The 922746-nt window shown below is 62.0% G+C and carries 752 protein-coding genes, 23 tRNA genes, 6 rRNA genes, 1 other RNA gene and 6 pseudogenes (2 of these 788 only partly in view); 469 read left to right on the top strand and 319 right to left on the bottom strand.

Annotated features, from left to right (window positions below; all coding sequences use genetic code 11):
* The 3 genes in view from ACMFWR_RS15195 to ACMFWR_RS15185 are tightly spaced (at most 42 nt apart) and all read right to left on the bottom strand, a layout consistent with a single transcriptional unit that may run on beyond the window.
* Positions 1 to 607, bottom strand: partial view of a BPSS1780 family membrane protein gene (locus tag ACMFWR_RS15195; protein WP_413192440.1) — the 5' portion only. The gene continues 209 nt to the left of window position 1, outside the view; 607 of the gene's 816 nt are visible here — the first part of the coding sequence; it begins with the start codon at positions 605 to 607; its stop codon lies beyond the left edge, outside the window.
* A 42-nt stretch (positions 608 to 649) separates the two neighbouring features.
* On the bottom strand, positions 650 to 1627 hold the full coding sequence (locus ACMFWR_RS15190; RefSeq protein WP_413192439.1) for a homoserine kinase: 978 nt from the start codon (positions 1625 to 1627) through the stop codon (positions 650 to 652).
* Positions 1628 to 1631: 4 nt separating this feature from the next.
* Entirely contained in the window at positions 1632 to 2144 is a 513-nt protein-coding gene (locus tag ACMFWR_RS15185; RefSeq protein ID WP_413192438.1) for a hypothetical protein, read from the bottom strand.
* A gap of 110 nt (positions 2145 to 2254) precedes the next feature.
* Here ACMFWR_RS15185 and ACMFWR_RS15180 point away from each other — a divergent pair, with 110 nt between their 5' ends.
* Complete coding sequence (locus tag ACMFWR_RS15180; RefSeq protein WP_413192437.1) at positions 2255 to 3748, top strand: AMP nucleosidase; 1494 nt, start codon at positions 2255 to 2257, stop codon at positions 3746 to 3748.
* A gap of 202 nt (positions 3749 to 3950) precedes the next feature.
* Here the strand turns inward: ACMFWR_RS15180 and ACMFWR_RS15175 are convergent, their stop codons facing one another.
* Positions 3951 to 4694: a TIGR00730 family Rossman fold protein gene (locus tag ACMFWR_RS15175; RefSeq protein WP_413192436.1), complete on the bottom strand. Its 744-nt coding sequence runs from the start codon at positions 4692 to 4694 to the stop codon at positions 3951 to 3953.
* Here ACMFWR_RS15175 and polA point away from each other — a divergent pair, their 5' ends adjacent.
* A complete protein-coding gene (polA, locus tag ACMFWR_RS15170) occupies positions 4695 to 7496 on the top strand; it encodes a DNA polymerase I (protein WP_413192435.1) in 2802 nt (933 codons plus the stop codon).
* Positions 7497 to 7728: 232 nt separating this feature from the next.
* Positions 7729 to 9066, top strand: a complete 1338-nt coding sequence (locus tag ACMFWR_RS15165; protein WP_413192434.1) for an NAD(P)/FAD-dependent oxidoreductase — start codon at positions 7729 to 7731, stop codon at positions 9064 to 9066.
* 165 nt (positions 9067 to 9231) lie between these two features.
* On the opposite strand, the gene ACMFWR_RS15160 is transcribed toward ACMFWR_RS15165, so the two are convergent.
* A complete protein-coding gene (locus tag ACMFWR_RS15160) occupies positions 9232 to 10101 on the bottom strand; it encodes a sulfurtransferase (RefSeq protein WP_413192433.1) in 870 nt (289 codons plus the stop codon).
* 301 nt (positions 10102 to 10402) lie between these two features.
* The gene (locus tag ACMFWR_RS15155) at positions 10403 to 11518 is read right to left on the bottom strand and encodes an aromatic ring-hydroxylating oxygenase subunit alpha (RefSeq protein WP_413192432.1); all 1116 of its coding nucleotides are present in this window, start codon (positions 11516 to 11518) and stop codon (positions 10403 to 10405) included.
* A 241-nt stretch (positions 11519 to 11759) separates the two neighbouring features.
* Here ACMFWR_RS15155 and ACMFWR_RS15150 point away from each other — a divergent pair, with 241 nt between their 5' ends.
* Genes ACMFWR_RS15150 through dxs (ACMFWR_RS15140) form a run of 3 tightly spaced genes read left to right on the top strand, consistent with a single transcriptional unit; the run spans position 11760 to position 14974 of the window.
* A complete protein-coding gene (locus ACMFWR_RS15150; protein WP_413192431.1) occupies positions 11760 to 12059 on the top strand; it encodes an exodeoxyribonuclease VII small subunit in 300 nt (99 codons plus the stop codon).
* Positions 12056 to 13021 carry a polyprenyl synthetase family protein gene (locus ACMFWR_RS15145; RefSeq protein ID WP_413192430.1) on the top strand — a complete coding sequence of 322 codons (966 nt, stop codon included), beginning with the start codon at positions 12056 to 12058 and terminating at the stop codon, positions 13019 to 13021. Before ACMFWR_RS15150 ends, ACMFWR_RS15145 begins: the two co-directional genes overlap by 4 nt.
* Positions 13022 to 13069: 48 nt before the next feature.
* Positions 13070 to 14974 (top strand): 1-deoxy-D-xylulose-5-phosphate synthase, encoded by a 1905-nt coding sequence (gene dxs / locus ACMFWR_RS15140; RefSeq protein ID WP_413192429.1) that lies wholly within the window; start codon positions 13070 to 13072, stop codon positions 14972 to 14974.
* A 176-nt stretch (positions 14975 to 15150) separates the two neighbouring features.
* Here dxs (ACMFWR_RS15140) and tsaD read toward each other — a convergent pair whose 3' ends face one another.
* Complete coding sequence (gene tsaD / locus ACMFWR_RS15135; protein WP_413192428.1) at positions 15151 to 16176, bottom strand: tRNA (adenosine(37)-N6)-threonylcarbamoyltransferase complex transferase subunit TsaD; 1026 nt, start codon at positions 16174 to 16176, stop codon at positions 15151 to 15153.
* 340 nt (positions 16177 to 16516) lie between these two features.
* Here tsaD and ACMFWR_RS15130 point away from each other — a divergent pair, with 340 nt between their 5' ends.
* The 6 genes from ACMFWR_RS15130 (at position 16517) to ACMFWR_RS15105 (ending at position 23562) form a co-directional block, all read left to right on the top strand.
* The gene (locus ACMFWR_RS15130; RefSeq protein WP_413192427.1) at positions 16517 to 17728 is read left to right on the top strand and encodes an NAD(P)/FAD-dependent oxidoreductase; all 1212 of its coding nucleotides are present in this window, start codon (positions 16517 to 16519) and stop codon (positions 17726 to 17728) included.
* Between the two features lie 83 nt (positions 17729 to 17811).
* The gene (gene rpsU / locus ACMFWR_RS15125; protein ID WP_413192426.1) at positions 17812 to 18024 is read left to right on the top strand and encodes a 30S ribosomal protein S21; all 213 of its coding nucleotides are present in this window, start codon (positions 17812 to 17814) and stop codon (positions 18022 to 18024) included.
* 156 nt (positions 18025 to 18180) lie between these two features.
* The gene (locus ACMFWR_RS15120; RefSeq protein WP_413192425.1) at positions 18181 to 18633 is read left to right on the top strand and encodes a GatB/YqeY domain-containing protein; all 453 of its coding nucleotides are present in this window, start codon (positions 18181 to 18183) and stop codon (positions 18631 to 18633) included.
* A 187-nt stretch (positions 18634 to 18820) separates the two neighbouring features.
* A complete protein-coding gene (gene dnaG, locus ACMFWR_RS15115; protein ID WP_413192424.1) occupies positions 18821 to 20683 on the top strand; it encodes a DNA primase in 1863 nt (620 codons plus the stop codon).
* Between the two features lie 128 nt (positions 20684 to 20811).
* Positions 20812 to 23322 (top strand): RNA polymerase sigma factor RpoD, encoded by a 2511-nt coding sequence (rpoD, locus tag ACMFWR_RS15110; protein ID WP_413192423.1) that lies wholly within the window; start codon positions 20812 to 20814, stop codon positions 23320 to 23322.
* A 161-nt stretch (positions 23323 to 23483) separates the two neighbouring features.
* Positions 23484 to 23562, top strand: a tRNA-Ile gene (locus tag ACMFWR_RS15105).
* Positions 23563 to 23747: 185 nt separating this feature from the next.
* Here the strand turns inward: ACMFWR_RS15105 and ACMFWR_RS15100 are convergent.
* A complete protein-coding gene (locus ACMFWR_RS15100) occupies positions 23748 to 25295 on the bottom strand; it encodes a methyl-accepting chemotaxis protein (RefSeq protein WP_413192422.1) in 1548 nt (515 codons plus the stop codon).
* 458 nt (positions 25296 to 25753) lie between these two features.
* Here ACMFWR_RS15100 and ACMFWR_RS15095 point away from each other — a divergent pair, with 458 nt between their 5' ends.
* Complete coding sequence (locus ACMFWR_RS15095) at positions 25754 to 26758, top strand: hypothetical protein (protein ID WP_413192421.1); 1005 nt, start codon at positions 25754 to 25756, stop codon at positions 26756 to 26758.
* 160 nt (positions 26759 to 26918) lie between these two features.
* Here the strand turns inward: ACMFWR_RS15095 and ACMFWR_RS15090 are convergent, their stop codons facing one another.
* Complete coding sequence (locus ACMFWR_RS15090; RefSeq protein WP_413192420.1) at positions 26919 to 29051, bottom strand: OPT family oligopeptide transporter; 2133 nt, start codon at positions 29049 to 29051, stop codon at positions 26919 to 26921.
* 66 nt (positions 29052 to 29117) lie between these two features.
* Positions 29118 to 30632, bottom strand: coding sequence for an MDR family MFS transporter (locus tag ACMFWR_RS15085; protein ID WP_413192419.1), 1515 nt, complete (start codon positions 30630 to 30632; stop codon positions 29118 to 29120).
* 215 nt (positions 30633 to 30847) lie between these two features.
* Here ACMFWR_RS15085 and purT point away from each other — a divergent pair, with 215 nt between their 5' ends.
* The 3 genes from purT (at position 30848) to ACMFWR_RS15070 (ending at position 34686) form a co-directional block, all read left to right on the top strand.
* Positions 30848 to 32065, top strand: a complete 1218-nt coding sequence (gene purT, locus ACMFWR_RS15080) for a formate-dependent phosphoribosylglycinamide formyltransferase (protein WP_413192418.1) — start codon at positions 30848 to 30850, stop codon at positions 32063 to 32065.
* 237 nt (positions 32066 to 32302) lie between these two features.
* The gene (locus ACMFWR_RS15075) at positions 32303 to 32836 is read left to right on the top strand and encodes an MliC family protein (RefSeq protein ID WP_413192417.1); all 534 of its coding nucleotides are present in this window, start codon (positions 32303 to 32305) and stop codon (positions 32834 to 32836) included.
* Between the two features lie 326 nt (positions 32837 to 33162).
* Positions 33163 to 34686, top strand: a complete 1524-nt coding sequence (locus ACMFWR_RS15070) for a DEAD/DEAH box helicase (protein ID WP_413192416.1) — start codon at positions 33163 to 33165, stop codon at positions 34684 to 34686.
* A gap of 44 nt (positions 34687 to 34730) precedes the next feature.
* Here the strand turns inward: ACMFWR_RS15070 and gluQRS are convergent, their stop codons facing one another.
* Positions 34731 to 35624, bottom strand: a complete 894-nt coding sequence (gluQRS, locus tag ACMFWR_RS15065) for a tRNA glutamyl-Q(34) synthetase GluQRS (protein ID WP_413192415.1) — start codon at positions 35622 to 35624, stop codon at positions 34731 to 34733.
* Positions 35625 to 35626: 2 nt separating this feature from the next.
* A complete protein-coding gene (locus ACMFWR_RS15060; RefSeq protein WP_413192414.1) occupies positions 35627 to 36598 on the bottom strand; it encodes a sulfurtransferase in 972 nt (323 codons plus the stop codon).
* Positions 36599 to 36843: 245 nt separating this feature from the next.
* On the opposite strand from ACMFWR_RS15060, the gene dnaE reads away from it, so the two are divergent.
* A complete protein-coding gene (gene dnaE, locus ACMFWR_RS15055) occupies positions 36844 to 40437 on the top strand; it encodes a DNA polymerase III subunit alpha (RefSeq protein WP_413192413.1) in 3594 nt (1197 codons plus the stop codon).
* Here the strand turns inward: dnaE and ACMFWR_RS15050 are convergent.
* Complete coding sequence (locus ACMFWR_RS15050; protein WP_413192412.1) at positions 40434 to 41192, bottom strand: glycosyltransferase family 2 protein; 759 nt, start codon at positions 41190 to 41192, stop codon at positions 40434 to 40436. The two genes, dnaE and ACMFWR_RS15050, sit on opposite strands and share 4 nt — an antisense overlap.
* Before the next feature lie 200 nt (positions 41193 to 41392).
* Here ACMFWR_RS15050 and msbA point away from each other — a divergent pair, with 200 nt between their 5' ends.
* The 4 genes from msbA to ACMFWR_RS15030 all read left to right on the top strand — a co-directional run bounded on the left by msbA (position 41393) and on the right by ACMFWR_RS15030 (position 46742).
* Positions 41393 to 43186, top strand: coding sequence for a lipid A export permease/ATP-binding protein MsbA (msbA, locus tag ACMFWR_RS15045; protein ID WP_413192411.1), 1794 nt, complete (start codon positions 41393 to 41395; stop codon positions 43184 to 43186).
* A 273-nt stretch (positions 43187 to 43459) separates the two neighbouring features.
* Positions 43460 to 44731, top strand: a complete 1272-nt coding sequence (locus tag ACMFWR_RS15040) for an O-antigen ligase family protein (protein ID WP_413192410.1) — start codon at positions 43460 to 43462, stop codon at positions 44729 to 44731.
* 115 nt (positions 44732 to 44846) lie between these two features.
* Positions 44847 to 45776 carry a glycosyltransferase family 2 protein gene (locus ACMFWR_RS15035; RefSeq protein WP_413192409.1) on the top strand — a complete coding sequence of 310 codons (930 nt, stop codon included), beginning with the start codon at positions 44847 to 44849 and terminating at the stop codon, positions 45774 to 45776.
* Between the two features lie 120 nt (positions 45777 to 45896).
* Complete coding sequence (locus tag ACMFWR_RS15030; protein WP_413192408.1) at positions 45897 to 46742, top strand: glycosyltransferase family 2 protein; 846 nt, start codon at positions 45897 to 45899, stop codon at positions 46740 to 46742.
* A 159-nt stretch (positions 46743 to 46901) separates the two neighbouring features.
* On the opposite strand, the gene ACMFWR_RS15025 is transcribed toward ACMFWR_RS15030, so the two are convergent.
* The 3 genes from ACMFWR_RS15025 to ACMFWR_RS15015 all read right to left on the bottom strand — a co-directional run bounded on the left by ACMFWR_RS15025 (position 46902) and on the right by ACMFWR_RS15015 (position 50163).
* Positions 46902 to 48455 carry a methyl-accepting chemotaxis protein gene (locus ACMFWR_RS15025; protein ID WP_413192407.1) on the bottom strand — a complete coding sequence of 518 codons (1554 nt, stop codon included), beginning with the start codon at positions 48453 to 48455 and terminating at the stop codon, positions 46902 to 46904.
* 386 nt (positions 48456 to 48841) lie between these two features.
* On the bottom strand, positions 48842 to 49231 hold the full coding sequence (locus tag ACMFWR_RS15020) for a methylglyoxal synthase (RefSeq protein ID WP_413192406.1): 390 nt from the start codon (positions 49229 to 49231) through the stop codon (positions 48842 to 48844).
* A gap of 152 nt (positions 49232 to 49383) precedes the next feature.
* Positions 49384 to 50163, bottom strand: a complete 780-nt coding sequence (locus ACMFWR_RS15015; protein WP_413192405.1) for an SDR family oxidoreductase — start codon at positions 50161 to 50163, stop codon at positions 49384 to 49386.
* A 252-nt stretch (positions 50164 to 50415) separates the two neighbouring features.
* Between ACMFWR_RS15015 and upp the strand changes: the two genes are divergently transcribed.
* The 10 genes from upp to ACMFWR_RS14965 all read left to right on the top strand — a co-directional run bounded on the left by upp (position 50416) and on the right by ACMFWR_RS14965 (position 60281).
* Positions 50416 to 51108: a uracil phosphoribosyltransferase gene (upp, locus tag ACMFWR_RS15010; RefSeq protein ID WP_413192404.1), complete on the top strand. Its 693-nt coding sequence runs from the start codon at positions 50416 to 50418 to the stop codon at positions 51106 to 51108.
* 297 nt (positions 51109 to 51405) lie between these two features.
* Complete coding sequence (locus ACMFWR_RS15005) at positions 51406 to 52134, top strand: YebC/PmpR family DNA-binding transcriptional regulator (protein WP_413192403.1); 729 nt, start codon at positions 51406 to 51408, stop codon at positions 52132 to 52134.
* A 45-nt stretch (positions 52135 to 52179) separates the two neighbouring features.
* Positions 52180 to 53454 carry a phosphoribosylamine--glycine ligase gene (purD, locus tag ACMFWR_RS15000; protein ID WP_413192402.1) on the top strand — a complete coding sequence of 425 codons (1275 nt, stop codon included), beginning with the start codon at positions 52180 to 52182 and terminating at the stop codon, positions 53452 to 53454.
* Positions 53455 to 53559: 105 nt separating this feature from the next.
* Positions 53560 to 54480: an oxygen-dependent coproporphyrinogen oxidase gene (gene hemF / locus ACMFWR_RS14995; protein ID WP_413192401.1), complete on the top strand. Its 921-nt coding sequence runs from the start codon at positions 53560 to 53562 to the stop codon at positions 54478 to 54480.
* Positions 54481 to 54496: 16 nt separating this feature from the next.
* Entirely contained in the window at positions 54497 to 55183 is a 687-nt protein-coding gene (locus ACMFWR_RS14990; RefSeq protein ID WP_413192400.1) for a nicotinate-nucleotide adenylyltransferase, read from the top strand.
* A 3-nt stretch (positions 55184 to 55186) separates the two neighbouring features.
* On the top strand, positions 55187 to 55807 hold the full coding sequence (gene rsfS / locus ACMFWR_RS14985) for a ribosome silencing factor (protein WP_413192399.1): 621 nt from the start codon (positions 55187 to 55189) through the stop codon (positions 55805 to 55807).
* A complete protein-coding gene (rlmH, locus tag ACMFWR_RS14980) occupies positions 55807 to 56277 on the top strand; it encodes a 23S rRNA (pseudouridine(1915)-N(3))-methyltransferase RlmH (RefSeq protein ID WP_413192398.1) in 471 nt (156 codons plus the stop codon). The genes rsfS and rlmH overlap by 1 nt, the downstream gene beginning before the upstream one ends.
* Positions 56278 to 56401: 124 nt before the next feature.
* Positions 56402 to 57022 carry a Maf family protein gene (locus ACMFWR_RS14975; RefSeq protein WP_413192397.1) on the top strand — a complete coding sequence of 207 codons (621 nt, stop codon included), beginning with the start codon at positions 56402 to 56404 and terminating at the stop codon, positions 57020 to 57022.
* Between the two features lie 28 nt (positions 57023 to 57050).
* Positions 57051 to 58517: a ribonuclease G gene (gene rng, locus ACMFWR_RS14970; RefSeq protein WP_413192396.1), complete on the top strand. Its 1467-nt coding sequence runs from the start codon at positions 57051 to 57053 to the stop codon at positions 58515 to 58517.
* Positions 58518 to 58709: 192 nt separating this feature from the next.
* Positions 58710 to 60281, top strand: a complete 1572-nt coding sequence (locus tag ACMFWR_RS14965) for a PLP-dependent aminotransferase family protein (RefSeq protein ID WP_413192395.1) — start codon at positions 58710 to 58712, stop codon at positions 60279 to 60281.
* 114 nt (positions 60282 to 60395) lie between these two features.
* On the opposite strand, the gene ACMFWR_RS14960 is transcribed toward ACMFWR_RS14965, so the two are convergent.
* Both ACMFWR_RS14960 and ACMFWR_RS14955 read right to left on the bottom strand, forming a co-directional pair.
* A complete protein-coding gene (locus tag ACMFWR_RS14960; protein WP_413192394.1) occupies positions 60396 to 61655 on the bottom strand; it encodes a polyhydroxyalkanoate depolymerase in 1260 nt (419 codons plus the stop codon).
* Positions 61656 to 61994: 339 nt separating this feature from the next.
* Positions 61995 to 63812 carry a glycoside hydrolase family 15 protein gene (locus ACMFWR_RS14955; RefSeq protein WP_413192393.1) on the bottom strand — a complete coding sequence of 606 codons (1818 nt, stop codon included), beginning with the start codon at positions 63810 to 63812 and terminating at the stop codon, positions 61995 to 61997.
* Between the two features lie 412 nt (positions 63813 to 64224).
* On the opposite strand from ACMFWR_RS14955, the gene ACMFWR_RS14950 reads away from it, so the two are divergent.
* Positions 64225 to 64473, top strand: coding sequence for a hypothetical protein (locus tag ACMFWR_RS14950; protein WP_413194919.1), 249 nt, complete (start codon positions 64225 to 64227; stop codon positions 64471 to 64473).
* A gap of 158 nt (positions 64474 to 64631) precedes the next feature.
* On the opposite strand, the gene ACMFWR_RS14945 is transcribed toward ACMFWR_RS14950, so the two are convergent.
* The 5 genes from ACMFWR_RS14945 to fdxA all read right to left on the bottom strand — a co-directional run bounded on the left by ACMFWR_RS14945 (position 64632) and on the right by fdxA (position 70640).
* Positions 64632 to 64784 carry a DUF3096 domain-containing protein gene (locus tag ACMFWR_RS14945; RefSeq protein WP_413192392.1) on the bottom strand — a complete coding sequence of 51 codons (153 nt, stop codon included), beginning with the start codon at positions 64782 to 64784 and terminating at the stop codon, positions 64632 to 64634.
* A gap of 231 nt (positions 64785 to 65015) precedes the next feature.
* Positions 65016 to 69329, bottom strand: coding sequence for an autotransporter-associated beta strand repeat-containing protein (locus ACMFWR_RS14940; RefSeq protein WP_413192391.1), 4314 nt, complete (start codon positions 69327 to 69329; stop codon positions 65016 to 65018).
* A gap of 475 nt (positions 69330 to 69804) precedes the next feature.
* A tRNA-Asn gene (locus ACMFWR_RS14935) sits at positions 69805 to 69880 on the bottom strand.
* A 183-nt stretch (positions 69881 to 70063) separates the two neighbouring features.
* Positions 70064 to 70139 (bottom strand) — tRNA-Asn (locus ACMFWR_RS14930).
* 177 nt (positions 70140 to 70316) lie between these two features.
* On the bottom strand, positions 70317 to 70640 hold the full coding sequence (gene fdxA, locus ACMFWR_RS14925) for a ferredoxin FdxA (RefSeq protein WP_413192390.1): 324 nt from the start codon (positions 70638 to 70640) through the stop codon (positions 70317 to 70319).
* A 240-nt stretch (positions 70641 to 70880) separates the two neighbouring features.
* Here fdxA and pncB point away from each other — a divergent pair, with 240 nt between their 5' ends.
* From pncB to ACMFWR_RS14905, 4 genes are all read left to right on the top strand, one after another.
* Positions 70881 to 72068 (top strand): nicotinate phosphoribosyltransferase, encoded by a 1188-nt coding sequence (gene pncB / locus ACMFWR_RS14920; RefSeq protein ID WP_413192389.1) that lies wholly within the window; start codon positions 70881 to 70883, stop codon positions 72066 to 72068.
* A gap of 318 nt (positions 72069 to 72386) precedes the next feature.
* Positions 72387 to 73796, top strand: coding sequence for a sodium:proton antiporter (locus ACMFWR_RS14915; RefSeq protein ID WP_413194918.1), 1410 nt, complete (start codon positions 72387 to 72389; stop codon positions 73794 to 73796).
* A 66-nt stretch (positions 73797 to 73862) separates the two neighbouring features.
* Positions 73863 to 74858, top strand: coding sequence for a 2-hydroxyacid dehydrogenase (locus tag ACMFWR_RS14910; protein ID WP_413192388.1), 996 nt, complete (start codon positions 73863 to 73865; stop codon positions 74856 to 74858).
* Positions 74855 to 76195, top strand: coding sequence for a DNA recombination protein RmuC (locus ACMFWR_RS14905; protein WP_413192387.1), 1341 nt, complete (start codon positions 74855 to 74857; stop codon positions 76193 to 76195). The genes ACMFWR_RS14910 and ACMFWR_RS14905 overlap by 4 nt, the downstream gene beginning before the upstream one ends.
* Before the next feature lie 64 nt (positions 76196 to 76259).
* Here the strand turns inward: ACMFWR_RS14905 and ACMFWR_RS14900 are convergent, their stop codons facing one another.
* The 5 genes from ACMFWR_RS14900 to ACMFWR_RS14880 form a co-directional block, all read right to left on the bottom strand.
* Positions 76260 to 76742 carry an N-acetyltransferase family protein gene (locus tag ACMFWR_RS14900; protein ID WP_413192386.1) on the bottom strand — a complete coding sequence of 161 codons (483 nt, stop codon included), beginning with the start codon at positions 76740 to 76742 and terminating at the stop codon, positions 76260 to 76262.
* Entirely contained in the window at positions 76742 to 77059 is a 318-nt protein-coding gene (locus ACMFWR_RS14895) for a hypothetical protein (protein WP_413192385.1), read from the bottom strand. Before ACMFWR_RS14895 ends, ACMFWR_RS14900 begins: the two co-directional genes overlap by 1 nt.
* Positions 77060 to 77149: 90 nt before the next feature.
* Complete coding sequence (gene mobA / locus ACMFWR_RS14890) at positions 77150 to 77833, bottom strand: molybdenum cofactor guanylyltransferase (RefSeq protein ID WP_413192384.1); 684 nt, start codon at positions 77831 to 77833, stop codon at positions 77150 to 77152.
* Positions 77830 to 78966: a GTP 3',8-cyclase MoaA gene (gene moaA, locus ACMFWR_RS14885; RefSeq protein WP_413192383.1), complete on the bottom strand. Its 1137-nt coding sequence runs from the start codon at positions 78964 to 78966 to the stop codon at positions 77830 to 77832. Before moaA ends, mobA begins: the two co-directional genes overlap by 4 nt.
* Before the next feature lie 221 nt (positions 78967 to 79187).
* Positions 79188 to 82562 (bottom strand): Rne/Rng family ribonuclease, encoded by a 3375-nt coding sequence (locus ACMFWR_RS14880; RefSeq protein ID WP_413192382.1) that lies wholly within the window; start codon positions 82560 to 82562, stop codon positions 79188 to 79190.
* 806 nt (positions 82563 to 83368) lie between these two features.
* Here ACMFWR_RS14880 and ACMFWR_RS14875 point away from each other — a divergent pair.
* Genes ACMFWR_RS14875 through ACMFWR_RS14860 form a run of 4 tightly spaced genes read left to right on the top strand, consistent with a single transcriptional unit; the run spans position 83369 to position 86491 of the window.
* A complete protein-coding gene (locus tag ACMFWR_RS14875; protein WP_413192381.1) occupies positions 83369 to 84370 on the top strand; it encodes an RluA family pseudouridine synthase in 1002 nt (333 codons plus the stop codon).
* On the top strand, positions 84351 to 85010 hold the full coding sequence (locus tag ACMFWR_RS14870) for an HAD family hydrolase (protein WP_413192380.1): 660 nt from the start codon (positions 84351 to 84353) through the stop codon (positions 85008 to 85010). The genes ACMFWR_RS14875 and ACMFWR_RS14870 overlap by 20 nt, the downstream gene beginning before the upstream one ends.
* A 27-nt stretch (positions 85011 to 85037) precedes the next feature.
* Positions 85038 to 85418: a Rieske (2Fe-2S) protein gene (locus ACMFWR_RS14865; RefSeq protein WP_413192379.1), complete on the top strand. Its 381-nt coding sequence runs from the start codon at positions 85038 to 85040 to the stop codon at positions 85416 to 85418.
* A gap of 50 nt (positions 85419 to 85468) precedes the next feature.
* Complete coding sequence (locus ACMFWR_RS14860; protein WP_413192378.1) at positions 85469 to 86491, top strand: S49 family peptidase; 1023 nt, start codon at positions 85469 to 85471, stop codon at positions 86489 to 86491.
* A 204-nt stretch (positions 86492 to 86695) separates the two neighbouring features.
* Here the strand turns inward: ACMFWR_RS14860 and ACMFWR_RS14855 are convergent, their stop codons facing one another.
* Together ACMFWR_RS14855 and ACMFWR_RS14850 are read right to left on the bottom strand one after the other, a co-directional pair.
* Positions 86696 to 87412, bottom strand: a complete 717-nt coding sequence (locus ACMFWR_RS14855) for an SAM-dependent methyltransferase (protein ID WP_413192377.1) — start codon at positions 87410 to 87412, stop codon at positions 86696 to 86698.
* Positions 87409 to 88008, bottom strand: coding sequence for a Maf-like protein (locus tag ACMFWR_RS14850; RefSeq protein WP_413192376.1), 600 nt, complete (start codon positions 88006 to 88008; stop codon positions 87409 to 87411). Before ACMFWR_RS14850 ends, ACMFWR_RS14855 begins: the two co-directional genes overlap by 4 nt.
* A 130-nt stretch (positions 88009 to 88138) precedes the next feature.
* Here ACMFWR_RS14850 and ACMFWR_RS14845 point away from each other — a divergent pair, with 130 nt between their 5' ends.
* The 22 genes from ACMFWR_RS14845 to nagZ all read left to right on the top strand — a co-directional run bounded on the left by ACMFWR_RS14845 (position 88139) and on the right by nagZ (position 108605).
* Positions 88139 to 88759, top strand: a complete 621-nt coding sequence (locus tag ACMFWR_RS14845) for a YceD family protein (protein WP_413192375.1) — start codon at positions 88139 to 88141, stop codon at positions 88757 to 88759.
* A gap of 74 nt (positions 88760 to 88833) precedes the next feature.
* A complete protein-coding gene (gene rpmF, locus ACMFWR_RS14840) occupies positions 88834 to 89013 on the top strand; it encodes a 50S ribosomal protein L32 (protein WP_121085471.1) in 180 nt (59 codons plus the stop codon).
* Between the two features lie 122 nt (positions 89014 to 89135).
* On the top strand, positions 89136 to 90242 hold the full coding sequence (gene plsX, locus ACMFWR_RS14835; protein WP_413192374.1) for a phosphate acyltransferase PlsX: 1107 nt from the start codon (positions 89136 to 89138) through the stop codon (positions 90240 to 90242).
* Positions 90242 to 91240 (top strand): beta-ketoacyl-ACP synthase III, encoded by a 999-nt coding sequence (locus tag ACMFWR_RS14830; RefSeq protein ID WP_413194917.1) that lies wholly within the window; start codon positions 90242 to 90244, stop codon positions 91238 to 91240. The genes plsX and ACMFWR_RS14830 overlap by 1 nt, the downstream gene beginning before the upstream one ends.
* Before the next feature lie 236 nt (positions 91241 to 91476).
* A complete protein-coding gene (gene fabD, locus ACMFWR_RS14825; protein WP_413192373.1) occupies positions 91477 to 92403 on the top strand; it encodes an ACP S-malonyltransferase in 927 nt (308 codons plus the stop codon).
* Between the two features lie 70 nt (positions 92404 to 92473).
* A complete protein-coding gene (gene fabG, locus ACMFWR_RS14820; protein ID WP_413192372.1) occupies positions 92474 to 93223 on the top strand; it encodes a 3-oxoacyl-ACP reductase FabG in 750 nt (249 codons plus the stop codon).
* 134 nt (positions 93224 to 93357) lie between these two features.
* Positions 93358 to 93597: an acyl carrier protein gene (gene acpP, locus ACMFWR_RS14815; RefSeq protein WP_121085461.1), complete on the top strand. Its 240-nt coding sequence runs from the start codon at positions 93358 to 93360 to the stop codon at positions 93595 to 93597.
* A 132-nt stretch (positions 93598 to 93729) separates the two neighbouring features.
* Positions 93730 to 94968: a beta-ketoacyl-ACP synthase II gene (fabF, locus tag ACMFWR_RS14810; protein ID WP_413192371.1), complete on the top strand. Its 1239-nt coding sequence runs from the start codon at positions 93730 to 93732 to the stop codon at positions 94966 to 94968.
* Between the two features lie 15 nt (positions 94969 to 94983).
* The gene (locus ACMFWR_RS14805; RefSeq protein WP_413192370.1) at positions 94984 to 95445 is read left to right on the top strand and encodes a hypothetical protein; all 462 of its coding nucleotides are present in this window, start codon (positions 94984 to 94986) and stop codon (positions 95443 to 95445) included.
* 73 nt (positions 95446 to 95518) lie between these two features.
* Positions 95519 to 96118: an RNA polymerase sigma factor RpoE gene (gene rpoE, locus ACMFWR_RS14800; RefSeq protein WP_413192369.1), complete on the top strand. Its 600-nt coding sequence runs from the start codon at positions 95519 to 95521 to the stop codon at positions 96116 to 96118.
* Between the two features lie 140 nt (positions 96119 to 96258).
* Positions 96259 to 96933, top strand: a complete 675-nt coding sequence (locus tag ACMFWR_RS14795) for a sigma-E factor negative regulatory protein (RefSeq protein ID WP_413192368.1) — start codon at positions 96259 to 96261, stop codon at positions 96931 to 96933.
* A 119-nt stretch (positions 96934 to 97052) separates the two neighbouring features.
* Positions 97053 to 98084, top strand: a complete 1032-nt coding sequence (locus tag ACMFWR_RS14790) for a MucB/RseB C-terminal domain-containing protein (RefSeq protein WP_413194916.1) — start codon at positions 97053 to 97055, stop codon at positions 98082 to 98084.
* A gap of 273 nt (positions 98085 to 98357) precedes the next feature.
* Positions 98358 to 99911, top strand: coding sequence for a DegQ family serine endoprotease (locus tag ACMFWR_RS14785; protein WP_413192367.1), 1554 nt, complete (start codon positions 98358 to 98360; stop codon positions 99909 to 99911).
* A gap of 47 nt (positions 99912 to 99958) precedes the next feature.
* Positions 99959 to 100207, top strand: coding sequence for a glutaredoxin family protein (locus ACMFWR_RS14780; protein ID WP_413194915.1), 249 nt, complete (start codon positions 99959 to 99961; stop codon positions 100205 to 100207).
* A 93-nt stretch (positions 100208 to 100300) separates the two neighbouring features.
* Entirely contained in the window at positions 100301 to 102097 is a 1797-nt protein-coding gene (gene lepA, locus ACMFWR_RS14775; RefSeq protein WP_413192366.1) for a translation elongation factor 4, read from the top strand.
* Between the two features lie 16 nt (positions 102098 to 102113).
* A complete protein-coding gene (gene lepB, locus ACMFWR_RS14770; protein ID WP_413192365.1) occupies positions 102114 to 103013 on the top strand; it encodes a signal peptidase I in 900 nt (299 codons plus the stop codon).
* Positions 103014 to 103107: 94 nt separating this feature from the next.
* Entirely contained in the window at positions 103108 to 104418 is a 1311-nt protein-coding gene (gene rnc / locus ACMFWR_RS14765) for a ribonuclease III (protein WP_413192364.1), read from the top strand.
* A 34-nt stretch (positions 104419 to 104452) separates the two neighbouring features.
* Positions 104453 to 105349 carry a GTPase Era gene (gene era, locus ACMFWR_RS14760; protein WP_413192363.1) on the top strand — a complete coding sequence of 299 codons (897 nt, stop codon included), beginning with the start codon at positions 104453 to 104455 and terminating at the stop codon, positions 105347 to 105349.
* Positions 105336 to 106280 carry a DNA repair protein RecO gene (gene recO / locus ACMFWR_RS14755; RefSeq protein WP_413192362.1) on the top strand — a complete coding sequence of 315 codons (945 nt, stop codon included), beginning with the start codon at positions 105336 to 105338 and terminating at the stop codon, positions 106278 to 106280. Before era ends, recO begins: the two co-directional genes overlap by 14 nt.
* The gene (gene pdxJ, locus ACMFWR_RS14750) at positions 106277 to 107056 is read left to right on the top strand and encodes a pyridoxine 5'-phosphate synthase (RefSeq protein WP_413192361.1); all 780 of its coding nucleotides are present in this window, start codon (positions 106277 to 106279) and stop codon (positions 107054 to 107056) included. Before recO ends, pdxJ begins: the two co-directional genes overlap by 4 nt.
* 7 nt (positions 107057 to 107063) lie before the next feature.
* Positions 107064 to 107459 carry a holo-ACP synthase gene (gene acpS / locus ACMFWR_RS14745; RefSeq protein ID WP_413192360.1) on the top strand — a complete coding sequence of 132 codons (396 nt, stop codon included), beginning with the start codon at positions 107064 to 107066 and terminating at the stop codon, positions 107457 to 107459.
* Positions 107460 to 108605 (top strand): beta-N-acetylhexosaminidase, encoded by a 1146-nt coding sequence (gene nagZ / locus ACMFWR_RS14740; RefSeq protein WP_413192359.1) that lies wholly within the window; start codon positions 107460 to 107462, stop codon positions 108603 to 108605. It begins immediately after the preceding gene.
* 148 nt (positions 108606 to 108753) lie between these two features.
* Here the strand turns inward: nagZ and ACMFWR_RS14735 are convergent, their stop codons facing one another.
* The 4 genes from ACMFWR_RS14735 to earP all read right to left on the bottom strand — a co-directional run bounded on the left by ACMFWR_RS14735 (position 108754) and on the right by earP (position 112771).
* Positions 108754 to 110100: a sigma-54-dependent transcriptional regulator gene (locus tag ACMFWR_RS14735; protein WP_413192358.1), complete on the bottom strand. Its 1347-nt coding sequence runs from the start codon at positions 110098 to 110100 to the stop codon at positions 108754 to 108756.
* Between the two features lie 45 nt (positions 110101 to 110145).
* Positions 110146 to 110307: a DUF1328 domain-containing protein gene (locus tag ACMFWR_RS14730; RefSeq protein ID WP_413192357.1), complete on the bottom strand. Its 162-nt coding sequence runs from the start codon at positions 110305 to 110307 to the stop codon at positions 110146 to 110148.
* 398 nt (positions 110308 to 110705) lie between these two features.
* Positions 110706 to 111263, bottom strand: coding sequence for an elongation factor P (gene efp, locus ACMFWR_RS14725; RefSeq protein ID WP_413192356.1), 558 nt, complete (start codon positions 111261 to 111263; stop codon positions 110706 to 110708).
* A gap of 212 nt (positions 111264 to 111475) precedes the next feature.
* Positions 111476 to 112771 (bottom strand): elongation factor P maturation arginine rhamnosyltransferase EarP, encoded by a 1296-nt coding sequence (earP, locus tag ACMFWR_RS14720; RefSeq protein ID WP_413192355.1) that lies wholly within the window; start codon positions 112769 to 112771, stop codon positions 111476 to 111478.
* A 176-nt stretch (positions 112772 to 112947) separates the two neighbouring features.
* On the opposite strand from earP, the gene uvrC reads away from it, so the two are divergent.
* The 5 genes from uvrC to ACMFWR_RS14695 all read left to right on the top strand — a co-directional run bounded on the left by uvrC (position 112948) and on the right by ACMFWR_RS14695 (position 116718).
* Positions 112948 to 115353 carry an excinuclease ABC subunit UvrC gene (gene uvrC / locus ACMFWR_RS14715; RefSeq protein WP_413192354.1) on the top strand — a complete coding sequence of 802 codons (2406 nt, stop codon included), beginning with the start codon at positions 112948 to 112950 and terminating at the stop codon, positions 115351 to 115353.
* Between the two features lie 215 nt (positions 115354 to 115568).
* Positions 115569 to 116165, top strand: coding sequence for a CDP-diacylglycerol--glycerol-3-phosphate 3-phosphatidyltransferase (gene pgsA / locus ACMFWR_RS14710; protein WP_413194914.1), 597 nt, complete (start codon positions 115569 to 115571; stop codon positions 116163 to 116165).
* Positions 116166 to 116337: 172 nt separating this feature from the next.
* A tRNA-Gly gene (locus tag ACMFWR_RS14705) sits at positions 116338 to 116413 on the top strand.
* Between the two features lie 75 nt (positions 116414 to 116488).
* A tRNA-Gly gene (locus ACMFWR_RS14700) sits at positions 116489 to 116564 on the top strand.
* A gap of 80 nt (positions 116565 to 116644) precedes the next feature.
* Positions 116645 to 116718: transfer RNA gene (locus ACMFWR_RS14695), tRNA-Cys, on the top strand.
* Between the two features lie 155 nt (positions 116719 to 116873).
* Here ACMFWR_RS14695 and ACMFWR_RS14690 read toward each other — a convergent pair.
* Together ACMFWR_RS14690 and ACMFWR_RS14685 are read right to left on the bottom strand one after the other, a co-directional pair.
* Positions 116874 to 117329 carry a copper chaperone PCu(A)C gene (locus ACMFWR_RS14690; RefSeq protein ID WP_413192353.1) on the bottom strand — a complete coding sequence of 152 codons (456 nt, stop codon included), beginning with the start codon at positions 117327 to 117329 and terminating at the stop codon, positions 116874 to 116876.
* Between the two features lie 26 nt (positions 117330 to 117355).
* Positions 117356 to 117991: an SCO family protein gene (locus ACMFWR_RS14685; protein WP_413192352.1), complete on the bottom strand. Its 636-nt coding sequence runs from the start codon at positions 117989 to 117991 to the stop codon at positions 117356 to 117358.
* A gap of 349 nt (positions 117992 to 118340) precedes the next feature.
* On the opposite strand from ACMFWR_RS14685, the gene otsB reads away from it, so the two are divergent.
* Positions 118341 to 119102 carry a trehalose-phosphatase gene (otsB, locus tag ACMFWR_RS14680; RefSeq protein ID WP_413192351.1) on the top strand — a complete coding sequence of 254 codons (762 nt, stop codon included), beginning with the start codon at positions 118341 to 118343 and terminating at the stop codon, positions 119100 to 119102.
* On the top strand, positions 119099 to 120475 hold the full coding sequence (gene otsA / locus ACMFWR_RS14675) for an alpha,alpha-trehalose-phosphate synthase (UDP-forming) (protein WP_413192350.1): 1377 nt from the start codon (positions 119099 to 119101) through the stop codon (positions 120473 to 120475). The genes otsB and otsA (ACMFWR_RS14675) overlap by 4 nt, the downstream gene beginning before the upstream one ends.
* 256 nt (positions 120476 to 120731) lie before the next feature.
* Here the strand turns inward: otsA (ACMFWR_RS14675) and ACMFWR_RS14670 are convergent, their stop codons facing one another.
* Positions 120732 to 122630: an ABC transporter ATP-binding protein gene (locus ACMFWR_RS14670; RefSeq protein ID WP_413192349.1), complete on the bottom strand. Its 1899-nt coding sequence runs from the start codon at positions 122628 to 122630 to the stop codon at positions 120732 to 120734.
* Between the two features lie 602 nt (positions 122631 to 123232).
* Between ACMFWR_RS14670 and ACMFWR_RS14665 the strand changes: the two genes are divergently transcribed.
* From ACMFWR_RS14665 to ACMFWR_RS14655, 3 genes are all read left to right on the top strand, one after another.
* Complete coding sequence (locus ACMFWR_RS14665) at positions 123233 to 124297, top strand: glycosyltransferase family 4 protein (RefSeq protein WP_413192348.1); 1065 nt, start codon at positions 123233 to 123235, stop codon at positions 124295 to 124297.
* 202 nt (positions 124298 to 124499) lie between these two features.
* Positions 124500 to 124772 carry a hypothetical protein gene (locus ACMFWR_RS14660; RefSeq protein ID WP_413192347.1) on the top strand — a complete coding sequence of 91 codons (273 nt, stop codon included), beginning with the start codon at positions 124500 to 124502 and terminating at the stop codon, positions 124770 to 124772.
* Between the two features lie 340 nt (positions 124773 to 125112).
* Entirely contained in the window at positions 125113 to 125436 is a 324-nt protein-coding gene (locus ACMFWR_RS14655; protein WP_413192346.1) for an ecotin precursor, read from the top strand.
* Positions 125437 to 125541: 105 nt separating this feature from the next.
* Here ACMFWR_RS14655 and ACMFWR_RS14650 read toward each other — a convergent pair.
* The 4 genes from ACMFWR_RS14650 to ACMFWR_RS14635 form a co-directional block, all read right to left on the bottom strand.
* Positions 125542 to 125616: transfer RNA gene (locus tag ACMFWR_RS14650), tRNA-Val, on the bottom strand.
* 74 nt (positions 125617 to 125690) lie between these two features.
* Positions 125691 to 126434 (bottom strand): DNA polymerase III subunit epsilon, encoded by a 744-nt coding sequence (gene dnaQ, locus ACMFWR_RS14645; protein ID WP_413194913.1) that lies wholly within the window; start codon positions 126432 to 126434, stop codon positions 125691 to 125693.
* 248 nt (positions 126435 to 126682) lie between these two features.
* Positions 126683 to 127129: a ribonuclease HI gene (gene rnhA / locus ACMFWR_RS14640; protein ID WP_413194912.1), complete on the bottom strand. Its 447-nt coding sequence runs from the start codon at positions 127127 to 127129 to the stop codon at positions 126683 to 126685.
* Positions 127126 to 128049, bottom strand: a complete 924-nt coding sequence (locus tag ACMFWR_RS14635; RefSeq protein WP_413192345.1) for a class I SAM-dependent methyltransferase — start codon at positions 128047 to 128049, stop codon at positions 127126 to 127128. Before ACMFWR_RS14635 ends, rnhA begins: the two co-directional genes overlap by 4 nt.
* 9 nt (positions 128050 to 128058) lie before the next feature.
* Between ACMFWR_RS14635 and gloB the strand changes: the two genes are divergently transcribed.
* The 6 genes from gloB to ACMFWR_RS14605 all read left to right on the top strand — a co-directional run bounded on the left by gloB (position 128059) and on the right by ACMFWR_RS14605 (position 137306).
* Complete coding sequence (gene gloB, locus ACMFWR_RS14630; protein ID WP_413192344.1) at positions 128059 to 128919, top strand: hydroxyacylglutathione hydrolase; 861 nt, start codon at positions 128059 to 128061, stop codon at positions 128917 to 128919.
* A 182-nt stretch (positions 128920 to 129101) separates the two neighbouring features.
* Complete coding sequence (locus tag ACMFWR_RS14625) at positions 129102 to 130997, top strand: transglycosylase SLT domain-containing protein (RefSeq protein WP_413192343.1); 1896 nt, start codon at positions 129102 to 129104, stop codon at positions 130995 to 130997.
* A 661-nt stretch (positions 130998 to 131658) separates the two neighbouring features.
* Positions 131659 to 132813, top strand: a complete 1155-nt coding sequence (gene carA / locus ACMFWR_RS14620) for a glutamine-hydrolyzing carbamoyl-phosphate synthase small subunit (protein ID WP_413192342.1) — start codon at positions 131659 to 131661, stop codon at positions 132811 to 132813.
* A 64-nt stretch (positions 132814 to 132877) separates the two neighbouring features.
* Positions 132878 to 136132 (top strand): carbamoyl-phosphate synthase large subunit, encoded by a 3255-nt coding sequence (carB, locus tag ACMFWR_RS14615; RefSeq protein WP_413192341.1) that lies wholly within the window; start codon positions 132878 to 132880, stop codon positions 136130 to 136132.
* 128 nt (positions 136133 to 136260) lie between these two features.
* Positions 136261 to 136737 carry a transcription elongation factor GreA gene (gene greA, locus ACMFWR_RS14610; RefSeq protein ID WP_413192340.1) on the top strand — a complete coding sequence of 159 codons (477 nt, stop codon included), beginning with the start codon at positions 136261 to 136263 and terminating at the stop codon, positions 136735 to 136737.
* Between the two features lie 68 nt (positions 136738 to 136805).
* Entirely contained in the window at positions 136806 to 137306 is a 501-nt protein-coding gene (locus ACMFWR_RS14605; RefSeq protein WP_413194911.1) for a DUF4149 domain-containing protein, read from the top strand.
* A 92-nt stretch (positions 137307 to 137398) separates the two neighbouring features.
* Here the strand turns inward: ACMFWR_RS14605 and ACMFWR_RS14600 are convergent.
* Positions 137399 to 137575 (bottom strand): annotated as a pseudogene (locus ACMFWR_RS14600) (RNA-binding protein); the annotation flags it as partial.
* 86 nt (positions 137576 to 137661) lie between these two features.
* Positions 137662 to 137932, bottom strand: a pseudogene (locus tag ACMFWR_RS14595) (YhbY family RNA-binding protein); the annotation flags it as partial.
* Positions 137933 to 138042: 110 nt separating this feature from the next.
* Between ACMFWR_RS14595 and ACMFWR_RS14590 the strand changes: the two are divergent.
* From ACMFWR_RS14590 to phoR, 11 genes are all read left to right on the top strand, one after another.
* Complete coding sequence (locus ACMFWR_RS14590; RefSeq protein ID WP_413192339.1) at positions 138043 to 138705, top strand: RlmE family RNA methyltransferase; 663 nt, start codon at positions 138043 to 138045, stop codon at positions 138703 to 138705.
* A 166-nt stretch (positions 138706 to 138871) separates the two neighbouring features.
* A complete protein-coding gene (gene ftsH / locus ACMFWR_RS14585) occupies positions 138872 to 140764 on the top strand; it encodes an ATP-dependent zinc metalloprotease FtsH (RefSeq protein ID WP_413192338.1) in 1893 nt (630 codons plus the stop codon).
* A gap of 368 nt (positions 140765 to 141132) precedes the next feature.
* Positions 141133 to 141915: a dihydropteroate synthase gene (gene folP, locus ACMFWR_RS14580; protein ID WP_413194910.1), complete on the top strand. Its 783-nt coding sequence runs from the start codon at positions 141133 to 141135 to the stop codon at positions 141913 to 141915.
* An 86-nt stretch (positions 141916 to 142001) separates the two neighbouring features.
* Complete coding sequence (gene glmM, locus ACMFWR_RS14575; RefSeq protein WP_413192337.1) at positions 142002 to 143360, top strand: phosphoglucosamine mutase; 1359 nt, start codon at positions 142002 to 142004, stop codon at positions 143358 to 143360.
* A 521-nt stretch (positions 143361 to 143881) separates the two neighbouring features.
* Entirely contained in the window at positions 143882 to 144916 is a 1035-nt protein-coding gene (gene pstS / locus ACMFWR_RS14570; RefSeq protein ID WP_413192336.1) for a phosphate ABC transporter substrate-binding protein PstS, read from the top strand.
* A 127-nt stretch (positions 144917 to 145043) separates the two neighbouring features.
* Positions 145044 to 145982 (top strand): phosphate ABC transporter permease PstC, encoded by a 939-nt coding sequence (pstC, locus tag ACMFWR_RS14565; RefSeq protein ID WP_413194909.1) that lies wholly within the window; start codon positions 145044 to 145046, stop codon positions 145980 to 145982.
* Positions 145979 to 146872 (top strand): phosphate ABC transporter permease PstA, encoded by an 894-nt coding sequence (gene pstA, locus ACMFWR_RS14560; RefSeq protein ID WP_413192335.1) that lies wholly within the window; start codon positions 145979 to 145981, stop codon positions 146870 to 146872. Before pstC ends, pstA begins: the two co-directional genes overlap by 4 nt.
* A complete protein-coding gene (gene pstB, locus ACMFWR_RS14555; protein ID WP_413192334.1) occupies positions 146873 to 147664 on the top strand; it encodes a phosphate ABC transporter ATP-binding protein PstB in 792 nt (263 codons plus the stop codon).
* A 14-nt stretch (positions 147665 to 147678) separates the two neighbouring features.
* Positions 147679 to 148383, top strand: a complete 705-nt coding sequence (phoU, locus tag ACMFWR_RS14550; RefSeq protein WP_413192333.1) for a phosphate signaling complex protein PhoU — start codon at positions 147679 to 147681, stop codon at positions 148381 to 148383.
* 33 nt (positions 148384 to 148416) lie between these two features.
* On the top strand, positions 148417 to 149118 hold the full coding sequence (gene phoB / locus ACMFWR_RS14545; protein ID WP_413194908.1) for a phosphate regulon transcriptional regulator PhoB: 702 nt from the start codon (positions 148417 to 148419) through the stop codon (positions 149116 to 149118).
* Positions 149119 to 149322: 204 nt separating this feature from the next.
* Entirely contained in the window at positions 149323 to 150645 is a 1323-nt protein-coding gene (gene phoR, locus ACMFWR_RS14540; protein ID WP_413192332.1) for a phosphate regulon sensor histidine kinase PhoR, read from the top strand.
* 231 nt (positions 150646 to 150876) lie between these two features.
* Here the strand turns inward: phoR and ppk1 are convergent, their stop codons facing one another.
* On the bottom strand, positions 150877 to 152946 hold the full coding sequence (gene ppk1 / locus ACMFWR_RS14535; RefSeq protein WP_413192331.1) for a polyphosphate kinase 1: 2070 nt from the start codon (positions 152944 to 152946) through the stop codon (positions 150877 to 150879).
* Positions 152947 to 153111: 165 nt separating this feature from the next.
* Here ppk1 and ppx point away from each other — a divergent pair, with 165 nt between their 5' ends.
* On the top strand, positions 153112 to 154620 hold the full coding sequence (gene ppx / locus ACMFWR_RS14530) for an exopolyphosphatase (protein WP_413192330.1): 1509 nt from the start codon (positions 153112 to 153114) through the stop codon (positions 154618 to 154620).
* A 132-nt stretch (positions 154621 to 154752) separates the two neighbouring features.
* On the opposite strand, the gene ACMFWR_RS14525 is transcribed toward ppx, so the two are convergent.
* Complete coding sequence (locus ACMFWR_RS14525) at positions 154753 to 155568, bottom strand: GNAT family N-acetyltransferase (RefSeq protein ID WP_413192329.1); 816 nt, start codon at positions 155566 to 155568, stop codon at positions 154753 to 154755.
* Positions 155569 to 155782: 214 nt separating this feature from the next.
* Positions 155783 to 156262, bottom strand: a complete 480-nt coding sequence (locus ACMFWR_RS14520; protein WP_413192328.1) for a SixA phosphatase family protein — start codon at positions 156260 to 156262, stop codon at positions 155783 to 155785.
* A gap of 225 nt (positions 156263 to 156487) precedes the next feature.
* Between ACMFWR_RS14520 and ACMFWR_RS14515 the strand changes: the two genes are divergently transcribed.
* Positions 156488 to 156564, top strand: a tRNA-Pro gene (locus tag ACMFWR_RS14515).
* Positions 156565 to 156719: 155 nt separating this feature from the next.
* Here ACMFWR_RS14515 and ACMFWR_RS14510 read toward each other — a convergent pair.
* Entirely contained in the window at positions 156720 to 157313 is a 594-nt protein-coding gene (locus ACMFWR_RS14510; protein ID WP_413192327.1) for a hypothetical protein, read from the bottom strand.
* 153 nt (positions 157314 to 157466) lie between these two features.
* Here ACMFWR_RS14510 and ACMFWR_RS14505 point away from each other — a divergent pair, with 153 nt between their 5' ends.
* The 4 genes from ACMFWR_RS14505 to ACMFWR_RS14490 all read left to right on the top strand — a co-directional run bounded on the left by ACMFWR_RS14505 (position 157467) and on the right by ACMFWR_RS14490 (position 159389).
* Positions 157467 to 158102: a hypothetical protein gene (locus tag ACMFWR_RS14505; RefSeq protein WP_413192326.1), complete on the top strand. Its 636-nt coding sequence runs from the start codon at positions 157467 to 157469 to the stop codon at positions 158100 to 158102.
* Between the two features lie 30 nt (positions 158103 to 158132).
* Entirely contained in the window at positions 158133 to 158345 is a 213-nt protein-coding gene (locus ACMFWR_RS14500) for a hypothetical protein (protein WP_413192325.1), read from the top strand.
* A 36-nt stretch (positions 158346 to 158381) separates the two neighbouring features.
* Positions 158382 to 159095, top strand: coding sequence for a hypothetical protein (locus ACMFWR_RS14495; protein WP_413192324.1), 714 nt, complete (start codon positions 158382 to 158384; stop codon positions 159093 to 159095).
* A 135-nt stretch (positions 159096 to 159230) separates the two neighbouring features.
* A complete protein-coding gene (locus ACMFWR_RS14490) occupies positions 159231 to 159389 on the top strand; it encodes a hypothetical protein (protein ID WP_413192323.1) in 159 nt (52 codons plus the stop codon).
* Positions 159390 to 159813: 424 nt separating this feature from the next.
* Here the strand turns inward: ACMFWR_RS14490 and ACMFWR_RS14485 are convergent, their stop codons facing one another.
* Positions 159814 to 159957: a hypothetical protein gene (locus ACMFWR_RS14485; RefSeq protein WP_413192322.1), complete on the bottom strand. Its 144-nt coding sequence runs from the start codon at positions 159955 to 159957 to the stop codon at positions 159814 to 159816.
* 134 nt (positions 159958 to 160091) lie between these two features.
* On the opposite strand from ACMFWR_RS14485, the gene ACMFWR_RS14480 reads away from it, so the two are divergent.
* Positions 160092 to 160373 carry a hypothetical protein gene (locus tag ACMFWR_RS14480; RefSeq protein WP_413192321.1) on the top strand — a complete coding sequence of 94 codons (282 nt, stop codon included), beginning with the start codon at positions 160092 to 160094 and terminating at the stop codon, positions 160371 to 160373.
* 70 nt (positions 160374 to 160443) lie between these two features.
* Positions 160444 to 161079, top strand: a complete 636-nt coding sequence (locus ACMFWR_RS14475; RefSeq protein WP_413192320.1) for a DUF4145 domain-containing protein — start codon at positions 160444 to 160446, stop codon at positions 161077 to 161079.
* A 215-nt stretch (positions 161080 to 161294) separates the two neighbouring features.
* Here the strand turns inward: ACMFWR_RS14475 and ACMFWR_RS14470 are convergent, their stop codons facing one another.
* From ACMFWR_RS14470 to ACMFWR_RS14455, 4 genes are all read right to left on the bottom strand, one after another.
* Positions 161295 to 161690, bottom strand: coding sequence for an addiction module antidote protein (locus ACMFWR_RS14470; protein ID WP_413192319.1), 396 nt, complete (start codon positions 161688 to 161690; stop codon positions 161295 to 161297).
* Complete coding sequence (locus tag ACMFWR_RS14465; RefSeq protein ID WP_413192318.1) at positions 161687 to 161989, bottom strand: type II toxin-antitoxin system RelE/ParE family toxin; 303 nt, start codon at positions 161987 to 161989, stop codon at positions 161687 to 161689. Before ACMFWR_RS14465 ends, ACMFWR_RS14470 begins: the two co-directional genes overlap by 4 nt.
* A 324-nt stretch (positions 161990 to 162313) precedes the next feature.
* A complete protein-coding gene (locus ACMFWR_RS14460) occupies positions 162314 to 162919 on the bottom strand; it encodes a hypothetical protein (RefSeq protein WP_413192317.1) in 606 nt (201 codons plus the stop codon).
* A gap of 913 nt (positions 162920 to 163832) precedes the next feature.
* Positions 163833 to 167252 (bottom strand): adenylate/guanylate cyclase domain-containing protein, encoded by a 3420-nt coding sequence (locus tag ACMFWR_RS14455; RefSeq protein ID WP_413192316.1) that lies wholly within the window; start codon positions 167250 to 167252, stop codon positions 163833 to 163835.
* Positions 167253 to 167424: 172 nt separating this feature from the next.
* On the opposite strand from ACMFWR_RS14455, the gene ACMFWR_RS14450 reads away from it, so the two are divergent.
* A complete protein-coding gene (locus ACMFWR_RS14450; protein ID WP_413192315.1) occupies positions 167425 to 169686 on the top strand; it encodes a SulP family inorganic anion transporter in 2262 nt (753 codons plus the stop codon).
* Here ACMFWR_RS14450 and ACMFWR_RS14445 read toward each other — a convergent pair.
* The 6 genes from ACMFWR_RS14445 to ACMFWR_RS14420 all read right to left on the bottom strand — a co-directional run bounded on the left by ACMFWR_RS14445 (position 169676) and on the right by ACMFWR_RS14420 (position 176638).
* Complete coding sequence (locus tag ACMFWR_RS14445) at positions 169676 to 171133, bottom strand: acetate kinase (protein ID WP_413192314.1); 1458 nt, start codon at positions 171131 to 171133, stop codon at positions 169676 to 169678. The genes ACMFWR_RS14450 and ACMFWR_RS14445 overlap by 11 nt on opposite strands.
* 88 nt (positions 171134 to 171221) lie before the next feature.
* On the bottom strand, positions 171222 to 172748 hold the full coding sequence (locus ACMFWR_RS14440) for a hypothetical protein (protein ID WP_413192313.1): 1527 nt from the start codon (positions 172746 to 172748) through the stop codon (positions 171222 to 171224).
* Positions 172749 to 172755: 7 nt separating this feature from the next.
* Positions 172756 to 173490 (bottom strand): C39 family peptidase, encoded by a 735-nt coding sequence (locus ACMFWR_RS14435; RefSeq protein ID WP_413192312.1) that lies wholly within the window; start codon positions 173488 to 173490, stop codon positions 172756 to 172758.
* The gene (locus tag ACMFWR_RS14430; RefSeq protein ID WP_413192311.1) at positions 173471 to 173977 is read right to left on the bottom strand and encodes a hypothetical protein; all 507 of its coding nucleotides are present in this window, start codon (positions 173975 to 173977) and stop codon (positions 173471 to 173473) included. The genes ACMFWR_RS14435 and ACMFWR_RS14430 overlap by 20 nt, the downstream gene beginning before the upstream one ends.
* Positions 173978 to 174116: 139 nt before the next feature.
* Positions 174117 to 175544, bottom strand: a complete 1428-nt coding sequence (locus ACMFWR_RS14425; protein ID WP_413192310.1) for a hypothetical protein — start codon at positions 175542 to 175544, stop codon at positions 174117 to 174119.
* Positions 175545 to 176209: 665 nt separating this feature from the next.
* Complete coding sequence (locus tag ACMFWR_RS14420) at positions 176210 to 176638, bottom strand: hypothetical protein (protein ID WP_413192309.1); 429 nt, start codon at positions 176636 to 176638, stop codon at positions 176210 to 176212.
* Between the two features lie 197 nt (positions 176639 to 176835).
* On the opposite strand from ACMFWR_RS14420, the gene ACMFWR_RS14415 reads away from it, so the two are divergent.
* On the top strand, positions 176836 to 178509 hold the full coding sequence (locus tag ACMFWR_RS14415; RefSeq protein ID WP_413192308.1) for an EAL domain-containing protein: 1674 nt from the start codon (positions 176836 to 176838) through the stop codon (positions 178507 to 178509).
* Here ACMFWR_RS14415 and ACMFWR_RS14410 read toward each other — a convergent pair.
* Positions 178418 to 179515 (bottom strand): calcium:proton antiporter, encoded by a 1098-nt coding sequence (locus tag ACMFWR_RS14410; RefSeq protein WP_413192307.1) that lies wholly within the window; start codon positions 179513 to 179515, stop codon positions 178418 to 178420. The two genes, ACMFWR_RS14415 and ACMFWR_RS14410, sit on opposite strands and share 92 nt — an antisense overlap.
* 513 nt (positions 179516 to 180028) lie before the next feature.
* Here ACMFWR_RS14410 and ACMFWR_RS14405 point away from each other — a divergent pair.
* From ACMFWR_RS14405 to ACMFWR_RS14395, 3 genes are read left to right on the top strand one after another with little or no spacing between them, the layout of a single operon-like run.
* The gene (locus ACMFWR_RS14405; RefSeq protein WP_413192306.1) at positions 180029 to 180397 is read left to right on the top strand and encodes a response regulator; all 369 of its coding nucleotides are present in this window, start codon (positions 180029 to 180031) and stop codon (positions 180395 to 180397) included.
* Complete coding sequence (locus ACMFWR_RS14400; protein WP_413192305.1) at positions 180390 to 181010, top strand: chemotaxis protein; 621 nt, start codon at positions 180390 to 180392, stop codon at positions 181008 to 181010. Before ACMFWR_RS14405 ends, ACMFWR_RS14400 begins: the two co-directional genes overlap by 8 nt.
* Positions 181007 to 182068 carry a diguanylate cyclase gene (locus ACMFWR_RS14395; RefSeq protein WP_413192304.1) on the top strand — a complete coding sequence of 354 codons (1062 nt, stop codon included), beginning with the start codon at positions 181007 to 181009 and terminating at the stop codon, positions 182066 to 182068. The genes ACMFWR_RS14400 and ACMFWR_RS14395 overlap by 4 nt, the downstream gene beginning before the upstream one ends.
* A gap of 22 nt (positions 182069 to 182090) precedes the next feature.
* Here the strand turns inward: ACMFWR_RS14395 and ACMFWR_RS14390 are convergent, their stop codons facing one another.
* The 4 genes from ACMFWR_RS14390 to ACMFWR_RS14375 form a co-directional block, all read right to left on the bottom strand.
* The gene (locus ACMFWR_RS14390) at positions 182091 to 182300 is read right to left on the bottom strand and encodes a hypothetical protein (RefSeq protein WP_413192303.1); all 210 of its coding nucleotides are present in this window, start codon (positions 182298 to 182300) and stop codon (positions 182091 to 182093) included.
* Between the two features lie 436 nt (positions 182301 to 182736).
* A complete protein-coding gene (locus tag ACMFWR_RS14385) occupies positions 182737 to 183051 on the bottom strand; it encodes a hypothetical protein (RefSeq protein WP_413194907.1) in 315 nt (104 codons plus the stop codon).
* A 183-nt stretch (positions 183052 to 183234) separates the two neighbouring features.
* The gene (locus tag ACMFWR_RS14380; protein ID WP_413192302.1) at positions 183235 to 183948 is read right to left on the bottom strand and encodes a peptidoglycan DD-metalloendopeptidase family protein; all 714 of its coding nucleotides are present in this window, start codon (positions 183946 to 183948) and stop codon (positions 183235 to 183237) included.
* A gap of 244 nt (positions 183949 to 184192) precedes the next feature.
* The gene (locus tag ACMFWR_RS14375; protein ID WP_413192301.1) at positions 184193 to 185104 is read right to left on the bottom strand and encodes an aldose epimerase; all 912 of its coding nucleotides are present in this window, start codon (positions 185102 to 185104) and stop codon (positions 184193 to 184195) included.
* A 993-nt stretch (positions 185105 to 186097) separates the two neighbouring features.
* Here ACMFWR_RS14375 and ACMFWR_RS14370 point away from each other — a divergent pair.
* The 8 genes from ACMFWR_RS14370 to ACMFWR_RS14335 all read left to right on the top strand — a co-directional run bounded on the left by ACMFWR_RS14370 (position 186098) and on the right by ACMFWR_RS14335 (position 198308).
* Positions 186098 to 186937, top strand: coding sequence for an undecaprenyl-diphosphate phosphatase (locus ACMFWR_RS14370; RefSeq protein WP_413192300.1), 840 nt, complete (start codon positions 186098 to 186100; stop codon positions 186935 to 186937).
* A gap of 117 nt (positions 186938 to 187054) precedes the next feature.
* Positions 187055 to 187128 (top strand) — tRNA-Arg (locus ACMFWR_RS14365).
* A gap of 642 nt (positions 187129 to 187770) precedes the next feature.
* A complete protein-coding gene (gene wecB, locus ACMFWR_RS14360) occupies positions 187771 to 188880 on the top strand; it encodes a non-hydrolyzing UDP-N-acetylglucosamine 2-epimerase (protein WP_413192299.1) in 1110 nt (369 codons plus the stop codon).
* Between the two features lie 157 nt (positions 188881 to 189037).
* Positions 189038 to 191290: a cellulose synthase gene (locus tag ACMFWR_RS14355; RefSeq protein WP_413192298.1), complete on the top strand. Its 2253-nt coding sequence runs from the start codon at positions 189038 to 189040 to the stop codon at positions 191288 to 191290.
* Positions 191287 to 193740: a glycosyl transferase family protein gene (locus ACMFWR_RS14350; protein WP_413192297.1), complete on the top strand. Its 2454-nt coding sequence runs from the start codon at positions 191287 to 191289 to the stop codon at positions 193738 to 193740. Before ACMFWR_RS14355 ends, ACMFWR_RS14350 begins: the two co-directional genes overlap by 4 nt.
* On the top strand, positions 193727 to 196351 hold the full coding sequence (locus ACMFWR_RS14345) for an NfrA family protein (RefSeq protein WP_413192296.1): 2625 nt from the start codon (positions 193727 to 193729) through the stop codon (positions 196349 to 196351). Before ACMFWR_RS14350 ends, ACMFWR_RS14345 begins: the two co-directional genes overlap by 14 nt.
* A gap of 74 nt (positions 196352 to 196425) precedes the next feature.
* Positions 196426 to 197253: a hypothetical protein gene (locus tag ACMFWR_RS14340; protein WP_413194906.1), complete on the top strand. Its 828-nt coding sequence runs from the start codon at positions 196426 to 196428 to the stop codon at positions 197251 to 197253.
* A 317-nt stretch (positions 197254 to 197570) separates the two neighbouring features.
* Complete coding sequence (locus ACMFWR_RS14335) at positions 197571 to 198308, top strand: NAD(P)H-binding protein (RefSeq protein ID WP_413192295.1); 738 nt, start codon at positions 197571 to 197573, stop codon at positions 198306 to 198308.
* A 7-nt stretch (positions 198309 to 198315) separates the two neighbouring features.
* Here ACMFWR_RS14335 and ACMFWR_RS14330 read toward each other — a convergent pair whose 3' ends face one another.
* The 6 genes from ACMFWR_RS14330 to benA form a co-directional block, all read right to left on the bottom strand.
* Positions 198316 to 198999, bottom strand: a complete 684-nt coding sequence (locus tag ACMFWR_RS14330) for a hypothetical protein (protein ID WP_413192294.1) — start codon at positions 198997 to 198999, stop codon at positions 198316 to 198318.
* Between the two features lie 580 nt (positions 199000 to 199579).
* Positions 199580 to 200776 carry a phytanoyl-CoA dioxygenase family protein gene (locus ACMFWR_RS14325; protein WP_413192293.1) on the bottom strand — a complete coding sequence of 399 codons (1197 nt, stop codon included), beginning with the start codon at positions 200774 to 200776 and terminating at the stop codon, positions 199580 to 199582.
* Positions 200777 to 200972: 196 nt separating this feature from the next.
* Positions 200973 to 201758 carry a 1,6-dihydroxycyclohexa-2,4-diene-1-carboxylate dehydrogenase gene (locus ACMFWR_RS14320; RefSeq protein ID WP_413194905.1) on the bottom strand — a complete coding sequence of 262 codons (786 nt, stop codon included), beginning with the start codon at positions 201756 to 201758 and terminating at the stop codon, positions 200973 to 200975.
* 59 nt (positions 201759 to 201817) lie between these two features.
* Positions 201818 to 202840 carry a benzoate 1,2-dioxygenase electron transfer component BenC gene (benC, locus tag ACMFWR_RS14315; RefSeq protein ID WP_413192292.1) on the bottom strand — a complete coding sequence of 341 codons (1023 nt, stop codon included), beginning with the start codon at positions 202838 to 202840 and terminating at the stop codon, positions 201818 to 201820.
* A gap of 152 nt (positions 202841 to 202992) precedes the next feature.
* Entirely contained in the window at positions 202993 to 203487 is a 495-nt protein-coding gene (benB, locus tag ACMFWR_RS14310; protein WP_413192291.1) for a benzoate 1,2-dioxygenase small subunit, read from the bottom strand.
* The gene (gene benA, locus ACMFWR_RS14305; RefSeq protein ID WP_413192290.1) at positions 203477 to 204952 is read right to left on the bottom strand and encodes a benzoate 1,2-dioxygenase large subunit; all 1476 of its coding nucleotides are present in this window, start codon (positions 204950 to 204952) and stop codon (positions 203477 to 203479) included. Before benA ends, benB begins: the two co-directional genes overlap by 11 nt.
* Positions 204953 to 205237: 285 nt before the next feature.
* On the opposite strand from benA, the gene ACMFWR_RS14300 reads away from it, so the two are divergent.
* Complete coding sequence (locus ACMFWR_RS14300; protein ID WP_413192289.1) at positions 205238 to 206188, top strand: LysR family transcriptional regulator; 951 nt, start codon at positions 205238 to 205240, stop codon at positions 206186 to 206188.
* A gap of 195 nt (positions 206189 to 206383) precedes the next feature.
* Here the strand turns inward: ACMFWR_RS14300 and ACMFWR_RS14295 are convergent, their stop codons facing one another.
* Together ACMFWR_RS14295 and msrA are read right to left on the bottom strand one after the other, a co-directional pair.
* Complete coding sequence (locus ACMFWR_RS14295) at positions 206384 to 206596, bottom strand: DUF1653 domain-containing protein (protein WP_413194904.1); 213 nt, start codon at positions 206594 to 206596, stop codon at positions 206384 to 206386.
* Between the two features lie 159 nt (positions 206597 to 206755).
* Positions 206756 to 207475, bottom strand: coding sequence for a peptide-methionine (S)-S-oxide reductase MsrA (gene msrA, locus ACMFWR_RS14290; protein WP_413194903.1), 720 nt, complete (start codon positions 207473 to 207475; stop codon positions 206756 to 206758).
* A gap of 471 nt (positions 207476 to 207946) precedes the next feature.
* Here msrA and ACMFWR_RS14285 point away from each other — a divergent pair, with 471 nt between their 5' ends.
* Both ACMFWR_RS14285 and ACMFWR_RS14280 read left to right on the top strand, forming a co-directional pair.
* Positions 207947 to 208198, top strand: a complete 252-nt coding sequence (locus ACMFWR_RS14285) for a DUF4148 domain-containing protein (RefSeq protein ID WP_413192288.1) — start codon at positions 207947 to 207949, stop codon at positions 208196 to 208198.
* A 507-nt stretch (positions 208199 to 208705) separates the two neighbouring features.
* Complete coding sequence (locus ACMFWR_RS14280; protein WP_413192287.1) at positions 208706 to 209548, top strand: YkgJ family cysteine cluster protein; 843 nt, start codon at positions 208706 to 208708, stop codon at positions 209546 to 209548.
* A gap of 148 nt (positions 209549 to 209696) precedes the next feature.
* Here the strand turns inward: ACMFWR_RS14280 and ACMFWR_RS14275 are convergent, their stop codons facing one another.
* Both ACMFWR_RS14275 and ACMFWR_RS14270 read right to left on the bottom strand, forming a co-directional pair.
* A complete protein-coding gene (locus ACMFWR_RS14275; RefSeq protein WP_413192286.1) occupies positions 209697 to 210374 on the bottom strand; it encodes a response regulator transcription factor in 678 nt (225 codons plus the stop codon).
* A 60-nt stretch (positions 210375 to 210434) separates the two neighbouring features.
* Entirely contained in the window at positions 210435 to 211073 is a 639-nt protein-coding gene (locus ACMFWR_RS14270; protein WP_413194902.1) for a hypothetical protein, read from the bottom strand.
* A 238-nt stretch (positions 211074 to 211311) separates the two neighbouring features.
* On the opposite strand from ACMFWR_RS14270, the gene ACMFWR_RS14265 reads away from it, so the two are divergent.
* Together ACMFWR_RS14265 and ACMFWR_RS14260 are read left to right on the top strand one after the other, a co-directional pair.
* Positions 211312 to 211983: a heavy metal response regulator transcription factor gene (locus ACMFWR_RS14265; protein WP_413192285.1), complete on the top strand. Its 672-nt coding sequence runs from the start codon at positions 211312 to 211314 to the stop codon at positions 211981 to 211983.
* Positions 211984 to 211988: 5 nt separating this feature from the next.
* Positions 211989 to 213509: a heavy metal sensor histidine kinase gene (locus tag ACMFWR_RS14260; RefSeq protein ID WP_413194901.1), complete on the top strand. Its 1521-nt coding sequence runs from the start codon at positions 211989 to 211991 to the stop codon at positions 213507 to 213509.
* A gap of 192 nt (positions 213510 to 213701) precedes the next feature.
* On the opposite strand, the gene ACMFWR_RS14255 is transcribed toward ACMFWR_RS14260, so the two are convergent.
* Positions 213702 to 215084 carry a hypothetical protein gene (locus tag ACMFWR_RS14255; RefSeq protein ID WP_413192284.1) on the bottom strand — a complete coding sequence of 461 codons (1383 nt, stop codon included), beginning with the start codon at positions 215082 to 215084 and terminating at the stop codon, positions 213702 to 213704.
* Positions 215085 to 215892: 808 nt separating this feature from the next.
* On the opposite strand from ACMFWR_RS14255, the gene ACMFWR_RS14250 reads away from it, so the two are divergent.
* The 3 genes from ACMFWR_RS14250 (at position 215893) to rrf (ACMFWR_RS14240) (ending at position 220802) form a co-directional block, all read left to right on the top strand.
* A 16S ribosomal RNA gene (locus ACMFWR_RS14250) occupies positions 215893 to 217423 on the top strand.
* Between the two features lie 265 nt (positions 217424 to 217688).
* Positions 217689 to 220567, top strand: a 23S ribosomal RNA gene (locus ACMFWR_RS14245).
* Between the two features lie 122 nt (positions 220568 to 220689).
* Positions 220690 to 220802: ribosomal RNA gene (gene rrf, locus ACMFWR_RS14240) — 5S ribosomal RNA — on the top strand.
* Together the 16S, 23S and 5S rRNA genes form the textbook arrangement of a ribosomal RNA operon.
* Before the next feature lie 141 nt (positions 220803 to 220943).
* On the opposite strand, the gene ACMFWR_RS14235 is transcribed toward rrf (ACMFWR_RS14240), so the two are convergent.
* Positions 220944 to 221678 (bottom strand): hypothetical protein, encoded by a 735-nt coding sequence (locus tag ACMFWR_RS14235; protein WP_413192283.1) that lies wholly within the window; start codon positions 221676 to 221678, stop codon positions 220944 to 220946.
* Positions 221679 to 221816: 138 nt separating this feature from the next.
* Positions 221817 to 222398 (bottom strand): hypothetical protein, encoded by a 582-nt coding sequence (locus ACMFWR_RS14230; protein WP_413192282.1) that lies wholly within the window; start codon positions 222396 to 222398, stop codon positions 221817 to 221819.
* A 131-nt stretch (positions 222399 to 222529) separates the two neighbouring features.
* On the opposite strand from ACMFWR_RS14230, the gene ACMFWR_RS14225 reads away from it, so the two are divergent.
* On the top strand, positions 222530 to 223387 hold the full coding sequence (locus tag ACMFWR_RS14225; RefSeq protein ID WP_413192281.1) for an MOSC domain-containing protein: 858 nt from the start codon (positions 222530 to 222532) through the stop codon (positions 223385 to 223387).
* Between the two features lie 19 nt (positions 223388 to 223406).
* On the opposite strand, the gene ACMFWR_RS14220 is transcribed toward ACMFWR_RS14225, so the two are convergent.
* Positions 223407 to 224762 carry a sigma-54-dependent transcriptional regulator gene (locus ACMFWR_RS14220; protein WP_413192280.1) on the bottom strand — a complete coding sequence of 452 codons (1356 nt, stop codon included), beginning with the start codon at positions 224760 to 224762 and terminating at the stop codon, positions 223407 to 223409.
* Entirely contained in the window at positions 224759 to 226606 is a 1848-nt protein-coding gene (locus tag ACMFWR_RS14215) for a sensor histidine kinase (protein ID WP_413192279.1), read from the bottom strand. Before ACMFWR_RS14215 ends, ACMFWR_RS14220 begins: the two co-directional genes overlap by 4 nt.
* A gap of 380 nt (positions 226607 to 226986) precedes the next feature.
* Between ACMFWR_RS14215 and ACMFWR_RS14210 the strand changes: the two genes are divergently transcribed.
* Entirely contained in the window at positions 226987 to 228279 is a 1293-nt protein-coding gene (locus ACMFWR_RS14210; RefSeq protein ID WP_413192278.1) for a dicarboxylate/amino acid:cation symporter, read from the top strand.
* 255 nt (positions 228280 to 228534) lie between these two features.
* Here the strand turns inward: ACMFWR_RS14210 and ACMFWR_RS14205 are convergent, their stop codons facing one another.
* The 7 genes from ACMFWR_RS14205 to ACMFWR_RS14175 form a co-directional block, all read right to left on the bottom strand.
* Complete coding sequence (locus tag ACMFWR_RS14205) at positions 228535 to 229857, bottom strand: TIGR00366 family protein (protein WP_413192277.1); 1323 nt, start codon at positions 229855 to 229857, stop codon at positions 228535 to 228537.
* Between the two features lie 279 nt (positions 229858 to 230136).
* Positions 230137 to 230502, bottom strand: coding sequence for a DUF805 domain-containing protein (locus ACMFWR_RS14200; RefSeq protein ID WP_413192276.1), 366 nt, complete (start codon positions 230500 to 230502; stop codon positions 230137 to 230139).
* A gap of 83 nt (positions 230503 to 230585) precedes the next feature.
* Entirely contained in the window at positions 230586 to 231407 is an 822-nt protein-coding gene (locus ACMFWR_RS14195; RefSeq protein WP_413192275.1) for a TerC family protein, read from the bottom strand.
* 153 nt (positions 231408 to 231560) lie between these two features.
* Complete coding sequence (locus tag ACMFWR_RS14190; protein ID WP_413192274.1) at positions 231561 to 235337, bottom strand: DNA translocase FtsK; 3777 nt, start codon at positions 235335 to 235337, stop codon at positions 231561 to 231563.
* Between the two features lie 281 nt (positions 235338 to 235618).
* Positions 235619 to 237400 carry a PepSY-associated TM helix domain-containing protein gene (locus tag ACMFWR_RS14185; protein WP_413192273.1) on the bottom strand — a complete coding sequence of 594 codons (1782 nt, stop codon included), beginning with the start codon at positions 237398 to 237400 and terminating at the stop codon, positions 235619 to 235621.
* 19 nt (positions 237401 to 237419) lie between these two features.
* Positions 237420 to 237680, bottom strand: a complete 261-nt coding sequence (locus tag ACMFWR_RS14180) for a hypothetical protein (RefSeq protein WP_413192272.1) — start codon at positions 237678 to 237680, stop codon at positions 237420 to 237422.
* Positions 237677 to 238000, bottom strand: coding sequence for a hypothetical protein (locus tag ACMFWR_RS14175; protein WP_413192271.1), 324 nt, complete (start codon positions 237998 to 238000; stop codon positions 237677 to 237679). The genes ACMFWR_RS14180 and ACMFWR_RS14175 overlap by 4 nt, the downstream gene beginning before the upstream one ends.
* A gap of 218 nt (positions 238001 to 238218) precedes the next feature.
* Between ACMFWR_RS14175 and ACMFWR_RS14170 the strand changes: the two genes are divergently transcribed.
* Positions 238219 to 239325 (top strand): S-(hydroxymethyl)glutathione dehydrogenase/class III alcohol dehydrogenase, encoded by a 1107-nt coding sequence (locus ACMFWR_RS14170; protein WP_413192270.1) that lies wholly within the window; start codon positions 238219 to 238221, stop codon positions 239323 to 239325.
* Positions 239326 to 239490: 165 nt separating this feature from the next.
* Positions 239491 to 240366 carry an S-formylglutathione hydrolase gene (fghA, locus tag ACMFWR_RS14165; RefSeq protein WP_413192269.1) on the top strand — a complete coding sequence of 292 codons (876 nt, stop codon included), beginning with the start codon at positions 239491 to 239493 and terminating at the stop codon, positions 240364 to 240366.
* Here fghA and ACMFWR_RS14160 read toward each other — a convergent pair.
* From ACMFWR_RS14160 to ACMFWR_RS14140, 5 genes are all read right to left on the bottom strand, one after another.
* The gene (locus tag ACMFWR_RS14160) at positions 240353 to 240676 is read right to left on the bottom strand and encodes a helix-turn-helix domain-containing protein (RefSeq protein WP_413192268.1); all 324 of its coding nucleotides are present in this window, start codon (positions 240674 to 240676) and stop codon (positions 240353 to 240355) included. The genes fghA and ACMFWR_RS14160 overlap by 14 nt on opposite strands.
* Positions 240677 to 240774: 98 nt before the next feature.
* Entirely contained in the window at positions 240775 to 243429 is a 2655-nt protein-coding gene (locus tag ACMFWR_RS14155) for a mechanosensitive ion channel family protein (RefSeq protein WP_413192267.1), read from the bottom strand.
* Positions 243430 to 243529: 100 nt separating this feature from the next.
* Positions 243530 to 244756 (bottom strand): DUF3443 domain-containing protein, encoded by a 1227-nt coding sequence (locus ACMFWR_RS14150; RefSeq protein WP_413192266.1) that lies wholly within the window; start codon positions 244754 to 244756, stop codon positions 243530 to 243532.
* A 9-nt stretch (positions 244757 to 244765) separates the two neighbouring features.
* A complete protein-coding gene (locus ACMFWR_RS14145) occupies positions 244766 to 245296 on the bottom strand; it encodes a DUF2844 domain-containing protein (RefSeq protein WP_413192265.1) in 531 nt (176 codons plus the stop codon).
* Positions 245297 to 245427: 131 nt separating this feature from the next.
* Positions 245428 to 246216, bottom strand: a complete 789-nt coding sequence (locus tag ACMFWR_RS14140; RefSeq protein ID WP_413192264.1) for an IclR family transcriptional regulator — start codon at positions 246214 to 246216, stop codon at positions 245428 to 245430.
* A gap of 175 nt (positions 246217 to 246391) precedes the next feature.
* On the opposite strand from ACMFWR_RS14140, the gene ACMFWR_RS14135 reads away from it, so the two are divergent.
* From ACMFWR_RS14135 to ACMFWR_RS14100, 8 genes are all read left to right on the top strand, one after another.
* A complete protein-coding gene (locus ACMFWR_RS14135) occupies positions 246392 to 246706 on the top strand; it encodes a UxaA family hydrolase (RefSeq protein ID WP_413192263.1) in 315 nt (104 codons plus the stop codon).
* Positions 246707 to 246715: 9 nt separating this feature from the next.
* Complete coding sequence (locus ACMFWR_RS14130) at positions 246716 to 248002, top strand: UxaA family hydrolase (RefSeq protein ID WP_413192262.1); 1287 nt, start codon at positions 246716 to 246718, stop codon at positions 248000 to 248002.
* Between the two features lie 152 nt (positions 248003 to 248154).
* The gene (locus ACMFWR_RS14125; RefSeq protein WP_413192261.1) at positions 248155 to 249225 is read left to right on the top strand and encodes an aldo/keto reductase; all 1071 of its coding nucleotides are present in this window, start codon (positions 248155 to 248157) and stop codon (positions 249223 to 249225) included.
* Between the two features lie 104 nt (positions 249226 to 249329).
* A complete protein-coding gene (locus ACMFWR_RS14120) occupies positions 249330 to 250073 on the top strand; it encodes an SDR family oxidoreductase (RefSeq protein ID WP_413192260.1) in 744 nt (247 codons plus the stop codon).
* 58 nt (positions 250074 to 250131) lie between these two features.
* Positions 250132 to 250977: an ureidoglycolate lyase gene (locus ACMFWR_RS14115; protein ID WP_413192259.1), complete on the top strand. Its 846-nt coding sequence runs from the start codon at positions 250132 to 250134 to the stop codon at positions 250975 to 250977.
* A gap of 164 nt (positions 250978 to 251141) precedes the next feature.
* Positions 251142 to 251531, top strand: a complete 390-nt coding sequence (locus ACMFWR_RS14110; RefSeq protein ID WP_413192258.1) for a DUF6232 family protein — start codon at positions 251142 to 251144, stop codon at positions 251529 to 251531.
* Between the two features lie 212 nt (positions 251532 to 251743).
* Positions 251744 to 252421, top strand: a complete 678-nt coding sequence (locus ACMFWR_RS14105) for a hypothetical protein (protein ID WP_413192257.1) — start codon at positions 251744 to 251746, stop codon at positions 252419 to 252421.
* Positions 252422 to 252568: 147 nt separating this feature from the next.
* Positions 252569 to 254044 (top strand): M20 family metallopeptidase, encoded by a 1476-nt coding sequence (locus tag ACMFWR_RS14100; protein ID WP_413192256.1) that lies wholly within the window; start codon positions 252569 to 252571, stop codon positions 254042 to 254044.
* Between the two features lie 56 nt (positions 254045 to 254100).
* Here the strand turns inward: ACMFWR_RS14100 and ACMFWR_RS14095 are convergent, their stop codons facing one another.
* Positions 254101 to 255126 (bottom strand): LacI family DNA-binding transcriptional regulator, encoded by a 1026-nt coding sequence (locus tag ACMFWR_RS14095; RefSeq protein ID WP_413192255.1) that lies wholly within the window; start codon positions 255124 to 255126, stop codon positions 254101 to 254103.
* 210 nt (positions 255127 to 255336) lie between these two features.
* On the opposite strand from ACMFWR_RS14095, the gene ACMFWR_RS14090 reads away from it, so the two are divergent.
* The 5 genes from ACMFWR_RS14090 (at position 255337) to ACMFWR_RS14070 (ending at position 261581) form a co-directional block, all read left to right on the top strand.
* Positions 255337 to 257328, top strand: a complete 1992-nt coding sequence (locus tag ACMFWR_RS14090; protein WP_413194900.1) for a beta-galactosidase — start codon at positions 255337 to 255339, stop codon at positions 257326 to 257328.
* A 141-nt stretch (positions 257329 to 257469) separates the two neighbouring features.
* Complete coding sequence (locus tag ACMFWR_RS14085) at positions 257470 to 258720, top strand: ABC transporter substrate-binding protein (protein ID WP_413192254.1); 1251 nt, start codon at positions 257470 to 257472, stop codon at positions 258718 to 258720.
* 275 nt (positions 258721 to 258995) lie between these two features.
* Positions 258996 to 259940 carry a carbohydrate ABC transporter permease gene (locus tag ACMFWR_RS14080; protein ID WP_413192253.1) on the top strand — a complete coding sequence of 315 codons (945 nt, stop codon included), beginning with the start codon at positions 258996 to 258998 and terminating at the stop codon, positions 259938 to 259940.
* A gap of 15 nt (positions 259941 to 259955) precedes the next feature.
* Complete coding sequence (locus ACMFWR_RS14075) at positions 259956 to 260807, top strand: carbohydrate ABC transporter permease (RefSeq protein WP_413192252.1); 852 nt, start codon at positions 259956 to 259958, stop codon at positions 260805 to 260807.
* Between the two features lie 129 nt (positions 260808 to 260936).
* Positions 260937 to 261581 carry a hypothetical protein gene (locus ACMFWR_RS14070; RefSeq protein WP_413192251.1) on the top strand — a complete coding sequence of 215 codons (645 nt, stop codon included), beginning with the start codon at positions 260937 to 260939 and terminating at the stop codon, positions 261579 to 261581.
* Positions 261582 to 261795: 214 nt separating this feature from the next.
* Here ACMFWR_RS14070 and ACMFWR_RS14065 read toward each other — a convergent pair whose 3' ends face one another.
* Positions 261796 to 262005 (bottom strand): hypothetical protein, encoded by a 210-nt coding sequence (locus ACMFWR_RS14065; RefSeq protein WP_413192250.1) that lies wholly within the window; start codon positions 262003 to 262005, stop codon positions 261796 to 261798.
* A 317-nt stretch (positions 262006 to 262322) separates the two neighbouring features.
* Between ACMFWR_RS14065 and ACMFWR_RS14060 the strand changes: the two genes are divergently transcribed.
* From ACMFWR_RS14060 to ACMFWR_RS14050, 3 genes are all read left to right on the top strand, one after another.
* The gene (locus tag ACMFWR_RS14060) at positions 262323 to 263162 is read left to right on the top strand and encodes an enoyl-CoA hydratase (protein ID WP_413192249.1); all 840 of its coding nucleotides are present in this window, start codon (positions 262323 to 262325) and stop codon (positions 263160 to 263162) included.
* Between the two features lie 211 nt (positions 263163 to 263373).
* A complete protein-coding gene (locus tag ACMFWR_RS14055; RefSeq protein WP_413192248.1) occupies positions 263374 to 264660 on the top strand; it encodes an MFS transporter in 1287 nt (428 codons plus the stop codon).
* A 297-nt stretch (positions 264661 to 264957) separates the two neighbouring features.
* Complete coding sequence (locus ACMFWR_RS14050) at positions 264958 to 267708, top strand: penicillin acylase family protein (RefSeq protein ID WP_413192247.1); 2751 nt, start codon at positions 264958 to 264960, stop codon at positions 267706 to 267708.
* Here the strand turns inward: ACMFWR_RS14050 and ACMFWR_RS14045 are convergent.
* Together ACMFWR_RS14045 and ACMFWR_RS14040 are read right to left on the bottom strand one after the other, a co-directional pair.
* Complete coding sequence (locus tag ACMFWR_RS14045; protein WP_413192246.1) at positions 267705 to 269423, bottom strand: MATE family efflux transporter; 1719 nt, start codon at positions 269421 to 269423, stop codon at positions 267705 to 267707. The genes ACMFWR_RS14050 and ACMFWR_RS14045 overlap by 4 nt on opposite strands.
* A 1-nt stretch (position 269424) precedes the next feature.
* Positions 269425 to 270333 carry an EamA family transporter gene (locus ACMFWR_RS14040; protein WP_413192245.1) on the bottom strand — a complete coding sequence of 303 codons (909 nt, stop codon included), beginning with the start codon at positions 270331 to 270333 and terminating at the stop codon, positions 269425 to 269427.
* Positions 270334 to 270639: 306 nt separating this feature from the next.
* Here ACMFWR_RS14040 and ACMFWR_RS14035 point away from each other — a divergent pair, with 306 nt between their 5' ends.
* The 6 genes from ACMFWR_RS14035 (at position 270640) to ACMFWR_RS14010 (ending at position 276377) form a co-directional block, all read left to right on the top strand.
* On the top strand, positions 270640 to 270915 hold the full coding sequence (locus ACMFWR_RS14035; protein ID WP_413192244.1) for a hypothetical protein: 276 nt from the start codon (positions 270640 to 270642) through the stop codon (positions 270913 to 270915).
* Positions 270916 to 271437: 522 nt separating this feature from the next.
* Positions 271438 to 272571, top strand: coding sequence for an extracellular solute-binding protein (locus ACMFWR_RS14030; RefSeq protein ID WP_413194899.1), 1134 nt, complete (start codon positions 271438 to 271440; stop codon positions 272569 to 272571).
* Positions 272572 to 272605: 34 nt separating this feature from the next.
* Positions 272606 to 273694 (top strand): ABC transporter ATP-binding protein, encoded by a 1089-nt coding sequence (locus ACMFWR_RS14025; RefSeq protein ID WP_413192243.1) that lies wholly within the window; start codon positions 272606 to 272608, stop codon positions 273692 to 273694.
* Positions 273694 to 274581 (top strand): ABC transporter permease, encoded by an 888-nt coding sequence (locus ACMFWR_RS14020; protein ID WP_413192242.1) that lies wholly within the window; start codon positions 273694 to 273696, stop codon positions 274579 to 274581. The genes ACMFWR_RS14025 and ACMFWR_RS14020 overlap by 1 nt, the downstream gene beginning before the upstream one ends.
* Positions 274578 to 275534 (top strand): ABC transporter permease, encoded by a 957-nt coding sequence (locus ACMFWR_RS14015; protein WP_413192241.1) that lies wholly within the window; start codon positions 274578 to 274580, stop codon positions 275532 to 275534. Before ACMFWR_RS14020 ends, ACMFWR_RS14015 begins: the two co-directional genes overlap by 4 nt.
* A 33-nt stretch (positions 275535 to 275567) precedes the next feature.
* Positions 275568 to 276377 carry an NAD-dependent epimerase/dehydratase family protein gene (locus tag ACMFWR_RS14010; protein WP_413192240.1) on the top strand — a complete coding sequence of 270 codons (810 nt, stop codon included), beginning with the start codon at positions 275568 to 275570 and terminating at the stop codon, positions 276375 to 276377.
* A 142-nt stretch (positions 276378 to 276519) separates the two neighbouring features.
* On the opposite strand, the gene ACMFWR_RS14005 is transcribed toward ACMFWR_RS14010, so the two are convergent.
* Entirely contained in the window at positions 276520 to 277500 is a 981-nt protein-coding gene (locus ACMFWR_RS14005; protein WP_413192239.1) for an aldo/keto reductase, read from the bottom strand.
* A 666-nt stretch (positions 277501 to 278166) separates the two neighbouring features.
* Here ACMFWR_RS14005 and ACMFWR_RS14000 point away from each other — a divergent pair.
* Positions 278167 to 278514 carry a hypothetical protein gene (locus tag ACMFWR_RS14000; RefSeq protein WP_413192238.1) on the top strand — a complete coding sequence of 116 codons (348 nt, stop codon included), beginning with the start codon at positions 278167 to 278169 and terminating at the stop codon, positions 278512 to 278514.
* A 364-nt stretch (positions 278515 to 278878) separates the two neighbouring features.
* Here ACMFWR_RS14000 and ACMFWR_RS13995 read toward each other — a convergent pair whose 3' ends face one another.
* Positions 278879 to 280123 (bottom strand): LacI family DNA-binding transcriptional regulator, encoded by a 1245-nt coding sequence (locus tag ACMFWR_RS13995; protein WP_413192237.1) that lies wholly within the window; start codon positions 280121 to 280123, stop codon positions 278879 to 278881.
* Between the two features lie 182 nt (positions 280124 to 280305).
* Between ACMFWR_RS13995 and ACMFWR_RS13990 the strand changes: the two genes are divergently transcribed.
* Positions 280306 to 281592 carry an ABC transporter substrate-binding protein gene (locus ACMFWR_RS13990; RefSeq protein ID WP_413192236.1) on the top strand — a complete coding sequence of 429 codons (1287 nt, stop codon included), beginning with the start codon at positions 280306 to 280308 and terminating at the stop codon, positions 281590 to 281592.
* Between the two features lie 345 nt (positions 281593 to 281937).
* On the opposite strand, the gene ACMFWR_RS13985 is transcribed toward ACMFWR_RS13990, so the two are convergent.
* The 4 genes from ACMFWR_RS13985 to wrbA all read right to left on the bottom strand — a co-directional run bounded on the left by ACMFWR_RS13985 (position 281938) and on the right by wrbA (position 285396).
* Positions 281938 to 282669, bottom strand: a complete 732-nt coding sequence (locus ACMFWR_RS13985; protein ID WP_413192235.1) for an SOS response-associated peptidase — start codon at positions 282667 to 282669, stop codon at positions 281938 to 281940.
* A gap of 106 nt (positions 282670 to 282775) precedes the next feature.
* A complete protein-coding gene (locus ACMFWR_RS13980) occupies positions 282776 to 284218 on the bottom strand; it encodes an FAD-binding oxidoreductase (protein WP_413192234.1) in 1443 nt (480 codons plus the stop codon).
* 156 nt (positions 284219 to 284374) lie between these two features.
* Positions 284375 to 284785: a DUF2069 domain-containing protein gene (locus ACMFWR_RS13975; protein WP_413192233.1), complete on the bottom strand. Its 411-nt coding sequence runs from the start codon at positions 284783 to 284785 to the stop codon at positions 284375 to 284377.
* Positions 284782 to 285396, bottom strand: coding sequence for an NAD(P)H:quinone oxidoreductase (gene wrbA, locus ACMFWR_RS13970; RefSeq protein WP_413192232.1), 615 nt, complete (start codon positions 285394 to 285396; stop codon positions 284782 to 284784). The genes ACMFWR_RS13975 and wrbA overlap by 4 nt, the downstream gene beginning before the upstream one ends.
* A gap of 65 nt (positions 285397 to 285461) precedes the next feature.
* On the opposite strand from wrbA, the gene ACMFWR_RS13965 reads away from it, so the two are divergent.
* Positions 285462 to 286736, top strand: coding sequence for a YihY family inner membrane protein (locus ACMFWR_RS13965; RefSeq protein ID WP_413194898.1), 1275 nt, complete (start codon positions 285462 to 285464; stop codon positions 286734 to 286736).
* A gap of 22 nt (positions 286737 to 286758) precedes the next feature.
* On the opposite strand, the gene ACMFWR_RS13960 is transcribed toward ACMFWR_RS13965, so the two are convergent.
* Positions 286759 to 287079, bottom strand: a complete 321-nt coding sequence (locus ACMFWR_RS13960) for an Mpo1-like protein (RefSeq protein WP_413192231.1) — start codon at positions 287077 to 287079, stop codon at positions 286759 to 286761.
* Positions 287080 to 287603: 524 nt separating this feature from the next.
* Between ACMFWR_RS13960 and ACMFWR_RS13955 the strand changes: the two genes are divergently transcribed.
* The gene (locus ACMFWR_RS13955; protein WP_413192230.1) at positions 287604 to 288077 is read left to right on the top strand and encodes a CBS domain-containing protein; all 474 of its coding nucleotides are present in this window, start codon (positions 287604 to 287606) and stop codon (positions 288075 to 288077) included.
* 253 nt (positions 288078 to 288330) lie between these two features.
* Complete coding sequence (aroC, locus tag ACMFWR_RS13950) at positions 288331 to 289455, top strand: chorismate synthase (RefSeq protein WP_413192229.1); 1125 nt, start codon at positions 288331 to 288333, stop codon at positions 289453 to 289455.
* Positions 289456 to 289592: 137 nt separating this feature from the next.
* Here the strand turns inward: aroC and ACMFWR_RS13945 are convergent, their stop codons facing one another.
* Complete coding sequence (locus tag ACMFWR_RS13945; RefSeq protein WP_413192228.1) at positions 289593 to 291266, bottom strand: electron transfer flavoprotein-ubiquinone oxidoreductase; 1674 nt, start codon at positions 291264 to 291266, stop codon at positions 289593 to 289595.
* 247 nt (positions 291267 to 291513) lie between these two features.
* On the opposite strand from ACMFWR_RS13945, the gene ACMFWR_RS13940 reads away from it, so the two are divergent.
* Complete coding sequence (locus tag ACMFWR_RS13940) at positions 291514 to 292296, top strand: SDR family oxidoreductase (protein WP_413192227.1); 783 nt, start codon at positions 291514 to 291516, stop codon at positions 292294 to 292296.
* Here ACMFWR_RS13940 and ACMFWR_RS13935 read toward each other — a convergent pair whose 3' ends face one another.
* Entirely contained in the window at positions 292297 to 292845 is a 549-nt protein-coding gene (locus ACMFWR_RS13935; protein WP_413192226.1) for a LuxR C-terminal-related transcriptional regulator, read from the bottom strand.
* A 168-nt stretch (positions 292846 to 293013) separates the two neighbouring features.
* On the opposite strand from ACMFWR_RS13935, the gene ACMFWR_RS13930 reads away from it, so the two are divergent.
* The 17 genes from ACMFWR_RS13930 (at position 293014) to ACMFWR_RS13850 (ending at position 308695) form a co-directional block, all read left to right on the top strand.
* The gene (locus ACMFWR_RS13930) at positions 293014 to 293721 is read left to right on the top strand and encodes a CoA transferase subunit A (RefSeq protein ID WP_413192225.1); all 708 of its coding nucleotides are present in this window, start codon (positions 293014 to 293016) and stop codon (positions 293719 to 293721) included.
* 2 nt (positions 293722 to 293723) lie between these two features.
* Positions 293724 to 294368, top strand: coding sequence for a CoA transferase subunit B (locus ACMFWR_RS13925; protein ID WP_413192224.1), 645 nt, complete (start codon positions 293724 to 293726; stop codon positions 294366 to 294368).
* Positions 294365 to 295249: an alpha/beta fold hydrolase gene (locus ACMFWR_RS13920; RefSeq protein WP_413192223.1), complete on the top strand. Its 885-nt coding sequence runs from the start codon at positions 294365 to 294367 to the stop codon at positions 295247 to 295249. Before ACMFWR_RS13925 ends, ACMFWR_RS13920 begins: the two co-directional genes overlap by 4 nt.
* A gap of 266 nt (positions 295250 to 295515) precedes the next feature.
* Positions 295516 to 295869 (top strand): RidA family protein, encoded by a 354-nt coding sequence (locus ACMFWR_RS13915; RefSeq protein ID WP_413192222.1) that lies wholly within the window; start codon positions 295516 to 295518, stop codon positions 295867 to 295869.
* A gap of 135 nt (positions 295870 to 296004) precedes the next feature.
* Complete coding sequence (locus tag ACMFWR_RS13910) at positions 296005 to 298203, top strand: RelA/SpoT family protein (protein ID WP_413194897.1); 2199 nt, start codon at positions 296005 to 296007, stop codon at positions 298201 to 298203.
* 281 nt (positions 298204 to 298484) lie between these two features.
* Positions 298485 to 298561 (top strand) — tRNA-Val (locus ACMFWR_RS13905).
* Positions 298562 to 298950: 389 nt separating this feature from the next.
* Complete coding sequence (gene thrS, locus ACMFWR_RS13900) at positions 298951 to 300858, top strand: threonine--tRNA ligase (RefSeq protein WP_413192221.1); 1908 nt, start codon at positions 298951 to 298953, stop codon at positions 300856 to 300858.
* A 51-nt stretch (positions 300859 to 300909) separates the two neighbouring features.
* A complete protein-coding gene (gene infC / locus ACMFWR_RS13895; RefSeq protein WP_413194896.1) occupies positions 300910 to 301437 on the top strand; it encodes a translation initiation factor IF-3 in 528 nt (175 codons plus the stop codon).
* A 348-nt stretch (positions 301438 to 301785) separates the two neighbouring features.
* Positions 301786 to 301983: a 50S ribosomal protein L35 gene (rpmI, locus tag ACMFWR_RS13890; protein WP_413192220.1), complete on the top strand. Its 198-nt coding sequence runs from the start codon at positions 301786 to 301788 to the stop codon at positions 301981 to 301983.
* 27 nt (positions 301984 to 302010) lie between these two features.
* Positions 302011 to 302376 carry a 50S ribosomal protein L20 gene (gene rplT, locus ACMFWR_RS13885; RefSeq protein ID WP_413192219.1) on the top strand — a complete coding sequence of 122 codons (366 nt, stop codon included), beginning with the start codon at positions 302011 to 302013 and terminating at the stop codon, positions 302374 to 302376.
* 145 nt (positions 302377 to 302521) lie between these two features.
* Complete coding sequence (gene pheS / locus ACMFWR_RS13880; protein ID WP_413192218.1) at positions 302522 to 303586, top strand: phenylalanine--tRNA ligase subunit alpha; 1065 nt, start codon at positions 302522 to 302524, stop codon at positions 303584 to 303586.
* Positions 303587 to 303771: 185 nt separating this feature from the next.
* The gene (gene pheT / locus ACMFWR_RS13875) at positions 303772 to 306219 is read left to right on the top strand and encodes a phenylalanine--tRNA ligase subunit beta (RefSeq protein ID WP_413192217.1); all 2448 of its coding nucleotides are present in this window, start codon (positions 303772 to 303774) and stop codon (positions 306217 to 306219) included.
* Between the two features lie 48 nt (positions 306220 to 306267).
* Positions 306268 to 306681 (top strand): integration host factor subunit alpha, encoded by a 414-nt coding sequence (locus ACMFWR_RS13870; RefSeq protein ID WP_413192216.1) that lies wholly within the window; start codon positions 306268 to 306270, stop codon positions 306679 to 306681.
* 77 nt (positions 306682 to 306758) lie between these two features.
* Positions 306759 to 307175, top strand: a complete 417-nt coding sequence (locus tag ACMFWR_RS13865; RefSeq protein ID WP_413192215.1) for a MerR family transcriptional regulator — start codon at positions 306759 to 306761, stop codon at positions 307173 to 307175.
* 44 nt (positions 307176 to 307219) lie between these two features.
* Positions 307220 to 307296 (top strand) — tRNA-Pro (locus tag ACMFWR_RS13860).
* Between the two features lie 244 nt (positions 307297 to 307540).
* Positions 307541 to 308176 (top strand): SDR family oxidoreductase, encoded by a 636-nt coding sequence (locus tag ACMFWR_RS13855; RefSeq protein ID WP_413192214.1) that lies wholly within the window; start codon positions 307541 to 307543, stop codon positions 308174 to 308176.
* 15 nt (positions 308177 to 308191) lie between these two features.
* The gene (locus tag ACMFWR_RS13850; protein WP_413192213.1) at positions 308192 to 308695 is read left to right on the top strand and encodes a hypothetical protein; all 504 of its coding nucleotides are present in this window, start codon (positions 308192 to 308194) and stop codon (positions 308693 to 308695) included.
* A 174-nt stretch (positions 308696 to 308869) separates the two neighbouring features.
* On the opposite strand, the gene ACMFWR_RS13845 is transcribed toward ACMFWR_RS13850, so the two are convergent.
* Positions 308870 to 310426 carry a methyl-accepting chemotaxis protein gene (locus ACMFWR_RS13845; protein ID WP_413192212.1) on the bottom strand — a complete coding sequence of 519 codons (1557 nt, stop codon included), beginning with the start codon at positions 310424 to 310426 and terminating at the stop codon, positions 308870 to 308872.
* A gap of 307 nt (positions 310427 to 310733) precedes the next feature.
* Between ACMFWR_RS13845 and ACMFWR_RS13840 the strand changes: the two genes are divergently transcribed.
* The gene (locus ACMFWR_RS13840; protein WP_413192211.1) at positions 310734 to 311561 is read left to right on the top strand and encodes a DNA-binding response regulator; all 828 of its coding nucleotides are present in this window, start codon (positions 310734 to 310736) and stop codon (positions 311559 to 311561) included.
* Between the two features lie 50 nt (positions 311562 to 311611).
* Here the strand turns inward: ACMFWR_RS13840 and ACMFWR_RS13835 are convergent, their stop codons facing one another.
* Complete coding sequence (locus ACMFWR_RS13835; RefSeq protein ID WP_413192210.1) at positions 311612 to 312307, bottom strand: helix-turn-helix domain-containing protein; 696 nt, start codon at positions 312305 to 312307, stop codon at positions 311612 to 311614.
* Between the two features lie 406 nt (positions 312308 to 312713).
* Here ACMFWR_RS13835 and ACMFWR_RS13830 point away from each other — a divergent pair, with 406 nt between their 5' ends.
* Together ACMFWR_RS13830 and ACMFWR_RS13825 are read left to right on the top strand one after the other, a co-directional pair.
* Positions 312714 to 313187 (top strand): DUF1348 family protein, encoded by a 474-nt coding sequence (locus tag ACMFWR_RS13830; RefSeq protein ID WP_413192209.1) that lies wholly within the window; start codon positions 312714 to 312716, stop codon positions 313185 to 313187.
* 123 nt (positions 313188 to 313310) lie between these two features.
* Positions 313311 to 313907 (top strand): TetR/AcrR family transcriptional regulator, encoded by a 597-nt coding sequence (locus ACMFWR_RS13825; protein WP_413192208.1) that lies wholly within the window; start codon positions 313311 to 313313, stop codon positions 313905 to 313907.
* Between the two features lie 116 nt (positions 313908 to 314023).
* Here the strand turns inward: ACMFWR_RS13825 and ACMFWR_RS13820 are convergent, their stop codons facing one another.
* Together ACMFWR_RS13820 and ACMFWR_RS13815 are read right to left on the bottom strand one after the other, a co-directional pair.
* Entirely contained in the window at positions 314024 to 314485 is a 462-nt protein-coding gene (locus ACMFWR_RS13820; protein ID WP_413192207.1) for a hypothetical protein, read from the bottom strand.
* Positions 314486 to 314488: 3 nt separating this feature from the next.
* The gene (locus ACMFWR_RS13815; RefSeq protein WP_413192206.1) at positions 314489 to 314938 is read right to left on the bottom strand and encodes a hypothetical protein; all 450 of its coding nucleotides are present in this window, start codon (positions 314936 to 314938) and stop codon (positions 314489 to 314491) included.
* A gap of 402 nt (positions 314939 to 315340) precedes the next feature.
* Between ACMFWR_RS13815 and otsA (ACMFWR_RS13810) the strand changes: the two genes are divergently transcribed.
* From otsA (ACMFWR_RS13810) to rrf (ACMFWR_RS13780), 7 genes are all read left to right on the top strand, one after another.
* Complete coding sequence (gene otsA / locus ACMFWR_RS13810) at positions 315341 to 316741, top strand: alpha,alpha-trehalose-phosphate synthase (UDP-forming) (RefSeq protein WP_413192205.1); 1401 nt, start codon at positions 315341 to 315343, stop codon at positions 316739 to 316741.
* Positions 316742 to 316949: 208 nt separating this feature from the next.
* Positions 316950 to 318107 carry an iron-containing alcohol dehydrogenase gene (locus tag ACMFWR_RS13805; protein ID WP_413194895.1) on the top strand — a complete coding sequence of 386 codons (1158 nt, stop codon included), beginning with the start codon at positions 316950 to 316952 and terminating at the stop codon, positions 318105 to 318107.
* Between the two features lie 691 nt (positions 318108 to 318798).
* Positions 318799 to 320329 (top strand): 16S ribosomal RNA (locus tag ACMFWR_RS13800).
* A gap of 63 nt (positions 320330 to 320392) precedes the next feature.
* A tRNA-Ile gene (locus ACMFWR_RS13795) sits at positions 320393 to 320469 on the top strand.
* Positions 320470 to 320541: 72 nt separating this feature from the next.
* A tRNA-Ala gene (locus ACMFWR_RS13790) sits at positions 320542 to 320617 on the top strand.
* A gap of 327 nt (positions 320618 to 320944) precedes the next feature.
* Positions 320945 to 323823 (top strand): 23S ribosomal RNA (locus tag ACMFWR_RS13785).
* Positions 323824 to 323946: 123 nt separating this feature from the next.
* Positions 323947 to 324059 (top strand): 5S ribosomal RNA (gene rrf / locus ACMFWR_RS13780).
* A 690-nt stretch (positions 324060 to 324749) separates the two neighbouring features.
* On the opposite strand, the gene ACMFWR_RS13775 is transcribed toward rrf (ACMFWR_RS13780), so the two are convergent.
* Positions 324750 to 327920, bottom strand: coding sequence for an EAL domain-containing protein (locus ACMFWR_RS13775; RefSeq protein WP_413192204.1), 3171 nt, complete (start codon positions 327918 to 327920; stop codon positions 324750 to 324752).
* A 442-nt stretch (positions 327921 to 328362) separates the two neighbouring features.
* Between ACMFWR_RS13775 and ACMFWR_RS13770 the strand changes: the two genes are divergently transcribed.
* From ACMFWR_RS13770 to ACMFWR_RS13760, 3 genes are all read left to right on the top strand, one after another.
* Positions 328363 to 329346 carry an MDR family oxidoreductase gene (locus ACMFWR_RS13770; protein ID WP_413192203.1) on the top strand — a complete coding sequence of 328 codons (984 nt, stop codon included), beginning with the start codon at positions 328363 to 328365 and terminating at the stop codon, positions 329344 to 329346.
* 142 nt (positions 329347 to 329488) lie between these two features.
* On the top strand, positions 329489 to 329911 hold the full coding sequence (locus tag ACMFWR_RS13765; RefSeq protein ID WP_413192202.1) for a DUF305 domain-containing protein: 423 nt from the start codon (positions 329489 to 329491) through the stop codon (positions 329909 to 329911).
* A gap of 471 nt (positions 329912 to 330382) precedes the next feature.
* Positions 330383 to 330787 carry a DUF302 domain-containing protein gene (locus ACMFWR_RS13760; protein WP_413192201.1) on the top strand — a complete coding sequence of 135 codons (405 nt, stop codon included), beginning with the start codon at positions 330383 to 330385 and terminating at the stop codon, positions 330785 to 330787.
* On the opposite strand, the gene ACMFWR_RS13755 is transcribed toward ACMFWR_RS13760, so the two are convergent.
* The 6 genes from ACMFWR_RS13755 to ACMFWR_RS13730 all read right to left on the bottom strand — a co-directional run bounded on the left by ACMFWR_RS13755 (position 330765) and on the right by ACMFWR_RS13730 (position 337080).
* On the bottom strand, positions 330765 to 331658 hold the full coding sequence (locus tag ACMFWR_RS13755; protein ID WP_413192200.1) for a helix-turn-helix domain-containing protein: 894 nt from the start codon (positions 331656 to 331658) through the stop codon (positions 330765 to 330767). The two genes, ACMFWR_RS13760 and ACMFWR_RS13755, sit on opposite strands and share 23 nt — an antisense overlap.
* A gap of 261 nt (positions 331659 to 331919) precedes the next feature.
* On the bottom strand, positions 331920 to 332645 hold the full coding sequence (locus ACMFWR_RS13750; protein ID WP_413192199.1) for an amino acid ABC transporter ATP-binding protein: 726 nt from the start codon (positions 332643 to 332645) through the stop codon (positions 331920 to 331922).
* Positions 332642 to 333319, bottom strand: a complete 678-nt coding sequence (gene gltK / locus ACMFWR_RS13745) for a glutamate/aspartate ABC transporter permease GltK (protein WP_413192198.1) — start codon at positions 333317 to 333319, stop codon at positions 332642 to 332644. Before gltK ends, ACMFWR_RS13750 begins: the two co-directional genes overlap by 4 nt.
* Positions 333319 to 334065, bottom strand: coding sequence for an amino acid ABC transporter permease (locus ACMFWR_RS13740; RefSeq protein WP_413192197.1), 747 nt, complete (start codon positions 334063 to 334065; stop codon positions 333319 to 333321). The genes gltK and ACMFWR_RS13740 overlap by 1 nt, the downstream gene beginning before the upstream one ends.
* 86 nt (positions 334066 to 334151) lie before the next feature.
* Positions 334152 to 335051: a glutamate/aspartate ABC transporter substrate-binding protein gene (locus ACMFWR_RS13735; protein ID WP_413192196.1), complete on the bottom strand. Its 900-nt coding sequence runs from the start codon at positions 335049 to 335051 to the stop codon at positions 334152 to 334154.
* A 187-nt stretch (positions 335052 to 335238) separates the two neighbouring features.
* A complete protein-coding gene (locus ACMFWR_RS13730) occupies positions 335239 to 337080 on the bottom strand; it encodes a monovalent cation:proton antiporter-2 (CPA2) family protein (protein WP_413192195.1) in 1842 nt (613 codons plus the stop codon).
* A gap of 358 nt (positions 337081 to 337438) precedes the next feature.
* Here ACMFWR_RS13730 and ACMFWR_RS13725 point away from each other — a divergent pair, with 358 nt between their 5' ends.
* Complete coding sequence (locus tag ACMFWR_RS13725) at positions 337439 to 337984, top strand: hypothetical protein (protein ID WP_413192194.1); 546 nt, start codon at positions 337439 to 337441, stop codon at positions 337982 to 337984.
* 98 nt (positions 337985 to 338082) lie between these two features.
* Here ACMFWR_RS13725 and ACMFWR_RS13720 read toward each other — a convergent pair whose 3' ends face one another.
* Positions 338083 to 338961 carry a flagellar brake protein gene (locus tag ACMFWR_RS13720; RefSeq protein WP_413192193.1) on the bottom strand — a complete coding sequence of 293 codons (879 nt, stop codon included), beginning with the start codon at positions 338959 to 338961 and terminating at the stop codon, positions 338083 to 338085.
* Between the two features lie 331 nt (positions 338962 to 339292).
* Positions 339293 to 340093 (bottom strand): helix-turn-helix domain-containing protein, encoded by an 801-nt coding sequence (locus tag ACMFWR_RS13715; RefSeq protein WP_413192192.1) that lies wholly within the window; start codon positions 340091 to 340093, stop codon positions 339293 to 339295.
* Positions 340094 to 340353: 260 nt separating this feature from the next.
* On the opposite strand from ACMFWR_RS13715, the gene ACMFWR_RS13710 reads away from it, so the two are divergent.
* From ACMFWR_RS13710 to dxs (ACMFWR_RS13655), 12 genes are all read left to right on the top strand, one after another.
* Positions 340354 to 341850 carry an alpha-glucosidase/alpha-galactosidase gene (locus ACMFWR_RS13710; RefSeq protein WP_413192191.1) on the top strand — a complete coding sequence of 499 codons (1497 nt, stop codon included), beginning with the start codon at positions 340354 to 340356 and terminating at the stop codon, positions 341848 to 341850.
* A gap of 120 nt (positions 341851 to 341970) precedes the next feature.
* The gene (locus tag ACMFWR_RS13705; RefSeq protein WP_413192190.1) at positions 341971 to 343227 is read left to right on the top strand and encodes an ABC transporter substrate-binding protein; all 1257 of its coding nucleotides are present in this window, start codon (positions 341971 to 341973) and stop codon (positions 343225 to 343227) included.
* A gap of 92 nt (positions 343228 to 343319) precedes the next feature.
* A complete protein-coding gene (locus ACMFWR_RS13700) occupies positions 343320 to 344300 on the top strand; it encodes a carbohydrate ABC transporter permease (RefSeq protein ID WP_413192189.1) in 981 nt (326 codons plus the stop codon).
* Complete coding sequence (locus ACMFWR_RS13695) at positions 344297 to 345142, top strand: carbohydrate ABC transporter permease (RefSeq protein ID WP_413192188.1); 846 nt, start codon at positions 344297 to 344299, stop codon at positions 345140 to 345142. The genes ACMFWR_RS13700 and ACMFWR_RS13695 overlap by 4 nt, the downstream gene beginning before the upstream one ends.
* A gap of 447 nt (positions 345143 to 345589) precedes the next feature.
* Complete coding sequence (locus tag ACMFWR_RS13690; protein ID WP_413192187.1) at positions 345590 to 346297, top strand: CDP-alcohol phosphatidyltransferase family protein; 708 nt, start codon at positions 345590 to 345592, stop codon at positions 346295 to 346297.
* A complete protein-coding gene (locus tag ACMFWR_RS13685; protein ID WP_413192186.1) occupies positions 346294 to 347061 on the top strand; it encodes a 2OG-Fe(II) oxygenase in 768 nt (255 codons plus the stop codon). The genes ACMFWR_RS13690 and ACMFWR_RS13685 overlap by 4 nt, the downstream gene beginning before the upstream one ends.
* Entirely contained in the window at positions 347058 to 348050 is a 993-nt protein-coding gene (locus tag ACMFWR_RS13680; RefSeq protein ID WP_413192185.1) for a lysylphosphatidylglycerol synthase domain-containing protein, read from the top strand. The genes ACMFWR_RS13685 and ACMFWR_RS13680 overlap by 4 nt, the downstream gene beginning before the upstream one ends.
* A 32-nt stretch (positions 348051 to 348082) precedes the next feature.
* Entirely contained in the window at positions 348083 to 348859 is a 777-nt protein-coding gene (locus ACMFWR_RS13675; RefSeq protein WP_413192184.1) for an NTP transferase domain-containing protein, read from the top strand.
* Positions 348856 to 350574 (top strand): phosphoenolpyruvate mutase, encoded by a 1719-nt coding sequence (aepX, locus tag ACMFWR_RS13670; protein ID WP_413192183.1) that lies wholly within the window; start codon positions 348856 to 348858, stop codon positions 350572 to 350574. The genes ACMFWR_RS13675 and aepX overlap by 4 nt, the downstream gene beginning before the upstream one ends.
* Positions 350567 to 351760, top strand: coding sequence for a phosphonopyruvate decarboxylase (aepY, locus tag ACMFWR_RS13665; RefSeq protein ID WP_413192182.1), 1194 nt, complete (start codon positions 350567 to 350569; stop codon positions 351758 to 351760). The genes aepX and aepY overlap by 8 nt, the downstream gene beginning before the upstream one ends.
* Positions 351761 to 351774: 14 nt before the next feature.
* Positions 351775 to 352866 carry a 2-aminoethylphosphonate aminotransferase gene (locus ACMFWR_RS13660; RefSeq protein ID WP_413192181.1) on the top strand — a complete coding sequence of 364 codons (1092 nt, stop codon included), beginning with the start codon at positions 351775 to 351777 and terminating at the stop codon, positions 352864 to 352866.
* A gap of 451 nt (positions 352867 to 353317) precedes the next feature.
* Entirely contained in the window at positions 353318 to 355234 is a 1917-nt protein-coding gene (dxs, locus tag ACMFWR_RS13655) for a 1-deoxy-D-xylulose-5-phosphate synthase (RefSeq protein ID WP_413192180.1), read from the top strand.
* Positions 355235 to 355238: 4 nt separating this feature from the next.
* Here the strand turns inward: dxs (ACMFWR_RS13655) and ACMFWR_RS13650 are convergent, their stop codons facing one another.
* Positions 355239 to 357896, bottom strand: coding sequence for an MMPL family transporter (locus tag ACMFWR_RS13650; protein ID WP_413192179.1), 2658 nt, complete (start codon positions 357894 to 357896; stop codon positions 355239 to 355241).
* Between the two features lie 219 nt (positions 357897 to 358115).
* Between ACMFWR_RS13650 and ACMFWR_RS13645 the strand changes: the two genes are divergently transcribed.
* From ACMFWR_RS13645 to ACMFWR_RS13625, 5 genes are all read left to right on the top strand, one after another.
* Positions 358116 to 358727, top strand: a complete 612-nt coding sequence (locus ACMFWR_RS13645; protein WP_413192178.1) for a phospholipid-binding protein MlaC — start codon at positions 358116 to 358118, stop codon at positions 358725 to 358727.
* A gap of 399 nt (positions 358728 to 359126) precedes the next feature.
* Positions 359127 to 360065 carry a 4-hydroxy-3-methylbut-2-enyl diphosphate reductase gene (gene ispH / locus ACMFWR_RS13640; protein WP_413192177.1) on the top strand — a complete coding sequence of 313 codons (939 nt, stop codon included), beginning with the start codon at positions 359127 to 359129 and terminating at the stop codon, positions 360063 to 360065.
* 55 nt (positions 360066 to 360120) lie between these two features.
* Positions 360121 to 361278, top strand: a complete 1158-nt coding sequence (hpnH, locus tag ACMFWR_RS13635; RefSeq protein ID WP_413192176.1) for an adenosyl-hopene transferase HpnH — start codon at positions 360121 to 360123, stop codon at positions 361276 to 361278.
* A gap of 111 nt (positions 361279 to 361389) precedes the next feature.
* Positions 361390 to 362388, top strand: a complete 999-nt coding sequence (hpnA, locus tag ACMFWR_RS13630) for a hopanoid-associated sugar epimerase (protein WP_413192175.1) — start codon at positions 361390 to 361392, stop codon at positions 362386 to 362388.
* Between the two features lie 10 nt (positions 362389 to 362398).
* Positions 362399 to 363556, top strand: a complete 1158-nt coding sequence (locus ACMFWR_RS13625) for a glycosyltransferase (RefSeq protein WP_413192174.1) — start codon at positions 362399 to 362401, stop codon at positions 363554 to 363556.
* Positions 363557 to 363696: 140 nt separating this feature from the next.
* Here the strand turns inward: ACMFWR_RS13625 and ACMFWR_RS13620 are convergent, their stop codons facing one another.
* The 5 genes from ACMFWR_RS13620 to ACMFWR_RS13600 form a co-directional block, all read right to left on the bottom strand.
* Complete coding sequence (locus ACMFWR_RS13620) at positions 363697 to 364395, bottom strand: phosphorylase (RefSeq protein WP_413192173.1); 699 nt, start codon at positions 364393 to 364395, stop codon at positions 363697 to 363699.
* Positions 364396 to 364399: 4 nt separating this feature from the next.
* Positions 364400 to 366430, bottom strand: a complete 2031-nt coding sequence (gene shc, locus ACMFWR_RS13615) for a squalene--hopene cyclase (RefSeq protein ID WP_413192172.1) — start codon at positions 366428 to 366430, stop codon at positions 364400 to 364402.
* Between the two features lie 32 nt (positions 366431 to 366462).
* A complete protein-coding gene (hpnD, locus tag ACMFWR_RS13610; protein ID WP_413194894.1) occupies positions 366463 to 367308 on the bottom strand; it encodes a presqualene diphosphate synthase HpnD in 846 nt (281 codons plus the stop codon).
* A gap of 365 nt (positions 367309 to 367673) precedes the next feature.
* Positions 367674 to 367985, bottom strand: coding sequence for a HigA family addiction module antitoxin (locus ACMFWR_RS13605; RefSeq protein ID WP_413192171.1), 312 nt, complete (start codon positions 367983 to 367985; stop codon positions 367674 to 367676).
* Positions 367986 to 367996: 11 nt separating this feature from the next.
* A complete protein-coding gene (locus ACMFWR_RS13600; protein WP_413192170.1) occupies positions 367997 to 368275 on the bottom strand; it encodes a type II toxin-antitoxin system RelE/ParE family toxin in 279 nt (92 codons plus the stop codon).
* A 563-nt stretch (positions 368276 to 368838) separates the two neighbouring features.
* Here ACMFWR_RS13600 and ACMFWR_RS13595 point away from each other — a divergent pair.
* From ACMFWR_RS13595 to ACMFWR_RS13560, 8 genes are all read left to right on the top strand, one after another.
* Complete coding sequence (locus ACMFWR_RS13595) at positions 368839 to 369765, top strand: ABC transporter substrate-binding protein (RefSeq protein ID WP_413194893.1); 927 nt, start codon at positions 368839 to 368841, stop codon at positions 369763 to 369765.
* 110 nt (positions 369766 to 369875) lie between these two features.
* Complete coding sequence (locus ACMFWR_RS13590; protein WP_413194892.1) at positions 369876 to 371402, top strand: ATP-binding cassette domain-containing protein; 1527 nt, start codon at positions 369876 to 369878, stop codon at positions 371400 to 371402.
* Entirely contained in the window at positions 371399 to 372337 is a 939-nt protein-coding gene (locus tag ACMFWR_RS13585; RefSeq protein ID WP_413192169.1) for an ABC transporter permease, read from the top strand. Before ACMFWR_RS13590 ends, ACMFWR_RS13585 begins: the two co-directional genes overlap by 4 nt.
* Positions 372338 to 372477: 140 nt before the next feature.
* On the top strand, positions 372478 to 373434 hold the full coding sequence (locus ACMFWR_RS13580; protein WP_413194891.1) for an ABC transporter permease: 957 nt from the start codon (positions 372478 to 372480) through the stop codon (positions 373432 to 373434).
* A gap of 93 nt (positions 373435 to 373527) precedes the next feature.
* Positions 373528 to 374436 (top strand): SMP-30/gluconolactonase/LRE family protein, encoded by a 909-nt coding sequence (locus ACMFWR_RS13575; RefSeq protein ID WP_413192168.1) that lies wholly within the window; start codon positions 373528 to 373530, stop codon positions 374434 to 374436.
* An 8-nt stretch (positions 374437 to 374444) separates the two neighbouring features.
* Entirely contained in the window at positions 374445 to 376022 is a 1578-nt protein-coding gene (locus tag ACMFWR_RS13570) for a UxaA family hydrolase (protein ID WP_413192167.1), read from the top strand.
* 236 nt (positions 376023 to 376258) lie between these two features.
* The gene (locus ACMFWR_RS13565; RefSeq protein ID WP_413192166.1) at positions 376259 to 377755 is read left to right on the top strand and encodes a sugar ABC transporter ATP-binding protein; all 1497 of its coding nucleotides are present in this window, start codon (positions 376259 to 376261) and stop codon (positions 377753 to 377755) included.
* A gap of 127 nt (positions 377756 to 377882) precedes the next feature.
* Positions 377883 to 378812, top strand: a complete 930-nt coding sequence (locus ACMFWR_RS13560; RefSeq protein WP_413194890.1) for an ABC transporter permease — start codon at positions 377883 to 377885, stop codon at positions 378810 to 378812.
* A gap of 94 nt (positions 378813 to 378906) precedes the next feature.
* Here ACMFWR_RS13560 and ACMFWR_RS13555 read toward each other — a convergent pair whose 3' ends face one another.
* The 14 genes from ACMFWR_RS13555 to ACMFWR_RS13490 form a co-directional block, all read right to left on the bottom strand.
* A complete protein-coding gene (locus ACMFWR_RS13555; protein WP_413192165.1) occupies positions 378907 to 380334 on the bottom strand; it encodes an MFS transporter in 1428 nt (475 codons plus the stop codon).
* An 87-nt stretch (positions 380335 to 380421) separates the two neighbouring features.
* The gene (gene panS / locus ACMFWR_RS13550; protein ID WP_413192164.1) at positions 380422 to 381381 is read right to left on the bottom strand and encodes a ketopantoate/pantoate/pantothenate transporter PanS; all 960 of its coding nucleotides are present in this window, start codon (positions 381379 to 381381) and stop codon (positions 380422 to 380424) included.
* Between the two features lie 201 nt (positions 381382 to 381582).
* On the bottom strand, positions 381583 to 382647 hold the full coding sequence (selD, locus tag ACMFWR_RS13545; protein ID WP_413192163.1) for a selenide, water dikinase SelD: 1065 nt from the start codon (positions 382645 to 382647) through the stop codon (positions 381583 to 381585).
* Positions 382648 to 382840: 193 nt separating this feature from the next.
* Positions 382841 to 384127, bottom strand: coding sequence for a tetratricopeptide repeat-containing protein (locus ACMFWR_RS13540; RefSeq protein ID WP_413192162.1), 1287 nt, complete (start codon positions 384125 to 384127; stop codon positions 382841 to 382843).
* A gap of 12 nt (positions 384128 to 384139) precedes the next feature.
* Positions 384140 to 386260, bottom strand: coding sequence for a DUF4062 domain-containing protein (locus tag ACMFWR_RS13535; protein ID WP_413192161.1), 2121 nt, complete (start codon positions 386258 to 386260; stop codon positions 384140 to 384142).
* Positions 386261 to 386590: 330 nt separating this feature from the next.
* Positions 386591 to 387448 carry a DUF3800 domain-containing protein gene (locus tag ACMFWR_RS13530; protein WP_413192160.1) on the bottom strand — a complete coding sequence of 286 codons (858 nt, stop codon included), beginning with the start codon at positions 387446 to 387448 and terminating at the stop codon, positions 386591 to 386593.
* 303 nt (positions 387449 to 387751) lie between these two features.
* Positions 387752 to 387847: transfer RNA gene (locus ACMFWR_RS13525), tRNA-Sec, on the bottom strand.
* A gap of 136 nt (positions 387848 to 387983) precedes the next feature.
* The gene (gene selB / locus ACMFWR_RS13520) at positions 387984 to 389981 is read right to left on the bottom strand and encodes a selenocysteine-specific translation elongation factor (protein WP_413192159.1); all 1998 of its coding nucleotides are present in this window, start codon (positions 389979 to 389981) and stop codon (positions 387984 to 387986) included.
* Positions 389978 to 391408 (bottom strand): L-seryl-tRNA(Sec) selenium transferase, encoded by a 1431-nt coding sequence (selA, locus tag ACMFWR_RS13515; RefSeq protein WP_413192158.1) that lies wholly within the window; start codon positions 391406 to 391408, stop codon positions 389978 to 389980. Before selA ends, selB begins: the two co-directional genes overlap by 4 nt.
* A 10-nt stretch (positions 391409 to 391418) precedes the next feature.
* Positions 391419 to 392453, bottom strand: a complete 1035-nt coding sequence (gene fdhE / locus ACMFWR_RS13510; RefSeq protein WP_413192157.1) for a formate dehydrogenase accessory protein FdhE — start codon at positions 392451 to 392453, stop codon at positions 391419 to 391421.
* Positions 392454 to 392727: 274 nt separating this feature from the next.
* On the bottom strand, positions 392728 to 393387 hold the full coding sequence (locus ACMFWR_RS13505) for a formate dehydrogenase subunit gamma (protein ID WP_413194889.1): 660 nt from the start codon (positions 393385 to 393387) through the stop codon (positions 392728 to 392730).
* 64 nt (positions 393388 to 393451) lie between these two features.
* Entirely contained in the window at positions 393452 to 394405 is a 954-nt protein-coding gene (gene fdxH, locus ACMFWR_RS13500; RefSeq protein ID WP_413192156.1) for a formate dehydrogenase subunit beta, read from the bottom strand.
* Between the two features lie 10 nt (positions 394406 to 394415).
* Entirely contained in the window at positions 394416 to 397487 is a 3072-nt protein-coding gene (gene fdnG, locus ACMFWR_RS13495) for a formate dehydrogenase-N subunit alpha (protein WP_413192155.1), read from the bottom strand.
* 74 nt (positions 397488 to 397561) lie between these two features.
* Positions 397562 to 398038 (bottom strand): Lrp/AsnC family transcriptional regulator, encoded by a 477-nt coding sequence (locus tag ACMFWR_RS13490; RefSeq protein WP_413192154.1) that lies wholly within the window; start codon positions 398036 to 398038, stop codon positions 397562 to 397564.
* Positions 398039 to 398153: 115 nt separating this feature from the next.
* Here ACMFWR_RS13490 and ACMFWR_RS13485 point away from each other — a divergent pair, with 115 nt between their 5' ends.
* Positions 398154 to 398783 (top strand): LysE/ArgO family amino acid transporter, encoded by a 630-nt coding sequence (locus tag ACMFWR_RS13485; protein WP_413192153.1) that lies wholly within the window; start codon positions 398154 to 398156, stop codon positions 398781 to 398783.
* A gap of 21 nt (positions 398784 to 398804) precedes the next feature.
* Here the strand turns inward: ACMFWR_RS13485 and ACMFWR_RS13480 are convergent, their stop codons facing one another.
* The 4 genes from ACMFWR_RS13480 to ACMFWR_RS13465 all read right to left on the bottom strand — a co-directional run bounded on the left by ACMFWR_RS13480 (position 398805) and on the right by ACMFWR_RS13465 (position 403165).
* Positions 398805 to 399728 (bottom strand): TonB family protein, encoded by a 924-nt coding sequence (locus ACMFWR_RS13480; RefSeq protein WP_413192152.1) that lies wholly within the window; start codon positions 399726 to 399728, stop codon positions 398805 to 398807.
* 10 nt (positions 399729 to 399738) lie between these two features.
* Positions 399739 to 400140 carry an ExbD/TolR family protein gene (locus ACMFWR_RS13475; RefSeq protein ID WP_413192151.1) on the bottom strand — a complete coding sequence of 134 codons (402 nt, stop codon included), beginning with the start codon at positions 400138 to 400140 and terminating at the stop codon, positions 399739 to 399741.
* The gene (locus tag ACMFWR_RS13470; protein ID WP_413192150.1) at positions 400137 to 400808 is read right to left on the bottom strand and encodes a MotA/TolQ/ExbB proton channel family protein; all 672 of its coding nucleotides are present in this window, start codon (positions 400806 to 400808) and stop codon (positions 400137 to 400139) included. The genes ACMFWR_RS13475 and ACMFWR_RS13470 overlap by 4 nt, the downstream gene beginning before the upstream one ends.
* A gap of 140 nt (positions 400809 to 400948) precedes the next feature.
* A complete protein-coding gene (locus ACMFWR_RS13465) occupies positions 400949 to 403165 on the bottom strand; it encodes a TonB-dependent receptor (RefSeq protein WP_413192149.1) in 2217 nt (738 codons plus the stop codon).
* A 255-nt stretch (positions 403166 to 403420) separates the two neighbouring features.
* Between ACMFWR_RS13465 and ACMFWR_RS13460 the strand changes: the two genes are divergently transcribed.
* The 7 genes from ACMFWR_RS13460 (at position 403421) to rbsD (ending at position 410796) form a co-directional block, all read left to right on the top strand.
* Positions 403421 to 403945 (top strand): MaoC family dehydratase, encoded by a 525-nt coding sequence (locus tag ACMFWR_RS13460; protein ID WP_413192148.1) that lies wholly within the window; start codon positions 403421 to 403423, stop codon positions 403943 to 403945.
* Between the two features lie 501 nt (positions 403946 to 404446).
* The gene (locus ACMFWR_RS13455) at positions 404447 to 405400 is read left to right on the top strand and encodes a sugar ABC transporter substrate-binding protein (RefSeq protein WP_413192147.1); all 954 of its coding nucleotides are present in this window, start codon (positions 404447 to 404449) and stop codon (positions 405398 to 405400) included.
* 227 nt (positions 405401 to 405627) lie between these two features.
* On the top strand, positions 405628 to 407199 hold the full coding sequence (locus ACMFWR_RS13450) for a sugar ABC transporter ATP-binding protein (protein WP_413192146.1): 1572 nt from the start codon (positions 405628 to 405630) through the stop codon (positions 407197 to 407199).
* On the top strand, positions 407196 to 408206 hold the full coding sequence (locus ACMFWR_RS13445; RefSeq protein WP_413192145.1) for an ABC transporter permease: 1011 nt from the start codon (positions 407196 to 407198) through the stop codon (positions 408204 to 408206). Before ACMFWR_RS13450 ends, ACMFWR_RS13445 begins: the two co-directional genes overlap by 4 nt.
* Before the next feature lie 91 nt (positions 408207 to 408297).
* Positions 408298 to 409341: a LacI family DNA-binding transcriptional regulator gene (locus tag ACMFWR_RS13440; protein WP_413192144.1), complete on the top strand. Its 1044-nt coding sequence runs from the start codon at positions 408298 to 408300 to the stop codon at positions 409339 to 409341.
* A 59-nt stretch (positions 409342 to 409400) separates the two neighbouring features.
* Positions 409401 to 410285 (top strand): ribokinase, encoded by an 885-nt coding sequence (gene rbsK, locus ACMFWR_RS13435; RefSeq protein ID WP_413192143.1) that lies wholly within the window; start codon positions 409401 to 409403, stop codon positions 410283 to 410285.
* A gap of 112 nt (positions 410286 to 410397) precedes the next feature.
* Positions 410398 to 410796 (top strand): D-ribose pyranase, encoded by a 399-nt coding sequence (gene rbsD, locus ACMFWR_RS13430; RefSeq protein WP_413192142.1) that lies wholly within the window; start codon positions 410398 to 410400, stop codon positions 410794 to 410796.
* A gap of 132 nt (positions 410797 to 410928) precedes the next feature.
* On the opposite strand, the gene ACMFWR_RS13425 is transcribed toward rbsD, so the two are convergent.
* On the bottom strand, positions 410929 to 411129 hold the full coding sequence (locus ACMFWR_RS13425; protein WP_413192141.1) for a hypothetical protein: 201 nt from the start codon (positions 411127 to 411129) through the stop codon (positions 410929 to 410931).
* Between the two features lie 269 nt (positions 411130 to 411398).
* On the opposite strand from ACMFWR_RS13425, the gene ACMFWR_RS13420 reads away from it, so the two are divergent.
* The 5 genes from ACMFWR_RS13420 (at position 411399) to ACMFWR_RS13400 (ending at position 419652) form a co-directional block, all read left to right on the top strand.
* Entirely contained in the window at positions 411399 to 415472 is a 4074-nt protein-coding gene (locus tag ACMFWR_RS13420) for a DUF748 domain-containing protein (RefSeq protein ID WP_413192140.1), read from the top strand.
* 464 nt (positions 415473 to 415936) lie between these two features.
* Entirely contained in the window at positions 415937 to 416197 is a 261-nt protein-coding gene (locus ACMFWR_RS13415; RefSeq protein WP_413192139.1) for a phosphopantetheine-binding protein, read from the top strand.
* A 310-nt stretch (positions 416198 to 416507) separates the two neighbouring features.
* Entirely contained in the window at positions 416508 to 417821 is a 1314-nt protein-coding gene (locus tag ACMFWR_RS13410) for an NAD(P)/FAD-dependent oxidoreductase (RefSeq protein ID WP_413194888.1), read from the top strand.
* Positions 417821 to 418798 carry a Rid family hydrolase gene (locus tag ACMFWR_RS13405; RefSeq protein ID WP_413192138.1) on the top strand — a complete coding sequence of 326 codons (978 nt, stop codon included), beginning with the start codon at positions 417821 to 417823 and terminating at the stop codon, positions 418796 to 418798. The genes ACMFWR_RS13410 and ACMFWR_RS13405 overlap by 1 nt, the downstream gene beginning before the upstream one ends.
* Before the next feature lie 2 nt (positions 418799 to 418800).
* Positions 418801 to 419652 carry a glycosyltransferase family 2 protein gene (locus ACMFWR_RS13400; protein WP_413192137.1) on the top strand — a complete coding sequence of 284 codons (852 nt, stop codon included), beginning with the start codon at positions 418801 to 418803 and terminating at the stop codon, positions 419650 to 419652.
* Here ACMFWR_RS13400 and ACMFWR_RS13395 read toward each other — a convergent pair.
* The 15 genes from ACMFWR_RS13395 to ACMFWR_RS13325 all read right to left on the bottom strand — a co-directional run bounded on the left by ACMFWR_RS13395 (position 419649) and on the right by ACMFWR_RS13325 (position 436958).
* A complete protein-coding gene (locus ACMFWR_RS13395; protein WP_413192136.1) occupies positions 419649 to 421094 on the bottom strand; it encodes a cation:proton antiporter in 1446 nt (481 codons plus the stop codon). The genes ACMFWR_RS13400 and ACMFWR_RS13395 overlap by 4 nt on opposite strands.
* Before the next feature lie 2 nt (positions 421095 to 421096).
* Positions 421097 to 421747, bottom strand: a complete 651-nt coding sequence (locus tag ACMFWR_RS13390; RefSeq protein ID WP_413192135.1) for a 3-hydroxylacyl-ACP dehydratase — start codon at positions 421745 to 421747, stop codon at positions 421097 to 421099.
* Entirely contained in the window at positions 421741 to 422559 is an 819-nt protein-coding gene (locus tag ACMFWR_RS13385; RefSeq protein WP_413192134.1) for a beta-ketoacyl synthase chain length factor, read from the bottom strand. The genes ACMFWR_RS13390 and ACMFWR_RS13385 overlap by 7 nt, the downstream gene beginning before the upstream one ends.
* Positions 422556 to 423812: a beta-ketoacyl-[acyl-carrier-protein] synthase family protein gene (locus ACMFWR_RS13380; RefSeq protein ID WP_413192133.1), complete on the bottom strand. Its 1257-nt coding sequence runs from the start codon at positions 423810 to 423812 to the stop codon at positions 422556 to 422558. The genes ACMFWR_RS13385 and ACMFWR_RS13380 overlap by 4 nt, the downstream gene beginning before the upstream one ends.
* A 10-nt stretch (positions 423813 to 423822) precedes the next feature.
* Positions 423823 to 424650, bottom strand: a complete 828-nt coding sequence (locus tag ACMFWR_RS13375) for a polysaccharide deacetylase family protein (RefSeq protein WP_413192132.1) — start codon at positions 424648 to 424650, stop codon at positions 423823 to 423825.
* The gene (locus ACMFWR_RS13370) at positions 424650 to 427130 is read right to left on the bottom strand and encodes an MMPL family transporter (protein ID WP_413192131.1); all 2481 of its coding nucleotides are present in this window, start codon (positions 427128 to 427130) and stop codon (positions 424650 to 424652) included. Before ACMFWR_RS13370 ends, ACMFWR_RS13375 begins: the two co-directional genes overlap by 1 nt.
* Positions 427127 to 427837 (bottom strand): LolA family protein, encoded by a 711-nt coding sequence (locus tag ACMFWR_RS13365; protein WP_413192130.1) that lies wholly within the window; start codon positions 427835 to 427837, stop codon positions 427127 to 427129. Before ACMFWR_RS13365 ends, ACMFWR_RS13370 begins: the two co-directional genes overlap by 4 nt.
* Positions 427838 to 427944: 107 nt before the next feature.
* Entirely contained in the window at positions 427945 to 428934 is a 990-nt protein-coding gene (locus ACMFWR_RS13360) for an acyl-CoA synthetase (RefSeq protein ID WP_413192129.1), read from the bottom strand.
* 73 nt (positions 428935 to 429007) lie between these two features.
* Positions 429008 to 430960: an AMP-binding protein gene (locus tag ACMFWR_RS13355; protein WP_413192128.1), complete on the bottom strand. Its 1953-nt coding sequence runs from the start codon at positions 430958 to 430960 to the stop codon at positions 429008 to 429010.
* 7 nt (positions 430961 to 430967) lie between these two features.
* Entirely contained in the window at positions 430968 to 431738 is a 771-nt protein-coding gene (locus tag ACMFWR_RS13350; RefSeq protein ID WP_413192127.1) for a hypothetical protein, read from the bottom strand.
* A gap of 509 nt (positions 431739 to 432247) precedes the next feature.
* Positions 432248 to 432625, bottom strand: a complete 378-nt coding sequence (locus ACMFWR_RS13345; protein WP_413192126.1) for a hypothetical protein — start codon at positions 432623 to 432625, stop codon at positions 432248 to 432250.
* Between the two features lie 258 nt (positions 432626 to 432883).
* On the bottom strand, positions 432884 to 434413 hold the full coding sequence (locus tag ACMFWR_RS13340; RefSeq protein ID WP_413192125.1) for a methyl-accepting chemotaxis protein: 1530 nt from the start codon (positions 434411 to 434413) through the stop codon (positions 432884 to 432886).
* A gap of 434 nt (positions 434414 to 434847) precedes the next feature.
* Positions 434848 to 435267 carry an ExbD/TolR family protein gene (locus tag ACMFWR_RS13335; RefSeq protein ID WP_413192124.1) on the bottom strand — a complete coding sequence of 140 codons (420 nt, stop codon included), beginning with the start codon at positions 435265 to 435267 and terminating at the stop codon, positions 434848 to 434850.
* Between the two features lie 17 nt (positions 435268 to 435284).
* On the bottom strand, positions 435285 to 436070 hold the full coding sequence (locus ACMFWR_RS13330) for a MotA/TolQ/ExbB proton channel family protein (protein ID WP_413192123.1): 786 nt from the start codon (positions 436068 to 436070) through the stop codon (positions 435285 to 435287).
* Positions 436071 to 436112: 42 nt separating this feature from the next.
* Entirely contained in the window at positions 436113 to 436958 is an 846-nt protein-coding gene (locus ACMFWR_RS13325; protein ID WP_413192122.1) for an energy transducer TonB, read from the bottom strand.
* Positions 436959 to 437479: 521 nt separating this feature from the next.
* On the opposite strand from ACMFWR_RS13325, the gene ACMFWR_RS13320 reads away from it, so the two are divergent.
* The 6 genes from ACMFWR_RS13320 to ACMFWR_RS13295 all read left to right on the top strand — a co-directional run bounded on the left by ACMFWR_RS13320 (position 437480) and on the right by ACMFWR_RS13295 (position 445412).
* Complete coding sequence (locus ACMFWR_RS13320; RefSeq protein WP_413194887.1) at positions 437480 to 438532, top strand: sugar phosphate isomerase/epimerase family protein; 1053 nt, start codon at positions 437480 to 437482, stop codon at positions 438530 to 438532.
* Between the two features lie 98 nt (positions 438533 to 438630).
* Positions 438631 to 439839, top strand: a complete 1209-nt coding sequence (locus ACMFWR_RS13315; RefSeq protein WP_413192121.1) for a Gfo/Idh/MocA family protein — start codon at positions 438631 to 438633, stop codon at positions 439837 to 439839.
* A gap of 160 nt (positions 439840 to 439999) precedes the next feature.
* Positions 440000 to 441574: a sugar ABC transporter ATP-binding protein gene (locus tag ACMFWR_RS13310; protein ID WP_413192120.1), complete on the top strand. Its 1575-nt coding sequence runs from the start codon at positions 440000 to 440002 to the stop codon at positions 441572 to 441574.
* A 129-nt stretch (positions 441575 to 441703) separates the two neighbouring features.
* Positions 441704 to 442711, top strand: a complete 1008-nt coding sequence (locus tag ACMFWR_RS13305) for an ABC transporter permease (protein ID WP_413192119.1) — start codon at positions 441704 to 441706, stop codon at positions 442709 to 442711.
* Between the two features lie 72 nt (positions 442712 to 442783).
* On the top strand, positions 442784 to 443749 hold the full coding sequence (locus tag ACMFWR_RS13300; protein ID WP_413192118.1) for a substrate-binding domain-containing protein: 966 nt from the start codon (positions 442784 to 442786) through the stop codon (positions 443747 to 443749).
* A 256-nt stretch (positions 443750 to 444005) separates the two neighbouring features.
* Positions 444006 to 445412: a hypothetical protein gene (locus ACMFWR_RS13295; protein WP_413192117.1), complete on the top strand. Its 1407-nt coding sequence runs from the start codon at positions 444006 to 444008 to the stop codon at positions 445410 to 445412.
* A gap of 101 nt (positions 445413 to 445513) precedes the next feature.
* Here ACMFWR_RS13295 and ACMFWR_RS13290 read toward each other — a convergent pair whose 3' ends face one another.
* Entirely contained in the window at positions 445514 to 446434 is a 921-nt protein-coding gene (locus ACMFWR_RS13290) for an aldo/keto reductase (protein WP_413192116.1), read from the bottom strand.
* Between the two features lie 57 nt (positions 446435 to 446491).
* Positions 446492 to 446710, bottom strand: coding sequence for a hypothetical protein (locus ACMFWR_RS13285; RefSeq protein ID WP_413192115.1), 219 nt, complete (start codon positions 446708 to 446710; stop codon positions 446492 to 446494).
* A 760-nt stretch (positions 446711 to 447470) separates the two neighbouring features.
* On the opposite strand from ACMFWR_RS13285, the gene ACMFWR_RS13280 reads away from it, so the two are divergent.
* A complete protein-coding gene (locus ACMFWR_RS13280; RefSeq protein WP_413192114.1) occupies positions 447471 to 447833 on the top strand; it encodes a hypothetical protein in 363 nt (120 codons plus the stop codon).
* A 15-nt stretch (positions 447834 to 447848) separates the two neighbouring features.
* On the opposite strand, the gene ACMFWR_RS13275 is transcribed toward ACMFWR_RS13280, so the two are convergent.
* The 3 genes from ACMFWR_RS13275 to ACMFWR_RS13265 are packed head-to-tail and all read right to left on the bottom strand — an operon-like array spanning position 447849 to position 455733.
* Complete coding sequence (locus tag ACMFWR_RS13275) at positions 447849 to 451214, bottom strand: efflux RND transporter permease subunit (RefSeq protein WP_413192113.1); 3366 nt, start codon at positions 451212 to 451214, stop codon at positions 447849 to 447851.
* Between the two features lie 9 nt (positions 451215 to 451223).
* The gene (locus tag ACMFWR_RS13270) at positions 451224 to 454343 is read right to left on the bottom strand and encodes an MdtB/MuxB family multidrug efflux RND transporter permease subunit (protein ID WP_413192112.1); all 3120 of its coding nucleotides are present in this window, start codon (positions 454341 to 454343) and stop codon (positions 451224 to 451226) included.
* 10 nt (positions 454344 to 454353) lie between these two features.
* The gene (locus tag ACMFWR_RS13265) at positions 454354 to 455733 is read right to left on the bottom strand and encodes an MdtA/MuxA family multidrug efflux RND transporter periplasmic adaptor subunit (protein ID WP_413192111.1); all 1380 of its coding nucleotides are present in this window, start codon (positions 455731 to 455733) and stop codon (positions 454354 to 454356) included.
* Between the two features lie 298 nt (positions 455734 to 456031).
* Here ACMFWR_RS13265 and ACMFWR_RS13260 point away from each other — a divergent pair, with 298 nt between their 5' ends.
* From ACMFWR_RS13260 to ACMFWR_RS13250, 3 genes are all read left to right on the top strand, one after another.
* On the top strand, positions 456032 to 457150 hold the full coding sequence (locus ACMFWR_RS13260) for a succinylglutamate desuccinylase/aspartoacylase family protein (RefSeq protein ID WP_413192110.1): 1119 nt from the start codon (positions 456032 to 456034) through the stop codon (positions 457148 to 457150).
* Positions 457151 to 457548: 398 nt separating this feature from the next.
* The gene (locus tag ACMFWR_RS13255; RefSeq protein ID WP_413192109.1) at positions 457549 to 459186 is read left to right on the top strand and encodes a sensor histidine kinase; all 1638 of its coding nucleotides are present in this window, start codon (positions 457549 to 457551) and stop codon (positions 459184 to 459186) included.
* Positions 459187 to 459319: 133 nt separating this feature from the next.
* Entirely contained in the window at positions 459320 to 461296 is a 1977-nt protein-coding gene (locus ACMFWR_RS13250) for a response regulator (protein WP_413192108.1), read from the top strand.
* 139 nt (positions 461297 to 461435) lie between these two features.
* Here the strand turns inward: ACMFWR_RS13250 and ACMFWR_RS13245 are convergent, their stop codons facing one another.
* The 3 genes from ACMFWR_RS13245 to ACMFWR_RS13235 form a co-directional block, all read right to left on the bottom strand.
* Positions 461436 to 462296 carry a DUF1571 domain-containing protein gene (locus ACMFWR_RS13245; RefSeq protein WP_413192107.1) on the bottom strand — a complete coding sequence of 287 codons (861 nt, stop codon included), beginning with the start codon at positions 462294 to 462296 and terminating at the stop codon, positions 461436 to 461438.
* Positions 462297 to 462412: 116 nt separating this feature from the next.
* Positions 462413 to 463453, bottom strand: coding sequence for a TetR/AcrR family transcriptional regulator (locus ACMFWR_RS13240; RefSeq protein WP_413192106.1), 1041 nt, complete (start codon positions 463451 to 463453; stop codon positions 462413 to 462415).
* 595 nt (positions 463454 to 464048) lie between these two features.
* Positions 464049 to 465275, bottom strand: a complete 1227-nt coding sequence (locus ACMFWR_RS13235; protein WP_413192105.1) for an MFS transporter — start codon at positions 465273 to 465275, stop codon at positions 464049 to 464051.
* A gap of 718 nt (positions 465276 to 465993) precedes the next feature.
* Between ACMFWR_RS13235 and ACMFWR_RS13230 the strand changes: the two genes are divergently transcribed.
* The 4 genes from ACMFWR_RS13230 to ACMFWR_RS13215 all read left to right on the top strand — a co-directional run bounded on the left by ACMFWR_RS13230 (position 465994) and on the right by ACMFWR_RS13215 (position 471079).
* Positions 465994 to 467691: a methyl-accepting chemotaxis protein gene (locus tag ACMFWR_RS13230; RefSeq protein ID WP_413192104.1), complete on the top strand. Its 1698-nt coding sequence runs from the start codon at positions 465994 to 465996 to the stop codon at positions 467689 to 467691.
* 122 nt (positions 467692 to 467813) lie between these two features.
* Positions 467814 to 468776, top strand: coding sequence for a CheR family methyltransferase (locus ACMFWR_RS13225; RefSeq protein WP_413192103.1), 963 nt, complete (start codon positions 467814 to 467816; stop codon positions 468774 to 468776).
* Positions 468763 to 469359: a chemotaxis protein CheD gene (locus ACMFWR_RS13220; protein WP_413192102.1), complete on the top strand. Its 597-nt coding sequence runs from the start codon at positions 468763 to 468765 to the stop codon at positions 469357 to 469359. Before ACMFWR_RS13225 ends, ACMFWR_RS13220 begins: the two co-directional genes overlap by 14 nt.
* Positions 469337 to 471079, top strand: coding sequence for a chemotaxis protein CheW (locus ACMFWR_RS13215; RefSeq protein WP_413192101.1), 1743 nt, complete (start codon positions 469337 to 469339; stop codon positions 471077 to 471079). The genes ACMFWR_RS13220 and ACMFWR_RS13215 overlap by 23 nt, the downstream gene beginning before the upstream one ends.
* Here ACMFWR_RS13215 and ACMFWR_RS13210 read toward each other — a convergent pair.
* From ACMFWR_RS13210 to ACMFWR_RS13200, 3 genes are all read right to left on the bottom strand, one after another.
* On the bottom strand, positions 471066 to 472298 hold the full coding sequence (locus ACMFWR_RS13210) for an acyltransferase family protein (RefSeq protein ID WP_413192100.1): 1233 nt from the start codon (positions 472296 to 472298) through the stop codon (positions 471066 to 471068). The genes ACMFWR_RS13215 and ACMFWR_RS13210 overlap by 14 nt on opposite strands.
* A 182-nt stretch (positions 472299 to 472480) precedes the next feature.
* On the bottom strand, positions 472481 to 474172 hold the full coding sequence (gene recJ / locus ACMFWR_RS13205) for a single-stranded-DNA-specific exonuclease RecJ (RefSeq protein WP_413192099.1): 1692 nt from the start codon (positions 474170 to 474172) through the stop codon (positions 472481 to 472483).
* A gap of 53 nt (positions 474173 to 474225) precedes the next feature.
* Positions 474226 to 475386 (bottom strand): regulator, encoded by a 1161-nt coding sequence (locus tag ACMFWR_RS13200; RefSeq protein WP_413192098.1) that lies wholly within the window; start codon positions 475384 to 475386, stop codon positions 474226 to 474228.
* 206 nt (positions 475387 to 475592) lie between these two features.
* Here ACMFWR_RS13200 and ACMFWR_RS13195 point away from each other — a divergent pair, with 206 nt between their 5' ends.
* The 10 genes from ACMFWR_RS13195 (at position 475593) to ftsB (ending at position 491351) form a co-directional block, all read left to right on the top strand.
* On the top strand, positions 475593 to 476846 hold the full coding sequence (locus ACMFWR_RS13195; RefSeq protein ID WP_413192097.1) for a lipoprotein-releasing ABC transporter permease subunit: 1254 nt from the start codon (positions 475593 to 475595) through the stop codon (positions 476844 to 476846).
* A 19-nt stretch (positions 476847 to 476865) separates the two neighbouring features.
* Complete coding sequence (gene lolD, locus ACMFWR_RS13190) at positions 476866 to 477594, top strand: lipoprotein-releasing ABC transporter ATP-binding protein LolD (RefSeq protein ID WP_413194886.1); 729 nt, start codon at positions 476866 to 476868, stop codon at positions 477592 to 477594.
* A 4-nt stretch (positions 477595 to 477598) separates the two neighbouring features.
* On the top strand, positions 477599 to 478381 hold the full coding sequence (locus ACMFWR_RS13185) for a TatD family hydrolase (protein WP_413192096.1): 783 nt from the start codon (positions 477599 to 477601) through the stop codon (positions 478379 to 478381).
* 190 nt (positions 478382 to 478571) lie between these two features.
* Complete coding sequence (locus ACMFWR_RS13180) at positions 478572 to 483059, top strand: hypothetical protein (RefSeq protein ID WP_413192095.1); 4488 nt, start codon at positions 478572 to 478574, stop codon at positions 483057 to 483059.
* 21 nt (positions 483060 to 483080) lie between these two features.
* Positions 483081 to 485738, top strand: coding sequence for a DNA internalization-related competence protein ComEC/Rec2 (locus ACMFWR_RS13175; protein ID WP_413192094.1), 2658 nt, complete (start codon positions 483081 to 483083; stop codon positions 485736 to 485738).
* On the top strand, positions 485735 to 486562 hold the full coding sequence (locus tag ACMFWR_RS13170; RefSeq protein WP_413192093.1) for an alpha/beta fold hydrolase: 828 nt from the start codon (positions 485735 to 485737) through the stop codon (positions 486560 to 486562). Before ACMFWR_RS13175 ends, ACMFWR_RS13170 begins: the two co-directional genes overlap by 4 nt.
* A 132-nt stretch (positions 486563 to 486694) precedes the next feature.
* On the top strand, positions 486695 to 488377 hold the full coding sequence (locus tag ACMFWR_RS13165) for a CTP synthase (protein ID WP_413192092.1): 1683 nt from the start codon (positions 486695 to 486697) through the stop codon (positions 488375 to 488377).
* 1 nt (position 488378) lies between these two features.
* Positions 488379 to 489233, top strand: a complete 855-nt coding sequence (gene kdsA / locus ACMFWR_RS13160) for a 3-deoxy-8-phosphooctulonate synthase (RefSeq protein WP_413192091.1) — start codon at positions 488379 to 488381, stop codon at positions 489231 to 489233.
* 289 nt (positions 489234 to 489522) lie between these two features.
* A complete protein-coding gene (eno, locus tag ACMFWR_RS13155) occupies positions 489523 to 490806 on the top strand; it encodes a phosphopyruvate hydratase (RefSeq protein ID WP_413192090.1) in 1284 nt (427 codons plus the stop codon).
* Between the two features lie 89 nt (positions 490807 to 490895).
* Positions 490896 to 491351 (top strand): cell division protein FtsB, encoded by a 456-nt coding sequence (ftsB, locus tag ACMFWR_RS13150; protein WP_413194885.1) that lies wholly within the window; start codon positions 490896 to 490898, stop codon positions 491349 to 491351.
* Positions 491352 to 491392: 41 nt separating this feature from the next.
* Here the strand turns inward: ftsB and ACMFWR_RS13145 are convergent, their stop codons facing one another.
* The 3 genes from ACMFWR_RS13145 to ACMFWR_RS13135 all read right to left on the bottom strand — a co-directional run bounded on the left by ACMFWR_RS13145 (position 491393) and on the right by ACMFWR_RS13135 (position 493756).
* A complete protein-coding gene (locus ACMFWR_RS13145) occupies positions 491393 to 492031 on the bottom strand; it encodes a hypothetical protein (RefSeq protein WP_413192089.1) in 639 nt (212 codons plus the stop codon).
* 209 nt (positions 492032 to 492240) lie between these two features.
* On the bottom strand, positions 492241 to 493182 hold the full coding sequence (hslO, locus tag ACMFWR_RS13140; RefSeq protein WP_413194884.1) for an Hsp33 family molecular chaperone HslO: 942 nt from the start codon (positions 493180 to 493182) through the stop codon (positions 492241 to 492243).
* Between the two features lie 49 nt (positions 493183 to 493231).
* Positions 493232 to 493756, bottom strand: a complete 525-nt coding sequence (locus ACMFWR_RS13135) for a gamma carbonic anhydrase family protein (RefSeq protein WP_413192088.1) — start codon at positions 493754 to 493756, stop codon at positions 493232 to 493234.
* Between the two features lie 65 nt (positions 493757 to 493821).
* Between ACMFWR_RS13135 and ACMFWR_RS13130 the strand changes: the two genes are divergently transcribed.
* The 9 genes from ACMFWR_RS13130 (at position 493822) to ACMFWR_RS13090 (ending at position 502273) form a co-directional block, all read left to right on the top strand.
* Positions 493822 to 494682, top strand: a complete 861-nt coding sequence (locus ACMFWR_RS13130) for a ferritin-like domain-containing protein (RefSeq protein WP_413192087.1) — start codon at positions 493822 to 493824, stop codon at positions 494680 to 494682.
* A gap of 131 nt (positions 494683 to 494813) precedes the next feature.
* Entirely contained in the window at positions 494814 to 495698 is an 885-nt protein-coding gene (locus ACMFWR_RS13125) for an alpha/beta fold hydrolase (protein WP_413192086.1), read from the top strand.
* Between the two features lie 90 nt (positions 495699 to 495788).
* A complete protein-coding gene (locus ACMFWR_RS13120) occupies positions 495789 to 496622 on the top strand; it encodes a 3',5'-nucleoside bisphosphate phosphatase (protein ID WP_413192085.1) in 834 nt (277 codons plus the stop codon).
* Positions 496623 to 497258: an L-threonylcarbamoyladenylate synthase gene (locus ACMFWR_RS13115; RefSeq protein ID WP_413192084.1), complete on the top strand. Its 636-nt coding sequence runs from the start codon at positions 496623 to 496625 to the stop codon at positions 497256 to 497258.
* A gap of 166 nt (positions 497259 to 497424) precedes the next feature.
* Positions 497425 to 498090 carry a site-2 protease family protein gene (locus ACMFWR_RS13110; protein ID WP_413192083.1) on the top strand — a complete coding sequence of 222 codons (666 nt, stop codon included), beginning with the start codon at positions 497425 to 497427 and terminating at the stop codon, positions 498088 to 498090.
* A gap of 6 nt (positions 498091 to 498096) precedes the next feature.
* The gene (locus ACMFWR_RS13105) at positions 498097 to 499299 is read left to right on the top strand and encodes a tryptophan--tRNA ligase (RefSeq protein ID WP_413192082.1); all 1203 of its coding nucleotides are present in this window, start codon (positions 498097 to 498099) and stop codon (positions 499297 to 499299) included.
* Between the two features lie 57 nt (positions 499300 to 499356).
* Entirely contained in the window at positions 499357 to 500265 is a 909-nt protein-coding gene (dapA, locus tag ACMFWR_RS13100; protein ID WP_413192081.1) for a 4-hydroxy-tetrahydrodipicolinate synthase, read from the top strand.
* Positions 500266 to 500333: 68 nt separating this feature from the next.
* Positions 500334 to 501461 carry an outer membrane protein assembly factor BamC gene (gene bamC / locus ACMFWR_RS13095; protein ID WP_413192080.1) on the top strand — a complete coding sequence of 376 codons (1128 nt, stop codon included), beginning with the start codon at positions 500334 to 500336 and terminating at the stop codon, positions 501459 to 501461.
* 38 nt (positions 501462 to 501499) lie between these two features.
* Positions 501500 to 502273: an MBL fold metallo-hydrolase gene (locus tag ACMFWR_RS13090; protein WP_413194883.1), complete on the top strand. Its 774-nt coding sequence runs from the start codon at positions 501500 to 501502 to the stop codon at positions 502271 to 502273.
* Positions 502274 to 502393: 120 nt separating this feature from the next.
* Here the strand turns inward: ACMFWR_RS13090 and ACMFWR_RS13085 are convergent, their stop codons facing one another.
* Together ACMFWR_RS13085 and ACMFWR_RS13080 are read right to left on the bottom strand one after the other, a co-directional pair.
* Positions 502394 to 502654 (bottom strand): hypothetical protein, encoded by a 261-nt coding sequence (locus ACMFWR_RS13085; RefSeq protein WP_413192079.1) that lies wholly within the window; start codon positions 502652 to 502654, stop codon positions 502394 to 502396.
* Between the two features lie 263 nt (positions 502655 to 502917).
* Positions 502918 to 504126, bottom strand: coding sequence for a JmjC domain-containing protein (locus tag ACMFWR_RS13080; protein WP_413192078.1), 1209 nt, complete (start codon positions 504124 to 504126; stop codon positions 502918 to 502920).
* A 191-nt stretch (positions 504127 to 504317) separates the two neighbouring features.
* Here ACMFWR_RS13080 and ACMFWR_RS13075 point away from each other — a divergent pair, with 191 nt between their 5' ends.
* On the top strand, positions 504318 to 504863 hold the full coding sequence (locus tag ACMFWR_RS13075) for an FKBP-type peptidyl-prolyl cis-trans isomerase (RefSeq protein WP_413192077.1): 546 nt from the start codon (positions 504318 to 504320) through the stop codon (positions 504861 to 504863).
* Between the two features lie 145 nt (positions 504864 to 505008).
* On the opposite strand, the gene ACMFWR_RS13070 is transcribed toward ACMFWR_RS13075, so the two are convergent.
* The 6 genes from ACMFWR_RS13070 to ACMFWR_RS13045 all read right to left on the bottom strand — a co-directional run bounded on the left by ACMFWR_RS13070 (position 505009) and on the right by ACMFWR_RS13045 (position 512700).
* Positions 505009 to 506082 (bottom strand): hypothetical protein, encoded by a 1074-nt coding sequence (locus ACMFWR_RS13070; RefSeq protein WP_413192076.1) that lies wholly within the window; start codon positions 506080 to 506082, stop codon positions 505009 to 505011.
* Between the two features lie 107 nt (positions 506083 to 506189).
* A complete protein-coding gene (gene mutS, locus ACMFWR_RS13065) occupies positions 506190 to 508895 on the bottom strand; it encodes a DNA mismatch repair protein MutS (RefSeq protein WP_413192075.1) in 2706 nt (901 codons plus the stop codon).
* Between the two features lie 198 nt (positions 508896 to 509093).
* Positions 509094 to 509516 (bottom strand): hypothetical protein, encoded by a 423-nt coding sequence (locus tag ACMFWR_RS13060; protein WP_413192074.1) that lies wholly within the window; start codon positions 509514 to 509516, stop codon positions 509094 to 509096.
* Entirely contained in the window at positions 509513 to 510364 is an 852-nt protein-coding gene (locus tag ACMFWR_RS13055) for a hypothetical protein (protein WP_413192073.1), read from the bottom strand. Before ACMFWR_RS13055 ends, ACMFWR_RS13060 begins: the two co-directional genes overlap by 4 nt.
* A gap of 155 nt (positions 510365 to 510519) precedes the next feature.
* A complete protein-coding gene (lplT, locus tag ACMFWR_RS13050; RefSeq protein ID WP_413192072.1) occupies positions 510520 to 511821 on the bottom strand; it encodes a lysophospholipid transporter LplT in 1302 nt (433 codons plus the stop codon).
* Positions 511822 to 511896: 75 nt separating this feature from the next.
* Positions 511897 to 512700 carry an inositol monophosphatase family protein gene (locus ACMFWR_RS13045; RefSeq protein ID WP_413192071.1) on the bottom strand — a complete coding sequence of 268 codons (804 nt, stop codon included), beginning with the start codon at positions 512698 to 512700 and terminating at the stop codon, positions 511897 to 511899.
* Positions 512701 to 513131: 431 nt separating this feature from the next.
* Between ACMFWR_RS13045 and ACMFWR_RS13040 the strand changes: the two genes are divergently transcribed.
* Together ACMFWR_RS13040 and cysE are read left to right on the top strand one after the other, a co-directional pair.
* A complete protein-coding gene (locus ACMFWR_RS13040; protein ID WP_413192070.1) occupies positions 513132 to 513935 on the top strand; it encodes an RNA methyltransferase in 804 nt (267 codons plus the stop codon).
* A gap of 257 nt (positions 513936 to 514192) precedes the next feature.
* Complete coding sequence (cysE, locus tag ACMFWR_RS13035) at positions 514193 to 515011, top strand: serine O-acetyltransferase (RefSeq protein WP_413192069.1); 819 nt, start codon at positions 514193 to 514195, stop codon at positions 515009 to 515011.
* Positions 515012 to 515072: 61 nt separating this feature from the next.
* Here cysE and ACMFWR_RS13030 read toward each other — a convergent pair whose 3' ends face one another.
* From ACMFWR_RS13030 to ACMFWR_RS13015, 4 genes are all read right to left on the bottom strand, one after another.
* Positions 515073 to 515822: a UDP-2,3-diacylglucosamine diphosphatase gene (locus ACMFWR_RS13030; RefSeq protein ID WP_413192068.1), complete on the bottom strand. Its 750-nt coding sequence runs from the start codon at positions 515820 to 515822 to the stop codon at positions 515073 to 515075.
* Between the two features lie 122 nt (positions 515823 to 515944).
* Entirely contained in the window at positions 515945 to 516439 is a 495-nt protein-coding gene (locus ACMFWR_RS13025) for a peptidylprolyl isomerase (RefSeq protein WP_413192067.1), read from the bottom strand.
* A gap of 114 nt (positions 516440 to 516553) precedes the next feature.
* Positions 516554 to 517129 (bottom strand): peptidylprolyl isomerase, encoded by a 576-nt coding sequence (locus ACMFWR_RS13020; RefSeq protein ID WP_413192066.1) that lies wholly within the window; start codon positions 517127 to 517129, stop codon positions 516554 to 516556.
* 31 nt (positions 517130 to 517160) lie between these two features.
* On the bottom strand, positions 517161 to 517910 hold the full coding sequence (locus tag ACMFWR_RS13015; RefSeq protein WP_413192065.1) for a tetratricopeptide repeat protein: 750 nt from the start codon (positions 517908 to 517910) through the stop codon (positions 517161 to 517163).
* Between the two features lie 299 nt (positions 517911 to 518209).
* On the opposite strand from ACMFWR_RS13015, the gene cysS reads away from it, so the two are divergent.
* The 6 genes from cysS (at position 518210) to ACMFWR_RS12985 (ending at position 525341) form a co-directional block, all read left to right on the top strand.
* Entirely contained in the window at positions 518210 to 519610 is a 1401-nt protein-coding gene (gene cysS, locus ACMFWR_RS13010; RefSeq protein WP_413192064.1) for a cysteine--tRNA ligase, read from the top strand.
* A 23-nt stretch (positions 519611 to 519633) separates the two neighbouring features.
* A complete protein-coding gene (locus tag ACMFWR_RS13005) occupies positions 519634 to 520611 on the top strand; it encodes a DNA-3-methyladenine glycosylase family protein (RefSeq protein ID WP_413192063.1) in 978 nt (325 codons plus the stop codon).
* A 206-nt stretch (positions 520612 to 520817) separates the two neighbouring features.
* Complete coding sequence (locus tag ACMFWR_RS13000) at positions 520818 to 521789, top strand: acetyl-CoA carboxylase carboxyltransferase subunit alpha (protein ID WP_413192062.1); 972 nt, start codon at positions 520818 to 520820, stop codon at positions 521787 to 521789.
* 73 nt (positions 521790 to 521862) lie between these two features.
* Positions 521863 to 523686, top strand: a complete 1824-nt coding sequence (gene tilS, locus ACMFWR_RS12995; RefSeq protein WP_413192061.1) for a tRNA lysidine(34) synthetase TilS — start codon at positions 521863 to 521865, stop codon at positions 523684 to 523686.
* 180 nt (positions 523687 to 523866) lie between these two features.
* Complete coding sequence (locus tag ACMFWR_RS12990; protein ID WP_413192060.1) at positions 523867 to 525117, top strand: aspartate kinase; 1251 nt, start codon at positions 523867 to 523869, stop codon at positions 525115 to 525117.
* Between the two features lie 130 nt (positions 525118 to 525247).
* A tRNA-Ser gene (locus ACMFWR_RS12985) sits at positions 525248 to 525341 on the top strand.
* 79 nt (positions 525342 to 525420) lie between these two features.
* On the opposite strand, the gene ACMFWR_RS12980 is transcribed toward ACMFWR_RS12985, so the two are convergent.
* Positions 525421 to 525639: a hypothetical protein gene (locus tag ACMFWR_RS12980; protein WP_413192059.1), complete on the bottom strand. Its 219-nt coding sequence runs from the start codon at positions 525637 to 525639 to the stop codon at positions 525421 to 525423.
* A gap of 727 nt (positions 525640 to 526366) precedes the next feature.
* Between ACMFWR_RS12980 and ACMFWR_RS12975 the strand changes: the two genes are divergently transcribed.
* Positions 526367 to 527512: a glycosyltransferase family 9 protein gene (locus ACMFWR_RS12975; RefSeq protein ID WP_413192058.1), complete on the top strand. Its 1146-nt coding sequence runs from the start codon at positions 526367 to 526369 to the stop codon at positions 527510 to 527512.
* Positions 527513 to 527609: 97 nt separating this feature from the next.
* On the opposite strand, the gene ACMFWR_RS12970 is transcribed toward ACMFWR_RS12975, so the two are convergent.
* The 4 genes from ACMFWR_RS12970 to ACMFWR_RS12955 all read right to left on the bottom strand — a co-directional run bounded on the left by ACMFWR_RS12970 (position 527610) and on the right by ACMFWR_RS12955 (position 532154).
* Entirely contained in the window at positions 527610 to 528422 is an 813-nt protein-coding gene (locus tag ACMFWR_RS12970) for a YkgJ family cysteine cluster protein (RefSeq protein ID WP_413192057.1), read from the bottom strand.
* A 259-nt stretch (positions 528423 to 528681) separates the two neighbouring features.
* Positions 528682 to 530232, bottom strand: coding sequence for a phospholipase D family protein (locus ACMFWR_RS12965; RefSeq protein WP_413192056.1), 1551 nt, complete (start codon positions 530230 to 530232; stop codon positions 528682 to 528684).
* Between the two features lie 189 nt (positions 530233 to 530421).
* Positions 530422 to 531135 carry a signal peptidase I gene (gene lepB, locus ACMFWR_RS12960; protein WP_413192055.1) on the bottom strand — a complete coding sequence of 238 codons (714 nt, stop codon included), beginning with the start codon at positions 531133 to 531135 and terminating at the stop codon, positions 530422 to 530424.
* 194 nt (positions 531136 to 531329) lie between these two features.
* Positions 531330 to 532154, bottom strand: coding sequence for a fumarylacetoacetate hydrolase family protein (locus tag ACMFWR_RS12955; protein WP_413192054.1), 825 nt, complete (start codon positions 532152 to 532154; stop codon positions 531330 to 531332).
* 179 nt (positions 532155 to 532333) lie between these two features.
* Between ACMFWR_RS12955 and cynR the strand changes: the two genes are divergently transcribed.
* From cynR to ACMFWR_RS12935, 4 genes are all read left to right on the top strand, one after another.
* Positions 532334 to 533212, top strand: coding sequence for a transcriptional regulator CynR (gene cynR, locus ACMFWR_RS12950; RefSeq protein WP_413192053.1), 879 nt, complete (start codon positions 532334 to 532336; stop codon positions 533210 to 533212).
* A gap of 127 nt (positions 533213 to 533339) precedes the next feature.
* Positions 533340 to 535043, top strand: coding sequence for an NAD-dependent malic enzyme (locus ACMFWR_RS12945; protein ID WP_413192052.1), 1704 nt, complete (start codon positions 533340 to 533342; stop codon positions 535041 to 535043).
* A gap of 36 nt (positions 535044 to 535079) precedes the next feature.
* The gene (locus tag ACMFWR_RS12940; RefSeq protein WP_413192051.1) at positions 535080 to 536024 is read left to right on the top strand and encodes an AEC family transporter; all 945 of its coding nucleotides are present in this window, start codon (positions 535080 to 535082) and stop codon (positions 536022 to 536024) included.
* A gap of 207 nt (positions 536025 to 536231) precedes the next feature.
* The gene (locus tag ACMFWR_RS12935) at positions 536232 to 537782 is read left to right on the top strand and encodes a methyl-accepting chemotaxis protein (protein ID WP_413192050.1); all 1551 of its coding nucleotides are present in this window, start codon (positions 536232 to 536234) and stop codon (positions 537780 to 537782) included.
* A 182-nt stretch (positions 537783 to 537964) separates the two neighbouring features.
* On the opposite strand, the gene ACMFWR_RS12930 is transcribed toward ACMFWR_RS12935, so the two are convergent.
* Both ACMFWR_RS12930 and ACMFWR_RS12925 read right to left on the bottom strand, forming a co-directional pair.
* Positions 537965 to 538273 (bottom strand): LysR family transcriptional regulator, encoded by a 309-nt coding sequence (locus ACMFWR_RS12930; RefSeq protein ID WP_413192049.1) that lies wholly within the window; start codon positions 538271 to 538273, stop codon positions 537965 to 537967.
* A 119-nt stretch (positions 538274 to 538392) separates the two neighbouring features.
* Positions 538393 to 539316, bottom strand: a complete 924-nt coding sequence (locus ACMFWR_RS12925) for a ketopantoate reductase family protein (RefSeq protein WP_413192048.1) — start codon at positions 539314 to 539316, stop codon at positions 538393 to 538395.
* A 414-nt stretch (positions 539317 to 539730) separates the two neighbouring features.
* On the opposite strand from ACMFWR_RS12925, the gene ACMFWR_RS12920 reads away from it, so the two are divergent.
* From ACMFWR_RS12920 to ACMFWR_RS12895, 6 genes are all read left to right on the top strand, one after another.
* A complete protein-coding gene (locus ACMFWR_RS12920) occupies positions 539731 to 540078 on the top strand; it encodes an L-rhamnose mutarotase (RefSeq protein ID WP_413192047.1) in 348 nt (115 codons plus the stop codon).
* Positions 540079 to 540305: 227 nt separating this feature from the next.
* A complete protein-coding gene (locus ACMFWR_RS12915) occupies positions 540306 to 541436 on the top strand; it encodes a Gfo/Idh/MocA family protein (protein WP_413192046.1) in 1131 nt (376 codons plus the stop codon).
* Positions 541433 to 542581 (top strand): ABC transporter substrate-binding protein, encoded by a 1149-nt coding sequence (locus ACMFWR_RS12910; RefSeq protein ID WP_413192045.1) that lies wholly within the window; start codon positions 541433 to 541435, stop codon positions 542579 to 542581. The genes ACMFWR_RS12915 and ACMFWR_RS12910 overlap by 4 nt, the downstream gene beginning before the upstream one ends.
* A complete protein-coding gene (locus tag ACMFWR_RS12905) occupies positions 542578 to 543900 on the top strand; it encodes a CaiB/BaiF CoA transferase family protein (RefSeq protein WP_413192044.1) in 1323 nt (440 codons plus the stop codon). Before ACMFWR_RS12910 ends, ACMFWR_RS12905 begins: the two co-directional genes overlap by 4 nt.
* A gap of 2 nt (positions 543901 to 543902) precedes the next feature.
* Entirely contained in the window at positions 543903 to 544436 is a 534-nt protein-coding gene (locus ACMFWR_RS12900; protein ID WP_413192043.1) for a MaoC family dehydratase, read from the top strand.
* A gap of 62 nt (positions 544437 to 544498) precedes the next feature.
* On the top strand, positions 544499 to 545362 hold the full coding sequence (locus ACMFWR_RS12895) for an amidohydrolase family protein (RefSeq protein WP_413192042.1): 864 nt from the start codon (positions 544499 to 544501) through the stop codon (positions 545360 to 545362).
* A gap of 93 nt (positions 545363 to 545455) precedes the next feature.
* Here ACMFWR_RS12895 and ACMFWR_RS12890 read toward each other — a convergent pair whose 3' ends face one another.
* From ACMFWR_RS12890 to ACMFWR_RS12880, 3 genes are all read right to left on the bottom strand, one after another.
* On the bottom strand, positions 545456 to 545911 hold the full coding sequence (locus ACMFWR_RS12890) for a MaoC/PaaZ C-terminal domain-containing protein (protein ID WP_413192041.1): 456 nt from the start codon (positions 545909 to 545911) through the stop codon (positions 545456 to 545458).
* A 1-nt stretch (position 545912) separates the two neighbouring features.
* On the bottom strand, positions 545913 to 546767 hold the full coding sequence (locus ACMFWR_RS12885; protein WP_413192040.1) for an IclR family transcriptional regulator: 855 nt from the start codon (positions 546765 to 546767) through the stop codon (positions 545913 to 545915).
* Between the two features lie 131 nt (positions 546768 to 546898).
* Complete coding sequence (locus ACMFWR_RS12880; protein WP_413192039.1) at positions 546899 to 547741, bottom strand: FadR/GntR family transcriptional regulator; 843 nt, start codon at positions 547739 to 547741, stop codon at positions 546899 to 546901.
* 288 nt (positions 547742 to 548029) lie between these two features.
* Between ACMFWR_RS12880 and ACMFWR_RS12875 the strand changes: the two genes are divergently transcribed.
* The 5 genes from ACMFWR_RS12875 to ACMFWR_RS12855 all read left to right on the top strand — a co-directional run bounded on the left by ACMFWR_RS12875 (position 548030) and on the right by ACMFWR_RS12855 (position 553649).
* Positions 548030 to 549115, top strand: a complete 1086-nt coding sequence (locus ACMFWR_RS12875) for an ABC transporter ATP-binding protein (protein ID WP_413192038.1) — start codon at positions 548030 to 548032, stop codon at positions 549113 to 549115.
* An 89-nt stretch (positions 549116 to 549204) separates the two neighbouring features.
* The gene (locus tag ACMFWR_RS12870) at positions 549205 to 550533 is read left to right on the top strand and encodes an ABC transporter substrate-binding protein (RefSeq protein WP_413192037.1); all 1329 of its coding nucleotides are present in this window, start codon (positions 549205 to 549207) and stop codon (positions 550531 to 550533) included.
* A gap of 100 nt (positions 550534 to 550633) precedes the next feature.
* On the top strand, positions 550634 to 551536 hold the full coding sequence (locus ACMFWR_RS12865; RefSeq protein WP_413192036.1) for a carbohydrate ABC transporter permease: 903 nt from the start codon (positions 550634 to 550636) through the stop codon (positions 551534 to 551536).
* 160 nt (positions 551537 to 551696) lie between these two features.
* A complete protein-coding gene (locus tag ACMFWR_RS12860) occupies positions 551697 to 552530 on the top strand; it encodes a carbohydrate ABC transporter permease (protein ID WP_413194882.1) in 834 nt (277 codons plus the stop codon).
* An 18-nt stretch (positions 552531 to 552548) separates the two neighbouring features.
* Positions 552549 to 553649, top strand: a complete 1101-nt coding sequence (locus ACMFWR_RS12855; protein WP_413192035.1) for a mandelate racemase/muconate lactonizing enzyme family protein — start codon at positions 552549 to 552551, stop codon at positions 553647 to 553649.
* Positions 553650 to 553760: 111 nt separating this feature from the next.
* On the opposite strand, the gene ACMFWR_RS12850 is transcribed toward ACMFWR_RS12855, so the two are convergent.
* Entirely contained in the window at positions 553761 to 554036 is a 276-nt protein-coding gene (locus ACMFWR_RS12850) for a DUF4148 domain-containing protein (protein WP_413192034.1), read from the bottom strand.
* Positions 554037 to 554383: 347 nt separating this feature from the next.
* Between ACMFWR_RS12850 and ACMFWR_RS12845 the strand changes: the two genes are divergently transcribed.
* The 6 genes from ACMFWR_RS12845 to ACMFWR_RS12820 all read left to right on the top strand — a co-directional run bounded on the left by ACMFWR_RS12845 (position 554384) and on the right by ACMFWR_RS12820 (position 562120).
* The gene (locus tag ACMFWR_RS12845; protein ID WP_413192033.1) at positions 554384 to 555865 is read left to right on the top strand and encodes an efflux transporter outer membrane subunit; all 1482 of its coding nucleotides are present in this window, start codon (positions 554384 to 554386) and stop codon (positions 555863 to 555865) included.
* A gap of 1 nt (position 555866) precedes the next feature.
* The gene (locus ACMFWR_RS12840) at positions 555867 to 556067 is read left to right on the top strand and encodes a DUF1656 domain-containing protein (protein ID WP_413192032.1); all 201 of its coding nucleotides are present in this window, start codon (positions 555867 to 555869) and stop codon (positions 556065 to 556067) included.
* Positions 556068 to 556098: 31 nt separating this feature from the next.
* The gene (locus tag ACMFWR_RS12835; RefSeq protein WP_413192031.1) at positions 556099 to 556974 is read left to right on the top strand and encodes an efflux RND transporter periplasmic adaptor subunit; all 876 of its coding nucleotides are present in this window, start codon (positions 556099 to 556101) and stop codon (positions 556972 to 556974) included.
* A 180-nt stretch (positions 556975 to 557154) separates the two neighbouring features.
* Positions 557155 to 558102 carry a LysR substrate-binding domain-containing protein gene (locus tag ACMFWR_RS12830; RefSeq protein ID WP_413192030.1) on the top strand — a complete coding sequence of 316 codons (948 nt, stop codon included), beginning with the start codon at positions 557155 to 557157 and terminating at the stop codon, positions 558100 to 558102.
* 222 nt (positions 558103 to 558324) lie between these two features.
* Positions 558325 to 560622, top strand: coding sequence for an FUSC family protein (locus ACMFWR_RS12825; RefSeq protein ID WP_413192029.1), 2298 nt, complete (start codon positions 558325 to 558327; stop codon positions 560620 to 560622).
* Complete coding sequence (locus ACMFWR_RS12820) at positions 560615 to 562120, top strand: succinate CoA transferase (protein WP_413194881.1); 1506 nt, start codon at positions 560615 to 560617, stop codon at positions 562118 to 562120. The genes ACMFWR_RS12825 and ACMFWR_RS12820 overlap by 8 nt, the downstream gene beginning before the upstream one ends.
* 131 nt (positions 562121 to 562251) lie before the next feature.
* Here ACMFWR_RS12820 and ACMFWR_RS12815 read toward each other — a convergent pair whose 3' ends face one another.
* From ACMFWR_RS12815 to ACMFWR_RS12805, 3 genes are all read right to left on the bottom strand, one after another.
* Positions 562252 to 562614, bottom strand: a complete 363-nt coding sequence (locus ACMFWR_RS12815; protein ID WP_413192028.1) for a BON domain-containing protein — start codon at positions 562612 to 562614, stop codon at positions 562252 to 562254.
* Between the two features lie 196 nt (positions 562615 to 562810).
* Positions 562811 to 563965: a porin gene (locus tag ACMFWR_RS12810; protein WP_413192027.1), complete on the bottom strand. Its 1155-nt coding sequence runs from the start codon at positions 563963 to 563965 to the stop codon at positions 562811 to 562813.
* Between the two features lie 606 nt (positions 563966 to 564571).
* Positions 564572 to 566803 carry a TonB-dependent siderophore receptor gene (locus ACMFWR_RS12805; protein WP_413194880.1) on the bottom strand — a complete coding sequence of 744 codons (2232 nt, stop codon included), beginning with the start codon at positions 566801 to 566803 and terminating at the stop codon, positions 564572 to 564574.
* Positions 566804 to 567261: 458 nt separating this feature from the next.
* Between ACMFWR_RS12805 and ACMFWR_RS12800 the strand changes: the two genes are divergently transcribed.
* Positions 567262 to 569727, top strand: a complete 2466-nt coding sequence (locus tag ACMFWR_RS12800) for a phosphoketolase (RefSeq protein ID WP_413192026.1) — start codon at positions 567262 to 567264, stop codon at positions 569725 to 569727.
* Positions 569728 to 569794: 67 nt separating this feature from the next.
* On the opposite strand, the gene ACMFWR_RS12795 is transcribed toward ACMFWR_RS12800, so the two are convergent.
* The 4 genes from ACMFWR_RS12795 to ACMFWR_RS12780 form a co-directional block, all read right to left on the bottom strand.
* Positions 569795 to 570283 carry a PRC-barrel domain-containing protein gene (locus ACMFWR_RS12795; protein ID WP_413192025.1) on the bottom strand — a complete coding sequence of 163 codons (489 nt, stop codon included), beginning with the start codon at positions 570281 to 570283 and terminating at the stop codon, positions 569795 to 569797.
* A gap of 116 nt (positions 570284 to 570399) precedes the next feature.
* Positions 570400 to 572010 (bottom strand): FMN-binding glutamate synthase family protein, encoded by a 1611-nt coding sequence (locus ACMFWR_RS12790; protein ID WP_413192024.1) that lies wholly within the window; start codon positions 572008 to 572010, stop codon positions 570400 to 570402.
* Between the two features lie 278 nt (positions 572011 to 572288).
* Positions 572289 to 574406, bottom strand: coding sequence for a catalase HPII (katE, locus tag ACMFWR_RS12785; protein WP_413192023.1), 2118 nt, complete (start codon positions 574404 to 574406; stop codon positions 572289 to 572291).
* 122 nt (positions 574407 to 574528) lie between these two features.
* The gene (locus ACMFWR_RS12780) at positions 574529 to 576013 is read right to left on the bottom strand and encodes a PLP-dependent aminotransferase family protein (protein WP_413192022.1); all 1485 of its coding nucleotides are present in this window, start codon (positions 576011 to 576013) and stop codon (positions 574529 to 574531) included.
* Positions 576014 to 576698: 685 nt separating this feature from the next.
* Here ACMFWR_RS12780 and opgC point away from each other — a divergent pair.
* From opgC to ACMFWR_RS12715, 13 genes are all read left to right on the top strand, one after another.
* Positions 576699 to 577832, top strand: a complete 1134-nt coding sequence (opgC, locus tag ACMFWR_RS12775; protein WP_413192021.1) for an OpgC domain-containing protein — start codon at positions 576699 to 576701, stop codon at positions 577830 to 577832.
* Positions 577833 to 577890: 58 nt separating this feature from the next.
* On the top strand, positions 577891 to 579936 hold the full coding sequence (locus ACMFWR_RS12770) for a tannase/feruloyl esterase family alpha/beta hydrolase (RefSeq protein WP_413192020.1): 2046 nt from the start codon (positions 577891 to 577893) through the stop codon (positions 579934 to 579936).
* Between the two features lie 148 nt (positions 579937 to 580084).
* Positions 580085 to 581362, top strand: a complete 1278-nt coding sequence (locus tag ACMFWR_RS12765) for a NupC/NupG family nucleoside CNT transporter (RefSeq protein ID WP_413192019.1) — start codon at positions 580085 to 580087, stop codon at positions 581360 to 581362.
* A gap of 165 nt (positions 581363 to 581527) precedes the next feature.
* Positions 581528 to 582496 carry a nucleoside hydrolase gene (locus ACMFWR_RS12760; protein ID WP_413192018.1) on the top strand — a complete coding sequence of 323 codons (969 nt, stop codon included), beginning with the start codon at positions 581528 to 581530 and terminating at the stop codon, positions 582494 to 582496.
* A gap of 170 nt (positions 582497 to 582666) precedes the next feature.
* The gene (locus ACMFWR_RS12755) at positions 582667 to 584643 is read left to right on the top strand and encodes an alkyl/aryl-sulfatase (protein ID WP_413192017.1); all 1977 of its coding nucleotides are present in this window, start codon (positions 582667 to 582669) and stop codon (positions 584641 to 584643) included.
* Positions 584644 to 584733: 90 nt separating this feature from the next.
* A complete protein-coding gene (gene epsC, locus ACMFWR_RS12750; protein WP_413192016.1) occupies positions 584734 to 585660 on the top strand; it encodes a serine O-acetyltransferase EpsC in 927 nt (308 codons plus the stop codon).
* 101 nt (positions 585661 to 585761) lie between these two features.
* Positions 585762 to 587618, top strand: a complete 1857-nt coding sequence (locus ACMFWR_RS12745; RefSeq protein ID WP_413192015.1) for an extracellular solute-binding protein — start codon at positions 585762 to 585764, stop codon at positions 587616 to 587618.
* A gap of 17 nt (positions 587619 to 587635) precedes the next feature.
* Positions 587636 to 588679, top strand: a complete 1044-nt coding sequence (locus ACMFWR_RS12740) for a microcin C ABC transporter permease YejB (protein ID WP_413192014.1) — start codon at positions 587636 to 587638, stop codon at positions 588677 to 588679.
* Position 588680: 1 nt separating this feature from the next.
* A complete protein-coding gene (locus ACMFWR_RS12735; RefSeq protein WP_413192013.1) occupies positions 588681 to 589766 on the top strand; it encodes an ABC transporter permease in 1086 nt (361 codons plus the stop codon).
* Positions 589763 to 591394, top strand: coding sequence for an ABC transporter ATP-binding protein (locus ACMFWR_RS12730; RefSeq protein WP_413192012.1), 1632 nt, complete (start codon positions 589763 to 589765; stop codon positions 591392 to 591394). The genes ACMFWR_RS12735 and ACMFWR_RS12730 overlap by 4 nt, the downstream gene beginning before the upstream one ends.
* A gap of 514 nt (positions 591395 to 591908) precedes the next feature.
* Entirely contained in the window at positions 591909 to 592586 is a 678-nt protein-coding gene (locus ACMFWR_RS12725; protein ID WP_413192011.1) for a C40 family peptidase, read from the top strand.
* A 244-nt stretch (positions 592587 to 592830) separates the two neighbouring features.
* Positions 592831 to 593121, top strand: a complete 291-nt coding sequence (locus tag ACMFWR_RS12720; RefSeq protein WP_413192010.1) for a helix-turn-helix domain-containing protein — start codon at positions 592831 to 592833, stop codon at positions 593119 to 593121.
* Complete coding sequence (locus tag ACMFWR_RS12715) at positions 593118 to 594422, top strand: type II toxin-antitoxin system HipA family toxin (RefSeq protein ID WP_413192009.1); 1305 nt, start codon at positions 593118 to 593120, stop codon at positions 594420 to 594422. The genes ACMFWR_RS12720 and ACMFWR_RS12715 overlap by 4 nt, the downstream gene beginning before the upstream one ends.
* A 160-nt stretch (positions 594423 to 594582) precedes the next feature.
* On the opposite strand, the gene ACMFWR_RS12710 is transcribed toward ACMFWR_RS12715, so the two are convergent.
* The gene (locus ACMFWR_RS12710; RefSeq protein ID WP_413192008.1) at positions 594583 to 595686 is read right to left on the bottom strand and encodes a patatin-like phospholipase family protein; all 1104 of its coding nucleotides are present in this window, start codon (positions 595684 to 595686) and stop codon (positions 594583 to 594585) included.
* Positions 595687 to 595876: 190 nt separating this feature from the next.
* On the opposite strand from ACMFWR_RS12710, the gene gltX reads away from it, so the two are divergent.
* The 7 genes from gltX to ACMFWR_RS12675 all read left to right on the top strand — a co-directional run bounded on the left by gltX (position 595877) and on the right by ACMFWR_RS12675 (position 600225).
* Positions 595877 to 597271, top strand: coding sequence for a glutamate--tRNA ligase (gene gltX / locus ACMFWR_RS12705; protein ID WP_413192007.1), 1395 nt, complete (start codon positions 595877 to 595879; stop codon positions 597269 to 597271).
* Between the two features lie 262 nt (positions 597272 to 597533).
* Positions 597534 to 597609, top strand: a tRNA-Ala gene (locus tag ACMFWR_RS12700).
* Positions 597610 to 597817: 208 nt separating this feature from the next.
* Positions 597818 to 597893 (top strand) — tRNA-Glu (locus ACMFWR_RS12695).
* 82 nt (positions 597894 to 597975) lie between these two features.
* Positions 597976 to 598052: transfer RNA gene (locus ACMFWR_RS12690), tRNA-Asp, on the top strand.
* 53 nt (positions 598053 to 598105) lie between these two features.
* Positions 598106 to 598181, top strand: a tRNA-Glu gene (locus ACMFWR_RS12685).
* A 74-nt stretch (positions 598182 to 598255) separates the two neighbouring features.
* A tRNA-Asp gene (locus ACMFWR_RS12680) sits at positions 598256 to 598332 on the top strand.
* A gap of 351 nt (positions 598333 to 598683) precedes the next feature.
* Positions 598684 to 600225 carry a methyl-accepting chemotaxis protein gene (locus tag ACMFWR_RS12675; RefSeq protein ID WP_413192006.1) on the top strand — a complete coding sequence of 514 codons (1542 nt, stop codon included), beginning with the start codon at positions 598684 to 598686 and terminating at the stop codon, positions 600223 to 600225.
* Between the two features lie 166 nt (positions 600226 to 600391).
* Here ACMFWR_RS12675 and ACMFWR_RS12670 read toward each other — a convergent pair whose 3' ends face one another.
* The 4 genes from ACMFWR_RS12670 to ACMFWR_RS12655 form a co-directional block, all read right to left on the bottom strand.
* Positions 600392 to 600817, bottom strand: a complete 426-nt coding sequence (locus tag ACMFWR_RS12670) for a YidB family protein (RefSeq protein ID WP_413192005.1) — start codon at positions 600815 to 600817, stop codon at positions 600392 to 600394.
* Positions 600818 to 600900: 83 nt separating this feature from the next.
* Entirely contained in the window at positions 600901 to 601431 is a 531-nt protein-coding gene (locus ACMFWR_RS12665) for a ComEA family DNA-binding protein (RefSeq protein WP_413192004.1), read from the bottom strand.
* Between the two features lie 131 nt (positions 601432 to 601562).
* Complete coding sequence (locus tag ACMFWR_RS12660; RefSeq protein WP_413192003.1) at positions 601563 to 602942, bottom strand: MATE family efflux transporter; 1380 nt, start codon at positions 602940 to 602942, stop codon at positions 601563 to 601565.
* 6 nt (positions 602943 to 602948) lie between these two features.
* Entirely contained in the window at positions 602949 to 604703 is a 1755-nt protein-coding gene (locus ACMFWR_RS12655; RefSeq protein ID WP_413192002.1) for an ArnT family glycosyltransferase, read from the bottom strand.
* Positions 604704 to 605028: 325 nt separating this feature from the next.
* On the opposite strand from ACMFWR_RS12655, the gene ACMFWR_RS12650 reads away from it, so the two are divergent.
* Positions 605029 to 605757: a DeoR family transcriptional regulator gene (locus tag ACMFWR_RS12650; RefSeq protein WP_413192001.1), complete on the top strand. Its 729-nt coding sequence runs from the start codon at positions 605029 to 605031 to the stop codon at positions 605755 to 605757.
* Positions 605758 to 605866: 109 nt separating this feature from the next.
* Here the strand turns inward: ACMFWR_RS12650 and ACMFWR_RS12645 are convergent, their stop codons facing one another.
* From ACMFWR_RS12645 to trxA, 14 genes are all read right to left on the bottom strand, one after another.
* Positions 605867 to 606193 (bottom strand): addiction module antidote protein, encoded by a 327-nt coding sequence (locus ACMFWR_RS12645; protein WP_413192000.1) that lies wholly within the window; start codon positions 606191 to 606193, stop codon positions 605867 to 605869.
* Positions 606193 to 606414, bottom strand: a complete 222-nt coding sequence (locus tag ACMFWR_RS12640) for a type II toxin-antitoxin system RelE/ParE family toxin (protein ID WP_413194879.1) — start codon at positions 606412 to 606414, stop codon at positions 606193 to 606195. The genes ACMFWR_RS12645 and ACMFWR_RS12640 overlap by 1 nt, the downstream gene beginning before the upstream one ends.
* 400 nt (positions 606415 to 606814) lie before the next feature.
* Positions 606815 to 607849 carry an ABC transporter permease gene (locus ACMFWR_RS12635; protein ID WP_413191999.1) on the bottom strand — a complete coding sequence of 345 codons (1035 nt, stop codon included), beginning with the start codon at positions 607847 to 607849 and terminating at the stop codon, positions 606815 to 606817.
* The gene (locus ACMFWR_RS12630) at positions 607846 to 609378 is read right to left on the bottom strand and encodes a sugar ABC transporter ATP-binding protein (RefSeq protein WP_413191998.1); all 1533 of its coding nucleotides are present in this window, start codon (positions 609376 to 609378) and stop codon (positions 607846 to 607848) included. The genes ACMFWR_RS12635 and ACMFWR_RS12630 overlap by 4 nt, the downstream gene beginning before the upstream one ends.
* 236 nt (positions 609379 to 609614) lie before the next feature.
* Positions 609615 to 610619 (bottom strand): substrate-binding domain-containing protein, encoded by a 1005-nt coding sequence (locus ACMFWR_RS12625; protein WP_413191997.1) that lies wholly within the window; start codon positions 610617 to 610619, stop codon positions 609615 to 609617.
* Positions 610620 to 610715: 96 nt separating this feature from the next.
* Positions 610716 to 611756, bottom strand: coding sequence for an ABC transporter permease (locus tag ACMFWR_RS12620; protein ID WP_413191996.1), 1041 nt, complete (start codon positions 611754 to 611756; stop codon positions 610716 to 610718).
* A gap of 62 nt (positions 611757 to 611818) precedes the next feature.
* A complete protein-coding gene (gene rbsK / locus ACMFWR_RS12615; protein WP_413191995.1) occupies positions 611819 to 612754 on the bottom strand; it encodes a ribokinase in 936 nt (311 codons plus the stop codon).
* Positions 612751 to 613227 (bottom strand): RbsD/FucU family protein, encoded by a 477-nt coding sequence (locus ACMFWR_RS12610; protein ID WP_413191994.1) that lies wholly within the window; start codon positions 613225 to 613227, stop codon positions 612751 to 612753. The genes rbsK (ACMFWR_RS12615) and ACMFWR_RS12610 overlap by 4 nt, the downstream gene beginning before the upstream one ends.
* A 160-nt stretch (positions 613228 to 613387) precedes the next feature.
* Positions 613388 to 615790: an aldehyde dehydrogenase family protein gene (locus tag ACMFWR_RS12605; protein ID WP_413191993.1), complete on the bottom strand. Its 2403-nt coding sequence runs from the start codon at positions 615788 to 615790 to the stop codon at positions 613388 to 613390.
* A 6-nt stretch (positions 615791 to 615796) separates the two neighbouring features.
* Entirely contained in the window at positions 615797 to 616831 is a 1035-nt protein-coding gene (deoC, locus tag ACMFWR_RS12600; RefSeq protein ID WP_413191992.1) for a deoxyribose-phosphate aldolase, read from the bottom strand.
* Positions 616832 to 617340: 509 nt separating this feature from the next.
* Positions 617341 to 617604, bottom strand: a complete 264-nt coding sequence (locus ACMFWR_RS12595; RefSeq protein WP_413191991.1) for a type B 50S ribosomal protein L31 — start codon at positions 617602 to 617604, stop codon at positions 617341 to 617343.
* A 245-nt stretch (positions 617605 to 617849) separates the two neighbouring features.
* A complete protein-coding gene (locus ACMFWR_RS12590) occupies positions 617850 to 618686 on the bottom strand; it encodes a zinc-dependent peptidase (RefSeq protein ID WP_413191990.1) in 837 nt (278 codons plus the stop codon).
* Between the two features lie 203 nt (positions 618687 to 618889).
* Positions 618890 to 620152, bottom strand: a complete 1263-nt coding sequence (gene rho, locus ACMFWR_RS12585) for a transcription termination factor Rho (protein ID WP_413191989.1) — start codon at positions 620150 to 620152, stop codon at positions 618890 to 618892.
* A 181-nt stretch (positions 620153 to 620333) separates the two neighbouring features.
* Positions 620334 to 620660 (bottom strand): thioredoxin TrxA, encoded by a 327-nt coding sequence (gene trxA / locus ACMFWR_RS12580; RefSeq protein ID WP_121087106.1) that lies wholly within the window; start codon positions 620658 to 620660, stop codon positions 620334 to 620336.
* Between the two features lie 412 nt (positions 620661 to 621072).
* On the opposite strand from trxA, the gene ffs reads away from it, so the two are divergent.
* The 11 genes from ffs to rlmD all read left to right on the top strand — a co-directional run bounded on the left by ffs (position 621073) and on the right by rlmD (position 632600).
* Positions 621073 to 621171, top strand: an RNA gene (ffs, locus tag ACMFWR_RS12575) — signal recognition particle sRNA small type.
* Between the two features lie 120 nt (positions 621172 to 621291).
* Positions 621292 to 623862: a DNA polymerase III subunit gamma/tau gene (gene dnaX, locus ACMFWR_RS12570; RefSeq protein WP_413191988.1), complete on the top strand. Its 2571-nt coding sequence runs from the start codon at positions 621292 to 621294 to the stop codon at positions 623860 to 623862.
* Positions 623863 to 623931: 69 nt separating this feature from the next.
* Entirely contained in the window at positions 623932 to 624258 is a 327-nt protein-coding gene (locus ACMFWR_RS12565; RefSeq protein ID WP_413191987.1) for a YbaB/EbfC family nucleoid-associated protein, read from the top strand.
* Positions 624259 to 624405: 147 nt separating this feature from the next.
* On the top strand, positions 624406 to 625002 hold the full coding sequence (gene recR / locus ACMFWR_RS12560; protein ID WP_413191986.1) for a recombination mediator RecR: 597 nt from the start codon (positions 624406 to 624408) through the stop codon (positions 625000 to 625002).
* Between the two features lie 2 nt (positions 625003 to 625004).
* Complete coding sequence (locus tag ACMFWR_RS12555; protein ID WP_413191985.1) at positions 625005 to 626228, top strand: CaiB/BaiF CoA transferase family protein; 1224 nt, start codon at positions 625005 to 625007, stop codon at positions 626226 to 626228.
* A gap of 71 nt (positions 626229 to 626299) precedes the next feature.
* Positions 626300 to 627058 carry a 5'/3'-nucleotidase SurE gene (gene surE, locus ACMFWR_RS12550; RefSeq protein WP_413191984.1) on the top strand — a complete coding sequence of 253 codons (759 nt, stop codon included), beginning with the start codon at positions 626300 to 626302 and terminating at the stop codon, positions 627056 to 627058.
* A complete protein-coding gene (locus ACMFWR_RS12545) occupies positions 627055 to 628209 on the top strand; it encodes a protein-L-isoaspartate(D-aspartate) O-methyltransferase (protein ID WP_413191983.1) in 1155 nt (384 codons plus the stop codon). The genes surE and ACMFWR_RS12545 overlap by 4 nt, the downstream gene beginning before the upstream one ends.
* 5 nt (positions 628210 to 628214) lie before the next feature.
* Complete coding sequence (locus ACMFWR_RS12540) at positions 628215 to 629165, top strand: peptidoglycan DD-metalloendopeptidase family protein (protein ID WP_413191982.1); 951 nt, start codon at positions 628215 to 628217, stop codon at positions 629163 to 629165.
* Between the two features lie 13 nt (positions 629166 to 629178).
* The gene (gene rpoS / locus ACMFWR_RS12535; RefSeq protein ID WP_413191981.1) at positions 629179 to 630252 is read left to right on the top strand and encodes an RNA polymerase sigma factor RpoS; all 1074 of its coding nucleotides are present in this window, start codon (positions 629179 to 629181) and stop codon (positions 630250 to 630252) included.
* Positions 630249 to 631025, top strand: a complete 777-nt coding sequence (locus tag ACMFWR_RS12530) for a 3'-5' exonuclease (protein WP_413191980.1) — start codon at positions 630249 to 630251, stop codon at positions 631023 to 631025. Before rpoS ends, ACMFWR_RS12530 begins: the two co-directional genes overlap by 4 nt.
* 186 nt (positions 631026 to 631211) lie before the next feature.
* Positions 631212 to 632600, top strand: coding sequence for a 23S rRNA (uracil(1939)-C(5))-methyltransferase RlmD (gene rlmD / locus ACMFWR_RS12525; protein ID WP_413191979.1), 1389 nt, complete (start codon positions 631212 to 631214; stop codon positions 632598 to 632600).
* A 96-nt stretch (positions 632601 to 632696) separates the two neighbouring features.
* On the opposite strand, the gene ACMFWR_RS12520 is transcribed toward rlmD, so the two are convergent.
* A complete protein-coding gene (locus ACMFWR_RS12520) occupies positions 632697 to 633401 on the bottom strand; it encodes a Bax inhibitor-1/YccA family protein (protein WP_413191978.1) in 705 nt (234 codons plus the stop codon).
* 464 nt (positions 633402 to 633865) lie between these two features.
* On the opposite strand from ACMFWR_RS12520, the gene ndk reads away from it, so the two are divergent.
* The 19 genes from ndk (at position 633866) to ACMFWR_RS12425 (ending at position 655833) form a co-directional block, all read left to right on the top strand.
* Entirely contained in the window at positions 633866 to 634291 is a 426-nt protein-coding gene (gene ndk, locus ACMFWR_RS12515) for a nucleoside-diphosphate kinase (RefSeq protein WP_413191977.1), read from the top strand.
* A gap of 127 nt (positions 634292 to 634418) precedes the next feature.
* Positions 634419 to 635570, top strand: coding sequence for a 23S rRNA (adenine(2503)-C(2))-methyltransferase RlmN (gene rlmN, locus ACMFWR_RS12510; protein ID WP_413191976.1), 1152 nt, complete (start codon positions 634419 to 634421; stop codon positions 635568 to 635570).
* Positions 635567 to 636364, top strand: a complete 798-nt coding sequence (locus ACMFWR_RS12505) for a hypothetical protein (protein ID WP_413191975.1) — start codon at positions 635567 to 635569, stop codon at positions 636362 to 636364. Before rlmN ends, ACMFWR_RS12505 begins: the two co-directional genes overlap by 4 nt.
* On the top strand, positions 636357 to 637781 hold the full coding sequence (locus tag ACMFWR_RS12500) for a RodZ domain-containing protein (protein WP_413191974.1): 1425 nt from the start codon (positions 636357 to 636359) through the stop codon (positions 637779 to 637781). The genes ACMFWR_RS12505 and ACMFWR_RS12500 overlap by 8 nt, the downstream gene beginning before the upstream one ends.
* A gap of 87 nt (positions 637782 to 637868) precedes the next feature.
* On the top strand, positions 637869 to 639161 hold the full coding sequence (gene ispG, locus ACMFWR_RS12495) for a flavodoxin-dependent (E)-4-hydroxy-3-methylbut-2-enyl-diphosphate synthase (RefSeq protein ID WP_413191973.1): 1293 nt from the start codon (positions 637869 to 637871) through the stop codon (positions 639159 to 639161).
* Positions 639162 to 639178: 17 nt separating this feature from the next.
* Positions 639179 to 640516 (top strand): histidine--tRNA ligase, encoded by a 1338-nt coding sequence (hisS, locus tag ACMFWR_RS12490; RefSeq protein ID WP_413191972.1) that lies wholly within the window; start codon positions 639179 to 639181, stop codon positions 640514 to 640516.
* Positions 640517 to 640673: 157 nt separating this feature from the next.
* Positions 640674 to 641303: a YfgM family protein gene (locus ACMFWR_RS12485; RefSeq protein ID WP_413191971.1), complete on the top strand. Its 630-nt coding sequence runs from the start codon at positions 640674 to 640676 to the stop codon at positions 641301 to 641303.
* Positions 641304 to 641449: 146 nt separating this feature from the next.
* Complete coding sequence (gene bamB, locus ACMFWR_RS12480; RefSeq protein ID WP_413191970.1) at positions 641450 to 642622, top strand: outer membrane protein assembly factor BamB; 1173 nt, start codon at positions 641450 to 641452, stop codon at positions 642620 to 642622.
* 163 nt (positions 642623 to 642785) lie between these two features.
* Positions 642786 to 644123 carry a ribosome biogenesis GTPase Der gene (gene der / locus ACMFWR_RS12475; protein ID WP_413191969.1) on the top strand — a complete coding sequence of 446 codons (1338 nt, stop codon included), beginning with the start codon at positions 642786 to 642788 and terminating at the stop codon, positions 644121 to 644123.
* Between the two features lie 263 nt (positions 644124 to 644386).
* The gene (gene hfq, locus ACMFWR_RS12470; RefSeq protein ID WP_035930711.1) at positions 644387 to 644623 is read left to right on the top strand and encodes an RNA chaperone Hfq; all 237 of its coding nucleotides are present in this window, start codon (positions 644387 to 644389) and stop codon (positions 644621 to 644623) included.
* Between the two features lie 113 nt (positions 644624 to 644736).
* The gene (gene hflX, locus ACMFWR_RS12465; protein WP_413191968.1) at positions 644737 to 645942 is read left to right on the top strand and encodes a GTPase HflX; all 1206 of its coding nucleotides are present in this window, start codon (positions 644737 to 644739) and stop codon (positions 645940 to 645942) included.
* 150 nt (positions 645943 to 646092) lie between these two features.
* A complete protein-coding gene (gene hflK / locus ACMFWR_RS12460) occupies positions 646093 to 647472 on the top strand; it encodes an FtsH protease activity modulator HflK (protein WP_413191967.1) in 1380 nt (459 codons plus the stop codon).
* Between the two features lie 9 nt (positions 647473 to 647481).
* Positions 647482 to 648408, top strand: coding sequence for a protease modulator HflC (gene hflC, locus ACMFWR_RS12455; RefSeq protein ID WP_413191966.1), 927 nt, complete (start codon positions 647482 to 647484; stop codon positions 648406 to 648408).
* A gap of 18 nt (positions 648409 to 648426) precedes the next feature.
* The gene (locus tag ACMFWR_RS12450; protein WP_413194878.1) at positions 648427 to 648615 is read left to right on the top strand and encodes a DUF2065 domain-containing protein; all 189 of its coding nucleotides are present in this window, start codon (positions 648427 to 648429) and stop codon (positions 648613 to 648615) included.
* Between the two features lie 220 nt (positions 648616 to 648835).
* Complete coding sequence (locus tag ACMFWR_RS12445) at positions 648836 to 649984, top strand: ATP phosphoribosyltransferase regulatory subunit (RefSeq protein WP_413194877.1); 1149 nt, start codon at positions 648836 to 648838, stop codon at positions 649982 to 649984.
* 175 nt (positions 649985 to 650159) lie between these two features.
* The gene (locus ACMFWR_RS12440) at positions 650160 to 651500 is read left to right on the top strand and encodes an adenylosuccinate synthase (RefSeq protein ID WP_413191965.1); all 1341 of its coding nucleotides are present in this window, start codon (positions 650160 to 650162) and stop codon (positions 651498 to 651500) included.
* Between the two features lie 17 nt (positions 651501 to 651517).
* Complete coding sequence (locus ACMFWR_RS12435; RefSeq protein WP_413191964.1) at positions 651518 to 652120, top strand: phosphoribosyltransferase; 603 nt, start codon at positions 651518 to 651520, stop codon at positions 652118 to 652120.
* A gap of 157 nt (positions 652121 to 652277) precedes the next feature.
* Complete coding sequence (locus tag ACMFWR_RS12430) at positions 652278 to 654176, top strand: potassium transporter Kup (RefSeq protein ID WP_413191963.1); 1899 nt, start codon at positions 652278 to 652280, stop codon at positions 654174 to 654176.
* 343 nt (positions 654177 to 654519) lie between these two features.
* Positions 654520 to 655833 carry an MFS transporter gene (locus ACMFWR_RS12425; RefSeq protein WP_413191962.1) on the top strand — a complete coding sequence of 438 codons (1314 nt, stop codon included), beginning with the start codon at positions 654520 to 654522 and terminating at the stop codon, positions 655831 to 655833.
* Between the two features lie 243 nt (positions 655834 to 656076).
* On the opposite strand, the gene ACMFWR_RS12420 is transcribed toward ACMFWR_RS12425, so the two are convergent.
* Positions 656077 to 658431 carry a Tex family protein gene (locus ACMFWR_RS12420; RefSeq protein WP_413191961.1) on the bottom strand — a complete coding sequence of 785 codons (2355 nt, stop codon included), beginning with the start codon at positions 658429 to 658431 and terminating at the stop codon, positions 656077 to 656079.
* Positions 658432 to 658553: 122 nt separating this feature from the next.
* On the opposite strand from ACMFWR_RS12420, the gene ACMFWR_RS12415 reads away from it, so the two are divergent.
* The 4 genes from ACMFWR_RS12415 (at position 658554) to ACMFWR_RS12400 (ending at position 664035) form a co-directional block, all read left to right on the top strand.
* Complete coding sequence (locus tag ACMFWR_RS12415; protein ID WP_413191960.1) at positions 658554 to 659564, top strand: colicin transporter; 1011 nt, start codon at positions 658554 to 658556, stop codon at positions 659562 to 659564.
* A 55-nt stretch (positions 659565 to 659619) separates the two neighbouring features.
* Positions 659620 to 659835: a DUF465 domain-containing protein gene (locus ACMFWR_RS12410; protein WP_413191959.1), complete on the top strand. Its 216-nt coding sequence runs from the start codon at positions 659620 to 659622 to the stop codon at positions 659833 to 659835.
* Positions 659836 to 660118: 283 nt separating this feature from the next.
* Positions 660119 to 662566 carry an ATP-dependent DNA helicase gene (locus ACMFWR_RS12405; RefSeq protein WP_413191958.1) on the top strand — a complete coding sequence of 816 codons (2448 nt, stop codon included), beginning with the start codon at positions 660119 to 660121 and terminating at the stop codon, positions 662564 to 662566.
* A gap of 50 nt (positions 662567 to 662616) precedes the next feature.
* On the top strand, positions 662617 to 664035 hold the full coding sequence (locus ACMFWR_RS12400; protein ID WP_413191957.1) for an alpha/beta hydrolase family protein: 1419 nt from the start codon (positions 662617 to 662619) through the stop codon (positions 664033 to 664035).
* Positions 664036 to 664109: 74 nt separating this feature from the next.
* Here the strand turns inward: ACMFWR_RS12400 and tatA are convergent, their stop codons facing one another.
* Entirely contained in the window at positions 664110 to 664355 is a 246-nt protein-coding gene (gene tatA, locus ACMFWR_RS12395; protein ID WP_413191956.1) for a Sec-independent protein translocase subunit TatA, read from the bottom strand.
* A 338-nt stretch (positions 664356 to 664693) separates the two neighbouring features.
* Between tatA and ACMFWR_RS12390 the strand changes: the two genes are divergently transcribed.
* Together ACMFWR_RS12390 and ACMFWR_RS12385 are read left to right on the top strand one after the other, a co-directional pair.
* Positions 664694 to 665950 carry a cupin domain-containing protein gene (locus ACMFWR_RS12390; protein ID WP_413191955.1) on the top strand — a complete coding sequence of 419 codons (1257 nt, stop codon included), beginning with the start codon at positions 664694 to 664696 and terminating at the stop codon, positions 665948 to 665950.
* Positions 665951 to 666125: 175 nt separating this feature from the next.
* Positions 666126 to 667430: an Nramp family divalent metal transporter gene (locus ACMFWR_RS12385; RefSeq protein ID WP_413191954.1), complete on the top strand. Its 1305-nt coding sequence runs from the start codon at positions 666126 to 666128 to the stop codon at positions 667428 to 667430.
* Here the strand turns inward: ACMFWR_RS12385 and ACMFWR_RS12380 are convergent.
* Complete coding sequence (locus tag ACMFWR_RS12380; RefSeq protein WP_413191953.1) at positions 667317 to 668465, bottom strand: LysR substrate-binding domain-containing protein; 1149 nt, start codon at positions 668463 to 668465, stop codon at positions 667317 to 667319. The two genes, ACMFWR_RS12385 and ACMFWR_RS12380, sit on opposite strands and share 114 nt — an antisense overlap.
* Positions 668466 to 668962: 497 nt before the next feature.
* Positions 668963 to 669871: a transcriptional regulator GcvA gene (gcvA, locus tag ACMFWR_RS12375; RefSeq protein WP_413191952.1), complete on the bottom strand. Its 909-nt coding sequence runs from the start codon at positions 669869 to 669871 to the stop codon at positions 668963 to 668965.
* A gap of 175 nt (positions 669872 to 670046) precedes the next feature.
* Here gcvA and ACMFWR_RS12370 point away from each other — a divergent pair, with 175 nt between their 5' ends.
* The 4 genes and pseudogenes from ACMFWR_RS12370 to ACMFWR_RS12355 all read left to right on the top strand — a co-directional run bounded on the left by ACMFWR_RS12370 (position 670047) and on the right by ACMFWR_RS12355 (position 672040).
* The gene (locus ACMFWR_RS12370) at positions 670047 to 670820 is read left to right on the top strand and encodes an SDR family NAD(P)-dependent oxidoreductase (protein ID WP_413191951.1); all 774 of its coding nucleotides are present in this window, start codon (positions 670047 to 670049) and stop codon (positions 670818 to 670820) included.
* Between the two features lie 49 nt (positions 670821 to 670869).
* Positions 670870 to 671571 carry a cupin domain-containing protein gene (locus ACMFWR_RS12365; RefSeq protein WP_413191950.1) on the top strand — a complete coding sequence of 234 codons (702 nt, stop codon included), beginning with the start codon at positions 670870 to 670872 and terminating at the stop codon, positions 671569 to 671571.
* A 28-nt stretch (positions 671572 to 671599) separates the two neighbouring features.
* Positions 671600 to 671761 (top strand): annotated as a pseudogene (locus ACMFWR_RS12360) (hypothetical protein); the annotation flags it as partial.
* Between the two features lie 3 nt (positions 671762 to 671764).
* Positions 671765 to 672040 (top strand): ACT domain-containing protein, encoded by a 276-nt coding sequence (locus ACMFWR_RS12355; RefSeq protein ID WP_413194876.1) that lies wholly within the window; start codon positions 671765 to 671767, stop codon positions 672038 to 672040.
* Between the two features lie 79 nt (positions 672041 to 672119).
* Here ACMFWR_RS12355 and ACMFWR_RS12350 read toward each other — a convergent pair whose 3' ends face one another.
* Positions 672120 to 672581: a hypothetical protein gene (locus ACMFWR_RS12350; RefSeq protein WP_413191949.1), complete on the bottom strand. Its 462-nt coding sequence runs from the start codon at positions 672579 to 672581 to the stop codon at positions 672120 to 672122.
* Between the two features lie 192 nt (positions 672582 to 672773).
* The gene (locus ACMFWR_RS12345; protein ID WP_413191948.1) at positions 672774 to 673256 is read right to left on the bottom strand and encodes a DUF2846 domain-containing protein; all 483 of its coding nucleotides are present in this window, start codon (positions 673254 to 673256) and stop codon (positions 672774 to 672776) included.
* 805 nt (positions 673257 to 674061) lie between these two features.
* On the opposite strand from ACMFWR_RS12345, the gene ACMFWR_RS12340 reads away from it, so the two are divergent.
* Both ACMFWR_RS12340 and ACMFWR_RS12335 read left to right on the top strand, forming a co-directional pair.
* Positions 674062 to 674652, top strand: a complete 591-nt coding sequence (locus tag ACMFWR_RS12340; protein WP_413191947.1) for a hypothetical protein — start codon at positions 674062 to 674064, stop codon at positions 674650 to 674652.
* A gap of 28 nt (positions 674653 to 674680) precedes the next feature.
* Positions 674681 to 675712 carry a TolC family protein gene (locus ACMFWR_RS12335; protein ID WP_413191946.1) on the top strand — a complete coding sequence of 344 codons (1032 nt, stop codon included), beginning with the start codon at positions 674681 to 674683 and terminating at the stop codon, positions 675710 to 675712.
* A gap of 58 nt (positions 675713 to 675770) precedes the next feature.
* Here the strand turns inward: ACMFWR_RS12335 and ACMFWR_RS12330 are convergent, their stop codons facing one another.
* From ACMFWR_RS12330 to ACMFWR_RS12300, 7 genes are all read right to left on the bottom strand, one after another.
* Entirely contained in the window at positions 675771 to 676580 is an 810-nt protein-coding gene (locus ACMFWR_RS12330; RefSeq protein ID WP_413191945.1) for a FadR/GntR family transcriptional regulator, read from the bottom strand.
* Entirely contained in the window at positions 676550 to 678061 is a 1512-nt protein-coding gene (locus ACMFWR_RS12325) for an alpha-N-arabinofuranosidase (RefSeq protein WP_413191944.1), read from the bottom strand. Before ACMFWR_RS12325 ends, ACMFWR_RS12330 begins: the two co-directional genes overlap by 31 nt.
* A gap of 228 nt (positions 678062 to 678289) precedes the next feature.
* Complete coding sequence (locus ACMFWR_RS12320; RefSeq protein WP_413191943.1) at positions 678290 to 679624, bottom strand: extracellular solute-binding protein; 1335 nt, start codon at positions 679622 to 679624, stop codon at positions 678290 to 678292.
* A 294-nt stretch (positions 679625 to 679918) separates the two neighbouring features.
* Positions 679919 to 680782, bottom strand: coding sequence for a carbohydrate ABC transporter permease (locus tag ACMFWR_RS12315; RefSeq protein WP_413191942.1), 864 nt, complete (start codon positions 680780 to 680782; stop codon positions 679919 to 679921).
* Complete coding sequence (locus ACMFWR_RS12310; RefSeq protein ID WP_413191941.1) at positions 680779 to 681705, bottom strand: carbohydrate ABC transporter permease; 927 nt, start codon at positions 681703 to 681705, stop codon at positions 680779 to 680781. Before ACMFWR_RS12310 ends, ACMFWR_RS12315 begins: the two co-directional genes overlap by 4 nt.
* Positions 681695 to 682777, bottom strand: a complete 1083-nt coding sequence (locus tag ACMFWR_RS12305) for an ABC transporter ATP-binding protein (RefSeq protein WP_413191940.1) — start codon at positions 682775 to 682777, stop codon at positions 681695 to 681697. The genes ACMFWR_RS12310 and ACMFWR_RS12305 overlap by 11 nt, the downstream gene beginning before the upstream one ends.
* 512 nt (positions 682778 to 683289) lie before the next feature.
* Complete coding sequence (locus tag ACMFWR_RS12300; protein ID WP_413191939.1) at positions 683290 to 683919, bottom strand: LysE family translocator; 630 nt, start codon at positions 683917 to 683919, stop codon at positions 683290 to 683292.
* A 174-nt stretch (positions 683920 to 684093) separates the two neighbouring features.
* Between ACMFWR_RS12300 and ACMFWR_RS12295 the strand changes: the two genes are divergently transcribed.
* Entirely contained in the window at positions 684094 to 684558 is a 465-nt protein-coding gene (locus ACMFWR_RS12295; RefSeq protein WP_413191938.1) for an Lrp/AsnC family transcriptional regulator, read from the top strand.
* 180 nt (positions 684559 to 684738) lie between these two features.
* On the opposite strand, the gene ACMFWR_RS12290 is transcribed toward ACMFWR_RS12295, so the two are convergent.
* The gene (locus ACMFWR_RS12290) at positions 684739 to 685557 is read right to left on the bottom strand and encodes an outer membrane protein assembly factor BamD (RefSeq protein ID WP_413191937.1); all 819 of its coding nucleotides are present in this window, start codon (positions 685555 to 685557) and stop codon (positions 684739 to 684741) included.
* Between the two features lie 69 nt (positions 685558 to 685626).
* On the opposite strand from ACMFWR_RS12290, the pseudogene ACMFWR_RS12285 reads away from it, so the two are divergent.
* The 6 genes and pseudogenes from ACMFWR_RS12285 to phaR form a co-directional block, all read left to right on the top strand.
* A pseudogene (locus ACMFWR_RS12285) lies at positions 685627 to 686736 on the top strand (RluA family pseudouridine synthase); the annotation flags it as partial.
* Between the two features lie 143 nt (positions 686737 to 686879).
* Positions 686880 to 687692 carry a peptidoglycan editing factor PgeF gene (gene pgeF / locus ACMFWR_RS12280; protein WP_413191936.1) on the top strand — a complete coding sequence of 271 codons (813 nt, stop codon included), beginning with the start codon at positions 686880 to 686882 and terminating at the stop codon, positions 687690 to 687692.
* A gap of 638 nt (positions 687693 to 688330) precedes the next feature.
* Positions 688331 to 690196, top strand: a complete 1866-nt coding sequence (gene phaC / locus ACMFWR_RS12275) for a class I poly(R)-hydroxyalkanoic acid synthase (RefSeq protein WP_413194875.1) — start codon at positions 688331 to 688333, stop codon at positions 690194 to 690196.
* A gap of 23 nt (positions 690197 to 690219) precedes the next feature.
* Positions 690220 to 691401: an acetyl-CoA C-acetyltransferase gene (locus ACMFWR_RS12270; protein ID WP_413191935.1), complete on the top strand. Its 1182-nt coding sequence runs from the start codon at positions 690220 to 690222 to the stop codon at positions 691399 to 691401.
* 84 nt (positions 691402 to 691485) lie between these two features.
* Entirely contained in the window at positions 691486 to 692235 is a 750-nt protein-coding gene (locus tag ACMFWR_RS12265; RefSeq protein WP_413191934.1) for a 3-ketoacyl-ACP reductase, read from the top strand.
* A gap of 152 nt (positions 692236 to 692387) precedes the next feature.
* Entirely contained in the window at positions 692388 to 693038 is a 651-nt protein-coding gene (gene phaR / locus ACMFWR_RS12260; protein WP_413191933.1) for a polyhydroxyalkanoate synthesis repressor PhaR, read from the top strand.
* A gap of 134 nt (positions 693039 to 693172) precedes the next feature.
* Here phaR and ACMFWR_RS12255 read toward each other — a convergent pair whose 3' ends face one another.
* Positions 693173 to 693955, bottom strand: coding sequence for a helix-turn-helix domain-containing protein (locus ACMFWR_RS12255; RefSeq protein ID WP_413191932.1), 783 nt, complete (start codon positions 693953 to 693955; stop codon positions 693173 to 693175).
* 83 nt (positions 693956 to 694038) lie between these two features.
* Here ACMFWR_RS12255 and ACMFWR_RS12250 point away from each other — a divergent pair, with 83 nt between their 5' ends.
* On the top strand, positions 694039 to 695016 hold the full coding sequence (locus tag ACMFWR_RS12250) for a threonine dehydratase (protein ID WP_413191931.1): 978 nt from the start codon (positions 694039 to 694041) through the stop codon (positions 695014 to 695016).
* Between the two features lie 632 nt (positions 695017 to 695648).
* The gene (locus tag ACMFWR_RS12245; protein ID WP_413191930.1) at positions 695649 to 696281 is read left to right on the top strand and encodes a DUF4937 domain-containing protein; all 633 of its coding nucleotides are present in this window, start codon (positions 695649 to 695651) and stop codon (positions 696279 to 696281) included.
* 359 nt (positions 696282 to 696640) lie between these two features.
* On the opposite strand, the gene ACMFWR_RS12240 is transcribed toward ACMFWR_RS12245, so the two are convergent.
* A complete protein-coding gene (locus ACMFWR_RS12240; RefSeq protein ID WP_413191929.1) occupies positions 696641 to 698845 on the bottom strand; it encodes an OsmC domain/YcaO domain-containing protein in 2205 nt (734 codons plus the stop codon).
* Between the two features lie 308 nt (positions 698846 to 699153).
* Here ACMFWR_RS12240 and ACMFWR_RS12235 point away from each other — a divergent pair, with 308 nt between their 5' ends.
* The 6 genes and pseudogenes from ACMFWR_RS12235 to ACMFWR_RS12210 all read left to right on the top strand — a co-directional run bounded on the left by ACMFWR_RS12235 (position 699154) and on the right by ACMFWR_RS12210 (position 703038).
* Entirely contained in the window at positions 699154 to 699792 is a 639-nt protein-coding gene (locus ACMFWR_RS12235) for a pyridoxal-phosphate dependent enzyme (protein WP_413191928.1), read from the top strand.
* Positions 699793 to 699877: 85 nt separating this feature from the next.
* Entirely contained in the window at positions 699878 to 700261 is a 384-nt protein-coding gene (locus ACMFWR_RS12230) for a hypothetical protein (RefSeq protein WP_413191927.1), read from the top strand.
* Between the two features lie 161 nt (positions 700262 to 700422).
* Entirely contained in the window at positions 700423 to 701085 is a 663-nt protein-coding gene (locus ACMFWR_RS12225) for a HEAT repeat domain-containing protein (RefSeq protein WP_413191926.1), read from the top strand.
* Between the two features lie 291 nt (positions 701086 to 701376).
* Positions 701377 to 701883, top strand: a complete 507-nt coding sequence (locus ACMFWR_RS12220; RefSeq protein WP_413191925.1) for a DinB family protein — start codon at positions 701377 to 701379, stop codon at positions 701881 to 701883.
* Positions 701884 to 702269: 386 nt separating this feature from the next.
* Positions 702270 to 702896: pseudogene (locus ACMFWR_RS12215) on the top strand (DUF1016 N-terminal domain-containing protein); the annotation flags it as partial.
* A complete protein-coding gene (locus ACMFWR_RS12210; protein ID WP_413191924.1) occupies positions 702883 to 703038 on the top strand; it encodes a hypothetical protein in 156 nt (51 codons plus the stop codon). The pseudogene ACMFWR_RS12215 and the gene ACMFWR_RS12210, both read left to right, overlap by 14 nt.
* Positions 703039 to 703256: 218 nt before the next feature.
* Here ACMFWR_RS12210 and ACMFWR_RS12205 read toward each other — a convergent pair whose 3' ends face one another.
* Entirely contained in the window at positions 703257 to 703763 is a 507-nt protein-coding gene (locus ACMFWR_RS12205; protein WP_413191923.1) for a hypothetical protein, read from the bottom strand.
* Positions 703764 to 704444: 681 nt separating this feature from the next.
* The gene (locus ACMFWR_RS12200) at positions 704445 to 705791 is read right to left on the bottom strand and encodes a tetratricopeptide repeat protein (RefSeq protein ID WP_413191922.1); all 1347 of its coding nucleotides are present in this window, start codon (positions 705789 to 705791) and stop codon (positions 704445 to 704447) included.
* A gap of 238 nt (positions 705792 to 706029) precedes the next feature.
* On the opposite strand from ACMFWR_RS12200, the gene ACMFWR_RS12195 reads away from it, so the two are divergent.
* The 7 genes from ACMFWR_RS12195 to ACMFWR_RS12165 all read left to right on the top strand — a co-directional run bounded on the left by ACMFWR_RS12195 (position 706030) and on the right by ACMFWR_RS12165 (position 713124).
* On the top strand, positions 706030 to 706986 hold the full coding sequence (locus ACMFWR_RS12195; RefSeq protein ID WP_413191921.1) for an alpha/beta hydrolase family protein: 957 nt from the start codon (positions 706030 to 706032) through the stop codon (positions 706984 to 706986).
* A 492-nt stretch (positions 706987 to 707478) separates the two neighbouring features.
* Positions 707479 to 708723 carry a branched-chain amino acid ABC transporter substrate-binding protein gene (locus tag ACMFWR_RS12190; protein WP_413191920.1) on the top strand — a complete coding sequence of 415 codons (1245 nt, stop codon included), beginning with the start codon at positions 707479 to 707481 and terminating at the stop codon, positions 708721 to 708723.
* Positions 708724 to 708736: 13 nt separating this feature from the next.
* Positions 708737 to 709684 carry a branched-chain amino acid ABC transporter permease gene (locus ACMFWR_RS12185; protein ID WP_413191919.1) on the top strand — a complete coding sequence of 316 codons (948 nt, stop codon included), beginning with the start codon at positions 708737 to 708739 and terminating at the stop codon, positions 709682 to 709684.
* A 3-nt stretch (positions 709685 to 709687) separates the two neighbouring features.
* Complete coding sequence (locus tag ACMFWR_RS12180; protein WP_413191918.1) at positions 709688 to 711001, top strand: branched-chain amino acid ABC transporter permease; 1314 nt, start codon at positions 709688 to 709690, stop codon at positions 710999 to 711001.
* On the top strand, positions 710998 to 711771 hold the full coding sequence (locus ACMFWR_RS12175; protein WP_413191917.1) for an ABC transporter ATP-binding protein: 774 nt from the start codon (positions 710998 to 711000) through the stop codon (positions 711769 to 711771). Before ACMFWR_RS12180 ends, ACMFWR_RS12175 begins: the two co-directional genes overlap by 4 nt.
* Complete coding sequence (locus ACMFWR_RS12170; RefSeq protein ID WP_413191916.1) at positions 711771 to 712484, top strand: ABC transporter ATP-binding protein; 714 nt, start codon at positions 711771 to 711773, stop codon at positions 712482 to 712484. Before ACMFWR_RS12175 ends, ACMFWR_RS12170 begins: the two co-directional genes overlap by 1 nt.
* A gap of 73 nt (positions 712485 to 712557) precedes the next feature.
* The gene (locus ACMFWR_RS12165) at positions 712558 to 713124 is read left to right on the top strand and encodes a hypothetical protein (RefSeq protein WP_413191915.1); all 567 of its coding nucleotides are present in this window, start codon (positions 712558 to 712560) and stop codon (positions 713122 to 713124) included.
* Between the two features lie 80 nt (positions 713125 to 713204).
* Here ACMFWR_RS12165 and ACMFWR_RS12160 read toward each other — a convergent pair whose 3' ends face one another.
* The 5 genes from ACMFWR_RS12160 to ACMFWR_RS12140 all read right to left on the bottom strand — a co-directional run bounded on the left by ACMFWR_RS12160 (position 713205) and on the right by ACMFWR_RS12140 (position 721813).
* Positions 713205 to 713987: a helix-turn-helix domain-containing protein gene (locus ACMFWR_RS12160; protein ID WP_413191914.1), complete on the bottom strand. Its 783-nt coding sequence runs from the start codon at positions 713985 to 713987 to the stop codon at positions 713205 to 713207.
* A gap of 609 nt (positions 713988 to 714596) precedes the next feature.
* Positions 714597 to 715250, bottom strand: a complete 654-nt coding sequence (locus ACMFWR_RS12155; RefSeq protein ID WP_413191913.1) for a response regulator transcription factor — start codon at positions 715248 to 715250, stop codon at positions 714597 to 714599.
* 243 nt (positions 715251 to 715493) lie between these two features.
* Positions 715494 to 715841: a response regulator transcription factor gene (locus tag ACMFWR_RS12150; RefSeq protein WP_413191912.1), complete on the bottom strand. Its 348-nt coding sequence runs from the start codon at positions 715839 to 715841 to the stop codon at positions 715494 to 715496.
* A 175-nt stretch (positions 715842 to 716016) separates the two neighbouring features.
* Positions 716017 to 721161 (bottom strand): AAA family ATPase, encoded by a 5145-nt coding sequence (locus ACMFWR_RS12145; protein WP_413191911.1) that lies wholly within the window; start codon positions 721159 to 721161, stop codon positions 716017 to 716019.
* Positions 721154 to 721813: a response regulator transcription factor gene (locus ACMFWR_RS12140; RefSeq protein ID WP_413191910.1), complete on the bottom strand. Its 660-nt coding sequence runs from the start codon at positions 721811 to 721813 to the stop codon at positions 721154 to 721156. The genes ACMFWR_RS12145 and ACMFWR_RS12140 overlap by 8 nt, the downstream gene beginning before the upstream one ends.
* Before the next feature lie 293 nt (positions 721814 to 722106).
* Here ACMFWR_RS12140 and ACMFWR_RS12135 point away from each other — a divergent pair, with 293 nt between their 5' ends.
* Entirely contained in the window at positions 722107 to 722766 is a 660-nt protein-coding gene (locus ACMFWR_RS12135) for a response regulator transcription factor (protein WP_413191909.1), read from the top strand.
* Positions 722767 to 722828: 62 nt separating this feature from the next.
* On the opposite strand, the gene ACMFWR_RS12130 is transcribed toward ACMFWR_RS12135, so the two are convergent.
* Positions 722829 to 723845 (bottom strand): alcohol dehydrogenase, encoded by a 1017-nt coding sequence (locus tag ACMFWR_RS12130; protein ID WP_413191908.1) that lies wholly within the window; start codon positions 723843 to 723845, stop codon positions 722829 to 722831.
* A 487-nt stretch (positions 723846 to 724332) separates the two neighbouring features.
* On the opposite strand from ACMFWR_RS12130, the gene ACMFWR_RS12125 reads away from it, so the two are divergent.
* Together ACMFWR_RS12125 and ACMFWR_RS12120 are read left to right on the top strand one after the other, a co-directional pair.
* On the top strand, positions 724333 to 725052 hold the full coding sequence (locus tag ACMFWR_RS12125) for a hypothetical protein (protein WP_413191907.1): 720 nt from the start codon (positions 724333 to 724335) through the stop codon (positions 725050 to 725052).
* A gap of 27 nt (positions 725053 to 725079) precedes the next feature.
* Positions 725080 to 725931, top strand: a complete 852-nt coding sequence (locus ACMFWR_RS12120) for an alpha/beta fold hydrolase (RefSeq protein ID WP_413191906.1) — start codon at positions 725080 to 725082, stop codon at positions 725929 to 725931.
* Between the two features lie 50 nt (positions 725932 to 725981).
* Here ACMFWR_RS12120 and ACMFWR_RS12115 read toward each other — a convergent pair whose 3' ends face one another.
* The gene (locus tag ACMFWR_RS12115; protein WP_413191905.1) at positions 725982 to 726377 is read right to left on the bottom strand and encodes a GFA family protein; all 396 of its coding nucleotides are present in this window, start codon (positions 726375 to 726377) and stop codon (positions 725982 to 725984) included.
* Positions 726378 to 726447: 70 nt separating this feature from the next.
* Here ACMFWR_RS12115 and ACMFWR_RS12110 point away from each other — a divergent pair, with 70 nt between their 5' ends.
* Positions 726448 to 727575, top strand: coding sequence for an aminotransferase class V-fold PLP-dependent enzyme (locus tag ACMFWR_RS12110; protein WP_413191904.1), 1128 nt, complete (start codon positions 726448 to 726450; stop codon positions 727573 to 727575).
* A gap of 113 nt (positions 727576 to 727688) precedes the next feature.
* Here the strand turns inward: ACMFWR_RS12110 and ACMFWR_RS12105 are convergent, their stop codons facing one another.
* The 5 genes from ACMFWR_RS12105 to ACMFWR_RS12085 all read right to left on the bottom strand — a co-directional run bounded on the left by ACMFWR_RS12105 (position 727689) and on the right by ACMFWR_RS12085 (position 729931).
* Complete coding sequence (locus ACMFWR_RS12105) at positions 727689 to 727940, bottom strand: VF_A0006 family four-cysteine protein (RefSeq protein WP_413194874.1); 252 nt, start codon at positions 727938 to 727940, stop codon at positions 727689 to 727691.
* 503 nt (positions 727941 to 728443) lie between these two features.
* Positions 728444 to 728623: a DUF3008 family protein gene (locus tag ACMFWR_RS12100; RefSeq protein ID WP_413191903.1), complete on the bottom strand. Its 180-nt coding sequence runs from the start codon at positions 728621 to 728623 to the stop codon at positions 728444 to 728446.
* 15 nt (positions 728624 to 728638) lie between these two features.
* The gene (locus tag ACMFWR_RS12095) at positions 728639 to 728929 is read right to left on the bottom strand and encodes a hypothetical protein (RefSeq protein WP_413191902.1); all 291 of its coding nucleotides are present in this window, start codon (positions 728927 to 728929) and stop codon (positions 728639 to 728641) included.
* Between the two features lie 139 nt (positions 728930 to 729068).
* Positions 729069 to 729191 (bottom strand): hypothetical protein, encoded by a 123-nt coding sequence (locus ACMFWR_RS12090; RefSeq protein WP_413194967.1) that lies wholly within the window; start codon positions 729189 to 729191, stop codon positions 729069 to 729071.
* Positions 729188 to 729931, bottom strand: coding sequence for a glycosyltransferase (locus ACMFWR_RS12085; RefSeq protein WP_413191901.1), 744 nt, complete (start codon positions 729929 to 729931; stop codon positions 729188 to 729190). Before ACMFWR_RS12085 ends, ACMFWR_RS12090 begins: the two co-directional genes overlap by 4 nt.
* Positions 729932 to 730168: 237 nt before the next feature.
* Between ACMFWR_RS12085 and ACMFWR_RS12080 the strand changes: the two genes are divergently transcribed.
* A complete protein-coding gene (locus tag ACMFWR_RS12080; RefSeq protein ID WP_413191900.1) occupies positions 730169 to 731353 on the top strand; it encodes an acyl-CoA dehydrogenase family protein in 1185 nt (394 codons plus the stop codon).
* Between the two features lie 13 nt (positions 731354 to 731366).
* Positions 731367 to 731993 carry a class I SAM-dependent methyltransferase gene (locus tag ACMFWR_RS12075; protein WP_413191899.1) on the top strand — a complete coding sequence of 209 codons (627 nt, stop codon included), beginning with the start codon at positions 731367 to 731369 and terminating at the stop codon, positions 731991 to 731993.
* Between the two features lie 460 nt (positions 731994 to 732453).
* On the opposite strand, the gene ACMFWR_RS12070 is transcribed toward ACMFWR_RS12075, so the two are convergent.
* Positions 732454 to 733383, bottom strand: a complete 930-nt coding sequence (locus tag ACMFWR_RS12070) for a LysR family transcriptional regulator (protein WP_413191898.1) — start codon at positions 733381 to 733383, stop codon at positions 732454 to 732456.
* 184 nt (positions 733384 to 733567) lie between these two features.
* On the opposite strand from ACMFWR_RS12070, the gene ACMFWR_RS12065 reads away from it, so the two are divergent.
* The gene (locus tag ACMFWR_RS12065) at positions 733568 to 734314 is read left to right on the top strand and encodes an SDR family NAD(P)-dependent oxidoreductase (protein ID WP_413191897.1); all 747 of its coding nucleotides are present in this window, start codon (positions 733568 to 733570) and stop codon (positions 734312 to 734314) included.
* A 17-nt stretch (positions 734315 to 734331) separates the two neighbouring features.
* Entirely contained in the window at positions 734332 to 735081 is a 750-nt protein-coding gene (locus ACMFWR_RS12060) for an SDR family NAD(P)-dependent oxidoreductase (protein ID WP_413191896.1), read from the top strand.
* A 151-nt stretch (positions 735082 to 735232) separates the two neighbouring features.
* Here the strand turns inward: ACMFWR_RS12060 and ACMFWR_RS12055 are convergent, their stop codons facing one another.
* Together ACMFWR_RS12055 and ACMFWR_RS12050 are read right to left on the bottom strand one after the other, a co-directional pair.
* Positions 735233 to 735625, bottom strand: a complete 393-nt coding sequence (locus tag ACMFWR_RS12055; protein ID WP_413191895.1) for a RidA family protein — start codon at positions 735623 to 735625, stop codon at positions 735233 to 735235.
* A gap of 46 nt (positions 735626 to 735671) precedes the next feature.
* Complete coding sequence (locus ACMFWR_RS12050; RefSeq protein WP_413191894.1) at positions 735672 to 736496, bottom strand: isocitrate lyase/PEP mutase family protein; 825 nt, start codon at positions 736494 to 736496, stop codon at positions 735672 to 735674.
* 622 nt (positions 736497 to 737118) lie between these two features.
* On the opposite strand from ACMFWR_RS12050, the gene ACMFWR_RS12045 reads away from it, so the two are divergent.
* On the top strand, positions 737119 to 738420 hold the full coding sequence (locus ACMFWR_RS12045) for an epoxide hydrolase family protein (protein ID WP_413194873.1): 1302 nt from the start codon (positions 737119 to 737121) through the stop codon (positions 738418 to 738420).
* A gap of 53 nt (positions 738421 to 738473) precedes the next feature.
* Here ACMFWR_RS12045 and ACMFWR_RS12040 read toward each other — a convergent pair whose 3' ends face one another.
* Positions 738474 to 738989, bottom strand: coding sequence for a DUF2867 domain-containing protein (locus tag ACMFWR_RS12040; protein ID WP_413191893.1), 516 nt, complete (start codon positions 738987 to 738989; stop codon positions 738474 to 738476).
* A gap of 263 nt (positions 738990 to 739252) precedes the next feature.
* On the opposite strand from ACMFWR_RS12040, the gene ACMFWR_RS12035 reads away from it, so the two are divergent.
* Together ACMFWR_RS12035 and ACMFWR_RS12030 are read left to right on the top strand one after the other, a co-directional pair.
* Positions 739253 to 739936 carry a glutathione S-transferase gene (locus ACMFWR_RS12035; RefSeq protein WP_413191892.1) on the top strand — a complete coding sequence of 228 codons (684 nt, stop codon included), beginning with the start codon at positions 739253 to 739255 and terminating at the stop codon, positions 739934 to 739936.
* A gap of 199 nt (positions 739937 to 740135) precedes the next feature.
* A complete protein-coding gene (locus ACMFWR_RS12030) occupies positions 740136 to 742637 on the top strand; it encodes an arylsulfatase (RefSeq protein ID WP_413191891.1) in 2502 nt (833 codons plus the stop codon).
* A gap of 123 nt (positions 742638 to 742760) precedes the next feature.
* Here the strand turns inward: ACMFWR_RS12030 and ACMFWR_RS12025 are convergent, their stop codons facing one another.
* Both ACMFWR_RS12025 and ACMFWR_RS12020 read right to left on the bottom strand, forming a co-directional pair.
* Positions 742761 to 743696, bottom strand: coding sequence for a hypothetical protein (locus tag ACMFWR_RS12025; RefSeq protein WP_413191890.1), 936 nt, complete (start codon positions 743694 to 743696; stop codon positions 742761 to 742763).
* A 550-nt stretch (positions 743697 to 744246) separates the two neighbouring features.
* Complete coding sequence (locus ACMFWR_RS12020; protein WP_413191889.1) at positions 744247 to 744861, bottom strand: LysE family translocator; 615 nt, start codon at positions 744859 to 744861, stop codon at positions 744247 to 744249.
* Positions 744862 to 744993: 132 nt separating this feature from the next.
* Between ACMFWR_RS12020 and ACMFWR_RS12015 the strand changes: the two genes are divergently transcribed.
* Positions 744994 to 745446: an Lrp/AsnC family transcriptional regulator gene (locus tag ACMFWR_RS12015; protein ID WP_413191888.1), complete on the top strand. Its 453-nt coding sequence runs from the start codon at positions 744994 to 744996 to the stop codon at positions 745444 to 745446.
* Positions 745447 to 745461: 15 nt separating this feature from the next.
* Here ACMFWR_RS12015 and ACMFWR_RS12010 read toward each other — a convergent pair whose 3' ends face one another.
* The 3 genes from ACMFWR_RS12010 to ACMFWR_RS12000 form a co-directional block, all read right to left on the bottom strand.
* The gene (locus tag ACMFWR_RS12010; RefSeq protein ID WP_413191887.1) at positions 745462 to 746331 is read right to left on the bottom strand and encodes an NADPH-dependent FMN reductase; all 870 of its coding nucleotides are present in this window, start codon (positions 746329 to 746331) and stop codon (positions 745462 to 745464) included.
* A 28-nt stretch (positions 746332 to 746359) separates the two neighbouring features.
* Positions 746360 to 746767: a VOC family protein gene (locus ACMFWR_RS12005; RefSeq protein WP_413191886.1), complete on the bottom strand. Its 408-nt coding sequence runs from the start codon at positions 746765 to 746767 to the stop codon at positions 746360 to 746362.
* A gap of 292 nt (positions 746768 to 747059) precedes the next feature.
* Positions 747060 to 748025 carry an NmrA/HSCARG family protein gene (locus ACMFWR_RS12000; RefSeq protein WP_413191885.1) on the bottom strand — a complete coding sequence of 322 codons (966 nt, stop codon included), beginning with the start codon at positions 748023 to 748025 and terminating at the stop codon, positions 747060 to 747062.
* 97 nt (positions 748026 to 748122) lie between these two features.
* Between ACMFWR_RS12000 and ACMFWR_RS11995 the strand changes: the two genes are divergently transcribed.
* Positions 748123 to 748497 (top strand): winged helix-turn-helix transcriptional regulator, encoded by a 375-nt coding sequence (locus ACMFWR_RS11995; RefSeq protein WP_413191884.1) that lies wholly within the window; start codon positions 748123 to 748125, stop codon positions 748495 to 748497.
* 393 nt (positions 748498 to 748890) lie between these two features.
* Complete coding sequence (locus tag ACMFWR_RS11990) at positions 748891 to 749829, top strand: TraB/GumN family protein (RefSeq protein WP_413194872.1); 939 nt, start codon at positions 748891 to 748893, stop codon at positions 749827 to 749829.
* Here ACMFWR_RS11990 and ACMFWR_RS11985 read toward each other — a convergent pair.
* The gene (locus tag ACMFWR_RS11985) at positions 749822 to 750484 is read right to left on the bottom strand and encodes a glutathione S-transferase family protein (protein ID WP_413191883.1); all 663 of its coding nucleotides are present in this window, start codon (positions 750482 to 750484) and stop codon (positions 749822 to 749824) included. The two genes, ACMFWR_RS11990 and ACMFWR_RS11985, sit on opposite strands and share 8 nt — an antisense overlap.
* A gap of 47 nt (positions 750485 to 750531) precedes the next feature.
* On the bottom strand, positions 750532 to 751629 hold the full coding sequence (locus tag ACMFWR_RS11980) for a malate/lactate/ureidoglycolate dehydrogenase (RefSeq protein WP_413191882.1): 1098 nt from the start codon (positions 751627 to 751629) through the stop codon (positions 750532 to 750534).
* A gap of 353 nt (positions 751630 to 751982) precedes the next feature.
* Between ACMFWR_RS11980 and ACMFWR_RS11975 the strand changes: the two genes are divergently transcribed.
* The 5 genes from ACMFWR_RS11975 to ACMFWR_RS11955 all read left to right on the top strand — a co-directional run bounded on the left by ACMFWR_RS11975 (position 751983) and on the right by ACMFWR_RS11955 (position 756607).
* Positions 751983 to 753158 (top strand): ABC transporter substrate-binding protein, encoded by a 1176-nt coding sequence (locus ACMFWR_RS11975; protein WP_413191881.1) that lies wholly within the window; start codon positions 751983 to 751985, stop codon positions 753156 to 753158.
* Between the two features lie 108 nt (positions 753159 to 753266).
* Positions 753267 to 754127 (top strand): branched-chain amino acid ABC transporter permease, encoded by an 861-nt coding sequence (locus ACMFWR_RS11970; RefSeq protein ID WP_413191880.1) that lies wholly within the window; start codon positions 753267 to 753269, stop codon positions 754125 to 754127.
* On the top strand, positions 754124 to 755146 hold the full coding sequence (locus tag ACMFWR_RS11965; protein WP_413191879.1) for a branched-chain amino acid ABC transporter permease: 1023 nt from the start codon (positions 754124 to 754126) through the stop codon (positions 755144 to 755146). Before ACMFWR_RS11970 ends, ACMFWR_RS11965 begins: the two co-directional genes overlap by 4 nt.
* The gene (locus tag ACMFWR_RS11960) at positions 755143 to 755907 is read left to right on the top strand and encodes an ABC transporter ATP-binding protein (protein ID WP_413191878.1); all 765 of its coding nucleotides are present in this window, start codon (positions 755143 to 755145) and stop codon (positions 755905 to 755907) included. The genes ACMFWR_RS11965 and ACMFWR_RS11960 overlap by 4 nt, the downstream gene beginning before the upstream one ends.
* Positions 755900 to 756607, top strand: a complete 708-nt coding sequence (locus ACMFWR_RS11955) for an ABC transporter ATP-binding protein (protein WP_413191877.1) — start codon at positions 755900 to 755902, stop codon at positions 756605 to 756607. The genes ACMFWR_RS11960 and ACMFWR_RS11955 overlap by 8 nt, the downstream gene beginning before the upstream one ends.
* A gap of 211 nt (positions 756608 to 756818) precedes the next feature.
* On the opposite strand, the gene ACMFWR_RS11950 is transcribed toward ACMFWR_RS11955, so the two are convergent.
* The 4 genes from ACMFWR_RS11950 to ACMFWR_RS11935 all read right to left on the bottom strand — a co-directional run bounded on the left by ACMFWR_RS11950 (position 756819) and on the right by ACMFWR_RS11935 (position 759501).
* A complete protein-coding gene (locus ACMFWR_RS11950) occupies positions 756819 to 757274 on the bottom strand; it encodes a nuclear transport factor 2 family protein (RefSeq protein ID WP_413191876.1) in 456 nt (151 codons plus the stop codon).
* A complete protein-coding gene (locus ACMFWR_RS11945; RefSeq protein ID WP_413191875.1) occupies positions 757271 to 758017 on the bottom strand; it encodes an alpha/beta fold hydrolase in 747 nt (248 codons plus the stop codon). The genes ACMFWR_RS11950 and ACMFWR_RS11945 overlap by 4 nt, the downstream gene beginning before the upstream one ends.
* 234 nt (positions 758018 to 758251) lie before the next feature.
* Positions 758252 to 758611: a protocatechuate 3,4-dioxygenase gene (locus ACMFWR_RS11940; RefSeq protein ID WP_413191874.1), complete on the bottom strand. Its 360-nt coding sequence runs from the start codon at positions 758609 to 758611 to the stop codon at positions 758252 to 758254.
* Positions 758608 to 759501 carry a gallate dioxygenase gene (locus ACMFWR_RS11935; protein WP_413191873.1) on the bottom strand — a complete coding sequence of 298 codons (894 nt, stop codon included), beginning with the start codon at positions 759499 to 759501 and terminating at the stop codon, positions 758608 to 758610. The genes ACMFWR_RS11940 and ACMFWR_RS11935 overlap by 4 nt, the downstream gene beginning before the upstream one ends.
* A 467-nt stretch (positions 759502 to 759968) precedes the next feature.
* On the opposite strand from ACMFWR_RS11935, the gene ACMFWR_RS11930 reads away from it, so the two are divergent.
* A complete protein-coding gene (locus ACMFWR_RS11930) occupies positions 759969 to 760403 on the top strand; it encodes a YeeE/YedE family protein (protein ID WP_413191872.1) in 435 nt (144 codons plus the stop codon).
* Between the two features lies 1 nt (position 760404).
* Positions 760405 to 760836, top strand: coding sequence for a DUF6691 family protein (locus ACMFWR_RS11925; protein ID WP_413191871.1), 432 nt, complete (start codon positions 760405 to 760407; stop codon positions 760834 to 760836).
* A 35-nt stretch (positions 760837 to 760871) separates the two neighbouring features.
* Here ACMFWR_RS11925 and ACMFWR_RS11920 read toward each other — a convergent pair whose 3' ends face one another.
* Positions 760872 to 761927 (bottom strand): type IV toxin-antitoxin system AbiEi family antitoxin, encoded by a 1056-nt coding sequence (locus ACMFWR_RS11920; RefSeq protein ID WP_413191870.1) that lies wholly within the window; start codon positions 761925 to 761927, stop codon positions 760872 to 760874.
* A 524-nt stretch (positions 761928 to 762451) separates the two neighbouring features.
* Between ACMFWR_RS11920 and ACMFWR_RS11915 the strand changes: the two genes are divergently transcribed.
* Entirely contained in the window at positions 762452 to 763069 is a 618-nt protein-coding gene (locus ACMFWR_RS11915; RefSeq protein WP_413191869.1) for a TMEM175 family protein, read from the top strand.
* 345 nt (positions 763070 to 763414) lie between these two features.
* Here ACMFWR_RS11915 and ACMFWR_RS11910 read toward each other — a convergent pair whose 3' ends face one another.
* From ACMFWR_RS11910 to ACMFWR_RS11895, 4 genes are all read right to left on the bottom strand, one after another.
* The gene (locus tag ACMFWR_RS11910) at positions 763415 to 764005 is read right to left on the bottom strand and encodes a hypothetical protein (protein WP_413191868.1); all 591 of its coding nucleotides are present in this window, start codon (positions 764003 to 764005) and stop codon (positions 763415 to 763417) included.
* A gap of 20 nt (positions 764006 to 764025) precedes the next feature.
* Positions 764026 to 765267 (bottom strand): hypothetical protein, encoded by a 1242-nt coding sequence (locus ACMFWR_RS11905; RefSeq protein ID WP_413191867.1) that lies wholly within the window; start codon positions 765265 to 765267, stop codon positions 764026 to 764028.
* A gap of 445 nt (positions 765268 to 765712) precedes the next feature.
* Positions 765713 to 766030: a hypothetical protein gene (locus tag ACMFWR_RS11900; RefSeq protein ID WP_413191866.1), complete on the bottom strand. Its 318-nt coding sequence runs from the start codon at positions 766028 to 766030 to the stop codon at positions 765713 to 765715.
* Between the two features lie 17 nt (positions 766031 to 766047).
* On the bottom strand, positions 766048 to 766935 hold the full coding sequence (locus ACMFWR_RS11895; protein ID WP_413191865.1) for a hypothetical protein: 888 nt from the start codon (positions 766933 to 766935) through the stop codon (positions 766048 to 766050).
* 1883 nt (positions 766936 to 768818) lie between these two features.
* On the opposite strand from ACMFWR_RS11895, the gene ACMFWR_RS11890 reads away from it, so the two are divergent.
* Complete coding sequence (locus ACMFWR_RS11890) at positions 768819 to 769982, top strand: porin (RefSeq protein ID WP_413191864.1); 1164 nt, start codon at positions 768819 to 768821, stop codon at positions 769980 to 769982.
* A 242-nt stretch (positions 769983 to 770224) separates the two neighbouring features.
* Here ACMFWR_RS11890 and ACMFWR_RS11885 read toward each other — a convergent pair whose 3' ends face one another.
* Together ACMFWR_RS11885 and ACMFWR_RS11880 are read right to left on the bottom strand one after the other, a co-directional pair.
* The gene (locus tag ACMFWR_RS11885) at positions 770225 to 770494 is read right to left on the bottom strand and encodes a hypothetical protein (RefSeq protein WP_413191863.1); all 270 of its coding nucleotides are present in this window, start codon (positions 770492 to 770494) and stop codon (positions 770225 to 770227) included.
* Positions 770494 to 771288: an AraC family transcriptional regulator gene (locus ACMFWR_RS11880; RefSeq protein WP_413191862.1), complete on the bottom strand. Its 795-nt coding sequence runs from the start codon at positions 771286 to 771288 to the stop codon at positions 770494 to 770496. Before ACMFWR_RS11880 ends, ACMFWR_RS11885 begins: the two co-directional genes overlap by 1 nt.
* A 195-nt stretch (positions 771289 to 771483) precedes the next feature.
* Here ACMFWR_RS11880 and ACMFWR_RS11875 point away from each other — a divergent pair, with 195 nt between their 5' ends.
* Positions 771484 to 771900, top strand: coding sequence for a gamma-glutamylcyclotransferase (locus ACMFWR_RS11875; protein ID WP_413194871.1), 417 nt, complete (start codon positions 771484 to 771486; stop codon positions 771898 to 771900).
* Between the two features lie 93 nt (positions 771901 to 771993).
* On the opposite strand, the gene aceB is transcribed toward ACMFWR_RS11875, so the two are convergent.
* On the bottom strand, positions 771994 to 773607 hold the full coding sequence (gene aceB, locus ACMFWR_RS11870; protein WP_413191861.1) for a malate synthase A: 1614 nt from the start codon (positions 773605 to 773607) through the stop codon (positions 771994 to 771996).
* Between the two features lie 110 nt (positions 773608 to 773717).
* On the opposite strand from aceB, the gene ACMFWR_RS11865 reads away from it, so the two are divergent.
* The 3 genes and pseudogenes from ACMFWR_RS11865 to ACMFWR_RS11855 form a co-directional block, all read left to right on the top strand.
* A complete protein-coding gene (locus ACMFWR_RS11865) occupies positions 773718 to 774620 on the top strand; it encodes a LysR family transcriptional regulator (RefSeq protein ID WP_413191860.1) in 903 nt (300 codons plus the stop codon).
* A 340-nt stretch (positions 774621 to 774960) separates the two neighbouring features.
* Positions 774961 to 775128, top strand: a complete 168-nt coding sequence (locus ACMFWR_RS11860) for a hypothetical protein (RefSeq protein ID WP_413191859.1) — start codon at positions 774961 to 774963, stop codon at positions 775126 to 775128.
* Between the two features lie 295 nt (positions 775129 to 775423).
* Positions 775424 to 775855, top strand: a pseudogene (locus tag ACMFWR_RS11855) (universal stress protein); the annotation flags it as partial.
* Positions 775856 to 776318: 463 nt separating this feature from the next.
* On the opposite strand, the gene aceA reads toward ACMFWR_RS11855, so the two are convergent.
* The 3 genes from aceA to ACMFWR_RS11840 form a co-directional block, all read right to left on the bottom strand.
* Positions 776319 to 777638: an isocitrate lyase gene (gene aceA, locus ACMFWR_RS11850; RefSeq protein WP_413191858.1), complete on the bottom strand. Its 1320-nt coding sequence runs from the start codon at positions 777636 to 777638 to the stop codon at positions 776319 to 776321.
* A 496-nt stretch (positions 777639 to 778134) separates the two neighbouring features.
* On the bottom strand, positions 778135 to 779643 hold the full coding sequence (locus tag ACMFWR_RS11845; RefSeq protein WP_413191857.1) for a DEAD/DEAH box helicase: 1509 nt from the start codon (positions 779641 to 779643) through the stop codon (positions 778135 to 778137).
* Between the two features lie 485 nt (positions 779644 to 780128).
* Positions 780129 to 780395 carry an acyl-CoA-binding protein gene (locus tag ACMFWR_RS11840; protein WP_413191856.1) on the bottom strand — a complete coding sequence of 89 codons (267 nt, stop codon included), beginning with the start codon at positions 780393 to 780395 and terminating at the stop codon, positions 780129 to 780131.
* Positions 780396 to 780685: 290 nt separating this feature from the next.
* Here ACMFWR_RS11840 and tsaB point away from each other — a divergent pair, with 290 nt between their 5' ends.
* The 4 genes from tsaB to ACMFWR_RS11820 are packed head-to-tail and all read left to right on the top strand — an operon-like array spanning position 780686 to position 783966.
* Complete coding sequence (tsaB, locus tag ACMFWR_RS11835; protein WP_413194870.1) at positions 780686 to 781429, top strand: tRNA (adenosine(37)-N6)-threonylcarbamoyltransferase complex dimerization subunit type 1 TsaB; 744 nt, start codon at positions 780686 to 780688, stop codon at positions 781427 to 781429.
* Positions 781430 to 781461: 32 nt separating this feature from the next.
* Positions 781462 to 781917, top strand: coding sequence for a ribosomal protein S18-alanine N-acetyltransferase (rimI, locus tag ACMFWR_RS11830; protein WP_413194869.1), 456 nt, complete (start codon positions 781462 to 781464; stop codon positions 781915 to 781917).
* On the top strand, positions 781904 to 782872 hold the full coding sequence (locus ACMFWR_RS11825) for a uracil-DNA glycosylase (RefSeq protein WP_413191855.1): 969 nt from the start codon (positions 781904 to 781906) through the stop codon (positions 782870 to 782872). The genes rimI and ACMFWR_RS11825 overlap by 14 nt, the downstream gene beginning before the upstream one ends.
* The gene (locus ACMFWR_RS11820; RefSeq protein WP_413191854.1) at positions 782821 to 783966 is read left to right on the top strand and encodes a DUF1853 family protein; all 1146 of its coding nucleotides are present in this window, start codon (positions 782821 to 782823) and stop codon (positions 783964 to 783966) included. The genes ACMFWR_RS11825 and ACMFWR_RS11820 overlap by 52 nt, the downstream gene beginning before the upstream one ends.
* Positions 783967 to 784331: 365 nt before the next feature.
* On the opposite strand, the gene thiD is transcribed toward ACMFWR_RS11820, so the two are convergent.
* Together thiD and lplT (ACMFWR_RS11810) are read right to left on the bottom strand one after the other, a co-directional pair.
* Positions 784332 to 785144 carry a bifunctional hydroxymethylpyrimidine kinase/phosphomethylpyrimidine kinase gene (gene thiD / locus ACMFWR_RS11815; protein WP_413191853.1) on the bottom strand — a complete coding sequence of 271 codons (813 nt, stop codon included), beginning with the start codon at positions 785142 to 785144 and terminating at the stop codon, positions 784332 to 784334.
* Between the two features lie 90 nt (positions 785145 to 785234).
* Positions 785235 to 786545, bottom strand: a complete 1311-nt coding sequence (gene lplT, locus ACMFWR_RS11810) for a lysophospholipid transporter LplT (protein ID WP_413191852.1) — start codon at positions 786543 to 786545, stop codon at positions 785235 to 785237.
* Between the two features lie 146 nt (positions 786546 to 786691).
* Between lplT (ACMFWR_RS11810) and alr the strand changes: the two genes are divergently transcribed.
* Both alr and radA read left to right on the top strand, forming a co-directional pair.
* Positions 786692 to 787762 carry an alanine racemase gene (alr, locus tag ACMFWR_RS11805; protein ID WP_413191851.1) on the top strand — a complete coding sequence of 357 codons (1071 nt, stop codon included), beginning with the start codon at positions 786692 to 786694 and terminating at the stop codon, positions 787760 to 787762.
* A 28-nt stretch (positions 787763 to 787790) separates the two neighbouring features.
* Positions 787791 to 789170 carry a DNA repair protein RadA gene (radA, locus tag ACMFWR_RS11800; protein ID WP_413191850.1) on the top strand — a complete coding sequence of 460 codons (1380 nt, stop codon included), beginning with the start codon at positions 787791 to 787793 and terminating at the stop codon, positions 789168 to 789170.
* Between the two features lie 90 nt (positions 789171 to 789260).
* Here radA and ACMFWR_RS11795 read toward each other — a convergent pair whose 3' ends face one another.
* On the bottom strand, positions 789261 to 791429 hold the full coding sequence (locus ACMFWR_RS11795; protein WP_413194868.1) for an ATP-binding cassette domain-containing protein: 2169 nt from the start codon (positions 791427 to 791429) through the stop codon (positions 789261 to 789263).
* A gap of 71 nt (positions 791430 to 791500) precedes the next feature.
* Here ACMFWR_RS11795 and ACMFWR_RS11790 point away from each other — a divergent pair, with 71 nt between their 5' ends.
* A complete protein-coding gene (locus ACMFWR_RS11790; protein ID WP_413191849.1) occupies positions 791501 to 791980 on the top strand; it encodes a glutathione peroxidase in 480 nt (159 codons plus the stop codon).
* A gap of 112 nt (positions 791981 to 792092) precedes the next feature.
* Here ACMFWR_RS11790 and ACMFWR_RS11785 read toward each other — a convergent pair whose 3' ends face one another.
* The 6 genes from ACMFWR_RS11785 to dapC all read right to left on the bottom strand — a co-directional run bounded on the left by ACMFWR_RS11785 (position 792093) and on the right by dapC (position 798505).
* Entirely contained in the window at positions 792093 to 793784 is a 1692-nt protein-coding gene (locus ACMFWR_RS11785; protein WP_413194867.1) for a cardiolipin synthase, read from the bottom strand.
* 89 nt (positions 793785 to 793873) lie between these two features.
* Positions 793874 to 794767, bottom strand: coding sequence for a 50S ribosomal protein L3 N(5)-glutamine methyltransferase (gene prmB / locus ACMFWR_RS11780; protein WP_413191848.1), 894 nt, complete (start codon positions 794765 to 794767; stop codon positions 793874 to 793876).
* A gap of 11 nt (positions 794768 to 794778) precedes the next feature.
* Positions 794779 to 795918, bottom strand: a complete 1140-nt coding sequence (gene dapE, locus ACMFWR_RS11775) for a succinyl-diaminopimelate desuccinylase (protein ID WP_413191847.1) — start codon at positions 795916 to 795918, stop codon at positions 794779 to 794781.
* 15 nt (positions 795919 to 795933) lie between these two features.
* Positions 795934 to 796302: an ArsC family reductase gene (locus ACMFWR_RS11770; RefSeq protein ID WP_413191846.1), complete on the bottom strand. Its 369-nt coding sequence runs from the start codon at positions 796300 to 796302 to the stop codon at positions 795934 to 795936.
* A gap of 3 nt (positions 796303 to 796305) precedes the next feature.
* A complete protein-coding gene (gene dapD, locus ACMFWR_RS11765) occupies positions 796306 to 797136 on the bottom strand; it encodes a 2,3,4,5-tetrahydropyridine-2,6-dicarboxylate N-succinyltransferase (protein WP_413191845.1) in 831 nt (276 codons plus the stop codon).
* 109 nt (positions 797137 to 797245) lie between these two features.
* Positions 797246 to 798505, bottom strand: a complete 1260-nt coding sequence (dapC, locus tag ACMFWR_RS11760) for a succinyldiaminopimelate transaminase (RefSeq protein ID WP_413191844.1) — start codon at positions 798503 to 798505, stop codon at positions 797246 to 797248.
* Positions 798506 to 798778: 273 nt separating this feature from the next.
* Here dapC and smc point away from each other — a divergent pair, with 273 nt between their 5' ends.
* From smc to def, 4 genes are all read left to right on the top strand, one after another.
* Complete coding sequence (smc, locus tag ACMFWR_RS11755; RefSeq protein ID WP_413194866.1) at positions 798779 to 802297, top strand: chromosome segregation protein SMC; 3519 nt, start codon at positions 798779 to 798781, stop codon at positions 802295 to 802297.
* 348 nt (positions 802298 to 802645) lie between these two features.
* A complete protein-coding gene (locus tag ACMFWR_RS11750) occupies positions 802646 to 804034 on the top strand; it encodes a cell division protein ZipA C-terminal FtsZ-binding domain-containing protein (protein ID WP_413194865.1) in 1389 nt (462 codons plus the stop codon).
* A gap of 173 nt (positions 804035 to 804207) precedes the next feature.
* A complete protein-coding gene (gene ligA / locus ACMFWR_RS11745; RefSeq protein WP_413191843.1) occupies positions 804208 to 806262 on the top strand; it encodes an NAD-dependent DNA ligase LigA in 2055 nt (684 codons plus the stop codon).
* The gene (gene def, locus ACMFWR_RS11740; protein WP_413191842.1) at positions 806259 to 806795 is read left to right on the top strand and encodes a peptide deformylase; all 537 of its coding nucleotides are present in this window, start codon (positions 806259 to 806261) and stop codon (positions 806793 to 806795) included. Before ligA ends, def begins: the two co-directional genes overlap by 4 nt.
* A gap of 223 nt (positions 806796 to 807018) precedes the next feature.
* On the opposite strand, the gene ACMFWR_RS11735 is transcribed toward def, so the two are convergent.
* From ACMFWR_RS11735 to map, 4 genes are all read right to left on the bottom strand, one after another.
* Complete coding sequence (locus tag ACMFWR_RS11735) at positions 807019 to 807894, bottom strand: pseudouridine synthase (protein WP_413191841.1); 876 nt, start codon at positions 807892 to 807894, stop codon at positions 807019 to 807021.
* On the bottom strand, positions 807891 to 808754 hold the full coding sequence (locus tag ACMFWR_RS11730; RefSeq protein ID WP_413191840.1) for a hypothetical protein: 864 nt from the start codon (positions 808752 to 808754) through the stop codon (positions 807891 to 807893). The genes ACMFWR_RS11735 and ACMFWR_RS11730 overlap by 4 nt, the downstream gene beginning before the upstream one ends.
* A 363-nt stretch (positions 808755 to 809117) precedes the next feature.
* Positions 809118 to 811712, bottom strand: coding sequence for a [protein-PII] uridylyltransferase (locus ACMFWR_RS11725; RefSeq protein WP_413191839.1), 2595 nt, complete (start codon positions 811710 to 811712; stop codon positions 809118 to 809120).
* Complete coding sequence (gene map, locus ACMFWR_RS11720; RefSeq protein ID WP_413191838.1) at positions 811709 to 812521, bottom strand: type I methionyl aminopeptidase; 813 nt, start codon at positions 812519 to 812521, stop codon at positions 811709 to 811711. Before map ends, ACMFWR_RS11725 begins: the two co-directional genes overlap by 4 nt.
* Positions 812522 to 812953: 432 nt before the next feature.
* On the opposite strand from map, the gene rpsB reads away from it, so the two are divergent.
* The 16 genes from rpsB (at position 812954) to ACMFWR_RS11640 (ending at position 828868) form a co-directional block, all read left to right on the top strand.
* Complete coding sequence (gene rpsB / locus ACMFWR_RS11715) at positions 812954 to 813706, top strand: 30S ribosomal protein S2 (protein ID WP_413191837.1); 753 nt, start codon at positions 812954 to 812956, stop codon at positions 813704 to 813706.
* Positions 813707 to 813980: 274 nt separating this feature from the next.
* Positions 813981 to 814862, top strand: a complete 882-nt coding sequence (gene tsf / locus ACMFWR_RS11710; protein ID WP_413191836.1) for a translation elongation factor Ts — start codon at positions 813981 to 813983, stop codon at positions 814860 to 814862.
* 216 nt (positions 814863 to 815078) lie between these two features.
* Positions 815079 to 815792 (top strand): UMP kinase, encoded by a 714-nt coding sequence (gene pyrH / locus ACMFWR_RS11705; protein WP_413191835.1) that lies wholly within the window; start codon positions 815079 to 815081, stop codon positions 815790 to 815792.
* A gap of 40 nt (positions 815793 to 815832) precedes the next feature.
* Positions 815833 to 816393: a ribosome recycling factor gene (gene frr / locus ACMFWR_RS11700; protein ID WP_413191834.1), complete on the top strand. Its 561-nt coding sequence runs from the start codon at positions 815833 to 815835 to the stop codon at positions 816391 to 816393.
* Between the two features lie 40 nt (positions 816394 to 816433).
* Complete coding sequence (locus tag ACMFWR_RS11695) at positions 816434 to 817228, top strand: isoprenyl transferase (RefSeq protein ID WP_413191833.1); 795 nt, start codon at positions 816434 to 816436, stop codon at positions 817226 to 817228.
* A gap of 6 nt (positions 817229 to 817234) precedes the next feature.
* Positions 817235 to 818050, top strand: a complete 816-nt coding sequence (locus tag ACMFWR_RS11690) for a phosphatidate cytidylyltransferase (RefSeq protein ID WP_413191832.1) — start codon at positions 817235 to 817237, stop codon at positions 818048 to 818050.
* 16 nt (positions 818051 to 818066) lie between these two features.
* Positions 818067 to 819269, top strand: a complete 1203-nt coding sequence (locus ACMFWR_RS11685) for a 1-deoxy-D-xylulose-5-phosphate reductoisomerase (protein WP_413191831.1) — start codon at positions 818067 to 818069, stop codon at positions 819267 to 819269.
* A gap of 17 nt (positions 819270 to 819286) precedes the next feature.
* Entirely contained in the window at positions 819287 to 820660 is a 1374-nt protein-coding gene (gene rseP / locus ACMFWR_RS11680) for an RIP metalloprotease RseP (protein ID WP_413191830.1), read from the top strand.
* 110 nt (positions 820661 to 820770) lie between these two features.
* Positions 820771 to 823119, top strand: a complete 2349-nt coding sequence (gene bamA / locus ACMFWR_RS11675) for an outer membrane protein assembly factor BamA (RefSeq protein ID WP_413191829.1) — start codon at positions 820771 to 820773, stop codon at positions 823117 to 823119.
* 33 nt (positions 823120 to 823152) lie between these two features.
* The gene (locus ACMFWR_RS11670; protein WP_413191828.1) at positions 823153 to 823725 is read left to right on the top strand and encodes an OmpH family outer membrane protein; all 573 of its coding nucleotides are present in this window, start codon (positions 823153 to 823155) and stop codon (positions 823723 to 823725) included.
* Positions 823726 to 823815: 90 nt separating this feature from the next.
* The gene (gene lpxD / locus ACMFWR_RS11665) at positions 823816 to 824901 is read left to right on the top strand and encodes a UDP-3-O-(3-hydroxymyristoyl)glucosamine N-acyltransferase (protein WP_413191827.1); all 1086 of its coding nucleotides are present in this window, start codon (positions 823816 to 823818) and stop codon (positions 824899 to 824901) included.
* A gap of 14 nt (positions 824902 to 824915) precedes the next feature.
* Complete coding sequence (fabZ, locus tag ACMFWR_RS11660) at positions 824916 to 825383, top strand: 3-hydroxyacyl-ACP dehydratase FabZ (RefSeq protein ID WP_413191826.1); 468 nt, start codon at positions 824916 to 824918, stop codon at positions 825381 to 825383.
* Complete coding sequence (lpxA, locus tag ACMFWR_RS11655) at positions 825380 to 826168, top strand: acyl-ACP--UDP-N-acetylglucosamine O-acyltransferase (RefSeq protein WP_413191825.1); 789 nt, start codon at positions 825380 to 825382, stop codon at positions 826166 to 826168. Before fabZ ends, lpxA begins: the two co-directional genes overlap by 4 nt.
* Before the next feature lie 8 nt (positions 826169 to 826176).
* A complete protein-coding gene (gene lpxB / locus ACMFWR_RS11650; RefSeq protein WP_413191824.1) occupies positions 826177 to 827337 on the top strand; it encodes a lipid-A-disaccharide synthase in 1161 nt (386 codons plus the stop codon).
* Between the two features lie 38 nt (positions 827338 to 827375).
* The gene (gene rnhB / locus ACMFWR_RS11645; RefSeq protein ID WP_413194864.1) at positions 827376 to 828083 is read left to right on the top strand and encodes a ribonuclease HII; all 708 of its coding nucleotides are present in this window, start codon (positions 827376 to 827378) and stop codon (positions 828081 to 828083) included.
* Complete coding sequence (locus ACMFWR_RS11640; RefSeq protein ID WP_413191823.1) at positions 828080 to 828868, top strand: TrmH family RNA methyltransferase; 789 nt, start codon at positions 828080 to 828082, stop codon at positions 828866 to 828868. The genes rnhB and ACMFWR_RS11640 overlap by 4 nt, the downstream gene beginning before the upstream one ends.
* A 129-nt stretch (positions 828869 to 828997) precedes the next feature.
* Here the strand turns inward: ACMFWR_RS11640 and ACMFWR_RS11635 are convergent, their stop codons facing one another.
* The gene (locus ACMFWR_RS11635; RefSeq protein WP_413191822.1) at positions 828998 to 829909 is read right to left on the bottom strand and encodes a LysR family transcriptional regulator; all 912 of its coding nucleotides are present in this window, start codon (positions 829907 to 829909) and stop codon (positions 828998 to 829000) included.
* A gap of 26 nt (positions 829910 to 829935) precedes the next feature.
* Positions 829936 to 830751, bottom strand: coding sequence for a pyruvate, water dikinase regulatory protein (locus ACMFWR_RS11630; protein WP_413191821.1), 816 nt, complete (start codon positions 830749 to 830751; stop codon positions 829936 to 829938).
* 329 nt (positions 830752 to 831080) lie between these two features.
* On the opposite strand from ACMFWR_RS11630, the gene ppsA reads away from it, so the two are divergent.
* From ppsA to ACMFWR_RS11615, 3 genes are all read left to right on the top strand, one after another.
* Positions 831081 to 833471 (top strand): phosphoenolpyruvate synthase, encoded by a 2391-nt coding sequence (gene ppsA, locus ACMFWR_RS11625; RefSeq protein ID WP_413191820.1) that lies wholly within the window; start codon positions 831081 to 831083, stop codon positions 833469 to 833471.
* 235 nt (positions 833472 to 833706) lie between these two features.
* Positions 833707 to 834117 (top strand): NfeD family protein, encoded by a 411-nt coding sequence (locus ACMFWR_RS11620; protein ID WP_413191819.1) that lies wholly within the window; start codon positions 833707 to 833709, stop codon positions 834115 to 834117.
* Positions 834118 to 834139: 22 nt separating this feature from the next.
* A complete protein-coding gene (locus tag ACMFWR_RS11615) occupies positions 834140 to 835114 on the top strand; it encodes an SPFH domain-containing protein (protein WP_413194863.1) in 975 nt (324 codons plus the stop codon).
* A 24-nt stretch (positions 835115 to 835138) separates the two neighbouring features.
* On the opposite strand, the gene smpB is transcribed toward ACMFWR_RS11615, so the two are convergent.
* Positions 835139 to 835585: an SsrA-binding protein SmpB gene (smpB, locus tag ACMFWR_RS11610; protein ID WP_413191818.1), complete on the bottom strand. Its 447-nt coding sequence runs from the start codon at positions 835583 to 835585 to the stop codon at positions 835139 to 835141.
* A gap of 100 nt (positions 835586 to 835685) precedes the next feature.
* On the opposite strand from smpB, the gene ACMFWR_RS11605 reads away from it, so the two are divergent.
* On the top strand, positions 835686 to 836120 hold the full coding sequence (locus ACMFWR_RS11605; RefSeq protein ID WP_413191817.1) for a type II toxin-antitoxin system RatA family toxin: 435 nt from the start codon (positions 835686 to 835688) through the stop codon (positions 836118 to 836120).
* A 37-nt stretch (positions 836121 to 836157) separates the two neighbouring features.
* A complete protein-coding gene (locus tag ACMFWR_RS11600) occupies positions 836158 to 836490 on the top strand; it encodes an RnfH family protein (protein ID WP_413194862.1) in 333 nt (110 codons plus the stop codon).
* Between the two features lie 89 nt (positions 836491 to 836579).
* On the opposite strand, the gene ACMFWR_RS11595 is transcribed toward ACMFWR_RS11600, so the two are convergent.
* From ACMFWR_RS11595 to ACMFWR_RS11585, 3 genes are all read right to left on the bottom strand, one after another.
* The gene (locus ACMFWR_RS11595; RefSeq protein WP_413191816.1) at positions 836580 to 836909 is read right to left on the bottom strand and encodes an AzlD domain-containing protein; all 330 of its coding nucleotides are present in this window, start codon (positions 836907 to 836909) and stop codon (positions 836580 to 836582) included.
* Entirely contained in the window at positions 836906 to 837589 is a 684-nt protein-coding gene (locus tag ACMFWR_RS11590) for an AzlC family ABC transporter permease (protein WP_413194861.1), read from the bottom strand. Before ACMFWR_RS11590 ends, ACMFWR_RS11595 begins: the two co-directional genes overlap by 4 nt.
* A gap of 93 nt (positions 837590 to 837682) precedes the next feature.
* Positions 837683 to 838678, bottom strand: coding sequence for a DMT family transporter (locus ACMFWR_RS11585; protein WP_413191815.1), 996 nt, complete (start codon positions 838676 to 838678; stop codon positions 837683 to 837685).
* Positions 838679 to 838857: 179 nt separating this feature from the next.
* On the opposite strand from ACMFWR_RS11585, the gene guaB reads away from it, so the two are divergent.
* The 5 genes from guaB to ACMFWR_RS11560 all read left to right on the top strand — a co-directional run bounded on the left by guaB (position 838858) and on the right by ACMFWR_RS11560 (position 847739).
* On the top strand, positions 838858 to 840318 hold the full coding sequence (gene guaB / locus ACMFWR_RS11580; protein WP_413191814.1) for an IMP dehydrogenase: 1461 nt from the start codon (positions 838858 to 838860) through the stop codon (positions 840316 to 840318).
* Between the two features lie 124 nt (positions 840319 to 840442).
* Positions 840443 to 841186, top strand: a complete 744-nt coding sequence (locus tag ACMFWR_RS11575; RefSeq protein WP_413191813.1) for a hypothetical protein — start codon at positions 840443 to 840445, stop codon at positions 841184 to 841186.
* A 32-nt stretch (positions 841187 to 841218) separates the two neighbouring features.
* A complete protein-coding gene (gene guaA / locus ACMFWR_RS11570; protein ID WP_413191812.1) occupies positions 841219 to 842829 on the top strand; it encodes a glutamine-hydrolyzing GMP synthase in 1611 nt (536 codons plus the stop codon).
* Between the two features lie 351 nt (positions 842830 to 843180).
* Positions 843181 to 845391: a hypothetical protein gene (locus tag ACMFWR_RS11565; RefSeq protein WP_413191811.1), complete on the top strand. Its 2211-nt coding sequence runs from the start codon at positions 843181 to 843183 to the stop codon at positions 845389 to 845391.
* A gap of 263 nt (positions 845392 to 845654) precedes the next feature.
* Complete coding sequence (locus ACMFWR_RS11560; protein ID WP_413191810.1) at positions 845655 to 847739, top strand: hypothetical protein; 2085 nt, start codon at positions 845655 to 845657, stop codon at positions 847737 to 847739.
* A gap of 80 nt (positions 847740 to 847819) precedes the next feature.
* Here the strand turns inward: ACMFWR_RS11560 and ACMFWR_RS11555 are convergent, their stop codons facing one another.
* Entirely contained in the window at positions 847820 to 852301 is a 4482-nt protein-coding gene (locus ACMFWR_RS11555; protein ID WP_413191809.1) for a DEAD/DEAH box helicase, read from the bottom strand.
* Positions 852302 to 852620: 319 nt separating this feature from the next.
* Between ACMFWR_RS11555 and ACMFWR_RS11550 the strand changes: the two genes are divergently transcribed.
* Positions 852621 to 853076 (top strand): PaaI family thioesterase, encoded by a 456-nt coding sequence (locus ACMFWR_RS11550; RefSeq protein WP_413191808.1) that lies wholly within the window; start codon positions 852621 to 852623, stop codon positions 853074 to 853076.
* Between the two features lie 68 nt (positions 853077 to 853144).
* On the opposite strand, the gene ACMFWR_RS11545 is transcribed toward ACMFWR_RS11550, so the two are convergent.
* Positions 853145 to 854056: a LysR family transcriptional regulator gene (locus ACMFWR_RS11545; protein WP_413194860.1), complete on the bottom strand. Its 912-nt coding sequence runs from the start codon at positions 854054 to 854056 to the stop codon at positions 853145 to 853147.
* A gap of 239 nt (positions 854057 to 854295) precedes the next feature.
* Between ACMFWR_RS11545 and ACMFWR_RS11540 the strand changes: the two genes are divergently transcribed.
* The 8 genes from ACMFWR_RS11540 (at position 854296) to ACMFWR_RS11505 (ending at position 860773) form a co-directional block, all read left to right on the top strand.
* A complete protein-coding gene (locus ACMFWR_RS11540; protein ID WP_413191807.1) occupies positions 854296 to 855366 on the top strand; it encodes an NAD(P)H-binding protein in 1071 nt (356 codons plus the stop codon).
* 177 nt (positions 855367 to 855543) lie between these two features.
* A complete protein-coding gene (locus tag ACMFWR_RS11535) occupies positions 855544 to 855753 on the top strand; it encodes a hypothetical protein (protein WP_413191806.1) in 210 nt (69 codons plus the stop codon).
* Positions 855754 to 855900: 147 nt separating this feature from the next.
* Entirely contained in the window at positions 855901 to 856449 is a 549-nt protein-coding gene (gene tadA / locus ACMFWR_RS11530; RefSeq protein ID WP_413191805.1) for a tRNA adenosine(34) deaminase TadA, read from the top strand.
* A 39-nt stretch (positions 856450 to 856488) separates the two neighbouring features.
* Positions 856489 to 857442 carry a muramoyltetrapeptide carboxypeptidase gene (gene ldcA, locus ACMFWR_RS11525; protein ID WP_413191804.1) on the top strand — a complete coding sequence of 318 codons (954 nt, stop codon included), beginning with the start codon at positions 856489 to 856491 and terminating at the stop codon, positions 857440 to 857442.
* A gap of 137 nt (positions 857443 to 857579) precedes the next feature.
* Entirely contained in the window at positions 857580 to 858533 is a 954-nt protein-coding gene (gene puuE, locus ACMFWR_RS11520; RefSeq protein WP_413191803.1) for an allantoinase PuuE, read from the top strand.
* A complete protein-coding gene (gene uraD, locus ACMFWR_RS11515; RefSeq protein WP_413191802.1) occupies positions 858530 to 859060 on the top strand; it encodes a 2-oxo-4-hydroxy-4-carboxy-5-ureidoimidazoline decarboxylase in 531 nt (176 codons plus the stop codon). The genes puuE and uraD overlap by 4 nt, the downstream gene beginning before the upstream one ends.
* A gap of 37 nt (positions 859061 to 859097) precedes the next feature.
* A complete protein-coding gene (gene alc, locus ACMFWR_RS11510; protein ID WP_413191801.1) occupies positions 859098 to 860111 on the top strand; it encodes an allantoicase in 1014 nt (337 codons plus the stop codon).
* Between the two features lie 128 nt (positions 860112 to 860239).
* The gene (locus tag ACMFWR_RS11505; protein WP_413191800.1) at positions 860240 to 860773 is read left to right on the top strand and encodes an ureidoglycolate lyase; all 534 of its coding nucleotides are present in this window, start codon (positions 860240 to 860242) and stop codon (positions 860771 to 860773) included.
* Between the two features lie 120 nt (positions 860774 to 860893).
* Here the strand turns inward: ACMFWR_RS11505 and ACMFWR_RS11500 are convergent, their stop codons facing one another.
* Together ACMFWR_RS11500 and uraH are read right to left on the bottom strand one after the other, a co-directional pair.
* On the bottom strand, positions 860894 to 862081 hold the full coding sequence (locus ACMFWR_RS11500; protein WP_413191799.1) for a urate hydroxylase PuuD: 1188 nt from the start codon (positions 862079 to 862081) through the stop codon (positions 860894 to 860896).
* A 17-nt stretch (positions 862082 to 862098) separates the two neighbouring features.
* Complete coding sequence (gene uraH / locus ACMFWR_RS11495; protein WP_413191798.1) at positions 862099 to 862452, bottom strand: hydroxyisourate hydrolase; 354 nt, start codon at positions 862450 to 862452, stop codon at positions 862099 to 862101.
* A gap of 266 nt (positions 862453 to 862718) precedes the next feature.
* Between uraH and ACMFWR_RS11490 the strand changes: the two genes are divergently transcribed.
* Positions 862719 to 864143, top strand: coding sequence for an 8-oxoguanine deaminase (locus ACMFWR_RS11490; RefSeq protein WP_413191797.1), 1425 nt, complete (start codon positions 862719 to 862721; stop codon positions 864141 to 864143).
* Between the two features lie 78 nt (positions 864144 to 864221).
* Here ACMFWR_RS11490 and ACMFWR_RS11485 read toward each other — a convergent pair whose 3' ends face one another.
* Entirely contained in the window at positions 864222 to 865163 is a 942-nt protein-coding gene (locus ACMFWR_RS11485; protein ID WP_413191796.1) for a LysR substrate-binding domain-containing protein, read from the bottom strand.
* A gap of 281 nt (positions 865164 to 865444) precedes the next feature.
* On the opposite strand from ACMFWR_RS11485, the gene ACMFWR_RS11480 reads away from it, so the two are divergent.
* From ACMFWR_RS11480 to ACMFWR_RS11465, 4 genes are all read left to right on the top strand, one after another.
* Entirely contained in the window at positions 865445 to 867019 is a 1575-nt protein-coding gene (locus ACMFWR_RS11480) for an ABC transporter ATP-binding protein (RefSeq protein WP_413191795.1), read from the top strand.
* Between the two features lie 5 nt (positions 867020 to 867024).
* The gene (locus ACMFWR_RS11475; protein ID WP_413191794.1) at positions 867025 to 868131 is read left to right on the top strand and encodes an ABC transporter permease; all 1107 of its coding nucleotides are present in this window, start codon (positions 867025 to 867027) and stop codon (positions 868129 to 868131) included.
* A 181-nt stretch (positions 868132 to 868312) separates the two neighbouring features.
* Positions 868313 to 869242, top strand: coding sequence for an ABC transporter permease (locus tag ACMFWR_RS11470; protein ID WP_413191793.1), 930 nt, complete (start codon positions 868313 to 868315; stop codon positions 869240 to 869242).
* Between the two features lie 134 nt (positions 869243 to 869376).
* Entirely contained in the window at positions 869377 to 870969 is a 1593-nt protein-coding gene (locus tag ACMFWR_RS11465) for an ABC-F family ATPase (RefSeq protein WP_413191792.1), read from the top strand.
* Between the two features lie 128 nt (positions 870970 to 871097).
* On the opposite strand, the gene ACMFWR_RS11460 is transcribed toward ACMFWR_RS11465, so the two are convergent.
* The 3 genes from ACMFWR_RS11460 to ACMFWR_RS11450 all read right to left on the bottom strand — a co-directional run bounded on the left by ACMFWR_RS11460 (position 871098) and on the right by ACMFWR_RS11450 (position 874711).
* Complete coding sequence (locus tag ACMFWR_RS11460) at positions 871098 to 871298, bottom strand: DUF1289 domain-containing protein (RefSeq protein ID WP_413191791.1); 201 nt, start codon at positions 871296 to 871298, stop codon at positions 871098 to 871100.
* A 171-nt stretch (positions 871299 to 871469) separates the two neighbouring features.
* Positions 871470 to 872819: a phospholipase A gene (locus ACMFWR_RS11455; protein WP_413191790.1), complete on the bottom strand. Its 1350-nt coding sequence runs from the start codon at positions 872817 to 872819 to the stop codon at positions 871470 to 871472.
* Positions 872820 to 873376: 557 nt separating this feature from the next.
* On the bottom strand, positions 873377 to 874711 hold the full coding sequence (locus ACMFWR_RS11450; RefSeq protein ID WP_413191789.1) for an Nramp family divalent metal transporter: 1335 nt from the start codon (positions 874709 to 874711) through the stop codon (positions 873377 to 873379).
* Between the two features lie 817 nt (positions 874712 to 875528).
* On the opposite strand from ACMFWR_RS11450, the gene ACMFWR_RS11445 reads away from it, so the two are divergent.
* From ACMFWR_RS11445 to ACMFWR_RS11430, 4 genes are all read left to right on the top strand, one after another.
* Positions 875529 to 876599 (top strand): polyamine ABC transporter substrate-binding protein, encoded by a 1071-nt coding sequence (locus ACMFWR_RS11445; RefSeq protein WP_413194859.1) that lies wholly within the window; start codon positions 875529 to 875531, stop codon positions 876597 to 876599.
* A 111-nt stretch (positions 876600 to 876710) separates the two neighbouring features.
* Positions 876711 to 877874: an ABC transporter ATP-binding protein gene (locus ACMFWR_RS11440; RefSeq protein ID WP_413191788.1), complete on the top strand. Its 1164-nt coding sequence runs from the start codon at positions 876711 to 876713 to the stop codon at positions 877872 to 877874.
* Positions 877871 to 878785: an ABC transporter permease subunit gene (locus ACMFWR_RS11435; RefSeq protein WP_413191787.1), complete on the top strand. Its 915-nt coding sequence runs from the start codon at positions 877871 to 877873 to the stop codon at positions 878783 to 878785. The genes ACMFWR_RS11440 and ACMFWR_RS11435 overlap by 4 nt, the downstream gene beginning before the upstream one ends.
* Positions 878785 to 879603 (top strand): ABC transporter permease subunit, encoded by an 819-nt coding sequence (locus tag ACMFWR_RS11430; RefSeq protein WP_413194858.1) that lies wholly within the window; start codon positions 878785 to 878787, stop codon positions 879601 to 879603. The genes ACMFWR_RS11435 and ACMFWR_RS11430 overlap by 1 nt, the downstream gene beginning before the upstream one ends.
* Before the next feature lie 113 nt (positions 879604 to 879716).
* Here the strand turns inward: ACMFWR_RS11430 and argE are convergent, their stop codons facing one another.
* Positions 879717 to 880943: an acetylornithine deacetylase gene (gene argE, locus ACMFWR_RS11425; protein WP_413191786.1), complete on the bottom strand. Its 1227-nt coding sequence runs from the start codon at positions 880941 to 880943 to the stop codon at positions 879717 to 879719.
* Between the two features lie 231 nt (positions 880944 to 881174).
* Positions 881175 to 884708 carry a transcription-repair coupling factor gene (mfd, locus tag ACMFWR_RS11420; protein WP_413191785.1) on the bottom strand — a complete coding sequence of 1178 codons (3534 nt, stop codon included), beginning with the start codon at positions 884706 to 884708 and terminating at the stop codon, positions 881175 to 881177.
* A gap of 225 nt (positions 884709 to 884933) precedes the next feature.
* On the opposite strand from mfd, the gene ispD reads away from it, so the two are divergent.
* Positions 884934 to 885719 carry a 2-C-methyl-D-erythritol 4-phosphate cytidylyltransferase gene (gene ispD, locus ACMFWR_RS11415; RefSeq protein ID WP_413194857.1) on the top strand — a complete coding sequence of 262 codons (786 nt, stop codon included), beginning with the start codon at positions 884934 to 884936 and terminating at the stop codon, positions 885717 to 885719.
* Between the two features lie 137 nt (positions 885720 to 885856).
* A complete protein-coding gene (gene ispF / locus ACMFWR_RS11410) occupies positions 885857 to 886339 on the top strand; it encodes a 2-C-methyl-D-erythritol 2,4-cyclodiphosphate synthase (protein ID WP_413191784.1) in 483 nt (160 codons plus the stop codon).
* A 145-nt stretch (positions 886340 to 886484) separates the two neighbouring features.
* Here the strand turns inward: ispF and ACMFWR_RS11405 are convergent, their stop codons facing one another.
* Together ACMFWR_RS11405 and ompR are read right to left on the bottom strand one after the other, a co-directional pair.
* On the bottom strand, positions 886485 to 887888 hold the full coding sequence (locus ACMFWR_RS11405) for an ATP-binding protein (protein WP_413191783.1): 1404 nt from the start codon (positions 887886 to 887888) through the stop codon (positions 886485 to 886487).
* Between the two features lie 32 nt (positions 887889 to 887920).
* Complete coding sequence (ompR, locus tag ACMFWR_RS11400; protein ID WP_413191782.1) at positions 887921 to 888646, bottom strand: two-component system response regulator OmpR; 726 nt, start codon at positions 888644 to 888646, stop codon at positions 887921 to 887923.
* Between the two features lie 275 nt (positions 888647 to 888921).
* On the opposite strand from ompR, the gene ACMFWR_RS11395 reads away from it, so the two are divergent.
* The 4 genes from ACMFWR_RS11395 to ACMFWR_RS11380 all read left to right on the top strand — a co-directional run bounded on the left by ACMFWR_RS11395 (position 888922) and on the right by ACMFWR_RS11380 (position 891892).
* The gene (locus tag ACMFWR_RS11395; RefSeq protein WP_413191781.1) at positions 888922 to 889188 is read left to right on the top strand and encodes a hypothetical protein; all 267 of its coding nucleotides are present in this window, start codon (positions 888922 to 888924) and stop codon (positions 889186 to 889188) included.
* A gap of 605 nt (positions 889189 to 889793) precedes the next feature.
* Positions 889794 to 889880 (top strand) — tRNA-Leu (locus tag ACMFWR_RS11390).
* A 462-nt stretch (positions 889881 to 890342) separates the two neighbouring features.
* The gene (locus ACMFWR_RS11385) at positions 890343 to 890900 is read left to right on the top strand and encodes a glycoside hydrolase family 108 protein (RefSeq protein ID WP_413191780.1); all 558 of its coding nucleotides are present in this window, start codon (positions 890343 to 890345) and stop codon (positions 890898 to 890900) included.
* 152 nt (positions 890901 to 891052) lie between these two features.
* Positions 891053 to 891892: a squalene/phytoene synthase family protein gene (locus ACMFWR_RS11380; RefSeq protein ID WP_413191779.1), complete on the top strand. Its 840-nt coding sequence runs from the start codon at positions 891053 to 891055 to the stop codon at positions 891890 to 891892.
* Positions 891893 to 892011: 119 nt separating this feature from the next.
* Here ACMFWR_RS11380 and ACMFWR_RS11375 read toward each other — a convergent pair whose 3' ends face one another.
* Positions 892012 to 893184: a glycerate kinase gene (locus ACMFWR_RS11375; protein WP_413191778.1), complete on the bottom strand. Its 1173-nt coding sequence runs from the start codon at positions 893182 to 893184 to the stop codon at positions 892012 to 892014.
* A 248-nt stretch (positions 893185 to 893432) separates the two neighbouring features.
* Between ACMFWR_RS11375 and tig the strand changes: the two genes are divergently transcribed.
* The 10 genes from tig (at position 893433) to ACMFWR_RS11325 (ending at position 906641) form a co-directional block, all read left to right on the top strand.
* Complete coding sequence (gene tig, locus ACMFWR_RS11370; protein ID WP_413194856.1) at positions 893433 to 894788, top strand: trigger factor; 1356 nt, start codon at positions 893433 to 893435, stop codon at positions 894786 to 894788.
* 408 nt (positions 894789 to 895196) lie between these two features.
* Complete coding sequence (gene clpP / locus ACMFWR_RS11365; protein ID WP_413194855.1) at positions 895197 to 895820, top strand: ATP-dependent Clp endopeptidase proteolytic subunit ClpP; 624 nt, start codon at positions 895197 to 895199, stop codon at positions 895818 to 895820.
* A gap of 212 nt (positions 895821 to 896032) precedes the next feature.
* Positions 896033 to 897304 carry an ATP-dependent Clp protease ATP-binding subunit ClpX gene (gene clpX / locus ACMFWR_RS11360; RefSeq protein ID WP_413191777.1) on the top strand — a complete coding sequence of 424 codons (1272 nt, stop codon included), beginning with the start codon at positions 896033 to 896035 and terminating at the stop codon, positions 897302 to 897304.
* A gap of 164 nt (positions 897305 to 897468) precedes the next feature.
* Positions 897469 to 899889 carry an endopeptidase La gene (gene lon / locus ACMFWR_RS11355; protein ID WP_413191776.1) on the top strand — a complete coding sequence of 807 codons (2421 nt, stop codon included), beginning with the start codon at positions 897469 to 897471 and terminating at the stop codon, positions 899887 to 899889.
* A 330-nt stretch (positions 899890 to 900219) separates the two neighbouring features.
* Complete coding sequence (locus tag ACMFWR_RS11350; protein WP_121087402.1) at positions 900220 to 900492, top strand: HU family DNA-binding protein; 273 nt, start codon at positions 900220 to 900222, stop codon at positions 900490 to 900492.
* 46 nt (positions 900493 to 900538) lie between these two features.
* A tRNA-Val gene (locus tag ACMFWR_RS11345) sits at positions 900539 to 900614 on the top strand.
* Between the two features lie 110 nt (positions 900615 to 900724).
* Positions 900725 to 900801: transfer RNA gene (locus ACMFWR_RS11340), tRNA-Asp, on the top strand.
* A 230-nt stretch (positions 900802 to 901031) separates the two neighbouring features.
* Positions 901032 to 902774, top strand: a complete 1743-nt coding sequence (locus tag ACMFWR_RS11335) for an ABC transporter ATP-binding protein (RefSeq protein ID WP_413191775.1) — start codon at positions 901032 to 901034, stop codon at positions 902772 to 902774.
* A 25-nt stretch (positions 902775 to 902799) separates the two neighbouring features.
* Positions 902800 to 904557 (top strand): ABC transporter ATP-binding protein, encoded by a 1758-nt coding sequence (locus tag ACMFWR_RS11330; protein WP_413194854.1) that lies wholly within the window; start codon positions 902800 to 902802, stop codon positions 904555 to 904557.
* 161 nt (positions 904558 to 904718) lie between these two features.
* A complete protein-coding gene (locus ACMFWR_RS11325) occupies positions 904719 to 906641 on the top strand; it encodes a SurA N-terminal domain-containing protein (protein WP_413191774.1) in 1923 nt (640 codons plus the stop codon).
* 197 nt (positions 906642 to 906838) lie between these two features.
* Here the strand turns inward: ACMFWR_RS11325 and ACMFWR_RS11320 are convergent, their stop codons facing one another.
* Positions 906839 to 907192, bottom strand: a complete 354-nt coding sequence (locus tag ACMFWR_RS11320) for a hypothetical protein (protein WP_413191773.1) — start codon at positions 907190 to 907192, stop codon at positions 906839 to 906841.
* Positions 907193 to 907463: 271 nt separating this feature from the next.
* The gene (locus ACMFWR_RS11315) at positions 907464 to 908219 is read right to left on the bottom strand and encodes an arylesterase (protein ID WP_413191772.1); all 756 of its coding nucleotides are present in this window, start codon (positions 908217 to 908219) and stop codon (positions 907464 to 907466) included.
* On the opposite strand from ACMFWR_RS11315, the gene ACMFWR_RS11310 reads away from it, so the two are divergent.
* Positions 908218 to 908922: an ABC transporter ATP-binding protein gene (locus tag ACMFWR_RS11310; protein ID WP_413191771.1), complete on the top strand. Its 705-nt coding sequence runs from the start codon at positions 908218 to 908220 to the stop codon at positions 908920 to 908922. The genes ACMFWR_RS11315 and ACMFWR_RS11310 overlap by 2 nt on opposite strands.
* A 143-nt stretch (positions 908923 to 909065) precedes the next feature.
* Here ACMFWR_RS11310 and pgi read toward each other — a convergent pair whose 3' ends face one another.
* The 3 genes from pgi to ACMFWR_RS11295 all read right to left on the bottom strand — a co-directional run bounded on the left by pgi (position 909066) and on the right by ACMFWR_RS11295 (position 914243).
* Positions 909066 to 910694 carry a glucose-6-phosphate isomerase gene (gene pgi, locus ACMFWR_RS11305; protein ID WP_413191770.1) on the bottom strand — a complete coding sequence of 543 codons (1629 nt, stop codon included), beginning with the start codon at positions 910692 to 910694 and terminating at the stop codon, positions 909066 to 909068.
* 435 nt (positions 910695 to 911129) lie between these two features.
* Positions 911130 to 912701, bottom strand: a complete 1572-nt coding sequence (locus ACMFWR_RS11300) for an NAD(P)H-hydrate dehydratase (RefSeq protein ID WP_413191769.1) — start codon at positions 912699 to 912701, stop codon at positions 911130 to 911132.
* Positions 912702 to 912926: 225 nt separating this feature from the next.
* Positions 912927 to 914243: an FAD-dependent oxidoreductase gene (locus ACMFWR_RS11295; protein ID WP_413191768.1), complete on the bottom strand. Its 1317-nt coding sequence runs from the start codon at positions 914241 to 914243 to the stop codon at positions 912927 to 912929.
* Positions 914244 to 914541: 298 nt separating this feature from the next.
* Between ACMFWR_RS11295 and purL the strand changes: the two genes are divergently transcribed.
* A complete protein-coding gene (purL, locus tag ACMFWR_RS11290) occupies positions 914542 to 918591 on the top strand; it encodes a phosphoribosylformylglycinamidine synthase (RefSeq protein WP_413191767.1) in 4050 nt (1349 codons plus the stop codon).
* Positions 918592 to 918781: 190 nt separating this feature from the next.
* On the opposite strand, the gene ACMFWR_RS11285 is transcribed toward purL, so the two are convergent.
* The 6 genes from ACMFWR_RS11285 to ACMFWR_RS11260 all read right to left on the bottom strand — a co-directional run.
* Positions 918782 to 919306 carry a nucleoside deaminase gene (locus ACMFWR_RS11285; protein ID WP_413191766.1) on the bottom strand — a complete coding sequence of 175 codons (525 nt, stop codon included), beginning with the start codon at positions 919304 to 919306 and terminating at the stop codon, positions 918782 to 918784.
* 261 nt (positions 919307 to 919567) lie between these two features.
* Positions 919568 to 920362, bottom strand: a complete 795-nt coding sequence (locus tag ACMFWR_RS11280) for a peptidylprolyl isomerase (RefSeq protein ID WP_413191765.1) — start codon at positions 920360 to 920362, stop codon at positions 919568 to 919570.
* A 10-nt stretch (positions 920363 to 920372) separates the two neighbouring features.
* Entirely contained in the window at positions 920373 to 920657 is a 285-nt protein-coding gene (locus ACMFWR_RS11275; protein ID WP_413191764.1) for a BolA family protein, read from the bottom strand.
* Positions 920658 to 920659: 2 nt separating this feature from the next.
* Positions 920660 to 921190: a septation protein A gene (locus ACMFWR_RS11270; RefSeq protein WP_413191763.1), complete on the bottom strand. Its 531-nt coding sequence runs from the start codon at positions 921188 to 921190 to the stop codon at positions 920660 to 920662.
* A 185-nt stretch (positions 921191 to 921375) separates the two neighbouring features.
* On the bottom strand, positions 921376 to 921780 hold the full coding sequence (msrB, locus tag ACMFWR_RS11265; RefSeq protein ID WP_413191762.1) for a peptide-methionine (R)-S-oxide reductase MsrB: 405 nt from the start codon (positions 921778 to 921780) through the stop codon (positions 921376 to 921378).
* Between the two features lie 252 nt (positions 921781 to 922032).
* A protein-coding gene (locus ACMFWR_RS11260; RefSeq protein WP_413194853.1) for a protein adenylyltransferase SelO crosses the window boundary here: on the bottom strand, positions 922033 to 922746 show its final stretch. It continues 786 nt past the right edge of the window; only the last 714 of its 1500 coding nucleotides appear in the window; its start codon lies off the right edge, out of view; its stop codon occupies positions 922033 to 922035.

The raw sequence follows: 922746 nt of genomic DNA, 5'->3' as shown, positions 1-922746 counted from the left end.
AGCACAAGGCATAGACCGTAAAGGCCCAGCGGTTGCGCCACAGCGCCATCCAGCTGAAGAACAAAGCCTTGGCGGGCGGGACCTTATGCCATGCGACCAGCACGGGCGCGAACCACATCAGCACCGAAACCGGCATATACAGAATGGCGAAGATCGCCGTCGCCACGGCCGTCTCGGTGAGGTGCGCAACCCCTTCCGCGTAGTCGGGGTCGATACCCAGCACCGCGCTCCGGAAGATGATGCCGCCGTCGGCGACCGACGTGAGCCCGAACGCGGCGATCACCATGACTGAATTGATCACGCCGAGAATCAGCAGGTCGACTGCGACGCGCCGGCCATGCGCACGAAACCCGCTGACCAGCACCGTCGGGAAAAAGGGTTTGCCACTGATCGCTTCACGGCTTGCTGCCATGAAGCCGACGGAAATGCCGGGGGTAAACAAAAAGGACAGCAATGCGCCGCCCACGGGTACCTGCGCGAGCAACAACCACGCGAACAGGTAGGCCATGAGCAGCATCATGAACGCGAGCGGATTGCGCCTGAACACCCAGATGCCCTGGCGGAACCATACGTAACCCGTCTTCGCGGGGACTTCAATCAGGCGCATGAGTCAAACGGAAATGCGTTGCACTGTGTGGTCGCGACCGCATCACGACGGCAAACCCACCGACGCCGCGCCGATGCGATCGGCGAGAATGCGTTCGAAATGGCCCGGATCGTGTGGCTTGAGCATTTCGGCGGCGCGCGGTTTATGGAAATCGTATAGCCGTGAGACCCAGAACCGATACGCGCCGGCGCGCAGCATATCGCGCCAATGGTGCGTTTCAGCAGGCGTCAGCGGCCGCACGGTCTGATAGGCACGAACCAGCGCGGTCGCGCGCGCTTCGTCCAGTTCGCCCGTCGCGAGATCGACGCACCAGTCATTGACGGTGACGGCCAGATCGAACAGCCACTTGTCGCAACCGGCAAAATAAAAATCGAAGAAGCCACCGAGGCGGTCGCCGCCTTCTTCACTGCCATGCGAGAACAGCACGTTGTCGCGGAACAGATCGCAGTGGCAGGGTCCGCCGGGCAGCGCCGCATAGTCCTCAGATGCAAAAAACGCGCGTTGATGGTCGAGTTCGTCGACCAGCATCCGTTTTGCGTCGCCGTCGAGGAAGGGCACGATCTCCGGCACGACATGCTCCCACCAGCTGAAGCTGCGCAGGTTCGGCTGATGCGATGCGAAGTCGCGTCCCGCAAGGTGCATGCGCGCGAGCATCTGACCTACTTCGGCGCAATGATGCGCGTTGGGCGAGAGCTGCGGCCGACCGTCGAGCTTGGTCACGATCGTCGCAGGCTTGCCATGCAGCGTACCGAAGAGCTGGCCGTCGTCGCGGACGACGGGGTCGGGCACGGGCACGCGATGACCTGCGAGGTGACGCATCAGGTCGAGATAGAACGGCAGTTCTCCGGCCGTCAGCTTCTCGAAGATCGTGAGCACGTAGTCGCCGCGCTCGGTCGTCAGAAAGAAGTTGCTGTTCTCGATGCCCGAGGCAATGCCACGGAACTCGAGCACGTTGCCGAGCGAGTAGTGCGTCAGAAACCCTGCGAGGTCTGCGTCATTGACAGCGGTGAAGACAGCCATGCACTCAATAGGAGAGATGAATTGACGGGAGGCGGCCCGTGCTCGGCCCATTGCCGGAGTTCGGGATATTCGGCGTCGTATCTGGTGGCGGGGACATCTGATAGTTCGTGCCGAAACCCGAATGCACATTGATCTCGGTCGGCTTGCCGCGGTCCCGATATTCGGTGATCTCGGTGCCGTCGAGTTCCTTTTCGTGGAAACTCGGCTGGCGCTGGTCCGTGAACTCGACCTTCGAGCTCGCGCTGCCGTTGGCTGTCGGGGTGCGATTGATCTTGTCGAGGTCGGGCAGGCCGGCCTGTTCGTTCGGCGACAGGTGCTCGGCTGGCGGTGGGGCATTGGTCGGGCGTGCGGCCGCTTGACCGCTTGCCGTATTGGCGGCGGGCGCCTGCTGCGGTGAGTCGACCTGCGGGGGCACTGCAAGCGGGTTGTCCTGGCCTGGCGACGCCGCGGATACGGGTGTCGCGGCAAGGACGAGCGTCGCGCAGAGCGCGCCGGCTGCGACGAGGAGCGGCTTCATTGTGATTCTCCGTTCTGATCCGGCGATTCTAGCAAACGGAATGGGGACTGGCGGCCAGCGTTGTCGAAATCGGGGCGATAATGTTTGCGGACAACACAGAGTGATTGACGATGAGCCATAAGCCGTTCGAGACTGAACTGATCGCCGATCCCGCCGAAGCGGTGGCGCGCGCGACGACGATCTATGAAACCAACACTGCGGCGCTGCGCGACGCGTTCGGCCGTTACCGGCGCGGCGAGCAATTCGATTCCCGCGTGCATGCGTACTATCCGTTCGTGCGGGTGCGGTCCGATGTCAATGCGAATATCGACTCGCGCCATTCCTATGGCTTCGTGTCGGGGCCTGGCATCTTTGAGACGACGCTGACGCGCCCCGACCTGTTTGGCGACTACTACCGCCAGCAACTGCGCCTGCTTGCCAAAAACCATAAAGTGGCCATCGAAGTCGGTCAGTCCGACCAGCCGATTCCCGTCCATTTTGCGTTTTCGGAAGGCATCCACCTCGAGGGCGATCTGAGTCCGGACCGGTTGCGCATGATCCGCGACCTCTTCGATGTGCCCGATCTCGCCGCGCTCGACGACCGTATCGTCAACGGCACGTATGAGCCGCCCGAAGGCGCGCCGCGCCCGCTTGCGCTCTTTACCGCCGCCCGGGTGGACTTTTCGCTGCATCGGCTTCGGCACTACACGGCGACCTCGCCGACGCATTTCCAGAACTACGTGCTCTATACGAACTATCAGTTCTATATCGACGAGTTCGTGAAGCTCGGCCTGAAACTGATGGAACGGACGGACGACCCCGCCGAGCGCGAGTATCGCAGCCAGTATTCCGCGTTCGTCGAGCCGGGCGACGTCATGACCTACAACACGAACCTCAGCGGCGATTCGGGTCATGGCTCGCCGCCGCCGCGTCTGCCGCAGATGCCGGCCTATCACCTCAAGCGGACCGACGGCAGCGGCATCACGATGATCAACATCGGCGTCGGGCCGTCGAATGCGAAGACGATCACGGACCACGTCGCCGTTTTGCGGCCCCATGCATGGGTGATGCTGGGCCACTGTGCGGGGTTGCGCAACACGCAACGTTTGGGCGACTACGTGCTGGCTCACGGCTATGTGCGCGAAGATCACGTGCTGGACGAGGACCTGCCGCTCTGGGTGCCAGTGCCGAACCTGGCCGAAATCCAGGTGGCACTCGAGCGCGCGGTCGCGGACGTGACGCGGCTCGAAGGGCCGGAGCTCAAGCGGGTCATGCGCACGGGCACCGTGGCGAGCGTCGACAACCGGAACTGGGAGTTGCGCGATCACCGCGAACCGGTCATGCGCCTGTCACAGAGCCGCGCGATCGCCCTGGATATGGAAAGCGCGACGATTGCGGCGAACGGCTTCCGCTTCCGGGTGCCGTACGGCACGTTGCTGTGCGTATCGGACAAGCCGCTGCATGGCGAACTCAAGCTGCCGGGCATGGCCGATCAGTTCTATAGCGCGCAAGTCGGGCAGCATTTGCAGATCGGTGTCCGCGCGATGGAGTTGCTGCGCGAAAACGGGCTCGCCAAGCTGCATAGCCGCAAGCTGCGCAGCTTTGCGGAAGTCGCGTTCCAGTAAGCGGAGCAAGCTGCATAGGGAAAGACCATACGGCGCCCTGCGGGTGTCGTATGGCTATTGCGTCTGTCAATCAATGCAAGCAGTGCATCGGGCCCACGGGGTCCACGCGTAGGCAGTACCTCGCAAGCGCCACGGATGACGTGACGATTCGAATCCCTCCCGTCGAGGGAGGGATTGCGCAAGCTGTCTGCAACAGCCGATGTTACAGATAGAACATCCGGTCGTCGTCGCTCTTGGCCGGGACCTCGGTCGGCGCGCCGCGTTCCTCGTAGAAGGCAAGCACGTGCTCGAGCACTTCATCGGGGTCGTCGGTGATCTTCATGAGATCGAGGTCGTTCTCGCCGATCAGGCCCATCGGGATCAACTGTGCCTTGAACCAGTCGAGCAGGCCTTCCCAGAACGTTGACCCAACGAGCACGATCGGCACATGACGCGACTTCTTCGTCTGGATCAGCGTCAGCACTTCGGCGAGCTCATCGAGCGTGCCGAAGCCGCCGGGCATTACGATCACGGCGTCCGAGTTCTTGACGAACGTGACCTTGCGCGTGAAGAAGTGGCGAAAGCGCAGCGAGATGTCCTGCCACGGATTGCCGTGCTGCTCATGCGGCAGTTCGATGTTGAGGCCGACCGACGGCGCTTTGCCCGCATGCGCGCCCTTGTTGGCCGCTTCCATGATGCCCGGGCCGCCGCCCGAGATCACGGCGAAGCCCGCATCGGAAAATTTGCGTGCGATCGCCATCGTCAGCTTGTAGTACTCATTGGTCGGTTTGAGCCGCGCCGAACCATAGATACTGACTGCCGGGCGAATCTCCGAGAGGTACTCGGTCGCCTCGATGAACTCTGCCATAATCGTGAACATCTGCCACGACGCACGGGCTTTCTTGGCTGTCGCCTTCTCTTGATCTGCGATGGATCGCAGACTCGGAATCACTTTTCTCTTGTTCATATGTCTGTGCAACCCAACCTGGTCGGAAGGACCCTCTTATTGGTCGATGGCTCGAGCTATCTGTATCGGGCCTACCACGCGATGCCGGACCTGCGTGGACCGGAAGGCGAACCTACTGGCGCGCTGTACGGCATCATCAATATGTTGCGGCGCCTGCGCAAAGAGTATGCAGCAGAGTATAGCGCTTGCGTATTCGACGCTAAAGGGAAGACGTTTCGGGACGACATCTATCCCGAATACAAGGCGAACCGTCCATCGATGCCCGAGGATCTCGCGCGGCAGATCGAGCCGATCCACGTTGCCGTGCGCGCGCTGGGCTGGCCGCTCGTCATGGTCGATGGCGTCGAGGCCGACGATGTGATCGGCACCTTGTCGCGTCGCGCCGAGGCGGCCGGCATGAAAGTCATCGTGTCGACCGGCGACAAGGATCTCGCGCAACTCGTGACCGATCACGTGACGCTCGTCAACACGATGAGCAACGAGACGCTCGATCCCGCCGGCGTGGTCGGCAAGTTCGGCGTGCCGCCGAACCGGATCATCGACTACCTGTCGCTGATCGGCGATACGGTCGATAACGTGCCGGGCGTCGACAAGTGCGGCCCGAAGACTGCGGTCAAATGGCTCACGGCCTACGATTCGCTCGACGGTGTGGTTGAGCATGCGGCCGAGATCAAAGGGGCGGTCGGCGACAACCTGCGTCGCGCGCTCGACTTTCTTCCGACCGCACGCCGGCTCGTGACCGTCGATACGGATTGCGATCTGGCGCCGCACGTCGAGACGATCGAGACGTCGCTCGAGACACGCGGTGAAGCGCTGGATGCGATGCGCGAGGTCTATCGTCGTCACGGATTCAAGACATGGGCGCGCGAAGCCGACGCTGCCGTGCAATCGGCCGAAAAGGCCAGTGCCGGCGGAGCGCAGGGGAGCCTTGGACTCGACGACAGCGACACGAACGAGCTCGCGCCGCAGATCGAAATGCAGCCGGCCGTCGAACTCGCCAGGACTTACGAGGCGATCCTGAGCTGGGAGGTTTTCGACGCATGGCTCGCGAAGATCGAAGCGGCCGAACTCACGGCATTCGATACGGAGACGACTTCGCTTGAGCCGATGCTCGCGCGGCTCGTCGGGATGTCGTTCTCGGTCAAGGCCGGCGAAGCGGCCTATCTGCCGCTGACCCATCGCGGACCCGATGCGCCCGTGCAATTGCCGATCGATGAAGTGCTGGCCCGGCTCAGGCCGTGGCTCGAGAATCCCGATCGCAAGAAGCTCGGTCAGAACCTCAAGTACGACGAACATGTGCTCGCGAACCACGGCATCCGCATGGCCGGGGTCGTGCACGACACGATGCTCGAATCGTATGTCGTCGAGTCGCATCGTTCGCACGATATGGACGGCATGGCCTTGCGCCATCTGAACCTCAAGACGATCAAGTACGAAGACGTGTGCGGCAAGGGCGCGTCGCAGATCGGCTTCGATGAAGTCCCCGTCGACAAGGCGACCGACTATGCGGCCGAAGACGCCGATATCACGTTGCGCCTTCATCAGTTCCTGTATCCGCAGGTACACAAGGGCGAAGGGCTGCAACGCGTGTATGGCGAGATCGAAGTGCCGGTCTCGCGTGTGCTGTGGCAGATCGAGCGCAATGGCGTGCTGATCGATGCTGCCCGGCTCGAAGCGCAAAGCAATGAAATCGGCACACGGCTCGTCGAACTTGAGAAGGAGGCGCACGAACTTGCCGGCGGCCCCTTCAATCTGAATTCGCCCAAGCAGATCGGCGAGATCTTCTTCGAAAAGCTGCAGCTGCCGGTCGTCAAGAAGACGCCGAGCGGCTCGCCGTCGACCGACGAAGAGGTGTTGCAAAAGCTGGCTGAAGACTATCCGTTGCCCAAGCTGTTGCTCGATTTCCGGGGCTTGTCGAAGCTCAAGTCGACCTATACCGACAAGCTGCCCAAGATGATCAACGCCGATACGGGACGCGTGCATACGAACTATGCGCAAGCTGTTGCGGTGACCGGGCGACTCGCGTCGAACGATCCGAATCTGCAGAACATTCCCGTGCGCACGCAGGAAGGCCGCCGGATTCGCGAAGCGTTCGTCGCGCCGCCGGGCAGTCGCATCATGTCGGCCGACTATTCGCAGATCGAGTTGCGGATCATGGCGCATATCTCGGGCGACGAGAACTTGCTGCGCGCGTTCGCTGCGGGTGAGGATATTCACCGGGCGACCGCCGCCGAGATTTTCAGCGTGACGCCGCTCGAAGTGACCTCCGATCAGCGACGCGTTGCCAAGACGATCAACTTCGGGTTGATCTACGGCATGAGCGCGTTTGGTCTCGCGGCGAATCTGAGCATCGCGCGCGATGCGGCGAAGCTCTATATCGACCGTTATTTCACGCGTTATCCGGGTGTCGCGGCCTACATGGAAGAAACACGTCAGGCCGCGCGCGAGCACGGTTACGTGGAGACCGTGTTCGGCCGGCGCCTCTGGCTGCCCGAGATCAATGGTGGCAACGGACCGCGCCGGCAAGCTGCCGAACGTGCAGCGATCAACGCGCCGATGCAGGGCACGGCCGCCGATCTGATCAAGCTGTCGATGATCGCCGTGCAAGGCTGGCTCGAAAATGCGCAGCGGCGCAGCAAGATGATCATGCAGGTGCACGACGAACTCGTGCTCGAAGTCCCCGATGAGGAATTCGAGGAGGTTCGCGTCAAGTTGCCGGAACTCATGTGTGGTGTCGCGCAGCTGAAGGTGCCGCTCGTGGCCGAAGTCGGCTCGGGAGCGAACTGGGAAGAAGCGCACTGATCCAGCGCCGCGCGCCGATGTGCAGGCACCTTCGACCGTGCGATACGCTGAGCGTGTCGCACGGGATGCCGCCGCGTAGCGCATTCGGACGCTGATACCTGCGGGCATGCCGTACCCACCCCACCGGCTGTGGGGCCGTGACGTGCGCGTGTCCGGCGAGGCACTTGTATAAGGCCGCGAATGCGAGGCCTGACGACCTGATCTGAGTTTTCAAACTAGGGAGGGCGCAGTCATGCAACGAATCGTAGTGGTCGGCGGCGGTGCCGGCGGACTCGAACTGGTGACGCGGTTGGGCGATCGGCTCGGATCGCGCACGCGTACCCCACGCGCCGAGATCATTCTGATCGACCGGTATCCCACGCACGTCTGGAAGCCGCTGCTGCATGAAGTCGCGGCGGGCAGCATGGATCCGTTCACGCATCAGCTCGAATATGCGGCGCAGGCGCGCTGGCATGGCTTCGAGTTTCAGCAGGGCGAACTCGTCGGTCTCGATCGCACGCGCAAGATCGTGCAGGTCGGTGAATTGCGCGACGAGGACGGCACGCTGTTGCTGCCGGCTCGCGAGATCGCGTACGACACGCTCGTGCTTGCGATCGGCAGCACGACGCATTTCTTCGGAGTACCCGGCGCTGATCAATATGCGATCGCCCTGGATACGGTTGCCCAAGCGGAGCGCTTTCGTCGCCGGCTCGTCGCCTTATGCATGCGGGCTAGACATTGGCATGCGACGGCGGACGCGGAGTCTGCATCCCCGGAGCCCCATCGGGAAGTGCGCGTGGCGATTGTGGGTGGCGGTGCGACCGGCGTCGAGCTGTCCGCCGAGTTGCGCAATACGGCCCAGGTGCTCGCCGCCTATGGATTGCATGACGTCGATCCGAAACATGATCTGGCGATCACCCTCGTCGAGGCGGGGCCGCGATTGCTACCTGCGCTCTCGGAGCGGCTATCGGAAGAAACGCGCAAGCTACTCGTCAAGCTTGGCGTGAGCGTGATGCTCGACGCGCGCGTCGAGGCGGTCGAACCCGAAGGACTCCGGCTCGCGGGCGGGGATCACGTGGTGGCCGACCTGGTCGTGTGGGCCGCCGGCATCAAGGCATCTCCGGTGCTCGCGCGACTGGATGGGCTTGCGACGAATCGATTGGGGCAGCTCTGCGTGACGCAGACCTTGCAAACCGAAACCGATTCGTCGATTTTTGCGCTGGGCGACTGCGCGAGCTGTGCGTGGGGCGCCGACCGGCGCGTGCCGCCGCGCGCCCAGGCCGCGCATCAGCAGGCCAGCTTTCTGTTCGACATGCTGCTGCGGCGCATGGACGGCAAGCCGCCGCTCGGCGAATTCGAGTATCGCGACTTCGGCTCGCTGGTGTCGCTGGGTCGCTTCAGCGCGGTCGGCAGCCTGATGGGCGGTCTGATCGGCGGCAGCATGTTCGTCGAAGGGTTGTTTGCGCGCTTCATGTACACGTCGCTGTACCGGCTGCATATCGCGGCCTTGCACGGGTACCCGCGCATGGTCCTCGATACGTTCGCGCATTGGTTACGGCGTTCGACCATGCCGCGCGTGAAGTTGCACTGAAGCCACGTTACGTCAGTCACTGAAGCGAGCGGAGGCGAATGTCTTATGCACCCGCACCGCTCGCTCGTACGGTGTATCACGCCGTAGTTTGAGTGCAATGTGCGATGCACTCGCACGCCGCCTCTCTCGGCTCTGCTCACCCGATAACGCGCACCGCTCCCTGGTTCAGGGGTGTGCGCCAGTCGCGACCGGTCGCTTCGGATCGGACGACCACTCACTCCACGAGCCGCCATACAGCGCGGCGCCATGCAGGCCCGCCACTTCCATCGCGAGCAGGTTATGGCACGCCGTCACGCCTGAGCCGCATTGCATGATGGCGCGCTCGGGCGGCACCTGACCCAGAACCGTATGGAACTCGTCGCGCAAGGTGTGTGCGGGCTTGAAGCGGCCGTCAGCCGAAAGGTTGTCCTTGAACGGACGGTTCAGCGCACCGGGGATATGGCCGCCGACCGGGTCGATCGTTTCGTTTTCGCCGCGATAGCGATCCGCCGCGCGCGCATCGACGACGATTCGCTCGAGGCTCTTGAGATTGCGCTCGACGCCCGCCGCGTCGATCGTCACGGCGAGCGGTGCGCCATGGTTGAACAGTTGAGGTGTCTCGACCGGCACGTCGGTCACGAGCTGCATGCCCGCCTGAGTCCAGGCGTCGACGCCGCCATCGAGCACGGCCACCGAGTCATGACCCAGCCAGCGCAGCAACCACCAGAGACGCGCGGCATACATGCCGCCCAGTCCGTCATAGGCGACCACCTGAACGCCATTCGTGAGTCCGCGATCGCCGAAGTGGCGCGCCAGCGCGTCGCGGTCCGGCAGCGGGTGGCGTCCGTTGGTGCCGGTCTTGGCGCCCGACAAATCCCGATCGAGATGGAAATAGTGCGCGCCCGGCACATGGCCCTGAGCGTACGCACGCTCGCCTGCCGAGGCGTCGGCAAGATCGAAACGGCAATCGACGACGTAGACCGATTCTTTCGACGCCTGGAGTCGTTCTGCGAGATTGGCTGCGGAAATCAACGTGGTGAAATGCGAGTGCGACATGGCGACCTCTTTGAAAGCCTTCGGGCAAGCCCGGCTGGCGTCCTGGTGTGGGGCAGGGCGCAGCGGACTCATTGGCCCGCCGCGACGTCAGACAATGCTGATGATGTCACAGCTTGCGTGACGACTCGATACCGGCAATATCGGCCAAAGCCGGCCCGGGGTCGGCCAAAGGGGGCCGGGCGAAAAAAAAGGACTGTCGATTCGACAGTCCTTTTCGTTGATGCGCGCAGTGTGTTTCCAGGCAAGTCGCCCGACGCCGGTTGCCCGTCGCCGGTCGCGTGCCGCTTCAATGCATGACGCTTTACTTCAATGCGCCAGTCGGCTCCATCTCGCGACGGTAGAACTCGTGGAAGTGCTGCATGCCATCTTCCATCGGGCTCTGGTACGGACCGACCTGCGATTCACCGCGCATCATCAACGCGCGACGGCCCGCGTCCATCCGCTCGGCGATTTCGTCATCTTCGCGCGCAGTTTCCATATAGGCGGCGCGCTCGGCTTCGACGAACTCGCGCTCGAACAGCGCAATCTCTTCGGGGTAGTAGAACTCGACGATATTCGTCGTCTTCTGCGGCCCCCGCGGAATCAGCCATGACACGACGAGCACATGCGGATACCACTCGATCATGAGGCCCGGGTAATACACCATCCAGATCGCGCCGAACTCGGGCGGCTTGCCGTTGCGGAAGTTGAGGACCGCGTCGTGCCACTTGCGATACGTCGGGCTGCCGGGCTTGGCCAGGTCCTGATGAACGCCGACCGTCTGCACGCTGTACCACTCGCCGAACTCCCAGCGCAGGTCGTCGCACGAGACGAAGCTGCCCAGACCCGGGTGGAACGGCACAACGTGATAGTCCTCGAGGTAGACCTCGATAAACGTCTTCCAGTTGTAGTCGCAGTCGTGCATCTCGACGTGATCGAACTTGAATTCCGAAAAGTCGAAATGATGCTGCGTCCCGAGCTTCGCCAGGTCGCGCGCGACATCGCGTCCGCCCTGCTCGAAGAGCAGGCCTTGCCAGTTCTGCAACGGCGTGCGGCCCAGATCCAGACAAGGATTGTCCGGAAAATGCGGTGCGCCGAGCAACTCGCCCTTGAGGTCGTACGTCCAGCGATGCAGGGGACAGACAACGTTTTGCGTGTGCCCGCGACCGTTGAGCATGATGGCCTGGCGGTGACGGCACACGTTGGACAGCAGTTCGATGGACTCGGCGTTGCGAACGAGCACGCGCCCTTCGGCCTCGGAGGGCAGGGCGTAGTAGTCGCCGGCCTCCGGCACCATCAATTCGTGCCCGATATAGCGCGGACCTCGCTTGAACAGCGTTTCGATCTCCTGGTCTAGCAGGGCTTGATCGAAATATGCCGTGACCGGCAACTGACTGTGAATGGACTTAAGCTGAACAGCAGTGCTCAGATTGGACATTCCCACTCCCAATTGCAGAAAGCAGTGAACAACCCAACCATCGAATACTCGATTTGGGGAAACGGGCGATTATACCCAAGCGGGCGGGTTTGGGGGGATTGTTTAAGTATTCAGTTGACGTTAAGTCCCTGATTTCGTCAGGAAAATACGCGAATACTCGAATGTCGAACGGGGTCCGTGGGGCGGACTCTGTCGGTTTTACCGTAGAATGACGGACTTGGCTGCAATCTTAAATACTGACATGGCGAACACCGCTATTCCGAATCGACCCGAAGCGCCTGCTGGCGCGGGTGTGTCGGCCGCGGGCCCGGCGGCCGGCGAGGCGCCGGCAAGCTACGAGGCGGCTGTGGCCGAACTCGAGGGGCTGGTAGCGAAAATGGAAGGCGGTGCGCTGTCGCTCGAGGATTCGCTGAGTGCCTACCGCCGCGGCTCGCAACTCGTCTCGTATTGCCAGCAACAGCTGGAAAAAGTCGAGCAGCAAGTGCGGGTACTCGACGGCGAGGTCCTCAAGCCCCTCGCGACCGATGAGGACGATGCATGAATTTCAATGAATGGACCCGTGCGGTGCTCGCCCGTACCGAAGCGGCGCTCGAAGCGCGCCTGCCGTCGGCCGAGGTTGAGCCCGGACGCCTTCACGATGCGATGCGTTACACCACGCTCGGCGGCGGCAAACGCGTACGGCCGCTGCTCGTGCATGCTGCCGGCCTGCTGACCGGCGCGACGCCCGAGGCACTCGACGCGGCCGGTGCGGCGATCGAGATGATCCACGTCTATTCGCTCGTGCATGACGATATGCCTGCCATGGACGACGATTCGATGCGTCGCGGCAAGCCCACGGTACACGTTCAATATGACGAAGCCACGGCACTGCTCGTCGGCGATGCGCTGCAATCGCAGGCGTTCATTACGCTGAGCGACGCACCGGTGCCCGCTGCTCGTAAGGCTGCGTTGCTGCGCGAGCTCGCGTATGCGAGTGGTTCGCTCGGCATGGCCGGCGGCCAGGCGATCGATCTCGCGAGCGTCGGCATCGCGCTCGACCGCCCGTCGCTCGAGAAGATGCATCGGATGAAGACGGGTGCGTTGTTGCGCGCGGCCGTGTTCATGGGCGCGCTGTGCGGCGACGAAGCGCCCGAGAGCCTGGATGCGGCCGCAGGCGTGGCCGCGCAGACGCGCGCCCAGGCTGGCGGTGCCGCCGTCGCTGAAGCGATCGACGCCGCGACGCTTGCTGCTGCGCTCGAACGCTATTCCGCCGCGGTCGGACTGGCTTTTCAGGTCGTCGACGATATTCTCGACGTGACCGCCGACTCCGCGACGCTCGGCAAGACAGCGGGCAAGGACGAGAAGGACAACAAGCCGACGTACGTCTCGCTGCTTGGACTGGACGAGGCGCGCAAGCTTGCGAAGCAGTTGCAGGCCGATGCACATGCGGCCCTGGCGCCCTTCGGCGATCGCGCCGAGCGGCTCGCGCAACTCGCCGACCTGGTCGTCGAACGCGCGAACTAAAAATACAGACGGTCGCAGACCGCCGAAGATCCCTGGAATCGAACAACGATGTATGACTTGCTGAAAACCATCGACGACCCCGTCACACTGCGCAAGCTGGACCGCAGTGAACTGACGCGCCTCGCCGACGAATTGCGCGCCTTCCTGCTCGAAAGCGTTGCACAGACCGGCGGGCACTTGTCGTCGAACCTCGGCACGGTCGAGCTCACGATCGCACTCCACTACGTGTTCGACACGCCGGATGACCGGATCGTGTGGGACGTGGGTCACCAGACCTACCCGCACAAGATCCTGACAGGCCGGCGTGAGCGCATGAACACGCTGCGTCAGGCAGGCGGCATTTCGGGCTTCCCGCGTCGCGACGAGTCGCATTTCGACACGTTTGGCACCGCCCACTCGAGCACGTCGATTTCGGCGGCACTGGGCATGGCGCATGCGTCGAAGATCAAGGGCGAATCGCGCTACTCGATCGCCGTGATCGGCGACGGTGCGATGACCGCGGGCATGGCATTCGAGGCGCTGAACAATGGCGGCGTCGCGGACGATCTGCCGCTGCTCGTCGTGCTCAACGACAACGATATGTCGATTTCGCCGCCGGTCGGCGCACTCAATCGCTATCTCGCGCGCCTGATGTCGGGTCGCTTCTACGCGGCTGCGAAGAAGGGTGTCGAGCGCGTGCTGAGCGTCGCACCGCCGGTGCTTGAACTCGCGCGCCGCATCGAAGAGCATGCGAAGGGCATGGTCGTGCCCGCGACGATGTTCGAAGAGTTCGGCTTCAATTACATCGGACCGATTGACGGTCACGATCTCGAATCGCTGATCCCGACGCTGCAGAACATCAAGGAGCTCAAGGGCCCGCAGTTCCTGCACGTCGTGACGAAGAAAGGCCAGGGCTACAAGCTCGCCGAAGCGGATCCCGTGCTTTACCACGGCCCCGGCAAGTTCAACCCGGTCGAAGGGATCAAACCCGCGAAGTCGAGCCGCAAGACGTATGCGCAAGTGTTCGGCGAGTGGCTGTGCGACGCCGCTGAACTTGACAAGCGCGTTGTCGGCATTACGCCGGCCATGCGTGAAGGGTCGGGTCTGGTCGAATTCGAGCAGCGTTTCCCGGAACGGTATTTCGACGTCGGTATTGCCGAGCAGCACGCGGTGACGTTCGCGGGCGGGCTCGCAACCGAAGGCCTGAAGCCGGTCGTCGCGATCTATTCGACGTTCCTTCAGCGCGGCTACGATCAATTGATCCATGACGTCGCGCTGCAGAACCTGCCGGTCATATTCGCAATCGACCGCGCGGGCCTGGTTGGCGCCGATGGCGCGACGCACGCGGGTGCCTATGACATTCCGTTCATGCGCTGCATCCCGAACATGACGATCATGGCGCCGGCGGATGAAAACGAATGCCGTCAGATGCTCCATACCGGTCTGACGATCGATGGTCCGTCGGCCGTGCGTTATCCGCGCGGCGCAGGCACGGGCGTCGAAACGGTCAAGCATCTTGCAGCGTTGCCGGTCGGCAAGGGTGTCGTCGTTCGCGAATCGGGCAAGCCGGCCGGTCATCGCATCGCGATCCTGGCATTCGGCACGATGGTTGCGCCGAGCATTGAAGCGGGCGTCGCACTCGACGCGACCGTCGCGAATATGCGTTTCGTGAAGCCGATCGACCACGCGTTGATCCGTCAGCTCGCCGAAACGCACGATGTGCTCGTGACGGTCGAAGAAGGCGCGATCATGGGTGGCGCGGGCACGGCCTGTGTCGAAAGCCTGCTCGAGAGCGGTCTGAATCGGCCGGTGCTGCAACTGGGCCTGCCGGATACGTTTATCGATCACGGCGATCCTGCCAAGTTGCTGTCGGGCTGCGGCCTCGACGCGCAAGGCATCGCGGCATCGATTCGCAAGCGTTTTTTCGCGAGCGAGTCGGGTGACAAGAGCAGCGTCGCAAAGCTCGTCGCGTAAGTGGTAACGCTGCTTCTCGCAGCAGAAGCGAAATAGCGCACCTCACCCAAAGAAACGCAAAAGGCTGGGTTCCGCAAAAGCGGAATCCAGCCTTTTTGTTTGTGAGCTCGAGGCGCAGACCTATTTTTGCGCAGCGCTATGCAAAAGGCCGAATCCCATCCGATGCGGGGTCGGGCCTAGTTGGCGAGAGACGACAAATCCCAGCGCGGCTTCACGGTGAACGCGTACGAGTGCTCGGCTTGCTCGGGCCACCGCGCCAGTCGCAGCGCGCCGGCGAGCGCGATCATGGCGCCGTTGTCGGTGCACAGCGACAGATCGGGATAGTGGACTGCGAAACCGCGACGCTTGGCGGCCGAGTTCAATGCGTCGCGCAACTGGCGATTCGCACCGACGCCACCGGCAACGACCAGCCGCTTGAGCCCGGTACGTTTGAGTGCGGCGATCGATTTGGCTGCGAGCACGTCGACTGCGGCATCGACAAAACCGCGCGCAATATCGGCCTTGTCCTGTTCGCAGACGTTCGTGCCGAGTTTTCGTACTGCGGTGAGCACGGCGGTCTTGAGCCCGCTGAAGCTGAAGTCGAGGTCGCCTGAGTGCAGCATCGGGCGCGGCAACGTGACGATGCCCGGATTGCCGAACTCGGCCATGCGCGACACTTCAGGTCCGCCCGGATAACCCAGGCCCAATAGCTTGGCAGTCTTGTCGAACGCTTCGCCTGCGGCATCGTCAAGTGTTTCACCGAGCGTTTCATATTGTCCGACATCGGTCACCCGCATCAGCTGCGTGTGGCCGCCCGAGACGAGCAGTGCGACGAACGGGAACGGAGGCGGTGCATCGACGAGCAACGGCGAAAGCAGATGACCTTCGAGGTGGTGGATCCCGATCACCGGCTTGTTCAGGGCCAGCGCAAGACCGTTGGCGACGCTGGCGCCGACCAGCAGCGCGCCGGCGAGGCCCGGTCCCTGGGTAAAAGCAATCGCGTCGACGTCGTCGAGTCGGGCCCCGGCCTGCTCGAGAACTTGTTCGAGCAGGGGCAACGCGCGGCGGATGTGATCGCGTGATGCGAGTTCGGGCACGACGCCACCATATTCTCGGTGCATCGCGATCTGCGAATGCAGGGCGTGCGCAAGCAGGCCGCGCTCCGAGTCATAGAGCGCGAGACCGGTTTCATCGCAAGAACTTTCGAGGCCGAGGACAAGCATGGGTCGAGACAGGAAGGGAAACGGCGTGCCGCAAACGGTGAATTATAGAGGTTCAGAGAAAATGGGGCCGCCGGTCTCATGCGGTGCGATTCATCCTGCCGTACGCCTGGCTTGATAGAGCGACCAAGCAACCAAGCAACCAAGCAACCAAGCAACCAAGCAACCAAGCAACCAAGCAACCAAGCAACCAAGCAACCAAGCAACCGAGCAACCGAGCAACCGAGCTACCGAGCTACCGAGCTACCGAGCTACCGAGCGGCTGTGCGAGGACGCAGGCGCGGAATGGGCTCACCCGCTACGGCCACGGGTCCCTTTTCCGTCTCCACGTACAATCGCGCCCATGGAAAATTTTGATGTCGCCGTTATCGGCGCAGGGGCGGCCGGCATGATGTGCGCGGCGGTCGCCGGGCAGCGCGGACTGCGCGTCGTCCTGATCGATCATGCCGAGCGCCTGGCCGAAAAGATCCGCATCTCGGGCGGCGGCCGTTGCAATTTCACGAACCGCGACGCGGGGCCCGCCAACTACTTGTCGGAAAACCCGCGGTTCTGCCGTTCGGCGCTGGCGCGCTACACGCCGCAAGACTTTATCGCTCTGGTCCAGCGTTACCGGATCCCGTTTCACGAAAAGCACAAGGGGCAACTCTTTTGCGATGACTCGAGCGAGCAGATTATCGACATGCTCGTCGCCGAATGCGAAGCCGGTCGCGTAGCGTGGCGCCGGCCGGTGCGTGTCGAGGAGATCCGGCGTGGCGAATCGTTCGTCGTATCGACGAACGCGGGCGAGATCGGAGCGCGCGCCGTGGTCGTGGCAACGGGCGGGCTCTCGATCCCGAAGATCGGCGCGACCGATTTTGCGTATGGCGTGGCGCGGCAGTTCGGCCTCGAAGTCATTGAGCCACGCCCTGCGCTTGTGCCGCTCACGTTCACATCGGCGGGTTGGGAGCCGTTTGCCGCGCTGTCGGGACTCGCGCTGGAAGCGCGCGTGTCGACCGGTGCGGGCAAAGCGCGCGGTGAGTTTCTCGAGGATTTGCTCCTCACCCACCGAGGCCTGTCAGGTCCCGCGATTTTGCAGATTTCGAGCTTTTGGGCACTGGGCACGCCGCTCGCCATCGATCTGATGCCCGCAGGCAATGCTACCGAGCTGCTGCTCGAGGCCAAGCCGGGGTCGAAGAAGCGCCTCGTCTCCCAGCTGTCCGAATGGCTGCCGTCGCGATTGGCGGAGGTCTGGGCGCAGGTGCACGGCGTGACGCAGGAAGCGCGGCTTGCCGATTTGCCGGATCGACAGCTGCGCACGCTCGGCGACGCACTGAATCGCTGGGCGATCACCCCGGCGGGCACCGAGGGGTGGCGCAAGGCCGAAGTGACGGCGGGTGGCGTCTCGACGGCCGAGCTGTCGTCTGCGAGCCTCGAGGCCAAGCGCGTGCCAGGGCTGCACTTCATCGGCGAGGCGGTGGACGTCACGGGCTGGCTGGGCGGCTACAACTTCCAATGGGCATGGGCGTCCGCTGTTGCCTCCGCGGGTGCACTCGCGGAATCGCTTGGCCGTCGGTAAAAATACCCACAAGGTGCAGGTGGGAAACAAAAATTCCCTGTGCTACACTCGTGGACCCTCGGAATGTCGGCCGACCACGAATCATGACCATCATTCGCCTCAAAGAGAACGAGCCGTTCGAAGTCGCGATGCGTCGTTTCAAGCGCACGATCGAAAAGAACGGTCTGCTGACCGATCTGCGTTCGCGTGAGTTTTATGAGAAGCCGACCTCCGAGCGCAAGCGCAAGAAGGCTGCGGCCGTGAAACGCCACTTCAAGTCGCTGCGCAGCCAGATGCTGCCGAGAAAGATGTATTGATGATCGGTCGCGCCCGATACGGGGCGCGCTCCGCGAAACCCGCTGTCGGACACTCCGAGGCGGGTTTTTGTGTTTCGCGGTGGTGCCGATCGGATGCACTGTTTCGGCGAAACGCGATTTTATTTCCTAGTATCTTGAGTTGAGGACCCGGCGCCCATGAGCAGTTTGAAAGAGCGGATCACCGAAGACATGAAGGCCGCCATGCGCGCGCGCGAAACCGAGCGCCTTGGCACGATTCGCCTGCTGCTTGCGGCGATCAAGCAGCGCGAAGTCGATGACCGTACGGAACTCGACGATGCGGCGGTGGCCGGAGTCATTGACAAGCTCGTCAAGCAGCGCAAGGACTCGATCTCGCAGTTCGCGAGCGCGGGCCGCCAGGATCTCGTCGACAAGGAAGAGTCGGAACTCGTGGTGCTACAGGCGTATATGCCGCAGCAACTGAGCGCGGCTGAAATCGAGGCCGAAGTGGCTGCCGCTGTTGCACAGGTCGGCGCTGCCGGCCCGCAGGACATGGGTAAGGTCATGGGCGTGCTCAAGCCCAAGCTGGCAGGGCGTGCCGACATGACGGCCGTGTCGGCTCAAGTGAAGGCGGCGCTGACCGTTAAGTAAGAAATACGCATTCAGGGCATGGCGGTAACGCGGTCAGCCTGAGGATTCGACGGTCTTGAACCTGGCGATTCCGGCGGCAAATACGGGGCAGGCGGTGCGACACACGCACCGCCGGTTGATGCGAAATGGTCGCACTCCGGCAGAGTGGCTGGGTATGTGCCGACACGACTTGCGGTAATTAGGCGCTTTGATTCCCCACTCCTTCCTGCAGGATCTGCTCAGCCGCGTCGACGTTGTCGAGGTGGTGGGTCGCTATGTGCAGCTCAAGAAGGGTGGCGCGAACTTTATGGGGCTCTGTCCGTTCCATAACGAAAAGAGCCCGTCTTTCTCCGTCAGTCCGACCAAGCAGTTTTATCACTGCTTCGGTTGTGGCGCGCATGGCACCCCGATCAACTTTCTGATGGAGCATGCCGGTCTGACGTTCCCCGAGGCCGTCAACGAGCTCGCTCAGTCGGTTGGCCTGACCGTGCCGCAGGAGCCGCGTGCCGGGGGCGACGGCCGTGACGGCGCGCAGTGGAAGCAGGCGACGGGGCTGGTCGACCGCATGAAGACGGCGAGCGACTACTACCGTACGGCGCTCAAGGCGTCACCCAAGGCGATCGCGTACTTGAAAAAGCGCGGGCTGTCGGGCGCGGTGGCACGCGATTTCGCGCTCGGATATGCGCCCGAGGGCTGGCAGAACCTCGAGCAGGCCTTTGACGACTATCAGGCGGAAGCCCTTGTCGAGGCCGGGCTTGTGCTGGTCAGCGAGAAGACCGATGCGCAAAGCGGCACGGCAAGACGGTACGACCGTTTCCGGGATCGGGTGATGTTTCCGATTCGCAATGTGCGCGGGCAGGTCATCGGCTTTGGCGGTCGCGTGCTCGATGGTGGCGAGCCCAAGTATTTGAACTCGCCCGAAACGCCCTTATTTAACAAGGGTAGCGAGCTGTACGGCCTGTTCGAAGCGCGCCTTGCAATCCGCGAGAAGGGCTTTGTGCTGGTCGTCGAAGGCTATATGGACGTGGTGGCGCTCGCGCAGCTCGGGTTTCCGAACGCGGTGGCGACGCTGGGTACGGCGTGTACGCCGGTGCATGTGCAAAAGCTCATGCGCCAGACGGATACGGTGGTGTTCAGTTTCGACGGCGACAAGGCAGGACGGCGCGCCGCGCGGCGTGCGCTTGACGCGTGCCTGCCACATGCGGCAGACAACCGGACGATCAAGTTCCTGTTTCTGCCGGCCGAGCACGATCCGGATAGCTTTGTGCGCGAATTCGGCACAGATGCGTTTGGGTATCAGATTGAGCAGGCGTTGCCGCTGTCGCAATTCCTGCTCAACGAGATCGTGGCTGACAAGCCGCTCGACCAGCCCGAAGGGCGGGCGAAGGCGTTGTTCGAGGCCAAGCCGCTGCTGACGGCACTGCCGCCGAACGCGTTTCGCACGCAGGTCGTGCATATGCTTGCCGACCGGCTCGGCGTGCCGTTCGGCGAGGTCGCGGCGTTGTGCGGCATTGATGGCGCGGTGCAGCGCGCGGTGCGCGACGCGCCCGAAAAGGCGGCACGCCGCCGGGTGACCGGTACCGAGGAGCGCGCGCTGCGCAACCTCGTGATGTACCCGCGAAGCGGGGTGGCGATCGGTGAAGACGAATTGGCTGCGCTGCATTACGCGGCGCGGCGCGAAATTTTTGAAGAGGTGTTGACGCATATCCGCGCGCTGGGCGATGCGGCGGATTTCAGATTGCTTTCAGAAGTGCTTCGAAATACGGCTAATGCGCCGGTATATGAAGAGATTTTTCGCGAAATTCTGACCTATGATGAAAATGTTCGGGATCTGTTGCTCGGATCTGAAACCGAGGGATCGGTCGAACGTTATCAGGAGCAGGAGCGCATGGCCGGCGAGGAATTGCGGGCTGCGCTCGCGAAGCTTCATTACGACGCGTTGCGTGAAAGGTGCGACCGTTTGTCGCGCCAGTCCAAGCTGACTTCCGAAGAGACAACCGAATATGCCGACCTGCTGAGGCAAACCGCTGACCTCAGAAGACGGCTTGCGCCAGTGGCGGTCCGTGACTGACTGGTATAATGGCGGGTTTTCAGCGGGCTTTATTCTGAAGATTGCACCCGAGCCGGTGCCGCGCAGCAAGCGGGGCCGGGCAGTGCGGGCTGTGACCCTCGAAGTTCTGTTGATGGGGCGAGATCGTAATGGTGAAAACTACGAGCGGCAAGACGAAGGTGAAAGCGCAGGACGAGCGTGTGACATCGCACGACCCGGCTGCGGATTCGCCGTCTGTTCCGGCAGCGGCGCAAGCGCGTCCTGCGGGATCACGTACGCGGTCGGCCGCCGCCACGAGAAGCACGTCGAGCAAGACCGCGACCCCGGTCGCGGAAAAGCCCGCTGGCGCAACGAAAACAGAGGTGAGCAGCGCCGCCTCGAAGGCAACTGGCAAGAGCACTGACGCAGGTACCGCGCAAGGTACGAAAGCGGCCGCGAAGGCGGCCGGCGCCGCCTCGAGGGCGGTCACACGGGCGCCCGCGGCAAAGCCGGCGTCGAGGGCAACCGCGCAAGCATCCGATGAGGATGCCGCCACGTCGGCACGCGAGAGCAAGGTTTCAACGGGTGACACGGATGTTGAAGAACAGCCTGTCGCCGAGATACACGCCGCTACGGCCAGTCCAATGAAGAAAACGTCGAACGAAGCACCTGTCGATAACACCCCGGCCCAGGCCGAGGATCAGCAACCCGCGCCGAAGGTTGAAAAACTGAAGGCGCGCGATCGCCGCGCGAAGGAAAAGGCGTTGCTGAAAGACGCGTTCGCGTCGCATCAGCCGGGTACGGCCGAAGAGCTCGAAGAGCGTCGTGCGAAGCTGCGCGCGCTGATCAAGCTCGGCAAGGACCGCGGCTTCCTGACCTACGCGGAAATCAACGACCATCTGCCGGACGACCTCAACGAAGTCGAGGCGATCGAGAGCATCGTCGGCACGTTCAACGACATGGGTGTGGCTGTTTACGAACAGGCTCCCGATGCCGAAACGCTGCTGCTGAACGACAACGCCCCGGCTGCTTCGAGCGACGATGAAGTCGAAGAGGAAGCCGAAGTCGCGCTGTCGACCGTCGATTCCGAATTCGGCCGCACGACCGACCCGGTCCGTATGTACATGCGTGAAATGGGTACGGTCGAGCTGCTGACGCGCGAAGGCGAAATCGAAATCGCCAAGCGTATCGAAGACGGCCTCAAGCACATGGTCATGGCTATCTCGGCCTGCCCGACGACGATCGCGGAAATTCTCGCGATGGCCGAACGTGTGGCCAACGAAGAGATGCGCATCGACGAGCTCGTCGATGGTCTCGTCGACGACAACGCTGAAGACGCCGACGGCTTCAACGCCGCCGAAGCCGAAGCGATCGAGAACGAGGACGAAGAAGAAGAGGAAGAAGGCGACGAGGAAGAAGAGGAAGACGACGGCGCCGTGGCCGAGCGTGCGAATGCCGCTCAGCTCGAAAAGCTGCGCGTCGACTCGCTCGCCAAGTTCGCGATGATCGGCGAATGGTTCGACAAGATGCGCCGTGCGTACGAAAAGGAAGGCTACAAGTCGAAGGCCTACCTGAAGGCGCAGGAAACGATCCAGACGGAACTGATGTCGATCCGCTTCACGGCACGCAATGTCGAGCGTCTGTGCGATACGCTGCGTGCGCAGGTCGAAGAAGTGCGTTCGGTCGAGCGTCAGATCCTTCACACGGTCGTCGACAAGTGCGGCATGTCGCGTGCCGAGTTCATTGCACGCTTCCCGAGCAATGAAACGGACCTCGAGTGGGCACCGGCGATCGTCAAGGAAAACCATTCGTACAGCGCAGTGCTCGAACGGAACATCCCGGCGATTCGTGAACAGCAGCAACGCCTGATCGACCTGCAAGCGCGTGTCGTGCTGCCGCTGCAGGACCTGAAGGAAACCAACCGCCAGATGGCGGCGGGCGAACTCAAGGCGCGTCAGGCCAAGCGTGAAATGACCGAGGCCAATCTGCGTCTCGTGATCTCGATCGCGAAGAAGTACACGAACCGTGGCTTGCAGTTCCTCGACCTGATTCAGGAAGGCAATATCGGCCTGATGAAGGCGGTGGACAAGTTCGAATATCGTCGTGGCTACAAGTTCTCGACGTATGCGACGTGGTGGATTCGCCAGGCGATTACGCGTTCGATCGCGGACCAGGCACGTACCATCCGTATTCCGGTGCACATGATCGAAACGATCAACAAGATGAACCGGATCTCGCGTCAGATTCTGCAGGAAACCGGTCTCGAGCCGGATCCGGCAACGCTGGCAGAGAAGATGGACATGCCGGAAGACAAGATCCGCAAGATCATGAAGATCGCGAAAGAGCCGATCTCGATGGAAACGCCGATCGGTGACGACGACGATTCGCATCTGGGCGACTTCATCGAAGACACGAACACGGTCGCGCCGGCCGATGCCGCGCTGCACGCCAGCATGCGCGATGTCGTGAAGGACGTGCTCGACTCGCTGACGCCGCGCGAAGCGAAGGTGCTGCGTATGCGCTTTGGTGTGGAAATGAGCACGGATCACACGCTCGAGGAAGTCGGCAAGCAGTTCGACGTGACGCGTGAGCGGATCCGTCAGATCGAAGCGAAGGCGCTGCGCAAGCTGCGTCACCCGAGCCGTTCGGACAAGCTCAAGTCCTTCCTCGAAGGGAATTGATCCGGATCGCTCTCAGCTTTGTCTGAATCAATGACAGCGCCCCTTCGGGGGCGCTTGTCATAGGTGGGGTAGCCCGCTATCCTGCTGGTCCTGCCGCCATGGCAGACACGATTTCAAGACGCGCTGGAAACCTCGCTGTATCCCGCGTTATCACCGTTTCAGGGCCTCTAGCTCATGCTTGGTTAGAGCAGCGGACTCATAATCCGTTGGTGCCGTGTTCGACTCACGGGAGGCCCACCAGAAGTATCAAAAGGCTTAGCTTCGGCTAGGCCTTTTTTCGCTCTGCAAAAGTGCATCGGCTCGGCAAAGCGTTGAAATGCCACGCCCGAAGGCCGCGCACCTCAACGTCGTGCTGGTGATTTCGTGCGGCTAAACTCGACTCAATGCGTGGCTAGCGTGCCGCGAGCGCGAGGCCCGCGAATCGCTCACGCCAACCTGAATTGCGCCACCAGTGATCGCATTTCGTCGGCCTGATGCTTGAGCGAGATCGTCGCTGCCGTAGCTTGTTCCACCAGTGCCGCGTTTTGATGGGTGACATTGTCCATCTGCGTGACAGCCGTGCTGATCTGGCCGATGCCTTTGCTTTGTTCGACCGAGGCGACGGCGATTTCGTTGACGATGTCGGCCACGTGCTTCACCGATTGCACGATCTCTTCCATGGTCGTACCGGCTGAACCGACGAACTGCGCTCCGTCCTTGACGCGCTGCACGGAGGTCTGGATCAGGCCTCGAATTTCTTTCGAAGCGGCCGAGGTGCGTTGCGCAAGCGAGCGGACCTCAGAAGCGACGACCGCAAAGCCGCGGCCCTGTTCTCCTGCGCGCGCTGCCTCGACCGCTGCATTCAAAGCAAGGATGTTGGTCTGGAACGCGATACTTTCGATCGTTCCGACGATATCGGCGATGCGGTCCGAGCCCGAATTGATGCCGCCCATCGCCTCGATCACTTCTTGCACGACGCCTCCGCCACGGTGTGCGGCTTGCATGGCGACAGAAACGACGCGGCTGGCCTCCTGCGCATTCCCGGCGTTGTTGGACACCGTTGCCGTCAGCTGCTCCATGCTCGACGACGTTTCCTCGAGCGATGCCGCTTGCTGCTCCGTTCGCTGCGACAAATCCTCATTGCCGGATGCGATTTCCGAAACCGCTGAGGCGATGGAATTGCTCGAGGTGTGGATCGCGTAAATCATCGAGCTTAGTTGTTCCTGCATGCGCTTCATTGAAGAGAGCAGGCTGTCCTGATTGTCCGACGCGGTTTCGACCGTGGCCGTCAGATCGTTGTCGGCAATGCGGCTCGCGATTTCAGCTGCATAGGCAGGGTCTCCGCCCAACGTGCGCAGAATGCTGCGATTGATCCAGATGGCCGCGCAGGCCAGCGCCGCCGCGGCGATCAGCAGCTCAGCCAGACTTTCATACAGCGAAGTACGAAACGCAGCGTCGATATCGTCGATATAGGCGCCGGTCTGCAGAATCCACCCCCAGGGCGCGTAAGAGGCGGCATACGAGACCTTCGGAAAGAGTCCCGTCTTGCCGGGCTTCGTAAAGGCGTATTTGACGAAGCCGCCGCCATCGCGCTGCACGACAGCCACCGTATCGTGATAGAGCGCGACGCCGTTGGGATCCTTGTAGGTATCGACATCCTTGCCCTGCATTTCAGGATGGAACGGATGCATCACGATGACCGGCTTCATGTCCATGATCGTGAAATACCCGGTGCCGCCGCCATAGCGCGTGGCGCGGATGGCTTCGATCGCGCGGGCTTTCGCTTCGTCTGGCGACATATGGCCGGCCGCGGCTTCGGCCGCGAAAGCCTTGACGGTCGCAATGCCGAGTTCCGTGGCATGAACCAGATCGTTCTGACGCTCCTCATAGCGGATCTGGCGAATGCGATAGGCATCCGTGATCGAAACGGTCGCGACAAATGCGATGCAGAGAATCAAGGGAAGCCACAGCTTTTGGCTAAAGGACAATTTCATCGGCCGTTTCCTGATTCGTTGGAAAAAGGGGTTGTAAATGAAGAATTTCTAATTCATTGAAATAACGGCGGTTTTCAATGAATCCTTTAGTCGACCGATAGATTACAAATTCTTTATCCAATTTAATTGGCGGCGGAGAGGGTGGAAGAGGGAATGGACTGACGTCGTCGAGCCGTTGTTTCGTCGATCAAACTAAACGTCACCCCACGCCTCCTCGCCTGCGCCGCTCGGCGCTCCTCTCCTTCAAACCCCGAAATAGCCCCAAATCCCCCCTTTTCTTCCCCGATCGGCTTGCGCGCAACCTGCGAAACTGACACGGTCGGAAAAAGGAAGCGGGGCGATCCGAGGCGCCCTCCGAGCCTGGCGCGCAGGGACCCGCGCGACAGGGCGGCTTCCGGAGCCCGGGCGGGGGACCGGGCTCGTCCGGCCTGAATTTCAACCTAGCGTGGGATCATTCGATGGCGTTGTCCGTTACCAGTCCAGCCATAAGCAATGCGCAGATCGATGCGCTTGCCGGAAATGTCGGCGAGGCTCAAGGTCCGCAGTCACGCCAGGTGCCGGGCACGATCCAGGTCAGGCAAGTCCGTAAGGACGGGGGCCAGCTCGCCCAGCTGATCCAGGAACAGAATCGCGAAAAGCGCTCGTCGTTCCTCCGTCGCCCGGTTCACGCCTTCAAGCCCGGCGATCCGCTGCCGTTCAATCCGCGCCAATACGCTGCCGTGCGTGCGGCGTTCAGCGGTCAGAATCGCTTCCGTCAGCATGTCCAGACGGCCGCGACGGCCACCGACGTGCTCGGGCGGGCGCTGCAGAAGTTCCGGATCAATGTGCCCGTCAAGCGCCTCAAGCTCACGACGCAACGCACGAACATCGTCTACGCACAACGCGTGAGCTCGGGTTCGCTGGTCGTGTCCGGCGACGTCCTGACCGAACAGCAAGTCGATCAGCTGAGCCAGTACATGAGCCAGCAGACGCCGTTGCTCGATGCGATCGGCGAAATGAATCTCGCCGCGGTCGAGGTGCTCGGCTTCCCGAATCACGTGCCGCCGCAGGCGCCGCCGATGGATGACCCGAATCAGCGGTATTTCATCGATGAGCATCTGGGCCGCGTCCGCTATTCAGACGTGACCGATTCGCTGGTCGATACGTCGGACCTCGAGATGTGGGTCGACGGCACCATCGATTTCAACGTGTTCGCGGTCAATGTGAACCGCTATATCCAGACCGGTGAGCTGCCGGTCAAGCCGGATCGCAATCGTCGCGGCATCTATGAGCGCACGGGCGGCTACCTGGACAACGGCTACGGGGCGAAGGTGCTCGGGCCGATCGACCAGTCGGCGATGCGGCCGCACGCGCCGTTGCGCGCGGGCTGGCAAGGCATGTGGTCGTCGTATGCGGCGATTACGTTGCTGGACGTTGATATCGCCCCGAAGGGCGAACTGCCGACCGTCGACGATTTCTGCTGAGCGGGTCCGTATCACTGGCGTGCCGTGCGAGGAGACCTCACGTATGGCTAAAGCCGCTTGACGGAATACCACGCTTCAAGCCGTGGCATCGGGAGGGCAGTGGAGCCCTGGCGACGAGCGCAACCTCCATGGCTGCGCTCTAAGCTCTGACGAAGCCTGCTTACTTCGCCGCGGCCAGCACGCGTCGCGCAACGACCACGCAGATCGCTGCGAACACCACCAGCGCAAGCCATTCCGACGTCGGCGCGAACACGCCGTTGACGATTGCCAGCGGCGCATCCTTGCCCGTAAAACCCACCACCGCGGCAATCAGCACGCCGACCAGGCTTTCGCCGACGATCAGCCCCGACGCCAGCAGCACGCCGCGACGGTTCGCGTGATCGGCAAATTTCTCGTAGTCGACATTACGTGCCTTCGCACGCGCGCGCAGCACCCGTTCGACGATCCACGCCAGCACCGCACCGAGCACGAGCACCGATCCGATCGTAGGCGGCAGATAGATGCCGATCCCCACCGCAATCACGGGCAGGCGAGCGACGCCGCCGCGCTTTGCCAGTGCCGCATCGATCACGATCAGCACGATGCCAAGCACCACGCCGATGCCGATCATCGACCAGTCAAGCTGATGCGTGAAGATGCCCGTTGCGATCGCGGTCATCAGCGTGGCTTGCGGCGCCGACAACGCCTGTGCGGGATCCATGCCGGCATGCGGCAACGCGCCCGGGAACCCATAGGCGTTGTAGAGCAGGTTCAGCACCGGGGGAATCACCGCGGCACCCACGACGCAGCCGATCAGCAGCGCGACCTGTTGACGCCACGGGGTGGCACCCACGAGCCAGCCTGTCTTCAGATCCTGCAGGTTGTCGTTTGAAATCGTCGCGACCGCGATGACGGCCGACGTCGTGAACAGCGCGAGAGCAATCGCAAGCTCGCGACCGTCTTGCGTCGCAAGCAGACCGCTCGCCTGGCTCACGGCAAGAATCAGCAGCGACACGAGGATCACCGCGACGATGCCAATGCCGGAGATCGGGCTTGCCGAGGAACCGACCAGACCCGCCATGTAGCCGCACGCCGCAGCGACGAGAAAACCGAACACCACGGCGAAGATCACGCCGCAGAGCACGAGGGTGGCGATCGCGCCGACCGAGAGCGGCGCGCTCGACAGGAACGCACCGAACGCGACGATCAGGATCGCGACGAGCACGAGCGTGATCCCGATGATCCAGTGCGGCGCGAGATCCAGCTCGGTTCGGCCTGGCATGCCCGCTCCACCGCGTGCGCCGCTGCGTGCATTTCGAATGGCCGTGAACGACGTCTTCACGCCTTCGATCATGGGCTTGGCGAGCGTAATCAACGTCCACACCGCAGCCACACCGATCGTTCCGGCGCCGATAAACCGGACCTTATGCGCCCACAAACCGCTTGCGAACGCCGAAATCGCCTGAGCATCCGTATTCGGCGTGATAGACGTCAACACCGGAACCGCAACGCCCCAGCTGATGACGATCCCCAGCAGAATGGCCAGTCCGGACACGATGCCGATCAGATAGCCCGCGCCAATCAGCGCGAGCGAGAAGCCGGTCGTCAATCGAAATACTGCGGACCCGGCGGGGATCCACGCCGTAATGCTTTCGCCGAAGATCTTGAGACCGCTGGTCCCGAACGCGAACAGGGCCGACACGATGCCGCCGAACGCAATTTCGCGCGCCCCAGCCGCATTGGCCTGATCGTCCGCGGCAGCGGTATCCGTCGCCGCAGCATGGGCGCGCGCGGTCCCGGTCGCGTCGCTTGCCGCGCGTGCGCCGGCCTTCTCATCGACGCCCTCCATCCCCGCGCTGCCGATACGCAGGATTTCCGCGGCTGCAACCCCTTCGGGGTACGGCAACTCGCTGTCGACGACCATCGCGCGGCGCAGCGGGATTGTGAACATCACGCCGAGCATGCCGCCTGCACCGCAGATCGCGACCGTGAGCCAGAACGGAAAGCCGTGCCAGTGGCCCATCATGAGCAGGCCCGGGATCACGAAGATGATCGACGACAAGGTCCCGGCGGCCGACGCCTGTGTCTGGACCATGTTGTTCTCGAGGATATTGCCCGCGCGCAGGGCACGCAGCACAGCCATCGAGATCACCGCGGCCGGGATCGACGACGAGAAGGTCAGGCCGACTTTGAGACCCAGATAGACGTTCGAAGCGGTGAATATCACCGTGATGAACGCGCCGAGAATCATGCCGCGCAGCGTCAGCTCGGGCAGGGTCACGGTATCGGGGATACGTGAGGGGTGAGAGGTCATGAGATTCCGGGAAAATAAAATCCGGTGCGATTATAAGAAAACACGCTTTGCCTCACTCGATTTGCCTCACTCAATGACGGGCGGACTCTGATGCTGACCGTGATCGCGTAAAGGCACGTCGACCATGAACAGCGACAACGCGAATCCGATGATCGACACGCCGGCCGCAGCCAGAAACACGACATGCAGCGAAGACGAGAAGGCCGTCAGATAGGCGTGCCGGATGGCATCAGGCAACTGGTGAACGGTTGAGGGTCCGAGATTGGGCGGCAACACGGTATCGGCCGGCAATGCGCTTTCAAGCCGGCTCTTGAGCCCGTTCGAAAAGATGGCGCCGAACATCGCGACGCCGACCGAACCGCCGATCGAGCGAAACAATGTGGCGCCGGACGTGCCCGCGCCCATATGCCGGAATTCAACGGCGTTCTGCACGGCAAGGATCAGCACCTGCATAACCATGCCCATCCCGAGGCCCAGCAAAGCCATATAGCTGTCGAGCACCGACAGCGGCGTGGTGAGTTCGATCGTCGACATGAGGCCCATCGCCACGGTCATGACTGCCGTGCCGGCGATCGGGAAGATCCGGTAGCGGCCGATCTTGCTGATGATGCGGCCGGCGACGATCGACGCGAAGATGATGCCACCCATCATCGGAAGCAGCTGCAGACCCGCGCCGGTTGGTGAGGAGCCCTTGGCCACCTGCAGATAGAGCGGCAGAAACGTGATCGAGCCGAACATCGCGACGCCGACGATAAAGCCCACCGCGCAGGCGATCGTAAAGACGCGTTCGCGAAACAGTTCGAGCGGCATGATCGGCTCGGTTGCCGTTCGCTCTTCGAAAACGAAGCCGTACAGCATCACGACACCGAGCGCGAGCAGCAGCCAGAGTTCGACCGAGGTCCATGGCAATGTGGTACCGCCTTCGCTCGTAAAGAGAATCACGCACGTGAGCCCGCCCGCCATGAAGAGCGCGCCTGCATAGTCGATCTTGTGGTCGATATGCCGCGTATGCGGCTTGAACACAAGCCCAAGCACGGCCATGGCGAGTACGCCGAGCGGCAGGTTCAGATAGAAGATCCAGCGCCACGAGAAGTGCTCGACGATATAGCCGCCGAGCAGCGGGCCGATGACGGTGGACAAACCGAACACGGCGCCAAAGAGTCCCTGATAGCGGCCCCGTTCGGCGGGCGGCACGACGTCGCCGATTGCCGCGATCGACGACACCATCAGGCCTCCGCCTCCGAGACCCTGCAGGGCGCGCATGACGATGAGCCACGTCATGTCCTGAACCATTCCGCACAGCGCCGAGCCGGCGAGAAACAGCACGATCGCGACCTGAAGCACGATGCGCCGGCCAAACAGGTCGCCGAACTTCCCGTAGAGCGGTACGACGATCGTCGACGTCAACAGATAGGCCGTGACGACCCACGACAGCTGCGACAGCCCGCCCAGTTCACCGACGATGGTCGGCAGCGCGGTCGACACGATGGTCTGGTCGAGTGCCGCGAGAAACATCACGAGCATCAGCGTCGGGTAGATGACCCGGACGGGGGGCTTATGCGGCACGGCGGCGTCGGTCATGTCGGTGATGTGTATAAGTGGGGTCGGGCGTGGCGCGGGCCGGAATCTCGGTGCCGGCGCGCGCCTGTTGATCAGCAATATGTTCGCCTGCTTGTGGCTCGTCAGGTTACTCGAATCGGGGGCTTCGCTTCACGTGCACGGCAATGCCGCGCCGGCTGTCGCGTCGCAGGGGGCACGCGTGATAGCATCGGCGCACTTTTTTTGCGGAGATTGCGATGACCATCGGGGGAAAAATCGGAACGCCGGGCGCAGCATCGGCCACACGCGTGATGCTGCTCGGCGCGGGCGAATTGGGCAAGGAAGTGCTGATCGCGCTTCAGCGCCTCGGTGTTGAAACGATTGCCGTCGATCGCTACCCGGATGCACCGGGTCATCAGGTCGCCCATCGCGCGTTCGTCATCGATATGACGGACCCGAAGGCGCTGCGCGAGATCATCGAGCGCGAGCGCCCGCACCTTGTGGTTCCGGAAATCGAGGCCATCGCAACCGATATGCTCGCCGAGATCGAGCGCGAAGGCATCGCTGAAGTGATCCCGACCGCGCGCGCAACGCAACTCACGATGAATCGCGAAGGCATCCGACGCCTGGCTGCCGAGGAACTCGGCCTGCCGACGTCCCCGTATGCGTTTGCCGATTCGCTCGAAGCGATGCGTGCGTCGATCGCAGGCGGCATCGGTTTTCCGTGTGTCGTCAAACCCGTGATGTCGTCGTCCGGCAAGGGGCAGTCCGTGCTGCGCAGCGAGGCGGATGTCGAAACGGCCTGGAACTACGCGATGTCGGGCGGTCGTGTGAAGGGCGGACGCGTGATCGTCGAAGGCTTTATCGATTTCGACTACGAAATCACGCTGCTGACCGTGCGTGCACGCGGTGCCAGCGGCGACATCGAAACTCGGTATTGCGAACCCATCGGCCACCTCCAGAAGGCGGGCGATTACGTCGAATCGTGGCAGCCCCAGGCGATGAGCCCGGTCGCACTCGAGCGTGCGCGTGACGTGGCAGGCAAGGTCACGGCAGCGCTGGGTGGCCGCGGCATCTTCGGGGTCGAACTCTTCGTGAAGGGCGACGATGTGTGGTTCTCGGAAGTCAGCCCGCGCCCGCACGACACCGGCCTCGTGACGCTGATCACGCAGCGTCAGTCCGAGTTCGAGCTGCACGCCCGGGCGATTCTCGGTTTGCCCGTCGATACGGAACTGCGCGATACCGGCGCGTCGGCGGTGATTTATGGCGGCCTCGAAGAGCCGGGCATCGCATTCGAAGGCGTCGCCGAGGCGCTCGCCGTGCCGCGCTCCGATCTGCGGTTGTTCGGCAAGCCGGAGAGCTTCGTCAAACGCCGTATGGGTGTCGCGGTCGCCGCGGCAGCGTCGGTCGACGAGGCACGTGAAAACGCGCGTACGGCGGCATCGCGTGTGAAGCCGGTGTCAGGTAAGGCCTGACGGCACGCCAGGTACCCGCGGCGTATCAGACGCATCAAGCCTGTTCGACGTCGCGGGCCTGTTCTGTGTCTGAGGTGTATTCGACGTCTGCGGCCATTCGGCACCTGAGGTCCGTTCGACACCCCCGGGCCGTTTGTCCATGGTTCGGGCGCCGGCGCGGTGCGGGGCAGACCTCCTGTGAACCTGCGTTTGAAGCCTCTGTCTGACCGTACTATCCATCGTCTACGGAGCAGCGCAATGTCGATTCACCAAGCCGCACGCGGGTTTGTCGGAAACGTTGCGGTCAGCGCGACGATCGTGGTGGCGATTGCCTGCAGTGCGTCTGCGCGGGCCGAGACGCCGGCCGGATCGGGTGCCGGTGCTGGCGTTGCCGCCAGCGCGGCCGGAGCGCCGCAGCAAGCGCCTAACAGCGTGGCCGTGCAGACGCAGGCGGCGCAAGCGCCCATTGCGCCTCCTCCGGGCGGAAAGATGTTGCCGTTGAGCATTCCGTCGCTGAAGGTCGCATCGCGAAGCGTGGTCACGTACCGCTGCGAAGACGGGCGTGAACTCGGCGTCGCGTACATGAACACCGACAATCAGCAGAGTTTCGCTGTCATGCGCATCGACGGCCGACACCTTGTGTTCGTCAATGTGCTTGCGGGTTCCGGTGCCCGATATACAGCAGACAAGTACGTCTGGTGGAGCAAGGGCCCCGAAGGCAATCTGTACGACGTGACAAAAGGCGAGGACGCGCCGCCGATTGCCAAGGATTGCAAGTCGGTGTCACGCTGAGGCCCGGAGGATCATCGTTGCGCGCCGACTGTCGACGGCCGACGGCCGACGGCTGAGTGCCGGGTGCGGCACGCGTTTTGCAGCCAAGGCAAGAGCATATCTGCGTCCGCTTTCGCATGATTCATTGCGGACAACTTTTTTTCGTCACGAAAACCCTCTATACGTGAGGCTTGCAGCTCGCAATGCCTGATGCGAGATGGTTCGCCGGATGGCCGTAAAATTGGCGTATCGGGGACCGATCGTGTGCCGGTGTTAGAATTACGGGTTGCCAAGTTGTGCGCGACGCGGTATGCGCGGTCCGCGCGCCCCGGCCTCCGAAAATATCTATGTCCGATCATTCTGCTCCCCCAGCCGACACGCCTGACGTGCCCGGCCAACCTGCTACTGCCGCGACGGCCCCCGCCGCGCCTGTGGCCACGTCGTTCGACGCGTTCGGCCTGGCGCCCGAGATCCGTAAGGCTATCGCCGACCAGGGCTACACGACGCCTACGCCCATTCAGGCGCAGGCGATACCGGTCGTCCTGTCCGGACGCGATGTGATGGGGGCGGCGCAGACGGGCACCGGCAAGACGGCGAGCTTCTCGCTGCCGATCCTTCAGCGTTTGTTGCCGCTCGCGAATACGAGCGCATCACCCGCGCGCCATCCGATTCGTGCGCTGATCCTGACGCCGACGCGCGAGCTTGCCGACCAGGTCGCGGCCAATGTGTTTGCGTACGGCAAACACACCTCGCTGCGCAGTGCGGTCGTGTTCGGCGGCGTCGATATGAATCCGCAGTCCGAAGCGTTGCGCCGGGGCGTTGAAATCCTGATCGCGACGCCGGGCCGCTTGCTCGATCACGTTCAGCAAAAGACCGCGAATCTGGGCCAGGTGCAGATGCTCGTGCTCGATGAAGCGGACCGCATGCTCGATATGGGCTTCTTGCCCGACTTGCAGCGCATTCTGAATCTGTTGCCCGATTCGCGTCAGACGTTGTTGTTCTCCGCGACGTTCTCGAACGAAATCAAGAAGCTCGCAAGCAGCTATCTGCGCAACCCGCAGACGATCGAGACAGCCGTGCGCAACTCGACGGCGACGAACGTTACGCAATTGCTGTTCGAGGTGAACGAGGGCGACAAGACGAGCGCGGTGATCCAGCTGATCCGCGAACGCAACCTCAAGCAGGTCATCGTGTTCTGCAACAGCAAGATCGGCGCGAGCCGGCTTGCGCGTCAGATCGAAAAGGCGGGCATTCTCGCATCGGCGATTCACGGCGATCGGTCGCAATCCGAGCGCATGCAGGCGCTCGATGCGTTCAAGCGCAACGAGATCGAAGCGCTGGTTGCGACGGACGTTGCGGCACGCGGGCTCGATATTGCTGAACTGCCGGCGGTCATCAACTTCGATTTGCCGTTCAATGCGGAAGATTACGTGCACCGGATCGGTCGTACCGGTCGAGCGGGTGCGTCGGGCGATGCGCTGTCGCTGTGCAGCCCCAATGAGCGCAAGCAGCTCGCCGATATCGAGAAGCTGATCAAGCGTCCGCTCGATCGCGGCACGCTGGTGGTCGAGTCGGCTCCGGCGCGTGAAGAGCGCGATCGCCCCCCGCGTCGTCGGGATGAGAGTGAGCACAGCGGCCGTCGTGAGCGCACGCGCTTCGACGACGACAACGGTCGTCGCCGTCCGGCAGACCGGCCGCGCTTCCAGCCGGCGCCGATCGTGCACGACGACATCTTCTACAAGCCGTATGTGCCGTCGCCGAGCGCGACCCAGTCCGACGAGGCCCCGGCGGCCGAACCCGAACGCAAGGCGCCGAAGCGCCAGGTGGCTGCGCTGCTCGGCGGTCTGCCGCGCAAGACGTCGGGAAATTGATGTCGGAGGCCGCTCTTGCGGCCGGATCGCCGCCGTATGCGAGGTCAGGCGCGCCTGACTCGCTGCTCACCCCACTCAGCGATCGCCTTTTCGTAGAACTCTGACACCGAACGGCTTGTTGCGCTTTGCATCAAGCCGAGGTGTCGCGCTGCCCTTGATAGGGCGACAAGCGGATGTTCGTCGTCGATCGCCTCAGCCAGCGTCTGCTTGCTGAGTTTCTCTCCATTCGCATCAGTGACCACCGGCACGTGAAGATAGCGCGGCGCCGGTAGCCCGAGGCACGCCTGAAGATAGATCTGGCGTGCCGTCGAATCGAGGAGGTCCTCGCCGCGAACGATATCGGTGATGCCCGACCATCCGTCGTCGACCACGACGGCGAGCTGATACGCCCACTGCCCATCGGCACGTTTGAGTACGAAGTCACCGACCTCCGTCGCGAGATCCTGCTGCTGCGAACCTTGCCAGCGATCGTTGAAGCGGATGATGGCTGCATCGCCGTCAGGCACGCGCAAGCGCCATGCGCGAGGCGCCTTGCCATGCAGGCCATCGCGGCATGTACCGGGGTAGGCGAGGGTGCGATGCCGTTCGCGCAGATCGGTGAGCGAATCCGCGATCTCCTTGCGCGTGCATCCGCACGGATAGACCTGCCCGTCGGCGATCAGCCGGTCGAGTGCGTGTTGGTACGCGTCGGTCCGATCGGTCTGCCAGACAGGCGGTTCGTCGGCATGCATGCCGAAGCGTTCGAGCGTGGTGAGAATGGACTGTGCGGCGCCAGGGACCGTGCGGGGACCGTCGATGTCTTCGACGCGTATGAGCCATCGTCCGTGATGTGCTTTTGCGTCCAGGTAGCTCGCCAGCGCGCTGACCAGCGAACCCGCATGCAGCGGGCCGGTCGGCGACGGCGCGAATCGGCCGCAGTAGCCGGCAGCGCCGGTCACGTTCAGGCGAGTGCGGCGTCGCCAGACGGGCGGGTCGCGCCGGCGCGAGGCGATTGCGACGTCAGGGTGCCCGAGGCGTCTGCATGGCTCGATCGTCCCGCCGGGCGGCCCTGATTCGCGAGCGATTCACGGTTCGTGGCGTAGCACGACGGGCAGTATTCGCCGGCCTTGTACTCAGCGGTTTGCTGTGCGGCGACATCGACCACCGCACGGCATGCGAAGCACTGCGTCGTCGCTGCGGGCTCGAGCGCCGGAGTCAGCGCGGTCCGGTAGTCGAACACGAAGCAGTCGCCGTCGTAGTGCTCGCCGCCCACTTCCTCGAAGTACTTGAGAATGCCGCCTTCGAGCTGGTAGACGTGGTCGATGCCGACGTTCTCCATATGGATCGCGGCCTTCTCGCAACGGATTCCGCCTGTGCAGAACGACACGATCGTCTTGCCTTCGAAATCGGCGCGATGATCGGCAACGACCTGCGGAAACTGGCTGAACTTGGTGATCCGGTAGTCGACCGCCTTCTGGAACGTGCCGACGTCGACCTCGAACGCATTGCGCGTATCGAGCATCACGACTTCACGGCCTGCATCATCGATTCCCGCATCGAGCCAGCGCTTGAGCGTGCGGGCATCGACCGCCGGCGCACGACCCGCTTCGGGCCGGATGGCCGGCGAGTTCATCGTAATGATTTCCCGCTTGAGCTTCACGAGCATGCGACGGAACGGCTGCTTGTCCGAGTGACTGACCTTGACCTCGAGATCCGCAAACTTGCCTTCGAACAGCGCATCGCCGCGCAGATAGGCGAGAAACGCATCGGTGGCCTCGGCCGGCCCCGCGAGGAACAGATTGATGCCCTCGGGCGCGAGCAGGATCGTGCCGCGCAGGCCGAGCGCATCGCAGCGCGCGCGCAGCGGTTCGCGCCAGTCGGCGGTCGACGCGATCGAGACGAATTTATAGGCGGCCAGGTTGACGATGCTCATGATGCGGGATGCTGAATCGGTAAATATGGGGTCGCATGCGTTCGCCGCACGCGAAACGCGTATTATCGCCGATCGGGCGCGTCGTCGCCCGAATTGCGCCAGGCGTCGTGCACGCCGGCTGATCCCCGGAGGCCATAGGGCTTTTCGACCCGGCGCCCGGCGGGTCCGGCACCGGTGCAAGTCAAGCGATTTCGTGAGCGGAATCACGTAACGGTGGCTGCCATCGAGACGGTACAATCGCCGTCATGTCTTCCCCACGCTTCGTTCATCTTCGCCTCCACTCCGAGTTCTCGATCGCCGACGGTGTCGTGCGCATTGACGACGCCGTGGAGGCCGCCGCGAAGGACGGTCAGGGCGCACTCGCGCTGACCGACCTCGCGAATGCGTTCGGCCTTGTGCGCTTCTACAAGGAAGCCCGCGGCAAGGGCATCAAACCGATTGTCGGCTGCGACGTCTGGGTCATGAATCCCGACGACCGCGACAAACCGGGCCGCCTGCTGCTGCTCGTCAAGGACAAGGTCGGCTACCTGAATCTGTGCGAGTTGCTTTCGAAGGCCTGGCTCACAAATCAGTATCGCGGCCGTGCCGAGATCGACGTGAGCTGGCTCGAGAGTGGTCTTGCCGAAGGCCTGCTTGCGCTGTCCGGCGCACAGCAGGGCGACATCGGCCTCGCGTTCGCCGCGGGCAATCACGATGCCGCGCGTCGTCATGCGCAGCGCTGGTCGCAGATCTTCCCCGGCGGCTTCTACATCGAAGTCCAGCGTGCGGGCTTGCCGGGTAGCGAGCCGTACCTGGCCGATGCGGTACGCCTTGCGGCCGAATTGCGGCTGCCGGTCGTCGCGACGCATCCGACGCAGTTCATGACCGCCGACGATTTCACGGCGCACGAAGCGCGCGTGTGCATTTCCGAGGGCGACATCCTCGCGAATCCGCGTCGCCAGAAGCGCTTCACGACCGACCAGTATTTCCGCACGCAGGACGAGATGGCCGCGCTGTTCGCGGACTTGCCGTCGGCCGTCGCGAATACGGTCGAAATCGCCAAGCGCTGCAATATCACGCTTGAACTCGGTAAGCCGAAGCTCCCGCTGTTCCCGACACCCGATGGCATGTCGCTCGACGACTACCTCGTGCAGTTGTCGAAGGAGGGGCTTGAAAAGCGCCTCGAACAGCTGTTCCCGAACGTCGAGGAACGTGACTCGAAGCGCGAGTCGTACTACGCGCGGCTCGAGTTCGAGTGCGGCACGATCATCAAGATGGGCTTCCCGGGCTACTTCCTGATCGTTGCGGACTTTATCAACTGGGCGAAAAACAATGGCGTGCCGGTCGGTCCGGGCCGGGGTTCGGGTGCGGGTTCGCTCGTGGCCTACGCACTCGGCATTACCGACCTCGATCCGCTCAAGTACAACCTGCTGTTCGAACGGTTCCTGAATCCGGAACGGGTGTCGATGCCTGACTTCGACATCGACTTCTGCCAGCACGGCCGCGATCGCGTGATCCAGTACGTCAAGCAGAAGTACGGCGCCGATGCGGTGTCGCAGATCGCGACGTTCGGTACGATGGCCGCGAAGGCAGCCGTGCGCGATATCGGCCGCGTGCTCGATCTCGGCTACAACTTCACGGACGGCGTCGCCAAGCTGATCCCGTTCAAGCCGGGCAAACTCGTCACGATCGACGACGCGCTCAAGGAAGAGCCCACGCTCGCCGAGCGCCGCGAGAACGAAGACGAAGTGCGTCAGTTGCTCGAGCTCGCGCAGCGCGTCGAAGGGCTCACGCGTAACGTCGGCATGCACGCCGGGGGCGTGTTGATCGCCCCGGGCAAGCTCACGGATTTCTGCCCGCTCTACACGCAGGGCGAAGACGGCGGCACGGTCAGCCAGTACGACAAGGACGACGTCGAAGCCGTCGGCCTCGTGAAGTTCGACTTTCTGGGTCTGACCACGCTGACCATTCTCGATTGGGCCGAACGGTATATCCGCCGGCTCGATCCGTCGAAGGCCGACTGGAATCTCTCGCAGACCCCGCTCGACGATCCCGCGTCGTTCACGATCCTCAAGAAGGCCAATACGGTCGCCGTGTTCCAGCTCGAAAGCCGCGGCATGCAGGGCATGCTGAAGGACGCGCAGCCGGACCGCTTCGAAGACATCATCGCGCTCGTGGCACTGTATCGCCCGGGTCCGATGGACCTGATTCCGAGCTTCTGTGCGCGTAAGCACGGCCGTGAAGTCGTCGAATACCCGGATCCGCGTGTCGAGCCGGTGCTCAAGGAGACCTATGGGATCATGGTCTACCAGGAGCAGGTCATGCAGATGGCGCAGATCGTCGGCGGCTACTCGCTGGGCGGCGCCGACTTGCTGCGCCGGGCCATGGGCAAGAAGAAGGCCGAGGAAATGGCCAAGCACCGCGAGATGTTCCGCGACGGTGCGGCCAAGAATGGTCTGTCGGGCGACAAGGCCGACGAAATCTTCGACTTGATGGAGAAGTTCGCGGGCTACGGCTTCAACAAGTCGCACGCGGCCGCATACGCTTTGCTCGCGTATTACACCGCGTGGCTCAAGGCCCATCATCCCGCCGAGTTCATGGCCGCGAATATGACGCTGGCGATGGACGACACGGACAAGGTCAAGATTCTGTACGAAGACTGTCTGGTCAACGGCATGGCCATCCTGCCGCCCGATATCAACCAGTCGGCGTATCGATTCGAGCCGGTCGGCGAGGCCGATGGCAGTCGCGCGAAGACCATTCGTTACGGCCTGGGTGCGGTCAAGGGCAGCGGCCAGAGCGCGATCGAAGAAATTCTGCGTGCACGCGAAGACGGTCCGTTCAAGGATCTCTACGACTTCTGTTCGCGCATCGATCGCCGCGTCGTCAATCGACGCACGATCGAAGCGATGATTCGCGCCGGTGCGTTCGATTCGCTCAATGCGAATCGAGCACAGTTGCTTGCATCCGTTGCGCTCGCGATGGAAGCGGCGGAACAGGTTGATGCGAACAAGATGCAGGGCGGTTTGTTCGAGATGGACGATGCAGGCGACGGTGGCATGGCCGCGCATACGCTCGTCGACGAACCGGCCTGGCCTGACAAACGGCGCCTGCAGGAAGAGAAGATTGCACTGGGCTTCTTCGTTTCGGGCCACTTGTTCGATGCGTATCGCACGGAGATGCGGCAGTTCGTTCGCACGAAGCTGTCGGACTTGACCGAAGGCCGCGACAAGCTGGTCGCGGGCGTGATCACAAGCCTGCGCACGCAGATGACCCAGCGCGGCAAGATGATCATCGCGCTCCTCGACGATGGCACCGCGCAGGTCGAGGCCACGATCTTCAACGAGACCTACGAGGCGAACAAGGCGCTCTTCAAGGAAGACGAGTTGCTGGTTGTTCAGGGGATGGCACGGAACGACGCATTCACGGGCGGCCTGCGATTTACGGTCGATACCGTGATGGATCTCGAACGCGCCCGTTCGCGCTATGCACGCTCCGTACGTCTGTCGATCAACGGCACCGCGGATGCGCGCTTGCTTCGCACTTTGCTCGAGGCCCATCGCGCAACCGATCCTCCGCCTGATCCTGCGGCACTCGAAGCAGCACGTGCATCCGCGCAAAGCGCGCGCGGCAATGGCTTTTCGGGTGGCAACGGCAACGGGTTTGGCGGTCCGCGTCGTGGCGCGCCGCGAGATACGACGCCGGTGCGCAGCAGTCTGCCGGTCAGTGTCTACTACCGCAGCGATACGGCAGAGAGCGAGGTCGTGCTCGGCGATGCATGGCGCGTCAAGCCGTCGGATTCGCTACTGCTCGAACTGCAGAGTGAACTCGCGGGCGGGTCGGTGCAGATCGTCTACTAGCGCGGTGTGCGGCTTAGATGCGCAAGCTTGAGAAACCGGTAATAGACGGTTTGCGCATTGAACGCGGCGATCATATAGCCGGCCTTGCCATCGAGAAATCCGCGCCGCAGCAGATAGGTCCGGATAAAGGCCCATGCGCCACGTGCGACGGCCTTGCCGAAACTGCCGGACTGCCCCGCCTTGTGGCGCTGTTCGGCGCCTGCGGTCGAATAGGCGTCGAGCTTGCGCAACACGCTTTCGACGTCCTCGTACGAGTAGTGCATGAGCTTGCCCGAGAGCCGTTTCACCGGCAGGTCGAAGACGAGTCGCTCGTGAACCAGGTCGTCCGAGAACCACGCATCGCCGCGCCGGAACAGCCTCGGGATCCAGTCGGGGTACCAGCCGCTGTGATGGATCCATTCGCCGCAGAAGCTTGACAGGCGGTCGACCGCATACATGAAGGGTTCGGGGCGCGCGATCGCGTCGCGGATCGACGCGGCGAGTTCGGGCGACACGATTTCATCCGAATCGATCGACAACACCCAGGTGGTGCCGAGCGCGTCGAGCGCGCGGTTCTTCTGCGGACCAAAGCCCGGCCAGTCTTGCGTTTCGATCACGCGCGCGCCATGCGCATGCGCGATGTCGAGGGTCGCGTCCGTGCTGCCGCTATCAACGATGACGATTTCATCGGCGAAGCGAACCGCCTGCAGGCATTCGTCGAGCCGGCGGGCAGCGTTTTTCGTGATGATGGCGACGCCAAGCGTGGTGGCATTCATGCAGGACGGGGAGGGCGGTGGCCCGAAGCGGTGGGGAATGGTGTCCGGGAAGTATACACAGCGTCGTGCGCGCGCCATCACCTGAATGGAAACTGCGCCGCTGTGCATAACGTCGGGGCATCGGCCCGAACGTTTACAATGTCGAATTCCCTGAAATCCGTCCGTCGGGCGGAAGTTCTTTCGCTTTCCCAGAGGTTTTCTTGAGCGCGAAGTCAACGTTAAGCAAACCCATCGGCTCGGCCGAGGCATCGTCGCCGGCCGTGGTGTTGCGCCGGCTCTGGCCGTACCTGAAGCCACTGATGCTCGTGATCGTCGGCGCGATCGTCTCGATGGCGATCAGTTCGGCCACGGATGCCGGTATTCCTGCATTGCTCAAGCCGCTGCTCGACCACGGTTTCGGTACGCACGGCAGCGACCGCGCCAAATGGCTCGTGCCGGTCGCCGTGATCGGGCTGGCCCTGGTGCGCGGTGTCTCGCAGTACGCATCGGGCTATCTGCTCGCGTATGTGACGAACAAGGTCTTGCTCGAGCTGCGGCTCAAGATGTTCGATCGCATGATCCACACGAGCGTCGCGTTCTTCCAGCGCGAGACGGCGAGCACGGTCATCAACGCGATCGTGTTCGAGGTCAACCAGATCCTCAACGTGCTGTCAGGCGTGATGATTACGCTCGTGCGCGATTCGCTGACAGTCGTCTTCCTGCTCGGTTATCTGTTTATCCTGAACTGGCGCCTGACCCTGATCGTGGCGGTGCTGCTGCCGGGGATCGGCTGGCTGGTCGGCAAGATCAACCGTCGTTTGCGGCGCCTGAACCGCGAACATCAGCTGCTGACCAACGAGCTGTCGTACATCGTCGAAGAGACGGTCGGCGGCTACAAGGTCGTCAAGGTCAATAACGGTCAGAAGTACGAGATGGATCGCTTCAGCGAGATGAGCCGGCGCCTGCGCGGCTACTCGATGCGCATGATCGTCTCGGGCGGCCTTGCGCAGCCGCTCACGCAGTTTCTGGCGTCGATCGCACTCGCGGTCGTGATCACGATTGCGGTGGTGCAGTCGACCTCGGACCAGACGACGGTGGGCGGCTTCGTCGCGTTCGTCACGTCGATGCTGCTGATCATTTCGCCGCTCAAGCACCTGATGGACATCAACCAGCCGCTGCAACGTGGCCTGACGGCTGCCGAGCTGATTTTCGGGCTCATCGACGAACCGCCCGAGCCTGAAGGCGGCGGACGTCCGCTCGAGCACGCGACCGGTGCGATCGAATTCCGCGACGTCTCGTTCAACTACGCGACGGGTAACACGAGCGGCAAGCACACGCTTGATCGCGTGTCGTTCAAGGCCGCGCCGGGTGAAATGATCGCGCTCGCCGGTCCGTCGGGTAGTGGCAAGACAACGCTCGTCAACCTGCTGCCGCGGTTCTTCGATCCGACCGCAGGCGAAGTGCTCGTCGACGGGGTTCCGCTGCACGAGTACGGCATTCATGCCCTGCGCAGTCAGATCGCGATGGTCAGCCAGGATGTCGTGCTTTTCAACGACACGATCGCGAACAACGTGGCGTACGGCACGGATGCAGACACGGCACGTGTCGAGGCAGCGCTGCGTGCAGCCAACCTCTGGGACACCGTGCAGGCCATGCCCGGTGGTATCGAGACGCTCGTCGGTGACAACGGCATGATGCTGTCCGGCGGTCAGCGTCAGCGGCTCGCCATCGCGCGCGCGATCTACAAGAACGCGCCGATCCTGATTCTCGATGAAGCGACTTCCGCACTCGATTCGGAATCGGAACGCCATGTGCAGTCGGCGCTTGAAACGTTGATGGAAGGACGCACGACGCTGGTCATCGCGCACCGGTTGTCGACCATCGAGCGCGCCGACCGGATCCTCGTGATGGAAGCGGGCCGTATCGTCGAGCACGGCAGCCATCAGGAACTGATCGAGGCCGGCGGGCTTTACGCACATCTGCACCAGATCCAGTTTCAGCAAGCCTATAGCTGACGGCGCAGGTCGCACGGCCAACCGCGGGGCGACTGGACGGAGTCCGGTCGTCCAAAAGTCCCGGTCAGCCGGTTGTTTCGGCCAGTCCGTCACCCTCGCCACGCGATGACCGCCTTTGGGCGGCCGTGCCGCTGCCTTTGCGCCGTCTTGCCGGCGCCAGACTCCGCGCCCATGCGAATCGGCTCGAGGGCTTGACCGAAGCAGTTACAATGCGCGTCGAATTCAACTGAGTGCCGATACGCCGACGTGTGGCCGTGAGTGGCCGTTTCTCCTATGTCCGAACAAGCTGTCCGACCCCATTCCGGGGTGAGTGCGCGCACGATGCCGCTGGCCCTGTTCCTCCTGTGCTTTCCGGCGGCGTCGCTGGCGGTCAAGGGTGGAGCGAGCGCGTTGTCGCTGATCATCGCCGTTGTCTGCCTTGTCATGCTGATACGCGTGGCCCTGCGCTCGCAGGCGGCATTCAACTGGGACGCGACCGATACCTGGATCACGCTCGGGCTCGCATCGCCGATCGTGGTGGTGCTCGTGATCGAAGCGTGCCACGGCAAACTCGTCGGCAACACGCTGGATTCCCCATCGCGCTTTCTGGCGGCCGTCCCCGTATTCCTCATGCTCCGGCGTGTGCGCCTCGACGCGTTGCGTACGGCCGATTTGTCGTTCGCGATCGGCGCGATCGTCGCCCTGATCGATATGCTCGCATCACCGCGTGTGGAAGACCGCGGGCGCAATGCGTTCCTCGACGCGATCCACTTCGGCGACATCGCCCTGGCGCTCGGTATCCTGTCGGTGCTGTCGCTCGGATGGTGGCGCAAGGACCCGCTGATTGTCCGTATCGTCAAGATCGCCGGATTGGGCGCGGGGCTGGCGGCATCGGCGATATCGGGCTCGCGCGGCGGATGGATCGCGATTCCCGTCATGGCCGTCATTGTTGCGCTGACGCACCACGGACGCACCGCCCGCCGCTGGAAGATCGTGGTGACACTCGCGATTGGCGCAGTCGTGGTGGTGGGCGGCTTGATGACGACCGCCGTGCAAGACCGTTTCGCCGCGCTGGCGAACGACTACTCGCAGTTTGAAGCCGGCAACAAGGACACATCGCTCGGTGTACGCCTCCAGCTCTATCGGGTCGGCCTGAAGATCGTGGCCCAGCATCCGTGGGAAGGCCTCGGCGCGCATGGATTCCACGATGCGATGCCGGGCTTCGCTCAATCCGGAGCGCTGACGCCGCTGGCCGCCCACTTCGGTATGGGCGAAACGCACAATCAGTTTCTCGCCTGGCTGACGGACTATGGCGTGCTCGGCGGCCTTGCCTTGGTCGCGATCTACCTGGTGCCATGTATCGTGTTCGCGCGGAGCCTGCATTCACCGCATCCGAGCGCGCGCCGAAGCTCGACGATGGGTCTTGCATTCGTCGTCTCGTTCCTGATTTTCGGTTTCAGCGTCGAGATGTTCGATCTGAAGCTGGTCACGGCTTTTTACGCAACCGTCGTCGCCGTGCTGTTGTCGATCTCGGCGAATCAGCACGCGCAACATCTCGCGCTATAGTCGGCAAACGGTCCGCACAAAATTTGCGCGAAAGTCCGCAGCAATCCAGCCGTGTGCTCGATTGCCGATGTCGCCGGTTTTCGGCTCTTGAACGACATTCTTCCGCCTGGGCGCCATGTTTAGCATCCTGATTCCGACCTGGAACAACCTGCCGTACCTCAAACTCTGCGTCGAGAGTATCCGACGCCATACGAGCATCGAACACGAGATCCTGGTCCACGTGAACGAGGGGACGGACGGCACGCTGGACTGGGTGCGCGAACAAGGCATCCGGCATACCTGGAGCCGGGGCAATGTCGGCGTCTGTCTCGCACTCAATGACGTCGCGCGGCTTGCCACGCATGACTGGATCGTCTTTCTGAACGACGACATGAGTTGCACGCCGGGTTGGGACCGTGCGTTCGCCGATGCCATTGCTAAGATCGGCGATGCACCCGCGTACCTGTCCGCGCAACTGATCGAGCCGACCGATACGGGCAACGACCAGATCGTGGTCGGCGCATACGGGACCGGTCCGGAAAACTTCGACGAGCCGGGCATGCTGCGTTTCGCAGCGGGCCTGACGACTCAGGATCGTCAAGGCGTCGCGCTGCAACCGATGGTCGTGAGCCGGCGTCTGTGGCATCTGGTCGGCGGCTACAGTATCGAATTCGGCCCGGGCATGAGCAGCGACGACGACTTCACGATGAAGCTCTGGCTGGTCGGCTGCCGCGATTTCCGCGTGGTCGGCGCGAGCCGTATCTATCATTTCGGCATGCGTTCGACGGGCCGCGTGCGTCGCAACAAGGGCGGCCGCGAATTCCTGATGAAATGGGGCATGCTCCAGCGCGAATTCACGCACGAGTATCTTCGGCAGACCGCGAAGCCGGGCGCGCATGCGCTGCCGAACGTGCCGCGCGCGTCGTTCAAGAGCCGTCTCAAGCGCTGGCTATATAGTCGCAAGCGTTACCCCTTCGAGGATCTCGAGGGCTGGGAGGCGAATCTGCCCGGTCTGCTGATCCATGACAGCAGCCGGGAAAGCCACCACGACGCGCCACAGCGATAATCTGCGCGGCGTGCTGAGTGCTGAGTGCTGAGTGCTGAGTGCGGTGAGCAGCGTGCAGTGAGGGGCACCGGCAGCCGCAGCGGCTTTTTTCAATCAACCTGACAGCGAGTTCTTGCGTCGATGTTTTCGATCATCATTCCGACTTGGAACAACCTCGGCCACCTGAAGCTCGTGATCGAGAGCCTGCGACGACATTCGGCGCATGCGCATCAGATTCTGGTGCATGTGAACGATGGATCCGACGGTTCGCTCGAATGGGTTCGCGAGCAGGGTATCGAGCACACTGCGTCGCCGGCGAATATCGGCATCTGTCATGCCGTCAACCTGATCTCGGCGAAGGCGAAGCACGAGTACATCGTCTATATGAACGACGACATGTATTGCTGCCCGGGATGGGACACCGCCCTCGAGCAGCGTATCGCGCAGATGGACAGTGATCTGTTCCTGTTGTCCGGCACGATGATTGAACCGGTCGACACGGGCAACCCGTGCGTGGTCGTCAGCAATTTCGGTCGTGACGTCGAGACCTTCGATGCAGACAAGCTCGTTGCGCAAAGTCCTTCGCTCGTCCGGCCCGACTGGCTTGGCGCGACGTGGCCGCCGACGCTGGTGCATCGCGACTGGTGGTTCAAGGTCGGGGGCTACAGCAGCGAATTGAGTCCGGGCATGAGCAGCGACAACGATTTTTCGATGAAGCTGTGGGATGCGGGCTGCCGGACGTTCGTCGGTGTCGGTGACAGTCTCGTCTATCACTTCCAGCAAAAGAGCACGGGCAAGGTCGTCAAGAACGACGGCCGCAAACAGTTCCTGCAGAAGTGGGGCATGACGCAGTCGACGTTCGACAAATACTACCTGCGTCGCGGCCAAGCCGTCGGCCAGAACGGACTGACGCTCGGCGAGCCCGACGACACGTCGGCGTTCCGGCGCGCGAAGCTCAAGTCTCGCTTCAAGCGCGCGTTCTCCTGAACCCGTGCTTTAAGGCGTTGCACGAACGCTGAGGGGACGTGGCGTTCGTGTCGTGCGCCATCGCAGTTCCGAGGGGCGTGGCGCCTGCTTGCCACAACGACGCGACACGAACGACACGGCGCCGCGCTGCGACGCCATGCTTCCGTTGCGTCGGTTGCTTCAGACCAGGAAGGCCGAGACGGCGCGATTCAGATTCACGGCCTGCTGGTCAAGTGCGTGAGCCGCGGCCGTCGCCTGCTCGACGAGTGCAGCGTTTTGTTGCGTGACTTCGTCCATCTGCGCGACGGCCTTGTTGATCGCTTCGAGGCCGCTGCTCTGTTCGCTCGACGCCGTCGAGATTTCATCAATCAGCGTCGCGACATCGCGCACCGACTTCATCATCTGCTCGATCGTTCCGCCCGCGGTGCGCACCGTGTCGGAACTCGTATCGACCTCGTGCGTCGTGTCGCCGATCAGGATCGCAATTTCCTTCGCGGCGTCCGCGCTGCGACGCGCAAGCGCACGCACTTCACTTGCCACCACGGCAAAGCTGCGTCCCGCGCCGCCTGCGCGTGCGGCTTCGACGGCGGCGTTCAGTGCGAGCAGGTTCGTCTGGAACGCGATGCCTTCGATCACCGATGTGATGTTGCCGATCTTGTGCGAGTGCTCGGTCAGCGTTTCCATGCGGCCGACCGCTTCAACGACTGCGTCGTTGCCGTCGCGTGCCTGATACGTGGCGCGTTCGGCGAGTTGCGTCGCTTGCAGGGCGTTGTCAGCGTTCTGCTTCACGATCGCGACGATCTGACCCATGTTGGCGGCCGTGCGCTCGATATTGGCCGCGTGTTCTTCAGTGCGAACCGTGAGGTCGCGATTGCCCGCGGCGATTTCGCCGGCCGCCATCGCGATGGATTCGGCGGACTGCTTGATCTCGAGGACCATCGTCGTGAGCTTGTCGCGCATGAGCTTCATGTCATACACGACGCTCGATGTGTCGCCCGGGCGCGTTTCAACTTCGACCGACAGATTGCCGTGCGAGATCTCGCGCGCGATAAAGGCGGCATAGTCCGGCTCGCCGCCGAGCTGCGTGAACAGCGTGCGGCCCAGCAGCCAGCAGAACAGCGATGTGATCGACACGCCGAGCACGATGCTCGCGCCGACGAGCCAGCGCACGCGTCGTGCCTCGGCGCGCGTCGCGTCGTATTCGGCCTGTCCCTGATCGATCTGCAATTGACGCAGCTCGGCGGCTTCCTTCTTGACCTTCAGGGTCTGAGGTTCGACGTTTTTTTCGATGGTCCACTGAGCTTCGGACAGATTGCCCGCTGCGAGGAACGCCGCCGCTGGCGCGAGCCCGTCCTTCTGTAGCGCGCCGTAGTCTTTCGCGAACTGGTCGGCAAGCCGCGCCTCGGCATCCGAGAGCGGATAGTGGCGGTACTGATCGAACAGCGAGGCGATCAGCGGTGCGTTGCGATTCATGAGTTCGGCGGTCGCCTTGGATTTGGCTGCCGACGGATCGAGCACGGCATCGCTGATCGCGAAGCGGCTCTGTGCAATCAGTTCGTCGATCGACGAGATGCGTTCAATGGCTTTTGCACGCCCTTCGTAGATCTGGTTCAGGGCCGCGCTTGCGTGTGAGAGCCCCGAAAGTCCGAGTACGCCGACTGTGATGAGCACGCCAGTCGCAATGCCAATGACCCCATACAGTCTCGCGCGGACTGTCCATTTCCCGTTTGCCATGTCTGGTCTACCTTTCTGTTACCGCTTTTTGTGTACCGCTGGTGCACAACAACCCCGATCCTGCGGAGCATAACGGCACAAAATGGCAATTTGATTAACGCGCTCACGAAATATTTAATTATTCGAAAGCGGTAAAAACAACCGGGAATAAAAGGGGTTAAATCATTAAGGGAAAATCGAAATAATTAATATAAATACTCAAAATGCGATTTTAATTTTGCTGAACCGCTGAACCGCTGAACCGCTGAACCGCTGAACCGCTGAACCGCTGAACCGCTGAACCGCTGAACCGCTGAACCGCTGAACCGCTGAACCATTAAGCGGCGGGGTTGTTGCGTCGCCGGCGCGCATGACCGTCAGTCTTCTTTCACGCGCGCCGAAGTCGCTTACTTCGCCGCCCGGGTATCGAGCGCGAGACGGTCGAGCATCATCTTCGCGGTCGCGAGATTGGTGGCGCACGCCACGTTGTGCACGTCGCACGCGCGCACGAGCGCATTGATATCGGGTTCATGAGGCTGCGGCGTCATCGGGTCACGCAGGAAGATCACCATCTGCACTCGGCCCTCGGCGAGTTCTGCGCCGATCTGCAGGTCGCCGCCGTGCGGGCCGGAGAGCTTGCGCTCGACCGTAAGCTTCCAGGCATCGATCAGCAACTGGCCCGTCGTGCCGGTCGCGACGAGGTCGCATTGCGCGAGCGTATCGACGTAGTGGCCGGCGAGCTCGACGATGTCATCTTTTTTTCTGTCATGCGCGATCAGCGCGATGCGGGTCTTCATGGACCAGGGGTTCCTTGTCGTTGTTGTAGAAATAAAAGGGGTGTCGTTGATCGGCGCGCCCGGTGGCACGGATTAGCAGTGGGTGAGCGCCAACCGGAGCAAGCTGCGCCAGATGTTGCCCGCTGAAAATGCCGCGCTCAAAGCGCTCCGGCTTAGAACGTTCCGGGATAGGCGCCACCGTCGATCAACAGATTTTGTCCGGTGATGTACCCGGCATGCGCGCTGCATAGAAAAGCGCAGGCCTTGCCGAACTCGTCCGGCTGACCGAAGCGCTTCGCCGGAATGCCTTGCTCGCGCTGCGCACGAACCTCATCGATGTTGAGGCCTCTGGCCTTGGCGGCCACATCGAGCGTCTTCGCGATGCGGTCCGTATCGAACGCACCGGGAAGCAGCCCGTTGATCGTCACGTTGTGCGCGACATATTTGCGCGCCAGGCCGGCCACGAAGCCGGTCAATCCGGAGCGCGCGCCGTTGGACAGCCCGAGCACGTCGATCGGCGCCTTGACTGCGGAACTCGTGATGTTGACGATGCGCCCGAACCGGCGCTCGACCATGCCGTCGATCGTCTGGCGGATCAGTTCGATCGGCGTGAGCATATTGGCGTCGAGCGCGGCGATCCAGTCGTCGCGGTCCCAGTCGTGGAAATCACCCGGCGGCGGGCCGCCCGCGTTGTTGATGAGAATGTCGGGTTGAGGGCAGAGCGCAAGCGCGGCGGCGCGGCCTTCGGGGGTGGTGATATCGCAGGCCACCGCCTGCACTTTCGCGCCTGTGGCGGCACGGATCTCATCGGCCGTTTTTTCGAGCGTCTCGCGCGTGCGCGCCAGAATCGTGATCTCGACGCCTTCTGCGGCGAGCGCTTCGGCGCAGCCCCGTCCGAGGCCCTTGCTTGACGCGCAGACCAGCGCACGCCGGCCGGCAATTCCCATGTCCATCGCGTTCTCCGTGGCCCGTTTCTGTCTGAGCGATCTGAGTGAGACTGCCATTTTAGGGGATGGTCGACCGCAAGCGATATGCATTGGGGCAGGGGCGATGGCACGTCGGCAGATTGCGACTGCCCGCGAGGCCCCAAATTCGCTACACTTCGCACACACGCCGCGCCGTGGCCCGCCGGTCTCCGGCTTGCTGCAGGCGCGCTGATCTTTCATCTCCGGCCTCGCGCCGACGATCCTCGAGCCCACCCGGTCATGACCGCCAGCCAAATCGACAAGCCCAGCCTCGGCACCCAGTTCGACCCGCGCTTCCCGAATCTCACGATCCTCAATCACCCGCTGATCCAGCACAAGCTCACGCATATGCGTGACAAGAACACGTCGACGCGTACGTTCCGCGACCTGCTGCGCGAAATCACGCTGCTGATGGGCTATGAGATCACGCGCAGCCTTCCGTTGACGACCCGCCATATCGAGACGCCACTGATCGAATACGACGCGCCGGTGATCGCGGGCAAGAAGCTTGCGATCGTGCCTGTGCTGCGCGCAGGCGTCGGGATGTCGGACGGCTTGCTGGAACTGGTGCCGTCGGCGCGCGTTGGCCATATCGGCGTCTACCGCGACCACGAAACGCATCGCCCGGTCGAGTATCTGGTCAAGCTGCCGCCGGACCTCGAAGAGCGCACGTTCATCCTCTGTGACCCGATGGTCGCGACCGGATACTCGGCCGCTCATGCGGTTGACGTGCTCAAGAAGCGCGGCGTGTCCGGAGACTCCATCAAGTTTCTCGCTCTGGTGGCCGCGCCCGAAGGCGTAAAGGTCTTTCTCGACGCCCATCCCGAGGTGCAGCTCTTCGTCGCCTCGCTCGACTCGCACCTGAACGAACACGCGTATATCGTGCCGGGCCTCGGCGACGCAGGCGACCGCCTGTTCGGCACGAAGAACTGAGTCCCCCTTCAGGCATGCGATTCCCGGGCGCACACGGCGGGGCGAACAACCGGGGGCGGCATGCTAAAATTGCGCTCCGGCCGAGGCGGGGTTCGCGCGCCATGTCGAGCGAACCGATTCGTCGCCGCACGCCGTCAGCAGCCTGTCCGATCAGCCCTCGCGGTGCATCGTGACGCGCCGCGGGCGGCCGCGGTCATGCGGGCAGCGCGCGACGCGGTTGCGCTGGCATTCGGGCCGAGTCAACGAAAGCACACTGATAGCAGCGCGCGCACGAAACGCGCGCCACGGAGAGTCACTATGGCCGGTCATTCCAAATGGGCCAATATCAAGCATAAGAAAGCCGCCACCGATGCCAAGCGCGGCAAGATCTGGACGCGTCTGATCAAGGAAATCACCGTGGCCGCGCGTCTGGGCGGCGGCGACATCAACACCAATCCGCGCCTGCGCCTGGCTGCCGAAAAGGCGGCCGAGGCCAATATGCCGAAGGACAACGTCCAGCGCGCGATCCAGCGCGGTGCCGGCAACCTCGAAGGCGTGAACTACGAAGAAATCCGCTACGAGGGCTACGGCATCGGCGGCGCGGCAATCATCGTCGACACGATGACCGACAACCGCACGCGCACGGTCGCCGAAGTGCGCCATGCGTTCTCGAAGCACGGCGGCAACATGGGCACCGACGGTTCGGTGGCGTTCATGTTCGATCACGTCGGCCAATTCATCTTCGCGCCGGGCAGCTCCGAAGACGCGATCATGGAAGCCGCGCTCGAAGGCGGCGCCGAGGATGTGTCGAGCAACGAAGACGGCAGCGTGGAAGTGCTGTGCCCGCCGCCGGATTTCGAAAAGGTCAAGGCAGCGCTCGAGGCAGCCGGTTTCAAGGCGGAACTCGCCGAAGTCACGATGAAGCCGCAAACCGAAGTCACCTTTACGGGTGACGACGCCGTCAAGATGCAGAAGCTGCTCGATGCGCTCGAAAACCTCGACGACGTCCAGGAAGTGTATACAAACGCGGTGATCGACGAGGCATAGGGCCTCCCGCCGGCAGCACAGATTTCAAAAGTTTCGGGGATTCACATGAAGGTATTGGTGGTCGGTTCGGGCGGGCGTGAACATGCGCTCGCGTGGAAGCTCGCGCAGTCGCCGCGCGTTCAGCTCGTGTATGTCGCACCGGGCAACGGCGGTACGGCGCTTGACGACCGCATGCGCAACGTGCCGATTACCGACCTGTCGGCATTGGCCGACTTCGTCGTGTCGGAAGGCATCGCGTTCACGCTCGTTGGTCCGGAAGCGCCGCTTGCGGCGGGCATCGTCAACCTGTTCCGTTCGCGCGGGCTCAAGGTGTTCGGGCCGACGCAGGAAGCGGCGCAGCTCGAAAGCTCGAAGGACTTCGCCAAGGCGTTCATGAAGCGCCATGGCATTCCGACGGCCGAGTACGAAACGTTCACGGACGCCGCCGCGGCTCACGGCTATATCAACCGGATGGGCGCCCCGATCGTGATCAAGGCCGACGGACTCGCTGCGGGCAAGGGCGTGGTCGTGGCGATGACGCTCGAAGAGGCCCATGCGGCCGTCGATTCGATGCTCGCCGACAACAAGCTCGGCGACGCGGGCGCACGCGTGGTCATCGAAGAGTTCCTGACGGGCGAGGAAGCGAGCTTTATCGTGATGGTCGACGGCAAGCACGTGCTGCCGCTGGCATCGAGCCAGGATCACAAGCGCCTGCTCGACGCGGATCAAGGTCCGAATACCGGCGGCATGGGCGCTTACTCGCCCGCGCCGATCGTGACGCCGCAGCTGCATGCGCGCGTGATGCGCGAGATCATCCAGCCGACGATCCGCGGCATGGAGAAGGAAGGCATCCGTTATACGGGCTTCCTGTACGCGGGCCTGATGATCGACGCGCAAGGCAACCCGAAGACGCTCGAATTCAACTGCCGGATGGGCGATCCCGAAACGCAACCGATCATGTCGCGCCTCAAGGGCGACTTTTCGCGCGTGGTCGAGGCGGCGATCAGTGGCGAACTCGAGTCGGTCGAGCTCACGTGGGACCGCCGGACCGCGCTGGGCGTCGTGCTGGCGGCGCATGGTTATCCCGACGCGCCGCGCAAGGGCGACCTGATCTCGGGCATTCCTCCCGAAACCGATACTTCGGTCACTTTCCACGCGGGCACGACGCTCACCGAAGACAAGCTCACGACAACGGGCGGCCGCGTGTTGTGCGTGGTCGGTCTGTCGGATTCGGTGCGTGGCGCGCAGTCGGCGGCGTACGAAACGATCAACCGGATCGAGTTCGACGGCATGCAGTTCCGTCGCGATATCGGCTATCGTGCGCTGAATCGCAAGCACTGACGGGCACGGCACGGGCGCGGTCCGTGCCGCATTGACCTGACGCAAGTGGGGCATCGGGCCGGCCTGCGATACTGCAGCGGCCCTTTTTCGTTGGAATCTCACCGGATGAATGCTTCACTCGACCTGACCGCAGTCCGTAGCTATCTGCTCGATCTGCAGACCCGCATTACCGAGACGTTTGGCGCGATCGACGGCACGCCGTTCATCACCGACGCCTGGGAGAAGCTGCCCACTGACCCGCTGCGCGGCAACGGCCGGTCGCGGATCATTGAAGGCGGCTCGATCTTCGAGCGCGGGGGCGTCGGCTTTTCGCACGTGATGGGCGACCGGTTGCCGCCGTCGGCATCGGCCGCGCGTCCGGAGCTCGCGGGACGCAGTTTCGAGGCGATCGGCGTATCGCTCGTGTTGCACCCGTTGAATCCGTATTGCCCGACCGTGCATATGAACGTGCGCGTGTTCGTGGCCGTTCACCCGACCGACGCACCGGTGTTCTGGTTCGGCGGCGGCATGGATCTCACGCCGTACTACGGCTTCGAGGACGATGCGCGCCACTTTCATACCGTCTGCCGCGATGCGTTGACGCCGTTCGGTGCGGATCTGCATCCGCGTTTCAAGAAGTGGTGCGACGACTATTTCTACCTCAAGCATCGCGGCGAGGCACGTGGCATTGGCGGCATCTTCTACGATGACTTCAACGAACTCGGCTTCGAGCAGGGTTTTGCGATGATGCGCAGCGTCGGCGACGCGTTTTTGACGGCCTATCAGCCGATCGTCGAACGTCGGCATGCGCATCCGTACGGCGAACGTGAACGCGCGTTCCAGTGCTATCGGCGCGGCCGCTATGTCGAATTCAATCTCGTGTTCGACCGTGGCACTTTGTTCGGCCTGCAAAGCGGTGGACGCACGGAGTCGATTCTGATGTCGATGCCGCCGGTCGCGCACTGGCGCTACGACTGGAAACCCGAGCCGGGATCGGAGGAGCAGCGTCTGTACACCGATTTCCTCGTACCGCGAACGTGGGTCTGAGAGGCGCGTGTCGATCATGTCCACGATATCTACGAACGAGCGCAGACGTATCGGCATCCTCGGCGGTACCTTCGATCCGATCCACGATGGCCATCTCGCGCTCGCGCGACGGTTTGCCGCGTTGCTCGAGCTCGACGAGCTCGTGCTGATGCCGGCCGGGCAGCCCTATCAGAAGGCGGGCGTGTCGAGCGCCGCGCACCGGCTTGCAATGACCCGGCTGGCCGCTGAGCAGCTCTCGTTGCCCGGCACCATGGTCAGCGTGGCCACCGAGGAGGTTGAGCGCGGCAGCGCGACCTATACGGTCGATACACTCGCGCTCTGGCGCGAGCGCGTCGGAGAGCAGGCGTCGCTGTGCTATCTGATCGGTGGCGACCAGCTCGTGCGCCTCGATACGTGGCACGAATGGCGCCGGCTGTTCGACTTTGCGCATATCTGCGCGGAGTCGCGACCCGGTTTCGAAGAGCGCGATATCGAATCGGCGGTGCTGCGCGATGCGATTCGCGAGCGGCGTGCCACCGTCGAGACGGTCGCGCAATCGTCGAGAGGTCATATACTGATCGACGAAGCCCTCGCGCTCGACATTTCGGCAACCGATATTCGCGAACACTTGAAGCACCGCCTGGCCGTGCACGACGCATCCGCGGAACGCGTCCCGGCCAATGTCTGGCACTATATTCGGCAACATCATCTCTATCAGTCGTAAACAATGGACATCACCAAGCTGCAACGCGTCATCATCGACGGTCTCGAAGACGTCAAGGCGCAAGACATCAAAGTCTTCAACACGACGCATCTGACGTCGCTTTTCGATCGCGTGATCGTCGCGAGCGGTACGTCGAACCGTCAGACGAAGGCGCTCGCGAACAGCGTGCGCGAGTTCGTCAAGGAAGCCGGCGGGCATATCGTGAGCACCGAAGGCGAGGACGTCGGCGAATGGGTGCTCGTCGATTGCGGCGACTGCGTCGTGCACATCATGCAGCCCGCATTGCGCCAGTACTACAACCTCGAAGAGATCTGGGGCGACAAGCCCGTCAAGGTCAAGCTGAGCGGCGGCTCGGCGTTCGGCGGCGCGCGCGTGACGGCCGATGAAGACGAGGAAGACGACGTCGATGAGGCGCCGGCTCGCAAGACGACCGCACGCAAGGCCCCCGCCAAGACGGCAGGCGCGAAGACTGCTGCCAAGAAGGCCGCGCCCCGCAAGACGGCCGCCAAGTCGGGCGATGCTCCCGCGAAGAAGGCCCCCGCACGCAAGACGGCGGGCACGGCTGCCAAGACCGCTGCCCCGCGCAAGACGCCGGCCCGCAAGACCACGCGTTCGGCAGGCTGATGAAGCTGTATGTGCTCGCGGTCGGGCACAAGATGCCCGACTGGATCGCGAGCGGCTTTGCGGAATACACGAAGCGCATGCCGCCCGAGCTGCGCATCGAACTTATCGAGATCAAGCCCGAACTGCGTTCGGGTGCGCGCAACGCCGAGACCGTGATGGCCGTCGAGCGGCAGCGCATCGAAGCGGCGCTGCCCAAGAAGGTGCGCATCGTCGCCCTCGACGAGCACGGCAAGGACTGGACGACGATGCAGCTCGCCCAGGCGTTGCCGCGCTGGCAACAGGACGGACTCGACGTCGCGTTCGTGATCGGCGGTGCCGACGGGCTCGATCCGGCACTCAAGGCCCGTGCCGACACGCTGCTGCGACTTTCCAGCCTGACGCTTCCCCACGGGATGGTGCGCGTGCTGCTCGCCGAGCAGCTCTATCGTGCGTGGACCATCACGCAGAATCATCCGTATCATCGGGCGTAGCAGACCCATCGGCGTGAGAGGCGGCAGGGCCTGAGGCCTTGCCGGCCTGTCACGCGCGGGTTATGCCGAGCGCCGTGTTTGCGCACCGCAGCAGCGATGCGTCCATCTCACTCTATGCCCTCTGATGCAATCAACCACTGCGTCTTCTCCGTTCGTGTACCTCGCTTCCCAAAGCCCGCGCCGTCGCGAGTTGCTTCAACAGATTGGTGTGCGCTTCGAACTGCTGTTGCCCGACGATACGGCCGCGGCGGAAGCCCTTGAGGCCGAGTTGCCAGGCGAGCCTGCGCACGCGTACGTGGTGCGTGTCTGTCAGGCGAAGGCGGAAGCGGCTGTCGCACGGCTGAGCGGGAGCGCACTGCAGGGTGCGCCGATTCTGACAGCGGATACGACCGTGACCGTCGATGATGCCATTTTGGGCAAACCGTCAGACGCTGCGCATGCGGCCGACATGCTCGCGCGACTGGCTGGCCGTGAGCACCAGGTGCTGACTGCAGTGGCCGTCGGCGCGGCGAATGGTGTCCACTCAGCGCTCTCCGTCTCGCGCGTGCGCTTTGCCCCGATGACGCCTGCGCAGATCGACGCGTACGTTGCGAGCGGCGAGCCGTTCGGAAAAGCCGGTGCCTACGGGATTCAGGGCAGGGCGGCCGAATTCGTCGCGCAAATCGAAGGGTCCTATTCCGGTATCATGGGTTTGCCCTTGTTCGAGACAGCGACACTTTTACGAGCCGCGCGCGTCGAATTCTGATTGGCGTTTTCCGGACCATAACCACAACATGAACGAAGACATCCTGATCAACATCACACCGCAGGAGACCCGGGTTGGAATCGTTCAGCAGGGTGCGGTCCAGGAGCTCCACGTAGAGCGCACGCTGTCGCGCGGACGCGTCGGCAATGTGTATCTCGGCAAGGTCGTCCGTGTGTTGCCGGGCATGCAATCCGCCTTTATCGATATCGGGCTCGAGCGGGCCGCGTTTCTCCACGTCGCCGATATCTGGCATCCGCGTGTACCCGGCGAATCGCATAATGCCCCGCTTCAACCGATCGAGAAGACGGTCTTTGACGGGCAAACCCTGATGGTTCAGGTCATCAAGGATCCTATCGGCACCAAAGGCGCGCGGCTGTCGACACAGATCAGCATCGCGGGCCGTACGCTGGTGTATTTGCCGCAGGAGCCGCATATCGGCATTTCGCAGAAGATCGAAAGCGAGGCGGATCGCGAAGCCGTGCGTGCGCGGCTGACATCCGTGTTGCCGTCCGACGAGAAGGGCGGCTACATCGTGCGCACGATCGCCGAGGACTCGTCGAGCGAAGAGCTTGGCAACGACGTCGCGTACCTGCGCAAGACGTGGGCGACGATCCAGAGTCAGGCGCTGCGCGTGCCGGCGCCGTCCGTGCTCTATGAAGACCTCAATCTGGCTCAGCGCGTCTTGCGTGACTTTGTCAGCGATGAAACGACGAAGGTGCTGGTCGACTCGCGCGAGACGTTCCAGAAGCTCGTCGACTTCGCCACGCAGTTCACTCCGGCGGTGAACCCGAAGCTCCATCACTATGTTGGCGAGCGGCCGCTTTTCGATCTGTACAACATCGAAGGCGAAATCGAGCGGGCGCTCTCGCGTCGCGTCGATCTCAAGTCGGGTGGTTATCTGATGATCGACCAGACCGAGGCGATGACGACGATCGACGTCAATACGGGTGGCTATGTCGGTGCGCGCAACTTCGACGACACGATCTTCAAGACCAATCTTGAAGCTGCACATACGATCGCGCGGCAACTGCGTCTGCGCAATCTCGGCGGCATCATCATCATCGACTTTATCGATATGGAGAATGCCGAGCACCGCGATCAGGTGCTGAGCGAACTCAAGAAAGCGCTATCGCGCGATCGCACGCGTGTGACGGTCAATGGCTTCTCGCAGCTGGGGCTGGTCGAGATGACGCGCAAGCGGACGCGCGAATCGTTGGCGCACGTGCTGTGCGAACCGTGCCCTGTGTGCCTCGGCAAGGGCCAGGTCAAAACGCCACGCACGGTGTGCTATGACGTGCTGCGCGAAATCCTGCGCGAATCGCGGCAGTTCAACCCGCGTGAGTTCCGCGTGGTCGCTTCACAGGCGGTCATCGATTTATTCCTCGAAGAAGAGTCGCAGCATCTGGCGATGCTCTGCGATTTCATCGGCAAGCCCGTCTCGCTTCAGGTTGAGAATAATCTGAGCCAGGAGCAGTACGACATTGTGCTGATGTGATCCACTTGCGTCACTCGGCATGGCACAGCTCAACCGAACGTGCGGCGCGATGAAGCCGCATTGAGCTGTCCGGCGTCGGAATGCTTTCTCTCGCAGGCGCGTCTGGCTGCTTCCCGCCCGGACGACTCGTGCGATCGTGTGCAAAAATCCGACCAGCGTCGCGCCGGGCTTTTCCCCTGCGCGGCCCTCTCGATGGACATTCACATTACGATTGAAGGCCGGCGCGATCTGACCGGGCAGCTCTATCGGCAGCTGCGTACCGGCATTCTCGACGGCCGTCTGCCAGCAGGCGAGCGCTTGCCCTCGACGCGCGACCTTGCACTCCAGCTCGGCGTGTCGCGCAAGACGACGCTCGAAGTGTTCGAGCGACTCGGTGCGGAGGGGTATCTGATTTCCCGTCCGGGTGACGGCACGTTCGTCGCCGATGGCCTGATGCGCTTGCCGTCGAAAGGCGACCGCATTGTCGTCGGCGAACGCGGTGAGCGTGGAGACAGAAGCGAACGGGGTGAGCGGCACGAACGTGGTCATGGGCACGAGCGCGGCCATGGGCAAGGGCACGGTCTCGCCGGGACTCCCGGCGACTTTGGTCTGCGCCACAAGGTCGTGCTGCCGCGCCCGCTGCCGATCTGGGATACGTTTCCCGACGTGCGCACGCTGCCGCATGCGACCGAAGGCATGGAGTACGACTTCGTCGGTGGCGTGACCGACAAGACACAGTTTCCGTTCGACGTATGGCGGCGTTGCGTCAATCACGCACTCCGTATTCAGGCGCGCGGCGTGGGCGCGTACCACGAGACAGCCGGTGAGTCCGAGTTGCGTCTCGCCGTCGCACGCTATCTGGCCTATAGCAGAGCGGTCGCGACCGATGAGGAAGGCGTGTTCGTCACGCACGGTGCGCAGCAGGCGATCGATCTGCTGGCCCGCGTGATGATCCGGCCCGGCGACATCGTGGCCGTTGAGGATCCGGGCTATCCGCCCGTTCGTGCGTGCCTGGGGGCCTTGGGCGCTCGCGTCGTCGACGTGCCTGTCGACGAGCACGGTCTCGTCGTCGCGAAGCTACCCGACGAAGCGCGCATCGTCTACGTGACGCCGTCGCATCAGTTTCCGATGGGCATGCCGATGAGCCTCGAGCGTCGCGTCGAGCTGCTCGAATGGGCGCAGCAACGCGGCGCACTGATCATCGAAGACGACTACGACGGCGAGTTCCGCTTTGAAGGGCGTCCGATGGAATCGCTCAAGAGCCTCGATCAAGCCGGGCTCGTCGCGTACGTCGGGACGTTTTCAAAGACGATCTTTCCGGAATTGCGAATCGGCTACTTCGTCCCGCCGGTATCGCTGATCGAAGCGCTTCAAAAGGCCAAGCAGCTCAACGACCGGCATAGTTGCTCGATGACGCAGTCGGCCCTCGCGCAGTTCATGCTTGAAGGCGACTTCGCCAAGCACCTGCGTCGTGTGCACAAGCGCTATGCGGCGCGCAGAGACATGCTGCTCAAACATTTACGCGGAGACCTCGCGCGCTGGTTCGAACCGGTGGTGCCCGTGGCTGGCATCCATATGGTGGCGCTGATCAGGCCCCCGATTGACGAAGCGTTGATCGTGGCTGCTGCGCGCGAGGTGAAAGTCGGTCTTTACGGTCTTTCGGGCTTTTACCAGAAGGCTCCGCCGCGGCGCGGACTACTCTTCGGATATGGTGGCATTGAGGCCGACAGCATCGATATCGGACTGGACCGGCTCGCTTCGGTGATGCGCTCGCTCGCACCGTAGGCGGCATCGCAACGTGCTGAGGCGGTCAGCTTGCAAAACAAAACGGTCGTGGCACCGAAGTCCCACGACCGTTTCTTTACCTCTGTTCGCGCCTCGCAGCGGCGCTACACCACCTTAAGCCTCGACCGTCTCCGGCTGATGCTCGTTGATGAAATCGCGAATCTGCGGATAGATGATGTTGCGCCAGCGGCGACCCGAGAAGATCCCGTAGTGCCCGCATTTCTCGGCCGTAAAGTGACGGCGTGACGCTTCCGGGATGCTCGTGCAAAGCTCATGCGCTGCACGTGTCTGCCCGTCGCCCGAAATATCGTCGAGTTCGCCTTCGATCGTGAAGAGTGCGGTTCTCGTGATGTCCTGCGGACGCACGGGCTCGCCTTCGACGACCCAGGTGCCTTCGGCCAGGCTGAATTCCTGGAACACGATCCGGATCGTCTCGAGGTAGTACTCGGCTGCCATGTCGAGCACGGAGTTGTACTCGTCGTAGAAGCGGCGATGCTGGTCGGCGTCTTCTTCGTCGCCGCGGATCAGGTTCTCGTAGAACTCCCAGTGCGCGGACAGATGGCGCTCCGGATTCATCGCGACGAAGCCCGCGTGCTGGAGGAAGCCCGGATAGACCTTGCGGCCCACACCCGGATAGTTCGACGGCACCGTGTAGATCACGTTGTTCTCGAACCATTCATACGAATGCTTGGTTGCGAGCGAGTTGACCGAGGTCGGGCTCTTGCGTGCGTCGATCGGGCCACCCATCATCGTCATCGTGCGCGGCGTGACTTCACCGCGGCTGGCCATCAGCGAAATCGCGGCAAGCACGGGCACCGTCGGCTGGCACACCGAAATGACGTGCAGGTCCTTCGCACCGATATGGCGGATGAAGTCCTGGATGTAGGCGATGTAATCGTCGAGGTGGAACGCACCCTCGTCGAACGGCACCATGCGCGCGTCGATCCAGTCGGTGATGTAGACCTTGTGGTCTTGCAGCAGCGTGCGGACCGTGTCGCGCAGCAGCGTCGAGTGGTGACCCGACAGCGGTGCGCAGACGAGCACGACCGGCTCGTCCTTCATGACCTTCACTTCCTTCGCGTCGTCGGAATAACGCTTGAAGCGAAGCAGGCGGCAAAACGGCTTTTCGACGATCGACTGTTCGACGATCGGAATGCTCAGGCCGTCTTTCTCGATCGCCCGGATATCGAATTCGGGTTTTTCATAGTCCTTGCCGAGCCGGTACATCAGCTCATAGCCGGCAGCGAGGCGCGACGCGCCCGGGACGTAAGCGAGGGGGCTGGCCGGATTGACGAACGACTTGGAAGCCGCCTCCGCCCATGCGGTGATCGGCCCCCAGAACGCGCGTTGTATTTCGTGAAGTTGGTAAAGCATCGGCGCTTCCTGGTCTCAGGGTCGGCAGCGGTTCGACCACCGGCCTTTTTCAACAAAATCAAAGTGTTGCACAGTGCACAAAAAGGTATTGCCGCTGCGCTGCAGCAAAATTCGGACTGCGCGATGAATGTATCACTAATATATGAACACCCATCATTCCGGACAAACCCTTGTGCCGCGGGGCAGCAACCGTGAAACCTGTTTAACGGCATATAGTTGCACAGATTGAGCCCTGGCGTGTGTCGTTGAAATGACGCAGTGCGCCATGTGGTTTCAAGGCCGGACGCCGCTGACCCGCGCTTTACTTTGTCCTGTGTTGGAGTAGGGGCCGACGCCGGCCTATGCCGCCGCCTCGCTCGCAGGTTGTCCCGCGTCGCGCGCCATCTCCTGTTCGTGCCGCATGAGGTTCAGTCCCGTGTGGATCAATGCAACGTGCGAGAACGCCTGCGGGAAATTGCCGACCTGGCGTTGACGGACCACGTCGTACTCCTCGGCCAGCAGACCCACATCGTTGCGCAGCGCGAGCAGCCGTCCGTAAAGTTCGTGCGCTTCGTCGCGCCGGCCGATCAGTGCGAGGTTGTCGGCCATCCAGAAGCTGCAGGCGAGGAACGTGCCTTCGCCCGGGGGCAGACCATCGGCCGTATGCTCGGTGCGGTACCGCAGCACAAGACCGCCGTCGGTGAGGTTGCGCTCGATCGCCTCGATGGTGCTGCGCATGCGCGGATCGGTCGCGGGCAGGAAGCCGAGCAAAGACATCAGCAGCACGCTGGCGTCGAGATTGTTGCCGCCATAGGACTGCGTGAACGCTTGCAGTTTCGGATTCCAGGCCTTCGTGCAGACATCGTCGTGGATGCGCGCGCGCAGGGTGCGCCATTCATCGAGCGGCCCTTCGACGCCAAAACGTTCGATCGATTTGATCGCGCGATCCACTGCCACCCACGCCATGACCTTCGAGAACGTGAAGTGCTGACGGCCGCCGCGCACTTCCCAGATGCCTTCGTCGGGCTGGGTCCAGATTTTGGAGAGGTGGTCGACGAGCGAGTTCTGAATCGGCCACGATGCTTCGTCGGCAGGCAAACCACCCGCACGCGCGACGAACAGCGCATTCATCACTTCGCCGTAGACGTCGAGCTGAAGTTGATCGACAGCCTGATTGCCGATGCGCACAGGCTGCGAGTTCTCGTAACCGGGGAGCCAGGGCACTTCCCACTCGGGAAGGCGGCGTTCGCCGGCGAGTCCGTACATGATGCGTAACTGATCGGGCGAGCCCGCGATGGCACGAGCGAGCCAGTCGCGCCACTTGCCGGCCTCGTCGTAGTACCCGCAGCGCATCAGCGCGAGCAAGGTGATCGTGGCGTCGCGCAGCCACGTGTAGCGGTAGTCCCAGTTCCGGGTGCCGCCGATCGCTTCGGGCAGGGAGGTCGTCGGCGCCGCGACGATGCCGCCGGTGGGCTCATAGGCCAGGGCCTTCAGCGTGATGACGGAGCGCTGAACGGGGTCGGCATACCGGCCGGTGACCGTGCTGCGGCCCGACCATTCGCGCCAGTAATTCTCCGTCTTAGCAAGCGCGTTGCGTGCGTTGCCAGCGGGCGGCAACGCCTGGTGCGACGGCGTGTAGGCCAGCGTGAACGGCACCGCCTGGCCCTCGTCGACACGGAAGTGCGCTTCGGTATGCAAATTGACGCCGACCAGTTCGACCGGTGTGCGGAGTGTGACCATATCGGGGCCGGCAATCGCGCGCAGGCCTGAACCATCGGGCAATTGCGTGACCCATGGCACTGCGGCGCCATAGTCGAAACGCAATGCCATTTCCATCTTCATGTCGACCGATCCGCGTTTGCCGAACACGATGCGGATCAATTCCGACCATCCGTTGCGCAAGGGCATGAAGTCGACGACCGTCACGCAACCGGTCGACGTCTCGTAGTCGGTTTCGAGAATCAGCGTGCCCTCGCGATAGCGGCGGGTCACGCGCGCGGAGCCTTCCGCCGGGGTCAGAAGCCACCGACCGTGGTCGGGGCTGCCGAGCAGCGCCGCAAAACAGGCGGCTGAATCAAACCGCGGCCAGCAGAGCCAGTCGACGGAACCGTCTCGCGCAACGAGGGCGGCGGTATGGCCGTCCCCAATCAACGCGTAGTCTTCGATACGTGAAGGCATGGCAATAATTTCTGTTTCAAGGCGCGACCGACAGAGTCTCGCACTGGGGTTTATCACGGAACATCGATACTAACGAGAACTCCAATCGTTTGCGCGCCAGACATATCCGCAAATGGGCCATAGCGTCATTTTGACCGCTCGAAAAAACAGCTCGGGGATGCGTCGATATGCCGCATTTAAAGGTCGTTCAAGCGTAGCAAATACGCTTGCTTTCGTTTTTTCGCTGATTAGAATCAGGGTTCCGGGTGCGGTGATGCGCGCGCCGAGCACGCGTCGGTGACGCGCGTATCGATGTGGTCCTCGGCAAGCGCAGTAGCCCTAGCAGAAACCCGCGCAAGAACCCGCGCCATAGCGTACGTGAGTCGCGCCGTGCGCTAGCTGAACGATTGTCCACTTCATGTTGGGAGAGTTCATGCTTATGCCATCCAAATCCGACTGCATTGCCATCCTCACCGCTGCCGAGCGCGTCGCGAATTCGGAAGACGTGGTGCGGCTGAGTTACGAAAATCTGGGTCTCTCGCGCAATCGACTTGATGCGACGGCGACGTTTCTGATGGAGCGCGGTTGCTTCAAGCGTTGCAGCGGCGGCCATGGTAGCTACGAGGTGGGCGGCCTTTCGCTGCAAGGCAAGCTTCGGCTCGATCAGCTTGTACATGGGTGAATCGACGATCGGTGCGCGCACCGACCGTCTGCGGTGAACGATCTCAAAGACACCGCGCAGGCGTCGTCGCCGGCGCGGTGTATCTGCTGTATCCACGCAAAGTCGCATGCAAGCGCGTGCAAGCGCATTCAACACGACGCGCGTTTGCCCGTGCGTCTTCAGAAGTGCATGCCTCCCACTCCGAAGAGCCCGATCACGCCGATGATGATCAGGTATAGCGCAACGATATAGTTGAGCAGGCTCGGTACGATCAGAATCAGAATGCCGGCGATCAGCGAAACCAGCGGGCCGAGACTCAGCGTGACGTTCATGGCGACTCCTTTATGTGAAAGGGGGTGCGAGGATAGTGCGGCTATCGCGAGTCACACAGCAAATGGCATACCCGAGGCGCTCGAATGTCATCGATGAGCGTGAATGCTGAGTGTGGACGCTGGGTGCGGCGAATTTGCGGCCAATTGGTTTGACCCGATGCGTGTGGCCGATGATGGCCGATGGGTGTGCACGCACGGTGTAGAGCTCGGGGGTGCCGGGTACACCGGATCTCAGAACTTCATGCTGAATGTCGCGACGTACTCATTGCCCGTCGGGCTGCTGTGCGCCACGCTCATGTCGTGCTCGAAGCCGAGATAGGCGTTGACCGATGCGCCGACCCGAAGCGACACGCCGCCCCCGACGCGCATGAAATGACCTGCGGCCGCCGAAGCGAAATCGACCCCGCCTGCGACGATACGATTCCCGCCCAGCAGCTCATTCGCGTAGTCGATCGACACGAACGGCGCGATCGCCATCGACTTGCCTGCGACGCTGACATCCCATTGATGCTGCATGCGCACCCCGACATCGGCAACGAGGCTGTTGCTGCTGCCCGGATCGCTTTGAACCTGATCGATGTCGACCATCGAATTGAAGCCGACGTGCTGGAACGTCAGAGACGCACGGGGTTCGAACGTCGTCGCGGCCTCGGCATGCAATGGCATGCCGGCCTGAAGCGATGCGACCACGGACCGGCCGACCGTTTCACCGACGCGCCCGCGCTGCTGCGTGTCGAATGTCACGTTGTCGTAGAAGATGCCTTCGACGACGCTGTCGACATAGGCCCCATTGGGCGCCCGATAGGTCGAGGCGAGGCCTAGCGATGTGGCGTCGAAATGCGTGCTCGCCTGATTGACGACAACCTGCGACGTCGAACCGCCCTGACTGAGCACGACATCGACATGCAGGCGATCGCCGGCTTCGAGCAGGTTCGGGATCACGACCCCCGCGCCCGTTTCGGCGAACCAGAGATGCTGGTCGTAGGAGGCTTGCACGCCGCTGCCGATATTCGCGCGCCAGTCCTTCGCTCTTGTGAAGATCTCGGGCGAGATTACGTCGATGCCGTCTTCACCGGCGGGTGCGAGGTCGCCGACGCGCTTGTGGTACTCATCAGCCAGTGCGAGACCATAGGCGATGGCGCCGGTTGGCAGTGCCTGATAAACGGGAACCTGGGGCACGACAACGGGGCTGCCCGGGGCTTCGCCGTTCGGGCCGACCCCCACGGGGACGCCAGCCGGCGCTGACGGATCTGAACCCGATAGCACCGTGACGGTCTGCAGCCGGTAGTCGGCGTAGCTGGCGAGTCCGGCGGCGACGAGTTGCGGATCCATGCTTCCGGGCGCGGCTCTACCGGCGCCGAACGCAAACAGCCGGTATTGATACGGTCCTCCGGCGACGTAGCCGCCCGCGAGCGTGAGTGCTGTGCTTGCTGAAGCGGGACCTGCCTGCACGACCGAGATGCCGTCGGTTGCGTGATTGCCAGTCTGTGCACCGACGCTACCTGCGAGCGGCGTGACGACCAGTTGCGACGTGCCGAGGAGCGTTCCTGCGACGAGCAACCGATCGGTCGTCTGGTTGCCGTCGCCCGCGGCGTTGAGCACGCTCCGAATCGCAATCTGCCCGTTGTTACCCGTGTAGTTCCCGGCGATCGTCAGCGCGCTGGTCGATGCGGGAGTCGTCGCGAGCGAGGGCAGCACGGCCGGATCGCCCGGTGCAACGATGCCATTGTTGATAACGTCGCCCGCGAGGCTTCCACGCCCGGCCAGCGTCGCACCGGACGCCACCACGATCGTGCCTGACGCGAGTGTGCTGTCGACCTCGAGCATCCCCGCGCTGACCGTGGTTGCACCGGTGTACGCCTGCGGCGTCGCGAACACGGTCGTGCCCGGGCCTGCCTGAACTACGGTGCCGGTACCCGAAATTGTCGGGGCGAAAGCGAACGTGTCGCTGCGATCGACCACGAAGGTGCCGCTGTCGGCGACGTTGCTGGTGATCGACCCGGTCGTGCCGCCGTTGCCGAGCGCAAGCGTGCTGCCCGCCATGACCGTCGTCGTGCCCGTGTACGTGTTGTCGGCCGTCAGCGCGATCGTGCCCGAGCCGGCCTGGACCACGCTGCCCGAGCCGGAGATCGTATTCGCCTCGACATGGGCGTCGCTGCGATTGAAGACCAGCGTCGCGTTGTTGACGATATCGCCGCCCACATCGCCCGATGCACCGCCCGCGCCGAGTTGCAACGTCCCTGCGCTGATTGTCGTGACGCCCGAGTTCGTGTTGTCCGCGGTCAGGATGGTGGTGCCGGTGCCGGCTTGCGTGACGGTGCCCGAGCCTGAAATGTGTCCGCCGTACGTCCAGACGTCGTTTCGGTCGAAGACGAGTGCGCTGTTGTTCAGGATGTCGCCAGCGACCGATCCCGATGATCCACCCGTACCGAGCGAGAGCGTGCCGGCCGCAATGGTGGTGAGCCCCGTATAGGTGTTGTTCGCGGTCAGCGACAACGTGCCGGTGCCCGACTGCGTGACCGTTCCCGCGCCCGAGATCGTGCCCACATACGTCGTGGCGTCGCTGCGATTGAAGGTCAGTGCCGCGTTATCGACGACGTCCCCGGAGATGGAGCCTGTTGTGCCGCCATTGCCGACTTGCAGCGTGCCCGCCGTGATCTGCGTCGTGCCGGTCACCGCATCGCTGCCCGTGAGGATCGTGGTGCCCGTGCCGGCCTGGATGAGGGTGCCGGTGCCGGTGATCGTCCCCGCATAGGTTGCGGCGTCGCTGCGATCGAAGATCAATGTTCCGGCGTCGGCGACATCGCCGGCGAGGCTCCCCGACGTGCCGCCATTGCCGATTTGCAGCGCACCGGCGCTGATGGTTGTCACCCCTGAGTACGTATTGTTGCCGGCGAGCACGAGGGTGCCCGTGCCGGACTTGGTCAGCGTGCCTGTGCCGGTGACGACGCCGTCGAATTCGCTGTCGACGTTCGACTGGGTCGTCAGCGACGCCGAGCCGAGTGTGATCGCGCCCGTGCTGAGCCCGTACAGGCTGCCGACAGCCTGGTTCGTGTTGTTCAGGTTGAACGTGCCATCGACCTGCATCGAAGTGGCGGCGCCGATCGCATTCGCGGCGTCGGTACGCAGCGTAGCGCCGTTCTGCACATCGATCGAAGTGGTCGTGCCGAGAGCATTGGCGACGCTCGCGACAAGCAGGCCGCTCGCCACAGTGGTCGAACCGGTAAACGTGTTGACCTTTGTCAGCGTCAGCGTGCCCGTGCCGTCCTTCATGATGGAGCCGGTGCCCGACACCACGCCTGCGTAAGTGCTGCCTGCAGTCTCGTTGAAGTCCACGAGCCCGTTGTCGACGACGATCGCCGACATGTCGCTGCCCGGACCCATCAGCACCGCCCCTGTCTCGACGGTCATGGACGCCGTGGACGCGAGGCTCGCCGCGCCAAGCTGCAGCGTGCCGGCTGCCACGTCGATCGTCGCACCCGCGGCCGCGGCGGACGTCGGCACCAGTTTCCAGAGGCCCGTGCCGGTCTTCGTAATCTGGCTGAACGTCGACAACGAACTCGACCAGGACCCGGTGCTGCCGCTCGCGCCGGTGAGTGTCAGATGGTTGGTCGTACCGCCAAACGTCGATGCTGCACCGAAGGTGGCGGTCGCATCGAGCGAAAGAGCGGTGGAGCCCGCCGACAGGTTGAGCGTGCCCGTGGACGAGCCTGCGCCCAGCGTCACCGTGCTGCCGCTGCCGGCGGTCAGCGTGCCGGTGATCTTGCCGTTGTTCGTGACCGCGCTGGTGGCGCCTGCGCTGACCGACCCCGTGACGGTGCCCGAATTCGTGACCGTGCTGGAGGCACCTGCCGTGACCGTCCCGGTGACCGTGCCGCTATTCGAGACCGTGCTCGATGCACCCGCTGTTACTGCGCCCGTGATCGTGCCGCCGTTGTTGGCGATGGAGCTCGACGTGCTCGCACTGATCGCGCCCGTGACCGTGCCCGTGTTCGTGAATGTGAGCGCACCGCTGATACTGATCGCGGTCGTTTTGCCACTCAACGTTCCGTTGTTGACAACCGTGTTCGGACCGCCCCCGTCGAACCAGATCGCCGCAGCGTTCTTCGCGACGATCGATCCGTTGTTCGTGATGGTGTTGTTGGTGCCCTGGGGGTTGATCGCCTCGGCGCTCGCTTGCGTACCGTTCGACTGTACCGATGCGCCCGCATCGATAACGAGCTGATTGCCCGAGCCGAACTCGATCGTGTTGCCGCCCTTGTTGAAGCTGCCGGCTGCGCTGACCGCGACGTTCGACACGGTCGAATTCGCGCCGATCTCGATGTAGTTGTTGTCCTGTGCCGTGATCGCATTCTGATCGGCGTCGACAAGCGAGCCGGTCGTCGACCCCGACGGGGTGCCGATATAGATGGACTCGTTGTCGTTCGCCGCACCTTTGCCGCCGCCTACCGTCGCCGTGTTGGTGTTCAGGCAGGTGGTCGTCGACCCCACGGTCGTGCATGCGGCCCAGCTGACCGGCGCATACGCGCCGAGCGCCGTCGTCATCACGCAGATCGCGCGCAGCCTTGGGTGATGGCGTCGAACGGCACTCGAATCTGGCGGGGACGGTGGAGCATCCTGCCGCGCTCTCGCCCTGGCCGGATGGTCATGCGTGCTCGATCCGTCGGACGGAACAGCCGCATACGCCCCGAGTGTCGCACCGTCCGCGTGTGCCACGGCGTGCGTATTCCTGATGCGCATTGAATGGTGATGTTCGACTGCTGCGCGTTTTATAGGGAGGCTGTCTGGTGGTGATCCACGAAGGGCGGTCTAGTCCCATCGTCCTGTTGGATTCAGCCTCGCGGCGATTCTCGCACGGGGTTTTTCACGCATTCAAGACGGTGAAATTGCTATCTCAAGTCGTTGAAAATCATGCCGTTAAGACTTGGTCATTTGAAAATGCAGTGGTTTCGAACGTGAAAAAGCAGCGCCAAAAAGGAAAAGGCCCGCATTTTCATGCGGGCCTTTTCCTTGAATTTTTTGGCTCCCCGACCTGGGCTCGAACCAGGGACCTACGGATTAACAGTCCGGCGCTCTACCAACTGAGCTATCGGGGAACAGCAATGTGTTGATGTGGATTAAATGCTCGTGATGCCAATCCAGACGGTTCCGGATTCGATATCACCGACATTCAAAAACATCGGATTCCTGCATTAAGGCGGATTGAGTCAAAGACTCATCTCTCACCCTAAAACACAAAAGGCCAACACTTTCGTGCTGGCCTTTTGCTTTGAAGCTTTTGGCTCCCCGACCTGGGCTCGAACCAGGGACCTACGGATTAACAGTCCGGCGCTCTACCAACTGAGCTATCGGGGAACAGCAGAGAAACGAGATTCTATGGAGTGGGTACTATGCTGTCAAGCGCTTGGTGCGCCTTTTTTTGGTTTTTCCCGGCTCGTATCGACCTGGCATCTTCGATGCGTGCTGACGCGCCACACCTTGCCGTTCGCGATCGAGTCGATCGAGCGAATACGGACCAGGCAGGCGAACCGATCAGCGTACGAGCAGGTCCAGCTTGTCCTTCACATCCTTGAATTCTTCGGCTTCGGGCAGCGCGGGCTTCGTCTTTGTGATGCTCGGCCAGTTCTTCGCCAGATCAGCATTGAGCGTGATGAACGCTTGCTGGTCACCCGGAACATCCTCTTCGGCGTAGATCGCATTGACCGGGCACTCGGCCACGCAGACAGCGCAGTCGATGCACTCGTCCGGGTCGATCGCCAGGAAGTTCGGGCCTTCGCGGAAGCAATCCACCGGGCATACATCGACGCAATCGGTATAGCGGCATTTGATGCAGCTTTCGGTCACAACGTGAGTCATGCAAACTCCTGCAAAACGGTAGGCGCCGTCAACGGCATTTCGCGAAAACCGACATTGTAGCCCAGACGCCTCTCCCGGTCCCCGCGCTGAGTGCCCGGATTTTATACAGTTTCGTGATTTGTTTATTGAACCGAGGGGGTGCTGCGAGGGCGGCGGCGGCCCAGGCGTCGGGTGCCCCGTCGCTGAGGGTCCTTTCGGTTACTATGGTCGGCGCTTCCGTTCAGGTCCGACTTGCGTCCCATGATCATTACTTCGCTGCTCGATACCGATCTTTACAAGTTCACGATGATGCAGGTGGTCCTGCATCACTTTCCGGCCGCTCAGGCCGAGTACGCGTTCCGGTGCCGCACGCCCGACGTGAACCTCGTGCCGTATATCGAAGAGATCCGCGAAGAGATTCGTGGCCTGTGCACGCTTCGGTTCAGCGAGCCCGAACTCGACTACCTGCGCTCGTGGCGCTTCATGAAGTCGGACTTCATCGACTTTCTCGAGCTCTTTCATCTGAACGAACGGCATATCGAAGTGACGCCGTCGCCGAAGAACAACGGCGAAATCGACATCCATATTCGTGGTCCCTGGTTGCACACGATCCTGTTCGAAGTCCCGGTGCTCGCGATCGTCAACGAGGTGTATTTCCGCAATACACAGACGGCCCCTGACTACGCTGAAGGGCGCGACCGCGCCGCCGAAAAGATCCGCCTGCTGTCGGCAAGCTCTGACAATGTCGAATGCCGGATCGCCGACTACGGCACGCGCCGGCGCTTCTCGAAGCGCTGGCACGAGGAAGTCGTGCTGATGCTCAAGGATTCGCTGCGCGGTCAGTTCGCGGGCACGAGCAATGTGTTCTTCGCCTACAAGCATGGCCTGACACCCCTCGGAACGATGGCCCACGAATATCTGCAGGCGTGTCAGGCCCTCGGCCCGCGGCTGCGTGATTCGCAGATCTTCGGGTTCGAGATGTGGGCCAAGGAATATCGGGGCGACCTCGGAATCGCGCTGTCAGATGTGTACGGCATGAAGGCGTTTCTGCGCGACTTCGATATGTATTTCTGCAAGCTGTTCGACGGCGCACGCCATGATTCCGGCGATCCGTTCGAGTGGGGCGAGCGCCTGATCCGGCACTGGGAAGACAATCGCTGCGATCCATTGACCAAAGTCATGGTGTTCTCGGATGCGCTCGACATTCCGAAAGTGTTGCAGCTCTACGAACGCTTCCGCGGACGCACCAAGCTCGCATTCGGCGTTGGGACAAATCTGACCAACGACCTGGGTTATACGCCGCTGCAGATCGTCATCAAGATGGTCCGCTGCAATGGCCAGCCCGTCGCCAAGCTCAGCGATTCGCCGGGCAAGAATATGTGCGACGACAAGAACTATCTGGCCTATCTGCGCCAGGTGTTCGAAATCGAGCAGGGTGTCGGCGAGTAGTGGAGGGGGATTGGACCGATACATGCGGTCCGCGATACGACCCGTGCCAGGGCCTGGGCTAAGGCCCGTGCTGAGCTCCGAGATGCACCGAATGAGGAATTTTCGGATACGCGTCGGCCATTGGGATGACTGGTCCGCGCGGTCGGCGGTGGTTACTCTGGCGGTCACTAAGTCGACGCACAGAGGTATCGATTGAACGCTTTATTCGCGTTTGCACACCGGATACGAGTCCCACGCGTGGAGGGCGCGCAAGTCGCCCTCTTCGTGCTGGGTTGTCTTGTCATGATGTTCGGACAGCACGCCGATGCGGCATCGCATATGGCATCGCAAGTGACATCCGAAGGTGACGCGGCATCGATGGTTGACGCCGTGGCGCACGGTCTCGATGGTGCCAGGTTGCCGTTGCTGGCTGGCCTTCCGTTCGCGGGCATGCTGTTGTCGATCGCGCTGTTCCCGATTTGCGCATCGCGGTTCTGGCATCACCACTACGGAAAAATCTCGGCATTCTGGGCGCTGGCCTTTCTGGTCCCGTTGGTCGCGACCGCGGGATGGCACACGGGCATCGAAACCGTCTCGCACGCGTTGTTTGCGGAGTATGTGCCGTTTATCGTTTTGCTGACCGCCCTCTACGTCGTCGCGGGGGGCATTGGCGTACGCGGGAATCTGCACGGCACACCCGCACTGAATACGGTGATGCTTGCGATCGGTACGGCCCTCGCAAGTATCATGGGGACGACGGGCGCTGCGATGCTCATGATCCGTCCCGTGCTGCGCGCCAACGATCACCGTCGCCATCGCGTGCACGTCGTGGTCTTCTTTATCTTTCTCGTCGCCAACGCCGGCGGCGCCTTGACGCCGCTGGGCGATCCGCCGCTGTTCCTCGGATTCCTGAATGGCGTGACCTTCGGCTGGACCGCGGTGCATCTCGCGTTGCCGCTGCTCGCAGTGACGATCGTGTTGCTGGCGATTTTCTACGCGCTCGACACGTGGTTTTATCGTTCACGCGAAGAGGAACGCACAGCGTTTCTCGATCCGACGCCTGACACGCATGCCGTCAGGCTTGAGGGAAAGCGCAATATCCCATTGCTCGTACTGATCAGCGGGGCGGTGCTGATGAGCGGAATCTGGCGGCCCGGGATCGTCTTCAACATCCTTGGCACCGGCGTCGAACTGCAGAACCTCGTGCGCGATGGCGTGCTGATCGTGATCACGGTGCTGTCGCTTGCCATGACGCCGCGGCGTGTTCGCGAACACAATGCCTTCGACTGGGCACCGATCGAAGAGGTCGCGAAATTGTTTGCCGCGATCTTCCTGACGATTTCGCCGGTCATCGCGATCTTGCGCGCCGGTGAGCAGGGCGGTCTCGCTTCGGTGATTCACCTGGTCAACGATGCGCAGGGCGAACCGGTCAACATCATGTTTTTCTGGGTCACGGGGCTGCTGTCATCGTTTCTCGACAATGCGCCGACGTATCTCGTGTTCTTCAATATCGCGGGCGGTGATGCGCAACACTTGATGACCGAGGGGGCCCGGACGCTGGCGGCCATCTCGGCCGGTGCCGTGTTCATGGGTGCCAACACGTATATCGGCAATGCCCCGAATTTCATGATCAAGTCGATCGCGCAGTCGCGAGGTGTGCGGATGCCGGGGTTCTTTGGCTACATGATGTGGTCTGGCGCTATCCTGTTGCCTGTTTTTGTGCTGATGAGCGTGGTGTTTTTTCGATAACCGGACGGTGTGACGGCGAACCGCCATGACGATGTGCGCCGCGACGTCCCTTCAGAAGAGAGCGCTGTGAAGAAGATTCTGGTGGCGAGAGCCGTGTTCCCCGATGTCATCGACCGTCTCGGACGCTATTTCGACGTCGAGTCGAATCAGGCCGACCACATTTTTACGAGCGCCGAACTCGGTGCGAAGCTTGCGGACAAGGACGGCGCGTTTGTCGCGGGTGAACGCATTGACGCGTCGATTCTCGCGGCCGCACCGCGTTTGCGCGTCGTGTCGAATATGGCGGTCGGCTACAACAACTTCGATATCGACGCGTTCAATCGCGCCGGCGTGCTCGGCACCAACACACCGGACGTGCTCAACGAGACGACGGCGGATATGGGTTGGGCGCTGATGATGGCCGCCGCGCGCCGCATGAGCGAAAGCGAGCGGTGGCTTCGCACGGGTGCCTGGGATCGCTGGGCGTACGACATGCTGACCGGCGTCGACATCCATGGCTCGACGCTTGGCGTGATCGGCATGGGACGGATCGGGCAGGCCGTCGCGCGGCGCGCGAAAGGGTTTGGCATGCGCGTCGTCTATCACAATCGCTCGCGCGTGGCGCCCGAGATCGAGCGCGAGCTCAATGCCGAATATCTCGACAAGACGGCGTTGCTTAAGACCGCCGACCACATCGTCCTGGTACTGCCTTATACGGCACAGAGCCACCATACGATCGGCGCGGCCGAGCTCGCGTTGATGAAGCCGACCGCGACGCTGACGAATATCGCGCGCGGCGGGATTATCGACGACGCGGCGCTGGTCGTCGCACTGCGCGAACGACGCATCGCCGCGGCGGGTCTCGATGTGTTCGAGGGCGAGCCGAAGCTGAATCCGGGTTTTCTGGAGCTGCCTTCCGTCGTGCTGACCCCGCACATCGGCAGCGCGACGGAAGGCACGCGCCGCGCCATGGCCAACCTTGCAGCCGATAACCTGATCGCCGCGCTTGGCGAAGGGCCGCAGGCCGGTCAGCCGCCGAGCCCGATCAACCCCGATGTGATGGCACGCTGGGTGAGTGCATGACGCAGGGAGGATCGGGGACCGTGGTGCTGGTGCTAGCGGTTGCCCTTATCGCAGCGTTGGCGGTTGCGGCCGTGGCGTTAATGATCGTGTTCGGCCGACGCGGTGCGCAGATCGACGACGCCGCGCTCGACGATCTCGGCGACCGTTGGTCCGACGCGGCTCAATTGCAGCAACGCGCGATTGAAAGGCTCGAGCGTGAAATCCGCTCCGACATCGCGCAGAGCGGGCGCGCCGGTCGCGACGAGCAAAGCGTCTCGCTCAAGCGCTTTGGCGACACGCTCAATCAGCAGCTCGCACACCTGTCAGACAGCAATGAGCGTCGGCTCGCGGAGATGCGAGGCACGATCGAGCAGAAGCTCAAGGACATCGAAGCGAATAACGCCGCGAAGCTGGAGGAAATGCGCCGCACGGTCGACGAGAAGCTTCACGCGACGCTTGAGCAGCGGCTGGGTGAGTCGTTCAAGCTCGTATCGGACCGTCTCGAGCAGGTGCATCGTGGTCTGGGCGAAATGCAATCGCTCGCGGCGGGTGTCGGCGACCTCAAGCGCGTGCTGACCAACGTGAAGACGCGGGGGACATGGGGCGAGGTTCAACTCGAAGCGTTACTCGAGCAGTTACTCACGCCCGATCAGTATGCGAAGAACATCGCGACGATTCCCGGTAGCAACGAACGCGTCGAATTCGCGATCCGTCTGCCCGGACGTCAGGGACAGGCGAGCGATGGCGACGTTCCGGTCTGGCTGCCGGTCGACGCAAAGTTTCCTCGCGAAGACTACGAGCGGCTGATACTGGCTCAGGAGCGTGCGGATCCGGTTGCGGTCGAGGAAGCGGCACGCGCGCTCGACGTTCGCGTCAGGCATGAGGCGCGTACGATCGCCACCAAATATGTGTCGCCGCCGCATACGACCGATTTCGGTCTGCTGTACCTGCCCACGGAGGGGCTTTACGCAGAGGTCCTGCGTCGCCCGGGGCTGACCGATGCACTGCAGCGCGAGCACCGGATCACGGTCGCCGGTCCGACGACGCTGACCGCGTTGCTCAATAGCCTGCAAATGGGCTTTCGAACGCTCGCGATCGAGAAGCGGTCAAGCGAGGTATGGCAGGTGCTGGGCGCGGTGAAGACCGAATTCGGCAAGTTCGGCGACGTGCTTGCGAAGACGAAGGCTCAACTACAGACGGTGACGCGCACGATCGAGGCGGCGGAAGTGCGCACGCGCTCGATGTCGAAGAAACTGCGGGATGTTGAGGCACTGCCGGGCGATGCCGCGGCAGGGTTGCTCGGAGAGGCGGGCGACGAGGAGATCACGCAGGATCCGGACGCTCAGTCGGGCGCGTGAATCGGTGTATTGGCGCTTCGCCAGACCTTTCCCGGCCTGTTATGCGCCCCGACGCAAGCCTGGCCTATGCTTTCGCGAAGGACTCGAGGGCGTCGCCCGCCATGCGCACGACTCGCCACTCCGGGAGCACGCTCGCGCCCAGGCTTTGATAGAACTGGATGGCCGGTTCGTTCCAGTCGAGCACTGTCCATTCGAAGCGCCCGCACTGCCGCTCGACGGCGATCGTTGCGAGACGGCGAAGCATCATCGTTGCGATGCCGCCGCGTCGAGCCTTCGGACTCACGTACAGGTCTTCGAGGTAGAGGCCCCGGCGGCCGAGGAAGGTCGAATAGTTGTGGAAGAACAGGGCGTACGCGACCACTTCCGAATCGCGTTCGGCCACCAGACACTCGACGCGCGGCTGAGCATCGGCAAGTGCGTCACGCAGGCTCTGCTCGGTCGCGATCAGCAGATGCGTGAGCTTTTCGAATTCAGCGAGTTCAGCGATGAGGCCGTGGATCGCACCTGCGTCTTCGGCACGTGCGGTCCGGATGGTGACGGACTGCATCAGTCGTCATCCTCGTCTTCGGGAGCGTCGCTCAGTGCGATTTCAATACCGCCAAACCGGCTTGCGACCCAGTTGTAGGCATTGCACGCAATCCAGAGCAGGGCAAAGCCGAGCAGCGCATTGAGGATCAATGCGCTGAAAAACGCGAGCACGATGTTCGCCAGCGACGAGCTCGACAGACCGCCGCTCGCCACGCCGGACTGAATCGCGGCGACGAGCGCGCCGAGGACCACGATCGGCACGGAGAACGTCAGGTAGATCAGGATAAGCGCCTTCGCCGTCTGCCCCGGTGTGATGTAGGAAATCTGCTTTTTCATTGACTGGATGGAAGGATGGGCGTGCCGGACGTGCCGGAGAGCCGCGCCGGTCGGGCGAGCCCATCGATATCGACGTACGACGCCGCGCGATTATCGTTCTAATTCACGCAGGTCGTGCAGGGTGTTCGCATTGTAGAACGCCCGCGAATCGCGAAAACTTACTTCAACCGCGTTGTGGCGGCGGTACCACGCGTCGAGTTTTCCCCCGCCCGACGCCAGCTCGGCAGCGGCTGAGGCAGCCAACCGCCGGGGAATCAGCGCGAAGACCGGGTGGCGCTGGCGCGAGCCGTCGGGCTCCACCGTCGCGGCGAGCGCGAGGTCGGCGGTGCTGATCATCAGGGCTTCGGCCAGGCGGCTCGCGAGGTCGGCAGGGAAGAGCGGCGCATCGCACGGGACCACGAGCATCCAGTCGGTCGTGATTCGGGCGAGGCCTTGCGCGATACCGGCCAACGGACCGGCGTAGCGATGCGATGTCCCGTTCGGCTCTGCCTTTTCGTCTGCGGGTAAGTGCTCGCTGACAGACGCGTTGTTCTGCGGCGCATCCGTGAATACGGGGAAGCCGTAGCTCGCGTACCGATCGATATTCCGGTTTGCGCTGATGGCGAGTGCGCCGGTCTGCGATCGCAAGCGCTCAATCGCATGTTCAACGAGCGGTTTGCCTTGCAGGCATTCGAGGCCTTTGTCGATGCCACCCATGCGAGCGCCTTGACCGCCCGCGAGAATCAGGCCGGTGATGCGTTCGCGCGTGATGATCGGGCGCAGGTTGTCCGTCATCCGCCGATATACGACATCTCGACGCGTCGTGCGTCGTCCTGCCTGATCTGCCCGGCTTCATTGTGGGCCGCGCGTGATTCGGAGTAGTGGTCGTCGCGCGCGTGCCAGATCTGCGCGACCGCGCTCGACAGCGCAGCATCGTCGAGATCCGGGTTACGCACGAGCGCGCGCAAATCGTAGCCCTGCGACGCAAACAGGCACAGATACATTTTGCCCTCCGTCGACAGACGTGCGCGCGTGCAGTCGCCGCAGAACGCGTGCGTGACACTCGAGATCAAGCCGACTTCCCCCTGGCCGTCGAGATAGCGCCAGCGCTCCGCCGTCTCGCCGCGATACCCGGGCGCGACAGGTTCGACCGGGTACAACGCCGCGATGCGCGAGACGACTTCGGCGGAGGGCACCACGTCGTCCATGCGCCAGCCGTTGGACGAGCCGACATCCATATATTCGATAAAGCGCAGCACGACACCCGATCCGCGGAAGTGACGCGCCATCGGCACGATTTCGTGATCGTTCGTGCCGCGTTTGACGACCATATTGACCTTGATCGACTCGAATCCCGCCTCGCGGGCTGCGTCGACGCCGGCGAGCACGTCCGTGACAGGAAAGTCGACGTCGTTGATGCTGCGGAACAAGGTGTCGTCGAGCGCATCGAGGCTCACGGTCAGGCGGGTCAGTCCGGCATCGCGAAGCGAGCGCGCCTTCCGGGTGAGCAGCGAACCGTTGGTCGTCAACGTGAGATCGAGTGGCTTGCCGTGCGGCGTGCGCAGCGTCGCCAGCCGTTCGATCAGGTATTCAATGTTTTTACGCAGCAGCGGCTCGCCACCCGTCAGGCGGATTTTCTCGACGCCATGCGCGACGAAAACGCGGGCGAGTCGTTCGATCTCCTCGAACGTCAGCAAATGCGAGTGCGGCAGAAACGGATGGTCTTTGCCGAAAATCTCCTTCGGCATGCAATAGACGCAGCGGAAGTTGCAGCGATCCGTCACCGAAATTCGCAAGTCGCGCAAAGGCCGGGCACGCGCGTCCGTCAGCGAGCCGTTCGCGGGAACGGGTGCGCCGGACAGATCGGGCGTCGCGCGATCGCGCAGCATCGTGCGCCAATCGGCAACCGGAATGATTTTGCGGGACATAGCAGAATTTGATTCGGATATAACGATTCTAGCCGAACGGCCTGCGGCGGGTACGGGCGTCAGGGTTCGTCTGCACTGTGTTCACGGGACGGGCCGGCAACTGTGCTCTGGGAGCGGCCGGGGAATCTCGGTACGCATGAAAAAAGCCCCTCGAGACCAGATGGCCGAGGGGCTTGCGATGTCATGAAACGGCGGTTTGCGCCGCCGTTTCGTGCCGGGCGTCAGGCTTGCCCGTGCGGATTGCCGGACGTTTCGACCTGCACCATCGGCGCGGTCGATGCCGGCGGCAGCGGCTTGCGCTCACGCGGTGCGCGTGCCGGGCGCGTTTGCTGCGCAGCGGCGTCGCGTGCGGCCTGCAGCTTGTCGGCGTCCGTATTGACCCAGACCAGCCCGGCCGATTCGAGCATCGGCGACAGCGCCTCGACCGACAGCGTCGACTTCGAGCCGCCCGTCTTGACTGCCGGAGCGACCGGTGCCGGTTGGGCTTCCGCCTGAACCGGAGCCGGCGCGATGGCAGCGGCCGAGACGATCGGCGCGGGTGCCGGTTCGGCAGCGGCCGGCGCTTGCGGCGCCTGTTCGACGAATGCGCTCACAGGCTCGGCAGCGGGCGCGCGGGCCGGTTCGCTGACCACTGGCGTTTCAGCCGGAGCGGCCGGAGCAACCGGTGCAGCGCTCACCGGCGCGGGCGAAGGCTCGACGGATGCCGGCGTGTGCGCGGCAAACGTCTCATGCGACACCGGAGCGGGTGCGGCCGGTGCGACCGGCGCGACGGGTTCCACCGGAGCTGCAGGCGTAGCGGGCGCGGCAACGGCACCCACGTGTTCACGGATGTCTTGCGCGACTTCCGGAGCAACGTGTGCCGGCGCCACGGCCGTCTCGACCGGTTGCGGAGCAGCAGGTGTCGCTTGCACGACAGGTGCCTCGACCGGAGCGGCCGGAGCCGTCGAAGCAGCCGGTGCCACCGATGCGGCAGCGGGCTGCGCGGGCGCATCGTTCGCGGTCGTTGCCGGTTCATGGGCCGCGTCCGCGATGGTTTCCACGACATGGACCGGTGCAGCGGGTGCGGGCGTCACAGCCGGTGCGGGTGCAGGTGCAGCGGCGGCTTGAACGCCTTCGGCTTGCACGTGCTCGGGCGCGGGTGCGGCGACGGGCGCCACATGGCCTTCACCCTCGGCGACGTCGGATGCGAGCGACGCATTGACGTTGTCTTCCTCGCGCTCGCGACGTCCACCGCGGCGACCACGACGGCGACGGCGGCGCTCTTCGCCACCTTCGCGCGGCGCGTCGCCGTCCGCGAACTCATCGCGGGAGCGCGCATCGCCGTTTTCATCGAGCGACACGTCGGCGGCCTGAGCAACGAATTTGTCTTCGCTGGCGACGACGGCTTCCGCTGCGGCACGCTTTTCACGACGCTCGCCGCGTTCAGCGCGTTCGCCACGCTCTGCACGATCACCGCGTTCGCTCTTGCGCTCACCGCGTTCCTGACGCTCGACGCCTTCGATCGAATCCGCAAGACGTTCCTGACGGTCGCGACCACCGCGGGCTTCGCGGGGCTCACGCGGTTCGCGTGCTTCGCGCGGCTCACGGGGCTCGCGCGGTTCACGCGTTTCCGCGGAACGGTCGCCGCGTTCCTGACGCGGACCACGCTGGGCTTGCTTGCCTTCGCCGTCGCGCGCTTGCGCGCCGCCGCGGCGATTGCGGTTGCGGTCCTGGCGATCGCCCTTGTCGGCGCGTTCGCCCTTTTCGCCCGCCGTAGCCGTGCGGTCCTTGTCGCCACGTTCGCCACGTTCGCTGCGCTCGACGCGATCGCGCGCCGTGCGTGCGGTCGGCTTGGCAGCCGGCGTTTCGACCGTGGGTGCCGGAGCCGGGGCGCCGCCGAACAGGCCCTTGAGCCAGCCGAAGAAGCCACCCGTCGCGACGGGAGCAGGGGCGGCAGCAGGGGCGGCAACGGCTTCGGCACGCGGCGTCGAAGCGGGTGCCGGACGTTCAGGCGTGATGCCCTTGACGGCAGCTTCCTGCTTCGGCTTCGCTTCTTCAGCGCGCTTGCTGTAACCCGATTCCGATTCGAGTTCGCGGGCAGCCTCTTCGGCCATCTTGTAGCTTGCACGCGGGTCTTCGAGGCGCGGATCGTCGTGACGCAGGCGCTCGAGCTTGTAGTGCGGCGTATCGAGATGCTTGTTCGGAATCAACACGACGCCGACCTTGAAGCGGGTCTCGATCTTGTTGATTTCCTGGCGCTTCTCGTTGAGAAGGAAGGCGGTCACTTCGACCGGCACCTGGCAGTGGATTGCCGAGGTGTTTTCCTTCATCGCTTCTTCCTGAATGATCCGCAGGACTTGCAGCGCGGACGATTCGGTATCGCGGATGTGGCCCGTGCCGTTGCAACGCGGGCACGTGACGTGGCTGCCTTCCGACAGGGCCGGGCGCAGGCGCTGGCGCGACAGTTCCATCAGGCCGAAGCGCGAGATCTTGCCCATCTGGACGCGGGCACGGTCGTGCTTGAGCGCGTCCTTCAGGCGTTGCTCGACTTCGCGCTGGCTCTTGCTCGACTCCATGTCGATGAAGTCGATGACGATCAGGCCGCCGAGGTCGCGCAGACGCAGCTGGCGGGCGACTTCATCGGCCGCTTCGAGGTTCGTGCGCGCCGCCGTTTCCTCGATGTCCGCACCCTTGGTGGCGCGTGCAGAGTTGACGTCGATCGCGACGAGCGCTTCGGTGTGGTCGATCACGATCGCACCGCCCGAAGGCAGCGGCACCGTGCGCGAGTACGCCGTTTCGATCTGGTGTTCGATCTGGAAACGCGAGAAAAGCGGAACGTCGTCGCGGTAGCGTTTGACCTTGTTGAGGTTGTCGGGCATCACCACGCTCATGAACGCGCGTGCCTGCTCGTCGATTTCCTCGGTGTCGATCAGGATTTCGCCGATATCGGGCTGGAAGTAATCGCGGATTGCGCGAATCACGAGGCTCGATTCGAGGTAAATCAGCAGCGGGCCGCGCGTCTGCTTGGCGGCTTCTTCAATCGCGCGCCACAGCTGCATCAGGTAGTTCAAGTCCCACTGCAGCTCTTCCGCGCTGCGGCCGATGCCGGCCGTGCGGGCGATGATGCTCATGCCCTCGGGCAGCTCGAGCTGACCCATCGTCTCGCGCAGTTCCTGACGCTCTTCGCCCTCGATGCGGCGCGATACGCCACCGCCACGCGGGTTGTTCGGCATCAGCACGAGGTAACGGCCGGCGAGCGAGATGAATGTCGTCAGCGCCGCGCCCTTGTTGCCGCGCTCTTCCTTCTCGACCTGAACGATCAGTTCCTGGCCCTCGCGCAACGCATCCTGGATGCGGGCGGAGCGCATGTCGACACCATCGCGGAAATACTGGCGGGCGACTTCCTTGAACGGAAGGAAGCCGTGGCGGTCTTCGCCGTAATTGACGAAGCAGGCTTCGAGGGAAGGTTCGATGCGGGTGATGACACCCTTGTAGATATTGCCTTTGCGTTGTTCACGCCCGGCGGTTTCGATGTCGATGTCGATCAGTTTCTGACCGTCGACGATTGCAACGCGCAATTCCTCCTGCTGCGTTGCGTTGAACAGCATGCGTTTCATTGAACGGCTCCCAGTGCAGCTGCACCGTCGTTTCGGGTCCGTCCGCGCTGATGAGCGCGATCAGTCGGGTGGACTGACGGGAGACCGGACACCGCATGGCCACGCGCGGCCAAATGGGGCCGTGCGAACCGGGAAAACGACAGCGCGCCGCGCTTTTTGTTGTCACATAAAGCACGCGGGGCCGAAGTCGGGGGCGGGAGAATTGCCGGATCAGCCTGCCCGTTCAGATGGGCAGCATTGGCACTGGCGATTGGCGACGCGGGCAACCATGCGCGGGCATGCCGTATCCTGACTGAGCCGGTACGTGCGGACTGATCGCAACTGAACCGGACGCCAGAACCGGACGCGCAAGCGGGCGCCTGTATGCATGCTTGGCCGGCCAGTTCGGCGCGCGGCGTCACAGTACATGCCTGACATCGCACCGGTCGGCATCCGCTGCACCCGGCCTTGCCGTGATCGTCCTCGATCATCGGGAAAGCGGGGCACGGCGTCCGTGGACCGGCTTACTTCGCTACACGCGCAGCGTGCCTGACACAGCCCGCTGCGCGATTGAAAATTCTTTTTGACCCAAACTTCGCTGCCCGCGAAAAACGCTCACTGACCGGAGGCGCCTGTGGGCGCGCTCCCTGCCGGAACGAATCTCGTGCGTGCAACTCACTCAACCATGCTCGTCAAAACGGGACGAGCAACCGGCCCTCGGGTGCAAGTAAAATGACGGTTTTTACCGCTTGCACCGGGCGAACTCCCCCGCCTGGCCGACAAGATCCGGTGGCAGGCAGTGAAAGCTGCGACAAATTATATGCAGAATGAATGAGTTAGGCAAAACCTCCGGGCAATCAGTCGCGGCCGATCAGGTCTCGATGATCGAGATCGACGACGAATGGGCTGGTCAGCGGATCGACAACTTCCTGATGCGCATCTGTAAGGGAGTGCCGAAAAGCCACGTGTACCGGATACTGCGCAGCGGCGAAGTGCGCGTAAATAAAGGGCGAGTGAGCGCTGACTATCGCCTTGTGGGCGGCGACGTGGTCCGTGTGCCGCCGATTCGTATCGCCGCGCGCGAGGCGGAGATCCCGACGTGGATGCCGCCGCCGTCCTACACGATCGTTCACGAGGACGACCATCTGCTCATCATCGACAAGCCGGCCGGCCTCGCGGTGCATGGAGGCAGCGGCGTGAGCTTCGGCGTGATCGAGCAACTGCGTAACGCGCGACCGAAGGCGAAATATCTCGAACTCGTGCACCGGCTCGACCGCGAAACCTCGGGCTTGCTGATGATCGCCAAGCGGCGTTCGGCGCTCGTCGCCCTGCATGACCAGATTCGCGAAAACCAGATCGACAAGCGCTACCTGGCCTGTGTGGTCGGCGATTGGCATGACCGGCGCCGCGCGGTCAAGGCGCCTCTGCACAAGTACACGACCCCTGAAGGCGAGCGGCGCGTGCGCGTCCAGGACGACGGACTGGCGTCGCACACGATTTTCAACCTGCTCGAAAAGTACAACGGCTTCGCGCTGCTCGAGTGCGAACTCAAGACGGGGCGCACGCATCAGATCCGCGTCCATTTGCAGCATGTGGGCACGCCGATCGTCGGCGACGAAAAATACGGGGACTTTGCACTGAACAAGCAACTCGCGCGTTCGGGCGTCAAGCCCGGTATCCGCCGCATGTTCCTGCATGCGTACAAGCTGCGGATCACCCATCCGTCGACAGGCGAGCCATTCGAGCTCGAAGCGCCGTTGCCGGCGGAATGCCGGCAGTTTCTCGACCAATTGCAGGAAGAACAAGGCAATGCCGCAAAAACAGTTTGATCTGATCGTGTTCGACTGGGACGGCACGCTCATGGATTCGACGGCCCATATCACGCGCAGTATCCAGGCGTCGTGCCGGGACTTGGGGTTGCCGGTGCCGGATGACCAGTCTGCGAGCTACGTGATCGGTCTCGGGCTGCGCGACGCGCTGATGATTGCCGCGCCGACCCTCGACCCCGCCGACTATCCGAAACTTGTCGAGCGCTATCGCGTGCACTACCTGACGGGCGATCCGACGATCGAGCTGTTCGCCGGGGCGCGTGATCTGCTCGAAAACCTCCGCTCGGCGGGATATCTGCTCGCCGTGGCCACCGGGAAGAGTCGCGTCGGTCTCGATCGCGCACTCAACGCCGTGGATCTGGTCGACATGTTCGATGTCACGCGTTGCGCGGACGAGACATTCTCGAAACCGCATCCACAGATGCTCAACGAAGTCATGGATGTCGTCGGGCAAACTCGCGAGCGCACGGTCATGATCGGCGACACGACGCACGACCTGCAAATGGCGCAAAACGCCGGCACGGCGGGCATTGCGGTCACCTACGGGGCGCACCCCGAGGAGTCGTTGCTCGAATTTTCGCCTCGTTTTTGCGCACATAGCGTCGCGGAACTCGATGCATGGCTCGGGAGCAACGGCTGAAGTCGGCCGATTCGTCACGGAAAACTCATGGATGCTGTGTATATCTGCGACGCGGTAGCGCTCGTCGACGGCGGCGCGGGAGTCCGCGCCGATGCGACGTACCTCGGCCACGATGCCACCGTGTTCTTTATCCGGTTCGATGGCGTTGCGTACGGGTACCTGAACCAATGCGCGCACGTTCCGATGGAACTCGACTGGAATGAGGGGCAGTTCTTCGACGATTCGGGTTTATACTTGGTTTGCGCGACGCATGGCGCCGTTTACGCGCCCGAAAACGGGCGTTGTGTCGGCGGACCGTGTCGCGGCGCGAGGCTTCGCGCAGTACGGGTTGAAGAACGCGAAACGCCTTCCGGCCGCGCGGTCTTCTGGTTGCCGGATGACGATCTGCGTCCGGCAGCCGTTGCGTGACTGACCAGTCGCCAATCCAATGGCTGGAATAACGCCTTTTTTGACGACGCATGTCAGACAACTTCGATCATCCTGAATCGTCGGCGCGCCCTGGTGCGCCTGTGCCTCCCGGCGTTCCTCCCGGCCGCGACGGTCATTGGGAGCGCGCGGTGCTCGAGAAGCTCGCGCTGTCCGCGCTGCGCGAGCAGCGTGCGAACCGCCGCTGGAAAATCTTCTTTCGCTTTGCGTTCCTGATTGTCTTCGCGCTGATCGCGTGGGGCTTGCTCAACGTGTCGGGCGAGACCACCGTGACGACCGGGCGCCACACGGCACTGGTCACACTGACGGGTGAGATCTCCTCGGACGGGCAGGCGAGTGCCGAAAACATCAACGCCTCGCTCGAATCGGCGTTCGCCGATACGAACACCGTCGGCGTGATCCTGCGTATCAACAGCCCGGGCGGGAGCCCGGTGCAGGCGGCCATCATCAATCGCGACATGCGGCGCTTGCGCGCGAAGTATCCGAGCAAGCCCCTCTATGTCGTCGTCGACGATATGTGCGCCTCGGGCGGTTACTACGTGGCCGTCGCCGCCGACAAGATCTACGTCGATCAGGCGAGTGTCGTGGGGTCGATCGGCGTGCTGATGGAAGGCTTCGGGTTCACCGGCCTGATGGACAAGCTCGGTGTCGAGCGCCGGCTCCATACGTCGGGCGAAAACAAGGGATTGTTCGACCCGTTCTCGCCGGAGTCGGACAAGGCCAAGACCCATGCGCAGGAGATGCTCGACCAGATCCACGCGCAGTTCATCGCGGCGGTCAAGCAAGGCCGTGGCAACCGGCTCAAGAACCCCGATGATCCTGATCTGTTCTCGGGACTGTTCTGGACGGGCCAGCAAAGCGTCGAACTCGGACTGGCCGACGCGCTTGGCGATACCGATTACGTCGCGCGCGACGTGATCAAGGCCGAAAACGTCGTCGACTACACCGTCAAATCGAATTTTGCGGACCGTCTCGCGAGCCGGTTCGGCGCGTCGATCGGCGATGCGGCGATGAAGGCGATCGCTCATTTCGCGGCAAAGGCTTCGCTTCAGTAAGCAGGCACTCACTCACGGCGCATGCGCTGGCTCAAGCCAGTGAAGCGCGGCGAGGCGAGCCGGATGTAAAAAAACCCGCTTGGCGAATGTCACATCGCCGGCGGGTTTTTTTGTGATCCACGCCTGAATCGGGTCGCCGCGGAGCCAATCCACGCGAGCCGAATCCGCGTGTGCCCTTGACGCGTGTCGCAGGCCTGTGGCTCGCTATTGCGCCAACATCAGAAAGATCGCCGGGCGTTTGTTCAGATCGAGCGTGTCGGGCTTCCAGTCCGAAATCGGCCGGCTCACGACCTGCTCGGTTGGTAGCGTCAGATCGACCGCGATGCACACACGCGTCGACGGTGCGAGCGATGCTCGCAGGGCTTCGAGCATCGCTTTGTTGCGATACGGCGTTTCGATAAAGATTTGCGTCTGCTTGCCGCGTCGCGACACTTGCTCGAGTTCCCGCAGCTGCTTCGTGCGCGCCGCGGCGTCGAGCGCGAGGTAGCCATGGAATGCAAAGCTCTGCCCGTTCAGGCCTGAGGCCATGAGCCCCAGCAGAATCGAATTCGGTCCGACGAATGGCACAACCCGTACGCCGCGCCGGTGTGCGCGCTCGACGAGCAGAGCGCCCGGATCGGCGACTGCCGGACAACCCGCTTCCGACACCAGGCCGCCGTCGGTGCCGTCGAGAATCGGCTTGAGCAGTGCTTCAACGGCGGCTGGCGGCGTGTTGACGTTGAGTTCGGCGATCGTGATTTCCTGAATCGGCCGTTCCGTACCGACGCGCTTGAGAAACGCACGTGTGCTTTTGGCGTTTTCGCCGACAAAGTAGCTCAACTTTCCAGCCTGGGCGCGCACGGGCGCCGGCAGGACGAGGTCGAGCGCGGCTTCGTCGCCGTCGCCGAGGGTATTGGGGATCAGATAAAGCGTGCCGCTCATACGCGAAGTACCGGAAAGCCTGCGTGGGTCAACATGCTGACGAGTTCGATCAACGGCAGTCCGATCAGTGCCGTCGGGTCGTTGCTGTCGATCGACTCGAGCAAGGCGATGCCGAGTCCCTCCGCCTTGGCGCTGCCCGCGCAGTCGTAGGGTTGTTCGGCGTGGAGATAGGCGTCGAGCAGTTCGTCGGGCAGATCGCGAAACTTCACGCGAGTGATGATGTCCTTGATCTGCGCGTCGTCGCGCGCGGCATCGAAGACGCACAGGGCGCTGTGAAATTCGACGACGCGTCCGCGCATCGCCTGCAGCTGGACGAGCGCCGAACGATGGTCCCCGGGCTTGCCGATTTGTTTGCCGTCGAACGTCGCGACCTGATCGGAGCCGATCACGAGCGCGCCGGGTCGAAGCGCCGCGACCGCGCGCGCCTTTTCCACGGCGAGTCGCAGCGCGGTCGAGGCCGGCCCTTCGCCCTCGCGCGGGGTTTCGACGATGGCCGGAACCTGGACCTCGAACGGGATGCGCAAGCGTTCGAGCAGTGCGCGCCGGTACGGCGAACTCGACGCGAGAATAAGGGGGCGTTCAGGGTGTGGGGTCATCGAAATGCAGGGTGGGACGGCGCCGCTACTGGGGAATACCCGGCAGGTGCTTAAAATCCCGAGGTTAAGTGATTGACTTCAAAGGCCAAAAATCGGTACACTCTCGCGTTTCGCAGCGGCAGCATTGCTCATGAGCCAATCCACCGCCGCCGTCGGTCCCGACTGGCGTGCCTTCGATCTGTTCGAATTCGCCCGTGCCGCGCGTAGCGGGGCAGGGGATATCGCGCTGAGCGAATTGCCGCGCATAGTAAACGAACTCGCGGTCGAAGTATCGCAGTCGGTTCTGGATTCGGGCGCGAGCGTGCAATGGAGCGCACAAGGCGAGCGGCGCGAGGTCGCGGGCGGCAAGCCCGAGTTGTACCTCCACCTGAGTCTGCGCACGACGCTGTGGCTCGAGTGCCAGCGCTGCCTGACGCCCTACGAACAGCCGCTTGACGTGAGTGTGAGCTATCTGGTCGTGGCGAGCGAAGAAGAGGCGGAAGCCATCCCGCTCGAGGACGACGAGCTCGACCCGATCGTTGGCTCGAAACAGTTCGACCTGTACGAACTGATCGAAGAAGAATTATTGCTGTCGTTGCCGCTCGTGCCGAAGCACGAGGTCTGCCCGGAAGTGCACGATTCGCTCGTGACCGGTCAGGCAGGCGAAATCGTGATCGACCACCCGGAACCGGGCGAAGAGAAGCGAGACGACAACCCTTTTGCAGCGCTTTCCGCGCTGAAACGCGACGTTCCGCCAAAGAACGACGCTTGAACGAACCAGGCATTGCTCGCCCTGAGAGTGCTGCCTGACTATGCTAGAATCCGGCAAAATTTTTAGGAGTTGTCATGGCTGTCCAGCAAAACAAGAAGTCGCCGTCGAAGCGCGGCATGCACCGTTCGCACGATTTTCTGACGGGTGCAGCGATCGCCGTCGAGCCGACGTCGGGTGAAACGCATCTGCGTCACCACATCAGCCCGAACGGTTACTACCGCGGCAAGAAGGTCGTCAAGACCAAGAACGACTAATTGAGCGTAGCCATTGTGGCTCCCGGGTCCGGCATCCTCGACCCGTACGCGCTCGTAGCGTTGATTCGACAAAACAAGCGGCATCCGATGCCGCTTTTTTGTATCCAGATCCGCCTCGTCGCATGACCGTCAAGATCACAATCGACTGCATGGGCGGCGATCACGGTCCGTCCGTGACGGTGCCCGCTGCTGTCAGCTTCGTTCGCTCCCACCCGGACGCGGAACTGGTGCTGGTCGGCCTAGAAGAGCCGATTCGCGCGCAACTCAAGCGCGCTAAAGTCGTTGACCCTCGAGAAATCGCCGCGCTGCCTGTCGTCGCCGCGTCCGAAGTCGTTCAAATGGACGACCCGGTCGAGATCGCGCTGCGCAAGAAAAAAGATTCGTCGATGCGCGTCGCGTTGAACCTCGTCAAAGAGGGCAATGCGCAGTGCTGCATTTCCGCCGGCAACACCGGCGCGCTCATGGCCGTCTCGCGTTATGTGCTCAAGACGCTGGCCGGTATCGAACGCCCTGCGCTCGCGACCGTCATGCCCAATCGCAAGGGGTATTCGACGGTGCTCGACCTCGGCGCGAACGTCGACTGCGAGCCGCAGCATCTGCTGCAGTTTGCCGAGATGGGGCATGCATTCGTGTCCGCCGTCGACGGCAAGGATCGCCCGACGATCGGCCTGCTCAATATCGGCGAGGAAGTGATCAAGGGCAATGAAGTCATCAAGCGCGCCGGCGAGCTATTGCGTTCGAGCACGCTGAACTTCTACGGCAACGTCGAAGGCGATGACATCTACAAAGGCACGACCGACGTGATCGTCTGCGACGGCTTCGTCGGCAACGTGGCGCTCAAGACGTCCGAAGGCCTCGCGCAGATGCTGACCGCGATGATCAAGGAAGAGTTCGGGCGTTCGTGGATGACGCGCCTGATGGCGTTGTTCGCATGGCCGGTGCTCGCCCGCTTCAAGCGTCGCGTCGATCACCGCCGTTACAGCGGTGCGGCGTTGCTCGGTCTGCGTGGCCTGGTGATCAAGTGTCACGGCTCGGCCGATGCCTATGCGTTTGAGTGGGCTATCAAACGCGGTTATGATGCCGTCAAGAATGGCGTCCAGGCCCGCTTGACGCAGGCCATGGAAGATAACGCCACGCCGCACGCCAAGCCGGACGCACAGCCGTCCGATGCGTCGGGCGGTACCGTCGATCCTCGCATCGCGCTCGCGAACGTTTCCTCGAAGGCATGATGGCTTCTCATACGCAGCAGTCCCCGTATTCCCGCATTATCGGCACCGGCAGCTACCTGCCGCCCAAGCGTGTCACCAACGATGAACTCGCCGCTCAACTCGCCGCACGCGGGCTTGAGACGAGCGATGAGTGGATCGTTGCACGCACAGGCATTCGCGCACGGCATTTCGCCGACGCCGACATGACCACCACGGATCTCGCACTCGTCGCGTCGCAACGCGCGATCGAGGCAGCGGGGATCGATGCGCAATCGATCGATCTGATCATCGTCGCGACGTCGACCCCGGACTACGTGTTCCCGAGCTCGGCCTGCCTGCTGCAGAACAAGCTCGGCATCAAGAACGGCTGCGCGGCATTCGACGTGCAGGCAGTGTGTTCCGGCTTCGCTTACGCACTCGCGACGGCCGACAACTTCATTCGTAGCGGCGCGAACCGCACGGCGCTTGTCGTCGGCGCCGAGACGTTCTCGCGCATTCTCGACTTCAACGACCGCACGACCTGCGTGCTGTTCGGCGATGGTGCCGGCGCCGTGGTGTTGACGGCTTCCGATGAGCCGGGGGTGTTGTCGACCGCGCTGCATGCCGACGGCAGCCACGCGCCGATCCTGTGCGTGCCCGGCAACGTGAATGGCGGAGCGATCGCGGGCAACGCGTTCCTGCATATGGACGGCCAGGCGGTGTTCAAGCTCGCCGTCAATGTGCTCGAGAAGGTCGCGAACGAAGCTCTCGAGAAGGCCGGCATGCAGGCTTCACAAATCAATTGGCTGATTCCTCACCAGGCCAACATCCGCATCATGACCGGCACGGCGCGCAAGCTTGGTTTGCCGGCCGAGAAAATGGTCGTGACGGTCGACGAGCACGGCAATACCTCGGCTGCGTCGATCCCGCTGGCGCTCGACGCGGCGGTGCGTGACGGGCGAATCAAGAAGGGGCAGCACGTCCTGCTCGAAGGCGTCGGCGGCGGCTTCACGTGGGGCGCCGCGCTCGTCAGGATGTAGTCGCTACGACAGACAGGGCCGCCGGACCTGAGCGCACGATGGTGCGCTCGTCACGAGCAGCCCGAGGGGGCGCGTCGCATCGGGGAGTTCGACACGGACGCGCGCATCTCCGGCTGGCGCAGGACGGGCGAAAGCTCGCGCGCTACTCAAAACCACCCGTCACACCGATGCGCGATGCGTAGTTTCGCGATCCAATCATCCCGCATCGATTCATCAAGACAAGAGAAGGGGACGCCATGACGTTCGCGTTTGTATTTCCCGGTCAGGGTTCGCAAGCCGTTGGCATGCTCAACGCATTTGCCGACGTGCCCGTCGTGCAGGACACGCTCAAGGAAGCATCGGATGCCCTCGGGCAGGACATCGGCAAGCTGATCGCCGACGGCCCTTCGGAAGAGTTGAACCTGACGACCAACACGCAACCGGTGATGCTCACCGCTTCGTACGCGATCTATCGTGCGTGGCTGGCCGCGGGCGGACCGGCGCCCTCGATCGTCGCCGGCCATAGCCTGGGCGAATACACCGCGCTGGTTGCATCGGGCGCGCTGAGCTTCCGCGATGCCGTTCCCCTCGTGCGTTTCCGCGCGCAAGCCATGCAGGAAGCGGTGCCCGTGGGCACCGGCGGCATGGCGGCCATCCTCGGTCTCGATGACGATACCGTGCGTTTGGTCTGCGCCGAAGCGTCGGCGGCAGGCGTCGTCGAAGCCGTCAATTTCAATGCGCCCGCGCAAGTCGTGATCGCGGGCCTCAAGGCAGGCATCGACAAAGCCTGCGAACTCGCGAAGGCCGCGGGCGCAAAGCGCGCGCTGCCGCTGCCCGTGTCGGCGCCGTTCCATTCGTCGCTGCTCAAGCCGGCGTCAGACCGCCTGCGCGACTATCTGGCGAACGTCGCGGTGCAGGCCCCGGCGATTCCGGTCGTCAACAACGTCGATGTCGCGATCGTCAGCGACCCCGCCGCGATCAAGGACGCACTCGTTCGTCAGGCCGCCGGTGCAGTGCGATGGGTCGAATGCGTCAAGCGCATCGCACAAGACACGACACATGTGATTGAATGCGGCCCGGGCAAGGTGCTTGCCGGCCTGACCAAGCGTATCGACGGCAACCTCGTGAATGGCGCGATCTTCGACGTCGCCTCGCTCGAGGAAACCCTCAAGTCGGTGCAGTAACGCGGCAGCGGCGGCGTCATTTCCCGGCCATCCGGCCGGGTAGCCCGCCGAAGACGGACACACTAGGATCATGGAAAAGACTCTCGACAATCAGGTTGCGCTCGTGACGGGCGCCTCGCGCGGCATCGGTCGTGCGATCGCGATGACGCTCGCGCAGCAAGGTGCGACGGTGATCGGCACGGCGACGAGCGAATCGGGCGCGGCGGCCATCGGTGAGGCGCTCGCCTCGGCGGGCCTCAAGGGACGCGGCGTGGTGCTCAACGTCAACGATGCGGCCGCCTCCGACGCGCTGATCGACTCGGTCGTCAAGGAATTCGGCGGCCTGCAGGTGCTCGTCAACAATGCGGGCATCACGCAGGACCAGCTCGCGATGCGCATGAAGGACGAGGATTGGGACGCGGTCATGGACACGAACCTGCGCGCCGTATTCCGGCTGTCGCGTGCCGTGTTGCGTCCGATGATGAAGGCCCGCGGCGGGCGCATCATCAATATCACGTCGGTCGTCGGCGCATCGGGTAATCCGGGGCAGGCGAACTACGCGGCGGCCAAGGCTGGCGTCGCGGGCATGACGCGTGCTCTCGCACGCGAAATCGGCAGCCGCGGCATTACGGTAAACTGCGTCGCGCCGGGCTTTATCGACACGGACATGACGAAGGTGTTGCCTGAGGAACAGCAAGCGGCGCTCAAGGCGCAGATTCCGCTGGGACGTCTTGGCAGCACCGACGACATTGCGCACGCGGTCGCATTTCTCGCGTCGCCGAACGCTGGCTACATCACGGGCGTGGAACTGCACGTGAATGGCGGGATGTTCATGGCTTGACGGCGTGCCGCATTTCGGTCGAAATGCGGCGCTCCGATCCGTATTGCGTGAACGGTTGCGCGGCACTTTTTTGTAGAACAAACCTGCTAAAATGCGCGCACTTGTTTTTCTGAACTTATTTCCCGGAGGGGTGAATGGACAATATTGAACAGCGCGTCAAGAAGATCGTCGCCGAACAACTCGGCGTGGCTGAAGCTGAAATCAAGAACGACGCATCGTTCGTCAACGATCTCGGCGCCGACTCGCTGGACACGGTCGAACTCGTGATGGCCCTGGAAGACGAGTTCGGCATGGAGATCCCGGACGAGGAAGCCGAGAAGATCACGACCGTGCAGCAAGCGATCGACTACGCTCGCGCTCACGTCAAGGCTTGAGTTCACCTCTGGGTCGAACACACCGTCCGGGTTCACCGCACGGTATGAATTGATGGGCCACAGGGCCTTCGGAGTCTCCCTCCGTGGCCGCTGTGGCTTTTGTTTTATCAAAGCATGCAAAAAGGGGCAATCGTGAGCCGTCGTCGCGTTGTCGTTACAGGTCTTGGACATATCTCGCCGGTCGGCAATACCGTTGCCGACGGCTGGGCAAACCTGGTGGCCGGCAAGTCCGGTATCGCCACCATCACCAAGTTCGATGCTTCGAACTTCTCGACCCGGTTCGCCGGTGAAGTCAAGGGCTTCAATGTCGAGGACTACATGCCGGCGAAAGAAGCCCGGCATATGGACACTTTCATTCACTACGGTCTCGCAGCGGGCATGCAGGCGATCAAGGACAGCGCGATTGTCGTGACGCCCGAGAACGCCGAGCGCATCGGTGTGATCGTCGGCTCGGGCATCGGTGGCCTGCCGATGATCGAAGACACGCAGACCGAGTACCTGAACCGCGGTCCGCGCCGGATCTCGCCGTTCTTCGTGCCGGCCTCGATCATCAACATGATCTCGGGCCACCTGTCGATCAAGTACGGCCTCAAGGGCCCGAACCTCGCGATCGTCACGGCCTGCACGACCGGTACGCATTCGATCGGCGAAGCGATGCGCATGATCCAGCACGACGAGGCGGATGTGATGATCGCCGGTGGTGCCGAATCGACCGTGTCGCCGCTGGGTATCGGCGGCTTCGCCGCACCGCGTGCGCTGTCGCAGCGCAACGACGATCCGGCGACCGCCAGCCGCCCGTGGGACAAGGATCGTGACGGCTTCGTGCTTGGCGAAGGTGCGGGCGTGCTCGTCATCGAAGAGTACGAACACGCGAAGGCGCGCGGCGCCAACATCTATTGCGAACTCGTCGGCTATGGCCGCAGCTCCGATGCGTATCACATGACCGCCCCGTGCGAAGACGGCGACGGCGCGCATCGTTGTATGAAGCTCGCACTCAAGGATGCCGGCCTGAACCCCGAGCAGATCGACTACGTCAACGCGCATGGCACGTCGACCGGCCTGGGTGACATCGCCGAAACCGTCGCGATCAAGCGCGCGCTGGGCGACCACGCAAAGGCGACGGTCGTCAACTCGACCAAGTCGATGACCGGCCACTTGCTGGGTGCCGCCGGCGGTATCGAAGCCGTGTATTCGGTGTTGGCCGTCAAGAATCAGATCTCGCCGCCGACGATCAATATCTTTAATCAGGATCCGCAGTGCGATCTCGATTACTGTGCCAATACCGCTCGCGATGTAAAAATCGAGTACGCCATGTCGAACTCATTCGGGTTTGGCGGGACTAACGGCACGCTCGTCTTCAAACGCGTCTAAGACGCGGTCCACCGAATGCGCACGTCGAGCGACCTGATCGTCGACGTGCGCAGGTCGTTGTGTCTCACCGCTGGAATGGCCGGTGTCGTGACCGGCGTTGCAATCGCGCTGTACCTGGCGGCCTCGAACGTCGCCGGGCGCGGGGCTGGCGTGATTGCGGCGCTGGCCGGCGTCGCGTTGCTGATCGCTTGTGTGAAGTGCAGGGCGCATCGTGAGCCGTGCATCTTCACGCTTCGCGGCGATGGATCGGTCGACTGGGTCGATCGCCGTGGCGTGCGCGAGTCGGGGAATGTCGTGGCTGCGGGGCGCGTGGGTGGCCTGTGGGTATCGCTGCGTATTGAATCTGCTGCGGAATCCGCTGCGGAATTTTCTGCGTCCGCGAGGCGCACCTGGCTGCTTCCGGCCGATGCACTCGAAGGCGAAACCTTCAGGCTTCTGGCCGTGCGCGTACCGCACATGACCGCGGGCCGGCGATGAGGACGAGCGCGAGCGGGCGACATTACAATGCCCGAGTATCCCGTCTGCAGTACTCAAGCGAGCGGACTCACAGGTGAGCGAAAAGGAAATCGACCAGGTCCTGGTCGAACGTGTGCAAAAAGGCGACAAGGCGGCATTCGAGCTACTTGTCGCGAAATATCAACGGAAAATCATCCGCCTGATCTCCCGCCTTGTCCGTGACCCGGCCGAGGTGGAAGATGTCGCCCAGGACGCCTTCATCAAGGCCTACCGTGCCTTGCCGCAGTTTCGCGGCGAGTCGGCGTTCTATACCTGGCTCTACCGGATTGCTGTCAATACGGCAAAAAACTACCTTGCAACCCAGGGTCGGCGCGCGCCGACTTCGACTGAAGCCGATGCGGAAGAAGCTGAAACTTTTGCTGAGGCGGATCAACTAAGGGATATCAACACGCCGGAATCGATGTTGATGAGCAAGCAGATCGCCGAGACCGTCAATGGTGCGATGGCGACCTTGCCCGAGGAATTGCGCACGGCGATCACCCTGCGCGAGATCGAAGGGCTGAGCTACGAGGAAATTGCGGAAGTCATGGGTTGCCCGATCGGCACCGTGCGCTCGCGCATTTTCCGGGCGCGCGAGGCGATTGCGACCAAGCTGCGCCCGTTGCTCGATACGCCGGAAGGCAAGCGCTGGTAAGGCGCGGCGATCAGGATCCGGCAAGCATGAACCGGCGCGCGAAGCCGACATCATGGAAAAACCATGGGAACATCGCGCCGGCGCCGCACTCGAAGTGACACTCGTACGTAACAGGGCAGGTTTTAATGATGGGGAATACCATGGGGTCCGTCTCGTCGCACACGCAAGCCGATTCCCGCGCTGAGCGCGTTTCCGCGCTGATCGACAACCAGTCGCTCGCGGAAGTCGACCAGTTTATGTTCGAACTCGACACCGCCGACCGTGCGACGTGGTCGACCTATCACCTCGTCGGTGACGTACTGCGCTCCGACGATCTCGCGCAAGGTGCGCCGGAAACCGATGGTTTCATGGCACGCTTTTCGGCCCGCCTGGCCGACGAGCCGCACCTGCTCGCACCCGCGCCGCTGGCGCGCCCCGCGTTGGGTGCGAACGCCACGCCGGCGTTTGAAGAGCCCGCGGTGGCCAACGGTGGTGCAACGTTCGGCATCCGGCGTCGCGTTGCGCCGGCCTTTGCGATTGCCGCCGCCGCTGCCGCGTTGAGCTGGGTCGTGCTTCCGCAGCTTCAGCATCTGGGTAATCCTGGGGCATCGGGCGTGTCGCCCGCTGCGCTGAGCGCGGCGACCGCGCCGACTCCGGAAGTCCGTCAGGTCTCCGTCGCGGCAAGCCCGGCACCCGCCGCGCCCGCCCAGCCGAACGTGATTCGTGACGCTGCGCTCGACCAATATCTCGAAGCTCACATGCAGTTTGCATCCCACCCGGGTGACAACGGCGCGCCGTACGTGCGCTCGGCACTCTATTCGGCGGGCGCGAATTGATGCGTTGTAGCCTCGATGTCGGAGTCTTCGGAAACAAGCGGCTGCGCAGAGCGGCCGTTTCCGTGTTTACGGCGCCTGCGCTGATCGGCGCGCTGCTGACCCTCACCGCGCCTGCCTGGGTGAGTCCGGCGCAGGCTGCATCGGCTTCAGACGTGCCGGCAGCCAGTGCGCCCGCTGCGTCGTCGCCTGCAGCAGGCACGGGCGTCGCAGGTGCGGCGACTCAGCCCATCGCCTCGCACGCCGACGCGAATGCGTGGCTTGCCCGCATCGATCGTGCCGCGCGCCAGGAAACCTACGAAGGTACGTTCATCTATCAGCGTGGTGGCAGTTTCCAGTCGTCGAAGATCATTCACTATCTCGACCACGGCAATGAGCTCGAGCGCGTCGAAGGGCTCGACGGCCGGCCGACGCGTACCCTGCGCAAGAACGACGACGTGTACACCTTCGTGCCGGATCGCAAGCTCGTCATCGTCGATCGGCGCTCGAACAAGTACACCTTCCCCGCGCTGCTCGCGAGCGGCCCGGGACAGTTGCTCGACGTCTATGACGTCCGGCCCGTCGGCGACGACCGCGTTGCGGGCTTCGATTCGCAGGTGATCGAACTGGTGCCGAAGGATGCCTATCGCTTCGCGTTCCGCCTGTGGTTCGACAAGAAAACCGGTTTGCTGCTGCGCGCCCAGACGCTCGACGACAAAAACCAGGTGCTCGAGCAAATTGCGTTTTCCCAGCTGACATTCAACGTGCCATACGACCACCGGACGGTCGGGAACGGAATTCGCGACACGTCGGGCTGGAACGTGGTACATCCGCCGATCGACACCGTCGATATGGCTGCCGAAGGCTGGCAGGTGCCGCCGGTGGTGGCGGGCTTTCACGCGATCCGCGAGCTGCGCAGGCCGATGGCCGCGCGCGAGCAGGGCGCGCCGCCGGTTCAGGTCGACCAGGCCGTCTACAGCGACGGGCTGTCGGCGGTGTCCGTGTTTGTCGAGCCGGTCGGCAAAAGCGATCGCAAGGAAGGCATCGCCAGCAGCGGGGCGACCCACATTCTCGTGCGGAAATCCGGTGATTTCTGGGTGACGGTTGTCGGGGAAGTGCCGCAGCCGACGCTCGAGCAGTTTGCGACGTCGATCGCTTTCAAGCCGGCGAAGTAGTCGAAGCACTCGCCACCCCGGTTCGATCAAGGTCGATCAAGGGCAACGAAGCACGCGAAATTGCGGGCTGAAACCTGGCGCCGCGCGCCGTCTTCGCCTTACCCGCGAAGCTCGCCGGCAAGCCGGGTCCGGCCGGAGTACCCGGATGGTTGCATCGCAACTTTTGACCTGTCATTAAGAGTGACAGATGCGTGCCGGGCGCACGTTACGCCGAAACGCATCTGCCATAGAATAGAAACCGTCCAGTTCAACCGGCGACACGAGCCCCACTCCATGACCCTTCAATCGGTGCGAGCTGTATTCGTCGCAATCGCGGCGACGTTGTGTATGTCTGTCATCGCGCCGTCTGCGCATGCGGTACCGGCAGCCAACCTGCCCGATTTCACGGACCTCGTCGACAAGGTCGGCCCGTCGGTCGTCAATATCCGGACGACCGCGAAGATACGCTCGAGCTCGAACAACCTGCCGCCGGGCATGGACAACGGCGATATGTCGGAGTTCTTCCGTCGCTTCTTCGGCATCCCGATGCCCAATTCGCCGGGCAGCAACGGCAACGGCGGTGGCAGTGGGGGCGGAAGCGGCGGTGGCAGTGGCAAGGCGCAGCCCAATCCGCACGACAACGGCGACTCGGGCAATGGCCCCGATGCCGATCAGGGTGATGGCGGCGATTCCGAGCAGGACAGCGGCGTCGCGTCGGGCTTCATCCTGACGCAGGACGGCTACGTGATGACGAACGCCCACGTGGTCGACGACGCGGACACCGTCTACGTCACGCTGACCGACAAGCGCGAATTCAAGGCCAAGCTCATCGGCTTCGACGAGCGCACCGACGTGGCCATCGTCAAGGTCAATGCGACCGGATTGCCAGCCGTCACGATCGGCGACTCGAACAAGGTCCGCGTCGGCGAGTGGGTCGTCGCCATCGGTTCGCCGTTCGGCCTCGACAGCACCGTCACGGCCGGCATCGTGAGCTCGAAGAGCCGCGATACCGGGGACTACCTGCCGTTTATCCAGACCGATGTCGCGGTGAATCCGGGCAACTCGGGCGGCCCGCTGATCAATATGCAAGGCGAAGTGATCGGCATCAATTCGCAGATTTACAGCCGCACAGGCGGTTTTATGGGGATTTCGTTCGCCATTCCGATCGACGAAGCGATGCGCGTCGGCGATCAGTTGCGGGCCACAGGCAAGGTCACGCGCGGTCGTATCGCGGTCGCGATCGGCGAGGTCACGAAGGACGTCGCCGATTCGCTCGGGCTGCCCAAGGCGGCGGGCGCAATGGTCGGCAGCGTCGACCCGGGCGGCCCGGCCGACAAGGCTGGCGTGCAGGCCGGCGACATCATCCTGAAATTCAACGGCAAGCCCGTGGAGGTCGCTACCGACCTGCCGCGGATGGTCGGCGACACGAAGCCGGGCACGCGTGCCACGCTGTCGGTCTGGCGCAAGGGACAAACGCGCGACCTGACCGTTGTCGTGGCGGAGATGCAGCCCGACAAGCCTCAGCACGACGAGCAGCAGTCGAAGCCCGAGCCGAAGGCGCCGGCGACCGACGCACTGGGGATCGCGGCGCGCGAGATTTCGTCGGACGATCAGAAGACGCTGAAGATCAAGGGCGGCATCCAGGTCGACGCCGCGGACGGCCCGGCCGCGCGTGCAGGTATCCAGAAGGGTGACGTGATCCTGCGTGTCGGCGACACGGATATCACCGGTACTCGGCAATTTGAGTCGGTCGTCAAATCGCTCGACCCGTCCAAGGCCGTTGCATTGCTTGTGCGTCGTGGTGATACGTCGCAGTACGTCCCGGTCAAGCCGCGGCCGCAGAAGTAGTGCGCCTGACCGTCTACAGCCGCACGTGGTGTCATCTGTGCGATGACATGCTGGCGGCGCTCGAGCCGATTGCGGCACGCTACGGCGTGCCTGTGGACGTCATCGACGTCGACAGCGATCCGGCGCTCGAGGCCCTGCACGGCGAGCGGGTGCCGGTGCTGATGGCCGACGGCATCGAGCTTTGCCACTATCATCTGGATCATGACCGCGTCGTCGCCGCGCTCGACGCGTACCGGCAAAGAGACGCCGACAAAACGCCGGGCGCATCCTCAATCCCCGATTCCGGGCAGCGCTGACTCGATTTCGGCTAAAATGCCGGGTGCTCAACCCTCTTCCTGAAGGCGTGCTCCGCATTTTCCAGAGCGCGCCTTTTTTGTGTACCCGCCTGAATGGACCATATCCGCAATTTCTCGATCATCGCGCACATCGATCATGGCAAATCGACGCTGGCAGATCGCATCATCCAGCTGTGCGGCGGCCTGTCCGATCGCGAGATGGAGGCCCAGGTGCTCGACTCGATGGACCTCGAGCGCGAGCGCGGCATTACGATCAAGGCCCAGACCGCTGCGCTGAGCTATCGCGCGCGCAATGGCGAGGTCTATAACCTGAACCTGATCGACACGCCGGGGCACGTCGACTTCTCATACGAAGTCAGCCGTTCCCTGTCGGCGTGCGAAGGCGCGCTGCTCGTCGTCGACGCGAGCCAGGGCGTCGAGGCGCAGACCGTCGCGAACTGCTACACCGCGATCGAACTCGGCGTCGAAGTCGTGCCCGTCCTCAACAAGATTGACTTGCCGTCGGCCAACCCCGACAACGCGAAGCAGGAAATCGAGGACGTCATCGGCATCGACGCGACCGATGCGACCCAGTGCAGCGCAAAGACCGGTCTCGGCGTCGAAGACGTGCTCGAGGCCGTGATCGCCAAGATCGCGCCGCCGAAGGGCGACGCCGATGCGCCGTTGCAGGCCCTGATCATCGATTCGTGGTTCGACAACTATGTTGGCGTCGTGATGCTTGTGCGCATCGTCAACGGTACGTTGCGCCCGAAGGAGAAGATCAAGCTGATGGCGACCGACGCCGAGTATCTCGTCGAGCACATCGGCGTGTTCACGCCGAAGTCGCGCGATCTCGAGACGCTGTCAGCCGGCCAGGTCGGCTTCATCATCTCGGGCATCAAGGAACTCGATGCCGCGAAGGTCGGCGATACGGTCACGCACGCGGGCAGCAAGAAGGCGCCTGCGCCGCTGCCGGGCTTCAAGGAAGTGAAGCCTCAGGTGTTTGCCGGGCTGTACCCGGTTGAAGCGAATCAGTACGACGCGCTGCGCGAGTCGCTCGAGAAGCTGCGCCTGAACGACGCGTCGCTCCAGTATGAGCCCGAAGTGTCGCAGGCGCTGGGCTTCGGCTTCCGCTGCGGCTTCCTCGGTCTGCTGCATATGGAAATCGTGCAGGAACGTCTCGAGCGCGAGTTCGACATGGACCTGATCACGACGGCGCCGACCGTGATCTACGAAGTGCTTCAGCGCGACGGCTCGATCGTCCGGGTCGACAATCCGTCGAAGATGCCTGAAGTCTCGAAGATCGAAGAGATCCGCGAGCCGATCGTCACGGTCAATCTATTCATGCCGCAGGAGTACGTCGGCTCGGTGATCACGCTGTGTACGCAAAAACGCGGCGTGCAGATCAACATGTCGTATCACGGCCGCCAGGTGCAGCTGACCTATGAGATTCCGATGGCGGAAATCGTGCTCGATTTCTTCGATCGGCTGAAGTCGGTGTCGCGTGGCTATGCGTCGATGGATTACGAATTCAAGGAAAATCGCAGCGCCGATGTCGTGAAGGTCGACATGATGATCAACGGCGATAAGGTCGATGCGCTGTCGGTCATCGTTCACCGTTCGGCGAGTCAGTCACGCGGACGCCAGGTTGCGGCGAAGATGCGGGAAATCATTCCGCGCCAGATGTACGATGTCGCGATTCAAGCCGCGATCGGGGCCAATATCATTGCGCGCGAGAACATCAAGGCACTGCGCAAGAACGTGCTTGCGAAGTGTTACGGTGGCGATATCTCGCGTAAGAAGAAACTGTTGGAAAAGCAGAAGGCCGGCAAGAAGCGAATGAAGCAGGTCGGTACTGTCGAAATTCCGCAGGAAGCTTTCCTCGCAATTCTCCAGGTCGAAGACAAATAAGGACAGGACCGTTTTTATGAATTTTGCGCTGATTCTTTTTGTGCTGGTCGTTTTGACCGGTATCGCGTGGGTGGCCGACAAGCTCGTATTCGAGCCGGGTCGCCGGAGAAAGGCAGAAGCGGCGGTAGCGGAATTCGAAAGGCAACAGCAGAAAATCGGCGAGCGTTTCGCCGACGAAAACCCGGCTGCGACGCGCGCGAAGTTGCGCGACGACGCGTTGCGTCAACCGTGGTGGCTCGAATATACGGCGAGTTTCTTCCCGGTCATTCTGCTCGTGTTCGTGCTGCGCTCATTTGTTGTCGAGCCGTTCAAGATCCCCTCGGGCTCGATGTTGCCGACGCTCTATGTGGGCGACTTTATTCTCGTCAACAAATTCGACTACGGCATTCGCTTGCCGATCATCGACAAGAAGATCATTCCGATCGGCGATCCGCAGCGCGGCGACGTGATGGTGTTCCGCTTCCCGAAGGATGAGTCGGTCGACTTCATCAAGCGCGTGGTGGGTGTGCCGGGCGACGTGGTGGCGTATCAGAACAAGCGCCTGACGATCAATGGTCAGCCGGTTCCGGAAACGCCGCACGGTGAATTCCTCGACGACGAGCGCGAACCGGCTTCGTTCAACAAGCAGTTCACCGAAGTACTCGGTCCGAAGACGCACGAGATCCTCAATAATCCGCAAGTGCCGCCGTTCGTGATGGGTGCGTCGGATTTCCCGTACCGTGAAAACTGCACGTATAACGCGGAGGGTGTGATCTGCAAGGTGCCGCCGGGTCAGTACTTCATGATGGGCGACAACCGCGACAATAGCGAAGACAGCCGCTATTGGGGTTTTGTGCCCGACAAGAATATTGTCGGACGCGCATTCTTCATCTGGTTGAACTTCGCGAACCTCCGACGCATCGGCAATTTCCAATAACGCCGATACCCGACTTGCCGTCGCGCTGTACTCCCCGCGCGACGGCCTTCCCGCCGTTTTCCGTCCGCTCCGGCGAGCGGGTTATACTTGGCCCATGCCTCCGTCCCAACTGGAAAGCCGGTTGCGCTACGAATTCCGCAATGCGGAATTGTTGCGCCAGGCGATGACCCATCGCAGCCATAGCGCCACGCATAACGAACGGCTCGAGTTTCTTGGCGACTCCGTTTTGAATTGCGTGGTGGCGTCGTTGCTGTTCGAACGATTCGCAAAGCTGGATGAAGGCGACCTCTCGCGCGTCCGCGCCAATCTCGTCAAGCAGCAATCGCTATACGAACTCGCCCAGGGGCTCGGGATCGCCGAGTTTCTGCGGCTCGGCGAGGGTGAACTCAAGAGCGGGGGTTTCCGCCGGCCATCGATCCTCGCTGACACGCTCGAGGCGATTTTTGGGGCCGTCTTCCTCGATGCCGGGTTTGAGGCAGCCGAGACTGTGATTCGGCGTCTCTACACGCCGATTCTCGACCATATCGACCCGCGCACGCTCGGCAAGGACGCGAAGACCCTCCTGCAGGAGCATCTGCAAGGGCACAAGATCGCGCTGCCGCAGTACACGGTCATTGCGACGCACGGTGCCGCGCACAACCAGCAGTTCGAGGTCGAATGCCTGGTGCCGAAGCTCGACATCAAGGTGTACGGCTCTGGCGCAAGCCGGCGTGCAGCCGAGCAGGCCGCCGCCAAGAAAGCGCTCGACGAGCTCCAGACACTGGCGCCCACGCTGACCACCAAGGCCAAGCGCTCGAAGAGCGCGCGCGCCGCGGCCAAGCAGGCCGAAGAGGAGCGTGGCGTTCAACAGGCGCTGGATCTGCGTTCGCCGCCGACCCGTGTTTCGCGATCGGAACGTGGAGAGCGTCCGGATCGGAACGGCCCGGGCGAGAAGGGCGACAAGACCGAAAAGTCGGCGGAAAAATCGGCGGAAAAACCGACAGACAAGACCGTCGACAAGCTGTCGGACAGGCCCGACCGGACGGATAAGGGCGAGCGAGCCGAAAAGGGCGACAAGCCCGTCAAGGCAAGCGACAGAGCGCCTTCCGAGATGCTGCGCGCCGAAGAGCTCACGCATGACACCGCACCCGCCGACAAGCTCGCGGCAGTGCGGTCGCCGCAAGAAAAGGCGCAGGACAAGCCGCAAGACAAGGCGTCCTCCGAACGTGCCGCCCCGTCAGTTCCGGTTGCGCTGATCCACGGCGCGGCTGAAGCCCAGCGCGATAGCGAGAAACGCACCACGCCTGCGACCGATACGCCGCAAACCAGCGGCCGTACGGACGCTGCAGCACACGAGCCTGTTGCGACGGATTCCGTCGCGTCCGACACGGTTCGCCTTCCTGCGACGGGCCGCGCGGGTGCCTGAGCGCCCACGCCCGCCTGTCGAAATCGAGATATTGATGAGTTCCACCGAATCCCCATTCCGCTGCGGCATGATCGCCATCGTTGGTCGACCGAATGTCGGCAAATCGACGCTGATGAATGCACTTGTCGGGCAGAAGATCAGCATTACCTCACGAAAGGCGCAAACGACGCGTCACCGGATCACCGGAATCCGCACCGAGCCGGGCGCCCAGTACATTTTTGTCGACACGCCGGGCTTCCAGACCCAGCATTCGACGGCGCTGAACCGCTCTCTGAATCGCGCGGTCACATCGACACTGTCGAGCGTCGATGTCGTGCTGTTCGTGGTCGAAGCGGGCCGTTTCGGCGCAGATGACGAAAAAGTATTGAGTCTGCTGCCACCCAAGGCAGATGTGCTGCTGATCGCCAACAAGGTCGATCGCGTCAACGATAAAGCCACCATGCTGCCGTTCGTCGAGCAAGTCAGCAAGACGCGGGAATTCAGCGAGATCGTGCCGATGTCGGCGAAAAAGACCGAAGATGTCGGTCACTTGCTGACGACACTGCTTTCGCATCTGCCCGAAGGCGAGCCGATTTACGGTGAGGACGACCTGACCGACCGCTCCGAACGCTTCCTTGCGGCGGAAATTCTGCGCGAAAAGGTATTCCGCTGGACGGGCGACGAGCTGCCTTACACGAGCACGGTGCTGATCGACAAGTTTGAACAGGAAGGCCGCCTGCGCCGGATTTTCGCGACCATTCTGGTCGATCGCGCCGGCCACAAGGCGATGGTGATCGGGCAGAAGGGCGCCAAGCTCAAACAGATCAACACCGACGCCCGCCTCGATATGGAAAAGCTGTTTGACGGGCCGATTTATCTCGAGGTGTTCGTCAAGGTGAAGAGCGGCTGGGCCGACAACGAGGCCGGATTGCGTGCCTATGGCTACGAATGACGACGTGCCGGTGGACGAACTCGAGGAGGACGGCGAGCCGTCCGCCCGTGCTCGCGCACCAGCCCGTCCTTCGACTCGTTCGCGCGCCGGGGTGACCGGCCGCCCGGCCGGCTCGAAAACCGCGTCGTCGAGATCAGCGCGCTCGAACGCGCCGGATCCGGACGGTCCGCCGGGTGACGCTCCCCCCAAGCCCGCGCGCAGTGCGGCGCGCTCTGAAAGCCGTGTCCTGCATCAGCCCGGCTTCGTGCTGCACAGTTACCCGTATCGCGAGACCAGTCTGATCGTCGACGTGCTGACGCGTTCGCACGGACGGATCGCGCTGGTCGCGAAAGGGGCCAAGCGCCCGCATTCGGCCTTGCGCGGCGTGCTTCAGACCTTCCAGCCGCTCGCGTTGTCGTGGGTGGGCAAATCCGAAGTCCGTACGCTGACCTCGGCCGAATGGCTCGGCGGGATGCCGCCGCTCGGTGGCGATGCGCTGCTGTGCGGCTTTTATGCGAACGAACTGCTGGTCAAATTCTGCGCGCGCGACGACGCGCATCAGAAACTCTTCGATCACTACGTCCTGACGCTGACGAGGCTCGCGCACAACGAACCCGCCGTGCAGGTCTTGAGGTCGTTCGAACGCGTGCTGCTCCGTGAAACGGGCTATGCGATGGTGTTCGACAAGACGTCGGACACGCGGGAGCCGGTGTCGGCCACCGCCTCCTACGCATTCGATCCGGAACGCGGCGTGCGGACGATTCGTCAGGGCGAGACGAGCCCCTGGCCGATCGTTTCCGGGCAGACATTGCTCGACATGGAGCGCGACGATTACCAGCGTGCGGCGACCGCCGCGCAAAGCCGGAACCTGATGCGCTTCGTGCTGAACTATCACCTTGGTGGCGCGGCCCTCAACACGCGTCAGATCCTGATCGACCTCCAGAACTTATGAGCCTGCTCTCTCCGCCCGCGATCCACCCCGAACTCGGCGTCAATATCGACCACGTGGCCACGTTGCGAAATGTGCGCGGCACCGAGTACCCCGATCCGATTCGCGCGGCGCTGAGCGCGGAGGCCGCGGGTGCCGATTCGATCACGCTGCACTTGCGCGAAGACCGGCGGCATATTCGCGATGCGGACGTGCGTGCGTTGCGGCCGCTGCTGCATACGAAGATGAATCTCGAGTGTGCGGTCACCACCGAGATGCTCGACATTGCGTGCGAAATCCGGCCGCAGGACGTGTGCCTTGTCCCGGAAAAGCGCGCTGAGCTGACGACCGAAGGCGGCCTCGATGTCGTCGGGCACTTCGAGTCGGTGTCGGCGGCGTGCCGGCAACTGGCTGGCGCGGGCATCCGCGTCTCGCTGTTTATCGACCCGGACGAAGCGCAGATTCGCGCAGCCAAGGAGTGCGGTGCACCGGTGATCGAGTTGCACACCGGTGCGTATGCGGAAGCCCACGACGAGGCCGTGCGGGCGCGCGAACTCGAGCGCGTCGTCGCGGGCCTTGCGGTCGGTCGCTCGCTCGGTCTCAAGGTCAACGCCGGGCATGGCTTGCATTACCAGAACGTGCAGGCCATCGCGGCACTCGACGGCATCGAAGAACTCAATATCGGTCACGCGATCGTCGCGCATGCGATCTTCGCGGGCTGGGAAAACGCAGTGCGCGAGATGAAAGCGATCATGGTCGCGTCGCGGCTCGCGTCGTTGCACGGACGTTCGGCAGGCTGAGGCGACGATGGCGATCTACGGTATTGGCACGGATATCACACAAGTGAGTCGCGTCCAGGGCGTGATGGAACGCACGAACGGGCGTTTCGCCGAAAAAGTGCTCGGCCCGGACGAGCTGAAGACCTATCGTGCGCGCGCGGCACGATCAGCGGTGCGCGGCCTTGCGTACCTGAGCACCCGGTTCGCAGCCAAAGAAGCGTTTTCAAAGGCGATCGGCCTGGGCATGCACTGGCCGATGACATGGCGCGCGCTGCAGACACTGAACGAGCCGAGCGGCAAGCCGGTCGTGGTCGCCTCAGGCGAACTCGCGGCGTGGCTCGCCGAACGTAATGTAACCGCCAAGGTTACGATTTCCGACGAAGTCGACTATGCCGTCGCCTTCGTCATCGCGGAGCAAGACTGAATGCAGCAGGATTTTTACGAGCAACCGACCGCCACGGCGCATTTCAAGCGACTCGCGGGACCCGTGATGCTCGATGTCGTTGGCACGACGCTGACGCAGGCCGACGCACGGCGTATCGCGCATCCCCTGACGGGCGGCGTGATTCTGTTTGCGCGTAATTACACCGACCGCATGCAACTGACGATGCTGACGGAGCAGATCCGTGCGGTCCGCCCGGATGTGCTGATCGCCGTCGATCACGAAGGCGGGCGCGTGCAACGATTCAAGACCGATGGCTTTACGCATCTGCCATCGATGCGAGAGATTGGCGCGCTGTGGGACCAGGACGTATTCCTCGGCACGCAGGCTGCGACAGCGGCGGGGCTCGTGTTGGCTTCTGAATTGCGTGCGTGCGGCATTGATTTGAGTTTCACGCCCGTACTCGATATCGACTACGACCGTTCGAAGGCCATTGGCAGCCGCGCATTCCATCGCGACCCGCGTGTCGTAGCCATGCTGGCAAAGAGCCTTGCGCACGGCCTTTCGCTCGCGGGCATGGCGAACTGCGGCAAGCATTTCCCGGGACACGGTTATGTCGAGGCCGATTCGCATCACGCGATGCCGGTGGACGATCGTTCGCTCGATGAGTTGCTCGCCGACGCGCAGCCTTATACGTGGATGGGTCTGGCCCTGACTGCGGTCATGCCGGCCCACGTGATCTATCCGCGAGTCGACTCGCTGCCTGCCGGCTTCTCGCGCAAATGGATCACCGACATCCTGCGCCATCGCCTCGGATTTGCCGGTGCGATTCTCAGTGACGACCTGTCGATGCATGGCGCACGCGCGGTCGGCGATCACCTGCAAAGCGCTCAAGCAGCGCTCGATGCCGGTTGCGACATGGTCCTCGTGTGCAATCAGCCGGAGCAGGCCGACAAGGTGCTGCAGGGCCTGCGCTATCAGCCGTCGCGGTTGTCGCAACGCCGACTCAAGCGCTTGCGCCCGAAGGGCAAGGCCGCCCGGTGGTCCAAGTTGATGCGACATCCCGACTACATGGCCGCGCGCGAGTTCCTGATGGCCAAGGTTCGGCTCGTTGCGCCTACCGGTACCCCGGCAACCGTCGCCGCTGAGCCCGCGATGGCCGTTGAACTGTCCGGCGCACGCCGCTAAAGGCACGTGCACCGCGCTCAACCTCGAGGGGTGATGCAGTGGCCGCCGTGCGCAAGCGCGAAGACCTGTCGTCGCGTTCAATGAAAAAGGCCGTGCAGGATGCCCGTGCACGGCCTTCGAAAAGCGAGCGCTAAGGGTCGCAACTCGCTCAATTCATCTTCATTCGCTGCAGCTTGTTGTACAGCGTCTTCGGACTGATGCCGAGCATCGACGCGGCGCGATGACGCGTGCCGCCGACGGCGTCGAGCGTCGCGCGGATCAGCAGTTCTTCGACGGTCGCGAGCGGGGTGCCCACGGTGACCTGCACGCTGCTGAACGCAGCCGAACGGCTGCCGTCGACCGAGCGCAAGGTTTCGATCGTATCGTCCGACGTGCGATACGCATGACGCAGCGTCGTGCGCAGCTCGCGTACGTTGCCGGGCCAGTCATACACATGAAGCTCGCGCAGCACGGTGCCGGCAAGACGCTTCTGCTGACCGGTCTCGCCGTTGCATTCGTCGATGCAGTGCTGGGCGAGCAACTCGATGTCCGACCCGCGTTCGCGCAACGGCGGCAGCGCGATCGTCGCAGCCGAGAGTCGACGCACGAGATCATCGACGAGCACGCCTTCCTGCACGGCCTGCGTCGGCGTACGTTCCATGCCGACGATCAGGCGGAAATCGGCGGGTGTGTCCTGGGTGCCACCCATCCGGCGGATAGTGCGACCGTCGAGCGCGCCGACCAGCGCCATCTGCTGATCGCGCGGCAACGCGGTCACATTCTCCACGTATAGGGTGCCGCCGGCGGCTTCTTCGAGCACACCGGCCATGCGAATGTCGGCACCCGGAAACGCGCCGCGTTCATGACCGAACAGCAGGCTCTCGAACGAGCGGCTGGTGTCGCGAGGCGCCGACGCGTCGAAGCGCACGAACGGACCCTTGCGGCGACGGCTCATCTCATGGATGGTGTGCGCGACGGTCTGCTTGCCCGAGCCGGTTTCGCCGTAGACCAGCACGGCAGCCTCGGTTTGCGCGACGCGTTCGATCGTGTCGTAGACAGCTTGCATCGGATCGGAGCGGCCAACCATCGGGCCAAAGCGGCCGAGCTCGCGCAAGACTGTTCGGAGGCTCTGAACCTCTTCCGACAATTCATACGGACGCGGAATGCGCGCAAGCAGGCTGCGCAGTCGCGGAATGCTCACCGGTTTGAGCAGGTAATCCCAGATACCGTGACGCAACCCTTCGATCGCCGATTCGACGGTGGCATTGCCCGTCATGACGATGACCGGCACGTTGCCATCAGGCGGTTGCGAAGGCAGATTCTGCAAGAGGTCGAGCCCCTTGCCGTCCGGCAGGTTCAGGTCGATGAGCACCACGTCCGGAATAAACCGCGTCAACGCTTCGCGCGCGTCCGCAAGCGTCGCGGCGACATCCACGGAGAATCCGTCGGCCTGAAGGATGGCCGCCAGTCCGGACAGGCTGTTCGGGTCGTCTTCTACGATTAGCGCGTGTGGCATGGCGTTCAGTGAGGGTTCTGTGACTGGAAGAAATAAGCGGATTGGCTAGCGCCGAAAGACACCGCCCAGCAGAGATACGACCGCAAAGATCAAAAAGATGAAAAACAGGATTTTCGCGATCGACGCGGCGCCGGCAGCAATCCCTGTGAAGCCGAGTAACGCGGCAATCAGCGCGATCACGAAAAACACGATGGCGTAATGCAGCATGGAGTCGACCTCGACAATTCTTATGAGATACCTTTCCGTACGCTAAGCAGAAGCCGTGCCATCTTATTGGATTTATCGGCAGAACCCCGTGTATCAAGGCAATACGAGGGCATGACCCCGGTGACGGTTCATGAAAACGGTATGGCAAATCGGCCAAACGCCGGTAAATCTTGCCTCGTTTTGTCGGTGATCAGTGAAAAAAAGAAAAGCGCTCTAACGAACGCTTTGGGATGCCGCGGTGGATCGTCAGAGGCGATCGCCGGGTCATGAAGGGAGTCAGCAGGTCTGTCGACGCTGTGTTGCGTCGATAAGTCAGGCCGCAGGAGAGTGCGGCCTGATGGCACTTCGCCGTTCGCTGCGGCCGGCCGCCCATGGGCGGCTCGGCAGCAAGCCGGCTGTTACGCGCGGCTGCGGTACTCGTTGGTACGCGTGTCGATTTCGATCTTGTCGCCGATGTTGCAGAACAGCGGCACTTGCAGCTCGAGGCCGCTCGACAGCTTGGCGTTCTTCAGCACCTTGCCCGACGACGTATCGCCCTTGACGGCCGGTTCCGTGTAGGTGATCTCGCGAACCAGCGTGGTCGGCAAATCAACCGAAATCGCCTTCTCGTTGTAGAACACGACTTCGCACGGCATGCCGTCTTCGAGGTAGTAAATCGCGTCGCCGAGGTTTTCGGCTTCGACTTCGTACTGGTTGTAGTCGGCGTCCATGAACACGTACATCGGGTCGGCGAAGTACGAGTAGCTGACTTCCTTGCGATCGAGCACGACAACGTCAAACTTGTCGTCCGCCTTGTAGACGGATTCGCTCGGCGCTTCCGTCAACAGGTTCTTGAACTTCATTTTGACGACGGCGGAGTTACGGCCCGACTTGTTGTACTCGGCCTTTTGCACGACCATCGGGTCGTTGCCAATCATCACGACGTTGCCTGCGCGGAGTTCCTGTGCGGTCTTCATAAAACGTATCCTGTCTTACCTGAATGTTTGGCTCGCGACCTGGCGAACAGGCAAACGCGGACGCGTGAGACGGGCGTAGGGCCGCGATTCACTGCGTTGCCGCGATGTAACCTGATTCGGAATGCCGGCGCCGCCGTGTCCGCTGACGACTGGGAAACGGCCGGGAAGCCCGGTTACCTTTGCTCGACAAGTCTAAGCTATTGAAAAACGGCCTATTTTAACCGGCTTTCGGCGAATTCCGCCAGATTTGCGGCGAGGCCTCCGTGGGCGGCGAGTTCATCGATCCATTCGCGTGCGCCGTGTGCCAGCGCGTCGCGGTGCTGCATGAGCGAGGCCCATGGGCCGGCGGGCGTTCCGGGGCCAACGTTCGGGGGAGTCAGGGGCGTTGCATCAGGATGAGTGCCGGCATCCGTCCCACCTGCCTTGCCCGTTTCTTTCACCTCGTGCTTACCGGCGTCGCGCTCGGCCTCCGGGCCGCCCGACGCGCCGGGCGAACCATTCCAGTGATGCCAGAACTGCCCGAGCGCGTGTGCGGCTTCGGTTGGCAGCCCCACGGTGTAGTGCTCGAGGGCCGCGTCGAGCTTGGGCAGGTGCGCATCGTCGCTTTGCGGGTAGATATGCCAGACGAACGGGCGTGCGGCCAGTTGGGCACGGACAAACGAATCCTCCCCGCGCACGAAATTCAGGTCGCACGCCCAGAGGATCTGGTCATAGGTGTCGTGGTCAACGAACGGCACGGCGCGCACGGTCAGATTGCCGCGGGTCTCGTCGACGGACGTGTCGAAGGCGGCGATGTCGAGGAAGCGCGCGACATCCGGGCCGACGCGGCCGACGGGAACGAGCGCCAGAACAGGCGTATGACCGTCGCGCCACTCCGCAAGCAGTTCGCCGACCACGTTGTTTTCGTAGGCGAACAGCGACACGACTGTCGTATCGTCGCCCGGGCGACCGACGCCCAGCGCATCGAACAGCGCCGCGCGGGCCACCGGATCACGCTGAAAGGTGTCGCGCCGGCTCGCGAGCGAAGACTCGATCAGCACGCCGCCCGTGTGGGGGCCGAGACCCGGAAAAAAGAACCACTTGTTCAGCGGCAGCCGGGGGTGCGGCGACGGTTTGAGATGAAAATCGGCGACCCAGTCTTCGGAACTCAGGTAGTCGAGATTGATCCACACGGGAACGGGGTCGCGATCCGCCATGGCGGCGAGATACGCAGGCGGCAAGTCGCAGGCAAACGCCTCGATGACGACATCGGCGATCTGCAGCGTGTCGCCATCGACAAACGGCGCGGCCCAGTGTTCGACGACGACTTCGCCGAGGCGCTGCCAGCGTTTGCCCGGATTGAGCGATGGCGCGAGCTTGGCGAAGGTATGGAGGTCGTCGACCCAGAGCCGGACCGACCAGCCGTGATCGTGCGCGAGCTGGCGCGCGAGCCGCCACGCCACGCCGATATCGCCGAAGTTGTCGATGACGGTGCAGAAAATATCGCAGGCGATGGGGCGGTTGACCATAAAACACAAGTGAGGTGAGTGCGTCGCGGAGCGTACGCTTGAACCGGTCGAGCGAGACCGAGCGAATGCGCCCGTGCTGCGAACGCTTACAGTGCGCTCGGTATCATCTAGACTTGCGATTCTATTGCAGTGACGGCCTGGCCGAAGACCAGGCATTGAAGACCACGCCCTCAAGCATGTCCGACGAATCCGATTCCTTCGACCCGAAACCGATTCTTGCGCAATTGCCGCATTTGCCCGGTGTCTACCGCTATTACGATGCGGAAGGCGCGGTGCTGTATGTGGGCAAGGCACGCGACCTCAAAAAACGCGTATCGAGTTATTTCAACAAGACGCTGCTATCGCCGCGCATTGCGATGATGGTGAGCCGGATTGCGAAGCTCGAAACGACGGTCACGCGGTCTGAAGCTGAAGCGCTGCTGCTCGAAAACAATCTGATCAAGGCGTTATCGCCGCGCTACAACATCCTGTTTCGCGACGATAAATCGTATCCGTACCTGAAACTGACGGGCCACACGTTTCCACGCATGGTCTATTACCGTGGGGCCGTGGATCGAAAGCACCAGTATTTCGGGCCGTTTCCGAATGCCTGGGCGGTTCGCGAAAGCATTCAGATTCTGCAGCGCGTGTTCCAGCTGCGCACGTGCGAGGACTCGGTGTTTTCGAATCGTGCGCGCCCGTGCTTGCTCCATCAGATTTCGCGTTGCACGGCGCCGTGCGTCGGCAATATCAGTGAAGACGATTACGCCGTCGACGTGCGCAATGCGGCGCGCTTCCTGAGCGGTCGTCAGACCGAAGTGATGAGCGAGCTCGAGCAGAAGATGCATGCGTATGCGGCCGAGTTGCGCTTTGAACAGGCTGCGGCGGTTCGCAATCAGATGAAGTCGCTCGCGGCCGTATTGCATCAGCAGACGATCGAAACGGGCGGCGACAACGATGCCGATGTTCTTGCGGTCGTCGCGTACGGCGGAAAGGTCTGCGTCAATCTGGCGATGGTGCGTGGCGGTCGTCACCTCGGCGACAAGGCGTACTTTCCGAGCCAGGTCGGCAATGCGCTCGCGGATGAGGAGATTGACGACGAAGTCACACCGGTCGAGGTGCTCGAAGCGAAGCGAGAGGTCGGCGAGATCGAGCTCGATCGCAAGAAGGCGCGCGCGCTCGGGCTGATGCACGACGACGAAGCGTCGATCGATGACGATGGTCTCGACGACGAAGCCGTGATGCCGGGCGACGACGAAGGCGACTCGGACCGTGAAGACGAAACGGAAGACGGCACTGCCGGCGTACTTGCGGACGAAGCGAGCAAGCGAAGCGATGACGCGTCCCGCAGCGATGATGACGACGTTGATGGTGTCAGCGAGTCGGGCCAGGGCGACATCGACACGGCGAACACCGATGTGACGCCGTCCGGTCAGGACGACCGGTCGCTCGAAGCCGAGGTCATCGAAGCCTTTATCGGTCAGCATTACATCGACCACGCCGTGCCACCGGTGCTGATCGTCAACGTGGCGCCGTCGAACCGGCAGATCGTCGACCTCCTCGGCGCTCAGGCGGGCCGCAAGGTCTCGCTGATCCGTCAGCCGCAAGGGCAGAAGCGTTCATGGCTCGCCATGGCCGAGCAGGGCGCGAAGCTCTCGCTGATGCGCCTGCTTTCCGAGCAAGGTTCGCAGCAGGCGCGAACGCGTGCGCTGACCGACGTGCTGAGCCTCGACTTCGACGATCTCGCCACGCTGCGCGTCGAGTGTTTCGACATCAGCCATACGATGGGCGAAGCGACCCAGGCATCGTGCGTGGTCTATCACCATCACAAGATGCAATCGGGCGACTATCGCCGGTACAACATCACCGGCATCACGCCGGGCGACGACTATGCGGCGATGCGCCAGGTGCTCACGCGTCGCTACGAAAAGATCCTCGCGCAGCAGGCGGCGAGCGCGGGCGATGCGGTGCGTGTCGACGACGACGCCGACGTGACGACCGGCGTTGTCGATGTTACGGATGCCGCGGACATGGCAGACGTGGCGGATACGTCGGATGCGCCGGATGCGTCATCCACCGATTCGTTGGTGTCGGATGCACCGGCTTCGGAAGCATCCAAGTCGGATACCTCGGCAGCGAAGGCCACGCCTGCGACGCCGATGCCCAACATCGTGCTGATCGACGGCGGCAAGGGGCAGGTCGAAATCGCGCGTCAGGTGTTCACGGAACTCGGCATCGATATCGGTATTCTCGTGGGCGTGGCGAAAGGCGAAGGGCGCAAGGTGGGCCTTGAAACGCTGGTGTTTGCCGACGGGCGACCTTCGCTCGAACTCGGCAAGGACAGTGCCGCGCTGATGCTGATCGCGCAGATTCGCGACGAAGCGCACCGCTTTGCGATTACGGGGATGCGCGCCAAGCGTGCGAAAGTGCGTCAGAGTTCGCGTCTTGAAGAACTGGAAGGTGTCGGCGCGAAGCGCCGCCAGCGCTTGCTTGCGCGATTCGGCGGATTGCGCGGCGTGGTGTCGGCGAGTATTGAAGAGCTGGCGAGCGTCGAAGGCATTTCACGCACGCTGGCCGAACAGATTTACAAGCAACTCCATTGACCGCGCGGAAATGTATAGTTCGGGGCGCGTGCCTGTTTGATCAGCAGCGGATTCGCAGCGCAGACCGTAGCAGGAATCCAGAGTGGGGTCTGCCATTGCGCCGGTTGATCGAGATGCAAAAGGAATAGCGGAAATTAGCAAGTAATCCCGCGCCTTGTTCGAAGACTTCTGAACGAGGCACAATGACTTTATCGAATAGCGAGTGTCTGCACCCCATGCCGTTCAATTTGCCGATATTCCTGACGTGGCTGCGAATCGTCCTGATTCCTCTGGTCGTTGGCGTCTTCTATTTTCCCGACATGATGATGTCGGTACCGGTCAAGAATACGCTCGCGATGGTGATCTTCGTATTGGCTGCGCTGACTGACTGGTTCGACGGCTTTCTCGCGCGCAAGCTCAATCAGACGTCGGCGTTCGGGGCGTTTCTCGATCCTGTCGCTGACAAGCTGATGGTGACGGCCGCATTGCTGGTGCTCGTCGAACTCACGCGGCTCAACGCCGTGATCGCGCTTGTTATCGTGGGGCGCGAAATCACGATCTCGGCATTGCGTGAATGGATGGCGCAGATCGGCGCGTCGAAGAGTGTCGCCGTCAATTCGCTCGGTAAATTCAAGACTGCGTGTCAGATGGTCGCGATTCCGATGCTGCTTTACTATGCGCCGCTCACGATCCGCGGCCATACCTTGTTCGATTCGCGCGTGTGGGGTCTCTGGCTGATTTACGTCGCTGCGTTCCTCACTATCTGGTCGATGCTCTACTACATGAAACTCGCGTGGCCGCAGATTCGCGAACGCGTGAGTGCCGCGCAGTAAGTGGTGTGTCGTGAACGCTGTGCAGCGCGTGCGTAGAGAGCGGTATGCGAGGCAGGAAAAGATTTTGGATCGCACGCTTGACACTCTGGAATGACCTCTTCATAATCTCGTTTCTCGTCGCCAAGCGCAGTACGAAGCAACGAAAAAGCGACGAGAAAGCAGCAAAAAATATGCGGGAGTAGCTCAGTTGGTAGAGCGCAACCTTGCCAAGGTTGAGGTCGCGAGTTCGAGACTCGTCTCCCGCTCCAGAATTTATAGTGCAGAAATCGTAACGATTTCGGATTCGGATGATTCGCGTGATGTCCGGTTCGCTAGCAGGTCACGCGGGAGTAGCTCAGTTGGTAGAGCGCAACCTTGCCAAGGTTGAGGTCGCGAGTTCGAGACTCGTCTCCCGCTCCAGACAAGGGGGAAGCAACAGCTTCCCTTTTTGTTTGAATATGCACTGTTCGATCGATACGCATTGAGCAGTCGCCGTCTACGGCGCGGTAGCAAAGCGGTTATGCAGAGGACTGCAAATCCTTCCAGGCCGGTTCGACTCCGGCCCGCGCCTCCAAAATCGCGTCAAGCGGCAGAAAAAACCACCCTTCGGGGTGGTTTTTTCGTTTACGTCGTTGTGATCGAGGGAAGCCCGAAGTGTTTCGGCCGTGGTTTCAGATCGGTCGGAGCAGTGATGTCGCTCGCACCGACCGGATGTAGCACGTGACGGGCTTATTGCGTGGCCGAAGGCGGTTTGACGGGAAGCGGAGCAACGACCGTATCGCCGTTCGAAAACTTGAGTTCGAGTTTCACTGTGTCGCCCGGCGCGAGCTTATGCGTCGGCTGCTCGAGCATCAGATGGTAGTGGCCAGGCTCGAGCGCGACCTTCTGGTGAGCGGGCACGGTGAGCTTGTCGACCATCTCCATCTTCGAGGTCGATCCCTCGGTACGGGTCACATGCAGCATGGCCATGCCGTAGTCGGGGCTCGACGTGCCGACGAGGTCAACGGGCTTGTCTCCGTTGTTCATGATGGTCAGATAGCCTGCGGCGGGCAGTGCACCCGGCAGCCAGCGAACCCAGCCGCCATCGACCGTCAGTGTGGATGATGCGGCGAACGCGGCACTTGCCGACGTTGCTGTCATTCCCGCCATCGCGAGTGCTGCGATAAAACGAAATCTCGACTTCATGGATCTGTGATTAAGAGCGATTCAAATCAGCTTTGTTGAGCGAGCTGGCGCAGGTCGTGCGCCAGTGCGTCGACCGTGTCGGTGCCGTTCGCGAGCAAACGTGCCTTGCCTTCGCGGTCGAAAATATAAATGCCCGAACTGTGCGCGACCTCGTAGCCGCCACCCGATGCCGGTGCGTCGGCCTGATACGCGACGCGGTAACGCTTGGCCATGGTTTCGATCGCATCGGGCGATCCCGTGAGCCCGATCGTGTGCTTCGCGTCGAACGCATCCACATACGCGTGCATGGCCTCAGGTGTATCACGAGACGGATCGACGGAAATGAATACAACGCGCACATCGTTCGCGTCGTTGCCGATTTTCGCGACGGCCTGCGTGAGGTTGGCCATCGTCTGCGGGCAAATATCAGGGCAGTGCGTGTAGCCGAAATACACGACGGCGATCTTGCCTTTGAGATCGGCCGCTGAAGTCGGCTTGCCGTTGTCGTTGGTCAGCGCGAAGCTCAGGTCCGGCAGGTGGCCTTCGACGTTTTCAAGCATCCAGGTTTCAGGGCGCTTGCCGCACGCAACGAGCGTCAGGCTCAGCACGATGCCGAGGATCGCGCCCACCGCAGCCCGATGGACTCGAGACAGACTGCGCGCGGGAAGAATCGGGTGTTGCATGAGACTCATACCTTTGGAGAAGCGAAAGTGGCGTTCGCAATCAACGCATGATGCGTGCGTCGTACAGGCGAGTATCGCGATCATGAGCCATGAGCCAGCGGCGATCGGCCATTTCCACATGGCATCGACGTATCGCCGTCGAGCGATCGCACGCCGTCGACATGCCGGCCAAATACGCGGCCAGCCGTGCACATTGCAGACGTAACGCCTGCGCACTGTAACGCATTTCGCACGATGACTTCCGTACCGGAAGGCTTACAACTAGCTGTTTGTGCTCGCGAAGCGCGGTAAGATGCCGCGTTCAGCCGCTCTCATCGCGTCGATGCGGGCGGCGTTATCCAGCCAGACTATGACGACATTCACTGTCCAGCCGCCTGCCACACTCGACCTCGCCGATACGGCGTTTTTCTTCGATTTCGACGGTACGCTCGTTGAGCTGGCGCCGACGCCGGACCAGGTCGTCGTCGAAACTCGCGTGCAGACACTGCTCGAGGCCCTGCGGGATCTGACCGGCGGCGCCGTCGCGGTTGTATCGGGTCGCGGGATCGACAACCTCGATACGATGCTCTCGCCGTTGCGTCTGCCCACAGCGGGCCTTCACGGTGCCGAGCGTCGCGATGCGAACGGCGACACATTGCGCGTGGGCTTCGGCGATGAACGGCTGATAACGATGGAGCGCGCGCTCGAGCAGGTGGTGGCTGACAACCCCGGCATGTTGCTTGAGATCAAGGGCGCGGCCCTTGCCCTGCATTACCGCAACGCGCCGACGCGCGAAGCCGCAGCACGCCACGCAGCCGAGCAGCTTGCCGAGCGTTTCTCCGACGGCTACGTATTGCAGCCCGGCAAGATGGTGTTCGAGATCAAGCCCAAGAACGTCGACAAGGGCAGGGCAATCGCCGCCTTTCTCGATGAGCCGCCTTTTGCGGGTCGCAAGCCCGTGTTTGCGGGCGACGATCTGACGGACGAAAAGGGCTTTGCCGTCGTCAATGCGCGCCAGGGCACGTCGATCAAGGTCGGCGCCGGCGAAACGATCGGTCAACATCGGCTCGGCTCCGTGTCCGATGTCCTCGACTGGCTTCAGCAGATCGTATCGGCGGCGCAAGCACGATGAGCCGCCTGATCATTGTGTCGAACCGCGTCGCGCCGATTTCTGAAGGCGGGATGGCGGCGGGCGGGCTTGCCGTCGGCGTCTACGATGCGCTCAAGGAAACCGGCGGCATGTGGTTCGGCTGGAGCGGCGAGGTCGCCAGCACCGCGCCGCACGCACCGAAGATCGAAGAGCGCGGGCCCGTGACGTTCGCGACCGTGTCGCTCACACGCCGGGACTACGACCAGTATTACCGCGGTTTTTCGAACGACACGCTGTGGCCGACGTTCCACTATCGCAGCGACCTCACGAACTACGATCGCCATGAGTTCGAAGGCTATCAACGCGTCAATGCGTGGCTCGCGCATCAGCTGATTCCGTTGATCAAGCCGGACGACGTGATCTGGGTGCACGACTACCATCTGATCCCGTTCGCCGAGGCGCTGCGCCAGGAAGGCGTCACGAATCGAATCGGATTCTTTCTCCATATCCCGTTTCCCGCGTCGCAGGTCCTGACGACGGTGCCGCCGCATGAAAAGCTCATGCGCGCGCTGTGTTGCTACGACGTCGTGGGCGTGCAGACCGAGCCGGACCTGCGTGCGCTGCGCGACTATCTCGAGCACGAGGCGCGCGGGACGGTGTCGTCGGACGGACGCGTCAACGCGTATGGACGCGAGCTGCGGATCGGCGCCTATCCGATCGGCATCTATCCCGATGAGCTTGCTGATCTGGCCAAGGCCGGTCAGGACGGGCGGCACCTCAAGAATCTGCGTCAGACGATGCATGAGCGGCGGCTGATCGTCAGCGTCGACCGACTCGACTATTCGAAGGGCCTCGTCGAGCGTTTCCGGGCATTCGAGAAATTGCTCGAGATGTCGCCGAATCACCGGGCTCAGGTGTCGTTCATTCAGGTCGCACCGCCGACGCGCGCCGACATCCAGAGCTATCAGGAGATCCGGCATCAGCTCGAAGCCGAATCAGGGCGCATTAATGGCCGGTTCGCCGAAATGGACTGGACGCCGATTCGCTATCTGCACCGTCAGTACGAGCGTGCCGTGCTTGCATCGCTGTTCCGCGAGGCGCACGTCGGCTACGTCACGCCGCTGCGTGATGGCATGAATCTCGTCGCCAAGGAATACGTGGCCGCGCAGGACCCGGAGGATCCGGGTGTGCTCGTGTTGTCGCGCTTCGCGGGCGCGGCGCAGGAGCTCGACGGCGCATTGATCGTCAATCCGGTCGACGTGCTCGGCATGGCCGAAGCGCTCGATCACGCGCTGGGTATGCCGCTCAACGAACGGATCGATCGGTACCAGCGGATGATGGAGACGCTGCGTCGCAACAACGTGTCCGTGTGGCGCGATACGTTCCTGAGCGACCTGCGCGCGGTCAGGCAGTAAGCGAAAACGCGACTCACGTCGCGATCCGCTGGACATGGGCCGGTGCCCGAGCGCGAAGTCCCGAGTGAGAGCCGGAGTGCGGGCTTTGAGACGGCGCGATTGACCTGCCAGCGGGCCGTGCGGGAACGGGCGAGGGGTCGGGTGCCTAGCCCCGGATCGTCACGCGTAAGGAGTCACGAGCACCAAACAGAAGGGGCGCCCTGACATTCAGGGCGCCCCTTCTTGGTTTGGGTCGACGACTACGGCGACGGTCGGGTCAGGCGACCTGCTGCTCGCTGTGGCTCGCGGCGGCGTTGTGGTGCGCGCCCTTGCCATGCTGCTGCTTGCCGAGCAAATCGCGATAGAGGCCAGGACGGCTACGCAGCAGCTCAGGCGAGCCGTCGTCGATGACGTGCCCGTTGCTCATCACGATCAGGCGGTCGAAGTTCTGCAGGGTCGACAGGCGGTGCGCGATGGCGATGACGGTGCGGCCGCGCATCAGGCGGTCGAGTGCCTGCTGAATGGCCTCTTCCGACTGGCTGTCGAGCGCCGATGTGGCTTCGTCGAGCAGCAGGATCGGCGCGTTCTTGAGCACAGCACGCGCGATGGCAATGCGTTGGCGCTGACCGCCGGAGAGCTTGACGCCACGGTCGCCGACGATCGTGTCGTAGCCTTCGGGCATGGCCTCGATGAACTCGGCGCAGCGGGCTTCACGTGCCGCCGCGAACACCTCTTCGCGGGTGGCTTCGGGGCGCCCGTAGGCAATGTTCTCGTAGACCGAGCGATGGAACAGCGAGATGTCCTGCGGCACCACGGCGATCGTATGGCGCAGGCTGTCCTGCGTGACGAGCGAGATCTCTTGATCGTCGATCAGGATCCGGCCGCCTTGCGTCTCGTAGAAGCGCTGGAGCAGCGACAGCACGGTCGACTTGCCCGCTCCGGATTTGCCGATCAGGCCGACACGCTGGCCCGGCTCGATCAGCAGATTGAAGTTGTCGAGGATGCGCTTGCGCTTCGGATAGGCGAAGCAGACGTTGTCGAACTGGACCTTGCCGCCGCGGGTTTCGAGCGTCGTCGCCTGCGAGTGGTCGGGCATGCTGTGCGGCTCGAGCAGGGTTTCGACCGCCTCAGCAAGACGCGCAATGTGCTGCGTGACGTCCACGAGCGCGACAGCCAGGTCACGCGTGCCGTGCAAAATCGTGAAACCGAGCGAGCTGATCAGCACGATATCGCCCGAGGTGACCTTGTCCTGCGTCCAGAGCCAGAGTGCCCAGCCCAGCAGGCCGGCCGACAGGCAGGCCGTGATGACGGCGTGGAGCAGGCGAAGCTTTTCGAGGTAAAGCAGGCTGCGGCGGCGTGCATCCATTTCGGCCGACACGCTGTCGGCGAAGCGCGCCTGCTCGCGGAATGTGGCCCCGAAGGCGCGCACGAGGCCCATATTGCTGATCACGTCGACCAGTTCGCCGTCGACGGCAGCGGCCTTCGTCGCAAAAGTATGGTGCTTGTGGGAGCCGCGGCCGGCGAGCTTGAACAGCACGACGGCGAGGACAGCCGAGATCGACAACAGGCCCGCCGACATCAGCGGATTGACCAGCGTGACCATCACAATGGCGCCGATGACCGCGATGGTCGGCGGCAAGACATTCCATGCCATTGTATTTTCGGTGATGTACACGGCGTTCGACGTCGCCGTAATCCGGCTCGCCAGCATCCCGGGTTGCTTCTCCAGGAAGTAACTCGGAGAGTGGCCGCTCAAATATTGAAACAAGTCGCGCCGCAAGTCGCCCGTAACGCCGACAAAAGCGCGTGCGCCGATCCAGCCGCCGACCCGCCACGACAGGTTGTCGGCCGCGATCAGCCCGACCAGCAGCAGGAAGGCGAGCCAGACCGGGCCTGTATTGCGGTGTCCGGCCGACAGCACGTCAACCAGGTGCTTGATCGCGTACTGCGACATCAGCGCGCAGAGCACTGCAACAAAAACGCTCGTCAGCAGCACGCCATGGGCGACGGGCCTGCGCCGGATATAGCGCAAGAGAAACGAGAGCGGACGGCGCGAATAGCTCGACAGCCGCTCGTTGCGCAGGTTGCGCTCGGCGACTGTCAGCTTTTCGGGCGACTCTTTCTCGAGTTGCTCGGGGGTGAGCCGCGTGATGTGCTGCACGTCGGAAGTGTTCATAAATTCGATATCGCTGGCGGCCTTAACGGCGTATCCGTCGGTGACCCGCCTCTAACGCCCCAATCTAGGTGACGGCTGACAAGACTGTCCGTCACAAGTTGTATCCCCACTGTAACAAGCTAAATTCTTTGAAATTCAAGGGTTCGTCACAATTTGAGGCTCGTCATAATCCCGTCCCGCGACGCTGAGGTTCACATCGTGGGATGCGAAGCGTACCGCGCCCGACAGACTCGCAACATGCGGGCCAGCTTTGCCGCTCTGCAGCAGGATTCATGAGCGGCGAGGGCAGGTCCGGTTGATGCTAAGGCAGCATGCGCCCGGTTCCGAACTTGAGTTTGGAACGAGGGTCGAAGCTTACAGAGTTTTTTCATGTTTTGGCGTCAACGGGGTCATCTGTCGTGCGTTATGTGTCAAGCGCTATTTACCCGTAGGGCTAACCTGGCTGCAAAGCGCCTTCGGCGCCGCCCCGCAGGACTCGACTACGGAATGGCTGTCGGCGATGGCGGGGCCGCGGCCCGGTGAAATATTCGGAAACGAACGTCCACCGAATCCAGAACTCGCAGCAAAATTTTTGCCTGTTTTTTATTTAGGAGAGTGTCGATATGCGAATCGCTCAGATCGCTCCACTGCACGAGGCGGTTCCCCCGAAGCTTTACGGCGGTACAGAGCGCGTTGTGTCCAACCTGACGGAAGCCCTCGTCGAACTGGGTCACGATGTCACTTTGTTTGCCAGCGGGGACTCGAAGACCTCGGCGAAGCTCGAAGCGTTCTGGCCGCAGGCACTGCGTCTGGATCCGACGATTCGCGACACGATGGCGCCGCATATGCTGCTGCTCGAAGAAGTCCGCCGCCGTGCGCATGAATTCGACGTGCTGCATTTCCATATCGACTACTATCCGTTCCCGCTGTTCAGCCGCCAGGACACGCCGTTCGTGACGACGCTGCACGGCCGCCTCGACCTGCCGGAACTGGGCCCGATTTTCGACACGTTCAACGACGTGCCGGTCGTTTCGATCTCCGATCACCAGCGTACGCCGCTGCCGCAGGCGAACTGGCTGACGACGGTCCACCACGGCCTGCCCGAAAACCTGCTGACGCCGGTTGCTGGCGTTGAACAGAAGTATCTCGCTTTCCTCGGTCGCGTGTCGCCCGAAAAGCGTGTCGACCGCGCAATCCGCATCGCTCAGGCCGCCGGCATGAAGATCAAGATCGCCGCGAAGATCGACAAGGCTGACCGCGCGTACTACGAAGAAGAGATCAAGCCGCTTTTCGCACTGCCGCACGTCGAATACATCGGTGAAATCAACGAAGCCGAAAAGCCGGCGTTCCTGTCGGGTGCGCACGCGCTTCTGTTCCCGATCGACTGGCCGGAACCGTTCGGTCTCGTGATGATCGAGTCGATGGCTTGCGGTACGCCGGTGATCGCGTTCAACCGCGGTTCGGTGCCTGAAGTCATCGAAAACGGCGTGTCGGGCTTTATCGTTGAAGACGAAACGTCGGCTGTGGCCGCTGTGAACCGTCTGCACACGATTCCGCGTTCGCGCGTTCGTCAGGCATTCGAAGACCGTTTCACGTCGAAGCGCATGGCTCAGAACTACGTGAAGGCGTTCGAGCAACTGCTGCGTCAGAAGGGTCGTACGACGCTGCGTGAAGTCAACGCGAAGTAAATGATGCAGGTGTAGCCGCGCGACGCTGTCGTGCTGCGCATCGATCAGGTGTTTGAAAACCCCCGGTGGCCGGAAGGCGCCGGGGGTTTTTGTTTGTCTCGGCGTATTTGCGTCCGCCTAGTGGGTTTGCTGGGCATGCGGGAACGTTTGATGCGGCCCCGAGTGGTGATGATTCAGTCGTCGTTGACTACGGAGGTGCGAGATGGACAAGATCGAGGCATACGCAGGTCGGTCGCAGGACGAAAACTACGCGCTTCGCAAGGGACACCGCGTCGCGGCGCAGGAGCAGCCCGGCGGCGATATGGCCGTCGACGGCTCGGAGGCGGATGCGACGCATAGCTGCGGGCAGCTTTCCGAGCGCGGCAAACAAGTGTGGCGCACAGGCTCCGGGATCGACGGTGGCGGGCTCGATAATGCTGGCGCGGACGTGCCTCCGGGTAAGGAACGCACTGACGAGATTGATGACGGATCGTGACACCTGCGGAGAAGAGTCACTGCGATGTGGCGTTCGTTGATGCGTTACATGGGACGTATCGATGTGACGCGTGGTGTCTTGGCTGCGTGAGCTGTCGACGTGATCAGGTCGATCGCGAAAGTTGCGAGGGGCTTGCCTGTGCTCAGTGCGCCGAGGCTGGGCGGTAGGGCGAGGAATGCGCTGAGGCGGAGCACGGAACAATGTGCCGACTTACCCTGTGTTACTGCGGAAATTTCCGGTTACTACTTGCAGCATCTATTTCTTGATGAAGGGCACACAATGCAGTCGTGAAGTGTTCTTACATCAGAAACAGTTGCAGTCTGCGAGGCAGGAGAAGGAAATGAAAAAGCTTGCGATGAGTGCGTTGGTCGTCGGTAGTCTTGCATTTGCAGGACAAGCATCGGCGCATGGTGACGGCGGCGCGATCGTCGGCGCGCTGATCGGCGGTGCGGTACTTGGCGCGGTGGTCAGCTCGGCCGTGAATCCACAGCCGGTCGTGGCGTACCAGCCGGCTCCGGTCTACGCCGCACCGGTTTACGCAGCGCCCGCCTATGCGGCTGCGCCGGGCTATTGCTATGACGGTTACCGCGGTGCCTACGTTCCGTGCGCTCCGCCGCCGCAACCGTACGCTCAGCCGGGGTATGGTCCGGGATACGGTTATTGAGTGGCTTAGCGTGGGGATCCGCTTCGGCGATTCCCACGACGCAACAATGAAAAAAGCCCTCGGCAAATGCCTGAGGGCTTTTTTCATGCGGAAGTCCGCGAATCCTGGTGGACGGTACAGGGATTGAACCTGTGACCCCTGCCGTGTGAAGGCAGTGCTCTACCGCTGAGCTAACCGTCCAAAGAAGACCGCGATTATAGCAACGGGTTTTGAGGAATGGCAACCAAAAATATTGAGGCGGGCAAAATTGCTGATTAAGCCGCCTGCGTGCCCGGTTCCTCGGTCTTCGGCTCTGCGCGCCACACGCACGCGCCTTTGACTGCCTTATCGAGTCCATCGAGCAATGCGTCGTGTGCGGCCTGTTCGTCCTCAGAAGCCAGAACGACCGGCAAGTCGAGCGCGGCGAACCCAGCCGCGACGGATTGTGTGCCGGTTGCTTCGGCTTCGGCTGTCTCGCCCAGCATATCGATGACGAGGCTTTCCTGACCGCGTGTCAGTGCCAGATACACTTCGGCGAGCAGTTCCGAGTCGAGCAGTGCGCCGTGCAGCGTACGGTGTGCGTTGCTGACGCCGAGTCGGTCGCACAGTGCGTCGAGCGAATTGCGCTTGCCCGGATACATCGACTTCGCGAGCACGAGTGTGTCAATCACTTCGCCGCACTGACTCGAAAACGTCGGCTGGCCAAGCAGGCTGAACTCGGCGTCGAGAAAGCCCAGGTCGAACGGCGCGTTGTGAATGATCAGATCGGCGCCTGCGACGAAATCCAGAATCTGATTCGCAATCTCTGCGAACTTGGGCTTGTCGCTCAGGAACTCGGTCGTGAGGCCGTGCACCGCCAGTGCGCCCGGATCGCTGTCGCGTTCCGGATTGATATAGAAGTGCAGGTTGCGGCCCGTGAGCCGCCGATTCACGAGTTCGACCGCGCCGAATTCAATAATGCGGTCGCCGGAGCGCGCATTCAGGCCGGTCGTTTCGGTATCGAGAATAAGTTGACGCATGATGGTGTCGGACGATGTCTGCCCGGAATTGTACTCGGCGTAAAGGAATGCCTCGCGCTCAAGCTCGAGTGCCATGAGATAGGCACCGACCGGCGAGGGCACTACGTAACGATCGAAATCGTTGCGGTCACGCGAGCTGAATTTTGCAAAACGCTTTGCGACTCGAAGTCGCAGTCGCGGCGGCAACGACAGCGTGGGCAGTTCGATGATCGGGACATCACCGGGTCCGCGCACCACTGACTAACCGCTCAAGCCGACGTCAACGACTCCACGCCGCGATTGGCCAGCTGGTCCGCGCGTTCATTCTCGGGGTGTCCCGCGTGGCCCTTGACCCAGCGCCACTCAAGCTCGTGCTGCTCAGTCAGTGCGTCGAGCCGCTTCCACAGATCGGCGTTTTTAACCGGGGCCTTGGCCGCGGTCATCCAGTTCTTTTTCTTCCAGCCGTGAATCCATTCGCTGATGCCTTTTTGCACATACTGCGAATCGGTATGGACCACGGCCTTGCACGGCCGCTTCAGCGCCTCAAGCGCAGCGATCACGGCCATCAACTCCATGCGGTTGTTCGTTGTGAGCTTTTCGCCGCCGAACAATTCTTTTTCTTTTGCGCCATAGCGCAGCAATGCGCCCCAGCCACCGGGGCCCGGATTGCCCTTGCAGGCACCATCCGTGTAGATATCGATGACGTCCGACATTATTTCTGTGGAATGTTCCGTTCAATTGCAGCGTGTGAATTCGGCGTAGCGACGGGTGAGAGGCCCGGCGCAAGCGCGGGCTTCTTGGCCCACTTCGGCCCGACGAGCCGCATGCCGCGCACGCGTTTGACGGCCGTGATCATATAGGTCGCGCCGAAGATCGGCCACCAGCGATCGCCGGCCGACTCCATGAACTCGTACCGCGACATCCATTTGTCCGTCAGCAGCGGCGGGCGGTAGCAGCCGAAGCGCCCCCGGTCGAATTCGAAACCCAGCAGCTTGATCCAGTCCTTGAGCCGAGTGAATGCAATCAGGTCGTGCGTGCCCGGCACGAACGGGTTGCGTGTCATGCGGCCCATCGATTGGCGCATGCCCCACAGACTCAGTGAATTGAAGCCCGAAATGACGAGCCGGCCGTCAGGCACGAGCACGCGCTCGACTTCACGCAGCAACCGGTGAGGGTCGGGTGTGAATTCGAGGGTATGGGGCATCACGACGAGATCGACGCTTTGCGCTTCGAACGGCAAATCGACGAACTCGCACCAGATGGTGCTGCGTGAAAACGCCGGGGCATGCGCGGGGTTACGGCTCGGGAAGGGTGTGACGCCGGGCGTGGCGCTGCCAGAAGCGAAGTCGCTCTTTGAGCCCGCGCCGGCAAGCGTTTCGCCTGCGCCGCGATTGGCCTTCGAAGGCGGCATCGAATAGGGCGCGCTTGCACGACTCGCGCCATCGAGCACGAGGCCGCGATAGGGCATCCGGTTTTCGCGCAAGGCATCGAGCTGGGGCAAGCCCAGCTGCAACGCGTGGTAGCCGAAAATATCGCCGACGACGTGGTCGAGCTGCGCCTGCTCCCATGCGAGAACGTAGCGTCCGGGCGGCGAAATCGTCCAGGCAGGCCAGTCTATAATCCCGTGGTCAGACATGGTGATCCAATGAATAGCTCGAGCAACGCCTCTTACGACTACGTGCCGGTTCCAGCGTTCGAAGACAACTACATTTGGGTAATGGCCGACGGCCACAGCGCGGTTGTCGTCGATCCGGGTGAGGCCGAACCCGTCGAACGGTGGTTGCGCAAACGCGATCTGACGTTGACCGCTATTCTACTCACGCATCATCACGGGGACCATGTCGGCGGAGTCGCCTCCTTGTTGAGATCTTTCTCAACAGGCACGGATGCAGCAGGGTCACCTATACCTGTTTACGGTCCGCGCGCTGAACAGATCCCGGTCGTCACGCACGCGCTCGCGGGTGGCGACACTGTCACGCTGCCTGAGCCGTTCGGTGCGTTCGACGTCATCGATGTGCCGGGCCACACGCGTGGCCATATTGCGTATTTCCAGAAGCAGGGTGGTGACGGTGCGCCGCACGTATTCTGTGGCGACACGCTGTTCGCCAGCGGCTGCGGACGTTTGTTCGAGGGCACCCCCGCGCAGATGCTGAACTCGCTCGACGCACTCGCTGCGTTGCCTGAGTCGACGCACGTGCATTGCGCACACGAATACACGCTGTCGAACATTCGCTTCGCGCTGGCCTGCGAACCGGACAACGCGGCGCTTCAAGGTTGGCATCGCAAGGCAAGCGCGCTGCGCGAATCAGGCAAGCCGACTTTACCGACGACGATCGGCCACGAGCGACAGGTCAATCCGTTTCTGCGCGCGAGCGAGCCTTCGGTTCGCACACATGTCCTTTCTTCAGCCCCCGCCTTCCATCACGCAACGCCCGCCCATCGGGAGCAGACGGACCGCCTCGAGGTGTTCGCTGCCATGCGCGAGTGGAAGAACGTATTCCGGTAGCCTTTTCCGATTGCACGCCGAATAGTGAGCGGCAAGTCGGGGTTTACCTAAGATGTATTCGCGGAATCGTTGGCAGATCGCGGATTATCAAGGCTTTTTTCATTTTTTTCGTTGACGGATTAATAGGGCTTACTTACCATCCCCCCAACACTTTCCTTGCAGTCTTTGGAACGAGCCGTCCAATGCGATTACTTTTCTGTGCGCTAGTCGCCTTGCTACTCTCTGCTTGCGCCAGCGCACCAGATACGGCAGGTCTTGCCAACTCGCCGATTTCCACGATTCAGAAGTCCCCTTCCAAGAATCTCCCTGCCGCTCTCGCTTCAACTGATGGGCCGATCAACGTCGACCAGCAGTCCGTCGCCGCGCTCAAGCAGCCCGACGATATCTGGGGGCGCATTCGCAAAGGTTTTCAGCTGCAGGACATGGACGGCGATCTCGTCCAGCAGAACCTCGACTGGTACACGTCGCGCCCGGATTACGTGGCGCGCATGACGGATCGCTCGAAGCTGTACCTGTATCACATCGTCAACGAGCTCGAGCAGCGCAATATGCCGACCGAGCTCGCACTCCTGCCGTTCATCGAATCCGCATATAACCCGCAAGCGCTTTCGGTCGCCAAGGCCGCGGGCATGTGGCAGTTCGTGCCGGGAACGGGCAAGACGTTCAACCTGCGCAACAACATGTTCCAGGACGAGCGCCGTGACGTGCTCGCGTCGACGAGCGCCGCACTCGACTATCTGCAGAAGCTCCATGACATGTTCGGCGACTGGTATCTCGCACTCGCCGCGTACAACTGGGGTGAGGGCAATGTGCAGCGCGCGATTGCGCGCAACCAGGCCGCCGGTCTGCCGACCGACTATATGAGCCTGAAGATGCCGGCCGAGACGCGCAGCTATGTGCCGAAGCTCCAGGCCGTCAAGAACATCATCGAAAATCCGCAAGCCTATGGTCTGACGCTGCCGGATATTCCGAATCACCCGTATTTCGTGACGGTCACGACGTCACACGATATCGACGTCAATATCGCAGCCAAGCTTGCCGGGATGACGCCGGACGAATTCAAGGCGCTGAACCCTTCGTTCCGTCTGCCGATGATCCTCGGCGCGACGCAGTCGCAGATCCTGCTGCCGTTCGATAACGCGCAACAGTTCCAGGACAATCTCAAGATTTACTCGGGTCAGCTCGCTTCGTGGACGACCTACACGGTCAACGAACGCACGACGCCGGAAGCCCTCGCATCGAAGATCGGTGTCGACGTCGACACGCTGCGCACGACCAACCGCATTCCGCCGGGCATGCGTCTCAAGCCGGGCTCGACCGTGGTCGTGCCGCGCGACGAGGACGATGAAGACATCAGCGCCGACACGGCCGAAAACGCCGTGCTCGCCATGGAGCCCGACGTTCCCGATACGCGCAAAGTGCTGATTCGTGTGCGTCGTCATGAAAGCATGGCGTCAATCGCTTCGCGCTACGGCGTGACGGTTGCCCAATTGCGTGCCTGGAACAAGCGCCGCGGCTCGACGATCACGCCGGGACAGACGGTGGTGCTGCATATCCCGGTCGGCAAGTCGATTCCGGCGGCGGCGCCGGCAACGGCAGGCAACGACGACAAATCGGACAAGAACGCCGATAAGGGCGCCGATAAGTCGGGCGACAAAGGTGCCGATCGCGCTAACGAGAAGGGATCTGAAAAGACGACCGAGAAAGTTGCCGAATCCTCCTCGAAGTCGGCTGATTCCGGTTCCCATTCCGGCTCGCGCGGCAGTATGATCAAGTCTTCCGCACGGGGTTCGGACGCGCCGGCGACGACGGCCAAGGGTCGGGTTGCTGCGTCGTCGAAGGGTTCGCCGAAGACGGCGTCGCGTGACGAGTCGAAGTCGGCACCGCAGAAGTCGGCGGCCCGCGGCGGAAAAGAGGATTCGCGCAAAGAGGATGCACACGCTCCGGTCAAGGCCGCAGCGCAGCCGAAGGCGCCCGCGAAGTCAGTACAGACATCAAAAGCCCAGGACGGTGGTGCAAGCCGCAAGCGAGCCACCGCCGAGGCCTCATCCGAGAAGCACGGCAAAAACAGCGGCTAGGCACGGGTTGAACACGCGTTGCGGGGGCAATGCGTGAGGTTACGCTCCGATCAATTCGACGCTTTTTTAAGCGCGCCAGTCCAACGGACCGGCGCGTTTTCGTTTGTGGGCGCTCAACGCGTGCAAGACCGGTCGTGGCTGGCCGCTGCCAGTTTGCTGCCACTGTGCTGTGAGTCGGATATGCGCTCCCGGCGAGCCATTCGGACTCGCTGCGCATATACGCTGGGGCGGTGGGAATGCGCAGAGCGCACAGTCTCGAAAAATATTTTTTACCGATCCCTATTTCGCGCAGCGCCTTGCGGGGCGCGGGTTTTAACGGATGGCGACCGCCTGGCGCGGGCGTTCGCGGGCAGGGCGGGCCTAGCGGGAGGGCGTCCCGGCGGGCTATAATTCGAAAGTTTAAGTTAATCCACCCGCACCCTAGCGCCTACCCTCATTCTCTCGTTCGTCCGCCGCATCTTTCGTTCGACTTGCCCGTTTTTCAGACGGCAAACGCTTCGGCAGGATGTGCAGGACCGACCCGCCACGCGGCACCCGTCGCGCGCCCGATCGCCTACCCGGTGATCCAGAGGCAGCACACGGAAGCTTTCGCCTGACGCGCTCGGTTCTCCGGACATGAACGGCAGGTCGGCAGCTGGGTGTCCCCCGCAAGGAGCCTCCCGTGTTGCCGTCTTTTCCTCTCGCCCAGCTTGCGCTCGCTGACGGTACGGTCTTCCGCGGTTATTCGATTGGCGCCCCCGGTCACACGATCGGCGAAGTCGTTTTCAATACCGCAATCACCGGCTATCAGGAAATCCTCACCGACCCGAGCTACTCGCGTCAGATCGTCACGCTGACGTATCCGCATATCGGCAATGTCGGCGTCAACGCTGAAGATGTCGAGGCGAGCAAGGTTCACGCGGCCGGCCTCATCATTCGCGATCTCCCGCTCGTCGCGTCGAACTTCCGTCAGCAGCGCACGTTGTCGCAGTACCTGAACGACGAAGGCATCGTTGCGATCGCAGGCCTCGACACACGCAAGCTCACGCGGATCCTGCGCGAGAAGGGCGCGCAAAACGGCGCGATCCTCGCGGGTGAAGACAACGCGGACAAGGCGCTCGAGCTCGCGCGCTCGTTCCCGGGTCTCGCGGGCATGGACCTCGCGAAGGTCGTCTCGGCCACCGGGCCGTACGAGTGGACGCAGACCGAATGGCGTCTCGGCGAAGGCTATCGCGAGCAACGTGAAGCGAAGTATCACGTCGTCGCATTCGACTACGGCGTCAAGTACAACATCCTGCGCATGCTGGCCGAACGCGGCCTGCGTGTGACGGTGCTGCCCGCGCAAGCGACGGCGGCCGATGCGCTCGCGCTGAATCCGGACGGCATCTTCCTGTCGAACGGCCCCGGCGACCCTGAGCCGTGCGACTACGCGATCCGCGCCACGCGCGAATTCATCGAACGCGGCATTCCGACGTTCGGCATCTGTCTCGGTCATCAGATCATGGGTCTCGCCGTCGGTGCGAAGACGATGAAGATGAAGACGGGTCACCATGGCGCGAATCACCCGGTCAAGGATCATGACGACGGCCGTGTCGTGATCACGTCGCAAAACCACGGCTTTGCGGTGGATGCATCGACGTTGCCCGCCAATGCGCGCGTGACGCACACCTCGCTGTTCGACGGCACGCTCCAGGGCTTTGCGCTGACCGACAAGCCCGCGTTCTGCTTCCAGGGCCACCCCGAAGCCTCGCCGGGTCCGCACGACATCGCCTACCTGTTCGATCGCTTCGTCTCGATGATCGAAGCGAAGAAGGCCGGCCGAACGGTCGCTGCCTGACGCGAACCCGGTCGACAGCGAAACCAGACGACAGCGAACACAGAATCCAGCATCCGAGAGCTTTATGCCGAAGCGTACAGACATCAAGAGCATCCTTATCATCGGCGCCGGTCCGATCATCATCGGGCAAGCCTGCGAGTTCGATTATTCGGGCGCACAGGCGTGCAAGGCACTGCGTGAAGAGGGCTACAAGGTCATTCTCGTCAACAGCAATCCTGCGACGATCATGACCGACCCGAACACGGCCGACGTCACGTATATCGAACCGATCACGTGGGAAGTCGTCGAGCGCATCATCGCGAAGGAACGTCCCGACGCGATCCTGCCGACGATGGGCGGCCAGACCGCGCTGAACTGCGCGCTCGACCTGCACGCGCAAGGCGTGCTGTCGAAGTACAACGTCGAACTCATTGGCGCATCGCCTGAGGCGATCGACAAGGCCGAAGACCGCCAGAAGTTCAAGGACGCGATGACCAAGATCGGCCTCGGTTCGGCCAAGTCGGGCATCGCGCATTCGTGGGACGAGGCGCAGCAAGTGCAGACGCGCATCGCGACCGAAACGGGTGGTATCGGCTACCCGATCGTGATCCGCCCGTCGTTCACGCTCGGCGGTTCCGGTGGCGGCATCGCGTACAACAAGGAAGAGTTCGAAGACATCTGCCGTCGCGGCCTCGACTTGTCGCCGACGCACGAGCTGCTGATCGAAGAGTCGCTGCTCGGCTGGAAAGAGTACGAGATGGAAGTCGTGCGCGACAAGCAGGACAACTGCATCATCGTCTGCTCGATCGAGAATCTCGACCCGATGGGCGTGCACACGGGTGACTCGATCACCGTCGCGCCGGCCCAGACGCTGACCGACAAGGAATATCAGATCCTGCGTAACGCATCGCTCGCGGTGCTGCGCGAGATCGGCGTCGACACGGGCGGTTCGAACGTACAGTTCGCGATCAACCCGGTCGATGGCCGGATGGTCGTGATTGAAATGAATCCGCGCGTGTCGCGTTCGTCGGCGCTCGCGTCGAAGGCCACGGGTTTCCCGATCGCCAAGATCGCAGCGAAGCTGGCCGCGGGCTATACGCTCGACGAACTGCGCAACGAAATCACCGGCGGTCAGACGCCGGCGTCGTTCGAGCCGACGATCGACTACGTCGTCACGAAGATCCCGCGCTTTGCGTTCGAGAAATTCCGTGAAGCCGATTCGCGACTTACGACGCAGATGAAGTCGGTCGGTGAAGTCATGGCGATCGGCCGCACGTTCCAGGAATCGTTCCAGAAAGCGCTGCGCGGTCTCGAAGTCGGTGTCGACGGTCTCGACGAGAAGTCGGTCGACCGTGACGAAATCGTCGAAGAGATCCACACGCCGGGTCCGGATCGCATCTGGTACGTCGCCGATGCATTCCGCATCGGTCTCACGGCCGAGGAAATCTTCAAGGAAACCGCGATCGATCCGTGGTTCCTCGCGCAGATCGAAGACATTGTTCGTATCGAGAAAGACCTGGCGGGCCGCACGCTCGAAAGCCTGTCGTTCGACGAACTCCGCTACCTGAAGCGCGCGGGCTTCTCGGATCGTCGCCTCGCGAAGCTGCTCGGCGCGACGCAAACGAAGGTGCGCCAACGCCGCATCGAACTCAATGTGCGCCCGGTCTACAAGCGCGTCGACACGTGCGCGGCAGAGTTCGCGACGAAGACGGCGTATATGTACTCGACCTACGAGGACGAGTGCGAGGCGCAGCCGACCGACAAGAAGAAGATCATGGTGCTCGGTGGCGGTCCGAACCGTATCGGCCAGGGCATCGAGTTTGACTACTGCTGCGTGCACGCGGCACTCGCGATGCGCGAGGATGGTTACGAAACCATCATGGTCAACTGCAACCCGGAAACCGTGTCGACGGACTACGACACGTCCGACCGCCTGTATTTCGAATCGCTGACGCTCGAAGACGTGCTCGAAATCGTCGACAAGGAAAAGCCGGTTGGCGTGATCGTTCAATACGGTGGCCAGACACCGCTGAAGCTCGCACTCGATCTCGAAGCGAACGGTGTGCCGATCATCGGTACGTCGCCCGACATGATCGACGCGGCCGAAGACCGTGAACGCTTCCAGAAGCTGCTGTACAAGCTCAACCTGCGCCAGCCGCCGAACCGCACGGCGCGCACCGAAGACGAAGCGCTGAAGCTCGCGCAGGAAATCGGTTATCCGCTCGTCGTGCGTCCTTCGTATGTGCTCGGTGGCCGTGCGATGGAAATCGTCCACGAGCCGCGCGACCTCGAGCGCTATATGCGCGAGGCCGTGAAGGTGTCGAACGATTCGCCGGTGTTGCTCGACCGCTTCCTCAACGACGCGATCGAATGCGACGTCGATTGCATCTCGGACGGCAAGGACGTGTTTATCGGCGGCGTGATGGAGCACATCGAGCAAGCCGGCGTGCACTCGGGTGACTCGGCGTGCTCGCTGCCGCCGTACTCGCTGTCGGCTGCGACCGTCGCTGAACTCAAGCGTCAGACGGCGGCGATGGCGCGCGGACTGAACGTGATCGGCCTGATGAACGTTCAGTTTGCAATCCAGCAAGAGAAGCGCGCCGACGGCACGATCGAAGACATCGTCTACGTGCTCGAAGTGAATCCGCGTGCGTCGCGTACGGTGCCGTACGTGTCGAAGGCGACGGGCAAGCAGCTCGCCAAGATTGCGGCGCGTTGCATGGTCGGCCAGACGCTGGTCGAGCAGGGCGTGACCACCGAAGTCGTACCGCCGTATTACAGCGTGAAGGAAGCCGTCTTCCCGTTCATCAAGTTCCCGGCCGTCGATCCGGTGCTTGGACCGGAAATGCGCTCGACGGGCGAAGTGATGGGCGTGGGCCGTACGTTCGGTGAAGCGCTGTTCAAGTCGCAGCTTGCTGCAGGCTCGCGCCTGCCGGCATCGGGCACCGTATTGCTGACGGTCAAGGACTCCGACAAGGCGGTGGCGATCGAAGTCGCGCAGCAGCTGCATGAGCTCGGCTACCCGATCGTCGCGACCAAGGGCACAGCGGCCGCGATCGCATCGGCCGGCGTGCCGGTCAAGGTCGTGAACAAGGTCAAGGACGGCCGTCCGCACATCGTCGACATGATCAAGAACGGCGAAATCGCACTCGTGTTTACGACCGTCGACGAGACGCGCACGGCAATTGCTGATTCACGTTCGATCCGCATGAGCGCGCAGGCGCACAAGGTCACGTATTACACGACGATGTCGGGCGCGCGTGCGGCAGTCGAGGGTCTTCGCTACCTGAAGGACCTCGAAGTCTATGATTTACAAGGGCTGCATGCTCGCCTAAACTAACCCCGATCGAGTCCCGGGCCGTATGCGGCTCGGCGTACTCTCACACAGGCCGCGGCCAACGCGGTGTCCGGATCCGAGGGTCTGGATGCACTTTGGCTGCGGCGATTTTTTTTGGTTTTTGAATTCTTATGAGCACCATTCCATTGACCAAGCGCGGCGCGCAAATGCTGAAAGCAGAGCTCGACCGCCTGAAGTCCAAAGAACGCCCGGCCGTGATCAATGCGATCGCGGAAGCACGCGCGCAAGGTGACCTCTCCGAAAACGCCGAATACGATGCGGCAAAGGAAAAGCAAGGCTTTATCGAAGGCCGCATCGCTGAACTCGAATCGAAGCTGTCGGCTGCGCAAGTGATCGATCCGGCTTCCGTCGATGCGGATGGCCGCGTCGTGTTCGGTTCGACTGTCGAGCTTGAAGACGTCGATGCAGGCAAGACGGTTACGTATCAGATCGTCGGCGATGACGAAGCCGATCTCGACCACGGCCTGATCTCGATCAGCTCGCCGATCGCGCGTGCGCTGATCGGCAAGATCGAAGGCGATGTCGCATCGGTGCAGGCACCGGGCGGCGTGCGCGAGTGGGAAATCATTTCGGTCAAGTACATCTGATCGGTCACGTGAGTCGCGGCGGCCGCGCCTGCGGTGCGCCGCACGCAAGCCGCAACGCACTCTCCACGATGCCGCAACGCTTCTTTAACCTGTTTTCGACGATCTGGGTCGGCAGCCTGCTGACCACGGGTTATCTCGTCGCGCCCACGCTTTTCGCGTTGTTGCCGGAAACAGAAGCGGGCACCGTCGCGGCCAGCCTGTTTCAGAAGCAGGCGTATGTGTCGGTGATCTGCGCACTCGCGCTGCTGCTGATCGCGAATCGGGTCATGCGTGTCTATGCGACGAGCCAGGCGCCCGTCGCGACCGTTCGCGCGCTGCGCCTCGCGCGACGTGTGATCGTTGCGATGCTGTTATGCACGTTGATTGGCTATTTCGCGCTGCAGCCGTGGATGAACGCGTTGCGTGTCGCGGCACAGGCCGCGGGTACCGATATTTCGCATTCGGCGTTTCGGGCGAAATTCGGCGCGCTGCATGGCGTCTCGATGGTGTTCTATCTCGCCGAGAGCCTGCTGGGGATCTGGCTGGTGTGCATGCGTCGCGTCTACGAATCGGCGATCGCAACGTTCTGAGTCGTTCTTACGGCGTTCCGAGTCATTCCAAACGTCGTTCCGGGTCAGGCCAGGCGCGCCGCAGCGCGCTCTGAAACCCGCCGTTGCCGCGCTTACTTGGTCGACTGGTGCTGGCGCTTGGCGCTGGTCTGACGCGTTTTGGCGCGCTTGACGTTGCCGCCCGCCGTGACGCGTTCGTTGCCGCGCACCGTGACCTTGACGGGCTTCGGCTTGCGGACCGACTTGCTCGGCTTGACGACTTTGACTTCGCGCGGCGCACCGCCGCGAGCGCCGAGCTGTTCGCCGCGTGCGCTATTGACTGACGGAATGCGCGAGCTCGAACGCTGGCTCGGTTTGACGACCTCTTCCTCGGCGGCGGGGCGCCACACGACGAGCAGCTTGCCGATATGCTGGATCGGCGCTGCGTCGAGGCGATCGCAAATGGCTTCATAGATCTCGATGCGCTCTTCGCGGTCATCGCCGGCGACGCGGATCTTGATCAACTGGTGGGCGTTCAGGTGAACGCCGATTTCTTTGATGACCGCTTGGGTCAGCCCCTCGGCGCCGATCAGCACGACAGGTTTCAGGGCGTGCGCGTCGGCGCGCAGCGCGGCGCGCTGCGCCGGGGTCAAATTAAGGGCGGGCATGGCTCGGTCTGGATGAAGGGGCGCGAGGACCGCGCCAAACGCGTATTATCGAACAAAAGCGACGAGTCCGGCCATTTCCCGGTATCTGTTCGTCGCAGCAACCCAATCTCATGGCAAAGAATCGCTTCAATCAGAGCTGGCTTCACGACCACATCAACGATCCGTACGTCAAGCTCGCGCAGCGCGAAGGCTATCGCGCCCGCGCGGCCTACAAGCTCAAGGAAATCGACGAGCACGACAAGCTGATCCGTCCGGGTCAGGTCATTGTCGATCTGGGCTCCGCGCCCGGAAGCTGGAGTCAATACGCGCGCAACAAGCTCGCACTGGGCAACCGGAAGACCGAAGGCGGCATCGACGGCACGATCATCGCGCTCGATATCCTGCCGATGGAGCCCGTTGCCGACGTCCATTTCCTGCAGGGTGATTTCCGCGACGACGCGCTGCTCGACCAGCTCGACGAACTGGTCGGTGAACGCGCGGTAGACCTTGTAATTTCGGATATGGCGCCCAATCTGTCGGGCGTAGCGTCGGCAGATGCTGCACGAATCGAACATCTATGCGACCTGGCGCTCGAATTTGCGCAGAATCATCTGAAGCCCGATGGCGCATTGCTGGTCAAATGCTTCCATGGCAGCGGATATAGCCAGATCGTGGAGAAGTTCAAACGGCAATTCAAAGTGGTCGCGGCACGTAAGCCAAAAGCGTCTCGCGATAAGTCGGCCGAAACATTCATTTTGGGAAAGATGCTGAAGACGCCCGGCAAAGGCATCTAAAAGCGATCTGGACCCGATCTGAAGGGGCAGGCCAAGCCCTTGAATTGGCTATCTTTGGCGTAGACTATTCCTATGGCGGGGCTTTCCGGCCTGGATTAGAATGGTTCGCCGGTGGAAACCGGACTTTTTTCGGGCTCACCGGCGCTATCAGTGAAGGAGCGATGCTTTGAACAACAATTTGTTCTCGAAGGCGGCAGTGTGGCTGGTCATCGCACTGGTGCTGTTTACGGTGTTCAGGCAGTTCGACAAGCCTCGCATCCAGGAAGGGGTCAGCTATTCCCAGTTCATGGACGACGCCAAGAACGGCAAGGTCAAGAGTGTCATCGTCCAGGGCCGTAGCCTGACCGTGACGCCGGCCGATGGCGCCAAGTACACGCTCGTGTCACCCGGCGACATCTGGATGATCGGCGACCTGATGAAGGACGGCGTTTCGGTCACCGCCAAGGCGGAAGACGAGCCGAGCGCGCTGATGCAGGCGCTGTACTACCTCGGACCTACGATTCTGATCATCGGCTTCTGGTTCTACATGATGAGGCAGATGCAGGGCGGGGGCAAAGGCGGGGCATTCTCATTCGGTAAGTCGCGAGCGCGGCTGATCGACGAGAACAACAACGCGATCAACTTTACCGATGTCGCGGGCTGCGACGAAGCGAAGGAAGAAGTCTCGGAACTCGTCGATTTCCTGCGCGATCCGCAAAAATTCCAGAAGCTCGGTGGCCGGATTCCGCGTGGCGTGCTGCTCGTCGGCCCTCCGGGTACCGGTAAGACGCTGCTTGCGCGCGCGATTGCGGGCGAAGCGAAGGTGCCGTTCTTCAGCATCTCGGGTTCGGACTTCGTTGAAATGTTCGTCGGCGTGGGCGCTGCGCGCGTTCGCGACATGTTCGAACAGGCAAAGAAGCATGCACCGTGCATCGTTTTCATCGACGAAATCGACGCCGTCGGCCGTCATCGCGGTGCCGGCATGGGCGGTGGTAATGACGAACGTGAGCAGACGCTGAACCAGATGCTCGTCGAAATGGACGGCTTCGAAGCGAACTCCGGCGTGATCGTGATCGCTGCAACGAACCGTTCGGACGTGCTCGACAAGGCGCTGCTGCGTCCGGGTCGTTTCGACCGTCAGGTGTTTGTCGGCCTGCCCGACATCCGCGGTCGCGAACAGATCCTTAAGGTGCACCTGCGCAAGGTGCCGGTAGCCAACGACGTCGACGCGGCAATCATCGCTCGCGGCACGCCGGGCTTCTCGGGCGCCGACCTCGCGAACCTCGTCAACGAAGCAGCCCTGTTCGCGGCACGCCGCGGCAAGCGCATCGTCGAAATGCAGGACTTCGAGGACGCGAAGGACAAGATTTATATGGGTCCGGAACGCAAGTCGGCCGTGATCCGCGAGGAAGAGCGTCGCATGACGGCGTATCACGAATCGGGTCACGCGGTGGTCGGCAAGCTGTTGCCGCTGTCGGACCCCGTTCACAAGGTCACGATCATGCCGCGCGGTTTTGCTGGCGGCCTGACGTGGTACCTGCCGGAACACGACAAGAACTACGCGTACAAGGACGGCATTCTCAATGAGATCGCCATTCTGTTCGGCGGACGTGCTGCGGAAGAGGTGTTCCTGAACGCGATTTCGACGGGCGCTTCGAACGACTTCGAGCGTGCGACGAAGCTGGCGCGCGACATGGTCACCCGTTACGGCATGTCGGATGTGCTCGGCACGATGGTGTACGTCGATACCGAGTCGGATCAGTCGTTTGGCCGCATGTCGTCGCGCGCGGTGTCGGAAGGCACGCAGCAAAAGGTCGACGCGGAAATCCGCCGGATCCTGGACGAGCAATATTCGCTGGCCCGCAAGCTGTTGCAGGACAACCGCGACAAGGTCGAGATGATGACCAAGGCACTGCTCGAGTGGGAAACCATCGATGCGGACCAGGTCAACGACATCATGTCGGGCGTGCCGCCGCGGCCGCCGAAGGGTTCGGCGCGTGGCTCGGGCGATGTGCCCCCGGGCGGCGGCAATGCCGGCGTCGAGTCCAAGCCTTCGAACGGCGCGACGCAACCGGCCTGAGCCGAACAGCGTCAGTAGCAGAAAGTAGCAACGAGAAAGGGTCGGCGAATGCCGGCCCTTTTGTTTTGGGTCGGCCCACCGACAACCCTCTCCGCCCAGCTCAGCTCGCCTGCGGCGACGTCTTCCCGGCGCGTCATGGGGAGCTCGAACGGGGTCATACTCGCCGTCATCCCTTGCCGATGCCGGCATAACGCCGACGGAACATGCAATGTGCTGCGCATAATGCGGGCAGGGCGCATCATTCGGCCCTCGCTGGGTTTAGCGCACGCGGATACGTGCTGAACGCATCTTTGAAACAGGAGTCCTCGGTGGCGCAATTGGTCTGGCAGTGCGGGCGTTTCTCGTATTCACTCGAGCGTCCGCTCGTGATGGGGATACTCAACGCGACTCCCGACTCGTTTTCCGATGGCGGCCGGTTCCTTGCGCGTGACGCTGCGCTTCACCATGCCGAGCAGATGCTGGCAGCGGGTGTCGATATCGTCGACATCGGCGGCGAGTCGACTCGCCCCGGCGCGCCCCCGTTGGCACTCGACGAAGAACTCGAACGCGTGATTCCGCTCGTCGACGAACTTCGCGATGCGGGTGTCGCGATCTCGATCGACACGTACAAGCCCGAGGTCATGGCCGAGGCGCTCGCTCACGGCGCAGACATGATCAACGACATCTGGGGCCTGCGGTTGCCGGGTGCGATCGACGCCGTCGCGCATAGCACCTGCGGGCTCTGCGTCATGCATATGATCGGCGACCCGCAGACGATGCAGTCCGATCCCGCGGCGGCGTACGACGACGTCGTCGCCGATGTCGCCCGTTTTCTCGCCGAACGCGTCGCCGCGCTCGAAGCCGCAGGCGTGTCGCGTTCGCGGATTTCCGTCGACCCCGGCTTCGGTTTCGGCAAGACGGTCGAGCAGAATTACGCGCTGCTCGCGCACCTGCCCAGGACCGCTCCGGCCGACTTGCCCGTGCTCGCCGGCATGTCGCGCAAATCGATGCTCGGCGCGGTGACGAACAAGCCCGCGCCCGAGCGACTGGCCGCCAGCGTGGCCGCCGCCGTCCTAGCGGCGGAGCGGGGCGCGAAGATCATTCGTGTGCACGACGTGGCCGAAACCGTCGACGCGCTCAAAGTCTGGCGAGCGACGTGCGCGGCAAGTTGATTGCGCGCCACAGAATGCTCGGGAAGGGTCCGGATCGCGGATAATCGCGGGTATTACAAAATCGTCGATAACAGGAGAACGAGCGCATGTCTCGTCGATATTTCGGTACGGATGGCGTCCGTGGCAAGGTGGGCAAGAGCCCGATCACCCCGGAATTTGTTTTGCGGCTTGGTTATGCAGCGGGCAAGGTGCTCGCCGGCGGTGCGCAGAGCGCGAAGCGCGGCGCACGCCCGACCGTGCTGATCGGTAAGGACACGCGTGTATCGGGCTATATGCTCGAAGCCGCGCTCGAATCCGGCTTCGCCGCCGCCGGCGTCGACGTGATGCTGGCCGGGCCGATGCCGACTCCCGGCGTCGCGTATCTGACCCGTGCGCTGCGTCTGTCGGCCGGCGTCGTGATCAGCGCTTCGCACAATCCGTACGACGACAACGGCATCAAGTTCTTCTCGGCAGACGGCAACAAGCTGCCTGATGAGGTCGAGCTCGAGATCGAGACTCGCCTCGACGAGCCGCTCGAATGCGCGTCGTCGGAGCATCTGGGCAAAGCCCGTCGCCTCGATGATGCTGCGGGCCGCTACATCGAATTCTGCAAGAGCACGTTCCCGGCCAAGTTCGATCTGCATGGCCTGAAGCTGGTGGTCGACTGCGCGCATGGCGCGGCGTATCACATTGCTCCGCACGTGTTCCATGAACTCGGCGCTGAGGTGGTGCCCATCGGCATCCATCCGAACGGCTTCAATATCAACGACGGTGTCGGCGCGACCGCGCCCGACGCGCTCGTGCATGCCGTCCAGGCGAACAAGGCCGACCTCGGCATCGCGCTCGATGGCGACGCCGACCGTGTTCAGATCGTCGATTCGACCGGCCGCCTGTTCAACGGCGACGAACTGCTTTACGTGCTCGTGCGCGACCGCATCGCGACCAACGGCAACGTGCCCGGCGCGGTGGGCACGCTGATGACGAACCTCGCCGTCGAACTCGCGCTGCAGCGCCTCGGCGTCAAGTTCGTGCGTGCCGCGGTCGGCGACCGCTACGTGCTTGAGCAACTGCGTGAAAACAACTGGGAGCTGGGCGCGGAAGGGTCGGGCCACATCCTCTCGCTCGACCGTCATACGACGGGCGACGGCATCGTCTCCGCACTGCTCGTGCTTGCTGCGCTTCAGCGCAGCGGCAAGACGCTGGCGGAGTTGCTCGAAGGCGTCGAACTGTTCCCGCAGACGCTGATCAACGTGCGCATGCGTCCCGACGCGCAGTGGAAGGGCAACGGCGATATCGACACGGCCATTTCTGCGGCCCGTCAGGCGCTCGGCGATCAGGGCCGGGTACTGATCCGCGCGTCGGGCACCGAACCTGTCCTGCGCGTCATGGTCGAGGCGCATGATGCGGGTGCGGCCTCGCACTACGCTGAATCGATTGCCAATACCGTCCGGACCGCGACCGCTTAAGAAGACCGCTTAAGACGGGCACTTCAGAAGCGGCACTTGAGACGGCCGAATGAGGTGGAGCGCGCATGAAGGGGCGCGCAACACGCAGCGTTCGGGCAGAAGCGCTTAAGACAAGGATCCGCGGGGTGGGGCGATGGCCTCGTTCCGTGGGTGGCGCGTCTGTCTGTGCGTTCGACCGCAGACGCGCTGCAGGTGACCCGGCTAACCTGTGGCCGCAACCATCCCTCCGCAATATGAATCCGGCATGACGCCGGACTTCAACCCTCCGACCGCCTTTCGGTCACGGGATGCCACCTGACCGCATCGTCGAATAAAGCCGATGATTTGCGCGCAATTGGCACGAAATCCTCCCGCCGCACGCGCTTTCTAAAAATAAATCTTGCCTTTCAACGCGTAATGTGACTGTCACATGAGTTTCATGGAATGTCACATGAGTGACATAAACGAGCCCTAAAGTGAGCGGCGTTCCTAGAGGCAATTTGCCCACACAACGCTACCACACGCTTACTTCTGGAGGTCTCATGCGTTTCATGAAATCCGCGATCGCTGGTCTTGCTGGCGCCATGTTCGCTCTCGCAGCCCACGCAACCGACATCACGGGCGCAGGCAGCACGTTCGCGGCACCGATCTACACCAAGTGGGCTGACGCATTCGCGAAGTCGGGTGGCGGCAAGGTCAACTACCAAGGTATCGGTTCGTCGGGCGGCATCAAGCAAATCATCGCGAAGACGGTCGACTTCGCAGGTTCGGATGCACCGCTGAAGGACGATCAGCTCGAGAAGGAAGGCCTGTTCCAGTTCCCGACGGTCATCGGCGGCGTGATTCCCGTGATCAACCTGCCGGGCATCAAGGCTGGCGAAGTGGTGCTGTCGGGTGAAGTGCTCGGCGACATCTACCTGGGCAAGATCACGAAGTGGAACGATCCGGCGATCGCTGCACTGAACCCGAAGGTCAAGCTGCCGGATACGGACATCGCTGTCGTCCGCCGCGCTGACGGTTCGGGCACGTCGTTCATCTGGACGAACTACCTGTCGAAGGTCAACGCCGAGTGGAAGTCGAAGGTCGGTGAAGGCGCAACGGTCAACTGGCCGACGGGTCTGGGCGGCAAGGGCAACGACGGCGTCGCCGTGTCGGTCCAGCGCACCCCGGGCGCAATCGGCTACGTCGAGTATGCTTACGTCAAGCAGAACAAGATGATCTACGTCGACCTGAAGAACGCCGCTGGCAACACGGTCGCTCCGGATGCCGACACGTTCAAGGCTGCTGCTGCTACGGCTGACTGGTCGAAGTCGTTCTACCAGATCCTGACGAACCAGTCGGGCAAGGATGCATGGCCGGTCGTCGGCGCAACGTTCGTGCTGGTCCACACGGCTGAAGACAAGCCGGAACAAGGCACGGAAACGCTCAAGTTCTTCGACTGGGCGTTCAAGAACGGCACGGCTGCTGCAAACGATCTGGACTACGTGACGCTGCCGGATAGCGTCGTGAACGAAATCCGTTCGCAATGGAAGACGAAGGTGAAGGACGCAGCTGGCAAGCCGCTCGCTGCTCAGTAATAGCCGGAACCCGCTCCCCGCCTGACGGGGAGCTGTCAGAAAGCACGCGCGGCATTCATGCCGCGCGGTGCGTTTAAGGGGCGCCATGTCCGACACTCAACTTCCCGTGAAAAACGCGTCCAGCACGATGCGTGCGCCGTCCCGTACAGGCGACCTCGTGTTCGGTACACTCACGCGCCTCGCTGCGCTCGTCACCTTGCTGCTGCTTGGCGGCATTCTGGTGTCGCTCGTCATTCAATCCTGGCCGACCTTGTCGAAGTTCGGCCTGTCGTTCTTGTGGACGGCGGACTGGGATCCACCCAACGACCAGTTCGGCGCGTTGATCCCGATTTACGGCACGCTCGTCACGTCGGCGATCGCGCTGATCATCGCCGTGCCCGTGAGCTTCGGTATTGCGCTGTTCCTGACTGAACTCGCGCCGGTCTGGCTGCGCCGTCCGCTTGGCACCGCCATCGAACTGCTCGCCGCGATCCCGTCGATCGTCTACGGCATGTGGGGCCTGCTGGTGTTCGCACCGAGCTTCGCCTCGTTTGTCGAGAAGCCCCTGAAGACCGTGCTCGGTCCGATCCCGTTCATCGGCGCGCTGTTCCACGGCCCGACCATCGGTATCGGCATCCTGCTCGCGGGCTTCATCCTCGCGATCATGATCATCCCGTACATCACGTCGGTGATGCGCGATGTGTTCGAAGTCGCGCCGGTCCTGCTCAAGGAATCGGCGTACGGCATCGGCTGCACGACGTGGGAAGTCATGTGGAACGTGGTGCTGCCGTTCACGAAGACCGGTGTCATCGGCGGCGTGATGCTCGGCCTGGGCCGCGCACTCGGCGAGACGATGGCCGTCACGTTCGTGATCGGCAATACGAACCTGCTGAGCAACGTGTCGCTGTTCTCGCCTGGCAACAGTATCGCGTCGGCGCTCGCGAACGAGTTCGCGGAAGCAGGCGCCGGTCTGCATACGTCGGCACTGATGGAACTGGGCCTGATCCTGTTCTTCATCACGTTCGTCGTGCTGTCGGCTTCCAAGCTGATGCTGCTGCGCCTTGAGCGCTCGGAGGGCGCAAAATGAGCGATCACGCTTTCAACGTTCCGGCCAAGATGCAGAACGAAACCTCCGATGTCCGGCGCAAGCTTCAGGCTCGCCGCCGCCGCGTCAATCGCGTCGCGCTGACGTTGTCGATGCTCGCCATGCTGTTCGGCCTGCTGTGGCTGGTCTGGATTCTCGGCACGACGATCCAGTTCGGTCTCGGCGGTCTGTCGCTCGATCTCTTCACGCAGTCGACACCGGCGCAGGGCGATCCGGCTGGCGGTCTGCTCAATGCGATCGTCGGCACGCTGATCATGGTCGGCATCGCCACCGCAGTCGGTACGCCGGTCGGTATCCTGGCCGGTGTCTATCTCGCTGAATATGGTCAGAAGGGCTGGTTCGCGAATGTCGTACGCTTTATCAACGACATTCTGCTGTCGGGCCCGTCGATCGTCGTCGGTCTGTTCGTGTACGCGATTCTCGTTGCGCCGTTCCGCGGTTTCAGCGGCTGGGCCGGTGCTGCCGCGCTTGCGCTGCTGCAGATCCCGGTCGTGATCCGCACGACGGAAAACATGCTCAAGCTCGTGCCGAACGCGCTGCGTGAAGCGGCCATCGCGCTGGGCACGCCGAAGTGGAAGATGGTCCTGTCGATCACGCTGAAGTCGTCGATCTCGGGCGTCATCACCGGTGTGCTGCTCGCCGTGGCGCGTATCACCGGCGAAACGGCTCCGCTGCTGTTCACCTCGCTGAACAGCCAGTTCTTCGGCCTGAACATGACCAAGCCGATGGCGAGCTTGCCGGTCACGATTTTCCAGTTTGCACTCAATGTCGACCCGCACCTGCAGTCGCTTGCATGGGCCGGCGTTTTCCTGATCACCCTCGGCGTGCTCGGACTCAACGTTCTCGCGCGCTCGCTTTTCAAGAGTCGATAAATGGCGACCGTCCAAGCTACCGCGGCCATCGCCGCCCAGAACACGAAGATTCAGGTCAAGAACCTCAACTTCTTCTACAACCGCTATCACGCGCTGAAGAACATCAACCTCGCGATCCCCGATCGCAAGGTCACGGCGTTCATCGGCCCGTCGGGTTGCGGCAAGTCGACGCTGCTGCGCACGTTCAACAAGATGTTCGCGCTGTACCCCGAGCAACGTGCCGAAGGCGAGATCCTGATGGACGGCGAGAACCTGCTCGAAACGACGCAGGACATCTCGCTGCTGCGCGCTCGCGTGGGCATGGTGTTCCAGAAGCCGACCCCGTTCCCGATGTCGATTTACGACAACATCGCGTTCGGCGTGAAGATGTTCGAAACGCTGTCGCGTTCCGAAATGGACGACCGCGTCGAGTGGGCGCTGACCAAGGCCGCGCTGTGGACCGAAGTGAAGGACAAGCTTCAGCAAAGCGGTCACGGTCTGTCCGGTGGTCAGCAACAACGTCTGTGCATCGCGCGCGGCATTGCGATCAAGCCGGAAGTCCTGCTGCTCGACGAGCCGTGCTCGGCACTCGACCCGATTTCGACGGGCCGCATCGAAGAGCTGATCGCCGAGCTCAAGGACGACTACACGGTCGTGATCGTGACGCACAACATGCAACAGGCTGCACGCTGCTCGGATTACACGGCGTATATGTATCTGGGCGAGCTCATCGAGTTCGGCGAGACCGAGAAGATCTTCATCAAGCCGGTCCGCAAAGAAACCGAGGATTACATTACCGGCCGCTTCGGCTAAAGGGAGACCGAGCCATGTCCGACAAGCACCTTTCCAGCCAGTTCGACGCTGACCTCAACGCGGTGTCGTCGAAGGTCCTCGAAATGGGCGGCGTCGTCGAGTCGCAGATCATTCTTGCGATGCAGGCGCTGAACAACTTCGACATCGAAGCCGCCGATCGAGTGATCGCGGCCGAGCATCAGCTCAACACGATGGAAGTCGAGATCGACGAAGAGTGCAGCAACATCATCGCGCGCCGCCAGCCGGCCGCACGCGACCTGCGTCTGCTGATGGCCATCTCGAAGACGATCACGAACCTCGAGCGCGCAGGCGACGAGGCGGAAAAGATCGCCAAGCGCACGAAGCGTCTGTCTGAAGACGGCTCGTCGCGTTCGATCAATATCGCCGAGATCAAGCTGTCGGGCGAAATGGCCGTGTCGATCCTGCGCCGTGCACTCGATGCGTTCGCGCGCCTCGATACGGTGGCAGCAGCGCAGATCGTGCGCGACGACAAGCAGATCGACGAAGAATTCCGCGCCTTCGTTCGCAAGCTGGTGTCGTACATGATGGAAGATCCGCGCACGATTTCGGCGGGCCTCGACTATCTGTTCATCGCCAAGGCCGTCGAGCGCATCGGCGATCACGCGAAGAACATTGCCGAGTTCATCATCTACATCGTCAAGGGCACGGACGTGCGTCACGTGTCGCGTGAGCAACTCGAACGCGAAGCGCTCGGTTGAACCACTAGAAAAAAGAAGGGGTCTTAGGTGTCGATACCCAGCAGCATTCTCGTAGTCGAAGACGAGCCCGCGATCTCCGAACTGATCTCGGTCAACCTCCAGCACGCTGGTCATTGCCCCATTCGTGCGTACAACGCTGAGCAGGCTGCAAGCCTGATCAGCGATGTATTGCCCGATCTGGTGCTGCTCGACTGGATGCTGCCGGGCAAGTCGGGCGTCTCGTTCGCGCGGGATCTGCGCGCGAACGATCGCACGAAGCACATCCCGATCATCATGCTCACCGCACGCGGCGAAGAGCAGGACAAGGTGCTGGGCCTCGAGATCGGCGCCGACGACTACGTGACCAAGCCCTTCTCGCCGAAGGAACTGATGGCCCGTATCAAGGCCGTGCTGCGTCGTCGCGCGCCGCAGCTGACCGAAGATATCGTGGCGATCAACGGCCTGCGCCTCGATCCGTCGACGCATCGCGTGGCCGCGCAGAACGGCAACTCGGAGACCAAGCTCGATCTGGGTCCGACCGAATTCCGCCTGCTGCATTTCTTCATGACCCACCCGGAGCGCGTGCATAGCCGTACGCAACTCCTCGATCAGGTCTGGGGCGATCACGTGTTCGTCGAAGAGCGTACTGTTGACGTGCATATCAAGCGCCTGCGCGCCGCGCTCAAGCCGGCAGGGTGCGATGCTATGATTGAAACGGTTCGCGGCAGCGGCTATCGGCTTGCCAAGGCAGGCTGATCGCGGCTAACATCGCGGCCCCGGTCATTGCAGGCACGTCGCATCGCACGCTTGCAGTGACCTTAACGATGGATTGAGGCTGGCTTGCGATGCACTGTCATCGCGGCCTTGATTCAGGACTCTGCATCAGAGTTCTGAATCGCAACCTCGAATCGTCGCACTAACCTGACGCGTTCGCGCGTCGTCGACAGAGTCGGGTCTCGCATGAACGTCATCTGGGCACGCGCGATAGCGTCCCTGCTGGTGATCGCGCTCGTGGCGCTCGGGCTTGGCGCATTGATCAAGCCCATCGTCGCGATGGCGTTTGTGGTCGTCGCGCTCGGCGTGCAGATCGTTTTCAATACCTTCCATACGCAGCGGCTCTGGCAGCTGCTCGATGCGCCCGTATACGGCGAGGTGCCCAGCGCACCCGGTATCTGGGGCGAAATCTATTACCGCCTTCACAAGCTTGCAAAACGCTGGCACTCGCAGGTGCGCCAGGTCGAGCAGCAACATCAACGCTTCATACAAGCCATTCAGGCTTCGCCTTATGGCGTCGTGATGCTCGACGATCACAATCAGATCGAATGGAGCAACGGGATCGCCGAGTCGCATTTCGGGCTCGATGCGAAGCGGGATTTGCGTCAGCACATTACGCATCTCGTGCGTCAGCCCGAGTTCGTGCGCTACTTGAATACGCAGCGCTATGACGAGGATTTGCACATGCGGGGCATGGGCGAGAACCGGCAGAATGTGATTGCCGTACAGGCGTTTCCGTACGGCGACAATCGCAAGCTGATCCTGACGCAGGACATCACCGAGCTCGAACGCACGGACTCGATGCGGCGCGACTTCGTGGCGAATGTCTCGCACGAACTCAAGACACCGCTGACGGTGCTGTCAGGGTTCCTCGAGACGATGCGGGAGTTGCCGCTGTCCGAAGGCGATCGAGCGCGCTATCTCGACATCATGGCGCAGCAGGCCGCGCGCATGCAGGTCATCGTCAACGATCTGCTCGTGCTGGCCAAACTCGAAGGCGATGCGAAACCGCCGGTCGAACACATGATCGACATGCCGAACATGCTGCGTCATCTGCACGACGATGCGCTCGGGCTGTCCGGCGACAAGCACACGATCGACATGCAAGCCGATCCGGGGCTGACGGTGGTGGGCGCCGAGAACGAGCTGATGAGCGCGCTGGGTAACCTGGTCAGCAATGCGGTGCGCTATACGCCGGAAGGCGGCAAGATCACGATCAAGTGGCGCGACGTGGGCGATGGCGCGATGTTCTCTGTGACGGATACGGGCATCGGCATCCCGCCTGAACATATTCCGCGGCTGACCGAGCGTTTCTATCGTGTCGACCGGAGCCGCTCACGTGATACGGGTGGCACTGGGCTTGGACTGGCCATCGTCAAGCACGTGCTTCAGCGGCACGATGCGATCCTGCAGGTGAAGAGCGAAGAGGGCCGCGGCAGCGAGTTCTCGGTGCGTTTCCCCGCGGCGCGTACGGTGCGCAATCAGGCGATCGCAGCAAAGGCCGTGTGAGGGCTTTAAGCCGCTTACCTGAGGGCGGTAGGCCTCAATCGTTATCAGGGCCCGTGCAGGGGTAGCGTAGCGGCCCGGAGAGCAGGGCGCGCACGCGTACCGCTTCCCGCAAGTCAACAAAGTCGCAGGGCAACAAAAAAGGCGAAGTCCGTTGAGACTTCGCCTTTTTTTGTGTCGGCCCGCAACGTGCCCTGCACGTCACGGTCTCGCCACGGGCTTGTTACAGTCGCATCAGGACACCGCCGAGTCTCCGCAGAACTTCGTGAGCAGGCTCATTTGCGCATTGCGTGACGTCTTGCCCGGGCGCCGGCGACGGTAGTGCCCATCGCTCTGCATAACCCATGCAGCCTGGTTGTCACCGATAAAGGCCGACAGACCTTCCGCAATCACGCGACGCTTCAGGCGGCGGTCGAGAATCGGGAATGCAACTTCGACGCGTCGGAAGAAATTGCGGTCCATCCAGTCCGCACTCGACAGATAGACGTCTTCGTTACCGTCTGCGTAGAAGTAATAGATCCGATGGTGCTCAAGAAAGCGCCCGACAACGGAACGCACCGTGATGTTGTCGGACAGTCCCGGCACACCGGGCTTGAGCGAGCAGACACCTCGCACGATCAGATCGATCTTCACGCCCGCCTGTGAGGCCTCGTAGAGCTCGTTGATGACCGTGGGCTCGAGCAGCGCATTCATCTTCGCGACGATGCGCGCCTTGCGGCCTGCGCGCGCGTGCTCCGTCTCAGCGCGAATCGCCTCGACAAGCTTTGGATGAAGCGTGAACGGCGACTGCCAGAGCATGTGCAGCGGAATCTCTGCACCGATACCCGTGAGCTGCTGGAAAACGTGGTGCACGTCTTCGCAGATCTTCGGTTCCGACGTCATCAGGCCGAAATCTGTATACAACCGGGCCGTTCTCGGGTGGTAATTGCCGGTGCCGAGGTGCACGTAGCGGCGCAATTGCGGTTTGCCGTTCGCAATCACGCGGCGCACGATCAGGATCATCTTCGCGTGGCACTTGTGCCCCACGACGCCATACACCACGTGCGCGCCGACGGATTCGAGCTGCGCCGCCCAATTGATATTGGTCTCTTCGTCGAAACGCGCGAGCAGTTCGACGACGACGGTCACTTCCTTGCCGTTGCGCGCAGCCTGCATCAATGCATCCATCAGCGGCGAGACGCTACCCGTGCGATAGATGGTCTGCTTGATCGCAACGACATTCGGATCGTTCGCGGCCTCGAGCAGCAGGTCGAGCACGGGCTGGAAGCTTTCGTACGGATGGTGGAGCAGGATATCGCCGCGATCGATCGCGTCGAACAGGCTTGGCGTGCTGGCCAATGCCTTGGGTGTCGCAGGCACATGCGGCACGAACTTGAGGTCCGGACGATCGACGAGGTCAGGCAATTGCATTAGCCGCACGAGATTCACGGGGCCGTCGACGCGGTAGCAATCCTGATCATGCAGGCCGGATTCATCCATCATGCGGCGCACGAGATGCTTCGGCGTGTTCGACGAGATTTCGAGCCGCACGGCAGCGCCGAGGTGGCGTGCAGGCAGTTCGCCCTGGAGCGCGATACGAAGATTCGTGATTTCGTCTTCGTCGACGAACAATTCGCTGTTTCGCGTGATGCGGAACTGGTTGCAGCTCTTGACCGTGAGGCGCGGGAACAGCTCGCCGACGAACTGCTGCATGAACGTGCTCAGCAGCACGAACGCATGCGGATAGCCCGACAGTTCCTGCGGCATCCTGATCAGGCGCGGCAATGCACGCGGTGCCTGCACGATACCCATCACGGCCTGACGCCCGAATGCATCCTTGCCTTCGAGTTCGACGGCGAAGTTCAGGCTCTTGTTGAGCACGCGCGGAAACGGGTGCGCAGGGTCAAGGCCGATCGGTGTAAGAACCGGCAACAATTCTTCCTGGAAGTATTCGCGCGCCCACTCGATCTGCGTATCGGTGAATTCGCCTTCATGGAAGACAATGCCCTCGGTCTCGAGTCGCGGCAGCACGACATCGTCAAGCATTGCATACTGACGGTGCACGAGTTTTTGCGCGCGTTCGACGACCTGGTCGTAGACCTGCTGCAATGACATGCCGTCGGGCGTCAATGCACCGGGGTTGTCGCGCATCTGTTCCTGAAGGCCCGCCATGCGGACTTCAAAGAACTCGTCGAGATTGCTCGACGTGATGCAGATAAACCGTAGACGCTCGAGTAGCGGTACCGTTTCATCTTCTGCTTGCGCGAGCACGCGTTCGTTGAAACTCAGAATGCCGAGTTCGCGATTCAGAAGCGGATAGCGCATAAGCGGTGAGGTCGAAGGAGGTAAAGATGGGGGACTTTCCAAGGCTCTCACAGTATCATGTCGCGTTCGTGATTCCGTTATTGTCACAAACTTTACGCCGTAACTGTATACCGTCGCCCGTTGCGGCCGTTATTGGGTAACCACCGATTCCTTATCATTCCACGCATGGTCCAGCACGCAAAACTTCTTGCCTCGGTCGATCTTGGCTCAAACAGCTTCAGACTGATTGTCGGCCGTGTCGAGGAAAGCGCGGCCGGAAGCCAGATCTATCCGGTCGATGCACTGCGTGAGCCCGTGCGTCTGGGTGCAGGGCTTTCGCGCGACAAGTATCTTGACCGACCGGCCCAGTTACGCGGCTGGGAAGCACTCAAGCGTTTCGGTGAGCGCCTGCGCGACTTTCATCCGGACCATGTGCGTGCCGTGGCGACCAATGCGTTGCGCGTGGCCAAGAATGCGAGCGATTTTCTCGGCGAAGCCGAACGTGCGCTGGGGTTCCCGATTGAAGTGATTGCCGGGCGCGAAGAGGCACGTCTGATTTATGCGGGTGCAGCGCATTCGGTGCCCACGATCGCGGGCAAGCGGCTCGTGGTCGATATCGGCGGTGGTTCGACCGAATTCATTATCGGCCAGGACTATGATCCGCTGATCATGGAGAGCCTGTATATCGGCTGCGTGAGTCATAGCCAGACGTTTTTCCCGAGCGGGAATATCGATGACTATTCGATGCGTCAGGCCGAACTCGCTGCGCGCCGCGAAATCCAGATTATCTCGAGTGAATATCGTGCTGCCGGCTGGGAGCAGGCGATCGGTTCGTCGGGCACCGCTCGCGCGCTCGCTGAACTGATCGAAGCGAATAACTTCAATGATCCGGGTGTCACGCATGGCATCACGCGCGGTGGACTCGAAAAGCTCAAGCGGGCATTGATCAAGGCCGAGAACGTCAACCGCGCGAAGCTGATCGCACTCAAGGCCGATCGTGTGCCGGTGCTCGCGGGTGGCTTGTCGATCATGATTGCCGTGTTCGACGAACTCGGCGTCGACTATGCGGACACCACCGACGGTGCACTGCGCCTTGGTGTGCTGTACGACCTGCTGGGTCGTTCGCATCACGAGGATATGCGTTCGATCACGGTCGAAGGGTTCTCGCGTCGTTATGGTGTCGATCGTGAGCAGGGTCGTCGTATCGCTGACCTTGCGACGTCGTTCTACGATCAGATCGTCGGACCCGACGACGAGCTGGCCGCGGAGGCGCGTCTGTTTCTTCAGTGGTCTGCTGCGCTCCACGAAATTGGCCTGTCGATTTCGCACAGCGCGTACCACAAGCACTCCGCGTATATCGCGAGCAATGCCGACATGCCCGGTTTTTCGCGCACGGATCAGGCGCGTCTTGCCGGACTCGTGCTGGGTCATGCGGGCAAGCTCGGCAAGCTCTCGCAGACGCACACCATCGAGTGGCGACTGCTGTTCTGTCTGCGTCTGGCCGTGCTGCTGTGCCGGCGCCGTGCGGACGTTCCGCTGCCCAAGATCACGGTTAGCGAAGAGGGCAAGCACTACGAGATCCGTCTGCCGAAGGCCTGGGTCGACGATAACCCGCTGACCGACTACAACCTGCTTCGCGAAGCGTCGGAGTGGGAGAAGATCGGGTACGGGTATCGGGTCGTTTATACGGACTGATTGATTCCGCAGACCCTGTCGTCGGGCATGCGATAAAAAACTAAGGGCCGAGTCCTCATGAAGGACTCGGCCCTTTTAGCTTGCCGCATTCAGTCTGTACGCGTCGGGCGTACAGATGGGTTTGCGTTCGACTTAACGCGTGGTCACGTCACCCATGAAATGGCGTGCGTAACGTGCGTTGATATCCGACAGACGGAACAGCGTGAGGAAATCGGCCGTGTTGAAGTGCGGATCCCATGCCGGTGCGCCGCAGATCTTGGCGCCGAGACGCAGATAGCCCTTGACGAGCGGGGGCGCTGACGCGCTCGCACCCGTTTGAAGTTCTTCGACGGGCAGCGGTGCGTGCGGGAACGCGCGGTATTCCGGGTCCGTCAGCGACGTTTCGCGCAGCGAGTTGTACAGGTTTGCGGCGTAGTGGCCACCGTCACCCATCGGCACGCTTGCGCAGCCGAGCATCGTTTCGTAGCCGTGCTTCTTCATGTAAGCCGCGAGACCACCCCACAGCGACATGATGACCGAGCCGCTGCGATAGTCAGCGTGGACGCACGAACGGCCGACTTCGACCATCTTCGGGCGAAGGTGCGTGAGACGGCTGATATCGAATTCGCCTTCGGAGTAGAGGCGGCCGATTTGAGCGGCGCGGTGCGGCGGGAGCACGCGATACGTGCCGACGACCTTGAGCGTGTCGAGGTCGCGAACCAGCAGGTGATCGCAGTACTTGTCGAACTCGTCGATGTCGAGGCCTTCAGGGCCGCTCAGTTGCGCCCCCATCTCCTCCGCGAAGACGCGGTAACGGAGATGTTGCGCTTCGCGAAGGGCTTCTTCGCTATGCGCCCAAGCCACGCTGAGATTGTGTTGGGGAGCCGCGTCTTCGCTACGAGGAAGACGCCTCCGATTGTCGAGGGGTAGCTCGGCGAGCGGCAGGGTCGGAGTCGGCAATTCGCGCATGGGCGGTAATCCTCGGTGGTCAAGAGTGACTTCGATGAAGGTCAAATGTAAAAACGGGTCATGACGGCCCCATGAAAACTTCGTGACGAATCGATGAACCGTCCCGGGGGCGTCGCGCGTTTGTCATTGACCTGGTCGGGCCATCGAGCGACCGAGAGTGTGAATGCGGGGTGCCCGTCTGTGCCGTGAAACGACGGCCAGACGGGGGTTTTGCCTAAACGAGGTCTGGATTGATGACCGCGCGCAGGACCACTTGCGCCTCGTCATCGCGGCGGCGATTCGAGAACCACCAGACGCCAGCTTTCTTGATGCTCCATGACGCTTCGTGGCCGGCCAGCAACAGGCTGGCGACGCGACCAAGCGTCGGTTGGTGTCCGACGACCACCACCGTCGCTGCACGGCCGTCAGGCCAGCCGGCGGCCGCGAGGACGGCCGACGTGTCGGCCCCGGGGGCGATTTCACGAACGGTTTCGAACTCCCGGCCCAGGGCTTCGGCCGTTTGCTGGGCGCGAATGGCGGGGCTGGCGAGGATCAGTGAGTCGGAGTCGATGCGTTCGTTGAGCCAGCGACCGATTTGGCCGGCCTGTTTGAGTCCGCGTTCGGTGAGTGCGCGCTGGAGGTCGGACGGATGATGCTCGAGCATGCGCTCGGGCAGGTTTTCGGCGTCGGCGTGTCGCCAAAGAATCAGATTCATTGAAATAGGGCGTTCGTGCGGAATCGCGTGGCAGCGCGGGAGGAACGAAGGGAGATGACGCTTACGAGCATAGATGAGGATGGCGAGACGTGCGCGGCGAATTATGGGGCTTGAGTTGTGTCGATTGTGTGATTGACCCGGCTCAGGGAATTCCATGAACCGCTCGACGAGGCCAATTCGGCGATTGACGTGGGCTATCAACCTTCTATAGAATCTCGGATTCTTCGGAGCGTAGCGCAGCCTGGTAGCGCATCTGATTTGGGATCAGAGGGTCGTAGGTTCGAATCCTATCGCTCCGACCAGTATCGACAGGGGTTAGCCGGTTAGCGCCAGCTAACCCCTTTGTCGTTAACGCGCCACGCTACCAGATGGCTACCAGCTCAGAGTGCCAATTCCCCCGGCACGTGGTAGCTGCACTCCATATCAATTCGGATGTATCCGGAAATTGATTGCAGAGTCACTCAGGTTTGCTGATCCCCGCCATCGGCACACTGGTCACCATGCTTGCGACGTATCGCCCGGTCGGAGTCAACTTCCAGCGCATCTGCTCAGACTTGTAGGCTTGGACCGTCTCCAACAGACCTTTAGTCACTAATACTCCGAACGTGGCGCGGACCAAAGCCTTTGGTAGGCCCGAATCCTTTGCTACACCGGTCACTGAGCGCCTGATGAACCCACTCTTCATCATTGCCTCAAGGACTCTGCTTTCCGGAGCGTCGAGACTGCCGGACCATGACTGCTGAATCGATTCCTCTTCAGATTTGCCCCGTTCAGTTTCAACAGTCTCCTGTTCGGCGTCGTCAGGTTCGGTTATCGGGGTGAGGAGTTCATTCAGAGCCGGGGCAGTAGCGGTCAGCACGTCCGTCGTAACCTTGTTAGCAATCTGCTCGGCAAACTCAATCTCAGTGTCGCCTACCTTGAGCTTGCGAAGCGCCTTGATAAGCGCTCCAAGCTGATGGCGTAGGGCAAATGCTGCAATCACAGCAGCAACCGGCCACGACACGAAAACTTTCAGGTACTCAAGCGCCAACGTCCAATCGAAATTGCACATGTCTCGCCCTTGGCGTTTGTTGGTGCCGCAATAATAAGATCAGATTTTGAAGGTGCTAAGTCGAGACGAACCCGGGTTCGTTTTCATCCCAGTTTCTCCGGAATTCGAACCCGGATATCATCGCCGCAAACCGGATGGCCGGGAGAGGGAACGATGAGCCTACTGAATGTTTTGACGCCAACCATATTGGCTGCCGTTATCTCGTCGTCGGTCGTCAGTACACTACTCGCGGCCCTGCTCGGGTGGTTCAAAGAATGGAGGTTGCGCAACGGCCTCGCTCGGGATACGGCGCTGTCCGTGGCTGTCGAACTTGAGCGCTACTGCCGCAATTGCGTGCACAAACTGCTCGACCTTGAATATGCTATCGGTGAGGCGGAGCGGCAAAACAGCTATCAGCTGCTTGGAGACAGTCCGATACCCGGATTTGTGTATCAGGTAGACGTAACATCGCGCGAGCTAGAGATGTCGTTCCTTGCGAAGCTTCGCGAGTTTCCCAATGCGATAGAAGGTTGGCGGCGAGACATATTCGATGACCCAGAACATTATGACCCGCTAGTTGTCGCTGGCCGAAAGGTGTACGCGATGGCGCACCTTGCAAGGCGTTCGTGGGTGCTGGCGATTGAAATACGAAAGCACTACAGGCTCGATGCACCCGAAATTCACGAACGCAATTGGAACATGCACGAGCAAATCCAGCGTGTTCTAGTGCAAGAGATTAGAGCGAAGCAGAGACGTTTGGAATCGGACAGAAAAATGATTGAGCAACTAAACGCGTTGGTTCACAACTAGCGAACCGTACCCGTTGACCGGAATGTGGCGATGACAACTCGACACGAACTCACTGAGGTTGAGCAAGAGATACGGAAGAGCGAGACTGTTCTCGCCGCCATGGTCGACTACGTTGCGCTCATGAGGAAGTTGGGCCTCAGGATGGCCGGAGGCCGACTCAAAATCGCCGTGCTCAAGTGCGACATTGCCGAACTGAACTATCGGCGGGCACGCTTGGCGTTCGAGGTGAAGAGGCGGCGTTAAGGCAATCTAGTGGGCAATATAAAGACCGGGGGCGTCGTGAACAACGAAGAGTGGGTGGCCGAACTCAAACGACAAGTTGAGGCGGCGGAGCAAGAGGTAACAACGGCAGTCGTGCTGCACGAGACGTGGAAGCCAACCGTGCATGACAGCGAACTGTTGGCGCGCATGGGAGAGTCGTTTGCCACAAATACTTTCGGCATTGTTCGCTTCGCTCTGCGCCGTGAGGTCTTGATGGCGCTCCTCCGTGTCTGGGATGGAGAGAAGAAAGCAGTAAGCGTGATGCGAATCGTTGCAGAGTTACGTCATCCGGATGCGGTCGAAAAGTTGATCTCGGAACGGACTGATAACCAAGGATTCTTTGGCGAACATCTTCGCCACTACCTGCCCGAGAGAATTGAATGCGCCGGGGAGTTGGTCGATAAATATGCCAAGGGCGGTGAGTGTGAGGCCGTTCTGAAAAAACTCGTTCGACTGCGCAATGTTTCCTTGGCCCATCGTCAACGAGAACCAGCAAAAGCGACTGGTGGGGATGCAACGGATGATGAAATCGAGGCGTTCTATCAGGACACGTGTCGCATCATCGAACATCTTATGAGTGCCGTTCGGGCGACGTCGATGGATATGAGCGACACAGCGGGCGTCTACGCGCATCATGCGCGTTACTTTTGGACAGCAGTCAGAGGCGAACGCACCACGGGGCATCCGGACTACCGGGAGCCGGTTCGAGCAGAAGACTTAGACTTGCCGTAACCACCGCCTTTATCCCGCCAGCATCCGCAATGGATGCGTGTCAGTCGGCGGCACATTTTTAGGTATTAAAATAACCATTCCAAGGTAGTCGTTCGGTCTGTAAACTTTCTCATATCGAGATGAGAAAGGCGCGACATGGAAACGTATATCGAGGAACGCGTTACTGCCCGGGCCTTTTGGCCGTCCGTGGTGGTGGACCGCATCATCGAACGTATCGCTGGCGGCGGAACCATCGCTGAGTTCGCCGCGGATGCCGGCATGCCGTCGAAGGCACCTATCTATCTGGCTCGCTGATCCGAAACCGATCAAAAGTATCTGTGGGCCGTTTAGATCGCAGATACGAAGAAACAAGCGGGATAAGACACGCACTTTCTAAAATCCGAGGCGAACATGGGTCTTCCAATACCGATGGATGAAGTCATGGATGACGTGATTGCTCGCTTGGAGCAAGGAGGAGTCTTACGGAAGATAGCGCTTACCTCTAGCTAGCCCAGCGAACAGCATTGGGGCCTGATGTTGGCAGTGGATAGGAACTCGCAAGGTCGCTGTCTTGAAGTGATTGACGCGGCATTTGCCGGCAGCGAACTTAACGTAGCAAAGTGAGGTCACCATGTACATGAGCCCAGCACTAGACATGTGGGCCCTTGGTTGCTTTTCGTGGCGCCATGTCGGTTCTAGCACGGTTCGACGTTTGGCTTGAGCGTGCTCGAGGCGACGCTCACTTCCTTCCACGCAACGCTTCAAACGTAGCCCGTGAAATGATGACGTCGGCGGCTTCCGAGCGCACGTTCTCGTTGCCGAAATTGTTCTTGAAGCACTCCATCTGCTTGCCGGGCACGCGTGCTCGATCCTCGTCAGTCATGAGTGGGGCGTCAGTGGCTGTGTGAGGCCTCTACTCGATGGAGTCGGTGCTTTTACCGCAATCGTATTCGTGCCATGCTTAATTCACGCCGGATACGCTGGCGCGTTGTGGGCTTACATGAGGAGACGCGAAGCATGGGAGAAGCCAAATTAAACACGCCGATGTACGACCGACACCGCGAAGTCGTGCTCGTTGATATCGTGGTGGATGGAAGGCCGATTTTGAGCGCCGTTTCGCGCGAAGCCATTACAGATGTCTTCCGCGTGAACGGCGACGAGGTCAGTTTGGTGGCAGCAGTCCGAGAAAATTGGTTCCGCGTCGAAAGCGTTTTGATAGCGGTATATCGAGAAATGCGCGAGCGCGGTGACGAGAGCCAGCCGCTGGCCGTGAATTCGGATTTTGCAAAATACCGTTGACAGCTTGTCATCGCTAAACGTCCGTGGTGCGATCGAACGGGCGTGCAAACAACCTTTCCTTGAAAACACTATGGCGACTATCGTCAACGACTGTCCGCATTGCGGTGCGGCGCATGCTGCGTTCGTACTCACGGGTGCGTCTGGGCACCCGATAAAGCAGCACCACTACAACGTTATTGCGGTTTGTCCCGCATGCGGAGATCCCATCGTCGCTCTGATTCGTTCGACCATGTCGATGCTGCCGATGCAATACGCCGGAAGACTGAATGACGCGCCGAACTGCACCATCATGAAGGTTTTTCCGATACCCGCACAATCTCCTGTGCCAGAACACATTCCTGATGGGGCGAGGCGGGCCTATGAGCAGGGTGCCCGATGTTTGAACCGAAGTGACTACACACCCGCCGCGGCCATGTTCCGGCGTTGTTTGGAAATTGCGCTGAAACAGCACAGCCCGGATGTCGAAGCGTGGAAGCTCGAAAAGCGCATCGACAAGTTGGCAGCAGAGGGTCGTATCACCAAGGACCTTCAGGCATGGGCGCATCGTGTAAGACTTGACGGGAACGATGCGCTCCACGAAGAAGAGGAGTTCACGAAAGAATCGGCCGCGGAGCTGATGCAGTTCACGGAGCTGCTTCTAGTGTACTTGTACACGCTCCCTGAAAAAATTAAAGCGCGTATCTCCGCGAGCGACGGCAAGGCGTAGCACGAGGCGCCCTTGTGGTCGCGTTCGTTCTCGATCAGCGGCAGCGACAGAGCGATTGCCTTCGGGATCAGCGAAACACCGCCACGCAGATTGATGACCGGTTGCGACGTATAGCCGAGCGGCAACCCTACATCGGTGTTTGATAGATGTTTGCGCGCCTGGAATCTGACTAGGTCGCCCGCGATGCACAATCGCTGCGCCTAATGATTTCCGATTCACGCCTTGTCGCTCTGGCTTGCTCCGATGATAGGTTCGGCACTTCGCCGCTTTCTTGGCGCTCGTTTGAGAGGCTCGTCTGATGACTTCACGTCCGTTGAGTCGGTTTGCTGCGGGGACGCGATCAACCGTATGTTTAGTGCATCCAGAAGCTTGAAGACGGTATCCATCCTTGGTTTAGAGCCTGCAGCCAATGTCTTGTACAGGCTTTCGCGACCGAGGCCTGCTGCGTCTGCAACGTGAGCGACTCCCACCGCCTTTGCTATGTCTGAAATCGCCGCCATCAGAAGATCTGCATCGCCTTCTTCGAGCGCAGCGTTTAGATATGCTGCGATCGACTCGTCGTCACGGAGGTAGTCAGATACGTCAAAGCGGGAAACGTTAACTTTCCTCATTTGCACTCCTTGAAGGACCTCCAGATGGCTTTCGCACGTCCGATGTCCGTTGTTTGCGTGGACTTGTCGCCTCCACACACAAGCAGGTACACAGCGCGTCCCTCTTGCGCGAAGTAGACGCGGTATCCAGGACCGAAGTCGATTCGCATCTCTGAAATGCCTTCGCCCACCGCTGTCACATCGCCGAAATTCCCGGCCTCTGCTCGTTTCAGCCGGACCATGATCTTTGCCTTGGCGTGCACGTTTTTGAGCGCATCAAGCCAAAGGGAGAATTGGTCCGTCTTGTTGAGGGTGTTCATGCCGCGACGTCTCGAGTAAAGTGTATCCATTCGGATACTCAAGGGCAAGCCATTTCCGATGTCGTGCAGACACGGGAATTGCAAACGGGAGCGATGTGGGGCCTACGCGGCGCTGCGAAGGCCGCGCGCCGACAGCTTCTCGGGTTCAATCGATCGAGTGGTGGCAACGCGCAGGCATCACGCGCGAAGGGTCGCTAGGGACGTCGGGCGCGGTCATTCGACTGATAGAAGCCGTGTGGCAGGCTCGCTTCGGCCCGCCGACGAACGACTATTCCTTCGCGGCGTCGAGTTTGGCCTGATAGAGATTTGAGCCGCGTGCGCGGATCAGGAATCAGCCATTGCATGGGCGCCACTCAATCCGATGCAGAAGTGGCTCAGTGGATGTGATTCCATGGCATCGGAAGACACCACGGCGAGTTCCTCATTGAGGCACTCCACCGTTTCGGGATCTGCTAGGACGTCCATCGTGAGATGGATTTTGTCATTCCCTGCCGCATCGTCCAAGTCGAACGATGAACTCACGGACCGAATCTTCCGATCGCGAAGGAATGAATGTATGGCTGCGTGTAGCCGCTCAAGCAAGTACGGTGACGCGCCGATCCGCGCGGTGCACTCGACGATCTTCTTTTTTGCATCCGAGGGCTCGGGGTTAGCGGGCGGAGACGAAAGTCTAAGAATCTTCGTTAGACCAATGGACCGCGCCCATCTTCCGGCGCGCCATTGGGTCTCTATCGCTTTCTGCAACACCGTCACGTCGTTGAAGTTGATATGTGCAGAACGCTCATACATATTTGCAGCACGGTCGCATCGGCCGATGCAATCGAGCGCGAAGGCGTAGTTCGATCGAATCGCTTCACTTTCGTCGGAGCCCAACGCGGCATTGAAATGACGGTCCACCCCGGCTTCGTCCCAATGGACGGCGGCGGCCATTGCGAGAACCTGATGTGCGTTCGTGGGGTCACTTGAGAGGTCGGCGCGAGCTATCTTGACGAGGTGAGCAAGTGAGAATTCGTCGATCGCGTTCCAGTCGCCTTGAAAGCAAGGGAGCAACTCCTTGAATGCTCGTGCGGCTGTTTCTCTGTATATGAACGTGGCCGTTCGATGTACTGCTATTTGGGTTGTCATCGCGCTTATTTCGCCATCTCGATCTCGTTGAGGTGTTCGGCATAGTAGGTGGGGCGAAGACTTTCGAGAACACCAAGACTGCATTTTCAGAATTGCCTGACACGACTCGCTATGGCGTCTGATCGTTTGGGGCGTGAGCGCCGACCACCGTCGTCAAGGTAGGATGTGCTGACGTATCGCACCCAACGAGCGTATCAACGAAAACGCACACTTTCGGACGCGTGAGCCTGGTTGGATTCATTGGCTTGGCTACGTAAGATCCCGAATCGGTGCTTCGACGTGCTGACGCCAGTGGCGTCGGGGTGCCACTTTGCTGTCCTTTGGCCCCCATGCCGTGACAGCAGCTCGGGTCGACCCTCGGGTCGGCCCCTTTTTTTGCGCGAGAGGAACGCACACCGCCGTAAGATCGCGAACCCGCTTCAAGACGATCGCGGAGAGGCATCGCGTTAGACCGACGGAAGCAAACAGGCGTAGGGGAAACGTAGGCCAAAATGGGCGTCGGTCAAAAAGGGCGTAGGCCAAAAAAAAGGGCCGACCCGAAGGTCGGCCCGTCAATGCCGGTTTTGAATCGCAGCAGCGTTTTCATCATAGTGTTCCCAACGCGCGTATCAACCGATTTGATCTGTACGAAACAGTCGAATTTCGTACGACATCCCGCTCATTGAACGTCGCATGGATTCGTGCGAAGCCTGACCATTTGATCGAGATAAAACGGTAGTCAGAAAACGATTAACCGATCGATCGCTTGCGCATATCGCGCAAATCCTGAGTCAATCAATCTCACGCGCGTCGACTCGAGCATGCGGCGCGTTGCTTGGTCATTCGGATTCGCAATCACGCGCGCAAGTATTCTCGCGCGCTCCGCGAAGAGTTCCACGGACGGCAGCGTCTCGCGGCGCATCCACGCTTCGAGCCGGCCGACATATGCGAGCGCACGATCGGTGTCGCGCGCGAGGAGCGTCGCTTCGACGGCGTCGCGATAGAACGAAAAATGGTTGTGCGCGACGGCGCCCCGTTCGAGCAGCGATTCGCCTTCCATCAACGCCGCCTCCCGCCGTGCCGTATCGTCGACGATAGAACTCAGAAAGCCGAGGGCCTTCGGCGCACTGAACTGCATGCCGACCTCGCGACATAACGCGATCGCTCGCTCGAGCAATGCCACCGCTTCCTCGCGCGCACCTTCGTCCATTCGCAGCCTTGCGCGCATTTCGAGGTTCTGCGCTTCAAATCGCCGCGCACCCAACTGGTCGATCAGCCGCTGTTCACGTTCGAGATGAGCACGCATGGCGTCCCGATTTCCCAATTCGAAGTTGGCGAACACGCCCAGCGTTTCTGCGAGCATCTCCGCGCGGCGTTGCCCGACCATCGAGGCCATGCGGGCGGCAACGAGGGCATCCTCGGCAGCCTTCGATGCTTCGTTCAGGTAGATCCGCGAAAAGCCAACCATCGAACGATTCGCGACTTCGATTCGCCCGAAGCCATGCTCATGACTCAGCTCGACACATTGGCTGAAGCGTTCAAAGGCGGTACGCATACGACCCTGCGCGTAGGCAGCATCGCCGAGACCGCCGAGCGCTCGTGCTTCGGCCTCGGGGGACGCGATGCGCCTCGCGCAATCGAGGCCCTTCTGATGTTCTCGTTCACATCCCTCGACATCACCGATGGGAAACAGGATATTGCCGCGCAGATGATGTAGATGGGCCAGCTCGTCATGCATCTCGTGGGCCTCGGCGATGCACTGTGCGTCGTCGAGCAGCGAACGGGCTTCCTGAAGTCCTTCGCTCACGCGTAAGCCGTCGGCGAGACCGATCTGGTTCCGGCAACGCGCTGCATCGTCGGGCACGCATTCGAGCGCGGCGCGATACATAGCGATCGATCCGGCGATATCGCCGAGATCGCGCTGAATCTCGCCTTGCAGTTGCATGAGCGCATTGCGTTGCGCGGCGTCTGCGGCAAGCTCGATACCACGGGTTGTCGAGCGAAGGGCCGCGTCGAGCGCATAGGCGCGGCGCAGTGAGCCGGCGGCGCCGAGATAGGCGAGTGCTGCACCGGAATCGCCCGCGCGATCGAGGTGTTGCGCGCGAAGCACGGGGTCGGTATTGCCGAACCAATCGGCCGCACGTCGATGCAATGCGCGGCGCGTACTTCGCAGCAGCGTGGAGTACGCGGCCTCCTGAAGCAATGCATGCGCGAACAAATACTGCCCGTCATCGGGCAACACAAGTGCATTGGCGACGAGCGCGTCGCACGTATAGTCCGGTGCGTCGATCAGCGCTCGCAGCAGCGCCGGATCGAACCGTTGCCCAATGACGGCTGCGGCCTGAAACGCTGAACGATCTTTCGCCGAGAGCCGATCCATTCGCGCGAGCACCAGACTCTGGATCGAAGCGGGAACGTTGTCCTGATGACCTTCTTCGGCATTGCGTAGCAGCTGTTCGAGAAACAATGGATTCCCCGCTGCGCGTTCAATGCAGTCCCGAGCGATACGCTGTGTCGCATCAAGGAAATTGCCGGCGAGGTGCATGGCTTCATCATTGCGTAGCGGGCCGAGATCGATCGTCGAAATCGGTACGCCCCGGCAGCTTGCGCGCCATGCTGCATCGACCGGGTCACCCTCGACGCGCGACGTCATCACGAGCAGCGCCGCCGCATCTGCAAGGCCGGCCGCCAAAGCGCTGAGGTACAGCAGGGTCTGCGGATCGGCCCAGTGAAGATCTTCGACAACGATCAGGGAAGGCGAGCGCGTGCAGCAGGCACGCACCAAAGCCCGAATCGCGTTGCGTTTGCCGGACTGGCGGGTGGTGTTGTCGAGTGCCGGATAGAGGGTCCGCCATTCGCCCGTCTGCGGGGCATCGAGGAGGTCGTTGAGAAAGACGCTGAGGTCGGAGCCGATGTCGCCCGTATCGATGCATTGCTGGACACGCGCCGCGCGTGCTTCCGGATCATCCCCATGCGAGAGTCCCAACAAGCCTTCCAGGACTGCACGTACGGGCCCCTGAGCCTTTCCGGAGCCGAAGTCGAGTACGAGTCCGCGGTGAAACGCAAATCCGACTGTATCCGCATGACGCCGCATCTCCTCGACAAGCCGTGTCTTGCCGATGCCGGCCTCGCCGCGCAGGTAGATCACGTGCCCGGCGTGTTCGCGCAGGCATGCTCCCGCAATGCTGGCGAATTGCTCGAGTTCGCTTTTTCTTCCGACGAACATCGTCCGCGCCGGAGGTTGGGCCTCGGCGGATGCAACGGCGATCAATCGCCAGATGTCGAGTGGCTCATCGATACCCTTAAACTGCATCGCGCCCATCGCTTCGCTGACAACGGCGTTGCCGATTGCGCGTCGCACGCTGTCAGCCATCAGCGTTTGCCCGGCTTCGGCGGCATCGACGATTCGAGCCGCAAGGTTCACCGAATCGCCGAGCACGGTGTAGTCGCGTGTACCCCCTCTGGACATGGCGCCGGCGACGACTTCACCGCTTGCGATGCCGATATGCGCGCGCAAGGGACGCAAGCCTTGTTCTGCCTGAGCAGCGAGTGCGGCGTGAATATCGAGTGCGGCACGCGCGGCTCGCAATGGATCGGTGTCGTGTGCGAGCGGGGCGCCGAACAGTGCCATGACAGCATCGCCGATGTGTTTGTCGATCGTGCCGCCATATGCTTGAACGATGTCGTCGACGAGGCTCGTGAAGCGCTCCACGAGTTCGCGAAGCTCCTCGGCGTCGATCGATCGTGAAAGCGAGGTAAAGCCGCACAGGTCGGCGAACAGCACGGTGACAAATCTACGATCGCCTTCATGCGTGTACACCGCTGCGCCCGCAGCCCCGGGCTCGTCGGAAGTCGAACGCCCGTCCAAAGCGTGCGACATCACAGATGCCTGAACCCGCTCCACCACCGGGGGTGCAACCGGGAGAGGCTTCGTCCTCCGTCCGTTTTCAACGGACCCCGTCGCGATACTGGACGTATCCGCCCGCGCCGCGGCGAACGCGGCCAGCAAGCGTTTCCGGTGGCCAAGCGACGTCACGCCGAGCGTGATCAGGTCGGCGTCGGTCAACTGGCCACATACCGCATCGTCGATGTCGTTCGCGACGAACGCCTGCGTGTACTGACCCAGTCCCAACGATTCGAGCCAGCGTGCGATGTCCATGATTCAGTGTAGGCGACGTGTGTCGTGCTACGCGTGGCTTGCGGAGCGCAGCAGGCCGGTGGCGAGGGGAGGCGGGCAGTGCGCGGTTGGGACGCGCATTTGACAGGGGTTCGCACCGCGTCCGATACTCGACCGACAGCCGTTCGCGGAACGCTCACGAGCGAGGCGCGATATGACGACAGACACGACTCCAGAGCCCACCCGAATTGCGACGCCGCGCGAGCGCCGTCTGCTGCGTCGTGCGCATGCTCTGGTGGGTGACCTCACAGCAGGCACGGTTTCGACGCTCGTCATGCTGTGCTACGCGATGAGCCTCGGCACGCTGGTGTTCAGCGCCGATCTTGCGCGCTATGCGGATCTCGGCGTACCGACCGCGTTGATCAGCTGCGTTGTCACCGCGTTCGTGATTGCGCTAACGAGCTCGCTGCGATTCAGCATCGGCGGCCCCGACAGTAACGCGACCGCATTTCTGGCCGGCGTCGCTGCGGGCGTGGCGAGCAGCGTGCGCGCGGATGGCGGATCGCCGCAGGCGATCGTGCTGACGGTGTTGATCTCGATTGCCGTGTGCTCTGTCGTGACCGGCGTGATCCTGTACGCGATCGGCTCGTCCAAACGTGGGCGCTCGCTTCAGTTCGTGCCGTATCCGGTCGTGGGCGGGTTCCTCGCCGGCACGGGCTACCTTCTGCTTGCGGGCGCTTTTCGGGTGATGACAGGGCATGCAATCGACTGGCAGTCGGTTATCGGGCTCGCCAATCTGTCGTGGCTTGCGTGGTTGCCCGCCATCGCTGTCGGGGCAGTCGCGATGCTGCTCACGCGGACCTGGCGGCACCCTGCGGCGCTACCCATCACGCTGATGCTCGGTGTGGTGATGTTTTATATCTTGCTATCGCTGACCGGACGGACCATCGACGATGCGCGATCCATGGGCCTGCTGTTACAGCACGCACCCGCGCGTTCGCTACCGATACCCGAACTGCATTGGCCGACGACGCTCACTCACGGTGAAATCGATTGGGCGGCCATCGTGCGCCATCTGCCTGAGACGCTGGTCGTCACATCGGTCTCGGCGATTACGATCCTGATGAACTCAACGGCGATCGGCGCAGTCACCGGACGCGATATCGACGTGAACAGGGAACTGCGTGCAGCAGGGCTCGCGAGTCTCGCAAGCGGTTTGCTTGGCGGCATGATCGGCTATCAGTCGTACAACCGTTCGATGCTCAACGCACGCTCGGGCGCGACGACGCGCGTGGCCGGACTATTCGCCGCATTGGTCTGCCTGGCGTTACTCGTATCGTCGCCGGGCATCGTGTCGCTGTTTCCGGTGCCGGTGCTCGTCGGATTGCAGATATTCATGGGGCTGCGCCTGCTCGTCGACTGGCTTTTCAGCGCGCGCCGGCGACTCGACTGGCATGAGTACTGGCTTGTTCCGCTGATTGTCGTGGTCATCGCTTTTTACGGCGTGGTCGCGGGTGTTGTTGTCGGCGTGGTGGCTGCGTGCGTCACGTTTGCGTTGCTGTACGGACGCATCAGTTGCATCCGCTCCGAGTTTGACGGCCGTACGCGCGCCTCGAATGTCGAGCGCCCGATCGAGCATTCAGAGCGACTGCGCGCGAGCGGCGTACAGATTTGCGGCACGTGTCTGCAGGGATTTCTGTTCTTTGGCAGCGCCAGTGCACTCCTGCAACGTGTACGCGAGCGCGTGGCGTCGATTGGCCCCGCGCCGGTGCGATTCGTCGTCATCGACTTCGCGGCGACCGAAGGGATGGACGCATCAGTGTCGCTAAGCTTCGTCAAGCTTCGCCAGACCTGCGCGAGTCTCGACGCCGTGCTCGTCCTGACCGCATTGCCACCGGTTTCTCGTGCATTGCTCGAGCGCACCGGCACGCTGGATTCGAGTGTGCCGCTGTTCGACACACTCGATGCAGGGCTCGAATGGATCGAGGCACGATGTCTTCTATGCGACCACGCCTTGTCCGAAGATCAAGCGGTGGATCTGCGCGCGCTGCTGGCCATGCATTTCAGCGCATCGGCAATCGACGCGTTGTGGAAACGTTTCACAACCGTCGACCTCGAACCGGGCGCTGCGCTATTTCGCCGCGGCGATCAAGGCGATGCGCTGTATCTGGTGGAACGTGGTCGTGTCTGCGTATCGCTGCCGCTCGACAATGGGCAATCGATCCGGCTTCGCGCATTCGGCCCGGGCACGATCGTCGGCGAAATGGCGCTCTACACGGAGCGGGGCCGGTCGGCCGATGTCATGGCCGATCGGCCCTCACGCGTGCTCGTGCTCACACGCGAAGCCCTTGTCGCTTTGGAGAACGACGAACCACTGACTGCCCAACAGTTCCATCGCTTTGTCGTGAAGGTGATGGCATCGCGCCTCGCCGTTGCCGACGAGGCGCTACGTGTCGCGGCGCCGTTCAGAACGTAATCGGCAATCTGAACGTGACGGTCAGATCCGGCGTGTCGCGCGTAAGGCCTGCGCCGACCGATACATTGAGCGTCATGCGTTTGCTGAGCGCATACGAGTAACCGACGAGCAGCGTACCCAGCGTCGTACGAACCGAGCCTGGAACGGTCTGTCCGTTTTCCGACGTCGGCCACACGATGCTCTGATCGTAGCCGATACTCCACGAGGCTTTCTCGTTGAGCGCCATGCCCATGCCGAAGTTGAATCCGAAGATATCGCCGGCATGCACGGAGCCGATGAATTGCTGAGCGCCGTTGAGCAACGTCAGACTCACGTCGCTGCGCGTGAAATTGTGCAGGTAGCTGAAGTTACCGAAGAACACGGCCGGGTCGGTCGGCAGCAGCCACGTGATACCCGGCTGTATCGAATAGAAGCCGGACCCCGTCGGCGTCTGCAGCGGCAACCCCGTACCGGTCGTGTTCGCATTGCAGACGGCGAGACAGTCCGTCGTCACGGAGAACGGATCGGTACCGGTACGCGACTTGAAGCGCAGCCAACCGACATAGTAGAGCCGGTCCGCGCCACCGTCGTTGAACTGATAGCGCGCGGTCATTTCGACGTCGCCGATATTGTGTCCGCTCGCATTGAACACGTTGTCCTGCGCCGAGCCCTGGAAGATCTGACGCTCGACGGTATCGGTCGAGCTCCATGCATACGGCACGCGCACTTCGAGTTCGAACCGGTTGGTCACACCGTAGCGGAAGGCGAGGGTGTTGGTGATCGTCGTCGTCTTGACTTCGCGCACGTCGATCAGGCCGATCAGCAAGGCAGGGATGATCGTGTAGCCGACGAGGGATACACGGTCGCTCGACGAATAGCCGTATTGCACGGACGGCTCGACGACGAGCTTGCCCTTCGGCGTGAGCACGCCCGGTTGCTCGAACAGCGGCGCCACTTCAGGAGGGCGCGTGTCGCGTACCGGGGCCTGGCCCACGGGTTGTTGGACCTGTTGCTGTGGGCCCGGTGTGATCGCGCCGCCCGCGGATTGACCGTTGCCCGCTGCTGCGCCGACGCCTCCGGCTGCACCTGCGGCGTTGACCGCAGTGCCACTGCCGTTGCCGCCGCTGCCGCCGTTGTCGTTGCCGCCACCACCCGACCCGTTGTTTTGCGTGGTCGTGTCCGGCGGCGGTGCATTCGGATCGATGCCCTGCACGGAACCGCCGCGCTTCGCTTCGAGCGCTTTCTCGTCGATGGCCTTCGATAACGCCTGGAACCGCGCCTCCTGCGTATCGAGTTGCTTCTTGAGTGTGTCGAGTTCCTTGACGCGTTGATTGATTTCGTCGCGCAGTTCCTGCATGACTTGCGCGGGGTCCTGGTTTTCAAGCGACTGCGCACTCGCCACCGAGCTCATAAAGAGCAGGCAGGAACTTCCGGCCGCGCCGGCGCGTCGCCACTGACCTTGCTTCATCGCGTGTCTCCCCTTCGTCGATTGAGTCTTCTTGTTGGACGGCACCGCCTCGACTGCGGGCGGAAAAGCAAGGTTCAGGTTCGTTGGTTCACCTCGGCAGGACGGTATTGGCGATGGCGGAATTGATCGTCGATTGCAGGTTCATTTGCTTGAATGCGGCGAGCGAATTGACGGCGGTATTGATGGTTGTCAGTGCCTTGATGGCCTGGTTGTTGAGCGTGTTCTGCACAATCGTCGCTGCTGAGGCTCCCGGGATGATGTTGGGCGCCACGTTGTTCGGTCCGCTTTGGACGAGCGTCGTCGTGTTGAGCGCCTGCGCGAGCTGTTGCGCCTGCGGAATGGTCATCTGCGCAATGTTCGGGATGTTGAAGCTCGTCGTTGCGACAAGCTGTCCGTTGACGAACACGGCGCGTTCGATACCGAATGCAATTTGCAGTCCGTTCGGCACGTCGAAGCCGCCGCGCATTTCATCGAGGCGAGCGTCGCTGACCTTCATTTCCGACCAGTTGCCGGAGGCATTGCGATCTTCGGTCGGTGCGCGCGGAGCGCTGCCGTCCTTGTTGTTCTTGCCATCCTGGTCTTCGTTGGCAAGGGGTGCCGGCGTGCTCAGGGACCACGCGGTGCGTGTTGTTGCCGCACCGGCAGGCGCGAGCGGTAACGGGTCAGTCGTGCGCGAGAGCGGGCCGTCAGGGTGGCGGTCGGGTTCGAGTGGCATCGCCTTGGCAACGGGCGCACCGGCGGGTTCGATGGCGATGCCCGCGATACCTTGATTGTCACGTGTCGAAGCGCTCAGCTCGGTTGTCGTGGCCGATGAAGCGGAGGCCTGACCGTCTGCGTCACCCCCGACGGTCACCGTACCTAAAGAGGCAATGACGTTGGGCGAGGGGGGCGCGGTAATCCGCGATCCGCTGAGCCGCGTGTGCGCGGGAGCATGATCACGCTGTGCGGGGGCATCCATCGCCACGACGTCGGGCGCCGTATGGCGCGTAGCGTCGGCCGTGCTCATCGTCGGCGTAGCAGCGGCTTGGGTCGTCACCTGGGCAGCGACGTCTTCCACTGGCGGCGCATTGTTTGCATTGCTCGACGGTTGTGCGGATGCAGGCAAATCGACGGCGATTGCATCGGGTGCGATATAACGATGTCCTGCGCGTGAGGCGCCGTCGGGCTGTGCATCGCGTGCGATCGACGACATGGCGCGCATGGCCGCATCGTAGACACTGTGCGCATCTGTCACCGATGCCGATACAGATCCGGGTCCAGCGCCCGGTGCGGGTGTCGGCGCGGATGAAAATGCGAGTGCGGACGCAGGCGCAGGCGCTGTCGTCATTGCAGTCGCCGCTGTCACCGTATGTGTCGGTGTTGGTGCTGACGTTGAGGGCGGCGGCGATGCGGAAGCGGTGTCCAGCGCACTCGAAGTCGAAGGCGTCGGCGCACCGGCCGCTGCCGTCGCACTGGCCGCAGCCAGTTGTTCGACGCGCGCCGAATCGTGCGCGAGTTTCGCGAGCACATCGGGCTGTGCGCGCATGGCGCCGTCTCCGGCCTGCACTGCAGACCATGCGGCGCCGGAGCCGAACATCAGGCTCAGACAGGCGAGACGGGTGGGAAGCTTGTCCATGACGACCTCAGAAATCGTTCGGGCCGAATTTCGGTCGCGTGATGTTTTCCAGACCATCACGGTTGATCGCCATCCAGCTTGGACTGAACGGCGCGTAATGCCAGTCGTCGGGGCTGTTGAAAATGGCCAGGTCGCGATGGTTGTGGACCACGAACAGCACGTTGTTGTCCCAACGTGCCTCAAAGTCGTCGCGGGGCATCGATCGCGTGCCGAGCGCGGGGTCGCCAATCAGCAGACGCCCGTCGTGTATGCCTTTGATCACGACGAAATGGTGGTATCCGTTCTCGGTAATGAGCACGATCGCCGGCAAGTGTGATTCTTCGAGCTTGTCGAGCGGCGCCTCGAAGCCGTCGGCATCGAAGCCGCGCGATTCGAGAAAACGTTTCATATCGAGCAGCGAGAACCCCTCACGGCGGATCTTTTGTTGATCGCCGTTGACGTACATGTTTTTAAATGCGGTTTCCTCTGTCGTCGGAAAACCGTATTGATAGGTCAGCAGGGTCGCGACCGCGGCCGAGCCGCAGCTGAAGTCGTACTGCTGACGAATCGTGCCCTTGTAGCGGGCCTCCTTGAGACTCGTGACACGGACGTGGTTGTCACCGCCAGACGGATTCTGGACGTCGATGACATCGGCATGCGCAAGCGGCGCCGCCGAGCCCGATGCGAGCGCAATAAAGAACGCGCCCGTGGCGCCCCAGAGGGCAGCGCCACGGCGCAAGCGCCTATTGCTTGAATTGAACATTGACGATGGTCGCGTTCTGAATCAGGACATTGGCGCCCGTGTTCTGAATGACCGTGGGCAAACCGTTCATGTTGGCGAACGACCCGTCGGTGATGGCGTTGCTACCGGTCTGCACGCCAAGTGCGCGGGTATCCGACATCGAACCGTTGACCTGCATGTCGTTGTACGTCTGGCTTCCGCCGCGATACGTATCGAGGGCGGTCGGACTGATCGCATGACCCATGACATCCGATGCATCCGCGGTCTGCGCCGTTGTTGTCTCTGACGTTGGCTGTGGCGCTGTCTGTGACGTGGCCTGTGACGTTGCCTGCGGTGTCGACGGCGTCGTCGTGCTCGCAGTCACGGTGTCCGAAGGCGTAGCGGTTTGCGATGTAGCGGGTGCGGCCTGAACAGCCGTCGAATCGTTTTGCTGAGCCCCCACGGACTGGCCGTACAGGCACGCAATGAGCGAAGCACTTGTTGCGAGAATCCATTTGACCGAACGCATGGTCCTGTCTCCTCATGCCCGGCTCGGACACAGCGTGCGTGTAGGTTCACGCTGCGAGCAGGGCAGGCCGTCCAGCAAGGCCCCGCGGGCAACCGCACCCGCGGGGACGCACTTCAGGCTTCAAACGCTCCTTACTCTCCTAGTGCCCACCGACGGAGAGGTTGGCCTGAACGTTGACGCTTTGCTGCACGAGTGCACCGATGCCGCTGTTTTGGTTGGCGATCATGATGCCTGCCGCCGATTGCCCGACGCTCGACATCATGTTCGACATGTTGAAGGTGCCGGCATCGACGTAGTTGGTGCCTCCGCCGCCGCCCGAACCTCCGGTGCCACCGTTGCCGGTGCCGCCCATGCCAGTACCGCCTGCGCCGCCCACTGCACCGGCTGCGCCGACTGCACCGTTGCCGGCCGTTGCGCTGCCGTTCGTGGCGGTGCCCGTCGAGCTGCCATTGGTCGCGCTGCCGTTCGTTGCCGAACCGCCTGCGCCGCCAGCGCCACCTGCCGATGCGACGGTGCCGCCCATGCCGCCCGTGCCACCTGCGGCTCCTGCACCGCCGGTGCCTCCAGCGCCACCTGCACCTCCGCCACCGCCAGCTCCGCCGCCGCCGCCTGCGCCGCCGGTACCGGCCGTCGAGGTGTTGGCACCGCCTGTGCCGGTTGCCGTACCGGCCGTTGCCGCGCCGCCGGCTGCGCCCGAGGCGCCGCCCGTGCCCGTCGTCGTGCCGTTGCCGCCACCGCCGGTGTTGCTTGCAGTGCCTGCGCCAGCGCCACTGGTGCTGCCTGCGCCGCCGCCCGTGCCACCCGAGGTCGCGCCAGCGCCGCCGCCGGAGCCGTTTGCCGGGCCGGCATAGCCACCACCACCACCGGTGCCGCCCTTGGCGCCATTGCCGCCGGTATTGCCGCCGCCGCCTGCCGCGCCCGAACCACCCGAGCCGCCTGCGCCGCCATTGGCACCCCAGGCTTTGCCATAGCCACCGTCACCGCCATAGCCTGCCGTGGCGCTGCCGTTGGTCGCGCTGCCATTGGACGTATCGCCATTGGATGCCCAGCCGTTATCCGCGCTGCCGCCTGAGCCGCCATTACCACCTGCGCCGCCAGCGCCGCCATTGCCACCGGTGCCGCCATAACCATAGCCATTGCCAGCCGTGCCGCCCTTGCCGCCAGCCGCACTGCCGTTATTCCAGGCTTGGTTGCCGATGTTGGAGACGCTGATATTCGAGACGGTGCCCGTCAGCTTGCTGACGGAAATCGCCTTGTTGGTATTGAAGGAGTCGGAGATGGTATTGGTTGCGGTGGCGCCGTTGTTGGCCGCCGGTGCGTACTGTCCGGCCCATGCGCCGCCGGAATTGTCGCGGTCTGCGCCGCCGCTGCTGTTGTTGTTTTGGTTGGAGTTGTCCGACGACGATGCCGCGGTCGACCCGTCGCTAGCTGAATTGCCGCTTCCACCTTGCGACGTCGAGGTAGCTGCCGTCCCCGAGCCGCTATTCGTACTGCTGCTGTCGGCTAGTGCGGGGGCACTGAAGCCGAAGGCCAAACAAATGGCCGTTGCCAACAATGTTCGAGTCATGGTTACGATCTCCCGTTAAAGGACGGCTAGTTGCGGTCGGTATGGGCACCAACCAGCCGATACCCCCTGCATAGAAAAAGCCAGAAATCGGAAAATCGCGCGTAAGACTATGAATCGAATAAAAAATATTTTTATTCGCAAGTTATAGAAGAATTATTTGCGTCATCGCTAGATTGCAATTTGTTTCAACGACGCACAGGGATGTATCGCGCGAAATCGCTCGCATTTCGATCTGTATTTTGCGAAGGGCTAACAGATTCAATAACTTGGAACTGTTAGCTCACCCACATTGATATCGCCAAAAACGTTTCAAAATTGAAGCATCTGTCGGGGGCGGCCGATTAAAGCGGTCTCAAGATCCGCGTGAATCCTTGCTCGGGCTTATCTGGCAAGGCGGGACGAGAAAAAGCGAGCGTCGTCGCCGATCGCGACAAAACACGTGGCGAGGTCACCACGAAATTGAAACGTCTGTATGAAAGTGGGGTGAGCAACAGACAAGCGTGAACCGCGAAAGGCAATCGGCGTTTCCGAGCGATCGATTTTGAATCTCATGAGTGGCTGAGCTTGTGCGCACAGTGCGAGGCCCAGGCACCCGACGACCCTTTGCAACCGACGGCCAAGGATAAGGACCGACTGCTATCGCGTCGTCACCTGGCAGTCACTGCTTATTTGACCGTTGCGCGCCGCGCGAGCATGGCTTTGTCGAATTCGGAAGTCAGCGTTGTCAGAGCGGCGATCAGATTTGACCGCTTTTGTGCGAGGGAAAGTCCGGAACCTTGCAGGACGATCGTCGAATCGCTTGCGTGAGGGCTAAGATAGCGGCCATCAGGCAACCGTCGCGATAAACCCAAGGACAGATAGACGGCTTCCTGTTGATTGCCCATGTCACGCGAGAACGCGATGACACGAATGCCGTAGTCGTGCTCGGGGAAGATCGTGTCGAATTGTTTGCTCAATCCGCGCGTCAGCAAGCCGCCGATGTCCTGCTCGGTCAGCGGGACATTAGTGAGCCGCGTCGTCGCGTCGAAGGCAAACGAGGCGCAGCTCAGGCTCGCAAGCACGATGCCGATAAGAAGTCGTCGGGCCGTGCGCATGTCAGGTTACTCCGCTCATTAAAGCAGTCCGTCACGAGACGGACGGTCAATCGCCGAATCTGTTGGGAGACGAAACAGTATCGCAACAACGAATCGTTGTCTGTCGGAAGCTGTCTGTCACCGAAGTTCCTGCTACTTTGAAAACAACCCGCCAGCCTGTCCCGATCCTTCAGGGCGGTGCGAGGCTAACCTTGCTTATGCCCGTCAAAGCGAAACGCTATCTGCTTATCGCGCTGGCTGCTTTCCTTGTGCTCGCCGTTACGCTGGGGCCGGCAGGCATCGGCGTGCTCGTTGCGCAGCGCACGTCCGAACGCGGTGAATACGCCAGGCTCGGCGAGCGCGCCGATTATGCGCTCAAGCGAGCCGACGTGGTGGCTTCGAGTTTGTACTCGGCGCTGCAACAGCTCGCGCAGTGGCAGGGTGAGCGCTGCACGCCGGCCCATATCGATGCGCTTCGCAAGCTCGCGCTCGAAAACCGCTTTGTCGAAGATGCGGGTGTGTATGGCGATGACGGGCGCTGGCTCTGTTCTTCGCTGTCCGGCGCGGTGCCGCGCAATGCGCCTTCGATCCCGGCGCCCGACTGGCGAGGCGTGCACGGCGTGGTCGGATGGTTCCAGATTCCGCACCTGTTCAATGTGTCGCGGCCTTCGCTTGTGCTCGGCTACGATCATTTCTATATCGAGGCCGATCCCGCGTCGCTCGTCGATGCCATCGACGACTACAACCACGGCATGGGTGTGTTCGTGACGGACCCGCCACACCTGATCGCCTGGAATACGGTCGCCAATCCGAAGCGCTTGCAGGAAGCGCTGCTCCACGACGGTGTCGTACCCGGCTCGGACCGTTTCTACGTGATCCGTCGCTCGCATGTGCTTCCGATCGCCGTCGTCGTCAGCGAGCCCCGGCAGCAGTTGCTCATCGTCTGGCGCAACAGCGTGTGGGGCTGGCTGACTGCGAGTCTCGCCATCGGCGGTGTGCTTGCGTGGCTCATCATCCGTCTGTTTCGTTCGCGACTGTCTCTCGATGGTGAACTCAAACAGGCGATTCGTCGTGACGAAATTCAGGTCGTGTATCAGCCGATCGTCGACCTTGAAACGCGCCAATGCGTGGGCGCCGAAGCGCTTGCGCGCTGGCGCATGCATGGTTCGACCGTATCTCCCGACGTGTTTATCGCGGCCGCGGAACACAGCGGGCTGATCCAGGCGCTGACCGACCGCGTGCTCGAACGCGTGTTGCGCGACCTTGCCGGGTTCTTGAGCGATCATCGCGATTTCTATGTATCGATCAATGTCAGCGCGGCTGACCTGACATCGCGACGCTTTCTCGACGTGCTGACCCGACGCGTCGCTCAAGCGCATATCGAACCGTCGCAGATACGCATCGAGGCCACCGAGCGGGGTTTTATCGACGCCGACGCTGCGCGCATCGTCCTCCAGGGATTCCGGGAGGCGGGTCACCCGATCTATATCGACGACTTCGGCACGGGTTACTCGAGCCTGTCGTACTTGCAGACCTTGCCCGTCGATGCGCTCAAGATCGACAAGTCGTTCGTCGACACGATCGGATACGAGGCCGTGTCGAGCAGCGTGGCGCCGCACATTATCGAGATGGCGCACACGCTCGGTCTCGGCATCGTCGCCGAGGGCGTCGAGCGCGAGGATCAGGCGCAATACCTCGCCGAGCGAGGGGCGCGATATGGCCAGGGATGGCTGTTTTCGCGCGCGGTGCCCGCCGACGGACTCAAGCTTTTTGTCGACGGGCCCTCGGTGCCCGCATCCGCTACTGAACAATCGACAAGAAGAGGAAGACGAGGAAAAGCACGAAATGGACGACACCCTGAAGCACAGTCGTCCGGCCAGTCCCGAGCGTGATGACACCCGTAAAGAGCGTGAGCGCGAGCAGCACGGTCTCTTTCGGTTCCAGTCCGAGGACGAGGGGCTGGTGAATCGCCACAAACAGGAATGCGACTGTCGGGATGGTCAGCCCGATGCTCGCGAGCGCTGACCCGAGCGCGAGGTTCAGGCTGATCTGCAAGCGATCGGCGCGCGCGGAGCGCAAGGCTGCCGTGCCTTCAGGCAACAACACAAGCGCAGCGATCACGACGCCCACGAGCGCGTCAGGCGCGCCCATCGACTGGACCGCGCGTTCGATGGAAGGCGACAACGTTTTGGCGAGTCCGACCACGGCGAGCAGCGATACGAGCAGGAGCACTGAACTCGCCAGCGTCATCTTGCCCGTCGGGCGGGGCGCTGTGGCGTCATCGTCCGTGGTGGCCTGCGTTTCTTCGGGCAGGAAGTAATGGCGATGCCGCACGGTTTGTACGAACACGAACGTGCCGTAAAGAATCAGCGACACAATGCCGGCAAAGATCAACTGCGACGGCGACAGATACGGTCCCGGCACGGTGCTCGTGTAGTTGGGCAGCACGAGCGTCAGTACGGCCAGCGAGGCCAGCACGGCAAGCGCGGCGCTGGCGCCCTGGATCTGAAAGCCCTGTTCGCGGTGCCGGATGCCGCCCGCAAGCAGGCAGATCCCGACGATGCCGTTGCACACGATCATGACCGCCGCGAACACAGTGTCGCGCGCGAGCGCGGCTTTTTCAGGGCCGCCTGTCAGCATGACGGAGACGATCAACGCGACTTCGATGACCGTCACGGCGACCGCGAGCACGAGCGTGCCGAACGGTTCGCCGACCCGATGCGCGATGACTTCCGCATGATGGACGGCGGAGAACACCGCCGCGCCGAGAAACACGACGGCAAATGCAAGCAAGACGGCGTTGATCTCGACGAACTGCTTCGCGACCAGCACGAGCACGGCGAGTAGGGGCAGGATCCAGGTCCAGGCGGGCAACTTGTCCGTCGACGGGGATGCCATCGTAGAAAACTCCTTGATCAGTCTTATAGGGCAGGGGAGGACATACGGGTACGACGGTTCAACCGGCGACAGCAAGTCAGGCAAAAACGGCTGCTGCAGCGGATGAAGCAGGCGAATCAAGCATTACGACGCGTTACGGCAATTCAAGCAGTTGCAGTAGTCGGAACGCGTCAGGCAGCGCAACCCGATGCAGCACATTCAGGCACGTACGGACAGGCTAGCAACACGCGGCTCACAAGGATACTAGTCTGTGCAGCGAGCGTTTCAAGCCGCTGGCCTTCGTTCTCCGTGCGACTGTCAGCCATTCGACAGCAAAGCGTTGCGCCAGTTGCAAGGTGTTGCTGCAACATGCGGAAACGGCGTATTCGGTCGTCTGAAGACCAAAAAAGCGACGCCCGCTCTCGGTCCCTTATAATTTCTGATCAGATTTATCTAATTTGGGCAAAAGATTCTGGGATTGCTGCCGTTATCCCTTGAGTACACGACCGTCTGACTCTTTTGCCGAGTAGACCTATGGCACTTCCTATCCTCGTCGTCGATGACTCTGCGCTTGCGCGCAAGGTATTGACCAAGGCGCTCCCGGACGACTGGGACGTCGAAGTCTCCTATGCCGCAAACGGCATCGAAGCCCTGGCGCACTATCGCGCCGGCCGCGCATCGGTCATGTTCCTCGACCTGACGATGCCCGACATGAACGGCTATGAGGTGCTCGACGTATTGAAGAAGGAAGAGTTGAACACGTTCGTCATTGTGGTGTCGGCCGACGTGCAAAGCGAAGCCCAGGAGCGCGCAAAGGCTGCGGGCGCGATGGCTTTCATCCAGAAGCCCGTGACCAGCGAAAAGCTGCTGCCGGTCCTGAAGGAATACGGAATCTATGCTTGATTGGGCGTTCACCGAAGAACAGCGCGACGCGCTGCAAGAGGTTGCCAATGTCGGCATGGGGCAGGCGGGCGCACGTCTGGCGCAGTTGCTTGACGCGTTTGTCGCGCTTTCGGTACCGCGTATCCGTCTGATCGAGCGCGCGGACCTTCCCGCCGCCCTCGAAGACATGACGTCGTTCACGGGCTCCGTGACGGCGGTGCGTCAAGGCTTCAAATCGGATATCAACGGCGAAGCGGTCGTCATTTTCGACGGCGACGGGATTCGTGAAATTGCCGCCGCGTTCACGGGCGACGACGATGCGCCGCAGGACGAGCACGACGAAACGGAGGTCGCATACGAAGCGGCCAATATCCTGATCGGCGCGTGCCTTGCCTCCGTCTTCGAACAGCTCAACTGCACGCTGACCTATTCGGCGCCGCGTCTGATCGGCCGGAACATTCCGCTCGATGCCGTCGTGCAGCCCGATACGCTGCACTGGAGCGCCGCGCTGCTGCTTGAAGTGAACTTCGCGCTCGAAGGTCGCAGCTTTCGCGCACACCTGGTCACGCTGACCGCTGATGAATCGATCATCCGGCTGCGTGTCGCGCTGGATGAATTGCTGGCGAGTATATGAAGGATTTGTCCCGGGCGTTGTCGGAGCTGGTGGTCGAGCGGGTCGGTTTCGGAATCTTTGCAGTCGATCGAGATTTCAACCTGCTGATGTGGAACCGCTTTATGCAGGACTACAGCGGGCACTCGTACGACGAGGTCGTCGGCCGCAATCTGTGGGACTGCTTTCCCGATTTGCCGCATGGCTGGCTCAAGCGCAAGTTCGACAGCGTATTCGTCCTCGGCAACTACGCGTTCAGCTCATGGGAGCAGCGCCCGTTCCTGTTCAAGTTCCGGCATGACCGTCCCTTGTCGGGCAGCAACGGATACATGCAGCAGGACTGCACGTTTATGCCGCTGATCGAGGATGGCGTCGTCGTCGCGGTCTGCGTGACGGTCGCCGACGTGACCGAATTCAGCATTCTTCAACGCGAACGCGAAGCCGCACTCAAGCTCGTGCGCGCGAATGCCGATCGCGACGGGCTGACGGGCATTTTCAATCGCCGCTACTTCGAAGAGCAGCTCAGCGTCGCATTCGAGCAGTGGTTGCGCCAGCGCTCGGGGCAATCGCATCCCGCGTCGCCGGAGGCGACGGCCGCAGCCTCAAGTTCAACGGGATCAGCGGGTGCGCAATCGTTAGCGTCAGCAACGGGCGCCACGCAGGAGCAGGGCGAAGGGCTCGCGCTGCTGATGTTCGACATCGATCACTTCAAACGTATCAACGACGATAACGGACACCTCGCCGGCGATCAGGTGCTGCGCGAAATCGCGGCGCGATTGCCTGAAGTGTTACCGCCGGAGCACCTTTTCGCGCGCTATGGTGGCGAAGAGTTTGCCGTGCTGTTGCCGGGTATGGGGCTCGATCAGGCGATGTCGGTCGCGGAGCAGGTGCGTCGCGCGATATCGGAAGACCCGATCGAAAACGGGGACATTCGTTTGTGGACCACCGCCAGCCTTGGCGTGTCGGTCGTTCGTGAAGCGTTCACGCACTACGAGATGTTGATCAACGAAGCCGACGCTGCGTTGTATGCAGCGAAACGGCAGGGCCGCAATCAGGTGGCCGCGCTTCGCATCGGCGGTTGATCGGCAGACGCCTTACTGCAGCTTACGCGGCGCCGAGTCGACGCAAAACCGCGCTGCCTTCATCTGTCAGACGGTATTCCGAGCAATCATTGCAGTCCGCAACGCGGACGGCTTCAACCAGGCTCTCTGCGCGCAGCGCTTCGAGATGCGGGCTGGTTTGTGCGACGCCTGCCGGCGAATGCAGCAGGATCAGCAGTGTGGCGAGTTCGTGCGGGCTCAACAAACGCGGCATGATCGTGACCTTTTACAAAGCGTTCTTCTTTCTGCACCGGCGCGCCATGCGCGCCTGCGACGGATGCAAGGTCGCAGAAAATCGAACGAATTCAAACGAGTCGCCATCTTGCCTGAGCGCGTCGGCTCGCAGGCTACAAGATGTTGCGAAGTTGTGTCGTCCGGTTACGACCGTGCGCGGTGTAGCACTTGTCTGCCCATATCAGGGCAGTCCATGGAGATTTCAAGAGGGTGCTCAATCTGGCTTAAGCAGCTCTTAAAGCTCTCTGGCCTTAAACGCCTTTCCGATGCGGAATATTCCCGGCGCAATGTGTCGGATGTATTTCTTGTGCGACGTTTCCGAATGAAGCCTCGAAGGCACCGCCGGTAGCGATCCCGCGCAGAACCCACTAAGGGGACAGCTAAGAGGGACCGTTACGAGAGTGCCACCGGACGGGTCACTGCTTGCACTTCACGACGAGCGAGCGGTTTTTGACGTTGGCGGAGAAGACGCCTGCTAGCGTGCCACCGGCAGCGCCATTGTCCTGATCCTTCGAGATCACGTCATAGCCGTAGTTGCCGCAGGCCTCGCCGGCCTTCTTGTAGCACTCGCCCCAGTTGGAGTCCGACGAGTCGCCGCTGCAGTTGATCGTAAAGCCCACATCGCCGCTGGGCAGATAGGTGCGGTTCATCGAGGTGGTGCTGCAGCCCGCGGCGAGCAGTGCAAAGCCGAGTGCACAGATCGATGCAATGCCGGACGTCGTGACCGACACCGCGACGAAGGCGCGCTTCGACGTGGGCAACCTGGGCGGTGCGCGAAACGAGTCCGTATCGGCCTTGAAGGAATGCTTTCGAATGGTTGTCATCTGACGCTCTCGTTGCGAGTGATCTGAAAGGCCGCGCGCTCTATGCCGATGCGCGCGACTCTTAACGATCTCAACGAGTGCGTGCGCGGGCTAGCGCGGTGGCAGATAGCGCGTCGGGTCGATCGACGAGCCCTGGTAACGAAGCTCGAAATGCAGCTCCGTGCGGTCGGCGTCCGTGTTGCCCATTTCTGCAATCTTTTGCCCTTGTTTGACCGTTTCGCCTTCGCGAACGAGAAGAGCACGATTGTGCGCATACGCCGTCAGAAAATCGGCGTTGTGCTTGATGATCAACAACATGCCATAGCCGCGAAGCCGGTCGCCGGCGTAGACGACCGTGCCGCTCGCCGCCGCAGCAACCGGCGCGCCATCCGGACCAGCAATATCGATGCCCTTGTTGCCGTTGGGGCCGAAATTCGCAATGACGGGGCCGCTTGCAGGCCAAATCAGCGAGATTTGCGCACTGGCTGGAGGAGGTTTGGGTGCATAAGTCGACGATGCGCCGGGCGAGCCGTTCGACGCATTCGATTGACTCGAGCGAGACGAAGGCGGGCGCGAGCCTGAGGTGTCCGCTCCGGAAGACGAGCCGCCTGTTGTCCGCGCGGTCGTCGCACCGCCGGGCGGCGCGACGCGCAACACCTGTCCGACGTCGATATCGTTCGGATTCGACAGATTGTTCCAGCGCGCGATGGCCGCCACCGACGTGTGATTACGCTCCGCGATATGCGACAGCGTGTCGCCGCGCTCGACGCGGTAATAGCCCGGGCCGACAGGCGCCGAACCGCAGGCGGCGACAAGACTCAGCATCGCAAGCGTCGATGCGCGTGCGATTCCCCGCAAAACCCTCGTTCTCATTATCGACAGCACGGACGCCGCACTCGGTACGGCATCGTTATTCGAAAGGTCCGATTCTACCGGTCGGGACGCTATCTCAATTCATTGAACAGCGAGGGAGCGGTGCACAAAGGGGGGCGTCGCCAAAGCGTGCGCGACTTGAAGTGCTCAACGCGGCATGCGCATTGAGCCAGCCGTTTCGCGGCGATCGCGTCGCTTAGTCGAACCGCGCGGTCAGGCGCAGCGTCGCCGTCTCCGTGGCTCCGGGTGCGACCCAGCGCAGACCGGTGCCGTTGTGGATCGCGTCGGGCAGTCCGAGCCACGGTTCGACGCAGAAGAAGTCCGATTGCTCGTTCTCGGTCCATGTGGTCACTGCGTACCACGGCGCCGGCGAATCACGCAGATCGAACTCGATCGTGCGGCCCAGCGCGGGGGTGCGCACGCTGACGGTGCGATCCGCGTTCGGCACCGCATCGATCACGTGGAAGCGATCCTGAATGCGTGCTTCGTCGAGCGTGTAGCGGCGCTCGCCCGGCTCCGGCGCGCTCAATGCACCGTCGGGTTGATGGAAGCGGCGAGTCGTCGGCGGCAAGTCAATCGTCGTGCCGGCACGCAAGTCGTGCGGCAAAACGAAGTAGAAGTGGTGACCCGCGTAATAGGGCATCGGAGTGTCACCGCGATTTTCGGTCACGAGCGATACCTCGAGCGTATCGGCCGACAGCAGCGTGAAGACGGCCGAGAAACTGAACGCGAACGGATACACGGCGCGCGTGGCCGGCGAGTCTGTCAGCGTCATGGTGACACTTGGCTTGGGGCTCGTCGTGTTCGCGGTGACCGCAAACACCGAGTCGCGTGCGAAGCCATGCGCGGGCAGGGCATAGACGTTCCCGTCGTGATCGCGCCATTTGCCGATTTCCCCGTCGACACGATGCCGGCCAAGGAACGGAAACAGCAGGGGGTTCCCACCGCGCACCTTTGCCGGATGCGACCAGTCCGCATCGGCGGGCCAATGGATCAGATCGTGCCCACCGACCTGCCACGTCAGCAAACGAGCGCCGATTTGCGGCGCGGCGCGCAGGTGGCTGCCGTCAAGCGAGAGTTCGATGATGTCGTGGCCCTGAAAAGTCATCGCGATGAAGTCCGGTGGAGGTTGAACCGCGCGTGCGCAGCAAGGGCGGCGCGGGAAGCGTGACAAGCATACCGGCGATACCGGCGGGCGTCGCGCCTGGCGATGCTGCACCCGCGCTGGCGGCGCGAAGCGACATTCTGTCCGCTCGAACGTGGTTGCACCTTTTAGGATTGAGCGCGAGTTGCAGTGCGGGCGGCGCGAAGGGCGTGCGATCGCGCGGTGGATAAGCCGACCCCAAATAGTGGGCTGAAGGCGAGCCGAAAGTGATGTGAATTCAGGGGAGGGCCGAGGAGCCGACCAAAAGCCGCTCGACGCCAACCCGAAGGCGACGCAAAAACGCGCCAACGCGGGAGCCAAAAAAAAGCCCGCTCTCATTGGAGCGGGCTAGCAACTTCCCCGTAGCATTGTCTTTGAGCACCTTGAGTCGAACGATCGATGCGGCGGCCGATCTGTCCGCGTCCTGAGCCCGTCGTGGCGGGCGGCGCAGCCTGGAAATACGACTCAAAAGGCTGTGGCAGAAGTGTCCGTGCCACAAGATGACGCGTATTTTGCCGTGAATGCCGCGCGACGCGTGCGGGAGATTTTGGGGCTGTAGCGCATCCACAACTTGACGTTCACGCCCGTTGCGCTCGGATATTTTTCGCGATTCGAAGGCGTGGCGCGGCATTCAGGCGAGTTGGCTCCGTTGTCGGTTCGCCAAACACGCCGGATCGTCTGCACGGTGGTCACGAGGTTGCAACTCGCATCGTCGGTCGACGTGTCGGGTTGCGCGTGCAGCGGCGTATCGGACACTGAAGCTTTTCAGGTATCGCAGGTTCGACGCCACGCGGCTGCCACGCGCTTGGCGGGTGCGGCACCGGCGGGCATAATCGTGCGCACCCTGACCCTGGCGTGCTGCATTGCAACGATGCTTTCAAGCGATGTCAGGGTGTTGTTTTTTGAACTTTAATCGTCGATCCATCGGGTCGATCCATCTTCATTGAGGACCGTCGCGTGACTCTCGCATTCCTGCTTTTCCTGAGCGTCCTGCAAGGCGTGACCGAACTGTTTCCGGTCAGCAGCCTGGGCCATACGTTGCTCGTGCCGGCGCTGTTCGGCATGCACCTGGACAAACACGCGCCGCAGTTGATTCCGTTTCTTGTCGCCCTCCATCTGGGTACTGCGCTCGCGCTGCTGCTGTACTTCGGGAAGCGCTGGATCTCGCTGGTGCGCGGTTTCTTTGGTTCGCTCGCGGGCCGCGGCGGCGAAGACGGTCATATGGCCTGGGCGCTGATCATTGGTACGATCCCCGCCGGTCTGATTGGCCTGCTGCTCGAGAAGAAGATCGAAAGCCTCTTTCACGACATGCGTATCGTCGCGGCGGCGCTGGTCGTCAACGGTGTGCTGCTGTGGCTGGGCGACAAGATCCAGCGCCGCACGGCGTCGCGTCTGCTGTCGTCGCCTACGCGCCTGACATTCGGCCAGGCAGCATTTGTCGGCATCGCGCAGATCGGCGCGCTGATTCCGGGTTTCTCGCGTAGCGGCCTGACCATGATCGCCGGTGCACGCGTGGGCCTGTCGGCAGAGAAGGCAGCGGAGTTCTCGTTCCTGCTCGGCACGCCGATCATTCTCGCGGCTGGCGTACTCGAGTTGCCGAAGCTGCTGCATAACCACGCGCAGCTGATGGACGCGCTGCTCGGCGGCGCACTGACGTTTGTCGCAGCCCTGCTGAGCATTACGTTCCTGATGAAGTATTTCGAAGGTCGCGGCCGACTGACGACCTTTGGTGTGTACTGCATGATCGCGGGCATCCTGTGCCTGGGCTGGTTCTTCCTGCACCCCGAACTCGCGTGATGCGCGACACGCGCCCGGTTGTCGAGCGCGTGTCGGCTTACGTGTAGAATCGCGGACTCGCTGTCGTGCGCGTTGTAAGCGTGACTGATGGCGAGTTTGGTACGACGTGATTCCGATGCGGCAGTAGCTCAGCTGGATAGAGCAACGGCCTTCTAAGCCGTAGGTCGGGGGTTCGAGCCCCTCCTGCCGCGCATCGCTTCCTCGCTGTTTTCTCTGTCGGTTATCTCCTTTTACCTCCCGTCAGTTCGCCCTTCGACGCCGTCTCGTGGTTTGCGCACAGCGCGATCTCATTTGATTTTCACCGACGTATTTCCCAATATATTGAAACGCAGCACATCATTCAGATGTGATCGTTTCAAACGGCTTTCGTCGATTGCTGATGGTTTTTTGGTCAGTCGTCTAAATATATTTAAATCGCGACGCCAGCCGCCGATAAAACGCGGATTTCAGACGCGGAATGGCATCGTTCTACCGATTCATCGAGGACCAACGAGAAGGTTCGGATTCAGCGCATTCGTGCGTGACGGCAAATAATTTGCTCGCGCGCGGTGAATCACCCTGCGCAGATTGGCTTCACCGGAAAATTCTTCTGCCTCCAGTGCCCATATCGTCATGTCGATCTTTTGTTCTGGGCAGAGGTGGAAATAACGCCCAAACGAGTGTTTGAGACAGGATTTGTTACGACGAATCATTTTCCGGATAAAGATTTTTTACAATTTTCGATTTACGAGAATAAAATCCGGCGTGCTTAAATTTTTTCAACGAAGAATTTAAACACGCGGTGACCCATGAGGGTTTTATCGATTTTCGGGACGAGGCCTGAGGCAATCAAGATGGCTCCGCTGGTTCGTGCGCTCCGCGAGGAGCCTGCGATCGAAGCGATGGTCTGCCTCACGGGACAGCATCGGCGCATGTTGCAGCAGGTGCTCGATGTATTCGATATCACGGCCGAGTACGACCTCGACGTGATGACGGAAAACCAGTCGCTAAACGCGCTCGCTTCGCGTGTGCTGCATTCGCTCGACGATGTGCTTGCGGATGCGCGCCCCGATCGCGTGCTTGTCCACGGCGACACGACGACGGCGTCAGCCGCCGCGCTGGCTGCATTTCATCGGCGCATTCCGGTCGCGCATGTCGAAGCCGGATTGCGCACTGGCAATCTGCGCCAACCCTGGCCCGAAGAAATGAATCGCCGCGTCGTCGACATGCTCAGCGACCTGCGGTTTGCGCCCACTCACGTCGCGGCCGCCAACCTCGCACGGGAGCAACTGCCGGGGAAGACAGTCGTCACCGGCAATACCGTGATTGATGCGCTCAAGCTCGCCACGTCGCGAATCGACGCGAGCGCGGTGTTGCGGACGTCGCTCGATGAGCGCATTGCCTTCATTCACCCGGGCCAGCCGCTGATTCTGGTGACCGGGCATCGCCGCGAGAGCTTCGGTCGCGGATTCGAACAGATCTGCGCGGCGCTGGCGGATATCGCCCATGCGCGCGAGGTGCAGATCGTCTATCCGGTGCACCTGAATCCGAACGTGCAAGAGACCGTCAGACGCGTGCTCCATGGCATACCGAACGTGCACCTGATTGCGCCGCAGAACTACATGGGCTTCATGCGTCTTCTGCAGCGTGCGGCGATCGTTTTGACGGACTCGGGCGGCGTGCAGGAAGAGGCGCCGGCGCTTGGAAAACCGGTGCTCGTCATGCGTGACGTCACGGAGCGGCCTGAAGCCGTCGAGGCCGGTACAGCCAGGCTTGTAGGCACGCAGCGGCAATCCATTTTCGACGCAGTGATCGAGCTCGTTGACAACCCGCAATCCCGGGCGGCGTATGCGCGACGTGTCAATCCTTACGGCGATGGTCAAGCGTCGGCGCGGATCGTTGCAGCGCTGGCCGGTCGCGCATTTGAAGAGTTCGACGTGCGCGAGACAGTACGCGCTGCCTGAGTGACCTGACCTTCCCGCGGCACGCTGTTTGTCGTCATTCGTTGTTCCCTGCTGTCACGCCTCACTTGTTGAGCCATCGAATCTTCTGACGAAAAAACACGACCTTATGCGTATCTGGCGTAGTCACACATCGCGCGAAATTCTTGATCGACTCACAATGCGCGCGACCTTCGCACTCAGGCTGCAACGCAGACTGACGCATACGGCCGTGGTGCTTGCAGCTGCAAGCCTCGCGTCATCACCGGTCTGGGCGGCCCCGCAAAGCGACGTGTCCGACGCTTTCTCGCAACTGGGGCGCGACGCCATACAAACACGTGTGGTGTCGCTCGAGGAGCTTGGCATTCATACGAGCGTCACGCTCAACGCGCCCGATACAACGCGAGAATTCTTTCTGCCGGTACCCGCGGGCGTGCCGATTTCCGACGCAACGTTGCAGCTGAACGGCGGGTATGTGCGTGGCGACGGCGGTCGCACGACGATGCTCGTGTCGCTCGACGGATCCCCCGTGCTCGCACGTTCATTCACGCAAGCCGACGGCACGGCTGCGGCCAATGTCGGTGTCGACGGTGCTGCTCGCGATTCGGGCTACGTGCGTGTGGGGATCGGTTACGCATCGGTCATTAACGACAACGTTTGCACGGACCAGACCGCGATCGGCAACGTCCTGCGCATCGATCCGTCGACGCGGCTGACCTATCGATTCAATCCTGCCGACGTCCGCGATCTGCGCACGGCATGGAGTGCGCTCCCTCACGAACCCGTCGTGGCGATCGCGTCGACCCGCTTGCAGGCCGCAACGTATGACACGGCGTGGCGCGTCAGCGCTTTGCTTGAGCGCGACAGCAAGCAACCTGTGGTGCAGGCGGTGCCTTCGGTAGGGGAGGCGATCGCGGGTGGCACGACCACGTCGAACGACGGCAGCGGCGCGAACGCGAGCGTGCCGCCAGCCTTGCGCGTGATTCCGGCATTCGATGCCATTGCGCGTGCGCTGAGCGCTCAAGGCAGCAGGATCGCAGACCCGGCACAAGCGGGCGCTTTGATCGCACTGGCGCCGCACACGATCTTCGGACCCGACGTGATGGTGGTCGACGACGCCATGCGCACGTCGATTCATTCATCGCTCGACGCGTTGCGCGCACAGATCGCCGCTGCGGCCCCCGATGCCCTCACGGCGTTTGACGACTGGCGCCATCGTTCCATCGACCCTGTTGTCGCGCCGCTCGCCACGGGCGAGGTGCGGCTAGTGCACTACGGCACGCGTACGGTCATCGTCGTGGGCGACAACCGCGGCCTGGCCGTGCTTGCGCAAGGATGGCGGCCGATCGATGTCTCGAACCGGCTGGTCGTTCACGAAGCCGGCCCGGGGGCACGCACGACGGGCGACATGATCCGTCTGTCCGATCTCGGTGGCGAGCCGCGCAGTGTCGACGTGCACGACACGGCGTCATGGGAAGCGCGCTTCGATATGGCTGCGGCCTCGGCCAACGGGAAGTTGCCGGCTGATGTCGTGCTCGATCTCGCCGCGTCCCCGACGTTGTCGAACGGCGGTGCAAGCGCGACCGTCTATATGAATGACGTGATGATCGGCGCGAAGCTGCTCAACGTCGACGGCAAGCGTCAGCGCATCGACGTGCCCATTCCTCGCTATGCGCTCGCGCGCACCAACACCTTGCGCGCCACATTCCGGCGGCAGCCCGATGCCGGTTGTCAGGCTCGACAGTCCTATCCGGTCGCCGTGCTGCCCAGCAGTTTTCTAAGGCTGGCATCCGGAACGCCGCAGGACGATTTCGTCGGCATGGCCATGCGTTATGCATCGGCGGCCCAGGTGATCGTGCCGCAGGCCTATCTCGACGACGCGCTGCATAGCGTGCCGCGTGTGGCGACCCTGTCGGGTGCCACTGGCGTCGCGTCGCTGCTCGCCTCGTTCTCCGTGATTCCAAACGGCGGTACGGCGAAGCCGGACGGCGCTTTCCTCGCCGCGGATGTCGGACTCGACGACGAGAAGGATCACGCGGTCTTCACGCGGGATCATCTCGCGCTGACGTCCGAGTCGGGCGATCGGCTGATCGATGTCTCCGGATTGCGTCGCGTCGCGGTGCTGAGTGTCGCGCGTTCAGGCGAGCAAGCCGGCATCGTCTATCGCTCGACGGGAGACGAACCTGTGCTGACCGATCGCCTGCAGCTCTCGCGCGGCGATATTTCGATCGTCGACGCGAGCGGAGAGCTTCGTCACTTCGACACGGTGCACCCCGATGATCTGGCCGATGCGGATGCACAGAGCGGGTCAAGCGTGCAATGGGTGACGCGCCACTGGATGCGGTGGGCCATTCCCGCGGCTCTGCTCGTGTTGCTGATCATCGTGGTCATCGCGGCACGCCATACGCGTCGCAAACATCGGGACACGCCGTGATGCTCGCGCTGATCCGGTGGTATGGCGCGCTGTTCGTCGCCGATTACTACACCGCGCTTGAACATGTCGCGACGATCGTTGCTGTGTTGATCCTGATATCGAGCGTCGACGATCTGTTTATCGACGCGTGGTACTGGACCCGGGCGTTCGTGCGGCGTGTCACCGTCGAGCGACGTCACGCGCCGCTGCGCGTCGAACAGCTTTACGAGCGCCCCGAACAGCCGCTCGCGATCATGATTCCCGCGTGGCACGAGCACGATGTGATCTCGTCGATGATCGAAGACATGGTGCGGGTGCTCGACTACCGCGCTTATACGATCTTCGTGGGCACGTATCAGAACGATGCGCCGACGATCGCGGAAGTCGAACGCATGCGGCATCGCTACAAGCATCTGCATCGTGTCGAAGTCCCGCATGATGGCCCGACCTGCAAGGCTGATTGTCTGAACTGGGTTGTGCAGGCCGTCTTCCGCTATGAGTTCGAAGCCGGGATCGAGTTCGCGGGCGTGGTGATGCACGATAGCGAAGACGTGCTGCATCCGATCGAACTCAAGTTCTTCAACTACCTGCTGCCGCGCAAGGACATGATTCAGTTGCCGGTCGCGTCGCTCGAGCGCGACTGGTATGAACTTGTCGCAGGTACCTATATGGACGAGTTCGCTGAATGGCATGCGAAGGATCTCGTCGTACGCGAGAGCCTCGCGGGCTACGTGCCGTCGGCCGGCACCGGGACGTGCTTTTCGCGCCGGGCCATGCTTGCGCTCGTCGACGCGACAAAAAGCCAGCCGTTCAATCCCGACAGCCTGACCGAAGACTACGACGTCGGCACGCGCATCGCGAAGCTCGGCATGCAGTCGATTTTTCCACGGTTTCCCGTGCAGTTTTCGACACGTCGGCGCGCGTGGTTCGGTTGGGGGCCTGAACGCGAGGTACGGATCACGATGCCCTTATGCGTGCGTGAGTACTTCCCGGACACATGGCGCGCGGCGACGCGACAGCGTGCACGCTGGACACTGGGTATCGGCTTGCAGGGATGGCAGTTCACGGGATGGAGCGGTTCGATCGCCAATCGCTATCTGCTTTTGCGCGATCGCAAGGGCACGATCACCGCGTTTGTCAGCATGCTGGCGTATGTGCTCGTCGTCCAGTTCCTGCTGTTTGCACTCGCTTCGCTCGTCGGCGTGGCACCCGATCTTTTCCCGTCGCCGTTTATCGATTCCACCTGGACGCAGTGGCTGCTCGCTGCGAATTTCGTCTCGCTGTCGTTACGCGCCGTGCAGCGCGTGATTTTCACGACGCGTCTCTATGGCTGGGAACATGGGGTCTTGTCGGTGCCGCGACTCGTGATCGGGAATTGCGTGAATTTTCTTGCGGTGTCGCGTGCGTGGCGTTTGTTTATCGTGCACGTCGTGACGGGCAAGCGGCTCGCGTGGGACAAGACGATGCACGACTTTCCCAGCGCGGACGGGCTGCGCAACACGCGGCAAAACCTTGGCGAATTGCTGCTGTCCTGGCAAGCCATCGATGAACGCAAGCTCGCCATCGCGCTCGAGGATGAGCACGCGCGCAATGCACCGCTGGGTCGTGTACTGATGGCGCGCGGCTGGCTCGACGAGGAAACGCTGGCCGAGGCGATGGCGTTTCAGGCGGACTTGCCGCGCGGCACGTTCGATGCGGTCAAGCTGCGCGACAGCGCAGCGGGCCTGCCGATCGATGTGCTCGTGCGCAACCGGGTGCTGCCGCAAGGGGTCGACGAACACGGACACGCGATCGTCGTTGCTGCGAGTCAGCCCGAAGACCGATTGCTCGCGCAGCTTCGTGCCATGACCGGCCATACGGTCGCCGTGAAAATCGTTCGGGAGAGCGAGGTGGCGTCGGGGTTGCGCGTGTTGCGTGACGTCGAAGTGCCGGCGGCCGTCGTCCCTGCGGGTGGCGGCGCGTTCGAGGCGCCGACTGGCGAATCGCCGGGTGAAGCGGCGACTGCAGCCACCAATGCAGCCACGAGCGAAGCCCTGGCGCCGGATTCGGCGCGCGCAATGCCAACGGTTGTCGCGTTCCGCGGAGTGCCACTGCTCGGTGACTTGCTGATCGAAATGCGGCTCGTCACGCGCGCCGTATTTGAACAAGCGCTCTCGACCTATAAGCCCGACGAGGATGGCCGTATCGGGGACTACCTCGTTGCACGCGGTGCCATTCCGGCGGAGGCACTCGAGCGCGCGCTGACGCAACAGGCACGACTCGAGCGCGAGCACGAAGCGCGCTGGCGTCCGATCGGCGGAACGATGCCGTTGCGCGTGCCGAATGCAGCGAATGCAGCGAATGCGGCGTCGACTGCGGCGAGCGCGGCTGCAGGTGCAAATACCGAAGCCTCAGACACGGCGGCGTCGGACTCGGACGTCTCGAACGCCGAAACGTCGTCAACGCGAGCAGGGCACAATGCGAAGGAATAGCGCGCCTCGATGGCGCTCGATCCTCGCGACGTGCCTCTGTGCGGCGAGTGTGTTCTCGATCGTGTTGCATATGTCAGCGGCGCGTGCTGACGAGGATCTCCCATTGCCGCTCGCGGGCGCAGCGTATGGCGTGGCGCAGCGAGCCTACGATGCTTACGGAGCGCACGAGTACGCGCAGTCCGCCGCGCTCGCTCGCGAAGCGATCCGTCAGCGGCCTGATGTAGTTGAGCTTCGCGTGCTGCTTGCGAACGCGCTTGCCGCACAAGGGCGGCGCAGTGATGCAGAGCACGTACTCGACGTGGCCATCGCCAAGCTAGGGCCGCGACATGCGCTGGTCGATCGTCGTCACCAGATCGGTACGGCTTTCGCCTCGGGTGTCGGAGGGGGCAGTGATCTCGGCGATATCCATGGCCCGGCCTTCACTATGGCTCGCTCCGCATACAGCGAATACGCGCGAGGCGACTACGACGCGTCGATACGCGACATCCGCGCAGCCATCGACAAAGCGCCGGATGTTGAACGACTACGTTATCTGTTGATCGATGCGCTGAGCGCAGAACACCGCGATCTCGACGCGTATGCGCAGATCGTTGACGCGACGCGCCAGTTCGGCGACAGCGAACCCTTGCGGACGCGGCGCACGTATCTCGGCGCGCGCATTGCCGATGGCTTGTCGCGCGATGCTGAGGATGCGCGTGGTCGCGGCGATCTGCCGAAGGCGACCGAACTGTCGCGAGAGGCTGTACGCTTTGCGCCCGATCGACGCAGCGTTCAATTGCAGTTGGTCTCGCTGCTATTTGAGCAGGGCGAGTTTGCCGAGGCTGAGGGGCCGGCTTTCGCGATGACGGCACTCGATGCGCATGATGCGCTCGCATGGTCCTTGCGCGCATACTCACGCACGGCAATCGGCGATCAGGACGGCGCGCAAGCGGACGCCGTCAAAGCACTTGAATCGTCGGAGGGCAGCGTCACACGTCGCGATGCCCGCGTCGCGCGTGCCATCGTCGCCGACATCTGGACGGGCGAAGGTCGGCAAGACGCAGCGCTTTCGCTGCTCGACGGGATGCCTCCAGTTAACGACGATACAGACGCCATAATCGCCGTGCGTCGTTATCGCGCGCGACACGCTGCGGCTGCTGCCGCCACTGCCGCTATCAATGCCGCAGCTTCGATCGACCCGCGCTTGCGCCCCGTGTTCGACTGCCGGGCCGACGACAACGGTGCGTCGTGCGACGTGTACGCGGGAGATCCGGGATTCGAAGCAGCACGTGAAGCCCGACTCGCGACGGCTCGCGGAGACCATCAGGCCGCTGTCGACGCGGCCCGTCGCGCGGTCGCCGAGGCACCGGACGACGCGCAGCATCGGCTCGCCCTGATCGACGCACTGAGTACTGAGGGCGACGCGCAGGAGGCAGCCGCGCAAGCGCGTGACCTGATCGCTCAAGGGCAGCTCGACGGCATGACCGACATGCAGGCCGCGTTTATTGCCCAACGTGCGGGAGATGACCGGCTCGCCGTCGAGCATTTTGAAGCGGCGGACAAGGCAGGGCAAATGCCCGCGTCGTCGTATGCCGACGCGGGCTACGCCGCGATTCGTAGCCATCACAACGAGCAAGGCGCCGCGTGGCTCGAACGCGCGATCGACCATATGGAGGCGACGGGTACGGCAGCAAACGACGGGTCCTACGCCCAGGAAGTGCCTGCGCAGGGGAAAACGTCGGCGAGCGACACGTCAACGGCGTCGGGCGAGGGCGCGAACGAAGACCCCGGCGTTGCTTCGGGCATAGGCAGTAACGCAGGTGCCGCGGCCGGCTCCGGCACAGATACGCATGATCGTCGCAGTTCGGCGATCGACGATGCTCGCGCGGCGCACGCTGAGGCGACTCGAAACTGGGGCTTCGACGCGTCGGTCAACTATCGGCAGGGTGGGACGCAAGCGGGTTTTGAGCCGAGTCCGGTGCCGGGTGCCGCGAACAACTGGCAAACCGGAGCCGAGGTCTGGTGGCGCCCGTTGGGCTACCTTGGCGGCCCCGACTTCCAGGTCTATGCGCGCGCCTACGAGAGCTTCGGTGTAAAGGGAGGCGGGCCGTCCGGCGCGAGCACGTCTGAAGCGGCGTTCGGTGCACGGGTCAAACCGTTCGCGACGGTCAACGCGATCTTCGCGTTTGAACGCATTGTGCCGATCGGCGCCGACGCTCGTGGCGACTGGCTCGCGCGCGCCGCGTGGTCTGACGGGTTCGGTACAGCGCTGCGGCACGATGTGCCGAGCTGGTGGACCGGGGTGGCTTACGCGGAGGTTGGCCACTATATCGAGCATCCGTCGACGTATGGCACCGCGACGCTGCGTTTCGGGCGCACGTATGATGTCCCGTCGATCAGCCCGAACCTGACGGTCTTTCCTCATGCTGTGCTGGGTGCGGACTATGATTCGACGATCGACCATAGTGTGCCCCTTGGTATCGGAGCGGGCGTATCGACACGCTACTGGTTCCGCGGCGACCGGTACGACACGCCGCGCTCATTCGTCGACGTGTCGCTCGAATACCGGTTCCGCATCGCAGGTGATGAGCGTGCACGTGGCGTGTTCTTCGGCGCGGTGTACTCCTGGTAGCTTCGATGGATGTGAGCGTGAACAAGGTTTTGTCCGCTGCCCAGGCCGCATGTGCGATCGCGCTATGCGTCGCCATGTTGCGGCCGGCACAGGCACAGGCACAGGCACAGGGCGCATCGGTGCATCTCGTCGACGGCATCGTCTGGCAGCCGGACAACGCGCATAGCGATCCGCGAGGGGCGTGGGATCGGCTCGGCGCGCACGAGCTGCTCGTACAGTGGACCGCCGTCGACGGACAAGCCTTCACTCAGGGGACGAATCTCGCATCGGCACCTCGGCAACCCGACTGGAGCCGGATTGCAAACGAGCCGTGGGCGCGCAGCGTGATCGTGGGCCTGGCGGGGCGATTCGATGAGAAGTCGGCGCGCGAGGGTGCGGTCGAATTGCTCGCCGAGTCGCGCGCGCTGGCGAAGTCTCCGCCGCCCGTGCATATCGCAGGTTGGTACTTTCCCGTCGAAGTCGATCCGACTTGGACCGATGCGCACGCACTGCGCGCGGTGCTGGATGCGCTGCCACGGCCACTTTGGATCAGCGTGTACGACCGCGCCAATATCGGAGGCATGCCGCTTGCCGAATGGCTGGCCGGGTGGCTGCCTCCCGATGTGGGCGTATTGCTTCAAGACGGCGTCGGCGAATACGCACGTGAACCCCGTGTTTCGCGGGACTATGCCGATGCGCTCTCGACGAAGCTCGGCCGGTCTCGCGTGCGCATCATTGCCGAGGCGTTCCGCCCGAATCCCGGAGGCGGTTTCCGAGCGGCCACGGCAGATGAGCTAGTGCCGCAACTTGAAACGTATCGCGGCTATACCGTCTACTTGTTCGATGGTCCGCATTACGTTGGAGACAAGTTGATCGGGAAGGTTATCGACAAGGTTTCGCATCCAGGTGCGACCGGCCAGTGAGGCATTTCAATGCGAAGCCTAAGCCTAAGCCTAAGCTGAGCACCCAGCACCCAGCACCCAGCACCCAGCACCCAGCACCCAGCTGCACCGGCGTAACACGGTCCGCTCAATCGGTATGCCCACCAGGTGATTCCTATAGCGGTTACCTCGTTTTCGCACGAAATGGCTATGTCTGGAAGACCAACCCGGTCGTATGCTGGATTCGCCATCGACGACGGAATCGGACCGTCGCCCGCTATCCGGTAACTGGCGTCCACTCACATGGGCCGACCGCGCACCGATATGTAACGATGGAGAAAACATAACGAGAGGCTCGGATGGTGCAGACAGTATTCCTTGCAGGTGCGTCGGGTGCGGTTGGACAGATACTGGCGCCCATGCTGGTCGCCCATGGCTATCGGGTCTACGGCACCACGCGTCACGCGCAGCGCGCGGAGCGACTCGCTGCACAGGGCGTCGTTCCAGTCGTTGTCGATGTATTCGATCCAAACGCATTGAACGAGGCGATCGGGGCGGCGAAACCGTACGCCGTCATTCACCAGTTGACCGCACTGCCTCCCGGGCTGGATCCGGCCAGAATGCCCGCTGCATTGATCGAGAACGCCCGGATACGCGACGAAGGGACGCGCAATCTTGTCGCGGCCGCTGTCGGCGCAGGTGCACGGCGGATCATTGCGCAAAGCGTTGCATGGGCGTATCGACCGGGCACCGTGCCCTACGACGAAACCCAGCCGCTCGATACGGAAGCGGCCGCGCCGCGTTCGGTGACGGTCAACGGCGTGATCGCACTTGAACGCGCCGTGCTCGAATCTCCGATGGTCGGCACAGTGCTGCGCTATGGCCGCTTTTACGGCCCAGGCACGGGAGCCGATGTCGCACCGGGCCCCGGGTCTGTTCACGTCGAGGCGGCAGCACATGCCGCATTACTCGCGTTGCGCTATGCGGACGGGGGCGTCTTCAACGTGGCGGAAGAGGGCGGTGATGTGACATCCGCTCGAGCGCGCGATCTGCTCGCTTGGAGCGATGCGTTCCGCGTCGAGCGCGTTCAGCAATAGTGCCCCGCTAACCACCCTCAGTCGACGGATCGAGCGCCACAGTAGCGCGCACCGGATGCGACACCGGCTGCGTGTCGAGCGCAACACTCGGCAACGGAAACCAGGGCCCTTCCGAAGGCAGCGTGACCTCGACGTAGTGCGCGAACTTGCCATAGCGCGGCGGCGCGGGCAACGGTGCAACGTTCGCCGCCGTGACTGCGGGATTGAAGCCCGCTGCCGGCAGGGGCGGGGGCACGTCGGCGTCGTCGTCATCGGCCGCATCGAGCGCCGTGACGAGCATCGCTGTGTGAGCGTCAGCCGGAGGCTGCGCCGATGGAGGCATCGGCGACAACGGCAGATGGGGCACGACAGAGGGATCGGCCGGCAGCGGCGGCACGGCAATTCGCACGATCGGTCCGGCGAGCGACTGACACGTGTCCGCCATGCATTCGATACGCGCAAGCGTTTCCGCACGCATCGTCGTGCCCGCATGCAACGTGGCAATGCGGCCAAAGGATTCCCGCCCCGCCTTGTCGTACGTGTAGGGGTGGGTTGACGACCCGAGTTCGATCGCACTCGTTGCGCTGAATGCGCAAGCGAGCAGGCTCGCCATCGAGACAAGCGTCAGGGTGACCCGTGCACGGCCGGCTTCAGCCGTGTCCGACATTCGCTGGTGGTCGACAACGATGTCGTCGTTCGCGTAAGAGATCATGAGCGTTCTTCCCCGAATCGATCATGTCATTCCGGCGACGGTGCACGAAGGCTCTGTGATGGCCCGCTTATGAGTGCATCGACAACCGGGCCGGCGAGCGGATAGTGTGCGCGATGCAACGTCGCGCGACGCTACTGCAAGCCCGGCGCATCAGTCGGAAAACGCTGTCAGGTTGTCCAGGCATGCCCGTGATCGGGCCAGCATGCATCGAACGGCGAGTCGATCGGCGTGTGCCCGAGCGTCCGAGAAACGACGCGTGTTGAATCGGGCAATCGCACAATCTTGTGCATGGACAAGGCAATCTGCGGCAACGTGTGGCGACGGATGCGGCAATTCATCATGCGCGCATTTGCACGTGCGGTGTGTGGCCTTCCCCACGTAACGACCCGACAATCTTGCGTCGTTTTTGACCACGCCAAAGCGTCGTCGGAGCCTTGAAAACAGGCGCTCGCAAGCGAATCGAGGTATCCGCGTGAACACGTGCGGGCTTTGCGGTAAGCGAGTGCACGCTGCGAGATAGGGGCGGCCGCGATTCTCGTCAGCGAACGCAAAAATACGACGCAGCAGGCGTTGAAAATCGTCAAATACTCTGACGTTTGCGCTGCTGCGCGCGCACCGCATCGCAAAACGCCATTTCACTCCACGCTTCGTCGATCGCGCGTCGCATGAGCTGTTGTTGACTCTCGGGAGCGAGTCCGCCGACGGGCGGATCCGTGTCGAGATTCGTGGGGAACGGGTAACCTTCAGCACACGATGCGATGGCCGCGCCGACCTCGTCGACGTCAAGCGCTCCGCTCGCACGTAGTGTGCGCAGCACAGGATAGAGCGCGATCGACATGCGCGTGCGATCGACGGTTTCCATCGCGCGGCCATAGGCGGACGACACTTGAAGCAAATTGGCCATGCGCGAGATATCTGCGGTGCGATTGTCTCCCGCGGCGTGAAAGAGGGCGGGATTAAAAAACACGGCATCGCCTTTTTGAAGCGGAAGCTGCACACAGTGCGCTTCAAAATGCGCTCGGAATTCGGGGCGCCGCCATGCGAGGTAGCCCGGTGCGTAACGTTGCGAGAACGGCAGCAATTTGGTCGGACCGCTTTCGACGGGCATGTCGCCGTGAGCGACCGCGCCTTGCAATGTCAGCAACGGTGACATCGTGTGCACGTGCGCGGGGTAGCGCAGTGCTTCTTCGTTGGTCTGGAAGCCGAGGTGATAGTCGCGGTGTGCCTGCTGCGCCGCGCCGCCAGGACGCACGACGTTGATCTGCGACGTCATCTGGTAGTGCGGGCCGAGCCATGCTTCCGAGATCGCCGCGATAAACGGGTTTGCGTAGTAGCGCGCAAAAACATCCGGCTCGAGCATGCAGAGCTTCTCGAGTGCATTCCAGATCCGGTCGTTCGCGCCCGCCTTGGCAAAGTGGTCCGCGCCGCTGGCACCGGATTCGCGCTCTTGCACGACGATGGATTCGAATATCGCCGTCGCGGCATCGATCACCGCGGTGTCTTCATAAGCAGCACGTAGCACGAGCACGCCCGCACCGTGCAGCATGACGTCGACCCATTCGGCGAGCAGCGCCGCGCGTTCGCTCGCGACACGCAACGTGCCGCGCAATGCAGGGCAGTCATACACAGGGACGCCCCGCTCAACGCTTGCGGCGTAGTGAAGGCGCTGCTCGGCATCGCCGGGCGCGAGCGCCGCGACGAAATCGTCGAGCTTGCAGTCAGCGTCGCTATACCAGACTGCATGCGCTGGCTGCGGGTTCAGGCTCCCGTGTTTCATGGCGTCTCCGGATTCGTCTTGTCGTGGAGACGAGGATATCGCCGTGCGCGCCGGCAGCGGGCGCGCAGAAACATCAAAATCACATCAAATGCGCGCTTCACCGCAGGCACGAAATTCGGTCGCTGCGCGCATTGCGGTAGTTTGAGATGACGCGACTGATCAGGGATCAGCCTCCCGGCGCGACATCGACCTCCGTTTAACCCAAATCGCCACCGGCCACCGGGACTACCGTCCCCGTCACGTACGACGCGGCACTCGATGCAAGGAACAGAATCGGCTCGACCTGCTCTGCAATCGTGCCGTATCGATGCATGAGGCTCGATTCGACGGTCTGGTCGACGACTCCCTGATACCACGTGCGTTCCTGTTCGCTGGCGGGTGCATCGCCACGTGCCACGCGTCGGGGCGGGGCCTCGGTGCCGCCCGGTGCGACTGCATTGACGCGAATGCCGTGCTTCGCGTGCTCGAATGCGAGCGAGGCGGTGAGTGCATTGACGCCGCCCTTGGCGGCTGAATACGGCACGCGGTGCACGCCGCGCGTCGCCACCGACGACACGTTGACGATCACGCCCGACCGGCGTTCGATCATCGACGGCAATACCGCACGGCAGCACCAGAGTGTGGGGAACAACGATCGCCGGATTTCCGCTTCGATCTGGTCGATCTCGTAGTGCTCGTACGGTTTCGCCCAGATCGTGCCGCCGACGTTGTTGATCAGGATATCGACGCGTCCGAATGTATCGAGCGCGAACTCCGTGACCTGTGCAGCGCCGTCGTAGTGCTCGAGATCGGCGGTCATCGACCGTGCATTGCCTTTGCCCTTCTGGATGGCGTCCGCGATTTCATGCACGATGGGCGACCGATCCACGGCGACGACGATGCCGCCCTCCGCGCCGATCGCGCGCGCGACGCCTTCGCCGATGCCTTGTGCGGCGCCTGTCACGATCACAACCTGATCGTCAAAGCGTCCGGGACGGCGCAAAGACCCTGCTGATTCGTGTACGGGCGTTGTGCTGACCTTTTGGGTGACCGGCGTAGCGCTCATGCTTCGACTCCCACGGTGCTCGGCGCGAACTTCTCGAAGTAGAAATTCGCGGGCTCGATCTGATTCGATTTGAGCCAGTGGCGCACGGCCTCGACCATCGGCGGCGGACCACAGACGTAAATGTCAACGTTGCCGTCGTGCAAGGCGGTGGACGGCAGATGCGCGGTCACATAGCCTTTGCGTGGATGCGCGCTTGCGTCGCTCGCCACACAGGTCGAGTACGTAAAGTTGGGAAGCTGCGCAGCGAACCGTTCGATCTCGTCGATTCCGACGAGATCGGCGTCGTTTGTCACGCCATAGACCAGATGGATCGGCTGCGTCTCTTCGCGTGCAGCAAGAGAGGCCAGCATCGACAGAAACGGCGCGAGGCCGGTTCCGCCTGCAAGCATCACGACCGGACGCTTGACCTCACGCAAGTAGAAGCTGCCGAACGGGCCCTTGAATTGCATCGACGTAGCGAGCGCGGCTTCATGCCGAAGGTAGCGGCTCATTTTGCCGTCGGGCACATCGCGCACGAGGAAACTCACGTGCGACGCTCCCGGCGGTGAACTGAAGGAATACGCACGGGTTTCGTCGCTACCTGGGATCGTGACGTTCGCATATTGGCCTGGCAGAAAGTCGAGCGCGCGTTCGCCTTCGAGTGCAATCGAGAACGTCAGTGTCGTTGCGGTATCGCGATTCAGGGATTGCAGCGTGCCGCGGACTTCGCTGACGCCGGTCTTGCACGCGGCCGCCGATGCGGCAATTCGCACCACGCAGTCGCTCTTCGGGCGCATCTGGCACGCAAGCACAAACCCGTCGCGCGCTTCGTCGTCACTCAATGCATCTTCGATATAGCTACCGCCGTCGTAGCGTCCCGACTCGCAATGCCCCTTGCACGTGCCGCAGGCACCGTCGCGGCAATCGAGCGGCACGTTGACACCCTGGCGATAGGCCGCATCGGCCAGCGTTTCGTCTTCTGCACAGTCGATAAAACGCGTGGTGCCGTCTTCGAACTGGAGCGCGATGGAATGATTCATGGCAAACCTCGATGCTTGGCCGCCCGGGCGACGCGACTCGACGGTCGGCGCGAAGCGGTGTCTGTGTGAAAGGCAGGTATGGCGACGGGCAACGGACGCACAGTGTCGGTGCGCCGCGCCGCGGACGACGTCCGCGTCGCATTCATACGAAACTAGATGTGATACACATCAATGACGTGATGGATGTAGTCGTTCTTGAGCACGACCTGCTTGCGCTTGATTTTCGGCGTGCCATCCGAGGTCTCGATCTCATACTCGGAGGTGCCGAAATAGCTGTCGGTCGTCTTGTAGCGATAGCTGAGCGTGTGCCAGTTGAATCGCACCGTGTGACGATCGCGCTCGACGTCGCTGCCAATCAACTCGACGTTGGAAATCTGGTGCGCCGTGCGCGGTTCGGGCGTGCTCGCGCTCGAACGTTCGGTCTTGATCCGGAAGACGCGGTCTTCGAGGCCCTGACGGCTGCCGTAATAGATCAGCGAGATTTCGCGCTCGGGGTCGACAGTCAGGCTGCCGTCGTCATCCCAGGCGGGCATCCAGAACACCGCGTCGGGCGCGTAGCACGTGAGCCACTCGTCCCATTGCTTGTCGTCAAGCAACCGTGCTTCGCGGTAGAGAAACGCACGCACTTGTTCGAGATCAAAGGCCATGATGGGACTCCTCGTGAGTGCAGTTGGCGACTGGCAACGCATCGCCATCGCCAAGGGTGTCGGCATGCGCGTCGCATGCGTCAGGCGGGGCACTTGCCACCCTGGGCGTGTGGCGCTCGAATGCCGCAGCGGCGCGCATCGTGTCGAGCCAGTAACGGTGCTGCACGGCAAACAGTCCTTCGTCTTCGGTCTTCACGCCGCTCATTTTCGGATTGAGCCCGATCTGCTTCGCGGCGTCGTCGGGCCCGTCGACCCAATGCGTCGCGCCCCGGCACATGTCATTCCACGGCAGCGCCGATGCGGCATAGCCTTGCTGGCACGCGCGGAATTCTTCGAGATCGTCAGGCGTAGCCATGCCGCTCGCATTGAAGAAATCTTCGTATTGCCGGATCCGGTGCGCACGCGCTTCGGCAGATTCATTGCGCGGCGCGATGCAGTAGATCGTCACTTCGGTCTTGTCGACCGAGATCGGGCGCAGCACACGAATCTGGGAACTGAACTGATCCATCAGATACACGTTCGGGTAGAGGCACAGATTGCGCGAGTTGCCGATCATCCAGTCGGCGCGCGACTCGCCGTACGCGGCAACAAGCTCGTCGCGACGCGAAAACGCCGGCCGGTCCTCGGGGTTCGACCATTTGCTCCAGAGCAGCAGGTGCCCGTGTTCGAACGAATAAAAGCCGCCGCCTTGCTTGGCCCACTTCGATGCGTCCATCGCGCGCACGTTGTCGCCTTCGGCGGTGCTTTTGCGACGTCCCGTTGTGGCCGCGTAATTCCAGTGCACCGAACTCACGTGGTAGCCGTCTGCACCGTTCTCCGTCTGGAGTTTCCAGTTGCCGTCGTAGACATACGTCGATGCACCGCGCAGGACCTCGAGGCCGTCGGGCGACTGGTCGACGATCATGTCGATGATCTTTGCGGCCTCGCCGAGGTGTTCGACGAGCGGCGGCACGTCGGCGTTGAGGCTGCCGAACAGGAAGCCGCGATAGCTCTCGAAGCGCGCAACGCGGGCGAGATCGTGGCTGCCGTCGCGATTGAAGCTTGCGGGGTAGCCCGCTTCGGCCGGGTCCTTGACCTTGAGCAACTTGCCGCTGTTGCCGAACGTCCAGCCGTGAAACGGGCAGGTGAAACTCGACTTGTTGCCGCGTTTGTGACGGCACAGCATGGCGCCGCGATGCGAGCACGCGTTGATCAGCGCATTGAGCTCGCCTTGCTTGTTGCGCGTGATGACGATCGGCTGCCGCCCGATATACGTCGTGAAGTAGTCATTCGGGTTCGGAATCTGGCTCTCGTGAGCGAGATAGATCCAGTTGCGCTCGAAGATATGCGTCATCTCGAGATCGAACAACGTGGCGTCTGTGAACGCTGCGCGGTTCACGCGGTAGACCTGGTCGACCGGGTCCTCGACGAGCATGGTGTCGAGCAGCTGTTCGACAGGGCGATGAAAGGTGATGGGGCTAGTCATGCGCGGCTCCTGATTCGACACCTGTCTGCCATGCGGCGGGCAGGGGCCTGACGGGCCGGATCAACGGCGTGCGCGATGCGCTCCACTCCGCGTCACGAGGCGTGGGGTCGCGTTGTCTCCGGTCATTTTGGTTTTTCCGTGTTCCCATCCGCGTCGGATAGGCGTACATCTGTCTTGCTCGAAAAGGTATTGTTTTGATTTCGTACCGTTGAGCTAATGATAGGAACCGCTACATAAGCGTGTCCAAGATCACTCTCGTATCTTTGAATACCCTGAAGGTATCGTATGGACATCCGCCAATTGCGCTACTTCGTGGCCGTTGCGACCACCCAGAACTTCACGCGCGCTGCCGAACTGCTCAATATTTCGCAGCCGCCGTTGAGCCGTCAGATCCAGCAGATCGAAGAGGAAGTCGGTACGCGGTTGTTCGAGCGCGGCAGCCGGCCCGTCAAGCTGACGGAGGCGGGGCGCTTCTTTCTCGCGCACGCGAGCCGGCTCGTCGAGCAGACTGACGACTTGCCCAAGCTCACGCGACGGATCGCGCAGGTCGAGCGGCGGCTCGTGATCGGGTTCGTGCCGTCGACGCTGTATGGCGCATTGCCGATGGTGGTGCGGCGGTTCCGGCAGGCGCGGCCCGAGACGGCGGTGACGCTGACCGAGTTGTCGACGGTCGATCAGCTTCACGCGTTGCACAGCGGCGCGATCGATGTGGGCTTCGGGCGGATTCGCATCGACGACACGACCGTGCGGCGGCAGATTCTGCGGGAGGAACGACTGATGGTGGCGCTGCCCGACGATCATCCGCTGGTTCAACGCGTGAGTCCGCTCAGCCTCGCTGTGCTGGCGCGTGAACCGTTGATCGTCTATCCGCGCAAGCCGCGGCCGAGCTACGCGGACCAGGTGCTCGCGGCGTTCCGTGAGCGCGGGCTCGAAGTGGAAGCCGTGCACGAGGTCAACGAGCTGCAGACCGCGTTGGGTCTGGTTGCCGCAGGGGTGGGTGTTGCGCTTGTGCCGGCCGGGGTGCGGCGGCTCAAGCGCGATGATGTGGCGTACTGCGAACTCGACGACACCTCGATCGTATCGCCCGTGATCATGAGCACGCGGCTCAGCGACAACTCGGCGGATATCGGGCTGCTCTACGACCTGATCCAGCAGATTTACGTCGAGCGCGGCATCGAGCCGTATCGGGACGGCAGTGGTGCGTCGGCGAATGCGCCGTGGAGTAAGAAGTCGTAGTGAGGTTTCGGGGAGCGGCAAACAGCGGGCGCTTTTTGTTCCCCGGCTCCCCCGTGCCGTATCGAGCGGGGCGGATGCATGAAGCTTCGCTTGCGCGTCGAGCGATCGGCGCGAGTGGCCCTTGCTCGCGTTATCCGTCTTCCAGCGTGCGTCGCCGCCGCAAGGACAAAAGCGATTGGCGAGCGCTCAGAGCGCTCAGAGCGCTTTGAAGCGCACCGTCCCGTCTTCAAGCAGTCCGTGGAACATCTCGGCGGGCCGCACCCAGAGTCCGCGCTCGTGCGGCCAGAGGTGTTCATAGACGACCATCGGTTCGAGCGTCTCGGAGTGCTTCGCGGTGCCGACAACGCGATAGAGGCCACCTTTGTAGTGGCGATGGGTCGCGAGCGCGAGCGCTTCAGCTTCGGTGATGTCGGTCGTCATGCGGGGCTCCGGGAAAAGCGCGCATGTTAACGCTTTTGCTCGGTAGCGCCTGGGTTTGCCGGGCGAACCCGTCTCCGACCGTTGCTTCTCACAGGTCTCTCGTCTGCGCTGAACGGCCTTTCTCGACTAACCTCGTTTTTCGACCGTTTATCGCGACGCTGTCGACGTCAGCAGCGGATCAGGACGATAGAGCGCCGGGAAACGCTTGTGCAGCTCAGCGATCTTCGGCATGTCGTTGATCGCGATGTAGGGATCGTCGGGGTGCAGCGTCAGGTAGTCCTGGTGGTAGTCCTCGGCCGCATAGAAGCCCCTGAACTTCTCGACACCGGTCGCAATCGGGGCGTGGAAGACATGGGCTTGCCCAAGCTGCGCGACATAGGCGGATGCCACACGGGCTTGCGCATCGTTGACCGGGAAGATCGCCGAACGGTATTGCGTGCCTTCGTCGGGACCTTGTGTGTTGCGTAAGGTCGGGTCCTGTACGACCGAGAAGAACACCTGAAGCAAGCGCCCATAGCTGATCTGCGTCGGATCGAACGTAATCTCGACCGATTCGGCATGTCCCGTATCCCCTTCGCTCACGCGTTCATAGCTTGCCGATCCATGGCTGCCGCCGGAGTAGCCCGAGACCACGCGCGTGACCCCGTTCACATGCGCGAACACGCCTTGCACGCCCCAGAAGCAGCCGCCCGCGAGCACGGCTTTCTCGGTGTGTGCACCGGTCGCCGGTTCGTCTACGGCGGGTGCCGGCGCTGTCACGGCCGCTTCTGCATGTGCGCTGGCGTGCCACATCATCGCGCCGGCTGCGAGCAGTAGTGCGTAGGTCAGCGCACGCCATCCGCTGGTCGGGCGCATGGCGGATGCCATATGCGACCGTAACGCGCGCGATGCCAACCGCTTGACGACGGGCGGTAGCGAGCGATAGGGCGCGGCGACGTCCCGCTTGAGCGGGCTCGCTTCGCGCGAACGTAGGTGGGGCAGGTCGGGGCGAGTCATGATGCGCAATCCAAATCTCAATCCATTTCCGTTAACAAGCAGTGTCGCCCAAAACGCCGTGCCGTGCGTTAAACAACTTTCATGGCCCGGTGCGCGTTGTGTCATCCGGCGGGAATAAATCGCGCACGTGATTGGTTATATATTGATTGCCTGGATAAAAATAATTTTGGTTGATCTGTTTGATTGGTGCATTCAATATTAAAATATTTTCATTCCTTTGTTTGAATTGAGTCAGGGTGCCGCTCATAGACTGGTTTCACGGCGGGCGAAATGAATCGATATCGGATCCGATACGAATTTCATGGATGCAGACGCCGGATCGAACCGCATAGGGAGTGCATCATGAAAGCTTTGACTCTTGCCGCAGCGCTTGCCACGCTGGTCGCCGCCGCCCCGGTGTTTGCCGCAGACGCCCAGCCCGCGACGGATACGACTGTCGCTCAAAGTAGTTCAATGTCGGGCAATATGGTCATGCAGGAAGCGCAGGCCATGCAACCGGCCGCTAAAACCCGCCAACAGGTTTATCAGGAATTGCTTCAAGCTGAAAGAAGCGGTGAATTGCAACGACTGAATTCCACGCTGTATTCCAATTAAGTTTGAATTCGAGTATTTGAAATCGGCTGCGTGTTGGCTGGATTATCGGCCCGGGTTGTTGGTCCGATTTACTGGGTCGGTTTTTTGGGTCGGTTTATTGGCCCGGATTGGTGGTCACTGACGAGCGGTTCGCCGGTCTCGGCCTCTTGCGCCGATCACCGGGCGAACGTTGTCACGGCGGTGCGTAAAGTCGACGGATGGCGTGCGTCGAATGGCGCGCCGCCGGAAACCCATTTATCGGTCGCCACTTCTGGCGATCTTGACGGCGATCTCGACGGCTCCGCTGACGCTGTCACAACTTGTCATCGTCCGGCGCGCGCACAAAGCGGTGCGTCGGCGTATGATCCCGCGCTGACATAAGTCAATTCTGAGATAGATGCCGGCTCGTGCATCGATGATCGCCCGATCGAACCCGTCGGGCGAACCTCGATGATGCGGCCACGCGACGTCCTGCCGCGGTTGAGGCAGCGGGGCGCACGCGCAAACGGCACAGATATCCCCCGATCGATGACCGATACCTCCGAACACCGCGCAGACGCTGCCCCGGCCGAACCCGGCTTGTCCCTCAATTTCGAATGTTTGCCTGAGTGCGGCGGTTGCTGCCAGGACCTGCGCCTGCCGTTGACGATTGCGGAAGCGATCGCATGGCTCGAGCGCGGCGGCAAGGTCGAGATGCTCTGCGAAGCCATCCCTTGGGAAAGCGAACCCGCGCCCGACCAACTGGTCGCCGCGCACAAGCGCCGGCGGTCGTTCCCGGCGCAAAGCGGCGCGTTGCCGGTCCGTGTGATCGTCGTGCTGGCCGCGCGCTTCGAAGCAGGTTGTCCGAATCTGCTTCCCGATATGCGCTGCGGGATCTATCACGAGCGTCCGCTCGTGTGCCGTATCTACCCGGCGGAAATCAACCCGTTTATCGAATTGCAGCCGGCGCACAAGATGTGTCCGCCGCATGCGTGGTCGTCGACCACGCCGTTTATTCGAGGCGGCCAGATCGTCGATGCACAGGTCGCTGAAGATATCGCGAGCTCACGCGCGGCCGACCAGCGCGAGGCGCCGTTCAAGGCGCAGGTGTGTGAGGAGCTGGGCGTGGATATCGCGTCGTTCTCGACGCTGGGTTTCGCCGTGCATCATCCGGAGCGCGGTGCGCTGCTGGCTGCACTGCAACGCGTGGCGGCGCAGGCCGCGGCGGCGGATATGCCGATCGAAGATCCGGCCATGCTGATGCCCGCGTGGCGGTTTTCGAGCGATCGCCCGGATTACGCCGAAGCGTTGAAGTCGGTGGGCGCTGAAGTCGCTGCGGATGGTGAGGCCAGCGCGGGCGGTGCACCGTGGGAGCGGTTGTCGCTCGGTTGACGCGGACATCGAGTCCGGAGCGGGCCTTGATCTGCACCGGACCGGTCGCGCTCTGGACCGTGCGCGGCTCGCCGACCGTTTGCCTCGGATCTTCGCATCAGGCTGATCAACGCTACACGAGGTGCGTGACCGGCCGCTGCGCCTCCGCTTAACCCAGGGCGTACCCTGCGCCTCGCACCGTCTTTAACAAGGGGCGCTGAATCAGCCCTTTGATCTTCTTGCGCAACTGGCCGACATGCACGTCGACGATGTTCGTGCCCGGGTTGAAGTGATAGCCCCAGACAGCCTCGAACAGCCGTGTGCGCGTCAGCGTCTGCCCCGAGTTGCGCATCATGTACTCCATCAGCCGGAATTCCGTGGGCTGCAGCGGCTGCATGCGGTTTTCGCAGCGAATCGTGCGGCTCAACAAATCCAGTTCGATCGGACCCACGCGCAACGTCGTTTCGCGCAGCGAGACGGTCAGGCCGCCACTGCGTCGCAGCAGCACCTCGAAGCGTGCGATGACTTCATCGTTGTGATACGGCTTGACGATGTAGTCGTCGGCCCCGCCGCGCAGCGCCCGCACGCGGCGTTCGACACTGTCTTCGCCAAGCAGCACGACAGGGCCTTGTAACCCGGACGCGCGGATCGCAAGCAACGTGTCGAGGCTGTCGAGATCGGGGTGCAGCACGCCGATCGCAATCAGGTCATGACGGCCGGTCAGCGCGGCCGCCTGGCCGTCGATCCCGTCTCGCTTCCATTCGACGGCAAAGCCGTCGCGCTCGAGCGCGCCTGCGAGGGACGCGCCGTAGGTCGGGTCGCTTTCGATGAGCAGAATGGTCGGCATGATGTTCGGTATCGCTAGGCTGGGTACGTCAGAAGAATGCGTCGGGGTGTTGCCGGGGTATTACATCGGTGGGACGAGGCCCTTCTCGCCCACAGAGATCGTCTGCGCGGTGAGGGACCCGTCGTCGTTGCGGTGTGCAAAGAGCAGCACGTGAGCGCCCGGCGTGAGCAATGTCTTGTCGCCCGGTGCGATGCGAACGATCGGCGCGCTTTTGGGCACGAAGATCTTTTGCTCTCCACCCTTGTAGCGCACGGTCAGCGTGCGGCCCTGGCTCACGACGAGGTCACCGACGGTGCCGTTGGTCATCGAGCCGTTATTGCCAAGGTCCCACGGGCGATGGCCGTCGCCTGCGCCGCGCATGCTTTCGTCGAAGACATGAACTTCCAGTGCCTTGAGCGTGCCGTCGGCCTGAGGGACGGCCGCCGTGCCGACATAGCTGCCGGCCTTGATATCCGCCATGTCCGCCTGTGAGACACGGGCGACCCGGGTATCCTGCTCGAGGCGTACATCAAGTGCATCGCCCCCGTTGGGCTGAACATGCACGCTCGAGCCGCTGACAGACACCAGCGTGCCGCGAATGCGCGTCATCGACATCGGGGTCTGTGCGTGGGCCAGCACGACGAGTCCCGCCAGCAAGACAGGCACCGCCACGAGACGGGTCGTCCAGCGCGACGTGATCCAGGCCAGGGCCGTTTCCAGGCGCGTCGACCGTTTCCGGTCTGATCGCGCGGGCTGGACCGTCGCGGGGCGAGCAGTCGATGAGTGCTGCGAAAGCAAAGCGGAGTCGCGCATCGGGGGCCTCGGAGGCAAGGGGAAGTGGGCCCAGATTACGGTCGCGCGCGGGTCGCACGCATGACGTCTTGGTGACAAAAACGTAATCAAATCCGCGCGTTGCGCGGTCTAAAATGCACCTTAAAACTGGCTTGCAGGACATTCCATGAGCATCCTCGTTGTCGAAGACGACCCCAAAACGGGCGACTACCTGAAAAAAGGCCTCAAAGAGAGCGGCTACGCGGTGGATCTCGCTCGCACGGGCACCGACGGGCTGCATATGGCACTCGAGCATCCGTACGAGCTGGTCATTCTCGATGTGATGCTGCCGGGTATCGATGGCTGGGAAGTCATGCGCGCGTTGCGCTCCAAGCGTGACCTGCCTGTCATTTTTCTGACCGCGCGCGATCACGTGAACGACCGCATTCACGGCCTCGAACTCGGCGCCGACGATTACCTGGTCAAGCCGTTTTCGTTTACCGAGCTGGTACTGCGCGTGCGTACGCTGTTGCGGCGCGGCGTCGTGCGCGAGGCGGACTTCTTCGAATTCGCCGATCTCAAGCTCGACGTGCTCCGGCGCAAGGTCACGCGCCAGGGCGTCGATATCACCCTGACCAACAAGGAATTCATGCTGCTGCACCTGCTCGTCAAACGGCAAGGTGAGGCGCTGTCGCGCACGCAGATTGCATCGGAAGTCTGGGACATGAATTTCGACAGCGACACCAATGTGGTCGATGTCGCAGTCAAGCGCTTGCGCGCCAAGGTCGATCAGCCGTTCGAGAAGAAGCTGATCCACACGGTGCGCAGCATTGGCTACACGTTCGGAGAAGGCGCGTGAACACGATCAAGCTGTTTCGCTCGCTCTCGCTGACGGCACGCACGACGTTGCTCGTGAGCCTCAGCGCGTTTGCGATCATGAGCATGCTCGGCTGCTACCTGTATCAATCGGCGAAGGCCGGGGTCGAGAATCACGCCGTCACGCAGGCGGCGGGGCGCGCGGAGCACTATCGTCATCTGGTCAACGACGCCTTTACGGTCAAGCAGCTCGAACAGCGTCCGATGTTGTTCGAGACGATGCTGGGTGCCGAGCAGGATGTGCTGATGTTCCGTCGGCCGGGTGAGGCGCCGTTCATTCAGGTCAATCCCGCGCATATCCGCGTGCCGAAGCTCGATGCCGCGCCGGTCGGGCAGGGTCTTACGCGAGGTGATGTCCTCCACGATGTGCTGCCCAACGGCACGCCGATGGTCTGGGCCGCGGCGACCGCGAAGACGAATGACGGTGGCGACCTGGTCGAGGTCATCGCGGGACATCCGATGAATCACGAGATGCAGATGCTCGAGTCGTATCGGCTGCGCATCTTTACGGCGATCGGCGCTGCTGTCGTGATCTCGACTTTGGTCGGCTATCTGCTGATTCGCAGTGGCTTGTCCCCGGTTCGGGCCATGGCCGAACGCGCGTCGGAAATCACGCCGAAGAACTTGTCGGTGCGGCTCAGCGTCGAGTCGGCGCCGCTCGAGTTGCGGCTGCTCTCACATTCGTTCAACGCCATGCTCGACCGGCTGGCCGATGGGTATCAGCGATTGCAACAGTTCTCGGCCGATCTGGCGCATGAGATCCGCACGCCGATCGGTGCGTTGATTGGTACAACGCAGGTGACGCTCGGCAAGACGCGCGATGCCGAGGAATACGAGCATGTGCTCGAGTCGAATCTCGAAGAGCTGAATCGCCTCAAGAATATCGCCGAGAACATTCTCTTCCTCGCGCATGCCGATCACGCCGCGCTCGCGATTGACCGCGTCGAGATCGGGCTGGCCGATGAGCTCGGCAAGATCGCCGAGTATTTCGAGGGGCCGGCCGACGAGCGCGGCATGACGTTCGATATTGCAGCGACCGGCTCAATGTCGGCCAACGCCATGATGTGCCGGCGGGCGATCAACAATCTCGTCGTCAACGCGGTGCGTTATGCGCGCGAGAACACCGTGATTCGTCTGCGCGGCTCCGAGGATGCAAGCGGTGCGACGATCATTGTCGAAAACGAAGGCGAGACGATCGCACCCGAGCATCTCGCGCGTTTGTTCGACCGCTTCTATCGTGGTGATTCGGCACGGAGTCAGTTCACGGAATCGAACGGACTCGGTCTGGCGATCGTGCGCGCGATTATGAGTCTGCATGGCGGCACGGCCAAGGCCTCGTGCCCGCAGGCGAATCTGATCCGCTTCGAGTTGCATTTCCCGCCCGCTCCGGTGCGCTTCGAGGCGCAACAACCGGCGATGCCGCCGGCCTTCGCCGCGAGGCCTTCCGTGCAGAGCGCGTCGCCGGAGGTGTCGCATTCCGAGGCATCGGCCGCTGGGGCAAGGGCGTAAGCGCGCCAGGCCAGCGCAGGGCGTTCGCAACGTCAGCGGTCGAGGCAGTCATTTGTCTTGCCGTCAGGCGTTTGCGTCGCTGATACCGTCGAAGGGCATCGTCAGATCCGAGCGGCTGCCGTCCGCAGCGCTCGGCCCTCAGTCGTTCGCAAGCACTTGCGTCTGCCGCAGGTTTGACTTCGTGGCCTGCGGCTAACTCACGGCCTTGTGAACCATGCGCGCGAACGCGTCGACGATCGTTTGAACCTGAACGTTCTTGTGCGCGAGCGGACTGTTGGCGGGTTCCGGATGCACCAGCATCGTGGCGTTCGCCTCGAACACGATGACGTCGCCGTCGGGCATGAGCGAAAAGTCGATGCCCGCATAGTCGAGATCGATCCGATAGGCGATCGCGCGAATCGCTTCATAAGCACGTGGGCCCAGCACCGCTTCGGGATCGGCGAGAAAGCGCCGCTCCTCTTCGAGCTTCCACGGGTTGTCGACCATGTCGGCAGAGAAGTAGTGAACCAGCCAGTGGTCTGAAATCGCGAGGTGGTACGGATACGGTTCGCGATCGACAAAGATCATCCGGTACTTGCGGAAGTAGCCGTCAGCCGACCGGTAGTCATGAAATGCCGTGGCATAGACCGAATCGGCCCGCGCCAGCGCGGGCTGTTGCGTATCTGCGCGATCGTGGGCAAGGACGACGCCTTCGCCGCCATGCGAAGCCAGCGGCCGGAGGATGACGGGATAGGGCGGTCCGTCGCGTTCGAGCGAATCGGTGATCGACTCAGATCGGGTCTCGAACGCTTGCGCGGTCGGCGATGCTGCGTTGCCCTCAATACGCCTCGCTGCGGGCACGAGCACGCCATCCATGCCGTCCAGCAGGCCGGGCAGGCGGTCGCGCCGCGTGCGTGCGACGCGCGCCGGCGGATTCAGTACGGGGCGATGCGTGTGGTCCAGCAGCCCGGTGAGGCGCGCATCATCCGGCGCGATCACATCGGGGTCGCCGATGGCATTGAAGACGACATCGTGGGCCGGCGGCGAAGCGAGGTCTCGCTCCGACGCATAGTCTACGAAGTAGCGGATTTGCGTGTAATGGCGCTCGGGCATCAAGTGCTTGACCGGCACATTGCCGATTCCGCCGGCACAGGCGACCAGCACGCGCGGTGCGTGCGCGTCGCCTTGCTCGATATAGACCGCCTGTAGCGAGTAGGCGCGCTTCAGATGATCGGCGGCTGCGGCGGTCTCACCGCGCTCGCGCAGCAGCGAGGCGAGATTTTGATGGGCGATCGCAAGATTGGGGTTCAGCGCCAGCGTGACCCGATACCAGCGCTCGGCTTCGCGGAACTGCGCCTGGTTCATATACGCCGTCGCAATGTTGTACAGCGCGAGTGCGTTGCGTTCGGTCAGGGCGAGTGCAGCGAGGCGCGCGGCTGCGGCCTTCACGCGGTCGCCTATCGTTTCATAGGCCGCGGCGAGCGTGATCTGAAGTGTCGCATCGAGAGGCGATGCCTCGGCCGCGGCTTCGAGGCCGGCGATGGCCTCGGGTGTCACACCGGAGGATTCGGGCGGGGTGCGATCGTCACCGGACATGCAGGGGCTCCATCATGGGGGACCGTCATCATGCGCCAGATTGCACTGTTCGCACTACCCGGAGGAGCCTGTGGGGTGGCGTGCTGCATGTAAGGGGTAGGGCGAAGGGCTTTCGTGCCGGAAAGCCTGCTCGTCGCAAGCCTGCAGGCTTCGGCGCGGGACAGCCTGGTGGGGTATCGATATGACAAGGCAGGCGCTGAATCCCGGAGCGTCCACGAAGTCGCCCGCAGTCAGTATTTCCAGGGACTTCGGTGGCTCGTGGTCAGGCGATTGGATGGGTGTATTTGCAGGGTGTTTTTTACTTAAAAAAATATATTGCGTCATTTGCTTGTCATTCTCGAATGAAGGGAATAAGATTCGCCTCCTCGTTGCACAACGCAGGTTTCGCAGAGCAGGACGCGAAGTTGGGCAGTGCGGCGGGAAGCGTTATCTGGCAAGGGTTTCAAGCCGATAACGCCGTCAACGAAGTGAAGCGAAAGCAAAAAACTTGTTGACGAAACGAAGTGAGGTGTACATAATCTCGCTTCTCTGCTGCAAACGCAGCGACGCAGAAAACGCAGTGAAGTTTGAGCGGATTTTGCGAACGATCTTTAAAAATCTACAGCCGATAAGTGTGGGCGCTTGATAAGCGATGCACCGTCGGATCAGCGGATCGGTCTTCGGGCTGGTGTTGTTCTGATTGACGGTATAGCAAAGGTATTTATCAAGTCTCACACTCTGTAAAAGGTAAGTTTTGATTCATCGAAACTTGTCAGCACATTGAGTGAGCGACCGGTTCTTAACTGAACCGAAAACAGTAACAGGTATTGAACTGAAGAGTTTGATCCTGGCTCAGATTGAACGCTGGCGGCATGCCTTACACATGCAAGTCGAACGGCAGCACGGGAGCAATCCTGGTGGCGAGTGGCGAACGGGTGAGTAATACATCGGAACGTGTCCTGTAGTGGGGGATAGCCCGGCGAAAGCCGGATTAATACCGCATACGATCTACGGATGAAAGCGGGGGATCTTCGGACCTCGCGCTATAGGGGCGGCCGATGGCGGATTAGCTAGTTGGTGGGGTAAAGGCCTACCAAGGCGACGATCCGTAGCTGGTCTGAGAGGACGATCAGCCACACTGGGACTGAGACACGGCCCAGACTCCTACGGGAGGCAGCAGTGGGGAATTTTGGACAATGGGCGAAAGCCTGATCCAGCAATGCCGCGTGTGTGAAGAAGGCCTTCGGGTTGTAAAGCACTTTTGTCCGGAAAGAAAACGTTCTAGCTAATATCTGGGGCGGATGACGGTACCGGAAGAATAAGCACCGGCTAACTACGTGCCAGCAGCCGCGGTAATACGTAGGGTGCGAGCGTTAATCGGAATTACTGGGCGTAAAGCGTGCGCAGGCGGTTTGTTAAGACGGATGTGAAATCCCCGGGCTCAACCTGGGAACTGCATTCGTGACTGGCAAGCTAGAGTATGGCAGAGGGGGGTGGAATTCCACGTGTAGCAGTGAAATGCGTAGAGATGTGGAGGAACACCGATGGCGAAGGCAGCCCCCTGGGCCAATACTGACGCTCATGCACGAAAGCGTGGGGAGCAAACAGGATTAGATACCCTGGTAGTCCACGCCCTAAACGATGTCAACTAGTTGTTGGGGATTCATTTCCTTAGTAACGTAGCTAACGCGTGAAGTTGACCGCCTGGGGAGTACGGTCGCAAGATTAAAACTCAAAGGAATTGACGGGGACCCGCACAAGCGGTGGATGATGTGGATTAATTCGATGCAACGCGAAAAACCTTACCTACCCTTGACATGTACGGAACCCTGCTGAGAGGTGGGGGTGCTCGAAAGAGAGCCGTAACACAGGTGCTGCATGGCTGTCGTCAGCTCGTGTCGTGAGATGTTGGGTTAAGTCCCGCAACGAGCGCAACCCTTGTCCTTAGTTGCTACGCAAGAGCACTCTAGGGAGACTGCCGGTGACAAACCGGAGGAAGGTGGGGATGACGTCAAGTCCTCATGGCCCTTATGGGTAGGGCTTCACACGTCATACAATGGTCGGAACAGAGGGTTGCCAACCCGCGAGGGGGAGCTAATCCCAGAAAACCGATCGTAGTCCGGATTGCACTCTGCAACTCGAGTGCATGAAGCTGGAATCGCTAGTAATCGCGGATCAGCATGCCGCGGTGAATACGTTCCCGGGTCTTGTACACACCGCCCGTCACACCATGGGAGTGGGTTTTACCAGAAGTGGCTAGTCTAACCGCAAGGAGGACGGTCACCACGGTAGGATTCATGACTGGGGTGAAGTCGTAACAAGGTAGCCGTATCGGAAGGTGCGGCTGGATCACCTCCTTTCCAGAGCTCGCATCAACTGTTGAGCGCTCACACTTATTGGCTGTTTAACACGGAACCGGAATATCGGAGCCGTGATTGCTCTTTAACAATCTAGAAGAAGAATTTGTCTATTGGAAACGCACTTGAGATGGTGTGTGGAAGGTAGATGGGTTGTGATTGTATCAAATGTATTTAAGTGATCTTAAAGTCACTTGGAATACGGCAAACGCGAAAACTCAATTCTTATAACGTGGTCTGCTGTTCATGGCAGACATACGCGTTATAGGGTCAAGCGAACAAGTGCATGTGGTGGATGCCTTGGCGATCACAGGCGATGAAGGACGCGGTAGCCTGCGAAAAGTTGTGGGGAGCTGGCAAACGAGCTTTGATCCACAAATGTCCGAATGGGGAAACCCGGCCCTCTTGGGTCATCCATGACTGAATACATAGGTCATGTGAAGCGAACGCGGTGAACTGAAACATCTAAGTAGCCGCAGGAAAAGAAATCAACCGAGATTCCCAAAGTAGTGGCGAGCGAAATGGGATCAGCCTGTACTCTTTATTTGTATTGTTAGCCAAACGCTCTGGAAAGTGCGGCCATAGTGGGTGATAGCCCCGTAGGCGAAAACAGTATGAAAGAACTAGGTGTACGACAAGTAGGGCGGGACACGTGAAATCCTGTCTGAAGATGGGGGGACCATCCTCCAAGGCTAAATACTCGTGATCGACCGATAGTGAACCAGTACCGTGAGGGAAAGGCGAAAAGAACCCCGGGAGGGGAGTGAAATAGATCCTGAAACCGCATGCATACAAACAGTCGGAGCCTGGAAACGGGTGACGGCGTACCTTTTGTATAATGGGTCAGCGACTTACGTTCTGTAGCGAGCTTAACCGAGTAGGGAAGGCGTAGCGAAAGCGAGTCCGAATAGGGCGCATAGTTGCAGGGCGTAGACCCGAAACCGGATGATCTATCCATGGCCAGGATGAAGGTGCGGTAACACGTACTGGAGGTCCGAACCCACTAATGTTGAAAAATTAGGGGATGAGCTGTGGATAGGGGTGAAAGGCTAAACAAATCCGGAAATAGCTGGTTCTCTCCGAAAACTATTTAGGTAGTGCCTCGTGTATCACCTTCGGGGGTAGAGCACTGTCATGGTTGAAGGGTCCATTGCGGATTACTTCGCCATAGCAAACTCCGAATACCGAAGAGTGCAATCACGGGAGACAGACGTCGGGTGCTAACGTCCGACGTCAAGAGGGAAACAACCCAGACCGCCAGCTAAGGTCCCCAAGATTGGCTAAGTGGGAAACGAAGTGGGAAGGCTAAAACAGTCAGGAGGTTGGCTTAGAAGCAGCCACCCTTTAAAGAAAGCGTAATAGCTCACTGATCGAGTCGTCCTGCGCGGAAGATGTAACGGGGCTAAGCCAGTCACCGAAGCTGCGGATGCGTGCTTGCACGCATGGTAGGAGAGCGTTCCGTAAGCCTGCGAAGGTGCCTTGTAAAGGGTGCTGGAGGTATCGGAAGTGCGAATGCTGACATGAGTAGCGATAAAGGGGGTGAAAGGCCCCCTCGCCGTAAGCCCAAGGTTTCCTACGCAACGTTCATCGGCGTAGGGTGAGTCGGCCCCTAAGGCGAGGCAGAAATGCGTAGCTGATGGGAAGCAGGTTAATATTCCTGCACCGTCGTTAGATGCGATGGGGGGACGGATCGCGGAAGGTTGTCCGGGTGTTGGAAGTCCCGGTCGCTGCATTGGAGAAGGCACTTAGGCAAATCCGGGTGCGCAATTCAAGGGTGTGGCGCGAGCTTCTTCGGAAGCGAAGCAATTGGAAGTGGTTCCAAGAAAAGCCTCTAAGCTTCAGTCTAACGAGACCGTACCGCAAACCGACACAGGTGGGCGAGATGAGTATTCTAAGGCGCTTGAGAGAACTCGGGAGAAGGAACTCGGCAAATTGGTACCGTAACTTCGGGATAAGGTACGCCCTTGTAGCTTGATAGGCTTGCGCCTAAAGGGTGAAAGGGTTGCAATAAACTGGTGGCTGCGACTGTTTAATAAAAACACAGCACTCTGCAAACACGAAAGTGGACGTATAGGGTGTGACGCCTGCCCGGTGCCGGAAGATTAAATGATGGGGTGCAAGCTCTTGATTGAAGTCCCGGTAAACGGCGGCCGTAACTATAACGGTCCTAAGGTAGCGAAATTCCTTGTCGGGTAAGTTCCGACCTGCACGAATGGCGTAACGATGGCCACACTGTCTCCTCCCGAGACTCAGCGAAGTTGAAGTGTTTGTGATGATGCAATCTACCCGCGGCTAGACGGAAAGACCCCATGAACCTTTACTGTAGCTTTGCATTGGACTGTGAACCGATCTGTGTAGGATAGGTGGGAGGCTATGAAACCGGAACGCTAGTTTCGGTGGAGCCGACCTTGAAATACCACCCTGGTTTGTTTGCGGTTCTAACCTTGGCCCGTGATCCGGGTCGGGGACAGTGCATGGTAGGCAGTTTGACTGGGGCGGTCTCCTCCCAAAGCGTAACGGAGGAGTACGAAGGTACGCTAGGTACGGTCGGAAATCGTGCTGATAGTGCAATGGCATAAGCGTGCTTAACTGCGAGACTGACAAGTCGAGCAGGTGCGAAAGCAGGTCATAGTGATCCGGTGGTTCTGTATGGAAGGGCCATCGCTCAACGGATAAAAGGTACTCTGGGGATAACAGGCTGATACCGCCCAAGAGTTCATATCGACGGCGGTGTTTGGCACCTCGATGTCGGCTCATCTCATCCTGGGGCTGTAGCCGGTCCCAAGGGTATGGCTGTTCGCCATTTAAAGAGGTACGTGAGCTGGGTTTAAAACGTCGTGAGACAGTTTGGTCCCTATCTGCCGTGGGCGTTGGATATTTGAAGGGGGCTGCTCCTAGTACGAGAGGACCGGAGTGGACGAACCTCTGGTGTACCGGTTGTCACGCCAGTGGCATCGCCGGGTAGCTATGTTCGGAAGAGATAACCGCTGAAAGCATCTAAGCGGGAAACTCGCCTTAAGATGAGATATCCCTGGGGCTTCGAGCCCCTTGAAGGGTCGTTCAAGACCAGGACGTTGATAGGTCAGGTGTGGAAGCGCAGTAATGCGTTAAGCTAACTGATACTAATTGCCCGTAAGGCTTGATCCTATAACACGTGTGTTTGCCCTCCACGTGGACGTGAGTATCGTGTGTTTGCCCGATGCACTCACAACCCAAAATTCTTCTTCTCAGATTGGCTTGGTAGCGACGCTACTAAGCAACAAGTCATGCCTGATGACCACAGCGAGTTGGTACCACCCCTTCCCATCCCGAACAGGACCGTGAAACGACTCCACGCCGATGATAGTGCGGGTTCCCGTGTGAAAGTAGGTAATCGTCAGGCTGTTTAACACCAGAAAGCCCTGCTCTATCGAGCAGGGCTTTTTGCTTTTGTGCGTTGGATCTGATGCGGCATCGCGGTATCACGGCACTCGGGACGGTCATCGACCCGACCCGACCCGACCCGACCCGACGCGGCGAGGTGCTACACGCCGGTACTGTACGTGTGGTTCCCAACCCCAATCCCGACGCCAGTGTCGGCGCCGGTGATATTGGCCGGCTGATCGAAAACAAACGCGCCGGCAGGTACGTAGTGATCGATCGCCAGTGTGCTTCCGATCGTGATCATTGCGCCGCAGGCACTCCCTACGATTGCACCTAGGTACAGCGGGACGCAAGAACGGGTCTCGGATCGCGTGACCGAGGTCAACGCGCGTAGAAATTGCGCCGCCGCAAGTGCGCCGAAAATGCCGCCGGCCACGGTACCTGTGGCACTTCCGATCATCGGTGCAACCTGTTCGTTCGCGTTGAAACCCCATTCGACGTGGGGAATGATCCCCGCGACGCCTGCGCTGGCACCACCCGTGATAGCGAGGAGCGCCCCCGAAAAACCATGACAAAATGCGCCCCCGATCGAGCCCGTAGCCGACTTGGGTGGTCGTTGCCCATCGCTCGCCCGAGCTAGATTTTGCCAGCGACGTGATCCGGAGCCTGGGGCGCATTCAACGGTGTTGAGGTTGTCGGCAAGAAAGGGATTGCGCTCGGGGGGATAGTCCTCACCCGCACGGTCTTCGGAAAACGGGTCGAGTTGCGACGGATAACTTCCTCGTTGCGAAACGCGGCCGGGTTCCGACGAATCTCCGCCGGAAAACGGATTCAGATTGAGCGGATAAGCGTAGTAGGTCGACGACACGCTTGTTGATGAACTAAGGCACGGCACGTGCATCTCCTGAATCTGACGAGACGCCATTGTCCCGCCGCATCGGATATCGACTTGCGCAGATCGCTCGGCTCGCTAATCCCATCGTTGCACGCTTGGCAAAGTCGCCAGCGAAGCCGATCCGCGCAACGCGCGAGTTCAGTCCAGATGCGGCGTTGAACGCACATTCCCGAACCCGTCCATCGAAGGGTTCGTTGAGCCGCTGATCGGGTGGCTCATCGAGGCGTTGAATGTCCCTCCGTCGTCAACGACGCCGCCTCGCCAGGGCGTCGTTGTGCCACCGATGGCCTCCGCAAGTTCGAGCCATTGAGCATAGGCCGCTCCCCCGCCTGCCGCGCTGCCCATCACCATTCCGGCACCCGTTGCGTAGGCCACGGCGATCGGAGACGGCAGGGCGCACGGGATGATCTGGGCGATATGCATCGCGAACGCAGCCAAGGTGGCGCTGACCGCGCCGCCCGCCGCGCCGAGCACAATTCCCGCAGTCACCGCGGGGGCTGCCGTCGATTCATCCGTTCGCAGGCTCAGTGCCGTAGCCGTTTCGATCGTTGTCCAACCCACGACGGCTGCGCACGCGGCGAGTGCCAGCGCGGTGGCATTTCGAATCGTGGTGATGTTCCGCATGAACGCGCAGGCACGGCCTGCGACGGTCGGGGGTGGCGCCCGGCGCAAGGGCAAGTGCAACACCGGCGTTTGCGCGGACACGGATGGGGTATCCATATCGACTCCTGTATTCGATTTGCGAGCGCCCCCAGCATGCACCCACCTGCATCACGCGCACTTGTCGAAACAATGCAGAGATGCGACCCTCTTCACGTATACGATCACTCTGTGCTGGACGATAACCGCTTATGCCGACGCTGACCGGCCTCAATATCTATCCGATCAAATCCTGTGCGGGCCTGTCGCTCGACCGCGCGAAGATCACGCCATGGGGACTCGAGTGGGATCGCCACTGGATGGTCGTCGACGTTAACGACGGCTTCGTCACGCAGCGCACGTACCCCGACATGGCTTGCGTCATTCCGAGCTTCGAGGGCGACACGCTTGTGGTCCGCACGGATGGCATGCCCGACCTCGAGCTCCCGCTTGAACCGCGAGCCGCTGCATCACGCCGCGTCGTCAGCGTTTGGGACGACGCGTTCGGCGCAATGGATGAAGGCGACGCGGCGTCGCAATGGTTTTCGCAACGTTTTGATTCGACACTGCGTCTCGTACGATTCGACCGCAGCTTCAGCCGTCGGGTCAGCAAGAAGTGGACGGGAGAATACGACTCGGTCACGCAGTTCGCCGACGGCTTTCCCATTCTTGTGACGGGACAGAGTTCATTGGATGAGCTAAATGCCCGACTCAATGCGAAGGGTGCTCCGGCGATCCCGATGAATCGTTTTCGCCCCAATGTCGTCGTGTCGGGACTCGAAGCCTACGACGAAGACTTTATCGAGACGCTGGCCATCGGCGAGGCGCAATCGATCGTGCTTCGACTCTCGAAACCCTGTGCGCGTTGTCCGATTCCGACCATCAATCAGGCCGACGGCACGCGTGACCCTCACTGGCCGCACGAACCGCTCGATACGCTCGCGACGTATCGCGCCAATGCGCTCGTCGGAGGGGGCCTGACGTTTGGGCAAAATGCCATCGCGATCAAGGGCGAGGGTGAATGGCTTGAAGTCGGTGCATCGATCGAAGCCGAGTGGCATTTTGCGTGAGTGCCATCCAGGCTTTGCTTCAAGGCTGAATCGAATCGCTCGCGCCAGCCAGTCCGTACCGTTTGATCTTTTCGTACAACGTGGCCTTGCCGACCTGCAGCCGTTCCGCCGTGACCGCGACGACGCCGCCACATCGTGTCAGGGTGTCGGCGATCACCGCACGCTCGAATTGTTCGATGCGATCTTTGAGCGAGTCAGCCGAACCCTGATCGATATCGGTCTCCACACCTTGAGTCGACTCCTCAATGCCGAGTACGAAACGATCGGCGGCATTGCGTAGCTCGCGGAGATTGCCGGGCCACGAGCGCTGCATCAATGCATGCGCAAATACGGGTGTCAGCGCGGGCGCCGCCCGTCCATAACGCACCGCTGCATCGAGGACAAACGATTCGAACAGCGGCACGATATCTTCGCGCCGTTCGGCAAGCGGCGGCAACGCGATCGTCACGACATTGAGCCGGTAAAACAGATCGCGCCGGAATCGACCCTGCGTGATGTGTTCCTCCATATCGCCCTTGGCGGCCGCAACGATCCGGCAATCGACCCGAATCGGCTGATTCGAACCGAGCCGCTCGAGCGTGCCTTCCTGAAGCACGCGCAGCAGCTTCGCCTGAAGTGCGAGCGGCATGCTTTCGATCTCGTCGAGAAACAACGTGCCGCCCGACGCGTGTTCGATCTTGCCGATCCTGCGCTTGGCCGCGCCTGTAAACGCGCCGGCCTCATAGCCGAACATTTCCGACTCGAACATCGTCTCCGGCAATGCCGCGCAGTTCACTGCGAGAAACGGTTTCTCGCTGCGGCTCGATGACTCATGCAGGCTGCGTGCGATGAGTTCTTTGCCAGAGCCGGTGTCGCCATTGATGAGCACCGGCGCATCCGTCGGGCCGACATTGGCGATCAGGCGCCGTACCTGTTCGATAGAAGGGCTGCGGCCGATGATGCGCGTGGTCAGCGTGCGCTCGCTCGCGAGCGCGCTGCGCAGCGCGCGGTTCTCATGGACGAGCTGGCCGTGCTCGAGCGCGCGGCGCACCGTCTCGACCAGTCGTTCCGATGCAAACGGCTTTTCGATAAAGTCGTACGCGCCGTGCCGCATCGCGCTGACCGCCATCGAAATATCGCCATGACCCGTCATGAGGATCACCGGGAGGTCGGGGCGCTGAGCGCGGCATTGCTCGAGCAGATCGAGCCCGCTCATACCCGGCAGGCGCACGTCGCTGACGATCGCGCCAATCGGTGCAAGTTCGATTCGCGCGAGACCCTCTTCGGCCGAACCCACGCCCGTCGCGTCGAAATCGGCGAGCTGCAGGCTCTGCACGCTCGACAGTCGCACGAGTTCATCGTCTTCGACGACAAGTACCTGCCTGACTTCCTTCATGATTCGATCCCCTGAGCGCCGTCGGAGCGGCGCAATACCACCACAAACCGTGCTCCGCCTTCGGGCCGGTTGCTTGCAGACAGCGTGCCGCCGCAGTCGCGCAATATCGACGACGAAATCGCGAGACCGAGGCCCAGGCCATCGCCGATGTCCTTGGTCGTGTAAAACGGCTCGAACACGTGCGGCAATACATCTTCCGGCATCCCCGGACCGTTGTCGTCGATGGTCAGCGTGACATGGGCCGAATCGGCCTGAACGTCGATCGCAATGTGCGGTGACGGGCGACCCTTCAACGCGTCGAGTGCGTTGCCAAGAATGTTGATCAGCACCTGTTCAAGACGCAGGCCTTCTCCATGCACGCGCAGTGGCGAGTCGGGTCCTGCAGCGCCGGCGTCCGGCACTTGGGGACTGTCGAGTGCGATCCCGTCAAGCCGCGGCTTGAGCACCACGAGCACATTGCGCAACACCGCAGACAGCGATGCGTCGGACATCATCGGCCGCGCCTTGCCGACAAACAGCTTGAGCTGATTCGTGATGCGGCCCATGCGCTCGGTCAGTGACGCAATCGCCGCCAGATTGTCCGCCGCCGCATCGTACCGTCCGCGCTCGAGCAGAACGCGCGTGTTGTCCGAAAAACTGCGCAAGGCCGTCAGCGGCTGGTTGAGTTCGTGCGTGATGCCGGCCGCCATTTGTCCGAGCGCCGCAAGCTTGCTGGCCTGTATCAGCTCAGCTTGCGCCGCACGCAGCTCGTGTTCGGCCCGTGTGCGCTCGGCGACTTCGGAAGTCAGGCGCTCGTTCGCCGCCGACAGATCCGCAGTGCGCTCCTCGACACGACGATTCAACTGCGCATATGCGTGCTGCAGCCGCGCCCGGCTCAGTGCCGTCTCGACGGCACGCGCACGCCGCATTCGCATGTAGAACAAAAGCAGCGCAAGCGAAATCAATCCGAAGGCCGTGACCACCGATGCGTTCGCCGCGTCGCGCTCGACATTGGTCATCGGCGCCATGCTGACGAATTGCCAGGCAGGGTCGGCGAGATAGCGATGCGTTGCGAGGTAGGCGCGGGCAAGCGGTCGTTCACCGACGTGCACGACTTGCGCATTGTCAGCAAGACGATCGGTCACATTGATCGCAAGCGGAGCAAGCGGCTCCTGCGCATATTGGCGCACATCGCGGATCGCATTGAGCGTGGACGGTGCAACCGCCGAGAGCGTGCGGTATTTCCACGCAGGGTTCGACGACAGAAAGATCACGCCGTGATCATCGGCGACCATCATCGGCTCGGATTCGTCGGCATGCTGGAACCATTCAAGGTTGAGCTTGACGACCGCAACGCCGACCAGTTGTTTGTCGCGATAGACCGGCTGCGAAATGTAGTAACCCGGTTCGCGCGAGATCGTGCCAATGCCGAAGAACCGGCCCACGCCGCCGTTATGTGCATCGACGAAGTAAGGTCGGAACCGATAGTCCTGACCGATAAAGCTGCCCGACGTATTCCAGTTGCTCGCGGCGATACAACGTCCGTCGGCGCGCACGATATAGGTGACCGTCGCGCGCGCGTGGTCGTTGAGGTCGGTCAGGTAGCGATTCGCGCGATCGATCGACGCCGCATTGGGTGACACCAATGCGTCCTGCACGTACGGATGCAACGACAGCAGATAGGGCAGGTATTCGTAGCGGTCGAGCGTGCTCTTGAGCGTGCCGATATTGCGCTCGAGACGTGCCGCCGCGCCGCGCCGCAAATTTTCGATGCCGTGCTCGCGCGTCACGGTCCACACGGCCGAGCAGGCCAGCGCCATGGCGATGCCGAGTGCGGCCAGCGGTAGCAGGGTGCGGTACTTCATCAAGGATGCATGGGAAGGCGCGATGTCGATTCACCCGGATCATAGCGTGCGGGCATCCGTTTGAGCGCCTGCGTCGCATGATCGGCGAGGCGCGGCTGCGAATGTGCAACAGCCCGCGTCGAGCGAGGATCCGTTCGTGCGATGACCGGGCGCGCATACGGTTCGACGGAGCGCCGCCCATACCGGTCGTGTCCATGCGGACCGCCTTCCGGAAATCCGGAGCGCCCTTTGACGGATTTCCGGAATCCCGGACGCCACAGGGGATGCATTCCGCTCAAACCCTTGCCGGACAAGGCTTTGCCGAGGCATCGCAACTGGCATCGACCTTGCAATTCACTCGCCACGCCCCGACAGGGACATAACCATATCCGGAGACGCGCGTGAAAAAGCCCATCCATAAAGTGCTCTACGTCCAGGTGATCGTCGCGATCATCGCGGGCGTCCTGCTTGGCCACTTCTATCCCTCGATTGCCATCGACGCCAAGCCGCTTGGCGATGCATTCATCAAGCTGATCAAGATGGTCATCGGCCCGATCATCTTCTGTACGGTCGTCTCCGGCATTGCCGGCATGCAGGACGTCAAGAAGGTGGGCCGCGTCGGCGGCAAGGCCTTGCTGTACTTCGAAGTAGTCTCGACGTTCGCGCTTGTGCTGGGCTTGATCGCGACGCACGTGCTCAAGCCGGGCGCGGGCTTCAATGTCGACCCCGCCACGCTGGACGGCAAGGCGGTCGCGAGCTTCGCCGAAAAAGCGCATGGGCAGTCGACCGTCGACTTCCTGATGCACATCATCCCGAACACGATTTTCGATGCGTTCGCCCAGGGTGAGATCCTGCAGATCCTGCTGATCGCCATTCTGTTCGGCGTCGTGCTGGGTGCTTCGGGCGAGCGTGCCAAGCCGTTGACGGATCTGATCGATTCGACGTCGCATGCGTTGTTCAAGATCGTCGGCATCATCACGAAGCTCGCGCCGATCGGCGCGTTCGGTGCGATGGCCTTTACGATCGGCAAGTACGGCGTTGGCTCGCTGGTGCCGTTGCTCAAGCTGATCGGCACGTTCTATCTGACGTCGATCGTGTTTGTGCTCGTCGTGCTCGGTACGGTTGCGAGAATGACGGGCTTCAGCATTGTGCGTTTCGTGTCGTTCATCAAGGAAGAGTTGCTGATCGTGCTCGGCACGAGTTCGTCGGAAGCCGCACTGCCGCAACTGATGCAGAAACTCGAGAAGCTCGGCTGCTCGCGTTCGGTGGTGGGCCTGGTGGTTCCGACGGGGTATTCGTTCAACCTCGACGGCACGAATATCTACATGACCATGGCGGTCGTGTTTATCGCGCAGGCGACCAATACGGATCTGTCGCTGGGCCAGCAACTGACGTTGCTTGCCGTTGCGATGCTGACATCGAAGGGCGCCAGCGGGGTGACGGGCGCGGGCTTTATCACGCTCGCGGCAACGCTCGCCGTGGTGCCGACGATTCCGCTCACGGGCATGGTGCTGATCCTCGGCATCGATCGCTTTATGTCCGAGTGCCGTGCGCTGACGAATATCGTCGGCAATGGTGTGGCAACCGTCGTCGTGTCGTCGTGGGAAAAAGAACTGGACCGCAGCAAGTTGCGCGCGGTACTGGGCGGCTCGCGGGGCGCGGCCTCGTCTGAAACGGGCGCGATGGAAGTGTGATGCCGGATGTGCGGTAGTGACGTGATCGACCGCACAGGGTTCATCCGGTTCACGCGTCGACCGTAACGGCAGCCCGTGCATCAAAGCAAAAAGCCTCGTCATCGCTGACGAGGCTTTTTGTTATCCGGCAAGTGAAGCCATGTCTGAAGGTCGATCGATCTCTTGATCTCTTGATTTCGTGTTGTCACAGATCACTCGGCGCACAAGGTCATTTCCATGAGCCTCGGCGCCGCGGGTCGCTGCTACGAACTGTGCCTAGAACAAATACATACCGGCAACGAAGATCGCACCTGAGAACAGCAGCGCGGTCACGCAATACCCCATGATGTCGCGCACGCCCAGGCCCGCAATCGCCAGCGCGGGCAGGGCCCAGAACGGCTGAGCCATATTGGTCCACGCTTCCCCGTAGGCAATGGCCATGGCCGATTTGCCGAGATCCGCGCCCAATGCCTTTGCGGCCGGCATGACGAACGGGCCTTGCACCACCCAGTGGCCACCGCCCGAGGGCACCGCGAAGTTGATCACGGCCGAACTGAGGAAAGCCAGCAGCGGGAAGGTGTGAACGTTCGAGATGTCGATAAACCAGTTCGTGATGATGCCTGCCAGGCCGGAGTGGTCCATCGTGGCCTGAATGCCCGCATAAAACGGGAACTGGATCATGATGCCGGCGGTGCCGCGGGCCGCCTTGCCGACGGCGCGCGCATAGCCCATCGGGGTCTTGTGCAGCAGGATGCCGACGCCGAGGAACACGATATTGACCGTGTCGATATCGAGGCTGAAACCCTTCGTCGAGAAACGCACGCTGAGATAGCCCGCGATCAGCAGCGCGACGACGATCGACAGAATACGGCTTTCCTCGATGCGTTCCGCGAACGTCGCGTCCGGACCGAGCTTGCGCTCTTCGTTGGGTTCGTCGACGAGCAGCGCCGGGTCGACTGACACGACTTCGTCGGGGCGCGGCATCATCAGGCGCGTCAGGATCGGCAGCATGACGATCAGGCCGATCGTGATGAATGCGTTATATCCGGTGAAGATCGTTTGCGAAACCGGAATCAGGCCGATGACCTTTTCCATCGGGTTGCCCTTCGTTGCGGCAACGAGCGGCACCGAACCCGACAAGCCACCGTGCCACGTCAGGAAGCCCATATAGGCTGCCGCGACGAGCAGACGATAGTCCGTGCCCTTGACGCGGCGCGCGACCTCGCGTGCAAACATCGCACCGAGCACGAGGCCGAAGCCCCAGTTGATGGCACATGCGATGGCCGCGAGCAGCGCGACGAGCATGACGGCCTGACCCGGCGTGCGAGCGGCGCCTGCGAGCGCGGCGAGTCCGCGTTTCACAGGCCCCGACGAAGCGAGCGCGTGTCCGGTCACGAGAATCATCGCCATCTGCATCGAGAAGGCGAGCAGGTTCCAGAACCCCGAACCCCACATGAGCACGAGATCGGATGGCGAATGCGGTGTGAGTCCCAATGCCAGTCCGATCGTCACGAGCGTGAGCAGAATCGCAAAGATCAGCGGATCGGGCAGAAAACGATGAACAACTTGAGTGAAGAAACGTGCGATCCCCTGTACCACGACAGCCTCCTGAAACTAAACATGTTTATGTTTGTAAGCGGGAGGCATTGTGGCATGCCTTTTCATGCGACGCAGTGTCTTTATGTGTGTTGTGACGCGCGAAGCGTTGCTGGCAGCGCGTGCTCGTCAACTGTCGCTGACCTGTCCGCCAAACTCCAGCGACACCACACAAGACTGCGAAGGCGATAGGGGGCTACGCCTTGGCGGGCGCCGGGCCTGCGATGCTGTTTCGCGGCCTGCGTAGCGCCCGGCAGGCCGTGTGCGACGTCTTTACACCGCTCAATACGACAGCGCGAACGGCTCTTGCACCGGGTCGGGACCGAAGCGGTTAGGGCCGCGCGTGCCTTCCATGGCCATCAACACGAGCAGGATGATCCAGCCGATGCCAGGGATCACGATCACCAGCATCCACCAGCCCGTGCGATCGGTATCGTGCAAGCGGCGCACGCCCACAGCGATCGATGGCACGAGCACCGCGAGCGAATACAGACTCGAGAGCAATCGCACGCGCAGGATCGCGACATCCACGAAGATCAGCACCATGGTCGCGATGAAATTGAACAAGAGGAACATCCAGTATTCCTTGCGCCGCGCGCGGCCTTCGAATACGGCGTACGACTTGAGCACTTTCAGGTACCAGTCCATGAAGATCTCCGTTCGTTTCAAGAGGGGAAGCGATCGCCTGTGAGCGATCGCGCCGGTTGCGTGCTGTAGCGAATTTTGATCGCTCAGTCAGGAGTTTGACGACGTGTGCCGTTTGTTCCGCTTGCCGTGCCACTGGGTGTGTCGTTCGATGCGTGACCCGATGTCCCACGTTTGGCGCGTGCTCGACGCGACATCATATTCAGACCTTCAACCAGTGCGGAGAATGCCATTGCGCCGTAAATATAGCCCTTGGGAACGTGTGTGCCAAAGCCATCGGCGATCAGCGTCATACCGATGACGAGCAGGAAGCCGAGCGCCAGCATGACGATGGTCGGATTCCGGTTGATGAAGTTCGCGAGCGGTCCGGCCGCGAACAGCATCACGCCGACCGCGACGATGACGGCCGCAAACATGATGGGAATGTGTTCGGTCATGCCGACCGCGGTGATGATGCTGTCGACCGAAAACACCAGATCGAGCACGAGAATCTGGCCGATGGCCGCGACAAATCCGGCGGGAACGCGTTTGCCGTCGCTACCCGAGGCCTCGTGTTCATCGTCGCCCGCGATGTGATGATGGATTTCGCGCGTCGATTTCCAGACAAGGAACAAGCCGCCTGCGACGAGGATCAGGTCGCGCCATGAGAACCCGTGATCGAACAACGTGAACACAGGGGCCGTCATCCGAACGATGGTCGAGACGGTCGCGAGCAGCACGAGGCGCATCACGAGCGCGAGCCCGATCCCGATGCGCCGCGCATTTTCCCGATGCGCGGCGGGGAGCTTGTTGGTGAGGATCGAGATGAACAGCAGGTTGTCGATGCCGAGCACAACCTCCATTGCGATCAGCGTCGCAAGGGCTGCCCAGGCGGCCGGGTCCTGCACAAGGGTCACGAGGTCGTTCATGAAAGCTTTTTGTCAGGTTCGATTGTCGAATTCTGCCAGCATGCGTTCTACAACGGGTGACACTTTTTTCGTTCCGGTCGACGTTCGCTAACCGCCAACCGGCAAACATTCGCGCACCGAGCGCCGGTGCGATCGCCCGGCAGGCGCTGCGCGTTACTCCGACGGCCCCGGTACGAGCACTTCGCGGCTGCCGTTGACGCCCATCGCCGAGACCAATCCCGCAGCCTCCATCTGTTCGACGAGCCGCGCCGCGCGGTTGTAGCCGATCCGCAGCTGTCGTTGCACCGACGAAATCGACGCACGTCGCGAACGGACGACGAACGCGACGGCTTCATCGTACAACGGGTCGGCTTCGGGGTCGGTGACTTCGCCGAACAGGTCAGTCATCACGCCTTCGGCCGGACCCGGGTCAAGGATCGACGCTTCATACTCAGGCTCGCCGAACTGCTTGAGATGCTCGACCACGCGATGCACTTCATCATCGGCGACGAACGCACCGTGGATCCGTTGCGGATCGCCGGTGCCCGGAGGCAGGAACAGCATATCCCCTTGGCCCAACAACGTTTCGGCACCCATCTGATCGAGGATCGTACGCGAGTCGATCTTCGATGAGACCTGGAACGCGACGCGCGTTGGGATATTGGCCTTGATCAGCCCGGTGATCACGTCGACCGACGGCCGCTGCGTGGCGAGAATCAGGTGGATGCCCGACGCACGCGCTTTCTGAGCCAGCCGCGCAATCAGTTCTTCGATCTTCTTGCCAGCGACCATCATCAGGTCGGCGAGCTCGTCGATGATGACGACGATCAAGGGCAACGGCGCCAGCGGTTCGGGGGCGTCGGGTGTCAGTGAGAACGGATTGCCGATCTTGCGCTCGTCGCGCTCGGCATCGCGAATTTTCTGATTGAAACCGGCGATGTTACGCACGCCGAGTGCGGACATCAGTCGATAGCGTTTTTCCATCTCGCCGACGCACCAGTTCAGCGCGTTGGCCGCGAGCTTCATATCGGTGACGACAGGCGCCAGCAGATGCGGAATGCCTTCGTAGACCGAGAGCTCGAGCATCTTCGGATCGATCATGATCAGTCGCACGTCGGCGGGCGTTGCCTTGTAGAGCAGCGACAGGATCATGGCGTTGATCGCCACCGATTTGCCCGAACCGGTCGTACCCGCGACCAGCATGTGCGGTGCACGCGCGAGGTCGGTCACGACCGGTGTGCCGGTAATGTCCTTGCCCATCGCGATCGTCAGATGCGACTTCGACTGCTGATACGCCGTATCGGCGAGGATTTCAGACAGGCGGATGACCTGGCGTTTCGGGTTCGGCAGTTCGAGGCCCATGCAGGTCTTGCCGGGAATCGTCTCGACCACGCGAATCGACGTGAGGCCGAGGCCGCGCGACAGATCCTTCATCAGGCCGACGATCTGTGCGCCGCGCACGCCGAGCGCGGGCTCGACTTCGAAACGAGTGATCACGGGGCCGGCCGACGCGCCGACGACAGTGACCGGCACCTTGAATTCCTTGAGCCGCTGTTCGATCAGTTGCCCTGTTTCGGCGAGGATCGCTTCCGATGCGGGCTCGACAGTGTCTGCGACGGTAGCGAGCAAATCGAGCCCGGGCAGCTCGACATGCGATGCGGTCGGCGGATGGAATTCGAACTCGGTCGGCTGTTGTCCTCCCGGCAGGGGAGGGGCAGTCGTGCGTGGTGCCGCCGGTGCGGCAGATGCCAGGGGGGCGGGCACCGCGGGTGTAGCAGACGCAGCAGGTGTTACGACCGCGGCGGGTGCAACGGGCGCAGTGGAGGCAGCAGACGCAGTGGGCGTTACGGACGTGGCGGATGCCGCAGCCGCAGCGGACTCGGCGGGCGCTGCAGGTGCTGCGTGTTCGGCCTGAGTTAGCGCGCTTGGGGAAGCCGGCTGCGTGGCGCCTCGCGTCGCAAACATCGGAATCTGCGGGGTGGCGTGCGTCGGCGCGGCGATATTCGGCGTCGCGTAGTTGCCTGCCGAGAAGCTGACCGTTGACGGGGCTGCCGGAATAAACGACGGAATCGGGAACGCCGTCGCGAAATCCAGCGTGTCGAGTTCATCGGCCGGCGGCAGCAGCGGTTGATGCGGGGTGACCGAAACCTCTTGCTGAATGGCGGCGCTCTCCTGTGCAGGGAGGCTTGTCTCTGCGTGTGTCGTTTCAGCCGCCACTGCGTCGAGCGCTTCAGTCGCCGTCTCAGTCGTCGTTTCAGCGGCTACTTCGTCGAATGCTTCCGTATCGGCGAGCAACGACACGTGCGCCTCGAGCGACGTGAGATCAATGACGGGTACGTCGTCGTCCGTCGGTTCCCAGAACGACGGCTCATCGAGTTCATCGTCAATTTCCGCGCTTACGGTGTCCTCGACTACGTCGGAGACGGCGTAGAGCGGCACGGCGGCTGGCGTGTCGTTGTTCAACGCAGCGGCATCGCCCGACAAGGTGTGCGCTTCCATCGTGGTCGCATCACGTTGAATGACGTCGGCCGACGCGACGTCTGCCGGCAGGGCTCGCGACGGCGAGGCCTCGGGCAATACAGACTCCAGCGATCCGGCGTCACTGGCCTCGCTATGAGCCGGCGCAGTCGCTTCGAAGCGCTCTGTGTCGTGCCCGGATATCGGGCCTTGGTCGTTCACTACATCACCGGAAGTCGCTTCCACGTGAGGCGCCGCACGACCTGCTGTCGCGAGCGTGGGCCATTGCGCAGCCATGCGCTCGACATTGCGGAACGTTTCCGCGAGCGCGTTCGCCGATGGCGCGGTGATGGGAGCCTGCGCCGTTTGGGCGGCCTCTGCTGCCTCGGAATAGCTCGGAACAACCGGCGCCGAGGGCTGGGCGTTTGCCGCACCTGCCGACAATACGTCGACTTCGGACGTCATCGGAATCGGCGCTGGTGTATTCACTGTCCCAGCTTCTGCGTCCGCTGCTTTCGAACTTGCGCCTCGCGAGTTCGACGGCCCCGGTGCGACCTGTCCGTACGCGCGAGCGCGTAGCGCTGCAGCTGCGGCCTGGCGTGCGGCCGCCGCGGCGGCAACCTGTGCGGGCGTGCGCGAGCGCGCGGCAGTCGTTGTTTCTGAAGGATATGCAGGTTCGTCATGCGCGATCGTATTGGATGGCGCCGGCGAAGTGATGATGGTCCGGTATCCCTGCGGCGAGCGCGCGGAGGGTGCCGGGTCGTGCGCAGCGTCGCTGTGCAAGTCCGCGCGTGCGTCGATGCGCGCGCCGGTGCCTCGCACGCTCGACCCCATCGCGCGAGTCCGTGCGGCAATGCCCATCGACTCAGGCGTGATGACTTCCGCGGGTTGCGGCGCGACCGGAGCCGGCGCTCGTCGCGCCGCCGCGCGCGCAGCGTGGGCGTGCGTGCTCGCTGTGCTGAATACGGACGGACGCTGGCTCGTACCGAGTTCGCCCGGGGCGCGCAAGCCGCTTGACGGGCGTCGCTCGGTCAGCGGCCCCGTCCCGGCGGCGCTGGAACGCCAGCGTGGTTCGGCATTGCGAACGGCCTTCTCGGCGGCAGGGCGTCGTGCCGGCCGCGGAGTGTCTTCGGGCACAGCGCCGTTGCCGACGAGGTCGGAGACCAGCGCCGTCCAGCGCGTACCGAACAACCAGGGCAGACCCAGCGCGAGACCCACGACACCGGCCGCGACACTCGGGCCCGTTCCGAACGCATCAAGAAAGGCACGTCCGACACGATCGATCGAATCGTCGGGTGCCAGCCGGGTCCAGACACCCGCTTCGAGCAGTGCGCTAGCCACGAGCGCGCACAAGGCGCCCATGACAGTACGCGCGGTGCGGCGAGGCCCCTGCGTGTCCTCGTGCGCGCTCAGACGCGCCGCGACGAGTTGCCAGGCCAGTACTGCGACCCATAGCGTTGAAAACCCGAACCACCCCGTAACGACGTTATGCATGCTTGACGACCAACGCAGAAAATGCGGCGGCGTGCTCCGTCGGCCACCTCGTTGGTTCGCGGGCAGCCGTTCGTGAGACGCGCTTCAAAGCACCCGAGTTTACCCGTTCGCGCGCGTCGAGCGAATCTGGTTTGAGCACGCGATCCGTGGTAGGGCGTCGGCGGATTGACTAATCGAGAGGGGCAGATCCCGCATAGACGCGGGCAGGCCACAGACGGCAGACGGCAGACGCAAAGGGTCGAAACTGGATGGCACCGCGCCGCCTGGCGCCTGCTCGCATGTCAGGTCTGGTTGCGCAGCTCGGGTACCGGGCCACGGGGCGGCGCCGCCCAGACGCTGTTCGGATCGCCGTTGCGCCCGCGACGGTGCGTCAGCACGGCCAGCGTGACGAACAGCGCCGCAAAGACGAGCCCGGCGAAATCGATGCTCGCGAGTTGCCAATCACGCGACATCAGGCTCGTAAAAAGATTGTCGCTCGTGAGCAACGCGTCGAGCACCGGCACAAGCGCCGCACATACGGCGGTCACGATCAGCAAGTCGCGCGCGGCGAGGATCGGCGCACGTGCGATCGACCACACCACGGCGGCGCCGAGCACCGCGACATAGACCGACCACGCTTCAAACGACGGCACCAGCAGGGCGATGTCGAATGCGGCGGCAATGCTCGCGCAGGTGCCGACGCAGACAGCTACGGTAGCCCGCGCAATATTGCGGGTCGACAGCGGTTGTTCGTCACCGGCGCGTTTGCGGCGCGCTTCGATCCACAGCAGATTGCCGGTGAACACCAGAACCGCACCCGTGACACCGAGCACAAAATAAATCCAGCGCACGACCAGCCCGCCAAACGAACCGAAATGCAGTCCGTAGATCGCACTCGATACCGTATGGTTCGCGTCGCGCGTGGTGGCTGTCTGATGCGCAAGCACCCTGCCGTCATTGAGGCGTAGCAATACAGAACCGAGCGAGCCGAGCGCGCGGTCGCTGTCGCCCCAGACTTCGGCGGTGCCGTCGTCGGCGCCATAGCGCGAATACGCAATCCAGCGCGGGGTGAATCCGGCCACATCCGCACGGGCTCGCACAACGAGCGCGTTGACCTCCATCGGCTTGCCGGGAACAGCGACGACGGGTGAAGGAGGCACCGATGCGCGCATCGACGTGATTTCCTGCATCAGCTCGCCGTTGAACGCGATCGAGTTGAACAGCATCGCCGCGACAAGACCGAGGCAGAGCACACACCCCGTGAGGGCGATCACCGCATGAAACGGCAGGGCGAGCACGCCGACCGCGTTATGCGTGTCCTGCCAGAACATCTTGAGGTTCGCGCCGGGCCGCAGCGCGAACAAGTCGCGGGACAAGCGCGGCAAGTGAGTCAGGAACCCCGAGACAAGAGCGACGCCGAACATCAGCGACACGGCACCCATCAGATACAGGCCGAAATCGGGCAGCGCCAGCGAATAGTGAAGGCGGTCGATAAACTCCGACAGCCCGGGCCCCGTGCTCAGATCGAGCGTGTCGTGGTCGACGAGCATGAGCGACGGATTGAACGGTTCTGGCGTCGGCTTGACGACAGGGGCGGGCCGTCCTGCGGCGCTGGCTACGCGCGCGGCGCTTGCATTGCGTTCGCTGCGTTCGGCTTCGAGTTTTTTCAGGTGTGCGCGCTGTGCGATCGTGGCTTGTTCAGCCGCGCCCGTGGAGTCCTTCGAAAAGTCGTCGAAGCCGAGCGATGTGTCGAGCGGCGACTTGCCGCCGTCGGCGAGTCGAGCCTGCTGCCAGTCGACGCCGTCATTCCAGTAGACGTACGGTTCGCGATGCGTGTCGGTGGCGAGGACGATGCCGAAATTGTCCGCTGCCTTAGGATGCAGAGCGACAAGCGTTCCGACCAGCCGCTGGGCAGGCCCGCCGTCCGTCGGGAGATGTCGCGCCGGAGGGCGTTCCCAACGCGCGATCTCGTCGTGAAACATCGTCAGCGTGCCGCCGACGAATGCGATGAACAGGGCAAAGCCCGCGCAAATGCCGGCCCAGGTGTGGAGCCACTGGAAGGCGCGGAGGGTCGAAGGTTGCATAGCGAGTCAGACGAGCAGGTCAGGCGAGCTGTAAGGCACGCGCGGCATAAAGCAGCGCGAATGCGGCCAGATTGCCGGCGCCGAGCACCACGACGGCGCGCCGGGTTGTCGGCAATGCAAACGCACCGCAAAGAAGGCCGATCCACAATGGGAAGAACAATACCATTGCAAGGATAGCCGACCGATGCCATCCACCGGGCATGGCCCAGGCGAACGCCCCGGCGAGGGCAACGGACAACGGCAGAGAAAGGACAACGCTACTGCAAAGCCTCAACTTCATGAAGTCTCCGGACGTCCGCCGTTGGGCGGCGTGGCGGTCTTGTTGCCCGAAACGCGGGTGTGGCGATCATGCCGCCAGTAGACGCCGACAAACGGCGCCAGCGCCAGCCCGGCAGCGAGTGCTCCCGTTGCCGCGCAGAGCCCGGCCACGGTGCCGGCCTGCACGCACCACAACCACGCCGAGGCGAGGACGCAGACAAGCGCAGCCCCGAGCGAAGCGCCCGGCCGAAACGACGCACGCAGCAAGCGCTGGCGCGGCGATGCGAGGTAAATCAGTGCGCTCGCGATCAACGCGAGCAAAGTGGCGAAGAGTCCAGGCATAAATTATTGGACGAACATCGATCACCGGACCGTCGGAAAGTCAGCCGTAGAAAGCTGAAAACCGAATCCGCGGTTATTCGCGGAATCCGTGATTTTCATTTCAAATGCGTTATAAATGCGAATAGTTCGCATTTATAACATGGGGTCGGCTCTATCGCAATCTGGGCACGCTTACTAAACTAGCGGCCTGATTCCGCACCTCTCGAAAAGGCATCGATATGAAGACAAAGGCAGCGATTGCATGGAAAGCCGGCCAACCCCTGACCGTCGAAGAGGTCGATCTCGAAGGACCGCGTGCGGGTGAAGTGCTGATCGAGGTCAAGGCGACCGGAATCTGTCACACCGACTACTACACATTGTCGGGCGCCGATCCTGAAGGCCTGTTCCCGGCAATCCTCGGTCATGAAGGCGCGGGCGTCGTGGTCGACGTCGGTCCCGGTGTCAGCAGCCTGCGCAAGGGCGATCACGTGATCCCCCTCTATACGCCCGAATGCCGTCAGTGCAAGTTTTGCCTCTCGCGCAAGACCAATCTGTGCCAGGCGATCCGCTCGACCCAGGGCAAGGGCCTGATGCCCGACTCGACCTCGCGCTTCTCGCTCGACGGCAAGCCGCTGTTTCACTACATGGGCACCTCGACGTTCTCGAACTACATCGTCGTGCCGGAGATCGCGGTCGCCAAGATCCGCGAAGACGCGCCGTTCGACAAGGTCTGTTATATCGGCTGCGGCGTGACCACGGGCATCGGCGCGGTCGTCTATTCGGCGAAAGTCGAAGCGGGTGCCAATGTCGTGGTGTTCGGTCTGGGCGGCATCGGCCTGAACGTGATCCAGGGTGCGAAGATGGTCGGCGCCAACAAGATCATCGGCATCGACATCAACCCGGGCCGCGTCGAGCTTGCGAAGAAGTTCGGCATGACCGATTTCATCAACCCGAAGGACGTGGGCAATGTCGTCGACGCGATCGTGCAGCTGACCGACGGCGGCGCGGACTACTCGTTCGAATGCATCGGCAATGTGACGACGATGCGCCAGGCGCTCGAGTGCACGCACAAGGGCTGGGGCCAGTCGTTCATCATCGGCGTGGCAGCCGCGGGTCAGGAGATCAGCACACGGCCGTTCCAGCTCGTGACGGGCCGCGAATGGAAGGGCTCGGCCTTCGGTGGCGCACGCGGCCGTACCGACGTGCCGACCATCGTCGACTGGTACATGGAAGGCAAGATCAATATCGATGATCTGATCACGCACCGCCTGCCGCTCGAGAAGATCAACGAGGGCTTCGATTTGATGAAGGCCGGTGAATCGATCCGGTCAGTCGTGCTCTATTGATCGTGCTTTAGCCGGGCGAGGGCGCCGCTTCCCTGCGTTCGTTCGAACGCGGCGGGCGCCCCCGCGCACCGATCAGCCCGACCAGCCCGACCAGCCCGAACGAATCGATCAGCCCACGGAAATCGATCCGTCAGAACGCATCACGCAGTCCGAACCGATATCGACATGACGACCCACGACACCACTGCCGAGCTTGAACTGATCAGCGCCCATGGCAGCTTCGGCGGCAGCCAGCGCTTCTATCGTCACCGCTCAGCGGCGCTGGGCCTGCCCGCGCGCTTTTCGATCTTTCTTCCGGAGGGTGTCGACACCGGCGCACCCGTGCCGGCATTGATCTATCTGGCCGGGCTGACCTGCAATGAAGAGACGTTTCCGATCAAGGCGGGCGCGCAGCGTTTTGCGGCCGAGCACGGTCTGGCGTTGATCGCACCCGACACGAGCCCGCGCGGTGCGGGCGTGCCGGGTGAAACCGATGACTGGGATCTCGGTGTGGGCGCCGGGTTTTACGTCAATGCGACGCAGCCGCCGTGGAATCATCACTACCGGATGGACGCCTATGTGGCCGACGAACTCATCCGCCTGGTGACCGGATGCTTCAACATCGACGCATCGCGTATCGGACTGTTCGGTCACTCGATGGGCGGGCATGGCGCGCTGACCCTGGCGCTACGCAATCCGACGCTGTTTCGTTCAGTGTCGGCGTTTGCACCGGTCGCCGGACCCGCGAGCTGTCCGTGGGGTGAAAAGGCGTTTACGGCCTTTTTCGGCAACGACCGCGACGCCTGGCTGCGTCACGATGCGACCGCGCTGATCGGGCAACTCGGGAAACGCTTCGACGGCGAGATCCTCGTCGATCAGGGGCTCGATGACAAATTCCTCGCGACGCAACTCCGCATCGATGAATTCGAAACGGTATGCCGTGCGGCCGGACAAGCGCTGAAGCTCCGTCGTCATCCGGGATACGACCACGGCTACTACTTTATTTCGACGTTTATCGGCGACCACATCGCGCATCACGCGCGGGTGCTCAACGCGAAGTAGGCGACCCGCCTTCAAACAGATCCGAGCAGACCGAACGGCCGAACTCGGTCAGGGTCGACGAGCCGAGGCCGGCATCGTCGAGCGTCACCGTCGCGAGCCCGGCTTCGGTCAGCGAGGTCAGGTAGCGCCGCAGGGTGCTTTGCGCGAGCTGGGTCCGCTTGCTGAGTTTGGCGAGCGACCACACTTTGCCGGACGGGTCATTCGCGGCTTCCCACAGATGGGCGAGCACGGTCTCGACGACCGGGTCGATGCCATCGTCCGCCGATGTGCCGGAGCGAGCCGATGCGGCGGAGAGTTCGGGATTCGACATTCAGGGCACCTTGACGAGCTCAGCGTTGGGAAGACTCTCAATGTAGTCGATCGATGCGCGGCGCGCAGCGCTTTCGCTGCGCGCGCTCAGCAACCCGATCAGGAACGACTCGGACCGGATGAGGGTTTGCCGCCGGAAGCGCGCGGCGTGGATTGCGTCTGTGTATCGGTCGGCGAGTCGGATTCTGTCGTCGGCGTCGTGCCCTCAGCAGCCGTATCGCTTGCCGCTGGCGTGTCCCCTGCAGCGGGATCGGTCGTCACGGCTGGCGCACCGGGTGCACCTGATCGCGACTGCATCAGCACATTGCGTAGCGGATTGGCGATATCGATGCCAGCCGCGTTAAAGCTTTCGAGGATGCGCCGGTTGAACTCGCGCTGCACGGGCCAGCGCATCGTGTCACGGCACTGGATCTGACCGGCGAGCGTCACGGCGGCGCCATCGACGGCGTCGACACCCCAGAAGCTGAAGTCGGCGAGGATGCCGTCCTTGAATTGCGGGTCCTCGCGCAGCGACGCGCCGATTTGCTTGAGCTGTTCGATCGCACGGTCGACGTCGGCGCCGAACGCGATGCTCACGCGCACGGCGGCGTTGCCGATGCCGCGATTCACGTTGTTGACCGTCGTCACCGAGCTGAACGGTACGGTAAAGAGCGAACCGTCACCGCCACGCAGTCGCACGGTGCGGATCGACAGATACTCGACCGTGCCCGAGACGCCGGCGACGGTGACCCAGTCTCCGACCTGCATGGCGTTTTCCATCAGCAGGAAGATGCCCGTGATGAAGTCCTGCACGAGCTTTTGCGAACCGAAGCCGAGGGCGACGCCAAAGATACTCGCGCTGGCCAGCAGCGGCGCCGTATTCACGCCAAGCTGGCTCAGGCCGGTCAAGCCAACGACCAGCGCGATACCCACGAGCAAGGCGCTGCGCAACATCGGCAGCAAGGTGCGAAGACGCGTCGCGCGAAGGAATTCGCCGCGGTCGGTCCATTTACGCAGTCGCCGCTCGAATGCAATGTTCACGGCTTCCCAGAGCACGACGGCGATCGCCGCGGCGACCGCGATCGTCACGAGCGCTGAAATCAGGCGATGGCCAATCGGGTTCGACGCGAGAAAACGCAGCAGATGCACGCCCCAGATATCGAGCAGCGTGAGCAGCGCGATGACGCTGAGCACGGTCGAAATGACCTTCTGCAGCATCGGGTAGTAGCGGTACGCGCGCCGCTGGACGATCGACTTCTCGGCCGGCGCACCGCTGCCTTGAGCGGCCTGAGCGTCGGCGCCGTCGGACTCGCTGTCGCTTTGATTCACGCGGAACAGATGCGCGAGCGCGCCGAGCGACACGATTGCCACGACGCGCGCGACCACGAGCACGATCAGCGACAGGCCGCCGAGATGGATCAGCGTCTCGAAGCCGTTGTTGACGTCGAGCGCCCAGACAAACCACAGTGCGAGCACAAAGAACACGGCGACCGCGGCCCAGACGTCAGCAATCCAGTTGCCGAAATACGCGAGCGTCTTGCTATGCGACGTGGTATTGCGCAGCCAGCGGGCGACGGGCCGGCGGCACAGCAGGATGACGATGGCGACCATGATGTGCGCAATCAGCGCGGTCAGTTTCATGATCGCGAAATGCGCATCCATGCTCAGGCCGAGCGGAGGCAATGCTTCGGCAAACGCGCTGCCGACCCCTGCGACCGCGACGATGCGGCGCACCCAGAGCTGCACGAAGAGGGCGGTGTCATCGCTGACGCGCCACAGACGCAGCCCGGGTGAGCGCGGCGCGAAGAACAGGTTGCCGACAATCAGCACGCCGCGGCAGATCACATAGATATCGACCAGCGACGACAGCATCTCTTCGGCGGCGGACCCGTCGTCCATCAGGATCGACATCAACAGACTCGAGGTCAGCGCAAATCCGATCACCGGAATCGCGGCGAGCACGCCATTGAGCAGGGCGGCGGGTACGCGGCGCAATAGCGTCCAGTGGAGCGCCGCGTGTCGCTTGCCGCGCGCAATGGGCGTGTGATCGAGCGTGGGGGCGCGATGCGTGTCGCTCAGCAACGCTTCGCTGACCTGCTCGTCGCGTGCTTCTTCGCGCTCGTCGGCATTGAGTTCGGCCTCTTTCTGCTCGGCTTGTGCGGCGGCATTGGCGCGCGCCGCGATGGCGGTGCGAGGCCGCAAGGTCAATCGCCTCAGGACCCACTCGACGCCGAGCGCCGGGATCACGGTCGCCAGCATGAGCCAGACAATCTGCAGCAGTGAGGCACGTGCGTCCGGCGTCGCGGTATGCGCCGTCCACCATGCGCGAACCGAGGCGACGTCGAGCAGCGCGGAAAGCGAATGCCGGCTCTCGCGGCCGACCGTGTTGGCCCAATGGGCGAGTTGGCGCGACAGCTGGGTCACCAGTCCGTTGGACTTGAACGCGGCGGCGACGCCTGAGGCAGATGTCGCCGGAGCGGCGCTCGCGGCCGCAGGTGCGGACGCCGGCACGGGCGTCGCGAGCGCGCCGGCCGCGGCGACAGCGCGCAGGGTGTCTTCGACCTGCGCACGGCGTTTGGGGTCGTTGAGCACGATCAGCGCGTCACGCGCCTGAGCGGGCGTCAGGATGACCGGCGCGGCACTGGAGGCGGCCGTCGCACTGGCCGCCGATTCGGGCACGGACGTGGCGGAGTGACCCGACGACTGAGCCGATGCTGCGGTGGAAGCACTCAGGACGGAAAGAAGGACGAACAGGACAACGAGAAAACGGGGCATAAGCACAATGGCGTCGGGGCGACTGTCGAATGACCGTTCATTGTAAAGAATTCGCGCAGCGACCTTGCCGGTGCACTGCGCGATGCGCTGACTCTCGACGTTAAAAGGCGATATAGGGACCGGCACCGCCCGTCGTATTCGCGCCCGAGATCGCTGTGTAGACCGGGCGCCCGTAGAAGAACGGCAGCCCGAAATCGAACGTGGGCGTGCCGGTGAACGGCCCGCCAATATCGTTGTAGGCGAAGTTGCCGCTCGCAAACAGCGTCTGCGCGTTACCGATCGACAGGCTCGCGGTCGTCGTCGCGCCGTTCGTGCCCGTGATCGTCGCCGAAACGGCGGTCGTCGAGGTCGGGCAGAAGAAACCGCTGGCGTTCGAAGTCGTCGCACACTGCGGAATCGACCCGTCGGGAAAGAACAGGCCGTTCGATCCGGTGTCGAGCAGGCTTTGCGACAACTGCGTACCGCTGAACGTCGCGGTGAACTGGCCCGCAGAATTCGTTTTATAGACCGTCACGCCGGTCAGTGCATTGTTGCTTTGCGTGCCGATGCCGAAGATCAGCGAGCCTTGTGCCGTTGCGCTGCCGCCGGCCGGCAGAGCGGGCAGCATGACGAGCGAGCCGTTGTTATCGGACGCGAACCGCGCAACCGGATTCGGCACCTGCGATGCGACCGGCACCGTGGTGCCGGTGCAGACCGCACTGATGCAGCTGAAGTAAATCCCGACGGCTTGCTGGGCGCACGCCGTCCCGCAGTCGGTTGCCAGCGTACCGATACCGAGGATGCCGTTCGCACCCAGCGCGGCGACGGTCTGCTTGGTCGAGCTGTTGGCAGTGCAGTCCGTCGGCGGCGTCGGCACCGCGGCATCGCCGCTGATCTCGATGCCGATATTGCTGGCCGTCTCGCCCGCGATGTGAACATCGGCGGCACGTACGGCACCCCAGGTGACGCCGTCGGCAAACTGGGCGCATTCGCCGAGCGTGCCGCCGCCGCTCGCGGTCTGGGCGGTCAGTCCGAGTGACGAGATCGCCTGTGAGCTCACGAGCCGCAGGCCGGCGGACCCGGTATCGACCTGTACATGGTCCACCTGCGCACAGGTGGACGTACCCGGCTTGCAGATCGTCACCGTCACGAACGGAATATTCGGGCTCGTCGTCGCCGCCCCGTTGGTAACGGGCCCTGCACCGATCGTGATCGAAGCCACGTTCGACCCGGCTACGTTCGTCGACGGCGTCGTGCTGGCCGAGTTGGACGAACTGCCTCCCCCCCCTCCACAGGCGGACAGCACAACGAGACAAGCAAGTGTCGCGATCGACAGGAGCTGGCGCACGCGAGCCTCCTATTGGATGTCGTTGGCGGAAAACCCGGCTGGCATTGCAGAACGCAGATACGCGGTGCCCGAAAACGCGCCCATATGGCCGCCCGAGAGCACCACCAGATCGTCGAGCACGATGTTCGTGCGTCCGCGCAGGTGTCCGTCGGTCTGTGCGGCACTGACCGCCTGGGTGTACTCGGTGAAATAGGCCGTGCCGAGCAATTGTTTGAGCGGCGGCAGCACAGGGCCTTGCCACGCAATCGCAAACACCTGCCCCGCAGGCGACACGTATTCGTGAACGACCGTGCCCGATGGCAGGGTCAGGTTGTGACGCGTCGCGCCACCGGCAATGGTTTCCGCCTGGGCGCTTGCGCCAAGCGATGCGACATCGGTAGCGATCGAGCCGGCGTCGCCGCCCAGCGTCGCGAATGCGGCGGGGGCGAGCGCAAGCAGTGACAGAGCCGCGACGGCGCGGCGTACCGCGCGCGCTGATCGGGGAAACGCCCGGCACCCGGGTTCCCGGTGTTCTGCGCCATGCCGACGGCTGAATCTCATGAAGGGCTCCGACTGAGGTCTGGAATGACGACGCAGTGATGACGACGCAGTGGCAAGAATACCTGAGGCGTGCAAATTAAAGCGCGTGTATCAGCCAGGCGTGCGGGTCGAACCCTATCGTGATGCTCGCGTCAGCGCGCTGTCGCAGGTACGTCGCCGGACATCGACAATTCCCTGGCGGCATCTTGTAGCAATCCGAGTACCTGCTCGGACGACGGCGCGGCGTGACGGTCGATTCTTCGCATGTAAGGCGAGGTGATCACGCCGATTGCACTGCCGTCCGGCGCGTGGACCGGACACGAGATATCGGTCACCCCGTACGCCTGGCGGCTCGCCATGCTGCCGTGGCCGTCGAGCCGCACCTGCTCCAGCAGCGCATCGAGCGCCTCGGCCGAGGGGGCCGTTTCACCGTCGACAGCGACATGTTCGGCAAGCATGCGTTCGCGTTGCGCATCGGACTGAAAGGCCAGCATCACGGCGCCCGACCCCGTATCGACGAGGCTCAGACGCGAGCCGAGCCGGATCGACAGGCCCCAGATCCCCGGGCCGTCGGTCTGCGCGATGACCAGGATATTGCCGCGGTCGTAGATGCCGAGATGGCACGACTGCTCGGCCTGCGCGACAAACCGGTCCATGACGGGCCGCGCCGCTGCGATAAAGCGGCGGATCGGCGGCTGCTGGTGTGCGAGGGAGAACAGCTTGAGCGTGAGCGAGTAGCGGTCGCCGCCATCGGAGCGCGCCACGTACTCGCGCGCGACGAGGCGTTCGAGCATCCGGTAGATCTCGCTGGCGTTGCGGCCCAGCAGCTTGACGATCTCGGCGCGGGTCAGGCCGCGTTCCTGGGTCGACAGCAATTCAAGAATATCGAGACCCTTGTCGAGCGCCGGGGCGCGGTATTTGTCGTTGTCTTCGGTGGCCATAAGCTCGGAGGTCGTGAATGTGTTCCGTATTGCTGACATCCCGCCTTGACAGTCGGGATGTTCATATAAGAATATTCGATTCACGGATGAACATAAAGTGGTGACGCATTGACATGAATGCGCATCGCAACGCAGTCCCCCCGTTGCACATCGACCGGTGACCCGAAACCCCCCGATGGAACAAACCGATTCCCGTCTGATCCTGCTGTCACCCGAGGACAACTGTGTGATCGTTGCCCGAGACCTTGCCGAGGGCACGACGCTGATGCTTGAAGGCGCGTCGATCACGATGCCGCGCGCGATCGCGACAGGCCACAAGCTCGCACGCCGTGCGCTGTCACCGGATGAAAAGGTGGTTCGCTACGGTGCCGTGATCGGCCACGCGACGGTTGCCGTCGCGAAAGGCGAGCACCTGCACACGCACAACCTCGTCAGCGATTACATCCCGACGTATACGCATGACGATGGTCATGCCTTCGTTCAACACTGAGCGCCGCCCATGACGTCATCTTCCACGCTTCGTGCTCATCTTCGTGGTTATTTGCGCGCGGACGGCCGCAAGGGCATCCGCAACACCGTCGCCGTCTGCTATCTCGTCGAGTGCGCGCATCACGTCGCGCACCAGATCGTCAATGCGTTCCAGCCCACGTTCGAAGCGTGGGATGCGGGCACGGCGCCAATCGACGTGCCCGTGCACCTCATCGGCTTTCCTGGCTGCTATCCGAACAGCTATGCGGAAAAGATGGTCGAACGGATCACGACGCATCCGAATGTCGGCGCGGTGCTGTTTATCTCGCTCGGCTGCGAGAGCATGAACAAGCACTACCTCGAGACGCGCGTGCGCGAATCGGGTCGTCCGGTGCATGTGCTCACGATTCAGGAGCGCGGCGGCACGCGTGCGACCGTGCGTGAAGGCGTCGAATGGGTTCGCTGGGCGCGCGAGATGTTGCTCGAGCAAGAGCCCGTGCCGATGGGCATGGATGAGCTCGTGATCGGCACGGTCTGCGGCGGCTCCGACGGCACCAGTGGCATCACGGCCAACCCGGCGGTCGGGCGCGCGTTCGATCATTTCGTCGACGCGGGCGCGGCCTGCGTGTTCGAAGAAACGGGCGAGCTCGTCGGATGCGAGTTCCATATGGAGCGCCGCGCGGTGACGCCCGAACTCGGCCGCGAAATCGTGCGCTGTGTCGAGAAGGCCGCGCGCTACTACTCGATCATGGGGCACGGCAGTTTCGCGGTCGGCAATGCCGATGGCGGGCTGACCACGCAGGAAGAGAAATCGCTCGGCGCTTATGCGAAGAGCGGCCGCTCTTCGATCAGCGGCATTGTCAAACCCGGCGATGTCCCGCCGACCGGTGGCCTGTACCTGCTCGACGTCGTGCCCGATGGCGAGCCGCGTTTTGGTTTTCCGAACATCAGCGACAACGCCGAGATTGGCGAGCTCATCGCGTGCGGTGCCCATCTCGTGCTGTTCACGACGGGACGCGGCTCCGTGGTCGGCTCGGCGATTTCGCCGGTCATCAAGGTCTGCGCGAATGCAACGACCTATCGGAATCTGTCGGACGACATGGACGTCGACGCAGGCCGGATCCTCGAAGGCCGCGCGACGCTCGATGAGGTCGGGCAGGAGATCATCGACCTGACGCTCGCGGTCGCCAACGGCGCGCCGACGAAGTCCGAGTCGCTGGGTCACCAGGAATTCATCCTGACGTACAAGACGTTTGAGCCGGTCGGCCCGGCCTGTTTGCCACGCGGCGCAGGGACGATCAGTCTTGCCAGCGTGTGATGGAAGGGCGGTAACTGAACAGTCACTGAAGAGCGGTCGCGCATCGAGCAAGACGAATAACGTTGCAGTCAAGCCGTCCTGCGCCGCGGGTGCCGAGCGTGCTATTCGCCGGACCGGAACGAACACAACGAAGGTGGAGACAAGCTGAATCCATGAATGCGATCACGCATCGCCGGCCGCTCGGTCAACGCGGTCTGGAAGCGACAGGGATGGGACTCGGTGCAGCAGGCCTTGGCGGACTGTTTCGCGACGTCAGCGAGGTGGATGCCCAGGCGGCCATCGATGCCGCATGGGACGCGGGAGTACGAACCTTCGACGTCGCGCCATACTACGGCTACACCAAGGCCGAGCATCGGATGGGCCGCAATCTGCAGGCGCGCGATCGCGATACGTTCGTCCTGTCGACGAAGGTGGGCCGATTGATGCGGCCGCGCGCCGAACCTGCGTCGAGCGCGGCTCCGTTGAATGCGGGCGATGCGTGGATCAAACCGTTACCGTTCGAGCCACATTTCGACTACAGCTACGACGGCATCCTGCGCTCGTTTGAAGACAGTCAGCAACGTCTCGGCATGGCGCGGATCGATGTGATCCTGCTGCACGATATCGGTCGTGAGACGCATGGCGCTCAAGCCGATCATTATTGGCGGCAACTGGTCGATGGGGGCTTCCGTGCGCTTGACGAGCTGCGTCGCGAGCGCGGGGTGCGTGCAGTCGGACTCGGCGTCAATGAGTCGGCGGTGGTGCTCGACGCGATGCGCGAATTCGATATCGATTGCGCGTTGCTCGCGGGGCGCTACACCCTGCTCGAGCAGGCCTCGCTCGATGCGCTGTTGCCGGAATGTGTGAAGCGCGGCGTGGGTATTCTGCTTGGCGGAGCGTTCAATTCCGGCATTCTTGCCCAAGGCACCAAGGGCGATCTCAAGTTCAATTACGACACGGCAAGCGAAGCGATCATCGCGCGCGTGCGTGCGTTCGAAGCCGTCTGCGACGCCTATGACGTGCCGCTCGCGGCCGCGGCGCTTCAGTTCCCGTACGCCCATCCCGCGATCAGCTGCGTGATGACCGGCGCACGCAGTGCAAGCGAAGTGACGCAAAACGTTGGCAGCTTTACGTATCCGATCGCCGCTGCGTTCTGGCGCGCGCTCAAGGACGAAGGCCTGATTCGCGCGGACGCGCCCACGCCGGCTGAACCCGAGAAGCCCGTCATGATCGGGCAGCCGTGAGAGGGTGCGCCAGGAGGGCCATGCGTCAAGGTGCATGCGCCCCCATCAGGTACGCATTCGAGCAAAACACGTAGACACGCAGTTACCGAGACAGGAGAGACGCAATGGGCAACAGACTCGCGGGCAAGACGGTGCTGATTACCGCGGCGGCACAGGGGATTGGTTTGGCGAGCGCGGACCTGCTCGCGAGCGAAGGCGCACGTGTGATCGCCACCGACTTGCGCATCGAACCGCTGGCAGGCAAGCCTTATGACGTTCGCTCGCTCGACGTGCTGAATGCCGCAGCCATCGAGGCGCTGGCCAAAGAGATCGGCCCGATCGACGTGCTGTTCAACTGCGCTGGCTACGTCCACGCAGGCACGATTCTCGAATGCGATGAAAAGGCCTGGGACTTCTCGTTCGATCTCAACGCGAAGGCGATGTACCACACGATCCGCGCGTTCCTGCCGGGCATGCTCGAGAAGGGCAAGGGCTCGATCATCAATATGGCCTCGGCGGCATCGAGCGTCAAAGGCGTGCCGAACCGTTTCGCCTACGGCGCATCGAAGGCCGCGGTGATCGGCCTGACTAAGGCAGTGGCCGCCGACTTCGTCACGCGCGGCGTGCGTTGCAATGCGATCTGCCCGGGCACAGTCGACTCGCCGTCGCTGCACGATCGCATCGCGACGCAGGCGAAGGAGCAGGGCAAGACGTATGACGACGTGCACGCCGCTTTTGTGGGCCGTCAGCCGATGGGTCGCGTAGGCGATCCGCGCGAAATTGCCTCGCTCGTGCTGTATCTTGCTTCCGATGAGTCTGCGTTCACGACCGGGCAGGCCCATGTGATCGACGGCGGCTGGTCGAACTGACCGGCGCGCAGCCCTTATCCCGTTTGATTCGAATTTCCCTCGAAAGGATAGAAACACCATGAAATTGCTTCGATTTGGCGAGCGCGGACAGGAAAAGCCGGGCGCACTCGATGCGGATGGACGTATTCGCGATGTGTCGTCGGTGGTGGCCGACATTGACGGCGCCGTGCTCGGCGACGCTGCACTGGCGAAGTTGCGTGCCGTCGACCTCAAGTCGCTGCCGCTGGTGGCCGAAGGCGTGCGGATCGGACCGTGCGTCGGTCGTGTCGGCAAGTTTGTGTGTATCGGCCTCAACTACGCGGACCATGCGGCCGAGTCGAACCTGCCGATCCCGAGCGAACCCGTTGTCTTCAACAAGTGGACGAGCGCGATCATCGGACCGAACGACGATGTCGAGATCCCGCGCAATTCGAAGAAGACCGACTGGGAAGTCGAGCTGGGCGTGGTCATCGGCAAAGCGGCCAAGTACATCAGCGTGGAAGAAGCGCTCGATCACGTCGCCGGTTACTGCGTGATCAACGACGTGTCGGAACGTGAATGGCAGATCGAACGCAACGGCCAGTGGGACAAGGGCAAGGGTTTCGATACGTTCGGCCCGCTCGGTCCGTGGCTCGTGACGCGCGATGAAGTGCCCGATCCGCAGAAGCTCGGCTTGTGGCTCGAAGTCGATGGCCATCGCTATCAGAATGGCAATACGTCGACGATGATCTTTACCGTCGCACAGATTGTCAGCTACCTGAGCCAGTGCATGAGCCTGCAGCCGGGCGACGTGATTTCGACGGGCACGCCGCCGGGCGTGGGCATGGGCGTCAAGCCCGCGCCCGTGTTCCTGAAGGCCGGCCAGACCATGCGTCTGGGCATCGAAGGACTCGGCGAGCAACAGCAGCGCACGATCGCGGCTTGATGCACATCAGTCCCGAAGAGTAGGGCTGTGGTACCTTTGCCGGCTGCATCTGCCGCCGGCAAAGGCATGCATGCAGCGTTGACATCCGTTGTGAATGACGCGTGATGTCTCGCTGCGGCTCAAGAACAAGGCTGGCGGTGTAGTTGGACTGAGAGCTCACTGCCATGACCATTCTGAACGAGAACGGCGTCACCGTATCGGAGACGGCCGTCAACATCCCCGGGCAACCGCTTCGCATCAGCGATATCCGATCGACGCGCGTCGCGTCCGATACGCGCGGGATTGCGCTGCCGGTCTCCATTTCCGTGATCGGCGCGATCCTGCTCGTGATCGGCTTCATTCGCGCCTCCGGCGCCTTCTGGGTGCCCGGCATCATGCTGGTGGTCGTGGGCTGGCTCGCATGGTGGACACAGGACACGCGGCACCGTTTGTTCGTGACGACCGAATCGAAGGGCGAAGTCGAGGCGCTGGTCAGCGCCGACAAGGCCTTTCTCGAGCGCGTTGTCGCGGCGATTCAAGCCGCGCGCAATACGCCCCCTAAATCGGCGTCGTAAAGTCGGCGTCTTAGTTCTCTGTAGGAATAGTCCTCTTTTCGCAAGAGACGTGTCTTCTTTGCATTCCGATACAGCCGCGCTGTGAATAACCGCGGCTTTTCGATACATCCCCGATGCTAAAAAGCGACGCATGCGCGCTGTGATGACAGTGCGCGTGAGCTCCGCTTCGGCGGTCGTGCATCGGGTCCGGATGATCGGATCGAAGGAGAAACATGAAAGTGCAAAAAGCGGTACGGGTCGGTTGCGTCGCAGGGGCGCTGGTGAGTCTGTTGGGCTCGGTTCATGCGTCGGGAACTGCCGGCGCGCCCAATGCGAATACGGCTTCGGCGCCCGCGGCGATGGCCGCATCGGCGCCGTCAACAGGTTCATCTACAGCAGGGTCGCCTGCCGCAGGATCGCCTGCCGCAGGATTGCCTGCCACAGGATCGCCTGCCGCCGCTTCCACCGCGCAAGGTGCCCATCACGGTAAATCAACGACCGTGCGTGGTGAGATCCTGGCCAAGGTCATCTCGATCGATGCGTCGGCGGGTTCGATGGATGCGAAGGGCGATGACGGTATCGAACGCCACTTCGTGCTCGATACGCAGGTGCGGCAGACGGTCGCGACGGTCAAGCCCGGCGACTCGGTCAAGGTGCTGTTCGACCGCAGCGTCAAGGTCACGCTTAAGCCCGATGGCGAAAAGGCTCAGCCCGGCATGACGGACAACGGCTTCGATGCGACGGTCACGAGCGTGAACAAGAAGGCGAAGATGATCACGATCAAGGGTCCGAAGGGCAATAGCTTCGACCTCGATGTCGAACGTGCCGAGGTGCTTGATCGCGTCAAGGCCAATAGCGTCGTGCATATTGAATTCGGCCGACCTGTGGCATTGACGGTCACCCCTGCCTGAGAGGTCTGAATCGACCCGCTGCGAGCTCGTGAATCGCGAGCTCGCGAATCTGGCAGTGCGTTGACCGCGCGCTGCCGGATTCGCGCATTCCGGGCCGGTTGCCTACAATACGAGGGTTCCGACTTTCAAAAGAAGCAGGAGAACCCCATGAATTCCGGCGAAAACGCGGCGCACACCGCGACCGCAGAAGGGCAGCGTCTCGACCCGACGGCGTTGCGCGAATATGTCGACCGCAAGTGGGACGACGAAATCGTCCACGCATTGACCGACTACATTGCCGTCCCCGCCAAGAGCCCGATGTTCGATGCCGACTGGGCACGGCATGGTTATATCGACCGCGTCGTGACCGAAGCGGCGAAATGGGCCGAAGCGCAGCGTGTCAAAGGCCTCAAGCTCGAAGTGATTCGCCTCGAGGGCCGCACGCCGGTCATCTTTTTCGAAGCGCCCGCGACACGCTCGGGCAGCACCGAGACCATCGTGCTCTACGGTCACCTCGACAAACAGCCTGAGTTCGACGGCTGGCGTAGCGACCTCGGTCCCTGGACGCCGAAGTATCTCGACGGAAAGCTGTATGGCCGCGGCGGCGCCGACGATGGCTATGCGATTTACTCGAGCCTGACCGCACTGGCCGCGATCGATGCGCAGGGCGTGGAGCGCCCGCGTTGCGTCGGCTTGATCGAAACCTGCGAAGAGTCCGGCAGCTATGATTTGCTGCCCTATATCGACGCACTGCGCGAACGCCTCGGCGAAGTCGGTCTCGTCGTGTGCCTCGATTCCGGTGCGGGCAACTACGATCAGCTGTGGCTCACGACGTCGTTGCGCGGCGTGGTCGCCGGCAGCCTCGAGGTCGAAGTGCTCGATGAAGGCATCCACTCGGGCAGCAGCGGCATCGTGCCGTCGAGTTTCCGGATCATGCGTCACGTGCTCGAACGCCTCGAAGACAGTGGCACGGGCAATCTGTTACCGCAGGGGTTTCACTGCGCGATCCCGTCCAAACGCCTGAGCGAGGCCGAAGCGACCGCGGCCATCCTCGGTGACGATGTATGGAAAAAGATGCCGTGGGCGTGCGGTCAGGATGGCGGCCCGGTGTTGCCGGTCACGACCGATCCGACAGAGGCGCTGCTCAATTCGACGTGGCGTCCCGCGCTGTCCGTCACCGGCGCAGCAGGCCTGCCATCGCTCGAAAATGCGGGCAACGTGCTGCGTCCGCGCACGGCGTTCAAGCTGTCGTTGCGCTTGCCGCCGCTGGTCGACGCGGTTCAGGCACAGAGCGAACTCAAGACCTTGCTTGAACTCGATCCACCGTATAACGCGAAGGTCACCTTCGTGCCCGAGACGGGACCGGCGACGGGGTGGAGTGCCCCGGAACTCGCACCGTGGCTTGCGACGGCACTCGATGACGCATCGCGCCGGCACTACGGTGCTGCGTGTGCGTATATGGGGCAGGGCGGAACGATCCCGCTGATGAACGTGCTCAAGGAAGGCTTCCCGAAGTCGCAGTTCATGGTGTGCGGCGTACTGGGCCCGAAGTCCAATGCGCACGGCCCGAATGAATTCCTGCACGTGCCGTATGCGAAGAAGCTGACCGCAACGGTCGCCGAGGTCATTGCCGCGGCGCGCTGATCAGGATGATGAAAAACGAGGCCCCGGGCTTCAAAACCCGGGGCCTTTTTTGTTGACTACGATTTCGGAGCAGGCCCCGTCGATTTCCGCACGACGAGCCACGGCTCGTCGGCGATGCGCGTGGTCGGTTCCTTGCGCGGGTTGTGTATCAGGTCGAGTACCAGTTCGACCGCCATTTCGGCCGCTTGCGCCGTTGGAACGGCCACTGTCGTCAACGCCGGCCGCGCAAGCCGCGCCCAGTGAATGTCGGTGATGCCGATCACCGATAAATCCTCGGGCACGCGAAGCCCCCGATCGGCTGCGGCGTGAAGCACGCCGAGCGCCGGAAAGTCGTTCGAAACGAAAATCGCCGTCAGATCGGGCGACGCATCGAGCAGCTCCATCGTCGCGGCATAGCCGCCCTCGACGTTGTCTTCGACATACCGTGTCTCGCGCTCGAGGGTCGGTGTAAGCGCGGGATCAATCTCGCTCAGCGTGTCGACAAGACCCACGTAGCGCATCGCCTGCACGCCGCCCGGCTCACATCCGACGATCGCACCGATACGACGATGCCCGAGGTCGATCAGGTGCTGCGCGGCGAGCCTGCCGGCCTGACGGAAATCGACAGCAATGCACGGCACCCCCGGCGGCTGGTCAGGCTTCTCCCACATGCAGAGCACGACGGATGCGCCATGCCCCTGCGTCTTGATCAGGTCGTCGAAGTGCAGATCGGCATTCATGACGAGCACGCCTTGCGACAATGTGCCGGCGATCTGATCAAGGTACGCGCTGCCGACATTGATGTCGTTGTCCGTGTTGCAGACGAGCAGAAAGTGCCCGCGTTTGCGCGCGGCGCGTTCCGCCTCTAGTGCGAATTCCGGATAGAACGGGTTGGCGATCGACGACACCATGAGCGCAAGCGTCGGCGCACGCCCTTCGGCGAGCGCGCGGGCGGTCAGGTTCGGCCGGTAGCCGAGTGCGGCGACGGAGGCCAGCACGCGCTCGCGGGTCGCAGCGCCGACCTTGCCGCGATTGCGCAGCACGTTCGACACCGTTGCGGGCGTCACGCCTGCATGGCGGGCAACTTCGTTCAGAGTAGTCATGGGTTTGTGGGTAGCGCGGCTCGCGTTTCGACTCAAACAGGGAAAACGGCCGGCATGATTCACCCTCGCTCAGGCGTGATTGTGCGTGCGATTGACCGAAACGGGAACGCCACGGGTTAACGCTAGCTTGAGCGAGGTTAAGCGCTTGAGCTAAATTATTTTGGCTAAGGTTAAGCGCTTAATCTCAAAGAGGGAATATCCATGTCTGACTTGCGCCTCGGCGTCTGCTATTACCCCGAACATTGGGACGAGTCGATGTGGGCCGAAGACGCCCGCCGCATGCGCGAGCTCGGCATCAGGCAGGTTCGCATTGCCGAATTCGCATGGAGCCGTATCGAGCCGTCACCGGGCCAGTACGCGTGGGGCTGGCTCGACCGCGCGGTCGAGGCGATCGCCGCGGCGGGGCTCGAAGTCGTGATGTGCACGCCGACCGCCACGCCGCCAAAGTGGCTGATCGACGCGCATCCCGGCATCCTGGCCGTTGGCGCCGACGGACGCACGCGTGCCTTTGGTTCGCGTCGCCATTACGACTTTTCGTCACCGGAATACTTCAAGGCGGCGGGCGAGATCGCGCGGCAGGTGGCCCAGCGCTACGGCAAGCATCCGGCCGTCACCTCCTGGCAGATCGATAATGAGTTCGGCTGTCATCTGACTGTGCTGTCCTACTCGAAGCATGCCGTCACGCGTTTCCGCGAATGGCTCGCGCAACGCTACGGATCGGTCGAGGCGCTCAACCAGGCTTGGGGCACCGTGTTCTGGAGCATGGAATACCGTTCGTTCGACGAGATCGACGCGCCGATCGGCACCGTGACCGAGGCGCTGCCTGCGCACCGGCTCGACTACCGCCGGTTTGCGTCGGATGAAGTCGTGCGTTTCAACCGCATGCAGGTCGAGATCGTGCGCGCGCATTCGCCGGGCCGCCAGGTCGTGCACAACTTCATGCAGCTGTTTTCGGAGTTCGATCACTACAAGGTCGCGGCCGATCTCGATGCGGCGACCTGGGACAGCTATCCGCTCGGCGGCCTCGAGGAAGCCTGGTTCGACGCCGACACCAAGGCACGCTGGCTGCGCACCGGGCACCCCGACTACGCGTCGTTCAATCACGACCTGTATCGCGGCATGTCGAAGAACCCGTTCTGGGTCATGGAGCAGCAACCCGGCCCGGTCAACTGGGCGCACTGGAACCCGGCACCGTTGCCCGGGATGGTGCGCACATGGAGCTGGGAAGCCTTTGCGCACGGCGCCGGCACGGTGTCGTATTTCCGCTGGCGCCAGGTGCCGTTCGCGCAGGAGCAGATGCACGCGGGCCTGAACACGCCGGACAACCGCCTCGACATCGGCGGCGCCGAAGCGCGTCAGGTCGCGGAAGAAATCGGCAAGTTGCCTGAATCGGTCGCGCAACCGCGATCGACCGTCGCTCTGGTGTTCGACTACGCCTCGAAGTGGCTCTTCGACATCCATCCGCAAGGCATCGACTTCAACTACATGCGCTTCGCATTCGAGTATTACTCGGCATTGCGCTCGCTCGGCCTCGATGTCGACATCATCTCGAAGGACGCGCCGCTTGACGGGTATCGTCTGATCGTCGTGCCGTCGCTCGCCGTCGTCGACGACGCGTTTGTGTCGCGCATTGCGAAGAGTGGTGCACAGGTCGTGTTCGGACCCCGCACGGGCTCGAAGACCGACTCGCTCGCGATCCCCGCGAACCTGCCGGTCGGTCCGCTCGCTTCGCTGTTGCCGTTGCGCGTGTGGCGCGTGGAATCGATGCGGCCCAATGCGACGCTGCCGATCGACTATCACGGCCGCGGCGGCACCGCGCGTCACTGGCGCGAATTTATCGATCTGCCGGCGGACGCTTCGGTGTTGTCGTCGTATCCGGACGGTGGTGCAGCGGTGCTCCGGCATCGGAACTGTGTCTACCTGGCGAGCATTTTCGACGACCAGACGACGCGCGCGATCCTGCGCGATGCAGCGACGGCTGCAGGCGTTCCGACCGAGATGCTCGAAGAGGGCGTCCGGGTGTCGCGCCGCGCGGGCCTGACGTTCGTGTTCAACTACGGCGAGACGACCTACGCTTTGCCGGCTGGCGCGACGGTGGTGTTCGGCGACGCGCAAGTCGCTCCGCGGCAGGTGACGGTGTTCCGTGCCGCGAATGGCGATGCCGCGCACGTTCGCGATGCGCGCGCCGCGCTGGCGTCATAGTCGCGAACAGGCGGACTCGAAAACAAGCCCCGGGCAGCGAGAGCCGGCAGTAGCGCAGTGTTAGAAGGGGCAATGCTGGCGTTGTGCCAATAGAAGCAAGACAACAGAAGCAGGACAAAAACCCTCCAAGGAGACACGAGCATGACGAAATTCCGATGGGCAGCCGTTGCAGCGGCGCTGGCCGCCGCCAGCCTCGCAGGCGTCGCGGGTGCGGCGCAGGCCGGCGAACTCGACATGAATGTCGCGTTCAAGGGCGCAAGCCAGCGCGCCGTGTGGCAGTCGGTGTTCGACGACTTCCACAAGGCCAACCCCGACATCGAGGTCAAGGCCTCGTTTATCGACGAAGAAGCCTACAAGGTCCAGTTGCCGCAATGGCTCTCGACGGTCGCACCGGACGTCGTCAACTGGCATAACGGCGAGCGCATGAAGTACTACGCACGCCGTAACCTGCTCGAGGATCTCAGCGCCGATTGGGCGAAGAACGGCTGGAGCGACACGTACGCGTCGACCAAGGAAGCCTCGACGTTCAACGGCAAGCAGTACGCCGCGCCGACGGTGTATTACTCGTGGGGCATGTTCTATCGCAAGGATCTGTTCCAGAAGGCCGGCATCGCGAGCGAGCCGAAGACGTGGGACGAATTCCTCGAAGACGCGAAGAAGCTCAAGGCCGCGGGCATCACGCCGGTCGCCGTTGCGGGCCGCGATGCCTGGACGCTTGCCGGCTGGTTCGACTATCTTGATCTGCGCATCAACGGCAACGACTTCCATCAGAAGCTGATGGCGGGCGATATTGCGTACACCGACCCGCGCGTAAAGAAGGTCTACACGACGTGGAAGCAGCTGATTGACGACAAGACGTTCGAAGACAATGCGCTGTCGTACGATCTCGACGCCGCTCAGCCGTTCCTGTTCCAGGGCAAGGCCGCGATGATGCTGATGGGGACGTTCATCTCGGCGGGCTTCCCGGCGAACATCAAGGATCAGATGGGGTACTTCCAGTTCCCGATCATCGATTCGAAGGTGCCGACTGCTGAAGACGGCCCGATCGAGTGCCTGAATATTCCGGCGAAGGCGAAGCACAAGGCCGAAGCGCACAAGTTCCTCGCGTTTGTCGGCACGCCGGAGATCAGTGCGCGTCTGGCCGAAGGTCTCGGTTCGCTGCCTGCGAACAGCAAGTCGCCCGAGCCGGCCGATCCGATCAACAAGATCGGCTTCCAGATCCTGTCGTCGACCAAGGGCGGTATCGCTCAGTTCTATGATCGCGACATGACCAAGGAAATGGCGGACGAAGGCATGAAGGCCATGCAGCAATTTGTGGCCGATCCGTCGAAGCTCGACGAGCTGCTCACGCAACTTGAAGCCACGCGCAAGCGGATTTATCACAAGTCCTGAGCGGCGCGCGACGGCAAGCGGTGTAGGTGACGTTACGTAGGTCAGGTAGGGTCGCGTAGCGTCACGGAAGGTCACGCATTCGTTCGCTACGGCGGAATCGGGTCGATGAGTTGCGTTGACCGAGCGTCGCCTGCAGGTCGTCGTTGAATCGCTGTTGAGTGAAGGACGCAGTATCCGCCGGCGGGCGCAGTGGCAAGCGCCCGCCGCGGGCACGCTGGCCGCGTTCATGCGGCAGCGGAAAAGCAGGGTGCGGGCCACACGGCCCAGGAGTGTTCATGTCGATCTCTTCGCAACGCCCGGCAGACGATGCCGGCACCATGACCGGGCAGCGCGCACGCGCCGCGACCCGTTCCAACTGGCCCACTCAACGGCGCCATGTTCGTCACGGCCGGGCTGCATTTTTTTTCCTGTTGCCCGCGTGCCTGATGGTCGCGGTCTACATTGTTTATCCGATCTTCTCGACGTTGTGGCTCAGTCTTTACGATTGGGACGGCATGGCCGAGAAGACCTTTGTCGGGCTCGGCAACTACGTCGAGTTGTTCCACGCGCCGACCTTCTATACGGCGCTCAAGAACAACGTGCTGTGGCTCGTGTTCTTTTTGCTTGCACCGCCGATGGGGCTTGCCGTCGCGCTCTACCTGAATCAGAAAGTCCGTGGCATGCGCATCGTGAAGTCGCTGTTCTTCGCGCCGTTCGTGCTGTCGGGTGTCGTCGTCGGGCTGATCTTCAGCTGGTTCTACGATCCGACGTTCGGTCTGCTCGCGAAGATTCTCGGCCATGGCGTGCCCGTGCTCGGCGACGCGCGCTATGTGACCCTCGGCATCATCTTCGCGGCGCTGTGGCCGCAGACCGCGTACTGCATGATCCTGTATCTCACGGGGCTCACGACGATGAACCCCGAGGCCATCGAAGCGGCACGCATCGACGGCGCGCGCGGCTGGAAAATGTTCTGGCATATCGTGCTGCCCGAGCTCAGGCCTGCGACCTTCATGGCGATCGTCGTGACGATCATCGGCGCGCTGCGCAGTTTCGACCTGATCTCGGTGATGAGCGGCGGTGGCCCCTACGAAAGCTCGACCGTGCTCGCCTACTACATGTACGACCAGGCTATCAAGTACTACCGCCTCGGCTATTCGGCGGCGATTGCCGTCGTGCTGTTCGCGATCATGCTGGTCTATATCGTCTATCACCTGCGCAGGATGCTGCGCAACGAACGCTGACACGGGAGTCGCCTGATGTATCCGATGCCGATAGAGAAGTGGCGTCCCGCAAGCCGGACGTTCTACAAGATTTCCGTGCCCATCGCGTTGCTGATCTGGCTGTTGCCGATGCTCGCGGTGTTGGTGACGTCGGTGCGCTCCGCCGACGAACTCGCGATGGGCAACTACTGGGGCTGGCCGAAGGACGTCTCGCTGATCGCGAACTACCGTGACGCGCTGACTACCTCGCCGATGCTGCATTACTTCTGGAACAGCGTGCTGATCACGGTGCCTTCCGTCATCGGTGCCATCGCGCTCGCCTCCATGGCCGGCTTCGCGCTCGCGATCTATGCGTTTCCCGGTAACACTTTGCTGTTCGCCGTGTTTGTGGCGGGCAATTTCGTGCCGGTGCAAATTCTGATGATTCCCGTGCGCAATCTGTCGCTCGCCATGGGGCTCTACAACACGGTGTGGGCGCTCGTGCTGTTTCATATTGCATTCCAGACCGGCTTTTGCACGCTGTTCCTGCGCAACTTCATCAAGCAGCTTCCGTTCGAGCTCGTCGAATCGGCGCGCATCGAAGGCGCGAGCGAATGGCGCGTGTTCTATACGATCGTGCTGCCGTTGATCCGGCCTGCGCTCGCGGCACTTGCGGTGCTGGTCTTCACGTTTATCTGGAACGACTACTTCTGGGCGCTTTGCCTCACGCAGGGCGACGATGCCGCGCCGATCACGGTCGGTGTCGCGGCGCTCAAAGGGCAGTGGACGACGGCGTGGAATCTGGTGTCGGCAGGGTCGGTGCTCGCGGCGCTGCCCTCGGTTGCGATGTTCTGGGCGATGCAGCGACACTTTGTGGCAGGTCTGACTTTCGGGGCGACGAAGGGCTGAAGTCCGCGACATCAACGGAAATGTGATCGGTGTGACTGCGCATTCGAACCGTCGTCCGATGTTGGTATAGTGGCAGCCGCGAACAACGCGGTTCCGGACTGATGGGCCGCACCCTGGAGGAAGACATTGATGTTGACGAAGCACAAGGTATCGGCGCTCGCGGGCGCTTTCAGCCTGCTTGCAATCGCGGCGACCACCGCGATGGCGCAACCGGTTCCACTGACGACGGCTCAGGCGCCGCGGTTCGTGGTCGGCGACTCATGGACCTATACCCTGAGCGATCCGGGCAACCCCAGCCGTAAATTCAGCTTCGTTCAGTCGGTCCATTCGGTCAGCAACAACGAAGTCGGCGTGACCATCAGCAATAACGGGGGCACGATGCCCGCCACGTTCGATGCGAACGGCAACCTGACGTCGAATGGCTCGAAGCAATACTTGCCGAGCGACAGCAAGCTCAAGTTCCCGATGAGCGTGGGCAGCACGTGGTCGAGCCAGTTCACGACGCGCACCGGCAACGGCGATGCCGCGACGATGCTCAATGCGAAGGTCACGGCTGTCGAACAGGTCGAGACACTGGCCGGCACCTTCCAGGCATTCCGCATCGAAGAGACACTCGAAGTATCGGCCCCCAACGGGAAGTCGAGCTTCACGGAAACCGACTGGTATGCGCCGGATGCGAAGCGCATCGTCAAATTCAACTTCGTCGGTAAGGCACCCGATGGCACCACGTTCGGCACGCAGGCGGTGCTCGAGCAAATGGATATCAAGCACTGAGGTTGTGCTTCAAGGCGATAAGACGCTACGAAACGCTACGAGACGTCAAGAGGCCGCGCAGGATTGAACGGACTCTTTGAAACGGGATGATCGGTGTCGATCCGGCAAGGCAAAGGGCTGGGTTCTGTACAGAACCCAGCCCTTTTTGTTTAAGCGGAATGAAGCAGGATGCGGTCGTGCTTGTCGCGATGGCTGGCGCAGTGAAGCGACCGGCTTAGTTCGAAGCGGCCGAGGCGGGCGCTACCTCCGATGCCTTCTTCGATTTCTTGACGCGCTTCTTGTGCTTGACCGGCGGTACGCCATAAGAGCTCTGTGCCTCGGATGCTTGCGCGTCGGGCTGGGTGGCCGATGCGGGTTTGGCGGCCATGGCCGGAACGGCGGCCATGCAGATCACGGCGATCAGAGGGGTGAGCCAACGCTTCATTGAGCAATCTCCAGACAGGTCGAATAAAGTCAGGTGCGAACGGATGTGCGTGAGTATCACGGTTAAAAAATTCCGCCGCACCGCGCGACATGCGGTGTCCGTTTCGCCACACAACGCGAGTTGAATCGTTTTCGGCGCGGATACACGCGTCGTTCGTGGCGTTGCGTGCACTTTGACGGTGTCGTCGCGGCCACCGTATGTCCGGGGCCAGTCGCGCAATATGTTTTTCGAATATTGTTCGGCTACGCACGCATTGCGTGACGGCGCGCGCGCTTCGACAATGTGCCGTCCGCTCTTTTCGATCCAGGGAATGCCTTATGTCGACGCCTACATCCAGCTCCGCATCGAACGCCTCATCATTGGCCGCAACGTCAACGCATCCGGCCTACGAAACGCTCCTCGTTGAAACACGCGGCGCGGTCGGCCTGATCACGCTGAATCGTCCGAAGGCACTCAACGCGCTTAACAACACGCTCATCGATGAGCTCGTCGCGGCGCTGGGCCGTTTCGACGCCGACGAAGGCGTGGGCTGCATCGTGCTGACCGGCAGCGAGAAAGCGTTCGCCGCGGGCGTCGATATCAGCATGATGTCCGGCTACTCGTATATGGACGTGTTCAAGGCGAACTACCTCGGCGAGAACTGGGCGCGTCTGTCGAAGATCCGCAAGCCGGTCATTGCTGCAGTCGCGGGCTTCGCGCTCGGCGGCGGCTGCGAGCTTGCGATGTTGTGCGACTTCATCATCGCCGCGGACAACGCGAAGTTCGGCCAGCCGGAGGTCAAGCTCGGCGTGCTGCCGGGCTGCGGCGGCACGCAGCGCCTGCCCAAGGCGGTATCGAAGGCGAAGGCGATGGACATGTGCCTGACCGGCCGCATGATGGATGCGCAAGAGGCTGAGCGCGCGGGGCTGGTGTCACGCGTGGTGCCGCTTGGCTCCTTGCTCGACGAAGCGCTTGCGGCAGCGACGACGATCGCCGGTTACTCCCAGCCGATCGTCATGATGATCAAGGAAGCGGTGAATCGGGCCTACGAGACCCCGCTGTCGGAGGGGCTTCTGTTCGAACGACGCGTGTTCCACGCTGCGTTCGGCACCGAGGACCAGAAAGAGGGCATGAGCGCGTTTCTCGAGAAGCGGCCACCCGTGTTCAAGCATCGATAGGGCCGGGAACGGGGGCGGAACCCGCGCGGCGCGCAGGCGCGGCAAGCGGATCCGGCAAATGGGTGTGGCGAGCCGCGAGCGTTCATCGATGGGGCTGGACGCTGGGTCGACTGTCCGAGTTTGGCTGTTTTATCGTGTTCGATGGCAAACATGCCGGACTGAACGCTCCTACAATCGGTGTCCGATCTGAGACTCCCGGTCCGAGACAGTCATGAATGGTTTAGCCCGCGCCGTCGCACCTCGTTTTCACTACGCCTGGGTCGTTGCGGCCGTGGTGTTCTTCGTGCTGCTGTCGGCCGCCGGCACCCGTGCGACGCCCAGCGTGCTCATGCTGCCCCTCGAGCACGCATTCGGCTGGAGCCGCGCGACGATTTCGCTCGCGATTTCGGTAAATCTCGCGCTGTACGGCCTCACTGGCCCGTTTGCCGCCGCGGCCATGCAGCGTTTCGGTGTACGCCCGACCGTTGTGACGGCCTTGCTGGTGCTCGCGAGCGGTGTCGCGCTCAGCTCGGCCATGACCCAGCCGTGGCAGTTTGTCGCGACATGGGGCCTGATGGTCGGCTCGGCCACGGGCGTCGCTGCGCTCACGTTGTCCGCAACCATCGTCAATCGCTGGTTCACCAAGCGTCGCGGCCTCGTGATGGGCATGCTGACCGCGAGCACGGCGACCGGCCAGATGGTTTTCTTGCCGATGCTCGCAAGCGTGGTCGAGCACTTTGGCTGGCGTGCAGTTGTCGCGATCGTCGCGAGCGTCGTTGTCGTCGTCGCACCGGTGTTCTGGTTCCTGCTCAAGGAGCGCCCGTCGGATCTTGGCTTGCGCCCGTATGGCGAGCCCGATGACGCACCGCTCGCCCCGCCTGTGGCCACGGGCAATCCGCTTGTGACGGCGTTTTCCGCGCTGTTTTCCGCGGCGCGCACACGCGATTTCTGGCTGCTGTTCGCGAGCTTCTTTATCTGCGGCGCAAGCACGAACGGATATATCGGCACGCACCTGATCGCGATGTGCGCCGACTATGGCATCGACGAAGTACGCGGCGCCGGCTTGCTTGCCGCGATGGGTATCTTCGACCTGTTCGGCACGACGCTGTCCGGCTGGCTGTCGGACCGGTTCAATAGCCGCTATCTGCTGTTCTGGTACTACGGCCTGCGTGGCCTCTCGCTGATTTACCTGCCGTATGCGTTCGGCTTCGAATTCTTCGGCCTGCCGCTGTTTGCCGTGTTCTATGGCCTCGACTGGATCGCGACGGTGCCGCCGACAGTGCGGCTCGCAACCGATCGGTTCGGGAAGGCCGCCGCACCGGTCGTATTCGGTTGGGTCGTAGCGGGGCATCAGCTCGGCGCCGCGTTCGCCGCGCTCGGCGGCGGCTATCTTCGCGCGAGCCTCGGGACCTATACGGTGGCGTCGATGATCTCGGGCAGTCTCTGCCTGTGTGCCTCTGTCCTGGTGCTGCGGATCAATCGCCCGAGTACCCGGCCGACCGAACTCGCGTCGGCATGACGTCGACCCGACCCGAAGTCGGTTGACCTGGCGTCGGCCTGACCGGCGTCTGGGCTGTTTCATCGGATTCAGTCGTCTTTGAGCGCGCAGAGCGGCGGGGCGTGACCTGCCTGGCGCAGTGCTCGATAGCCTCTTTCTCTGACGATCCCGCGCCAGCGGGGTTTTCTCGCGTCACACTCTTCATGGAGAATGTCGACCATCGACGTCGCGCGCGCCCGTGCGTGCCGACGTCAGGTCGTATGCCGGGTCCCGGTCTTGCCGGGGCGTATCCGAGCATCTTCATAAGAGGCCAAGCCCTTGGGTCTACGTACGGATCGTCTGTGGTCGAAGCGGTTCTGGTGGCGTGCGCTGCTGTCGCTCGCGACGCTCGCGCTGCTCGTCGTGTGTGTGGCGGTCGGCGGATTCTGGTATCTGCTCGATGGCTCGCTGCCCCAGCTCGACGGAACGGTCGCGGTTGCGGCAAGCCGCGACGGCTGGGGCGCACACGCGTCTGAAGCGTCGATCGTGCGCGACAGCCTCGGGCATGTGACGATCGAGGCCCGAACGCGAAGCGATGCGGCATTTGCGACCGGCTACGCGCACGCGCAGGACCGTTTCTTTCAGATGGACCTGTTGCGGCGTGTGGCCGCGGGCGAACTCGCCGCGTTGTTCGGCGCGCAAGCCGTGCGTGTCGACGAGCAGAACCGGATGCATCGCTTTCGCGCCCGGGCGCGCGAGGTCGTCAACGCGCTGCCAGCCGATCAGCGCGCCTTGCTTGAAACCTACACGGCGGGCGTCAACGCGGGCCTCGCCTCGCTCAGGGTCCGGCCGTTCGAGTATTGCGTACTGCGCGTGAAGCCGCAGCCCTGGCGCGCCGAAGACTCGATACTCGCGCTGTACGCGATGTACCTCGATCTGCAATCCGGCGAGATGCGCCAGATCGCATCGCGCGGCGTGCTCGCACAGCAGATGTCACCGGCGTTGTCGGAGTTCCTGTTGCAAACAGCAAGTCACTGGGATGCGCCGCTCGATCGGGCCGTGCCGGCGAATATTCACGTGTCCGACAATGTGACTTCGCTCGCGATCCCGGCTGAACGCCCGGACTGGCTGGATGCGCCGACGGAAGACTCGCATTCGCTTTTGGGAGCGCGCGCCGACGACATCGATTGGCGAAGCGCCATCGGCAGCAACAGCTTCGCGGTGGCCGGGCCCCGGGCCGCGGCAGGGGGCGCCGCTCTTGTCGCGAACGACATGCACCTGGGCCTGAACCTGCCGAATATCTGGTACCGGCTCGCGATTCACGTCACTGCCTCCAACGGCGGCGCCTCTTTGCGCATTGCAGGTGTCAGCCTGCCTGGTGCGCCGCTGATCGTCGTCGGCAGCAATGGCGATGTTGCCTGGGGTTTCACGAACAGCTATGGCCACTACATCGACCTCGTCGAAGTCGAGACGGATCCTGCCCATCCGGCGCGATACCGTTCGCCGCCCGAGACATCTTCTGCACAGAGCGCGCACGAGGCGGTGCAGGCGCAACGCCGTCCGTTTGCGCGTCGCGATGCCGACGCGTCTGCATCTGCTGCGACGCCGCCGGCATCCAACCCCTCGGCATGGCGCACGGCGTCCGCGTACCGCGAAACGATTGAAGTGCATGGCGCGGCGCCCGTGTCGATCATCGTCTACGAAACGCAGTGGGGACCCGAGTGGCGTGTCGCGGGACACGTGTTCGCGGTGCACTGGGTCGCGCACGATCCGCGGGCCGCGAATCTGACGCTTGGCGACATGGAGCAGGCCCATGACGTCACGTCAGCGATGCGGGTCGCGCAACGCAGCGGCGTGCCGACGCAAAACATCGTGATCGCTGATCGCAGCGGCCATATCGGCTGGACGCTGGCCGGGCCGTTGCCCAATCGGGCTTCGAGCGTCGCAGCCGCCGGCGCCGCGCAAGGCGCTTCGGCGAACGTGACCGCTAACACGACTGAAAGCGCGGCTGAAACCACGGCCCAAAACAAAGCCCAAAACACGCCTGCACTTACGGCCGATGATGCGACGGAAAGCGCGACGCAAACGTCGCTGGCAAGCCCGGCTGGCATGACGCTGCCTGTTCCCGCAGACCGTTATGTCGGATGGCACGGTTACCTCGATCCTGCTGCCTACCCGGTTCGCATCGACCCGACGATCGGTGCACTCTGGACAGCGAACAATCGACAGCTCGACAGTGCCGAGCAATCGAAGATCGGCGATGGCGGTGCGGATGTCGGCGCGCGCGCGACGCAGATCCGCGATGACCTCGCCGCGCACGACGTCTTCGACGAACGCGGCTTGCTGGCGATCCAGCTCGACGATCGAGCGAGGGCGCTCGCGTTCTGGCGCACGGTCATGCTCGAAGCACTCGATACCCGTTCACTCGCGGGACATCCGGATCGGCAAGCGCTACGCGCACTCGTGTCGGAATGGGACGCGCGCGCCGATGTCGATTCTGTCGGCTACACGCTCGTGCGCGATTTCCAGACGGCGATGTATCAAGGTTGGTTTGGTGCGCTCGACGCGCGCATGTCGGGTCTGTACGCGGGCACCGGCTATCGTGCGGCGTCGTCGCGTTCGCTTGCGGTGATGGAGGCGCTCGCCAGTGCGCACGCATGGGTGCCCAAGCGTTTCGCAAGTTGGCAGGCGTTCGTGCTGAACCGGGTCGACGCCGTGATCGCGCGTGATACGGCCGATGGTGCGGTGCTCGATCGCGCGCGGTGGGGCGATCGAAACCGCGCGGCAATCGCTCATCCGTTTGCACGGCTGATGCCGGGATGGATTGCAACGCACCTGTCCGCGCCGCCCGACCGGCTTCCCGGCGATATCAACATGCCGCGTGTGCAGGGGCGCGGATTCGGTGCGTCGGAGCGCATGGTCGTGGCGCCGGGACATGAAGATCAGGGCATCCTCGAGATGCCCGGCGGAGCAAGCGGTCACCCGCTGTCGCCGTTCTTTCTTGCGGGCCACGAGGACTGGGTGCAAGGCCAGGCGTCGGCATTCCTGCCGGGCCCCGAGGCTCACCGGCTTCGACTCGTACCTAACTAACGGCCTTCAGTCATCACCGCGGGCGATGCACCCGCAGGCGCTGCGCCGGTCGGCACGGGCGCGGTGGCTTCCGCCGCAACAGGCGAGGCCGGAGCGGGCGGAGGGGGCGGCATCTTGTCGAGCATCTTGCTCTGACGCCAGTTGCCGAACTTGTAGTACAGGCCGACGAGCGTGACCGCGACGATCATGCCGAGCGGGAAGCTCCACCAGATTGCCTCGGCGCCGTACTTCGGAAGCAGCGCACGCGCGAACGGAATGCGTACGCCCCAGAGCGAGAACGTCAGCAGCAGCAACGGCGGCATGACCGCGCCGGTCGCACGAACGGCGCCGGAGAGCACGAACATGATCCCGAAGAGCGTGAACGTGCCGATCACGACCTCGTTGATATGCATGCCGATCCTGATCGCTTCGGTTTCGCTGCCGAGAAACAGGCCGAGCGCACCGCGTGAAAAGATGAGGATCACGACGGTTGGCAACGCGGTCATGATCACGCTGAACAGCACGCCGTATCGCGTGATCTTGCTCACGCGATCCCAACGCCGCGCTCCGACGTTCTGCGCGACCATCGACGAGACCGATGCCCCGACCGCGACGGCGGGCATCTGCACATAGGTCCAGAGCTGCGTGACTGCACCGTATGCGGCAGTCGTCGCGGTGCCGAACGTGTTGACCATGCCGATCATCGCGATCGCGGCGAGGGACACGACAAACAACTGCATGCCCATCGGCACACCCTTGAAGACGAGTGCGCGAAGGATCGAGGCGGTCGGTCGCAGGAATCCGAACTCGTGCGGATGCAGTAGCAGGAAATGCCGCCGGTGATGGAGCAGCAGGAACATGGCGATGATGCCGATGACCTGCGCCGTCAGCGTGGCGATCGCCGAACCCGCGATCCCGAAGCCGTGAAACGGCCCGATGCCGAAAATCAGCAGCGGATTGAGTCCGATATCGAGCACGACCGTCAGCGCCATCAGTACGAACGGCGTGCGCGCATCGCCCGCGCCGCGTAACACCATCGTCGCGCAGCCAAGGGTGTTGATGAACGGCAGCGCGATAAAGATCACGCGCAGATAGTCGATCGCGAGCGGGCGCGCGTCGAGCGGTGTGCGCATCGCGGTCAGGATATGCGGCGTGAACTGATACCCCGCGAGCGCGACGATCAGCGAGACCACGACGTAGAACGTGAGCCCTGAGCCGACCACTTGCTTGGCGCGTGTGAGATCGCGCGCACCGACCGCCTGCCCGACGAGAATCGTCGCGGCGAGACCGATGCCGAACACCGTGCCGAGCAGGAAGAACAGGATCAGGTTGGCGTTCGACGCGGCCGAGAGCGCGGCGGGGCCCAGGTAGTGCCCGATCCACGCGGCGTTGACCGAGCCGTTGAGCGACTGAAGGATATTGCTGCCCAGCGTGGGCAGCGCGAACTTCAACAGCGTGCTGCCGATCGGGCCGGTGGTCAGGTCGCGTTTCGCGCCCGGCGCTTTGCTCACCCGGCCAGCAGCGCTGGCGTCGGGCTGAGGCTGCGCGAGCGACGCCGTCGCGGGAACCGTGTCCGGGCCGACGTCGAGCGCGCTTTTCGCGCTGGCCGCGTTGGCCGTGCTGGTGTTCGAGTGTGCGGGATGACTGGCGTCGGCCATCGGATTGACGTTCTCGTCGGCCCCGCCACGCGGGACCGACGACGGCTTCGTATCGGCGTTGATGTGTTCTGCGTTCAACTCAGGCCATCCTTAACATGCCGACACCCACCATCACGGCCGCGAGGCCGCTCCATTGCCACGGCGTCATGCGTTCGCCGCGCATAAGCCCGATGATCGTTGTGACGACCGCCGACAAGGTGCTCAGCACCGTCACGATCGACAAGGCGCCCGTTTGCGCGCCGGCGGCGATCGACGTCAGGCCTGCCAGCCCCAGCAAACCGCAAATCAGCGTCAGGCCCCAGGCCCAGCGCTTCGACCGGCCCGCGGGCAGGCCATCGGGCGTATCGGCGCGGCGCGCAAGCGACGCACCGAGCACGGTCGTGCCGACCATATAGCTGATGACCAGCAGCGGCAACGTGCCGAGCACGGGCAGCACGAACCGGCCTTCGAGCCAGAAACCCACGCCGTACAGCACAGCGGACACGAGCGCCCACCCGACGGCCTGTTTCGCATGCGAGCGCACGGCCGGCTCCGACGACTCGCCGGACGCGATCAGCGGCACGCCGATGACGCACACCATGAGTCCGATCAGTTGTAACGCACCCAGGGCCTCGCCGGTCAGCACCGACAGCACGGTCGTAATCGCGCCGTAGCACGTCATGATCGGCGCAACGACGCCCGCATTGCCGAGCGACAACGCGCGCGAAAACGAAACGCTGCCGCCGAGCGTCGCCAGCGCACCCGCGAGCGCGATAGCCCAGCTCAGGGCAGGGGCGCCAGGAAGCGACGTCAGACGGCCGACGAATACGCACCATGCGACATAAGCGGCCACCACGCACAGGCCGAGCAATTGATAGCTGAATACGGCGCGGCGCACGCCGACCGCACGAGCGGCCGAGCCTGCGAGCGCGTCAGCGACACCATAAAAAGTGGCCGAAGCCAGACCGAGCACCACCGCATTGGACGCGGTTGAAGACGAGAACAGCATAGATTTTCAGCGCGCAAGGGAAGGCAGCCTGTCCGGGCGTTGCAGCACCGGGCCGCCGATCCGCCGCGAGGGCTGACCAGAAGAGTTTTTTTGGTGAACGTTGAATTTTATCGTGTTGAATTTTATCGAAATTCGCCGAATTGCGCCGAAGCGTAAATTCGCCCGGCAGGGATATTTCGATGTTGCGGTGCGGTTGAAAAACACCCGGAAGATGATGCGATTTGGCCTAACCATCGCGCGTATCGCGTCCTATAGTGAGGCAGTGTGGCCGCACGGTGGGGCGGCCGTCTTTCGCAGGAGATGACCGTGGCGCAACACAGAATGGTGCGTGTGACCCGTGACACTGGCGCGTTTGACGATTTCGGCCTGCCTCGCGTGTCGCGCGTGCGACCTCGAGTGGAACTGACCGCCGGGTGGCGCGTCACGCATGCGTTTCACGACTGGAAGGAACTTCAGGACTTTGTCGACGCGTGTCGCGCCGCCGGCGAAGACGCCTTTGGTGCGCCCCCGTCGCCCTGCGGCAACGAGGCCGCGTCGGATGTCGCCTGGGAGCGATTCCGGCGGCAATTGCGCATCGCATAAATTAAAAGCCTGATCGCTGGCTTCAGGCGCTCCCGCCGGGCGCCCGTTGCGGCGCGCCTCTTCTTCGCCGTTCGCGTTCGCGCCGGCTGCCCCGGATTGGCATGGATCGATCCCGCGCGATGCGGGACGCCCGCTATCGCATGTTCTCGCACGTTCTGTCGCCAGCGCTTCCTCGGATACTTGACTGACAACGTGAGCGCCCCCCGCACCGCGAGGTTGTATGACCTCTTGCCGGGCGAAATGGTGGGGTCGAAATACCCGGTGACGGAAGGCGAGTGAAAGCTGTACGACGACCTATCGACCGAAACCCTCCGTCCGGCTTGGTTTTACGCCAACATCATCGGGTTTTTACTAGGTAAATCAAGTACTTCAACGCCTTGACAGTGATCGTACAACCCCGCTATCGTGGGTCACTCAAACGGCCAGCCGCGCAGCGATCCCCATCCCGGGCGAGCCCAGAAAATATAAGGAGACGGCATGAGGTTGTCAGGCAAGTTGGCAGCACGAGTCGGTGCGTGGGTGATGGCGGCGTCCGCCGTCCCGGCCGTGGTCGGCGTGAGTTCGGCGTGGGCCGACCCGGTCACGATCAATGTCGTCGACGTCGCGGGCAACCTCGCGCTGACGCAGAAGGCGTTCGAAGCCTTCCGGGACAAGAACCCGACCCTCGTGTCGCAGATCACGTTCACCAACGCGCCCGCGCCGCAGTTGCCGGGCAAGATCAAGGCGATGCAGGGCGCCGGCCGGTCGGATATCGACCTGGTGCTCACCGGTACCGACGCGCTCGCGGCGGGCATCGAGCAGAACCTCTGGATGAAGCTGCTCCCCGACCATGACAAGGAATTCCCGGGCGTGCTCGACAAGTACGCGCCAGGTCCGCGCAAGATGCAGGACCTCGCGCAGGGGCAGGGGCTCGAAGTCACGTATATGCCGGCCGGGCCGCTGGTCGAATACAACCCCGCACACGTCAGCGATCCGCCCAAGACGCCGGAGCAGCTGCTGTCGTGGTGCAAGGCGCATCCGAACAAGCTGATTTACGCGCGTCCCGCGAACTCCGGGCCGGGCCGCACCTTTTTGATGGGCCTGCCGTACCTGCTCGGCGACAAGGATCCGCGCGATCCGGTTCATGGCTGGGACAAGACCTGGGCGTTCCTCAAGCAGCTCGATAGTTGCATTCCTTACTATCCGGGCGGCACGTCGGCCGTCATGAAAGAACTGGGCGAAGGTTCACGCGACATGACGGTGACCGTCACGGGCTGGGACATCAACCCGCGTGCGCTTGGCGTGGTGCCTGCCGAGTTCCGCGTGCAGGCATTCGACAACATGACGTGGGTCAACGACGCGCATTTCATGGTGATTCCGAAGGGCGTGGCGCCGGAGAAGTTGCCCGTGCTCTACAAGCTCATGAATTTCCTGCTCGAGCCGCAACAGCAGGCGATGACATACGACGACGGGTATTTCTATCCTGGACCGGCCGTCAAGGACGTGCCGCTGTCCGCCGCCCCTGCGCATAGCCAGGAAGTCATTCAGAAGTACGGACGACCCGAGTACGCGCAATGGATTGCCGGTCACCCGAATGTCGTCCCGCTCGATGCGAAGGCGATGGTGGCCGCGTTCCAGAAGTGGGACCAGGAAGTCGGCGCTCAGAAGACCAAGTAACCGGCCTGGCGCGCGTCGAACAAGGACATTCGCGATGAAACATACTTTCCAGCAATTGCGGCTCGACGGTGTCAGCCGGAGCTTCACGAACGCCGAGGGCCAGGCGGTCGCTGCGCTCAAGGGGCTTGATCTCGACGTGCGCCGCGGCGAGTTCATCGCGCTGCTCGGCCCGTCGGGCTGCGGTAAATCGACGGCGTTGAACTGTATCGCGGGTTTGAATGCGCTGACTGACGGCGGCATCTGGCTCGACGACACGCGCATCGACGTGCTGCCGCCCGAAAAGCGCGGCTTTGGCATGGTGTTCCAGAACTACGCGCTGTTTCCGCATATGAGCGTGCTCGGCAACGTGGGGTTCGGGCTGCGCATGCGCGGCCTGCCCGCGCGCGAGATTGAGCAGCGCGCACGCAAGGCGCTCGAACTTGTCCAGCTCGTCGGTCACGAGCGCAAGCTGCCCGGTCAGTTGTCGGGCGGTCAGCAACAGCGTGTCGCGATTGCGCGCGCGATCGTGATCGAGCCGCCGCTCGTGTTGATGGATGAGCCGCTGTCGAATCTCGATACGAAATTGCGTATCGAGATGCGCGGGGAGATCCGGCGCATTCATGGAGAACTCGAACGCGCGACGATCTACGTCACGCACGATCAGGACGAGGCGCTGTCGATGGCCGACCGCATTGTCGTGATGCGCGAAGGCACCGTGCAGCAGGTCGGCACGCCGCGGGAGGTCTATCGTCGTCCGTCGAATCTGCATGTCGCGCGGTTTATCGGCTATCGCAACGTGTTGCCGTTCGAGCTCGGCCCGGTGATCGACGGGCGGGCGACCCTGCGTGCGACAACGGCCGCCGGCGCTGTTTCCTTGCAGGGCACGACGATCGGGCCGCTGGGTCCGGGGCGGGTGAGTGTGGCGATGCGGCCCGATGACTTTGAACGCTCGACGGGCGGGGACAACGGGTTCAACGCGGTCGTCGAGACCGTGGAATATGGCGGGCGCGAATCGCTGCTGTCTGTGAAGGCGCCGTTCGGGCCTTTGTATGTGCGCATCGCAGGCGAAGCCGAGCGCGGCGAGACGGTGTCACTGCGCATCGCGCCCGATCGCGTGCTCGTCTATCCCGCGGAGAACGCCTGATGTCGACCCTTGGCACAGTGACGGCGCGTGCGCGCGCGCCGGTGTTCGATCCCAAGGCGTGGCTCGTCACGCCGGCGTTGGTCGCGCTCGTTGCGCTGTTCGTCTATCCGTTCGCCTATGGCGTCGCGTTGTCGTTGAGTTCGGCCGACGGCGGCGGCATCTGGTCGAACTATGCGAAGTTCTTCACCGACACGACGATGTGGCCGACGATCGTCGTCACGCTGAAGCTCGCCGTGCCGGCGACGCTGATCAACGTCCTGGGTGCGCTGCCGGTCGCCTTCGCGCTGCGACGCCATTCGCCGTATCAGAAGATCGTCACGACGCTGCTGGTGGTTCCCGTGACGCTGGGCACCGTGCTGATCGCCGACGGCATGCTGACGTACTTCGGGCCGAACGGCTGGTTTCCGCAGGTGCTGCACGGGTTGCATCTGTACAGCGACGAAGTCCGTCTGACGCACAACTATTGGGGTGTGCTGATTTCCCTGGTGATCTCGGGTTTCCCGTTCGCCTTTCTGCTCGTGCTGTCGTACGTGACGGGTATCGACCCAACGCTCGCGCGTGCGGCCGCGACGCTCGGTGCGAGCCCGTGGGAGCAGTTTCGCCATATCTATCTGCCCTTGCTCGCGCCCGGTCTGACGATGGCCGCCTGCCTGTCGTTCGTGCAGGCGTTCTCGGTGTTCCCGTCGGCCATTCTGCTCGGTGCGCCGGCCGGCCCGACACGCGTGGTGTCGATCGCCGCGTATGAGGCGGCGTTTGAAAACTACGATTACCCGATGGCATCGGCCATCGCGATCGTGATGGGCTTTGTGCAATTGCTGATCGTCGCGGGCATGCTCACGCTGCGCCGCGCGTTCTATAGCGGACCGACGACCGGAGGCAAGGGATGAATTCGTCTCAGACGACCGTCAAGATCGACGGTGCGCTGGCTTCGTCAGGCTCGACGCAGGACACGCAGCACACACAGGGCAGCAGCCGGGGCACGCACGGCCGGCCCGCGCGCGCGCCGACGTCGATCGCCGCGCGGTGCTATCGCGCGATCGTATGGGGCGTGATGGCGTTGTTCCTGCTCAATGTGCTGTTGATGATCGCCACCGTCGCGATGAATTCGTTCGCGACGCGCTGGTTCGGCACGCCGTTGCCGCAGGGTTTTACGGCGCACTGGTACGCGCAGGCCTGGAATGATTTCCAGCTCGCTTCCGTGCTGCGGGTGACGGTTGAGGTGGTCGGCGCGGTCGTGCTGCTGTCGATCGCGCTGGGCGTGCCGGCGGCTTACGCGCTGGCGCGTGTGGTTTTTCCCGGCAAGCGGCTCGTGATGCTTGTTTTCCTGCTGCCGCTGATGGTGCCGCCCGTGACCTACGGGATCCCGATGGCGACGGCGATGTACAAGATCGGCCTCGCCGGTACGCTGACCGGCGTGATCCTCGCGAATCTCGTGCCGTCGCTGCCGTTCGTGATCCTGGTCATGACGCCGTTTATCGAGCAGATCGACCCGAACCTCGAGTCGGCCGCACGCGTATTTGGCGCGACGACCGCGCGCTATTTCCGCCATGTGCTGCTGCCGCTGCTGGTGCCGGGCATGCTCGCGGCGGGGTTGCTCGTCCTGGTGCGCACGATCGGCATGTTCGAACTCACGTTCTTTACCGCCGGGCCGGGCACACAGACGCTCGTCGTGGCCTTGTATTACGCCGTGTTCTCAACGGGCGTGCGGGCGTCGCAGTCGATCGATGCCATGGCGATGATCTATATGGTCATCACGCTGGTCTGGGTCATCATCGCGCTGCAGTTCGTGAGCCCGACGCAGCTCGTGAGCCGGGTCAAGGAGACGCGTCACGACGTCTGACCCGGGCACCGGGCCCTTTCTCTGGATCAACCCATGAAGCATGTCCTTGTGACGGGAGCCGGCGGTCGCGTCGGCACCGTGTTGCGCGCGCATTGGCGCGCTCAGCAGCGCGCTGTGCACCTGTGTGACATCCGCGATCTCGGCGAGGCAGCGCCGAACGAGACGATCGTGAACGGCGATCTGCTCGACGCCGCGTTTCTCGATGGCGTGCTCGATGGGGTCGAGGTCATCGTGCATTTCGCGGGCAATCCGTGGAATCACGACCTCGATGCGATCGCGGGCCCGAACGTGATCGGCGTCGGCGACTTGTATGAGACCGCACGCGTGCGCGGCGTCAAACGCGTGATCTTCGCCAGCAGCAACCACGTCGTCGGCATGTACAAATCCGGAGAGCGCATCGATACCCTTGCACCGGTCAACCCGGATGGGTACTACGGCGTCAGCAAGGTATGGGGCGAAGCCGTTGCGCGCATGTACTGGGAAAAGCACGGCGTCGAGTCGCTGTGCCTGCGCATCGGCTCGAGCGTGCCGAAGCCCGTGTCAGAGCGGCACCTGAGCACCTGGCTGTCGCCACGCGATCTGTGCGGGTTTATCGATGCGGGGATCGATATCGAAACGCTTGGTTTCGATATCGCTTACGGGATCTCGGGCAATACGCGCGCGTGGTGGGACAACAGCACGTCGCGGCTCGGGTACCGGACCGTCGACAACGCGGAAGACTATGCGCGTGAGGTGTTGGCGACGGCATCGCCGCCCGCGAACCCGCTCGATGCGCTGCTGCAGGGCGGCGACTACGCATCCGAAGGGTTTACGAACGGCGCGGCGGCCCGGGCGCAAGGATAAAGCTGCAAGGCGCGCCAACCTGTCGACGCCCCGATAGCGACGCGGCAGGGCGTCGTCGCCGAGGGGGCCTTGCGGTGGCCTCCCGGCGGACCGGGAGGCCGTGAGACGGGCGCCCGCGGTGACAGGGGCGCGCCGCGTCGCTTTACCAGCGCTGATGCACGTGCGGCTTGATCAGGCGGTTGTAGATATCGCGCACGGCGTTCATCTGCGCATCCGTGAGCGCCGGCAGAGCGGCCGAGGCTGCGTTGCCTGCTGCTTGTTCACGATTCTTCGCGCCCGGAATAGCGACGGTCACGGCGTCGAACATCAGAATCCAGCGCAGTGCGAGTTGGGCGAGCGGAACGTTGCCCGCGACCGCGCGGAGTTCTTCGACAGCCTGCAGACCCACGTCGTAAGGCACGCCCGAAAACGTCTCACCCACGTCGAACGCTTCGCCGTGGCGATTGAACTGGCGGTGATCGTCAGCCGCGAACGTGCTTTGTGCCGACAACTTGCCCGTGAGCAAGCCGCTGGCGAGCGGCACGCGCGCGATGATGGCGACCTGCTGCTCGCGTGCGCGCGCAAAGAAATGTTCGATCGGGCGTTGGCGGAACATGTTGAAAATGATTTGCACGCTCGTGATCGGGTACTCGAGTGCCTTGATCGCCTCTTCGATCTTCTCGACCGACACGCCATACGACTTGAGCTTGCCCTTGGCGACCATCTTGTCGAGCGCTTCGAAGATCTCGGGGCGGTAGTAGACCTCGACCGGCGGGCAATGCAGTTGCACGACGTCGAGCGCATCGACTTCGAGATTGCGCAACGACGCGTCGACGTATCCCTCGATCGCCGCAGGCGTGTAGCCGGCGGAAACGTGCGGGTTAATCTTGCGGCCGGCTTTGGTGGCCACGACGATGCCGTCGCGTCCGCGTGACTTGAGCACGCGCGCGATCAGCTTTTCCGAGCGACCGTCGCCGTAGACGTCGGCCGTATCGATAAACGTCATGCCTTCGTCGAGTGCGGCATTGAGCGCGGCTTCGGCGTCGCGATCCGACACGTCGCCCCAGCTGCCGCCGATGGCCCACGCTCCGAATCCGATTTCCGATACTTGCCAGCCGGTCTTGCCAAAGGGTCGCTTCTGCACGCTGTTCTCCTGATGGGTGCGTTATGGGGTAGGGATGGGGCAGGACGTATCGGCGCGCGGGATACGCATCGATGGGGCGGCGATTGCGCGCAATCTGCGTGCCGGCGTCGCTGCCGCAGGGTTCCTACTTGTATATCAGTGCGAAGTTTAGGCGTGTCCGCCTCGCGAGGAAAGCGCTTTGCTACGCCACAAAATGACATTCGCGTGAATCATTGCCGACGATTTGATTAACGAACGTCCGTACTTTTTAAATGGTTTTTCATCCATCACATCATTAGGGTATTTCGCTGTCAGGGTTTTTTGTTACCGTTTTATTTAAACGAATTAGCGAATGCGTCAAATCGACGCACGCAGGATTGCATACCAAGTATTTTGTTGAGGATATTAATTGTCCCCGTTTCGTGAATGCGGTTGCGTGAACGTTTGCGCGCCGCTTTCAAAGGCTTTCGGTCAGAGGTGCTGGCCGAAAGGCCCGCTCGGTCAGGTTGCCCGCGTTGTTCTGCCTGCGCTTAAGAGTGCGCTTTCACAGTAGGCCATTCGACGGATAACAAGACGTCAGTTATTAAAATTCACGCAGCAGCGCTTTCTAAAATAATTAGGACGAGTTAGTCTACGCGGACTGGTGAATCTGGAAGGGAATGGAGTCTAGTTTTGGAGGACCGCACGATGGGCATGTTCGTATACGGCCAGCAACCTGGAGCAGACATCGACAGTCGGATCGCGTCGCGACCGATCCTGCCGCTTGAAGACGATGACGTGCTTGAACAAAACCTCGCGAACGAAATCGCGCAGCTGCGACTGGAAGTCAAACGTCGCGACAACCTGCTCGAGGAACGCGATCGGTTATTGCGCGAGTGGATGCTGTCCCAGGAAGCGTTCAAGAGCTTGTTTCGCAAGTATGGGCGTCTGCCGGATGGCCGCATGATCGTCGACTTGTCGACGGAAGATAAGACGAAACTCGTCGAGGACGAGGAAGCGGCGATTCTGCATATTCGCCCGGATCTCGCACGGTAGTACCCGGATATCGGGGTGCGGCGCAATGCCGCGCCCCAGTCGTTTAAAGCGACACTCTGGTTGTAACGCGTGATGTCGAGAGGTCGCCGGATCGTGGCTCCGCCCGCGAACAGGCCCCACACAGAAACGCACTCCGCTGCGCACACGACGCCGCGACACAACAACACTCCCACAAGGTTAAGCGCTTCGCCTCGGCAGTTGGCCGAGGCGGAGGAGCCGTTTTCCGATCGCTGCGGCGGGGCTCGCGCCCTGTCATCCGCATCGGCGCGCCACGCTTTCTCGCGGCGTATGTCGACACGCGCGTCCGTTTGATTTCACCAGGGCGAACGCGCGTGCGGCATCGCTGTTTCGCGGTTCGACGCCTTCAGGTGCTTTGGCGTCGCGTCAGCGTGAAGCCGAGATCGATCCGCGTCTTTTTCGGCGCGCGGCCGTCGAGGATTTGCAGCAGCAGTTGGGCTGCCTGGAAACCGATCTGATAGCGGGGCGTCGTGATGGTCGTGATCGACGGCGTTGACCAGGCCGACGATGGCAGGTCATTGAACCCCGCGATCGCGAGCTGGTCGGGCACGCGAATGCCGCGCCGCTGGCATTCGAACAGCGCGCCGAGCGCAAGGTCGTCGTTGTTGCAGAACACGGCGTCGCAGTCGGGTACGCGTTCGAGCATCTCGACGAGCAATCGTGTGCCGAGCCCGACGTTGGACGGTTCCGGCGTGAGGATTTCGACGTCGGGGTCGAGACCCGCTTCCTGGAGCGCACGGCGAAAGCCTGCGCGCCGCTGCATCGTGCGCGGGTCGAGCTGCGCGGCGATAAAGCCCGGCTTGCGATAGCCGCGCTCGAGCAAGTACTGCGTGATCTCGAAACCGGCGTCCTGCTGCGAAAACCCGACCGACCATTCCGTCGGATCGCGGCTCAGGTCGTACATGTGGACCACGGGTACGCGCGCCGCGGCGAGACGTTGCCGAATGGCATCGGACTCGTCGATTCCGGTGACGAGAAATCCATCGGGCGCATGGGTCAGATAGGTCGACAGCAGTTCCGATTGCTTCGCGGGCGAGTAGCTCGTGTTGCCAATCAGGAACTGATAGCCGGCCGGGCCGAGGCAGTCCTGGATCCCCGCGAGCGTTTCGACAAACACCGCGTTGGAGAGCGAGGGCACAAGCACGCCAACCACGCGCGAGCGTGCGGATGCGAGTGTGCGCGCTGCATGGCTCGGCACATAGCCGAGCGCGGTGACAGCCGCTTCGACGCGCGCGCGTGCTTCAGGCAGCACCTGTGCGGGGTTCTTGAGTGCGCGCGATACCGTCATCGGACTCACGTTCGCCTGACGCGCGACGTCGGCGATCGTCACGCGGCCGGTCGGGCGCCGGCGTGTCGTTTTGCGGTGTGATCCCGCTGAGGCATCCGGCTGAGCCAGCGCATCCGTACCTGCCGCGGATGCGTTTCGCGGTGGCGCGGGGTCCTTGCTGCGACGGATCACGCGCGACACGGTGCCGCTCGCAGGCTCGATCTCCGTTTGCGCGTGCGCGGTCTTGCGCTTCTTCGAAGCGGACGCGTTGGGATTCACCGGCCATTCGGCCGGCTTCGCTGCGCCGGTCAGATTTTTTTTCATCGCGGGAGTATCACCTTGCACGCGTGCGAATGGAAGCCCGACCGGACGCACCTCTCGACGCACACGGTCGGCGGGGCAGGGTTCGCCCGAATAGGGCGTGGCGATATGGTAGCGCTACCATCCACACGAATCGAGGACTGGTTTGCGATATCCGGATAACGAGGAAACGAGGAGACAACACGATGGACATGCTTCGAACCCGCGTGGCGCAACGTACGCGTCGAGTGACGCTGACGGTGCTGGCTGCCGCTGCGACGGTTGCCCTGACGGCGGGCGCGGCGAGCGCCGCCGAAGTCGAAGTGCTGCACTACTGGACCTCGGGCGGTGAAGCCAAGTCGGCCCAGGTGCTCAAGCAGATGCTCGAGAAGAAGGGCGATACCTGGAAGGACTTCGCGGTTGCCGGCGGTGGCGGCGAAAACGCGATGACCGCGCTCAAGACGCGCGTGATCTCCGGCAACCCGCCGGCGGCCGCGCAGATCAAGGGGCCCGCGATCCAGCAATGGGGCGATGAAGGTGTGCTCGTCTCGATCGACGATGTTGCCCACGCGGACAACTGGGACAAAGTCCTGCCCACGCAGATCTCGAGCATCATGAAATACAAGGGGCAGTACGTGGCCGCACCGGTCAACGTGCACCGCGTGAACTGGCTTTGGATCAACGCCGACGCGCTCAAGAAGGTCAACGCGCAGCCGCCGGCGACATGGGACGATTTCTTCAAGACAGCCGATGCGCTGCAGAAAGCCGGGATCACGCCCGTCGCGATCGGAGGTCAGTCGTGGCAGGAAGCGGAGACGTTCGAAACGGTTGCGCTCGGCGTGGGCGGTGCGGCTTTCTATAAAAAGGCCTTCGTTCAACTCGATCCGGCGACGCTGAAGAGCCCGACCATGATCAAGGCGCTCGAGACGTTCAAGAAGATCAAGCCCTACACCGACAAGGGACAAACGGGCCGCGACTGGAATATGGCCACGGGCATGGTGATCGCCGGCAAGGCCGCGATGCAGTTTATGGGCGACTGGGCCAAGGGCGAATTCACTGTCGCCAACAAGACGCCGGGGCAGGACTATCTGTGCGTGCCGGGTCCGGGAACGCAGGACGCATATACGTTCAATGTCGATAGCTTCGCGTTCTTCAAGGTCAAGAGCGCCGAGGTCGAGAAGGGCCAGAAGGATCTGGCCGGTCTGCTGATGAGCCCCGAATTCCAGGAGATCTTCAACCTGAACAAGGGCTCGATTCCGGTACGTCAGGGCATGGACCTCGCCAAATTCGACGAGTGCGCGAAGAAGTCGGCGGCCGATTTCAAGAATGCGCAGGTCAAGGGCACGCTCGTGCCGTCGTGGGCGCACGATATGGTCATCAAGCCGGCGGTTGAAGGCGCGTTCTATGACGTGATCGGCGAATACTGGAACAGTGACAGCGAGACGGCGCAGCAAGCGGCGGACAAGCTTGCCGCGGCTTCGAAGACAAACTGAGTGAATTGCGGGAGTTGCACGGCTTGTGTCGGTGACGTGGGTTGCGCAAGTCGCGTAAACGGCAAGCGTGAATTGAGACGGGGTGTCGAGGGTGGGTCGCGTATTGAGGTGGAATGGTGCTGACGGTTCGCGGGCCCTTGTCTCGCAGCACCTCGTTCTACAGCGATCAGCTGGATGGATACGGCCGCGAGAAGGAACATGCAAGCGGACAAGCCAGCGAACCCGGAACCGGACAGATTCGAGTGTGTGGTGTGTAGCAGTAGTTGTTTGGTGTGAAGCTTGAGCGATGAAAGCTGTGTGGTTTGGGAAGACCGAGTGTCTTCCCATTTTTTTTGTCGAGCGTTTTTAGTCGATCGTTTCGATCAACGTGGCTTCATCGAAGGTCGCGCGATTGACGTTCTGGCTCACGCGATGCCAATCGAGCATCGATGCTGACGTCGATGCCGATGCGGATACCACGGCTGCTGATGCAGACCCGGACTTCCAGGCGTCTTGCCCCCGACTGCGCACGAGCTCTTGAACGGCATCGTCGCGCAGCCCGCGGTCGAGCCACTGCAGTGCCGCGTGTGCGTCGAAGCAGAGCGGCTGGTGCCCGTGCGTATCGACGACACTGCCTGCGGCCGCGACGGTCACCAGTACGACACCATCGCCCGGCAGGTGATCGTTCGCATCGACGACGCTCGACAGACCCGCGGCAAAGATCGGTTCGCGCGAACGCGGATACACGAAATAGGGTTGCGAGCGCCCCGACTCGGTGCGCCATTCGAACCAGCCGTCGAGCGGGACAATCACACGGCCGTGTCGCCACATCTCACGGAAATAGCCTGACGAGGCCGCGCTGTCCGATCGCGCGTTGATGGCCTGGGGAAGGTGCTGTTCAGCAGCCCACGCAGGACGATATCCCCATCGAATGGTGCGGATCGTCTGGTCGGGCAAGATGGCAAGCGGGTGCGCGCCCGGCGCAAGATTGAAGCCGGGCCGTCGATCGGCCGGATCGAACAGGAAGACAGGGCTCGTCAACGTCAGGGCCTGCGCATAGTCGCGCGCATCCCGGTATTGCGCTATACGCCCACACATCGCTCACCTCGTCACGGGTTCACGCCTCAGCGCAAGCCTAGCGCAACCACATGACGGAGAAAAGAGAGAGTTCCCTACGTGCGCTTACTTTGATTCGGGACGCCGGTTACGCGTCTGCGATCACCTTGCCGGGATTCATGCGGCCATGCGGATCGAGCGCATGCTTGAGTGCGCGCATCAGTGACAGTTCCACGGGCGTTTTTACGCGCGCATTGTCTTCGACCTTGAGCTTGCCAATGCCGTGCTCGGCGCTGATCGTGCCGTGGTGTGCCACGACATTGTCATACACGATGCGATTGAGCTGGGTCTGGTACGTCTTGAGGAACGCACGCGGGTCGCCGCCTTCAGGTGTCTGCACGTTGTAATGCAGATTGCCGTCGCCAAGATGCCCGAACACGACCATGCGCGATCCCGGTGCAGCCGCTGCGATCAGCACCGCGGTCTCGTCGATAAAGTGACCGATCCGTGAAATGGGCACCGCGATGTCGTGCTTGATATTGAGACCCTCTTCGGCCTGCGCAAGCGGGATATGCTCGCGCAGATTCCAGAATGCGCGCGATTCGGTGAGGTTCTGCGCGACGACGGCATCCTGCACGACACCTTCGTCGAATGCGGTCTGCATCAGACTTTCGAACAGATTGCGTGCGTGCTCTTCGCTTTCATTGTCCGAAAGCTCGAGCAGGACCACTTGCCCGTGACGTTCGGCGAACGGATAGCGCATGTCCGGAAAGTGCTTGCCGACAAGGGACAGACAAAAGTCCGACATCAGCTCGAATCCCGTGAGCAGCGGGCCGGCTGCGCGCTGTGCAATCTCGAGCAGCTTGAGCGCCTCGTGCGGTGTATCGACTGCCGCGAGTGCCGTCATATGCGCGGCGGGCAGGGGGTACAGCTTCATGACGGCCGCCGTGATGATGCCGAGCGTGCCCTCGGCGCCGATAAACAGGTCGCGCAGATCGTAGCCGGTGTTGTCTTTGCGCAGGCCGCGCAAACCGCTCCAGATTTCGCCCGACGCGGTGACGACCTCGAGTCCCAGGCACAGTTCGCGCGTTGTGCCGTAGGCGAGCACGGCGGTGCCGCCCGCATTCGTCGACAGATTGCCGCCGATCGTGCAGCTTCCTTCTGCGGCGAGGCTCAACGGAAACAGCCGATCCGACTCGCGCGCCGCGCGTTGCATATCGGCCAGCACGCAGCCTGCTTCGACCGTAATCGTGTTGTTGGCCGGATCGATCGCGCGCACGGCGCGCATGCGCGAGAGCGAGACCACCGCTTGCGACCCCGATTCATCGGGCGTGGCACCGCCCGACAAGCCGGTGTTGCCGCCCTGGGGGACGATGGCCACGTTATGACGTGCCGCGATGCGCACGATCTCGGCGACTTCCTCCGTCGACCCCGGGCGCAACACCGCGCGCGCCTGACCGGTGTAGCGCTTGCGCCAGTCGGTCAGGTAGCCGGCCATGTCGGACGGATCGCGCAGCACGTTCGTATCGCCGATCGCGGCAATGCATTCCAGAACGAATACGTCGGAAGTGGCGGGGGCGGCTGCGTTCATCAGGTGACTCCGGTGCGGTGACGGCGGTGTGGTGCGACCTTGTGTTGCGACGGTGTGCTGCGGTGATGCGTGCTGGCAGCGGATTGCGACTGCGTGATGCGACTGCGCAATGCGACTGCGTGATTCGGCTACGCGGTGCGACTGCGGTGTGGCGCCTTAAGGCCGCGCGTCGCGCGCCGCATCTTTTGCACGCTGTTTGGCCGCGCGCTTGAACGGCACGAGATACATGACCGTACACACGAAATAGATGGTCGACAGCGCGGCTTCACTCCACGCGAGCGACGCAATCGGTTCAGGGTCCGTCATGCCGCGCACGACGCCTTCGGCGAAGTACGCAAGCACCAGCATCGTCGACCACTGCAGCGTGTAGATGTTGCGTTTGACGACGCCATAGAGCGGCAACAGCAACGGCACGATCTTGAGCACGAGTAGCGAGCCGCCGGGGCGGATCGGTGCAAGCCACGCTTCCCATGCAAAGCACAGGACGACCAATGCGATCAGCGACATGCGCGCTGTGCGGTAGAGCTGGGAATTGCCCAGCGCCGTGACGGGATTCGTGTCTGTCATGCGTCGACCTTGTTGGCCTTGAGTGCAATGCTCGCGCGTGCGAGCCGCACGCCGAGTGCGATCGCCAGCGTGCGTTCTTCATCGGCGAGGGGCGCATCCGTGCGGCCGCCCGCGCGCGCGAAGTGTGTCGCGCCGTAAGGCGAACCGCCGCTCTGTGTCGTCGTCAATAACGGTTCGGTGTAAGGGATGCCCACCATCAGCATGCCGTGATGAAGCAGCGGTAACATCATCGACAGCAGCGTGGATTCCTGTCCGCCGTGCAGACTGCCCGTCGACGTGAACACGCAAGCGGGCTTGCCGCTCAATGTGCCGGCCAGCCAGTCCGTCGACGTGCCGTCGAGAAAATATTTGAGCGCGGCGGCCATATTGCCGAAGCGGGTCGGCGAACCGAGTGCGAGACCGTCGCATTCGGTGAGATCGCGTAACTCTGCGTAGGGCGGGCCGTCAGCCGGAATGTCGGATTGCGTGGCTTCGCAGACGGTCGACACGGCGGGGACCGTGCGAATGCGTGATTGAGCTCCAGGGACGCTGTCGATGCCACGTGCAATCGCGAGTGCAAGTTCGCGCGTGGCCCCGTAGCGGCTGTAATACAGAACGAGGATTTCGGTCATGAGGGATTTCGCAGTGGACAGGTATTATAGGGGCCACTCAGGAGCCCGCTGTGCGCAATACCCTCATGAATCCCGACTCGCTCAGACGTCTTGCCGGCTTTATCGCGCGGCGCAGCCGGGAGGCGCGCATTCAGCAAGTCGCTGGCAGCCTGACCTTCACGACCGTGCTTGCGCTGGTGCCGCTCGCGACCGTGGCGTTCGCACTGTTCACCGCATTTCCGCTGTTTGCGCAGTTTCAAAGTTCGCTGCAGGGCTTTCTGGCTGACCACCTGATGCCGCCGCAGGTCAATAGCCAGATCTTTCACTATCTCGATCAGTTCGCTTCAAAGGCGAAGAGCCTGACGACCGCAGGCCTGTTCCTGCTCTGCGTGACGGGCGTCATGACCATGATGACGATCGAGGCCGCATTCAATCTGATCTGGCGTGTGCCGAAGTCGCGTCCGCTTGCACAACGCGTGCTGGTGTACTGGTCGATCATCACGCTCGGCCCCGTGCTGTTCGGCGTGAGCCTGTCGGTGTCGTCGTATCTGATCAGCCGGTCGATCTGGATTTCAGGCAGCCGCGGCGTGTCCGATGCCGTCGATTGGGCGCTGACGGGCGCGGCACTGCCGCTGACCGCGGTCGCCTTTACGATCATGTATGTCTATATGCCGAACTGCAAAGTGCAGTGGCGTGATGCGGCAGTCGGCGGCATTGTCGCGGCCGTGGCATTCGAAACGGCAAAGCGTGTATTCGGTATTTATATCCGCCATATGCCGAATTACACCGTCGTCTATGGCGCGTTCGCGGCGATTCCGATTTTCCTGATCTGGGTGTATCTGAGCTGGTTTATTACCCTCGTGGGCGCGATGATCGCGTCCGCATTACCCGCGATACGGATCGGGCAATTTCATCGCTCACGGTTTCCGGGAAGTGATTTGCTCGACGCGCTGAATTTGCTCGCACTGCTCAATCAGGCGCGCGAAGACGGCTTGCCTGGATACCGGATGCTCGAGCTCGCACGCATGGCACGGCGCGATGTCGAGACCACGACGCGCTTGCTCGACGTGCTCGAGTCACATGAATGGATTGCAATGCTCGATCCGAATACGCACGAAGAGCGGTGGGTGCTGCTCGCGAATCCGCGCAATGTCGATTTGCGTGCCGTGTTTCACGCGTTCGTACTCGATCGGGCGGAGCTTGAATATCAGGCGTCGCTGCCCGATTCGCCGTTCGATACCGAAGCATTGCTCGCCGCGATCGATGCGCGGCGACTCGAGGTGTCGCTCGCCGAAGTGCTCGGCGCGAACAAGCGGGAAGCGCTGGCGATGAACAATGGCACGGTGCTCGGCACCGCTTGAGTGCGCGCCGTGACTTGCAGGGCTAAAGCGATACGCGCCCGGTGCAGATGTCCTTGAACATCACCCAGTCGCCCATCAGGCTGTAGAGCGGGTGACGAAACGTCGCGGGGCGGTTGTGTTCGAAGAAGAAATGCCCGATCCACGCGAACGCGTATCCGCAAATGACCGCGGCAATCAGCCATCGCCAGTCCGTCGCGGCAAACGCGAGACCGATGCATCCGAGCACTCCCAGCGACCCGACAAAATGCAGACGCCGGCACATCGCGTTGCGGTGCTCGCTCAGGTAATACGGATAGAACTCGCTGAAGTTCGAAAAATGTTCGGTCTGCGCGGTCGGTTGCATGGCTTGCTCCTGATCGTCGCCTGATAGTCGTTGGATCGTCGCCTATCGGTCGTTCTGAGGGGCGCGTTCCGGTGGACGAACCATCGTCATGGCCCTTGAAGCTCATTGTGTGCCTGCGACCGATACCTTGCAAGGTGTGCGGGGACGGACGGGACCCTCGGCTTTACGCTCAGCCGCCGTAGCCCGACCGCGCTATCGAGATCTCGTTCGTCGTCACCGGCGACACACGCCGGATCGGCTCATCCGGACCGACGCGTCGCAAACGGGCGTCGGGCTGCATGCGTGATTGCTGCGTTGCATCATTCGTTCCGGATCAACCCGGACGGCGCGCGGGATCGAATCATTGCGTTGCCTATCTTCGTTCCCATGCTCGCTCTTTCGCGCCAAAGCCCTTGCAGGAAGGCCTTGAGAGCGGCCTGTCGCCTTTTCTTTTAAAGGGCTTTCCGCTAGGATCGAAAATATATTCAAGAACTGCCGGTCTGTGCCGACAGCCTCACAGCCAGGCGAATCACGCGGAGACGACGATGAAAGTCAGCGACATCCTGAAGCTCAAGGGCAATACGCTTTATTCCGTGACGCCGGATACGCTCATTGCCGAAGCGGCCACGACGATGGCCAACCACGATATCGGCTCGCTCGTCGTCATGGAGTTCGGCGAACTCGTGGGCATGCTCACGTTCCGTGAAATCATCCTGACGCTGCGCGAAAACGGCGGCACGCTCGGCACGACGACGATCCGCAAGGTCATGGACGATCATCCGCTGACCTGCACGCCCGAGACCGACGTCAATGAAATCCGCCGCATGATGCTCGAGCGTCACGCACGGTATCTGCCGGTGATCGAGAAGAACACGTTGATGGGCGTGATCTCGTTTTACGACGTGGCGAAGGCCGTCGTCGAAGAGCAGCATTTCGAGAATCGCATGCTCAAGGCCTATATCCGCGACTGGCCCGAGGAAGAGCCGAAGGAAGAGGCCTCGAACGGCTCCGGCGCGTAATCGGGTCGTCGCGTGACCTGAACGCAAGCGCGGGTGGATTGACCGAGAGACGCGCTTGGGTCGGTCGCGATCAGGCGTACATCAGGCTCGGCCAGGCTCCGTCAGGTGTCGGTCACGCGCGGTGACGATCCGACACGCTATCCAGCCAGTCGGGCGCGGATTTCCGGACGGCCGTAGCGGCGCCCCAGCGGGCTGCCGCTACGGCCGTTTATAATTCGTCTTCGGCATTCCTCTTTTCGACAAGGTCCCCCGCATGTCCGGCAATACCCTCGGTACGCTCTTCGCAGTGACGACGTTCGGCGAATCCCACGGCCCCGCGATCGGGTGTGTGATCGACGGTTGCCCGCCGGGAATGACGCTGAGCGAAGCCGACATCCAGCACGATCTCGATCGTCGCAAGCCCGGCACCTCACGTCACGTGACGCAGCGGCAGGAGGCCGATCAGGTCGAAATCCTGTCGGGCGTATTCGAAGGTGTGACCACGGGGACGCCGATCGCGTTGCTGATCCGCAATACCGATCAGCGCAGCAAGGACTACGGCAATATCGCGCAGACGTTCCGCCCGGGCCACGCGGACTACACGTACTGGCACAAGTACGGCATTCGCGATTATCGTGGCGGCGGCCGTTCGTCGGCACGTCTGACGGCGCCAGTCGTCGCGGCCGGGGCCGTCGCGAAGAAATGGCTCGCCGAAAAATTCGGCGTGAAGATCCAGGGCTATATGGCCGCACTGGGCGAGATCGATATCCCGTTTGTCGATGCCGCCTATATCCCGGAGAACCCGTTTTTCGCGCCGAATCGCGAGATCGTTCCAAAGCTCGAAGACTATATGGACGCGCTGCGCAAGGACGGCGATTCGATTGGCGCGCGTATTAATGTGGTCGCGGGCGGTGTGCCGATCGGCCTCGGTGAACCGTTGTTCGACCGGCTCGATGCGGACATTGCTCACGCGATGATGGGGCTCAATGCGGTCAAGGGCGTCGAGATCGGGGCGGGCTTCGGCAGCGTCGCGCAGCGCGGTTCCGTGCACGGCGATGAACTGACGCCGAACGGTTTCGTCGGCAATCATGCGGGCGGTGTGCTCGGCGGTATTTCGACGGGGCAGGACATCACCGTGTCGATCGCGATCAAGCCGACGTCGAGCATCCGCACGCCGCGTCGTTCGATCGACAAGGAAGGCGAAGCGGCTGTCGTGGAGACGTTCGGACGCCATGACCCTTGCGTCGGGATTCGTGCCACGCCGATCGCGGAATCATTGCTCGCGCTCGTGCTGATCGATCACGCACTGCGCCATCGCGCGCAGAATGGCGACGTGCATGTCAGCACGCCGGTGATCCCGGCATCTGCCGACGAGCGTGAGGGCGTCGAGCCGAAGTAGGCGCTGTCGTTCACCGAACCCGGCTTTAAATAAAAAATGCCCGCGACGATCAATCGCGGGCATTTTTTATTGGATTCAAGGCGAATATCGCCGGGTATGAGCGATATTCGCCTTGATCGAATCGACTACAGAGTCGGCTACATATTCGGGTAGTTCGGGCCACCGCCGCCTTCAGGCGTGACCCACACGATGTTCTGCGTCGGGTCCTTGATATCGCAGGTCTTGCAGTGCACGCAGTTCTGCGCATTGATCTGCAAGCGGGGCTGCCCTTCATCCTGGCTGACAAACTCGTAGACGCCTGCCGGGCAATAGCGCTGTTCCGGACCGGCGTACGTCGCGAGGTTGACGCCGACCGGCACGCTTGCATCCTTGAGCGTCAGATGCACGGGCTGGTTTTCCTCGTGATTCGTGTTCGAGATGAACACCGAGCTCAGGCGATCGAACGTGAGCTTGTTATCGGGCTTCGGATACTGGATCGGCTTGAACTGCGAGGCCGGCTTCAGGCACTCGTGGTCCGCATGCTGGTGATGCAGTGTCCAGGGCACATTGCCGCCGAGCAGCTTCTGCTCGATGCCGTTCATCAGCGTGCCAACCCACAGTCCCTTGCTTGCCCATTGCTTGAAATTGCGCGAACGGTTGAGTTCGTCGTGCAGCCACGATTGCTTGAACGCGTCGGGGTAAGCCGACAGCTCATCGTGCTGGCGGCCGGCCTGGACCGCGTCGAACGCGGCATCGGCGGCGAGCATGCCGGTCTTGATCGCTGCGTGGCTACCCTTGATGCGCGACACATTGAGGAAGCCCGCGTCGTCGCCGACGATCGCGCCGCCGGGGAACACAAGCTTTGGCAGCGAGACGAGTCCGCCCGCGGTGATCGCACGCGCACCGTACGACACGCGCTTGCCGCCTTCGAGGAACGCGCGGATCTCCGGATGCAGCTTGTAGCGCTGGAATTCTTCGAACGGCGAGAGATACGGGTTCTGATACGCGAGGCCGACCACGAAGCCCACCATCACCTGGTTGTTGTCCATGTGATAGAGGAACGAGCCACCGTACGTGTCGTTGTCGAGCGGCCAGCCGGCGGTGTGAACCACGAGACCCGGCTTGTGCCTGGCGGGGTCGATTTCCCAGAGTTCCTTGATGCCGATGCCGTAGACCTGCGGATCAGCGTCTTTCGACAGTTTGAAACGCTCGCCGAGCTGGCGACCGAGATGGCCGCGCGCGCCTTCGCAGAACAGCGTGTATTTGGCGTGCAGCTCCATGCCGAGCTGGAAGTGATCGGTCGGCTCGCCGTCGCGGCCCAGGCCCATATTGCCCGTCACGACACCCTTGACCGAGCCGTCGTCGTTGTAAAGCACTTCCGCAGCAGGGAAGCCCGGGAAGATTTCAACGCCGAGGGCTTCGGCCTGCTGGCCTAGCCAGCGCACGACGTTGGCCAGGCTGATCACGTAGTTGCCGTGGTTCTGCAGGCTCTTGGGCAGCGCCCAGTCCGGCAGCTTGCGCGCGCCGTCCTGCGTGAGGAACAGGAACCGGTCTTCGGTCACCTCGACGTTCAGCGGCGCGCCTTGCGCCTTCCAGTCGGGGATCAGCTCCGAGATCGCACGCGGGTCCATGACCGCGCCCGACAGGATGTGCGCACCCACCTCTGAACCCTTCTCGAGCACACAGACGCTGACTTCAGCGCCTTTCTCAGCCGCGAGCTGCTTGAGGCGGATCGCCGCGGACAGACCGGCAGGGCCCCCGCCGACAATCACGACGTCGTACTCCATCGATTCGCGCGGTCCGTACTGCTCAACGAGGGTGGTGGGGGTCATGGGCTCCTCTGCCGTTTAGAATAGTCGTCTTCGGGCGGGTATTGTCCGGAAAGCAAGACGGTATCGCAACCGATGATACCGTGTTTAGCACGATCGTTCTATTTATCCCGCGGAACGACCCTGTGGCCTGCCGCTTGCTATGAGGCGGGCCGCGCGGGAAACCGATGCCGCGGGAGCCGATGAAATGCGCTGCGGCGGCCCGTTCTCGGGCAAGATGCGCGCAACACGAATTCAACAGGGAGGATGCATGGGTCGCTCGATCAATCTCGAAGGTAAAGTTGCGCTCGTCACGGGCGCATCGAGCGGGCTCGGCAAGCGTTTTGCGCATGTGCTTTCCGATGCGGGCGCAAAGGTCGTGCTCGCGAGCCGTCGCACCGAACGGCTCAAGGAGTTGCGCGCCGAGATCGAAGCCAAGGGTGGCGCGGCGCATATCGTGTCGCTCGACGTCACCGATTACGCGAGCATTCGCGCAGCGGTGGCGCATGCGGAAACCGAGGCCGGCACGATCGATATTCTCGTGAACAACTCGGGGGTATCGACCACGCAGAAGCTGCTCGACGTGACACCGGACGACTACGAGTACGTGTTCGACACGAACACGCGCGGTGCGTTCTTTGTCGCGCAGGAAGTCGCGAAGCGGATGGTCATGCGCGGCAACGGCAAGTCGGATGCGAAGCCGGGTTACCGGATCATCAATGTGGCTTCGGTCGCCGGCTTGCGCGTGCTGTCGCAGATCGGCGTGTATTCGATGAGCAAGGCCGCGGTCGTCCACATGACCAAGTCGATGGCGCTCGAGTGGGGCCGCTATGGCATCAATGTGAATGCGATCTGCCCCGGCTATATCGATACCGAGATCAATCATCATCACTGGGGCACGGAACAGGGCAAGCGTCTGGTCTCGATGCTGCCGCGCCAGCGCGTGGGGCAGCCGGAAGATCTCGATGGCCTGTTGCTGATGCTGGCGTCCGACGATTCGCAGTTCATCAACGGCTCCATCATCGCCGCGGACGACGGGCTCGGCGCGTCGTAATCAGCTCGCGCCCATGAGCCGCTGTAACAGCTCGGTCGCGTTGCCCGTACCGTATTTCTTCATCAGCCGCGCCCGGTAGACGTCGACCGTGCGCGGGCTGATCTCGAGCGTGCGGCCGATCTGCTTGCTGGTCTGGCCCGTGAGGAGTTGCGCGGCGATCTCGCGCTCGCGCGGCGTCAGCTGGACGGCGACGCGTCGCGTATGACTCAAGTCTTCGAATGTCCAGACGCCAGCCGCATGCGGGTCGGCCGGGTCGAGCGCGCGACCTGTCACATGACACCAGAACAACTCGCCACTCGCGCGCCGCATGATCCGGTCGTCCGCATAGACATCGCACGCCTTCATGACCGTCGCGATACGCTGGCCAATGCGCTCGAACTCGTCCGGCGACGGATACATGATCTTGAAAGACTCGCCGATCAGCGCTTCGCGCTTCATGCCGAACATCGACATCACGCGTTCATTGCAGTCGACGATGATACGGTCGCGCGAGATGACAAGCCCCACGGGTGCAAGCTGAAAGGCGGTTTGGTAGTCTAGTGCCAGCATGGGTGACGGATGCGCGCGGGCCCGGTGTCTCAGGCCCGGGCTGGTATGTAATTTTGCGTATTGTGCCGTAGTCTTCGAGCGGCGTAATCTGACGCCCGGTGGGACCCGGCCCGCGGCCTTGTCGCGCGGCGGTGCCGGCACCGTTCAAAAGCACAACCAGGGACAGACATGAACAAGGTATATCCGAGCGCTGCGAAGGCGCTGGAGGGAGTCGTCAAGGACGGGCAGGTGTTCGCCGTCGGCGGCTTCGGCCTGTGTGGCATTCCGGAGGCACTGATCGCCGCGTTGCGAGACACCGGCGTCAAGGGCATCACCTGCATTTCGAACAACGCAGGCGTCGACGGCTTCGGTCTGGGCGTGCTGCTCGAAACGCGTCAGATCAAGAAGATGATCTCGTCGTACGTCGGCGAGAACAAGGAGTTCGAGCGCCAGTACCTGGCGGGCGAACTCGAACTCGAATTCACGCCGCAAGGCACGCTGGCCGAAAAGCTGCGCGCCGGCGGTTCGGGCATCCCGGCGTTCTTTACGCGCACGGGCTTCGGCACCATCGTCGCCGACGGCAAGGAAACGCGCGAATTCGACGGCGAGAACTATGTCATGGAGCGCTCGCTCACGGCAGACGTTGGCCTCGTGAAAGCCTGGAAGGCCGACAAGGCCGGCAATCTCGTCTTCCGCCGCACCGCGCGCAACTTCAATCCGCTCTGCGCGATGGCCGGCAAGGTGACTGTCGCCGAGGTCGAGGAAATCGTCGAGACCGGCACGCTCGATCCGGATGAAATCCACACGCCGGGTATTTTCGTGCAGCGCCTCGTGCTCAATGCGAATCCGGAAAAGCGCATCGAGCAGCGCATCGTCCGTGCAAGGGAAGGAGTCTGAAGATGGCCTGGGATCGTAATCAAATGGCGGCACGCGCCGCGCGCGAACTGCAGGACGGCTTCTATGTGAACCTCGGCATCGGCTTGCCGACGCTCGTCGCGAATCACGTGCCGGCCGGCATGGAAGTGTGGCTCCAGTCCGAGAACGGCCTGCTCGGCATCGGACCTTCGCCGTACGACGACGAAGTCGATCCGGATCTCATCAACGCAGGCAAGCAGACGGTGACGACGTTGCCGGGCTCGTCGATCTTTTCGTCGGCCGATTCGTTCGCGATGATTCGCGGCGGCCACATCAACCTCGCGATTCTCGGTGCGATGCAGGTCAGCCAGAAGGGCGATCTCGCGAACTGGATGATTCCTGGCAAGATGATCAAGGGCATGGGCGGCGCGATGGATCTCGTTGCCGGTGTCAAACGCGTCGTCGTGCTGATGGAGCATGTCGCGAAGGGCGACCAGCACAAGATTCTCGCCGAGTGCAATCTGCCGCTGACCGGCGTGGGCGTCGTCGATGTGATCATCACCGACCTTGGTGTGATCGATGTGACCGAAGACGGACTCAAGCTCGTTGAACTGGCGCCCGGCGTGACCGTCGACGAGATCGTGGCGAAGACGGGTGCACCGCTCGACGTCAGCGCGCTCGTTTCATGAGCGCCACGGGCGAGACGTTTCAGCCACGTGAGCGTAGCGTCCAGTGTGCAAGCCCGGCGGGCTTGCACCGGATGGCCTATACGGAGTGGGGCGACCCCGCCAATCAGAATGTGCTGGTGTGCGTGCACGGCCTGACCCGCAGCGGGCGCGATTTCGATGAGCTGGCGCAGGCGCTGTCGCGCGACTACCGGGTCGTGTGCCCGGACGTCGTCGGACGGGGCCGTTCAGGCCGTCTCGCCGATCCGCGGTTTTATTCGGTGCCACAGTATGCGGCCGATATGGTCACGCTGATCGCACGCCTCAATGTCGAACGCGTCGACTGGTTCGGCACGTCGATGGGCGGGCTGATCGGCATGACGCTCGCGGGCATGCCCGATACGCCGATCGCGCGCATGCTGGTCAACGATGTGGGTCCGAGGCTTCAGGCCGAAGCGATTCAACGCATCGGCGAATACCTTGGCCGCCCCGTGCAGTTCGCATCCGAACAGCAGGCGATCGACTATCTGTGGCAGATCTCCCAGTCGTTCGGCCCGCATACTCCGGAGCAATGGCGTGCGCTGTCTCTGCCGCTGCTGCGCGAGCAGGACGGTCAGTGGACGTTGCGATATGACCCGCGCATCGCTGAACCGTTCAGGGCCATCACGCCCGAGCAGGCGGAATTTGGCGAGACCATGCTGTGGCGTGCGATCGAAGCATTCGACGGGCCGTTGCTGGTGGTGCGCGGTGCGCAGTCCGACTTGCTGTCGCGCGAAACGGCCGCCGAAATCGCATCGCGTGCGCGCCATGCATCGGTCGTTGAAGTGCCGGGCGTGGGTCATGCGCCAACCTTCGTCGATCCCGCGCAAATTCAGATCGCGCGGACATTCTTTATCGGCCGCTAGCGCGCCGAGTCATAATATCGCCCTGGCCGGCCGAACCGCATAGGCGGATCGGCCGGCTGGTTGCGCTTGTGCGGGCGGGTCATCCTGCGGTGATCGTCGGCCGGCTTCGCCTGCCTTGTGTCGTCAAATAGCGTTGTCGCATCGCGTCGTTGCGCCGCGCTATGGCATCGCTTTCCTGCGTCACGTTGTTTGTATCGTTTGTACGCGTCGCAGCGGTGCGTCGCGTACGGGTATCGTTTATCACTTACGTTTTCACGGAACTCAACATGGCAATCCAGCGTTTTCACGTCGGTCCGCGTCTTTCTGAAATCGCGATTCACAATGGCACGGTGTATCTCGCAGGTCAGATCGCGGAAAACGCCGACCTCGATATCGTCGGTCAGACGCAGGAAGTGCTGGCTTCGATCGACCGGCTGCTTGCAGAAGCGAATAGCGACAAGTCGCTGATCCTGTCGACGCAGATCTATCTGGCCGACATGGCAGATTTCGCAGGCATGAACAGCGTCTGGGAATCGTGGGTCGTGCAGGGCGCGACGCCGCCGCGCGCGACCGTCGAAGCGAAGCTCGCGAACCCGAAGTGCAAGGTCGAGCTCGTGATCGTCGCGGCTCAGAAGGACTGAAGCAGAAAGAACACATCGCCATATCGAGGCGGCGCGCACGGTGTGCGCTGTCTCGATGGCATTGCAGGAAACGGAGAGTTGAACTTGCTAGAGGATGCGCTTGCCTTCCTCCACGAGCATGCAGTCGGGCTGACCATGCATTCGGGCGAGCCGGTCGCGGACCACGCGATCGGCACGGCGCGGATCGTCGACACGTTGAATGTCGACCCGCCCACGCACGTGGCTGCCTTGCTGTTTCCGTTTGGCGACCTGCTCGACAACGCCGATACGGTGATTGCCGAGCGCTTCGGCGATGAAGTCGCAAGCCTCGTTGCCGATGTGCGCAAGCTGCTGAGGCTGCGAGTCGGCGGCCGGGTCGGCAAGGACGGCACGCGCGAGTCGGGCAAGGACGTGATCAAGGATGGCCTGCGCGATAACGCGAAGGATGCGCGTGCCACCGCGCAACGCCGCGAGCAGGTCGAGGCCTTGCGCAAGATGCTGCTCGCGTTCGCGCAGGACATTCGCGTGGTGCTGATCCGTCTCGCGTCGCGCTTGCAGACGCTGCGTTATCACGCAGCCACGAAAACCGATCCTGCGCCTGATATCGCGCAGGAGACGCTCGATATCTACGCGCCGCTGGCGAACCGCCTCGGTATATGGCAGCTCAAGTGGGAACTCGAGGACCTCGCGTTCCGCTTCCAGCAGCCCGTCACCTACAAGCAGATCGCCAAGCTGCTCGACACGAAGCGCGTCGCGCGCGAGGCCTTTGTCGAGAGCGCCATCGAGCGACTCGCGAACGAGCTGGCGGCAGGCGGTATCAAGGCCGATGTGTCAGGGCGGCCGAAACATATCTACAGCATCTGGAAAAAGATGCGCGGCAAGGACCTCGAGTTTTCCGAGCTCTATGACGTGCGCGCGTTTCGCGTGATCGTCGACAGTGTCAAGGATTGCTACGCGGTGCTCGGGCTCGTGCACAACATCTGGCAGCCCGTGCCGAAGGAATTCGACGACTATATTTCGCGGCCCAAGCCGAATGGCTATAAGTCGCTGCATACAGTCGTGATCGCCGAGGACGGGCAGGCGTTCGAAGTGCAGATCCGTACCCACGACATGCACCGTTTCGCCGAGTACGGCGTGGCGGCGCATTGGCGCTACAAGGAAGCGGGCGCCAAGGGCTATACGGGAACGGTGACGTCCGAAGACAAGTATGACGAGCGCATTGCATGGCTGCGTCAGCTGCTTGCCTGGAAAGACGATGTGACCGATGGCGCATCGGGTGCGGAAGCGGGTGGGGGCGAGCACGTTGGCGCCTGGGACCAGCTTAAGCAAGCCACGCTCGATGACCATATCTACGTGCTGACGCCTGAGGCGCGTGTGATCGCGTTGCCGCAGGGTGCGACGCCGGTGGACTTCGCGTATCACCTGCACACCGAGCTTGGCCATCGATGCCGCGGTGCACGCGTCAACGGTGCGATGGTGCCGCTGAACACGGCGCTTGAAAACGGGCAGACCGTCGAGATTGTCGCGATCAAGCAGGGTGGACCGTCGCGCGACTGGCTCAATCCGCAACTCGGCTATCTGCAGAGTCCTCGCGCGCGGCAAAAGGTGCGCGTCTGGTTCAATGCGATTGAAACGGGCGAGCACATTGCGGCGGGTCGTGCGCTCGTCGAAAAGACATTGCAGCGTGAGGGCAAGACGGCCGTCAACCTGGATGAGCTGGCGACCCGGCTCGGCTTCAAGACGCCTGATGATTTGTTCAACGTCGTGGGCAAGGAAGAGTTCAGCCTGCGTACGGTCGAGCAAGCCGTGCGCGATCATGGCGCGCCGCCTGTTGCAGAGGCTGAGCCGGAGATCGCGACGAAGCGCAGCAGTCAGTCGAGCGTCGCGCAAGGTGCGTCGAGCGGCGTGCTGGTCGTCGGTGTCGGCGCGTTGATGACGCAGCTGGCGCGCTGCTGCCGCCCGGCGCCGCCGGATCCGATCGTTGGTTTTGTGACGCGCGGCAAGGGCGTGTCGATCCATCGAGCCGAATGCGCGAGCTTTGCGCGTCTGGCGCAACGTTCGCCCGAGCGCGTCTTGCATACGGCGTGGTCCGACGATGTGATGCGCGGCAAGGGGCACTCGGTGTACCCCGTCGACCTGATGATCGAGGCAACCGATCGCCAGGGCTTGCTGCGCGATATCTCGGAAGTGTTCGCACGCGAGAAGACAAACGTGATCGGCGTAAAGACGAGCACGCAACGCAACGCGGCGTTCATGCAGTTCACTGTCGAAGTGTCGAGTGCCGCGCAACTGCAACGCGCGACGAGTCTGCTTGGCGAGATTCCTGGCGTGGTGCGCGCATCGCGAAAGGGATGAGCGCTCACGCGGGACATTGCGTAAAAAAAGTTTGCGTGAAGGCTTGTCGTCGCGGATCGAATGCCATTAGAATCCGTGCCTCGACAAAACGAAGGGCGTTTGCAGCAGGCGACTGCGGCAATACAAGCTGTTCGTGAGTTGAGCGATGCAGTAGAAGGAATGCGTTGATTGTGTAACGCGCGGTGCAGTTCTTCGCGCGGGGAAGCGAAAGTCGAAAACGAATTTTTTTCGAGCCGGGGCTTCCCAAGCAAGCAAAAGCTCCCTATAATCGCTGCTTCTTCAGGCTCGTAGCTCAGTTGGTTAGAGCACCACCTTGACATGGTGGGGGTCGTTGGTTCGAATCCAATCGAGCCTACCAACGACATCGGTGTGTGGTATTTGTGTTTCGAATGCAAATACGGCAAACCGGCAGTGCAGATGTGGTTTAACGTTGTAGGAAGTGAAAAACGTCCTGCGGCAGAATCCAGCCCAGCACTCGAACATATTTGCGTCAGACGCGAAAAGGCGAAAACGGTTATGACACCGCGAACGTTCACCGGTACAACTCGGGAGCGACGCTAGTCGAGGACCTGTTACGCTGATCGCAATCTGTAGCGCGAGCGGTAAAACGAAAATGCGGCCTCGACTTCGAGGCCGCATTTTTTTTATCTGGCGTTTTTGATGTGCGTTGTTCGACCGTTCGCGTTTCACGGTTTGACGATATCGTTTGAGCTTTGAACATCGCCGCGATGCGGCACGGAGAAATGAATGATTTCGGTGCGTTTGCCTGACGGCTCGGTCCGACCCTTCGATCACCCGGTAACGGTGGCCGAAGTCGCCGCGTCGATTGGCGCCGGCCTCGCGAAAGCGGCGCTGGCTGGCAAAATCGATGGGCAACTCGTCGATACGTCGACGACGATCGATCACGACGTCACGTTGTCGATCGTGACGGACAAGGACGCCGACGGCCTCGAAATCATTCGTCACTCGACGGCGCACTTGCTCGCCTATGCGGTCAAGGACCTGTATCCCGAAGCGCAAGTGACGATCGGGCCGGTCATCGACAACGGCTTCTACTACGACATCGCCTACAGCCGTCCCTTTACGCCTGAAGATCTCGAGAAGATCGAAAAGCGCATGCAGGACATCGCGAAGAAGGATGAGCCTGTCACGCGCAAGGTCGTGTCGCGCGATGAGGCTGTGGCCTACTTCCTGGGCATCGGTGAGAAGTACAAGGCCGAGATTATCGAATCGATTCCGGCGAGCGACGAAATCAAGCTGTATTCGCACGGCGGTTTCACGGACCTGTGTCGCGGCCCGCACGTGCCGAGCACGGGCAAGCTCAAGGTCTTCAAGCTCATGAAGGTCGCCGGCGCCTATTGGCGCGGCGATGCAAAGAACGAGCAATTGCAGCGCATTTACGGCACGGCCTGGGCGCGCAAGGAAGATCAGGAAGCCTATCTGACGATGCTCGAAGAGGCCGAGAAGCGCGATCACCGCAAGCTCGGCAAGCAGCTCGACCTGTTCCATCTTCAGGACGAAGCGCCGGGTCTCGTGTTCTGGCATCCGAAGGGCTGGACGCTCTGGCAACAGATCGAGCAATACATTCGCCGTCGTCTGGATGTCGCGGGCTACCAGGAAATTCGCACGCCGCTGATCATGGATCGTTCGCTCTGGGAGCGTTCGGGCCACTGGCAGCATTATCGCGAGAACATGTTCACGACCGAGTCGGAAAAGCGCGACTACGCGCTCAAGCCGATGAACTGCCCGGGCCACATCCAGGTGTTCAACAACGGTCTGCGTTCGTATCGCGATCTGCCGCTGCGCTTTGCCGAATTCGGTTCGTGCCATCGCAACGAGGCATCGGGTGCGCTGCATGGCCTGATGCGCGTGCGCGGCTTTGTGCAGGACGATGCGCACATTTTCTGTACCGAAGATCAGATCGTGTCGGAATCGATCGCATTCCACACGCTCGCGATGAGCATCTATCAGGACTTTGGCTTCCAGCACATCGACATCAAGTTGTCGTTGCGCCCCGAAACGTACGCCGGTTCGAGCGAAACGTGGGATCGCGCGGAAGATGGTCTGCGCAATGCTTTGCGTGCGTCGGGTGTCGAGTGGGAAGAATTGCCGGGTGAGGGTGCGTTCTACGGTCCGAAGATCGAGTACCACATCAAGGACGCGCTGGGTCGCTCGTGGCAATGCGGCACGCTGCAGCTCGATTTCGTGCTGCCCGAGCGCCTCGATGCCGAGTACGTGGCGGAAGACAACAGCCGTCGCCGCCCGGTGATGCTGCATCGTGCAATCGTCGGATCAATGGAGCGTTTCATCGGCATCCTGATCGAAAACTTTGCCGGTGCGATGCCTGTCTGGCTGGCGCCGACGCAGGCTGTCGTCTGCAATATCGCTGAAAGCCAGTCAGAATATGCGGACTCGGTTGCGCAAACTTTGAAAAAACAAGGGCTTAGGGCAGCCAGTGATTTGCGTAACGAGAAGATTAGCTATAAAATACGCGAGCATACGCTTGATAAGGTCCCGTACCTGCTGGTGGTCGGTGACAAGGAGCGTGAAGCCAATACGGTAGCCGTGCGTGCCCGTGGCGGTGTCGATCTCGGCACGATGCCTGTCGACGCCTTCGTTGAACGTCTGCGCGATGATCTGCGCCTGTTCAAGTAAAGCCTTCGGTCAGCGCGGCTAACTTTTTTAGATTTTTAGAGGAAACGTAACATCGCTACTGCTGATAAGTCTGCTCATCGCATCAACGGTGAAATTACTGCACCTGAGGTGCGTCTGGTCGGAATCGACGGAGAGCCCCTCGGCATCGTGAAACTGGCTGAGGCCTTCCGCCTGTCTGAACAGTCCGATGTGGATCTCGTCGAGATTGCGCCGCAAGCTGCGCCGCCGGTCTGCCGGCTCATGGATTACGGCAAGTTCAAGTACTCCGAGTCGAAGAAGGCGCACGAAGCCAAGCTCAAGCAAAAGGTCATCCAGGTCAAGGAAGTCAAATTCCGCCCGGGTACCGACGACGGCGACTACAACGTCAAGCTGCGCAACCTCGTGCGCTTCCTTGACGATGGCGACAAGACGAAAATCACGTTGCGTTTCCGCGGCCGCGAGATGGCTCACCAGGAAATCGGTATGCGTGTGCTCGAACGCCTGCGCACCGACCTTGACGAATATGGTCAGGTCGAGCAGATGCCGAAGATGGAAGGGCGTCAGATGGTCATGGTGCTTGCACCGAAGAAAAAGAAGTAAACCGCGGACAGCGTGTGCTGTCTCAGGACGTACAGGGCGAGTCGCCTGACCAGGTGAACTCGCTGTGTACGGAGGTGCGGTATTGAGTCAAGTATCGAATTCGTGACGGCTGCGATTGCAGTTGTCCGAACGCGGTGAGGCGAGCAGGGTGCCGTTCTGAAGATGAAGGACGGGCGAATGCAAACCGAGTCGCATGGCGGCAAGGAGCCGCTGCGTCGTTCGTCACGATGCAGTCATGCTTTCGAACCCGTCAGCGCGGTGGGCAACCACCGCCAACAAGTGAACGTGGGTCCTACAAGGGCGGCATCAGCTGCACACCCATGCTCATATTAGAAATCTGGAGTAGTCATGCCGAAGATGAAAACCAAGAAAAGCGCTGCGAAGCGCTTTGTGGTGCGTCCGGGCGGTACCGTCAAGCGCGGTCAAGCCTTCAAGCGCCACATCCTGACGAAGAAGACCACGAAGAACAAGCGCCACCTGCGCGGCAGCACGGGTGTTCACGCGTCGGATGTGAATTCCGTACGCGCGATGATGCCGTTCGCCTAACCTCACAACCACTCATAGGAGAGAAACATGCCTCGAGTCAAACGTGGGGTAACCGCGCGCGCCCGTCATAAGAAAGTTATCGACCAAGCCAAGGGTTTCCGCGGCCGTCGCAATAACGTCTACCGTATCGCCAAGCAGGCGGTGATGCGCGCCGGGCAATATGCCTATCGCGATCGTCGCAACAAGAAGCGCGTCTTCCGTGCACTGTGGATCGCCCGTATCAATGCGGGTACCCGTGAGCATGGCATGACGTACAGCGTGTTCATCAATGGCCTGAAGAAGGCGCATATTGAACTGGACCGCAAGGTTCTCGCTGATATGGCTGTGACGGACAAGCCTGCTTTCGCGGCCATCGTGAAGCAAGTGAAGTCGGTCGTGTCTGCTTCGGCTTAAGTTCGCATGACCGGGCAACCGGTCAGCTTGAGCCAGCCCGCTGTCAGGGCTGAGGACATCGCGGTCATGCAGGTCAATGACAGCGATGTCCGCGACACCGGGATCCGGTGTCGCGCAAAACGGGGCTCCTTACCGAGCCCCTTTTTTGTTGAATTCGAGTTTGTTTAGGAATATCGACGTGACGACGACGGAATCCCCCGACCTGCAAGAGATCGTCGCTGATGCGCAACGCGCATTCGCCGGCGCTGAAGACAACGCGACGCTCGAAAACGAGAAGGCGCGATTTTTCGGCAAGGCCGGCAAGGTGTCGGAGCTCATGAAGGGTCTTGGCAAGCTCGACCCCGAAGCGCGCAAGACCGAAGGCGCGCGGATCAACGTCATCAAGCAACAGATCGAAGATGCATTGACGGCACGCCGCCAGGCGCTCGCCGATGCATTGCTCAATCGCCGTCTGGCAGCCGAAGCGATCGACGTGACGCTTCCGGGCCGCGGCGAGGGCGTCGGTACGCTCCACCCCATGATGGCGACGTGGGAGCGTGTCGAACAAGTCTTCCGCTCGATCGGCTTCGATGTGGCCGATGGCCCCGAGATCGAAACCGACTGGTACAACTTCACTGCACTGAACAGCCCGGAAAACCATCCGGCGCGTTCGATGCAGGACACGTTCTATATCGACGCCAAGGACGAGCAAGGCCGTCCGTTGCTGCTGCGTACGCATACGAGCCCGATGCAGGTTCGCTATGCACGCATGCACAAGCCGCCGATCAAAGTGATCGCACCGGGCCGCACGTATCGCGTCGACAGCGATGCGACCCATTCCCCGATGTTCAGCCAGGTCGAAGGACTCTGGATTGGCGAGAACGTGAGCTTCGCCGATCTCAAGGGTGTGTATACCGACTTCCTGCGCAAATTCTTCGAACGCGACGACATCAGCATCCGGTTCCGTCCTTCGTATTTTCCGTTCACCGAGCCGTCAGCCGAAATTGATATGCGTTTCGAAGGCGGCAGAAATGCGGGCCGCTGGCTCGAAATTTCGGGCTCGGGCCAGGTGCATCCGAACGTGATCCGCAATATGGGCCTCGACCCTGAGCGCTACATCGGTTTTGCATTCGGCAGCGGTCTCGAACGGCTCGCGATGTTGCGCTACGGCGTTGATGATCTGCGGTTGTTCTTTGAAGGCGATCTGCGTTTCTTGCGCCAGTTTGCGTAAGGCGTACATCGAGCGTGCATAGCGAGTGCACTGCACACGTCGGGAGCGGCTGAGGCCCTCTCGATGCGTGCGGACCACGCAGTACGTGCGGTGCGGCACGCCATGCGCGCCGAAGGCGGTCTGTTGCCCGGCCTGTGTAGACCCGCAACGGACCACCCCACAAACGAATAAAACGTTAGCGATCCATGCAATTCCCAGAATCCTGGCTCAGAAGCTTTGTCAGCCCGAACCTGACGACCGATCAACTGGCGCACGCCATGACGATGTCGGGTCTCGAGGTCGAGGACCTGCGCCCGATCGCACCGCCGACGCAGAAGATCGTCGTTGGCCATGTCCTGTCGGTCGAGAAACATCCGAACGCTGACAAGCTCAACGTTTGCCAGGTCGACGCGGGTACGGGCGAGACGCTGCAGATCGTGTGCGGCGCGCCGAACGTGGCGCCGGGCATCAAGGTGCCGTGCGCGCTGGTCGGAGCTGAACTCGCGCCGGCTGAAGCGGGTGGTGCGCCGTTCGCGATCAAGCTCTCGAAGCTGCGCGGCGTCGAAAGCTACGGCATGCTGTGTTCGGCTCGCGAGCTCAAGCTCAGCGAAGACCATAGCGGCCTGATGATTCTGCCGGCCGACACGACCGTCGGCGAAGATATCCGCAAGGTGCTGAACCTCGACGATACGATCTTCGAAATCAAACTGACGCCGAACAAGGCCGATTGCCTTTCGGTATTCGGTGTTGCGCGCGAAGTCGCCGCGATCACGGGTGCGCCGCTCGACCGTCCGGTTTATACGCCGGTCGCCGTCGAGATCAAGGACACGCTGCCCGTCAAGGTCAGCGCGCCCGACCTCTGCGGCCGCTTTTCGGGTCGTGTGATTCGCGGCGTCAACGCACGCGCGGCGACGCCCGCGTGGATGGTTGAGCGTCTCGAACGCGCGGGTCAGCGCAGCATCTCGGCGCTTGTCGATATCTCGAACTACGTGATGCTCGAACTCGGCCGTCCGTCGCACGTGTTCGACCTCGACAAGATCCACGGTGGTCTCGACGTGCGCTGGGGTCGCAAGGGCGAATCGCTGAAGCTGCTCAACGGCAACACGGTCGAACTCGATGAAGAAGTCGGCGTGATCGCCGATCAGCAGATCGTCGAAAGCCTCGCAGGCATCATGGGCGGCGACAGCACAGCCGTGAGCCTGGACACGCAGAATATCTATCTCGAAGCCGCTTTCTGGTGGCCCGACTCGATTCGCGGTCGCAGCCGTCGCTACAACTTTTCGACCGATGCGGGTCATCGCTTCGAACGTGGCGTCGACTATGCGACGACCGTCGAGCATATTGAATACCTGTCGAAGCTCATTCTCGAGATCTGCGGTGGCGCCGCCGGTCCGGTCGACGATCAGCAGCTGAACGTGCCCGTACGCAAGCCTGTGGCGATGCGTGTCGCGCGTGCGACGCGTGTGATCGGTGTGCCGATCGCGGGTGACGAGATGGCCGATATCTTCACGCGGCTGGGTCTCGACTATCAGCGCGTCGACGCCGGCACCGATCAGGAACAGTTCATCGTGACGCCGCCTTCGTATCGATTCGATATCGAAATCGAAGAAGACCTGATCGAAGAAGTCGCACGTATTCACGGTTTCGAAAATATCCCCGCACTTCCGCCGGTCGCACCGAGCGAGATGCGTCCGACCAACGAGACGCGCCGTTCGATTCACGCGCTGCGCCACACGCTGGCCGCGCGTGACTACGCCGAAACCGTCAACTTCGGTTTTGTCGATGCAAAATGGGAAGAGGATTTTGCGGGCAATACCGATCCGATCCGCGTGCTCAATCCGATCGCGAGCCAGTACTCGGTGATGCGCAGCTCGTTGTTCGGCAGCCTGATCGAAGTGCTGCGTGCGAATCTGAATCGCAAGGCCGATCGCGTGCGCCTGTTCGAGCTTGGCCGTGTCTTTATTGCAGATAAGTCTGTTGAAGCCGGTGAGTTGCAAGTGGCGGGTTTCCATCAACCGAAGCGCATCGGTGCGCTCGCGTATGGTCCCGCGGTTGAAGAGCAATGGGCAACGAAGACGCGCGCCGTCGATTACTTCGACGTGAAGGGCGATCTCGAAGCGTTGCTGGCGCCTGCCGTGCCGCGTTTCGTGAAGGCCGAGCATCCGGCCTTGCATCCGGGACGTTCGGCGCGCGTCGAACTCGACGGCAAGGCGATCGGCTGGATTGGCGAACTGCATCCGCGCTGGCTGCAAAAATACGATCTGCCGCATGCGCCGGTCGTGTTCGAAGTGGACGTCGATCCGATCCAGGTCAAGCCGCTTCCGGCGCTGGCCGAGGTGTCGAAATTCCAGCCGGTGACGCGCGATATCGCGCTCGTCGTCGACCAGAAGATCGAGGTTCAGAGCTTGATGGACGAGCTTCAGGCGGCGCGTGCAGAACCTGCTTGCAAATACGTCCAAAACGTTGTTTTATTTGATGAATTCCGTCCGACGGCGACCGTCTCCGGTGGCCTTGGCGCGGACCAGAAAAGCCTTGCGTTCCGGATAACCCTGCAAGATACTGGCGGGACTTTGCAGGACGAGACTGTTGAACTGGCCATCAGGACGTTGGTGGATCGCTTGGCTCGAGTCTATGGCGCGCGCTTGCGCGGGTAAGACAACACCCGTGTAACCAGGCGCCTGTTTTTTTGACCCTTAGAAAAAATGAACTCGAGTGAATTTGAAGCGCTTCTGGCAGCGCAGCGTAGTGCGATGACGGACGAAGCCGACAATGCAATCAACGGGAACGGTTCGGCGAATGCCGATACCCCGACGTTGACCAAGGCCGAACTGGCCGAGCTCCTGTTCGATCATGTTGGCTTGAACAAGCGTGAAGCGAAGGACATGGTCGAAGCGTTCTTCGAAGTCATTCGCGATGCGCTTGAAAGCGGTGACAGCGTCAAGCTGTCGGGCTTCGGCAACTTCCAGTTGCGTGACAAGCCGCAGCGTCCGGGGCGCAATCCGAAGACTGGCGAGGCGATTCCCATTGCCGCACGTCGTGTTGTGACCTTCCACGCAAGTCAAAAGCTGAAGTCATTGGTTGAAAGCGGCGTGACGCAAACGCCGCCGAGCCATTGAGACTCGTCTTGCGCATTCCCACGGTGGTTATGTGCACGTTATCGTGCGACACGTTCTGACTCGACCGCATCGCCGCGATGGAAAAGGTCATCCTGCCTCCAATCCCTGCCAAGCGTTACTTCACGATCGGTGAAGTCAGTGAGCTATGCGGCGTCAAGCCGCATGTGCTCCGGTATTGGGAGCAGGAATTCACACAGTTGCGGCCGGTCAAGCGTCGTGGCAACCGGCGGTATTACCAGCATCATGAAGTGCTGTTGATTCGCCGGATTCGTGAACTGCTGTACGAACAAGGATTCACGATCAACGGTGCGCGCAATCGCCTGGATGCGCTTGGCAATAGCGCGACAGACCATGCGGCAGAGCGCGTCAGCGAGCCTGTTGTTGAAACCGCTCAGGCAGAAAAGGGTAAGGCAGGCGGCAAGCTTGTCCCCGTCGACTGCGAGCAATTGCGGCATGAATTGAAAGAAGTCATCGCGATGCTCGGCAAGCGATAGATCGATTCACCCGTAGCAATCTCTCTGTTATACTTTCGTTCTTTCGGGGCGTAGCGCAGCCTGGTAGCGTACCTGCATGGGGTGCAGGTGGTCGGAGGTTCAAATCCTCTCGCCCCGACCAGATGTAAGAAGGGTTAGTCGGTTGATGCCGGCTAACCCTTTTTTCTTTTTGCCTCGCTTCTCCGTTCCTCTTCCTCCGCGCTGAAAGCCTCCTCGTCAGCGCGCGAACGTATGCGAGGTGCTACCCTTGCGTGCGACGCATCGGGCGCAACAATCCACCGCAGTGCATCGTGAGTTCGACCCGACAGCATCGTCGTTCGATGCGACATCCCTCAGATCCAGAGACTCCCAGGGAGCACCACGTCATGAGTATTCTTTTGATTGGAGCGACGGGACGCACGGGCTGGCTGGTCGCGGAAAAGCTCCATGCGTCAGCGATGCCGTTTCGTGCGTTGATTCGCAATGCATCGAAAAGCGAAGCTTTTGCGCGTATCGGTGGCAGCACGTTTGTCGCCAATCTGGATGACGATTTTTCGGCGGCGTTCGAAGGCATGCAGGCAGTGATCTATGCAGCGGGCTCCGCGGAGACTGAAGGCGCAGAGCAGGAGCGCCTGATCGATCGCGATGCGGTGATCCGGTCGACGAAGTACGCAAAAGACTATGGTGTGCCGCGTTTCGTCGTGATCAGCGCGCTCCTCGCCTCCGCGCCGGAGCAGGGACCCGAAGCGCTGCGCCACTATGCGCAAATGAAGCGCGAATCCGATGACCATGTGATGCACAGCGGGCTGGACTATCTCGTCGTGCGCCCGGGTCCGTTGAGCATGGATCCGGGCGTCGGATCGTTGCAACTTGTGTCGAACTCAGCGACTTCGGGTACGCCCGTCGCGCGCGAAGACGTGGCGTCGCTTGTCGTCGAAGCGCTCAAAGCGGGTGTGACGAACAAAGTGATCGGTTTCGTCGGCGGGAATACACGCATTCTCGACGCGCTGTCGACACTGTAGATCGCGAGGGGCGCCATGCTCAGATCATTCGTCGCTACCGTCACCTTAGTCGTGCTGCTGGCATCGACCGGTTCGATTGCCCAGGCGCAACAGCCGTCACAGATACAACAACCCACGTCGACTGACACCAAGGCGGCTTACTGCCTGATCATCAATGCGAATGCATTGGCCATCCAGAAGAAGCTTCTGACTCAGGTTCCGCTCGAGGACACCGACACCAGAAAGCAGGCGCAGCTTCCGATCGACGAAACGACCCAGCGCGTGGCGCGTATCGAAGGGTATCTGTATCCGCGGGTGCCGCACTTGGACCAGGCCCCGTTGACGGCCGCGCAACGTCAGGCCGATGACGATCTGAAGGCCATCAGTTCTGAGAGTGTGCGCGCGTGTACGCAGCAGTGCGGGGGATTGCCGCAGACGCAGGAACAGATTCCGGCGTATGCGGCCTGCACATCGAAATGCGCGCCCGAGTCGCTTTCGCGCGTGCGAGCCTGCACGGAATTATCCTGGCTGCCGCAATGAATTCGTGAGTGATACTGGAACGGATACTGTGACTGACAGGGCGAGGGCCATTGCCGTCGCCGTAAGCGCATTGAGCCGCGGTGGATGAAACTCTGAAGATTGAGCGGGGAGGTGGGACGAGAAGGAAGCGCTCAATGGCGGTGCGACATGAGCGCCGCCAAGGCACGACAAAATTCAGACCGACGCGACGCGGAACACCGATACCGTCGTCCGCATGGCCTGCGCTTGCGTCTCAAGCGCATTGGCTGCCGCGGCAACCTGCTCGACGAGCGCGGCATTCTGCTGCGTGACCTGATCCATCTGACTCACGGCAAGACTGACCTGCTCGATACCTGAGCTTTGCTCAACGCTCGCCGATGTGATTTCAGACATCAACGTGGCCACATTACGCGCGGCATCGACGATCTCGCCCATCGTCCGGCCAGCCTGAACCACAAGTTCGTTGCCGCTGCGAACGTCATCGACCGAAGCACCGATCAACTCCTTGATTTCGCGTGCGGCCCCTGCACTGCGTTGTGCGAGTGCCCGCACTTCACCCGCCACGACGGCGAAGCCCCGGCCTTGTTCGCCTGCGCGCGCAGACTCGACAGCGGCGTTCAGCGCCAGAATATTGGTCTGAAAAGCGATGCTGTCGATCATCCCCGTGATATCGGCGATTTTCTTCGAACTCGAACTGATGGCGGCCATCGTTTGCACGGCTTGCCCGACGACAAGTCCGCCGCGCTCGGCAAGCTTCGACGTTTCATCGGCAAGATTGCTCGCCTGCAGGGCGTTGTCGGCGTTCTGTTTCACGGTCGACGTGAGCTGCTCCATGCTCGCCGCTGTTTCCTCGAGCGAGGCTGATTGTTCTTCAGTCCGGCTCGACAGATCGAGGTTGCCGGCGGCGATCTCGCGCGCGCCGCCATGGATCGCTTCGCAGCTGTCGCGCACATTCGACACAGTACGCGTGAGCCCGGATTGCATGCGGTGCATCGCGCCGAACAACTGGCCGATTTCGTTGCCTCCCGCTTCAGGCACTACCACCGTGAGATCGTTCTCCGCAATCCGGTCCAGCAACTCGGCCGCTTTTTTGAGGGGGCGTGCGACGACGCGCAGCAGCGCGAAATGCGCGCCGATCACGAGCACCAATGCCACGCTGACACCGATCACCACGAGCGTCACCACCCATGTGTATTGGCGTGCATTACCGGCGATGATGTCGGCCGACAAGTCATTCGCGTCATGCTGGAATTTCTCGACGCTGGCCGAATAGGCAGCGCCTGCCGACGTGATCTCGGTGTCGTTGATTTGCGAATACGCGCTCGTGTCGCCTGCATGCAGTGCGTCGGCGGCGCGAGTCAGGACGGCGGTTAAATGGGTCGCCGAGTCGCTGATTTGCTGTTTGAGGGCTGTGTCCTGTCCGTCATAAGGCGGCGTCTTCCTGAACGACTCAATTTCGGCTTGCGCTTTGGCGGCACTCGTTGCCGCGCTCTTCAGCGCCGAGTCTCGCGTGGCGGTGTCGTTACGTTCCTTCAGCGCGGAATAGGCGCGCGTCAGTGCCGCGCGTGTTCGCGTCGTGTCCTTATAACCGTCGTTGGCCAGAATCTCTTGCGACGAGACTTCGTGCAGGCGCGTGGTGCTGACGTTCGCCCGGCTCAGCGCGACAACGCCAAGGACGCCACCGGCGAGAATCATCGCGGCGAAAAGCACAAGCACGGCAAGCAGCGTGCTGCGGACGGTCAGGCTACGCATGAGGTCAGGATCCAGAGGGCAATAATTACCGTTGTTAACGGCTGTGTATTCTGAAATCTTGACCGATTATTTCAAGGCGCACCCTTTAACAAAGTCCAAAACCATCTATTCGATCCAGAATTGGACTATTGGCGTTGATTCCTGCAACAACGCGACATGATTCGCGCCTTCTTCCGTCATCGCGTTTCCGGTCGCTTCGCAAACACTGCGTTATTCAGCGTTGTTTGATGCTCAATCGGACTTTGACGGTCAGGCCTCTCGTGGACGCGATCACGACGGCCGGCGCATTGATAGAGTCTGAAACGTCATGAACAGTAGTACGCATGTTGTCTTTCTCGCCAGGGAAGACGACACGCTTGTGAATCTTGCAAGAGATTTGTCCCGCCTGGGTTTTGCTATCCATCTGCACCGGGATCCAGGCACGCTGCATAGTGCCTTCGTTCTGGATGCCTGCCCGTTGATTTTCGTCGGGCTCGCCCCGAATGAAATCAACGACGCGGTCATGAAAGTCCGCGCATTGCATCCGACTGGGGGTGTGATCGCCTATTCGACGTTCAAAGAAAGCGAACAGCGTGTGCGTACCTTGATGTGCGGTGCGGACTACTGTGTCGAACCTGATATGAGCGCCGTCGAAATTGCCGCGCTGATGCGCGCGCTGGTCCGGCGTGGGAACGATATTCTTGCGTCGGCGACGGCTGTGTCTCATGCCATATCGAATCAGGAGGCTCACGCCAGGCGTGGGATGAGCCCCTCTTCGGCGCAGTCGCTGTGGCGTCTCGCCAATAAGGGTTGGACGCTGGTGGCGCCAAGCGGTCGCGCACTCGCGCTGACCGCGGGTGAGCGCGAGCTTGTTCAGCGCTTCTTTAGCGCGCCCGACCGAAAAATCCGGCGTGAGTGGGATAGTGCGATCGATGCCTCCTCGTCGGTGGACCCGTCGTCACCGGGTAACGTGTCGCCGCGCGTCATTGATGTGATGATCAGCCGGCTGCGTCGCAAGGCTTCGCAAAAGCAGATGGGATTGCCGATTCGCTCGGTGCCGGGGTGGGGGTATGTGTTCGCGGGTGACATTGAAGCGGTCGACGACGCACAGGCAGATCAGGCGTACGCCGGCGAACGCGATACTCAATGTCAATGAGCAAACGGCATCGCGAACGTCATATGGGGTTGACCTGATGACGCCTTCGCTCAATACCGAAGTGGAAACGGCCGCACGATCATCATGAGGCGACCGCGATCCATCTCGATGTATCCGCCGGTGCGCAAATCGGAAACGATCTTGGACACGATGCTGCGTGAGAGTTTCGTGCGTTCGAGGACGAAGCTCACCGCAGTCAGGTCGCCTTTGATCTCGGGCGGGTGACCGTCGAGCAATTGAAGCGCGTTGCAGACGGCTTCATACGCGGTGCTTGCCGTCAGGAACGCCGTCCTGACCGATAGCGCTTCGAGATAAATGGCGATGACTTGCGCCACTTCTTTCCACAGACCGCGCCGTTCGACGAGCGCATTCCAGTCATCGGTATCGAAGGCAAGCGCTGCACTCGCGGCCTTGCATTCGTAGACGAGGCCACAATCCCCGTTCAGCGCCTCGAGCACGCCGGCGACGTAGGGCGCATGCACGATGCCGAGTGTCAGGCCGGTGCGGCGGTGTTCGACGCGGCACGCACCCCGATACACGATATGCACGGTGCCCGTCTGCATCGCATCGAGCAGCGCGCCTCTCGCGAGCGTCGCAGTATCGTGCGGTTCGCTTGCCGCCTCGGCCTCGACGACGAGTCGGTCGAAGCTCGCACTGGGCCACTCTTCGCGCAGGCGTTTGAGCAGCTCTCTCATCGTCTGTACGGTCTCCTCGGTACGCGTTGTCGATACTCGCGTCGTCGGCATCGGAAGATGCCGTGGACGACGCGCACTGCAATCGATTCTTCCCTATGCAAGACTCGATCGCGTCTTTTCCTGCGGGAACGATCGTCTGGCTGACGGCTGCGTTAATGATCGGCCCGTGCGCAGTGCAAGGTCCAAACCTCCTGAATGAGCTTATGCCACGAATCCGATGTCGCGTTCAGAACTTCTGCCGCCAGCACGCTTTTTGTTAGCGCGCGCAGGGCCTGTTCATGACCCTGTTTTTATCGCTTGACCGGGTAGAATGGGCGTTCTACCATTCATCTCAATCGCCCGCCTGGCAAGCAGCCTGGCATGGCGTAAAGACTCTGTCACTGGTGGCGCCCCGGTGATGGCGATTCCGCACGACCTCACATCCTTTTGTCGATTTCGCATCGCTGGAGCACGCACCATGAGCCAAGAATCCCGTCCGCCGTTTCCGCCGTTCACCCTTGAAACGGCAAAGCAAAAAGTCCGCATGGCCGAAGACGGCTGGAATACGCGCGACCCTGAACGCGTTGCGCTGGCCTATACGGTCGACAGCCGTTGGCGCAATCGAGTCGAGTTCACCAATACGCGCGCCGAAATCGTTGCGCTGCTGACCCGCAAGTGGTCGCGCGAACTCGAATATCGCTTGATCAAAGAACTGTGGGCGTTCACGGGCAACCGGATCGCGGTGCGCTTCGCCTATGAGTGGCGCGACGATGCGGGCAACTGGTTCCGTGCTTACGGTAACGAGAACTGGGAATTCGATGAGCACGGCCTGATGGCGCATCGTCATGCGTCGATCAACGATCGTCCGATCAAGGAATCCGAGCGACTGTTCCACTGGCCGCTGGGTCGCCGGCCCGACGATCATCCGGGGTTGAGCGACCTCGGGCTGTGATCGTTTCATCGCCTCTAAAAGGCTTCCGGATCGTGTCGGACACGTCGCGTGATGAGTGGCTTGATAAAAGCGTGGTGATACGATCCGTGATCCCTTTTTGTATGAACGTGTGAGTGACGCATCATGACGACTCCTGCTGTTCCGTCTACGCCCGCTGCGCCGGGGCCGCGTGACCGTTTGCTTGCGACCGCGGAACGACTCATTTACGCATCGAGCATTCAGGGCACCGGTGTCGACGCGATCGTGCGTGAGTCAGGGACGGCACGGAAGAGCTTTTACCTGTACTTCGATTCGAAGGAAGCACTGGTTGCCGAGGCGCTTCGACGTCGTGATGATCGATGGATGGCCTGGTATGAGCAGGGCACGCTCGCGTCCGGCAAGACGCCGGCCAAGCAGTTGCTCGGCATGTTCGATGTGCTGCGCGAGTGGTTCACAAGTGACGATTACTACGGCTGTGCGTTTCTGAATGCGGCGGGTGAGATCAAGTCACCCGACAACGAGATTTTTAAAGTGTCTCGCTTGCACAAGGAGCGATTGCTCGCGTTTATCCTGGGCTTGTGTGAACAGGCCGGGGCAAAGGATCCGGTGGCGTTGTCCCGTCAGTTGCTCGTGTTGGTCGACGGGGCAATCGCGGTCGCGCTGGTCAGCGGGCAACCGGATCCGGCAGACGATGCAAAAAACGTGGCCACGTGTTTGTTGATGGCTGCTGGTGTGAGTTGAGCGAGTGCTTTTCGAGGGCTTGCACTTGTGTGTCGTGGAAGCGCGACGTTTGGTATCGCGCGGTTAAGCCGCAATACGGAAGCAGATGCCAGCGACCGAGGTCACCGGCGTAGCGATCAGCGAGACGCGGCGGGGCGTTGCGTAGCTTTGTCTGGCGTCGGGTTGTTGACTATTGGCGCGGGCAAATTTGGCGCCTGCGGAAGACGGATGCGCAATTCATTGATCGCGCGCTTGAGTTCAGCAGTTGCAACGCCGACGTCGTGCCCTGTGCCGTAAGTGGCTGCCGAGTTCGAGGTCATCGTATGGTTGATGACGATCATCGTCACACCCAGCGATAGAGTTGCTAGAAAAATCCAAAAGCGCACGCCATTCAGGTCGGCTTTCAGCTCGCAGCGCGATTTCGATTGCTCAACTTCGAGTTTGGAAACTCGCTTGTCGAGGTCGCCGATCAAAGAGTGCTGGTCGACGCGAAGGCTCTCGATCTTCGCGGTGAGCCTGTCGAAATGGGCATTCTCTCGCGTTTCGATAGTGCGCAGTCGCGCCTCGAATTCTGCGCGCGACACAGTATCCGGTGTCATACGTTATTCCTGGTGAATTGCTGCGTTTGGGATGGGGCGTTGGTCGCTGTTCGTGCTCACGGCGTTCTTGTTGCGTGTCTCGCTTAGAGGAACGGCAGATGCGGATTGCGTGCGCGAATCGTTCACTCGAGAAGCTGCTTGCATGCCGGAGTCGAAAAACGTTTTCATGTTTGAAAGCATCGACGCGTTGATGCTTGCGACGCCAAGGACGGTCGTTACAGTCGTGCCGAGTAGCCAATAGCGCATGGTTTTGTTGTCGTCCTTGATTTCGCCGACGTCCTTCTTCATGTTCGCGATATTGAGGTCCACACGCTCCTCGACTTGATGCAACCTCTCTTGGAACGCTTCGTCGCGGCCTTTTTGGTGCTCTAGGTAAGCGTCGAACTTTGATCCGAGGCGCGTCTCGACGGCGTTCAGATGCGCGTCGAATTCATAACGGGTGACTGCAGTCATCGTGTTCCTCTGCCAATGTATGTGGACGTAGAAGGCGGGCAATCAGGGGCGTGCATTCGAGCAAGCGGTGAGTTCATCTCTTGCCGCCGTCGTACCGCTCCCCTTGCAACCAAAAAGTGCGGGGCCGTCCCATGTCTTCGCCCCGCAGTGAATAAAACGATATCGCGCAAATCACTCCGAATGTTCCCTGCCAGGCGGTAATTCAAGCTCGACGAAGGTCAGTTTTTTCCGACCCAAAAGGATGGTCGGCAGTGTTGACTGATCGCCTGTCGGAGCGCGTTTGAAACCATGTGGAAAACACATTCTGGTGTCTAGGAATAAACTAACGGGGCGATCAGAACTCTCTGATGAGGAGGGCGCGGCGTCGCAAAGCCGATTCCTGTAGTCCATCAGAGGGAGCTCATGCCTAGACTTGTCGTGGTATCGAACCGAACGGCCGACTTACGCAAACCTGCAGCTGGAGGGCTCGCTGTTGCGCTCGGCGAAAGCCTTCAGCAAATGGGTGGCCTGTGGTTCGGGTGGAGCGGGAAGATCATCGAAAACGGCGAGGCCGCTCACTACGAGGATGACACTGCGGAGTCGGGTGTCGAGACGCAACGCGTCGGCAAAGTCACCCTTGCCACGATCGACCTCACGCGCGCTGACCACGACGCGTACTACCTCGGTTATTCGAACGACGTGCTCTGGCCGGTCTTTCACTACCGGCTCGATCTGGCGAATTTCGATGTGCGTTTTGCGACGGGCTACAAGCGCGTCAATCAGATGTTCGCGCGCAAGCTGATGCCGCTTCTTAAACCCGACGATCTGGTCTGGGTCCACGATTACCATCTGATTCCGCTCGCTTCAGAGCTGCGCGCGCTAGGGTGCAAAAACCGTATCGGTTTCTTCTTGCATATCCCCATGCCGCCGCCGCTGATCATGGCGGCCATCCCTGAACATGAGTGGCTGATGCGATCGCTGTTCGCTTTCGATCTCGTTGGATTTCAAAGTCAGGCGGACCTGTTGCACTTCTGCCATTACGTGGAGGCGGAGGCTCACGCCAAGGCGCTGGGAGATGGCTACTTCACTGCGTTCGATCGCGTGGTGCGTGCCGCGGCCTTTCCGATTGGCATCGACGTCGACGAGTTTCAGCGTCTTGCGCAGACGAAGGACGGCATCGACATGTTCAATCGTATGCGTGACGAATATTCCCGGCGCAAGCTGCTCGTCGGCGTCGATCGTCTCGATTATTCAAAGGGGCTGCCGCACCGGATCAACGCGTTTCGCGAACTGCTCGAGCACTATCCCGAGAATCGAAAAAGCGCGACGTTGATTCAGATCGCATCGCCGAGTCGCGAGGATGTGGAAGCCTACGGCGACATACGCAGGCAGATGGATAGCTTATGCGGTGCAGTCAATGGAGATTTCGGCGAACTGGACTGGATGCCGGTTCGTTATATCCATCGCAATGTGGCGCGCAAGCGCCTGCCGGGTTTGTTTCGCGCGAGCCGGGTGGCCCTCGTCACGCCGCTTCGCGATGGTATGAATCTCGTCGCGAAGGAGTTTATTGCGGCTCAGGACGAAGAGGATCCCGGCATGCTGGTGTTATCACGGTTCGCAGGTGCGGCCGAGCAACTCACCGACGCGTTGCTGGTCAATCCCTATGACGCGCAAGGCACCGCGCATGCGATTCAGAAGGCGTTGACGATGCCGCTCAACGAGCGACGCAATCGCCATACGCGCTTGCTCAAGAAAATCCGTGAGCAGGATATCCACTGGTGGACAGCCAGATTTCTCGATACCCTTCGAGAAGAGCATCAGTAAGAAAAGCATCAGTCAATATTAAAAGCGGGCGATCGGCCGCCGTGAATGAAGACGTAGTCCCCTGTCGCCTCCGCAGTCTGATGCGGTGCGGCGCGAATGGGGCGGATATGTCAGCTGGCGGAGCCGATCAATCCCAGGAGACAACCCGGTACCGTCTCGCAGTCATGGTGTCGACGGAACCGGATGCATGGACGCAGGCACGATGACTATCAATTCCTTTCGCTTCCAGACGGTGCCCACCGTCATTGTCGAATTCGGTGCGGCACGCCGGCTGGGCGCATTGCTTCGCGATGCATTTCCGAAGGAGACGCGCATCGGCGTAGTGACCGATGGTTTTCTTCATCGCAGCGGGATGCTGGCACCCGCGCTGACGGACCTCGCTGCCCATGGCTGGCACGTGACGGTGATCGATGACGTGGTGGCTGATCCGCCCGAGCATGTCGTGGTCGAGGCGACGGGCCTTGCGCGCACGGCGCGCGTCGAGGTCGTGCTGGGCCTCGGCGGTGGTTCGTCGATGGATGTGGCCAAGCTGCTCGCCGTGTTGCTGGCGACCGATCAGCCGCTCAAGGAGATGTACGGAGTAGGGAAGGTCCGCGACAAGCGCCTGCCACTCGTGCTGATGCCGACCACGGCGGGAACGGGCTCGGAAGTCACGGCGGTGTCGATCGTGACGACCGGCGAGACAACCAAGATGGGCGTCGTGTCGCCGCAGCTCTACGCGGATCTCGCGGTGCTCGATGCGGAATTGACGATCCCGCTGCCTCGAGCTGCAACGGCGGCCACCGGCATCGATGCGATGGTCCATGCGATCGAGGCATACACGTCGGCCCGTCTGAAGAATCCGGTGTCCGATATGTTCGCGATGCGCGCGCTCGAACTGTTGTCGTCGCACTTGCTGTTCGCATGCGACCGGCCCGACGATCGCGATGCACGCGAGGCGATGTTGCTCGGCGCCATGCTGGCCGGTCAGGCATTTTCGAATGCACCCGTCGCCGCGGTGCATGCGCTTGCCTATCCGGTCGGCGGGATCTTTCATGTGGCACATGGCTTATCGAACTCGCTCGTTCTGCCGCATGTGTTGCGCTTCAACGCACCTGTCGCGGCGACCTTGTATGCCGATCTTGCGCGAATTGTGTCGCCCGCCGCGCAGGGGAGTGACGAGGCGCGGACGGCAGCCTTGATCGCGCGCATCGACGAGATGGTCACGGCGACCGGTATTCCTCGTCGTCTGCGTGAGGTCGGTGTTGGCGAGTCGGATCTCGAGCGGATGGCGAGTGACGCCATGCTGCAGACGCGTCTGCTGGTCAACAATCCTCGAGAGGTCAGCGAGGCAGACGCGCTGGCGATCTATACGGCAGCGTATTGAGGCGCAGGAAGCGGGCGGGTTGCGCATCGTCGGCGCCACGAGCGTCGGATCGGGCTGGCGGAGGAGCGTCGAAGATTGTTCGCGCTGAGACGGTCGAACCGTGTCACGTTGTCTCGTGAAGTCCGGATGCCGACGATCACAATGAATACCGGCATCACTCTCCGTCTGAGTGCGTGAAACGGTGGCGCAAAAATAATTTACGTCACCCGCTTGTCATTCCCGAATGAAGGGAATAAGATTCGCCTCCTCGTTGCACAACGCAGGTTTCGCAGAGCAGGACGCGAAGTTGGGCAGTGCGGCGGGAAGCGTTATCTGGCAAGGGTTTCAAGCCGATAACGCAGTCAACGAAGTGAAGCGAAAGCAAAAAAACTTGTTGACGAAACGAAGTGAGGTGTACATAATCTCGCTTCTCTGCTGCAAACGCAGCGACGCAGAAAACGCAGTGAAGTTTGAGCGGATTTTGCGAACGATCTTTAAAAATCTACAGCCGATAAGTGTGGGCGCTTGATAAGCGATGCACCGTCGGATCAGCGGATCGGTCTTCGGACTGGTGTTGTTCTGATTGACGGCATAGCAAAGGTATTTATCAAGTCTCACACTCTGTAAAAGGTAAGTTTTGATTCATCGAAACTTGTCAGCACATTGAGTGAGCGACCGGTTCTTAATTGAACCGAAAACAGTAACAGGTATTGAACTGAAGAGTTTGATCCTGGCTCAGATTGAACGCTGGCGGCATGCCTTACACATGCAAGTCGAACGGCAGCACGGGGGTAACCCTGGTGGCGAGTGGCGAACGGGTGAGTAATACATCGGAACGTGTCCTGTAGTGGGGGATAGCCCGGCGAAAGCCGGATTAATACCGCATACGATCTACGGATGAAAGCGGGGGATCGAAAGACCTCGCGCTATAGGGGCGGCCGATGGCGGATTAGCTAGTTGGTGGGGTAAAGGCCTACCAAGGCGACGATCCGTAGCTGGTCTGAGAGGACGATCAGCCACACTGGGACTGAGACACGGCCCAGACTCCTACGGGAGGCAGCAGTGGGGAATTTTGGACAATGGGCGAAAGCCTGATCCAGCAATGCCGCGTGTGTGAAGAAGGCCTTCGGGTTGTAAAGCACTTTTGTCCGGAAAGAAAACGTTCTAGCTAATATCTGGAGCGGATGACGGTACCGGAAGAATAAGCACCGGCTAACTACGTGCCAGCAGCCGCGGTAATACGTAGGGTGCGAGCGTTAATCGGAATTACTGGGCGTAAAGCGTGCGCAGGCGGTTTGTTAAGACGGATGTGAAATCCCCGGGCTCAACCTGGGAACTGCATTCGTGACTGGCAAGCTAGAGTATGGCAGAGGGGGGTGGAATTCCACGTGTAGCAGTGAAATGCGTAGAGATGTGGAGGAACACCGATGGCGAAGGCAGCCCCCTGGGCCAATACTGACGCTCATGCACGAAAGCGTGGGGAGCAAACAGGATTAGATACCCTGGTAGTCCACGCCCTAAACGATGTCAACTAGTTGTTGGGGATTCATTTCCTTAGTAACGTAGCTAACGCGTGAAGTTGACCGCCTGGGGAGTACGGTCGCAAGATTAAAACTCAAAGGAATTGACGGGGACCCGCACAAGCGGTGGATGATGTGGATTAATTCGATGCAACGCGAAAAACCTTACCTACCCTTGACATGTACGGAACCCTGCTGAGAGGTGGGGGTGCTCGAAAGAGAGCCGTAACACAGGTGCTGCATGGCTGTCGTCAGCTCGTGTCGTGAGATGTTGGGTTAAGTCCCGCAACGAGCGCAACCCTTGTCCTTAGTTGCTACGCAAGAGCACTCTAGGGAGACTGCCGGTGACAAACCGGAGGAAGGTGGGGATGACGTCAAGTCCTCATGGCCCTTATGGGTAGGGCTTCACACGTCATACAATGGTCGGAACAGAGGGTTGCCAACCCGCGAGGGGGAGCTAATCCCAGAAAACCGATCGTAGTCCGGATTGCACTCTGCAACTCGAGTGCATGAAGCTGGAATCGCTAGTAATCGCGGATCAGCATGCCGCGGTGAATACGTTCCCGGGTCTTGTACACACCGCCCGTCACACCATGGGAGTGGGTTTTACCAGAAGTGGCTAGTCTAACCGCAAGGAGGACGGTCACCACGGTAGGATTCATGACTGGGGTGAAGTCGTAACAAGGTAGCCGTATCGGAAGGTGCGGCTGGATCACCTCCTTTCCAGAGCTCGCATCAATTGTTGAGCGTTCACGCTTATCGGCTGTAATACGACAGACTGGAAGAGGGTCTGTAGCTCAGTCGGTTAGAGCACCGTCTTGATAAGGCGGGGGTCGATGGTTCGAATCCATCCAGACCCACCACGCTTCCTCAGACGGACAATCCCTCTATGTTTCATCGCGGATTGCCGTGTGAAATCAGTCAAATCAGTACATGGGGGCATAGCTCAGCTGGGAGAGCACCTGCTTTGCAAGCAGGGGGTCGTCGGTTCGATCCCGTCTGCCTCCACCATTAATCTGTAGTCGAGAACGCGGTGATATCGGAGTGAATAACTCGATGTCGCAAGACTGCGTTGTCGACTAGCGATTTACGTGCTGGTCAGTCTTTAGTAGGTTTATATCGATGGTTTTCCATCAATAAATCGGCTGTCGTTCTTTAACAATCTGGAAGAAGAATTTGTCTATTGGAAACACACTTGAGATGGTGTGTGGAAGATAGATGGGTTGTGATTGTATCAAATGTATTTAAGTGATCTTAAAGTCACTTGGAATACGGCAAACGCGAAAACTCAATTCTTATAACGTGGTCTGCTGTTCATGGCAGACATACGCGTTATAGGGTCAAGCGAACAAGTGCATGTGGTGGATGCCTTGGCGATCACAGGCGATGAAGGACGCGGTAGCCTGCGAAAAGTTGTGGGGAGCTGGCAAACGAGCTTTGATCCACAAATGTCCGAATGGGGAAACCCGGCCCTCTTGGGTCATCCATGACTGAATACATAGGTCATGTGAAGCGAACGCGGTGAACTGAAACATCTAAGTAGCCGCAGGAAAAGAAATCAACCGAGATTCCCAAAGTAGTGGCGAGCGAAATGGGATCAGCCTGTACTCTTTATTTGTATTGTTAGCCAAACGCTCTGGAAAGTGCGGCCATAGTGGGTGATAGCCCCGTAGGCGAAAACAGTATGAAAGAACTAGGTGTACGACAAGTAGGGCGGGACACGTGAAATCCTGTCTGAAGATGGGGGGACCATCCTCCAAGGCTAAATACTCGTGATCGACCGATAGTGAACCAGTACCGTGAGGGAAAGGCGAAAAGAACCCCGGGAGGGGAGTGAAATAGATCCTGAAACCGCATGCATACAAACAGTCGGAGCCTGGAAACGGGTGACGGCGTACCTTTTGTATAATGGGTCAGCGACTTACGTTCTGTAGCGAGCTTAACCGAGTAGGGAAGGCGTAGCGAAAGCGAGTCCGAATAGGGCGCATAGTTGCAGGGCGTAGACCCGAAACCGGATGATCTATCCATGGCCAGGATGAAGGTGCGGTAACACGTACTGGAGGTCCGAACCCACTAATGTTGAAAAATTAGGGGATGAGCTGTGGATAGGGGTGAAAGGCTAAACAAATCCGGAAATAGCTGGTTCTCTCCGAAAACTATTTAGGTAGTGCCTCGTGTATCACCTTCGGGGGTAGAGCACTGTCATGGTTGAAGGGTCCATTGCGGATTACTTCGCCATAGCAAACTCCGAATACCGAAGAGTGCAATCACGGGAGACAGACGTCGGGTGCTAACGTCCGACGTCAAGAGGGAAACAACCCAGACCGCCAGCTAAGGTCCCCAAGATTGGCTAAGTGGGAAACGAAGTGGGAAGGCTAAAACAGTCAGGAGGTTGGCTTAGAAGCAGCCACCCTTTAAAGAAAGCGTAATAGCTCACTGATCGAGTCGTCCTGCGCGGAAGATGTAACGGGGCTAAGCCAGTCACCGAAGCTGCGGATGCGTGCTTGCACGCATGGTAGGAGAGCGTTCCGTAAGCCTGCGAAGGTGCCTTGTAAAGGGTGCTGGAGGTATCGGAAGTGCGAATGCTGACATGAGTAGCGATAAAGGGGGTGAAAGGCCCCCTCGCCGTAAGCCCAAGGTTTCCTACGCAACGTTCATCGGCGTAGGGTGAGTCGGCCCCTAAGGCGAGGCAGAAATGCGTAGCTGATGGGAAGCAGGTTAATATTCCTGCACCGTCGTTAGATGCGATGGGGGGACGGATCGCGGAAGGTTGTCCGGGTGTTGGAAGTCCCGGTCGCTGCATTGGAGAAGGCACTTAGGCAAATCCGGGTGCGCAATTCAAGGGTGTGGCGCGAGCTTCTTCGGAAGCGAAGCAATTGGAAGTGGTTCCAAGAAAAGCCTCTAAGCTTCAGTCTAACGAGACCGTACCGCAAACCGACACAGGTGGGCGAGATGAGTATTCTAAGGCGCTTGAGAGAACTCGGGAGAAGGAACTCGGCAAATTGGTACCGTAACTTCGGGATAAGGTACGCCCTTGTAGCTTGATAGGCTTGCGCCTAAAGGGTGAAAGGGTTGCAATAAACTGGTGGCTGCGACTGTTTAATAAAAACACAGCACTCTGCAAACACGAAAGTGGACGTATAGGGTGTGACGCCTGCCCGGTGCCGGAAGATTAAATGATGGGGTGCAAGCTCTTGATTGAAGTCCCGGTAAACGGCGGCCGTAACTATAACGGTCCTAAGGTAGCGAAATTCCTTGTCGGGTAAGTTCCGACCTGCACGAATGGCGTAACGATGGCCACACTGTCTCCTCCCGAGACTCAGCGAAGTTGAAGTGTTTGTGATGATGCAATCTACCCGCGGCTAGACGGAAAGACCCCATGAACCTTTACTGTAGCTTTGCATTGGACTGTGAACCGATCTGTGTAGGATAGGTGGGAGGCTATGAAACCGGAACGCTAGTTTCGGTGGAGCCGACCTTGAAATACCACCCTGGTTTGTTTGCGGTTCTAACCTTGGCCCGTGATCCGGGTCGGGGACAGTGCATGGTAGGCAGTTTGACTGGGGCGGTCTCCTCCCAAAGCGTAACGGAGGAGTACGAAGGTACGCTAGGTACGGTCGGAAATCGTGCTGATAGTGCAATGGCATAAGCGTGCTTAACTGCGAGACTGACAAGTCGAGCAGGTGCGAAAGCAGGTCATAGTGATCCGGTGGTTCTGTATGGAAGGGCCATCGCTCAACGGATAAAAGGTACTCTGGGGATAACAGGCTGATACCGCCCAAGAGTTCATATCGACGGCGGTGTTTGGCACCTCGATGTCGGCTCATCTCATCCTGGGGCTGTAGCCGGTCCCAAGGGTATGGCTGTTCGCCATTTAAAGAGGTACGTGAGCTGGGTTTAAAACGTCGTGAGACAGTTTGGTCCCTATCTGCCGTGGGCGTTGGATATTTGAAGGGGGCTGCTCCTAGTACGAGAGGACCGGAGTGGACGAACCTCTGGTGTACCGGTTGTCACGCCAGTGGCATCGCCGGGTAGCTATGTTCGGAAGAGATAACCGCTGAAAGCATCTAAGCGGGAAACTCGCCTTAAGATGAGATATCCCTGGAGCTTCGAGCTCCTTGAAGGGTCGTTCAAGACCAGGACGTTGATAGGTCAGGTGTGGAAGCGCAGTAATGCGTTAAGCTAACTGATACTAATTGCCCGTAAGGCTTGATCCTATAACACGTGTGTTTGCCCTCCACGTGGACGTGAGTATCGTGTGTTTGCCCGATGCACTCACAACCCAAAATTCTTCTTCTCAGATTGGCTTGGCAGCGATGTCTGCCAGGCAACAAGTCATGCCTGATGACCATAGCGAGTTGGTACCACCCCTTCCCATCCCGAACAGGACCGTGAAACGACTCCACGCCGATGATAGTGCGGGTTCCCGTGTGAAAGTAGGTAATCGTCAGGCTGTTTAACACCAAAAAGCCCTGCTCTATCGAGCAGGGCTTTTTGCTTTTGTGCGCCAAATTCCCTTCCCGATCTAATCGACTGTCACGAGCGCATCGACGGGACTGTATGCCGACGCGGCTTGAACGGGCAGTTGGCCGATGGCGTTCCCCGCTGCAAAGTGCCGAAAGGCGTGAAGCAAGCCCAAAGCGAGTCCCGCGGTTCCCCCACGGATGACCACCGGCGGTTGATGATCCACTGAAACGCGAGCCAAGTGGACGTACCCGGTGCTGGCGAGAACACCTGCTGCGATACCTCGAATGGCGTCGATTGCGCAAGACGCCGCTATCCGTGCCGCATACGCAAAGAGGTCGTTATGCTCGACCTCGCTATCGAGCGGATTCAGTATCGGTGCCGTTTCCACAGCCGTCCTGTACGCGAGGACGCATAGCCCCACCCCCGAGACGTTTCTTACGTTAGCGATTCCCCACAACCAGCGGCGAACATCACCGGCAGATTGTGAAACCTGTCGATACACCGGACCCACGATTCGCGCGGCCCACTGTGGTGCTTGATCGGGAAATGAAGCGATGTGTCCGTGAGGCACAGTCGGCTCCTTCAGAGGTCTGGGAAGGCACCGAGTCTGGCACGCGCTTCCATGCGCCGATTGCGCTTTTCGCGCGAAGGAAGCGGCGCGAGTCCGGTTGGAAAATTACGAGACCGATTGGGCATCGACCCACGCACTTAGCTGGGCCGCTGCTAGCGGCTTTGCAAAGAAGTATCCCTGTAACTCGTCGCAGCCCGCGCTGCGGAGAATATCGACTTCTTGCTGCGTCTCCACGCCTTCTGCGACGACGCGGAGTCCAAGCGTGTGACCGAGGCCGATAATGGCGCGCGTGATCGCCAGGTCGGTCGGATCGTCGAGCATGTCATGCACAAACGAGCGGTCGATCTTGAGACGATCAAGCGGGAATCGATTCAGGTAATTCAGACTCGAATAGCCGGTTCCGAAATCATCAATCGACAGCTTGACGCCAAGCGCGCGAATCGCAACGAGCTTGGGCAAGTAGCTCTCGACGCTGTGCATCAGCGTTGACTCAGTGATCTCGAGCTCAAGCATGCCGGGCGCAATCTGGTGCGTTTCGATCGCAAGCCGCAGCGCACCGACCAGGCCATCGTCACGAAGCTGAATGGCCGACAAATTGATCGACACTTGCACTTCGCCCAGACCCTCGGCACGCCACTCGGCCATTTGCCGGCAGGCGCGATCGATGACCCACGCGCCGATCGGAATGATGAGTCGTGTCTCTTCGGCGATCGGGATGAACTGCGAGGGCGGTACATCGCCGAGTTCAGGGCTATGCCAGCGCAACAAGCCTTCGACCCCGACAAGCTGACCTGTGCGGGCATCCACATACGGCTGATAGACCAGCGTGAGCAGGTCGCGATCAAGCGCCTCGCGCAGATGGGCCTCGAGCGTCATGCGATTGCGGACTCGCTCCGTCATGTCAGCCGCAAAGAACTGCGACACATTGCCGCCACTCTCTTTCGCAACGTACATCGCGACATCGGCGTGCTGGAGCAAGTCGTCCATATCTCGCCCGTCGTCGGGGTACATCGCGATGCCGACGCTGCACGACACATGAATGGCCGACCCGTTGACGTCGTGCGGCTCGCGTATCCACGGAATCAGACGCTGATCAACCATGCTCGACACTTCTTCGCGATGCTCGACGCCGTCGAGAATCACGATGAACTCGTCGCCGCCGAGGCGGCTCACTGTATCGTGCGCACGCACGGATCGGGTCAACCGGCTCGCGACCGAACGAAGCAGCGCATCGCCGACATGATGGCCGAGCGAATCGTTGATGTTCTTGAAGCGATCGAGATCGATAAAGAGCACCGCGACGCGTTGTCCGGAGCGTTGTGCGCGTCCGATCGCAACGCCGAGACGTTCGGTACAAAGCGCCCGGTTGGGCAACTCGGTCAAGACGTCGTGATGCGCGAGAAATTCGATCCGCGCTTCGCTCTTCTTCCGATCGCTGATATCGATCGACGTGCAGATGTAGTACGAGACGTCGCCTTGCTTTTCCCGCACGACACTGATCATCAACCACGCCGGATATTCATCGCCGCTGCGTTTGCGAATACGTGTCTCGCCTTGCCATGCGCCGCGGCGAGCGGCGGAGGCCGCCAGTGAAGCAAACGTGTCGCTGCCCGTTTCATCCGCGACAAGGAAATGAGGATGCGTTCCGATCACGTCGGCCGCGTCATATCCCGTGCTCCTGAAAAACGCAGGATTGACGGTCAACACGCGATGGTCGCTGTCGACAATGAGGATGGCTTCGGACGAACTCTCGAACACTCTGGCCCATAGCTCGAGCCGTTGTTCAAGAAGCTTGAGGTGGCTGATTGGCGCGAATGCCGTGAGGACCGCATCACGGCCGTGAAAGTGCAGACGTCGCGCGGACAGCACCGCCCACGCCGGTTCTTCCGTCGCCTTCCAGCGCACCTCGAATTCATCGACGGCACCACGATCGGACAGTTGTTGAAAGAAGCGCGCACGTACCGCCGAATCCAGTCCCTTTGCCCATGGATCGGTGTGGATCCCATTGAGCCATTGCGCGGCCGGTTGGTTTGCGTGGAGCACCTCGTGCCCGGGGATGGCCGTCACGACCATCGGAAACGGAGTGGCTTCCACGAGTGCGTGCTGCGCCTCAGAGGCGCGGGCCGTAGCCGCGCGTTCCTTCTGAGCTTCGCGTTCGTGATCGAGCTGCTCGAGCATGCCGTTGAATCCGAGTACGAGCCGGCCAATCTCGTCCTGACTATTCCAGCTCGCCCGGAGTGAATGGTCACCTGTACGACGCACGGTCTCCATCACGCGAGCGAGTTTGCGAAGCGGCCTCGCAATCTGTCCTGCCACAAAATAGACCATGCACAAAATGCCGCACAGCAAGGAGAGCGCGGTACCCAGGTGGAGCCACATGCGCATATAGAGCCCATGGACCCGCATCTTGAGTAGCCCGTCGAGTGAGTCGGCCGACGCTTGCCAGCCGCCTTGAATCGCGTCGATGAGGTCACGCTCGGCCATATCGACACGCACCAGGGCTTGGGCGTCGTCATAGCGTGCGTCGACGGCGGCGCGCGCCGCATCGCGATAGGCGTCAACGGCGCTGAACAGGCGAGCCTTCGAAGGTCCGAGCGCACGCTGGAGGCCTGGGTTCGCCGCGACGGCTTCATTCAGGTCTGACTGGAATCCCTGTACGGTTGCGTCAAGCTGACCTTCGAGAATCAGATAGCGTGTGCGCGCCTCATTGCGCTCGACTTGCTGGGAGGCCGATACATGCACCCGTTCGCCGATCCCGTTGGCGACCTGAATCAGCGCCGGATAGCGAAGGATCAGCAACGACATCGTGTAGTAGCTGTCGAGGTCCGGGTCGAGGATAAGGTTGGATTGATTCCCGACACGCGTGATGAGTTCGCGACAGGCGGCGAGGGCTGAATCAACCTTGGGCTGAATCAGGCCACCGGGTTGCACGAGCGTCGAAACGGCTGCGCTGGCATGCCGACTGACGTCGTCGCTGTGCATGTCGGCGCCGTGATCGATCTCGGCGACGTCGAGCGCATGCTGGAAGTTTCTCAGCCGGCTAGCCGCGTCCGTCTGGCCCGCGCCGACCCGCGCAATATCCACGAGCCCGTCGCGTACGGCACCGACATACTGATTCCCGGCAATTTCCTTTTGAGCAAAATCAATCGCAATGTATTTTTCGTGGATCAGAATGCCGCTGATATAAATCACGGCAGTCAGGTCGAGCAAATAAATCAACAGCAATTTGCGGCCGACGCTCAGCCGTGCCAGCAGGCGGACAAAAGGGTTCTGCATGGTTGTTCTACCGGCCATTTCGCGTCGACGCATCACGAATGCGATAAATAGGGCGCCAATACAATTGACGCGCCGGTATCCGATACGGTTCGTCAGGTATTTTCGATTTGCTCTGAGTATAAGGCGGACAAAATTCGTCGCCCCTCTGGGGGTATAACGACGCAGCGTGATTTTTTATTCAGCGTATTCCTGCGGTTAGAGCACCGGATTTATGGTTGCAAGAGGCGTGCGGTTCGCCGCGGGCAGCCCCTTTAGCGCGGACAGGAGAGGCCAAAGCGAGAGGCGGTGAGCGGTTCAGGCAAGAGGGTCGTCGCAGGACGCCGTACATTCGTCTCGAATTCCCGAGCGAGGTGTCGCGCGCGATTGCCGGTGTCGGCGTAATCTGTGCGCTGCCTGGCGCAGCGGATTCCTGATGCGCCTTGACCCTTTGGAGACAGACGCGATGTTCAAGGCGATCGTGCTCGAAAAAACGGATGCCGGCACGCAGGCGGAACTCCGGGATCTCGACGATGCTTCGTTGCAGCAGGGCGATGTGACAGTCGATGTCGACTATTCGACGCTCAACTACAAGGACGGACTCGCGATTACCGGAGCAGGGCCCGTGGTGCGCCAGTTCCCGATGGTCCCGGGTGTCGACTTTGCCGGGCGTGTTGCCGAGAGCAACGACACGCGCTTCAAGCCGGGCGATGCGGTCGTTCTCAATGGATGGGGCGTCGGGGAATTGCACTGGGGTGGGCTCGCACAACGCGCGCGCGTGTCGGCGGACTGGCTGATGCCGATGCCGGCGGGGATGGACGGCGCGCAGGCGATGGCAATCGGCACGGCCGGCTACACGGCGATGCTTTGCGTACAGACGCTCGAGCGGCATGGCTTGAAACCCGGCGACGGCGAAATCATTGTCACGGGCGCGAACGGCGGGGTCGGCAGTATCGCGATCATGATCCTGGCCACTCGCGGGTACCGCGTTGTCGCATCGACGGGACGTATGGAAGAGCGTGATCGCCTGATGGCGCTTGGCGCGCAGGATGTCGTGGACCGTGCAACGTTGACCGCACCCGGCAAGCCGCTCGCAAAGGAGCGCTGGGCGGGGGCGGTCGACAGCGTCGGAAGCCATACCCTGGCCAATGTGTGCGCGAGCATGCGTCGCGGAGGCGTAGTCACGGCGTGCGGTCTGGCGCAGGGCATGGATTTTCCTGCGACTGTCGCGCCGTTCATCTTGCGCGGCGTCACGCTGGCAGGCGTCGACAGTGTCTATCAGCCGATGGCAGCGCGTATCGCCGCATGGGAGGCGCTCGCCGAGCCCGACCTGCTTGCGCAACTGGTCGGCAACACGCGCGAAATCGGGCTGGCCGAGGCGATCGATGCCGCGCGGGATTTGCTCGCGGGACGGATCGCCGGGCGATTGCGAGTCAACGTCCGCCGTTGATTGCAAGGACGGCTCCGACGGGAGCGTCGACACCAGGCGGCCTATGCCATCGGCAGCGCTCGTCCCGAATCACATTGCCGTGACATCGTCCGGCTCGTTATGATCTGTCGCACTGGTCACCCTGAATCCCGGAGTCACTTCGATGAATCATGTCTTGCTTCGCCGTGTCGTTTCGCTGACTGCCCTGTCGACGATGCTGTGCCTCGCTTCAATCGCTGCGCGTGCCGGTGACAGCGACGCATCGGCCACACAAGGCGCTCCGGCCATGAAGATGTCGATGGATGCCCCGGCCTCGGGAGCGCAAAGCAGCCCGTCGACCGCAGCCTACGAGCAAGGAATGGCCGGGATGATGCAGGGCATGCATGCGCCATACACGGGTGACGCCGACGCCGATTTTGTGTCGCACATGATTCCTCACCACGAAGGTGCGGTGAGCATGGCGCAAGTCGAGCGTGAATACGGCAAGGATCCGGAAATGCGCAAGCTCGCGCTCGACATCATCAAAGCACAGGAAAAGGAGATCGCTCTGATGAAGCGCTGGCAAGCGAAGCACGCTGCCAAGTAACTCTGATGAAGCGCTGGCAAGCAAGGCACGCTGTCAAGTAACTCGCGAAACGTGTGAAGTGTGTCGTCGCGATGTCAGTGTATCTGGCGATGACACACTCGTTCATCGATGTCCGGAACATCGCGTCGTGTGTCGCGACATTGCCGCGGTGGGCACACGTCTTCCTACCCCCGGATACCCAACAAGACCTCAGTGCTCGAAGGGGCGTATGACGGGGGAGAGTTGCGGGCACCCAACGGCGACACGTCGATCCGTCCATTCAAACACCCCTCGCTGGACGCTTGCCCAACGCCGCGCCCGGGCCGTGTATTCGCGGTCGACACCCGGACCGTTTGGAACAGCGACCCATGCGACACGGATCGACGATGAGCGCAACTCTTCACGTGCGTGAATGGATTTCATGGCACGTACGCACAACCCGACCTACAATCCAGCCACGCTGCCGCAGAACGCAGCGGTGAGCTCGCTGCCATGAATGATGAAGATCTTTATACGTGGACAAGCCCGCTCGACGTTCCCAGGACCGTCGAGTTGCTTGTCGACACATTGAACCATATCGGTGCGAAGGTATTCGCCGTGATCGACCAGCAAGCGGAGGCGCGTGCGGTCGGCCTCGACATGCGCGCGCTGACGCTGATCCTGTTCGGCAATCCGCGCGCCGGCACGCCGTTGATGCAGGCGGACCCGACGTGCTCGTTTGATTTGCCGCTCAAACTCCTGATTCATCAGGGCGAAGAGAATCGTGCGATCGTGCAGATGCTTCGGGCGGAAACGTTTGTCAGCCGCTATGACGTGCCCGCGAACGCAGCCGGTGTGTTCACCGGCGCCGCGGGCCTGCTCGAGTCCGCACTCGTCAAGGCTGCGCGCGCATCCTGAACCAGTCGGCCGTCGCGGCGTCTGCAGGGAAAAACGTTTCGATCCGCAGTTCATGCACCGTCACGTCGTGAGGTGTGCCAAGCGTCGTGATGGCCGAAAACAGATTGAGATCGACGCCATCCTTGCGGATTTGCAGCGGCACGAAGGGCAGGGCGTTCGACTCGAGGTTCGGCATACGCGTCGCGGCTTCGATGCCGGGCATCGCAAGCAATGAGTCCAGCAGGACCTGCGCCTCGCTGCCCGGGCCATCGCCCATCGCCTCGCGCTGGATCCAGAGCAGCGCATCGCTGGCCACCCGTTCCCAGTTCAGAAAATGCCGGCGTGCTCCGGCCGGATCGAGCGTGAGCCGGATAACGTTGGCGTCGCCATCGCCCGGCAGCGGCAGATCGGGGTCGAGCTCGAGCAACCACTTGAAGAACATCGAGCCCGGTGCGTTGGTCATCACCAGATTCCAGAGCCGGTCGACCACGATGGCCGGGTAGGGCGTCTGCTGCGCCAGCATAAAGTCGAGCGCTTGCTTGACTGCCGACATCTCGGGGTCCGACAGGCTGCGCTCCTGATACGCCGGTGCAAAGCCCGCGCAAAGCAGCATAACGTTGCGCTGACGAAGCGGGATATCGAGCACCGTGCCCAGGCGCAGGATCAGTTCGCGGCTCGGCTGTGAGCGCCCGCTTTCAAGAAAGCTGATATGACGCTGCGAGATATCGGCTTCCGTGGACAAACGCAGCTGACTCAGACCGCGCTTGTCTCGCCAGTAACGCAGCGCCGACGCGAAGTCGCTGAAATAGCGCTCGTGCGCAAGACGCGAGGGCGCCGCGCGGGCGGGCGTCGGCTTGCTGCGGTCCGAAACAGGGGCGAGCGCGGAAGCCATGGGACGTCTCCTTGAGAATCGAATCGGTATACCGGACGGTCGAGGATGGGTACGCCGCAGTAGCGTAACCCAGTCCGGCCATTGTCGATTTCGAACCTGAAGCGCGTCGATTACCTCAGACGTTATCGCCGTGGCGTGCAAATAAAAAAGCCGGTGTGAAATCCGAACCGCTTCGCGAGCGCTGGACACGGGTCCGGCTTTCGCAGGGCAATTCGGATGACACACCGGCTTGAGGCACTCAGAGGCCCGGATTCGCTGCTCTCAGTGCAGGATCTTGGCCAGGAAGTCCTTCGCGCGGTCCGACTTCGGATTGTCGAAGAACGCATCCTTCTGGTCGTCTTCGACGATCAGGCCGCGATCCATGAAGATCACGCGGTTGGCGACCTTCTTGGCAAAACCCATTTCGTGCGTCACGCACATCATGGTCATGCCTTCCTGCGCGAGTTCAACCATCACGTCGAGCACTTCATTGATCATTTCCGGATCGAGTGCCGAGGTCGGTTCGTCGAACAGCATGGCGATCGGATCCATCGACAGCGCGCGGGCAATCGCCACACGCTGCTGCTGGCCGCCCGACAGCTGACCCGGGAACTTGTCCGCGTGCGCCTTGAGGCCGACGCGGTCGAGCAGCTTGAGGCCCTTCGCGGTGGCTTCATCCTTCGAGCGGCCGAGCACCTTGATCTGCGCGAGCGTCAGGTTTTCGGTGATCGACAGGTGCGGGAACAATTCGAAGTGCTGGAACACCATGCCGACCTTCGAACGCAGCTTCGACAGGTTGGTCCGCTTGTCGGTCAGCGATTCGCCATTGATCGTGATCTCGCCCTTCTGGAACGGCTCGAGACCATTGACCGTCTTGATCAGCGTCGACTTGCCCGAGCCCGACGGTCCGCACACCACGACGACTTCACCTTTTTTGACTTCGGTCGAGCAATCCGTCAGCACCTGGAACTGCCCATACCACTTTGAAACATTCTTGATAGAGATCATCGTGCGACCTTTTTCTGAAGTGCTTTGACGAGATTCGAGGCAATCAGGCAAATCACGAAATAACCCAAACCCGCGACCAGAATCATTTCGACGTTCGTGCCGTCACGATCGCCGATATTGGTTGCGGTACGGAAGAAATCGCCAACCCCGATCACGTAGACGAGCGACGTATCCTGAAACAGCACGATGGCCTGCGTAAGCAGCAGCGGCACCATCGCGCGAAAAGCCTGCGGCAGAATGATCAGACGCATTGCTTGCGCGTAGGTCATGCCGAGTGCGAACGACGCACTGACCTGGCCACGCGGCACGGCCTGGATGCCTGCGCGGATAATTTCCGAGTAGTACGCGGCCTCGAACAACGAGAACGCGACCATCGCCGACACGAGACGGATGTCCGTGGTCGGCGGCACGTGCAGCAAGGACTGCAGCACCTCGGGCACGAGCAGGTAGAACCACAGCAGCACCATCACGAGCGGAATCGAGCGGAACAGCGTGACATAGGCCTTCGAGAACGAAGCCAGTGAACGCACACCCGAAAGTCGGATCACCGCGAGGATCGTGCCCCACACAATGCCGAACACGATCGCCAGCGCGGTGATCTGCAGCGTGATGATCATGCCGGCCCACAGCGCGGGCAGCGCGCCCGGCACGCCGGAGAAATTGAATTCGTGCATTACTTGCCTCCGACGTAGCCAGGCAGTCGTGTCTTCTTGTCGACCCAGCGCATAAAGAGCATCACGATGACGTTGATCAGCGCGTAGGCGAGAGTCACCGCGATAAACGACTCATAGGTCTGTGCCGTGTAGTCGACGAGCTGGCGCGCCTGCGCGGACAGTTCGAGCAGACCGATCGTCGACGCAACGGCCGAGTTCTTGAAGATATTGAGAAACTCGGAGGTCAGCGGCGGGACGATGATGCGCAGCGCGACGGGCAACAGCACGAAGCGGTACGTTTGCGGCAGCGTAAAGCCCATGGCGAGGCCCGCTGCGCGCTGACCGCGCGGCAACGCGTTGATCCCCGAGCGGACTTGTTCGCACACCCGTGCGGCCGTGAACAGGCTCAGGCACAGGATCGAGGAGACATAGAACTGCGCAATCGGCGAGAGCCCTTGCTTGAACCAGTCACCCGCAGCACGCGGCAGCAGTTCGGGAATGACGAAATACCAGATGAAGAACTGCACGATCAGCGGAATATTCCGGAAGATCGCGACGTACGTTGTACCGACACCCGACAGGAAGCGATTGGGGACCGTGCGCAACACGCCCATCAGCGTGCCCACCGCGAGCGCGATGATCCACGAGATCAGCGACACGATTACGGTGTTCCAGAAGCCGGAAATCAGCCAGCCGAGATACGTCGTCGGCTCGCCGGTCGAGACGGGAGCGAGAAATATCGCCCAATTCCAGTGGTGACCACCCATGACAAAACTCCAAAAAGAAACGGAAGAAGCTCGCGTACGCCGCTCCTTCCGTTTCTGTCAAACATCCGTTGACGGATTCAGTCCGATTACTCGATCGGCTTGTCGTTCGGATTCTTGTAGAGCGCCTTGATGTCGTCGCTTTCCGGGAAGTTCAGGTTCAGGCCCTTCGGCGGGATCGGCGATTCGAACCACTTCTTGTAGATCTGATCGGCTTCGCCCGACGTTTCGACCTTGGCGATCGCTTCGTCGACGACCTTCTTGAATTCGGGGTCGTTCTTGCGCAGCATGCAGCCGTAGGCTTCATGCGATTGCGGTGCGCCGACGATCACGAAATCGTTCGGGTTGTTCGACTTGGCACGCTCGCCGGCGAGCAGTGCATCGTCCATCATGAACGCCGTCGCGCGGCCGGTCGACAGCGTCAGGAACGACTCGCCGTGATCCTTCGCGCTGATGATGTTCATGCCCATGTTCTTGTCCTGGTTCATCTTGCGCAGCAGACGTTCCGAGGTCGTACCAGCGGTCGTGACGACCGTCTTGCCCTTGAGGTCCGGGAAGTCCTTGATGCCCGAATCCTTCTTGGTCATCAGGCGCGTGCCGATCACGAAAATCGTGTTCGAGAAGGCGACCTGTTGAGCGCGCTCGGCGTTATTCGTCGTCGAGCCGCATTCCATGTCGATCGTGCCGTTGGTCAGCAGCGGAATGCGGTTTTGCGAGGTCACCGGCGTGAGCTTGACCTGCAGGTTCGGCTTGTTGAGCTTGACCTTGACGGCTTCGACGACCTTCAGCGCGAATTCCTGCGAATAGCCGATCACGTTCTGCTTGTCGTCGTAGTACGAGAACGGAATCGACGATTCGCGGTGACCCAGCGAGATCACGCCGGTCGAATTGATGCGGGCGAGCGTGCTGTCATCTGCATGCGCTTGCGTGACGGCGCCCAGCGCGAGCACGCCGGCGATAAACGCGGCCTTCCCCAGTTTCGAATGCATAAAAACCTCTGACAAATAGTTCGAATTGTGACGGCCGGGCTGCGCGGGCATCTCCGCTGCCCTTGCGGCTCTCGGGCAGAATGACTCGATCTGACCCTATCAGCGCCCATACTTTCCGGGCCCGGCTCGCTCTGGGTCGGCAGCATACCCGAACCGAGTGTCCGTTGTCAGCCTTGTAAAAATCGGATCAAGGCGCACCGAGATCGGCGCCTTGTTCATCCTTCATTTCCTGCAAGTCGGCGGCGAGCAATTCGTTCATACGTGCACTGGTTTCCCGCGTGGCGACCACGTAGCGTTCCTCGTCGCGCCACACGGTGGCGAGGGCGCGGAACATTTCCTCATCATGCACCCGGAACAGGCGGCGCGCGCGGGCGGCAAGGTGATCTTCGAAGCCGAGGCTCTTGAGCGCCTCTTCGCCGAGCTTGAGCCCGCCCTCGAACGTTTCGCGCTCGACGATATCGGCGCCCTTGTCGAGCAACCGGTACGCATGGCGCCGATCGTAGGCGCGCGCGAGGATTTTCAGATGCGGGAAATTGCGCGTGGCGATTTCGACGAGCTTTTCGGCTGCGTCCCGATCGTCGATCGCGACGACGAGCAGTTTCGCGTCGGCTGCACCGGCTGCGCGCAACAAGGCGAGCCGCGTGGCATCGCCATAGTTCACGCGCCGGCCCATGCGCCGCACGAGAGCGACTTGCTCGGCACTCGCTTCGAGCGTCGAGGTCCGGAAACCGTTGACGACGAGCAGGCGCCCGACGATCTGACCGAAGCGGCCAAAGCCGGCGATCAGCACATCGGGCCGCATATCGAACGCTTCGTCTTCGGGCGCGGGTCCGGCCGCCGCCTTGGGCCGTGCGCAAATCCGTTCGAATGCGATCAGGGCGAGGGGCGTCAGCGCCATCGACACCGCAACGCCGACCGTCGCGAGCGCGGCGATGTCCGCGGTGACGATGCCGGCCACGGACGCGACCCCGAGCAGCACGAAGGCGAATTCACCGCCTTGCGACAGCGCCACGCCCACCTGGGCTGCGGTGCGTGAATCCGAACCCGAAAGGCGGGCAATGCCGAAGATCACGAGCGCCTTGACGATCATGACGCCGGGCACCACGGCGGCCAACAGCAACGGATGATGCGCGACGAGCGCGAGATTCACGCTGGCGCCGATCGAAATAAAGAACAAGCCCAGCAATAAACCTCGAAACGGTTCGATATCCGCTTCGATTTCGCGCCGGAACTCGCTCTCGGCCAGCACGACACCGGCGAGAAACGCGCCGAGTGCGGCCGACTGCCCGACGGCTTGCATCAGCAGCGCGACTGCGACGACGAGCAGCAATGCAGCCGCTGTGAAAATTTCCCGTTGTCGCGCATTGGCAATAAACCGGAAGACCGGCCGCATCAGGAAGTGGCCGACGACGACGATCAGCAACACGGCGGCGAGCACGCCCAGCGCGCGGACCCAGGCCGGGTCGTCCGCGAACACGCCGTGATGGATCGGCGCTGCATTGCCGCCATGCGAAGCGGCGAGCAAGGGCACCAGTGCGAACATCGGAATGATCGACAAGTCCTGAAACAACAGGATCGCGAACGACGCCGTGCCCGTCGCCGTCTGCCGGAGGTGTCGCTCTTCAAGTGTCTGCAGGACGATGGCGGTCGACGACAGCGCAAGGATGAATCCGAGTGCGAAGGACTCCTGCCAGAACAAGCCGAATGCGAGGCCCAGTGCGCCGAGCACGGCGCCGCTCACGACGACTTGCGCGCCGCCGAGACCAAAAAACGCCTTGCGCATGCCCCACAGGATCGACGGCCGGACTTCGAGGCCGATCAGGAACAGCATGATGACGACGCCGAACTCGGCGAAATGCAGCACGCTCTGCTGATCGGCGACGAGACCGATTGCGTAAGGGCCGATGACGGTGCCGGCGATCAGGTAGCCGAGCACGGAGCCCAGCCCGAGGCGTGTGGCAATCGGGACGGCGATCACGCCGGCGGTCAGATAGATGACCGCGTTCTCCAGCAAGCTCGCGCCTTCCATGAATCGGAGATCCTGTTAACTAGGGTTGACGATGAGGCGCACGCGATGCAATTCGACGCGAACTGCGCTGACGAACACGTTACGAATGCGTATGCTATCTGAACAACGCATCTTTCCTATATTCGACCCGCGCGAACGACCGTGCGACGCGGGTTGCCGCCGTGCCGATGCGAAATCGGACGTGCGGTTTCGAAAGACGGGGCGTTTTTGCCACCGGAAGATATGTCATACGTGTGGGGAGGGCCATACGGCTTCGGTGCTGCCACCGGACGGTCGCGATCGCTCGCGATACCGGGTTCGGCGGCGGAGTCGTTGCGTGTAACGCGCCTGACCACGCGGCTATCAGGTGAGGACGTGTATGTGGACCTTTTCATCCCGCGATCGCCATCGCATCGCCCCGCAGCCGCTGGGCGCCGGCCTCGACAAGGCTGCGGCAGGTGACGTCTCCCTCAGTGCGCGCGCGCCGCGTGCGCTACGCAGGGCCAGGTCCGCACGAGCAGACGGCATGATGATCGCCGGGCGCACGTCGCCCCGGCTCGCACAAGCCTCGGTGATCGCTGTCTGGCTGTGGTCGATGATCGAATTGCCTGCCGAACTCACGGTCGATGCGTCGATCGTGCAGACATTCGCGCTGGCTTTGTCGAAGATCTGCCTGACCTTGCTTGCCTATGCGGTGCTGATGGGCAAGGGCTATGCGCGAAAGATCTTTTTGTTCGTCTGCTGGCTCAGCATTCTCGCGATCGCGCCCGACCTGCCGCTGCAGTTTCGCTACGACCGCTCCGGCTTCATGCTGTCGGTGATCGAATGTGTGCTCAAGGGACTCACCATTATCGCGTTCGCGCTGCCGAGCCTTGAATACAAGGTGCGGTTCGACGATCCCGCACACGCTGAAGCGCGGCATTGATCGGCTAGCGTGGCGTGAAGCGCGCGATGGGATGCGCGCTGCCGCGTAGCGGTGGCGGCCCGTCTCCGACGGGCTTGATCCACCGGACCGGTGATCGGCTAGCGTTCGAGTTCCGACTGCTCGAGCACGTGATACGACAGCAATAGCCGATCGTGCGCGCTGAGGTCCTGCAGATGCAGGCCGTAGCTCACGTGTCCGGGATTCTCGTCCCGGCGCACGTGACGCACGCGCCCGTGCAGGTCAAGCATGTGATCGCGCCCGATCGTGTGAATGCAGAACGATACGCGGATCACGTCGTTGATCGCCGCGAGCCCTTCGCGCGCCGACAAATTCAGACCCGATGCGCTGAGGTTCCTGATGATGCCGAACTCGCTGAGCGCATTGGTCGGCGCGTGGCCAACGAGCGCGAAGAAGCGCACCCGCGCGCGCAACGCCGAGCGCGCCCGCAAGCGCGTAATCGGACCCGGTGGTGAGAGCAGCACATAAGGAAAAGGCTGGCGGAACGTGCTCTGCACGGTGCAGACGAAGCCGAACACCGCGCGCCGCGAAACGTAGACGGCGTTCAGACGTTCGCCAAACACGAGATCAATGTTCTGGCCATCGGTCGTCGGCGGTGTGATGAAGATCGAATCGTTGGGCGCCACACCAATGACGCGGCAGCCCAGCGCGCCCAGGCCGGTGGACTTCGACGGTTGCAGTCGGAGCAGCGCGCCGATCTCGAGTCCCAGTTCCTGTCCCGTCGCCGGGCCGGTACCTGCCGGACTGCGCGCGGTTGTCGCTCCGCTCGCAGCGGCCGTTGCCGGGATCACGTCGGCCGGATCGGCTTCGTGCGGTGGCACCTGTGTCAGCGGACCGAACTGCTCCAGCAAAAAACCGCGGGCCGTTTCGTCCGGAATCACGGTGCCTGCCTTGAGCACGACCACGCCGCGTGTATCCGCGAGATCCTGCCGGAGTGGCTCGCCGAAGGCGATGTCCATGCCGTCGTCGTGATCGCCGGCGATCGGCGTTTCGTTCTGTGTCGGTTCGATGTCAGCCCCCTCACGCAGTGCGCGGCGGCACCGCAACAAAGATTGGTCTGCTGAATGGTCAGGCAGGGCCAGTTAACCACGGCAACCCCGTGCTAGACAAGTCGCGGAGCCATAGGAACGCGTTGCATACGGTGTGCCTGATTGCATTGGCATACCGCGTGGTTGCGTTCTCGGGTGAGGGACCGCCGGGTCACTGGCGGTCAGCGCGCAAGCCACGCGAGGTACGCGTGGCACGTCGCAAGCGATACGCCGCAACAGATACGGGGTGCCTACCGTGAGGTCACGCTCTGGGCGCCGAATACATCCCCGTGCTGCGAAACTGCGACGGGCTGATGCCGTACGTGCGCCGAAACACTTTGGCAAAGTAGTTGGGGTCCTCGAATCCACAGTGCGTGGCGATGACCTTGACGCTCAACGTGCCGCTCGTGAGCAGTCGCGCGGCCAGCCGCATGCGCTCGAGCTGCACGAACTCCGCCGGCGAACTGCCTTCGCTTGCCGCAAACACGCGTGTGAAATGCGCACGCGACAGACCCGCCAGATCGGCAAGCGCCTGCACATCGAGGTCGCGCCCGAGGTTCTGGCGGATATGCGCGACGACACGCTCGGTCGGCCGATGTGCGGGGCTGCCGCGCTGCACTTCGTGAGGACCCAGCACATCGTCGTACAACGCCATCGTGGCGGTGTAGGCGAGCGCGGATGCGCGGCCGGGTGCTTCATGCGCAAGCTCGTCGAGTGCCAGGCAGCATTGCGCAAGATGGTCGACGGTCGCGGACTGTAGACGGAACACCGGACCGACCGCGGCGAGGATGGCCTGATGCAGGCGCAAGGCCTCGCGCCCGGTCATCGCAATCCAGAAGAACTCCCAGCGTCCGCCCTGATCGACCCAGTACCGGTGCGGATGCGGCACGACGACGAGCATGGTCTCGCCGGGGCGGATCCGGTAGCTGTGACGCTCGTAGTCGAGGCGTCCTTCGCCGGCAATGCAGTGCTGGAGCACGGAGAACGGCATCGAGCCACGACGGCGCCCGTCCCAGTCGTAGCCGGGCCCATCGGCGATCTCGAAGCCCGTGCTGGTCGGCATCACATGCAGCCGGTCGCGCCGCTGGGGCAGCGATATGGGCCGCCCGAAGGGGCCGCGGTCAATCAGATTCTGCAGCACAAAATTACCCCTATCCGCACAGTTTCCCTCTGTTCAGGCACCGTCCCGCGCGCTCAGAATGTCGGCAGACCCGTCCTTGGCAGCACGCCGAGACGCGCGGGCCCGCAAGCAAGCATCCAGCGCCCGGCGCTGCAGCACTGCGTCGGAGCACTGCCTGACTCACCAGCAAGAGGGAGAGTATTTTGACGGCTCCATTCAAGATCGCGATTATCGGTGCGGGAAGCGTCGGATTTACCCGCACACTTGTCAAGGATTTACTCAGCGCACCGGCGTTGCAAGACATCGAAATCGCGCTGACCGATATCAATGAACACAATCTGTCGATGATCCGGCAGATTCTCGACCGCATCGTCGAAGTCAACGGATTCCCGACGCGCATCACGGCCACGACGGATCGCCGGCGCGCGCTCGAAGGCGCGCGTTATGCGATCAACTGCGTGCGCATGGGTGGCCTCGAGGCGTTTGCTGATGACATCCGGATCCCGCTCAAATACGGTGTCGACCAGTGCGTCGGCGACACGATCTGCGCGGGCGGCATCATGTACGGACAGCGCTCGGTGCGCGCGATTCTCGACTTCTGCGAGGACATCCGCGCCGAGGCCGACTCCGGCGTACGTCTGCTTAACTACGCCAACCCGATGGCGATGAACACCTGGGCTGCAATCGATCATGGCGGCGTCGACACGATCGGGCTGTGTCACGGTGTGCAGCACGGCTGGCGGCAGATCGGCGAGGTGCTCGGCGCCGAGGATCCTCACGACGTCGAGTACATCTGCTCGGGCATCAATCACCAGACCTGGTACGTCGACGTTCGATACAAAGGCCGCCGTGTGACGCGCGACGAACTGATCGAAGGCTTCGAACGGCACCCCGTGTATTCGAAACAGGAGAAGGTACGCATCGACGTGCTCAAGCGATTCGGCGTGTACTCGACCGAAAGCAACGGGCACCTGTCCGAATACCTGCCGTGGTATCGGAAGCGGCCCGAAGAGACGCAACGCTGGATCGATCTCTCGGAATGGATTCACGGTGAAACCGGCGGATATCTGCGCGTGTGCACCGAAGGGCGCAACTGGTTCGAAGAGGAGTTCCCACGCTATCTCGCCGAGGCCGACACGCCACTCGATCCTGCCAAGCGTAGTGATGAGCATGCGAGCCACATCATCGAGGCGCTGGAAACCGGCAAGGTGTATCGCGGCCACTTCAACGTCAAGAATCGCGGCCTGGTGACAAACCTCGCGCAGGATGCGATCGTCGAAACGACCGGCTTTGTCGATCGCTTCGGGCTGAACATGGTTGCCGGCATCACGCTGCCCGATGCGTGCGCGACGATCTGCGAAGCATCGATCAATGTGCAGCGCATGGCAGTCAAGGCCGCGATCCACGGCGATGTCGACATGCTCAAGCTCGCGATGCTCAACGATCCGCTGACCGGTGCGATCTGCACGCCCGACGAGGTCTGGCAGATGACCGATGAAATGCTGGTCGCGCAGGCGAAGTGGTTGCCGCAGTACGCGCATGCGATCGATGCAGCCAAGGCGCGTCTGGCGAAGAGCACGGTTGCGACACGCGACTGGCAGGGGGCGGCGAGCATGCCGGTGCGCTCGGTCGAACAGATGCGCGCGGATCGCGAAAAGCGTCGCGGCGGTGTCGCGCCGGACCAGCAGGTCGTGGCATAGCGCAGTCGCCATGCTCCGGTGTCGTGAGTCGGGCGCCGTGAGTCTGACCTTCGTCGAAGCGGCGCGCAGGCCTTGCACGTGGCTTCACGCATGCCCATAAGAAAACATGGAGACAACACAATGAGACTGTTCAAGATCGGGCTGCTCGTCGGCTCGTTGCTCGCCGGCTTGTTTGCGACCCAGGCGTTCGCGGATCCCGTGACGCTGCGATTCTGGGTCGCATGGGATCCGCAGCAAGCCGATGCGATCGCGGCGACCAAGCAGATCGCGTCGTTCGAACAGTCTCATCCGAACATCAAGATCGATATCCAGAACATCGCCTTTGGCGCGCTGCATGACAAGCTCATCACGTCGATTGCCGGCGGCGATGCACCGGACCTGAGCTGGGGCCTTATCGAATGGCTCGGCGAACTCAATCGCATGAACGCACTCGTCGATCTCACGCCCTACGCGGCGAAGTGGCCCGATCGTGCGCAGATCTATCCCAATGCACTCGCGGCGGTGACGATCGACGGCAAGCTGATGGCGCTCCCGCATTACCTTGGCATCCGTGGCTTGCTTTATCACGAAGACATGCTGCAAAAGGCCGGCATATCCGCGCCGCCGAAGACATGGGATGAACTGGTCGCCGATAGCCAGAAGATCAAGCAGGCGACGGGAAAATACGGCTTCGGTATTGCGGGCACCGGGGTGCGTGCACCGCAGGAACTGTTGATGTATCTCGCACAGAGCAACGCGACACTCGCCAAGCGGATGCCTGACGGCAAATACCGCAACACCTGGGGCGACGATCCGAAGGAGCTCGCGAATGCGACGCAGGTCTTTGCGTTCTACAAGACGATGCTCGACAAGCAGCTCATCTCGCCCGAGGCCAGCAGCTGGGGCTATGAAGAAGAGGACACCAACTTCTCGCTCGGGCAATACGCCATGGTGGTCAACGGGTCGTGGATGAAGAACCGCGCCGAGCAAAACCCGGAGACGATGAAGGACGTCAAGATCGTCGCACCGCCGTACAGCCAGAAGCCGGCGACGTTCTTCGAGATCAACCCGTTCTTCGTCTACAAGGGCAAGCATCAGCAGGAGGCGTGGGAGTTCGCGTCGTTCATGTTGAGCAAGGAGTATCAGAGCGCAGTGCATGGCGAGCGCTCGCCGCGCATGGACGTCGTCAGCCAGACGAAATGGGGCAAGGACTTTACGGTGCTTGCGCCGACCGGTGTGGGCTTCCCGCCGGTTGCACTCGGGTCGATCACGCGCGCGATGGAAGAGTCGATCGGTCGTGTGTTGCTCAAGAAGGAAGATCCGCAGTCGGTGGCGATGTGGCTCTCGAAGGCGGTCAACAAGGCGTTGCGGCAGTCGGGTGAGCTCAGCGGAAGCTGAGGGAGTGATGTGCCGGACCGATGCGCGGTCGCCTGACCGCGCATCGAGATGTGTGATCAGGTGTGGTCAGTTCTGTTGAGGGACGATACTTCATGAGACGCATTGCCCTGGATGTTCAGGTCGACGTACCGTCGCGCAGCACGCGCAAGTCCGGCCGCCGTGCGCTGAGCCGCACAGCACGGATACATCGGGCGGCCTGGCTCTTCGTGAGTCCGGCCGCCGTGTTCTTTCTGGTGCTGATTGCGTTTCCGCTGGTCAGCGTCGTGTGGCGCAGCCTCCATTTCGCGAGCCTGACCAATCCATCGGTAACGGGCTTCGCGGGCCTCGAGAACTTCCGCACGATTCTCGACGACGATACGTTCTGGCCTGCGTTGCGCAATACGACGGTCTGGACGGCGCTGTCGGTCGCCGGCGAGTACTTCCTCGGCATCGTGTCGGCCGTCGCGCTCGCGCAACCCATACGGGGAAGGGCGCTGTTTCGCGGCGCCATCATCATTCCGTGGGTGATTCCGATCGTCGTCGCCGGGCTCGACTGGACTTGGATGCTGACGCCGGACTACGGCGTCATCAATCTGTGGCTCGTCAAAGTCGGCCTGCTCGACCATGCGAGGTTCTGGCTCGGCGACATGAGCACGGCCTTGTTGACGGTGACGTTCGTCAATATCTGGCGCAGCTTCCCGTTCTACACGCTGAGCCTGCTCGCGGCGCTGCAGGCCGTGCCGCAAGAGTTGCACGAAGCCGCGGCGATCGATGGTGCAGGCGCGATGCGCCGCTTTGTCTCAATCACGTTGCCACACCTGAAGACCGTGTCGCTGACGCTGATCTTCATCCACATCATCTGGACGGCGATCAACTTCGACTTCATCTGGGTGATGACCGAAGGCGGCCCGCTCAACGCGTCGATCACCGTGCCGATCATGATCTATCGCTACGCAATGCAGGACTACGACATCGGCGCCGCGTGCGCGCTCGCGACCATGTCGATGGCCTTTATGGCTAGCGCGTTCTTCGTGTACTACTACGGCGCGGTACGTCGCAGCCGGCCTCGGCGCGTACAGGGAGGTGTGCAATGATCGTCGGAAAGACCGAGCGTCTCGCGGGCACGTCACTCACCTATGCGACGCTGACCGTGCTCACCGTGTTTTGCCTGTTTCCTTTTTTGTGGATGCTCGATACGGCGTTCAAGCCGGTCGAAGAAATCCGCAGCGTCGCACCGAGTTTTCTGATCGCCAATCCGACGCTCGAGAACTTCCGGCACGTGCTCGTCGACAGCCCGTTTGTCGCGTACTTTCGCAACAGCGCGATCGTGGCGGCGTTTGCGACGGTGCTGACTTTGGTTGTGTCGACGTTCTCGAGCTATGCGTTGAGCCGGTGGCCGCGACTGCCCGCATCGCGTACGGTGGGCGCCGCGCTGCTGGTTTCGCAAATGATTCCGGGTGTGCTGTTGCTCGTGCCGATCTATGTCGTGATGCGCACGCTCGATTTGCTGAGCACCTACGCGTCGCTGATCATCGTGTACTGCACGTTCATGATCCCGCTCGCAACGTTCATGCTCAAAGGCTTCTTCGATGCCGTGCCCGGCGAGATCGAGGAGGCCGCCGAGATCGACGGCTGCGGGCGCATCGGTTTTATCTGGCGCGTGCTGCTGCCCTTGTCGGTGCCGGGCATTGTGGCGACGGGCGCGTTTGCGTTTGTCGCGGCCTGGAACGAGTTCATGTTCGGCTATGTGCTGATCAATGACGATGCGCGGCGCACGCTGACGCCGGGCATCATGATTTTCAAGGGTTCACACGTGACCGACTGGGGCGGGCTGATGGCGGCCTCGGTGCTGGCCGTCGTGCCCGTTGCGCTGTGCTTCGTCTATATCCAGCGCTTTCTCGCCGGCGGCTTGTCGGCGGGTGCCGTCAAGGGTTGAAAGGACGGCGGGAGATGGAGTGCGACGTCGCAGCACGTCGCAACTCCAACACGTCTGTGCTTCGTTCGAGGCATTCGAGGCATTCGTGGCGGTCGAATGGCGTTTGAGTTAATTCCTCAAAATAAAACATAACGACGCAAAACGCCAAATCATTGCGCCGATGCGCCATGAGTTTTAACAAGTATTTAAAGTGCCCTTATCGGTTCAAAGCGAGCAATAAGGGGATGAATGATTGAAAATCGGGAGGCTTTCAAGTCATTGTGGATTCGGGAATACGGTATTTCCGAGTCGCGCGATACGCCATTTTTCGGTTCGGCATCCTGACGGGAATCGCGTGTAAATCCAATACGTTGCGAGTGCAATGGGTATTAAAAGTAGGTGCCCTACAAGTTGCCTTCTGGCACCATGCGGGCTGCAAGATTTTTTCCAAGGGTATATATTCCCGGGATGAAAAACCTACCGGACCCATTGTCCACCGCCGCCATCGCTGCATCGGCCCCTGCCAGGCCCTGGGATGCGCGCCTCGCGCGGTGGCTCGTGACACCCCTCCGACATACCCGCATCACGCCGAACCACCTGACCACATTGCGTTTGCTGATCGGCACGCTGTGCGCGATCGCATTCGGCGCGGGCGGCTATCGCTTTGCGAATCTCGGCGCCGTGCTGCTCGTGCTGTCGAATTTTGTCGACCATACGGACGGAGAGCTCGCGCGCATCAGCGGCAAGACGAGTCGCTTCGGTCATTTTTACGATCTCGCCTGTGATGCGTTTGTCACCGTGGCACTCTTCGTCGGCATCGGCGTTGGTATCGGTGCGACGCACGGATCGTTCGCGCTGGCGGGCATCGTGATTCCCGCGCAGGGCCTGGGCTGGATCGCGGGCATTGCCGTCGCACTGATTTTCTTTCTGCGCATGCAGATCGAGGAGCGTGAAGGCAAAGCCGGCACGAAGCAGGCATCGATCGGCGGCTTCGAAACGGAAGACGTCCTGTATCTGATGCCGCTCGTCACGCTGTTCAACGGCACGCAAGGTTTCCTCGTGGCCGCGTCGATCGGCGCGCCGCTGTTCGCACTCTGGGTGGTGTGGGACTACGTGCGCGTGGTGCGCCGCGCGTCGCCTGCCCGGCAGCCGGGCGAGTACGAGGGGGCGCGATGAACGCAGCAGTCGACGACCTGCGTCTTGCTCCGCGCGACGCGCAAGCGCCCATCCTGGTCGCGTTGCCCCAAGCGGTACCGGCCCAGGCGTTTCGTGAGCAGGGCGCGTTTCTTTACCTCGACACGTTTCTGCCCGCCGATGTCACGGCGAAGCTGATCGCCGGGGTCAACGCCGTGCGCGGCTCGGTCAATCGCAACTACATTCCCGGGCACAAGCAGGGTGGCAGCGTGAGCCGGCATACGATCGACGAGCTCGCGCCCGCGATCGCCGAACTGTATCGCTCGCCTGTGCTGATCCGCTGGCTCGAGACGTTGTGCGGCGAACCGCTGCAGCCGTCGCCCGAAAACGATCCGCACGCGTACGCGCTCTATTTCTACACGAAGCCGGGCGACCACATTGGCTGGCACTACGATACGTCGTACTACGAAGGGCGCCGCTACACGCTGCTGCTCGGCGTGATTGACGAATCGTCGTGCTTCCTCGAGTACCGTCTGCACACGCGCGAAGACAACGTGCCGATCGTCGAGGATGCTGTCCAGATTCCGCCGGGCGGCCTGGTGTTCTTCGACGGCGACAAGCTGCATCACCGGATTACGGCGCTGGGCGAGAACGAGGAGCGCGTGTCGCTGACGTTCGAGTACGTGACGAACCCGCATATGCGCCCGTTCCAGCGTTTCGTGTCGAACATGAAGGACGCCATCGCGTACTTCGGGTTCCGGCAAGTGTTCCGGCAGATGCTGGGCAAGCGGACAAGGCGGGCATGACACGCGCGGCCATGTTTTCGTTGTCGGCCGGACTGGCGCTCTTTATCGGGTTGCTGGCCTGGCAGGGCTTTACTCCGCTGCTCTCTGCGCTGTCGCTGGCCGGGTTCGGCATGCTGGCTGTCGCCGTGTATCACCTCGTGCCGCTCGTGCTCGATGCCGGCGCGATTCACGTGCTCGCTCCGCGTGGGCAGACGCTGTCCAATGCGATTCTGGCGCGCTGGGCCGGTGAGTCGGTCAACAGCCTGCTGCCCGCCGGGCAGATCGGCGGCCCTGTGCTGATGGTGCGCCGGCTCTCGCAGCTTGGCGCGCCGACGGTCGAGGCTGCCTCGGTCATCACGGTCAGCACCACCATGCAGACCGTCGCGCAGGTGCTCTTCTCGCTGATGGGCCTCGTCGTGCTCGGCGCGCACGCGGTCTCGCGCGACTCCGATGTGCTGTGGATCGCGGGGGCATCCGTCATCGCCGTGCTTGCAGCCATGACCTATGGCTTCTACCTCGCGCAGCGTCGCGGGCTATTCGGGTGGCTGTCGCGCCGCGTTGCGAAGTTCGGCGCGGGGCGTGACTGGTCGACCTTGCTGAGCGGCGCCGACGCCGTCGATGCGCGCGTGCATACCCTGTATCGCGAACGCGCAAAAGTGGTCGCCAGCTTTGTGCTGAGCGTGGTCGGCTGGGTCGTCGGTACCTTTGAAGTGTGGTTTGCGCTGCACTTGATCGGGCATCCGGTCGACTGGAGCGACGCGTTGCTGCTCGAAAGCCTGGGTCAGGCGATTCGCGGTGCGGCATTTGCGATTCCGGGCGCGCTTGGCGTCCAGGAGGGCGGCTACCTGCTGCTCGCGCCGCTCGTGGGCTTGCCGCCCGAGGCGGCACTTGCGCTCTCGCTGATCAAGCGGGCGCGCGAATTGTTGCTCGGCCTGCCGGGGCTGATCTATCTGCATTTTTCGGAACGCGGCTGGCGGCGTAGCGCCGCGCGCCTGCAGACGACTGAATAGCCGTCACACAACATACGATTAGGGGAAAACCAATGCGCGCGATCATCCTCGCGGCGGGTCTGGGTTCACGTCTATTGCAGACCGAAGACCGGCTCAGCCCGAAGTGCCTGCTTCGCTTCGAGGGCATGACGCTGCTCGAGCGCCATCTGCGCCTGCTGCGCGCCCAGGGCGTCGAAGACATCGTGCTGGGTCTCGGCTTCGAGTACCAGCAAGTCGAGGCCGAACTCGACCGGATGAACTGGACGCCGCGTCCCGCCATCACGATCAATTCGCAGTACACGCTGGGCAGCGTACTCACCGTGCATACGGTTGCAGATGCGCTAACCGCCGGCGGCGATGTGTTGCTGATGGACGCCGACGTGCTCTACGACGAACGCGTGCTCGCGCCGCTCGTCGCGGGTGCATCCGCCAATCGCCTGCTGATCGACCGCGCCTTTGAAGAAGGCGACGAGCCCGTCAAGCTTTGCGTGCGCGACGGCGTGCCTGTCGAATTGCGCAAGCAGGTCGCCGCCAATCTGGCATTCGACACGATCGGCGAGTCCGTCGGCTTTTTCCGTTTGACCGAATCCGCTGCGCGGCGCTTTGCCGACATCGTCGCGGGCTATATCGACAGCGGTCGCGCCAACCTTCCCCATGAGGAAGCCGTCCGCGATCTGCTGCTCGAGCAGCTCCAGACACCCACGCATGCCTTTGACGTTGCCGACGTCACGGGCGCGCCGTGGATTGAAATCGATTTCCCGAACGACGTCGTCCGTGCTGCCGACGAAGTCCTTCCGCAACTTGAACCGCTTCCGCTGGTGACTCAATGAACGCTCCCGATACTTTCAAGCCTGTTCCCGCCACGCGCGCCCGCCGGCTGCGCGACATGCTCGTCAGCCCGCAGCTCGAATTCCTGATGGAAGCCCACAACGGCCTGTCGGCCCGCATCGTCAAGGAAGCGGGTTTCAAGGGCATCTGGGGCTCCGGTCTGACGATCTCGGCACAATTCGGCGTGCGCGACAACAACGAGGCAAGCTGGACGCAGGTCGTCGACAACCTCGAGTTCATGGCGGATGCGAGCGATCTGCCGATCCTGCTCGACGGCGACACGGGCTACGGCAACTTCAACAACATGCGCCGCCTCGTGCGCAAGCTCGAACAGCGCGGCATCGCCGGCGTGTGTATCGAAGACAAGGTGTTCCCGAAGACGAACAGCTTCATCGGCGGCGAGCGCCAGCCGCTCGCCGAGATCGACGAGTTCTGCGGCAAGATCAAGGCCGGCAAGGATTCGCAGCTCGACGACGACTTCTCGATCGTGGCGCGCGTCGAGGCGCTGATCGCAGGCTGGGGCATGGAAGAGGCGCTCAAGCGCGCCGAAGCGTACCGGCTGGCCGGCGCCGACGCGATCCTGATGCACAGCAAGCTTTCGCGTCCCGACGAAATCCTGACGTTCGCGCGTGAATGGGCTGGCCGTTCACCGATCGTGATCGTGCCGACGAAGTACTACAGCACGCCGACCGACGTGTTCCGCAAGGCAGGCATCAGCACCGTGATCTGGGCGAATCACCTGGTCCGTGGCGCAGCTTCGGCGATGCAGTCCGTGGCCAAGGAAATCTTCGAGAGCGAAACGCTCGTCAATATCGAAGACCGCGTTGCGACGGTCGACGAGATTTTCCGCCTCCAGGACGCTGACGAATACACGGAGGCAGAACGCCTTTACCTGACGTCGTCGCAGGCGCCGCGTTCGGCCGTCGTGCTCGCGGCAAGCCGCGGCGCGGGCCTCGAAGCGCTGACGGAAGACAAGCCGAAGGTCATGTTGCCGGTTGCCGGCAAGCCGCTGCTGCGCTGGATGGTCGACGGCTTCAAGAAGCAGGGCGTCAACGACATCACGGTCGTCGGCGGCTATCGCGCGGATGCCATCGACACCGCGGGCATCAAGGTCGCAATCAACGAGCGCCATGCCGAAACCGGCGAACTCGCATCGCTCGCCTGCGCGATCGACAAGCTGCGCGACGACACGGTCATCTCGTACGGCGACCTGATGTTCCGCAGCTATATCCTGCGCGACCTGCTCGATTCGGATGCGGACTTCTGCGTCGTGGTCGATTCGTCGGCGACGACGCCCGAAGGCGAAGGCCTCGCGCAGACGAGCAGCACGACACGCGATCTCGCGTTCTGCTCGGGCGCCGACACGCGCGACCTGTTCGGTCAGCGCGTGACGCTGCAGCGCGTCGCGCCGGCCGTCAACCCGATGGAACCGCAGCGTGTCGACGGTCAGTGGGTGGGCCTGCTCAGCGTGCGCGGCAAGGGCCTCGAACGCCTGCAGGCGATGGTCGCGAAGCTGCGCACACGCAAGGACTTCGACAAGCTCGACATGCCGGCGTTGCTCAATGCGCTGGTCGCGTCGGGCGAACAGGTCGAGGTCGTCTACGTGCACGGCCACTGGCGCAACGTCAACGACCTCGAAGACTTCCGCCGTGCGGGCGACTTCGCGCATGCGCAGACGCCGTTCTCGGCTCCGGCTGCGGGGCAGGCCAATGATTGAAGCCCACCAGTTTGTCGATGCCGCGCGCGAGCGGGGCTTCGACTGGTATGCGGGTGTGCCGTGTTCGTACCTGACGCCGTTTATCAACTACGTGCTGCAGGATCCGAAGCTGCATTACTACTCCGCGGCCAATGAAGGCGACGCGGTGGCATTGATTGCGGGCGTGACGCTGGCCGGCAAGCGTGGCGTCACGATGATGCAGAACTCGGGGCTCGGCAATGCCGTGAGTCCGCTGACGTCGCTCACCTGGACGTTCCAGCTGCCGCAGTTGCTGATCGTGACGTGGCGCGGCCAGCCGGGCGTGCCCGATGAGCCGCAGCACCAGCTGATGGGTCCGATCACGCCGCAGATGCTCGAAACCATGGAAATTCCATGGGAGACCTTCCCGACCGAAGCTGATCAGATCGGTCCGGCGCTCGATCGGGCGATCGCGCATATGGATGCGACGGGCCGGCCCTATGCGCTCGTGATGCAGAAGGGCAGTGTCGCGCCGTATGCCCTGAAGTCCGAGGGGAATCGTACGCGTCCCGCGCACACACCGGCGCGCCCGACGTTCAAGGGTGTGGCGCCGCAAGCGCTGCCGTCGCGAACGGAAGTGCTCGCGCGCGTGATCGAACACACGCCCGTCGAGAAGACGGTTGTGCTCGCATCGACCGGTTTCTGCGGACGCGAGCTTTATGCGCTCGACGACCGGGCCAACCAGCTGTACCTCGTCGGATCGATGGGCTGCGTGACGACCATTGCGCTTGGCCTCGCGCTCGCGCGCCCGGACTTGCGCGTGGTCGCGCTCGACGGCGACGGTGCGGCGCTCATGCGCATGGGTGCGATGGCGACGCTTGGCGCGTACGGTCCGTCCAATCTCGTGCACCTGCTGCTCGACAATGCCGCGCACGACTCGACCGGCGGGCAGTCGACGGTTTCGCCGAACGTATCGTTCGCGGCCGTCGCCTCGGCCTGCGGTTATGCGCTGGCGATCGAAGGCGACGATCTGTCGCTCGTCGACCAGCTGTTCGATGCGAATGCCGTCGACGGTGTGCGCTTCGGCTGCGTGCATACGCGCCCGGGTTCGCCTGATGGCCTGCCGCGCCCGAAGGTCACGCCCGTCGAAGTGCAGGCCCGCCTTGGCCGTCACATCGGCGGCCAACACGATGCAACGTCGCAGGCCCACGCGCCTGTGGCTTCCTAGTCTGGAGCGCCTTGATGCTGTTATTGAATCCCGGTCCGGTGACGTTGTCCGAGCGTGTGCGCAAGAGCCTGCTGCAACAGGACCTGTGCCACCGCGAAGAGGAGTTCTTCGATCTGCAGGACGAAGCACGTGCACGCCTGCTTGATGTCTATGGCCTCGACGAGCAGGAGTGGGCGGCTGTCCTGATGACGGGTTCGGGCACGGCGGCCGTCGAAAGCATGATCGCCTCGCTCGTGCCGGAAAACGGCCGGCTGCTCGTGGTCGAGAACGGTGTCTACGGCGAGCGCATTGCGCAGATCGCCAGGCAGTACCGGATCGATTACGAAGTGGTGCGCCACGACTGGATGAGCGCGCCCGACTTCCATGCGATCGTCGGCCGTCTCGATAGCGCGCAGCAGCGCTTCACGCACGTCGCGATCATTCACCACGAAACGACCACGGGCCGTCTGAACGACCTGGGCAAGCTTGCCGATGCATGCGTCGAGCGCGGTGTCGGCCTGCTGGTCGACGCGGTCAGCAGCTTTGGCGCCGAAGCGATTCACTTCGCGCATGCCGGCCTCGCCGCCGTCGCGGCGACGGCCAACAAGTGCCTGCATGGTGTTCCCGGCGCGGCATTCGTGATCGCGCGTCATGGCGCAATCGAACGCGCGACGAGCCGCACGTATTACCTCGATCTCGCGCGCCTGGCCAAGCTTCAGGCGCAGCGCAACACGCCCTTCACGCCGTCGGTGCATGCCTACTACGCACTCGTCGAAGGGCTGCGTGAGCTCGAAGACCAGGGTGGCTGGGAAGCCCGCCATGCGCACTATCGCGCGCTGGCGGATCAGGCAGCCAAGGGTCTCGCTGCAATCGGGATCGCACCGGCCCTGTCCGCGGGGCACAGCTCGGTCGTACTGCGCTCGTATCGATTGCCCGCTAATCTCACTTATGCGCAGCTTCACGATGGCCTCAAGGCGCAGGGCTTTGTGATCTATGCGGGGCAGGGCGGGCTGTCGTCGGAGATCTTCCGCATCTCGACGATGGGCAACATCGAGGCTGCCGATATCGATCGCCTCGTGGAGTCGGTCGCACGCCTGGTCGGCAAGGTCGCTTCGGCAGCGGTCTGAATCGACGCGGCTCGCGGGCGCTCGTGCGTTGGGCCATGACAGGCGCAGTGTGCATGTGCTGCGCGTGTCGTGTCCTTGCGACCGCATTGGCCTGATGCCGCCGAAGAGGGCTCACAAGGTCCTCAGCATGCTTAGGGATGTTCGGATTTCGTAACGATTGGTTCGGCATGTAACGGCCCGGCGTTGTCTTGGTACAACGCCGGGCCGTCGTCCAACATCGCGCAAGAAGGCGGGGTGAAGGCGCTTTTCAGGCCATGCCGCACGTCCTGTTCGTGGTTGACCGGCGTCGTGCGTTGCAACGACCTGAGTGTGCAAATCTTGCCGGGGACTGTGCATTCGCGCTTTGGACGTATAGGCTTGAGTCATCGGACCGGGGCGCGGTTGCCCGGGTTCGATCCGATGGGCTAGCGGCTCGTTGCTCAGCGCCGCGTTGCAAGGGATGAATAAGACCATGCACAAAGTGCTTCCCACGATCGACCATCCGGCTCAGCTTCACGGGCTCTCTCGCGCAGAGTTGCAGCAACTGGCCGGTGAACTTCGCGAATTCGTACTCGACAGTGTGTCGCGCACGGGCGGTCACCTCTCGTCGAATCTCGGAACGATCGAGCTGACAATCGCCTTGCATCATGTGTTCAACGCCCCATTCGACCGCATCGTCTGGGACGTCGGGCATCAGACGTATCCCCACAAGATCCTGACGGGGCGTCGGGCGCGCATGTCGACGCTGCGCCAATGGGGCGGCATATCAGGCTTTCCGCGCCGCTGCGAGTCCGAGTTCGATGCATTCGGCACCGCGCATTCGAGCACGTCGATCTCCGCCGCGCTCGGCATGGCCGCGGCCAGCAAGCTCAACGGCGACGACCGGCGCGTGGTCGCGGTGATCGGCGATGGCGCGCTGACCGCCGGCGAAGCCTTCGAGGCGCTGAATAATGCGGGTGTCAGCGACGTTCCGTTGCTGGTGATCCTCAACGACAACGAGATGTCGATCTCGCCGCCGGTTGGCGCGCTGAATCGTTACCTCGTCCGACTCGTTTCGGGACGTTTCTATACGGGTGCCAAGGAGGGTGTGCGCAAGATGCTGCGCAAGTCGCCTCCGATGCTCGAACTTGCGCACAAGATCGAAGAGCATGCGAAGGGACTCGTCACGCCGGCGACGATGTTCGAGGAGTTCGGGTTCAACTACGTGGGCCCGATCGACGGGCACGACCTGGATTCGCTGATCCCGGCGCTCGAGAATCTCAAGCGTCTCGACGGCCCGCAGTTCCTGCATGTGATTACTCGCAAGGGGCAGGGCTACAAGCTCGCAGAGGCCGATCCGGTGCTGTATCACGGCCCCGGTAAATTCAATCCGCTCGAAGGGATCAAACCCGCCGCACCGCGGCGAACCTATACCGCGGTGTTCGGCGAATGGCTGTGCGACGAAGCCGAACGTGATGCGCGTGTGATCGGCATTACACCCGCGATGCGCGAAGGCTCCGGGCTCGTGGAGTTCGAACAGCGCTTTGCGGATCGCTATTTCGATGTGGGCATCGCCGAGCAGCATGCCGTCACCTTCGCGGGTGGCATGGCGACCGAGGGGCTGCGTCCGGTCGTGGCGATCTATTCGACTTTCCTGCAACGCGCCTACGATCAGCTGATTCACGATATCGCGCTGCAGAATCTGCCGGTGCTGTTCGCGATCGATCGCGCGGGCGTCGTCGGTGCGGATGGCGCGACGCACGCGGGCGCCTACGATCTTGTGTATCTGCGCTGCATACCGAACATGACGGTGATGGCACCCGCTGATGAAAACGAGTGCCGTCAGATGCTGCATACGGGGCTTCAGATCACCGGCCCCGTTGCCGTGCGCTATCCGCGCGGTGTGGGCCCCGGCGTCGCCGTATCGGCAGCGCTGACGGCCTTGCCGATCGGCAAGGCGGAGATCCGCCGGGAGTCGGCTGCGTCGGCCGGTGCGAGGATCGCGATCCTGTCATTCGGATCGATGCTCGCACCCAGCCTTAAGGCGGCCGCGCAATTCGATGCGACGGTGGCGAACATGCGCTTCGTCAAGCCGCTCGATGCCGCGCTGGTCAAGCGGCTGGGCCAGACCCACGACCTGATCGTCACGGTTGAAGAAGGGGCGGTCATGGGCGGTGCGGGTTCCGCATGCATCGAGGTGCTCGCGGCCGAAGGCATCCGCGTGCCGGTCGTGCAGCTTGGCCTGCCCGACACATTTATCGATCACGGCGATTCGGCCGAGCAGCTTGCGTCAGTGGGTCTCGATGCCGACGGCATCGCGGCGTCGATCAAGCGCGCGATTCGCGACAAGCTCGCGAACCCGCCGGTGAGGGCAGCGACGGGTTCGGGGCAGCGGGTCACGGCCGGCTAGCGATTTACTTGCTGACCGTGCTCTCGTTCTGATTCTGGCTGACGCGCGCCCGCGCAAGCCGTTTTGAGCGCGCGCTGCGGCGCGGCTTGCCCATCAGCACCGGCTGGAAGAACACCGCACCGATCAGCGTGCAGAGCAAGGCGAGCGCGAGCAGCTTGCCCATGCTCGACGTGCCCGGATGGTGCGAGAGCCACAGGCTGCCGAATGCCACCGCCGTCGTGCCCGCCGACAGGATCACCGCCTGCGTCAGGCTCGATTGCAGCAGCTTCGTCTGCCCGTTGCGCCACGCCATCACGTAGTAGATCTTGAACGCGACGCCGACGCCGAGCAGCAGGGGCAAGGCGATGATGTTCGCAAAGTTCAGGCGCAGGCCGATCAGCTCGGAAATCTCAAGCGTAACCGCGGCCGATACAAGCAACGGCACCAGGGTGCGCAGCACGTCGCCAAACCGTCGCAAGGCAATCCACAGCAGGATGGTGATCGACACGAGCGCCAGCACGGCCGCCTGAATGAACGCGTGCACGATGACGTCGGCCGAATGCAGGATCGAGATCGGTCCGCCGATGACCTGCGGCTCGGCTTTGAGCACCGCCTTGCTGAAGCGGCGCAGCAGTTCCGTGTCGTTCGGGTTGGCGCCCGGCGCGACGCGCGGCGAGATATCGACAAGCGCGCGACCGTCCCTCGTACGCCAGAGTGCGACGAGATCGGGCGGTAGCGTGTCGATCGTGATCGACGACTGGGGCGTCAGCGCAGCGTGAAGCTCGGCAAGCGCCGTTTGCAGCGGAAGTGCAATCGCACGGTCAGCGCGGTCGCGCGTTGCGGCGTCGCTCTTCGCGAGCTTGCGCAGCGAGTCCGCGAGATGCGTGGCCTGCTGCGCGCCCGGACCCGGATGGTCAAGGGCGGCGTTTTCGAGCAGGCCTGCGGCCAGCTTGAGCGAGGACGTTCGGGCGCCGTCGCTCATCGGCTGGGCGCGCGCCTGATCCAGAATCGGCAGCAGTTGAGACGCCGCATCCGCGATCGCGGCGCGCTTGGCGTCCTGGTCGTCGGGCACGAAATCGCTGAGCGTCATCACGCGGCCGACTTCCGGAACGGCGCTCAGTTTCTTCGCTTCGGCGTCCGCCGCCGCGAGCGAGGGCTCGAGCACCTGCACGTTGTTCACGCCGGCCTCAGGCGAGTCGGCGAGGCGCTGCAGCGTGCGCATCGATTCCGTGTGCGGGTCCTTGAGGTCGAGCGGGTTGAAGTCGAAGTGCAGATGCGCGAGCAAGGGCAGGCCCGCTGCCACGAGCACCAGCGTGCCGATCAGCAGGGCATTGCGGTAGTGCGCCGTGAATTTGTCGACGGGGGCGAGCCAGCGAAACCCCGGTGCGGCGCGCTCGCCGCTCGGCTTGAAGATCGCGATCAGCGCGGGCAGCAGCGAAATGCTCGACGGGAATGCGACGAACAGAATCCCGACGCCGGCGATCTGGCCCAGTTCCGACACGCCGCGATAGGCGGTCGGCAGGAACGAGAAGAAGCTGGCCGCCGTCGCGGCGGCCGCGAGCGCGAGGGGCATAGCGATCGAACGCGCGGCGGCGAGCAGCGCCTGCTCGAGGTCGCCGTGCAGATGCCGTTCCTCGCGATACCGCACGCCGAACTGAATGCCGAAGTCGACGCCGATACCGATAAACAGCACGGCGAACGCGACGGAAATCATATTGAGCGCGCCGACCATCAGCAGGCCGGCCGCCGCCGTGATCACAAGGCCGACGATGAGGGTCGTGAACACCGCGACCACCATCCGGCGCGAGCGCACGGCAAGCCACAGGATGACCAGGACGCACAGCAGCGTGCCGATTGCGTTCGGAATCGCGCCTTCCTTGACCGAGCCGAACTCTTCATCGGCAAGCGGCCGCGGGCCGGTCAGGCTGACCGTCGCGCCGTAGCGCTCCTTGAGGTGCAGCGCGTCGGCGGCCGCGCGAATACGGTCCGAACTTGCCGCGCCCGCCTCGAGCGCGCTGAAATCGAGCACGGGCTGGACTTCGACGAAGCTGCGGGCCTTCGTATCGGGGTCGACCAGCGCGCGCCACGACATGGCTGCGGGCTTGCCCGCCAGCACCGCGTCGATCGTGTCGGCGCTCGCGCCGAGCAGCTTGCCCATGTCGGCAAGCTGGACCTGCCCGGTCGTGAGGGGCACCTGAAGCGTGACCGCAAGCAGGCTCGACAGGCCGCCGAGCGTCGGATCACGTGCAAGCCGGTTAAGCAGCGGCTTCGAGTCCTTGAGCTTGGCGGAGAGCTTCTGTACATCCGCCGTCGACGCGAACAGCAGGCCGTTGTGTTCGAAGAACGCGCCGGCGCCGGGCTGCGTCACGCTGCTGAACGCCTGTTTGTCGGCCGCCAGCTTCTGGGCCAGCTCGTTCGCGGCGAGGCTCGCGAATTCGGCGGCCGGCGCTTCGACGACGGCCAGCGTCACGTCGGAGCGTTGCGGGAACGCGGTATCGATCGCCTTGCCGCGGTCGCTCCATTCGGGGCTGGAATCGATCAGTGAGCTGACGTCGGTGTTGATCGCGAAATGCGAGGCGGCATACCAGCCGCTCAGTACGGCGAGCAGCAGCCACGCAGCGATGACCAGGTAGGCGTGACGCATCGAATAGCGAACGATGCGCACGATCAACGAAGTCAGCATGCAAGAAATCCTGAGTTAAAGAGGTTCAAGGAAGGCAGGGGTCCGGCACGGCGCGTGCGCACTCCGGCAGTGCGGGCGGGTCCGGCAGAGGCTAAAATATCGCTCCCGTCTTCGTAAAACTTAGCCCGCCCGGTCTGATGCGCCATTTCATGGCGACGATTCAGTCCGTTGGCGGTCCACAATCCCGAAGGCCGACCGTATTGTGCAGGGAAGGACGTAATGAAGAAACTCATCGTAGCATTGGTCGCATTGTGTGCAATGACAGTGGCTTACGGCCAGGCCGCCAAGCCCGGCCCCAACGACGTCGTCAAGCAGGCTGTCGAAACGACGGTCAAGGCCGCCAAGGCCGACCCCGCTGCTCGCGACGGCGACCTCAAGGCCACTATCAAGGTCGTCGAGACGAATTTCGTGCCCTACACGGACTTCAAGCGTACGACGCGCATCGCAGTGGGTTCGGCCTGGAACTCCGCGACGCCCGATCAACAAAAGCAATTGTTTGAACAGTTCCAGCAGCTGCTTGTGAACACGTATGCCCTCCAGCTGACCCAGGTCCGTGGCCAGGCCGTGAAATTCAAGATCGATCCGCCTCAGGTCGGCTCGAACGGCAAGGATGCGGTCGTGCAAAGCGATGTCAGCGGCATCGACGACGATCTGCAGGTCGGCTACCGACTGGGCCTGACCGACGACGGCTGGAAAATCTACGACATCGATATGGGCGGCGCCTGGCTGATTCGCGTGTACCAGCAGCAGTTCGCGGGCCAGCTCTCCCAGGGTGGCGTCGACGGCCTGATCAAGTTCCTTCAGGAACACAATGCGCGCGTGGCGCAGTAACGTATCGAAAGGTTCGGGCAGTTCAGTGCCGCATTGGATTCGTCAAGCATGCGACATGGTTATGTCATCCGATAAGGCGGGTGATGCGCTAATAGCAACGGGCGCCAAATAGAAGTACGGTGGCCGTGAGCCGGACTGACGGCGTGGGAGGTACGCAGTCAGCGGCTCGAAAATGCTGCCCCGGCGCCTGCCACGCCAATAAAGCGATGCCCAGATAATCGGCCGTCCGGCGGGAAGCCGCACCGCGAATAGCCTTCCGAACGACCGTGCGATCGGCAATATTCGCGCGCGGGCGTTACAATCGCGGTTATTTCTGAAAACCGGGTCGGAAAATAAGCGTCCACATGATGGGCGTGACAGGGTTTTCAGCGCTCTAATGGATTCAAAGCGGAGACCTTAATGCAGGTTATTCTTGCTCAACCTCGTGGCTTTTGCGCAGGTGTTGTTCGCGCAATCGAGATTGTCGAGCGCGCATTGCAGAAATTCGGCGCGCCGGTCTACGTGCGGCATGAAATCGTTCATAACCGCCATGTCGTCGAGTCGTTGAAGGCGAAAGGGGCCGTATTTATCGAAGAATTGTCCGAAGCGCCGGCCGGCGCGGTGACGATTTTCAGCGCCCATGGTGTCGCCAAGGCTGTCGAGCAGGAAGCGGAAGAGCGGGGCCTCAAGGTGCTCAACGCAACGTGTCCGCTCGTGACAAAGGTGCATATTCAGGGTAAGAATTACCTGGCCAACGGGCGTCAGGTGATCCTGATCGGTCATGCGGGCCACCCCGAGATTCTGGGCACGATGGGCCAGATCGACGGTCCGGTGCATCTCGTGCAGACCGAAGACGACGTCGAACAACTGGGCCTCAAGGTCGATGAACCTGTTTCGTATGTGACGCAGACGACGCTGTCGGTCGACGAGACGAAGGGCATCATCGGCAAGCTGCAGAACCGTTTTACGAATATCGTCGGTCCCGACACGAAAGACATTTGCTACGCGACGCAAAATCGCCAGACCTCGGTGCGCGGCCTGTGCGAGCGTGCCGATGTATTGCTCGTGGTCGGTGCGCCGAACAGCTCGAATTCGAATCGCCTGCGCGAAATCGGCGAGGAAGTCGGTGTGCCGAGCTATCTGCTCGCCGACGGAAGCGAGCTGAACCCCGAATGGGTCAAGGGCGCCAATACGGTCGGTATCACGGCCGGTGCGTCCGCTCCCGAAAGCATGGTCGAGAACGTGATCGATGCACTGCGCCGGCTGGGTCCGGTCGACGTGTCGGTCATGGACGGCATCGAAGAAACCATTCAGTTCCGCCTGCCGGCCGAACTGATCGAGGCGGCCCCGGCCGCCTGACACCGCGACGGGCCTGGCCCGACTATCGCGGCGAACTGATACACAAGGAGTCTCTGTGGGCATTCCCTTTCTGCAACAGGCGTATGTAGGCAGTTATCTGATGAAGCAACGCCTGAGCGGCGTCAAACGTTACCCGCTCGTGCTGATGCTCGAACCGTTGTTCCGCTGCAACCTGGCGTGCAACGGCTGCGGCAAGATCGACTATCCGGACGAAATCCTGAACCAGCGCATTTCGTACGAAGACTCGATGCAGGCCGTCGACGAGTGCGGCGCACCGGTCGTCTCGATCGCTGGCGGTGAACCGCTGCTGCACAAGGACATGCCGCGTATCGTCAAGGGCATCATCGAGCGCAAGAAGTTCGTGTACCTGTGCACGAACGCGTTGCTGCTCGAGAAGAAGATCGATGACTACGAGCCGAGCCCGTTCTTCGTCTGGTCGATTCACCTCGACGGCGACAAGGAAATGCACGACCACTCGGTGAGTCAGGAAGGCGTGTACGACCGTTGTGTTGCGGCGATCAAGCTCGCCAAGGCACGCGGCTTCCGCGTCAACATCAATTGCACGCTGTTCAACGACGCCGAACCGGCGCGCGTGGCGGCGTTCTTCGATACGGTCAAGGAAATCGGCGTCGACGGCATCACGGTGTCGCCGGGCTATGCGTACGAACGCGCGCCGGATCAGCAACACTTCCTGAACCGCGAAAAGACCAAGCACCTGTTCCGCGACATTCTGCGTCGCGGCAACGGCGGCAAGGACTGGGCATTCAGCCAGTCGGGCCTGTTCCTCGACTTCCTGGCCGGCAATCGCAGCTATCACTGCACGCCGTGGGGCAACCCGACGCGTACGGTGTTCGGCTGGCAGCGTCCGTGCTACCTGCTCGGCGAAGGCTACGCGAAGACGTACAAGGAACTCATGGAGACCACCGACTGGGACAAGTACGGTGTCGGTAACTATGAGAAGTGCGCGGATTGCATGGTGCACAGCGGCTTCGAAGCGTCGGCTGTCAATGAAACGATCGCGCATCCGCTGCGCGCGCTCGGCGTGGCGTTGCGCGGTGTGAAGACCGAAGGCGCATTCGTCGAAGACGTGAAGCTCGACGGTGCACGCCCGGCAGAGTATGTGTTTTCGAAGCACGTCGAGATCAAGCTGACCGAGATCAAGAACAGCAAGGCCGCTGGCAAACAGCGCGTCGCAGAAACGGTTGATGGCTGATCGCCAGATGCCAACCGGGCCGAAGGGCGGCGCACGCTGCCCGACGGCGGATCCCATACGGCCGCGTCAGCGGCCGTATCGCTATCTGACCTGCCACTCTTTCGTATCGCTATGACAGGACCTCGTGTACTGGTGACCGGGGCGTCCGGTTTCGTCGGCTCGGCCGTTGTGCAGTCCGCGCTCGCGCGTGGTTATCGCGTGCGTGCCATGGTGCGCGCAACGAGTCCCCGCGAGAACCTGCGCGGGCTCGACATCGAGATCGTCGAAGGCGATATGCGCGATTCGGCGTCGATGGAACGCGCGCTTGAAGGTGTCGAAGTGCTGTTTCACGTGGCGGCCGACTACCGGCTCTGGGCGCCTGACCCCCGCGATATCATGCGAGCCAATGCCGACGGCACGCGCGTGACGATGGAAGCGGCGTTGCGGCGCAAGGTCGAGCGCATCGTGTACACGAGCAGCGTGGCCACGCTGCGCGTGAAGGGCGCAACGGCGCCCGTCGACGAGAACGCCCCCAACGACGAGCATTCGACGATCGGCGTCTACAAGCGCAGCAAGGTCGCCGCGGAGCGCATCGTCGAGCGCCTCGTCGCCGAACAGGGGCTGCCGGCGGTGATCGTCAACCCGTCGACACCGATCGGGCCGCGCGACATCCGCCCGACGCCGACGGGCCGCATTATTGTCGAGGCCGCTCAGGGCAAGATACCCGCGTTCGTCGACACGGGCCTGAACCTCGTTCATGTTGACGACTGCGCGAATGGGCATATGCTGGCGCTCGACAAGGGTCGAGTCGGCGAGCGGTATATTCTCGGCGGTGACGATGTGCTGTTGCGCGATATGCTCGCGAAGATCGCACAGTTGTGCGGCCGGGCAGCGCCGACGATCTCATTGCCGCGCTGGCCGCTCTATCCGATCGCGATGGCCGCGCAGGGTGTGGCCAAGTTCACGGGCAAGGAACCGTTCGTGACGGTCGACGGCCTCAAGATGTCGCAATATCGAATGTTCTTCTCGTCGGCAAAGGCGCAGGCCGAACTCGGCTATACCGCGCGCCCGTTTGCCGAAGGGCTTCGCGACGCGGTCGAGTGGTTCCGCGTTGCCGGTTATCTGGGCTGAATGGGTGACTATGGCTGGACTGATCGCATTTATTTCGCTCGTCATCTGGGTGTACCTGCTGACCGCGCGCGGAGGCTTCTGGCACGCCGAGGAACGGGACGACAAGCCTGAGGACGACGCTCGGTTCAAGGCGCCCGCGACATGGCCATCGGTGGCCGTCGTGATTCCCGCGCGCAACGAAGCCGGTTCGATTGCGCAGACGGTCAGCAGTCTCTGCCGCCAGGACTACCCCGGCGAGTTCCGGATCATCGTGGTCGATGATCAAAGCGACGACGGAACGGCAGACCTCGCACGAGCCGCCGCTGTCGAGGCGGGTGCTCCGCAGCGACTCACGGTCATGACGGGTTCGCCGTTGCCCGAAGGCTGGACGGGCAAGCTCTGGGCGCTCAATCAAGGCGATGCATTGGCGTGTACGCCGGTGAAGCCGGACTGGCTGCTGCACACCGATGCCGATATCGCGCACTCGCCCGACAATCTGCGCAAGCTGGTGCTGCGCGGTGTCAACGATCAGTTGTCGCTGGTCTCGCTGATGGCGAAGCTGCGGTGTGACGCGTGGTTCGAGCGCGCGCTGATTCCGGCGTTTGTGCTGTTCTTCCAGATGCTCTATCCGTTTCGCTGGGTCAATCAGCGCGGTCATCCGCTGGCGGCCGGGGCGGGCGGGTGCATGCTGATTCATCGCGAGTCGCTGGAAGCCGCCGGCGGCATCGAGTCGATCCGCGACGAGATCATCGACGACTGCGCGCTGGGTGCGCGGCTCAAGCTGCAGGGGCCGATCTGGCTGGGGCTGACCGAGCGCGCGCAGAGTGTGCGTCCGTACGACAATCTCGGCGAGATTCGCAAGATGGTGTCGAGAACGGCGTACGCGCAGCTCAAGTATTCGCCGCTGCTGCTGGCAGGTACGCTCGTGTCGCTGATTCTGACGTTTATCGTTCCGCCGCTCGCGACGCTGTTCGGTCATGGCTGGGGACGGTTCTTCGGCCTGCTCTCGTGGATCGGCATGAGCGTCGCGTATCTGCCGATGTTGCGCTTCTATCAGCGCTCGGGCTGGTGGGCGCCGATCTTGCCGGCGATTGCCGCGCTGTATTCGGTGTTCACCTTCGATTCGGCGCTTCAGCATTGGCAGGGTCGCGGCGGTATGTGGAAGGGCCGCGCGCAGGCGAAGAAGTAACCGGCGCCGCACCACTCGCGGACGTCTTGCATGCGCTTTGACGAGGATTGGACAACACCCTCGAACGTTGGATTGATCGCCAGCGTTCGAGGGTGTTTTGTTTTGACGCGTGTACGTTGAGGACCGGAGGACTTGCCCGTCTACGCGAATTCTGCGGCGGCAGGACGTGGTGTCGGTTCGACGAATCCGAACTGATTGCCGATTGCTGTGCGCCCGCGGGCGAGTGACTTTTGCGCGCGTGATGCATCGCCTGCGACGCGAAGCAGCGCGGGCAGTTGCGTCGGCTTCTTGAGAAGCGAGCGAATCACGGCGCCGATATCGGTCGAGCCGTCGGGACGCATGCCGGCGAGGGCCGCCTCGGGGAGTGAGCGTTCGGAAGGGTCGATCACGACTCGGCAACACACGAACGGAATCTCGCGCGCCGTCGCAAGCCTTGCGACAACATGCGACTCCATATCCGCGGCCAGGGTGTGTGTTCGGCGATGTAACGCTTCCTTGTCGCTGGCCGTCACCACGGGATCCTGAACGCCCGCCAGATCGCCGATGCGTACGTCGGGAACCACGGTGCTCACGGCCGCATGCAAGGCGGTGGACCATGCAGGGTCCGCTTCGTAGCGTCGCTGACCGGCGATGACCGAACGTGCGATGACCCATGCGCCGGGTCTCAGGTCGGGTACGAGCCCGCCGGCTGTGCCAAAACTCACCACCCCCTCGCAGCCATCGGCGATTGCGGGCACGAGCACGTCGGCAAGCGTACGGTTCTGCTGACAGATGACGCGAACACCGGGGCCGGCAGCGATACGTGCCTCGAATGCGAGCCCGGTGACGACGACGATCACGCGCTTACATCCCGCATGGCACGGGGCACGCGTTGTGAACCGTGAGGTTCCGGAAACGCGCGAGGGCCCACAGCGGGAAGAACTTGCGATAACCGTGATAGCGCAGATAGAACACGCGCGGGAAGCCGGTGGCCGTGAACAGCGCTTCGTCCCACAGGCCTTCCGCGTTTTGCGTGTCGAGCAGGTATTGAACACCGCGGGCGACAGCCGGGTCGTTTTCATAGCCGGCGGCCATCAGCCCGAGCAGCGCCCATGCCGTTTGCGACGATGTGCTCGGCGCGGCTTCGTAGCCGTGGTATTCGAGCTTGTAGCTCTCGCCGTCTTCGCCCCAGCCGCCGTCGGGGTTCTGGATCGAACGCAGCCACTCGGCACCCTTGCGTAATGCGGGCGCACCGGGTTTCAGGCCGCCTGCGCGCAGACCCAGCAGGGCGGACCAGGTGCCGTAGATGAAATTCATGCCCCAGCGGCCGTACCAGCTGCCGTCGTCTTCCTGATCGTCGATCAGGTACTGCAGTGCGCGTGCCGCGGAGGCATCGCGTTCAGGGCGCTTGGGCAATTGCGCAAGCATGCCGAGGCATCGTGCGGAGACGTCGACCGTCGGCGGATCGAGCAGGGCGCCGTGGTCCGAGAACGGAATGTTGTTCAGATACAGATGCGTGTTCTCGGGTTCGAACGCACCCCAGCCGCCATTGCTGCTCTGCATGCCGATCACCCACTCGCATCCGCGATCGATCGCGGCGTCATAGCGCCGGTCGCCATGCAGGCGCTGCACGCGGTCCATGGCCATTGCGACCACGGCAGTGTCATCGACATCGGGATAGTGCGGGTTCGCAAACTGAAACGCCCATCCGCCGGGGCGGACGTTCGGTCGGCGCGAAATCCAGTCCCCGCGCACATCGAGAATTTGTAAAGGCACGAGCCAGTCCAGGCCGCGCGTCGCGGCGTCGATCGCGCGTGCGTCGCCGGTTTCGACCAAGGCATGTGCTGCGAGCGCGGTGTCCCACACCGGCGACAGACACGGCTGGCAGTAGGCTTCGTCGTCAGCGATCGAGAGCAGCTTGTCGACCGACTTGCGCGCGATCGCGCGATTCGGATGGTCCGCCGGATAGCCGAGCAGGTCATACATCATGACCGAGTTGACCATCGCCGGGAAAATCGCGCCCAGGCCATCTTCGCCGTTCAGGCGCTCGTCGACAAACGCGACGGCGGCATCGACCGCTTTCTTGCGCGTGCGCTTCGGGAAGACCGATTCGGTCGCGCGAAGGACCTTGTCGACCACGTTGAAGAACGTGAACCAGCCGCGGCTTTGATGTTTGGCGCGAGGCGTCGCACCGACGTCACGCGGCGATCCGATAAACAGCTCGTCGATCGTGACGCCCTTGGGGTTGCGTGCACGCGCACGCAGCGTTTGAAGCACCAGCAGCGGCACGATCACCGTACGCGCCCAGTACGACACCTTCGACAAGTGAAACGGAAACCACTTGGGCAGCAGCATGATCTCGACGGGCATCATCGGGACCGCTTTCCAGTCGACCACGCCAAACATCGCGAGCATGGCACGCGTAAAGACGTTGCTCATGTTTGCGCCGCCGTGCGCGAGGATCGCTTCACGCGCGCGCTTCATATAGGGCGCATCGATCGACTCGCCGGCCATTTTCAGCGCGAAATAGGCTTTGACGCTCGCGCTCACATCCAGCCGGCCGGCATGAAAGAGCGGCCAGCCGCCGTGCTCACCCTGAATGCGCTTGAGGTACTTGACGATCTTGGCTTCGAGTTCGAGGTCCGGCGTCTCGCCCAGAAAGTGCACGAACAGAATGTATTCGGCCGGAATCGTCGAATCGGCTTCGAGTTCGAACAACCAGTGGCCATCATCGTGCTGCAGCCCCAGCAGGGCATCGCGTGCTGCAGCGATACCGTGGTCGAGGCGCGCCTCGTCGCGCTCGCGCGCACCGGCCTGATCATCCGTCGCGCCGAGCGCAGGCGTGAGATCAATCGGCAGGGCGGAGGGCGTCGCAAGGGCGGAAGTCATGTTCATCTTCAATCTTTGAATCGGTGAATCGTCGCGCGTCAGAAATATTTATTCCAGACGAGCAATGCAATCAAACGCAGCTTTGAGACGCGCACGCGCGGGCGGGGTGTGCCGAAGCCGCGTGCGATGAGTTTGTCGAGAATCGCGCCGTAGGCCTGCGCCATGATCTTCGGCGCAATGACGACCTTGCGCGGGTAGCGTTTCATGATCTCGTTCGAGACCGTGAAGTGCTCCTTCGCTTGTGCGATCAGCGGGGCGCAGGCGAGGTCAAGCCGGCTTGCGCGGATCGTCTCCGGCGTCAGCGGCGAGACCCCGGATGCCGTGAGCGTCTCACGCGGCAAATAGACGCGGCCGATGTCCGCGTCTTCGTCGATGTCGCGCAGGATGTTGGTCAGCTGGAGCGCGCGCCCGAGGTGATGCGAGAGCGCAATCCCGTCGTCATGCTTCATGCCGAAGATCTTGACTGACAGTCGGCCGACCGCGCTGGCGACCCGATCGCAATACAGGTCGAGCGTCTGGAGGTCGGGCGCGACGATGGTCGACACGACGTCCATTTCCATGCCGTCGATGACGGCGAGGAAATCGGCCTTGTCGAGCGAGAACTCGGCAATGGTTCGGGCGAGCGGTTGCAGACGCGCGGGGGGCAAGCCGGCGTAGACGTCGTCAAGATCGTTGCGCCATTGCTGGAGCGCGGCCTGACGTCCGTCGCGCGGGCCATCGGCGTCGGCGATGTCGTCGACCTGGCGGCAGAACGAATAGATCTCGAACATGCCGTCGCGTTGTGCGCGCGGCAAAATCCGCATGGCGGCGTAGAACGAGCTTCCCGACGCGACGCGCTCGCTGTTGGTTTCGGCAGCAGGGTTCGACATGGATGGATCGAGCATCGCGGGGGCCTGCGCGGACGCGGCGGCCGGCACGACGGTCTCGTGGGGCTTGCTGGAATTGTTTTGGGTTTCGATGGGTTCGGCGACGCTCACGGAGCTCCTCGATGCACAATGAACGTGACTGGCGGCGTACAGGACGCGCGGAACACGCGAAAAGGGCAAGGCGCCGCGGCGCCGAACAGCGGGGCGCCTGATGCGCCCGGCACCCTTAGCAAAAACAGCGCAAAGGTAGCACAGATCAGCCCCGAAGGCATGGCTGCGGCGCGGGCAGTCCGCTCACGGACTGCCCGGATCGATGGTCATTCGTTCGATCGGAGCAGATTGAAAGGAGAAACCCGCTTTTGCACGCGCACCCGCAATCGATTTCACTCGGCCTCGACTTGAATGCCCTGGCTGCGGATTTCGGTGAGCCTTTTTTCGCCGATCTTTTCGCGGGCAAGGTCAGCGTCGTACTGCGATTGCAGATTCAGCCAGCTTTGCACGTCGGTATCGAAATAGGCCGCCAGGCGCACGGCGGTATCGGCGGTAATCCCGCGCTTGCCCTGGACGATTTCATTGATTCGCCGCGGCGGGACGCCGATCACCTTCGACAGCGCGTATTGGCTGAGCTTCAGCGGCTTGAGCCACTCCTCGTTGAGGATCTCGCCAGGATGGGCCAGCGGGACTTTTCGGGTCATGGTGTTGCTCCTTAGTGATAGTCGACGATTGCGACATCGTCTGCGTCGCCTTCCGCGAATAGAAAGCAGACGCGCCATTGCACATTGATCCGGATGCTGTACTGGCCGCTGCGGTCGCCGATCAGCGGTTCGAGCCGGTTACCGGGCGGACTTCGCAAGAATCGGAGGTCGGCCGCAGCGTTCAGCATTTGCAGCTTGCGCACCGCGGCGCGCTCGATTTGAACGAACCGCTTCACGCGTTGCCCGAAATACAGGGCTGCCGTGTCCTGACATGCAAACGAATTGATCATGATCGATACTAACGTTCGTCGTTATTAACGTCAAACGTTAATAACAGGGGTTGATCGAAAAATGCAAGGAGCCGCTCGGGAAGGGTTGTGGAAGGCTGCAACGCGAGTGCGGCAGGGGAGCTGAGTACTATCGGACATCCCCGGCGCAGCGTGGTCTGAAAAAGGGTCAGAGAGATCTGAAAAATCGAGACGCGCGTGTCAGTAAGGGCTGACACGGCTTCGCATGTGCTGACATAACTAGTATATTAGTGAGGTCGTGAGACTCGAGCGGCCCCAGAGCACGCCGATCTTCCGAAGCCAACGCGAAAGACACCCGGCCGCCGCTGCCGCAGACTGCCTCCAGAGGGACACGCTCCTGTGGATCTGCGCAAGCGTTCGAAGCGGGGTGCTGGCGGGGCAGTCGGGCACCGTAGCAGGCGCATGCGCCGCGTCGGTCGCCATCGATCCATACATACAGGAGACAACACGTGCGTTCGTTACTGGTGTCCGCAGTCATCGGGTTGTGCGCCGCAGGCGCAACCGGACCCGTCTTTGCCCAGGCCGCGACAGGCAGCACCGCTTCAATGAAGATCGCGCTTTCGAACAACTACGCCGGTAACAGCTGGCGCCAGACCATGCTCAAGAGTTGGTCGGAGGCTGCGGATCCTGCGGTCAAGCAAGGCATCGTCGCCGCGGCGCCGACCTTCACGACTGCCGAGAATCAGGCGACGGAGCAGGTTCAGCAGATGCAGAACCTGATTCTGCAGGGCTATAAGGCGATCGTCGTTGACGCCGCGTCGCCGACCGCGCTCAATGGCGTGATCAAGCAAGCGTGCGCTGCCGGCGTCACCGTCGTCTCGTTCGACGGCATCGCGACCGAGCCATGCGCATACCGGATCGCTGTCGATTTCCAGAAGCTCGGATCGATGCAGGTCGACTACCTCGCCAAGCGCCTGAACGGCAAGGGCAACCTGCTTGAGATTCGCGGCCTCGCGGGCGTGTCGGTCGACGACGAAATCCACAAGGGCATGGTCGACGAACTCAAGAAGTACCCCGACCTCAAGGTCGTCGGCTCGGTGCACGGCGACTGGACGCAGACCGTCGCGCAGAAGCAGGTGGCCGGCATCCTGCCGACGCTGCCGAAGATCGATGGCGTGCTCACGCAAGGCGGCGATGGTTTTGGCGCGGCCAACGCAATCAAGGACGCCGGCCGCCCGACGCCGATCATCATTCTTGGCAACCGCCAGGAAGAGCTCGCGTGGTGGGCCGAGCAGCGCAAGAGCGGATATGAAACGATGTCGGTCACGATTCCGCCGGGATGCTCGACGTTCGCGTTCTGGGTCACGCAGCAGATTCTCGCCGGCAAGAAACTGCCGCACGACATTCAGATGCCGCTTCTCGAAGTGAAGGCGGATGAACTGGACAGCGTGCTCGCGAAGACGCCGCAGGGTGGTCTCGCCAACAAGATCTACACGCGTGATGACGTGTTGAAGGTCGTGGACGCGAAGTAGTCGCATCGAGTGGCAATGGCCGGCACAGGAGACGTAGCGTGAGCGAGAGGAACACAGGGCAGTCGTCGCAGCCTTCGAATCATCGCCCTGATGTGGTGACGCAGACGTCGATGCAAAGGCCGCAAGGCGGCCGGCCCATTGTCGCGCTTGCGGGCATCGGCAAGACGTTCGGGCAGGTCCGGGCGCTTGCCGATGTCGACTTTGCGTTTCATGCCGGCGAATGCGTCGGCATCGCCGGCCATAACGGCGCCGGAAAATCGACGTTGATGGCCGTGCTCGCGGGCGTGTTCCCGCCCGATCACGGCACGGTGTCGATCGACGGTCAGGCGAGCACGGCCTACGACGCCAACGCAGCGCGCGCCGCGGGCGTGCGCTGCGTGTTTCAGGAGCTGTCGCTCTGCGCGAATCTCAACGTCGCCGAGAACATGTGCATCGTGCACCCTGAGCTGCGCGGTCGCGGCTGGCGTTCGCGCGCCACGTCGTTGATGGTTGCGCAGCTCGACGCCATCTTTCCGGGCCATGGCATCAAGGGCAATGAACTCGTCGCCGATTTATCACTGACGCAACGCCAGATGGTCGAGATCGCGCGCGGGTTCACCGTCACCGATGCACCGGTGCGGCTCGTCATACTCGATGAACCCACCTCGAGCCTCGATGCGCATACGGCCGACCAGTTACTGACGTTTATTCGCCGGGCGGCTGACGCTGGCATCTCGACGATTCTGATCAGCCATATGTTGCGCGAAATCGAGCGCGTGGCCGATCGCGTCATGGTGATGCGCGACGGGACGGTAGTGTCCGTCTTGCCCCGCGAAGGGCTCACTCAGGACTCGATCATCCGCGCGATGGGGCAGCATATCGAGGTGCGCAACGCGCCGTCCGAGGCAAAGGCTGCCGCGCAATCCGGTGCCGGGCCGCGCTATGCGTGGAAGGTCGGGCCGGCCGGGCGCGTCGCGATCGATGCGGCGCGCGGCGAGGTCGTCGGCTTCGCGGGCCTTGCGGGGCAGGGGCAGAGCGAAGCGCTTCTGGCGATTTACCGTCTCGCGACGCGGCGCGGTGCGCACGAGCGCGTCGCATTTGTCGCCGGAGATCGTGCGCGGGACGGCGTGTTTCCGCTCTGGTCGATTGCGCAGAATCTCGACATTCGCTGGCTGTTCGGTGGGCACGCTCCGATCCCCTCGGCGCAGTCGTCGGACACATCGGGGTCCGCACAGCGCCCGGTGTCGCAAGCACGCATGTGGCTCGATCCCGAAGCGACGCGATCGCTCGTGACGACATGGCGCGAGAAGATCGGCATTCGCGGTGCAGCGATGACGTCGGGCATTCTTTCGCTGAGCGGCGGCAACCAGCAGAAGGTGCTGTTCGCTCGCGCACTCGCATCGGATGCCGATCTGATCCTGATGGACGATCCGACCCGTGGCGTCGACATCGGCACCAAACGCGATATCTACGAGCTGGTTCGCGCCGAAGCTGCGCGTGGCCGCACGTTTATCTGGTACACAACAGAAGACGACGAACTCGCATACTGCGACCGCACTTACGTATTCCGCTCGGCCCGCGTGACACGCGTGCTCGCTGCACACGAGTGCACCGAAGACGCGTTGCTCGCGGCGAGCTTCGAGGAGCATGCGGCATGATCGCCCGTCTCGACCAGGCACGACTGCGCGCGATGCTGCCGGCGATATCGCTGGTCGCGGTGCTCGTGCCGATCTTTTTTCTCCAACCCGCGACATTCAGCTACTTCGGCATGGGGTTGCTGCTGAACCTCGCGGTGCCGATCGTGCTTGCGACGCTCGCTCAGCTCGCGATCATCACGGTCAACGATCTGGACCTGTCGATCGGACCGTTCGTGAGTCTTGTCGCGTGCATCGGCGCGACGTTGCTCGTCCAGCATCCGCTGCTCGGCATTCTGGCGTTGCTGGGTTGCGTTGCGCTGTACGCCGCGATTGGTGCGCTTGTCGAATATCGCCAGATTCCGTCGATCGTCGTCACGCTCGGCCTTTCGTTTGTGTGGAATGGGCTTGCTGTGATGCTTTTGCCGTCACCCGGCGGTACGAGCCCGACATGGCTTACGGGCCTGATGAATTTCCAGACCCCGGTGATCGCTGCGCCGATCGTGTGGTCCGTCGTCATCGGTCTCGCGGGTCACGCCTTGCTGATGCGGTCGTCGGCCGGCGTGCGCGTACGGGGCGCCGGCGGAAATCCGCGCGCGGTGCGCCGTTTCGGCTGGTCGCTCGTGCGCAGCAAGGCGATTCTGTATGGCGTGGCGGGCGTATTCGGTGTGCTGTCCGGACTCTGCCTGCTCGGGCTGACGACATCGGCCGATGCGAACCTCGCGCTGCGGTACACGCTGTTGTCGATCGCGGCCGTGATCCTTGGCGGTGGCGAGTTCGTCGGCGGGCGCGTGTCGGTATGGGGCGCCGTGCTCGGCGCGATCACGCTCACACTGGCTGCATCGTTTCTGGCGTTCCTCAATATCTCGCCGGACTGGCAAGTGGGCATGCAAGGGGCGATTCTGATCGTTGTGTTGTCGCTGCGCGTGTTGCTGCAGCGAAGCGGGGACAATCAATGAACCGCGTACCCGAATCGCACGCTCCGAACGTGACGTCTGATGCATCGCAGGCGGCGGATGCGCGCGCCGTGGCTGCCGTGACTGCCGTTACCCAAGGACGCGCCGATCACGACGCCTCGCATGGCACGGGTGCGACTCCGATGCGCACACAAGGCTGGCTGGCCCGGCTGCGCGCAGCGGACATACCGTGGGGCTGGTCTTTTGCCGGCGCCATCCTCGTGTGGCTGTTCACGGTCTGGATGTTCGGCTTGTCGATCGCAGGCAACGTGGTCGCGACGGCGCTCGTGTTCGGCATCTTCATGGTGCTGGTCGGCCTCGGCCAGATGATGGTGATCACCGCGGGCCCCGGCAATATCGACCTGTCCGTGCCTTCTGCGATTGCACTGTCGGGCGTGCTGTCGGTGCAGGTCATGATCGGTGAAAACGGACGCTTGCTTGCAGGCCTTGCGGTCGCGTTGGGCGCGGGCGTGTTGATCGGCCTGGCCAACTATCTGCTGATTCGCGTGCTGCGCATTCCGCCGATCATCGCGACGCTGTCGTCGAGCTTCATCATCCAGTCGATCGCGATTACACAGAGCCGGGACATGCGACCTCCACCGCCGGCGCTGCAGCATTTCGCGACCGGGCGCCTGCTGGGCATTCCGCACCTCGCGATTCTCGCGTTGATCGTGTCGATTGCGATCGCGTTGCTGGTGCATCGAACGGTGTTCGGGCGCAGTCTCTCGGCTGTTGGTCAGAACCCGCGCGCGGCACGTCTGGCAGGGGTGAACGTCGAAGCGACGCGATGCAAGACGTATGTGATGTCGGCGGTGATCGCTGCGTTGACCGGCGTATTGCTCTCGGCCGTATCAGGCGGTGCAGCCCTCGACATGGGCGTGGAATACATGCTGATCTCCGTCGCCGTGGTGGTGATCGGCGGCACGCAGGTGAGTGGCGGCAAGGCGAGCGTCGCCGGTGTGTGGGGCGCAGCCATGTTCCTGTTCCTGACCAATGCGATTCTCAACGCGATGGGCGCCGATGCCGGCATGCGTTCGGTGGTCTATGGCTTGTTGATCATCGCGGTGGTCGTCGCCGCGGGCGGTCGCGAGGCGAGGTGACGGCGTCGCACGCAGGAAATATCACGCAAGCGGCATCACGTCAGAAGCACAACGTACGCAGTAACCACAACAAGACTGAGTTCCCATCCAAACATGGATCCTAAAGACTACGAAGTCCACGACAAGCGCTTTCGCTTGCTGATCCAGCCCAACGCGTTTCTCGAGAAACTCGATGGCGGCAGCATGTGGGCCGAGGGCCCGGTTTATTTCCCGGCCGGGGATTTTCTGGTCTGGAGCGACATCCCGACGAGCCGCATGATGCGATGGGCGCCGGGCATGGGCGTCGGCGTATTCCGCGCGAACTCCAATTTCAGCAACGGCAACACGCGCGATCGTGAAGGGCGCCTTGTGACGTGTGAGCACGGCACGCGCCGTGTATCGCGCACCGAGCACGATGGCCGCATCACGACCATCGCCGCCGAACACGAGGGCAAACGACTCAATTCGCCAAACGACGTGATCGTGCATTCCGACGGAGCGATCTGGTTTACCGATCCCGACTACGGCATCCTCAGCGACTACGAAGGCTATCGCTCGCCGAGCGAGATCGGCGCGTGCAATGTCTATCGTGTGTCGCCCGACACCGGCAAGACGACCGTCGTGGCGGGAGATTTCGTCAAGCCGAACGGGCTCGCCTTCTCACCCGACGAATCGAAGCTCTATATCGCCGACTCGGGTTCATCGCACTACGAGGATGGCCCGCATCACATCCGCGTCTTCGACGTGCGGCCCGACGGAACGCTGGCCAACGGCCGCGTGTTCGTCGAAGTGTCGCCGGGCTTGCCCGATGGCATGCGTATCGACGAGTACGGCAATGTGTGGACCAGCGCGGAGGACGGCGTGCACTGCTATTCGCCCGACGCCGAGTTGCTGGGCAAGATTCTGATTTCCGAACCGGTCGCCAATCTGACGTTTGGCGGCCTCAATCGCAATCGCCTGTTCATTGCGGCGAGTACATCCTTGTACTCGCTTTATGTCGGCGTGCGCGGCGCATCTACCTGAGATTCACCATGAACACCACTTACCCTTCCGGGGCGGACACGGCGCGCGCGCCGATCGAAGGATTGTCCCCGATGCTGATCCTGCTGCACGCGCGCGATGATGTGGCGATCGCTCGCCAGCAGCTCTTGCCGGGCGCGCCGCTGATGGCGGGCGCACAAGTCGGCGGTCTCGTGCCGGCTGGCCACAAGGTCGCGGTGCGAGCCGTCGCGAGCGGCCAGGCCGTACGACGCTACGGCCAGATCATTGGCTTTGCCAAACGCGATATTGCCGTGGGTGAGCACATCCACACGCACAATATGGCGATGGGCGATTTCGAGCGCGACTACGCGTTCGGCGTCGATGCACATCCGACACCGCATGTCGCCACGCCTGCGACTTTTCTTGGTATTCGACGTCCCGACGGCCGCATCGCCACGCGCAACTACATCGGCATTCTGACTTCGGTCAATTGCTCGGCGACCGTGGCACGCGCGATCGCGGATCATTTCCGTCGTGACATCCATCCTCAGGCGCTCGCCGACTATCCGAACGTCGATGGCGTCGTGGCGCTGACGCATGGTCAGGGGTGCGCGGTCGATTCGGAAGGCGAGGCGCTTGCGCTGATTCGCCGCACGCTGGCGGGCTATGCACGCCACCCGAACTTTGCGGCGGTGCTCGTCGTCGGTCTCGGTTGCGAAACGAATCAGATCGACGGCCTCGTCGAATCGCAAGGACTCACACGCAGCGCGACGCTGCGCACGATGACGATTCAGCAGACGGGCGGAACGTCGCGCACCGTCGCGTCGGGTATCGAGCAGATCAAGGCGTTGCTGCCTGAAGCCAACCGCGTGACGCGTGAACCGGTGTCGGCGCAGCACCTGATCGTCGGCCTGCAGTGCGGCGGCTCGGACGGGTATTCGGGCATCACCGCGAACCCCGCGCTGGGCGCGGCGGTCGACCGGCTCGTGGCGCACGGCGGTACGGCGATTCTGTCGGAAACACCGGAGGTCTATGGCGCCGAACACTTATTGACGCGTCGCGCGGTGTCGCGCGAAGTCGGTGAGAAGCTTGTCGCACGTATCCACTGGTGGGAGGAGTACTGCGCCCGCATGAATGCCGACATGAACAACAATCCGTCGGCAGGCAACAAGGCGGGCGGGCTGACGACGATTCTCGAGAAATCGTTGGGCGCAGTGGCCAAGGGCGGCACGACCAATCTCGTCGAGGCCTATGAATATGCGCAGCCGGTTCGCGCACAGGGGCTCGTCTTTATGGACACCCCGGGCTACGATCCGGTCTCCGCTACCGGGCAGGTCGCGGGTGGTGCGAACCTGATCTGCTTCACGACGGGACGCGGCTCGGCCTATGGATGCGCGCCGTCGCCGTCGTTGAAGTTCGGCACCAATACGTCGCTCTGGGTCCGCCAGGAAGAGGACATCGATCTGAACTGCGGCCGCATCGTCGATGGCGAGCAAAGCGTCGACGAGGTCGGTGAGCAGATTTTCCGGATGATGCTCGAAGCCGCGTCGGGCACGCGCACGAAGAGCGAGATGCATGGGTACGGACAAAACGAGTTTGTGCCCTGGCAGATCGGCGCGATCACCTGATGTCGTTTCGCATGCATCGACGTGCATGCGATGCGATGTCAGAAGCCGACGCTGCAGAAGCCGAATCCGCATACGGGTTCGCCCATGAAACGCCGCGCTGTGTCACGAGGCACAGCGCGGCGTTTCATCATTGGCGACTAAGCATTCGAGAATTTCTTCGTTCGTCGTGCGCGTTGCGCTTGCTACGCTGGGTCAATTAGCGCGGAGCCCCTCGCGCTCGCCCTGCGCTACCGAACGTGAATGCCCCGCATCCTCCGCCCCCTCCGCGTCTTGCCCTTGCCGGCGTTTCCAAACGCTTCGGTTCGACCGTAGCGCTCGATCACGTCGATCTGAGTGTCAATGCCGGCAGTATCGTCGCGCTGATGGGGGCGAACGGTGCGGGCAAGTCCACGCTCGTTAAAATCCTGGCCGGCGTGTACCCGAGCGATGCGGGACGTATCGCGCTCGATGGTCAGTCTGTGACGCCGACCAGCCCGCAACACGCCAAGGCGCTCGGCATCGTCACGGTTCACCAGGCGATCGTCGATACCGGTGTGCCCACACTGAGCGTCGCCGAAAACCTGCTGCTCGATCGCTACTGCACGCGCGGTACGCCGACCGTACGCGCCCGTCGCTCCGACGTCCAGGATGCCGGGACGCTTGCCGCCCGCGTGGGCCTCACGGTTGATCTGCAAACGCGACTCGGCAGGCTCACGATCGCCGACCAGCAGCGCGTGGCGATCGCGCGTGCGCTGGCGTCGGATCCATCGGTCGTGATCTTCGACGAACCGACGGCGAGTCTGTCGGATCGCGAAGCGCAACAGCTGTTCGAACTCATCGAGCGCCTGCGCGATGACGGCACCGCCGTACTCTATATCTCGCATCGGATGGCTGACCTCGAGCGGCTTGCCGACCGCGCTGTCGTGCTTCGCGACGGCCGCGTTGCCGGCAGCTATGCGCGCGGCGCTGACGGGACGATTGATTTTCGCGGCGCTGTGCGCACGATGATCGGTCGCGATCTCGACCCGGGCGGCACCCGTGCCCCATCGGGCCAGGGTCAGGCAGTGCTCGAACTCGAAGGCGTGCAGCTCAAACCGGGTCGTGAGCCGTTCGATCTGACTTTCTCGACGCATGAGGTGGTCGCGATCACCGGCCCGGTCGGCGCCGGCAAGACAACGCTGGCCGAAGCGATATTCGGGCTACGGCCGCTGCCGGCAGGGGTGATGAAGCTTGACGGGCACGCGTGGTCGCCACGCAGCCCTGCGCACTCGATCGGCGCCGGCGTGTTCTTCGCGGGTGAGGATCGATGGCGTACGTCGCTCTTCCCGTCGAATGTGCCGTTTGCGTCGATCGCCGGAACGATCAGCTTTCCGTTTCTGCCGCGCTGGTTTCCGTTCGGTCGCGTTCAGGCACGTCGCGAACGCGACGTTGCCAGCGCCGCCATTCAGCGCTTTGGCATCAAATGCCGGGGCGCCGACGATCGCCTCGACACGCTTTCCGGCGGCAACCAGCAGAAGGCCGTTGTGGCGCGCTGGCATGCGGCGCCGGCACGTGTGTTACTGCTCGACGAACCGTTCCAGGGTGTTGACATCGGTGCGCGCGATGACCTGATTCGCGCGATCCGTGACGAAGCACACTCGCGGGCAACGATCGTCTTTGTCAGCGACTACGGCGAGGCTCTTGAAGTCGCCGACCGGATTGTCGTTCTGGACCACCATGCGCTCGACGCCACGTCGAGCTTTGCCCATCTGTGAGAGCGCAATGAATTCCCCGACTCGAGCCTCAGCCGGACTTTCGACCGATACGCAACGCGAGGGGGCGCATGTCTTGTCGATCGGTGAGCGCATCGCAAAGTTCGCGATCTTCGTATTGCTCGCCGGCATGATCGTGCTGTTCGAATCGCAGGAGCCGGCATTTCTCAACGTCGCCAACCTGTTCAGCATTCTGCAGGCTGTCGCCATTGTCGCGCTGCTCGGCGTCGGGGTCACACTGACGCTCGCGGTCGGAGGCTTCGACCTGTCTTGCGGTAGCATCGCGGCGTTTTCGCAAATGGCGGCGAGCTACATTCTGATCGTCGGTCATGGATCGGCCGCATCAGCGGTGGTCGGCTGCGTTGCCTTGGGTATCGGTGCCGGATTGCTGAACGGTGTGCTGATCGTACGGTTGCGCATCCCCGACCAGCTTGCGACCCTCGGCACGTTGTTCTTGCTCGCCGGTTTGCAGCTGATTCCGACGGGAGGCCGTTCACTCGCGACCGGTACGACGATGCCGGACGGCAGTGTGGCGACGGGATCGTTCCCGCCGATGTTTCTTGCGCTCGGCAGGCTTCGTGTATTCGATATCGTGCCGGTGCCGGTTATCGTGCTCGCCGTGGTGTCGCTCGTCCTCTGGTTCATCATGGAACACACCCGATGGGGCCGGGTGTTTTATGCGATCGGCGGCAATGAGACCGCGGCGCGTCTCGCCGGGGCACCGACGCGCACCTACAAGCTCGTGGCGTACGCTGCATCAGGCGCAATCGCTGCGCTCGGCGGCGTGCTGCTCGCTGCGCGGATCGGTCGCGGCGACGTCAGTGTCGGCAACTCCATGCTGCTCGATGCCGTGGCGGCCGCGTTGATCGGCTACGCCGTGTGGGGCGTGAATCGTCCGAATGTGCTGGGCACCGTGATCGGCGCGATCTTCGTAGGCGTACTGCTGAACGGACTGACGATGCTCAACGCGCCTTACTACACGCAGGATTTTGTCAAAGGCGCGATCCTTGTCGGGGCGCTCGCGCTGACGTTCAGTCTGAGCCGCAAGGCGACGCGCTGAGGCGGTCGGCCGCCTGTGTCCGTGCCGGTGTTCCCCACAGAAGCGGGCGGTGCCGCACCGGCCGGGATGAGCAACGCCGGTGCTGTCGCGCAGACTACTTTGCCGAGGTCTTGCCCGCGACGGCGTGTCCGGCGTCGCGGGCCATACGCAGATAGCCCGGCAGCGAGAGCAAAGTCAGCACACCGCAGACCACGAACGCCCAGCGAAACTCGATAACGGTGTGCGGATGCGCGGGACCGCCATGTCCGTTATTGAGCCATGTCGTTCCGCGCAATGCGAGCGCGCCGAATGCGATGCCCATGCCGATCGTCATTTGCTGCGCGGCGCTCCAGAGCGTGCTTGCCGACCCCATGCTGGGCTTGTCGATGTCGACATAGGCCAGCGTGGCGAGCGTCGAGAACGTCAGGGACCGCATTGCGCCATAGGCGAAGACAACGATCAGCGTCCAGACGAGCATCGTGCCCGGATTGACCCAACCGCACGCGACCGTGAAGAGCCCCGCGCCGCCGACGCCGACGATGCAGGTCAGCCTGAAACCGAGCTTTTGCATGGCCGGCGTGGTCAGGGCTTTCATGCCGAAGTTACCCAGCGCGCTCACCAGCAAGAGCAGACCCGAGTTGAAGGCCGACATGCCAAAGCCGATTTGAAACAGCAATGGCATCAGATACGGTACGGCATTGATGCCGATCCGGCTCAACGAACCGCTGACGACCGTGACCGAGAACGTCGGCACCTTCAGCAACGCATATTCGATCAGCGGGTGAGGGTATCGGGCCGAATGCGCAAACGACAGGACGCCGATGACGATCGCTGCCGCTATCAGGCTGAGCGGCAGCGCCAGGCCTGTCGCCTCGCGGCTGGCCAGCTCGGTGCCATACATCAGGCAGATCAGGGAAATGCCGCTGAGCACGAAGCCGACGACATCGAGACCCTTGTGTGCTGGGTCTCGTTCATTTCTGACCAACGCAAACACAAAGGCAATGGCCGCGATGCCGAACGGGACGTTGAGCAGGAAGATCCAGCGCCACGACGCCACGTCAGTGATGAAGCCGCCAAGCGGCGGGCCGATGACGGGTGCGAAGATCGCAGGCCAGGTGATTGTCGAGATGGCTTGAATCAGCCGGCTCTTGTCGGTGTTGCGCACGACGATCATGCGGCCTACCGGCACCATCATGGCACCGCCGAGTCCTTGTAGCACGCGCGCCGCCGTGAATTCACCGACACCATTCGACAGACCGCAGAGAATCGAAGCGACCGTGAACAGACCGATCGCCGCTGCGAATACCGTGCGCGTGCCGATGCGGTCCGCGATCCAGCCGCTCACCGGAATAAACACGGCCAGCGCGAGCATATAGGCCGACATCCCGAGGCTGAGTTCGTTCGGGCCCACATGGAACGCGGTCGCCATTTGCGGCAGCGCCGTCGCGATGACTGTCGTGTCGAGATACTCCATGAAGAAGGTCGCGGCGACGAGCAGCGCAAGGCGATGCGAAAGGCGATTCTGGGCTTCGAGGTCAGTCATTGCGGCAAGCACGTAAGGCGGTAGGACGGTAGAGCGGCAAAACGCTAAAAGCTAAAAGCTAAAAGCTAAAAGCCAAAGCGGTCACGTCTAAACCGACGCATCGCTCGAGACGACTGAATCACTCGAGCCGTGCTTCGGTCCGGCGGGACGACCCGCCCAAATACCGGCGAGCACCGATCCAGAGAGGTTGTGCCAGACCGAGAACAGGGCGCCAGGCAACGCCGCGAGCGGCGAAAAATACAGCTTGCCGAGTGTCGCCGCGAGACCCGAGTTTTGCATGCCGACCTCGATCGCGAGCGTACGGCACACGGATTCATCAAAGCCGAGCAGACGGCCGCCCCAGTAACCACCGAGCAGCCCGGTCCCGTTGTGAAGAATCACGCCGACCATCACAAGCGGCCCGACTGTTGCGATGCTCTTGGCTGTACCCGCCACGACAGTCGCGATGATCAGCACGATCGCGATCGTCGAGAGCAGCGGCAGGTAGCGCTCGATACGCTGGATGAAGCCATGGAAGAAGTGCTGGATGATCAGGCCGACCACGATCGGCAATGCGACGATTTGCACGATGCTCATCAGCATGCCGCGCACGTCGACCGTGATTGACGCATCGATATAGAGGCGGGTCAGCAGCGGCGTGGCGACCACGCCGACGACCGTCGACAGCGCGCTGATCGTGACAGACAAGGCGACATCGCCGCGCGCGAGATAAATCATGACGTTGGACGCCGTGCCGCTTGCGACGCTACCCACCAGCACCATGCCGGCCACGAGGTCGGGCGGCATATGCAGCGCGTGCGCGATGACCCATGCCGCGAGCGGCATCACGAGGTAGTGAAGTCCGATACCCGCGATAACGGGGGCCGGGCGCGTGAATACACGCTTGAAGTCGTCAAACGACAATGTCACCCCCATCGTCAGCATGACGAGCGCGAGCAGCGTCGTCACGTGCGGTGAAATCGCACTGAACGATGATGGACTGCGATAGGCGATCACTGAAGCGATGACCGCCCACAACGGAAACAGACGGGTGATGCGCGAGAGCATGGGCCTTCCTGTAAGGAGCGGAGCACGACGGCTCAATGGGCAAAGCGCGAGCGGCGCTTGCGCGTCCCGGGTCGAACGCTCAGGCAGCGGCGAGACTACAGTGACGCCGCGAGGAGGGTCGTCGCAAAGCGCAGGGGTGCCGCATCGGGATCGCCGAGCGCACGGGAGGTGGCGGCGATTATAACGTGCGTTGTTAAGACATTAACGGAAGACCGAAACCCTTGGATCACCGTCCATGACTTCGCCGATGATGGCGGCGTATTCGAAACCCTCGGAATGAAACACGTCGAGCACGCGCGGTGCTGCCGCTTCGTCGCAGGCGATGAGCAGGCCGCCGGATGTTTGCGGGTCGGTCAGCAGTGTCTGCGCATACGAGGGCAGGGCTGGGTCGAGCTCGACTGACTCGCCATACGACGCCCAGTTGCGCGTCGATGCGCCCGTGAACACACCTTCGCTTGCGCGCTCGATAACGCCGTCGAGCCAGCGTAGCGAAGCGAAATCGATGCGCGCCGAGCGTTGCGCGCCCCGGCACATCTCAAGCGTGTGTCCAAGCAGGCCAAAGCCCGTCACATCCGTCATTGCGTGCACGCCGTCGATCATCGCGATCGCAGTGCCGGGCCGGTTGAGTTGCGTTGTCGTGTCGATCAGTGCGCGATATCCCGCGTCGCCGAGCTGATTCTTCTTGAACGCCGCGGACAGAATGCCGACGCCGAGCCGTTTGCCGAGGATCAGCTGATCGCCCGCGCGCGCACCTGCATTGCGCGCGACGCGGGCGGGGTCGACGATGCCGAGGGCAGCGAGACCGTAAATGGGTTCCACCGAGTCGATCGAATGACCCCCTGCGACAGGAATACCAGCCTCGGCGCACACTGTTTCGCCGCCTTCGAGTATCCGGGCGATCACATCGTGCGGCAGCACGTTGATCGGCATGCCGACGAGCGCAAGGGCGAGAATCGGCGTGCCGCCCATCGCATAGACATCGGATAGCGCATTGGTTGCCGCGATGCGTCCGAAGTCGAACGGATCGTCGACGATCGGCATAAAGAAGTCGGTGGTGGCGACGATCGCCTGCGTGTCGTTGAGCCGGTACACGGCGGCGTCGTCCGACGTTTCAGTACCGACCAGCAGATCCGGAAACGCGCGCGTGAGCGGCGACGCACGCTTGAGCAGATTGGCGAGGACCCCCGGCGCGATCTTGCAGCCACAGCCGCCACCATGTGCGAGCGAGGTCAATCTCGGTACAACGGGATCGGAGAGCTGGTTCATCCTGACGTCCGTGTGCGCGGGGAGTGGCCATTATGCAGCCGACAGTTCTCAATACGGAAGGCGTCCGGGTCCGTTTGTGTGTCTGCGCTTCAAGCCCAGTGGGGAAATCGGACGCTCCCAGGGTGGGTTCGACTGCTGCTGCCTTCCGCCAATCACCTAACCTTGCGATTGGGGGGCGATTCGTGCTTCGAACTCACACGGTTGGCGCTAGGGCCCCGAATACGGACGGCTTAAGGGTGATTGCCTCAGCCACGACCGCACCTCTACCATGCTCATAGGACTCGATTTCCCATGCCGACGGATTCGAATCGAAAAACAGTTTTTCGTTGCGCTCGCTATCTTCAAATCGCCCCAAGGCGGCCAAGCAGTTTGCCAGACTAGCGAATATCCACTTTCTATCGGATCGCTCATTAAAGTCCGACATTCGTTGAGCTTCCTCCAGCGCATTGACCACCGTCGTACGCACTTTCGCGGCACTCATAAGGTCGAACCATTTCTCGTTTTCGTCGGTCTGCATCGCCGCCCGATATCCAAAGCAGATCGCGAGGTTCTCACCGTTATAGTAGTCACCACGAATTACAAATCCGCGCTGATAGAAGCCGATAGCTTGATCGAGATACAAGCAGCTTTGGGTCCCAAGCCAAAGTCTTTTGGAAATCGCGCCAGCGATCCCGAGCGTTTCAGGATCGTTTGATTGACTCGGGCTCAATCTCTCGATGATTTGCCTGGCGCTCACAAGCGCTTCGACGGGAGATGGGGACTCTGCCTGATAGGTCGACAATGCCAGCTGCTGGAGAACATAAGGGTCGTTCGGCTTTATCCGGTCCGCAAGACTGAAATGTGAGGCCGCGTCCGCGTGCCGACTTTCGGCTCGCGCTCGAACGCCTGCGTGCAATGCATCCGAAAGGCGCTCTTCGACCGCCTCAACGTCTTCGAGCAGCGTCTCGAACTGGTTATCTGTAAGACGAGGACCCTTGAGTTTCGGCAGGTACGTGTAAACAGGACTATCCGGGTTCTTTGACTTCATAACCTCCACGACCAGAGCTTGCAAATCCGCTTTGGCACGAACCGCTTCGCGGGATCCGATATCCTTGCCCATGTGTTCGTATCGGAAGGTGCTCGTGTGATTGAGATCGAAACGTAGTTTGCCTTCCTGCTCGATCATGACAATGGTTGAATTCGGACGTAACGCGTGCCGCACACCAAGCTCATACACAGCATTGAGGTTGCCCGTCGAGATGTCGGCAATGACGAGCTCCGCTCTAAGCAGTAAGTTATACATTTCGGTATCAATGATGCCGGAATGCATAACTTCGTCCGCGCGGATGCAGCGCAATCCCGCGCTAACCACAGTTGGGCGAATGATCGCCTCATAGGTCGCATCCAGATCTAATGTGCGTCCAGACTCGAAGTCCGTTTTCTTTCCGAAACCCATGACGACGAAACACACCGGGCGATGATCTTTCTGTTTGATGTTCAAGTCTGCTCCCCGTTACGCTATGCCGAAATATGCTTGAGTCCTGCTAAGAACCAGCTGACGTGGTTCGTTATGAGTTATGCGATAGAGCTTGAACGCGTCTGCGTCATCGGCGCCTACTTCGCGGAACCATTCAGGCGTGCTTCCGTCTATCTTCACGAGGCGCTTGGTGGTTTCCGTAAATGCATCTTTCTGACGCATGGTCAGTCTTACAAGGTCGCCCGCTTTCCCGGAATATAAGGTCCGGAACGGAAGCACTCCTCCCGAAAAACGCAGTGTCTCGCGCTCAAAAATCTGAATAGCAGTCAACGTCGTGGACGCACTAGCACGCGCCAAACCCTCGAGCTCGACCAGACGTTGGGTGAAAAATGACCGGCGAGTTGCAAGATCCGCGAGCACTCGGCGTTGGTCATCGATACGCGTTTCGGTGGAGGAGACTTGTGCTCGATAGGTCGTCGCGTCGATATAGCCAATGCGAACGAAGTACACCGATGCTAGACCAGCGAGAACCGCATGAATTCCATGGCCACCGCTCCATTCATATGCCACCCCACACGCGGCGACGGCAGAAGCGGTCGCTTTCCAATAGGCGCGTATTTTGGCCCATCGTCCTCGCAATGCACGAATGTGTGCTTCCTGCGAAGCCAATCGAGACGAAGTTTCCTGGGTCGCTTTTTCGAGAATCTCAAGTTCTTGGCGAGTTCGATAACCTTCAGCCGTGGGCGCATTTGAAAGCGCGGCAACTGCCGCTCTCGCCCCCTCTGCGAGACGGCAGATTCGGTCGTGCTGTCTTTGCGCCGATTGACGAGCCGCGGCGAACGCGCGCTTTCGCCCTGCGCTGCGTTCGAGGGCGGCCGGCGCTTCACCACCGGCGAGAGCGCTTATTTGGTGTTCCGCTGACAAGATTGAATTGGCGCGTTGCAAGACAAGTACGCGAAAATTTTCTGCGATCGCGTTGGTCGCCTCTCTTATCGGGCGGAACAAGGGATCGACGAATATTTCGCGGAGACTTGGGAAATACAAGCTTCCCGCTTCGCGAACTTCTTGTATTGCTGTCGAGATTTCGCCTGTAATCAGCAGAGACCGGGCAAGTTCAATACGCGCTTGTGCGTACCGGGGCGCAACCTCGCTTGCCCTCCGCGCATACGCCACAGCCTCATCTAACTGCGCCATCGTGCGTGCGGCGCGCGCGGCCAGGATATAGCACGCTGACGCGCGTATACGCGCACCTTCATCGAGAGCGATTCGGCTTGCTCTTTCGCTAAGCTCACGCGCGCGTCCACAGTCCTGCTTTCTGCCTAGACTGATATACAACGCTGCCAACCAATAGTTGCTGAGAAGATCCAGCGGTCGATGTTCTAGCGCCCGTTCGAGATGCTTGATAGCACTCGCATAGTCCGCCAAAGTTATCGCGCGCTGTGCCTCTTCGCGTTGTTCATATGCTGCGACTGCCGCCGGTCTCAAAAGAGCGTCGAGCGCGCTCGAAAAACTTGCTCTGTCGTCGACCATGGAGAGACCTCGAACTTCGAACTCCTGGGATTCGAGCGCAGTAATGTCTGAGTCGTCCAGGACACTATCGTCGGATATCGCGTCGAACAAGTCTTGGTGTTGCCCGTCGCCGTTGACATGCAATTGTCCAAATCGCATTTCATGGAGAGCATTCACCAGGTTGTCGACGATGGTCTGCGCCATTTGTTCGGCCGTCGCATCCGCTTCACAAAAGCCCGCCGTATGTCGTTTCTCGATATCTCGCTGCCACTCACCGAATGGAGTTCCAGGCTCCGCATTCTGAATTCGACGACTGGAGTAACGGGCGCCGATGCAAAACACAAGGACACGGGTGCCGGATTGGTCGCGAATTGCCTCCTCGTACTCGAGATGCGTGAACGATTTATCATAGCCCGGCGCGATCGAGCCATACTCTTCTCCAAGCAGGAGGATGACAAATTCAGATCTGCGTATGCGTGCTAGACATTCGGTGAGGGGAGCGCGGTGACTGGCATGCCCATTGTTCAGGTCAACGGGTGAAAAGAGCGCCAATGGATGGTTGGCGATTTTCAACACCAAACGTTCGCGAAGTTCACGAAACTCCTCAAACCTCGACGCAATAAATACTTCAGCCTTGTTCAGCGACATGTATTTGCAATATAGTTAGCAGCCATCTATCGCTTAACGACCGAGAGTCGAATTACTTTAGTCGACTCTATTTGAATATCTGTCTTTTTGTTTGTCTAACGAACATCGATGCATTCGGGATCAAATGCCCGTAGATTGCATCTCAGTAGAATGGAAATAAAATGAAATAAATCATTTTGAACGCATGATTATTTTCGCTCAGGCAGCAAAAATGATCATGAATTTAGAGGCGCCGCTCCGAGAAAGTATTTCCGACGGCTCGCGCGGGACTTATTTGTTAGGCGAGCCGATTTGGCAAGCATGATGGGTCGCTTTAACCTCACCGTCCGATCAAGCAACGATTACGGCGTCCCTCGCGATTCGTGCGACAGGCTGACAAACCGGCTGGACGACAGCTCGTTCACACGCAGCTGGCCGCGGTTGCGCCGGCGGGAACGGATATTTGGGAGGCTGAATTGCCGCCAAGCGAGCCGGCGTTGCGGGATCGAGCACCTGATGCAGGCCGGAACGACCATTTCCCAAAGTCGCCATGAATGGAGCGATTTGAGGCCAGGCCCACGAGTCCAGACGGGCATAATAGCGAAAAATCCAGTAAGCGATACTATCTGCGAGCTGGAGCAGCCGCGTCGACTTAGAGTCGGCGAACATCGGAACTTCGGCGAAGTTTCGGAGCTTCCCTCTAGCGTGCCCAACCTGCTTGAACGTCCGATGCAACGCCTGCATGTCCTTTTCTTCGTTAGCCCGCTTCTGATCCAGCACGAAAAGACCACGCTGGGGGTCATTCTCCCGCTGAAATTTGAGCGCAAGAAAATCATCGAACTTGGATGCCAACACTTCGTAGCAGTAAGGAAGAATGTCCGCCGCGCTGAGCATTTGGCTCTGCTCGATGACGGCCGCGAACACGTTCAGCCGTGGACGACTGTCGGTAAGGACTCTCACAACGTCCGCTGCCGCTTGAGCGCGATCCGGAGCACTGAATTGCCCCCAACCATCCTTGCCGGAGAACATGGGCGAGGCGTGTAGTTCGAGGTAGGTGCCGGCGCGCTGCTCGAAAGGCTCGGCTATCGCATCCAGTTCTTGTTCGAGCCAGTGGGTTCGACGTTCGAAGACTGACACGCCGGCGAGCACAAAGAATGGTGTGTTCAAGTCGCCTGGCGAACCGGATTCGTCCAAATACGTCAGGTACATATATCTGATCTCACCGCGGAAATGGAAACGGGCTGCCGAAGCAGCCCGTCGTATTTGGTAAGCCAGGTGGAACAATCGCCCAACGCGTCGCAACTTCACGGCGCTCCCGACTCGAGAAAGACTCTACCACAAGCTCTTCCGGAAGGCCATCGACCGGAGCGGTTTCGATCGCTTCAGAAGCTAGAGAGAAAGTTGGTGATTTCGAGATGAACGGCGTGGCTTCGGGGAGGACTCGAATTTCTCCACTTCGCCTTACGCTTAGCCTGAGCATGCGCGATCGCAGGAGACTAACCCCAACCGTGTTGGCGGAAGGCAGCAGGAGTCGAACCTACCCGGGAGCGTCTGACGCCCCCCACTGAGTTTGAAGCTCAGCCGCGCCACCGGACGCGGATGCCTTCCGTATCTTGAACTGTGATGAAGCTCGTTACCTAAAAGGCCTCGTACCGCGGTCGTGGCCTCTGCACCCTGTCGTACGGCGCCAGAGAGACTCTAACTGCTTTCACGCCGGTTTGCGGGGCGGGTGGTCCGCATGACATCAACCGCCGGACCGCGCATCGACATCCTGCGTGTCAGCGGACTGCATGTGTTCAAACGGATGCGTGCCCTGAGGCCCTCGCAGCCAGTGCGCCTCGCGGTGAAAGCGAGTATAGCCAACGCGATCGAAGAACTCCAAAACCTGGATCGCCCGTTTGCGCCCGAGCCCGGTAGCGTCACGAAACGCGGCGGCGACGATCGGGCCGTTTGAGGCTGTCGCGACCGCGCGCGCGATGGTGGCAAGTTCCGCGATGGCCGCAGGGTGGTAGTAAAGGTCCCGCACCACCTGATGGAGCAGCGCCTGTTGCGCGAGGCGCCGCATCAACAGTCTGGCCTGTGCCTCTCCAATAGCGGTGGCAGTGCCGATATCCCGAACCCACGGCGGATCGAAATGCCCGGCGAGCGTACGACCCAGGATGTCCTCGGCCGTCTCGCGTTCCTCCTGCCCCAGCGTTTGTACATGACCAGGCAGATGCAACCAGGGTCCGGACCGCTCGATCTCGCCTGACTGCACGAGCGTGTCGACCAACGCGTACCAGACCGTGTCGGGCCATGTATGCGCAGCGATGCGCCGGAGTCTCGACACGTCCGGCCCGATCTCGTCCGGTGAGCGCTCGTGGAAGGTCCTGAGTGCCTGCAGCACACGCTGGGACAACGCGTCCCAATGTTTGCCCAGGATCAGGACATCGTCATCGGCATGCGTCGCCTGATCCGTGCTGTCGCTTGTTCCACGTCGGGCGCTTAGCGTGCGTGTTCCCCCGGGCAGGGTCAAGCGTTCGACGGGGAAGCCGGTCAGATGGATTGCAAGGCGTCGAGGCAGCCCGAAAGGAGCGCCCTCGAGCAAAGGCTCAATGCGCCCGCTATCGAGCCACGCGGCAATCGCGTCGAGCCACGCGTGACGTTCCGGAGTTCGGCGCTTGCGCGCAGGACCGAACGGATCGAGCACTCGACCACCGCCGATTGTTGCACTCGCTTGGGCGTTACGGATTACAAAACGCATTCCCGGCACCGCGCATAACGGAGCGTCGAACACAAGTTGCGCGCGGGCCGTCGAACCGGGTGTCAGGGTATCGGCCTCCAGCAACGCGACATGCGCGATTGCATGGAAGGTGCCGAGATGAACGTGGACCGGGCTCCAGTGCGTGATCGGCGAGGGCGCGTCAGCCAGCAGCGTGAGTTCGGTGTCGATACGCTCAGAAGGGCTGGCCAATGCCGGGTCGACGATCGAGTCGCCACGTCGTATCTGGTCTTTGTCGATCGAGGCCAGATTCAATGCGCATCGCTGCCCTGCGCGCCCACATTCAGACGCCTGGTTCTGCGCATGGATGCTGCGAACGCGCACGCTGACATCAGCCGGCATCAGGCGAACCGTGTCGCCGGTGCGCACAGATCCGGAAAACACGGTGCCGGTGACGACGGTGCCGTGGCCCGCCAGCGTGAAGACGCGATCGACGGCCAACCGGAACACGCCGTCGTCGCGTCGCGCATGCCATTCGGTAGCGGCTTCTCGCAATGTGTCGTTGAGCGCCGCGACACCGGCGTCGCCGGGTACGGTGGCGTTGACGGCAAAAATCGCTGCATCGCTGAGCGGCGTCGAGGCCAGCAACGCGTGGATCTCACGACGCACGGCATCGACACGGCCCGCGTCGACGCGATCGGCTTTGGTCAGGGCGACGATGCCGCGCGTGACGCCCAGCAACTGGAGAATGGCAAGGTGCTCGCGGGTTTGTGGCATCACGCCATCGTCGGCCGCGATGACGAGCAACGCATAGTCGATGCCGCAGGCGCCGGCGGCCATCGTATGGACGAAGCGCTCATGACCGGGTACGTCGATGATGCCGAGCACGTCACCATTGGCGAGCGGCGTGTACGCGTAGCCCAGTTCAATCGAAATGCCGCGAGATTTCTCCTCCTTGAGGCGGTCGGTATCGACGCCGGTCAACGCACGGACCAGTGTCGTTTTGCCGTGATCGATATGACCCGCCGTACCAATGATCATGAACGGGTGCCCGGGCTCGGGTCGAGTTGCGCCGTAAAGGCAGGCTCGTCGCGCGCTTCGAGGCAGCGCAGATCGAGACGCAACGCGTGGTCGGCGATCCGGCCGATGACCGGACGCGGTAAGGAACGCAGCCGCTCCTCGACGCGCAGCAAGGTACGGCCGCCCGCTTTGCCATCCGCGCGACGGATGACGAGGCCCGCGCTCGGCAGCGCGTCCACCGGTAACGCGCCGCTGCCGATCTGGCTGAGCATGGCCTCGACACTCACCACGAAGGCTTCGCCGACCCATTGCTGCAAAGCAGGCTGCAAACGTTGTGCGGCGTCGTGAATGTCTTGCGGCGCGCGCGTGAACAAGCGCAGTGTGGTCAGGCGTTCGGTGAGGAACTCAGGGCTTCGATATAGCGCGAGCACGGGCTCGAGCGCGGCGAGTGTCAGTTTGCCGACTCGAAGGGCGCGTTTGAGCGGGTGCTTCTTGATCTTCGCAATGAGGTCCGCGCGTCCGACGATCAGGCCGGCCTGCGGGCCGCCCAGTAGTTTGTCTCCGCTAAACGTAATGACATCGGCGCCGGCCTCAACCGTTTCGCGGACGGTCGCTTCGCGTGGGAGGCCGTATTGCGCGAGGTCCACAAATGAGCCGCTGCCGAGATCGACTGCGACAGGCAAGGACCGTTCGCGACCCAGGGTCGCAAGCTCTGCGAGGCGGACTTCATGCGTAAAGCCTTCGATCGCATAGTTGCTCGCATGCACTTTCATCAGCATCGCGGTGCGTGGACCGATCGCATCGACATAGTCGCGCAAATGCGTGCGATTCGTGGTGCCGACTTCGTGAAGCTTCGCACCGGCGCGGGCCATGATGTCCGGAATGCGGAAGGCGCCGCCGATCTCGACGAGTTCGCCGCGTGACACGATCACTTCCTTGCGCGGCGCCAGCGCGGCAAGCATCAGCAGCACCGCAGCCGCGTTGTTATTGACGACGGTGGCGGCTTCGGCGCCGGTCAATTCGCGCAGCAGCGGGGCGATCAAGTCGTCACGGTCGCCACGCGAGCCGGTGTTGAGGTCGAACTCAAGGTTGGCGGGCCGCGTCATCGCCTCGACGACGGCTTGCACCGCGGCCTCCGGCAGCAAGGCCCGGCCGAGGTTCGTGTGCAGGACGGTGCCGGTCAGATTGAAGACCGTGCGCAAGCGCGGCGCTGAAGCAGCGTCTAACCCATCGAGCGTCTGCGCAGCGAGCGAAGCGGAATCGAGGTCGCACGTCTGGCCGGCACGCAGTGCTTCGCGTACCGTTGCAAGCCGTTCGCGCAATGTGGCAAGCACCTGTGTCCGGCCGTGGCGGGCGATGATCGGCGCGAACGCGTCGGAGGCGAGCAACTGCTCGACAGACGGAATGCTCGACAGGGGAGGGCGATGCGTGCCGCCGTCTTCGCTCATGCGTCGGCCCTTATTTGTCGGAAGCGTCAACGTCCTCGACCCGGGATGGCCACAGGAACGGATGCGGATTAGGCCGTGAATACCCGGCGTCGTTCATCATGAGGTCGAGCGTCAGGCTCGCAAGATCGTCGGCGAAGGGTTCGGCCTCGGGCGCCTTGTCCTGTGCAAAGATCTTGAGGTAGCTGTGGCACTCGTCGCACGATTCGGCGCGCGTTGCACTGACCCGGTTGCCGGGATTCATCGTTGCTTTGCCAATGTCGATCGGCGAACCGTCGGGCGCAGCCTTGTCCTGGCTGAGCTCAAGACTTCGGTAGGCAATGCCTTTGGTCGATTCGCAATGCGCACATTTGACGCGCACAAAATGAAACTCGGTTGCGCACAGACTGCATTGCAGATATCGATAGCCTTCGTGTACCCCGCCGATTCGGACAATGCTCGCGACCGGCGGAGAGCCGCAGGCCGGACAGAGGCCAGGTGTGTCGAGATACGGCAGTTCCGTGGTTTCGAGCGCGCACGCCCGATGCGTCCAGATAACCTGAAGTGCGGCATGGATGAACGGTGCGACGGCGATATCCACGACGTCGAGATCACGATCGAGGACGGCTGCGGCCTGACGATCGAGGTCGGCCGCGGACATCGCGTCGATCCGATCCAGCAGAGGTGTGATGCCGGACAACGCCGGGGCGAGCGCTGCGTCCGCTTTGACGGCCTTGCGAACATGCGCGACTAACGTTTGCAGTGTGTCACGCCATCCTTCATCGAGCGTTGCGGACACCGCAGGCACGACCGGCATGCCATGGGCCAGGGCGAGTTCGAGCGAATCGCGGTCAAGGTCCGCCGGCCCGGCTTGCGCAAGCATGGCGTGCTGTGCGTCGACGACAACAGCCATCAGCTTGAGGTACCCGGAGATCGTGTTGTCACGCGCGAGTGCCCGCAGACGCCGGGCCCGATCCGCAAAGACCGATGGCCGCTCGGGCAGACGGATACGTGGGAGTGCCGATGCGTCGAGGGCCGAGATTTCGCCGGGTTCGAGAATTTTTGGCATGACTACCGTATCGCCCAATGGAGGTCGATGGGACGCGTCTGTCGCGGTCGCGCGGGCAGCGGGTGCGCCACGCGGTTCACCGCACTGTACGACAACCATCGGCGCTTTGCCATCGGGGAGCGGGAGGCGCGATTTGTCGCGCTTAGGTCGCGCTCAGGTCGCGCTTCGGTCGCGCCGCGTCGACCGGTGCGCCGTCGCTCGTCCGCGCGGCCAGGGTGCCTGGGGCGATGCCGGAGAACGTCGTCGCGGCGCACAGGCGCCGGGCGACGCGTGCTCAACGTGGCCGCCGGTCGGCCCGGATCACTTCACGGAACCAGCGCGGATGGTGCTTGCGCGCCCAGCCGAGCGTGACCGTGCCGCGCACCATCGCGCCAATGGACCCTTTGATCCAGAGGGCGGCGTAGATGTGGACGATGATGCTCATGATGAGTACAAACGCCGCCACCGCGTGCACGAGCGCGGCAAGCCGGATGATCTCGATCGGGAAATAGAACGAGAAATACCGGCGCCAGATGACGATGCCGCTGAGGATCAGCAGGATCATGCAGCCGACGAGCGCCACGAACAGCATTTTCTGGCCCGCGTTGTATCGGCCGATCTCGGGCAGATTCTCTTCGCGGTTGTTGAGGACGTCGTCGATCTGTCGCAGCCATTGCCAGTCTTCGCGGTCCATCAGGTTGTGATGCCAGAAACGCAGCGCCAGCAGCCCGAAGGACACGAACATGACGAGACCGATAAACGGATGCAGGATCCGCATCCACTGGCCGCCACCGAACAGCGCGGAAAGCCAGAACATCGCGGGGTGAAACATCGCAAGTCCGGACAGCGCCAGCAGCACAAAACTGATCGCCGTAATCCAGTGATTGCTTCGATCGTTGGGCGTGTAGCGAACGATCAGATCCTCGCCTTCGAGCGAGGCGCCCGGCAGGATCATTTCATCTTCGATGGGCGCGTGGGTCGTGTGGGCACGGCGGCGTTTGCCCGGGTTGGTCAGATGATCAGACATCGCTGCGCTCCTCATCGAGTCCCTGGCGGCGGTCGGCCTCACGCGCACGCATGCGCGTGACTTCGTCCCGGGCTTCGAGCTCGTCGTCCATCGATACTTCGTTCGGGCCGATCCGCGTGTAATGGAAGAAGCCGCCGAGCGCCGCGAGCGCGAGGCCCGCGAGTGCAATCGGCTTGGCGATGCCCTTCCAGAGCCGCACCATCGGACTGATGCGCGGATTGTCGGGCAGGCCGTGATACAGGCTTGGCTGGTCGGCATGGTGCAGCACGTACATCACATGCGTGCCGCCCACACCGGCCGGATCGTAAAGCCCGGCATTCGCGAATCCGCGTTCCTTGAGGTCTTCGATGCGGTCCGCCGCCTGCTGCTTCATATCGACTTTGGTGCCGAACATGATGGCGCCGGTCGGGCACGTCTTGACGCAAGCAGGTTCCTGCCCGACGGCAACCCGATCCGAGCACAGCGTGCACTTGTACACGCGATGGTCTTTCTTCGAGATCCGCGGGACATTGAACGGGCAGCCTGCAATGCAGTAACCGCAACCGATACAGTTCTCTTCGTGGAAATCGACGATCCCGTTCGTGTACTGGATGATTGCGCCCGGCGAAGGGCAGGCCTTGAGGCAACCCGGGTCCTCGCAATGCATGCAGCCGTCCTTGCGGATCAGCCATTCGAGGTCGCCCTTGGGGTTCTCGTATTCGGCAAAGCGCATGACCGTCCACGAGTGCTCGGAGAGGTCGCGGGGATTGTCGTAGATGCCCGTCGTCGTGCCGACTTCGTCGCGCAGATCGTTCCATTCCATGCAGGCCGTCTGACACGCCTTGCAGCCGATGCACTTCGAAACGTCGATCAGTTTGGCGACGGTGCCGGTCGCGGGCTCGCGTATCTGCGTCTCGGGCACCGTGGTGGCCGACATGCGTTTGACATCGAGCGATTGCAATGCCATGACGGTCTCCTTAGGCCTTTTCGACTTTGACGAGGAACGACTTGAACTCGGGTGTCTGCGTATTCGCATCGCCGACGGGAGGCGTCAGCGTATTGGCGAGATAGCCGGGTTTAGTCAGGCCCTTGAAGCCCCAGTGCAGCGGAATGCCGACGGTCTGCACCTTTTTGCCTTCGATCATCAGCGGCTTGATGCGTTTGGTGACGACCGCCACCGCGACGATGTGTCCGCGGCTCGATGACACTTTCACGCGGTCGCCCGCCACGACGCCGACCTCCCTGGCGAGATCCTCGCCGATTTCGACGAACTGTTCGGGCTGCACGATGGCGTTGAGGCGCGCGTGCTTCGTCCAGTAGTGGAAGTGTTCGGTCAGCCGATACGTCGTTGCCGTATGAGGGTAGTCCGCGGCCTTGCCGAGTCCGGCCTTGTCGGCCGGGAAGATTCGCGCCGCGGGGTTGTTCGTCGCAAGCGGATTCTTCGGGTGCATCGGGTTGTAGCCGAGCGGCGTTTCAAACGGCTCGTAGTGCTCGGGGAACGGACCTTCTGCCAAGCCATCGCGCGCAAAGAAACGCGCCACGCCCTCGGCATTCATGATGAACGGACCCATGCCGTTTTCGGGCGGCTCGTCCGCCTTGTAGTCGGGGATGTCGGCCCCGGTCCACGCCTTGCCGTTCCACGCGATCAGCTTGCGCTTCGGGTCGAACGGCTTGCCGCTCGGGTCGCATGACGCGCGGTTGTACAACACGCGGCGGTTGGCCGGCCATGCCCAGGCCCAGTTCAGCGTCTGTCCGATGCCGGTCGGGTCGCTGTTGTCACGCCGGCCCATCTGGTTGCCGGCTTCGGTCCACGCGCCGCAGAAGATCCAGCAGCCGCTCGCTGTCGAACCGTCGTCCTTAAGCTGTGCAAAGCCCGAGAGCTGGGCGCCCGACTTGACGAGCACCTTCGACGCATCGTTCGGGTCAGTCTGGTCGGCAAGGGCCTTGCCGTTGTACTCCTTCGCAAGTTCTTCAGGCGTGGGGCTCAACGGGTTGGCGTATTGCCACGTCAGATTCAGGATCGGATCGGGGAATTTACCGCCGTCCTTCTGGTACATCGTGCGCATCCGCGTAAAGATCTCAGCCATGATCTCGAGATCGCTGCGCGACTCGCCCGGGCCATCGGCACCTTGCCAGTGCCACTGGAGCACGCGGCTCGAACTCACGAGCGAGCCGAATTCTTCAGCAAAGCAGGTCGTCGGCAGGCGGAACACCTCGGTCTGGATGTCGGCCGACTTGACGTCGTTGAACTCGCCGTAATTCATCCAGAACTCGGAGGTCTCGGTCGCAAGCGGATCCATGATCACGAGCCACTTGAGGTTCGACAGCGCCTTGATGTTCTTGGCCTTGTCGGAAACGGCAGCCAGCGGATTGAAGCCCTGCGCGATATAGCCGTTCATCTTGCCCTGCGTCATGAGTTCCATGGCGTAGAGCACGTCGTACAGCTTGTCGTACTTGGGCAGGTAGTCATATGCCCAATTGTTGTCGGCGGTTGCGTGGTCGCCCCACCAGCTTTTCATCAGGCTCACGTGGAAGGCCTTGTAATTCTTCCAGTAGCTGAGCTGGTTCGGACGCAAGGGCTGCGGCGCGCGCTTCTTGATGAACGCGTCGAAATCCTGCTCCTTGTCGAGCGCGAGCGTCATATAGCCGGGCAGGGAGTTCGACAGCAGCCCCAGGTCAGTGAGGCCCTGGATGTTCGAGTGCCCGCGCAGCGCGTTCATGCCGCCGCCGGCCGCGCCGATATTGCCGAGCAGCAATTGCACGAGCGCACCGGTGCGAAGCATCTGTGCGCCGACGGAGTGTTGCGTCCAGCCGAGCGCGTACAGAATCGTCGACACGCGGTCGGGCGTTGAGCAACTCGCGAGCGTTTCACAGACGACGAGGAATTTCTCCTTGGGCGTGCCGCAGATCTTCTCGACGACCTCAGGCGTGTAGCGCGAATAGTGCGCTTTCGACATCTGATAGACGCAACGCGGATCCTGCAGGGTCGGGTCGACCTTGGCGAAACCGTCGTCACCGATCTCGTAGTCCCATGTGCTCTTGTCGGCGTATGTATGCTTGTCGGCGTCGTAGCCCGAGTAGATGCCGTCGTTGAACGCGAAATCCGACCGCACAATGAAGCTCATGTCCGTGTAGTTGCGGACGTACTCGTGCTGGATCTTGTCGTTCGTCAGCAGGTAATTGATGACGCCGCTCAGGAATGCGATGTCCGTGCCCGTGCGGATGGGCGCGTAGAAATCGGCGACCGATGCGGTACGGGTAAAACGCGGATCGACGACGATGAGCTTCGCCTTGCGGTGCGCCTTCGCTTCGACGACCCATTTGAATCCACATGGGTGCGCCTCGGCCGAATTGCCGCCCATCACAAGAATCACGTCGGCATTCTTGATGTCGACCCAGTGATTCGTCATCGCTCCACGGCCAAACGTCGGGGCAAGACCTGCCACCGTCGGGCCGTGTCAGACACGCGCCTGGTTGTCGAACGGCAGCATCCCCATGCTGCGAATCGTTTTGTGGGTCAGGTAACCGACTTCGTTGCTACCGGCCGATGCGGCGAGCATGCCGGTGCTGAGCCAGCGGTTGACGGTCTGGCCGGCGTCGTTCTTTTCGATGAAGTTCGCGTCGCGGTCGGCCTTCATCTTCTTCGCGATGCGGTCGAGCGCGTCATCCCAGGTGATGCGCTGCCACTTGTCGGAGCCGGGCGCGCGGTATTCGGGGTAGAGCAAGCGGCTCGGGCTGTGAACGAAGTCGAGCAGGCTCGCACCCTTCGGGCACAGCGTGCCGCGATTGACGGGGTGATCGGGGTCGCCCTCGATATGCATGATGCTCGTCTTGGCGTTCTTTGCATGGTCACCGAGGCTGTACATCAGGATCCCGCACCCGACAGAGCAGTAGGGGCAGGTATTACGCGTCTCGGTCATGCGCGCCAGTTTGTATTGCCTGACTTCCGCTACCGCGGGTTCCGGCGAAAAGCCCATCAACGCAAGGCTGGAGCCGGCTAGCGTGGTAGCGGACACTTTCAGGAACTGGCGTCGGTTCATGGTACCCATGGTGACGAGCCTCGCTGAATGCGTTCTATTGAGGGGACATCCAATCCAGTATATGCATAGTGCGCAATGTTTGCTCACCGACCTCGCTTTGCGAGGCGTGCGTTTCGCATGTCGGCCGAAGGCTGGCGCAGCGGCCGCGCGGGAATCGTCGTCGACATGACGATCGACGTGCGCGTTTCTCCATAGATATTGATGCGCGCAATCAGCTGTTCGAGATGCTCGACGCTCGTCGCGATGAGCTTCATCACATACGAGTCGGCCCCCGTGACGTGAAAGCATTCAAGGACCTCAGGGATACCCTCGAGAAACTTCGTAAAGCGCGCCTTGGCGGGTTGCGGAACGGTGATGCCGATCAGCGCGGTCACGCCGTAACCTGCTTCGCGCGGATTCACGCGCGCAACGACGCCCGATATCACGCCGTCTTCCTCGAGCTTGCGGACTCGCTCCGTCACGGCGGGCACCGACAGGCCAACCTGCCTGGCGAGTGCGGTCATCGTCGCGCGTCCGTCGAGCTGGAGGGCATCGAGCAATTGCCAATCGATACGATCCATGTCCATCAACTGTCCTTGTTTAGTTTTTAAGGTGATATGGGATTTTTACTTTAATAAACCCGTTTCCGCCAGGTATTGAACGCTCTACGATCGGAGCATTCGGAGTGAGGACGGGATGCTATTTCTGAACGCGTGGGTGATCGGGTTTTGTATTGCCGCGCCGGTCGGTCCGATCGGCATGTTGTGCATTCATCGCAGCCTGAGCGGGGGTTTTGCGCCCGGGCTCGCGACAGGGCTGGGCGCGGCGTGCGCCGACGCGGTCTATGGCTTGCTTGGGGCGATCGGCGTCGCGGGCATCGTGATGGGGTTCCCGATGTTCACGATGGCATTGCAGATCGGCGGAGGATTGTTCCTGTTGTGGCTCGCTCGTGCGATGTTCCGGATGCATGCGCAAACCGATGCGCCCCGTGCCGCCGCGGTCAGCGTGCCGCGCGCGTTTGCCACGACGTTTGCGCTGACGCTATCCAATCCGACGACGATCCTGTCGTTTATCGCGATGTTCGCGGCGCTTGGCGCGAGCGTCGCGGCATCGCAGGGTCCGAGATGGGTGGCGCCTTCGACGATGGTTGCCGGCGTGTTTGCCGGTTCGGCGTGCTGGTGGCTCGTACTCAGCGGCGTCAGCGCCGGGCTCGGCTCACGCATTCCGGACGACTGGATTCCGAAGGTGGCAAGGCTCTCGGCGTGCGTTGTCGCTGTGATGGGTCTCGTGCAGGTCGTCGGCGGCGTGAAGCATTGGATGTCGTGACCGACACGGCACCGCCGCGGTTCATTGCACGTTGAAATGCACGCGCAAATCGATGGTGGTCTCGACGGCGTGGCCGCCTTCGGTTGCGGGGGCGAAGCGCCACTGTCGGAGGCTCGTCAGCAGCAGGCGGTTGAGCGTCGGGTTTCGTGTCGGCTCAATCAGGCTCACATCGCAATGGCCGTCCGCGTGCACGACGAAGCGTGCCAGTGCAATGGCCGTGAACGCCTCTTCGCGCGCTTCGTCCGGGACATCTGGCAGCGGCTGGTAGATCGCCCGTGCAGTGCTGCTCCCTGCCTGGTGGTCGGTATTCGACGCCGATGAATTCGACGATGCGTTTGCGGTTGCTTCGGAAGACCCATCGCGCTTCGATGTCGCGTCTGCGTGCGTTTCGGAAGATGCGTCGTGCGAAGGCGGTGATAGGGCGGATGGCGGCGCAGGAACGGGAGCCGCCTGTGCCGGCGCGGGTGCCGGTGGTGGGGACTCACGTTCGCGGCGTGAGTCCCCACGGTCCGTGTGTGTGGAAGCCTTCGCAGGCGATGGCGATGGCGATGGCGATGGCGATGGCGATGGCGCGGCAGAGCGCGGCGCTGGCGATCGATTCGTCGGGCTGTGTCGTGCCGTGGCCGTCTCTGCGGTTTCGGCGGGCGACGTTTCATGCAGCGGCGTCGCGACCGGCGGTGCGTCGACGATCTGAATCGGCACGACGTCCGTCGTAGGCGCATGGGCCGACGGAAGATCCCCGAAAGCGATGAGCAGCGCGATGAGGCCCGATGCCCAGACGAAGACGCCGAGCACGGCGGCACCGCGTCCGAGGCGTGTGTCTTGCGGTGTCGTTTGACGGGGGGCTGTCGTTTCCCGCGGTGGTGCCGTCGGCGGCATCGCCGTTGCTGCCACGCGGTCAGTTCTCGTCTTTCGCCGGCCGATGTCGGTTCCAGCGTGCTCCATCGTCCGCTCGTTATCCTTCATGCCGGATCACGATCAACAACGCGCGCGCACCCGCGTTTTGCGCGGCGAGCATCGCGCGCGTCACTGTGCCTTGTGTTGCCTTGTCGTCGGCTGCGACGATGACCTTGCGATCGTCGTGCAGCTGTTGCCGGACTGCATTGCCGACATCGGCAAGCGCGACCGCGTGCCCGCCGACTTCGATATGGTCCTGCCGGTCGATGCTCAGCGTCAGCGGGGCGGCCGAGGGTAGCGGCGCGGTCTTGCCGTCGGGCAAGGCGATCGGGAGGGCGTCGAGGCGCTGCATCGACAGCGACGCGAGCAGGTAGGTCGCGAGCAAGAAGAACATCACATCGATCATCGGAATGATCTCGATGCGTCCCCGGCGCGAGCGGCGCGCGCGTTTGAGCTTCATAGGGCGGTGTTCAACGTGTGCACCGACGCGGTGGCCCCGTCGTCGATCGAGTCCGATTCGCGTTCGCGACGGAGATTCGCGAGTAACTGTGCGCCAAGCGATTGCATTTCATCGAGTGTCGCATCGACGCGCTGGGTCAGCGCATTGAACGCAATCAGTGAGCACACGGCAATCACAAGACCGATCGCCGTGGCGATCAGCGCCTGCGCGACACCGCCGCTGACGCCCGATGGATTGACAACCCCGTTGGCGCCGATCAGGCGGAACGCTTCCATCATGCCCGTGACGGTGCCGAACAGGCCGACGAGGGGTGCCGCTGTGACGATCGTGTCGAGCAGCCAGAGTCCCCGATTCAGTGACTTCTCGATACGCGTCGCGCCGGACTCGAGCTGAACTTCGAGCCACCACAGTGGCGCACTGTGCAGCCCGCCGTTGGCGATAACCGGAGCCAGCCAGTCGCGCGCGGCATGGCGTGCCGGCAACGTGGCGAGGCAAGCCTCGACGCCCTGCGCGGCGACGACGCTTAGCTTCGATGCGCCTTGCCACAGGACGAGCGATCGCTCGGCAATCAGTCCGAACGCGGCTGCGCCGAGCACGGCCAGCGGCACGAGCACCCAGCCTACCGCGTGCGCGGCGCTCACTACCGCTTGAGACGAAAACAGATCCATCAGTCAATCCTCCTGCGTTGAATCGCGCGAGCGAGTCGTCGCGCTTGCCGTCGATACCGATCTCGCGCGACGGTGACGCGTGCCCGTTGTCCCGGACTCCTCCGCGTCAGCCGCCGTCTCCGGCATAAAGGGGGCACGTGTCAGAACGGCTTCGACAAGCCCGCATAGAACGCGCGATGCGGTCCGAATTGCGGCGCACCGACCCCGATGCCCGACCCGTCGCGAAGTTCATACACGCGGTCGAACAGGTTCAGCACGACAAAGCGCGCCGTGAACGGGCCAAAGTAGGGCGCATTGAATTTCTGCACGACGCCCAGATTGACCTGCGCATAGAAAGGCAGGCTGTCGGTGTTCGCGAAGCCCGAACGCAGGCCGCTGCCGAACAACATGTCCGCAGTGAATGTCGTGCGCTGCCACGTGTAGGACGCACCGGCCGACCCCGTCCACGACTGGTCATGGTCGAGGTTCACATAGTGCGTCGCGATATACGCGAGCTCGTCGGCGCCGAAGTTGAACTGGGCACTATCGATGTCCGTGCCCTGGGCGTGGCTATAGGCGAGGTTCAGATACGCCGAGAACGTTTCGTCGTGATAGTTCGCCGTCAGTTCGGCGCCCACGACGCGGCCCTTCGCGTAATTGAACGGCGAGAAGATCAGCGCCGAGCCAAACTGACCTTCGTCGAGCAGATCGGTCGACTTCTTGTAGTACGCATCGAGGCCGACGGTGATGTGCGGTCCGAACTGCTGCTGGATGCCGGCATCGAAATAGTGCGAACGCTCCGGCTTGACCATGTCGTTCTGCGTGACTTCGGTCTGGTTCGTTGTGCCCTGGAACTGGTTGACGGTGCCGCCGTTGACGAGCTCGAATGCGGGCGGCGTGAAATAGCGCGCATACCCTGCATGCACCTTGGTCGTCGGCGTGAGGTCGTAGACGAGGCCGATGCGCGGGCTCAACTGACTCGCCGTGACGTACTCATCCATGCGGTCATACCGCAAGCCGTAGTTGATCGTCAGGCGATCGAAGGGCTTCCATTCATCCTGGACGTAGAGGCTGTAGAGATAACCGGTTTTACCGCTCTCGCTCGACGTCGTGAAAGGCACATCGCTGAGCTGATTGCCGTCCGCATCCGCCGCGAACACGCTGACCGAGTCCTGGAAGGTCGCATGCTCCTGCTGCACGAAGCCGCCGAAACGCAGGGTATGCGTGGGCGTGAGCCGATAGGTGAAGTCGGACTGGATGCCGCTTGCGACATTGTTGTGATAGTCCTGCGACGCCACACCGTTAAAGATGAGGTCGCCTACCGGATCGGGGTTGAACTGCGTGCGCGTATAGCGCGTGAACAGGGCGACCTGATAGTCGAGTGCGTCGCCGTTCGTGCCTTGCAACGCGACTGCGGCGAACTCGTTGAGCTCGTACTGGTTCTCGTTGAGGTTGGCCGAATCGAAAGTCGGATGCCCTGCAAGGGAGAATTGCGGATCGAGCCCCGGCGTGTTGGGCAGCTCAAAGCGCGCCGAGCTGGCACCGAACATCACGCTGACCCGCGTCAACGGGTTGAGCAGATAGGACAGATAGCCGAAGCCGGAACGCTGGCGCGTGAAGTCGTGCAGGGGCGAGCCATTCGACGTCGGTGCTTCGATGCCGAGGTTGTTCTGGTCAAGCGAGCCTGTGAAGAAGTAGGTCAGGGCGCCTTGCGTGCCATAGACCGTCGCGTCGTAGTCGAGGGTGCCGTGACTGCCGCCGTAGACGCCGACTTCGCCGCCGTTGCTCGTCGGGCTCTTGGTCTTGATATCGATGATGCCCGCCGTCCGGTAGCCGTACTGCGCGGGCAATGCGCCCGTCAACAGGCTCACCGAGTCGACGATATGCGTGTCGAGCGCCTGGCCGAAACCGCTGATGGCCTCCGGAATGATGATGCCGTCGATCCGGTACTCGAGGTCGGCGTGGTCGCCGCGTACGTGCAGTTGCCCGAAAGAGTCCTGCACCACGCCCGGGGCTTGAAGCAGCACCTGGTTCAGCGGCGTGTCCTGTCCGGCAGGCAGCGTCTGAATGGCTTTCTGGTCGATCGTGTAGACGCTGCTCCCGGTCTCCGGCTGAAGTCCGTTACGTGCCTTGTCGAGACGTGCGGCATTGACGTTCACATCGAGCGTGGACGCGGCGCCTTGTGCCGCGCCCGAGGCGCTTGCGCCACCCGTGCCGGCTGTCGTGCCCGATGTTGCGGAAGGCGCGGGAGTGTCAGTCGCCGGGGCATCGGTTGCCGCGCCCGCCGTCGAGGTCTGAGCGAAGGCTGCGAGAGGGAGGGCGGCACTAAGGGAGACAAGCAGGGCAACGGCACGGCTGATGGGCGTGAGTGTGCGCATGGTGTTATTGGATTGAGTTGCGTCGAGGTCGGCGACGCGTAGTGTTATAACGTAACGAATAAGGAGCGTTACTGTATAACAATAAAATTCAAATGCAAGCGCGTCGTTGGGCGCATCTGACAGTGGCACGGGATCGTTCAATCGAACGCCCGTGCACTTTTTGGGGTGGCAGGCAATCCCGGAATGTCCCGTCGTGCAGGGTTGCCGAAGTCTTGCGATGCTGAGGCAGTGGGTACAACCGAGTGTGAGGCTCCCGTGCGCGAGATCGCTTTCGAAGACATCCCGACGCTGGTCGGGCAGGAACTGGCCGTCACCGAGTGGCAGACGATCACGCAGTCGCAGGTCGATCTGTTCGCGCAGGCGACCGGCGATCATCAATGGATCCACGTCGATGTCGAACGCGCGAAGCGCGAGTCGCCATTCGGCGGCCCGGTCGCGCACGGTTTTCTGACGCTGTCGCTGCTGCCGATGCTGCTTGGCAACTCGGTTCGCGTGACGGGTGCGGTGATGGGCGTCAACTACGGCCTGAATCGCGTGCGATTTACGGCGCCGGTGCCGGTCGGTAGCGCGGTGCGCGGGCGCGTCGCCATCAAATCTGCCGATCGCCTCGACCCAGCCGACACGCTGACCGGAGGGCCCGGCTGGCAATTCGTCTGGAGCGTGACGATCGAGCTGCAGGGTTTCGAGCGACCGGCCTGCGTAGCGGAGATGGTGTCGCGCAGCCTTGCCGCTCCGGTCGACGCGTCGGTGGTGGTGCCGTCAACGACGCCGGTTCGCTGAACCTCGTTTCAACCCGCTTCGCGCCATACATCGTGTAGGGGGCAAATGTTTCCTGAACGCCGACCGGACGTGTCGGCGTGTGTGTTTTTTTCGCTCAAAAATCGGTCATCTCCGCTAGGGAAAACACCTAGCGCGCACACGCCGCATTCCTTATTTCCCACTCTGTGCACATTTGCGGGTAACACGCGCTCAGCGCCGCCCTGCGGGCGATTGGGCAATCGGCTAGTGTCGTGAATCGCGTTGCAGTGACGAAGGTTTCTGATGCACTGCAAAACGTCACGCGATTGACATCGCATACGGTTCGCAAGATCATCCGTTTCGCAAACGTTTGCGATATTTTTGGTGTTCCGTACTCCCGTTATACGACTGTCTATGGGTGTTAACGTGCATCACGGATGTCGCATTACGGGGGGCGCAAGGCCGACAAGAAGCCGGCCAGCGAGTGGAGTTCTCTGCCAGGAAGCCCACCGCACCGTATTCAACACACTCAGGAGACGTTCCATGAAGCAAATCATTCGCCGCCGCATCCTCGCCGCCGGTGTTGCACTGGCTGCTGCCTCGATGCTGCCGCTCGGCGCGCAAGCACAAGATCACAAGCCGAAGGTCGCACTGGTCATGAAGTCGCTGGCCAACGAGTTCTTCCTGACGATGGAAGACGGCGCGAAGGATTACCAGAAGCAGCATCCGGCTGACTTCGACCTGATCAGCAACGGTATCAAGAACGAAACCGACACGAGCGCGCAGATCCGCATCGTCGAGCAAATGATCGTGTCGAAGGTCGATGCCATCGTGATCGCACCGGCTGACTCGAAGGCCATGGTTCCCGTGATCAAGAAGGCGATCGACGCAGGCATCATCGTCGTGAACATCGACAACCGCCTCGACCCGGACGTCGTGAAGTCGAAGGACATCAAGGTGCCGTTCGTGGGCCCGGACAACCGCAAGGGCGCGAAGCTGGTGGGCGACTACCTGGCCAAGCAACTGAAGGCAGGCGACGAAGTCGGCATTATCGAAGGCGTGTCGACGACGACCAATGCCCAGCAGCGTACGGCGGGCTTCAAGGACGCGATGACGGCGGTCGGCGCGAAGATCGACTCGGTGCAGTCGGGTGAATGGGAAATCGACAAGGGCAACGCCATCGCATCGGCGATGCTCAACGAGTACCCGAACATCAAGGCACTGCTCGCCGGTAACGACAACATGGCCATCGGCGCCGTGTCGGCCGTTCGCGCTGCAGGCCGTGCAGGCAAGGTCCAGGTCGTCGGTTACGACAACATCGCCGCTATCAAGCCGATGCTGGCTGACGGTCGCGTGCTCGCTACGGCTGACCAGTTCGCCGCAAAGCAAGCCGTGTTCGGTATCGATACGGCTCTGAAAGCGCTGAAGGACCACAAGAAGCAAAGCGACCTGCAAGACATCGTGGAAACGCCGGTTGAGCTCGTGACGAAGAAGTAAGTATCGGCTTCTGTAACAGATTGCCGGATGGCTCGCCTGCTGCCTCGTGCAGCAGGCGATCTTCAAAGTCTGTTGCAAGCAATGTCGTAAGGCATGTTGCAAAGCGGTTTTGCATGACCCGCAGTGTGTAGTCAAAGCAGGACACAAAACGGTTCGACCCGAACCCGGCCACACCGCGCCACACGACGCGACGGCCATGGGCAGCGGGCAACAAGGAAGGAGAGGGCATGACAGCAGTTGCACAGACGCCCGCCGCACAGCAGCCGGGCACGGCGGTGCTGACGGTCACCGGCATTGGCAAGACGTACGCCGAGCCGGTGCTGGCGGGTGTCGACCTCGAGCTGATTCCCGGCGAGGTCCTCGCACTGACAGGCGAGAACGGCGCGGGCAAGAGCACGTTGTCGAAGATCATCGGCGGCCTGGTGACGCCGACGCATGGCACGATGACGTATCGCGGCCGGCCTTATGCGCCGGTGAGCCGCACCGATGCCGAAACACAAGGCGTGCGCATGGTGATGCAGGAACTCAACCTGCTGCCGACGCTGACGATCGCCGAAAACCTGTTCCTCAATCAATTGCCCCGCGTCAGGGGCCTGGGCTGGATCTCGCGCAACAAGCTGCGCGAAGATGCGCGCCTGGCGATGGCGCGCGTGGGCCTGGATTCGCTCGACCCCGACACCCCCGTCGAAGCACTCGGCATCGGCCACCAGCAGATGGTGGAAATCGCGCGCAATCTGATTGGCGATTGCCGCGTGCTGATTCTCGACGAGCCGACCGCGATGCTCACGGGCCGCGAAGTCGACTTGCTGTTCGAGCAGGTCGAGCGGCTCAAGCGCGAAGGCGTGTCGATCATCTACATTTCCCACCGGCTCGAGGAGCTTGCACGCATCTCGAACCGGATCGCTGTGTTGCGCGACGGCAAGCTCGTGAGCGTCGGCAAGATGGCCGACTACACGACGGACCGCATCGTCACGCAGATGGTCGGCCGCGATATCGGCGAATCGATCGATCTCGGCGAGCGCAAGATCGGCGCGCCGATGTTCCGCGTCGACAAGCTCACGCGCGGTCATGTCGTGCAGGACGTGTCGTTCGAAGTGCGCAGCGGCGAGATCTTCGGCATCAGCGGCCTGATCGGCGCGGGCCGCACGGAACTCATGCGCATGATCTTCGGCGCGGACCCGACCGACAGCGGCACGGTGTCGCTCGGCAACCCGCCGGTGCCGCTCAAGATCAAGTCGCCTGCCGACGCCGTCGAGCAGGGCATCGCGCTGATCACGGAAGACCGCAAGGGCGAAGGCCTGCTGCTGACGCAGTCGATCGGCGCGAACCTTGCGCTCGGCAACTTCGGTGTCGTGTCGCGCATGGGCATCATGGACGGCGGCCGCGAAGAGGCGCTATCGCATCGCCAGATCGGCGCGATGCGCATCCGCTCGTCGAGCTGGCAGCAACCGGTGGGCGAACTGTCCGGCGGCAATCAGCAGAAGGTCGTGATCGGCCGCTGGCTCGAGCACGATTGCGAAGTGCTGCTGTTCGACGAACCGACGCGCGGCATCGACGTCGGCGCCAAGTTCGATATCTACGGCCTGCTCGGCGCCGAATCGCGCAAGGGCAAGGCGATTGTCGTCGTCTCGAGCGACCTGCGCGAACTCATGCTGATCTGCGACCGGATCGGCGTGATGTCGGCCGGCAAGCTTGTCCAGACTTTCAAGCGTGACGAATGGACGCAAGACAGCCTGCTGGCTGCGGCGTTCTCGGGCTACGCGAAGCGTGAAGAACTACTGACCAGAGAAACACCATGAACACTTCCTCGAACAAGCCGACCGATACGACGACGCCCGCACCGGCGCGCTCGGTCAATGCCGGCACGCGCATGGGGCTCAACAGCTACCTGGGTCTCGCGGGCGCACTGATCGCGATGATCGCGCTGTTCTCGGTACTCAGCTCGCACTTCCTGACGTACGACACGTTCATCACGATCGCGAACCAGATTCCCGATCTGGTCGTGATGGCGGTGGGCATGACCTTCGTGCTGATCATCGCCGGCATCGACTTGTCGGTGGGCTCGGTGCTTGCACTCGCCGCATCGGCGGTCAGCGTCGCGTCGCTCCAGTGGCACCTGAACCCGATCGTCTCGGGCCTGTTCGGCCTGGTGATTGCCGCGCTCGCGGGTGCATTGACCGGTGGCGTGACCGTCGGCTGGAAGATCCCGTCGTTCATCGTGTCGCTTGGCGTGCTCGAAATGGCGCGCGGCTTCGCGTACCAGCTCACGAACTCGCGCACGTCGTACATCGGCGATGCGTTCGACTGGCTGGCCAACCCGATCGCGGTCGGTATCTCACCGGCGTTCGTGATCGCCGTGGTCGTGATGATCGTGGCACAGCTTGTGCTCACGCGCACCGTGTTCGGCCGCTACCTGATCGGCATCGGCACGAACGAAGAGGCGGTGCGCCTCGCCGGTATCGATCCGCGTCCGTACAAGGTCATCGTGTTTGCCCTGATGGGCGCGCTCTCGGGTCTTGCTGCACTGTTCCAGGTGTCGCGCCTGGAAGCGGCGGATCCGAACGCCGGCGCGGGCGCCGAGCTCCAGGTCATCGCAGCCGTGGTGATCGGCGGCACGAGCCTGATGGGCGGCCGCGGTTCGGTGATCAGCACCTTCTTTGGCGTATTGATCATTTCGGTGCTTGCCGCCGGCCTCGCACAGATCGGCGCGAACGAACCGACCAAGCGGATCATCACGGGTGCCGTGATCGTCGTCGCCGTCGTGCTGGATACGTATCGCAGTCAGCGCGCAAAGCGCCGCGCGTGATGGACCGCAAGACGTTGCGTGGCGCGACGTCGTGCGATATGCAGCGGTGATTTTTTAACGCATCGAACAAGAACAAGAGGTCAGCGAAACCATGTCGACCATCAAGGACGTTGCCGCACTCGCGGGCGTGTCGTACACGACGGTGTCTCACGTCGTGAACAATTCGCGCCCGGTCAGTGACGACAAGCGTACCCGCGTGCTCGCCGCGATCGCCGAACTCAACTATGTGCCGTCCGCCGTGGCCCGTTCGCTCAAGGCCAAGGCGACGGCGACGATCGGCCTGATCGTGCCGAACAACACGAACCCGTACTTCGCTGAAATTGCGCGCGGGATCGAGGGGCACTTCCGGCGTAACGGTTATTGCGTGTTTCTTTGCAATTCCGATAACGACATCGAGACGCAGCGCGAGTATCTGCGCGTGCTTCACGAAAAGCGGATCGACGGTCTGATCGTGGCCTCCGCGGGCGACGACAGCAAGGTCGCAACCGCGCTCAACCATGCGGGTGTTCCGGTGGTGATCGTAGATCGTCCGATCGCGGGCCTGCGTGCCGATCTCGTGCAGATCGACCACGAAGCGGGCACCGCGATGGCGACGCGTCATCTGATCGAACTTGGTCACCGGCGCATCGGCTGCATCGCCGGCCCGTCGACGACTGCCGTCAGCGTGATGCGCGTCGCGGGGTTCAGGCAGGCGATGGCCGAGCATGACCTCGAAGTGCCACCCGGCGCGATCGTCGCGGGCGATTTCTCGAGCCCCGGCGGCTATGCTGCCGCAGCGGCGTTGTTCGACACGCTCGCGCCGACCGCAATCGTCTCGGGCAATGATCTGATGGGCATCGGCGCGCTGCGCGCAGCGGCAGAGCGTGGCATCCGCGTGCCGGACGATTGCTCGATTGTCGGGTTCGACGATGTCGAACTCAGCCGTTATGTGTATCCGTCGTTGACGACGGTCGGGCAAGCTATCCTGCGCCTGGGCGAGACGGCGGCGAGCGCGCTGCTCGATCGCATCAGTGGCGCGGTCACGGGACCGATGCGCAAGATCACGATCGAGCCGCGTCTGCTGGTTCGCGAGTCGAGCGCGCCGCCCGCCGGGACGGCTTACACATCCAACCTCTCCAATCAACAAAAGGTATAGCAGTGGAAGCGCAAAATGGTCGACGGCAAGGCCGTGTCGCAGTAATCGGCAGCCTCAATATGGACCTCGTGGTTCGCTCGCCGCGCATGCCGCAGCCGGGCGAAACGCTGGTCGGTCAGACATTCGCGCAGGTGCCCGGTGGCAAGGGCGGCAACCAGGCTGTGGCAGCCGCACGGCTTGGCGCGCGCGTTTCCATGATTGGTCGCATCGGGCATGACGGCAACGGCGCCCAGCTCAAGCAAGGCCTCGAGGACGAGGGCATCGATTGCACGGGCGTGTCAACGGACGAGGCGTTGCCGACCGGTGTTGCGTTGATCATCGTTGACGACGCAAGCCAGAATTCGATCGTGATCGTGGCCGGCAGCAACGGCGCATTGACGCCCGCGTTGATCGCGGAGCGCGAGGGCAGGATTGCGGATGCGGATGTCGCCGTGTTCCAGCTTGAAACGCCGAGCGACACCGTGCTGGCCGCAATGCAGACCGCGCGTCGCCATGGCCGCACGGTCGTGCTCAATCCGGCGCCGGTGACGAGCCCCTTGCCCAAGGGCTGGCTCGAAGCGACGGATTTTGTGATTCCGAACGAGATCGAAGCCGCGGCGCTGTCGGGCGTCAAGGTCGACACGCCGGATGCCGCGCGTCGTGCCGCTTGTGTGCTGCGCGAGCAGGGCGCCCGCAACGTCATCATCACGCTGGGCAGTCAGGGCGTGTTCGTGCTCGGTGAGCACGACGCAACCGATGGTGGCACGCATTATCCGGCCCGCAAGGTCAATGCCGTCGATACGACGGCTGCGGGCGACACGTTTGTCGGTGGTTTCTCGGCGACGCTTGCCTCGGGGCGCAGCGTCGACGAGGCGGTGCGCTTCGGCCTCGCCGCAGCGGCCCTGTCGGTCACGCGCGCCGGTGCGCAGCCGTCGATCCCGCATCTGAGCGAAGTCACGATCTGACGTCGCTCGTCCTCGGGCGAGAGCCCAATCTGTCCCGCCAAGGGACTTCCCGGTGTCTTCGGCACGCACCTGTCGGTGCGCCGCCGGAGCACGCATTACAAGAAGCGCTGCAATGAAGAAAACGCGTTTGCTCCATGCCGATCTGTCACGTCTTGTCGCGACACTCGGTCATGGCGATATGGTGCTCGTCACCGATGCCGGCATGCCGGCGCCGCACGATGAGCCTGTTGAAGTGATTGATCTTGCCCTGACACCGGGTATTCCGGGCATTGCGTCAACGATCGAGGTGTTGTTGTCGGAGATGCAGGTCGAATCGCATATCGTGGCCAGCGAAACCCTCGAACGCGGGGATGCATGGTTCAGCGCGCTGCCGCTCGACGTGATCGGCCCGCGTAGCGTGGTGACGCATCAGGAACTGAAGGCACTCTCGCGTCGTGCGCGTGCCGTGGTGCGTACCGGCGAATGCACACCCTATGCCAATGTGATGCTCGTGTCGGGCGTGACGTTCTGAAGAAACGGAAAATCCGCTACGCCGGATCGGCGCAGCGGACCGGCTCATCGCAAGGATGGGCCGTGACAACACCCCGGATCGGTGCGCTGTCAGTGACCGTCGCGACGTGTGACGTACGCGACGATATCCTCATCAATGACCGCGATACAGGTCGTTGTGAGCGGCCGTGATATGCGATTCAACGTAGTGATAGAAGCGGTGATGCTGAGCCGACGATGCCTGCTGGCTGGTTTGTTGCTGAGCTTGATTGTCTTGTGACGATTGTGCGAAAGCGCCCACCGAAGCAGCGGAAAGAACAACAGCAGCGGCGATCGAAAGAATACGTGCGTTCATGATGACACCTCTTTGTCTGGCTTGATTCGCGAGTCCCGGAGTGGGCTTCGAGCGAGTCGGTAAGTGCATCTTAGGTTTTATGAGGACGCAGAAAAACCCTTGACTGGTGAAGATACTTTTCACCGATATGCAACGATTCGAGCGAATTCGCAGAGGGTCGAAAGGTTTATCGAGTTACTGTCTGCTTCAAGTTTGTCGGTTACTGTGTCTTGCCCGATTGTTATACTCGTAGCGGATCATGAGATTCCGATCAGCCCACGAGCCCGCCCATGTCGACGTCGCACAAGCTGTCGCCCGCTGTAGTCAAACAGCGTCTGATCCAGGTCGGACGTGCACGCAGGACACACCACTGGCTGCTCGGAATTGTTATCGCGCTCGTGATCTTCGGGTTGCTCGGTTTCTTTGCAGCGCCCCCGTTGATCCGGCATATCGCCGAACAGAAACTCTCCGAAACACTCGATCGTCCTGTCACGATCGGTCGCGTTGCGCTCAATCCCTACACGCTGAATCTCGAGATCGATCAGGTTGCGGTCAACGAGCGCAACAATGCCGGCCCGTTTGCCGGATTCGACAAGCTTGTGGTCCATACGTCTTGGGGCTCGATATTCCGGTTTGCACCCGTTGTCGATGAAATCACGTTGCAATCGCCGCGCTTTCATCTCGTGCGCACTGCGCCGCAGCGCTTCAATTTCTCCGACATCGTCGACAAGTTTTCGCAGCCGTCACCCAAGCCCGCATCAAACGAACCACCTCGCTTCTCGATTTCAAATATCAAGCTGATCGATGGACGCATCGATTTCGACGACCAGGTGCTCAATACGAAGCACGTGATTGACGACTGGCAGATCGGTATTCCGTTTATTGCCACGTTGCATTCGAAGACCGATATTTTTGTGCAGCCTTTGCTCAAGATGCGCATCGACGGAAGTCCGCTCGAGATATCGGGAAAAACCAAACCCTTCAAGGACACGCGCGAGTCCAATATATCGGTGCAGTTCGACAAGCTTGATGTGCCGAAATTGTTGTCGTATTCGCCGGCGGCGTTGCCGGTGGTGGTCAGGAGCGGGGCGTTGTCGTCGAATCTCGATGTGCGCTTCCTCGTGACGGACGACAAGCCGAGCCTGATCGTATCGGGCACGGTCGACCTGGCCGGTCTGGATGTCACGGATCACAACGGCACCGCGCTGACGCAGGCCGATACGATTCACGTGGCGGCATCGTCGCTCGAACCGTTGCGCCGTGTCTTTCATTTCGACGAGATCCGCCTGAGCAAACCCGTCGTACATCTTTCACGCGATGCGCAGGGCAAGCTCAATGTGTTGACCTTGCCGCCGGCGCCCGCGTCGGCTTCAGCATCGGCTAACGCGTCGAACGCCACCCCGTCGACGCCGGCAAGTACCACAGCAGCAGTGCCGCCCGCGACCGCCTCTTCAAGTGCACCGGCCACGGCCGCGGCACCCGCTTCATCGGCGTCGGCGTCGGCATCGGCATCGGCATCGGCATCGGCCTCGGCAACCGAAGTGGCCGAGGCGGCGCCCCCCGCGCCGATCGACCTCGTCATCCAGAAGTTCGCGATCGATCACGCCGATATCGATGTCGTCGATCATCTGCCGACGTCCGCGCAGCCCGTCCATCTCGACATCAACGACCTCAACGTCGTGCTCGACCGTTTCTCCACCCTCGGAAAGGATCCCGCGCACTACACGGTTGCGAGCACCGACACGGGTGGAGGCGTCCTGAATGCCGACGGTGACCTCTGGCTCAGCCAGGGTCGCACGAGCGTGAACCTCGATATCAAGAACATCCCGCTGGCGCCGCGTCAGCCGTACTTGTCGCCGTTCGTCGCGGGTGTCGTGACGAAGGGCACACTCGACGTCAAGGGACCGATCGACGCGGACTGGTCGAAGGCGCCGTTCGCGATGCATATCGGCGCGATGTCCATCGGCCTCAACGACGTTGCGCTCGCCTACGAGCAATCGAAGCAGCAGGCGTTGTCGCTGGGTCATGCACTCGCGGAGATCGACCATGTCGATCTTGGCGATCGTGAAGCGGTCATCAAATCGGTCGAATTGCAGAACCTCGCCCTCAAGGGGCAGCGACTTCAGGACGGCTCGATCGACCTCGTCAAGCTGCAACGCGGCGGCGAGCACGGCCCTGACATGTCGCGCAGCCCGACGATCCAGGCGGCGGCCAAAGCCGTCAAGGGCGAGCCGACGGCGGTGGCCTGGCACTATCAGATCCACTCGCTGTCGCTCAAGCAATCGAGCGTCGACTTCACCGATCGCACCGCATCGAAGCCCGTGTCGGTATCGATCAATCCGCTCGACGTCACGATCGAAGACGTCACGGACGACCTGACCAAGCCGCTCAAGGTCAAGACAGCCGGGACGCTGAACAAGACCGGCACGTTCGATGCCGATGGCCGCGTGACGGTCAAGCCGCTCGACCTGGCGTTGCACGTCGACGCAAAGCGCCTCGATATCGCCACCGTCGAGCCGTACTTCGGCCAGTTCCTCAACGTGACCGTGGCGAGCGCGCGCCTCAATGCAAGCGGCGATGCGACGCTCTCGGGCAGTGGTCCGTCAATGAAGACGGGCTACAAAGGCGAGGTGTCGATGACGGAAGTCCGCATGCTCGACAAGGTCACGTCCGATCCGTTTGCGGGCTGGAGCACGCTGTCGTTGTCGAAGCTTGTCGTGAGCAAGGATGAGAAGAACACCAGCGTGTCGGCCGGGCTGGTGACGTTCGCGGGCTTCTACGGCAGCGTCGTGCTCGACAAACAGGGCAAGCTCAATCTCAAGGACATCGTGGCGAAGCCGGGGGCACCGGCGCAGTCGATGTCGACGCAGGCCAACGAAGCTGCGTCCGAGACGGCTCAGACGTCGGCGCCGGTCAAGTCGCATCACGAAACGTCGAAGGCCATCGCGGCCAGCGGGGCCGCGTCGGCCACAGCCGCTACAACTGCCACGGCCGCGGCAGCGCCCATCGCCCCGACCCGCAATGGCGCACCGGCGCTCGGTGCGACTCAGGGGGCGGCAGGGCAGGCCGCAGTCGTGCCGGCTTCCGAGGCTGCGGCCGTCGCAGGCACGGCGGCCAGCGCGCCGGCTGCAGCGAGCGGCGTGCCCGTGCAGGCTGCGAACATGACGCAACCCGGCCTCGATCTGCGATTCGGCCAGCTCGTGCTGCGTAATGGCCGCGCGGTCTATACCGACAACTTCGTGCAACCGAACTACACGGCGCGTCTGGTCGATATCAACGGCACCGTAGGCGCGTTCGGCACGCACTCGACGACGGCCGCACCGGTCGATATCAAGGCCAACCTGTCGGCCAACGGCCCGGTGACGATCAAGGGTTCGATCAACCCGCTGACCCGGATCCCGGCGCTCGACCTGACGGCCGCCGCCCACGATGTCGAACTCACGAATCTCACGCCGTACTCGACCAAGTACGCGGGCTATCCGATCACGAAGGGCAAGCTCAACGTCGACTTGCACTACGTGCTCGACAATGACCATCTGAGCGCCGACAACCACCTCTTTATCGACCAGCTTACGTTTGGCGATCACGTCGACAACGATACGGCGACCAAGTTGCCGGTCAAGCTCGCGATCGCGCTGCTCACGAATTCGCGCGGTGAGATCGACGTCAACATCCCGGTGTCGGGGTCGCTGTCGAACCCGCAGTTCAGCATCGGCGGCCTGATCTGGCAGGCCGTGCTGAACCTGCTCGAAAAAGCCGTGACGGCGCCGTTCTCGCTGATTGCCAATATGTTTGGCGGCCATTCCGAGGAGCTGGGCTACGTCGAATTCAAGCCCGGTTCGGCCGCGCTGTCGGACGACCAGAAGAAGAAACTCGATACCGTGGCGAAGGTGCTCAACGACAAGACGAGCATCAAGCTCGATCTGATCGGGCGTGTCGATCCGGCGGTCGACGAGCCCGCATTGCGCGAGGCGCAGGTCGATCAGCAGATCAAGGCGCAGAAGATCAAGGATACGGTCGGCAAAGGCGAGAGCATCGACACGGACTCGATCACGATCGGCGCGGACGAATACGACAAATACCTGACGCGCGCTTACAAGGCTGCCGACTTCAAGAAGGAGACCAATCTGGTGGGCTTCACGAAGTCGATTCCCGACGACCAGATGAAGCAGCTGATGCTCGATCACACGAAGGTCGACAGCGAGCAACTGCGTGAACTCGCGCAGCATCGTGCGGCGGCGGTGCTCCAGTACTTCGAGGGCAAGACGGATCTGCAGCGCGTCTATATCGTCGCGCCCAAACTCGATTCGAACGGCATCAAGGACAAGGGGCCGTCGACGCGGGTCGATTTCAACCTTAAGTAGCGCGCCGGGGGCAAAGCAGAGCGCAGGGTGCGAAGCCCTGACGCCCTGACGCCTCGACGCGAGGTCGTCGCACTCGGTCCTTCGTCTGATGAATCAATCACGGGCCGGGCCGCAGGTCGGGCCACACCGAGCCGCGTGCATCGCCCGGTCAGCGTCCTGACACGCCTCGCGACATATGCCCCGATGCAACGTCCTGAAGCGCTGGGCCGGCAGCCTGTGCGTCCTTGCACGCGTCGCTGCGTTTCTCGCTTGCGCGTGCGTTACGCGTGTATCACCGACATGGCCCAAACGCGCGTCGGCGCGGCCTGAGGACGCGCGCGGGGCGCGCGTGGCGGCCGGGCACATCGATTGCTCAAGTGCAGACAGTTTTACCGAACGTATCCAAATGCATCTGCGATTGCTCGACAAGTCCTCGTCCGTATAATCCGGACCAGCATTCACCGCTACTGATAACGACAACCACCATGACGGAACTCGAAACAGAACTCGCCACGCTGATCATCGGCGAGCTCAACCTGCAGGATGTGGCGCTCGCCGACGTGAATGCCGACACGCCATTGTATGGAGACGGATTCGGGCTCGATTCGATCGATATTCTGGAAATCGCGCTGATTATCTCGAAGCGCTATGGATTCGAACTGCGCTCGGACAATCCCGACAACAAGGTGATTTTCAGTTCGCTGGGCAAGCTTGCTGCGTACGTGGAGAAGCACCGGACGAAGTAAGTCTGCAGCCACATACAGCGGATGCCGGCCCGAGAATCGTCTGCACGGTCGGCGACAGGCCGGCCAGCGTGCCGGCGATCGAGAACAACGCGCGGCGCGCGGGCTTGAGGCACCCCCGACACGGTGCCGGAGATCGTAGCGGCGCCCAACGCAGAGGTGATGGATGAACGATGAAGCGCGGGTCACAGCCGCCGGGATGGGTTCGGGGCCAGGCAGCGACGCCGATGCGGGCGACGCGGGCCGGATGGACCCGGCAAGCCGGTCCGACTCGAAGGACTCGACGGGCCTGAGCGGCGCTGAGGCATCTCGCATGCAGTGCGACGTGCTCGTGCTCGGCGGCGGGCCTGGCGGCTCGACAGCGGCCATTCGCCTCGCGCAGATGGGCCATCGCGTGATCGTCGTCGACAAGGCTCGCCATCCGCGTTTCCACATCGGCGAATCGCTGCTGCCCGCCAACCTGCCGTTGTTCGACAGGCTCGGCGTGGGCGACGCCATTCGCGCGATCGGCATGGACAAACGCGGTGCAGAGTTTGTGTCGCCGTGGCATGACCACAAGCAGACGTTCTATTTTTCGGATGCCTGGGACAAGTCGATGCCCGCCGCGTACCAGGTACGCCGCGCGGATTTCGACGAGATCCTGTTCAAGCGCGCGAGTGAAGTCGGGGCGACCGCGATCGACGGATGCCGCATCACGGATGTCCGGTTTCTCGACAACGAACAAGGCGTCGTCGCCAAGGCGGTTCGCAGCGATGCGGCGGGCGATCAGGCCTTCGAGATCGACGCCCGCTTTATGATCGATGCATCGGGCCGCGACACGTTTCTCGCCAATCGCTTCAAGGCGAAAGTGCGCAACGAACGGCACAACAGCTCGGCGCTCTACGGACACTTCACGAACGCGAAGCTCAACCCCGGGACGGACGCCGGCAACATCACGGTGTTCTGGTTCGATCACGGGTGGTTCTGGTTCATTCCGCTTGCGGATGGCACGACGAGTGTCGGCGCTGTCGTCTGGCCGTATTACCTGCAGTCGCGCAAGAAGCCGCTGCGTGAGTTCTTTCTCGACACGATCGCCTTGTGTCCTCCGCTGGCCGAGCGGCTGTCGGACGCGACGCTGGCTTCGGGACCCGAGGCCACCGGCAACTTTTCGTACACCAGCAATCACGTGCGTGGCCCGAACTACGTCATGGTCGGCGACGCCTTTACGTTCGTCGATCCTGTATTTTCGTCGGGGGTCATGCTGGCCATGAACGGCGCCTTCGCGGCCGCCGAAGCAGTCGATGTGTGGTTGCGAGCACCCGCTCAGGCTGCGCAGGCGATGCAGCGATTCGAGCAGATCATGTCGCGTGGCCCGCGCGAGTTTTCGTGGTTCATCTATCGGGTGACCAACCCGACGATGCGCGAAATGTTCATGGCGCCACGGAATATGCTGCGTATCAAGGAAGCGCTGCTGTCGGTGCTGGCCGGTGATATTTTCGGATCGACGCCCATCTGGCGATCGATCTTCGCATTCAAGGTCATCTACTACGTTTTGTCGGCGGTGCATCCACGCAGAACATGGCTTGCAGTACGGCGCCGTCGCAGCAATATCCGCCAGGTCGCGGAACCTATGGGCAGGGGTGTTTGATGGAGGCAGTACAGGCAGTTCGCGCACCATGGCTCGCGCGCGGCGTGCTCGATGAGGTCGCTATCGGATTGCCGGCGCGTGTCGGCGCGGCGATCGAGGGCACGCACGGATGCGTGCGCTTTGTGCGCGGCGAAGAAGCGTTGTTCGGCACGATCGAGCTCGACGAACCGCCCTTGCCCGGAGTCGGGGAGCAGGCGATCGCGGCGCGACCGTTGCCGATTGAAATTGCGACGTCCGAAGCCTACGAAGGCTTGTTCGGTTGCATGGCGGCAGAGGGCTACCCGTATCTCGCGCGCGTCTGGAATTTCATTCCCGACATCATTGGCGAGCAAGGCGGGCATGAGCGCTATCGGCTGTTCAACAGCGCACGCCAGGCTGCCTTTGCGGCGGCGGGGCGTACGGTAACGGGTGACGTGCCTGCCGCGACAGGCATCGGCCTCGATGCGCGCCGCGTGCAGATTCACTTCATCGCGACGCGCGTGCGTCCGATGCCGATCGAGAACCCGCGCCAGGTCAGCGCGTTCCACTATCCGACGCAGTACGGTCCGAAGAGCCCGACGTTTGCGCGGGCTGTCGTCGTGCCGTTTTCGTCGGGTCCCGTGCTGCTGGTGTCCGGCACGGCGAGCATCGTCGGGCACGAAACCGTGCACCGCGGTGACGTGGTCGCGCAAGCCCGCGAGACCTTTGCCAATCTTCGTGCATTGATCGACGAAGCTAATCGACGTGTAGGCGGGAGCTCACCTGGGAGCACACCCGGGCACACATCCGCAAAGAGCGCACCGTTTTCGCTCGCCGGGCTCTCCTTGCGTGTCTATATTCGAAAGGCACCGGACTTTGCGGCGGTCCGCGAAGTCGTCGATGCCCATCATGAGGCGGACAACGCGTCGCGGCTGTATGTGCGCGGCGATATCTGCAGGCCCGACCTGCTGGTCGAAATCGAGGCGAGCGGACACGGTCAGACCGTTGCCGCCCGATAGCGATGAACAATCTGGCTGATCCGTTTGTGGTGCCGTCCGCCGAGTCCGCCGTCGAGGCGACGGGACTGGATGCGCGAACGACCCGGTCCACGACGCACCTGGTGCTGATTCCGAGCTACAACCCCGGGCCGAAGGTGTTCGACACGGTGCGCGAGGCGCGTCGTCAGTGGAACCCGGTGTGGGTCGTCGTCGATGGCAGCACCGACGGCACGGCCGAGGAACTCGAGGCGCTGGCGTGCCGCGACAGCGGCTTGCGTGTCATCGTGCTGCCGCGCAACGGCGGCAAGGGCACGGCTGTGCTGCATGGCATTGAACAGGCCGCGGCAGCGGGCTATACGCATGTGCTGACGATGGATTCGGATGGTCAGCATCCGTCGGTGCTGATTCCGGAATTCATGCGAGCGTCGGGACACGATGTCGGCGCCATGGTGCTGGGCCGCCCGGTGTTCGATCGCAGCGCGCCGTTCGAGCGCGTGCTGTTTCGCCGGCTGTCGAACTTCTTCACGAACCTCGAAACGCTATGGGCCGGGATCGGCGATTCGCTCTATGGTTTCCGGGTCTATCCGATCGAACCCCTGCGCCAGGTGATGCGGCAAAGCCGGTGGATGCGGCGCTTTGACTTCGATCCGGAAGTGGCCGTGCGGCTCTGCTGGAGCGGGGTGCGGCCCATCAGCGTGCCGGCGCCGGTCCGATACTTCCGGGCCGACGAGGGCGGCGTATCGCATTTCAACTATCTGCGCGACAACTGGCTGTTGTTGCGCATGCACCTCCGGCTCGTCGCGGGCTTCGTCTACCGCTTGCCGCACTTGCTTGGGCGCCGCCAGCGCCGCCGCGCGCCTTCGACGCTGCTTTAGTTTGTCCGAAGCGCCTTGGCTGACCGCCGTGCGGCCTTCGCGAGAGACCTGCGGATCATCGGCACCGGAATGACCGTGCTGACAATGGCCATGATCACGAGCATCGTGAAGACGTTCTGCGAGATCACGCCGAGGTCATAGCCCACATTGATCACGATCAGCTCCATCAGTGCGCGCGTGTTCATGAGCACGCCGAGGATATGAGACTCGCCCGTATCGAATCCGCATGCGCGCGCAGCGAGCCACGCGCCGCCATATTTGCCGATCGTCGCGAGCGCGACCGTCAACGCGCACCAGCCCCATAGTCCGAGCGAATCAAGACCGCCGATATTCGTGCGTAACCCGGTGTACGTGAAAAAGATCGGCAGAAAGAACACTAGTACAAAGCGACCGACGGATTCGCGCCATGCGCGCACAAAAGCGTGTTCGTCGTGCAGCAGCACGCCCATCAGAAACCCGCCGAAAATCGCGAAGATGCCGAGCTGATAGGTGGCCATGGCCGAGATGAACGTCGCGGCGAGCACCACGCCCATCAACGTCGGATCGATCTGCTGGGTGCGCTCGAGCGAGTCGCGATAGCGGCCGACAAAGCGTTTGATCAGCGGGCGCACGAACAGGAAGCTCAACACCGCGAAAGCGATCACACACACCACGCGCAGCGCAAAGCTCTTCCATTCGAATGCCGACGAGACGAGCGCCGTAACGAGTGCCAGCAGCAACCAGCCGACGACATCGTTGATCGCCGCCGCGCTGATGGCGATCACGCCCAATGGGTGGCGCGTCATGTCGAGCTCGATCAGGATGCGGCCGAGTATCGGCAACGCAGTGATCGACAAGGCGACGGCAACGAACAGCGCCGCGGCGAATGGCGGCGCCGATGGCGACAGGATCGGCGCGCTGTAGTAACCGAGGCCGAGACCCAGCACGAACGGTGCCACGATACAGGCAATGGCCACGCCAAGGGTGGCGCGCCGGTTGCGGGCCGTTGTCAGATGGCCGAAGTCGAACTCGAGACCGATCTGGAACATCAGGAAGATCAGGCCGATTTGCGACAGCATCTGCATCGGACCCGGCGGCGCGCTGCGAAAGACAAAGTCGAAAGCATGCGGCGCGAGCGCACCGAATAGCGAAGGACCGAGCAAGAGGCCGACGATGATTTCGCCGACCGCAGCAGACTGACCGACGCGCCGCGCGACAAGACTTCCGACGCGGCCCGCCAGAACGATGATCGTCAACTGTAACAACACCAGGAACAGAATCGCTTCGGTCTGGTGCACGCCGGATTGCGCTGCGTGCGGGGCCGCGACATGGAGGGTCTGCGCTGCCTGCACGGTCTGAACAGTCTGGGCGCTTTGAGCAACCTGGACCAGCTGTGTTGCCTGAGTGCCTGGGACGGTCGAGGTACCCTGGGTGACGACCGCCGCCGATGCCGTGACGAGCATATTCAATCCTCCTTTCGGAGAGGGAGTGACCCGGCATCGGGTGGTGCAAGGCCGAGCGAATCATCGGCATCGAGCATCACGGTCGCGCGACCTTCGGCGACGAGCGTGTCGCCGGCACCGACCTTGAATGCGTACAGGATGTTGCGGGCATCGCCCGACAGGCGCGTGGCCTCGCAGTCCAACGCATCCACGAGCGTGTCGAGGCGGTCGACGCCGAAGCGCACGCCACGAATCGCCGTCAGGAAGCCGACCGTGGGCGGGCTGTCGCGTCCGGCGATAGCCGCGCCGTGCGCAGCCATCGCCTGTGCGGCATATTCGATCGCGACAACGGCAGACAGCCGGTCGCGGTGCCGCAGCGGGTGGTCGGGACGACGATGACTCGTCGCGACGCACACGATGTGATTCGCGTCGTAGTCGACGACATGATCCAGCAGACACATCGTGCCCTGATGCGGGATATGGCGCGCGATCCAGGTGTGATCGAAGACAGGGCAGGACTTCGCGGTCTGCGCCGGTGATTCGGGCGGCGCATGCCTCGACGTGCCTGCGGGCAGGGAGACGATGGCAGACTCCTTGGCAGAGGTCGACGCCGGGTCCGGCGTCGTCGCCGTATGCGCGACGACCTTGGGCGTGTCGGAGGGCGGCTTCAGCATGCGCTCACCGTCATATGCAGCGTGCTGCCGGGCAGGTACTCGACGACGCATGCGTGGTGCGACGTATCACCGCCGTGGTTGGGTGCGAGCGCCGCGAGAGCCGCGAGTAAGGGCAGGCAGCGCGCGGAGGGCACCGAGGCGCGCAGGTTTTCGAGGTCTGCGTCCGACAGCGTGTCGTGCGGCGCATCGGTCAGCTCGACGTCGAGCCGCGCAAGCGCACGTCCGGACGGCTCGGGCGACAGGATCAACGCGACGCCAAACGCCGCGGGAATCGGGCGCACGGCGCGCAGGGGCTCCGGGTAATCCGATTCGTAGGCGACGAGCATGACTGGCACGCCGTCACACAGGTTTTGCGATAACGCGTCGAGCAGACCCGCGCCAAAGCTCGCGTCGTGAGCACACAGCACGTTCGAGCTCGCCATATCGCGCGTGGCGATGCTCCAGTAGCCCGAAGGGGCGTTGTGGACCGAGTTGTGAAACCGGGTAGGCGAAATCTTCTTGTCGTCGCTCGCGAGCGTTTCGCAGATCGCGTGGTAGTTCGGGCCGTCGCCTCCTGACGAGCTGAACACGGTCGGCAGCGTCGCGAAATCGTCGCGGTCGCGCGTCGCCTGCTCGGCAGCGGCGAAAGCGATCCGGACCACCGGCACGGCGCGGCGGCGTTCGGCCGACGGCAGACGCTCAGGAGCGGGCAACTCGGTCGGCGCGTGCGCATACGGCGTGTCGCCGCGCAGCACGGCAGCCGTGGCGGGCCAGTCGGCGAGGCCGGGGCCGCGCACCCCGATCGCTTCGATATAGGCGCTGAGTATCGTCATAGCGCCCCCTGGTCGCGTGCGCGCAGCAGATCCGAGACGCCGGCGACATTGGCGAAGATCAGGCTGCAGTTCGTGCCGCCAAAGCCGAATGAGTTCGTGAGCACATAGCGCATGTCGGCGGTGCGGTTCTCGAGCAGATAGTTCACGTTGAGCGCGGGGTCGACGCTCGACGAATTGACGCCGGCCGGCATTTCGCGCTCACGCAGGGCCAGCATCGAAATGACAGCTTCGAGCGCACCCGCCGCACCCAGCGTGTGGCCCGTCGCGCCCTTGGTCGAGCTGCAGGGCGTGTGGCCGAACACGGTGGACACAGCCAGGGCCTCGGCGGTGTCGTTGCTGGGCGTCGCCGTGCCGTGCAGGTTGATGTAGTCGATGTCCGACGGTTCGAGCTCGGCGGTCGCGAGCGCATTGCGCATGGCGATCTGTGCGCCGAGGCCTTCGGGGTGGGGCGTCGACATATGGTGCGCATCGCTCGATTCGCCATAGCCGACGAGCGCGATCGCATCATCGTCGGGCCGCCCCGACCAGCGTTCAAGCAAGGCGAATGCAGCGGCTTCGCCGATCGAGATGCCGTTGCGCTCGGGATCGTAGGGACGGCACGGACGAGGCGACAGCAATTCGAGCGAATTGAAGCCGTAAATCGTGGTCTGGCACAACGAGTCGACGCCACCGACGATCGCCGCATCGATCAACCCTGCGGCAATCATGCGTGCCGCCGACGCAAACACTTTGGCGCTCGACGAACACGCCGAGGAAATGGCGGTGCTCGGGCCGCGTGCGCCGGTCAGCGCGCGGACGAAGTCGACGACGGAATACGGGCTGTGCGTCGCGCGATAGTCGAAGCCCGGCGGCAACGCGCCCGAGTCGGGCAATCGATGCCGATAGGCGAGCTCGGTTTCGAGCACGCCGCCGGTGCTGGTGCCGAGGATCACGCCGACGCGGTGTGCGCCGTGCCGAGCGACGGCCTCGCGCGCGGCGTCGAGAAACCCGTCTTCGACGATGCCCATCTGGGCGAGGCGATTGTTGCGGCAGTCGAACGGCGCCAGTGCGCCGTCGATACGCATCGCTTCGACGCCCGCAACCGGCCCCAGCCACGTATCGAGGTCGGACTCGGCAAAACCGTCTCGTACGAGACCGCCGCGACGCTCGTGGAGCGCGCTGCGCAGTGCGTCGTTGCCGGCGCCGGCACAGCATGTCGCCGTCATGCGCGACACGCGCAGCGGCAGTTGGGCGGGGCGGACAATACCGCTCATGAAGGAACCCTCATAGCAAGTCGCGAAGCAGAACAGGTGTCAGGGCATGGGCGGCGATGCCGTCGAGCACGCGCGGCAGCGCATCGAGCACGACGGGACGGCCCTCGCGGGCGCCGGCCGCGCCGCCGTCGTGAAGCAGCAGGATGTCGCGCCCGGCCAGCCCCGTGAGGAGGCTTTTTGTCACGCGTGCGGGATCGGAGACGCGCGTGTCGAAACCGCGCCGGGTCCAGCTGACCAGCTGGAGGTTCAGCTGCTGCAGGACCGGGTCGAGAAACGGATTGCGCAGGCCGGCCGGCGCACGAAAGCACCGGGGTTCGAAGCCTGTCGTGTCGGCGATGATGCGCTGACCCTCGACAATTTCGCGCCGCATCGCGCGCGGGCCCGACACCGAAAACGTATGCACGTGACGAAACGAGTGGTTTTCGAGCGCATGTCCGCGCTGCACGATCTCGCGCGCGAGTGCCGGATGCCGGGCGACGCGTGTGCCGATCACGAAGAACGTGGCTTTCACGCGCGCGGCCTCGAGCTGGTCGAGCACACGGGGCGTGACCTCGGGGTCGGGGCCGTCGTCGAAACTCAGCGCGACCGCATGCTGTGCAGCGGGGACATCCGGCAGTCGCATCCAGTTGCTGCCCATCCATTGCGAGCGCGGCCACAGACCGCTGAAGGCCAGCACGGCGTGATTCGCGGCCACAGCGCCGAGCGTCCACGGCCACAGCTGCGGCTCGACGGCGGTCAATGCACCGGCCCCGACATGAAGGCCGGCGGAGCCTTGAATGAAGGCGGGCCAGCGGATGCGGCGCGTGGCCGTGCGGGTCGAGCTCGGTGCGACTGGCATCAGGAGAGCGGGGCCTTTTGGGCCGGTTCCAGTGAGTCTTGGACAATGTCGGCGGGTCGGCGCGAACGCGGCGACAGCAGTGCCGCCAACCAGAGCGCAAGGATCGCGCCCGGGCCGACCGTTTCGCCGAAGGCCTTGAGCAACGGCACCGAAGATAGCGCGAGCACGCCGAATCCGGCAACCGTTGTCAGGTTGGCCACCGCCAGTGACGCGAAGGTGACGGCCTCGGGGAGATCGTGGTCGGTATTGCGCGCGAAGAACAGCGCGTAGTTCGAGCCGACCGCGACGATCAGCAGCAGCCCGATGACATGCAGCAGGGTCAGCGAGACGCCGGCGATGCCGAGCCCCGCCACCACAGCGACCACCGCGCCCGCAAGCGGCCCGAGCACGCGCGCGAGGCCGCTCAGCGAGCGCAGCGTGAGCGCGAGCAGCGCGACGATCACGATCAGGCCGGCAAGGGCGAGCCGCAGCGCCTCGCGCATATACCGGTCGTACATTGCGTCGCTGGCGCTCTTGAGGTCGACGAAGGTCACGCGGCCCGGGCCATCGTTGACACTCGCCAGCGCGGCGCGCACGGCATTCGCGTCGATATCGGCGCCCGCCTTGGGCGCGCGCAGCGGCAGCATGGCATGACAGCGGCCCGGCGAGCAGTCGATCATCGCGTTGATGCCGAGCGCAAGCGAGGTGCCGCGCAGCCAGCCGGCCGTCAGCACGGGTTGCGAGCGCGCACTGTCGACGTCGGCAATAAACGGCTCGAGCGCTTTCGCATCGAACGGCGTGCCTTGCACGGCCTGGGCGAGCCGGGCGCGCAGGTCGGCCGCGGCCGGCAGTGATTCCTGACGCCGGCGCTGAGTGGCTTCGCTCGGCAAGTAGCGCGCGGGCGATTCATATCCGCCGATCGCGTGCGTGGCGACCAGGCGATCGAGCACGGGCGCGGCGAGTTCCGCGCCCTGCAGCGTGGCGTCGAACGTCGGCGCCCCGATCACGACCATATAGCGCGCATCGGGCGCGCCGATCTGGGCGCGCAGCGCCTGATCGCGCGCGATGGCGGCGGGCGGCACGGGGCTCAGCGCATTGAGTTCGTCGTTGATCCAGGCATGCGGGTGGACGATGACCGCGACGACGACCCATACAACGATCAGGCCCGCCGCGACGAGCCGGTAGCGGCGGGCACCCTCGGCGAACCGCGAGAGCCGCGCGCCGATGCCGCTCAGGTCGCGCACGCTGAGTGTCAGCGGGGTGAGGACCGGCAACACCCAGCGGGTGACCGCAGCCGCGACGACCAGGCCCGCGATCGAGTAGACACCCAGTTGCGCGAGTCCCGGGAAGCTCGAGAATGTCAGCGCCGAAAAGCCGCAGATCGACGTCAGCATGCCGAGGCGCACGGTCGGCCACGCGCGCGCAACCCAGCGCCGCAGACGCGCATCGCGTGCCGCGCGCAGCGCGTTGCGATCGCCGGGCGCGGGGAGCATGGGCCTGCGCGAGCGGTCACTGGACTGGATGAACAGGTAGATCGAATAATCGACCGCCTCGCCGATCAGCGTTGTGCCGAAGCCCAGTGTGATGCCATGCACGCTGCCGAACGTCAGGCTGACGGCAGCGATGCCGGCCAGCGCGCCGCTGAGCACGGGCAACAGGCTCAGGCCGAGCACGGCGGCCGAGCGATAGGCGAACAGCAGGATCGTGATGATCAGCACGGCGCTGACGATCGACAGGCGCGTGACCTCGCTCTTGATCGTCGCCCGGCTGTCGACCGCGAACTTCGGCGAGCCGGTGATTTCGATGGCGAGCGGCGTGTGCAATGCGTCGAAGCGCGCGCGAATCGTGTCAATGGCGCGCTCCTGTGCATCGGTGTCCGACCCGCTCGCACTGGTGGTGATCAGCAGCATCGCGTGCTGGCCGTCCTTCGACGACCATGCGCCATATTGAACGGGCGGATGGCCACCCGGGTCGAGTTCGTCGGCGACGTGCATCGTCTCGCCGGTCGGGTCGTGATCGACCAGCGGTTTCAGAGAGAGCCCGGCCGGGGACGCGAGCAGATCGAGCGTGTCGTCGAGCGCGCTGCGCAACCCTTCGACGGTGAAGCGATCGGGCGTGACGTCCGGGCTCAGCAAATAGCGATAGCGGAACAGCAGTGCGCCGTCGCGGTCGCGCTGTTCGGGATCGAGCGCGCCATTGACGACCGATTCGAATTCCGTGTCCGGGCGCAGCGATCGTGCGAGCGCGATCGAGGCCTGCGCACGCTGTTCCGGCGAGCCACCCGACACGCTGACGAGCAAAGTGCGCGAGAGCACGCCGTTCTTGAGCTGGTCGACGAGAATGCGTTGCTCGTTGTTCGGATTGCGCGGCAGGAACGCGGACAGGTCCGTCGTAAACGTCGTTCGTGTGACGATCAGCAGACACGCAGCCAGCAACAGAGCCCAGAGCGTCACCGCCACCTGGCCAGGGCGGCCGGGCAGGCGCGGCGCGGGCGTGTTCATGTCTGGCTGGGCTCGATGGTCATGACCGAACGGTCACCGCCGGTCTGAAATGTTTCGATGGTCCGGATCTGTGCATGGCCGGAAGCGTCCACGCCGCCGCTGACGACGATATGGTCGATGTTTTTCGCGAGCGACGCGTCGGCCGGCGTCAGCGTCAGATGCCATGCGTCGGTCGTGCCATCGAGCGTGAGCTTGTACGAGCGCTCGAGGCTTGCGCGGTCACCGGTCAGCGTGCCGCGGATGCTGTCGACGAGCGTACCGATCTCCGGGTATTGGGACAGCGAAACGACGCGCTGACGCCCGTCACGCGACATCGTCACCGTGTCGCCGTCGACGACCAGCGACTGTGGACGCGGCTTGAGTGTCTGCTGCTCGAAATGATCGGGCGCACGAAAGGCAAGCGTGCCCGACGATTCCACCGGGCCCTTGAGATTCGACAAGTACTTGAGTTCGGTGAAGCGCGCTTCGCCGGACTTGCGCTGCGCGAAGGCATGCATGAGCGCATCGAGCGTGAGGGCGCCGTGGCTGTCGCCGTGGCTGTCATTCGCAGCGGCGCCTGCGGGGCCCGATCCGGTCGCCGATGCACCCTGCGCGGCAGGCATCGCTGACGAGGACGACATGGCCGGCAAGGAGGGTGTAGCGGCGCCGGCATCCGCAGCGTGTGACGGATGAGCGAGCAGAAGGGCAAGTGCCGTGCTCGTCAGCATGACGCCCCATCGCACCGCATCGATTGAGCGAGAGGCAGGGGAGCGAGAGGCAAGTGAGCGAGAGGCAAGGGCAACCCTTGCGTTCGCTTTAGGCGACGCATCGCGCATCAGAGGTTCTCGCAAAATAAATCGTTATCAGACTTTTCCGACCAGAACGGGAAGAAGTTGAACCAATTGTACGGCGCGCGGCGGCAATGTTTTTCGAGCAACGCGACGTACTGACGCATGGCGGTATCGACCATCGCCGCGCGGCCGCCTTCGGCCTCGACGGAGAAGTCAGCCAGTTGCTCGAAGTAGACATCGTAGACATTGTCGCCCGAGTAGGTGGCCGTCATGAAAATGACAGGTCGCCGCATGAGGGCCGCAAGCCGGAACGGGCCGACCGGGAAGGGTGCGGGCGCGCCCAGGAAGGGCAGCTCGACCGTGGTTTCGTCAGCGGGTGTGCGATCGGCGAGCAGCCCGACCATCTGGCCTTCATCGAGGCGCTGGCCGGCGACGAGCATCGAATCGACGTGTCCCATCGGAATGATGTCGAGCATCGCATTCGGGTTGATCGCCGCAATCGTCGCGTTGATCTTGGCCGCGTTCTCTTCGTACATGAGCATCGAGGCGCGCATGCCCGCGAACTGCCGGCCGACCGACGACAGCACTTCAAAGCTGCCGAGATGCGCGCCGATCAGAAACGCCCCGCGCTTCTGATCGAGCAACTCGCGCATCAGTTCGCCGCCATGCACGCGGATATCGAACAGATCGAAGCGGTCGCTGACGAGAAAGATCCGGTCATGAATGGTCGTCGCAAACGTGAACACCTGGCGAAAGCCGTCGAGCGGCGAGGCCTTGTGTCCAAGCACCCGGCGCAGATAGTCGAGCGACGCGCGACGGGCCGAAGGTGCGAACAACATGAAATACGCGGTGATCGGATACAACACCGCACGCGACAGCTTGCGGCCGATCGCGAACGACAGGCGCGTCATCGCGCGAAGCGCCCATATGTTGCTGCGTTCGGGGTTGCGCGTCCATTGTGCGGAGCGCTTGCGCGCGCCCGCCTCGGTCTGCGTCGTCGTCGAATCGGGATGGGTTGAAGGAGGTGAACTCATGGCCTCAACATACCCCGCCCTTCCGGGGCCGGGTGTAACAAGTTCTTGCCGAATGTAGGAATCTGCACAGGCTTCATGATGCAACCGTGCCGCGTGCGACGACCCGGTCCGCCGCCCGAATCGTGAACTCGATGGCACCCGATGCCGTGGTCCGTTGCTCGAGCGTCAGCGTTTCGCCGGGGACGACCGGGCTCAGAAATTTTGCCGACGCGAGTTCGCGCGCGCTGAGCGGCACACCTGTCGCATCGCCGATTGCACTGAGCGCGGCGTCGAGCAGCACGACGCCAGGCAACACGGGGCGACCCGGAAAATGTCCTGCGTAGGCCGGATGACTCGCATCGATCGGCAGGACGATACGAGCACCGGCTTCCGCGTCGGCCGCCCGCTCGGATTCGGAGGACGACCCGGTCGGCTGCGTTCCCGCACCTTGCGCGGACGCGACAGTGCCTGACGCAAGAGCAGGAATATCCGTACCTGAACCGGGATCGTCCGATCCGTCGTGCGCCGCTGCGTGCACTACTGCACCGGCAGCCGCAGCTGGCGGGCGATGCGCTCGCACATGCTGGTCATAGAGCGACTTGAGCGTCGCGCGCACGAGCTTGCCGGTGTCGTTGCGCGGCAAGGCATCCACGAGCACCAATGGCCGGGGCAGGAACGCCGGTTCGATGCGTTCGCGCAGGGCGGCCATCAGGGACGATGCACTGAGGCCGGGCGCCACGGCGAACGCCGCGAGCCGCGTCACGATGCCGGGCTGTTCGTCGTCGGGCATATAGAACCCGGCGTCAACTACGCCGGCGATCGACGCGATCTGATGGTTGAGATAACCGATCGAGGTCCGCTTGCCGGCGATATTCACCATGTCGGCCGTGCGCCCCGTCAGCGCAAAGCGCTGTACGTGGCCCGTGGCGTCGGGTACGCCGCGCGGTTCGAGCAGATCGCCGAGCGGCGTCGCCGTCTCGATATGACCTTCGGATGCCCATGCCTGCCCGTTCTGCCATTCGAGGCGGATGCCCGGCATCAGCAGCCAGCTGTCATCGACCGCGGTGCGTCGCGTGGCGATCTGTCCGGTTTCGGTGCTGCCGTAGATTTCCTTGAGCGGTCCCGTGAATCGCTGCTCGGCCTGGGTGGCGAGATCGGTCGACAGCGGAGCGGTGGCCGACAGCACAAGATCCAGATGCGGCAACGTCGTCTGCGCGTCGATGCCGATCAGCAGCGAGCGCAGATGCACGGGCGTCGTGACCAGCACGCGCGGTTCCGGAGCGGAGGCGATCGCCTCGACGATATCGGCCGGATAGAACGGACGTCCGGTGTCGAACGCTTCGCCGCCCAGCAGCGCGAGCAGAATCGTCGATTCGAAGCCGAACATATGCTGCGGAGGCACCGTGCCGATCAAGGTGTGCGTACGCGAGGTGTCGAGTTCGAGCGCCGCCTTGGCCACGAGTACGCAGTGAACCAGATGCCCCCAGCGCTTGGCGTGGGGCACCGGGACGCCGGTGGAACCCGATGTGAAGACGTACGCGACGACGCGATCGACATGTATCTGCGGCACGTCGAAGTCTGTGCCTGCATCGGATACAGATCGTGTCTCCGACTCCGATCCGGAAGGCGAGGCCGCCTTCGGTTCCGGGCCGGAGCCGGCGACACCTGTCGTACCCGCCATCCCCGATGTACCCGCCGCTTCCCATGGCAACGCGATGGGGTAGCGAACCGTGCGCAGGGGAATGCCGTCGTTGTCGCCGTCGGCGACGCAGAACGTATCGGGCGCGAAATCCTTGAGGCGCTCGACTGCTTCGGGCGTATAGGTCGATGGCAGCAACGTGATGCGGTGATCGAGCATCGCCGCCGCAAGCGTGACCGCGAAAGCGTACCGGTCGCTGCACGCGTTGAGCACATGCACGCCTGGAGGCAGCGCGGCGGCGACAGCGCGAACGTCAGCGATGAACCGGGACGCATGAATCGGTTCGCCGCGATGGCGCGCCACGATGGCGTCGGCGCGGGTGTGCGAGATCAGCGGGAGATGATTCATGTCAGGCTCACGATGAACGGATACGTGACGCGATGCGCGCGCTTGCCGGCTGAGTCGCGGCGGGGTTTGCGCGAAGCCGCCCGTGGGCGCCCGGGCGCACCGGTTCTTCCACGTGCGCGGCGGGGCGGTACATGGTCGCGATCGCACGAAACATATCGATCGCCGCGGTGCGTTCGTGCGCCGGAATCATCAGGCAGCGCACCGCATATTCGACCGCGAAGACGCCCGCGGTCAGCGGAGCAGCCGCCCACCAGACAAAATGCAGCCAGGTCTCGAAGGGCTCGGCGGCATAGACCAGCATCGACGTCGCGGCGATGGTCAGGAACACGCCCGTCCACGCGATCGTGACCTGACGCGTGTAGCGGCTGACCCGGCGCGACAGTTGACCGTGCACACGGCGCGCGACCTGCGTGCAGAACGGCACGACACCCGGGCGGAGCGTGCGGCCGAACCAGTGTGCGAAGGTCAGGTTGGCGACGATATGGTCGGTCAGGTAGGCGAGGCGGATCATGCGCAGCGAATGGTCGGCGTGACCGAGCCAGACGGCACAGACGGCGGCAGACACCACGCCGGCGCTCAACACGACCCGCCAGAGCCCATGGAGTCCACGTGCGGCGATCAGCAGAAACACAACGGGCGGCGCGACGGCGATCACCATCGGCCAGATGCGTGCCGTCGAATCGCCGTGGAGTCCTGCGGGCGCAAGCGGGCCGCGAATCAGGGAATACAGCGCGCAACCGGCCAGTACGAGCGCAAGCGCGATCAGGGGCCGGGACATCCGAAACGAATGCCCGGGCTTCGCGGAGCGGCTCTCCGGTGCGCGACGCTTTCTTGGGGCGTTCACGTTCAAATTGGGGCACCGAAAATCAGCGACCGGGCGGCGCATCGGGCGCAGCGCCGGCGGTCATTCTTGGGGAGCGGCTTTGTTATGCCGGCTCGGCTTGCGTACCGTGATGCGAGCAGAAAATCGATGAGTTCGCTATCCGTTCTCGGACAGCGGCTCGCAAAAGGGGCGGCGCAAGCCAGCGCGCATCTTACAAGCCGGCCAACAGGGCCGGCAAGGCTGATGATTGCCGATCCGGAAACGCTGCGACGCTCCCGGCGCAGCGCCCGGCCCGGCTGACCGGCCTCAGGACTAGGCTGGAGGGAGCAATCGGTGTGCCCGGGACGGGTTTAAGGGCGCAAACATGGGCGGGTTGACCGTGAGCCCGAGGCGGCGCCGGCGTACCCGACCCCGACCCATGCGTTTCAAGTCTTCCGATGTGGCCCTTTTTCGTTGATGCGCCCCTATTGCGCGTCCGGTGTTTCGTTCAGCCCGGCATCCCGAAGGCGCGCGTCACAGTCGTTCATGACGTCGATGGCGATCGCCGACTGGTAATCCGGGTCGAGCGCTTGCATTAATTCGTGGGAGATAAACAGGCCCGCCTCGCGGGAGACCGATTCGGCGAGTTCGCGCGCGAAAGCATCGCTGAGTTCGGCGAACTGGCGTTTTTCGCGCACCGTCAGCGCCACGCGCGTGCGTGTCAGCCAGAGACTGGTGAGCTGAACCGCCTGGGCATCGGTCATCCAGGTGGCGTATTCGTAGTAGGCGGACAGGCGCTCGGCCGTCAGCGCGAACAGCAGGCGCGTGCGTGGAAGATGTTCGTCGGGAGGCAGGTGCGGCATCGGACGGCGGGACAGATCTCGAGTTAAGCGGGCGTTGAAACGCAACGGGTGTGAAGCAGCGGGACCGGCCGCGCTGACGAAACACGTCTCAGAAGCGAGCTTTAGAAGCGAGCCTGCCTCGCGAGTCGAGCGAAGCAGGTCAAGCGCGGCCGCAGCGTCTTCAGGGCAGCCGCAGCGTCAACCGGCACGCACGGTGCCGGCCTTTTGGGTTGCGTCGTGCGTTTGGGTGGCCCGAGCGTACCACGCCCGCCTGGCTGCTCAGATCACGAAAGCCGCAACGGCTTTGCGCAGGTCCTGCGCCTGCTCGCTGAGCGAGTGCGCGTTGGCCGCCGCCTGCTCGACGAGCGCCGCGTTCTGCTGCGTGACTTCGTCCATCTGGTTCACGGCGCGATTGACTTGCTCGATGCCGTTCGATTGCTCCGTCGATGCCGCCGCGATCTCGGCGAGCAGGTCGTCCACGCGCTTGACCGACGCCAGCACGTCGGCCATCGTGCGGCCGGCCGACTGGGCTTGTTCGACGCCCGCGTTGACGCGGTCCACCGACCCGGTGATCAGCTCCTTGATTTCTTTGGCGGCGACCGACGAGCGTTGCGCGAGTGTGCGGACTTCGCCCGCGACGACGGCGAAACCGCGACCCTGTTCGCCGGCCCGGGCGGCTTCCACCGCGGCGTTGAGCGCGAGGATATTGGTCTGGAACGCGATGCCCTCGATGACCCCGATGATGTCGGAGATCTTGCCCGACGAACTCGCGATATCGGCCATCGTTTCGACCATCGCCTTGACCGAGTCGCTGCTCTTCTGGGCCACGTTCGACGTGCCGATGGCCAGCTGGCTGGCCTGGCGGGCGTTGTCGGCGTTCTGGCGGACCGTGCCGGCGAGTTCTTCCATGGAAGAGGCGGTCTCTTCGAGCGATGCGGCTTGTTCCTCGGTCCGCTGGGAGAGATCGGTGTTACCGGAGGCGATTTCGCCCGACGCGGTGTCGATCGTCGACGAGGCGACCTGAATGCGCGACACGAGCGACGACAGATTGCCGATGGCGACGCTCAGGCCATGAATCAGCCGACCCACTTCGTCAGTCGACCGTGCGTCGACGCGCGTCGTCAGCTCGCCGCGCGCAAGCGCCGCCACGGCCTGTTCGGCATCGCCGAGCGGCCGGGTGATCGAGCGCGAGATGCCGAACGACAGCAGCGCCCCGAGCGCGAGTGCCAGTACGGTCGCGGCCGACACGATCGTGACGCCCATCGAATACGCCGCGCGCGCGTTGGCGGTCGATTCCGCGTTGCGCTCCAGCTCAAAGCTGATCAACGCGCTGATCGCGGCGAAATACGTCTTCTGCACCGGGAGAATGTCGTCGGTCAGGGCGGGCTTGGCCTGGTAGAGACGCCCCTGATCGATCAGCGGGATCACGGCATCGAGCTTGGCGTCATAGGCTTTGCTCGCCGCATCGACCTTGTCGAACAGCTCTTTGCCCGGCGGCGATTGAATCGTCGGGCGCAGCTTGTCGAAACGATCGGCGATCTCCTTGCGATGCTTGGCGGTCGCGGTCAGATCGATATCACCGGTCACCAGTGAATTACGCAATTCGATCGCGACCGCGTTGATGCGGTCCTGAATGCCCTGGAGTTCGACGATCTTGACCACGCGGTCGTCAGTGATCTGGGAAATATCCGCGCGCAGCCGCGTCATCATCACAAACGCGGAAATCGACACGATCACCAGCAGGGCGAGGCAGGTGGCAAAGCCGGCCGACAGCCGGGTGCCCACCTTGAGGTTGCTTAAGAAATTCATAAATCGCGCTTAACCGATAAACAAATGTGAAACGGAAGAAGGACCTCGTTTCTATCGGCGCGCTTTCGGGGAAATGAAGGGAAAAAGAATCGGCGAGGGCAAAGATTCTGCATTTTTTTGTTCAATCGAATGCAGTGCCCGCAACACCGTTTTAATTTGCGCAAAAATCGGGGTGAATTTGCGCAAATGCGGCTTGAAATGGTGATCGAATCAGGGTTTGCGCGGATTGCAATAATTTATTGGGTTGATTCGATTATTTATTTGAGTATCGGAAATTATTCCCGTTATTGTTGCTGCGCTTGATGCGGTGATTTTCTAAATATCGGGATTCGAATAATTAAAATGGTATACCGAAAAAATTTACGCCTGATATGGCAGATGGACGCGTGGCGCGCCGAAGCGCGCCACGCTAGCCGTCACGCGTTCAAAACGGCTTATTGCGTCGCCGGTTGCGTGACGAAGCCGATCTTCGTCAGGCCGCTGGCCTGAACGTCGGACATCAGGTCGGCGACGGCCTCGTAGCGCACCGCGCGATCAGCGTAGAGGTGAATCTCCGGCTGCGGCGACTGCTTTGCTGCGGTAGCGATCGCGGCCTTGACCTGCTCGGCCGACATTGCCTGCTTGTTCCAGTACACCGTGCCATCAGCCTGCACGCTGACGTCGATATGGGTGGGCTGAAGGTCCTGCGGCTGACTCGTCGCCTGCGGCAGATTCACTTTCACCGCGTGGTTGAGCACCGGAATCGTGACCATAAAGACGATCAGCAGCACGAGCATGACGTCGACGAGCGGCGTCATGTTGATCTCGGTCATCAGGCCGTCGTCGTCGTCCGAAGAAAAGCTGGAAGTTGCCATGGTGAACGCCTCGTCGCTCAGTGAACCGCGGCGCGTGCGGCGCCACGCGACGTCGCTGCCGACGACGCACCTGCGCCGCGCACGGCACCCGATCCGAGACCGAGGGTCGCATTCACGCTGAAGCTTTCGCTGCTGACATGGCCACCGGTCACGAGCAGGGCATGCAGCGCATGCGCGAAGCGGTTCAGGCGAGCCACGAAGGCCTTGTTGCCGCGGCTCAGTGCGTTAAAGCCGAGCACAGCCGGAATCGCGACGAACAGACCGAACGCAGTCATGATCAGCGCTTCGCCGACCGGTCCGGCGACCTTGTCGAGCGACGCCTGGCCGCTCGCGCCGATCGACAGCAGCGCGTGATAGATGCCCCAGACCGTGCCGAACAGGCCGACAAATGGCGCGACGCTGCCGATCGAGCCCAGCACGGCGAGGCCGCCTTGCAGGCGCGTGATCGTGTCGTCGATCGAATTCTTGAGCGCGCGCGTGATCCACTCGCTGATATCGAGGCGGTCGCGCAGTTGCGGTGCGCTCGCGGCATGGTGCGCGGCGGCGTCGTGGCCGCTGGCGGCCAGCGCAGCGTACGGGTTGCGCGCCACGGCGTTGAGCGCCTTGAGGCCGCTCGTATAGTCGCTGGCGTTCCAGAACTGCGCCTCGGTGCGCACCGTCACCCGCTGCACGCGCCACAGCTGCGTGAGCTTGAGCACGATGACGGTCCACGAAATGATCGACATCGCAGCGAGCACGATTCCGATTGCGTGTGTGACAAAGTCACCCTCGGCCCACACGTGGGCGATTCCATACGATTGCATCGGTACTCCAGAGATTCAGAATGAAAGGGGTGGGTAAAAGGCCTAGCCTTGCAGCTTGAATGCGAACGGGAGCAGGGCGGTGGCCGAGACGGGCGTGCCGTTCTCGAGGTAAGGCTGGCAGCTGCGCTCCTTGGCGGCCTGCAGCGCCGCATCATCAAGACGCTGGAAACCGCTGCTTTGACGCAGCGTCGCGGTACGCACGACGCCTTGCGTGTCGACGGTAATCGCCACGACAGCCGTCCCGGCTTCGCCGCGGCGCTTGGACAGCGTCGGGTATTCGGGCGCGGCGCCGTCGCAGGTCAGGTGAGCGACATTGACCGGGGCGCCGTTCGACGCATGGCTTGGCGCGGTGCTCGGGGCGGCATCGGCGGCCTTGGTCTCGGCCGGCGCCGGGGGCGTCGGCGGCGGGGCGGGCGGTGCCGCGACGGTGGTTGCCGACGGTGCCTGCGTCGTCATGACGGGCGTGGGCGGCGTGATCGGCTGCGGACGCGGCGGCGTGTGATGCACGACGGGCTTGACCACAGGCTTCACAACGGGCTTGGGTTCGGGCGGCGCGACGGGCACGACCGCCGGTGCGGGCGGCGCGACCAGCGCAACCGTCAGCACGCGTTCAGGCACGGGCGGGGGCGGCGCACGGTCCACAAGGCGCAGTACCGCAATGCCGCCGGCGATATGCAGCACGAGGATGGCCGCGGCCGGCGCGGCCCAGCGCCGCGCAAACTCCCTGCGCGATACGCGGACCTTCGACTGCAGCGTTGCCAGAACGGTGACAGGAGACGCCGTGGCGAGCGTCGCACCGCGCGGCGCGTCGTCGGGGCGTTCGTAGTTCGGATGGTGCAGCGTCAGGTCCACGGTATTGATCCGGGCGGCGCCCCGCGCGCTCGCCATGCAACCCTTCGGGGCAGCGGCGTTCCGGCTCGGCGGGGACGATTTAAGGAATGGTTGAAAGGATGCCTTAAGTTTGGCTTAAATGCAAACCATTCTCATTTGAGAATTGGGGTTTTTCCGAGGCTTCACACGCCTGTCAAGTGAGAGTGGGGTATCGAAAAGCGCGGGCGGCGTATCGAATCGTGAGCGCCGCGATTACACTCTGGCCACGCACCGTCGCGACGTTGGCAAAGGCTTCGAGAGCGTGAAGCGGGTCACCGTCGATCTTTGGATCAAAGCCGTCGATGGCATCGACATCGCGCCCCGCAGCGTTCGTGCAGGGGTCGGGGTTGACCCTTTTGCGAAATTCACGTCCGGCTGATGCGATTTTTCGCATCAGCCGAAGGCCCGGCGAGGCGAATGTAAGATAAGCCGCAGCGCGGCGCGCGCTGGCCCGACGCCGGACTCACGCGCGTGGCGCCCCCACAAATTGACACGCATGGCGCGCATACCGCGCTGGCGTTGGAGGAGACGAAGTGGCTTTGAAAACCATCAAGGGCCCGGCAATTTTCCTGGCCCAGTTCGCAGGTGACGACACCCCGTTCAATTCGCTCGATGCCATCGGCGCATGGGCGTCGAAGCTCGGCTACAAGGGCGTGCAGATCCCGAGCTGGGACGGACGTCTGTTCGATCTGAAGAAAGCCGCCGAGAGCCAGACCTATGCCGACGAGGTCAAGGGCAAGCTCGCTGCGCACGGCCTCGAGATCACCGAGCTGTCGACTCACCTGCAGGGCCAGCTCGTGGCCGTGCATCCGGCTTACGACGAGGCCTTCGACGGGTTCGCGCCCGAAAGCGTGCGCAAGAATCCGAAAGCGCGTCAGGAATGGGCCGTCGAGCAACTCAAGTACGCCGCGCAGGCGAGCAAGCGGCTCGGGCTCAAGGCGCATGCGAGCTTCTCGGGCGCGCTCGCGTGGCCGTATCTGTATCCGTGGCCGCAACGGCCCGCCGGTCTGGTCGAGGCCGCATTCGACGAACTTGCAAAGCGCTGGACGCCGATCCTCAATGCGTTCGACGAAGCCGGTGTCGACGTCTGCTATGAAATCCATCCGGGTGAAGACCTGCATGACGGCGTGAGCTACGAGATGTTCCTCGAGCGCGTGAACAACCACCCGCGCGCGCGGCTGCTCTATGACCCGAGCCATTTCGTGCTGCAACAGCTCGATTACCTCGAATACATTGATCTGTATCACGAACGGATCGGGATCTTCCACGTGAAGGACGCCGAGTTCCGTCCGACCGGACGTCAGGGCGTGTATGGCGGCTACCAGGGCTGGGTCAACCGCGCCGGACGTTTCCGCTCGCTGGGCGACGGCCAGGTCGACTTCCGCGCGATCTTCTCCAAGTTCACGCAATACGGCTTCGACGGCTGGGCCGTGCTCGAATGGGAATGCGCACTCAAGCATCCCGAGGACGGCGCGGCCGAAGGCGCGCGCTTTATCGCCGATCACATCATTCGCGTGGCCGAACGCGCCTTCGACGACTTTGCAGCGTCGGGCGTCGACGACGCGGCCAACCGTCGCATGCTCGGCATCTGAGCGCGCCGCGATTGCGCATACGCTGCGCGCTTACCCCTATTGGCGAGTCAGCGCGCTGAAAGCTACAACAACGAAATCCCAGTGGGGAAGGAGTCAGCATGACGATTGAAGCCAGCGGCACCGCGAAGCGCCAGCGCAAGATCCGTCTCGGTATGGTCGGGGGCGGGGAAGGTGCGTTTATCGGCGCGGTTCACCGGATTGCCGCGCGCCTCGACGACGAATACGAACTGGTGGCGGGCGCGCTGTCCTCGACGCCCGAGAAGGCGAAGGCGTCGGGCATCGCACTCGGTCTCGATTCAGATCGCATTTATTCGGACTTCGAGACGATGGCGAAGGCCGAGGCCAAGCGCGACGACGGTATCGAGGCCGTGGCGATCGTGACGCCGAACCACGTGCATGCGTCGGCTGCCGCGGCGTTTCTGAAGGCGGGCATTCACGTCATCTGCGACAAGCCGTTGACGACGACGCTCGCCGATGCAAAGAAGCTCAAGCGCCTCGTTGAATCGACGGGCCTGGTGTTCGGCGTCACGCATAACTACACGGGTTATCCGATGGTCCGCCACGCGCGCGAACTCGTGCAGCGCGGCGTGCTCGGCGACATTCGTGTCGTTCAGGTGCAGTACGCGCAGGACTGGCTGACCGAGTCGCTCGAAAAGTCGGGCCAGAAGCAGGCCGCATGGCGTGTCGATCCGAAGCAATCGGGCGCGGGCGGCTGTATCGGCGATATCGGCACGCATGCGTTCAATCTCGCGGATTTCATCACCGGACTCGAAGTCGAGTCGCTGCTCGCCGATCTGCATGCGTTCGTGCCGGGCCGCAAGCTCGACGACAACACGCAGATCCTGCTGCGCTACAAGGGCGGCGCGCGCGGCATGCTGTGGGCGAGCCAGGTCGCGCCGGGCAACGAAAACAATCTCTCGATCCGCGTGTACGGCAGCAAGGGTGGTATCGAGTGGCGTCAGGAAGAGCCGAACCATTTGTTCTACACGCCGTTTGGCCAGCCGACGCAGATCATCGGTCGTGGCACGGGTGCGGCGCTCGCTTCGGCAGCGCGCGTGTCGCGGGTGCCGGCCGGACACCCGGAAGGCTATCTCGAAGGCTTTGCGAATCTCTACACGGAGATTGCACGTGCGATTCGGGCCTACCGCACCGAAGGCGCGAAGAAGGGCAAGACCGGTCGCGACAAGCCGGTGAAGCTCGACGCAGCGGTGGTGTTTCCGACGGTCGACGACGGCCTGAAGGGCGTCGCGTTTATCGAGGCCGCGGTCAAGTCGTCAGGCAAGGGCGGTACGTGGGTGAAGCTGTAAGCGCAGCAACACCGGCAGTACAAGCAGTACAAGCAGTACAAGCAGTACAAGCAGTACAAGCAGTATGAGCAGTATGAGCAGTTCAAGCAGCACCTGACCGTTAATCGATGAGCGGGGCGGCATGTATCGCCCCGCCACGGCGAGTATGGGTGGAGACACGATGGGCGACGCAGACAGCGCGACAGCGCAGATGTCCGCGCAAACGGCCTTGTTCAGGGCCGAGCGCGTAGGCAAGTCGTTTGGTCCGGTGATGGTGCTGCGCGATATCGATCTCGACGTGCGCGGCGGCGAAGTGCATGCCGTGCTCGGCGAAAACGGCGCGGGCAAGTCGACGCTCATGCGCATTCTGTCGGGGCACTACGCTCCCGACGCGGGTCAGCTCTGGCTCGACGGCAAGCCCATTGCCTTTCGGACCCCGGTCGAGGCCGAAGCGCACGGTGTGGTGCTCATCCACCAGGAAATCCTGCTCGCCGAAAGTCTGACCGTCGCGCAGAGCCTGTTTCTTGGACGCGAACTGCGGCGAGGTCCTCTTGTCGACGACCGGCGCATGCGCTCGATCGCATCGGCACGCCTTGCGGAACTCGGTTGTCACGCCTCACCCGATGCACGCGTGCGCGATCTGCCGATCGCCGATCGCGCGCTTGTGCAAATCGCGCGGGCGTTGCTCGAACCCCATCGCGTCGTCATCTTCGACGAGCCCACGGCGGTCTTCACGCCGCATGAGGCGCAGGCGCTGTTTGCGATCATCGCCCGGCTCAAGGCGGCCGGCACCGCGATTGTCTATATCTCCCATCGACTCCACGAAATCGAGCAGATCGCCGATACGGTCACTGTGTTGCGCGACGGACGTCATGTGATCACGCGGCCCGCCGCGGGCATGACGCAACTCGATATGGCGCGCTTCATGGTCGGCCGCGATATGTCGACCCTCTATCCGCCCAAGCCGCCGTTGCCCGCACCGGATGCGCCGGTCGTACTCGATGCGCGCGACGCGATCGTGCCCGGGCACGTCGAGCATGCGTCCTTTTCACTGCGTCAGGGCGAAGTGCTGGGCTTTGCGGGGCTGATCGGCGCGGGACGCACTGAACTCTTTGAAGGCCTGCTGGGCTTGCGGCCTGCGCGCATCGGTGGCCTCGAAGTCGAGGGCCGGCCTCAGCACTTCAAGGGTGCGCGCGATGCGTTCAAGGCGGGACTCGCGTATCTGACCGAAGACCGCAAGGGCAAGGGGCTGCTGTTGAATCAGCCGCTCGTGCCGAATCTCACGCTGGCCGCACTCGAGGATTTCTGCAGCGGGCCGTTGATCGATCGCGCGAAAGAACAGCAGGGCTACACGCAGGCGCAGACGCGGTTCGATATTCGCGCCGGCCGGCGCGACCTCCTTGCGCGCCAGCTTTCGGGCGGCAATCAGCAAAAGCTTCTGCTGGCCAAGATGCTGCTCGTCGATCCGTCGATCGTGGTCATCGACGAGCCGACGCGCGGCATCGATATCGGCACCAAGAGCCAGATCTATGCGTTTATCGCAGCGCTGGCGTCGAGCGGCAAGGCGTGTGTCGTGATCTCTTCGGAGATGCAGGAACTCATCGGCCTGTGTCATCGCGTGATCGTGATGCGGGCGGGCCAGATCGTGGGTGAGGTCGAGGGTGATGCACTGACCGAAGATGCGATCGTGGTGCTGGCCACGGGGGCGGAGCATGCCGAAGTCGTTGGTGAAGCGGCTCCGGAAGCTGCAGGTTGATGGGACGTGCCGGGCGCATGAGGAAGGGCGTACGACGCATGACGTACAACGCATGACGCATGGCGAATGACGCATCACGCATGACGGATGCGGCCGATACGAACCGGCTGCCGATGAAACGAGAACGACATGATGAATACCCCGACCACTGCAGCGCCTCCTGCCACGCGACGCTGGCGTCCCGATCTGGCGACGCTCGCGCCATTTATCGCCTTAGTGTTGTTGCTGATCGTCGGCACGTTCGTGAACCCGAACTTCCTGAGTGCCGACAATTTGCTCAACGTCATCACACGCTGTGTGTTTGTCGCGCTCGTGGGCATCGGAGCGACATTCGTGATCGGTGCGGGCGGGCTCGATCTGTCGGTTGGCTCGATGACCGCGTTCGTCGCGGGTGTGATGATCATGACGATCAATGCGGGTAGCGGCGAGCCGAGTGTCGGTGCGCTGGTCTTGCCCATGATCGTGGCCGTCGCGCTGGCGTCGGCATGCGGTCTTGCGAATGGGCTGATCACGACGTTCGGCCGTATCGAGCCGTTTATCGTCACGCTCGGGACCATGGGCGTGTTCCGCGCGCTGATCACGTATCTCGGCGACGGCGGCACGATCTCGATGCATTCGAGCAACCTGCGTGACTTCTATCGGCCTGTCTATTTCGGCAACGTGCTTGGCGTGCCCATTCCCGTACTCGTGTTTGTCATCGTCGCGCTGCTCGCTTCGCTGCTGATGTACCGCACGCCGTTCGGCCGTCACGTCACCGCGATCGGTTCGAACGAAGAGGTCGCGCGCTATTCGGGCGTGTCGATCTGGCGCGTGCGCACGCTGACCTATGTGATCCAGGGGCTCTGCGTCGGTATCGCAACGATCATCTATGTGCCTCGTCTTGGTTCCGCGACACCGACGACAGGCCTGCTCTGGGAGCTTCAGGCGATCACGGCGGTCGTGATCGGGGGCACAGCGCTGCGCGGCGGATCGGCGCGCATCTGGGGGACGGTGCTCGGCGCGATCATTCTTGAAGTCATCGGCAACATCATGGTGCTGTCGAACCATATCAGCGAGTACCTGATCGGCGCCGTGCAGGGGATCATCATCATCGTCGCCATGCTCGCGCAACGCGCGCTGCACCGGCGTCAGAGCTGACGGAGTTTGGCCGCCGGGGGTCCGCGGTCGCGTGACGGATGGATCCCACACACAACTCATTGCGAGGGGACTATGAAGAATCGCTTCAGCAAACTGATGGCCGGCGCCACGCTCGGTGCGGGCCTGAGCCTGGGCCTCGGCCTCGGATGCGCGACATCGGCATCCGCCCAGACGATGGCCGTGTCGATTCCCGCGGCAGACCATGGCTGGACGGGCGGCGTGGTGTACTTCACGAATCGGGAGGCCGACAGCCTGCGCAAGGCCTATCCGAATCTCAAGATCATCGTGAAGACCTCACCGTCGGGGGCGGAGCAGGCCAGCGCCATCGAAGACATGACCTCGACGCAGAAGATCGACGCGCTCGTCGTACTGCCGCAAAACTCCGATGAACTGACGTCGACGCTTGCGAACGTCAAGAAGAAGGGCGTGTTCATCACCGTCGTCGATCGTGGTCTTAAGGACGCGTCAATTCAGGATCTTTATGTCGCCGGCAACAATCCGGAACTGGGCCGCATCGCGGGTGAGTACTTCAAGAAGAACCTGCCGCAGGGCGACATCGTGATCCTGCGCGGGATTCCGACCGTCATCGACGACCAGCGGGTCAAGGCCTTCCAGGAAGCGATCAAGGGCACGAAGATCAATGTGCTCGACATGCAGTACGCGAACTGGAATCGCGACGATGGCTTCAAGGTCATGCAGGACTTCCTGTCCAAGCACAAGCACATCGACGCGGTCTGGTGTCAGGATGACGACATTGCGGTCGGCGTGCTCGAGGCCATCAAGCAGGCCAATCGCACCGACATCAAGTTCGTGGTCGGCGGCGCCGGCATGAAGGACATGATCAAGCGCGTGGCTGATGGCGACAAGATGATCCCGGTCGACGTGCTGTATCCGCCGGGCATGGTGGCTACGGCGATGAATATTACGGCTGCCAACCTGACGGGCAAGCTTCCGGTGCGCGGCACGTTCATCATCGGTGCGCCGCTCGTGACGAAGGAGAACGCGAAGGAATACTACTTCCCGGACTCCCCGTTTTGAGGCGACGTGCAACGGACGACGTGTAACGGGCGCTGAAACGAACGCCCGCTCCGTGCAAGCCATCGGAGCGGGCCGCGCGCATTCTCCTTACGTTTTCGCGATAACGAGCGCGAGCCACGGGTAACCGGGGCTTGGTGATTTCATTCCGAATCGAAAAGGAGCGCATGTCATGCCGCAGTTGTCCGGTTGTATGGGAGGATTGTTTTCCCGAACGCCCCGAATGGGCTTGTCCGCGAAAGGGAAGCTATCCAGTCCCGTGGAAGCCCACCATCCCGCCGCGTCGCTGGCTGCGATGTCTCGCGACACCATCAATCTGTTTGTCGCACTGGATGCGATTCGCTACCAGGTTGTCGCGCAGAACGCGGATCGCATCGATCAGATGCTCGAACGTTTTCAACGCACGCTCAACCGGAATGAGTCCTATCCGGACGCCGCATTTTCGGAGCGCGTCATTCGGCCGCTGATGACCTGGCTCAAAGCGCTGACTTATCTGCCTGACGAGGGAGAGTTTGCGAAAATCGCGCAATGCGCAGAAGCGATGCTCGAACATATTCCTGCGCCTGAGTCGGAGGTGCGCCGGCCGTTGCGGGAGTTGGGTTCGACCGAGCGGCTCGATGCGCGCGAAGACCCGATTGAGGTCACGCGTGGCCTTGTGAACTGGACGATTCCGCTGCTTCACCGATTCGTCGTCATGCTGAAGTGTCTGGCGACAGGTGAACGGAGTCCCGACACACCGGAAACGCTGCTCGAAGTCATTCGACGACACGAGCATCTGCCGGCCGGGTATTCGGATGGCGCTCATGGCACTCATGGCGAGCTGGAGAGCGGGGTCGAGTATCGGCACCCTTTTGAGGCAGGCGTTCGCGTGTCGGCCGACAACCCTGCCAGCAAGCGGATAAAACGGCACGGAATCATCGAAGCGGCTGCCGCAGCGGATTTCGAGCCGGCCATCGAGCCGAACGTCGGGAAGGGCATGTCGACGCGAGACGAAGCACCGTCGTTCAAAACGCCCGCGGGTCATGAGCCCTTATATGCATCGATTCAGCCCCGCGATGCGTCCGCGCGCAAGCGTCATCGATCCGAACCAGGCGAGTTGGCTCAGGGGCGCAGCAGTGTGCCGGATGCGGACCACGGTGAGCCGCTGGACCTGGTCGTGGGCCCTCGCCAGGCTCCATCCGGATGGGTTCAAAAGGGGCGGTCGATGCCGCGTTCTTCGGGTCCCGAGTGCCGTGAGGTCGGCACGCAGACCGAGGCGCCGTCATGGATCGCCGATATGAAACGGGATCCGGCGTGGCGGACGAATCCGATCTGGTGGGAATCGTTCGAGGCCCGGCATCAAACCGTTCGTATCGAGCCGGCACGCGCCGTCGAAGATCAACGCGAAGAAGCGCTTGTCGACGCGGGGCCATTGCGTCGATACGCGTCAGTCGTCGACGTGCGGGCCGCTCAAGCCGTGGTCAACCGGAATGGCAATGGCACGAGCAATGGCACGAGCGACGGCCGCGGCCGGCGCCCCCGGATCGACAAGGTACCGCCGGCCGACGAGAAGACTCGCAAGACGGTGAATCGCAACGGTCACGCCAACGGTCACATCGACGGCCGGCGAGTCCGGTTTGAAAAGACACCGCCGGCTGACGAGGGCGTTCGCGAGATGTTGATTTAACGCGTGCGGCTGTCTGACTCCGGGGCCATCCTGAGTCGGGGGCATTTCGACTCAGGAGCTTCTCGACCCAGCGGGCTTCTCAACCCAGAGGGTGCCTTGACTCAGGGGACCTCTTGACCCAGGGCTGCTTCGTAAATCGAGAACCACTGTTGAATCGACAGCGTGAGGCGTGTGGCCTCCACCGCCTCATCAAGCACGCTCATGCGCTGCGACCCCGTCAGCACGATCGGTTTGCTTGGCAGACGCAAGATCCATGCGTAGACGACGGTCGCGGGTGAGACGCCAAGCGTTTGTGCGAGGGCGTCGATCGCAGCACGAATCCGCGCGGCGCGCGTCGCATCGGGATCGCCTGCGCCTGTCGAAAACAGACGTCCGCCGCCCAGCGCCGACCAGATCATGGGTGAGACGCCGAGCGACTGGAGTTGATCGAATGTGCCGTCGGTCACCGGATCGAGACGCAGGGGTGAAAACTCCACCTGATTCGTCACAAGCCGCACCGCGCTCGACAGCGATTGATATTGCCACGGCGTGAAATTCGAGACGCCGAAGTGCAGGACCTTGCCTTCGGTATGAAGACGGTCGAAGGCTTCGGCCACTTCGTCGAGATCGAGCAAGGGATCCGGGCGATGAATCAGCAGAAGGTCGAGCCGATCGGTGCGCAGTGCGGCGAGCGACTGCTCGACCGACGCGACGATGTGCGCCGCCGTCGTGTTGTAGTGCTTGAGCGTATGCGCGGGCCTGTTTGGCGTGGTCAGCGCGATCCCGCATTTGCTCACGATTTCCATCTGTTCGCGAATCGACGGTTCGATCGCGATTGCTTCGCCGAACAGTTCTTCAACGGTGTACCCGCCGTAAATATCGGCGTGGTCGAACGTTGTGATACCGCGTTCGATCGCCTGATGTATCCAGGCGAGCCGTTGCGCGGGATCCATATTCCATTCGCCGAGGCGCCACATCCCTGCCGTGACACGCGAAAGGGTCGGGCCCTGAGGGGCGATTTCGATGCGAGGGCTCTGGGTCAACGGAAGGGCTCCGGCCACGTCGGGCGTCGGTGCGCAACATTCAATCACGTGCGCGGGTCATGGCGCATCAGCGCGAAGCCCGCATTTTACGAGATTCGTCGTTGCACGGGCCATTTTGATCGCAAATTGCAAAAGCCCCGGCGCGCATTCGCGCACTGTGCTCACCTGCGCGGTCGAGCTGGTAGCCGCGCAGTGCAGGTGGCCGATGTGTTGTGGTGTCGTGCCGCTGATCTTCATGCCGTTTTCGAGCGAAGAGACTATGAGCTTGTTCAACAACCCGAACGTCCGGATTTACGCCCCTCCCGGGCACGCGACCTCTTGTTGTCACCCAGGTGTGACCTCTACTTCGGCGTCGGTGCCCTCTGCACAATCGACACCGCCCGAGTCGTCAACGAATGCCTTTTGGGTCTGCATCGAGAAAATCAAAAATGTATTCGACGCGATCGCTGCGTGGATTCGGCCGCCTCGCCAGTGGCTTGCGAGCGACGCGTCGGGCGTCGAACTGACGAGGTGCCATTCAAACTCCGATGTCTTTGACCCGGACGACAGCGACGGCTGGTCGAGTCTCTCGGCAGCGCGCCCCATGACGCCAGACGATTCAACGGACCCCGGGCATCGGCCGCGCATGTCGACCCCGGTCGGGTCGCGTCGCTCGTTGGTCTCGAGCGTGGCATCGAACGCGAGCTACGTTTCCTTATCCGAGCGCCAGGGGCAGCGACCACCCGCTACGGATGCCGATGACTACGTCGACATGAGCGATTGGCTGCCTCCGGGATCGCCGACACCCGGGGCGTTGCCCGGCGTTGAATACGTAAACGCACAGCCCAATCATGTCACGAGGATATTTGTCCCGGGCCCCTCGTCGGACAGTCGTCCTGCAGACGCGGGCGGGTCGAACCGGCTTGATGACTTAGCGAGCGAATGCTCCACGCCAGTTCTGAGTTACGTCCCGTCGCCTCGGCATTCGCGGACGATGCGAGCGATCGCACCTTCCGATGCGAAGCCCACGCCTTTGCCGCGATGCCTGAACAAAACCGTGCCAGTTCAGGCATCCGATGCTGACGGGCCGAACCATGCCGAGATCGAGCAGGCGCGGCTTGATCTGTTTCGGAAGAACCACATCGAGTCTGCAAAGCTGGTGATGGACGTTCAAAGGCAGTTCGACGGCCGCGCCAGCGCACCTTCAGCTGACCATCACAGTGCGCGCGGCACGCCGGGCGAAATCGACGTGTGGCAGCCGGTCGACAAGGCGAAAGCGGCAAGCGAATTGATGCAAATCATGGAGCAGACGGCGAGAATCACCGTGGACGAAATCATGCGCGTGTATCGGTGGAGCGGCGCCATGGGTCCGAAGGACGCGCCGATCCCCTCGCCGCGCCTTGGAAGAAGTCCCGCGTGATGCTCAGCGTTTAACTCACGCATTGCCCATCGCACGCCGCGCGCGGCGCCGGTCCACCCGCGCGCGTATCCGATCCAGATACAGATACACGACCGGCGTCGTATAGAGCGTCAGCGCCTGACTGAAAATCAGGCCGCCGACGATCGAGATGCCGAGCGGCTCACGCAACTCGGAACCCTCGCCGTGACCGAAAGCGAGCGGCAGGGCGCCGAGCAGGGCCGCGCAGGTCGTCATCATGATCGGGCGGAAGCGCAGCATGCAGGCCTCGAAAATCGCGTCGCGCGAACTCATGCCGCGGCGCGATGCATCGATCGCAAAGTCGATCATCATGATCGCGTTCTTCTTGACGATCCCGATCAGCAGAAACACGCCGATCAACGCGATGATGCTGAACTCGACGTTGAAGACGAGCAAGGCGAGCAGCGCGCCGACGCCCGCCGACGGCAGCGTCGACAGAATCGTGATCGGATGAATATAACTTTCGTACAACATGCCGAGCACGATATAGATCGCCGCCAGGGCCGCGAGAATCAGCAACGGCTCGTCGCGCAACGATTGCTGGAATGCCTGCGCGGTACCGCTGAAACTGCCGTTGATCGTCGCGGGTACGCCAATCTCGTTCATGGTTTCTTCAATCACGCGCGTCGCATCCGATAGCGATTTGCCCGGCGGAAGATTGAACGAAATCGTCGTCGCGACAAACTGCCCCTGGTGGCTGACGGAGAGGGGCGTATTACCCGGGCCGTAGCTCGCAATTGCCGACAACGGCACCATCGTTTCCTTGGATGTACTGACCGGTGATCCGCTCGACCCGCTCGATTTGCCGCTGGTCGCAATCGCATTGATCGACGCGTTACGCGCGGAGTCCGCCGCAATCGTAGCGGCCGAGGTCGCGCCCGACGACGTGGTGGTCGAAACGCCCGCCGTCAACGCACTCGGCGTCGTCTGCGCGGACACCGTGCCCGCCGGCGCATTCGTCGTCTGGCTGCCCGTCGCGTTGCCGCCCGACGTACTGATCCAGATGTCCTTGAGCGTTTCGGGGCTTTGCCAATACTGAGGCGCGACCTCCATCACGACGTGATACTGGTTCAGCGGGTTATAGATCGTCGACACCTGACGCTGTCCGAACGCGTCATACAGCGTGTTGTCGATCTGGCTCGGCGTGATCTTGAGTCGCGAAGCAGAAGCCCGGTCGATATTGAGCTGAATATCGAGACCCTTTTGCTGCTGGTCCGAATTGACGTCGACGAGCGTCGGATTCTTCTGCAGTGCCTGAACGAGCTTGTTCGACCAGTCGTACAGCTCGGCACTCGAGTCGCCCAGCAACGTGAACTGATACTGCGCGTTGCTTTGACGGCCACCGACGCGAATATCCTGCACGGGCACAAGGAAGGTCTGGCCACCCGCGACGTGCGCCAGCTTGGGCCGCAGGCGCTGATTCACCTGGTCCGCACTGATCTTGCGTTCGCTGAGCGGCTTGAGCGTGATGAACATAAAGCCCGCATTGGTCGCACGGCCGCCCGTGAATCCGACCACGCTTTCCACCGCCGGGTCCGACTTGACGAGCTTGGTCAGTTCCGTGAACTTGACCTTCATCGCCTGGAACGACGTGGCCTGATCGGCCTGAATGCCGCCGATCATATTGCCCGTGTCCTGCTGCGGGAAAAAGCCCTTGGGCACGATGATGTAGAGGTAGACGTTCAGCGCGATCGTCGCCACAAGGATGAGCATCACGAGCAGCGGCACGCGCAACGCGAACTCGAGCGTGTGACGATAGCCGTTCTGCAGCAGATCGAACGCCGCCTCGAACGCGCGGGAAAGTCGACCTGGTGCCTTTTCGTGCTCGATCTCGTCCTGATTGCGGGCATCCGCATCGGTATCGGTCGCCACGCCTTGCTTGCGCGGTACGCGCAACAGCAACGCGCACATCATCGGCGTGGTCGTCAGCGAGACGAGCAGTGACACGCCGATGGCCAGCGACAGCGTCATCGCAAACTCGCGGAACAGCCGTCCTACGATGCCGCCCATCAGCAGGATCGGCAGAAACACGGCAACGAGCGACAGCGACATCGACACGACCGTAAAGCCGACTTCCTTGGCACCGAGCAGCGAGGCCTGCAGCCGCGACATGCCGTTTTCCATATGCCGCGAAATGTTCTCGAGCACGACGATCGCATCGTCGACGACAAATCCGGTCGCGATCGTCAGCGCCATCAGCGACAGGTTGTCGATGCTGTAGTGGAGCAGATACATCGCGCCGAACGTGCCGACGATCGAGATGGGCACCGCGACACTCGGAATCAGCGTCGCGCGCACGCTGCGCAGGAACGCGAACACGGTCAGGATCACGAGCACGATCGCGATGATCAGCGTGTAGCCCGTGTCGCGCAACGAGGCGCGAATCGTGATCGAACGGTCGGCGGTCGGCGTGATCTCCACATCGGCGGGCATCGAGCGCTGAAGCTGCGGCAGGATGGCCTTGACGCGGTCGATCGTCTCAATGATGTTGGCGCCCGGCTGACGATACAGGATCACGAGCACAGCGGGTTCGCTATTGAACAGACCCAGATTGCGAAGGTCTTCGACCGAGTCGACCACTTCGCCGACATCGGTCAGCTTGACCGGCGCATTATTGCGATAGCCGACGATCAGTTCGCGGTACTGGCTCGCCTGCCGCGCCTGGTCATTCGTATAGATCTGGAAGTGCCGGTTGTCCTGGTCGTACGAGCCTTTCGGTGCATTCGCATTGGCCGAGGCCAATGCGGCGCGCACATCTTCGAGGCCCACGCCGTAGTGAAAGAGGGCATAGGGCTGAAGCTCGACGCGCACGGCGGGGTTTGCCGAGCCGCTGACATCGACTTCGCCGACGCCGTCGACCTGCGACAACGCCTGCTGAAGCACGGTCGCGGCCGAATCGTAGAGTTGCCCGCGCGTGAGCGTGCGCGACGTCATCGCCAGCACCATGATCGGTGCGTCGGCCGGATTGACCTTGTGATACGACGGGTTTTGCCGCAACGCGGTCGGCAGGTCCGCGCGCGCGGCGTTGATGGCCGCCTGCACGTCGCGCGCCGCACCGTCGATATCGCGGTCGAGACCGAATTGCATCGTGATCCGCGTCGAACCGAGCGAGCTCATCGAGGTCATCTCGGTCACATCGGCGATCTGTCCAAGATGCCGCTCGAGCGGACTGGCGACGCTTGTCGCGACCGTGTCCGGGCTCGCGCCCGGCAGATTCGCCTGCACCGAAATCGTCGGAAAGTCGACCTGCGGCAGCGGCGAGACGGGCAGCTTGACGAAGGCGAACGCACCGGCAAGCGCGATCCCGATCGACAACAGGGTCGTCGCGACAGGCCGGCTGATAAAGAGCTTCGAGATATTCATCGAAACGCCTCAGACATCCGCGCCGGCGCGACCCGCGTCGCGACCGCGGCCGAAGCGTTCACGCATGCGGCGGCCAAGGTGATCGAAGCCCAGGTAGATGACAGGGGTCGTGAACAGCGTCAGGAGCTGACTCACCACCAGGCCGCCCGCGATCGCGATACCGAGCGGATGGCGCAATTCCGAACCCGCGCCCCAGCCGAGCATCAGCGGCAGCGCGCCGAGCAGGGCCGCCATGGTCGTCATCAGAATCGGACGGAAACGCAGCAGGCACGCCTGATAGATCGCTTCGCGCGGCGACTTGCCTTCATCGCGCTCCGCTTCGAGTGCGAAGTCGATCATCATGATCGCGTTCTTCTTGACGATGCCGATCAGCAGCACGATCCCGATGATGGCGATCACATCGAGATCCTTACCCGCGATCATCAGCGCAAGCAGTGCGCCGACACCCGCGGACGGCAGCGTCGAGAGAATCGTGATCGGGTGAATGAAGCTCTCGTACAGCACGCCAAGCACGATATACATCGTGACGATCGCGGCCAGGATCAGGAACAGTTCGTTGGACAACGACGATTGGAACGCCAGCGCCGCGCCCTGGAACCGTGTCGTGAACGAGCCGGGCAGTCCGATGTCCTTCTCGGCCTGCTCGATGGCCTTGACCGCTGCGCCGAGCGACGCGCCCGGCGCGAGGTTGAACGAGATCGTGGTCGACGGGAACTGGCCGAGATGGCTGACGACGAGTGGCGAGGTCTGTTCCGTGAAGGTCGCGATGGCCGACAGCGGCACCTGGCCTGTGGTCGACGTCGACGACGGCAGATACAGATCGCCGAGCGACTTCGTGGTGTGCTGAAGCGTCGGATCGGCCTCCATGATCACGCGGTACTGATTCGTCTGCGTGAAGATCGTCGAGATGATCCGCTGGCCGAACGCATCGTACAGCGCGCTGTCGACGGTCGCGGGCGTAATGCCGAAGCGGGCCGCGGTGCCGCGGTCGATATTGATAAAGACCGAAGCGCCGCTTTGCTGGAGATCGCTCGCGACATCGGCGAGCGCACCCGCCTGCTTGAGCTTGTCGACGAGCTTGGGCACCCACGTATTGAACTCGGTCGAGTTCGCGTCTTCGAGGATGAACTGGTACTGCGTCGCGCTGACCGTCGAGTCGATCGTCAGATCCTGCACCGGCTGCATGAACAGCTGGACGCCCGGCACCTGGTCCGTGCGTTGCTGGATGCGCCGGATGATCTCGCTGGCGTTCGCGCTGCGGTCATCGAACGGCTTGAGGTTGATCAGGAAGCGACCGGTGTTCAAGGTCACGTTCGTTCCGTCGACACCGATAAACGACGACAGACTTTCGACGTCAGGGTCCTTGAGAATCTCTTCGGCGAGCGCTTGCTGGCGCTCGGCCATCGCCTTGTACGACGTCGATTGCGTCGCCTGCGAGATACCCTGAATCACGCCCGTGTCCTGAACCGGGAAGAACCCCTTCGGGATCACGATATAGAGCAGGGCGGTGACGACAACCGTGAGCAATGCAACCAGCAGCGTGAGCCGTTGATGATCGAGCACGACAGTCAGGCCGCGGCCGTACTGGGCGATGACCCAGTCGAAGAACGCGCGTGAACGCGCTTCGAAACTGCGGCTGCCCTTGGGCGGGCTATGGTGCAGCAGCCTGCCGCACATCATCGGCACGAGTGTCAGTGACACGATGGCCGAAATCACGATCGTCACGGCGAGCGTGATCGCGAACTCGTGGAATAGCCGTCCGACGACGTCACCCATGAACAGCAGCGGAATCAGCACGGCGATCAGCGACACAGTCAGCGAAATGATCGTGAAGCCGATCTGCTTCGATCCCTTGAGTGCGGCATCCAGCGCCGACTCGCCGGCTTCGACATAGCGTTCGATGTTCTCGATCATCACGATCGCGTCATCGACGACGAAGCCGGTCGCGATGGTCAGCGCCATCAGCGACAGATTGTCGAGCGAAAACCCGCAGAGATACATGACGCCAAGCGTGCCGACCAGCGAGAGCGGCACCGACAGGCTCGGGATGATCGTTGCGTACGCGTTCGACAGGAACACGAAGATCACGATCACGACGAGCAGGATCGACATGCAGAGCTCGAACGCGACGTCGCGCACCGAGGCACGGATCGTCGTCGTCCGGTCCGTCAGCACCTGCACTTCGACGGCGGAGGGCAGCGTCTGACGCAATTGCGGCAGCAGCTTCTGGATCGCGTCGACGGTCGCGATCACATTGGCGCCGGGCTGGCGCTGGACGTTCAGAATCACCGCGGGCGTGCCGTTCATCCATGCGCCGAGCTGCGCGTTTTCGGCGCCGTCGACGATCTTCGCCACATCGGTCAGCATGACCGGCCGGCCGTTCTTGTAGGCGATGACGGCGGTCTGATATTCCTTCGCGCTCTGAAGCTGGTCGTTCGCGTTGATCGCGTAGGCGCGTGAGGGGCCGTCGAAGTTGCCCTTCGGCGTATTGACGTTGAGGTTCGAGATCGAGGTGCGCAGATCGTCGAGATTCAGGCCATACGCCGCGAGTGCGCGCGGGTTGGCCTGGATGCGCACGGCCGGCCGCTGGCCGCCGCTGATACTGACCAGGCCGACGCCGGGCACCTGCGAGATCTTTTGCGCCAGCCGCGTGTCGGCGAAGTCTTCGACCTGCGTCAGCGGCATCGTCTTCGACGTCAGCGCGAGCGTGATGACCGGCGCGTCGGCCGGATTGACCTTGGCGTAGATCGGCGGGGCAGGGAGGTCGGCGGGCAGCAGGTTGCCGGCCGCGTTAATGGCGGCCTGGACTTCCTGTTCGGCGATATCGAGCGGCAAGTCGAGGTTGAACTGCAGCGTGATGACCGAAGCACCCGCCGAACTCGTCGACGACATCTGGTTCAGGCTCGGCATCTGGCCGAACTGGCGCTCGAGCGGCGCGGTGACCGATGAAGTCATGACGTCCGGGCTCGCGCCCGGATAGAACGTCTGGACCTGGATGGTCGGGTAGTCGACCTCGGGCAGCGCGGACAACGGCAGAAAGCGCAGCGCGACAAGGCCCACCAGCATGATCGCGGCCATCAGCAGCGCGGTGCCGACCGGGCGCAGGATAAAAAGGCGTGAAGGGTTCATGCTTTACCCGTCACTCGCTGTCGCTCGCGTGGTGGTGCCGGTGCGCATGCGCACCGGAGGCGCCGGACGCGCCCGATGCCCAGCCGCCGGCGGCGCTAGCACCACTCGCACCACTTGCGCCGTTAGCGCCACGGGCCGGGATCACGACCTTCGCGCCTTCCTTCAGACGATCGGCGCCGTCAGTCACCACCGTTTCGCCGACCTGGAGACCCGACACGATGCTCGTGCGTTCCTTGTCGATCGGCCCGACCTTCACGACACGCACCGTCACCGTGTTATCGGGCTTGACCACGTAGACGAACTGACCGATCGACCCTGTCTGCACCGACGAACTCGGGACGATGACGGCGTTGTGAATCGTGTCGACGAGCAGCTTGGTATTCACGAACTGGTTCGGGAACAGCAGGCTGTCCTTGTTTTCGAACAGCGCGCGCAGCTTGACCGTGCCCGTGGTCGTGTCGATCTGGTTGTCGAGCGTATCGAGATGGCCGCCTTCGAGCGAGGTCGTGCCGCTACGGTCGTAGGCGGTCACCGACAGCTGCGCGCCCGTCGACACGCGCTTGAGCACGGCCGGCAGGTTGTCTTCCGCGAGCGTGAAGATCACGCTCATCGGCTGCATCTGCGTGATGATGACCACGCCGTTCGTGTCGCCCGTCTGCACATAGTTGCCGGGGTCGACCTGACGCAGACCGATGCGGCCCGACACGGGCGCGGTGATATGCGCATAGACGAGGTCGAGCTTCGCCGTATCGATCGCGGCCTGATCGGTCTTGACCTGACCTTCGTATTGCTTGACGAGATAGACCTGGTCGTCGGCCTGTTGCTGCGAGATCGAGTCCTGCTTGATCAGCACCTGATAGCGGGCGAGGTCGGTGCGCGCCTGCGCGAGCAGGGCTTCGTCCTTGGCCTTCGTACCTTCGGCGTTCTGCAACTGGATCTGGTACGGACGCGGGTCGACTTGCGCGAGGAAGTCGCCCTTCCTGACCATCTGGCCTTCGCGGAACGCGACTTCGGTCAGCGTGCCTGCGATCTGCGTGCGGACCGTGACGGTCGCCAGCGGCGTGACGGTGCCCAGCGCATTGATCGTGACCGGCATCTCGCCGTTCACGACCTTGGCGACGGTGACGGCCTGCGCCTGGTTCATCGCGTACCGGCCGCCGCGACCTCCGCCTGCGCCTGATGCGCCACCCGCACCGCTTGCGCCGCTCGCGCCACTTGCCGCACCCGCGCCACCGGCCTGCGAGGCCTGATGACGGTGATGCAGCCATGCGGCGACGACAACGACGACCACGATGATCAGGACGATCCACAACCAGCGGCGTCTTCCCCGCTCAGGCACGGCGGCGGGCGATTGCGAGGGCGGGGCGGGCTTGCGGTCTTTGTCGTCCATCAGGGAAAGGCGTCGAAAGGGGCGTTGAAAAGGCGTCTTTACAGTCGTGCGACGGGCGTCATGCAGCGTCGGAGAGACCCTGCGGGCCCCGGCGCGATGTTCGTGTGACGGCGCAGACTTGCGCCACGGCGTGAGTGCCACGCAGAACCACGAGATGCTACGTCCCTCCGATGACACAGTCTAGCGGTCATTCTTTCTACCAGTTACGATCGATTCAACCATGTGGGCTAAAGGGAATCGCGTGCCGGACCCACGCTACAATCGCACGATCGCTGTTTAGCCAGGTTGTTGAATCTGCATGGAAGTCCAACGCACGCCGCTCGTTTCGCCTTCGCTCGGTACGACGCGCGAACTCGTGTCCTATCACTACGGACCGGCGCATGCCGCGCGCCGTATCGTGATCCAGTCTTCGGTGCATGCCGACGAGACCCCGGGCATGCTCGTGTCCTGGGTGCTCAAGCGGCGCCTGGCCGAGCTCGAGCGCGAAGGTCTGCTGCGCGCCCATATCGTGCTGGTGCCGGTGGCCAACCCGGTCGGCCTCAACCAGCGCGTGTCGGGCAGCCTGATTGGCCGGTTCGACACGGATAGCGGTCAAAATTTCAACCGGCGTTTTCTCGATATCGCGGCCCTGGTCGGCGATGCGCTTGAAGACCAGCTCAGCGGTGACGAGGCGCGCAATGGCCTGCTCGTGCGCAAGGCGGTCCGCGAGGCGCTCGAGGCGCGCACGCCGCGCACCGAGATCGAGTCGCTGCAGCTCGCGCTGCATCGGCTGGTCGTCGACGCCGACCTCGTGCTCGACCTGCATTGTTCGCTCGAGGGCGTGCTGCACTTGTATACCCACGAAGCCGCATGGCCGACGTTCGAGCCGCTCGCGCGGTACCTCGGTGTCGGCACGTCCTTGCTATGCGGGGACTCGGGTGGGCATTCGTTCGACGAAGCGATCAACCTGGGCTGGAGCCGCCTCGCGGAGCGCTTTGGCCGGGTGCGACCGGTGCCGGCCGCGCCGATGGTCGTCTGTGTCGAGCTGCGCGGGCTCTACGACGTCACGCATGAACTGGCGGAACACGATGCGGATGCCATCCTGCAATTTATCGGTCTGCGCGGTGGCATCGCCGGCGGCGTGGCGCCACCGCCCGAGCTGATCCGTGGCCCGATGCCCCTGTCAGGGTCCGAGCAGATCGACGCGCCGAGCGCCGGCGTACTGGTCTACCGGGCGCCGCTCGGCGCGTGGCTCAAGCCGGGCGATGCGGTCGCCGATATTGTCGACCCGTTGTCGGATCGGGTGACGACGCTCGTCTCGGCAATCGAAGGCGTGCTGTTCACGCGGCGCGTGGTGCGCTACGTCCACGCAGGCGCGATGGTCGCGCAGATCGCCGGTCCCAAGCCGTTCCGGACGGGGAACCTCCTGACGGCTTAATCGTGTTCCCTGGTCGTGCCGGAGCGCAGCTCGCAGCGGAGGGCGGATCTTTTCAAGGAAGCCCGCCTGCGATCCGGCACCGCTTGTGCGCCGGACGCGATGCGCAGTCGCTTTTATCCGCCGCCACCTAGCTTTCCGCCGCCACGCGCCAGACCCGAACCGGTCATTTTTGGCTTTTCTCGAAAAGCACGGGATAATGTGCGCGACCGCACCCTGGAGCGGTGTCTTGCCTCAAATCCGGCGGCGTGCCGCGGATTTGCTGCCTGGTTGGTACTGTCTTGCCGGTCGGTGTGCCGGTAGCCCGCGAGCACGCGTTGTGCAATTGTGCGTGCGGGCGTGCAACATCGGGTATTCGACTGCCGTCACGTATTCGCCAAGCACCGGAAGACGCCGAACGCATGAGACTTTTCACCAAGGGCTTGCTGCTGATCGCCGTACCGAGCGCCTTCGAGATCGGGTTGCTGGGTCTTGTCTATATGACCCATCTCGATACCGAAACCGCCGGGAACTGGGCCGCGCATAGCAAGCTCGTTATCGGACAGACCAACGACGTGCTCGAGCCCATGCTTGCGCAGGCGATTCGCGTGCGCAGCGCAGCGTTGGCCAACGATCCCGCCGCCATCGACGATTCCGCGTTGTGGACCGAGCTCGACCGGCGCGTCGATCAACTGGCCGATATCGTCGCGGACAATCCCCCCCAGGTCGCCCGGGCGGCGCAGATCCGCAACACGATTCGCCAGTACCGGCAGTGGTCGTCCCATGCCCGCGAACTGATTGAGTCAGGTCAGCACGATGCGCTCGTCGCCCAGTTCAGCGAGCCGCAGGGCAGTGCGCTCGTCGACGCCTTTCGCAAGGAACTCGAGGCATTCAAGGCCGAGGAACTGCGGCTCGACGCGTCGCGCACGCAGGCTGTCCATATCGCGCGCGAGCGTCAGCGCGGCCTGTTGATTGGCGCCGTGCTGGGGTCGATCGCCGTCGCGGGCATCGCGCTGTATATGTTCATCCGGGGGTTTCGCAGCCGCCTGGCCGCACTCGGCGACAATGCCCGGCGCCTGGCCGACAACACGCCGCTGCCGCCGCCGCTGGCCGGCGACGACGAGGTCGCGCAGCTCGACGATATCCTGCATACGACCAGCCGCCGGCTCGCGGCGGCCGACCGTGCGCGCAATGCCGTCAAGCGCGACCTCGAGCACCGTGCGAAGCAACTCGCCCTCGCCAACGAGCATCTGCGTCAGCAGACGGCCGATAACGAGATGTTCATCTACAGCGTGTCGCACGACCTGCGCTCGCCGCTTGTGAATCTGCAGGGCTTTTCGCGTGAACTCGCGCAGGCTTGCAAGGATCTGCGCGAGACCATGCGCGATTTCAATCTGACCGATCGCGAGCGCGAGCGGTTTGCCCAGCTGCTCGACGAGGAGATCGCTGAATCGCTGCACTATCTGCAGACCTCGGTCATGCGCTCCGCAGACATCATCGACGCATTGCTGACGCTGTCGCGTGCGGGACGTGCGGAATACCGTCCCGAGAAAGTGGACCTCAATACGCTCGTGCAGCGCACGGCCGCGCGCTATCAGGCGAAACTCGATCTCGTCGAGGCGCGGCTCGTCGCCCACCCGCTGCCGTCGGTCGAAGCCGACCCTGACGCATTGGAGCAAGTTTTCACGGGCTTGATCGATCACGCGATCGACAGCCTCGAACCCGGGCGCGCACCGCGTATCGAAATTGGTGCACGAGAGCTCGAGGATCATCGTGAGCGTGCTGGACAGCAGCCCGCCCAACCCTTCGTCACGCTGTATGTCGCGGACAATGGCCGCGGCATTCCTGCCGCACAGTTGCCCAAGGTGTTCGCTGCCTTCTATCGTCCGCAAGGCGGCGACGGCGTGGCGCTTGCGCTCGTGCGCCGTATCGTCGAGCGGCACGGCGGACGGCTCTGGGTCGAGTCGGTCGAGGGCGGCGGTTCCACGTTCTATCTGACGTTGCCTGCCGTGCCGGCGACACCCGCCGCACCGCCTGCAACGGCGGAGGCCGCTGCATGATCGACGGCGGGCGGACCCTTGTCATGAGACCCATCGAATCCGGGGCAGGCCTGAGCGCCTGTCTCGCGCAAGCTCACAGCGCGTATTCCGACGCATGGCGTCGTACACGCCGCTACGCAGATTTTTTTCCAATATGAGTGACGTTCAACCCTCCTTGCGCGAAGCCGTGCACGTGCTGCTCGTCGATGACGACGAGGGCCTGTTGCGGCTCGCGAGCCGTGCGCTGCAACGCTGCGGCCATTATGTAACGACCGCGGCAACGATTGCGCGTGCGCACGAGGCCATCCGCGAGTCGGCACCCGACGTGATCGTCGTCGACTATCAGCTCGACGGTGTCGAAACGGGTCTCGAGTTTCTGCGCGCGTTGCGCGCCCATGGATTCAGCTTCCCGGCGGTGCTGGCCACCGGCTTTGCTGACGAGAAACGGGTCATTGAAGCGCTGCGCGCGGGTGTCGGCGATGTGGTGCCGAAAACCGCCGACTATTTCGACTTCCTGCCCGAAGCCATCGACCGCGTGCTGGCGCAGGCGCGCCTGCAGCGCGAGCTCGTCGAGGCCGAACGCATGCGCGAGCGCGAGAAACACTATCGGCTCCTCGCTGAAGCGATCCCGCAACTGGTCTGGACCACCGAGCCCGACGGGCGGGTCGACTACATCTCGAAGCAGTTCGTCGACTACACGGGCCGCTCGCACGACGATGCGCTCGGCGACGGCTGGGGCCAATGGCTGCTGCATCCCGACGACTTCACAGGCACGATGGCCGCGTGGAACGAAGCGGTCGAGTCGCGCGACGAATATGATCATCAGCATCGCTTGCGCGGCGCCGATGGCGAGTACCGCTGGTTCCACTCGCGTGCACGGGCCTTGCGCGATCAGTCCGGGCGGATCAGCAAATGGTTCGGCACGAGCACCGACATCGATGCGCAGCGCCGTCTCGCTGAAGAACGCGAGCGCTTGCTCGACGCCGAACGCGCGGCACGCTCGGAGGCGGAGCGGGCGGCACGCGTCAAGGACGAATTCGTCGCGACGCTGTCGCACGAACTGCGCACGCCGCTCAATGCGATCGTCGGCTGGGCGCAGTTCCTGTTGCGCGACGCGACGGACCCTGCTCGCGTGCACAAGGGCTTGCAGGTGATCGACCGCAACGCGCGGCTGCAGGCACAGATGGTCGACGACCTGCTCGACCTGAGCCGCATCATTTCCGGCAAGCTCCGCCTCGATGTGCAGCAAGTCGATCTGCGCCAGGTCATCGACGACGTGATCAGTTCGCTGCAGCCCGCGGCCGATGCCAAGGAGATTGCGGTCTCGACCGAGCTCGCCGAGACCGGTTCGATTCAGGGTGATCCGTCGCGGCTCCAGCAGGTCATGTGGAATCTGCTTTCGAATGCGATCAAGTTCACGGACCGGCGCGGCAACGTCGCCGTGCGGCTCGTCGAGCATGATGGTTCGGTCGTGATTTCGGTCGCCGATACGGGACAAGGCATCTCGCCCGAATTCATGCCGCACGTGTTCGAGCGCTTCCGTCAGGCCGATGCGAGCACCACGCGCCAGTACGGCGGTCTCGGGCTCGGACTGTCGATTGCCAAGCAGCTCACCGAACTTCACGGCGGGCGCATCGGCGTCGAGAGCGGCGGGCAGGGGCTGGGTGCGACGTTCAGTGTCGAGTTGCCGGTGGTCCGCACACCACGCGCTGCTGTCCAGGGCGAGGGCTATGTGCCCGAAGATCCCGAGCGGCTCGCGGGGCTTCGCGTGCTGGTTGTCGAAGATGAGGACGATGCGCGCGACCTCACGCGTCATATTCTCGAATCACTCGGTGCACGCGTCACCGCCGTGGCGAGCACGCCGGCCGCGCTCGCGGCCTTCGACCTCGAACGACCCGATGTGGTCGTCAGCGATCTGGGCATGCCCGGGCAGGACGGCTATGAACTGATTCGCCAGCTGCGTATTCGCGACGCGAGCGTCGGGCGGCTGACGCCGGCCGCGGCGCTCACCGCGCAGGCGCGCAGCGAAGACCGCAAGCGCGCATTGATGGCGGGCTTTCAGTCGCATCTTGCCAAGCCGGTCGATCCGCTCGAGCTCTCGAGCGTCGTCGCGGAACTGGCGGGACGTTGAACTGCGTGCGGTCGCAGGCGTTGCAGGCCACGGTGGTGATGTGTCCTTGCGCGCCTGCGTCACTCACTACGCGGCCAGGAGCGCGCGGTACCGAATCCATCGGGTCGCCCGCGCCAGCACGGGCGTCGTCATCCCGGCGTCAAAACTTGTAGTCCGGATTCTTCGGGTCGAACGTCGAGTCATCGAACTGGCGCTCCACGACCTGGTTGTAGAAGATCTTTTCGAAGAGCTGGCCGTCGTTGTCGTACGATTCGACGCAGCGGAACCACGGGTGCTTGAGATCGATGCCCAGCCGCTCGCGTTTGGCGTAGTACGTCGGCCGCCCTTCGGGCGTTTCCCATATGAACACGACGAGCCGCATGCCGTGGTCGTGCGTCACCTCCACCTGCGACGGATAGGTGATGCCCGCGGCACGGAACTTCTCGACCTCCGAGGCATAGCGATGGGCGACGTACTGGAGCCCGATATCGCGCACCGAGTGATTCGACTGCGCGCGGGCGAACGTGCCGTTCAGCGATGTCCAGATCGATACCGCGCTGAGCAGCCCGCCGAGGTGGCCATACATCTGGTCAGGCTTGCGCGTTTCGTCATAGAGCACTTCCTGGCCTTTGTGCGGGCCGCCGGGCAGCCACTTCGCGTAGATCTGCATCGGCGACTGCCGGTAGCGTACGTCGATATGCTCGGGATCATTGGGCCAGCGGCGGTTCACGCGCTCCTGGCGGTCCATTTCGAATTCGTATTCGCCGAGCTGGTCGACGCCATGTTCGACGTAGCTTGCGAGACCCTCGGATGAGACGCCTTTGAACAAGGCGACGAGCTGGTCGTCGTCGAGCTTGTCGAGCGTGCCGTCATGGGCCGCCCCGGTCAGCCACTGCGCTTGCGCATCGGCGCCGAGTTTCGACAAGTCGGGAAGGGTGTCGCTCGCCGCCGCGGCACCCGGCAGGAACCCTGCGAGCATGCCCACACAACAGATTCGTCCCAGCCACTTCCGACCATCCATGCCGCCTCCATCCGTTCGAGTGATGTCGGGCTGCGCGAGCCCATCGAATCGGGAAGCCACATGGCCCGGCGCACGTGCGACACAGCATATGCCGCACGGCCCGGATTGTGTTCGCGTCAGAACACGCGGTAGCGGAAGCTGCCGGCCGTGGTGCTGCCGGGCCAGCTGATCGGCGTGCGCGACCCGCCGGTGCTCGCGTGAATCTTCTGCGACGGATCGCCGACCACCGAGCTGCCCGAGCGTTCGCCCGAACCATTGCCCGACTGGCGCGACGTGCCGCCCGATCCGCGAGACTTGCTGTCTTCTGTCTCGCTCGTCGGGTTGACATTACCCGTTCCCGACGAGTTCAACGTTTGAGGATCGCGCTCTATTTCATTGGATTTCTGCCTGGCAGCGCGTTCGGCCTCTTCTTCGGCCGCTGCCTGGGCTTCAACCGCATCCGCGTCACCGAGCACGGCCGCGAAGGTCGCGAACGATGCTTCGTCGGGCACCGGCGCCTTGAGTGCGGCGACCATCAGCGAGGCGAGCCGGGCGATCAGCTGGAGATCGCTCAAGGGTTCGCCATGCGCGAACTGCGCGATCAGCTTGTCGGTATCGCTGCCGGCGAGCACACCCGAGAGCGCGCCGATCGAGAAATTGAGGCGCCAGCCGAGTTCCTCGCGCGGCAGATGCGGCAGCGCATGACCGAACGCGGCGAAGATACGGTCGGACACCGACGCGTAGTGCTGCGCGAGAAACTCGCGCACGAACGACGACGGATCGGTGTACGCGCGGCCCAGCAGCCGCAGGAATGCGCGCCCGCCGTGTTGCGGATCGCGCGACAGACGCAGGGCCGGAATGAACAGTGCGCCGAGCACGTGTTCGCAGGTGAGGCCGGCGCCGTCTCCGGCGTCGGCAAAGCGCTTCTCGAAGCGGTCGAGCAGCTTGAGCCGTTCCTGATTGAGCCGGTCGAGCCGTCGCGCCAGCATCGAGTGGATCAGCGCTTCCTTACTGCCGAAGTGATAGTTGACCGCGGCCAGATTGACCTCGGCGTGAGCTGTGATCTGCCTGAGCGACATGGCTTCGAAGCCATGTTCGATAAAGAGATCTTCAGCCGCGTCGAGGATACGGCCTTTCGTGTCGCCGCTCGGGCGGGCGCCTGATGCGCGTAGGGTCATCTTCATCTCCTTGTCGTCATTGACCGAATGTCCGGTGAGTCGAAGGGACTACTGCAAAAGCTGAGCCAGCGATCGAGACAGCGTTTGAACTCGGTGTTTTCCCTGTAAAACACGCCTGAAACAGCGGCTTTTACCGCGCGCTGCTTTCATTTCTTTCGGGATGTCGCAAAAAACGCCGTGTTGTCGCGTGGTTCTGTTACGTAACGCGGGGCGGATGTGACGAAACATCTGATTCAAGCGCTGCGTACCGGGACGGGTGTCTAGGCTTCGCAGGTCGCGCCGGGTTATCGGTTGTCTTCAGCGGTGTCCGATAACCCGCTATACGTACGACACGCGAAAACGGATGCGTTCCCGAAATCAGGCGTTTGTATGAATGCAGCACGGAGCGGGCCGTCTCTTGTGAGGAGTGACGGGGAGTGGCAGCGAGTGACAGCGAGTGACGAGGCGCTGCGGTGAGTCGGAACGGGGTCGGAAGAGAGTCGGGGAGGCGTTGCGCAGGAGCGCGTGGCGTCGCGGGGCCTGTGCGCCCCGGTGAGACCGGAGGCGCACAGCAGGTCGAGAGGCGCGCACGCGCGCCCCTCTCGATGCCGGTGTCCTACGTCGTCGCGCCGCCGGGTACGACTTTGGCCGTCTGTGTCATGTCGATGCCACGCCGTTCCGGACCGAACAGGATGATGGCGGCAATGATGACCGCGACCGTGCCGGCAATCGTCGCGAGCGCGATGGAATAGTTGCCGTCGTGCGCGAGCGCGATCTTGGCCTGCCATACGGCATTGACCGACGCGAGCAGGTTGCCGAGCTGGTAGACCAGGCCCGGGAACGTCGCGCGGATTTCATCCGGCGAGATCTCGTTGAGGTACACCGGAATCACGCCCCATGCGCCCTGTACCGAAATCTGCATCAGGAACGCGCCGAGTGCGAGCATGCCGACCGTCGTCGAGAATGCCCACACGTAGATAAACGGCAGCGCGAGCAGGGCGGCGATAAAGATCGCGCGACGGCGTCCGATCTTCTCCGAGAAGCGGCCGAACGTCAGCCCGCCGACGATGGCGCCGATGTTCAGCACGACGGTAATGAACGACACCGTATGCGGATCGAAGTGATGCTGTTCGCGCAGGAAGGTCGGATACAGATCCTGCGAGCCGTGGCTGAAGAAGTTGAAGCACGTCATCAGGATGATCGCGAACACCGACAGCTTCCAGTTGTGCTGGATCGTCTTGAGCAAGCCGACGCGCTCACGCTTTTCCATCACCTGGAACGCGGGCGACTCGGGCACGTGCGAGCGCACATACAGTACGAGCAGCGCCGGGATCACGCCGACGAAGAACATGCCGCGCCAGCCGATATGCTGATACAGGCCGCCGAAGACGAGCGAGGCAAGCAGATAACCGCTCGGATAGCCCGCTTGAAGAATGCCCGATACGAGGCCACGCGACTTCGGCGGAATGCTTTCCATCGTCAGCGCCGAGCCCACGCCCCATTCGCCGCCCATGGCGATACCGAACAGGCCGCGCAAGATCAGCAGCATCGTGAGGCTCGTCGAGAAGCCGGACAGCAGCTCGAGCACCGAGTACGCAATGATATTGACCATCAGCGTCGGACGGCGGCCGAATTTATCGGCGAGTCGCCCGAAGATCAACGCGCCCAGCGGTCGCATGAACAAGGTCAGGGAAATCGCGAATGCCACGTCAGGAATCTTGACGCTGAACTCATTGGCGATGTCCTTGAGGATGAACACCATCAGAAAGAAATCGAATGCGTCGAGTGTCCAGCCCAAATAGGCTGCCACCGTCACGTGTACCTGCTCTCGCGTCCAGCTCATCTGTGTTCTCCTCGCTTATTGATGTTTGCCACGATGATGTGCGCCACGACGCGGGCTGGCTTTCGATTTCCTTGCCGGACGTCGACCCCATTTGGTTCGGAGTGTAGCGCAGCCTCCGCCGCGCGCGCCCGCCAGGCCCGTGTTGTCAGGGTTTGTCCCGACTTTTAAGAACATTCTTAACTGATTGATCGCACGCGTGTTTTGGTATGCGATCTCCATCTGGCATGCCAGTTAAAGTGAATTCCATTCATTTGGCTTGAAACCCCGATTTCATATGCATTGCAAGCAAAAGAAGAAACATTTACCTGAAATATTATTCTCCGTTCGATTATCGAACCGCAAACGTTTTACCGTGAATTCGAATAAAAACGACTGACGTTTTGTCATTGGGTGTGAAATTTTTTATGCAGGTTAACCCGTTTTTACCTAAAGGTCGGATGAATGCATCCGTTAATCCCGCTATCACCAGTCGTTATGTGTCGTGAGCGTTGTGCGCAGGTCCGGTAGTCAGGGAGGACAAGCGAAGCAGGGCCGCCGAAATCAATGATTAATACGGTCAATAAAAAATTACTTGCTTCGAAATAAAAATGCGTATTCAGGCGCTTTCAACCGGACAGGGCATGACGAGCCCTGTCCGGGAATTTATTCGCGGAATGCGGTTCAACGGCCGGAGTCAACGACGCATTTCGCGGCACGGAAATTCAATACGGGAGTGTTTATGGACACAGCGGACCTGAACAAACAGCTTGATGCACAGCAACTGAAAGCGGTGTACACCGCGTTGCACCGCGTGCAGGCAGTCATCGAATTCAATCTCGACGGCATCATCGTCGACGCCAACGCCAACTTTCTGGCGACCGTCGGCTACACGCGCGAAGAGATCGTCGGCAAGCATCACCGGATCTTCTGCGACCCCGAGTACGCGGCGAGCGCAGCGTATCCGGCGTTCTGGGCCAAGCTGCGCCGCGGCGAATTCGATGCGGGCGAGTATCGCCGCCTTGGCAAGGATGGGCGCGAGATCTGGATTCAGGCATCGTACAACCCGGTGTTCGACGAAAGCGGTCAGCCGACGCGCGTGATCAAGTTCGCGACCGACGTGACCGAAGTCAAACGCCGTCAGGCGGAATTCGCCGGCAAGATCGATGCGATCGACAAGTCGCAGGCCGTCATCGAGTTCAACCTCGACGGCACGATCCGTCACGCCAACGCGAATTTCCTCGACGTCGTCGGCTATTCGCTCGACGAGATCGTCGGCGAGCACCATCGAATTTTTTGCACGCCCGAGTATGCACAGAGCACGGAGTACCGTCGCTTCTGGCAGAAGCTCAATCGCGGCGAGTTCGACTCGAACCGTTATATGCGCGTGGGCAAGGGCGGCAAAGTGGTCTGGATTCAGGCCACGTACAACCCGATTCTCGATGCGAGCGGCCGGCCCAGCAAGGTCGTCAAATTCGCAAGCGATGTGACCGCCGAGGTCGAACTCGAAGCGAGCATCAAGCGCAAGGCCGAGAGCGATAGCGCAAAGGTCGCCCTGTTGCTCGACTCCGTGCAGCGCGCGGCACGCGGCGACCTCAGCGCCGAGATCGCCGTGAGCGGCAACGAGCCCGTGGACATGCTTGCCGAAGGCATCCGCGCAATGATCGGCGATCTGCGTGGCGTGATCGCGAAGGTGGTCGGCGCGGCAAACGCGTTCAGCGGCTCGTCGAGCCAGATCGCCGACATGTCCAGCACCGTGGCCGCCGGCGCGCAGAGCCTCGGCGCGACGGTCGAGCAGATGAATGCGTCGATCGAGGAACTCACGGCATCGATCAACTCGATCGCGGAAAACGGCCGCGGCGCCGACGGCGTCGCGAAGGCGACGCAACACGAAGCGGTGCTCGGCGCCAAGGCGGTGGCCAAGTCGATCGAGGCGATGGAGCTCATCAACAAGTCGTCCGAGGACATCAGCGAGATCATCAAGGTCATCGGCGAGATCGCGAGCCAGACGAACCTGCTTGCGTTCAACGCGGCCATTGAAGCCGCGCGCGCCGGCGAGCACGGTCTCGGTTTCTCTGTGGTGGCCGACGAGGTGCGCAAGCTCGCCGAGCGCTCATCGCAGGCGACCAAGGAAATCTCGAAGCTCATCAACGAGTCGGTCAAGCGCGTCGCGGCGGGCAGCGATATTTCGCGCCAGGCAGCCGATGCGTTCGAGAAGATCGTGCAGGGCGTCGAACGCACCACGCAGGCGATTTCGGAAATTGCCTGCGCCGCCGACGAGCAGCTGATTGCCGCGCGCGAAGTCAGCGCCGCCATTCAGCACGTCGCCGAAGAGACCGAGAAGTCCGCCACCTCGTGCGACAGCATTGCGCGCGAAACGGGGCAGCTCAGCGTCGGTGCAGGCGACCTCAATTCGATGGTCGGGCGCTTCGTGGTTTGACGGTGCATCGATGGCCGGCGATGGCCCGATGGGCCGGTCGCCGGTCTTCAACAGTTTGCAACACAGGCAGAAGCTTGGCGTGAGCCCCGCATAGACGGTGCGCACGCGGGCCAGGGAGGCCCATGGAATTCGAAACAACACGCGCCGTCTTCAATGCCGGTGCAGGCGGTGCCGGTGGTGCCGCGGGTGCCGACCAGAGCGCAGCATCGACCGGCGGGCTCAACCCCGATCGCTCGCCTGCGCGCGCGCAGGGCATCGACGGCGAACTGACGCCCGTCGAGCTGCGCAAGCTGCTCGCGATGGTGCGCGACCACACCGGCATCACGATGTCCGAACGCAAGCGCACGCTGTTGCAAGGCCGGCTGCGTCCGCGCATGCGCACGCTGTCGATCAGTGGCTACGGTGACTACCTGCGCTTCGTCGAATCGCATCCGCCCGAACTGCCGCACTTTATCGATCTGGTGACGACCAACGAAACTTCGTTTTTCCGCACGCCGCGCGTGTGGTCGTACTTTGCCGATACCTTCCTGCCGCAGTGGCAGGCCGCGCATCCACGCGAGACGCTCAACGTGTGGTCCGCCGCGTCGTCGTCGGGCGAGGAGGCATGGTCGATCGCCATGCATGCCGACGCCATGCGGCTCTCGGCGCCGCACTTCGACTATCGGATCTTCGGCACCGACATCAGCGGCGCCGTGGTGTCCAAGGCGCGTACCGGTCGCTATCAGGGCCGCTCGATCGATCAGCTTCTGGCCGCCAGGCCCGACCTCGTCGCGCGGTATTTCAGCGCCGATGGTGACAGCTGGCGCGTGGTCGGCGATTTGCGCGCGCGCGTTCAGTTCGAACCGTTCAATCTGCTCGAGATGCCGCCACGCGACCGGCACTTCGATATCGTGTTCCTGCGCAACGTGCTGATCTATTTCGATGCACCGACGCAGCAGCGCATCGTCGCGAACGTCGTATCAGCGATGCGTCCTGGTGCTTTGCTCGTGCTCGGCGAGTCCGAGTCGCTTCAGCGTTACGACACGGGCCTGCACTTCGAGCAACCGCTGTTCTACCGAAAGGTCAGCAGCGATGAACGCACCTGATCCGTCACCGTCATCCGGCCTGCGTGCCGACGCGCCTGCGTCCGATCAGATCGTGCGCATCGGCGAAGCGCGACACGCGTCGCAAGGTCTGTTGCGCGCGACACTCGGCTCCTGCGTGGGGATCGGGTTGATCTGGCGCGCACGCGGACGTTGTGTGCTCGCGCACTGCCTGTTGCCGAGTGCGCCGTTGCCCGGCGGCGCGCCGCTGTTCGAGATCGATCGCGATCCGCGCGCCTGTGCGCGTTATGTCGATCGTGCGCTGCCCGTGCTGCTTCGCCTGCTCGAGGCCGACCGTCATGCGCACCGCGAACTCGAAGCCGTGCTCGTGGGCGGCGCAAGCCTCGCCAAGCTCGGCCGCGGCGCGGCCGGGCAGATCGGCCGTCACAACATCGAAGCCGCACGCGCGGTGCTGGCGCAAGCCGGGTTGCGCGTCGTGCTCGAGCAGGTTGGCGGTGCGAAAGGCTGGCAAGTCGCCATCAATGCGAGCCAATTCACTTGCAGCGCGCGCGAAATCGCCGCGCCTGCCGAACGACAGAACGCCACTCCACACGAGGTGATGCATGGACATGCTCGAACTCGCTGACCAGCTGGATTCGCTCCCTGCTTTGGGTCGCCAGGACGGCCGCCACGAAGAAGGCGGGCCAGAGGACATGCTTGCCGTGCGCGAGATGCGTGCCGCGCAGGCTGCGCACGCATCGACAGCGATGGCTTCGGCCCCGGCGATTGCGCCGATTTCGCCGATCGCATCGGCAGCGGCGGCTTTGTCACGTACCGTCGAGGCGACCCTGTACGGTTCGTTCTTTCTCGAGGGCACAGAGCTCGCGCTGCCCGTCGACGTCATTCAGGAAGTCGTCGTGTTTCCCGCACGCGTGACGTCGATTCCGCTCGCGCCCGCATTCCTGGCGGGCGTATTCAATCTGCGCGGCGCGATCATTCCGATCATCGACCTGCGTTCGATTCTCGGCATGCCGGAGACCGTCGCGCGCGAGACGCAGAAGATCGCGATCGTCGACTTTGCGGGCACGCGCGTGGGCCTGGTTTTCGACGCCACGGGCGAAATGCTCCGCGTGCAAGCGTCGGATCGTCACCCGTTTCACTACGCCGACGACAACCCCTCGCATGTCGCGCATCGCGCGGCGCGTCATGTCGTCAAGGGTGCGCTCAAGCTCAATGGCGGCGAACGCATCGTCCAGATTCTGGACCCGGCCGAACTCATGCAGATCGAGCAGGTTCCGCAGATTCTCGACAAGCAGCGCGCAGGCGGATCGACGCGACGGCTCGCGATGACGCAGCGGCGGCAGTGCGTGTCGTTCCGTCTGGGCGAAGCGGCCCTCGCGTTCGAGATCGCCGCGATTCACGAGATCATCCGTGTTCCCGCGATCCAGGAATCGGTGCTCAAGAGCGAGATCTGTGTCGGCATGTTCAACCTGCGTGGCGACGTGATGCCGCTGGTCGACTTCGGCGCGCTGCTAGGCATGACACGCCGTGTAGAGGCGCGCGAAGCGACGGGCATGGACGACGAGCGCCGCATTGTCGTCATGCGCATCGGTGAAGAAAGCGTCGGGCTGCTCGTCGACTGCGTCGATTCGATCGTCGGCTTCACGTCGGAGCAGCTGCTGCCGATCCCGAGCGTCGGCGCGCGTCGCAGCGGTACGTTCGCGGGCTGCATCAGCCGCGAAGGCCATGACGATATCGTGTTGCTCGCGCATGCCTCGCTGCTGACGCACAGCGAGCTCAACGCGCTCACGCAGGGGCATAGCCGTCTGTATGCGCATGCGGACGGACACTCTGCGAAGCAACACCAGCGCGGCGAGCGCAGCGTGTACATCACGTTCAAGCTCGACAGCATGATGGCCATGCCGATCACCGGCTTGCGCGAGATCATCCGGTACACCGATGAATTCATGCGTCCCCCCGGGCTTCCCGACGCGGTGCGCGGCATTCTGAACTTGCGCCGCAGGCTCGTCACGATCGTCGACTTGCGCGCGCTCTATGCGCTTGCGCCGCGTGAGATGAGCGCGTCAGCCGACGCGAGCGCGAAGATCCTGATCGTCGAGCGGGGCGAAGACGCTTATGGCCTGATTGTCGACTCCGTCGAAAACATCGCGAACGTCTATGCGAGCGACAAGATGGCGGTGCCGTCGATCATGATGGATGCGTCGGCCAAGCGCTTGCGCGCCGACCTGACCGAGATCGTCGAGGTGCCGAAAGCGGCGGGGCAGGCGGGCGGCCCGACTCAGGTGATGATGATTTTCGACGTCGCGAAACTGACCGACCGGATCGCGCAGGTTATTGACGCGTAAGCGCGGGCGTATCCGCAGGTGCCGCGACCGATGCCATGGCGGGTGTCGCTGCCGGTGTCAGAACAGGTGTCAGTACCGACGCTGCGGCACCAGCAGCGCCGACGTGCTCGACCTTCTCGACGGTATCCGGCTCCGTCACACGGGTCGCACGCCCGCGGCGTGCGACCAGCTTGCGACAGGCCGCGAGCGCCGGCTTCTCGACGCAATGCCACGAGAAATACGCGCATGCGAAGACGACCGGCAGCACGGTCAGAAACGCAAGCCAGTGGTTGAGCGTGGGCGCCATGCTGGCGAGACACTGCTGAATCACGAACCCATAGACGTAGATGCCGTACGAGTAGTCGTTGCGCGGCGCGAACCGATGGAGCAGGGGCGTGGTTCCGACCCACAGCACGCCGTATGTGAAGGCGATGTAAAACAGCACGGGTCCGGCAAACGTATCGCGCAGCCCGAGATAGGCGACGAGGAACGCGAACGCCAGCGCACCATGGAGCGCGACGTGATCGCGCCATGCATACAGCAGCATGCCGAGCAAAAAGAACGGTACCGGCCAGAACGCATAGCCTGCCTGCAGCACGGTGATATCGGCGAACAGGATAAAAGTGGGCGGGTGCCTCAGCAGATACGCAAAGCCGATCGACGTCGCGATGACCGCGATCGTCATGCCGCGCCGCGTGCTGACCCATCCGAGCAGACCCGCAACCAGCACGACGAGGTAGCACTTGAGCTCGAGCGGCAACGTCCAGATGGCTGCGTTGATCGCGCCCGCGAACGGGTTGTGTTCGAACACACCCGGCAGCAGCCAGCCCAGTCCCTTGACGACGGTCAGCATATGGACCACGAAGAACCATGTCGTCGGGGAATTGAAATACGCGGAGATCGGCCACGTCGTGAACAACGGCCCCACGACGAAGGCGGCCAGCAGCGAACACACGGCAAGCGCCGGCCAGATCCGCGCAAGACGCAGGGCAAGAAACCGCGGCGCCGAGCGCTGACGGTCGTAGCTCGCACTGATGAGCATGCCGCTGAGCAGGAAGAACGCGAACACACCGAGGCTGCCGCTCGATTCGCGACCGAAGAACATCGACACGGGGTCATGCTGACCGGCCGGCCACTGCAGCACGTATGAATGACCGAACACGACTGCGAGCGCTGCCACGAGCCGGACCAGGTCGAAGTTGTTCCTGCCGCGCGAGAGCGCATCGGAGAGTGCAATCATGATGACATCGTCGGGACTTGCCGGACCGCGAGGTCCGGGCGATGTCTGATATTCGCCTGGTACGCAAACGATGTCCGTGCGGCAGGCCACCGACGCAATCGGGAACGGTCCGCTCGGTCATGGCGCCTGGTTGGGCCGCTGGGACAGTCCGTAAAGGCAGGCCGCTTATTCAGCCCTCTTTTTCAGCCCGCGTGCTCGACGATCATCTGCACGCGCGCCATGCCGTTGTACACGTCACGCGACAGCCGATAGGCGACGTGTGCGTGCGAGGGCAGCAGCTCGGTGCGGTTGAACCAGATCGCGTTGTAGCGGTTTCGTCCACGCACGAGCTGGAGCTTGAGATGCTTGTCCTTGACGAGCGCTTGCGTGGCCACTTCGAACTCGCCCGAAAACACCGGTGGCGGAAACCCTTGACCCCATACGGCAGCGTCGAGCAATTCGACAAACGTCGGATTGAAATACGCCTCTTCGAGTTCGCCGTCCGTCTCGACCACGCGCGCCAGTGTTTCCGCCGTGAGCCATTCGCGACCGACTTGCTCGAAAGCGTCGGTGAAGAGGGGCAGATCGGCGCTACGCACGCTGAGACCTGCAGCCATGGCATGTCCGCCGAATTTCAGCAGCAGACCCGGATGACGCTTCGAAACGAGATCGAGCGCGTCACGCAAATGAAAGCCGGGAATCGAGCGTCCCGACCCTTTGGCAATCAGGCCGTCGTCATCCGCGGGCGCGAACGTGAACGACGGACGATAGAACTGTTCCTTGAGCCGTGAGGCGACGATGCCGATTACGCCCTGATGCCAGCCGGCGTTGAACAGAGTCAGCGTGGCGCGACCGGCCGCATCGATGCCCGACAGGTCAGCGAGCGCTTCCTGTTGCATGCCGGCCTCGATCTCCCGGCGCTCGCGGTTCATACCGTCGAGTTCCTGCGCCAGCGCCCACGCGCGGCCCGGATCGTCGGTCGTCAGGCATTCGATACCGAGCGACATGTCGGCGAGGCGGCCCGCCGCGTTGAGCCGCGGACCCAACGCGAAGCCAAGATCGAACCCCGCGGCCGAGCGCGCATCGCGTCCGGCGACGCGAAACAGCGCGGCAATGCCGGGCTGCATGCGGCCATTGCGAATGCGCGAGAGGCCTTGCGCAACGAGCACGCGATTGTTGGCATCGAGACGCACGACATCGGCGACGGTGCCGAGCGCGACAAGGTCGAGCAGGCCATCGAGGCGCGGCTGCGAGCGCTCGTCGAGCGCGCCGCGCTGGCGCATCTCCGCCCGCAGTGCGAGCAGCACGTAGAACATGACGCCCACGCCTGCAAGATGCTTGCTCGGGAAAGTGCATCCGGGCTGGTTCGGGTTCACGATCGCACAGGCCGCGGGCAGTGTGTCGCCGGGCAAGTGATGGTCGGTCACGAGCACGTCGATGCCGAGCGCGTTGGCGGCTTCCACGCCTTCGACGCTCGCGATGCCATTGTCGACCGTGATCAGCAGGCCGGGTTTGCGTTGGGCCGCGAGCGCGACAATCTCGGGCGTGAGGCCGTAGCCATATTCAAAGCGATTCGGCACGAGATAGTCGACCTGCGCGCCGAGCATGCGCAGGCCGCGCACGGCCACCGCGCAAGCCGTTGCACCGTCACAGTCGTAGTCGGCGATCACGAGCAGCGAGCGTTGGCTGGCGATCGCATCGGCCAGCACGCGTGCAGCGTCTTCAATGCCCTTGAGTGCGGCCGGCGGATGCAATTGCGCGAGCGCGGTTTCGATATCGCTCGGCGAGGTCACGCCGCGTGAAGCGAACAAGCGAGCCAACACCGGGTGCACACCCGCGCGGGTCAGGACTTCGGCATCCGCGAACGAGCAGGGGCGTACAGCAATCCGGGTCATGGTTCAGTTCAGAGTTCGATGGGTTATTCGATGTGTCCGGGGCGTCTCGCCGGCTATTCGGTGATGGCGCTCGCGAGCGGGCGGCGTCGCCAGAACAGGCGCAGTGCATTGCGCGTGAGCGCAAAGCTTGCTGCGCCGGTGTCGCCCGTCAGCGTCACCGTCAGTTCGCGCAGGCTGCCGTCGCGCAGCGCCGCGAGCGCGGGTGCGAACCAGTCGCGCTCGTAACGTGCGAGTGTCTCGTGCCACGTGTACCAGTCTTGCTGGACGTAGGGTGTGGCGAGCGAGTCGAGCTCGACGAGTGCCGCGGATGAAGTTGACGACGCGGATGATGTCGAAGACATCGACGACGATGCCGACTTCCCGGTGGCCTGTTCTACCGACGTGGCAAGGCCCGCATACGTGTCCGGCGGCGTCCCGGTGCGTGCACCCGACGCGAGCGCAAGACCCGTTGTCGCCAGCGAGCGCGACAGGACCGTGGCAAACGGGCTCGCCAGCCGGCCCGCACGCGTGCCTTGTGCATAGAGCCAGAGACCGTTGACGGGGGCGTGACCCTGCGATTCGCGTGCGCGGTTGACCGGGTGTTCGAACCAGCTCATCTGCACTTCGTTTTGCAGCTTCATCCAGGCGCGCGACCGGTCGCCCGTGCGGGCGTCGTGCGGCAGCCAGATCTCGATGCTGCGACCGACCGCTCGTAACGGCGGCGCCGCGACGAGTTCGCCGAGTGCGTCACCCGATACGTACCAGCGTCGCACCGTGGGCGCCTGAACCTGAACGCCGATCGCATCGAATGACGGGCGTGCAGCTTCGAGCAACGCCGCGCATTCTTCGTCGGACAGACCGAGTGAATCGGGCTCGATCAGCACGAGGTGATCGTGGGCGATCTGGATATGCGCGGGCTCGACCACAGCCCAGCGGGATGTACCGGGATCGGCGCCATCGGCCAGCATCATGTACGGTGCGAGCGGCGCATCGTCGGCCCGCGCTGAACCTTGAGCCGGTGCATCGGTCGGACCGAGGGCCCCAAAGCGAGTCGCAAGCCATCGTTCGTGCGGCAGCGTGCGCTGGAAGTCTTCACCCGTCGCCCGTTCGACGAGCGAGGCGCGCGCGAGCAGGGCGCCAAGCGCCGGATAGTCGAGCTTCGAGAGCACGACCTGTGCGTCCGCGGCCGGAATGAGGGCGAACGGAACAAGGAGATGGAGAGGTTGGGCAGGCATTTGGGCGCAATTGTATGGCAAACTTTCCGGCCGGAGTCGGCATGACCCTGCATCGGGGCCGGCGGATCGGCGGTACAGACAGCGAGCCGGCCCGATGTGAGGCGCGGGACGGGACCCCCGGCGCATCACGGAGATAGCCTCGCGACCCGTTCGTGCCGCGTGGAGTTCGCTGTCGTCGAACCGGATCTAGAACAGTAAGGAAACGCTTGAAACTTCCATTCGAATGGCTGATCGGCTGGCGCTATACGCGAGCCGGCAAAAAAAGCACCGGTAACGGCTTTATTTCGTTTATAGCGCTCGTCTCGATGAGCGGCATCGCGCTGGGCGTCGCGGCGCTGATCGTCGTGCTGTCCGTCATGAACGGCTTTCAGCGCGATGTCCGGGACCGCATGCTCTCCGTGCTGGCGCACGTCGAGATCTTTTCTCCGACGGGCTCGATGCCCGACTGGCAGCTGACTGCGCGCGAGTCCTTGCAGAATAAAGAGGTCGTGGCGGCCGCGCCGTATGTCGAGGCGCAGGCGCTGCTGACGCGTCAGGACGCCGTTAATGGCGTCGCGCTTCGCGGCGTCGATCCGGCGCTCGAATCGAAGGTGTCCGACGTCGCCAAGGAGATGCGCGCCGGCAAGCTCAGCGACCTGGCGCCCGGTCAGTTCGGCATCGTGCTCGGCACCCAGCTCGCTGCAAGCCTGGGCGTCATGGTCGGCGACAAGGTCACGCTGGTCGCGCCCGAAGGCAGTGTGACGCCGGCAGGCATGCTGCCGCGGCTCAAGCAGTTCACCGTCGTCGGCATCTTCGAATCGGGACACTACGAGTTCGACAGTTCGCTCGCGTTGATCGATATCGCCGATGCGCAGGCCCTGTTCCGCCTCGCCGCGCCGAGCGGCGTGCGCCTGCGGCTGCACGACATGCAGAAGGCGCCCCAGGTGGCGATCGAACTCTCTCATTCGCTGTCGGGCGATTTGTATATCCGCGACTGGACCAAGCAGAACCAGACGTGGTTCTCGGCCGTGCAGATCGAAAAGCGCATGATGTTCATTATCCTCACGCTGATCATTGCCGTCGCGGCGTTCAATCTGGTGTCGTCGCTGGTCATGACCGTGACCGACAAACAGCCCGATATCGCGATTCTGCGCACGCTCGGTGCACAGCAACGTTCGATCATGAAGATCTTCTTCGTGCAGGGCGTGACGATCGGATTTATCGGTACGGCCACCGGCGTCGCGTTGGGTTGCGCACTCGCGGCGAGCATCCCGACGGTCGTGCCGATGATCGAGCATGCCCTGGGTGTGCAGTTCCTGCCGCCATCGATTTACTTTATCAACGAGCTGCCGTCGGATCTCGAACTCGGCGACGTCGTGCGTATCGGCCTGATGGCGTTTGCGCTGTCGGCGGTCGCGACGCTGTATCCGAGCTGGCGCGGTTCGCGCGTGCGTCCGGCGGAGGCGCTGCGCTATGAATAATCCGGATCAGCTCGAAGTCATGCAGTCTGAACAGGCCATCTCCTCGCGCGCCCCGACGCGCGCGGTGCTCGAAGCGCAAGGCGTCGCAAAGGCATTCATGCAGGGACGGGTACCCGTCGAGGTGCTGCGCGGCGCAACCATTACGGTCAACGCCGGGGAGAAGGTCGCGATCGTCGGTGCCTCGGGCTCCGGCAAAAGCACGCTGCTTCACGTGCTGGGCGGCCTCGACGAGCCGTCGGCCGGCAGCGTCGCGTTGCTCGGCAAGCCGTTTACGTCGCTGTCGGACAGGGAGCGCACCGAGCAACGCAATCGTTCGCTCGGATTCGTGTATCAGTTCCATCACCTGCTGCCGGAGTTTTCAGCGCTCGATAACGTCGCCATGCCACTGTGGATTCGGCGGCAACCGCGCGACACCGCGCGCAAAACGGCTGCGGCGATGCTCGAGCGCGTCGGTCTCGCGCATCGCGCCAAGCACCGGCCCGGCGAGTTGTCGGGCGGTGAACGTCAGCGTGTCGCGCTCGCGCGTGCGCTTGTCACGCAGCCCGCGTGTGTGCTTGCGGATGAGCCCACCGGCAATCTCGATCATGCAACGGCCGAGTCGGTCTTCAAGCTCATGCTCGAACTCTCCGACACGCTGCAGACGAGCTTTATCATCGTGACGCACGACTCGGAGCTGGCGGCGCGATGCGATCGCACGCTGCGTCTGCGTGACGGCGTGCTCGTCGAAGAGCCGTCCGTGCCGGTATAGATCGATGTGGATCGATTCGCACTGCCATCTCGACGCATCGGAATTCGATGCCGATCGCGACGCCGTGATCGATGACGCCGCGAAGGCCGATGTGTCGCGGATCGTGATTCCGAGTGTGGGTCGCATGAACTTCGCGAGGGTGCGCGAACTCGCTCACCGGACGCCGGGCGGTGCGTATGCGCTCGGCATCCATCCGCTCTTTACCCCGAACGCACAAGAGAGCGATCTTGATCTGCTGCGCATGGAGATCGAAGCGTCGCTCGACGATCCGTTGTTTGTCGGGATCGGCGAAATCGGTCTCGACTATTTCGTTCCCGGACTGGACGACGCGCGGCAGACCGCGTTTTACGAAGCGCAGTTGCGTCTGGCGCGAGAGTTCGATTTGCCGGCGATCTGCCATGTGCGCAAGTCTCAGGACAAGGTGCTCAAGGGCCTGCGCCGCTTCGATGTACGCCGCGGCATCGCCCATGCGTTCAACGGCAGCTTCCAGCAGGCCGATGCGTTTGTGTCGCATGGATTCAAGCTGGGCTTCGGTGGCAACGTGACGTTCGAGCGTGCGCGGCAGATCCGGCGCCTTGCGCAGGAGCTGCCGCTCGAGACGATCGTGCTCGAGACCGATGCGCCGGATATCGCGCCGTCGTGGCGCTACAAGCAACGCAATACACCCGATCAGGTGGCGCGCATTGGCGAAGTGCTGGCGACCCTGCGCGGCATCGACGTGGGCGAATGCGCGCGACATACCTCCGACAATGTTGGCGCGGCGCTTCCGCGGCTCGCGTCGCGATGATCCCGAGACCCGGATGACAGCGACTCCGTGATGCTGTTCTTCGTGTCGCTGAGTGTTGTGACGCCGCGTGCTGCGAGGTGGGCGCCCGTGTCCGGGTTGGTATCCAGCATCAGGTAGTACGCGAATATGAAAGCCGGCGGCGCGGAACCGTCGGATGCTTGTCTCACACGTTTTTGCGGAGACTGGCATCGTGAGACCGATTCTCGAGCTTTCGCCCACCCCTTCGTCCCCACCGCGAGCACGCGATCCTTTCGATCCGCAGCGACGCGGTGCGCCAGTGCCTCATGGCAAGCGCGGCCCCGTTCTGACGCGCAAGGAGCGTCAGGAACGGCAACGCCGGCTTGACGAACAGGCGAGTCGGCGGGACCGCGCTGAGACGCGACGCTTCTGGCGACTCGTCGATTCGCTTTCCGATATTCATAACATCACCGCGCGGTCTCAACCATTCGGGTGGCCGCTCGAGGGGAACCTGACCGCCCGATTCGCCAATCTGGCGCTGTATCTGTTCCCGCTGTCTGACGCACCCGCTCGCATTCCGGGCAGCGTGCGCAACGTCCGGCCTGCCGATACGTTCAACGCGGTCGACCCTGTGATTCAGGACCCGCCGATTGCGCCGAACGCGACGAACGCGACGATCGACGCACAGGCTCGCGTGCAGGCGGTGCGCGGGGCTGGATGGCCGGCTGTAGACGGGACGACCCAGGCGACAACGCTCGCGGCGCAGGAACCGGTGAACGCCGCTGTGACGGCTACGGCAAGGGCACCGGGCGGCGCGTTCAACGCGACCCGGCTCGCCGACCGTATCGTCGCGTCTCTGATCAAACAGCGCTGTGCGGTTGCGATGCAACTCGAATTCCTGGCGAGAGGCCTGTCATGGGGGCCGGCCCAGGATTCGTTCGCGCAGCTCGCAAGCCGCCGTTGCAAGGTCACATTCGACACGGACATGCGCAAGGTGCAACGGGCCACTATCGTCCGGGACGATCAATTTGCACTCGAGATCGAATTATCGCTACGTGACGACATGCTGATGCGGCTGGACCCGCTGAAGTCTGGACGTGTTTCACGTAATGCCGGGACGTCACCTACGGATGGCTTCGGGTTTCGCGAGCATCCGGATTCGCCGACGCATTGGCCTGACGTTCGCGCTGCGCAGCGACGCATCAAGTTTCCCGGCGGCGCCGCACAACCCGCCCATCTGCGCACTGCCTACGAGTGCCTCGCGGAGAAACTTGCGGAGTTTCTTCAAAGCCCCTGCGGGGCACTGGTGCGTGAATATCACGCCCTGCGATGTGAATCCAAAGAGACGCTGCTCGAAAAAATCGGCTCGACGATGTGCGACCTCGTTTTCCAGGCCACCGGGGCGGGCCTGGTCGAGTCCCTGTTCGGCCAACTGCTGAGCATGACGATCAAGATGTACAACGGCGAGCCCATGACGCGCGAGGAAATAGTGCGAGGCATCGAGCTGATGACGATGCATCGCAATGCACACAACGTCGTGGAGCTCGGGGAAAAAAAGATGTTATGGACGGGCGATGGTCTGCGCGAGATTCATGAAGGCACGGAAAAAGCCTACCTCTCACAAGGCACCTCGACGCCCGCGAGGCCTCGGATGCCTGACCTGCCGGTCAAACACACTGCGCAGGGATGGAAGATCACAGAAATACCGGAGGAATATGCGGTCCGCGATGCGGATGTGATCGAGCAACTCGGCCCCGAAAAAATTCGACAGACCAGCGCCCGATCGGGCTTTATCAAACTGGGCGACAAGGCCTACGAAGTCGGGCTCGACGATCGATCGACGCGCTGGCGGATCGTGCCGCCCGATGGAAAGGCGGGCATCGCGATTCCTGTCGAATTCAATGGACGCAAGCATCGCTGGGAAGCGATCCGTCTGATCGGCGCTGGCGATCCGCCGCCGCTGGCCGAGCGCTATGCGGCACGCGATGCCGAATTGCGCACAGGTGCAGAACAGGATGTCTACGTCGACGCGCACGAGGAGACGTACGATGCATCAGCGCTGCCGGAGCACGCCGAGATCAAGCCCCTCGAGACGCTGATCGAGCAATATGTCACCGATCGGACGTTGACGCCGCATCGCGCCGGCGTGCTGAGGCAATACATCGAAGCGCGTCGCTGGCGGGACCTGATGCAAGCGTACGGTGAGGCGACCCGCAAGCTCGTGGACAGCGACCCGGAAGCGAGCGCGGAGTACCTTCACGGACTGTTGCGGGGAGACGTGGCGCGCATCCGCGGGTATCGCCGCGACCTCAGTGTCGACCAGCTCGCCGCGTTCGCGCTCAATGCGAGGCTCACGCCGTTCGAGGCAGGCGCCTGCGCGATGGAAATGGCCGAACGGATGGTGCGCTCGCAAGCGCATCGGGCCGCCGAGCGCATGATGCGCTCGGGGCAGCGCGCGTGGACAGGCGAGCTGGGCTGGGAGCGGATTGCGATCCCGGGCCTTGCAGCGCACGCCTCGTTCGAGGACATGATTTCGCATTTTCTCTATGGGCGCATGACGGACACACAGCGCGGCGCACTGGTACCGCGCATAGGTCAACTGGCGCAACGTCTGTCAGCGCAGGCAAACGGTATCGCGCGCCGTATCGAAACGTTGCAGGAAAGCATGATTCCCGGAGAAGCCGACGCGCTCCGCACGGGGTACGAGCAGTACCGCGAGATCGTGATTGAAGTGGAGTCCGGCACTCGCACGGTCGTCATCGATTCCAACACGGAGATCGAAGGGTTGCTGAACGCTGCCCAAAGCTATGCCGATGAGCCCGCCATGCTTGGCGCGATCGACCACTGGATAACGGACCATCGAAAGGAGCTCGACGTTCTCGAAGCCGAGTTTGCTGACGCCGTCGAAGACTTGCGCAATGGGCACGAAATGTTTCTTGCAGGGATGAACGAGGCGACACATATCGAACTGCCGCCGACCGCGCATGGTTCGACGGTGGAAATGGCGGCGCTGTTCCTCGGGGAGAAGCTGACGCTCAAGGAACGCGGCGCGGTGTATGCGCGCTTTCGCGAGCTCGACGCGCTCGACCGTATCGATGCCGTGATCGAGGATCGGCGTGCCAATGGCTTCAGCAACGAAATCCGCCGCGGATATGAGCATCCGCTCGACGTTCAGGTGGAGGGGCTGAGTGCGCACATGACGCTCGACGATATCGCCGCACGACTCGAGCGTGAGCCGTTGACGCCTGCCCAGGCCGGGCGGCTGAGCCGGATCGCCGACGATCTTGTGGCCGACGCGCGGGAGGCGCGCGTCGACGCGTTTCGGCACCGCATCGTGACGGGGCCCGAATTCGACGCGTATCTCGCAGGCTATTTCGATGCGCGCGGTGGCGCGCGCCCGGATCTCGGCGCGGCCTCGCCGGAGACGCTCGTTGAGCTATTTCGCGCCGACGGCGGCAGCGCACGGCTCCGGGGGCAGATCGCCTTCCACATCACTCGCGCCGAAGTGGAGCAACTGCAGCGAGACGAGGTCTTGCTGCAGTTGATGTTTGCCGGCGTGCGTCCGCAGCGCCGGATTCCGTTCTCGCAATTCGAGCTGCCGAGGATGTTCAATGGCCTGCTCGATGGGTGTTGCTACTCGCTGGTGGCTGTCATGAGCGTCGCGATGCATCGCGGCGAGGCGGCGGTCGAGACATTCATCGCTCGCGTGAGACGGCTGCAACCTGAAGCGGTCGTGAAGAGTCCCGAGGCGCTTGCCACCCTTGGCGACGAGCGGCGCGAGTTCTATGCGGCGTTTGCGTCGATTGCGGTGCGTCAACCGCGCTCGCCCGGTGCGCTCGTGGGCCGCGAAATCCTGCCGTTGCAGGAGGGCGTCGACTGGGAGCAGATACGCGGCATCGTCGACGAGGCCATGGATGATCTGATGCTTGATATTGAACGGCATGAAGAGCAAGCCGCCGAGCGGGTCAAGGCGGGCGAGACGCGCGCTGACGTCGCCTCAGACCAGGCGGAAATCCAGGCGCTCAATGAACGGTCGGCGACGTCGTACCTGATCGAAACGGATCGCCACGCGTTGCTGGTCCGCGTCGAATATGCGCCGCGTTCGCCGTTCAGGGTTGCCGTGCGCTTCTACGAGCCGAACTACGGCATCCTGACGTTCAATTCGCTCGAGGCTTTCGACGACATGCTGCATCGCGCATTCGGCAGCGGGTTTTATATTCGGTCCGTGTTGGGGGGAAGCCGTCATGTCAACGTCTATGCGATCGATCCTCGCAAACTTGGAGCATTGAGGATCCGGGGCGACCTCTTCGTCAAGGACCTCGTCGAGACGGAGCCGTTTGTGCAAAAGGCCCGTCGTACCGATGCGGGAAGTTCGGGGGATTCCGAAAGAGAGTCCGAGCTAGCACCCGACCGCAAGGCGAAAGTGGATACGCAAGACCCGGTCGCCGGACCGTCGGGATGGGTGCCCGGGCCGGGCCCGAAGCAGCCGGCCGGCGAGCGCAAGGACATGGATATCGATGCCGATGAGCTAGACGAAACCGGTGGCGACAACGTTGGCGAGGGTGTTGGCGAAGGCGAAAGCGTTCGCGCTGGCGCTGACGACGGCGACGGCGTTCGCGAGAGCATTGACGGCAGCGTGGACGAAAGCGTGCGCGACGCACGAGACACGCGTACGGTGCCGCGTGCGCGCGACGCGGCACCGGCGGCGGATGCCCGGTAAGCGGCGTACGCCTCGCGCGACATGCGGAGTTTTGCCGTCGGCTTTGCGATGGGCGTGATGCTGTTGCAGCACAGCGCAACCCTGCCGGCCGTCGCAGCGGTGTGGGCGTTCGTCGCGTGCGGTGGTGTTTCGGCAATCGGAGGAATAGCGGCAGGGCGGATACGCGCGCGCATGCCGCAATCGCCTCCGGGCCTCATCCGTAACAAAGGTGCGTACTTATCGGCGGTGATGATCGTGTCGCTCTTGATCGACGGTGCGATCGCCGGATACCTGGGGTCCGCGTGGTCCGCGCAGCGCCGGCTCGCCGAGGTACTGCCTGATCGCTTTGAAGGGCGCGATTTCAACCTCGAAGGTCGCGTCATCGGACTACCCGTCGACGTGGGCCCCGGCGTGCGCTTCGAGTTCGAGATCGAACGGGGTGTGCCCGACGACGCGCGCTTCCCGCGCAGGGTTCTGCTCACGCTGTATCGCCGGCATGACGACGCCGTGCGACGCGGCAGTGCGGCCGACGCGCGCGGTCAGTTTCGGCCCGGGCGGGACGACGCGGCAGGCAGCGAGCCCGATATCCGTCCGATGCAACGCTGGCGCTTTACGGTCCGGCTGAAAAAGCCACACCGGCTTGCCAACTTTCATGCATCGGATGGCGAGGCCGCATTACTTGAAAGAAGCGTTCGTGCAACGGGCACGGTGCGCGACCGACCCGCCCCGGTCTTGCTCGATGATGCGGGCCGCCCGGCAGGCGCAGCGATGCTCGCCGCCTTGCACGATCCGCCGGCTGCGATCCATCGCGTGCGAGACCGTATCCGCCGCAGCATTCTTGCGGTCCTGGGCGATGGCGCGCATGCGGGCATCGTCGTGGCGCTCGCCGTGGGGGACCAAAGCCACATCAGTCCGGCCGATCAGGAGCGGTTTGCACGAACCGGCACGCGACACCTGATCGCCGTGTCGGGCCTGCATGTGTCGCTCGTTGCGGGCGCGATGGCGTGGCTGATTGCGCTGACCTGGACGCGTCTTCCTGTTCTGGGAGCGCGAGCGCCCATCTGGATTGCGACGCCGCGAGTCGCGGCGATCGCGGGCGCACTCGCGGCGTTTGTCTATGCGGGGCTTGCAGGGCTCGGCGTGCCTGCGCTGCGTGCGTTCGTGATGTGCGCGACGGCCGCTGCGGCGTGCGTGTCGGCCCGTCGGCCGGGTGCGTCAACCGTGCTCGCGTGGGCGTTGCTCATCGTGCTCTGCGTCGATCCGTGGGCGGTGCTGGGCGCAGGGTTCTGGTTATCGTTCGGTGCCGTCGGAGCGATTGCATTGGCCAATGCGACGCGCATGTCGGTGGCCCGGTCGTGCATCGAGGACCCGGAGCACGGAGCCCATGAAGGTTTAGACGACGCGCCGCCGTCGCGCACCCGCCGATGGGCCGCGGTGTTCCGGGCGCGGGCCGGTGACGCAACCCGCACCCAATGGGCGGTGACGGTCGCGCTGGTGCCGGGGTCGGTCTGCTGGTTTTTCGACATCCCGCTGCTCGGGCCACTGGCCAATGCCGTTGCGATTCCGTGGGCGAGCCTGCTGGTCACGCCGATGACGCTCGCTGGCGTGCTCGCTCCGGCGCCGCTGGACAGCTGGCTCTGGCAGGCCGCCCATCTCAACCTCGAGGCGATGATGTATGTCATCGACTGGCTGGCACGTCCGGCGTGGGCAGTCGCGTGGCTGAGGGCGCCTGACCCGCTTGTTCTGTGTCTTGCGATCGGTGGCGCGATGCTGATCCTGATGCCGTCGGGATGGCCTCTGCGTGCGTCAGGCTGGGTGCTGTGGCTGCCCCTCATCTGGCCGGGTGACGATCGCTTGCCGGAGGGCGCATTCCGGCTGACCGTGCTCGACGTGGGGCAGGGCACGGCGGTGCTGGTCCAGACGCGCTCGCATCTGCTGGTGGTCGATACGGGGCCGCGCTACGGGGAGCAGAGCGATGCGGGCCGGGCGGTCCTGGTACCCGCGTTGTCGAGCCTCGGCGCGCGCCGCGTCGACAGGCTGGTCGTGAGCCACGCCGACAGCGACCATGCCGGTGGTGCGGCGGCGCTCACGGGCACCTTGCAGGTCGCCAGTCTGCGCGCGTCGTTGCCGCCCGAGGATCCACTGTGGCAGGTGGTGCCCGACGCGTCAGCGTGCGTGGCGGGCGAACATTGGGAATGGGAGCGCGTGCGGTTTGAAACGCTATGGCCCGACAAGCCTGACAAGCCATATCGGGGCATCGGCTTTCGCAATGCGGCGAGTTGCGTAATCAAGGTGACGAACGGGGTACTGACGGCACTGCTGCCCGGCGACATTGAAGCCGCGCAGGAGCGCGCGCTCGTGGCCCGCGACCCGGACGCATTGCGCGCCGACCTGCTGGTCGCCCCCCACCACGGCAGCCGCACGTCGTCGACTGAATCCTTCCTCGACTCCGTTGCGCCGCGCGACGCGGTATTTCCTGTAGGCTATGCCAACCGTTTCGGGCACCCGGCGGCACGTGTGGCCGAGCGCTATCGGGCACGTGGCGTGCGTTTGCATCGCACCGATCGTGACGGGGCCGTGCGGGCGACGAGCGCCAGCCAGGGCTTTGTCATCGAACGGTGCCGCACCGTGAAACACCGATACTGGATGGATGACGTGACGGACGACGTGATACCTGACGACGGAGGACGATCGCAGTGAAGGAAATCATCCATTTCTCGCATGCGAATGGTTTTCCCGCTTCGGTCTACCGGACCATCTTTGCCGAACTCGAGGACCAGTATGACGTCCGCGCCATCGAGACGATCGGTCACGATCCCCGATACCCGGTGACACGCGACTGGCAGCATCTGACCGACGAGTTGCTGGCGTCGATCGATGCCGATGCCGCAGGCGGCGATGCGGCCACGCCGGTATGGCTCGTCGGCCATTCGCTCGGCGGCTATCTGAGTCTGCTCGCCGGGCTCAAGCGGCCGCACCGCGTGCGCGGCGTGGTGATGCTCGACTCGCCGGTCATCGGCGGCTGGCGCGGCAATCTGCTGCGGGTGTTTCAGTGGACGGGCTTCGACGAGCGCCTGTCGCCGGCGGCGGCCACCAAAGCGCGCCGCACGCGCTGGGGCAGCCGCGACGAAGCCTGGAAGCATTTCCACTCGAAGCCTGCCTTCGCGCGCTGGGACGAGCGCATGCTCTCGGACTACATTGACCACGGCACCTCTAAGGTCGATGCGGTCGGCACGCGCGAACTCGTCTTTGACCGGGGCACCGAATACCGCATCTACCGGACCATCCCGCATACGATCGGCGCGCGCGTGATGCGCGGCGCGCCGGTACCCGTCGGGTTCCTGGCCGGCACCCGGTCGCGCGAGATGCAGCAGGTCGGGGTCGACGCAACCCGCCGGCTCGTCGGCGACTACTTCGAGTGGATCGAAGGCTCCCATCTGTTTCCGATGGAGCACCCGATCGAAACCGCGCGTGCGATCCAGCGCATGCTGTCGCAACTCGGCCGGCTCGAACTCGCCGCGTGAAACGCGTGCAAACCCTTGACGCGTAAAGGAAGGGGTCATTTTGTGCTGGCCGGGCGGCCGGGTTTTCGGCCCCGGATTCGCTTAGCCGGGTCAACACGGGTATAATTCCGCTTTCCCGCGAGCACCCCAGCGATGACCAAATATGTATTTGTCACCGGCGGCGTCGTTTCGTCCCTAGGTAAAGGGATTGCCGCCGCGTCACTTGCCGCGATTCTCGAATCGCGCGGCCTCAAAGTCACCCTTCTCAAACTCGATCCCTACATCAACGTCGACCCCGGCACGATGAGTCCTTTCCAGCACGGAGAGGTGTTCGTGACCGAAGACGGTGCAGAGACCGATCTGGATCTTGGCCACTACGAGCGCTTCATCAGCACGAAGATGCGCAAGGCCAATAACTTCACGACGGGCCAGATCTACGAGTCGGTGATCCGCAAGGAGCGCCGCGGCGAATATCTCGGCAAGACCGTGCAGGTCATTCCGCACATCACGAACGAAATCCAGGCTTTCGTCGAGCGCGGCGCACAAGGTGCGACCTCGGGCGAGCCGGATGTCGCGATCGTCGAAATCGGCGGCACGGTCGGCGATATCGAATCGCTGCCGTTCCTCGAGGCTGCGCGGCAGATGAGCCTGCGCATGGGCCGCAATCATTGCTGCTTCGTGCATCTGACGCTGGTGCCGTATATCCACACGGCGGGCGAGCTCAAGACCAAGCCGACGCAGCACAGCGTGCAGAAGCTCCGCGAAATCGGGATCCTGCCGCACGCGCTGCTGTGCCGTGCCGACCGTCAGATTCCCGACGACGAGCGCGCCAAGATCTCGATGTTCTCGAACATTCCGAACGACGCCGTGATCTCGGTGTGGGACGTCGACAGCATCTACAAGATTCCGCAGATGCTGCACGACCAGGGTCTCGACACGATCATCGTCGACGAACTCAAGCTCACGAACGCAAAGCCGGCCGATCTGTCGATGTGGTCGAACCTCGTCGAGCGGCTCGAGAACCCGACGTCCGAAGTCACGATCGGCATGGTCGGCAAGTACGTCGACCTCACGGAGTCGTACAAGTCGCTGATCGAAGCATTGCGTCACGCCTCGATTCATACGGGCACGAAGGTCAATATCGAGTACATCGACTCGGAGGTCATCGAGGCCGACGGACCGGCGGCGCTCGCCCATCTCGACGCTGTGCTCGTGCCGGGCGGCTTCGGCCGTCGCGGCACCGAAGGCAAGATCGCGGCCATCCGCTATGCGCGTGAATCGTCGATTCCTTACCTCGGCATCTGCCTCGGCATGCAGCTGGCGGTGATCGAATTCGCACGCGACGTGGCCGGGTTGTCCGGTGCGAACAGCACCGAGTTCGATTCGGAAACGAAGAACCCGGTCGTTGCCCTGATCACCGAATGGTTCGATCGTGAAGGCAAGGTCGAGAAGCGGACCGAAACGTCCGATCTCGGCGGCACGATGCGCCTGGGTTCGCAGCGTTGCCCCGTCAAGCCGGGTACGAAGGCTGCGCAGATCTATGGCACGGACGTCAACGAACGTCACCGCCACCGCTACGAAGTCAACAACCGTTTTGTGCCGCAGCTCGAAGCGGGCGGCATGGTGATCAGCGCACGCACGCCGACCGAAGACCTGCCCGAAATGATGGAGTTGCGCGACGACATCCATCCGTGGTTCGTCGGTGTCCAGTTCCACCCTGAGTTCACGTCGACGCCGCGCGACGGGCATCCGCTGTTCAAGGCGTATGTCGAAGCCGCACGCGACTACAAGGCCTCGCGCAAGCACGCGAAGCTCACGCAAGTGTCCGGAGCCTGAGATGAAATTGTGCGGATTCGAGGTCGGTATCGACCAGCCGATGTTCGTGATCGCGGGCACCTGCGTCGTCGAATCGGAGCAGATGTCGATCGACGTGGCGGGCCGGCTCAAAGAACTGTGCAACGGCCTGAATATCCCGTTCATCTACAAGTCGTCGTATGACAAGGCGAACCGGAGCTCGGGCAAGTCGTTTCGCGGCCCTGGCCGGGACAAGGGGCTGCAGATTCTCGAGACCGTCAAGAAGCAGTTGAACGTGCCGGTGCTGACCGACGTCCATACGATCGAGGAAATCCCTGAAGTCGCTTCGGTGGTCGACGTGCTGCAGACGCCCGCGTTCCTGTGCCGTCAGACGGACTTTATCCACGCGTGCGCACGCTCGGGCAAGCCGGTCAACATCAAGAAGGGCCAGTTTCTCGCGCCGCATGACATGCGCAACGTGATCGACAAGGCGCGCGAGGCCGCTCGCGAAGCCGGGCTGCCGGAAGACAGCTTCCTCGCGTGCGAGCGCGGTGCCTCGTTCGGCTACAACAATCTCGTCTCGGATATGCGTTCGCTCGCGATCATGCGCGAGACGGGTGCGCCGGTCGTGTTCGACGCGACGCACTCGGTGCAGCTGCCCGGCGGGCAGGGCACGAGTTCGGGCGGTCAGCGCGAATTTGTGCCCGTGCTGGCGCGCGCGGCGGTGGCGGTCGGTGTCGCGGGCGTGTTCATGGAAACGCACCCGGACCCGTCCAAGGCGCTGTCCGATGGGCCGAATGCAGTCCCGCTCGCCCGCATGGGAGAATTGCTGCTCACGTTGTCGACGCTCGACGAAGCCGTCAAGCGCGGCCCGTTGCTCGAAGAGAATTTCAACTGAGTATGTCAAGCCGGCTGATGTCGCCGGCTTGTGCGGGCCGCCAAGGCACCGCTTTGCGTGATGCAGGATGTTGGAGACCGCGGACTGTCACAGGGCCGCGTCAGAATGCAGGACGATCGTGCCGTCGCTCAGGCGGGCGGCACGAGCATGCGTAGCAGGGTGGCGGCCTTTGCGGTGCGGCTGCCGGACGATGCGCTCGCATTGATAGCGAGCCGTCGCGAGGCGCGGTGCAGTCGGGGTTGTCACATGAATTCAAAAATAGAATTGAGCGATATCTTCTGAGGACGCTATGAGTGCAATCGTTGACATCATCGGCCGCGAGATCCTGGACTCGCGCGGCAACCCCACCGTCGAATGTGATGTGCTGCTCGAGTCGGGCACGATGGGCCGTGCGGCTGTGCCGTCGGGCGCATCGACGGGTTCGCGCGAAGCCATTGAGCTGCGCGACGGCGAAGGCGGCCGCTACAGCGGCAAGGGCGTGCTGAAGGCCGTCGAACATATCAACACCGAAATCTCCGAAGCGATCATGGGTCTGGACGCATCGGAGCAGGCATTCCTCGACAAGACGCTGATCGAACTCGACGGCACCGAAAACAAGTCGCGCCTCGGCGCGAACGCGATGCTCGCCGTGTCGATGGCGGTCGCGAAGGCCGCGGCTGACGAAGCCGGCCTGCCGCTGTATCGCTACTTCGGCGGTTCGGGCGCGATGCAAATGCCCGTGCCGATGATGAACATCGTCAACGGCGGCGCGCACGCGAACAACAGCCTCGACATTCAAGAGTTCATGATTGTGCCGGTCGGCCAGTCGAGCTTCCGTGAAGCCCTGCGTTGCGGCGCCGAAATCTTCCACGCACTCAAGAAGATTCTCGCCGACAAGGGCATGAGCACGGCAGTGGGCGACGAAGGCGGCTTCGCGCCGAACTTCTCGAGCAACGACGAATGCCTGTCGACCGTCATTCAGGCGATCGAAAAGGCGGGCTACCGCGCCGGTGAAGACGTGCTGCTCGCGCTCGACTGCGCAGCGAGCGAGTTCTACAAGGACGGCAAGTACGTGCTGTCGGGCGAAGGCCTGCACCTGTCGTCGACCGAATTCGCCGACTACCTCGGCACGCTGGCTGACAAGTTCCCGATCGTCTCGATCGAGGACGGCATGGCTGAAGGCGACTGGGAAGGCTGGAAGACGCTGACCGACAAGCTCGGCGACAAGCTTCAGCTCGTCGGCGACGATCTGTTCGTCACGAACACGAAGATCCTCAAGGAAGGCATCGAGAAGGGCATCGCGAACTCGATCCTGATCAAGATCAACCAGATCGGCACGCTGACCGAAACGTTCGCCGCCATCGAGATGGCCAAGCGCGCCGGCTACACGGCCGTCGTGTCGCACCGTTCGGGCGAAACCGAAGATTCGACGATCGCCGATATCGCGGTCGGCCTGAACGCCGGTCAGATCAAGACGGGCTCGCTGTCGCGCAGCGACCGGATCTCGAAGTACAACCAGTTGCTGCGCATCGAGGAAGATCTCGGCGATATCGCTTCGTATCCGGGCCGTTCGGCCTTCTATAACCTGCGTTAAGCTACGCAGAGAGCGCGTCCATGGCGTCGCGCACGCAACCTCATATGCCGCCGGCGCTTGCGTCGGCGGCATTGCCTTATCCAGCGTCTATGCGGCTTGTTACGGTAGTTTTGATCGCCTTGCTGGCGATGATCCAGTATCCGCTGTGGTATGGCCGCGGCGGCTGGCTGCGCGTTCACGAACTCGAAACGCAGCTTTCCGATCAGCAAAAGCGCAATGCCGACCTCAAGGCGCGCAATGACCGTCTGGCCGGTGAAGTGCAGGATCTCCAGAACGGCACGACCGCGCTCGAGGAGCGCGCGCGCTATGAGCTCGGCATGATTCGCGACAACGAGGTGTTCGTGCAGTTCGTGTCGCCGAACGAGCCGATCGTGCTGACGCCGAGCGCGGTGGCCGGACCCGAAACGTCGACCCGCGGCGTGGTTGCCGCGGCACCGGTGAAGGTGGTACCCGATCCGCCTTCGCGTCAGATGCTCAACGACAAGAAGAAAGCCGAGAAGGCCAAGGAAAAGGGCGCGAAGAAGGCGCCGACGGCGGCGAAGTAACCGCTACCGGTCAGACGTCCAGGTGCGACGTCTGTCGCATTTCACCATCCCCAGCCTGAACTGAAACCGACGCCAACGCTCCAGCGCGAGCCGCCGTGCCAGCAGCATCCGCCACGTCCCCAGCCGCCGTAATAGCCACCGACCACGACTGGCGATGCGTAATACGGCGAATACGCCGGGTAATAGGCCGGGTAGTACGCGGGATAGTAAGCGGGGTAATAGCTCGGGTAGTACGACGGTGCGTACCAGGCGGCGCGTGCGGCGTTTTCCGCTTCCATCGACGCGGTCTGGTCACGTTGTACCTGCCGGTCGATATCGGCGTAGCGCTGGCGTTCCTGTGCGCTGAGCGGCGGCACGGCAGCCGCGTCGTCGTTTGCGTAGTTCGCGCCGTCTGCACCGTATCCGCCGTTGCTTTGAGCCTGGGCCGCAGCGGAATCGCCATGAGGCGACATCGGAGCAGGTGATGCCGGAAGCGCCTGAGCAGGTACCGGCTGTGTCTGCACGGGAGCCGCGTACGCATAGTCGGACGGCAGCCGGCTAACGATGCTCGACTGACCCGGCACCGGCTGCACTGCGCAGCCGGCCAGCAGGGCCGCGCATCCGGCAGCGGCCATCAGCATGGCGCGCCCGCGGCGTACGGTATCGAAGCGGATCAGACCGGTCAGGGCAGTACTCATCATCAACAGGCAAAAAAGTTAGGCCGGAACGGCTGTCCGGCAAACACATCCGCAACGCACAAAGACATCCGCAACCCACAAAGACATCCGCAACCCACAAAGACATCCGCAACCCACAAAGACATCCGCAACCCACAAAGACATCCGCAACCCACAAAGACATCTAACCTGCAAACAGCTATGCGACGCGCCCGGTCGGACTCTGTGGGGACTTAATGTGTGCGTCCCGACGCCGGGTTCATAGTCTCTGAGAGCGGGCCGGCGAGAAAAAGTTGCGCCGCGTCCACCGCGTCGAATTCATACCGCTGGTTACAGAACTCGCAATGGATCTCGACGTGGCCACGCTCGGACAGGATCGACTCGACCTCGTCGCGCCCCAGCATCTTCAACATGCGGCCCACCTTGTCGCGCGAGCAGGTGCAGCGAAAACGGGCACGCGCGGGTTCGAAGCGCCGCAGGTTCTCCTGCCAGAACAGGCGCTTCATCAGCGTCTCGGCATCCGCATGCAGCAATTCGTCATGGGTGATCGTCGAGCCCAGGTGGCACACCCGGTCCCACGTATCCGCATCGTGTTCGCCCGGGTGCGGCACGATCCCGCCATCGCCCGGCAGCTTTTGCAGCAGCATGCCGGCCGCCTTGGCATCATCGGCGGCCAGCCACATGCGCGTCTCAAGCTGCTCTGAGTGGTGCATGTACTTCTCGAGGATGTCGGCGATCGACTGCAGCGGCGCACCATGGTCGTCGTTGAGCGGCACGACGCCCTGATAGGGCTGCTGGCCGGGCTTCTTGTCGGCCGGGTCGAGCGTGATCGCACAGCGGCCGCGGCCTTCCGTGTTGATCAGCGATGCGAGCGACGCGTCGTCGTCGATCGGGCCGTCGAATTTGGCCGTCGCGCGCAACGTGAGGTCCGAGTTGCATTCGACCACGAGCATGCGGACCGGGCCGTCGCCCATGATCTGGATGACCAGTGCGCCGTCGAACTTGAGGTTCGCCGAAAGCAGCGCGGCCGCGGCCATCATCTGCCCGAGCACCGTGCGGATCGGCGCGGGGTAGTCGCGCCGTGTGAGGACTTCCTGCCACGTGTTTTCGAGCAGGACAATCTCGCCGCGCACGGGCGCCGCGTTGAACATGAATTTTTGAAGCTGGTCGTTCACCAAAATAACCTTTATCTGTCGAGTTCGCGAGTGATCGATCACCCGCGCATTAGCCGATGCGCGTGAGTTCCGTCTTGAACGTGTGCCGCCGTTCGACATAGACCTGCGCATTGCGCTGCAACCGCGCCACGTCCTGTTCGGTGAGCGTGCGCACCACCTTGGCCGGCGCCCCGAGAATCAATGAATTGTCCGGAAACACCTTGTTCTCGGTCACGATGGCCCCGGCGCCAACCAGACAGTTGCGGCCAATGACCGCTCCATTCAAGACCACCGCCTGAATTCCGATCAGCGACCCCGAGCGCACCGTGCATCCGTGCAGCATGGCCTGATGCCCGATCGTCACATTGTCCTCGATCGTCAGCGGGAAGCCCGGATCGGTGTGCAGCACGGCGCCTTCCTGCACGTTGCTGTTCTCGCCGACCGTGATGGGTTCGTTGTCGCCGCGGATCACCGCGCCGTACCACACACTCGTGTTCTTGCTGAGCACCGCTTTGCCGATGATGGTGGCGGTGTCTGCAACAAACGTCGTTTCGTCAATCGTCGGGGCGTGTTCGCCGAGCTTGTAGATGGCCACTTGTTCTCCCGTGGGCAGAGGCGGGCGTTGCCTGCGCCGTAAAGGCGTTATTGTATGCTCGCTCCATGGAATTCAATTTCGACGTCCTTTTGCAAGGCGGCTGTGCACGCTCGATCGCGCTGAGCGTGCTGGCCGAGCCCGATCCGGGCACCAAGGCCCACGCCGCGCGAGCGCTCTACGACGCACTTGGAACCGGCCGCGTGTCGGTCGACCGTACGCTTCAACTCGCCGATCCCGGCGGCTTGCCCGGACGGCCCGTGCGCCCCGAACTCGTTCCGCCAAGACTGCTCGACAAACGCTCGGTCCATACCGATGTGGGGCGTGCGGTGCTCTTGCACGCCCTTGCGCATATCGAATTCAACGCGATCAATCTCGCCCTTGACGCCGTCTGGCGCTTTGACGGCATGCCCGAGGCGTACTACGGCGACTGGCTGCGCGTGGCGGCCGAGGAGGCCTACCACTTCAGTCTGCTTGGCGCGCATCTCGGCACCATGGGCGTGGCCTACGGCGATTTTTCCGCACACAACGGCTTGTGGGAGATGGTCGAGAAGACGCGCGGCGACGTGCTCGCACGCATGGCGCTCGTGCCGCGCACGCTCGAGGCGCGTGGCCTCGACGCAGCGCCGCCGATGCGCGCAAAGCTCGCCCAGGCGGGCGACAGCGTGGCCGCCGGCATTCTCGACATCATCCTGCGCGACGAGATCGGCCATGTGGCCATCGGCAACCGCTGGTACCGGCACCTGTGTGCGCAACGCGGCCTCGATCCGAACGCGATCTATCCGGGGCTGGTACGCCGGTACAAGGCGCCTGAACTCAAGGGGCCGTTCAACCTCGACGCGCGGCGCCTCGCGGGCTTCGATGAGGCGGAACTCGAGGCTTTGGTCGCCGGCGCGCCGTCCGGCGACACGCCTCTGCGCGCAACCTGATTCGCCAAGCCAAGCCCACCCGGCGCCCAGCGGGACGACGGGTGGATCGAGAGCGATCCCTCAAAATCCAGCCCGCACGAACCGCTGATCGCGGCATATAATCGAACGACCATTCTTTTTTCGTGCCTGCAATGCTTGCTTCCACTTCCGAATTTGTCCAGACGCGCGGGCCGCGCCTTCATGTCCGCCGCTGGGGGCGCGCCGATGCGCCGAAGCTTTTTATGCTGCACGGCTGGATGGACGTGGCCGCGTCGTTCCAGTTCATTGCCGACGAACTCGCGTCGGACTGGCAGATTCTTGCGCCGGATGCGCGCGGCTTTGGCCTGAGCGACTGGCCGGTGCACATGGCCGGCGGCGGCAACTACTGGTTCCCTGATTACCTCGTGGACCTCGAGGCGCTGCTCGACCACTACGCGCCGGGCGAGCAGGTCAATCTGGTCGGCCACAGCATGGGCGCGAACGTCGTGTGCATCTATGCCGGCGTGCGCCCCGAACGCGTGCGCCGCGTCGTCGATCTCGAGGGGTTCGGGCTCCGGCAATCGGCCCCCGGCCGCGCCGCCGCACGCTATGCGCAATGGCTCGACGACATGAAGACGCCCCCGTCGCTGCGCGACTATGACGACCTCTACGCCGTGGCGGCACGCCTGACCAAGACCAACCCGCGCCTGCGCCGCGACCGCGCCACGTTTCTCGCAGAGCACTGGTCGCGACCGACCCCCGAAGGGCGCCGCGAATTGCTCGCCGACCCCGCGCACAAGCTGCGCGGGCCGCTGCCGTATCTTGTCGACGAAGTCATGAGCATCTGGAGCAAGATCACGGCCCCTGTGTTGCACGTCGAGGCCAAGGATTCGCCGACGCTGACGTCGATTCGCGGCGATACACCGCTCGATGAATTCCGTCACCGCTTCACGGCCTTCCCGAACTGGCGCGAGGCCATCATCGAGCATGCGGGCCATATGCTGCACCACGACCAGCCGGAAGAAGTGGCCGCCTTGATCCGGGAATTCTGCGCGTAGGCGCGCTGACATCCGTATACACGTTGCACTGCCGCAATTTCCGGAAAGCGGTAGGCGACGGCACCCCGGCCCGCGCGGTAAAATCTGTGCATGACTAACGCTGATCTTCACTGCCATTCGACCTATTCCGACGGGCTGCTCGCGCCCGCGGATGTCGCACGTCGCGCGCGCGACGGCGGGGTGTCCCTCTGGGCGATGACCGACCACGACGAAATCGCCGGGCAACGAGAGGCCCGCGCGGCCGCCGAGGCGCTCGGCATGCGCTATGTCGAGGGCGTCGAAATCTCAGTGACGTGGGCGAATCGCACGATCCACGTCGTCGGACTCGCGATCGATTCCGGCAATCGCGGCCTCGTCGACGGCCTTGCCGCCACGCGCGGCGGTCGTGACGGACGTGGTCGCGTGATCGCGGACCGTCTCGCCGACGTCGGCATTCCGGACGCCTATGAAGGCGCGCTGAAATACGCAAACAACCCGGCGCTGCTGTCCCGCACGCACTTTGCGCGCTTTCTTGTCGAACACGGCTATTGCGAGTCGACGTCCGACGTTTTCGCGCGCTACCTCGCGGAAGGGCGGCCCGGCTTCGTGCCGCATCAGTGGGCCACCCTCGAGCAGGCCATGGGGTGGATCCAGGGAGCCGGCGGCACCGCCGTCATCGCGCACCCGGGCCGGTACAAATACACGCAAATCGAGTTCGCAGCGCTGTTCGACGTATTCCGCGACCTGGGCGGCGGCGCCATCGAAGTCGTGACCGGCAGTCACACGCCCGACCAGTACCGCGAATACGCCGATGTCGCGCGACGCTACGGATTTCGCGCGTCGCGCGGCTCCGATTTCCACGCACCGGGTGAAGGACGCACGGAACTCGGCTCGCTGCCGATGCTGCCCGACGACTTGACGCCCGTGTGGCGCGACTGGCAGTGAATGAGCCAATACTTCCGCATTCATCCTGAGAATCCGCAGGCACGACTGATCAAGCAAGCCGCCCAGGTCGTATCGGGCGGCGGCGTCATCGCGTTGCCGACCGATTCGAGCTACGTGCTCGCGTGCCGGCTCGACGATCGGTCCGCGGTCGAGCGCTTGCGCCGTATTCGCGGGATCGACGAGCGTCAGCATTTGTCGTTGCTCGTGCGCGACTTGTCGGAACTCGCCACCTTCGCGATCGTCGACAACCGCCAGTTCCGGATGATCCGCACGGTCACGCCCGGACCGTACGTCTTCGTACTCGTCGCCACCAAGGAAGTCCCGCGCAGGCTGTCGCACCCGTCGCGCAAAACGATCGGCCTGCGCGTGCCCGACCATGAAATCGCGCGCGCGTTGATCGCCGAGCTCGGCGAGCCCCTGATCGCGTCGACGCTGATCCTGCCGGACGACGAAGAACCGCTGAACGATCCGGAAGAAATCCGCGTACGCCTCGAAAAGCAGATCGATCTCGTTATCGATGGCGGGGCCTGTCCGCGCGAGCCGTCGACGGTCATCGACCTCACCGGCGCCGAACCCGAGCTGATCCGTATGGGAAGAGGGCCCGTCGAGCCATTCGGCATCGATGCACCTGTATGACCGGCCGCGGCGAGGCGCCCCTCGAATATCGACTGCTTCCGGCTTCCGCTCGGCGCGGGACTCGGTGCGTACGCCGGGCGACCCACTGACCGCCGCACCGGCCCCCCTGCACCGAATACTGAAATCCCGGCGGGGCGACCCGGCCCCCTTGCTACAATAGCGCCCCATGTACGATACGCTGATCCAGAATATTGCCGTCAACGCGTTGCCCGTCGTGTTTGCGATTACGCTGCACGAGGCCGCCCACGGCTATGTCGCGCGCATGCGCGGCGACAACACCGCCTATATGCTGGGCCGTGTCTCACTGAATCCCGCGCGCCATATCGACCCGATCGGCACGATCGTGATGCCGCTCGTGCTGTATTTCCTGACCAATGGCGCGTTTCTGTTCGGCTATGCGAAGCCGGTGCCCGTCAATTTCGGCGCGCTCAAGAATCCGCGCTGGGACGGCCTGCTCGTGTCGATCGCCGGCCCCGCCTGCAATTTTGTCCAGGCGATTCTCTGGGGTGTGTTTGCGATCGTGCTGCACGCGACCGGCATCGACGAGCCGTTTTTCGTCAAGATGGCGCCGGCCGGCATCCTGGTGAACCTCGTGCTCTGCGCGTTGAACCTGTTCCCGCTGCCCCCGCTCGACGGTGGCCGGGTGCTTGCTTCGCTGCTGCCGCCCAAGCAGGGCTACGCGCTGTCGCGCGTCGAGCCGTACGGCTTCTTTATCGTTATGTTGCTCGTCACGACGGGCGTGTTCGCGTCGTTCTGGTTGATGCCGTTGACCAATATCGGTCTGCAGGTGCTGGGCTCGCTGCTCAATCCGTTGTCCGCTCTTATTTCCTGACCATTCATGTTCCCTGCGCGTATCTTTTCCGGCATGCGTCCTACCGGGTCACTGCACCTCGGTCACTACCATGGCGTGCTGAAGAACTGGGTCCGGCTGCAATCCGAATATCCGTGCTTTTTCAGCGTGGTCGACTGGCACGCGCTGACCACGCACTACGAAACGCCCGAAGTCATCGAAAAAAATGTCTGGGAGGTGCTGATCGACTGGCTCGCGTCCGGTATCGATCCCTCGCAGGCGACGCTTTTTATCCAGAGTCGCGTCCCCGAACACGCGGAACTGGCCCTGTTGCTGGGCATGAGCACGCCGCTGGGGTGGCTCGAACGCGTGCCGACCTACAAGGAACAGATCGAAAAGATCAAGGATCGGGATCTCCAGACCTATGGATTCCTCGGCTATCCCGTTTTAATGGCGGCCGATATCCTTCTGTACCGTGCGTCGCTCGTGCCGGTGGGTGAAGACCAGGTGCCTCACGTTGAAATGACGCGCGAAATTGCGCGGCGTTTCAATTATTTGTATGGCCGTGAGTCGGATTTCGAGGAAAAAGCCCTTGAGGCAGCCCGAAAGCTGGGCGGAAAGCGCTCGAAGCTCTACCTCGAGCTGCGCAATGCCTACCAGCAAGACGGTGTCGAGGAAGCCCTCGAACAGGCGCGCGCGCTGTTGCAGGAGTCGCAGAGCCTGTCGCTGAACGATCGCGAGCGCCTTTTCGGCTATCTGGAAGGGGCGCGCAAGATCATCCTGGTCGAGCCGCAGGTCATGTTGACGGAAGCGTCGCGCATGCCGGGACTCGATGGCCAGAAGATGTCGAAGTCGTACGGCAACACCATCGGGCTTCGCGAAGACAAGGACACGATCTCGAAGAAAGTCCGGACCATGCCGACCGACCCGGCGCGCGTGCGCCGCACGGATGCGGGCGATCCGGACAAATGTCCTGTCTGGGACTTGCATCAGGTCTATTCCGACGATGCGACACGCGAGTGGGCCGCGGCGGGCTGCCGTAGCGCGGGCATTGGCTGCCTCGAATGCAAGCAGCCCGTGATCGACGGCATCTTGCGCGAACAGCAGCCGATGCTCGAGCGCGCGCAGAAGTATATGGACGACCCGTCGCTGCTTCGCGCGATCGTGGCCGATGGGTGTGACAAGGCCCGCAAGTTCGCTCAGGAAACAATGCGAGACGTGCGCGAAGCGATGGGGCTGGCATACAACTGATGTGGCGGACTTTGAATCCGCTACAATCCCGTTTTATCGAATTTATTGGCGTTTTGCATGACTACCGGAACTGACTCGGCCGCGCTCGGTGCATCCATCCGTGGCAGCATCGTCGCAATCATTACCCCGATGAAGGATGACGGCAGCCTGGACCTGCCGGCACTCAAAAACCTGATCGACTGGCATATCGCCGAAGGCACGAACTCCATCGTGATCGTCGGTACGAGCGGCGAGTCGGCGACGGTTTCGGTGGACGAACATAAACAGCTGATCAAGGAAACGGTCGATCACGTCGCGGGCCGGATTCCGGTGATCGCGGGTTCGGGCGCGAATTCGACGGCTGAAGCCATTGCGTTGACGCGTCATGCGCGTGAGGTCGGTGCGGATGCGACGCTGCAGGTCGTGCCGTACTACAACAAGCCGACCCAGGAAGGCATGGTCCGCCACTTCTCGGCCGTTGCCGAGGAGGGTGGCCTGCCCGTGATTCTGTACAACGTGCCGGGCCGTACCGTTGCCGATATGAGCAACGAGACGATCCTGCGGCTCGCCGAGGTGCCGAACATCGTCGGCGTCAAGGACGCAACGGGCAATTTCGACCGTGCGGTGCATCTGATCAAGGATGCGCCTGCCGGATTTTCGATCTACAGCGGTGACGATCCGACAGCGATCGCGCTGATGTTGATGGGAGGGCACGGCAATATTTCCGTCACGGCCAACGTCGCACCGCGTGCGATGTCGGAACTGTGCCGGGCCGCGCTGGCGGGCGATGCCCGTACGGCGCGAGAGATCCATCTGCGCTTGCTTGGCCTTCACCGGCACTTGTTCGCGGAATCGAACCCGATTCCGACGAAATGGGCGCTCCAGCAGATGGGCAAGATCGAGGGCGGCATTCGTTTGCCGCTGACGCCGCTGGCCCCGCAGTTCCACGACGTGGTCCGGGCGGCGATGCGCGAGGCCGGCCTCTGAGCCGGCAGGACTGAGCGCGCGCACGCGTGAACTGCCGTGGCCGCGCCAATCGTTATTCGAAGGACTTCATGACATCAGCCCGTTTCTCCCACATCGCGCGCGCAGTCGCCGCGCTGGCCCTGCTCGGCTCGCTTGCAGGTTGCGAGACGCTCAATGACTGGTTCGCGTCGGACCGCGTCGACTACAAGAGCGCGACCAGCGCACCGACGTTGACGGTGCCTGCCGACCTGTCGAAGGCGCATATCGACGATCACTTCTCCGTGCCCCCGACGCAAATCGGTCTGGGCGGCGCGCCGATGTTCACCCAGACGGCGAACGGCGCGGCGACCATCGGTCAGCCGACGGCGCAGGATCCGATGGGCATGCACATCGAGAGAGACGGCGACACGCGCCGCCTCGTCGTCGATGGCCGCACGCCCGAACAACTCTGGCCGGAACTCAAGGATTTCTGGACCGAGAACGGCTTCGTCGTACAGACCGATCTGCCCGCGCAAGGCCTGATCGAAACGAACTGGGCCGAGAACCGTGCAAAGATCGGCAACGACTGGTTCCGCAGCTCGATCGGCAAGCTCTTCGACGGCTTCTACTCGTCGGGCACGCTCGACAAGTTCCGCACGGTCGTCGAGAAGGGCCCGAACGGCGAGACGGAAATCACGATCTCGCATAGCGCGCTCGAAGAAGTCATGATCGGCCAGCAGAAGGAAACGTCGCGCTGGGTCGCACGTCCGCGCGACCCGAATCTCGAAGTGGCCTTCCTTAACCGCCTGATTCAAAAGTTCGGTCTGTCGAACACGCAGGCGCTGATGCTCGAAGCGAATGCACGCCAGGGCGAAGCACGTGTCGCGGCCGCAAGCGCGCCCGATGGCGCACCGGAACTCGATGTCGCTGAGCCGTTCGATCGCGCATGGCTGCGTATCGGCGTCGCGCTCGATCGCAGCAGCTTCGCTGTCGACAACAGCGACAAGAGCAAGGGCCTGTACTACGTTCGTTACGTTGACGATACGCAGGACGTCAAGAAGGAAGGGATCTTCGGCAAGCTGCTTACGAGCAGCGCGCCGCCGAAGAAGCTCGTAGTCAACGTGAAGCCGAAGGACGATGCATCGACGCAAGTCTCGGTGGTCGATGCGAGCGGCAACTTCGATACGTCGGTCGAAGCCAAGCGCCTCGTCTCGACGCTGAGCGCGGCGCTGAACTAAGCGTTGCGTATGCGTCTGTCTCAAGCATCGCGCTCGTGATGCGTTTTACCAGTCTGGGTAGCGGCAGCGAGGGCAACGCCCTCGTTGTCGAAGTCTCCGAAGGGAGCAGTACCACTCGCGTGCTGCTCGACTGCGGCTTTTCGGTTCGCGAACTGCAACGGCGTTTGCTTCGTGCAGGAATCGACTTCGCCGATCTCGATGCCTTAATCGTCACTCACGAACATACGGATCATGTCGGCAGCGCATTGACCCTGGCGCGCAAAGCCGGCCTGCCGGTGTACATGAGCTGGGGCACGGCGCTCGCATGCGGCGCCGACGACGGTCGTATCGATCTGCGCATCCTGTGGGGTGGCGATCCGCTTGCGATCGGCGATATCGAAGTGCATCCGTATACCGTTCCTCATGACGCGCGCGAGCCGCTTCAGTTCGTCTTTTCGGACGGCGATGTGCGCCTTGGCGTGCTGACGGACACGGGTTGCCCGACACCGCATATCGTCGAGGTACTCGGTGGCTGCCATGGCCTGATCCTCGAATGCAACCATGATCGCGAGATGCTGGCTGCGAGCCGCTATCCGGCCTCGCTCAAGCGACGTATCGGTGGCGATCTGGGTCACCTGGCCAACGATGCCGCAGCGCAGTTGCTCGCCGATCTCGATCGTCAACACATTCAGCATCTGATCGCTGCGCACCTGAGTCAGCAAAACAACACACCGGAGCTTGCGAGGGCCGCACTCGCGACCGTGATGGGCAGCTCAATCGATGACATCGTCGCTGCGACACAAGCCGAAGGCTTCGACTGGCGCTCGATCTAATGTAAAGACGATGCAGCTTTTGTAGATATCACACGTACAGTTCAACACGTCTTCGATACGTTTTGCGCAGACATAAAAAAACCGGCCCGAAGGCCGGTTTTTTTATAAGCGGATATCCGCTTAGTTGCTTGCGCCCGAAGCCGGAGCGGCAGCCGAAGCGCCTGCGTCCGAGGCAGCAGCCGGAGCCGACGAAGCGTCAGCGGCCGGAGCCGATGCGGTCGTGTCCGAAGCAGCAGCAGCCGGTGCCGAAGCAGCGTCAGCGGCCGGAGCCGAAGCAGCAGCGGCGTCGCTCGCCGGAGCAGCAGCCTGGTCGCTCGACTTGCTGCAAGCAGCCAGAGCCAGTGCAGCCATCAGGGAAGCGAGGAGGAGGGATTTCTTCATGATCACGTCCTTTTATGGATAAAGGTAAGCAACAGCGCGAATGTTACCGGTAATGTTTATGTGCTAACACCGACCTTGGCCGTTGGTGCAGGCGCACAGAATGTGCCCCTTTTACCGACGGCTTGGCCCGAAATTATATGCACTTTCGTACAGAGAGTCGATAAATCTTGCCTCCCGTACAAACCTTTCACCACGGGCTTTTTCTAGCTTTAAGAATATCTGCAAGATCCCAAAGAGTTTGCCTGTTTATTTCTCAGCAAGTCTCAGGCCGCTCGTATCCAGCCTGCACAATACCATTCGTGCAGCAGGCCTGTCACCGGGCCCCCCCCTGAGAGTGTTACAAAGTCTTTCCCTTCAAGGGCCTTGCGATCTGCGAGACGTTGTACCCAATCGCGAACATCGCGATCGAGCTTGCCTGCCTCGCCGTTAATGTAATAGCAGTGGCGATCGTAAAGCAGTGCGGTGCGAGGGTCCACCGCGATACCACGTCGCCGGGCAAGCGCGAGAAACCCCGCTTCGTCCGGCGGGTTGTCAGGTGTGTCAAATACAACGTTTGGCTTGGGTTCGCTCAGGTATCGCCCGACAAAACGTTCAACATCGGCGCGGTTCCATTGGATATTGCGAAGCCATGCTTCGGTTGTATCGACAACATCATCCGGCAACCGGGCAGGCGTGGTTGTCGGCTCACGGCCTTTATCCTGCAAGCGGCGTGCCGCACCCTTGAGCGTGTCCGCGCGTTCAGCGAAATCGAACAGGAATTGCCCCATCATTTCCCCCGCGACGGGAGCACGGAAGCCGATCGAGCACGTCATGCATTCGCCGATCGCGACGCCGTCGTGCGCAATATGCGGCGGCAGATAGAGCATGTCTCCCGGCTCCAGCACCCATTCTTGGGTGGGCTCGAAGCGGTCTAGAATCTTGAGAGGCATCCCTTCTTGCAGCGCGAGATCGCGTTGTGCGCTGATGCGCCAGCGTCGCTTGCCATGCGTCTGCAACAGAAAGACGTCGTAGGAGTCGAAGTGGGGACCGACTCCGCCGCCATCGGTGGCGTAGCTATACATGGCGTCATCCAGTCGCGCGTCGGGCAGGAAGCGAAACCGGTTCATGAGCGCATGGGTAGCGTCATGGTAGAGATTGACGCCCTGTACGAGCAGGGTCCATTGTTTGCTCCGTGCCGACGGCAATTCGTCGCGTGCAAACGGTCCGTGGTCAAGCGACCAGGTGCCGCGTCGTTGCGTGATGAGACGGCTGTCGACATCATCGCGATCGGCGAGGCCGAACAACGTCTCGCGATCGATGAACTGTGCGATGTCGGGTACCGCACCGCGAATCAACAGCGGCTTGCGTTGCCAGTAGCGTCGCATGAACTGTGCCGCTGTGAGGCCGCCGAGCAGCGGACCGATCGCGGCATCGGCAGCGGCCGGCACAAAGCGATGTGCATCTGTCGTCGCACGATCGGTCGGCGCTTGCACGTTGCGATCGTCGGCGCGTCGACGCGACGCCGTCGCAGCGCGCGGACTTGAGGGGCGGTCAGACGCGTGGTCTGATGCGTGTTCTGATGCGGGGGCCGAGCTCACGCGAGAAGTGCGAGAGGGCTTGGGAGAGGACGTATTTAAGGGCCGCGGCGGCATCGTATAATGCGGTTCAGTTTCCGGAGGAACGAATGAAGATCGTCAAGAATACCGTCGTGTCAGTCGCTTATACGCTGTCGGATGCGCAAGGCAATCTGATAGAGCAAAGCGATGAGCCGATGGTCTATTTGCATGGCGGCTATGATGGCACGTTCCCCAAAATCGAGGAAGTGCTCGACGGCCGCGAGCCTGGCTTTGAGACGATGGTGCAGCTCGAGCCGGATGATGCGTTCGGCGAATATGATCCCGAACTGGTGAAGATCGAAGCACGTGGTCGCTTTCCTGAACCGCTCGAAATCGGCATGCAATTTGAAGGCACGCCCGAAGAGAGCGACGACGAACTCGAAGCGCTGATCTATACGGTGACCGACCTGGCGGAAGACAAGGTCGTGCTCGACGGCAATCATCCGCTGGCAGGCATGGCGTTGCGCTTCAAGCTCAAGGTCACCGAGGTGCGCGAAGCGACGGCCGACGAAGTCGAACACGAGCATGCTCACGGCGCCGATGGTCTGCATGTCGTCGACGAAGACGAGGACGACGACGATGATGAGGACGAGCCGCCGCGCGTGCTTCACTGAAGCACGCATGGAGGTCGCAGGACGCGCATGAAAAAACCCAGGACATGTCTGTTGACGTGGACCTGGGTTTTTTGTTGATGTCGCTGAGCAAAGTGACGTCGGTCAGCGAGTCGATCGCTTGCCCAGTCGATGATGTTTGCCCCGACTATTCGCCCGGCGCGCGGTCGACCGGAGGCAGGGGCAGCATCTTCGGCGCCTCGACGCCGGTCGGCGCAGACGCTTCGGGTTGCACGGGAGCCGGCGCTGCGTCGGGCGGCAGGGCAGCCACCTTTTCGACGCGAATCCGGAACACCTCTTTGCGATCCGGTTCAACGCGCACACGGATCCACTGCGATAAATGCGGCGAGCCCGATATCTCGAGCCGCGCAAAGTTCGGCACACGTGTGCCGTGTTCATCGCGCAGCGGTTCATCAATGCGGTACCCCGTCGCCAGCGGACCGACACCACCATCGATCAACAGCACCGGGCCCTCGAAGCGCTGAGTGAGTTTGAGCAGTGCCTGCTTTAACTCCGCGTAGCCGTCGCGTGCCGATTGCCGGTCGAATCGCAGCCATCCGAACAGCCGGTCGCGGCGCGCGCCGGCTTCGAATTGCGGATCGCCTTCGATCGCGATCACGATGGCGCGCGCATGGCCATGACGCGCGACCGTTTCAGTGCGATCGAGCCATTCGCGATTGGCGACGTCACGTTCCTCGAACTCCCCGTTGCGGCCGCCCTCGTTGAGGTAGTGATTGTTGTCGCCCGGTACGTTGAGCGTGACGAACACCACGTCCCCGGACTGCCACCGCATGTTCTCGCGGTATAAGCGAAACCGTGCGCTCGCGCTTTGTCTCGACAGCGGCAGTTTGTTCACACCGAACGACTGATCGTCGTCGAAGAAGTGTTCACGAATGAAGTCGAGCCGTTCTCGCGGATCATTGCCGCCGTTCGGGCCGAACTGGCAGGCGATCCATTCGTTTTCACCGGGGACGTAAAAGAGCGGAACGGGCGAGCTGTCGAGCCAACCCTGGCGTGCCAACAGCAGCGTGTCGTCACAGGACTCGCCCGGGGCCTTGATATTTCCGGTGTCGACAATGAAGCGCGGTGCTTCTGACGCATGGCCGATCGCATCGAGCAAACGCCGCGCCGCGGGCTCTTCCGCGCTGCCGAACGGCCCGTTGCCGATCACGGCGAAACTGAAGGCGCCGCTCGCCGCGGACGCGGTATCTAGCGGCGCCAACGCGAACAATGCACACGAACCGATCGATGCAATAAGCCATCCCCGGCGTCCGATGCGCGCCCAATCGATAAGACGGAAAGGAGTGCGTCGCGTGCCGGGCATGGTTGTCAGGGCAGGGCCGTATCGTTGTCGTCGTCGCCGTTCGCCATCGCGCGCAGGCTGTAGAGCAGATCCAGCGCGTCACGCGGGCGCAGCGAGTCAGGGTCGAGTTCGCGCAATCGCGCAAGCACGGGGTGAACCGAGGGTGCGGCCGCCGGGAGAGCGTCGGCAGGCGCATCGACATCGTCGTCGAAGGTGTGTGCCGGTGCCGCAAACAAATCGAGCTGGGGCGTCGCATGTCCGACCGACTGCTGCTCGAGCAGCGCCAGATGCTTGCGAGCGGCACGGATCACCGGTGCCGGCACGCCTGCCAGTTGCGCAACCTGCAAACCATAACTCTGGCTGGCGGGGCCTTCATCGACAGCATGAAGGAACACGATGCCGTTGCCATGTTCGACGGCCGACAGATGCACGTTGGCCGCATGCGCGAATTCTTCGGGCAGTTGCGTGAGTTCGAAGTAGTGGGTCGCGAACAGTGTGTAACACCGGGTGGTACTCAACAGGTGCCGCGCGATGGCCCAGGCCAGCGCCAGCCCGTCGAACGTCGACGTGCCGCGGCCGATTTCGTCCATCAGCACGAGGCTGCGCTCGCTCGCGTCGTTGAGGATCGCGGCGGCCTCCGTCATCTCGACCATAAACGTCGAACGGCCGCCCGCGAGGTCATCTGCGGCGCCGATGCGCGTAAAGATCCGATCGATCGGACCAAAGCGTGCAACGCGCGCGGGCACATAGCTGCCGATATAGGCGAGCAGCGCGATCAGTGCGGTCTGGCGCATAAAGGTCGACTTACCGCCCATATTCGGGCCGGTGATCAACAGCAATTTGCGTGCGTCCGATAAACGGCAGTCGTTTGGAATGAATCGCTCGACCTGGCCTTCGACAACAGGGTGACGCCCCTGGTCGATATCGATGCATTCATCGGCAACGAACTCGGGCGCGACCCAGCCCAGTGTGCGCGCACGTTCTGCGAATGTCGCGAGCACGTCGAGTTGCGCGAGCGCGGCGGCCACCGATTGGCATACGCCGAGATGCGGCAGCATGGCTTGCAGCAGCGCCTCGTAGAGCGCTTTTTCGCGCGCCAGCGCACGTTCCTGTGCCGACAACGCCTTGTCTTCGAACGTCTTGAGTTCAGGCGTGATGTAGCGCTCGGCGTTCTTGAGTGTCTGCCGGCGGCGATAGTCGTCCGGCACCTTGTCCGTCTGGCCGCGCGTGACCTCGATATAGAACCCGTGAACCTTGTTGAATTCCACGCGCAGATTGTTGATGCCCGTGCGTGTGCGCTCGCGGGTTTCGAGATCGAGCAGGAACTGTCCGCAGTTTTCCGAGATGTCGCGCAGTTCGTCGAGGTCCGCGTCGTAGCCGCGCGCGATCACGCCGCCGTCCCGGATGACGACCGAAGGTTCCGTGGCGATCGCACGCGTGAGCAATTCGACTGCGTCCGGCGGCGGTTCGAGCGTGCCATCGAGTTCGGCGAGCAGCGGTGACTGTGCTGCGAACGGTGCCAGCTGCGCGCGCAACGTGGGCAGCGAAGCCAGTGTGTCGCGCAGGCTCGAGAGATCGCGCGGACGCGCCGACAGCAACGCAAGGCGTCCCGTGATGCGTTCGATATCCGCGATCGTGCCGAGCGACGCACGAATGCCGTCGAGATCGCCGTCGAGCAGCGTGCCGATCGCCTGATGACGCGCCATCGGTACGGCTGCTTCACGCGGCGCGTGATGCAGCCAGTAGCGAAGCAGCCGGCTGCCCATCGTCGTGCGGCAGGTGTCGAGCAACGACGCGAGCGTCGGCGCTTCGGTTCCGCGCAGTGTTTCGGTGAGTTCGAGATTGCGCCGCGTTGCGGGATCGAGCCCGATGAATTCGGATTCGTGTTCGACCTTGAGCGTCCGGATATGACGGAGTTGCTGGCCTTGCGTCGCCGCAGCGTACAGCAGCAGCGCGCCTGCGGCACCGCAGGCGATCGTCAGCGTCTGGGCCGAGAACCCGTCGAGGCTCGCCACTTCAAGCTGCTTGCACAGGCGCTCGCGTCCCGAGGTCATGTCGAAATGCCAGACGGGCACACGGGTGACCGAGCCTGCGCTCGCGGGCAATTCGAGCCGGTGCTCGGCATCGGCGTCAGCGATCAGCGTTTCGGCCGGGCGCACGCGTTCGAGCAGCGCAGCCAACCCTTGCACCGGGACTTCGCTAAGTCGCAAGGTGCCGCTTGCCAGGTTGACCCAGGCCAGCCCGTACGTCGGCGTCTGCTTGCGACCTGCGGTTGTCGCACAGACGGCCAGCAGATAGCTATCGGACTTGTCCGAAAGCAACGCGGCATCGGTCAGCGTGCCTGGCGTGACGACTCGCACGACCTTGCGTTCGACGGGGCCTTTCGACGTGGCGGGGTCGCCGATCTGTTCACAGATGGCGGCGGACTCACCCAACTTGACGAGCTTGGCCAGATATTGCTCGACCGCGTGATACGGCACGCCTGCCATTTTGATCGGCACACCGTTCGACGAACCGCGCTGCGTCAACGTGACGTCGAGCAGACGCGCGGCCTTGACCGCATCGTCATAGAACAGTTCGTAGAAATCCCCCATCCGATAGAACACGAGTGTGTTCGGGTACTCGTTCTTGATGCGGAGATACTGCTGCATCATGGGCGTATGCCCGCCCGCGGGTGCAGGCGCGGGGGCAGAAACAGAAGGCGGCGAGTCGGGCGAGGCGGGGTTGAGCATGAGTGGCGCGTTGAGTCGGTGCGATTCGACCGGATCGTGCCAACGATATTCGACACTTGCTTTGATCGCCGCGCAGCCGAAAGGGCGCGCAAGGCAGGCTCTGCAAGGCGGATATCGGAGCACACATCCGTCGTGACAGACGCCAGTTTAACTTGGTCCGCGGAGCGCCGCGATTATGCGGGATGGGCCGGGGGCGATTTAACTAAGAGTTGAGCCAGGGGTGGGCGCCACGACGCCGTCTTCGTCGTCATATAAAGAGCAAAGTGCGAGCTTCGATGCGAAGCTACGGGCATCTTCCATAACATCGCAAGCTTCCTCGTGTGTCACGCTAGCACCCAGGTCATAGTCGGCGCGTCGCCGTGCCGTTTTAGCCGACTGAAGTACATAGCCGACTGCCACGGCCTTTCTATCCCCCTTCGCATGGATAAAGCGTTTGCAAAGCCTCTCGTGCTCACCCATGCCGATACCGTGATTCGGGTCAGGGTAGCGCTCACCAACAAGACGGGCGGCGTGGTACATGCTGTAGTAAGCCCGGCTGATTGCATTCCGAAGGTCGATCTGCGTACCACAAAGGAACATGAATTCGGCTGCGCTCAGGAACTCGGTGAAATGGGTGCTCATACGGAAGCGGACCTGATCAAGTTGAGGGGACGCGCTTTCGAAAGCACGTCCGGACGTCCCGTAAAGGATCTGATCGTGATCGGCGCAACTTCAACGGCAGTGTTCTCGAAGCGGTCGATGAGGGCTTCGACAACCACGTATTGCAGCTCCGCGCACTCGGGTGAGGATGCATCGACATGGATATGAAGGCTTGTGGCCAACGGCATCGTGCCCAGCAAGTCCACCCGGTACACGTTGTGCCGGCTCGCTTTCAGAGCCTCTACCACGGCTTCGATACGCAGCAGCAACGCTTCATGATCGAGCTTCTCTTCCTTCGCTATGCGCAACAGCTCTTCGTAGAGGGGGCGTCGGCTCAACGCCTCGGCACGTATCGGCTCCGATGGGTGCGTGATGTTGACAATTGCGTCCACGACCTCGATCGCGTGCTCAAAGTCAAACGTATCAGCGAAGCATCCGAGCATGTGTTTAAGCACATTCCGGCTACCTTTCGCGGTGGGCAACAGCGACGATGACAGCGCGTTTGCTTCACGTACGTATCCCATATCAGTCAACGCTGATAGGGCATTGCAAACGATGTGATCGTCTGCCGTGTTCAGTTGGAGTGCGTTCGTAATCTGACGCTTCGCTTCGCCGTGATTCCCGAGGCCCATCGCCGCCAAACCAAGTCCCATCTGGCAAGTTGCGTAGTCCTTGTGCAGCGCTTTGGCGTTGAGGTAGATCAACGCCAGCTGACCGCGCAATTGATGCAGCGTTGCATCTACCTGTTGAGTACGTTGTCGATGCAGAGCTTCGACAACGCCATTAAAAACGTTGCTTTCGATCGATTTCGCCTGTGCGAGCGCCGACATGATTGTGGATTCCGTGGTTCTCGATGGGTGCGTCCAACAAGGGCCGCTCATCGAAGCGGCCAAGGTGACGAATTTATCGAGACGGGTGTCCAGCGACTTGCACAGATCGCGCAGAATTCAGCCGCGCTCTAGCGACTTTTCACGAAGTCGCTCAGTCAATCACCCAGCTGAGCAGCGACGTGATCATGCTCGCGCTGGTTGGCGTGATGCCGAAGCATGGCCAGATACATCAGCGCAACCACGGTGGTGCCGAACAGCACGATGATCCACTGAATCGGCATGTCCCATTTGAGCAGCAGCGCGTACAGGCCGAGCATCGAGAGCACGGCGATATTCTGGTTGAAGTTCTGCACGGCGATCGAGTGCCCGGCCGACAGAAGCTGGGCGCCGCGATGCTGAAGTACCGCGTTCATCGGCACGACGAAGAAGCCCGCGAGCGTGCCGACGATCAGCATTTCAACGAACGCGAACACGATGTAGTAGGGCACGCTTAGCGGCCCCAGGTGAATGCCGGCACCCGCAGGAAACAGATCGCGCGAATAGAAGGCCATGCAGATCGTGACGACGCCGACGAGCAAGCCGACGGGCAGCACTTTGAACGCATCGCGCATCGGAATCTTCGCCGCGGCCCACGCCGCGCCGACTGCGATCCCAAGCCCGGTAATGCCTTGTAGCGTCGCTGCGGACGATAGCGACATGCCGAGCCGTACATTGGCCCATTTGAGCACCATCAGTTGCAACGTGACCGCGCTGCCCCAGAGCAAGGTGGTCACCCAGAGCGCAATCTGGGCAAGCTTGTCGTGCCACAGCACATAGAAGCAGTGGCGAAAATCGCGAATGAGCTTGAGCGGCTCATGCAGCCGGTTTTCGTAGCGCGCGCCGGTGTCGGGAATATCGATATTGAGCACGCCCGCGGCGGCGTAGACCAGGAACATCACGACCATCGCGCATTGCGCGGCCGTGTGGATGAACGGTATCGAATGGCCGGTAATCCAGTGCGACACCACGTCGCTGACGAGCGCGCCGCCGGCCATTGTTCCGACGATCGTCGACAGGACGGTCGCGGATTCAAGCCACGCATTGGCGACGACGAGTTGTTCCTTCGGAAGCAGCTCGGTCAGGATGCCGTATTTCGCCGGCGAATAGGCGGCCGCGCCGAAGCCGATCAGGCCATAGGCGATCATCGGATGCACGTTCGCGATCATCAGTACGCAGCCCCCCGCCTTGAGCGCGTTCGAGATGAACATCACGTAACGCTTTTGCAAGGCGTCGGCAAACGCGCCGACAAAGGGCGCGAGAACGACGTAGGAGATCGTGAACAGGATCTGGAGCAGCGGCGTGACCCAGGCTTGCGAATGGATATCGCGCAGCAGGGCGATGGCAGCGATCAGTAGCGCATTGTCGGCAAGCGACGACACGAACTGCGCGGCGATGATCGTGTAAAAGCCTTTCTTCATCCGTTTTGAGCATCGAGGAGCGCGTGCAGGCCGCTGCGCGCTCCCTGTATGACGTTCAGCAAACGAGCGCAGCCATCAAGCAGCCGCTTCGTGCACCTTGCTATACGGGTTCAGGACCTGAATCATTTGCGCGTAGAGCTTCGGATTGCCGGCGAGGATTTCGCCCATGTGCAGGAACTCCGCCTCGCCCGTGTAGTTGCCCACGAGGCCGCCGGCTTCGGTGATTAGCAGGCTGCCCGCTGCAACGTCCCATGCCTTGATGCCTTGCTCGAAGAAACCATCCATGCGGCCGGCCGCAACGTTGGCCAGGTCCAGTGCGGCGGCGCCGGGGCGGCGCAGGCCTGCGCAGGCTTCGGTCATTTCGCCGAACAGCTTCTTGTAACGGTCAAGACCCTGGAGGTCGCGGAACGGGAAGCCCGTGCCGATCAGTGCATCGGCCAGACGGTCGCGCTTGCCGACGCGGATGCGGCGGTCATTCAGGAAAGCACCGCGTCCGCGCGAGGCGACGAAAAGATCGTTCCGGTTCGGATCGAACACGACGGCTTGCGTCACGACGCCGTTGTGCGCCAGCGCGATCGACACGCAGTAGTAGGGGAAGCCGTGAATGAAGTTCGTCGTGCCGTCGAGCGGGTCGATGATCCACTCGAATTCCGATTTCTGTTCGCTGCGGCCCGATTCTTCGGCAAGGATGGCGTGATCCGGATAGGCCGTCGAGATCGTTTCGATGATCGCTGCTTCGGACGCCTTGTCGACTTCGGTCACGAAATCGTTGTGCTGTTTCTTGCTGACCTTGACGAGATCGAGGTCGAGCGATGCACGGTTGATGATTTGCCCGGCGCGGCGTGCGGCCTTGACGGCGATGTTGAGCATCGGATGCATGAGACGAAATCCTTGTGGCGATGGAGGCGATGGCCGAAGCCGGCAGCCGGAACACTACGCGCGGCGGCGCAAACGGGGAAACGCCGGCTCATGCCGGGCCCGTCGCGGCCGCGCGAACGGAAAAAGAGCGGGGTGCAGGTTCGGCCGGAAGCCGGCCGGGCACACGAAGCCGCTATTCTATCCGAGAGGGGCTGCGCTTGCCGGCCTCATGCGGGTAACATTTGCGTTGGCCCATGTGGGCGGCCCCTTTCGGTTCGGTCCGCTGGACTTGGCCATTTGCATCGCCCAGCGGGGTCGACGCGTCCGCGCCGCCGGTCTGGCCGACCATGAGGGGCTGACTTGCGTCGGCGGTTCGAAGGTTCGCGGGCTTGGACGCGAATTTGAGCACCGCACTTGCATACCGACTGAACGATAGATCAACAGACTGACCGATGACCGATACCGTGCGTCCTGGCGACGATGAACCGGCTGTAGCCGGTGGCTTTACCTCGACACGTTTTGTCCTCGTCGAACCGAGCCATCCGGGCAATGTCGGCTCAGCCGCGCGTGCGCTCAAGACGATGGGCTTCGCGCGCCTCGTGGTCGTGCGGCCGAAGGTGGCTCATGTGCACGAGGACCCCGAGGCATGCGCGATGGCGAGCGGCGCAGACGACGTGCTTGCCAACACGCATATCGTTGATTCGCTCGAGGATGCCTTGAGTGGCGTGCACTGGTCGCTCGCGTTGTCCGCGCGACCGCGCGAATACGGGCCGCCCGTGCTGACGCCGCGCACGGCCGCCGAACGGGCCGTGCCCATCGTCGCGGGCGGTCAGCAGGAAATCGCGCTCGTGTTCGGCAATGAACGCGTCGGGCTCTCGAATGCGGACGTCGAGCGTTGCAGCGGCATCGTCCACATTCCGGCTAATCCGGCTTACAGCTCGTTGAACCTGGCCCAGGCCGTGCAGGTGCTCGCGTACGAACTGCGCATGGCGTTCCAGGCGCAGGGTCACGCCCAGCACGCGAGCCCGGCGATCGTCGACCCCGACGCGTCGCCGCTCGCTGCCAGCGAGGACGTCGAACGCATGTTCGTGCATCTCGAGAACGCGCTGGTTTCGATCGACTTCCTTGATCCTGCCAATCCGAAGAAGCTCATGCCGAGACTTCGACGCCTGTTTGCGCGCACGGGGCTCTCGCGCGAAGAGGTGCATATCCTGCGCGGCATCGCGAAGCACATACTGCTCAAGGCGCATCGGTGATCGTCGCCGGTCGGCCATCCCGAGCGCGTCGGAGCGCACCGCCCAGGTCGAGCTGATGCGCCCGCGCCGCGTATAGCGCCAGCATGTAGTACCAGCGTTATCGCCGGACCCCGTTGCGGCCCACGCCGATCGTTTGCCCACAGTGACCTTGGGGCTTTAAAAACGCTTCCGGCGAATCTCCTACAATCCGCCGTATTGACCTGATATGACAAGTCAGGCACCCGGCGCGCCGTGCCGGGCCTCACACGATATACGCCATGTTCTCGAGACTCCGTGAAGACATCGCCGCGATCCGCGCGAAGGATCCGGCTGCACGCAACACATGGGAAGTGCTGACGTGCTACCCCGGTGTGCATGCGTTGATCTTTCATCGTGTCGCGCACGCGTGCTGGAATCTCGGACTGCCGTGGCTCGGTCGATTCATTTCTCAATGGGGCCGTTTCTGGACGGGCATCGAGATCCATCCGGGTGCGCAGATTGGCCGCCGTGTGTTTATCGATCACGGCATGGGCGTCGTGATCGGGCAGACCGCCGAGATCGGCGATGACTGCACGATTTACCAGGGCGTCACGCTGGGTGGTACGTCCCTCACGCGCGGCGCCAAGCGCCATCCGACGCTCGGGCCGGGCGTCATCGTGGGTGCGGGCGCTCAGGTGCTCGGTGGTTTTACGGTCGGAGAGGGCGCGAAGATTGGCTCGAACGCGGTGGTCGTCAAGCCGGTGCCGGCAGGGGCTACTGCAGTGGGCAATCCCGCGCGGATTATTGCCGCACCGTTGAGCGCGGGCGCCGCCGGTGTAGCGTCGGAAGGCCTTAGCGCCGCAACGTCAGCCTCGACTCGTCATGACATGCATCCCGTCGCTCGCGAATTCGCAGCCTACGGCGTGACACCCAATGTCGACGACCCGACGTCGATGGCGATCAACGGACTGATCGAGCACGTGAGCCGCCAGGCCAGCCGTGTTGACGAGATCGTCGAAGCGCTCGATCGTCTTGGCGCGCAACTCGCGGACGAACCTGAGTGCAGCGCAGCCGTGTCGCGGCTTAAGCGGCTTGGAGAGGCGGTAGAGGGGCGGTAGAGGGGCGATACAGAGGCGATAAGCGTCGTGCATGACGCGCGCTGTCCGCGCGGCGCCTGAGTTAATCGAGCGCGTGCTCGCTCACACCGCTTTCGTCGAACACGAGATATCCGCCGCGAGGCGCACCGTGGTCGAGTTCCCAATCCGGAATGACCCAGCGTTCCGTGACGCGCCCGTCGACGCTTTGACGATGGACGGCAGGGCGATGTGTATGCCCATGAATCAGAATCGACGCACGGCTCGAACGCAGCAGATCTGACACGCCATCCTGCGTGACATCGGCCACTGCCATGCGCTCAGGCGTCCAAGTCGTCTGACTTTTATTGCGCATGCGCTCGGCAAGCGCGAGGCGCCATTTGAGCGGCCAGCTCAGAAAAAAGCACCGGCCTGCCGCGCTATGCGAGACCCGCCGAAAGCGCTGGTATCCGATATCGGCCGTGCACAGTGCGTCGCCATGCGCGAGCACGACACGCTGTCCGAATGCATCGAACACAAAGGGATCGGGAAGCAGCGTAGCGCCTGCCGCCTTCGCGAATCGCGTGCCGAGCAGAAAGTCACGATTGCCTTGCATCAGATAGAGCGCAATGCCGCGCTCGGATAGCGTATGCAAGGTGCGTGCGACCTGTTGCGCGAACGGCGTGGCGAGCATGTCGTCGCCGATCCAGTATTCGAACAAGTCGCCGAGAATATAGACAGCTTCAGCCTGCGCCGCTGTGACGGAAATGAATCGCTCGAACGCTGCGACCGTGTTGGGGATCGCGGGGCTCAGATGCAGGTCGGAGATAAACAGCAGAGGGCGCGTGGGTCGCATGATCGGGAGGGAGTGCGGCGCGCGGTGTGGAACAACCGTCGCGCCGCAAGGGTCGCAGCCGCTGAATCGGCCACTCAGTCAGCCACTGATTGAGCGGCGCAGTCAGCGGCCCGGTCCGCCGCTTACTCGGTGACCACAGCCTTCTCGATCACGACGTCTTCGACCGGCACGTCTTGATGGAAGCCCTTGTTACCCGTCTTGACCTTCTTGATCGCATCGACGATGTCCAGACCTTCGACGACCTTGGCGAACACGCAGTAGCCCCAGCCTTGCGGCGTCGGCGAGCTGAAGTTCAGGAAGTCGTTGTCCTTCACGTTGATGAAGAACTGTGCCGTCGCCGAGTGCGGATCGTTCGTACGTGCCATCGCGAGCGTGCCGCGTTCGTTCTTGAGGCCGTTGTCGGCTTCATTGGCAACCGGCGCGTTCGTCGGCTTTTGATTCATGCCTTGTTCGAAGCCACCGCCTTGAATCATGAAGCCGTCGATCACACGGTGAAACACCGTGCCGTCGTAGTGTCCCGACTTCACATAGCTCAGGAAATTTTCGACCGTCTTCGGTGCCTTTTCGGCGTTGAGTTCGATCTTGATGACGCCGTGGTTCGTATGAAGTTCGACCATGAGATGTCCTTGTGTTTTGTCTGGGGTGGGAGAGTGCGGCGGCGGGTCCGGGTTGATCAGCTTGTGTGTGTTCCGGATCTTATCGCTGTTGTGTATGCCGCCGCTTTGCGTGAGTTAGTTGCCGACCACCGTTGCCGACTGGATGACGACCGGCACGCGCGGCACATCCTGCATCATGTTTTCGTTATGCGTGGGCACGGTCTCGATCTTCTTGACCACGTCCAGGCCGCTGACGACCTTGCCGAAGACGGCATAGCCATGACCGTCCGGATTCGGGAAGTCGAGGTTCGCATTGTCGACGACGTTGATGAAGAATTGTGACGTCGCCGAATTCGGGTCGCTCGTGCGGGCCATCGCAATCGTGCCCGTCAGATTCTTGAGGCCGTTGCGGCTCTCGAGCGGAATCGGTGCGTGCGTGTTCTTTTCCTTGAGGTCAGGCGTGAAACCACCACCCTGAATCATGAAGCCCGGGATCACGCGATGAAACACGGTGCCGTTGTAGTGGCCTTCCTTCACATACGTGAGGAAGTTGTCGACGGTCTTCGGCGCCTTGGCCGGATCGAGCTCGACCGTGAAGTCGCCCATCGAGGTCTTGAACAACACATCGGGGTTCGCTTGTGCGGCAACCGAGGTCAGGGCGAACGACAAGGCAACGGCACACGACGCGAGTGCCGGAAAGAAGCGCTTCATGAAGTTTCCTTGCTAAACGTAAAGAGACGCATCAATTGCGTTGCGGCGAAATAGGCATTCCACCGGTGCTGGGTTCCGACGGCAGGATTTCCGGCGCTTGCGGCTCGGGCAGTGCGGGCATCGCCGAGGTATCCGATGCAGGCTGAGCGGCGCCGGTGGCTGCCGCGGTGCTTGCCGGCGACAGAATGGCCTGAATCTTCGTGACGCGGCTGCGTGAATCGCCATCGCGCTTGTCGAGCGACGAAGCGTGGGTGTACGCGTCCTGCGCGAGCTTCAGATAGAGACTGCCGAGGTTCTGGTAGCCAAGCGCAAAGCCCGGGTTCGCCGAGATCGCGGTCTCGAGCGTCGCGCGCGCGTTGTCGTACTGACCATGCTTGGCATAGAGCGCCGCCAGATTGTTGTACGGCTCGGGCAATTCGGGGTACTGCTGCGTGAGCGCCTGAAACGCGCTGATCGCATCGTCATCGCGGCCCATGCGTGCCAGCACGGTCGCACGTTTGAACTTGGCTTGTGCGTCGAGCGGATGGGTCTTGAGGTGATCGTCGAGTTGCGCGAGCGCCTGATCCCAGTTGTGATTCGCGATCGACGCATCGACTTCGGGCGTGCCGTCGAGCACGGGGTTCTTCACGCGCGCGGCCGCGCCGGCTTGCGCATGCGCAGCACCCACGGGCGCGATGGCTGCAGGCAGCGTCAACGTGCCCACGGCAGCGAGAAGCAGCCAGAGCGCCGCACCGCGACCCGCCATGCGGCCCATCGTCTGAGTCAAACCGGTGAATGTCATACTGCTTTGTCCATCGTCAGGAAGCATGCGACTAAAGCGGTGCGTCGTGCTCACAGGAGCCGTGGTCGCACCCCGGCGCGTGCTCGCATCAGGATGCCGGACAGGAACTGCAGGCGCGCCGCGCATGATCTTCATAGGCTAAATCGTGAATGGTATACTCGCCGGCATTCTAACAAAGTCCGCGCGTTCCCCGAACGATCGGACAGCCGCCGCGATCGCGAGGTCGCATCGCACCCGGCAGTGCCCCCCAATCCGTTGCCGCCGGCGCCGCGCTGAAATTCCGGACCTCGTACCGTTCTATGGATTCACTCCGAATTTACAACACGCTCACGCGTGACAAAGAGACGTTCGTGCCGCTCACGCCGGGCGAGGTGCGCATGTATGTATGCGGCATGACCGTATACGACTATTGCCACATCGGTCACGCGCGTGTGATGGTGGCGTTCGATCTTGTGCAGCGCTGGTTGCGCACGCTCGGCTATCGTGTGACCTATGTACGTAACATCACCGATATCGACGACAAGATCATTCGCCGCGCCGTCGAGAACGGCGAGACGATCGGCGCACTGACCGATCGTTTCATTGCGGCCATGCATGAAGACGCAGATGCGCTCGGCGTCGCGCGGCCTGATCTCGAGCCGCGTGCGACGCAATTCGTCCCGCAAATGCTGTCGATGATCGAACGTCTCGAACACAACGGCTATGCGTATCAGGGGACGGATGGCGATGTGAATTTTGCGGTGCGCAAGTTTGCAAACTATGGTCAGCTCTCGGGCAAGTCGCTCGAGGATCTGCGAGCAGGCGAGCGTGTGTCGACGAACGACGCGAAGCAGGATCCGCTCGACTTTGTGCTCTGGAAGCAAGCCAAGGCCGAGGAGCCGCCCGAGTCGAAATGGGATTCGCAATGGGGTCGCGGACGTCCGGGATGGCATATCGAATGCTCGGCGATGTCCTGCGCATTGCTCGGTGAACGATTCGATATTCATGGTGGCGGACAGGACTTGCAGTTCCCGCACCATGAGAATGAAATTGCGCAAAGTGAAGGCGCCACGGGCGCGCACTTCGTGAACTACTGGATGCATAACGGCTACATCCAGATCGACAACGAGAAGATGTCGAAATCGCTCGGCAATTTCTTTACGATTCGTGAGGTGCTCGAACGATTCGATGCCGAGGTGCTGCGCTTTTTTATTTTGCGCGCCCACTATCGCAGTCCGTTGAATTACAGTGATGTGCATCTCGAAGATGCGCGTGCAGGTTTGACGCGGCTCTATACCGCGCTCAAGGATGTGGAGCCTGACGAAGGCGCGCTCGACTGGAACGAGAGCTTTGCGTCGCGTTTTCGCGCCGCAATGAATGATGATTTCAATACGGTCGTCGCAGTCTCGACGCTGTTCGAGCTTGCGAGCGAGGTCAACCGTACTCGCGATCGCGCGCTTGCGCGTCAGCTGCGCGAGCTGGGCCGCGTGCTCGGCTTGCTCGATCGTGAACCGCGTGTGTTTTTGCAGTCCGCAACAGGAACGCAGGACGCAGGTGCAGCACTCGATGCCGATGCGATTGAAGCATCGATCGCCGCGCGTGTCGCGGCCAAGCGTGCGAAGAACTATGCCGAGGCGGATCGGATTCGTGGCGAATTGCTTGCCGCGGGCGTCGTACTCGAAGACAAACCTGGCGGCGCGACTGAATGGCGCCGCGCGTGACCGGGCGACAACCGGGAGGCGAGATGGCAACGGCCAGTAAGAGCGTGGCGCGCAAGCGCACGAGCGCCGGCAAGGTCGGTACGTCCGCGGACGCCGCGGGGCGTAAGACGACGGGCAAAACGGCGCGCAAGACGGCCGCTAAGCACGAGACCGCTAAGCAAGGGACTGCGCGCGTCACGAATGGCGCGGCGGGCCCGGCCAGCACAGGAGCGAGCGCCACGGCGGCGCGCAAAACGCCTGCGCGCAAAACGCAGCCGCGTGCCGCGGAGCCCGTCATCGCCGAGCGTATCGAGCCGGTGGGCGAGGGCGAAGTTGTTCGCAAGTCGCGTACGACGAGTGCGAAGGAACCTGCCGCGTCGGTACAGACCGGGCTGCTCGAGCCGACCGTCACGCGTCCCGACTACTGGGATCGCGCGTGTGCGGATCTCGTGCGGCGCGACCGCATTCTCAAGAAACTGATTCCGCAGTTCGGGCCGGTCCACCTCGCGGTGCGTCACGATCCGTTCGTCACGCTCGCACGCTCGATCGTCGGCCAGCAGATTTCGGTGAAGGCCGCGCAAGCCGTGTGGGAACGCGTGAAGGAAGCCTGTCCGACGCTCGCGCCCGCGAAGTTCACACGGCTCGGACTCGAGAAGCTCTCGGCGTGCGGCTTGTCCAAGCGCAAGGCCGAATACATCCTCGATCTCGCCGAGCACTTCGTATCGGGTGCGTTGCACGTCGATACGTGGGCGACGATGGACGATGAGGCCGTGATTGCGGAACTCACGCAGATTCGCGGCATCGGTCGCTGGACGGCCGAGATGTTCCTGATTTTCAATCTGATGCGCCCGGATGTGTTGCCGCTCGACGATGTCGGCCTGATTCAGGCGATCAGCGTCAACTACTTCAGCGGTGAGCCCGTCACGCGTAGCGAAGCGCGCGAGGTGGCGGCAAACTGGGAACCGTGGCGTACGGTGGCAACATGGTATATGTGGCGTAGCCTCGATAACGTCGCAGTCTGACGACTCGGCGTCTGATCAGACCCTGATGCGGTCAGGATGACCGGCGTGGCATGCGGTTTGCGGCAATCATTGCGGTCGGGCAACGTGCAAAAACGTACGTGAATCGGCCGCGAACCCCCGTCCAATAAGGCTCTTGAGCGAATATCCGCAGCGCGCCCGGACTGATTTAGAATACGCGCTTCCGGCAAGACCGAAGGATTTGAACGATGAAGACCACTTTTCTGGATTTCGAGCAGCCGATCGCTGAGCTCGAGGCGAAGATCGACGAACTGCGATTTGTGCAGGACGATTCGGCTGTCGATATTTCGGAAGAGATCGACCGGCTCTCGAAAAAGAGCCAGCAGCTCACCAAGGATCTGTACGCAAACCTGTCACCGTGGCAGGTTTCGCAAATCGCGCGTCATCCGCAGCGTCCGTACACGCTCGACTACGTGAACGAAATGTTCACCGATTTCCACGAGCTGCATGGCGATCGTAACTTCGCTGACGATCAGTCGATCATCGGCGGCCTCGCACGCTTCAACGGCCAGGCCTGCATGGTCATCGGCCAGCAGAAGGGCCGCGATACGAAGGAACGCGCAGCGCGCAACTTCGGCATGCCCAAGCCCGAAGGCTATCGCAAGGCCGAACGTCTGATGCGCCTTGCCGAGAAGTTCGGTTTGCCCTTGTTCACGTTTATCGACACGCCGGGTGCCTATCCGGGTATCGACGCGGAAGAGCGTGGCCAGTCCGAAGCGATCGGTCACAACCTCTACGTGATGGCCGAGCTCAAGGTGCCCATCATCGCGACGATCATCGGCGAAGGCGGCTCGGGCGGTGCACTGGCCGTCGCTGTGGCCGACACGGTCGTGATGCTGCAGTTCGCCACGTATTCGGTGATCTCGCCTGAAGGCTGTGCTTCGATTCTGTGGAAGAGCGCATCGAAGGCGCCTGAAGCCGCGGAAGCGCTGGGTCTGACCGCGCATCGTCTGAAGGCGCTGGGTCTGATCGACAAGATCGTCAACGAACCGCTCGGCGGCGCACACCGCGATCCGAAGAACATGGCTGCGATGCTGCGTCGCGCGCTCGCTGACTCGGTGCGCCAGTTCCAGGGCATGAGCACGAAGGAACTGCGCGAGCGCCGGCATGAGCGCCTCATGAGCTATGGCAAGTTCAAGGAAAGCCACCCCGGACAATAAGTCCGGCAGCGATTCGTCCGACCGCGCTGAACGGGGCTCGGACGAATCGGTTCTGACCGCCGTTCGTGCGGTCATGCATTCTCTCGCTTCTCCCGATGTATCACGCAAGCATGCCGATGCGAATCGCGCATCGGGCGCGCGCGTCGTTGCGTCCGTCCGTTCGGCTAACTCGGACGAGGCTTCCAAAGGCATTTCGGATTCGGACGACGCTGCTGCAACGGACCGCATGTCCGATGGCGCACTGCGCGTTGCCATTGCCCTGAGCGGTGGACTCGATTCGAGCGTGCTGCTCGATGCGACAGCGCGGGTCGTGGGCGCGTCGCGCTGTATCGCGTTGCACGTTCATCACGGCTTGAGTCCTCACGCCGATGCATGGCTCGATCATGCGCGGGAGGCGGCGCGCGCCGCAGACGTCGCGTTCGATGCACGTCGCGTCACCGTTGCTCGCGACGACGATGCAGGTATCGAAGGCGCTGCGCGTGACGCTCGCTACCGCGCGTTGTTCGAGATGTGTGAAGGCGCGGACGTACCTGTCATGTTCCTCGGGCATCACGCCGACGACCAGGCCGAGACATTCCTGCTTCAGGCAGTGCGAGGTGCTGGGCTGCGTGGCCTTGCTTCCATGCCCGCGATTGCGCAGATCGATTCGAAACCAAAGAGCCCCGCGGTGCGAATTGTGCGTCCGCTGCTCGATTTACCCAGGTCGATATTGATCGAGTATGCCCATTCACGCGGATTGCAATGGATCGACGACGAGTCGAACGACGATGTGCGTTACGTGCGCAACGCGTTGCGCCACGAAGTGATCCCGCCGCTGGCTCGCCGCTTTCCGTCGTTCCGTGAGGGGCTCGCGCGAAGCGCGCGTCATGCGGCGGATGCGCAGGCGCTGCTCGATGAATACGCGGCGATGGATATGCAATCGCTGAAAGTACAGATGGAAGGGGATGCGCCGCCAGCGTTGTCGCTCTCCGAGTGGCGCTTGCTCGATATAGCGAGTCCCTTGCGTGCGGCGAACGTGCTGCGCTACTGGATTCGTGCATATGGCATGCGTGCAATGAGCGTGGCGCGCTTCGACAGTCTTGTCGGTCGGCTTCGTTCGGCTGCGAGCGACCGGCCGCTGTCGTGCAGTCATGAGGGACGCTTGTTGCGCCACTATCGTGATGTGCTCACATGGGAAACGGCGCGCCGGCACGCAGGCCGAGACGATTCGGAACTTGATGAAGTGCTGAATGAGTCGCTGAATGAGTCGTTCGGCGATGAATCTGATTCGCACTTTGACCATGCCGCCGATCGGCACAATGATCGGTCATCTGATCCGGCGCTTGTCCAGTCATCACGTCGACAGCGCGATCGTGCAGGTGATCCGGCGCTCGATTGGCGACTCGACTGGACCGGCCAACCCGTCTGGCACCTGCCTCCCTGGCACGGCACGCTCGTGTTCGTGCCCACCGACGTCACCGATCCAGAACGCGTGCCCGCCGCGCGGCTGCGCGATCGCGTGCTGCGCGCCGTGCAGCGTAGCGGAGGAGAGCGTATGCGAGTCGGTGCGGGAAGACCGTCCCGAAGTCTCAAGAATCTGTTCCAGGAAGCGGGATTGCCGTCGTGGCGTCGCGATGTGCCCGTGATTTTGCTCGGCGACGCGGTGCTCTATGTGCCCGGACTCGGCCTGAATCGCGACGTTGCGGTGCTCGATTCGAAAACGAACCTGCAAACCGATGCACGAACGGGCTCAGAAGCAGGCACGCAAGCAGGGACACAAGCAGGCACGCAAGCAGGCACGCAAGCAGGGACACAAGCAGGGACACAAGCAGGGACACAAGCAGGGACACAAGCAGGGACACAAGCGCAAACCGAATGGCTGCGTCTCGAGTGGCGCGAGGATGCGTTGATCGCATGAAACGCACTGACTTCGCGCGGACCTCACTCATGCGGCACGCACGCCACACGTGTTCCCATTTAATGCGCGAACGTGCGCTCAACGCGATTTGATGCGTGCTAACCCCTTGTTTTTTCGGCGAGCATCGTTTATTTTCGAATGCTTGCCCAATCGCTCTGAACCACGTAGTTTCGAAAAAAAATGGCACTGATCGTACATAAATACGGCGGCACGTCGATGGGCTCCGTCGAGCGCATCAAGAATGTCGCAGCACGCGTCGCCAAATGGCACAAGGCTGGCCACAAGATGGTCGTCGTGCCGTCGGCGATGTCGGGCGAAACGAATCGTCTGCTCGGTCTTGCGAAAGAAATCGCCTCGCAGCCGAGCCCGCGTGAACTCGATCTGATCGCCGCGACGGGCGAGCAGGTCAGCGTCGGCCTGCTCGCGATTGCGCTGCAGGAAGCCGGCGTCGACGCAGTCAGCTACGCTGGCTGGCAAGTGCCGATCGCCACTGACAGTGCCTTTACCAAAGCGCGCATTTCGAGCATCGACGACAAACGCGTGCTGGCCGATCTCGATTCGGGCAAGGTCGTCGTGATCACGGGCTTTCAGGGTGTCGATCCCGATGGTCACATCACGACGCTGGGTCGCGGCGGTTCCGACACGTCGGCCGTTGCGGTTGCCGCGGCGCTAAAGGCCGAAGAGTGCCTGATCTATACGGACGTCGATGGCGTGTACACGACGGACCCGCGTGTGGTCGACGAAGCACGTCGCCTCGATCGCATCACGTTCGAAGAGATGCTCGAAATGGCGAGCCTCGGTTCGAAGGTCCTGCAAATCCGTTCGGTCGAGTTCGCCGGCAAGTACCGCGTGAAGACCCGCGTGCTGTCGAGCCTCACTGATCCGCAGATTCCGCTCGACGTCGAGATGCGTTCGGGCACCCTGATTACTTTTGAAGAAGACGACACCATGGAAGCAGCGGTTATTTCGGGCATTGCCTTCCAGCGCGACGAAGCGCGGATCATTGTCGCGGATGTTCCGGACAAGCCCGGCATCGCTTATCAGATCCTCGGCCCGGTCGCCGACGCGAACATCGACGTCGACATGATCATCCAGAACCAGAGTATCGATGGTCTGACCGACTTCACGTTCACCGTGGGTCGCGGCGACTACACGCGCGCTATGGACATCCTGACGGAACACGTCAAGGGTCATGTTGGCGCGGGCAAGGTGCTCGGCGATGCGAAGGTGTCGAAGGTATCGGTCGTCGGCGTCGGCATGCGTTCGCATGTCGGTATCGCAAGCAAGATGTTCCGTACCTTGTCGGAAGAGGGCATCAACATCCAGATGATCTCGACGTCGGAGATCAAGATCTCGGTGCTGATCGACGAGAAGTATATGGAGCTCGCCGTGCGCGCGCTGCATAAGGCGTTCGAACTCGACCAGGCGTAACGACATCGCCAAGGCAAACGCGTGACAAAAAATATGGGTAAAAGCGTCTGCCTGTATTTGACCGTTCAACGCTTTGCCGCTATGATTCACGTCTCGTCGCGAAAGGCTTCCGCCGCGATGAGACAGTTTGGGAGACGTGGCCGAGTGGTCGAAGGCACTCCCCTGCTAAGGGAGCATCTGAGCTAAAACTTGGATCGAGGGTTCGAATCCCTCCGTCTCCGCCAGCAATGGCGGCGAAACCCCGTAGAGTCGCGGCTCTACGGGGTTTTTGTTTTATGGGGTCGAAAAACTTCGATGCGCGCGTTACTCCGTGCGCTCCCAATGTTCGGATGTCCGTTTGTCGGTCACACGCACCTTCGCGACCATCGGAACATGGCCCATCAACTTGATCTCATTGACGGCGACTCGCTCGGATGCGAATAGCGTCGGGCTGAGTTTCGTTCCGTCCAGAAACTCCAGCACATACCCTTCGACCGGACCCCATCGGCCCTTCGGCACCGGCTCTACATAGACGTTCAACATGATGCGCTCCATCGAGTAAGAAACGAGTAGGAAACCTTTGAGAAAAGTCTAACGGCGTTCCTTTCGTATGCACGCCCCTCGAATGTGCGATTCGAAGCATGTTTCACACACTTGAAATCAATGACTTGCGGCGTGCTTTTCGCATCGCGAAGTGGTGTTTCCCAGAATGCAAAATGTGAATGGGTAATGTCGACTCGGGCTTTCACTTTTCGACGGCGCGTTTCGCTTTGTGAAATCGTGCCACGGCGAAACAGGGGTTTGAATGGCTGATTCGCCGAAGCGTCGTATCACTGACATGTGTTCATTATCAGAACGGATGCGGTCTGAGTTCCGATAGCCGCGGCATCTGTGATTCCCGGATCAACGGGGTTAAAAACAATATCCTTGCAATCAATCTGGCTCAATAAATGTGAATACCTGCCGTTAACCGGATCGATCAAGCCAGCCGAGTCAATGTATTCGAATTGTCAAGAGACAAGATTACCGAAAGGGCCACGGTCCCTCACTGGGTTCACTCGATGCATCTGTAATTCACGGTGATGTCTCACATCATGCGTATAATCTGAATCATTACGCAAAATAACCACGCATTCTCCCGTCGCCGATTGGAACGCCCAGCGCGCGCGAGTACGTCAAAAGGCGATACGCAAGCAACGCATCCTGATTGCGATGTGACTTTTCATCCAGTTTTTGCCGTACGTGGCAAATGCAGTAGACGACAAACAGTATGTTTCGACTGATCGACCGTTGTGTTGCACGTTCCACAAGCATTCCGTATGAATCGGTTCCGCACGATCCCGTGCGCTTTCTGGAAAGTGCATCGAAACTGAAAATCGCGAAGAAATATTTGCATCGGCGCATGTCGCTCGCGATGGGCGGTCAATTGCCGCTCTATCGTTCGACATTGCCACGCGATGCACGGATTTTGTGGCTATACACAGGTAAGGCCAATTTCGGCGATGCGACGATGGATATGGCCGGCCGAAGCCTGTTGCGCGGGATGGGCGTCAAAATCGATCTGCTGACGCTGCCTAAACTGTTTCCGCTATTCGAGGAAGATGACATTTTCTCGAACGTATTCGATCGTGTCGAAGATGCGTTGAAGCACGAGTACGACGCGGTTCTGCTCAACGAATTCAACTTCCCGTCGATTCGCCTCAAGAAGAAATACTTCAAGCATCTCCCATTCGCTTGTTTGTTCGAATACTTCTACGGCCCGGATCGCAATCAGACGCAATTCAGCTTCGCCGCGATCAACCGCGTTTTCCAGTTCGACCTGACGCCCGACGATCTGCATGAGATCGCGAAGCCGTATCTCGGATGCTTCGCGTCGACCGAACGCAGCGTCGATGCCGTGATGCCCGATACACGCTTTATGTGTATTGCGGTTGGCGGAATTGAGCCTCGGCGAACGTATGACCGGTGGGCCGAGCTGCTTCGCGCGCTCGATGAGGCGGGCAACATCGATGTGCCGCCGACCGTCGTGTTGCTGGGTGCGGATAACGGCGCCGCCATCGCTGAATCGATTTGCCAGCAGACCTACCGACGATTTGAAGTGCGGTCATTGGTCGGGCAATTGAGTCTCCTGCAGTCTCGCGCAGTCGTAGCACGCAGTGCCGTCTTTGCCGGTTGCGATGGCGGTCTGATGCATGTGGCGCATACGACCGATACCGGCACCGTCACATTGTTTGCTCGTGAAGAGCCGATGCGATTGCGGCTGACACCCAGCTGCCAATCGATCGGCATTCAGAGTGGCGGGGCGGTCAGCGAGATCGGTACCGATTCCATTCTCAAGGCGCTTCGCACGAAGCTCGGAAGTGCGCGGACTCGCCGCGCGCCGGTCGACATGGACGTCGACGCGACCGTCGACTGACATCGCACGAAGCCGGCTGAAGCCTGGCGTTATGCGCAACGGCGGCTGATGTCGGGCCCACGTCTTTCGCGAGTTCGCCGACATTGCAGCAATCCGCTTACTCCGTCTGCGCAGGGACCGTTGCGCCGGAAAACGAGTCGGGTAGAAACGCCAGAAACGCGTGGGGCGCACCATCGAGTGCATCACTGCGGGACACACGGGCGCGAATCTCCGTGAGCGTCTCGATTGTGCCGCCTTGGTTCGAGACAAACTCCCATTCGCGCTGCGGCTCACCCAGTTGTTGAGTCGCCGTTTCCGAGACGACCGTCTCGAGTGCCGCAAGCGCGGTCGCACTGTCGAACGAATAAATCACAAACCCCTCGTTCGCAAGCGCGGCGGCCCGACATCCCAGTAAAGCGGCAAGGCGGCCTTTGCGCTTCGCATCTTGAGCGCTGACAGCGTGCGATTCGCGAATGACCGCGCGCGTAGCGGCATCATTCACCTGCGATCCCAACATGAAGACCGGACGCTCGGAGGACCACGCTTCCGGCGGACACGCCTTGCCCGAGGGATCGAGCGTGATGAACGGATTCACCTCCGCAGGATAGATTCGGCAAACCCGAGGCCTTTCCTCGTAGGCGCCGCAGAGCATGTCGCTGCGTAAATGTGGACACGCGCCGTCGAAGGCTGCAACCAGCGTCAGGATGATACGCACGGGTTGCACACCACTGACTGCGGCGAACGATCGCTCACGCTTGTGATGTGCCGGACCGTCGTCCTCAGGCGGTTCCACCGGCCATGGAATCGCTTCGCAAAACGCCTGAATGGTGCCGCCTCGTTTCAGCCACGCGACGCTTTCGTCGACGCTGAGCGGAAGTCGCAGGTTGTGGCAGCACTTGCCGCAAGTCGTGCACGAGAAATGAATGGTCATGATGCGCCCTGCGCAATCCGATCCAGCAGTTGCAAGATCGTGCTCCTATCCGATGTATTCGCGCTGAATACGAAAAGACCATCGTTATGATGATCTGTCATGCGCGATCTGATGCTGCGAGAGCGCGTTGCGCAATCGCCTGCATTCTTGCTGGATAGTTCGGCGGCCGGTGATCTTGGGTTACAGCGAGACTATTTATATTTGTTACGCGCTGTTCGTTACCCGGTACTCGTTGCTCGTTGCAGATATTGGCCGGAGCTTACAATTCAGACTCGATCGGCAGCAACCCGAGTAACCAGATCTCCATTCGCCTGAAGCTCGACACATCCGGATCACTGGTCAACTCCTGCGGCCCGCCGGGGCCGTTCTCGATCCAGACGATTTTGCTGTCGCCGCTTGCGTCCGTTCTGCGCTCGAGCTTCCACGCAAGGGTATTCAGCTGCGGGGTCACGTCGCTGACGACCTGCGAAGCAATCTTCGGATCCTCGCAATAGACACCGATCTCCGTGTTCAACGTCAGGGATCGAGGATCGAGATTCATCGAGCCGATGAAAATACTGCTTCGGTCGAACACATACGTCTTCGCATGAAGCGACGCCTTCGAAGAACCGAAGAGCATCTTCTTTTTCGTTTCGCTGTCTGCGACCGGCTTCAACTCGAACAGATGCACGCCGGCTTCAAGCATCTCCATCCGATAGCGTGAATAACCGGAATGCACGGCAGCCACATCGGTTGCGGCCAATGAATTCGTCAATACGGTGACGTCGACGCCACGCGCTTCGAGGCCTTTCATCCAGGCCATGCCTTCATCGCCGGGAACGAAATACGGTGAAATGACGAGCATGTCATGCTGCGGCTCGACATGGAGTGCATTGAACTTTGTCAGCAGATGACCCTGGATATCGTTGGGGGAGCGAGTGATCTTCGTCGGGTCATCGAAGAGCAGGGTGGCATGTCCCCATGAGAACGACAGGTCGTCCGATTTGAGCGCGTCTTTCAATCGCGTTTTGACTTCGTCGGCGTACGCGCCGCCTTCTCGTGCTGCAACGGAAGCTGCCAGGTGCTGGCGATACGCATCGAGCGCGCCTGCGGGGGCCTTATGCCCAACGAGCGACTCGACCGTATAGACCTCATCCGAATTCCAGAACAAGTCGAACTCGTTGGAGATGTCCGATACGACGGCACCGTGAAGCAGTACATCAAGATCGCTGAAGGCCACGCTGCTCGACGCGCCGAAGTATTCATCTCCGATATTGCGTCCGCCCAGAATCGCGGCCTGGTTATCCGCGATCATGGCCTTGTTGTGCATGCGTCGATTCACCCGAGAAAACTCGAAGAGCGTCCCGAGCTTTTTGAACGAACGCGCAGCGACAGGATTGAATAGCCGGATCTCGATGTTCGGATGCGAGTTGAGCGCAAGCAACACCTCGTCATCGGCCGATGTGCCGAGGTCATCGAGCACCAGGCGTACGCGCACGCCGCGGTCGGCGGCGGCGAGCAAAGATGCGGCCAGACCTTGTCCGGTCTCATCGTCATGCCAGATGTAGTACTGAAGGTCGACGGAACGATCTGCGGTCTCTGCGAGCACGATGCGCGCGACAAACGCGTCGACGCCTGTGATGAGCAAATGGAACGCCGTATCGCCCGGATGCTGCTGATTCGAGGGCGACAATTGCGTACCAAGACGCGTGTCGTCCGTGTTGGTCAGCGCATGGGTAACGGGGCGGCCGGCTTGCGGTGGGAGGCTGGCGCAACCGGCCACACAGATGATCGACACCAGCAGAGCGAGGCGATACAGCGTGCTTTTCATTGTCGTGTCCCCATTCGATTTGCATGACTGTCTTCTGCCTTCGCGCATAACCGGCGTGAGTCGCCGGCGTGACGGATTTTCACGTTATCCCAGTTGTCCGGAGGGCGCAGAACGGCCGAGGCGCAAAAGCGACAGCGTCGGGAAGGCCCGCGTTTCCCGACGAAAAAGAATGGGGTGACAGCGTGTTGCCTATCCTGCAGGGGTCGCCATTGGCGTCAGATCTGGACGATCATCCAGCCGAGCGGCGAACCGGTCGATGCGTGGCAGATAGAAGTGATCGGGGTTGAGCGAGAAAGCGACCCGGCGTACCCGGCCCATGATTTCCGATCGAGGGAAAAACCCGAAGTAGCGGGAATCAGCGCTGTTGTCGCGGTTGTCTCCGAGCATGAAGTATTCATGCGCAGGGACGACGAGCGGGTCAAACGAACTTCGCGGGCTGGGCGTGTCGACGGACAAGCGAATGCGGTGCGAGATGCCATCGGCATGCTCGAGCTGGTATTCGGCTGGCGAGCCTGAATCTCCGGTCAACAGATCGGAGCCCAGCGGCTGATAGGCAGCGCGTCTGCCGTTGACGTACAGCACGTTGTGATTCATCGATATACGGTCGCCGGGCAAGCCGATCACGCGTTTGACGAGCAACTCGTGCGCCGCTGAAGAATCGATGGTCACGATATCGCCTCGTCGGGGGCCATGAAAATCGATCGCGCTGATATGTGTGAGAGGCACGCGCAGTTCGTAGGCCATTTTGTCGACGATGATGTGATCGCCCGGAAGGATAGTCGGCAGCATCGAAGCGCTGGGCACGACGTTCCAGTCGACTACCGTGCTGCGAAACACGACCATCAGCACAAGAAACGCGGCGACGCTCTTGTATTCTCGCCAGAGCCGGGACATCCATTGCATGATCTGAACTCCGTGTTGAGGGGCGATAGCGACTGCGGGAAAGGCAATCAAAGCGCTAGCGAGTAGTCACCCGCCTTTAACTCAGCGCCAAATGCCAAACGCCAATAGCGGGTGGCCGGCCATCGACATTCAGCACGAGCAGTCGACGATGGACGCGAGGAAGTCGGGACATCCGTCCCGACGCCATCGCACCATCACACCAGAATCACGTGCCGTTGCGCACCCAGATGCTCGATCCCGCACTCAAGCACGTCACCTGGTTTCATGAACTTGTTCTTACCGAACCCGACGCCCGGCGGCGTGCCCGTCGCAAGGATGTCACCCGGAAGCAGGGTCATGTGCTTCGAGAAATACGCCAGCATTTCGCTGATGGAAAACAGCATGTCGCTCGTATTGCCTTGCTGTTCGACATGACCATTCAGCTTCGTCCAGAGATCGAGATTCGCACCGTCGACGCCTGTCACAAGATAAGGGCCGATCGGCGAATAGCCGGCACGCGATTTGGCGCGCACGAGATGTTGACCGCCGAGGCTGTCGACCTGCGTGGCGCGGTCCGAGATGTCGTTGATGCAGACGTAGCCGAAGATATAGTCCTGTGCGTCTGCCGCTGCGATATCGCGCGCTTCACGGCCGATGACGATGGCGAGTTCGACTTCCCAATCGAGCTTGGTGCCTGGATTGGGTCCGCGCGAGACAGGATCGTTCGGGCCCGTGATCGACGACATGGCCTTCAGAAAGACTTCGGGCTCGGTCGGCGGCACCATCTTGAACTCTTCGATGTGCTTGCGGTAGTTGAACCCGGTCGCGGCGAACTGGCGAACACCGTCGATCGGAGCGAGATAGTCATACGGTCCCTTGATCGACGCTAACGCGGAAGTGTCGACGTTGTCGAGGACGCCGCTCGCGATCGCCGCAGGCGTGATGTCCGCTACGAGCGGACGCAGATCAAAGGGTGTGCCGTCGATCACGATGACGGGCAGGGCGACATGGTCGATGAGGATTCGGGCGAACTGTTGCATTTCATCTCTCCTTACTGAGTGGGTCGACGCCCAACATCTCGGCGAGTGCGCTTTTAACCGGACTGCCTGTCCTTGAAAAGCGACGCTGTGTGTTGCGCGGTTGAGTCAAGGATAGGGACGTGATGCATAATCGTCCAAGACTGGTTTCTTACGCTTCCCATAAGCAGAGGTTATAGGCCATGCTGCTGCGTCATATCCGGTATCTCACGGCTGTCGTCGACAACCGCAGCTTTACGCGAGCGGCCCAGGCGCTCCATGTATCGCAGCCCGCGCTATCGCAGCAGATCAAGGAGCTCGAAGACCAATTGGGCGTGCAGCTTCTCGACCGGAGCGGCCGCGAAGTGCGTCCGACCGACACGGGCGTTGTGTACCTCCGATATGCGCGTCACGTGCTCGAACAACTCGACGAAGCCGCGCGAGCAGTGCGTGACGTCGAAGATCTGTCGGTGGGCTCGCTGCGTCTCGGCGTGACGCCGACCGTTGCGCACTATCTCGTGGGGCCGCTCGTGGAACGCGTCAGAGCGCGCCACCCTGGTATCGAACTGTCGATACGCGTGACGTCGCAAGAGGACATGGAGTCGCTGCTTCGTAGCGATGCCCTCGATGTGGGTTTTGGTTTTGGCGACATGCCGGTCGATGACATCGAGGCGACGCCGTTGCATAAGGAGCGTCTGGCCTTGATTGCCAGGGCCGACACCTCGTCCGCGTTCAAGCCTGTCGTGACGCCCGCGGAGTTATCGACGCTGCCGCTGGCCTTGCTGGATGCATCGTTCTCCACGCGGCGAAGTGTCGATCGATATCTCGCTGCCAAGCGGTTGCGCGCGAACGTGGTGATGGAGGCCAACTCCGTCGCGGTGCTGCTTGAAGTGGTGAGCCAGACGGATCTCGTCACCGTGTTGCCGCTGAGCGTCGCTCGGGCAGGACTCAGCACGGCGCGGTTCCGCCCCGAACTTGAACTCAGGCCTGCGGCACTGCTTCGAAGACGAGGTGTCTACGAGACCGCCGCGATGCGCGCATTCATTGTGATTGCACGTGAGGTATCCGCCGCGTTGGTGTGAATGACCGGGCGACCCGGCCGCCCTCGCCGGTCTGCCGAAACCGTTGGGCCTCCCTATAATCCGACACGAATCAGGCACCACACGTGCATGCGCGATGTGCAGAGTCGGACCCTTTCAGGAGCGCTCCATGGCTGATCTTTCCACCACCGACGCGATGAAAGACGGTGTCGCGACGTCGCTATCCGGCTATGAGTTGCTGGCCTCGCCACTGCTGAACAAGGGCACCGCGTTCACGGCATCGGAGCGGGATACGTTCGATCTGCATGGCCTCCTTCCACCAACGATCGGCACGCTCGAAGAGCAGGTGTCGCGTCGTCTTCAGGCACTACGCAACTTCGAGACGGACCTTGAGCGCTATGCGTTCCTGCGCGATCTGCAGGACACCAACGAGACCTTGTTCTTTGCGCTACTCGTGCAGAACCTCGAAGAACTCCTGCCAATCGTCTACACGCCGACCGTCGGTGCAGGCTGCCAGCAATTCAGCCGATTGTTCCGCAAGCCGCGTGGCCTGTTCCTGAGCCTGCCGCACAAGCAGCGGATCGAATCGATTCTGGCGCATCCGCGCTTCGATACGGTCGAAGCCATCGTGGTGACCGATGGCGAGCGCATCCTCGGTCTTGGCGATCAAGGCGCGGGCGGTATGGGGATCCCCATCGGCAAGCTCGCGCTCTATACGGGGTGCGGTGGTCTGCACCCGGCCACGACGCTGCCGATCATGCTCGATGTCGGCACCGACAATCCCGATTGCCTCAACGATCCGTTGTACATCGGCTGGCGTCACGAACGCGTTCGCGGCGAGGAGTACGACGACTTTATCGAGGCCTTCGTGAGTGCGGTGGCGAAACGTTGGCCGCACGTGTTGTTGCAGTGGGAAGACTTCGCGAAGAACAACGCCACGCGCATGCTCGAACGGTATCGCGACCGTCTCTGTACGTTCAATGATGATGTGCAGGGCACGGCCGCGGTGGCGACGGGCACGCTGCTATCGGCGATCAACGTGACGGGCGTACCGCTCACGGAACAGCGCATTGCCGTGATGGGCGCGGGCTCGGCGGGCTGCGGCATCGCAAGCCTGATCCGCAAGGCGATGGCCGATGCAGGCGTATCGGAGAGTGAAGCGGGAAAACGCTTTTTTATGGTCGACCGCGATGGTTTGCTTGTCGAAGGGATGGACGGCATTGCGTCATTCCAGCAGCCTTTTTTGCAGGACAAAGCGGCGGTCGCAAACTGGAAGCTCGACCATCCCGATCGAGTCTCTTTACTGGATGTCGTGCGCAATGCCAAGCCGACGGTGCTGATCGGCGTGTCGGGGCAGGCCGGTGCCTTCTCCGAACCCATCGTACGTGCGATGACCGAGCACAATGCGCGTCCCGTGATTTTCCCGCTGTCCAACCCCACGTCGCGCGCCGAAGCCACGCCTGCCGATCTGGAAGCATGGACCGAAGGCAGGGCGGTGATTGGCACCGGCAGCCCGTTCCCGCCGCTCGATCGGAACGGTGCGAAATTCAAGGTCGATCAGACGAACAACTCCTACATCTTCCCGGGCGTGGGTCTTGGCGCGATTGCCGTCAAATCGTCGCGCGTGACGGATGCGATGTTTATGGCGGCGGCAAAAGCACTCGCCGCGGCGTCGCCGGCGCGCACTAACCCGGATCGCAATCTTCTTCCTCCCGTGACGTCACTACGCGACGTATCGATCACGGTCGCGCTTGCGGTTGCCCTGCAGGCTCACAAGGAGGGCCTGACTCAAGGCGTGAGTACCGATCAGATCGAAGAACTGATCCGCCGCAAGGTCTGGGCGCCTCACTACGTACCTTATCAACGCAAGTAGTGCGGACAGCCCTGGCTGCTCAAACGACAGTCTGTCTTGCTCGACACCATCCTTAACGGCCTGTTACCGGTCGCGTTCGTCATCGTACTCGGCTGGTTCGCGGGGCGTATCGGCTTGCTCAAGCATGACGACGCTGGCGTGCTGGCGACGCTGGTCATTCGATTTGCGCTGCCATTCGCGCTCTTTGAAGGCGCCGTGAAGACATCGCCGGACAAATTGCACAACGTCGGCTTTGCGCTATGCCTGACTTTGGGTCTGATGGGGACGTATGTGATCGCGCTCGGCGTCGGACGCTTTGTGTTTCGGCACGATCTGCGCACGGCGACCATGCAGGCGCTGGTCTGCGCATTTCCCGATATGGCCTATTTCGGTGCGCCGATTCTTGCGGCCATGTTTGGCGCGGAGGGGTTTCTCGCGGTGCTGGTCGGCAATCTCATCACCAGCATCCTGATGCTGCCGCTGACGATTGTGCTGACTCAACTCGGTACCCAGGGCCAGACGGGGGGCGAGCAGACGAGCATCGTGCGCGTCTTCGGCCAGAGCATCGCGCGTGCGGTCATCAATCCCATCGTGTGGCTGCCGATTCTGGGCATGGTGCTGAGTTTCAGTCACGTGACGCTGCCCGGTCCTGTGCTCAACTCGATTGAACTGATCGCAAAGGCGGCGGGCGGCACTTCATTGTTCGCACTCGGCCTCATGCTGTATGGCGAACGCTTCATGATCAATGCGAATGTCCTGACCAACCTCGGGATCAAGAATTTTCTGCAGCCCGGATTGATGGCGCTCGGCGCCGTGTTGTTCGGTGTGACGGGACAGCCCGCGCATCAGGCCGTAATCACCGGCGCCGTGCCGACCGCGACCGCTGCCGCCATGTTTGCGCTCAAGAACAAGACCTATACGGCGGACGCTACGGCAACCATTCTGATCAGCACGATTCTTGGCGTGGTGACCGAGGGGCTGCTGATTGCGTATTTCTTCTGAGCAAGGCCCGGCTATCAGTCGGTCATTTTGCCAATCGCAGTCTTTGGCAAATTCAATGGAAGTCGATGCAATGAAATAACTCCGTCGGGCGTTATGGGAAATAACAGCGCGATGCGGCATCCCTCTGTAATGACGATGTAAGGTCTTATCGGAGCCGAGGTCGAATCGAGACTGCATAACACCTATCGACCACCACGGGGTTCCATCATGTCCATCGTCAGACGGCTTGTCGTCACGCTCGGCCTTGCCCAGCTTGCGCTTATATGCGTGAGCGGATACGGCCTCTTTCAGCTGCATGCATCGTATCAACGCATCGAAGGGCTCGAGACACGCACTATTCCGGCACTGAAATCCGTTTCGTTTGCGGCCGATCAGGTTGCGGCCATGCGGTTCGCGGTCTATCGCTACGTCGTCGACGGCGTGGACGATGCGAGCCGGTCTGCGACCCTTGGCGAGGTCGCTGACGCGGACCGACGCTTCGATGAGACGGTGGCCGACTATCGGCAACACGACACGGTCGACGACGCGGATGAGCGCCAGCTTGCGAGCGATCAACAGAGTATGTCCGCCTATCGCGAGGCGCGCACACGCTTTTTCGACACGCTGCGTAGCGGCGATCGCGATGGTGCGTTGGCCATGCTGCATAACGGCGGAGAAGTCCATCATGCGGCGCTGGCGTTAAACGAGGCGCTGCGCGGCCATTTGAACGCGGTACTCGCGCGTGTCGATGCCGTGCGCGACGAAAATGCGCGCGCCTATCGGTTTGCGATTGCCCTGATGCTCAGCGTGACGGCTGGCGCGCTGGCGATAACCGGTGTGTTCGGTCTTCATGTGTATCGCCTGATCCGAAGTGGTTTGCGTGAGATGCAGGGCACACTCGAGGCTGTGACGCGTTCGCTGGATTTGTCGCTGCGGGCGAAGGTAGGGCGGATGGATGAGATCGGCTATACAGCGACCGCGCTTAACCTGCTGCTCGCACAAATATCGGACGTCGTCAGCGGCGTGCGTATCTCGAGCGACACCGTCGGCGTTGCGTCGAAGCAAATTGCGGCGGGCAATCTGGATCTGTCCGCACGCACCGAGCAACAGGCGGCGTCGCTACAGCACACCGCAAGCAGTCTCGGCGAACTGACGCAGACGGCACGGCTGAACGCAGACCATGCGCGCGAAGCGAACGCGTTGGCGGATAGCACGAACCGGATGTCGGACGAAGGAACGCAGGCCGTGGAGCGCATGGTCGGCACGATGAACGACATTGCAGGGAGTGCCACGCGTATCGCGGACATCACGTCCGTGATCAACGAGATTGCGTTTCAGACCAATCTGCTTGCGCTCAACGCGGCGGTCGAGGCAGCACGAGCGGGGAGTCAGGGTAAGGGCTTCGCGGTTGTCGCATCGGAGGTGCGCAATCTCGCTCAGCGGTCGGCCGCGGCGGCGAAGGAAATTAAAGACCTGATTGATCGGTCCGTGGCAACGATCGAGGCGGGGGCGCAACAAGCCCGCGAGGCCGATCGCGCGACATCGGAGATCCGGAGATCGATCGCGCAAGTTGCGGAGATCGTTGAGCGTATCGCCGCGGCATCGGATGCTCAGGGACAGGGCATCGAGCTCGTCAACCGCGCGATCGTGCAGATTGATACGGTGACGCAGCAGAATGCGACGCTGGTCGAAGAAGTGTCGGCTGCGTCGCAATCACTCGACGAACAGGTCGCACAGTTGACCGATTCGGTGTCGGTGTTCGTGGTGAGCGCAGCCTGAGCACAATCGCGAGGTGCCATCGGACGCAGATCGTGCGCCGCAGAGCGGATGTCGGCCTGCGGCGTTGACTCATCAGCAAAGCAGTTTTTGAGGCCAATGATGGATGGTGTGCGCCACTTACGCGTACAACAACGCGCTCATGAGTCATGGGGCGGTCCCAAGGGCAGGTGGCCGGCAGCCGATCATGGTCCTGAGTCGTCTGGGGTTCGCGTGCCGAGCGGTTGGCCTGAACGATCCGCAAGCGGTTCGAACAACTCGTCGATCGACGCGAGCGCCTGCTGGGCCTGGTCCGCAAAGCCCCGACCGAACGCGGTGATTTGCACACGCCGGGTGCCGCGATGGAAGAGCGTTTCACCCAGCGTTTCTTCAAGTTCACGCACAACTCGCGTCACGACCTGTGGTGAAACCCCGAGACGTGTTGCGGCATCACGAAAGGTGGGACTCGTCGCGGCCGCAATGAAGACGCGCATTCTTTCCAATCGATTGCTCATGACATCGCCGGACGCAATATTCCGCGTTGAAGAATGGTGATGTCCTTATTATTCCACTTTGGCGGAGCCAGCGCGCGGCGACGGCGAAACAGACGAATAGCGTGCTTTGTTTTGCTTGCTCAGCTCGCTGCGGGGCTTGCGATGCGTGGCGCCGCCTTGGCCTCGAGCATTTTGACGAGCGTGTGCAGCGTACGGTTGGCGGGCGTAGGAATGCCAAGCGCGGTGCCGCGGCGTACGATCGCGCCGTTCAGAAAATCGATCTCGCTGGGCCGGCCACGCGCAAGGTCTTGGGCCGTGGACGAATACTGGCCGGCCGGTATCGTGCGTTCGATCAGTTCAACAAAACTGTGAGCGTCGTGATCAAGCTCGACGCCTTCGGCTGATGCGACTGCCAGGCATTCGCCGACAACATCACGCATGGTGGCGCGCAGGGCGTCTCGATGCGACATATCACCCAGCGGCAACTGGACGATCGCAGACGCGGCGTTATAGGCGCAATTGAGCAGGAGCTTTTCCCAGAGTGCCGTGCGAACATCGGGAGAGATCTGCGTCGGAATGCCAGCGTGCCGCAATACGTCGGCGAGCTGCTCGCTGTGCGCAGTGGCCTCGATAACAAGGTCGCCCCGACCGTGATGCAGCAGATGTCCGGGGCCGGCCATTTCACTTGCGACATACACCGCGGCGGAAATCACGGGTTGGTCGAGATGGCCGCGCAGGGTCTGTGCATTGTCGACGCCATTCTGAAGGCTGACGACCACACAGGACGGGGAGAGGTGGTCGCGCAGAGCCAGTGCGGCATCGATCGTATCGGTGGACTTCACGCAGACCAGTACGTAGTCGGCCGTACGAACCGATTCAATGTCCGTCGAAGCGCGGACAGGGACGGCGATATCGCGATCGCCGCTTTGGAAGCGAAGTCCTCGTTCGGTCATTGCGGCGACGTGATTTTCACGACCGATCAACACGACATCGTGCCCGGCTTGCGCGAGCATTCCTCCGTAATAGCACCCGACTGCGCCCGCGCCATAAACAGCAAACTGCATAGTGACCTCTTGGCTTCGAAACGTTGATTCCATATCGCGACGGCGCGTGTGTTTGCGACGCCGATGCACGTGTCGAGAATGTCGACGTTGCCCGGTTAACACCTCAGCGTCAGGGTTTATTCATCTCGCGGTACGTCTGCCCGTGTCGGCACATGTTGGTCCACCTCCGGAGCGCGGAGGGATGCTTCTTTCTCGACCGCTGTCACGTCTGAGGCACCGAGGCGCACTGGGTCGGTCGACCCTCAGCGAGGCTCGCCGCTGTAGCCACGCAGGTTGATGTGTTCGATCACTCTGCCCGAATATTGCGGATGCGTATGCAACAGTGGGATAGTTCGGTCGCATGGACTAGCGCCGGGTTGTTCAACGACTTGCGATACGGCGTTGTCCGATACCCCAACCACAAGGAGACATGACATGCGGCATTGCCTGACACTCGACCTCAGAGACGACCCTGTGGCGATCGAATCCTACGATCGCTATCACGCGGACGTCTGGCCTGAAGTGCTCAAGGACCTTCGCGAGATCGGTATCGATGACATGACGATCTGGCGCCGGGGCACGCGCATGGTCATGCTGCTCGAGGCACCGGACGACTTCGATTTGCGCAAGCTCGCGGGTTCGCCCGACAGCCATCCGCGCGTGAAGGAGTGGGGCGAGTTGATGGGCACGTTTCAGAAGGCCCTGCCCGATGCCGACTTTGTGGGGCTGTGGCAGCCCATGGCGGAAGTCTTCAAGATGAGCGTGCAGATCGCACGCCTCTGAATCTTCGCCAAAGCCGGCTGACTGAGCCGCGCGTCTGATTTTCTCCAATCTCCCCGCTTCCCGCGCGGCCACGGCCCTGGCTGCGCGCTTCCCGTCTCTATCCCTGCCTCCCGCTCGGGGTTAACACCCAATCGTTTTGCTCGTTTGTATGTTAATTTTGCAAATGAAATCAGATTTCACTAGCAAATAGATCGTTTGAGCGATCCGCGCAGCGAGGAGACACCCGCATGGATTCCCGATTCGACGGCCTGCGCCAACGCTGGCCGTTGCCGACGCAGCCTCGACCTGTCGCGATCATCGGCGCGGGGGCGATTGTTCGAGATGCGCATCTGCCGGCGTACCGCCAGGCCGGCTTTGACGTCGTCGCGATCCACGATCGGGACCGCGCCAAGGCGCAGGCGCTCGCCGATCAGAACGGCATTGCCAGGGTCTGCGATTCGCTGGAGGAGATTGCGGCGATACCGGGCGTCGTATTCGATATCGCCGTGGTGCCGGAGGCCAACGCTGATGTGCTCGAGCACTTGCCCCATGGGGCAACGGTGCTGATTCAAAAGCCCATGGGGCGCTCGCTTGCTGAGGCGCGGCAGATCGTCGACGTCTGCGAGCGCCGCCATCTGACTGCCGCGGTGAACTTCCAGTTGCGCTTCTCGCCGATGATGCTCGCGGTGCGTGACGCGATCGACAGGGGGCTGCTCGGCGACGTGCTCGATGTTGAAGTGCGCCTTGCCTGTCGCACGCCGTGGGAGCTGTGGCCCTTTATGTCGAACCTCGAGCATGTCGAGGTGCCGATGCATTCGATTCACTACCTCGACCTGATTCGCAGTCTGCTGGGCGAACCGCGCTCAGCGATGTCGCGCTCGGTGCCGCATCCCGATCATCCGACGCTGCGCGACGCGCGCACGAGCACGATCCTCGACTTCGAAGCACCGGTGCGATGCTGCCTGTCGTTGAATCACACATACCGCTTTGGTCCCGATGGTGAATCGGCCACGATCCGGATCGAAGGCACGAAGGGGGCAGTCGAAGTGGGGCTGGGGCTGCTTCTGAACTACCCGAACGGCGAGCCAGAGACGCTGCGAATCGTGACGGAGGCCACGCATCATCAGGCCTCCGTCTCCGTACGAAGCCCATGGACCGACATCCCCCTCGAAGGCCGCTGGTTCCCCGATGCGTTCATCGGAACGATGTCGAACCTTCAACGTTTCTCAGCCGGCGAAGACGCGGTGCTGCACACCGCCGTGCGCGATGCACTGCGCACGATGGAACTCGTCGACGCCTGCGCGCAATCGAACGACCGCGGCGGCGTCCGCCCCGGGCGCTCGATTGATCACACATTACGGAGCGAACACTCGGCATGATCACCCTCCAGGGCATTACGTGGAATCACACGCGCGGCTTTGTGCCGAACGTCGCGACGGCACAGCGTTATCACGAGCTGAACCCAGATGTTCAGATCCAGTGGCAAACGCGCTCGCTGCAGGCATTCGCTGACTATTCGATCGCGGATCTCGCCGAGAAATTCGACTTGCTGGTCATCGATCACCCGTCGATCGGGGAAGCCGCCAAACATGGCCTGTTCGCGCCGCTGGACGCGACGTTGCCGCGAGCCTTTCTTGACGATCAGGCGGCGAACTCGGTGGGCTCGTCGCACACGAGCTATCACTACGACGGCCATCAATGGGCGCTCGCCTGCGACGCTGCGACCCCCGTCGCGAGCATGCGCGTCGATGTGCTGGACCGGCTCGGCGTGCCTGTGCCAACGACCTGGGACGATGTGATGGAACTCGCCAAAGCCGGCCACGTTGCCGTGCCGGCGATTCCGATCGACAGCCTGATGAATCTCTACATGTTCTGGCTCAACGAAGGCGAAACGCCGTGCGCGACGCCCGACCGATTCGGCTCCGACGATGTCGGCGAGCGCGCACTGACAGCCTTGCGTGAACTCGTGGCGGCGTGCGATCCCGTGTGCCTGACGCGCAATCCGATTCAAACCTACGAGGCCATGACACGCTCCGATTCGATCGCCTACTGCCCGTTCGCGTACGGCTACTCGAACTATTCCCGGCCGGGTTATGCAACGAGACGACTGAGCTACGGCAACCTGGTCACGCGGCACGGCGAGCGCCTTCGCTCGACACTGGGCGGCGCAGGTGTGGCGGTATCGGCCCACTCGAAGCATCTCGATGTCGCAGTCGACTACGCGCGCTTCATGTCGGAGGCGTCGATCCAGAAGGGCATCTACGTGCAGTCCGGCGGCCAGCCCGGCCATCGCCAGGCATGGCAGGACGAAGAGGCGAATCGCCTCGCCAACGGCTATTTCCTCGCGACGCTGCAAACACTCGATGAGGCATGGCAGCGCCCGCGCTATCCGGGTTATATCGACTTCCAGAACGATGCGGGCCATGTCGTTCATGCGTGGCTCCGAGGCGAGGCGGACGTGCGCGCCACGCTCGATGCACTGAATCGCGTGCATCGGCAATACGCGAGCGAGGTGTGCGCATGACGACCACTGGAATCAAGACCCCGGTGACGACGCCCTCGGGCGGATTCGACAGCGCGCCGCTTTCGACGTCGAGCCGTGCCACGCACGCCGGTTCGAAAACCGCATCGGGTTCGGCGCGTGCGCTCGACCCATCGCTTCAATCGGAGGGTGACGTCGATCTGCCGCTTGCCGGACTCCTCGTCGTCGACATGAGCCAGTTCCTGTCGGGGCCGTCAGCCGGATTGCGACTTGCGGACCTCGGCGCCGATGTGATCAAGATCGAGCGCCCAGGGCAGGGCGATCTGTGTCGCCATCTCTACATCTCGAACCTCGAACTCGATGGCGACAGCACGCTGTTCCATACGATCAACCGCAACAAGCGCAGTTACTCAGCCGATCTCAAGCAACCGGCCGACCTCGAGAAGGTGCGTCAGCTGATCGCACGGGCGGACGTGCTGATCCAGAACTTCCGGCCGGGCGTGATGGAAAGCATCGGCCTCGACTACGAACGCGTGCGTGAGATCAATCCGCGCATCGTCTACGGCATCATCACGGGCTACGGCACGCAGGGCCCCTGGGTCGGTCTGCCGGGCCAGGATCTGCTCGTGCAAAGCCGCTCAGGCCTCGTCTGGCTCAATGGCGATGCGTCGCAAGGGCCGGTTCCTTTTGGCCTCGCCGTCGCCGATATGCTGGCCGGTGCGCATCTCGTTCAGGGCCTGCTCGCGGCGCTGATCCGGCGCGGCATCACGGGTAAAGGCGGCCTTGTCGAAGCGAGCCTGCTCGAATCGACGCTCGATTTCCAGTTCGAGGTGTTGTCGACCTTTCTCAACGATGGTCATCAAAACCCGTCGCGCAGCACGGTCAACAACGCCCACGCGTATCTTGGCGCGCCGTACGGCATCTATCGCACGCAGGACGGCTATCTCGCACTCGCAATGGGGTCGGTGACGCGCCTGGGCCAATTGCTCGAGTGCGAGGCGCTTGCGGCGTTTTCGGATGCGAAGAGCTGGTTCGACCGGCGTGACGAAATCAAGCAGGTGCTGGTTGACCATATTGCAACGGGTACGACGCAGCACTGGCTCGACAAGCTCGAACCTGCCGACTATTGGTGTGCCCCGGTAATGAACTGGAACGAGCTGCTCGAGCACGACGGCTTCAAGGTGCTCGATTTCCTGCAGGATGTCGTGCGCGATAACGGCGCGGCCATGGTGACGACGCGTTGCCCGCTTCGCATCGACGGCAAGGTGCTCAAATCGCGGCGCGGCTCCCCGAAGATCGGCGAACACAATGCGCTGATCGACGCGGAATTCTCGCTGGGTAAGAGCGGGCAGGAGGCGTGAGCGTGGCGCTGAATCCGAACCCCGATCCGTCGACGCACACGACCATCCCCGTCTGGAACGCGGAAAACTGGTTCTACGAGGACATCGTGCCGGGTCATCGTATCCGGTCGTTGCGGCGCACGATTTCGGAAGGCGAGAGCATGCAGTTCAACGCGCTCGTGCTCGATATGCATCCGTACGTCGCTGATGAGATCTTTGCGCGCGACGAGGGGGTGTTCGGCCGGCGTCTGGTTGCAGGGGCCTTCGTATTCAGCGCGGGGCTCGGGCTCGTGGCCACCAACTGCGTCAATGCCTTTTCTTATGGGTACGACAAGTTGCGATTTATCAAGCCGGTATTTATTGGCGACACGATTTACACGATCAAGACCGATCTGGAAAAACAGCCTAAATATCCGGATATGGGTCTGTATCGCGCGGCCTATGAAGTATTCAAGAACGACGGCGAACTCGTGTTGTATTGCGAGCATTTACAGACGGTCAAATACAGAGACGCGGCCACTGCGTTGTCGTCGTCGTCGTCTTCGTCGTCTTCGTAGTTTTCTTCATCGTCTTCATCGTCTTCATCGGGTTCGACTTCCAGCTCAATCGGGACCTACGCATGAATATCGTCGATACGCATTTGCATTTGCTCTACCCGGACAGAATTCGCTACCCGTGGGTGTCGAGTGCACCTGCGCTCCAGGGGGAATCGTCCATCGAGATGTATGAGGCGCTGGTCCGGCCGCTTGGGGTCGTCTCTGCGCTCATGATGGAGGTCGATGTGGACGAGCGCGATATCGAGGCGGAAATCGATCTGGTCGGGGAACTCGTCGCGCGTGACGATACGTTCGTTGAAGGCATGATCGCAGCTTGCCGGCCCGAGCAAACGGTCAAGGAGTTTGCATCGTTTGTCGACGGTCTTGCAGCGCGTCCCTTTGTTAAAGGGTTGCGCCGTATCCTGCATCAATCGCCCGATACGCTATCGGCTTCGAGTCCGTTCGCCGAGAATCTGAACCGGCTCGCGTCCGGTGGCTATTCGTTCGACCTGTGCGTGCTGGCGTGCCAGCTTGCGCCCGTCGCTGTGCCGCTCGTCAGGCAATGCCCCGATCTGACTTTTATCCTCGATCACTGCGGTGTGCCGGATATCGCGGGCGGGGCACTGGAAAGCTGGCGTCAGGACATGCGCGCCGTTGCCGCACTGCCCAATGTGAACTGCAAGATCTCAGGCATCGTGGCGTATGCGGGGCCGAACTGGACGGTCGATACGTTGCGTCCGTATTTCGAGCATGTGATCGAATGCTTTGGCTGGGACCGTGTCGTCTGGGGCAGCGATTGGCCCGTGTGCCGTCTTGGCGGGGATATCGGCCGCTGGATCGAAGCGACGCGTGCGCTGCTTGAAGGATGTAGCGCCGATGAGCAGGCAGCGCTGCTCAGCAAGAACGCGCAACGCCTGTATCGAGTCAACGTGGGGCACGCTGCCTGAGCGGTTAGCGAAGGGATGCAGAGCGGGAGGCTCGACCGCTTGTTGAAGCCTCCCTGCCGGCGCGCCTGCACCCCATGCAGGCACGCTATGCACTTACGCGCTCGCGAGGGCTTCCTTGCGCTTCTCCACGAGCAGGATGTGATCGCAGACGAGGACGATCTCGTCGCGCTGATTGAGGATCTCGCAGTGTTCGGTCACGCGGCCAAAGCCCGGGCGCTTGTCCGGTGTGCGGGCCGAAATGGTCACGCGTGTACGGATCGTATCGCCGATATGCACGGGCTTGATAAAGCGCAGCCCGTCGTAGCCATAGCTGAATGCGACCGGGTTGATCAGCGTGGCGGTCAAGCCGACACCGATCGAAAACACCATCGTGCCGTGGGCGATACGTTGGCCGCCGGGCAACGTCTTGGCGAACTCGGCGTCCATATGGTGCGGAAAGAAGTCGCCCGTATGTCCGGCGTGCACGACGAAATCGGTCTCGGTGATCGTGCGGCCATAGGTCTCGCGAACGTCGCCGTCCACGTAGTCTTCGTAGTAGATCGAGGGCATGTCAGGGTCCTGGCGTGCGCGAATCGGACGCGAGTTCGGGAAGGGCCGGGCTGAAGCCGCCGATGGCCTCGGTGATGGCTGCCGCATGGAGGGCAACCTGTTCGCAGACATCGGCCAGCGTCACTTCGGTTTTGTGGGCGGCGAGATAAGGCACCGCCAGCGCTGCACACGCGTCGCCCGCCGCATCGAACACCGGGAAGCAGATATCGGTCACGCCATCGAGCGTCTCGTCCGACACGGTCTCGAATGCTTCATGACGGCAGTGCAGCAGGCGCTGCATCAGCTTGCTGTAGGCGATGGTGCCGGGTTGCGGGGCACCGGCTTCGCGCAGCCACTGCGCCTGAATTTCGGGCCGCTGAAACGCGAGCAGCACACGGCCCGACGACGTTTCGATCAGCGGAAAGCGCACGCCCTGGCGCACGGAAAGGCCGACGGGAATCGGGCTCTCGACCTGCGCGATGACCAGCAGCGCGCCTTCGCTATACACGCCGAGGTGGCACGATTGCTGGATCGACAGCGACATCTGCCGCATATGCGGGATCGCGACGTCGAGCAGGCGCCGAGCCGGCGGATGATGGTTGGCCAGGTGAAATAGCTTGAGCGAGAGCGCATACGTCTCGTCCGGACGCTTGCGCACGATCCAGCCTCGACGCTCGAGGCAATTGAGCATGCGGAAGATCTCGTTGGTCGAGCGATCGAGCGACGTTGCGATCGCCGACTGCGTGAGACCCGTGCTCTGCGTCGCGAGCAACTCGAGAATGTCGAGCCCTTTCTCGAGCGCGGGCACGCTGTACTTGGGCCGGTCGTCGTCAGTCTCTTCGACGGCAGGCGGAGGAGGGCTGGGGCGTTTGCTCATGGACAAAATTTATCTGAGAAACTTGATTTTGTACATGAAAAACACGCGTGACTGGGGCTTCCCCTAGGCCGGGGAGCGCCCGGTGCCATTTACGCATTTGGCCCGCCTTCTTCGCGTATCGACGTCGTGCCTCAATCCTCCGAATCGTCGATGGCGAGCGTTGCGCCGTCGTGGCTCGGTTCTTCGGAAAAACTCGACAGCGCGCGCGTGAATTCCTGCTTGAGTGCGCGCAGATGGCGCTTCATCGCGGCGCGCGCCGCTGTGCTGTCGCCGTCGCGGATCGCATCGAGGATCCGCTTGTGGTTCTGGTTGATGTCCTCGAACAGTCGTGGCGTGACGAAGTGATCTTCAAAGCGCGCGAACATGGGGCTGTCGCGCTGATCGAGCAGCGTGGCGACCATGTGGACCATCGCCTGGTTGCCGGTCATTTCCGCGATCTTGAGGTGAAAGCGCCGGTCCGCGGGTTGATCGTGGTGAAGCTCGCGGTGCTCGACGGCGAGTGCCGTGAGATGCGACTCGAGTTCCTCGATATCGGCTGCGGTCGCATGACGCGCGGCGAGCGCCGCGTTCTCGGATTCCACCAGGATGCGTGCATCGAGCAATTCGAGCGGACCTACATCGGCCCAATACGCGCGGGGCGGTTCAGGGGAATCGCTCGCGGAGTCCACGTCCACGCGCGGCGCATCCAGCACGGTCACGCCATTGCCGACCTTGACCGACACCCGGCCTTCGACCTCGAGCGCGATCAACGCTTCGCGCACCGACGCGCGGCTCACGCCAAGTTGTTGGGCGAGTTCGCGTTCGGCGGGCAGCAGGGTGCCTGGCGGATAGTGGCCGCTGTCGATATATCCGCTGATCAGTTCGGCGATCTGCCGATACAGCCTGCGCGACTCGATTTGCGGAAGCGCTTGAACCATCTTTGTCTCTCTTGTCGGATTGCCGACATGCGTCGCCGTGTCGTCGGGCGCACGCATGTCAACACGCGAGTTTACGGTATTGGCGCGTGAGACGGCACGCCTGCGCGTGGACGGGCTTTTTGGGGGCTCGTCGATATCGAATGCGTTGCGGCTCAAGGTAAACCCGGTAGTGAATTGCTTGACAACGGGACTCTCCCAAATCTATCTTTCGGCCAATGGTCAGACCACTGGACCTTTGACCGAAGTATATCTCTCGCTTCACGGGTTTTTGCAAGTCGTCACACATTCGTTTGTTCACCGGTGAACCGGATACGGCGCATCGGGGCAGGCTTTCAGGGGCTTCAGATGGCTTCAGTTACGTTGACGCAGGTCAGAAAGCATTACGGGAGCACGCCGATCATTCACGGCGTGGACCTGCGTATCGAGGATGGTGAATTCGTCGTGCTGGTCGGGCCGTCGGGTTGCGGCAAATCGACGCTGCTGCGGATGCTGGCCGGTCTCGAAGAAATTTCGGACGGGCAGATTCGCATCGGCGATCGCGTCGTCAATCATTTGCCGCCGCGCGATCGCGATATCGCGATGGTCTTCCAGAACTACGCGCTGTATCCGCATATGACGGTCGGCGACAACATGAGCTTCGCGCTCAAGCTCAGGAAGAAAGCCGAGGAGGAGGTCACGCGACGCGTGCAGAACGCGGCACGCATGCTCGGTCTCGGCGCGCTCGTCGATCGATTTCCACGTGCGTTGTCAGGCGGTCAGCGGCAGCGTGTCGCGATGGGCCGCGCGATCGTTCGCGATCCCAAGGTATTTCTGTTCGACGAACCGCTCTCGAATCTCGACGCCAAGCTGCGCGTAAAGATGCGCGCGGACATCAAGGCGCTGCATCAGGAGCTGCGCACGACGTCGGTGTACGTCACGCATGATCAGATCGAAGCGATGACGATGGCCGATCGCATCGTCGTGCTGCATGACGGCCTGATCGAACAGGTCGGCACGCCGCTCGAGCTCTACGACAACCCTGCCAACAAGTTCGTCGCGGGCTTTATCGGTTCGCCGGCCATGAATTTCGTGCCCGCCGTATTGCGTCACGAGCAGGGACGCACGCTGGTCGAACTCGAAGACGGGCAAGTCTGGACCGCGGCGGCGCGGCAGGTCGGTAGGGCAGGGCAGACCGTCTGGTTCGGCGTTCGCCCCGAGGATCTCGTGCTGTCGCAGGGCGACGCGCTGACGTGTCACGTCCGCGTGATCGAACCGACCGGCGCGGATACCCACCTCGTGATGACGCTGGGCGAAACGGAGATCAGCGCGACGCTGCATGAACGCTTCGACGCGAAGCCGGGTGCGACGGTGCGCCTCGCGCCGCGGGCCGGCCGCGTCTATCTGTTCGATCGCGAGAAAGAAGTGCGCATTCCCATCGAGCCGTTGCACTAGCTGCTGCACTGATTGCTGCGCGAGTCATCTGTATCACGGACGCACACACAACGAACGACTACAACGAACGCATTTTCAGGAGACGCATCATGAAAGCCCGTTTTATCCCGGCAGTGGTCCTGTCATCGGCACTCGTCGGCGTGCTGCTTGCACCGTCGACGCCCGCGTTTGCCGGCCCTTACGACGGCTACACGCTGCGCGTGAAGCTGATCGGCGGCGCGCAGTACGAGCCGCTCTATACGATCATTCCCGAATGGGAAAAGAAGACCGGCGCGAAGGTCGACATCATCTCGCGCAAGAACTACTTCGACCTCGACAAGGAATACAAGCAGGACATCGCGGCGCGCAAGATCGACTATTGCGTGGGCTCGAACCATACGAGCTTCGCACCGCAATATCCGGGCTTGTTCCGCGATCTCAAGGGTCTCGTGCCGGCCGACTACATTGGGAAGTTCAGCCCGCGCGTGATCGAGCAGGCGACCGTCGGCGGCAAACTCGTGCAGCTGCCGCGTCACTCGGATATCAGCGAGCTCTACTACAACAAGAAGTTCTATGACGACGCGGGCAACAAGTCGGCATACAAGGCGAAGTTCGGCAAGGACCTCGCGCCGCCGACGACGTGGGATGAGGCCGATCAGCAGGCCAAATTCTTCGCGAAGCCGCCGTCGGTCTACGGCACGCAGTTCGCCGGCAAGGACGAGGCCATCACGGGCCGCTTCTATGAAATGCTGCGTGCCAATGGCGGTCAGCTGTTCGACAAGAACTGGAAGCCGACCTTCAATTCGCCGGCCGGCGTGAAGTCGCTGAACTGGTTCGTCGATCTCTACAAGTCGGGTGCGGTGCCCAAGGGCTCGCCGAACTACGTGTGGGACGATCTCGGCAATGGCTTTGCGAGTGGCACGGTCGCGTTCGATCTCGACTGGAGCGGCTGGGCAGCGTTCTTCAACGATCCGAAGAGCAGCAAGATCGCCGGCGAAGTCGGCATCGCGCCGGCGCCCAAGGGTTCGGCGGGCATTCGCACGGGCTGGTCGGGCTCGCACTCGTTCTCGATCACGCAGACGTGCGACAACCCGAAGGCGGCCGCCGACTTTATCGAGTTCCTGACGAGCTACGACGCGCAGATGCTGGAGGCACGCCGCGGCCTGATTCCGACGCGCCTCGATGCGCAACAGGCCGCGCTCGCCGAATTCAAGGCGAAGAACGACACGTATATGGCCGATATCTTCACGACGTTCTCGAAGGCCATGCGCGACGAATCGTTCACGCCGCCGCTGATTCCCGAGTGGATCCAGGCATCGAATCTGATCTGGCCGCAGTTGCAGAAGGCCATCGTCGGCGACAAGACCTCGCAGCAAGCACTGGATGATGCGGCGAAACAGGTCGAAGCGATGATGGATGACGCCGGGTACTACAAGTAAGCACAGGGCGAAAGTGCGAAAGTGGCGCGCCGCGCAGGCGGCGCGTCCCGCAGCGAAGGCCCGCACGCCGTGCCGGGCCGTAGTCTTCGAGAGCAAATGAATGAGTGTGTCGCATAAGGTTTCGCCGGTGCTCCGGTTGCTGCTGCCCGCGTTCGTCGTGATTCTCATCGTCGTCGCGGTGCCGCTGCTGTTCTCGTTCTATACGAGCTTCACGAGCTACCGGCTCACGCGCCCCGATTCGATCCTCAATGTGATCGGGTTCAAGAATTACATCCGGCTCTTTGGCTCGAGCGAGTTCTGGTACGCGCTGTTGCGCACGATCGCGTTCCTGACCGTCGTGCTGAACCTCGAAATGCTGTTCGGGCTCGGCATCGCCATGCTGGTGAATCAGGTCACGCGAGGGCAGCGCCTGATCCGCACGATCGTGATGTTCCCGATGATGTTCTCGCCGATGCTCGTGGGCTTCCAGTTCAAGTTCATGTTCAACGACAACATCGGGATCGTGAACCACATCCTGCAGCATTGGTTCGGCGTGACCGAGGCGATTCCCTGGCTCGTCGATGGCCGGCTCGCGTTCTTCTCGCTCGCGGTCGCCGAGATCTGGAATTCCACGTCGGTGTTCGCGATTCTGCTGCTCGCCGGCCTGATGGCAATGCCGCAGGATCCGATCGAGGCCGCGAAGGTCGATGGATGCACACCGTGGCAGGCCTTCCGTCACGTGACGCTGCCGTTCCTGATGCCGTTCGTGTATATCGCCATGACGATTCGTTCGCTGGACGTCGGGCGCGCATTCGACATCGTGAAGATCATGACTGATGGCGGACCCGCGGGACGGACCGAACTGATCTGGACGCTGTCGGCGAGAGCAGGGTACGAGGATGCGCGCATGGGATACGCGAACGCGATGTCGTATATCGCGGTGCTGCTATCGATCGCCTTCACGCTGTACTTCTTCCGCAAGCTCACGGCCGCGCGGCAATTCCTGAACGAAGCGGACGCCTGAGATGACCGATACGAACTCCCGTCGCAGTCAGGGACCGCAGAGTGGCTCGGGGTCCCGTAGTGCTTCAAGCAGCATCTCCGGAACGGTACCGATGACGTCCTCGCAACGCACAGTCCATAACGAACCCGATACCTGGCGTGAGCCGTGGTTGCCTCGCGCGATGCTCACGCGATGGGCCGTGCGCGTCGGCGTGTTTTTCGCCTTGTGCGTGATCATGCTGCCGGGCCTGTGGGTCGTGCTCAACGCGTTCCGCACCAACGTCGCGATTCTGGCTCGCGACAATATCTTCTCGGCGTCGACCTACACGCTCGACAATTTCCGCAATATCTTCGGCTATGGCGATGTCGCGGCCATACCGGTGCGTGCGTACTTTACGAACTCCGTGATCATCTCCGTGTCGAGCACGGTCATCGCGATCCTGATCGGCATTGCGGGCGGCTATGCGTTTGCGCGCTACAAGTTCCGCTACAAGAACTCGCTGTTCGTCGGGCTCATGCTGTCGCGCGCCGTGCCGGGCATCGCGCTGTCGCTGCCCGTGTTCATCCTCTGGTCGTGGCTTGGCCTGATCGACACCAAGTTTGGCACGATCCTCGTCTACGTCGCGATGAATGTGCCGTTTTCGATCTGGCTGATCGACGGCTTTTTCCGGCAGATTCCCAAAGAACTCGCCGAAGCGGCCGAGATCGACGGGTGCACGCGCTGGCAAGCGTTCTGGCAGGTCGAATTTCCGCTCGCGAAATCGGGCATCGCATCGGCCGGGATCTTCGCGTTCCTGACGTCATGGAACGAGTTTGCACTCGCGTCGCAGCTCACGCGCAGCACCGATACGAAGACGTTGCCGGTCGGACTGATGGACTTCACGGCGCAATTCACGATCGACTGGGCCGGCATGTGCGCGATGGCCGTCATCATCATCGTGCCGGCGCTGATCTTGACGTTTATCGTCCAGAAACACCTGATTGCCGGGCTCACGCTCGGTGGCGTCAAAGGCTGACGTTCCTCTTTTTCCACTATGCCGATCATCGAACGCATCGAGCTGTTCCAGGTCGACCTTGCGCCCAAAACGACGCGCCAGGACGCCATCCAGTCTTTTGTCACGCAGGAAACCCCGCTCGTGCGCATCGTGTGCGACGACGGCAGCGAAGGCATCGGGTATAGCTATACGATCGGCACGGGCGGCTCGTCGGTCATGGCCTTGCTCAAGGATCATCTCGCGCCGATGCTGATCGGCAAGAGTCCGGTCGATGTCGAAGGGCACTGGCGGGCCATGTTGTTCCATACGCATGCGACGGCCGTCGGTGCGATCACGAGTCTCGCGCTGGCGGCGATCGATACCGCGTTGTGGGACTGGCGTGCGAAGCATGCGGACTTGCCGCTGTGGCGCCTGCTCGGCGGCGCGAAATCGGCGGTGCCGACCTATACGACCGAGGGTGGCTGGCTCCAGCTACCGGTTGACACGCTGGTCAGACAGACGGTCGCGGCGAAAGAGCAGGGCTTTCTCGGGGCCAAACTCAAGGTCGGCAAGCCGCGTGGCGCTGAAGACGTCGCGCGACTCTCCGCCGTGCGTGAAGCGGTGGGTGCGTCGTTCGAACTGATGGTCGATGCGAATCAGGCCTTTACGATCAGCGAAGCGCTACGGCGTGCCGATGCGTTGGCCGAAGTCGGGCTTGCCTGGCTCGAGGAGCCGATGCCGGCCGACGACGTTGCGGGGCATGCGCGACTGGCGGCGCAAAGCCGGATTCCGATCGCGGTCGGCGAGTCGCTCTATAGTCCGGGTCAGTTCGGTGACTACCTGCGCCTGGGTGCGTGTTCGATCGTGCAGGTCGATGTCGCGCGCGTCGGTGGCATCACACCGTGGATGAAGGTCGCGCATCTTGCCGAGTGCATGAATGTCGCGGTGAGTCCGCATTTTCTGATGGAGCTTCACGTGAGCCTGTGCTGCGCGGTGCCGAACTCAGCGTGGGTCGAGTACATTCCGCAGCTCGACGAAGTGACAACGCAGACGATGTCGATCGTCGATGGCCATGCTCAAGCGCCCAATGAAGCAGGGCTCGGCATCGCGTGGAACTGGAAGGAAATCGAACAGCGTTCGCTTGTTCGACATCGCATCTGAAAGTCAGCCGCTACAAACGGCACGGGCCGGGTGGCACGCGATTCGCTGCGTGCCACTCGGCTCGTGTCGTGACAGCTGATGCAACCAACACCCGGCATTCCGGCATTCAACTTACTCGGCGCTGCCTTGTGCACCGTTCGATGCGAAACGCGGATGCTTTTGTTCGAAACCTTGCGACAGGCGATACAGCTGTTGATTGCGACGAACCGTATCTGCGCTCGGCGGATAGTCGACATCCGTCGTCGGGATCTGACCGGCGGCTTGAGCGGCGATCAGTTCAGCACGGACTTGAGCACGGGTCTTCGGTGCATCCGGTGCCGTTTGGGCAAGAGCGACCGACGAGATAAGAACCGACGAAGCGATAAGGATACGAGCAGCGAGTTTCATGGCAGACCTCTGGGTTGGTAGGTTCGGCAACGTTGTTGTTGTCGATGGGTGAAGTCTGAACCTCGAGGTCTTAGTGAAACAGTCACTTAACGGCAAATCACTATTTACTATTTTTTGGTAAATGCCATTCCAGTCCGATTCAATGGGAATGCCAAATATCTATGGGTTCCATTCGTAAATGGCATGCTGCGCCGATATTTAACGGAAAGGAACGAGTGGTGTGCGTGCAGGTTATTGTTAACTCATTTGCAATAACCATTTGACTGAATGCGGGGTCATTCTCCGAAAGCCAAAAAATATAATGCGGCATCCTGATTGACCGGCATGCATTTCCGCATGCATATCGAGTGCGTTCTCGTTTCCTTTTTATTGCCGTCACCGCCGCGACATTCAACGTGGCAGGCTGTGCGGGCATGCACGGTGTCGGACCCGAGTCGGTGGCGCGAAGCCCGGAGGCCATCGACCCCGGCAGTGCGGTGCGCGCGGCGGATGTCGACGCGCAATGGCCGGATACGCAATGGTGGAAAGCGTATGGCGACCCGCAGCTCGATGCGTGGATGGACAAGGCGCTCACGGGCTCGCCTTCGCTCGCGATGGCCGCCGATCGGGTTCGACAAGCGCAGTCGATTGCCGGGGTCGCACAGGCGGCGCAGCGTCCTCACGTGAATGGCGCGATGAGCCTGACGCGCGAGCACTGGCCCAACGACACGTACTACGGGCCCGGGCCGCTTGCGAGCACGACCGACTGGAACGACACCGCAACGCTGGCGCTGTCGTATCACCTTGATCTGTGGGGGCGCGACAAGAGCAACACCGAGCGCGCGCTCGACCATGCGCACGCCGCGTCGGCCGATGCACGCGCCGCGCAGCTCGAGATCGAACTCAATGTCGTGCGCGCCTACGTCAACCTGTCGTCGAACTTTGTGCAGCTCGACATCGAGCAGCAGTTGCACGACGACCAAGTCCATATCGTCGACATCGCACGCGAACGCTTGCGTGTGGGCCTGGGAACGCAGCTCGAACTGACGCAGGCACAAGCCCGGGTTCCCGAGTCAGAGCGCGCCATGGCCGTGCGCAGGGAGCAGATCGCGCTGGCGCGCAACCAGCTCGCGGCGCTCGCGGGGCAGGGTCCGGGCGCCGCGGAGGCGCTCGCGCGACCGACGCTGAACTGGAGCGGTGCGCTGGCCTTGCCGTCGACGCTGCCGGCGGAGCTTGTCGGGCATCGGCCCGATGTTGTTGCTGCGCGCTGGAATGTGTCGGCCAACGCGCATGGTATCGACGCTGCGAAGGCAGCGTTTTATCCGGATGTCGATCTGCTCGCGTCGCTCGGTGGCATGGCGGTCGGAGGCGGGGTGCTCGCGTTTTTGAACAGCGCGGCGCGCGGCGCGAGTGCGGGGCCGGCCGTATCGTTGCCGATTCTCGACGGCGGCCGGCTTCGCGCACAGCTTGGCGATGCATCGGCTCAATACGATCTCGCGGTCGACACGTACAACAAGACGCTGGTCGATGCGATCAACGACATCGCGAATGCAGTCGTATCGATTCAATCGCTTGAATCGCAGCAGTCCTCGGCGAACGATGCGGTCGTGCTCGCCCAGAAGGGGCGTGAGTTGTCTGCCCAGGGGTATCAGCGCGGGCTCACGGACTACCTGAACGTGCTGACCTCGCAAAGTCAGTGGTTGCGCGCGCGGCTCGATGCGGAAGACGTGCGCGCCGCGCAACTCGATGCGCATGCGCGGCTCGTCGCGGCGTTGGGAGGCGGCCTCGCCGAGCCGTCGCGTGTGCCCATGCCGGTGGCGCAAGCGCATTCGACGGCGGATGGGTCGTGAGATGGCGCCCGAACTCGCGATATTCGATGTGCACATGCCGGCGCTGGTCGTGCTGGCGCTGCTCGGCGCGTGCGTGGCTGCGATGCTCGATCGCGTGTTCGCGGCGCTGGGTGTCTACCGTTGTGTCTGGCATCCCGCGCTCTTTCGCGCGAGCGTGCTTGCCTTGTGTATCTGCGTGCCAGGGTTGCTCGTGTATCGATGATGCCGCGTGACTTTCTTTTCGAACCTCATTCATGTTGATCCGCCGAGTCGTCCCCGTATTGATCAGTCTTGCGCTCGCAGCCGTTGCGCTCGTCGCTGCCGATGCGCTGTGGCATCACTATATGTTCGCGCCATGGACGCGCGACGGCCGCGTGCGCGCCGAAGTGATTTCGGTCGCGCCGGATGTGTCGGGTCTGGTTGTCGAACTCGACGCGCGCGATAACCAGTTCGTGCACAAGGGCGATGTGCTGATGCGTATCGATCCCGACCACTATCGCATTGCCGTCGATCAGGCCGAGGCTCGCGTGCGGCAAAGCGAAGCCGAGCTTCGGATGCGGCGTGACGACGCGCAGCGTCGCGCGGATGCCGACAGTCTTGTCGTGTCGGCCGAGGCGCGCGAGAACGCGGCGACGTCGGCCGCGGGTGCCGATGCAGCCCATCGGGCCGCATTGGCCGAGCTCGATGCGGCACGGTTGAATCTGTCGCGCACCGTTGTGGTGGCGCCCGTTGACGGCTACGTGACCAATCTCAATGTCTACCGCGGCGACTACGCTGTTGCGGGCAAGGCGCAGCTTGCCGTGATCGACAGCCATTCATACTGGGTCTATGGGTTTTTCGAAGAAACCAAACTGCCCTTCGTCGAGGTTGGCGCGCCCGTCACGATGCGGCTTATGAGCGGGCAGACGCTTGACGGGCACGTCGAGAGCATCGCGCGCGGCATTTACGATCGCGACAACCCTGAGAGCCACGAGTTGCTCGCAGACGTGAACCCGACGTTCAACTGGGTACGGCTCGCGCAGCGCGTTCCCGTGCGCATCCATATCGATGCGATACCGCCGGGTGTGCTGCTAGCCGCGGGCACGACGTGCACGGTCGTGGTCGGGAGCCGCGCCACGCGCACACGGTGAAGACCGCCATGAAAGTCTCGGGGCAGCCGAGTGCAGGGAGGTATCGCACTGCCGCGCGCCGGCGGGCGGGGAACGCGTTTAGCGTGCCCTGCATGCCGGACGTTTCCCGAGTACCGTTGGCAGCATGAAGGCACGCCGATTAGCGTGCGAATCATTTCCATTCTTGAATCCGAGTCGTCAATGGATACGTTGCAAAGCATGCGCTTGTTCACCAAGGTCGTGCAGGAAGGCAGTTTCACGAATGCGGCCCAGCATGCCGAACTCACGACGGCGTATGTGTCGCGCGCCGTCTCGTCGCTCGAGGCCCATCTCCGCACCCGGCTGCTGCACCGGACGACGCGTCGCATTTCATTGACGCCTGCCGGCGAGCGTTTCTTCGCGCGCTGTTGCCGGATCCTGCCCGAGATCGATGTGGCCGAGGCGGAGGCGCGCGATACGAGCCATGAGGTCAGCGGCACGCTGCGTATTCATGCGCCATCGGGCATCGGTGCGCACTACCTGGTGCCGTCGATTGCGCGCTATCGCAAGCTGTATCCGGATGTGGAAGTCGAGCTCACGTTGTCGCATCACGCGCCCGATATCCTGCGTGAAGGCTTCGACCTCGCGGTCGTGTTGTCGACCGGCTTGCCGGACTCAGGCATGGTGTCGCACCGGCTGGGTTCGACCTACAGCATCGCGTGCGCATCGCCCGAGTATCTGCGGGACCGGCCGCCGGTTGTGACACCGACGGATCTCGAACAGCACGAGTGCCTGACGCTCGTGATCCCCACGCTCGGACCGGAGACCTGGAGCGCGGACGGCCCGACCGGAACCGAAGTGGTCGGCGTCAACGGCTCGTTTCGTGTCAACACGGCCGAGTCCATGATTGCCGCGCTCGAGGCGGGCATGGGGATCGGGCTGCTGCCGCTCTACACGGCGCTTGAGCCGCTGCGTTCTGGGCGGCTGCGTCGCGTGTTGCCGGCGCATCGCTTCCGCAAGATGAGCGTGTATCAGACCTATCTGAGCCGTCAGTTTGTCGACGCGACAGTGCGTAGCTGGGTTCAGCATGTGCGTGACGAACTCGAAGGCGCGTTCGAGCGCGACGAGCTTGTCCTTGAAGGGTTGACGCAGGTCGCTGATACGCAGTGAACACCACGCAGAAGCAGGACGCCTTAATCGCGGGCGGGCCATCCGCGGAGGGATGAAGCGTCGCGCCCTCGCAGTGAGCACGGTCCGGTTAACAATGTTTTGACTGATCGGCGGTCAATATTCGGCAGGGTGTCGGCGCACACTCATGCGTGTCGGTGGTGCGGTTGTAAAGCGTGTTTTCGTGCACGCCGGCACCCGTTTCCTTATCCGTCGTGATCCGTCATGAAAGCTCCTTGTGCGCCCGGCACCGCCGGCAAGCCATTTGCCGATCTGCGCAGCGCGCTGCGGCATGCCTGGGGTGACTGGCTCGAGTCCCATGGCGGCGTAGCGATCTTCCTGTTCAGAACGGTCATCGCAGCGTTGCTTGCGATGTGGCTCGCGATGGCGTTCGACCTGTCGCAACCGCGTACCGCGCTCGCGACCGTCTATGTGTTGATGCAGCCGCTAAACGGCTCAGTGCTCGCGAAAAGCGTGTGCCGGATCATCGGCACGCTCGCCGGAGCCGTTGCGGCAGTCGCGTTTGCAGCGGTATTCGGGCAAATGCCTGAAGGCTATCTCGTGGCGCTGGCGCTCTGGATCGCGGTATGTACGGGCGCCGCGTCGAGGCATCGTGGCTTTCGCTGGTATGGCATCGCGCTGGCAGGGTACACGGCCGCGCTGATCGGCGCGCCCAACGTCATGCATCCCGAAGCAGTGTTCGACGCATCGCTGACGCGTACCGCCGAAGTCATGCTCGGCATCCTCTGCTCGGGCTTGGCCAGTGCGCTCGTGTTTCCGAAGCAGGCAAGCCACGCGCTGCGCGAGTCGATTCTCGATCGGCACACACAATTCATCCATCTCGTTGGCGATGCGCTTGCACAACGTATCGCGGTCACCGAACTCGAGTCTGCGCAGACGCACCTGATCGAGCAGGCCGTCGAATTCGAAGCGTCGCGCTTGCCGGCGGCTTTCGAAGACCCCGAGTTCCGTGCGCGACAAGGACGGCTTGCACGGCTCAATCTCGAACTCATGCGCGCGGCGACGCGCCTGCATGCATTGACGCGGCTGCTGGATCGAGTGCACACCGCAATCGACCCGTTTCTGATGGAGCTCGCTGCGATGCTCGACGAGCATGCGCGCGGTGTCGATGCATTGCGCAGGCATGACGCGCGCGCGCCATCGTTCGGCGAAGCGGAAGTGCCGCATATGGCCTCTCTGGTTTCGGGTCTTGCGCGCTTGCGCGACGCGCTGCCGGCGCGCGTGACGCGCGCACGTGCAGTGCTTCGGAACACGGGCTCCGAAGACCTCGTGCTCGACTTCGATACGGCTGCGGAATTGCTGTATCGCCTGACCGACGAGTTGATCGACTACGTGTCGACCTATGCGGCCCTGGGTCCGCGGCGGCACATCCGCGAACGTCATTCGCTTGAGCACGTGTTTCACACGCATTGGCGTGTCCTGCTCACGACAGGCTTGCGAAGCGGTGGGGTGGTGCTCGCGGTGGGTGCGTTCTGGATGGCCACGGATTGGCCGAGCGGGCCGTTGGCCATGATCGCCGCCGCTGTGACCGTCACGTTGTGCGCAAGTGTGCCGCATCCCGCGCGTTTTGCCTGGCAACTCTGCGCAGGGACTGCGCTAGCCGGTGTGGTGAGCTATGTATTCGTGACGCACGTGTACCCCGCAATCGACGGCTTCACACTGCTTGCGTGCGCGTTGTCCGTGCCGTTTGCGGTCGCGGCCTTGCTGACGAGCCGGCCATCGCTCGCAGGCTATGGCGTCGGTCTCGGGGTGTTCTTCTGCGTGCTCGCCGGCCCCGACAATGTCATTCAATACCAGCCTGAAGGGCTGATCAACGACGCGCTCGCCGCGTTTGCCGCGGTGGTGCTCAATGCGCTCGCGTTCGGTCTGGTGTTTCCGCCGCGCGGCCGTTGGACGGCTTCGCATATGCAAGCCGATCTCCGTGCGCAGGTCTCTCTGGCGAGCCGAGGTCGGCTACCGGGTCTCGAAGCCCGTTTCCACTCCGGCACGCGGGACCTGACAAGTCAACTGCGCCGCGCTTTGGCAGCCGATGCCACCGCGCACGGAATCGCGATGGCGTGGAGTCTCTCGGTGCTCGAAGTCGGTCACGCGATGATTCATGCGCGCATCGAACTCGAAGCGCTCTGCGAGGAAGAGGACAAGGACGAGGGTACGAGCAAGGGCAGGAGCGAGGGCAAGCGTGACATGCGCGTCGCGACGATGCTGCGCTCTGCGGTCGGTGTTCTGTTCGCGCAGATCGCATCGTTGTTCAGACATCCGGATGCCGACCGCTGGCAGGCCGCGTGCATCTATGCCGACGCGACGATCGCCACATTGCGCTCCGCGCTCGATACCGACTTGCACGATCGCGCCACGCGCCATCACGCTCGCAAGATCCTCAGCGAACTTCACTTTATTCGAACCGCGCTGCTCGATGCAAGCGCGCCCTGGCACAGGCATGCCGTTGTCCCGCACGACGGCGGCGCGCCTGCATCCACCCCACTGGAGAGACATGATGTATGAGGATCGAATTCGCCGCGCGTCGCTGCGCGCCAAGGTGACGACGGCCGAACACGCTGCCGCGTTGATCAAGGACCAGATGGTCGTGGGCATGAGCGGATTTACGCGGGCCGGCGATTGCAAAGCCGTACCGCTTGCACTGGCCGAGCGCGCCGAAGTCGAACCGGTACGCATCACGTTGATCACCGGCGCTTCGCTGGGGCACGGCACGGACCGCATCCTCGCCGAAGCGGGCGTCACAGCACGGCGTTTGCCGTTTCAGGTTGACAGTACCTTGCGTCAATCCATTAACGATGGTGGCGTGATGTTCATGGATCAGCACCTGTCGGAAACAGCGTCGCGCGTGCGCTCCGGACAGCATGGCCATCTCGACATCGCGTTGATCGAGGCGGCTGCAATCGCGGAAGACGGATCGATTGTGCCGACGACGTCCGTCGGCAACTCCGCGACGTTTGCGGCCGTCGCCGACAAGGTGATCATCGAGCTCAATCTCGCGATGCCCGTCGAGCTCGAGGGGCTGCACGACATTTTTCTGCCGGGCGAGCGGCCGGGAAGAGCGCCGATTCCTTTGACGCGCACGGAGCAGCGCATTGGCGCACCGCGCATCGCCGTCAACCCGGAGAAGATCGTGGCGATCGTGATCACGAATCTGTCCGACAGTTTTTCAACGGTGGGCGAGGCGACGGATGCCACACGAGCGATCGGCGAACATCTCGAGACGTTCTTTGCGCAAGAAGTGCGCACCGGGCGGATGCCTCCGTCCTTGCTACCCCTTCAGGCGGGTATCGGCTCGATCGCGAACGCGGTGCTGAACAGCCTCGCCACATCGCAGTTCGAACATCTGACGATGTACTCGGAAGTGTTGCAGGACAGCACGATCGACCTGATCGACAGCGGCAAGCTCGACTTTGCGTCTGCGTCGTCGATGACGCTGTCGGCGCGTCACTATCAGCGCGTGCTCGACAACATCGCTCACTACCGATCGAAGCTGGTGTTACGTCCGCAGGAAATCAGCAATCACCCGGAACTGATCGGTCGTCTTGGCGTCGTGGCCATCAACACGGCGCTCGAGTGCGATCTCTACGGCAACGTCAATTCGACGCACGTGGGTGGCACGCGAATGATGAATGGCATCGGTGGATCGGGAGACTTCGCGCGTCATGCGAGCCTGTCGATCTTTGTGACCGAGTCGATTGCGAAGGGTGGGGATATCTCGAGCATCGTGCCGATGGTCACGCACGTCGACCACACCGAACACGACGTCGACGTGATCGTGACCGAGCAGGGGCTGGCCGATCTGCGGGGATTGGCGCCAAGAGAACGCGCGTTGCGCGTGATCCACGAGTGCGCACATCCGCTGTATCGCGGCGTCTTGCTCGATTACTTCAAACACGCGTGTGCACGCGGCGGTCACACGCCACATCTGCTCGAACACGCGTTTGCCTTGCATATGCACCATCGTGCAACGGGCGCGATGCTCGCTGCGCGTGAGACGGCGTAGCGGGAGAACGACCGGCGCGTGGCGCCGGTCGCCAGTCGAGCGAACCGGAGACATGTGTCCGGGTTGCTGCGATCAGCCGGAGGTTCGCATGCGCAAAGGCTTGCGAGCCTCCGTGAGTGCCTGCGGCGTGCTTAGTTCTTTTGATAGAGCTGCACGTTGTTCTTCACTGACGTCACGCCGCTGACGCCTTGCGCGGCCTGGCCTGCGAGGTCGACCTGACCTTGCTCGGGCACCGTGCCGTTCAGCGTGACAACGCCGCTGCGTGCGAGAACCGTGATGTTGCTTGCGACGAGGCCCTTCGTGCTGTAGAGCGCCTTGCGGACAGCCTTCGCAAGGGTGCGGTTCGCAGCGCGGACCTGCTTCTTGCCCGCCTTGGCGGACGGAGCTGCCGGGGTCGAGGCGGCGGTGGCATCGGATGCCTGCGCATGCGCAGCGCCGATCGACAGCACGAGCAGGGACGCGCCGAGAGCGTGAACGATATGACGTGTTTTCATGGTGTGCGTTTGCGAGTGTGAGCAACGGGTACCCCGTCCCGTCACGGCGCAACAGGCGCCACGGCGTCGGGGATTAGGGACAGCATAGCGGGTCAGATACTATGTTGCAGTGCGGCGCGCGGTGTGTCGTAACGGATACGCCACACCGCGCGTCAGGTCAGGCAGGTTGCACCCGACCTCTTCATGCGAAGGATGCTTAGAAGCGGTGACGCATGCCGATCGTTGCGACGACCTGGTTGTCGGTCGACGATGCGCCGCCCGAACCATTGATGAACGCGACGTAGCCTTGACCGATGGCGTGCTGATAGATGCCTTCGATATAGACGTCGGTGCGCTTCGAGAACGCGTAGATGGCTTGCGCTTCGATCTGCGACCACTTCGGATCGTCGCCGCGCGGACCGTTGTTGTCGACGTGGCCGTCCGTGTAGACATAGGCCAGACCGAACGTGACAGCCGGCGTCAGGTTGTACTTGCCGTTCAATTCATAGTTGTTGAACGACACGTCGCCGTGTGCCGAGCCGAACGACGTCGAGTTCGTGAACTGCGAGTGCGTGTAGACGAAGCCCACGAGTGCCGGTCCGATCGCGTAGTTCGCAGCGCCGCCGAACGTGCGTTGCGTACCTGCGCCGATCACGAAGCCGCCCTGGCCGCTTGCGCTCGATTCAGCCGTATCGACTGCACCGCCCGTGTTCGTCGTGCTGTTCGAACCATTGATCTGCAAGTAGCCGGCTGCGACCTTCAACGGGCCCCAGTTGTAGCTTGCACCCGCGCTGTATGCACGATTGATCGCGAAGTCCGTGCTGTTCGAGAACGCGTACAAGCCACCGAACTTGAAGCCCGCATAGTCGACGCTCGTGTACTTGACCGAGTTGCTCATGCGCAACGAGTGGTTCAAGTTGTCGTTGTCGAACGGGTGGGCAAAGTCGGTATCGCCAAACGTGCCGGCCGTGGCCGACAGCGGTGCGACGAAGTCGACGAGCGAGTCGTATTGACGACCGAGCGTGAGGGCACCGTACTGCGTGCTGCTCAGACCGACAAACGCTTGACGGCCGAACAGACGGCTGTCCTGACCTTCCTTGCCGTTCTGAACGTTGAAGCCGTTTTCCAACACGAAGATCGCGCTCAGACCGCCGCCGAGATCTTCCGTGCCGCGCAAGCCGAAACGGCTGCCGTTGATGTTACCGCTCGTGGCCTGGAACAGGCCGCCGTGCGAAGTCGCGCTCTTGAACACGTTGTTCGTGTACGCGAAGCCCGCGTCGATCAAACCATACAGCGTGACCGAACTTTGAGCGTGTGCGGTCGTGGCGATGAGCGCGCCCGACGCAGCCAGCATGAGCGAATATTTTTTCATTGATCTCTCCGGGGTGTGTACCGGAGCGAAAGTCTAGAGAGAGCGTTTGACAGTTGCAGTGCGCATACTGGTTAACACTGTCTGCTTAGCGTGGCAGCAATACTTCACACTTGTGTCACAACTGCGGTGCGACAGGGCAGAGCGCGCGATAACCCCACGCAGAGCGTGGGCTAACGCGCCTTTTGCGACGTTGTTGCGGAGCGACAGGAAAGGGAAGTGTCAACGCATTGCCGATGCGGTTATCGGCGATATGTATGCGTGACAGTTACGTATCGGAGGCCCTTGCATATGCAACCACTTGAACGATTGCATTGAGCGCAGCGGACGCTATGGACGCAGCGGATACAACAAACGCAGGGGATGTGAAGCGCGTGATGAGTGTGATGAGTGTGACGGAGGTCACAGATCGGCGCGACGCGATTGATGCGGGCACAAAGGGTCGAATCCCGATTCGAGGCCCCACTTCGGTGAAGCGGAGCCTCGGGTTCGATCGACATCGGTGATCAAGGGCCTTCGTCGAAGCCCTCAATCCGTGCGCTCAACCGAAGACGCCAGTCAGGGGCAAGAATCAAACCCTGCAATCCTGCCCCCCAATCCAGCGCTCGATCAGAACCGATACGTGCCGGTGACCAGCACCGTGCGGCCGATACCCGGAACCGCGCGACCGCCGTCCGACGGAATCAGCGCGTCGTAGTAGTACTTGTTGGTCAGGTTCAGCAGGTTCACACGAATGTCGTATTTCGGCTGGCGATAGGCGATGGTCGCATCCCAACGCGTGTAGCCGCCCACTTCGACATAGTTCGTGTTCGCTGCATAACGCGACGACAGGTACGTCAGGCCGCCACCGATTTCCCAATGGCTGAACGGATCGTAAGTGGTCCACAGCGTGACGGTATTGCGCGGCGTGTTGGCCGGCGTATGGCCTTGCGTGCCGTCGCTTGCCTTGACGACGAGGCCGTCGAGGTAGGTATAACCGCCGTAGACCTGCCACTTATCGGTAATCTTGCCCGAGATGCCCGTCTGGAAGCCGTTGACTCGAATATCGCCCGTCAACGCATAGACACCTGTCTCGACCGCAGTACGCGAATTCGTCTGTTCGATCTGGAACAACGACGACGTGACCGACAGATTGCCGTCGAGCAGGTCCCATTTCGCACCGACTTCATACGAGCGGTTCTTTTCCGGAGCCAGATTCTGCTGGCCGGCGGTGACCGTCAGCGTTTCGAGCGACGGGTCGAACGACGTGCCATACGACGCGTAGTACGACTGCGTATCGGTCGGTTGCCAGATCACGCCGCCACGTACGCTCGTGAAGTCGTTGGTTTGCGAAGCGTAGGTCGGTGCGCTGATCGAGTTCGAAATCTCGGCCTGATAGTGGTCCCAGCGCACGCCGCCGACGACTTTCCAGTGCTCGCCGAGCGAGATGGTGTCGTTGGCATAAATGCCAAGGCTGTTGGCCCCCGCGTTGGCGTAATTGCCCGCGACCTCGGGTGACGTCGCCTGGTTCCACGCTGTGATCTGCGGATCGATGAGCGAGACGATCGGCAGATTGTTCCGCGTGTACGACTGGTTCGTGTAGTTGTCGTGCCCGATTTCAATACCGGTGATGAGCTCGTGCTTGATCCAGCCGGTGTTGAACTTCGAGATCAGGTCCGTCGTGTTGTACAGCGACGAGTCGGTGATCACGCGGTCATGCGACTGCAGCTTGATGTACAGGTCCGACAGCGGCAGGTTCGTGAAGTTGCCGTTGGTCAGGGCCGTGCTGGTGGGGAGCGGGCCGGTGAGCACGCTCTGCGCCGCCGTTTCGCGTGCGTCGACCGTGTAGTGCGAATACTGCAGCTGGTCGCGCAGCGTCACGCTGTCGTTGAAGTGGTGCGTGATGCGACCCGAGACGATTTCCGTGTCCTGAATGGTGCGGTCGGTCGACTGACCGTAGAACGTGCCCTTGTCGACCGGGGCCGGGTGACCGTTGATCGACTGCACGCCGTAATCGGGCTGGTCGTCGTTGTGCTGGATCAAGGCCGACAGCGTCACTTCGGTCGGCGTGCCGATGCCGAAGCGGACTTCCGGTGCAAAGCCGAAGTCCTTGTTCTTTTCCACGTCACGCGTCGAGCCCATGCTTTGACCAAACGCATTGATACGGAATGCGGACGTGTCCGACAATGGCCTGTCGAGATCGACCGTGGTCCGGTAGCGATCGTTGGAGCCGATGGTGCCCGAGACTTCCGAGACCGGCGTGAGCTGCGCCTGCTTGCTGACCTGATTGATCACGCCGCCTGTCGACCCGCGGCCGAACAGCATCGACGACGGGCCGTACAGCACTTCGATCGATTCCAGGTCGAAGGTGTCGCGATAGTACTGGCCGCGATCGCGGAAGCCGTCGAGGTAAATGTCCGTGCGTGCGGTAAAGCCGCGCAGGTTGACGTTGTTGCCGATCGTGCCGCCTTCGGCCGCACCGATGGTCACGCCGGGTGCATTGCGCAGCGCGTCCTGGAACGACGTCGCGCCTTGCGACTCGAGCAGCGAACGATTGATGACGGTGACCTGCTGCGGGATGTCGCGCAATGCCGTCGGCACCTTGGCGCCGACGGTCGACGTCTCGGCCTGGAAGGTCTGCGTGTCGCGGTCGCCCGTCACATTGACGGCGGGCAGCGTTTCTTCGGCAGGCTTTGCCGCGGACTTAGCGGGCTGCGCGGGTTGTGCCGATTGTGTCGATTGTGTCGATTGTGCGTCGGTGGCGTTCTGCGCGAGCAGGGCGGTGGCGGCTTGCGGACGCGACTGGGCAGCGTCGGGCGCGGATGTCGGCGCCGAGACTTGTGCGTAGGCGGTGCCGGCCATGGAAAGCGAGCCGGCGAACGTGGAAACGAGTGCGAGTGCGATAGGTTTTTTTGACAACTTCATAGCAGGACCGGTCCAGTCGGTGCGCAACGATGCGCGTAGCCACGCACGATCGATTCGTGCGGTAAGAAAGTGGCTGGCTGGCGGCACCCTGAGATGGCGCGCGGGTGCGCGTGGCTGGCTATGAAGTGCAGACGGGCTCGGTCGATCTGTATCCGCGCCTGCTACGGAACCAAACATTCAGTCACAAGACTGAATTCGAGACGCAATTTGGCCGCGGGCGGATTGTTACGAATGCGCCCGCCAATCGCAAGGCGCTGTAATGGAGTTGTAGGCTTTGAATTGTTACCAAAATTTACGCGCATGAATCTTTAGCGACATCGCTCGGTCAGGCCCGGTGCTTGCCTGCCTTGAGCGCTCGGGCCTGACGCGCCCGCGCCTAACCCAAGGAGTCCACGATGGAACACGCGAGTGCTTTGGCCCGAAAGGGTGCGCAACAGCCGGATTCGAACGGAAGCGGGGCCGGAGGAGGGCCGGAAAGCGGACCGGAAAGTGGACCCCTGAGCGCGGACGCGCTCTGGCGCATCGATGCGTTCTGGCGCGCGTGCAACTATCTGTGCGCGGGCATGTTGTATTTGCGTGCGAACCCGCTGCTCCGCGAACCGCTCAAGCCCGAGCATTTCAAGCGTCGTTTGCTCGGGCACTGGGGCTCCGATCCAGGCCAGTCGTTCGTCCTCACGCATCTCAGTCGCGCCATTCGCGAGCAAGACCTCGACGTCATGTTTATTTCCGGTCCGGGGCATGGCGCACCAGCGACGCTGGCCCATGCGTATCTCGAAGGCCACTACTCCGAAATCTACCCGGACCGCAGTCCCGACGAAGCGGGCATGCTCCGTTTTTTCCAGCAGTTTTCGTTTCCGGGCGGCATTGGCTCGCATTGCACCCCTGAGACACCGGGGTCGATCCATGAGGGCGGCGAGCTTGGCTACAGCTTGTCCCACGCGTTTGGTGCGGCATTCGACAATCCCGATCTGATCGTCGCTGCGATGGTGGGCGACGGCGAGGCCGAGACCGGACCGCTGGCGACGTCGTGGCATTCGAACAAATTCCTGAATCCGGTCCGCGATGGCGCCGTATTGCCGATCCTGCATTTGAACGGCTACAAGATCGCCAACCCCACGATTCTTGCGCGTATCCCGCGCGAAGAACTCATGGCGCTGATGACGGGCTACGGCTATGAAGCGCATGTTGTCGAGGGACACATCCCTGAGCGGATGCATCAGCAGATGGCGCGTACGCTGGACACGTGTATCGCGCGAATTCGCGAGATCCAGCGTCATGCGCGCTCGACGGGCGATACGACCCGTCCGCGCTGGCCCATGATCATCCTGCGCTCGCCCAAAGGCTGGACGGGCCCGGCCGAGGCCGACGGGCATCGCATCGAAGGTTCGTGGCGCGCGCATCAGGTGCCGGTGCTCGACCCTGCAACGAATAAAGCGCATTTGCGCATCGTCGAAGCCTGGATGCGCGGCTATGACCCCGGCGAATTGTTCGACGAACGCGGCCGATTGATCGAGACGCTGCGCGAGCTTGCACCGGTCGGCACGCGCCGTATCGCCGCGAATCCGCATGCGAACGGCGGCGCGCTGCGCCATCCGCTCGATATGCCGGCATTCGGTGACTACGCGTGCAAGGTCGATGCACCGGGCTCACGCTATACGAGCAACACCGAGATTCTTGCGACGTTCCTGCGCGACGTCATGAAGCGCAACATGACGCAGTTCCGCGTGTTCAGTCCCGACGAGGCATCGAGCAACAAACTCACGCCGATCTACGAAGCCTCGGCGAAGACATGGCTCGCCGAGCGCCTGCCCGAAGATGACGACGGCGGTGCGCTGTCGCCCGACGGACGCGTGATGGAGATGCTCAGCGAGCACACGCTCGAAGGCTGGCTCGAGGGCTACACGCTGACCGGACGACACGGCTTGCTTGCGACCTATGAGGCCTTCGTCCATGTCATCGATTCGATGTTCAATCAGCACGCGAAGTGGCTTGAAAAAGCGAAGAACGAACTCGGCTGGCGTGCGCCGATCCCATCGCTGAATCTGCTGATCACGTCGCTCGTCTGGCGTCAGGATCACAACGGATTCACGCATCAGGACCCCGGGTTTCTCGATGTCGTCGCCAACAAGACGCCGGATGTCGTGCGTATCTATCTGCCTCCCGATGCGAATTGCCTGCTGAGCGTCGCCGATCACTGTCTGCGTTCACGCGACTACGTCAACGTCATCGTGGCCGACAAGCAGCCGCACCTTCAATACCTCGACAAGGAGAGCGCAGCGACCCACTGCGCCAAGGGTATCGGCATCTGGGAATGGGCCTCGACCGACCGCGGCAAATCGCCCGACGTTGTCGTGGCGTGCGCCGGAGATATCCCGACCATGGAGGCACTAGCCGCTGTGGAAATCCTGCGGCAGTTCTTTCCCGAGCTCAAAATCCGATTCGTCAACGTCGTCGACCTGTTCCGCCTGATGCCTGAAACCGGTCATCCGCACGGACTCTCCGATCGCGATTTCGATTCGCTGTTTACGCAGGACAAGCCCGTGATCTTCAACTTCCATTCGTATCCGACGCTGATACATAAATTTATCTACAACCGCGCCAATCACGGCAATTTCCACGTTCATGGATATCGCGAGCAGGGCAGTATCAATACGCCGCTCGAACTCGCGATCATTAACCGGATCGATCGCTTCAGCGTGGCGATGGATGTGATCGACCGCACGCCGTCGCTACGCGAAACAGGGGCGCATGCAAAGGAATGGCTTAAAGACCAGATCGTGCGAAGCCTTGAATATGCCCATGCCGAGGGCATGGATCCGGAAGAGATCACCCAGTGGACATGGAGCCGCGGCGCGAAATAGGGCCGCGGCCTATGTCAGGGTTGCCTGAAATGGCGCGACGCCGCATCGGGGTCGCGCCATTCGTCACCTACAGAGGGGCACCGGGGCCGGTGTCGCCTGAAGCGCCAATGGTCCAGTAGGGTTCCGTCTCATAGTACTGATGCACGCCTGCGCTCCACGACGCGTCTGCCATCAGTGGCCAATGTTGTTTGTCGAAGCTCGGCGCTGCCTTGACGCGCTCGGCGCGAACCCCGATGAGAAAGCACTTGCGATCTGTATCAAGCGTGAGCGCAGACCATGGAATAGCGCGCAATTCGTCGCCGACGCCGAGAAAGCCGCCGCTGGACAGCACTGCATACGCGACCCGACCGCTTCGGACGTCAAGCATGATCTCCTTGATCGTGCCGACGTCGTGTCCATCCGAACTCAACACCGTGTTGCCTTCCAGTGTTGCACTAGTCATCAGATCGGGGCCGGGGCCCGCGCTCGTGGGCACGCGCGACCCCTTGCCGATAATGCCGGCATGCGAAGAAGAGCGAGTCGAAGCGTTGGGCGGAGCGTGAGAAGTCGTTGTCATGCTGATCTCCCTTTTTGAACGACAGAGTCGAAATCAAGGACACACCGGACGTCAGGAAATCGACGTCCTATGGTGTTGGATCAGCATCGGCCATGCCCGCATGGCGTGGGAGGGGATTACGCTACAGCGAGTTCGGCTCTCGGCGAGAACGTATGCGCGCTTGCAATCGGCCACCATTGCTCGTAAAGCCGGTAGCGGTAGTTGCCGTGAAGCAGGTCGCCGGGCTCAAGATATTTGAGCAGATCCGACAACAGTTGCACTTCGTGCGATGACACGCGCCGCACGATATGGTGCGAACGGAGTTCGGCCGGGTGACGCAGGCCCGCTGCCTGGATGATTTCCTTGAGGGCCTTGAGCGTGTTGTCGTGGAAGCTGTGCACCCGATCGGACTTATCTGCAGGCACAAGCGCGCGCTGACGCACGGGGTCCTGAGTCGCGACACCGGTCGGGCAGCGGCCCGAGTGGCAAGTTTGTGCCTGGATGCAGCCGACGGCGAACATAAAGCCGCGCGCGGAATTGACCCAATCGGCGCCGATGGCCAGCGTGCGTGCAATATCGAACGCGGTGATGATCTTGCCGCTCGCGCCGATGCGGATCTTTTCGCGCAGTCCCACGCCCACGAGCGTGTTGTGCACGAGCAGGAGGCCTTCCTGCAGCGGCACGCCGATGTGATCGGCAAATTCGAGCGGTGCGGCGCCTGTGCCGCCTTCCGCGCCGTCGACGACGATAAAGTCCGGCAGGATGCCTGTTTCAAGCATCGCTTTCGCAATGCCGAAGAATTCCCACGGGTGGCCAATACAGAGCTTGAAGCCAGTGGGTTTGCCGCCGGACAGGTTGCGCAGGCGGTCGACGAACTCGAGCAATTCGCACGGCGTCGAGAACGCCGAGTGCGACGCGGGCGAGACGCAGTCGCGGCCCATCGGCACACCGCGTGTCGCGGCGATTTCCGCCGTGATCTTTGCTGCGGGCAGCACACCACCGTGACCGGGCTTGGCGCCTTGCGACAGCTTGATCTCGATCATCTTGACCTGAGGCTCCGCGGCCTGACGCGTGAAAGCCTCGGCGTTGAACGTGCCATCGTCGTTGCGGCACCCGAAGTACCCTGAGCCGATTTCCCAGATGATGTCGCCACCGTGCTGCCGGTGGTACTTCGACATCGAACCCTCACCCGTGTCGTGCGCGAAGTTCCCTTTTTTCGCGCCGAGATTCAGCGCAAGGATCGCATTGGCCGACAACGCGCCAAAGCTCATCGCTGAGATATTGAAGATCGACATCGAGTACGGCTGCGCGCGCTGCGGGCCGACCACGATGCGGAAGTCCGCCGAGTCGAGATGCGTCGGCGCGATCGAGTGGCTCAGGAATTCGTGAGCGACTTCCTTGACGTCGAGTTCGGTGCCGTAGGGCCGGCTGTCGGGATCGTTCTTCGCGCGTTGATAGACGATGCTGCGTTGCGCGCGGGAGAAGGGTCGCTCCTCGGTGTCGCCTTCGACGAAGTACTGGCGGATTTCAGGTCGGATGAATTCGAACATGAAACGGAAATGGCCCCAGAGCGGGTAGTTGCGCAAGATGCTGTGCCGCGCCTGGATCAGGTCATAAATGCCGAGCAGGACAAACAGGGTGGGGATCAGCGGCCATGCCCATGCAATTCGGTGTGTTGCTGCGAGCGCAATGCATGCGGCGAGCGCAATAAGCGCACCCCAGAACGCCAGATAACGTCGATAGAACATGTGTGCTGTGCCGGTAAGGGCGCCTTGTGGGAGGGCGCAATTTTTTCTGTAGCGACACTAGCACAGGTTCAGAGCGGTATAAATGACGAGCAACGAAGTGTGTGTTGCGCGGCGGAACACGCCCGGCGGGTGTGACAAGCCGATGCCCTGAGCGGCCGGCTACCGCGCCGTCGCCGGCCCTCGACGTGCGTCCCGCGATACGTCGTCGGGGCCGGCGCCGCGCATCGATGCATCGGTGATGCATGTTGCGCGGCGTTCGCCGGAGCAAGCCCGCTGCGCTAGGCCGGCACGGTGGCAGCCACCGCGGCGCGCGACCACACGCGATGCTGCCCGGCCGCCTCGACGAATGCGTCGACCACGCGTTTGGCCTCGGCCGACGTTCCGACTGCGACGCCATCCGCATCCGGTGGAAGGTGGGCCGACGTGATGACGTCGACGCCGGCGCCGATCGCGCCGATGGCTTTGAGGTGCTTGAATGCCTCGAGCACGAAGTGGCGCGCATCGCCTGAACTGCTGAGCACCTTGGCGCTCTGCGCACCATCGGCGATAAAGATCGCGTCGAACATGATCGACGGCATGCCCGCAATGGTCGCCTCGGGGACGAGATCACCGATCGGTGCAAGCGTCGGCGCGATCAGCAACGGTGTCGCGCCCAGCGATCTGAGCGCACTCGCGATGGTATCGATCGACTTCGTGTCCGCGCCCGGCGCTGCCACGATGGCGACCTTGCGGGAGCGCACGCCCGGTACGACGCGATTGAGCAGACTCAGCGCGGGGGACTTGCCGGGTTTCGACGGTTTCGTGCCGTTGCCCGAAGGCGCGGGCAGGCCCAGACCTTGTGCGACTTCCCTGGCCAGACCGATATCGAAATGCGCGAGTATGTCGTTGACGACGCGCGCGCGGATCTCCTGCTTCGTGACTTTGCCGAGTTCGAACTGATAGGCCGCGGCGATATGCGCTTTCTCGACGTCGGACATGCTTTGATAGAACAGGGCGGCCTGAGAAAAGTGATCCGCAAACGACTCGCTTCGTACGCGGACCTTGGTGCCTTCGACGCGCTCGGGATAACTCGCGAAGCCGCCACCCGATGCGGCCGGCGCCGTTTCCTTCGGCCAGCCGCCGCTCGTCGAGTTGGGCTCGTACGAGGCCTGACCGACGTGGATCGTCTGACGATGCATGGCATCGCGTTGATTGTTGGCAACCGGGGCGAGCGGGCGATTGATCGGGATCTCGTGGAAGTTCGGTCCGCCGAGACGGCTGATCTGCGTATCGGTGTATGAGAAGAGCCGGCCTTGCAGCAGCGGATCGTTCGAGAAGTCGATGCCCGGCACGATATGCCCCGGATGGAAGGCGACTTGTTCGGTCTCGGCGAAGAAATTGTCGGGGTTTCGATTCAAGGTGAGCTTGCCGATGATTTTGACCGGAACCAGCTCCTCGGGCACGAGCTTCGTCGGATCGAGCAGGTCGAAATCGAACGCATGCTCGTCGGACTCTTCGATGATCTGCACGCCGAGTTCGAACTCGGGATAGTCGCCGCGTTCGATCGCTTCCCAAAGATCGCGCCGATGGAAGTCCGGGTCCTTGCCCGCGATCTTCTGTGCCTCATCCCAGAGCAGAGAATAGGAACCGATGACGGGTCGCCAGTGGAACTTGATAAAGCGACCCTTGCCCTGCGCATTGACGAAGCGGAAGGTGTGAATGCCGAAGCCTTCCATCGTGCGCAGGCTGCGCGGGATCGCGCGATCGGACATGGTCCACAGCACCATATGCGTCGCCTCCGGCACGAGCGAAACGAAGTCCCAGAACGTGTCGTGCGCAGAGCCGCCGGTGGGCATCTCGTTCGGGGCTTCGGGTTTGACCGCGTGCACGAAGTCGGGAAACTTGAACGCGTCCTGGATAAAGAACACGGGCATGTTGTTGCCGACGAGATCGAAATTGCCTTCGCTCGTATAGAACTTCACGGCAAATCCGCGCACGTCGCGCACGGTATCAGCGGAGCCCCGCGGGCCTTGCACCGTTGAAAAGCGCACGTACACAGGCGTTTTCGCGGCCGGGTCCTGCAGGAAGGCCGCCTTCGTGTACTCGGCCATCGACTCATACACTTCGAAGATGCCGTGCGCAGCCGAGCCTCGCGCATGGACGATCCGTTCGGGAATCCGCTCGTGGTCGAAGTGCGTGATTTTTTCACGCATGATGAAGTCTTCGAGCAAAGATGGCCCGCGCGCGCCTGCGCGCAGGGTATTTTGATTGTCGGCAATCCTGACGCCCTGGTTGGTCGTCAGCGCCTGATCTTGCGGATGCGAGCGTACGGTGTCGAGCGCCTGCTGCTTGGGGTCGGCGTTCGCTTTGCCTGCCTTGCCTGAATTACCTGAAGCGGGGGATTGCTTGCTTGCCATGGAGAAGCCTCACAGTCGAAGGGGCGCGCCGGAGAGATCCGGTTGCGCGATGACATGGAGGCGTCGAGCAAGGGGTGTTCCTTGAAGTTGCTTCAAGTTCCTTCACGTTACGTCACGTTGCTTCAGGCAGCAGTCTTCGTTGTCTGAGTCTGCATCGCCAATGCTTCGAACACGCGCGCGAGTGTGCCGAGCGCTTCATCGATCGCCTCGGTCGCCAGGCCCCCGTACCCGAATACAAAACCGCGTTCCGGTTTGTGATCCCGGTAAAAGATCGACAGGCCATAGAGGCCGACGGAATGCTCCGCGGCGGCTTCGATGATGTCGGCTTCGGATACGCCGGGCAGCACATTCGCGCGCAGGCGCGCGCTCAGATGCAGGCCCGCGGCGGGACAGATCGGTTCGAGCCATCGCGCGAGCGGTCCGCGCATATGGGCGACGACGACGTTGCGGCGCTGTTCATAGAGCCGGTGCATGCGGCGCAGATGCTTCGCGAATGCGCCGTCGAGCATGAACTTGGCAATGGCCGTCTGCATCATCGTGTTCGTATGCCAGTCGCTGATTTTCTTGGCCGTATCGAGCGCGGCTTGCAACGATGCAGGAGGTACGACATAGCCGACGCGAAGCTCCGGAAACATCGTCTTCGAGAACGTACCGACATAGGCGACGAGGCCCGCGCTGTCGAGACTCTTGAGCGACTCCATCGGACGTCCTTCGAAGCGGAACTCGCCGTCATAGTCGTCTTCGACGACGATGGCCTGATGCCGCCGCGCCCAGTCGAGCAGGGCCACGCGGCGTTCAAGGCTCATCGGCATGCCGAGCGGAAACTGGTGCGATGGGGTCACGTACACCAGGCGCGCATCGCGCGGCAGTTCATCGACGACGAGTCCTTGCGCATCGACTCGGACGCCGACCACACGCGCACCGAGTGCTTCGAGACACGCGCGCGCGGGCGGGTACCCCGGGTCTTCGACCGCAACGACGTCGCCGGGTTTGACGAGCACGCGTGCGAGCAGATCAAGCGCTTGCTGCGCACCGTGCGTCACGAACACGTCTTGCCATGTGCTCACGACCGAGCGGCTATAGGCGAGGTAGCGCGATATCGCGACGCGCAATTCCTGTTCGCCTGCCGGGCTCGCGTAGTCGGCGCGCCCGCGCATCTGCGCACGCAGCGCGTGATGGATGCTCCGGCGCCAGTGCTCGAACGGGAATTGCGACTTGTCGGTCATGCCGCCCGAAAAGTCGTATCGCTGCGAGCCGGCAGGGCGGGCCAGGGCCGGTGCCGAGAACGCGACTTTCATGTTCTGCCAGACGGGCAGCGGTGCGTTGCCGGGGGGAGCACCCGATGCCTCGGCGACCGACACTCGCGCAAGGCCATCGGCCACGAACGTGCCATCGCCCGGTCGCGTGCGCAAATAGCCTTCGGTGATCAGACGGTCAAAGACGTCGAGCGTCGTCTTGCGGGAGACGCCGAGCTGACGCGCGAGCTCGCGCGTTGAGGGAAGACGCATGCCGGCGGCCAGGCGGCCGTCGAGAATACCTTCGCGCAACTGGCGATAGATCTGGCCGGTCAGGTCTTGCCGGCCATGGATGTTGACGTGAATATCCATAAACGCTTGCCAAACTCGCCCTCGCGCAAGTGTGCGGGGCGGCGGGTCGGGCTCGCTCGGCGGCATCGTGCCGCCTGATTTCTTTCACGCTCGGGGTAAGTGCGTGGCGATTTCGACCCTTTAAGTCGTGGAGCTTATGTATCTTTGACCTGTCCGAAAATAACCAGTGTCGGTAAAAACGGGGTGACCAGTGCGCGCTGTCCCCATATCGGCGATTTTTGGCCAGTTTCCGCTCCGATATTCAATCGCCCGGCGCAGATTGCCTCACGGTGATTTTCTATCTACTCCGGCATAAGGCCCGCTTGCATGTGCTTTCTTCAAACGCATGGTTGAAAGCGGATTGACGGGCGTTGGACAAGCGAGTCGCAAGATATGGCACATTGAATCGCAGAAGTCGGATAGCGAATTCGCTCGATTGCCGTGCCGACCGAATGAAGTATTTCTTTTTACAAAAACTGCTGCGTCCGATAAGCCAATCTTTATTTGACGCGATACCCTCAAACGGTGCCTGATACAGGCACGTTTATCGCAGCTTATTGGTCGACGAAAACGATCGACGAAAACGGTCACTGAAGCACCTTTCGGATTCCGTAATTGCCGGCAATACACTTTTATCGTTCGGCGGGGAATTTTCGGGCACGCGCAGTATCCATTCACAGACTCTCTTGCGCAGCGAGGCAGCGCGATGAACATGGCAGCCGGACGTTCGATCGATGTCGATTTCTTCCGCGGGCTGGTCCTGATCATCATTGCGCTCGATCACGTTACAGGGAGCTTTCTGTCGCGTTTCATGCTGCATGCATACGCGTTCTGCGACTCGGCCGAAGTGTTCGTTTTTCTCGGTGGCTACGCGTCCGCCGCAGCGTTTTGTGCTGTCGCCGCGCACCACGGCGAGCGTGCAGCGATCGGCCGCTTTCTCAGGCGTTCTGCCGAAATTTATCGCGCTTATCTCTTCACGGCGTTGCTGATGCTGCTTGGCGGCGGCTTGCTTGCGCTGTTCGATATGAATCGGCCGATGCTCGACATCATGGAGTGGCGGCCGTTTGTCACGCACCCCGTGCACGAGCTGATCGACATCGCATTGTTCCGGCGTCAACCCTATCTCGCCAGCGTGCTTCCGATGTACGTTGCGTTTGCCTTGATGGTGCCGCTGATGGTGCCGCTCGCACAGCGGTCGCCGTCGACGGCGCTCGCCGTGAGTGCGCTCGTGTGGGTACTGGCGCCGTGGCTCGTCTTTTTCGTGCCGATCGTGCATGCGCAGGACTGGGGCTTTAACCCGTTCGCATGGCAGGCGATGTTCGTTCTGGGCATCGTCACGCGATTGCAGCCCGTCAGCGAGGAGTTCGCGCGTTCGCATACGGCTCGCGTGCTGACCTATGCCGCACTGGTCGCTTTTGTCGCATTTGCTGCGGCGAGAGTGTTCGTCTTTACGGCGCCGTTGCCCGGCGCCATGAAGCAGACTTTGTCGCTGGTCCGCGTGATCAACTTCGCGGCGATCGCGTGGCTCGTCTCGGTGGCGGTGCGCGCCGGTGCGGTGCGCTGGCTCGCGGCGCGCCTGAGCGGCGTCGTGACAGTCGGGCGTACCGGCCTCGTGTGCTTTGTTGCAGGTACGGTCATTTCGCTGGTGGTCGACACGCTGACGCGCCACGGCGAGATTCACGGCGGCCGGGGCTTCGCGATGGCTGTCACCGGCGACGTCGCAACGATTGCCTGGGTGATTGGCGTGGCGGTCATGTGGCAGCGTATGCAGATGCGCGACCGCGGACAGCGGCTTGGCATGCACGCACGCGAAGCTGTCCGGAGAATGTTGCGCGCCTGACCAACCTTCGTGGCCTGTCGTTTGCGTGCAATGCGTGTCTCGCGTATACGTGTCACGCATGACGGAGCGTCCTCGCGGCCTGGCGGCCGAATTCTTTCGTTTATTCACCTTTCAGATCGTGGCCGGCAAGCGGTGCGGCATGCGAGGTGTGGCGTTTCCGTTCTCGGCCGCACCCGGATCGGCCCGGCTGCTGGTCGCGTGTACAGCCGTGCTCGGCTTCATGCAAGGGTGCCGCGACCTCGGAACGCAGCCGGCAGGGCAGGCGCCGGCGGCCGAATGGACGCAGACCACACTGCCGCGATGCGCGTCACTGGCCGGTCATATCCTGCCTCCCGGCGCGATCGGCTTGCCCACGCAGGGTGCCGTCATCGATGGCGCGGGGATGGTCAGCGCGGACCAGCCGGGCAATACGAATGGCACCTATTGCCGCATCACTGGCGCGATCAAGGCGTTGCGTACCGATACCCCCGATATCCGTTTCGAGGTGAATCTGCCGGTTCAATGGAATGGCCGCGCGCTGCAGATGGGCGGTGGCGGATACAGCGGTGAAGTGCAGCGCGCAACCGGTGTGGTCAGCTACGCGGGCGGACGCGCGCCATTGAGCCTGGGTTATGTGACGTTCGGTTCCGATACGGGGCACGTCGGCAATGCGTCGCGTGCGGAATTCGCGCTCAACGATGAAGCCGTCGAGAATTTTGGGTACGGCCACATCAAGAAGACGCACGACGTCGCGATTGGGCTGATGCGGATCGTCTACGGTCGCGACCCCGAGAAAATGTATTACGCAGGCGGGTCGACCGGCGGACGTGAAGGCTATACGGCCATCGAGCGTTATCCAATCGACTATGACGGGGTGATCGCGAACTCGCCCGCGCTCAACTTTTCGGGTGTGCGGATGTTTGGCCTGCTGGTGGGCCGCGCCGTCTACCTGGGCACCGATGGCTTTGTGCCGCCCGACAAGCAGAAGCTCGTGCACGCGCGCGTGCTCGCAGAATGCGATGCGCTCGATGGCGCTCAGGACGGGATCGTCAGCAATGTCGAAGCGTGCCGGGCACGCGAGGCGCAGACGATTGCGTCGTTGCGATGCCCGGGCGGGGGCGGCAGCGCCGCGAGCCGCGCAGGGAGCGTGCCGCGGCCCGGGCCGCCGATCACGCCGGCGGCACCGATACCGCAGTCGGGCACATCGGGTACACCGGGCAGATCGGGCGCATCGGGTACATCGGGTCCATCGTCGCAGGCGTCCGCAATCGCCGCACCTCCGGTCCCCGCACCGCAACAATCCGTTCCGGACCTCAGCCTCGATACGTCTACGCCGGCCGCGCAGGCCGTCGCTGCAGCGCAGGAACCGGCCGCCGCGCATCGACCTTCGACCGGCTCTCCGTGTCTGACAGACGCACAGATCGCGACGATGACCACCTTGCGCGATGGCATGACGCTGCCGTACACGCTCGCGTGGAACGTGCGGACCTATCCGGGTTACAACGTGTTTGAAGGCACGGACATGTCGGGCATCCTCGGGCTCGGCAATTCGCCCGTGCTCGTGGCGCCGCCGACCTTCGCCGCGAACGGCTATCTGTTCGCGCAGGGCGACGCCTATATCAAGTACTTCGTGATTCGCGACAAGACGGTGTCGGGCATGGAGTTCGACCCGCTCGAGCCGGGCCGCTATCAGCGCAGACTCATCGACCTGTCGGCAACCGTCGGAGCGATGGACCCCGACATCTCTGAATATATTGTGCGGGGCGGAAAACTCATCACCATGCAGGGTCTCGCTGACGAAGTGATCAGCCCGAACCAGACTATTGCGTTTTACCGGACGCTCGTCGATCGCTACGGGCAGGCGCGGATCGACGGCGTGATGCGACTCTATATGGTGCCGGGCTATCAGCATGGCAACGGCGTGTTCATCCCGTCGTGGGATGGTTTGCGCGCTCTCGATGAATGGGCGAGCCATGGCGTCGCGCCCGAAGGGCTCGTCGCGGTCGACACGGCGGCGGCGACAAAAGGGCGATCGAGGCCGCTTTGCCGATATCCGGCGTACCCGCGGTATACCGGAAAAGGCGATATCAACGCCGCGGCGAGCTTCGAGTGCAGCCGCCCTTAGTACACATTCGCGCGTACGACACCTAGGCGCGGCCCCCATTGCACGATTCTTTTCGCTCGGTCAGGATTCGCCTCGCACGCCAGGCCGCCATCCGTCCTGGCTCATTGTCGTTTCACCGCCATTTCAACAAGAATTCAGGTGTCATCGAATGATTATTGTCCGTAGCCTGCTCGGCATGCTTTTGCTGCTGATTATTGCGTTCCTCGTATCGACCAATCGGCGAGGCATCAACTATCGCGTCGTCATCTCGGCACTCCTGTGCCAGATCGCCATCGGCGCATTCGTGTTGTTCGTTCCGATCGGAAAATCGGCGCTGGCCGCGGCGGCCAACGGCGTCAATCATGTGCTGGGATACGGCAACGAAGGCGTGTCGTTCCTGTTCGGCGGCCTGAACAGCAACAAGATGTTCGAGTTGTTCGGCGGCGGCGGGTTCGTGTTCGCCGTGCGCGTGCTGCCGATCATCATTTTTGTGACGGCGTTGATTTCCGTGCTGTATTACCTGGGCATCATGCGATGGATCGTGAGCGTCCTCGGCACGATCTTCCAGCGCATCATCGGTGTCAGCAAGCTCGAGTCGTTTTCGGCCGTGACGACGATTTTCCTGGGTCAGAATGAGTTGCCCGCGTTGATCAAGCCCTTCGTTTATCAGATGAGCGGACCGGAGCTGTTCGCGGTGATGACGAGCGGCATGGCCGCGATCGCCGGTTCGGTGCTGGCCGGTTACGCGGGCCTTGGCGTCAGGATGGAATATCTGCTTGCTGCGTCGTTCATGGCCGTGCCGGGCGGGTTGCTGTTCGCCAAGATCGTGTGTCCGACCGCCGGCGTGAAGACGGTGGAGATCGAAGGCGCGCTCGAATTCGACGAAAAGCGCCCGGCCAATGTGATCGAAGCCGCCGGCTCGGGTGCGACGATCGGCCTGAAGATCGCGGTGATGGTCGGCGCCATGCTGATCGCGTTCATCGGCCTGATCGCGCTGATCAACGGTATCGTCGGCGGGATTGGCGGCTGGTTCGGTCACGGCGACATCACACTGCAATCGATCCTGGGCGTCATCTTCTCGCCGCTCGCCTATATGATGGGCGTGCCCTGGCAGGACGCGGCCATTGCCGGGAACTTCATCGGCCAGAAGATGATCCTCAACGAGTTCGTCGCGTATGTCGGACTGTCGCCGTACCTCAAGGATGCGGCTTCGGTGGCGGCAGCAGGGTTGACGGCGCTTGATCCGAAGACCATCGCAATCGTCTCGTTCGCGCTGTGCGGTTTTGCGAATTTCGCATCGATTGCGGTGCTCACCGGTGCGTTCAGCGCGGTGGCGCCGGAGCGTCGTTCGGAAGTCGCCCGCTACGGTGTGCGCGTCGTGATCGCCGCCACGCTGTCGAACCTGATGAGCGCCACGATCGCAGGGATTTTTCTGTCGTTCTCGTAAGACGCCCATGTCGTGCGAGGGCGGGGCTGATGCGGGAGGCTCATCCGCATGCCGCCGCCGCGCGATGAGACGCCAACACCGACGCCCGCTCTCAGTGACGCGGGCGTTGTCATCTGAAGGTCCGCAAGGTCCGCAAGGTCCGCACTAAGGACGAGAGGGTTTGCGATGGGTATGCACAAAGTCATATACGACACCGACCCGGGTGTCGACGATGCGATGGCGCTGCTGTTTCAGGTGCGTCATCCCGACATCGAATTGCTCGGTGTGACGAGCGTGTTCGGCAATGCGACGATCGAGACGACCACGCGCAACGCGTTGTACCTGACGGGCAAATTTGCGCCTCACGTACCGGTCGCGAGGGGCGCGGCCGCGCCGCTCGTGCGCACGGCACCGGGACCGTTGCCGTTCATTCACGGTCATAACGGCGTCGGCGACATCGATGTGCCGGCCGACGATGCACTGGGTGGCGTGCTCGACCCGCGGCCCGCGCATCGCTTCATCATCGATACGGTGCGCGCGAATCCGGGGGAAGTGACGCTGATCGCCGTCGGTCCGATGACCAATCTCGCCTTGGCGCTGGCCGAGGCGCCCGATATCGCGGGGCTCGTCAAGCAAGTCGTGATCATGGGCGGCGCGTTTGGGTATCACGGCATTCTCGGCAACGTATCGCCGGCCGCCGAGGCCAATATCTTCAATGACCCCGATGCCGCGGATCAGGTCTTCAATGCGTCATGGCCGCTGACGATTGTCGGACTCGACGTCACCGAGCGCACGATCATGACGGCGGACTATCTGTCGTCCCTGCGCGATGCAGCGGGTAGCGATGGACAGTTCCTCTGGGATGTCTCACGCGTTTATCACGAGTTTCACCTGAAGAGTGAAGGCCTCGACGGTATCTTCGTGCATGACTCGTCGGCGGTTGCTTTCGTGGTGCGGCCTGATCTATATACGACGCGCAGCGGCCCCGTGCGCGTGATCACCGAAGGTCTGGCGATCGGGCAGACGATCCAGAAGCCGTTGACGATGCCGGTGCCCAACCCGAACTGGGATGGGCGTCCTGCGATGACGGTCTGCGTCGACGTCGATGCGCCCGGCATGCTCGAGTTGTACCGGTCGACCATCGTAGGCCGTTAAATTCAGTCTTTTCTGACGCAATAGGCGACTCGGGCTGATCGTAATAGCCCAGGTCCGGAAGCTACTCTCGCTGGCGCCTGATTTCGAGGCGTCATGCGCGACACGCGAGGCGATTGAAGCCTGCGGGCGCGCGTGTTTTTCCACGAGAAGGTTTTCCGGATTCGAAGCCTATGAAGATGAAAAGGTTTGCCAGAGACATCGCTGCGGTTGCCGCGATACTCGGCCTGTCTTTGCCCGCGCTGGCCGCGCCGGTCGCGGCGGGCAATGCAACGCCGATCACCGCCGCCCACAATCGCCAGGTGCTCGATACGCTGCCGTTTGCCGACACCAGCGACTTCGACGATGCGCGCCGCGGCTTTATCGCGGACCTGCCGAGCGCTGTGGTTAAAGACGAAGCGGGCCGCCCCGTCATCGATCTCGGCGCCTATGACTTTCTGAAGGCCGATCGGCCGGCGCCCGATACCGTCAACCCGAGCCTGTGGCGGCAGTCCCGGTTGCTCGATATTCGCGGCCTGTTCAAGGTGGTCGACGGGATCTATCAGGTCCGCAATATCGACCTCGCGAACATCACCTTCGTGCGCGGCAAGACGGGCTGGATCGTGATCGATCCGCTGACTTCAGTCGAGACGGCGCGCGCGGCACTCGAACTCGTCAATGCGAAGGTCGAGCGCCTGCCGGTCAGTGCGGTGATCTATACGCATAGTCACGTCGATCACTTTGCCGGCGTGCGCGGCGTCGTCGACGAGAAGGACGTGCGCAGCGGTAAGATTCCGCTCATTGCTCCCGTCGGCTTTATGGAGGAAGCGGTCAGCGAAAACGTGTTCGCCGGTACGGCGATGAGCCGCCGCGCTTCGTATATGTACGGGAACCTGTTACCCAAGAACGACAAGGGCAATGTCGGCGGCGGCCTCGGCATTACCACGGCGGCCGGCACGATGACCCTGATCGAGCCGAACCAGCTTGTGACGAAGACCGGGCAGACGATTACGATCGACGGTGTCGACACGGTCTTCCTGATGGCGCCAGGCTCGGAAGCACCGGCCGAGATGCTGTTTTATTTCCCGCAGTACAAGGCGCTGGACCTCGCGGAAGACGCCACGCACACGCTGCACAACCTGCTGACGCTGCGTGGCGCGAAGGTGCGCGATGCCGCGAAATGGTCGTCTTACCTCAATGAAGTCATTGGGCTGTGGGGTGATAAGGCCGTCGTCTCATTCGGTAGCCACCACTGGCCGCAGTGGGGTTCGCAGCGCATCATCGATCACCTCGAAAAGCAGCGCGATCTGTATAAGTACATTAACGACCAGACGCTGCGGATGATCAACAAGGGCAAGTCGATGCACGACATCGCAGAGACGTTTGCCTTGCCGCCGAGTCTGGCCAAGACCTTCGCGAACCGCGGATACTACGGCGATCTCAAACACGACGTGCGGGCCACGTATCAGTTGTACCAAGGCTGGTGGGACGGCGATCCGGCCGGCTTTGATCCGTATCCCGCGGTCGAGGAGGCGCAACGCTACGTCGCGCTGGTGGGGGAGGACAAACTGCTTGCCGGTGCCCGCGATGCGTTTGCGAAGGGTGACTATCGCTGGTCGGCGACGCTTGCCCATCATGTGGTGTTTGCGGATGCGAAGAATCAACAGGCGCGCGAGCTTGAAGCCAATGCGCTCGAGCAGCTCGGTTACCAGTCCGAATCCGGCCCGGTGCGCAATGTCTATCTGACGGGGGCGCAGGAATTGCGCGATGGCGTTCAGAAGAAGGACGTGCCGAACTCGAGTTCGCCGGACGTGATCCACGGCATGTCGACCGAGATGTTTTTCGACTTTCTCGCGATCCACCTCGATGGACCCCGCATCGGCGATCGCCGCTATGCGTTCAACATCACGTTCCCCGATATCCATGAAAAGTATTTGCTGACCGTCTCCAACGGCGTGCTCAACTACGAAAAGGATGTCGAGGGCAAGGATGTCGATGCCTCGATCACGCTGGATCGGGCGACGCTGGACGAAGTCGCGCTCGGTCACATGCATCTGAGCGACCTCGGGTCGAACGGCAAGGTCAAGACGAGCGGCCATCCCGAGAAATTCCGGGAAATGCTCGGTTATTTCGACCGGTTCGACTTCTGGTTCACGATCGCCGAACCTTGATTCTCGGATTCGGCGATACTTCGGCCTGAGCGTATCGATCGAGGGACGGCTGGTTTGGCCGGGTGTCCCGCTTCTGTTCAGGCCGAACTTATGAATACACAACGAGACCCGGATTCGCCGCGACTGTTCGACAACCTCAACGAGGTCGTTTCGCGGCTGCGCGAATCGCGGGAAAGCACGCACAAGGTCCGGCATCGCGGCCATATTCGCGAACTGCCTTCGCGCAACGCGATGCATGAGATCGTCGAAATGGTGTCGGCCGTGCTGTTTCCGACTCACTACGGGCGCCCGGATCTGCATGACGCCAATATCGATTTCTATGTTGGCGACACGCTGTCGGGCGCGTTGAGTTCGCTCGCCGAGCAGGTGCGGCGGGCCTTGCTGTTTTCGGCCGATGAACGTGATCCGCGCGATGGCGGGCTGGTCGACAAGGCGCACGATCTGACGGCGCGCTTTGCCGACGCGCTGCCCGATATTCGCGCCGTGCTGGTCAGCGATCTGTACGCGGCTTACCAGGGCGACCCCGCCGCGACGAGCATCTCGGAAGTGCTGCTGTGCTATCCCGGTTGCGTCGCCATCATCCATCACCGGATTGCGAATGCTTTGTACCGGTTGGGCGTGCCGCTGCTGCCGCGTCTGATTGCGGACATTGCGCATTCGTCGACGGGCATCGATATTCATCCGGCCGCGACGATCGGCAACAGCTTCTTTATTGACCACGGTACCGGTGTCGTTATCGGCGAGACGGCGATCATTGGCCGCGGCGTGCGTCTGTATCAGGCGGTGACACTCGGTGCCAAGCGCTTCCCGGTCGAGGCCGATGGCGCGCTGACCAAGGGCGTGCCGCGGCATCCGATCGTCGAGGACGACGTGGTGATTTACGCGGGCGCGACCGTGCTCGGCCGCATTACGATTGGCAAGGGCTCGACGATTGGCGGTAACGTCTGGCTGACACACGATGTGCCCCCGGGCAGCAACGTGTCGCAGGCGCAGATGACGTCGACCACGGGCATGTAAGCGGCTCGAGGACGATCGGCCAGGCCCGTTTCGCGATAGACGGGCCTGCGGTTAGAATCCTCCCACTCCTGTCCTTCCGGACCGTCGATACCCGGGGCTCCATGAACGTACGCTTGCGTCGTCTTGCTTCGCTGCTGGCCGCCGCATGTGCGTTGTGCATGGCGGCAGTCGCACCTTCGGTCCATGCGGCCGGCGGCATCGCCCAGTACGGGACCCCGAAATACGCCGACGGCTTCGCCCACTTCGACTATGCGAACCCCGATGCCCCGAAAGGCGGCACGCTGACACTGGCGAATTTCGGCGCCAGTTTCGACAAATTCAATCCGTGGACCTTGCGCGGCGTGGCCGCGCCCTATGTCAGCTCGCTGATGTTCGAGACGCTGATCACGAACAGCGCCGACGAACCCAATTCCGCATACGGGCTGCTGGCCGACGATATCCGGCTGGCACCCGACGGGATGTCCGTGACCTTTCATTTGAATGCGGCCGCCCGGTTTTCGAACGGTGATCGCGTGACCGCGGACGACGTGCGGTACTCGTACGAGATGTTGCTCAGCAAGCAGGCGAACCCCGCGTTCCGCGTCGCACTGACCGACGTCAAAGGCATCGAGGTCATCGATGCGTCGACGGTGCGCTTCACGTTCAAGCGGCATAACGGCGATTTGCCTTATGTCGTGGGCGAGTTGCCCGTGTTCTCGCCGAAGTGGGGCGTCAAGGCAGACGGATCGCACACGGCGTTCGACAAGCTCGCGTTCGAGCCGCCCATTGCGTCAGGACCTTACCTGATCGATCGATACGAACCGGGCCGCGATATCAGCTACAAGCGCAACCCTCAGTACTGGGCGCAGAACATTCCGTCACGGCGCGGCATGTATAACTTCGACCGCGTCGTGTTCAAGCTTTACAGCGACGATGTCGCTCGGCTCGAGGCCTTCAAGGCAGGGGAGTTCGATGCGATCTCCGAAAACCGTGCGCGCAACTGGGTGCGCTCCTATACGGGCGAACGTTTCGATAGCGGCGCGATCATCAAGCGCGAGTTTTCGAATCACAACGGCGCGAATATCCAGGGGTTCTATATGAACCTGCGGCGGCCACTGTTTCAGGATCGGCGGGTGCGCGAGGCCCTCAATCTTGCATTCGATTTCGAGTGGGCCGACCGCATGCTGTTTTACAAGCTCTACGATCGCACTGAGAGCTTTTTCATGAACACGGACTTCCAGGCAAGCGGCATGCCGTCGGCCGAAGAGCTCAAGTTGCTCGAGCCGTTGCGCAATGAACTCGATCCGTCGGTGTTCGGGCCGATGATCGTGCAGCCCGTCACGACACCGCCGCATTCGCTGCGCGATAACCTCCGCAAGGCGCGAGCGTTGCTCGCGCAAGCCGGCTGGACCTATCGCGACGGCGCGTTGCGCAACGCTGCAGGTCAGCCGTTCCGCTTCGAGATGCTCGACACGGGCGCGGCGTTGCTCGAGCAGGTGTCGTCGGTCTACGCACGCAATTTGCAGAAGCTCGGCATCACGATGGTCTTTCGCAAGACCGATTCCGCGCTTTATCAGCAGCGGCTCGATAACTTCGACTTCGACGTGACGACGCTCGTGATGCCGGCCGTGCAGGTGCCGGGTTCCGAGCAGATCGAGCGATGGGGCAGCAAAGCCGCCGATACACCGGGCTCCGACAACCTGATCGGCATCAAGTCGCATGCAATCGATGTGCTGGCCGATGCGGTCGCTTCCGCACACACGGAGGCCGATCTGCTGGCTGCCAGCCATGCGCTCGACCGCGCGCTGATCAGCGGGTGGTACATCGTGCCACACTGGTATTCGCCCAGATTCCTCGTCGCCTACCGGCGTGAACTCGCTCGCCCGGCCACCGTGCCGCTGTACTACCAGGTCGACGGTTGGGTTCTGTCGACGTGGTGGTGGGGCAGCGGCGCGGGTGCGGCGTCGGCGGCGCACTGAACCGAACGGGAACGATCATGTTCAGCTATATCCTCAAGCGGTTGTTGTTGATGATCCCGACGCTGATCGGCGTACTGACGGTCACGTTCGCCGTGATCCAGTTCGTGCCCGGGGGACCGGTCGAGCAGGCGGTGCACGACCTGCGCAAGGCCGGCGAGCAGGGCTCCGTCGCCGGCATGACCTATCGCGGCAACTCGGGCATCGATGCGCAGCAGATCGCTCAGCTGCGCGCCCAGTACGGATTCGACAAGCCGCCGCTCACACGCTATTTCACGATGCTTGGGCAGTTCGCCCGATTCGATCTCGGCGACAGCTATTTCCGGCATCAGAGCGTCTGGTCGCTTGTGGTGTCGCGCTTGCCCGTGTCGATCAGCATTGGCGTGTGGACATTCCTGATCACCTACCTCGTATCGATACCGCTCGGGGTCGCCAAGGCGCTCTGGCATGGCTCGACCTTCGATCTCGTGACGAGCATCGTGGTGCTGATCGGCTATGCAATTCCGGGATTCGTGCTCGGCGTGGCCTTGCTCGTGCTGTTCGGAGGCGGATCGTTCTGGCATCTGTTTCCGCTGCGGCACCTGGTCTCCGACAACTTTGATCAGCTGAGTTTCGGCGCGAAGATCGCCGACTATCTGTGGCACATCACCTTACCCATCGTCGCGTCGGTGGTCGGCAGCTTCGCGGTGATCACGATGCTGACCAAGCATTCGTTTCTCGAGCAGATCCGGCGTCAATATGTGCTGACGGCGCGCGCAAAAGGGCTGTCCGAGCGCCGCGTGCTGTTCCGGCATGTGTTCCGCAATGCAATGCTGCCGCTGGTCGTCGGGTTTCCTTCGGCGTTCATCGGTGCGTTCTTCGCGGGGAGCCTGCTGATCGAAACGCTGTTCTCGCTCGAAGGGCTCGGGCAGCTCTCGTACGAGTCGGTGATCCGGCGCGACTATCCGGTCGTGCTCGGCACGCTCTATCTCTTTACGCTGATCGGGCTCGCGACGCGGCTGCTTTCCGATCTCTGCTACGTGTGGGTCGACCCGCGTATCCGTTTCGAAAGCCTGGAGCGATGACATGAGCCTCGCCTACGACGTCGGGGCAGAAGCTCCGCTCGCATCGCCGACGCCGCGCGTGCGCGCGTGGCGGCGATTCCGTCAGCACAAGCTCGGGTTCTGGAGCCTGATCGTCTTTGTTGTGTGGTTCGGCTTCAGCCTGCTCGCCGTGCTCTGGTGCAACGACAAGCCGCTTGCGGTCCGCTATCAGGGGCACTGGTATTTCCCGATCGTGCAGACCTATGCCGAAACCACCTTCGGGGGCGATTTTCCGACCCCGGCCGACTATACGGATCCCTATATCAAGGACAGGATCACCACGAATGGCAATGTGGCGTTCTACGCGCCCAATCCGTATTCCTACGACACGATCAGTTATTTTTCGGAGTCGCCCAATCCGGCCGCACCGTCCCGTGCGAACTGGCTGGGCACCGATGACCGCGGGCGTGATGTCTTTGCGCGCCTGGTCTACGGGTTTCAGTTATCGGTGCTCTTCGCGCTTGTCCTGACCGTGATCGGCACGGCGGTCGGCATTCTCGCGGGCGCGATCCAGGGCTATTTCGGCGGGCGACTCGACCTGACCGCGCAGCGCCTGATCGAAGTCTGGGGGGCGCTGCCCGAACTGTATCTGCTGATCATCTTTGCGTCGGTGTTCGAGCCGAGTCTGTTGCTGCTTGTCGTGCTGCTGTCCTTGTTCGGATGGATGGGGCTTGCCGATTACGTCCGCGCCGAGTTCTATCGCAATCGCGCCCAGGACTACGTGAAGGCCGCGCGCGCGATCGGGTTGTCGAACGCGCAGATCATGTGGCGCCACATCCTGCCGAACAGCCTGACGCCGGTCATCACGTTTTTGCCGTTCCGGATGAGCGGGGCAATCCTTGCGCTGACGAGTCTCGACTTTCTCGGCCTGGGCGTACCGCCGTCGACGCCATCGCTTGGCGAACTGCTTGCGCAAGGCAAGGCCAATCTCGATGCATGGTGGATCTCGTTGTCGACGTTTCTCGTGCTGGTCATTTCGTTGATGCTGTTGACGTTTATCGGCGACGCCCTGCGCGATGCGCTCGACACGCGTGTGGCGGAGACGGTTCGCGCGGGAGGCGGTCAATGAGTGACGCTCCGCTGCTGTCGATTGAAAAGCTTTCGGTGGCGTTTGGCGGCAGCCGGGCCGTGAATGATCTCGATCTCGAGATACGAAGCGGCGAACGCGTGGCGCTGGTCGGCGAGTCGGGGTCGGGCAAGAGTGTCACGGCGCTCGCCGTGTTGCGCCTGCTGGCGGATGCGCAGATCACCGGTGCGATCCGGTTTGCCGGCGAGGACCTGCTTGCGAAGCCCGAGCGGACGATGCGAGGCATCCGCGGCGCGGACATCGCGATGGTGTTCCAGGAGCCGATGACCGCGCTCAATCCGCTGCTCACGATCGGCGAGCAGATCGGCGAAGCGGTGATCCAGCATGAGCAGGTCTCGCGTACCGAGGCGCGCTTGCGCGCGATCAAGCTGCTGGATCGCACGGGTATTGAAGACGCCGAGCGGCGCATCGATCATTTTCCCCATCAGTTGTCGGGTGGCCAGCGTCAGCGCGCCACGATCGCGATGGCACTCGCATGCCGGCCGCGGCTGCTGATCGCCGACGAGCCGACCACGGCGCTCGACGTGACGGTGCGTGCTCAGATTCTCGAGTTGTTGCTCGACCTTCAGCGCGACGCGGCACGGCAGCGGGGCATGGCCGTGCTGATGATCACGCACGACCTGAATCTGGTGCGGCGTTTCGCGCATCGCGTCGCCGTCATGGAGCACGGCACGCTCGTCGAGGCGGGTGAAGTCGAGCGCGTGTTCTCGAATCCCGTGCATCCCTACACGAAGCGACTGATCGAAAGCCGGCCCACGCGTGCGTGGCTGCCTGTCATGCCGATTGCACCGGTCGTGCTTGGCGCATCGGATGTGTCGGTGACGTATTCCTCGGCGCGGCCAGGCGTGGCAGGCTGGTTTTCGCGTGATCGCTTCGATGCGGTCAAGCGCGTCAGTATCGAACTGCGGCAGGGCGAGACCGTCGGCGTCGTCGGCGAGTCGGGCAGCGGCAAGTCGACGCTGGCGATGGCGATGCTCGGACTTCAACGCTCGTCGGCCGGCCAGATCGTGTTCGAGGGCGAACGCCTGGAGAATTTCCGTGGCGCTCGGCAGAAGGCGTTCCGGGCGAAGGTGCAAGTGGTGTTTCAGGATCCGTACAGCTCGCTGTCGCCGCGTCAGACGATCGAGCAGATTGTCGGCGAGGGACTCGCGCTGCACCGGCCCGAACTGACCCCGGCGGACTTGCGGGCCCGCGTCATCTCGACGTTGCGCGAGGTCGGGCTCGACCGCACGGTGCTCCAGCGTTATCCGCACGAGTTTTCCGGCGGGCAGCGGCAGCGCATCGCCATTGCGCGCGCGATCATCCTTCAGCCTCAGGTGCTCGTGCTGGACGAACCGACCAGCGCGCTCGACGTGTCGATTCAGCAGCAGGTGCTGGCGCTGCTGACGGGGCTGCAGAAGAAATACAACCTCGCTTACTTGTTTATCACCCATGACCTCGAAGTCATCCGGGCGATGGCGCATCGCATCGCTGTGATGCACGCGGGAGAAATCGTTGAGCAGGGCGACGCGGATTCCGTGCTCGGCGCGCCGCAGCATCCCTATACGCGCCGCTTGTTCGACGCCGCGTTTGGCGGACTCGACGCCGCGAAGGATGGCGCAAGTGCATAGCCGGATGTAGGCGTTGATCAAGCAAAAAGAAGGCAGGGCGGCAGGCAGAAAAAACGACCGGTTGGCGGGCGTACTGCGTTTAATGCGCGCGCAGGCATGATCGGTAAATGATGCCGATAAAATATTTTTTAGTGCGCGACGCCGGTAAAGCCTTAAGTCTTGTCGCGGACCGCCGATAAGCTTGGTGTACCAGCGCGAGTGGACAACGATGTCGGGTCAGGTCTCGCGGGGTGTTGTGCGCTAAGAAGGTGCTTCTTTGAGGTAATTGTTGCTGCCTGTGCGTGCAATCAGGGGTTTGGGGTGGTGGATCGTGTTGTGGTCAGATTTTCTGGGCGTATACCCTTTTATCGGCCGCAAAGCTTTGCCAGCTGCGGGATTGACGGAAAATTAGCACCAAATCGGTGATTGTTTTCAGTTAATTGCTTTGACAGGCAAATACTATCTGTTTAGTATCCCCCAAACTTTACGCAACCGTGGGGTTCGCCTCACAAGCCTAAGTCACTCTTACCGACCGATGTATCACCGAACAACCAGAAAGTTTTGTGAGCGCGCGCTGGCTATCGCATTCACAGGTGCGATGATCGCCGGTTCGAGCTCGGCACTTGCCGAAGAGGCGAATACAGTGCCGGCCCTTGGCAGCGCTATCAGCGCCAATGCCTTCGGCACCGCAATCGATTCGAATTCCACGCCCGCCGCCGATGCGGCAGGCTCGTCCGCCAAGAATACCCAGTCGTTCCTCTCCGGTGTCGCCTCGAAGGCTGGCACGGTGGTGGTCGGCGCGCTGAACATGATCGGCGTGCGCTACCAGTGGGGCGGCAATTCTCCTGACTCCGGCCTCGACTGCTCGGGCTTCGTGCGCTACGTGTTTCGCGACACGCTGGGCATGACGCTGCCGCGCCGCGCCGAAGAAATGAGCCAGATGGGCGAGAAGGTCAAGATGACGGACCTCAAGCCGGGCGACCTCGTGTTCTTCAACACGATGCGCCGCACGTTCTCGCACGTGGGTATCTATATCGGCGACAACAAGTTCGTGCACTCGCCGTCGACCGGCAGCAAGATTCGCGTCGACGAACTGGACGACAGTTATTGGGAAAAGCGCTTTACCGGCGCGCGTCGTGTTGACGCGTCGTTCTCGGGCAGCGATCTCAAGGCCAGCGTGAGCCGCCTGACAGCAGGTCCCGACGCAGAATAAGTGCAATCGAGCCGGGCTACCTGGCGCGATGACACTCGAAAAACCCCTCCCCGGTGATGCCGGCGAGGGGTTTTTTATTGCTTTCGCGGCCCAGGCTTGCGCACGTGGCGTGCTGCGTCGTGCGCATCCAGTGCGTATGATATTCAATACTAAAAATATAAATAGTATGGTATTTCATACGTTCCATAGGTTATTTGCCCGATGAGAGTATGATGATTCATACATTTTTATTCGAGTGTATGACATGTCATTCACCTCTCAACTTCGTGTCTTACTGAGTCGCCGCGATGTCACGCTCACTGCGCTGGCACCCCGCATCGGGATGGCGCGCAGCAATCTGACCGCGGCTTTGTCGGGCCGGCATGACACGCGGGCGTCGACGCTCGAGGCGGTCGCGTTTGCGCTCGATGCGCAATGGATACTCGTTCCGCGAGAGCAGGTGGAAAACGTTCAGCGCGTGCTCGAGGGCAAAAGCCTGGGGCCGGACCGGGACGCGAAAACGGCCGCCGAATTGTTCATGGAGTCCGAGTCGTGAGCGCGACCTGGCACCCGCGATTTCTCGAAGTCCGCTTAAACGGGGCGCTGTGCGGTTTTCTTGCTGAGCTGGAGGGTACGTGCCGGTTCGTGCCAGCGAGCGCCTACAGAGCCGCGGAAAGCCGTCCTACACTCACGTTGTCGATGATGATCCCCAATCGACGCCAGATCGCGGCGGAGATCTTCGGCAATCCGTTTCATCCGGCGGTCTACAACACGGAGGGCAGGCTGCCGCCGTATTTCGCCGGGCTGCTGCCCGAGAGCGAGCTGCGCCGGCGCCTCGAGGCGACGCGTCACAACGTCGGCGACCGCGATGACTTTGGCGTGCTGGCGGCCGCAGGCAATGACTTGCCCGGTGCCGTGGTCGTCACGCCGGTAGCCGATCCGCATGCGCTGCCCGACGACGTGCGCACCTTTGGCGTGACCGGCGGCGCGGACAATCTCGAGGCGGCGGTGATCGAGGGGGCCACGGAGGGAGCGGCATCGATTTCAGGGGTTCAGAACAAGCTTGCACTGTCGACGATGTTGCGTGGCTCGCGCTACACGATGCCGGGACATGGCCGCTTGTCGGACCTGATCGCGAAGCTGCCCGCACGTAACGACGACTCGCAGATATTCAACGAATACGTGTCAATGCAGCTGGCCAAGGCCGCAGGCGTCGATGTCGCGCAGTGCGAGCCGATGCCGCTCGATGCGATCGAGATACCGGGCATCGCAGAGCTGGGCGGTTCTGCGCAGTACTTCCTCGGTGTCGAGCGGTTCGACCGGCAGGGCAATGAACGCATTCATGCTGAAGACGCGTGTCAGGCGTTGGGGCGCATGCCGAGCGCCAAGTACGCGAAGGCGGACCAGTTTGCGATCCTTGTGCGCTTTCTCGCAGCGATGAGTCCGAAGGGCGTCGATGACGTGCGGCAGTTTTTCACGCGGCAGGCGGTCAACACGCTGCTGGGCAACAGCGATGCGCACCTGAAGAATTTTTCGCTGATCTATCGCGACCCGGTGATGCCGCAACTGAGCCCGGCTTACGACGTCGTCTGCGTCGCCGCGCTGCCGGCCTTCACCGCCTACGGCACCAATGTGGCGATCGACAAGTCGCAGCGCGCACAGACTCTGGCCGACTATGCCGGGATGGCCGCCGCGTCCGGCGTGCCGTCGCGAATCGCGTTGTCGGCGGTGCGTGCGGCCGTCGCTGCGGCGAAAGCGTCGTGGCCGGCGCTGCTCAAGCAGTTGCCGACGCCGGCGGGCATGGCCGACATCGTGCTCGAGCGGCTCTCGGGCTTGCCGCTGGCGCGAGAGGTGTAGCGCAGGGCTACACAGACCACGATGATTTGATGCCGCTGCCGGGATCAAACAACGGTGCGTCTGGTGCGGTCATCGGCATGATGAGGCGCAACCGGTGATGATCGTCACCACGACGAGCGCCACGAAGCAGGCCGGCGCTGCCGCGACGAAGGGCCGGCGTCTACCGTGCGCTTGTCAGATCGGCCGGTGCCTTGCGCGCGGCCGCCAGTTTGCGCTGGATATCCGGCCACGCCGCATCGACTGCTTCCTCGCCCGCGAGGATCGCCGCGTTGCGATCGGCGAAATCGGCGCCGCCCATCTTCGAGAGATTGGGCCGGATCACGACATCGGCGTATTTGTCGAGCTCATAGGCCTTGATGCTCTGGCCCATGATCGTGAACGTCTGCATCAGCAGGTCGAACGAGCTCGACGTCACTGCGCTTTCGGGGCGCGAAGAAATGTCGACCGCGATCACGAAGTCGGCGCCCATCTTGTGCGCGAATGCTGCCGGCACCGGGCTCACGAGTCCGCCGTCGACATACTCGTGACCCCCGATCTTCACGGGCTCGAAGATCGACGGAATGCTGCATGAGGCACGGACCGCTTGTCCGGTATTGCCGCGCTGAAACAGGATCGGCTCGCCCGTGCGCAAATCGGTGGCGACGATGCCGAGCGGCACCTTGAGCTGTTCGATCGGCCGGTTGTTCAGCGTCGTGTTGAGGTAGTTCTCGAGTGCAACGCCCTTGATCAGACCTCGCGAGCGAAACGGCATGGCCCAGTCGCTGATCGACGCTTCATCGAGCTTGAGCGCGGCCTTGTTCATCTGCAGACCGTTCATGCCCGACGCGTAGAGCGCGGCGACCACCGATCCGGCGCTCGTGCCCGCGACGAGATCGGGATGAATGCCGTGCGCTTCGAGCGCCTTGATCACGCCGATATGTGCAAACCCGCGCGCGGCGCCGCCGCCGAGCGCGAGGCCGATGCGGATCTGGCGCGGAGTGACTTGCGCGCCGGGCGGGACGAGCGGCGAGCTGGGCAGGGCAGGGTTCGCAGCGCCATCACGATCGGACGACGAAGGCGCCGTGGCGATGTCCGTGGCCGTCCCGGGTGTGCCGTTCGGTACTACGCCGCTTTTGATCGGCGGCGGTGAACTTGCGCAGGCGGCAAGCACCAGGCTGAGCGCGAGCGCACCCGCACGCAGCCATCGGGCTGTGCGTGTGTGTGGCCGCGAAGGGTGTTCGGACGGGGCAGACGCGCGGCGCGCATCGATTCGGGTGATCGGCATTCAACTTCTCCAACTGCAGTGCGCCGCAATTATAAGGGCGTCGATTGTGGGCGCGATGAACGCGTCGGGAAGGGAGCCGATGCGAGGTGCCCGTAAAGGCGCGCGCCGGGAGGGCTATAATTTCGCGTTTCCTTTCCGCCAAGCATCCGTTGCGGCATCTCCGCTCGCACGGGCGACCTGTCCGAAGCTCATGACCACTCCAGTCCGCACCCGATTCGCACCCAGCCCGACCGGCTTCATCCATCTCGGCAATATCCGCTCCGCGCTGTACCCGTGGGCGTTCGCGCGCCACAACAAGGGCACCTTCGTGCTGCGTATCGAGGACACGGACGTCGAGCGCTCGAGTCAGGAAGCCGTCGATGTGATTCTCGAAGGCATGGACTGGCTCGGTCTCGACATCGACGAGGGGCCGTTCTATCAGATGCAGCGCATGGACCGGTATCGCGAAGCGCTCAAGGACATGCTCGACAAGGGGCTCGCGTATCCGTGCTACATGTCGACCGAAGAACTCGACGCACTGCGCGAAGCACAGCGTGAACGCGGCGAAAAGCCGCGCTATGACGGCACGTGGCGACCCGAGCCGGGCAAGGTGCTGCCGACGCCGCCCGAAGGCGTGCAGCCGGTGATCCGTTTCCGCAATCCGCTGACGGGTGCGGTCGCATGGGACGACGCCGTCAAGGGTCACATCGAAATCTCGAACGAAGAGCTCGACGATCTCGTGATCGCCCGTCCCGATGGCACGCCGACGTACAACTTCTGCGTGGTCATCGACGATCTCGACATGAAGATCACCCACGTGATTCGCGGTGACGATCACGTGAACAACACGCCGCGCCAGATCAACATCCTTCGCGCGCTCGGCCAGGAACCGCCCGTGTACGCCCACTTGCCGACGGTGCTCAACGAAGCTGGCGAGAAGATGTCGAAGCGCAACGGTGCGATGAGCGTCATGCAGTATCGCGACGAGGGCTTTCTGCCCGAAGCCGTGGTCAACTATCTCGCACGACTCGGCTGGGCACACGGCGATGCCGAGATCTTCTCGCGCGAGCAGTTCGTCGAATGGTTCGACCTCGAGCATCTGGGCACGTCGCCCGCGGCCTACGATTCGGACAAGCTCAAGTGGCTCAACGGCCAGTACATGAAGGAAGCGGACAACGCGCGGCTCGCCGCACTCGCGAAGCCATTCCTCGTCGCGCTTGGCGCGGACCTTTCCGCGGGGGCGCCGCTCGACCAGGTTGTCGGACTGTTCAAGGATCGTGCGCACACGGTCAAGGAACTCGCTGAAAGTGCATCGATGTTCTACGTGACGCCGCAGCCTGATGCCGCATCGCGCGAGCAGCATCTGACCGACGTCATCAAGCCCGTCATCGGTGATCTCGCGGCCGCGCTTCGCGATGTCGAATGGACGAAGGAAGCGATCAACGCGGCGTTCAAGGCCACGCTCGGCGCGCACAAGCTCAAGATGCCGCAGCTCGCGATGCCGGTGCGTCTGCTTGTCGCAGGCACGACGCATACGCCGTCGATCGATGCCGTGCTGCAGTTGTTCGGGCGCGATGTCGTGTTGTCACGGCTGGCGCAGGCCTGAGCACCGCATCGCGTTAAATCGCTTCGTGGTGTCTGGATGCCCGATGGTGCATACCGCATACGTGACGCAGACGTATTCGACGGGGCAGGTCCAGATACGCAAGCGACGGCTTGATGTCACGTTGAACATCGTGCGTGTCGCATGATGTTCAACGTCGCTTCATTCCGGTGTCACATGGGACCCGAGCACTTTTTTCCATTTTTGTTTGCGCAGGGTATTTACAAGGTTCGAAGCGTTCTTTAATATCTCGTTTCTCTGCACCGGGGGTATAGCTCAGCTGGGAGAGCGCTTGCATGGCATGCAAGAGGTCAGCGGTTCGATCCCGCTTACCTCCACCAAGGATTCAGAGGGAAGTTTCAGTCGTGCGTTTTTATTGCGCGGCGATCGAGGTGACAATCGGTCGCAAAGCCGCATGAGATAAGGCTCCGACGAAAAAAAAGCTTCCCAGGCAGTAGTGAGATGGATATACTTCTCGCTTCTGTTGTCGCAGCGAATAGCGCGATAGCAAACGAGAAAATGCAGCAAAGACGAATCTGAAAAGATTATGTCCCCTTCGTCTAGAGGCCTAGGACATCACCCTTTCACGGTGAGTACAGGGGTTCGAATCCCCTAGGGGACGCCAGAATATCGGCGTCATCGAGCAGTAGCGATGTGTGCCAGTCCGGATGACAGTTCATCGCATCGGGCAAGCAGTTAAGTAGTTTGGAGCGGTAGTTCAGTTGGTTAGAATACCGGCCTGTCACGCCGGGGGTCGCGGGTTCGAGTCCCGTCCGCTCCGCCAAACACGAAAACAGCCGCTCGGCGATCTTGAGCGGCTTTTTTTATAAAGTGTGAGTCCCCTTCGTCTAGAGGCCTAGGACATCACCCTTTCACGGTGAGTACAGGGGTTCGAATCCCCTAGGGGACGCCAGAATATCGGTGTCATCGAGCAGTAGCGATGTGTGCCAGTCCGGATGACAGTTCATCGCATCGGGCAAGCAGTTTGGAGCGGTAGTTCAGTTGGTTAGAATACCGGCCTGTCACGCCGGGGGTCGCGGGTTCGAGTCCCGTCCGCTCCGCCAAACAGAAACCCCGTTGATCGAAAGATCAGCGGGGTTTTTTCATTGGCGCCGCCGAGTGCCACATCTCATACAGTCCGCGCCTGACACCGCCGCCAAGTCAGCTTGTTCCTGGCAAGCGTCGCTACGCGTGATGTCCTGTGCAATCACCGCCAGGGATTCATCGGGTCCGCACGTCAGGACGATTAATATGAGTTATCGATTCTACAGATCGATTAGGGTTTGCCCTTCTGAAGCCGAGTGCCTGACTGGTCGTAATTGCGGGTAGGGGAAGCGGAATGCGCATGGAGAATGCATCTATGCGAAGCCGCAACCGATATATGCAACCCGACGACGATTGAAGCAAGACGCACGATGACGCTGAATAACAAACTCCGATCGATGATTGCGGTGCTCTGGCTCGGTCTGATCGTGATCGGAACGCTGGGCGCCTTTCAAAACCGCGCCTCGATGATTGCCGACCGCCGCGAGCAGCTCGTCGCGCTGGTCGGGCAAGCCGATAGCATCGTCGAGCACCAGTACGCGCTCGCGCAGCAGCACACCATCACCGAAGACCAGGCGAAGAAGAACGCCATCGACATCCTCGCAGGGCTTCGCTACGGCAAGGATGGCTACGTCTCGGTCAACGACTCGAAGCCCGTGATGGTCATGCACCCGATCAAGACGGCGCTCAACGGCAAGGACCTGAGCGACTTCAAGGATCCCGCCGGGCACTTTCTGTTTCGCGACATCGTGACGGCGGGCAATCACGAAGGCGGCGATTTCGTCGACTATCTGTGGCCGAAGCCCGGCAGCGAAAAGCCCGTCGCGAAGACCAGCTTCTCGCGCCATTTTGCGCCGTGGGACTGGTACATCGTGACCGGCATGTATATGGACGATGTCGAAAGCGCCTGCATCGCGAGCGCGCTGCGCTGGTTTGCGATGACCGCGGTCCTCGGCGCGATCTCGACGTTCGTGATGCTGGTCGTGCTGCGCAGCGTGCGCAAGAATCTCGGTGGCGATCTTGAGCTGGCCGTGTCAGTCGCGCAGCGCATCGCCAACGGCGACCTCGCGACGACGGTGCCCGTGCCTCATGGCGACGATGCCAGCCTGCTTGGCGCGCTCCGCGGCATGCAGCGCTCGCTGGTGTCCACCGTCTCGCGCGTTCGTGAAGGCACGGACAATATCAACGTAGGCGCGACCGAGATTGCCGTGGGCAATAGCGACCTGTCGCAGCGCACTGAACAGCAAGCGTCGGCACTCGTCGAAACGTCATCGAGCATGGAACAGATGACGGCCAACGTGAAACACAATGCAGACAGCGCCGTCCAGGCGGCACGCCTCGCCGAAGAAGCCGCCGCGGTGGCGACGCGCGGTAGCGGCGTGGTTGGCGATGTCGTGCAGACCATGTCGGAAATCACGGCGCGCTCACGCAAGATCGGCGACATCATCAGCGTGATCGACGCGATTGCGTTTCAGACGAATATTCTGGCTTTGAACGCCGCGGTTGAATCGGCCCGCGCAGGCGAGCAGGGGCGGGGCTTCGCGGTCGTGGCCTCGGAGGTTCGCAGCCTGGCACAACGTTCCGCATCGGCAGCGAAGGAAATCAAGACGCTGATCGAATCGTCGACGCAGTCCGTCGAAACGGGTGCCGCGCAAGTGACGCGCGCCGGCGAGACGATGAACGAGATCGTGACCTCGGTGCGTCGCGTGACCGATATTCTCGAAGAAATCCGTACCGCGTCGCACGAGCAGAGCGCCGGCATCGAGCAGGTCAATCGTGCGATTGGCGAAATGGATCACGTGACCCAGCAGAACGCCGCGCTTGTCGAAGAAGCCGCGGCAGCCGCGCACTCGCTGAAGGATCAGGTGGGTGTGTTGCGCGAGGCGATTGCGATCTTCGCGCTGCCCGCATAAGGGATTGAGGGCCCGGCATCGCTGCCGGGCCTTCGTTTCACATCGCGCGCCGTAGCCCGATTGCGTGAGTTCCGATCTCCGGATCGGCCCGGCGAACAGCCGCTGCACACTATCGGCACGCCGCAACGCGATGCATCGTGCTTCGCGTCACTTCAGGCGAGGCTCATTACCCCTGCTTGCCGAACAAACCGCCGAGCGCGCCGAGCAGGCTTGTCGCTTCGAGTGAGCCGCCTTGCGGAACTTCACCGTCTGGCGTGGCCTTGTCGACGACGTGCGGCAACACCTGGCTCAGGATGCCCGACACCTGATCGGTCGAGACACCCGCCTTCTGAGCGATCGCACTGATCGCGTCACTGCCCAGCGTGCTCTGAATCTGATCGGGCGAGATCGGTTGATTTTCGCCGTGGCCGATCCACGAACCCACCACGCCGCCCAACCCGTTTTGTTCGAACGATTGAACCAGGCCGGAAAAGCCACCGGGTTGTTGATTGACGTATTCGATCACTGCTGCAATCACGGAACCGTGGGCGCCGGCTTGCGCGGCGTCGCCGCCCGAACCCAGCGCTGAAGTCAGAGAGTCAAGTAAGCCCATGCGTACCTCCGTCTAAGAAACTCGGTGAAGGAATGCTGCGCCAGCGTGCTGGCGATGCGCGAATGCCTGCGGCCGGCAATCGCTTATTTGCTGGCTGATGCGGCGCTCGCCGCGCTCGCGCCTGCCTTCTTCGAGGCTTTCTTCGACTTCTTGCCCGATGCGGACGATGCCGCATCGGCCGACGATGCGCTCGCCGTCATGGCGGCCGTGGCGGGCGGTGCAGATGCAGCCGCGGCAGCCGTGCCTGCCGAGGGGCTCTTCACGTTGGCGCCCGGTGTCTTCTTCATCGACATCGACGCGGCCGGGGCCGCCGTGGTCGCTGCGGCGGCCGCGCCGCCCTTCGGCGCCGTGGACGAACCATTGATCGTGAGACCCTGCGATTCCAGGCTCACGACGGTCTTGTCGCCAATCCCTTTGACGCGAGTCGCAAAGTCATCGGCATCCTTGAACGGACCATTCTTCGTGCGCTCGTCGACAATCGCTTTCGACTTGACCGGCCCGATGCCTTTGAGGGCCTCGAGTTCGGCCTGCGTTGCTGTGTTGAGTTCGACGGCGTAGGCGTGGACTGCAAGAGAAAGCCACGCGAGGAGGACCAGCAGCCACTTCTTGATCATTGTGTGCTCCGTGTTCAACGGTTGTTCATGCGTTGAAATTCGAGTGCCGGCCGCATTAAGCATAGAACAAAACCCGGGCGAGTCGAAAAGCCCGCAGTAATCCGGGCGAGCCGAGTCTGCCACGCCGATATTTATTCCGCGTGAATCGAAGGATGGCCCATCGCGTAGCGATGCGAAGGATTACTGATGCGTAGCCAGTAAATCAGCAGCGATGTGGCTGCAATCACGAGACTCGCCATATTGGCGAACCAGAAGCCGCGCGCTCCTGTGAAGAGTTCGGGCAAAGTGCCGGGCACGTTGAAGCCGAGCACATAGCCGCCGCCGAGGCCGACGCCCCAGAGCGCGACGGCATAGATGATCGTCGGAATCGTCGTGATCTTGTAGCCCCGTAGCGCGAACCCCGTCGAGCACTGGATCGCGTCAAACAGGTGATAGAACGCGACGATCGTGACGAGCGGAAGAGCCGCGGCGGCGACGAGCGAATCGGGCGTGTACGCGGCGATGATCTGGTGCCGCAGGGCCAGCACGAGCGACGTCAGCACCACCGCCATCCCGCCCGCCATCAGAATGCCGTGAAGGCCGAGCGCACGTGCCTGGACAGGGTCCCGGGCGCCCAGCGTCTGCGATACCAGCGTGGAGGTGGCGATGCCGATCGCGAGCGGCGTCATGTAGAGCACGGCGCCCAGATTGGCGGCGATCTGATGACCGGCCAGCACGCGTGTGCCGAAGTGCGTGATGAAGATCGCCATGAACGTATAGCTCGTGACTTCGATCAGATACGACAACCCCATCGGCAGGCCGAGTTTCAGCAGTGCGAGCTGGTGACGCCACTGCGGCCAGCAGAACCGTTCAAACACCGCGAGCGCGCGATAGTCGCGGTGGCGCGCGATCAGGAACAAGCCGATCGCTGCCGAGCCGAAATTGATCAGCGTCGTCGCGAGGGCGCTGCCCGGACCGCCGAGCGCGGGAATCCCCCAGCCTCCGAAGATGAACCATGTGTTCAGCGGCACCTTGATCGCAAGGTCGATCACCTGCAAGGTCATGACCATGCGCGGCTTCGAGATCGCGGTCGACAAGGAATTGAACACGCGGAACACGAGCCCGGCCGGCACGCCAATCGCAAGGATCTGCAGATACGCGGTGGTGCGCCCGGCGAGTTCGGGCGGCGCGTCGGCGAGACGCAGCAGGGGCGCGGGCCAGGCGAGCACGGCCACGCCGATGACGGAGAGTCCGGCCGCGAGCCAGAAGGCCTGTCGCACTTCGTTGCCGATCTCGTTCGATCGGCCCGCGCCGAACAGATGTCCGGCGATCGGCATCAGCGCGATCAGGATCCCGCTCAGTGCCATGTAGACCGAGATGTAGATCGAATTGCCCAGGCCAAGCGACGCCAGGTCGAGTGCCGAGTAGCGTCCGACCATCGCGGTATCGAGCACGCCGAAGGCGATGATGGCCAGTTGTCCGATCAGTACAGGCCAGGCAAGCGTTGCGATGCGTTTGACGTGTTCGAACATGCGAGCTTAATGCTTGCCGTTGTGGCGAACGGGGGGGACGATCCGTTTGGGTCGTTCGACGCGAACGTAAAGCCGGAATCGTTCGTCCCGGTCGGCTGCGCGTCGGCCTTCCCAGACCAGGTTCCACGTGTATGGCGACAGCGACGCCGGGGGATTGTAGTCCTGCGTGTCCTGCCGCAGCAGTACATCGCAATCCGTGCCGTCGAACGCGAAATGCATATTGCCGAAATAGGCAAACGAGGCAATCTGCGCGTCGCCAAGCCGCACGGGCGTGATGCACGTGTAGTCGGCCGGCAATCGCGTGGCGATTTGCGTCGCGACGTCGCGGTAGGTCCGGCTGAAGTTCACGAGCGGCAACCACAGCGTCATGAGCAGCACCCACATGAGCGTCGTTCCGGCGCCCGAGAGGACGACGCTGCGCCACAGCACCTTCGGATGGCGCGACAGGCGCCATCGCACGAGGGCGATCCAGCAGCCCGTGACGACGAGCGCAGCGAGCAGCGACAGGATATTGAATTCGGGCTTGTAGCCGGGCACCAGCCGGCCCAGGTTGCGCGCAATCTGGGCCGGAAAGCCTGTCTCGGACGCGATCCAGACGATCCAGACAAAGCCGCCGACGATCGTGAAGCTCAATACCGCAAACCAGTCGAACGCATTGATCACTTCGCGCTTGAGCGTGGGCAGGCCGAAGCTCGCCATCACCGCGAGCGGCGGAAGCAGCAGCAGGAACAGCATATTGGTTTCGTGCTGCTGCAGCAGGATCAGCGCGAGCACCGGCACGACGATCGAGAGCGGCACGGCGATGTGCGGGGCGCGGCGCAGGTCGGGCCAGCTGAGCCATGTCCAGATCGCGAGCGGCCACGCCGGCCACGTGAACAGCGGCAGGTTTTTCGCGGCGTAGAACAGCGCGCCCTTGGGCGAACCGCGGAAATTGGCGAGATTGGTCCACAGCCACTCGTGCAGGAACGGCGCGGCGTCGTCGGGATACGCGAGGCGAGCCGCGAGGGGCCAGCTCAGCGCGAGGACGAGGCCGAGGGGCAGCGCGACGCCGAGCAGCTTGCGCTTGTCGAGCGCGGGCACGACCCACGACACGGCGAGCAGCGCAACGACGAGCGCGACCGTCAGCGGCGGGCTCGCACACAACGAAAACGCCCCGAGCGCGAAGCCCGTCCACAGCGCGCCTTGCCAGGGCTTGTCGAGTGCCCGGACCAGCCCATACACAAACATCGCGGTGCACACGAGCTGGCCGATCTGCGGCGTCGATTCGTGGCCGCGTTCCGCGAGGCCGAACGACGCAAGCAGAATCAGCAGGGCTCCGTCAGCGAGCGTGCGACCGTAGTCGCGAGGCGACGGCTCTCCGCCGAACGCGTATTTGAACGGCTGGACTTCAGGGCGCCGTCCGAGCAGGTAGGTGCCGTACCAGACGAACGCGCACATGCAGTAGAACATCAGCCCGGTCAGCAAATGCGCCGCGTCGTTGGGCGCAAGCCAGGGACCGAATGCGCGGATGCACAGCGCGCCGAGCCAGAATGGCAGCGGACCGGTCGCCGTGATGGCCTTGCCGACGAGATTGGGCAGCAGCCAGTCGTGCCAGCCGCCGTTGGCGAGCGTCCACATGACGCCGAATGACGCCGCGTCCTCGTTTTTCCACGGATCGCGGCCGAATAGCCCCGACGCCGCATAGACGATGCAGATCGCAAACAGCAACCAGCGCGGCAGCGCACTGGTGGCGGAGGCAGTAAGTCGGACGGTCGAACGCATGCGGAAAAGGTGCCGGAGGGCCGGGTTGGCCCGCTGAAATGAATCTGCCATTTTAGCCGGGCTGGCGCGCGATAACGCTGCTTCGTCGTTTGCCGACGACACGGAATAACCGGAAATCTGCCGGAATGTAAAAAGAGTGGCGATTCTGCGCCCGAGGCGATCGCAATCGGCGTGGTATCGCCGACTCGATGATGATCGGGAAATCCTCATGTCCGTTTGCGCAAACGGCTTGTTATAATTCTTTCAAACTAGGCGAGAGAAAGTTAACGTCTTTGATGGATTCGCCTGCACAACCCCGCATTTAACTGTTCTACGGAAACCCACGATGCAGAAGTCGGATCGCGTTCGCGCGCTCACCAAGGCTCTCGACGACCACGGTGTGATTCATCTGCGCGAGGCAGTCGCGCTGTTGGGTGTGTCGGAGATGACGGTGCGGCGCGATGTGGCGGCCAATCCCGAGTTGTTCACGTATCTTGGCGGTCACATCGTCAATGCGGCCAAGTTGCCGGCGAGCAGCGGCACCTATGTACTCGAGACCGAAGAGTCGCATTTTGCGCAGGCCAAGGCGCTGGCCTGTGCAACGGCAGCCCGTCTGATCGCGCCCAATGACACGGTGTTTGTCGACTGCGGGACGACGCTGGCGTTGATCGGCCGGTACATTCCACGCGACCTGCATGTGACCATCATTTGTTATTCGCTGAACGTGGCCGAGGCGGTGCGACGCATGGACAACATCCGTCTGATTTTGCTCGGCGGTGTCTACGTGCCATCGTCAGATTCGTTCACCGGCAACGAAAGCCTTGAAGCGCTGCGCCACATCGGCATCAACAAGGCGTTGATTTCGGCAGGTGGCGTCGACGATACGCGCGGCGTCAGTTGCTGGAATTTCCACGAGGTACCGATCAAGCAGGCCGCGATCGCCAGCGCGGTCGAGCGTCACCTTGTCGTCGATTCCAGCAAGTTCGGTCAGGTTCGGGCCGTGCGCTTCGCGCAGGTCAGCGATTTCGACTCGGTTATTTCAGAGCAAGGCCAACGGTTGCGCGGCGCGCACTGAACCCGCGACGGTCCGCTGGCGTGTGCGGACGACCGCTCGCAAGCGCATGTCCATGTGCTCACGCGCGACGGAACGGTCGATGCTGTCGATGCGGTCGCTTCGCCGGTGCTCAGGCGAGTTGCGGCTCGGGTTCGACCGAGAGTCGCATGCCGACGGCCTTGAGCACGGCGATCAGTGTTTTGAGCGTCGGGTTGCCTTTCGGTGACAGCGCGCGATAGAGCGCTTCGCGTGTAATGCCCGCTTGTTGCGCAACGTTGGCAAGACCGCCGTAAGCCTCTGCAATGGTGCGCAGCGCCAGCAGTCCGCCAGCACGCTCTTCGGGATTGTCGAGCGCTGCCATGGCGGCCTTCAGGTATTCGACAGCGAGTGCATGGTCGGCGCGCAGTTCAGCCACTTCCGCGTCGTGGTGCGATACCGCATTACCCAGTCGTCTCATCAAACACTCCTTTTCCAAAGTTTCCAGAATTCCTTGGCCCGCTGAATATCTGTGGGTTGCGAATGCCTGTCGCCCCCGCACAGCAACAGGACAATCGCGTGCCCGTACCGTGCGCAATACACGCGATGCCCGGCCCCGATGTGAATCCGCAGCTCGATCACGCCTTCGCCTACCGACGCGCAGTCGCCAAAATTGCCTGCACGGAGTTGCGTGAGTCGCATTCGGATGCGGGCCTGCGCAGTGCGATCACGAAGCTTCGACAGCCACTGTTCGATGGGAACGGTGCCGTCTGCGCACTCGTACCGCAACAGATCAAGCATAGGTTGCATTGTAACTTATAGATTACAAAAAGAGGATCGCATATTTCGCTCATGCCCTTGTCCGGGCTTGCGAGTTGCACCGGGCGCTGTGTTTATAGCGACGGGTAGGCGATGCTCGATTGCATGCAGTGATCAGTGCGAAGGGCGACCGCAGTTTGGCGACAAAGCCGAACCCGAAATCGGCAACGGTCTGTCAGGGTCTGCGAGAGGGGACGACAAAGGCGGGGACGTACGCGTCAGCGACGACGACGCGGGGGGAGGAACGACATGCGGCGAATCGCATGTCGTTCGCCAATGAGGCTTAACGCTTGCGCGCGAGCGCGAACAACGTACCGGCGACGAGAATGAAGACGCCGACAATGACCTTCTGCAGGGTACTCGGCACACCGATCAGAATCAGCACTTGATTGATCAGGGTCACGAGCATCACGCCGAGCAGCGTGCCCCAGACGGAGCCCGTGCCGCCGGTGATCCGCGCGCCGCCAAGAATCACGGCCGCGATCACATCGAGCTCCGTGCCGACGAGGTCGAACGGGTTGGCGAGTCGGTTGTTCGACACGTGAAGGATCCCGGCGATGCCGGCGAGCAGGCCGACGTAGCCGAACACGAACAGGTGAATTGCGCGCAGGTTGTAGCCCAGGCGTTCGGCGATCAGGAGGCTGCCGCCCATCGCATAGACGCCGCGACCCATCATCGTGCGCTTGAGCAGCCACCATGTGAGCACCGCCGCCACGACGAGCGCGATGACCGACGCCGGCAGCACGGCGCGCAGGCCATCAGCCGTCTGGTAGTGCAGCAGCGCGATGCGGCCGAAGTGATCCATCGTGTGCGGAATGTTCATAAAGAACGACGTGCCGACAAACGTCAGCAGGATCCCGCGATACAGATACTGCGTGCCGATCGTCACGATCAGCGAAGGCGCACGCAGGCGGTGCACGACCGCGCCGTTGATCAGGCCGAGCAACGTGCCGCCGATCGCACCGATGATCAGGATCAGCGCGAACGGCATATCGGGCCACCACGCGAACACGGCCTTCGTGATCGAGTACATGACGAGCGCTGCGATCGCGGTGAACGACACATCGATGCCGCCCGAGGCGAGCACGACGAGCGCGCCGCACGCGAAGATGCCGGTCGTCGTCGCGCTGTGCAGCAGATCGAAGATTGTCGCGATCTGGAAGAAGCGCGGATTGATGATGCCAACGCCGAGACACACGAGCAGCAGCAGCGCCAGCGTGAACAGTTCGGGGTTGCGCGTGAGGCGGTCGCGTAGGCGAGGGCTGGGCCGCGCAGCGGGTAGCGCGACAGGGTGCTGAGTGGTCGCAGTCGGGTTCATGCTGCCTCTGACAGAAGTGCGTGATACAGATCCGCCTCGGCGAGGTGCCGGGCGTCAAACTGGTCGGCAAGCCGGCCTTTCTTCATCAGCAGAATGCGGTCGCAATTCTGCAGCAGCTCGGGCAAGTCATCGCTGATGAGCAGGATGCCGATGCCTTGCTGCGAAAGTTTCTGCATGATCTTGTAGATCGTGTCCTTCGATCCGACGTCGACGCCGACCGTGGGGCCGTGCAGGATCAGGATCGCAGGATCGATCGTGAGCCAGCGGCCGATCAGCACGCGCTGCTGATTCCCGCCCGAGAGCGATTGCACAGGCTTGTCGATATCGGGTGTGGCGATCTGCAGGTCGTCGACGGTCTTTTGCGCGACCTCGCGCGTCTTGTTGCGGTCGATCTGGCCGATGCGTCCGCGCAGGCGGCCGATCACGGCGGTCACGACGTTTTCGCGAATCGGCTTGTCGAGAAACAGGCCTTCGTTCAAACGATCTTCGGGCACGTACCCGATCCGGTGCTCGATCGCATCGGACGGGGTGCGCAGCGTAATGGTCTTGCCGCGCAGGCGCACGGCGCCCGAGGTGGCGGGGCTCACGCCAGCCAGTGCGCGTGCAAGTTCGTTACGGCCCGAGTCGAGCAGACCCGTGATGCCGAGGATTTCGCCAGCACGCAAGGTGAAGTTGAGGTCCTGGAACTGTTCGCCGCGTCCGAGTCGTTCGACTTCGAAGATCACGTCGCCCGTCGGTTCCGAGTCGCGATAGCGCTCATTGGACAAATGGCGTCCGGTCATGAGTTCGCTGATCTGCGCCTTCGTATAGTTCACGATCGGCCCTTGCGACATTTTCTGGCCATCTCGCATGATGATGACCTCGCCGCCGATCGCGTAGCATTCGTCGAGCTTGTGGCTGACGAACAGCACGGTCACGCCTTTTGCGCGCAGACCGTTCAATACGCGAATCAGGTTATCGACTTCCTTCTGCGTGAGGGACGTCGTCGGCTCATCCATGATCACGAACTGCGCCTCGCTCGCGATGCCGCGCGCAATGGCGACAAGCTGGCGTGTGGCGAGCGGCAGCTGCTCGATCAGGGTGGCCTGGAAATCGGCGTCGGTCGGCAGACCGACTTCATGCAGGGCGCGCGCGGCCGTTTCAGCCAGCGCCTTGCGATCGAATGTGCGTGCGAGCCGGCCATCGTGTTCGGCAAGCTCGGACGTCAGGCCGATATTTTCGGCGACATTCATGTTCGGGAGCAGCGAAAGGTCCTGATAGACCGTTTCGATGCCGGCACCCAGCGCCTGAAGCGCCGTGAGGTGATCGTAGCGTTTGCCGTCGACGACCAGATAGCCTTCGTCGGGCGGCTGCGCGCCCGCGATGATCTTGATCAACGTACTTTTGCCGCAACCGTTTTCGCCAAGCAGGTGATAGATCTGCCCGCGCTCGAATTGCAGGCTCACTCCGCGCAGTGCGTGCACGCCCGTAAAGCGCTTGTGCACGCCGACGACCTCGAGAAACAGCTTCGCATCCGCTACAGGTGTCATGACATTCTTTACCGGTAAGTCGTGGTCGCGGCAGCCCGGCCACCGCGCCTCTCGGAGTTCCGCGCCATTCGGCGCGGGACTTCGACATCGCGCCGAGTCGGCGGGCTTCGCATGGCTCGCCCGGCGACTCGGCGCCTCATCGTCAACTAAGCTTCAATTCAACTTCAAATCAGCTTCAAATCAGCTTCAACGCGACCCCAAGGCAACGCTTGCATCACGTCGCCTTGGGTCGATCCTCAGAACGGATAGTTCTTGTAGTTCGTCTTGTCGACGTTGACCCAGCCCTGACCGCGCACGATGATGCCCTTGCCCGGACCCTTGCTGACCGTGACCTTGTTGTAACCCGGCAGACCGAGGTCCATGCCGTTGGTCACCGTCTTGCCGTCGATCAGCATCTTCGCGATCTTGTTCATCGCGAGGCCAGCGAGCTTCGGATCCCAGAAAGCGATACCGTTGATCGCGCCCGACTCGAGGAACTTGCCGGCTTCGGTCGGCAGACCCGTACCGTAGACGCAGATCTTGCCTTGCAGACCGGCTTCTTCAACCGCGCGGCCGATACCGATCACGTCGAGCGACGACGAACCCTGGAAGCCCTTCAGGTCCGGGTGCTTGCGCAGCACTTCCTTGGCGACTTCATAAGCGCGTTCGCCGTCGTTGTTCGTCTCGAGCTTCGGCTCGACGAGATCCATCTTCGGATACTTCTGCTTTGCGTTGTTGATACCGCCATCGGCCCATTGGACTTGCGAGCGGCTGCCGAGCGAACCGACGAGCGCGACCCACTTGCCGTCGTCATGCATACAGCCTGCAAGGCTCTCGTTGAGCGATGCGCCATATGCCGTGTTGTCGAAGGCTTCGACGTCGACGTCGGTGTTCTTCTCGTTGTCCGCTTCATGCGTCACGACCTTGATGCCGCGATCCATGGCCTTCTTGAGCGCCGGCTCGAGCGTCGGCGGGTCGAACGGCACGACGGCGAGGGCCGTGACCTTCTTCGCGATCAGGTCTTCGATGATCTTGAGCTGTTGTGCGGCATCGGCGCGGCCCGGACCCGTCTGATACGCGTTGACACCCGGGTTGTCCTTCGCGAATTCCTTGACGCCTTCGTCCATGCGGTTGAACCAGTTGATACCGGTGACCTTGACGACGGTGACGATCGTGACGTCCGTCGCTGCGCTCGCGAAAGCGATCGCACCGACAGCAAGCGTTGCCCCGACGAGAGCGGTGGTGAGGCGTTTCAATTTCATTGCAAGTCTCCTGGTCTTTATGGGTGTCCCCTGGGGTGCCACTGCGGAATCTCAGGGGGATGCTGGTTTCCGCGAAGATTCGATTCGTTCGTGTGGTCAGCGCGGCGGCGACGCGGACGTTTTCGTTGGCGTCTTGCGCCCCGGCAGCCGGAACGGCACACGGACATTGCCGGCAAACGCGAGCGAGGCCAGCAGCAGGAAGCCCCATGCGCAATCGCCGAAGAACTGTGAAACGCCGAGCAGGTTGAACAGGCTCGAGAGCAACTGAAGCACCGTGGCCGAGAACAGGACACACAGCACACGGCCGTAACCGCCGGCCGGATTGACCCCGCCCATCACCGCGATCAGGATCGCGATCAGCAGATACGAATTGCCGTAGTCCCACTTGGCGCTCGACGTATGCGAGGTCGAGATCAGGCCCGCGATCGACGCGAGCACGCCGCACATGATGTACGTGCCGATCAGCATGCGTGCTCGCGGGATCCCGGCGTACACAGCCGCCTTCGGGTTGGTGCCCATCAGGAACAGCTTGAGACCGAACGGACGGTGCCGCAGGATCCAGCCGATCACGAGCAGGGCGCCGACGAAGATCAGGAACTGAATCGGGATCTGGAAGAACGTGCCATTGCCGATGGCGGAGAGCTGATCCACGTAATCGACGTGCACCGATGCGCCGTTGCTGAGCACGACCGCGATGCCCGTGAAGACGAGCTGCGTGCCGAGTGTGCAGAGGATCGGCGTGAGTCCGAGGTACGCGATGATCGCGCCATTGAGCAGGCCGCCGAGCAAGCCGATGCCCAGCGTGATCACGACGAACAGGCTCGTGTAGAGGACGGGCGAGTCGTCGCCGCTTACGTAGTGCGGCACGATCAATGCGGCGACCATGCCCGCCAGGTTCGCGAGGCCGACGCCCGACAAGTCGATCCCGCCGTTGCCCGAGATCATCGACAGCATGATGCCGAGCGCGAGCAGGCCGACTTCAGGCAACTGGCTGGCCATCGACTGAACATTGTCGATGCCCCCGAACTCACCGTGCGAGAAGACCATCGCGACGATGACGATGAGAATGTTCACCGCGACCAGGAAGTTGAGCTGCCGGTCCTTGAACAGACTCGAAGACGCTTGCGAAGAATTCATGATGCTGTCGAAGGTCCTGTTTCAATACATGACGACGTGTTGCATGGCGGTCGCGGCCGGTGTTACGCCGTGACCGCGAGTACCGCGTGGATTTCGGCGAGCGTGGGCATCGACGGCGCCGTGCCGGCGCGCGTGACCGACAGGCTCGCGAGCGCACAGCCGAAACGCACGGCCTGCAGCGGTTCGTCGCCGTTCGCGAGCGATGCTGCGAATCCACCCGTAAAGCCATCGCCTGCGCCGGCGGTTTCGACAACCGGGCCGCAACGGAATGCCGGCACGAGTTCGGACTGGCCTTTCGTATGGAACAGGGCGCCCGCCTCGCCGAGCGTGATGATCGCGGTGCCGACGCCCTTGGCGAGCAGCACATCCGCAGCACGGCGCGCGTCATCGACCGTATTGACGGCGATACCGGTGAGCGCTGCCGCTTCGGTTTCGTTCGGCGTGATGTAGTCGCACAGCGGATAGATCGCGTCGTCGACCGGGACCGCGGGGGCCGGGTTGAATACGGTAATCACGCCATGCTTGCGCGCGAGTTCGAGGCCGCGTCGTGCCACGTCGAGCGGCTGCTCGAGCTGCGTCACGAAGACTGCCGATGCAGCGATATCCGCCTCGACGGCGTCGATGTCGGCCGGCACCATCGTCGCCGCCGCGCCCGACGCGACGATGATCGCGTTCTTGCCGTCGACTTCGTCGACAAAGATATGCGCGGCGCCGGTCGCCACGTCGTCGAGCATCTTGACGCGTGTGGCGATGCCTTCGGCCTGCCAGGTTTCGAGCGCGATCTTGCCGAAGGCGTCGTTGCCCAGGCGCGTGCAGAACGTCACATTGCCGCCTGCGCGAGCCGCGGCCACCGCCTGGTTCGAGCCCTTGCCGCCGGGGCCCATCTTGAACGCCGACCCCGCAATCGTTTCACCGAGCACGGGCATGCGTGCCGCGCGGAACGTGAGGTCCGTCACAAAGATCCCGACGATGAATACGCCTTTGTTGCCACCACTCATTGCACGGCTCCCGGGCGCGATTCGGCATCGGCCGCGATCAGTACGCCCTTCTTGAGAATGAAGCAGCCATAGCCGCGTTGCTCGCCGGCGGCGATCACGCAGTAGGCCTGTTTGGCTCGCTCGTAGAAGGCCATGCGTTCGAGCGGCGTGAACGTCGCTTTCTCTCCGCTGGCTTCGAGTTCACGAATCGCTTCGTGTTGTGCGGCGGGAATCGTCTGCGGTGCGCCGACGACTTCCATGCGCAGGGCGGGGGCGTCGACAAACGTGTCGAGCGGCATCACGGACAGCACGGCTTTGAGCACGCGCGCCGAAGAGACGGCATCGATACGCAGGAGCTTGCCGACGACCGTCTTGCGTGCGATCGAATCGGCGGGGAAGTGCGCATCGCAGATCACGAGCTCATCACCGTGGCCCATCGATTGCAATGCGTGCAGGACGTCCGCGTTCAGGAGCGGGTCAAGATTCTTCAGCACAGTGTCTCCTTGTTCGAGTGAGCCTTTGCGGCTTCTTGTCGTATGGAAGATAGCGGGACGGAGCCCGGCGCGACCGACACACCCCGTGCGTGCGTGTGCAGCTTGTCAGTCGTCGTGGCTCGTTCCCAGCCCGTGTTTCTACTCGGTACGACTCTGGCGATCAGTCGCCGTACGGCACCCAGATGTTCTTGACCTGCGCGGCCTGCCGCAGGAACACGAATCCTTCGGCGTCGCGCGAGCGCCAGTCGATCTGCTTGCCGTGATCCACAAACGTACGCTTGAGATTGCCGATCGATGCGCGCTCGACGTCCGCGGATTGCGCGGCATCGCCGAAGCTCCAGACCGCGTCTACATCATCGTGCGCGGCGAGCACGCTCATCAGCGCGCGCGTATCGCCGGTGACGATGTTGACGACCCCGGCCGGCACATCCGATGTTTCGAGGACCTGATAAAAGTCCGTCGCCATCAGCGGGCTGTTGCGGCCCGGCACGATCACGATCCGGTTGCCCAGCGCGATCGCCGGTGCGAGCAACGAGATAAACGATAGCAGGGGTTGCTCGTCGGGGCAGCCCACGCCGATCACGCCCAGCGGCTCGTTCATCGCCAGCGCGACGCCGCGCAACGGCGGTTCGTGAATCGTGCCTTCGAACTTGTCGGCCCAGGCCGCGTACGTGAACAGGCGCGAGATCGACAGATCGACTTCGCTTTGCGCATCGGTGCGCGAGACACCGGTCCGCTCGACTAGCTGGCGGACGAACTCGTCGGCGCGTGCCGACAGGTTTTCGGCGATGTAAAAGAGCACCTGCGACCGGTTGTGCGGCGTCGCAGCGGACCACTTGCCGGCGGCTCGCGCTGCCGCGACGGCATCGCGAATATCCTTGCGATTGCCTTCGCCGGCATCACCGAGGTAGGCGCCTTCGGGCGAGTAGACCGGGAACGACGTGCCGCCGTCCGGGCGCGACTGCTTGCCGCCGATATAGAACTTCGGTGTGCGATCGATCATCGGCACGGCGCTGCTGCCGGCGTCGCTGTCGTCACCGTCGACCAGTGCGGCGGCGCGTGCGGGTTGCGCGGCGCGTTGCTTGAGCTTCGCCCAGGCACGCGGCTTCAGGTACTCGTACGCGCCTTCACGGCCCCCTTCGCGACCGAAGCCCGACTCGCGATATCCACCAAAGCCGACGCTCGCATCGAACAGGTTCGTGGCGTTGACCCAGACCACGCCCGACTTGAGCTTCGGGGCGATATCCAGTGCGCGGCCAATCGTTTCGGTCCACACGCTTGCGGCCAGACCGTAACGCGTGTTGTTCGCGAGCGCGACGGCTTCGTCGGGTGTGCGGAACGTCATCGTGACGAGCACCGGCCCAAAAATCTCTTCTTGCGCGAGCGTCGAGGCGGGCGACACGCCGGTGATCAGCGTCGGCGGGAAGAAGCTGCCTGCGCTGGGCAGGGCGACGCCCGTCGGTTGCCAGACCGTGCATCCTTCCTCGATGCCGCGATCGACGAGCGACGCGATGCGTTCGAGTTGAATCGGATCGATGATCGCGCCGATATCGATCGTCTTGTCGAGCGACGGGCCGACGCGCAGCGTTTCCATGCGGCGGCGCAGCTTTTCGACGAAGCGTTGCTCGATGCCTTCATGCACGAGCAGACGCGAGCCGGCGCAGCAGACCTGACCCTGGTTGAACCAGATCGCATCGACCACGCCTTCGACGGCGCCGTCGAGATCCGCATCGTCAAACACGATGAACGGCGACTTGCCGCCGAGTTCGAGCGTCAGCGACTTGCCCGAGCCCGCGGTCGACTTGCGGATGATGCGGCCGACTTCCGTCGAACCCGTGAAAGCAATCTTGTCGACACCGGCGTGGTCGACGAGCGCCGCACCGGTCGAACCGTCGCCGGTCACGACGTTGAGCACGCCCTTGGGCAGGCCGGCACGATCGGCGAGCTCGGCGAACAGCAGGGCGGTCAGCGGCGTGAATTCGGCCGGCTTGAGCACCACGCAGTTACCCAGTGCGAGCGCGGGCGCGATCTTCCATGCCAGCATCAGCAACGGGAAATTCCACGGCACGATCTGCCCGACGACACCGACAGGCGCCCAGTCGGCAAATTCGGTTTCCTGCAGCTGCGCCCAGCCTGCGTAGTAGAGGAGGTGACGCGCGACAAGCGGAATGTCGATATCGCGCGATTCGCGGATCGGCTTGCCGTTGTCGAGCGACTCGAGCACGGAAAACAGGCGGCTGTGACGTTGCACCATGCGTGCGAGCGCATACAGGTGACGTGCACGCCCATGACCGCCCAGTGCGGCCCAACCCGACTGCGCGGCGCGCGCGGCCTGGACGGCGGCATCGACGTCCTCAGCGCCGCCTTGCGAGATCGCCGCCAGGACGTTGCCGTTTGCCGGCTCCTGCGTTTCGAACGATGGACTGTCCGAAGACGACGTCCATGCGCCGTTGATGAAATGACCGAAGCGGGCGTGATGCGACGCGAGCCACGCACGCGCGGCCTTGTCGTCTTCCGGGGCGGGACCGTAATCCATCGAAGAAAAGTACTCGGCTATGCTCATGGAACGTTACGCAAGAGGGTGACGATTGAACGCCGAATAACGGCCGCTCGTATGGTGCTCGAGCTGGCGCTCGATATCGGCAAGCAGGCTCGACGCGCCGATCCGGAACAGATCGGGTTCGAGCCAGCGGCGGCCCAGTTCCTCTTTCATGAGGATCAGATAGTTGAGCACGCCCTTCGCCGTCGAAACACCGCCTGCCGGCTTGTAGCCGACGAGATAGCCGGTGCGTTCGTGATAATCGCGAATCGCACGGACCATGACGAGCGAGACGCCGAGGGTCGCGTTGACGCCTTCCTTGCCGGTGGACGTCTTGATGAAGTCGGCGCCGGCCATCATGCAGACCATCGATGCCTTGGCGACATTCGAGAGCGTCTGGATATCGCCGGTTGCGAGAATCGCCTTCAGGTGGGCTTCGCCGCACGCTTTACGGAAATCGCGGACCTCGTTGTACAGCGCTTCCCAGTTGCCGGTCAGCACATGTTCACGCGTGATCACGATGTCGATTTCGTGTGCGCCGTCCGCCACCGATGCCTGGATTTCCTTGAGCTTGAGCTCGTGGGGAATCAGGCCGGCGGGGAAGCCGGTCGACACGGCCGCGACCGGGATGCCGGTGCCGGCGAGCGCGTCGACGGCGGTCGCGACAAAGCGGTGGTAGACGCAGACCGCGCCGGTCGTCAGCGGACGGCCGCCGAGGTCCAGCTGCTCGACGCCGAGCGCGTCGAGCAGGTCCGGGCGCAGCGGCTGGCGAGCTTTTGCACACAGACGGCGAACGCGTCCGGCGGTGTCGTCGCCGTTGAGCGTCGTCAGATCGATAAGGGTGATGGCTTTGAGAAGCCACGCGGCCTGGGCGTCTTTCTTGACCGAGCGGCGTGTGCCGAGTGTCGCGACTCGACGGTCGACGGCACTCAGATTCACACGCATGGAGTCGAACCACGACGCGTCGTACGGCACGCCGGGATTGCGGACAACAGGCTGGTCGACACTAGGCCGGAGCTGCAGGACGTTCGACGCGGGACCGTCGAGAACGGATCGTTCGTTCATGGGTTTGGTGCGCTTCAAGCAATGCGTGGGCTGCAATGTTGCGCATGTTACATCGATGTTGTGATCCTAACATCAGGGTTTGTGAGTAGATAAACGGGCACGCAAACGTGCGCGCGATCTATCGAGACGCTATCTAACGTTATCTTGCTGTTAACGTGGAGTCTGTAAGCGCAATCAAGAGCCTGATTTTTTCTGCGAATGGTATGCCAAGCCGGGCAAGTGACCTCACTGTGCGCGAGGTATTCGGTCGAGGAGGGTTTGTCGCGTGGCCGCTAGCTTGAGGCGCACGCCCAGGTGCGGCCGTCGATGACGCGGCGTAGCGGTGCGGGAGGAGGGGGACGCCCGGCTGAGCGCAACGGCCTTCGACCGATGGGCGTGTGCTGAACGCGATGCCGGGGCATGCTGTGAAGTGTCGGTGCGTTGCGCATGCGACGGGCGAAAAAAAAGAGCAGCTTGAGCTGCTCTTTTTTGCGGCCGCCCTGTGAAGGGCGGCATGCGTCGAAGTCGATTTACTTCGCTGCCTTGCCGGTAGCGCGCGTACCGAACTTCTGACGGAACTTCTCGACACGGCCTGCCGTGTCCATAATCTTTTGCTGACCCGTGTAGAACGGATGCGATTCCGACGACACTTCGATCTTTGCGAGGGGGTATTCCTTGCCTTCGAACGTACCCGTTTCCTTCGTCAGAATCGTCGAGCGCGTCACAAACTTGAAGTCGTTCGAAACGTCAATGAACAGGACTTCGCGGTAATTCGGGTGAATGCCTTCTTTCATGTCACTTCCTTGATGTCTTGCGGTAGCCAGCCCGCCGCGAAGTCAGACCGGACCTCTGAGAGCCCGTGCGGGAGCCACTTGCCAAGTGGGAAAGGCGGGATTATGCCAGAGAATCAGATATTTGCCAGCGTTTTATCGCGTGACGCGGGAATCGTCCCGGCCTGGCACATCGTGTCGCGCCCCGAACGCTTCCCGGCGCTTGTGCCCGTGACCGTGGCTGTCGCGGCGGTTGGACGGTCAGGCGGTCAGGCGGCCGAAGGGGCGGGCGGCAGAACGCCGGCGGGGTCTTGCCGGTAATAACGCGCGAGCAGCCGGTAAAGCTCGGGATATTCCGCTTCGAACGCCTGCGGTGTGACAAATAACGCCTCACTGCACACCGCGAAAAACTCGGACGGGTGGTCGGCGGCATAGGGATCGATCAGCGACGTATCGGCAAACTGCTGCCACCGTCGGTCGGAAATACTGTCGACCCGCCGGCAAAAGCGGTCGTACGCATTGTCGAATGTGTCTTCCCATTCGCGCGGCGTGAGGTCGGAATGCAAGCGTTTGAACAGCGGCGGGCGTCCGTCGGCTTCGCCGGCCAGCATGTCGATCTTGTGCGCGAACTCATGGATCACGACGTTATACGCGCCATCCCCCGTGCCCATCTGAACGTCTTCCCACGACAGCAACACCGGGCCGCCTTCCCACGCTTCGCCGCTCGCGTCCTGAACGACTTCGTGCACGACGCCGTCTTCGTCCTCGACGGTCTTGCGGATCACGAATTCACCGGGATAGACCACGACACCCACCCATCCTCGATAAAGGTCGAGACCGAGGTTCAGCACCGGCAATGCCGCCTGCGCAGCGACAGCCACGCAGATTTCGTCGGTCAGTTCGAGGTCGTGCGCTGTCGAGAACTGTTTCTGCGCGAGGAACAGACTGCTCATTTCGCGAAGCCGCTCGCGATCCGCGTCACCAAGCCAGGTCAGAAAGGGCAGGTTAGCCAGCGTCTGAGCCCACAGGGCGTCGGGGATCGCGTGGCGGCGCAGCGCACGTTCTCGTTTGCGGGAATCGATCCAGCGGGTCAGGGAGGTCAGCATCGGCGGAATCGTGTCTCGACGGGCGTAAAGATTGTGCCATGGCCGGCTTTCGGTTCGGTCACGCCTGGGTGATTCTTTGCGCAAGCGCGCCCCGCGCAGCGTGCACAAACGACACGGCCTCCGATGCGGCGGGGCGCAGGGGAGGCCGTTATGTGCGAACCCGAGTGTTCAGTGTTCGGGTGCGTGGTCGACTGAGCGGGCGATTAACCGCCGCGGCGCATCAGGTCGAAGAATTCCGAATTGCTCTTGGTCTGCTTGATCTTGTCGAGCAGGAATTCCATCGCTTCGATTTCGTCCATGTCATGGATGAACTTGCGCAGCACCCAGATCTTTTGAAGGATGTCCGGTTTGATCAGCAATTCTTCGCGACGCGTGCCCGACTTGTTCAGGTTGATCGACGGATAGACGCGCTTTTCCGCGAGGCGGCGCTCGAGGTGCACTTCCATATTGCCGGTGCCCTTGAACTCTTCGTAGATCACGTCGTCCATGCGGCTGCCGGTTTCGATCAGCGCGGTGCCGATGATCGTCAGCGAGCCGCCTTCTTCGACGTTACGCGCGGCGCCGAAGAAGCGCTTCGGACGTTGCAGTGCGTTGGCATCGACACCACCGGTCAGCACCTTGCCCGAAGCCGGCACCACCGTGTTGTAGGCACGTGCGAGACGCGTGATCGAGTCGAGCAGAATCACGACGTCCTGTTTCATTTCAACGAGACGCTTGGCCTTTTCGCTGACCATTTCAGCGACCTGCACGTGACGCGCGGCCGGTTCGTCGAACGTCGAGGCAATCACTTCGCCCGCGACCGAGCGCTGCATTTCCGTCACTTCTTCAGGACGTTCGTCGATCAGCAGCACGAACAGCGTGACGTCCGGATGGTTTTGCTTGATCGCGTGCGCGATGTGCTGAAGCATGACCGTCTTACCCGACTTCGGCGACGCGACGAGCAAGCCGCGCTGACCCTTGCCGATCGGGGAGATCATGTCGATGATGCGGCCCGTGACGTTTTCCTCGCCGCGCATTTCGCGCTCGAGATGCAGGGGCTTGTTCGGGTGCAGCGGCGTGAGGTTCTCGAACATGATCTTATGTTTCGAGGCCTCGGGCGCCTGCCCGTTGACCTTGTCGACCTTCACGAGCGCGAAGTAGCGTTCGCCGTCCTTCGGCGTGCGCACTTCACCTTCGATCGTGTCGCCCGTATGCAGATTGAAACGGCGGATCTGCGAAGGACTGATATAGATATCGTCCGTGCTCGCGAGATACGACGTTTCAGGTGAGCGCAAGAATCCGAACCCGTCCGGCAGCACTTCCAGCGTGCCGTCTCCGAAAATCGTTTCACCCGTTTTCGCGCGCTTCTTGAGAATGGCGAACATCAGCTCCTGTTTGCGCAGGCGGTTCGCGTTCTCGATCTCGAGACCGTTCGCCATTTCGATCAACGCGGAGACGTGTTGCGACTTGAGTTCGGATAAATGCATACAGGAATCCCGGCTGGGAGAGATGTGCTACGAATGGGAGGGGTAGGCGAACGCTCGAAAAAGCGCTCGAAGACGTCTTCGAAAAGGATGGGGCGAATCTTAGCACAGCATGCGCGCGGTACAGCTAGGCATGCGGGCCAACCCATGTTGCCGGTCGGCAACATGGGCAAGTAAAGCAGAATTAGAGATGGCTGTCGAGGAAGGCCGCGAGTTGCGACTTCGACAATGCGCCGACCTTCTGAGCGGCGACGGCGCCGTTCTTGAAGAGGATCAGCGTCGGGATGCCACGCACGCCAAACTTGGCGGGGGTCGACTGGTTCTCGTCAACGTTGAGCTTGGCGATCTGCAGACGGTCGGTGTACTCGCTTGCGACTTCGTCGAGAATCGGCGCAATCATCTTGCACGGACCGCACCATTCGGCCCAAAAATCCAGCAGCACAGGTTTGTCTGCCTTGACGACATCTTCTTCGAACGATGCGTCGCTAATATGCTTGATTTGTTCGCTCATTGTCTGATTACCTCGTCGCGCCGGCGTCGGGCGGGGTTTCACGTGGCCGCCACAATACACCAAAACGCAAAAAAAATCCGTCGCCGCCACGGCTGTCCGGGATGGGCAGTCTTCGACGCCAGCAGGCGTTGTGGCACGAATTGCAAACGATCTTAGCCCAATTCCGAAACATGCGTGGAGAGCCGCTCGGGGCGCGCCGGGTCACGCATCGTGAAGGGATTCCTTACCGGTGCGCCGCGTGCTGCAAACGACGTACCGGTGGGCTTCATCGCGAACATGAGGGCCGGCTGAACGGAATCAAGAGGTTGCATCATAAAATCGAGTGAAAGCGGGCCCGCGTCGAGTGCCTTCACGAAGCAATGTGAGCAAGCGGCTTGTCGGGACCCCCGGCACCGATGTTAGAATGCGCCGTGACGGGCCTCCTCGCATGGCGGCGCGGTCAACCTGGTCAGGTCGGGAACGAAGCAGCCACAGCCGTTTTCCACCAGTGCCGAGGGTCAGGCTCGTCACCCCTCTTCTTCAGGATCCTCTGGATCTCCTGCGCCACGCATCCGGTCGCCGCGCTGCCCGCAGGCAGATGGACGGCGGATCCGGAACCCTGGGCTCCGGCACAACAGACCGAACGATCTCGATGACTTACCAAGTTCTCGCGCGCAAGTGGCGCCCGAAGGATTTTGCGTCGCTGGTGGGCCAGGATCACGTGGTCCGCGCGTTGACTCACGCACTGGATTCCCAACGGCTGCATCACGCGTATTTGTTTACGGGCACACGGGGTATCGGCAAGACGACACTGTCGCGCATTCTCGCCAAGGCGCTGAATTGCGAGACCGGTGTGACCTCGACGCCGTGCGGCGTCTGCAATGCGTGCCGTGCAATCGACGAAGGCCGCTTCGTCGACTACGTCGAGATGGATGCCGCTTCGAATCGCGGTGTCGAGGAAATGGCCTCGCTGCTCGAGCGCGCGATCTACGCGCCCGTCGATGCGCGCTTCAAGGTCTATATGATCGACGAAGTGCACATGCTGACGAACCACGCGTTCAACGCGATGCTCAAGACGCTCGAAGAGCCGCCTGCGCACGTCAAGTTCATCCTCGCGACGACCGATCCGCAGAAGATTCCCGTGACGGTGTTGTCGCGATGCCTGCAGTTCAATCTCAAGCAAATGCCCGCGACGCATATCGTCGGGCATCTTGAAAACATCCTCTCCGCGGAACAGATCGGCTACGACGCGCAGGCGCTGCGTCTGCTGGCCAAGGCCGCCGACGGCAGCATGCGCGACGCGCTGTCGCTGACCGATCAGGCCATCGCGTATTCGGCGGGTATCGTGGGCGAAGAGGCCGTGCGCGGCATGCTTGGTGCGCTTGATCAAAGCTATCTGGTTCGCTTGCTCGATGCGGTGGCGCAGGGCGACGGCACGGCCGTACTCGCGATCGCCGACGAGATGGCTTCGCGCAGCCTGTCGTTCTCGACGGCGCTCGCCGATCTGGCGGGTTTGCTGCACCGGATCGCGTGGGCGCAGGCCGCGCCGGCGTCGGTGCTCGATGAATGGCCCGAAGCGGCGGATATCCGTCGTTTTGCAGAGGCATTGAGCGCCGAGCAGGTTCAGCTTTTGTACCAAATTGCGACGATTGGTCGCGCCGAGCTTGGACTCGCCCCCGATGAGTACGCGGGCTTCTCCATGGCATTGCTCCGGATGCTGGCTTTTCGTCCGCTGAGCGACCGCATCGGCGCGATGCCTTCGCCCGGCGGCGGCACGTCGTCGGTCCCGCCCGCAGGGATGCCGGGGCGCGGAGCCGCCGGTGGCGGACGTCCGGCACCGGTGATGTCGGGTGCGCCGGCCGGTGGTGCGAACGGTCGCCCGGTCGGCGAGATGAGCGGTGCCGCGTCTGCGCGCGCACCCGAAGCGGTTCCGCGTTCTGCCCCTGTGACGCACGCTGCACCTACATCGCCATTGCCAACTACGTCGGCCGTCATATCGGCGCCGGCATCGACGGCATCCTCATCGGCATCGCAGGACGCATCCGCGACGCAAGCGATGCGGCAGCACGCCGTCGAAGGCACGACGACCGACACCCCCGAGGCCGCGCCTTCGCCTGCGCCCGAGATCTCCGTTGTGCAGGAACGCAGTGCCGCGCCGATGTCCTCTGCATCGGCGTCCGCATCGGCATTGGCACCGGAGCCAGTCGCACAAACGAGCGCGGAACCGGCTGACGACAAACCGATGTCGCCTGCACGCGCGGCGCTCGAGGCGATGCGCCTCGCCGGCCTGCGTGTGCCGACCGACAAGAGCCGCGCAAGCGCGCAGCCCGTCGCGCGTCGTCCTGCATCGACGACACCGTCGGCGCCGTTGACGGTGCCGACACCGCGCCGACCGGCCGCGCCGGAGGGGGCGGCGGCTTCGAATGCCGCGTCGCCGAACACGCCGGCCGTGTTGAACGCGCCGAATGGCGCTGTATCAACGCCCGCGCGCGCTCAATCACCCGCGCACGCCGCCGAACCTCAAGCCTCACGTGCTTCATCGTCCGCGGCGCCATCGTCGCGTTCGCAAGGGGCCGATACGCCGCCGTGGGAAGCGATTCCCGACGCAGCGTACGAGGGCGGCTTCGATGCCAGCGGGGGTTACGACGCGCCGTTCGACGACGGCTACGATGATCTGTCCGCGGCACCGGTCGAAGAATCCGTCGCACCGCGAGCTGACGTACGCGCCTCACGCGGTTCGGCTTCGGGCGTACGCGGCGTTGAAGCGGCGCCCGCGACGGAAGTCGTTCCGAAAGAGCCGCCGGTGCGCCTCGATGCGTTCGGACACGACGTCGACTGGCCTGCGTTTGTCACGCGGCTCGCGCTGCGCGGTTTCGCGCGCGAACTCGCGTTTCGCAGCGAGCTCGTCGCGATTCGCGGCACGACGCTTGAACTTCGCGTCGCGGTCCCTCAACTGGGTGACCGTGCGCACGTCGACAAGCTCAAGGTCGAACTCGACTCGCATCTCGGCCGCGCGGTTGACTTGTCAATCGTCAGCGGACCTGTGCACTACACGGCCGCCGCCATCGACGACGCGAACCGTGCACGCCGCCAGGTCGAAGCCGAACGTGCGATCGAACATGATCCTTTTGTGCAGTCGCTGATTCGCGATTTCGGTGCATCGATTGTTCCCGGCTCGATCCGTCCCGTGCAGGGCGGCGCCGGAGCAGCGAGCGCGGGCTGACCGACCCGCATGCCCGGGGGCCTCGTCCCCGTACTGACCGATTACACCCTTATTGAAGGAGCTGTCGCCATGATGAAGAACCAACTGGCTGGGTTGATGAAGCAAGCCCAACAGATGCAGGACAACATGAAGAAGATGCAGGACCAGCTCGCGCTGATCGAGGTCGAGGGCCAATCGGGCGCCGGCCTCGTCAAGGTGACGATGACCTGCAAGAACGAAGTCCGCCGTGTTGCGATCGACCCGAGCCTGCTGGCTGACGACAAGGACATGCTCGAGGATCTCGTGGCAGCCGCCTTCAACGACGCCGTGCGCAAGGCAGAAGCCACGACGCAGGAAAAGATGGGTTCGCTGACGTCGGGCATGCCGCTGCCGCCGGGCTTCAAGATGCCGTTCTGAGCGACGCTTCAGGGCACGCCTTACAGCCCGCTGCAGAGCACGCTTCACAAGCCGTTTCACAAGCCGTTTCAATCCGCTCAGGATGCCGTGCGTCCAGGGCGGCCCTGGTAGAGTTTCATTGACACGTTTTCGCGCGCAGAGCCCGAGTTGAAGCCACCTTCCGCACTCGCCACGCTGATCGATGCGCTGCGCGCGTTGCCCGGCGTCGGCCCCAAATCCGCGCAACGCATCGCGTACCACCTGATGCAGCACGATCGGCCGGGCGCCGAGAAGCTCGGCAATGCGCTGCTTAACGCGACGACGACGCTGCGTCATTGCTCGCGCTGCAATACCTTCACCGAAGCCGATATCTGCGAGACCTGCTCGGACGAGGAGCGCGACGGCGCACTGCTGTGCGTTGTCGAGACGCCCGCCGATCAGGCCATGCTCGAACAGACCATGACGTACAAGGGACTCTACTTTGTGCTCATGGGCCGCCTGAGTCCGCTCGACGGCATTGGCCCGCGCGAAATTCACTTTGACCGGTTGATGAAACGCGCGAGTGACGGCACGGTTCGCGAGGTGGTCCTCGCGACCAACTTCACGAACGAAGGCGAGGCAACTGCGCACTATCTCGCGCAAGCCCTCAAGGCACGTGGTCTCGCTGTCACCCGTCTTGCGCGCGGTGTTCCTGTGGGCGGCGAGCTCGAGTATGTCGACGCCGGCACGATCGCGCGTGCCGTGCTCGATCGCCGGACACTCTGAGCATGAATGCGACGTCTTCGACGGGCCCGATGTCGGGCGTCAAGGTTCTCGAACTCGGCACACTGATCGCAGGCCCGTTCGCCGCGCGGCTTTTTGCCGAGTTCGGTGCGCAGGTCATCAAGATCGAAGACCCTCGCGGTGGCGATCCGCTGCGCAAATGGCGCAAGCTGTACCCCGAGCAGGGCGGTACCTCGTTGTGGTGGTATGTGCAGGCCCGCAACAAGCAATCGGTCACGATCAATCTGAAATCGGAAGAAGGGCGCGAGATCGTTCGGCAGCTCGCCGCCGAAGCCGACATCGTGATCGAAAACTTTCGTCCCGGCGGTCTCGAGAAGCTCGGCCTCGGATACGACGTGCTCTCGCAAAACAATCCGGGGCTTGTCATGGTCCGGCTGTCGGGCTTCGGGCAGACGGGTCCCTACAAGGACCGCCCGGGCTTCGGCGCGATCGGCGAGTCGATGGGCGGCCTGCGTCACATCACGGGCTATCCCGATTTGCCGCCGCCGCGCATCGGCATTTCGATCGGCGACTCGATCGCGTCGCTGCATGGCGTGATCGGCGCGCTGATGGCGCTGCATCACCGCAATGCGACCGGCGGCAAGCGCACGGGGAAGGGGCAGGTGGTCGACGTCGCGCTCTACGAAGCCGTGTTCAACATGATGGAAAGCGTCGTGCCCGAGTACGGGGTGTATGGGCTCGTGCGCGAGCGCACCGGCGCGTCGCTGCCTGGCATCGTTCCGTCGAACACCTACGCGTGCCGCGACGGCAGCATCGTGATCGGCGGCAACAGCGACCCGATCTTCAAGCGGCTGATGATTGCAATCGACCGTCAGGATCTCGCGGACGACCCGGCGCTCGCGAGCAACGACGGGCGGGTGCCTCGCACCGCCGAGCTCGACGCTGCGATTGGCGCATGGCTGAGCGAACGCACACTCGACGAAGCGCTCGTCGTGCTGCATGCGGCCGACGTGCCGGCGGGCCGCATCTATAGCGCCGCGGACATGTTCGCCGATCCGCACTTTCTCGCGCGCGAGATGATTCAGCGATTCGCGCTGCCGGACGGCACCGCGTTGCCAGTGCCCAATATCACGCCGAAGCTGTCGGAGACACCGGGTTCCACGCAGTGGCTCGGCCCCGAGCTCGGCGAGCACACCGACCTCGTGCTGCGCGAACTGGGCTACGACGATGCGCGGATCGCCGCGTTGCGCGCGAGCGGTGTCATCTGAACGTTGACCGAATCAGGTAAAAAGGGAGGCCGGCGAAGGAGCGCCGGACTTCCTCGGTTACAATCGCCCGCATGCGAATCCTGCTCAGCAACGACGACGGTTATCTGGCTCCCGGACTGGCCGCACTCCACCGCGAACTCACGCGCCTCGGGGATGTGGCGGTGGTCGCGCCGGAACAAAACTGCAGCGGCGCGTCGAATTCATTGACCCTGAACCGGCCGCTGTCGCTCTTCAATGCGCCGAGCGGCTTCCGTTATGTGAACGGCACGCCAACCGATTGCGTGCATATCGCGTTGACGGGCGTGCTCGACTATCGGCCGGACATTGTTGTCTCGGGCGTCAATAACGGCCAGAACATGGGCGAGGACACACTGTATTCGGGCACCGTCGCGGCGGCGACAGAGGGCTATCTGTTTGGTCTGCCTTCGTTTGCGTTTTCGCTCTCCGACAAGGACTGGCAGCACGTCGACGATGCCGCACGCGTGGCGGTCGACATCATCGAACACTACGTCACCCATCCCTTGCCCGCGCCATTTCTGCTCAACGTCAATATTCCGAATCGTCCGTACGACGAGCTCGACACCTGGCGCGTGACGCGCCTGGGCAAACGGCATCCGTCCCAGCCCGTGATCTGCCAGGAAAATCCGCGCGGAGAGCCGATCTACTGGATCGGCGGCACCGGTGAAGCGCGCGATGCGAGCGCCGGCACCGATTTCCACGCGGTCGCGCACGGCGAAGTGTCCATCACGCCGTTGCAACTCGATCTGACCGACCTCACCACGCTCGACGCCTTGCATCACTGGACGACGCTGACGGAGCATCGCCCATGACGAGCGCACCGAAGCGCTTTCCGCTCGGCCTCGACGATCTCGTCCGCGTCCCGGCCTCGAAGACAGGCAAACAGGGGAGCAAGACGGGCGCGCAGGGCAGTGCAGGCGACAAGGCCAATATCGGCGTCAAAACGGCGACGAAGGCGACGGTTGCGCACGCGGGTTTCGATACGATGAAAAAGGCGGCAAGCGGGGCCGCCTCGCAAGGCGTGTCGCGCCCGGTGTCCGCTGTGCCGACGCGCGCCGAGCCGTCGCGCATTTCGCCGGAGCAACGCTCGCGCGCCGCCGCGCTGGCAACCGAACACGCAAAGCCGACGAAACCGGCGAGATTGACTCAACCGGCGCAACCGGTGACGCATCGGGCGGTGCCCGCCGAGCCCGCCGCAACGACGCCGCCCCCGGTGCGCATCCTCACGCGTGTGCCGGTGCCTCCGCGGGCCGAGCGCCCGGTCGTCGCGGCCGTCAAACCGACGGTGCAGGCGCGGTCCTCCTCGTCGGCCGCGCCGGCAAATTTTTCCCTGACATCTGAACGTGTTCGCGAGCGCATGGTCGAACGCGTTCGCGCCAGCGGCGTCAGCGACCCGCGCGTGCTCGCCGCCATGGCTGCGGTGCCGCGCCATCTGTTTGTCGACCCGGGCTTCGCGACGCAGGCGTACGAAGAAGCCGCGCTGCCGATCGGTCATCACCAGACGATTTCGAAGCCATCGGTGGTCGCCCGGATGATCGAGATTGCCGCCAACGGCCGCGTGCTCGACAACGTGCTCGAGATCGGCACGGGCTGCGGCTACCAGGCCGCCGTGCTGTCCGGCGTGGCACGCGACGTGTATTCGATTGAGCGTATTCGTCCGTTATACGAGCGCGCGAAACAGAATCTGCGACCGCTGAGGATCCCGAATATCCGTTTGCACTATGGTGACGGACGCCTTGGTATGCCGAAGGTGGCGCCGTTCGATGCGATCGTGATTGCGGCGGCGGGGCTCGATGTGCCGCAAGCGTTGCTCGAACAGTTGCAGATTGGTGGCCGACTGATTGCGCCGGTCGGCGCGCAATCCCAGGTGCTCACGCTTGTCGAGCGTGTTGCCGAGAATCAATGGCACGAATCGCAGCTTGATCGTGTTTTCTTTGTGCCCTTAAAATCCGGAGTGATTTGAAAGCGATGAGTAAGTTGCGGAGACAGAGCGTGATCGCCACGACGTCGATGGCTCAGCGGATCGTGATGGCCGGTGCATTGTCGACGCTCGTCGCGTGCTCGACACGCCTTGATAACGCACCCGTTATCGACCGATCGCCATCCGGGGCGCTCAGCACCCCCACTACCCAGGTTCCGCCTGCAGGCACGCTGCAGACCGCACCGGTCGCGCCCGAGGTGGCCGCGCCGCTGCCGCCTGCGCCGCCGGGCTACTATCGTGTCAAACCCGGTGACACGCTTTACCGGATTGCGCTCGTGAACGGACGCAACTATCGTGACGTCGCGACGTGGAACAACATCACGAATCCGAACCAGATCGAAGTCGACCAGCTGTTGCGTGTGGCGCCTCCGGGCGGCTCGAATCCGCCGATGATCGCGACGACGCCGGGCGCTCCGGGTGCAGCGCCGATGAACCCGGCACCGTACGGTCCGGCGAATAATGGCGTGACGCCGCCGGCGCCCATCGCGCCTAGCACGTCGAACCCGCCGGGCGCAATCGCGGCAACTCCCGCCCCGACACCGTCCACGGGTGCGAGCACGCCGGCGTCGAATGGTCCTGTGTCGTTTTCGTGGCCGGCGAAGGGCCCGATCCTGCACAATTTCGATGCGCAGGACAAAGGTCTCGACATCGGCGGCGCTGCGGGCGACCCGGTGCGCGCGTCGTCTGAAGGGCGTGTTGTTTATGCGGGCAACGGACTCCGTGGCTACGGCAACCTGATTATCATCAAACACGACGCGACGTTTTTGACCGCGTATGCGCATAATCGGGCGTTGCTGGTCAAGGAAGGCGATGCCGTAACGAAGGGGCAGAAGATTGCCGAGATGGGCAACACCGATTCGGACAAGGTGATGCTGCATTTCGAAGTTCGCAAGCAGGGCAAACCGGTCGATCCGCTACAGTACCTACCGCCTCAATAGGCTAGGGAGCACCATGCCGAAAGTGAAGCGACGCCAGCGTGACGGGATGTCGGAAGACATCCGCGAGCAAGACGCCGCAGATTCGGATGACGAGCAAGGCGCGCGCGCCGAGACGGAGGATGACGAAGCCGACTCCGCCGAACCGGAATATGGTGAGGGCGGAGAGCGGCTCGCCGCGCCGAGTGCCGCCGAGCCCGACCCCGACGACTTCAAGGCAGTGCTCAAGGCCGAACTGACGGCCGATACCATTCAGCACTATCTGAACCGGATCAGCGTCAAGCCGCTGCTCACGGTCACCGAAGAGCAGCACTATTCGACGCTCGCGAAGGCCGGCGAATTTCCTGCGCGGCAGGTCATGATCGAGCGCAACCTGCGTCTCGTCGTGAGCATCGCGAAGGGCTATCTGAATCGTGGGGTGCCGTTGCTCGATCTGATCGAGGAAGGCAACCTTGGCCTCATGCATGCGATCGAGAAATTCGATCCGCAGCGCGGCTTCCGGTTCTCGACCTATGCCACGTGGTGGATCCGGCAGAGCATCGAGCGCGCGATCATGAATCAGGCGCGCACCGTGCGTTTGCCCGTGCATGTGATCCGTGAACTCAATCAGGTGCTGCGCGCGAAGCGCCATCTGGAAAAGAGCTCGGCCAACTCGGAAGCGCCGAGCGAACGGCGCGATGCCAGCGTCGAAGATATTGCGCACCTGACGGGCAAAACGCCCGAAGAAGTGACGGATATTCTCGCGCTCAACGAACACACGGCCTCGCTCGATGCGCCGCTCGAACTCGATCCGACGAGCAGCCTGCTGGATCTGCTGTCCGACGACCAGAGCGAATCGCCGGATTCGGAAGTGCAGCATCGCGAACTCGAGCAGCTGACCAAGGCGTGGCTCTCGCGCCTGTCAGACAAGCATCGCCACGTGATCGAACGCCGCTTCGGTCTCAACAATGTCGAGCCGGCGACGCTTGAAGAACTCGCCGACGAAATGGGTCTCACGCGTGAGCGCGTCAGACAGATTCAACAGGAAGCCCTGGTGCGCCTCAAACGATACTTCGCCTCGAACGGTGTGAGAAAGGACGCCGTCCTGTGACACCGGTGTTGGTTTTTGATATTGAAACGGTTCCCGATGTCGCAGGTCTTCGCAAGATCGGCGACGACGTGGCAGGCCTGTCCGACGCCGAGGTGGCCGAGCAAGCCTTCGCAGCGCGCCGCGAAAAGACGGGATCGGATTTTCTTCCGCATCATCTTCATCGGATCGTCGCGATTTCGTGCGCGTTTCGCGATCGCGAAGGCTTTCGCGTGCGTTCGCTCGGCGCGCCCGACGATCCCGAGACCACGTTGATCCAGTCGTTCTTCAAGGTCATCGAACGGTATACCCCGATCCTCGTGTCGTGGAACGGCGGTGCGTTCGATCTGCCGGTGCTCAACTATCGCGCACTCGTACATGGCATCGCGGCCGCGAAGTATTGGGACATGGGCGAAGACGACCGCGACTTCAAGTGGAATAACTACATCGCGCGGTATCACATGCGGCATACCGACCTGATGGATGTGCTTGCGATGTATCAGCCGCGCGCGAATGCGCCGCTCGATGCGCTCGCGAAGATGTGCGGTTTTCCCGGCAAGATGGGGATGGACGGTTCGCAGGTCTGGGGCGCGTTCCAGGAGGGGCGCATCGAAGAGATCCGCAATTACTGCGAGACCGACGTCGTCAACACCTATCTTCTGTATGCGCGTTTCCAATTGATGCGCGGCGCCTTTACGCAAGACGACTACGAAACGGAAATCGACGTCGTCAAACGCGCGCTCGCGGCGGAACGCGGGCCGCAGTGGAAGGAATATCTGGCGGCGTTCGAAGCGTAAGCGCTTCATCTCGTCTGCGCGCTTTGTGCGGGTCTTCGCTGCTGCGCATGCCCGCAACCGACCCGATCGCATCGGGTGCCGCCGATAGGCGTCTACGGAATACCAAATTGCCCGGCAGACGTGGGGCGCGTCATCGCCATTGGTCTACAATGCGGCCTTCCCGCTGTTTGACACAATACGTCCACCGTGCCGCACAAGTCCCGCAAGCCACAAACGCCTCCGCCCATTTCCAGCTACCCCGTCATCGATATCGTCTCGCTCGATATGGAGGCGCGGGGTGTCGGCCGCTTGCCGAATAACGAAGACGGCACGCCCGGCAAGGTCATATTTGTTGAGGGCGCGCTCCCGGGCGAGCGCGTTCGATATGCGACCTATCGCCGCAAGCCCAAGTTCGAACAGGCGACGATGGTCGAGCGGCTCAACAGCAGCCCGTTGCGCGCGACGCCGGCATGTCCGGTCTACGACCGATGCGGCGGGTGCTCGATGCAGCATCTCGATATGCGCGCGCAGATCGCGGTCAAGCAGCGTGTGCTCGAAGACAATCTGTCGCACCTCGCCAAGCTGCGGCCCGAGATGATGTATCGGCCGATCCACGGCCCCTCGGGCGGATACCGCTTCCGTGCGCGCCTGACCGTGCGTCACGTGGCTGCGAAGGGCGGTGTGCTCGTTGGCTTCCATGAAAAGAAGAGCAGCTACGTCGTCGACATGGAGTCGTGCGAAGTGCTGCCCGCGCACGTGTCGGCCATGCTGCGGCCCTTGCGCGACCTGGTCGGTCAGCTCTCGATTTTCGACCGCCTGCCGCAGATTGAGCTCGCGATCGGGGACGGCGTGACCGCGCTCGTGCTGCGTGTGCTCGAGCCGATGAACGCGGATGACGAGGCTCTGGTCCGCGCATTCGCCGATCAGCACGGCGTGCAATTCTGGCTTCAGCCCAAAGGCCCGGACACGGTCGTGCCGTTTTATCCGACCAACCTCGAACTCGCGTACCGGCTGCCGGAATACAACATCCGGATGCCGTTCCGGCCGACCGATTTCACGCAGGTGAATCACCAGATCAACCGGGTGCTCGTGCATCGCGCGCTGCGCCTGCTTGCGCCCGAGTCGACGGATCGTGTGCTCGACCTGTTCTGCGGAATTGGTAACTTCACGCTGCCGCTGGCGCGCATTTCCGGCACCGTGATGGGGATCGAAGGCAGCGAAACGCTGACGCAGCGCGCGATGGACAACGCGATCGCCAACGGCGTAGGGGAGCGCACGTCGTTCGAATCGCGCAACCTGTTTGAGTTGACCGCCGAAGATCTCGCGGCGCTTGGCCCGTTCGACAAATATCTGGTCGATCCGCCGCGCGAAGGCGCGCTGGCCGTGGCGAAGGCGCTCGCGGAACTCCACCAGCAAGGGCGCGACGATCTGCTGCCCAAACGCATCGTCTACGTGTCGTGCAATCCGTCGACGCTCGCGCGCGATGCGGGCCTGCTCGTGCACGAAGCGGGCTATCACCTGCGCGGCGCGGGTGTGGTCAACATGTTCCCCCATACATCGCACGTCGAGTCGATCGCGATGTTCGAGCGCGAGTAAGTTGCGACTCAGTCTTATCGCAGACGCAAAAAAAGCCGGCCATAGGCCGGCTTTTTTTTTTGCTCAGCGGCTGCGGCGGGCGCAGCCGGAGTCTCATCAGTTACGGTTTCCGCCGCCGCCGAAGATCGACAGGATCGCGAGCAGGTTCGTAAAGATGTTGTAGAGGTCGAGGTAAATGCGCAGCGTTGCGCTGACATAGCTCGTCTCGCCACCGTTCACGACGCTCTGCACGTCAAACAGGATGTAGGCCGAGAAGATCACGATCGCGAGCACCGACACCGTCAGCATCAGCGCCGGCAGGTGCAGGAAGATGTTCGCGAAGCTCGCGAGGAGCAGCACGATCACGCCCATGAACAGCCACTGGCCGAGGCCGGCGAAGTTGCGCTTGCTGACCGTGGCGACCGTTGCCATCGCCGCGAAAATCACGGCCGTGCCGCCGAACGCCATCATGATCAGCGCCGGGCCGTTGACCAGGCCGAGCACGAAGCTCAGCAGGCGAGACAGCATCAGGCCCATGAAGAACGTAAAGGCGAGTAGCAGCACCACACCCACGCCGCTGTTCCGGAAGCGCTCGATCGCGAAGATCAGGCCCATCGCCACGGCGAAGAACAGAATGAACGTCATCGCGGGGCTGGTGCCGGCGAACATGCCGAATCCCGTCACGATGCCAATCCAAGCACCCAGCACCGTCGGGATCATCGACAGTGCAAGCAGCCAATACGTATTGCGCAGCACGCGGTTGCGCGTCGCAACCGAGCTCACGCCCGTACGGCCTAGATCGTAAGTTCGAAAGTCGCTCATGAGGTGTACTCCTGGTTGTACGACCAATATTTTCAGTTCGTTGGACCGGTGCCCGCCGACTGCGTTCCACGCCGCGCTGCCTTGCGGGCTCACGCCACGCGGGCTTGCGATGCTTGTCTGGCCGGGGCCGCTCGTGCGCTTTCGCGCGGGCGGTCGCCGATTGCATTCATCGCACCTTGCGCTCAGTGTACCGTGTTGTGAGACGGTCCAGCACGCGCTGGCTGTATCGATCAAACGTACTGAAGTTGAATGAATGATGCGCAGATATTACTTAAAGCGTACTTAAAGGGGGGTAAAGACTTCGTAAACGGGGCGCGATGGCGGGGCTGGCCGACCGGCCGAGTGCCCGGTCGCGCCGGACAAGGCCACAATGCGGTGCAGGAGCCTTCACGGGCCGACCCGCGTTGGTGTTAGAATGCCGGGTTCGTTTAGGAACGTAACTTCTTATTTATTTGGAGCTTTTAATGGCGCTCGAACGCACCCTGTCGATCATTAAGCCTGACGCTGTCGCAAAGAACGTTGTCGGCCAGATTCTGAGCCGCTTCGAAGGCGCGGGCCTGACGGTCGTCGCGACCAAGATGACCCAATTGTCGCGTGCGGAAGCCGAGAAGTTCTACGGCGTGCACGCACAACGCCCGTTCTTCAAGGACCTCGTTGATTTCATGCTGTCCGGCCCGGTGGTCGTGTCGGTTCTCGAAGGCGAAGGCGCTATCGGCAAGAATCGCGACCTGATGGGCGCGACGGACCCGAAGAAGGCCGACAAGGGCACGATCCGTGCAGACTTCGCAGACAGCATCGATGCGAACGCTGTTCACGGTTCGGACGCTCCGGAAACGGCGAAGGTCGAAATCGCCTTCTTCTTCCCGGAAGCCAACATCTACTCGCGTTAATCCGCGAGAGACGACGAGCCGGTCACGGTAGTGCGAGCGCCCACCCGACCGGCCGTCATGACGGAACAGGAACCGGTGCCTGCGAACTGCGCAGGCGCCGGAACCGCGAAACACGCAGGTGATCGATATGGCGAACGCTGAAACCGTGAATTTGCTGGATTTCGATGCGACCGGACTGGTCGCATATTGCGCGAGCCTGAACGAGAAACCGTTTCGCGCGAAGCAGCTCCAGCGCTGGATCCATCAATTCGGAGCCTCGAGCTTCGATGGCATGACCGACCTCGCAAAATCATTGCGGGAAAAATTGCAGACGCGCGCGGAAATCGTCGCGCCGTCGATTATCAGCGACCACGTGTCGTCCGATGGCACGCGCAAATGGCTCGTGGACGTCGGCAACGGCAACGCGGTCGAGACCGTTTTCATTCCCGAAGAAACCCGCGGCACGCTGTGCGTGTCGTCGCAGGCGGGCTGCGCGGTCAATTGCCGCTTTTGCTCGACGGGCAAACAGGGCTTTAACCGCAATCTGAGCACCGGCGAGATCATCGGCCAGCTCTGGATGGCCGAACACATGCTGCGCCGCTCGCTGGGCGCTGGTGGCGGCCGGGAAGGCGCCGACCAGCGCGTGATCACCAACGTCGTGATGATGGGTATGGGCGAGCCGCTGCTCAATTTCGATGCGCTGGTACCGGCATTGCGCCTGATGCTCGACGACAACGCCTATGGCATGTCGCGCCGGCGCGTGACCGTGTCGACCTCGGGCGTGGTGCCCATGATGGATCGCCTCGGCGCCGAAGTGCCGGTAGCGCTGGCGGTCTCGCTGCACGCTCCCAATGACGCGCTGCGCGACGATCTCGTGCCGCTGAACCGGAAATATCCGCTGCGCGAGCTGATGGCGGCTTGCCAGCGCTACCTTGAAGTCGCGCCGCGCGATTTCATTACGTTCGAATACTGCATGCTCGACGGCGTCAACGACACCGACGCGCATGCCCGCGAGCTCATCGCGCTGACGCGCGACGTGCCTTGCAAGCTCAACCTGATTCCGTTCAATCCGTTCCCCGAGTCGGGGCTGCTGCGTTCGAAGAACGACCGCATCAAGGCGTTTTCGCAGATTCTGCAGGACGCCGGACTCGTGACTACCATCCGCAAGACGCGCGGCGATGACATCGACGCAGCGTGTGGTCAGCTGGCCGGCGAGGTCAAGGACCGCACGCGGCTCGCGCAGCGATCGCAACGCCAGGGGCAAAACGGATCGAAGGTCATCGAGGTGCGCGCGGTATGATCGTCAACCGGCGCCGTCCGGCATCGTCGACACTCCCGGTGGATGCATGGGCGCGTCGATGTGTGAGGGTGGCGCTGCGGCTGACGATGGCGAAGAGACAGGGCCTGGCGACAGTGGCGGCGTTTGCGGCACTGACGCTGACGGGCATGGCGCATGCTGCCGAGCCGGGTTTGGCGCCGTGGCTGCCTGCGGCCGGCGTGCTGGCTGCAGGTTGGCCTGCCCCAGATTCCTACACCGCAGGTTTGAATGTCGGCGGCTTCACCGCAGCAGAACCCGGCGCCGACAAGGCTGTGGCGTGGCACGCGGCGGTTCACACGGAACTGGCGCGCGTTTACTTTCAGGGCGGCGCGATCGATCTGGCCGAGGACGAGTCGAACCAGGCATTGAGGATCGATGCAGGGAGTCGCGACGCCGCGCACCTGCTGGCGCTTGTGGCACTGCGGCGTGGGGAGTTTGATCGCGCGGAGGCGTTCTTCGATCGCGCGCTCGCGGCAGAGGCGGCCGCTTTTCAAGGCCGCGTCGATCCGGTGCTCGCGGCGAATTATGCGAATTTCCGATGCGAGCGAATGGGCGAATGTGTGTCAGGTGAGTCTGGCAAGGCGCCAAATGCCACACGAGTCGAAATCGGCCAGTTGCATGCGCAAAGCATTGCGATAGACAATTCGGCTGCTTCCGACCCGATTGGGAAGCCATTGAACGACGGCCGCACGGGGCAGTCGCAACAGGCGACTGGCGGCACGATGGATCGTCGCACCAGACAAGAATATTCGAGCGAGGAATTACGGGATGAGTAACAAGCCGCATCCGGCGTCACAGGACGCCATCGCCGCCGATGGGCGGCGACTGGCCGCCAACGATGCGAACGAGGCTCACGTTGCCGACGAGACGACCCCGCAGGCGCCCGCGAGTGAGACGGGCGATGTAGCCGCGCATGAGGACCACGGCGTCCAGGCGCCGGACACGCACGCCCCGGCGGAAGGTGACGACGCCCAGGCATCGGACACGCATGTCGAGGCACACGGTGATGACGTCCCGGCGCAGGACACGCATGCCCAGGCGCAAGGCGACGATGCCCCTGCACCGGACAGCACGGTTCAGGCGCACGAAGACGTGCCCGCCGCCGTGACGCAACCCGTGCCGCCGCAACCGGCACCGCGAGAGTCGGCGCCCGACGCGCCGCTGACATCGCCTGGCGCGGTCGGTGCACGTCTGTCGCACCTGCGCGAATCGCGCCGCTGGTCGATCGAGGACGTTTCGACGCGACTCAAGGTGCCGCCGAATAAACTCCGCGCCATCGAGGCGGGCGATCTCTCGCTGCTCCCGGACATGACCTTTACGCTGGGCGTGATTCGCGCGTACGCGAAGCTGCTCGGCGTGGACGCCGCTCCGCTGACGGGTGCGCTGCGCCAATCGACGGGGCCGATCGAGCAGGATCTGTCGATGCCGGCGTCGCGCGGCGGTGGTCTGCCCCGTGCGGGCAAGGCCACGACGATGTCACTGAGCGGGCCGCCGAAGCGTCGTCCGTGGGTGTGGGGCATCGGCGCGATCGTGTTGGCGGTGGTCGTGCTGCTGCTCTATCGCAACGGCACCGAGCCGTCGGCATGGCTCGCCAAGCTCAAGCCGATGACCGAACCGGCTGTCGGCGCCAGCGCCGCTGCGGCCTCGGGCGCGTCGGCTGCCGACGCACCGGCTGAAGCGTCGGGCGACGCCCCGGGCGCAGCATCCGACACGCAGGCACCGGCCGATACGAATGCGGCCGCGCCTGCCGCGGGTAGCGCCACGGCCTCGGCACAATCGCCGGCACCGGCCGCTTCGTCGCCGGCAGCGCAGACGCTGGCCGCCGTCGCGGGTGCCGGATCGACGCCGGCCGCGGCAAGCGCCGCGGCAGCGACTGCTGGCGCAAGTGCATCGGCGAAGGCCGCTGCGGCCGCAGCAGCCAGCGCGCCGCCTGAGCCGGCTGAAGGTCAACAGTCGATTCATATAAGCGTGAGTGCCGATAGCTGGGTTAGCGTGAAGGACGCGACCGGCAAGGAAGTCCTGTCGGGCCTGATGCACTCGGGCGACGCCAAGGACGCGGTCGGCAAGCCGCCGCTGCAGTTCGTCATTGGTAACAACAAGGGCGTCGATTCGCTCGAAGTCAACGGCGCTGCGGTGGATCCGTCAAAATACGCAAACGCAAAGGGCAATGTCGCGCGGTTCACGCTGCCCTGAACCTGTTTTCGGCCGCCGCTGGCGGCTTGTGCCCCTTGACGCAGAGCTTGTCGCGCAAGGGGCGCCTGTATATGGAGAAGTCTCGTAATGTCGCAACAACCGGTTTTTGGTGGTCCGCTGGCGCGTCGCAAGTCCCATGGCGTCGCGATCAAGTGGGGCGATAACGTAGTCATGGTCGGCGGCGATGCACCGGTGCGCGTGCAGTCGATGACCAATACCGACACTTCCGATGCGATCGGCACCGCGATCCAGGTCAAGGAACTCGCGCAGGCGGGCTCGGAAGTCGTGCGTATCACGGTCGACACCCCTGAAGCCGCCGCCGCAGTGCCGGCCATTCGCGCGCAGCTCGACCGCATGGGCGTGTCGGTGCCGCTCGTGGGCGACTTCCATTACAACGGCCATCAGTTGCTGCGTGACCATCCGGGCTGCGCGGAGTCGTTGTCGAAGTACCGGATCAACCCGGGCAATGTCGGCAAGGGCGCGAAACGCGATACGCAGTTTGCCGAAATGATCGAAACGGCGATCAAGTACGACAAGCCGGTGCGCATTGGCGTGAACTGGGGCAGCCTCGACCAGGATCTGCTCGCGCGCATGATGGACGAAAACGCACAGCGCGCCGAGCCGTGGGGCGCCGCGAGCGTCATGTACGAAGCGCTGATCCAGTCGGCGATTTCGTCGGCCCAGCGTGCAGAGGAAATCGGCCTCGGCCGTGACCACATCATCCTGTCGTGCAAGGTCAGCGGCGTGCAGGACCTGATCGCGGTCTACCGCGAACTGGGCCGCCGTTGCGACTATGCACTGCACCTCGGCCTGACCGAAGCGGGGATGGGCTCCAAGGGCATCGTCGCCTCGACGGCAGCGCTGTCGGTGCTGCTGCAGGAAGGCATCGGCGACACGATCCGTATTTCGCTGACGCCGGAGCCGGGCGCATCGCGCACGGGCGAAGTCATCGTCGGCCAGGAAATCCTGCAGACCATGGGCCTGCGCGCGTTCACGCCGATGGTTATCGCGTGTCCGGGCTGCGGCCGCACGACGAGCACGGTGTTCCAGGAGCTCGCATCGGATATCCAGAGCTACCTGCGCAACCAGATGCCCGTGTGGCGCACGCAGTATCCGCGCGTCGCCGACATGAACGTCGCCGTGATGGGTTGCATCGTGAACGGCCCGGGCGAATCGAAGCACGCCAATATCGGGATCAGCCTGCCGGGCACCGGCGAAAATCCGGCGGCCCCGGTGTTCGTCGACGGCGTCAAGTTCGCCACCCTGCGTGGCGAGCATATCGTGCGAGACTTCCAGAAGATCGTTGACGACTACGTCGTCCGGACGTACGGCACGCCGGCTGAGCAGGCTGTTGCCAATCAAACCGCGCCCGCGGCCTAAGTTCCCTCGTGAGTGACATGTCAGATTCGAATAAAAAGCTAGCCAAGCTTTCCGGCGTGAAGGGGATGAACGACATCCTCCCGCAGGAATCCGTGTTGTGGGAACACCTCGAGACGACCGTGCGCTCGATGCTGCGTGCCTACGGGTACCAGAACATCCGCACGCCGATCGTCGAGAGCACGCATCTCTTTACGCGCGGCATCGGCGAAGTGACCGACATCGTCGAAAAGGAGATGTACAGCTTCACCGATTCGCTCAATGGCGAGGCTTTGACGCTGCGTCCGGAGAACACGGCCGCGGTGGTGCGCGCGACGATCGAACACAGCTTGCTGTACGACGGCCCCAAGCGCCTGTGGTACACGGGCCCGATGTTCCGTCACGAAAAGCCGCAGCGCGGCCGTTACCGTCAGTTCCATCAAGTCGGCGTCGAAGCGCTCGGGTTCGCGGGCCCGGATGCGGATGCGGAAATCATTCTGATGTGCCAGCGCCTGTGGGACGACCTCGGCCTGACCGGCGTGCGCCTTGAAATCAACTCGCTCGGCGAAGCCGAGGAGCGTGCCGCGCACCGCAAGGAACTCATCGCGTACCTCGAGCAGTTCAAGGACAAGCTCGACGAAGACGGCAAGCGCCGCCTTTATACGAATCCGCTGCGCGTGCTCGATACAAAGAATCCGGAGCTGCAGGAGATCGCGAACAATGCGCCGAAGCTGATCGACTTCCTCGGCGAAGCGTCGCTCGCGCACTTCAATGGTCTGCAGGCGCTGCTCAAGGCCAACAACATCCCGTTCACGATCAACCCGCGTCTGGTGCGTGGCCTGGATTACTACAACCTGACGGTGTTCGAATGGATCACCGACAAGCTGGGCTCGCAAGGCACGATCGCCGGCGGCGGACGTTACGATCCGCTGATCGAACAGCTCGGTGGTAAGCCGACGCCGGCCTGCGGCTGGGCGCTGGGTGTCGAACGCATCATCGAATTGCTCAAGGACGGCGATCTCGGCCCGGCGGAAGAGGGTTGCGATGTGTATATCGTGCACCAGGGTGACAAGGCCCGCGTGCAGGGCATGATCGCCGCGGAACGCTTGCGTGACGCGGGTCTCGACGTGGTCTACCACTGCAGCGCGGACGGTGCGACGGCGAGCTTCAAATCGCAGATGAAGCGCGCAGATGCCAGTGGCGCTGCCTATGCGGTTATCATTGGCGACCGCGAAGTCGAGGCGGGTGTGGTCGGCGTCAAGCCGCTGCGCGGAACGGCCGATGGTGCGCCGAACCAGAATCAGGCCGAAGTGCCCGCTGACCAGCTCATCGAGTTCCTGATCGACGCGATGGTTGCGACCGTCGACGACGACGAGTGACCGCGAACCGGATGATCACAACCGAGTGACCGCGAAGACGCGCAGAGCGGTGGGGCGCACAGCGCCGCACCGCCTTGCGTGATGCCGCCGGACATCGCGTGCTGTTTCGCGATACCGATAAGATCGACCCAAGAGACCGACCGACGGAAAGTTGCGCATGAGTTATCACGAAGAGCAGGAAACACTAGAAGAGCTGAAGGCATGGTGGGCGCGTTGGGGCAATGCGATCACCTGGGTCGTGCTCATCGCGTTGCTGATTGCGGCCGGTTTCAATGGCTGGAACTACTGGCAACGCAAGCAGACCGCCAAGGCCTCGCAGCTGTACGAAGCGGTGCAGCAGGCTGTTACCGCGGGTGACAAGGGTCGTGTAACCGATGTCGCCAAGCGCATGGAAGACGACTACGCGCATACGCCGTATGCGCAGATGACGGCGCTGCAGGCTGCACGCGCGCTGTATCTCGGGTCGGATATCGACGGCGCGAAGACGCAGCTGCAATGGGCGATCGACCACGCGAAGGACGGCGAATACCGCGAAATCGCGAAACTGCGCCTCGCCGGCATCCTGCTCGATCAGAAGGATTACGCGGGCGGCCTGAAGTTGCTGGCTGACGAGCCGTCGGCGGCCTTCAAGGGGCTGTATGCCGATCGCCGTGGCGACCTGCTCGCCGCCGAAGGCAAGAACGACGACGCACGCTCCGCTTACAAGGCTGCACTGGCCGCGACCGGCGATATGGACGCAAGCCAGAAGCAACTGATTCAGTTCAAGCTCGACGCGCTGGGCGGCTGACCCCGCGCAGGCCCCGGCGGCCACAGGCAAGCCCCTGGCAATGATGCCGGGGTGTCGCCGTGGCCGCTTGCCACATTCGCACGCATTGCCGGCGACCCCGCGTCTGCCGGCCGGTTTTCCCGATTATTCAAGGGCTTCTTAACAGAATGGGTTACCCAACGAAGGTTTCGATCGCGCGCGCAGCGCAATGGCTCGGCAGTGCAGTTGTCGCGGTGTCTCTGGCTTCGGTGCTCGCCGCCTGCAGCTCGCATGAAGACCCGCGCCGGGAACCGACGCCGCTGACGGACTTCAAGCCGACGCTGGACGTCAAGCAGGTCTGGTCCGCAAGCGTGGGCAAGGCCGGCAAGTATCTGTTTCAGCCGGTCGCCGTCGGCAACGACGTGTTCGCGGCAGGCCGCAACGGCAGCGTGATCCGGATCGATGCGACGAGCGGCAAGACCATCTGGTCGATCAAGGTCGACGACGACCTGTCGGCCGGTGTCGGCAGCGACGGCAATCTGACCGCCGTGGGCGGCCTCGACGGCACGGTCTACGTGCTCGGCAAGGACGGCAAGCAGCTGTGGAAGGCCAACGCGAGCGGCGAAATCGTGACGCCGCCGCTGGTTGGCAACGGCTACGTGCTCGTGCGTACGATCGACGGCCGTATCACGGCGTTCAACGCGGATACAGGCGAGCAGAAGTGGAGCTTCCGCAACCGCAGCGTGCCGCTGAACCTGCGCACGACGGTCGGCATGACCTTCGCAGGCGGCACGGCCGTGCTCGCCGGCTTCCCGGGCGGTTCGCTTGCGGCGATCAACCTCGAAACGGGCGACGCATACTGGCAGACGCCGGTGTCGTATCCGACGGGCGTGACCGAAGTCGAACGGATCAACGACGTGGCTGGCGCGCCGACGCTGGTCGGTCGTGAGACCTGCGCCGTGACGTTCCAGGGCCGGATCGGCTGCTTCGAAGCAGAAAGCGGCCGCCCGGTATGGGAACAGCCGTTTTCGAGCTACGGTGGCCTGACGGCTGACCAAAGCGCGGTGATTTCGACCAATGACTGGTCGGAAGTCTCGCTGTACGACGCCGCAAACGGCCAGCGCGTCTGGCAAAATTCGGCGCTGAAGAGCCGTACGCTGACGGCGCCGACGATCATCGGCAACGCCGTCGCAGTCGGTGACGCCGAAGGCTATCTGCATTTCCTCGCACGTGACACGGGTGTGCTCGTGGCGCGCGTCAAGGCGAATGGAAGTGGCATTTCCGCGCCGGCCGTCGTGGCCGGCGACACGGTCGTCGTCCAGGCGCGTGATGGCGATATCTACGCCTATCGTGCGCAATAACTGACGATCGGGGCGGCGCGAAGGCGCGCGTCCCGGACCGCCCGCGAACCCGGGCAGAGCCATTCCCACAACGGATGGCAAGCAGGGTTCAGGGCGGCGCGACTCATCGCATTCATGCGGCCGGCTTCAATGCCGGCCGTATGCGCTTTTTGGTATTGAAAATATGAAACCCGTTATCGCCCTCGTTGGGCGGCCGAATGTCGGCAAATCGACCCTGTTCAACCGGCTTACGCGCACGCGCGACGCGCTCGTCGCCGACCTGCCGGGGCTGACACGCGACCGCCACTACGGCGAGGGCCGGGTCGGTTCGCGTCCGTATCTCGTTGTCGACACAGGCGGCTTCGAGCCCGTCGCGAAGGACGGCATCCTGCACGAGATGGCGCGCCAGACGCGTCAGGCCGTCGAAGAATCCGACGTCATCGTCTTTATCGTCGACGGCCGTAACGGCCTCGCCCCGCAGGACAAGTCGATTGCCGACTATCTGCGCAAGGCCGGCCGTCCGATCGTGCTCGTGGTCAACAAAGCCGAAGGCATGCAATACAGCGCCGTCGCCGCCGATTTCTACGAACTCGGCCTTGGCGAACCGCGCGCGATTTCGTCCGCGCACGGCGACGGTGTTGCCGAAACGATCGACGATGCGCTGGCCATCGCATACGCAGACCGCCCCGAAGAAGAGGACGAGACCGCCAACACGCGTGGCACGAAAATCGCCATCGTCGGACGTCCGAACGTCGGCAAGTCGACGCTCGTCAACACGCTGATCGGCGAAGAGCGCGTGATCGCATTCGACATGCCGGGCACCACGCGCGACTCGATCCACGTCGAATTCGAGCGGCAGGGCCGCCCGTACACGCTGATCGATACGGCGGGTCTGCGCCGTCGCGGCAAGGTGTTCGAGGCGATCGAGAAGTTCTCGGTGGTCAAGACGCTGCAATCGATCTCCGACGCGAACGTCGTGATCCTGCTACTCGATGCACGTCAGGACGTCAGCGAGCAGGACGCGCATATCGCCGGCTTCGTCGTCGAACAAGGCCGCGCACTCGTGGTCGGCGTGAACAAATGGGATGGGCTCGACGGGCACACGCGCGACAGGATCAAGCACGATCTGCAGCGCAAGCTCAAATTCCTCGACTTCGCGAAATTCCACTTCATCTCGGCGAAGGACAACACGGGCATCGGCGCGCTGATGCGCTCGGTGGACGAAGCCTATGCAGCGGCCATGTCGAAGCTCGCGACGCCGCGTCTCACGCGTGCGCTGATCGATGCCGTGCAGTTCCAGCAGCCGCGGCGCAAGGGCCCGGTTCGTCCGAAGTTGCGCTACGCCCACCAGGGCGGACAGAATCCTCCGATCATCGTCGTGCACGGCAACGCGCTCGATGCGATCACCGACGCGTACAAACGCTATCTTGAAGGTCGCTTCCGGGAAACTTTCGGACTGACGGGCACTCCATTGCGCATAGAGTTTCGATCGAGCAAGAACCCGTACGCGGACAAGGACTGACGGGGGCAGGGCAAGCACAGGAAACGAACGCGGGCTACGTCGCGGAGACGGGGTACGGGTACGTTTGCGGCGGCAGCGAATGGCTGCTGCAGTGCAACCCGAATGTGCCGCACAGCGGCTCGGGGCTTGCTTGAGCGGACTCTTGAAGCACCGCCGGCGCGCGGTGTGGGGCGGGGAAAATCGGCTATAGTGTCACTGGGTCGGATTTCTTTTTCTTCGTCCCGTTGTCATTTCAACCCGCAAAAAACAAAACGGAGCCTGCTATGAGCAACAAAGGGCAACTACTACAAGACCCGTTCCTGAACGCACTGCGAAAAGAACATGTGCCCGTGTCGATTTACCTCGTCAACGGGATCAAGTTGCAAGGCAACATTGAATCGTTCGACCAGTACGTCGTTCTGCTCCGCAATACCGTGACTCAGATGGTGTACAAGCACGCAATCTCGACGGTCGTCCCGGCTCGCCCGGTCAACTTCCATCCGGATGCCGAAACGTCCTGAGGCACGCCAAGGCTCCCATTGCCGTGCGCCTGTGTAACGGAAGCAAACGGCCCGCAAGCGGGCCGTTGCCAACCCGGGCCGAGGCGCCGGCTCTTTAACAGACTCTCAATCCATTGACCACCAACGCAGCACTCGTCAGTATCGATTTCGGCAAGATTGATTTCGAGGCCAGCCTCGAAGAACTCGTCTTGCTCGCCAAGAGCGCGGGCGCGCAGGCCGTCGTCACCCTGACCGGCAAACGCTCGAGCCCCGATCCCAAAATGTTCATCGGCAGCGGCAAGGCGGAAGAGCTCCGGCTCGCCGTCGAAGCGAACGACGTCGAACTCGTGATCTTCAATCACGCGTTGACCCCGGGCCAGCAGCGCAATCTCGAAGGCGCGCTCAAATGCCGCGTGATCGATCGCACCAGCCTGATTCTCGATATCTTTGCGCAACGCGCACGCAGCCATGAAGGCAAGCTGCAAGTCGAGCTCGCCCAGCTGACCTATTTGTCGACGCGCCTCGTGCGCGCGTGGACCCACCTTGAGCGCCAGAAGGGCGGTATCGGTCTTCGCGGCCCGGGTGAAACCCAGCTCGAAACCGACCGGCGACTGATCGGCGAGCGCATCAAGCAGCTCAAACTCCGCCTGGATCGCCTGCGTAGGCAGCACGGCACGCAACGCCGGCAGCGCGAGCGTTCGAAGGCGTTTTCGGTTTCGCTTGTCGGCTATACGAACGCGGGCAAGTCGACGCTGTTCAATGCACTGACCAAGGCCAATGCGTACGCGGCCGACCAGTTGTTCGCGACGCTCGATACGACATCGCGTCGCGTGTATCTCGGCGAGGAAGCGGGCAATATCGTGCTGTCCGACACGGTCGGCTTTATTCGCGAACTGCCTCACCAACTCGTCGCCGCATTCCGCGCGACGCTCGAGGAAACGGTGCATGCAGACCTGCTCGTGCACGTCGTCGACGCGTCGAGCCCCGTCAAGCTCGCCCAGATCGAGCAGGTCAACATCGTGCTCAACGAGATCGGCGCACTCGATGTGCCGCAGATCTTCGTGTACAACAAGATCGACGCCGTGCCCGAACTGACGGGCCGGGGCGGGGAAATCGAGCGGGATGAGTATGGTAAGATCAGCCGCGTTTTTTTGAGCGCGCGCGAAGGCATGGGCCTCGACGCGCTGCGAGCCGCGATCACGGAACTGATCACTGCGTCGCAGGCAGACACAGATGCGAACGATGAGCCTGAAGCGCACGATCCGCGCCTTGAGCGCGAGACGCGTCGCGACGCGGATCACCCCGATCATCACGAGCCGATGCACGAACACGACGCCTGAGCGAAACATGCAATAAGGTTCGCGCCAGGGTCCGCGCCACCGATGCAACGCGACGGGTTCGATGCGATCGACGGTCTGAATGCACCCCTTTCGATTCGGGAAAACCGGCAGCTAATGTTGAACAACGAGCAACGCAAGAGGTGGACGCGAGTGCCGGACCGTCTGACGCGCAAGTCGACGGTCGTGTTCGCCATGAACGATCCGCGCGGCGGTCGCGATGGCGGTGGTGGCGGGCAGGGTCCGCGCGACCCGCAGGGCGGTCCGCCCGACCTCGAGGATCTCTGGAGAGACTTCAATCGCCGGCTGTCGCGGCTGTTTGGTCGCAAGGGCGGCGGCGGTGGTTCGCCTTCGCCCCGGCAGGGTCACACGGGACGCAATGCGACGCTCGTCGTCGTCGGTCTCGTGATCGCCGTCTGGCTCGGCAACGGCGTGTTCGTCGTGCCCGATGGCCAGGCCGGTGTCGTGACGCGCTTCGGCCAGTATCGCCACATCACTGCTTCCGGCGTTCAGTGGCGCTTGCCGTTCCCGATCGAAGCGGACGAAATCGTCAACATTTCCCAGCTTCGCTCGGTCGATATCGGCCGCGCGAACATCGTGCCGGCCACCGGCATGAAAGACGCGTCGATGCTGACGCGCGACGGCGATATCGTCGATCTGCGCTTCACGGTCCAGTTCCGCATCAACGATGCGCGCGCCTTCCTCTTCAACAACGTCGATCCCGAAACGGCCGTCACGCAGGCCGCGCAAGTCGCCGCGCGTGTGCTGGTCGGCTCGAATTCGCTCGATGCGCTCGTCTCGGGCCAGCACGGCGAATTCGCGACGCAGTTGCAGTCGGCGATCCAGGCCAGCCTCGACAAATATCAGGCCGGCATCGCGCTCGTCAGCGTGACGGTGCAGGGCATCCAGACACCGGATCAGGTCCAGGCGGCCAACGCCGACGCAGTCAAGGCCACCCAGGACAGCGACAAGCTCAAGTCGGATGCGCGTGCCTATGCCGAATCGATCCTGCCGAAGGCACGTGTCGATGCGGCGAGCACCGTGCAGGCCGCCGGCGACTACAAGATTCACATCGTGACCGAGGCGCAGAACAATGCGCAGAAATTCCTGCAGGCGCTGGCCGACTACCAGAAGTCGCCGGTCGTGACCCGCGAGCGCATGTACATCGACACGATGCAAGAGATCTACACCAATGCGACCAAGGTGCTGGTCGATACGCATTCGGGGAACAACACGGTCTATCTGCCGCTCGACAAGCTGCTCGCTGCGAACGGCGTGACCGCCAAGGTCTCCGGCATGACCGTCGTACCCCCGGCGGCCAGCGGTGCACCCGCAGCCGGTGCGCCGGCCGCTTCGGGTGCCGTGGCACCTGGCGCGGACTCGGGCGCTGACGCTGCCGCATCGGCCGCGCCCGCGTCGCCGGACAATGCATCGGCGGCAAGCCCGGGCGCGAACGCACCCGACAGCGGTGCGTCGACCGAAGACCGCTCGCAGCTGTTTCGCAGCCGCGATGCCAGCAAAGACATTCGCTAGGGGCCCGCGATGAACCGTATCGTCGCATTGATCGTTGTCGTGATCGTGCTGTTGCTCGTGGGCTCTTCGACGCTGTTCACCGTCGATCAGCGTAAATATGCCGTGATCGTCGCGGGTGGTCAGGTCGCCCAGGTGATCGACACCCCGGGGCTGCATATCAAGGCGCCGCCGCCGCTGCAAAGCGTGGTGCTGCTCGATCGCCGTATCCAGTCCGTCGACAATCCGGACGGCGACCGTTTCTCGACGTCCGACAACAAGGTCGTGCTCGCCGACGTGCTCGTCAAATGGCGCATCGTCGACCCGCGCGCGTTTATGGCTGCGTTCGGCACGGACTTGTCGATCGGCCCCGAAAAGGTCGCGTCGCAGGTGCGTGATGGCCTCACGACCGTCGTTGCTCAACACACGCTCAGCGAGCTGATTTCGACGCAGCGCGACGCGACGCTTATCGCAGCGCGTACGAAGGCCGCCGAGGTCCTGGGTCCGCGTGGCGTTGAACTGGTCGACGTGCGCTTCGAGCGGCTCGATCTGCTCTCCGAAGAAAGTGACGCCGTCTATCACCGCATGACCGCCGCCGTGCAGGCGCAGGCCGCGCAGATCCGCACCGCGGGTATCGCCGAAGCCGAGAAGATCCGCACCGACGCCGATTCACAGCGTGCCGCGATCGAAGCCGATGCGCAGGCTCAGGCACAGCAGCTCAAGGGCGAGGGCGACGCGCAGGCTTCAACGATCTACGCCGATGCGTATGGCCGCGACACCCAGTTCTATGCGTTTTACCGGAGCCTCGAGGCTTACCGTGCGAGCTTCGCGAATCCGCACGATGTGATCGTGGTCGATCCGTCGAATGCTTTCTTCCGCTTTATGCGTGATCCTGCGGGCAACCTCGGCGTACCGGCAGCGGCCGTGCCGGGCACTGCGACCCCTCGCGCCAAACACTGACCGAAAAACATCGTGAGCATGCTCGAGTCGCTGGGTGCTGCATTTGCATTGATGCTGGTGCTGGAAGGCATATTGCCTTTTGTCGCACCGGACGCCTGGAGCAATACCTTCAAGAAGATCGCCCAGATGCCGCCGAACCGCATCCGGATCGGCGGGCTGATCTCCATGGTCCTGGGGCTTATCCTGCTCCTCGTGATCCTGGGCTGAGCGCGGGCCGGCGCGACGCCGCCGGTTCGTGTGCCATGACTTCGCCGCATGGAGTCCGCCTTGAGGGCGGGCGTGCGCGACGAATGCGGCGAGAACTGAATCCATGCACCGTTTGCAAGGCCCCGGGGGGCCTCGCGCCGGTGCGCGACTTATCCCGACATCGTGCCGCGGCCAGTGCCGCGTGCACGGCATGAGGACCGTACGTGAAATGACCGCTCAGCTGTCTACCTGGCTCCTGCCTGAAAACATTGCCGACGTGTTGCCGTCCGAGGCGCGCAAGCTCGAAGAACTGCGCCGCCGCGTGCTCGATCGCTTCCGTTGCTACGGCTACGAACTCGTGATGCCGCCGATGCTCGAGTATCTCGAGTCGCTGCTGACCGGCTCCGGCTCGGACCTCGATCTGCGCACCTTCAAGCTCGTCGATCAGCTCTCTGGCCGTTCGATGGGGCTGCGTGCCGACATCACGCCGCAGGTGTCGCGCATCGACGCGCATCTGCTGAACCGTCGCGGCGTGACGCGCCTGTGCTACGCCGGCAGCGTGCTGCAAACGCGTCCGCGCGGCATGCATGCCACGCGTGAGCCGTATCAGATCGGTGCGGAAATCTATGGTCACGCCGGCCTCGAGGCCGACGTCGAAGTGCAGCAGCTGATGCTCGACACGCTCGCGCTGATCGGCCTGCGCGATGTGCGGCTCGACCTGTGCCATGCCGGTGTCCTCGGCGCCTTGCTGGCCGATGTCGCCGATGCCGAGACCCGCGAATATCCGTTGTTCGCCGCCCTGGCAGGCAAGGACGTCTCGGTGCTGCGCGATCTGACCGCGGATCTGCCTGAAGTCACGCGCCGCGCGTTGCTTGCCTTGCCGACGCTTTACGGCGATGTCTCGGTGATCGACCGTGCACGCGCCGTGCTGCCTGCCACTCCGGCGGTGTCGAAAGCGCTCGACGAGCTCCAGTTCCTTGCAGCGCAAGTCTCGGGGGTCGAAGTCACGATCGATCTCGCCGATCTGCGCGGCTACCAGTACCACAGCGGCGTGATGTTCGCGGCGTATGTCGACGGCGTGCCCAATGCCGTCGCGCGCGGCGGCCGCTACGACCATATCGGCGAACTGTACGGCCGCGCGCGTGCGGCGACCGGCTTTTCACTCGACCTGCGCGAAGTCGGGCGGATTTCGCCGATCGAAGCGCGCAGCAGCGCGATCCTTGCGCCGTGGACGCATGACCCCGCCGTGCGCGAGCGTGTCGCTGCGCTGCGCGATGCGGGTGAGGTCGTGATTCAGGCATTGCCCGGTCATGAACATACGGTCGACGAATTCGACTTCGATCGCGTGCTCGTCGAACGCAATGGTGCGTGGCAGGTGGAAGCGCGCTAAATAAAGCTCGCAAAGACAGGCCGTACACGCACTAGTCTCAATCACGCGTGTTTGGCAAGGGCGGAGCCACGATGGTGTGCGCGAAAACTGAAAAGCGCGAAACCACGTCGGATGAAATCGCAGGGCTCCGGTTCAACACAGGTAAAATACGTTTTTAACCCGCTTTATGAACAACATGTCTGGCAACGCAGTGAAAGAGGGACGCAACGTTGTCGTCGTCGGTACCCAGTGGGGCGACGAGGGCAAGGGCAAGATCGTCGACTGGCTGACCGACCACGCGCAAGGCGTGGTGCGCTTTCAGGGTGGCCACAATGCGGGCCATACGCTGATCATTCGCGGCCAAAAGACGATCCTCCGGCTGATCCCCTCGGGCATCATGCGTGACGGCGTCAAGTGCTACATCGGCAACGGCGTCGTGCTGTCGCCCGAAGCACTGTTCAAGGAAATCGGCGAGCTCGAGACCGCAGGTGTCGACGTGCGCAGCCGCCTGACGATTTCCGAAGCGACGACCCTGATTCTTCCGTACCACGTTGCGATCGACCAGGCGCGCGAGCGCCGTCGCGGCGCCGACAAGATCGGCACCACGGGTCGCGGCATCGGCCCGGCCTATGAAGACAAGGTGGGCCGCCGCGGTCTGCGCGTGCAGGATCTGTTCGACACGAAGTGCTTCGCCGATCGTCTGCGCGAGAGTCTCGACTTCCACAACTTCGTGCTCACGCAATACCTGAACGCCGAGGCTGTTGACTATCAGAAGACGCTCGACGCGATGCTCGGCTACGCCGATCAGCTCAAGCCGATGGTCGGCGACGTGTCGGCCACGCTGTACGCGGAAAACCGCGCGGGCAAGAACCTGCTGTTCGAAGGCGCGCAAGGCACGCTGCTCGATATCGATCACGGCACCTATCCGTTCGTCACGAGCAGCAACTGCGTGGCGGGTGCGGCGACCGCGGGTGCAGGCGTTGGTCCCCAGCAACTGCACTACATTCTCGGCATCACCAAGGCGTACTGCACGCGCGTGGGCGCGGGTCCGTTCCCGAGCGAACTCTATGATGCCGACAATCCGAAGCATCAGGATCCGGTCGGTATCAACCTGGCCAACGTCGGCAAGGAATTCGGCTCGGTCACGGGCCGTCCGCGCCGTACTGGCTGGCTTGACGCCGCCGCGCTCAAGCGCTCGCTGCAGATCAACGGCATTACGGGCCTGTGCATGACCAAGCTCGACGTGCTCGACGGCCTCGAGGAAGTCAAGCTGTGCGTCGGCTACAAGGTCGATGGACAGTCAGTCGACATCCTGCCGCCGGGTGCCGTGTCGGTGTCGCGCTGCGAGCCGGTGTATGAAACGTTCCCGGGCTGGAAGGAAAGCACGGTGGGCGTCAGCGAATGGGACAAGCTGCCGGTCAATGCGCGCACGTATCTCGAGCGCGTGGAAGCCGTCGCCGGCGTGCCGGTCGACATGGTGTCGACGGGCCCCGATCGTGACGAAACGATTCTGCGTCGTCATCCGTTCAAGCACTGAGCCGAAAGAACCACACTATGTCTTTGCCGAAAAGCGACGATCAGCACCTCTGGGTCAGCTGGGATGAATACCACCGGCTGATCGAACAGCTTGCGCTCGCCGTGCACGAGTCGAAGTGGAAGTTCGACAAGATTCTGTGCCTGGCACGCGGCGGTCTGCGCGTGGGCGACCAGCTGTCGCGGATCTTCGATCTGCCGCTCGCGATCCTTGCGACGAGCTCGTACCGCGAAGCCGCGGGCACGCAGCGCGGCGACCTCGACATCGCGCAATACATCACGATGACGCGTGGCGAGCTTCACGGCAACGTGCTGCTCGTCGACGATCTCGTGGATTCGGGTGTCACGCTCGCACGCGTGCAGCAGCATCTGAAAGAGCGCTATCCGGCCATCGAGTCGGTGCGTTCCGCGGTGCTCTGGTACAAGGCGTGCTCATCGGTGAAGCCGGACTATTTCGTCCAGCATCTGCCGACCAATCCGTGGATTCACCAGCCGTTCGAAGACTGGGATTCGTTGCGCCCCCACAATCTCGCTGCATGGATCAAGCGCGGCAGCAACGCGGGCCGTGGGTCCGGCATGGGTGCGGCGGACGCGGCGTCGGGCATCAGCTCGACGCAGGCCTGACACAGCCGCCGACGGCTCCTCGCGCCCCGATGTGGCGCAATCGTGGTTTGGACGTTTCGCGACGGGCAGTACAATGGTGCCGTTCGTGCGAGCGCCCGCCACGAGGGGCGCGTCTGTGTGCCAACCGATCGACTACAACGGCTGAACAAGCGTTTTCATGAGCCACACCATCGACGCGCACTACCCGGTGCGCAAACAAGGCCTGGCGCCCCTGATGGCGGCCGCCATCGGCGTAGTTTTCGGCGATATCGGCACGAGCCCGCTGTATTCGCTCAAAGAAGCCTTCAGCCCGACGCACGGCGTGCCGCTCGGACCGACCTCCATTCTCGGCGTCATCTCCCTGCTGTTCTGGGCCATCATCATCGTCGTTTCGCTCAAGTACGTGATGTTCGTGATGCGCGCGGACAACAACGGCGAGGGCGGGGTGCTTGCGCTGATGGCCATGGCCATCCGGCCGCTCGGGAAGACATCGACTGTCGCCCATGTGCTGATCGGCCTCGGGGTATTCGGCGCCTGTATGTTCTACGGCGACGCCGTGATCACCCCGGCCATTTCGGTCATTTCAGCCGTTGAAGGCCTCGAAATCGCCGCGCCACATCTGAGCGAGTACGTGGTGCCGATCACGATCGTGATCCTGATCTGCCTGTTCTATATCCAGCGCCGCGGCACCGACACCGTCGGCAAGCTGTTCGGGCCGATCATGATCCTCTGGTTCATCGTGCTGGCGATCATGGGCATCTCGCACATCGCGTCCGAGCCCCGAATCATTGCCGCGCTCAATCCGTACTACGCCTACAAGTTCATGGAGGCCCACGTGCTTCAGGCGTATGTCGTGATGGGCTCCGTGTTTCTCGTGTTGACGGGGGCCGAAGCGCTCTACGCCGACATGGGGCACTTCGGCGCGAAGCCGATCCGCTTTGCGTGGTACGGACTGGTCATGCCGTCGCTCGTGCTGAACTATTTCGGACAGGGCGCGCTGCTGCTGAACAATCCGAAAGCGATCGAAAACCCGTTCTTCCTGATGGCACCGGACTGGGCGCTCCTGCCGCTCGTCGTGCTGTCGACGGTGGCCACGGTGATCGCGTCGCAGGCCGTGATCTCGGGTGCGTTCTCGCTGACCTCGCAGGCGATCCAGCTCGGCTATGTGCCGCGCATGAAGATCACGCACACGTCCGCGCAGGAAATCGGCCAGATCTACATCCCCGTCGTGAACTGGATGTTGCTGTTCATCATTCTGTGCGTCGTCATGGGCTTCCGTTCGTCGGACAACCTCGCTGCCGCGTACGGTATCGCGGTGACGACGACGATGATCATCACGACCGTGCTTGTCGCCTACGCGATGATCGGCGTGTGGAAGTGGCGCAAGGCCGTCGTGGCGCCCATCATCACCGCCTTCCTGATTGTCGACTTTGCGTTCTTCGGTGCGAACCTGCTCAAGGTGGCCGAGGGCGGCTGGCTGCCGCTGACGATCGGCGCGATCCTGTTCTTCCTGCTGACGACGTGGTCGAAGGGTCGTCATATCGTCAAGGAACGCACGGCGGCAGACGGTATTCCGCTCGAGCCGTTCCTCGAAAGCCTGCTCGCGCATCCGCCGCATCGCGTGACGGGTACGGCGATCTATCTGACGGGCAGCGACACGCTCGTGCCGGTGAGCCTGCTGCACAACCTCAAGCACAACAAGGTGCTGCACGAGGTCACCGTCTTCATGAATTTCCAGACGCTCGACGTGCCGTATGTCGAAGATGCCGATCGGCTCGAGACGCGCGACCTCACGGGTGGCGTCTACGCGGTCAAGGCGCGGTTCGGGTTTAACGAAACGCCCGACGTGCATACGATCCTGCGCATGATCGAAGCGCGGCACGACATTGCGTTCGAGTTGATGGACACGTCGTTCTTCCTCGCACGCGAAACCGTGGTGCCGACCAAGCTGCCCGGCATGTCGGTCTGGCGCGAACGGATCTTCGCGTGGATGCATCAGAACGCTGCGAAGCCGACTGACTTCTTCAGCATCCCGGCCAATCGCGTGGTCGAGCTGGGGACCAAGATCGAAATCTGAAGCACTGTAGGATGTGACGGAGCGCTTACCCGTGCTCCGTCATTGAAGTAGCGCCATCAGCCCGCGCGCACAACGAGCGGGTTCCGTGTCCGATGTTCATACACTTCGGGGCGGAAAGCGTGGTGCCCGAGACCGGAATCGAACCGGTACGACCACGAAGCGACATGACAAGGGGTAAAAGGTGTCATGGCCGAAAACACATCCGCGCGGCGACTGATCCGCCCACGCGAGGTGGGTCGCATTGCAGCCGTGGTTGGCACCGGTATCCGTTTGAGCGCTCAACGCGAAACGTGATGCGGCCAGCGCTGCAGCATGAACGAGACCAACAAACTCAGGAGACAGCATGTCCACGTCGACACCGGCGCCTGTTACGGCGTCGCGTGACGGTACGAGCCGTACGCGCATTATCTTCGCGAGCTTTATCGGCACCGCGATCGAGTTCTACGATTTCTACGTCTATGCGACGGCCGCGGCGCTGGTCATCGGCCCCGTCTTCTTCCCGCATAGCTCTCCCGCCGCCCAGGCGCTGTCCGCCTTCGTCACGTTCGGCATCGCGTTTATTGCGCGGCCGATCGGCGCATTTTTGTTCGGCCACTTTGGTGACCGGATCGGACGCAAGGCCACGCTTGTGGCGTCGCTGCTCGTGATGGGCGGCTCCACGACACTGATCGGTTTTGTGCCCGGGTACGATTCGATCGGCGATCTCGCTCCGATCTTGCTCTGCGTACTGCGCTTCGGTCAGGGCATCGGCCTTGGCGGTGAGTGGGGCGGTGCCGCGCTCCTCGCGACCGAGAACGCGCCGGCGGGCAAGCGCGGCTGGTTCGGGATGTTTCCGCAGCTTGGGCCGTCGATCGGCTTCCTCGCATCGAACGGCCTGTTTTTTGGTCTTGCGCTGGGCCTGTCGGACGCCGACTTCAAGAGCTGGGGCTGGCGCGTGCCGTTTATCGTCAGCGCAGTGCTGGTCGGCCTCGGCCTCTATGTGCGTATGAAGATCGCTGAAACGCCGGCATTCCAGGCGGCGATCGATCGCCACGAACGGGTCAAGGTGCCTGTTGCGGAACTGTTGGGCCGGCATCTGTGGCCGACGCTGCAGGGCGCGCTCGCGATGGTCGTTTGCTACACGCTCTTCTACATTTCGACCGTGTTCTCGCTGTCGTATGGCGTGTCCGCGCTGCATATGAGCCGCCAGAGCTTCCTCGGGCTGCTCTGCATCGCCGTGGTCTTTATGGCGATTGCCACGCCGATATCGGCAATCGCGAGCGACCGTTTCGGCCGTCGACCGGTGCTGGTAGTCGGCTGCATCGCGGCGATCGCTTCGGGCTTCACGATGTTGCCGTTGCTCGGCAGCGGTGACCCCGTGCAAGTCGCGCTATTTCTGATCATCGAACTGTTCCTGATGGGTGCGACATTCGCACCGATGGGCGCGCTGCTGCCCGAACTGTTCCCGACGAACGTACGTTATACGGGCGCGGGTGTCGCCTATAACCTCGGCGGTATTCTGGGTGCATCGGTGGCCCCGTATATCGCGCAGCTGCTTGCGAATCGCGGTGGCCTGAGCTGGGTCGGCGGCTATGTGTCGGTGGCCGCGCTGATCAGCCTCATCGGTGTGCTGACGATGCGAGAGACGCGGAGCGACGATCTGATGCGCAACAGCTAAGGAAGCGGCGCAAGATACGCACTTCCGCTGCGCAGCAAGACACCTCTGCGATGCGCCAGGTGTGGCATTAAAACAGAGTCGGCCAAGCGATACGCAGCGGGGCCGCCAGATCGGCTTGCATCGGCCAGTTGTTGGACGCATAAGATGCAAAAAAGGCGGTTCGGCTATCAGCCGTACCGCCTTTTTTTTCGAGCGCGCCACGACAAACCATCAACACGCGCCCGTCATCCCATTCGCAGCGAATTACTTCTTGAGCTTCGCGAACGCTGCTGCCATTGCGTTTTGCGTTTCGGGTTCGCGTTGACGCGGTGCATTGCCTCGCGGCGCGTTGATGTTGCGCGGACCGCCGTTGCCGCTGCCCGACGATGATCCTGCGCCACGGTTGCCGCCACCGCCCGACGTCGCACCGACCTCATCGGTCATCCGCATCGTCAGTGCAATACGCTGGCGCTTGACGTCGACCTCGAGCACCTTGACCTGAACCACCTGGCCCGCCTTGACGACTTCATGCGGGTCCTTGATAAAGCGGTTCGACATCGCCGATACGTGAACGAGGCCGTCCTGGTGCACGCCAATATCGACGAAAGCACCAAAGGCTGCGACGTTCGTGACCACGCCTTCGAGCTGCATGCCGGGGCTCAGGTCGGAGATCTTTTCCACGCCTTCGCGGAACGTCGCCGTCTTGAACTCGGGACGCGGGTCGCGGCCTGGCTTTTCGAGTTCGCTCAGAATGTCGCGCACCGTCGGCAAGCCGAAGCGATCGTCGACGAATTCTGTCGGGGCGAGGCCCTTGAGCACTTCGCGATTGCCGATCAGCGCGCTGACGTCTTTCTTGACCTTCGCGACGATGCGCTCGACGACCGGATAGGCTTCCGGGTGCACCGACGAACGATCGAGCGGATTGTCGCCGTTGTTGATGCGCAGGAAGCCGGCGGCCTGTTCGAACGTCTTGTCGCCGAGGCGCGGCACCTTCTTGAGTTGCTCGCGATTCGGGAACGCGCCGTTCTGGTCGCGGAAGTCGACGATATTGCGTGCGAGCGTGGCATTCAGCCCCGACACGCGCGAGAGCAGGGCGACCGATGCTGTATTCAGGTCGACGCCGACCGCGTTCACGCAATCCTCGACGACCGCATCGAGCGAACGCGCGAGTTCGCGCTGGTTCACGTCATGCTGATACTGGCCGACACCGATCGCCTTCGGCTCGATCTTGACGAGTTCGGCGAGCGGATCCTGCAAACGGCGTGCGATCGACACAGCGCCACGCAGCGTCACGTCAAGGTCCGGAAATTCCTTGGCGGCCAGTTCCGATGCCGAGTAGACCGATGCTCCGGCTTCCGACACAACGATCTTCTGAAGCTTGAGTTCAGGGTGCTTGGCGATCAGCTCGCTCGCGAGCTTGTCTGTTTCGCGCGAAGCGGTGCCGTTGCCGATACTGATAAGTTCGGCTTGCGTCGCGATCGCCATGCGGGCGAGCTTCGCGAGCGAGCCGTCCCAGTCGCGGCGGGGTTCGTGCGGGAAGATCGTGTCGGTGGCGAGCACCTTGCCCGTGCGGTCGACGGTCGCGACCTTCACACCCGTGCGCAGGCCCGGATCGAGGCCGATCACAGCCTTCGGACCCGCCGGTGCGGCGAGCAGCAAGTCCTTGAGATTGCGCGCGAACACGTGGATCGCTTCCGACTCGGCCGTTTCGCGGAGTTGCGTGAGCAGGTCGTTCTCGAGGTGCGGCTGCACCTTGACGCGCCAGCACCAGCGGCATACGTCACCGAGCCACTTGTCAGCGGGGCGGCCTTGCTGGCGGATGCCGTTGTGGCCCGCAATACGCAGCTCGCCCGGATGCGGCGTCTGCGCGTCGAGCTCTTCGCCGAGGCCCAGCTTGACGAGAATGATCCCCGCATTGCGGCCTCGGAACAGCGCGAGCGCGCGGTGCGACGGGATCGTATTCAGCGTCTCGTCATAGTCGTAATAGTCGCGGAACTTCTCGCCTTCCTCGAGTTCCTTGCCTTCGACGACCTTCGAGCTCACGACGCCTTCGTTCCAGAGCCACTCGCGCAGCTTGCCCAACAACTCGGCCGTTTCGCCGAATTGTTCCGACAGAATGTCTCGCGCACCATCGAGGGCAGCCTTGGCATCCGCAACACCTTTTTCGGCGTCGACAAAGCGCGCGGCCTCGGTTTGCGGATCGAGCGTCGGATCGGCGAGCAGGGCGTGGGCGAGCGGCTCGAGGCCGGCTTCGCGGGCGATCTGAGCGCGCGTGCGGCGCTTCTGCTTGTACGGGAGGTAAAGATCTTCGAGTGTCTGCTTGCTGTCCGCGGCAACGATGGCTTCGGCCAGTGCGTCGGTCAGCTTGCCCTGTTCCTGGATGCTCTGGAGGATCGCGGCGCGGCGGTCTTCGAGCTCGCGCAGGTAGATCAGGCGTTCTTCGAGGTTACGGAGTTGCGTGTCGTCGAGGTCGCCGGTGACTTCCTTACGGTAGCGCGCGATAAACGGCACCGTGGCGCCTTCGTCGAGCAGTTCGACGGCGGCGGCGACCTGGCGCGGCTGCACCGCGAGTTCGGTGGCGATTCGCTGGACGATCTTCAGTGCTACGTTTTCCGACATGGTGCTGACTTCGAGTGACGGGAGCCGGGGATTGTGCCACAACGCGCGCGGGCCTCTGCGCAGGAAAGGATCGGATTACCGTACGGCCATTGGCCCGGGCCGCGCGATGCTAGAATTTGCCCATGTTCAATCGACCCATTCTGAAGCCCGCCTGCGCGTTTGTCGCCGTGTGGCTGATCTGTGCCGGTACACCGGCCCAAGCCGCCGGCGATGCGGCAAGTTCGACCGTGACCGGCCAGTCCGCAACGGGGCAGGCCGCCATGGGCCAGCCCGGGACGAGCCAGCCCGCCCAGCCCGGAACCGCCCAACGCGTCGTGGCGCAGCCGTATATGCCGGCCAGCGGCGCGAGGCCCGTTTCGACAGCGGCAGACAACGACGCGCGGCAGCAGCGGATCAATGCGCTGACCGACGACCTGAACTACCGATACGCCGTCGAGCAGCACAATTGTTACAGCACGTTCTTCGTCAACCACTGCCTCGACAAGTCACGTGACGCGATGCGCGTGGAGCGCGCGGCCATTCGTTCGCAGCAGCTCGAGCTCGACGACGAAATCCGCGCAGATCGCGCGAGCGAGCGTAACGAGAATGCCGCCATCAAGGCCGCGCAGAACCAGGCCGATGCACCGCAGCGCGCGTTGAACGAGCAGGCGAACCAGAAGCAGTATGACGATCGCCAGCGTCAGGCCCAGCTCGACCAGGCGCAGCGCGACGCACAGGCGTCGCAGCGTGCCGCGAGCGCGCCGAGCGACGCGGAGCACGATGCCGAGATGCAGCGCAAGCTTGACGCGGCGCGTCAACAGGGCGTGATCGATGCGCAGCAGCGCGCGTCGAACCAGGCTGCGTATGCGCAGAAGCAGGCCGACTATCAGGCCAAGCTCAAGCAGGCCCAGGACAACGCCTCGGCCGATGCGCAGCAGCACGCCGAAAACGCGCAGAAGTTCACGGAAAAGCAGCAGGCCGCAGCGCAGCACAAGGCCGACGTCGAGCAGCGCCAGAAGCAGGCCGCCGACAAGGCCGCGGATAAGCAGCGCCAGCAGGACGAGCAGCTCAAGCAACAGCAGCAACAGCAGCAACAGCAGCAACAGCAGCAACAGCAGCAACAGCAGCAACAACAGCAGAACCCGCAGAAATAGTCACGCTCGCGCCGGCCGCGGTCGTGACGGAACAAGCGTCCAACCGGAGGCGAGCATGCATATCACGCCCACGATCGACGAGAACGCGGTCCGCACGCGTATCGCTGAACTGGAAGCCGAGCATCATGGCCTGAATGGATTGATCGCGAAGCTTTGCGATATACCTGGCGTCAACGACTTCGAGCTTCAGCGCCTCAAGAAGCGCAAGCTCAAGGTCAAGGACACCATCCTCCTGCTCAAGCTTCAGATCGACCACGATCGCCGAGCGTGACGGCGGCAGTGCGGATGGGCAGGGGTGGTAACGGCGGCAGTGCGCGCCGGCAGGGGGTTATTCTCCGTTGTGTAGCCTGGCGTCCCGGGCTCCATGCACGGTTCGCTGTGCCGGCTCCAACCACTGTCGGATGCCGTCGCTTGCTGTTCCATGACGCGGCTTGCATCACGCCGGATAGATCGCGTGATGCGATACAGGTTTGTAATGGGCGCTGCGCGTGGTGGCGCCCAATATTGATTGTCAGAACGCTGGTTTGAATTTACGCACCGAAGTCGTCTCCCTCATGTCCGAGCCTTACCCCGATACCCCTGTTTCTCCTGCTGCCAGCGACCAGCCTGCCGACGAACGCCTTGTGGCGACGCCGGCCGCCAACGACGTGGCGGGCACGGCGCCGTCCGAAGGCGCGCCCAAGGGATCGGCCAGCCGGATCACGGGCCTCGCGTCCGCCGTCGTCGGCAAGCTCAAGCCAGCGCACGCTGCCGAGCTCGAACACATCTTCTCCGAGACGGGCCTGCTCGCGAAGCGCATCGACGGCTATCGCGTGCGTGCGTCGCAGCTCGAAATGGCGCGCGCCGTGGCGGCAGCCATGGAGGCCAGCAGCCAGGCACAGGCACGCACCGGGCTCGGCGACCTCGAACGCCCGGCACGCGCGCTGCGTGCAGAGTACGACGGCATTGCCGCACTCGACGCTGGCACATCGCGCGACAAGAAAGCGACCGACAAGAAAGCAGGCGAGGCGAGCGGCGCCGATGAGATCTCGATCGAAGACGGCGGCAACACGCTGATCGTCGAGGCCGGCACCGGCACGGGCAAGACGTATGCGTATCTCGTGCCCGCGATGCTCTGGGGCGGCAAGGTCATCGTCTCGACCGGCACCAAGCACCTTCAGGACCAGCTCTTCCTGCGCGACATTCCGACCGTCCGCGACACGCTCGTTGTGCCGGTGTCCGTGGCCATGCTCAAAGGCCGCGCGAACTACCTGTGTCACTACTACCTGCAACGCGCGTCGGACAATGGCCGGCTGCCTTCGCGTCAGGACGCTGCGCACCTTCAGGAAATCGTGCGCTTCGCAAAGATCACGCGCACCGGTGACAAGGCCGAACTGTCGAGCGTGCCCGAGAACTCGCCCGTGTGGGGCATGGTCACGTCGACGCGCGACAACTGTCTCGGACAGGACTGCCCGAACTACAAAGACTGCTTTGTGATGAAGGCGCGCAAGGAAGCGCAGCAGGCCGACATCGTCGTCGTCAATCACCATCTGTTCTTCGCCGACATCATGCTGCGCGACACCGGCATGGCGGAACTGCTGCCGACCGCGAACACGGTGATCTTCGACGAAGCGCATCAATTGCCCGAAACCGCGACGCTGTTCTTCGGCGACACGCTGTCGACGACGCAATTCCTCGAGCTTGCACGCGACTCGGTGTCGGAAGGGCTCAAGCACGCACGCGACGCCGCCGATTGGGTCACGCTGGGCGCGGCCCTCGAACGTGCGACGCGCGACGTGCGTCTCGTGTTCGGACCCGAGATTCAGCGCATGTCGATTACGCAGCTCGGCGACATCCATCCGCTGTTCGAAGCGCTGGAACACGTGCGCGACGAACTCGATGCGCTGTCGAGCGCATTGTCCGGTGCGTCCGAACGTGCGGAGTCGATCGCCAACTGCGTCCGGCGTGCGCGCGAACTGCGCGAGACACTCGACGGCTGGCTCGAATTGCCCGACGAGGCAACAGCACAGAGCGCACAAAACGAGGCCCAGAAGCGCGGCGAACGTGCCGTCGCAACGCGTGGTTCCGATGCGAAGGCTTCGTCGAGCGATACAAGCGATGCCAAGTCGGGAGGCACGAAGCCCAAGGAAGGGTACGTCGAGGAAGTGGTCCGCTGGGTCGAAGTGTTTTCGCACACGGTACAGTTGCACGAAACACCGCTGTCGGTCGCGCCGATCTTTGCCAAGCAACGTGCGGGCACACCGCGCGCCTGGGTCTTTACGTCGGCAACGCTGTCGGTCAAGGGTGACTTTAATCACTACTCGGCGCAGATGGGGCTCAACGCAAAGCGCTCGATGACGTTGCCGAGCCCGTTCGATTACGACGAGCAGGGCCTGCTCTATGTGCCCCGCGACATGCCGCAGCCGCAGTCGCCGAACTTTACCGATGCCGTGTTCAACGCTGCTTTGCCGGCGATCGAGTCTGCACAGGGCGGCGCATTCATCTTGTGCACGACGTTGCGCGCCGTGGACCGGATGGCATCGAAGCTTCGCGACGTCTGTGCGACGCGCGGCTGGAACTATCCCGTGCTCGTGCAGGGCGATGCGAGCCGCACGGAGTTGCTCGACCGTTTCCGCGCGCACGGCAATGCGATCCTGATCGGCAGCCAGAGCTTTTGGGAAGGCGTCGACGTGCGCGGCGATGCGCTACGTCTCGTGGTGATCGACAAGCTGCCGTTCGCGCCGCCCGATGATCCTGTGCTCGCGGCTCGACTCGACGCGCTGACCAAGAAGGGCTTGAGCCCGTTTGCCGTGCATCAACTGCCGCAGGCTGTCATCACGCTGAAGCAGGGCGCAGGCCGACTGATTCGTGCAGAGACCGACCGCGGCGTGCTGATGATTTGCGATTCGCGAATCGTCGACAAGCCCTACGGCCGCCGCATCTGGCAAAGCCTGCCACCGTTCAAGCGCACGCGGGATGTGGAGATGGTGCAGGCGTTTTTTGATGAGCACCGCGCGCGGTAAAAGCGACCACGTGAAGCTCGACTCGGATTTATAAATATAAAAGGCAATCCGTGAATACATCGGTCGTCATGGGGTTGGCGGCATTGTGTGTGGGTCTTGCGCTAACGGGCACAGCGAGCGCGCTCGATGATGCGTCGCCAGGCGTAAAGCCCGACTCACCGCTCAACGAGCGCGACCTCATCGTCGAGGTCGAGCGACCCAAAGCAAAGCTGCGGGTCACGATGTTCTTCCCTCCGTACGGCGGCCCGTTTCCTCTTGCGCTCGTGAACCACGGCGCGGCGCACGAGCCGAAGAAGATGCCGAAATACGGCGACGAGTTCATTCCCTACTACTTTCTGTCGCGTGGATACGCCGTCGCGCTTCCGTTGATGCGCGGATACGGCGACTCTGAAGGGCGTATGGCGCCAGCAGGCTGCGATTCGGTGCTCGAAGGATCGCGCGCGGCGGCCGATATCCGCCAGGTCCTGGATGTCGTCAAAGCCGAACCCGGCATCGATCCATCGACAATCATCGTCGCCGGCAAGAGCATGGGTGGGTGGCACACGCTTGCGTTCGGCGCGACACAGCCTGCCGATGTCCGTGCTATCGCGAGCTTCTCCGGCGGATATAAAGAGTCAGATTGCGCCACACCCGATCAAGCGCTGATTCAAGGCAGCGCGACACTGGGGAGCAAGACTAAGATCAAGTCGATCTGGTTTTTCGGCGAAAACGATCAGATCTTTTCGTCGTCAACCTGGCACGCAATGTTCAATGCGTACAAGGGAGCGGGTGCGCCCACCGAATTGGTCGATGTAGGGACGTTTCAGGACGATGCGCACGCCGTGTTCGCATCTGCCGCCGGGCTGGCCGACTGGATCAGCAAGATGGATGCGTTTCTCGCGTCCGTAGGGCTGCCTCACACGGAGATCTACCCCGGATACCTTCCGAAGTCGGGACCGGCTGCGACAAACTACGCCGACATCAACGATCCGCGCGCGGTTCCGTATCTCTCGGAGAAAGTCGCAAAAGCGTATCTGGACCGATTCAAGTCCTATCCGCTGCCACGCGCGATGGCGGTCGGGCTGGGCGGAGCCAGTGTCATCTCCAACGCGGTCGATACGTCTGAAGCTGCCTTAGCCGATTGCCAGGCGCATACGAGCTATTGCCAACTCTATGCCGTCGACAATTCAGTCGTGTGGACGGGGCAGGCGGGTGCACCGGCAGCGACCAAGTTCGCACGGCTCGACGATGCGACCGCAGTCCCCTTTTTGAATCCGGCGGGCCGGGCAGGGTATTTGAATTTTCTGCAACTGCAACGACCCCGTGCATTTGCCGTCGCCCCGGATGGTGCCTGGGGATCAGCGGCCGGATACGATGCGATGACCACCGCGCTCGTCCGTTGTGGGCAAGGTCACGAAGGGTGCGAGCTGTATGCGGTCGACGCCAATGTTGTCTGGCCGGACACACATCATCCGCAGCCGAGACGGTGAGAATCAGTACCCAAGGGCGACGGGGAACGTAAGAACGTGAGCAGGCCGAGTCGATTGCGCTCCCACCGATACGACTAGCGAGTCAGTTCGGCCCGTTCCACGTTTGCCAGGCTTCGAGGCGCCACACCGACCGGCGTTTCCACGGAATCTGCATCAGAGACAGTCACACTTGTGGGTGTCTCTCCCTCCTGCAGACCGGCTTTGAAATCCTTGATCGCACCTCCGAGGTCCGAACCCAGATGGCGAAGCTTCTTGGTCCCGAAGACCAGGCTTACGATCGCCAGCACAATCAGCCAATGCGCAATGCTCAGGCTACCCATATTCACAATTCCTCGTTGTAGATGAAGTCAGACGTCGCACTGATCAAGTAGCGCGTTCGCAGATCGTAAGCGTTTTGCCTTCTCTCGTTCATCAGATCTGCTTATGACCGCATCGAGAAAAGTTGATTGGTCATTCGCGCCCCACATTCCTAGTATTCGGCCCACCGAGCGAGAAGTCATGCCTCGATTCGCTGGTGTGTGATCGGCGCTGTCATGCGGCGCCGATGCATGTATCCGAGTCATGGCTTCTTGTTCGTTCATGTCGACGCCCCGGCCTCGAGGTATGAGACCAGCCCGTTGCCGGGGTCACACTCAACGCAATGATCAGGAATGACACCATGACCGATTTGAAACGTCGTAGCGTTCTGGCCGGTGCGGCAGCGGGCGCCGTCGCACTGGGCGCAGCAGCGGCAGCGCGAGCCGCCGAGTTCGGCAATCCCGATCGCCCCGCGCAAGGTGCGGTGAATTCGACGGCTGCCGCGCTCTCCGAGCCGGGTCCGCAAAATCCGCAACTTCGCGATGTACTGCCGTCGTTCAACAACCCGCCGGCGACCGACGTCGGCGGAATGGCGATTCCCTGGGCCTCGTTCAATGAAGCGCACAAGCGCATTCAGGCAGGTGGCTGGGCGCGCGAAGTCACGACCAAGGCGTTCCCCGTATCGAAGGACATCGCCGGTGTGAATATGCGCCTCGGACCCGGCGGCGTACGCGAGTTGCATTGGCACCAGCAGGCCGAGTGGGCCATCATGGTCAGCGGTGAAGTGCGCATCACGACGATCGATACGAAAGGGCGCGCGGAAGTGTCGGACGTACAGACCGGCGACATCTGGTATTTCCCGCCGGGCCTGCCGCACTCGCTACAGGGCCTTGGCGACAATGGCGGCGAATTCGTGCTGGCCTTCGATAACGGTGCTGCCGGCGAATTCAACACGCTGATGGTGTCGGACTGGCTCGCGCATACGCCGCCGGATATCCTCGCGCAGAACTTCGGTGTGCCGGCCGAGAAATTCAAGGAGATCCCGCTCGAGCAGCTGTGGATCTATCAAGGCGCGAAGGCAGGCCCGCTGGCCGCGGATCAGGCGTATTGCACGTCGCCTGAGGGCCGGCCCGATCATCCCTTCATCTTCCGCATGGGATCGATGCCCCCGACCGTTTCGAGCGCGGGCGGTGAAGTGCGGATCGTCGACAGCCACAATTTCCCGGTGTCGAAGACGGTCGCTGCGGCGCTCGTGACGGTCCGTCCGGGCGGCCTGCGCGAACTTCACTGGCACCCGGACAACGATGAATGGCAGTACTACATCAAGGGTACGGGGCGCATGACGGTGTTCAACACAGGCCCTGAAGCACAGACCGTCGACTTCAATCCGGGCGACATCGGCTACGTCGAAAAGAACCTCGGCCACTACATCAAGAACACCGGCAAAGAGGACCTCGTGTTTCTCGAGATCTTCAAGTCGGATCACTTCTCCGAGGTCACGCTCGCGCAGTGGCTCTCCAATGTGCCGCGACAGTTGCTGAAAGAGCACCTGCGTGTCGACGACGAGACGCTCGATGCGATTCACAACCTCAAGCATCGCCGCGACGTGCTCGCCTGACTGGGCGTGCTGTGATGTGCATCGCCGATGACATGGCCCGGCCTGTGTCGCAGCGGACCTGTCTCAGGCCTGCTGCGCCCGCAACGGGTGCCGTGGCTCGGCGATGCACGACGACTTGCATCTCCGGGCGCCGATTTGAATTGGCCCATCGCACTACCTTGAGGAGACATCCGTCATGCTAATGGCGATCAAACGCACCGCAAGCTACGCACTGTCCGTCGAATCGACTGCCGACACGGTGACGGCCATCCGTGAAGCACTCGACGACCGGCGCCGCGGCATTCGTGCGCTGCTGCCGCTGGCCGGACCGGCCGTGATCGCCTCGGTCGGCTCTATGGACCCGGGCAACTTCGCGACCAACATCCAGGCTGGATCAACGTATGGATATGAGCTGCTCTGGGTCGTGTTGGTCTCGTCGCTCGTCGCGATGCTGTTTCAGGCCATGTCGGCGAAGCTTGGCATCGTCACGGGCCGCAGCCTTGCCGAAGTGTGCCGTGACGAATTTTCAAAGCCGCTTGTGATCGGCATGTGGATCGCGTCGGAGATCGCGGCGATCGCCACCGACCTCGCCGAATTCATGGGCGCGGCGATGGGGATCTCGCTGCTGTTTCATGTGGCGATGGGGTGGGGGCTTCTGATCACCGGCATCGTGACGATGGGGATTCTGTCGCTCGACAAGCGCGGCTTTCGTCCGCTGGAAATCGTGATCGCTGCACTGATCAGCGTGATCGGCCTCAGTTATCTGTGCGAGCTGCTGATTGCACCGCCGAACTGGCATGCGGCGATCTTTCATACCTTCGTGCCGCATCTGCACGGCAGCGATGCGCTGATGCTCGCCGTTGGTATCGTCGGTGCGACGATCATGCCGCACACCATCTATCTGCACTCGGGCCTGACACAGAATCGGGTGACGGTGCGTAACGACTATCAGCGGCGCAGACTGGTCCGGTTTTCGAACCGCGAAGTCATCGTGGCGCTGGGTTTTGCCGGACTCGTGAATCTTGCGATGGTCGCCATGTCGGCCTCGGCATTTGAAAAGCGGGCGCCGGGCATTTCGGATATCGCCACCGCGTATCACACGTTGACGCCGCTGCTGGGTGCAGGCGCAGCGACGTTGTTTCTCGTCGCGTTGCTCGCATCGGGCATCTCGAGCTCGGTGGTCGGGACGATGGCCGGTCAGACCATCATGCAAGGCTTCATGGGTTTCAAGACGCCCGTGATGGCTCGGCGTCTGATCACGATGGTGCCCGCCGTTGTGGTGTGCATGACCTGTAACCCGATGAGCGCCATGATCGACAGTCAGATCGTGCTGAGCCTGATCTTGCCTGTGCCGCTCATGGCGCTGGTTGTCGTGTCGTCGCGGCGCTCAGTGATGGGCGGGTTTGCGGCGAGCCGGAAACTGATCGTCATCGCCGCTGTCGCCGCGGCCGTGATCGTGGCCCTCAACGTCGCGCTCATCTGGCAAGCCGTGCTTTCGTAGCAGCGAGCGCGTGCGAAGCGCGACTTCAAGGCTTGCCGTCGTTGCGACCGGCGTGGGCAGGGTTAGCGTCTCTGGAGCAGCATATTTCTCGTGCTGATGAGTCATGCCCGTATGCACGTTGTCGATACCCGTGAAGTGCGCGAGCCGGTCTTTGCCTTCTGCGAGAAGGAATTCCCTGAAGTCGAGGGCGCCGGGTGGAAGGTGGCGATCCGCGCGATGGACGAGACACCAGTGGCGCCGGACCGGAAACCCTTGCACGTCGAGTACTTTCAACAAGCCCGCGCGGACTTCCGATTGAATGGTCTGTGCAGGCAGAAAGCTGATGCCGATATCGGCCATCACGGAATGCTTGATGGCCTCCGCACAACCGATTTCCATAAAACGCGGCGCGCTCGACGGGTTCCGGAACGCTTCATTGACGGCACTGCGCGTGTCCGTACCGTTTTCCCTGACGATCAGACATTCGTCGGCGATGCGCGACAGCGGGATGTCGCGTTCGCTTGCAAGCGGGTGCGACGGTGACGAGACCAGCACGAACGGGTTCGGCGCGAAGGGCTCGCAGACGATTGCAGGATCGTCGGGGGCGTGCACCATGATCGCCAGATCGATCTCGTCGCTGCGCAGCAGGGTGATCAGCTGATCGCGACGCCGCACATTGAGGTCGAGATCGAGGCCGGTCGCCTGATGCATGAACGCACTGATCAAATGCGGAAACATGTAACTGCCAGAGGTGATGAGGCCCACACGCAAACGCGGCGAAGTGCCTTTTTTCAAGGTGGCGAACGATTGCTCCGCCGCTTTCAGATCCGCGAGGATCGTCATGCTGTGGCGGAGCATGAGCTTGCCCGCATCGGTCAGGGCAATGCGCTTGCCTGCGTGACTGAATAGCGCCACGCCCGCGAGGTCTTCGACCTGTTTGATCTGCATCGACACCGCGGGTTGGGTCAGATGAAGGTCTTCTGCCGCACGCGAAAAGCTCAGGTTTCTCGCAACACTTTCGAAAGTTTTTAGTTGGCGAATTGTTATGTTTTTCATTCGCTGCCTTGTCTCCAAAGGAAAAACAATCGGCCTTCTTTAGCAAGGCTGATTAATACAATCGCAGTGTATGACTAAAACTTAAATCGTGCTGTGAAGGTGATTGCGAGAAGTCTTTAAATATTTCTAATGTGAAATTAAAATAGAGTACAGTTTAATCGGATTAATAAAGATATTGGAAAACAAGGGTACAGTGGGCTCGAATGCCTCATCCCGGCGCCGATGCAGGGCCCGTAACACGGAATCGTTCTAAATGATTTTTATGTGATCCATGCATGTGCCTAGAAATTGTAGGTATAACTCGGTCTCACAATAATTAAATCGCAATTAACATACTTCTTTTTATTGAAAGGTCGTTGCATGCGACTTGAGTGCGGAGATTGCCGTCATGCGCAGCGTAAGACGTTCTTTGGATTGGGCAGGGCACCTTATCGGCATGCAAAGACAGTGACGATATTTAGCACCGTCGGCGATGCAAAAGGGAAAAGGTGCGGACATTACGCAGCCGCGTCGATGAGCCAGGACCGGAACGCCGCAATGCGAGGTAGCGCCGCGCAGTCGGGGCGGTACACGATGTAGTACGCCAAGGACGACGGCAGCGAAACATCCGGAAAGAGCCGAACCAGACGACCTGCGGCCAGATCGTCGCGGGCCATCACGCTGCGGGCGAGCGCAATGCCCTGGCCGTCGATCGCGGCTTGCAATACTGCCGCGGAATTGTTGATCTTCATCCCGCGTTTGACCGCACTTTTTGTCGCTCCCGCTTTGCGCAACCAGTCACTCCACGAGGGGAAGCCTGACTGTTCATCCATTGAGAGATCGTGGATCAGCGTTTCTTGCGTCAGATCGGCCGGTGTGCGCATCGCGCGATGCTGGCTCTTGAACTTCGGTGAGCACACCGGATAGACCTCTTCATCCATCAGTTTCTCCGCCGCTAAACCCGGCCAGCTTCCTGAGCCATATCGAACACCGATATCGATCTGCTGCGCGACGAAGTCGACGGGCTTCAGGCTGGTGTCGAGCCGAACATCCATATCGGGCCAGGCTGCCTGGAACGTGTCGATGCGCGGCAACAGCCATTTGGCGGCGAATGCGGGACTCACCGTCACCGTGAGCACACCGCTTGTCGATCCTTCCTTGAGCCGTTCCATACCGATTGCAAGACGATCAAAGCCTGCCCGAATGTCGGGCAGCGCGCGCTCGGCCACCTCCGTCGGAATCAGCCGCGTGCGACCGGCGCTGGCGCGTGCAAACAGCTGCGTTCCAAGTGCATCTTCAAGCGTTCGCACCAGTTGACCGACCGCCGCGGGCGTGACGTGAAGCTCGGCGGCGGCAGCGGAAAAGCTTTGGTGCCGTGCGCTGGCCTCGAAAGCGCGCAGTGCGTTGAGGTAAGCAATCGACTTCATGGCGATAAAGATTTTCTTTGGATGGCTGACACTTTATCTCGTTTGTGCGCGTAGAGGGCTCGCATAAGAATGAACCCTGTCCTGCGATATCCAAGGTGGATAAGCGGGTTTGACGCGGCAACGTCGGTCGATTCGTGTCGCGAAAAGATTTTCTTCCTATTCTGAAAGGTGCATCGTGAGCAAACAGTTCGAAGGCAAGACATTGCTGGTCGTGGGCGGCACAAGCGGGATCGGGCTGCAGACTGCCCGAGTGGTGATGGCTGAGGGGGCTAGTGCGATCATTGTGGGTAGCCGCGCCGACAAGACCGAAGCGGCACGTCAGGAGCTTTCGGCCATGGGTAAAGTCACCGCGTTGACGGCCGATCTGTCGAATGACGATGCGGTGACTGGGCTATTGGCAACGCTCGATGCATCGCATGCGGATATCGATCTGCTCGTGAACGCGGCCGGCGTGTTCCTTCCCAAACCGTTCCTCGAGTATGATCGGAACGACTACGACCTGTATATGAACCTGAACAAGGCGTTCTTCTTCATTACGCAAAAGGTCGCAGCGAATCTGGTTTCGAAAGGACGGCCAGGTGCCATCGTCAACATCGGTTCGATGTGGGCCAAACAGGCGATCGCCGCCACACCGTCGTCGGCGTATTCGATGGCAAAGGCCGGGCTTCATTCGCTGACGCAACATCTGGCGATGGAATTGGCGCCGAAGGGCATTCGCGTGAACGCGGTCTCACCTGCTGTGGTGCAGACGCCGATCTATGAAGGGTTCATTCCGAAGGCCGAAGTGCATGGCGTCCTGCAAGGCTTCAACGGCTTTCACCCGATCGGACGTATCGGTACGCCGACCGATGTCGCTGAGGTCGTCGCATTCCTGCTGTCCGACAAAGCTGGCTGGGTCACGGGCGCGATCTGGGATGTCGATGGCGGGGTGATGGCTGGCCGTAACTGAGAAAGCGTGTACGACGCGTGCGTGCACGAGACGTTCTGGAATTCTGCTTATGCTGGTGAACGCTGATTTTTCGTGCCGCGCCGTCGTTACGCCCGATCAATATCAATGGGTCATGTCGCCTCAGGGTGGCGTTGAGCGTGTGATGCTCGACAGGCTTGGTGACGAGAAGGCGAGAGCGACGAGCATCGTTCGCTACGCGCCGGCTTCGCATTTCCCGGTGCATGCCCATCCCGGTGGCGAGGAAATCCTTGTGCTTAACGGGACGTTTTCAGACGCGAGCGCCGATTTTCCAGCAGGCTGGTATCTGCGCAATCCGCCGGGGTCGTCACACGCGCCGTTCAGCACGGAAGGCGCGACGATTTTCGTCAAGCTCTGGCAGATGAGCGCCAACGACAAGCGATCGGTGCGCATCGATACACGCGATCCACAATCATGGCGTCAGCAGGGCGAGCACTGGATGTGTCCGCTCTTTTCGAGTGACTCGGAAACCGTATGGCTACAGCGTGTGTTACCTGGACAAACACTGTTCGCGGATACGCGCGGCGGCGTCGAGCTCCTGGTGATCGACGGCGCCTTGCAATCGGATGCCGGACTGCTTCAAAGCGGGAGCTGGGTCCGTCATCCGGCGTTGGCCTCATCGGCCGTTGCCCACAATCCGCGCCCTGTGCCGGCGGCGATTGGCGTGAGTCAGGAGGGCGCGACGGTGTACTTGAAGACCAGACATCTGGCCCATCTTGTGGCGAGTGCTTAGTCGTCTCGCGTGATGCAGCTCATGCGAGATGTGTTTAACGGCAATGCGGCGGAAACGCAGAGAAAACGCAGAGAGAATCGGCATGACCGGTAAATCGATCAAACTGAAACAATTGCAGGGCACCTACGCAATCACCCGGCACGCGCCTGACGCTGCTATTCCGGCATGGGCAGATGGAAGCGGATTTGTGTGCATGGCTCGCACGGAAGACGAACTGTCGATCGTCTGTCTGCAGTCTCGCGTGCCCGAGGGCTGTCAAATCGATCGCGACTGGACGTGTTTCAAGTTCATCGGTCCGTTCGCCTTCGGGGAGACAGGGATCGTACTGTCGGTCATCAAGCCCCTTTCGGAGGCCGGCCTCGGCATCTTCGTCGTGTCCACGTTTGACGGCGATCATCTGCTCGTGAAAACGGAAGACCTCGCCGCGGCCGTAAAGCTGCTGACTGGCGCGGGGCACCAGCTGCAATGATCAGTCTTGTCGGCAGCACGCCGCATGCGCTCGGTGCGCTGCCGCCGGGTGAAGCGATGTGTCGTCGTGGTGCGTACTTTTAGTCCGCTTCTTTCTTGGCCAACGCGTAGTAGTGAGTTCGCCCGCTTCCGGCCTCGGTGAATTCGACGATGTAGTTGCCAGCGGGCACGGTCATCGGCGGAAAACCCCCGAACATGGCCCCGTCCTTGATGGTTTCATCGGACTGCGACACGCGAGAGACGTTGAAGTAGGCCACACGCTGGTCGAGTGCATCGCACATGACGGCGACATAGGTTGTCTTGCTCGCCGCCCAACCACGGCATTTCCAGCCTTTCAGGATTGCATCGCCAGTTGTCGGACTTAAGAACGAGACGTCCAGACCGTTGCGACCTTTGCGGATCGAGATGCCTGAGAAATGCCGATAATCGACTCGGCTGTCTGTGACCTCGTAGTTTCCAATCAAGGCAGCAGATGCCGTGTCTAACTCCGCCTTCTGATCGGCGACCGAGCGAGGATCTTGATAGCTTAGGCAGCCGGACAAGGAGAGTGCGAGTACTACGGGGGCGAAGCGATGAGGGCGCATAGCGGAGGAAAGCCGAGTTGTTGCGGATGGCACCGAATCGAAAGCGTGTCGTATCAACGTGCCTCAGAGCGATTCCAAGGATTCACGATGCAAGCAGGCAGCGATGCTGCCTGCCGCCTGCATGTCCTCGAGCGAGGCTAGACAAGGCAGTTACATCTTGCCTTTGTCAGTCGAGATCGAAGCCGTCTTGCCCGGTTCGGCGCCCGTGTACTTGAGGTCTTCGAGTTGCTTGGGCGCGGTTTGCGGATCTTCAAGCGTGGGCGTGATGTGGCCAACAAAAAGACCCATGCTGACCGAGGTGCGCACGTAGCGGGTTTCTCCGGCGTGCAGCGTGAAGTCCACCGTTTCTTCGACCTCGGTCGACGTGGATACCGTGTACGCGCCCGGAGGTTCGTCCAGGTAGAAGAACCCACCAGGCTTCGACCGACCTACGACTTGGCCGTTGAGATGGATTTCAGGCTGAATGGCTGCGCCAGCGAACGAACCAGAGCGGAAGAAGTAGACACGCCCCTTGTCGGCTGAAAGCGTCGGAAGCGATGCAGATGTCTCTTTGAATCCGGGCCCGCTTGCGCAGCCCGTCGCGATGAGCGCAGCGCCCGTTGCGAGCACTAAAGTTCGGTAGTTTGTTTTCATTCGATTCTCTTGCACTTGTCGAAAAGCGCGAACCCGCGCCGTTGCCAGATTCGGCTCGACCGATCGCGCAGCGCTTCGTGCGTGTCGCACGCTGCTCGCCCCTATATCCGTCGAGTTGGCGAATCCTTAGACAAATTAACGACACGAACCAGAGAATCTTTATATCTTCGCCATGACGCGCGCGAACGCGTGTCACGGCTTGACCGTGTACCTCAACATCCGATCCCGCGACGACTGCAGCAGTCGCGTCATGGCCGAAGCGGCCGCATCCGCCTGACGCGAAACAATGTGATCCTGACAGCATCGTGTAAAGCGAGATCTTCACTCGGTTGCGCGGCCTGCTGTTGCAGCATCTCCGACGTAGCGAATCGGAGGAATAGCGCCAACAAAGATAATCGTATCTCGTTGCTTCGGTGGGTAATTTAGGCGAGCGAATCGTCAGGCGGGAGAAAACAAGCAAGCTTTGCAACAGCAGTTTTGTGCGCCGTCGACTGAAAAACTAAAAGACAACGGAAGGGTCTGAAGTTGATTACCCTCTTTGCTGAAATAAAATAGAAAGAATGGTGCAATAACAATGAAGGTAATTTTTTGTAAGCATATCGCTCGATAGAAATTTCATTTGTATTAAAATTACTTGATAATTGAACCACCCATATCTTTGAGGGCACGTCACGGTGTAGCCATCGATTGAGCAGTAGTTAGTGAGGTTTACCCGAGGATTGATTTGTTCCAGCGACTAGTGAACGAGCTTATAAAACTAGATTGATGCAATCTGAAGGCTTTGTCGCGGACGTTCGATCGTTCTTTGTTCAAGAACAAGAAAATGATAAATCGAATTACCTGTATTTCGATGTTTTTATTTGTTGCGCTAATTTCAGGGTGCGCGGCGGGCGAATCTACAAAACAGGGGTTCCCGAAAGGGCTCACGCCAATCGATCTGCGTATTGCCAATAGTGTTGCAACGATTAATTTTAGCCTAAGCGCGGTTGATATTCGAAATAATCCAAATCCGGTGATGCTTGCTCTGCAAGTCCTGCTTCCCGCCACTCGATCGGACTTAATGAATAAATATCAAAACACCATACTTGATGTGACTGGTAATCGATTCGGTGTCTTGACGGAAAATGAAATAACACGTCCCGCTCCACATCACCCTATTAGGTTGTACGTCACGTGGGTAGATTTAAACAACAATCGTGTTGTAAAAAGTGGAGACGTAGTTACGCAGTCCGGTTGGCAAGGTAGAGTTGCCGTTGCCGCGGGCCCATCCCTAACGTTGGATTCGATGCGGTTGCCGGCTGGTCGATACCAAATCACCGTTAAAACATTAAATAACGACGATAGATTCGATTCGGGATTTTGGGTCGGACTATGTGTTGGAACAATCTGGGAATAAACGACGTCCGGTACGCTTGCGATCAATATTGCTGCGCCAGGAACCCTGGATCGAGACGGTAGACGTCACAGCCGATTTGGTCCTGTGGGACTTCGGGAGCCGTTCCGCCGCCGCTCGTGCGGCTGCCGAGTTTGTAACCGCAGCTGATGCCTCCTACAGGGCCGCGTTGGGAACATCTTTCGCTAACTTGGCGAAGGACTATTACTCTGCACTTGGCGCCGCTGGTGCCGCCGCCGCGAAAGAAGCAGCTCAGGGGGCCGCACAAACCGAAGCGGCCGCACAGATTCACGTCGATCACGGCGTGGCGCCTATGTCGGACGTCCTGCAGGCTTCGACTTCGGCTGAGGAGGCGCGCTTTGACTACGAAAAAGCGCAAAGCGAGTGCCGATCCGCGTCAGGCGCGCTGGCGTTGGATATGGGCCAGGATCCCTCGCTGCCGCTCGACTTGCCGGATGTAGCGGTGGCGTTGGAAATTCAACCGCTGACGGCATACTCGGTTCGTGAACTGCTCGAAGAAGCGAACGACAACGATCCGAATATTGCTTCTGCGGTGCCTCAGCGAAACGCCGCAGCTGTCCAGATTGACAAGGCAGTCGCTGACGGATTGCCGTCGATTTCGCTCGAGGGGAAATACACGCGCAACAATCAACCCGCCAGTCTGGGGTCGGGCATACCCGAGTTCCCTGCGACCAGGCGCGATTGGTACATCAGCGTGGTCGTGAAGATTCCGCTGTTTGAGGGCTTCTCTCGCTCATATCAGATACGGGAGGCTCAAGCAAAAGCGGCGGAACAGGATGAGGTGATCAACGACGCGAGACGCCAACTGGCAAACGGCGTGTGGACCACGTACGAAACGGTGGTGGAGAGCGGCGAGAACGTCAAATCGACGGAGGGACTTCTCGAAGTCGCGAGGAAATCGTTTGACGTGGCTAACGCGCGCCATAAGGGTGGCACGGGAACAATGCTAGGCACCTCAATCGCATACCGCGATTTGATGCCTTGGACACGAAAGGTCTTCGTCAAAAATGTGACTGCCTTACCGCATCAAACGGACGCGTAGATGGACACCAGACTTGATATGTGCCAAGCCCGCGACGGGAGGGGCGTCCGTGCTCGCGTCACGGCTTGACGGTATACCTCAACATCCGATCCCGCGACGACTGCAGCAGTCGCGTCATGGCCGAAGCGGCCGCATCCGCCTGACGCGAAACAATGTGATGCCTGACAGCATCGTGCAATGCGAGATCTTCACTCGGTTGCGCGGCCTGCCGTTGCATCATCTCCGACGACACGCGCAGCGCGGCCTTGATCGCGTTGCCGATCGTGATGAACATCCCGTTCTGGGAAATGGTGATGATCGCCATATGGAACTCGAGGTTCGCATCGGCAGCCGCGCGAATATCCGAGTTTCCGCGTTCAGCAGTCTGCGTATAGGCCGTGGCCAGCTCGGCATAGCGGCGCTCGATCAGCTGAAACGCCTCATCGCTGCCATGCCGCGCCGCCAGAAAACTCGCCCGTGGTTCGAAACACATGCGCATTTCAAAGATGTCTTCGACGATCTTCGAATCGAACTGCGCGTTGAGCCGCCATGCAAGGACGTCGCGGTCGAGCAGGTTCCAGTCTGAAAAGGGCAGCACGCGCGTGCCGATCTTCGGCGACACTTCGATCAGCCGCTTGCCTGCAAGCTGCTTGATCGCTTCGCGGATGGTCGTCCGGCTCACGCCATAGGCGCTGCACAGCTCGCTCTCGACGGGCAGCACATCGCCCGGGGCGAATTCGCCCGAGACGATGCGCATCCCGACAATCTTCGCGACCTGTGCCGTCATGGTGCCCACGACCGGCTCGCGCTCGAACATCACGCCCCCTTCATAAACGTCCTGCACGGCTTGCCTGGCCGTTACCGGGCGGTCGTCACGATGACGTTCCACGAACCCGGTTTAAGCCGCGCGCGGATCCGTTCCCCGTCGACCGATACCGCGGAGTTTACCGCCGGCGCGACTGTCATCGGTGCATCGACCGTGTTCACGGCCTTCATATTCGAATGATGCAGCTCGATGGCCTGATCAAGCGTGCGCTCCTTGCCGAGGCCGCGAAGTTCGATATCAAGCTCCATCTCGTCGGTCAAATGACGGTTCAGCGCAAACACGGTGGTCGTGCCCGATGCGCGATCGTCGACGACCGCCGAGTAGAGATACGGAATCTCCGGGAACGTCTCGGCCTCATACGAAGCGGATTCGACGATCGGCTTCAGCACACGGCCATGACCGAATCTCGACGCCTGCGAGAACGGATAGAAGATCGTCTGCCGCCATGCCTTGCCACCCGGCTCGGTCATGATCGGACCAATCACGTTGACCAGCTGCGCAAGACACGCCGTCTTCACGCGATCGGCATTGTTCATCATCGTGATCAGCGCGCCACCGACCACGAGTGCGTCTTCGTGGTTGTAGACCTCTTCGATCAGGCGTGGCGCTTCAGGCCAGCCGGGCTTGCGCAGATCGTTGATCGAACGCGCCTTGTACCAGACATTCCACTCGTCAAACGACAGCATGATGCGCTTGGACGAATGCTTGCGCGCAGCGACGCTGTCGGCGACCGCGACGATCTCCTTGATGAAGAGATCCATGACTTCGATATTGCCGAAGAACTCGGCCGTCGAATCACGGCGGTTTTCGAAGTAGGTGTGCAGCGAGATGAAGTCGACCTGCTCGAAGCAGTGTTCGAGCACGCGGTCTTCCCACATGCCATAGGTCGCCATGTCGTGCGTGGACGAGCCGCAGGCCGCGAGCTGGATGGTCGGGTCGACCATGCGCATAAGCTTCGCGGTTTCGAGTGCGGCACGGCCGTATTCGTCGGCCGTCTTGCGGCAGATCTGCCACGGGCCGTCCATCTCGTTGCCGAGGCACCAGAACTTGATGTCGTGCGGCTTTTCGTAGCCGTGTTCGCGGCGCAGATCGGAGAGCGCGGTGCCGCTCGGGTGATTGCAGTACTCGATAAAGTGCCGCGCATGGTCCGGGCCGCGCGTACCGAGGTTCACGCCGTACATCGGCTCGATATCGAGCTCGCGGCACCATTCGATAAATTCATTGGTACCGAACTGATTCGTTTCGGTCGAATACCAGGCGAGATCGAGGCGGCGAGGGCGCTTGTCGCGCGGGCCGACACCGTCTTCCCAGTTATAGCCCGACAGAAAATTGCCTCCCGGATAACGGACGATCGTCGGGCCGAGTTCGCGTGTGAGTTCCATGACATCTTTGCGGAAACCGCGCGCATCGGCGTTCGGATGCGTCGGCTCGTAGATGCCGGTGTAAACACAGCGGCCCATATGTTCGACAAACGTGCCGAAGACGCGTCGGTCAAGATCCGCGACGACGAAGTCGCGATCGACGACGAGACGGGAGGCAATCATGTTTGGATCCTGTAGCTAAAGGGTGGCGAATGTGAAGCGCGTGCGAAATGAGCGTGATGTAAAAAGCGTGTCGTGCGAGTGCAATGTGCGAGTGCTGCGTATGTGCCCTGTGTGCAGGGGCTCTGTATGAGTCCGGTCTGCCGGCGACGACCCGTCCCCGGCATGCCTGCGTCAAGCCTTCGCGTCGCCGGAGGCCAACCTCCGGACGACGCGCTGGCGTGCGCCGACTTACTTCGACAACAGCTTGTTGGTACGTTCTTCGCCGTCCTTCTGGACATCGGCGACCGACTTGCCCGTCGAGAGCATGTTGCTGATTTCTTCACCGACGATCTGCTGGATCGCGAACTGGCGCGGTACCGTGTTCGGCAGCGAATAGCCCGTCGACGCGATTTCCTTGATATCGGAGCGATGCGGCAGCGCGTTGAAATCGGCGCTGTCGATGACCGACTGACGTGCCGGGAGGTGGCCCGTACGTGCCCAATCCGCGTCATGGTCGTAGAGGAACTTCAGGAACACGAGCGCTGCGTGACGGGTCTTTTCGTCCTTTGCGCCGCCCTTGAGCATCACCCACGAGTGACCGTCGGCCCAGACTGCCTTCTTCTGGTACAGGTTCTTGAACGGCACGACTTCATAGCCGTTCGCGAGCGCCGAGTCCGGCTTCTTCGACAGGTTCGTGAAGTCCTCGATCACCCACGTACCGCACATCAGCACGCCGGCCTTGCCGTTCTCGAACGCCTGGTTGGCTGCACCGTAGTCGAGCCCCGGCGTGATGTCGCCGGCCTTCATCAGCTTGTCGTACAGGTTCAGCGCGTTGGTCGAAGCCGGGTTATGCAGGTCGATCTTCGTCGGGCCGCTCGGGAACAGCGTGCCGTTCTGCTGATAGACCCACGTATCGAACGTGCGCATTTGCGCAGCGGCTTCGTTGGCGATCGGCACCGTGAAGTACGGCAGGCCAGTCTTGTCCTTGAATTGCTTGGCTTGCGCGAGCAGTTCATCCGGCGTGTTCGGCAGGATCGCCTTGCCGTTTGCATCGACGAGGCCAGCCTTCTTGAACAGGTTCAGGTTGATGTGCCAGAGCCACGAGTGCGTATCGAACGGCAGGGCGTAGGTCTTGTCGCCGGCGAACGTCACACCGCGGTGTGCATGGCCCGTGAAGTCCTTCTTGTCGATGCCGACCGACTTGAAGCCATCGTCGAGCTGTTCGACGAGATTGCGCTTCACGTAGTCGCCGAGCACGGCTTCGTGCATGACCGAGATCGTCGGCACGTCGTGGCTCAGGATCCGCGCATCGATCTGGGTGTAGTACGGGCCCCATTCGATGATCTGCGGCTTGACGACGATGTCTTCCTTGTTCGTTGCATTGAACTGATTGACGAGCGTCGTGATGATGCCGCACTCGCCGGATGCCTTACTGACATCGTTGACGTTGCCGTATTCCGCATCGCAGGCGCCGAAAAAGCGCGACAGCGTAATCTCGGTCTTGGCCTGCGCAGGCGCTGCAAACGCCGCGGCCAGGCTCAGCGCGGCCAGCGAAAACGCACCGCGCGCGAGCGATCTCTTCATGTCTATCTCCTATTGGATACTCGTTTGACCGCATCGCCGTCCAGGTCGCGCGGCTTCCTTGGTTGTGCTCGGGACGATACGTCGCCGCCCGTTCTTTGAAGCGGTACTGCGGGTACGACACTGAATACTGTGTTCTTGCGTGATGACAATAATATGTAACAAATATAGGTACATATACGGTCAATTGCAGCGTCCGTGGTGCTACGTATTGCTAGCATTGCATCGTGCGGCGAAGGTGCCGCAACGCGGCAGCACACTGGCATCGAGCCAGCATGCCGCTCGGGAAAGTGCCGACTAACGCACCGTCGTACCCGCGACTGCGGCCACGATGTATTTCTGGAAGAACAGATACAACACGAAGATCGGCAGCCCTGCGAAGATGGCCTGCGCCATCAGGTAGCCAATGCCTTCGGACTGGGCGAAATTGCCCTGGGTCGAAGCGAGGCCGATGGTCAGGGTGTACATCTCGGGCTTCGACGCCGACACGAGGGGCCACAGGTAATCGTTCCACGCGCTCAGGAACGTGAAGATCGCGAGCGTGGCCTGAGCCGGCATCGACAGCGGCAGGACGATGCGCCAGAAGACCTTGAATCGCGACGCGTTGTCGAGCAGCGCGGCTTCTTCGATTTCGAGCGGCACGGCCTTGAAGTACTGCGTCATCAGGTAGACGCCGAACGGCGAGGCAAGACGCGGCAGGATCAGCGCGCCATACGTGTTGTGCCAGTCGAGCGTGGCGAAGATATGGTGAAGGGGAATCACCAGCGCTTGCTCGGGTACGGCCAGTCCGCACAGGCAGATCACATAGATATAGCGCTTGCCCGGGAAGTCCGTGCGCGCAAATCCGTAGCCGGCGAGCGACGCGATCACGAGCGTCAGGAACGTCTGCCCGAGCGACACGATCACGCTGTTGAGCAGCCAGCCGCCGACCGCCGACGTGTGCCAGATGTTCGTATAGTTCTGCAGCGTGAACGGCGGCGAAAACAACACATCCGTGTGCTGCTCGAGAAACGCGTTCGGCTTGAACGACAGGCAGAACACCCAGATCAGCGGGGCGATCCAGACCAATGCGAACAGGACGACCGCACCGAGCATCAGCCGGTCGCCGAGACGGCCGGCGAGCGAACCCCGCGGACGTGTTTCGATAGCAATCGTGCTCATGCAGATTCCTTCTTGCGCAGAAGCCAGGCCTGGGCCACGACACCGATCAGCATCAGCGCGAACAGCACCTGTGCTGCCGCGGCCGAGTAGCCGAAGGTCCATTGACGGAAGCCCGTCTCGTAGATGAACTGCACCAGCGGACGCGTCGAGTTGTTCGGACCGCCATCGGTCAGCAGCTGGGCCTGCCCGAACAGCTGGAACTGGAACACCGCTTCGATGACCGCAACCAGCGCAACCGTGCGCCAGATCGAGGGCAGCGTGATCTTTGTGAAGGTGCGCCAGCGTGTCGCGTTGTCGAGGGCCGCGGCCTCATAAAGCTCCTGCGGAATCTGCTGGAGCGCAGCGAGGAACAGCATCATCGGCAGGCCGACGATCCACCAGACCGTGACGACGGCAATCGTCGGCAGGGCGGTGGCCTCATGCAGCAACGGCACGTACTCCGGGATGCCGGCTGCATGGCTCAAGTCGGCGAGCAGGCCGTGGCCGGGCATCAAGACGAGCTTCCAGACCAGCGTGACGATCGTGACCGACAGCACCGACGAGCCGAAGAAAATCGCACGCAGTGCCGCACCAAAGCGTCCCGGTCGATTGAGCACCAAAGCCAGCGCAAGTCCAAGCACGACGAAGACCGGCACGGTCAGAATCACGAAGTAAAACGTGTTGCGTACGGCACCGCGGAAGATCGGATCGAACACGAGATCCAGATAATTCTTGATGCCGATAAATTCGCTGGTGCCCGCGAGCAAGTCGACGTTTTGCAGGCTCAGCCACCATCCGAAGGCGAGTGGCACGATAAGCAGCAGCACGTAGACGACGACAAACGGCAGCACGAACAGCGCGTTTGTCCACGGCGCGTTGGGATTGCGGCGGCGACGCTGCCGGGTTTTCGGCAGGTCGACCGCGAGCGTGCGATCAGACGCCATGATGGGCTTGTCCCGTTTCATCGAACAAGTGCACGTGGGCAGCATCGAGGCTCATGCGAACGGTATGGCCGGTGTCGATCTCGAGATCGCGCGGCAGTTCGACGACGAGCAACTGATTATTGGGCAGGCTGACGTGAGCAAGCGAGCGATCGCCAAGTCGTTCGATGACTTCGGCGCGACCGCTCAACGGGCCATTCGGATCGACGATGACGTGCTCAGCGCGCACGCCGAGCGTGAGCTTGCCTGCGGGCAGACTCGAAGTCGCGATCGCCGTCGGGACCTTCACGCCTTCGACCGGCAATGCGACGATCAGGCGGCCACCGTTATCGCCCGCGCGTTCGACGTCGATGAAATTCATCGCCGGCGCGCCGATAAACCCGGCAACAAAGCGGGTGGCGGGGCGCTTGTAGATCTCGAGCGGTGCACCGATCTGCTCGATGCGGCCCTTGTTCATCACAACGATGCGCGTTGCGAGCGTCATCGCTTCGATCTGGTCGTGCGTGACGAAGACCATCGTCGAATTCAGGCGTTGATGGATGCGGGCGAGTTCGACGCGCGTGCGGGTCCGCAACGCCGCGTCGAGATTCGATAGCGGTTCATCGAACAGGAAGGCTTCAGGTTCCTTGACCACCGCGCGGCCGATCGCCACACGTTGTCGTTGACCACCGGACAGCTGAGACGGCCGGCGCTGAAGCAGCACATCCAGCTCGAGCATGCGCGCGGCTTCCTGGATGCGGCGGTCGATGTCGGTCGCGCCCACGCCGGAATTGCGCAGGCCGAACGCCATGTTGTCGTAGACCGTCATGTGCGGGTAGAGCGCGTAGTGCTGGAACACCATCGCCACGCCGCGTTGACCGGGGGGAAGCTCATTGACCTGCCGGTCGCCGATGCTGATCTGGCCATCGCTGACCGTTTCGAGCCCGGCGATCATGCGCAGCAAGGTGGACTTGCCGCACCCGGACGGGCCGAGGAATACAAGAAATTCGCCTTCGTGAATATCGAGGTCGAGTCCGGTGATGACTTCCGTCTCGCCATACCGCTTCGTTACGCCGCTGAGCCGAATACCGGTCACGGTGCCTCCTATGGATATGTCTCGTTCTGCTGTTTTAGGCTGCTTTGATATTATGAAAGCATCGTAACAACCGCGTTTTGCGGGTGTCCAATCTCACTTTTGGTATCGGTCCATGCGCAATGCGGTATCGATAAAAACAAGTATTTCGCGCTCACCGATGCTGGAGGCGGGTTTGGCGGGAATGAGCGAGGACGAGGAAAACGGAGGTGGCGCGGATCGGTGTATACACCGATCAGGCCAGTATTTGGGTTCGGCGCATCGTGCGATGCGCTGAGTACAGATCAGTTCTGCGAATTCAGACCGGGATCGTAAGCGTGGATATGTATCGATCCACGTTACGTATCCGGTCAGGTTGCGAGTCAGTTACGTATCCGGCGAGGTTGCGGATTGGGCGCTGAATTGCGTGGTCGACGACTGGTAGCGATTGCACGGCGAATCAGATGATCGACGGTCGGATACCGACGACCACCTGAATCGGGCGATCAACAGCCGGTTGCGGCTTGTGTCCCGAATCAATCAATCGACAGCCGCACGGCGAACGCCAGCAATGCGGCCGAGAACGTCCAGCGCTGCACGACCTGCGCACGCGGGTGATGGCGGATCCAGCTCGCGATGCGCGAAGCACCGAGCGAGAGCGCGATATCGAACAGCGCACCGCACACCACAAGCACGACACCCAGCTCGACGACCTGAAGCCACACACGCCCCTGCGCGGGCACGATGAACTGCGGCATCAGCACCGAGCAGAACAACAAAGCCTTGGGGTTCAGCATGCAGCTGAGCATGCCCTTGCCGATCGACGTGCGCCACGCGCGTTGCGCAGTGCCGGCCACCCCGGTCGGGCCGAGGCCAAAGGCGGGCGAGCGGAAAATCTGGATCGCGATATAGGCGAGGTAGAGCGCGCCGACGACACGCACACCGCTGTAGAGCCAGGGCGCGCTGCGCAGCAGGGCCGCGACGCCGCAGGCCGACAGGATCACGTGCGTCGTGCGTGCAATCGCAAGGCCGAGCCCGGTCGCCAGGCCGTGGCGCAGACCATGTGCGCTGCTGGTCTGGAGGACGAGGGCCATATCCGGTCCGGGCAGCGCGTAGACGACGGCGAGTGCGCCAATAAAGACAAGCAAAAGGCTAGTCGAGACCATGATGTTCACCGCTCCAGTCGACCGATTCGTGATGCTCGCGCGAGCAGAAAATGTCGCGCGATCTGGCAGCTATCTTGCCGCCCCCGGGTGAGAGATTGCTGGCGATTTTCTGGTCGAATCGGAGGATGGATAGTGGATTACACTATCGATCGCTGATTTGTTAGGGGAAACAAAATGCACGATCTTGACCGAATCGACCGGGCGATGCTGGCCGAGGTTCAGCGCGACGGCCGCATCTCGAATGCGCGGCTCGCGGAGCGGGTCGGCCTGAGCGAAACGCCGTGTGCACGACGGCTCAAGCGGCTTGAGACGGATGGCTATATCGACGGCTATCAGGCCTCGCTGTCGCGCACGGCGCTGGGGCTTGGCGTGGTCGCGTTCTGCCTGGTCCGCTTTTCGTTGCACGACCGGGCGCTTGCCGATCGCTTTGAGCGCGAAGTCCAGGCTCTGCCGCGCATCGTCTCGTGCCACAACATTTCCGGCACGGCCGACTATCTGCTGCAGATCGTCGCGCGCGACCTCGACGACTACGGCAACTTTATGCGCGACACCGTGCGCGCCTTGCCGGGTGTGACGTCCGTGGAATCGATGCTGTCGATGAGCGAAATCAAGCGCAATGCGGGGCTGCCGATCCTTTGAGAACCATCCGCCCGGGGGAGCGTGCCTCCGAAGTTGCCGACCGCCACGAGCCATAACGCCCTGTGCACTAGCAGGTGAGCGCTTGTCCTAAGGCGCGGGATGGGGACGCAGCCCTCTGAAAACACAAAAGCCCGGAGCTTTCGCAACCGGGCTTTTGTTTTCAATCCACGCGGGGGTGGCTTACCAGATCTGCCACCACGGCTTCGCGTCACCCTTGCGCGGGTGACCCGTGACATACGGGCTGTCCGGGAAGGTCGCGGCGAGCACGCGTTGCGTATCGTCGGCGAGCTGAGCGTTGCCCAGTGCCTTGTACGACAGCACCATCACGTGCAGCGCGTCTTCGGTTGCCGGCGCATTCTTGTACTGCTGGATCGCGACCTGCGAGCGGTTGATCGCCGCGAGGTAAGCGCCGCGCTGGTAGTAATACTGAGCCGAATGCACTTCGTGCGCGGCCAGCGCGTTGATGATGTAGCGCATGCGCTGCGCGGCATCCGGCGCGTACTTGCTTTGCGGATACTTGTCGACAACCGTCTTGAACGAGTCGTACGAATCCAGCAGTGCCTTCGGATCGCGCTCGCTCATGTCCTGACCGCCGAAGCGACCGAACAGGCCGAGATCGTCGTTGAAGTTGATCAGGCCCTTGAGGTAGTACGCGTAGGCGACATCCGGGTGATCCGGGTGCAGCTTGATAAAGCGGTCGACGGCGGTATTGGCGGCGGCTTGTTCGCTATCCCGGTACTGGCAGTAGGCGACGTTGAGCTGCGATTGCTGCGCGTGCGGACCGAACGGATCGCGACCCTGGACTTGCTCGAAGTACTTCGCGCACTTGCCCCAGTCGCTGCTGGACATGGCGTCCTGGGCCTCCGAGTATAATTTGTTGGTTGTCCACGCCGCCGTTTCGTCGGTCTTTTGCGGCAGGCCGCCACAGGCCGCGAGAAGAACGGCCGCGCTTGCCGCGAGGCTCAGCGTTACCAGTTTGATTGTGCTCAACGCTTGCATGTCCCGGTTTACTGTTCCGAATCCTTCAAGGCCGTTTTCTGACGGCCGCCACTCATGGCCCCCGAACTGATGGCCCCTGATCTAACCGCGAATTATAGCCCATCAAAGAATGTCCCCGACGCACCAGAAGCGGATGCGCTCGATGACGATTTTTCGACTGATTTCCCAGCCGTTTCCGGAGATTCCGACGTTGCGGGCGCTGCCGCCGGTATGGCGCGTGGCGCCGCACCGGACGAAACGCCGCGCCGCGCGCGGATGCTCGACGAACTCGCCGGCGAACGGCTCGACAAGGCGCTCGCGCGCCTGTTTCCTCAATATTCCCGTGGTCGACTGCAAGCCTGGCTCGAAGAAGGGCGGGTGAAGGTCGACGGCGTTGTCGCCAAGCCCAAGCAGGCGGCGTTTGCCGATTCGAACATCGAGGTGACGCCCGCCGCGTCGCCTGAAATGCTTGCATTCCAGCCGGAGCCGATCGATTTGCCGATCGTGGCCGAAGACCCGGCGTTCGTCGTCGTCGACAAGCCGGCGGGTCTCGTCGTCCATCCGGCGGTCGGCAACTGGACCGGCACGCTGCTCAACGGCCTGTTGCATCGCTACGGCGATGCGGCGCTCGCGCTGCCGCGCGCGGGCATCGTGCACCGGCTCGACAAGGACACCTCCGGCCTGATGGTCGTGGCGCGCACGCTCGAGGCGCAAACCGACCTGATTCGACAACTTCAGGCGCGCACGGTCCATCGCCGGTATCTTGCGCTCGTCTGGGGCCGCGCCGGGCAGGGCACGGTCGACGCGCCGCTGGGCCGTGATCCGCGCGACCGCGTGAAGATTGCCGTCATCCCGGGCTCGGCCGGCAAGCCGGCGGTCACGCACTACCGGGCGATTGCGCACGGCGAACTCGACGGCAAGCCGGTTTCCGCCGTCGTCTGCGATCTCGAGACGGGCCGCACGCACCAGATCCGCGTGCATATGGCGCATATCAATCACCGCTTGCTGGGTGACCCGGTCTACGGCGGCAGCAAAGGGCAGCGTGCGAACGCGCCGTTGCCGGACGGGTTCGCCCGTCAGGCGCTGCATGCGTGGCAGCTGGGTTTCATTCATCCCGTGACCGGCGAGCATGTTGAGTTCCGTGCACCGCTGCCGGCCGATATCGTTGCGCTGGCCCACGCGTGCAACTTCGATGCTGAGCTGGATCTCGATCTGTTGGCGCGGGAGTAACGATTCGCGGGAACCACGCGGCGGGACGACCAATCGAAACGACGCGTCGCTGCTTTTCGTAGGGCCGACGAGTCGGCACGACCGAGCGGAACGATTAACCGGATTGGCAATAGATGAACGAGCAGATCGCTGAACCCCGCTTAACCCTCGACCAGTGCGTAGTGCCATCGTGGCCTGCGCCTGCTGGCGTGCGAGCGCTGGTGACGACGCGTCGTGGCGGCATCAGTCGCGCGCCCTATGACTCGCTGAATCTCGGTCTGCATACGGGCGACGATCGCGAACACGTGCTTGCGAACCGTCGTGCGCTGAGCGAACTTGCAGGCGATGCGCGCTTCGCGTGGCTCGAACAGATTCATGGCAATGAAGTGGTGGATGCAGCCCGAGTCGTCGACGCACTCGAAGCCGGCGAAGCACCGCCGCGTGCCGATGCAAGCGTGACCGACGTACCTGGCATCGCGTGCATCGTGATGGTGGCCGACTGCATGCCAGTGCTGTTTTGCGACGACCAGGGGCGGGCAGTCGGCGCCGCCCATGCGGGTTGGCGCGGTCTGGCTGCAGGGGTACTCGAGCGCACGGCCGCCGAAGTGGCAAAGCGGGCAGGGACCGGATCGCGCGTTCACGCGTACCTCGGGCCCGCCATCGGTCCGACTGCTTTCGAGGTCGGCCGCGATGTGCTGGACGCATTCGTCGAGCACGCGCAGGCCCATGAACGCGACGCGACCGTCGCCGCGTTTGTGCCTCATGGAGAGGGTAAGTATCTGGCGAACCTCGCCGCGCTCGCGCGCGTGCGACTCGCACGGGCCGATGTCGTGACGATGACAGGTGGCGATCTCTGCACCGTGTCCGATGCGCATCGCTTCTTTTCATTCCGACGAGATCGCGTGACGGGGCGCTTTGCAGGTGCCATCTGGATCGATCAGCGCTGAGTCATTGGCATTGCGTTGAGTCAAATCGCATTGAATATCCGGGCAATCCTGTGCGTCATCCGAACGTATTGCCCTGCGCCATTCGATCGCCTTTGTGAGTAAACACGTCCGGGTAATCTCGAATAGGCATTTGAACTCATTAGGCTTTTGCCGTGAATTCTCGGGGAAAACGCCAATAAACATTCTGACGCGGTGCGTCAAAATCCGGCTGCAAAGCATTGACAGGGCTTCGGCCCAGAGGAAAAATGCCTGAACGGTAGCGCGTCTGTCTGGTCGTAGTTATGTTTAAAAGCGCTGATCCGTTCGACCCGCGACCCGAAATCCGATCCGGAGCTCGCTCGGTGTCACCGCATCAGACGACACGCTTCATCTCCGCCATCGTTGAGCGCATGTAAGGGTCGACCGTACGCATGACAGCCTCGAAAAACGCCGGCAGTTCCTCGGCTTCGTCCAGCAATTCCGCATCAGGCGCATCGGATACTCCGAATGCGATTCCGGGCAGTGCCGAATTTACGCGCGCCGTTGAGCAATGGTTCGCGCAGTGGGGCGGCCTGTTCAATCCCACGCCGCAAGACGCGGCCGGTGCCAACACGAATGGTGCACAAGCAGGCTGGCCCGGAGTGGCATGGCCAGCAGCGATGATGCCACCCGGCTGGCCCCTGGGCACAGCGGGCAGCGCTTCGTCGACGCCTCCCGGTTCGCCTTTCCCGAACGCCTTCCCAGGTTTCCCGGGCTCGATGCCCAACCCGTTTGCCGCGATGCCGAACCCGTTCGCGTCGATGCCCAATGCGTTCGCATCGATGCCGTCGTTCGGCCCGGGGATGGCGGGCATGCCGGGTATGCCCGATTTTCAGCAGTTCGATTTTCAGCAGTTCAACACGCTGGCCGGTTTGCCTTCGGTCAAGATCGCGCCTGAAAAACTCACGCAACTCCAGAACGACTACGTTCAGGAAAGCTCCGAGCTGATCAAGCGCATGAGCGCGAACGAGCCGCTAGCGGGCGGATTGTCCGATCGGCGCTTTACCGCCGATGCATGGGCAAAAACACCCGCCTATGCATTCGCTGCCGCGTGGTATCTGCTGAATTCGCGCTACCTCGCAGCGCTGGCCGATGCAGTGGATGCCGATTCGAAGACGCAGGAGCGCATCCGCTTTTTCGTCCAGCAATGGACCGCCGCCGCATCGCCGTCGAACTTCCTCGCGTTGAACCCCGAAGCCCAGCATGCGCTGATCGAAACGCGCGGCGAGAGCTTGCGTCAGGGGATCATGAATCTGCTGGCCGACATGTCGCGCGGCAAGATCTCGCAGAGCGACGACACGGATTTCAAGGTCGGCGGAAATCTCGCCAACACCGAAGGCGCAGTCGTCTATCAGAACGACCTGATCCAGCTGATCCAGTACAAGCCGCTTGCCGAAACGGTCTACGAGCGTCCGCTGCTCGTGGTGCCGCCGTGCATCAACAAGTACTACATCCTCGATCTGCGCCCCGACAACTCGCTCGTGCGCTATGCGCTCGAGGAGGGTCACTCGGTGTTCATCATCTCGTGGCGCAACCCCGATGCATCGCTCGCCGCGAAGACCTGGGACAACTACATCGAAGAGGGCGTACTGGCCGCCATTGCGGCGGTTCAGGAGATCTCGGGCCGCGAGCAGATCAACACGCTCGGGTTCTGCATCGGCGGCACGATGCTCGCCGTAGCACTGGCTGTGCTCGCCGCACGCGGTGAACATCCGGCCGCATCGATGACCTTGCTGACCTCGATGCTCGACTTCGCGGACACCGGCATTCTCGACGTGTTCGTCGACGAAGCCCATGTGCAGATGCGCGAGTCGACCATCGGCGGGGCGCGCGGCACGCCGCCGGGCCTGATGCGCGGAGTCGAATTTGCGAATACATTCTCGTTCCTGAGGCCCAACGATCTCGTCTGGAACTACGTGGTCGAGAACTACCTGAAGGGTCACACGCCGCCGCCGTTCGATCTGCTGTTCTGGAACGGCGACTGCACGAACCTGCCGGGGCCGATGTACGCGTGGTATCTGCGCAATACGTACCTTGAGAACAAGCTGCGGATTCCGAACGCGCTAACGACCTGCGGCGAGTCGATCGATCTGGGCAAGATCGATGTACCGAGCTTTGTTTATGGTTCGCGCGACGACCACATCGTGCCGTGGAAGACCGCGTATGCATCGACCCGCTTGCTCAGCGGCCCTCAGACATTCGTGCTCGGCGCGTCCGGGCACATCGCGGGCGTGATCAATCCGCCTGCCAAGAAGAAGCGCAGTTTCTGGCAGATCGGCGGCGAGGTGACAGATTCACCGCGCGAGCTTCCGTCTGGCGCCGACGACTGGTTCGACGTCGCGACGGAGCAGCCGGGCAGTTGGTGGCCGAGCTGGTCGGCATGGCTGGCGCAGTACGCAGGCAAGCGAGTGAAGCCGCGGGCGAAACTCGGCGCGGGGGATTACCCCGTGATCGAGGCCGCGCCGGGCAGCTACGTCAAGAATTGATTCTGTTACTTGAGAGGTAGGTTATGACTGATGTCGTCATCGTTTCCGCTGCCCGCACGGGCGTAGGCAAGTTCGGCGGTACGCTTGCGAAGACTGCTGCGCCGGAGCTCGGCGCAATCGTGATCAAGGCCGCGCTTGAACGCGCCGGCTTGAAGCCCGAGCAGGTGAGCGAAGTCATCATGGGCCAGGTGTTGACGGCGGGCTCAGGGCAGAACCCTGCGCGTCAATCGCTGATCAAGGCAGGTCTGCCCACGGCTGTGCCCGGCATGACGATCAACAAGGTGTGCGGCTCGGGCCTGAAGGCCGTGATGCTGGCTGCCAACGCGATCATTGCGGGCGACGCGGAAATCGTCGTCGCCGGTGGTCAGGAAAACATGACCGCCGCACCGCATGTGCTGCCGGGTTCGCGCGATGGTTTCCGCATGGGCGATGCGAAGCTCATCGACTCGATGATCGTCGACGGCCTGTGGGACGTGTACAACCAGTACCACATGGGCATCACCGCCGAGAACGTCGCCAAGGAACACGGCATCACGCGTGAAGCGCAGGACAAGTTCGCGGCCGAGTCGCAGAACAAGGCCGAAGCCGCGCAGAAGTCGGGCCGTTTCGACGATGAAATCGTGCCGGTCGAGATTCCGCAGCGTAAGGGCGATCCGATCAAGTTCGCGACCGACGAGTTCGTGCGTCATGGCGTGACCGCCGAGTCGCTCGCCGGCCTCAAGCCCGCGTTCTCGAAGGACGGTTCCGTGACCGCCGCCAACGCATCGGGCATCAACGATGGCGCTGCTGCGCTCGTCGTCATGTCGCTCAAGAAAGCCGAAGCACTCGGCCTCACGCCGCTTGCCCGTATCAAGGCCTATGCAAACGCCGGCGTCGACCCGAGCGTGATGGGTATCGGTCCTGTGCCGGCTTCGACGCGCTGCCTCGAACGCGCAGGCTGGAGCATCAACGATCTCGACCTGATGGAGATCAACGAAGCTTTCGCGGCGCAGGCGCTGGCCGTGCACAAGAAGATGGGCTGGGACACGTCGAAGATCAACGTGAACGGCGGTGCGATCGCGATCGGTCACCCGATCGGCGCATCGGGCGCGCGGATTCTGACGACGTTGCTGTTCGAAATGAAAAAGCGTGATGCAAAGCGTGGCCTGGCCTCGCTGTGCATCGGCGGCGGCATGGGTGTGGCACTGGCCGTCGAGCGCTTCTAAAGCATTGCTCCAGGAAGAGACATGCCGGCCTTCGGGCCGGCTTGCAGTACCGAAGAACAACCAGAGAGAGATATCGGAGTCAGTATGAGCGACACGCCAAAACGCATTGCCTATGTGACTGGTGGTATGGGTGGGATTGGAACGGCCATCTGCCAGCGTCTGTACAAGCAGGGTTTCATCGTCGTCGCCGGTTGCGGTCCGAATTCGCCGCGTAAGGCGAAGTGGCTCGAAGAGCAGAAGGCGCTGGGCTTCGACATCCATGCTTCGGAAGGCAACGTCGCGAACTGGGAATCGACGAAGACCGCGTTCGACAAGGTCAAGTCGGAGATCGGCGAAGTCGACGTGCTGGTGAACAATGCCGGCATTACGCGCGACGTCGTGTTCCGCAAGATGACGGTCGATGACTGGAACGCGGTGATCGACACCAACCTCACGAGCTTGTTCAACGTGACCAAGCAAGTGATCGACGGCATGGTCGAGCGGGGTTTTGGCCGCGTCATCAATATTTCGTCGGTGAATGGCCAGAAGGGGCAGTTCGGCCAGACGAACTATTCGACGGCCAAGGCCGGGATTCACGGCTTTACGATGGCATTGGCGCAGGAAGTGGCGACCAAGGGCGTGACGGCCAACACCGTGTCGCCGGGTTATATCGGAACGGATATGGTGCGTTCGATTCGTCCCGACGTGCTGGAGAAGATCATCGCGACGATTCCGGTCCGGCGTCTGGGGTCGCCTGACGAGATCGCTTCGATTTGTGCGTGGCTGGCGTCCGACGAGTCGGGCTTTGCGACTGGTGCGGACTTTTCATTGAACGGCGGTCTGCATATGGGCTAAGCCGCCCGGCCGGTTCAGCGTACGTGTGCGGCGCTTTGGAGGCGCGATGCGTAGGCTGACCGGCGTGCCGTGGCGAGTGCGTTGCGGCACGATATGCAGAACCCGACAACTTGCGTGGCCAGAGGATGACCGGCCGCGCCGAAAGGCTTCGAATGACGACGACAAAGAAAACCGGCGAGCGGCTGATCAAGAAGTATCCGAATCGCCGACTCTACGACACCGAGACCAGCACATACATCACGCTGACCGACGTCAAGCAGCTCGTGCTTGAACAGGAAAACTTCCGCGTGGTCGATGCGAAATCGTCGGAAGATCTGACGCGCAGCATCCTTCTCCAGATCATTCTGGAAGAGGAGAGCGGGGGCGTGCCGATGTTCTCGAGTTCCATGCTGTCGCAGATCATCCGTTTCTACGGACATGCGATGCAGGGCATGATGGGGAATTACCTCGAGAAGAATATTCAGGCGTTTATCGATATTCAGAACAAGCTCACCGAACAGTCGAAGGGACTGTACGACACGGCGGGCAACAGCGACATGTGGTCGCAGTTCATGAATATGCAGGCGCCGATGATGCAAGGCATGATGACGAGCTATATCGAGCAATCGAAGAACATGTTCGTGCAGATGCAGGATCAGATGCAGAACCAGGCGAAATCGATGTTCTCGAACTTTCCGTTTCCGGGAACGCCGGGAGCGGGTGGGATGCCTGGGGCACCGGGCGCGCCTAAGGCGCCGGCTGGAAAGCCAGCGGCGAACGAGCCGGCTGAGCCGCCGGTGGATGAGGATGAAGAGGAAGAGTGAGGGAGCAATGTGGCGCGGCGCTTAGCGGCCGCGTCTCGTAACCGACGCTGTTCTGATGACGCGCCTTCGCTCTTGAGCGACGGCGCGTTTTTGTTTATGTCGTCGCCCTGACACGTATCTGATCGGCGAATTGTTCAACGTCTGAACTGCGACGGAACGCAACCGAGGCGTTGCCGGAAAACACTGGTCATATGGGCATGAGAAGAAAAACCGGCGGCCAAAGCGATCTGCGCAAGATCGAAGCGCTCGACGGCGAGTAACTCTCTCGCCCATGCGATCCGTTTATCAAGAACATGTGCATACGGCGATTTGCCCGTGGATGCCCGGAAACACCGCGAAAACGCGCCTTCGGACATTTCGAGTTCGGCGGCCATCATGCCGATGGTGAGCTTGGAGTCGAGATGTGCTTCGATAAGGTCCTCGATGCGTTTGAGCCGATTGCGAGTCAGACGTTGTTCCTCGGGATCACTTCGCGTCGAAAAGAGCGTCTGAGCGCGCTCGACTAACGCGGCGGATAGTTCTTCCAGTATCAACGCATCGTCAGAACCAGGGCTGAGAAGCAACTGACGGATACGGTGAGCCAAGGCGATCGCCCTAGGATCGATGCGATCGCTGAAGGGCGCGGCTCCGGCAATCTCGCTTGCGCCACGCACGGCCAAATACTCGCCACCCTGTTCGGAACAAGAATAGACATCGCATCCTGTCGGGACGAACGCGAGTCCGTTGGGGTAGGCGCGGAACGGCAACACTCTGTCGCTGGCGAACGCGTGAAAGCCCTGCTGGCTGTCGAAAGCAAACCCCACCAGCGGCCCATCGGCGACATAGCGAGCCAGATAGGCTTGCCTTGGCAGCAAAGCCAGGGTCCATCGTCCCGCGCTTCGCTGCCGGACATTTTCTGTTTTTTGCGGGGTCGTCATATTCGCTCTCGCGCGCAAAAGGTCAGGATTCTGGAAACACCTGAATCAGCACTGTGCCAGCATCTCCATAGCTATGGAGGGCAATGATGAAGCTACCGAATCTCGATGAATTGGAGGCCGCTGCGTCTCGTGTTTATCAGCACATGCAGCCGACCCCGCAATATGTTTGGCCGCAGATCTCAAAGCATCTCGATGCCACTGTGTGGCTCAAACACGAGAACCATACACCCACCGGGGCATTCAAGGTTCGCGGCGGCATTGCTTTCATCGACTGGGTGCAGAAGAATAGGCCGCAGTACCGAACCATCGTCACCGCAACGCGCGGGAATCACGGACAGAGTCAGGCACGTGCCGCAACGCTTGCTGGTCTGCGCACCACCATCGTCGTTCCCCACGGTAACTCCCCGGAGAAGAACGCCGCTATGCGTTCGTTCGGAGCCGATTTGATCGAGCATGGTGTGGACTTCGATGCGGCTCGCGCCGAGGCGATGCGGATCGCACAGGGCGAAGGCGCTTTGGTCGTTCCTGCTTTCGATCGTCAGATCATGCTTGGGGTCGCAAGCTATGGCCTGGAGTTGTTCAAAGCTGCGCCGAATCTCGATACTGTCTACGTCCCAATCGGTTGCGGCTCGGGAATATGCGGGATGATTGCGGCACGTAACGCCTTGGGTTTGAAGACAGAAATCGTGGGTGTGGTTTCGACAGAAGCGCCCGCGGCAAAGCTCTCCTTCGAGGCGGGGAAAGTGATCGAAACCGAAACGGCCCGCACTTTCGCGGACGGCCTTGCTGTGCGGGTGCCTGTGGCAGAAGCTTTCGAGATCTACTCAAGCGGCGCAGCGAGGATCGTGGCGGTCAACGATCGCGAGATTGCGTCGGCAATGCTGCTTCTATACCAAACGACGCACAACGCAGTGGAAGGGGCGGGTGCGGCTTCACTTGCTGCAGCGATTCAAGAGAAAGCGCGTAACACTGGCAAGACGGTGGGTGTGATCCTCACCGGTGCCAATGTCGATGCAGATGTGTTTGCCAAGGTGCTTGCAGGGGAGGTCCCTCGCGCCTAGGCGAAAGGGTTGATCGCATCGAGGAAGAGTTGTTCGACAGCACCGCTCTGATCGCCGACAATTGTGCGGATTGGTATGTTTCCGTTAAGGCCTGACGATGAAGAAAGCGGTGTTTGGGCTGCTCATGGTAGCTGGTGTTTCTTGGGGGACATGCTACTTATACTCCACCAGCGCCATTCATTTCGGATGGATCGGAACTCTGTTTGCATCGATGGCCGGCTTGATTGCCACGATATCAAGCTATCAGACGGAGGAGGTCGCGCATACGCGCGGCGGGATCATATACAAAACAGAATCGCCAATCAAATTCTTAGTGTCTTATGTCTTGGTCGGATTGCTACTCGCTGCCTTTGTGGTCATAAGCATATTCGGCAGCTTGGGGCGATTTAGGGGCTAACGGACAATGTTTGGGTCTCACGATGATCCAGCTATTCGACTGCAGTCGGCCAGGAACAGCCGTTCGAAGTTTCGATGCGAAAGGCGGAATCAGTGCATGTATCGGACGTCGATGACGGCCTACTCGATTGTCGCGGTGCGTTGATCGAACGCGCAGCGCATTGCTAAAAGTTGCGGTATCGCGTTAAATCCTCCGAGTCTTCCGCAGGTGAAAGCGCTGACAAGGGGGCTCTATCATGCTCATAAAACGCATCGTTTGCGACATTCCAACTGAGTCCAGGTCCGATTTCGACAGGGCGCAGCGCAGCTGGCATGCACTTGCCACGGTGCCGGGACTAGTTTCTCAGTTCGGTGGCTTTGCGGTGGATAAGGCACACATCCTAAGCCTGTGGAGGGACGACGATTCTTACCACGCGTTTATGAGCTCCGCGCACGACCGGGTAACAAATCAGAACATCCAGCACCAGCACTACGTCGCAATAAACGTCGAGCTGTTTAGTGAGGAGCTCGCGATGCCAGGTTCGTCGTGCTCATCGATCATCGAGGCACTCCCCAAAGCAGGTTTGCTGCGTATTGCCGATTGCCACGTTAGTCCGCCACGCCGTGAGCACTTTGTGCAAGTTCAACGGGAGATGTGGCATCCGGCGATGGCAGCATGGGGAATGCTGGCTGGAACGTTCGCGCACGCGAAGTCGCGGCCGAATCGATATTTGGTGGCCTCACTTTGGCAGACCGCAGCCACGCACCAAGCGTACGTTAGTGGCGCTCTGCCAGCGCTGCGCGGCGAGGCAAAACCGGAAATCGATCTAGAACGACTCTCGGGAGAGTTGATCGAGCTTGAGCCTGCATGGACAGTGCTGCCGAAGTAATGAGCCGCCCTTCGCTCGAAGCGGAGCGATTCACTCGGCTACCGGCTACAACGTTGGGACCGAACACAACGACGGTTGTCTGATCCATAGCGGACTTTGCGAATTCGCGCTCGGCTGACCGTTCCGGGTCGGACACAGTCGTTGGGAATGAGGGTTGTCGAACGACCACTCAACGGTCACTGTTGGCGGCCGCGCATGTATGCGGTGGTTTACTAAAGCGCGCGCTGCATCCAGATCGAGCTTATGAACTTGCCATTCTTTTCAGCGTACTACCGGGTCGATCTGTGGGCACATGAGGGAACTCTTGCCGCCGGCCGGGGGACGAACGGCGTCGTCGCCCCCGGCCATGACTCGTCGCGTTAGCTCACTGTGGCGGCCGCATTCGCCCGCGCCTGATGCAGCTTTCTGTAACTGTCGATCAGACGGTGATGCCGATCGAGTCCCTCCAGTTTCATGCTCGTTGGCGTCAACCCATAGAAGCGCACGGTGCCGTCCACGGAGCCCATTGCCGCGTCCATTCGAGCGTCACCGAACATCCGGCGGAAATTGACCTCGTAGTCGCCGAGTTCCAGATCCTCATCGAGCACCACCTCCAGCACCACGTTCACGGCCTGGTAAAACAAGCGGCGCTCCACCGTGTTGTCGTTGTACTGCAGGAAGGCGCCCACCAGTTCTTGCGCCGCTTCGAAGTCCTGCAAGGCGAGATGAATCAAGAGCTTCAACTCGAGGACGGTGAGCTGCCCCCAAGTCGTATTTTCGTCAAATTCGATGCCGATCAACGTGGCGATATCGGAGTGTTCATCGAGTTCATTGTTCTCCAGCCGTTCAAGCAGAGCTTCCAGAGCAGCATCGTCAAGGCGATGCACATTCAAAATATCGGCGCGGAACAAGAGTGACTTGTTCGTGTTGTCCCAGACCAGATCCTCTACGGGGTAGATTTCCGAATAACCGGGCACCACGATCCGACAAGCGACAGCGCCCAGTTGGTCATACACCGCGGTGTACACCTCTTTTCCCATGCCTTCGAGAATACCGAGCAGCGTTGCGACTTCCTCGGAATTGGAGTTTTCGCCCTGGCCGGAAAAATCCCACTCAACAAAATCGTAGTTCGCTTTGGCGCTAAAGAAGCGCCACGACACCACACCGCTGGAATCGATGAAATGCTCAACAAAGTTATAGGGCTCGGTCACCGCGTTACTGACAAACGTGGGCGGAGGTAAATCATTGAGGCCTTCAAAACTGCGCCCCTGCAACAGTTCCGTCAGACTCCGTTCCAGCGCGACCTCGAAACTCGGGTGTGCGCCGAACGAGGCAAAGACACCGCCTGTGCGCGGGTTCATCAAGGTGACGCACATGACCGGGTAGACGCCGCCCAGCGAGGCGTCCTTTACCAGAACCGGAAAGCCCTGGGCTTCCAGCCCCTGAATCCCGGCGAGTATGCCGGGGTATTTCGCCAGGACGTCCTGCGGCACATCGGGCAATGCAATTTCACCTTCGAGAATCTCTCGCTTTACCGCCCGCTCGAAGATTTCGGAAAGACATTGCACCTGCGCTTCGGCCAGCGTATTACCGGCACTCATGCCATTGCTAACATACAGATTTTCGAGCAGATTGGACGGGAAATACACCACCTCGCCGTCGGATTGGCGCACGAACGGCAGCGAGCAGATGCCGCGCTGCGTATTGCCAGAATTGGTGTCGTACAGATGGGAGCCACGCAACTCGCCATCGGGATTATAAATTTCCAGACAGTACGCATCCAGAATGCCTTCGGGCAGCGCATCTTTACGGCCCGGCTTGAACCAGCGTTCGTTCGGATAATGCACAAAATCCGCGTTGGCGATATCTTCGCCCCAGAACGCACCGCCGTAAAAATGATTGCAATTCAGGCGCTCGATAAACTCTCCCAACGCCGATGCCAACGCGCTTTCTTTGGTCGATCCCTTGCCATTGGTAAAACACATGGGCGAGTGCGCATCACGGATATGCAGCGACCAGACATTGGGAATGATATTGCGCCACGAAGCGATTTCAATCTTCATGCCCAATCCCGCCAATATGCCTGACATATTGGCGATGGTTTGCTCCAGCGGCAGATCCTTCCCGACAATATAGGTACTGGCGTCAGCAGCCGGCTTCAACGTCAGCAACGACTGGGCGTCGGCATCCAGGTTCTCGACTTCTTCGATGACAAACTCGGGGCCGGTTTGCACCACCTTTTTTACCGTGCAACGGTCGATATAGCGCAGGATGCCCCGGCGATCTGCTTCTGAAATATCGGGCGGCAATTCAACCTGAATCTTGAAAATCTGCTGATACCTATTTTCCGGATCGACGATATTGTTTTGTGACAAGCGAATATTCTCGGTCGGAATATTACGCGTCGTGCAGTACAGCTTCACAAAATAAGCAGCGCACAAGGCCGAGGAGGCCAGAAAATAATCGAACGGACCGGGTGCCGAGCCATCGCCCTTATACCGAATGGGCTGATCCGATATGACGGTGAAGTCATCGAATTTGGCTTCTAGGCGAAGCTTGTCAAGAAAATTGACTTTGACTTCCATGATGGAATCCTAAAAACGGTGCTCAAAATGATGTAGCCGCTATGATTCGTCGCCACGCGCAGTTGCACCACGCTGAAACGCCACGAATTCCTCAAACATTCTCGAGAATGCAAGAACGATCAAGCGACGATCTAAAATCTTAAAGCTCTGTCAGAACAGGGCTTAATACTCAATCAACGGCAAATACTGTTTCGCGGGCAGAATTCTACTCCCACTCAATCGTCTCGGGCGGCCGCAGTCAGCCCTTTCCGCTCGTCTGCGCACCACCATCTGTCCCCCAAGGTAACTCCCCGGAGAAGAACGTCGCCATGCGCTCGTTCGGAGCCGATTTGATCGAGCATGGTGTGGACTTCGATGCGGCTCGCGCTGAAGCCATGCGGATTGCACAGGACGAAGGCGCTTTGGTCGTTCCTGCATTCGATCGTCAGATCATGCTCGGGGTCGTCAGCTATGGCCTGGAGTTGTTCAAAGCTGCGCCGGCTCTCGATACCGAGTACGTCCCGATCGGTTGCGGCTCGGGGATATGCGGGATGATTGCGGCGCCTGACGCCTTGGGTTTGAAGACAGAAATCGTGGGTGTGGTTTCGACAGAAGCGCCCGCTGCAAACCTCTCCTGCGAGGCGGGGGAAGTGATCGAGACCGCGACGGCCCGCACTTTCGCGGACGGCCTTGCTGTGCGGGTGCCTGTGGCAGAAGCTTTCGAGATCTACTCAAGCGGCGCAGCGAGGATCGTGGCGGTCAACGATCGCGCGATTGCGTCGGCAATGCTGCTTCTATACCAAACGACGCACAACGCAGTGGAAGGGGCGGGTGCGGCTTCACTTGATGCAGCGATTCAAGAGAAAGGGCGTAACACCGGCAAGACGGTGGGTGTGATTCTCACCGGTGCCAATGTCGATGCAGATGTATTTGCCAAGGTGCTTGCAGGGGAGGTTCCTCGCGTCTAGGCGAAAGGGTTGCTCGCATCCAAGAAGAGTTGTTCGACAGTGCCGCTTTGATCGCCGACAATTTCTTTGGACCAAGGGGACCGCCGTGGGAATAGACGAAGACATCAAGCGCTTGCGTGATTGCGGCGTAGTACGCTGCGGCGTTTTACCGTTATCGGCGCCCACTGCCGCCGCCATAGCGAAAGCGTTCGAGCTGCGCGATAACGACGCTTGTTATCGGGAAATCGATGAAAGCACGGCGCGCTCTATTGCTGCTGAGGTCCTACATCGCGACCAAGCGTACAGCGTTGAGATAATGACCCCGGATCGGGCGGAACGGTTGACAGCAAAGTTTTTTGAGCAATTCGGCGCTCAAGCTCGGTACTTCACCAACAACTGGTGTCCGGTTACTGACGCGACGTTCGATGTGGGAGTCATCGTGATCGGTGCCATGCAGTCAGGGTGTCTCTGGGTTGAGGACGAGGACTGAGTCGACATAACCATGGAAGTCGGTTATGTCCGCCACCGATCGGCCACTTTCGGTCACTCGCCTTCGATTCGCAGATCGTTGACAATTCGGTGACAGAGCCGGTCGCTGTTCTGTGACCCGGCCGCGTTGTTTGATTCGTAGTTGCCTCGTAAGGTGCGAAGATGCGGCAGGAACTGCTCGAACTGATTCAACGTATGACCGCGCAGCAAGACGTGGTTAGCTCGGACGATTCAATCTCTTGGCAGGCGCATCGCGAAGCGGAACTGCTAGCCGACATGCCTTTGGTTGATGAACTCGATGCGTACCTCGGTCAGAAGCCACAAAAGGAGCAACGATCCGCGGCTTACTTCATCATCGGTAAGATCGGAAAGAACCGTCTCAGCAGCGAGTGCGCATTGCGTTTAATCGAATACTCGTCCAAAGAGTCAGACCAGTATGCGCTGGCAAGTCTCCTTGAACGGCTTGCGGACATCCCCAAGCCGGAAAGCGTCGATGTCAGGCCACTCTTTCCCCTTCTTAAGGATAAGCGACGGTTGATAAGGCATTCCGCGATACAGTCACTTAAGGGCTGCACAAGCTTAGACGCTGAAGAAAAATTGCTGGAGATCCTCGCAACCACCTCAGATACCTATGACGTCATATACTGCCACGCCACTCTTAACCAGATTGGCACGCACAAGGCGCTGCCCGCGCTAACGCAAAGCCTGAAGTCTCGAAAGCGCGATGTGAAGGCTTCGGCTCAAGCGGCGATAGAGGCGATTGAGGCACGTGGCGGCCGGTCGGTCGCAGACTCCGATGATGGATCTGCGCTTGGCCGAAGTTAGCGTTTGAGGCCAGTGATTCAATGGCCGTTCTCGGCAACTTCGAGCGTCGCTTGTGGGTCGCAAACGGTCCCAGACGACCGGCTGAGTGCGGCCAAAGGCTGTCGGTCGCTTGACCTGCTCAGACGTCTTTAGGCAGCTTCAACGCGGTCATTCGACCGAGCGGAGTTTCGATTGGCAAAGATCCGCAACACAGTTGTGCGGTCGGGTAGAGCGTTTGCAAAGGTCCGCTTGATCGATTTCGTCTACGCATGATATTTATCTTGCCGTGCCACGTCCCCGGAATCAGAGGCTATGACGAACTTCAAGCAGTCTATGCTATTAAATCAGTTGCGCGAGATGCCTCATTTTCTTGAACAAGCATTTCTCGGCGCTTCTAGTGTGTTGCTCACGCGAATTCCCACGAACGATAGTTCACCGTTGATCGAGCACCTATGGCATGTGCGGGACTGCGAGAGCGATCTCTATTCGCCACGCATCTTGCGAGTCATCAACGAGGTTCGCCCACGCTTAAATCCCGTGGATGTCAGCGCTTGGCCGGTCGAACGCGGTTACCATCTTCGCGCTGGGGATCAGGCGATTCGAGAGTTCTCCAGTCTCCGACTCGGTTTGGTGCAACAGTTGGAAGAAGCACCGGAACTTGCGCTTGATCGCGTTGGTGTTCGATTTGATGACAGCGAAGTCGATGTGTATTTTCTTATCGAGCAACTCGTCGATCACGATCGCGACCACCGTTGGAGAATGAGCGCGATTTTAAGAGAGATCGCGGAAAACACACGTGACGTGGCCAGCGCGCTGTAGTGTTGACCGAGATAGTTTCGAAACGCTCCGACCGCACGTATCGGATGTCGACACGCAATGCACGATCGATGCGACCTTCGACGATCTGTAGATCAGGGCGTACGATGGCATCCCCATTCTACTAAACCCGAAACGAAGTCTCCGCATGAGGCTCGATCCCGGACAATCGCCATCACTGAGCGAGCGACTGGAATGGGTCGCTAAATGCCGAATGCCGTCGGGCCGCGTGCGGCCAAGAGCCGTCGCTCACTCCAATTGATCGAATGACGGTTGATGACATGAGTCGCGCCGCTCGCGTCGTCTAGACGCCGAGCTAAGCATTCCATTCGGGCCATCCCATCGGTTTCCGCGCGTCGTAAGCGGTTTCGACCACAGCCTCTGCAATCATGACTGCGGCGTACTGGGAGATAGGGCGTCGCATCGTGAACTGCGAGCAGGGTGGACACGCGCGAGCCGGATATGGCTGAGCTCTGATCGCGCAGTTGGCCGATGACCTCACGCCTCGCTTCGGACGCGGCTTCGGTACGGCTAATCTGGCCAGCATGCGTGCCTTCTACTGCGCGTGGCCCGAGGAGGAAATTTTCCAGACACCGTCTGGAAAATTGGTTGACTCCGAGATTGCGCAGGCGGCGTCTGCGGGGACCAGGGAGGTCCACGTTTTTACGGACGCCCTAAACGTGTCGACGAACTTCATGATGCTGGCGGCTCGGTTTGCCTTACCGCGGTCCGCATACGTGCGCCTGCTATCGGTGAAAACGAAGGAGGCACGCGGCTTTTACGAAGCAGAGGCGCTGCGCGAGGGTTGGTCGGTTCGACAACTCGACCGCCAGATCTCCAGCCAGCTTTTCGAGCGGTGCGCACTGTCGCGCAACAAAGCGGCTCTTCTACAAAACGCAGAGCGCTGTGGGACGGGCGACGCGCTCACTCCAGAGGAGGCGATCCGTGATCCGTTTGTGTTGGAGTTTCTGGATCTTAAGGATGAGTATTCGGAAACCGACCTTGAAGGCGCGCTACGCGCTGGATAACCTGCCCAACAAGATTCTCGCCGCAGAATACAAGATGGTCTTGCCCGACGAGGAACTCATCGCCAACCAGCTCGAGCAGACCCGAATCGAACTCGAGCGCCAGATCCGCAATACAAAGGAAGAACGCTGAGTAGGCGATGGGGTTATTTTTCCGGCATTCGTTGGGTCAGCTATTGAAGGGAGAGCGGTCAGTCGCACGCATGGCATGATCGTCTGCTCCGGGTCGTCTGCAGTCGGTCTCATGGAGCCGTACTCGGCCAGCCAATATCAGACGCCCGTCGCACGCGCGTCGTTCTGTCGAAACCTCGTTCGCATCGAAGCCGTTGGAACTAGAAGGCGCTCGGTTGTCTATTTCTTCAGCAGCACACTGTAGTACGCGGCAATATCCTCGTCGGCGCCCTTTTTAATTCGATCGAATGCTCGTCCCCAAGGCCAAAAGTCAGTTCCGGCCGCGGTTTGCATGCCTGGATAATGCTCGCCGCCGAGCGTGACGATACCCCATTGGCCTCCGTGATTACGGCGATATACCTCGCCCACGTAACTTCCGAACACCTTTGCGAAAGCCATGACCTGTTCATCTGTGGGTTTTGGGGCCGTGCTCGCGTACGTCAGGCTCATTTGGCCCAAAATCTTCTCTACGTCAGCAACGCTCGCATCCGACCAATTGAGTTTTGTCGCATAGCGTCCTGCCGCGAGATCGACCGCGTCCAATGCGTACGCTTCGGCGATTTTTTCGATCTTCGGATCTACCGAGAAGGACTGAGGTGCGACGCTGTCGGCGAGCGCATTGTCTGAGAGAACCAAAAGCAGCGCGACAAACACCGTCCCACACAAACGCTTCGTAGCGACCTTCATATCCATTGCTCCAAACCGAGTTGACTCAAACATGCCACGGCGCGATGCACGACGTACCGACTGTGCTTTATGAACGGCCGATTTCAGAAAATCTGAAGGTCCGCGTGGGGCCGAACGCCGTCGCTCGAGTGAGGTTGCGTTCGGCCGGAATCGGTCACGAGGCGTTGCTGCCCAACATATGTACTATTTTCGCAATCATGGGACGGGTGTGGTCCTCGATCGGATCTGTTCCCGGAGGACCGAGTTCGCCCGCGTCAAAAGCTAGATATACCTCGCTGAATAACGGGGGCCACGCGTCTTCGCCCGACGTGGAGAGGTCCTCATACGCGAACCGGATTACAGCGATAGCGACTGCGTCACAAAACCAGAAGGGAAGTCGGCCCTCGTGAAACCCGATTGCTAGATGCCGACCCATCGCGTCGTACGCGTTACGGCGCGTCGAGCCGACGATTTCTGTCCAGCTTTCCATGTCCTCCGACGTCAACAGCGGTCCCGAGTATGTTTGCTCATAACGGGACCGTAGCTGTCTCATGAAGGCTGCCTGCAAATCATTGGAAAAGGTAGAGCTCATTTGCGCTGCAAGGTTGGTCCGCGTTCGGGTTGGGGAGCAGAACGCCATCCTTTGATACGCCCGGCAGCGCGTACTAGTTAAGCGTAAGTGATGGACATCACTCTCCCTCATCACTGGTGTCGAGCGCTCGGGTCTGCACGCTCATGCATGGCTAGCTCGTTTTCGACGAAACCTGGCGGGCAGACATCGAGAGCCTGATCGATATACCTCCGACCATCATTCACTCGGTTTTCTCCCAGATAGAGCGCTCCGATGTACGCGTACGCTTCGCAGGTTTGCGATCTGGAAGTCTCTGAATCTCCTGTCTGAGCCGCAGAGACAAGTTGTTGCTCGTCGAGATGCCCGCGATAGAAAGCGACGACGGGCAGCGGCCATTCTGTTGTATCGAGATGGTCTGCAGTCTCGGTCAATACGCGTTGGTCGTCCTTGTTCGCAACCGTTGCAGAAAGGTGATACCAAATGAGGTGGTAAGCAGTCATGCTGCCGTGTCCGGCAGACAGAAGATTGCGACCATACTCAAGCGCTCGCGCGTAGTCGTGCGTGTAGAACGCCAAACGCATCTTCAGAAACTTCGCGGGACGATAGTCTGGTTTGATCCGGAGCGCATCGTCGACACTCCGCACTGCCAGAGCATCCTGTCCTAGCGTCATGAAATCGTCGGCGCGATATTGATACGCTGAAGCGGACGGATTGCCGTGATCGATCAGGTATGTGTACTCAGCAATAGCACGCCTGTAGTCGCCCGCGTGTTCATACAGTAGCGCGCTTCGGAAAAGAGCTTCTTTGTCGTCAGGGTTTTGCGCCAAGGCTGCTTTCACGTCAGATAGGGCGCTGCTTATATCTCCGAGTGCATCGTAGGCCTTAGCTCGGTCCAGGTAGCGACGCGTGTCCTTCGGGGCGAGACGGATCGCTGCGTTGAACGATTGAACGGCATCGGTGTATTGATGGGCATCCAGTTGGGCCAGGCCTGCGCGATAGCTGACCCAATCGTCCGTCGGTGCAATGTCCATGGCATGCGCGGCATCCTGCATCGCATCGGATGGAGCGTTGGAGTGGTAGCGCGCAATGGCACGGCCGAGCCAGGCATACGCATCGCCGGGCTCAAGAGCGATCGCGGTGGAATAGTCCCTTATCGTGGCTTGATCGTCGTGTCTCGCGAAATAGGTCTGAGCGCGTTCGCGATATGAAAGCTCGCGCATCGGTGCCTTCTTCACAGCCTCGTTTCCATCGAGCAGAGCTGCATCGAGGTTGCCGAGTTCCCGATAGGCAAGTTGTCGGTTAACAAGCGCCGCAAAGCTAGATGTAAGGTTCAGCTCTCGGGTGAAATCATCGACTGCGTCCGCGAAGCGCTGACTCCTCAGGTCGAGTAACCCAAGTCTGAAATACAGATGCGCCTGGACACGCGTTTCCAGAGCCGGAGTGTAAGGATTTCCGCCGAGGAAGAATGAAGTCTCCATGCGTCTATGTTGCATGGAGACGCCACTATCGCGCTGCAAGCGAACGTTTCCATGTGCGGATGAAGCGCTCAACAGAATCAAAGCAACTATTTTCGCGACAGTACGCACAGGGAGTCGGTTGGGTCGATACTTGGGGGCCTCGAAGCCTCGTATGTGTTCGCGCAGCCGTCGAGAGCAGTTCTTGAAGATGACGGCACAATCTCCCAAAACTTGAGATTCTTCGTTTCCTCAAAACCACATGAAAACGTTCATCCTGGCCGTTTTGTTGTGCGTGTCCACGGCGATTGCACACGCCGCGGGAATCAAGTTCGCGCAGATCCCCGCCGATTCCGGCGGTCCGGCGTTGAAAGCCATTGTGTGGACACCCTGTGCAGAGCCTCCCCAAGAGGTGCCGGTCGGTCCCTATGTCCTGAAGGGACGGCGCGATTGTCCGACCGTTGGCGACAAGCTTCCCCTCGTTGTCATTTCACACGGCTATGGCGGTTCGTACCTCGGACACCGAGACCTCGCCCAGACCCTTGCCGACGCGGGCTTTGTCGTCGCGGCGATCAATCATCCGGGCGATACCTTCTCAGATATGAGTCGCGCCGACGATATGTCGGTGTTCGTCGAGCGACCGACGGACATCAAGCGGCTTATCGACTACATGCTGAGCGCCGCTCCCGACGCGGCCAGAATCGACCCGCAACGGATCGGCTTCTTTGGTTTTTCGCGCGGCGGCTACACGGGCCTGGTGTTAGCGGGTGGTAATCCGGATTTCCCGCACGCCGATATTACGTGCCCGGACCCGAGAGCTCCGATTTGCAAGCAGGTCAAGAGTGGAGAGGTGCCCACCGACCATCTGACGCATGACGCGCGGATCAAAGCCTTTGTGCTGGCGGATCCCTTCGATGCATTCCCGTCTGCGGACAGCCTGAAGAATGTGAAAGCGCCCATTCAGCTTTGGGCTTCCCAATTCGGTGGTTCCGGCGTGCTCCCGCGCCATGCTGACGCAATCGTCAAACTGCTTCCTCAAAAACCTGAATTTCACATCGTTCCCAACGCGGCGCATTTTGCGTTTCTTGCTCCATGTCCTGCGGCGGTGAAGAGCAAAGAGCCGGGCATTTGCGTCGATGCGAACGACTTCGATCGGACCGTCTTTCACCAGCAGTTAGACGAGATGGCGCTCGCGTTTTTTCAAGCGAATCTTCGTTAGAGCAGAGCGTAGGGCAGGAGTCCGGCAGCCCGCACAAGCGAGATGCGCTGGCCACACGAGCCTTGTGCTGTTGCGTCCGACGGTCACGTCCACCTGTTGACTCCACAGTCGACGACAGCCGATCGAACCGACCTGCACAAACGGCCGGCGCACTCACTGGTTTTCACGAATAGGACTTCCGCTTACGTACAAATCCTAGCCCGCCGCAGTTCCTCCCCGCACACCAAGGAGCACAGCCGTTCCGGCGGCATCCGTGTCCGCGGCGCACTCTTTTGCGTCCGAAACTGACCTCGCCTTTGTGGTGCCCGGCCCTTACCATCGAGCCAGCTCGCCAGAGCGTCCCCTGCCTGCAAGCCGGACGCGCCCGAAACGAGCCGCTGCGTGCAATGGGTCGCGCTTCGACACGAGATGACCCGCAGTAACGCAGCAAAGCGTAGACGCGGTAGAGAAAATCGAACAAAGAATCGATTCAACAGTCGTCGGAGACATCGAATGAAGAAAATGCGTTGCATTCTGGCGGGTGCATCCGCCGTCATCGCCCTCGCTTCGGGTACCGCGCATGCAGAGACAGTGAAGATCGCGTTTATCGATCCGCTGTCTGGCCTGATGGGTTCATTGGGGACCAACGAACTGCACAGCTGGCAGTTCGTGGCAGACCTCGCCAACCAGCAAAACTGGACCGGCGGTCCGAAACTCGAAGTGGTCGGATTCGACAATAACTTGTCGCCCCAGCAAAGCCTCACGCTTCTCAATGAAGCCGCCGATCAGGGTATCCGCTATATCGTGCAGGGCAACGGCTCTTCAGTCGGCATGGCGCTCGAAGACGCTGTGTCGCGATACAACGAGCGTAATCCCGGCAAGGAAATCATTTACCTGAACTACGCCGCGGTCGATCCGGCGATGACCAATGCCAAGTGCGACTACTGGCACTTCGCATTCGATGCCAACTCCGATATGAAAATGGAGGCGCTGACGACGTATCTTGCGAAGGATCCGCACGTCAAGAAGGTCTATCTGATCAACCAGGACTATTCCTTCGGCCACGACGTGTCGAAGAAAGCCCAGGAAGCCCTCAAGCGCAAGCGCCCGGACATCGAAATTGTCGGCGACGATTTCCACCCGCTGGCCAAGGTCAAGGATTTCTCCCCGTACGCCAGCAAGATCAAGTCGTCGGGCGCGGATACGGTGATCACCGGCAACTGGGGCAGCGACCTCGCGCTGTTGGTGAAGGCAAGCAAGGACGCGGGCGTCACGGCTAACTTCTACACCTACTATGCGCCCACCACGGGCGTGCCGACGGCCATGGGTGCAGCCGGCGCGGAGCACGTCAAGTACATCGGCTATTTCGGTCCGAACACGAGCGGCAACCCGGCACAAGCGGGCCAGCTGTTCGATGCCTTCAAGAAGAAGTACAACGACGACTACTATGTGATCGCGTCCTATACGGCGCTGAACATGTTGAGCCAGGCTTTCAAGCAAACGCATTCGACGGACCCCGTCAAGGTGGCTCATGCGCTCGAGGGCATGAAGGTGCAGAGTCTGAACGGCAACGTGGAGATGCGCGCAGCCGATCATCAGCTGCAACAGCCGCTGGTCATCAGCACCTGGGTCAAGGCCGACGGCAAGGACATCAAATACGACCAGGAAGGGACCGGCTACGGCTGGCGTACGGATGCCGTTCTCGATGCGCCTTCCGCGAGCTTGCCGACCACGTGCCAGATGAAGCGCCCGCAATAGAGGTGAGCAGCACGTGGAATTCTTCGTCATCTCCCTGCTGAACGGCATCAGCTACGGGCTGCTGCTGTTCTTGTTGTCGTCGGGCCTTACGCTGATCTTCAGCATGATGGGCGTGCTCAATTTCGCGCACGCCAGCTTTTACATGCTCGGCGCGTATTTCGCGTACACGATTGCGAGCCACCTTGGGTTCTGGCCAGCGCTGGTTCTTGCACCGCTGCTCGTGGTGGTGGTCGGTGCGTTGGTCGAGCGCTTCGGCCTGCGCACCGTTCACAAGTACGGACATGTCGCAGAGCTGTTGTTCACGTTCGGCCTCGCTTATCTGATCGAAGAGGGTGTCAAGCTGGCGTGGGGGCAGGCTGCAGTGCCGTACCGCATTCCGCCCGAGCTCGATGGCCCGCTGTTTCAGGTGTTCACGTCGACGTTTCCGAAGTACCGCGCCTTCATGATGCTCGTGTCGGTGTTGATGCTCGTCGCCATGTACCTGACGCTGACACGCACTCGCATCGGACTCGTGATTCAGGCTGCTTTGACGCATCCGCAGATGGTCGAAGCGCTCGGCCACAACGTACAGCGCGTGTTCATGCTCGTGTTCGCGGGCGGCGCTGCGCTGGCGGGTCTGGCTGGGGTGATCGGCGGCAATGCGTTTGTGACTGCGCCTTCGATGGCCGCGTCGGTCGGCACGATCGTGTTCGTCGTGGTCGTGGTGGGGGGCATGGGTTCGCTCGGCGGCGCCTTCGTCGCCTCACTTTTGATCGGATTGCTGCAGACGTTCGCGGTGGCCATCAACGCCTCGCTCGCCGATCTGTTCGCGCTCGCCGGCGTCCATGTGACGAGCGCGACCGTGCTGTCGTCGGTGTGGACGCTCACGTTGTCGCAGATGGCTCCGGTGCTGCCTTACTTGCTGATGGTGGTGATGCTGATCGTGCGCCCGTCCGGCCTGATGGGAACCCGCGAAGGCTAGACTATGAAAACAACAACGCAGCAACGCTACGAGCCGGCGGCGGCCGAGCACCGTCCGCGCGAGCGCCGCGGCCAGCTCGTACGCTTTGGCATCTGGGGGGCGACTGTCCTGGTGATGCTGGCGATGCCGCTGTGCTTCTCGAGCAGGTTCTCCATCGCGCTCTTGTCGCAGATGGGGATCATGATTATCTTCGCGCTGTCGTACAACATGCTGCTCGGTCAGTCCGGCATGTTGTCCTTCGGTCATGCGATCTATTCCGGTCTCGGTGCCTTTGTTGCCGTGCACGTGCTCAACGCAATCGGCGCAGGCGTTATCTGGCTGCCGGTGTCGCTGCTACCGATTGTGGGTGGCCTCGGCGGCGCGCTATTCGGCGTGCTGTTCGGTTATGTGACCACGAAGAAAGCGGGCACCACGTTCGCCATGATCACGCTCGGCATCGGCGAGATGGTCTACGCGAGTTCGCTGATGTTTCCCGACTTCTTTGGCGGTGAAGGCGGGGTCTCGACAAACCGCGTGGTCGGCCATGCGGTGCTCGGTATCACGTATGGCTCCAGCCTCCAGGTGTACTACCTCATTGCGGTCTGGTGCCTGCTGTCGATGATTGCGATGTATGCGTGGACGCAGACGCCGCTGGGTCGTATGGCCAACGCCGTGCGCGACAATCCCGAGCGGGCCGAGTTCGTCGGCTACGACACGCGGCGGGTGCGCTATCTGGTCATGATCCTGTCGGCATTTTTCGCTGGCATCGCGGGCGGCCTGTCGGTCATCAACTTCGAAATCGTGACGGCCGAGAATGTCGGTGCGGTGCAATCCGGCGGCGTCTTGCTGGCCACGTTCATCGGCGGCAGTGGCTTCTTCTTCGGGCCCGTTATCGGCGCCGTCATCTTCGTGCTGTTCGCTGTCGCGCTCTCGAGCCTGACCCATGCATGGCTGCTCTATCTGGGCCTCTTCTTCGTGCTTGCCGTCATGTTCGTGCCGGGTGGCATTGCGAGCGTGCTGATGAAGCAGGTGCCATTGATCAGCGCACGCAAGCTGGGCCGCATGGTGCCGTCGTATGCGATGGCGTCGTGTGCCGGCTTGATTGTGCTCGCAGCGTTGATCCTGACGGTCGAACTCGTCTACAAGCTGCAGTTCGACAGCGACAACGGCACCGGCATGACGTTAGCCGGCTTCGCCTTCGACGCCGCTTCATTCAAGCCCTGGAGCGTCGCTGCCGTGCTCTGGGTGCTGGGTGGGCTTTGCGGGCGGTGGGCGGTGGCGCAAGTCCGTCGCGACTGGGATCAGGTACAGACAGAGATCGCAGGAGGCGGCGTATGACTGCGGCACTCGAGTTGACGGACGTGCGCAAGCGCTTTGGCCAGACGGAGATCATTCGGGGCATCAACCTGAGTATTCCGAAGGGGGAGCGTCACGCGCTGATCGGACCCAATGGGGCGGGCAAGTCGACGACTTTCAACCTGATCTCGGGCCGCAGCACGCCGAGCTCCGGCTCGGTGAAGCTCAACGGCGTAGAGATTGGCGGACTCCAGCCTTTTGTGATCAACCGCATGGGGCTGTCGCGCAGTTTCCAGATCACCAATATCTTTCACCGGCTCTCGGTGTTCGAGAATCTGCGCTGTGCCGTGTTGTGGTCGCTCGGCTACAAGTACTCGTTCTGGCATCGCCTCGCGAAGTTGCACGACGCACGTGAACGTGCAGACGAAGTGCTGGAGTTGATCGGCCTTCAACGGCTTCGCGACACTCAGGCCGGCTTGTTGACCTACGCTGAGCAACGCGCGCTCGAAATCGGCATCACGATCGCCAGTGGTGCCGAGGTGATTCTGCTCGATGAGCCGACGGCCGGCATGAGCCGCTCGGAAACCGACCAGGCCGTGGAACTGATTCGCACCGTGACGGTGGGCAAAACGCTGGTCATGGTCGAGCACGATATGGGTGTTGTGTTTGGTCTGGCGGATCGAATTTCAGTGCTGGTCTATGGCGAGGTCGTGGCGACGGGCACCCCTGAAGCGATCCGTAACGACAGCAAGGTCAAGGAGGCGTATCTCGGCACTACGCTCGATGAAAGTCTTGCCGAGGGAGAGCAGTGATGGATCGCACGATGCTGACCGTGCAAGGACTGCACGCTTACTACGGCAAGAGCCACATTCTCCAGGGCGTGGATGTGCATGTGGATGAAGGCGAGATTGTGACGCTGCTCGGACGCAATGGCGTCGGCCGCTCGACCATGGCGAAGACGATTCTCGGCATGGTCAAGGCCACGGGGTCGGTGCGCTTTCGCGACAGGGAGATCCTCGGTCGACACACGTTTGAAATCGCACAGCTGGGGATCGGCTATGTCCCGGAGAACCGCGATATTTTTCCGGCGTTGACCGTGCGCGAGAACCTGCTTTTGGGGCAGAAGCGTAATCAGCGCAGGGCGAAGTCGCGTTGGGCGATGGCCGATATGTACGGCATGTTTCCCCGGCTCAAGGAACGCGAAAACACGGCTGCGGGTGTGCTGTCGGGCGGGGAGCAGCAGATGCTGACGCTATGCCGCACGCTGATGGGCGACCCGGATCTCATCCTGATCGACGAACCGACGGAAGGCCTGGCGCCCAAGATGGTGACGCTCGTGGGCGAGTATCTGCAGGCGCTCAAGGAACGCGGCGTATCGGTGCTGTTGATCGAGCAGAAACTCGCGATCGCACTCGATATCTCGCAGCGCGTCTATGTCATGGGTCATGGACATATCGTCTTCGAGGGCACGCCGGACGAGTTGAAGCACAACGCTCAGGTCCGCAAGGAATGGCTGGAAGTGTAGGGGGCGTTGAGTCGGCGCTTCCTCTGTGGCAAGTAAAATGCGCACCATCGACACTCACGCGATGACTGCCGCGATGCTTACGATCAAACGTGTCCTTTTGCCGGCGGCTCTCGTCGCAGCGTCCGCGACCGCGCATGCCACCGGCCTTCCGGCGGCCATTGCGACGCAGTTACCGTCCGGCTATGAAGCCATGGCATTCAGCGCGGGCCCCCGGATCGAAGGCGGCGGTCAAAGCTATCTCGTCGTTGCCCACCGGCCTGATGATTCGACGGACAGCCCGTCGCCGCGTCCGTTGCTGATCTTCGAGGAACGGGCAAGCGGTAAGTATCAAATCATCGCGCGCAACGATACGGTGGTGCTGCGTGCCAACGAGGGTGGCCAATGCGATCCTTTCGACGACGGCTACGACGGGCTCGCGGTCAAGGGCAACTACTTCACCGTGCAGAACGGCGTCGCGTGCGGCGAACACTGGACGGACTTCATCACGTTTCGCTACGACGCACAGCGGCATGCGTGGCTTTTTGCCAGCGAGATCTTCACGTCTTCCGATCCGCTTAACGGCACGCCGGATAAGACCCATGTGACGCAGTCGGACCCGGCAAAGCCTGTTGCGTTTGAGGCTTGGCGTCCTGCGCGTTGAATGCGCGCTCATGAGAGGTGGTCAGTGTCGACTGCGAACTCATGGCCTTAGGGGAAAGTCGGTGCGGACTTTGCGGGGCGTCAACGAAGATGGGCGAACGCCGGAGGCACTGGGTCGTGACGGCGTTGACATAGCGAGGCGGCCGGAGCGCTTCGCCGCCATTGCTGAGGGGGCGCACCGACGAAGCGCTTGAAGACGGAGGTGAAGTGAGGCTGAGACCTGAATCCGCAGGCTTGCGCGATATCGATGAGTGAATGCTCCGGGTCGAGCAACAGGTTCTGTGCGCGCTCGATTCGCATGCGCAGCACATACTCGTGTGGCCTCATGCCGGTCTTTGCGCGAAATTGAGCGGCGAAATGCATGCAGGTAATCCCGGAAACTTTCGCCATATCTGCGAGCGTGATTGCACCGGACAGATGTGCTTCGGCGAAATCGAGCACGCGCTGCAGGCGCCACGAAGCGAGCGGAGACACCGCCTTCTTGCAAACGTTCGACTGAGGCGCTCGCACTTGGGTCAGTCGTGCGACGATCGCCAGTCCAATAGTTTCCTCATAAAAATCGCCAAACACGGCGTCCGTGAAGGCGTCCTTGATCAACGTGGCGCTCAACGCATGCAGATGCGCATCGCGGAAAATGGTGGGGTCGTTGAGTGCGCGCGCGACGACAGGGGCGCCGCTCGCGTGGGTATCGTGCCAGCCAGTCACAAGCGCGCAGGGGATAAACATGTGAAGCACATCGCTCGCGCCCTCAAAGGTCGCTCGGGTATGGACGCCCGGCGCAGTAATTTGAATGCTGCCTTCGGGTAGACGTCCGCTCCAGATCGGCCTGTCATCGGCTTTGAGTACGAGCGTTGTTTGGGCCATTGCTATCGCCACGCAGTAAGCGTCCGTGATGCCTGCATGTTCGACAATTCGCGGAGCGTTGCCGTGCAGACGCCACCGTGCGAACGAGATGCCATCGCTATCGTCTTGCGTCGGCTGGCAGCGCCATGCATGTTCCAGTCGAACCCCGTCGGTAGGGCGCGCAAAGTCTGATATCCGCCCGATCGGCGCGTACATCGTGTCCAAACAAACTCTCCGAAATTGGATCTTGCGATCGCTTGAAACTGTTGCAATTTCATGCAATCGGAAGATACGAATTCGCAAAGTCGCGCGCCATCGGCTCTTCGGTCATCGAAAACGGTGAAAGGGAGGGTCACCTTTATACGAAGGTGTCGGTTATATGCCCCGGCCCGGACACCTCTATAAGCCGTGAGGTTTGATGGAGTCGAAATCTCGCCGCAAAAAAATGGCGTGAGGACCGGGTCCCCACGCCACAAACTCCGTTATAGCGATACAGCTACATCGAGCAACCTTTAGCGCGCTCCCGGCGCTGGTCTCTTGCGGATCCCAGGCATGAATTCGAGCGAAACACCGACAAGCGGGCTTTGGACTTCGCCACATGTGCCTCGCGTCGGCGGATGTGTCACGCAACTAGACGCCTGGCAGTAGGGGCGAGGTCTCGATCCCCATGTGTTCGGCCATCCGAACAAGATCGACCAGCGAAGAGGCCTGCATCTTGCGCATGACGGATGCGCGATGCACTTTGACGGTGATCAGACTGATGCCGAGGCGGTCTGCGATCTGCTTGTTCAGCGCACCGCCGACGACGAGTCCCAGGACCTCGCGCTCACGAACGCTAAGCCGTTCGTAGGCGAATTCAAGTGCGGCCGTCACACGGCGCGTTGCTCGCCTCTGGGCATCTGTTTCGAGCGCGGCATGCACAGCGTCGATGACGTCATGGTCCGAGCATGGTTTCGCGAGGAAATCGATCGCGCCGTTTTTCATCGCCTGTCGACACATCTCGACGTCGGCGTAGCCCGTCATGATGACGATCGGGATATCAGGGCGGTCCTCGACACTGCCCTGGAACACGAGACCACTTTCTCCACGAAGCCTGACGTCAAGTAAAAGACAACTCGGAACATCTTCCATGGTCGCGTCGAGAAAGTCGCTCAGGCTCGAAAACGCCTGAGCGCGGAGCTTTACCGAGCGCAACAGGCTCGATAGCGACGTGCGTATCGTCGCGTCATCGTCGACGATATAGACCATCGGCGGCGCTGGCCTGTCGTCTGGGCCGTCCATCATCGAATTCACTCCGTGAAGCCATCTAGCTGGCGGAAGGCAAGACTGCGTTTGCGAGACACCCCAACGCCACTTTCAAATGCGCGATGACAAGGAAAGCTTGGGGTAAGCGAATGTAGCGATTCGCTGAAGGTCAAACAATTGCGCCTTGGAGCATTCAAAACGACACTTAAGGGTCGAATTCGATAGCCTCGGGTATAGGGGGCTTTGTTTCCCGGTTTGAACATCGCACCCGGAGGACCGAGATCAAGCGTCCCCTAGCGCGACAGATATCCAGTAGACGAGCTCATCGGGATGAACGGGCTTTTTGAGGACGCAAAGGGCGCCACATCGCTGCGCCTTTTCTTGCAAGTCGGCAGTGGCGTGAGCCGTCACCACAATGCATGGCACCGAGCTTCCGCGTTCGCGTAGTTGCGCGAGTAAGTCGACACCAGACATCCCGCCCATCTGGACATCCGTCACCACACAATCGCACGCTGCCTCGCCAGCCAATGCGATGAACGCCTCGGCACAGTCGAACTGCCGGGTACGGTGTCCCGTCGATCGGATCAGCGAATCGATCGAGCGTCGAACCGACGACTCATCGTCGATCACGCATATCGTCTTTGTCCACAAGAAGAGATCTCGCAAGCGCGGCGCGCGTAGAAAAGGCGTTGTCCAGGGAGGCGTCAAGCAAGCCCCTCTCGTAGCCTAACTCTGCAGCGGAGCGTCCGAAACTATGCCATGGCACTACGCGGTTACCCTAAGTCCTCAACGATTGAACGCTCTCTCACGAGCCTGCCGCTGAATCGAGCGCACCCACCGAAAACGGCACCGTGAATTTGACGCAGGTGCCCGAAGGTGAATTCGCGTCTGCCCAAAGTCTTCCGCCATGCGATTCGACAATCGAGCGGCAGATCGACAGGCCCATACCAAGACCCGATGCCTTCGTGGTGTAAAAAGAGTTGAAGATACGTTCGAAGTCCGCATCTGCGACACCGGGTCCGGTGTCCGACACGGAGATCATCGCGAAGTGTTCGTCGTGGCGCGCGGACGCGACTGCAATCTCTCTCGCGCCGGCCGCCTGGTCCTTCATTGCCTCGATGGCGTTGATCACGAGGTTCAACACGACTTGCTGAAGCTGAATGGCGTCGCCCTGGATGAGTGGAAGGGCGTCGTCGAGGGTCGTCGTCACCGAAACTTGATGTGCGAGTGACTCATGCTGCGTCAGTGCGACAACGTCGTGGATTGCCGAAGCAATATCAATCGGCAAGCGCGTGACTGGGGCGCGTTTGATTTGAGTGCGAATACGCTCGACGATGTCACCGGCTCGGCGCCCGTCCAGGACGATCCGGTTCAGAATTTCTTCGACTTCACCGGTGTCCGGTGGCATGGCGTGCAACCACCGCAATGCGGCGCCGGCGTTAAAGACGGTGGCGGCGATCGGTTGGTTGACCTCGTGAGCAATCGAAGCCGCAAGTTGTCCCATGGTGGCGACCCGGCTCGCATGGGCAAGTTCAGCCTGCACCTCGCGATATCGTGACTCGTTCTCGCGCGCGTCACGGTACAGCCTCGCGTTTTCGAACGCGGTCGCGGCCTGCGAGGCGATGATTCGCAGTGTCGTTGTTCGGTCCAGAGTGAACACCTTGTTTGCGAGCGTGTTCTCCAGATAGAGGACTCCCGTGAGCCTCGCTCGGCTTTGCAATGGCACACATAAGATAGAGCGTGCCCCGGCTTCAGTGCCGTCGCTTCCGGCGTTAAGAAGCAACTCCGATTCGGCGTCGCTGATGACGACGCTTTCTCCGGTGCGCCAGGCATGCAGAATCAAAGGTGTAGGGTGCGCAGCCGAATCAAGCGCCTCGTCGAGAATCCGGACCTGTATCTGGCCACTTTCCGCTCTTGCCTCGGCCGATGCGGTGAGCTGACCTTCCTGATCCAGAACAAGAAGCGCGCGATTGGCTCCCGATTGCTCGAGCACCGTACGCAACAGCGTGTCGGTGAGGTTCTCAAGCAGAATTTCGCTTGAGATCGCCTGCGAAGACTTGATGATGGCTTCGACGTCCAGCCGTTCGACCGGGGTGCCCGTCGTATGGGTCGGTGCGGAGAGGGAACTGACGACGCGAAGCTGGGGATGACGCCGTTCCATGTGTAGCACCTTACCTTGCGCTCCCCATCTGAGATACGAATAGTAGGCGTTGCGCAGGTACGCATCTGCGATGACGGTGTAACCGGAACGCGCGTAGAACGCGGACGCAAGTTCGTTTGCAATGCCTTCGTTGTGAGGGAACGCGTTCGCATGTGATGAGCGGATCGCGGCCTCGTAATGAGCCATTGCGTCCTGAGTCCGACCCTCAAGACGTGCGATCTCGGCTGCGATCAGCGCCGCGCGATTCTCGAAATTCGCCGGGCTGCTGTTCGACCACATTGCAAGCTTCTGCTGATGTTCGACGAGCTCGCTCAGCGTGTGCCGGCGTGCTTCGTCGTTCGACGTCACGCAAGCCTGTGCCTTCGCGAGGGCAGCGTAGAAATGGTATTCGGCCTGTTCGATGAATCCGGGCTCGGTGATCCAGATCAATGCTTTCGCTACATTCGCAGCAGTGGCTGCGGTCTCGTAGTCTCCGGCAAGGAATCGTGCCTGGAGCTTGCGAATCCAGTACCAGCATTTGACGAACGAGAGCCGGCCGTCTTCGACGTACGCTTCGAAGTGGTGTTCGTCGAACTGCTCGCTGTCGAGCCGCCCGAACGCCTTCGAGAGGCCGAGCAAGTTCTGAGTCAATGCGAGCTGCACGGAGATGTTGTCAACGACATACTGGTACGAAGCGTCACGAGCGACAGCCAGGCCGTTTTCAATATCAGTGCGCGCGCGAGCCAACACGACGCCTTCGAAAAGCAGGTCGGAATTGAGGTTCTGCCGTGCATACAGTCCATGGGTCAGATCACCGACCTGGTCGCACGCATCGATCGCTCGCACCAACAGTTCGCGACTATCGCGAATGGGGGCGGACCAGCGCAATGTCCCGAGCGCATGACCCAGATACGTACGCGCTGCGAATCGCTTGAATCCGCGCTGTTCGACCAACGCGAAGCCGAGATTGCCTGCCTTCACGCCGAGGTCGAAGTCACCAAAGAGTCGCTGAGCCGTCACGCCGAAGTAGTGAAGGACAACCGAGCCCATGTCGCAATGGCCGTGTTCGATGCAAAGGCTCGTTGCCTTGCAGGCCGCGAGCCCGTACAGGTTGAAGTCGGTCATGATCGCTGCTGGAAGAAGCCGGCCGAGCAACTCGACTGTCGCGAGCACGTCCTCGTTTTCCATTGCGGGGTGAGCTAGGAGTTCGTCGAACGATGCGCGGCGAAACTGGTCCCTGACTTGCTCGAATTCATGTCTGACATCTGCGAGCGCAGGTTTAGCCTTCCAGTCGATGCCGACGCCTCTCAGATAGCCGAGGCATGCTTCGATCGCAAGTTCACTCTCGTCGAGGGTGAGCAACACATCGAGAAGCAAGCACGTAATTCTCGACCGATGCCGTGCGTCCTTGACGTGCTCGAGCAGCGTATCGAGTCGCGATCTGGCCGAGGCGGGATTGCCCGTCACGAACTCGCATTCCGCAAGCGCGAGTTCGTACTCGAGCGTGAGCGCGGGAAACGTGGTCCACGGCGCCTCTCCGAGCAAACCCCGCCCCAGCGTCAAATAGCCAATCGCCGTTTTGAAGGCGCTCGATGCCTTGGCCCGGCGAGCCGCGGACATATTCCCCTCTGCCAGGCGTACCCGGTTTTCCGGGCTCACGATCATCTTGATGCAGCGATTGAACTGATTGACGATGTCGAAGATGCAATCGCCTTCGCGCGGCTTGTCGTGAAAATATGCGCCGAGCAGTCGCCCGATGCCGAGGTGCACTTCGGCTCGCTTGGCATCGGGTATCTGGACGTAGCACGCTTCTTGAACCCGGTCGTGACTGAAGCAATAGCGGTCGCCGTCCCGGACAACCAGCTCGTGGTCGAGCGACGGACTTAATGTCTCGTGGATCTCGGCTTCGGGGAGCGTTGAGATGATCGACAAATAGTCGATCGTCGCGACGTTACCAAGACAAGCAAACCGACCCAGCAGCCGCTGTGTTATCTCTGGTAACCTGCGCAGCTTCGCGATCATCAGGTCGACGACGTTGTCCGAAAACCCTTTGCGTTCGATGCGGTCGAGGTCGTACCGCCAGATGGCGTCCACATGATCGAACCGAAGCAGTTCTTCTTCCGCGAGAGACTGCAGAAATTGGGCGACAAAATAGGGGTTGCCGCCCGTCTTGTCGTGGATGCGTCCTGCAAGAGTGGCGACGGAGGTTCTGTCGCTCCTGAGCGCGTCGCTGACCAGATGACTGGCTTCGCGAATCGAAAGCGGCGCGAGACGAATGTCTTCGGCAGTCACACCCTGGCTTTGAAGGGCGGCGAGCTTCGACATCAGAGGATGCTCGGGGCCGACTTCGTCGGATCGATAGGCGCCGATCACAAGCAGGTGATTCAGGTCCGAATGCACGAGCGCATATTCCAGGTAGTCGAGCGTGGCCGTGTCGATCCACTGCAAATCGTCAACGAAAAGAATCAGCGGTCGTTCGGCAGTTGAAAACACGCCGAGCAGGCGCTGGAACACCATTTGGAAGCGATGGAGGGATTGCTGTGGCTCGAGTTCGGGCACCGATTCCTGCTCACCGATGATGAGCTTGAGTTCCGGAATCATTTCCGTAATCAAGCGCCCGTTGGGCGTTAGCGCATCGAGCAGCCGCGAACGCCAGACAGCGAGTTGTCCATCGGAATAGCCGAGCAAGCTGCGTACGATTTCGCGCACCGCTTGCAGTAACGTGACGTACGGAACATCTCTGTATTGATCGAATTTTCCGGCTGCGAACCAGATGTTTTCGCTTCCGAGGCTTCGACGAAGTTCGGTGACAAGGGCCGACTTGCCGATACCCGAGGGCCCTGAAACTAACACCATGCCCCGTTTTTCGGTCCGGATCACGCCGCGTGCAATCTCCGCCAATCTGTCGAGCTCGCGGACCCGACCGTACAATTTCGCGGGGATGTGCAAGCGATCCGGTCGATCGGATTGGGCGAGGGCGAACTCTGCAATGGAACCTTCATTCTCCAGCGCGTCGAGGCAGCGCTGTAGATCGCGTGCCAACCCTCCGGCGGTTTGATACCGGTCTTCGGGTGCCTTTGCGAGAAGTTTCAACACGATCGATGAAACGATAGGCGGTACTGAATCAATGCGTTCGCTTGGCGATGACGGAACGGTTGTGATGTGACTGTGAACCCATCCGCTCGGATCCTGCGCCGAGAAGGGAAGTTCTCCGGTCAGCATTTCAAAGAAGATCACGCCGAGGGAGTAAAGATCGCTGCGCGAGTCGATTGTGCGATCCACGTGCCCGGTTTGCTCCGGCGCCATATAAGCGAGCGTGCCGATCAACGACGAGGTTCGCTCCGGGGCTTCTTGCTGCCGCTGACGCAGCGATGCGAGCCCGAAGCCTGTAAAGCGGGCCCGCCCGTCGCGAGAGGAGACCACAACGTGTGACGGTTTCAAATCGCGATGAACGACGCCGGCGTCGTGCAGTTGGCTAAGCGCCGACGCGATGCCCGACGCATGCAGCATGAATTCGGTGAGCGCCAAGGGACGCCCGAGTAGCGACTTCAATGGAACACCACCCGAATCATCGAGGCTGAGTCGAACGGCGGATCCCGACGCATACAGTTCCAGGGGCTTCAACGCCCAATTCGCATCGAGGTTCGAGCGCAGATCGAACTCGTGCGTCAAGCGTGCGAGGGTATCGGGATGCGGATGTGGCGCTGCCGGACGTACGACAATGACCTGTGAGCGGTCGTTGCCGTCAGCGCGCTCGCGCGCAAAAATGCGATCGCCGTCAACCCATTGGATATCGAGAGGCTTAGTCATAAGTCGATTCGGTAACGGGGCCCAGCCATTCCATTTGTCGCACGAGTTCGGCCAAGGATGAAGCGCCCATTTTCCGCATGGCAGCCGCCCGATGTGCCTTGACTGTAATTTCGCTGACCGCGAGTGCCGCGGCGATTTCCTTGTTCATCTTGCTGTTGGCCACCTGAACGATGACTTCGCGCTCGCGACGAGTCAGAGTCTCGAAGCGTGCACGTAGCTCATCCTGCGTTCTGCGCACACTGCGGAGTGACGTGTCTTTAGCGAGCGCAGCGACCACCGCGTCGATCACGCGCTGGTCCTTTACCGGCTTGGACAAAAAATCCACTGCGCCATCTTTCATCGCGCGCACAGACATCTCGATGTCGCCATGCGCGGTGAGGAAAATGATGGGAATATGAAGTCGATGCGCGCGGATTTCAGTCTGAAACGCGAGGCCGCTTTCTCCGTGCAGACGCACGTCGAGGACCAGGCAGCTCGGGACATCGGGCTTCTCGAACGCAATAAATTGTGCCGTGCGCTCGAACACATGGACGTCAAAGCCAGCCGAACGAAGCAGGGTGTTGAGTGCAAATCGCAGTGAGGGGTCGTCGTCGATTACGTACACGACCGCTTGGTTGTTTTGCCGGGCGGCAGCAGTTGTTTCGCTTGGCATGCGTAGGGTCAGAAATCGGGGTCGAGATCGCAACAAAAACGGACACGCGCCGTCGCGATTGATGCGTTCCCGATGGGTGACGGATTCGCGGAAATTATATGTTCAAAATAATGCATCGAGTGAGCATATAAAGCCTGGCGCGACGGCAGGTCCTTCCTCGCCGCGCAACCATCGTCGGAATCCGAACATCGAATCGCGGTATCATCGCCGTCTCGCGCCGGGGGCTTCCTGGCCTTGCACTACTTGACGGCGCGGGATTTTACGAGGCTGTGTCAAGAGTCTTGGAGGGCAAAATGGAAAGCGAAGCCGGATCCGATCTCGCGCCCCGCGAAAACGCAATCGTCTATGTAATCGATGACGATGATTCATTGCGCTTTGCGTTGACAACGTTGCTACGCTCGGCCGGGTTTTCCGTATTCGCATTCGAGCGCACGGAGTCATTTGTCGAACTTCCAAAGGCGGACGTGCCGAGCTGTCTGTTGCTCGACGTGCGACTGCGAGGCGAGAGCGGGCTTGCCTTCCAACGCGAACTGCGCAAGCAGAAGGTCCAGATGCCGGTCATTTTCCTGACCGCGCACGGTGATATCGATATGTCGGTGCAGGCGATAAAAGAAGGCGCTGCAGACTTTCTGGTCAAACCCGTCAAGGATCAGCGGGTCATTGACGCTGTTGTTGCAGCGCTCAAGGACGACGCGTCGTCGCGCGCGCTGCGCCACACGCAGAATGAGTTGCGCGTCCGTTATGAGTCGCTGACACCGCGCGAGCGCGACGTCATTCTCCAGGTCGCCGCGGGCTTGATGAACAAGCAGATCGCCGCGGAAATGAGCCTGAGCGAAATCACCATCAAGTTTCATCGAAGCTCCGCGATGCGAAAAATGGAAGCCGCGTCGATCACGAGTTTGATCAGGATGCTCGAAGCGCTCGGTGTGCTTTCCGAACTGCGTATCGCGTGAACGGATCAGTGCAGCGTCATCAGCACCGGTGAGGCGATGCCGATGACGAAGACGCCGACCGCCTACATCGTCAACACGACTCGAAGATGTGCCTTGCCGTCCATCATCTTGCGATAGGCGGCTACAGCCTGATCGAGCGGAATGGTTTCGATCATCGCCTCGACGCCCGTGAGTCGGCTAAATCGTAGCGTCGCATCGGCGGTATCGGGATCGCCGGTCAATGCACCCTGAACGATCCGGCTCCCGAACAGAAGATCGCTGCTCGCCACCGTGATGGGTTCAGCGGTCGCGCCGAGCACGATGGCCTTTCCGTTGGGCGCCAGTCCTTTGATGCTCTGCGACACGAGGTCGCCCGAGGACGCGGTCGCGACAATCAGACTTGCGCCGCCGAGTGCTGTCAATGCGTCGCTTACGTTGGTCGACGCACTGTCGATGTAGTGATGCGCGCCGAGCTTGCGAGCGAGCGCTTCTCTCTCGGCGCCGCGTGCGATCGCGACGACCTCATAGCCCATCCGATTGGCGTACTGAACGGCCAGATGGCCAAGGCCACCGATACCGATGATCGCGACAAGCTCGCCGGCCTTGACCGACGAATTGCGCAGTGCACTGAAAGTGGTCAGCCCGGCGCACAGAAGCGGCGCAGCAGCCACGGAGTTCAGATCATCCGGTACGGAAACGAGGCCCGACGGCCGTGCATAAGTGTATTCAGCATAGCCACCGTCACGATGTACGCCCGTGATTTCCTGGTTCTCGCAATTGACGAGGTCGCCGCGCCGGCAGAAACGGCACTGTCCGCAACTGCCGCCCAGAAAGCCGACACCCACACGATCGCCAACCTTCCACGCGTGCACGCCTTCGCCGACCGCATCGATGGTGCCGACGAGCTCGTGGCCGGGAACGCGGGGCCAGTGGCTATTGAGCAGGCCTTCGACGGTGGCAGCGTCCGAATGGCACACGCCGCACGCGTCGACTTTGATGCGAACCTCACTTGAAGCAGGAGCGACGAGCGGTCGCTCAGCGAGTTCGAGTTTGCCGGGCTGCGTCGCTTGCACGACACGATAGACGGACGACGAGTTCATCAAAAATCCTTTGATAGGGTAAGAAGGTGTGAGCGCGCTACGCACGCGCGGCGCGTAGGTACGTGTGGTTCGCGGCTCGGCTGAACGGGACGTCCAGCGTGTTGCTGACTTCGCTTCGAGGTTATAAGGCTGCGAACTGAAAAGCACTTGTCCGGCGGAATGGAAGCGCCTTGCCCGCGGACGGCGTTCCTGGTCCGTAAGATTCAAAACAGCTATCCCTGGGGATAGGTCTTCCAATCGCAAGCGCAGATACCAAGCTTCGCCGAGTGCAAACCTCCGACGAATGTTCACCGCTGAGGCCGATACCCGAAGCGAATGCACTGGCTGCCGACCTTATTGCCGCGCTTATACCCAGGGGTGATCCGCATTAACGTCGGGCGTAGTTCGCGTTGATCGAACGCACAATGGTTGCGTGGTTGTTCAGTGAGTACATTCGAGCTGCGCTATTTAGGCTGCGAACTCTGTCGACTTACTTACTGGATTTCCAATGCAAAAGCTCGTTGAATCGATTTTCGATGCCCATGGAGGCCTCGCACGCTGGAAGCAGTTCGAAACGCTTCGTGCACGACTTCACCAAGGTGGCGCGCTGTGGCAGCTGAAGGGGCAAGCCGGGGTACTCGACGATACCGTCGTGACCGTGTCGACGGTACGTCAGTGGGCATCACACCATCCGTTCGGGGACACCTCCGTCAAGAGCGATTTCACGGCCGAACGCATCGCGCTCGTCAACGCTGCAGGTGACGTCATCGACAGCCGCGATGCGCCCCGACACTCATTCGCCGGGCACGCGCTTGATACGCCTTGGGACAAGCTGCAATTGGCATTCTTCGCCGGGTGCGCGATGTGGACGTACCTGAATACACCCTTCGTACTCGCATGGGACGGTGTCGAATCGGAGGATGCAGGCGCCTGGACTGAACAAGGAGAGGTCTGGCGAAAGGTGCGCGTGCGCTATCCGAAATCGCTAGAGGTGTTCAGCAAGGTTCAAGCGATCTACGTCGGCGAGGACTACCTCGTTCGCCGGCTCGACTATGACGTCGAGATCGCAGGCAACACGCCCGGCGCTCACTACGTGGACGAATATACGACCGTGTCCGGGATTCGCATTCCCACCAAGCGACGTATTTATCCGCGCCTCGCCGATGGGAATTCGACGCCGGAACCGCTCGTTGTCTCGATCGATCTTTCGGACATTGCGTTCGTTTAGTCGTCACCGAACCAGGATCAAGCCAGCATGAGCATTCATACTTCGCTGACGGCCCCGAATCGTTACGTCGATGTCGCGGGCACCACGTATGCCTATCGGCGTTTTGGCACGCCGGAGAAATTGCCGGTACTGTGCCTTCAACACTTCACCGGCACGCTCGATAACTGGGATCCCGCAATCGTCGACGCACTCGCGTCAGACCGCGAGGTCATCCTGTTCGACAACGCGGGAGTGGGGCGCTCCACCGGGAAGGTTCCAGACTCCATCGTAGAGATGGCGCGCCATGTAGAACAGTTCCTCGATGCAATCGAGCTTGCCAAAGTCAACGTTCTCGGATTTTCCTTAGGTGGCTTTCTCGCTCAAGAGCTCGCGATCGCGCGTCCGGAACGGATCGAGCGACTCGTGATCTCGGGTAGTGCGCCGGAGGGTGGCGAAGGGGCTGGGATGGACCGCCCCGAACTGCTTTCGATTTATACCGATGAGTCGATCGATCCTTACGGGAAGCTTGAGCGCCTGTTCTTTCCACCCGACGACAACGGCCAGCGTGCCGCGAAAGCGTTTGTCGCCCGTCTGAAATCGCGGACTGGGGAAGCCGACGCGCCGATCAGTGCTGAAGTGGCGCCAACGCAGTTGCAGGCGATGATGGATTGGGCCAACAGGTCCGGCGATGCCGCATGCAAGCTCAATCAGATCCCACATAAGGTTTTGGTGACCAACGGCAGTAACGACGTCATGATCCCCACGCGGAATTCGATGGTCCTCGCCGAATCACTCCCGAATGCGACGCTGATTGTGTACCCGAATTCGGGTCACGGCGCATTGTTCCAATATCCGTCGACCTATGTGGGTCACGTGCGTCAATTTCTCGACGAAGCGTGACTCGAATCTCGGACCGAAGCGCCGGGTGCCGTTTGGCGTTCGGCGCCCGCTCAACGAATGTGCTCAGCGTCAGCTGGCGGAATGACCCAGGCGTGCATGCGTTCCTCATAGACCGACACGCTTGGCACCGGAAAGCCCGGATCGGCGAACGCCCCGACGGGGATGCCAAGATATTCCTCCAACCCTTCGGGCTCGTAGAAGACGGTCGAGCCGCAGTTGGGGCAGAAGTGGAATTTGATTCGGGAGCCTTCGTCACTGACCCGAATGTACTCGGATGAGACGCCCGAAAGCGACACGTTCTCGCGAAGAAACCTGGCCTGCTGGCCGAAGACGCTGCCCGTTCTGCGCTGGCAAGCCAGGCAATGGCAGATGGAAACCCGTACTGGATCGCCGACGACCTGGGCAGTAAGCTGACCACAACTGCAGGATGCAAGGCGCTGAGACATAGGATCGAGGGCTCGTAGTGGTTAGAATCTGCTTTCGGTTCTCTTATTCGTCCATTTTTCGGAGGCGGACATGCCAGGGTTACTTCCCGATGTTGATCGCGACGGGCTGCTCGAATATTCCGTCGTTTACACGGATCGATCGATTAATCACATGTCGCAGCTCTTTCAGGGCGTCATGCGCGATCTCTCCAACAACCTTAAAAAAGTCTACAACGCGAAGTCGGTTGTTGTCGTCCCTGGCAGTGGGACCTTCGGCATGGAGGCCGTTGCCCGGCAGTTCGCGACGAACAAGAAGTGCCTGGTCATCCGCAACGGATGGTTCAGTTTCCGATGGTCGCAGATCTTCGACATGGGAGCCATTCCGTCTGAAGCGACGGTGTTGAAGGCGCGCCCGGTCGAACAGGGAAGGCAGGCCGCCTTTGCACCGGCACCGATCGAGGAAGTGGTCGCTGCGATCAAGGACAAGAAGCCGGATCTGGTCTTTGCGCCTCACGTCGAAACCGCATCCGGGATGATGCTGCCGGACGACTATTTGCGCGCCGTGTCCGACGCCGTTCACGCTGTCGGCGGAATGTTCGTACTCGATTGCATCGCCTCGGGTACCGTCTGGGTCGACATGGAGGCGTGCGGCGTCGATGTTCTGATCAGCGCGCCGCAAAAAGGATGGAGCGCATCCCCATGCTGCGGACTGGTGATGCTGAGCCCGCTTGCGCGCGAAAGGATCGAAGCGACAACGAGCACCAGTTTCGCCTGTGACCTTCGCAAATGGCTTCAGATCATGGAAGCGTACGAGAAGGGCGGCTTTGCGTATCACGCCACGATGCCCACGGACAGTCTCGCGACGTTGCGCGATGTGCTGATGGAAACCGAGGCATACGGCTTCAAGAAGGTCAAAGCGGATCAACTCGAACTTGGCAAGCGCGTTCGCTCACTCTTGAGCGACAAGGGTTTCAGAAGCGTGGCCGCGCAAGGTTTCGAGGCGCCGGGGGTTGTGGTCTGCTACACGGACGACGACGACATCCGAAGCGGCAAGAAATTCGCTGACGCCGGCCTGCAGATCGCGCCTGGCGTTCCCCTCCAATGCGATGAGCCCGCCGACTTCAAGACTTTCCGCGTCGGGTTGTTTGGTCTGGACAAACTCAAGGACGTCGACAGTGCCGTCGCCAGATTCGCTACGGCGCTGGACACGATTCTGTAGCGTGCTTACCCGCCTAGGTGCAGGCGCTCAGCCTCGCGACTTAACCGGCCTCAACCGGCAGGAAGGTTCCGATTCCTGCCGGGCAAGTGTCCGGGCAAAATCATCAGATAGCGTCACATCCGTCTGCGCCGGGAGCAGATCGAATTAATCTGCGTGACAGCGGACGAATCCCGGACGCCCGGCATGTTGTCCAGAATGCACTCGTGGTACGCAGCGTCCCGCGGCAGTAGCATCGCGTTATTCCGATACAGAGCGGAACATGCGCGTTGTATGTAATTCGATGCAGCCGGATTGCGTGAGTCGCGTAATGCCCGGAGCATGCAGTCGTCATAACTTGACGGGCCGACAGCTGACGCCGGGTGCATGATTAGCAAGCCAAACAGGCCTATTGCCCTCCTTAGGGTGCAAATCGTCGGTGTGAAATTCTTAAGCATTGCGTTCTTGTCTGGCTCGGTATGGTGGTAAGGCGCGAACAGGAGTTTCGCGATGGCGGCTTTTTTAAACTGGCTATCAACTAGCGTCACCGGGGTCGAAGTCATGTTCGACCGGGTGCCGCGATCTGCGCCACACATTGGATGTTCACGGCATCGCCCGAATGGGCAACCGGTGTAGCGTCCAACCCCGCGATGCAGCGTGTCGATCAGACTCGCTTTGCTGCCGGCTGTTCCAGCTACCACTACGTAAATTTTTCGGCCTCATAGAGTGCCGCAACCGTCGCAATAAGATCCGTCGAATGCGGTAGTGCCGGAACGGCACGTGCGCCAAACAGCGAGGTCGTGCCAATTACTTCGGTATCGAGGTCGACGAAAAGCCCCGCCGGCGCGTCCAGCGCAACGGGCGGGGCTTTGATGTGGGACGGGCTTGCCACTTACTTATGCTTCGGCTTGCCTTTCTGCGGGCTATGGGCGAAGTCGTGCAACTGCTTTTCGCTCATCGATTCATACATTGACTTGGACGCACCCTTGAGTTCGCTGACTTTCGTGTCGCCATGCTTGGCGGAAAGGGCAGCACCCGCGGCCATCTGCTGGGCTTTGGATTTTGCTGGCATCACGCTCTCCTTGAATTAGTTACCGCCGCCAGTACCTTTCATCGGTGCCGTCGGCGATCCGCTGTTGTTGCTCGGGGCGCCGTTGCCGGCTCCGATGGCGTTCCCCGAGTTGCTCGCGCCGCCCGTGCTATTGGAATAGCCCGACGTCGTGGCCTTCTTATGCTTCATGGTGTGATGCGGAGCCGATGCACCCACTTGCGGGTCGTTTGCCGTCGGGCTGCTTGCTTCGTCGGCCATCGCGACGAGCGGCAGGGAAAGGGCGCAAAACGTGACGAGGGCGCGGCGGGCAGAAAGAGAAACTGTCATGGTGTTCATTCCTGAGTTCGTGAGGATATTGCGGCCGGTTTGAAACCGACCGCCGCGACTCGACCGAAACAGCATCAAGCCGTTAGAGCCATCGCTGTTTTCACGCCGATAACTTCAGTGAGCACGGGCTATTCCCGGTTTAATCGCTGCGATTGAGCGCACCGAATACGCCGTTGATACCGTCTCCCGGATAACCAAAGATGCGGCGCACGCCCCAGGCATAGAGACGATCGACGAGAAAATCTGCTACGGAAGTGCTCATTTTGAAGGTCCTGTCAGTAGGCAAGCGACCGCATCGGTCGACGCGCACGGAGTCGATAGGGGCGCAACGGAGGTATGGCGGCGGGTTTCCATCTGCGTGTAGTCGAGTAACGTCGCGCCGAATCCGTCCGGCGCGCGAAAGTCCGTGCGCGCACTTGTCGTGACTTCAGGTGCTGCGCTCCAGGCGATCGTTGCGCCAGTCCTTTCGAGCGCACGAATCAACGCAACGTCTTCACTGCTATGCAGAGGCTCAAAGCCGCCCGCGAGGGTGTAGGCGCGCGCTGACACGCCGAGGTTGGCGCCGTGGATGTGGCGATGCCCATCGATCGGGAAATAGGTACGGCCGAAATGCGAACGCGTGGATTCGCCGTGTGCCGACCAGTCGTCGATCTGAACGACGCCACAGACGGCATCGACGCAGAGTGCAAGCTGCTCGACGAGCCAATCAGGCGACACGATCGTGTCGGCATCGGTAAAGGCCAGCCATCGGGCGCCAAGCGCAAGCAGATGTCGGGCTCCGGCAGCGCGGGCCACACCGACGTTGCGCGCGACGATATCGACGACCTCGGCACCCGACTCGCGCGCCAGATGTGCCGTGTCGTCCGTGCATGCGTCAGCAACGACGACGATGCGTGCGTCTTCGCCACTCAGCTGTCGGTGGGAAATTGCTGACGTAACTGCGCGGACGCAGGCACTGATCGTGCGGCTTTCGTTATGGGCTGGAATGACTACGCCTAGCATGCTCGCTTCCTTGTGGATTGCTTGTGGACGTGCCGGAGTCGGTACATACATCGCGTGTGCCGTCGCAACGCTTGCTCTGGCGCACGAGCAACCCGCGTGCCGTGCGGCGGGTGTTCACGGTCTTGCCGGACAGTTCGACGTCAGGTACGCCGATTGCCGCTAACTTCTGAAGGTTCTGAAGGGCGGTCGCCCGAGAGCCGCTTCGAGATCCACACTTCGTGCAGGAAGAAAGACGTCATGAATCAACGAGCCGTGATATTCGGCGACAGGGCCGAGCGAAGCTGGCGAGCGTTGGATGCGCGCGCACTGCGTCCGGATAGTGCGGCCGCGGATGAGCAGGCGGACGGCGCCTGCGATGCGAGCGTTTCCGAAAACGAGATCGCGTCGCGTCTCGACGCCAGACTTGGTTTGGCGCTCGAGGCGCTCGTGTTCGATGCGGGTGTTCCGTCAGAGGTCGGCAGCGCATTGTCGTCACTGGTCGAGCAGGGACTCGATGTGTTACCGAGACCCGCACACGGCCAGACGCTTGCGCGGTGGCGCGCGCTGTCGCGTGTCGCGCAACGTGACCTTGGGCTGGTCAAGCTCTACGAAGGCCACACCGACGCGTTAGCGGTACTTGACGAACTCGGTAGCGATATCCCGACGAAGAGTCGTTGGGGTGTTTTTGCGGCCGAAGCCCCGGATTTTCAAGCGCGCGCTATGTTCGACGATCCGCTGAGCCACGCCTCAGGCTCGCCGGTCACGCTTCACGGCGCAAAGGCGTGGTGTTCGGGCGCGCAGGCGCTGACGCACGCGCTGATCACCTGCCGCGACAATGAGCGGGGACACCGACTGGTGGCGCTGGCGCTCGACCAGCCGGGTGTGAGGATATCGACGTCCAATTGGCATGCTGTCGGGATGGCGGCGACGGCGAGCGCCGACATGACGTTCGATCATGCCCGTGGCTGGGTTGTCGGCGAGCCGGACGCTTACCTGTCTCGCTGCGGGTTCTGGCATGGCGGTGCCGGCATCGCCGCTTGCTGGTATGGCGGCGCACTCAGGCTCGCCAAGGCCGTAGCGGCCGCCGTGCGGCGCACGCCTGATGCGCATCGGTCCGCGCATCTGGGTGCGATCGATGTCGCGTTGCGAGGCGCCGCGTCAGGGTTGCGGGATGCGGCTGCATGGATCGATGCACACTCCGAGGAGGATGCGATGCACGTTGTGCTGCGCACGCGCTTGCTCGTCGAGCAAGCCGCGACGAGCGTCATCGAACATGCAGGACGTTCACTGGGTGCGGGACCCCTGTGTCGCGATGCGGATATCGCGCGATGCATGGCGGATTTGCCGGTGTTCCTGCGGCAAAGTCATGCCGAGCGTGACCTCGCAATGCTCGGTGAACTGCATGCGCGCGAGAGGAATGACGATGCGCAATGGTGTCTCTGACAAACACAGATTGATGAGCGAGGCGAAGTCGCAGGGCAAACACGTTCGCGAGCCGCGCGACGATGCCGCGTATTTCGACGCGTTGTATGCGCAGAACGAGGACCCCTGGAATCTGCGTACGCGATGGTACGAGCGGCGCAAGCGAGCCATCGCACTGTCGATGTTGCCGCGCGAACGCTATGAGCATGCGTTCGAGCCCGGATGCGGCATCGGCGAGCTGACAGCGATGCTCGGAACCCGATGCGCATCCGTCACCGCATGGGATATCAGTACGCGGGCGCTCGCCATTGCGCGCGAGCGCGTCGACGCCGCCCATGTGCAATTCGAGCGGAACACGGTGCCGGCCCATTGGCCGCAAGGGCAGTTTGACCTGATCGTGATCTCGGAGCTGGCCTACTACCTGTCGGGCACACAACAACGCACACTTGCGCAACTCATCGCACGAGGGCTCGCACCACAGGGCACCTTACTGGCCTGCCATTGGCGTCACCCAATTGACGATGCGAAGACTTCGGCGCTCGAAGCGCATCGTACGTTGTCGGATGTCAGCGGGCTGATCTCGGTCGCGCGCTATGACGATGACGACATGGTTATCGACGTGTGGTCTAACGACGGGCGTTCTGTCGCGACGATGGCGTAACCCAGTCTTTCGCAGGAGTTACCGTTCGATGCGCTTTGCGGGCGCAGGGGAACGGAAGATGCTTCTCAGGGAGCGTGGACGCATTGAACGCGTCATAGTCGGGAGGCGCAACCATGAAAATCTTCTTTTTGTCGCAGGCTGTGTCGCTTACGCTGTGCTCAATTTTCGCGATTACCGCCGCGCATGCCGATCAACGCGATGATGAAACTCGCGCGTGCAGAGCCGACGCGTTCAAGCTATGCAGTTCCGAGATTCCAAATGAAGACAAGATCTCGGCCTGCATGAAGCACCATGTCGACGAACTGTCACCGCAGTGCCGCGCATTCTTTGTCAAGAAGAAACGCTCTAACGGCTGACGGTGCTTGCGTAAAAGCGCATGCTGCGCGCCGAGTTTCCGTAGCGCGGAAACGCCCGGCAGCCGTATGAGATAGCGGGTTGCCTGTTCGGGTTGTTCCGCTTCTCAGCGCGTGCGCGACGACAGTTCGCGCACGTTCCAGATCCGGTCGCAGGTCTCGATGATCAGCGCTCGCATCCACCGATGGGCGGGATCGCGTTCGTTGCGCGTGTGCCAGGCCATCTGGCATTCGAAGGAAGCGAGCCGGAGTGGCACGTCGCACACATGGATCTTCCTTCGGAGTGCGTGCGTGCGCACGACGCCGGCGGGCAGCATGCAGATCAGGTCGGACGCAAGCAGCAGTGACGGCACCCCGGAAAAGTTGTTCAACGTCATTGCAACCCTTCGACGCTTTCCCATGCGTTCAAGCGCCGCGTCGGCGACACCGACCGGATTTCCCGATAGGGATACGAGCAGGTGATCCGACCTTAGAAACGCTGCCTGCGTGATGGGTGCTTTAGCGAGCGGGTGATCGAGCCTCATCGCGCAGACCCACGGTTCAGTGAAGAGCCGCTGGAGGCGTATTTCTTCCCCCATGTGTTCGAGACCGCCGATGCACAGGTCGACGTCGTTGTTGCGAAGGCGCGGGCCCGTATCCTGGCTCGTATAGGGCACCGCATGGATTCGGATTCCGGGCGCGTGCTTCCCGATGTACTTGCAAAGTTCAGGCCAAATAGCGTTCGAGATGTAGTCAGTGACGGCAATGCGGAACGCATGCGTGGACGTCGCCGGGTCGAATTGCACAGGGGATGCCGCCGTGCGGATATCCGAGAGCGGCTGACGAATCTCTCGCCAAAGCGCTTGTGCTTTTGCCGTCGGCTTGATACCGCGGCCCACCCTGGCGAACAAGGGATCCTGCCAGACCACACGCATTCTCGCGATGGCATTGCTGACCGCCGACTGTGTCATGGCCAGGCGGTCCGCGGCTTTTGTCACGGATCCTTCAGTCATGATGGCATCGAAGATCGATATCAGATTGAGGTCGACGTCTTTCATTTCAGAGCCCGTTCAATTCATCATTTCCGGTGATATTACACACATGAATCATTGATTAGACGGAAGAGTTTGCGGGTCGTACTCTGCATCCAGGTCGCGTCGCGGCAATTTCAGCCCCGGCGCCTTTGAATCGAACGCGACAGCCATGCTGAACGCGTACGCAATCATTCTGGATGGATTGAACATGTCACACACTCTCGCAGGTAAATTCGCGCTCGTCACCGGAGGTTCACGCGGTATCGGTGCAGCGACCGCGCTCCAGCTCGCATCGGAAGGCGCCACTGTCGCCATCAGCTATTCCAATAGCGAAGACCGCGCAAAGCAAGTCGTTGCGAAGATTGAAGCGTCGGGAGGCAAGGCCATTGCGGTAAAGGCCGACCAGGCGAACGCGTCCGAAGTCAAAGGGCTGATCGCAGATGTCGTCAAGCGCTTCGGCAAGCTCGATATCCTCGTGAACAACGCCGCGGTATTTGAAGTCGGCACGGTTGCAGAAACGGTCGACGCATCCGGCTTTGAACGCCAGCAACGTATCAACTACGAAGCCGTGATCACTGCGATTCGCGAAGCCTCCAGAGTGATGGGCGAAGGCGGCCGCATCATTTCGATCTCGTCGGCACTGGCGTGGCGCTCGACGTGGCCGGGCCTCGCTGACTACAGCGCGACCAAGCGTGCCATCGAAGGCTATACGAAGGGCGCGGCGCGCGATTTGGGGCCGAAGGGCGTGACTGTGAATGCGATCGCCGCCGGCTCGACCAACACCGAAATGAACCCCGACACCAGCGCGTTCGCCGAGGCTCAGGCAGGCGCCACAGCAATCGGTCGGTTTGGTCGTCCCGAGGAAATCGCGTCCGTGGTCGCATTCGTTGCGAGCCCCGCTGCGAGCTTCGTGACGGGAGCGGTCATCCCTGTTGATGGCGGTTATAGCGCATAAGGAAAGCGGTGCTCGAAATGGACACGTCCCCAGTGGTACTCGTCACCGGAGCGCTTTCCGGTATTGGTCGGGCAACGGCCGTTGCTTTCGCCAAAGATCAGGCGCGCGTCGTTGTGTCGGGCCGTCGCATCGACGCGGGCGAGAAACTCGCCGAAGAACTGCGCTCATTCGGTGCTGAGGCCGAGTTCGTGGCGGCCGATGTCCGTTGCGAGGATCAGGTACAAGCGTTAGTGCAGCGCGTGCTCGAGCGGTTTGGTCGCCTGGATATCGCGGTGAACAGTGCGGGCTTTGAAGGCGAGCCGACACCCGTGGTCGACCAGACCGTCGAGCGCTACAACGCGGTGTTTGATGCCAATGTACTTGGCACATTGCTCTCCATGAAGCACGAGCTTCGGGTGATGTCGGCCCAGGGCAGTGGAAGCATTGTCAATGTGTCGTCGACGATGGGCATTCGCGGCGCGGCAAGGAATTCGATGTATGTGGCCAGCAAGCATGCCGTCGAAGGTCTCACGAAGTCCGCTGCCCTTGAAGTTGCTGCATCAGGCGTGCGAGTGAACGCGGTGGCCCCGGGCCCGATTCAGACGGAGATGCTGGACCGGATCACGGGTACGCAAGAGGGCAAGGCGGCAATGCTTGCGTCGGTGCCCATGAAGCGGGCCGGGACGGTCGACGAAATTGCTCAGGCGATTCTCTTCGTCGCGTCGCAGAAAGCGAGCTTCATGACCGGCGAGGTCCTCAGAGTCAACGGCGGACGAACGGCAGCCTAGCGATTCGACGACGACCAGCGAAGCATGCTGACGAGTGGTACGGCCCTCGGTGTGGATACGCCGGGCCGTACCCACTCTCCGACGCTGCGCAGCCCGGCTTGATCAAGTCGTACGGGGAAACATCACGGCGGCGGGCTCGAGTACAGCTCTCTCACACCGCTGCAACACAATCGATTTCGATATCGAAGTGTCCCGGCCACGCCGGCACGTTGACAAAGATTCGTGCCGGCGGGTGGGCTCCGAAAAAGCGCGAGTAGATTTCGTTGACGACCGGAAACATGTCGACGGACGTGCAATACACGTTGCATTTGAGGACTTGATCGAGCGAGGAGCCGGCCGTCTCTACGCAGAGCTTCAGTTGCTCCAGCACGCGCTGCGTCTGTCGTTCGATCGGCGCATTTAATATCTCGCCTGTCTCAGGATCGAATGGCGGAAAGCCAGAGACATAAATCGTGTCGCCATGGCGCGTGACCGCCGAGGTCGGCGCCTTCCAGCGTTCAAGCCAGCTGGACAAGGGTTCCACGCGGATGATCTCTCTGGCCATGATGTTTTCTCTCCCTGGATTCAAGGTGCAATAAGGTCGGCGTACGTCAGTCGACAGCGCCGAACAATGCATTGAGCTTGGCGCCCGAGGCGGCCTCGGCAAAGCCATCAAAGCGTCCGTCAGCTAAAGACTGTGCGGCACGCATGAAACCGCCCCAGCTCGCACGCGCAAGCGCGCCACCCACACTGATGCGCCGGACGCCAAGCGTCGCGAGGTCTTTCACGGTGAAGTCGGACGATGAGCCGATCAGAATATTGACGGGCTTGGGTGCCACCGCGGTGACCACGGCCTCGATCTGCGCACGCGTCTGGATCCCCGGTGCGTATAGGCAGTCAGCACCGGCTTCTGCGTAGGCCTTGATTCGCACCAGCGTGTCAGCGAGATCGGGCGCGCCGGCGACGAAGTTCTCCGCACGGCCTATCAGCAAGACGTCGTCGCCGCTCTCGTCGATCGCGCGGCGTGCCGCCGCAAGTCGCGCGACGGCGACGTCGACGGGAAACAGGGGATGGGTGGCATCGCCCGTAGCGTCTTCGATCGACAGGCCAGCGACGCCGGTGGCGATCGCAAGCTTGACGCTTTCCGCAACGTCATCCGGGCCCACCCCAAAACCGTTCTCGAAGTCCGCATTGACGGGCAAGTCGGTCGCTTCGACCATCGTCTTCAGGTGCCCGATCACTGTGTCGCGGGTCACGTGATTATCGGCATGGCCGGTCGACCAAGCGAATCCCGAGCTTGTCGTTGCGATGGCCTGAAATCCGAGGCTCGCAAGGAAGCGGGCGCTGCCAACGTCCCATGGGTTCGGCAACACAAAGCAGCCGGCGGTGTGCAGGGCGCGAAAGGCTGCGCGCTTTTCGGCGATCGTGCGTGACATAGTGATTTGACCTCGCGAGAAGGAGAAGGGAACTTCTGCCAGCCTTACGACCGCGCCGACGCGTTGACCCAGGCGTCTTGCTGAACGGATGGGCCATCCTTCAGAGCGCGCCTGGGAACGGCGTCAGTCCACGGCCAACCTCGAGGAGTCTACCCGCGGTCGCGGGCGGAGTCGTACCAACGCCATCCGCCGGCAGCGTCGAGCAACGGCCCCGTCACCCGGCGCGCGCCTTCGTCGGCCATCCGCTTGCGATGCCGCTTCCTGGCGTTGAGTAGCCGAATCGCACATCATCAGTGGGCTCCCCACCATCGCGTACGGAAATCCACGTTGAATTGCAGGCAATCCGGATACGGATCGTGCCACGGCGCGATGCCCCGGGAGCTAGGGCTCGTGCTCCTCTGACGAGCCCGAGATACCTCAAGCTACATAAAGCTACAAATCGACAGGTCAAGGAAAAACCCGGGACAACTCCAGCGAACACAGTAACGACAAGCGAGCGCAAGCAAGGGATCGAGATCGTTCGTGACTGTCTTCCTTACATCAAGTTCGTTGGAGAGCAATCATGTTTGCAGTAGACCACCCGAACGTGCCTCGCCGTATCAGCGGCAACCGGGCACTCACGATGGCGCTCGGTTTCGTCTTGCTTTTTTCCGCCGGGCATCTGCGCCCCGCATACGCTGCCGATACCGTCGCAAATGTTCCGGCGGCAAGTACTCATAGCGACGAAAGCATCCGCCCGTTTCACGTTCATGTCCCGCAGGCGCAACTCGATGACCTGCGCAAGCGCATCGCGGAAACGCGGTGGCCCGACAAGGAGACAGTGACGGACGATTCGCAGGGCATCCAATTGGCAAAAGTGCAGGAGCTCGTACGCTATTGGGGCACCGACTACGACTGGCGCAAAGCTGAGGCCCAGCTCAATGCGCTGCCGGAGTATGTGACCACGATCGATGGTGTCGACATCCAGTTCATCCACGTCCGTTCGCGTTACCCGCACGCATTGCCGCTCATCCTGACGCATGGCTGGCCCGGTTCGACGTTCGAGTTCCTCAAGGCGATCGGCCCGCTTACGGATCCCGTGGCCTATGGCGGACGTCCGGAAGATGCCTTTGATGTCGTGATCCCTTCGATTCCCGGCTATGGCTTCTCGGGCAAGCCGAAGGACCTCGGCTGGGGGCCTGACCGTACTGGTCGGGCGTGGGATGTGTTGATGAAGCGCCTGGGATACACGCAGTACGTCTCGCAAGGCGGCGACCATGGCTCAGTCATCTCCGATGCGCTGGCGCGCCAGGCGCCGCCTGGATTGCTCGCCATCCACCTCAATATGCCGGCCACGGTTCCGGGCGACCTGATGACCTCCATCAATAGCGGCGCTCCGGCGCCTGCCGGGTTGGCCGGTCCCGAGCTCGACGCATACAATTCCCTCAGCACGTTCTTCGGCAGAAACGCGGCGTATGGTGCGCTCATGGTCACGCGGCCGGAGACGATCGGTTACTCGCTTGCGGATTCGCCATCGGGCCTCGCGGCCTGGATGTACGAGAAGTTTGCGCAATGGAGCGACAGCGGCGGGGTGCCTGAGCGTGTGCTGAGCAGGGATGAAATGCTCAACGACATCACGCTGTATTGGCTGACCAACACGGGCGCGTCGTCGTCACGGTTCTACTGGGAGAACAACAACAATAACTTCAGCGCGGTCACGCAGAAGACTCGAGATATCAAAGTGCCCGTGGCGATCAGCGTGTTTCCGCACGAGATCTATCAAGCGCCCAAGAGCTGGAGCGAACAGGCCTACCCGTCGCTGTACTACTACCACCAGGTTGCCAAGGGTGGTCACTTCGCGGCGTGGGAACAGCCACAGCTCTTTGCTGAAGAGTTGCGTGCGGCGTTCAAGCCGGTACGTCAAGCGAGCGTGAAGGCGCAATAGCAGAGGCAGTCAGGTCCACCGAGCCGGCTCCGCGCCGGCGCGGTGGATCTTCGTCATGCGGGAGGCCATCCGAGCCGCTGTGCCCGATCGAGCGATGCGCGTACGACGGCCCGATGAAAGGGCGCGATGAGGGTGATGTAGGCGCGTCCGAGCGTTCGGTTGTAGAACACCAGCGTCGTCACGATGAGGCGACGGTGGCCTTGTGATAACGGCTGAACCAGGACCGACACGCGGAAGTTCAGATGCGTGTCGTCTTCGCCGAGCACGATCTCGTCGTCATGGCGTTCGAACACGCGAAACAGGCTGATTCGATCGCCTTCTGAGTGCGTGAGTTCGGCGGCGGTCTTCAGGCCGAACGGCCGCACGAGCATGTCCCGAATGTTCAGCAGCATCGGAATCCACCCGGGCTGCCTGGCAAAGATGTGTCGCGCAAGCGACTGTGCGTCGTGGCAGGCATTGCCTGGCAGATCCACCGAAAACGCGTCCGCGAAATCGGCTCGGTCATACGATGAACTGAGCCTCGAGCCCGGCGGCAAATCCAACTGCTCGATCTTCGGATAGCGATCCATGTGCGGTCACCATGGTGACAATTGAATGGTCAACATCCGCCGTAGCCGTGCACCTGCGCATCTCTGTGGCGGCCACCAGGATGCGCTGTCCGGAGCTTAAGCCCAAAACATCTTTCATTGCTACCGTCTCCACGGGCTGGAACACCTGTTGACATGTCAAAGCATACCCTCTATCGTAAATCTAACAAACGTTAGGTAGAAAGAGCCGGTAACGCTTTCGCACGCCTTTCGTCAACGAGTCACATCCCAATGGAGAAACAAGCATGGCATCCAGCGTCACGCGTTCCGACGTCGCTCGGTTCCCGAACATGACGATTTACGATTTTCCGACGGGGCCTTACCCGACACGCGTGCGTATCGCGTTGGCCGAGAAGAGCCTGCTATCGCACGCGGAATTCGTCTTCGTCGATCTTTACAAAGGCGACCACAAGCGGCCCGAGTTCATTTCGACGAAAAACTACTCCGGCACCTTGCCAGTGCTGGAGTTGGGTGATGGCACCTGCATCGCCGAATGCACGGCCATTACCGAATACCTCGACGCGCTCGATGGTGTACCCACGTTGACGGGAAGGACACCGCTCGAAAAGGGCGTGATCCACATGATGAGCAAGCGCGCGGAACTGGAGTTGCTCGATCCCATCAGCGTTTATTTCCATCACGCCACGCCGGGGCTTGGACCTGAAGTCGAGCTCTATCAGAACCGCGAATGGGGCATTCGGCAACGCGACAAAGCGCTCAGAGGCATGCGGTACTTCGATGGTGTTCTCGAAAGCCAGCCGTTTGTCGCGGGCGACGCGTTTTCGATGGCGGATATCACTGTGATCGGCGGCCTGATTTTTGCATCGATCGTGAAGCTGCCGGTGCCCGAAGAGTGCGCAGCGCTGATCAGCTGGTACGAGAGGATGCGTGCGCGCCCGAGCGTCAAGAGCCAACCAGCATTTGCGTGAGACGACGCTGGCGGTCGGCCCGTCGCCATCCTGGATATGACGTCCGCTAAACGAGACCATGATCAGTGTTTGCGCACTATTCGATAGAAGCGCGCGCACTACGTCGTGCCGGACGACGGTACCTAGAATCGAGTCATGCGATGGATGCCTCGCGTTCTCGATGGCATTGACGCAAAGCCATGCTCTAGGGAGCGATACGATGAGACACACTCTGCTTCGTGCGCAAATCGTCTTGGCCTTTTTCGTCGTTGGGATCGGCGGGCAGTCTGTGTCAGCACAACAGAGCGGGGCAGTGGGCGTCAGCAATCCTCCCGCTTCGTCGGTTGGCCTTGTCCTGTCTGATCCACCCCAGCCACCCGCCAACATCAAGTACGTTCCGGGATTCAACGGGACGATCAATCTCGACGTTCGGAATTCGAAATCGGATTGGACACCTTTTACCCCGAAGAAAGCACCCGACGGCGCGCCGAATTTCCTGATCATCTACTACGACGACACGGGACTCGCGGCGTGGTCGCCCTATGGCGGCCGCATCAATATGCCGACGCTCGATCGGCTCGCGGCCAATGGCTTGACCTATACCCAATGGCATACCCCCGCACTGTGCTCGCCATCACGCTCGACCATCCTGACAGGTCGCAATCATCATCTGAACGGCATGGCGTCCATCACGGAATCGGCCAGTGGCTTTCCGGGTTCGACGGGACGTCTTCCCGATCAGGCTGCGACGATCGGTCAAATTCTGCAGGACGGCGGCTGGAGCACGCTTTGGATCGGCAAGAACCATAACGTCGCGGAGCAGGACGTCGCATCGGGTGCGACACGCAAACAATGGCCATTGCAGAAGGGCTTCGACCGCTTCTATGGCTTTCTGGGCGGAGAAACCAACCAGTGGTATCCGGATCTGGTCGAAGACAATCACTTCACCGATCAGGCCTATGGCCCTGAGCAGGGCTACCATCTCTCCAAGGATCTCGCCGATCACGCGATACAGATGCTGCGCGACCTCAAGGCGACGAATCCATCGAGACCGTGGTTCATGTGGTTTTGTCCGGGTGCGAATCACGCTCCGCATCAGGCACCGGCCGACTATATCGCCAAGTACAAAGGCAAGTTTGACGACGGCTATGAGGCTTACAGGACCTGGGTCCTTCAACGGATGATTGCCAAGGGCATTCTTCCTCAAGGCACGCAACTCACCCCGATCAACCCGCTTCCCCAGGACGTCGCCAACCCCGCGGACAACGTGCGCCCCTGGAACACGCTGTCACCCGATGAGAAGAAGCTGTTCTCGCGTCTGGCCGAAGTCTATGCCGGCTTCTCCGAGTACACCGACGCGCAAGTCGGCCGGGTCATCGACTATCTGCAGGAAACGGGTCAACTCGACAACACCGTCGTGTTCTACGCTGCCGACAATGGTGCATCGGGGGAAGGGGGACCCGACGGCTCCGTCAATGAAAACAAGTTCTTCAACGGCTATCCGGACTCCATCACGGAGAACATGAAGCACATCAACGAACTCGGCGGCCCCAATACCTACGAACACTATCCGACCGGATGGGCCGTTGCATTCTCGACGCCGTTCCAGATGTTCAAGCGCTATTCGCAGTTCGCCGGCGGCACGGCGGACCCGTTGGTGATCTCCTGGCCCAAGGGGATCAAGGCGCGAGGCGAGGTGCGCAATCAGTATCACCACTCGACCGATATCGTTCCGACGATCCTCGAAATATCGGGGCTGCAGATGCCGTCGGTGTATCACGGCGTTGAGCAGTACCCGCTCAGTGGCGTGTCGATGGTGTACACGTTCGATGCAAAGCCGGATGACCCCACGCACAAACATATCCAGTACTACGAGATGCTCGGCACACGTGGCCTCTGGAAGGATGGCTGGAAGGTCGCTTCGGTGCACGCGCCTCTGACCGGCAGAGGCAAGTTCGACCAGGACGCCTGGGAGCTCTATCACGTGGATGTCGACCGATCGGAGTCTCAAGACTTGTCAAAGCAGTACCCGGACAAGGTCAAGGAACTGGTTCAGGCCTGGTTTGATGAAGCTAACAAGAATCATGTGCTCCCGCTCGACGACCGGTCTGCGGTCGAACTGCTGGGGCTAAGCCGGCCGAGTGACGAACCGGCGCATGAACGATACATCTACTACCCGAACACGGCCCCGGTTCCTGAAGCTGTGGCGGTCAATATCCGAAACCGGTCGTACAAGATTCTCGCCAACATCGACATCAAGGATGCCAAGGCATCGGGCGTGATCTTCGCGCATGGTTCGCGTTTTGGCGGTCACTCGCTCTTTCTGAAGGACGGCAAGGTCCACTACGTCTACAACTTCCTGGGTATTCCACCCGAGCAGGACTTCGTTTCGAACGTGAACCTCGCACCGGGCAAGCACACGATCGGCGTCGAATTCACGCGGGATAAAGCGGGTGAACATGGAGAGTCGCTGGGTCACACGAAGCTCTATATCGATGACAAGGTTGTGGCAGAAGGACCCATGAGAGCGCAGCCGGGCAAGTTCACGCTGGCGGGCGATGGCTTATGTGTGGGCTACGACAGTGGTGACGCGGTCAGCAAACTCTATAAATCGCCCGCGAGATTCCAGGGCGGCACGATTTATGGCGTGGCGGTCACGGTCGAGAAAGCGGACTTCAACGAACTCAACAGGGAAGCGCAACGGTTGTTGATGACGGAGTGAGACTGGCTTGCGAACGCCCCTCGTTGGAGTCCAGGACATGGCTTGCAACGATGGGCGACGCTTCATCGGTAGAGGGCTCGCTGAGTGTTTCCCGCGCGCAGGTGCGATTGGCGGCTTCGCGCGCTACGCGTCGTAAAACGACAGTTGCGGAGAAGGATGAACGCCGAATGTCGCGAGGATCTTGAAGTTATAGCCATCCCGGTTGAGCTTGCCCAACTCAGAGGCAATGGTTCGCGCGTAACCTTCCAATGTCCCTTGTGGCCCTGACAGTTGTGCGAGGCCGGTTCGCTTGCCCGACTCTCGCGCGGCCGCAACAATCCTCACGCGCAGTGCCGCGTCGGCCAAACCCGACATGTCGAGGTCGGTGACACGACGCGCGTTGGTCGGCAAATCGCCCGGGCTCTGCCATACCGACGCATCGTCCATCCGCAGAGGCGCGTCCAGCGGCAACACAGGGTCGGGTTCGGGCAGCCAGCTCGTTGCGTTCCACGGCACGACGACCGCCGTGGCCCGTGAAAATTTCTGCGCTCTTGCTGCGGCGGTGGCGAAGTCAGCTTCCGGTGCCACGTTGGGATCGGTTGAATAGTTCGCCCACAAATCCGGTGAAAGCAGGGCTTTGTTGGTGCTTTTGCTTTTGTTGAGAACCGCATTCAGACTCGGATAGCGCGCCGGCAGATCGGAGCGCAGCAATGTGCAAAGGCTTTCGATGTCCTGACTGGACACGTCATCTTTGACATAGCGAACAATCAGGTTGTAAATCCGCCGAAGCATGCCGAAATGACGGTTGAAATCCGCGCGCGCCAGCGTTTCGTCTTTGAGTTGTTGCGGCGTGGCAGTACCCCCAGGATTCGCCGGAGTCAGCACACGGAACTCGAAGTGATCGAAGTCCGAGCCCGGATCGTCGACGCGGTGTTCGCCGAGCGGCCCGTACACGATGTTGAACGGATTCCATGCGACGCGCCGCAGCACGATCTGAGGATCGGGGGTGACCGCTGTGAACGAGGCGGGCAGGTCGGTTGAGGGCGTCATGCCTGCCCAGACTGTCAATGCGTCGATCACAGTTCTGTGCTGCTTGGTCACGGCGTGTTCCCAGGCGTTGATCAACAGCGTGTGCGGAATCACATGATGACGGGTGAGATCCATGGCGTTGCCGGATAAGCCGCTCTGAAACAGCGTCGTCGACGGTGCGACTTCAAGACCGGCCATACTGGCCGGCTTCTTTGCCTTCTTGTCGAAGTCGCTCCGGTTGAGCGTATTGAGCCACCCCATTTGATTCTCCTTGTGAAGTTGAGCGGATGCGACCCGGCCTGGCGGGTGCCGCCTCGGCGCGTTGCCTTCGTCGGCACGGAGCCGGACTTGGCAACGCACGCAGGCTCCGCCCGGGGCGGAGCGATCGCAGCGCCAACGGCTTGCCGGTCGCTACGCATCCGGCTAACAGGGAGAACACCTGAGAACGCTCAATATTCCGACGCAGTGCAGACCGTCCCGGCACGAAAGCGGGACGATTGAAAGAATCGTGTTGGGAGATAGGCAGGTGGGAACACGGCGGGCAAGTGGGTAAGGGCGAGGCGTTGCGTCTTTTGCCCTTGAGTTCGCGTTGTTGATTCGCTCAATGACGGAAAGCAATGAGTTGCTCGGCTGAGAGCAGCACAGCGACGGTGATCATCGCGACTCCGGAGAACTGGCTGACTCTCCGCGCGATACTCGGGCGGGTACGAAGTACGAACTTCGAGCCAACCGCAACCAGCGTATAGACGACTGCGCAGTTCAGAATCTGCACGAGTCCAAGCGCACCGATTTGCCGCGAGATTGACCACGAGACGTCGGTTCGTGTGAACTGCGGCAGCAATGCCAGGAACAACAAGAGGGCCTTCGGATTGACGCCGCTGATCGCAAAGCCTCGGAAAAGCCACGCCCGCTTCGTATTGGACATCCCTGTTTCGCCGGCTGATGGGACCGATGGCCGTATCAGTATGTTGATACCAAGCCAGAGCAAATAACCCGCGCCGACGAAAGTGAGAGCGGACAGCACCGCTGGATAGCTAGCGACGAGTGCGCCGACCCCGGCCGCCACCACTAAGGTAATCATCAGATAGCCGCAAAGCATTCCCGCTATTGCCGGTGCAATGGCGCGCTCTCGCATGCCCGCGGATATTGCATAGGCCCAGTCCGCACCTGGAACCATCACCAACGAGAACGAGACGACCCAGAATGCCGTCAACATGCTAATTGCCACAGCTGCCGCTCCATGAATCAAGTCGGCCCGTTTGGCCGCTGGAAAATCATACGGTTTTGGCGTTGGAAGGTGCTTCCATTTTCTTGTGCAGCTACTCGGAATTAAGCTAGCATCTTCCAAATGGATGCTATTGATCGCAAGATTCTTGCTGAATTACAACAGGACGGGCGCTTGTCGGTCACGGAACTGGGCGAGCGTGTCGGATTGAGCCTGTCGCCGTGTCACCGCCGCGTTCGAGCGTTGGAAGAGGCGGGGGTCATTCTTGGTTACCACGCCGAAATCAGTGCCGCCGCCGTCGGCCTCACGTTCTCGACCATCGTATTCGTGACGTTGAAGGAAGCCAATCAAGCGAGCGTCAAGAAGTTCGAATCTGCGCTACCGGACATCCCTGAAGTCATCCGGGCCGAACGCTTGTTCGGAGACCCGGACTACATGCTTCACGTCGTCACGCAAGATTTGAGCGCTTTTCAAGCGCTCTATGACCGAAGCTTGTCGGCCTTGCCCGGTGTCTTGCGACTGACTTCGACACTCGTGATGAAGAGCGTTATCGTCAACCGAGCTCTGCCTGTGTAGCGCTTTTTGTGGGCGCTATTGCGGCGAGGCCGTTCCCGAAATGTGCGCGATCATTGCCTGAAGTGCGCCCCGCAAACTTTCGCTACTCATCGGGTCGTTCGCTATGCCCTCGGCGTCGGTCGGTTTGCCCAAAAGGGGCAGGGTGATGCACGCATCCGGAACGAGCACCGCCGACATCGTCTGCAAGACGAGCTTTAAAGCGGCTTGGGCATCCGAAGCTCGTTGCGATGTGTTGATCAACGCAATCGGCTTACCCGGAAATTCCGAGCTACCCACAAGCCAGTCAAGCAAGTTTTTGAATGAGCCTGGAATGCCGCGAGCGTACTCCGGGCAAGAAATGAGCAGACCATCAGCCCGCCCCACTTGCGCACGCAGATCAGTAATGCGCGCGGGGAGATCATTTTCCAAATCCGGATTGAAGTGGGGTAGCTCTCCGAGTCCGTCGTAGATTTCTACTGTGACACCCGGCGGTGCGAGCATGGCAGCGGCTTTCAGTGCACTTGTATTGGACGACGCTGAGCGCAAGCTGCCGGAAATGCTTAAGAGGATCATTTCTAGGGAGGCGTATTTCAGTCTGCCGATCATAGCCCATGCATTCTGCGTGCGCCGGATGGAGGCCTGGCTGCACCGCGCGTAATCGGCACCGCCAGGGGCGGGTACGCAACGAGTTTCGGCGGGTGCGATTTTGTATTTGAACAGCCACGACGGATCGACGGTCGTCCGTGGCAAGAGGCCGCAATCGGCCAGAGGTAGGGTACAGACGCGCGGTGGCCGAACTTCTGGGTTCGGCCAGTGACGGTCAACCTCGCACGACGAATCTTCGACAATTTGGTCGCTTGCTCGGGATGCCTTTGCAAGTTCATCAGCGGGCAAAACCCAGCTCATCGAACCGATCTACGACGGGCCGCTGGATTCAGCCCTGCCCGAAGGCGATGACGTATCCGTTGCAATCGCGCACGAGCAGCTCTCGCATGTCATAGATCCTGTCAACCGGTCCTTCAACAATATCGGCCTTCTTCGCGCGCAGATCCGCGGCGAGTTGATCCACGTTCGAGACGTAGACATAGACATCAAACGTTTCGTCCATGACGGTTCGATTGGGCCGCGCGACCGGAGTCCTCGGTGGCCGCACCTGCCGGAACATGATGTTCACGTCATCGCGTTGGACCATGACAAAGCTTGGCGGGACACCAAAGAACTCGTCGAAGGTAAAGCCCAGGACATCACGATAGAACTCTGCGGTCGCAAACACGTCATCTACGAGGAAATAGGAGACTGATCGTGTCATTCTGCAGTCTGCAATCGCTGGATCGGTAGCCATGGGTAGCCTCCATCGTGTGTGACACTAAAAGTATCAACAGAGATACTCAATGTCGAGCATGCTCGTTTTCTCGATGGTCGCTTACTGCCCTATACGGAACGTCCCGAAAGAAACGTTCTTAGTGTCCGACAAGGGTGGACAGCTGTCCGTCACAAGACCAACTCGGCGGCTACACCAGCGCCGATATAAAGTTTTTGCCCGAGTAAGCTGTGGGCGTCCGCTTTGAATCTCTCTGACTGTCCATGGGGGCCCGAACAGGGACTATCGGGCGTACCTGTCCGATCCAGCCTGACTAGCGCAGCGCGATCGTCGTATCCGTCGCGTTGAGAGCCGCTTCCAAGAGTGGCTTGCCCGGGCCTGCCAGCCAGGCATCAAAACTCAGCAGTGGGCCGAACGTGCTCGTCAATGACGCGATATCCGCGTTGCCGGCTAACCGGCCACCGTCGAATAGATCTGCGAGGCGACCGAGAAACGCGTTCTCACGCAAGAGACTTTCCGGGAAGCGGTGATAGGTAATGGGCTTGCCTGCGGCGCGACTGAGGCTCTCCTGAAGACTCGCGCCTGTTACCGCGTCGCCGGCAATTTCGATCGTCTGATTTGCGAACCGATCCGGGTCGTCGAAAATGATGGCCACAATCTTTCCGATGTCTTGCGTCGCGATGACCTGGCCTTTCTGATCCGGCCTGACAAATGAGCTGAAAGTGCCTTGGTCGAGACCCATACCAGGCAGCATCAGCAGCTCCATGAATGCGGCCGGACGCACGATGGTGCTGCGGATGCCGATGTGTCGAATGTAAGCCTCGATCTCCGACTTGCTGTCGAAATGGCCCATACCGGTCTTGTCGGGGCCAGCGGCGTTCACCGAGGTATAGACAAGATGTTCGACGCCGGCGTCGTTCGCTTTTGCGGCAATCGTCTTGCCGTAGCGAATCTCGTCGTCATCGGAGACGCCGTACACGGCGCCTTGCCCGGAACTCGGCTGGACGCTGAACACGCCATAGACTCCGGCCATCGCTGCTTTAATCGAGCTGTCGTCCGAGAAATCGCCTCGAAACAATTCCGCCCCCGCTGCAGCGAGTGCTCGCGCTTTTGCGCTGTCGGGATCGCGAACGAACGCGCGGACTTGCCATCCTTTCTCCAGCAGAGCGGTGGCAACGGCACCGCCTTGTTGCCCCGTAGCGCCAAAGACAAGAATGCGTTTGTTTGCTGAACGGCTTAACGCGCCGTTATCGGGCGTGGGTTGGAATTGATCTGTCATGACCGCTCCGTTGAGTCGAGAAGGCGATGGTATAGAAGTTATACTTGAACGCAATTAGGCACCTGAAGCCAACCAGGTATCACTGAGTATCCCGACCATGTCGACACTGACCCAGGAAGCGCTCGAACTAAACCGCCTCGTGCTTGAGGAAATTACAAGCAAGTGGACGCTGCTTGTACTGGGCCATTTATGTGGAGGCCCGATGCGCTTCAATGCTCTGCGTCGTGCCAACGACGGCATCACGCAGCGAGCACTGACAAAGTGCCTGCGTCGACTTGAAGCCAGTGGCTTCGTCAAGCGATCCGTGGTCAGCACCGCGCCGGTGGCTGTTATGTACGCGATATCGCCACTGGGGCGCTCACTGGAACCCCATTTGCGGGCATTGCTGCAATGGGTGGACGAGCATCGCGATGCCATTAAGACAGCGCAGTGCGCGTTTGCCGCCCAGGGCCCGAATGAGCGGTCTCTTTGACGCGGCGGGCGTACTACCTATTGATTCGCGAGTCGACCGATGTTCTGATCGCTATCGCCGCGGGTCAGTTCGAAGAGACGAGACCCGAAGATTACAACGCTGAAAGCAATCGGGCGGTGCTTCACGTACGCATTCATTCGAATAGCAGTGCGCCGCCTGATGCGTGTTGTTCTGCGGCGCGGACCGCACGAGCGGGAAGAGGTCGCTCGCTCGACCGGGTCATTCAGTTCGAGCAATCAAATCAAACGCGCGTCTGCGCAACTCGTAGCGGGTGTATCGATCGCGATGACGGTCGGGATTGCCGCGGCAAGCGCTGCTGGCGTCTACACACAGCTCGCGGACGCCAGAAATCCCTACGTTCGCAGAGCGGCAGCAAACGGCGATCTGCACGTGATGATCTGGACCGCAACCTCGCCAGGCCATCCCACTTTGCTATTGGTGCCGACGATTCATCGTCTGGCTTTGGATGACCCGCGTTTGAATGTCGCGTTGGGCGCGTTGGCCGATAAGGTTCAGGCAGTCGTTCTTGAAGCGCCGTTAGACGCGTCCCCCGATGTCGTGGGCGGCGTTTTCCGGCGACACGGCATCTATGCGACAGAAGACAATCTTGCCAATCACACCCGATCGCTGACGGCCGCGCGACTTGCTCAATGTGCCCGGCAGAGCGGTCTGGATGTGTTTCGATTCTTCCACTTGAAACCCTGGCTCGCTGCGTTGGCCGTTACGTTCAGGCCCGGCGCTCAAGATGCCGGAACGCCTGATGGGGCGATGCCGCAGGCCCTGAACTATGACGGTATCGACCAACGCCTTTCTGAAATCGCGAAGACGAAAGGCATTCCGCTCATCTATCTGGAGTCGACGGAGCGGGCATTCAATCTGTACATCGATATGGTGCCGGACGAGCAGGAAGCGCTACTGAGCGCATCGTGCGACACAGTCGCCGGCGTGATGGTGCCGGGGAATCTGGATATGGTCGCGGCACAGGCCGCGTGGGTGTCGGGCAATGCACAGGAGTTGGGTCGGCTGATCACTGCACGAGATCCGAACGAGTCGGACCAACTCTATGCGGCGAACCAATACATGTTCCGCACCAACACCGATATTTTTGCCGAGGCACTTGCGAGCGACGGATATTTTCAGGGGAAGGGCCCGATCCTGATCGCCGTCGGAGCCGGGCATTTCTTCGGTGCAGCCTCGCTGCCGGACCGCCTCAAGGCGGCTGGATATACGATCACTCCGCCTGTGGCGTCCGATCAGATAAAAATGACAGCGACGTCGATCACCGTCCAGGACCGGGCTAGCAAGCGAGGACTTAAAGCCCCGTTCAAATAATGCCGTGCGCGGGCACCTCGTTGAGCCAGTCTTTCAAACCCTCTCGCGCGCAAAGCTCAATGAACGCAGGTCTTGCGCGAAGACGTTGCACGTAGTTCGCGATGTTCGTCCAGGAGGTCGCTGGATTCGCGGTGTTGCGAGTCCAGCGCATCAGCATGATCGCGAGGAAATCGGCCGTGCTGAGTCGATTGCCGACCAGGTAGGGACGTCCGTCGTCAAGCACGCGATCAAGGTGCTCCATGCATGACTTGATTTGCTTAAGCGCAAATCCTTTAATGACATCCGCGCTTTGAGCATCGCCGTCCTTGTCCGCATAGAACAGGCCGCGCATGGCCGGCAATACGGAATTCGCGAGGTAGACCATCATCTCGAGCCATTCGGCACGCTCGCGTGTGTTGGGCTCCGGCGCGAGTTTCGAATCGGGGTGTCGTTCAGCAAGCAGCATCAATAGCGCGGTCGATTCACCGCAAGGGACGTCATCGATGACGAGCGTCGGGATACGACCTGAGCGACTCACGCGGAGATATTCCGGCGAGCGTTGTGCGCCCGCCTTGATGTCAACAAGCTTTGCTTCGAACGGCACGCCAAGTTCGAGCAGCATCCAATGCACGGCCATGCTAGCCGCGCCGGGACTGTAGTACAGGACGTAGGACATGATCTTTGGATCTTTACTGACGGTGATGGGGCGATTGGGTGATGGCCTTAAGGCGTATCGAGAAAGGCTTGGATCTCGACAGCGGACAAGCCTGCGCTTTGCGCCGCTTCCGCGATCTGTTTCCATGTCGTGACGTCGATTGGCAAGCCGTTCGCGGTGCGTTCTGCGCGGCATTCCAGCTCAGGTTCGCCGGGCGCATAGATGGTGTCGACGCCTTCGGCGTGCGGTGAGGCTTTGACCCATTCGATGAACGCATCGGCCTCGGCCTGCGCTGAGGCAGCGTCGAACGCCTTCGGGTCAAGGACGATCGATGTCATGCAATTGAAAATTGCATTCGATGTCTCGATCGTCGATTCGTGCGTCGTATAGCCGCCCGACAACGCCCCCCCGAAGATCTCGCACAGCGCGGCAAGGCCCGCGCCCTTATGCAGCCCCATGGGTGTCAGCGCGCCAGGCGGCTGCTCGTGCATGACCCTGGGCTCGACCGTCGGGCGGCCTTCATGATCGAGCAACATGCCAGGCGGCACCTGCACGCCCTGGTTATACGCGACACGCGTTTTTCCCCAGGCCATGCCGGACGTCGCGAAGTCGAGCACCAGCGGAGGCTTGCCGTCACGCGGAAAGGCCGCGCAGAAAGGATTGGTGCCCACGCGTCGATCGGTTCCGCCGAAGGGCGCCACGAGCGGATCTCCCGCGACATTTGCAAAGTGAATGGAAACGAACCCGGAGCTCGCACATTGTTCGGCCCAATGTCCGATGCGGCCGATATGGTGGGCGTTGCGAAGCCCCACCGCGCAAATACCCAATTTGGCGGCGCGCTCGATGCCATGCTGCATCGCTTCATAAGCCACCACCTGCCCGAATGCTTTGCGGCCATCCACGGTCAGCACCGCGCCGACGTCCTTGACGATCTCGGCATGCCCGTTGAGCTGGAGCTGATTGTCGCGCAGCGAACCCATGTAGCGCGGGATGACGCCGACCCCGTGGGAGTCGTGTCCGGACAGATTGGATAGAACAAGGTGATCCGCGACAAGCTGCGCTTCGCGCGACGCGCTTCCGGCGCGTTCCCAAATGGCCCGGACATAGTCACGAAGCCTGTCAGCGGTAATTCGTACTTCGGCGGCCGTACCTGATTGCGTTTTCATTGGGGGCAATGTCTCAGGGGAGGTTACACACGATTTCGAATCCATCTTCGCGTGGAATGATCTCATACCGCGTACGCCCGAGAGGGGGTTGCGTTTCACTTATCGGGGATTCGATTCTGTTTATCGCGAATCGTCCGATCCGGCGGTCGGAACGCCCCGCACGTGACACACTTAATTTCCGCTAAAGCCTTACGCGATGCGGATCTCCGGTCATTCGTTCCGAAATTCCGGGCGCGATTTTCGCGTTCCCCGACGCCGATAGGGCATGGCGTATGTGGTTAACCCCCACTTTCAACCGGTGCCGTGGGTGCTTATCGTCCAAGACTGCCATGGACTAGCCAGGAAACCTCTCGATGCAAAACAAAAAGCGCACTTTGCTCAAGGCCGCGGCCGCACTCGTGCTGGCAGGTTCGACAGTGCTCGCGCACGCGGAAGACGTGGTGAAGATCGGGCTGATCGTTCCGATGAGCGGTCCTTTTGCCTCGACAGGGCGCCAGGTCGATGCGGCGGTCAAGCTGTACATCGCCCAACACGGCGACACAGTCGCCGGCAAGAAGATTCAGGTCATTCTCAAGGACGATACCAACGTTCCCGACACGACCAAGCGCCTTGCGCAGGAATTGATCGTCAACGATCACGTGGCCGTATTGGCCGGCTTCGGGCTGACGCCGCTCGCATTGGCTGCAGCGCCGCTGGCGACGCAGGCCAAGGTGCCAATGATCGTGATGAACGCGGCCACCGCGATGATCACCGAACAGTCGCCGTATATCGTGCGTACGGGCTTCACGCTGCCGCAAAACACCTTGGGCATCGCGCGCTGGGCGCCCAAGAACGGCATCAAGAAGGTCGTGACCATGGTGGCCGACTACGGTCCCGGTATCGATGCGCAGAATTCGTTCAAGAAGGTCTTCGAAGCGGAGGGCGGTCAGGTCGTCGAGCAGATTCGTGTGCCGGTCGCTAACCCCGACTTCTCGCCGTTCCTGCAGAAGGTGGCGGACCTCAAGCCGGATGCGTTGTTTATCTTCGTGCCGTCGGGCGCCGGCGCCGTGTTTATGAAGCAATTCGCTGAGCGTGGGCTCGCCAAGCAGGGCATCAAGCTGATCGGCACCGGCGATGTGGTCGATGACGACATCCTGAACAATATGGGCGATGTGGCCCTCGGCGCCGTCACATCGATGAATTACTCGGCCGCGCTCGACAACGCCGACAACAAGGCCTACGTCGCAGCGTTCGAAAAAGCCAACCCTGGCATGCGCCCGAACTTCCACAGCGTCGGCGCTTATGACGGCATGCACCTGATCTACGCCGCGCTCGAAGCAACGAAGGGCGATACCAACGGCGACAAGCTGCTCGCCGCCATGAAGGGCCAGAAATGGAACAGTCCGCGCGGCCCGGTCGAGATTGATCCGGCTACGCGTGAAATCATCCAGAACGTCTACATCACGAAGACCGAACGCGTGAACGGCGAGCTGTACAACGTGCCGTTCGACAAGATCGACGCCGTCAAGGACCCGGCCAAGATCAAGTAACGGGGTTCAGGCAAGACACGTTGTCAGCAGAGTGTCCGTGCATTTGTGTGATTTGCCCGCCGCATTCTTTGCTATGCAAGGGATGCGGCGTTTTGGTGTTTAAGAACTATGCTCACGATTCTCTTCGACGGCATTGCCTACGGCATGCTTTTGTTCGTGATGGCGAGCGGTCTGGCCATCACGTTGGGATTGATGAACTTCGTCAACCTCGCGCACGGTGCCTTTGCGATGGTCGGAGGCTACGTCACCATCCTCGCCACGTCGCGGCTCGGGATTCCTTTTTTCTGGGCCTTGCCGCTTTCGTTTGTCGCATCGGGCGTGTTGGGCGGCATCCTCGAACGCACGCTGTACAAACGCGTGTATGGGCAGTCGGAGCTCAATCAGGTGCTGTTCACGATCGGGCTGACCTTTATGGCCATCGCCACGGTCGACTACTTCCTGGGTTCGACCCAGCAGTTCCTGAACCTGCCGACATGGCTCCAGGGACGCACGGAGGTCGCCGGCATCGGCATCGGCTACTACCGCTTGTTCGTGATTCTGGTCTGCATCGTGCTCGTCGTCGCGCTTCAACTGATACTGAACAAGACACGCTTTGGCAGCCGTCTGCGTGCGTCGGTCGATGACCCTCGCGCTGCAAGCGGCCTTGGCATCAATATCAACTTCATGTTTCTGACGACGTTTGCGTTTGGGTCGGGTCTCGCCGGCCTGGGCGGTGCCTTGGGCGCGGACATGCTCGGTCTCGATCCGATTTTCCCGCTCAAGTTCATGATCTATTTCCTCGTCGTCGTCGCCGTCGGTGGAACGACCTCGCTGACGGGCCCGCTGCTCGCGTCGCTGTTGCTCGGCATTGCCGACGTCGCGGGCAAGTACTACATCCCCGATCTCGGAGCGTTCATCATTTACGGCGTCATGATCATCACCCTGATGTGGCGACCCCAAGGTCTTTTCGCCAGGGCGGGGGGCAAATGAAGTCTGCAAGTTCGATGGAAATGGAAACGACGCAACCCTCAACAACGGCGCTCGAGGTTCGCGCAATCGGCCGGCGCTGGTCGCGCTGGCGTCCCGCGGAAATCGTGTTCTGGATCGTTGCGCTGGGTGCGTGCTTCGCGCCCTTGAACAATTTTCTGCTGCTCAACGAGATGGCGATCCTCGCGTTATTCGCCGTGTCGCTGGATTTGATTCTCGGCTATACGGGCATCGTTTCGCTCGGGCATGCTGCTTTCTTCGGTCTGGGCGCGTATTCGGCTGCGTTGCTTGCGAAGGCCTTCAATCTGGATCCTGTCGTAGGTCTGGTGCTGTCGTGTGGGATTGCTGCGTTCGTCGGGCTGCTGACGAGCGTGCTCGTTATGCGCGGATCCGATCTCACGCGTCTGATGGTGACGCTGGGCGTGGCGTCCATCCTGCATGAACTCGCGAACAAGATGGGCTGGCTCACCGGGGGCGCGGATGGGATGACGGGTGTGCCGATGGTGCCGTTGTTCGGTCACATCGAGTTCGATATCTTCGGCCGCGTGGCGTATTCGTATTCGATCGTCACGCTGTTCCTGCTGTTCATTCTTTTGCGTGCGGTGGTGAAGTCGCCGTTTGGCATTTCTCTGCAGCTGGTTCGCCAGAATCCGCTGCGTGCCGCGGCGATGGGTGTGCCGGTTAATCTGCGTCGCACGGCGGCCTACACCGTGAGTGCTGCGTATGCCGGCGTCGCGGGCGCGCTGCTCGCGCAGACCACGGGTTTTGCTTCGCTGGATGTGCTCGACTTCCATCGCTCAGCCGATGTGCTGCTGATGCTGATGATTGGCGGCGCTGGGTATCTGTATGGCGGCATCATCGGTGCCGTCGTGTTCAAGTTCATGCAGAACTGGCTGGCCGATATCACGCCGCAATACTGGGAGTTCTGGATCGGCCTGCTGCTGGTGATCATCGTGATCGTCGGTCACGACCGGCTCGTGCGTCCGTGGACGTGGTTCCGTCGAAGCGGGAGCGACGCATGACCATCGCATTGCAGACATTCAATCTGGTCAAGCGCTTCGGCGGTCTGGTCGCGACGAACGACGTCTCGATATCGGTCGAGAAGGGCGCACGCCAGGCGTTGATCGGACCTAATGGCGCCGGCAAGACAACGCTGATCAATCAGCTGACCGGTGTGCTGATGCCGAGCTCGGGTCGCATCGAGCTCGAAGGCCGTGACATCACGTCGATGTCCGTTCACGAGCGTGCACGAGCTGGACTGGTCCGTACGTTCCAGATCAATCAGCTCTTCAAGCACATGACGCCGGCCGAGTCGCTGGCCGCAGCGATTTCCGAGCGCAATGGGCTGGGTTCGCGTTTTCTGCGCGCGCTGGGTCATCGCGGTGAACTCATGGATGAGGTCGCCTCGCTGCTCGAGCAGTGCAATCTGGTCGATGCGATGCATCGCGAAACGCGTGTGCTGCCGTATGGCAAGCAGCGCCTGCTTGAAATCGCGTTGGCGCTTGCGGCCAGGCCCCGGGTGCTGCTGCTCGATGAGCCGGTCGCCGGCGTGCCGGACGGCGAGCGTCGCGAGATTCTCAATACGGTGGCCGCGTTGCCCGACGATGTGACCATTCTCCTGATCGAACACGACATGGACCTTGTTTTCAGGTTCGCCAAACGCATTTCCGTACTGGTTGGAGGCGCGCTGCTGACCGAGGGCACCTGCGATGAGATCGCACGTGATCCGAGCGTCAAGGCCGTTTATCTCGGCGAAGAGCCGGTCGGGAGCCAACATGCCTGAGTTGTTGAGGCTGGAGGGCGTCGTCGCCGGATATGGCGAGGCCAAGGTGCTCAAGGGCATTGATGTGTCGCTGGACCAAGGGCAGGCGTTGGCGCTGCTTGGGCGCAACGGGACGGGCAAGACCACACTGATCAACACCATCGTCGGTCACACGCGCCGCTTTGCCGGGCGTATCTGGCTCAATGGTGCGGACATCACAACGCTTAAGCCACATCAGCGTGCGCTGGCCGGGATTGGCTGGGTGCCGCAGGAGCGCAATATCTTCAAGTCGCTCACCGTCGAAGAGAACCTGACTGCGATCGCAGTGCCGGGTCCGTGGGACCTCGCTCGTATCTACAAGATGTTTCCGCGCCTGCAGGAACGTCGTGCGAATATGGGCAATCAGCTCTCAGGGGGGGAGCAGCAAATGCTCGCGATCGGCCGCGCGCTGGTGCTAAATCCCAAGGTGCTGTTGCTGGACGAGCCGCTCGAGGGCCTAGCGCCCATCATCGTGCAGGAGCTGATGCGCATCCTCTCGGAGATCATCGAGCGTGAAGGGCTTTCGGTGATTCTTGTCGAGCAGAATGCTCGTAAGGCGCTGAGCATTACGCACAACGCAGTGGTGCTGGATCGCGGCTCGATCATTCATACGAGTACGGCGGCTGAGCTGCTGGCGCAAGACGAGAAGATCGATACGTTGCTGACGGTGGCGCAACAGTGAGATGTGCGGCACTCGGGAGGCAGCTGGTTGTGTGCTTGGGCGTGAAGCAGTTCGCGTTGCAACGAACCATCGCGCATCGTGTTTCGGTGCCTCAGGCGCTGCCGCTTCATGTGTCGAAGCGCGCGGCGACTGGGTGCTTATGCCTCGGACATGGAGCGGGATCACATTGCAACGATGTTTGCGGCTTCTTGCGTGGGTTCGTCAAAGAGCGTCAAACGTTGCCGCTATACATGTCGAAGCTTGCGCGGCGACGGCTGATTCGCCAGCCGCTTGCTGTCTGAACGAACTGGTCCTCAAAGCGGCCGATGACCTGTGGCCCCCGCAAAGGCCTGCCGAATGCCTCGGGCGGGTCGGATGCATGCGCCGCCCAGAGCAGCACTTGCGTCACCGACTCTGCGGCCTGACGAGAGACGTGCTTGAAGAACGTCCCAAGAATCAGGTGTCGGGTCAGGCGGTCTGCCGGACGTGTCCGATACGATTCAATGATCGCCTCGCATCCTTGAAGTTCGGCTCCGTTGGGACGAACGAGTTGAGCGTCGGCGGTGAAAATCGACGAAAGCTCGGCGTACTGCGCACCGTCGATCAGTTGAGCGGCTTCGAAGACGACGTTCCGGCATGCGTTCTCGGCGACGAGGCGGTCGATGGGTTCCAGGGTGCTTGGGTTCATTCGCCGGACTCTGCTTTGGAATGTGTCGTGACGAACGCCTGCGCCCATTCGAGCAGCACCTTCGAGACAGCCTCTGGTCTTTCCATCGTCGACATGTGTCCAGATGCCTCGATGACGTGCAGTGTCGCCTGGGGAATCACGCGTTGCATGTCTTCATGACGCGCCAGCGGACTCCATCGATCTTCTCTCCCGCACACGAGCACGGTAGGGCATTGAAGATTCTCGAGCACGGGCGTTGCATCGGGCCTGTCGAGCAGGGCGCGAATTTGCGCTTCGAATTGCGCGGGCGAACTCCTTTCGATCATGCTCAGGATCGATTGATAGACATCAGAATCGAGACGATCCGGATGCACCATGCCCGGTGCCCAGGCTTCACCCATCGCACGCATACCTTGAGCGCGCGCCATATCGAGCAGGCCGAATCGGCCGGCTTGTTCTTTGGCGCCTGCATCGCCCGGGTCCCGCGCTTGATAGCCCGTGTCAAGCAAGGCGAGGGCGCCGACGCGCTCCGGTGCACGCCTAACGACTTCGAGCGCGACGCGGCCGCCCATCGAGTGTCCTGCGACGAGAAGCGTTGACGCGTGCACGGCGTTCAAGACAAGGTCGGCCATGCCGCCAATCGAGTCGCACATGCCGTAGTCGGGGATGTAGCAATCGGCGATCGTCTCGAGCGCCTTGCGTTGCTCGGTCCAGACCGCGGCGTCGCAGAGCAAGCCCGGAAGGAGTACCACCTGGAGGGACATGAATTGCTCTCTAAAAAGGTTGAGGCGGCGAGGCCGTTACCGGCATGAAGTCGACGCGTGCATTGCTTCGATACGTGTTTAAGGTCGCCATGTGCATGAGGTCAACGCATGCACGCTCGCTTCAAACGAGAAGCCAAGCATTCGAGCCCTTGCGGTCGTCAACGTATCGCAGAGATGTAGGTTCTGGGCATACGGTTGCGTAAGCTGCGTGGTGCAAGACCCACCGCATCGATATCAAGCCGAGGCCGGAACGCGCCTGGTCTTGAGAAAATCCTCAAGCGACTCACCGCGCATCGATGCATAGACCTGAAGATTCGAGACCCTCAGAACCCGCGCAAATTTCTCGAGCACGAAGAATGACACGCCATAGCGAATCAGCCCGAGCCAATCGCGATTGCGAACCAGTGCGCGCTCTTCTTCCGAGAGTTTCATCTGGTCGAACGCGGCTTCAAGATCACGGGTCACGAATTCCCGGAACACGGCCTCACGATGCATCCAGAAGAAACGGTTGAGCCGGATCGCCTTGACGCTCTGGGCCACGTCGAAGACATAAGTGCCTTCGAGTTCTTCGACGCCAATCAGTTGGCGATTCATCGTTGGACCTCTGCCACGGAGGGTTCTGCGCCACGCGTCTCGCCGACGACCTCGATGGGTTCGTACACCGTGACCGCCATGGCCGTCGTCGTCGGAAGATAGTAATTCTGGTGAACACACCGAATGCGCTCGCCAAGCGCGCCTCGCATCGCGAGCCACATGATTTCTTCGACGCTTTCCGCGCCCCCAAGCCGCATGAAATCGACGTGTCGCATCGACGCGAGCTTTTGAGGATCTTCGACGATCAGACGCAGGAACTCGTGGTCCCAATCGGTGTTGTTGAATCCGGTTCGTTCGCCATGAATCTGATGTGAGAGGCCGCCCGTACCGACGACAACCACCGTGAGGTCGTCGTCGGGGAAGGATTCAATCGCGCGACGAACCGCTTGTCCGAGTTTGAAGCATCGACCCGGAGTGGGAAGCGGATGCTGCAAGACATTCACTTCGATCGGCAAAATGGCGCCAGGCCAATTCGGCTCGTGCGGCCACATGAGCGAGAGCGGCGAATTGCAGCCGTGATCGAGAGCACGCTCCTGGAACACCGTCATGTCGAATTCGTCGTTGACGAGGCTATCGACGAGATGGGCAGCGAGCGCGGGATGTCCCTTGATATTCGGAAGAGGGCGTCTGCCTGCGCCTTCGTCCGCCATTTCGAACTCCGGTGACACGCCGATCGCGAACGTCGGGTAGCAATCGAAGAAGAAGCTGTTGGCGTGGTCGTTGTAGAACATGACCATGACGTCGGGGTCGAGCTTCTTCAGCCAGTTCGCGACGGGCACATAGCCCTCGAACAGCGGCGCCCACGCGGGATCGTTCTGGCGTTTGGCATCGTAGGCCGCTCCGATGCTCGGTACGTGCGACGTGCCGATGCCGCCAACAATCTTTGCCATCTCCACTCCTGAAGAATGTATCCGTTGTGTGATGGTAGTTCTGTGGGCAGACGCTGAAAACTGCGATTCGATTAGCGTTAACCACACCTCACTCACGCCTGTGCGCTATGCGGACACGAGACTGCTCGTGGAATCGCTCATTCTGGCTTGGATTTTCGATCTGGCCGCAGTATCCCGCCGATGTGTCGCTGGGTGTGACGGTGCTTGATTCGATCGATTTGAGCCTGACTGCATGCTACGAGTTGCGCCCGGCGCGCAATTTGTATCGCAGACGCGTAGTTTGCGTTTGCGGCAGATGTTCTGATCGGTGTTCGTTGAGAGCGTGGCCGGTGCGCGGTTCCCTGCCATGTGGGTATCGACGCGCCGGGAGGGCAAGACTATGCTCTATGCCCTGGCGGGCCTCGAAGCACTTGTTGTGCTCGCGGTCTTACACGCGTAGTTCCCCAGTCGACGACGGAGCGCTGGTAATGAGCATTGATCTGATTCATTTCACACCCGGGCTCTCGTTGATCGGAGGTCTGATCATCGGCCTAGCGGCGGCAGTTCTTCTCTTGTTCAACGGACGCATTGCGGGAATCAGCGGTGTCGTCGGGAATCTGCTGACTTTCCCGAGTGGCGATATGGCCTGGCGCGTTGCGTTTCTCGTGGGCCTGATCGCGGCACCGGCGGTGCTCGGTGTTTTTCATGTTGCGACGCACGTGCAGCTCGACGCGAGTGGAAGTCAAATCGTGATCGCTGGCTTTTTAGTCGGGATAGGGACGCGATATGCGGGTGGGTGTACGAGTGGACATGGCGTATGCGGTCTGTCTCGCGGCTCGGTACGGTCGGTCGCGGCCACGGCGAGCTTCATGGTGGCCGGGTTTCTGACGGTCTACGTGATTCGGCACCTGCTCGGAGCGTGATATGCAAATTCTGACTGCGTTACTGGCGGGATTACTGTTCGGTGCCGGGTTGATCGTTTCGGGGATGTCGAACCCTGCGAAGGTGCTTGGGTTTCTGGATCTCGCGGGCCGATGGGATCCGTCGTTGTGTTTTGTGATGGTTGGGGCGATCGCTGTTGGTGCTTTCGCGTTTGCTCTGGCTCGACGTCGGCGGCGTAGTTACCTCGGACTTGCGATGCAGGTTCCGACGGCGGCGCGGGTTACTCCGCGATTGGTGCTGGGAAGTGTTGTGTTTGGTGTTGGCTGGGGTATTGCCGGGCTGTGCCCGGGGCCGGCGCTCGTCGCGATCGGAGCGGGGAGCACGAAGGCCGTGGGGTTTGTTGTTGCGATGTTGGTGGGGATGGTTGTTTTTGAGGTTGTTGAGGCGGTTAAGCGGAAGCGGCAGCCGGTTTGATGTGATGTCTGGAAACAGGCCGCTCGGCCGATACCTCAAGTATCTCGGAGGAACTCGTCATAGATGCGCTTTGCCAGCTCGAGGTTGCGCTCGTCGCTCGTACGCATGAGATCTGCGCAGATCAGTAGCGGCGGCACGATCGGTTGCTGGAGATTGGCCTCTGGTTTGTACCAGCCACGCCAAAACGGCTCGATGATTTCGATCTCGCCGTTCGGATCTGCACGAAGACGAGCTTGCTTAACGAGCGCACTTTGATGCTCTGGATCCACGTATAGGGTTACGTCACGTGCCTTCATTTCGCCGGTAAGCACCTCGGCGGCCGGCTCACCGCCAAGGAGTGCGTGATGCTTCGCGAAGTCAAAGTCTCGCCACCACTTTGGATCAGAACTGGTAAATCGCGTCGAGGTGAGCTGGGGGCGCAACATGGATGCATAGTTGGCCATCCATTCTTCCGATGCCTTCCCCCTGTTGGGAAACCAGCGCTTACCGCTGCGAAGCGAAAGAGTTCCGCGCTTCATCAGGTCGTCGATCACCCCCTTGGTTGTACTCACGGCAGCACCAGCGAGGTCAGCAATCCGCTGTAACGTCTGATGGAGCGCTGTGGGGTGGACCAGAAGGACAAAGGTGATTTCAAGGCCGCGACGAAATGTCGCCTTCGATGATGACCGGGTCACGACCCCATGGGGCTTTGGCCGCGACGTAACCATGACCGTGAGGCCAGGCTTCTGGAGATACGCGTTTCCTGCGGTATCCATGAACTCGATGCTGTGACCGATGAGGCTTTCCGCGGTCTTCGTGGAAACGAACGACGCCACGAGGACCGGCCGAGTGTCCTTCATCTCCCGAATCGCAGTGGACGACAGGTAGCGACTCACGAGCGCGCTGCCGTCTGCCATCGGGATGATCACCACTGGGAATGCCACGCCGGCTCCGTCCGGAAGCTCAAGCTGCGTGAATCCGTCGATGTACTCGGGCCAATTTAGCGAGCCGCTGCCCGGCGTCGCGTGGATCGACCGGACTGTTTGCTCGAGGGCGGAGCACGCGCTGTTAAGCGTCTTGCGTTTGAGCGCGGCGGTCGTGCTGGGAGGCATAGGTGGCTCGATTTTCGATGTGGTTCGAATTTACGACGTCATCGAAAATAGGTCAATGGGCGAAAATTATTGCATAAGTCGATGTAATAAAATGATAATTCATTTTTTGTGTCGCGGGATTTTCGACGTTGACGCTGTTTTCGACGTCGTCGAAAGTAGACGGAGTGTCGAAAAGGATGGGGGTGCGACGTTGTGCAAGCCGGGGTCGGGCGTCCGCCGAACCGGTAGCAGCGCGGGTGGCCCGATCTATCAAACAGGTAAATCTACTCGCGGTCGTTCCGGCTCGTTGCGTTCGTCGGCAACGATGCATTGCCGCAATTGCTAATAAGGAGTGGGCGGGTTCGGGCACGTCGGGCCCGGCAACGCAGCATCGCCGTCAAGCGCATAATCGGATCTGCTGAATGATGCCGTCACAGCGTCCCCGGTCGAGCCAACGAAAAAGCTGATTATCCGGAAGTGACGGCGTGCCCCGAACTGCCAGTCGCATTTCTTCCGCCAATCGCAAGGAAAGGACCTAGTGCGCCATGAGCGACTCGGATGCGAACCTTGACCGTTTCAGCGCGCTCTCCGACGGCATCTTCGCCGTCATCATCACAATCATGGTCCTGGCGCTGAAGATTCCCGCACGGAACGATGCAAGTGCGCTGCTCGAACTTTGGCCAGACCTAGTTAGCTACGTTGTCAGTTACGCATTCATCGCGGTTGTGTGGTTGAACCATCATCATGTGTTCAAGCATGCGACCTCGCTCACGGGTTTGTTAGCGTGGTCCAACTTCGCGAATCTGTTCTGGATCTCGTTTATTCCTTTTACGACTGCTTGGCTGGCGTCGAGCAGGGTCGCGAGTGTGCCGTTGACGGCTTATGCGGCCGTTTTTCTACTGGTCGAGATCACGTACATGGTGCTTATGTATGAGAGTTTTCGGCAGGGTCCATCTGACGATAGAGCGACTCTTCGTCAGCGGAGGATGCAGTGGCTCAGAGCGTGGATCATGACGGGAGTGTTTGCGTTTGCAGCGGTCGCCGTCTTTCTTCCTGCTTTGATACGGATGATTTTGCTGGGGGCGTTTTTAGTGCTTCACACGCAACCAGAGTTGCTGCCGAAATCCAGTGACTCAAGAGATAGTATGTCCGAGGAGCGATGAATTGCGGATCGGGCTGCTGACCGCAAACACCATTCGGCGACAATTCGCCCCGCTTAAGAGCATTTGAGCGTTTGTCCCTCAGTTAGGAAGACTAATGCTCAATTTAGACATTCCTCAGCAGGGGATTCGTTCTCTCATCCGATTCGCAAACGCCTCCTTCGGTAGAGACCGCGAATCGGACCGGTTTTTAACTGGTAATAGCGTCGATTTTAAATAATTTTCCTGATGACGCGCAATCCGACGCTCGCGTCTACCGTATTTCGAGCACCGCAGGCACGTCGAGCACACACAAATATTTACAACTGCGACCCACGAAGTCGTCCAATCGCTTTTCTACCGACCAGCTTAAGGTACTGGAGAGATTTTTAATGGTTCGCCGGTCGCATTTATCGCGAGACGATCCTGCAAGGTAGTCTCGAGGACTGCATAGCAGTTCGAGTTCTGTTCCATCCGGGTGCCTGCGTTCTGACGATTTTCGCAAACGAGGCCATGTACCCGAACAAGCGCGGCAAACGAAGAAGGAGGTGCTTGATAGAGTAGCACAAGTGCTCCGGAGTCCAACTGGGACAAGGGTATGTTTTGATCACCGAGGAAAAAATATAACCACACCGCAACATTGCTTTCGCCGACAGGCAGCCGCGTGGACAGTTTTTCGAATGATATTGCCTCACCCTTTCTAATCACATTAATTGCCACATATTTACCGATAAATTCATCTTTGTTTGGTAAGCGCCAACCAAACTTACCCGCACCCTCTCCGGGAAGTTCTAAGTCGCTCGGCGATATTCGATGATTAATTTTGACATCGTGGCTCGCAACATAGTTAACTGGATGGTTCCGGGGTAATATAGCAAACGATGCAATCGACAAAATGACGGCAAGAGCAATGGCAAATGAAATTGCTTGTCTCCAATAAATATAAACAAGAACTCTCATTTGATGTGTTAGATAAAGAGCTATTTGTGTTTTAAGGGAACATTAATCGATTCGCCGAGCACGGAAATTCTGTGTAAAGTATTCCAAAGTTCGCGCTCACTGTCGGTGTCCGAGGGTAGGTCAAAATGCAGATCGTCTAAAAGGTCAAACCGAAAAAGATCTATGCTTGTACGCATAATCGCGGCAAAAGAGCGATAGTGTGACACTGCAACTCGGTACCAGCCGTAGGACATGAGTGCAGCCGTTATTGTGGTGATGCAAAAGGCGATAGGATTAGTAGCAATCCAAATCAAAATAATAACCCAAATCATGCCCCAAATTCCTGTCAAAACCGAGCATGCAATTAGAAAGTCAAGTTGCATTTTAGATCCAGTCAGCACAGGTCCAAAATTGACGTCCTTTTGTAGTGCGCGTTGCATTTTCGGCCAAAATGTCTCCATATTTATATTATATTTTTGATTTGCATAGGCGGAGATTGTATTTGCAATATTGCCCATCGCAGTAGGAGCAAATGTTCTCTCGCCGAAACAAAATTGCATCTGATTTGTAATGCGAATGCTTTCTAGGTGAGTGAATTGAACGGTATCCTCTATTATCGACCATAAAGAGTTGTATTTACTATCGAGCAAAAAAAGTCCATCGTTATTCGGCAAATCGGCGTTATTGAATCTCAAGTCATCTATCATTTTATTAAAACATTCTTCCAGTAAGTTTTTTGAGACCCATGCATTTTTTCTCCATGCTTTTTCAAGTTTTGTAACGGCAAGAAATCCTTCCGAGTTAGCAGAAAAAGCGTTTGTATTGTGCCTCATGCCGACGGTCCGGAAATCCCTCAAGGCGTGCTGCCATTCCTTCCAGCGGGGCCGATTGGTTGAAAGTCTTGTTTCAAACCAAGCTCGGAGGCGGTCTACTTCTGTTATGCGATCTCGCAAAGATTCGTATTTTCTGGCTTGCGTAGGCGTGTAAAAACCAGCTAACCACTGAGGCCAGCGGCCTTCGAGAATCGATTGAAGCGCCGGAATAAGAGCGGAAAACATATAGGCGGCTATGGCAACCAGACCTAGCGCGCACCCAATCACAAATAAAGACGAAGCGAGTTTTGGATTTTCAAGTAATGATGTGACGTATTCGGCAAAAACTCTGTTCAATAAAAAGCACATTAACCCATTGGATGCCCAAAACGCAAGCATCGGAAAAAAGATCGATACTACAAACTGTGCTGAAATGAGACGCTGCAGATTCGTCAGTAACGAGTCTAGCATGGTTACTCACCTTACAGGGTAAGGGCATTTTGGACATATTTCTGGATATGGATATGTCTGAGGGTGAGGTGTCAGTGGGTTCGAGCAAAGTTTTCGTGCCGCCAATTCAACGGTTTCGACAACATCAAGAATCGACGCTTTTGCAGTGATGGTCGATAATGCTGAAGGATCCAGGTAATGTCGTTCGCTAGAAATGCCGATCGCCTGGTCAGTTACGATGGTTCGAAGAAACGATTCCACTTCTGCTGAAGACGTGACGCCTTGAGATTCTAAGGATAAAGAGGGGTCTTCAACGGAGCGCGTGGTAAGTCTTTTTAAGCTGTCAAAAACGATACGTGTGGCTTGTGTGTGTGTCAGCATCGCGTGCCTCAAATGCAAGTCGTATGTAATTCATGTGAAATCGTGCGGCAGTAGTTGAAACCTAATGATTCCGTGGGCGAGTTCGTTACGCGGCGAGAGTAAGAAGTTTCGTTACCACGCCAATGACTTTACCTACGTCGGAGATTACGCTTGCAATTTCATTGACATCATGAGTTGCATCGTCTGCTGTTGATGTTGCATCCGTCAGCGCACTCACGGCGTTGTCGTATTCAATTGCATCGTTGTCTAAATCCAATGCTATTGCTTGATTGCTAAGGTTTGTTAGTTGAATCTGTTGCGTGGTTAAGGTTCGGCTATCCGATCCCGTCGTATCGGTCGCTAGATTATTAACGCGAGAGGCCAGGCCAGTGAGCATTTCGGCCACCTCATGATTATCTGACATGGTTGCGCCTTTTTATTTCATTTCGTTGGAAGTGAGGTATAAAACGACTTTAAGTCTTGGGCTGACTGCACGAACGATTTCAAGTTGGCAATACTCAAATCGTCTGAATTAACGCTGTTAAGGAGATCGGTATTTGCTGCTGGCAACTTATCGGCTGCTTGCTGAAGTTTGGTTATTGCAACACGAATGTTATCAAATGTGGTTAGCTGTTGCGCCGTTTGAGTGTCGAAATTGAATCGTTGCTCTGTATATTGCGTGAATTCTTTGCGTGCTTCGTTGGCATATGCAAGGTAATTGGACTCAAGTCCGTCAATGTATTGAAGGAAGTTGGGCGTTTCTCGCTTAATGCTTCCACTTATCTGTTCCAGCGCCGGCTGTCCGAGTTTGAGCACCTGAATTAAGGCTTCCTTCCGCTTGGCGTAAGTGGCCCATTGGCCTACCCCGTCAGCAAGTGTAGCTGCTGCGTTTCCTTCATCAGTTGTAACGCTAGGAACCGTTTTGCTAAATGTATTAAGACTTGCGGCCAGCGAGGTCGCAGCTTTGTCAATGTCTGCAGTGCTCCCACTTCCAGCCAATGCAACCAGCGCTTTAGCGTATCTGTCAACAACGTCAAAGCTTTTCGAAAGCTTTTCCATGTAATCGTAGATCGGCACTACTTCCTTTCCCTCTTTATTTACGCTCATTGAGGGATGAAATGTCGTTGGAGTCAGGCGTCCTTCTGGGGCACTTACGATCATGTTCTGCAAAACACCCGTGCGGACCTGTTGGAAGGTCGTGGTAGCGCTCTCATCGATTGCTGCAGTGCTGTCGCTGAACGAAGAAAACTTGCCGCTGGGAATTGTTGTGCAGCCGACGAGAAAAGTTGATAGTGAAAGTGCAACCACCGTTTTTTTTATTGAATTCATTTTATTACTTTCGCTTGAAAGGTAGACGAAATGTGAATGCTGGAGCTTGCATCGACTTCTCGTTACCAACGATAGAGCATCAATGCCTTCAATTCCAGCACTAAAAGATCGGATGGGGTTTGTCCGTACGCATTTTCTGAAAGAGACGGCGCGTTAGTTGGGGCATTAGTAATTTGAGGTGATAATTGTTTGCGGGCTAATTGTATTGTTGTGAAACTTCGATCGACCATTTGAAAGCCTTGGATAACTGCCCGTGACTGTGCGGAGGCACACATACGGCGTTGAATTGAGAGTTCAAAGTGCATCCACCTTTACACTAGGGCGTATGAAGGTGGACCGCATGAGGTTGGACTGCCAACTAATTTCGATTATCAGATTGACATGGGAACGGGTATGTCCCGCGCGTGTGATACGTGCCTGGGTTGCTCGTAGTATTTACTTCTCACGCCTTCTGATGCTTTTGGTATTGGCAACCGGACCGATGTTCGGTTGTGGGTCGGTGAGCTATAAACAAATTATCGTTCGTGATCAGACACGTACGTGGCAAACGCAGTACTCGCTACCACCTGATTTTATAGTTGCTCGAGTGAAGGTTGCGTTAGAGGCAGCGCCGCTGTCGCTCGTCGTGTCGCAGATATCCGATACTGAGTTAAGTACAGACCTATTGTTTTCGGGGCGTTACGAGGGTATTTGGCCATTTGGTTCGCATTGGGAAAGTGATCTTAAGGTAACAATCCTAGTGCAGAGGTTGTCCGGTGATTCGAAGACGCGAGTGAGCTTGCAAGCCGTGCATCAAGAAAGGCCCAATGGCTATTGGCCGTGGCAGGACGCCGAGGAGTATGGTGTCGCGCAACCGCAATTCGAAAGGCTACAGCGAATCATAAAAACGTCAATCGAGAAGGGGTGATTTTGCCATGACTACGGAAAAGGTTACGTCAATCATGAGTTTGATGGTTGTCGGGTGTTTTGTTTTTACGAGTTCTTTGGTTGTTATCGCGCCCGTTTTAACGGGGAAGCCGACCGCGGAGTACACGGAGCATCTAAAAACTTATTGGTCGCTTTATTCGGGAATTATCGGATTGATTGTTGGATTTTATTTTGGAAAGCGTAACCGATAGCGATCGCGTGGTGACGAAGTAGCAGTGAGCGCGATCGGCAGGTTTGTTCCGAATGGAGACTGAGCATTTTCACCATCAAGTGCCAGTTTCAAGGCGACGATAGATAGCGAAGGGCGGGCTGAATCCCGAGCTACGAGCAATGCCATTCTTGCGCGCACCTTTGTTTGCGCGTCGATGACGGGAAAGGACGCGGCGCGCCAGAGGCGGCCGCTTCCATCGACGAGCAAATCCCATCACCAAACCGTCACGCCCACCCCTGTCCCCGCCAAGCAACACTCCAATCCCAACCCCTCCCGAGCAAAACGCCTCAAAAAACATGCGCCACGGGCGTGTCTTAACCGGTTGCACCTTGCCAGACGGGCTTCTGGCAGGGCCTTGCCGAAAACAGTGCGCGTTCATTCGTACTCACGCGGTTCGTCGATGCGCGTTTAGCGAAGAAATTAGTATTTACCCTAATCCTTACTGCTCATCAGGCCTCCTACGATTCAGTTCACCAGAGGTCGGTAACACGCGACGGCGACCGGTTTTCAACCTGTAAACCGCGTGTCATTTCGGCCGATGGACATGCTCGCGTCGTAGGGGAGGGTCCGCACTTAAAAGGGCCTGACGGTGGCGGGTGCAACTCGGACGTTTTCGGGGTAGCCGGGTTGAACCGAGGCAGGACGGGTAGGCAGCAGTCAGACCAATCAGGCGTGCGCTCGATCGCGCGTTGAAATGCGGCTGCGCGAGCATGGCGAAAAACAGAATAACTTGGAGGTTGGTTTCATGAAAAAGTCGCTCCTTGCGCTAGCGATCGGGCTCGCCGCCGCCGCTGGCTCAGCGTATGCGCAAAATAGCGTGACGCTGTACGGCGTGCTCGATGAAGGTGTGACGTATGTGAACAATGTGGTCGGCTCCGACGGACAGGGCCACACACTTTGGGCCATGCAAAGCGGCGTCGTTCAAGGCAGTCGCTGGGGCCTTAAAGGCAGCGAAGATCTCGGCGGCGGACTCAAGACGATCTTCCAGCTCGAAAGCGGCTTCGACCTCAATAGCGGCAGCAGCCTCCAACATTCCCGTTTGTTCGGCCGTCAGGCCTATATCGGCCTGAGCGCGGCAAACTGGGGCACGGTGACATTCGGTCGCCAGTACGATTCGGTCGTCGACTTTGTTCAGCCGACGACGATGAACGGCTACTGGGGCGCGATGTTCTCCCATGCGGGCGATATCGATAACAGCGACAACGGCTTCCGCGTCGATAACGCGGTCAAGTACACGAGCCCGAGTATCTCCGGTCTGCAGTTCGGCGGCATGTATGCGTTCGGCGGAGTCGCCGGCAGCTTCGGTCAGGACAGCACGGTCACGGCGGGCGCGAGCTACTCCAACGGCCCGGTTTATCTTGGCGTCGCGTATCTGTACGCGAAGAACCCGGTCGCGCAGTTCAACGACGGCAACTGGTCGTCGTTTGGCGGCGATCCGTTCTTTGGCCTGCTCGGCAATACGGCCACGTCGCCGTCGAATATGCAGGTGATCGGTGGTGGCGGCACGTATCAGTTCGGCCCGGCGTTGCTCGGTGCGGACTACACGAATTCGCGCTACGACGACACGATCGGCGGCGCGACCGCGCGGTTCGACAACTATGAACTGTGGGGGCAATACCAGCTGACGCCGGCTGCCACGCTCGCCGCCGGCTACACCTACACGCGCGTGCATCAGGACGCTGTGTATGGCGATGCGGTGCCGAAGTACGGCCAGGTCAATTTCATGGCCGATTACTCGCTGTCCAAGCGCACGGACGTGTACTTCCAGGGTGTCTGGCAGCGCGCGTACTCGTCGGATCCGTTGACGGGGCAGCCGTTGCCGGCTTCGATCTACACGGGCTTCCCGGGTCAGCCGTCGTCGACGAACAATCAGGTGTCGGCTCGAGTGGGGATTCGGACGAAGTTCTAAGCAACGGGTAGTTTCGCGCGGCAAGCCTGAGCACCCGCGCGAGCGAAACTCGAAGCGGCGCTCACTGGCATCGGGAGACGCGGACAGCGCCACGGGAAGAACGCCCCGTGAAGGCGTTTCGGGTAGCGTGTAACCGACTTGCCAATATCGAGATCCCCGGCATCGGAAACGCCTTGCGAGCCACGCGCTCACAAGGCGTTTTTCTTTTGCGCGTCTAACTCGTCTAATTCGTCTAACGCGCCTTACGCGTCACCATGCCCCTTGCTTCGACGGATCTGCTCTTCGAACGCGAGATCGAGCTTGCTCGTTTTACGTGGTTTCGCAGGCGAGACCGCATCGACGAACACGACAAACTCTTCGAGCGGCAAAGGCGGACTCAACTTCGCACCCTGCGTATCCGCTCGATCAATAAGGTAGAACAACCCACCGGGCAGACTCACGGCGGCAAAGCCGTCATTCGCGGTTCGCTTCTTGAGCCGCTCGACGGCATGAATGGCTTTGGTCGAACGCATCAGGCGGTTTCCTTAAAAAATTCGCGAGGGCTTTTACCGAATGCGCGCCGAAACATCGCTGTAAAAGCACTCTGACTCGTGTATCCGAGTTCGCTCGCGACTTGCGATAACGATTGGCCCTGGCTCAACAACGGAATCGCATGCGCGAGTACCGCTTGTTGGCGCCATTCAGAAAAACTGCTGCCGAGTTCATTGCGAAACAAACGAGAAATCGTGCGCACGCTCGCTCCGACGTCGAGCGCGAGTTGCTCGAGCGAGTCGCCGGCTTTCGGGTTGGCGATGATCGCTTCGCATAAAGCGCGCAGACGTTTGTCCGCAGGCAGCGGCACGCCGAGCGGTAGCGATTCCGATCGCACGATTTCGTCGAGGATCAGCTGAACGATCGACTGTTCGCGCGATGCCGACAGCGTATCGTCGTCGACGTCGAGCGCGACGATGAGTTCTCGCAGCAACGGCGAAACTTCAATGACCCGGCATTCGGACAAATTGGGCGGAATCACCGAAACGTCCACATACAGCGTGCGGAGGTACGCGGGCTCGATGACTTGCGCGTTGTGTACGACGTACGCCGGAATCCAGATCGCCCGGGAGGGCGGCACGATCCAGGTCGTGTCGTCGACCTCGATGCGCATGACGCCTTCGGAGGTATAAGCCACCTGCGCCCATGGATGCTGGTGAAACCCGAATACGGTAGCGACGCCCATCGGCCGGCTACGCACTCGGACGGGGTGCACGGCGTCCGGGGCGTATTGCTCGGGGATATCGAAATGAGGGGTAAAAGTTGCGGCGTCCATGACTGCACTCTACACGCTGTCTCCGCACGGCAACATCCCCGGTTGTGCGCGCTTTTCGTGGGTACGCGTTTCGCTCATGGGGGATAAAATGCGGCCCGCGTTGGCATCCAGGATCCGGCACCCGAAATCCGGCCCGGAATGCCGCGCGATCTCTCTGTCCGTTTTATCTGCTGAAAGGACCCGTCGATGGGCGAACTGCTGACCGTTTTCGTCTATGGCACGCTGCGCGCGGGCGAGTCGAACGACATTCACCGTGCCGCGGCGCGACACGGTATCGAGATGCCGCGGCTCGTCGGCGAGTCGTTTCTGCGCGGTTCCTTGCATGACTTCGGCGCGTATCCGGGGCTGGTGCGTGACGAGTCGGCCGAGCCGGTTCTCGGCGAGGTCTATGAGATCGTTCCGGCCTTGCTGCCTGTCCTCGACGATATCGAAGAGATCGTGCCGGGCAAGGAATGCCTGTTTATGCGCGAGTCGTGCGAGATCGAGGTCGACGGGCGCGAGGTCTCGTGCCTGTACTACCCGATTCGTGCCACGAGTGCCCACGGATTGCCTCGCATCGACGGCGGTGACTGGGTCAGTCATGCGCGGGCGAGAAGGGATCTCGCAGCGTAAAAAGAGAAATGGGTGACCTTGAACGCAGGTCACCCATTTTGTTTTGAGTCGACCGCGCTCACGCGGCCGACCTTCAACTTCATTCAGCTTCAATCAAACCGCATCAAGCTCCGCTTCTTCCAGCTCTTCATACAGCGGCAACGTCAGAAACTCCACGAAGTCCTCCGACGTGCACATCTGTTCGAAGATCTGCGCGGCGCGCTCATACGTCGGCTGAGCCCCACCGCCGACCGAAGCCTTGACCTTCGCAAGCTCCTCCGGAATCAGCGCACGCACCCACGCCGCGTCGATTTTGCGGCCATCGACGGTCACGCCCTTGGGCGAACGCACCCATTGCCACACCTGCGAACGCGAGATCTCGGCGGTCGCCGCGTCTTCCATCAGGTTGTGGATCGGCACGCAACCATTGCCCGCGAGCCACGAACCGAGATAGTGGATGCCGACGTTAATATTGTTGCGCAGGCCCGTTTCCGTGATCGGTTGCTCGGGAGCGAACGCCATCAGATCGGCCGCGCCAACTTGCACGTCATCACGTTGGCGATCGATCTGATTCGGCCGATCGCCGAGCACCTTGACCCATTCTTCCATCGCGACCGACACAAGTCCCGGGTGGGCAACCCAGCCACCGTCGTACCCATCGCCTGCATCACGCGCCTTGTCGCTACGCACGCCGGACAGCGCCTTTTCGTTCGCGACCGGATCGTTCTTGATCGGAATCAGCGCGCTCATGCCGCCGATCGCCGGTGCCTGGCGACGATGGCAAGTCTTGAGCAACAGCAACGCATACGCGCGCATAAACGGCACGGTCATCGTGATCTGGCTGCGATCGGCGAGGCAGAACTCACGATCGACCTTGAACTTCTTGATCGCCGAGAAGATGTAGTCCCAACGGCCTGCGTTGAGGCCGGCGCTGTGCTCGCGCAGTTCATAGAGGATCTCGTCCATCTCGAATGCCGCAACGATGGTTTCGATCAGCACGGTCGCGCGGATCGTGCCGCGTGGCACACCGACCGATTCCTGGGCTGCGATAAAGGCGTCGTTCCACAGGCGCGCCTCGAGATGGCTCTCCATCTTCGGCAGATAGAAGTACGGGCCGGCACCGCGCGCAAGTTGTTCCTCGGCGTTATGAAACAGGAAGAGAGCGAAGTCGAACAGGCCGCCTGACACACGCTGTCCGTCGACGAGCACATGCTTCTCATCGAGATGCCAACCGCGCGGGCGCACTTGCAGCGTCGCGATCGTGTCGTTGAGCGCATACGACTTGCCGTTCTGTTCGAACGCGAGTTCACGACGCACGGCCGCGCGCAGATGGATCTGGCCATCGAGCTGGTTGTGCCAGTTCGGCGCGTTCGAGTCTTCGAAGTCGGTCATGTACGAGTCGGCGCCCGAGTTCAACGCGTTGATGATCATCTTGCGTTCAGCGGGACCGGTGATCTCGACGCGTCGTCGACGCAGCGCTTCGGGCAGCGGGGCAATGGTCCAGTCGCCTTCGCGGATGGTCTTCGTTTCGGCAAGGAAGTCAGGCCGTTCGCCTGCATCAAGACGCTTCGCGCGCTGGACGCGAGCGGCGAGCAATTCGCGGCGGCGACCTTCGAATTGCCGATGCAGCTTTGCGACGAGCGCGAGTGCGTCGGGTGTCAGGATCGATTCATGTTCGGGCTTGATCGGCGCGGTGATCGTCATGCCTTGCGGGAGGTCGAGTGCCATCTGCGGTCCTTGCTGTCATGGATAGATGCATCGATTGTATTGATGATGTTTTGGGTTAAGAATGTACGAATTGGTTATTTGATCCGTGACATTTTTATAGGTAATCGAGCGTGGATCGTTTTAAACAGATCGAGACGTTTGCGGCGGTCGCCGCGCGGGGCAGCCTTTCCGCGGCGGCGCAGGCGGAGGGTGTGGCACCTGCAATAGTTGGGCGGCGGATTGACGCTTTAGAGGAAAGACTCGGGGTCAAGCTCATGATCCGCACGACGCGGCGGATCACGCTGACGTTCGAAGGCACCGCGTTCCTCGAGGATTGCCAGCGCATCCTCAATGAAATGCATCGGGCCGAAGCGAGTGTGTCGACAGGCGGGGTCAAGGCGACGGGGCATTTGCGGATCTCGGCACCGGCGGGGTTCGGGCGGCGGCATGTTGCGCCGTTGTTGCCGGCGTTTGTGGATGCGCATCCGGATGTGACGGTGTCGCTGGATCTCAGTGATCGGATCGTCGATCTGGTCAATGAAGGGTTTGACTGTGCCGTGCGGCTCGGGGCGCTGGCGGATTCGAGCCTGGTTTCATTGCGGCTCGGTGAGAACCGGCGCGTGTGCGTCGCTTCGCCTGACTATCTCGCGAAGCACGGCACGCCGTTGTCGCTCGAGGGACTCGCTTCGCATCGTTGTCTGGTGCTTGGATCCAGCTCGAATCAGCAGCGTGGTTGGACGTTTTCGGTGAATGGCGAAACGACGGCAATCAAGGTGTCGGGCGCGATGGAGTGTTCCGACGGTGCAGTGCTGCGCGAGTGGTGTATTGCCGGGCACGGACTTGCCTGGCGGTCATGGTGGGAGGTCGGTAGTGATGTGACGGCAGGGCGCCTCGTCACGGTGCTCGATGCGTTTGCGGCGCCGCCGATCATCATTCATGCGGTGTTTCCGGAGCGGCGGCATCTGCCGTTGCGGGTGCGGCTGTTCGTTGATTTGCTGCGGGACACGTATCAGCAGGCGGCGTATTGGGATTGAAGACGCGGCAACGGGTGGCGACCGTAGTAAAGCAACATGCTTATGAAAGCCGATGACAACGCGTCATTTCGATCGCGTGAGAATACGTTCCGGATCCGGTAATTCATTCCGCAAGCGAACTCGATACGTCCTGAAACCCCAACAGGAAAGGGCTTCCGGGCAATTGCGTGCGCACTATGCTCGCCAATATGACAATGTCATTGCGTCAATATTGCCGTTGCTTCGCGGCGACGCATGTAGTGAAACTCCACTAAATGTTGCGTCGCACTAGACAGCGCAGGGAAAACCCTTATAATGCATCTCAAGTTAAGGGAAAACCCTAGATCGCCGGAGCCACAAAATGCAAATTCTCGTTATTTATCAAGCTATCGTTTCGTACCTGAAGTCGGTCCGTGAAGGTTTTGACGGCCCGCACCTGCCGATGGATTCGGACTACTCGTTCGAAGCCCGCCAACGCGAAGCAGAACGCCGCCGCAACGCTCAAGCTACGCGCTTGCTCGGTCTGTAATACCCGCTGTATCGCTTGCAGGGACTGTTGCCCTTGCAAGTAATGTTGCGATGAAGCGCAGCCGTTTGCGGCATGTCGCACTGCCTTCATCGCCTGGGTGTGGGGAATCTTTTTCCTGACGACACCCCCGAATTTCCGAACGTGAATCGAACGTGCGTGTATCCATCATGCACAGATCGGCACACGTCCGACACGCGTCGAATACGCGTTCAATACGCAATAGATCGGATTGCACTTGCCCTCGCAGCACCTATGCTGCAAAGAGGCGCGCGTCATTGCGCGTCGAGGAGGGCGAATGTTCAGGCATATTCTGATCCCGACGGATGGTTCTCATCTGTCGCAGCTTGCCATCGACGGTGGCATCGACCTTGCGCGCGCACTCTCAGCGCGCGTCACGGCGTACGCCTGCCTGCCGCCATACCCCTACACGCCATTTTCCGAAGTTGTTGTCGAGCCGCCTGCCGAGTATCAGGAGCGCGCGGAGAACGAAGCTCGTGAGCATCTGCGCAGTATCGAGGTCGCTTGTGAGGCTGCGGGTGTGCCGTGTACCGCCATCGTGTCGATTCATCCCACACCGTATCAAGGCATCATCGAGACCGCGCAGAAGTACGAGTGCGACCTGATTTTCATGGCCTCGCACGGTCGTCGTGGGTTGAGTGGCCTGCTGATCGGCAGTGAAACGCAGCGCGTGCTCTCGCATTCGCAGATCCCGGTCATCGTGTATCGCGAACCGAAGTCGCGTGCGGCGCGCAAGGAACGTGCGGTTAAGGTGGAGTCCGCTGGATAGTGGCGAAATGTCCTGTGTGTGACTTTCGATAACACTTCGGAAGTCACAACGAATCAACAAGCAAAAAGGCCATGTCCGGGATAACGGACATGGCCTTCTTCCATCCGGGCGCCGCGACTTCGGCGGGCTCCGGCGTATGACGCACCCGTGTCGCGAGCGTCGTCATCCTCCCTGATGCACTAAACGTCGTCGCAGCTCACACGATGTCGGCGTGCCGCGCGATGTCTCCTCCCAGGCTCTGCCTGATGTGTTTCTATGAGCGTTTCAGACAGGCGCTCGCGGATCGCGCGAACGCCTGGCTGTCGCTGTCATGTGTCTCACACGCCCCAAGCGGCTTTGCAGCGCGTAGGGCGGTACTGCTCAGATACGTCGACAAGAATCGGCTGATCGCCTCAACTCGAACTCAAGCCACTTGCTTGATCGGTGCCTTCTTCTCGAAGAACTGTTCGTTTTCCGTCGATCCGTGAAGGGCGGTCGTCGATGCGTCGCGTTCGACCGTTTGCGTGACCGCATCGAAGTAGCCCGTGCCAACTTCGCGTTGATGCTTGACGGCGGTGAAGCCCTTTTCCGCGGCGGCGAATTCGGCTTGCTGCAGTTCGACGAACGCGCTCATCTGGTTGCGTGCATAACCGTGCGCGAGGTTGAACATCGAGTAGTTGAGGCTGTGGAAGCCCGCCAGCGTGATGAACTGGAACTTGTAGCCCATCGCACCGAGTTCCTTCTGGAACTTCGCGATCGTTGCGTCGTCGAGGTTCTTCTTCCAGTTGAACGACGGCGAGCAGTTGTACGCGAGCATCTTGCCCGGGAACTCGCGATGAATCGCTTCGGCGAAGCTCTTCGCATATTCGAGGTCCGGCTTGCCGGTTTCGCACCAGATCAGATCCGCATACGGCGCATAGGCAAGACCACGCGAGATCGCTTGTTGCAAACCCGGACGCGTGCGATAGAAACCTTCGATCGTGCGTTCGCCCGTGAGGAACGGCTGGTCGTTTTCGTCGATGTCCGACGTGATCAGATCGGCCGCTTCCGCGTCGGTCCGTGCGATGACCAGGGTCGGCGTGCCCGAGACGTCGGCTGCAAGACGTGCCGCGGTGAGCTTCGCCACTTGTTCGCGCGTCGGCACGAGCACCTTGCCGCCCATGTGGCCGCACTTCTTGACCGAAGCGAGCTGATCTTCGAAGTGCACGCCGGCGGCGCCTGCTTCGATCATGCCCTTCATCAGTTCGAACGCGTTGAGCACGCCACCAAAGCCGGCTTCGGCGTCGGCAACGATCGGGGCGAAGTAGTCAAGATAGCCTTCATCGCCCGGGTTCTTGCCTTCTTGCCACTGGATCTGGTCGGCACGCGTGAAGGTGTTGTTGATCTTCTTGACGACGAGCGGCACCGAGTTGGCCGGATACAGTGACTGGTCCGGATACATTTCGCCGGCCAGGTTGGCGTCGCCTGCGACTTGCCAGCCCGACAGATAGATCGCCTTCAAGCCCGCCTTCACCTGCTGCATCGCCTGGTTGCCGGTCAATGCGCCGAGTGCGTTCGTGAACGGCTCGTCGTTAAGCAGGCGCCAAAGCCGTTCGGCTCCGCGTTTGGCCAGGGTGTGTTCGATCTGGACGGAACCACGCAGCCGAACCACATCGTCTGCGCTATAGCCGCGCTTGATTCCCTTCCAGCGGGGGTCTTCGTTCCACTGCTGCTGCAAGCGCTGTGCGTCTTGTTGGCGGGTCATCTTGCTCTCCTTGATCAGGTGAAGTTGGGTTTGTCTCCAGTCGCGTCGTTCAAAGCGCGAACTCTTGTATAAGAGTCTAGGCGTGTGAACTGACTTGGGATCACCTCAATGAGCAATCGCAACGATTTAATTTTCTTTGTTAAATCATGGTGATGCGACGTTCATTTCACGATGTGGGGAGTGCTTTTCTATCGCGCAACACGCGTTGTTGTGCCACGCAGCAGTATTTTTTGTGAACCAAAAGATCTTTCCGCATTGTGAAAAATTGCCGATGACAGGAAAGCGCGCGCAAAGAGTGGGTTGAGAGGGCGAAAAAAACGGCGGTATGACGGGGAGGGTGAGGCTTGGACAAACTCGTGCACCAAACAAAAATGGCGCCACGAGGGCGCCATTTTTATGTCGGACACACGGTGCAGATTCGAAAATCAGCTATGCCGGTACGTCCTGTTCAGTGCGGTCAGACAGACAAGCCGAGAGTAAAACCCTCGACCGATCCTTAGCCTTGTCGCGAGTAACCACCGCGGTTGCCACCGTTGCCGCCACCGCTGCCATGACGGCGCGGGCCGGCGCTCGAGTTCGAGCGGGGCTTGCCGCCGTAGCCAGGACGACCGCCTGCACCCGGACGACCACCACCCGGACGGCCGCCCGGACGACCACCGTTACCTGCCGGCGGAGCGCGGCGCGGCTCGAAGCCTGCGACGACGTTGACCGGCAGCGGTTGACGCGTGAAACGCTCGATGCGCTTCACTGCCTGGAATTCGGCGTGATGCACGAGGCTCACTGCCGTGCCGCTACGGCCTGCGCGACCGGTACGGCCGATACGGTGAACGTAGTCTTCGGCGAACTTCGGCAGATCGTAGTTGAACACGTGCGTGATGCCCGGCACGTCGATACCGCGAGCAGCCACGTCGGTTGCCACGAGCACACGAACCTTGCGCTCGCGCAGTGCGCGCAGCGTGCGGTTACGGGCGCCCTGGGGCAGATCGCCGTGCAGTGCAGCCGATGCGAAACCTGCGTCCGACAGACGGCCGGCCAGTTGATCCGCTTCGCTCTTCGTTGCCGTGAACACGATCGCTTGATCCAGACCTTGGTCCGACAAGAGGTGCTCGAGCAGACGATCCTTGTGCGCACGGTCGTCGACCCAGTGGATCGATTGCGTGATGTTCGTCGGCGTGCCGATGGCGCGCGTGATTTCGATGCGTTCCGGATTGCGCAGCAGGCGCTCGGTCAGCGAACCGATCTTGCCGTCGAGCGTTGCCGAGAACAGCATCGTCTGGCGGTCGGCCGGCGTTTGCGCCACGATCGCTTCGATGTCGTCCACAAAGCCCATGTCGAGCATGCGGTCGGCTTCGTCGAGCACGAGCATCTGCAGGTGCGAGAGGTCGATCTTGCCGCGCTCGAGGTGGTCGAGCAGGCGACCCGGCGTCGCAACGAGAATCTCGGGGTTCTTCGACAGCAGTTCGAGCTGCTGGCGATACGGCACACCGCCGAGAATGCTGACGCAGCGCAGACGGCGCAGATGCTTGCCATACGTCGCAGCAGCCGTGGTGACCTGCATCGCGAGTTCACGCGTCGGCGTCAGAACGAGCAGGCCCGGACGTGCGGGTTGCGGAGCCGGACGGCGCGGACGGCCGTCGGCGAACGTGCCGGCACTTTGTGCGGGCGCCTGGCCCGGACGCTTCACGCCGTTACGTTGGTTGTCCGCAAAACGCTCGATGGCCGGCAGCATGAATGCAGCGGTCTTGCCCGAACCTGTGGGGCTCGAAACGAGCAGGTCGCGACCGGCCAGCGCGGCCGGAATGGCGCGCGCCTGAACGTTCGTCGGCGCGGTGTATCCCGTCGCGGTCAGTGCCGTCACGATTTCGGGCGACAGGCCGAGGTCGGCGAATGTCGGACCGCTCGTGGGGACAGCGACCGCTTCGACTGCTGCAACGGCACCGGTGTCTTCACCGTCGCCAAACACGGTTGCAGCGATCGAATTGAGGGGGGAGTGATTCTGAGTCATCAAACAGCTTCCAGGGTAGATCAGCGACTAGCGCAAAAGAGCGTCGGCGCCAATCGACACCCGGTCGCTCGATTTGACGTGCAAATCGTCGACGGACGGGCACCCCCGCGACCTGGCAAAAGCCTCGCGGAGACGATCTAGAACCTGTAACGGATGCAAAACGGCGCGGATAACCGCAAAGACCGTCGCCAGCGAACTTGTCCAAGTGGACGGGTCAGGCCGCACAAGTGCGAACCACGCTGGGGCAGGAAGGGACAGTTTCTAAGGATTGGAGCAAAACGCGATGTAACGTCGGACGTCATCGCCCCTGGTGGGCAGGTCGTCATCGACGCGATGGCCGCATTGTATCGTGGTTTGCTGCGTCGCGCCATCGACCGTTTGGTTTATTTTCCGGGCGATCGTGGTTGAAACTGCTGAAATGACAAGGCGGCCCGCGAGATTCGCGGGCCGTCCAACGGCAGATGCGGCGATGATTTGCGCGCTCGTTACTCCGCGCCGGCCTTCAGCGACTCCACCAGTTCGACGTACTGCGTCTTGGCGGTGTCCTGCGTCGTGCCCTTGAGCGCGGCCCAGGCGTCGTGCTTGTAGCGGCCGACGATGTCGGTCATGCCCGGCTTGTCGCCGTTGGCATCGCCCTCGGTGGCTTGCTTGAACAGCGCGTAAAGACGCAGCAGCGTGAGATTGCCCGGGCGCTCGCTGAGCTGCGTGACGTCGGTTTGCGCTTGTTCGAACTGATTCTGGAGGTCGCTCATCTGGGATCCGTGAGTCTGGGTAAGGAGATCGAAAAGACTGGCGACGATGGTAGCAAGCCGATTCCGCGCTGGCGTGGAGCAACACCTCCAAACGCGCTGGCCCGGCGAGGCCAACCGAGTCGACGCTCCTTCACGGAACCGTGGGTTGGGCCAGATGCGTTCGGCGGCGGAACCCGGTTTGAGCCAGCCGGGGCCGGCAATGATGGACTCAGGCGATCCCCGATACGACTGACGCGGTGTTGCCTCGCGCGTGTGCCTACCCACCGTTTTCAATCGGTTCGCGCATTACAATAGCGGCCATGAACCGCACCAGCTTGCTTGCCCTCGATACGTCGACCGAATTTTGCTCCGTGGCCCTTGGTGTCGCGCCGGAGCGTGACGCGAAGACGTTTGCCGATCTCCACATCCGCCACGAAAAAACCGGGTCTGTTTCGAGTGCCCGTCTTCTGCCTGCGGTCGCCGAAGTGCTGGCCGAGGCGGGTATCGGACTGCGGGACTGCGTGGCGATCGCATTTGGGGCCGGGCCGGGATCGTTCACCGGCCTGCGTACGGCCACTGGGGCGGCGCAGGGCCTGGCGTTTGGCGCATCATTGCCGGTTGTGCCGGTCAGCACGCTGATGGCGTGCGCCGAAGCAGCTCGCACGCGGGATTCAAGCGTCGAGCGCGTGCTCGTCGCGATGGACGCGCGCATGGATGAGGCCTATTGGGCGATCTACGCGTGGGATGGCGACGAATGGGCCACCGTGTCGGCGCCCGCGCTGTCGAGTCCGGCTTCGATCACCACGCCTGACGCGCCTTTCACACTGGCAGGCAACGCTTACGCCGCATTCGGCGAGCGCCTGAGTGCTGCGGCCCATGCGCGAACGATCGATGGCGAAGCGCTGCCGCATGCCGCCGCGGTCGCGGCGCTGGGTCTGCGCGCGTGGCGTCGCGGCGACGCCATTGCGCCGGCATTGGCCGCACCCGAATATATTCGTGACAAAGTAGCGCAGACCACGGCCGAGCGAGAGGCGGCCCGAGCGGAGTCGACGTGAGCGCCGAACTAAGCTACCGATATATTTCGCGGATGACGCCGGCCGACCTCGACGAGGTCGCGGCGGTGGAATCCGTCGCGTACGAATTCCCCTGGACGCGCGGCAATTTCGAAGACGCGCTGCGCAACGGCTACCTCGGTTTATGCATGCGCGATGTCCACGGTTCGCTGATCGGTTATTGCGTGCTGATGCCGGTCGTCGATGAAATGCATCTGCTGAATCTGTGTGTGGCGCCGGCTTCGCAAGGGCGGGGTGTTGGCCTCGCTTTGCTCAACGACGCCGTACGCATCACGCGCGCCGAGAAGCTGTTCAGCATGCTGCTCGAAGTGCGGCCGTCGAATCAGCGCGCCGTGCGCTTGTATGAACGCTTCGGCTTCGTCGCCATCGGCCGTCGCCGCAACTATTACCCGGCTGCTCAACGAAAGCGTGAAGACGCGATCGTGATGCGCCTGACTCTGACTCAGGAGACGAGCAATGTCGCAGCATGACGCGCTGCTCGATGAACTCGGCCTCGCGCCCCTTTGGGTGCGGCGCGACCGTGCGACGGCTGATCTTGTGAGCGAATCGGCTCCGGGGCAGGCGACTGCTTTGCGTGATGATGAGGCGGGGCGCGTAGCGTCACTCAAGTCGGCTAACGAAGAAGTGACTTCTGAACGACGTGAAGTTCGGTCTCCCGATGCGTCGGCACCCGTGCGCCACGCCACAGCCGACGCTTTCGAGTCCGACGGCCCAGAGTCGTTGGAGCAATCGGAACCGGCTGGCGCGTTGGAGCAGTTTGATGCCCCGGAAGAGTCGGAGCCCATCGAAGCCACCGAGGCTCATGTCGTTGCACGCGTCACCGTACCCGATGTATCGAGCGACGCCGGATTGCCCGCTGTCTCCACGCTGGATTTCGCTGCGCTCAAGGAGCGCGTGTCGGGCTGCACCGCTTGCGGTCTGTGCGAGAAGCGCACACAGACTGTATTCGGCGTCGGCGACGAACATGCAGACTGGCTGATCGTTGGCGAAGCTCCGGGCGAGAACGAAGACAAGCAGGGCGAGCCGTTTGTTGGTCAAGCCGGAAAGCTGCTCGACAATATGTTGCGTTCGCTGGGCCTCGATCGCACGCGTAACGTGTATATCGCGAATGTGATCAAGTGCCGCCCGCCCGGCAATCGTGATCCGCAGCCCGATGAAGTCGCGAGCTGCGAGCCGTTTCTGAAACAGCAAGTGGCACTGATTCGCCCGAAGGTGATCGTCGCGCTCGGCCGCTTTGCGGCGCAGACGCTGCTCAAGAGCGACGCGACGATTTCGTCGCTGCGCGGTCGCGTCCATGAGTACGAGGGCGTGCCGGTGATCGTCAGTTACCATCCCGCGTACTTATTGCGTAGCCTGCCTGACAAGAGCAAGGCATGGACCGATCTCTGCCTCGCGCAAGCGACCTACCTCAAAGTCACGGCCTGAGTCGCGTCGCGGCGCTCGCTGACGCACTGGCGACGCTGCACGATCCGAGCGTGCGCGACCTTGCGTGGTTGTTGTTCGCACCGCGTCTGTTCTCGACGCAAGCGTTCGGGTCGCTGCTGGTACCGGAGCCTGATGATGTGACCGAGGTCCTGCGCGCGCTGCATCAGCTCGACGCGGATCCGGCTCCGCTGCACGCGACCCTCGCTCCGTTGACTACGCGTCGTGTCGGCCACTACGCCGAGCGCCTCGTTCACTATGCGATCTCGTCGCTGTCGTCCTATACCCTCGTCGCAGCGAATCTGCCGCTGCGCCTGAACAAGCAGACGGTCGGTGAATGTGACTTCCTGCTGGAAGATCCGGCGGGGCTTCGTCTGCATTGGGAGCTGGCCGTCAAATGCTACTTGCATGTCGATGCGCAAGGACTCGACGATCCGCTTGCGGCGTTTGTCGGTCCTGCGCTCGGTGATCGTCTCGACATCAAACTGACTCGCCTGATCCAACATCAATTGCCACTATCGGGGCGGCCCGACTATGAAGCGCTGTTGCCTCGTGGACCCTGGCAGGCGCAGATGTGGGTCAGCGGCTGGCTGTTTGATCGCTTTGATCATTGGCTCGCGGGTCGCGCGATCAATGTCGATCCGCGACTGTCGGCGGATATCTGCACGGGCTTCTGGGTGCCGGTCAGTCAATGGCCCGAACTCGCCGCGCGTATCGGCGCGGACGGCTGGACACGCTTGCCGCGTTTGCGCTGGATTTCACCGCTGGCTCAGCCTGATTTGAGTTATTGCGATGAAGCCGCGCTGTCCGAGGTAATTGCAACGGCATTTGCACAGCCGGCGATCGCCGATGAATCGACGGTCGTCGTCGATGCTCACGCTGTCATCGCATTGAATCATTCCGAGGTGAGGGAAGCGCACGAATTCACGCCGACTGTCGAAGAAGGGTATGTGCCACGAGTGCGAACGCGCGATGATCCGTTTGCCATTGCGGCGTGGAAGAAAACGAGCGACGGCCGATGGTTCGAATGCGCACGCGGCTTTGTCGTGGCCGACGACTGGGAATCCCGTGCGTTCGCGTTCGCGGCTTCTGAATAATCCGCTAGCGGCAGCCGGCACCGTGGTGATGTGGCTGTGAAAGCATTTTGCAGGCTTTCCTTGATTCACGTGACTCTATGATTTGATTCACTTTCAGGGATGAAAGTTAAATAAATCAAATTATTTATTTTATTTAGGCAGGCGGTCCGACCGGATAAAAGGCGGTTCGCCGTCGTATTGATATTCAGCGGCCGGAACGTGAATATCGCAACTTATTGCACTGCAATAACGCTGATTGCGCGGAAATGGCCGAAACAGCCGGACCGCGACGCCTCGAAGTTTCCAAAACCCGCAGACCCGCAGACCCGCATACCTGAAGACCTGAAGACCAACAGGCCTGAAGCCGTGAGGCGCCCGGAGCGGGCTTACCACCACCGATGGAAATGGTGCACGGGTCCGATGCCGGTCCCGACACTGAGCCGGTCAGCGTGTTCGAGCGCGCCCACGAGGTAATCCTTCGCGCCGCGCACGGCCGCGCGAAGGTCGTGAGTCTGCGCGAGCAGGGCCGCAATGGCCGACGACAGCGTGCATCCGGTGCCGTGTGTGTGCCGCGTCGTCACGCGCGGGCTGCTGATGCGGTCTTCGCCTTGATCGTCGAACAACCAGTCGGGGCTTTCTTCACCCGCGAGATGACCACCCTTGATGAGCACCGCCTGCGCGCCCAGCGCACGCAGCGCGGTGGCTTGCGCCCGCATGCCGTCCTCGTCGGAGGCTTCGCGATCGCCGAGCAAGGCGGCCGCTTCGGGCAGGTTCGGCGTGATGACCGTGGCCAACGGCAGCAACTCGTCGCGTAGCGCCACAACGGCATCGGGCAGCAGCAGCGCATGGCCGCTCTTCGAAATCATCACCGTATCGAGCACGACGTACTTCGGCTTGTAGCGACGCAGGGCAGCGGCGACCGCGCGCACGAGATCCGCGTTCGCGAGCATGCCGAGCTTGACGGCGTCGATGCGCAGATCGCTGAAGACCGCGTCGAGCTGAGCGGTCAGGAATTCGGCTGGCGGCGCATGAACCGCGGTCACGCCGTGCGTGTTCTGCGCGGTCAGGGCCGTGATGGCCGATGCACCGAAAGCGCCGAGCGCCGAGAAAGCCTTGAGATCGGCCTGGATGCCGGCGCCGCCGCCGGAGTCCGACCCTGCGATGGTCAGAACGTTGGGAATCACAGCGTGGGTATTCAAACGGTTCAACTCAATACGGTCGTCGGGAGGGAGATTCGCCCGGCGAGGGGCGAATCAGCGAGAGCCGGACAGGGTGTCCGGATCAACGAATCAACGGAACTCGTCGCCCAGCAGCGAAATCGCATCGCCCTTGCGCTGGTTGTTTCGATGATGCAGCCGCATGATCAATGCCATCGAGATCATGACGAACAGGCTGAACAGCACGATCACGATTGTGACGGGCACATCGAGACGCACGAGCAGGGTATAGAGGCAGAGCATGACGAGAATCGACAGATTCTCATTGAAATTCTGAACGGCGATCGAATGACCCGCCGAGAGGAGCAAGTGACCGCGATGCTGGAGCAGTGCGTTCATGGGCACCACGAAGAAGCCGGATAGCGCACCGATAAACGTCAGGAACGCATAGGCGATCAGCATATAGACCGGTTGGTGGAAGCGACCTATCGTGACAACCCAGTCGGGCGGGAACAGGTCTTTGCTATAGAACGCCATCAGCATGACCGCGCCGCCCATCACGATGCCCGCGGGCAGCACGCTCAGTGAACGCTTCAGAGGGACCTTGGCCGCGGCGACCATGGCGCCGACTGCAACACCCACGGCGACAAATGCCTGGAGCACGGTGCCTTCGGAGAGAGACAGGCCCAGCGAGCTTTTGGCCCATTCGAGCACGATGAACTGAAGCGTTGCACCTGCGCCCCAAAGGAGGGTCGTCACCGCCAGTGAGATTTGTCCGAGCCGGTCACGCCATAGCGCATTGAAACAATCGGCAAAGTCCGAAATCAGACGCATGGGACCATGCTGCTGGCGTGGGTAGCGTGCGCCGGTGTCGGGGATGCCGAGATTGAACAGCGCCGCAATCACGTACATGCCCGTGATGACGATGATGGCCGCATGCGCCGGTGTCAGGCCGGCCGGCAGATAGGGCAGCAACAGCTTGTGAGCGACATGGGGGCTGATCAGCGCACCGCCGCAGACGGTGCCCAGAATGATCGAGCTGACCGTGGTGCCTTCGATCCAGCTGTTCGCTGCAACGAGGCGTTCCGGTGGCAGCAGCTCCGTCAAGATGCCGTATTTGGCCGGCGAGTACGCCGCCGCGCCGAAGCCGACAATGCCGTAAGCGATCAAGGGGTGTGCGCCGGCGAGCATGGTGATGCAGCCGACGACCTTGATCGTGTTCGTAAGAAACATCACTCGACCCTTTGGCCGGGAGTCCGCGAACGCGCCAACAAAGGCGGCAAGGACGACGTAGGACAGTACAAAGAACAGCTTGAGCAGGGGAGTCATCCACTGCGGGGACTGCAGATCGAACAAAAGTGCAATCGCAGCGATGAGCAACGCATTGTCGGCGAGCGAAGAGAAAAACTGCGCCGCCATAATGGTGTAAAAGCCTTTTTTCATCCTGTGCGTTTGCAATCCACGGGGGCCGGCGCTGCATCGACGCCGGCGAGCCGGCATATCCTGTCTGGCAAGGGTTGTGTGCCCGGCTTTATAACATGAAAATAGAGAAGTTCCGACTAGCGAAAGCCTTTATTAATAAGCCGTTCATGCCGCGTCCAATTTCCGCCACCGTTCATACCGCCGCGCTTGCGAACAATCTGGCTGTCGCACGTCGCGCTGCTCCTCACTCGAAAGTATGGGCCGTTGTGAAGGCCAATGCTTATGGCCATGGTCTGGCGCGAGCGTTCCCCGGTCTTCGCGCGACCGATGGCTTCGGCTTGCTCGACCTCGATGAGGCCGTCAGGCTGCGCGAACTCGGCTGGGCAGGGCCGATCCTGCTGCTCGAAGGGTTCTTCAAGCCGTCCGATCTCGATATTGTCGATCGATACAGTCTGACGACAACTGTCCATTGTGACGATCAGCTGCGCATGATCGAGATGGCGCGGCTGTCGCGTCCGCTCAATATCCAGCTCAAGATGAACACCGGGATGAACCGTCTCGGTTACACGCCCGAAAAATACCGGGTGGCGTGGGAGCGCGCGCGGAGCTCGAACTCGGTGGGTCAGATTGTTCTGATGACCCACTTCTCGGATGCAGACGGCGAACGGGGTGTTGACCATCAGATGATGGCGTTCGAACGCGGCGTCGACGGGATCGCCGGGATGCGCAGCGTGGCGAATTCCGCTGCGACCCTGTGGCATCCGTCGACACACTTCGACTGGATCCGCCCGGGCATCATTTTGTACGGCGGGTCGCCTTCGGGTGTCTATGCGGATATCGCATCGAGCGGCCTGCAGCCGACAATGACACTGACGACCGAGATCATCGGCACGCAGACGCTGCGCCCGGGCGATACGGTCGGTTACGGGTCGCGCTTTACGGCCGACGCGCCGATGCGCCTGGGCGTGATCGCCTGCGGCTACGCCGACGGCTACCCGCGTCATGCGCCAACGGGCACGCCTGTCGCGGTCAACGGCGTTCGCACGCGGACCGTCGGACGGGTGTCGATGGACATGGTGACGGTCGACCTGACGCCGGTCCCCGATGCGGGCATCGGTGCGCATGTCGAACTGTGGGGACCGACCATTCCGATCGACGATGTCGCCCGGGCGAGCGATACCGTCGGATATGAACTCATGTGCGCGGTGGCCCAGCGCGTGCCGGTCCGCGCGGACTGAGCGATAACGAAAACACGATACCGAGCCGATGGCCAAAAGCAAGACGATGTACGTCTGCAGCGCATGTGGCGCGCAGCAGCCGAAGTGGTCGGGGCAATGCCCGTCCTGTAATGAATGGAACACCCTGGTTGAAACGGTCGGCGAAGCCGCGGCAAGCGGACACCGGTTTCAATCGCTCGCCCAGCGGTCGCCCGTGCGCAAGCTCGCGGAGATCGAAGCGTCGGACGTGCCGCGTTTCACGACGGGCGTGGGTGAGTTCGATCGCGTGCTCGGCGGTGGTCTTGTGCCGGGTGGGGTTGTGCTGATCGGCGGGGACCCGGGTATCGGTAAGTCGACGCTCTTGCTTCAGTCGCTGGCGGCGATGGCGCGTGACCGCAAGACGCTCTACGTGAGCGGCGAAGAGTCGGGCGCGCAGATCGCGTTGCGTGCGCAGCGGCTCGGTCTGACCGAAACGGGGTCGGGCGCGTCGGAGCTCGCCTTGCTTGCCGAGATTCAGCTTGAACGGATTCAGGCGACGATTGATGCCGAGCGGCCCGATATCGCCGTGATCGACTCGATCCAGACGATCTACTCCGATGCGTTGACGTCGGCGCCGGGGTCGGTCGCGCAGGTTCGTGAGTGCGCGGCGCAGCTCACCCGTGTGGCGAAGCAGCTCGGGGTGACGATCATCATGGTCGGCCACGTGACAAAGGAGGGCGCGTTAGCGGGGCCGCGCGTGCTCGAGCACATCGTCGATACCGTGCTGTATTTCGAAGGCGATACGCACTCGTCCTATCGCCTTGTGCGCGCGATCAAGAACCGCTTCGGCGCGGTCAATGAGCTTGGCGTGTTCGCGATGACCGACAAGGGTCTGCGCGGCGTTGCCAACCCGTCGGCCTTGTTCCTGTCGCAGCATGAGCAGCAGGTTGCGGGTTCGTGCGTGCTCGTGACGCAGGAGGGCACGCGGCCTCTGCTCGTCGAAGTGCAGGCGCTGGTTGACGCGGCACAAGTGCCCAACCCGCGGCGGCTCGCCGTGGGCCTCGAGCAGAACCGGCTCGCGATGCTGCTCGCCGTCTTGCACCGACATGCAGGCATCGCGTGCTTCGATCAGGACGTGTTTCTCAACGCGGTCGGCGGCGTCAAGATCGCCGAGCCGGCGGCCGACCTGGCCGTGCTGCTCGCGATTCATTCGTCGATGCGCAACAAGCCGCTGACGAAGGGCCTCGTTGTGTTCGGTGAAGTCGGCCTGGCTGGCGAAATCCGGCCGTCGCCGCGTGGGCAGGATCGTCTCAAGGAAGCCGCGAAGCTCGGCTTCAGCGTGGCGTTGATTCCGAAGGCCAACGCGCCGAAGCAGCCGATCGATGGCTTGAAGGTGATCGCGGTCGATCGTATCGAGCACGCGATCGATAGGGTCCGGGAACTCGAGTAACGGCCTTCGCGTCCGCACAGTGGTGCGGACGCGTCGTTCGCGTGTGCGTGACCTGAAGCGACGACACGCCACGCTGCCCGCTTCTCTGCCTCAACTCGCGCCGAGCGCTTCCAGCTGTTCCTGGATATCGAGCCAGTCGGCTTCGACTTGTTCGAGCTTCGCGGTCACGTCGGCTTGCTTGCGCAGCGCGTCAGTCAGTTCGGCCTTGCGCGCGGCATCATAGCTCTCAGGGTCGGCGACGAAAGCATCGAGCTTCGCCTTTTCTGCGCTGAGCTTGTCGAGTTCGGCTTCGAGCTTCGTGAGCTTGTTTTGCAGAGGCTTGCGTTGCTGCGCGAGCTTTTGCCGCGCTTCGGCTTCAAGCCGCTTCTGTTCCTTGCGATCGACGACGGCGCCCGGTACGCCCGAGCCGTCTTGCGACGCTTCGCCGGTCGCGGCTGCGGTGGTTTGCGTGCGCTTGTCGGCAGCATGTTCAAGCAGCCAGTCACGATAGTCGTCGAGGTCGCCGTCGAAGGGCTGAAGGCGGTGGTTCGCGACCAGCAGAAACTGGTCGGTTGTCGCACGCAGCAAATGCCGGTCGTGCGAGACGACAATTAGTGTGCCTTCGAACTGCGCGAGCGCCATCGTCAGTGCATGGCGCGTTTCGAGATCCAGGTGGTTCGTCGGTTCGTCGAGCAGCAGCAAGTTCGGTTTCTGCCAGATGATCAGTGCTAACGCGAGGCGCGCTTTCTCGCCGCCCGAGAACGGCGCGATCGGCGCGCTGGCCATATCGCCCCGAAAGTTGAAGCCACCGAGAAAATCACGGAGTTCCTGTTCGCGCGTGTCCGGCGCCAGTCGCGCGAGATGCGCGAGCGGCGAATCGTCATGGCGCAGGGTCTCGACCTGATGCTGCGCGAAATAGCCGATCTGCAGACCCTTGCCGGGACGCACGGTGCCTGCCAGCGAAGGGAGCACACCTGCGAGCGTCTTGATCAGCGTCGACTTGCCTTGGCCGTTTGCACCGAGCAGGCCGATACGTTGTCCGTTCTGCACGGAGAGCGTGACGCCGTCGACGATCACGATATCGCCTGGGCGGGCGAGGGCGTAGCCGGTTTTGCCGCGAGCACCGCCGTTGGTCGCGTTGCCCGATCCCGATCCTGATTCCGATCCCGAAGCCGAAGCTGAAGCCGAAGCGCTTGGCTGCGTCGACCCGCCCGGCGTGTCATGGGCCAACTCAGCGCCACCGCCGCCGTGTCCGTCCGCATGCACGGTGGCGTCTTCCGTGCCCTCGGGCTCGCCCGACGGACCGCCGGGCCGATAGCCGCATCGCACGGATTCAAGCGTCAGCATCGGATTCGGCGCCGCGTCGGGTTCACGGAATTCAAACGTGAACGGCGATGCCGCGTGCGCCGGCGCGATCAGTTCCATGCGTTCGAGCGCCTTGACGCGGCTCTGAGCCTGACGGGCCTTCGTCGCCTTGGCCTTGAACCGGTCGACGAAGCTCTGCAGATGCGCAATCGTGCGCTGCTGCTTCTCGTACGCGTTCTGTTGAAGCGCAAGCTGCTGCGCACGCAGGATTTCGAACTGTGTGTAATTGCCGCCGTAACGTTTGACCTGCAGGTTCTCGATATGCAGCGTCACGTTGCAAACGGCGTCGAGAAACTCGCGATCGTGCGAGATCACGACGAGCGTGCCGGGGTAGCGGCGCAGCCAATCCTCGAGCCAGACGATTGCATCGAGGTCCAGGTGATTGGTCGGTTCGTCGAGCAGCAGCAAATCGGACGGGCACATCAGCGCCTGCGCGAGGTTGAGGCGCATGCGCCATCCGCCCGAAAACGACGCGACGCTTGCGCGAGTCTGTTCGAGCGTGAAGCCGAGGCCGAGCAGCAGTGATTCGGCGCGCGCGGGCGCTGTATAACCATCCGCATCGGCGAATGCCGCATGCGCTTCGCCTTCGGCATGGCCGTCGTGCGCTGCCGACGCGGCCGCGATCCGCGCTTCCGCATCGCGCAGCACGACATCGCCGTCGAGCGTGTAGTCGAGCGCGCTGCGCTCAACCGCCGGCGTTTCCTGCGCGACGTGCGCGACGCGCCAGGTCGGCGGAAACTGCAGGTCGCCCCCGTCGGGATGCAGCTGGTCGCGCAGCATGGCGAACAGCGTCGACTTGCCCGCCCCATTGGCGCCGACGAGCCCGACCTTTTCGGCGGGATTCAGCGTGAAGCTTGCGTTGTCGAACAGCGGCTTGGTGCCGCGAGCGAGAGAAACCTGATTGAACCGGATCACGACGTCGAGGAAAATGCGAAAAGCGCTATTGTAGGGGTCTTCGTGACCCACGACCGATAAGGAATCCATCGATGGATCAGATCTACTCGTTTTCGGCGAATGCACTCGACGGCACGCCCGTGCCTCTTGAACGCTATCGCGGCAAGGTTTTGTTGATCGTCAACACGGCCAGTGAATGCGGCTTCACCCCGCAATACGAAGGCTTGCAGAAACTGCATGAGAAATTCGGTGCCAACGGTCTCGAGATTCTCGGGTTTCCGTGCAACCAGTTCGGCAAGCAGGAGCCCGGCGATGCTGCGCAAATCGGCGCGTTCTGCGAGAAGAACTACGGCGTGACGTTCCAGATGTTCGACAAGATCGAGGTCAATGGCGACGGCGCGCACCCGCTCTATAAATTCCTCAAGGATCAGGCGCCGGGCGTGCTCGGTATTGAGTCGATCAAGTGGAATTTCACGAAGTTTCTGGTTGATCGCAGCGGGGCGGTCAAGGAACGTTATGCTCCGATGACCAAGCCTGACGCGATCGAGAAAGACATCGAAAAGTTGCTCTAAGGTTTGAGCGTGCTGGTGTGACGGCTGCGATGTGACCACTGTGATGCGACCGCCGGGCTGCGCAACGCGCTTGCGTGTCCGCGGTCAGCAGCTTCTGCTGCGCCGCATGGGCCTAGAGAATCGGCGAAAACAATCTCGCAATCGTCATCGTGAGCCGGCGCCATGCCGGCGCGCTCGAGTACTCGGTCCGGTCGATCTCGAAGCAATGCGCGAAGTCCTCGGCGAGCATCGCTTCGACCTTGGACGCGAAGTCGCGGTCGACAGCCAGCACGATCAGCTCGAAGTTGAGGCGGAACGAGCGGTTGTCTAGATTGGCTGTGCCCACCGATGCGGCGCGGTCGTCGATCAGCATGACTTTCTGGTGCAGGAAGCCGGGCCGGTATCGATAGATCCGGATCCCGGCTTTGAGCGCTTCGTGCGCGTGGATCATCGAGGCTTCGAACACGACGAAGTGATCGCGTCGTGAGGGAATCATGATCCGGACATCGACGCCACGCATCACGGCCAGACGCAGCGCCGCAGACACGGCTTCGTCCGGAATGAAATAAGGCGTCGTGATCCAGATACGGTGACGCGCCGAATTGATCGCTTCGACAAAAAACAGCGAGGCCGTTTCCTGTCGGTCCGCCGGACCCGTCGCAATGACCTGGCAGCGCATATTCGGCGCACCCGGTCGATAACCGGGCTTGCGCGGCTCATGCGGCGGCACGGGCGGTGGCAGCGGCACGACGCGTTGAATATCGTCGTCGTCCCTGAGCCGGGTATCGATCGGCGGCGAAGGCTCCGGCCGTGGGCCGCGAATCAGCGGGGTGACCTGCGCATGCGTTTCGGTTTGCCGTAGCGTGCCCGATGCCGCGGACTGCGCCGCGAAATGTTCGTCGGCAGCGGTGTCGCTGTCGAGATCGAAGTCGCTGATCCGCACGTCGTGCGCGACGGTCTCATCTTTCTCGGCGAGCCGTTCCGCCACTTCAGCTGCGACGACGGGCTGCACCTGAAAATCGGGAAGCCGCTGCGTGACCCAGTACCAGTCTTCGAGAAACGCGAACTGCACGTTCGCGACAGCGGGGCCGCGCAACTCGATATGGGTATCACGCCAAGGCGAAAGCGGTGGCTTCTCACCCAGGTATTCGACACCGACGTTGTGGCCGCCAATAAACGCTCGCAAGCCATCGACCACGACGATCTTTCGATGGTTGCGGAAATTGATCTGAAAGCGATTGATGAACTTGCGCGTGGAGAATTCGCGGACGTCAACGCCGCCTTCACGCAGGCTCGCTACGTAGCTGCGCGACAGATCGTATGAGCCGATGCCGTCGTACAGAAAGTAGATCTTGACGCCGGCGGCCGCACGCGCGATCAGCTTGTCGCGCAGCGTCCATCCGAGCGGGTCGTCGCGCACGATAAAGAACTGGAACGCGATGTAGTGCTCGGCCTTGTCGATCGCGTCGAAGATCGCATCGAAAGTCGCCCGGCCGTTGACGAGCAGGGTCACGGAGTTGCCGGCGACAAACGGCATGTCCGCGAGAAACGTCATCGCACGCGCCGCGTTGGTGCCCAACTGGGCTGCGGCGTAACCACCATCATCGGCATGCCCCGCCCAGTGCGCATCGCGCGCCTGCGTGCGCATGCGCTGGTTGCCGAGCCGGCGCGCATCGACATAGCCGGCGAACCGGCTGCTGCCGAGAAACAGATACGGGATGACCGTGAGGTAGGGCATCGCGATGAGCGCGACGGCCCAGGCGATGGCTCCCTGCGAGGTGCGCGCGTTCGCGATCGCGTGAAAGGCCGCGAGCACCCCGAGCACGTGCGCGAGCGCAATCAGCGAACCGATGTGCAGCGCGTCGAGCGGAAGCAGGGTGACGATGGCGGACACGATGTGCGCCTCGCGAAAACTCAGTCCGGCAGGTCGGCGGCGCGCAGCAGGAACACGCTGTCGTCGCCGGCGCTCGTCGTGAGCCAGTTGAGCTCGAGGCCACCGAATGCGGCTTCGACATGGTCGCGCTCGTTGCCGATCTCGACGACCAGCACGCCGTCCGGCGTCAGGAAGCGCTTGGCGTTGGCGATGATGCGCTGGACGATCGTCATGCCGTCGGGGCCGCCCGCGAGCGCGATGGTCGGCTCATGACCGTACTCGGGCGGCAGCGCGTCCATCGACGCCTGGTTCACATACGGCGGGTTCGTGAGAATCACGTCGTACTGACGCTCGGGCAGCGGCTCGTACAGATCGCCCTCGAACAGCGCGATGCGATCGTCGAGCTGATAGTCGCTGACATTGCGTTGCGCGACTTCGAGCGCCGGATGCGAAATGTCGACCGCATCGATATCGGCGTTCTCAAAAGCGGCCGCCGATAGAATCGCCAGACACCCCGAACCCGTGCACAGCTCGAGCACGGCGGTGACCTGGTCGGGGTCGTCGACCCACGGCGTCAGGCGGTCCTGCAGCAACTCGCCAATCAGCGAGCGCGGCACGATCACGCGTTCGTCGACGTAGAAGCGGAAGCCATGCATCCAGGCTTCGTTTGTCAGGTAAGCCGCCGGCAGACGTTCGGTTGCACGACGCTCGATCAGGTTCATGATGGCCGTGATCTCGTCGTCCATCAGGCGTGCGTCGAGAAACGGCTCGAGCGTGTCGAGCGGCAGATGCAGCGTATGCAGGATCAGATACGCGGCTTCGTCGTACGCGTTGGTCGTGCCGTGGCCGAAGAAGATCTCGGCCTGGTTAAAGCGGGACGTCGCGTAGCGGAGCAGGTCGCGCACGGTTGCGAACGGATGGGACGGATTCGTCATGGCAGTCCTGTTCAGGCGATGAGCTTTTCAAGCACGCGTCGATAAATATTCTTCAGCGGGTCGATAAACGCCACATCGATATGTTCGTCGATCTTGTGGATCGTCGCATTCGGCGGGCCGAATTCGATGACCTGCGGACAGATCTTGGCAATAAAGCGGCCGTCGGAGGTGCCGCCCGTCGTCGAGAGGGTGGTCTCGACACCGACTTCCTCGCGGATCGCATCGCCGAGCGCCACCGACAGATCGCCGCGCGGCGTCAGGAAGGGTTCGCCGCCGAGCGTCCATTCAATGGTGTAGTCAAAGCCGTGCGCTTCGAGGATCGTATGCACACGCTGCTTCAGACTCTGTTCGGTGCTTGCGGTCGAGAAGCGGAAATTGAAATCAATCGTGGCCGTGCCGGGGATGACGTTCGTCGCACCCGTGCCGGCGTGGAAGTTCGAAATCTGCCAGCTCGTCGGCGGGAAGTATTCGTTGCCCTTGTCCCATTCGACACGGGCGAGGTCGGCGAGCGCAGGCGCGGCAAGGTGAATCGGGTTGCGTGCGAGGTGGGGGTAGGCGATATGCCCCTGAATGCCCTTGACGACCAGGCGGCCCGAGAGCGAGCCGCGGCGGCCGTTCTTGATCATGTCGCCGAGCGTCTCGGCGGAGGTCGGCTCGCCGACCACGCAGTAGTCGAGGCGTTCTCCGCGCGCCTTGAGCGCTTCAACGACCTTGACGGTGCCGTCGATCGCGGGGCCTTCTTCATCGCTCGTCAGCAGCAACGCGATCGATCCCGCATGATCGGCGTGCGCGGCAATGAATTCCTCGCTCGCGACCACGAAGCCGGCCACCGAGGTCTTCATATCGGCCGCACCGCGGCCGTAGAGCTTGCCGTCGCGATGCGTCGGCACGAACGGCTCGGATTTCCACGCGTCGACCGGGCCGGTCGGCACAACGTCCGTATGGCCCGCGAATACGAGCAGCTTGCCGTCACGGCCTGCGGAGCCGCGCTTGATCGCCCAGAGATTGGTGACGTCGTTCGAGATGAGCGTTTCGCACTCGAAGCCGGCGGCTTCGAGGCGTCGCACGATCATCGCCTGGCAGTCGAGGTCCTCGGGGGTGACCGAGGCGCGGGCGATCAGTTGTTCAGTCAGGGCAAGCGTGGCGGACATGATCAGTCAGTAAAGTCAAAACAGGGACGCGTACTCGTCGGCGGTGAAGCCGACGGCTTTAACGGCGCCATCCACGACGAGCACCGGCCGCTTGATGACCGAAGGCTTCTCGATCATCAGCGCGATGGCGCCGGCTTCGTCGGAGGCGCCCGCTTTCACGTCGTCAGGCAATGCGCGCCACGTGGTGCCGCGGCGATTCAGCAGCGTATCGAGCGGCACCTCGCGCAGCCAGTGCTTGAGCGTTGCCGCATCGATGCCGGCCTTCTTGTAGTCGTGAAACGCGAAGTCGACACCGTGCGATTCGAGCCACACGCGGGCTTTCTTCACGGTGTCGCAGTTCGGGATGCCGTGCACGACCACGCGTGCGGAGTGCGCCGCGGTCATCGCTCAGTCGCCCCGCAGCAGTTCGTTCAGGCCGGTCTTGGAACGCGTTTGCGCGTCGACCTTCTTGACGATGATGGCGGCGTAGAGGCTGTACTTGCCGTCCTTGCTCGGCAGGCTGCCCGCGACGACGACCGAGCCCGGGGGCACGCGGCCATAGTGCGTTTCGCCCGTTTCGCGGTCGTAAATCTTGGTGCTCTGGCCGAGGAACACGCCCATCGAGATCACCGAGTTTTCGCCGACGATCACGCCTTCGACGACTTCCGAACGCGCGCCGATAAAGCAGTTGTCTTCGATGATGACCGGGTTGGCCTGCAGCGGCTCGAGCACGCCGCCAATGCCGACGCCGCCCGACAGGTGAACGTTCTTGCCGATCTGCGCGCACGAGCCGACCGTGGCCCACGTATCGACCATCGTGCCTTCATCGACGTATGCGCCGATATTGGTGAACGACGGCATCAGCACGACATTGCGGCCGATAAACGAACCACGGCGCGCGATGGCGGGGGGTACGACGCGGAAACCGCCGGCTGCGAAGTCGGCTTCCGTGTACGACGCGAACTTGCTCGGCACCTTGTCGTAGAACTGCGAGTAGCCACCGGCGGGCATCGCTTCGTTGTCTTCGAGACGGAACGACAGCAGCACGGCCTTCTTGACCCATTGGTTGACGACCCAGTCGCCGTCCTTCTTTTCCGCGGTGCGCAGCGTGCCCTTGTCGAGTTCCTCGATCACGTGGGCAACCGCTTCACGGATCTCTCCGGGGGCGGCCTTCGGCGACAGCTCGGTGCGGATGTCCCACGCGTGGTCGATGATCGTTTGCAGTTGTTGTTGCGACATGAGATGAGCCTGATTCGTTGAGAAAAGGGTTCAGCGGTTCAGCTGGCTGATGCAGGTTCAGCGGTGTCCGATGGAATGCCGTTTGCGGGGGCTGCGCGCGACAGCCCGCTCAGGCCGCGCGCGCTTTGGACAGTGCATGACAGAAATCGACGATGCGTTGCGCGCCTTGCGTGCACTCGTCGACTTCGGCAACGAGTGCGATGCGCACGAAGCCGCTGCCGGGGTTCACGCCCTGCGCGTCCCGAGCAAGATACGAGCCGGGCAGCACGGTCACATTGTAGTCAGCGTACAGACGCTTCGCGAACTCGGTGTCGGACAAACCCGAGCGCCGCACGTCGACCCAGAGGTAGAACGCGGCATCGGGCAGCTTGACGTCGAGCACGCTCGCGATCATCGGCGTCACGGTTTTGAATTTCTCGGCATACATCGCGCGGTTGGCGATCACATGCGATTCGTCGCCCCAGGCAGCGATGCTGGCCGTTTGCCACACCGGGCTCAGCGCGCAACCGTGGTAGGTGCGGTAAAGCAGGAAGCGCTTGAGGATCGCGGCGTCGCCGGCGACAAAGCCCGAGCGCATACCCGGCACGTTCGAGCGCTTGGACAGGCTCGAGAGCACGACGAGGCGCGTCGCATCGCGGCCCAGCGCGCGGGCGGCGTCAAGGCCGCCGATCGGCGGATGGCCTTCGTCGAAATAGATTTCCGAATAGCACTCGTCCGATGCGATAACGAAGCCGTAGCGATCCGACAGGGCAAACAGCTCGCGCCAGTCTTCAAGGGTCAGCACGGCGCCCGTCGGGTTACCCGGCGAGCAGACGTAGAGCAATTGCGTGCGCGACCAGACCTCGGCGGGGATCGCCGCATAGTCGCAGGCGAAGTTGCGTGCCGGGTCGCTGTTGGCGAAGTACGGCGTGGCGCCTGCGAGCAGGGCCGCGCCCTCATAGATCTGATAGAACGGATTCGGACAGAGCACGACCGCATCGGGCTTCGTGCTGTCCACGACGGTCTGCGCGAGGGCAAACAAAGCCTCGCGCGAACCCGAGACGGGCAGCACCTGCGTCGCGGCGTCGAGCTTCACGCCATACCGGGCATCGATCCAGTTCGCGATCGCCGTGCGCAGGGCCTCCGTGCCGGCCGTGGCCGGATACGAGGCGAGGCCGCCGAGCGCCGCGACGACCGCATCCTTGATCAGCGCGGGCGTCGGATGTTTGGGCTCGCCGATGCCGAAGCTGATCGGTTTGAAGGCTGCCGTCGGGGTCACGTCCGCGAACAGCGCGCGGAGCTTTTCGAACGGATAGGGCTGCAGCTTGTCGAGCAACGGGTTCACGGGCGAGCAGTTCGAAGAGGGTGTCGGGAAGGCGCGCTGGCGCATGCGGCATGCACGGTGGTCGACCATGATTCGGGGCGGCGGTGCATGCCGAGCGGGCAATTATACCTGCGCGGCCCATCGAATCGAAGCGCACGCTGCGGCGGCGCGCCTGCCGGCGCAAGGCTTGTGCGTCAAAGCCGCGCGTGCGCGCTCGGCGTGCCGGACGCAGGATGCCCGATGGTATGATTGACCCCCGAACCTGGGCCCGGTGGCTCCCGCCTCGAAGCGCGCGGTGAGGCCGGCTCCGATTTTCCCTTTTCAATCAGCGATTTCGCCGTGCGTCTGAATTCGATCAAACTCGCTGGATTCAAATCATTCGTCGATCCCACGCAATTCCAGGTCCCGGGCCAGCTCGTCGGCGTGGTCGGACCGAACGGTTGCGGCAAGTCCAATATCATCGACGCCGTGCGCTGGGTGCTCGGCGAGTCGCGCGCCTCGGAGCTGCGCGGCGAGTCGATGCAGGACGTGATCTTCAACGGCTCGACTAACCGCAAGCCGGGTAGCCGCGCGAGCGTCGAACTCGTGTTCGACAACGCCGACGGCCGCGCATCGGGTCAGTGGGGCACCTATGCCGAGATCGCCGTCAAGCGCGTGCTCACGCGCGACGGGACCTCGAGCTACTTCATCAACAATATGGCGGCCCGTCGCCGCGATATTCAGGACATCTTCCTCGGCACCGGCCTGGGTCCGCGCGCGTACGCGATCATCGGGCAGGGCATGATCTCGCGGATCATCGAGGCCAAGCCTGAAGATCTGCGCGTGTTCCTCGAAGAAGCCGCGGGCGTCTCGAAGTACAAGGAACGCCGCCGGGAAACCGAAAACCGCCTCAATGACACGCGGGAAAACCTCACGCGCGTCGAAGACATCCTGCGCGAACTCGGCACGAACCTCGAAAAGCTCGAAGGCCAGGCGGTCGTCGCCCAGAAGTTCAAGGAACTCCAGGCGGACGGCGAAGAAAAGCAGCGCCTGTTGTGGCTGCTGCGCCGGAACGATGCCCTCGACGAGCAGGCACGCCAGCAGCGCGCGATCGAAGGCGCCCAGATCGATCTCGAAGCGCAAACGGCCAAGCTCCGCGAGGTCGAGGCCGAGCTCGAGACGATGCGCGTGGCGCACTACACGGCCTCCGACGCGATGCAGGCCGCGCAGGGCTCGCTCTATGAAGCCAACGCTGAAGTCAGCCGCCTCGAAGCCGAGATCAAATTCATTATCGAATCGCGCAACCGCGCGCAGGCGCAGATCGCCGCGCTGACGGCGCAGCGCGAGCAATGGCACGGTCAGGCCGAAGTCGCCCAGGGTGATCTCGAGGCGGCCGAGGAATCGCTCGCCATTGCGCAGGAGAAGAATGCGACCGCGCACGACGTCGCGCATGCACAAAACGATGCACTGCCCGCGCTCGAAGCGCGTTGGCGCGACGCGCAGACGGACTTGAACGAGCAGCGCGCCGAGATCTCGCAGGCCGAGCAGGCGATCAAGCTCGAAGCCGCGCATCAGCGCAACGCCGACCAGCAGCTCCAGCAACTGCAACAGCGCGAGGAACGCTTGCGTTCGGAGTCGAAGGGCCTCGATGTCCCCGACGAGACGCAGCTTGAAGAACTCCGCATGCAGCTCGCCGAGCAGGAAGAGATTCTGGCCGACGCGCAGGGTCGCCTGACCGAGGCTCAGGAAACCTTGCCGCGTCTCGAAGATGAGCGCCGCGATGCCCAGGCTCGCGTTCAGTCGGAATCGGCGCGGATTCACCAGATCGAGGCACGCCTGACCGCGCTCAAGGCGCTGCAGGAAAACGTCCAGACCGACGGCAAGATCCAGCCGTGGCTCGAGAAGCACGAGCTCGGCTCACTGCCGCGTCTGTGGAAGAAGCTGCATATCGAGCAGGGCTGGGAAACGGCGCTCGAAGCCATTCTGCGCGAGCGTCTCGCGGCACTCGAAATCTCGAACCTCGACTGGGTCAAGTCGTTTGCGCTCGACGCGCCGCCGGCCAAGCTCGCGTTTTTCTCGCCGCCGCAGGCGGGTGTGTCGAACGCCGCGCCCAATGGCCTGCGTCCGCTGCTCGGTTTGCTGCGCATCGACGAGCCAGGTCTGCGCGCTGTGCTGACCGAATGGCTCAGTTCCGTGTTTATTGCTGACGATCTGCAACAGGCGCTCGCCTCGCGCTCGCAGCTGCCCGAGAACGGCGTGCTGGTCGTCAAGGCGGGCCATCAGGTCACGCGTGTCGGCGTTCAACTGTATGCAGCGGACTCCGAGCAGGCGGGTATGCTTGCGCGCCAGCAGGAAATCGAAAACCTGACGCGCGAAGTCCGCGCGCAAGGTCTGCTTGCCGAAGAGGCGAAGACGCTCGCGATCCGCGCGGACGCCGCGCACTCGCAGGCGACGCAGGCGCTTGGCGAACTGCGTGGCGCGGCGGAACGCTCGACGCAACGCGTGCACGCGCTGCAGCTCGATGTGCTCAAGCTGACCCAGGCGCATGAACGCTACGTCGCCCGCAGCACGCAGATCGGCGAAGAACTGGCCGAGATCACGGCGCAGATCGAAGATCAGCGTGCGTTGCGTGCCGAGTCGGAAGCGAACTTCGAACAGGCCGATGGCCGGCTCGCCGAATTGCAGGCGAAGTTCGAAGATCAGCAACTGGCCTTCGAAGGTCTCGACGAAGAACTCGGTCAGGCGCGTCATCAGGCGCGCGAACTCGAACGCGCTGCGCAGCAGGCGCAGTACGAAGAGCGCAATGTGCTCGCCCGCATCGAAGAACTGCGTCGCTCGATCCAGATGGCGCACGAGCAGCGCGAGCGGCTCGAGGGCACCCTCGAGGACGCACGTGCCGAGCTCGAAGCGATCAACGAACAGACTGCGCACACGGGCCTGCAGGACGCGCTCGAGGTGCGTACCGCACGTGAAGCCGCGTTGGCGTCGACCCGCACCGAACTCGACGCGCTGACGGGCCAGCTCCGTCATGCTGACGAGAATCGCCTGACGATCGAACGCTCGCTGCAACCGCTGCGCGACAAGATCACCGAGCTTCAGCTCAAGGAACAGGCAGCCCGCCTGAACCGCGAGCAATTCGACGAGCAGCTGCAGCAAGCGCAAGTCGACGAAGCGGCGCTCGTCGCCAAGCTGACGCCGGACCTGAAGCCGTCGTACCTGCAAGGCGAAGTCACACGGCTGAACAATGCGATCGTCGCGCTCGGACCGGTCAATATGGCCGCGCTCGACGAACTGACGGCCGCGCGTGAACGCAAGACCTTCCTCGATTCGCAGCTCGAGGATCTGACGTCGGCCATCACGACGCTCGAAGACGCGATCCGCAAGATCGACCAGGAGACGCGCGAGCTGCTCCAGGGCACGTTCAACGAGGTCAATCACCACTTCGGCGAGCTGTTCCCGAAGCTGTTTGGTGGCGGGCAGGCCAAGCTCATCATGACCGGCGACGAAGTGCTCGACGCAGGCGTGCAGGTGATGGCGCAACCGCCGGGCAAGAAGAATTCAACGATTCACCTCCTGTCGGGCGGCGAGAAGGCACTGACCGCCACGGCGCTCGTGTTCGCGATGTTCCAGCTGAACCCGGCACCGTTCTGTCTGCTCGACGAAGTCGATGCACCGCTCGACGATGCGAACACGGAACGCTTCGCGAATCTTGTGCGCTCGATGTCGAGCAAGACGCAGTTCCTCTTTATTTCGCACAACAAGATTGCGATGGAGATGGCGCAGCAACTGATCGGCGTCACGATGCAGGAACAGGGCGTGTCGCGTATCGTCGCAGTGGATATGGAAACAGCAGCCGGCTTCGTGCAACAAGCGGCTTAATCGCGCATCGGTGCCTGGTGCATCGAAGCGTCGGTCAGGCGAGTGGGGCCAAGGCACCCGGACGCTAAGACTGCAGAGGCCCGGGCGTCAGGCGTCAAAGCATCGAGGTGGCAGGCGTGCAGGCAGTGTGGCTTCCCGCTTGCGGCACGCTGCCCAATCAAACAAACGTCGTAGAACGAGTAGAACAATGAGCAGAGCAGTGGGGCATCGCAGCGGTGCCTATGCAACAGAAATGAAGACGGAGCGTGCATGAACGAGCTGCAACTCGGATTGATCGGTGCGGGGGCCGTGATTGTGATCGGCGTCGTCTTCTACAACGCGTGGCAGGGTGCGCGCGTGCGCCGTCGGATGCCGCGTCCGCTTCCGCCTGAAGTCGCCGAATCGGCGCGCGCCATGCAGGATGTGTCGGATGAGCGTCCGTTTATCGAGCCTGCGTATGCGGGCCAGCGCCATCCCACGGGTGCAGCGTCGCCCGCGGCGGCGAGTGCAGCCACGGTGCCCGGTGCTCAGCCGGCGGGCGCGTCGGCTCGGCGCGAACCGACGTTCGGTCCCGCGTCCGCGAACGAGCGCCGTGAGCCGACGCTCGGCGGCGATACCTTTGGCGAGATGGATCCGGCCGAGGTCGCGAATCCGCCGTTGCCTGCCGCCGCTGCCATGAGCGAGCTGGCTGGCGAGGCGATCGCTGCGCAGGATGGCGAGCACGCAGAAGGTGAAGGCGCGCACGCTCGTGTGCAGTCGGACGGCGCGGCCATTCAAAGCGATGAAGCTGGCGCTGCGTCGCCCGTCGCGCATGCCGCAGGCGCGCAGGGCGCGGCCGAAGCCACGACGGCGGAGGAGGGTGCCGCTGCGGTCGCGTCGGCTGGTGCAGGCGCCGAGCCTGCCGTTCAGCCCAATACCCAAACGATCTCGTCGGCGCCGCCGGCATGGGTCGATCACCGGATCGACTGCGTCGTGCTGATGCGCATCCCGATGTCGGTGATGGGCGACAAGATCATCCCGCTCGCCCAGCGGATTCGCCGCGCGGGCAGCAAGCCGGTATTCATCGAAGGGCAACGCGAGAACGACGAGGCGTGGGAAGGTCTGCAACCCGGCACACGCTATCGCGAACTGCGGGCTGCCGTGCAGCTGGCCAACCGGGCAGGCGCGCTCAACGAGCTCGAGTTTTCGGAGTTCGTGACGGGCATGCAGTCGCTGGCTGATGCGATCGACGCGGCGCCGGAATTCCCCGACATGATCGAAACCGTCGCGATGGCGCGCGAGCTCGATGCGTTTGCCGCCCAATGCGACGCACAGCTGTCGATCAACGTGATGTCGGATGGCGCGCCTTGGTCTGCGAACTATGTGCAGGCGGTCGCGGCACAGGACGGCTTGCTGCTGTCGCGCGACGGCACGCGCTTCGTCAAGCTTGACGCACGGCAGAACCCCGTGTTCATGCTGCAGTTCGGCGAGACGAACTTTCTGCGCGACGACCTGACGTTCAAGGGCGGCCAGATGATCACGCTGCTGCTTGACGTTCCGGTCGCCGACGAAGACATTCTGCCGTTCCGGCTGATGTGCGATTACGCGGTTTCGCTGTCGCACCGGATTGGCGCGCGTGTGGTCGACGACCAGCGCCGGCCGTTGCCGGACTCGGCGCTCGAAGCGATCGAACGCCAGTTACTGACGCTGTACGCAAAGCTCGAAAAGGCCGGGATCCCGGCAGGTTCGCCGGCGGCACGCCGGTTGTTCAGCAGCTAACAATCGCTGAACCGCAGACGACGCCCGTTCGGGCGTCGGTCTTTATGCCGACTGGCAATTCATCAACAACGCGGTAGGATGCATGCAGTGGCCCGGCGCAGCGGGCTCACGCATGCGCGCGCCAGCCTCGTTGCGACATTCACAGCGATACCCACAGCGATGCTCACTGACTGATGACCGAGTCTCCTTCCATTCCGTCACCCGATCGTCCGGACGAACGCGTGCAATGGCTGCGCGCGGAGATCGAGCGCAATAACTACGCGTACTACGTGCTCGATGCGCCGGAATTACCCGATGCGGAATTCGACAAGCTGTATCGGGAACTCGAACAGATCGAGGCGGCTCATCCCGAACTCGTGACACCCGAGTCGCCGACGCAGCGTGTTGGCGGCCAGGCTGCGACGGGCTTTACGCCGGTCGAGCACGCGGTGCCGATGCTGTCGTTGAACAATGGCTTCGAGGACGAAGACATCGTCGCGTTCGACAAGCGTTGCGCGGACGGACTGGGTCATACGGATACGCTCGTCGAGTACTCGGCCGAACTCAAATTCGACGGACTCGCCGTTTCGCTGCGATACGTGAACGGTGTGTTCGAGCAGGCGGCGACACGTGGCGATGGGGCGACCGGGGAAGACGTTACGGCCAATGTGCGGACGATCCGCTCGTTGCCGCTGCGCCTGAAAGGCAAGCATGTCCCGGCCGTGCTCGAAGTCCGCGGCGAAGTGCTCATGTTCAAGCGCGACTTCGCGAAGCTCAACGAGCGTCAACGCGCCGCGGAACAGAAGGAATTTGCGAACCCGCGCAATGCGGCGGCCGGCAGCCTGCGGCAGCTCGATTCGAAGATCACGGCTTCGCGGCCGTTGTCGTTCTTTTCGTACGGCATCGGTGTGCTTGAAGGCGCGGCCATGCCGGAGACCCACGAAGCGCTGCTCGAGTGGTACCACGCGCTCGGCCTTCCTGTGTGTTCCGAACATGCGGTGGTCAAGGGTGCTGAGGGCTTGCTGGCGTTCTTCCGGTCGATCGGCGAAAAGCGCGAGTCGCTCGCTTATGACATCGACGGCGTCGTCTACAAGGTCAACCGGCGCGACGAGCAGGACAAGCTCGGGTTCGTCTCGCGCGCACCGCGTTTCGCGCTCGCACACAAGTTTCCCGCGCAGGAAGCGTTGACGAAGCTTGTCGCGATCGACGTGCAAGTCGGCCGGACCGGTGCGATCACGCCTGTTGCGCGTCTCGAGCCGGTCTTCGTCGGCGGGGCGACGGTAACGAACGCCACCTTGCACAACGAGGACGAAGTGCGTCGCAAGGACATCCGGATTGGCGACACCGTCATCATCCGGCGCGCGGGCGACGTGATTCCCGAAGTGGTCAGTGCCGTGCTCGACCGTCGTCCCGACGACGCGCGCGAGTTCGTGATGCCGACGCATTGCCCGGTGTGCGGCTCGGCGATCGAGCGCTTGCCCGACGAGGCGGTCGCACGTTGCACGGGCGGGCTGATCTGTCCGGCCCAGGTCAAGCAGGCCATCTGGCACTTCGCGCAGCGGCGCGCGATCGATATCGACGGGCTCGGCGACAAGATCATCGATCAGATGGTCGACGAGAAGCTCGTTCGTACCCCGGCCGATCTGTTCAATATCGGGCTGCAGACGCTGGTCGGCCTCGAGCGGCTGGGTGAGAAGTCGGCCCAGAACCTGCTCGATGCACTCGAGACGGCGAAGAAGACGACTCTGGCGCGCTTTATCTATGCACTAGGGATTCGGCACGTCGGTGAGAGCACCGCAAAGGAATACGCACGCTTCTTTGGTTCGCTCGATCCGCTGATGGACGCGACGGTCGAACAGCTGGTCGAGGTCCCGGACGTTGGGATGGTCGTGGCTGAGGCGACGCACAACTTTTTTGCGGAGCCGCATAACCGGACCGTCATCGAGCAGCTTCGGGCGCCCGGACGGCTGACCTGGCCCGAAGGACCGCCGGCGCCGCGCGAGCCCGTGGGCGTGCTTGCAGGCAAGACGGTGGTGCTGACCGGCACCTTGCCCAGCCTGTCTCGCGACGAGGCGAAGGAAATGCTTGAAGCGGCGGGAGCCAAAGTATCGGGCTCTGTGTCGAAGAAGACAGACTATGTGGTTGCCGGCGCGGAAGCTGGCAGCAAGCTCGCGAAAGCCGAGGAACTCGGCATCGCGATTCTCGACGAAGATGGCATGCGAAAGCTCCTGGAGGGAGAGTCGACATGATTCGCGAAATTCTGAAGATGGGCGATCCGCGTCTGCTGCGTGTCGCCGCGCCCGTTGAACACTTCGATACGCCGCAGCTCCATGAGCTCGTCGCCGACATGTTCGACACGATGCGCGCGGCGAATGGTGCGGGCCTTGCCGCACCGCAGATCGGCGTGGATCTCCAGGTCGTGATCTTCGGGTTTGGCCAGAACCCCCGGTATCCGGACGCGCCGACCGTGCCGGAAACGGTGCTGATCAACCCGATCATCACGCCGGTGTCGCAGGATATGGAAGAAGGCTGGGAAGGGTGCCTGTCGGTGCCGGGGATGCGCGGCGTCGTGAGCCGCTATTCGATGCTGCGCTACGAGGGGTTCGACCAATATGGCCAGCCGATCGATCGCGTCGCCGAAGGCTTCCATGCGCGCGTTGTGCAGCACGAATGCGACCACCTGATCGGCAAGCTGTATCCGATGCGTGTGACGGACTTTTCGAAGTTCGGCTTCACGAGCGTGCTGTTCCCCGATCTCGATCCGGCTGCGGCGGACGATTAAGAGCGCGGTGGTGATGGCAGTCGAAAGCGCGCGCTTTCGGCAGGTGCCGAGAGCGGGGCGGCGGAGCATGTGCTGCGACAGCCGCTCTCCCGACAACCGGCGCATTTGTGCCAAGGGCAGTCGGTTCGGTACGCGCCCTGGCACGTCACGGCAATGCTGACGCAGCTTATACGCGTCACAGGGCTGGCCGCCTGATCTGGACGGCCAGTGCCTGCATCATCATTTAAGCGATATCGCCGAACGTTTCGTCCGCGCGCAGATAGCGCCATTGGCCCTGCGGCAGATTGCCGAGCATCACGTTGCCGATCCGGATGCGCTTGAGACCCACGACTTCGAGGCCGACGAGTTCGCACATACGGCGGATCTGACGCTTCTTGCCTTCGCGCAAGACGAAGCGCAGTTGCTCGGGGTTCTGCCATTCGACCTGCGCCGGACGCAGGGGCTGATCGTCGAGCTCGAGACCGTGACATAGCAGCGCAAGACGATCGGCCGGGAACGCATCGCGCACGTCTTTCTCAATTCCGTTGTAGCTCACGCGGACCAGGTACTCCTTGTCCACGTCGGAGTCGGCGCCGATAAGCTGGCGTGCGACGCGGCCGTCCTGTGTCATGACGAGCAGGCCGGTCGAGTCGATATCCAGACGGCCCGCGGGTGCGAGCGAGCGCAAGTGAGTCGTGCGGAAGGGGATGCCTGACCCGTCTTCTTCCCACTGGGTTTCAGCGGTGATCAGTGCGGCGGCCGGCAGATAGTCGTCTTCGGGCTGGCCCGATACATAGCCGACCGGCTTGTGGATCAGAATCGTGACCTGAGCGGCTTGCTGCTTGCGGGCGGCAGGCAGCACTTCGATCTTCTGATCGGGGCGAACCTTGGTGCCAAGCGTGTCGATACGCTGGCCGTCGACGAGCACCCAGCCTTTTTCAATCCACTCATCGGCTTCCCGGCGCGAGCACAGGCCCAGCTCCGACATACGCTTGGACAGCCGGAGCATGCCGGTTTCTTCGCCGAATTCGTTCGTTTCGTGGTCAGCGTGGCTCGTCGTTGCATCGCCCCGGTTGCCGGGTGCGTGCGAGCGACGGGGCGCGCCGGCGGTATTCGTCACAGCACGACGCACGGGGGCTTCGCCATCGGCACGCGGACGGCGCGGTGCGTCAGCATCGAAGCGCGGCTTGCGCGGCGCATCACCATCGGCCCGCGGGCGACGCGGAGCGTCGGCATCAAAGCGCGGCTTGCGAGGTGCGTCGCCATCGGCGCGCGGACGACGTGGTGCGTCAGCATCGAAACGCGGCTTGCGCGGTGCGTCGCCATCGTCGCGCGGGCGACGCGGGGCGTCGGAGTCGAAGCTCGGCCTACGCGGCGCGTCACCGTCAGCACGCGGACGACGCGGAGCATCGGCATCGAAACGCGGCTTACGCGCTGCGTCGCCATCAGCGCGCGGACGACGCGGAGCGTCGGAGTCGAAACGCGGCCTACGCGGCGCGTCACCTTCAGCACGCGGACGACGCGGAGCATCAGCGTCGAAGCGCGGCCTACGCGGTGCATCACCATCTTCACGCGGACGACGTGGGGCATCGCCGTCAGCACGCGGACGACGCGGAGCATCGGCATCAAAGCGCGGCTTACGCGGCGCATCACCGTCCGCACGCGGACGACGCGGTGCGTTCGGATCGAAGCGCGGCCTACGCGGTGCATCGCCGTCAGCACGCGGACGACGCGGAGCATCGGCATCAAAGCGCGGCCTACGCGGCGCGTCACTGTCAGTGCGCGGACGACGCGGAGCGTCCGAATCGAAGCGCGGGCTGCGGGGTGCATCGCCATCGGCGCGCGGACGACGCGGAGCATCGGCATCGAAGCGCGGTCTACGCTGCGCATCACCGTCAGCACGCGGACGACGCGGTGCATCAGCATCGAAGCGCGGTTTGCGCGGCGCATCACCGTCAGCGCGCGGACGACGCGGAGCATCGGCATCAAAGCGGGGCTTACGCGGCGCATCGCCGTCAGCACGCGGACGACGCGGTGCGTCCGAATCCAGACGCGGCTTGCGTGCCGGTGCGTCCGCGCTCCGGGAACGCGGCGCATCGCCAGGCGCGGCACGTTTTGCGGCGGCCGGCGGCGCGGGCTTGCGCGGCGCGCCGGGGCGAACCGGGGTGCGGCGAGCGTCGGTGGTCCGCGGATGTTTCGCGGTCAGTTTTTCACGCATGATGTCTCTTCAACACAGGACGGCCCGGCGATGCGCCAAGCCGAGAAATAGGTGGAAGCGCGAGGCACACCCTCGCGCATCGATGGAATTGTAGGAGGCGGATCGTGTGCGCCAAGCACTGGCGCTTACACAGCAATAGCCTTGAGCATTTCCGTTTCGAGCTTGATTTGCAGCTTGCCGTCGTTCAATGCATGGCTATGTAGCAAGAACACGTCCTCGACACGCTCGCCGAGCGTGTTGATTCGCGCGGCATGCAAGCCGATCCGATGCTGTGCGAGAACGCGCGCGATCGAATAGAGCAGGCCGGGCCGATCGTTCGCTGACACCGACAGGATGTAGTACTGCCCGCGCTCGTCCGCACGCAGGTCCACACGCGGCGTCGCGGGGAACGTCCGCGACAGGCGCGAAAGCCGACCCTTGGCCGGCTCGGGAAGCGGACCATCGGCTTGTGCAAGCGCATCGGCGAGTTGCCGCTCGACCAGGTTGGCAATATCCCGTGCATGCATCTCGGGATCACTGTGCTCGATCAGGAAGTTGTCGAGCGCATAGCCATGACGCGTCGTGTTGACCTGTGCATCGAGCACGGACAAACCCGACCGGTCGAAATAACTGCAGATCGACGCAAAGAGATCCGGCCGGTCCTTCACGTAGACGAGGACCTGCAGGCTATTGCTGATCGCGGCCGGACGCGCACGCACGATCGGCGTGGGTGTCTGGACGTGATGCAACAGCTCGCGTGTCTGCCAGGCAATCTCCGACGCGTCCTGCCGCAGGAAGTAGGCGACGTCGAGCTGGTTCCACAGTTCCTTATGCGCGCCTTCCGGCATGGCGGCGAGCCGCAGCAGCGTGATGGCTTCTTCCTGACGCGTCTTGAGCGCCGAGTGCGCATCGGGCTTCTCGCCTCCGAGCACGCCAAGCGTGATCCGGTAGAGATCTTCGAGCAGCTTGCCCTTCCACGCGTTCCAGACCTTCGGGCTCGTGCCACGAATATCCGCGACCGTCAGCAGATACAGCGCAGTCAGCCGGCGCTCGTTGCGCACAAGGGTCGAGAACCGCTTAATGACTTCGGGGTCGCTCATGTCCTGCTTTTGCGCGACCTGACTCATCGTCAAATGATGCTGCACGAGCCAGACGACGAGTTCCGTGTCTTCCTCGTCCATATCGTGATCGCGGCAAAAGCGCCGCGCATCGGCCATGCCGAGCGTCGAGTGATCGCCGCCGCGTCCTTTGGCGATATCGTGAAACAGCGCCGCGACATACAGCACCCACGGGCGCTCGAAGTCAGCGATCAGCTGGCTGCAGAACGGATATTCGTGCGCATGCTCCGGGACTGTGAAGCGCCGGATATTGCGCAGCACCATCAGGATGTGCTGATCAACGGTATAGACGTGATACAGATCGTGCTGCATCTGGCCGACGATGCGCCGGAAGTTCAGCAGATAGCGCCCGAGCACACTTGTCTGGTTCAGCAGCCGCATTGCATGCGTGATCCCGGCAGGCTGCTTGAGGATCTCCATGAACAGCTGCCGGTTGACCGGGTCGCGCCGCCAGCGCAGGTCCATCTGCTCGCGGGCGTTATAGAGCGCGCGTAGCGTACGGGCCGACAGGCCCTTTATGCCTGGCGTCGTTTCGTACAGCAGGAACGGCACGAGAATCGTATTCGGCTCGCGCTCGAAGACGTCGTCGGCGACGATCTCGATCATCCCTTGCTTCTCGACGAAGTGTTCGGAGAACACGCGCGTGATCTTGCTCGTCGACGGGAACAGCTGCGCTTCAATGTTCTGCAACAGGATCGTTGCGAGCTGCGTCACGGCCTTCGCGGCCCAGTAGTAGTGACGCATCATCTGCTCGCTGACGCGCTTGGTCGGCTTGGCCTTGAAGCCGAGCCGCTCGGCGAGCGCGGTTTGCAGATCGAAGACGAGGATGTCCTGCCGGCGTCCGGCCAGAATGTGCAGGTGAGTGCGCAGGCGCTTGAGGAAAGCTTCGTTGCGATTGAGTTCCCGGGCTTCCCGCTCGGTGATCAGCCCGCCCGCCTCAAGTTCGTTCCAGCTATCGCCGAGACCCGCAGCGCGCGTGATCCAGATGATCAGCTGCAGATCGCGCAGACCGCCCGGGCTTTCCTTGCAATTGGGCTCGAGGCTGTACGGCGAGTCTTGATACTTGGCATGGCGCTGCCGCATTTCGAGCAGCTTGGCTGTAAAGAAGGCGCGCGGATCGAGCGCTTCGCGAAAGCGCTCTGCGAAGCGTTCGTACACCCGCTCATTGCCCACGATGCGCCGCGATTCGAGCAGCGAGGTGCGCACCGTCACATCATTGGCGGCCTCGTCGAGGCACTGCTCGACGGTGCGGACGCTGCTGCCGATATCGAGCCCGAGGTCCCACGCCATCCCGATGAATCGTTCGATGTGCTTCTCCGTCTCGCCATCCGGCTCTTCGTCGAGCAAGACAAGGATGTCGATATCGGAGTGGGGCGCGAGTTCGCCGCGGCCATAGCCGCCGACGGCGACGAGCGCCGCGGCGTTGGGCAGGCCACAACTCTTCCAGGCCGATGCGAGCACGCGGTCCACATGCCGCGCGAGACCGTGCGTGAGCGAATCGACGTGGCCCTTGACCAGGAACGTGTCGATGAGCTGGGTCTTGGCGGCCTTGAGTTCGGCGCGCATCGCCGCCGTATCGGTGGCGTGCTGGGGCGCGGGATCGGGAGCGAGCGAAGCGTTCACGCGGCGGCTGTCAGCAGATGTTCGGGTTTGGCCTGTACGCCGGCCGACAGCGTGAGCACTTCATAGCCCGTCTCGGTGACGAGCACGGTGTGCTCCCACTGAGCCGACAGGCTGCGGTCCTTGGTCTTCACAGTCCACTGGTCGGGCATCGTGCGGATGTCGCGCTTGCCGGCGTTGATCATCGGCTCGATCGTGAAAATCATGCCGGCCTCGAGCTGGATGCCCGTGCCGGCGCGGCCGTAGTGCAACACCTGCGGGTCTTCGTGAAAGACCGTGCCGATGCCGTGTCCGCAATACTCGCGCACCACGCTGAAATTCTGCGCTTCGGCATGCTTCTGGATCGCGGCGCCAATGTCGCCGAGATGCGCGCCTGCGCGAACCTGTGCGATGCCGAGCCACATGCATTCGAACGTGGCCTGCACGAGTCGCTTGGCGAGGATCGAGCCTTCACCGACGATAAACATGCGGCTCGTATCGCCGAAGTAACCGTCCTTGATGACCGTGATGTCGAGATTGACGATGTCGCCGTTCTTGAGGACCTTGTCGCCCGGAATGCCGTGGCAGATCACGTCGTTGACCGACGTGCAGATCGCTTTGGGGTAGGGCGGATAGCCGGGCGGCTGATAATTCAGCGGCGCCGGCACCGTGCCCTGGACGTTCGTCATGTATTCGTGACACAGGCGGTCGAGCTCGCCCGTGCTCACGCCGGGCTTCACGAACGGCGTGATGTAGTCGAGCACTTCGGCCCCAAGGCGGCAGGCCACGCGCATTTTTTCGATGTCGGCGGCGGTTTTCGGAGTCACAGTCATGGCGGCGGGGCTTCAGGCGGGAATTCGTGGTGAGAACGATTATCGCACCTTGCCTCACGTTTTTTCACCCCCGGCTAGCTTGAGAGGCCAAACCAGCCGATGCTATACTCTCGGGCTAGCTTCGTAGTGAATACCTCGACCGCCGTGTTCCTCGCCGGAATTCGCGATATGCCGGGTGTCATTCGGGTCGTTTATCCCAAATTCTGAAAAGAATGGGGTGGCAACTCGAAAAATGATCCGGTTTTTGCATCATTCGGCAAGATTCAAGGTTGATCAAGGTAAAAATTACAAGGCTAAAAATCCGAGCCGGCGCACCCAGGGTGTCCGTCGAGGCCAGTCAGTCGGGAGCTTCGCGCAGTGGCGCGGCACCGATTGAAACGGTCCGAGGATGTCGCAGCCGGCTTCAGAACCCAACCCTTTCGGAGAATTCGAATGGCAGTAACGATGCGTCAAATGCTGGAAGCCGGTGTCCACTTTGGTCACCAAACGCGCTTCTGGAACCCGAAGATGGCTCCTTTCATCTTCGGTCACCGCAACAAGATTCACATCATCAACCTCGAAAAGACGCTGCCGATGTACAACGACGCACTGAAGTATGTGCGTCAGCTGGCAGCGAACCGCGGCACGATCCTGATGGTCGGCACGAAGCGTCAGTCGCGCGACACGATCGCCGCTGAAGCGGGCCGCGCAGGTATGCCGTACGTCAACAACCGCTGGCTCGGCGGCATGCTCACGAACTTCAAGACGCTGAAGTCGTCGATCAAGAAGCTCAAGGACATGGAAACGGCGCTCGAGGCCGGTGAAACCGAGCGCATGAGCAAGAAAGAAGCGCTGATGTTCGAGCGCGAAATGACCAAGCTCGAGAAGTCGATCGGCGGCGTGAAGGACATGGGCGGCATTCCTGACGCGATCTTCGTGATCGACGTCGGCTACCACAAGATTGCGATCACCGAAGCCAACAAGCTTGGCGTGCCCGTGATTGCCGTGGTCGACACGAACCACTCGCCCGAAGGCGTGGACTACGTGATCCCGGGTAACGACGACGCGAGCAAGGCTGTTGCGCTGTACGCTCAAGGCATCGCCGACGCGATCCTCGAAGGCCGTGCGAACGCAGTGAAGGACGTTGTCGAAGCCGTGCGTAACGGTGAAGAAGGCGACGAGTTCGTCGAAGTCAACGAGGGTTAAGCCTCGATGGCCAGCCGGCGCTCGAGACCGGTCTGAACAAGAGGGGGCTGTGAGCCCCCTTTTTTTAGACTGCGCAAGGCGCGCGGGCTGGTCGGGCAGCAGGTCGTAGGGGTCGGCGAGGGCGCAGCATGAGCCCGTGCCGGCCGGATTCACCGGGATGTCGCAGCAGCATGGTTCGATAGGCGCCGGCCGGTGAACGCAGTAGGCAGCACCGAATTTGTTTCGCCCGGCATGGTCCGGACGAAGACGTGAAATCCTGATTGAGGAGCAGACGATGGCGGCAATTACCGCAGCCCTGGTGGGTGAACTGCGCGCGAAGACCGACGCGCCGATGATGGAATGCAAGAAGGCACTGACCGAAGCCGATGGCGACATCGATCGTGCTGAAGAGATCCTGCGCGTCAAGCTCGGCAACAAGGCGAGCAAGGCAGCATCGCGCGTGACCGCAGAAGGCATCATGGCTCAATTCGTCGATGGCAAGGTGGGCGCGATCGTCGAACTGAACTGCGAAACCGACTTCGTTTCGAAGAACGACGACTTCCTCGCATTCGGCAATGCCGTCGCGGAAGTGATCGCCAAGCAAAACCCGGCTGACGTCGCGGCACTCGGCGCGCTCGCGTTCGAAAGCTCGACGGTCGACGCCGTGCGCGCTGCGCTGATCGGCAAGATCGGTGAAAACCTGACGATCCGCCGTTTCGTTCGCTACGAAACCGCTGGCCAGATCGCCACGTACCTGCACGGCACGCGTATCGGCGTGATCGTCGACTACACGGGCGGCGACGCTCAGGTCGGCAAGGACGTCGCGATGCACATCGCCGCGATGAAGCCGGTGTCGGTCTCGAGCGCGGACGTTCCGGCCGAACTGATCGAAAAGGAACGCAGCATCGCTTCGCAAAAGGCTGCCGAATCGGGCAAGCCGGCTGAAATCGTCGCGAAGATGGTCGAAGGCAGCGTGCAGAAGTATCTGAAGGAAGTGTCGCTGCTGAACCAGCCGTTCGTCCGTAACGACAAGGAGACGGTCGAGCAGGTGCTGAAGGCTGCCGGCGCCAAGGTGAACGCGTTCGCGCTGTTCGTCGTCGGCGAAGGCATCGAGAAGCGTCAGGACGACTTCGCAGCCGAAGTGGCCGCGCAAGTCGCAGCAGCACAGAAGGGCTGATTCCCGGAATCAGCAAGGTCCGATGCCTCGCCGGGGTGTCGGACCGCACCGCCCGCACTGGCGCGAACCGCCGTTGCGGGCCGGTTTTTGCAAGTGGCAGCCCTAACCGGGTTGCGAACGCTTGCCCGGCATGGCGTTTCACTTCTACAGTTCTGTGTTGTTGAACGGCTTGCCTGATTGAGTTTCAAGATCCCTCGACGCCCATCGGACATCCACATGCCAACTGCCTATAAGCGCATCCTCCTCAAACTTTCCGGCGAAGCACTGATGGGCGATGATGCATTCGGCATCAACCGCCAGACAATTGAACGCATGGTGGCCGATATGGCCGAAGTCGTGCGTATGGGTACCGAACTCGCTGTCGTGATCGGCGGCGGTAACATTTTCCGTGGAGTCGCGGGCGGCGCAGCCGGTATGGACCGCGCGACGGCCGACTACATGGGGATGCTCGCGACGATGATGAACGCACTCGCGCTGCAGGACGCGATGCGTCACGCCGGCATCGAGGCGCGTGTGCAGTCCGCGCTTCGCATGGACCAGGTCGTCGAACCCTATATCCGGCCCCGCGCCATTCGCCAGCTTGAAGAAGGCCGTGTGGTCATCTTCGCGGCGGGCACCGGCAATCCTTTCTTCACGACGGATACCGCAGCCGCGCTGCGCGGCGCCGAAGTGGGTGCCGAAGTCGTGTTGAAGGCCACCAAGGTCGACGGCGTGTACTCGGCCGATCCCAAGAAGGACCCCTCGGCGACGCGCTATTCGACCATCTCGTTCGATGAGGCGATCACGCGCAACCTGCAGGTGATGGACGCGACGGCGTTCGCCCTGTGCCGCGACCAGAAGCTTCCGATTCGTGTGTTCTCGATCAACAAGCCGGGTGCGCTCAAGCGTATCGTTGCCGGCGAAGACGAGGGCACACTGGTGCACGTGTAAGATTGTGGGTTAGCACCGACATTTAGGTTTGGAGAAAAACATGAGTGCCGCAGATATCAAGAAGAGCGCCGATCAGAAGATGCAGAAGTCGATCGAAGCGTTCAAGACGGACCTGGCGAAGATCCGCACGGGCCGTGCGCATACGGGCTTGCTCGACCATGTGCAGGTCGACTATTACGGTTCGAACGTACCCATCTCGCAGGTTGCGAACCTGACGCTCGTCGACGCCCGCACGATCGGCGTGCAGCCGTGGGAAAAGAAGATGGTCCAGGCTGTCGAAAAGGCGATCCGTGACTCGGATCTCGGCCTGAACCCGTCGACGACAGGCGACGTGATCCGCGTGCCGATGCCCGCGCTGACGGAAGAGCGTCGCAAGGAGCTCGTCAAGGTCGTGAAGACCGAGGCCGAAGACGCAAAGATCGCCGTGCGCAATCTGCGCCGCGATGCGAACGAACAGCTCAAGAAGCTTGTCAAGGAGAAGGAAATCTCCGAAGACGACGAACGCCGCTCGGCTGACGACGTTCAGAAGCTCACCGACAAGTTTGTCGCCGAAATCGACAAGCTCGTCCAGACGAAGGAAGGCGAGATCATGACGGTGTGACCGTCGTGCCCTTGCTGTTCCGTCGTTTTACAAGGCGAATATGACCTATACCAGCTCAACCGTGCGCGTCCCGGAAACGGGTGCCGTGCCCCGGCACGTGGCCGTGATCATGGACGGCAATGGTCGCTGGGCGACCTCGCGTCGTCTGCCGCGCGTGGCCGGCCATACGAAAGGCGTCGACGCCGTCCGTGCGATCGTCGAGGCCTGCGCGCGCCGCGGCGTCGAGTATCTGACGCTGTTTGCGTTCAGCTCGGAAAACTGGCGTCGCCCGAACGAAGAAGTGTCGTTCCTGATGCGCCTGTTCGTGACGGCGCTCGAGCGCGAAGTGGGCAAGATGCACGCAAACGGCATCCGGATGCGTGTTGTCGGTGACTTGTCGATGTTCGAGCCACGCATTCAGGATCTCGTGAAGCGGGCCGAAGCGAAGACCGCCAAAAACACGGGCCTGACGCTCACGATCGCCGCGAACTACGGCGGCCGCTGGGACATTCTCCAGGCAGTGTCGAAGCTCAACGCCGAACGTGCCGCGGCTGGCCAGCTCGATGAGCCCATCGAAGAAGCGGCGTTTTCACGCCATCTGGCGATGGCTTACGCGCCCGAGCCCGACCTGTTTATCCGCACCGGCGGCGAACAGCGCATCAGCAATTTTTTGCTGTGGCAGCTCGCTTACACGGAACTTTATTTCACAGACCTGTTCTGGCCCGACTTCGACGCCGCAGCGCTCGACAAGGCCATTGTGTCGTACCAGACGCGCGAGCGCCGGTTCGGACGCACGAGCGCACAGGTCGAGGAAAACGTCGTGCCGCGCGACGCGGCAGATTCGCTCTCTTACTGAGAATCGATGCTCAAGACCCGCGTGATCACCGCAGTGATCCTCCTGGCGGTGCTGGTCCCGGTTACCCTTTTCGCGCCAGTCGCGGGTTTCGGCGCGATGATGGCCTTCGCCGTCGTCTTTGCCGCCTGGGAATGGGCGCGACTGCTCCGGATCAAAGGCTTCGGCCCCGTGCTGTATGCGGCTGTCGTTGGCGCGATTCTGGTGGGTACCACGGCCCATTTCGGGCTCAATATGCCGGGGCTCTATCTGGCCGCCGCGATTTTCTGGGTGCTGATCGGTCCGTTTGCGCTGATCCGCAAGCCGGAGCTGGCAGCGGGCGCATGGCGCGTGTTTCTGCTGCTTGCCGGCATTGTCGTCATGCTCGGGGCGTGGCATGCCGTGGTTCAGGCGCGCACAATCGGCGTAGTCTTCGTGCTGTCGCTGATGGCGATTGTGTGGGTTGCCGACATCGGTGCCTATTTCGCGGGCAAGGCATTCGGGCGCCACAAGCTCGCGCCGTCGGTGAGTCCGGGCAAGACGTGGGAAGGGGCAATCGGCGCACTGGTGCTGACCTTGATCTTCGCCGCCGTGATGCACAGCCTGCGCGCCGCGCAACCGAATTTCTTTACGGTCGATGCCGCGTTGTACGGCACCGCCCGGATGTTGGTGTGGGTCGCCTGCCTGGTCGCTTTCAGCGTCCTCGGCGACCTGTTCGAGTCGTTGCTCAAGCGGCAGGCCGGGGTCAAGGACTCCAGTGGTTTGTTGCCTGGGCACGGTGGTGTACTGGACCGCATCGATGCGATGCTGCCCGTGCTGCCGCTTGCGATGCTGCTGCTGACGTAAGCGCGTGGGGAATGCAATGAAACGTCTGACTTTGCTAGGTTCGACCGGCTCGATTGGCGCCAGTACGCTGGACGTCGTGGCCCGTCATCCGGACCGGTTTTCGATCTTCGCGCTGACGGCGCATTCGAACCATGAAAAGCTCGCCGACCAGTGTTTGAAGTTCAAGCCGGAATGGGCGGTCGTCGGTAGCGCAGAAGGTGCGAGCCTGCTCGAGGCACGCTTGCGTTCGGCGGGCAGCGCGACGCGTGTCGGCTACGGTCCTGAGGCGCTCGTCGCCGTCGCTTCCGATCCGGGCGCGGATACGATCGTTGCTGCGATCGTCGGCGCGGCCGGACTCGCGTCGACACTGGCTGCCGCACGCGCGGGCAAGACGATCCTGCTCGCGAACAAGGAAGCGCTCGTGATGTCAGGCGCGCTGTTCCTTGACGCGGTCTGCGAGAACCACGCGACGCTGCTGCCGCTCGATTCGGAACACAACGCGATTTACCAGTGCCTGCCGCCGCACGCCGCTGGCGCAGCGCCGCATGGCGGCGTCGAAAAGATCATCCTGACCGCATCGGGCGGACCGTTCCGCACGCGCGATCCGAAGACGCTGGCCGACATCACGCCCGAGCAGGCGGTCAAGCATCCGAACTGGTCGATGGGTCGCAAGATCTCGGTCGATTCGGCAACGATGATGAACAAGGGCCTCGAGGTCATCGAAGCCCATTGGCTGTTCGGCCTGCCGGCCGAGCGCATCGAGGTGCTGATCCATCCGCAGAGCGTGATTCACTCGATGGTCGCCTACAAGGACGGCTCGGTGCTGGCCCAGCTCGGCAACCCCGATATGCGTACGCCCATCGCGCACGCACTTGCGTATCCGGATCGTGTCGACGCCGGTGTGCAGCCGCTCGATCTCGCGGCGATCGCCACGCTTACGTTCGAAAAGCCTGACGAAGCGCGGTTCCCGTGCCTGAGGCTCGCGTTTGACGCATTGCGCGCGGGCGGCACGGCAAGCGCGGCGCTCAACGCGGCCAATGAGGTGGCGGTTGAGGCGTTCCTCGCGGGTCGTACCCGTTATACGTCGATCGCCGACACCGTGGCGCGCGTGCTCGATACGATCAGTCACCGCGCCGCGCACACGCTCGACGATGTGCTCGAGGTCGATCGCGAAGCGCGCTCGCTCGCGGCCGGGCTGCTCGGCACGCGCGACGAACCGCTCGCAGCCGCTGTTCGCTAACGCACCGGGCGCACGCCATGACCTTCCTTACGGCGGTTCTCGCATTCGCAGTCGCCATCGGCGTGCTCGTGGTCGTTCACGAGTACGGCCACTATTCGGTTGCGAGGCTCTGCGGCGTCAAGGTCCTGCGCTTCTCGATCGGTTTCGGAAAGCCGCTGGCGAGCTGGCGCAGCAAGTCGGGCACGGAGTGGTCGATCGCGCCGTTGCCGCTTGGCGGCTACGTCAAGATGCTCGATGAGCGCGAATCCGACGAGCCGATCGATCCCGCGGATCTGCCCTATGCGTTCAACCGGAAGTCCGTGGCGCGTCGCTTTGCGATCGTCGCAGCGGGACCGATCGCCAATTTTCTGCTGGCCATCGTGCTGTTCTCCGGGCTTTACGTCACGGGCGTGCGCGAGCCGATCGCCGAGCTCGGTGTACCTGCCGCAGGTACGGTTGCCGCGCGCGCCGGCTTCGGCGGTGGCGAGACCGTTGTTGCGTTGCGTGATACCGATGCCGGCACCGAGCAGACCGTGCGCTCGTGGTCGGAGCTGCGCTGGAAGCTCATCGATGCGGCACTCGCACATCGGCCGATCGTGCTGCGTGCAACGATGGGTAACCGAACTTTCGACTATCCCGTCGATCTCTCTCACGTCGCGGCCAACGACGTCGACGATAATCTGCTCGATCAGCTCGGGTTTGTACCGGGCGGTGCGAAGGCGATCGTCGCGGGTGTCGAGGCAGGTACGCCTGCCGCGGAGGCAGGCTTGCGCGAAGGCGATGAGCTCGTGGGCATCGATGGCCGCAAGGTGGTCGACGTCAACGATTTCGTCGCGCAAGTGCAGGCGCATCCGGGGCAGACCCTGACGCTTGCGGTGCGGCGCGACGGGCAGGTGTATTCAATGCCGGTGGTGGCCAAGCCGACATCGATCGACGTCGGCGGCGTGCAGAAAACGGTCGGACGTATCGGGGCCGCCTTGGGCGGCCAGATGCCGATGGTCGATGTGCGCTACGACCCGATCGAGGCTGTCACGCTGGGCGTGCGCAGAACGTGGGATATCTCGGCGTTCTCGGTGCGCATGTTCGGCAAGATGATTGTCGGCGAGGCGTCGCTCAAGAACTTGTCGGGCCCCGTGACCATTGCCGACTATGCAGGCAAGAGCGCGAGTCTCGGGCTCGCGAGCTTCGTTTCGTTCCTCGCTTTGATCAGTATCAGCCTTGGTGTGTTGAATCTATTGCCAATTCCGATATTGGACGGGGGGCATCTGTTATATTATTCGGTCGAAGCCGTGACCGGAAAAGCAGTACCCGAACGTTGGCAGGTCGTTTTCCAACGCGCGGGCATTGTCTGCATTCTCGTGTTGTCGGCGATCGCGCTGTTCAATGACCTGGCACGCTTGCTTCACTCCTGAAGTGCACATCGTCCGGTTCCCGAACCCGCGCATCGGCGTCGCGTACGTCGTGACGCTTGTGCCGCGTCGAGTCGCGACACCACATAGCTAAAAATTCCTGGGGATACACGTTGTTCGAACCTCATCGCTTCGTTCGTAGGTCAGTCGTGGTCGCGGCGGTCGCCGCCTATAGTGTGGTGAGCCACGCTGCTACGTCGTTCGTCGTCAAGGACATCCGGATCGAAGGTCTGCAACGGGTCGAGCCCGGCACGGTCTTCGCCTACCTGCCGATCAAGCAGGGCGATACCTTCACCGACGACAAGGGAACTGAAGCCATTCGTGCGCTCTATGCGACGGGTTTCTTCAACGACGTGAAGATCGGCACGCAGGGCGATGGCGTCGTCGTGGTGTCGGTGCTCGAACGTCCGGCCATTGCCTCGATCGATTTCGCAGGTACGCATGAGTTCGAAAAGGAAGCGCTGAACAAGGCGCTTGCGTCGGTGGGTCTGTCCGATGGCCGGTTCTACGACAAGAGCCTCGTCGACAAGTCCGAGCAAGAGCTGAAGCGACAATACCTGACGCGCGGCTTTTACGCAGTGGAAGTCACGACGACGATCACGCCGGTCGACCGCAATCGCGTGTCGATCCTGTTCTCGGTCATCGAAGGCCCGAGCGCGAAGATCCGTCAGGTCAACTTCATCGGTAACAAGGTCTTCTCGGCCGGCACGCTCGAAGAGCAGATGCAGTTGTCGACGCCGAACTGGTTCTCCTGGTACACGAAGAACGATCTGTACTCGAAGGAAAAACTCACGGGCGACCTTGAGAACATCCGCTCGTACTACCTCGATCGCGGTTATCTCGAATTCAATATCGAGTCGACGCAGGTCTCGATTTCGCCCGACAAGAAGGATATGTACCTGACGGTCTCGCTGCATGAAGGCGAGCCGTACACGATCACGGGCATCGAAGTGTCGGGCGACACGCTGAACAAGACGGAAGAGCTGCGCAAGCTGGTGCAGCTCAAGGTCGGCGATCGCTTCTCGGCGGCCAAGCTCACGGCATCGACGAAGGCGATGGTCGATCGTCTCGGTGACTATGGCTATGCATTCGCGAACGTCAATGCGCAGCCGCAGATCAACCAGAAGGATCACACGGTCAACCTGAACCTTCAGGTCACGCCGGGGCGCCGCGTCTACGTGCGCCACATCAACATCACGGGCAACAACAAGACGCGCGACGAAGTCATCCGTCGTGAAATGCGTCAGTTCGAAAGCTCGTGGTTCGACGGTCAGCGCCTGAAGCTGTCGAAGGATCGCCTGAATCGTCTGGGCTACTTCACGGACGTGCAGGTCAACACGACGCCGGTCGAGGGTACGCCCGACCAGGTCGACGTGGACGTCAAGGTTACGGAAAAGCCGACGGGCTCGATTCAGCTCGGTGCAGGCTTCTCGTCAACCGACAAGGTCATTCTGTCGGCCGGCGTGTCGCAGGACAACGTGTTCGGTTCGGGTACCAGCCTGTCGGTCAACGTGAATACGGCAAAGGCCTATCGTACGTTGACGGTCACGCAGGTCGACCCGTACTTCACGGTCGACGGCATTCAACGTATTACCGACGCGTTCTACCGCACGTACCAGCCGCTGTACTACTCGACGAACAGTACGTTCTCGATTATCAGCGCCGGCGGTGACCTCAAGTTCGGCGTGCCGTTCTCGGAAACGGACACGGTGTTCTTCGGTATCGGCTTCGAACAGGACCGCTTCCACACGGATCCGTTCACGCCGGAGTACTACCTCAGCTACATTTACGGCCCGGTCAACCCGGCCACGGGTCTGCGCAGCGGTGGCGTCGGCCAGATCGTGAACAACTATCCGGTCACGGTCGGCTGGTCGCGCGATGCGCGTGACAGCTCGCTGATTCCGAGCCGCGGTTACTTGTCGCGCGTGAACACCGAAGTGGGTACGCCGCTCGGTAACACGTCGTACTACAAGGTCGACCTGCAGCAACAGTATTACTACTCGTTTGCACGGGGCTTCATCCTCGGCTTCAACGTCCAGGGTGGCTACGGCAAGTCGATCGGCGACCATCCGTTCCCGATCTTCAAGAACTACTACGCCGGCGGTATCGGTACGGTCCGCGGCTACGAGCCGAGCTCGCTGGGTCCGCGCGACGCGACGACCAACGACCCGATCGGTGGTTCGAAGATGTTCGTGGGTAACGTCGAAATGACGATTCCGATTCCGGGCAGCGGCTACGACAAGACGCTGCGCGTGTTCACGTTCTTCGACATGGGTAACGTCTGGGGCGACAACGCGGCAGCGGTCAACAACGGCGGCAACGGCTTGCGTTACAGCTATGGTGCGGGTCTCGCGTGGATTTCGCCGATCGGGCCGCTCAAGCTGAGCATGGGTTTCCCGGTGGTCAAGCACACGGGCGATCAGTATCAGAAATTCCAGTTCCAGATCGGTACAGCGTTCTGACACCGGTACTACGTCGCGAGGTCGATCTAGCACATGAAATCGTTTAAACAGCATTGCCTGCAATGGTTTGCGTTGGCGGCACTGTGCAGCGCCGGGACGGCGTTTGCGCAGGCGCAGTCGACGACGGCAGCAGTGCCGCAAGCGACGCGTATCGCGGTCGTCAATTCGGAGCGCATTCTTCGCGAATCGGGGCCGGCCAAGGCCGCGCAGTCGAAGCTTGAACAGGAGTTCTCGAAGCGCGACCACGACTTGCAGGACATGGCCGCCAAGCTCAAGGCGATGTCGGATCAGCTCGACAAGAGCGGGCCGACGATGTCGACGGCCGACCGTTCGCTCAAGCAAACGCAGCTCGCCCAGCTCGATGCCGATTTTCAGCGCAAGCAGCGTGAGTTTCGCGAAGACCTGAATCAACGCCGCAATGAGGAATTGGCCGCGGTGCTGGATCGCGCCAACAAGGTGATCAAGCAAATCGCCGAACAGGATCACTACGACCTGATTCTTCAGGAAGCCGTCTATGTGAGCCCCCGTATCGATATCACCGACCAGGTGATCAAGGTGCTCGGTTCGAGTGCAGGTGCACCTGGCGGCGCATCGGGAACTCAGTAATCGTCGCACGCCGCAAGAAACCGGGCCCGCGCATGGTCGCGAGCCCGGTTTTTCATCATTTGCGGCATCGACACCTCTCAGGGTGCCAGCATGTCAATCACGCTCGAACAACTGACCGCTCGCTTTGGCGGTCGCATCGAAGGCGACCCGGCCGTTCAGGTCGGCAGTCTCGCTCCGCTGGACCAGGCGGGCCCCGGACAACTCGCTTTTCTGGCCAATCCCAAATACTTGCCGCAGGTCGAAACGACGCGCGCCAGCGCCGTGCTGATCACGGAAGAGGCGCTGGGCGAGCTCAAGGGCCGGGGTGACGCCACCGCGTCGCAGGCATTTATTGTCACGCCAAACCCGTATGCTTACTTTGCACGGGTCGCGCAGGTGTTTATCGCCGCGCTCGAGCCGCGCGCCAGCGCCAGCGTCCATCCGAGCGCCAGCGTCGATCCGGCGGCCAAAGTCTCGCCGAACGCGACGATCGGGCCGTTCGTCGTGATCGAGGCGGGCGCGGTGATCGGCGACAACGTGCGGATCGACGCCCATGCGTTTATCGGGCGCGGCACGAAGATCGGCGAGGGCAGCCGGATTTTCCCGAACGTGACCATTTATCACGGTTGCACGCTCGAGGCCCGCGTGATCGTCCAGTCGGGCGCGGTCATTGGCTCCGACGGGTTCGGCTTCGCGCCGGATTTCACGGGCGAGGGCGACGCGCGTACGGGTGAATGGGTAAAGATTCCACAGGTCGGTGGAGTTAAAATCGGCGCCGATGTCGAAATCGGCGCCAATACGACGATCGACCGTGGCGCGATGGCCGACACGGTGATTGAACATGGCGTCAAGATCGACAATCTGGTCCAGATCGCGCACAACTGCCGCATCGGCGCGTACACGGTGATTGCCGGGTGCGCGGGTATCGCGGGCAGTACGACGATCGGGCGCCATTGTATGATCGGCGGCGCCGTGGGTATTGCGGGCCATTTGAAGATCGGCGACTACGTGATCATTACGGCGAAGTCGGGCGTTTCGAAGTCGTTGCCGAAAGCGGGCATGTACACGAGCGCATTCCCGGCCGTCGATCATGCCGAATGGAATCGCAGTGCCGCGCTGCTGCGCAACATCGACAAGCTGCGCGATCGCATCAAGGCGCTTGAAGCCAACCTCCCATCCAAGGGCGCGCCCGAATAAGCGTGTCAAACAATATGAGTCAAACGCCGATTACCCTGGACATCCACAAAATCCTCGAGCTGCTGCCGCATCGGTATCCGATTCTGCTCGTGGACCGCGTGGTCGAGATCGAACCGCACAAGCGCATCAAGGCGCTCAAGAACGTGTCGATCAACGAGCCGTATTTTCAGGGCCATTTTCCGAAGCGTCCGGTCATGCCGGGCGTGCTGATTCTCGAAGCGCTCGCCCAGACGGCGGCGCTGCTGACGTTCACTGAGGAACGTCACGACGAAAATACGCTCTACTACTTCGCGGGCATCGATGGCGCACGGTTCAAGCGTGTCGTCGAGCCGGGCGATCAATTGATTCTGAACGTCACATTTGAGCGCCGCATGCGGCATATCTGGAAGTTCAAGGCCCATGCGGAAGTCGACGGCGTGCTGGCTGCCGAAGCGGATCTCATGTGCACGGTCATCCAGGGCGGCGAGGGCGCTGCGAAATGACGAAAATTCACGCGACGGCCATTATCGAGCCCGGCGCGCAGCTTCACGAGTCGGTCGAGGTCGCACCCTACGCGATCATCGGCGCGAACGTGACGATCGGCGCGGGTACGAAAATCGGCTCCCACACGGTGGTCGAAGGCCACACGACGATCGGCGAAGACAATGTCATCGGTCATTACGCATCGATCGGCGGTCGTCCGCAGGACATGAAGTATCGCGGTGAGCCGACGCAGCTTGTGATCGGCGACCGCAACATGATTCGCGAGTTCACGACGCTGCATACGGGCACCGTGCAGGATCGCGGCGTCACGACGATCGGCAATGACAACTGGATCATGGCCTACGTGCACGTCGGCCATGATTGCTATCTCGGCAGCAATATCGTGATGTCGTCGAATGCGCAGCTTGCCGGGCACGTGCAGATCGACGATCACGCGATCATCGGCGGCATGTCGGGCGTGCACCAGTTCGTGCGCATCGGCGCGCATGCGATGCTTGGCGGCGCGTCCGCGCTCGTGCAGGATATTCCGCCGTATGTGATCGCAGCGGGCAACAAGGCCGAGCCGCATGGCATCAATGTCGAAGGGCTGCGCCGGCGCGGCTTCTCGGCCGAAGCCATCTCGACGTTGCGCACCGCGTATCGCGTGCTCTACAAGAACGGCCTGACGGTCGAGGAAGCGAAGGCTCAATTGCGCGAACTCGAAACGCAGGGCGGTGACGGCGACGCGCCGGTCAAATTGCTGACTGATTTCGTCGACGCTTCCAAGCGCGGCATCATCCGCTGAGCCACACCATGTCGACGCGACTTGCGATGGTCGCCGGCGAAGCGTCCGGCGACCTGCTCGCCGGGTCGCTGCTCGGCGGCTTGCACCGGCATCTGCCGGCCGATACGCGTTACTACGGTATCGGCGGGCCGCGCATGGCGGCCCAGGGTTTCGACGCACAGTGGCCGATGGACAAGCTGTCGGTCCGCGGCTACGTCGAAGCACTCCGCCATATTCCCGAGATTCTCGGTATCCGCAACGCGCTCAAGCGCCGCTTGCTCGACGATCCGCCAACGGCGTTCGTCGGCGTCGACGCGCCCGATTTCAACTTCGGTCTTGAAGAGCCGCTGCGCAAAGCCGGCATTCCGACGATTCATTTCGTGAGCCCGTCGATCTGGGCGTGGCGAGGCGGGCGCATCACGAAGATCGCTCGCTCGGTGGATCACATGCTCTGCGTGTTTCCGTTCGAACCGGAGATCTACGCGAAGGCGAATGTGCCGACGACGTACGTCGGTCACCCGCTTGCCGACACGATTCCGATGACGCCCGATCCTGTCGCGGCGCGTCGGCGTCTCGGCGTGCCCGTTGACGGCAAGATCATGGGCGTGATGCCCGGCTCGCGCCGCTCGGAGATCGCGCTGATCGGCCCGTTGTTCTTTGCTGCCATGCAGTTGATCCATACGCGCGAACCCGGCGTAAGATTTCTGTTGCCGGCCGCTTCGCCTGTCGTGCGTGAACTGCTGCAGCCGCTTGTCGCGCAGTACCCGCAATTGCCGCTGACGATCACGGACGGCGATTCGCACGGCGTGCTCGAAGCATCGGACGCCATGCTGATCAAGAGCGGGACGTCGACGCTCGAGGCCGCCTTGTACAAGAAGCCGATGGTCATTTCGTACAAGGTGCCCTGGCTGACCGGGCAGATCATGCGGCGGCAGGGTTATCTGCCATGGGTCGGGCTGCCGAACATCCTGGCGCACAAGTCGCTGGTGCCCGAACTGCTGCAGGAAAATGCGACACCCGAGACGCTCGCTGATGCAATGATCGAGCAGCTCACGAACGAAACGCATCGCGCTGCGTTGATCGAGGAATTTACGCGAATGCACGAAAGTCTGCGTCGCAATACCGCTGACACGGCCGCAGCCGCGATCGCGCAGGTCATTGCGGATCATCCGAAGCGGAGTGGCCGCTGATGCCGCCGCGTACTCGCGCCGGCGCGACCGCGCAGGTTATGCTCGACTTCGAAGATCCGACCGCGCTGCTGTGTGGCGTCGACGAAGTGGGCCGCGGCCCGCTCGCGGGCCCCGTGGTGGCCGCTGCCGTTATCTTTGACGCGACCAAGCCTGCGATTCGCGGACTGGCTGATTCGAAGGCGCTCACGCCGGCACGGCGTGAAGAACTCTACGAGAAGATCGTGTCGCGTGCGCTTGCGTACTGCGTCGCGTCAGCGTCGGTCGAAGAGATCGACAGCATCAATATCCTCCACGCGACCATGCTCGCGATGCAGCGTGCCGTGCTTGGGCTCGCGGTTGCGCCAGGTCTGGTCAAGGTGGACGGCAATCGCTGTCCGGTGCTGCCGATGCGTAGCGAAGCCGTGATCGGCGGGGATGCCACGGTGCCTCTGATCTCGGCCGCATCGATTCTGGCGAAGGTCACGCGTGATCGCATGCTCGTCGACCTGCATGCCGAGCACCCTGAATATGGCTTCAACGTGCATTCGGGCTATAGCACGCCCCAGCATATGGCTGCTTTGCGCCTTCACGGACCGACCATTCATCATCGTCATTCGTTCCAGCCTGTCCGTGTTGCGTGCGGTGCGTTCGGTATCACGGCGCGCGAATATACGGTGGCAAGGGCGCTGACCGATGATGTGGCGATCAAGGGCACCGTGTTGTTGCGCGGGGGATCGTTCGTGCCTGTTCAGGTGGATGTCGCATGAAGGTCGTGACCTCGCGCGATAACGCGCTCGTCAAACGGCTCCATGCGATGGCGGCTTCGACGTCTCAGCAGCGACGGGCCGAGTATGTGCTCGCCGAAGGCATTCACCTCGCCGCCGCGTTCCTCGATTCGAATCGCGCGCCGCATCAATGTGTAGTGAGCGAAAGCGCACTTGAGGACGATGAGGCGCAAGCTGTGCTGCGCCGGATCGACGATGCGCGCGTCACGATGCTGCCCGATGCGCTGTTCAAGCAAGTGTCAACGGTGGTGACCGGGGTAGGCTTACTGCTCCTGATCGATCGTGAAGAGCCGCAGATGCCCGATGCGATCGAAGCCGACTGCGTCGTGCTCGATGGTCTTCAGGATGCGGGCAATGTGGGTTCGATTTTGCGCAGCGCGGCCGCAGCCGGCGTGCGAGACGTGTTCTGCGTCACGGGCACGGCTTACGCTTGGTCGTCGAAGGTCTTGCGTTCGGGCATGGGCGCCCATTGGCACCTTGCCATTCACGAGCACGCGGAGCCTGCGGATCTGCTCGCACGATTGCGCGTGCCGGTTGCACTGACCGATTCGCATGGTGCGAAGCCCATCGATGAAGTCGATCTGCGCGGATCGGTGGCGTGGGTCTTCGGCAACGAAGGGGCGGGTGTTTCAGCCGCCTGGCGAGATGCGTCGCATACGCGGGTCACGATCCCGCAGCCGGGTGGCATGGAGTCACTGAACGTCGCCGCTGCGGCAGCGATTTGCTTATTCGAGCAAGGACGTCAACGGCGCGTGATGCGCGCTTAGGCACTCGGATTCAAATTCGGTGCTTGGGGATTCGCCAGCCGGGACGACGTACGCCCCAGTGGTGTTCACAGGCTGGCCGCTGTGCCCAGCCGATCCGTCGCGCGACGACGCGCGTCCCGCACACCGCTCTCAGACAAATCCAAACTGCTCACGGCAGTAATCGACGGTGAAGTCGATAAACGCGCGTGTCTTCGCCGAGATATGTTGCCGCCCCGGATACACAAGCGAGACGCCGACGGGGATGTTCGTGATTTTGTGATCGGCAAGCAGCCTGACAACCTCGCCTGAGTCGAGCGCCGGTTGCGCGAGTGCGCTGACGACGATCGAAAATCCGATGCCCGAGATCGCCGCATCGCGCACCATCATCGCGTTATTGACCTCATAGACGGGCCGCAGCGTCAACGTTTCGGATTCGCCCTGCGCATTCTCGATGTCATAGTTGTGCGACGACGTCCACCCGTTGAGGCCGACGAAAGGGTGACCGAGCAAATCGAGCGGTGTCTCAGGGGTGCCGTGTTCGGCGAGATAGGCGGGCGATGCAACGATCCAGACGTCGCCGCCCATCAGCGGGCGCCGGATCAGCGAATCACTCTGCACCATGCCGTGCGTCATGATGCCCACGTCGAACCCTTCCTCAACAAGGTCAACCATACGATCGAGCAGCACGACGCGTAGGTTGACCTTCGGATAGCGCTTGCGGAATTCCGTGAACAGCAACGTGCCCGCGGCAAGCCCGAACGACGCCGACGAGGCAATGCGCAAGGTGCCGACCGGCTCGCGAGCGGCATTCGAAATCTGCGCTTCGACGTCGTCGAGTTGTTCGACAAGCGAGCGGCAGGTTTCGAGATAGGTTTCGCCGGCCTCGGTCAGCGACAGCTTGCGCGTCGTGCGATTGAGCAGCCGGGTATTGAGATGGGCTTCGAGCATCGCGACCTGGCGCGTCACGACGGCTTTCGAGAGATCGAGCGAACGCGCGGCAGCCGCAAAGCTGCCGGCATCGACGATCTTCGCAAAGATGCGCATGGCTTCAAGCTGATTCATGGCCGCTCGTGTTCAATGCGCTTCGATCAATACGGAGGACGATCGAGCTTGATTTCCTGAAGCACGGTCGTCGCGATTTCCTCGATCGACTTGTGCGTCGAAGACAGCCACTTGATGCCTTCGCGACGCATCATCGCTTCGGCTTCGTTGACCTCGTAGCGGCAGTTTTCGGGCGCGGCGTACTTGCTGCCAGGGCGTCGTTCGTTGCGAATCTCGGACAGGCGCACCGGATCGATCGTGAGTCCGAACAACTTGTTGCGATGTTCGAGCAGCGCGGTCGGCAGCTTGCCGCGTTCGAAGTCTTCCGGGATCAACGGATAGTTGGCGGCCTTCACGCTGTGCTGCATCGCCAGATACAGACTCGTCGGCGTCTTGCCGCTGCGCGAGACGCCGCACAGGATCACGTCGGCTTCTGCAAGGCTGCGGTTCGACTGCCCGTCATCGTGCGCAAGCGAGAAATTGATCGCCTCGATCCGGTTCTTGTATTCCTCGGTATCCGCATTGCCGTGCCCGCGACCCATCGCATGGTTCGACTTGGCTTCAAGCTCGAGCTCGAGTGGCTGGATAAAGCTCTGGAACATGTCCATCACCAGGGCCTGCGTGCCCTTGAGGATCTCGTTCGAGCCGGAATCGACAAGCGTCGTGAAGACAATCGGGCGACGCTGTTCCTGTAGCGCCGCCGCATTGATTTTTTCGGCGGTTGCGTAGGCCTTGTCGTAAGAGTCGACAAACGGCACGCGAACTAGCCGGAACTTAAGGTCAAATTGGGAGAGGATCGAGTGCGCAAACGTTTCGGCAGTGATGCCGGTCCCGTCCGAGACGATAAATACGGTCGGCGGCATGGAGGCTCGTTATGTGTGGAAAACCGGGATGTGGCACGCGTGCTGCTCTGGCAAGCACTGAATTGTGACAATGCCGTACGCGCAATCCACCTATCTGTGGTTAGAATAGCGGCAAACCTGTGGGATAAGCAATTGTGGGGACAGGGCGTTCGACGCCGTGTCCACGCGGTGGAACGGTTCGTTGTCCGTGACTTGACGGCGTATCGAAGCTCTGCACAAACGATGGCTTATCCGACAGGTTGTGCGGTGCAGCCGCTGCGCTTTGTAGCGCGACGCTTGCAAAGCCCCAATCGCGTAACCGTGTTTTTTCTACACTGTTAGGGGCTTTTATGAACCACGCAGAACACGACGGCGCTTACGTAGTTCCGTTCGAAAACTTGCGTATGAACGACGTCGAAGTCGTAGGGGGCAAGAACGCATCACTCGGGGAAATGATCAGTCAGCTCGCTGGCGCCGGAGTTCGGGTGCCGGGCGGGTTCGCGACCACTGCGCTCGCGTTTCGTGACTTTCTCCACGCCAACGACCTGACCGAGCGGATCGCCAAGCGGCTCGATTCGCTGAATATCGACGATGTGAAGGCCCTCGCCGAAGCCGGTGCGGAGATCCGTCAATGGATCGTCGACGCGCCGTTGCAGGCTCGGCTCGAACAGGAGATCCGTGAGCACTTCAAACGACTCGAGGCCGAATCGCCTGCCGAGTTGTCGTTTGCCGTGCGCTCGTCGGCGACCGCCGAGGATCTGCCCGACGCATCGTTCGCGGGTCAACAGGAGAGCTATCTGAATGTGGTCGGCATCGATCAGGTGCTCGATCGCATGAAGCATGTGTTCGCGTCGTTGTATAACGATCGCGCAATCTCCTATCGCGTCCACAAGGGCTTCACGCATGCTGAAGTGGCCTTGTCAGCCGGGGTTCAGCGCATGGTGCGCTCGGACGTCGGTTCGGCGGGCGTCATGTTCACGCTCGATACCGAAACCGGCTTCAAGGATGCCGTGTTCATCACGTCGAGCTATGGACTCGGGGAAACCGTCGTCCAGGGCGCCGTGAATCCTGACGAGTTCTACGTCTTCAAGCCCACGCTCGAGCAGGGCAAGTATCCGATCATTCGCCGAACGATCGGCTCGAAGCTCATCAAGATGGAATTCACAAAGCCTGGCGAAGCCGGTCGCGTGAAGACACTCGATGTCGCTCCGGAGCTGCGCAATCGCTATTCGCTGAACGACGACGATGTGATCGAACTCGCGAAGTACGCGGTCATCATCGAAAAGCACTACCAGCGCCCGATGGACATCGAATGGGGCAAGGACGGCCGCGACGGCAAGCTCTATATCCTTCAGGCACGCCCTGAAACGGTCAAGAGCCAGGCCAACGGCAAGTCCGAGCACCGTTACAAGCTGCGCGGCAGCGCGCCGCTGCTGACGACGGGCCGTGCAATCGGCCAGAAGGTCGGCGCCGGTCCGGTGCGCGTGATTCGTGACCCGTCGGAGATGGAGCGCGTGCAGCCCGGTGACGTGCTGGTTGCCGACATGACGGATCCGAACTGGGAACCCGTGATGAAGCGCGCGTCCGCGATCGTGACGAACCGTGGCGGGCGGACATGCCACGCCGCGATTATCGCGCGCGAGCTCGGTGTGCCCGCCGTGGTGGGTTGCGGCGATGCGACCGATACGTTGAAGGACGGTTCGCTCGTGACCGTGTCGTGCGTCGAAGGCGATGAAGGCAAGATCTACGACGGCCTGATCGAAACCGAAGTGACGGAAGTGCAGCGCGGCGAGCTGCCGCCGCCGCCGGTCAAGATCATGATGAACATCGGCAATCCGCAACTGGCGTTCGATTTCAGCCAGCTGCCGAATGCGGGTGTCGGCCTCGCGCGACTCGAGTTCATCATCAACAACAATATCGGCGTGCATCCGCGCGCGATTCTCGAGTATCCGAATGTTGATCCGGATCTCAAGAAGGCGGTCGAGAGCGTGGCACGCGGGCATGCTTCGCCGCGCGCGTTCTATGTCGACAAGCTCGCTGAAGGCATCGCGACGATCGCCGCGGCGTTTTACCCGAAGCCCGTCATCGTGCGTTTGTCCGACTTCAAGTCGAACGAGTACAAGAAGCTGATCGGCGGTTCGCGGTTCGAGCCGGACGAAGAGAATCCGATGCTCGGTTTCCGTGGCGCATCGCGGTATATCGCCGAGGATTTCGCGGCCGCGTTCGAGATGGAGTGCATCGCACTGCGTCGCGTGCGTGAAGACATGGGCCTGACGAACGTCGAGATCATGGTGCCGTTCGTACGTACGGTCGGCCAGGCACAGCGCGTCGTCGGGCTGCTCGACAAGTTCGGGCTCAAGCGCGGCACGAATGGTTTGCGCCTGATCATGATGTGCGAGGTGCCGTCGAACGCGATTCTCGCCGAGCAGTTCCTCGAACATTTCGACGGCTTCTCGATTGGCTCGAACGACCTGACGCAGCTGACGCTGGGTCTGGACCGCGACTCGGGCATGGAGTTGCTCGCTGTGGACTTCGACGAACGCGATCCGGCGGTGCGCTTCATGCTGAGTCGCGCCATTGCCGAGTGCAAGAAGCAGAACAAGTACGTCGGCATCTGCGGTCAGGGCCCGTCGGATCATCCGGATTTTGCACAGTGGCTCGCCGATGAAGGCATCGAGTCGATCTCGTTGAACCCTGACTCGGTCATCGACACGTGGCAGGCGCTCGCAAAGTCGGCCTGATGACGGCTTAAGACTATCGACGGATGGATTGTCGACGGATGGATTGTCGATAGCACTGAAAACCGCGACCCGGCAACGGGTGGCGGTTTTTTTATCGCGAACTCATCGGGGCGATGCGACGTCTTAGTCTTATAGGCCAGGGACGGGCCGGACAATCGCTCGGGGTCGGAGCGTTGTGCTATAAAACCGGCACATCAATCGAATACGCGGGGACGGCATGCACTGGGTGAGCGGAATGTGGTGGATTGCCGCGGGCGCGTTGTTGCTCGGCGAGCTTGCCACCGGCACGTTTTATCTGCTGATGGTGGCGTGCGGTTGCGTCGCAGCGGGCCTCGTCCGGCTCGCGGGTGGATCGCTCGAGGTGCAATGGGCGCTCGCCGCAGTGGTCGCCGCGCTGGCCGTCTATGGACTGCGTCGTGCGCGAAATGCGCGTTTTGTGCGTATCGATCCTCAGCACAATCCTGATATCAATCTCGACATCGGCGCCACCCTCGATATTGCGAGCTGGCGAGACGGTGTCGCGCGCGCGGTGTATCGCGGCGCGGAGTGGGATGTTGAACTGGCACCGGGCGAGACGCCGCACGCGGGACGCTTTCAGGTCGTCGCGCTGCGCGGCAGCCGGCTTGTGGTTCGAGAATCCATCTGAATAAAAACGGGGAGTACCTATGATCGATTCGGGGATTATTTTTGTTGTGTTGTTCGTCGTGGTGGTGGGGCTGGTCATCCAGACCGTGAAGATCGTGCCCCAACAGCATGCGTTCGTGCTTGAACGGTTAGGGCGCTTTCATGCCGTGCTGGCCCCGGGGCTGACGATCGTGTTGCCGTTCGTCGACCGGATTGCCTATAAGCACACCCTCAAGGAAGTGCCGCTCGAAGTGCCGAGCCAGGTCTGTATCACGCGCGACAACACGCAGCTTCAGGTCGACGGTGTCCTGTATTTCCAGGTGACCGATCCGATGAAGGCGTCGTACGGCACGAGCAACTATCTGCTCGCGATCACGCAGCTCGCGCAGACCACGCTGCGTTCGGTCATCGGCAAGCTCGAGCTCGACAAGACGTTCGAAGAGCGTGATGTGATCAACCACAGCATTGTCACGGCGCTGGATGAGGCCGCGCAGAACTGGGGCGTCAAGGTCCTGCGGTATGAGATCAAGGATTTGACGCCGCCCAAGGAAATTCTGCATGCGATGCAGTCGCAGATCACGGCGGAACGCGAAAAGCGTGCACTGATTGCCGCGTCGGAAGGGCGTCGCCAGGAGCAGATCAATCTCGCGGCGGGCGCGCGCGAGGCAGCGATCCAGAAATCCGAGGGCGAGCGGCAGGCTGCGATCAACAAGGCGCAAGGCGAGGCGTCCGCCATCCTTGCGGTTGCCGAAGCCAATGCCCAGGCGATTCAGAAGATCGCGCTGTCGATCCAGTCCGCCGGCGGTATGGAAGCGGTCAACCTCAAGGTCGCCGAGCAATATGTGAATGCCTTCGGCGGCCTGGCAAAGACCGGCAACACCCTGATCGTGCCGGCGAACATGAGCGACATGAGCTCGATGATTGCGTCGGCACTGACGATCGTCAAGCAGGGTGGGCCGAATGCCGGAGGCCCTACCGGCGGTACAGCTGCCGGTAGCGAAGCCAAGCCGTATCGGTAAATAACGCCCCCGGGCGGCGCGCGCTCAGCGCGCCGTCTTCATCAGTTGCGCGCGCTCGCGCTGCCAGTCGCGCTGCTTCTCGGTATCGCGCTTGTCGTGGAGCTTCTTGCCCTTGGCGAGGCCGATCTCACATTTGACGCGACCCTTCGTGTAGTGAAGGTTTAACGGCACGAGCGTATAACCGCGTTGTTCGACCTTGCCGATCAGCTTGCTGATCTCTTCGGCGTGCAACAGCAGTTTGCGCGTGCGCAGCGGGTCGGGCTTGATATGCGTCGACGCGCTGAGAAGCGGGCTGATATGTGCTCCAATCAGGAAGATTTCGGCGCCATTGATGACGACGTACGCTTCCTTGATTTGCGAGCGCCCCGCGCGAATGGCCTTGACCTCCCACCCTTCGAGCACGAGGCCGGCTTCATGGCGTTCTTCGATGAAGTAATCGAAGAAGGCCTTTTTGTTATCGACAATGCTCATGGAGTCGGGCCTGATAAAATCGCGATTTTAGCAAAGCGGCGTACGGGTGAACGACGCTTTGTTGGCACGCGCATGCGTCACGTTGACGCGCATTCCTGATATGGCAGACGTACAAAAAACGGTCCTGATCCGGCACTCGGCGGAAGAGATGTTCGATCTGGTCACCGATGTGGCCGACTATCCGAACTTTCTACCGTGGTGCGGCGGCGTCGATATTCGCCATCAGAGCGAAAACGGCGTCGAGGCACGCATCGATATCAACTTCAAGGGCATCAAGCAGCATTTCGCCACGCGTAACAAGCAAACGCGCCCGAGTCGTATCGATATGGAGTTCGCAGACGGTCCTTTCAAGAAGTTCACCGGATTCTGGGTGTTCACGCCTTTGCGCGCCGACGCATGCAAGATCGAATTCGCACTGCACTATGAGTTTTCGAGCATCATCCTCGAGAAGCTCATCGGTCCCGTGTTCAGCCACATCGCCAACACGTTCGTCGAGTCGTTCGTCAAGCGAGCGAATACGCGCTATGCCAAGTGATCCCGTAGCTTATGCCGATGCTGAGGGCTCGGGCAATATGACCGGGCGCGTCCTGATCGAAATTTGCTACGCGTTGCCCGATCGGCAGACGCTGGTGCCGATCGAGGTCGAGTCGGGCACGACGATCCGGCAGGCGATCGAACGCTCGGGCATCATCGCGACCCATCCGGACATCGATCTGACCACGCTGGCCGTCGGCGTATTCGGCAAAATCGCCACGCTCGATACGGTGGTATCGCCGGGCGATCGTGTCGAAATCTACCGCGCCCTGATCGTCGATCCGAAGCTCGCCCGCCAGCGTCGCGTCGAGAAAACTCGCACCACGTCCGTAGAAGGGCGCCGCTGGGTCGCGAAAGAGCGCCGACGCTAACCGTCCAGGCTGACGGACGCAAACTCGCGGCCAGCGGTCAGCGGCCTCAAGACTCGCAGCGCCCAAGCTAGTGGTTCAAGCTAACGGCCTCAGATCACCCAGAACTGCCACGCGAAAAACAGCGCCAGGCCAAACGCAATGGTCGCCAGCGCGTGCCGCGTCGTGAATCCGACGATGGCGGTGCCGATGGCGGCGACCAGCTGCGGATTGCGCCACGTCAGTTCGGCATCGCCGTGATGCGGGGCGATCACGATCGGGACAATGATCGCCGTGAGCACGGTCACGGGTACAAAACCCAGCGCCGTACGCACGATCGGCGCAAATCGCGCGCGATCGCCGAGGATCAACACCGAAGCCTTGACCAGATAAGTCACGATCGCCATGCCGACGATCATCAGGATGCCCTGAGCGGTGCTCATCGCGCCTCCTTGCGTTGTTGCCAGATGGTCAGCACGGTGCCGACGGCGACGCCCGCGAGGACGGCTGCGAGCAAGCCGAGCTGGTACGGCAGGTGACGCCAGAAATAGGCGAGGGCACCCGCCGTCAGCGCCGCGGCGGCAAAGCGCGCGACCCGGACCTGGGGCATCACGATCGCGATAAACGTCGCCACCATCGCGAAATCGAGTCCGAGCGACTGCAAGCCCGGGAACGCGGCGCCGAACAGCAGGCCGATCGCGGTAAAGAGCTGCCAGTTCAGGTACATCGCAAGGCCGGAGCCGAGAAAATGCCAGTGAGCGACAGGCGATCCCGGATGCGTCTGCTCATAAGCGACCGCGACCGCGAAGGTCTCGTCGACCAGCAGCAATCCGAGCCCCGCGCGCCAGCGCAGCGGCAGATGCGACAGGCGCGCCGACAGGGCTGCGGCATACAGCAGGTGGCGTCCGTTCACGATCAATGTCGTGAACCAGATCACGGCGAGCGCGGCGTGGCTCGCGACGAGGCCGACCGCGATAAACTGACTCGAACCCGCAAACACGATCAGCGACATCAGCTGTCCGAGCCACGGGCCGAGGTCGTGGCCGGGCAACGTCATGACGAGCGCGCCAAAGATGATGCCGAACGGCGCCGCGCCGACGAGCATGGGAATCGTGTCTCGCATGCCGGCGACAAAGGCCGAGCGAGGCGAGGGTACGGGCGGCGCCGAGGCGCCGGGATGTAAAGGAGCGGCAGCTTGCGGAGTCATGGTGTTCATTTAATGCGTCGAGATCTCGGCTTCGTCTTCGATTCGATGCGGCATCGGGTCATCGAGCGAATGCAGCCGTACGGACCAGCTCACGCCGATCACCAGCAGCGCAATCGCTGCGAATTCAAGGCCACGCGGCATCCGGCCGTCATAGACGAAGCCGTACACGAGCGCAAACAGGGTCTCAAAGACGATCATCTGGCCCGACAGCGTCAGCGGCAGCCGTTTCGCGGCGGCGTTCCAGAGCCCGTTGCCAAGCCACGATGCGCCGATCGCGAGAATCAGGTTCAGCACCCAGAACGCGTGCCAGCGCGCGTCGGGCGTCGGCGGCTGGACCGTGCCCGACGGCAGCGCCACGACAATCAGAAACAGGGCAAGGCCCAGCAGTCCGGTCGCGATGCCCCACAGCGTCGACCACTCGTGCCCGGTGAAGCGCGGATTGCGCTGCAGATAGCGTGCGTTTTCGACGGCGAACCAGGTCCAGCTGAGCAGCGCGCCGACTGCGCACAGCACCCCGACAATCTGCGACCCCAGGCCCGTATCGGCCGCCACGCCTGCAGCTTGCGCACCTCCTGCACCGAAAAACACATCGATATTGATGCATGCGATGCCGGCCAGCACGAGGCCAAGCGGCAAAACAAGCCTCGCCAGCGGCACGGCGCCGTGATCGCGGCGGCCGGCCAGTGTCACGGTCACCGGCAACACCCCGATGATCAGCGAGGTGGGGGCGATCCCGACCCGATGCACCGCCTGCGCAAGGAAGACGTAGTAGACGAGGTTCCCGGTCAGGGCCAGGCGGAACAACGTCAAAGCGTCGCCGAGCGTGAGCTTGGGCCATACGTTGCGGGCGATCGGCACGAAAGCGAGCAGCGAGACGGCGCCGTACATCATGTAGCGGCCCGCCGACAACAGCCAGGGCGAGAAGTCCGCAAGCAGCCGTGGGGCCAGGAAAACCGTGCCCCAGAGTGCGCCGGCCAGAATCCCGTAAATCACTCCGCGCTGCATGCTGCGTGCTCCTTCGTCTGCGTGTCTGTCGTTGAAGAAGGTACAGAGTAGGGGGCGGCGCAGATGTCTGTCTTGTGAAATTCTGCAAACCCGGAGGTAAAACCTGCCGCGCGAGTGGGGCACACCAACGAATCGGAAGACTTCGCGTATAATCCGCTTTTGCGCCTATAGGATTTGCTATGCGTCTTATCCAAAAAGCACTCACGTTCGATGATGTGCTGCTCGTGCCCGCGTTCTCCAGTGTCCTCCCGCGTGACACCAGCCTCAAAACCCGCCTCTCTCGCAATATCTCGCTGAATATTCCCCTCGTGTCCGCCGCCATGGACACCGTCACCGAAGGTCGCCTGGCGATCGCGATGGCGCAGCAAGGTGGTATCGGCATCGTCCACAAGAACCTCACCCCGGCCGACCAGGCGCGCGAAGTCGCGAAGGTCAAGCGTTTCGAGTCCGGCGTTTTGCGCGATCCGATCACGGTGCCCGCGCATATGAAGGTTCGTGACGTCATCGAACTGTCGCAACAGCATGGCATTTCCGGTTTCCCGGTCGTCGAAGGCCCGCAACTCATCGGGATCGTGACGAACCGCGACCTGCGCTTTGAAGCCCGTCTCGACGAGACGGTGCGCGCGATCATGACGCCGCGCGAGCGCCTGATCACCGTCAAGGAAGGCACGCCGCTCGCCGACGCGAAGGCGCTGATGCATCATCACCGCCTCGAGCGCGTGCTCGTCGTCAACGACGCGTTCGAGCTGCGCGGCCTCATCACGGTCAAGGACATTCTCAAGGCGACCGAACATCCGCTGGCCGCCAAGGACCAGCACGGCAAGCTGCGCGTGGGCGCCGCCGTCGGTGTCGGTCCCGACAATGAAGAACGCGTCGAACTGCTGGTCAAGGCCGGCGTCGACGTGATCGTCGTCGATACGGCACACGGTCACAGCCAGGGCGTGCTGGAGCGCGTTCGCTGGGTCAAGAAGCACTTCCCGCAAGTCGATGTGATCGGCGGCAACATCGCGACCGCGGATGCGGCGCGTGCACTGGTCGAGTATGGCGCCGACGGCGTCAAGATCGGTATCGGCCCGGGCTCCATCTGCACGACGCGGATCGTCGCAGGCGTGGGCGTGCCGCAGATCACCGCGATTGCCAATGTGTCGGAAGCGCTCAAGGGCACGGGCGTGCCGTGCGTCGGCGACGGTGGCATCCGCTTCTCGGGCGACGTCGCGAAGGCGCTCGCCGCCGGTGCGGACACCGTCATGATGGGTAGCATGTTCGCCGGCACCGAAGAAGCGCCGGGCGAAGAGTTCCTGTTCCAGGGCCGCACGTACAAGGCATATCGCGGCATGGGATCGGTCGGCGCGATGAAGGACGGCGCAGCAGACCGCTATTTCCAGGACAACTCGGCGAATATCGACAAGCTCGTGCCGGAAGGCATCGAAGGCCGCGTCGCTTACAAGGGCAGCGTCAACGCGATTCTGTTCCAGCTCACGGGCGGTGTGCGCGCGAGCATGGGCTACTGCGGTTGCAGCACGATCGACGAATTCCACGAGAAGTCGGGCTTTGTGGAGATCACGACCGCCGGCATGCGCGAATCGCACGTGCACGACGTTCAGATCACGAAGGAAGCGCCGAACTATCACGTCGATTGATGTTGATTGAGCGCGAACGGGCCGAAAGGCCCGTTTTCGCAAGAGGGCGGCGCGTGCGGCGTTTGCGGCGCAATCGGGCGGGCGTGACATTTGCGCAGCTCCTGGCACAGACAAGGAGAGAGCGATGAAACCGATCTTGCGGGCTTTGCTGGTCGTCGATGGCATCATCACCCTGGTGCTGGGTCTCGCGCTCGTTGCTTCGCCCTGGGCGAACACGATCGTCGCGCTTCAGGCGGTCGCGCCGCAGCCGCCGGCACTCGGCCAGTTGTTCGGCATCACGCTGCTCGGCTTTGCCTGGCTGCAGTTGCATGCGGCCTACGATGGGCAGCTCACGATCTCGGTTGCGCGCGTCAGCGGCCACGTGGGCTGGATCAGCGGGATTGTGCTGCTGGTCTGGCTGATTGCCTTGCATAGCGCGACCGTCGACACGAACCGTGCGTTTGTGTTCTCGGGGCCGGCGATTGCGATCGTGCTGCTCGTCGTGGGGCTTGGGCTGGTGAGGCTGGCGAGTGCCGTGAGGCGCCGCAATCTGCAACTGGCCGCCGGCGCCACATCGGCCGAAAACGCTGAGCGTGCTGCGCGCAAGTCGCGTGGCGTCGATCGTGAACGAGAGCTCGAACGCGAGCGAGCCGCGGCGCGCGGCATCGACGCCGAGCCGGTATTCGGTCATTCCGGTGCGCCCGAAAGCAAGGCCGGTGACCCGTGGTCCGCAACGTCCGCGAGAGCCGTTGATCCGACCGGTGCGCCCGTGCGAACCGTCGTCGATCCTGCGACCGGGCAGGAACGCGCCGTACACGAAAACGAGCTGCATGATCCGCGCGATCCGCGTGTCACGCTGCCGCCTGACGAAATTCGCAGGCCGTTATAAATGAATTCAAGCTGTCAGTCACTCTAGAACCTATGTCGACCGCACCCACCCACACCGTCCCGCATGACCGCATCCTGATCCTCGATTTCGGCTCCCAAGTGACGCAGCTCATTGCGCGTCGCGTGCGTGAAGCCCATGTCTACTCCGAGATTCATCCCCACGATGTCGACGCCGCATTCGTTCGCGAATTCGCACCGAAGGGCATCATCCTGTCGGGGGGGCCGAACTCGGTGACGGAGGAAGACACCCCGCGCGTGCCGCAGATCGTGTTCGAACTCGGCGTGCCGGTGCTGGGGATCTGTTATGGCATGCAGTCGATGGCCGAACAACTCGGCGGCAAGGTCGAAGGCGGTCACACCCGTGAGTTCGGCTACGCGGAAATTCGCGCCCACGGCCATACGAAGCTCTTCAGCGGCATCCAGGACTTCGAGACGGCCGAAGGTCACGGCATGCTCAAGGTCTGGATGAGCCACGGCGACAAGGTGACCGAGATGCCTGCCGGCTTCAAGCTGATGGCATCGACGCCGTCGTGCCCGGTCGCCGGCATGGCCGACGAAGAACGCGGCTTCTATGCCGTGCAGTTCCACCCCGAAGTCACGCATACGGTGCAGGGCCGCGCGATTCTCAATCGCTTCGTCCTTGAACTGTGCAAGGCACGTCCCGACTGGGAGATGGGCCACTACATCGACGAGGCCGTCGAGCACATTCGTGCGCAGGTCGGCAACGAGCACGTGATCCTGGGCTTGTCGGGCGGCGTCGATTCGTCGGTTGCGGCCGCGCTGCTGCATCGTGCGATCGGCGATCAGCTGACGTGCGTATTCGTCGATCACGGCTTGCTGCGCCTCAATGAAGCCGAGCAGGTCATGGAGACGTTCGCGAATCACCTCGGCGTCAAGGTGATTCATATCGATGCAAGCGAACAATTCCTGGGCAAGCTCAAGGGCGTGACCGATCCCGAAGCCAAGCGCAAGATCATCGGCGCCGAGTTCGTCGAAGTGTTCCAGGTCGAAGCCGGCAAGCTGACCGATGCGAAGTGGCTCGCGCAAGGCACGATCTACCCGGACGTCATCGAATCGGCCGGCAAGGGCAAGAAGGCCGCGCAGACGATCAAGAGCCATCACAACGTCGGTGGTCTGCCCGAGACGCTGAACCTCAAGTTGCTCGAGCCGTTGCGTGAGCTGTTCAAGGATGAAGTCCGCGAACTCGGTGTGGCACTGGGTCTGCCGCCCGCGATGGTGTATCGCCATCCGTTCCCGGGCCCGGGTCTGGGCGTGCGTATTCTCGGCGAGGTCAAGCGCGAGTACGCCGAACTGCTGCGTCGCGCCGATGCGATCTTTATCGAGACGCTGCGCGACACGATCGATCCGACGAGCGGCAAGTCGTGGTACGAACTGACGAGCCAGGCATTTGCCGTGTTCCTGCCAGTGCGCAGCGTGGGCGTGATGGGTGATGGCCGCACTTACGAATTCGTTGTGGCATTGCGCGCGGTGCAGACGCAGGACTTCATGACTGCACATTGGGCGCATCTGCCGCATGAGCTTCTGGGTCATGTGTCGAACCGCATCATCAACGAAGTGCGCGGTTTGAATCGTGTGGTCTACGATATTTCGGGTAAGCCGCCTGCGACGATCGAGTGGGAATAAGCGGGAGCTCCGGGGCTCGATGAACGGCCCTGAAAAGCGGCCCTGATACGTTAAGCCGTCCTCGCAGCGTTGTCGCAAACCTGCTCTGGCGCGCATCTGTCCTTTCCGGGCAGATGCGCGCCTTGTTTTTTGCCTCTCCTTAGTCGCAGCGCGTCAAGCCATGCACGGCACCCTCTTCTGTGTCTGCGCTGCGAACATTTCCATCTGACTCCACGTTTTAACGCTGACTCCTCGGCCCGCGTCGACGGGTAAACACTAGCCGTAAATTGGCAGGTTTGCGCCTGTCCGTGCTAATTCAGATAGTTCCGACTGCAATCATCCTCAACTGTGACGTATGCAGAAGGATGAGACATGCGAGTAGACATCAAGGCTTCAAATGCGTGCGCTGCTTCTTCCGCGGGGTTGGCGAGGCCGGGAGCAAGTGCCGGCGCATCAACCGCGCTCGGATTCGTCACGCAAGTCAGGAATACGGTTTCAAATATCAACCGATACGAAGTGGCCGAAGGTAGCTATCTTGCGATGCGCAACAAAGACGCTATCGGAAATGGTCATCCGCTGGACGCCATCCTGGATCAGGCGAAGGGGATGGTGCAAACGTCGTCTTCGCCACGCGACTATTTTTACGGGATAGGCAACCCGGGCGGCGGTCTGGCGGCGGGTCTTTGCTTTGGCGCGGGCACCCTGGCTTACCAAGGCATCATCGGAATCCCTGGCGCGTTCTCGGAGATCCAGGCCGCATCGGCCCGGCATAGTGGGCTTACGGAGCAGTGCGAGAAGGTTGAGCAAGCGCTTGGCAGTCTGAGCCAGGCGAAACCCGTTCTTTTGAGCGAAGCGATTGCCGTCGAATGTGCGGTGATGTTCGAGACGCACCTCAAGGACGAAATCAAAGCGGCGTTAATGCGGAACGCACGATACTCGAGCATCGGGGACATGGGGCTGCTGGGGAGCTCGAACACCACGTACAGAACGGGCATGAGTTTGTTGCTGAGCATTGCGGGTGCGTTTGTGCCGAACAGTCCCGGCCTGATACTGGTGACGGCCGTGTGGGGAGGCGTCGTTACGTTTGTGCTAATGCCCGTAGCGGCGATCACGACGCTTGCGTCAGCCGGTCTGATCATGCGCCAGGCAATAGAGAGCTGCAATCGCGTCGCGAACGAGCGGAAGCTCGTAGAGGACGTTGCTGCGAGCGAGCCACCTCCGCGAAATTCGTTCGAGCGCGAATTCGATACCTTTATCGACGGTAACTTGTCGGTGCGCGAAAGTTCCGCAGTCGTGTTCAAGCGATGGTGTGTCGCCTTTCTCGCCGGATCTTGCCTGTTCGCGGCCAGCGCGGTTGTCAGCGCAGTGTTCGGCGGTGCTGTGATGCTGGGCGTTGCTGCTTTGCTCGCAACACCCGTCGGCTTGGGCATTGCCATTGCGGGCGGTGTGATCGGGGGCCTGGTGTTACTTGTATGCTCCGTACGCTTCGTCAAGGCGTATGGCAAAAACAAAGCGCAACACAGTTATCGGTTGGATGATTCGCGCTTTCTGGGGCGTCGTTTCGACGATCTTCACACGACGTACGCCCATGCAATGAGTTCGTGTGTGGCGGCGTCCGACTCGGACAGGCTGCGCTCGGATGGTCTTCGAGCGGCTCTGCACGGCTTTCAGCGTCAAACGGACAATACGAGGCAGGCCTTTCTCATGATGGCAGCCGGTCCAGAAAAATACTATGAGTGGCAAGCCCGCGAGACCGATCGCGATGAGATCGGAGAGCTGACGAGCAAGAGAAGCCAGCCGTATAAGAACGTTCTGGCACGCGGACGATACTTCAGTGCCTACGTGAGCAAGCGCCTCAAGGGCGCAACGCATGGCGCGGCGCTCAGGGAGGCGCGATACGTGTATGGCCGATACGCAGACACGCTGACCGTGGAGGCGCTCGCGAGCTGGCTTGAGGGGGTAGATGACCTTTCAATCGTCAACACGCCGGAGGGTAAGAGTCGGCACGATGTGCTGCTCGAGCGTGAAAAAACTCAGCGGGCGTTACTGGTCAGCATGCTTGCGACACATCAGGAGTATCTGAGAAAGAAGACGCAAGCGTTCGAAGCGCTCCAGCAAACCTTCTTTACTTCGGAAAATTTGCCTTCCGAACTCGAAAAATCACTTGGCGCTGCGAAAGCGGAATACGAGAGGGATCGCGATCTGCTGACGGAAATCGATGCGCTCCTGACCGAGGCGCTTGCTACCCCGGATCGGAAGCCCCTTCGACTCACAGATCTCAAGCGTGAGTTTTTGCGTCTTCAGTCGACGCCTAAGGAAAGTAAGGCGCACTCGGATTCGACGTGTTCGCTGGATATGCGATTGGCACGCTACCTCCTTGAGGAAATGCCTGAAGAATTCGCGGCCACGCTCGACATTTTGCCGTCCATGCATGCGCATGCCTGTCACGTTCTTCATTCAATGAAGCTGCGCGAAGCTGAGAACGCACTTGCTGCGCTGGAGCGAGAGGGCGAACTGGCAGACTACATTCGCAAGATCGAGGAGCGTTCGCGGCGCCCACGTGAGACGAGGCATAGCGGCTGAGTTGACGCGTCGGAACATTGTCACGGCGCCACGCCAACAGATGTTCCGGGAGATTTCGCCCGAAGCGCGTCACATCGTTGTCTTTTTGAAAATGCTGACGTCAGGTAATGACAATCATTCTCGTTCTTTAGACCTGAACGAGGACGGCGATGACCGGTTTCGCATCAATTTCTCCAATCCCTCCACGGCGCGGCAGCGTCGGTTCGCAGCCCCGTCCTTCCGCAAAAACCGGAGTCGACTCACCCCCGAACGCGGACAGTAGCTTGACGGATGAAATCGCCTTTTGTGAGGAAGCAGAGGCCAGCGGTACAGCTACGCCGACTTCGACGGACGATGCCAAACCGACCTTCGTGCTCGACATCGATGAGTTGGCCACAGGCGGGGCCAACCTCATCAAGTACGCGAAAGTCGGTCAGGCGTCTGGCGGAAATGGTGGTACACACGAAAGCGATCACACCAGTGCCTTTGCGGCGTTCGCGAGTGATATTCGCGACGAGGCGGCGCAATTGGTCAGGAATCCGTTGGACTGGGTCAGGGAAGAAGGTAGCCCGCCCGGCAATGTCGCTGTCGGAGTCGGCACTTCCATACTCACGGCGGCGTGTGGACTTCTTGCTGTGAAATCCGGTTGCGAGACCGTAAGCGAGGCGTCTCAACGCTCTATAGAACTTGACCTCCGCGAACAAACGCATCGTCAACGGCTTCAGGACCTGCGAGCAAGCCAGGCCCACAATGTAAGTGAAGCGCACAACGACGAAAATGAGTCGACCGCGATCAAGCAGGCATGCGCAGCAGAACGGGTCACCCTGAACGACATCGGATCGGCGCGTGACGTCAATGCACTTGAGCGAGGGTCGGGTTTCAGCATGATCGTTTCGGGTGGTCTCACACTGCTGAAGTCATTGTGGGATTTGGGGGTTGCGGCATGGGCGGTGGCGGGGAACACCCAAAGCGCGCTTTTCGTGCTTTCGACATTCGTCGGCGGGGGAGTGGCAATCATTGTGATCGGCCCGGCTGTAGGAGCCGGCATGATGGCGCTTGGGGTTTTCTTCGTGATCCGGGCTGTGGCGACGGCCCGGGAACTGTCGCGAGATCGCGCGTTGATGCAACGGCTGGGCGCAAACGCCGCAAGTCAAAGCGATCCGATGGATCAGCGATTCTTAACGTTCATCGAGAAGAAATTCGATTCGCGGGAGGCGTCCGCTGGCGCAGAGGAAGGGATGAATCTCGGTTTCCTTTCCGGAACGATTCTGGGGCTCGGCAGCGCGGTCGGAAAGGTCGCTCTCGGACTCGCAGCGTGTGCCGGAGTCGTCACAGCCACCGCCGCGACACTTGGGTTGACCATTATTTTCGTCACGGGCATCGCCGGAGCGGTCATCATGGGAGCCTTCTCACTGAGTTTCCTCAAGACCGTTGGCAAGGCGAAAACGCGTGAAAGCTATCGCCTTGCCGAATCGGCGTATCTCGGGCGTCGATTCGATGATTGCCAGACGATTCACGCATTTAATCGTGACGATGGCGATGGCTGCTGCGTGCCATACGGGCTGAGGGCAGCGTTGTTTCAGTTCATGTCCGAGCGTGACGTGTCACGGCAGGAATTTCTGGATGCTGTGGCCAGGGCGATGAACAAATATCGCGCTTGGGAGAGTCGTGGGACCGACGACGACAAGACCCGGGATCGAGTGAGCAAGCAACGAAGAGTCACGAAAGACGCCGCCGCTGCCGTGCGCTGCGCGCGAACCTATTTGGGCCGATTGATATCGCGCTCAGGTCACCCATCGGCGCTCAGTGAAGCAAGGCAGGTCTACGCACGGCATGCCGACAGACTGACCGTCACCGGACTCGAAAAATGGCTGGACGGGCACGATGAGGCCGGCGCGCAACCCGGCAACGAGTACGCACAACGATCGTTGCTGACAGAGATGTTGACGATGCATCGCAATTTCCTGGACGTGAAGGCTCGCGCTTTTGAACAGTTTTCGCCCGCGTTTCACAAGGGTGGAAAGGTGTTACCCCAAGTGGAGCCGTCCTATTCCGACACTGTCCGCGAATACGAGCGCGATCGCGAGATCCGGCAACGCATTGATACATGCCTGAACGGCGATCATTCGTTGTCGGAGATGAAGCGTGAGTTTCTTCGACTGCAGGGCGTTGAGGTTGACGACGCGGCGCTTCGTGAAGGCAACGTGCGCTTGAACGAGCAGTTGGCCACATTGTTGATGGAGACACAGGCACATGAGTTCAAGCGCACGCGCGGAGTTGTGTTCGAGATGCAACGTCATGCCTTGCGGCTGGAAGATGAACTGCATATTGAGCGAGATGAATCGTCATTCGTCCCTGCCGCGGCATGAGCGTAAGTATGGCATCGGGGCAGTCGCTCGTTAGGTCGGTGCGTTTGTGATCGACATGACTGCGTACGTCATGTCAAACGCTAGCGGCGCACGACGAGGGCATCGCGGATACGGTCACGCGTCGCAGGGTCGACGTCGACGAGCACGTGTGTCTTTCCGGCGATCAGGGTGGCAACGGCGATTCCGTCGCGAAGCACGATGCGGTTGTTCGCGAGCGCGGGGACCTTGTCGCCGGGCAATAGCGTGCCACACAGGTTGAGCGGGTCGACACCGGAAATCGCGACGCAGATGCCGTCGTGATCACGCCGGCGAACCTCACGCAATACCGGAATGGCTTCGGGCAGGGCAAATTGCTCGCCGGTAATCCCTGCCACAAAACGGCCGCCGCGTATCTCTCCGCGCGCTTCGAGCCGGTGAAACACGGGCAGCAGCTCGCGCCATGAAGGCAGCCAGTCCGCTTCGCGTTCGAGCAAGCGCCAGAACACGACGCCGTAACGCCGCAACAGGACGGTCGCAATGTGCTCGAGCGTATGCGGATCGATACGTGGTTTCGGTCGGTTTCCTGGGGAAAGCGTATTGGCCGGCGACACACTGGTAGAGGACGTGCCTGCTTGAGCCTCGCCTTCTTCGATCGATGAAGACGCCGGAGTACGCCGGACCAGAGCCCAGCGACCAGCCTCATCCATCCCCACCGGCATGCCCCCGCGTGCCCCGCGCCGGCGTGCATGCATGGCCCGTTTCGCTGAGGGGAGCAATAGCGCCCGCAGGCCGGCAAAGCCATCTGCATTGACGACGCCCGTCGAAACGAGTTCGCCGAGTGCTTCTTCGAGTTCGGTCGGCAGCAAACGCGTTTCTGCGAGGAGTTCGTCAAAGAACATGGCACCGTGACGGGACAATGCCTCGAAGGCGCGTTCACCTCGCGTGGACATCTGCGGTGTCGTATCAAGATGCGGAAGCGCATTCCAGGTCGACAGATGGCGACGCTCGATCAGCACGATGGGCGTCGATCGCACAGGGCCGCCACTCGTTGCATGAGCCGGTTCCTCGAATCGCGTCCACACGACTTTGCCTGCGCGGCACAGGTCGTCGAGCCATTGCGGTGCGTAGTCCCTCACCCGGGCGGGCAGCAGATCCGATTCCCATGCGCTGGCGGCGGCCTCGAACCCTTCGAGCTGCGTGACCAGTTCCGGCAATGCTTCACGACCTTCGCGCCGCGTCGAACCTGAGACATGCTGCCAGTCGAGCAGAAAGCGCATGAAGTCCTGACGCTCGACGGGCTCGATTTCGCGGCGCAGACGACGGATCGTATAGCGATGAATGCGCGCAAGGAGATGTCGTTCGCACCACTGCTCGGTCACGGTGCCGGGCGAAAAACGCCCGCGCATCACATAGCCTTCGCCTTCGAGCCGCGCCAGCGCGATCGTCACGGTTGAGGCCGTGAGTGCAATCGGCGATGCGATCTGCTCGATCGTGAGCGGGCCGAAACCCGACAGACGGGCACGGATGAGTTCCACTGTCGCATCGTCGGACGTGAGCGCGCCAGTGTCAGCTTCAAGATCGATATCGCTGTATGCCGCTGTGCTCGCATCGCTTGAATGCGCGGTGTCGGCGGGTGTGCCCGTTATCGTTCGGACAGGCACGGGCACGGGCGGTGTCACCATGGCATCCGGGAACACTGCACGCATCTCGGCATGGCGTTCAACGGCGAACCACAACGCTTGACCGCTGCGCATCGACATCAATGATGCACGGCCTTGCTTCGAAAGCTCGGCCAGCCACGGCGCCCATTCGCGATTGGACGCAATCTCGTCCGTCGTGATGCAGCAGAGGCTCATCAACGCTTCGTGCATTTCATCGGCGTTGCGGACTTGCGGCCAGGCCTCGTCACGTACGCTCTGGATCGCTTGTGGATCGAGTGCGCCGAGATCGTCGGTCGACTCAGGATCCGTCCATCGGCGATTCAATACGGCTTGCGTACGGCGCTCCTCAAGCGGGGCATCATCGAGAAACGCGTACGGACGCGCACTCAATATCTCCATCGCAAGCGGCGAGGGCGCGGGCAAATCACGAGCAATCAGCTGGATCTCCGCGCGCTCGATGCGGCGTAGCACGTTGAGCCATAGCTCGGTGTCCATGGCTTCATGCAGGCAGTCGTCGAGCGTCTGATCGACGAGCGGGTGACTCGGCACTTCGCGTTCACCGACGACGTTTTCGATGCAGGCTGCCTGATCCGGAAATACCGACGCAAGCAGATCGTCGCTACGCATGCGCTGCAACTGCGGCGGTACCTTGCGTCCGCCCGAGTATCGAGGCAGGGCGAGCGACGTCGTGGCAGTCCAGCGCCACCGCACGTTGAACAGAGGCGCATCCAGCAGCGCCTGAATCAGCAGATGCTCGGCAGTCGCCGATTTCAGGTACTTCCAGACCTCGTCGAGTGCGAAGCTATGGCTCTCGGTCAGCGACAGAATGATCGCGTCTTCGGTGGCCGCTGCCTGCAGTTCGAAATTGAACGTGCGGCAGAAACGCTTGCGCAGTGTGAGCCCCCACGCGCGGTTGACGCGGCTGCCGAACGGCGCATGCAGCACCAATTGCATACCGCCTGACTCGTCGAAGAAACGTTCGAGAATCAGCGTGTCCTGAGTCGGCAACGTGCTCAACGCAGCACGCGATCGGGCGAGGTATTCGACGATCTGACGGGCGGCCGCGTCATCGAGGCCGACCTCGTCCATCAGCCAGGCAAGCGCTGCGTCGAGGCGCCCGGGATCATTCGCCAGGAGTTCATCGACCTTGGCTCGCAGACGCGACACGCCGATCGATAACTCGTCGCTGCGTCCCGGCGCCTCGCCGAGCCAGAACGGAATATTCGGTGCGGCGCCATGCGCGTCTTCGACGCGAACGCGACCCGATTCGACCCGAATGATCCGGTACGACGTGTTGCCGAGCTGGAATACGTCACCGGCGAGACTTTCGATGGCGAAGTCTTCATTGACCGTGCCGATATTCTGGCCTTGCGGTTCGAGGATGACCGCGTAGTCCGCGTTGTCGGGAATCGTGCCACCCGATGTCACCGCGGTGAGTTTTCCGCCTCGGCGTCCTCTGAGCGTGCCGCCGACGGAGTCGCGATGGACGTAGGCGCCGCGCACGCCGTCACGTGTCGTGTAGCCCGTCGCAAGCATGGCGACGACGTCGTCATAGCGCTCGCGCGAAAGATCGGCGTACGGCTGCGCCTGTCGCAACAGCGTGTAGAGGTCGTCTTCGCTCCACTCGCGCATCGCGACCTCGGCGACGATCTGTTGGGCGAGCACATCGAGCGGCGCATGCGGGACATGCAGCACGTCGAGTTCGCCGCGTCGCACGCAATCGAGCAATGCGGCGCATTCGATGAGGTCGTCGCGTGACACGGGAAACAATCGCCCCTTGGGCGTTCCCGTAACCTGGTGACCCGCGCGCCCGACGCGCTGCAGGAATGCAGCGATGCTGCGCGGACTACCGATCTGACAGACAAGTTCGATATCGCCGATATCGATGCCGAGTTCGAGCGATGCCGTTGCAATGAGCACGCGTAATTCGCCGCGTTTCAGGCGTTGCTCGGCATCGAAGCGAAATTCCTTGGCCAATGATCCATGGTGCGCTGCCACGGCATCGTTGCCGAGCCGTTCGGCGAGGTGGCGCGCGGCGCGCTCTGCCGTGCGTCGGGTATTGACGAAGACGAGGGTCGTGCGATGTGCGCTCGCCAGTTCCGCGATGCGATCGTAGACGCGTTCCCATGTGTCGGTCGACATCACGGGCTCGAGCGGCACCGGCGGCAATTCGAGGGCAAGGTCACGCGTGCGTGTATGACCGATATCGACCACTTCGCAATCGCCGCCGCCACCTGTGCCAACCAGAAAACGCGCGACGGTCTCAAGCGGCTTTTGCGTCGCCGACAGGCCAATGCGTGTCGGACGGCGCGCGCAAAGCGCGTCGAGACGTTCGAGGCTCAGCGAGAGATGCGAACCCCGTTTTGTGCCGGCGACAGCATGAATTTCATCAATGATGACGGTGCGCGTATTCGAGAGCATCGCGCGACCGCTTTCGGAACCGAGCAGGACGTAGAGCGACTCTGGCGTGGTCACAAGAATGTGCGGTGCGCGTTTGCGCATCGACTGGCGCTCTTGCTGCGTCGTGTCGCCAGTACGGACGGCCGTGCGAATCCCGTGATCGGGCAGGCCCATTCTCGAGAGCTCGGCCCCGATGCCGGCAAGCGGCGCTTCGAGATTGAGCCGGATGTCGTTGGACAGCGCCTTGAGTGGCGACACGTAGACGACGGTGGTCGCGTCGGGCAGCACGCCACCGAGCGTCAGGCTCTCGCGCACGAGCGCATCGATGGCGGCGAGAAACGCCGTCAGTGTTTTGCCGGAGCCCGTCGGGGCAGCGATCAGGGTCGGGCGCCCGCGATGGATAGCCGGCCAGGCCCGTTCCTGGGCGAGCGTGGCCGACGCAAACGTCGCGTGAAACCACGAGGACACCGCAGGATGAAAGTCGTCCCAGACGTCCGTGCTTGCAAGAACGGTATCGGTCATGGCGAGGCAGATGGGGGCAGATGTGCCCGATTCAATTGGCGCGCAGCGTCCATTGTGCGCTTTGTGCCGATGCGGTGTTCGATGCAGACGTCCCCGAACTTGCGTCGGGCAGGTCGATCCCACGAAGACTCGGCCGTTCATGCAGTCAGGGCACGTGACTCATAACAAAATAATAGAACGACCGTGCTCAAATAACAGTATGATGCCCATCATCCTAAATGCGATGATGGTACGGACGGGTCCACAGCGGCATGTTGGATTTCCGGTTGTCGCCGTCATTCGCGTCATCGGCACCCACACACAGCATGGAGGCGTGGTCATGAGTTTGGTCAACGAGTTAGGGGCAGGTCTGGACGGCATCGAGCAAATGCGGGCCATGATGGCCAAAGGGAAGCGCCCCGGCATTGCACAGTCGCTGGATTTTCAGTTGATCGAGGTCGAGCCCGGGATGGCGGTCTTCGCCGGCGTGCCCGGAAACCATGCGTACAACCCCATTGGCACGATTCACGGCGGTTATGCGGCCACGCTGCTCGACTCAGCATGCGGATGTGCGGTGCATACCAAGCTATCGGCGACGCAAGGCTATACGACCCTCGAACTCAAAGTGGCTTATCACAAGGCCATGACCCGCGACACGGGGCTCGTGAAGGCCGTGGGTAACGTCGTGTCGATCGGGCGGCGCGTGGCGTTCGCCGAAGCGACGCTGACCGACGCCGCGGGCCGGCTTTACGCATCGGCGACTTCGACGTTGCTGGTCTTTGAGAAAGAGGCGTGATGTGACGAGCCTGCTGATTGCGGCACGGCACACGTGCCGCGGTATGGCAATCGGACAGGGGCACGCCATTAATCCGAGCCCTTGATGTAGCGCTCGAGACCTTCGACAAGCGCGGCAAACGTGGCGCGGCACCGCGGGCTGTCGCGCAGATCCTCATGCATGGCGATCCACGTGTCGAGGTGCAGGTCGAAGGCATCGGGCAGCACACGCACGAGCGACGGATCGCGCTGCGCAGTCCTGACCTGACAGAAGCCAATACCGTATCCGGCGCGAATCGCCGCGAGTTGCGCGACGTCGCTATCGGTACGCAGTGCGAAGCTTTCGCGCGAGAACGGACCGAGCTTCGAGCGCGCACTGCGAATGAAAGACGTCTCGGCGTCGAATCCGACGATCGTGTGGGTATGGAGTTCTTCCCAAGTCGACGGGGTGCCGCAACGCTCGAGATAACTCCGATGCGCATGCAGACCCAATTCAATGTCACCCACGCGTCGGGCGATCAGCGCGTCCTGACTCGGCCGCACCATGCGCACGGCAATGTCCGCCTCGCGGCGCAACAGATCCTCGATGCGGCTCGATAGCGTCAATTCGATCACGAGTTCGGGATGCGCGGCCCGCAGGGCTGTCAGGATCGGCGGTAGGACTTCGATGCCGATGACTTCGCTCGCCGAAATGCGCACCGTCCCGCGGACCCCTTCGCCCTGGCCTGATGCGGCACGCAATAAGGCCGTCGCGGTTGATGCGAGCGTCTGGGCATAGGGCCGCAGGGCGAGTGCGGCTTCGGTCGGGATAAAGCCGCTTTGGGATCGTGTGAACAACGTGATGCCGATCGACGCTTCGAGCGCATCGATGTGCCGGCCGACGGTCGGCTGCGTCAGACCCAGGGCGCGCGCGGCACCCGACAGTGAACCTTCTTCGACAACGCCGAGAAACGATCGATAGAGATCCCAACTCGGCTCGGCGGGCGACACGGAATTCGACATGGTGGGCAGGGAAAAATGATGGCCAAGGATGGGGCTCGTGAACAGTCCGTTACCCCCGATCCGGTCTCCGTCGGCGCCAGCGAACCCGTCCGCATCGACTGGCACGAGCTTAGTGACCTGAGTTGAGATCGGAGATATTCATAAAAGTATAGCGACTCTACAAGGTTAGGCAATTTCGTTTTGATGCGGAACCGGCGACACTGGCTTCACGTTCACTCACATAGCAACAGGAGCCAGTCATGAGCCAGCAAAAAATCGCGTTGATCCTGGGTGCCACGGGCGGTATCGGTGGCGAAGTCGCTGCAGTGCTTTATCAGCGCGGATGGACAATTCGCGCGTTGCATCGGGATCCGCAGGCGCTTGCGGCGCGTAATGGCGCCTACGAGTGGGTGCGGGGCGATGCGATGCAGGAGGCGGACGTAGTCGGTGCGGCGGCGGGCGTTTCGCTGATCGTGCATGCGGTGAATCCGCCCGGATACCGCAATTGGGGCCAACTCGTGTTGCCGATGCTCAACAACACGATCCGTGCAGCGCGCGCCTCCGGCGCACGCATCGTGCTCCCGGGCACGGTCTACAACTACGGTCCGGATACATGGCCGGAGATCTTTGAACATTCGGCGCAGCACCCGACGACGCGCAAGGGCGGGATCCGCGTCGAGATGGAAGCGCGCTTGCGCGCTGCGAGCCGCGACGGCGTACGCAGCCTGATCGTTCGCGCCGGCGATTTCTTCGGGCCGCAGGCCGCGAATAACTGGTTTTCTCAAGGGCTGATCAAGCCGGGACAGCCCGTAACGCACGTGACCTATCCGGGTAAGCGCGGCGTGGGTCATCAATGGGCCTATCTGCCCGATGTCGCCGAAACGATGGTGCGTCTCGTCGAACAGGAGTCGCGGCTCGAGCGCTTCGCCCTGTTCCATATGGAAGGGCATTGGGACGCGGACGGCACGCAGATGGTCGGTGCGATTCAGCGCATCGCGACTGAGGGCCGCGTCTCGATCGATGCTTCAGAACCGTCCGTTGCGACCGGCGCGCGAGCCACGAACGCCACGAAAGCACCGACTGTTCGTGCGTTCCCCTGGTGGCTCGTGATGCTCGCTTCGCCCTTTGTGCCGCTGTTCCGCGAAATGCGTGAAATGCGGTACCTGTGGCGCGTGCCGGTACGCATGCACAACGCACATCTCGTGCGAACGCTCGGTGCTGAACCGCATACGCCGATCGACGATGCCGTGCGCGCAACGCTGAAGGGTCTGGGGTGCGTCGAACAGCGCGATATCGCTCCCCAGCCCGACGCAGCGCGCTTCGCCCATTAGCACAAAACGCTGATCGCACACGTTTGCAAGCCAAAATTGGACGCGCGAGGGACTCATCTAATTTTGGTTTCCGCAGTGCAACCGAATCCTGTGCGAGAATAGCGCCGTTGCCTTCGTTGGCGGCCCCGTTGCACCACTCTGGGGCTTCGAAGGCCCGGTCAAATGGGTGGAAAATCTGTGAAGCTTCTTGATGCGCTGATCGAACAACGGATCGAGGCCGCCATCGCGCGTGGCGAGTTCGACGGGTCGCTTGAGGCGGCCGTTGAGTCAGTGTTCGGAGGGCAGCAGGCGCTGCTAGGTCATCACGAACACTGTAGTGTGATTGCTCAGCGAATCGCTGAACGTATCAAGGAACGCCGCGCCGCGCTCTCTCACGGCGAGGTATAAACCGGTGTGAACCGGCAGTTTTCTTCGACGTCGGCCCGCGAAAGCCGGGAAGACGTTCACGCCGAAACCCCGAATCCCATAGACTGGGAGAGGCGGGGCGCTACAGGGTCAGGCGCGCGTGCCGCGTCGAATTCCGCACCCAACACTATGTCTGAGGATTTTGTTCAAGAGCACGATGCTCGCTGGATGCAGCTTGCAATCGATGCGGCGCAACAAGCGCGTGCCGCCGGCGAGGTTCCTGTCGGCGCCGTTGTCGTGCGCGACGGTGTCGTCGTGGCGACCGGATTCAATCAGCCGATCGGTACGCACGATCCGTCCGCCCATGCCGAGATGGTCGCATTGCGCAATGCGGCAAAAGCGCTCGGTAACTACCGATTACCGGGCTGCGAACTCTATGTCACGCTCGAGCCCTGCCTGATGTGTGCGGGCGTCATCATGCACTCACGCATTTCGCGCGTCGTGTACGGAGCGCGCGATCCGAAAACCGGTGCATGCGGCAGTGTCGTCGATGCGTTCGCCGAGCTGCGTCTCAACCACCACGCGGGCGTCGTGGGTGGCGTACTCGAGACCGAATGCTCGACGCAGCTTTCGCAGTTTTTTGCGGATCGTCGCGCAGCCATTCGAGCCGAGCGCGCTGAGCGCGCCGCTCAGGCCGACGTTCCACCCGACTCCCTGACCCCACGCAACGCGCGCTGAAGCCGATGCGCGCTTCGCCTTCCAAGCCGGAGACCCTGCATGTCGCTTTCGATCGAAATCATTGCCCCGTCGGGATATCCGAACGATGCCGCCACCGTGGCGCGCGGCGTCGCGAGGCTCGAGCGCGAGGGTGCGATCGTCAGCGGTGCGGAGGTTGCGCATCGTCGCTTCGAGCGGTTCGCGGGCACCGATGAAGAGCGTCTTGCGGATTTGAATCGGCTTGCGGATCCGCGGCGGCCGCTTGCGGATATCGTCATGGCGATCCGCGGCGGCTATGGCGCGACGCGACTGCTGGATCGCATCGATTACGCGGGCCTGCGGCGGCGCCTCGAAGGCACATCGACGATGCTCGTCGGTCACAGCGATTTCACCGCCATTCAGCTTGCCTTGTTGGCCAAGACGGGGCTGATGACGTTTGGCGGCCCGATGCTCGCCGGCAACTTCGGTGCGCTGAACGACAGTTACAGCAGTTTTATGCACACGCATTTCTGGCGTGCGGTTCGCGACACGAGCGTCAATATCGAGTCGACGCATCAACAATCGCACACCCTCAACGTCGGCGGCACGCTATGGGGCGGCAACCTGGCCATGATCGCTTCATTGATCGGGTCGCCGTATTTGCCGCGTATCGACGGCGGCATCCTGTTTCTGGAAGACGTCGCCGAGCGTCCGTACCGGATCGAACGCATGTTGTACCAGCTGCATCAGGCGGGCATTCTCGCGCGCCAGCAGGCGATCGTGCTCGGTGACTTCTCACAGAGCGATCCGGTGCCGTATGACAACGGCTACGGCTTGCCGGAAGTCATCGCGCAGATTCGCGCGTTGACCGGTGTGCCGATCCTGACGGGACTCAAGTTCGGCCACATCGACGATATCGTGACGCTGCCCGTCGGCGCGCCCGCGCGTCTGTTCAGCGATCCGGACGGCTTCGTGCTCGAGGCTACGGGCTATCCGTGCGCGGGTCGTGCGAAGGTCGGCGTTCAGGCCGATTGACCTGGCGGTGCAGGCCGGCGCCATACATCCGGTCTGACCGTCACTATCTCGTTCGTCATATGGGCGGGCTGCGTCGATTTCGCTACACTCGTTTCCACGTCGCGCAGTCAGACGCGACCCAGTGAGACTACCGAACGATGCCCATCGACAAGCACTACCCGCGTGACCTCGTCGGCTACGGCCGGCATCCGGTGCAGGCCAACTGGCCGGGAAAGGCCCGCGTGGCCGTCCAGTTCGTGCTGAACTACGAGGAGGGCGGCGAGAACTGCGTGCTTCACGGCGACCCGGGGTCCGAGCAGTTTCTGTCCGAGATCGTCGGTGCGGCCTCGTATCCGGCTCGCCATATGAGCATGGAGTCGATCTACGAATACGGCTCGCGTGCGGGCGTCTGGCGCATTCTGCGTGAGTTCGAGAAACGCGGTTTGCCATTGACCATCTTCGGTGTGTCGATGGCGCTCGAACGCCACCCTGAAGTCGCGCATGCGTTCGTCGAGGCCGGACACGAGATCGCGTGCCACGGCTGGCGCTGGATTCACTATCAGGACATGCGGCCCGAGCTCGAAGCGGAGCACATGCGGATCGGCATGGAGACGATTGAACGCGTGACCGGCGTGCGTCCGCTTGGCTGGTACACGGGCCGCGATAGTCCGAATACCGCACGGCTGGTCGCCGAATACGGCGGGTTCACCTATCAATCCGACTACTACGGCGACGATTTGCCTTTCTGGACCGACGTCGAAGTCACGGGCGGCGAGATCCGGCCTCAGCTGGTTGTGCCGTACACGCTCGACACGAACGATATGCGGTTCGCAACGCCACAGGGCTTCAACACCGCCGATCACTTCTACACCTATCTGCGCGACGCGTTCGACGTGCTATACGAAGAAGGCGAAGAGGTGCCGAAGATGTTGTCGATCGGTATGCACTGTCGTCTGCTTGGCCGACCGGGCAGGTTCCGTGCGCTGCAGCGTTTTCTCGACTATCTCGAGCAACACGATCGCGTGTGGATCACGCGTCGCATTGATATCGCAAATCACTGGATGTCGGAACATCCGTATGCGGCGTCGGTACAGATGGAGGGCTCGCGATGAATGCCACGGTACATGCACGGCGCTACGCGCTCGAAGACCTGTCGGCCATGCCGCAAGATGAGTTTATTGCGGCACTCGGTGGCGTGTTCGAACATTCGCCGTGGGTCGCGGAGCGTGCGTGGGTTCACCGCCCGTTTGCCACAGTCGATGCATTGCATGCTGCGATGCGTGATGCAGTGGACACCGCGGATGTGTCGTTGCAGATGGCGTTGATCAACGCTCACCCCGAACTGGCCGGCAAGGCCGCCATCCGCGGCGAGCTGACCGCGGAGTCGACGCGTGAGCAAAGCGGTGCCGGCCTCGACCAATGCACGCCTGAGGAATACGCGCAGTTGCAGGCGCTCAACCGGACCTATCGCGATACCTTTGGTATTCCGTTTATTCTGGCCGTGCGCGGCTATGACCGCGCCGGCATTATCGAACAGATGCGTCGCCGCATCACGAACGATCGGGACACCGAGACCCGCGAGAGCCTTGCGCAGATCTACCGGATCGCGCGCTTTCGCCTCGACGACCTGATCGCCTGATCATCTGCCCACCGATTTCACGTCAAGGACTCATCCGATGGCATTGCCTACGCTCGATCCCAACGCTCCGGAATTTACTCGCCGCTTTGTCAATCTGGCGGACCCGCGCCTCGGTGCGCAGGCTCTGGAAACAAGCGACGATTTCTTCGCGCCGATGGCGCGCATGCTGAACCCCGAACCCGCTGTCTTTATCCCCGGCAAGTACGACGACCATGGCAAGTGGATGGACGGCTGGGAGACTCGTCGCAAGCGCGTGACAGGGTACGACTGGTGCATCGTGAAGCTCGCGCGTGCCGGGGTGATCAAGGGCTTCGATATCGATACGAGCCACTTCACGGGCAACTATCCGCCTGCGGCCTCGGTGGAGGCGTGTCATCTGGCCGACGGGAAGTCGCCCGACGCCGGCACGCAGTGGACGGAGATCGTGCCGTCGCAATCGTTACAGGGCAATAGCCATCACTACGTGGAAGTCAGCGCGACGAGCGCGTTTACGCATTTGCGGCTCAATATCTATCCCGATGGCGGGATCGCGCGCCTGCGCGTGTACGGTCAGCCGCTGGTCGACTGGACGCATGCCGATCGCAGCGCGCTGATCGATCTGGCGGCCATGGAGAACGGCGCCTATATCGTCGGCACGAACAACCAGCACTTTGGTCTCGCGTCGACGCTGCTGATGCCGGGTCGCGGTGTGAATATGGGTGACGGATGGGAAACACGGCGTCGTCGCGAGCCGGGTAACGACTGGTGCATCGTCGCGCTCGCGCATCCCGGAGAACTCAAGCGCGTGATCGTCGATACGGCGCACTTCAAGGGCAACTACCCGGACCGATGCTCCCTCCAGGCGGCGCATGTGCAGGGTGGCACCGATGCGTCGCTGATCACGCAGTCGATGTTCTGGCCGACCCTGTTGCCCGAGCAAAAGCTTCAGATGGACAATGTGCACACCTTCGAGTCCGAAGTCGCGGCGCTCGGACCTGTGACGCATGTTCGGTTCAATATCTTTCCGGACGGCGGCGTGTCACGGCTGCGGTTGTTCGGGCAGGTTGCCTGAGACGCCCGCATGGGTAAAGCGTTGAATCGATCAGAGTAACCGCGTCGGTTACACACGACGCAACGCGTGGTCGCTAGTTGATTCAAAACGCACGGGAAACCGATGCGTTGCAGAAGAGGAAGATGACGATGCCAGTGGATGAAACACGCAGCGAAGCTCGGGTGCTATCCGTCGAAACACTCACGCGCGAGGCGTTTGCGCCGTTTGGCGACGTGATCGAGCTTGAAGGAGCGCGACACTATCCGATCAATCTGGGGACGACCGAGCGTTACCACGATCTCGCTCGCGTCGACACGGGCGATGAAGGCGGTCGCACCTTGATCAATGTGTTTCGTGGACAACCTCGCGAATTGCCGTTTGAAGTCACGATGATGGAACGCCATCCGTTGGGCAGTCAGGCGTTTATTCCGCTGCACGGGCGTCCTTACCTTGTGGTGGTCGCGCCGGCAGGCGATCTCGATGCCCAGGCATTGCGCGCCTTCGTGGCGCGCGATGGGCAGGGGGTCAACTTTGCGAAGGGCGTCTGGCATCACCCGCTGATTGCGTGCGGCGAGGTCAGCGACTTCATCGTCGTCGATCGCGGTGGCGGCGGCGTCAACCTCAATGAGCAGACGCTGCCGTTTTCCTACGTGCTTCCCGTCGACGCACTGGTCACGGAGTAAGCGTATCCAACAGCGTTTCGATTCGCTCGAAACGTTCTGAGGCATGGCTTCGGAGGCGAACCGCGGTTCGCGTCGACCGGCGCACGCAGTTCGCCCTGACGAACGTAATGACCTCGCGACTTACCGCTGTGCGCCCGCTGTAAACCACGCGCCGAGCTTCGTGCGTTCCTCATCGGTGATGTGCGTCACATTGCCGAGCGGCATCGCCTTGAGTTGCACGGCCTGCTGATAGATGCGCTGCGCATTCAGTGCAATACCGTCGGGTGTGTCGAGCAGAACGCCCGCGGGTGCGCTGCCCATGAGCGTCGGATGTGCCGCATGACACTGCACGCAACGCGCGGCGATGATCGGCTCGATATCGGCGAGTTTCACCGAAGTCGCCCCGGCGGCCTGCGCAGGCACAGGCTTCGGGAACGTCCATGCAAAGGCGCCAAGAATCAGCACAATCCCGATAAGCGGCAGATACCACAGTGTCTGATCGCGGTGACGCATCACGAAGAACTGCCGTATTAACGCACCCGCCAGCATGATCAGTGCAAGGATCGCCCAGTTATACGGATGCGTGTACGTCATCGCGTAGTGATTCGACAGCATCGCGAAGACGACCGGCAGCGTGACATACGTGTTGTGCACCGAACGCTGCTTGCCACGCTTGCCGTAGATCGGATTCGGCGCCTCGCCGCGCAGCATCGCGGCGACCATCTTGCGCTGGCCCGGGATGATGATCATGAGCACGTTGGAGGTCATCATCGTCGCGAGCATTGCACCGATGATCAGATACGCGGCGCGGCCTGCGAACACGTGGCACGCGACATAGGTCGCAAGCAGCACATAGAGTCCGACAGCCACGCCAAGCAACGTATCGCGTTGACCCAGCAATCGGCACAGCGAGTCATAGACGATCCAACCGACGACCAGAAAACCGATCGCCGCCGAGATCGCGACGACGGGCCCCATGTCGAGCACGTTCTTGTCGATCAGATACGTGTTCGGACTCGACAGGTAGACGATGCAGAACAGCGTGAAACCCGTGAGCCAGGTCGTATAGGACGGCCAGAACGACCAGTGCAGTTTCTCCGGCATGTTCGGCGGAGCCACGGTGTATTTCTGCATGTGGTAGAAGCCGCCGCCATGCACATGCCAGAACTCGCCGAACACGCCTTTTGGCATCGTGGCGGGGTCCTTGGCGGGACGCAGGCCGTTATCGAGCGCGACGAAGTAAAACGATTCGCCGATCCATGCAATCGCGACGATCACATGGAACCAGCGTGCGACAAGACTTAGCCAGTCGGTAATGAAGCCTTCCATTGTGTTGGTGTCCCCGGTCAGCTTCCGCGATAGGTGCTGTAGCTCCACGGCGAGACGAGCAGTGGAACGTGATAGTGCGCGTTGGCATTGGCGATGCCGAAACGCAGCACGACTTCATCGACGAACGGCGGTTCGGGTAGAGCGACGCCCGAGGCCGAGAAATATTGACCTGCCTGGAACACGAGTTCGTAGCGACCCGCGACAAGGGCGTTCCCTTCGAGGAGCGGGGCGTTGCATCGTCCATCCGCGTTGGTCGTCGTGTCGACGAGGCGCGTGCGCGTGTCGCCGTCGATGCGAAACAGTTCGACTCGGATGCCGGCGCCCGGCCGTCCGTGCGCCGTGTCCAGCACGTGCGTGGTCAGTTTTCCCATTCGCGGTCCCTGGCGGATTCGTGGAGGCTTTGTGGTGGCTTCTTTTGGTGACTCTTTCTGGTGATTGCTTATACGGCGTGTTTCTGCGGACGTCCTGGACGCGCTGTCCGGCCTGCCGATGGCGTGCGGCCATTGTAGGGACGAACAATATCGGATGCGCATGGAATCGTGAAAATAAGACGAGCGACATATCGCGCATTCGGCCGCACATATTGCCGCCGCAGCAGCGCTTCGGTACGGTAGCGGCTTCAAGAAGGTGACCCGCCATGACGTCTGCCAACCCTCCTGCCAATCCGTCCGAAAACGTGCCCGCCAACGCTTCCGACCGGACGTCTGCGCAAGGCCGCACGCTGCTTGCGCGCAACGCCGATCTGCTCGTGACCATGGACGAGACGCGTCGTGAGATCCGCCAGGGCGGCCTTTATATCGAAGGCGGCCGCATCGTTGCCGTCGGCCCATCGGACAGCTTGCCGGCCGAGGCAGACGAGGTCATCGATCTCACAGGGCACGTCGTCACACCGGGACTTGTCAACACGCATCACCACATGTATCAGAGCCTGACCCGCGTGCTGCCGGCAGCGCAGGATGCGGAGCTGTTCGGCTGGCTCACGAACCTCTATGGCGTCTGGGCGGGCCTGACACCCGAAATGATCGAAGTCTCGACGCTGACCGCGATGGCCGAACTGCTGATGTCGGGCTGCACGACGTCGAGCGATCACCTCTACATCTATCCCAATGGCTGCCGTCTTGACGACAGCATTGCGGCCGCGTCGCGCATCGGCATGCGTTTCCACGCGACGCGCGGCAGCATGAGCATTGGCCAAAGCCAGGGTGGGCTGCCGCCCGACGCGGTCGTCGAACACGAGGACGCCATCCTCGCCGACACGCGCCGGCTGATCGAGACGTATCACGACGACGGACGCTACGCGATGCTGCGCGTCGGCGTCGCACCGTGTTCGCCGTTTTCCGTGAGTCGCGATCTGATGCGCGAATCGGCCGCGCTCGCGCGCAGCTACGGCGTGCGACTGCATACGCATCTTGCCGAGAACACGAACGATGTCGCTTACAGCCGTGAAAGGTTTGGCATGACGCCCGCGGAGTACGCGGAAGACGTCGGCTGGGTCGGGCACGACGTCTGGCATGCGCACTGCGTGCAGCTCGACTCGGCGGGGATCGGTTTGTTTGCACGCACGGGAACGGGGGTCGCGCATTGCCCGTGTTCGAACATGCGGCTTGCCTCAGGCATCGCGCCCGTGCGGCGCATGCGAGACGAAGGCGTGCCGGTCGGCCTGGGCGTCGATGGATCCGCATCGAACGACGGCGCGCAGATGGTCGGTGAGATGCGTCAGGCGCTGTTGCTGCAGCGCGTCGGATTCGGTCCGGATGCGCTGACGGCACGCGATGCACTCGAGATGGCAACGCTCGGCGGCGCGCGCGTGCTCGGCCGCGACGATATCGGCGCGCTCGCGCCGGGCATGGCGGCCGACTTTGCCGCATTCGACCTGCGCACGCTGGCGTTCGCGGGCGCGCAGCACGACCCGCTTGCCGCACTCGTTTTCTGCGCGAGCGAACGCGCGGCGTGGACGGTCGTGAACGGCAAGGTCGTTGTGCGCGGGGGACATCTCGAAACGGTCGAGCTGGGTCCGCTTGTCGAGCGACACAATGCGTTGTCGATGCGGCTGGCCGGCTAACGCGTATATGACCGCCGCTTATGCAGGCAGCGCCTATGCAGGTGGCGCTTACGAACGCAGCACCTACGCAGGCAGCACTTACACAGCCGGAGCAATTTCGCTGACGGTTTTCATCGCATCGGTCACCAGGCCGCGCAGCCACTTCACTTCGTCCGAATAGTGACTGCGCTCGTGCCAGAGCTGGTAGTACTGCATCGGCGGAAAGTTCGTCGGTGCGGGCAAGACGCTGAGGGGCAACAAGCGCGCAAAGTGCTCGGCAAAAGAGCGCGTGGTCGTGAAGATCAGGTCCGACTTGGCGAGCACGTACGGTGCGACATTGAAGTAGGGCAGCGTGACGACGACATTGCGCTTGAGGCGTTCTCGCGCGAGGTGCACATCGATGGCGCCGCGCTGGCCAACCGAGTAGGGCGTCGGCGCGAGGTGAGGCGCGCTCAGGTATTGCTCGAGCGTGAGGGCGCCGCGTCGCGCGAGGGGGTGCGTATTGCACATCAGGCACACGATCTCGTCGACGAACAGATTCGAAAGGTGCAGTTGCTCGGGCGGTTCGGGCCAGTTGCCGATCACGATATCGAGCTTGCCTTCCTCGAGTGCAAGCTCGTAGTCGAACGACGGTCCGAGCGAGTGGAACTCGAGCGTCGCGGTCGGCGCAGCCTCGCGAAACCGCTCGACGACGGTCGGCACGAACAGGGCGTTCAGATAGTCGGGACATCCGATCCGGTAGGCGCGGATCGAGGTGGCGGGGTCGAAATTGTGTTGCTGGAAGCGAATGCGCTCGATTTCGCGCAGCGCATTCTGGACGGGCTCGAGCAGCTGCAGGCCGTATTCGGTCGGCACCATGCCCGCCTTGCCGCGCACGAGCAAGGGGTCGCCCGTGATGTCGCGCAGGCGCCTGAGCGCCGCGCTGATGGCCGGCTGGGACTGGTTGAGCTTGACCGCGGCACGTGTGACGCTGCGCTCGGTCAGCAGCGTGTTCATCACACGCAGCAGGTACGTGTCGATGGCTTCGCGTTGCTGACTCATTGAACTCTCCGCATGCTTCGGGTTTATACGATCTGGATGATGATGAAGGGCTGTCGCTATATTGTTTCTAATATGCCTAAAAGCAAGCGTCAAGCGCGGTTCATAGATCAATCTGTCCGTTCGGTCAGGCTGTCTCATCGGCGCTGAAATCAGGGCGTTTACGGATTTTGACGCGCTCGACGCCATGCCCCGTTTTGGGTATCGTCGGTCGCAAAAGGGGGCGGCTCGCGGGCTGCTCCGATCACGATAATGTACACACGGCAACAGCGAACGAGAGGCGAATGAAACCACCCGTCGAACACCGCGCAGCCGAGTCAGCGCGTCTGGTGCTGACCGGTATCACGAAGCAATACCCGGCCGTGCTCGCCAACGACAACGTATCGCTGACCGTGATGCCTGGCGAGATCCACGCCGTGCTCGGCGAGAACGGCGCGGGCAAAAGCACGTTGATGAAAATCATCTACGGTGCGGTGCATCCCGATGCCGGCGAGATCGTCTGGGAAGGGCAAAGCGTCACGATTCCGACGCCGTCGGCCGCGCGGCGGCTGGGCATCGGCATGGTGTTCCAGCATTTCGCGTTGTTCGAGACGTTGACCGTCGCGGAGAACATCGCACTGGCGCTCGATGAGCCGTTCGACCTCAAGGTATTGGCCAAGCGGGTACGTGAAGTGTCGACCGAATACGGGCTCGACGTCGATCCTCAGCGCCACGTGCACAGCCTGACCGTCGGTGAACGCCAGCGCGTCGAAATCGTGCGGTGCCTGCTTCAGAACCCGCGGCTGCTCATCATGGACGAGCCGACCTCGGTGCTCACGCCGCAGGCCGTGCGCAAGCTCTTTGAAACGCTCAAGCGGCTCGCCGCTGAAGGCCGCAGCATTCTGTACATCAGTCACAAGCTCGACGAGATTCAGGAACTCTGTACCAATGCGACTGTGATGCGCGGCGGGCGTGTGACCGGGCATGTCGATCCGCGTGGCGAGACGACCGCGTCGCTGGCGACGCTGATGGTCGGACATGCGTTGCCCGAATATCAGCGCAAGACGCACGAGCGCGGCGAGACCTTGCTGGCCGTCGACAAGCTCACGATGGAGAGTGCCGACCCCTTCGGCACCTCGCTGCTCAACGTCTCGTTTGAACTCCGGGCGGGCGAGATTCTCGGCATTGCGGGCGTGTCGGGCAATGGTCAGGCAGAGCTGCTATCGGCGCTGTCGGGCGAGTCGCGCGCGCCGCGTGCCGATGCGATCCGGCTGCTCGGCAAGGCAGCGGGACGAATGGGCGCCAACGAACGTCGTGCTCTCGGGTTTGCATTCGTGCCTGAGGAACGTCTGGGTCGCGGCGCCGTACCGTCGCTACCGCTGTCGGACAACGCGTTGCTGACCGCGCACCGGCAGGGCATGGTGCACAAGGGCTGGCTCAATCACCGTGCGATGCGCGCGTTTGCCAAGCGCTGTATCGAAGCGTTCGACGTGCGCTGCGGGGGAACGGAAGCGATCGCGCAAAGTCTGTCGGGCGGCAACCTTCAGAAGTTCATTGTCGGACGCGAGTTGCTGCAGACGCCAAAGGTGCTTGTCGTCGCACAGCCGACATGGGGCGTCGATGTCGGTGCGGCCTCGTTTATCCGGCAGCAATTGCTCGACATGGCGGCAAAGGGCGCCGCGATCCTCGTGATCTCTGAAGAACTCGACGAACTGTTCGAGATCAGCGATCGCCTTGCCGTGATCGCGCGCGGCAAGCTGTCGCCGATCCGTGAGACGCACGAGACCAACGCCGAGCAGATCGGCCTGTGGATGGCGGGCCTGTTCGACGCGCCCTCCGGCTCGCTTGAAGACGCACAACCTGTCGTGGCCAACGCCTGAACCTCATGAATTTGCCCTTTCAACTCGAGGCGCGTGTCGCGCCGTCGCGCACGATGCAGCTTGCCGTGCCGCTCGCCGCCCTGTTGCTGACGCTTGTGATCGGATGGCTGATCTTCGGATTAGTCGGACGCGATCCGGGTGTGGCGATGAAAGCGTTCTTTATCGACCCGATCTCCAGCCGTAACGGGCTGTCGGAGCTGCTGCTCAAGGCGTCGCCCTTGTGCCTGATCGGGCTGGGACTCGCGATCGGCTATCGCGCCAATGTCTGGAACATCGGCGCTGAAGGTCAGATGCTGGTCGGCGGCATCTGCGCAGCCGGGGTGGCGATCTATATCGACAACGATGCAGGCTGGTGGCTTCTGCCGCTGATGATGCTCGCGGGTGTCGTGGGCGGCATGCTGTGGGCCGCGGTGCCGGCTTACCTGAAGACGCGCTTCAATACGAACGAAACGCTCGTGAGCCTGATGCTCACGTATGTGGCGACGCAATTGCTGATTTATCTCGTCAGCGGACCCTGGCGCGATCCGAACGGGATGAATTTCCCGCTGTCGCAGTCGTTCTCTGACGACGCGTTGTTTCCGCGGCTCTACGCCGGACTTCACTGGGCGTTCTTTAAGGGCACCCGGTTGAATGCTTCGATCTTCGTCACGGTGATCGCGATCCCGGTCGTCTGGGCGTATATGAAGAAGAGTTTTGCGGGCTTCAGAATGAACGTGGGTGGCCTCGCGCCGCTTGCAGCGCGTTACGCCGGCTTCTCGGATGCCCGCACGATCTGGGCGTCGCTGCTGATCAGCGGTGCAACGGCGGGTTTGGCCGGCGTGTCGGAGATTGCGGGGCCGATCGGGCAACTGCAATCGACGTGGTCTCCGGGCTATGGCTTTACGGCCATCATCTGCGTGTTCGTCGGCCGTCTGCATCCGATCGGTATCGTGCTCGCGAGTCTGTTGATGGCGCTGCTGTATCTCGGCGGTGAATCCGTGCAGATCTCGCTGCAGTTGCCGCAGGCGATCAGCGGTGTGTTCCAGGGGCTGTTGCTGTTCTCGCTGCTCGGTTGCGATCTGCTCGTGAACTATCGCATTCGCCGCCGCGGGGCGACGGGGCTCGCGCATTGAGCCGCGCGATGAACCGTGAATTCAGCCGCGCGTTGAACTGTGCATCCAGTCACGCAATGAATCGCGCACTGAGTCGCGCATTGAGTCGCGTATTGAGTCGTTATGTCAGCCACGTAGCGATGCCCGCACTGAACCTGGCACTCCGCGCCGAAGGTCTCATCGAGATGAAGGAAGTTACCGTATGAATCTGGGTCCGATCACCGCGCTGTGCGCGAGCGCCGTTGTCGCCGCGATCCCGCTGATGCAGGCCGGGCTGGGCGAGCTCGTCACCGAGAAATCGGGTGTGCTGAACCTCGGCGTCGAAGGCATGATGCTGATGGGAGCGGTCTCGGGCTATGCGGCCCTGACGATGACCGGCAACCCGTGGATCGGTCTGGCCGCGGGCGCAGTTGCCGGGCTGCTGATGTCCGCGCTGTTCGGTGTGCTCACGCTGGTGCTGCTCGCCAATCAGGTTGCCACGGGTCTTTCGCTGACGATTTTCGGCATTGGGCTGTCTGCCTACATTGGGAAGCCTTATACCTCCGCATCCGTGCCGATCACGGTCGCAACGATGCCGATTCCCGGCTTGAGCCAGATCCCGGTCATCGGGCCGGCGATCTTCTCGCGCACGCCGGTCGACTATCTGACGGTCGTGCTGTTCATTGTGGTTGGCCTGTTTCTTTACCGGTCGCGCGCGGGGCTGGTGCTGCGTGCGGTCGGTGAGTCGCCGGGCGTTGCGCATTCGGTCGGCCATCCGGTGCTCGCCGTGCGGTTCGCCGCGACCCTGTTCGGTGGCGCGATGGCGGGCCTTGCGGGCGGCTACTACACGATCATTCGCCTGCACGGCTGGCAGGAAAACATTACCGCAGGCAGCGGCTGGATCGCCCTGGCACTTGTCGTGTTCGCCACGTGGCGCCCGGGGCGGCTGATTGTCGGCGCCTTGCTGTTCGGCTTCGTGATGACGCTGCAGTTCTACGGTCAGGTGCTCGGTATTGCCGTGCCGACCCAGTTCCTGGCCATGCTGCCGTATCTGGCCACGGTCGTCGTGCTCGTGGTGATTTCGCGCAACCGGAATACGATCAAGCTCAATTCCCCGGCTTCGCTCGGCAAGCCGTTTTTTGCGGGCAACTAAACAAGCGCAACGCCCGCCCGGCGGGGCGGTGCGACGTTGCGTCGCACCGCCAGGATCGCCCCGTGCACGTGCGGTCACGGTGAAATGCTAAAATCGCGGACTTTCCAGCCTATTTCTTCCAAAGGGCGCGCGCAGTGCTGTCTACCGCCAATATCACCATGCAATTCGGGGCGAAGCCCCTGTTCGAAAATATTTCCGTCAAGTTCGGCGAGGGCAACCGCTACGGACTGATCGGTGCGAACGGGTGCGGCAAGTCCACCTTCATGAAAATCCTCGGCAGCGATCTCGAGCCGTCGGGCGGCAACGTCATGCTCGACCCGAACATCCGCCTGGGTAAGCTCAAGCAGGATCAGTTCGGCTACGAGGAAGTGCGGGTGCTCGACGTCGTCATGATGGGCCACACCGAAATGTGGCAAGCGATGAGCGAGCGCGACGCGATCTACGCGAATCCCGACGCGACCGAAGACGACTACATGCGCGCGGCCGAGCTCGAAGGCAAGTTCGCCGAATACGACGGCTACACCGCCGAAGCGCGTGCGGGCGAGCTGCTGCTGGGCGTCGGTATTCCAATCGACCAGCACAATGGCCCGATGAGCGGCGTGGCGCCGGGCTGGAAGCTGCGTGTGCTGCTCGCCCAGGCGCTGTTCTCGGATCCGGACGTGCTGCTGCTCGACGAACCGACCAACAACCTGGACATCAATACGATTCGTTGGCTCGAGGATGTGCTCAATCAGCGCAACTCGACGATGATCATCATTTCCCACGATCGACACTTCCTGAACCAGGTCTGCACCCATATGGCCGACATGGACTATGGGACGCTGAAGGTGTATCCGGGCACGTACGACGACTACATGCTGGCGTCGGCGCAAGCGCGCGAGCGTCAGGTCGCAGCGAACGCGAAGGCGAAGGAACGTGTCGCCGAACTGCAGGACTTCGTGCGTCGTTTCTCGGCGAACAAGTCCAAGGCGCGTCAGGCCACCAGTCGTGCGAAGCAGATCGAGAAGATCAAGGTCGAGGACATCAAGCCGTCGTCGCGTCAGAACCCGTTCATTCGTTTCGAGTTCGAGAAGAAGCTGCATAACCTGGCCGTCACGGGCGAGGCGATGACGAAGACGTATGAGCGCACGATTTTCCGCAATCTCGACCTGACCGTTCAGGCCGGCGAAAAGATCGCGATCATCGGTGAAAACGGCGCAGGCAAGACGACACTGCTGCGTTCGCTGGTCGGAACGACGCCGGTTGATGGCGGCTCGATCAAGTGGGCGGAGAACGCGAGCGTTGGTTATATGCCGCAGGATACGTACGAAGAGTTTCCTGACGACATGACGCTCACTGACTGGATCCAGCGCTTCACGCAGGAAGGCGACGACGACCAGGTCGTGCGCGGCACGCTAGGCCGTCTGCTATTTGGCGGCGACGACGTGCGCAAGTCGGTCAAGGTGCTGTCCGGGGGCGAGAAGGGCCGGATGATTTTCGGCAAGCTCATGCTCGGTCGCCACAACGTCCTGATGATGGACGAGCCGACGAACCACATGGACATGGAATCGATCGAGTCGTTGCAGATTGCACTCGAACGCTTCAACGGGACCCTCGTGTTCGTGTCACATGACCGTGAGTTCGTGAACGGCCTTGCATCGCGGATCATTGAAGTGCGGAATGACGGGACGGTGAAGGATTACCACGGCACGTACGAAGAGTATCTGGCGAGCCAGGGGATCGTTTGATCCGGGAGGCCGACTGCCGGCATTCCTGAAGCACCACGAAAAAGCCACGCTTATGCGTGGCTTTTTTGCTCTCTGGTTCCGCCAAATGTGAACGACGTCGACGAGCGCGGAAAATTCAGAATAGCCGCTCAACCCTTCTCGCGCGTGAAGCGCATTGCGGTGCCTTCGCGTTCGATGCGGTTCCAGACGGCGCGCTTTTCTTCTTCGCTCAGAAAGACCCAGTTCGATACTTCGACGGCCGTGCGGCCGCAGCCTTTGCAGATTTCGTCGAACAGGGTCGAGCACACGCCAATGCAGGGGCTGTCGGGAAGGTCGTTGAGGCTGGACATGAATCGGCTGGATGGATCAGGGCCTATAGGTTGACACGGCAGCGTCAGGGACGGCCTGCGTGTAGAGGTCGACCGATTATACGGAAGTCGGCCGACCTCGTTCTGGCCCGATCTCGTGACCTGCAGTGCACTATCTATCCGTCGCTTTTCTCGTGGCCGTTTGCGTTCGCATCATCGCGTGATGCTGTATCCGATCCGGACTGAGTTCGAGTGGTGGTTGTAGTCGATCAGTGTTTCGCCGTAGCCACTGAACACGCCGAGCCACACGTATCCGCCAAAGCCACTACCGAACAGCTTCTGAAGCGGGTAGGTCAGTTGTGCATCGATGCTGCCGTAGTGACTTGCGGTGCCCTTGCGAAGTGTTGTGGCGAGTTCCAGAGCATCGGGGTCGCCGTATTTGATCAAGAGATCGACGTAGCCGCGATATTGCTGAATATCGGGGTTATCGCTCTTTTCAAAGTAGTAGTACATCTTCGGCGCGATCACGAGGCGATTGCCGAGCACGTTATTCCACGTGAAGATCGGGCGCACGAATACGGTGTTAATGCTACGCGAGTTCGTGCCGTCCTTGCCGTTCGATTCATGTTCGACACCGGTCTCGATGCCGAGCGTAGAAAACCAGCTCGAGCGCACGCCAGTATCGGGCAGGTAGTAGAACAACGAAGGCCGGAAGTTTGTGTCCTTGAACGGCTTGGAGTCTTTACTCAGATCCCAAATCGACAACTGTGTGTAACCGAAGTACAGATTGTCGAAGAGCGATCGCGAGCGAGGGTCACTGGGTTCGAAAAGACGGTATTTGAAGCTGAGCTGGAACTTCGCAGTCGTATCGCCTTCGCTCGGACCCAGTGCGAAGTAGACAGGCTCGTTGAATGATATCCGGGTCGTCTCTGTCACCAAGGGCGCGGATGCGGATGGGGTTGGCGCGACGGAGCCACCGGCCGACGCAGCAGACGCCTGCGCGGGACTTTCCGTCAACGCACCCGGCGCAGCGCTCGCATTTGCACCGGCGGCTTGGTCAGCGGCGCCTGTACCGCTTTGCCCACCACTCAATGCTGGCGTTTGGGGCGACGCAGTCGGTCCTGCGACCGGCGCGTTGGCGGCCCAGTTGAGGACCACGACGCTGGCCGCCGCATCGAACGTGACGGGCGCAATCTGCACTGTTCCACGAACGTCCTTTGGCCACGCAGCGCTGTAGGCAATCTTCTTGAATTGTCCCGACGTCAGTGTGACGGCGGCAGGCACTCCCGCTGCGTGATGCAGCTTGAGCCGCCGTGGAGCGAGGCCGTCGGTCGTGACGATATCGACCTCGATCTCGTCAGGGACCTCGTATCGTTGCTCGCCCGCGTCATCCTGCGATAGCAGCAGGACCATCTCGAGAGGCCGCTCTCCCGCGAGCTCACGCGCTGGCTGCAACAGTGTCACGGTGGCCTGTGCGGTGTCGATGAGCAGCGCGCCCGAAAGGGCGAACAGCGCCTGCGCGATCAAGCGTCGCGGAGTCAGGGTCGTCGGGATCAACGTCAATGCGTGTTCCTCCTGGGAACGGCTAAGAGTGACTTCGCCCAACGTTCGGCGCAGTGCTCGGGTTGTGAATCGGCGAGGGCGCTTGCCCGCCTTGTATCGACCCGACGCTGGCCTGCATCAGCCTGTACTGGCCTGCATCGGGTGGCACGCGATTGTCCTGTACCAAAAGCAGGGATAAGTCTGAATCAGCGTCAGGCTTTGCCGCTAGTCACTTGCACACGTGAACCGTGAGTGCGCTTTCTATCAGCGTCGACGTCACAGCGGGCACGGTCGATCGTGCTCGCGGGCCTTCGGCCGATACGCGGTAGAAATTCCCGTGCCTGCTCCCGGACTGTCAGTCGGGATGGGGAGAGCGATACGCAGCGTGCGCGAATGCGGACGGTGAAGTACGGCGGTGAACTAGGGCGGTGAACTACGGCGAAGAGGTACGGCAGTGAGGTACGGCGGTGAGGTACGGCGGTGAAGTACGGCAGTGAAGATGGGCCAACGCGCCGGATAACACCGGCGGGTCAGCCCTTCGCTCATTCAGCGTGCTCGATCAGCGTCAGCGTGCCCGATCAGCTCGTGGCAGCTTGCCAGAGCAATGCGCCATTCATGATGAGGATGATGGCCGTGCACGCCCACGCAGCGAACAGCGCGAGTCCGCCGACACGCCATTTGCCCATCAATCCTCGATCCGCTGCGAAGCGCACGAGCGGAATCACGGCGAGCGGCAACTGAAGACTCAACACCACCTGGCTCGCCACAAGCATTTGGTTCGACCCATGCTCGCCAAACAATGCGACGGCGCCCAGCGCAGGCCCGATGGCGACGACGCGCGTCATGATCGTGCGCTGCCAGGCCTTGACCTTGATGTTCAAGAAACCTTCCATGACGACCTGGCCGGCGAGCGTCCCCGTCACGGTCGAATTGAGACCGCACGCAAGCAGCGCAGCTGCGAAGAGCAGACCGGCCCAGTGATGACCGAGCAACGGTTCGATCAGACGTTGCGCATCGGCAAGATCGGTCACGGTCGTGTGGCCCGATGCGTGGAACACCGCCGCTGCAAGAATCAGCAATGCCGCGTTGATGATGAACGCGAAGCCGAGCGAACCAAATGTGTCGGCGTTCACGCCGCGCAACGCTGCACGGACCTCATACGAGCGACGCGTACCGCCGTGTTCCTTGACGAGGGCAGAGTGCAAATACAGGTTGTGCGGCATGACCGTCGCGCCAATGATCCCGGTGGCGAGCCAGAGCATGCCCGCATCGGTCACAAGCTTCGGCGACGGGGCAAAGCCCGCAAGGGCTGCATGCCAGTCGGGACGGGCAAGCGCAAGCTGCACGACGAAGCACAGCGCGACGAACAGGATCATCGCAGTCACGAGCGATTCGAGCGAGGTCGCGCCGCGCCGCGGCAGGAGCAGCATCACAAAGCTCCCGACTGCGGCAAGCAACACGCCCACCGTCAGCGAGACACCGAGCAACAATTGCAAGGCCACGGCACTACCCACCACCTCGGCCACGTCGGTCGCAATGATCGCGACTTCGCTTGCAAGCCAGAGCACCTTGGCCGTGCGCGGCGAATAATGCTCACGCGACAGCTGCGCGAGATCCCGGCCCGTGACCACGCCAATACGCGACGACAACCATTGGAGCAGCATGGCCATGATGCTGGCCGCTGCGACGACGCCAAGCAGTTTGTAGCCGAACTGCGCACCGCCCGCGAGGGAGGTCGCCCAATTGCCCGGATCCATATAGCCGACGGCGATCAGCGCGCCCGCGCCGACGAAGCTGAACCACGTGCGCACGGGGCGGACGACCGGTGCGGTCGGGGTCGTTGCAGCGCCGCCCTGTGCGGGCGAATCCGGCGCGGACGACGGCGGTGCGACGAGGGTCTGAGTGGCTTCCATGGCTGTGCTCTCGGGCCGGGGGCGAAGCCGGCGTTTTAACCGTTGTTCATGCAAATGATAATAGTTCTCATTGCGTCCAGCCATTTGATAAGTCCGATCAGGTCAATAAATATTGTCGATGAAGCTCTGCTGCCCGGAGCGGACAAGGCGTGCTACCTGGCTGGCGGGTCCGATTTCGCCGCGGATTCGTGGCTCGGAGACTCAGCAGGCAGACGCTTGTGGCGACACATGGCTGCTAACCGGGACACGCCGCAAAATATCCCAGCATCAGTCAGCCGGCCCATACGCCGTCGACCTCCGTTCTGCCCGCAGCTTTGCAAATGCCACCGGCGGTCACTCGGAGACGATCCGGGCCGGCCGCGCTGTTACAACAGATGACAGCACGATCGCACGTCTTGCGCCACGGGCCCCTGACGCGCTCTCGGGTTATTCGCAATGGACGTGCGAGAGCACGCGATTCCCATTTGTTGCGAGCCTACGCCTTACGACGTTGTAATCCTCTAAAACGCAAAAAAAACGTGCACAAGAGCTTTAATCCCTCAACGTTTTCAACAATAATGACGCCCGGCTCGCGGTCGGTTGATTTGTGCGCGACGAATCATTTTGGCGGCCCGCCGACTCGTGTACTTTGAGCACCGTCGGCGCTGTGCGACGGCGCTTTTGCGCCGATCCATCCGAAAGAAAGACGAAAGGGACCATGGGCCCCACAGGGACCCATCGAGACGACAGAAGCGCGATCGCGAGATCGTGACTGGACGGAGAACACATGATGAACGGGAAGATGCGCACGGGTCTGGTTCGCGCCGCGGCGCTGCTGATGGCAACGGCAGCAGCAGCCGCTGCCGGTACGGCCGTCGCGAAAGACACGCAGCTCAATGTCTATAACTGGTCTGACTACATCGCGAAGGATACGATTCCGAACTTCGAGAAGCAGACCGGCATCAAGGTCAAGTACGACAACTACGACAGCGACGACACGCTCCAGGCCAAGCTTCTGACGGGCCACTCGGGCTACGACATCGTCGTCCCGACGACGAACTATGCGGGCAAGCAAATCGCCGCTGGCATTTTCGAGCCGCTCGACAAGTCGAAGATCCCGAACCTCAAGAATCTCGATCCGAATCTGATGTCGCTCGTCGCGGGCGCCGATCCGGGCAACAAGTACGCGGTGCCCTGGGCCTACGGCACGACGGGTCTCGGCTACAACGTCCAGAAGGCGCAGGCCGCGCTGGGCGCAGGCGTGGACCTCGACAGCTGGGACGTGCTCTTCAAGCCTGAAAACCTCTCGAAGCTGAAGTCGTGCGGCGTGTCGGTGCTCGACGCCCCGGACCAGGTGTTCGCGGCAGCGCTGCACTACATCGGCAAGGATCCGAACAGCACGAACCCGGCGGACTATCGCGCGGCGCTCGAGATGCTCAAGAAGATCCGCCCGTACATCACGCAATTCAATTCGTCCGGCTATATCAACGACCTCGCCGGCGGCGACATCTGCTTCGCCTATGGTTTCTCGGGCGACGTGATCATCGCGAAGAAGCGCGCTCAGGAAGCAAAGAAGTCGTTCTCGATCAACTATCTGATCCCGAAGGGTGGTGCGCCGATCTGGTTTGACGTGATGGTGATTCCGAAGGATTCGGCGCATAAGGAAGCCGCGCTCGCGTGGATCAACTACATCGAGACGCCGGAAGTCCACGCCGCGATCACGAACGAAGTGTTCTATCCGAGCGCCAACGCCGAAGCACGCAAGTTCGTCGCGAAGGACGTGGCCGACGATCCGGGTGTCTATCCGACGCCCGACGTGCTCAAGACGCTGTTCCTGCTCAAGCCGCTTCCTGCCGATATCAATCGTCTCGAAACGCGCTTGTGGACTGAGTTCAAGACGGGCCGCTAAGCCCGTTCAGGGCCGCAACAGCACGCGCACGGAGACACTGCGCAACGACGTCGTCAAAGCCCCCGGTCGCTCGGGGGCTTTGTTTTACTGCAAGGAGAGACCCCAAACATCATGAGTGAGCTGTCGAACGCGCGAGTGGCCGGGGCCGCACCGGTCGCAAGTGGCGCCCGCACAGGCGGCGACGCCGAACGCTTTGTCCAGGTCGTGGATGTCGTCAAGGATTTCGGCGGCGGCACGCTCGCCGTCGACAACGTGAACCTCTCGGTTCGCAAGGGCGAGATCTTTGCGCTGCTCGGCAGCTCGGGCAGCGGCAAGTCGACATTGCTGCGTATGCTCGCAGGTCTTGAAACCGCGACGAGCGGCAAGATCCTGATCGATGGGGAAGACCTCGCTGCGATGCCGCCGTATCGCCGGCCGGTCAACATGATGTTCCAGTCGTATGCGTTGTTTCCGCACATGTCGGTGGAGGGCAATGTCGCCTTCGGCCTGCAACAGGAAAAAACGCCGAAGGACGAAATGCGCGAACGCGTCGCGAAGGCGCTCGAGCTCGTGCAGATGTCGCGGTATGCGAAGCGTAAGCCGCACCAGCTTTCCGGTGGCCAGCAACAGCGTGTTGCGCTGGCGCGCAGTCTCGTCAAGCGCCCGAAGGTGCTGCTGCTCGACGAACCGATGTCGGCACTCGACAAGCAGATCCGTCAGCGCACGCAGATCGAAGTCGTCAACATCATCGAGTCTGTCGGCGTGACGTGCATCATGGTCACGCATGACCAGGAAGAGGCGATGACGATGGCGCACCGGCTCGCTGTGATGAGCGAAGGGCGCATCGTGCAGATCGGCACACCGCATGAAGTCTATGAGTTTCCGAATTCGAAGTTCTCGGCCGAGTTCATCGGCTCGACAAATCTGTTCGAAGGCACCATCGTCGAAGACGAAGCCGATCACGTCTGCATTGACAGTCCTGCGCTGCCCGCGAAGATTTATGTGAGCCATGGCATCTCCGGCACGATCGGCATGGGCGTGACGGTTTCCGTTCGCCCCGAGCGCGTGGCCGTGTCGCGCACACAGCCCGCGCAAAACGCGAACTGGGCTGCCGGCACCGTGAAGAACCTTGCATATATGGGCGGTTACACGCTGGTCCATCTGGTGCTCGATTCGGGACGCAAGGTCGTGGCGAATGTATCGAGTCTGGCGTTGTCGGAACTCGGGGAAGTCGACACGGACTCGCGGATCTACGTGTCGTGGAGCGCAGGCTCCGGTGTGGTGCTGGTCAAATGAGCACGCTGCCGAAGTGGATCGAACGCGTGCGCCCGTCGGGCCGCACGCTGGTGATCAGCGGGCCGTTTATCTGGTTGCTGCTGTTCTTTCTCGTTCCGTTCATTCTGGTCGTCAAAATCAGTTTTGCCGATCAGCAGCTTGGCATTCCGCCGTATACGGAACTCGCGACAATCAAGGACGGCGTGATCAATATCGCGCTGCAGCTCGGTCATTATGCGTTTCTATTGACCGATTCGCTGTATTTCGCGACTTACGTGAATTCAGTTAAGGTCGCGGCAATCACGACATTATTGTGTCTGTTGATCGGCTATCCGATGGCGTATTACATTGCGCGCTCGAATCCAGGTACGCGCAATTTGCTGATGATGGCGGTGATGCTGCCGTTCTGGACATCGTTTCTGATTCGCGTTTATGCGTGGATCGGGATTCTCAAGAATAACGGTCTGCTCAATCAGTTTCTGATCTGGACCGGAATTATTCACGATCCGATCGAGTTGTATCATACGAATATCGGTGTCTATATCGGCATGGTGTATTCGTATTTACCATTTCTGGTGATGCCGCTGTATGCGCACCTCGTTAAAATGGATTTGCGTTTGCTTGAGGCGGCCTATGACCTGGGCGCCAAACCCTGGGTCGCGTTCTGGCGAATCACGATTCCTCTGTCGAAGAACGGAATCATTGCCGGATGCTTGCTTGTGTTTATTCCGGCGGTGGGTGAATACGTGATTCCGGAATTATTGGGTGGTGCGGATACGCTGATGATTGGCCGCGTCATGTGGGATGAATTCTTCAATAACGCCGACTGGCCGATGGCCTCGGCGGTGACCTGCGCAATGGTCTTGCTGCTGCTCGTGCCGATGGCCTTGTTCCAGTATTTCCAGAATAAGGAACTGGAGGAGCGTCGATGATTCGCCCCCATCGCGGTCTTCAAATCACGATGCTCGGCATCGGGTTTGCGTTTCTCTATATTCCGATTCTGAGCCTGATCGTTTATTCATTTAATGAATCCAAGCTCGTCACGGTCTGGACGCAGCTGTCGCTCAAATGGTATGCGGCGCTCTGGGATGACGACGAGCTGATTTCAGCGGCATGGCTTTCATTGCGAATCGGTTTGCTGACGGCGTTTGCGTCGGTGATTATCGGAACGTGGGCCGGTTTTGTGCTTGCGCGTTTCGGACGCTTTCGGGGATTCACTTTATTCTCGGGCATGATCAACGCGCCGCTCGTGATTCCCGAAGTGATTCAGGGTATTTCGCTGCTGCTGCTGTTTGTCGAAATGGGGAATCTGATCGGCTGGCCTGCCGGGCGCGGCATGCTCACGATCTGGATCGGCCACGTGATGCTGTGTATTTCGTATGTGGCGATTATTGTCCAGTCGCGCGTGCGTGAACTCAATCCGCAACTCGAAGAGGCTGCGCTCGATCTGGGTGCAACGCCGCTCAAGGTGTTCTTCGCAATCACGTTGCCGTTGATTTCTCAGGCGCTGATGGCGGGTTGGCTGCTGTCGTTCACGCTGTCGATCGACGACCTCGTGTTGTCGGCGTTTCTTTCAGGACCCGGTTCGACGACACTACCGCTCGTGGTGTTCTCGCGTGTGCGTCTCGGTTTGAATCCGGAAATGAACGCGCTCGCGACGCTGTTTATTACGGTGGTCACGATTGGCGTTGTCGCGGCGAATTTCTTTATGCAGCGCGCTGAGAAGCGACGGTTGATGGGCGTGGCCTGATCCCAAACCAGTCCCTGCGCAAAACAAAACGGCCCCGAACTACAAGGTTCGGGGCCGTTTTTTGTTGGTGCGATGAAACGTAATGCGGACGTCAAATAACGATTATTCGAGCATCAAGCAACGGCCATGCTTCGAATCAGTTTCTGAATAAACGTCTCGCACAACACAATCTGTTCGAGTGAGACGAATTCATTCGGCTTGTGGGCCTGCTCGATATCGCCCGGACCGCAAATCACGCTCGGGATGCCGGCGCGTTGAAACAGGCCGGCTTCAGTGCCGTAGGCGACCTTATGCGTCTCACGATTCGCAGTCAGTCCGCGGACCAGTTGAGTGATCGCATCCTGTTCGGATGCCTCGAGTGCGGGCGATGACGAGCGGCGGGTGAATTCGATCGCCGCATGCGGCACGATCTTGCGCATTTCGGGCTCGAGCACATCGCGTGCGTACGCTTCGATTTGCTCAATGATCTTCGACGAATCGACAGCCGGTAGCGTCCGGTATTCAAAGACGAATTCGCACAACGCGGGCACGGTGTTCACGGCAATGCCGCCGTGAATGGTGCCGACCGATGACGTCGAGAAGGGCACATCAAACGCCTCGTCGAACGGGCCTTCGCGCTTGAGCGCATCGGCGATGTCGCGGATCTGGCAGATCAGGCGCGCTGCGTATTCGATCGCGTTCACGCCGCGCGGTGTCAGCGAGGAGTGCACCGCGTGGCCCTTCACGCAGCATCGGTAGGAGCTGATGCTCTTGTGCGCGACGATCGGACGCATGCTCGTCGGCTCGCCGACGATGCAGCCATCGGGACGCACGCCGCGTGCTTGAAGCTCTTCGATCATCGACGGAGCGCCGACGCAGCCGATTTCCTCGTCGTACGAGAAAGCGAAGTGCACGGGTTTGTCGAGCCGGGTCTGGAGCAGATCGGGCAACGCCGTGAGCACGACGCCGATATAACCCTTCATATCGCAGCTGCCGCGGCCGTAGAGCTTGCCGTCGCGTATCACCGGAGAAAACGGGTCGCTTTCCCAGTCCTGTCCGTCGACGGGCACGACGTCGGTGTGACCGGACAGCACGACGCCGCCTTGCGTCGCGCCGTTGGCGGCAGGCAAGGTCGCGAAGAGGTTGGCCTTGTTGCGGCCGGCGTCGTAGGTGAGGGTCGAGTCGATGCCGCTCGACTTGAGGTGATCCCGGACGGTCTCGATAAGCCCGAGATTCGACTCGCGGCTCACGGTGTTGAAGGCAATCAGGCGCTCGATCCAGTCGAGCGATTTCGGACGGGCGTTCTGCTGCGCTGCGCCGGACTCGCCCACGACACGCGCGCTTTCGGCGATTTCGGACATGACAACTCTCCGTGCGGATGGATCAGGGGATCATAGCGCAAGTCGGATGAGCCGGTTTTTGAAGGCCCGGCGACAGCGCGGGTAAGCGCCGCGCGCGGGCGGTGGCATGCGGGTTTATACCTATCTTTGGTGCGGCGAGCGGCCCGCGCAGCCGGGCAACGCGCGCGGCGTCGAGCGGGCCAACGAGCACGCCTGTGAGTGCGCCTATGAATGCGCCAATCAGCGAATCAACTACCGGGACGGTGCCGTGGTGCGAGCCGGTGCCCCAAGCGCACGCAACGTCTCCTTGATCGTCGCAACACGCACCGGCAGGTCCGGGCTGCGGGTCTCGATCCGCAGTTTGTCCTGCCCCGCGAGCTTGATGTGCCGATTCTTCTGGACCATTTCAATGATCCGGATACCGTCGATCGGCGGATTCGGGATGAACTGGAATGCGATCACATCCTCCGACGCATCGATCTTCGCGACACCCAGCGGCTTGGCAGCGAGCCGCAAGCGATGCGTTTCGATCAAGGCCTGTGCCTGCGACGGCAGCTTGCCGAAACGATCGACCAGTTCTTCGTGAACGTCATCGATCGCATCGCTCGTTTCGCAATTCGCGAGCCGCTTGTAGAGCGACAAACGCTCCTGCACATCGCCGCAGTAATCCGACGGCAGGATCGCCGGGATATGCAGGTTGATCTCGGTCGTCGCCGCGAGCGGCGCAAGCAGGTCGGGTTCCTTGCCGGCCTTGAGCGCCTTGACGGCATCGTTGAGCATGTCGGTATAGAGCTGGAAGCCGATCTCGTGGATTTCTCCCGATTGCTTGTCTCCGAGCACCTCGCCGGTCCCGCGGATTTCGAGGTCGTGCATCGCCAGATAGAAGCCCGCGCCGAGCTCTTCCATCTGCTGAATGGCCTCGAGCCGGCGCTGCGCCTGCTTGGTCAGCGCGCTCGGGTCGTGGACCATCAGATAGGCATAGGCCTGATGGTGTGACCGGCCGACCCGTCCACGTAACTGATGCAGCTGGGCGAGACCGAATTTATCGGCCCGGTGCAACAGGATGGTGTTCGCACTCGGGACGTCGATACCCGTTTCGATGATCGTCGTACACAGCAGCACATTCGCGCGCTGCGACACGAAATCGCGCATCACGCGCTCGAGCTCGCGTTCGTGCATCTGGCCGTGGGCGACGACGATGCGCGCTTCGGGCATCAGTTGCTCGAGATGCGCGCGGCGGTTCTCGATCGTTTCGACCTCGTTGTGCAGGTAGTAGACCTGGCCGCCACGCTTGAGCTCGCGCAGCATCGCTTCGCGCACGACGCTGTCGTCTTCGCGGCGCACGAAGGTCTTGATCGCGAGCCGCTTCTGCGGCGCCGTGGCGATGACCGAAAAGTCGCGCAGCCCTTCGAGGGCCATGCCGAGCGTACGCGGAATCGGCGTCGCGGTCAGCGTCAGCACGTCGACCTCGGCACGCAGCGCCTTGAGTGCTTCCTTCTGCCGCACGCCGAAGCGGTGCTCTTCGTCGATGATCACGAGGCCGAGCCGTTTGAACTTGACGTCGGGCGAGAGCAGCTTGTGCGTGCCGATCACGATATCGACCGTGCCTTCGTTGAGAGCCTGGATCGATGCGGAAACTTCCTTGGTCGTCTTGAAGCGCGACAGCTCCGCGATTCGCACGGGCCAGTCCGCGAAGCGGTCCGAGAAGGTCTGGAAATGTTGTTCGGCGAGCAGCGTCGTCGGCGAAAGGATGGCGACTTGCATACCGCCGAGCACGGCGATGAACGCCGCGCGCAGTGCGACTTCGGTCTTGCCGAAGCCGACGTCGCCGCACACGAGGCGGTCCATGGGTTTGCCGCTGGTCATATCGGCAATGACCGCAGCGATGGCCGATGCCTGGTCGGGGGTTTCCTCGAAGCCGAAGCTTTCGGCGAACTTCTCGTAGTCGCGCGGCTCGAGCGGGAACGCATGCCCCTGGCGCAAGGCTCGACGGGCATAGAGGTTGAGCAGCTCGGCGGCCGTGTCGCGAATTTGTTGGGCCGCTTTGCGGCGTGCCTTGTCCCATTGTCCGGAACCCAGCGCATGCAAGGGGGCGGTGTCGGGGTCGGCACCGCTATAGCGCGAGATCACATGCAACTGTGATACCGGAACGTACAGTTTGCTTTCGCCCGAGTACTGGAGGTGCAGAAACTCGGTTTCGCCTTCGCCGAGGTCCATCGTGACGAGGCCGAGGTAGCGTCCGATGCCGTGCTGCGAGTGAACGACCGGGTCGCCGACCTTGAGTTCGGACAGGTCGCGCACCATCGAGTCGACATTGCTCGCCTGTTCCTGGCGGCGCTTGCCTGCGCGCCGTGCGAGCTTGCCGTAGAGCTCGTTTTCCGTGACGACGGCAAAGCCTTCAGGGCTCAGCTTGAAGCCGGTAGCGAGCGGCCCTACTGCGAGTGCGAAGGTTTGCGCGGGCGTTGCGGCAAACGTGTCGAACGAATCGATCAGTTGCGGGCGCAGACCATTGTCGGCCATCAGTTGCGCAATGGTCTCGCGGCGCCCGGCGGACTCGGCGAACATCACGACGCGCGGACCGTCGCTGCCCGCTGCGCCGACGAAGCTGCGCAAGGCCATCACGGGATCGTCAGCGTGACGATCGACGGCGAGGTTCGGCAGCGGCGCCGCCCAGTCTCCGCTGCCCGTATCCGCAGGGGCCGGCAAGGCCAGGCGTGCAAACGGCTTCGCGAGGATGAACAGGTCTTCGTCCGTCAGGAACAGCTTCGACGGCTCGAGAATCGGCCGCTCGCGATCGTGCGACATGAACGCGTAGCGCTGCTTGGTATCCGTCGTGAAGCGGCGAATCGACGCTTCGAGATCGCCGATCATCACCAGATGCGCATCGGCCGGCAGATAGTGAAACAGCGTCGCGGTTTCTTCGAAGAACAAGGGCAGGTAGTACTCGATGCCCGACGACGGCACGCCCGCGCCGATGTCCTTATAGATCGGTGCGCGGCTCGGGTCGCCCTCAAAGGTCTCGCGCCAGCGGCCGCGAAACGCCGTGCGCGATGCCTCGTCGAACGGGAATTCCCGGCCGGGGAGCAGGCGGACTTCTCGCACTGGGTAGAGGCTGCGCTGGGTATCGGGATCGAACGCGCGGATCGTTTCGACCTGATCGTCGAACATATCGATCCGGTACGGCAACGGGGAGCCCATCGGAAACAGATCGATAAGGCCGCCGCGCACGCAATATTCGCCGGGGCGCATGACCTGGCTCACGTGCTCATAGCTCGCCAGCGTCAATTGGGATTTCAGGCGCGCTTCGTCGAGTCGCTGGCCTTGCGTAAATTCGAAGGTGTACGCGGCCATGAACGACGCGGGCGGCATCCGGTAGAGCGCCGTTGTCGCCGGCACGATCAGGATGTCGCAACGGCCGGCGTCGAGATCGTGCAGCGTGGCGAGCCGTTCGGAAATCAGGTCCTGGTGCGGCGAGAACGAGTCGTAGGGCAGCGTTTCCCAATCGGGCAGCAGACGCACACGGGCTTCCGGCGCGAAGTAGCCGATTTCGGCAAACAGGCGCTGCGCGTCGACTGCGCTCGCGCACAGCACGGCGAGCAGCGGCAGCTTGTCGCGGTATTGCCTGAAGTAGCGCGCGATCAGCAGCGCATCCGATGAACCCTGCGTGCCGGAGAACGCGTAGCGCGTGCCGGCCTTGACGAACGGAACAGGCGAGGGCACGGGCGGCACCGGAGGCTGAACCGTTTGTGCCGGCGTGGACGACGGGACAACTGACTGATCGGACATATCTGATTCTTCAGGCTCTTTAAATGACAACACCCCGGCGCGCAAGCGGGCCAGGGGTAAGACGTTCGTTCTTCGCGCTCGGAGCGCTCGCACACTCCACAACCGGTCTGGCCGCAAGCGTGTGAGCGATTGGCGTTCCTGCCACGCTCAAGCGATACGGATCGCGGGCAGCCGCCGTCGCAGGCTACGCCGATCGTTGGATCCATGCAGGGTATCCACCGTGCCGTGCGCCTGACCGAACGCAATATTATAGAATTCGCTCCTTCTCTCGACTTGACGTTTTTTCGCGTGAACGCTCGCCAGAATGATCGGCTCTATGCCTTGATCCCGTGTGCCGGGGTCGGCGCGCGCGCCGGCGCCAATATGCCCAAGCAATACCGGGCGATCGGCGACCGCGCGTTGCTCTATTACACGTTGTCCGCCTTCGATGCGTGCGACGAACTCACTGATACGCTGGTCGTGCTGTCTCCGGACGATGCGCTGTTCCAGGCCGCGGACTTCGACGGTTTGCGCTTTACGCCGGCCCGCTGCGGTGGATCGACGCGCCACGAAAGCGTGCTCAACGGGCTTGTCGCGCTGGCTGAGATGGGCGCGCAGGATCACGACTGGGTGCTCGTGCACGACGCCGCGCGCCCGGGCGTGACCCCCGCGCTGATTCGCCAGCTCGTGGAAGCCGTTCGCGACGACGATGTCGGCGGCATTATCGCGATGCCGCTTGCCGATACGCTCAAGCGCGCGGCGCTCGATCCCGCGCTTGCCCGGATCGGCAATACCGAGCCGCGTGACGGCCTGTGGCTCGCGCAGACGCCGCAGATGTTCCGTGTCGGCTTGCTGCGTGATGCGCTGCTCAGCGCGCAGCAAGCAGGTTTTGCGGTCACGGATGAAGCAAGCGCACTCGAGCGTCTGGGCCTTCAGCCGAGACTTGTCGCCGGCAATATGCGCAACTTCAAGGTGACGTACCCCGAGGATTTCGCCATGGCTGAAGCGATTTTGCTGGGTCGCGGCGCTTAAGGCTGACGTCCGGTTGAGCCCGGGTTGACGTCAGGTACACATCGAGCGCATGTCGGGCGGAAATCGAGCGCACATCGGGTTCAGGTCGCTCTCGGGCCCGGATTCACACACTCCACATACATAAACAGGACACACACATGACGGCTTTGCGAATCGGACAGGGGTATGACGTGCACGCTCTGGTGACGGGTCGTCCGTTGATCATCGGCGGGGTCACGATTCCGTTCGATCGCGGACTGCTCGGTCACTCGGATGCCGACGTACTGTTGCACGCGGTGACCGACGCACTGTTCGGCGCGGCATCGATGGGCGATATCGGCCGGCACTTTCCGGATACGGATGACGCATTTCATGGCGCGGACAGCCGCGTGCTGCTGCGTGAAGCCGCCAAGCGCGTGCGCGAGGCGGGCTTTGCGATCGTCAACGTCGATACGACCGTGATCGCGCAAAAGCCGAAGCTCGCACCGCATATCGGCGCAATGTGTGCGGTGATTGCCGAAGACCTCGGTCTCGCAACCGACGCGGTCAACGTCAAGGCGAAGACCAACGAGAAGCTTGGCTATCTCGGCCGGGAAGAAGGCATCGAAGCGCAAGCGATCGTGCTGCTCGAAAAGATCTGATCCCGAAAGCGTAACCGCCGCGGATACGCGGCGGATCGAGCAGGGAGGCTGGAGGCAGTGAAGGACTTGCAGGTGACAGCGGTCTGCCTATGCCGCCAGCCGGCGTCGCGGCGGCCCGCTCGGTGCAGGCTGCCTCACCGACGCGTCACGCCTCGCGCTTGAGGTCGCGGATCACATCGCGCGCGGCATCCACGCCACGGCTCGTTGCCCGATACTCGGGGAAGCTCAGCGACACTTCAAGCCCTGGACCCGGTTGCCGGTTGCGCAGACGCAGCGCGCCGCGATGGCGCGACACGAGCCGCTGCACGATCGCCATGCCGAGGCCCGTGCCGTCGGCTTGCGTGCGTGCCGTGTCGACGCGATAGAAAGGTCGGGTGACGAGCGCGATCTGATCTTCGGGGATCCCCGGGCCGCGGTCCCAGACATACAGTTCGACCTGTCCGTGCTGAACGAGGGTCTGGACGCGGATCTGCGGAATCTCGTCCTCGCTGTGCTTGCCGTATTTGCGCGCGTTTTCGAGCAGGTTCGCAATCACGCGCCGCATATCGGTCGAATCGCCTTCGATGCTGGCGCGCTCGGCGAGGTCGAGCGTGATCTCGACGCCATCTTCGCTGAGCATGCGGCTCGCGATTTCGCGCACGAGATACGACACGTCGACGATTTCGGCCATGCGCTGCGCCGGGCGCGCGTAATCGAGGAAGCGGCCGATGATCTTGTCCATCTGTTCGATGTCGTCGACCATCGCGTCTTTCGTTGCGGTATCCGCAGGGCTCATTTCCGTTTCAAGCCGCAGGCGCGCAAGCGGCGTGCGCAAGTCGTGCGAGATGCCCGCAAGCATGACCGCGCGATCCGCTTCGAGCTGCTCGAGGTCGCGCACCATCTGGTTGAAGCTTCGATTGGTTTCGGCGGCAACGCCCATGCCGCGCTCGGGCAACAGGTCCGGCACCTGGCCCGCACCGAGCTTGCGCGCTGCAAGCGCGAGGCGCGCGAACGGGCGGTTCACGAGACTCGTGATGAACGCCGCGCCGAACAACGAGAGCGCCAGCGCGAAAATACCCCAGCCCAGCCACTGCAACCCCGTGACGTTGTCGAGCTGGTCGCGATCGAGCGCGACCCAGTAGTCGTCGTCGTCGATCTTGAAACTGATCCAGACACCGGGAATATCGTTGACTGACTGCGCGATGACCGTGTCGTTGCCGAGCCGGCCGCGCACGTCGCTTTCGATCAGCCGGTTCAGCGACTCGTCAGGCTGAAGCTGGAACTTGTCCGACGTTTCGCGCGGATACACGCGCACGCCTTCGTTGCTCTCCAGATCCTGAAGGAGGGCGCGGCGAAGGTCGGGATCCGAATACAGGAGTGCTGTGCGCGTGAGCTTGACGATGGCGACGAGCTGGAGCGCAACGCGCTGGGCGCGCGGCTCGCGCTCGATCACGCGGAAGCTCTGGAACCATGCGGTCAGGCTCACGGCGATCAGCAGCGCGATCAGCAAAAAGGTTCGCCAGAAAAGCCCGCCGAAAGCGAGGCTGAGCAGGCGCCGGTCGATACGCATACAAGCGCCTTTTCAGAACGTTCCGGGCAAGCTCAGGCCGCTCCGTCCGGAATGAAGACGTAACCGAGTCCCCAGACCGTCTGGATAAAGCGAGGGCTGCTCGGATCGGGCTCGATGAGCTTGCGCAGACGCGAGATCTGCACATCGAGACTCCGGTCGAACACTTCATATTCGCGGCCGCGTGCAAGCTCCATGAGCTTTTCGCGTGACAGCGGCTGGCGAGGGTGGCGCGCAAACACCTTGAGCACCGAGAATTCGCCCGTGGTCAGTGGCATCTCCTGACCATTCTTGGTCAGCGTGCGCGTGGCGAGGTTCAGCGCGAACTCGCCGAATTCGAAGACCTCGGTGGTTTCCGACGGGGCGCCCGGCAGTTCAGACGGCGTCTGACGACGCAGCACCGCGTGAATGCGTGCAACGAGCTCGCGCGGGTTGAAAGGCTTGGGCAGATAGTCGTCGGCACCCATCTCGAGGCCGACGATGCGATCGACGTCTTCGCCCTTCGCCGTCAGCATGATGATCGGCGTGCGATCGTTGCTGCCGCGCAGGCGACGGCAGATCGACAGACCATCTTCGCCCGGGAGCATCAGGTCGAGCACGAGCAGATCGAAACGCTCGCGGACCCACAATTTATTCATTGCCGGCGCGTTTTCGGCGACGTACACATTGAAGCCTTGCTCGCCGAGATACCGGCGAAGCAAATCGCGCAGGCGGGGATCATCGTCGACAACGAGGATTTTTGACGGGTTTTTGGTTTCCATGCCGTGATCTTATCGTGATTCGTTTTTCGCGCGCGGTTGGCGTCGGAACGGACTTACAAAGGGTTACAAAATTTACGGGGTCCGTGGCACGACGACAAGATGCGTTGCGTACACTCTGGCTCGATATTGAAATTAGTGTTAACAATCTCAAAAGACGCGTCGTTCCTAGCACGCGCCGGGTGACGCGCTTCAGGGCAACCATGGATCCACCATCGGTTGCCAGGCGCATGCGGATGGCAGACGAAGGTAATCAAAGGCAAGCAATGACGGGGGCGGTGAGGCGAACATTGACGATCGGACTGGCGGGGCTCCTACTCGGCATCATGTCGGGTGCTCATGCCCAATCTACGTCCGAAGACCGTCCGCATCGCCGAAGCGCTCACAAGTTCTCGAAGATCGTCATTCCTCCGCCGCCACCCGCGCCCGATCCCGTTCCCCCCGAGATCTCCGAGCGCCGCCTCGACGGCCACATGAGCCCCGACGAGCGGCGACTGTTACGTCAGCATATCGAAGACGCCGTGCGTGAGCTTTACAAACGGTAACGGAAGCTTGCACAGTTTCCGGCGGCCCCGTGAGTCGGGTTTTGCCGCATACGCGACGTGCACCCCGACCCAACGCGCGTTGGACCACGCAAAAATCGTTCTCGGCCATTGGGATTTTTCCGCAGCAAGTCGCACGTTGTAACAATTTAGCCTCGGCACATCTCGCAAAGTGGGCGTTGCAACGTTCCGAGGTCTGCTTCGGAGGCATCCCAACGCGTGATGCGAGGGCGTCGATGTGATGCGAAGTGGTCCGGGCCGTACGCGGGTCATGTCCCGGATGCGCGATCGTCGATGTATACCGTGGCCCGAGTCCAAGGGCCGAGGATCGAGGGCGGCGAAGGCGAGGTTGAGGGCAATCGGAATAAATCGTTGGCTTTTGATTCCCTCCGCCGTCCTGTTAAATCCCGCAAGACATTGATTAACCGATCGGCTACACTAGCGGACTTCGCAGCGCGCGGCCCCTGGCCCGCGTGGCAGTCTTGCGGCAGGGAAACCTGATGCACACATACCGGCGTGATCGGGCGTTAGCTTTCGATCTCGGTATGCAGGCGCAGTGATGCGCCGGCAGCCGTATCGAAGGGCGACGCGGCGATCGATGCCCGGGCGCGAGGATGGCGAAATTGGTAGACGCACCAGGTTTAGGTCCTGACGCCAGCAATGGTGTGCGGGTTCGAGTCCCGCTCCTCGCACCACTCTTCTAGTTGGATCAACGTTCCCAGGAATGCCGCGCTGATTGGCGGCGCGTTTTCTGCCGGGGCGTGCATTCTGCTCCAGTCCAGTCCAGTCCAGTCCAGTCCAGTCCTGTCCTGTCCCGTCCTGTCGTGTCCCGTCAGGTCTCAATTCCTTCCGTTTCATCTGGTCGCGTGTTGTCTCGTCTCGTTTCGTCTCGGCGTGCGCCGAGACGCGCTGTCGCTATCCGGGGCGGACACGTCCATGTGCGCAAATCCGCGTCCTCCGTCGTCACGTGCTCAGCTGGCCGTTGGGTCGAGTGGGCAGCGCGCTGCGCGCGTGGCGTAATGGTCGTGTCGAAAGGCCTGCCGCGCGCATTGCGCACCAACGCGCTGGCGAGTGCGTCGACACCCGGTCCGGGAAGGCGCGCCTGGCATGGCGTCGTTTCTCGTTACGTACGCTGCATGACATGGAGGTATCGAACTGTGACGCTGCTACCCACTCACTTCGACCGTGCGTTTGCGTTTGTCGTCGGAATAGAAGGGGACTACTCCGATCATCCGCTCGACCGTGGCGGGAAAACGCGTTTCGGAATCACTCAGGCCGTGGCGCGCGCCGAGGGCTATGCGGGCCCCATGTCGTCATTGCCTCTGGGGTTGGCCAAGACGATCTATCGACGACGGTACTGGGATGCACTGTCGCTCGATCGCGTGGCTTCAATCTCCTATCCGGTCGCGCTCGAGTTGTTCGATACGGGCGTGAACATGGGCCCCTCGATCGCAGCAACGTTTCTGCAACGTTCTCTCAATGCGCTGAATCGGCGCGCGCGGGACTACGCTGACGTGCGAGTCGACGGCGCGATTGGAGAGCAATCGCTGGCGGCGCTCCATGGCTTCTTTGGTCAGCGCGTCCACAAGGCGGAGGCCGTTCTGCTCAAGGTGCTGAACTGCCTGCAGGGGGCGCGTTATATCGATACGGCGGAGCGGCGCAGCGCCAACGAGGACTTCGTGTTCGGCTGGTTCGACAACCGCATTGGCATGTGAAGAAGCCGGCGGGCCATGATCTGCGTTTTGTACCTCGATACTATGGTGACATCGTCCACGTGAGCGGGGCGCTGGCGCGAACGCGGGGGCAGTCGATTAGAATGTCGCCTCGCGCACGCGCCCATGCTGCGTGTCGTTTTGAAGAGTCATTTGTGAACCCCGATCAATACACGCAGGAAAAAGGCGCGCCGCTCGGCTCGAGCGCGTACTACGCGCTGCTTCGCGCACGCGCTTCGCAGCGTCGCGGACTCACGGCGCTTTTCGCGCTTCGCCGCGAACTCGAAGAGACGGTCGAGCAGACTTCGGACACGGCAGTGGGCAGTGCGAAGCTGGCCTGGTGGCAACGCGAGCTTCGAACGATCGACGCCGGGCAACCGACTCACCCCGTCGCGATCGAGCTTCGTAGTCAACTCGACACTGCAAACATCGGTTCGACCGTCGAGGCATTCTTCGAAATCGCTGACGGCTTTGCGATGGACCTTTCGCAGGCGCGCTATCTCGATCTCCCGGGTCTTCAGCAATATGTGCGCAAGGTTGGCGGTGCGTTTTCGGCCGTGCTGGCGCAGCAGGCGAAGGACGGCGACGGCGACAAGGAGTGGGCGTTCAACGCGGGCGTTGCGCTGATGTTCGCGGAGATCGTGCGCGACATCGGCGACGATGCGCGACGCGGTCGCATCTACATCCCGATCAGCGAGATGCAGCAGTTCAACGTGACGGCGGCGGACATCATCAATCGACGCTATTCCGACAACTTCACCGCAATGATGAAGTTCCAGCTCGAGCGTGCTCGAACGGGGCTGCGTGATGCGCTGTCGTCGGCGTCGCGTGCAACGCTCAAGAGGCAGCCCGTCTTGCGTGCGCAGATCGCGATTGCGCTGGCCTTGCTCGATGAAGTCGAGGGCGAGCAATATCAGGTGCTTCACCAGCGCATCGCACTGACGCCGGTCCGCAAGCTCTGGGTCGCATTCCGCGCGACGCGCTTCGGAATTTGACCGCTTAAGCACGCAAGCCCAAGCGCCCGAGCCCGAGCACTCAAGCCCGAGCACTCAGGCCCGAGTACCCAAGCCCGAGTACCCAAGCCCGAGTACCCGAGTACCTCCGAGTGGTTCGACTAAACGGTCGTCGGGCGTTTCGTTGCCGCACGCGCCGATTCAAATAGCCGCGCCAGCTGCTCGGCCGCATCGGCGAGCAGCACCTCGGCGCCGCTGATCGCGGCGTCGAGCGTCATCGGCCCCGGAGCAGGCGAAAAACACCCCGAAAATACCTGGCTTAACGCAGGCAGTGCGTCGGGAGCGATTGCGCCAGAAAGCAGGGTGGCGGGAACGCCCGCGCTGCGTGCATGCGCGCATGCGATATACGGCGTCTTGCCATGTAGCGTTTGTTCGTCGCTGCGTCCTTCACCCGTGATCAGCCAATCCGCGTTCTCAAGCGCGGCGTCGAGGCCGACCTCCTTGGCCACGATTTCTGCACCGGGCTGAAACGTCGCGCCGAGGGCGTGCAGCGCGAATCCGAGACCACCGGCCGCGCCTGCGCCCGGCAGATCGCGAACGCGTTTGCCCAGCGCCGCTTCGAGCAAGTCGGCGAAATGCTTGAGCGCATGATCGAGCGTGGCGACCTGCGAGGGCTTCGCACCTTTTTGCGGGCCGAACATCGCGCTTGCGCCTTGCGGTCCGCAAAGCGGGTTATCGACGTCCGTCATGGCCACGAGTTCGCAGCGACGCAGGCGCGCATCGAGCCCGGTCACATCGATGCTTGCCAACTGCTCGAGCGACGCCGGAGTCGGCGGCAGCGCATCGCCTTCCTCGTCGAGCAGGCGAACGCCGAGCGCGTTGAGCAGGCCCGCGCCACCATCGTTCGTGCTGCTTCCGCCGAGCGCGATCAGGATGCGTTGTGCGCCTTTGTCGAGGTGGGACCGGATCGCATCGCCGAGGCCAAGGGTGCTGCGATTTTCGATCGAAATGCGCGTGCCGGCAGGGTCGGTGAGACCGACGATCTCGGCACTTTCGACGATCGCCGACTGATCCGCGAGCACGCCGGAAGCCGCCTTGCAGGGTTCGCCAGCAGCGTTGCGAACGGTCAGCGTGATGCGCTTGCCGCCTTGCGCGAGCAGCGCATCCAGCGTGCCTTCGCCGCCATCCGCGAGCGGACGGATGCGCACATCGGCGTTGTGCCAGACGCGCCGTAGCCCGGTTGCCACGGCATCGGCCGCGCGCTGCGCGGTGAGCGAGCCTTTGAACGAATCGGGGGCGACAACGACGACGGGCGCTGCGACGGTGTTCGGCATAGTGATCCTGAGTGAGAGGAAGGGCTCTTGTGCAATCCGGGCGGGCCTTCGGGACAGCACCGGTTTACGGCACACGCACGCATCGATATAGTCGCGAATCCCGTGCGCGAGGCTTTTTTCGCGTGCAGCGAAAAGAGTTTGCTAGAATACTCGGCTTCTTTCGACCACTGCGCTTTGCGCTGAGCCGACGGCCTGCCTGCAATCTCGCCGCATGTGCTCGCACAAGAACTTTCAGACTGGATGCATCCATGGCTAACGTTGTAGAAAATCTCGGCAAACTCGAACGGCGTGTCACGATCTCCCTGCCCAAGGAAGCCGTGCAGAAGGAAATCGACACTCGCATCAAGCAGCTCGCAAAGAATGTGAAGATGCCGGGTTTCCGTCCGGGCAAGGTGCCGCTCAAGATGGTCGCGCAACAATATGCGGGCCAGGTCGAAGCCGAAGTCCTCAGCGACAAGGTCGGCCGTGAATTCTTCGATATCAGCCGCGCGGAAAACCTCAAGGTTGCCGGCTCGCCGCGTTTCGCGTCGAAGGAAGGCGAGCAGGCTGCTGATGCGTACGCGTTCGATGCGACGTTCGAGGTCTACCCCGAAGTGAAGATCGGCGATATCGCGACGGCCGAAGTCAGCCGCACGACGACGGAAATCGGCGACGCGGAAATCGATCGCACGGTCGATATCCTGCGCAAGCAACGCGTTCACTACCATGCACGTGGTGAAGCGGGCGAACACGGCGACGGCGGTGCCGACGTCGAAGCGAAGGACGGCGACCGCGTGACGGTCGACTTCGTCGGCAAGATCGACGGCACGGCATTCGCCGGTGGTACGGCAGAAGACTTCGTGTTCGTGCTCGGCGAAGGCCGCATGCTGCCCGAATTCGAAAAGGGCACGCTGGGACTGAAGGTCGGCGAATCGCGCGATTTCGACCTGGCTTTCCCCGAGGATTATCACGGCAAGGAAGTCGCCGGCAAGACGGCTGTCTTCACGGTGACGCTCAAGAAGGTCGAATGGGCGCATATGCCTGAAGTCGACGGCGAATTCGCGAAGTCGCTCGGCATTGCCGACGGCGACGTCTCGAAGATGCGCGGCGAGATCAAGGAAAACCTCGAACGCGAAGCCAAGCGCCGCACGCAAGCGCTGCTCAAGAACCAGGTGATGGACGCGCTGCTCAAGATCAGCGATCTCGAAGTGCCGAAGTCGCTCATCGAACAAGATCAGGAACGCCTCGTCGAAATGGCGCGTCGTGACCTCGAGCAACGTGGTGTGCCCAACGCAGCTCAAGCGCCGATCCCGGCTGAAATGTTCCGCGAACAAGCTGAACGCCGCGTCAAGCTGGGTCTCGTGATTGCCGAAGTTGTTCAGCAAAACAACCTGCAAGCGAAGCCGGAGCAAATTCGTGCAGAAGTCGACGAGTTCGCAAAGAGCTACGAAGATCCGAAGGAAGTGGTGCGCTGGTACTATTCGGACAAGCAACGCCTGTCGGAAATGGAAGCATTTGTCGTTGAAAACAACGTCGTTGAATTCGTGACGGCGAAGGCAAAGGTCACCGACAACCAGGTCGCATTCGAAGAACTGGCAAGCGCTGCTGCTGCGCAACAAGCCTGATACGACTCAGTCGATTCAAGCTGATTCAAGCTGTATCGCGCCGGACCGCTTTTGCGGTCTTGCGCAAACCGAATGCGCCGGAAGTTCTCCGGCGCATTGTTTTTAAGCGTCCGGATCGAAGCGACGGCACTGTCCGGTTTGTTGAGATCCAATTCGACGCGGTCAGTCGCAATACGGTGTAATGCATTGCGTTCGCAATCAGAAATAGCCCGATCTTTGTCGGGGTTGATTTCAGCGAGTCGCGGCGCATATAGGTCGTGAATTCCAAAGACCGGAGCGTTAAACCCTGACGCTTCCGAGACTTATGCGCACGGCACGTTTGTCGTGTAACGTAGCGCTGTAATTTGACAACCAAGGACTGCCTGCATGACGTTCCGCGCCGATCTCGTTTCCGGTTTTCCGCACTCGATGAACCGCCCCGCCGACGAAACGCCCGATCCCACGATGGCCGGCCTCGTGCCGATGGTCGTCGAGACGAGCGGTCGTGGTGAACGCGCGTATGACATCTACTCGCGTCTGCTCAAGGAACGCATCGTGTTCCTCGTGGGCGAAGTCAACGACCATACGGCCAATCTGGTCGTCGCCCAGCTGCTGTTCCTGGAAAGCGAAAACCCGGACAAAGACATCAATCTGTATATCAACAGCCCGGGCGGTTCCGTGTCGGCGGGTCTCGCGATTTACGACACGATGCAATTCATCAAGCCCCATGTGTCGACGCTGTGCATGGGTCTCGCTGCGAGCATGGGCGCGTTCCTGCTGTCCGCCGGCGAGAAGGGCAAGCGTTACGCGCTGCCGAATTCGCGGATCATGATCCACCAGCCGCTGGGCGGCGCACGGGGTCAGGCGTCCGATATCGAAATTCAGGCGCGCGAAATCCTCTACCTGCGTGAACGGCTCAATCAGTTGCTCTCGAACCACACCGGACAGCCGGTCGAGCGTATCGCGCGCGACACGGATCGCGATAACTTCATGTCGGGTGACGATGCAGCGGCATACGGTCTGATCGATCAGGTCCTCAATAAACGGGCCTGATGCTTGACCCGGCGTGCAGGCCCGCTGCGAAAGGCGGGCGGCCTGCGCACCGGGTTGCCGCCACTGATTTGGGGACCGATGCCGCGCATTGCGCCCTTTTTTGGCACTGACTCACTCCGGTCACAATGCCCGGGTGGGCCCGCCAGCCTTGAATGCGTGCGTTCAATGAAACGGCGTATGATGTAGACGAGCGTCCTGAGGCGTAAATATTTATGGCGGACAAGAAAACTTCCGGTAGCGAAAAGCTGCTGTACTGCTCGTTTTGCGGCAAGAGCCAGCATGAGGTCAAGAAACTCATCGCGGGCCCGTCCGTGTTTATCTGTGACGAGTGTATCGATCTCTGCAATGAAATCATCCGCGATGAAGCGGTGAGTGCAGGGGCTGAGGCTGCCATTGCGAAATCGGATCTGCCGAGCCCGCAGGAGATCCGCGAGATCCTCGATCAGTATGTGATCGGGCAGGAGCGCGCGAAAAAGATCCTGGCAGTCGCGGTGTACAACCACTACAAGCGACTCAAGCACCTCGACCGTAAAGACGAAGTCGAGCTCGCGAAGAGCAATATTCTGTTGATCGGGCCGACGGGCTCGGGCAAGACGCTGCTCGCGCAGACGCTGGCCCGCTTGCTCAACGTTCCTTTCGTGATTGCAGATGCGACGACGCTGACCGAAGCCGGCTATGTCGGCGAGGACGTCGAAAACATCATTCAAAAACTCCTTCAGAACTGCAATTACGAAGTCGATAAAGCACAAAAGGGCATCGTCTACATCGACGAAATCGACAAGATCAGCCGCAAGTCGGACAACCCCTCGATCACGCGCGACGTGTCGGGTGAAGGCGTCCAGCAGGCGCTGCTGAAACTGGTCGAAGGCACGATGGCGTCGGTACCTCCGCAGGGCGGCCGCAAGCATCCGAACCAGGATTTCATTCAGGTCGATACGACCAATATCCTGTTTATTTGCGGCGGCGCGTTCGACGGGCTGGAAAAGGTCATCATCGACCGCACGGAAAAGACCGGTATCGGTTTTGGTGCGACGGTGAAAAGCCGCCAGGAGCGGGATTCGGGCGAAGTCCTTCGTGACGTCGAGCCGGAAGATCTGATCAAGTTCGGTTTGATTCCGGAATTGATTGGTCGTCTGCCGGTTGTCGCGACTTTGGGTAAGCTCGACGAAGCGGCCTTGGTAAAGATTTTGATCGAGCCGAAGAATGCTGTCGTGAAGCAGTATCACAAGCTCTTTGCGATGGAACATGTCGAGCTCGAAATTCGGCCAGCGGCACTGCAGGCAATTGCACGCAAGGCCATTCGTCGCAAGACGGGGGCGCGCGGTTTGCGTTCGATTCTCGAGCAGGCGCTGTTGGATGTGATGTATGAGTTGCCCACGATGAAGGGGGTCAGCAAGGTCACGATCGACGAGAATGCGATTGACGGCGACGGCAAGCCACTGCTGATTTACGAGGAGGCCCCGAAGGTCTCCGGGTCGAATTGACACGTCAGCGAGCAAGCCGGAAAAGCCGTTCATGGTGACGTGAACGGCTTTTTCCTTAAGGTCGAAAAGTTTTTGTCGATAGTTTTTTATCAATTGGGTGCTTGAACTCCATAGGGACGGCCTCACTTGGTCATCAACAGATTCCACTTCATGGGGAAATGAAAATGTCAGGAACCCAACTTTTACCGACGGAACAAATCACGTTGCCGCTGCTGCCGCTGCGGGATGTCGTGGTGTTTCCGCATATGGTGATTCCTCTGTTCGTCGGACGCCCCAAGTCCATCAAGGCCCTCGAGACCGCGATGGAAGGTGGCAAGCACATCATGCTTGTCGCTCAGAAGACGGCCGCCAAGGACGAACCGACCGACAAGGACATGTACGAAGTCGGTTGCGTCGCGAACATTCTCCAGATGCTCAAGCTGCCCGACGGCACGGTCAAAGTGCTCGTCGAAGGTCTTCAGCGCGCACGCACGCTGTCGATCGAGGACCAGGAGTCGCAGTTCTCGTGCGAAGTCATGCCGCTCGAACCCGACCAGGCTGACAGCGCCGAGACGGAAGCCCTGCGCCGCGCGATCGTTTCGCAGTTCGACCAGTACGTCAAACTCAACAAGAAGATCCCGCCCGAGATCCTGACGTCGCTGTCGGGTATCGATGAAGCAGGCCGTCTTGCTGACACGATTGCGGCCCACCTGCCGCTGAAGCTCGACCAGAAGCAGCACATCCTCGAGATGCTGCCGGTGGTCGAACGCCTCGAGCATCTGCTTGCCCAGCTCGAAGCCGAAATCGACATTCTTCAGGTTGAAAAGCGCATCCGTGGCCGCGTCAAGCGCCAGATGGAGAAGAGCCAGCGCGAGTACTACCTGAACGAACAGGTCAAGGCGATCCAGAAGGAACTTGGCGAAGGCGAAGATGGTGCGGACCTCGAAGAACTCGAGAAGCGCATCACGGCTGCCCGCATGCCGAAGGAAGCCAAGAAGAAGGCCGATGCCGAGCTCAAGAAGCTCAAGCTGATGTCGCCGATGTCGGCCGAAGCGACGGTCGTACGCAACTACATCGACACGCTGATCGGCTTGCCGTGGCGCAAGAAGAGCAAGGTGAACAACGATCTGTCGAACGCTGAAAAGGTGCTCGACGAAGATCACGCAGGTCTCGAGAAGGTCAAGGAACGTATCCTTGAATATCTCGCGGTCCAGCAACGTGTGGACAAGGTCAAGGCGCCGATCCTGTGCCTCGTCGGGCCTCCGGGTGTCGGCAAGACCTCGCTGGGCCAGTCGATCGCTCGTGCAACGAACCGCAAGTTCGTGCGCATGGCGCTCGGTGGTGTGCGTGACGAAGCGGAAATCCGCGGTCACCGCCGGACCTATATCGGTTCGATGCCTGGCAAGATCCTGCAGAGCCTGACCAAGGTCGGCGTGCGCAATCCGCTCTTCCTGCTCGACGAAGTCGACAAGATGGGTCAGGACTTCCGCGGCGATCCGTCGTCGGCACTGCTCGAAGTGCTCGATCCCGAACAGAACCATACGTTCGCCGATCACTACGTTGAAGTCGACTTCGATCTGTCGGATGTGATGTTCGTGGCGACGTCGAACTCGCTCGACATTCCGCCTCCGCTGCTCGACCGGATGGAAGTGATCCGTCTGTCGGGTTACACGGAAGACGAGAAGGTCAACATTGCGCAGCGTTATCTGCTTCCGAAGCAGAAGCGCAACAATGGCCTGAAGGACGGCGAGATCACGGTCACCGAAGAAGCGGTGCGCGACATCATTCGCTACTACACGCGTGAAGCGGGCGTGCGTTCGCTCGAGCGTGAAGTGTCGAAGATCTGCCGCAAGGTCGTGAAGATGTTGTTGCTCAAGAAGGCGGAAGGCTCGATCACCGTCGACGGCAGCAATCTCGACACGTTCCTCGGCGTGCGCAAGTTCGACTTCGGTCTGGCTGCGAAGCAGAACCAGGTCGGTCAGGTCACGGGTCTTGCATGGACGGAAGTGGGTGGCGATCTGCTGACGATCGAAGCCGCCGTCATGCCGGGCAAGGGCAGCATCACCCGCACGGGTTCGCTCGGCGACGTGATGAAGGAATCGGTTGAAGCCGCGCGTTCGGTGGTGCGTTCGCGTGCACGCCGGCTGGGTATCGCCGACGAAGCGTTCGAGAAGAAGGACATCCACATTCACGTGCCTGAAGGCGCGACGCCGAAGGACGGTCCGTCCGCCGGTATCGCGATGACGACGGCGCTGGTGTCGGCACTGTCCGGTATTCCCGTGCGCGCCGATGTGGCGATGACCGGTGAAATCACCTTGCGCGGCGAAGTGCTGCCGATCGGTGGTCTCAAGGAAAAGCTGCTTGCCGCGCATCGTGGCGGTATCAAGCTTGTGCTGATTCCGGAAGAGAACGTCAAGGATCTCGCCGAGATCCCGGACAACGTGAAGAACGCGATGGAAATCGTGCCGGTCCGCTGGATCGACAAGGTGCTCGAACTCGCGCTCGAACGCACGCCGGAGCCGCTGCCTGAAGACGACGCAAAGGAAGAGGCGAAAGCCCCGGTCGGCGACAAGGACACGGGTGCATCGGACTTCGTCAAACATTGATGTCCGACGATTGACGATTTATTGCATTGAACAAAAACCGCGCTTCGGCGCGGTTTTTTTATTTCCGCAGTGCCATACGCATGACATGAAAGTTTGCCGCAGCCGATCAAAAAACCCGGGTCAAGGCGAATCGAAAAGAAACGTAATGGGAATAACTGTTTAGTGTGGCGTAAAGCCTTGACCTAGGCGGAAACCCGCTTGACACAAGCGCTTTCAGACTTGTCTAATTGATCCGCCGGCATACCAGTGCCGGAAAATACTTACACGCACATAGACCAGTGTGTTTTCTTTAAACCGAACTGCCCAATAAACAAATGAGAGGGCTTTAGAATGAATAAAACCGAGTTGATCGATCACATCGCATCGCAAGCCGACATTTCGAAGGCTGCAGCAGGACGTGCGCTGGATGCAGTGATCGTTGGCGTGACCTCGACCCTGAAGAAGGGTGGCACGGTGACGCTCGTGGGGTTTGGTACGTTCGCCGTCGGCAAGCGCACCGCTCGCGCAGGCCGCAATCCGCGTACGGGTGAGACCATCAAGATCAAGGCAGCAAAGGTTCCGAAGTTTCGCCCTGGCAAAGCACTGAAGGATGCGCTAAACTAGCGAGCTCTTCGGCGCTGAAACATTGGCGTCGGGGGATTGACGGAACGGGCGCTTAGCTCAGTTGGTAGAGCGGAGCCCTTACAAGGCTTAGGTCGGGAGTTCGAGCCTCTCAGCGCCCACCAGTTCTGTCATCGTCGATCGTGCGGTGAGCCGCGTGGATAAGCCCGAACCGGGTACGGACCTTCGGTCTGTGTTCCGCGTCCGCCACGATGACGAACGATCCAATATGCGGGGAGTGGTAGTTCAGTTGGTTAGAATACCGGCCTGTCACGCCGGGGGTCGCGGGTTCGAGTCCCGTCCGCTCCGCCAGCACATCAAGGACGTACACACGAATTCATCAAGAAAACCCGCTGATTTGCGTCAGCGGGTTTTTTTGTTTGGGCCTGCCGCTCAGCGTTGCCCATTCCTGCACAGTCTTTTGCGAATCACGTACGGGGACAACGCGTGCCTGAGTCGCGCATCAGCGATATCATCGCGACCTGCACGCGCATCATGAGTGCGCGTGTCGCGAACACTCTCTCGGAAGGGCTGATTGACCCATGAGCTTATCTCGCTTGCTGGCCGGATTCGTGCGCCAGCATTGGTGGTCCTACCTGCTGTCGGCGCTTATGCTGTTCGGCGTCGCCGTGTTCAGCGTGCTGATCCCACGCCGGGTCGGGCACATCATCGACGAGCTCGTTGCGCACCGCCTGACGGGCAGCGCATTGCTGCCGCAACTGGCTTTGCTGTTCGGCATGGGCGTCGCAATTTACTTCCTTCGCGTAGGCTGGCGCCTGCATTTGTTTGCGGCGGCCTATCAGCTCGGCGCGACGCTGCGCACGCGTCTGTATGAGACGCTGGCCAATCAGGGCCCGGGTTTCTATCACGGGCATCGCACCGGCGATCTGATGGCGCGTGCGACCAACGATATCGACGCAATCGAAATGGCCGCCGGCGAAGCGCTGCTTGCCGGTTTCGACGGCAGCATGACGCTGATCCTGGTCGTCGCGATGATGACGGCAGGCATCGACTGGCGACTCGGGCTCGCCGCGCTCGTGCCGTTCCCGTTTATGGCCTTCGCGTTCTGGCGTATCTCGAACCATATTCACCACGCGTGGCAGGACTCGCTCGGGCGATTCAGCAAACTCAACAATCACGTTCAGGAAACGCTGAACGGCGTGCGCACCGTGCGCGCACTGGGTCTGCAGGCGCGCAATAGCCGCGAACTCGCGCGGCTGGCCGAAGACGCGGCCGCGAGCAGCCTGAGCGCGCAGCGCTGGGAAGCGGCATTCGAGCCGGCGGTCGGCCTGGCGTTGAGCGCGTCGACCGTGATCACGCTGGGGTTCGGCGGCTATCTCGTCTGGCATCAGCAACTGACCATCGGGTCGATGACGAGCTTCAGCATGTATCTGGCCCAACTGATCTGGCCGATGTTTGCGGCAGGCTGGGTGCTGTCGCTGCTCGAGCGAGGTCGCGCCGCGTGGGGCCGGCTGGGTCCGATTCTGTCGGCGGCGCCGTCGGTCGAGGACCGCGGCACCGTGACCTCGATCAACGCCGACGTGCTCGAGTTCCGTGAGGTGGGCTTCACCTATCCCGGACAGAACGCGGCCGCGCTGACTGGCGTGTCGCTGACGTTGCCGCCTGGCGAAACGATCGGCCTTGTGGGGCCGACCGGTTCGGGCAAGTCGACGTTGTTGCGTCTGTTACTGCGCCAGTATCCATTGCAGGATGGCGCGATCACCTGGAGCCGCGTATCCATCGAGGAATACCGCCTTGGCGTGCTGCGCGGCATCATCAGCTGGGTGCCGCAGGAGCCGTTCCTGTTCTCGGCTTCAGTCGCGGACAACATCGCACTGGTCAAGCCCGACGCCACGCGCGAGGACGTTGAACGCGTCGCGCGCCTCGCGGCCGTGCACGACGATATCGTGCGTCTGCCGCATGGATACGACACGCCGGTCGGTGAAAAGGGCGTGGCGCTGTCGGGCGGCCAGCGTCAGCGCGTGGCCATTGCCCGGGCGTTGCTCGCGGACACGCCGTTGCTGCTTCTCGACGACGCGCTGTCCGCAGTCGACACGCATACGGAGGCGCAGATCCTCGAGCATCTGCGCGAGGCCCGTCGCGGCCGGACGGTGATCATTGTGAGCCACCGGCTGTCGGCGGTGGCCGATGCCGACCATATCGCCGTGTTGCGCGAGGGTCATATCACCGAACGCGGCACGCACCGCGAACTCGTCGAACACGACGGCTGGTACGCAAGCCAATGGCGCTACCAGCAACTGGAGGCCAGCCTCGATGAGCTTTGATTCGACCCTTGCCGGCGACGGCAAGATGGCACGGCCATCCGCGCGGGTACGTGCCGAACGGCGCGATGCGATCGCGTTGCTGCGCGGGGCCGCCGCGCCCGAAAAGACCCATCTGCTGAAGGGAACGCTCTGGCTCGTATGCGCAGCGCTGCTCGAAGCCGCGTCGCCGTTGCTTGGCAAGACCTTTATCGATAGCTACTTGCTGCCGCATCGCCTGGACTGGACGGCGATGGCGGGCCTGCTCGCGCTCGCCCTGTGTGTCGGCTTTACCGCGGCAACCTTGCGTTACCTCCAGCTTGCGCGGCTGGCGGGCGTCGCGATGCGGTCGGTGCGTCGGCTTCGGGAGCAGGTCTATGCGCACGTGATCCGCTTGCCGATGACCTTCTTCGACAAGGCGATCACGGGGCAACTCGTGAGCCGCGTGACGAACGACACGGAGTCGGTCAAGGCGCTCTACGTGCAGGTGCTGTTCGTGATGCTCGACAGCTGCATCGTCGTGACGGGGGCGATGCTTGCGATGGCCTGGCTCGACTGGCGCCTGATGCTGGTCGTGCTGACGCTGTTCCCGGCCGTGGTGATCATCGTGTTCGTGTATCAGCGATGGAGCGCACCGTCGGTCGCACGCGCGCGCGAATTGCGCAGCGAGATCAATGCCCAGGTCGCCGAGTCGATCGCCGGCATGAGCGTGCTTCAGGCGAGCAATGCCGAGCGCCGTTTCGGCGAGCGCTTCGCGCAGACGAATCAGACGCACTATCGCGCGCGCCTGTCGGAACTGAAGGCTAACGCCTGGCTGCTGCGCCCGGCGCTCGACTTGCTCAACGTCGTGATTCTGACGATTGTGATCTACGCGTTCGGCATGGATCGCTTCGCAGGCATCGAAATCGGTGTGCTCTACGCGTTCGTGAGCTATATCGCGCGCGTGGTCGACCCGCTGATCCAGATCACGCTGCAATTCAGCCAGCTTCAGCAGGCCGTGGTTGCCGCGGCGCGCGTGAATGCCTTGCTCAAGGAATCGCGCGGCGACGAGGCCGTCGGGGATGCGGTCATCACGCGCGGCGAGGTCAGCTTCTCGCGCGTGAAGTTCGGTTATGACCCGGCCGTACCGATTCTTCATGACCTGTCGCTCGATATCGCGGCGGGCAGCTTTTACGGCATCGTCGGATACACTGGCAGTGGCAAGTCGACGCTGCTGTCCTTGCTGCTGCGTTTCTATACCCAGCAGGAAGGGCGTATCGAGATCGATGGCGTCCCGTTGTCCCACATCGGCGACGAAGCGTTTCGGGCCGGCGTCGGACTCGTGCCGCAAGATCCGTTTCTGCTCGCGGCCTCGGCGCGCGAGAACATCGATATGGGCCGTGGGCTGTCGCAGGAAGAGATCGAGGAAGCGGCGAAAGCCGCAAATGCACACGAGCTGTTGCTTTCGCTCGAGAACGGCTACGACACCGATATGGGGGAGAGCGGCACGCGCTTGTCGAGCGGGCAGAAGCAATTGATTGCGATCGCGCGTGCGCTTGCAGGCAAGCCCCGGATCCTGCTGCTCGACGAAGCGACCTCGCATATCGACAGCGAGACCGAGCAGATCGTGCAGCGCGCGCTGGAAGCGCTGCGCGGCAAAGTCACCCTGATCTCGATCGCGCACCGTTTATCGACGATCCGTAACGCAGACCGGATCATTGTGCTCAACCACGGTCGCATTGCGGAAGCCGGTTCGCACGAAGCGCTGATGGCAATCGAGCAGGGCATCTATCAACGCCTCTATCTGCTCCAGCAATTGCAGGAGTGAGTGTCGAATAAAACGTAGCTCGATCAAAGACTTAAATAGTCGCATCCGGGGTGCATGATGGCCGTTTGGCCTATCAGGTGTTTCCCGGTTAAGCGCTTCGCCATTTTTGAAGTGCGCGTGCGGTAGAATCTGCGTTTTTCCGACGAAGCCATACGCAATCCATGCTGGATTTCATTCGTAACCACAAGCGTTTGATGCAGGTGTTCCTCGCGCTGTTCATCCTCCCGGGATTGGGGCTGGTCGGCATTCAGGGGTTCCGCGGTTTCTTCGACAACGCCGCCAACGTGGCGAGTGTCAACGGCCGCAAGATCACCGTTCAGGAATTCGATAGCGCTCAGCGCGAACAACTCGACCGCATGCGCCAGATGCTCGGCGCGAGCTTCGACCCGAAGATGTTCGATACCGAGGCCTCGCGTGCCGCGCTGATCGACAGCCTGGTGCAACAGCGCATCACCACCGACGAAACACGCCGGGAGAACCTGACGGTGCCCGACGCATCGGTGCAGCAGGCGCTGATGAATATCCCGGCGATTGCGCAACTGCGCGGCGCGGACGGGCATATCGACACCGACGCGTACGTCAAGCTGCTGGCCTCGCAAGGCATGACGCCTGACCAGCTCGACGTGCGTATTCGCTTCGAACTCGCGAACTCGCAGATTTCCGACAGCATCATGAAGAGCGCCTTCACGCCGAAGTCGCTCGCGGCGCATCTGACGGCCATCTCGGAACAGACGCGTACGGTTCAGGGCCTCGCGTTCCATCCGATCAGCTATCAGCAGAAGGCACAGCCGACTGACGATCAGCTCAAGCAGTATTACGACGCGCACAAGGCGGACTTCCAGACGCCCGAGTCGGCACAGATCCAGTACGTCGTGCTCAACGGCGATGCGCTCGCTGCCGCGACGCAGCCGACCGACGCGGATGCGAAGCAGTTCTACGACGACAACATCAAGAACTTCAAGACCGAAGACCAGGTGCGCGCGAGCCACATTCTGATCACGGTGCCGAAGAACGCGAGCGACGCCGATCGTGCGAAGGCCAAGGCGAAGGCTGAGCAGATCCTCGCGCAAGTGCGCGCGCATCCGGAACAGTTCGCCGACCTCGCGAAGCAGAATTCGCAGGATCCGGGCTCGGCCGACAAGGGCGGCGACCTGGGCTGGTTTGGTCACGGCATGATGGTCAAGCCGTTCGAAGACGCAGCGTTCGCGCTCAAGCCGAACCAGATCAGCGATCTCGTGCAGAGCGACTTCGGTTACCACATCATCAAGGTTACCGACGTGAAGCCTGCGGGCACGAAGTCGTTCGATGAGGTCAAGGCGTCGATCATGACGACGCTCAAGGCACAACAGGCGCAGAAGCTGTACTCGCAGGATGCCGAGCCGTTCACGAACACGGTGTATGAGCAGGCCGACAGCCTGAAGCCGGCTGCCGACAAGTTCCACCTCGAGCTCAAGACGGCCACCGTGACGCGCACGCCGAATCCGTCGTTGCAGCCGACTGATCCGTTGAACAGCCCGAAATTGTTGACGGCGGTGTTTGCCGACGATTCGATCGTCAAGAAGCACAACACGCAGGCGATCGATGTCGGCGACAACACGCTGGTCTCGGCACACGTGATGCAGTATTCGCCCGCGGCGACGCCGGCCTTCGATCAGGTCAAGGACAAGGTCCGCGACAAGGTCGTGGCGGATCAGTCTGCGACGCTCGCGAAGCAGGATGGCGCCGCAAAGCTCGCCGACTTCGAAAAGTCGAAGACTGCCGATGGTTTCGGTTCGCCGGTCAATGTGTCGCGTGGCGATGCCCAAGGGTTGCCGCCGGCCGCCATCGACGCGATCTTCAAGCTGGACCCGAACAAGACTCCGGCTTACGTCGGAGTCGATCTCGGCAAGGACGGCTACGCGATCTACCGCCTGAACACGGTCAACACGCCGCCGACGCCGGATGCACAGCGCCTCGCCGCAGCTCAGCAGCAGTTGTCGCAGATGACGGGGCAGGCCGATGTGCAGGCGTACCTCGTGTCGCTGCGTGCGCGTTCGGACGTGAAGCTGTACAAGGTGCCGGGTTCGTCGACCGAGCAGAACTAAGCCGGACGTAGAAATCTCAGAACAAGACGCAGAAGCCGAAAAAGCAGCAAAGCAAAAAGCAGCAAAGCAAAAAGCCCCCGATGGCGTATCGGGGGCTTTTTTTTCGCACAAGCGGGGCGGGGGCGGGTGTGAGGGTATCGATGAAGTGTCGATGGAGGGCGATGCCCCTCAAAACGCTCCGACCCTTTGTCGCGATGTCAGAGGCAACCTTGAATATCGCTGGCCGCGGCGCTCGTATCGGCGCCTGAACCTTGCCGCAATCCGACCCAGGTGCCGCTGCCGGTCCAGGCCGGACGAACGACAGCGCCGGCGCCTCCGGGCGGCTGGCCGGGCAGCAGCACGTCGGCTGCGGCGTTATTGGCGAGCACCGATTGTGTCGTAACCGGCTGTTGAGACTTGTCGGCCCAAGCCTGTGCAATGCATTGGGCGACGACGGGTGGCGCTTTCTGGCTGGTGCCGACGTTTTGCACGCCGGGTTGCATTTGCTGACCGGCACACGCGGTCAGCATCACGGCGGCAGCTGTCGTGGCGAGTAGTGGTAGATATTTCACATCATCTCCTTCGTCGAAGCGCGACTCACAAGGTCGCGCAGTTCCAGGGACCGTACACGGCTCGCAGCGAGGGTCGCGGCCACGAGGGCCGGGATTGAACTGGAGCACCGTGCGCGGTATCGGCACTTTCGCTCTCCGAGCGCCACTATCCAGCAATCGCGGTGCCTGAGGGGAAAAGTCGACGTCGATGTGAATGGCTTGCGCGCGAACGGCGCGCACGCGACGCGCGCGCCGGGACGTGTGGGTCACGCGGCGCGCGGCGTACGGATGCCTACGATTTTTTGCCGAGCAGCGGCTGGACCGACGGCCAGACATTGTCGAGCAGATGTGGCTGCGCAGCCGCCGTCGGATGGATCTGGTCCTGCTGGAACTGACTCGGATCGTCGGCGATGCCGTCGAGCAGGAACGGTACGTAGCCCGCGTGATACTGCTTCGCGAGATCGCCGAATGCGTTGAAGAACTTCTCCGCGTAATCGGGTCCGAAATTCGGCGGAATGCGCATGCCGATAATCACGACCTTGGCACCGATGGCCTGCGAGTCTTCGATGATGTGCCGCAGATTCGCGGTTGTTGTGTCGAGGGGCACACCGCGTAGCGCATCGTTGGCGCCGAGCTCGACAATCACGAGCGACGGACGCGCGCGCTTCAGTACGGCCGGCAACCGCGTGAGTCCACCCTCGGTGGTCTCTCCGCTGATACTGGCATTCACGACGTTATAATTCAGCGCCGACTGAGCAAGGCGTTTGCGCATCAAAGCGACCCAACCGGTGTCGCGATCGATACCGTATTCGGCGGAGAGGCTGTCGCCGAGCACGACGATTGAAGGTGTGGCCTGCGCATTGCTCCGGGTCGTGGGCGTGGCATTCGCCGCCCACGCATCGGCCGGAACACTCGCCAACGCGCACCAGGCGAGTAAGGCGAGCCATGCGAATGCAGCCCGTACACGTGCCGCACCGAGCCCGATCCCGAGGTTGACCCTGAAGTTGACCCCGCTCCCGATCGACGAAGTCCACCGATTCGACACCATGCAAAACACGTTCGATCCGATCATTGCAGTAGAAGGTTTGCGAAAGGTTGTCCGCGATGCCGACGGTGAACTGACGATCCTCGACGACATCGGCTTTGTGGTGATGCCAGCCAGCAGTGTAGCGATCGTCGGCGCTTCCGGGTCGGGGAAATCGACGCTGCTCGGTTTGCTCGCGGGTCTCGATACGGCGAGTGCGGGGACGGTCAGGCTATTTGGCGAGGACCTCACGCAGCTCGATGAAGACCGCCGGGCGGCACTACGAAGCGGGCGTGTGGGCTTCGTGTTCCAGTCGTTTCAGTTGATGCCGCATCTGACCGCGCTTGAGAACGTGATGCTGCCGCTCGAGCTGCGCGGCGAAACACAGGATGCGATCGAGCGCGCGAAGGAGTGGCTGCAACGCGTCGGGCTCGGGGCGCGCATGTCGCACTACCCGAAGCATTTGTCGGGCGGCGAGCAGCAGCGCGTCGCACTCGCGCGCGCCTTTGTGACGAGGCCGGATGTGCTGTTTGCCGATGAGCCGACGGGTAGTCTCGACGCGGCCAATGGCGAAGCGGTCATCAACCTGATGTTCGATCTGAATCGGGAAACGGGCGCGACGCTCGTGCTGGTCACCCACGACATCGACCTTGCGAGCCGCTGCGCGACGACGATCACGATCGAGGCGGGAAGGATCCGGCAGCCGTCTGCCGCCGCCGAGTCCTGAACAAAAAAGGGCGTCCTTCGCAGGACGCCCTTTATGTTTCGTGCTTTGTCTTTCGTGCTTCGTGCTTCGTGCTTCGTGCTTTGCGCTTTCTATTCGCGATTGACTCGCCTGACTCGCTGCGACGCGGTCAGGCCATGCGCGTGTTACTTGCGGCCGGCCTTCGCACGCGCACGCGCGATCAGCGCGGTCGTCGACGAATCATGCTTGGCCGGATCGACCGGTGCATCCGCAATCAGATCGGCTTCGACGACCCTGCCGAGGATCTTGCCGAGCTCGACGCCCCATTGATCGAACGAGTTGACGTTCCAGATCGTGCCTTGTACGAGCACCTTGTGTTCGTAGAGCGCGATCAGTGCGCCGAGCGTCGTCGGATTCAGTTCGTCGAGCAGGATCGTCGTGCTCGGACGATTGCCAGGGAACACGATGTGTGGCACGAGTTCGGGCTTGTCCGGACCGGCGATCTTCTTCGCTTCCTCGACCGTGCGGCCCACCATCAGGGCTTCGCTCTGTGCGAAGCAGTTCGCGAGCAGGCGGTCATGGTGATGGGGCAACGGATGTTCTGCCGTCAGCAGGGCGATGAAGTCGATCGGGATCAGCGTCGGGCCCTGGTGAATCATCTGGAAGAACGCGTGCTGACCGTTCGTGCCGGGTTCGCCCCAGATCACGGCCGCGGTCGGGTAGTCGACCATCTCGCCGCTGAGTTGCGCCGACTTGCCGTTGCTTTCCATCTCGAGCTGCTGCAGATACGACGGCAGGAAATGTAACGATTCCGAGTACGGAGCGACCAGCTGGCTTTGCGAACCGAAGAAGTTCCGGTACCAGACGCCGAGCACGCCCATGATCACCGGCAGGTTGCGCTCGAGCGGCGCTTCCTGGAAGTGGCGGTCCATGCGTTCCGCGCCGGCCAGCAGATTGTCGAAATGATTCGGGCCGACCGCGAGCATGATCGACAGACCGACGGCCGACCACAGCGAATAGCGGCCACCGACCCAGTCCCACATCTGGAAGATGTTTTCCTCGGCGATCCCGAACTTGACGACCTCGGCGACGTTGGACGATACGCCGACGAAATGCTTCGCGAGATCCGTTTCCTTGACGCCGTTCTTCACGAACCAGTCGCGCAGCGAAATGGCGTTGGTCAGCGTTTCCTGCGTCGTGAAGGTCTTCGAGACGATGACCGCGAGTGTCGTTTCCGGATCGATCTGTTCGAGCACGCGTTGCAGATCGGCGCCATCGACGTTCGACACGAAATACGACTTGATCTTCGGATCGGCGAACTGGTGGAGTGCATGCACGACCATCTTCGGGCCGAGATCCGAACCACCGATACCGATATTGACGATGTGACGGATGGGTTTGCCCGTGTGGCCCGTCCATGCGCCGCTGCGCACCTTGTCGGCAAACACCGACATCTTGGCGCGTTCGGCCTGGACTTCTTTCGCAAACGGGGCGTTGACGTCGTGCGAGCGCAGGGCCGTATGGAGCACCGCGCGGTGTTCGGTCGGGTTCACGATCTCACCGGCGAACATCGCATCGCGGCGTGCTTCGACACCAGCCTGCTTCGCGAGATCGACCAGCAGCGACAGTGCCTTGTCGTCGATGCGGTGCTTGGAGAAATCGAAGCCGAGGCCTGCGCCCGAGATCGTATAGCGTTCGGCACGCGAGGTGCCGCCTTGCTTGTCTTCGGCAAACCATTCGCGCAGATGCTTGTCGCGGATCTGTTGATAGTGCGCTTCGAGCGCGGTCCAGGCGGGCAGTGATTTCAGAGTCATGGCAGCTCAGTCAGGCAAGACACAACGAAAGAAATGCTTCGTGCACGTCGAGCGCATCACCGCTTGGGCATCGACGCACAATTCCGGGGTGGGCGTGCTGTTCCTGCGCCTTGCACGCGTACACGTGCGAAGCAGAGGCAACGCCAACCGATGCATCCCGAGGAGATGGTCCGGAGTGAAGCAGGCGACAAGTCATGCAGTATAGCGAGGGCGGGTGACAGCCTCCAGAGAATCTGACCCTTTGGTGACGCATGGATGCGGTCAGCATCGGGACCGGTCGATTCGGCGAACGGGCAACAAACGGGGCTACGTTAGCGGATTGGCGCGCATGGCGCAGTGCAGGTCGAAGGCGTGCGGCCCGCACTGCGGGCTGGCCTGGCGATCCGCGTACCCACAGCCTGCCGCGATGCGTTTCGCGCCGCGTACAGGGTTCGGCTAACGTTGGACGGTGTTCATCATGTCGTTCAGCAAACGCCGAAAGGTGGGGGGCAATTCGCCCGCGGTCAGTCCGGCCGGGCCTTCGCCTTGCTCCGCGAGTACTTCGGCCGCGCGGCCGTGCAGGAAGACACCTGCGCAAGCCGCCTCGAAGGCGCTCATCCGCTGCGCGAGCAGCGCGCCGATCATGCCGCCCAGCGTGTCGCCCGATCCTCCGGTGGCGAGTCCGGCGTTGCCGGTCGGGTTGATGGCGATCCGGCGTCCGTCGGCCGCGGCGATGATCGTGCCCGATCCCTTGAGCACGACCGTGGCACGAAACTTTGCGGCCAGCGTGCGCGCCGCGCGCACGCGGTCCTGCTCGACACCGGCGACGTCGGCGCCGAGCAATCGCGCGGCCTCGAGCGGGTGGGGCGTGAGCACCGTGTTGTTCGAATGCTCGCGCAGCAAGTTAGCCGCGTCGGCGTGATTGGCCACGCCGTTCAGCGCATCGGCGTCGACGACCTTCGCACAGTCGACGGCCAGCGCGCGAAGCAGTGCGCGGTGAGCATCGTCGCCCTGTCCCATGCCGCAGCCGATCGCGAGCGCGGTCATGCGTTCGAGCGGCAGAGCGTCGAGTTCGCCGAGCATCAGCTCGGGATGCGGCGGATCGTAGGGCGGGAAATCCGGCCCGAGAAACGCCACGTGAATCTTGCCCGATCCTGCATAGAGTGCCGCGCGTGCGGCAAGGATCGGGGCACCCATCATGCCGCTTGCCCCGCCGACGACCGCAAGCGTGCCGAAGGTGCCTTTATGCGCGCTGGCTTCTCGTCGGGGTAGCGAAGCACCGAAGCCCGACGGCGCATTGAGACGCGGCAGCGCGACGTCGGGGCGCTCGACATCGCGCTGCCATGCGTCGAGCCCGATCGGTGCAACAAAGATCTCACCCGCGAAATCGCGGCCACGACCGGTGAAGAGGCCTGGCTTGGCGGCGATGAACGTCAGCGTGTGCGTCGCCGTGACGGGCGAGCCGCGGCCAACCGGCTGGCCGGTATCGCTATTGAGCCCGCTCGGCACGTCGAGCGCGAGGATGGGCAAGCCGGACGATCGGGCGTCGGCAAGCCGGTGGGCGAAGCCGCGGAACGGGGAGTCGTCGTCGCCAGGGAAAGCCCGCTCGATACCGATGCCGAGCACGCCGTCGACGAGCCAGGCACAGCCGTCGAGCGAAGCAGGCAGGCTGGAGTCGATGCGCACGCCGGCGGCACGTGCGCTCGCGAGCGCCCAGCGGGCGTCATCGGGCTTGGGGTCCACGGGCAGTGCGACGCCGGCTGCGATGCCATGGCGTTTGAGTTCGAGGGCCGCAACGAGTGCGTCGCCGCCATTGTTGCCCGGCCCTGCGACGAACCAGACGCTGCGATGGCGCGCACTCGCGCTGGCGAGCCGGCCGGCCAGAAACTGCGCGGCCGCGGCGCCTGCGCGAGCCATCAGCGTGTGCGGCGGGAGCTGCGCTTGCGCGGTGTGCTCGACCTCGCGCAGCGCTTCGATGGTGTAAAGGGGAAGGGCTCGGTCACGCGTCGGAACGAACAGGTCGGTCATATCGAGGCAGCGAAGGCACGGGATGCGGCCATTGTATCGGCGCGCGCCTTATCCGTTCTTTCACGTCATGCCAGTGCACTCGCCAGTGCAAGCAGAGCGTATATCGCCGAGCGAGTCACCGTGCGTTGTGGTTGCCGGTCGCGTCCAGCCGCTCATGCCCGATCGGAACAGGCCGGCCGCGCCTAGCCGGCCGCACCTAGCCGACCGCGCCTGCCTGACGCGTTTTCAGGAGTGACCAAACCGCGCCGGTGAGAGCGCCGCGATCGTGTTTGAATCGATCTCGGGTGTCTGGCCGCTGACGAGATCTGCGACGATCTTCGCCGTGCCGCAGGCGAGTCCCCATCCGCCCGGGCCGTGACCCGTATTGATAAAGAGCCGCGGATGCGCGGTGGCGCCGGTCACGGGCAAGCCATCGGGCGAGAGCAGCGTGACGCTGTCCCAGTCGCGCATCGCCGACAGCTTGGCTGCGCCAGGCACCCACGTGTGACCCGCCTGACCCAGCGTATCGAGCGCACGTTCGCGCAGCTTCGGCGGCGTGGTCCGGAACGTCTTGCGCCGGCCCTGAAGGACAGGCGCGCTCGCATAGCGCATGCGATTGTGCAGACGGCTGATCGAGACACGGCTTTCGTAGTCGACGACGGCGACGTGCGGCGCGTGTTCCTCATAGCCGATCGGCGCGGTCAGCGCATGCACGCGCGCAGGGTAGAGCGGAACACGCATGCCGGCTTGCGCGAGCAAGGCCTGCGTGTTCGCGCCCGCAGCCAGCACGAGTGCATCGCCCGCGATCGATTCGGTCGCTCCGCGATGCCCGTTGGCATGGTCCGACTGCGGTGTCATTTCGACGACGACGCGTCCCGAGTCGAGGCGGATGGAATCCGCACGGCGTCCGAGCGCAAACTCGACATCGTGTTCATCGAGCAGCGTCTTGAGCTGCTTGGTGAACAACGGGCAATTTGCGCTGCGTTCGTAGGGGAAGAACACGCCGCCCGCCAGCGCCTCGCCAACCGGCACGGACGGTTCGACGCCGCGGCATCCGTCGCCGTCGAGCACCTGGTGCGGATATTCGAATTGGGCAAGCAGGGCAAGCGCCGACGCAGCCTGCTTGAGTTCGCGCGGCGTGCGGAACAGGTGCAGGACGCCGTCGCGTTGCTCGAACTCCATCGCGTGCCGGCTTTCCATCTCCACGAGCGTGCGGCGCGAAAGTTCGATCAGCGGGCGGAGTTTTTCACATTGCGCGGCGAACGGTTCGGGTTCGCGCGCGGCATTGAGCTGGCGGACGAAGCGGCGGGCGCCGGCGCTGAGTCCGGGCTGGTAAATCATGCCGTTGCGCGAGCCGAACAGCATCTGGCGCATGCCGAAGGCGAGGCCGGGACCGAACCAGACGTCGAGCGGCGTCGGCAGCAAGAGGCCACCCTGGCCGAAGCTTGCCTCCTGGGCAACCGTCGCGTGCTGCTCGATCACGCACACCCGGTGGCCCGCGGCGCGCAACTGATAGGCAGTGGTGACGCCGGTCAAGCCGCCGCCAATAACGATGACGTCCATGAAAGTCTGGAGAGCCGGGATTCGGCCGAGTGTTCGAAGCACCGGAGGGCGTCGGGACACCGCCGGAAAGCGCGCAATCATAGCGCGGAAGCGACGTTGCCGGAAGCGCCGCAAAAGTCATTTGTCCCTACCGGTCAGCGCAAACGTGCCGGCAAAACATGCCGACCGAGTGACGAGGCGACGTTGTTACATATCACACGGTATAATCTCGGTCTCTCCAGACTGCCGCGCACGGCCCACCGGCCGCGCTGTGACAGGGCGCCCGTCTTTTCAGCCGCTTCGACCAAGCTCGCACCTCATGGCTCACTTCTCGTATTTCGCCGGCGCATCCGCCCTCTCCGATTTTCGCAAGACCCGCCTGCTGGCTACGCTGCAAGCGCTCGACCCTGAAGTGGCCGATGTCGAGGGCCGCTATGTGCATTTCGTCAGCAGCCAGGCGCCGCTTTCCGATGCGGATCGGGACCGGCTGAGCGCGTTACTGTCGTATGGCGATCCGTTCGAGCCGCACCTGAAGGGGGGCGAAGCGTTTCTCGTCGTGCCGCGTCTGGGCACGATCTCGCCGTGGGCCAGCAAGGCCAGCGATATCGCGCACAACAGCGGGCTGACCAATGTGCGCCGCATCGAACGCGGTATCGAATACACGATCACGCTTAAGGCAGGCCTGGGCAAGCTGATTGGCAAGACCAAGCCGGTCGCGGCGGAAAAGCGGGCTCCGCTCGCTTCGGCGCTGCACGACCGCATGACCGAGACGGTGATCGCCAAGCGTGAAGACGCGGCGCACCTGTTCGACGAACTGCCGGGTCGTCCGATGGAGTCGGTCGATATCGTGGGTCAGGGTCGCGCGGCGCTCGAAAAGGCGAATGCCGAATTCGGTCTGGCCCTCGCGGACGACGAAATCGACTATCTGGTCGACGCGTTCACGCAGCTCAAGCGCAATCCGACGGATGTCGAACTCATGATGTTCGCGCAGGCGAACAGCGAGCACTGCCGTCACAAGATTTTCAACGCACAGTGGACGATCGATGGCGAAGCGCAATCGACGTCGCTGTTCGGCATGATCAAGCACACGCATCAGCAGCATCCCGAAGGCACGATCGTGGCCTATTCGGACAATGCGGCCGTCATGGAAGGCGGCGCAGCAGAGTTCTGGTACCCGGCCGGTGCCGCCGACCACGGTCGTGGCTATCAGCGTGCCGATGGCGTGATGCACACGCTGATGAAGGTCGAAACGCATAACCACCCGACCGCGATTTCGCCGTTCCCGGGCGCATCGACGGGCGCGGGCGGTGAAATCCGCGACGAAGGCGCGACGGGCCGCGGTGCGAAGCCGAAAGCGGGTCTGGTCGGCTTCTCGGTGTCGAACCTCCAGCTGTCGGAACTCAATAGCGAATGGGAAACCGCGTTCGACGCGTCGATTCCGTACGCGCAACGCAACCCGAGCGCGAAGACCGCGGCCAAGCCGTACGGCCGTCCTGACCGTATCGCATCGGCGCTGTCGATCATGATCGAAGGCCCGCTCGGCGGCGCGGCGTTCAACAATGAATTCGGCCGGCCGAACCTCGGCGGCTATTTCCGCGTCTACGAGCAGAACGTTGGCGGTACGGTTCGCGGCTATCACAAGCCGATCATGATTGCGGGCGGCATCGGCAATATCTCCGAAGGCCTCACGCACAAGAACGACTTGCCCGAGGGCACGCTGCTGATCCAGATCGGCGGCCCCGGCATGCGGATCGGCCTGGGCGGCGGCGCCGCAAGTTCGATGGCAACGGGCGCGAACTCGGCTGAACTCGACTTCGATTCGGTTCAGCGCGGCAACCCCGAAATCCAGCGTCGTGCGCAGGAAGTGATCAACGTCTGCTGGCAGATGGGCGCGGAGAATCCGATCCTGAGTATTCACGATGTCGGCGCCGGCGGTCTGTCGAACGCGTTCCCCGAACTCGTCGACGGCGCGAACAAGGGCGCGCGGTTCGAACTCACGCGCGTGCCGCTCGAAGAGTCGGGTCTCGCACCGCGCGAAATCTGGAGCAACGAAGCGCAAGAACGCTACGTGCTCGCGATCGCCCCGGAAAGCCTCCCTGCGTTCGAAGCGATCTGCGCGCGCGAGCGTTGCCCGGTCGCCGTGGTCGGTGTGGCCACCGACGAACAGCAGCTCAAGCTGGTCGCGGCCGATGCCAACGAGAAGGACCCCGTCGATATGCCGATGGACGTGCTGCTCGGCAAGACGCCGCGCATGTACCGTGATGTTCGCCGCATCAAGCCGAACTTCGCGCCGGTCGAGGTCACGGGCCTGTCACTCGGCGATACGGCACTGGCTGTGCTGCGTCACCCGACGGTCGCAAGCAAGTCGTTCCTGATCACGATCGGCGATCGCGCGGTGGGCGGCCTGTCGGTGCGCGATCAGATGGTCGGTCCGTGGCAGGTGCCGGTCGCCGACTGTGCGATCACGACGCTCGATTTCAGCGGCTATCGTGGCGAGGCGATGACCATCGCCGAACGCACGCCGCTCGCCGTGATCAACGCACCGGCGTCGGGCCGCATGGCGGTGGGCGAGGCAATCACGAATATCGCATCGGCGCCGATCGAGTCGCTTGGCAAGCTCAAGCTGTCGGCGAACTGGATGGCGGCCTGCGGCAGCCCCGGTGAAGACGCCGCGCTGTTCGACACGGTCAAGGCCGTCGGGCTCGAGCTGTGCCCGGCGCTCGGTATCAGCATCCCGGTCGGCAAGGATTCGTTGTCGATGCGCACGAAGTGGGATGAACAGGGCGTGGCGAAGGAAGTGGTGTCGCCGGTGTCGCTGATCATCTCGGCGTTCGCGCCGGTTGAAGATGTGCGCCGTCACCTGACGCCCCAGCTGAGCCGCGAAATCAATACGGTGCTGATCGCGATCGACCTCGGCCGCGGCAAGCAGCGCCTGGGCGGCAGCATTCTGGCCCACGTTACGCAGCAGGTCGGCAATGAAGCGCCGGACGTCGACGATCCCGAAGACCTCAAGCGTTTCTTCAATGCGATCCAGTCGCTCAACCGCGACGGCAAGCTGCTCGCGTATCACGATCGCTCGGACGGCGGTCTGTTTGCGACCGTGGCCGAAATGGCCTTCGCAGGTCACGTCGGCGTGTCGCTCAATGTCGACATGCTCACGCTCGACGAAGCGCACGAGTCGGACTACGGCGATGCGAAGGACTGGGCGAAGCAGACGTCAGGTCGCCGCGACGATCGTACGATCCGCGCGCTGTTCAACGAAGAGCTCGGCGCGGTGATCCAGGTTCGTGCGTCGGATCGCGATGCGGTGATGGGCGTGCTGCGCGAGTATGGTCTGAGCGCATGCAGCCATGTGATCGGTAAGCCCAACGACGCCGACGACATCGAAATCTATCGCGACGCGAAGAAGATCTACTCGGCTACGCGCGTGCTGCTTCAGCAGGCGTGGACTGAAGTGTCGTGGCGCATCGCGCGGCTGCGCGACAACCCCGCCTGTGCGGACAGCGAGTTCGAATCGATCGTCGATGCAGCTGACCCGGGCATGACGCCGAAGCTGTCGTTCGACATCAAGGCGGATATCGCCGCGCCGTTTATCGCCACGGGCAAGCGCCCGAAGGTGGCGGTGCTGCGCGAGCAGGGCGTCAACTCGCATATCGAGAAGGCCTATGCGTTCGACCGCGCGGGCTTTGAAGCACGCGACGTGCATATGAGCGACCTGCTTAGCGGTCGTGCGAACCTGTCGGAATTCGCCGGATTCGTGGCCTGCGGCGGTTTCTCGTACGGCGATGTGCTCGGAGCCGGTGAAGGCTGGGCCAAGACGATCCGGTTCAACGCGGTGCTCGCCGATATGTTCGCGGCGTTCTTCGCGCGCGGCGACACGTTCGCGCTGGGCATCTGCAATGGCTGCCAGATGATGAGCAGTCTCGCTTCGATGATTCCGGGCGCGGATGCGTGGCCGAAGTTCACGCGCAACCAGTCCGAGCAGTTCGAAGCGCGCCTGTCGATGGTTGTTGTCGAGCAATCGCCTTCGATCTTCTTCGATGGCATGGCGGGCTCGGAGATTCCGGTGGTCGTGTCGCATGGCGAAGGCTATGCGAACTTCGCGGCGCAGGGCGATCAGGCGCATGTCGCGACCGCGCTGCGGTACGTCGACAACCGCGGTGCGATCACCGAGCGCTATCCGTTCAACCCGAACGGCTCAGCCAAGGGGCTGACGGGCGTGACAACGGCCGATGGCCGCTTCACGGCCATCATGCCGCACCCGGAGCGTGTCTTCCGTACGGCGCAGATGAGCTGGCACCCGTCGGATTGGGAAGGCGACAGCCCGTGGATGCGCATGTATCGCAACGCACGCAAGTGGGTCGGCTGATCGAGCGATAGCAGATGGCGGACGCGGGCGCGGCAGATGCGTGTCGTGCCCGTCAGCGCCGATACCGCTGATTGACCGAATTTGGGTGGTTGAGCGAATATCGCGGATCTACCGAATGCGAGTGAATTAGCGAATACCGCGGATATGGCAAAGAAGCCCGGACGTCATCAACGACGTGCGGGCTTTTTTATTATCGGGCGGCCCAGAATGCGTTTTGCATGCGAGCGATCTCGTCGTGTAGTTCGGGAAACGGCCCGAAGACCTTGATCGCCTTCTGGCTGTGATCGAACACGGTTCGGCAGGGCAAAGACATGGTCGGGTTCTCGTCGTGGGAACCCGTTGCGGCGAGCAAGTCCTTTTCGTCGGCGCCATAGACGAGGCGTCCGATATTGGCCCAATACATCGTGCCCGAGCACATGCAGCACGGCTCGACGTTCGTATAGAGCGTGCAGCCCCAGAGGAAGTCTTCAGAAAAGTTCGTCGCGGCGGTGCGTGCGAGCACGGATTCCGCATGGTTCACCGTGTCGACGTTGCCTTGCTCGATCAGAACGGTTTCGTGATCGGGCGCAACCAGAATCGCGCCGAACGGGTGATGGCCGAAACGCACGGCACGCTCGGCGATCTCACTCGTGCGCCGCAGATGCCGGATCATCTGTTCATGCGTCGGATCAGCACCGGGCGGGGTGGGTCGTGTCGAAGCAGCGGTCGCGGTCATGATGGCGTGATCGGATGGGCGAAGTCCGCATTGTCCGACGGTTCACGTGTGCTGCGCGCTAGCGGTGCTTATAGTGCGCATCAGCATCGAATACAACGCGCTAAGGCTATCGGTGCGCGATTCGGACGTGGCGAATCAATGCGATAAATAAACGCGGCCAACGAAGCGGACAACGAAGGCGGCCAATAAAAAAGGCAGCGAACCGTGAGGTTGCTGCCTTCTTTGACTGCATCGTTCGCGGGCCTGGCCCGCAAAATCCGATTACTGAATCTTCGCCTTGGTGTGCAGGCTTTGTTCCCAGGCCTGCACTTTTTCCTGCTGCATTTGCTGTGCGAGCTGCGCCTTGACGTCTTCAAACGGCGGCACCTTGACGTCGCGGATATCGTCGAGGCGGATCACGTGCCAGCCGAATTGCGAGTGAACCGGCGTATCGGTGATCTGGCCTTTCTGCAGCTTCTGCGCGGCATCGCCAAACTCAGGCACATAGCTTTGCAGATTTGCCCAGTCGAGGTCGCCACCATGCGCGGCCGAACCCGTGTCCTTCGAGTATTGCTTCGCGAGGTCGTCGAAGTTACCGCCGGCCTTGAGCTTCGCGATGATGTCCTTCGCTTGCTGCTCGTTGTCGACGAGGATGTGGTGCAGGTGATATTCCTTGCCCTGAACCTGCTTGACGGCCTCATCGTACTTCGCGCGAAGTTCGGCGTCGGTCGGCGCGTTGTTCTTGATGTAGTCCTGGATCAGCGCGCGGATCGCCACGCTTTGCGAGGCGAGCGCCATTTGCGCCTTGACGCTCGGGTCATTCGGCACGCCGCGCTTCTCGGCTTCCTGCATCATGATTTCGCGGTTCACGAGCTCTTCGCGAACAGCGGCTTGCAATTGCGGCGAATCCGTCTGGCCCTGGCGGACGAGTTCGGCGACGAGGGCATCGACGCGTGCTTTCGGAATGGGTGTGCCATTCACGACAGCAATGTTTTGCGCGAACGCGGAAGTGGCGGCACCCGCAGCGATGACGACAGCGGCCGTGCTGATCCACAGTCGGACGTTCTTGAAGCTCATGACGTGATTCCTAACGAGGCAGATTGTTGAATTCTTCGGGGGTGTATGCGGCGATCGCGAGGGCATGAATACCATTCTGCATCGCATCGGCCAGCGCATCATACACCAGCCGATGTCGCGCTACGCGCGTCTTGCCCGCGAACGCTTCCGTCACGATCGTGACATTGAAATGGCCTCCGGAAGCCGCGCCGGCATGGCCCGCATGGCGGGCGCCGTCGTCCTCGATCGCGAGGTGCGAGGGGGAGAGCGCAGCCTTCAAACGAGCTTCGATTGCATCGGTCGACATCGAGGGCATGATCACTCCTCCTTGAGATAGCGCGCGAGCCAGAGGCTTTGGGCGATGACGAACACGACCATGCAGCCGATGCCGCCGAACAGCTTGAAATTGACCCAGACGTCGGTCGAGAAGTGATAGAGGATCACAAGGTTCACGACGCCGAGCAGCGCGAAGAAGACGACCCAGGCGAGCGTCAGTTGCGTCCAGACGGGCTCGGGCAACTTGAGTTCCTTGCCCATGGTCGTCTTGAGCAGGTCTTTGCCGAAACCGAAGCGCGAGACGCCGAGTGCGACCGCAAACAGCCAGTACGCCACCGTGGGCTTCCATTTGATGAACAGGTCGTCATGCAGGACGAGCGTCGCGCCGCCGAGCACGACAATGACGATCAGGCTGACCCATTGAAGCGGGTCGACCTTGCGGTGCCGGAAGGCGACCCACGCGATCAGTGCAAGCGAGGAGACGATTGCAATCGCCGTGGCGGTGTAGATATTCGTCAGCTTGTAGGCGACGAAAAACAGAATGATCGGAAAGAAATCGAATAAGAGTTTCATGCGGTGTCCGGTAACGGCTGCCAGATACCGCTGCGCAACGGCCCATCGAGCGAGGCACTGCGTGCCGGGTAGGCACGCAGCATCGGATGTCGGGTGTCGCAAGACTTCGCGCATGCATCATCCCGGGAACGACCCCGGGGCGATGCATGCGTTGCAAGCCGGCCGTCGGCCGGACGTTGCAATCGTTATTTCTGGCTGCCGGGCTCGAATTGTAACGCAGCCGAATTGATGCAATAGCGATCACCCGTGTCGGTCGGTCCGTCCGGGAAGACGTGGCCCAGGTGCGCGTCGCACACCTTGCAGCGCACTTCGACGCGGACCATGCCGTGCGACATGTCGCGATGCTCGTCGATCAGCTCGCCGTTTAGCGGGCGATCGAAGCTCGGCCACCCGCAGCCTGCGTCGAATTTGTTGTCCGATTCGAACAGCGCGGCGCCGCAGCATACGCACTTGTAGACCCCGTTTTCCCAATGGTCCCAGTAGCGACCGGTGAAGGCGCGTTCGGTCGCCGCGTGACGGGTCACCTGATATTCGATATCGGACAGGTCACGTTTGTAGTCGGCGTCGGTCTTGGTCGGTGTGTTGCTCATGGTCGGTCTCTCAAAGTAAGGCATGCTCCTGTTAGTCGGTCGACATGCCCAAACCTTACAAACGGATCTGACAAGCGGGTCTGACAAGCGGGTAGGACACACAGGTCTTGCAAGCCGGTCTTACAAACAGCGCCTGCGAACAGCTTTTGCAAGTGGGGCCTGCAAGCGGGTCTTACAAGTGGGTACTGCAAGCGGATACGGCATCGATGGATCTGTCGCGTCGCTGTGCTTCGTACTTAAGTTTGCTTCGGTCTAAGACGAGCAACTGACCTCGAGCGAACTCGCCCATGTCGGCGGCAACGCGGCGTAGGCCTCGTTGCCGGGTTGTTCGTCGAATGGCTTGCGCAGCACATCGAGCAGTCGCGCGAGCTCGCTGAAATCCTTGTCCTTCGCCGCGCGGATGGCTGTCTCGGCCAGATGATTGCGCAGCACGTACTTGGGGTTCACGCGGTTCATCGCTGTCGCGCGGGCCGCATCGTCTTGCGTCTCGTCCTGCAGGCGGGTGCGGTAGGCGCTTAGCCATGCGTCGATCGCCGCGCGATCGAGAAACAGATCGCGTACCGGCGCATCGGCGTGGGCGCCATCGCGCGCGATCCGCGACAGATTGCGGAACGTCAGCGTGAAGTCCGCGCGATTGTCGTGCATGACCTTGAACAGATCATTGACGAGCGTGGTGTCGCTTTCGCGAACCTCGTGCAAGCCGAGCTTGGCACGCAGCAGCCGGTCGAGCGCACGCGGGAAATGCGTGCGGTATGTCTCGAGCACGCCCTGGGCGGCCTCGACACCGGCTTGACCCTCACCCAGCAGCGGCAGCATGGCCTGCGCGAGGCAGAACAGGTTCCAGTACGCGACCTGCGGCTGCGCCTGGTACGCATAGCGGCCCTGTGCGTCGCTGTGGTTGCAAATGTGGTTCGCATCGAAACCGTCGAGAAAGCCGTAAGGGCCGTAGTCGATGGTCAGGCCGAG

The sequence above is a fragment of the Pararobbsia alpina genome (assembly GCF_965118125.1).
Classification (GTDB): domain Bacteria; phylum Pseudomonadota; class Gammaproteobacteria; order Burkholderiales; family Burkholderiaceae; genus Pararobbsia; species Pararobbsia alpina_A.
This window is presented reverse-complemented; position numbering and strand designations above follow the sequence as displayed.

What these genes read in the sequence shown, in the direction of transcription:
- ACMFWR_RS15190 (WP_413192439.1), bottom strand. Translation starts at nt 1,627, where the DNA reads ATGGCTGTCTTCACCGCTGTCAATGACGCAGACCTCGCAGGGTTTCTG.
- ACMFWR_RS15185 (WP_413192438.1), bottom strand. Translation starts at nt 2,144, where the DNA reads ATGAAGCCGCTCCTCGTCGCAGCCGGCGCGCTCTGCGCGACGCTCGTC.
- ACMFWR_RS15180 (WP_413192437.1), top strand. Translation starts at nt 2,255, where the DNA reads ATGAGCCATAAGCCGTTCGAGACTGAACTGATCGCCGATCCCGCCGAA.
- ACMFWR_RS15175 (WP_413192436.1), bottom strand. Translation starts at nt 4,694, where the DNA reads ATGAACAAGAGAAAAGTGATTCCGAGTCTGCGATCCATCGCAGATCAA.
- polA (WP_413192435.1), top strand. Translation starts at nt 4,695, where the DNA reads ATGTCTGTGCAACCCAACCTGGTCGGAAGGACCCTCTTATTGGTCGAT.
- ACMFWR_RS15165 (WP_413192434.1), top strand. Translation starts at nt 7,729, where the DNA reads ATGCAACGAATCGTAGTGGTCGGCGGCGGTGCCGGCGGACTCGAACTG.
- ACMFWR_RS15160 (WP_413192433.1), bottom strand. Translation starts at nt 10,101, where the DNA reads ATGTCGCACTCGCATTTCACCACGTTGATTTCCGCAGCCAATCTCGCA.
- ACMFWR_RS15155 (WP_413192432.1), bottom strand. Translation starts at nt 11,518, where the DNA reads ATGTCCAATCTGAGCACTGCTGTTCAGCTTAAGTCCATTCACAGTCAG.
- ACMFWR_RS15150 (WP_413192431.1), top strand. Translation starts at nt 11,760, where the DNA reads ATGGCGAACACCGCTATTCCGAATCGACCCGAAGCGCCTGCTGGCGCG.
- ACMFWR_RS15145 (WP_413192430.1), top strand. Translation starts at nt 12,056, where the DNA reads ATGAATTTCAATGAATGGACCCGTGCGGTGCTCGCCCGTACCGAAGCG.
- dxs (WP_413192429.1), top strand. Translation starts at nt 13,070, where the DNA reads ATGTATGACTTGCTGAAAACCATCGACGACCCCGTCACACTGCGCAAG.
- tsaD (WP_413192428.1), bottom strand. Translation starts at nt 16,176, where the DNA reads ATGCTTGTCCTCGGCCTCGAAAGTTCTTGCGATGAAACCGGTCTCGCG.
- ACMFWR_RS15130 (WP_413192427.1), top strand. Translation starts at nt 16,517, where the DNA reads ATGGAAAATTTTGATGTCGCCGTTATCGGCGCAGGGGCGGCCGGCATG.
- rpsU (WP_413192426.1), top strand. Translation starts at nt 17,812, where the DNA reads ATGACCATCATTCGCCTCAAAGAGAACGAGCCGTTCGAAGTCGCGATG.
- ACMFWR_RS15120 (WP_413192425.1), top strand. Translation starts at nt 18,181, where the DNA reads ATGAGCAGTTTGAAAGAGCGGATCACCGAAGACATGAAGGCCGCCATG.
- rpoD (WP_413192423.1), top strand. Translation starts at nt 20,812, where the DNA reads ATGGTGAAAACTACGAGCGGCAAGACGAAGGTGAAAGCGCAGGACGAG.
- ACMFWR_RS15100 (WP_413192422.1), bottom strand. Translation starts at nt 25,295, where the DNA reads ATGAAATTGTCCTTTAGCCAAAAGCTGTGGCTTCCCTTGATTCTCTGC.
- ACMFWR_RS15095 (WP_413192421.1), top strand. Translation starts at nt 25,754, where the DNA reads ATGGCGTTGTCCGTTACCAGTCCAGCCATAAGCAATGCGCAGATCGAT.
- ACMFWR_RS15090 (WP_413192420.1), bottom strand. Translation starts at nt 29,051, where the DNA reads ATGACCTCTCACCCCTCACGTATCCCCGATACCGTGACCCTGCCCGAG.
- ACMFWR_RS15085 (WP_413192419.1), bottom strand. Translation starts at nt 30,632, where the DNA reads ATGACCGACGCCGCCGTGCCGCATAAGCCCCCCGTCCGGGTCATCTAC.
- purT (WP_413192418.1), top strand. Translation starts at nt 30,848, where the DNA reads ATGACCATCGGGGGAAAAATCGGAACGCCGGGCGCAGCATCGGCCACA.
- ACMFWR_RS15075 (WP_413192417.1), top strand. Translation starts at nt 32,303, where the DNA reads ATGTCGATTCACCAAGCCGCACGCGGGTTTGTCGGAAACGTTGCGGTC.
- ACMFWR_RS15070 (WP_413192416.1), top strand. Translation starts at nt 33,163, where the DNA reads ATGTCCGATCATTCTGCTCCCCCAGCCGACACGCCTGACGTGCCCGGC.
- ACMFWR_RS15060 (WP_413192414.1), bottom strand. Translation starts at nt 36,598, where the DNA reads ATGAGCATCGTCAACCTGGCCGCCTATAAATTCGTCTCGATCGCGTCG.
- dnaE (WP_413192413.1), top strand. Translation starts at nt 36,844, where the DNA reads ATGTCTTCCCCACGCTTCGTTCATCTTCGCCTCCACTCCGAGTTCTCG.
- ACMFWR_RS15050 (WP_413192412.1), bottom strand. Translation starts at nt 41,192, where the DNA reads ATGAATGCCACCACGCTTGGCGTCGCCATCATCACGAAAAACGCTGCC.
- ACMFWR_RS15040 (WP_413192410.1), top strand. Translation starts at nt 43,460, where the DNA reads ATGTCCGAACAAGCTGTCCGACCCCATTCCGGGGTGAGTGCGCGCACG.
- ACMFWR_RS15035 (WP_413192409.1), top strand. Translation starts at nt 44,847, where the DNA reads ATGTTTAGCATCCTGATTCCGACCTGGAACAACCTGCCGTACCTCAAA.
- ACMFWR_RS15030 (WP_413192408.1), top strand. Translation starts at nt 45,897, where the DNA reads ATGTTTTCGATCATCATTCCGACTTGGAACAACCTCGGCCACCTGAAG.
- ACMFWR_RS15025 (WP_413192407.1), bottom strand. Translation starts at nt 48,455, where the DNA reads ATGGCAAACGGGAAATGGACAGTCCGCGCGAGACTGTATGGGGTCATT.
- ACMFWR_RS15020 (WP_413192406.1), bottom strand. Translation starts at nt 49,231, where the DNA reads ATGAAGACCCGCATCGCGCTGATCGCGCATGACAGAAAAAAAGATGAC.
- ACMFWR_RS15015 (WP_413192405.1), bottom strand. Translation starts at nt 50,163, where the DNA reads ATGGACATGGGAATTGCCGGCCGGCGTGCGCTGGTCTGCGCGTCAAGC.
- upp (WP_413192404.1), top strand. Translation starts at nt 50,416, where the DNA reads ATGACCGCCAGCCAAATCGACAAGCCCAGCCTCGGCACCCAGTTCGAC.
- ACMFWR_RS15005 (WP_413192403.1), top strand. Translation starts at nt 51,406, where the DNA reads ATGGCCGGTCATTCCAAATGGGCCAATATCAAGCATAAGAAAGCCGCC.
- purD (WP_413192402.1), top strand. Translation starts at nt 52,180, where the DNA reads ATGAAGGTATTGGTGGTCGGTTCGGGCGGGCGTGAACATGCGCTCGCG.
- hemF (WP_413192401.1), top strand. Translation starts at nt 53,560, where the DNA reads ATGAATGCTTCACTCGACCTGACCGCAGTCCGTAGCTATCTGCTCGAT.
- ACMFWR_RS14990 (WP_413192400.1), top strand. Translation starts at nt 54,497, where the DNA reads ATGTCCACGATATCTACGAACGAGCGCAGACGTATCGGCATCCTCGGC.
- rsfS (WP_413192399.1), top strand. Translation starts at nt 55,187, where the DNA reads ATGGACATCACCAAGCTGCAACGCGTCATCATCGACGGTCTCGAAGAC.
- rlmH (WP_413192398.1), top strand. Translation starts at nt 55,807, where the DNA reads ATGAAGCTGTATGTGCTCGCGGTCGGGCACAAGATGCCCGACTGGATC.
- ACMFWR_RS14975 (WP_413192397.1), top strand. Translation starts at nt 56,402, where the DNA reads ATGCAATCAACCACTGCGTCTTCTCCGTTCGTGTACCTCGCTTCCCAA.
- rng (WP_413192396.1), top strand. Translation starts at nt 57,051, where the DNA reads ATGAACGAAGACATCCTGATCAACATCACACCGCAGGAGACCCGGGTT.
- ACMFWR_RS14965 (WP_413192395.1), top strand. Translation starts at nt 58,710, where the DNA reads ATGGACATTCACATTACGATTGAAGGCCGGCGCGATCTGACCGGGCAG.
- ACMFWR_RS14960 (WP_413192394.1), bottom strand. Translation starts at nt 61,655, where the DNA reads ATGCTTTACCAACTTCACGAAATACAACGCGCGTTCTGGGGGCCGATC.
- ACMFWR_RS14955 (WP_413192393.1), bottom strand. Translation starts at nt 63,812, where the DNA reads ATGCCTTCACGTATCGAAGACTACGCGTTGATTGGGGACGGCCATACC.
- ACMFWR_RS14950 (WP_413194919.1), top strand. Translation starts at nt 64,225, where the DNA reads ATGCTTATGCCATCCAAATCCGACTGCATTGCCATCCTCACCGCTGCC.
- ACMFWR_RS14945 (WP_413192392.1), bottom strand. Translation starts at nt 64,784, where the DNA reads ATGAACGTCACGCTGAGTCTCGGCCCGCTGGTTTCGCTGATCGCCGGC.
- ACMFWR_RS14940 (WP_413192391.1), bottom strand. Translation starts at nt 69,329, where the DNA reads ATGACGACGGCGCTCGGCGCGTATGCGCCGGTCAGCTGGGCCGCATGC.
- fdxA (WP_413192390.1), bottom strand. Translation starts at nt 70,640, where the DNA reads ATGACTCACGTTGTGACCGAAAGCTGCATCAAATGCCGCTATACCGAT.
- pncB (WP_413192389.1), top strand. Translation starts at nt 70,881, where the DNA reads ATGATCATTACTTCGCTGCTCGATACCGATCTTTACAAGTTCACGATG.
- ACMFWR_RS14915 (WP_413194918.1), top strand. Translation starts at nt 72,387, where the DNA reads ATGGCATCGCAAGTGACATCCGAAGGTGACGCGGCATCGATGGTTGAC.
- ACMFWR_RS14905 (WP_413192387.1), top strand. Translation starts at nt 74,855, where the DNA reads ATGACGCAGGGAGGATCGGGGACCGTGGTGCTGGTGCTAGCGGTTGCC.
- ACMFWR_RS14900 (WP_413192386.1), bottom strand. Translation starts at nt 76,742, where the DNA reads ATGCAGTCCGTCACCATCCGGACCGCACGTGCCGAAGACGCAGGTGCG.
- ACMFWR_RS14895 (WP_413192385.1), bottom strand. Translation starts at nt 77,059, where the DNA reads ATGAAAAAGCAGATTTCCTACATCACACCGGGGCAGACGGCGAAGGCG.
- mobA (WP_413192384.1), bottom strand. Translation starts at nt 77,833, where the DNA reads ATGACGGACAACCTGCGCCCGATCATCACGCGCGAACGCATCACCGGC.
- moaA (WP_413192383.1), bottom strand. Translation starts at nt 78,966, where the DNA reads ATGTCCCGCAAAATCATTCCGGTTGCCGATTGGCGCACGATGCTGCGC.
- ACMFWR_RS14880 (WP_413192382.1), bottom strand. Translation starts at nt 82,562, where the DNA reads ATGAAACGCATGCTGTTCAACGCAACGCAGCAGGAGGAATTGCGCGTT.
- ACMFWR_RS14875 (WP_413192381.1), top strand. Translation starts at nt 83,369, where the DNA reads ATGAATGAGTTAGGCAAAACCTCCGGGCAATCAGTCGCGGCCGATCAG.
- ACMFWR_RS14870 (WP_413192380.1), top strand. Translation starts at nt 84,351, where the DNA reads ATGCCGCAAAAACAGTTTGATCTGATCGTGTTCGACTGGGACGGCACG.
- ACMFWR_RS14865 (WP_413192379.1), top strand. Translation starts at nt 85,038, where the DNA reads ATGGATGCTGTGTATATCTGCGACGCGGTAGCGCTCGTCGACGGCGGC.
- ACMFWR_RS14860 (WP_413192378.1), top strand. Translation starts at nt 85,469, where the DNA reads ATGTCAGACAACTTCGATCATCCTGAATCGTCGGCGCGCCCTGGTGCG.
- ACMFWR_RS14855 (WP_413192377.1), bottom strand. Translation starts at nt 87,412, where the DNA reads ATGAGCGGCACGCTTTATCTGATCCCCAATACCCTCGGCGACGGCGAC.
- ACMFWR_RS14850 (WP_413192376.1), bottom strand. Translation starts at nt 88,008, where the DNA reads ATGACCCCACACCCTGAACGCCCCCTTATTCTCGCGTCGAGTTCGCCG.
- ACMFWR_RS14845 (WP_413192375.1), top strand. Translation starts at nt 88,139, where the DNA reads ATGAGCCAATCCACCGCCGCCGTCGGTCCCGACTGGCGTGCCTTCGAT.
- rpmF (WP_121085471.1), top strand. Translation starts at nt 88,834, where the DNA reads ATGGCTGTCCAGCAAAACAAGAAGTCGCCGTCGAAGCGCGGCATGCAC.
- plsX (WP_413192374.1), top strand. Translation starts at nt 89,136, where the DNA reads ATGACCGTCAAGATCACAATCGACTGCATGGGCGGCGATCACGGTCCG.
- ACMFWR_RS14830 (WP_413194917.1), top strand. Translation starts at nt 90,242, where the DNA reads ATGGCTTCTCATACGCAGCAGTCCCCGTATTCCCGCATTATCGGCACC.
- fabD (WP_413192373.1), top strand. Translation starts at nt 91,477, where the DNA reads ATGACGTTCGCGTTTGTATTTCCCGGTCAGGGTTCGCAAGCCGTTGGC.
- fabG (WP_413192372.1), top strand. Translation starts at nt 92,474, where the DNA reads ATGGAAAAGACTCTCGACAATCAGGTTGCGCTCGTGACGGGCGCCTCG.
- acpP (WP_121085461.1), top strand. Translation starts at nt 93,358, where the DNA reads ATGGACAATATTGAACAGCGCGTCAAGAAGATCGTCGCCGAACAACTC.
- ACMFWR_RS14805 (WP_413192370.1), top strand. Translation starts at nt 94,984, where the DNA reads ATGCGCACGTCGAGCGACCTGATCGTCGACGTGCGCAGGTCGTTGTGT.
- ACMFWR_RS14795 (WP_413192368.1), top strand. Translation starts at nt 96,259, where the DNA reads ATGGGGTCCGTCTCGTCGCACACGCAAGCCGATTCCCGCGCTGAGCGC.
- ACMFWR_RS14785 (WP_413192367.1), top strand. Translation starts at nt 98,358, where the DNA reads ATGACCCTTCAATCGGTGCGAGCTGTATTCGTCGCAATCGCGGCGACG.
- ACMFWR_RS14780 (WP_413194915.1), top strand. Translation starts at nt 99,959, where the DNA reads ATGCTGGCGGCGCTCGAGCCGATTGCGGCACGCTACGGCGTGCCTGTG.
- lepA (WP_413192366.1), top strand. Translation starts at nt 100,301, where the DNA reads ATGGACCATATCCGCAATTTCTCGATCATCGCGCACATCGATCATGGC.
- lepB (WP_413192365.1), top strand. Translation starts at nt 102,114, where the DNA reads ATGAATTTTGCGCTGATTCTTTTTGTGCTGGTCGTTTTGACCGGTATC.
- rnc (WP_413192364.1), top strand. Translation starts at nt 103,108, where the DNA reads ATGCCTCCGTCCCAACTGGAAAGCCGGTTGCGCTACGAATTCCGCAAT.
- era (WP_413192363.1), top strand. Translation starts at nt 104,453, where the DNA reads ATGAGTTCCACCGAATCCCCATTCCGCTGCGGCATGATCGCCATCGTT.
- recO (WP_413192362.1), top strand. Translation starts at nt 105,336, where the DNA reads ATGGCTACGAATGACGACGTGCCGGTGGACGAACTCGAGGAGGACGGC.
- pdxJ (WP_413192361.1), top strand. Translation starts at nt 106,277, where the DNA reads ATGAGCCTGCTCTCTCCGCCCGCGATCCACCCCGAACTCGGCGTCAAT.
- acpS (WP_413192360.1), top strand. Translation starts at nt 107,064, where the DNA reads ATGGCGATCTACGGTATTGGCACGGATATCACACAAGTGAGTCGCGTC.
- nagZ (WP_413192359.1), top strand. Translation starts at nt 107,460, where the DNA reads ATGCAGCAGGATTTTTACGAGCAACCGACCGCCACGGCGCATTTCAAG.
- ACMFWR_RS14735 (WP_413192358.1), bottom strand. Translation starts at nt 110,100, where the DNA reads ATGCCACACGCGCTAATCGTAGAAGACGACCCGAACAGCCTGTCCGGA.
- ACMFWR_RS14730 (WP_413192357.1), bottom strand. Translation starts at nt 110,307, where the DNA reads ATGCTGCATTACGCCATCGTGTTTTTCGTGATCGCGCTGATTGCCGCG.
- efp (WP_413192356.1), bottom strand. Translation starts at nt 111,263, where the DNA reads ATGAAGACCGCACAGGAACTCCGCGCAGGCAACGTCGTGATGATTGGC.
- earP (WP_413192355.1), bottom strand. Translation starts at nt 112,771, where the DNA reads ATGGTCAACCGCCCCATCGCCTGCGATATTTTCTGCACCGTCATCGAC.
- uvrC (WP_413192354.1), top strand. Translation starts at nt 112,948, where the DNA reads ATGTCCGACGAATCCGATTCCTTCGACCCGAAACCGATTCTTGCGCAA.
- pgsA (WP_413194914.1), top strand. Translation starts at nt 115,569, where the DNA reads ATGCCGTTCAATTTGCCGATATTCCTGACGTGGCTGCGAATCGTCCTG.
- ACMFWR_RS14690 (WP_413192353.1), bottom strand. Translation starts at nt 117,329, where the DNA reads ATGAAGTCGAGATTTCGTTTTATCGCAGCACTCGCGATGGCGGGAATG.
- ACMFWR_RS14685 (WP_413192352.1), bottom strand. Translation starts at nt 117,991, where the DNA reads ATGCAACACCCGATTCTTCCCGCGCGCAGTCTGTCTCGAGTCCATCGG.
- otsB (WP_413192351.1), top strand. Translation starts at nt 118,341, where the DNA reads ATGACGACATTCACTGTCCAGCCGCCTGCCACACTCGACCTCGCCGAT.
- otsA (WP_413192350.1), top strand. Translation starts at nt 119,099, where the DNA reads ATGAGCCGCCTGATCATTGTGTCGAACCGCGTCGCGCCGATTTCTGAA.
- ACMFWR_RS14670 (WP_413192349.1), bottom strand. Translation starts at nt 122,630, where the DNA reads ATGAACACTTCCGACGTGCAGCACATCACGCGGCTCACCCCCGAGCAA.
- ACMFWR_RS14665 (WP_413192348.1), top strand. Translation starts at nt 123,233, where the DNA reads ATGCGAATCGCTCAGATCGCTCCACTGCACGAGGCGGTTCCCCCGAAG.
- ACMFWR_RS14660 (WP_413192347.1), top strand. Translation starts at nt 124,500, where the DNA reads ATGGACAAGATCGAGGCATACGCAGGTCGGTCGCAGGACGAAAACTAC.
- ACMFWR_RS14655 (WP_413192346.1), top strand. Translation starts at nt 125,113, where the DNA reads ATGAAAAAGCTTGCGATGAGTGCGTTGGTCGTCGGTAGTCTTGCATTT.
- dnaQ (WP_413194913.1), bottom strand. Translation starts at nt 126,434, where the DNA reads ATGCGTCAACTTATTCTCGATACCGAAACGACCGGCCTGAATGCGCGC.
- ACMFWR_RS14635 (WP_413192345.1), bottom strand. Translation starts at nt 128,049, where the DNA reads ATGTCTGACCACGGGATTATAGACTGGCCTGCCTGGACGATTTCGCCG.
- gloB (WP_413192344.1), top strand. Translation starts at nt 128,059, where the DNA reads ATGAATAGCTCGAGCAACGCCTCTTACGACTACGTGCCGGTTCCAGCG.
- ACMFWR_RS14625 (WP_413192343.1), top strand. Translation starts at nt 129,102, where the DNA reads ATGCGATTACTTTTCTGTGCGCTAGTCGCCTTGCTACTCTCTGCTTGC.
- carB (WP_413192341.1), top strand. Translation starts at nt 132,878, where the DNA reads ATGCCGAAGCGTACAGACATCAAGAGCATCCTTATCATCGGCGCCGGT.
- greA (WP_413192340.1), top strand. Translation starts at nt 136,261, where the DNA reads ATGAGCACCATTCCATTGACCAAGCGCGGCGCGCAAATGCTGAAAGCA.
- ACMFWR_RS14605 (WP_413194911.1), top strand. Translation starts at nt 136,806, where the DNA reads ATGCCGCAACGCTTCTTTAACCTGTTTTCGACGATCTGGGTCGGCAGC.
- ACMFWR_RS14590 (WP_413192339.1), top strand. Translation starts at nt 138,043, where the DNA reads ATGGCAAAGAATCGCTTCAATCAGAGCTGGCTTCACGACCACATCAAC.
- folP (WP_413194910.1), top strand. Translation starts at nt 141,133, where the DNA reads ATGGGGATACTCAACGCGACTCCCGACTCGTTTTCCGATGGCGGCCGG.
- glmM (WP_413192337.1), top strand. Translation starts at nt 142,002, where the DNA reads ATGTCTCGTCGATATTTCGGTACGGATGGCGTCCGTGGCAAGGTGGGC.
- pstS (WP_413192336.1), top strand. Translation starts at nt 143,882, where the DNA reads ATGCGTTTCATGAAATCCGCGATCGCTGGTCTTGCTGGCGCCATGTTC.
- pstC (WP_413194909.1), top strand. Translation starts at nt 145,044, where the DNA reads ATGCGTGCGCCGTCCCGTACAGGCGACCTCGTGTTCGGTACACTCACG.
- pstA (WP_413192335.1), top strand. Translation starts at nt 145,979, where the DNA reads ATGAGCGATCACGCTTTCAACGTTCCGGCCAAGATGCAGAACGAAACC.
- pstB (WP_413192334.1), top strand. Translation starts at nt 146,873, where the DNA reads ATGGCGACCGTCCAAGCTACCGCGGCCATCGCCGCCCAGAACACGAAG.
- phoU (WP_413192333.1), top strand. Translation starts at nt 147,679, where the DNA reads ATGTCCGACAAGCACCTTTCCAGCCAGTTCGACGCTGACCTCAACGCG.
- phoR (WP_413192332.1), top strand. Translation starts at nt 149,323, where the DNA reads ATGAACGTCATCTGGGCACGCGCGATAGCGTCCCTGCTGGTGATCGCG.
- ppk1 (WP_413192331.1), bottom strand. Translation starts at nt 152,946, where the DNA reads ATGCGCTATCCGCTTCTGAATCGCGAACTCGGCATTCTGAGTTTCAAC.
- ppx (WP_413192330.1), top strand. Translation starts at nt 153,112, where the DNA reads ATGGTCCAGCACGCAAAACTTCTTGCCTCGGTCGATCTTGGCTCAAAC.
- ACMFWR_RS14525 (WP_413192329.1), bottom strand. Translation starts at nt 155,568, where the DNA reads ATGCGCGAATTGCCGACTCCGACCCTGCCGCTCGCCGAGCTACCCCTC.
- ACMFWR_RS14520 (WP_413192328.1), bottom strand. Translation starts at nt 156,262, where the DNA reads ATGAATCTGATTCTTTGGCGACACGCCGACGCCGAAAACCTGCCCGAG.
- ACMFWR_RS14510 (WP_413192327.1), bottom strand. Translation starts at nt 157,313, where the DNA reads ATGTGCAATTTCGATTGGACGTTGGCGCTTGAGTACCTGAAAGTTTTC.
- ACMFWR_RS14505 (WP_413192326.1), top strand. Translation starts at nt 157,467, where the DNA reads ATGAGCCTACTGAATGTTTTGACGCCAACCATATTGGCTGCCGTTATC.
- ACMFWR_RS14500 (WP_413192325.1), top strand. Translation starts at nt 158,133, where the DNA reads ATGACAACTCGACACGAACTCACTGAGGTTGAGCAAGAGATACGGAAG.
- ACMFWR_RS14490 (WP_413192323.1), top strand. Translation starts at nt 159,231, where the DNA reads ATGGAAACGTATATCGAGGAACGCGTTACTGCCCGGGCCTTTTGGCCG.
- ACMFWR_RS14485 (WP_413192322.1), bottom strand. Translation starts at nt 159,957, where the DNA reads ATGACTGACGAGGATCGAGCACGCGTGCCCGGCAAGCAGATGGAGTGC.
- ACMFWR_RS14480 (WP_413192321.1), top strand. Translation starts at nt 160,092, where the DNA reads ATGGGAGAAGCCAAATTAAACACGCCGATGTACGACCGACACCGCGAA.
- ACMFWR_RS14475 (WP_413192320.1), top strand. Translation starts at nt 160,444, where the DNA reads ATGGCGACTATCGTCAACGACTGTCCGCATTGCGGTGCGGCGCATGCT.
- ACMFWR_RS14470 (WP_413192319.1), bottom strand. Translation starts at nt 161,690, where the DNA reads ATGAGGAAAGTTAACGTTTCCCGCTTTGACGTATCTGACTACCTCCGT.
- ACMFWR_RS14465 (WP_413192318.1), bottom strand. Translation starts at nt 161,989, where the DNA reads ATGAACACCCTCAACAAGACGGACCAATTCTCCCTTTGGCTTGATGCG.
- ACMFWR_RS14460 (WP_413192317.1), bottom strand. Translation starts at nt 162,919, where the DNA reads ATGGCCGCCGCCGTCCATTGGGACGAAGCCGGGGTGGACCGTCATTTC.
- ACMFWR_RS14455 (WP_413192316.1), bottom strand. Translation starts at nt 167,252, where the DNA reads ATGGACATCGCACGCTGGCTCGAATCGTTGGGACTGGGTCAGTACACG.
- ACMFWR_RS14450 (WP_413192315.1), top strand. Translation starts at nt 167,425, where the DNA reads ATGACGACAGACACGACTCCAGAGCCCACCCGAATTGCGACGCCGCGC.
- ACMFWR_RS14445 (WP_413192314.1), bottom strand. Translation starts at nt 171,133, where the DNA reads ATGAAGCAAGGTCAGTGGCGACGCGCCGGCGCGGCCGGAAGTTCCTGC.
- ACMFWR_RS14440 (WP_413192313.1), bottom strand. Translation starts at nt 172,748, where the DNA reads ATGGACAAGCTTCCCACCCGTCTCGCCTGTCTGAGCCTGATGTTCGGC.
- ACMFWR_RS14435 (WP_413192312.1), bottom strand. Translation starts at nt 173,490, where the DNA reads ATGTTCAATTCAAGCAATAGGCGCTTGCGCCGTGGCGCTGCCCTCTGG.
- ACMFWR_RS14430 (WP_413192311.1), bottom strand. Translation starts at nt 173,977, where the DNA reads ATGCGTTCGGTCAAATGGATTCTCGCAACAAGTGCTTCGCTCATTGCG.
- ACMFWR_RS14425 (WP_413192310.1), bottom strand. Translation starts at nt 175,544, where the DNA reads ATGACTCGAACATTGTTGGCAACGGCCATTTGTTTGGCCTTCGGCTTC.
- ACMFWR_RS14420 (WP_413192309.1), bottom strand. Translation starts at nt 176,638, where the DNA reads ATGCGCACGGCCCGACGACTTCTTATCGGCATCGTGCTTGCGAGCCTG.
- ACMFWR_RS14415 (WP_413192308.1), top strand. Translation starts at nt 176,836, where the DNA reads ATGCCCGTCAAAGCGAAACGCTATCTGCTTATCGCGCTGGCTGCTTTC.
- ACMFWR_RS14410 (WP_413192307.1), bottom strand. Translation starts at nt 179,515, where the DNA reads ATGGCATCCCCGTCGACGGACAAGTTGCCCGCCTGGACCTGGATCCTG.
- ACMFWR_RS14405 (WP_413192306.1), top strand. Translation starts at nt 180,029, where the DNA reads ATGGCACTTCCTATCCTCGTCGTCGATGACTCTGCGCTTGCGCGCAAG.
- ACMFWR_RS14400 (WP_413192305.1), top strand. Translation starts at nt 180,390, where the DNA reads ATGCTTGATTGGGCGTTCACCGAAGAACAGCGCGACGCGCTGCAAGAG.
- ACMFWR_RS14395 (WP_413192304.1), top strand. Translation starts at nt 181,007, where the DNA reads ATGAAGGATTTGTCCCGGGCGTTGTCGGAGCTGGTGGTCGAGCGGGTC.
- ACMFWR_RS14390 (WP_413192303.1), bottom strand. Translation starts at nt 182,300, where the DNA reads ATGCCGCGTTTGTTGAGCCCGCACGAACTCGCCACACTGCTGATCCTG.
- ACMFWR_RS14380 (WP_413192302.1), bottom strand. Translation starts at nt 183,948, where the DNA reads ATGCTGAGTCTTGTCGCCGCCTGCGGTTCGGCGCCTGTCGGCCCGGGC.
- ACMFWR_RS14375 (WP_413192301.1), bottom strand. Translation starts at nt 185,104, where the DNA reads ATGACTTTTCAGGGCCACGACATCATCGAACTCTCGCTTGACGGCAGC.
- wecB (WP_413192299.1), top strand. Translation starts at nt 187,771, where the DNA reads ATGGCTCCGCTGGTTCGTGCGCTCCGCGAGGAGCCTGCGATCGAAGCG.
- ACMFWR_RS14355 (WP_413192298.1), top strand. Translation starts at nt 189,038, where the DNA reads ATGCGCGCGACCTTCGCACTCAGGCTGCAACGCAGACTGACGCATACG.
- ACMFWR_RS14345 (WP_413192296.1), top strand. Translation starts at nt 193,727, where the DNA reads ATGCGAAGGAATAGCGCGCCTCGATGGCGCTCGATCCTCGCGACGTGC.
- ACMFWR_RS14340 (WP_413194906.1), top strand. Translation starts at nt 196,426, where the DNA reads ATGTTGCGGCCGGCACAGGCACAGGCACAGGCACAGGGCGCATCGGTG.
- ACMFWR_RS14335 (WP_413192295.1), top strand. Translation starts at nt 197,571, where the DNA reads ATGGTGCAGACAGTATTCCTTGCAGGTGCGTCGGGTGCGGTTGGACAG.
- ACMFWR_RS14330 (WP_413192294.1), bottom strand. Translation starts at nt 198,999, where the DNA reads ATGATCTCTTACGCGAACGACGACATCGTTGTCGACCACCAGCGAATG.
- ACMFWR_RS14325 (WP_413192293.1), bottom strand. Translation starts at nt 200,776, where the DNA reads ATGAAACACGGGAGCCTGAACCCGCAGCCAGCGCATGCAGTCTGGTAT.
- benC (WP_413192292.1), bottom strand. Translation starts at nt 202,840, where the DNA reads ATGAATCATTCCATCGCGCTCCAGTTCGAAGACGGCACCACGCGTTTT.
- benB (WP_413192291.1), bottom strand. Translation starts at nt 203,487, where the DNA reads ATGGCCTTTGATCTCGAACAAGTGCGTGCGTTTCTCTACCGCGAAGCA.
- benA (WP_413192290.1), bottom strand. Translation starts at nt 204,952, where the DNA reads ATGACTAGCCCCATCACCTTTCATCGCCCTGTCGAACAGCTGCTCGAC.
- ACMFWR_RS14300 (WP_413192289.1), top strand. Translation starts at nt 205,238, where the DNA reads ATGGACATCCGCCAATTGCGCTACTTCGTGGCCGTTGCGACCACCCAG.
- msrA (WP_413194903.1), bottom strand. Translation starts at nt 207,475, where the DNA reads ATGGCATCCGCCATGCGCCCGACCAGCGGATGGCGTGCGCTGACCTAC.
- ACMFWR_RS14285 (WP_413192288.1), top strand. Translation starts at nt 207,947, where the DNA reads ATGAAAGCTTTGACTCTTGCCGCAGCGCTTGCCACGCTGGTCGCCGCC.
- ACMFWR_RS14280 (WP_413192287.1), top strand. Translation starts at nt 208,706, where the DNA reads ATGACCGATACCTCCGAACACCGCGCAGACGCTGCCCCGGCCGAACCC.
- ACMFWR_RS14275 (WP_413192286.1), bottom strand. Translation starts at nt 210,374, where the DNA reads ATGCCGACCATTCTGCTCATCGAAAGCGACCCGACCTACGGCGCGTCC.
- ACMFWR_RS14265 (WP_413192285.1), top strand. Translation starts at nt 211,312, where the DNA reads ATGAGCATCCTCGTTGTCGAAGACGACCCCAAAACGGGCGACTACCTG.
- ACMFWR_RS14255 (WP_413192284.1), bottom strand. Translation starts at nt 215,084, where the DNA reads ATGTCCGGTGACGATCGCACCCCGCCCGAATCCTCCGGTGTGACACCC.
- ACMFWR_RS14230 (WP_413192282.1), bottom strand. Translation starts at nt 222,398, where the DNA reads ATGGATACCCCATCCGTGTCCGCGCAAACGCCGGTGTTGCACTTGCCC.
- ACMFWR_RS14225 (WP_413192281.1), top strand. Translation starts at nt 222,530, where the DNA reads ATGCCGACGCTGACCGGCCTCAATATCTATCCGATCAAATCCTGTGCG.
- ACMFWR_RS14220 (WP_413192280.1), bottom strand. Translation starts at nt 224,762, where the DNA reads ATGAAGGAAGTCAGGCAGGTACTTGTCGTCGAAGACGATGAACTCGTG.
- ACMFWR_RS14215 (WP_413192279.1), bottom strand. Translation starts at nt 226,606, where the DNA reads ATGAAGTACCGCACCCTGCTACCGCTGGCCGCACTCGGCATCGCCATG.
- ACMFWR_RS14200 (WP_413192276.1), bottom strand. Translation starts at nt 230,502, where the DNA reads ATGGACTGGTACCTGAAAGTGCTCAAGTCGTACGCCGTATTCGAAGGC.
- ACMFWR_RS14195 (WP_413192275.1), bottom strand. Translation starts at nt 231,407, where the DNA reads ATGAACGACCTCGTGACCCTTGTGCAGGACCCGGCCGCCTGGGCAGCC.
- ACMFWR_RS14190 (WP_413192274.1), bottom strand. Translation starts at nt 235,337, where the DNA reads ATGCATAACGTCGTTACGGGGTGGTTCGGGTTTTCAACGCTATGGGTC.
- ACMFWR_RS14185 (WP_413192273.1), bottom strand. Translation starts at nt 237,400, where the DNA reads ATGCAACCTTCGACCCTCCGCGCCTTCCAGTGGCTCCACACCTGGGCC.
- ACMFWR_RS14180 (WP_413192272.1), bottom strand. Translation starts at nt 237,680, where the DNA reads ATGAAGTTGAGGCTTTGCAGTAGCGTTGTCCTTTCTCTGCCGTTGTCC.
- ACMFWR_RS14175 (WP_413192271.1), bottom strand. Translation starts at nt 238,000, where the DNA reads ATGCCTGGACTCTTCGCCACTTTGCTCGCGTTGATCGCGAGCGCACTG.
- ACMFWR_RS14170 (WP_413192270.1), top strand. Translation starts at nt 238,219, where the DNA reads ATGAAGACAAAGGCAGCGATTGCATGGAAAGCCGGCCAACCCCTGACC.
- fghA (WP_413192269.1), top strand. Translation starts at nt 239,491, where the DNA reads ATGACGACCCACGACACCACTGCCGAGCTTGAACTGATCAGCGCCCAT.
- ACMFWR_RS14160 (WP_413192268.1), bottom strand. Translation starts at nt 240,676, where the DNA reads ATGTCGAATCCCGAACTCTCCGCCGCATCGGCTCGCTCCGGCACATCG.
- ACMFWR_RS14155 (WP_413192267.1), bottom strand. Translation starts at nt 243,429, where the DNA reads ATGCCCCGTTTTCTCGTTGTCCTGTTCGTCCTTCTTTCCGTCCTGAGT.
- ACMFWR_RS14145 (WP_413192265.1), bottom strand. Translation starts at nt 245,296, where the DNA reads ATGAGATTCAGCCGTCGGCATGGCGCAGAACACCGGGAACCCGGGTGC.
- ACMFWR_RS14140 (WP_413192264.1), bottom strand. Translation starts at nt 246,216, where the DNA reads ATGGCCACCGAAGACAACGACAAATACCGCGCCCCGGCGCTCGACAAG.
- ACMFWR_RS14135 (WP_413192263.1), top strand. Translation starts at nt 246,392, where the DNA reads ATGGAACAAACCGATTCCCGTCTGATCCTGCTGTCACCCGAGGACAAC.
- ACMFWR_RS14130 (WP_413192262.1), top strand. Translation starts at nt 246,716, where the DNA reads ATGACGTCATCTTCCACGCTTCGTGCTCATCTTCGTGGTTATTTGCGC.
- ACMFWR_RS14125 (WP_413192261.1), top strand. Translation starts at nt 248,155, where the DNA reads ATGAATGCGATCACGCATCGCCGGCCGCTCGGTCAACGCGGTCTGGAA.
- ACMFWR_RS14120 (WP_413192260.1), top strand. Translation starts at nt 249,330, where the DNA reads ATGGGCAACAGACTCGCGGGCAAGACGGTGCTGATTACCGCGGCGGCA.
- ACMFWR_RS14115 (WP_413192259.1), top strand. Translation starts at nt 250,132, where the DNA reads ATGAAATTGCTTCGATTTGGCGAGCGCGGACAGGAAAAGCCGGGCGCA.
- ACMFWR_RS14110 (WP_413192258.1), top strand. Translation starts at nt 251,142, where the DNA reads ATGACCATTCTGAACGAGAACGGCGTCACCGTATCGGAGACGGCCGTC.
- ACMFWR_RS14105 (WP_413192257.1), top strand. Translation starts at nt 251,744, where the DNA reads ATGAAAGTGCAAAAAGCGGTACGGGTCGGTTGCGTCGCAGGGGCGCTG.
- ACMFWR_RS14100 (WP_413192256.1), top strand. Translation starts at nt 252,569, where the DNA reads ATGAATTCCGGCGAAAACGCGGCGCACACCGCGACCGCAGAAGGGCAG.
- ACMFWR_RS14095 (WP_413192255.1), bottom strand. Translation starts at nt 255,126, where the DNA reads ATGACTACTCTGAACGAAGTTGCCCGCCATGCAGGCGTGACGCCCGCA.
- ACMFWR_RS14085 (WP_413192254.1), top strand. Translation starts at nt 257,470, where the DNA reads ATGACGAAATTCCGATGGGCAGCCGTTGCAGCGGCGCTGGCCGCCGCC.
- ACMFWR_RS14080 (WP_413192253.1), top strand. Translation starts at nt 258,996, where the DNA reads ATGTCGATCTCTTCGCAACGCCCGGCAGACGATGCCGGCACCATGACC.
- ACMFWR_RS14075 (WP_413192252.1), top strand. Translation starts at nt 259,956, where the DNA reads ATGTATCCGATGCCGATAGAGAAGTGGCGTCCCGCAAGCCGGACGTTC.
- ACMFWR_RS14070 (WP_413192251.1), top strand. Translation starts at nt 260,937, where the DNA reads ATGTTGACGAAGCACAAGGTATCGGCGCTCGCGGGCGCTTTCAGCCTG.
- ACMFWR_RS14065 (WP_413192250.1), bottom strand. Translation starts at nt 262,005, where the DNA reads ATGAAGCGTTGGCTCACCCCTCTGATCGCCGTGATCTGCATGGCCGCC.
- ACMFWR_RS14060 (WP_413192249.1), top strand. Translation starts at nt 262,323, where the DNA reads ATGTCGACGCCTACATCCAGCTCCGCATCGAACGCCTCATCATTGGCC.
- ACMFWR_RS14055 (WP_413192248.1), top strand. Translation starts at nt 263,374, where the DNA reads ATGAATGGTTTAGCCCGCGCCGTCGCACCTCGTTTTCACTACGCCTGG.
- ACMFWR_RS14040 (WP_413192245.1), bottom strand. Translation starts at nt 270,333, where the DNA reads ATGCTGTTCTCGTCTTCAACCGCGTCCAATGCGGTGGTGCTCGGTCTG.
- ACMFWR_RS14030 (WP_413194899.1), top strand. Translation starts at nt 271,438, where the DNA reads ATGGCGGCGTCCGCCGTCCCGGCCGTGGTCGGCGTGAGTTCGGCGTGG.
- ACMFWR_RS14025 (WP_413192243.1), top strand. Translation starts at nt 272,606, where the DNA reads ATGAAACATACTTTCCAGCAATTGCGGCTCGACGGTGTCAGCCGGAGC.
- ACMFWR_RS14020 (WP_413192242.1), top strand. Translation starts at nt 273,694, where the DNA reads ATGTCGACCCTTGGCACAGTGACGGCGCGTGCGCGCGCGCCGGTGTTC.
- ACMFWR_RS14015 (WP_413192241.1), top strand. Translation starts at nt 274,578, where the DNA reads ATGAATTCGTCTCAGACGACCGTCAAGATCGACGGTGCGCTGGCTTCG.
- ACMFWR_RS14010 (WP_413192240.1), top strand. Translation starts at nt 275,568, where the DNA reads ATGAAGCATGTCCTTGTGACGGGAGCCGGCGGTCGCGTCGGCACCGTG.
- ACMFWR_RS14000 (WP_413192238.1), top strand. Translation starts at nt 278,167, where the DNA reads ATGGGCATGTTCGTATACGGCCAGCAACCTGGAGCAGACATCGACAGT.
- ACMFWR_RS13995 (WP_413192237.1), bottom strand. Translation starts at nt 280,123, where the DNA reads ATGAAAAAAAATCTGACCGGCGCAGCGAAGCCGGCCGAATGGCCGGTG.
- ACMFWR_RS13990 (WP_413192236.1), top strand. Translation starts at nt 280,306, where the DNA reads ATGGACATGCTTCGAACCCGCGTGGCGCAACGTACGCGTCGAGTGACG.
- ACMFWR_RS13985 (WP_413192235.1), bottom strand. Translation starts at nt 282,669, where the DNA reads ATGTGTGGGCGTATAGCGCAATACCGGGATGCGCGCGACTATGCGCAG.
- ACMFWR_RS13980 (WP_413192234.1), bottom strand. Translation starts at nt 284,218, where the DNA reads ATGAACGCAGCCGCCCCCGCCACTTCCGACGTATTCGTTCTGGAATGC.
- ACMFWR_RS13975 (WP_413192233.1), bottom strand. Translation starts at nt 284,785, where the DNA reads ATGACAGACACGAATCCCGTCACGGCGCTGGGCAATTCCCAGCTCTAC.
- wrbA (WP_413192232.1), bottom strand. Translation starts at nt 285,396, where the DNA reads ATGACCGAAATCCTCGTTCTGTATTACAGCCGCTACGGGGCCACGCGC.
- ACMFWR_RS13965 (WP_413194898.1), top strand. Translation starts at nt 285,462, where the DNA reads ATGAATCCCGACTCGCTCAGACGTCTTGCCGGCTTTATCGCGCGGCGC.
- ACMFWR_RS13960 (WP_413192231.1), bottom strand. Translation starts at nt 287,079, where the DNA reads ATGCAACCGACCGCGCAGACCGAACATTTTTCGAACTTCAGCGAGTTC.
- ACMFWR_RS13955 (WP_413192230.1), top strand. Translation starts at nt 287,604, where the DNA reads ATGAAAGTCAGCGACATCCTGAAGCTCAAGGGCAATACGCTTTATTCC.
- aroC (WP_413192229.1), top strand. Translation starts at nt 288,331, where the DNA reads ATGTCCGGCAATACCCTCGGTACGCTCTTCGCAGTGACGACGTTCGGC.
- ACMFWR_RS13945 (WP_413192228.1), bottom strand. Translation starts at nt 291,266, where the DNA reads ATGACCCCCACCACCCTCGTTGAGCAGTACGGACCGCGCGAATCGATG.
- ACMFWR_RS13940 (WP_413192227.1), top strand. Translation starts at nt 291,514, where the DNA reads ATGGGTCGCTCGATCAATCTCGAAGGTAAAGTTGCGCTCGTCACGGGC.
- ACMFWR_RS13935 (WP_413192226.1), bottom strand. Translation starts at nt 292,845, where the DNA reads ATGCTGGCACTAGACTACCAAACCGCCTTTCAGCTTGCACCCGTGGGG.
- ACMFWR_RS13930 (WP_413192225.1), top strand. Translation starts at nt 293,014, where the DNA reads ATGAACAAGGTATATCCGAGCGCTGCGAAGGCGCTGGAGGGAGTCGTC.
- ACMFWR_RS13925 (WP_413192224.1), top strand. Translation starts at nt 293,724, where the DNA reads ATGGCCTGGGATCGTAATCAAATGGCGGCACGCGCCGCGCGCGAACTG.
- ACMFWR_RS13920 (WP_413192223.1), top strand. Translation starts at nt 294,365, where the DNA reads ATGAGCGCCACGGGCGAGACGTTTCAGCCACGTGAGCGTAGCGTCCAG.
- ACMFWR_RS13915 (WP_413192222.1), top strand. Translation starts at nt 295,516, where the DNA reads ATGGCAATCCAGCGTTTTCACGTCGGTCCGCGTCTTTCTGAAATCGCG.
- ACMFWR_RS13910 (WP_413194897.1), top strand. Translation starts at nt 296,005, where the DNA reads ATGCATTCGGGCGAGCCGGTCGCGGACCACGCGATCGGCACGGCGCGG.
- thrS (WP_413192221.1), top strand. Translation starts at nt 298,951, where the DNA reads ATGATTTCGGTGCGTTTGCCTGACGGCTCGGTCCGACCCTTCGATCAC.
- rpmI (WP_413192220.1), top strand. Translation starts at nt 301,786, where the DNA reads ATGCCGAAGATGAAAACCAAGAAAAGCGCTGCGAAGCGCTTTGTGGTG.
- rplT (WP_413192219.1), top strand. Translation starts at nt 302,011, where the DNA reads ATGCCTCGAGTCAAACGTGGGGTAACCGCGCGCGCCCGTCATAAGAAA.
- pheT (WP_413192217.1), top strand. Translation starts at nt 303,772, where the DNA reads ATGCAATTCCCAGAATCCTGGCTCAGAAGCTTTGTCAGCCCGAACCTG.
- ACMFWR_RS13870 (WP_413192216.1), top strand. Translation starts at nt 306,268, where the DNA reads ATGAACTCGAGTGAATTTGAAGCGCTTCTGGCAGCGCAGCGTAGTGCG.
- ACMFWR_RS13865 (WP_413192215.1), top strand. Translation starts at nt 306,759, where the DNA reads ATGGAAAAGGTCATCCTGCCTCCAATCCCTGCCAAGCGTTACTTCACG.
- ACMFWR_RS13855 (WP_413192214.1), top strand. Translation starts at nt 307,541, where the DNA reads ATGAGTATTCTTTTGATTGGAGCGACGGGACGCACGGGCTGGCTGGTC.
- ACMFWR_RS13850 (WP_413192213.1), top strand. Translation starts at nt 308,192, where the DNA reads ATGCTCAGATCATTCGTCGCTACCGTCACCTTAGTCGTGCTGCTGGCA.
- ACMFWR_RS13845 (WP_413192212.1), bottom strand. Translation starts at nt 310,426, where the DNA reads ATGCGTAGCCTGACCGTCCGCAGCACGCTGCTTGCCGTGCTTGTGCTT.
- ACMFWR_RS13840 (WP_413192211.1), top strand. Translation starts at nt 310,734, where the DNA reads ATGAACAGTAGTACGCATGTTGTCTTTCTCGCCAGGGAAGACGACACG.
- ACMFWR_RS13835 (WP_413192210.1), bottom strand. Translation starts at nt 312,307, where the DNA reads ATGCCGACGACGCGAGTATCGACAACGCGTACCGAGGAGACCGTACAG.
- ACMFWR_RS13830 (WP_413192209.1), top strand. Translation starts at nt 312,714, where the DNA reads ATGAGCCAAGAATCCCGTCCGCCGTTTCCGCCGTTCACCCTTGAAACG.
- ACMFWR_RS13825 (WP_413192208.1), top strand. Translation starts at nt 313,311, where the DNA reads ATGACGACTCCTGCTGTTCCGTCTACGCCCGCTGCGCCGGGGCCGCGT.
- ACMFWR_RS13820 (WP_413192207.1), bottom strand. Translation starts at nt 314,485, where the DNA reads ATGACACCGGATACTGTGTCGCGCGCAGAATTCGAGGCGCGACTGCGC.
- ACMFWR_RS13815 (WP_413192206.1), bottom strand. Translation starts at nt 314,938, where the DNA reads ATGACTGCAGTCACCCGTTATGAATTCGACGCGCATCTGAACGCCGTC.
- otsA (WP_413192205.1), top strand. Translation starts at nt 315,341, where the DNA reads ATGCCTAGACTTGTCGTGGTATCGAACCGAACGGCCGACTTACGCAAA.
- ACMFWR_RS13775 (WP_413192204.1), bottom strand. Translation starts at nt 327,920, where the DNA reads ATGCAGAACCCTTTTGTCCGCCTGCTGGCACGGCTGAGCGTCGGCCGC.
- ACMFWR_RS13770 (WP_413192203.1), top strand. Translation starts at nt 328,363, where the DNA reads ATGTTCAAGGCGATCGTGCTCGAAAAAACGGATGCCGGCACGCAGGCG.
- ACMFWR_RS13765 (WP_413192202.1), top strand. Translation starts at nt 329,489, where the DNA reads ATGAATCATGTCTTGCTTCGCCGTGTCGTTTCGCTGACTGCCCTGTCG.
- ACMFWR_RS13760 (WP_413192201.1), top strand. Translation starts at nt 330,383, where the DNA reads ATGAATGATGAAGATCTTTATACGTGGACAAGCCCGCTCGACGTTCCC.
- ACMFWR_RS13755 (WP_413192200.1), bottom strand. Translation starts at nt 331,658, where the DNA reads ATGGCTTCCGCGCTCGCCCCTGTTTCGGACCGCAGCAAGCCGACGCCC.
- ACMFWR_RS13750 (WP_413192199.1), bottom strand. Translation starts at nt 332,645, where the DNA reads ATGATCTCTATCAAGAATGTTTCAAAGTGGTATGGGCAGTTCCAGGTG.
- gltK (WP_413192198.1), bottom strand. Translation starts at nt 333,319, where the DNA reads ATGCACGAATTCAATTTCTCCGGCGTGCCGGGCGCGCTGCCCGCGCTG.
- ACMFWR_RS13740 (WP_413192197.1), bottom strand. Translation starts at nt 334,065, where the DNA reads ATGGGTGGTCACCACTGGAATTGGGCGATATTTCTCGCTCCCGTCTCG.
- ACMFWR_RS13735 (WP_413192196.1), bottom strand. Translation starts at nt 335,051, where the DNA reads ATGCATTCGAAACTGGGGAAGGCCGCGTTTATCGCCGGCGTGCTCGCG.
- ACMFWR_RS13730 (WP_413192195.1), bottom strand. Translation starts at nt 337,080, where the DNA reads ATGGAAGGCGCGAGCTTGCTGGAGAACGCGGTCATCTATCTGACCGCC.
- ACMFWR_RS13725 (WP_413192194.1), top strand. Translation starts at nt 337,439, where the DNA reads ATGTGGACCTTTTCATCCCGCGATCGCCATCGCATCGCCCCGCAGCCG.
- ACMFWR_RS13720 (WP_413192193.1), bottom strand. Translation starts at nt 338,961, where the DNA reads ATGGACATCGCCTTCGGCGAGCCACTCCGGCAGGATCTCGCGGATACA.
- ACMFWR_RS13715 (WP_413192192.1), bottom strand. Translation starts at nt 340,093, where the DNA reads ATGCCGACCAGCACGGGCTTCGAGATCGCCGATGGGCCCGGCTACGAC.
- ACMFWR_RS13705 (WP_413192190.1), top strand. Translation starts at nt 341,971, where the DNA reads ATGAGACTGTTCAAGATCGGGCTGCTCGTCGGCTCGTTGCTCGCCGGC.
- ACMFWR_RS13700 (WP_413192189.1), top strand. Translation starts at nt 343,320, where the DNA reads ATGAGACGCATTGCCCTGGATGTTCAGGTCGACGTACCGTCGCGCAGC.
- ACMFWR_RS13695 (WP_413192188.1), top strand. Translation starts at nt 344,297, where the DNA reads ATGATCGTCGGAAAGACCGAGCGTCTCGCGGGCACGTCACTCACCTAT.
- ACMFWR_RS13690 (WP_413192187.1), top strand. Translation starts at nt 345,590, where the DNA reads ATGAAAAACCTACCGGACCCATTGTCCACCGCCGCCATCGCTGCATCG.
- ACMFWR_RS13685 (WP_413192186.1), top strand. Translation starts at nt 346,294, where the DNA reads ATGAACGCAGCAGTCGACGACCTGCGTCTTGCTCCGCGCGACGCGCAA.
- ACMFWR_RS13680 (WP_413192185.1), top strand. Translation starts at nt 347,058, where the DNA reads ATGACACGCGCGGCCATGTTTTCGTTGTCGGCCGGACTGGCGCTCTTT.
- ACMFWR_RS13675 (WP_413192184.1), top strand. Translation starts at nt 348,083, where the DNA reads ATGCGCGCGATCATCCTCGCGGCGGGTCTGGGTTCACGTCTATTGCAG.
- aepX (WP_413192183.1), top strand. Translation starts at nt 348,856, where the DNA reads ATGAACGCTCCCGATACTTTCAAGCCTGTTCCCGCCACGCGCGCCCGC.
- aepY (WP_413192182.1), top strand. Translation starts at nt 350,567, where the DNA reads ATGATTGAAGCCCACCAGTTTGTCGATGCCGCGCGCGAGCGGGGCTTC.
- ACMFWR_RS13660 (WP_413192181.1), top strand. Translation starts at nt 351,775, where the DNA reads ATGCTGTTATTGAATCCCGGTCCGGTGACGTTGTCCGAGCGTGTGCGC.
- dxs (WP_413192180.1), top strand. Translation starts at nt 353,318, where the DNA reads ATGCACAAAGTGCTTCCCACGATCGACCATCCGGCTCAGCTTCACGGG.
- ACMFWR_RS13650 (WP_413192179.1), bottom strand. Translation starts at nt 357,896, where the DNA reads ATGCTGACTTCGTTGATCGTGCGCATCGTTCGCTATTCGATGCGTCAC.
- ACMFWR_RS13645 (WP_413192178.1), top strand. Translation starts at nt 358,116, where the DNA reads ATGAAGAAACTCATCGTAGCATTGGTCGCATTGTGTGCAATGACAGTG.
- ispH (WP_413192177.1), top strand. Translation starts at nt 359,127, where the DNA reads ATGCAGGTTATTCTTGCTCAACCTCGTGGCTTTTGCGCAGGTGTTGTT.
- hpnA (WP_413192175.1), top strand. Translation starts at nt 361,390, where the DNA reads ATGACAGGACCTCGTGTACTGGTGACCGGGGCGTCCGGTTTCGTCGGC.
- ACMFWR_RS13625 (WP_413192174.1), top strand. Translation starts at nt 362,399, where the DNA reads ATGGCTGGACTGATCGCATTTATTTCGCTCGTCATCTGGGTGTACCTG.
- shc (WP_413192172.1), bottom strand. Translation starts at nt 366,430, where the DNA reads ATGAACATGACTTCCGCCCTTGCGACGCCCTCCGCCCTGCCGATTGAT.
- hpnD (WP_413194894.1), bottom strand. Translation starts at nt 367,308, where the DNA reads ATGCTCGATCCATCCATGTCGAACCCTGCTGCCGAAACCAACAGCGAG.
- ACMFWR_RS13605 (WP_413192171.1), bottom strand. Translation starts at nt 367,985, where the DNA reads ATGACCCGAAAAGTCCCGCTGGCCCATCCTGGCGAGATCCTCAACGAG.
- ACMFWR_RS13600 (WP_413192170.1), bottom strand. Translation starts at nt 368,275, where the DNA reads ATGATCAATTCGTTTGCATGTCAGGACACGGCAGCCCTGTATTTCGGG.
- ACMFWR_RS13595 (WP_413194893.1), top strand. Translation starts at nt 368,839, where the DNA reads ATGAAGATCGCGCTTTCGAACAACTACGCCGGTAACAGCTGGCGCCAG.
- ACMFWR_RS13590 (WP_413194892.1), top strand. Translation starts at nt 369,876, where the DNA reads ATGCAAAGGCCGCAAGGCGGCCGGCCCATTGTCGCGCTTGCGGGCATC.
- ACMFWR_RS13585 (WP_413192169.1), top strand. Translation starts at nt 371,399, where the DNA reads ATGATCGCCCGTCTCGACCAGGCACGACTGCGCGCGATGCTGCCGGCG.
- ACMFWR_RS13580 (WP_413194891.1), top strand. Translation starts at nt 372,478, where the DNA reads ATGCGCACACAAGGCTGGCTGGCCCGGCTGCGCGCAGCGGACATACCG.
- ACMFWR_RS13575 (WP_413192168.1), top strand. Translation starts at nt 373,528, where the DNA reads ATGGATCCTAAAGACTACGAAGTCCACGACAAGCGCTTTCGCTTGCTG.
- ACMFWR_RS13570 (WP_413192167.1), top strand. Translation starts at nt 374,445, where the DNA reads ATGAACACCACTTACCCTTCCGGGGCGGACACGGCGCGCGCGCCGATC.
- ACMFWR_RS13560 (WP_413194890.1), top strand. Translation starts at nt 377,883, where the DNA reads ATGATCGTGCTGTTCGAATCGCAGGAGCCGGCATTTCTCAACGTCGCC.
- ACMFWR_RS13555 (WP_413192165.1), bottom strand. Translation starts at nt 380,334, where the DNA reads ATGACTGACCTCGAAGCCCAGAATCGCCTTTCGCATCGCCTTGCGCTG.
- panS (WP_413192164.1), bottom strand. Translation starts at nt 381,381, where the DNA reads ATGCTCTCGCGCATCACCCGTCTGTTTCCGTTGTGGGCGGTCATCGCT.
- selD (WP_413192163.1), bottom strand. Translation starts at nt 382,647, where the DNA reads ATGAACCAGCTCTCCGATCCCGTTGTACCGAGATTGACCTCGCTCGCA.
- ACMFWR_RS13535 (WP_413192161.1), bottom strand. Translation starts at nt 386,260, where the DNA reads ATGTCGCTGAACAAGGCTGAAGTATTTATTGCGTCGAGGTTTGAGGAG.
- ACMFWR_RS13530 (WP_413192160.1), bottom strand. Translation starts at nt 387,448, where the DNA reads ATGTACCTGACGTATTTGGACGAATCCGGTTCGCCAGGCGACTTGAAC.
- selB (WP_413192159.1), bottom strand. Translation starts at nt 389,981, where the DNA reads ATGATCATTGGTACGGCGGGTCATATCGATCACGGCAAAACGACACTG.
- selA (WP_413192158.1), bottom strand. Translation starts at nt 391,408, where the DNA reads ATGAGCGAAGACGGCGGCACGCATCGCCCTCCCCTGTCGAGCATTCCG.
- fdhE (WP_413192157.1), bottom strand. Translation starts at nt 392,453, where the DNA reads ATGCCAAAAATTCTCGAACCCGGCGAAATCTCGGCCCTCGACGCATCG.
- ACMFWR_RS13505 (WP_413194889.1), bottom strand. Translation starts at nt 393,387, where the DNA reads ATGATCCTGCCGGGCGCCTCGCTCGAAGGCGAGGATCTGATCGTTCGC.
- fdxH (WP_413192156.1), bottom strand. Translation starts at nt 394,405, where the DNA reads ATGGCATTGCAATCGCTCGATGTCAAACGCATGTCGGCCACCACGGTG.
- ACMFWR_RS13490 (WP_413192154.1), bottom strand. Translation starts at nt 398,038, where the DNA reads ATGGATCGTATCGATTGGCAATTGCTCGATGCCCTCCAGCTCGACGGA.
- ACMFWR_RS13485 (WP_413192153.1), top strand. Translation starts at nt 398,154, where the DNA reads ATGCTATTTCTGAACGCGTGGGTGATCGGGTTTTGTATTGCCGCGCCG.
- ACMFWR_RS13480 (WP_413192152.1), bottom strand. Translation starts at nt 399,728, where the DNA reads ATGGAGCACGCTGGAACCGACATCGGCCGGCGAAAGACGAGAACTGAC.
- ACMFWR_RS13475 (WP_413192151.1), bottom strand. Translation starts at nt 400,140, where the DNA reads ATGAAGCTCAAACGCGCGCGCCGCTCGCGCCGGGGACGCATCGAGATC.
- ACMFWR_RS13470 (WP_413192150.1), bottom strand. Translation starts at nt 400,808, where the DNA reads ATGGATCTGTTTTCGTCTCAAGCGGTAGTGAGCGCCGCGCACGCGGTA.
- ACMFWR_RS13465 (WP_413192149.1), bottom strand. Translation starts at nt 403,165, where the DNA reads ATGCGCACACTCACGCCCATCAGCCGTGCCGTTGCCCTGCTTGTCTCC.
- ACMFWR_RS13455 (WP_413192147.1), top strand. Translation starts at nt 404,447, where the DNA reads ATGAAGCAAATCATTCGCCGCCGCATCCTCGCCGCCGGTGTTGCACTG.
- ACMFWR_RS13450 (WP_413192146.1), top strand. Translation starts at nt 405,628, where the DNA reads ATGACAGCAGTTGCACAGACGCCCGCCGCACAGCAGCCGGGCACGGCG.
- ACMFWR_RS13445 (WP_413192145.1), top strand. Translation starts at nt 407,196, where the DNA reads ATGAACACTTCCTCGAACAAGCCGACCGATACGACGACGCCCGCACCG.
- ACMFWR_RS13440 (WP_413192144.1), top strand. Translation starts at nt 408,298, where the DNA reads ATGTCGACCATCAAGGACGTTGCCGCACTCGCGGGCGTGTCGTACACG.
- rbsK (WP_413192143.1), top strand. Translation starts at nt 409,401, where the DNA reads ATGGACCTCGTGGTTCGCTCGCCGCGCATGCCGCAGCCGGGCGAAACG.
- rbsD (WP_413192142.1), top strand. Translation starts at nt 410,398, where the DNA reads ATGAAGAAAACGCGTTTGCTCCATGCCGATCTGTCACGTCTTGTCGCG.
- ACMFWR_RS13425 (WP_413192141.1), bottom strand. Translation starts at nt 411,129, where the DNA reads ATGAACGCACGTATTCTTTCGATCGCCGCTGCTGTTGTTCTTTCCGCT.
- ACMFWR_RS13420 (WP_413192140.1), top strand. Translation starts at nt 411,399, where the DNA reads ATGTCGACGTCGCACAAGCTGTCGCCCGCTGTAGTCAAACAGCGTCTG.
- ACMFWR_RS13415 (WP_413192139.1), top strand. Translation starts at nt 415,937, where the DNA reads ATGACGGAACTCGAAACAGAACTCGCCACGCTGATCATCGGCGAGCTC.
- ACMFWR_RS13410 (WP_413194888.1), top strand. Translation starts at nt 416,508, where the DNA reads ATGCAGTGCGACGTGCTCGTGCTCGGCGGCGGGCCTGGCGGCTCGACA.
- ACMFWR_RS13405 (WP_413192138.1), top strand. Translation starts at nt 417,821, where the DNA reads ATGGAGGCAGTACAGGCAGTTCGCGCACCATGGCTCGCGCGCGGCGTG.
- ACMFWR_RS13400 (WP_413192137.1), top strand. Translation starts at nt 418,801, where the DNA reads ATGAACAATCTGGCTGATCCGTTTGTGGTGCCGTCCGCCGAGTCCGCC.
- ACMFWR_RS13395 (WP_413192136.1), bottom strand. Translation starts at nt 421,094, where the DNA reads ATGCTCGTCACGGCATCGGCGGCGGTCGTCACCCAGGGTACCTCGACC.
- ACMFWR_RS13390 (WP_413192135.1), bottom strand. Translation starts at nt 421,747, where the DNA reads ATGCTGAAGCCGCCCTCCGACACGCCCAAGGTCGTCGCGCATACGGCG.
- ACMFWR_RS13385 (WP_413192134.1), bottom strand. Translation starts at nt 422,559, where the DNA reads ATGACGATACTCAGCGCCTATATCGAAGCGATCGGGGTGCGCGGCCCC.
- ACMFWR_RS13380 (WP_413192133.1), bottom strand. Translation starts at nt 423,812, where the DNA reads ATGAGCGGTATTGTCCGCCCCGCCCAACTGCCGCTGCGCGTGTCGCGC.
- ACMFWR_RS13375 (WP_413192132.1), bottom strand. Translation starts at nt 424,650, where the DNA reads ATGCCAGTCGCACCGAGCTCGACCCGCACGGCCACGCGCCGCATCCGC.
- ACMFWR_RS13370 (WP_413192131.1), bottom strand. Translation starts at nt 427,130, where the DNA reads ATGAACACGCCCGCGCCGCGCCTGCCCGGCCGCCCTGGCCAGGTGGCG.
- ACMFWR_RS13365 (WP_413192130.1), bottom strand. Translation starts at nt 427,837, where the DNA reads ATGCTGACGAGCACGGCACTTGCCCTTCTGCTCGCTCATCCGTCACAC.
- ACMFWR_RS13360 (WP_413192129.1), bottom strand. Translation starts at nt 428,934, where the DNA reads ATGAGTTCACCTCCTTCAACCCATCCCGATTCGACGACGACGCAGACC.
- ACMFWR_RS13355 (WP_413192128.1), bottom strand. Translation starts at nt 430,960, where the DNA reads ATGAATCATCTCCCGCTGATCTCGCACACCCGCGCCGACGCCATCGTG.
- ACMFWR_RS13350 (WP_413192127.1), bottom strand. Translation starts at nt 431,738, where the DNA reads ATGTCCCGGCCCCTGATCGCGCTTGCGCTCGTACTGGCCGGTTGCGCG.
- ACMFWR_RS13345 (WP_413192126.1), bottom strand. Translation starts at nt 432,625, where the DNA reads ATGCCGCACCTGCCTCCCGACGAACATCTTCCACGCACGCGCCTGCTG.
- ACMFWR_RS13340 (WP_413192125.1), bottom strand. Translation starts at nt 434,413, where the DNA reads ATGAATTTCTTAAGCAACCTCAAGGTGGGCACCCGGCTGTCGGCCGGC.
- ACMFWR_RS13335 (WP_413192124.1), bottom strand. Translation starts at nt 435,267, where the DNA reads ATGGCAACTTCCAGCTTTTCTTCGGACGACGACGACGGCCTGATGACC.
- ACMFWR_RS13330 (WP_413192123.1), bottom strand. Translation starts at nt 436,070, where the DNA reads ATGCAATCGTATGGAATCGCCCACGTGTGGGCCGAGGGTGACTTTGTC.
- ACMFWR_RS13325 (WP_413192122.1), bottom strand. Translation starts at nt 436,958, where the DNA reads ATGGCGAGCGCGCGGGGCGCCGCCCGGATCAATACCGTGGACCTGACG.
- ACMFWR_RS13315 (WP_413192121.1), top strand. Translation starts at nt 438,631, where the DNA reads ATGACGATTGAAGCCAGCGGCACCGCGAAGCGCCAGCGCAAGATCCGT.
- ACMFWR_RS13310 (WP_413192120.1), top strand. Translation starts at nt 440,000, where the DNA reads ATGGGCGACGCAGACAGCGCGACAGCGCAGATGTCCGCGCAAACGGCC.
- ACMFWR_RS13305 (WP_413192119.1), top strand. Translation starts at nt 441,704, where the DNA reads ATGATGAATACCCCGACCACTGCAGCGCCTCCTGCCACGCGACGCTGG.
- ACMFWR_RS13300 (WP_413192118.1), top strand. Translation starts at nt 442,784, where the DNA reads ATGAAGAATCGCTTCAGCAAACTGATGGCCGGCGCCACGCTCGGTGCG.
- ACMFWR_RS13275 (WP_413192113.1), bottom strand. Translation starts at nt 451,214, where the DNA reads ATGAATATCTCGAAGCTCTTTATCAGCCGGCCTGTCGCGACGACCCTG.
- ACMFWR_RS13270 (WP_413192112.1), bottom strand. Translation starts at nt 454,343, where the DNA reads ATGAACCCTTCACGCCTTTTTATCCTGCGCCCGGTCGGCACCGCGCTG.
- ACMFWR_RS13265 (WP_413192111.1), bottom strand. Translation starts at nt 455,733, where the DNA reads ATGGACGACAAAGACCGCAAGCCCGCCCCGCCCTCGCAATCGCCCGCC.
- ACMFWR_RS13260 (WP_413192110.1), top strand. Translation starts at nt 456,032, where the DNA reads ATGGAAGTCCAACGCACGCCGCTCGTTTCGCCTTCGCTCGGTACGACG.
- ACMFWR_RS13255 (WP_413192109.1), top strand. Translation starts at nt 457,549, where the DNA reads ATGAGACTTTTCACCAAGGGCTTGCTGCTGATCGCCGTACCGAGCGCC.
- ACMFWR_RS13250 (WP_413192108.1), top strand. Translation starts at nt 459,320, where the DNA reads ATGAGTGACGTTCAACCCTCCTTGCGCGAAGCCGTGCACGTGCTGCTC.
- ACMFWR_RS13245 (WP_413192107.1), bottom strand. Translation starts at nt 462,296, where the DNA reads ATGGATGGTCGGAAGTGGCTGGGACGAATCTGTTGTGTGGGCATGCTC.
- ACMFWR_RS13240 (WP_413192106.1), bottom strand. Translation starts at nt 463,453, where the DNA reads ATGACCCTACGCGCATCAGGCGCCCGCCCGAGCGGCGACACGAAAGGC.
- ACMFWR_RS13235 (WP_413192105.1), bottom strand. Translation starts at nt 465,275, where the DNA reads ATGAGCTGGACGCGAGAGCAGGTACACGTGACGGTGGCAGCCTATTTG.
- ACMFWR_RS13230 (WP_413192104.1), top strand. Translation starts at nt 465,994, where the DNA reads ATGGACACAGCGGACCTGAACAAACAGCTTGATGCACAGCAACTGAAA.
- ACMFWR_RS13225 (WP_413192103.1), top strand. Translation starts at nt 467,814, where the DNA reads ATGGAATTCGAAACAACACGCGCCGTCTTCAATGCCGGTGCAGGCGGT.
- ACMFWR_RS13220 (WP_413192102.1), top strand. Translation starts at nt 468,763, where the DNA reads ATGAACGCACCTGATCCGTCACCGTCATCCGGCCTGCGTGCCGACGCG.
- ACMFWR_RS13215 (WP_413192101.1), top strand. Translation starts at nt 469,337, where the DNA reads ATGGACATGCTCGAACTCGCTGACCAGCTGGATTCGCTCCCTGCTTTG.
- ACMFWR_RS13210 (WP_413192100.1), bottom strand. Translation starts at nt 472,298, where the DNA reads ATGATTGCACTCTCCGATGCGCTCTCGCGCGGCAGGAACAACTTCGAC.
- recJ (WP_413192099.1), bottom strand. Translation starts at nt 474,172, where the DNA reads ATGACCCGGATTGCTGTACGCCCCTGCTCGTTCGCGGATGCCGAAGTC.
- ACMFWR_RS13200 (WP_413192098.1), bottom strand. Translation starts at nt 475,386, where the DNA reads ATGCCTGCCCAACCTCTCCATCTCCTTGTTCCGTTCGCCCTCATTCCG.
- lolD (WP_413194886.1), top strand. Translation starts at nt 476,866, where the DNA reads ATGCAGTCTGAACAGGCCATCTCCTCGCGCGCCCCGACGCGCGCGGTG.
- ACMFWR_RS13185 (WP_413192096.1), top strand. Translation starts at nt 477,599, where the DNA reads ATGTGGATCGATTCGCACTGCCATCTCGACGCATCGGAATTCGATGCC.
- ACMFWR_RS13175 (WP_413192094.1), top strand. Translation starts at nt 483,081, where the DNA reads ATGCGGAGTTTTGCCGTCGGCTTTGCGATGGGCGTGATGCTGTTGCAG.
- ACMFWR_RS13165 (WP_413192092.1), top strand. Translation starts at nt 486,695, where the DNA reads ATGACCAAATATGTATTTGTCACCGGCGGCGTCGTTTCGTCCCTAGGT.
- kdsA (WP_413192091.1), top strand. Translation starts at nt 488,379, where the DNA reads ATGAAATTGTGCGGATTCGAGGTCGGTATCGACCAGCCGATGTTCGTG.
- eno (WP_413192090.1), top strand. Translation starts at nt 489,523, where the DNA reads ATGAGTGCAATCGTTGACATCATCGGCCGCGAGATCCTGGACTCGCGC.
- ftsB (WP_413194885.1), top strand. Translation starts at nt 490,896, where the DNA reads ATGCGGCTTGTTACGGTAGTTTTGATCGCCTTGCTGGCGATGATCCAG.
- ACMFWR_RS13145 (WP_413192089.1), bottom strand. Translation starts at nt 492,031, where the DNA reads ATGATGAGTACTGCCCTGACCGGTCTGATCCGCTTCGATACCGTACGC.
- ACMFWR_RS13130 (WP_413192087.1), top strand. Translation starts at nt 493,822, where the DNA reads ATGGAATTCAATTTCGACGTCCTTTTGCAAGGCGGCTGTGCACGCTCG.
- ACMFWR_RS13125 (WP_413192086.1), top strand. Translation starts at nt 494,814, where the DNA reads ATGCTTGCTTCCACTTCCGAATTTGTCCAGACGCGCGGGCCGCGCCTT.
- ACMFWR_RS13120 (WP_413192085.1), top strand. Translation starts at nt 495,789, where the DNA reads ATGACTAACGCTGATCTTCACTGCCATTCGACCTATTCCGACGGGCTG.
- ACMFWR_RS13115 (WP_413192084.1), top strand. Translation starts at nt 496,623, where the DNA reads ATGAGCCAATACTTCCGCATTCATCCTGAGAATCCGCAGGCACGACTG.
- ACMFWR_RS13110 (WP_413192083.1), top strand. Translation starts at nt 497,425, where the DNA reads ATGTACGATACGCTGATCCAGAATATTGCCGTCAACGCGTTGCCCGTC.
- ACMFWR_RS13105 (WP_413192082.1), top strand. Translation starts at nt 498,097, where the DNA reads ATGTTCCCTGCGCGTATCTTTTCCGGCATGCGTCCTACCGGGTCACTG.
- dapA (WP_413192081.1), top strand. Translation starts at nt 499,357, where the DNA reads ATGACTACCGGAACTGACTCGGCCGCGCTCGGTGCATCCATCCGTGGC.
- bamC (WP_413192080.1), top strand. Translation starts at nt 500,334, where the DNA reads ATGACATCAGCCCGTTTCTCCCACATCGCGCGCGCAGTCGCCGCGCTG.
- ACMFWR_RS13090 (WP_413194883.1), top strand. Translation starts at nt 501,500, where the DNA reads ATGCGTTTTACCAGTCTGGGTAGCGGCAGCGAGGGCAACGCCCTCGTT.
- ACMFWR_RS13085 (WP_413192079.1), bottom strand. Translation starts at nt 502,654, where the DNA reads ATGAAGAAATCCCTCCTCCTCGCTTCCCTGATGGCTGCACTGGCTCTG.
- ACMFWR_RS13075 (WP_413192077.1), top strand. Translation starts at nt 504,318, where the DNA reads ATGAAGATCGTCAAGAATACCGTCGTGTCAGTCGCTTATACGCTGTCG.
- mutS (WP_413192075.1), bottom strand. Translation starts at nt 508,895, where the DNA reads ATGCTCAACCCCGCCTCGCCCGACTCGCCGCCTTCTGTTTCTGCCCCC.
- ACMFWR_RS13060 (WP_413192074.1), bottom strand. Translation starts at nt 509,516, where the DNA reads ATGAGCACCCATTTCACCGAGTTCCTGAGCGCAGCCGAATTCATGTTC.
- ACMFWR_RS13055 (WP_413192073.1), bottom strand. Translation starts at nt 510,364, where the DNA reads ATGTCGGCGCTCGCACAGGCGAAATCGATCGAAAGCAACGTTTTTAAT.
- lplT (WP_413192072.1), bottom strand. Translation starts at nt 511,821, where the DNA reads ATGAAGAAAGGCTTTTACACGATCATCGCCGCGCAGTTCGTGTCGTCG.
- ACMFWR_RS13045 (WP_413192071.1), bottom strand. Translation starts at nt 512,700, where the DNA reads ATGCATCCGATGCTCAACATCGCCGTCAAGGCCGCACGCCGCGCCGGG.
- ACMFWR_RS13040 (WP_413192070.1), top strand. Translation starts at nt 513,132, where the DNA reads ATGACCGATACCGTGCGTCCTGGCGACGATGAACCGGCTGTAGCCGGT.
- cysE (WP_413192069.1), top strand. Translation starts at nt 514,193, where the DNA reads ATGTTCTCGAGACTCCGTGAAGACATCGCCGCGATCCGCGCGAAGGAT.
- ACMFWR_RS13030 (WP_413192068.1), bottom strand. Translation starts at nt 515,822, where the DNA reads ATGCGACCCACGCGCCCTCTGCTGTTTATCTCCGACCTGCATCTGAGC.
- ACMFWR_RS13025 (WP_413192067.1), bottom strand. Translation starts at nt 516,439, where the DNA reads ATGGTCGAACTTCATACGAACCACGGCGTCATCAAGATCGAACTCAAC.
- ACMFWR_RS13020 (WP_413192066.1), bottom strand. Translation starts at nt 517,129, where the DNA reads ATGAAGCGCTTCTTTCCGGCACTCGCGTCGTGTGCCGTTGCCTTGTCG.
- ACMFWR_RS13015 (WP_413192065.1), bottom strand. Translation starts at nt 517,910, where the DNA reads ATGACATTCACCGGTTTGACTCAGACGATGGGCCGCATGGCGGGTCGC.
- cysS (WP_413192064.1), top strand. Translation starts at nt 518,210, where the DNA reads ATGGATTCACTCCGAATTTACAACACGCTCACGCGTGACAAAGAGACG.
- ACMFWR_RS13005 (WP_413192063.1), top strand. Translation starts at nt 519,634, where the DNA reads ATGGCAACGGCCAGTAAGAGCGTGGCGCGCAAGCGCACGAGCGCCGGC.
- ACMFWR_RS13000 (WP_413192062.1), top strand. Translation starts at nt 520,818, where the DNA reads ATGAAGACCACTTTTCTGGATTTCGAGCAGCCGATCGCTGAGCTCGAG.
- tilS (WP_413192061.1), top strand. Translation starts at nt 521,863, where the DNA reads ATGCATTCTCTCGCTTCTCCCGATGTATCACGCAAGCATGCCGATGCG.
- ACMFWR_RS12990 (WP_413192060.1), top strand. Translation starts at nt 523,867, where the DNA reads ATGGCACTGATCGTACATAAATACGGCGGCACGTCGATGGGCTCCGTC.
- ACMFWR_RS12980 (WP_413192059.1), bottom strand. Translation starts at nt 525,639, where the DNA reads ATGTTGAACGTCTATGTAGAGCCGGTGCCGAAGGGCCGATGGGGTCCG.
- ACMFWR_RS12975 (WP_413192058.1), top strand. Translation starts at nt 526,367, where the DNA reads ATGTTTCGACTGATCGACCGTTGTGTTGCACGTTCCACAAGCATTCCG.
- ACMFWR_RS12970 (WP_413192057.1), bottom strand. Translation starts at nt 528,422, where the DNA reads ATGACCATTCATTTCTCGTGCACGACTTGCGGCAAGTGCTGCCACAAC.
- ACMFWR_RS12965 (WP_413192056.1), bottom strand. Translation starts at nt 530,232, where the DNA reads ATGAAAAGCACGCTGTATCGCCTCGCTCTGCTGGTGTCGATCATCTGT.
- lepB (WP_413192055.1), bottom strand. Translation starts at nt 531,135, where the DNA reads ATGCAATGGATGTCCCGGCTCTGGCGAGAATACAAGAGCGTCGCCGCG.
- ACMFWR_RS12955 (WP_413192054.1), bottom strand. Translation starts at nt 532,154, where the DNA reads ATGCAACAGTTCGCCCGAATCCTCATCGACCATGTCGCCCTGCCCGTC.
- cynR (WP_413192053.1), top strand. Translation starts at nt 532,334, where the DNA reads ATGCTGCTGCGTCATATCCGGTATCTCACGGCTGTCGTCGACAACCGC.
- ACMFWR_RS12945 (WP_413192052.1), top strand. Translation starts at nt 533,340, where the DNA reads ATGGCTGATCTTTCCACCACCGACGCGATGAAAGACGGTGTCGCGACG.
- ACMFWR_RS12935 (WP_413192050.1), top strand. Translation starts at nt 536,232, where the DNA reads ATGTCCATCGTCAGACGGCTTGTCGTCACGCTCGGCCTTGCCCAGCTT.
- ACMFWR_RS12930 (WP_413192049.1), bottom strand. Translation starts at nt 538,273, where the DNA reads ATGAGCAATCGATTGGAAAGAATGCGCGTCTTCATTGCGGCCGCGACG.
- ACMFWR_RS12925 (WP_413192048.1), bottom strand. Translation starts at nt 539,316, where the DNA reads ATGCAGTTTGCTGTTTATGGCGCGGGCGCAGTCGGGTGCTATTACGGA.
- ACMFWR_RS12920 (WP_413192047.1), top strand. Translation starts at nt 539,731, where the DNA reads ATGCGGCATTGCCTGACACTCGACCTCAGAGACGACCCTGTGGCGATC.
- ACMFWR_RS12915 (WP_413192046.1), top strand. Translation starts at nt 540,306, where the DNA reads ATGGATTCCCGATTCGACGGCCTGCGCCAACGCTGGCCGTTGCCGACG.
- ACMFWR_RS12910 (WP_413192045.1), top strand. Translation starts at nt 541,433, where the DNA reads ATGATCACCCTCCAGGGCATTACGTGGAATCACACGCGCGGCTTTGTG.
- ACMFWR_RS12905 (WP_413192044.1), top strand. Translation starts at nt 542,578, where the DNA reads ATGACGACCACTGGAATCAAGACCCCGGTGACGACGCCCTCGGGCGGA.
- ACMFWR_RS12895 (WP_413192042.1), top strand. Translation starts at nt 544,499, where the DNA reads ATGAATATCGTCGATACGCATTTGCATTTGCTCTACCCGGACAGAATT.
- ACMFWR_RS12890 (WP_413192041.1), bottom strand. Translation starts at nt 545,911, where the DNA reads ATGCCCTCGATCTACTACGAAGACTACGTGGACGGCGACGTTCGCGAG.
- ACMFWR_RS12885 (WP_413192040.1), bottom strand. Translation starts at nt 546,767, where the DNA reads ATGAGCAAACGCCCCAGCCCTCCTCCGCCTGCCGTCGAAGAGACTGAC.
- ACMFWR_RS12880 (WP_413192039.1), bottom strand. Translation starts at nt 547,741, where the DNA reads ATGCGTGCGCCCGACGACACGGCGACGCATGTCGGCAATCCGACAAGA.
- ACMFWR_RS12875 (WP_413192038.1), top strand. Translation starts at nt 548,030, where the DNA reads ATGGCTTCAGTTACGTTGACGCAGGTCAGAAAGCATTACGGGAGCACG.
- ACMFWR_RS12870 (WP_413192037.1), top strand. Translation starts at nt 549,205, where the DNA reads ATGAAAGCCCGTTTTATCCCGGCAGTGGTCCTGTCATCGGCACTCGTC.
- ACMFWR_RS12865 (WP_413192036.1), top strand. Translation starts at nt 550,634, where the DNA reads ATGAGTGTGTCGCATAAGGTTTCGCCGGTGCTCCGGTTGCTGCTGCCC.
- ACMFWR_RS12860 (WP_413194882.1), top strand. Translation starts at nt 551,697, where the DNA reads ATGCTCACGCGATGGGCCGTGCGCGTCGGCGTGTTTTTCGCCTTGTGC.
- ACMFWR_RS12855 (WP_413192035.1), top strand. Translation starts at nt 552,549, where the DNA reads ATGCCGATCATCGAACGCATCGAGCTGTTCCAGGTCGACCTTGCGCCC.
- ACMFWR_RS12850 (WP_413192034.1), bottom strand. Translation starts at nt 554,036, where the DNA reads ATGAAACTCGCTGCTCGTATCCTTATCGCTTCGTCGGTTCTTATCTCG.
- ACMFWR_RS12840 (WP_413192032.1), top strand. Translation starts at nt 555,867, where the DNA reads ATGGCGCCCGAACTCGCGATATTCGATGTGCACATGCCGGCGCTGGTC.
- ACMFWR_RS12835 (WP_413192031.1), top strand. Translation starts at nt 556,099, where the DNA reads ATGTTGATCCGCCGAGTCGTCCCCGTATTGATCAGTCTTGCGCTCGCA.
- ACMFWR_RS12830 (WP_413192030.1), top strand. Translation starts at nt 557,155, where the DNA reads ATGGATACGTTGCAAAGCATGCGCTTGTTCACCAAGGTCGTGCAGGAA.
- ACMFWR_RS12825 (WP_413192029.1), top strand. Translation starts at nt 558,325, where the DNA reads ATGAAAGCTCCTTGTGCGCCCGGCACCGCCGGCAAGCCATTTGCCGAT.
- ACMFWR_RS12820 (WP_413194881.1), top strand. Translation starts at nt 560,615, where the DNA reads ATGTATGAGGATCGAATTCGCCGCGCGTCGCTGCGCGCCAAGGTGACG.
- ACMFWR_RS12815 (WP_413192028.1), bottom strand. Translation starts at nt 562,614, where the DNA reads ATGAAAACACGTCATATCGTTCACGCTCTCGGCGCGTCCCTGCTCGTG.
- ACMFWR_RS12810 (WP_413192027.1), bottom strand. Translation starts at nt 563,965, where the DNA reads ATGAAAAAATATTCGCTCATGCTGGCTGCGTCGGGCGCGCTCATCGCC.
- ACMFWR_RS12805 (WP_413194880.1), bottom strand. Translation starts at nt 566,803, where the DNA reads ATGGCCGGCACCGCCTACGCACAAGTCTCGGCGCCGACATCCGCGCCC.
- ACMFWR_RS12800 (WP_413192026.1), top strand. Translation starts at nt 567,262, where the DNA reads ATGGAACACGCGAGTGCTTTGGCCCGAAAGGGTGCGCAACAGCCGGAT.
- ACMFWR_RS12795 (WP_413192025.1), bottom strand. Translation starts at nt 570,283, where the DNA reads ATGACAACGACTTCTCACGCTCCGCCCAACGCTTCGACTCGCTCTTCT.
- ACMFWR_RS12790 (WP_413192024.1), bottom strand. Translation starts at nt 572,010, where the DNA reads ATGTTCTATCGACGTTATCTGGCGTTCTGGGGTGCGCTTATTGCGCTC.
- katE (WP_413192023.1), bottom strand. Translation starts at nt 574,406, where the DNA reads ATGGCAAGCAAGCAATCCCCCGCTTCAGGTAATTCAGGCAAGGCAGGC.
- ACMFWR_RS12780 (WP_413192022.1), bottom strand. Translation starts at nt 576,013, where the DNA reads ATGGATATTCACGTCAACATCCATGGCCGGCAAGACCTGACCGGCCAG.
- opgC (WP_413192021.1), top strand. Translation starts at nt 576,699, where the DNA reads ATGAACATGGCAGCCGGACGTTCGATCGATGTCGATTTCTTCCGCGGG.
- ACMFWR_RS12770 (WP_413192020.1), top strand. Translation starts at nt 577,891, where the DNA reads ATGACGGAGCGTCCTCGCGGCCTGGCGGCCGAATTCTTTCGTTTATTC.
- ACMFWR_RS12765 (WP_413192019.1), top strand. Translation starts at nt 580,085, where the DNA reads ATGATTATTGTCCGTAGCCTGCTCGGCATGCTTTTGCTGCTGATTATT.
- ACMFWR_RS12760 (WP_413192018.1), top strand. Translation starts at nt 581,528, where the DNA reads ATGGGTATGCACAAAGTCATATACGACACCGACCCGGGTGTCGACGAT.
- ACMFWR_RS12755 (WP_413192017.1), top strand. Translation starts at nt 582,667, where the DNA reads ATGAAGATGAAAAGGTTTGCCAGAGACATCGCTGCGGTTGCCGCGATA.
- epsC (WP_413192016.1), top strand. Translation starts at nt 584,734, where the DNA reads ATGAATACACAACGAGACCCGGATTCGCCGCGACTGTTCGACAACCTC.
- ACMFWR_RS12745 (WP_413192015.1), top strand. Translation starts at nt 585,762, where the DNA reads ATGAACGTACGCTTGCGTCGTCTTGCTTCGCTGCTGGCCGCCGCATGT.
- ACMFWR_RS12740 (WP_413192014.1), top strand. Translation starts at nt 587,636, where the DNA reads ATGTTCAGCTATATCCTCAAGCGGTTGTTGTTGATGATCCCGACGCTG.
- ACMFWR_RS12735 (WP_413192013.1), top strand. Translation starts at nt 588,681, where the DNA reads ATGAGCCTCGCCTACGACGTCGGGGCAGAAGCTCCGCTCGCATCGCCG.
- ACMFWR_RS12730 (WP_413192012.1), top strand. Translation starts at nt 589,763, where the DNA reads ATGAGTGACGCTCCGCTGCTGTCGATTGAAAAGCTTTCGGTGGCGTTT.
- ACMFWR_RS12725 (WP_413192011.1), top strand. Translation starts at nt 591,909, where the DNA reads ATGTATCACCGAACAACCAGAAAGTTTTGTGAGCGCGCGCTGGCTATC.
- ACMFWR_RS12720 (WP_413192010.1), top strand. Translation starts at nt 592,831, where the DNA reads ATGTCATTCACCTCTCAACTTCGTGTCTTACTGAGTCGCCGCGATGTC.
- ACMFWR_RS12710 (WP_413192008.1), bottom strand. Translation starts at nt 595,686, where the DNA reads ATGCCGATCACCCGAATCGATGCGCGCCGCGCGTCTGCCCCGTCCGAA.
- gltX (WP_413192007.1), top strand. Translation starts at nt 595,877, where the DNA reads ATGACCACTCCAGTCCGCACCCGATTCGCACCCAGCCCGACCGGCTTC.
- ACMFWR_RS12675 (WP_413192006.1), top strand. Translation starts at nt 598,684, where the DNA reads ATGACGCTGAATAACAAACTCCGATCGATGATTGCGGTGCTCTGGCTC.
- ACMFWR_RS12670 (WP_413192005.1), bottom strand. Translation starts at nt 600,817, where the DNA reads ATGGGCTTACTTGACTCTCTGACTTCAGCGCTGGGTTCGGGCGGCGAC.
- ACMFWR_RS12665 (WP_413192004.1), bottom strand. Translation starts at nt 601,431, where the DNA reads ATGATCAAGAAGTGGCTGCTGGTCCTCCTCGCGTGGCTTTCTCTTGCA.
- ACMFWR_RS12660 (WP_413192003.1), bottom strand. Translation starts at nt 602,942, where the DNA reads ATGTTCGAACACGTCAAACGCATCGCAACGCTTGCCTGGCCTGTACTG.
- ACMFWR_RS12655 (WP_413192002.1), bottom strand. Translation starts at nt 604,703, where the DNA reads ATGCGTTCGACCGTCCGACTTACTGCCTCCGCCACCAGTGCGCTGCCG.
- ACMFWR_RS12650 (WP_413192001.1), top strand. Translation starts at nt 605,029, where the DNA reads ATGCAGAAGTCGGATCGCGTTCGCGCGCTCACCAAGGCTCTCGACGAC.
- ACMFWR_RS12645 (WP_413192000.1), bottom strand. Translation starts at nt 606,193, where the DNA reads ATGAGACGACTGGGTAATGCGGTATCGCACCACGACGCGGAAGTGGCT.
- ACMFWR_RS12640 (WP_413194879.1), bottom strand. Translation starts at nt 606,414, where the DNA reads ATGCGACTCACGCAACTCCGTGCAGGCAATTTTGGCGACTGCGCGTCG.
- ACMFWR_RS12635 (WP_413191999.1), bottom strand. Translation starts at nt 607,849, where the DNA reads ATGAACCCGACTGCGACCACTCAGCACCCTGTCGCGCTACCCGCTGCG.
- ACMFWR_RS12630 (WP_413191998.1), bottom strand. Translation starts at nt 609,378, where the DNA reads ATGACACCTGTAGCGGATGCGAAGCTGTTTCTCGAGGTCGTCGGCGTG.
- ACMFWR_RS12625 (WP_413191997.1), bottom strand. Translation starts at nt 610,619, where the DNA reads ATGAAATTGAAACGCCTCACCACCGCTCTCGTCGGGGCAACGCTTGCT.
- ACMFWR_RS12620 (WP_413191996.1), bottom strand. Translation starts at nt 611,756, where the DNA reads ATGAATTCTTCGCAAGCGTCTTCGAGTCTGTTCAAGGACCGGCAGCTC.
- rbsK (WP_413191995.1), bottom strand. Translation starts at nt 612,754, where the DNA reads ATGAGTGGTGGCAACAAAGGCGTATTCATCGTCGGGATCTTTGTGACG.
- ACMFWR_RS12605 (WP_413191993.1), bottom strand. Translation starts at nt 615,790, where the DNA reads ATGAGCATAGCCGAGTACTTTTCTTCGATGGATTACGGTCCCGCCCCG.
- deoC (WP_413191992.1), bottom strand. Translation starts at nt 616,831, where the DNA reads ATGAACGAACGATCCGTTCTCGACGGTCCCGCGTCGAACGTCCTGCAG.
- ACMFWR_RS12595 (WP_413191991.1), bottom strand. Translation starts at nt 617,604, where the DNA reads ATGAAAGAAGGCATTCACCCGAATTACCGCGAAGTCCTGTTCATTGAC.
- ACMFWR_RS12590 (WP_413191990.1), bottom strand. Translation starts at nt 618,686, where the DNA reads ATGCTGACCTCCCTGACCCGCTGGATCGATTCCCGCAAACGAGAACGT.
- rho (WP_413191989.1), bottom strand. Translation starts at nt 620,152, where the DNA reads ATGCATTTATCCGAACTCAAGTCGCAACACGTCTCCGCGTTGATCGAA.
- trxA (WP_121087106.1), bottom strand. Translation starts at nt 620,660, where the DNA reads ATGAGCGAACAAATCAAGCATATTAGCGACGCATCGTTCGAAGAAGAT.
- dnaX (WP_413191988.1), top strand. Translation starts at nt 621,292, where the DNA reads ATGACTTACCAAGTTCTCGCGCGCAAGTGGCGCCCGAAGGATTTTGCG.
- ACMFWR_RS12565 (WP_413191987.1), top strand. Translation starts at nt 623,932, where the DNA reads ATGATGAAGAACCAACTGGCTGGGTTGATGAAGCAAGCCCAACAGATG.
- ACMFWR_RS12555 (WP_413191985.1), top strand. Translation starts at nt 625,005, where the DNA reads ATGAATGCGACGTCTTCGACGGGCCCGATGTCGGGCGTCAAGGTTCTC.
- surE (WP_413191984.1), top strand. Translation starts at nt 626,300, where the DNA reads ATGCGAATCCTGCTCAGCAACGACGACGGTTATCTGGCTCCCGGACTG.
- ACMFWR_RS12545 (WP_413191983.1), top strand. Translation starts at nt 627,055, where the DNA reads ATGACGAGCGCACCGAAGCGCTTTCCGCTCGGCCTCGACGATCTCGTC.
- ACMFWR_RS12540 (WP_413191982.1), top strand. Translation starts at nt 628,215, where the DNA reads ATGAGTAAGTTGCGGAGACAGAGCGTGATCGCCACGACGTCGATGGCT.
- rpoS (WP_413191981.1), top strand. Translation starts at nt 629,179, where the DNA reads ATGCCGAAAGTGAAGCGACGCCAGCGTGACGGGATGTCGGAAGACATC.
- ACMFWR_RS12520 (WP_413191978.1), bottom strand. Translation starts at nt 633,401, where the DNA reads ATGAGCGACTTTCGAACTTACGATCTAGGCCGTACGGGCGTGAGCTCG.
- ndk (WP_413191977.1), top strand. Translation starts at nt 633,866, where the DNA reads ATGGCGCTCGAACGCACCCTGTCGATCATTAAGCCTGACGCTGTCGCA.
- rlmN (WP_413191976.1), top strand. Translation starts at nt 634,419, where the DNA reads ATGGCGAACGCTGAAACCGTGAATTTGCTGGATTTCGATGCGACCGGA.
- ACMFWR_RS12505 (WP_413191975.1), top strand. Translation starts at nt 635,567, where the DNA reads ATGATCGTCAACCGGCGCCGTCCGGCATCGTCGACACTCCCGGTGGAT.
- ACMFWR_RS12500 (WP_413191974.1), top strand. Translation starts at nt 636,357, where the DNA reads ATGAGTAACAAGCCGCATCCGGCGTCACAGGACGCCATCGCCGCCGAT.
- ispG (WP_413191973.1), top strand. Translation starts at nt 637,869, where the DNA reads ATGTCGCAACAACCGGTTTTTGGTGGTCCGCTGGCGCGTCGCAAGTCC.
- hisS (WP_413191972.1), top strand. Translation starts at nt 639,179, where the DNA reads ATGTCAGATTCGAATAAAAAGCTAGCCAAGCTTTCCGGCGTGAAGGGG.
- ACMFWR_RS12485 (WP_413191971.1), top strand. Translation starts at nt 640,674, where the DNA reads ATGAGTTATCACGAAGAGCAGGAAACACTAGAAGAGCTGAAGGCATGG.
- bamB (WP_413191970.1), top strand. Translation starts at nt 641,450, where the DNA reads ATGGGTTACCCAACGAAGGTTTCGATCGCGCGCGCAGCGCAATGGCTC.
- der (WP_413191969.1), top strand. Translation starts at nt 642,786, where the DNA reads ATGAAACCCGTTATCGCCCTCGTTGGGCGGCCGAATGTCGGCAAATCG.
- hfq (WP_035930711.1), top strand. Translation starts at nt 644,387, where the DNA reads ATGAGCAACAAAGGGCAACTACTACAAGACCCGTTCCTGAACGCACTG.
- hflC (WP_413191966.1), top strand. Translation starts at nt 647,482, where the DNA reads ATGAACCGTATCGTCGCATTGATCGTTGTCGTGATCGTGCTGTTGCTC.
- ACMFWR_RS12450 (WP_413194878.1), top strand. Translation starts at nt 648,427, where the DNA reads ATGCTCGAGTCGCTGGGTGCTGCATTTGCATTGATGCTGGTGCTGGAA.
- ACMFWR_RS12440 (WP_413191965.1), top strand. Translation starts at nt 650,160, where the DNA reads ATGTCTGGCAACGCAGTGAAAGAGGGACGCAACGTTGTCGTCGTCGGT.
- ACMFWR_RS12435 (WP_413191964.1), top strand. Translation starts at nt 651,518, where the DNA reads ATGTCTTTGCCGAAAAGCGACGATCAGCACCTCTGGGTCAGCTGGGAT.
- ACMFWR_RS12430 (WP_413191963.1), top strand. Translation starts at nt 652,278, where the DNA reads ATGAGCCACACCATCGACGCGCACTACCCGGTGCGCAAACAAGGCCTG.
- ACMFWR_RS12425 (WP_413191962.1), top strand. Translation starts at nt 654,520, where the DNA reads ATGTCCACGTCGACACCGGCGCCTGTTACGGCGTCGCGTGACGGTACG.
- ACMFWR_RS12420 (WP_413191961.1), bottom strand. Translation starts at nt 658,431, where the DNA reads ATGTCGGAAAACGTAGCACTGAAGATCGTCCAGCGAATCGCCACCGAA.
- ACMFWR_RS12415 (WP_413191960.1), top strand. Translation starts at nt 658,554, where the DNA reads ATGTTCAATCGACCCATTCTGAAGCCCGCCTGCGCGTTTGTCGCCGTG.
- ACMFWR_RS12410 (WP_413191959.1), top strand. Translation starts at nt 659,620, where the DNA reads ATGCATATCACGCCCACGATCGACGAGAACGCGGTCCGCACGCGTATC.
- ACMFWR_RS12405 (WP_413191958.1), top strand. Translation starts at nt 660,119, where the DNA reads ATGTCCGAGCCTTACCCCGATACCCCTGTTTCTCCTGCTGCCAGCGAC.
- tatA (WP_413191956.1), bottom strand. Translation starts at nt 664,355, where the DNA reads ATGGGTAGCCTGAGCATTGCGCATTGGCTGATTGTGCTGGCGATCGTA.
- ACMFWR_RS12390 (WP_413191955.1), top strand. Translation starts at nt 664,694, where the DNA reads ATGACCGATTTGAAACGTCGTAGCGTTCTGGCCGGTGCGGCAGCGGGC.
- ACMFWR_RS12385 (WP_413191954.1), top strand. Translation starts at nt 666,126, where the DNA reads ATGCTAATGGCGATCAAACGCACCGCAAGCTACGCACTGTCCGTCGAA.
- ACMFWR_RS12380 (WP_413191953.1), bottom strand. Translation starts at nt 668,465, where the DNA reads ATGAAAAACATAACAATTCGCCAACTAAAAACTTTCGAAAGTGTTGCG.
- gcvA (WP_413191952.1), bottom strand. Translation starts at nt 669,871, where the DNA reads ATGAAGTCGATTGCTTACCTCAACGCACTGCGCGCTTTCGAGGCCAGC.
- ACMFWR_RS12365 (WP_413191950.1), top strand. Translation starts at nt 670,870, where the DNA reads ATGCTGGTGAACGCTGATTTTTCGTGCCGCGCCGTCGTTACGCCCGAT.
- ACMFWR_RS12355 (WP_413194876.1), top strand. Translation starts at nt 671,765, where the DNA reads ATGGCTCGCACGGAAGACGAACTGTCGATCGTCTGTCTGCAGTCTCGC.
- ACMFWR_RS12345 (WP_413191948.1), bottom strand. Translation starts at nt 673,256, where the DNA reads ATGAAAACAAACTACCGAACTTTAGTGCTCGCAACGGGCGCTGCGCTC.
- ACMFWR_RS12325 (WP_413191944.1), bottom strand. Translation starts at nt 678,061, where the DNA reads ATGATTGCCTCCCGTCTCGTCGTCGATCGCGACTTCGTCGTCGCGGAT.
- ACMFWR_RS12320 (WP_413191943.1), bottom strand. Translation starts at nt 679,624, where the DNA reads ATGAAGAGATCGCTCGCGCGCGGTGCGTTTTCGCTGGCCGCGCTGAGC.
- ACMFWR_RS12315 (WP_413191942.1), bottom strand. Translation starts at nt 680,782, where the DNA reads ATGAGCACGATTGCTATCGAAACACGTCCGCGGGGTTCGCTCGCCGGC.
- ACMFWR_RS12310 (WP_413191941.1), bottom strand. Translation starts at nt 681,705, where the DNA reads ATGGCGTCTGATCGCACGCTCGCGGTCGACCTGCCGAAAACCCGGCAG.
- ACMFWR_RS12300 (WP_413191939.1), bottom strand. Translation starts at nt 683,919, where the DNA reads ATGGTCTCGACTAGCCTTTTGCTTGTCTTTATTGGCGCACTCGCCGTC.
- ACMFWR_RS12295 (WP_413191938.1), top strand. Translation starts at nt 684,094, where the DNA reads ATGCACGATCTTGACCGAATCGACCGGGCGATGCTGGCCGAGGTTCAG.
- ACMFWR_RS12290 (WP_413191937.1), bottom strand. Translation starts at nt 685,557, where the DNA reads ATGCAAGCGTTGAGCACAATCAAACTGGTAACGCTGAGCCTCGCGGCA.
- pgeF (WP_413191936.1), top strand. Translation starts at nt 686,880, where the DNA reads ATGAACGAGCAGATCGCTGAACCCCGCTTAACCCTCGACCAGTGCGTA.
- phaC (WP_413194875.1), top strand. Translation starts at nt 688,331, where the DNA reads ATGATGCCACCCGGCTGGCCCCTGGGCACAGCGGGCAGCGCTTCGTCG.
- ACMFWR_RS12270 (WP_413191935.1), top strand. Translation starts at nt 690,220, where the DNA reads ATGACTGATGTCGTCATCGTTTCCGCTGCCCGCACGGGCGTAGGCAAG.
- ACMFWR_RS12265 (WP_413191934.1), top strand. Translation starts at nt 691,486, where the DNA reads ATGAGCGACACGCCAAAACGCATTGCCTATGTGACTGGTGGTATGGGT.
- phaR (WP_413191933.1), top strand. Translation starts at nt 692,388, where the DNA reads ATGACGACGACAAAGAAAACCGGCGAGCGGCTGATCAAGAAGTATCCG.
- ACMFWR_RS12255 (WP_413191932.1), bottom strand. Translation starts at nt 693,955, where the DNA reads ATGACGACCCCGCAAAAAACAGAAAATGTCCGGCAGCGAAGCGCGGGA.
- ACMFWR_RS12250 (WP_413191931.1), top strand. Translation starts at nt 694,039, where the DNA reads ATGATGAAGCTACCGAATCTCGATGAATTGGAGGCCGCTGCGTCTCGT.
- ACMFWR_RS12245 (WP_413191930.1), top strand. Translation starts at nt 695,649, where the DNA reads ATGCTCATAAAACGCATCGTTTGCGACATTCCAACTGAGTCCAGGTCC.
- ACMFWR_RS12240 (WP_413191929.1), bottom strand. Translation starts at nt 698,845, where the DNA reads ATGGAAGTCAAAGTCAATTTTCTTGACAAGCTTCGCCTAGAAGCCAAA.
- ACMFWR_RS12235 (WP_413191928.1), top strand. Translation starts at nt 699,154, where the DNA reads ATGCGCTCGTTCGGAGCCGATTTGATCGAGCATGGTGTGGACTTCGAT.
- ACMFWR_RS12225 (WP_413191926.1), top strand. Translation starts at nt 700,423, where the DNA reads ATGCGGCAGGAACTGCTCGAACTGATTCAACGTATGACCGCGCAGCAA.
- ACMFWR_RS12220 (WP_413191925.1), top strand. Translation starts at nt 701,377, where the DNA reads ATGACGAACTTCAAGCAGTCTATGCTATTAAATCAGTTGCGCGAGATG.
- ACMFWR_RS12205 (WP_413191923.1), bottom strand. Translation starts at nt 703,763, where the DNA reads ATGAAGGTCGCTACGAAGCGTTTGTGTGGGACGGTGTTTGTCGCGCTG.
- ACMFWR_RS12200 (WP_413191922.1), bottom strand. Translation starts at nt 705,791, where the DNA reads ATGGAGACTTCATTCTTCCTCGGCGGAAATCCTTACACTCCGGCTCTG.
- ACMFWR_RS12195 (WP_413191921.1), top strand. Translation starts at nt 706,030, where the DNA reads ATGAAAACGTTCATCCTGGCCGTTTTGTTGTGCGTGTCCACGGCGATT.
- ACMFWR_RS12190 (WP_413191920.1), top strand. Translation starts at nt 707,479, where the DNA reads ATGAAGAAAATGCGTTGCATTCTGGCGGGTGCATCCGCCGTCATCGCC.
- ACMFWR_RS12180 (WP_413191918.1), top strand. Translation starts at nt 709,688, where the DNA reads ATGAAAACAACAACGCAGCAACGCTACGAGCCGGCGGCGGCCGAGCAC.
- ACMFWR_RS12175 (WP_413191917.1), top strand. Translation starts at nt 710,998, where the DNA reads ATGACTGCGGCACTCGAGTTGACGGACGTGCGCAAGCGCTTTGGCCAG.
- ACMFWR_RS12170 (WP_413191916.1), top strand. Translation starts at nt 711,771, where the DNA reads ATGGATCGCACGATGCTGACCGTGCAAGGACTGCACGCTTACTACGGC.
- ACMFWR_RS12165 (WP_413191915.1), top strand. Translation starts at nt 712,558, where the DNA reads ATGCTTACGATCAAACGTGTCCTTTTGCCGGCGGCTCTCGTCGCAGCG.
- ACMFWR_RS12160 (WP_413191914.1), bottom strand. Translation starts at nt 713,987, where the DNA reads ATGGCCCAAACAACGCTCGTACTCAAAGCCGATGACAGGCCGATCTGG.
- ACMFWR_RS12155 (WP_413191913.1), bottom strand. Translation starts at nt 715,250, where the DNA reads ATGATGGACGGCCCAGACGACAGGCCAGCGCCGCCGATGGTCTATATC.
- ACMFWR_RS12145 (WP_413191911.1), bottom strand. Translation starts at nt 721,161, where the DNA reads ATGACTAAGCCTCTCGATATCCAATGGGTTGACGGCGATCGCATTTTT.
- ACMFWR_RS12140 (WP_413191910.1), bottom strand. Translation starts at nt 721,813, where the DNA reads ATGCCAAGCGAAACAACTGCTGCCGCCCGGCAAAACAACCAAGCGGTC.
- ACMFWR_RS12135 (WP_413191909.1), top strand. Translation starts at nt 722,107, where the DNA reads ATGGAAAGCGAAGCCGGATCCGATCTCGCGCCCCGCGAAAACGCAATC.
- ACMFWR_RS12130 (WP_413191908.1), bottom strand. Translation starts at nt 723,845, where the DNA reads ATGAACTCGTCGTCCGTCTATCGTGTCGTGCAAGCGACGCAGCCCGGC.
- ACMFWR_RS12125 (WP_413191907.1), top strand. Translation starts at nt 724,333, where the DNA reads ATGCAAAAGCTCGTTGAATCGATTTTCGATGCCCATGGAGGCCTCGCA.
- ACMFWR_RS12120 (WP_413191906.1), top strand. Translation starts at nt 725,080, where the DNA reads ATGAGCATTCATACTTCGCTGACGGCCCCGAATCGTTACGTCGATGTC.
- ACMFWR_RS12115 (WP_413191905.1), bottom strand. Translation starts at nt 726,377, where the DNA reads ATGTCTCAGCGCCTTGCATCCTGCAGTTGTGGTCAGCTTACTGCCCAG.
- ACMFWR_RS12110 (WP_413191904.1), top strand. Translation starts at nt 726,448, where the DNA reads ATGCCAGGGTTACTTCCCGATGTTGATCGCGACGGGCTGCTCGAATAT.
- ACMFWR_RS12105 (WP_413194874.1), bottom strand. Translation starts at nt 727,940, where the DNA reads ATGCACCCGGCGTCAGCTGTCGGCCCGTCAAGTTATGACGACTGCATG.
- ACMFWR_RS12100 (WP_413191903.1), bottom strand. Translation starts at nt 728,623, where the DNA reads ATGCCAGCAAAATCCAAAGCCCAGCAGATGGCCGCGGGTGCTGCCCTT.
- ACMFWR_RS12095 (WP_413191902.1), bottom strand. Translation starts at nt 728,929, where the DNA reads ATGACAGTTTCTCTTTCTGCCCGCCGCGCCCTCGTCACGTTTTGCGCC.
- ACMFWR_RS12090 (WP_413194967.1), bottom strand. Translation starts at nt 729,191, where the DNA reads ATGAGCACTTCCGTAGCAGATTTTCTCGTCGATCGTCTCTATGCCTGG.
- ACMFWR_RS12085 (WP_413191901.1), bottom strand. Translation starts at nt 729,931, where the DNA reads ATGCTAGGCGTAGTCATTCCAGCCCATAACGAAAGCCGCACGATCAGT.
- ACMFWR_RS12080 (WP_413191900.1), top strand. Translation starts at nt 730,169, where the DNA reads ATGAATCAACGAGCCGTGATATTCGGCGACAGGGCCGAGCGAAGCTGG.
- ACMFWR_RS12075 (WP_413191899.1), top strand. Translation starts at nt 731,367, where the DNA reads ATGAGCGAGGCGAAGTCGCAGGGCAAACACGTTCGCGAGCCGCGCGAC.
- ACMFWR_RS12070 (WP_413191898.1), bottom strand. Translation starts at nt 733,383, where the DNA reads ATGAAAGACGTCGACCTCAATCTGATATCGATCTTCGATGCCATCATG.
- ACMFWR_RS12065 (WP_413191897.1), top strand. Translation starts at nt 733,568, where the DNA reads ATGTCACACACTCTCGCAGGTAAATTCGCGCTCGTCACCGGAGGTTCA.
- ACMFWR_RS12060 (WP_413191896.1), top strand. Translation starts at nt 734,332, where the DNA reads ATGGACACGTCCCCAGTGGTACTCGTCACCGGAGCGCTTTCCGGTATT.
- ACMFWR_RS12055 (WP_413191895.1), bottom strand. Translation starts at nt 735,625, where the DNA reads ATGGCCAGAGAGATCATCCGCGTGGAACCCTTGTCCAGCTGGCTTGAA.
- ACMFWR_RS12050 (WP_413191894.1), bottom strand. Translation starts at nt 736,496, where the DNA reads ATGTCACGCACGATCGCCGAAAAGCGCGCAGCCTTTCGCGCCCTGCAC.
- ACMFWR_RS12045 (WP_413194873.1), top strand. Translation starts at nt 737,119, where the DNA reads ATGGCGCTCGGTTTCGTCTTGCTTTTTTCCGCCGGGCATCTGCGCCCC.
- ACMFWR_RS12040 (WP_413191893.1), bottom strand. Translation starts at nt 738,989, where the DNA reads ATGGATCGCTATCCGAAGATCGAGCAGTTGGATTTGCCGCCGGGCTCG.
- ACMFWR_RS12035 (WP_413191892.1), top strand. Translation starts at nt 739,253, where the DNA reads ATGGCATCCAGCGTCACGCGTTCCGACGTCGCTCGGTTCCCGAACATG.
- ACMFWR_RS12030 (WP_413191891.1), top strand. Translation starts at nt 740,136, where the DNA reads ATGAGACACACTCTGCTTCGTGCGCAAATCGTCTTGGCCTTTTTCGTC.
- ACMFWR_RS12020 (WP_413191889.1), bottom strand. Translation starts at nt 744,861, where the DNA reads ATGTTGACGGCATTCTGGGTCGTCTCGTTCTCGTTGGTGATGGTTCCA.
- ACMFWR_RS12015 (WP_413191888.1), top strand. Translation starts at nt 744,994, where the DNA reads ATGGATGCTATTGATCGCAAGATTCTTGCTGAATTACAACAGGACGGG.
- ACMFWR_RS12010 (WP_413191887.1), bottom strand. Translation starts at nt 746,331, where the DNA reads ATGAGCTGGGTTTTGCCCGCTGATGAACTTGCAAAGGCATCCCGAGCA.
- ACMFWR_RS12005 (WP_413191886.1), bottom strand. Translation starts at nt 746,767, where the DNA reads ATGGCTACCGATCCAGCGATTGCAGACTGCAGAATGACACGATCAGTC.
- ACMFWR_RS12000 (WP_413191885.1), bottom strand. Translation starts at nt 748,025, where the DNA reads ATGACAGATCAATTCCAACCCACGCCCGATAACGGCGCGTTAAGCCGT.
- ACMFWR_RS11995 (WP_413191884.1), top strand. Translation starts at nt 748,123, where the DNA reads ATGTCGACACTGACCCAGGAAGCGCTCGAACTAAACCGCCTCGTGCTT.
- ACMFWR_RS11990 (WP_413194872.1), top strand. Translation starts at nt 748,891, where the DNA reads ATGATCTGGACCGCAACCTCGCCAGGCCATCCCACTTTGCTATTGGTG.
- ACMFWR_RS11985 (WP_413191883.1), bottom strand. Translation starts at nt 750,484, where the DNA reads ATGTCCTACGTCCTGTACTACAGTCCCGGCGCGGCTAGCATGGCCGTG.
- ACMFWR_RS11980 (WP_413191882.1), bottom strand. Translation starts at nt 751,629, where the DNA reads ATGAAAACGCAATCAGGTACGGCCGCCGAAGTACGAATTACCGCTGAC.
- ACMFWR_RS11975 (WP_413191881.1), top strand. Translation starts at nt 751,983, where the DNA reads ATGCAAAACAAAAAGCGCACTTTGCTCAAGGCCGCGGCCGCACTCGTG.
- ACMFWR_RS11970 (WP_413191880.1), top strand. Translation starts at nt 753,267, where the DNA reads ATGCTCACGATTCTCTTCGACGGCATTGCCTACGGCATGCTTTTGTTC.
- ACMFWR_RS11965 (WP_413191879.1), top strand. Translation starts at nt 754,124, where the DNA reads ATGAAGTCTGCAAGTTCGATGGAAATGGAAACGACGCAACCCTCAACA.
- ACMFWR_RS11960 (WP_413191878.1), top strand. Translation starts at nt 755,143, where the DNA reads ATGACCATCGCATTGCAGACATTCAATCTGGTCAAGCGCTTCGGCGGT.
- ACMFWR_RS11955 (WP_413191877.1), top strand. Translation starts at nt 755,900, where the DNA reads ATGCCTGAGTTGTTGAGGCTGGAGGGCGTCGTCGCCGGATATGGCGAG.
- ACMFWR_RS11950 (WP_413191876.1), bottom strand. Translation starts at nt 757,274, where the DNA reads ATGAACCCAAGCACCCTGGAACCCATCGACCGCCTCGTCGCCGAGAAC.
- ACMFWR_RS11945 (WP_413191875.1), bottom strand. Translation starts at nt 758,017, where the DNA reads ATGTCCCTCCAGGTGGTACTCCTTCCGGGCTTGCTCTGCGACGCCGCG.
- ACMFWR_RS11940 (WP_413191874.1), bottom strand. Translation starts at nt 758,611, where the DNA reads ATGAATCGCCAACTGATTGGCGTCGAAGAACTCGAAGGCACTTATGTC.
- ACMFWR_RS11935 (WP_413191873.1), bottom strand. Translation starts at nt 759,501, where the DNA reads ATGGCAAAGATTGTTGGCGGCATCGGCACGTCGCACGTACCGAGCATC.
- ACMFWR_RS11930 (WP_413191872.1), top strand. Translation starts at nt 759,969, where the DNA reads ATGAGCATTGATCTGATTCATTTCACACCCGGGCTCTCGTTGATCGGA.
- ACMFWR_RS11925 (WP_413191871.1), top strand. Translation starts at nt 760,405, where the DNA reads ATGCAAATTCTGACTGCGTTACTGGCGGGATTACTGTTCGGTGCCGGG.
- ACMFWR_RS11920 (WP_413191870.1), bottom strand. Translation starts at nt 761,927, where the DNA reads ATGCCTCCCAGCACGACCGCCGCGCTCAAACGCAAGACGCTTAACAGC.
- ACMFWR_RS11915 (WP_413191869.1), top strand. Translation starts at nt 762,452, where the DNA reads ATGAGCGACTCGGATGCGAACCTTGACCGTTTCAGCGCGCTCTCCGAC.
- ACMFWR_RS11910 (WP_413191868.1), bottom strand. Translation starts at nt 764,005, where the DNA reads ATGAGAGTTCTTGTTTATATTTATTGGAGACAAGCAATTTCATTTGCC.
- ACMFWR_RS11905 (WP_413191867.1), bottom strand. Translation starts at nt 765,267, where the DNA reads ATGCTAGACTCGTTACTGACGAATCTGCAGCGTCTCATTTCAGCACAG.
- ACMFWR_RS11900 (WP_413191866.1), bottom strand. Translation starts at nt 766,030, where the DNA reads ATGTCAGATAATCATGAGGTGGCCGAAATGCTCACTGGCCTGGCCTCT.
- ACMFWR_RS11895 (WP_413191865.1), bottom strand. Translation starts at nt 766,935, where the DNA reads ATGAATTCAATAAAAAAAACGGTGGTTGCACTTTCACTATCAACTTTT.
- ACMFWR_RS11890 (WP_413191864.1), top strand. Translation starts at nt 768,819, where the DNA reads ATGAAAAAGTCGCTCCTTGCGCTAGCGATCGGGCTCGCCGCCGCCGCT.
- ACMFWR_RS11885 (WP_413191863.1), bottom strand. Translation starts at nt 770,494, where the DNA reads ATGCGTTCGACCAAAGCCATTCATGCCGTCGAGCGGCTCAAGAAGCGA.
- ACMFWR_RS11880 (WP_413191862.1), bottom strand. Translation starts at nt 771,288, where the DNA reads ATGGACGCCGCAACTTTTACCCCTCATTTCGATATCCCCGAGCAATAC.
- aceB (WP_413191861.1), bottom strand. Translation starts at nt 773,607, where the DNA reads ATGGCACTCGACCTCCCGCAAGGCATGACGATCACCGCGCCGATCAAG.
- ACMFWR_RS11860 (WP_413191859.1), top strand. Translation starts at nt 774,961, where the DNA reads ATGCAAATTCTCGTTATTTATCAAGCTATCGTTTCGTACCTGAAGTCG.
- aceA (WP_413191858.1), bottom strand. Translation starts at nt 777,638, where the DNA reads ATGACCCGCCAACAAGACGCACAGCGCTTGCAGCAGCAGTGGAACGAA.
- ACMFWR_RS11845 (WP_413191857.1), bottom strand. Translation starts at nt 779,643, where the DNA reads ATGACTCAGAATCACTCCCCCCTCAATTCGATCGCTGCAACCGTGTTT.
- ACMFWR_RS11840 (WP_413191856.1), bottom strand. Translation starts at nt 780,395, where the DNA reads ATGAGCGACCTCCAGAATCAGTTCGAACAAGCGCAAACCGACGTCACG.
- rimI (WP_413194869.1), top strand. Translation starts at nt 781,462, where the DNA reads ATGACGCCGGCCGACCTCGACGAGGTCGCGGCGGTGGAATCCGTCGCG.
- ACMFWR_RS11825 (WP_413191855.1), top strand. Translation starts at nt 781,904, where the DNA reads ATGTCGCAGCATGACGCGCTGCTCGATGAACTCGGCCTCGCGCCCCTT.
- ACMFWR_RS11820 (WP_413191854.1), top strand. Translation starts at nt 782,821, where the DNA reads ATGGACCGATCTCTGCCTCGCGCAAGCGACCTACCTCAAAGTCACGGC.
- lplT (WP_413191852.1), bottom strand. Translation starts at nt 786,545, where the DNA reads ATGAAAAAAGGCTTTTACACCATTATGGCGGCGCAGTTTTTCTCTTCG.
- alr (WP_413191851.1), top strand. Translation starts at nt 786,692, where the DNA reads ATGCCGCGTCCAATTTCCGCCACCGTTCATACCGCCGCGCTTGCGAAC.
- radA (WP_413191850.1), top strand. Translation starts at nt 787,791, where the DNA reads ATGGCCAAAAGCAAGACGATGTACGTCTGCAGCGCATGTGGCGCGCAG.
- ACMFWR_RS11790 (WP_413191849.1), top strand. Translation starts at nt 791,501, where the DNA reads ATGGATCAGATCTACTCGTTTTCGGCGAATGCACTCGACGGCACGCCC.
- prmB (WP_413191848.1), bottom strand. Translation starts at nt 794,767, where the DNA reads ATGACGAATCCGTCCCATCCGTTCGCAACCGTGCGCGACCTGCTCCGC.
- dapE (WP_413191847.1), bottom strand. Translation starts at nt 795,918, where the DNA reads ATGTCCGCCACGCTTGCCCTGACTGAACAACTGATCGCCCGCGCCTCG.
- ACMFWR_RS11770 (WP_413191846.1), bottom strand. Translation starts at nt 796,302, where the DNA reads ATGACCGCGGCGCACTCCGCACGCGTGGTCGTGCACGGCATCCCGAAC.
- dapD (WP_413191845.1), bottom strand. Translation starts at nt 797,136, where the DNA reads ATGTCGCAACAACAACTGCAAACGATCATCGACCACGCGTGGGACATC.
- dapC (WP_413191844.1), bottom strand. Translation starts at nt 798,505, where the DNA reads ATGCGCCAGCGCGCCTTCCCGACACCCTCTTCGAACTGCTCGCCCGTG.
- ACMFWR_RS11750 (WP_413194865.1), top strand. Translation starts at nt 802,646, where the DNA reads ATGCCGCGTCCGCTTCCGCCTGAAGTCGCCGAATCGGCGCGCGCCATG.
- ligA (WP_413191843.1), top strand. Translation starts at nt 804,208, where the DNA reads ATGACCGAGTCTCCTTCCATTCCGTCACCCGATCGTCCGGACGAACGC.
- def (WP_413191842.1), top strand. Translation starts at nt 806,259, where the DNA reads ATGATTCGCGAAATTCTGAAGATGGGCGATCCGCGTCTGCTGCGTGTC.
- ACMFWR_RS11730 (WP_413191840.1), bottom strand. Translation starts at nt 808,754, where the DNA reads ATGCTCCGCGTCGTCCGCGCGCTGACGGTGATGCGCCGCGCAAACCGC.
- map (WP_413191838.1), bottom strand. Translation starts at nt 812,521, where the DNA reads ATGACTGTGACTCCGAAAACCGCCGCCGACATCGAAAAAATGCGCGTG.
- rpsB (WP_413191837.1), top strand. Translation starts at nt 812,954, where the DNA reads ATGGCAGTAACGATGCGTCAAATGCTGGAAGCCGGTGTCCACTTTGGT.
- tsf (WP_413191836.1), top strand. Translation starts at nt 813,981, where the DNA reads ATGGCGGCAATTACCGCAGCCCTGGTGGGTGAACTGCGCGCGAAGACC.
- pyrH (WP_413191835.1), top strand. Translation starts at nt 815,079, where the DNA reads ATGCCAACTGCCTATAAGCGCATCCTCCTCAAACTTTCCGGCGAAGCA.
- frr (WP_413191834.1), top strand. Translation starts at nt 815,833, where the DNA reads ATGAGTGCCGCAGATATCAAGAAGAGCGCCGATCAGAAGATGCAGAAG.
- ACMFWR_RS11695 (WP_413191833.1), top strand. Translation starts at nt 816,434, where the DNA reads ATGACCTATACCAGCTCAACCGTGCGCGTCCCGGAAACGGGTGCCGTG.
- ACMFWR_RS11690 (WP_413191832.1), top strand. Translation starts at nt 817,235, where the DNA reads ATGCTCAAGACCCGCGTGATCACCGCAGTGATCCTCCTGGCGGTGCTG.
- ACMFWR_RS11685 (WP_413191831.1), top strand. Translation starts at nt 818,067, where the DNA reads ATGAAACGTCTGACTTTGCTAGGTTCGACCGGCTCGATTGGCGCCAGT.
- rseP (WP_413191830.1), top strand. Translation starts at nt 819,287, where the DNA reads ATGACCTTCCTTACGGCGGTTCTCGCATTCGCAGTCGCCATCGGCGTG.
- ACMFWR_RS11670 (WP_413191828.1), top strand. Translation starts at nt 823,153, where the DNA reads ATGAAATCGTTTAAACAGCATTGCCTGCAATGGTTTGCGTTGGCGGCA.
- lpxD (WP_413191827.1), top strand. Translation starts at nt 823,816, where the DNA reads ATGTCAATCACGCTCGAACAACTGACCGCTCGCTTTGGCGGTCGCATC.
- fabZ (WP_413191826.1), top strand. Translation starts at nt 824,916, where the DNA reads ATGAGTCAAACGCCGATTACCCTGGACATCCACAAAATCCTCGAGCTG.
- lpxA (WP_413191825.1), top strand. Translation starts at nt 825,380, where the DNA reads ATGACGAAAATTCACGCGACGGCCATTATCGAGCCCGGCGCGCAGCTT.
- lpxB (WP_413191824.1), top strand. Translation starts at nt 826,177, where the DNA reads ATGTCGACGCGACTTGCGATGGTCGCCGGCGAAGCGTCCGGCGACCTG.
- rnhB (WP_413194864.1), top strand. Translation starts at nt 827,376, where the DNA reads ATGCTCGACTTCGAAGATCCGACCGCGCTGCTGTGTGGCGTCGACGAA.
- ACMFWR_RS11640 (WP_413191823.1), top strand. Translation starts at nt 828,080, where the DNA reads ATGAAGGTCGTGACCTCGCGCGATAACGCGCTCGTCAAACGGCTCCAT.
- ACMFWR_RS11635 (WP_413191822.1), bottom strand. Translation starts at nt 829,909, where the DNA reads ATGAATCAGCTTGAAGCCATGCGCATCTTTGCGAAGATCGTCGATGCC.
- ACMFWR_RS11630 (WP_413191821.1), bottom strand. Translation starts at nt 830,751, where the DNA reads ATGCCGCCGACCGTATTTATCGTCTCGGACGGGACCGGCATCACTGCC.
- ppsA (WP_413191820.1), top strand. Translation starts at nt 831,081, where the DNA reads ATGAACCACGCAGAACACGACGGCGCTTACGTAGTTCCGTTCGAAAAC.
- ACMFWR_RS11620 (WP_413191819.1), top strand. Translation starts at nt 833,707, where the DNA reads ATGTGGTGGATTGCCGCGGGCGCGTTGTTGCTCGGCGAGCTTGCCACC.
- smpB (WP_413191818.1), bottom strand. Translation starts at nt 835,585, where the DNA reads ATGAGCATTGTCGATAACAAAAAGGCCTTCTTCGATTACTTCATCGAA.
- ACMFWR_RS11605 (WP_413191817.1), top strand. Translation starts at nt 835,686, where the DNA reads ATGGCAGACGTACAAAAAACGGTCCTGATCCGGCACTCGGCGGAAGAG.
- ACMFWR_RS11600 (WP_413194862.1), top strand. Translation starts at nt 836,158, where the DNA reads ATGACCGGGCGCGTCCTGATCGAAATTTGCTACGCGTTGCCCGATCGG.
- ACMFWR_RS11595 (WP_413191816.1), bottom strand. Translation starts at nt 836,909, where the DNA reads ATGAGCACCGCTCAGGGCATCCTGATGATCGTCGGCATGGCGATCGTG.
- ACMFWR_RS11590 (WP_413194861.1), bottom strand. Translation starts at nt 837,589, where the DNA reads ATGCGAGACACGATTCCCATGCTCGTCGGCGCGGCGCCGTTCGGCATC.
- ACMFWR_RS11585 (WP_413191815.1), bottom strand. Translation starts at nt 838,678, where the DNA reads ATGCAGCGCGGAGTGATTTACGGGATTCTGGCCGGCGCACTCTGGGGC.
- guaB (WP_413191814.1), top strand. Translation starts at nt 838,858, where the DNA reads ATGCGTCTTATCCAAAAAGCACTCACGTTCGATGATGTGCTGCTCGTG.
- ACMFWR_RS11575 (WP_413191813.1), top strand. Translation starts at nt 840,443, where the DNA reads ATGAAACCGATCTTGCGGGCTTTGCTGGTCGTCGATGGCATCATCACC.
- guaA (WP_413191812.1), top strand. Translation starts at nt 841,219, where the DNA reads ATGTCGACCGCACCCACCCACACCGTCCCGCATGACCGCATCCTGATC.
- ACMFWR_RS11565 (WP_413191811.1), top strand. Translation starts at nt 843,181, where the DNA reads ATGCGAGTAGACATCAAGGCTTCAAATGCGTGCGCTGCTTCTTCCGCG.
- ACMFWR_RS11555 (WP_413191809.1), bottom strand. Translation starts at nt 852,301, where the DNA reads ATGACCGATACCGTTCTTGCAAGCACGGACGTCTGGGACGACTTTCAT.
- ACMFWR_RS11550 (WP_413191808.1), top strand. Translation starts at nt 852,621, where the DNA reads ATGAGTTTGGTCAACGAGTTAGGGGCAGGTCTGGACGGCATCGAGCAA.
- ACMFWR_RS11545 (WP_413194860.1), bottom strand. Translation starts at nt 854,056, where the DNA reads ATGTCGAATTCCGTGTCGCCCGCCGAGCCGAGTTGGGATCTCTATCGA.
- ACMFWR_RS11540 (WP_413191807.1), top strand. Translation starts at nt 854,296, where the DNA reads ATGAGCCAGCAAAAAATCGCGTTGATCCTGGGTGCCACGGGCGGTATC.
- tadA (WP_413191805.1), top strand. Translation starts at nt 855,901, where the DNA reads ATGTCTGAGGATTTTGTTCAAGAGCACGATGCTCGCTGGATGCAGCTT.
- ldcA (WP_413191804.1), top strand. Translation starts at nt 856,489, where the DNA reads ATGTCGCTTTCGATCGAAATCATTGCCCCGTCGGGATATCCGAACGAT.
- puuE (WP_413191803.1), top strand. Translation starts at nt 857,580, where the DNA reads ATGCCCATCGACAAGCACTACCCGCGTGACCTCGTCGGCTACGGCCGG.
- uraD (WP_413191802.1), top strand. Translation starts at nt 858,530, where the DNA reads ATGAATGCCACGGTACATGCACGGCGCTACGCGCTCGAAGACCTGTCG.
- alc (WP_413191801.1), top strand. Translation starts at nt 859,098, where the DNA reads ATGGCATTGCCTACGCTCGATCCCAACGCTCCGGAATTTACTCGCCGC.
- ACMFWR_RS11505 (WP_413191800.1), top strand. Translation starts at nt 860,240, where the DNA reads ATGCCAGTGGATGAAACACGCAGCGAAGCTCGGGTGCTATCCGTCGAA.
- ACMFWR_RS11500 (WP_413191799.1), bottom strand. Translation starts at nt 862,081, where the DNA reads ATGGAAGGCTTCATTACCGACTGGCTAAGTCTTGTCGCACGCTGGTTC.
- uraH (WP_413191798.1), bottom strand. Translation starts at nt 862,452, where the DNA reads ATGGGAAAACTGACCACGCACGTGCTGGACACGGCGCACGGACGGCCG.
- ACMFWR_RS11490 (WP_413191797.1), top strand. Translation starts at nt 862,719, where the DNA reads ATGACGTCTGCCAACCCTCCTGCCAATCCGTCCGAAAACGTGCCCGCC.
- ACMFWR_RS11485 (WP_413191796.1), bottom strand. Translation starts at nt 865,163, where the DNA reads ATGAGTCAGCAACGCGAAGCCATCGACACGTACCTGCTGCGTGTGATG.
- ACMFWR_RS11480 (WP_413191795.1), top strand. Translation starts at nt 865,445, where the DNA reads ATGAAACCACCCGTCGAACACCGCGCAGCCGAGTCAGCGCGTCTGGTG.
- ACMFWR_RS11475 (WP_413191794.1), top strand. Translation starts at nt 867,025, where the DNA reads ATGAATTTGCCCTTTCAACTCGAGGCGCGTGTCGCGCCGTCGCGCACG.
- ACMFWR_RS11470 (WP_413191793.1), top strand. Translation starts at nt 868,313, where the DNA reads ATGAATCTGGGTCCGATCACCGCGCTGTGCGCGAGCGCCGTTGTCGCC.
- ACMFWR_RS11460 (WP_413191791.1), bottom strand. Translation starts at nt 871,298, where the DNA reads ATGTCCAGCCTCAACGACCTTCCCGACAGCCCCTGCATTGGCGTGTGC.
- ACMFWR_RS11450 (WP_413191789.1), bottom strand. Translation starts at nt 874,711, where the DNA reads ATGGAAGCCACTCAGACCCTCGTCGCACCGCCGTCGTCCGCGCCGGAT.
- ACMFWR_RS11445 (WP_413194859.1), top strand. Translation starts at nt 875,529, where the DNA reads ATGGCAACGGCAGCAGCAGCCGCTGCCGGTACGGCCGTCGCGAAAGAC.
- ACMFWR_RS11440 (WP_413191788.1), top strand. Translation starts at nt 876,711, where the DNA reads ATGAGTGAGCTGTCGAACGCGCGAGTGGCCGGGGCCGCACCGGTCGCA.
- ACMFWR_RS11435 (WP_413191787.1), top strand. Translation starts at nt 877,871, where the DNA reads ATGAGCACGCTGCCGAAGTGGATCGAACGCGTGCGCCCGTCGGGCCGC.
- argE (WP_413191786.1), bottom strand. Translation starts at nt 880,943, where the DNA reads ATGTCCGAAATCGCCGAAAGCGCGCGTGTCGTGGGCGAGTCCGGCGCA.
- mfd (WP_413191785.1), bottom strand. Translation starts at nt 884,708, where the DNA reads ATGTCCGATCAGTCAGTTGTCCCGTCGTCCACGCCGGCACAAACGGTT.
- ispF (WP_413191784.1), top strand. Translation starts at nt 885,857, where the DNA reads ATGACGGCTTTGCGAATCGGACAGGGGTATGACGTGCACGCTCTGGTG.
- ACMFWR_RS11405 (WP_413191783.1), bottom strand. Translation starts at nt 887,888, where the DNA reads ATGCGTATCGACCGGCGCCTGCTCAGCCTCGCTTTCGGCGGGCTTTTC.
- ompR (WP_413191782.1), bottom strand. Translation starts at nt 888,646, where the DNA reads ATGGAAACCAAAAACCCGTCAAAAATCCTCGTTGTCGACGATGATCCC.
- ACMFWR_RS11375 (WP_413191778.1), bottom strand. Translation starts at nt 893,184, where the DNA reads ATGCCGAACACCGTCGCAGCGCCCGTCGTCGTTGTCGCCCCCGATTCG.
- tig (WP_413194856.1), top strand. Translation starts at nt 893,433, where the DNA reads ATGGCTAACGTTGTAGAAAATCTCGGCAAACTCGAACGGCGTGTCACG.
- clpP (WP_413194855.1), top strand. Translation starts at nt 895,197, where the DNA reads ATGAACCGCCCCGCCGACGAAACGCCCGATCCCACGATGGCCGGCCTC.
- clpX (WP_413191777.1), top strand. Translation starts at nt 896,033, where the DNA reads ATGGCGGACAAGAAAACTTCCGGTAGCGAAAAGCTGCTGTACTGCTCG.
- lon (WP_413191776.1), top strand. Translation starts at nt 897,469, where the DNA reads ATGTCAGGAACCCAACTTTTACCGACGGAACAAATCACGTTGCCGCTG.
- ACMFWR_RS11350 (WP_121087402.1), top strand. Translation starts at nt 900,220, where the DNA reads ATGAATAAAACCGAGTTGATCGATCACATCGCATCGCAAGCCGACATT.
- ACMFWR_RS11335 (WP_413191775.1), top strand. Translation starts at nt 901,032, where the DNA reads ATGAGCTTATCTCGCTTGCTGGCCGGATTCGTGCGCCAGCATTGGTGG.
- ACMFWR_RS11330 (WP_413194854.1), top strand. Translation starts at nt 902,800, where the DNA reads ATGGCACGGCCATCCGCGCGGGTACGTGCCGAACGGCGCGATGCGATC.
- ACMFWR_RS11325 (WP_413191774.1), top strand. Translation starts at nt 904,719, where the DNA reads ATGCTGGATTTCATTCGTAACCACAAGCGTTTGATGCAGGTGTTCCTC.
- ACMFWR_RS11310 (WP_413191771.1), top strand. Translation starts at nt 908,218, where the DNA reads ATGCAAAACACGTTCGATCCGATCATTGCAGTAGAAGGTTTGCGAAAG.
- ACMFWR_RS11315 (WP_413191772.1), bottom strand. Translation starts at nt 908,219, where the DNA reads ATGGTGTCGAATCGGTGGACTTCGTCGATCGGGAGCGGGGTCAACTTC.
- pgi (WP_413191770.1), bottom strand. Translation starts at nt 910,694, where the DNA reads ATGACTCTGAAATCACTGCCCGCCTGGACCGCGCTCGAAGCGCACTAT.
- ACMFWR_RS11300 (WP_413191769.1), bottom strand. Translation starts at nt 912,701, where the DNA reads ATGACCGACCTGTTCGTTCCGACGCGTGACCGAGCCCTTCCCCTTTAC.
- ACMFWR_RS11295 (WP_413191768.1), bottom strand. Translation starts at nt 914,243, where the DNA reads ATGGACGTCATCGTTATTGGCGGCGGCTTGACCGGCGTCACCACTGCC.
- purL (WP_413191767.1), top strand. Translation starts at nt 914,542, where the DNA reads ATGGCTCACTTCTCGTATTTCGCCGGCGCATCCGCCCTCTCCGATTTT.
- ACMFWR_RS11285 (WP_413191766.1), bottom strand. Translation starts at nt 919,306, where the DNA reads ATGACCGCGACCGCTGCTTCGACACGACCCACCCCGCCCGGTGCTGAT.
- ACMFWR_RS11280 (WP_413191765.1), bottom strand. Translation starts at nt 920,362, where the DNA reads ATGAGCTTCAAGAACGTCCGACTGTGGATCAGCACGGCCGCTGTCGTC.
- ACMFWR_RS11275 (WP_413191764.1), bottom strand. Translation starts at nt 920,657, where the DNA reads ATGCCCTCGATGTCGACCGATGCAATCGAAGCTCGTTTGAAGGCTGCG.
- ACMFWR_RS11270 (WP_413191763.1), bottom strand. Translation starts at nt 921,190, where the DNA reads ATGAAACTCTTATTCGATTTCTTTCCGATCATTCTGTTTTTCGTCGCC.
- msrB (WP_413191762.1), bottom strand. Translation starts at nt 921,780, where the DNA reads ATGAGCAACACACCGACCAAGACCGACGCCGACTACAAACGTGACCTG.